Annotated in this window: 962 protein-coding genes, 15 tRNA genes, 2 rRNA genes, 1 other RNA gene, 1 pseudogene and 3 riboswitches (1 of these 984 only partly in view); of the genes and pseudogenes, 556 read left to right on the forward strand and 425 right to left on the reverse strand. The window is 29.0% G+C overall.

The features are described from left to right. Positions 1-25 precede the first annotated feature (25 nt). From ACTTAW_RS00005 to ACTTAW_RS00020, 4 genes are read left to right on the forward strand one after another with little or no spacing between them, the layout of a single operon-like run. A complete protein-coding gene (locus ACTTAW_RS00005) occupies positions 26-802 on the forward strand; it encodes a glycosyltransferase family 2 protein (protein WP_440650497.1) in 777 nt (258 codons plus the stop codon). A 27-nt stretch (positions 803-829) separates the two neighbouring features. Then, the gene (gene rfbG, locus ACTTAW_RS00010; protein WP_440650498.1) at positions 830-1,897 is read left to right on the forward strand and encodes a CDP-glucose 4,6-dehydratase; all 1,068 of its coding nucleotides are present in this window, start codon (positions 830-832) and stop codon (positions 1,895-1,897) included. A 1-nt stretch (position 1,898) separates the two neighbouring features. Next, on the forward strand, positions 1,899-2,591 hold the full coding sequence (locus ACTTAW_RS00015) for a sugar phosphate nucleotidyltransferase (RefSeq protein WP_440650499.1): 693 nt from the start codon (positions 1,899-1,901) through the stop codon (positions 2,589-2,591). After that, positions 2,588-3,493, forward strand: a complete 906-nt coding sequence (locus ACTTAW_RS00020) for an NAD-dependent epimerase/dehydratase family protein (protein WP_440650500.1) — start codon at positions 2,588-2,590, stop codon at positions 3,491-3,493. The genes ACTTAW_RS00015 and ACTTAW_RS00020 overlap by 4 nt, the downstream gene beginning before the upstream one ends. A gap of 46 nt (positions 3,494-3,539) precedes the next feature. On the opposite strand, the gene ACTTAW_RS00025 is transcribed toward ACTTAW_RS00020, so the two are convergent. From ACTTAW_RS00025 to ACTTAW_RS00155, 27 genes are all read right to left on the reverse strand, one after another. After that, positions 3,540-4,412: a Wzz/FepE/Etk N-terminal domain-containing protein gene (locus ACTTAW_RS00025; protein WP_440650501.1), complete on the reverse strand. Its 873-nt coding sequence runs from the start codon at positions 4,410-4,412 to the stop codon at positions 3,540-3,542. A gap of 49 nt (positions 4,413-4,461) precedes the next feature. Further along, on the reverse strand, positions 4,462-5,823 hold the full coding sequence (locus ACTTAW_RS00030) for a surface carbohydrate biosynthesis protein (protein ID WP_440650502.1): 1,362 nt from the start codon (positions 5,821-5,823) through the stop codon (positions 4,462-4,464). 2 nt (positions 5,824-5,825) lie between these two features. After that, the gene (locus tag ACTTAW_RS00035; protein WP_440650503.1) at positions 5,826-7,148 is read right to left on the reverse strand and encodes a hypothetical protein; all 1,323 of its coding nucleotides are present in this window, start codon (positions 7,146-7,148) and stop codon (positions 5,826-5,828) included. Between the two features lie 36 nt (positions 7,149-7,184). Continuing rightward, on the reverse strand, positions 7,185-8,009 hold the full coding sequence (locus ACTTAW_RS00040; RefSeq protein WP_440650504.1) for an SDR family oxidoreductase: 825 nt from the start codon (positions 8,007-8,009) through the stop codon (positions 7,185-7,187). 185 nt (positions 8,010-8,194) lie between these two features. Next, positions 8,195-9,583 (reverse strand): aminotransferase class III-fold pyridoxal phosphate-dependent enzyme, encoded by a 1,389-nt coding sequence (locus ACTTAW_RS00045; RefSeq protein WP_440650505.1) that lies wholly within the window; start codon positions 9,581-9,583, stop codon positions 8,195-8,197. Positions 9,584-9,590: 7 nt separating this feature from the next. Then, entirely contained in the window at positions 9,591-10,271 is a 681-nt protein-coding gene (locus ACTTAW_RS00050; protein ID WP_440650506.1) for a hypothetical protein, read from the reverse strand. Next, entirely contained in the window at positions 10,264-10,827 is a 564-nt protein-coding gene (locus ACTTAW_RS00055) for a GNAT family N-acetyltransferase (RefSeq protein WP_440650507.1), read from the reverse strand. The genes ACTTAW_RS00050 and ACTTAW_RS00055 overlap by 8 nt, the downstream gene beginning before the upstream one ends. Continuing rightward, positions 10,824-11,648 carry a sugar phosphate isomerase/epimerase family protein gene (locus tag ACTTAW_RS00060; protein WP_440650508.1) on the reverse strand — a complete coding sequence of 275 codons (825 nt, stop codon included), beginning with the start codon at positions 11,646-11,648 and terminating at the stop codon, positions 10,824-10,826. Before ACTTAW_RS00060 ends, ACTTAW_RS00055 begins: the two co-directional genes overlap by 4 nt. A 99-nt stretch (positions 11,649-11,747) precedes the next feature. Then, complete coding sequence (locus tag ACTTAW_RS00065; RefSeq protein ID WP_440650510.1) at positions 11,748-12,611, reverse strand: class I SAM-dependent methyltransferase; 864 nt, start codon at positions 12,609-12,611, stop codon at positions 11,748-11,750. A 54-nt stretch (positions 12,612-12,665) separates the two neighbouring features. Then, positions 12,666-13,502, reverse strand: coding sequence for an N-acetylneuraminate synthase family protein (locus ACTTAW_RS00070; protein ID WP_440650512.1), 837 nt, complete (start codon positions 13,500-13,502; stop codon positions 12,666-12,668). 109 nt (positions 13,503-13,611) lie between these two features. Then, positions 13,612-14,217 carry a D-sedoheptulose-7-phosphate isomerase gene (locus ACTTAW_RS00075; RefSeq protein WP_440650513.1) on the reverse strand — a complete coding sequence of 202 codons (606 nt, stop codon included), beginning with the start codon at positions 14,215-14,217 and terminating at the stop codon, positions 13,612-13,614. A gap of 13 nt (positions 14,218-14,230) precedes the next feature. Then, positions 14,231-15,373, reverse strand: coding sequence for a DegT/DnrJ/EryC1/StrS family aminotransferase (locus ACTTAW_RS00080; protein WP_440650515.1), 1,143 nt, complete (start codon positions 15,371-15,373; stop codon positions 14,231-14,233). 48 nt (positions 15,374-15,421) lie between these two features. Beyond that, positions 15,422-16,102 (reverse strand): acylneuraminate cytidylyltransferase family protein, encoded by a 681-nt coding sequence (locus ACTTAW_RS00085; protein ID WP_440650517.1) that lies wholly within the window; start codon positions 16,100-16,102, stop codon positions 15,422-15,424. Beyond that, positions 16,093-16,794, reverse strand: coding sequence for a WbqC family protein (locus ACTTAW_RS00090; RefSeq protein ID WP_440650519.1), 702 nt, complete (start codon positions 16,792-16,794; stop codon positions 16,093-16,095). The genes ACTTAW_RS00085 and ACTTAW_RS00090 overlap by 10 nt, the downstream gene beginning before the upstream one ends. Positions 16,795-16,817: 23 nt before the next feature. Then, positions 16,818-17,723, reverse strand: coding sequence for a hypothetical protein (locus ACTTAW_RS00095; RefSeq protein WP_440650521.1), 906 nt, complete (start codon positions 17,721-17,723; stop codon positions 16,818-16,820). Then, positions 17,720-19,555, reverse strand: a complete 1,836-nt coding sequence (locus ACTTAW_RS00100) for a carbamoyltransferase C-terminal domain-containing protein (protein WP_440650523.1) — start codon at positions 19,553-19,555, stop codon at positions 17,720-17,722. The genes ACTTAW_RS00095 and ACTTAW_RS00100 overlap by 4 nt, the downstream gene beginning before the upstream one ends. A gap of 4 nt (positions 19,556-19,559) precedes the next feature. Further along, positions 19,560-20,150, reverse strand: a complete 591-nt coding sequence (locus ACTTAW_RS00105) for a class I SAM-dependent methyltransferase (protein ID WP_440650525.1) — start codon at positions 20,148-20,150, stop codon at positions 19,560-19,562. Next, a complete protein-coding gene (locus ACTTAW_RS00110) occupies positions 20,147-20,821 on the reverse strand; it encodes an acetyltransferase (protein ID WP_440650526.1) in 675 nt (224 codons plus the stop codon). The genes ACTTAW_RS00105 and ACTTAW_RS00110 overlap by 4 nt, the downstream gene beginning before the upstream one ends. Beyond that, the gene (locus ACTTAW_RS00115) at positions 20,818-21,552 is read right to left on the reverse strand and encodes an SDR family NAD(P)-dependent oxidoreductase (protein ID WP_440650528.1); all 735 of its coding nucleotides are present in this window, start codon (positions 21,550-21,552) and stop codon (positions 20,818-20,820) included. The genes ACTTAW_RS00110 and ACTTAW_RS00115 overlap by 4 nt, the downstream gene beginning before the upstream one ends. Further along, positions 21,549-21,767, reverse strand: a complete 219-nt coding sequence (locus ACTTAW_RS00120; RefSeq protein WP_440650530.1) for a phosphopantetheine-binding protein — start codon at positions 21,765-21,767, stop codon at positions 21,549-21,551. Before ACTTAW_RS00120 ends, ACTTAW_RS00115 begins: the two co-directional genes overlap by 4 nt. Continuing rightward, positions 21,751-23,268, reverse strand: a complete 1,518-nt coding sequence (locus ACTTAW_RS00125) for an AMP-binding protein (protein ID WP_440650531.1) — start codon at positions 23,266-23,268, stop codon at positions 21,751-21,753. Before ACTTAW_RS00125 ends, ACTTAW_RS00120 begins: the two co-directional genes overlap by 17 nt. A gap of 5 nt (positions 23,269-23,273) precedes the next feature. Beyond that, complete coding sequence (locus tag ACTTAW_RS00130) at positions 23,274-24,248, reverse strand: N-acetylneuraminate synthase family protein (protein WP_440650532.1); 975 nt, start codon at positions 24,246-24,248, stop codon at positions 23,274-23,276. A gap of 40 nt (positions 24,249-24,288) precedes the next feature. After that, positions 24,289-25,278: a hypothetical protein gene (locus tag ACTTAW_RS00135; protein ID WP_440650534.1), complete on the reverse strand. Its 990-nt coding sequence runs from the start codon at positions 25,276-25,278 to the stop codon at positions 24,289-24,291. Then, positions 25,248-26,564, reverse strand: a complete 1,317-nt coding sequence (locus tag ACTTAW_RS00140) for an aminotransferase class III-fold pyridoxal phosphate-dependent enzyme (RefSeq protein WP_440650536.1) — start codon at positions 26,562-26,564, stop codon at positions 25,248-25,250. The genes ACTTAW_RS00135 and ACTTAW_RS00140 overlap by 31 nt, the downstream gene beginning before the upstream one ends. After that, complete coding sequence (locus tag ACTTAW_RS00145; protein ID WP_440650538.1) at positions 26,558-27,412, reverse strand: aldo/keto reductase; 855 nt, start codon at positions 27,410-27,412, stop codon at positions 26,558-26,560. Before ACTTAW_RS00145 ends, ACTTAW_RS00140 begins: the two co-directional genes overlap by 7 nt. Positions 27,413-27,526: 114 nt before the next feature. After that, complete coding sequence (gene pseB, locus ACTTAW_RS00150; RefSeq protein ID WP_440650540.1) at positions 27,527-28,528, reverse strand: UDP-N-acetylglucosamine 4,6-dehydratase (inverting); 1,002 nt, start codon at positions 28,526-28,528, stop codon at positions 27,527-27,529. 3 nt (positions 28,529-28,531) lie between these two features. Then, positions 28,532-30,247: an ABC transporter ATP-binding protein gene (locus tag ACTTAW_RS00155; RefSeq protein WP_440650542.1), complete on the reverse strand. Its 1,716-nt coding sequence runs from the start codon at positions 30,245-30,247 to the stop codon at positions 28,532-28,534. Between the two features lie 236 nt (positions 30,248-30,483). On the opposite strand from ACTTAW_RS00155, the gene ACTTAW_RS00160 reads away from it, so the two are divergent. Genes ACTTAW_RS00160 through ACTTAW_RS00170 form a run of 3 tightly spaced genes read left to right on the forward strand, consistent with a single transcriptional unit; the run spans position 30,484 to position 33,517 of the window. Further along, positions 30,484-31,797: a hypothetical protein gene (locus ACTTAW_RS00160; RefSeq protein ID WP_440650544.1), complete on the forward strand. Its 1,314-nt coding sequence runs from the start codon at positions 30,484-30,486 to the stop codon at positions 31,795-31,797. Then, positions 31,784-32,788 carry a formyltransferase family protein gene (locus tag ACTTAW_RS00165; RefSeq protein ID WP_440650546.1) on the forward strand — a complete coding sequence of 335 codons (1,005 nt, stop codon included), beginning with the start codon at positions 31,784-31,786 and terminating at the stop codon, positions 32,786-32,788. Before ACTTAW_RS00160 ends, ACTTAW_RS00165 begins: the two co-directional genes overlap by 14 nt. Positions 32,789-32,824: 36 nt before the next feature. Beyond that, complete coding sequence (locus ACTTAW_RS00170) at positions 32,825-33,517, forward strand: hypothetical protein (RefSeq protein WP_440650548.1); 693 nt, start codon at positions 32,825-32,827, stop codon at positions 33,515-33,517. A 4-nt stretch (positions 33,518-33,521) separates the two neighbouring features. Here ACTTAW_RS00170 and ACTTAW_RS00175 read toward each other — a convergent pair whose 3' ends face one another. From ACTTAW_RS00175 to ACTTAW_RS00195, 5 genes are all read right to left on the reverse strand, one after another. Further along, on the reverse strand, positions 33,522-34,214 hold the full coding sequence (locus ACTTAW_RS00175; protein WP_440650549.1) for a class I SAM-dependent methyltransferase: 693 nt from the start codon (positions 34,212-34,214) through the stop codon (positions 33,522-33,524). A gap of 199 nt (positions 34,215-34,413) precedes the next feature. Next, positions 34,414-37,166: ribosomal RNA gene (locus tag ACTTAW_RS00180) — 23S ribosomal RNA — on the reverse strand. A 130-nt stretch (positions 37,167-37,296) separates the two neighbouring features. Then, a tRNA-Ala gene (locus tag ACTTAW_RS00185) sits at positions 37,297-37,372 on the reverse strand. Between the two features lie 12 nt (positions 37,373-37,384). Continuing rightward, positions 37,385-37,461: transfer RNA gene (locus tag ACTTAW_RS00190), tRNA-Ile, on the reverse strand. A 98-nt stretch (positions 37,462-37,559) separates the two neighbouring features. After that, positions 37,560-39,034 (reverse strand): 16S ribosomal RNA (locus ACTTAW_RS00195). Together the 16S and 23S rRNA genes with 2 tRNA genes alongside form the textbook arrangement of a ribosomal RNA operon. A 337-nt stretch (positions 39,035-39,371) precedes the next feature. Between ACTTAW_RS00195 and ACTTAW_RS00200 the strand changes: the two genes are divergently transcribed. Then, on the forward strand, positions 39,372-40,664 hold the full coding sequence (locus ACTTAW_RS00200) for a peptidoglycan DD-metalloendopeptidase family protein (protein ID WP_440650550.1): 1,293 nt from the start codon (positions 39,372-39,374) through the stop codon (positions 40,662-40,664). Here ACTTAW_RS00200 and ACTTAW_RS00205 read toward each other — a convergent pair. Genes ACTTAW_RS00205 through ACTTAW_RS00225 form a run of 5 tightly spaced genes read right to left on the reverse strand, consistent with a single transcriptional unit; the run spans position 40,661 to position 45,341 of the window. After that, a complete protein-coding gene (locus ACTTAW_RS00205) occupies positions 40,661-41,101 on the reverse strand; it encodes a DUF4167 domain-containing protein (RefSeq protein WP_440650552.1) in 441 nt (146 codons plus the stop codon). The genes ACTTAW_RS00200 and ACTTAW_RS00205 overlap by 4 nt on opposite strands. A gap of 10 nt (positions 41,102-41,111) precedes the next feature. After that, positions 41,112-41,954, reverse strand: coding sequence for a peptide chain release factor N(5)-glutamine methyltransferase (prmC, locus tag ACTTAW_RS00210; RefSeq protein ID WP_440650554.1), 843 nt, complete (start codon positions 41,952-41,954; stop codon positions 41,112-41,114). Then, on the reverse strand, positions 41,955-43,028 hold the full coding sequence (gene prfA, locus ACTTAW_RS00215) for a peptide chain release factor 1 (protein ID WP_440647153.1): 1,074 nt from the start codon (positions 43,026-43,028) through the stop codon (positions 41,955-41,957). 2 nt (positions 43,029-43,030) lie between these two features. Next, positions 43,031-44,125: a flavodoxin-dependent (E)-4-hydroxy-3-methylbut-2-enyl-diphosphate synthase gene (gene ispG / locus ACTTAW_RS00220; RefSeq protein ID WP_440650555.1), complete on the reverse strand. Its 1,095-nt coding sequence runs from the start codon at positions 44,123-44,125 to the stop codon at positions 43,031-43,033. Positions 44,126-44,129: 4 nt separating this feature from the next. After that, positions 44,130-45,341 carry an aspartate kinase gene (locus ACTTAW_RS00225; RefSeq protein ID WP_440650557.1) on the reverse strand — a complete coding sequence of 404 codons (1,212 nt, stop codon included), beginning with the start codon at positions 45,339-45,341 and terminating at the stop codon, positions 44,130-44,132. A gap of 76 nt (positions 45,342-45,417) precedes the next feature. On the opposite strand from ACTTAW_RS00225, the gene ubiG reads away from it, so the two are divergent. After that, positions 45,418-46,140 carry a bifunctional 2-polyprenyl-6-hydroxyphenol methylase/3-demethylubiquinol 3-O-methyltransferase UbiG gene (gene ubiG, locus ACTTAW_RS00230; RefSeq protein WP_440650558.1) on the forward strand — a complete coding sequence of 241 codons (723 nt, stop codon included), beginning with the start codon at positions 45,418-45,420 and terminating at the stop codon, positions 46,138-46,140. On the opposite strand, the gene ACTTAW_RS00235 is transcribed toward ubiG, so the two are convergent. Both ACTTAW_RS00235 and argJ read right to left on the reverse strand, forming a co-directional pair. Beyond that, positions 46,137-46,565 carry a DUF1178 family protein gene (locus ACTTAW_RS00235; protein WP_440650559.1) on the reverse strand — a complete coding sequence of 143 codons (429 nt, stop codon included), beginning with the start codon at positions 46,563-46,565 and terminating at the stop codon, positions 46,137-46,139. The two genes, ubiG and ACTTAW_RS00235, sit on opposite strands and share 4 nt — an antisense overlap. Positions 46,566-46,604: 39 nt before the next feature. After that, on the reverse strand, positions 46,605-47,906 hold the full coding sequence (gene argJ, locus ACTTAW_RS00240) for a bifunctional glutamate N-acetyltransferase/amino-acid acetyltransferase ArgJ (RefSeq protein WP_440650561.1): 1,302 nt from the start codon (positions 47,904-47,906) through the stop codon (positions 46,605-46,607). A 65-nt stretch (positions 47,907-47,971) separates the two neighbouring features. Here argJ and secA point away from each other — a divergent pair, with 65 nt between their 5' ends. Next, on the forward strand, positions 47,972-50,506 hold the full coding sequence (gene secA, locus ACTTAW_RS00245) for a preprotein translocase subunit SecA (RefSeq protein WP_440650563.1): 2,535 nt from the start codon (positions 47,972-47,974) through the stop codon (positions 50,504-50,506). Between the two features lie 3 nt (positions 50,507-50,509). Here the strand turns inward: secA and ACTTAW_RS00250 are convergent, their stop codons facing one another. Then, the gene (locus ACTTAW_RS00250; RefSeq protein WP_440650565.1) at positions 50,510-51,604 is read right to left on the reverse strand and encodes an acetyl-CoA carboxylase carboxyltransferase subunit alpha; all 1,095 of its coding nucleotides are present in this window, start codon (positions 51,602-51,604) and stop codon (positions 50,510-50,512) included. A gap of 104 nt (positions 51,605-51,708) precedes the next feature. Continuing rightward, a riboswitch (glycine riboswitch) is annotated at positions 51,709-51,796 on the forward strand. Positions 51,797-51,875: 79 nt separating this feature from the next. Between ACTTAW_RS00250 and ACTTAW_RS00255 the strand changes: the two genes are divergently transcribed. Next, on the forward strand, positions 51,876-54,038 hold the full coding sequence (locus ACTTAW_RS00255; protein ID WP_440650566.1) for a malate synthase G: 2,163 nt from the start codon (positions 51,876-51,878) through the stop codon (positions 54,036-54,038). Here ACTTAW_RS00255 and recR read toward each other — a convergent pair. The 5 genes from recR to kdsB all read right to left on the reverse strand — a co-directional run bounded on the left by recR (position 54,025) and on the right by kdsB (position 58,305). Further along, positions 54,025-54,636, reverse strand: coding sequence for a recombination mediator RecR (gene recR, locus ACTTAW_RS00260; RefSeq protein WP_440650567.1), 612 nt, complete (start codon positions 54,634-54,636; stop codon positions 54,025-54,027). The two genes, ACTTAW_RS00255 and recR, sit on opposite strands and share 14 nt — an antisense overlap. A 3-nt stretch (positions 54,637-54,639) precedes the next feature. Continuing rightward, the gene (locus ACTTAW_RS00265) at positions 54,640-54,957 is read right to left on the reverse strand and encodes a YbaB/EbfC family nucleoid-associated protein (RefSeq protein WP_262590178.1); all 318 of its coding nucleotides are present in this window, start codon (positions 54,955-54,957) and stop codon (positions 54,640-54,642) included. Next, positions 54,950-56,599, reverse strand: a complete 1,650-nt coding sequence (gene dnaX, locus ACTTAW_RS00270; RefSeq protein ID WP_440650568.1) for a DNA polymerase III subunit gamma/tau — start codon at positions 56,597-56,599, stop codon at positions 54,950-54,952. Before dnaX ends, ACTTAW_RS00265 begins: the two co-directional genes overlap by 8 nt. 138 nt (positions 56,600-56,737) lie before the next feature. Then, entirely contained in the window at positions 56,738-57,574 is an 837-nt protein-coding gene (locus tag ACTTAW_RS00275) for a prephenate dehydratase domain-containing protein (RefSeq protein WP_440650570.1), read from the reverse strand. After that, complete coding sequence (gene kdsB / locus ACTTAW_RS00280; RefSeq protein WP_440650571.1) at positions 57,574-58,305, reverse strand: 3-deoxy-manno-octulosonate cytidylyltransferase; 732 nt, start codon at positions 58,303-58,305, stop codon at positions 57,574-57,576. Before kdsB ends, ACTTAW_RS00275 begins: the two co-directional genes overlap by 1 nt. A 93-nt stretch (positions 58,306-58,398) precedes the next feature. On the opposite strand from kdsB, the gene ACTTAW_RS00285 reads away from it, so the two are divergent. Beyond that, positions 58,399-58,938, forward strand: a complete 540-nt coding sequence (locus ACTTAW_RS00285) for a c-type cytochrome (protein WP_440650572.1) — start codon at positions 58,399-58,401, stop codon at positions 58,936-58,938. On the opposite strand, the gene argF is transcribed toward ACTTAW_RS00285, so the two are convergent. Both argF and ACTTAW_RS00295 read right to left on the reverse strand, forming a co-directional pair. Then, positions 58,930-59,859 carry an ornithine carbamoyltransferase gene (gene argF, locus ACTTAW_RS00290; protein WP_440650573.1) on the reverse strand — a complete coding sequence of 310 codons (930 nt, stop codon included), beginning with the start codon at positions 59,857-59,859 and terminating at the stop codon, positions 58,930-58,932. The two genes, ACTTAW_RS00285 and argF, sit on opposite strands and share 9 nt — an antisense overlap. 2 nt (positions 59,860-59,861) lie before the next feature. After that, entirely contained in the window at positions 59,862-61,028 is a 1,167-nt protein-coding gene (locus ACTTAW_RS00295) for an aspartate aminotransferase family protein (RefSeq protein WP_440650575.1), read from the reverse strand. 170 nt (positions 61,029-61,198) lie between these two features. Here ACTTAW_RS00295 and ACTTAW_RS00300 point away from each other — a divergent pair, with 170 nt between their 5' ends. Next, positions 61,199-61,693: a GcrA family cell cycle regulator gene (locus ACTTAW_RS00300; RefSeq protein WP_440613467.1), complete on the forward strand. Its 495-nt coding sequence runs from the start codon at positions 61,199-61,201 to the stop codon at positions 61,691-61,693. A 4-nt stretch (positions 61,694-61,697) separates the two neighbouring features. Here the strand turns inward: ACTTAW_RS00300 and ACTTAW_RS00305 are convergent, their stop codons facing one another. Continuing rightward, entirely contained in the window at positions 61,698-62,681 is a 984-nt protein-coding gene (locus ACTTAW_RS00305; RefSeq protein WP_440650577.1) for a complex I NDUFA9 subunit family protein, read from the reverse strand. A 16-nt stretch (positions 62,682-62,697) separates the two neighbouring features. Between ACTTAW_RS00305 and ACTTAW_RS00310 the strand changes: the two genes are divergently transcribed. Genes ACTTAW_RS00310 through ACTTAW_RS00375 form a run of 14 tightly spaced genes read left to right on the forward strand, consistent with a single transcriptional unit; the run spans position 62,698 to position 75,118 of the window. After that, entirely contained in the window at positions 62,698-63,309 is a 612-nt protein-coding gene (locus ACTTAW_RS00310; protein WP_440650578.1) for a ribonuclease D, read from the forward strand. Beyond that, positions 63,309-64,277, forward strand: a complete 969-nt coding sequence (locus ACTTAW_RS00315; RefSeq protein WP_440650580.1) for a KpsF/GutQ family sugar-phosphate isomerase — start codon at positions 63,309-63,311, stop codon at positions 64,275-64,277. Before ACTTAW_RS00310 ends, ACTTAW_RS00315 begins: the two co-directional genes overlap by 1 nt. After that, positions 64,278-64,850 (forward strand): LPS export ABC transporter periplasmic protein LptC, encoded by a 573-nt coding sequence (gene lptC / locus ACTTAW_RS00320; protein ID WP_440650582.1) that lies wholly within the window; start codon positions 64,278-64,280, stop codon positions 64,848-64,850. It abuts the gene before it with no gap. Next, a complete protein-coding gene (locus ACTTAW_RS00325) occupies positions 64,851-65,627 on the forward strand; it encodes an ATP-binding cassette domain-containing protein (protein WP_440650584.1) in 777 nt (258 codons plus the stop codon). It begins immediately after the preceding gene. 6 nt (positions 65,628-65,633) lie between these two features. Then, positions 65,634-66,959 carry a 3-phosphoshikimate 1-carboxyvinyltransferase gene (aroA, locus tag ACTTAW_RS00330; protein WP_440650585.1) on the forward strand — a complete coding sequence of 442 codons (1,326 nt, stop codon included), beginning with the start codon at positions 65,634-65,636 and terminating at the stop codon, positions 66,957-66,959. Next, on the forward strand, positions 66,956-67,612 hold the full coding sequence (gene cmk / locus ACTTAW_RS00335; protein WP_440650587.1) for a (d)CMP kinase: 657 nt from the start codon (positions 66,956-66,958) through the stop codon (positions 67,610-67,612). Before aroA ends, cmk begins: the two co-directional genes overlap by 4 nt. After that, positions 67,612-69,339: a S1 RNA-binding domain-containing protein gene (locus tag ACTTAW_RS00340; protein ID WP_440650589.1), complete on the forward strand. Its 1,728-nt coding sequence runs from the start codon at positions 67,612-67,614 to the stop codon at positions 69,337-69,339. Before cmk ends, ACTTAW_RS00340 begins: the two co-directional genes overlap by 1 nt. 16 nt (positions 69,340-69,355) lie before the next feature. Beyond that, positions 69,356-69,646, forward strand: coding sequence for an HU family DNA-binding protein (locus ACTTAW_RS00345; protein ID WP_440650590.1), 291 nt, complete (start codon positions 69,356-69,358; stop codon positions 69,644-69,646). Beyond that, positions 69,636-70,325, forward strand: coding sequence for an orotidine-5'-phosphate decarboxylase (pyrF, locus tag ACTTAW_RS00350; RefSeq protein ID WP_440650592.1), 690 nt, complete (start codon positions 69,636-69,638; stop codon positions 70,323-70,325). The genes ACTTAW_RS00345 and pyrF overlap by 11 nt, the downstream gene beginning before the upstream one ends. Further along, positions 70,325-70,954 carry a phosphoribosylanthranilate isomerase gene (locus ACTTAW_RS00355; RefSeq protein WP_440650594.1) on the forward strand — a complete coding sequence of 210 codons (630 nt, stop codon included), beginning with the start codon at positions 70,325-70,327 and terminating at the stop codon, positions 70,952-70,954. Before pyrF ends, ACTTAW_RS00355 begins: the two co-directional genes overlap by 1 nt. Continuing rightward, on the forward strand, positions 70,944-72,173 hold the full coding sequence (trpB, locus tag ACTTAW_RS00360; RefSeq protein WP_440651904.1) for a tryptophan synthase subunit beta: 1,230 nt from the start codon (positions 70,944-70,946) through the stop codon (positions 72,171-72,173). The genes ACTTAW_RS00355 and trpB overlap by 11 nt, the downstream gene beginning before the upstream one ends. Then, entirely contained in the window at positions 72,173-72,973 is an 801-nt protein-coding gene (trpA, locus tag ACTTAW_RS00365; protein WP_440650595.1) for a tryptophan synthase subunit alpha, read from the forward strand. The genes trpB and trpA overlap by 1 nt, the downstream gene beginning before the upstream one ends. Then, entirely contained in the window at positions 72,970-73,899 is a 930-nt protein-coding gene (locus tag ACTTAW_RS00370) for an acetyl-CoA carboxylase carboxyltransferase subunit beta (RefSeq protein ID WP_440650596.1), read from the forward strand. Before trpA ends, ACTTAW_RS00370 begins: the two co-directional genes overlap by 4 nt. Then, positions 73,853-75,118 (forward strand): bifunctional folylpolyglutamate synthase/dihydrofolate synthase, encoded by a 1,266-nt coding sequence (locus ACTTAW_RS00375; RefSeq protein WP_440650598.1) that lies wholly within the window; start codon positions 73,853-73,855, stop codon positions 75,116-75,118. The genes ACTTAW_RS00370 and ACTTAW_RS00375 overlap by 47 nt, the downstream gene beginning before the upstream one ends. Here ACTTAW_RS00375 and ACTTAW_RS00380 read toward each other — a convergent pair. Genes ACTTAW_RS00380 through ACTTAW_RS00395 form a run of 4 tightly spaced genes read right to left on the reverse strand, consistent with a single transcriptional unit; the run spans position 75,115 to position 78,739 of the window. Next, positions 75,115-75,432 (reverse strand): thioredoxin family protein, encoded by a 318-nt coding sequence (locus ACTTAW_RS00380; RefSeq protein WP_075505964.1) that lies wholly within the window; start codon positions 75,430-75,432, stop codon positions 75,115-75,117. The two genes, ACTTAW_RS00375 and ACTTAW_RS00380, sit on opposite strands and share 4 nt — an antisense overlap. 34 nt (positions 75,433-75,466) lie before the next feature. Beyond that, positions 75,467-76,903, reverse strand: a complete 1,437-nt coding sequence (locus ACTTAW_RS00385) for an exonuclease domain-containing protein (protein ID WP_440650600.1) — start codon at positions 76,901-76,903, stop codon at positions 75,467-75,469. A 14-nt stretch (positions 76,904-76,917) separates the two neighbouring features. Further along, a complete protein-coding gene (locus tag ACTTAW_RS00390) occupies positions 76,918-77,604 on the reverse strand; it encodes a hypothetical protein (RefSeq protein WP_440650602.1) in 687 nt (228 codons plus the stop codon). A 37-nt stretch (positions 77,605-77,641) separates the two neighbouring features. Beyond that, the gene (locus ACTTAW_RS00395; RefSeq protein ID WP_440650603.1) at positions 77,642-78,739 is read right to left on the reverse strand and encodes a DNA recombination protein RmuC; all 1,098 of its coding nucleotides are present in this window, start codon (positions 78,737-78,739) and stop codon (positions 77,642-77,644) included. Between the two features lie 31 nt (positions 78,740-78,770). Between ACTTAW_RS00395 and ACTTAW_RS00400 the strand changes: the two genes are divergently transcribed. Further along, positions 78,771-78,902, forward strand: coding sequence for a hypothetical protein (locus ACTTAW_RS00400; RefSeq protein ID WP_440650605.1), 132 nt, complete (start codon positions 78,771-78,773; stop codon positions 78,900-78,902). On the opposite strand, the gene hisG is transcribed toward ACTTAW_RS00400, so the two are convergent. The 12 genes from hisG to ACTTAW_RS00460 form a co-directional block, all read right to left on the reverse strand. Then, positions 78,885-79,577: an ATP phosphoribosyltransferase gene (hisG, locus tag ACTTAW_RS00405; RefSeq protein WP_440650607.1), complete on the reverse strand. Its 693-nt coding sequence runs from the start codon at positions 79,575-79,577 to the stop codon at positions 78,885-78,887. The genes ACTTAW_RS00400 and hisG overlap by 18 nt on opposite strands. Then, positions 79,577-80,629: an ATP phosphoribosyltransferase regulatory subunit gene (locus ACTTAW_RS00410; protein WP_440650608.1), complete on the reverse strand. Its 1,053-nt coding sequence runs from the start codon at positions 80,627-80,629 to the stop codon at positions 79,577-79,579. The genes hisG and ACTTAW_RS00410 overlap by 1 nt, the downstream gene beginning before the upstream one ends. Further along, positions 80,607-82,001: a histidine--tRNA ligase gene (hisS, locus tag ACTTAW_RS00415; RefSeq protein WP_440650610.1), complete on the reverse strand. Its 1,395-nt coding sequence runs from the start codon at positions 81,999-82,001 to the stop codon at positions 80,607-80,609. The genes ACTTAW_RS00410 and hisS overlap by 23 nt, the downstream gene beginning before the upstream one ends. Positions 82,002-82,314: 313 nt before the next feature. Beyond that, positions 82,315-82,527, reverse strand: coding sequence for a cold-shock protein (locus ACTTAW_RS00420; protein ID WP_075505957.1), 213 nt, complete (start codon positions 82,525-82,527; stop codon positions 82,315-82,317). An 81-nt stretch (positions 82,528-82,608) separates the two neighbouring features. Further along, positions 82,609-82,683, reverse strand: a tRNA-Phe gene (locus tag ACTTAW_RS00425). A gap of 4 nt (positions 82,684-82,687) precedes the next feature. Next, positions 82,688-82,903 carry a translation initiation factor IF-1 gene (infA, locus tag ACTTAW_RS00430; protein WP_023854397.1) on the reverse strand — a complete coding sequence of 72 codons (216 nt, stop codon included), beginning with the start codon at positions 82,901-82,903 and terminating at the stop codon, positions 82,688-82,690. Between the two features lie 2 nt (positions 82,904-82,905). Next, a complete protein-coding gene (gene hisD / locus ACTTAW_RS00435; RefSeq protein WP_440650612.1) occupies positions 82,906-84,189 on the reverse strand; it encodes a histidinol dehydrogenase in 1,284 nt (427 codons plus the stop codon). A 2-nt stretch (positions 84,190-84,191) separates the two neighbouring features. After that, entirely contained in the window at positions 84,192-84,584 is a 393-nt protein-coding gene (locus tag ACTTAW_RS00440; RefSeq protein ID WP_440613489.1) for a DUF2948 family protein, read from the reverse strand. Then, positions 84,581-85,843 (reverse strand): UDP-N-acetylglucosamine 1-carboxyvinyltransferase, encoded by a 1,263-nt coding sequence (gene murA, locus ACTTAW_RS00445; protein ID WP_440650613.1) that lies wholly within the window; start codon positions 85,841-85,843, stop codon positions 84,581-84,583. Before murA ends, ACTTAW_RS00440 begins: the two co-directional genes overlap by 4 nt. A gap of 3 nt (positions 85,844-85,846) precedes the next feature. Continuing rightward, complete coding sequence (gene dcd, locus ACTTAW_RS00450) at positions 85,847-86,407, reverse strand: dCTP deaminase (RefSeq protein WP_075505953.1); 561 nt, start codon at positions 86,405-86,407, stop codon at positions 85,847-85,849. A 97-nt stretch (positions 86,408-86,504) separates the two neighbouring features. Next, entirely contained in the window at positions 86,505-86,705 is a 201-nt protein-coding gene (locus ACTTAW_RS00455; RefSeq protein WP_075505952.1) for a hypothetical protein, read from the reverse strand. A 173-nt stretch (positions 86,706-86,878) separates the two neighbouring features. Next, the gene (locus tag ACTTAW_RS00460) at positions 86,879-87,601 is read right to left on the reverse strand and encodes a TVP38/TMEM64 family protein (protein WP_440650614.1); all 723 of its coding nucleotides are present in this window, start codon (positions 87,599-87,601) and stop codon (positions 86,879-86,881) included. 94 nt (positions 87,602-87,695) lie between these two features. Between ACTTAW_RS00460 and rpmH the strand changes: the two genes are divergently transcribed. From rpmH to ACTTAW_RS00510, 10 genes are read left to right on the forward strand one after another with little or no spacing between them, the layout of a single operon-like run. After that, positions 87,696-87,836: a 50S ribosomal protein L34 gene (rpmH, locus tag ACTTAW_RS00465; RefSeq protein ID WP_023854404.1), complete on the forward strand. Its 141-nt coding sequence runs from the start codon at positions 87,696-87,698 to the stop codon at positions 87,834-87,836. 4 nt (positions 87,837-87,840) lie between these two features. Next, positions 87,841-88,182, forward strand: a complete 342-nt coding sequence (gene rnpA, locus ACTTAW_RS00470) for a ribonuclease P protein component (protein ID WP_075505950.1) — start codon at positions 87,841-87,843, stop codon at positions 88,180-88,182. Further along, a complete protein-coding gene (gene yidD, locus ACTTAW_RS00475) occupies positions 88,182-88,430 on the forward strand; it encodes a membrane protein insertion efficiency factor YidD (RefSeq protein WP_075505949.1) in 249 nt (82 codons plus the stop codon). Before rnpA ends, yidD begins: the two co-directional genes overlap by 1 nt. Position 88,431: 1 nt before the next feature. Then, positions 88,432-90,108 (forward strand): membrane protein insertase YidC, encoded by a 1,677-nt coding sequence (gene yidC / locus ACTTAW_RS00480; RefSeq protein ID WP_440650615.1) that lies wholly within the window; start codon positions 88,432-88,434, stop codon positions 90,106-90,108. After that, positions 90,108-90,974 carry an acetylglutamate kinase gene (gene argB / locus ACTTAW_RS00485; RefSeq protein WP_440650617.1) on the forward strand — a complete coding sequence of 289 codons (867 nt, stop codon included), beginning with the start codon at positions 90,108-90,110 and terminating at the stop codon, positions 90,972-90,974. Before yidC ends, argB begins: the two co-directional genes overlap by 1 nt. Further along, the gene (locus ACTTAW_RS00490) at positions 90,971-91,642 is read left to right on the forward strand and encodes a pyrimidine 5'-nucleotidase (RefSeq protein ID WP_440650619.1); all 672 of its coding nucleotides are present in this window, start codon (positions 90,971-90,973) and stop codon (positions 91,640-91,642) included. The genes argB and ACTTAW_RS00490 overlap by 4 nt, the downstream gene beginning before the upstream one ends. 4 nt (positions 91,643-91,646) lie before the next feature. Further along, complete coding sequence (dapD, locus tag ACTTAW_RS00495) at positions 91,647-92,474, forward strand: 2,3,4,5-tetrahydropyridine-2,6-dicarboxylate N-succinyltransferase (RefSeq protein WP_440619350.1); 828 nt, start codon at positions 91,647-91,649, stop codon at positions 92,472-92,474. 1 nt (position 92,475) lies between these two features. Then, complete coding sequence (dapE, locus tag ACTTAW_RS00500; RefSeq protein ID WP_440650621.1) at positions 92,476-93,633, forward strand: succinyl-diaminopimelate desuccinylase; 1,158 nt, start codon at positions 92,476-92,478, stop codon at positions 93,631-93,633. Then, a complete protein-coding gene (locus tag ACTTAW_RS00505) occupies positions 93,630-94,559 on the forward strand; it encodes a histone deacetylase family protein (RefSeq protein ID WP_440650623.1) in 930 nt (309 codons plus the stop codon). Before dapE ends, ACTTAW_RS00505 begins: the two co-directional genes overlap by 4 nt. Before the next feature lie 31 nt (positions 94,560-94,590). Further along, complete coding sequence (locus ACTTAW_RS00510) at positions 94,591-95,082, forward strand: SET domain-containing protein (protein WP_440633281.1); 492 nt, start codon at positions 94,591-94,593, stop codon at positions 95,080-95,082. Here the strand turns inward: ACTTAW_RS00510 and truA are convergent. The 5 genes from truA to ACTTAW_RS00535 are packed head-to-tail and all read right to left on the reverse strand — an operon-like array spanning position 95,062 to position 99,184. Next, positions 95,062-95,802, reverse strand: a complete 741-nt coding sequence (gene truA, locus ACTTAW_RS00515) for a tRNA pseudouridine(38-40) synthase TruA (protein ID WP_440650625.1) — start codon at positions 95,800-95,802, stop codon at positions 95,062-95,064. The genes ACTTAW_RS00510 and truA overlap by 21 nt on opposite strands. After that, positions 95,803-96,723: a methionyl-tRNA formyltransferase gene (fmt, locus tag ACTTAW_RS00520; RefSeq protein WP_440650627.1), complete on the reverse strand. Its 921-nt coding sequence runs from the start codon at positions 96,721-96,723 to the stop codon at positions 95,803-95,805. It abuts the gene before it with no gap. Positions 96,724-96,726: 3 nt separating this feature from the next. Further along, positions 96,727-97,245: a peptide deformylase gene (def, locus tag ACTTAW_RS00525; protein WP_440650628.1), complete on the reverse strand. Its 519-nt coding sequence runs from the start codon at positions 97,243-97,245 to the stop codon at positions 96,727-96,729. A 24-nt stretch (positions 97,246-97,269) separates the two neighbouring features. Further along, positions 97,270-99,027, reverse strand: a complete 1,758-nt coding sequence (locus tag ACTTAW_RS00530; RefSeq protein WP_440650630.1) for a hypothetical protein — start codon at positions 99,025-99,027, stop codon at positions 97,270-97,272. Beyond that, on the reverse strand, positions 99,002-99,184 hold the full coding sequence (locus ACTTAW_RS00535) for a hypothetical protein (protein WP_075505937.1): 183 nt from the start codon (positions 99,182-99,184) through the stop codon (positions 99,002-99,004). Before ACTTAW_RS00535 ends, ACTTAW_RS00530 begins: the two co-directional genes overlap by 26 nt. 57 nt (positions 99,185-99,241) lie before the next feature. Between ACTTAW_RS00535 and ACTTAW_RS00540 the strand changes: the two genes are divergently transcribed. Then, a complete protein-coding gene (locus tag ACTTAW_RS00540) occupies positions 99,242-99,754 on the forward strand; it encodes a shikimate kinase (protein WP_440613500.1) in 513 nt (170 codons plus the stop codon). Further along, positions 99,741-100,844, forward strand: a complete 1,104-nt coding sequence (gene aroB, locus ACTTAW_RS00545; RefSeq protein ID WP_440650632.1) for a 3-dehydroquinate synthase — start codon at positions 99,741-99,743, stop codon at positions 100,842-100,844. Before ACTTAW_RS00540 ends, aroB begins: the two co-directional genes overlap by 14 nt. On the opposite strand, the gene ACTTAW_RS00550 is transcribed toward aroB, so the two are convergent. Next, complete coding sequence (locus ACTTAW_RS00550; protein ID WP_440650634.1) at positions 100,836-101,096, reverse strand: BolA family protein; 261 nt, start codon at positions 101,094-101,096, stop codon at positions 100,836-100,838. The genes aroB and ACTTAW_RS00550 overlap by 9 nt on opposite strands. A gap of 17 nt (positions 101,097-101,113) precedes the next feature. Between ACTTAW_RS00550 and ACTTAW_RS00555 the strand changes: the two genes are divergently transcribed. Genes ACTTAW_RS00555 through ACTTAW_RS00565 form a run of 3 tightly spaced genes read left to right on the forward strand, consistent with a single transcriptional unit; the run spans position 101,114 to position 104,405 of the window. Further along, a complete protein-coding gene (locus ACTTAW_RS00555) occupies positions 101,114-101,647 on the forward strand; it encodes a J domain-containing protein (protein WP_428079254.1) in 534 nt (177 codons plus the stop codon). Continuing rightward, positions 101,631-102,605 carry a cobaltochelatase subunit CobS gene (cobS, locus tag ACTTAW_RS00560; protein ID WP_440650635.1) on the forward strand — a complete coding sequence of 325 codons (975 nt, stop codon included), beginning with the start codon at positions 101,631-101,633 and terminating at the stop codon, positions 102,603-102,605. Before ACTTAW_RS00555 ends, cobS begins: the two co-directional genes overlap by 17 nt. After that, positions 102,606-104,405, forward strand: coding sequence for a cobaltochelatase CobT-related protein (locus tag ACTTAW_RS00565; protein WP_440650637.1), 1,800 nt, complete (start codon positions 102,606-102,608; stop codon positions 104,403-104,405). It abuts the gene before it with no gap. Here the strand turns inward: ACTTAW_RS00565 and ACTTAW_RS00570 are convergent. The 12 genes from ACTTAW_RS00570 to ACTTAW_RS00625 form a co-directional block, all read right to left on the reverse strand. Then, the gene (locus ACTTAW_RS00570) at positions 104,399-105,682 is read right to left on the reverse strand and encodes an ActS/PrrB/RegB family redox-sensitive histidine kinase (protein WP_440650639.1); all 1,284 of its coding nucleotides are present in this window, start codon (positions 105,680-105,682) and stop codon (positions 104,399-104,401) included. The two genes, ACTTAW_RS00565 and ACTTAW_RS00570, sit on opposite strands and share 7 nt — an antisense overlap. Positions 105,683-105,684: 2 nt before the next feature. After that, entirely contained in the window at positions 105,685-107,748 is a 2,064-nt protein-coding gene (locus tag ACTTAW_RS00575; protein ID WP_440650641.1) for a DNA gyrase subunit B, read from the reverse strand. A 114-nt stretch (positions 107,749-107,862) separates the two neighbouring features. Beyond that, positions 107,863-107,952: transfer RNA gene (locus ACTTAW_RS00580), tRNA-Ser, on the reverse strand. 1 nt (position 107,953) lies between these two features. Then, the gene (locus tag ACTTAW_RS00585) at positions 107,954-108,739 is read right to left on the reverse strand and encodes a class I SAM-dependent methyltransferase (RefSeq protein WP_440650643.1); all 786 of its coding nucleotides are present in this window, start codon (positions 108,737-108,739) and stop codon (positions 107,954-107,956) included. Then, on the reverse strand, positions 108,736-110,544 hold the full coding sequence (lepA, locus tag ACTTAW_RS00590; protein ID WP_440650644.1) for a translation elongation factor 4: 1,809 nt from the start codon (positions 110,542-110,544) through the stop codon (positions 108,736-108,738). The genes ACTTAW_RS00585 and lepA overlap by 4 nt, the downstream gene beginning before the upstream one ends. Before the next feature lie 5 nt (positions 110,545-110,549). Continuing rightward, positions 110,550-112,958 carry a phenylalanine--tRNA ligase subunit beta gene (gene pheT, locus ACTTAW_RS00595; RefSeq protein ID WP_440650645.1) on the reverse strand — a complete coding sequence of 803 codons (2,409 nt, stop codon included), beginning with the start codon at positions 112,956-112,958 and terminating at the stop codon, positions 110,550-110,552. Beyond that, a complete protein-coding gene (pheS, locus tag ACTTAW_RS00600; protein WP_440650647.1) occupies positions 112,955-114,022 on the reverse strand; it encodes a phenylalanine--tRNA ligase subunit alpha in 1,068 nt (355 codons plus the stop codon). The genes pheT and pheS overlap by 4 nt, the downstream gene beginning before the upstream one ends. Before the next feature lie 40 nt (positions 114,023-114,062). Beyond that, positions 114,063-114,419 (reverse strand): 50S ribosomal protein L20, encoded by a 357-nt coding sequence (rplT, locus tag ACTTAW_RS00605; protein ID WP_440633264.1) that lies wholly within the window; start codon positions 114,417-114,419, stop codon positions 114,063-114,065. Positions 114,420-114,421: 2 nt separating this feature from the next. Then, on the reverse strand, positions 114,422-114,628 hold the full coding sequence (gene rpmI, locus ACTTAW_RS00610) for a 50S ribosomal protein L35 (protein WP_023854436.1): 207 nt from the start codon (positions 114,626-114,628) through the stop codon (positions 114,422-114,424). Between the two features lie 53 nt (positions 114,629-114,681). Beyond that, positions 114,682-115,227, reverse strand: a complete 546-nt coding sequence (gene infC, locus ACTTAW_RS00615; protein WP_075505925.1) for a translation initiation factor IF-3 — start codon at positions 115,225-115,227, stop codon at positions 114,682-114,684. Then, positions 115,228-117,144, reverse strand: coding sequence for a threonine--tRNA ligase (gene thrS, locus ACTTAW_RS00620; protein ID WP_440650649.1), 1,917 nt, complete (start codon positions 117,142-117,144; stop codon positions 115,228-115,230). Then, complete coding sequence (locus ACTTAW_RS00625; protein WP_262590113.1) at positions 117,145-118,299, reverse strand: glycosyltransferase family 4 protein; 1,155 nt, start codon at positions 118,297-118,299, stop codon at positions 117,145-117,147. A 42-nt stretch (positions 118,300-118,341) separates the two neighbouring features. On the opposite strand from ACTTAW_RS00625, the gene ACTTAW_RS00630 reads away from it, so the two are divergent. Continuing rightward, complete coding sequence (locus ACTTAW_RS00630; RefSeq protein ID WP_440650651.1) at positions 118,342-119,088, forward strand: alpha/beta hydrolase; 747 nt, start codon at positions 118,342-118,344, stop codon at positions 119,086-119,088. Here ACTTAW_RS00630 and gltB read toward each other — a convergent pair. Next, on the reverse strand, positions 119,081-123,586 hold the full coding sequence (gltB, locus tag ACTTAW_RS00635; RefSeq protein ID WP_440650652.1) for a glutamate synthase large subunit: 4,506 nt from the start codon (positions 123,584-123,586) through the stop codon (positions 119,081-119,083). The two genes, ACTTAW_RS00630 and gltB, sit on opposite strands and share 8 nt — an antisense overlap. Then, on the reverse strand, positions 123,586-125,025 hold the full coding sequence (locus ACTTAW_RS00640; RefSeq protein WP_075506061.1) for an NAD(P)-dependent oxidoreductase: 1,440 nt from the start codon (positions 125,023-125,025) through the stop codon (positions 123,586-123,588). Before ACTTAW_RS00640 ends, gltB begins: the two co-directional genes overlap by 1 nt. A 182-nt stretch (positions 125,026-125,207) precedes the next feature. On the opposite strand from ACTTAW_RS00640, the gene ACTTAW_RS00645 reads away from it, so the two are divergent. Next, positions 125,208-125,972 carry an undecaprenyl-diphosphate phosphatase gene (locus ACTTAW_RS00645; protein ID WP_440633258.1) on the forward strand — a complete coding sequence of 255 codons (765 nt, stop codon included), beginning with the start codon at positions 125,208-125,210 and terminating at the stop codon, positions 125,970-125,972. On the opposite strand, the gene ACTTAW_RS00650 is transcribed toward ACTTAW_RS00645, so the two are convergent. Genes ACTTAW_RS00650 through aceE form a run of 3 tightly spaced genes read right to left on the reverse strand, consistent with a single transcriptional unit; the run spans position 125,969 to position 131,175 of the window. Further along, positions 125,969-126,862, reverse strand: a complete 894-nt coding sequence (locus ACTTAW_RS00650) for a DMT family transporter (protein WP_440650654.1) — start codon at positions 126,860-126,862, stop codon at positions 125,969-125,971. The two genes, ACTTAW_RS00645 and ACTTAW_RS00650, sit on opposite strands and share 4 nt — an antisense overlap. 6 nt (positions 126,863-126,868) lie before the next feature. Then, on the reverse strand, positions 126,869-128,131 hold the full coding sequence (locus tag ACTTAW_RS00655) for a 2-oxo acid dehydrogenase subunit E2 (protein ID WP_440650656.1): 1,263 nt from the start codon (positions 128,129-128,131) through the stop codon (positions 126,869-126,871). Continuing rightward, complete coding sequence (aceE, locus tag ACTTAW_RS00660; RefSeq protein ID WP_440650658.1) at positions 128,131-131,175, reverse strand: pyruvate dehydrogenase (acetyl-transferring), homodimeric type; 3,045 nt, start codon at positions 131,173-131,175, stop codon at positions 128,131-128,133. Before aceE ends, ACTTAW_RS00655 begins: the two co-directional genes overlap by 1 nt. A 147-nt stretch (positions 131,176-131,322) precedes the next feature. Between aceE and ACTTAW_RS00665 the strand changes: the two genes are divergently transcribed. Further along, positions 131,323-131,399, forward strand: a tRNA-Arg gene (locus ACTTAW_RS00665). Between the two features lie 116 nt (positions 131,400-131,515). After that, positions 131,516-131,941, forward strand: a complete 426-nt coding sequence (locus ACTTAW_RS00670; protein ID WP_440619311.1) for a PaaI family thioesterase — start codon at positions 131,516-131,518, stop codon at positions 131,939-131,941. Here the strand turns inward: ACTTAW_RS00670 and ACTTAW_RS00675 are convergent. From ACTTAW_RS00675 to ACTTAW_RS00685, 3 genes are all read right to left on the reverse strand, one after another. Next, positions 131,938-133,938 (reverse strand): TRAP transporter permease, encoded by a 2,001-nt coding sequence (locus ACTTAW_RS00675; protein WP_440650659.1) that lies wholly within the window; start codon positions 133,936-133,938, stop codon positions 131,938-131,940. The two genes, ACTTAW_RS00670 and ACTTAW_RS00675, sit on opposite strands and share 4 nt — an antisense overlap. 51 nt (positions 133,939-133,989) lie before the next feature. Further along, complete coding sequence (locus tag ACTTAW_RS00680) at positions 133,990-134,997, reverse strand: TAXI family TRAP transporter solute-binding subunit (protein ID WP_440650661.1); 1,008 nt, start codon at positions 134,995-134,997, stop codon at positions 133,990-133,992. Positions 134,998-135,079: 82 nt separating this feature from the next. After that, positions 135,080-137,041, reverse strand: coding sequence for an acetoacetate--CoA ligase (locus tag ACTTAW_RS00685; protein ID WP_440650663.1), 1,962 nt, complete (start codon positions 137,039-137,041; stop codon positions 135,080-135,082). Positions 137,042-137,215: 174 nt separating this feature from the next. Between ACTTAW_RS00685 and ACTTAW_RS00690 the strand changes: the two genes are divergently transcribed. From ACTTAW_RS00690 to ACTTAW_RS00705, 4 genes are read left to right on the forward strand one after another with little or no spacing between them, the layout of a single operon-like run. Continuing rightward, entirely contained in the window at positions 137,216-139,693 is a 2,478-nt protein-coding gene (locus ACTTAW_RS00690; protein WP_440650665.1) for a helicase-related protein, read from the forward strand. A 4-nt stretch (positions 139,694-139,697) separates the two neighbouring features. Beyond that, on the forward strand, positions 139,698-140,114 hold the full coding sequence (locus ACTTAW_RS00695; protein ID WP_440650667.1) for a TerB family tellurite resistance protein: 417 nt from the start codon (positions 139,698-139,700) through the stop codon (positions 140,112-140,114). Further along, positions 140,111-140,437, forward strand: coding sequence for a ferredoxin FdxA (gene fdxA / locus ACTTAW_RS00700; protein ID WP_440650668.1), 327 nt, complete (start codon positions 140,111-140,113; stop codon positions 140,435-140,437). The genes ACTTAW_RS00695 and fdxA overlap by 4 nt, the downstream gene beginning before the upstream one ends. Beyond that, a complete protein-coding gene (locus ACTTAW_RS00705; protein WP_440650670.1) occupies positions 140,394-141,299 on the forward strand; it encodes a CarD family transcriptional regulator in 906 nt (301 codons plus the stop codon). The genes fdxA and ACTTAW_RS00705 overlap by 44 nt, the downstream gene beginning before the upstream one ends. A 359-nt stretch (positions 141,300-141,658) precedes the next feature. Here the strand turns inward: ACTTAW_RS00705 and ACTTAW_RS00710 are convergent, their stop codons facing one another. The 3 genes and pseudogenes from ACTTAW_RS00710 to ACTTAW_RS00720 form a co-directional block, all read right to left on the reverse strand. Next, entirely contained in the window at positions 141,659-142,123 is a 465-nt protein-coding gene (locus tag ACTTAW_RS00710) for a hypothetical protein (RefSeq protein WP_440651906.1), read from the reverse strand. A 45-nt stretch (positions 142,124-142,168) separates the two neighbouring features. Next, a pseudogene (locus ACTTAW_RS00715) lies at positions 142,169-143,355 on the reverse strand (AMP-binding protein); the annotation flags it as partial. A gap of 6 nt (positions 143,356-143,361) precedes the next feature. Further along, positions 143,362-143,446, reverse strand: a tRNA-Leu gene (locus tag ACTTAW_RS00720). Between the two features lie 57 nt (positions 143,447-143,503). Between ACTTAW_RS00720 and ACTTAW_RS00725 the strand changes: the two genes are divergently transcribed. From ACTTAW_RS00725 to ACTTAW_RS00735, 3 genes are read left to right on the forward strand one after another with little or no spacing between them, the layout of a single operon-like run. Continuing rightward, positions 143,504-144,109, forward strand: coding sequence for a YqaA family protein (locus ACTTAW_RS00725; protein WP_428079200.1), 606 nt, complete (start codon positions 143,504-143,506; stop codon positions 144,107-144,109). Then, the gene (locus ACTTAW_RS00730; RefSeq protein ID WP_440650672.1) at positions 144,102-144,584 is read left to right on the forward strand and encodes a disulfide bond formation protein B; all 483 of its coding nucleotides are present in this window, start codon (positions 144,102-144,104) and stop codon (positions 144,582-144,584) included. The genes ACTTAW_RS00725 and ACTTAW_RS00730 overlap by 8 nt, the downstream gene beginning before the upstream one ends. Further along, positions 144,568-145,101: a demethoxyubiquinone hydroxylase family protein gene (locus tag ACTTAW_RS00735; protein WP_262590095.1), complete on the forward strand. Its 534-nt coding sequence runs from the start codon at positions 144,568-144,570 to the stop codon at positions 145,099-145,101. Before ACTTAW_RS00730 ends, ACTTAW_RS00735 begins: the two co-directional genes overlap by 17 nt. Here ACTTAW_RS00735 and ACTTAW_RS00740 read toward each other — a convergent pair. Continuing rightward, positions 145,098-145,667, reverse strand: a complete 570-nt coding sequence (locus ACTTAW_RS00740; RefSeq protein ID WP_262590094.1) for an HNH endonuclease — start codon at positions 145,665-145,667, stop codon at positions 145,098-145,100. The two genes, ACTTAW_RS00735 and ACTTAW_RS00740, sit on opposite strands and share 4 nt — an antisense overlap. A gap of 47 nt (positions 145,668-145,714) precedes the next feature. Then, positions 145,715-146,365, reverse strand: coding sequence for an alpha/beta hydrolase (locus ACTTAW_RS00745; RefSeq protein WP_440650674.1), 651 nt, complete (start codon positions 146,363-146,365; stop codon positions 145,715-145,717). A gap of 49 nt (positions 146,366-146,414) precedes the next feature. Between ACTTAW_RS00745 and ACTTAW_RS00750 the strand changes: the two genes are divergently transcribed. Then, positions 146,415-146,618, forward strand: a complete 204-nt coding sequence (locus ACTTAW_RS00750; RefSeq protein WP_262590092.1) for a twin transmembrane helix small protein — start codon at positions 146,415-146,417, stop codon at positions 146,616-146,618. Here the strand turns inward: ACTTAW_RS00750 and ACTTAW_RS00755 are convergent. Next, positions 146,615-147,124 (reverse strand): TlpA family protein disulfide reductase, encoded by a 510-nt coding sequence (locus tag ACTTAW_RS00755; RefSeq protein WP_440650676.1) that lies wholly within the window; start codon positions 147,122-147,124, stop codon positions 146,615-146,617. The two genes, ACTTAW_RS00750 and ACTTAW_RS00755, sit on opposite strands and share 4 nt — an antisense overlap. 24 nt (positions 147,125-147,148) lie before the next feature. On the opposite strand from ACTTAW_RS00755, the gene argH reads away from it, so the two are divergent. The 4 genes from argH to ACTTAW_RS00775 are packed head-to-tail and all read left to right on the forward strand — an operon-like array spanning position 147,149 to position 150,586. Continuing rightward, positions 147,149-148,540, forward strand: a complete 1,392-nt coding sequence (gene argH, locus ACTTAW_RS00760; RefSeq protein ID WP_440650678.1) for an argininosuccinate lyase — start codon at positions 147,149-147,151, stop codon at positions 148,538-148,540. After that, positions 148,537-148,662: a hypothetical protein gene (locus ACTTAW_RS00765; RefSeq protein WP_440650679.1), complete on the forward strand. Its 126-nt coding sequence runs from the start codon at positions 148,537-148,539 to the stop codon at positions 148,660-148,662. The genes argH and ACTTAW_RS00765 overlap by 4 nt, the downstream gene beginning before the upstream one ends. Beyond that, positions 148,659-149,873 carry a diaminopimelate decarboxylase gene (gene lysA, locus ACTTAW_RS00770; protein WP_440650680.1) on the forward strand — a complete coding sequence of 405 codons (1,215 nt, stop codon included), beginning with the start codon at positions 148,659-148,661 and terminating at the stop codon, positions 149,871-149,873. The genes ACTTAW_RS00765 and lysA overlap by 4 nt, the downstream gene beginning before the upstream one ends. Before the next feature lie 11 nt (positions 149,874-149,884). Next, positions 149,885-150,586: a lysophospholipid acyltransferase family protein gene (locus ACTTAW_RS00775; protein ID WP_440650682.1), complete on the forward strand. Its 702-nt coding sequence runs from the start codon at positions 149,885-149,887 to the stop codon at positions 150,584-150,586. Here the strand turns inward: ACTTAW_RS00775 and dnaN are convergent. The 4 genes from dnaN to mutM form a co-directional block, all read right to left on the reverse strand. After that, a complete protein-coding gene (gene dnaN / locus ACTTAW_RS00780; protein WP_440650684.1) occupies positions 150,583-151,695 on the reverse strand; it encodes a DNA polymerase III subunit beta in 1,113 nt (370 codons plus the stop codon). The genes ACTTAW_RS00775 and dnaN overlap by 4 nt on opposite strands. Beyond that, a complete protein-coding gene (dnaA, locus tag ACTTAW_RS00785; protein ID WP_440650685.1) occupies positions 151,685-153,103 on the reverse strand; it encodes a chromosomal replication initiator protein DnaA in 1,419 nt (472 codons plus the stop codon). Before dnaA ends, dnaN begins: the two co-directional genes overlap by 11 nt. 316 nt (positions 153,104-153,419) lie before the next feature. After that, entirely contained in the window at positions 153,420-153,680 is a 261-nt protein-coding gene (gene rpsT, locus ACTTAW_RS00790) for a 30S ribosomal protein S20 (RefSeq protein WP_440650687.1), read from the reverse strand. A gap of 48 nt (positions 153,681-153,728) precedes the next feature. Further along, positions 153,729-154,592: a bifunctional DNA-formamidopyrimidine glycosylase/DNA-(apurinic or apyrimidinic site) lyase gene (gene mutM / locus ACTTAW_RS00795; protein ID WP_440650689.1), complete on the reverse strand. Its 864-nt coding sequence runs from the start codon at positions 154,590-154,592 to the stop codon at positions 153,729-153,731. 29 nt (positions 154,593-154,621) lie between these two features. Between mutM and ubiE the strand changes: the two genes are divergently transcribed. Genes ubiE through ACTTAW_RS00825 form a run of 6 tightly spaced genes read left to right on the forward strand, consistent with a single transcriptional unit; the run spans position 154,622 to position 159,728 of the window. Further along, complete coding sequence (ubiE, locus tag ACTTAW_RS00800; RefSeq protein WP_440650690.1) at positions 154,622-155,326, forward strand: bifunctional demethylmenaquinone methyltransferase/2-methoxy-6-polyprenyl-1,4-benzoquinol methylase UbiE; 705 nt, start codon at positions 154,622-154,624, stop codon at positions 155,324-155,326. After that, positions 155,326-156,894 carry a 2-polyprenylphenol 6-hydroxylase gene (ubiB, locus tag ACTTAW_RS00805; protein ID WP_440650691.1) on the forward strand — a complete coding sequence of 523 codons (1,569 nt, stop codon included), beginning with the start codon at positions 155,326-155,328 and terminating at the stop codon, positions 156,892-156,894. Before ubiE ends, ubiB begins: the two co-directional genes overlap by 1 nt. Positions 156,895-156,902: 8 nt before the next feature. Next, the gene (coaBC, locus tag ACTTAW_RS00810) at positions 156,903-158,108 is read left to right on the forward strand and encodes a bifunctional phosphopantothenoylcysteine decarboxylase/phosphopantothenate--cysteine ligase CoaBC (RefSeq protein WP_440650693.1); all 1,206 of its coding nucleotides are present in this window, start codon (positions 156,903-156,905) and stop codon (positions 158,106-158,108) included. Then, on the forward strand, positions 158,108-158,545 hold the full coding sequence (dut, locus tag ACTTAW_RS00815) for a dUTP diphosphatase (protein ID WP_440650695.1): 438 nt from the start codon (positions 158,108-158,110) through the stop codon (positions 158,543-158,545). Before coaBC ends, dut begins: the two co-directional genes overlap by 1 nt. Beyond that, on the forward strand, positions 158,542-159,297 hold the full coding sequence (locus ACTTAW_RS00820; protein WP_440650697.1) for a HesA/MoeB/ThiF family protein: 756 nt from the start codon (positions 158,542-158,544) through the stop codon (positions 159,295-159,297). Before dut ends, ACTTAW_RS00820 begins: the two co-directional genes overlap by 4 nt. Then, positions 159,288-159,728 carry an SH3 domain-containing protein gene (locus ACTTAW_RS00825; protein WP_440650699.1) on the forward strand — a complete coding sequence of 147 codons (441 nt, stop codon included), beginning with the start codon at positions 159,288-159,290 and terminating at the stop codon, positions 159,726-159,728. Before ACTTAW_RS00820 ends, ACTTAW_RS00825 begins: the two co-directional genes overlap by 10 nt. Here the strand turns inward: ACTTAW_RS00825 and ACTTAW_RS00830 are convergent. The 4 genes from ACTTAW_RS00830 to ACTTAW_RS00845 form a co-directional block, all read right to left on the reverse strand. Next, positions 159,725-160,318 carry a DUF3501 family protein gene (locus ACTTAW_RS00830; protein WP_440650700.1) on the reverse strand — a complete coding sequence of 198 codons (594 nt, stop codon included), beginning with the start codon at positions 160,316-160,318 and terminating at the stop codon, positions 159,725-159,727. The two genes, ACTTAW_RS00825 and ACTTAW_RS00830, sit on opposite strands and share 4 nt — an antisense overlap. Before the next feature lie 2 nt (positions 160,319-160,320). Then, entirely contained in the window at positions 160,321-161,652 is a 1,332-nt protein-coding gene (locus ACTTAW_RS00835) for a (Fe-S)-binding protein (RefSeq protein ID WP_440650701.1), read from the reverse strand. Between the two features lie 159 nt (positions 161,653-161,811). Further along, positions 161,812-162,228, reverse strand: coding sequence for a rubrerythrin family protein (locus ACTTAW_RS00840; protein WP_262590070.1), 417 nt, complete (start codon positions 162,226-162,228; stop codon positions 161,812-161,814). A 106-nt stretch (positions 162,229-162,334) separates the two neighbouring features. Further along, positions 162,335-162,763, reverse strand: coding sequence for a Fur family transcriptional regulator (locus ACTTAW_RS00845; RefSeq protein WP_440650703.1), 429 nt, complete (start codon positions 162,761-162,763; stop codon positions 162,335-162,337). Between the two features lie 94 nt (positions 162,764-162,857). Here ACTTAW_RS00845 and fabA point away from each other — a divergent pair, with 94 nt between their 5' ends. Genes fabA through ACTTAW_RS00860 form a run of 3 tightly spaced genes read left to right on the forward strand, consistent with a single transcriptional unit; the run spans position 162,858 to position 165,358 of the window. Next, positions 162,858-163,358: a bifunctional 3-hydroxydecanoyl-ACP dehydratase/trans-2-decenoyl-ACP isomerase gene (gene fabA, locus ACTTAW_RS00850; protein WP_428079165.1), complete on the forward strand. Its 501-nt coding sequence runs from the start codon at positions 162,858-162,860 to the stop codon at positions 163,356-163,358. Next, complete coding sequence (gene fabB, locus ACTTAW_RS00855) at positions 163,358-164,569, forward strand: beta-ketoacyl-ACP synthase I (protein ID WP_440650704.1); 1,212 nt, start codon at positions 163,358-163,360, stop codon at positions 164,567-164,569. Before fabA ends, fabB begins: the two co-directional genes overlap by 1 nt. A gap of 3 nt (positions 164,570-164,572) precedes the next feature. Then, on the forward strand, positions 164,573-165,358 hold the full coding sequence (locus ACTTAW_RS00860) for an enoyl-ACP reductase FabI (RefSeq protein WP_440650706.1): 786 nt from the start codon (positions 164,573-164,575) through the stop codon (positions 165,356-165,358). A 77-nt stretch (positions 165,359-165,435) separates the two neighbouring features. Here the strand turns inward: ACTTAW_RS00860 and pnp are convergent, their stop codons facing one another. From pnp to ACTTAW_RS00920, 12 genes are all read right to left on the reverse strand, one after another. Further along, positions 165,436-167,508, reverse strand: a complete 2,073-nt coding sequence (pnp, locus tag ACTTAW_RS00865) for a polyribonucleotide nucleotidyltransferase (protein ID WP_440650708.1) — start codon at positions 167,506-167,508, stop codon at positions 165,436-165,438. Positions 167,509-167,568: 60 nt separating this feature from the next. Then, positions 167,569-167,817 carry a 30S ribosomal protein S15 gene (gene rpsO, locus ACTTAW_RS00870; protein WP_075485648.1) on the reverse strand — a complete coding sequence of 83 codons (249 nt, stop codon included), beginning with the start codon at positions 167,815-167,817 and terminating at the stop codon, positions 167,569-167,571. Positions 167,818-167,829: 12 nt separating this feature from the next. After that, positions 167,830-168,198 (reverse strand): 30S ribosome-binding factor RbfA, encoded by a 369-nt coding sequence (gene rbfA / locus ACTTAW_RS00875; RefSeq protein WP_075485631.1) that lies wholly within the window; start codon positions 168,196-168,198, stop codon positions 167,830-167,832. Beyond that, on the reverse strand, positions 168,198-170,414 hold the full coding sequence (gene infB / locus ACTTAW_RS00880) for a translation initiation factor IF-2 (RefSeq protein ID WP_440650710.1): 2,217 nt from the start codon (positions 170,412-170,414) through the stop codon (positions 168,198-168,200). Before infB ends, rbfA begins: the two co-directional genes overlap by 1 nt. Before the next feature lie 10 nt (positions 170,415-170,424). Then, positions 170,425-171,978 (reverse strand): transcription termination factor NusA, encoded by a 1,554-nt coding sequence (nusA, locus tag ACTTAW_RS00885; RefSeq protein ID WP_440650712.1) that lies wholly within the window; start codon positions 171,976-171,978, stop codon positions 170,425-170,427. A 97-nt stretch (positions 171,979-172,075) separates the two neighbouring features. Then, entirely contained in the window at positions 172,076-173,245 is a 1,170-nt protein-coding gene (gene metK / locus ACTTAW_RS00890) for a methionine adenosyltransferase (RefSeq protein ID WP_440650714.1), read from the reverse strand. Next, on the reverse strand, positions 173,238-174,776 hold the full coding sequence (gene lnt, locus ACTTAW_RS00895) for an apolipoprotein N-acyltransferase (protein ID WP_440650715.1): 1,539 nt from the start codon (positions 174,774-174,776) through the stop codon (positions 173,238-173,240). Before lnt ends, metK begins: the two co-directional genes overlap by 8 nt. Position 174,777: 1 nt before the next feature. Then, positions 174,778-175,239, reverse strand: coding sequence for an rRNA maturation RNase YbeY (gene ybeY / locus ACTTAW_RS00900; protein ID WP_440650717.1), 462 nt, complete (start codon positions 175,237-175,239; stop codon positions 174,778-174,780). Beyond that, positions 175,232-176,227: a PhoH family protein gene (locus ACTTAW_RS00905; RefSeq protein ID WP_440650719.1), complete on the reverse strand. Its 996-nt coding sequence runs from the start codon at positions 176,225-176,227 to the stop codon at positions 175,232-175,234. The genes ybeY and ACTTAW_RS00905 overlap by 8 nt, the downstream gene beginning before the upstream one ends. Before the next feature lie 3 nt (positions 176,228-176,230). After that, positions 176,231-177,556 carry a tRNA (N6-isopentenyl adenosine(37)-C2)-methylthiotransferase MiaB gene (miaB, locus tag ACTTAW_RS00910; protein ID WP_440650720.1) on the reverse strand — a complete coding sequence of 442 codons (1,326 nt, stop codon included), beginning with the start codon at positions 177,554-177,556 and terminating at the stop codon, positions 176,231-176,233. A gap of 6 nt (positions 177,557-177,562) precedes the next feature. Beyond that, the gene (locus tag ACTTAW_RS00915) at positions 177,563-177,973 is read right to left on the reverse strand and encodes a Fur family transcriptional regulator (protein ID WP_262590055.1); all 411 of its coding nucleotides are present in this window, start codon (positions 177,971-177,973) and stop codon (positions 177,563-177,565) included. A 9-nt stretch (positions 177,974-177,982) separates the two neighbouring features. Further along, positions 177,983-178,324 (reverse strand): peptidase M22, encoded by a 342-nt coding sequence (locus ACTTAW_RS00920; RefSeq protein WP_440650722.1) that lies wholly within the window; start codon positions 178,322-178,324, stop codon positions 177,983-177,985. Between ACTTAW_RS00920 and ACTTAW_RS00925 the strand changes: the two genes are divergently transcribed. Next, complete coding sequence (locus tag ACTTAW_RS00925) at positions 178,317-179,378, forward strand: polysaccharide deacetylase family protein (protein ID WP_440650724.1); 1,062 nt, start codon at positions 178,317-178,319, stop codon at positions 179,376-179,378. The two genes, ACTTAW_RS00920 and ACTTAW_RS00925, sit on opposite strands and share 8 nt — an antisense overlap. Here ACTTAW_RS00925 and ACTTAW_RS00930 read toward each other — a convergent pair. Genes ACTTAW_RS00930 through murJ form a run of 4 tightly spaced genes read right to left on the reverse strand, consistent with a single transcriptional unit; the run spans position 179,375 to position 183,580 of the window. Then, entirely contained in the window at positions 179,375-180,442 is a 1,068-nt protein-coding gene (locus ACTTAW_RS00930; protein WP_440650725.1) for a glucosaminidase domain-containing protein, read from the reverse strand. The genes ACTTAW_RS00925 and ACTTAW_RS00930 overlap by 4 nt on opposite strands. Before the next feature lie 6 nt (positions 180,443-180,448). Beyond that, positions 180,449-180,988, reverse strand: coding sequence for a NifU family protein (locus tag ACTTAW_RS00935; RefSeq protein WP_440650726.1), 540 nt, complete (start codon positions 180,986-180,988; stop codon positions 180,449-180,451). Positions 180,989-181,044: 56 nt separating this feature from the next. Beyond that, complete coding sequence (gene trpS, locus ACTTAW_RS00940) at positions 181,045-182,046, reverse strand: tryptophan--tRNA ligase (RefSeq protein ID WP_440650728.1); 1,002 nt, start codon at positions 182,044-182,046, stop codon at positions 181,045-181,047. Between the two features lie 4 nt (positions 182,047-182,050). Next, positions 182,051-183,580, reverse strand: coding sequence for a murein biosynthesis integral membrane protein MurJ (gene murJ, locus ACTTAW_RS00945; RefSeq protein WP_440650729.1), 1,530 nt, complete (start codon positions 183,578-183,580; stop codon positions 182,051-182,053). A gap of 127 nt (positions 183,581-183,707) precedes the next feature. On the opposite strand from murJ, the gene ACTTAW_RS00950 reads away from it, so the two are divergent. Beyond that, complete coding sequence (locus tag ACTTAW_RS00950; protein WP_440650731.1) at positions 183,708-185,996, forward strand: NADP-dependent malic enzyme; 2,289 nt, start codon at positions 183,708-183,710, stop codon at positions 185,994-185,996. On the opposite strand, the gene ACTTAW_RS00955 is transcribed toward ACTTAW_RS00950, so the two are convergent. Together ACTTAW_RS00955 and rsmI are read right to left on the reverse strand one after the other, a co-directional pair. Further along, entirely contained in the window at positions 185,993-186,589 is a 597-nt protein-coding gene (locus ACTTAW_RS00955; RefSeq protein WP_440650732.1) for a BON domain-containing protein, read from the reverse strand. The two genes, ACTTAW_RS00950 and ACTTAW_RS00955, sit on opposite strands and share 4 nt — an antisense overlap. Beyond that, positions 186,579-187,439: a 16S rRNA (cytidine(1402)-2'-O)-methyltransferase gene (rsmI, locus tag ACTTAW_RS00960; RefSeq protein WP_440650733.1), complete on the reverse strand. Its 861-nt coding sequence runs from the start codon at positions 187,437-187,439 to the stop codon at positions 186,579-186,581. Before rsmI ends, ACTTAW_RS00955 begins: the two co-directional genes overlap by 11 nt. Positions 187,440-187,472: 33 nt before the next feature. Here rsmI and ACTTAW_RS00965 point away from each other — a divergent pair, with 33 nt between their 5' ends. After that, positions 187,473-188,627: an ABC transporter substrate-binding protein gene (locus ACTTAW_RS00965; RefSeq protein WP_440650735.1), complete on the forward strand. Its 1,155-nt coding sequence runs from the start codon at positions 187,473-187,475 to the stop codon at positions 188,625-188,627. Here ACTTAW_RS00965 and rdgB read toward each other — a convergent pair. After that, the gene (rdgB, locus tag ACTTAW_RS00970; protein WP_440650737.1) at positions 188,611-189,213 is read right to left on the reverse strand and encodes an RdgB/HAM1 family non-canonical purine NTP pyrophosphatase; all 603 of its coding nucleotides are present in this window, start codon (positions 189,211-189,213) and stop codon (positions 188,611-188,613) included. The two genes, ACTTAW_RS00965 and rdgB, sit on opposite strands and share 17 nt — an antisense overlap. A 36-nt stretch (positions 189,214-189,249) precedes the next feature. Here rdgB and ACTTAW_RS00975 point away from each other — a divergent pair, with 36 nt between their 5' ends. The 6 genes from ACTTAW_RS00975 (at position 189,250) to ACTTAW_RS01000 (ending at position 195,580) form a co-directional block, all read left to right on the forward strand. Continuing rightward, the gene (locus ACTTAW_RS00975) at positions 189,250-189,903 is read left to right on the forward strand and encodes a nucleotide exchange factor GrpE (protein ID WP_440650739.1); all 654 of its coding nucleotides are present in this window, start codon (positions 189,250-189,252) and stop codon (positions 189,901-189,903) included. 63 nt (positions 189,904-189,966) lie between these two features. Then, complete coding sequence (gene dnaK / locus ACTTAW_RS00980) at positions 189,967-191,892, forward strand: molecular chaperone DnaK (RefSeq protein ID WP_440650740.1); 1,926 nt, start codon at positions 189,967-189,969, stop codon at positions 191,890-191,892. A 29-nt stretch (positions 191,893-191,921) separates the two neighbouring features. Further along, complete coding sequence (dnaJ, locus tag ACTTAW_RS00985) at positions 191,922-193,049, forward strand: molecular chaperone DnaJ (protein ID WP_440650742.1); 1,128 nt, start codon at positions 191,922-191,924, stop codon at positions 193,047-193,049. Positions 193,050-193,219: 170 nt separating this feature from the next. Next, a complete protein-coding gene (dapB, locus tag ACTTAW_RS00990; protein ID WP_440650744.1) occupies positions 193,220-193,996 on the forward strand; it encodes a 4-hydroxy-tetrahydrodipicolinate reductase in 777 nt (258 codons plus the stop codon). Then, on the forward strand, positions 193,996-194,649 hold the full coding sequence (nth, locus tag ACTTAW_RS00995; protein ID WP_440650746.1) for an endonuclease III: 654 nt from the start codon (positions 193,996-193,998) through the stop codon (positions 194,647-194,649). The genes dapB and nth overlap by 1 nt, the downstream gene beginning before the upstream one ends. Position 194,650: 1 nt before the next feature. Next, a complete protein-coding gene (locus tag ACTTAW_RS01000; RefSeq protein WP_440650747.1) occupies positions 194,651-195,580 on the forward strand; it encodes an adenosine kinase in 930 nt (309 codons plus the stop codon). Positions 195,581-195,682: 102 nt separating this feature from the next. Here ACTTAW_RS01000 and ACTTAW_RS01005 read toward each other — a convergent pair whose 3' ends face one another. Further along, positions 195,683-196,207, reverse strand: a complete 525-nt coding sequence (locus ACTTAW_RS01005; RefSeq protein WP_440650749.1) for a winged helix-turn-helix domain-containing protein — start codon at positions 196,205-196,207, stop codon at positions 195,683-195,685. Positions 196,208-196,257: 50 nt separating this feature from the next. Between ACTTAW_RS01005 and ACTTAW_RS01010 the strand changes: the two genes are divergently transcribed. Beyond that, positions 196,258-196,752 carry a L,D-transpeptidase family protein gene (locus tag ACTTAW_RS01010; protein WP_440650751.1) on the forward strand — a complete coding sequence of 165 codons (495 nt, stop codon included), beginning with the start codon at positions 196,258-196,260 and terminating at the stop codon, positions 196,750-196,752. On the opposite strand, the gene ACTTAW_RS01015 is transcribed toward ACTTAW_RS01010, so the two are convergent. Next, positions 196,749-197,408: a YggS family pyridoxal phosphate-dependent enzyme gene (locus ACTTAW_RS01015; RefSeq protein WP_440650753.1), complete on the reverse strand. Its 660-nt coding sequence runs from the start codon at positions 197,406-197,408 to the stop codon at positions 196,749-196,751. The genes ACTTAW_RS01010 and ACTTAW_RS01015 overlap by 4 nt on opposite strands. A 6-nt stretch (positions 197,409-197,414) precedes the next feature. Here ACTTAW_RS01015 and ACTTAW_RS01020 point away from each other — a divergent pair, with 6 nt between their 5' ends. Beyond that, a complete protein-coding gene (locus ACTTAW_RS01020) occupies positions 197,415-197,927 on the forward strand; it encodes a thiamine phosphate synthase (protein ID WP_440650754.1) in 513 nt (170 codons plus the stop codon). Positions 197,928-197,976: 49 nt separating this feature from the next. Here ACTTAW_RS01020 and ACTTAW_RS01025 read toward each other — a convergent pair whose 3' ends face one another. Next, positions 197,977-198,933 carry a porin gene (locus ACTTAW_RS01025; protein ID WP_440650756.1) on the reverse strand — a complete coding sequence of 319 codons (957 nt, stop codon included), beginning with the start codon at positions 198,931-198,933 and terminating at the stop codon, positions 197,977-197,979. A gap of 209 nt (positions 198,934-199,142) precedes the next feature. Here ACTTAW_RS01025 and ACTTAW_RS01030 point away from each other — a divergent pair, with 209 nt between their 5' ends. Genes ACTTAW_RS01030 through holA form a run of 4 tightly spaced genes read left to right on the forward strand, consistent with a single transcriptional unit; the run spans position 199,143 to position 203,693 of the window. Next, the gene (locus ACTTAW_RS01030) at positions 199,143-199,709 is read left to right on the forward strand and encodes a DUF3576 domain-containing protein (protein WP_440650758.1); all 567 of its coding nucleotides are present in this window, start codon (positions 199,143-199,145) and stop codon (positions 199,707-199,709) included. Positions 199,710-199,720: 11 nt separating this feature from the next. Then, positions 199,721-202,255, forward strand: coding sequence for a leucine--tRNA ligase (gene leuS / locus ACTTAW_RS01035; RefSeq protein ID WP_440650760.1), 2,535 nt, complete (start codon positions 199,721-199,723; stop codon positions 202,253-202,255). Between the two features lie 3 nt (positions 202,256-202,258). Further along, on the forward strand, positions 202,259-202,714 hold the full coding sequence (locus tag ACTTAW_RS01040; protein ID WP_440650761.1) for a hypothetical protein: 456 nt from the start codon (positions 202,259-202,261) through the stop codon (positions 202,712-202,714). Next, on the forward strand, positions 202,704-203,693 hold the full coding sequence (gene holA, locus ACTTAW_RS01045; protein ID WP_440650763.1) for a DNA polymerase III subunit delta: 990 nt from the start codon (positions 202,704-202,706) through the stop codon (positions 203,691-203,693). The genes ACTTAW_RS01040 and holA overlap by 11 nt, the downstream gene beginning before the upstream one ends. Here holA and ACTTAW_RS01050 read toward each other — a convergent pair. From ACTTAW_RS01050 to hemE, 9 genes are all read right to left on the reverse strand, one after another. Continuing rightward, on the reverse strand, positions 203,683-204,525 hold the full coding sequence (locus tag ACTTAW_RS01050; protein WP_440650765.1) for a ParB/RepB/Spo0J family partition protein: 843 nt from the start codon (positions 204,523-204,525) through the stop codon (positions 203,683-203,685). The two genes, holA and ACTTAW_RS01050, sit on opposite strands and share 11 nt — an antisense overlap. Continuing rightward, a complete protein-coding gene (locus ACTTAW_RS01055; protein ID WP_440650767.1) occupies positions 204,525-205,319 on the reverse strand; it encodes a ParA family protein in 795 nt (264 codons plus the stop codon). Before ACTTAW_RS01055 ends, ACTTAW_RS01050 begins: the two co-directional genes overlap by 1 nt. A gap of 20 nt (positions 205,320-205,339) precedes the next feature. After that, a complete protein-coding gene (locus ACTTAW_RS01060; RefSeq protein WP_440650768.1) occupies positions 205,340-205,984 on the reverse strand; it encodes a 16S rRNA (guanine(527)-N(7))-methyltransferase RsmG in 645 nt (214 codons plus the stop codon). Further along, positions 205,984-207,855, reverse strand: a complete 1,872-nt coding sequence (gene mnmG / locus ACTTAW_RS01065) for a tRNA uridine-5-carboxymethylaminomethyl(34) synthesis enzyme MnmG (RefSeq protein WP_440650770.1) — start codon at positions 207,853-207,855, stop codon at positions 205,984-205,986. Before mnmG ends, ACTTAW_RS01060 begins: the two co-directional genes overlap by 1 nt. Before the next feature lie 116 nt (positions 207,856-207,971). Continuing rightward, positions 207,972-209,303, reverse strand: coding sequence for a tRNA uridine-5-carboxymethylaminomethyl(34) synthesis GTPase MnmE (mnmE, locus tag ACTTAW_RS01070; protein WP_440650771.1), 1,332 nt, complete (start codon positions 209,301-209,303; stop codon positions 207,972-207,974). Between the two features lie 59 nt (positions 209,304-209,362). Continuing rightward, positions 209,363-210,631 carry a transcription termination factor Rho gene (gene rho, locus ACTTAW_RS01075; protein WP_440650772.1) on the reverse strand — a complete coding sequence of 423 codons (1,269 nt, stop codon included), beginning with the start codon at positions 210,629-210,631 and terminating at the stop codon, positions 209,363-209,365. Positions 210,632-210,696: 65 nt separating this feature from the next. Beyond that, on the reverse strand, positions 210,697-211,131 hold the full coding sequence (gene hemJ / locus ACTTAW_RS01080) for a protoporphyrinogen oxidase HemJ (RefSeq protein ID WP_440650773.1): 435 nt from the start codon (positions 211,129-211,131) through the stop codon (positions 210,697-210,699). A gap of 3 nt (positions 211,132-211,134) precedes the next feature. Next, positions 211,135-212,127 carry a ferrochelatase gene (hemH, locus tag ACTTAW_RS01085; RefSeq protein ID WP_440650775.1) on the reverse strand — a complete coding sequence of 331 codons (993 nt, stop codon included), beginning with the start codon at positions 212,125-212,127 and terminating at the stop codon, positions 211,135-211,137. 3 nt (positions 212,128-212,130) lie between these two features. After that, positions 212,131-213,132: a uroporphyrinogen decarboxylase gene (hemE, locus tag ACTTAW_RS01090; RefSeq protein WP_440650776.1), complete on the reverse strand. Its 1,002-nt coding sequence runs from the start codon at positions 213,130-213,132 to the stop codon at positions 212,131-212,133. 267 nt (positions 213,133-213,399) lie between these two features. Here hemE and ACTTAW_RS01095 point away from each other — a divergent pair, with 267 nt between their 5' ends. Genes ACTTAW_RS01095 through dnaQ form a run of 5 tightly spaced genes read left to right on the forward strand, consistent with a single transcriptional unit; the run spans position 213,400 to position 216,817 of the window. Continuing rightward, positions 213,400-214,227 (forward strand): pyruvate, water dikinase regulatory protein, encoded by an 828-nt coding sequence (locus tag ACTTAW_RS01095; protein ID WP_440650778.1) that lies wholly within the window; start codon positions 213,400-213,402, stop codon positions 214,225-214,227. Then, complete coding sequence (locus ACTTAW_RS01100) at positions 214,217-214,804, forward strand: Maf family protein (RefSeq protein WP_440651908.1); 588 nt, start codon at positions 214,217-214,219, stop codon at positions 214,802-214,804. The genes ACTTAW_RS01095 and ACTTAW_RS01100 overlap by 11 nt, the downstream gene beginning before the upstream one ends. Continuing rightward, on the forward strand, positions 214,801-215,595 hold the full coding sequence (gene aroE / locus ACTTAW_RS01105) for a shikimate dehydrogenase (protein ID WP_440650780.1): 795 nt from the start codon (positions 214,801-214,803) through the stop codon (positions 215,593-215,595). The genes ACTTAW_RS01100 and aroE overlap by 4 nt, the downstream gene beginning before the upstream one ends. Beyond that, the gene (locus ACTTAW_RS01110) at positions 215,588-216,157 is read left to right on the forward strand and encodes a dephospho-CoA kinase (protein WP_440650782.1); all 570 of its coding nucleotides are present in this window, start codon (positions 215,588-215,590) and stop codon (positions 216,155-216,157) included. The genes aroE and ACTTAW_RS01110 overlap by 8 nt, the downstream gene beginning before the upstream one ends. Further along, the gene (dnaQ, locus tag ACTTAW_RS01115; protein WP_440650784.1) at positions 216,158-216,817 is read left to right on the forward strand and encodes a DNA polymerase III subunit epsilon; all 660 of its coding nucleotides are present in this window, start codon (positions 216,158-216,160) and stop codon (positions 216,815-216,817) included. Here the strand turns inward: dnaQ and ACTTAW_RS01120 are convergent. Together ACTTAW_RS01120 and ACTTAW_RS01125 are read right to left on the reverse strand one after the other, a co-directional pair. Next, positions 216,814-217,236: a protein-export chaperone SecB gene (locus tag ACTTAW_RS01120; protein ID WP_440650786.1), complete on the reverse strand. Its 423-nt coding sequence runs from the start codon at positions 217,234-217,236 to the stop codon at positions 216,814-216,816. The two genes, dnaQ and ACTTAW_RS01120, sit on opposite strands and share 4 nt — an antisense overlap. Next, the gene (locus ACTTAW_RS01125; protein WP_440650787.1) at positions 217,226-217,645 is read right to left on the reverse strand and encodes an FxsA family protein; all 420 of its coding nucleotides are present in this window, start codon (positions 217,643-217,645) and stop codon (positions 217,226-217,228) included. Before ACTTAW_RS01125 ends, ACTTAW_RS01120 begins: the two co-directional genes overlap by 11 nt. A gap of 58 nt (positions 217,646-217,703) precedes the next feature. Here ACTTAW_RS01125 and ACTTAW_RS01130 point away from each other — a divergent pair, with 58 nt between their 5' ends. Genes ACTTAW_RS01130 through ACTTAW_RS01140 form a run of 3 tightly spaced genes read left to right on the forward strand, consistent with a single transcriptional unit; the run spans position 217,704 to position 219,556 of the window. After that, positions 217,704-218,300, forward strand: a complete 597-nt coding sequence (locus ACTTAW_RS01130; protein WP_440650789.1) for a Tim44/TimA family putative adaptor protein — start codon at positions 217,704-217,706, stop codon at positions 218,298-218,300. Then, complete coding sequence (locus ACTTAW_RS01135) at positions 218,301-218,720, forward strand: Smr/MutS family protein (protein ID WP_440650790.1); 420 nt, start codon at positions 218,301-218,303, stop codon at positions 218,718-218,720. Further along, positions 218,717-219,556 (forward strand): sulfotransferase domain-containing protein, encoded by an 840-nt coding sequence (locus ACTTAW_RS01140; RefSeq protein WP_440650791.1) that lies wholly within the window; start codon positions 218,717-218,719, stop codon positions 219,554-219,556. The genes ACTTAW_RS01135 and ACTTAW_RS01140 overlap by 4 nt, the downstream gene beginning before the upstream one ends. A gap of 8 nt (positions 219,557-219,564) precedes the next feature. Here the strand turns inward: ACTTAW_RS01140 and hslU are convergent, their stop codons facing one another. After that, positions 219,565-220,938, reverse strand: coding sequence for an ATP-dependent protease ATPase subunit HslU (gene hslU, locus ACTTAW_RS01145; protein WP_440650792.1), 1,374 nt, complete (start codon positions 220,936-220,938; stop codon positions 219,565-219,567). Further along, positions 220,938-221,453, reverse strand: coding sequence for an ATP-dependent protease subunit HslV (hslV, locus tag ACTTAW_RS01150; protein WP_440650793.1), 516 nt, complete (start codon positions 221,451-221,453; stop codon positions 220,938-220,940). The genes hslU and hslV overlap by 1 nt, the downstream gene beginning before the upstream one ends. A gap of 89 nt (positions 221,454-221,542) precedes the next feature. On the opposite strand from hslV, the gene hisB reads away from it, so the two are divergent. The 7 genes from hisB to ACTTAW_RS01185 are packed head-to-tail and all read left to right on the forward strand — an operon-like array spanning position 221,543 to position 225,374. Then, entirely contained in the window at positions 221,543-222,133 is a 591-nt protein-coding gene (gene hisB, locus ACTTAW_RS01155) for an imidazoleglycerol-phosphate dehydratase HisB (RefSeq protein WP_440619165.1), read from the forward strand. Between the two features lie 5 nt (positions 222,134-222,138). Next, complete coding sequence (gene hisH / locus ACTTAW_RS01160) at positions 222,139-222,765, forward strand: imidazole glycerol phosphate synthase subunit HisH (protein WP_440650794.1); 627 nt, start codon at positions 222,139-222,141, stop codon at positions 222,763-222,765. Continuing rightward, the gene (gene hisA, locus ACTTAW_RS01165) at positions 222,765-223,490 is read left to right on the forward strand and encodes a 1-(5-phosphoribosyl)-5-[(5-phosphoribosylamino)methylideneamino]imidazole-4-carboxamide isomerase (RefSeq protein ID WP_440650795.1); all 726 of its coding nucleotides are present in this window, start codon (positions 222,765-222,767) and stop codon (positions 223,488-223,490) included. The genes hisH and hisA overlap by 1 nt, the downstream gene beginning before the upstream one ends. Further along, positions 223,483-224,238: an imidazole glycerol phosphate synthase subunit HisF gene (gene hisF, locus ACTTAW_RS01170; protein ID WP_440650796.1), complete on the forward strand. Its 756-nt coding sequence runs from the start codon at positions 223,483-223,485 to the stop codon at positions 224,236-224,238. The genes hisA and hisF overlap by 8 nt, the downstream gene beginning before the upstream one ends. Position 224,239: 1 nt before the next feature. Continuing rightward, positions 224,240-224,512, forward strand: coding sequence for a phosphoribosyl-ATP diphosphatase (hisE, locus tag ACTTAW_RS01175; RefSeq protein WP_440650797.1), 273 nt, complete (start codon positions 224,240-224,242; stop codon positions 224,510-224,512). After that, positions 224,509-224,874, forward strand: coding sequence for a histidine triad nucleotide-binding protein (locus ACTTAW_RS01180; protein WP_440650798.1), 366 nt, complete (start codon positions 224,509-224,511; stop codon positions 224,872-224,874). The genes hisE and ACTTAW_RS01180 overlap by 4 nt, the downstream gene beginning before the upstream one ends. Further along, positions 224,871-225,374 (forward strand): GNAT family N-acetyltransferase, encoded by a 504-nt coding sequence (locus tag ACTTAW_RS01185; RefSeq protein ID WP_440650799.1) that lies wholly within the window; start codon positions 224,871-224,873, stop codon positions 225,372-225,374. The genes ACTTAW_RS01180 and ACTTAW_RS01185 overlap by 4 nt, the downstream gene beginning before the upstream one ends. On the opposite strand, the gene ACTTAW_RS01190 is transcribed toward ACTTAW_RS01185, so the two are convergent. Both ACTTAW_RS01190 and ACTTAW_RS01195 read right to left on the reverse strand, forming a co-directional pair. Continuing rightward, positions 225,371-225,916, reverse strand: coding sequence for a LolA family protein (locus ACTTAW_RS01190; RefSeq protein ID WP_440650800.1), 546 nt, complete (start codon positions 225,914-225,916; stop codon positions 225,371-225,373). The two genes, ACTTAW_RS01185 and ACTTAW_RS01190, sit on opposite strands and share 4 nt — an antisense overlap. After that, the gene (locus tag ACTTAW_RS01195; RefSeq protein ID WP_440650801.1) at positions 225,916-228,000 is read right to left on the reverse strand and encodes a DNA translocase FtsK; all 2,085 of its coding nucleotides are present in this window, start codon (positions 227,998-228,000) and stop codon (positions 225,916-225,918) included. The genes ACTTAW_RS01190 and ACTTAW_RS01195 overlap by 1 nt, the downstream gene beginning before the upstream one ends. A 62-nt stretch (positions 228,001-228,062) precedes the next feature. Between ACTTAW_RS01195 and ACTTAW_RS01200 the strand changes: the two genes are divergently transcribed. After that, positions 228,063-229,139, forward strand: a complete 1,077-nt coding sequence (locus tag ACTTAW_RS01200; RefSeq protein ID WP_440650802.1) for a ubiquinone biosynthesis protein UbiB — start codon at positions 228,063-228,065, stop codon at positions 229,137-229,139. Here ACTTAW_RS01200 and ACTTAW_RS01205 read toward each other — a convergent pair whose 3' ends face one another. After that, entirely contained in the window at positions 229,140-229,778 is a 639-nt protein-coding gene (locus ACTTAW_RS01205) for an LON peptidase substrate-binding domain-containing protein (protein ID WP_440650803.1), read from the reverse strand. Between the two features lie 48 nt (positions 229,779-229,826). On the opposite strand from ACTTAW_RS01205, the gene ACTTAW_RS01210 reads away from it, so the two are divergent. The 4 genes from ACTTAW_RS01210 (at position 229,827) to ACTTAW_RS01225 (ending at position 232,079) form a co-directional block, all read left to right on the forward strand. Further along, the gene (locus ACTTAW_RS01210) at positions 229,827-230,681 is read left to right on the forward strand and encodes a sulfotransferase domain-containing protein (RefSeq protein WP_440650804.1); all 855 of its coding nucleotides are present in this window, start codon (positions 229,827-229,829) and stop codon (positions 230,679-230,681) included. Positions 230,682-230,747: 66 nt separating this feature from the next. Beyond that, a tRNA-Gly gene (locus ACTTAW_RS01215) sits at positions 230,748-230,822 on the forward strand. 107 nt (positions 230,823-230,929) lie between these two features. Continuing rightward, the gene (locus ACTTAW_RS01220; RefSeq protein ID WP_440650805.1) at positions 230,930-231,742 is read left to right on the forward strand and encodes an FkbM family methyltransferase; all 813 of its coding nucleotides are present in this window, start codon (positions 230,930-230,932) and stop codon (positions 231,740-231,742) included. Continuing rightward, positions 231,735-232,079 carry a 4a-hydroxytetrahydrobiopterin dehydratase gene (locus tag ACTTAW_RS01225; protein ID WP_440650806.1) on the forward strand — a complete coding sequence of 115 codons (345 nt, stop codon included), beginning with the start codon at positions 231,735-231,737 and terminating at the stop codon, positions 232,077-232,079. Before ACTTAW_RS01220 ends, ACTTAW_RS01225 begins: the two co-directional genes overlap by 8 nt. On the opposite strand, the gene purH is transcribed toward ACTTAW_RS01225, so the two are convergent. The 6 genes from purH to ACTTAW_RS01255 form a co-directional block, all read right to left on the reverse strand. Then, positions 232,069-233,604 (reverse strand): bifunctional phosphoribosylaminoimidazolecarboxamide formyltransferase/IMP cyclohydrolase, encoded by a 1,536-nt coding sequence (purH, locus tag ACTTAW_RS01230; protein WP_440650807.1) that lies wholly within the window; start codon positions 233,602-233,604, stop codon positions 232,069-232,071. The two genes, ACTTAW_RS01225 and purH, sit on opposite strands and share 11 nt — an antisense overlap. After that, positions 233,604-235,229 (reverse strand): heparinase II/III domain-containing protein, encoded by a 1,626-nt coding sequence (locus ACTTAW_RS01235; protein ID WP_440650808.1) that lies wholly within the window; start codon positions 235,227-235,229, stop codon positions 233,604-233,606. Before ACTTAW_RS01235 ends, purH begins: the two co-directional genes overlap by 1 nt. A 4-nt stretch (positions 235,230-235,233) precedes the next feature. Next, positions 235,234-235,893, reverse strand: a complete 660-nt coding sequence (rpe, locus tag ACTTAW_RS01240; protein WP_440650809.1) for a ribulose-phosphate 3-epimerase — start codon at positions 235,891-235,893, stop codon at positions 235,234-235,236. Between the two features lie 28 nt (positions 235,894-235,921). Continuing rightward, positions 235,922-236,278, reverse strand: a complete 357-nt coding sequence (locus ACTTAW_RS01245) for a hypothetical protein (protein ID WP_440619143.1) — start codon at positions 236,276-236,278, stop codon at positions 235,922-235,924. 69 nt (positions 236,279-236,347) lie between these two features. After that, on the reverse strand, positions 236,348-238,162 hold the full coding sequence (locus ACTTAW_RS01250) for a sodium:solute symporter family protein (protein WP_440619142.1): 1,815 nt from the start codon (positions 238,160-238,162) through the stop codon (positions 236,348-236,350). Next, positions 238,162-238,422, reverse strand: coding sequence for a DUF4212 domain-containing protein (locus tag ACTTAW_RS01255; RefSeq protein WP_440613626.1), 261 nt, complete (start codon positions 238,420-238,422; stop codon positions 238,162-238,164). Before ACTTAW_RS01255 ends, ACTTAW_RS01250 begins: the two co-directional genes overlap by 1 nt. A 121-nt stretch (positions 238,423-238,543) precedes the next feature. Between ACTTAW_RS01255 and ACTTAW_RS01260 the strand changes: the two genes are divergently transcribed. Then, the gene (locus tag ACTTAW_RS01260; protein WP_440650810.1) at positions 238,544-239,167 is read left to right on the forward strand and encodes an esterase; all 624 of its coding nucleotides are present in this window, start codon (positions 238,544-238,546) and stop codon (positions 239,165-239,167) included. Here the strand turns inward: ACTTAW_RS01260 and acs are convergent. Both acs and ACTTAW_RS01270 read right to left on the reverse strand, forming a co-directional pair. Then, entirely contained in the window at positions 239,164-241,230 is a 2,067-nt protein-coding gene (gene acs / locus ACTTAW_RS01265; RefSeq protein WP_440650811.1) for an acetate--CoA ligase, read from the reverse strand. The genes ACTTAW_RS01260 and acs overlap by 4 nt on opposite strands. A gap of 13 nt (positions 241,231-241,243) precedes the next feature. Next, complete coding sequence (locus ACTTAW_RS01270; protein ID WP_440650812.1) at positions 241,244-241,657, reverse strand: EVE domain-containing protein; 414 nt, start codon at positions 241,655-241,657, stop codon at positions 241,244-241,246. Between the two features lie 72 nt (positions 241,658-241,729). Between ACTTAW_RS01270 and ACTTAW_RS01275 the strand changes: the two genes are divergently transcribed. After that, positions 241,730-242,272, forward strand: coding sequence for a 2OG-Fe(II) oxygenase (locus ACTTAW_RS01275; RefSeq protein ID WP_440650813.1), 543 nt, complete (start codon positions 241,730-241,732; stop codon positions 242,270-242,272). A gap of 5 nt (positions 242,273-242,277) precedes the next feature. Here the strand turns inward: ACTTAW_RS01275 and tsaD are convergent, their stop codons facing one another. Next, positions 242,278-243,351, reverse strand: a complete 1,074-nt coding sequence (gene tsaD, locus ACTTAW_RS01280; protein WP_440650814.1) for a tRNA (adenosine(37)-N6)-threonylcarbamoyltransferase complex transferase subunit TsaD — start codon at positions 243,349-243,351, stop codon at positions 242,278-242,280. Positions 243,352-243,406: 55 nt separating this feature from the next. Between tsaD and hemC the strand changes: the two genes are divergently transcribed. The 8 genes from hemC to ACTTAW_RS01320 all read left to right on the forward strand — a co-directional run bounded on the left by hemC (position 243,407) and on the right by ACTTAW_RS01320 (position 248,611). Continuing rightward, entirely contained in the window at positions 243,407-244,324 is a 918-nt protein-coding gene (hemC, locus tag ACTTAW_RS01285) for a hydroxymethylbilane synthase (protein ID WP_440650815.1), read from the forward strand. A gap of 1 nt (position 244,325) precedes the next feature. Beyond that, on the forward strand, positions 244,326-245,024 hold the full coding sequence (locus tag ACTTAW_RS01290) for a uroporphyrinogen-III synthase (RefSeq protein WP_440650816.1): 699 nt from the start codon (positions 244,326-244,328) through the stop codon (positions 245,022-245,024). 2 nt (positions 245,025-245,026) lie between these two features. Beyond that, positions 245,027-246,112 (forward strand): mechanosensitive ion channel family protein, encoded by a 1,086-nt coding sequence (locus ACTTAW_RS01295; RefSeq protein ID WP_440650817.1) that lies wholly within the window; start codon positions 245,027-245,029, stop codon positions 246,110-246,112. Next, entirely contained in the window at positions 246,109-246,399 is a 291-nt protein-coding gene (locus ACTTAW_RS01300) for a YggT family protein (RefSeq protein WP_262589968.1), read from the forward strand. The genes ACTTAW_RS01295 and ACTTAW_RS01300 overlap by 4 nt, the downstream gene beginning before the upstream one ends. 8 nt (positions 246,400-246,407) lie before the next feature. Then, positions 246,408-247,253 carry a bifunctional 5,10-methylenetetrahydrofolate dehydrogenase/5,10-methenyltetrahydrofolate cyclohydrolase gene (locus ACTTAW_RS01305; RefSeq protein WP_440650818.1) on the forward strand — a complete coding sequence of 282 codons (846 nt, stop codon included), beginning with the start codon at positions 246,408-246,410 and terminating at the stop codon, positions 247,251-247,253. Positions 247,254-247,331: 78 nt separating this feature from the next. Then, the gene (locus tag ACTTAW_RS01310) at positions 247,332-247,535 is read left to right on the forward strand and encodes a hypothetical protein (RefSeq protein WP_262589965.1); all 204 of its coding nucleotides are present in this window, start codon (positions 247,332-247,334) and stop codon (positions 247,533-247,535) included. Positions 247,536-247,538: 3 nt separating this feature from the next. After that, positions 247,539-247,811 carry an SHOCT domain-containing protein gene (locus ACTTAW_RS01315; RefSeq protein WP_440650819.1) on the forward strand — a complete coding sequence of 91 codons (273 nt, stop codon included), beginning with the start codon at positions 247,539-247,541 and terminating at the stop codon, positions 247,809-247,811. A gap of 8 nt (positions 247,812-247,819) precedes the next feature. Further along, positions 247,820-248,611, forward strand: coding sequence for a TauD/TfdA dioxygenase family protein (locus tag ACTTAW_RS01320; RefSeq protein ID WP_440650820.1), 792 nt, complete (start codon positions 247,820-247,822; stop codon positions 248,609-248,611). Here the strand turns inward: ACTTAW_RS01320 and ACTTAW_RS01325 are convergent, their stop codons facing one another. The 3 genes from ACTTAW_RS01325 to ACTTAW_RS01335 are packed head-to-tail and all read right to left on the reverse strand — an operon-like array spanning position 248,612 to position 251,376. After that, positions 248,612-249,595 (reverse strand): MBL fold metallo-hydrolase, encoded by a 984-nt coding sequence (locus ACTTAW_RS01325; RefSeq protein ID WP_440650821.1) that lies wholly within the window; start codon positions 249,593-249,595, stop codon positions 248,612-248,614. Between the two features lie 4 nt (positions 249,596-249,599). Then, entirely contained in the window at positions 249,600-250,691 is a 1,092-nt protein-coding gene (locus ACTTAW_RS01330; RefSeq protein ID WP_440650822.1) for a PQQ-dependent sugar dehydrogenase, read from the reverse strand. Beyond that, positions 250,666-251,376, reverse strand: coding sequence for an SDR family NAD(P)-dependent oxidoreductase (locus ACTTAW_RS01335; RefSeq protein ID WP_440650823.1), 711 nt, complete (start codon positions 251,374-251,376; stop codon positions 250,666-250,668). Before ACTTAW_RS01335 ends, ACTTAW_RS01330 begins: the two co-directional genes overlap by 26 nt. Positions 251,377-251,403: 27 nt before the next feature. Between ACTTAW_RS01335 and ACTTAW_RS01340 the strand changes: the two genes are divergently transcribed. The 6 genes from ACTTAW_RS01340 to ACTTAW_RS01365 are packed head-to-tail and all read left to right on the forward strand — an operon-like array spanning position 251,404 to position 254,486. Further along, positions 251,404-252,894, forward strand: a complete 1,491-nt coding sequence (locus ACTTAW_RS01340; protein WP_440650824.1) for a cryptochrome/photolyase family protein — start codon at positions 251,404-251,406, stop codon at positions 252,892-252,894. Between the two features lie 5 nt (positions 252,895-252,899). Beyond that, complete coding sequence (locus ACTTAW_RS01345; RefSeq protein WP_440650825.1) at positions 252,900-253,229, forward strand: hypothetical protein; 330 nt, start codon at positions 252,900-252,902, stop codon at positions 253,227-253,229. A gap of 1 nt (position 253,230) precedes the next feature. After that, a complete protein-coding gene (locus ACTTAW_RS01350; protein WP_262589955.1) occupies positions 253,231-253,359 on the forward strand; it encodes a DUF2256 domain-containing protein in 129 nt (42 codons plus the stop codon). 5 nt (positions 253,360-253,364) lie between these two features. Further along, entirely contained in the window at positions 253,365-254,084 is a 720-nt protein-coding gene (locus ACTTAW_RS01355; RefSeq protein WP_440650826.1) for a type 1 glutamine amidotransferase, read from the forward strand. After that, a complete protein-coding gene (locus ACTTAW_RS01360; protein ID WP_262589953.1) occupies positions 254,081-254,272 on the forward strand; it encodes a hypothetical protein in 192 nt (63 codons plus the stop codon). Before ACTTAW_RS01355 ends, ACTTAW_RS01360 begins: the two co-directional genes overlap by 4 nt. Further along, positions 254,265-254,486 (forward strand): hypothetical protein, encoded by a 222-nt coding sequence (locus ACTTAW_RS01365; protein WP_428078984.1) that lies wholly within the window; start codon positions 254,265-254,267, stop codon positions 254,484-254,486. The genes ACTTAW_RS01360 and ACTTAW_RS01365 overlap by 8 nt, the downstream gene beginning before the upstream one ends. On the opposite strand, the gene ACTTAW_RS01370 is transcribed toward ACTTAW_RS01365, so the two are convergent. The 6 genes from ACTTAW_RS01370 to ACTTAW_RS01395 are packed head-to-tail and all read right to left on the reverse strand — an operon-like array spanning position 254,483 to position 259,251. Continuing rightward, complete coding sequence (locus ACTTAW_RS01370; protein ID WP_440650827.1) at positions 254,483-255,622, reverse strand: FAD-binding domain-containing protein; 1,140 nt, start codon at positions 255,620-255,622, stop codon at positions 254,483-254,485. The two genes, ACTTAW_RS01365 and ACTTAW_RS01370, sit on opposite strands and share 4 nt — an antisense overlap. Before the next feature lie 6 nt (positions 255,623-255,628). Next, the gene (locus ACTTAW_RS01375; RefSeq protein ID WP_075504930.1) at positions 255,629-256,009 is read right to left on the reverse strand and encodes a phosphate-starvation-inducible PsiE family protein; all 381 of its coding nucleotides are present in this window, start codon (positions 256,007-256,009) and stop codon (positions 255,629-255,631) included. Then, positions 256,009-256,467, reverse strand: coding sequence for a hypothetical protein (locus ACTTAW_RS01380; RefSeq protein WP_262589950.1), 459 nt, complete (start codon positions 256,465-256,467; stop codon positions 256,009-256,011). The genes ACTTAW_RS01375 and ACTTAW_RS01380 overlap by 1 nt, the downstream gene beginning before the upstream one ends. Positions 256,468-256,524: 57 nt before the next feature. Continuing rightward, positions 256,525-257,712 (reverse strand): argininosuccinate synthase, encoded by a 1,188-nt coding sequence (locus ACTTAW_RS01385; RefSeq protein WP_440650828.1) that lies wholly within the window; start codon positions 257,710-257,712, stop codon positions 256,525-256,527. A 4-nt stretch (positions 257,713-257,716) separates the two neighbouring features. After that, a complete protein-coding gene (locus ACTTAW_RS01390; protein ID WP_440650829.1) occupies positions 257,717-258,226 on the reverse strand; it encodes an invasion associated locus B family protein in 510 nt (169 codons plus the stop codon). After that, positions 258,217-259,251: an aldo/keto reductase gene (locus tag ACTTAW_RS01395; protein ID WP_440650830.1), complete on the reverse strand. Its 1,035-nt coding sequence runs from the start codon at positions 259,249-259,251 to the stop codon at positions 258,217-258,219. The genes ACTTAW_RS01390 and ACTTAW_RS01395 overlap by 10 nt, the downstream gene beginning before the upstream one ends. A gap of 79 nt (positions 259,252-259,330) precedes the next feature. Between ACTTAW_RS01395 and ACTTAW_RS01400 the strand changes: the two genes are divergently transcribed. After that, positions 259,331-260,092 carry a Bax inhibitor-1/YccA family protein gene (locus ACTTAW_RS01400; protein WP_440650831.1) on the forward strand — a complete coding sequence of 254 codons (762 nt, stop codon included), beginning with the start codon at positions 259,331-259,333 and terminating at the stop codon, positions 260,090-260,092. A 1-nt stretch (position 260,093) separates the two neighbouring features. Here ACTTAW_RS01400 and ACTTAW_RS01405 read toward each other — a convergent pair whose 3' ends face one another. Together ACTTAW_RS01405 and ACTTAW_RS01410 are read right to left on the reverse strand one after the other, a co-directional pair. After that, complete coding sequence (locus ACTTAW_RS01405; protein ID WP_440613652.1) at positions 260,094-260,438, reverse strand: DUF2794 domain-containing protein; 345 nt, start codon at positions 260,436-260,438, stop codon at positions 260,094-260,096. Further along, the gene (locus ACTTAW_RS01410; RefSeq protein WP_440619109.1) at positions 260,431-260,982 is read right to left on the reverse strand and encodes a septation protein A; all 552 of its coding nucleotides are present in this window, start codon (positions 260,980-260,982) and stop codon (positions 260,431-260,433) included. Before ACTTAW_RS01410 ends, ACTTAW_RS01405 begins: the two co-directional genes overlap by 8 nt. Before the next feature lie 87 nt (positions 260,983-261,069). On the opposite strand from ACTTAW_RS01410, the gene hspQ reads away from it, so the two are divergent. The 15 genes from hspQ (at position 261,070) to ACTTAW_RS01485 (ending at position 274,787) form a co-directional block, all read left to right on the forward strand. After that, on the forward strand, positions 261,070-261,390 hold the full coding sequence (hspQ, locus tag ACTTAW_RS01415; RefSeq protein ID WP_262589942.1) for a heat shock protein HspQ: 321 nt from the start codon (positions 261,070-261,072) through the stop codon (positions 261,388-261,390). A 177-nt stretch (positions 261,391-261,567) separates the two neighbouring features. Next, entirely contained in the window at positions 261,568-262,275 is a 708-nt protein-coding gene (ccmC, locus tag ACTTAW_RS01420; RefSeq protein WP_440650832.1) for a heme ABC transporter permease CcmC, read from the forward strand. Further along, on the forward strand, positions 262,272-262,499 hold the full coding sequence (locus tag ACTTAW_RS01425; RefSeq protein ID WP_440650833.1) for a heme exporter protein CcmD: 228 nt from the start codon (positions 262,272-262,274) through the stop codon (positions 262,497-262,499). Before ccmC ends, ACTTAW_RS01425 begins: the two co-directional genes overlap by 4 nt. Before the next feature lie 10 nt (positions 262,500-262,509). After that, on the forward strand, positions 262,510-262,929 hold the full coding sequence (gene ccmE / locus ACTTAW_RS01430; protein WP_440650834.1) for a cytochrome c maturation protein CcmE: 420 nt from the start codon (positions 262,510-262,512) through the stop codon (positions 262,927-262,929). Then, the gene (locus ACTTAW_RS01435) at positions 262,930-264,804 is read left to right on the forward strand and encodes a heme lyase CcmF/NrfE family subunit (RefSeq protein ID WP_440650835.1); all 1,875 of its coding nucleotides are present in this window, start codon (positions 262,930-262,932) and stop codon (positions 264,802-264,804) included. Next, on the forward strand, positions 264,801-265,319 hold the full coding sequence (locus ACTTAW_RS01440; RefSeq protein WP_440650836.1) for a DsbE family thiol:disulfide interchange protein: 519 nt from the start codon (positions 264,801-264,803) through the stop codon (positions 265,317-265,319). The genes ACTTAW_RS01435 and ACTTAW_RS01440 overlap by 4 nt, the downstream gene beginning before the upstream one ends. After that, a complete protein-coding gene (locus tag ACTTAW_RS01445) occupies positions 265,316-265,681 on the forward strand; it encodes a cytochrome c-type biogenesis protein (RefSeq protein WP_440650837.1) in 366 nt (121 codons plus the stop codon). The genes ACTTAW_RS01440 and ACTTAW_RS01445 overlap by 4 nt, the downstream gene beginning before the upstream one ends. Continuing rightward, positions 265,681-266,193: an acyloxyacyl hydrolase gene (locus ACTTAW_RS01450; RefSeq protein ID WP_440650838.1), complete on the forward strand. Its 513-nt coding sequence runs from the start codon at positions 265,681-265,683 to the stop codon at positions 266,191-266,193. The genes ACTTAW_RS01445 and ACTTAW_RS01450 overlap by 1 nt, the downstream gene beginning before the upstream one ends. A gap of 9 nt (positions 266,194-266,202) precedes the next feature. Continuing rightward, positions 266,203-267,354: an alpha-hydroxy acid oxidase gene (locus ACTTAW_RS01455; protein WP_440650839.1), complete on the forward strand. Its 1,152-nt coding sequence runs from the start codon at positions 266,203-266,205 to the stop codon at positions 267,352-267,354. Positions 267,355-267,427: 73 nt separating this feature from the next. Then, a complete protein-coding gene (locus tag ACTTAW_RS01460) occupies positions 267,428-268,591 on the forward strand; it encodes a pyridoxal phosphate-dependent aminotransferase (RefSeq protein ID WP_440650840.1) in 1,164 nt (387 codons plus the stop codon). Between the two features lie 3 nt (positions 268,592-268,594). After that, entirely contained in the window at positions 268,595-270,091 is a 1,497-nt protein-coding gene (locus tag ACTTAW_RS01465; protein WP_440650841.1) for an FAD-linked oxidase C-terminal domain-containing protein, read from the forward strand. Continuing rightward, positions 270,045-271,325, forward strand: a complete 1,281-nt coding sequence (locus ACTTAW_RS01470) for an FAD-binding protein (RefSeq protein ID WP_440650842.1) — start codon at positions 270,045-270,047, stop codon at positions 271,323-271,325. Before ACTTAW_RS01465 ends, ACTTAW_RS01470 begins: the two co-directional genes overlap by 47 nt. Next, positions 271,325-272,614 (forward strand): glycolate oxidase subunit GlcF, encoded by a 1,290-nt coding sequence (glcF, locus tag ACTTAW_RS01475; RefSeq protein ID WP_440650843.1) that lies wholly within the window; start codon positions 271,325-271,327, stop codon positions 272,612-272,614. The genes ACTTAW_RS01470 and glcF overlap by 1 nt, the downstream gene beginning before the upstream one ends. 7 nt (positions 272,615-272,621) lie before the next feature. Then, positions 272,622-273,575 (forward strand): 2-hydroxyacid dehydrogenase, encoded by a 954-nt coding sequence (locus tag ACTTAW_RS01480; RefSeq protein WP_075505843.1) that lies wholly within the window; start codon positions 272,622-272,624, stop codon positions 273,573-273,575. A 6-nt stretch (positions 273,576-273,581) separates the two neighbouring features. After that, a complete protein-coding gene (locus ACTTAW_RS01485; protein ID WP_440650844.1) occupies positions 273,582-274,787 on the forward strand; it encodes an MFS transporter in 1,206 nt (401 codons plus the stop codon). On the opposite strand, the gene ACTTAW_RS01490 is transcribed toward ACTTAW_RS01485, so the two are convergent. Further along, a complete protein-coding gene (locus tag ACTTAW_RS01490; RefSeq protein ID WP_440650845.1) occupies positions 274,784-275,872 on the reverse strand; it encodes a GAF domain-containing protein in 1,089 nt (362 codons plus the stop codon). The genes ACTTAW_RS01485 and ACTTAW_RS01490 overlap by 4 nt on opposite strands. A 143-nt stretch (positions 275,873-276,015) precedes the next feature. On the opposite strand from ACTTAW_RS01490, the gene ACTTAW_RS01495 reads away from it, so the two are divergent. The 14 genes from ACTTAW_RS01495 to ACTTAW_RS01560 all read left to right on the forward strand — a co-directional run bounded on the left by ACTTAW_RS01495 (position 276,016) and on the right by ACTTAW_RS01560 (position 289,716). Further along, on the forward strand, positions 276,016-277,077 hold the full coding sequence (locus tag ACTTAW_RS01495) for an NAD(P)-dependent alcohol dehydrogenase (protein ID WP_262589926.1): 1,062 nt from the start codon (positions 276,016-276,018) through the stop codon (positions 277,075-277,077). A gap of 19 nt (positions 277,078-277,096) precedes the next feature. Continuing rightward, positions 277,097-278,635: an extracellular solute-binding protein gene (locus ACTTAW_RS01500; RefSeq protein WP_440635396.1), complete on the forward strand. Its 1,539-nt coding sequence runs from the start codon at positions 277,097-277,099 to the stop codon at positions 278,633-278,635. 72 nt (positions 278,636-278,707) lie between these two features. Then, entirely contained in the window at positions 278,708-279,571 is an 864-nt protein-coding gene (locus ACTTAW_RS01505; protein ID WP_075505839.1) for a carbohydrate ABC transporter permease, read from the forward strand. Between the two features lie 3 nt (positions 279,572-279,574). Further along, positions 279,575-280,423: a carbohydrate ABC transporter permease gene (locus ACTTAW_RS01510; RefSeq protein ID WP_440633108.1), complete on the forward strand. Its 849-nt coding sequence runs from the start codon at positions 279,575-279,577 to the stop codon at positions 280,421-280,423. Beyond that, positions 280,423-281,502, forward strand: coding sequence for an ABC transporter ATP-binding protein (locus ACTTAW_RS01515; protein ID WP_440650846.1), 1,080 nt, complete (start codon positions 280,423-280,425; stop codon positions 281,500-281,502). Before ACTTAW_RS01510 ends, ACTTAW_RS01515 begins: the two co-directional genes overlap by 1 nt. Further along, on the forward strand, positions 281,495-282,568 hold the full coding sequence (locus ACTTAW_RS01520; protein WP_440650847.1) for an ABC transporter ATP-binding protein: 1,074 nt from the start codon (positions 281,495-281,497) through the stop codon (positions 282,566-282,568). The genes ACTTAW_RS01515 and ACTTAW_RS01520 overlap by 8 nt, the downstream gene beginning before the upstream one ends. A gap of 125 nt (positions 282,569-282,693) precedes the next feature. Beyond that, entirely contained in the window at positions 282,694-283,854 is a 1,161-nt protein-coding gene (locus tag ACTTAW_RS01525; protein WP_075505835.1) for a TRAP transporter substrate-binding protein, read from the forward strand. Between the two features lie 76 nt (positions 283,855-283,930). After that, positions 283,931-284,515, forward strand: coding sequence for a TRAP transporter small permease subunit (locus ACTTAW_RS01530; protein ID WP_440650848.1), 585 nt, complete (start codon positions 283,931-283,933; stop codon positions 284,513-284,515). Further along, a complete protein-coding gene (locus ACTTAW_RS01535) occupies positions 284,505-285,866 on the forward strand; it encodes a TRAP transporter large permease (protein ID WP_440650849.1) in 1,362 nt (453 codons plus the stop codon). The genes ACTTAW_RS01530 and ACTTAW_RS01535 overlap by 11 nt, the downstream gene beginning before the upstream one ends. A 6-nt stretch (positions 285,867-285,872) precedes the next feature. After that, positions 285,873-287,201, forward strand: coding sequence for an amidase (locus tag ACTTAW_RS01540; protein WP_440650850.1), 1,329 nt, complete (start codon positions 285,873-285,875; stop codon positions 287,199-287,201). Next, a complete protein-coding gene (locus ACTTAW_RS01545; protein WP_179850415.1) occupies positions 287,202-287,378 on the forward strand; it encodes a hypothetical protein in 177 nt (58 codons plus the stop codon). A gap of 17 nt (positions 287,379-287,395) precedes the next feature. Further along, positions 287,396-288,301 (forward strand): DMT family transporter, encoded by a 906-nt coding sequence (locus ACTTAW_RS01550; protein ID WP_440650851.1) that lies wholly within the window; start codon positions 287,396-287,398, stop codon positions 288,299-288,301. 85 nt (positions 288,302-288,386) lie between these two features. After that, positions 288,387-289,103: an alpha/beta hydrolase gene (locus ACTTAW_RS01555; protein ID WP_440650852.1), complete on the forward strand. Its 717-nt coding sequence runs from the start codon at positions 288,387-288,389 to the stop codon at positions 289,101-289,103. A 49-nt stretch (positions 289,104-289,152) separates the two neighbouring features. Next, positions 289,153-289,716 carry a hypothetical protein gene (locus ACTTAW_RS01560; RefSeq protein WP_440613676.1) on the forward strand — a complete coding sequence of 188 codons (564 nt, stop codon included), beginning with the start codon at positions 289,153-289,155 and terminating at the stop codon, positions 289,714-289,716. On the opposite strand, the gene ftsY is transcribed toward ACTTAW_RS01560, so the two are convergent. Further along, positions 289,709-290,626 (reverse strand): signal recognition particle-docking protein FtsY, encoded by a 918-nt coding sequence (gene ftsY / locus ACTTAW_RS01565; RefSeq protein WP_428078914.1) that lies wholly within the window; start codon positions 290,624-290,626, stop codon positions 289,709-289,711. The two genes, ACTTAW_RS01560 and ftsY, sit on opposite strands and share 8 nt — an antisense overlap. Next, positions 290,626-291,450, reverse strand: coding sequence for a diaminopimelate epimerase (gene dapF, locus ACTTAW_RS01570; protein WP_440650853.1), 825 nt, complete (start codon positions 291,448-291,450; stop codon positions 290,626-290,628). Before dapF ends, ftsY begins: the two co-directional genes overlap by 1 nt. A 166-nt stretch (positions 291,451-291,616) precedes the next feature. Between dapF and ffh the strand changes: the two genes are divergently transcribed. From ffh to lpdA, 23 genes are read left to right on the forward strand one after another with little or no spacing between them, the layout of a single operon-like run. Next, positions 291,617-292,975: a signal recognition particle protein gene (gene ffh / locus ACTTAW_RS01575; protein WP_440650854.1), complete on the forward strand. Its 1,359-nt coding sequence runs from the start codon at positions 291,617-291,619 to the stop codon at positions 292,973-292,975. 17 nt (positions 292,976-292,992) lie between these two features. Continuing rightward, on the forward strand, positions 292,993-293,517 hold the full coding sequence (gene rpsP, locus ACTTAW_RS01580) for a 30S ribosomal protein S16 (RefSeq protein ID WP_440650855.1): 525 nt from the start codon (positions 292,993-292,995) through the stop codon (positions 293,515-293,517). Positions 293,518-293,531: 14 nt separating this feature from the next. Continuing rightward, a complete protein-coding gene (trmD, locus tag ACTTAW_RS01585) occupies positions 293,532-294,218 on the forward strand; it encodes a tRNA (guanosine(37)-N1)-methyltransferase TrmD (protein WP_440650856.1) in 687 nt (228 codons plus the stop codon). Between the two features lie 16 nt (positions 294,219-294,234). Then, entirely contained in the window at positions 294,235-294,852 is a 618-nt protein-coding gene (rplS, locus tag ACTTAW_RS01590) for a 50S ribosomal protein L19 (protein ID WP_440650857.1), read from the forward strand. An 11-nt stretch (positions 294,853-294,863) separates the two neighbouring features. Then, positions 294,864-296,267 carry a 3-isopropylmalate dehydratase large subunit gene (gene leuC, locus ACTTAW_RS01595; RefSeq protein WP_440650858.1) on the forward strand — a complete coding sequence of 468 codons (1,404 nt, stop codon included), beginning with the start codon at positions 294,864-294,866 and terminating at the stop codon, positions 296,265-296,267. Next, a complete protein-coding gene (gene leuD / locus ACTTAW_RS01600) occupies positions 296,268-296,873 on the forward strand; it encodes a 3-isopropylmalate dehydratase small subunit (protein WP_440613682.1) in 606 nt (201 codons plus the stop codon). Further along, positions 296,866-297,972, forward strand: a complete 1,107-nt coding sequence (gene leuB / locus ACTTAW_RS01605) for a 3-isopropylmalate dehydrogenase (RefSeq protein ID WP_440613683.1) — start codon at positions 296,866-296,868, stop codon at positions 297,970-297,972. Before leuD ends, leuB begins: the two co-directional genes overlap by 8 nt. A gap of 26 nt (positions 297,973-297,998) precedes the next feature. Further along, on the forward strand, positions 297,999-299,762 hold the full coding sequence (locus ACTTAW_RS01610; protein ID WP_440650859.1) for an acyl-CoA dehydrogenase family protein: 1,764 nt from the start codon (positions 297,999-298,001) through the stop codon (positions 299,760-299,762). A 2-nt stretch (positions 299,763-299,764) separates the two neighbouring features. Next, positions 299,765-301,381: an acyl-CoA synthetase gene (locus ACTTAW_RS01615; RefSeq protein WP_440650860.1), complete on the forward strand. Its 1,617-nt coding sequence runs from the start codon at positions 299,765-299,767 to the stop codon at positions 301,379-301,381. 8 nt (positions 301,382-301,389) lie between these two features. Beyond that, entirely contained in the window at positions 301,390-302,166 is a 777-nt protein-coding gene (locus ACTTAW_RS01620; protein ID WP_440650861.1) for an alpha/beta fold hydrolase, read from the forward strand. After that, entirely contained in the window at positions 302,163-303,272 is a 1,110-nt protein-coding gene (locus ACTTAW_RS01625) for a dimethylsulfoniopropionate demethylase (RefSeq protein ID WP_440650862.1), read from the forward strand. The genes ACTTAW_RS01620 and ACTTAW_RS01625 overlap by 4 nt, the downstream gene beginning before the upstream one ends. A 15-nt stretch (positions 303,273-303,287) precedes the next feature. Continuing rightward, positions 303,288-304,295, forward strand: coding sequence for an aspartate-semialdehyde dehydrogenase (locus ACTTAW_RS01630; RefSeq protein WP_440650863.1), 1,008 nt, complete (start codon positions 303,288-303,290; stop codon positions 304,293-304,295). Then, positions 304,285-304,668, forward strand: a complete 384-nt coding sequence (gene sdhC / locus ACTTAW_RS01635; protein ID WP_440650864.1) for a succinate dehydrogenase, cytochrome b556 subunit — start codon at positions 304,285-304,287, stop codon at positions 304,666-304,668. The genes ACTTAW_RS01630 and sdhC overlap by 11 nt, the downstream gene beginning before the upstream one ends. A 1-nt stretch (position 304,669) precedes the next feature. Then, complete coding sequence (sdhD, locus tag ACTTAW_RS01640) at positions 304,670-304,996, forward strand: succinate dehydrogenase, hydrophobic membrane anchor protein (RefSeq protein ID WP_440650865.1); 327 nt, start codon at positions 304,670-304,672, stop codon at positions 304,994-304,996. Further along, positions 304,996-306,771, forward strand: a complete 1,776-nt coding sequence (gene sdhA / locus ACTTAW_RS01645) for a succinate dehydrogenase flavoprotein subunit (protein ID WP_440613691.1) — start codon at positions 304,996-304,998, stop codon at positions 306,769-306,771. Before sdhD ends, sdhA begins: the two co-directional genes overlap by 1 nt. Beyond that, positions 306,771-307,550, forward strand: a complete 780-nt coding sequence (locus tag ACTTAW_RS01650) for a succinate dehydrogenase iron-sulfur subunit (RefSeq protein WP_262589896.1) — start codon at positions 306,771-306,773, stop codon at positions 307,548-307,550. Before sdhA ends, ACTTAW_RS01650 begins: the two co-directional genes overlap by 1 nt. A 39-nt stretch (positions 307,551-307,589) precedes the next feature. Beyond that, positions 307,590-309,083 carry a CoA-acylating methylmalonate-semialdehyde dehydrogenase gene (locus ACTTAW_RS01655; protein ID WP_075506082.1) on the forward strand — a complete coding sequence of 498 codons (1,494 nt, stop codon included), beginning with the start codon at positions 307,590-307,592 and terminating at the stop codon, positions 309,081-309,083. Between the two features lie 10 nt (positions 309,084-309,093). Next, on the forward strand, positions 309,094-310,056 hold the full coding sequence (gene mdh / locus ACTTAW_RS01660) for a malate dehydrogenase (protein ID WP_440650866.1): 963 nt from the start codon (positions 309,094-309,096) through the stop codon (positions 310,054-310,056). Between the two features lie 2 nt (positions 310,057-310,058). Beyond that, on the forward strand, positions 310,059-311,219 hold the full coding sequence (gene sucC / locus ACTTAW_RS01665; protein ID WP_440650867.1) for an ADP-forming succinate--CoA ligase subunit beta: 1,161 nt from the start codon (positions 310,059-310,061) through the stop codon (positions 311,217-311,219). Next, a complete protein-coding gene (gene sucD / locus ACTTAW_RS01670) occupies positions 311,220-312,095 on the forward strand; it encodes a succinate--CoA ligase subunit alpha (RefSeq protein ID WP_440613695.1) in 876 nt (291 codons plus the stop codon). It begins immediately after the preceding gene. A 34-nt stretch (positions 312,096-312,129) separates the two neighbouring features. Next, complete coding sequence (locus ACTTAW_RS01675) at positions 312,130-315,048, forward strand: 2-oxoglutarate dehydrogenase E1 component (protein WP_440650868.1); 2,919 nt, start codon at positions 312,130-312,132, stop codon at positions 315,046-315,048. 6 nt (positions 315,049-315,054) lie between these two features. Then, on the forward strand, positions 315,055-316,356 hold the full coding sequence (gene odhB, locus ACTTAW_RS01680) for a 2-oxoglutarate dehydrogenase complex dihydrolipoyllysine-residue succinyltransferase (RefSeq protein WP_440650869.1): 1,302 nt from the start codon (positions 315,055-315,057) through the stop codon (positions 316,354-316,356). After that, on the forward strand, positions 316,357-317,757 hold the full coding sequence (gene lpdA, locus ACTTAW_RS01685) for a dihydrolipoyl dehydrogenase (protein ID WP_440650870.1): 1,401 nt from the start codon (positions 316,357-316,359) through the stop codon (positions 317,755-317,757). On the opposite strand, the gene ACTTAW_RS01690 is transcribed toward lpdA, so the two are convergent. Beyond that, positions 317,754-318,689 carry an FkbM family methyltransferase gene (locus ACTTAW_RS01690; RefSeq protein ID WP_440650871.1) on the reverse strand — a complete coding sequence of 312 codons (936 nt, stop codon included), beginning with the start codon at positions 318,687-318,689 and terminating at the stop codon, positions 317,754-317,756. The genes lpdA and ACTTAW_RS01690 overlap by 4 nt on opposite strands. A gap of 40 nt (positions 318,690-318,729) precedes the next feature. Between ACTTAW_RS01690 and priA the strand changes: the two genes are divergently transcribed. From priA to atpC, 6 genes are all read left to right on the forward strand, one after another. Continuing rightward, positions 318,730-320,685 (forward strand): replication restart helicase PriA, encoded by a 1,956-nt coding sequence (priA, locus tag ACTTAW_RS01695; RefSeq protein WP_440650872.1) that lies wholly within the window; start codon positions 318,730-318,732, stop codon positions 320,683-320,685. Between the two features lie 108 nt (positions 320,686-320,793). Further along, positions 320,794-321,351, forward strand: a complete 558-nt coding sequence (gene atpH, locus ACTTAW_RS01700) for an ATP synthase F1 subunit delta (RefSeq protein WP_440650873.1) — start codon at positions 320,794-320,796, stop codon at positions 321,349-321,351. After that, positions 321,352-322,887 carry a F0F1 ATP synthase subunit alpha gene (gene atpA, locus ACTTAW_RS01705; protein ID WP_262589886.1) on the forward strand — a complete coding sequence of 512 codons (1,536 nt, stop codon included), beginning with the start codon at positions 321,352-321,354 and terminating at the stop codon, positions 322,885-322,887. A 6-nt stretch (positions 322,888-322,893) separates the two neighbouring features. Then, positions 322,894-323,766 carry a F0F1 ATP synthase subunit gamma gene (locus ACTTAW_RS01710; protein WP_440650874.1) on the forward strand — a complete coding sequence of 291 codons (873 nt, stop codon included), beginning with the start codon at positions 322,894-322,896 and terminating at the stop codon, positions 323,764-323,766. Between the two features lie 2 nt (positions 323,767-323,768). Beyond that, the gene (gene atpD, locus ACTTAW_RS01715; RefSeq protein ID WP_440650875.1) at positions 323,769-325,187 is read left to right on the forward strand and encodes a F0F1 ATP synthase subunit beta; all 1,419 of its coding nucleotides are present in this window, start codon (positions 323,769-323,771) and stop codon (positions 325,185-325,187) included. Beyond that, positions 325,187-325,579: an ATP synthase F1 subunit epsilon gene (atpC, locus tag ACTTAW_RS01720; protein WP_440650876.1), complete on the forward strand. Its 393-nt coding sequence runs from the start codon at positions 325,187-325,189 to the stop codon at positions 325,577-325,579. Before atpD ends, atpC begins: the two co-directional genes overlap by 1 nt. Here the strand turns inward: atpC and ACTTAW_RS01725 are convergent. From ACTTAW_RS01725 to metX, 12 genes are all read right to left on the reverse strand, one after another. Then, positions 325,572-326,048, reverse strand: a complete 477-nt coding sequence (locus ACTTAW_RS01725; protein ID WP_440650877.1) for an RNA pyrophosphohydrolase — start codon at positions 326,046-326,048, stop codon at positions 325,572-325,574. The genes atpC and ACTTAW_RS01725 overlap by 8 nt on opposite strands. A 1-nt stretch (position 326,049) precedes the next feature. After that, a complete protein-coding gene (locus ACTTAW_RS01730; RefSeq protein WP_440650878.1) occupies positions 326,050-327,186 on the reverse strand; it encodes a S41 family peptidase in 1,137 nt (378 codons plus the stop codon). Continuing rightward, a complete protein-coding gene (rsfS, locus tag ACTTAW_RS01735; protein ID WP_075506496.1) occupies positions 327,183-327,533 on the reverse strand; it encodes a ribosome silencing factor in 351 nt (116 codons plus the stop codon). The genes ACTTAW_RS01730 and rsfS overlap by 4 nt, the downstream gene beginning before the upstream one ends. A 17-nt stretch (positions 327,534-327,550) precedes the next feature. Beyond that, on the reverse strand, positions 327,551-328,078 hold the full coding sequence (nadD, locus tag ACTTAW_RS01740; protein ID WP_440651910.1) for a nicotinate (nicotinamide) nucleotide adenylyltransferase: 528 nt from the start codon (positions 328,076-328,078) through the stop codon (positions 327,551-327,553). Beyond that, the gene (locus ACTTAW_RS01745; RefSeq protein ID WP_440650879.1) at positions 328,074-329,324 is read right to left on the reverse strand and encodes a glutamate-5-semialdehyde dehydrogenase; all 1,251 of its coding nucleotides are present in this window, start codon (positions 329,322-329,324) and stop codon (positions 328,074-328,076) included. Before ACTTAW_RS01745 ends, nadD begins: the two co-directional genes overlap by 5 nt. After that, positions 329,325-330,431, reverse strand: coding sequence for a glutamate 5-kinase (gene proB / locus ACTTAW_RS01750; RefSeq protein WP_440650880.1), 1,107 nt, complete (start codon positions 330,429-330,431; stop codon positions 329,325-329,327). It lies immediately after the preceding gene. Further along, the gene (cgtA, locus tag ACTTAW_RS01755; protein WP_440650881.1) at positions 330,421-331,404 is read right to left on the reverse strand and encodes an Obg family GTPase CgtA; all 984 of its coding nucleotides are present in this window, start codon (positions 331,402-331,404) and stop codon (positions 330,421-330,423) included. The genes proB and cgtA overlap by 11 nt, the downstream gene beginning before the upstream one ends. Positions 331,405-331,430: 26 nt before the next feature. Continuing rightward, on the reverse strand, positions 331,431-331,685 hold the full coding sequence (rpmA, locus tag ACTTAW_RS01760; RefSeq protein ID WP_075506491.1) for a 50S ribosomal protein L27: 255 nt from the start codon (positions 331,683-331,685) through the stop codon (positions 331,431-331,433). A 14-nt stretch (positions 331,686-331,699) separates the two neighbouring features. Then, positions 331,700-332,098 carry a 50S ribosomal protein L21 gene (gene rplU / locus ACTTAW_RS01765; RefSeq protein WP_075506490.1) on the reverse strand — a complete coding sequence of 133 codons (399 nt, stop codon included), beginning with the start codon at positions 332,096-332,098 and terminating at the stop codon, positions 331,700-331,702. Positions 332,099-332,164: 66 nt separating this feature from the next. Continuing rightward, positions 332,165-332,884, reverse strand: a complete 720-nt coding sequence (gene gloB / locus ACTTAW_RS01770) for a hydroxyacylglutathione hydrolase (protein ID WP_440650882.1) — start codon at positions 332,882-332,884, stop codon at positions 332,165-332,167. Further along, the gene (gene metW / locus ACTTAW_RS01775; protein ID WP_440650883.1) at positions 332,885-333,481 is read right to left on the reverse strand and encodes a methionine biosynthesis protein MetW; all 597 of its coding nucleotides are present in this window, start codon (positions 333,479-333,481) and stop codon (positions 332,885-332,887) included. Continuing rightward, positions 333,471-334,601 carry a homoserine O-acetyltransferase MetX gene (gene metX, locus ACTTAW_RS01780; RefSeq protein ID WP_440650884.1) on the reverse strand — a complete coding sequence of 377 codons (1,131 nt, stop codon included), beginning with the start codon at positions 334,599-334,601 and terminating at the stop codon, positions 333,471-333,473. The genes metW and metX overlap by 11 nt, the downstream gene beginning before the upstream one ends. A gap of 192 nt (positions 334,602-334,793) precedes the next feature. Here metX and hisC point away from each other — a divergent pair, with 192 nt between their 5' ends. Both hisC and ACTTAW_RS01790 read left to right on the forward strand, forming a co-directional pair. Next, a complete protein-coding gene (hisC, locus tag ACTTAW_RS01785; RefSeq protein WP_440650885.1) occupies positions 334,794-335,876 on the forward strand; it encodes a histidinol-phosphate transaminase in 1,083 nt (360 codons plus the stop codon). Next, a complete protein-coding gene (locus tag ACTTAW_RS01790) occupies positions 335,877-336,773 on the forward strand; it encodes a prephenate dehydrogenase (RefSeq protein WP_440650886.1) in 897 nt (298 codons plus the stop codon). It abuts the gene before it with no gap. On the opposite strand, the gene ACTTAW_RS01795 is transcribed toward ACTTAW_RS01790, so the two are convergent. Genes ACTTAW_RS01795 through ACTTAW_RS01805 form a run of 3 tightly spaced genes read right to left on the reverse strand, consistent with a single transcriptional unit; the run spans position 336,770 to position 340,321 of the window. After that, positions 336,770-337,513, reverse strand: coding sequence for a C40 family peptidase (locus ACTTAW_RS01795; protein ID WP_440650887.1), 744 nt, complete (start codon positions 337,511-337,513; stop codon positions 336,770-336,772). The genes ACTTAW_RS01790 and ACTTAW_RS01795 overlap by 4 nt on opposite strands. After that, entirely contained in the window at positions 337,503-338,879 is a 1,377-nt protein-coding gene (locus ACTTAW_RS01800; protein WP_440650888.1) for an AmpG family muropeptide MFS transporter, read from the reverse strand. Before ACTTAW_RS01800 ends, ACTTAW_RS01795 begins: the two co-directional genes overlap by 11 nt. A gap of 2 nt (positions 338,880-338,881) precedes the next feature. Next, positions 338,882-340,321 carry a TrkH family potassium uptake protein gene (locus ACTTAW_RS01805; RefSeq protein ID WP_440650889.1) on the reverse strand — a complete coding sequence of 480 codons (1,440 nt, stop codon included), beginning with the start codon at positions 340,319-340,321 and terminating at the stop codon, positions 338,882-338,884. An 87-nt stretch (positions 340,322-340,408) separates the two neighbouring features. On the opposite strand from ACTTAW_RS01805, the gene ACTTAW_RS01810 reads away from it, so the two are divergent. From ACTTAW_RS01810 to ACTTAW_RS01825, 4 genes are read left to right on the forward strand one after another with little or no spacing between them, the layout of a single operon-like run. Continuing rightward, positions 340,409-341,971, forward strand: coding sequence for a lysine--tRNA ligase (locus ACTTAW_RS01810; RefSeq protein WP_440650890.1), 1,563 nt, complete (start codon positions 340,409-340,411; stop codon positions 341,969-341,971). After that, positions 341,971-343,023, forward strand: coding sequence for a quinone-dependent dihydroorotate dehydrogenase (locus tag ACTTAW_RS01815; protein ID WP_440650891.1), 1,053 nt, complete (start codon positions 341,971-341,973; stop codon positions 343,021-343,023). Before ACTTAW_RS01810 ends, ACTTAW_RS01815 begins: the two co-directional genes overlap by 1 nt. A 52-nt stretch (positions 343,024-343,075) precedes the next feature. Next, positions 343,076-343,387, forward strand: coding sequence for a 50S ribosomal protein L28 (rpmB, locus tag ACTTAW_RS01820; protein WP_075506505.1), 312 nt, complete (start codon positions 343,076-343,078; stop codon positions 343,385-343,387). Then, a complete protein-coding gene (locus tag ACTTAW_RS01825) occupies positions 343,387-343,941 on the forward strand; it encodes a queuosine precursor transporter (protein ID WP_440650892.1) in 555 nt (184 codons plus the stop codon). Before rpmB ends, ACTTAW_RS01825 begins: the two co-directional genes overlap by 1 nt. On the opposite strand, the gene speB is transcribed toward ACTTAW_RS01825, so the two are convergent. The 3 genes from speB to ACTTAW_RS01840 are packed head-to-tail and all read right to left on the reverse strand — an operon-like array spanning position 343,938 to position 347,043. Continuing rightward, positions 343,938-344,813: an agmatinase gene (gene speB / locus ACTTAW_RS01830; RefSeq protein WP_440650893.1), complete on the reverse strand. Its 876-nt coding sequence runs from the start codon at positions 344,811-344,813 to the stop codon at positions 343,938-343,940. The genes ACTTAW_RS01825 and speB overlap by 4 nt on opposite strands. Before the next feature lie 2 nt (positions 344,814-344,815). Beyond that, on the reverse strand, positions 344,816-345,859 hold the full coding sequence (locus ACTTAW_RS01835; RefSeq protein ID WP_440648278.1) for a 1,9-bis(guanidino)-5-aza-nonane synthase: 1,044 nt from the start codon (positions 345,857-345,859) through the stop codon (positions 344,816-344,818). Then, positions 345,859-347,043, reverse strand: coding sequence for a type III PLP-dependent enzyme (locus ACTTAW_RS01840; RefSeq protein ID WP_440650894.1), 1,185 nt, complete (start codon positions 347,041-347,043; stop codon positions 345,859-345,861). The genes ACTTAW_RS01835 and ACTTAW_RS01840 overlap by 1 nt, the downstream gene beginning before the upstream one ends. 164 nt (positions 347,044-347,207) lie before the next feature. Here ACTTAW_RS01840 and ACTTAW_RS01845 point away from each other — a divergent pair, with 164 nt between their 5' ends. Next, positions 347,208-347,771 carry an ActR/PrrA/RegA family redox response regulator transcription factor gene (locus tag ACTTAW_RS01845; RefSeq protein WP_440613721.1) on the forward strand — a complete coding sequence of 188 codons (564 nt, stop codon included), beginning with the start codon at positions 347,208-347,210 and terminating at the stop codon, positions 347,769-347,771. On the opposite strand, the gene ACTTAW_RS01850 is transcribed toward ACTTAW_RS01845, so the two are convergent. Further along, positions 347,764-348,315 carry a biotin transporter BioY gene (locus tag ACTTAW_RS01850; protein WP_440613722.1) on the reverse strand — a complete coding sequence of 184 codons (552 nt, stop codon included), beginning with the start codon at positions 348,313-348,315 and terminating at the stop codon, positions 347,764-347,766. The two genes, ACTTAW_RS01845 and ACTTAW_RS01850, sit on opposite strands and share 8 nt — an antisense overlap. 111 nt (positions 348,316-348,426) lie before the next feature. On the opposite strand from ACTTAW_RS01850, the gene polA reads away from it, so the two are divergent. Genes polA through ACTTAW_RS01885 form a run of 7 tightly spaced genes read left to right on the forward strand, consistent with a single transcriptional unit; the run spans position 348,427 to position 356,918 of the window. Beyond that, a complete protein-coding gene (gene polA / locus ACTTAW_RS01855; protein ID WP_440650895.1) occupies positions 348,427-351,201 on the forward strand; it encodes a DNA polymerase I in 2,775 nt (924 codons plus the stop codon). Between the two features lie 56 nt (positions 351,202-351,257). Further along, positions 351,258-351,965 carry a response regulator transcription factor gene (locus ACTTAW_RS01860; RefSeq protein ID WP_440613724.1) on the forward strand — a complete coding sequence of 236 codons (708 nt, stop codon included), beginning with the start codon at positions 351,258-351,260 and terminating at the stop codon, positions 351,963-351,965. Then, complete coding sequence (locus ACTTAW_RS01865; RefSeq protein ID WP_440613725.1) at positions 351,965-353,506, forward strand: sensor histidine kinase; 1,542 nt, start codon at positions 351,965-351,967, stop codon at positions 353,504-353,506. The genes ACTTAW_RS01860 and ACTTAW_RS01865 overlap by 1 nt, the downstream gene beginning before the upstream one ends. A gap of 42 nt (positions 353,507-353,548) precedes the next feature. Next, positions 353,549-354,835, forward strand: coding sequence for an adenosylhomocysteinase (ahcY, locus tag ACTTAW_RS01870; RefSeq protein WP_440650896.1), 1,287 nt, complete (start codon positions 353,549-353,551; stop codon positions 354,833-354,835). Continuing rightward, on the forward strand, positions 354,819-355,271 hold the full coding sequence (gene tsaE, locus ACTTAW_RS01875) for a tRNA (adenosine(37)-N6)-threonylcarbamoyltransferase complex ATPase subunit type 1 TsaE (RefSeq protein WP_440650897.1): 453 nt from the start codon (positions 354,819-354,821) through the stop codon (positions 355,269-355,271). The genes ahcY and tsaE overlap by 17 nt, the downstream gene beginning before the upstream one ends. Before the next feature lie 12 nt (positions 355,272-355,283). After that, positions 355,284-356,225, forward strand: a complete 942-nt coding sequence (locus ACTTAW_RS01880; protein WP_440650898.1) for a phosphotransferase — start codon at positions 355,284-355,286, stop codon at positions 356,223-356,225. Positions 356,226-356,228: 3 nt separating this feature from the next. Further along, positions 356,229-356,918, forward strand: coding sequence for a sugar phosphate nucleotidyltransferase (locus tag ACTTAW_RS01885; RefSeq protein ID WP_440650899.1), 690 nt, complete (start codon positions 356,229-356,231; stop codon positions 356,916-356,918). Here ACTTAW_RS01885 and ACTTAW_RS01890 read toward each other — a convergent pair. Further along, positions 356,896-357,606, reverse strand: a complete 711-nt coding sequence (locus ACTTAW_RS01890; RefSeq protein WP_440650900.1) for a 2,3-bisphosphoglycerate-dependent phosphoglycerate mutase — start codon at positions 357,604-357,606, stop codon at positions 356,896-356,898. The genes ACTTAW_RS01885 and ACTTAW_RS01890 overlap by 23 nt on opposite strands. 44 nt (positions 357,607-357,650) lie before the next feature. On the opposite strand from ACTTAW_RS01890, the gene ACTTAW_RS01895 reads away from it, so the two are divergent. After that, positions 357,651-358,262: a transglycosylase SLT domain-containing protein gene (locus ACTTAW_RS01895; protein WP_440650901.1), complete on the forward strand. Its 612-nt coding sequence runs from the start codon at positions 357,651-357,653 to the stop codon at positions 358,260-358,262. Here the strand turns inward: ACTTAW_RS01895 and ACTTAW_RS01900 are convergent. From ACTTAW_RS01900 to msrA, 4 genes are read right to left on the reverse strand one after another with little or no spacing between them, the layout of a single operon-like run. Then, positions 358,259-361,381 (reverse strand): efflux RND transporter permease subunit, encoded by a 3,123-nt coding sequence (locus ACTTAW_RS01900; protein WP_440650902.1) that lies wholly within the window; start codon positions 361,379-361,381, stop codon positions 358,259-358,261. The genes ACTTAW_RS01895 and ACTTAW_RS01900 overlap by 4 nt on opposite strands. 4 nt (positions 361,382-361,385) lie before the next feature. Continuing rightward, positions 361,386-362,381: an efflux RND transporter periplasmic adaptor subunit gene (locus ACTTAW_RS01905; protein ID WP_440613734.1), complete on the reverse strand. Its 996-nt coding sequence runs from the start codon at positions 362,379-362,381 to the stop codon at positions 361,386-361,388. Between the two features lie 3 nt (positions 362,382-362,384). Next, the gene (locus ACTTAW_RS01910) at positions 362,385-363,197 is read right to left on the reverse strand and encodes a rhodanese-like domain-containing protein (protein WP_440650903.1); all 813 of its coding nucleotides are present in this window, start codon (positions 363,195-363,197) and stop codon (positions 362,385-362,387) included. A gap of 1 nt (position 363,198) precedes the next feature. Beyond that, positions 363,199-363,642 carry a peptide-methionine (S)-S-oxide reductase MsrA gene (gene msrA, locus ACTTAW_RS01915; protein ID WP_440650904.1) on the reverse strand — a complete coding sequence of 148 codons (444 nt, stop codon included), beginning with the start codon at positions 363,640-363,642 and terminating at the stop codon, positions 363,199-363,201. Positions 363,643-363,675: 33 nt separating this feature from the next. Here msrA and ACTTAW_RS01920 point away from each other — a divergent pair, with 33 nt between their 5' ends. Together ACTTAW_RS01920 and ACTTAW_RS01925 are read left to right on the forward strand one after the other, a co-directional pair. Beyond that, positions 363,676-364,557 carry a DMT family transporter gene (locus ACTTAW_RS01920; protein WP_440633048.1) on the forward strand — a complete coding sequence of 294 codons (882 nt, stop codon included), beginning with the start codon at positions 363,676-363,678 and terminating at the stop codon, positions 364,555-364,557. Beyond that, a complete protein-coding gene (locus ACTTAW_RS01925; protein WP_440613738.1) occupies positions 364,550-365,185 on the forward strand; it encodes a DNA-3-methyladenine glycosylase family protein in 636 nt (211 codons plus the stop codon). The genes ACTTAW_RS01920 and ACTTAW_RS01925 overlap by 8 nt, the downstream gene beginning before the upstream one ends. Here ACTTAW_RS01925 and ACTTAW_RS01930 read toward each other — a convergent pair. Next, positions 365,172-365,468 carry a DUF1330 domain-containing protein gene (locus ACTTAW_RS01930; RefSeq protein ID WP_440633386.1) on the reverse strand — a complete coding sequence of 99 codons (297 nt, stop codon included), beginning with the start codon at positions 365,466-365,468 and terminating at the stop codon, positions 365,172-365,174. The genes ACTTAW_RS01925 and ACTTAW_RS01930 overlap by 14 nt on opposite strands. Positions 365,469-365,496: 28 nt before the next feature. Between ACTTAW_RS01930 and ACTTAW_RS01935 the strand changes: the two genes are divergently transcribed. Continuing rightward, positions 365,497-366,030, forward strand: a complete 534-nt coding sequence (locus tag ACTTAW_RS01935) for a phosphoribosyltransferase (RefSeq protein ID WP_440634774.1) — start codon at positions 365,497-365,499, stop codon at positions 366,028-366,030. A 38-nt stretch (positions 366,031-366,068) separates the two neighbouring features. Here ACTTAW_RS01935 and ACTTAW_RS01940 read toward each other — a convergent pair whose 3' ends face one another. After that, a complete protein-coding gene (locus tag ACTTAW_RS01940) occupies positions 366,069-367,379 on the reverse strand; it encodes an NCS2 family permease (RefSeq protein WP_075506462.1) in 1,311 nt (436 codons plus the stop codon). 127 nt (positions 367,380-367,506) lie between these two features. Here ACTTAW_RS01940 and ACTTAW_RS01945 point away from each other — a divergent pair, with 127 nt between their 5' ends. Next, positions 367,507-367,812 carry a hypothetical protein gene (locus ACTTAW_RS01945; protein WP_440633046.1) on the forward strand — a complete coding sequence of 102 codons (306 nt, stop codon included), beginning with the start codon at positions 367,507-367,509 and terminating at the stop codon, positions 367,810-367,812. 41 nt (positions 367,813-367,853) lie between these two features. Here ACTTAW_RS01945 and ACTTAW_RS01950 read toward each other — a convergent pair whose 3' ends face one another. Together ACTTAW_RS01950 and ACTTAW_RS01955 are read right to left on the reverse strand one after the other, a co-directional pair. Then, complete coding sequence (locus tag ACTTAW_RS01950) at positions 367,854-368,300, reverse strand: Hsp20 family protein (protein WP_440633045.1); 447 nt, start codon at positions 368,298-368,300, stop codon at positions 367,854-367,856. Positions 368,301-368,400: 100 nt separating this feature from the next. Next, on the reverse strand, positions 368,401-370,476 hold the full coding sequence (locus ACTTAW_RS01955; protein WP_440650905.1) for a S9 family peptidase: 2,076 nt from the start codon (positions 370,474-370,476) through the stop codon (positions 368,401-368,403). 16 nt (positions 370,477-370,492) lie between these two features. On the opposite strand from ACTTAW_RS01955, the gene ACTTAW_RS01960 reads away from it, so the two are divergent. Further along, positions 370,493-370,993, forward strand: a complete 501-nt coding sequence (locus ACTTAW_RS01960) for a J domain-containing protein (protein ID WP_440650906.1) — start codon at positions 370,493-370,495, stop codon at positions 370,991-370,993. Here the strand turns inward: ACTTAW_RS01960 and ACTTAW_RS01965 are convergent. Then, positions 370,990-371,955: a glycosyltransferase family 9 protein gene (locus ACTTAW_RS01965; RefSeq protein WP_440650907.1), complete on the reverse strand. Its 966-nt coding sequence runs from the start codon at positions 371,953-371,955 to the stop codon at positions 370,990-370,992. The two genes, ACTTAW_RS01960 and ACTTAW_RS01965, sit on opposite strands and share 4 nt — an antisense overlap. 50 nt (positions 371,956-372,005) lie before the next feature. Between ACTTAW_RS01965 and ACTTAW_RS01970 the strand changes: the two genes are divergently transcribed. The 4 genes from ACTTAW_RS01970 to ACTTAW_RS01985 are packed head-to-tail and all read left to right on the forward strand — an operon-like array spanning position 372,006 to position 375,631. Beyond that, entirely contained in the window at positions 372,006-372,890 is an 885-nt protein-coding gene (locus ACTTAW_RS01970; protein ID WP_440650908.1) for a dihydrodipicolinate synthase family protein, read from the forward strand. A gap of 1 nt (position 372,891) precedes the next feature. Then, on the forward strand, positions 372,892-374,082 hold the full coding sequence (locus ACTTAW_RS01975; RefSeq protein WP_440650909.1) for a class I SAM-dependent methyltransferase: 1,191 nt from the start codon (positions 372,892-372,894) through the stop codon (positions 374,080-374,082). A 28-nt stretch (positions 374,083-374,110) separates the two neighbouring features. Next, the gene (locus ACTTAW_RS01980) at positions 374,111-375,307 is read left to right on the forward strand and encodes a hypothetical protein (protein ID WP_440650910.1); all 1,197 of its coding nucleotides are present in this window, start codon (positions 374,111-374,113) and stop codon (positions 375,305-375,307) included. A 30-nt stretch (positions 375,308-375,337) separates the two neighbouring features. Beyond that, positions 375,338-375,631 carry a hypothetical protein gene (locus tag ACTTAW_RS01985; protein ID WP_440618995.1) on the forward strand — a complete coding sequence of 98 codons (294 nt, stop codon included), beginning with the start codon at positions 375,338-375,340 and terminating at the stop codon, positions 375,629-375,631. Here the strand turns inward: ACTTAW_RS01985 and ACTTAW_RS01990 are convergent. Then, entirely contained in the window at positions 375,628-375,975 is a 348-nt protein-coding gene (locus ACTTAW_RS01990) for a DCC1-like thiol-disulfide oxidoreductase family protein (protein WP_440650911.1), read from the reverse strand. The two genes, ACTTAW_RS01985 and ACTTAW_RS01990, sit on opposite strands and share 4 nt — an antisense overlap. 86 nt (positions 375,976-376,061) lie before the next feature. On the opposite strand from ACTTAW_RS01990, the gene tldD reads away from it, so the two are divergent. The 3 genes from tldD to ACTTAW_RS02005 are packed head-to-tail and all read left to right on the forward strand — an operon-like array spanning position 376,062 to position 379,762. Next, entirely contained in the window at positions 376,062-377,474 is a 1,413-nt protein-coding gene (tldD, locus tag ACTTAW_RS01995) for a metalloprotease TldD (protein ID WP_440650912.1), read from the forward strand. Between the two features lie 3 nt (positions 377,475-377,477). Continuing rightward, a complete protein-coding gene (locus ACTTAW_RS02000) occupies positions 377,478-378,794 on the forward strand; it encodes a TldD/PmbA family protein (RefSeq protein WP_440650913.1) in 1,317 nt (438 codons plus the stop codon). Continuing rightward, on the forward strand, positions 378,791-379,762 hold the full coding sequence (locus ACTTAW_RS02005) for an NAD(P)-binding protein (RefSeq protein WP_440650914.1): 972 nt from the start codon (positions 378,791-378,793) through the stop codon (positions 379,760-379,762). The genes ACTTAW_RS02000 and ACTTAW_RS02005 overlap by 4 nt, the downstream gene beginning before the upstream one ends. Before the next feature lie 2 nt (positions 379,763-379,764). Here ACTTAW_RS02005 and ACTTAW_RS02010 read toward each other — a convergent pair whose 3' ends face one another. After that, positions 379,765-380,445: a DUF6134 family protein gene (locus ACTTAW_RS02010; protein ID WP_440650915.1), complete on the reverse strand. Its 681-nt coding sequence runs from the start codon at positions 380,443-380,445 to the stop codon at positions 379,765-379,767. A 44-nt stretch (positions 380,446-380,489) separates the two neighbouring features. Between ACTTAW_RS02010 and yczE the strand changes: the two genes are divergently transcribed. Further along, positions 380,490-381,137, forward strand: a complete 648-nt coding sequence (gene yczE, locus ACTTAW_RS02015) for a membrane protein YczE (RefSeq protein ID WP_440650916.1) — start codon at positions 380,490-380,492, stop codon at positions 381,135-381,137. Here the strand turns inward: yczE and typA are convergent. The 3 genes from typA to groES all read right to left on the reverse strand — a co-directional run bounded on the left by typA (position 381,134) and on the right by groES (position 385,211). Beyond that, positions 381,134-382,960 (reverse strand): translational GTPase TypA, encoded by a 1,827-nt coding sequence (typA, locus tag ACTTAW_RS02020; protein ID WP_440650917.1) that lies wholly within the window; start codon positions 382,958-382,960, stop codon positions 381,134-381,136. The two genes, yczE and typA, sit on opposite strands and share 4 nt — an antisense overlap. A 272-nt stretch (positions 382,961-383,232) precedes the next feature. After that, a complete protein-coding gene (gene groL / locus ACTTAW_RS02025; RefSeq protein ID WP_075506444.1) occupies positions 383,233-384,897 on the reverse strand; it encodes a chaperonin GroEL in 1,665 nt (554 codons plus the stop codon). 23 nt (positions 384,898-384,920) lie between these two features. Continuing rightward, a complete protein-coding gene (groES, locus tag ACTTAW_RS02030) occupies positions 384,921-385,211 on the reverse strand; it encodes a co-chaperone GroES (RefSeq protein WP_440650918.1) in 291 nt (96 codons plus the stop codon). Between the two features lie 130 nt (positions 385,212-385,341). On the opposite strand from groES, the gene ACTTAW_RS02035 reads away from it, so the two are divergent. The 6 genes from ACTTAW_RS02035 to ACTTAW_RS02060 are packed head-to-tail and all read left to right on the forward strand — an operon-like array spanning position 385,342 to position 391,758. Further along, positions 385,342-386,160 (forward strand): TIGR01459 family HAD-type hydrolase, encoded by an 819-nt coding sequence (locus tag ACTTAW_RS02035; protein ID WP_440650919.1) that lies wholly within the window; start codon positions 385,342-385,344, stop codon positions 386,158-386,160. Continuing rightward, positions 386,154-387,077 carry a bifunctional riboflavin kinase/FAD synthetase gene (locus tag ACTTAW_RS02040; RefSeq protein ID WP_440650920.1) on the forward strand — a complete coding sequence of 308 codons (924 nt, stop codon included), beginning with the start codon at positions 386,154-386,156 and terminating at the stop codon, positions 387,075-387,077. The genes ACTTAW_RS02035 and ACTTAW_RS02040 overlap by 7 nt, the downstream gene beginning before the upstream one ends. After that, the gene (gene ileS, locus ACTTAW_RS02045; protein WP_440650921.1) at positions 387,074-389,803 is read left to right on the forward strand and encodes an isoleucine--tRNA ligase; all 2,730 of its coding nucleotides are present in this window, start codon (positions 387,074-387,076) and stop codon (positions 389,801-389,803) included. Before ACTTAW_RS02040 ends, ileS begins: the two co-directional genes overlap by 4 nt. Next, positions 389,803-390,303 (forward strand): signal peptidase II, encoded by a 501-nt coding sequence (lspA, locus tag ACTTAW_RS02050; RefSeq protein WP_440650922.1) that lies wholly within the window; start codon positions 389,803-389,805, stop codon positions 390,301-390,303. The genes ileS and lspA overlap by 1 nt, the downstream gene beginning before the upstream one ends. Further along, positions 390,290-390,607: a DUF3035 domain-containing protein gene (locus ACTTAW_RS02055; protein WP_440650923.1), complete on the forward strand. Its 318-nt coding sequence runs from the start codon at positions 390,290-390,292 to the stop codon at positions 390,605-390,607. The genes lspA and ACTTAW_RS02055 overlap by 14 nt, the downstream gene beginning before the upstream one ends. After that, complete coding sequence (locus ACTTAW_RS02060; RefSeq protein ID WP_440650924.1) at positions 390,607-391,758, forward strand: glucose-6-phosphate isomerase; 1,152 nt, start codon at positions 390,607-390,609, stop codon at positions 391,756-391,758. The genes ACTTAW_RS02055 and ACTTAW_RS02060 overlap by 1 nt, the downstream gene beginning before the upstream one ends. Here ACTTAW_RS02060 and rsmD read toward each other — a convergent pair. Then, positions 391,755-392,315: a 16S rRNA (guanine(966)-N(2))-methyltransferase RsmD gene (gene rsmD, locus ACTTAW_RS02065; RefSeq protein ID WP_440650925.1), complete on the reverse strand. Its 561-nt coding sequence runs from the start codon at positions 392,313-392,315 to the stop codon at positions 391,755-391,757. The two genes, ACTTAW_RS02060 and rsmD, sit on opposite strands and share 4 nt — an antisense overlap. Then, positions 392,312-393,577 carry a phosphoribosylamine--glycine ligase gene (gene purD / locus ACTTAW_RS02070; RefSeq protein WP_440650926.1) on the reverse strand — a complete coding sequence of 422 codons (1,266 nt, stop codon included), beginning with the start codon at positions 393,575-393,577 and terminating at the stop codon, positions 392,312-392,314. Before purD ends, rsmD begins: the two co-directional genes overlap by 4 nt. A gap of 23 nt (positions 393,578-393,600) precedes the next feature. On the opposite strand from purD, the gene ACTTAW_RS02075 reads away from it, so the two are divergent. Then, positions 393,601-393,795 carry a DUF2093 domain-containing protein gene (locus ACTTAW_RS02075; protein ID WP_440650927.1) on the forward strand — a complete coding sequence of 65 codons (195 nt, stop codon included), beginning with the start codon at positions 393,601-393,603 and terminating at the stop codon, positions 393,793-393,795. A gap of 3 nt (positions 393,796-393,798) precedes the next feature. On the opposite strand, the gene ACTTAW_RS02080 is transcribed toward ACTTAW_RS02075, so the two are convergent. Genes ACTTAW_RS02080 through ubiA form a run of 5 tightly spaced genes read right to left on the reverse strand, consistent with a single transcriptional unit; the run spans position 393,799 to position 399,409 of the window. Continuing rightward, on the reverse strand, positions 393,799-394,653 hold the full coding sequence (locus ACTTAW_RS02080; RefSeq protein ID WP_440650928.1) for a lysophospholipid acyltransferase family protein: 855 nt from the start codon (positions 394,651-394,653) through the stop codon (positions 393,799-393,801). After that, positions 394,650-395,576: a tetraacyldisaccharide 4'-kinase gene (gene lpxK, locus ACTTAW_RS02085; protein ID WP_440650929.1), complete on the reverse strand. Its 927-nt coding sequence runs from the start codon at positions 395,574-395,576 to the stop codon at positions 394,650-394,652. The genes ACTTAW_RS02080 and lpxK overlap by 4 nt, the downstream gene beginning before the upstream one ends. After that, positions 395,557-396,804 (reverse strand): 3-deoxy-D-manno-octulosonic acid transferase, encoded by a 1,248-nt coding sequence (locus tag ACTTAW_RS02090; RefSeq protein ID WP_440650930.1) that lies wholly within the window; start codon positions 396,802-396,804, stop codon positions 395,557-395,559. The genes lpxK and ACTTAW_RS02090 overlap by 20 nt, the downstream gene beginning before the upstream one ends. 2 nt (positions 396,805-396,806) lie before the next feature. Continuing rightward, positions 396,807-398,543, reverse strand: a complete 1,737-nt coding sequence (locus ACTTAW_RS02095; protein ID WP_440650931.1) for an ABC transporter ATP-binding protein — start codon at positions 398,541-398,543, stop codon at positions 396,807-396,809. Next, complete coding sequence (gene ubiA / locus ACTTAW_RS02100; RefSeq protein WP_440650932.1) at positions 398,543-399,409, reverse strand: 4-hydroxybenzoate octaprenyltransferase; 867 nt, start codon at positions 399,407-399,409, stop codon at positions 398,543-398,545. Before ubiA ends, ACTTAW_RS02095 begins: the two co-directional genes overlap by 1 nt. A gap of 52 nt (positions 399,410-399,461) precedes the next feature. Between ubiA and ACTTAW_RS02105 the strand changes: the two genes are divergently transcribed. After that, positions 399,462-399,866 carry a DUF2721 domain-containing protein gene (locus ACTTAW_RS02105; protein WP_075506429.1) on the forward strand — a complete coding sequence of 135 codons (405 nt, stop codon included), beginning with the start codon at positions 399,462-399,464 and terminating at the stop codon, positions 399,864-399,866. Here the strand turns inward: ACTTAW_RS02105 and ACTTAW_RS02110 are convergent. The 4 genes from ACTTAW_RS02110 to ACTTAW_RS02125 are packed head-to-tail and all read right to left on the reverse strand — an operon-like array spanning position 399,863 to position 402,292. Then, the gene (locus tag ACTTAW_RS02110; protein ID WP_440650933.1) at positions 399,863-400,834 is read right to left on the reverse strand and encodes a quinone oxidoreductase family protein; all 972 of its coding nucleotides are present in this window, start codon (positions 400,832-400,834) and stop codon (positions 399,863-399,865) included. The genes ACTTAW_RS02105 and ACTTAW_RS02110 overlap by 4 nt on opposite strands. A gap of 3 nt (positions 400,835-400,837) precedes the next feature. After that, entirely contained in the window at positions 400,838-401,674 is an 837-nt protein-coding gene (locus ACTTAW_RS02115) for a pirin family protein (RefSeq protein ID WP_440650934.1), read from the reverse strand. After that, positions 401,675-402,052, reverse strand: coding sequence for a DoxX family protein (locus ACTTAW_RS02120; RefSeq protein WP_440633013.1), 378 nt, complete (start codon positions 402,050-402,052; stop codon positions 401,675-401,677). A 3-nt stretch (positions 402,053-402,055) separates the two neighbouring features. Next, positions 402,056-402,292 (reverse strand): CDGSH iron-sulfur domain-containing protein, encoded by a 237-nt coding sequence (locus ACTTAW_RS02125; protein WP_440650935.1) that lies wholly within the window; start codon positions 402,290-402,292, stop codon positions 402,056-402,058. 126 nt (positions 402,293-402,418) lie between these two features. On the opposite strand from ACTTAW_RS02125, the gene ACTTAW_RS02130 reads away from it, so the two are divergent. Then, positions 402,419-402,778, forward strand: a complete 360-nt coding sequence (locus ACTTAW_RS02130; protein ID WP_440650936.1) for a winged helix-turn-helix transcriptional regulator — start codon at positions 402,419-402,421, stop codon at positions 402,776-402,778. Here the strand turns inward: ACTTAW_RS02130 and ACTTAW_RS02135 are convergent. Then, entirely contained in the window at positions 402,771-403,433 is a 663-nt protein-coding gene (locus ACTTAW_RS02135) for a haloacid dehalogenase type II (protein WP_440650937.1), read from the reverse strand. The genes ACTTAW_RS02130 and ACTTAW_RS02135 overlap by 8 nt on opposite strands. 16 nt (positions 403,434-403,449) lie before the next feature. Here ACTTAW_RS02135 and ACTTAW_RS02140 point away from each other — a divergent pair, with 16 nt between their 5' ends. From ACTTAW_RS02140 to ACTTAW_RS02180, 9 genes are all read left to right on the forward strand, one after another. Next, on the forward strand, positions 403,450-404,151 hold the full coding sequence (locus tag ACTTAW_RS02140) for an RsmE family RNA methyltransferase (RefSeq protein ID WP_440650938.1): 702 nt from the start codon (positions 403,450-403,452) through the stop codon (positions 404,149-404,151). A 60-nt stretch (positions 404,152-404,211) separates the two neighbouring features. After that, positions 404,212-405,027 carry a cytochrome c oxidase subunit II gene (gene coxB / locus ACTTAW_RS02145; protein ID WP_440650939.1) on the forward strand — a complete coding sequence of 272 codons (816 nt, stop codon included), beginning with the start codon at positions 404,212-404,214 and terminating at the stop codon, positions 405,025-405,027. 1 nt (position 405,028) lies between these two features. Beyond that, positions 405,029-406,663, forward strand: coding sequence for a cytochrome c oxidase subunit I (gene ctaD, locus ACTTAW_RS02150; RefSeq protein ID WP_075506423.1), 1,635 nt, complete (start codon positions 405,029-405,031; stop codon positions 406,661-406,663). 31 nt (positions 406,664-406,694) lie between these two features. Next, positions 406,695-407,606, forward strand: coding sequence for a heme o synthase (gene cyoE / locus ACTTAW_RS02155; RefSeq protein ID WP_262589797.1), 912 nt, complete (start codon positions 406,695-406,697; stop codon positions 407,604-407,606). A gap of 118 nt (positions 407,607-407,724) precedes the next feature. Next, a complete protein-coding gene (locus ACTTAW_RS02160; RefSeq protein ID WP_256998103.1) occupies positions 407,725-408,258 on the forward strand; it encodes a cytochrome c oxidase assembly protein in 534 nt (177 codons plus the stop codon). An 8-nt stretch (positions 408,259-408,266) separates the two neighbouring features. Next, complete coding sequence (locus ACTTAW_RS02165) at positions 408,267-409,055, forward strand: cytochrome c oxidase subunit 3 (protein WP_075506420.1); 789 nt, start codon at positions 408,267-408,269, stop codon at positions 409,053-409,055. Between the two features lie 10 nt (positions 409,056-409,065). Then, positions 409,066-409,719 (forward strand): SURF1 family protein, encoded by a 654-nt coding sequence (locus ACTTAW_RS02170; protein WP_440650940.1) that lies wholly within the window; start codon positions 409,066-409,068, stop codon positions 409,717-409,719. Beyond that, positions 409,719-411,101 carry a threonine synthase gene (thrC, locus tag ACTTAW_RS02175; protein WP_440650941.1) on the forward strand — a complete coding sequence of 461 codons (1,383 nt, stop codon included), beginning with the start codon at positions 409,719-409,721 and terminating at the stop codon, positions 411,099-411,101. The genes ACTTAW_RS02170 and thrC overlap by 1 nt, the downstream gene beginning before the upstream one ends. Further along, a complete protein-coding gene (locus tag ACTTAW_RS02180) occupies positions 411,098-411,583 on the forward strand; it encodes a peroxiredoxin (RefSeq protein ID WP_440650942.1) in 486 nt (161 codons plus the stop codon). The genes thrC and ACTTAW_RS02180 overlap by 4 nt, the downstream gene beginning before the upstream one ends. On the opposite strand, the gene rnhA is transcribed toward ACTTAW_RS02180, so the two are convergent. Genes rnhA through ACTTAW_RS02255 form a run of 15 tightly spaced genes read right to left on the reverse strand, consistent with a single transcriptional unit; the run spans position 411,575 to position 424,244 of the window. After that, positions 411,575-412,000 carry a ribonuclease HI gene (gene rnhA / locus ACTTAW_RS02185; RefSeq protein ID WP_440650943.1) on the reverse strand — a complete coding sequence of 142 codons (426 nt, stop codon included), beginning with the start codon at positions 411,998-412,000 and terminating at the stop codon, positions 411,575-411,577. The two genes, ACTTAW_RS02180 and rnhA, sit on opposite strands and share 9 nt — an antisense overlap. Next, positions 412,000-412,965, reverse strand: coding sequence for a homoserine kinase (locus tag ACTTAW_RS02190; RefSeq protein ID WP_440633003.1), 966 nt, complete (start codon positions 412,963-412,965; stop codon positions 412,000-412,002). The genes rnhA and ACTTAW_RS02190 overlap by 1 nt, the downstream gene beginning before the upstream one ends. Then, positions 412,966-413,910 (reverse strand): 4-hydroxy-3-methylbut-2-enyl diphosphate reductase, encoded by a 945-nt coding sequence (gene ispH / locus ACTTAW_RS02195; protein WP_440650944.1) that lies wholly within the window; start codon positions 413,908-413,910, stop codon positions 412,966-412,968. It abuts the gene before it with no gap. After that, positions 413,891-414,838: a Brp/Blh family beta-carotene 15,15'-dioxygenase gene (locus ACTTAW_RS02200; RefSeq protein WP_440650945.1), complete on the reverse strand. Its 948-nt coding sequence runs from the start codon at positions 414,836-414,838 to the stop codon at positions 413,891-413,893. The genes ispH and ACTTAW_RS02200 overlap by 20 nt, the downstream gene beginning before the upstream one ends. Continuing rightward, a complete protein-coding gene (locus ACTTAW_RS02205; RefSeq protein WP_440650946.1) occupies positions 414,839-415,903 on the reverse strand; it encodes a lycopene cyclase family protein in 1,065 nt (354 codons plus the stop codon). After that, positions 415,890-416,741, reverse strand: a complete 852-nt coding sequence (locus tag ACTTAW_RS02210; protein WP_440650947.1) for a phytoene/squalene synthase family protein — start codon at positions 416,739-416,741, stop codon at positions 415,890-415,892. The genes ACTTAW_RS02205 and ACTTAW_RS02210 overlap by 14 nt, the downstream gene beginning before the upstream one ends. 1 nt (position 416,742) lies before the next feature. Next, positions 416,743-418,203 (reverse strand): phytoene desaturase family protein, encoded by a 1,461-nt coding sequence (crtI, locus tag ACTTAW_RS02215; protein WP_440650948.1) that lies wholly within the window; start codon positions 418,201-418,203, stop codon positions 416,743-416,745. Between the two features lie 39 nt (positions 418,204-418,242). Then, the gene (locus ACTTAW_RS02220) at positions 418,243-418,755 is read right to left on the reverse strand and encodes a F0F1 ATP synthase subunit B family protein (protein WP_428080956.1); all 513 of its coding nucleotides are present in this window, start codon (positions 418,753-418,755) and stop codon (positions 418,243-418,245) included. Beyond that, complete coding sequence (locus tag ACTTAW_RS02225; RefSeq protein WP_440650949.1) at positions 418,730-419,320, reverse strand: F0F1 ATP synthase subunit B family protein; 591 nt, start codon at positions 419,318-419,320, stop codon at positions 418,730-418,732. Before ACTTAW_RS02225 ends, ACTTAW_RS02220 begins: the two co-directional genes overlap by 26 nt. 4 nt (positions 419,321-419,324) lie before the next feature. Continuing rightward, the gene (locus ACTTAW_RS02230) at positions 419,325-419,552 is read right to left on the reverse strand and encodes a F0F1 ATP synthase subunit C (RefSeq protein WP_006997791.1); all 228 of its coding nucleotides are present in this window, start codon (positions 419,550-419,552) and stop codon (positions 419,325-419,327) included. Positions 419,553-419,569: 17 nt separating this feature from the next. After that, complete coding sequence (locus ACTTAW_RS02235; RefSeq protein ID WP_075506408.1) at positions 419,570-420,304, reverse strand: F0F1 ATP synthase subunit A; 735 nt, start codon at positions 420,302-420,304, stop codon at positions 419,570-419,572. A 9-nt stretch (positions 420,305-420,313) separates the two neighbouring features. Then, complete coding sequence (locus tag ACTTAW_RS02240; RefSeq protein WP_075506407.1) at positions 420,314-420,589, reverse strand: AtpZ/AtpI family protein; 276 nt, start codon at positions 420,587-420,589, stop codon at positions 420,314-420,316. Between the two features lie 9 nt (positions 420,590-420,598). Next, a complete protein-coding gene (locus tag ACTTAW_RS02245; protein ID WP_440650950.1) occupies positions 420,599-423,172 on the reverse strand; it encodes a chromosome segregation SMC family protein in 2,574 nt (857 codons plus the stop codon). An 8-nt stretch (positions 423,173-423,180) separates the two neighbouring features. Beyond that, positions 423,181-423,759 (reverse strand): thioredoxin domain-containing protein, encoded by a 579-nt coding sequence (locus tag ACTTAW_RS02250; RefSeq protein ID WP_440650951.1) that lies wholly within the window; start codon positions 423,757-423,759, stop codon positions 423,181-423,183. Beyond that, positions 423,756-424,244 carry a DUF721 domain-containing protein gene (locus ACTTAW_RS02255; protein WP_075506404.1) on the reverse strand — a complete coding sequence of 163 codons (489 nt, stop codon included), beginning with the start codon at positions 424,242-424,244 and terminating at the stop codon, positions 423,756-423,758. The genes ACTTAW_RS02250 and ACTTAW_RS02255 overlap by 4 nt, the downstream gene beginning before the upstream one ends. Here ACTTAW_RS02255 and ACTTAW_RS02260 point away from each other — a divergent pair, their 5' ends adjacent. Together ACTTAW_RS02260 and ACTTAW_RS02265 are read left to right on the forward strand one after the other, a co-directional pair. Further along, a complete protein-coding gene (locus ACTTAW_RS02260) occupies positions 424,245-425,231 on the forward strand; it encodes an A/G-specific adenine glycosylase (protein WP_440650952.1) in 987 nt (328 codons plus the stop codon). It abuts the gene before it with no gap. Then, a complete protein-coding gene (locus ACTTAW_RS02265; protein ID WP_440650953.1) occupies positions 425,228-426,373 on the forward strand; it encodes a salicylate 1-monooxygenase in 1,146 nt (381 codons plus the stop codon). Before ACTTAW_RS02260 ends, ACTTAW_RS02265 begins: the two co-directional genes overlap by 4 nt. On the opposite strand, the gene ACTTAW_RS02270 is transcribed toward ACTTAW_RS02265, so the two are convergent. The 3 genes from ACTTAW_RS02270 to ACTTAW_RS02280 form a co-directional block, all read right to left on the reverse strand. After that, the gene (locus ACTTAW_RS02270) at positions 426,370-427,440 is read right to left on the reverse strand and encodes a site-specific DNA-methyltransferase (RefSeq protein WP_075506402.1); all 1,071 of its coding nucleotides are present in this window, start codon (positions 427,438-427,440) and stop codon (positions 426,370-426,372) included. The two genes, ACTTAW_RS02265 and ACTTAW_RS02270, sit on opposite strands and share 4 nt — an antisense overlap. Positions 427,441-427,544: 104 nt before the next feature. Next, positions 427,545-428,105 carry a ribonuclease HII gene (locus tag ACTTAW_RS02275; protein WP_440650954.1) on the reverse strand — a complete coding sequence of 187 codons (561 nt, stop codon included), beginning with the start codon at positions 428,103-428,105 and terminating at the stop codon, positions 427,545-427,547. Continuing rightward, on the reverse strand, positions 428,105-428,821 hold the full coding sequence (locus ACTTAW_RS02280) for a uracil-DNA glycosylase (protein ID WP_440650955.1): 717 nt from the start codon (positions 428,819-428,821) through the stop codon (positions 428,105-428,107). The genes ACTTAW_RS02275 and ACTTAW_RS02280 overlap by 1 nt, the downstream gene beginning before the upstream one ends. Before the next feature lie 50 nt (positions 428,822-428,871). Here ACTTAW_RS02280 and ACTTAW_RS02285 point away from each other — a divergent pair, with 50 nt between their 5' ends. From ACTTAW_RS02285 to ACTTAW_RS02300, 4 genes are all read left to right on the forward strand, one after another. Further along, entirely contained in the window at positions 428,872-430,524 is a 1,653-nt protein-coding gene (locus ACTTAW_RS02285; RefSeq protein ID WP_440650956.1) for a tetratricopeptide repeat protein, read from the forward strand. Next, positions 430,521-431,363 carry a 4-(cytidine 5'-diphospho)-2-C-methyl-D-erythritol kinase gene (locus ACTTAW_RS02290; RefSeq protein WP_440650957.1) on the forward strand — a complete coding sequence of 281 codons (843 nt, stop codon included), beginning with the start codon at positions 430,521-430,523 and terminating at the stop codon, positions 431,361-431,363. Before ACTTAW_RS02285 ends, ACTTAW_RS02290 begins: the two co-directional genes overlap by 4 nt. A gap of 34 nt (positions 431,364-431,397) precedes the next feature. After that, a tRNA-Gln gene (locus ACTTAW_RS02295) sits at positions 431,398-431,471 on the forward strand. Positions 431,472-431,476: 5 nt separating this feature from the next. Continuing rightward, a complete protein-coding gene (locus ACTTAW_RS02300; RefSeq protein WP_440650958.1) occupies positions 431,477-432,751 on the forward strand; it encodes a CCA tRNA nucleotidyltransferase in 1,275 nt (424 codons plus the stop codon). On the opposite strand, the gene greA is transcribed toward ACTTAW_RS02300, so the two are convergent. The 3 genes from greA to ACTTAW_RS02315 are packed head-to-tail and all read right to left on the reverse strand — an operon-like array spanning position 432,748 to position 434,515. Then, the gene (greA, locus tag ACTTAW_RS02305) at positions 432,748-433,224 is read right to left on the reverse strand and encodes a transcription elongation factor GreA (protein ID WP_440633748.1); all 477 of its coding nucleotides are present in this window, start codon (positions 433,222-433,224) and stop codon (positions 432,748-432,750) included. The genes ACTTAW_RS02300 and greA overlap by 4 nt on opposite strands. Positions 433,225-433,227: 3 nt before the next feature. Then, positions 433,228-434,055 (reverse strand): oxygen-dependent coproporphyrinogen oxidase, encoded by an 828-nt coding sequence (hemF, locus tag ACTTAW_RS02310; RefSeq protein ID WP_440650959.1) that lies wholly within the window; start codon positions 434,053-434,055, stop codon positions 433,228-433,230. Position 434,056: 1 nt separating this feature from the next. Beyond that, positions 434,057-434,515 (reverse strand): tRNA (cytidine(34)-2'-O)-methyltransferase, encoded by a 459-nt coding sequence (locus ACTTAW_RS02315; RefSeq protein ID WP_440650960.1) that lies wholly within the window; start codon positions 434,513-434,515, stop codon positions 434,057-434,059. Positions 434,516-434,606: 91 nt separating this feature from the next. On the opposite strand from ACTTAW_RS02315, the gene petA reads away from it, so the two are divergent. From petA to ACTTAW_RS02330, 3 genes are read left to right on the forward strand one after another with little or no spacing between them, the layout of a single operon-like run. Next, the gene (gene petA, locus ACTTAW_RS02320) at positions 434,607-435,119 is read left to right on the forward strand and encodes a ubiquinol-cytochrome c reductase iron-sulfur subunit (protein ID WP_075506393.1); all 513 of its coding nucleotides are present in this window, start codon (positions 434,607-434,609) and stop codon (positions 435,117-435,119) included. Between the two features lie 10 nt (positions 435,120-435,129). Then, positions 435,130-436,392 (forward strand): cytochrome b, encoded by a 1,263-nt coding sequence (locus tag ACTTAW_RS02325; RefSeq protein WP_440613798.1) that lies wholly within the window; start codon positions 435,130-435,132, stop codon positions 436,390-436,392. Between the two features lie 22 nt (positions 436,393-436,414). After that, a complete protein-coding gene (locus ACTTAW_RS02330) occupies positions 436,415-437,173 on the forward strand; it encodes a cytochrome c1 (RefSeq protein ID WP_440647128.1) in 759 nt (252 codons plus the stop codon). Here the strand turns inward: ACTTAW_RS02330 and ychF are convergent. The 7 genes from ychF to lgt are packed head-to-tail and all read right to left on the reverse strand — an operon-like array spanning position 437,150 to position 443,064. Next, on the reverse strand, positions 437,150-438,223 hold the full coding sequence (gene ychF, locus ACTTAW_RS02335) for a redox-regulated ATPase YchF (RefSeq protein ID WP_440650961.1): 1,074 nt from the start codon (positions 438,221-438,223) through the stop codon (positions 437,150-437,152). The two genes, ACTTAW_RS02330 and ychF, sit on opposite strands and share 24 nt — an antisense overlap. Beyond that, positions 438,223-438,783: an aminoacyl-tRNA hydrolase gene (gene pth / locus ACTTAW_RS02340; RefSeq protein WP_440650962.1), complete on the reverse strand. Its 561-nt coding sequence runs from the start codon at positions 438,781-438,783 to the stop codon at positions 438,223-438,225. The genes ychF and pth overlap by 1 nt, the downstream gene beginning before the upstream one ends. Before the next feature lie 40 nt (positions 438,784-438,823). Continuing rightward, positions 438,824-439,513 (reverse strand): 50S ribosomal protein L25/general stress protein Ctc, encoded by a 690-nt coding sequence (locus ACTTAW_RS02345; RefSeq protein WP_440650963.1) that lies wholly within the window; start codon positions 439,511-439,513, stop codon positions 438,824-438,826. Between the two features lie 45 nt (positions 439,514-439,558). Then, on the reverse strand, positions 439,559-440,491 hold the full coding sequence (locus ACTTAW_RS02350) for a ribose-phosphate pyrophosphokinase (RefSeq protein ID WP_440618924.1): 933 nt from the start codon (positions 440,489-440,491) through the stop codon (positions 439,559-439,561). Positions 440,492-440,500: 9 nt separating this feature from the next. Beyond that, positions 440,501-441,259, reverse strand: a complete 759-nt coding sequence (pgeF, locus tag ACTTAW_RS02355) for a peptidoglycan editing factor PgeF (RefSeq protein WP_440650964.1) — start codon at positions 441,257-441,259, stop codon at positions 440,501-440,503. After that, positions 441,252-442,301: an SAM-dependent methyltransferase gene (locus tag ACTTAW_RS02360; RefSeq protein WP_440650965.1), complete on the reverse strand. Its 1,050-nt coding sequence runs from the start codon at positions 442,299-442,301 to the stop codon at positions 441,252-441,254. Before ACTTAW_RS02360 ends, pgeF begins: the two co-directional genes overlap by 8 nt. Next, a complete protein-coding gene (gene lgt, locus ACTTAW_RS02365) occupies positions 442,285-443,064 on the reverse strand; it encodes a prolipoprotein diacylglyceryl transferase (protein WP_440650966.1) in 780 nt (259 codons plus the stop codon). The genes ACTTAW_RS02360 and lgt overlap by 17 nt, the downstream gene beginning before the upstream one ends. Before the next feature lie 32 nt (positions 443,065-443,096). On the opposite strand from lgt, the gene ACTTAW_RS02370 reads away from it, so the two are divergent. Then, positions 443,097-443,348 (forward strand): hypothetical protein, encoded by a 252-nt coding sequence (locus ACTTAW_RS02370; protein WP_440650967.1) that lies wholly within the window; start codon positions 443,097-443,099, stop codon positions 443,346-443,348. On the opposite strand, the gene ACTTAW_RS02375 is transcribed toward ACTTAW_RS02370, so the two are convergent. The 3 genes from ACTTAW_RS02375 to ACTTAW_RS02385 are packed head-to-tail and all read right to left on the reverse strand — an operon-like array spanning position 443,326 to position 445,733. Beyond that, on the reverse strand, positions 443,326-444,645 hold the full coding sequence (locus ACTTAW_RS02375; RefSeq protein ID WP_440650968.1) for an ATP-binding protein: 1,320 nt from the start codon (positions 444,643-444,645) through the stop codon (positions 443,326-443,328). The two genes, ACTTAW_RS02370 and ACTTAW_RS02375, sit on opposite strands and share 23 nt — an antisense overlap. After that, positions 444,626-445,303, reverse strand: coding sequence for a response regulator (locus ACTTAW_RS02380; RefSeq protein WP_440650969.1), 678 nt, complete (start codon positions 445,301-445,303; stop codon positions 444,626-444,628). The genes ACTTAW_RS02375 and ACTTAW_RS02380 overlap by 20 nt, the downstream gene beginning before the upstream one ends. Further along, entirely contained in the window at positions 445,296-445,733 is a 438-nt protein-coding gene (locus tag ACTTAW_RS02385; protein WP_428080895.1) for a MarR family winged helix-turn-helix transcriptional regulator, read from the reverse strand. Before ACTTAW_RS02385 ends, ACTTAW_RS02380 begins: the two co-directional genes overlap by 8 nt. Positions 445,734-445,805: 72 nt before the next feature. Here ACTTAW_RS02385 and ACTTAW_RS02390 point away from each other — a divergent pair, with 72 nt between their 5' ends. Then, on the forward strand, positions 445,806-446,687 hold the full coding sequence (locus tag ACTTAW_RS02390) for a branched-chain amino acid aminotransferase (RefSeq protein ID WP_075506379.1): 882 nt from the start codon (positions 445,806-445,808) through the stop codon (positions 446,685-446,687). Here ACTTAW_RS02390 and pgsA read toward each other — a convergent pair. Genes pgsA through uvrB form a run of 5 tightly spaced genes read right to left on the reverse strand, consistent with a single transcriptional unit; the run spans position 446,684 to position 452,423 of the window. Next, positions 446,684-447,268 (reverse strand): CDP-diacylglycerol--glycerol-3-phosphate 3-phosphatidyltransferase, encoded by a 585-nt coding sequence (gene pgsA / locus ACTTAW_RS02395; protein WP_440613807.1) that lies wholly within the window; start codon positions 447,266-447,268, stop codon positions 446,684-446,686. The genes ACTTAW_RS02390 and pgsA overlap by 4 nt on opposite strands. 2 nt (positions 447,269-447,270) lie before the next feature. Continuing rightward, positions 447,271-449,106 (reverse strand): excinuclease ABC subunit UvrC, encoded by a 1,836-nt coding sequence (gene uvrC, locus ACTTAW_RS02400; RefSeq protein WP_440650970.1) that lies wholly within the window; start codon positions 449,104-449,106, stop codon positions 447,271-447,273. Then, positions 449,093-449,518, reverse strand: coding sequence for a dihydroneopterin aldolase (locus tag ACTTAW_RS02405; protein ID WP_440613809.1), 426 nt, complete (start codon positions 449,516-449,518; stop codon positions 449,093-449,095). The genes uvrC and ACTTAW_RS02405 overlap by 14 nt, the downstream gene beginning before the upstream one ends. Continuing rightward, positions 449,515-450,267, reverse strand: a complete 753-nt coding sequence (locus ACTTAW_RS02410; protein WP_440650971.1) for an SDR family oxidoreductase — start codon at positions 450,265-450,267, stop codon at positions 449,515-449,517. The genes ACTTAW_RS02405 and ACTTAW_RS02410 overlap by 4 nt, the downstream gene beginning before the upstream one ends. Beyond that, on the reverse strand, positions 450,249-452,423 hold the full coding sequence (uvrB, locus tag ACTTAW_RS02415) for an excinuclease ABC subunit UvrB (protein WP_440650972.1): 2,175 nt from the start codon (positions 452,421-452,423) through the stop codon (positions 450,249-450,251). Before uvrB ends, ACTTAW_RS02410 begins: the two co-directional genes overlap by 19 nt. A 36-nt stretch (positions 452,424-452,459) precedes the next feature. On the opposite strand from uvrB, the gene ACTTAW_RS02420 reads away from it, so the two are divergent. Together ACTTAW_RS02420 and ACTTAW_RS02425 are read left to right on the forward strand one after the other, a co-directional pair. Next, the gene (locus tag ACTTAW_RS02420) at positions 452,460-453,647 is read left to right on the forward strand and encodes a pyridoxal phosphate-dependent aminotransferase (RefSeq protein ID WP_440650973.1); all 1,188 of its coding nucleotides are present in this window, start codon (positions 452,460-452,462) and stop codon (positions 453,645-453,647) included. 3 nt (positions 453,648-453,650) lie between these two features. Continuing rightward, a complete protein-coding gene (locus ACTTAW_RS02425) occupies positions 453,651-454,304 on the forward strand; it encodes an NAD(P)H-binding protein (RefSeq protein WP_440650974.1) in 654 nt (217 codons plus the stop codon). A gap of 2 nt (positions 454,305-454,306) precedes the next feature. Here ACTTAW_RS02425 and ACTTAW_RS02430 read toward each other — a convergent pair whose 3' ends face one another. Genes ACTTAW_RS02430 through trxB form a run of 3 tightly spaced genes read right to left on the reverse strand, consistent with a single transcriptional unit; the run spans position 454,307 to position 456,997 of the window. Further along, the gene (locus ACTTAW_RS02430; protein ID WP_440650975.1) at positions 454,307-454,939 is read right to left on the reverse strand and encodes a hypothetical protein; all 633 of its coding nucleotides are present in this window, start codon (positions 454,937-454,939) and stop codon (positions 454,307-454,309) included. Between the two features lie 49 nt (positions 454,940-454,988). Further along, positions 454,989-456,011: an NAD-dependent epimerase/dehydratase family protein gene (locus ACTTAW_RS02435; protein ID WP_440650976.1), complete on the reverse strand. Its 1,023-nt coding sequence runs from the start codon at positions 456,009-456,011 to the stop codon at positions 454,989-454,991. Positions 456,012-456,052: 41 nt separating this feature from the next. Then, a complete protein-coding gene (gene trxB, locus ACTTAW_RS02440) occupies positions 456,053-456,997 on the reverse strand; it encodes a thioredoxin-disulfide reductase (RefSeq protein WP_440650977.1) in 945 nt (314 codons plus the stop codon). Positions 456,998-457,018: 21 nt separating this feature from the next. Here trxB and ACTTAW_RS02445 point away from each other — a divergent pair, with 21 nt between their 5' ends. Then, on the forward strand, positions 457,019-457,963 hold the full coding sequence (locus tag ACTTAW_RS02445) for a mitochondrial fission ELM1 family protein (protein WP_440650978.1): 945 nt from the start codon (positions 457,019-457,021) through the stop codon (positions 457,961-457,963). Continuing rightward, a complete protein-coding gene (locus tag ACTTAW_RS02450) occupies positions 457,963-458,628 on the forward strand; it encodes a hypothetical protein (protein WP_440650979.1) in 666 nt (221 codons plus the stop codon). The genes ACTTAW_RS02445 and ACTTAW_RS02450 overlap by 1 nt, the downstream gene beginning before the upstream one ends. On the opposite strand, the gene ACTTAW_RS02455 is transcribed toward ACTTAW_RS02450, so the two are convergent. Then, positions 458,625-458,963 (reverse strand): heavy-metal-associated domain-containing protein, encoded by a 339-nt coding sequence (locus ACTTAW_RS02455; protein ID WP_440650980.1) that lies wholly within the window; start codon positions 458,961-458,963, stop codon positions 458,625-458,627. The two genes, ACTTAW_RS02450 and ACTTAW_RS02455, sit on opposite strands and share 4 nt — an antisense overlap. Before the next feature lie 68 nt (positions 458,964-459,031). On the opposite strand from ACTTAW_RS02455, the gene ACTTAW_RS02460 reads away from it, so the two are divergent. Further along, the gene (locus ACTTAW_RS02460; protein ID WP_440650981.1) at positions 459,032-459,421 is read left to right on the forward strand and encodes an ATP-binding protein; all 390 of its coding nucleotides are present in this window, start codon (positions 459,032-459,034) and stop codon (positions 459,419-459,421) included. Here the strand turns inward: ACTTAW_RS02460 and ACTTAW_RS02465 are convergent, their stop codons facing one another. Further along, positions 459,422-459,592, reverse strand: a complete 171-nt coding sequence (locus ACTTAW_RS02465) for a hypothetical protein (RefSeq protein WP_440650982.1) — start codon at positions 459,590-459,592, stop codon at positions 459,422-459,424. Positions 459,593-459,752: 160 nt separating this feature from the next. Between ACTTAW_RS02465 and ACTTAW_RS02470 the strand changes: the two genes are divergently transcribed. Further along, on the forward strand, positions 459,753-460,064 hold the full coding sequence (locus ACTTAW_RS02470; protein WP_440650983.1) for a hypothetical protein: 312 nt from the start codon (positions 459,753-459,755) through the stop codon (positions 460,062-460,064). 1 nt (position 460,065) lies between these two features. Here ACTTAW_RS02470 and ACTTAW_RS02475 read toward each other — a convergent pair whose 3' ends face one another. After that, positions 460,066-461,058, reverse strand: a complete 993-nt coding sequence (locus ACTTAW_RS02475) for a type IV pilus twitching motility protein PilT (protein WP_440633777.1) — start codon at positions 461,056-461,058, stop codon at positions 460,066-460,068. A gap of 135 nt (positions 461,059-461,193) precedes the next feature. Here ACTTAW_RS02475 and ACTTAW_RS02480 point away from each other — a divergent pair, with 135 nt between their 5' ends. From ACTTAW_RS02480 to ACTTAW_RS02520, 9 genes are read left to right on the forward strand one after another with little or no spacing between them, the layout of a single operon-like run. Beyond that, positions 461,194-462,960 (forward strand): PilN domain-containing protein, encoded by a 1,767-nt coding sequence (locus ACTTAW_RS02480; protein WP_440650984.1) that lies wholly within the window; start codon positions 461,194-461,196, stop codon positions 462,958-462,960. After that, on the forward strand, positions 462,960-464,180 hold the full coding sequence (locus tag ACTTAW_RS02485) for a LysM peptidoglycan-binding domain-containing protein (RefSeq protein WP_440650985.1): 1,221 nt from the start codon (positions 462,960-462,962) through the stop codon (positions 464,178-464,180). Before ACTTAW_RS02480 ends, ACTTAW_RS02485 begins: the two co-directional genes overlap by 1 nt. After that, a complete protein-coding gene (locus ACTTAW_RS02490) occupies positions 464,180-465,796 on the forward strand; it encodes a secretin N-terminal domain-containing protein (protein ID WP_440650986.1) in 1,617 nt (538 codons plus the stop codon). The genes ACTTAW_RS02485 and ACTTAW_RS02490 overlap by 1 nt, the downstream gene beginning before the upstream one ends. 28 nt (positions 465,797-465,824) lie before the next feature. Next, positions 465,825-467,576, forward strand: a complete 1,752-nt coding sequence (locus ACTTAW_RS02495) for a GspE/PulE family protein (protein WP_440650987.1) — start codon at positions 465,825-465,827, stop codon at positions 467,574-467,576. Between the two features lie 3 nt (positions 467,577-467,579). Beyond that, positions 467,580-468,869: a type II secretion system F family protein gene (locus ACTTAW_RS02500; RefSeq protein WP_440650988.1), complete on the forward strand. Its 1,290-nt coding sequence runs from the start codon at positions 467,580-467,582 to the stop codon at positions 468,867-468,869. Positions 468,870-468,875: 6 nt separating this feature from the next. After that, complete coding sequence (locus ACTTAW_RS02505; RefSeq protein ID WP_440650989.1) at positions 468,876-469,451, forward strand: pilus assembly FimT family protein; 576 nt, start codon at positions 468,876-468,878, stop codon at positions 469,449-469,451. Further along, positions 469,451-470,266, forward strand: a complete 816-nt coding sequence (locus tag ACTTAW_RS02510) for a type IV pilus modification PilV family protein (RefSeq protein WP_440650990.1) — start codon at positions 469,451-469,453, stop codon at positions 470,264-470,266. The genes ACTTAW_RS02505 and ACTTAW_RS02510 overlap by 1 nt, the downstream gene beginning before the upstream one ends. Before the next feature lies 1 nt (position 470,267). Further along, positions 470,268-473,936 (forward strand): PilW family protein, encoded by a 3,669-nt coding sequence (locus tag ACTTAW_RS02515; RefSeq protein WP_440650991.1) that lies wholly within the window; start codon positions 470,268-470,270, stop codon positions 473,934-473,936. Next, positions 473,936-479,632 carry a LamG-like jellyroll fold domain-containing protein gene (locus ACTTAW_RS02520; RefSeq protein ID WP_440650992.1) on the forward strand — a complete coding sequence of 1,899 codons (5,697 nt, stop codon included), beginning with the start codon at positions 473,936-473,938 and terminating at the stop codon, positions 479,630-479,632. The genes ACTTAW_RS02515 and ACTTAW_RS02520 overlap by 1 nt, the downstream gene beginning before the upstream one ends. Before the next feature lie 5 nt (positions 479,633-479,637). On the opposite strand, the gene ACTTAW_RS02525 is transcribed toward ACTTAW_RS02520, so the two are convergent. The 7 genes from ACTTAW_RS02525 to ACTTAW_RS02555 form a co-directional block, all read right to left on the reverse strand. Beyond that, positions 479,638-482,289 (reverse strand): FecR domain-containing protein, encoded by a 2,652-nt coding sequence (locus ACTTAW_RS02525; RefSeq protein WP_440650993.1) that lies wholly within the window; start codon positions 482,287-482,289, stop codon positions 479,638-479,640. Further along, a complete protein-coding gene (locus ACTTAW_RS02530; protein WP_440650994.1) occupies positions 482,289-483,710 on the reverse strand; it encodes a tetratricopeptide repeat protein in 1,422 nt (473 codons plus the stop codon). Before ACTTAW_RS02530 ends, ACTTAW_RS02525 begins: the two co-directional genes overlap by 1 nt. Before the next feature lie 53 nt (positions 483,711-483,763). Next, the gene (locus ACTTAW_RS02535; protein ID WP_440650995.1) at positions 483,764-485,245 is read right to left on the reverse strand and encodes a FecR domain-containing protein; all 1,482 of its coding nucleotides are present in this window, start codon (positions 485,243-485,245) and stop codon (positions 483,764-483,766) included. Beyond that, positions 485,242-486,864, reverse strand: coding sequence for a hypothetical protein (locus tag ACTTAW_RS02540; protein WP_440650996.1), 1,623 nt, complete (start codon positions 486,862-486,864; stop codon positions 485,242-485,244). The genes ACTTAW_RS02535 and ACTTAW_RS02540 overlap by 4 nt, the downstream gene beginning before the upstream one ends. Continuing rightward, positions 486,857-488,890, reverse strand: a complete 2,034-nt coding sequence (locus ACTTAW_RS02545; protein WP_440650997.1) for a CHASE2 domain-containing protein — start codon at positions 488,888-488,890, stop codon at positions 486,857-486,859. Before ACTTAW_RS02545 ends, ACTTAW_RS02540 begins: the two co-directional genes overlap by 8 nt. Next, positions 488,881-489,828, reverse strand: coding sequence for a LysR family transcriptional regulator (locus ACTTAW_RS02550; protein WP_440650998.1), 948 nt, complete (start codon positions 489,826-489,828; stop codon positions 488,881-488,883). Before ACTTAW_RS02550 ends, ACTTAW_RS02545 begins: the two co-directional genes overlap by 10 nt. A gap of 99 nt (positions 489,829-489,927) precedes the next feature. Continuing rightward, positions 489,928-490,764 carry an AAA family ATPase gene (locus ACTTAW_RS02555; protein ID WP_440650999.1) on the reverse strand — a complete coding sequence of 279 codons (837 nt, stop codon included), beginning with the start codon at positions 490,762-490,764 and terminating at the stop codon, positions 489,928-489,930. A gap of 45 nt (positions 490,765-490,809) precedes the next feature. Between ACTTAW_RS02555 and ACTTAW_RS02560 the strand changes: the two genes are divergently transcribed. Next, positions 490,810-491,442: a hypothetical protein gene (locus tag ACTTAW_RS02560; protein WP_440651000.1), complete on the forward strand. Its 633-nt coding sequence runs from the start codon at positions 490,810-490,812 to the stop codon at positions 491,440-491,442. Continuing rightward, positions 491,442-492,500 carry a putative zinc-binding metallopeptidase gene (locus ACTTAW_RS02565; RefSeq protein WP_440651001.1) on the forward strand — a complete coding sequence of 353 codons (1,059 nt, stop codon included), beginning with the start codon at positions 491,442-491,444 and terminating at the stop codon, positions 492,498-492,500. The genes ACTTAW_RS02560 and ACTTAW_RS02565 overlap by 1 nt, the downstream gene beginning before the upstream one ends. Here ACTTAW_RS02565 and ACTTAW_RS02570 read toward each other — a convergent pair. Genes ACTTAW_RS02570 through ACTTAW_RS02580 form a run of 3 tightly spaced genes read right to left on the reverse strand, consistent with a single transcriptional unit; the run spans position 492,497 to position 495,497 of the window. After that, positions 492,497-494,194: a tetratricopeptide repeat protein gene (locus tag ACTTAW_RS02570; RefSeq protein WP_440651002.1), complete on the reverse strand. Its 1,698-nt coding sequence runs from the start codon at positions 494,192-494,194 to the stop codon at positions 492,497-492,499. The genes ACTTAW_RS02565 and ACTTAW_RS02570 overlap by 4 nt on opposite strands. Before the next feature lie 34 nt (positions 494,195-494,228). Next, complete coding sequence (locus ACTTAW_RS02575) at positions 494,229-494,984, reverse strand: prepilin peptidase (protein WP_440651003.1); 756 nt, start codon at positions 494,982-494,984, stop codon at positions 494,229-494,231. Then, positions 494,985-495,497, reverse strand: coding sequence for an STAS domain-containing protein (locus ACTTAW_RS02580; RefSeq protein ID WP_440651004.1), 513 nt, complete (start codon positions 495,495-495,497; stop codon positions 494,985-494,987). 38 nt (positions 495,498-495,535) lie between these two features. On the opposite strand from ACTTAW_RS02580, the gene ACTTAW_RS02585 reads away from it, so the two are divergent. Next, positions 495,536-496,303: a hypothetical protein gene (locus ACTTAW_RS02585; RefSeq protein WP_440651005.1), complete on the forward strand. Its 768-nt coding sequence runs from the start codon at positions 495,536-495,538 to the stop codon at positions 496,301-496,303. 10 nt (positions 496,304-496,313) lie between these two features. On the opposite strand, the gene ACTTAW_RS02590 is transcribed toward ACTTAW_RS02585, so the two are convergent. Further along, positions 496,314-496,991 (reverse strand): hypothetical protein, encoded by a 678-nt coding sequence (locus tag ACTTAW_RS02590; protein WP_440651006.1) that lies wholly within the window; start codon positions 496,989-496,991, stop codon positions 496,314-496,316. A gap of 67 nt (positions 496,992-497,058) precedes the next feature. On the opposite strand from ACTTAW_RS02590, the gene ACTTAW_RS02595 reads away from it, so the two are divergent. The 7 genes from ACTTAW_RS02595 (at position 497,059) to ACTTAW_RS02625 (ending at position 504,649) form a co-directional block, all read left to right on the forward strand. Next, positions 497,059-498,684, forward strand: a complete 1,626-nt coding sequence (locus ACTTAW_RS02595) for a coiled-coil domain-containing protein (RefSeq protein ID WP_440651007.1) — start codon at positions 497,059-497,061, stop codon at positions 498,682-498,684. Between the two features lie 169 nt (positions 498,685-498,853). Next, complete coding sequence (locus ACTTAW_RS02600; protein ID WP_440651008.1) at positions 498,854-499,456, forward strand: type IV pilin protein; 603 nt, start codon at positions 498,854-498,856, stop codon at positions 499,454-499,456. A gap of 87 nt (positions 499,457-499,543) precedes the next feature. Further along, on the forward strand, positions 499,544-500,392 hold the full coding sequence (locus tag ACTTAW_RS02605; protein WP_440651009.1) for a hypothetical protein: 849 nt from the start codon (positions 499,544-499,546) through the stop codon (positions 500,390-500,392). Then, complete coding sequence (locus tag ACTTAW_RS02610; protein WP_440651010.1) at positions 500,389-500,895, forward strand: rRNA adenine N-6-methyltransferase family protein; 507 nt, start codon at positions 500,389-500,391, stop codon at positions 500,893-500,895. Before ACTTAW_RS02605 ends, ACTTAW_RS02610 begins: the two co-directional genes overlap by 4 nt. Before the next feature lie 32 nt (positions 500,896-500,927). Beyond that, the gene (locus tag ACTTAW_RS02615) at positions 500,928-501,812 is read left to right on the forward strand and encodes an AAA family ATPase (RefSeq protein ID WP_440651011.1); all 885 of its coding nucleotides are present in this window, start codon (positions 500,928-500,930) and stop codon (positions 501,810-501,812) included. After that, positions 501,802-502,728, forward strand: coding sequence for a hypothetical protein (locus ACTTAW_RS02620; protein ID WP_440651012.1), 927 nt, complete (start codon positions 501,802-501,804; stop codon positions 502,726-502,728). Before ACTTAW_RS02615 ends, ACTTAW_RS02620 begins: the two co-directional genes overlap by 11 nt. Next, entirely contained in the window at positions 502,721-504,649 is a 1,929-nt protein-coding gene (locus ACTTAW_RS02625) for a transglutaminase family protein (protein ID WP_440651013.1), read from the forward strand. The genes ACTTAW_RS02620 and ACTTAW_RS02625 overlap by 8 nt, the downstream gene beginning before the upstream one ends. A gap of 19 nt (positions 504,650-504,668) precedes the next feature. Here ACTTAW_RS02625 and ACTTAW_RS02630 read toward each other — a convergent pair whose 3' ends face one another. Then, complete coding sequence (locus tag ACTTAW_RS02630) at positions 504,669-506,228, reverse strand: sulfatase-like hydrolase/transferase (RefSeq protein WP_440651014.1); 1,560 nt, start codon at positions 506,226-506,228, stop codon at positions 504,669-504,671. 134 nt (positions 506,229-506,362) lie between these two features. On the opposite strand from ACTTAW_RS02630, the gene ACTTAW_RS02635 reads away from it, so the two are divergent. Beyond that, on the forward strand, positions 506,363-507,145 hold the full coding sequence (locus ACTTAW_RS02635) for a hypothetical protein (protein WP_440651015.1): 783 nt from the start codon (positions 506,363-506,365) through the stop codon (positions 507,143-507,145). Further along, positions 507,139-507,357, forward strand: coding sequence for a diacylglycerol kinase (locus tag ACTTAW_RS02640; RefSeq protein WP_440651016.1), 219 nt, complete (start codon positions 507,139-507,141; stop codon positions 507,355-507,357). The genes ACTTAW_RS02635 and ACTTAW_RS02640 overlap by 7 nt, the downstream gene beginning before the upstream one ends. A gap of 40 nt (positions 507,358-507,397) precedes the next feature. Here the strand turns inward: ACTTAW_RS02640 and ACTTAW_RS02645 are convergent, their stop codons facing one another. The 5 genes from ACTTAW_RS02645 to carA form a co-directional block, all read right to left on the reverse strand. After that, a complete protein-coding gene (locus tag ACTTAW_RS02645; RefSeq protein ID WP_440651017.1) occupies positions 507,398-507,700 on the reverse strand; it encodes an STAS domain-containing protein in 303 nt (100 codons plus the stop codon). Positions 507,701-507,799: 99 nt separating this feature from the next. Next, positions 507,800-508,012 carry a hypothetical protein gene (locus ACTTAW_RS02650; protein ID WP_440651018.1) on the reverse strand — a complete coding sequence of 71 codons (213 nt, stop codon included), beginning with the start codon at positions 508,010-508,012 and terminating at the stop codon, positions 507,800-507,802. 3 nt (positions 508,013-508,015) lie between these two features. Next, positions 508,016-508,402, reverse strand: a complete 387-nt coding sequence (locus tag ACTTAW_RS02655; RefSeq protein ID WP_440651019.1) for a hypothetical protein — start codon at positions 508,400-508,402, stop codon at positions 508,016-508,018. 87 nt (positions 508,403-508,489) lie between these two features. Then, complete coding sequence (gene carB, locus ACTTAW_RS02660; protein WP_440651020.1) at positions 508,490-511,708, reverse strand: carbamoyl-phosphate synthase large subunit; 3,219 nt, start codon at positions 511,706-511,708, stop codon at positions 508,490-508,492. Then, positions 511,686-512,882: a glutamine-hydrolyzing carbamoyl-phosphate synthase small subunit gene (gene carA, locus ACTTAW_RS02665; protein WP_440651021.1), complete on the reverse strand. Its 1,197-nt coding sequence runs from the start codon at positions 512,880-512,882 to the stop codon at positions 511,686-511,688. The genes carB and carA overlap by 23 nt, the downstream gene beginning before the upstream one ends. Before the next feature lie 126 nt (positions 512,883-513,008). Between carA and ACTTAW_RS02670 the strand changes: the two genes are divergently transcribed. The 5 genes from ACTTAW_RS02670 (at position 513,009) to ACTTAW_RS02690 (ending at position 517,347) form a co-directional block, all read left to right on the forward strand. Then, on the forward strand, positions 513,009-513,470 hold the full coding sequence (locus tag ACTTAW_RS02670) for a GatB/YqeY domain-containing protein (RefSeq protein WP_440651022.1): 462 nt from the start codon (positions 513,009-513,011) through the stop codon (positions 513,468-513,470). Beyond that, positions 513,470-515,245: a DNA primase gene (dnaG, locus tag ACTTAW_RS02675; RefSeq protein WP_440651023.1), complete on the forward strand. Its 1,776-nt coding sequence runs from the start codon at positions 513,470-513,472 to the stop codon at positions 515,243-515,245. Before ACTTAW_RS02670 ends, dnaG begins: the two co-directional genes overlap by 1 nt. 65 nt (positions 515,246-515,310) lie before the next feature. After that, positions 515,311-517,134: an RNA polymerase sigma factor RpoD gene (gene rpoD, locus ACTTAW_RS02680; RefSeq protein WP_440651024.1), complete on the forward strand. Its 1,824-nt coding sequence runs from the start codon at positions 515,311-515,313 to the stop codon at positions 517,132-517,134. 3 nt (positions 517,135-517,137) lie between these two features. Continuing rightward, positions 517,138-517,212: transfer RNA gene (locus ACTTAW_RS02685), tRNA-Val, on the forward strand. Positions 517,213-517,270: 58 nt separating this feature from the next. After that, positions 517,271-517,347 (forward strand) — tRNA-Ile (locus ACTTAW_RS02690). 3 nt (positions 517,348-517,350) lie between these two features. On the opposite strand, the gene ACTTAW_RS02695 is transcribed toward ACTTAW_RS02690, so the two are convergent. Genes ACTTAW_RS02695 through ACTTAW_RS02705 form a run of 3 tightly spaced genes read right to left on the reverse strand, consistent with a single transcriptional unit; the run spans position 517,351 to position 519,231 of the window. After that, positions 517,351-517,821 (reverse strand): hypothetical protein, encoded by a 471-nt coding sequence (locus ACTTAW_RS02695; protein ID WP_440651025.1) that lies wholly within the window; start codon positions 517,819-517,821, stop codon positions 517,351-517,353. Positions 517,822-517,826: 5 nt separating this feature from the next. Next, positions 517,827-518,411 (reverse strand): MlaC/ttg2D family ABC transporter substrate-binding protein, encoded by a 585-nt coding sequence (locus tag ACTTAW_RS02700; protein WP_440651026.1) that lies wholly within the window; start codon positions 518,409-518,411, stop codon positions 517,827-517,829. Between the two features lie 13 nt (positions 518,412-518,424). Then, positions 518,425-519,231, reverse strand: coding sequence for an MlaA family lipoprotein (locus ACTTAW_RS02705; RefSeq protein ID WP_440651027.1), 807 nt, complete (start codon positions 519,229-519,231; stop codon positions 518,425-518,427). A gap of 101 nt (positions 519,232-519,332) precedes the next feature. Here ACTTAW_RS02705 and ACTTAW_RS02710 point away from each other — a divergent pair, with 101 nt between their 5' ends. From ACTTAW_RS02710 to ligA, 20 genes are all read left to right on the forward strand, one after another. Then, positions 519,333-520,064 (forward strand): N-acetylmuramoyl-L-alanine amidase, encoded by a 732-nt coding sequence (locus ACTTAW_RS02710; protein ID WP_440651028.1) that lies wholly within the window; start codon positions 519,333-519,335, stop codon positions 520,062-520,064. Between the two features lie 41 nt (positions 520,065-520,105). Further along, an RNA gene (gene rnpB, locus ACTTAW_RS02715) (RNase P RNA component class A) lies at positions 520,106-520,461 on the forward strand. Between the two features lie 263 nt (positions 520,462-520,724). After that, positions 520,725-521,192 (forward strand): division/cell wall cluster transcriptional repressor MraZ, encoded by a 468-nt coding sequence (mraZ, locus tag ACTTAW_RS02720; RefSeq protein ID WP_440633823.1) that lies wholly within the window; start codon positions 520,725-520,727, stop codon positions 521,190-521,192. Between the two features lies 1 nt (position 521,193). After that, positions 521,194-522,669 (forward strand): cell division protein FtsZ, encoded by a 1,476-nt coding sequence (ftsZ, locus tag ACTTAW_RS02725; protein ID WP_440651029.1) that lies wholly within the window; start codon positions 521,194-521,196, stop codon positions 522,667-522,669. An 18-nt stretch (positions 522,670-522,687) separates the two neighbouring features. Beyond that, a complete protein-coding gene (gene rsmH, locus ACTTAW_RS02730; RefSeq protein WP_440651030.1) occupies positions 522,688-523,698 on the forward strand; it encodes a 16S rRNA (cytosine(1402)-N(4))-methyltransferase RsmH in 1,011 nt (336 codons plus the stop codon). After that, a complete protein-coding gene (locus tag ACTTAW_RS02735) occupies positions 523,695-524,003 on the forward strand; it encodes a cell division protein FtsL (RefSeq protein WP_440651031.1) in 309 nt (102 codons plus the stop codon). Before rsmH ends, ACTTAW_RS02735 begins: the two co-directional genes overlap by 4 nt. Next, on the forward strand, positions 524,000-525,691 hold the full coding sequence (locus ACTTAW_RS02740) for a peptidoglycan D,D-transpeptidase FtsI family protein (RefSeq protein ID WP_440651032.1): 1,692 nt from the start codon (positions 524,000-524,002) through the stop codon (positions 525,689-525,691). The genes ACTTAW_RS02735 and ACTTAW_RS02740 overlap by 4 nt, the downstream gene beginning before the upstream one ends. Positions 525,692-525,693: 2 nt before the next feature. Further along, positions 525,694-528,537 (forward strand): UDP-N-acetylmuramoyl-L-alanyl-D-glutamate--2,6-diaminopimelate ligase, encoded by a 2,844-nt coding sequence (locus ACTTAW_RS02745; protein WP_440651033.1) that lies wholly within the window; start codon positions 525,694-525,696, stop codon positions 528,535-528,537. Further along, positions 528,538-529,623, forward strand: coding sequence for a phospho-N-acetylmuramoyl-pentapeptide-transferase (gene mraY, locus ACTTAW_RS02750; RefSeq protein ID WP_440651034.1), 1,086 nt, complete (start codon positions 528,538-528,540; stop codon positions 529,621-529,623). Then, positions 529,623-530,906, forward strand: coding sequence for a UDP-N-acetylmuramoyl-L-alanine--D-glutamate ligase (gene murD, locus ACTTAW_RS02755; RefSeq protein WP_440651035.1), 1,284 nt, complete (start codon positions 529,623-529,625; stop codon positions 530,904-530,906). Before mraY ends, murD begins: the two co-directional genes overlap by 1 nt. Further along, positions 530,896-532,014: an FtsW/RodA/SpoVE family cell cycle protein gene (locus ACTTAW_RS02760; protein WP_440651036.1), complete on the forward strand. Its 1,119-nt coding sequence runs from the start codon at positions 530,896-530,898 to the stop codon at positions 532,012-532,014. Before murD ends, ACTTAW_RS02760 begins: the two co-directional genes overlap by 11 nt. Before the next feature lie 3 nt (positions 532,015-532,017). After that, complete coding sequence (locus ACTTAW_RS02765) at positions 532,018-533,085, forward strand: UDP-N-acetylglucosamine--N-acetylmuramyl-(pentapeptide) pyrophosphoryl-undecaprenol N-acetylglucosamine transferase (RefSeq protein ID WP_440651037.1); 1,068 nt, start codon at positions 532,018-532,020, stop codon at positions 533,083-533,085. After that, positions 533,075-534,469 carry a UDP-N-acetylmuramate--L-alanine ligase gene (gene murC / locus ACTTAW_RS02770; RefSeq protein WP_440651038.1) on the forward strand — a complete coding sequence of 465 codons (1,395 nt, stop codon included), beginning with the start codon at positions 533,075-533,077 and terminating at the stop codon, positions 534,467-534,469. The genes ACTTAW_RS02765 and murC overlap by 11 nt, the downstream gene beginning before the upstream one ends. After that, complete coding sequence (gene murB, locus ACTTAW_RS02775; protein WP_440651039.1) at positions 534,469-535,374, forward strand: UDP-N-acetylmuramate dehydrogenase; 906 nt, start codon at positions 534,469-534,471, stop codon at positions 535,372-535,374. The genes murC and murB overlap by 1 nt, the downstream gene beginning before the upstream one ends. A gap of 1 nt (position 535,375) precedes the next feature. Further along, positions 535,376-536,290 (forward strand): D-alanine--D-alanine ligase, encoded by a 915-nt coding sequence (locus ACTTAW_RS02780; protein ID WP_440651040.1) that lies wholly within the window; start codon positions 535,376-535,378, stop codon positions 536,288-536,290. Beyond that, positions 536,271-536,945: a cell division protein FtsQ/DivIB gene (locus ACTTAW_RS02785; protein ID WP_440651041.1), complete on the forward strand. Its 675-nt coding sequence runs from the start codon at positions 536,271-536,273 to the stop codon at positions 536,943-536,945. The genes ACTTAW_RS02780 and ACTTAW_RS02785 overlap by 20 nt, the downstream gene beginning before the upstream one ends. Next, on the forward strand, positions 536,938-537,642 hold the full coding sequence (locus ACTTAW_RS02790; RefSeq protein ID WP_440651042.1) for a hypothetical protein: 705 nt from the start codon (positions 536,938-536,940) through the stop codon (positions 537,640-537,642). Before ACTTAW_RS02785 ends, ACTTAW_RS02790 begins: the two co-directional genes overlap by 8 nt. Positions 537,643-537,706: 64 nt before the next feature. Next, positions 537,707-538,627: a UDP-3-O-acyl-N-acetylglucosamine deacetylase gene (lpxC, locus tag ACTTAW_RS02795; protein ID WP_440651043.1), complete on the forward strand. Its 921-nt coding sequence runs from the start codon at positions 537,707-537,709 to the stop codon at positions 538,625-538,627. A gap of 49 nt (positions 538,628-538,676) precedes the next feature. After that, a complete protein-coding gene (locus ACTTAW_RS02800; RefSeq protein ID WP_440651044.1) occupies positions 538,677-539,516 on the forward strand; it encodes an outer membrane protein assembly factor BamD in 840 nt (279 codons plus the stop codon). Further along, positions 539,509-541,539, forward strand: coding sequence for an NAD-dependent DNA ligase LigA (gene ligA, locus ACTTAW_RS02805; RefSeq protein ID WP_440651045.1), 2,031 nt, complete (start codon positions 539,509-539,511; stop codon positions 541,537-541,539). The genes ACTTAW_RS02800 and ligA overlap by 8 nt, the downstream gene beginning before the upstream one ends. Here ligA and ACTTAW_RS02810 read toward each other — a convergent pair. Together ACTTAW_RS02810 and ACTTAW_RS02815 are read right to left on the reverse strand one after the other, a co-directional pair. Next, on the reverse strand, positions 541,522-543,216 hold the full coding sequence (locus tag ACTTAW_RS02810) for a M24 family metallopeptidase (protein WP_440651046.1): 1,695 nt from the start codon (positions 543,214-543,216) through the stop codon (positions 541,522-541,524). The two genes, ligA and ACTTAW_RS02810, sit on opposite strands and share 18 nt — an antisense overlap. Next, positions 543,213-545,249 carry an ATP-dependent helicase gene (locus tag ACTTAW_RS02815; protein ID WP_440651047.1) on the reverse strand — a complete coding sequence of 679 codons (2,037 nt, stop codon included), beginning with the start codon at positions 545,247-545,249 and terminating at the stop codon, positions 543,213-543,215. Before ACTTAW_RS02815 ends, ACTTAW_RS02810 begins: the two co-directional genes overlap by 4 nt. Before the next feature lie 33 nt (positions 545,250-545,282). Between ACTTAW_RS02815 and ACTTAW_RS02820 the strand changes: the two genes are divergently transcribed. After that, positions 545,283-546,773 carry a hypothetical protein gene (locus ACTTAW_RS02820; RefSeq protein WP_440651048.1) on the forward strand — a complete coding sequence of 497 codons (1,491 nt, stop codon included), beginning with the start codon at positions 545,283-545,285 and terminating at the stop codon, positions 546,771-546,773. On the opposite strand, the gene fumC is transcribed toward ACTTAW_RS02820, so the two are convergent. Then, positions 546,761-548,149: a class II fumarate hydratase gene (fumC, locus tag ACTTAW_RS02825; RefSeq protein WP_440651049.1), complete on the reverse strand. Its 1,389-nt coding sequence runs from the start codon at positions 548,147-548,149 to the stop codon at positions 546,761-546,763. The genes ACTTAW_RS02820 and fumC overlap by 13 nt on opposite strands. Positions 548,150-548,215: 66 nt before the next feature. Between fumC and ACTTAW_RS02830 the strand changes: the two genes are divergently transcribed. After that, a complete protein-coding gene (locus ACTTAW_RS02830) occupies positions 548,216-548,587 on the forward strand; it encodes a phosphoribosyl-ATP diphosphatase (RefSeq protein ID WP_440635338.1) in 372 nt (123 codons plus the stop codon). Here ACTTAW_RS02830 and nadC read toward each other — a convergent pair. Together nadC and nadA are read right to left on the reverse strand one after the other, a co-directional pair. After that, positions 548,584-549,417 (reverse strand): carboxylating nicotinate-nucleotide diphosphorylase, encoded by an 834-nt coding sequence (nadC, locus tag ACTTAW_RS02835; protein WP_440651050.1) that lies wholly within the window; start codon positions 549,415-549,417, stop codon positions 548,584-548,586. The two genes, ACTTAW_RS02830 and nadC, sit on opposite strands and share 4 nt — an antisense overlap. A gap of 4 nt (positions 549,418-549,421) precedes the next feature. After that, positions 549,422-550,411, reverse strand: a complete 990-nt coding sequence (gene nadA, locus ACTTAW_RS02840) for a quinolinate synthase NadA (RefSeq protein ID WP_440651051.1) — start codon at positions 550,409-550,411, stop codon at positions 549,422-549,424. A 55-nt stretch (positions 550,412-550,466) separates the two neighbouring features. Between nadA and ACTTAW_RS02845 the strand changes: the two genes are divergently transcribed. Then, a tRNA-Leu gene (locus tag ACTTAW_RS02845) sits at positions 550,467-550,552 on the forward strand. Positions 550,553-550,562: 10 nt separating this feature from the next. Here the strand turns inward: ACTTAW_RS02845 and ygfZ are convergent. After that, positions 550,563-551,450, reverse strand: coding sequence for a CAF17-like 4Fe-4S cluster assembly/insertion protein YgfZ (gene ygfZ / locus ACTTAW_RS02850; protein WP_440651052.1), 888 nt, complete (start codon positions 551,448-551,450; stop codon positions 550,563-550,565). A gap of 43 nt (positions 551,451-551,493) precedes the next feature. Here ygfZ and ACTTAW_RS02855 point away from each other — a divergent pair, with 43 nt between their 5' ends. Further along, a complete protein-coding gene (locus ACTTAW_RS02855) occupies positions 551,494-552,801 on the forward strand; it encodes a dihydroorotase (protein WP_440651053.1) in 1,308 nt (435 codons plus the stop codon). Here the strand turns inward: ACTTAW_RS02855 and ACTTAW_RS02860 are convergent. Next, on the reverse strand, positions 552,794-553,126 hold the full coding sequence (locus ACTTAW_RS02860; protein WP_440651054.1) for a DMT family transporter: 333 nt from the start codon (positions 553,124-553,126) through the stop codon (positions 552,794-552,796). The two genes, ACTTAW_RS02855 and ACTTAW_RS02860, sit on opposite strands and share 8 nt — an antisense overlap. Beyond that, entirely contained in the window at positions 553,119-555,020 is a 1,902-nt protein-coding gene (locus tag ACTTAW_RS02865) for a propionyl-CoA synthetase (protein ID WP_440651055.1), read from the reverse strand. Before ACTTAW_RS02865 ends, ACTTAW_RS02860 begins: the two co-directional genes overlap by 8 nt. A 213-nt stretch (positions 555,021-555,233) precedes the next feature. Here ACTTAW_RS02865 and ACTTAW_RS02870 point away from each other — a divergent pair, with 213 nt between their 5' ends. From ACTTAW_RS02870 to ACTTAW_RS02890, 5 genes are all read left to right on the forward strand, one after another. Further along, complete coding sequence (locus ACTTAW_RS02870; protein WP_440651056.1) at positions 555,234-556,001, forward strand: bacteriorhodopsin-like; 768 nt, start codon at positions 555,234-555,236, stop codon at positions 555,999-556,001. Between the two features lie 102 nt (positions 556,002-556,103). After that, positions 556,104-557,105 carry a fatty acid desaturase gene (locus tag ACTTAW_RS02875; RefSeq protein ID WP_440651057.1) on the forward strand — a complete coding sequence of 334 codons (1,002 nt, stop codon included), beginning with the start codon at positions 556,104-556,106 and terminating at the stop codon, positions 557,103-557,105. 60 nt (positions 557,106-557,165) lie between these two features. Continuing rightward, on the forward strand, positions 557,166-557,486 hold the full coding sequence (locus ACTTAW_RS02880; RefSeq protein WP_440618771.1) for a 2Fe-2S iron-sulfur cluster-binding protein: 321 nt from the start codon (positions 557,166-557,168) through the stop codon (positions 557,484-557,486). Next, positions 557,487-558,503 carry an NAD(P)/FAD-dependent oxidoreductase gene (locus tag ACTTAW_RS02885; protein WP_440651058.1) on the forward strand — a complete coding sequence of 339 codons (1,017 nt, stop codon included), beginning with the start codon at positions 557,487-557,489 and terminating at the stop codon, positions 558,501-558,503. After that, positions 558,500-559,126 (forward strand): glutathione S-transferase family protein, encoded by a 627-nt coding sequence (locus ACTTAW_RS02890; RefSeq protein ID WP_440651059.1) that lies wholly within the window; start codon positions 558,500-558,502, stop codon positions 559,124-559,126. Before ACTTAW_RS02885 ends, ACTTAW_RS02890 begins: the two co-directional genes overlap by 4 nt. Here the strand turns inward: ACTTAW_RS02890 and ACTTAW_RS02895 are convergent, their stop codons facing one another. Continuing rightward, positions 559,127-559,642, reverse strand: coding sequence for a TraR/DksA family transcriptional regulator (locus ACTTAW_RS02895; protein ID WP_440651060.1), 516 nt, complete (start codon positions 559,640-559,642; stop codon positions 559,127-559,129). 79 nt (positions 559,643-559,721) lie between these two features. On the opposite strand from ACTTAW_RS02895, the gene ACTTAW_RS02900 reads away from it, so the two are divergent. The 7 genes from ACTTAW_RS02900 to ACTTAW_RS02930 all read left to right on the forward strand — a co-directional run bounded on the left by ACTTAW_RS02900 (position 559,722) and on the right by ACTTAW_RS02930 (position 567,589). After that, positions 559,722-561,041, forward strand: coding sequence for a glycosyltransferase family 39 protein (locus tag ACTTAW_RS02900; protein ID WP_440651061.1), 1,320 nt, complete (start codon positions 559,722-559,724; stop codon positions 561,039-561,041). 3 nt (positions 561,042-561,044) lie between these two features. After that, entirely contained in the window at positions 561,045-561,914 is an 870-nt protein-coding gene (locus ACTTAW_RS02905; RefSeq protein ID WP_440651062.1) for a glycosyltransferase, read from the forward strand. Between the two features lie 19 nt (positions 561,915-561,933). Further along, positions 561,934-563,379 carry a DUF1800 family protein gene (locus tag ACTTAW_RS02910; RefSeq protein ID WP_440651063.1) on the forward strand — a complete coding sequence of 482 codons (1,446 nt, stop codon included), beginning with the start codon at positions 561,934-561,936 and terminating at the stop codon, positions 563,377-563,379. After that, a complete protein-coding gene (locus ACTTAW_RS02915; RefSeq protein WP_440651064.1) occupies positions 563,376-564,542 on the forward strand; it encodes a DUF1501 domain-containing protein in 1,167 nt (388 codons plus the stop codon). The genes ACTTAW_RS02910 and ACTTAW_RS02915 overlap by 4 nt, the downstream gene beginning before the upstream one ends. 47 nt (positions 564,543-564,589) lie before the next feature. Beyond that, positions 564,590-565,480: a DMT family transporter gene (locus ACTTAW_RS02920; RefSeq protein ID WP_440651065.1), complete on the forward strand. Its 891-nt coding sequence runs from the start codon at positions 564,590-564,592 to the stop codon at positions 565,478-565,480. Positions 565,481-565,567: 87 nt separating this feature from the next. Further along, positions 565,568-566,602 carry a GMP reductase gene (locus ACTTAW_RS02925; RefSeq protein ID WP_440651066.1) on the forward strand — a complete coding sequence of 345 codons (1,035 nt, stop codon included), beginning with the start codon at positions 565,568-565,570 and terminating at the stop codon, positions 566,600-566,602. A gap of 15 nt (positions 566,603-566,617) precedes the next feature. Beyond that, positions 566,618-567,589, forward strand: a complete 972-nt coding sequence (locus ACTTAW_RS02930; protein WP_440651067.1) for a heparin lyase I family protein — start codon at positions 566,618-566,620, stop codon at positions 567,587-567,589. A gap of 12 nt (positions 567,590-567,601) precedes the next feature. Here the strand turns inward: ACTTAW_RS02930 and ACTTAW_RS02935 are convergent, their stop codons facing one another. Continuing rightward, on the reverse strand, positions 567,602-568,879 hold the full coding sequence (locus ACTTAW_RS02935; protein WP_440618756.1) for a Y-family DNA polymerase: 1,278 nt from the start codon (positions 568,877-568,879) through the stop codon (positions 567,602-567,604). Then, entirely contained in the window at positions 568,857-569,252 is a 396-nt protein-coding gene (locus ACTTAW_RS02940; protein ID WP_075506508.1) for a LexA family protein, read from the reverse strand. Before ACTTAW_RS02940 ends, ACTTAW_RS02935 begins: the two co-directional genes overlap by 23 nt. Positions 569,253-569,440: 188 nt before the next feature. Here ACTTAW_RS02940 and ACTTAW_RS02945 point away from each other — a divergent pair, with 188 nt between their 5' ends. The 6 genes from ACTTAW_RS02945 (at position 569,441) to alaS (ending at position 576,455) form a co-directional block, all read left to right on the forward strand. Then, complete coding sequence (locus ACTTAW_RS02945; RefSeq protein WP_440651068.1) at positions 569,441-569,824, forward strand: VOC family protein; 384 nt, start codon at positions 569,441-569,443, stop codon at positions 569,822-569,824. A 13-nt stretch (positions 569,825-569,837) separates the two neighbouring features. After that, positions 569,838-570,203, forward strand: a complete 366-nt coding sequence (locus ACTTAW_RS02950; protein WP_440651069.1) for a GFA family protein — start codon at positions 569,838-569,840, stop codon at positions 570,201-570,203. Continuing rightward, positions 570,169-571,137, forward strand: a complete 969-nt coding sequence (locus tag ACTTAW_RS02955; protein WP_440651070.1) for a uridine kinase — start codon at positions 570,169-570,171, stop codon at positions 571,135-571,137. Before ACTTAW_RS02950 ends, ACTTAW_RS02955 begins: the two co-directional genes overlap by 35 nt. Then, positions 571,134-572,432, forward strand: coding sequence for a TolC family protein (locus ACTTAW_RS02960; RefSeq protein ID WP_440651071.1), 1,299 nt, complete (start codon positions 571,134-571,136; stop codon positions 572,430-572,432). Before ACTTAW_RS02955 ends, ACTTAW_RS02960 begins: the two co-directional genes overlap by 4 nt. Positions 572,433-572,539: 107 nt before the next feature. Continuing rightward, entirely contained in the window at positions 572,540-573,694 is a 1,155-nt protein-coding gene (recA, locus tag ACTTAW_RS02965; protein WP_440651072.1) for a recombinase RecA, read from the forward strand. A 94-nt stretch (positions 573,695-573,788) separates the two neighbouring features. Beyond that, a complete protein-coding gene (gene alaS / locus ACTTAW_RS02970) occupies positions 573,789-576,455 on the forward strand; it encodes an alanine--tRNA ligase (RefSeq protein WP_440651073.1) in 2,667 nt (888 codons plus the stop codon). On the opposite strand, the gene ACTTAW_RS02975 is transcribed toward alaS, so the two are convergent. Continuing rightward, a complete protein-coding gene (locus ACTTAW_RS02975) occupies positions 576,447-577,661 on the reverse strand; it encodes an NADP-dependent isocitrate dehydrogenase (RefSeq protein ID WP_440651074.1) in 1,215 nt (404 codons plus the stop codon). The two genes, alaS and ACTTAW_RS02975, sit on opposite strands and share 9 nt — an antisense overlap. Positions 577,662-577,737: 76 nt before the next feature. On the opposite strand from ACTTAW_RS02975, the gene ACTTAW_RS02980 reads away from it, so the two are divergent. The 11 genes from ACTTAW_RS02980 to panB are packed head-to-tail and all read left to right on the forward strand — an operon-like array spanning position 577,738 to position 585,813. After that, on the forward strand, positions 577,738-578,385 hold the full coding sequence (locus ACTTAW_RS02980) for a phosphatidylserine decarboxylase (protein WP_440651075.1): 648 nt from the start codon (positions 577,738-577,740) through the stop codon (positions 578,383-578,385). 2 nt (positions 578,386-578,387) lie between these two features. Further along, a complete protein-coding gene (gene pssA, locus ACTTAW_RS02985; RefSeq protein WP_440651076.1) occupies positions 578,388-579,194 on the forward strand; it encodes a CDP-diacylglycerol--serine O-phosphatidyltransferase in 807 nt (268 codons plus the stop codon). Beyond that, positions 579,194-580,105 (forward strand): glycosyltransferase, encoded by a 912-nt coding sequence (locus ACTTAW_RS02990; RefSeq protein ID WP_440651077.1) that lies wholly within the window; start codon positions 579,194-579,196, stop codon positions 580,103-580,105. The genes pssA and ACTTAW_RS02990 overlap by 1 nt, the downstream gene beginning before the upstream one ends. Beyond that, positions 580,106-580,717, forward strand: a complete 612-nt coding sequence (locus ACTTAW_RS02995; protein WP_262589627.1) for an RlmE family RNA methyltransferase — start codon at positions 580,106-580,108, stop codon at positions 580,715-580,717. A gap of 37 nt (positions 580,718-580,754) precedes the next feature. Continuing rightward, on the forward strand, positions 580,755-581,831 hold the full coding sequence (gene guaB / locus ACTTAW_RS03000) for an IMP dehydrogenase (protein ID WP_440651078.1): 1,077 nt from the start codon (positions 580,755-580,757) through the stop codon (positions 581,829-581,831). After that, positions 581,831-582,268, forward strand: coding sequence for a tetratricopeptide repeat protein (locus ACTTAW_RS03005; protein WP_440651079.1), 438 nt, complete (start codon positions 581,831-581,833; stop codon positions 582,266-582,268). The genes guaB and ACTTAW_RS03005 overlap by 1 nt, the downstream gene beginning before the upstream one ends. Beyond that, positions 582,258-583,820 (forward strand): glutamine-hydrolyzing GMP synthase, encoded by a 1,563-nt coding sequence (guaA, locus tag ACTTAW_RS03010; RefSeq protein WP_440651080.1) that lies wholly within the window; start codon positions 582,258-582,260, stop codon positions 583,818-583,820. Before ACTTAW_RS03005 ends, guaA begins: the two co-directional genes overlap by 11 nt. Further along, complete coding sequence (locus tag ACTTAW_RS03015; protein WP_440651081.1) at positions 583,821-584,189, forward strand: VanZ family protein; 369 nt, start codon at positions 583,821-583,823, stop codon at positions 584,187-584,189. 27 nt (positions 584,190-584,216) lie between these two features. Continuing rightward, the gene (locus ACTTAW_RS03020) at positions 584,217-584,636 is read left to right on the forward strand and encodes a VOC family protein (protein ID WP_440635307.1); all 420 of its coding nucleotides are present in this window, start codon (positions 584,217-584,219) and stop codon (positions 584,634-584,636) included. A gap of 9 nt (positions 584,637-584,645) precedes the next feature. Then, positions 584,646-585,047 (forward strand): hypothetical protein, encoded by a 402-nt coding sequence (locus ACTTAW_RS03025; protein ID WP_440651082.1) that lies wholly within the window; start codon positions 584,646-584,648, stop codon positions 585,045-585,047. Then, positions 585,040-585,813, forward strand: coding sequence for a 3-methyl-2-oxobutanoate hydroxymethyltransferase (panB, locus tag ACTTAW_RS03030; RefSeq protein ID WP_440651083.1), 774 nt, complete (start codon positions 585,040-585,042; stop codon positions 585,811-585,813). The genes ACTTAW_RS03025 and panB overlap by 8 nt, the downstream gene beginning before the upstream one ends. On the opposite strand, the gene ACTTAW_RS03035 is transcribed toward panB, so the two are convergent. Both ACTTAW_RS03035 and ACTTAW_RS03040 read right to left on the reverse strand, forming a co-directional pair. Next, positions 585,810-586,421 (reverse strand): YjbE family putative metal transport protein, encoded by a 612-nt coding sequence (locus ACTTAW_RS03035; protein ID WP_262589620.1) that lies wholly within the window; start codon positions 586,419-586,421, stop codon positions 585,810-585,812. The two genes, panB and ACTTAW_RS03035, sit on opposite strands and share 4 nt — an antisense overlap. Before the next feature lie 100 nt (positions 586,422-586,521). Beyond that, on the reverse strand, positions 586,522-587,778 hold the full coding sequence (locus ACTTAW_RS03040; RefSeq protein ID WP_440651084.1) for an ABC transporter substrate-binding protein: 1,257 nt from the start codon (positions 587,776-587,778) through the stop codon (positions 586,522-586,524). A gap of 147 nt (positions 587,779-587,925) precedes the next feature. Here ACTTAW_RS03040 and ACTTAW_RS03045 point away from each other — a divergent pair, with 147 nt between their 5' ends. From ACTTAW_RS03045 to ACTTAW_RS03060, 4 genes are read left to right on the forward strand one after another with little or no spacing between them, the layout of a single operon-like run. Further along, positions 587,926-588,792 (forward strand): branched-chain amino acid ABC transporter permease, encoded by an 867-nt coding sequence (locus ACTTAW_RS03045; RefSeq protein ID WP_440618730.1) that lies wholly within the window; start codon positions 587,926-587,928, stop codon positions 588,790-588,792. Then, a complete protein-coding gene (locus tag ACTTAW_RS03050; RefSeq protein ID WP_440651085.1) occupies positions 588,792-589,805 on the forward strand; it encodes a branched-chain amino acid ABC transporter permease in 1,014 nt (337 codons plus the stop codon). The genes ACTTAW_RS03045 and ACTTAW_RS03050 overlap by 1 nt, the downstream gene beginning before the upstream one ends. Continuing rightward, positions 589,802-590,524: an ABC transporter ATP-binding protein gene (locus ACTTAW_RS03055; protein WP_440651086.1), complete on the forward strand. Its 723-nt coding sequence runs from the start codon at positions 589,802-589,804 to the stop codon at positions 590,522-590,524. The genes ACTTAW_RS03050 and ACTTAW_RS03055 overlap by 4 nt, the downstream gene beginning before the upstream one ends. After that, positions 590,514-591,221, forward strand: a complete 708-nt coding sequence (locus tag ACTTAW_RS03060; RefSeq protein ID WP_440651087.1) for an ABC transporter ATP-binding protein — start codon at positions 590,514-590,516, stop codon at positions 591,219-591,221. Before ACTTAW_RS03055 ends, ACTTAW_RS03060 begins: the two co-directional genes overlap by 11 nt. Here the strand turns inward: ACTTAW_RS03060 and ACTTAW_RS03065 are convergent, their stop codons facing one another. The 3 genes from ACTTAW_RS03065 to ACTTAW_RS03075 are packed head-to-tail and all read right to left on the reverse strand — an operon-like array spanning position 591,222 to position 593,270. After that, positions 591,222-592,007: a putative hydro-lyase gene (locus ACTTAW_RS03065; protein WP_440651088.1), complete on the reverse strand. Its 786-nt coding sequence runs from the start codon at positions 592,005-592,007 to the stop codon at positions 591,222-591,224. 4 nt (positions 592,008-592,011) lie between these two features. Continuing rightward, positions 592,012-592,497 (reverse strand): tetratricopeptide repeat protein, encoded by a 486-nt coding sequence (locus ACTTAW_RS03070; protein ID WP_440651089.1) that lies wholly within the window; start codon positions 592,495-592,497, stop codon positions 592,012-592,014. Beyond that, positions 592,497-593,270 (reverse strand): 5-oxoprolinase subunit PxpA, encoded by a 774-nt coding sequence (locus ACTTAW_RS03075; protein WP_440651090.1) that lies wholly within the window; start codon positions 593,268-593,270, stop codon positions 592,497-592,499. Before ACTTAW_RS03075 ends, ACTTAW_RS03070 begins: the two co-directional genes overlap by 1 nt. A 28-nt stretch (positions 593,271-593,298) precedes the next feature. On the opposite strand from ACTTAW_RS03075, the gene ACTTAW_RS03080 reads away from it, so the two are divergent. The 10 genes from ACTTAW_RS03080 (at position 593,299) to ACTTAW_RS03125 (ending at position 604,058) form a co-directional block, all read left to right on the forward strand. Then, positions 593,299-593,976, forward strand: a complete 678-nt coding sequence (locus ACTTAW_RS03080) for an allophanate hydrolase subunit 1 (RefSeq protein ID WP_440651091.1) — start codon at positions 593,299-593,301, stop codon at positions 593,974-593,976. Beyond that, the gene (locus tag ACTTAW_RS03085) at positions 593,966-594,907 is read left to right on the forward strand and encodes a biotin-dependent carboxyltransferase family protein (protein ID WP_440651092.1); all 942 of its coding nucleotides are present in this window, start codon (positions 593,966-593,968) and stop codon (positions 594,905-594,907) included. The genes ACTTAW_RS03080 and ACTTAW_RS03085 overlap by 11 nt, the downstream gene beginning before the upstream one ends. Further along, complete coding sequence (locus tag ACTTAW_RS03090) at positions 594,907-595,779, forward strand: DMT family transporter (protein ID WP_440651093.1); 873 nt, start codon at positions 594,907-594,909, stop codon at positions 595,777-595,779. Before ACTTAW_RS03085 ends, ACTTAW_RS03090 begins: the two co-directional genes overlap by 1 nt. Positions 595,780-595,810: 31 nt before the next feature. After that, positions 595,811-595,900, forward strand: a riboswitch (glycine riboswitch). A gap of 78 nt (positions 595,901-595,978) precedes the next feature. Next, positions 595,979-597,079, forward strand: a complete 1,101-nt coding sequence (gene gcvT / locus ACTTAW_RS03095; RefSeq protein ID WP_440651094.1) for a glycine cleavage system aminomethyltransferase GcvT — start codon at positions 595,979-595,981, stop codon at positions 597,077-597,079. After that, positions 597,079-597,459, forward strand: coding sequence for a glycine cleavage system protein GcvH (gcvH, locus tag ACTTAW_RS03100; RefSeq protein ID WP_262589607.1), 381 nt, complete (start codon positions 597,079-597,081; stop codon positions 597,457-597,459). Before gcvT ends, gcvH begins: the two co-directional genes overlap by 1 nt. Beyond that, the gene (gcvP, locus tag ACTTAW_RS03105; protein ID WP_440651095.1) at positions 597,459-600,329 is read left to right on the forward strand and encodes an aminomethyl-transferring glycine dehydrogenase; all 2,871 of its coding nucleotides are present in this window, start codon (positions 597,459-597,461) and stop codon (positions 600,327-600,329) included. The genes gcvH and gcvP overlap by 1 nt, the downstream gene beginning before the upstream one ends. A gap of 6 nt (positions 600,330-600,335) precedes the next feature. Further along, complete coding sequence (locus tag ACTTAW_RS03110; RefSeq protein ID WP_440651096.1) at positions 600,336-601,574, forward strand: NAD(P)/FAD-dependent oxidoreductase; 1,239 nt, start codon at positions 600,336-600,338, stop codon at positions 601,572-601,574. Continuing rightward, the gene (locus ACTTAW_RS03115) at positions 601,567-602,298 is read left to right on the forward strand and encodes a DUF1365 domain-containing protein (RefSeq protein WP_440651097.1); all 732 of its coding nucleotides are present in this window, start codon (positions 601,567-601,569) and stop codon (positions 602,296-602,298) included. Before ACTTAW_RS03110 ends, ACTTAW_RS03115 begins: the two co-directional genes overlap by 8 nt. A 31-nt stretch (positions 602,299-602,329) precedes the next feature. Beyond that, positions 602,330-603,508 (forward strand): class I SAM-dependent methyltransferase, encoded by a 1,179-nt coding sequence (locus ACTTAW_RS03120; RefSeq protein WP_440633892.1) that lies wholly within the window; start codon positions 602,330-602,332, stop codon positions 603,506-603,508. 10 nt (positions 603,509-603,518) lie between these two features. Next, a complete protein-coding gene (locus tag ACTTAW_RS03125) occupies positions 603,519-604,058 on the forward strand; it encodes a DUF3833 domain-containing protein (RefSeq protein ID WP_440613940.1) in 540 nt (179 codons plus the stop codon). On the opposite strand, the gene ACTTAW_RS03130 is transcribed toward ACTTAW_RS03125, so the two are convergent. Then, the gene (locus ACTTAW_RS03130; RefSeq protein ID WP_440651098.1) at positions 604,059-604,817 is read right to left on the reverse strand and encodes an SDR family NAD(P)-dependent oxidoreductase; all 759 of its coding nucleotides are present in this window, start codon (positions 604,815-604,817) and stop codon (positions 604,059-604,061) included. A 21-nt stretch (positions 604,818-604,838) separates the two neighbouring features. On the opposite strand from ACTTAW_RS03130, the gene ACTTAW_RS03135 reads away from it, so the two are divergent. Both ACTTAW_RS03135 and ACTTAW_RS03140 read left to right on the forward strand, forming a co-directional pair. Then, entirely contained in the window at positions 604,839-605,306 is a 468-nt protein-coding gene (locus tag ACTTAW_RS03135) for a TspO/MBR family protein (RefSeq protein ID WP_440651099.1), read from the forward strand. Between the two features lie 2 nt (positions 605,307-605,308). Further along, the gene (locus ACTTAW_RS03140) at positions 605,309-606,412 is read left to right on the forward strand and encodes an NAD(P)/FAD-dependent oxidoreductase (protein ID WP_440651100.1); all 1,104 of its coding nucleotides are present in this window, start codon (positions 605,309-605,311) and stop codon (positions 606,410-606,412) included. Here ACTTAW_RS03140 and ACTTAW_RS03145 read toward each other — a convergent pair whose 3' ends face one another. The 6 genes from ACTTAW_RS03145 to ACTTAW_RS03170 are packed head-to-tail and all read right to left on the reverse strand — an operon-like array spanning position 606,413 to position 614,021. Next, a complete protein-coding gene (locus tag ACTTAW_RS03145) occupies positions 606,413-607,858 on the reverse strand; it encodes a protein adenylyltransferase SelO (RefSeq protein ID WP_440651101.1) in 1,446 nt (481 codons plus the stop codon). A gap of 5 nt (positions 607,859-607,863) precedes the next feature. Next, positions 607,864-610,632 carry a formate dehydrogenase subunit alpha gene (gene fdhF, locus ACTTAW_RS03150; RefSeq protein WP_440651102.1) on the reverse strand — a complete coding sequence of 923 codons (2,769 nt, stop codon included), beginning with the start codon at positions 610,630-610,632 and terminating at the stop codon, positions 607,864-607,866. Beyond that, positions 610,632-612,287 carry an NADH-ubiquinone oxidoreductase-F iron-sulfur binding region domain-containing protein gene (locus ACTTAW_RS03155; protein ID WP_440651103.1) on the reverse strand — a complete coding sequence of 552 codons (1,656 nt, stop codon included), beginning with the start codon at positions 612,285-612,287 and terminating at the stop codon, positions 610,632-610,634. Before ACTTAW_RS03155 ends, fdhF begins: the two co-directional genes overlap by 1 nt. A 16-nt stretch (positions 612,288-612,303) precedes the next feature. Then, positions 612,304-613,143: a formate dehydrogenase accessory sulfurtransferase FdhD gene (gene fdhD / locus ACTTAW_RS03160; protein WP_440651104.1), complete on the reverse strand. Its 840-nt coding sequence runs from the start codon at positions 613,141-613,143 to the stop codon at positions 612,304-612,306. A gap of 2 nt (positions 613,144-613,145) precedes the next feature. Further along, positions 613,146-613,622 (reverse strand): HPP family protein, encoded by a 477-nt coding sequence (locus ACTTAW_RS03165; RefSeq protein WP_262589592.1) that lies wholly within the window; start codon positions 613,620-613,622, stop codon positions 613,146-613,148. Then, a complete protein-coding gene (locus ACTTAW_RS03170) occupies positions 613,623-614,021 on the reverse strand; it encodes an iron-sulfur cluster assembly scaffold protein (protein ID WP_440613951.1) in 399 nt (132 codons plus the stop codon). A 42-nt stretch (positions 614,022-614,063) separates the two neighbouring features. On the opposite strand from ACTTAW_RS03170, the gene mobA reads away from it, so the two are divergent. Genes mobA through ACTTAW_RS03200 form a run of 6 tightly spaced genes read left to right on the forward strand, consistent with a single transcriptional unit; the run spans position 614,064 to position 620,271 of the window. After that, positions 614,064-614,669 carry a molybdenum cofactor guanylyltransferase gene (mobA, locus tag ACTTAW_RS03175; RefSeq protein ID WP_440651105.1) on the forward strand — a complete coding sequence of 202 codons (606 nt, stop codon included), beginning with the start codon at positions 614,064-614,066 and terminating at the stop codon, positions 614,667-614,669. Then, positions 614,666-615,919, forward strand: a complete 1,254-nt coding sequence (locus ACTTAW_RS03180; protein ID WP_440651106.1) for a molybdopterin molybdotransferase MoeA — start codon at positions 614,666-614,668, stop codon at positions 615,917-615,919. Before mobA ends, ACTTAW_RS03180 begins: the two co-directional genes overlap by 4 nt. A 49-nt stretch (positions 615,920-615,968) precedes the next feature. Further along, positions 615,969-616,874, forward strand: a complete 906-nt coding sequence (locus ACTTAW_RS03185; protein WP_262589588.1) for a DMT family transporter — start codon at positions 615,969-615,971, stop codon at positions 616,872-616,874. Positions 616,875-616,880: 6 nt separating this feature from the next. Next, positions 616,881-618,098: an aminopeptidase P family protein gene (locus ACTTAW_RS03190; protein WP_440651107.1), complete on the forward strand. Its 1,218-nt coding sequence runs from the start codon at positions 616,881-616,883 to the stop codon at positions 618,096-618,098. A gap of 5 nt (positions 618,099-618,103) precedes the next feature. Next, complete coding sequence (locus ACTTAW_RS03195) at positions 618,104-619,219, forward strand: serine/threonine protein kinase (protein ID WP_440635276.1); 1,116 nt, start codon at positions 618,104-618,106, stop codon at positions 619,217-619,219. A 2-nt stretch (positions 619,220-619,221) separates the two neighbouring features. Further along, complete coding sequence (locus ACTTAW_RS03200) at positions 619,222-620,271, forward strand: threonine aldolase family protein (RefSeq protein WP_440651108.1); 1,050 nt, start codon at positions 619,222-619,224, stop codon at positions 620,269-620,271. Here the strand turns inward: ACTTAW_RS03200 and ACTTAW_RS03205 are convergent. Next, the gene (locus tag ACTTAW_RS03205; protein WP_440618690.1) at positions 620,264-620,491 is read right to left on the reverse strand and encodes a hypothetical protein; all 228 of its coding nucleotides are present in this window, start codon (positions 620,489-620,491) and stop codon (positions 620,264-620,266) included. The genes ACTTAW_RS03200 and ACTTAW_RS03205 overlap by 8 nt on opposite strands. An 88-nt stretch (positions 620,492-620,579) precedes the next feature. On the opposite strand from ACTTAW_RS03205, the gene ACTTAW_RS03210 reads away from it, so the two are divergent. The 6 genes from ACTTAW_RS03210 to ACTTAW_RS03235 are packed head-to-tail and all read left to right on the forward strand — an operon-like array spanning position 620,580 to position 625,440. Continuing rightward, positions 620,580-620,978 carry an SxtJ family membrane protein gene (locus ACTTAW_RS03210; protein WP_440651109.1) on the forward strand — a complete coding sequence of 133 codons (399 nt, stop codon included), beginning with the start codon at positions 620,580-620,582 and terminating at the stop codon, positions 620,976-620,978. 12 nt (positions 620,979-620,990) lie between these two features. Then, on the forward strand, positions 620,991-621,140 hold the full coding sequence (locus tag ACTTAW_RS03215; protein ID WP_440651110.1) for a DUF5989 family protein: 150 nt from the start codon (positions 620,991-620,993) through the stop codon (positions 621,138-621,140). Between the two features lie 10 nt (positions 621,141-621,150). Continuing rightward, positions 621,151-622,989, forward strand: coding sequence for a carbamoyltransferase family protein (locus ACTTAW_RS03220; RefSeq protein ID WP_440651111.1), 1,839 nt, complete (start codon positions 621,151-621,153; stop codon positions 622,987-622,989). A gap of 34 nt (positions 622,990-623,023) precedes the next feature. Further along, positions 623,024-624,067 (forward strand): hypothetical protein, encoded by a 1,044-nt coding sequence (locus tag ACTTAW_RS03225; RefSeq protein WP_440651112.1) that lies wholly within the window; start codon positions 623,024-623,026, stop codon positions 624,065-624,067. A 43-nt stretch (positions 624,068-624,110) separates the two neighbouring features. Further along, on the forward strand, positions 624,111-624,329 hold the full coding sequence (locus tag ACTTAW_RS03230) for a hypothetical protein (protein ID WP_440651113.1): 219 nt from the start codon (positions 624,111-624,113) through the stop codon (positions 624,327-624,329). Further along, the gene (locus ACTTAW_RS03235; protein ID WP_440651114.1) at positions 624,319-625,440 is read left to right on the forward strand and encodes a hypothetical protein; all 1,122 of its coding nucleotides are present in this window, start codon (positions 624,319-624,321) and stop codon (positions 625,438-625,440) included. The genes ACTTAW_RS03230 and ACTTAW_RS03235 overlap by 11 nt, the downstream gene beginning before the upstream one ends. 16 nt (positions 625,441-625,456) lie before the next feature. On the opposite strand, the gene ACTTAW_RS03240 is transcribed toward ACTTAW_RS03235, so the two are convergent. Beyond that, entirely contained in the window at positions 625,457-627,199 is a 1,743-nt protein-coding gene (locus ACTTAW_RS03240; protein ID WP_440651115.1) for a sulfatase-like hydrolase/transferase, read from the reverse strand. 173 nt (positions 627,200-627,372) lie between these two features. Between ACTTAW_RS03240 and ACTTAW_RS03245 the strand changes: the two genes are divergently transcribed. After that, entirely contained in the window at positions 627,373-627,843 is a 471-nt protein-coding gene (locus tag ACTTAW_RS03245; RefSeq protein WP_440651116.1) for a GFA family protein, read from the forward strand. On the opposite strand, the gene ACTTAW_RS03250 is transcribed toward ACTTAW_RS03245, so the two are convergent. From ACTTAW_RS03250 to ACTTAW_RS03280, 7 genes are read right to left on the reverse strand one after another with little or no spacing between them, the layout of a single operon-like run. Next, a complete protein-coding gene (locus ACTTAW_RS03250; RefSeq protein ID WP_440651117.1) occupies positions 627,836-628,663 on the reverse strand; it encodes a phytanoyl-CoA dioxygenase family protein in 828 nt (275 codons plus the stop codon). The genes ACTTAW_RS03245 and ACTTAW_RS03250 overlap by 8 nt on opposite strands. A gap of 14 nt (positions 628,664-628,677) precedes the next feature. Then, on the reverse strand, positions 628,678-629,607 hold the full coding sequence (locus ACTTAW_RS03255) for a hypothetical protein (RefSeq protein ID WP_440651118.1): 930 nt from the start codon (positions 629,605-629,607) through the stop codon (positions 628,678-628,680). Between the two features lie 23 nt (positions 629,608-629,630). Further along, positions 629,631-630,704, reverse strand: a complete 1,074-nt coding sequence (locus tag ACTTAW_RS03260) for a Gfo/Idh/MocA family protein (protein ID WP_440651119.1) — start codon at positions 630,702-630,704, stop codon at positions 629,631-629,633. Beyond that, positions 630,701-631,711: a Gfo/Idh/MocA family protein gene (locus ACTTAW_RS03265; protein ID WP_440651120.1), complete on the reverse strand. Its 1,011-nt coding sequence runs from the start codon at positions 631,709-631,711 to the stop codon at positions 630,701-630,703. Before ACTTAW_RS03265 ends, ACTTAW_RS03260 begins: the two co-directional genes overlap by 4 nt. Positions 631,712-631,713: 2 nt before the next feature. After that, positions 631,714-633,054: a pectin acetylesterase-family hydrolase gene (locus ACTTAW_RS03270; protein ID WP_440651121.1), complete on the reverse strand. Its 1,341-nt coding sequence runs from the start codon at positions 633,052-633,054 to the stop codon at positions 631,714-631,716. A gap of 26 nt (positions 633,055-633,080) precedes the next feature. Beyond that, entirely contained in the window at positions 633,081-633,761 is a 681-nt protein-coding gene (locus tag ACTTAW_RS03275) for a formylglycine-generating enzyme family protein (RefSeq protein ID WP_440651122.1), read from the reverse strand. A 4-nt stretch (positions 633,762-633,765) separates the two neighbouring features. Then, positions 633,766-634,590: a phytanoyl-CoA dioxygenase family protein gene (locus ACTTAW_RS03280; RefSeq protein ID WP_440651123.1), complete on the reverse strand. Its 825-nt coding sequence runs from the start codon at positions 634,588-634,590 to the stop codon at positions 633,766-633,768. Positions 634,591-634,601: 11 nt separating this feature from the next. Here ACTTAW_RS03280 and ACTTAW_RS03285 point away from each other — a divergent pair, with 11 nt between their 5' ends. Continuing rightward, a complete protein-coding gene (locus tag ACTTAW_RS03285; RefSeq protein WP_440651124.1) occupies positions 634,602-635,375 on the forward strand; it encodes an MOSC domain-containing protein in 774 nt (257 codons plus the stop codon). Here the strand turns inward: ACTTAW_RS03285 and ACTTAW_RS03290 are convergent. The 12 genes from ACTTAW_RS03290 to rpsF form a co-directional block, all read right to left on the reverse strand. Further along, positions 635,372-636,700, reverse strand: a complete 1,329-nt coding sequence (locus tag ACTTAW_RS03290; RefSeq protein ID WP_440651125.1) for an MFS transporter — start codon at positions 636,698-636,700, stop codon at positions 635,372-635,374. The genes ACTTAW_RS03285 and ACTTAW_RS03290 overlap by 4 nt on opposite strands. Positions 636,701-636,731: 31 nt before the next feature. Further along, entirely contained in the window at positions 636,732-637,607 is an 876-nt protein-coding gene (locus ACTTAW_RS03295; protein ID WP_440651126.1) for a DMT family transporter, read from the reverse strand. After that, positions 637,604-638,527, reverse strand: a complete 924-nt coding sequence (gene gshB / locus ACTTAW_RS03300) for a glutathione synthase (RefSeq protein ID WP_440651127.1) — start codon at positions 638,525-638,527, stop codon at positions 637,604-637,606. The genes ACTTAW_RS03295 and gshB overlap by 4 nt, the downstream gene beginning before the upstream one ends. Beyond that, positions 638,517-639,812 (reverse strand): glutamate--cysteine ligase, encoded by a 1,296-nt coding sequence (locus ACTTAW_RS03305; RefSeq protein WP_440651128.1) that lies wholly within the window; start codon positions 639,810-639,812, stop codon positions 638,517-638,519. Before ACTTAW_RS03305 ends, gshB begins: the two co-directional genes overlap by 11 nt. 29 nt (positions 639,813-639,841) lie before the next feature. Beyond that, positions 639,842-640,399: an HD domain-containing protein gene (locus ACTTAW_RS03310; protein WP_440651129.1), complete on the reverse strand. Its 558-nt coding sequence runs from the start codon at positions 640,397-640,399 to the stop codon at positions 639,842-639,844. 3 nt (positions 640,400-640,402) lie between these two features. Beyond that, complete coding sequence (purF, locus tag ACTTAW_RS03315) at positions 640,403-641,884, reverse strand: amidophosphoribosyltransferase (protein WP_440651130.1); 1,482 nt, start codon at positions 641,882-641,884, stop codon at positions 640,403-640,405. Next, on the reverse strand, positions 641,838-642,383 hold the full coding sequence (locus ACTTAW_RS03320; protein WP_440651131.1) for a CvpA family protein: 546 nt from the start codon (positions 642,381-642,383) through the stop codon (positions 641,838-641,840). Before ACTTAW_RS03320 ends, purF begins: the two co-directional genes overlap by 47 nt. Then, positions 642,383-644,776 (reverse strand): efflux RND transporter permease subunit, encoded by a 2,394-nt coding sequence (locus ACTTAW_RS03325; protein ID WP_440651132.1) that lies wholly within the window; start codon positions 644,774-644,776, stop codon positions 642,383-642,385. Before ACTTAW_RS03325 ends, ACTTAW_RS03320 begins: the two co-directional genes overlap by 1 nt. A gap of 20 nt (positions 644,777-644,796) precedes the next feature. Beyond that, positions 644,797-646,215, reverse strand: a complete 1,419-nt coding sequence (locus ACTTAW_RS03330) for a replicative DNA helicase (RefSeq protein ID WP_440651133.1) — start codon at positions 646,213-646,215, stop codon at positions 644,797-644,799. A 69-nt stretch (positions 646,216-646,284) separates the two neighbouring features. Further along, the gene (rplI, locus tag ACTTAW_RS03335) at positions 646,285-646,743 is read right to left on the reverse strand and encodes a 50S ribosomal protein L9 (RefSeq protein ID WP_440651134.1); all 459 of its coding nucleotides are present in this window, start codon (positions 646,741-646,743) and stop codon (positions 646,285-646,287) included. Further along, the gene (gene rpsR, locus ACTTAW_RS03340; protein WP_262589558.1) at positions 646,743-647,015 is read right to left on the reverse strand and encodes a 30S ribosomal protein S18; all 273 of its coding nucleotides are present in this window, start codon (positions 647,013-647,015) and stop codon (positions 646,743-646,745) included. The genes rplI and rpsR overlap by 1 nt, the downstream gene beginning before the upstream one ends. Further along, complete coding sequence (gene rpsF, locus ACTTAW_RS03345) at positions 647,015-647,368, reverse strand: 30S ribosomal protein S6 (RefSeq protein ID WP_262589557.1); 354 nt, start codon at positions 647,366-647,368, stop codon at positions 647,015-647,017. The genes rpsR and rpsF overlap by 1 nt, the downstream gene beginning before the upstream one ends. A gap of 86 nt (positions 647,369-647,454) precedes the next feature. Between rpsF and fabD the strand changes: the two genes are divergently transcribed. The 4 genes from fabD to gmk are packed head-to-tail and all read left to right on the forward strand — an operon-like array spanning position 647,455 to position 650,044. Continuing rightward, on the forward strand, positions 647,455-648,381 hold the full coding sequence (gene fabD / locus ACTTAW_RS03350; RefSeq protein WP_440651135.1) for an ACP S-malonyltransferase: 927 nt from the start codon (positions 647,455-647,457) through the stop codon (positions 648,379-648,381). Beyond that, positions 648,378-649,115 (forward strand): 3-oxoacyl-[acyl-carrier-protein] reductase, encoded by a 738-nt coding sequence (gene fabG / locus ACTTAW_RS03355; RefSeq protein ID WP_440651136.1) that lies wholly within the window; start codon positions 648,378-648,380, stop codon positions 649,113-649,115. Before fabD ends, fabG begins: the two co-directional genes overlap by 4 nt. Positions 649,116-649,163: 48 nt before the next feature. Beyond that, a complete protein-coding gene (locus ACTTAW_RS03360; protein WP_008544320.1) occupies positions 649,164-649,403 on the forward strand; it encodes an acyl carrier protein in 240 nt (79 codons plus the stop codon). 8 nt (positions 649,404-649,411) lie between these two features. Next, the gene (gene gmk / locus ACTTAW_RS03365) at positions 649,412-650,044 is read left to right on the forward strand and encodes a guanylate kinase (protein WP_440651137.1); all 633 of its coding nucleotides are present in this window, start codon (positions 649,412-649,414) and stop codon (positions 650,042-650,044) included. On the opposite strand, the gene rsmA is transcribed toward gmk, so the two are convergent. Genes rsmA through ACTTAW_RS03395 form a run of 6 tightly spaced genes read right to left on the reverse strand, consistent with a single transcriptional unit; the run spans position 650,037 to position 657,566 of the window. Continuing rightward, complete coding sequence (gene rsmA / locus ACTTAW_RS03370; protein ID WP_440651138.1) at positions 650,037-650,819, reverse strand: 16S rRNA (adenine(1518)-N(6)/adenine(1519)-N(6))-dimethyltransferase RsmA; 783 nt, start codon at positions 650,817-650,819, stop codon at positions 650,037-650,039. The genes gmk and rsmA overlap by 8 nt on opposite strands. Continuing rightward, the gene (locus tag ACTTAW_RS03375) at positions 650,816-651,781 is read right to left on the reverse strand and encodes a 4-hydroxythreonine-4-phosphate dehydrogenase PdxA (RefSeq protein ID WP_440651139.1); all 966 of its coding nucleotides are present in this window, start codon (positions 651,779-651,781) and stop codon (positions 650,816-650,818) included. The genes rsmA and ACTTAW_RS03375 overlap by 4 nt, the downstream gene beginning before the upstream one ends. Next, positions 651,771-652,700: a peptidylprolyl isomerase gene (locus ACTTAW_RS03380; protein WP_440651140.1), complete on the reverse strand. Its 930-nt coding sequence runs from the start codon at positions 652,698-652,700 to the stop codon at positions 651,771-651,773. The genes ACTTAW_RS03375 and ACTTAW_RS03380 overlap by 11 nt, the downstream gene beginning before the upstream one ends. Further along, positions 652,701-655,370 (reverse strand): LPS-assembly protein LptD, encoded by a 2,670-nt coding sequence (locus ACTTAW_RS03385; RefSeq protein WP_440651141.1) that lies wholly within the window; start codon positions 655,368-655,370, stop codon positions 652,701-652,703. It abuts the gene before it with no gap. After that, positions 655,360-656,433: an LptF/LptG family permease gene (locus tag ACTTAW_RS03390; RefSeq protein WP_440651142.1), complete on the reverse strand. Its 1,074-nt coding sequence runs from the start codon at positions 656,431-656,433 to the stop codon at positions 655,360-655,362. The genes ACTTAW_RS03385 and ACTTAW_RS03390 overlap by 11 nt, the downstream gene beginning before the upstream one ends. Then, positions 656,430-657,566, reverse strand: coding sequence for an LptF/LptG family permease (locus ACTTAW_RS03395; protein ID WP_440651143.1), 1,137 nt, complete (start codon positions 657,564-657,566; stop codon positions 656,430-656,432). The genes ACTTAW_RS03390 and ACTTAW_RS03395 overlap by 4 nt, the downstream gene beginning before the upstream one ends. 59 nt (positions 657,567-657,625) lie before the next feature. On the opposite strand from ACTTAW_RS03395, the gene ACTTAW_RS03400 reads away from it, so the two are divergent. Together ACTTAW_RS03400 and ndk are read left to right on the forward strand one after the other, a co-directional pair. After that, positions 657,626-659,080 carry a leucyl aminopeptidase gene (locus tag ACTTAW_RS03400; RefSeq protein ID WP_440651144.1) on the forward strand — a complete coding sequence of 485 codons (1,455 nt, stop codon included), beginning with the start codon at positions 657,626-657,628 and terminating at the stop codon, positions 659,078-659,080. Between the two features lies 1 nt (position 659,081). Next, entirely contained in the window at positions 659,082-659,483 is a 402-nt protein-coding gene (gene ndk / locus ACTTAW_RS03405; RefSeq protein WP_440651912.1) for a nucleoside-diphosphate kinase, read from the forward strand. On the opposite strand, the gene purN is transcribed toward ndk, so the two are convergent. Both purN and purM read right to left on the reverse strand, forming a co-directional pair. Further along, positions 659,473-660,054, reverse strand: coding sequence for a phosphoribosylglycinamide formyltransferase (gene purN, locus ACTTAW_RS03410; protein ID WP_440651145.1), 582 nt, complete (start codon positions 660,052-660,054; stop codon positions 659,473-659,475). The genes ndk and purN overlap by 11 nt on opposite strands. Continuing rightward, complete coding sequence (purM, locus tag ACTTAW_RS03415) at positions 660,029-661,060, reverse strand: phosphoribosylformylglycinamidine cyclo-ligase (protein WP_440651146.1); 1,032 nt, start codon at positions 661,058-661,060, stop codon at positions 660,029-660,031. Before purM ends, purN begins: the two co-directional genes overlap by 26 nt. Positions 661,061-661,071: 11 nt before the next feature. On the opposite strand from purM, the gene ACTTAW_RS03420 reads away from it, so the two are divergent. From ACTTAW_RS03420 to aspS, 3 genes are read left to right on the forward strand one after another with little or no spacing between them, the layout of a single operon-like run. Continuing rightward, entirely contained in the window at positions 661,072-662,151 is a 1,080-nt protein-coding gene (locus tag ACTTAW_RS03420; RefSeq protein WP_440651147.1) for a DUF2066 domain-containing protein, read from the forward strand. Continuing rightward, positions 662,148-662,810, forward strand: coding sequence for a DNA replication protein (locus ACTTAW_RS03425; RefSeq protein WP_440651148.1), 663 nt, complete (start codon positions 662,148-662,150; stop codon positions 662,808-662,810). The genes ACTTAW_RS03420 and ACTTAW_RS03425 overlap by 4 nt, the downstream gene beginning before the upstream one ends. Beyond that, positions 662,811-664,595 (forward strand): aspartate--tRNA ligase, encoded by a 1,785-nt coding sequence (gene aspS / locus ACTTAW_RS03430; RefSeq protein ID WP_440651149.1) that lies wholly within the window; start codon positions 662,811-662,813, stop codon positions 664,593-664,595. A 2-nt stretch (positions 664,596-664,597) separates the two neighbouring features. Here aspS and ACTTAW_RS03435 read toward each other — a convergent pair whose 3' ends face one another. Next, positions 664,598-665,413, reverse strand: coding sequence for a TSCPD domain-containing protein (locus ACTTAW_RS03435; RefSeq protein WP_440618658.1), 816 nt, complete (start codon positions 665,411-665,413; stop codon positions 664,598-664,600). Positions 665,414-665,527: 114 nt separating this feature from the next. Between ACTTAW_RS03435 and ACTTAW_RS03440 the strand changes: the two genes are divergently transcribed. Beyond that, positions 665,528-665,887, forward strand: coding sequence for an NADH-ubiquinone oxidoreductase subunit NDUFA12 family protein (locus tag ACTTAW_RS03440; RefSeq protein ID WP_440651150.1), 360 nt, complete (start codon positions 665,528-665,530; stop codon positions 665,885-665,887). Further along, the gene (locus ACTTAW_RS03445; RefSeq protein ID WP_440651151.1) at positions 665,850-666,251 is read left to right on the forward strand and encodes a DUF2155 domain-containing protein; all 402 of its coding nucleotides are present in this window, start codon (positions 665,850-665,852) and stop codon (positions 666,249-666,251) included. Before ACTTAW_RS03440 ends, ACTTAW_RS03445 begins: the two co-directional genes overlap by 38 nt. On the opposite strand, the gene accC is transcribed toward ACTTAW_RS03445, so the two are convergent. The 3 genes from accC to aroQ are packed head-to-tail and all read right to left on the reverse strand — an operon-like array spanning position 666,248 to position 668,459. Beyond that, the gene (gene accC, locus ACTTAW_RS03450) at positions 666,248-667,585 is read right to left on the reverse strand and encodes an acetyl-CoA carboxylase biotin carboxylase subunit (RefSeq protein ID WP_440648985.1); all 1,338 of its coding nucleotides are present in this window, start codon (positions 667,583-667,585) and stop codon (positions 666,248-666,250) included. The genes ACTTAW_RS03445 and accC overlap by 4 nt on opposite strands. Before the next feature lie 3 nt (positions 667,586-667,588). Next, positions 667,589-668,023, reverse strand: a complete 435-nt coding sequence (locus ACTTAW_RS03455; RefSeq protein ID WP_440651152.1) for an acetyl-CoA carboxylase biotin carboxyl carrier protein — start codon at positions 668,021-668,023, stop codon at positions 667,589-667,591. Further along, positions 668,010-668,459, reverse strand: a complete 450-nt coding sequence (gene aroQ, locus ACTTAW_RS03460; protein WP_440651153.1) for a type II 3-dehydroquinate dehydratase — start codon at positions 668,457-668,459, stop codon at positions 668,010-668,012. The genes ACTTAW_RS03455 and aroQ overlap by 14 nt, the downstream gene beginning before the upstream one ends. A 16-nt stretch (positions 668,460-668,475) precedes the next feature. On the opposite strand from aroQ, the gene thiS reads away from it, so the two are divergent. Both thiS and ACTTAW_RS03470 read left to right on the forward strand, forming a co-directional pair. Continuing rightward, complete coding sequence (gene thiS, locus ACTTAW_RS03465; RefSeq protein WP_440651154.1) at positions 668,476-668,685, forward strand: sulfur carrier protein ThiS; 210 nt, start codon at positions 668,476-668,478, stop codon at positions 668,683-668,685. Position 668,686: 1 nt separating this feature from the next. Next, a complete protein-coding gene (locus tag ACTTAW_RS03470) occupies positions 668,687-669,460 on the forward strand; it encodes a thiazole synthase (protein WP_440651155.1) in 774 nt (257 codons plus the stop codon). Here the strand turns inward: ACTTAW_RS03470 and ACTTAW_RS03475 are convergent. Next, positions 669,453-671,261, reverse strand: coding sequence for an Rne/Rng family ribonuclease (locus ACTTAW_RS03475; protein ID WP_440651156.1), 1,809 nt, complete (start codon positions 671,259-671,261; stop codon positions 669,453-669,455). The genes ACTTAW_RS03470 and ACTTAW_RS03475 overlap by 8 nt on opposite strands. 100 nt (positions 671,262-671,361) lie before the next feature. On the opposite strand from ACTTAW_RS03475, the gene ACTTAW_RS03480 reads away from it, so the two are divergent. From ACTTAW_RS03480 to ACTTAW_RS03490, 3 genes are read left to right on the forward strand one after another with little or no spacing between them, the layout of a single operon-like run. Further along, positions 671,362-673,698 (forward strand): penicillin-binding protein 1A, encoded by a 2,337-nt coding sequence (locus ACTTAW_RS03480; protein ID WP_440651157.1) that lies wholly within the window; start codon positions 671,362-671,364, stop codon positions 673,696-673,698. A 3-nt stretch (positions 673,699-673,701) separates the two neighbouring features. Beyond that, on the forward strand, positions 673,702-674,793 hold the full coding sequence (gene prfB / locus ACTTAW_RS03485) for a peptide chain release factor 2 (RefSeq protein WP_440651914.1): 1,092 nt from the start codon (positions 673,702-673,704) through the stop codon (positions 674,791-674,793). Continuing rightward, complete coding sequence (locus ACTTAW_RS03490) at positions 674,790-677,426, forward strand: hypothetical protein (protein WP_440651158.1); 2,637 nt, start codon at positions 674,790-674,792, stop codon at positions 677,424-677,426. The genes prfB and ACTTAW_RS03490 overlap by 4 nt, the downstream gene beginning before the upstream one ends. Here the strand turns inward: ACTTAW_RS03490 and tyrS are convergent. Continuing rightward, the gene (gene tyrS, locus ACTTAW_RS03495) at positions 677,423-678,652 is read right to left on the reverse strand and encodes a tyrosine--tRNA ligase (RefSeq protein WP_440651159.1); all 1,230 of its coding nucleotides are present in this window, start codon (positions 678,650-678,652) and stop codon (positions 677,423-677,425) included. The genes ACTTAW_RS03490 and tyrS overlap by 4 nt on opposite strands. A gap of 45 nt (positions 678,653-678,697) precedes the next feature. Between tyrS and ACTTAW_RS03500 the strand changes: the two genes are divergently transcribed. Continuing rightward, the gene (locus tag ACTTAW_RS03500; RefSeq protein WP_440651160.1) at positions 678,698-679,843 is read left to right on the forward strand and encodes an anhydro-N-acetylmuramic acid kinase; all 1,146 of its coding nucleotides are present in this window, start codon (positions 678,698-678,700) and stop codon (positions 679,841-679,843) included. On the opposite strand, the gene ACTTAW_RS03505 is transcribed toward ACTTAW_RS03500, so the two are convergent. Then, positions 679,840-680,484, reverse strand: coding sequence for an alpha/beta hydrolase (locus tag ACTTAW_RS03505; protein ID WP_440651916.1), 645 nt, complete (start codon positions 680,482-680,484; stop codon positions 679,840-679,842). The genes ACTTAW_RS03500 and ACTTAW_RS03505 overlap by 4 nt on opposite strands. Before the next feature lie 148 nt (positions 680,485-680,632). Here ACTTAW_RS03505 and ACTTAW_RS03510 point away from each other — a divergent pair, with 148 nt between their 5' ends. From ACTTAW_RS03510 to ACTTAW_RS03550, 9 genes are all read left to right on the forward strand, one after another. After that, the gene (locus tag ACTTAW_RS03510) at positions 680,633-681,058 is read left to right on the forward strand and encodes an Rrf2 family transcriptional regulator (RefSeq protein WP_440614619.1); all 426 of its coding nucleotides are present in this window, start codon (positions 680,633-680,635) and stop codon (positions 681,056-681,058) included. Between the two features lies 1 nt (position 681,059). Then, positions 681,060-682,502 carry a Fe-S cluster assembly protein SufB gene (gene sufB / locus ACTTAW_RS03515; RefSeq protein WP_262589522.1) on the forward strand — a complete coding sequence of 481 codons (1,443 nt, stop codon included), beginning with the start codon at positions 681,060-681,062 and terminating at the stop codon, positions 682,500-682,502. Continuing rightward, positions 682,503-683,237: a Fe-S cluster assembly ATPase SufC gene (sufC, locus tag ACTTAW_RS03520; protein WP_440618646.1), complete on the forward strand. Its 735-nt coding sequence runs from the start codon at positions 682,503-682,505 to the stop codon at positions 683,235-683,237. Beyond that, on the forward strand, positions 683,237-684,475 hold the full coding sequence (gene sufD, locus ACTTAW_RS03525; RefSeq protein ID WP_440651161.1) for a Fe-S cluster assembly protein SufD: 1,239 nt from the start codon (positions 683,237-683,239) through the stop codon (positions 684,473-684,475). The genes sufC and sufD overlap by 1 nt, the downstream gene beginning before the upstream one ends. Then, complete coding sequence (locus ACTTAW_RS03530) at positions 684,472-685,692, forward strand: aminotransferase class V-fold PLP-dependent enzyme (RefSeq protein WP_440651162.1); 1,221 nt, start codon at positions 684,472-684,474, stop codon at positions 685,690-685,692. Before sufD ends, ACTTAW_RS03530 begins: the two co-directional genes overlap by 4 nt. Further along, positions 685,689-686,153, forward strand: a complete 465-nt coding sequence (gene sufU, locus ACTTAW_RS03535) for a Fe-S cluster assembly sulfur transfer protein SufU (protein WP_262589517.1) — start codon at positions 685,689-685,691, stop codon at positions 686,151-686,153. Before ACTTAW_RS03530 ends, sufU begins: the two co-directional genes overlap by 4 nt. A gap of 2 nt (positions 686,154-686,155) precedes the next feature. Then, entirely contained in the window at positions 686,156-686,455 is a 300-nt protein-coding gene (locus tag ACTTAW_RS03540) for an SUF system Fe-S cluster assembly protein (protein ID WP_075506523.1), read from the forward strand. Beyond that, positions 686,455-686,787, forward strand: a complete 333-nt coding sequence (locus ACTTAW_RS03545) for a HesB/IscA family protein (protein ID WP_075506524.1) — start codon at positions 686,455-686,457, stop codon at positions 686,785-686,787. The genes ACTTAW_RS03540 and ACTTAW_RS03545 overlap by 1 nt, the downstream gene beginning before the upstream one ends. Positions 686,788-686,859: 72 nt before the next feature. Further along, positions 686,860-687,030, forward strand: coding sequence for a hypothetical protein (locus tag ACTTAW_RS03550; RefSeq protein ID WP_179850436.1), 171 nt, complete (start codon positions 686,860-686,862; stop codon positions 687,028-687,030). Between the two features lie 7 nt (positions 687,031-687,037). On the opposite strand, the gene glnA is transcribed toward ACTTAW_RS03550, so the two are convergent. Further along, the gene (gene glnA, locus ACTTAW_RS03555; protein ID WP_440635040.1) at positions 687,038-688,444 is read right to left on the reverse strand and encodes a type I glutamate--ammonia ligase; all 1,407 of its coding nucleotides are present in this window, start codon (positions 688,442-688,444) and stop codon (positions 687,038-687,040) included. A 140-nt stretch (positions 688,445-688,584) separates the two neighbouring features. On the opposite strand from glnA, the gene ACTTAW_RS03560 reads away from it, so the two are divergent. Then, complete coding sequence (locus tag ACTTAW_RS03560; RefSeq protein WP_440651163.1) at positions 688,585-689,067, forward strand: YbaK/EbsC family protein; 483 nt, start codon at positions 688,585-688,587, stop codon at positions 689,065-689,067. Further along, entirely contained in the window at positions 689,064-689,945 is an 882-nt protein-coding gene (locus ACTTAW_RS03565; RefSeq protein ID WP_440651164.1) for a DMT family transporter, read from the forward strand. The genes ACTTAW_RS03560 and ACTTAW_RS03565 overlap by 4 nt, the downstream gene beginning before the upstream one ends. Here the strand turns inward: ACTTAW_RS03565 and ACTTAW_RS03570 are convergent. The 3 genes from ACTTAW_RS03570 to ACTTAW_RS03580 form a co-directional block, all read right to left on the reverse strand. Then, entirely contained in the window at positions 689,938-690,843 is a 906-nt protein-coding gene (locus ACTTAW_RS03570; protein WP_440651165.1) for a homocysteine S-methyltransferase family protein, read from the reverse strand. The two genes, ACTTAW_RS03565 and ACTTAW_RS03570, sit on opposite strands and share 8 nt — an antisense overlap. Positions 690,844-690,850: 7 nt before the next feature. Next, positions 690,851-690,913: riboswitch (SAM riboswitch) on the reverse strand. A 91-nt stretch (positions 690,914-691,004) separates the two neighbouring features. Further along, on the reverse strand, positions 691,005-691,595 hold the full coding sequence (locus tag ACTTAW_RS03575; RefSeq protein WP_440651166.1) for a putative 2OG-Fe(II) oxygenase: 591 nt from the start codon (positions 691,593-691,595) through the stop codon (positions 691,005-691,007). A 36-nt stretch (positions 691,596-691,631) separates the two neighbouring features. Next, positions 691,632-692,378 carry a sulfite exporter TauE/SafE family protein gene (locus ACTTAW_RS03580; RefSeq protein WP_440651167.1) on the reverse strand — a complete coding sequence of 249 codons (747 nt, stop codon included), beginning with the start codon at positions 692,376-692,378 and terminating at the stop codon, positions 691,632-691,634. A gap of 14 nt (positions 692,379-692,392) precedes the next feature. Between ACTTAW_RS03580 and ACTTAW_RS03585 the strand changes: the two genes are divergently transcribed. Beyond that, complete coding sequence (locus ACTTAW_RS03585; protein ID WP_075506531.1) at positions 692,393-692,893, forward strand: molybdenum cofactor synthesis domain-containing protein; 501 nt, start codon at positions 692,393-692,395, stop codon at positions 692,891-692,893. Here the strand turns inward: ACTTAW_RS03585 and ACTTAW_RS03590 are convergent. The 8 genes from ACTTAW_RS03590 to moaA are packed head-to-tail and all read right to left on the reverse strand — an operon-like array spanning position 692,874 to position 697,292. Next, positions 692,874-693,290 carry a YqaA family protein gene (locus ACTTAW_RS03590; RefSeq protein WP_440651168.1) on the reverse strand — a complete coding sequence of 139 codons (417 nt, stop codon included), beginning with the start codon at positions 693,288-693,290 and terminating at the stop codon, positions 692,874-692,876. The genes ACTTAW_RS03585 and ACTTAW_RS03590 overlap by 20 nt on opposite strands. A gap of 21 nt (positions 693,291-693,311) precedes the next feature. After that, the gene (locus ACTTAW_RS03595; RefSeq protein ID WP_440651169.1) at positions 693,312-693,557 is read right to left on the reverse strand and encodes a DUF1244 domain-containing protein; all 246 of its coding nucleotides are present in this window, start codon (positions 693,555-693,557) and stop codon (positions 693,312-693,314) included. Continuing rightward, positions 693,550-694,134, reverse strand: coding sequence for a sulfite oxidase heme-binding subunit YedZ (locus ACTTAW_RS03600; RefSeq protein ID WP_440651170.1), 585 nt, complete (start codon positions 694,132-694,134; stop codon positions 693,550-693,552). Before ACTTAW_RS03600 ends, ACTTAW_RS03595 begins: the two co-directional genes overlap by 8 nt. Then, the gene (gene msrP, locus ACTTAW_RS03605) at positions 694,134-695,039 is read right to left on the reverse strand and encodes a protein-methionine-sulfoxide reductase catalytic subunit MsrP (protein ID WP_440651171.1); all 906 of its coding nucleotides are present in this window, start codon (positions 695,037-695,039) and stop codon (positions 694,134-694,136) included. Before msrP ends, ACTTAW_RS03600 begins: the two co-directional genes overlap by 1 nt. Further along, entirely contained in the window at positions 695,026-695,478 is a 453-nt protein-coding gene (locus ACTTAW_RS03610; protein ID WP_440651172.1) for a molybdopterin synthase catalytic subunit, read from the reverse strand. The genes msrP and ACTTAW_RS03610 overlap by 14 nt, the downstream gene beginning before the upstream one ends. Then, positions 695,478-695,747, reverse strand: coding sequence for a molybdopterin biosynthesis protein MoeD (locus ACTTAW_RS03615; protein WP_262589501.1), 270 nt, complete (start codon positions 695,745-695,747; stop codon positions 695,478-695,480). The genes ACTTAW_RS03610 and ACTTAW_RS03615 overlap by 1 nt, the downstream gene beginning before the upstream one ends. Before the next feature lie 5 nt (positions 695,748-695,752). Continuing rightward, the gene (gene moaC / locus ACTTAW_RS03620) at positions 695,753-696,298 is read right to left on the reverse strand and encodes a cyclic pyranopterin monophosphate synthase MoaC (RefSeq protein ID WP_440633963.1); all 546 of its coding nucleotides are present in this window, start codon (positions 696,296-696,298) and stop codon (positions 695,753-695,755) included. A gap of 1 nt (position 696,299) precedes the next feature. Further along, complete coding sequence (moaA, locus tag ACTTAW_RS03625; RefSeq protein WP_440651173.1) at positions 696,300-697,292, reverse strand: GTP 3',8-cyclase MoaA; 993 nt, start codon at positions 697,290-697,292, stop codon at positions 696,300-696,302. A gap of 33 nt (positions 697,293-697,325) precedes the next feature. Here moaA and ACTTAW_RS03630 point away from each other — a divergent pair, with 33 nt between their 5' ends. Beyond that, complete coding sequence (locus ACTTAW_RS03630) at positions 697,326-698,165, forward strand: phytanoyl-CoA dioxygenase family protein (RefSeq protein ID WP_440651174.1); 840 nt, start codon at positions 697,326-697,328, stop codon at positions 698,163-698,165. 35 nt (positions 698,166-698,200) lie between these two features. On the opposite strand, the gene ACTTAW_RS03635 is transcribed toward ACTTAW_RS03630, so the two are convergent. From ACTTAW_RS03635 to ACTTAW_RS03650, 4 genes are all read right to left on the reverse strand, one after another. Next, entirely contained in the window at positions 698,201-699,163 is a 963-nt protein-coding gene (locus ACTTAW_RS03635) for an aldo/keto reductase (RefSeq protein WP_440651175.1), read from the reverse strand. A gap of 3 nt (positions 699,164-699,166) precedes the next feature. Further along, positions 699,167-700,009 (reverse strand): amidohydrolase family protein, encoded by an 843-nt coding sequence (locus ACTTAW_RS03640; protein ID WP_440651176.1) that lies wholly within the window; start codon positions 700,007-700,009, stop codon positions 699,167-699,169. Between the two features lie 19 nt (positions 700,010-700,028). Next, entirely contained in the window at positions 700,029-700,883 is an 855-nt protein-coding gene (locus ACTTAW_RS03645) for an SDR family oxidoreductase (RefSeq protein ID WP_440651177.1), read from the reverse strand. 75 nt (positions 700,884-700,958) lie between these two features. Continuing rightward, positions 700,959-701,963: a substrate-binding domain-containing protein gene (locus ACTTAW_RS03650; RefSeq protein ID WP_440651178.1), complete on the reverse strand. Its 1,005-nt coding sequence runs from the start codon at positions 701,961-701,963 to the stop codon at positions 700,959-700,961. A gap of 144 nt (positions 701,964-702,107) precedes the next feature. On the opposite strand from ACTTAW_RS03650, the gene ACTTAW_RS03655 reads away from it, so the two are divergent. Further along, the gene (locus ACTTAW_RS03655) at positions 702,108-703,127 is read left to right on the forward strand and encodes a LacI family DNA-binding transcriptional regulator (protein ID WP_440651179.1); all 1,020 of its coding nucleotides are present in this window, start codon (positions 702,108-702,110) and stop codon (positions 703,125-703,127) included. Here the strand turns inward: ACTTAW_RS03655 and ACTTAW_RS03660 are convergent, their stop codons facing one another. Genes ACTTAW_RS03660 through iolG form a run of 3 tightly spaced genes read right to left on the reverse strand, consistent with a single transcriptional unit; the run spans position 703,128 to position 705,905 of the window. Beyond that, positions 703,128-704,165 (reverse strand): ABC transporter permease, encoded by a 1,038-nt coding sequence (locus ACTTAW_RS03660; protein ID WP_262589493.1) that lies wholly within the window; start codon positions 704,163-704,165, stop codon positions 703,128-703,130. Next, positions 704,162-704,902: an ATP-binding cassette domain-containing protein gene (locus tag ACTTAW_RS03665; RefSeq protein WP_440651180.1), complete on the reverse strand. Its 741-nt coding sequence runs from the start codon at positions 704,900-704,902 to the stop codon at positions 704,162-704,164. Before ACTTAW_RS03665 ends, ACTTAW_RS03660 begins: the two co-directional genes overlap by 4 nt. Before the next feature lies 1 nt (position 704,903). Further along, complete coding sequence (gene iolG, locus ACTTAW_RS03670) at positions 704,904-705,905, reverse strand: inositol 2-dehydrogenase (protein WP_440651181.1); 1,002 nt, start codon at positions 705,903-705,905, stop codon at positions 704,904-704,906. A 138-nt stretch (positions 705,906-706,043) separates the two neighbouring features. Here iolG and iolE point away from each other — a divergent pair, with 138 nt between their 5' ends. Further along, entirely contained in the window at positions 706,044-706,946 is a 903-nt protein-coding gene (gene iolE / locus ACTTAW_RS03675) for a myo-inosose-2 dehydratase (RefSeq protein WP_440651182.1), read from the forward strand. Positions 706,947-706,988: 42 nt separating this feature from the next. Here iolE and ACTTAW_RS03680 read toward each other — a convergent pair whose 3' ends face one another. Next, positions 706,989-707,954 carry a hydroxyacid dehydrogenase gene (locus tag ACTTAW_RS03680; protein WP_440651183.1) on the reverse strand — a complete coding sequence of 322 codons (966 nt, stop codon included), beginning with the start codon at positions 707,952-707,954 and terminating at the stop codon, positions 706,989-706,991. A gap of 112 nt (positions 707,955-708,066) precedes the next feature. Between ACTTAW_RS03680 and ACTTAW_RS03685 the strand changes: the two genes are divergently transcribed. From ACTTAW_RS03685 to ACTTAW_RS03695, 3 genes are all read left to right on the forward strand, one after another. Continuing rightward, a complete protein-coding gene (locus tag ACTTAW_RS03685; RefSeq protein ID WP_440651184.1) occupies positions 708,067-708,663 on the forward strand; it encodes a TRAP transporter small permease in 597 nt (198 codons plus the stop codon). After that, on the forward strand, positions 708,663-709,952 hold the full coding sequence (locus ACTTAW_RS03690) for a TRAP transporter large permease (protein ID WP_440614589.1): 1,290 nt from the start codon (positions 708,663-708,665) through the stop codon (positions 709,950-709,952). The genes ACTTAW_RS03685 and ACTTAW_RS03690 overlap by 1 nt, the downstream gene beginning before the upstream one ends. An 86-nt stretch (positions 709,953-710,038) precedes the next feature. Further along, complete coding sequence (locus ACTTAW_RS03695) at positions 710,039-711,091, forward strand: TRAP transporter substrate-binding protein (RefSeq protein WP_440635021.1); 1,053 nt, start codon at positions 710,039-710,041, stop codon at positions 711,089-711,091. 40 nt (positions 711,092-711,131) lie between these two features. On the opposite strand, the gene ACTTAW_RS03700 is transcribed toward ACTTAW_RS03695, so the two are convergent. Beyond that, entirely contained in the window at positions 711,132-711,602 is a 471-nt protein-coding gene (locus tag ACTTAW_RS03700; RefSeq protein WP_262589483.1) for a tetratricopeptide repeat protein, read from the reverse strand. Positions 711,603-711,707: 105 nt separating this feature from the next. Between ACTTAW_RS03700 and ACTTAW_RS03705 the strand changes: the two genes are divergently transcribed. Continuing rightward, positions 711,708-712,940 carry a cytochrome-c peroxidase gene (locus tag ACTTAW_RS03705; protein WP_440651185.1) on the forward strand — a complete coding sequence of 411 codons (1,233 nt, stop codon included), beginning with the start codon at positions 711,708-711,710 and terminating at the stop codon, positions 712,938-712,940. Positions 712,941-712,971: 31 nt separating this feature from the next. Continuing rightward, positions 712,972-714,054: a Gfo/Idh/MocA family protein gene (locus ACTTAW_RS03710; protein ID WP_440651186.1), complete on the forward strand. Its 1,083-nt coding sequence runs from the start codon at positions 712,972-712,974 to the stop codon at positions 714,052-714,054. Here ACTTAW_RS03710 and ACTTAW_RS03715 read toward each other — a convergent pair. The 5 genes from ACTTAW_RS03715 to ACTTAW_RS03735 are packed head-to-tail and all read right to left on the reverse strand — an operon-like array spanning position 714,047 to position 718,767. Continuing rightward, on the reverse strand, positions 714,047-714,970 hold the full coding sequence (locus ACTTAW_RS03715) for an NAD(P)-dependent oxidoreductase (RefSeq protein WP_440651187.1): 924 nt from the start codon (positions 714,968-714,970) through the stop codon (positions 714,047-714,049). The genes ACTTAW_RS03710 and ACTTAW_RS03715 overlap by 8 nt on opposite strands. A 37-nt stretch (positions 714,971-715,007) precedes the next feature. Next, a complete protein-coding gene (locus tag ACTTAW_RS03720; RefSeq protein ID WP_440618618.1) occupies positions 715,008-715,928 on the reverse strand; it encodes a DMT family transporter in 921 nt (306 codons plus the stop codon). A gap of 10 nt (positions 715,929-715,938) precedes the next feature. After that, positions 715,939-716,922 (reverse strand): phytanoyl-CoA dioxygenase family protein, encoded by a 984-nt coding sequence (locus ACTTAW_RS03725; protein WP_440651188.1) that lies wholly within the window; start codon positions 716,920-716,922, stop codon positions 715,939-715,941. A 31-nt stretch (positions 716,923-716,953) separates the two neighbouring features. Further along, positions 716,954-717,823, reverse strand: coding sequence for a 2OG-Fe(II) oxygenase (locus ACTTAW_RS03730; RefSeq protein ID WP_440651189.1), 870 nt, complete (start codon positions 717,821-717,823; stop codon positions 716,954-716,956). Next, complete coding sequence (locus tag ACTTAW_RS03735) at positions 717,823-718,767, reverse strand: ketopantoate reductase family protein (protein WP_440651190.1); 945 nt, start codon at positions 718,765-718,767, stop codon at positions 717,823-717,825. Before ACTTAW_RS03735 ends, ACTTAW_RS03730 begins: the two co-directional genes overlap by 1 nt. 87 nt (positions 718,768-718,854) lie before the next feature. Here ACTTAW_RS03735 and ACTTAW_RS03740 point away from each other — a divergent pair, with 87 nt between their 5' ends. Genes ACTTAW_RS03740 through ACTTAW_RS03750 form a run of 3 tightly spaced genes read left to right on the forward strand, consistent with a single transcriptional unit; the run spans position 718,855 to position 721,089 of the window. Further along, complete coding sequence (locus ACTTAW_RS03740) at positions 718,855-719,832, forward strand: DUF1907 domain-containing protein (protein ID WP_440651191.1); 978 nt, start codon at positions 718,855-718,857, stop codon at positions 719,830-719,832. 28 nt (positions 719,833-719,860) lie between these two features. Then, positions 719,861-720,274, forward strand: coding sequence for a MarR family transcriptional regulator (locus tag ACTTAW_RS03745; RefSeq protein WP_262589473.1), 414 nt, complete (start codon positions 719,861-719,863; stop codon positions 720,272-720,274). Further along, the gene (locus ACTTAW_RS03750) at positions 720,274-721,089 is read left to right on the forward strand and encodes a 3-methyl-2-oxobutanoate hydroxymethyltransferase (RefSeq protein ID WP_440651192.1); all 816 of its coding nucleotides are present in this window, start codon (positions 720,274-720,276) and stop codon (positions 721,087-721,089) included. Before ACTTAW_RS03745 ends, ACTTAW_RS03750 begins: the two co-directional genes overlap by 1 nt. Here ACTTAW_RS03750 and ACTTAW_RS03755 read toward each other — a convergent pair. Both ACTTAW_RS03755 and ACTTAW_RS03760 read right to left on the reverse strand, forming a co-directional pair. Beyond that, positions 721,086-721,880, reverse strand: coding sequence for an HpcH/HpaI aldolase family protein (locus tag ACTTAW_RS03755; protein WP_440614577.1), 795 nt, complete (start codon positions 721,878-721,880; stop codon positions 721,086-721,088). The genes ACTTAW_RS03750 and ACTTAW_RS03755 overlap by 4 nt on opposite strands. A 2-nt stretch (positions 721,881-721,882) precedes the next feature. Continuing rightward, positions 721,883-723,325 carry an NAD-dependent succinate-semialdehyde dehydrogenase gene (locus tag ACTTAW_RS03760; RefSeq protein ID WP_440651193.1) on the reverse strand — a complete coding sequence of 481 codons (1,443 nt, stop codon included), beginning with the start codon at positions 723,323-723,325 and terminating at the stop codon, positions 721,883-721,885. Positions 723,326-723,420: 95 nt separating this feature from the next. Here ACTTAW_RS03760 and iolD point away from each other — a divergent pair, with 95 nt between their 5' ends. The 3 genes from iolD to ACTTAW_RS03775 are packed head-to-tail and all read left to right on the forward strand — an operon-like array spanning position 723,421 to position 727,207. After that, positions 723,421-725,265 carry a 3D-(3,5/4)-trihydroxycyclohexane-1,2-dione acylhydrolase (decyclizing) gene (gene iolD, locus ACTTAW_RS03765; protein WP_440651194.1) on the forward strand — a complete coding sequence of 615 codons (1,845 nt, stop codon included), beginning with the start codon at positions 723,421-723,423 and terminating at the stop codon, positions 725,263-725,265. Between the two features lie 6 nt (positions 725,266-725,271). Next, positions 725,272-726,429: a Gfo/Idh/MocA family protein gene (locus tag ACTTAW_RS03770; RefSeq protein WP_440651195.1), complete on the forward strand. Its 1,158-nt coding sequence runs from the start codon at positions 725,272-725,274 to the stop codon at positions 726,427-726,429. Between the two features lie 16 nt (positions 726,430-726,445). Next, positions 726,446-727,207 carry an SDR family NAD(P)-dependent oxidoreductase gene (locus ACTTAW_RS03775; protein ID WP_440651196.1) on the forward strand — a complete coding sequence of 254 codons (762 nt, stop codon included), beginning with the start codon at positions 726,446-726,448 and terminating at the stop codon, positions 727,205-727,207. A gap of 3 nt (positions 727,208-727,210) precedes the next feature. Here ACTTAW_RS03775 and ACTTAW_RS03780 read toward each other — a convergent pair whose 3' ends face one another. Further along, complete coding sequence (locus ACTTAW_RS03780; protein ID WP_440651197.1) at positions 727,211-728,212, reverse strand: 4-hydroxythreonine-4-phosphate dehydrogenase PdxA; 1,002 nt, start codon at positions 728,210-728,212, stop codon at positions 727,211-727,213. Positions 728,213-728,301: 89 nt separating this feature from the next. On the opposite strand from ACTTAW_RS03780, the gene ACTTAW_RS03785 reads away from it, so the two are divergent. From ACTTAW_RS03785 to ACTTAW_RS03840, 12 genes are all read left to right on the forward strand, one after another. Further along, a complete protein-coding gene (locus ACTTAW_RS03785; protein ID WP_440647715.1) occupies positions 728,302-729,276 on the forward strand; it encodes a Bug family tripartite tricarboxylate transporter substrate binding protein in 975 nt (324 codons plus the stop codon). Positions 729,277-729,299: 23 nt separating this feature from the next. Beyond that, positions 729,300-729,806, forward strand: a complete 507-nt coding sequence (locus ACTTAW_RS03790; protein ID WP_440651198.1) for a tripartite tricarboxylate transporter TctB family protein — start codon at positions 729,300-729,302, stop codon at positions 729,804-729,806. Then, positions 729,807-731,279 (forward strand): tripartite tricarboxylate transporter permease, encoded by a 1,473-nt coding sequence (locus ACTTAW_RS03795; protein WP_440651199.1) that lies wholly within the window; start codon positions 729,807-729,809, stop codon positions 731,277-731,279. A 3-nt stretch (positions 731,280-731,282) separates the two neighbouring features. Then, entirely contained in the window at positions 731,283-732,032 is a 750-nt protein-coding gene (locus tag ACTTAW_RS03800; RefSeq protein WP_440651200.1) for an SDR family NAD(P)-dependent oxidoreductase, read from the forward strand. A 5-nt stretch (positions 732,033-732,037) separates the two neighbouring features. Further along, entirely contained in the window at positions 732,038-732,940 is a 903-nt protein-coding gene (locus tag ACTTAW_RS03805; protein ID WP_440651201.1) for an ROK family protein, read from the forward strand. A 178-nt stretch (positions 732,941-733,118) separates the two neighbouring features. Beyond that, positions 733,119-734,024, forward strand: coding sequence for a sugar ABC transporter substrate-binding protein (locus ACTTAW_RS03810; protein WP_262589451.1), 906 nt, complete (start codon positions 733,119-733,121; stop codon positions 734,022-734,024). Positions 734,025-734,096: 72 nt separating this feature from the next. Next, a complete protein-coding gene (locus ACTTAW_RS03815) occupies positions 734,097-735,692 on the forward strand; it encodes an ABC transporter permease (protein WP_440651202.1) in 1,596 nt (531 codons plus the stop codon). Further along, positions 735,692-736,471 (forward strand): ATP-binding cassette domain-containing protein, encoded by a 780-nt coding sequence (locus ACTTAW_RS03820; protein ID WP_440651203.1) that lies wholly within the window; start codon positions 735,692-735,694, stop codon positions 736,469-736,471. Before ACTTAW_RS03815 ends, ACTTAW_RS03820 begins: the two co-directional genes overlap by 1 nt. Before the next feature lie 44 nt (positions 736,472-736,515). After that, positions 736,516-737,364, forward strand: coding sequence for a phytanoyl-CoA dioxygenase family protein (locus ACTTAW_RS03825; protein WP_440651204.1), 849 nt, complete (start codon positions 736,516-736,518; stop codon positions 737,362-737,364). A 129-nt stretch (positions 737,365-737,493) separates the two neighbouring features. Next, positions 737,494-738,255 carry an SDR family NAD(P)-dependent oxidoreductase gene (locus tag ACTTAW_RS03830; protein WP_440651205.1) on the forward strand — a complete coding sequence of 254 codons (762 nt, stop codon included), beginning with the start codon at positions 737,494-737,496 and terminating at the stop codon, positions 738,253-738,255. An 8-nt stretch (positions 738,256-738,263) separates the two neighbouring features. Continuing rightward, a complete protein-coding gene (locus ACTTAW_RS03835; RefSeq protein ID WP_440651206.1) occupies positions 738,264-739,247 on the forward strand; it encodes an aldose epimerase family protein in 984 nt (327 codons plus the stop codon). A gap of 1 nt (position 739,248) precedes the next feature. Next, positions 739,249-740,286, forward strand: coding sequence for a Gfo/Idh/MocA family protein (locus ACTTAW_RS03840; protein ID WP_440651207.1), 1,038 nt, complete (start codon positions 739,249-739,251; stop codon positions 740,284-740,286). Here ACTTAW_RS03840 and ACTTAW_RS03845 read toward each other — a convergent pair. Beyond that, complete coding sequence (locus tag ACTTAW_RS03845; protein WP_440651208.1) at positions 740,283-741,347, reverse strand: tartrate dehydrogenase; 1,065 nt, start codon at positions 741,345-741,347, stop codon at positions 740,283-740,285. The two genes, ACTTAW_RS03840 and ACTTAW_RS03845, sit on opposite strands and share 4 nt — an antisense overlap. Before the next feature lie 105 nt (positions 741,348-741,452). Here ACTTAW_RS03845 and ACTTAW_RS03850 point away from each other — a divergent pair, with 105 nt between their 5' ends. Further along, positions 741,453-741,965, forward strand: a complete 513-nt coding sequence (locus tag ACTTAW_RS03850; RefSeq protein WP_262589441.1) for a pentapeptide repeat-containing protein — start codon at positions 741,453-741,455, stop codon at positions 741,963-741,965. A gap of 3 nt (positions 741,966-741,968) precedes the next feature. Further along, positions 741,969-742,262: a hypothetical protein gene (locus ACTTAW_RS03855; RefSeq protein ID WP_262589440.1), complete on the forward strand. Its 294-nt coding sequence runs from the start codon at positions 741,969-741,971 to the stop codon at positions 742,260-742,262. 85 nt (positions 742,263-742,347) lie between these two features. On the opposite strand, the gene mgrA is transcribed toward ACTTAW_RS03855, so the two are convergent. After that, positions 742,348-743,376, reverse strand: coding sequence for an L-glyceraldehyde 3-phosphate reductase (gene mgrA / locus ACTTAW_RS03860; protein ID WP_440651209.1), 1,029 nt, complete (start codon positions 743,374-743,376; stop codon positions 742,348-742,350). A 128-nt stretch (positions 743,377-743,504) separates the two neighbouring features. Here mgrA and ACTTAW_RS03865 point away from each other — a divergent pair, with 128 nt between their 5' ends. Continuing rightward, entirely contained in the window at positions 743,505-744,944 is a 1,440-nt protein-coding gene (locus ACTTAW_RS03865; protein WP_440651210.1) for a sodium:solute symporter family transporter, read from the forward strand. A gap of 1 nt (position 744,945) precedes the next feature. On the opposite strand, the gene ACTTAW_RS03870 is transcribed toward ACTTAW_RS03865, so the two are convergent. Next, positions 744,946-745,314, reverse strand: coding sequence for a thioredoxin family protein (locus tag ACTTAW_RS03870; RefSeq protein ID WP_440651211.1), 369 nt, complete (start codon positions 745,312-745,314; stop codon positions 744,946-744,948). A 69-nt stretch (positions 745,315-745,383) separates the two neighbouring features. Between ACTTAW_RS03870 and ACTTAW_RS03875 the strand changes: the two genes are divergently transcribed. Then, a complete protein-coding gene (locus tag ACTTAW_RS03875) occupies positions 745,384-746,316 on the forward strand; it encodes an ABC transporter ATP-binding protein (RefSeq protein WP_440651212.1) in 933 nt (310 codons plus the stop codon). After that, positions 746,306-747,073: an ABC transporter permease gene (locus tag ACTTAW_RS03880; RefSeq protein ID WP_262589435.1), complete on the forward strand. Its 768-nt coding sequence runs from the start codon at positions 746,306-746,308 to the stop codon at positions 747,071-747,073. Before ACTTAW_RS03875 ends, ACTTAW_RS03880 begins: the two co-directional genes overlap by 11 nt. Here ACTTAW_RS03880 and ACTTAW_RS03885 read toward each other — a convergent pair. The 3 genes from ACTTAW_RS03885 to ACTTAW_RS03895 form a co-directional block, all read right to left on the reverse strand. Beyond that, the gene (locus ACTTAW_RS03885) at positions 747,070-748,209 is read right to left on the reverse strand and encodes a glycine cleavage T C-terminal barrel domain-containing protein (protein WP_440651213.1); all 1,140 of its coding nucleotides are present in this window, start codon (positions 748,207-748,209) and stop codon (positions 747,070-747,072) included. The genes ACTTAW_RS03880 and ACTTAW_RS03885 overlap by 4 nt on opposite strands. Positions 748,210-748,309: 100 nt before the next feature. After that, entirely contained in the window at positions 748,310-749,584 is a 1,275-nt protein-coding gene (aceA, locus tag ACTTAW_RS03890) for an isocitrate lyase (protein ID WP_440651214.1), read from the reverse strand. A gap of 40 nt (positions 749,585-749,624) precedes the next feature. Further along, positions 749,625-749,786: a hypothetical protein gene (locus tag ACTTAW_RS03895; protein ID WP_262589431.1), complete on the reverse strand. Its 162-nt coding sequence runs from the start codon at positions 749,784-749,786 to the stop codon at positions 749,625-749,627. Positions 749,787-749,897: 111 nt separating this feature from the next. Between ACTTAW_RS03895 and ACTTAW_RS03900 the strand changes: the two genes are divergently transcribed. The 6 genes from ACTTAW_RS03900 to ACTTAW_RS03925 all read left to right on the forward strand — a co-directional run bounded on the left by ACTTAW_RS03900 (position 749,898) and on the right by ACTTAW_RS03925 (position 754,044). After that, positions 749,898-751,331 carry a helix-turn-helix domain-containing protein gene (locus tag ACTTAW_RS03900; RefSeq protein ID WP_440651215.1) on the forward strand — a complete coding sequence of 478 codons (1,434 nt, stop codon included), beginning with the start codon at positions 749,898-749,900 and terminating at the stop codon, positions 751,329-751,331. Between the two features lie 173 nt (positions 751,332-751,504). Further along, positions 751,505-751,774, forward strand: a complete 270-nt coding sequence (locus ACTTAW_RS03905; RefSeq protein WP_440614542.1) for a GNAT family N-acetyltransferase — start codon at positions 751,505-751,507, stop codon at positions 751,772-751,774. Then, positions 751,765-752,511, forward strand: a complete 747-nt coding sequence (locus ACTTAW_RS03910; RefSeq protein ID WP_440614541.1) for a sulfite exporter TauE/SafE family protein — start codon at positions 751,765-751,767, stop codon at positions 752,509-752,511. The genes ACTTAW_RS03905 and ACTTAW_RS03910 overlap by 10 nt, the downstream gene beginning before the upstream one ends. Beyond that, positions 752,508-753,062 (forward strand): hypothetical protein, encoded by a 555-nt coding sequence (locus ACTTAW_RS03915; protein WP_440651216.1) that lies wholly within the window; start codon positions 752,508-752,510, stop codon positions 753,060-753,062. The genes ACTTAW_RS03910 and ACTTAW_RS03915 overlap by 4 nt, the downstream gene beginning before the upstream one ends. Positions 753,063-753,064: 2 nt before the next feature. After that, on the forward strand, positions 753,065-753,634 hold the full coding sequence (locus ACTTAW_RS03920; protein ID WP_440651217.1) for an SOUL family heme-binding protein: 570 nt from the start codon (positions 753,065-753,067) through the stop codon (positions 753,632-753,634). Beyond that, positions 753,631-754,044 (forward strand): carbonic anhydrase, encoded by a 414-nt coding sequence (locus tag ACTTAW_RS03925; RefSeq protein WP_440614538.1) that lies wholly within the window; start codon positions 753,631-753,633, stop codon positions 754,042-754,044. The genes ACTTAW_RS03920 and ACTTAW_RS03925 overlap by 4 nt, the downstream gene beginning before the upstream one ends. On the opposite strand, the gene ACTTAW_RS03930 is transcribed toward ACTTAW_RS03925, so the two are convergent. After that, on the reverse strand, positions 754,045-756,579 hold the full coding sequence (locus tag ACTTAW_RS03930) for an ABC transporter permease (protein ID WP_440651218.1): 2,535 nt from the start codon (positions 756,577-756,579) through the stop codon (positions 754,045-754,047). It abuts the gene before it with no gap. After that, on the reverse strand, positions 756,563-757,228 hold the full coding sequence (locus tag ACTTAW_RS03935) for an ABC transporter ATP-binding protein (RefSeq protein WP_440618580.1): 666 nt from the start codon (positions 757,226-757,228) through the stop codon (positions 756,563-756,565). Before ACTTAW_RS03935 ends, ACTTAW_RS03930 begins: the two co-directional genes overlap by 17 nt. Between ACTTAW_RS03935 and ACTTAW_RS03940 the strand changes: the two genes are divergently transcribed. The 3 genes from ACTTAW_RS03940 to ACTTAW_RS03950 are packed head-to-tail and all read left to right on the forward strand — an operon-like array spanning position 757,227 to position 758,996. Next, complete coding sequence (locus ACTTAW_RS03940; protein ID WP_440614535.1) at positions 757,227-757,838, forward strand: arylesterase; 612 nt, start codon at positions 757,227-757,229, stop codon at positions 757,836-757,838. The genes ACTTAW_RS03935 and ACTTAW_RS03940 overlap by 2 nt on opposite strands. Next, positions 757,839-758,528 (forward strand): ion transporter, encoded by a 690-nt coding sequence (locus ACTTAW_RS03945; RefSeq protein WP_440651219.1) that lies wholly within the window; start codon positions 757,839-757,841, stop codon positions 758,526-758,528. 9 nt (positions 758,529-758,537) lie between these two features. Further along, the gene (locus ACTTAW_RS03950) at positions 758,538-758,996 is read left to right on the forward strand and encodes a hypothetical protein (RefSeq protein WP_440651220.1); all 459 of its coding nucleotides are present in this window, start codon (positions 758,538-758,540) and stop codon (positions 758,994-758,996) included. Positions 758,997-759,001: 5 nt separating this feature from the next. On the opposite strand, the gene ACTTAW_RS03955 is transcribed toward ACTTAW_RS03950, so the two are convergent. After that, complete coding sequence (locus ACTTAW_RS03955; RefSeq protein WP_440618578.1) at positions 759,002-759,397, reverse strand: hypothetical protein; 396 nt, start codon at positions 759,395-759,397, stop codon at positions 759,002-759,004. Positions 759,398-759,527: 130 nt separating this feature from the next. On the opposite strand from ACTTAW_RS03955, the gene ACTTAW_RS03960 reads away from it, so the two are divergent. From ACTTAW_RS03960 to ACTTAW_RS03970, 3 genes are all read left to right on the forward strand, one after another. After that, positions 759,528-759,785 (forward strand): hypothetical protein, encoded by a 258-nt coding sequence (locus ACTTAW_RS03960; RefSeq protein WP_262589412.1) that lies wholly within the window; start codon positions 759,528-759,530, stop codon positions 759,783-759,785. Positions 759,786-759,892: 107 nt separating this feature from the next. Continuing rightward, positions 759,893-760,441 carry a tetratricopeptide repeat protein gene (locus ACTTAW_RS03965; RefSeq protein ID WP_440647658.1) on the forward strand — a complete coding sequence of 183 codons (549 nt, stop codon included), beginning with the start codon at positions 759,893-759,895 and terminating at the stop codon, positions 760,439-760,441. Between the two features lies 1 nt (position 760,442). Then, positions 760,443-761,063, forward strand: coding sequence for an SOS response-associated peptidase (locus tag ACTTAW_RS03970; protein ID WP_440618575.1), 621 nt, complete (start codon positions 760,443-760,445; stop codon positions 761,061-761,063). A 12-nt stretch (positions 761,064-761,075) separates the two neighbouring features. Here ACTTAW_RS03970 and ACTTAW_RS03975 read toward each other — a convergent pair whose 3' ends face one another. Together ACTTAW_RS03975 and ACTTAW_RS03980 are read right to left on the reverse strand one after the other, a co-directional pair. Continuing rightward, the gene (locus ACTTAW_RS03975; protein WP_440651221.1) at positions 761,076-762,362 is read right to left on the reverse strand and encodes a DEAD/DEAH box helicase; all 1,287 of its coding nucleotides are present in this window, start codon (positions 762,360-762,362) and stop codon (positions 761,076-761,078) included. 84 nt (positions 762,363-762,446) lie between these two features. Then, entirely contained in the window at positions 762,447-762,932 is a 486-nt protein-coding gene (locus tag ACTTAW_RS03980; protein WP_262589405.1) for a YajQ family cyclic di-GMP-binding protein, read from the reverse strand. Between the two features lie 63 nt (positions 762,933-762,995). Here ACTTAW_RS03980 and ACTTAW_RS03985 point away from each other — a divergent pair, with 63 nt between their 5' ends. Genes ACTTAW_RS03985 through ACTTAW_RS04000 form a run of 4 tightly spaced genes read left to right on the forward strand, consistent with a single transcriptional unit; the run spans position 762,996 to position 765,382 of the window. Beyond that, on the forward strand, positions 762,996-764,015 hold the full coding sequence (locus ACTTAW_RS03985) for a D-2-hydroxyacid dehydrogenase (protein ID WP_440651222.1): 1,020 nt from the start codon (positions 762,996-762,998) through the stop codon (positions 764,013-764,015). A 20-nt stretch (positions 764,016-764,035) separates the two neighbouring features. After that, a complete protein-coding gene (locus ACTTAW_RS03990; RefSeq protein ID WP_440651223.1) occupies positions 764,036-764,485 on the forward strand; it encodes a YtoQ family protein in 450 nt (149 codons plus the stop codon). Between the two features lie 4 nt (positions 764,486-764,489). After that, positions 764,490-765,101: a hypothetical protein gene (locus ACTTAW_RS03995; RefSeq protein ID WP_440651224.1), complete on the forward strand. Its 612-nt coding sequence runs from the start codon at positions 764,490-764,492 to the stop codon at positions 765,099-765,101. A gap of 47 nt (positions 765,102-765,148) precedes the next feature. Further along, a complete protein-coding gene (locus tag ACTTAW_RS04000) occupies positions 765,149-765,382 on the forward strand; it encodes a hypothetical protein (protein ID WP_440651225.1) in 234 nt (77 codons plus the stop codon). A 26-nt stretch (positions 765,383-765,408) separates the two neighbouring features. On the opposite strand, the gene ACTTAW_RS04005 is transcribed toward ACTTAW_RS04000, so the two are convergent. After that, positions 765,409-765,636 (reverse strand): DUF6552 family protein, encoded by a 228-nt coding sequence (locus ACTTAW_RS04005; RefSeq protein ID WP_440618568.1) that lies wholly within the window; start codon positions 765,634-765,636, stop codon positions 765,409-765,411. A 4-nt stretch (positions 765,637-765,640) separates the two neighbouring features. Next, positions 765,641-766,087 (reverse strand): DUF2141 domain-containing protein, encoded by a 447-nt coding sequence (locus ACTTAW_RS04010; protein WP_440651226.1) that lies wholly within the window; start codon positions 766,085-766,087, stop codon positions 765,641-765,643. On the opposite strand from ACTTAW_RS04010, the gene ACTTAW_RS04015 reads away from it, so the two are divergent. Then, entirely contained in the window at positions 766,086-766,475 is a 390-nt protein-coding gene (locus ACTTAW_RS04015; RefSeq protein WP_440651227.1) for a DUF2306 domain-containing protein, read from the forward strand. The genes ACTTAW_RS04010 and ACTTAW_RS04015 overlap by 2 nt on opposite strands. A gap of 23 nt (positions 766,476-766,498) precedes the next feature. Here the strand turns inward: ACTTAW_RS04015 and ACTTAW_RS04020 are convergent, their stop codons facing one another. Next, on the reverse strand, positions 766,499-767,473 hold the full coding sequence (locus ACTTAW_RS04020; protein ID WP_440651228.1) for a dihydrodipicolinate synthase family protein: 975 nt from the start codon (positions 767,471-767,473) through the stop codon (positions 766,499-766,501). A gap of 117 nt (positions 767,474-767,590) precedes the next feature. On the opposite strand from ACTTAW_RS04020, the gene ACTTAW_RS04025 reads away from it, so the two are divergent. Further along, complete coding sequence (locus tag ACTTAW_RS04025; RefSeq protein WP_428080313.1) at positions 767,591-768,043, forward strand: Lrp/AsnC family transcriptional regulator; 453 nt, start codon at positions 767,591-767,593, stop codon at positions 768,041-768,043. Positions 768,044-768,048: 5 nt separating this feature from the next. Here the strand turns inward: ACTTAW_RS04025 and ACTTAW_RS04030 are convergent, their stop codons facing one another. Continuing rightward, positions 768,049-768,252: a hypothetical protein gene (locus ACTTAW_RS04030; protein WP_440651229.1), complete on the reverse strand. Its 204-nt coding sequence runs from the start codon at positions 768,250-768,252 to the stop codon at positions 768,049-768,051. A 32-nt stretch (positions 768,253-768,284) separates the two neighbouring features. Here ACTTAW_RS04030 and ACTTAW_RS04035 point away from each other — a divergent pair, with 32 nt between their 5' ends. From ACTTAW_RS04035 to ACTTAW_RS04050, 4 genes are read left to right on the forward strand one after another with little or no spacing between them, the layout of a single operon-like run. After that, positions 768,285-768,830, forward strand: coding sequence for a DUF4174 domain-containing protein (locus ACTTAW_RS04035; RefSeq protein ID WP_440651230.1), 546 nt, complete (start codon positions 768,285-768,287; stop codon positions 768,828-768,830). A gap of 37 nt (positions 768,831-768,867) precedes the next feature. Then, entirely contained in the window at positions 768,868-769,467 is a 600-nt protein-coding gene (locus ACTTAW_RS04040; protein WP_440651231.1) for a LysE family translocator, read from the forward strand. An 11-nt stretch (positions 769,468-769,478) separates the two neighbouring features. Further along, complete coding sequence (locus tag ACTTAW_RS04045) at positions 769,479-769,898, forward strand: hypothetical protein (protein ID WP_440651232.1); 420 nt, start codon at positions 769,479-769,481, stop codon at positions 769,896-769,898. Between the two features lie 46 nt (positions 769,899-769,944). After that, the gene (locus ACTTAW_RS04050; protein WP_440651233.1) at positions 769,945-771,291 is read left to right on the forward strand and encodes an NAD(P)/FAD-dependent oxidoreductase; all 1,347 of its coding nucleotides are present in this window, start codon (positions 769,945-769,947) and stop codon (positions 771,289-771,291) included. A gap of 83 nt (positions 771,292-771,374) precedes the next feature. Here ACTTAW_RS04050 and ACTTAW_RS04055 read toward each other — a convergent pair whose 3' ends face one another. The 4 genes from ACTTAW_RS04055 to ACTTAW_RS04070 are packed head-to-tail and all read right to left on the reverse strand — an operon-like array spanning position 771,375 to position 774,021. Beyond that, positions 771,375-772,808: a M48 family metalloprotease gene (locus ACTTAW_RS04055; RefSeq protein WP_440651234.1), complete on the reverse strand. Its 1,434-nt coding sequence runs from the start codon at positions 772,806-772,808 to the stop codon at positions 771,375-771,377. Positions 772,809-772,825: 17 nt separating this feature from the next. Next, positions 772,826-773,578, reverse strand: a complete 753-nt coding sequence (locus tag ACTTAW_RS04060; RefSeq protein ID WP_440651235.1) for a PD-(D/E)XK nuclease family protein — start codon at positions 773,576-773,578, stop codon at positions 772,826-772,828. 24 nt (positions 773,579-773,602) lie between these two features. Then, positions 773,603-773,764 (reverse strand): hypothetical protein, encoded by a 162-nt coding sequence (locus tag ACTTAW_RS04065; RefSeq protein ID WP_440651236.1) that lies wholly within the window; start codon positions 773,762-773,764, stop codon positions 773,603-773,605. Then, positions 773,764-774,021 (reverse strand): hypothetical protein, encoded by a 258-nt coding sequence (locus tag ACTTAW_RS04070; RefSeq protein ID WP_440651237.1) that lies wholly within the window; start codon positions 774,019-774,021, stop codon positions 773,764-773,766. The genes ACTTAW_RS04065 and ACTTAW_RS04070 overlap by 1 nt, the downstream gene beginning before the upstream one ends. 328 nt (positions 774,022-774,349) lie before the next feature. Here ACTTAW_RS04070 and ACTTAW_RS04075 point away from each other — a divergent pair, with 328 nt between their 5' ends. The 11 genes from ACTTAW_RS04075 to ACTTAW_RS04125 all read left to right on the forward strand — a co-directional run bounded on the left by ACTTAW_RS04075 (position 774,350) and on the right by ACTTAW_RS04125 (position 778,627). After that, positions 774,350-774,517, forward strand: a complete 168-nt coding sequence (locus ACTTAW_RS04075; RefSeq protein WP_440651238.1) for a hypothetical protein — start codon at positions 774,350-774,352, stop codon at positions 774,515-774,517. A gap of 42 nt (positions 774,518-774,559) precedes the next feature. Then, positions 774,560-774,952 carry an antibiotic biosynthesis monooxygenase gene (locus tag ACTTAW_RS04080; protein WP_440634311.1) on the forward strand — a complete coding sequence of 131 codons (393 nt, stop codon included), beginning with the start codon at positions 774,560-774,562 and terminating at the stop codon, positions 774,950-774,952. After that, positions 774,949-775,308: a hypothetical protein gene (locus ACTTAW_RS04085; RefSeq protein ID WP_440651239.1), complete on the forward strand. Its 360-nt coding sequence runs from the start codon at positions 774,949-774,951 to the stop codon at positions 775,306-775,308. Before ACTTAW_RS04080 ends, ACTTAW_RS04085 begins: the two co-directional genes overlap by 4 nt. A gap of 125 nt (positions 775,309-775,433) precedes the next feature. Continuing rightward, positions 775,434-775,886 (forward strand): hypothetical protein, encoded by a 453-nt coding sequence (locus ACTTAW_RS04090; protein ID WP_440651240.1) that lies wholly within the window; start codon positions 775,434-775,436, stop codon positions 775,884-775,886. Between the two features lie 67 nt (positions 775,887-775,953). Next, entirely contained in the window at positions 775,954-776,190 is a 237-nt protein-coding gene (locus tag ACTTAW_RS04095; RefSeq protein ID WP_440651241.1) for a hypothetical protein, read from the forward strand. Continuing rightward, the gene (locus ACTTAW_RS04100; protein ID WP_440647277.1) at positions 776,174-776,314 is read left to right on the forward strand and encodes a hypothetical protein; all 141 of its coding nucleotides are present in this window, start codon (positions 776,174-776,176) and stop codon (positions 776,312-776,314) included. Before ACTTAW_RS04095 ends, ACTTAW_RS04100 begins: the two co-directional genes overlap by 17 nt. A gap of 50 nt (positions 776,315-776,364) precedes the next feature. Beyond that, the gene (locus tag ACTTAW_RS04105) at positions 776,365-776,565 is read left to right on the forward strand and encodes a hypothetical protein (RefSeq protein ID WP_440651242.1); all 201 of its coding nucleotides are present in this window, start codon (positions 776,365-776,367) and stop codon (positions 776,563-776,565) included. Between the two features lie 407 nt (positions 776,566-776,972). Next, entirely contained in the window at positions 776,973-777,545 is a 573-nt protein-coding gene (locus tag ACTTAW_RS04110) for a hypothetical protein (RefSeq protein ID WP_440651243.1), read from the forward strand. A gap of 1 nt (position 777,546) precedes the next feature. Then, a complete protein-coding gene (locus ACTTAW_RS04115) occupies positions 777,547-777,921 on the forward strand; it encodes a hypothetical protein (protein WP_440651244.1) in 375 nt (124 codons plus the stop codon). A 5-nt stretch (positions 777,922-777,926) separates the two neighbouring features. Next, complete coding sequence (locus tag ACTTAW_RS04120) at positions 777,927-778,301, forward strand: hypothetical protein (RefSeq protein WP_440651245.1); 375 nt, start codon at positions 777,927-777,929, stop codon at positions 778,299-778,301. Then, on the forward strand, positions 778,298-778,627 hold the full coding sequence (locus ACTTAW_RS04125; RefSeq protein WP_440651246.1) for a hypothetical protein: 330 nt from the start codon (positions 778,298-778,300) through the stop codon (positions 778,625-778,627). The genes ACTTAW_RS04120 and ACTTAW_RS04125 overlap by 4 nt, the downstream gene beginning before the upstream one ends. Here the strand turns inward: ACTTAW_RS04125 and ACTTAW_RS04130 are convergent. The 4 genes from ACTTAW_RS04130 to ACTTAW_RS04145 are packed head-to-tail and all read right to left on the reverse strand — an operon-like array spanning position 778,624 to position 782,138. Beyond that, a complete protein-coding gene (locus tag ACTTAW_RS04130; RefSeq protein WP_440651247.1) occupies positions 778,624-779,220 on the reverse strand; it encodes a hypothetical protein in 597 nt (198 codons plus the stop codon). The two genes, ACTTAW_RS04125 and ACTTAW_RS04130, sit on opposite strands and share 4 nt — an antisense overlap. Further along, entirely contained in the window at positions 779,217-780,113 is an 897-nt protein-coding gene (locus tag ACTTAW_RS04135) for a DNA-processing protein DprA (RefSeq protein ID WP_440651248.1), read from the reverse strand. Before ACTTAW_RS04135 ends, ACTTAW_RS04130 begins: the two co-directional genes overlap by 4 nt. Further along, positions 780,094-781,011 carry a phosphoribosyltransferase gene (locus ACTTAW_RS04140; RefSeq protein WP_440651249.1) on the reverse strand — a complete coding sequence of 306 codons (918 nt, stop codon included), beginning with the start codon at positions 781,009-781,011 and terminating at the stop codon, positions 780,094-780,096. The genes ACTTAW_RS04135 and ACTTAW_RS04140 overlap by 20 nt, the downstream gene beginning before the upstream one ends. Then, positions 781,011-782,138: a cysteine desulfurase family protein gene (locus ACTTAW_RS04145; RefSeq protein WP_440651250.1), complete on the reverse strand. Its 1,128-nt coding sequence runs from the start codon at positions 782,136-782,138 to the stop codon at positions 781,011-781,013. Before ACTTAW_RS04145 ends, ACTTAW_RS04140 begins: the two co-directional genes overlap by 1 nt. 147 nt (positions 782,139-782,285) lie before the next feature. Between ACTTAW_RS04145 and ACTTAW_RS04150 the strand changes: the two genes are divergently transcribed. Genes ACTTAW_RS04150 through ACTTAW_RS04165 form a run of 4 tightly spaced genes read left to right on the forward strand, consistent with a single transcriptional unit; the run spans position 782,286 to position 788,396 of the window. Next, complete coding sequence (locus tag ACTTAW_RS04150; protein ID WP_440651251.1) at positions 782,286-783,203, forward strand: DUF4007 family protein; 918 nt, start codon at positions 782,286-782,288, stop codon at positions 783,201-783,203. Beyond that, complete coding sequence (locus tag ACTTAW_RS04155; RefSeq protein ID WP_440651252.1) at positions 783,200-786,568, forward strand: hypothetical protein; 3,369 nt, start codon at positions 783,200-783,202, stop codon at positions 786,566-786,568. The genes ACTTAW_RS04150 and ACTTAW_RS04155 overlap by 4 nt, the downstream gene beginning before the upstream one ends. Next, positions 786,565-787,416, forward strand: coding sequence for a phosphoadenosine phosphosulfate reductase family protein (locus ACTTAW_RS04160; protein WP_440651253.1), 852 nt, complete (start codon positions 786,565-786,567; stop codon positions 787,414-787,416). The genes ACTTAW_RS04155 and ACTTAW_RS04160 overlap by 4 nt, the downstream gene beginning before the upstream one ends. Continuing rightward, on the forward strand, positions 787,416-788,396 hold the full coding sequence (locus ACTTAW_RS04165) for a phospholipase D-like domain-containing protein (protein WP_440651254.1): 981 nt from the start codon (positions 787,416-787,418) through the stop codon (positions 788,394-788,396). Before ACTTAW_RS04160 ends, ACTTAW_RS04165 begins: the two co-directional genes overlap by 1 nt. On the opposite strand, the gene ACTTAW_RS04170 is transcribed toward ACTTAW_RS04165, so the two are convergent. The 7 genes from ACTTAW_RS04170 to ACTTAW_RS04200 all read right to left on the reverse strand — a co-directional run bounded on the left by ACTTAW_RS04170 (position 788,393) and on the right by ACTTAW_RS04200 (position 798,021). Continuing rightward, positions 788,393-790,159 (reverse strand): ATP-binding protein, encoded by a 1,767-nt coding sequence (locus ACTTAW_RS04170; protein ID WP_440651255.1) that lies wholly within the window; start codon positions 790,157-790,159, stop codon positions 788,393-788,395. The two genes, ACTTAW_RS04165 and ACTTAW_RS04170, sit on opposite strands and share 4 nt — an antisense overlap. After that, positions 790,150-791,772, reverse strand: coding sequence for a DEAD/DEAH box helicase (locus ACTTAW_RS04175; protein WP_440651256.1), 1,623 nt, complete (start codon positions 791,770-791,772; stop codon positions 790,150-790,152). The genes ACTTAW_RS04170 and ACTTAW_RS04175 overlap by 10 nt, the downstream gene beginning before the upstream one ends. Positions 791,773-791,804: 32 nt before the next feature. Beyond that, positions 791,805-793,592 (reverse strand): NERD domain-containing protein, encoded by a 1,788-nt coding sequence (locus ACTTAW_RS04180; protein ID WP_440651257.1) that lies wholly within the window; start codon positions 793,590-793,592, stop codon positions 791,805-791,807. Continuing rightward, positions 793,585-795,849: a DNA-directed RNA polymerase subunit alpha C-terminal domain-containing protein gene (locus ACTTAW_RS04185; protein WP_440651258.1), complete on the reverse strand. Its 2,265-nt coding sequence runs from the start codon at positions 795,847-795,849 to the stop codon at positions 793,585-793,587. The genes ACTTAW_RS04180 and ACTTAW_RS04185 overlap by 8 nt, the downstream gene beginning before the upstream one ends. A gap of 15 nt (positions 795,850-795,864) precedes the next feature. Next, positions 795,865-796,206, reverse strand: coding sequence for a hypothetical protein (locus ACTTAW_RS04190; RefSeq protein ID WP_440651259.1), 342 nt, complete (start codon positions 796,204-796,206; stop codon positions 795,865-795,867). After that, positions 796,193-796,528: a hypothetical protein gene (locus tag ACTTAW_RS04195; protein WP_440651260.1), complete on the reverse strand. Its 336-nt coding sequence runs from the start codon at positions 796,526-796,528 to the stop codon at positions 796,193-796,195. The genes ACTTAW_RS04190 and ACTTAW_RS04195 overlap by 14 nt, the downstream gene beginning before the upstream one ends. A gap of 125 nt (positions 796,529-796,653) precedes the next feature. Beyond that, positions 796,654-798,021: a DUF2130 domain-containing protein gene (locus tag ACTTAW_RS04200; RefSeq protein ID WP_440651261.1), complete on the reverse strand. Its 1,368-nt coding sequence runs from the start codon at positions 798,019-798,021 to the stop codon at positions 796,654-796,656. A 242-nt stretch (positions 798,022-798,263) separates the two neighbouring features. Here ACTTAW_RS04200 and ACTTAW_RS04205 point away from each other — a divergent pair, with 242 nt between their 5' ends. The 6 genes from ACTTAW_RS04205 to ACTTAW_RS04230 all read left to right on the forward strand — a co-directional run bounded on the left by ACTTAW_RS04205 (position 798,264) and on the right by ACTTAW_RS04230 (position 803,868). Next, positions 798,264-798,806 carry a hypothetical protein gene (locus ACTTAW_RS04205; RefSeq protein WP_440651262.1) on the forward strand — a complete coding sequence of 181 codons (543 nt, stop codon included), beginning with the start codon at positions 798,264-798,266 and terminating at the stop codon, positions 798,804-798,806. After that, on the forward strand, positions 798,790-799,308 hold the full coding sequence (locus ACTTAW_RS04210) for a hypothetical protein (RefSeq protein ID WP_440651263.1): 519 nt from the start codon (positions 798,790-798,792) through the stop codon (positions 799,306-799,308). Before ACTTAW_RS04205 ends, ACTTAW_RS04210 begins: the two co-directional genes overlap by 17 nt. 45 nt (positions 799,309-799,353) lie before the next feature. After that, the gene (locus tag ACTTAW_RS04215; RefSeq protein WP_440651264.1) at positions 799,354-800,487 is read left to right on the forward strand and encodes a M50 family metallopeptidase; all 1,134 of its coding nucleotides are present in this window, start codon (positions 799,354-799,356) and stop codon (positions 800,485-800,487) included. Positions 800,488-800,623: 136 nt separating this feature from the next. After that, a complete protein-coding gene (locus ACTTAW_RS04220; RefSeq protein WP_075506581.1) occupies positions 800,624-800,899 on the forward strand; it encodes an HU family DNA-binding protein in 276 nt (91 codons plus the stop codon). Between the two features lie 146 nt (positions 800,900-801,045). Beyond that, the gene (locus ACTTAW_RS04225) at positions 801,046-802,347 is read left to right on the forward strand and encodes an ammonium transporter (RefSeq protein WP_440651265.1); all 1,302 of its coding nucleotides are present in this window, start codon (positions 801,046-801,048) and stop codon (positions 802,345-802,347) included. A 228-nt stretch (positions 802,348-802,575) separates the two neighbouring features. Then, the gene (locus ACTTAW_RS04230) at positions 802,576-803,868 is read left to right on the forward strand and encodes an ammonium transporter (RefSeq protein ID WP_440614682.1); all 1,293 of its coding nucleotides are present in this window, start codon (positions 802,576-802,578) and stop codon (positions 803,866-803,868) included. Between the two features lie 54 nt (positions 803,869-803,922). Here ACTTAW_RS04230 and bcp read toward each other — a convergent pair whose 3' ends face one another. Together bcp and ACTTAW_RS04240 are read right to left on the reverse strand one after the other, a co-directional pair. Continuing rightward, on the reverse strand, positions 803,923-804,393 hold the full coding sequence (gene bcp, locus ACTTAW_RS04235; RefSeq protein WP_440651266.1) for a thioredoxin-dependent thiol peroxidase: 471 nt from the start codon (positions 804,391-804,393) through the stop codon (positions 803,923-803,925). Then, positions 804,390-805,418 (reverse strand): glycosyltransferase family 2 protein, encoded by a 1,029-nt coding sequence (locus ACTTAW_RS04240; protein ID WP_440651267.1) that lies wholly within the window; start codon positions 805,416-805,418, stop codon positions 804,390-804,392. Before ACTTAW_RS04240 ends, bcp begins: the two co-directional genes overlap by 4 nt. Positions 805,419-805,476: 58 nt before the next feature. Here ACTTAW_RS04240 and ACTTAW_RS04245 point away from each other — a divergent pair, with 58 nt between their 5' ends. Then, positions 805,477-805,821, forward strand: a complete 345-nt coding sequence (locus ACTTAW_RS04245; protein ID WP_440651268.1) for a rhodanese-like domain-containing protein — start codon at positions 805,477-805,479, stop codon at positions 805,819-805,821. Here ACTTAW_RS04245 and ACTTAW_RS04250 read toward each other — a convergent pair. Next, a complete protein-coding gene (locus ACTTAW_RS04250; protein WP_440651269.1) occupies positions 805,818-806,396 on the reverse strand; it encodes a 2-hydroxychromene-2-carboxylate isomerase in 579 nt (192 codons plus the stop codon). The two genes, ACTTAW_RS04245 and ACTTAW_RS04250, sit on opposite strands and share 4 nt — an antisense overlap. Beyond that, positions 806,389-806,862, reverse strand: a complete 474-nt coding sequence (locus tag ACTTAW_RS04255) for an ABA4-like family protein (RefSeq protein ID WP_440651270.1) — start codon at positions 806,860-806,862, stop codon at positions 806,389-806,391. Before ACTTAW_RS04255 ends, ACTTAW_RS04250 begins: the two co-directional genes overlap by 8 nt. A gap of 41 nt (positions 806,863-806,903) precedes the next feature. On the opposite strand from ACTTAW_RS04255, the gene ACTTAW_RS04260 reads away from it, so the two are divergent. Further along, positions 806,904-807,467: a regulatory protein RecX gene (locus ACTTAW_RS04260; RefSeq protein WP_440618551.1), complete on the forward strand. Its 564-nt coding sequence runs from the start codon at positions 806,904-806,906 to the stop codon at positions 807,465-807,467. 134 nt (positions 807,468-807,601) lie between these two features. Here ACTTAW_RS04260 and ACTTAW_RS04265 read toward each other — a convergent pair whose 3' ends face one another. Both ACTTAW_RS04265 and ACTTAW_RS04270 read right to left on the reverse strand, forming a co-directional pair. After that, positions 807,602-808,366, reverse strand: coding sequence for a 3'(2'),5'-bisphosphate nucleotidase CysQ family protein (locus ACTTAW_RS04265; protein ID WP_440651271.1), 765 nt, complete (start codon positions 808,364-808,366; stop codon positions 807,602-807,604). A gap of 3 nt (positions 808,367-808,369) precedes the next feature. Beyond that, entirely contained in the window at positions 808,370-808,540 is a 171-nt protein-coding gene (locus ACTTAW_RS04270) for a DUF3553 domain-containing protein (RefSeq protein ID WP_075506600.1), read from the reverse strand. Positions 808,541-808,581: 41 nt separating this feature from the next. Here ACTTAW_RS04270 and mnmA point away from each other — a divergent pair, with 41 nt between their 5' ends. From mnmA to ACTTAW_RS04330, 12 genes are all read left to right on the forward strand, one after another. Continuing rightward, the gene (gene mnmA, locus ACTTAW_RS04275) at positions 808,582-809,700 is read left to right on the forward strand and encodes a tRNA 2-thiouridine(34) synthase MnmA (protein WP_440651272.1); all 1,119 of its coding nucleotides are present in this window, start codon (positions 808,582-808,584) and stop codon (positions 809,698-809,700) included. 163 nt (positions 809,701-809,863) lie between these two features. Then, positions 809,864-811,039 (forward strand): trans-sulfuration enzyme family protein, encoded by a 1,176-nt coding sequence (locus tag ACTTAW_RS04280; protein ID WP_440651273.1) that lies wholly within the window; start codon positions 809,864-809,866, stop codon positions 811,037-811,039. A gap of 3 nt (positions 811,040-811,042) precedes the next feature. After that, positions 811,043-812,257 (forward strand): MFS transporter, encoded by a 1,215-nt coding sequence (locus tag ACTTAW_RS04285; RefSeq protein ID WP_440651274.1) that lies wholly within the window; start codon positions 811,043-811,045, stop codon positions 812,255-812,257. After that, a complete protein-coding gene (locus ACTTAW_RS04290; RefSeq protein WP_440651275.1) occupies positions 812,223-813,443 on the forward strand; it encodes a chorismate-binding protein in 1,221 nt (406 codons plus the stop codon). The genes ACTTAW_RS04285 and ACTTAW_RS04290 overlap by 35 nt, the downstream gene beginning before the upstream one ends. Next, entirely contained in the window at positions 813,440-814,000 is a 561-nt protein-coding gene (locus tag ACTTAW_RS04295; RefSeq protein WP_440651276.1) for an aminodeoxychorismate/anthranilate synthase component II, read from the forward strand. The genes ACTTAW_RS04290 and ACTTAW_RS04295 overlap by 4 nt, the downstream gene beginning before the upstream one ends. Next, positions 813,960-814,703, forward strand: a complete 744-nt coding sequence (locus tag ACTTAW_RS04300) for an aminotransferase class IV (RefSeq protein ID WP_440651277.1) — start codon at positions 813,960-813,962, stop codon at positions 814,701-814,703. Before ACTTAW_RS04295 ends, ACTTAW_RS04300 begins: the two co-directional genes overlap by 41 nt. Before the next feature lie 2 nt (positions 814,704-814,705). Beyond that, positions 814,706-815,104 (forward strand): HIT family protein, encoded by a 399-nt coding sequence (locus ACTTAW_RS04305; protein ID WP_440651278.1) that lies wholly within the window; start codon positions 814,706-814,708, stop codon positions 815,102-815,104. Positions 815,105-815,202: 98 nt separating this feature from the next. Next, positions 815,203-815,997, forward strand: coding sequence for an adenylyl-sulfate reductase (locus ACTTAW_RS04310; RefSeq protein WP_440651279.1), 795 nt, complete (start codon positions 815,203-815,205; stop codon positions 815,995-815,997). A 33-nt stretch (positions 815,998-816,030) separates the two neighbouring features. Then, positions 816,031-816,501 carry an adenylyl-sulfate reductase subunit beta gene (gene aprB / locus ACTTAW_RS04315; RefSeq protein ID WP_075506608.1) on the forward strand — a complete coding sequence of 157 codons (471 nt, stop codon included), beginning with the start codon at positions 816,031-816,033 and terminating at the stop codon, positions 816,499-816,501. Continuing rightward, a complete protein-coding gene (gene aprA / locus ACTTAW_RS04320) occupies positions 816,501-818,360 on the forward strand; it encodes an adenylyl-sulfate reductase subunit alpha (RefSeq protein WP_262589350.1) in 1,860 nt (619 codons plus the stop codon). Before aprB ends, aprA begins: the two co-directional genes overlap by 1 nt. A gap of 28 nt (positions 818,361-818,388) precedes the next feature. Further along, on the forward strand, positions 818,389-818,739 hold the full coding sequence (locus ACTTAW_RS04325) for a hypothetical protein (RefSeq protein ID WP_075506610.1): 351 nt from the start codon (positions 818,389-818,391) through the stop codon (positions 818,737-818,739). Between the two features lie 229 nt (positions 818,740-818,968). Continuing rightward, positions 818,969-820,048: a TSUP family transporter gene (locus tag ACTTAW_RS04330; RefSeq protein ID WP_440651280.1), complete on the forward strand. Its 1,080-nt coding sequence runs from the start codon at positions 818,969-818,971 to the stop codon at positions 820,046-820,048. On the opposite strand, the gene ACTTAW_RS04335 is transcribed toward ACTTAW_RS04330, so the two are convergent. Genes ACTTAW_RS04335 through ACTTAW_RS04345 form a run of 3 tightly spaced genes read right to left on the reverse strand, consistent with a single transcriptional unit; the run spans position 820,045 to position 822,590 of the window. Continuing rightward, complete coding sequence (locus tag ACTTAW_RS04335) at positions 820,045-821,118, reverse strand: YeiH family protein (protein ID WP_440651281.1); 1,074 nt, start codon at positions 821,116-821,118, stop codon at positions 820,045-820,047. The genes ACTTAW_RS04330 and ACTTAW_RS04335 overlap by 4 nt on opposite strands. Positions 821,119-821,134: 16 nt before the next feature. Next, entirely contained in the window at positions 821,135-822,301 is a 1,167-nt protein-coding gene (locus ACTTAW_RS04340) for a UxaA family hydrolase (protein ID WP_075506613.1), read from the reverse strand. A gap of 4 nt (positions 822,302-822,305) precedes the next feature. Then, entirely contained in the window at positions 822,306-822,590 is a 285-nt protein-coding gene (locus ACTTAW_RS04345) for a UxaA family hydrolase (RefSeq protein WP_075506614.1), read from the reverse strand. Between the two features lie 116 nt (positions 822,591-822,706). Here ACTTAW_RS04345 and xsc point away from each other — a divergent pair, with 116 nt between their 5' ends. Then, the gene (gene xsc / locus ACTTAW_RS04350) at positions 822,707-824,491 is read left to right on the forward strand and encodes a sulfoacetaldehyde acetyltransferase (protein ID WP_440651282.1); all 1,785 of its coding nucleotides are present in this window, start codon (positions 822,707-822,709) and stop codon (positions 824,489-824,491) included. Positions 824,492-824,530: 39 nt separating this feature from the next. Next, positions 824,531-825,835: an NAD(P)/FAD-dependent oxidoreductase gene (locus ACTTAW_RS04355; RefSeq protein ID WP_440651283.1), complete on the forward strand. Its 1,305-nt coding sequence runs from the start codon at positions 824,531-824,533 to the stop codon at positions 825,833-825,835. Here the strand turns inward: ACTTAW_RS04355 and ACTTAW_RS04360 are convergent. From ACTTAW_RS04360 to ACTTAW_RS04370, 3 genes are read right to left on the reverse strand one after another with little or no spacing between them, the layout of a single operon-like run. After that, positions 825,832-826,713 (reverse strand): DMT family transporter, encoded by an 882-nt coding sequence (locus ACTTAW_RS04360; RefSeq protein ID WP_440651284.1) that lies wholly within the window; start codon positions 826,711-826,713, stop codon positions 825,832-825,834. The two genes, ACTTAW_RS04355 and ACTTAW_RS04360, sit on opposite strands and share 4 nt — an antisense overlap. 58 nt (positions 826,714-826,771) lie before the next feature. Continuing rightward, the gene (locus tag ACTTAW_RS04365; RefSeq protein WP_440651285.1) at positions 826,772-827,548 is read right to left on the reverse strand and encodes a fumarylacetoacetate hydrolase; all 777 of its coding nucleotides are present in this window, start codon (positions 827,546-827,548) and stop codon (positions 826,772-826,774) included. Between the two features lie 13 nt (positions 827,549-827,561). Next, a complete protein-coding gene (locus ACTTAW_RS04370; protein WP_440651286.1) occupies positions 827,562-828,422 on the reverse strand; it encodes a DMT family transporter in 861 nt (286 codons plus the stop codon). A 50-nt stretch (positions 828,423-828,472) separates the two neighbouring features. Here ACTTAW_RS04370 and ACTTAW_RS04375 point away from each other — a divergent pair, with 50 nt between their 5' ends. Then, positions 828,473-829,072, forward strand: coding sequence for a LysE family translocator (locus ACTTAW_RS04375; protein ID WP_440651287.1), 600 nt, complete (start codon positions 828,473-828,475; stop codon positions 829,070-829,072). Here ACTTAW_RS04375 and ACTTAW_RS04380 read toward each other — a convergent pair. Genes ACTTAW_RS04380 through ACTTAW_RS04395 form a run of 4 tightly spaced genes read right to left on the reverse strand, consistent with a single transcriptional unit; the run spans position 829,069 to position 832,803 of the window. Then, a complete protein-coding gene (locus ACTTAW_RS04380; RefSeq protein WP_440651288.1) occupies positions 829,069-829,872 on the reverse strand; it encodes a M23 family metallopeptidase in 804 nt (267 codons plus the stop codon). The genes ACTTAW_RS04375 and ACTTAW_RS04380 overlap by 4 nt on opposite strands. After that, positions 829,857-830,615, reverse strand: a complete 759-nt coding sequence (locus ACTTAW_RS04385; protein ID WP_440614478.1) for an SDR family NAD(P)-dependent oxidoreductase — start codon at positions 830,613-830,615, stop codon at positions 829,857-829,859. Before ACTTAW_RS04385 ends, ACTTAW_RS04380 begins: the two co-directional genes overlap by 16 nt. Further along, positions 830,615-831,208, reverse strand: a complete 594-nt coding sequence (locus tag ACTTAW_RS04390) for a TerC family protein (RefSeq protein WP_075506621.1) — start codon at positions 831,206-831,208, stop codon at positions 830,615-830,617. The genes ACTTAW_RS04385 and ACTTAW_RS04390 overlap by 1 nt, the downstream gene beginning before the upstream one ends. Further along, positions 831,208-832,803, reverse strand: coding sequence for a GMC family oxidoreductase (locus ACTTAW_RS04395; protein WP_440651289.1), 1,596 nt, complete (start codon positions 832,801-832,803; stop codon positions 831,208-831,210). Before ACTTAW_RS04395 ends, ACTTAW_RS04390 begins: the two co-directional genes overlap by 1 nt. A 140-nt stretch (positions 832,804-832,943) precedes the next feature. Here ACTTAW_RS04395 and ACTTAW_RS04400 point away from each other — a divergent pair, with 140 nt between their 5' ends. The 6 genes from ACTTAW_RS04400 to ACTTAW_RS04425 all read left to right on the forward strand — a co-directional run bounded on the left by ACTTAW_RS04400 (position 832,944) and on the right by ACTTAW_RS04425 (position 839,392). Then, positions 832,944-834,038 (forward strand): TRAP transporter substrate-binding protein, encoded by a 1,095-nt coding sequence (locus ACTTAW_RS04400; RefSeq protein ID WP_262589327.1) that lies wholly within the window; start codon positions 832,944-832,946, stop codon positions 834,036-834,038. A gap of 71 nt (positions 834,039-834,109) precedes the next feature. Then, on the forward strand, positions 834,110-834,724 hold the full coding sequence (locus ACTTAW_RS04405) for a TRAP transporter small permease subunit (RefSeq protein ID WP_440651290.1): 615 nt from the start codon (positions 834,110-834,112) through the stop codon (positions 834,722-834,724). Beyond that, positions 834,724-836,058, forward strand: a complete 1,335-nt coding sequence (locus ACTTAW_RS04410) for a TRAP transporter large permease (RefSeq protein WP_440634050.1) — start codon at positions 834,724-834,726, stop codon at positions 836,056-836,058. Before ACTTAW_RS04405 ends, ACTTAW_RS04410 begins: the two co-directional genes overlap by 1 nt. Positions 836,059-836,084: 26 nt before the next feature. Further along, a complete protein-coding gene (locus ACTTAW_RS04415) occupies positions 836,085-837,542 on the forward strand; it encodes a cytosine permease (RefSeq protein ID WP_440651291.1) in 1,458 nt (485 codons plus the stop codon). A gap of 1 nt (position 837,543) precedes the next feature. Beyond that, on the forward strand, positions 837,544-838,548 hold the full coding sequence (locus ACTTAW_RS04420; protein WP_440651292.1) for an alcohol dehydrogenase catalytic domain-containing protein: 1,005 nt from the start codon (positions 837,544-837,546) through the stop codon (positions 838,546-838,548). A gap of 193 nt (positions 838,549-838,741) precedes the next feature. Next, positions 838,742-839,392 (forward strand): DUF3047 domain-containing protein, encoded by a 651-nt coding sequence (locus ACTTAW_RS04425; RefSeq protein WP_440651293.1) that lies wholly within the window; start codon positions 838,742-838,744, stop codon positions 839,390-839,392. Here ACTTAW_RS04425 and ACTTAW_RS04430 read toward each other — a convergent pair whose 3' ends face one another. Further along, positions 839,393-839,533 (reverse strand): hypothetical protein, encoded by a 141-nt coding sequence (locus tag ACTTAW_RS04430; RefSeq protein WP_440618523.1) that lies wholly within the window; start codon positions 839,531-839,533, stop codon positions 839,393-839,395. It lies immediately after the preceding gene. Between the two features lie 58 nt (positions 839,534-839,591). Between ACTTAW_RS04430 and ACTTAW_RS04435 the strand changes: the two genes are divergently transcribed. Then, positions 839,592-840,008, forward strand: a complete 417-nt coding sequence (locus ACTTAW_RS04435) for a YbgC/FadM family acyl-CoA thioesterase (protein ID WP_440651294.1) — start codon at positions 839,592-839,594, stop codon at positions 840,006-840,008. Here the strand turns inward: ACTTAW_RS04435 and ACTTAW_RS04440 are convergent. Further along, positions 840,001-840,681 carry a uracil-DNA glycosylase gene (locus tag ACTTAW_RS04440; RefSeq protein WP_440651295.1) on the reverse strand — a complete coding sequence of 227 codons (681 nt, stop codon included), beginning with the start codon at positions 840,679-840,681 and terminating at the stop codon, positions 840,001-840,003. The two genes, ACTTAW_RS04435 and ACTTAW_RS04440, sit on opposite strands and share 8 nt — an antisense overlap. 2 nt (positions 840,682-840,683) lie before the next feature. Here ACTTAW_RS04440 and ACTTAW_RS04445 point away from each other — a divergent pair, with 2 nt between their 5' ends. After that, positions 840,684-841,241 (forward strand): histidine phosphatase family protein, encoded by a 558-nt coding sequence (locus ACTTAW_RS04445; RefSeq protein ID WP_440651296.1) that lies wholly within the window; start codon positions 840,684-840,686, stop codon positions 841,239-841,241. A gap of 10 nt (positions 841,242-841,251) precedes the next feature. Beyond that, on the forward strand, positions 841,252-841,389 hold the full coding sequence (locus tag ACTTAW_RS04450) for a hypothetical protein (RefSeq protein ID WP_179850441.1): 138 nt from the start codon (positions 841,252-841,254) through the stop codon (positions 841,387-841,389). On the opposite strand, the gene ACTTAW_RS04455 is transcribed toward ACTTAW_RS04450, so the two are convergent. The 3 genes from ACTTAW_RS04455 to ACTTAW_RS04465 are packed head-to-tail and all read right to left on the reverse strand — an operon-like array spanning position 841,386 to position 842,215. Beyond that, on the reverse strand, positions 841,386-841,814 hold the full coding sequence (locus tag ACTTAW_RS04455; protein ID WP_440651297.1) for a hypothetical protein: 429 nt from the start codon (positions 841,812-841,814) through the stop codon (positions 841,386-841,388). The two genes, ACTTAW_RS04450 and ACTTAW_RS04455, sit on opposite strands and share 4 nt — an antisense overlap. Then, positions 841,801-841,971, reverse strand: a complete 171-nt coding sequence (locus tag ACTTAW_RS04460) for a hypothetical protein (RefSeq protein ID WP_179850442.1) — start codon at positions 841,969-841,971, stop codon at positions 841,801-841,803. The genes ACTTAW_RS04455 and ACTTAW_RS04460 overlap by 14 nt, the downstream gene beginning before the upstream one ends. Then, positions 841,964-842,215 carry a DUF1289 domain-containing protein gene (locus tag ACTTAW_RS04465; protein WP_440651298.1) on the reverse strand — a complete coding sequence of 84 codons (252 nt, stop codon included), beginning with the start codon at positions 842,213-842,215 and terminating at the stop codon, positions 841,964-841,966. The genes ACTTAW_RS04460 and ACTTAW_RS04465 overlap by 8 nt, the downstream gene beginning before the upstream one ends. Positions 842,216-842,299: 84 nt before the next feature. Here ACTTAW_RS04465 and ACTTAW_RS04470 point away from each other — a divergent pair. The 42 genes from ACTTAW_RS04470 (at position 842,300) to lpxB (ending at position 884,057) form a co-directional block, all read left to right on the forward strand. Continuing rightward, positions 842,300-842,384: transfer RNA gene (locus ACTTAW_RS04470), tRNA-Leu, on the forward strand. Positions 842,385-842,394: 10 nt separating this feature from the next. Further along, positions 842,395-843,846, forward strand: coding sequence for a trigger factor (tig, locus tag ACTTAW_RS04475; RefSeq protein WP_440651299.1), 1,452 nt, complete (start codon positions 842,395-842,397; stop codon positions 843,844-843,846). A gap of 32 nt (positions 843,847-843,878) precedes the next feature. Further along, positions 843,879-844,490: an ATP-dependent Clp endopeptidase proteolytic subunit ClpP gene (clpP, locus tag ACTTAW_RS04480; protein WP_262589313.1), complete on the forward strand. Its 612-nt coding sequence runs from the start codon at positions 843,879-843,881 to the stop codon at positions 844,488-844,490. A gap of 89 nt (positions 844,491-844,579) precedes the next feature. Next, positions 844,580-845,848: an ATP-dependent Clp protease ATP-binding subunit ClpX gene (gene clpX / locus ACTTAW_RS04485; protein WP_075506632.1), complete on the forward strand. Its 1,269-nt coding sequence runs from the start codon at positions 844,580-844,582 to the stop codon at positions 845,846-845,848. 60 nt (positions 845,849-845,908) lie between these two features. After that, on the forward strand, positions 845,909-848,287 hold the full coding sequence (lon, locus tag ACTTAW_RS04490) for an endopeptidase La (protein ID WP_440634916.1): 2,379 nt from the start codon (positions 845,909-845,911) through the stop codon (positions 848,285-848,287). A 50-nt stretch (positions 848,288-848,337) separates the two neighbouring features. Then, positions 848,338-848,413: transfer RNA gene (locus ACTTAW_RS04495), tRNA-Val, on the forward strand. Positions 848,414-848,425: 12 nt separating this feature from the next. Next, positions 848,426-848,502, forward strand: a tRNA-Asp gene (locus tag ACTTAW_RS04500). Between the two features lie 88 nt (positions 848,503-848,590). After that, on the forward strand, positions 848,591-848,959 hold the full coding sequence (locus ACTTAW_RS04505; RefSeq protein WP_075506634.1) for an NADH-quinone oxidoreductase subunit A: 369 nt from the start codon (positions 848,591-848,593) through the stop codon (positions 848,957-848,959). A 10-nt stretch (positions 848,960-848,969) separates the two neighbouring features. Beyond that, complete coding sequence (locus ACTTAW_RS04510; protein ID WP_425321967.1) at positions 848,970-849,485, forward strand: NuoB/complex I 20 kDa subunit family protein; 516 nt, start codon at positions 848,970-848,972, stop codon at positions 849,483-849,485. Positions 849,486-849,487: 2 nt separating this feature from the next. Beyond that, a complete protein-coding gene (locus ACTTAW_RS04515; protein WP_440651300.1) occupies positions 849,488-850,093 on the forward strand; it encodes an NADH-quinone oxidoreductase subunit C in 606 nt (201 codons plus the stop codon). Then, positions 850,077-851,252, forward strand: coding sequence for an NADH-quinone oxidoreductase subunit D (locus tag ACTTAW_RS04520; RefSeq protein ID WP_218836792.1), 1,176 nt, complete (start codon positions 850,077-850,079; stop codon positions 851,250-851,252). The genes ACTTAW_RS04515 and ACTTAW_RS04520 overlap by 17 nt, the downstream gene beginning before the upstream one ends. Continuing rightward, positions 851,249-851,857, forward strand: coding sequence for an NADH-quinone oxidoreductase subunit NuoE (gene nuoE / locus ACTTAW_RS04525; RefSeq protein ID WP_075506638.1), 609 nt, complete (start codon positions 851,249-851,251; stop codon positions 851,855-851,857). Before ACTTAW_RS04520 ends, nuoE begins: the two co-directional genes overlap by 4 nt. Further along, complete coding sequence (gene nuoF, locus ACTTAW_RS04530) at positions 851,850-853,181, forward strand: NADH-quinone oxidoreductase subunit NuoF (protein WP_440651301.1); 1,332 nt, start codon at positions 851,850-851,852, stop codon at positions 853,179-853,181. Before nuoE ends, nuoF begins: the two co-directional genes overlap by 8 nt. Beyond that, positions 853,174-855,204: an NADH-quinone oxidoreductase subunit NuoG gene (gene nuoG / locus ACTTAW_RS04535; protein WP_440651302.1), complete on the forward strand. Its 2,031-nt coding sequence runs from the start codon at positions 853,174-853,176 to the stop codon at positions 855,202-855,204. Before nuoF ends, nuoG begins: the two co-directional genes overlap by 8 nt. 1 nt (position 855,205) lies before the next feature. Then, positions 855,206-856,204: an NADH-quinone oxidoreductase subunit NuoH gene (nuoH, locus tag ACTTAW_RS04540; protein ID WP_440651303.1), complete on the forward strand. Its 999-nt coding sequence runs from the start codon at positions 855,206-855,208 to the stop codon at positions 856,202-856,204. A gap of 2 nt (positions 856,205-856,206) precedes the next feature. Further along, positions 856,207-856,692 carry an NADH-quinone oxidoreductase subunit NuoI gene (gene nuoI / locus ACTTAW_RS04545; protein ID WP_440651304.1) on the forward strand — a complete coding sequence of 162 codons (486 nt, stop codon included), beginning with the start codon at positions 856,207-856,209 and terminating at the stop codon, positions 856,690-856,692. Continuing rightward, on the forward strand, positions 856,693-857,325 hold the full coding sequence (locus ACTTAW_RS04550) for an NADH-quinone oxidoreductase subunit J (protein WP_440618509.1): 633 nt from the start codon (positions 856,693-856,695) through the stop codon (positions 857,323-857,325). Further along, positions 857,318-857,629 (forward strand): NADH-quinone oxidoreductase subunit NuoK, encoded by a 312-nt coding sequence (nuoK, locus tag ACTTAW_RS04555; RefSeq protein ID WP_075506644.1) that lies wholly within the window; start codon positions 857,318-857,320, stop codon positions 857,627-857,629. The genes ACTTAW_RS04550 and nuoK overlap by 8 nt, the downstream gene beginning before the upstream one ends. A gap of 2 nt (positions 857,630-857,631) precedes the next feature. Continuing rightward, positions 857,632-859,545 carry an NADH-quinone oxidoreductase subunit L gene (gene nuoL, locus ACTTAW_RS04560; protein WP_440651305.1) on the forward strand — a complete coding sequence of 638 codons (1,914 nt, stop codon included), beginning with the start codon at positions 857,632-857,634 and terminating at the stop codon, positions 859,543-859,545. After that, a complete protein-coding gene (locus ACTTAW_RS04565) occupies positions 859,545-861,026 on the forward strand; it encodes an NADH-quinone oxidoreductase subunit M (RefSeq protein WP_440651306.1) in 1,482 nt (493 codons plus the stop codon). Before nuoL ends, ACTTAW_RS04565 begins: the two co-directional genes overlap by 1 nt. Position 861,027: 1 nt before the next feature. Further along, positions 861,028-862,446, forward strand: coding sequence for an NADH-quinone oxidoreductase subunit NuoN (gene nuoN / locus ACTTAW_RS04570; protein ID WP_440651307.1), 1,419 nt, complete (start codon positions 861,028-861,030; stop codon positions 862,444-862,446). Then, positions 862,446-862,982: a biotin--[acetyl-CoA-carboxylase] ligase gene (locus ACTTAW_RS04575; protein WP_440651308.1), complete on the forward strand. Its 537-nt coding sequence runs from the start codon at positions 862,446-862,448 to the stop codon at positions 862,980-862,982. Before nuoN ends, ACTTAW_RS04575 begins: the two co-directional genes overlap by 1 nt. A gap of 5 nt (positions 862,983-862,987) precedes the next feature. Then, a complete protein-coding gene (locus tag ACTTAW_RS04580; protein WP_440651309.1) occupies positions 862,988-863,734 on the forward strand; it encodes a type III pantothenate kinase in 747 nt (248 codons plus the stop codon). A 1-nt stretch (position 863,735) separates the two neighbouring features. Continuing rightward, the gene (locus ACTTAW_RS04585; RefSeq protein WP_440651310.1) at positions 863,736-865,394 is read left to right on the forward strand and encodes a ribonuclease J; all 1,659 of its coding nucleotides are present in this window, start codon (positions 863,736-863,738) and stop codon (positions 865,392-865,394) included. Beyond that, complete coding sequence (locus ACTTAW_RS04590) at positions 865,394-865,639, forward strand: DUF1467 family protein (RefSeq protein WP_440651311.1); 246 nt, start codon at positions 865,394-865,396, stop codon at positions 865,637-865,639. The genes ACTTAW_RS04585 and ACTTAW_RS04590 overlap by 1 nt, the downstream gene beginning before the upstream one ends. Position 865,640: 1 nt before the next feature. Then, positions 865,641-866,975 carry a proline--tRNA ligase gene (gene proS, locus ACTTAW_RS04595; RefSeq protein WP_440651312.1) on the forward strand — a complete coding sequence of 445 codons (1,335 nt, stop codon included), beginning with the start codon at positions 865,641-865,643 and terminating at the stop codon, positions 866,973-866,975. Next, on the forward strand, positions 866,972-868,201 hold the full coding sequence (locus ACTTAW_RS04600) for a lipoprotein-releasing ABC transporter permease subunit (RefSeq protein ID WP_440651313.1): 1,230 nt from the start codon (positions 866,972-866,974) through the stop codon (positions 868,199-868,201). Before proS ends, ACTTAW_RS04600 begins: the two co-directional genes overlap by 4 nt. Further along, a complete protein-coding gene (locus ACTTAW_RS04605; RefSeq protein ID WP_440651314.1) occupies positions 868,194-868,871 on the forward strand; it encodes an ABC transporter ATP-binding protein in 678 nt (225 codons plus the stop codon). The genes ACTTAW_RS04600 and ACTTAW_RS04605 overlap by 8 nt, the downstream gene beginning before the upstream one ends. Continuing rightward, positions 868,864-872,280, forward strand: a complete 3,417-nt coding sequence (gene dnaE / locus ACTTAW_RS04610; protein ID WP_440651315.1) for a DNA polymerase III subunit alpha — start codon at positions 868,864-868,866, stop codon at positions 872,278-872,280. Before ACTTAW_RS04605 ends, dnaE begins: the two co-directional genes overlap by 8 nt. Positions 872,281-872,409: 129 nt before the next feature. Then, positions 872,410-873,228 carry a 30S ribosomal protein S2 gene (rpsB, locus tag ACTTAW_RS04615; RefSeq protein ID WP_440651316.1) on the forward strand — a complete coding sequence of 273 codons (819 nt, stop codon included), beginning with the start codon at positions 872,410-872,412 and terminating at the stop codon, positions 873,226-873,228. Between the two features lies 1 nt (position 873,229). Further along, entirely contained in the window at positions 873,230-874,081 is an 852-nt protein-coding gene (tsf, locus tag ACTTAW_RS04620; RefSeq protein ID WP_440651317.1) for a translation elongation factor Ts, read from the forward strand. Beyond that, complete coding sequence (frr, locus tag ACTTAW_RS04625; protein ID WP_440651318.1) at positions 874,082-874,633, forward strand: ribosome recycling factor; 552 nt, start codon at positions 874,082-874,084, stop codon at positions 874,631-874,633. Continuing rightward, the gene (uppS, locus tag ACTTAW_RS04630) at positions 874,630-875,304 is read left to right on the forward strand and encodes a polyprenyl diphosphate synthase (protein ID WP_440651319.1); all 675 of its coding nucleotides are present in this window, start codon (positions 874,630-874,632) and stop codon (positions 875,302-875,304) included. The genes frr and uppS overlap by 4 nt, the downstream gene beginning before the upstream one ends. A 140-nt stretch (positions 875,305-875,444) precedes the next feature. Continuing rightward, entirely contained in the window at positions 875,445-875,954 is a 510-nt protein-coding gene (locus ACTTAW_RS04635) for a phosphatidate cytidylyltransferase (RefSeq protein WP_440651320.1), read from the forward strand. Then, complete coding sequence (locus ACTTAW_RS04640) at positions 875,951-877,117, forward strand: 1-deoxy-D-xylulose-5-phosphate reductoisomerase (RefSeq protein ID WP_440651321.1); 1,167 nt, start codon at positions 875,951-875,953, stop codon at positions 877,115-877,117. Before ACTTAW_RS04635 ends, ACTTAW_RS04640 begins: the two co-directional genes overlap by 4 nt. Before the next feature lies 1 nt (position 877,118). Further along, the gene (gene bamA / locus ACTTAW_RS04645; protein ID WP_440651322.1) at positions 877,119-879,371 is read left to right on the forward strand and encodes an outer membrane protein assembly factor BamA; all 2,253 of its coding nucleotides are present in this window, start codon (positions 877,119-877,121) and stop codon (positions 879,369-879,371) included. Further along, positions 879,371-879,880 carry an OmpH family outer membrane protein gene (locus ACTTAW_RS04650; RefSeq protein ID WP_440651323.1) on the forward strand — a complete coding sequence of 170 codons (510 nt, stop codon included), beginning with the start codon at positions 879,371-879,373 and terminating at the stop codon, positions 879,878-879,880. The genes bamA and ACTTAW_RS04650 overlap by 1 nt, the downstream gene beginning before the upstream one ends. A gap of 2 nt (positions 879,881-879,882) precedes the next feature. Next, the gene (gene fabZ / locus ACTTAW_RS04655) at positions 879,883-880,329 is read left to right on the forward strand and encodes a 3-hydroxyacyl-ACP dehydratase FabZ (RefSeq protein WP_440651324.1); all 447 of its coding nucleotides are present in this window, start codon (positions 879,883-879,885) and stop codon (positions 880,327-880,329) included. A gap of 51 nt (positions 880,330-880,380) precedes the next feature. Continuing rightward, positions 880,381-881,361: a UDP-3-O-(3-hydroxymyristoyl)glucosamine N-acyltransferase gene (gene lpxD / locus ACTTAW_RS04660; RefSeq protein ID WP_440651325.1), complete on the forward strand. Its 981-nt coding sequence runs from the start codon at positions 880,381-880,383 to the stop codon at positions 881,359-881,361. After that, a complete protein-coding gene (lpxA, locus tag ACTTAW_RS04665; RefSeq protein WP_440651326.1) occupies positions 881,358-882,140 on the forward strand; it encodes an acyl-ACP--UDP-N-acetylglucosamine O-acyltransferase in 783 nt (260 codons plus the stop codon). Before lpxD ends, lpxA begins: the two co-directional genes overlap by 4 nt. Position 882,141: 1 nt before the next feature. After that, positions 882,142-882,927, forward strand: a complete 786-nt coding sequence (locus ACTTAW_RS04670; protein WP_440651327.1) for an LpxI family protein — start codon at positions 882,142-882,144, stop codon at positions 882,925-882,927. Continuing rightward, complete coding sequence (gene lpxB, locus ACTTAW_RS04675; protein WP_440651328.1) at positions 882,924-884,057, forward strand: lipid-A-disaccharide synthase; 1,134 nt, start codon at positions 882,924-882,926, stop codon at positions 884,055-884,057. Before ACTTAW_RS04670 ends, lpxB begins: the two co-directional genes overlap by 4 nt. On the opposite strand, the gene gltX is transcribed toward lpxB, so the two are convergent. The 7 genes from gltX to ACTTAW_RS04710 form a co-directional block, all read right to left on the reverse strand. Next, the gene (gene gltX / locus ACTTAW_RS04680) at positions 884,037-885,434 is read right to left on the reverse strand and encodes a glutamate--tRNA ligase (protein ID WP_440651329.1); all 1,398 of its coding nucleotides are present in this window, start codon (positions 885,432-885,434) and stop codon (positions 884,037-884,039) included. The genes lpxB and gltX overlap by 21 nt on opposite strands. A 22-nt stretch (positions 885,435-885,456) precedes the next feature. Next, entirely contained in the window at positions 885,457-886,134 is a 678-nt protein-coding gene (gene lexA, locus ACTTAW_RS04685) for a transcriptional repressor LexA (protein WP_262589277.1), read from the reverse strand. 89 nt (positions 886,135-886,223) lie between these two features. Further along, positions 886,224-887,015, reverse strand: a complete 792-nt coding sequence (locus tag ACTTAW_RS04690; protein ID WP_440651330.1) for an indole-3-glycerol phosphate synthase TrpC — start codon at positions 887,013-887,015, stop codon at positions 886,224-886,226. Continuing rightward, on the reverse strand, positions 887,008-888,000 hold the full coding sequence (gene trpD, locus ACTTAW_RS04695; protein ID WP_440651331.1) for an anthranilate phosphoribosyltransferase: 993 nt from the start codon (positions 887,998-888,000) through the stop codon (positions 887,008-887,010). Before trpD ends, ACTTAW_RS04690 begins: the two co-directional genes overlap by 8 nt. A gap of 4 nt (positions 888,001-888,004) precedes the next feature. Further along, on the reverse strand, positions 888,005-888,571 hold the full coding sequence (locus ACTTAW_RS04700; protein WP_440651332.1) for an anthranilate synthase component II: 567 nt from the start codon (positions 888,569-888,571) through the stop codon (positions 888,005-888,007). Continuing rightward, positions 888,571-890,028 carry an anthranilate synthase component I gene (gene trpE / locus ACTTAW_RS04705; RefSeq protein ID WP_440651918.1) on the reverse strand — a complete coding sequence of 486 codons (1,458 nt, stop codon included), beginning with the start codon at positions 890,026-890,028 and terminating at the stop codon, positions 888,571-888,573. The genes ACTTAW_RS04700 and trpE overlap by 1 nt, the downstream gene beginning before the upstream one ends. Beyond that, positions 890,028-891,449 carry a SurA N-terminal domain-containing protein gene (locus ACTTAW_RS04710; protein ID WP_440651333.1) on the reverse strand — a complete coding sequence of 474 codons (1,422 nt, stop codon included), beginning with the start codon at positions 891,447-891,449 and terminating at the stop codon, positions 890,028-890,030. The genes trpE and ACTTAW_RS04710 overlap by 1 nt, the downstream gene beginning before the upstream one ends. A gap of 56 nt (positions 891,450-891,505) precedes the next feature. Here ACTTAW_RS04710 and tpiA point away from each other — a divergent pair, with 56 nt between their 5' ends. From tpiA to ACTTAW_RS04750, 8 genes are read left to right on the forward strand one after another with little or no spacing between them, the layout of a single operon-like run. After that, complete coding sequence (gene tpiA / locus ACTTAW_RS04715; RefSeq protein ID WP_440651334.1) at positions 891,506-892,246, forward strand: triose-phosphate isomerase; 741 nt, start codon at positions 891,506-891,508, stop codon at positions 892,244-892,246. Positions 892,247-892,252: 6 nt separating this feature from the next. Next, positions 892,253-892,552: a preprotein translocase subunit SecG gene (gene secG / locus ACTTAW_RS04720; protein WP_075506676.1), complete on the forward strand. Its 300-nt coding sequence runs from the start codon at positions 892,253-892,255 to the stop codon at positions 892,550-892,552. A gap of 44 nt (positions 892,553-892,596) precedes the next feature. After that, complete coding sequence (locus ACTTAW_RS04725; RefSeq protein ID WP_440651335.1) at positions 892,597-894,213, forward strand: CTP synthase; 1,617 nt, start codon at positions 892,597-892,599, stop codon at positions 894,211-894,213. Then, on the forward strand, positions 894,210-895,031 hold the full coding sequence (gene kdsA / locus ACTTAW_RS04730) for a 3-deoxy-8-phosphooctulonate synthase (protein ID WP_440651336.1): 822 nt from the start codon (positions 894,210-894,212) through the stop codon (positions 895,029-895,031). Before ACTTAW_RS04725 ends, kdsA begins: the two co-directional genes overlap by 4 nt. Further along, positions 895,028-896,284 carry a phosphopyruvate hydratase gene (gene eno, locus ACTTAW_RS04735; protein WP_440651337.1) on the forward strand — a complete coding sequence of 419 codons (1,257 nt, stop codon included), beginning with the start codon at positions 895,028-895,030 and terminating at the stop codon, positions 896,282-896,284. The genes kdsA and eno overlap by 4 nt, the downstream gene beginning before the upstream one ends. Continuing rightward, positions 896,284-896,586: an FtsB family cell division protein gene (locus tag ACTTAW_RS04740; protein ID WP_440651338.1), complete on the forward strand. Its 303-nt coding sequence runs from the start codon at positions 896,284-896,286 to the stop codon at positions 896,584-896,586. Before eno ends, ACTTAW_RS04740 begins: the two co-directional genes overlap by 1 nt. After that, on the forward strand, positions 896,576-897,496 hold the full coding sequence (lipA, locus tag ACTTAW_RS04745; protein WP_440651339.1) for a lipoyl synthase: 921 nt from the start codon (positions 896,576-896,578) through the stop codon (positions 897,494-897,496). The genes ACTTAW_RS04740 and lipA overlap by 11 nt, the downstream gene beginning before the upstream one ends. After that, the gene (locus ACTTAW_RS04750) at positions 897,496-897,933 is read left to right on the forward strand and encodes a type II toxin-antitoxin system RatA family toxin (protein ID WP_440651340.1); all 438 of its coding nucleotides are present in this window, start codon (positions 897,496-897,498) and stop codon (positions 897,931-897,933) included. The genes lipA and ACTTAW_RS04750 overlap by 1 nt, the downstream gene beginning before the upstream one ends. Here the strand turns inward: ACTTAW_RS04750 and ACTTAW_RS04755 are convergent. The 3 genes from ACTTAW_RS04755 to ispF are packed head-to-tail and all read right to left on the reverse strand — an operon-like array spanning position 897,930 to position 899,985. Continuing rightward, a complete protein-coding gene (locus ACTTAW_RS04755; protein WP_440651341.1) occupies positions 897,930-898,397 on the reverse strand; it encodes a CinA family protein in 468 nt (155 codons plus the stop codon). The two genes, ACTTAW_RS04750 and ACTTAW_RS04755, sit on opposite strands and share 4 nt — an antisense overlap. Beyond that, entirely contained in the window at positions 898,397-898,888 is a 492-nt protein-coding gene (locus tag ACTTAW_RS04760) for a phosphatidylglycerophosphatase A family protein (RefSeq protein ID WP_440651342.1), read from the reverse strand. Before ACTTAW_RS04760 ends, ACTTAW_RS04755 begins: the two co-directional genes overlap by 1 nt. After that, positions 898,885-899,985, reverse strand: a complete 1,101-nt coding sequence (gene ispF / locus ACTTAW_RS04765) for a 2-C-methyl-D-erythritol 2,4-cyclodiphosphate synthase (protein WP_440651343.1) — start codon at positions 899,983-899,985, stop codon at positions 898,885-898,887. The genes ACTTAW_RS04760 and ispF overlap by 4 nt, the downstream gene beginning before the upstream one ends. 23 nt (positions 899,986-900,008) lie before the next feature. Here ispF and ACTTAW_RS04770 point away from each other — a divergent pair, with 23 nt between their 5' ends. From ACTTAW_RS04770 to ACTTAW_RS04885, 24 genes are all read left to right on the forward strand, one after another. Continuing rightward, positions 900,009-901,790, forward strand: a complete 1,782-nt coding sequence (locus ACTTAW_RS04770; protein ID WP_440651344.1) for an ATP-binding protein — start codon at positions 900,009-900,011, stop codon at positions 901,788-901,790. A gap of 1 nt (position 901,791) precedes the next feature. After that, on the forward strand, positions 901,792-903,147 hold the full coding sequence (locus tag ACTTAW_RS04775; protein WP_440651345.1) for a sigma-54-dependent transcriptional regulator: 1,356 nt from the start codon (positions 901,792-901,794) through the stop codon (positions 903,145-903,147). Beyond that, complete coding sequence (gene trkA / locus ACTTAW_RS04780) at positions 903,148-904,539, forward strand: Trk system potassium transporter TrkA (RefSeq protein ID WP_440651346.1); 1,392 nt, start codon at positions 903,148-903,150, stop codon at positions 904,537-904,539. Between the two features lie 4 nt (positions 904,540-904,543). Beyond that, positions 904,544-905,947 (forward strand): TrkH family potassium uptake protein, encoded by a 1,404-nt coding sequence (locus tag ACTTAW_RS04785; protein WP_440651347.1) that lies wholly within the window; start codon positions 904,544-904,546, stop codon positions 905,945-905,947. Between the two features lie 29 nt (positions 905,948-905,976). Then, positions 905,977-906,053, forward strand: a tRNA-Arg gene (locus tag ACTTAW_RS04790). A 90-nt stretch (positions 906,054-906,143) separates the two neighbouring features. Next, positions 906,144-907,145: an integrase gene (locus tag ACTTAW_RS04795; protein WP_440651348.1), complete on the forward strand. Its 1,002-nt coding sequence runs from the start codon at positions 906,144-906,146 to the stop codon at positions 907,143-907,145. 43 nt (positions 907,146-907,188) lie between these two features. Further along, the gene (locus tag ACTTAW_RS04800; protein WP_440651349.1) at positions 907,189-908,136 is read left to right on the forward strand and encodes a hypothetical protein; all 948 of its coding nucleotides are present in this window, start codon (positions 907,189-907,191) and stop codon (positions 908,134-908,136) included. A 3-nt stretch (positions 908,137-908,139) separates the two neighbouring features. Next, the gene (locus tag ACTTAW_RS04805; protein ID WP_440651350.1) at positions 908,140-908,925 is read left to right on the forward strand and encodes a hypothetical protein; all 786 of its coding nucleotides are present in this window, start codon (positions 908,140-908,142) and stop codon (positions 908,923-908,925) included. Positions 908,926-909,340: 415 nt separating this feature from the next. Next, positions 909,341-909,919 (forward strand): hypothetical protein, encoded by a 579-nt coding sequence (locus ACTTAW_RS04810; protein WP_440651351.1) that lies wholly within the window; start codon positions 909,341-909,343, stop codon positions 909,917-909,919. Next, on the forward strand, positions 909,912-910,175 hold the full coding sequence (locus ACTTAW_RS04815; RefSeq protein WP_440651352.1) for a hypothetical protein: 264 nt from the start codon (positions 909,912-909,914) through the stop codon (positions 910,173-910,175). Before ACTTAW_RS04810 ends, ACTTAW_RS04815 begins: the two co-directional genes overlap by 8 nt. Then, entirely contained in the window at positions 910,172-911,989 is a 1,818-nt protein-coding gene (locus ACTTAW_RS04820; protein ID WP_440651353.1) for an AAA family ATPase, read from the forward strand. The genes ACTTAW_RS04815 and ACTTAW_RS04820 overlap by 4 nt, the downstream gene beginning before the upstream one ends. Before the next feature lie 134 nt (positions 911,990-912,123). Then, entirely contained in the window at positions 912,124-912,675 is a 552-nt protein-coding gene (locus tag ACTTAW_RS04825; RefSeq protein ID WP_440651354.1) for a hypothetical protein, read from the forward strand. After that, positions 912,676-913,158, forward strand: a complete 483-nt coding sequence (locus ACTTAW_RS04830; protein WP_440651355.1) for a hypothetical protein — start codon at positions 912,676-912,678, stop codon at positions 913,156-913,158. Continuing rightward, a complete protein-coding gene (locus ACTTAW_RS04835) occupies positions 913,158-913,478 on the forward strand; it encodes a hypothetical protein (RefSeq protein WP_440651356.1) in 321 nt (106 codons plus the stop codon). The genes ACTTAW_RS04830 and ACTTAW_RS04835 overlap by 1 nt, the downstream gene beginning before the upstream one ends. After that, positions 913,478-913,873 carry a hypothetical protein gene (locus tag ACTTAW_RS04840; RefSeq protein ID WP_440651357.1) on the forward strand — a complete coding sequence of 132 codons (396 nt, stop codon included), beginning with the start codon at positions 913,478-913,480 and terminating at the stop codon, positions 913,871-913,873. The genes ACTTAW_RS04835 and ACTTAW_RS04840 overlap by 1 nt, the downstream gene beginning before the upstream one ends. Positions 913,874-914,227: 354 nt before the next feature. Beyond that, the gene (locus ACTTAW_RS04845; protein ID WP_440651358.1) at positions 914,228-914,608 is read left to right on the forward strand and encodes a hypothetical protein; all 381 of its coding nucleotides are present in this window, start codon (positions 914,228-914,230) and stop codon (positions 914,606-914,608) included. Further along, a complete protein-coding gene (locus tag ACTTAW_RS04850) occupies positions 914,609-915,598 on the forward strand; it encodes a hypothetical protein (RefSeq protein ID WP_440651359.1) in 990 nt (329 codons plus the stop codon). Then, a complete protein-coding gene (locus ACTTAW_RS04855; protein WP_440651360.1) occupies positions 915,598-916,563 on the forward strand; it encodes a hypothetical protein in 966 nt (321 codons plus the stop codon). The genes ACTTAW_RS04850 and ACTTAW_RS04855 overlap by 1 nt, the downstream gene beginning before the upstream one ends. Before the next feature lie 12 nt (positions 916,564-916,575). After that, positions 916,576-917,013 (forward strand): hypothetical protein, encoded by a 438-nt coding sequence (locus ACTTAW_RS04860; protein ID WP_440651361.1) that lies wholly within the window; start codon positions 916,576-916,578, stop codon positions 917,011-917,013. Positions 917,014-917,095: 82 nt separating this feature from the next. Continuing rightward, positions 917,096-917,257, forward strand: a complete 162-nt coding sequence (locus ACTTAW_RS04865; RefSeq protein ID WP_440651362.1) for a hypothetical protein — start codon at positions 917,096-917,098, stop codon at positions 917,255-917,257. A 59-nt stretch (positions 917,258-917,316) separates the two neighbouring features. Next, complete coding sequence (locus tag ACTTAW_RS04870; RefSeq protein ID WP_440651363.1) at positions 917,317-917,505, forward strand: hypothetical protein; 189 nt, start codon at positions 917,317-917,319, stop codon at positions 917,503-917,505. Beyond that, the gene (locus ACTTAW_RS04875; protein WP_440651364.1) at positions 917,505-917,750 is read left to right on the forward strand and encodes a hypothetical protein; all 246 of its coding nucleotides are present in this window, start codon (positions 917,505-917,507) and stop codon (positions 917,748-917,750) included. Before ACTTAW_RS04870 ends, ACTTAW_RS04875 begins: the two co-directional genes overlap by 1 nt. Further along, complete coding sequence (locus ACTTAW_RS04880; protein ID WP_440651365.1) at positions 917,747-918,061, forward strand: hypothetical protein; 315 nt, start codon at positions 917,747-917,749, stop codon at positions 918,059-918,061. Before ACTTAW_RS04875 ends, ACTTAW_RS04880 begins: the two co-directional genes overlap by 4 nt. After that, positions 918,062-918,424, forward strand: a complete 363-nt coding sequence (locus tag ACTTAW_RS04885; protein WP_440651366.1) for a hypothetical protein — start codon at positions 918,062-918,064, stop codon at positions 918,422-918,424. It begins immediately after the preceding gene. Positions 918,425-918,431: 7 nt separating this feature from the next. On the opposite strand, the gene ACTTAW_RS04890 is transcribed toward ACTTAW_RS04885, so the two are convergent. Beyond that, positions 918,432-918,662 (reverse strand): hypothetical protein, encoded by a 231-nt coding sequence (locus ACTTAW_RS04890; protein ID WP_440651367.1) that lies wholly within the window; start codon positions 918,660-918,662, stop codon positions 918,432-918,434. Between the two features lie 596 nt (positions 918,663-919,258). On the opposite strand from ACTTAW_RS04890, the gene ACTTAW_RS04895 reads away from it, so the two are divergent. From ACTTAW_RS04895 to ACTTAW_RS04905, 3 genes are all read left to right on the forward strand, one after another. Then, positions 919,259-920,299 (forward strand): amino acid ABC transporter substrate-binding protein, encoded by a 1,041-nt coding sequence (locus ACTTAW_RS04895; RefSeq protein WP_440618463.1) that lies wholly within the window; start codon positions 919,259-919,261, stop codon positions 920,297-920,299. 63 nt (positions 920,300-920,362) lie between these two features. Further along, a complete protein-coding gene (locus ACTTAW_RS04900; protein ID WP_440651368.1) occupies positions 920,363-921,514 on the forward strand; it encodes an amino acid ABC transporter permease in 1,152 nt (383 codons plus the stop codon). Next, positions 921,515-922,746 carry the 5' portion of an amino acid ABC transporter permease gene (locus tag ACTTAW_RS04905; RefSeq protein WP_440651369.1) on the forward strand. Its footprint extends 211 nt past the window's final position, so only the first 1,232 of its 1,443 coding nucleotides appear in the window; its start codon is at positions 921,515-921,517; its stop codon lies beyond the right edge, outside the window.

A 922,746-nucleotide genomic window follows, 5' to 3' on the forward strand; every position in this document is an offset into this window, starting at 1 on the left:
GGTATAAGTCTTGTTATTTATATATATGAGAAAAAAAAATATTTCATGTGTAATCACTACTCATAATAGAGATGAATATTTAAAAGATGCTATTTATTCTATAATTAAACAAACCTATTCTCCATTAGAAATATTAATTTCAAATAATATACCAAACAAAAAAACACAAAAAATTATTAAGACAATATCAAAAAAAACACAAGTACCAATTAATTACCTGGAGCATAATATGAGGGGCAGAGGTGCTGCTTCTGCTAATTTAGCGGCCTCTAAGGCTAAAGGAGATTATATAGCTTTTTTAGATGACGATGATATGTGGGATAAAAATTATTTAAAAGAAATAGCATTTTTTATATCGCAAAAAAAAAGTAAAATTGTTTACTCATGGTTTTACAAGATTCAAAATAATAAAAAAACATCATATAAAAAATTAGATGAAAAACTTAAAATTAATGACTTTATTTTATCAAACCCTGGATCTGGTGTTTCAAACCTAGTGGTAGATAAAAATATTTTTATAAGCTTAGGGGGCTTTGATGACTATATTAATCCATCATATGACAAAGATTTTATAATAAGAGCAATTCATTATGGTTATAAATATTATGTACTAAAAAAAAAATTAGTCATTCAACGCAAACATACCCAACAATTGTCTGATATTAATAAATCTTCTTTACTTGGAATGAAAAAATTTTTCAATAAACATAAGTGGTCTTTAGGTACTGTCTTAAAAATAAAATTCTGGATTAAATATTGGAAAAAGTATATCAGAATGTTAAAATTCTATTATTTAAAATAATTCTTAAAATAAAATTTTTAAAAACTTATGAACTTGTTCCAAAAATATTTTAAAGGAAAAAAGGTTATTGTTACTGGTCATACAGGCTTTAAAGGTAGTTGGCTTAGCCTGTGGCTCAAGACTCTTGGGGCTGAAGTACTTGGTATTTCATCTAATGTTCCAACAAATCCGTCTCATTTCAACTTGATTAAAATGAGTAATTTAATCATTTCAAAAAAAATTAATATCAATAACTTAAATGCTCTTAAACATACAATTGATGAATTTAAACCAGATTTTGTATTTCATTTAGCTGCACAAGCTATTGTTAAGAAATCTTATATTGACCCTGAAGAGACATGGAAAACAAATTTATTAGGAAGTATGAATTTACTAGAAGCAATTAGATGCACAAAATTTAAAAAGAAAATAACAGTTATAATGATTACTAGTGATAAAGCTTATAAAAATTTTGAAACTAGTAGAGGATATAAAGAAAATTCAGTTTTAGGTGGCATCGACCCATATGGAGCTTCAAAATCAGCCGCAGAAATTTGTATTAAATCGTATATAAAATCTTTTTTTACAAATAAAAATAAGAATGTTTTAATTGGTATTGCACGTGCTGGTAATGTAATTGGGGGTGGTGATTGGTCAGACTACAGACTTCTTCCAGATTGCATCAAAGCTTGGACCCAAAATAAAAAGGTTACCATTAGAAATCCTGACGCTACAAGACCATGGCAACATGTACTAGATGTTTTAAATGGCTATCTAACTCTAGCAGTAAAACTAAAAGTAAACCAAAAATTACATGGTCAAGCATTTAATTTTGGACCAACCAACGATAAAAATTTAAAAGTAATTGATATTTTAAAAATAAGTAAAACAATTTGGCCTCAGATAAAATGGAAAATTTATAAAAATGAAAATTTTTTTGAAAATACCTTGCTTCAACTTAATAGCAACAAAGCAAAGAAAATATTGAAATGGAAATGTAATCTAAGTAGCAAAGAATCAATTAAATTAACAATAGATTGGTACAAACAATTCTTTTTAAAAAGAAACATTTTAGAGTTATCAAAACAACAAATAAAATATTTTTCAGAAAAATAAAATGAAAGTAGTAATCTTAGCTGGTGGTTATGGTACTAGAATTTCTGAGTATACCAAAACCATTCCTAAGCCTATGATAAAGATAAATAGAGTTCCTATAATTTGTAGAATTATGGATCACTACTCAAAATTTGGATTTAAAGAATTTTATATTGCAGCGGGCTATAAAGGTAAAGTAATAAGAGATTATTTTAAAAGTAAAAAAGATCAAAATAAAATTATCAATATTATTGATACAGGAAAAAATACTATGACTGGAGGTAGACTTAAAAGATTAAAAAAATATTTGAAAAATCAAACTTTTTTATTAACCTATGGAGATGGACTTTCAGATATAAATATTAAATCTTTAATAAAACATCATAAAAAACAAGGTAAACTAGTAACTTTGACGGCAGTAAGACCACCTGCAAGATTTGGAGCTCTTAAGATAAAAAAAGGTAACGTACTATATTTTAAAGAAAAATCAAAATTAGATGAAAGCTGGATAAACGGTGGGTTTTTTGTTGTGGAACCAGAATTTTTTAAGTATCTAAAAAATGATAATACTTTTTTAGAAAGAGAGCCTCTAGAAAAAATTTGTAGACTTAAACAATTAAATGCTTTTAAACATAGAGGCTTTTGGCAGTGTATGGATACCATAAGAGATAAAGAATTTTTAGAAAATATATTAAAAGAAAAAAAAATATTTTGAAAAAAAAAATATTAGTTGTTGGAGGGACAGGGTTTATAGGTTTTCACTTAATCAAATATTGTGTTGAAAAGAAATTTGATGTCACATGTATATCAACTAAGCCACCTGACCAATCAAGGAAAGTTAAAAAAGTAAAATATATTTATTCAGATATATCAAATAAAAAAAACTTACAAAAAAAAATTAAATCTAAATATGATTATGTGATTAATCTTGGTGGCTATGTTGATCATTCAAATATAAAAAAAACTTACAATTCACATTTTATAGGATGTAAAAATCTCTATTCAGTTGTTAAACACCCAAAATTAAAATTATTTGTTCAAATGGGTAGTGGTTTAGAGTATGGTAAAAATATTTCTCCATTAAAAGAAAGCGATAAGTGCAAACCATCAGCAAATTATGGTCGCTCTAAATATCTTGCCACAGAATTTTTATTAAAAAAATATAAAGAGGAAAATTTTCCAGTTGTTATTTTTCGATTATTTCAAGCTTATGGTCCAAATCAATCAATAAATAGAATAATACCAATTACGATAAATAATTGTTTAAAAGGAAAAAAATTTCCATGTACACCTGGAAATCAACTTAGAGATTTTATTTTTATAGATGATGTGGTAAATGCAATTTGCCTATCTTTCTATAATAAAAATGTTATTGGTGAAATTTTCAATATTGGTACAAACAAGCCTAAAAAAGTTAAAGAAGTAGTTTTGTCTATAAAAAAAATAATAAGTAAGGGTTCGCCTCAATTTGGAAAAATTAAAATGAGAAAAGATGAAATAAAAATTTTATTTCCAGAAATTAAAAAAATAAAAAAAATTTTAAATTGGAAACCAAAAATTAGTTTAATTAATGGGCTAAATAAAACTATAGAATATTACTCTAAAAGTCTCAATTGATAACAAAATTCCTTTAAAAATTTTTATTTTTAAATAAAATAACCTATTATTTACTAATACTTTTTCTAAAAATTATAATAACAATTGACAAAAGAATTCCAGTTATGAAACCAATAAACACATACTTATTATAATTTTTTGCATGTGTAGCTTTTACAAATGCTCTACTTGATATTGGGTTGTAGTTGAATTCCTCATTGTCTATTTTTTGTAATAATGATGAAAATCTTTTTATTTCTTCTTCTAATATTACTTTACCTTTGTAATATTTTTCGGTTGGAGGATACATAAAAAAAATACTGCTTGAGTTACCGCTCATTTCTTGAATCAATGATTTTTCTAAATCAATTTTACCTGCAATTTTTAAATTTCTCTCATGATCTTTGAGTTCATTATTAATTTTTCCAATAACTCTATTTTTAATTATACTTAGTGAATAATTTTTAACATAATTGACATAATCATTTAAAAAATTATTACCATCTAAACTTTCATGATAACGAAACCGGTATCTATTTTTATAAAGATCTGGATCATATTGATCAAATTTATTTATGAAATATTTATCCAATTTGATATTATTTTTTTCTAAATATAATTTAAAATTATCAATTTGATTATTTTGTTCTGCAAATTTAACCAATATTTCGGTAGATTCTAAATTTGAAATAAATTCTTCAATATACTGTTCAGTAGTTATATATCTGTTAGGAAATTCAAAAAACATTTCACTACCAGGAAGTCTTATTGTGATGTGAGATGTAAACTCCTTAGATTTATCAAAAGTTTGACTATAATAATACCCTATAGAGGTGAATAAAATCGTTATAACCATAACTAGAATTTTATTTTCCCAAATCATTCGTACTAAAGCTGAAATGTCAACTTCATCTTTATTTATGATTTTATATTTATTCATCTAATTCCTCTTATAATTAATTTTTTCTAAATTCAAATTAAAAATAAATTTATTCTATTTCAATACAATCTTTTAAAACTTTTCTTATTTTAAGATTATGATTTAACGAAATATTACTTAAAATTCGCTCAATTTCTTTTTTTGTAATACCTCCATAAATTTTAGAAGGTAATAAAACATTATCTTTATATTTATTTAATAAAATTAAAAATAAACTTTTCAGATTAATAAAACTCACACTTAAACTGTCTAAGACATATTTCAATCTATTATACCTGCATGGGAGCTCAGAAGTTATATCAAGATTAATAATATCCTCAGCTATTATTTCAGAGGCATACTTCTTCTCCACATTAACAAATTTGTTAAATAACTCACTATAATGAGTTGGGGGAATTGGCTTTTTTTTAATATTTTTTTTACAAAATTCAAGAATTTGATTTGAATTATATAAATGCTCAGATAAATTGTATGAGAGGGATTTTCTTACTCTATCTTTATTTGTTATGATATGACCTGTTTTAATTCCTGCCATATAAGCCTCGATTGCTGATGTGCATCCCCTGTGCAAAACTCCACTTGATGCATAAATCCAATGAGACATTTCACCTTGAAAAATTATTTTAATTTTTTTGAAAGATTTAGATAACTTTCTCCATTCTAATAAATCATCTGATGGATGAGGTCTAATAATAATTAGAGGCACATTTATATTTTTATCGAGTTCATGCATTAATTTAATAGTATCTTGATAGTCTAAAAATACCTTTTTAGCATTATCTTCTATTCCAGATAAATTTGTACTCATAACTTTCCATTCTGAGTTCCTCCATTTATCTTTTTCTTTATTAATCCTGTTAATTGAATTAAATGTAAAATCAGAGGAAAACAGAATAAAGTTTCCATATTTTTTTCTCAATTTCTTTACTGAATGATCAAAAATATAGTTTAATTCTGGTCTCCATGTATCAACACGTGGCCAGCCCGACATTATAATACGACTATCCAATTTTGGATAAACTTTTTTTCCAACTTCAAAAGCATATTTTCCAATTACATATAATCTATCAATATATTTTTCTGTGCCTTCCCAAAATCTTTTGGACATACTTCTTTCTAAATTATCAACCGCAGGTCCAAGCTCCTCATCTAAAATTAGAAACTTTTCTATTTTTTTTTTTATTTCTAGCAACTGGTTCAAAGATAGACCACCTTTATAAATAAATACTCCACCGCAACTTTTTTTAAACGATATGAGTTTTTTTATTTGAGTTTTTGATCCAATATAACAACGTACTTTTTTTTTATTATTTTTTATTAAAAAATTAGATAACAAAACTTTTGATAATAATTCTCTATTTTTTATTTCAATAGGTATATAAATATTTATTTTTTTTTGATCAGTTAACATATTTAACTTTTATAAATTTTAAAATTATTAATGATAGATGAAATTGACGAATTAATATTTTGGGGCACAGAAGCTGTATTTGCATTTACAAAATCATTAATAAATTTCTTATTTGCAATTTCACAATTTTCTTTATATTTTTTCCTTAAATTATTTATTGAGAAAATTGCACTATTACAAAAGAATCGTAAATCGTCTCTATTTTTTAAATTAAATCCTGCTTTGTACTTTTCACTTATTAATGAATTACAAGTTAGGTACCTTGGAAACACAGTTATTTTGTCTTTTAAAAATGATTCAAAAATTATGCCTGTACCCGCATGAAATACAATTTCTGACCAATCAATTAATTTTGAAGTGGAATATTCCTCTGAAATTAAATAACTTCTAATATTGGGTCTGCTTGAGATATATTTGGATAATTTTGGATAATATAAATTATTATTTAATAATATGATATCAAATTCATTATAACTTGATAAAAAATCTATTGTCCTAACTAACTCTTCAGTAAATATATTGATTTGTTTTTTTGGTATTAAAAATAATATTTTTATTTTATTTTCAATATTTGAACTGACTTCTTTTCCATCTAGCTTAAGTTTGTATTTTAATTCTAACCACTCTTTGCAATACCTTGGGGAACCGATAACAAATCCTTTATTTTTATTTAATCCTCTAGAAATTGCATTATCTAGGTCTTTATGACTAGTTCTCAAAAGAAAATCAATCTTATCGTATCCAGGGTCATTCTTAATTGTATCATTTTTTTCTAAATCATTTTCTAACACCATTGTATTTTCACAAAGAAGAGTACCGTGGGGTAATACTATACATTTTGCGCTCATGTTTTCCTTTTTAATGTCTGACACAATTCCAAGAGTAATATGATCTTGATGTAACGTAAAAATAATTGGTGTTTCTGAATTTACAAATTCAAATCCTAGTTCTTTTTTCCATTCAATGCTTGTTTTTTTAAGTTTAGATAATTTGTAAACTATTTTAGATATGACTCTATTAAAAATATTTGATGAATTTAAGTTTCTTTTAGGTATAAAAAATTTTAATATTTTATCTAAAAAATTTTCTTTATATAAAAATCTTAGTTCAACATTTTTTAAATTTGATAATAATTTTACTCTTGGATCATTATTTTTGTAAAAATTTGATTTTTTATCAAAAATAAATCCCTTTGCGTTAAATTCATAATCTTGATTTCTGCTTAAAAAATACAAAAATGGCAATAAATGATCAACATCTTTAAAGCCTAATTTTTTTTCACGTCTGATTAAGAAGACAACATTATATTTTTTTTTTTCAAACATTTGTTTTAAAGAAATTTCAGCTATTAGTTTAAAAAACTACCAGGCAGTTCTTCCCCCATCTATAGGTATTATTGCACCGTTTAAATAACTTGATGCGTCACTTAACATCCATAATAGTGTTCCCTGATATTCATCTTTTTTGGCAAGACGTCCCATGGGTATTCGGCTTGTGACTAAATTCAAAAATTCCTTTGCTTGACCGTTTTCTACGCCACCTGGACACATTGCATTACAACGAACACCTTTATCTGCCCAGTAAGTAGCGACATATCTAGTTAATCCAATTAGACCAGATTTAACAACAGAATAAGTTACTGGTTTGACAGGAATTTTATCTTTGGGCACTCCTTTTTTAAAATAAATTCTTTGGTCAGGTCCTATCAAACCGAGGTCTGATGATATATTGACAATGGATCCACCATTTTTATTTTTTGATATTTCTGTTCCAAAATGTTTTGAGCAAAGCCAAGCCCCCATCAGGCCAACCGCAATATCTTGTTCCCATATTTTAAGAGGAAAGTTTTCCAATCTGGAAAAATTTTTATTTTTTATTTTCTCTATTTTTGGATTGTTAGCAGCATTATTTACTAATCCATCAATTGTTTTAAATTTTTTAATTATTTCTCTGCATGCATTAATTATCTCTTTTTCTTTTGTAATATCTACTTTTAAGCCTAAAGAGGGTACATTAAATTTTCGATTAATATTTTTCGCTAACAAAGAAACATTTTTTTTATTAATATCAATTATTATTGGAATACCTCCATTTTCAGCAACTATCTCAACATGCCTCTTACCTAGCAAACCAAGTGCACCAGTAATAATAATAACTTTGTTAGTTAGATTAAATTTTTTATTCAATTAACTAATTTCTCCATTTTTATTTATTTATATTTTTTAAAAAAAAATTGACTAATTTAAAAAATTTAAATTTCTACTTTTTTTATTGAAAATATAATCATACCTTTACAGGTAAAACTTATATAATCATTATTATAATTTTACTATTTTAATTTTAAAATAAATTCATTTAAGAAAACATTATACTATTTATTATTTTTACGCGTATAATAATTAAAGTCAGCTACTTTACGAAATACAGGTCTGACTGGAATACCCTCTATCTTTTCTCTAAGATTTAAATTATTAGAATGAATTTTTTTAAATAATCCCATGACCTCATCAAAGGCAGTAAGCGTTTTTTTTATTTGTATAGATTTATGTGACCAGGATAATGCGTGATATGCGGCCCATAAAATTCCCCTTCTTAATAATTCTTGCTGAAAATAGGATTTAATCTCTAGATCGTTATATTTTCCATTTCCATTAAAAGAAATTACTGTTCTGCAGGGATATCCAATACATTCTATAAAATCTCTCAACTTATGATTTGACGCTAATTCATTAAATCCATTTTTTAATTCTTTACCTACTTTATCTAAATGGTCTGCTACATTCTCTCGTTTAAGTTTAGGTATGCACGCTTTAGCCGCAGCAAGTCCAATACAATCTCCTCCATAAGTAAAAGAAAAAAAAGTTTTTTTTAGTTCAGACATATAATCTTTTTTGCCTACTACCGCAGACAAAGGAACTGCATTTGATATGGCCTTGGCGAAAGTCGCTAGATCTGGAGTAACACCTGTAAGTTGTTGAGCACCACCAAGTGAAAACCTAAATCCCGTAATTATTTCATCAAAAATTAAAAGCGCACCATAATGATGAGCCATTTTTTTTACCTCTGAAAGAAAATTTTTTTGACAAAATTTATTACATTTTTTATATTTACAATTTTTTGGACCATAACAAGCAGGCTCAAGAATAGTTAAAGGTTCCATTATTACACATGAAATCTTATCAGGGTTTTTTTTAAAAATTTTTTCTAAGCTATCAAGATCATTGTAATTAAAACTGTGTGCTAATTTCTTATTAAAGTCTGGTATACCACTATTTAAATCAGTATTTGCAATGTACCAATCATGCCAACCATGATAACCACAATACGCAATATGATTACGACCAGTTACTGCTCTTGCAATTCTAACTGCAATAGTGGTAACGTCAGCTCCATTTTTACCAAATCGCGCTGACTCAGCGCAAGGTATATTATCAATAAGTAATTCAGTCACATCTACTTCCAATTTATTCATTAGAGAAAAAGTGGAGCCCAGTTTTAATTGTTTTATTACTGCTTGATTTACATCAGGATCTGCATATCCTAAGATAAGAGGTTGACAACCCATTACATAATCAAGATACCTATTACCATCTACATCCCAAATGTTAGCCCCTTTTCCACGATGCAAATATTTTGGAGCGAAACCTTCAACAAACTGAGTAACACCTTTGCTAAATGTTTGACTTCCAGAAGGGATTATTTTTTTTGCTTTAGAATAAATTTTATTTGAAATTTTGATACTCGGTTTTTTTTTTTTCATAAATTATTTATAATTTGTTATTTATTTTATGCCATTTTTCAAGATCTTCCTTGGAATCGATTTCAATTAAATTTTTTGAATACTCTCTAGTTAAAAAAATTGGGTGAGTTTCAGAATTAAGTAATTCATTATTAAGTTTATCTAGCTCACTTACTTTAAAACAGCAAAGATAATGATAGTGCATCCATGCTGAAGGCAGATCTTGACGTCTAAAAACGTCGTTTTTTATAAATTGACTTATTTTTTTATTTTTATCATCATACCTCCATGTGTAAAATGGGTGTGTTTTTGAAGGCACAAAAGAGCATAAACTTTTTACACTATTTTTTTCTATTATTTTTTTTGCATTTTGAAAATCGATTAAATTTTTATATACAATAGGTAAGTAAAAAAGCCATAAAATATAATTTTCTTTAAAATTTAATTTATCAATTAAATCCTTGAATACTAATTTGATTGAAATGTCTGATCCAGACAAATAATTAGACCTTTTGTAATCTTTAAAATTATTTGATATTGCTTTATCTAAAATTATTTGATCATCACTAGTTACAATCACTTCACTAATCCAATTTAATTTTTCTAAAAATTTTGCTGTACTGTCAAATAACAATTGATTTTTTTTTGGCAAACCAACACTACCTTCTCTGGCTGGAATTACTGCAATATGTTTTAAATGCTTATTCATTTTTATTTTTTTCGTAATTTAAATTCGACATAGACCACTCAACAAGCTTCCACGATACTCCATTTTTATCAAATGTTTTTTTTGTTTCTCCTAAATATTTAAATTTTGTTTTGGCATAAAGACGCATGGCCGCAGAATGTTCTTTAACAACTGCAAATCTAATTGTTTTCAGATTTAAGTAATTAAAGCCAAAATCTTTGATTAATTCTAAAACTTCTGTTGCTAAGCCTAAACCATGAAAATTTTTATCACCAATTAAAATTCCAAAATTACTACTCATTAAATTAAAATCAACAGGTCCAAGCCTAACATTGCCAATATGACAATTTTCGTCCTTAAATATTATTGCAAAGAAATAATCAAAATTACTATTAATCATATTTTTACTAAATAATTCTAAATCTTCTAGAGAAGTTTTATCTTTAGCTTTATTGATAAATTTTGTTATATCTTTATCGTTCATCCATTCTAAATACTCTTTAGATACATAGTTTATAGAAAAAGGTCTTAACTCAATTCTATTACTCTCCATTTTTTTTATTGGAATTTTTTTCATATCTTTATATGATTTTTAAACCATTCAAATTGACTTTTGAAAATCTCAACACCTTCGTTATCTCGAAAAGCTTGAAAAATAATAATACCTTGATAATTAATTTTCAAAAGTATTTCGAAGACTTTAGGAATATCAGCATCCCCTTTTCCCAAAAAAACTGGTCCTTTTCCAAATAGTCTATCTTTTACATGAACGTCTGTTATTTTTTTTCCATATGCATTAAATTCTTCTAAAGGGTCAAATCCTTTCGCTGCACTATTGCCTATGTCGTAATTTACAGTAACATTATTAGAACCAATCTTATCAAGTAAATTTGCAAATTTTGATGGAGATAAATCAGTTTCAAGAGATAAGTTTATATTTTTGCTCTCTGCAAGTGGTATTACTGATTTAATATTTTTGACAAAATTATTTAGATAATTTTTATTACCTAAACTTGATTTATCTACACAAGGGATAACTATATCGGATACACTCAATAATGATGCATTCCTAATAAGTTTTTCAAGTATTTTGATACTTTTATCAACAATAATTTTTTCATTAGTATGAATTGGAGCTTCCATAAAATAATCAGCGCATATTGAACGAACTTTAACTCCACTTTTTTTTTCTATTTTCTTAATTTTTTCTATTCCACCGGGTGCTAATAATGGATTTTTACTTGCATCATTATAATCCAAGATAAACTCTATCGAATCTAATCCTAATTTAGATGCAATTGGAAATTCATCTTCCCAAAAACCTATAGGATGTGCTTGATATCTTCCTTTATACTTTGGTAACAATCTTCCTTGCATAATTCCATATTTTTTTTTCATACTATAAAACCTTAATTAAAAATAATTCAAAATACTAATTTGATTAAGTTTTAATATTTCCATATTTTTTTTTTTGATTAAAAATATAAGATTAATCTATTATTTTTTTAAACAAATCATAATGGTATCTGTTATGCCTTTTGATGCTAATTGTTTTTCATAATTTCTATTTAAATAAACATTGTTTAAAAATTTCCACACTTTGTGTCCGCCTGGTTTTCCTTTAGATAACCAAAATAAATGATTACTTAACGCATAACGTTGAATATGTTTTATCCATTCAACTTTTAATTTTGCTTGCTTGGCTAATTCTTTTAAATTGTCATCATTAAATAAATATAAATGTTGACTCCAATATGTAAAATTTTGAAAAGCTTTATTTTCATATAAAGTTAAGAGAGCATCCTCTGAGTTTGGAACCTCTATAATAATCTTACCATTATCTTTTAACAGTTTAGAAAGTTTTAATAAGATTTCTTTGGGATCTACCAAATGCTCAACAACGTGAAAGGCAGTCAAAATATCCCATTTTTTTTTACTTTGAGCAGCGTTTTCATAACTAGTATAAACATTTAATTTTCTCTCCATAAACGATTGTTGCATTGCCTTTTCAAGCTCAATCCCATCAGCTTTTTTAACAAATTTAGAAATATATTTTAAAAATCCCCCAGCACCGCAACCAAAATCAATTACTTTTTTATTAATTATATAATTTTTAAGGAATCTATATCTTCTCAAATCATCAGATTTTGCTTGTTTTAACCACTCTGTTACATTTGGTTTTTTACCGTTATGCATACCAGAATTTTCATAATGTAATTTTTTGATATGTTTATTTGAAGATAAAAAAACTAGACCACAATCTATGCATTCCAAAATTTTTAATCTTTTGTTGTCTCTTACTGAACCAGAGCGTTGAAAGATATGAGCAGATTTACACAAGTAACATTTTTTGATTTTCATTGTTTAAATTTTACTAAAGAACAAAAAGATATTAGATATCTATCAGATATAATTTTATTTGGTAATCTTTATATGTTCACGAAGCTTCTTAGCAATTGGTTTTTCTGCTTCTATTATTGTTTTCTTACCGTCCCCTAAAGCTTTTTCAATTTTTCTAACACCACCTACTAATTGTCTTAATCCATTTGGTTCGACAGACGCTGATTGATCAGAACCATACATCGCTCTACTTAAAGTAATGTGTCGCTCTAAAGAGCTGATTCCAAGAGCTGCTGCAGCATATGAAATAGCAAGACCAGCTTCATGACCGCTATATCCTACGTCACAATTAAATTTTTTTCTTAAGGTCTCTATAACTTTAAGGTTTGCATCTTCATCTTTCATTGGATACGTAGAAACTGTGTGCATCAATTCAAAAGTACATTTTTTAGAATTAAATATATCAACCGCTTTTTGTATATCTTCAAAATTAGACATTCCAGTAGATATAAATGTATGTTTTTTTTCTTCTGCAATTTTTTTTAACAATTCTTCATAAACAATCATAGCAGAGGCAACTTTGTTATATTTGCAATTAAATTGCCTTAAAAATTCTTGACTTTTCAAATCCCAAGCAGAAGCAAACCACTCTATTTTTTTTTCTTTGCAATAATTATCAATTTCATTGTATTGGTTGAAATCAAATTCAAGTCCCTCTTTTTGTTCTCTTTGGGTAGTACCCCATGGACTTTCTCTTGAGGAAGCTAAAAATTCTTGTGTATAAACTTCATCAATATCTCTTTTTTGAAATTTAACTGCATCACAACCTGCCTCAACCGCAACATCAATAAGTTTCTTACAAATTGACATATCTCCATTGTGATTTATTCCGATTTCAGCAGTAATGAACATTTATTCTAAAATTTATTTTTAAATTTATAAAAACAATAACTTAATTATTTTTGTATTGGCAGCAACAATTTTTTTAAAAATCTTAATAAACATAGTAAACTTATGATTATTAATTATACCCTAATTTATGTTCTACTAACTCGCATAGTAAATGTTCAATTAGTATGTGTGCTTCTTGAATTCGCGCAGTTACTTTAGATGGAACAATTATTGATATATCACAATTATTTTTACAATTACCACCATCCTTACCAAGCAAACCAATAGTTTTAAGTTTCATTTTTTTTGCTTGACTTAATGCTTTTAAAATATTTTTACTTTTGCCAGATGTAGTAATTGCAACTAAAACATCGCCTTTTTTTCCGAATGCCTTTATTTGTCTAGAAAATATTTCTTCATAACTATAATCATTTGCAACACAAGTTAATACAGAAGTATCAGTTGTTAATGCTAAAGATTTTAATGGTTTACGATCTTTTTTAAAACGCCCAACAAATTCAGCTGCAATATGCTGACTATCAGCCGCACTACCACCATTTCCACACCAATAAATTGTACCTCCAGTTGTAAGAGATTTTTTGATTAAGTTTGAAGCTTCTTCAATTTTTTTAGAAATTTGAACATGGGTTTCTTTGACTGTATTTAAATGTTCGTTGAAAACGTCTTCAATAATTTTATTGTAAATTTTTTTTTTGTAATTTTTTTTTTTAGTCATCATGTTAATTTTTTTAAATATTAATAAATTTTTTTAAAAGTTTTATAATTAAATTTTGATCTTTTTTTTTCAAACTGTAATATATTGGCAAACTAACAGCATTTTTATAATAAATTTCTGCGTTTGTATTTATAAACTTATCCTTAAAAATAGAAAATTTATATATTGGGATATAATGATATTGTAGCATTATTTTATTTTTCAACATAAACTTTATCATTTTCTCTTTATAATTTTTGTTTCTATTATTTATATGAATAATAAACAAATGGTAAGAAGATTTATAATTACTGATTACTTCTGGAATATAAATTTCTTTTATTTTTTTTATTTCCTTAGTGTATCTTGAGGCAATTTTTTTTCTTTGATTTATAAATTTATTAATTTTTTTTAATTGACTCATTCCAAGTGCTGATTGAAAATCTGTTAATCTAAAATTCAATCCTTTTTGCACAACATCGTATTGCCAATGTTTTCCTTTTAATCTTTTAATTCCAAGAGATCTAACCATTCTCATCTTCTCTAATAAAAATTTGTTGTTCGTTGTAACAATTCCACCTTCACCAGTTGTAATAGTTTTTAATGGATGAAGTGAAAATGTACAAATATCAGAATGTTTACAACTTCCTATTTTATAATTTTTATTTTTATGATTATAAGATGCTCCTAATGCATGACAGGCATCCTCGATAATACGGCATTTATATTTTTTTTTTAAATACTTAAATTTTTCAGCGTTTTGTGGATAGCCTCCGTTATACATAACAATCAACGCTTTGAAGTTATCAATACCAAATTTTTTACAACAAAACTCAACATCTTCAGGTCGCATCTGTCCTGTATATTTGTCAACATCACATAGATAAACTTTTGCTCCTAAAAATTTTGCAATAGAATATGAAGCTATAAAATTAATTGATGGCATTATAATTATATCACCTCTATTTGTATCTATGGCACTTAATGCAATAAATAAAGCTGAAGTTCCACTGTTACAAGTTAATGAATATTTGCAGTTTAAGAATGTTTTAATTTTATTTTCAAATTCTAAAGTGAGAAATCCTGTTGTTAATTTATCTTTCTTTAAAGCAGCTACAACATTTTCTATATCAGATTTTTCTATATGCTGTCGCCCATAAGGGATGATTTTTTTCACAATAAAGTTTTTGTATCAATAATTATTTATTTAACAATATCAAAGTTCTTATTTATAAATTTTTTCAGCTAATTTCCAATCATCAAAATCATCAATATCAATAGATCGATATTTTGGTATTTCCAATCCTACATAATGTTTATCAAAGTCTATAATTTTTTTTTTGAAATGATTAATGGGTATTGCTACAAAATTGCCAGTATCAAAATAAGATTTTGATAAATCTTGTGATCTAATTTTATAAAAACTTTTTTTGACAGGAATTAATTTTTTATTTTTTACCAATTTAAATGCCCACTCTAGTGGAGCAGGATATTCTGTGACAGGAAGTATGATTTTTTTTCTATTTTTTTTAAGTAATTTCGAGGCATTTAATAAATCTTTAGATTTAATTAAAGGTGAACATGGAGTAAGACACCAAACTTCATTAAAAATTTTAAAAAATTTATCATATTCATTTAAAACATTTCTCAAAACAGACTCAATTGTAGCATTATCATCTGAAAGTTTTTTCGATCTAAAAAAAACCTCAACATCAAATTTTTTCAAATATTTAAAATATTTTTTACTATCAGTTGAAATCACTATTTTACTAAAAATTTTAGAATTTATAGCTGTTTTTATTGAATAACTTATTATGGGTTCGCCTTTAAATTTTTTAAAATTTTTATTTTTTATTCTTTTGGAACCTGATCTTGCTGGTATTATCAAAATTCTTTTTATTGACATATATAAAAATTTTTTCTGAGATATTTTAATGCATCTGGACCTAGATTAAATACTAAATCTATAATTGATAATCTTGAAATAAATTTTTCACTTTTTTGAAAATATTCTTCGTCTCTAAAATCAAAATAATCAATTTTAATTTTAGTGTTTGGTATATATTTTATATCGCCAAAATAGTTTTTGGCTCCTAAAGTTGAGATATAGTTGCTACAATTTTTTATTAAACAAATATCTTTCAAATAATCACTTTTTTTTGATGATAATTTAAAGTTACTATCATTAGAAATATTTGTTTTTATATCTAAATTTTTACAAATTTGTAAAATTAATTCTTTATTTAATTCTGCTAATTTTGTGTGATTTTTGTTTAAAATTTTTTCAAGGCCACCAAAATATTGTTCAAAATATCTACATTTTGAATATGAATTTTTTATAGACAATATTTGTTTTTGTTTAAATTTGTCAAAATTATCTAATTCAACATCTATTATATTTTGATGATACTTACCCTTAGATTTAACTGGAATTGTTAAAAATATTTCTTTACCATTATTGATAATTTTATTGCGCTGTTGCCAACTTCTTTTGTTAAATTGAATATTTTCTAAAAAAATAAATTCATCAACATAATCAATCAGTGCAAAATAGCCCTGCCAGGGTAGATAGGTAGGCTGACTTATTGCAATCTTCATAAGTTGTATTAAAAATTAACTAATTACTCTTCTATGGCTAAGCAAACACCTTCTTTTCCATAATCATTACCATTATAGAACATATATTTTATCTTTTTATGTTTAACTACATGAGGGTAAGCTATCATTTTGTTATCTATTTCTTTTCTTCCCGGTGAAATAAATGATTTTTTATCATTTCTTTTCCAATTTATTGCATCCTTGGATTCAGCATAACCAATTTTATATTTTCCAACTTTTTTTTCGTAACAAAACCACATTTTGTATAATCCATTTTCAAATAATACCGATGGTCTTGCTATTGCTCTTTCTTCATTCTTCAATTTTATAGAAGAATTACCATCTTGAAGCCAATTTTTTCCATCTTTTGATACAGCTAACTTAATATCGTATTTTGGGTAATTTTCATTAACCCATTCATTACAAGAAACATACCACATTAACCATTTATCTTTTTTAATTCTCATAACATAAGGGGCAGTTAATATTGAAAAAGGTTCTTTGTTTGTTAATTTCAAAATTGGAGATCTAGAATATCTTTTAAAGCTTACACCATTATTTTTAGAAATTGCTAAACCTGTCATCAAAGAGTATCTTGTAGTAGATTTAGGTTTCCAACCTATATAATATAAAAAAGTCTCCTTTTTATTTTTAATCAAACAAGATGCGGTAACACCATTGTCATCAAATGTGCCTAGTTCTCCTGGGGTTAATATTGGTTTTTTTGAAATATTTTTTATTGCAAGCTCCTTTAAATCATAATCAAAATACCCTATCATAGATATATTTTTTTTATTTCTTCCACAAAAAAATACCCTATACAAATCTCCCTTTAACTTAAGTGTACAAGGATCCATCGCATAAGAATTCCACCACTTTAAATTAAATTGTTCTGGTTTAACAATTAAACCTAATTTTTTCCATTTCATATTTTTTTAGTCACTCTATAATTATTAATATAAAGTGCATCTAAATTGCAATCTAAAAAGTCTACAATTGCATCCTCTGGCCTCAGGACATTTGTTCTCCCATGAAGATTGAAAGATGTATTTAAAACTACCCCATATTTGTACTCATCTTTTATCTTTTTTAATAAATTCCAGAAAAAAAAGTTAGTTTCTTTAGTAACAAACTGAGGTCTAGCAGTAAGATCGACATGAAGTGCTGATGGTATTATTTCTTTAAATCTAGATTTAGCCTTAAAAGCTGTTGACATATATTTATGATGAAAAGATTGCTCAAATATTTCTTCTCTATCTTCCTCCAAAATTGTTGGGCAGAGTGGTTGATACCAGGGTCTTTTTTTTATCTGTAAATTTATTTTATCTCTTGTGTCTTTATAGAAAGGATTGGCCAATATACTTCTTTGACCTAATGCTCTCGGTCCAAACTCCATTTTTCCATAAAAAGTGGCAATAATTTTATTTTGTTTTAATGAGTTAGCCGCATCATTAACCCAATTATCTTTTAAATTCTCAAAATTTATAGAATTCTTGTATAAATTTAATATGCTTAATGTTTCTTGATCATTGTAACTATCACCTAAATAAGGCATTGAAACTTTTTTGATTTTCAATGGGTCTTCTTTATTATTAATTAATGATAAGACTGCTGCACCCACAGATGAACCTTCATCTCCCATATAGGGTACAACGTTTACTGATTTTAAACTGAGTGCTGAGTAAACCTTATAAGATAAAATCACATTTGCAAAAACTCCCCCAGTTAAATAAATTTTATCAAAATTATAAATTGATTTAAAAACACTCAACATTTCTACAACTATTTTTTCAAGAAAATACTGTATTGTAGCTGCAAAGTTTTTATCTCCAATTATTTTTCTATATTTTTTTAAGTTACTTATAATTAAAAATTTTTTATACAATTTGGTATCAATTAAAAAATTTAGGTTGGCATTATTTATTTTAATAATTCTTCTTAAAATTTTTAACAAATTCTTATTCGGGACTCCATATGCAGCTAAAGCTTCTACCTTGCCCTCATCTACACTTCTCCTCAAATCAAGAGCCTCTGTAAAATTAGAATATAAAGAGCCAATAGAAGTAATATAATCCCTGTTATCTTTATTAAACTTAGTAATTTTACTTGAAGATATTAACTCAAATTTTTCACTACTCCATTTAAAAAAAGATGAGTGTTTTAAATCTCCGTGTTCATCTAATACAAATATATAATTAGTCTTATTTAGGTCAAAGTCGTCAATAGTTAAACAAGAAGCTGCATGACTTAAATGATGGTCATAAAATTCTATCTTAGGAACAGTAATATTGTTAGTTTTAAAAATATTACTTATTGTTTTTTTTACAAAAAATTTATTCAAATTTTCTACTTTTCTAAAATTTGAAAAAAACTTATGCATTAATGAATAGTATTGCCATCTAATATCCTTCTTAGAAATAGCAATGGTTTTAATATCTACATTTATTAAATCAGAAAAATATTTTGGTTTAATATATTTTCTAGCAACTTTCTCTTTTTTTAAAAAAAAAAAAGTAGGTGACTGCATTTCAAGTATACCATCTTTACCTGAAAAATTAGAAAACGGTATGGCAACCACATCTACTTCATTAGGTATTAACTCTCTACTATTTAAATATTTTAAAGTTTGATCAATGTCTATATTGTCTTTCTTTATTCTTGAAACTCTATCAGATTGCAGTGCAAAAAATATGTCGCTTTTTGTATCTAAAAAACTTACTGCACTTTCTAAACCAGAATATTTTGTTCCTATTATCTTCATGAGGTCATTTTTGTCCAGTAATGATATTAAATTTAATAAAATCTTTTGAATTGTTTTCTGTATAATAATAATAATTGTAATCTATGTTTTTTAAATTGCATAATTTAAAAAAATAAAGCAATTTTTTTTTTTTTAATTTTGTGACATTAAAACTTTCATCATTTAATCCTTTAGAAGAGTTTAAGTTTATACTAAAGAAATAACCTTGTTTTTTTAAATTTTTATTTATTAAACTATATGAAATCTTTAAATCATCTTCAGTTTGATGTTGAAGTGAGGCTCCATCAATTATTAAATCATATTTTTTTTTAGAATTTTTTAAAAAATCATTAAACCCTAAGTTAAAAGTTTTTACATTTTTATTTAAATGTTTTTGTTTTAATTTTTTTAATGCCTCTTTTGAAATATCAACACAATCTATAAAAAAATTTTTCTTTCTAAGTAAAATTAAAGTAGAGCCAGTACCACATCCTAAATCTAGAATATTTATTTTTTTTTTTAAATTAGAAAAATTTCTATTAAAAAAAATTATTAAAGATTGATGTGGAAAATTATTTCCATCATTTTTTAAAAAAAAATTATTCCACTTATTCATTTAAACTTATTAATTTCTAAAAATTTTTCAGGATCAAAAGAAATTTGTCTTGAATCATTTTGGATTACTACGCTTTGGGATGATAAATTTTTTGTAACATGTGAAGATGAACCAACAAAAGAGTTATTTCCTATGGTTACAAAGTGTCCAATAGTAGAGTTTAACCCCAAAAAGCTATAGTCCTTTATTTTGCAATTACCTCCTATAGTGCATCCAGAGGATATCCAACAATTATTACCCACTGAACTGTGATGACCTAAAATCGCACCGCTCCAAATAAAAGTATTATTTCCAACTTTAGAATAAGGTTGAATATAGCTGTCTAATAAAACTACATTTTCACCAACATTAACTTTATCATCAATTAAACTTGAATTAAATATAACATTTTCAAATGAGTATCCTTTCTTTTTAAAATAATTGTATTTTTCATACCTGAGTTTATTCAATTTCTTATAAGAAATTGCTATGTGCATTTTTGTATTTTTAGGTTTATAATTTTTAATAAGATCTTGAGTTGTGATAACTTTCGTTTTCCTAAAAGTATCTTTTTTATAAAATTTTTCATCAACACAATATGCATAAATTTTTTTAGATAATTTATTCAAATAAAAAGAAATGATATCTGACTGTTGACCAATACCAAAAATGATTAAAAATTTTTCACTCATATCTCTAATCCACCATCAAGAGATAAAACTTTTCCATTAAAAAATTTATTATTAATTATAAATTTTATAGCAAGAATAAGTTCTTTTGTATTGCCCAACCGTTTAATTGGAGTAATATTTTTTAAATGATCAATTTGAAATTTACTTAAGGATTTATATGTACTTCTAGTGTTTAAAAAACCTGGAGCTATGCATGCAACTCTAATATTTAAATTGCTGAGTTCTTGTGCCCATATTTTGGTTAGTATCTCAATGCCTGATTTAGCAACTGAATATGCAGATTGTCCAATATTCCCCTTTGCACTTATTGAACTAATATTTATTATCAGTCCCCCGGTTCTATTGTTGCAAAAATTCTCAATGATCTTTGAAGAAAACAAAAATACAGAATTTAAATTTAAATCTAATATATTCTTCCAGATTTTATAATTATGAGATTTAAAGCCACTAGTTGTTAACTTTACTATAGGTTGGTTATAAATCTTTCCAGCATTATTTATTAAAATATCGAAGTACTTAAATTTCAAATTCAATTTTTTAAAAAGTTCATCTACTTTTTTTTGGTTTGTTATATCGCATTCATAAATTTTTATTTTCTTGAATTTATTTTTTAAAATTTTTAATTCTTTTTTATTTATATCTATACAAATTAATTCATTACTTTTATAAAAATATTTTACTATTTCGTTACCAATAGATCCAGTGGCACCTGTTATTATTATTCTTTTCACTTAATTTTATTTTTTAAATCTTTAATATTTTTTATTTCAAGAATTTCTTTTACAGATAGTTTTTTTTTTATTTTTTTTTCTAACAGTGAAGCCAACTCCAATTGTTTTAAAGAATCCCAATTAGATAAATTTTTAAGTGAAGTTTTTTCAGATAATGAATTTAAATCCTCAACAAAAATTTTATCTATTCCTTTAAAGTTAAATTTTTTTTTCATATTTTTTTTTAATTAATGCTCTATCTATTTTTCCATTACTATTTTTCGGTAAATCATCAACAAAAAATAATTCTTGGGGCAAAAAGTACTTTGGTAAATACTTTTGTATAAATGTGTATATTTCCTTTTTTGATATTTGTCTGTTTGTTGAGATAACAGAAACTATTTTTCCATATGTTCTGGCTTTATTCTTAATGTAAAAAACACAAGTTTCTTTAATAGAGGATAGCTTGTTTAAAACAATTTCTAATTCATTAAGTTCTATTCTATAGCCCATGTGTTTAATTTGTGTATCGTTTCTACCAATAAAAAATAATTGATTATTAGATATATTTTCTTTTACTAAATCTCCAGTTTTGTAACCCCTTTGGTTATCAAAATTTTTAATATCTAAAATAAAACTTTTATCAGTATTTAATTTATCTCCAATATAACCATATGCTACATTTGGGCCATATAAAATTAACTCACCTATATCTCCTTTTTTTACTTCTTTAAATTTTTGATCCACAATTTTATAATTAAAATTTTCAGCAATTGAACCTATGGGTGCATAATTACTTTTTATAGATTTGTTATTTTTTATAAAATCTTTTTTAGAAATTAAATATCTTGAACAAATACATGTACATTCGGTTGGCCCATAAACATTATAAAAAACTTTGTCATTAAATTTATTAAATAAAATTTCTAATTTTGCTTTTGGAAATCCTTCACCACCAAAAATTATTTTTTTTATTTTTTTAAATTTTTTCTTATCTAACAAGTTAAAATTAATAAAATAAATTAATAAAGATGGAGTAGAAAACCAAACTGTGCAATTATGTTTATATAATATATTAATTAATTTTAATGGATCGTTAATATCTAATTGGGGTATAAGAACCAAGGTATTTCCAAGCAACATACTATTAAAAAGATCAAAAACAGAATTATCAAAATATAAAGGGTTTAATTGTGAAAAAACGTCTTTACTATCAAGTAAAAAATTTTTCTTACACCACAAAACAAAATTGATTACACTTTGATGAGAGATTAATGCACCTTTGGGAGAACCAGTTGATCCGGAAGTGAACATTATATATGCAATATCATCACTATTACATGATGTGTAAGATATTTTTTTTATATTTTTACTTTTTTTAATATCCAATTTTTTTGCAAAAGATATTCTGTTTTTACTAATAACAAATTTACATCTAGTCTTTTTTAATATTTCCTTAATTCTATTCTTTGGTAAATGAATATCTAAAAAAAAATATGGTAGTCCTATTTTAAGACAAGCCAACAAAGCGATTATTGTACCTAAGCTTTTCTCACTATCAATTGCAATTACATTATTATCCTTCTTATATTTTTCTAAATACGTTGCAAACTTATCACTATGAAAATCAAGATATTGAAAATTATATTTTTTATGATCAATATCAATCAAAGCAATTTTATACTTATTTTTTTTTACTGTGTTTTTAAAAAATCTGAGGAAATTAAATTTATACATAAAAACTAATCAAATAATTTCTGAAAAATAGGATTATTTTTTTTTACACTTTTTATTAGTCTCTTGTTTAAAATATTCTTTAAATAAATTGTTGTTAATCCAATTGGAGGAGATTTTTCAACATAATCTTTATTTGTAAAAATTTTTCCTTTTTTTAAATCTTTATTAAAATATAAACCTTTTCTTCTTGAGTTTAATCTTTCTTGTTTTAATAAGTTTTTTTTACTTGTTCCAAGACACTTATAAGCTTCTTTAATCTTAAATATATAATCTTTAAATTCTTCTGGCTCCATTGCAAAAAAATGGTCTGGACCCTCTGATTTCTTACTTAAAGTAATATGCTTTTCAAAGACTGTGCTACCAAAACTAACGCTAGCAATACCCGCTACATCAGACAGTGTGTGATCTGAAAATCCTAGAAAATATTGAAAATGTGATCTAAAAGTCTTTAAAGTATTTAAATTCACGTCTTTATGTTTTAAAGGATAATCAGAACCACACTGCATAATTACAATATTTAGGTTTTTATTATTTTCACATATTTTTACGGCATTTTTTATATCTTCAATGTCAGACATGCCTGTTGATAATAAAATTGGTAAATTTGACTTGGATAGATACTCAATTAATTTGTAGTTTGTAAGTTCAGATGATGCAATTTTATGAAAATCAATTTTAAATTTACTTAGATATTTTGCAGATCTCAAATCAAATGTTGAGGCTGATACATCTAAATCTAATTTTTTTGCATAATTGTAAAATTTATGAAAATAGTTCTCACTTAATTCAATTGATTTAAATAATCTAAACATCTTTCTATTATTTGGATAAAGTTTTTTTGCTTTAAATAATTGAAATTTTACAGCATCAGCTCCACACATTTTTGCTTTTTTTATCAATTCATAACCTGTATTTAAGTCTTGGTTAAAGTTAGATCCTATTTCAGCAATAAAGTAAGGTTTGATAAATTTTTTAAACATTTAAATTATTTTTTTATATATATTAAAAGACATTAAGTTACTATTTATTAAAAAAAGATCTAATTTTATTGATATATGATTTATCTAAATTTTTATCAAATAAATTAAATTTTTTTTTATCAATTAAAATATTTTTCAACTTTAAGATGTCATTTTTTTCTTTTTTTAAATATGAAAAATGAAATTGCCTTGTTTTATTTATAAACACTTTATCTATTTTTTGGCTTTCTTTACTATCAGAAAAAATTATTACAGGTATACCATGAATGACACCCTCGTATTTTGTCAAACCAGAATTAGTAATTAAAAGATTGCTTTTATTTAGTATATTATGAAATTTTTGAGTAAATCTAATTATCTTATAATTATTTTTTTTACATTTTAAAAATAATTTTTTCTTATAAGAATTTTTATTATATTTTCCGATCACTACTGCGATTTTTTTTTTAATTTTTAATTTTTCTAATAGTTTTAAAACATATAACGTACCCTCATAATTATCACTACCTCCAAAACTCAAAGTAATGTCATAAATTTTATTAGTTTTCATTATTTTATTTAAAGGATAAATGAAATATTCAAATCCAATTTTAATTCTTTTAATTTTTATTAGTTTTTTTTTTAATTTTTTCTCTACCTCAAAAGGAATAAGAGTTTTTATATTTTGTAAATTTATTATTGCAGACAAATTTTTATTTGTAGGCTCATCAATAATATAAACATTTTTTATTTTTTTTTTTTCCAATATTCCTTTTATTCTTAATATTGTATTTCGATCTAAAAATAATTTATTTGTTACATCTAATATTACTTTATTTTTTAGACTGATCTCATAATCTAATTTATATAAAAAAGAATCTAAGTTTTTAATTTTATCTCCATATGAATAATGACGTATGTTATTTTTTTTTATTTTAAGAATTGAAATTAAATTGTTAATTCTATTATAATGACCAAAACCAAATTTTTTTGAGGAGATAGAAAAAAACGAAAATTGACTTAATTTAGTCTTTGAAATGTTGAGTGACATACCGGACTATGTAAAAGCTTCTCTATTTTATAACCTTTTTCACATTCTGCTATTTTTTGAAATATAATATCCAAACATTCAAAGTAACTATTAAATTTCTTTAAATCATGTTTAATACAAATGTAAATAACATTCGAAGCCAAAATATTTGATTTCAACATCTCTTGGGTTATAAATGTTTTGTATTTTAAATTGTTTTTGCTATTGAAGCTGAAAGCAGGAATACCATCACTTCCAAAAACCTTAAGTGGTAATTCATATTTTTGACCCAACTTACTCAACTTATCTTTAAAATACTTGCCCTTTTTAGAAATTATTTCCCAAGATTTTATTTTCCTCATTATTTCTAAAGTTTTAAGAGCCGCTGTCGGACCTACTCTCTCCGTCCAAAAAGTACTACTAATAAATGTCTTTTGAGCATGATCCATAAATTTTTTTTTTCCTATTATCGATGTTATTCCATAACCATTACCTAATGCTTTTCCATAAACACAAATATCAGGAAAAATGTTATATTTTTCATGGATACCTCCATATGTTTCTCTAAATCCAGATGTACATTCATCAAATATTAAAACAAACTTATGTTTTTTTTTTAAATATTTAATAGCTTTCAAAAAACTTTCCGAAGGAGGGTTGCTTCTATAAACTTCCATTTTTACAATACCAATATTTTGTTTTTCAACAATTTTAGTTAATTCGTCAATATTATTGAAGTTGAAAGGATGAACTGTTCCTTTTAAATTATTTGGCACACCCTTTGTACTTAAACCTGTTAGTAAATGTTGGTCCAAATTTTTTTTATTTTTTATATTTGCAGATAAATACCAATCATGCCAACCATGATATCCACATATAGCTATATTTTGTTTTTTTGGACTACAAGAAGCTCTTGCAATTCTCACAGCTATAGCATTTGCTTCACCTCCGCTTCTAGCAAATTTCACCATATCTGCCCATTTATTTATTTTTAACAATTTTTCACTTAGCAAAAATTCCTCTTCACAATTCAAAGTGGACATATTACCTTTTTTTATATTTTTAATAACAGCTTCATCTACTTCATTATTAGAATAACCCAAAACACAAGTGCCAACTCCCATCAGACTCATATCTAGATACATTTTATTATCTAAATCAGTAACAAAACAATCTTTAGCTTTCTTAAAATATGCTGGCCATTTATTTGGTAAAAAAATTTCAGGTCTTTTTGATAAAAGCATATTTCCACCTGGGATAATTTTTTTAGCTTTTCTCCAAGTTAATTGTGTCTTATTTTTTACCATTTAAAAGGTTTTTTTAAAATTAATGATTGATTAAATTTTATATATTTTATTTTTAAATCTTTATTATATGCTTTTACAATTTTTTTCAATTGATCAAAGTTATCAACTCCAACTAAAATTTTGTCTATATGCTTTATTTTTTTTACAAATGCCGTACTAACTTCTAAAGAATTATAATTATTTTTTTTTAACCATTTATGCCATTCTAAAAAAAACTTATTTTTTTTAAATTTTTTAGGCAAATTGTCATATTTTGATAATAATAAACCCTGTAAATATATTGATCTAACTTGTATTTCTATTTTTTTTTCCTTAAGTTTTTTTAAATAGCTATTATCAAAAAATTCTTGATTAGCCACGGATAGTGGCAAGTTAACAATATCAATATTATATCTACTTATAATCAAATCTAATTCTTTTTTGGTATAAACAGATACTCCAAATTTTGAAAATTTTTTTTCTTTCTTTAACTTTTGCAAAATATTAAAAAAATTTAGTCCAAACTCTCCCTTTAACGCTGACGTATTATGTATTAGCAATGCATATAGCCGATCTATATTCAAATCATTCAAGATCTTATCAATCTTAGAAATAACTATATTTTCAAAACTTTTATTATTTTTTTTTTCTATACTTGAAATTTTTGAAGTGATTTGAAAATTTTTTAAATTTAATGAACCAAGGATATTATGAGATTTACCATATCCTTCAGCAGTATCAATTGAATTAATTCTTTCCTTGTTACAATATTTTATAATTTTTCTTATCTCGTTAAAATCTACAATACCTTTAGAATTACAAATTCCATAATTCATTCCGAACTGAGCTGTACCAATTGATAATTTCATTTTTTTTTGGAATTATTAATCAAAAATTTTAAAAGAGATATAAATTTATTTTTTTATTAATTAATACTTAACGAAAAGCAAAAATCAAAACACAAAAATTTATATATTATTAAATTAAAATTTGTTTATAAAATCCTTATTTTTTATAATCCATTTTTTTAATTGAGATTTTGTCATCCATTGATTATTTAGATCACTACTATAAACAAATCCTTTTTGTACTTTTAATCCTTTTCCAATACGTTTTTTGTCTAATGCCCAATTATTAATTTGTGGTAAAATTTTATAATAATCAGAGTATTCATAAGTTGAATAACTATCTTCAAAACTAATCATTTGCTCGTGTAACTTTTCTCCTGGTCGGATTCCAATAATTTTTTGTTTAGTCTTGGGCGCAATAACGTTTGCTATATCTATAACCTTCATTGAAGGAATTTTCTTAACATATATTTCACCTCCAATCATAGTATCAAATGCTTTCCAAACTAACTCGACTCCTTGCTTTAAAGTAATCATAAAACGTGTCATACGATTATCTGTTATTGGTATAATGCCTTTGTTTTTTTGTGATAAAAAAAATGGAATTACTGAGCCTCTTGAACCAATTACATTTCCATAACGAACTACAGAAAAACGTGTTTGATTACTAGATGCATATGATGAATTGCTAGCGACAAAAAGTTTGTCAGAAGCTAATTTACTTGCTCCATAAAGATTAATTGGACTACTTGCCTTATCAGTTGATAGTGCCACAACTCTTTTCACTCCCTGATCTATAGAAGCATCAATTAAATTCATTGCTCCATTAATATTTGTTTTAACACATTCAAAAGGATTATATTCTGCAGTAGGTACTATCTTTGTTGCGGCAGCATGTACAACAAAGTCAACATTATTTAACGCACGATGTAATCTTTCTTTATCTCTTACATCTCCAATAAAAAATCTTACTCTAGAGTCACTAGAAAACAATTTTGCCATTTCCCATTGTTTCATTTCATCACGCGAAAAAATAACTAAACGTTTTGGGTTATACTTTTTTAAAGTTAGTGGAACAAAACTATTACCAAAAGATCCTGTACCACCAGTCACTAATATTGAAGAATTTTTTAACATTTCTTAAATTTTTTCTACAGATGCTCTAAAGTTTCTGTTATTTTTAATTAACTCTTGAAAAGTTCCTTCGTTTATTAATTTACCTTTTTCTAATAAGAAAATTTTATCACATTTCTTAACAGTACTCAAACGGTGAGAAATTATTATTATAGTTATATCTTTATCTATATTGTCTATAGCTTCCATAACTGTTTTTTCAGTGACACTATCTAAAGCGCTCGTTGCTTCATCTAGAATTAAAACCTTAGGCTTATGATATAATGCTCTTGCAATTCCAATTCTTTGACGTTGACCTCCTGATAATCTTATGCCTCTTTCACCAGTTGAAGTTTGATATTGGTGAGGTAAATCATTCATAATAAAGTCATGCAAATTTGCAATTTTTGCTGCTTGTTTAACCGCTTCATGATTAATATTTTTGGGATCTATCCCTAATGCTATGTTTGCACTGATACTGTCATCAACTAAATAAATGTTTTGAGGAACATATCCGATAGTTTTTTGCCAAGCTTTAAGATTTTGTTTATTAACAACTACTCCATCTACTTCTAGTGTACCTTTCTGACATTCCAATAATCCTAGAATTATATCGACTGTCGTTGTCTTGCCACTACCTGTTTCACCAACGAATCCAACCGTTGCTTTAACAGGAATGGTTAAATTAATATCCTTTAAAGCTGTTCTTGATGATTGAGGATAATTATAATTAATATTATTTAAAGTAATTTTGTTATTAAAGGATAGAGGTGAAATATTTTGATCTATGTTCTCATTTATTGGTTTAAGACTTCTAGTATCTTCAAATATTGTTTCTATTGCAACTCGACCGTATCGTAATAAAGAAAATGAGTTATATATCCTTTGTAATGCTGGCATTAATCGATAACCCGCAAGAGCATAAAGAGTAATAATTGGAATAGTATCCAAAAATGTTCCAGTTTTAGACATTACATAAAGTAAAATTACCATCATTCCACCAAAAGCTAAAATTTCAATAAAGTAACGAGGAATTTGACTTATCAAAACAAATGAAGAATGATAATTTGCCATTTTTAAAGCTGGATCTGAAAATCTTTTAATATAAGTTTTTTCTAGTCTACTCAACTTTACCTCTTTGACTGCACCAAAAGCTTCTGATAAAGAAATAAAGCGTAACTGATTTGAATTAAAACGATTTTCTCCAATTTTTTTAACAAAACCCCTAGAAAGTTTATAAAATATCCAATAAGCACATCCAAATGTAAAAAAAACAGTAAACGCAATTTTAGTGTCTACTAAAATTAGTAAAGTTAATAATGCTATTACAATTACACTGTTCGCAACTAATTCTAGCATAGGTCTTATTCCATGACTTACTATAGTTCCAACTTCTCCAAGAATAGATTTTCCAAGATCTGCTGAATTACGATTTAAAAACCAACTGTAAGGCTGGTGCATGTAACTTTCTACCAAAAGTTTACTTATTGTATATTCAGTCATGTAAGTAAATCTTGACAACAAGTACATGGTTAATGCTTTAAATGATATTGAAAAAACGAGCAAAATAAATACCATTAATCCAAAAACAAAAAGAAATTCCTGGTTAGATTGAAAACCAAATTTTTCAAAAAATTTAAATAAAATATTTAGAATTGAATTAGTCTCTATAAGTGTTGGATTAGTTAGCACTGTCATAAAGGGCATGATTGATGCAACTCCAATCATATCCAGTAGTGACATAATTAAAATCATTAACAACAGTAGTGGTAAATTTTTTTGTTGTCTGGAAGATAAAAAAAACAAAAGTTTTCTTAAAATATTTAGCATATTTTTTAAAGATAATTAATTTTAAATACCCTAGATTAATGCTTTATAAAATAAATCATCATAACAACAGACATATTGATTTATGGTAATACATAAATTATACATAAACTAATTTGTTACACAACTAACATCATTTATTATTTTCTTATATGAAAAGAAAAATCTTCCTAATTGGTCTTAATCTTTATAGTGTTTTTTTAGCATTGCAAATTAAATCTAAAGCTAAAAATTCTAGCATCTGTATTATAGAAGGTTCACCAAATTTTATTTCTGCTTATAAAAAAATTAAGATAAAAAATTATATATTAAACCCAGGGTTTCATGCATTAGAGGACGTAAGATCAAGAAAACTTGTAAATGTTTTAAAAAAAGAGATTAAATTTATTAAAATAAGAAAAACAAGAGGCATGATAATTGGAAAGGAGTTAATCTCACATCTAGATGGGTATAAAGAGTGGCCAAAAAATATTTTGCAAAAATTTAAAATAAGAAAAAAAAATGTAACACTAAACCCAATTAAAGATCTGAACTACCTAAACAAGAATTATTTGCGATATTTAACTGATAATTATTTTGGTAAAGAGAATGACATAAAATACACTATAAGTTCCTCTTACCCATGGTTTTTTCCTAGTAATTATAAAATTAAATCAAATGATGAAGCCGCAGTATTTACCAAAAAAGTAAGACAAAAAAAAATTAAACACAGTTTTATTTTTCCAGAAAGAGGTCATTTTAGTGAAATTTCAAATGCATTAAGAATAATTTTAAGAAATAATAATATAGATGTTAAACTAAATATTCCAATTACATTCAAACAAAAACAAAAACAAATTTTTTTTGATGGGTATGATGATCTTAATAATACAGAAAATAAAAAAATAATTTGTATTCCAGTAAAACCATTAAATGACTCAATAAAAAAACAAAAGTTAAATGAATTAATTAAAAAAAAACGTCTACCAAAATTAAAGCCAATAAAATATTACACTGCTTTAATTGAAATTAAAAATTACATCAAAAGTGAACTAGATAAATTTTGTGAAATTATAGTTTCTTCAGAATATGCTTATGGATTAATAAGAATTTCACAATATTCAGATGTATTCAATATTAAAAATAAAAAAATTTATCAAATTGAATTTATTGAGCACTCTGAAAAAAGTAATATAAACGAGCAACTAAATGATATATTGCAATTATTTAAAAATTTTATTTCATTTAAAAATTCTAGTAGTAAAAATATAAAACTAATTGGCTATTCATTGGTAAGAAATATATTTAGACCTAATAAAAAAGATATTCAAAAAATTACATCAAGTACTATAAGTTTCTTTAAAAATAAAAAAAATATAATTTTCCCTCGGCAAATTACTTGGCCTATTAATTCAAATAAACATTTGCTATATGCTGAAGAAGATTATAAGAAAAAAATATTAAAATTTTTAAATGATAGAAAATAATAAATTTTTTTTAAAAAATTTCTCCAATGTTGTTATTTTTGGCCACCCACAGCCTGAGATTATTCAGATAAATAGAAAGTTAAAGCTTTCTACAACAGTTATAACTTCTGTAGATCAATCAAAATTAATGGATAAAAAATTAATTAATTACAAAGTCTTCAATTCAATTGACAATAAGTGTTTGAATTATCTTAAAAATAAATTTGATTTTAAAAAAACATTATTTATTGGAATAGGTCCTAGATATATCTTTAAAAAAGAAACTATTAAATTATTCGAAAAAAATTTTATCAATATACATAATTCTAGACTGCCACTTGATGCTGGAGGGGGTGCAGGATCTTGGACTATAATGCGAGAAGATAGAATATCTAATATGTGTATTCATATGATGACAGAGGATATTGATGGTGGGCAGATAATCGCGAATGAGCTATCACTATATCCCAAGAATTGTATTATACCCTCTGATTTAAAAAAACACAGTGCAAAATTAATGATAAAATTTTATGAAAAATTTATGAAACAACTCCTTAAAAAAGGAGAGTTTGAGTTAAAACCTCAAATTCATTACTTATCTAGATACAATCCAAGGTTAAATACTGAAGTAAGCGGTTTTATAGACTGGAGTCTAAATTCTTATGATTTAATAAATTTTATAAATGCTTTTGAAGATCCATACAAAGGTGCCTCTACTTATTTAAACAATGGAAATTTTGGAAAACTTTATTTAAAAAAAGTTCAATTACATGGTGGTGATACTCCAAACCACCCTTACATGTCTGGGATAGTTTCTAGGCATGATAAAAATTGGATAGTTGTTTGCACATCATCAAAGCACATGTTGTTAGTTGAGGAAGTAATTAATAGTGATGGAGAGAACATAATTAGTAAAATTAAGATTGGAGATAGATTCTTTACTCCTTACGAAAAATTGAATAATGCTAAATCTAAAAGAATTTACTACAACTCTTATGGTTTGAAAAAATAAACTTTTTATATATTTTAAAAATCAATTTACATTTCTATGCAAAAATTTTTAATTGTTGGATGTGAAAGATCGGGCACACATAAAGTTAAAGAATTTATATATAATAATCTGAAAATAAAAATTAAGATCCAAAGTTTTGAGAAAAAAATTTATGAGGGTTTATTAAGGAGGGATATTTTTTTAAAAAAAAAAAATTTTTATATTTTTAATCCAGCCTTAGATAAAAAATATGAGACTATAAAAAAAAAGATATTGCTAAAAAAAAAAATACTAAGCACACATAAATTCTACAATGAGATATTTTATGATTTTAAAGGATATAATTTCATTCTTACAACAAGAGATCCTATAGATCTTATTGTTTCAACTATTTTATATGTTACTAAGAAAACTACGCTAAATTTTAACAAACAATATAAGATTAAAGATGCAATGGAATTAGCAAAAAACAAAAAAACAATTAATAATTACATTAAAAATTATAACAATTTTTATAAAAAATTTTTAACAAATAAAAACTTAAAAAATTTAAATAAATTTATTATTATAGACTTAAAAGAAAAAATTAAAAAAAAATTTCTAGTGTTTGGATATAAAAATTATAAAATTAAAAAATCATATCTTCATTCCACAAAACCAAATAAGAAATTACATGAGTTCATAAAAAAAAATTATAATTTTGATAAATCTTATGAGATTTACAAATTAATTAAAAAAAATACTAAATAACTTATTATTTTTGACACAAAGCCATAAAAACATCGGTGCAATTACCATTTATTATATTTGTATCTCTACCTAAAATTACTTTTTTAAAATGTTTTAATAAAACTCTCTTGAAAAAACTCTCATTATTAAAGAAAAAAAATTTTTTACCAAATCTAATTTTGTCTTTTTTATCATTTATCAAAAAAATATTATTAGATATTTTTTTTGTCTTCTTAAAAAAATCACTTTTATTTCCTGTTGTTGTAATATATAGAAATTTGTTTTTCTTTATCACTCGACAATATTCTTTTAAGGCTAGGTCTATATCTTCAAAATTATTCTCATAATGTAAGGTGTTAGTCATTAACAAATCAAATAGATCATTTTTGAATGGGATGAGTCTATTGTGGCCAACTTTGATGTTTAATCTTTTATTAGGAAATTTTTTATTTAATATTTTTTTTGTAATATCACAAATACCTTCATTTATTTCTACTCCATGAACTTTACAACCAATATCAGCAAATGGAATAAGATTATTTCCAAACCCACAACCGACATCAACTATTTTTGAATTTTTATTTATGTCTATTTTTAATCCGCTATATCTTCCAAATATCGTCTTAAGCATTAACTCTTGTGGATATTTTGGATATTTGTCAAATTTGATTGATTTTCGATGAAAGGTTTTCCAGTCTTTTGATTTACTTTTAATCATATTTTTTTTTAAGAAATATGATTTATAAGATAAAATTTCATTTTCAAATTATTATTCTTTAATTATTTTAGCGTAAGCTAAATTAGAATAAAATCTTTCTACTTTATTGTTGATGTTCATATAAAATTTATCTGGAATAATTGTTAGTTGTTAATAACTGTATAATATCTTTTTTATTTAAAAAATTTTTTTCAGTGCATAAATCAAGCCAATTGAGCTATTAGTACTGGTCAGCTGCACGCATTACTGCGCTTCCACATCCAGCCTATCAACGTGGTGGTCTACCACGGCTCTATAGGAAGAACTAGTTTTGAGGTGAGTTTCCCGCTTAGATGCTTTCAGCAGTTATCTCGTCCATACTTAGCTACCCGGCACTGCAGCTGGCGCTACAACCGGTCCACCAGTGGTATGTTCAACCCGGTCCTCTCGTACTAGGGTCAACTCCTCTCAATTCTTCTACACGCATAGCAGATAGGGACCGAACTGTCTCACGACGTTCTGAACCCAGCTCACGTACCACTTTAATTGGCGAACAGCCAAACCCTTGGGACCTGCTCCAGCCCCAGGATGTGATGAGCCGACATCGAGGTGCCAAACACTGCCGTCGATATGAGCTCTTGGGCAGTATCAGCCTGTTATCCCCGGCGTACCTTTTATCCGTTGAGCGATGGCCCTTCCACTCAGAACCACCGGATCACTATGACCGACTTTCGTCTCTGCTCGACTTGTCAGTCTCACAGTCAGGCAGGCTTATGCCATTGCACTCTACGAACGATTTCTGACCGTTCTGAGCCTACCTTCGCACGCCTCCGTTACTATTTGGGAGGCGACCGCCCCAGTCAAACTACCCACCATACAATGTCTTGACGCCGGATAACGGCAGTCAGTTAGATACCAAGAAAAACAAAAGAGGTATTTCACTGGTGACTCCACAAAAACTGACGCCTTTGCTTCAATGTCTCCCTCCTATACTAAATATGTTTTTCCTAATACCAATGTAAAGTTGCAGTAAAGGTGCACGGGGTCTTTCCGTCTAACTACGCGAACTCCGCATCTTCACGGAGAATTCAATTTCACTGAGTTGATGTTGGAGACAGCGGAGAAATCGTTACGCCATTCATGCAGGTCGGAACTTACCCGACAAGGAATTTCGCTACCTTAGGACCGTTATAGTTACGGCCGCCGTTTACTGGGGCTTCAGAAGTTAGCTTGCACCAACCGCATTAACCTTCCAGCACCGGGCAGGCGTCAGACCCTATACATCCACTTACGTGTTAGCAGAGCCCTGTGTTTTTGATAAACAGTCGCTTCTCCCTGGCTTGTGCCACCCATCTCTAGTTGCCTAAAAACAGGTCTTCCTTATCCCGAAGTTACGGAAGCATTTTGCCGAGTTCCTTCAACATCATTCTCTCAAGCGCCTAAATATACTCTATTAATCCACCTGTGTCGGTTTAGGGTACGGTCTAATGATGGAGCTATTTCTTGGAACCTTTTCGCGGCAAGTTCAATCCATTAAGAACTCACAACTTACAAGATCCGTCACTACCATCTGGTTAAGGAATATTAACCTTATTTCCATCGACTACGGCTTTCGCCCTCGCCTTAGGTGCCGACTAACTCTGCGCGGATTAACCTTGCGCAGAAACCCTTGGATTTTCGGCGAAGAAGTTTTTCACTTCTTTTATCGTTACTTATGTCAGCATTCGCACTTCTGATACCTCCAGGATCCCTCGCGGGTACCCCTTCACAGGCTTACAGAACGTTCCGCTACCAGTTATAATTTCCGAAGAAATTATAAATCCACAGATTCGGTATATGATTTTAGCCCCGTTACATCTTCGGCGCAGAAACTCTATTAGACCGGTGAGCTGTTACGCTATCTTTAAAGGATGGCTGCTTCTAAGCCAACCTCCCGGCTGTTAAGGAATTTCCACATCCTTTCACACTTAATCATAATTTGGGGACCTTATCTGGTGGTCTGGGCTCTTTCCCTCTCGACCATGGACCTTAGCACCCACAGTCTGTCTGCTGAAGAACAACACTTAGCATTCGGAGTTTTATTAGGTTTGGTAAGAATCTCTTCCCCCTAGCCCATTTAGTGCTCTACCTCTAAATGTCTATTTATTCAACGCACTACCTAAATAGTTTTCGCGGAAAACCAGCTATCTACGAATTTGGTTGGCCTTTCACCCCTTACCACAAGTCATCCAAAGACTTTTCAACGTCAACTGGTTCGGTCCTCCGGTTGGTGTTACCCAACTTTCAACCTGCTCATGGTAAGCTCATTCGTTTTCGGGTCTAATTCATAAAACTAATCGCCCTATTAAGACTTGCTTTCGCTGCGCCTACACCTAGATGGCTTAAGCTTGCTTTATAAATTAAGTCACTGACCCATTATACAAAAGGTACGCCGTCACTCTAAAAAGAGCTTCGACTGATTGTAGGCATGCGGTTTCAGGTTCTATTTCACTCCCCTAATAGGGGTTCTTTTCACCTTTCCCTCACGGTACTAGTTCACTATCGGTCACTGAAGAGTATTTAGGCTTAGAGGGTGGTCCCCCTATATTCGAGCAGGATTTCACGTGTCCCGCTTTACTCAAGAATTTTGTTAAACATTACTCATACGGGACTATCACCCTCTATGGTTAGCATTTCCAAACTATTCAAATTTTTTTAACAAAACTACTGGCCTAGTCCGCGTTCGCTCGCCACTACTTACGGAATCTCAATTGATTTCTTTTCCTCTGGTTACTTAGATGTTTCAGTTCTCCAGGTTGTCTCTTTAAACCTATGTATTCAGTTTAAAGTACCACATAAAGTGGTGGGTTTCCCCATTCGGAAATTTTCGGATCAAAACTTACATACAGCTCCCCGAAACTTATCGCAGTATATCACGTCCTTCATCGGCTTTCAGTGCCAAGGCATCCACTACACGCCCTTAAACGCTTGATTTATGCACAGAAAAAAATTCTGTGTTGAATCAAATTTTTATTTTGAACATTAGCTAATAACATTACTAATATTCGGATATAGATATTGATATTAATTATTAATTTTTACGATTTTTTATAACTAAGTGTTTTGGTGGAGGATAGCGGGATCGAACCGCTGACCTCCTGAATGCAAATCAGGCGCTCTCCCAGCTGAGCTAATCCCCCATGATCTTAAATTGGTGGGCCGAGAAAGACTCGAACTTTCGACCCCACCCTTATCAAGGGTGTGCTCTAACCAACTGAGCTACCGGCCCCTATGCAAAGAGAAACACTACTTTAAGAAGAGAAATGAGGACGGTCAACATTACCTGTATATTATTTAGAATGAAATTTTACTTTCATTCATCCTTAGAAAGGAGGTAATCCAGCCGCAGGTTCCCCTACGGCTACCTTGTTACGACTTCACCCCAGTCGCTGACTATACCGTGGTCAAGGGTTTTAAACCTTGCCTTAAGGTAGAACCAACTCCCATGGTGTGACGGGCGGTGTGTACAAGACCCGGGAACGCATTCACCGTGGCACGCTGATCCACGATTACTAGTAATTCCAGCTTCATGCACTCGAGTTGCAGAGTGCAATCCGAACTGAGGTATCTTTTAAGGATTTGCTTGACCTCGCAGTCTTGCTTCCTGTTGTAGATACCATTGTAGCACGTGTGTAGCCCAACACGTAAGGGCCATGAGGACTTGACGTCATCCCCACCTTCCTCCAGCTTATCACTGGCAGTTCTTTCAGAGTGCCCAACTTAATGATGGCAACTAAAAGTGAGGGTTGCGCTCGTTGCGGGACTTAACCCAACATCTCACGACACGAGCTGACGACAGCCATGCAGCACCTGTGTTTCGTCCGGCCGAACCGAAAACTCTAATCTCTTAGAGTCGCGACGAACATGTCAAGTGTTGGTAAGGTTCTGCGCGTATCTTCGAATTAAACCACATGCTCCACTACTTGTGCGGGTCCCCGTCAATTCATTTGAGTTTTAACCTTGCGGTCGTACTCCCCAGGCGGTGTGTTTATCGCTTTCGCTGCGACACTGAAAATAAATTTCCAACGTCTAACACACATCGTTTACGGCATGGACTACGAGGGTATCTAATCCTCTTCGCTACCCATGCTTTCGTTCCTCAGTGTCAGTAATGATCCAGAAAGCTGCCTTCGCAATTGGTATTCTTTCTAATATCTACGAATTTCACCTCTACACTAGAAATTCTGCTTTCCTCTATCATACTCTAGCTGAAAAGTTTTAATGGCAGTTCCAGAGTTAAGCTCTGGGATTTCACCACTAACTTTTTCAACCACCTACGAACTCTTTAAGCCCAGTAATTCCGAACTACGCTAGGTCCCTTCGTATTACCGCGGCTGCTGGCACGAAGTTAGCCGGACCTTCTTATTCGGGTACAGTCATTTTCTTCCCCGACGAAAGAGCTTTACAACCCAAAGGCCTTCTTCACTCACGCGGCATCGCTGCATCAGAGTTTCCTCCATTGTGCAAGATTCCCCACTGCTGCCTCCCGTAGGAGTTTGGGCCGTGTCTCAGTCCCAATGTGGCTGATCATCCTCTCAAATCAGCTATTGATCACAGTCTTGGTAGGCCATTACCCCACCAACAAACTAATCAAGTGCAGGCTCATCCAATGGTGCATAAAGCTTTCTCCGTAAAGACTTATCTGGTATTAGCACAAGTTTCCTCGTGTTATTCCAGGCCAAAGGGTAGATACCTACATGTTACTCACCCGTCTGCCACTAAGTATTGCTACTTCGTTCGACTTGCATGTGTTAGGCGTGCCGCCAGCGTACGTTCTGAGCCATGATCAAACTCTCAAGTTTAAAAACGGCGCACACTAGCTTCCATATAAATTCTAAGAATAAAATTTATATGTGATTGAAGTGTGTACGACAAATTTTTGGTAACCTTAACCGTCCACACTTCTCTTCTTAAATCTTAACTTTTAAAATAGCTAATTGAGCAAAAAAGGCTCAATAATCCTCACTAATTTATTGTATTAACAATAATTTTACTGAGAAAGTTCAGTGCTTATAGGCTAAAAATAATGGAAATCAAGCATTTAAGAATAAATTTTTAAATAAAAACACCGCATTTTAAGGGCTTTTTTTTGATTTTTACCACTCTCTAAACTAATAATTGTGTTCACTTAAATATAAAATGTTTAAAAATCTATTAAGTAAGATTAAAAAAAATATTGAAATTTTTGGCTTAGTTTTATTGATTATTCTTACTGCTATCTCCACTAGTTATTTTAATTCAACAAAAAAAGAGGGTTTAAAAATTTATGATAATTTTGTTGATAACATTTACTTTAAGAAAACGCTTACACACATAGTTGAAAATCTTGAACCAAAATACAAAAAAATAAAACATAAAATAAAATCTGGAGAAACCTTTGATAAAATTTTAGAGAATTATCAAATACAAAAAAAAGAAATATTAGAAATAAAAAATGCTTTAAAAAAAAAAGTTAATCTTAATAAATTAAATACCAAACAAATTATAGAGTTCAGCTTAGATAAAACTACTAATCAAATTAATGAATTTACTTTTCAAATATCAAATAAACAAAAAATATTTTTAGTAAGAGATAATTCTAAAAATACTTTTAATGATGAAATTATATCAATTAAATTGGATAAAAAAATAGTCTACAAAGAAAATTTAATTTTACAAAGTCTATATAAAGCTGCAACAGATGAAAAAATACCAGCAAACATAATAATTGAATTTGCTAGGATATATGGTTTTCAAGTAGACTTTCAAAGAGATATAAGAAAACAAGATAAATTTCAAATAATGTATGAAATTTTCCTTAATGATAAAAATGAAATTATTGAAACAGGAGAAATACTTTTCGCTAATTTAAAATTAAGTGGTCAAGATAATGGACTTTACTATTTCGATAAAGAAGGAAGCGAGGGACATTATGATAAAAATGGTAAGAGTGTTAAAAAAGCTTTAATGAAAACTCCAATTAATGGAGCAAGACTTTCATCTCCTTTTGGTATGAGAAAACATCCTATAGATGGATACAATAAAATGCATAGAGGTACTGATTTTGCAGCACCAACAGGAACACCTATAATGGCATCTGGTGATGGTGTTGTAAAAAAAGCTGGATGGTGTGGTGGAGGTGGAAATTGTGTAAAGATAAGACATAACTCAACTTACCAAACAGTTTATGCCCACATGTCAAAATTTGCTCGAGGTATTAAAGCAGGAGTAAGAGTAAAACAGGGTCAAACAATTGGTTACGTCGGTTCTACAGGTAAATCTACTGGACCTCATTTGCATTACGAAGTAATTGTAAATGGAAAAAAAGTTAATTCTCAAAAACTTAAACTTCCATCAGGTAAAATATTAAAAGGTAAAGAAAGAAAGTTATTTGAAACAAAAAAAATTAAATTAAATGTTCTTAAATCTGAAAAGATAATAGGTTTAAATTAATTAGCTTCTGCTACTGTTTCACTTTTAAGATCTATGTTAGAATTATCTTCTAAATTTTTTTCAGAAACATCAACGTTTTGTGATGGTTTATTTGTTTCTTTTCCATTTTCATCAGATTTATCCTCTAAATTTCTTTCTCTTTTAAAGCTTTCTCTTTCATTTAGTATCCTTGTAAAATGATCAGCGTGCTGAAGGTAATTTTCAGAGAGAATTTTGTCACCATTTGATAAAGCTTCTCTAGCTAGATCATTGTACTTTTCAATTAATTTTGGTGCATTGTGATTGTTTCTTCCTGGAGATTTTCTTTTGAAATTATCGCCATTAGAAAAATTTGAACTAAATTTCTGCCTGTCACCATTAGATTTAAAATTTCTATCGTTTCTTCTAAAATTATTTCTTCTATTGTTGTTATTACTGTTATTCCTAAATGTTACCATGTTTAAAAAATTATATTTTTGTGCAGATTATGCATCGATCATTATTAGCAAGATCTTTTAGAACACTATTTATATAAAAACCCTCTTTATTTAATAATTTAATTACTTTATTTTTTTGATCAAAACCAATCTCTAAAATAAATTTACCATTTTTTTTAATCAGCTCAGATGATTTTTTAATAACTTTTCTGATTTCTGATAATCCATCTAATCCACCATCTAATGCTATTTTTGGTTCAAACCTAGCAACTCCTTTATCCAAATATTTTATAATATGTTTTTTAATATAAGGAGGATTAGAAACAATTAAATCATATTTGCCCAAACTAAATTTGTCAACATTAGATTTATATAATTTAAGTCTAGTATGAACCTTTAAACTAGTTGCATTCAAATTAGCTATTTTTAAACAAATTTTGCTTATATCTATTCCAGTTCCATAAAAATTTTTTCTCTCTTTTAATATAGACAAAAGTATACAACCAGATCCTATGCCAATATCTAAAATACTAAGTTTACTTTTATTTTTTGTTAAATTTAAAATATTTTCAACAATTAGCTCAGTATCAGGACGAGGTATTAAAGTATCTTCTGTTACAAAAAATTCTGAATTCCAAAATAACTTTTTATTAGTTAAATGAGATACTGGCTTACCTTTGGACCTTTCATTAATTAGTTTTTGAAACAAATTTAAATTTGCTTCTTCTATTTTTTCTTGAGAATTAAGTATTAAGTATTTTTTATCTTTATTAATTGCTTTTGACATTAAAATTTCTGAATCCAAATAAGGATTTAAACAAAACTTATCTTTTAAAATTTGAGCTCCCTGAGTTATTGCTGATTCAATATTCATTTATTTTAAATTACTTAAACTTTCTTCTTGTGCTTGTAATGTAAGGGACTCAATCATTTCATCAAAGGCTTCGCCTTCAAGAAATTCTTCTAATTTGTGCAAAGTTAAATTTATTCTGTGATCTGTAACTCTTCCTTGTGGAAAATTATAAGTTCTAATTCTTTCTGATCTATCTCCAGTACCAATTTTAGTTTTTCTATCTTGTGATCTTTCTTGATCAATTCTTGATCTTTCAAGTTCATATAATCTTGCTCTTAAAATTTTCATTCCTTTTGCTTTATTTTTGTGCTGAGATTTTTCATCCTGTTGAGAGACTGATAAACCGGTTGGTATATGAGTTATTCTAACAGCACTATCTGTTGTGTTAACTGATTGTCCTCCTGGACCACCTGCTCTAAAAACATCAATTCTTAAGTCAGAGTCGTTTATTTTTAAATCCACTTCTTCCGCTTCAGGTAATACAGCAACAGTGGCCGCAGATGTATGCACTCTTCCTTGTGTTTCGGTATCTGGAACTCTTTGAACTCTATGTACACCGCTCTCATATTTTAATGTTGAATATATATTTGTACCTTTAATCGATGCAATTACCTCTTTTAAACCTCCCGCATCACTTCTAGAAATAGAAATAAGTTCTAATGACCATTTTTTTTTGTGACTTACTTTTTCATACATTTTGAAAAGGTCTGAAGCAAATAAACTTGCCTCTAGTCCGCCTGTTCCAGCTCTTATTTCTATTATTGCATTTTTTTTATCTGCCTCATCTTTTGGTAGTAGAAATAATTTTAATTTTTTTTCATTGATCTCATGTTGAGATTTCAAATCAACAAGTTCTAACTCAGCCATATTTTTTAATTCTTTATCTGATGAGTTATCCTCTAATATTTTCTCTAATTCTTGTTTTTCATTTTCGAACGATAAATATTTTTTAGCATTTAAAATTATTTCATTAACATCAGAATATTCTTTCGACTTTTCAGCAAATACTTTATTATCCAAACTTCCTGATGACAGATCTTTTTCTAGTGTTGAATGTTTTGTAATTAATTCTTCAATAGTCTTTGTTGGTATCATTGTTAATTTTCTAATTCAGAGGCCTTTTTTTCAACTTCTGCTACAACTTTATTAACTATATCATTAGTTAATACTTTTTCACTTTGTGCCCCAGATAAATAAAGCATATTATTACCTTTTCCACCTCCAGTTATTCCAATATCAGTTAACGCAGCCTCACCAGGTCCGTTCACAACACAGCCAATTATAGATAGGGTAATTGGAGTTTTTATGTGAGATAATTTTTCCTCTAAAATTTTAACTGTATCAATTACTTGAAACGCTTGCCTTGCACAAGATGGACAAGAAATTATTTTAACTCCTCTATTTCGTAATCCTAAAGATTTAAGGATTTCATTTCCAATCTTAACCTCTTTTACAGGATCATCTGACAAAGAAACTCTTAAGGTGTCACCTATCCCGTCTAATAGCAATGAACCTAGTCCTATTGAAGATTTAACACTTCCTGATACAAAACTTCCAGCCTCAGTTATTCCAAGATGAAGAGGATAATCAGTAGCATCCGAAAGCTGTTTATAAGCTGCAATCGACAAAAATACATCAGAGGACTTAACGCTTATCTTGAAATTAAAAAAATCTTGATCCTCTAATATTTTAATATTTCTTTTAGCACTTTCTACTAATGCCTCAGGGCATGGCTCTTTATACTTTTCTAGAATATCTTTTTCTAAAGAACCCGCATTAACTCCTATCCGAATTGAACAATCATTATTTTTTGCTGCGCTTAAAACCTCATAGATTTTATTTTTATCGCCAATATTTCCAGGATTTATTCTTAAACACTTTGCTCCATTTTCTGCAGCTTCTATTGCTCTTTTATAATGAAAATGAATGTCTGCAATTACAGGTATTTGAACATTTTTTGTAATTTCTTTTAAGGCTTTTGAAGAGTCTTCATCTGGACAGGAAACTCTTACTAAGTCAGCACCTTCTTCATGAATTTTATTTATTTGTTCTATAGTAGCTGAAATATCTGTAGTCAAAGTATTAGTCATTGATTGAACTGATATTGGATTGTCACCACCAACTTTAACATTACCAACTTTAATTACTTTAGTTTTTTTTCGATTTATATTTCTAAATGGTCTTATGTTCATAAGTTTAATCTAGGTTAAATTCTTTATGAAGAGCGGCTATTGCTTTTTTTACATTTTTTGATGAAACTAATACTGAAATTTTAATTTCAGATGTTGATATAACTAAAATATTTATTTGTTTTGAAGCTAAAGCTTGAAACATCCTGTAAGTAATTCCAGGTGTAGTAATCATCCCAACTCCAATTATAGAAACTTTAGAAAGATTTTTATCAAAAGAAAGTTTTTTATAAGATATCGATTTATTTTGCTTGATTAATTTCTCAGTTTTTTTTAGATCATCAGATTTAATTGTAAAAGTTAAGTCAGTATCTTTTCCATTTTGAGAAATATTTTGTACAACCATATCAACGTTAATTAAATTTCTTGATAGTGGTCTAAAAACTGAAGCAGCAACACCAGGTCTATCTTTAACTCCTACAATTGTGATCTTAGCATCATTTTTAGTTGAAGATATCCCTGTAATTATTTGATCGCTAAACGCTTTTTTAGAGCCTGTTATTAATGTACCTGTTTTATTAACAAATGAAGACTTAACTTTAATATCTATATTATTTAGCTTTGCATCTTGAACCGATGTTGGTTGCATCACTTTTGATCCTAAAGATGCCATTTCCAACATTTCGTCATAAAATATTTTTTTAATTTTCTTTGCTTTTTTATGTTGTCTTGGATCAGTAGTATAAACACCATCGACATCTGTATAAATAATACATTCATCAGCTTTAATAAATTTTGCTAACATTATTGCAGTTGCATCCGAACCACTTCTTCCAATTGTGGTAATTCTATTTTCATTATTAATTCCTTGAAAACCAGTAACAATTGGGATTCCACCTTGTTTCACATAATTATTTAATTCTTTTGTAATTATCTTATTTATTCTTGCTCCAGAATAAGGTCCATCAGTAATTATTGGTAATTGCCAAGAAACCCATGACCTAGACTTAAAACCATCATGAGTAAGTCTTCCAGCAATTAAAGCACATGAAACTTGTTCTCCAGTGGATACAAGTGCATCATATTCAGATCTGCTAAAATTATTACTAATTTGCTTCGATTTTTTTACAAGCTCATTGGTTACTCCACTCATTGCAGATGAAATCACCAAAACTCTATTTTTTTTCTTTTTATAAGCAGCTATAATTTTGCATACTTTTTTTATCCTATCGATACTACCAACAGAAGTTCCGCCAAATTTTAGTACAACAGTTTTCATGATCAGTTGAATTAATATAATTTAATTATAAATTGATAAAGTACATCTTAATTGTTATGTCAACTAATTATATATTATGAACAGTATTAATAAAAAAGAAATAGAAAAATTTTCAAATATGGCGGCCGAATGGTGGGATCCAGAAGGAAAATTTAAACCTCTTCATAAATTTAATCCTATAAGAATAAGATATATTAAAGAAAATATAGTTAAGGAATTTCAACTTAAAAATAAAAAATATCCTCTTTCTGGAATAAATGTCCTTGATATTGGATGTGGAGGTGGATTGTTATCTGAGCCCATATGTAGATTAGGAGCTAATGTTACAGCAATCGATGCTTCAAAAAAAAATATTGCAATAGCAAACCTACATGCAAAAAAAAACAATCTTAAAATAAACTATATATGTTCATCGCCTGAAAAACTAAAAACTACAAAAAAATTTGATGTAATTTTGAACATGGAGATTGTTGAACATGTTGAGGATGTTGATTTTTTTTTAAAATCATGTGCTAACCTTTTAAAAAAAAATGGATTAATGTTTGTTGCAACTATAAATAAAACCTTAAAATCTTATATATTTGCAATTGTTGGTGCAGAATATGTTTTGAGATGGCTTCCTATCGGCACTCATGAATGGGAAAAGTTTGTTAAGCCTGAGGAATTAAAAAGTATTCTAATCAAGAACAATTTAAATCTGAAAAAAATTGATGGAATGAATTTTAACATTCTAAAGGATGAATGGAATGTTTCTAAAGATTTATCAGTAAATTATATTGCTGAATTTAAGAAAAACTAATTTTCTTTTTCATCAACCCAAGGAATTAATTGTGTATCTATGCCCTCTTCTTTGAGTTCTTTAACGTCTTTTTGAGAGGCTTTACCATATATCCCTTTTGTGGGTTTCTTACTATTGTAATGAATAGATCTAGCTTCATATGCAAAATTATCCCCAACATACTTAAAATTATCTTTTATAAACTTTTGGTAATTTTTAATTGTTTTCTTAATTTTTTTAAACTTCTGAGTATCAAATTTTTCTTCATTTTTAGCTTTTCTACTTATTAGCTGAGGAGCCATTAATGTTTTTTCAACTTTTTCAGAATTACAGTTGTGACAGATTAAAAGTTTTTTCTTTTTTAATTTTTCATATTCTGATGAAGTAGAGAACCAACTATCAAACTTTAATTCACAGTCGTTACACAAAAGTTTGTATTTTATCATAGTATAGAATTAGTCATCAAAATTTATATTTCAATATGTTCAACTTCTATAATCAGCATTAATCTCAATATAATTTTTTGTAAAATCCATAGTAAAAGCAGTAAAGCTTTTAGTACCAGTAAACAAATCTACAGTGACATCTATATTTTCACCTTTCATATATTCCGCTACTAATTTTTCATCATAATTCTTATGTAATTTTCCATCCTGAATTATTTGATAATTTCCAAATCTCAAACCTAATTTATTTAAATTTATTTTTGGTCCTGCTTTTCCTATTGCCATCACTATTCGTCCCCAGTTTGGATCTTCTCCCGCAATAGCTGTTTTTACTAAAGCTGAATTTGCTATTGAAAAAGCAATTGTCTTTGCATCTTGTTCACTTTTGCTTTTATTAATATTTATAGTGACAAATTTTGATGCTCCTTCTCCATCAGAAACTACTCTCTTAGCTAAATTTAACAAAACATTGTTTAATGCTTTGTCGAATTTTTTTAGTTTTGTATCATTAATACTTTTAATATTTGAATTGTTTGCTTTATTTGTTGCAAAAATACTAACCATATCATTTGTGCTTGTATCTCCGTCACATGAGATAGCGTTAAATGTATTTGTAATATTTTTTTTTAATAATTTACTTAAAATATCATTCGATAAGTTGGCATCAGTAAATATGTATGCCAAGGTGGTTCCCATATTTGGAAATATCATACCTGAACCTTTGGCAACACCATAAATTTTTACCTCTTTATCTCCAATTTTACATTGTTCCATCGCAAGTTTTGGTTTTGTATCAGTGGTCATTATTCCTAAGGCTGCTTTCATCCAAAGAAATTTATTTTGTGTATAGTTGATTTTTTTAATCAAGTTTGGAATTTGATCTATTATTTTTTCACATGGAAATGTTTCACCTATTGTACCTGTGCATCCAAAAATAATTTCCTTTGAAGTAATTTTCTTTGGATGATCTTCATCCTCAACTTGTTTTTTTGATAATTGCTCAGAAGTTAAATCAGCAATTTTTGCAAGACTTTCGTAACCTTGTTTGCCCGTGAAAGCGTTTGCATTTCTAGTATTTACAATAAGAGAATAAATTTTTTTTGATTTTTGATTTATATTCCATTTAATATTTTCTGAGATAATTTTTGATTGTGTATAGACAGAGGCATGATTTGCACCATCTCTAAAGTAAAACATTACTAAATCATCTCTTTTAGTTTTATATAAATCTGCGCTTAGAGCTGAAATAGATAAGCCATCTATATGATCAAGGTCCTGGAAATCCATCATTCTGGTATTTTTTGATTTCGAGGTTAAAAAATTTGTTAAATTAATACCCATGATATTTAAAATAATTGTTTAATACATATATTAAACAATATATTTAAAGAATAAATCAAATAGTCATGTTTAACCCACTTAACCTAATTACAAAATTTATCAAATCTAGTAATCAAAAAGAACTAGATAGAATTGGAAAAATTGTAGAAAAAATAAATTCATACGAGGAACAATTCATTAAATTAAGTGATACAGACTTTCCAAAAAAAACAGTTGAATTTAAAAATCAATTAAAAAATGGAAAAAGTTTAGACGAAATTCTACCTGAAGCATTTGCACTAGTAAGAGAAGCTGCAAAAAGAACAAGACAAGAAAAACACTTTGATGTTCAACTTATTGGGGGAGTAGTTCTTCACGAAGGTAAAATTGCTGAAATGAGAACAGGTGAAGGAAAAACACTCACTATTGCTTTAGCGGCATATTTAAATGCGCTTTCTGAAGATGGAGTTCATATAGTAACAGTTAATGATTACTTAGCAAAAAGAGATTCGATGGAAATGGGTCTCATATATAATTTTCTAGGTCTTACCTCTGGATTTATAAATAATGAGCAAGATGATCTGGAAAGAAAGAAAAACTATAATTGTGACATTACTTATGCAACCAACAGTGAATTAGGATTTGATTATCTAAGAGATAATATGAAGTTTTCTCAAAAAGAGATGGTTCAAAGATCTCATGTATTTTCAATTGTAGATGAAATAGATTCCTGTTTAATTGATGAAGCAAGAACTCCACTTGTAATTTCTGGAGCTGCAGAAGATAAAACTGCTCAATATCTAGCAATAGATAAACTTGTTAAAATTTTAAATAATAAAGATTTTGAAATAGATGAGAAAGAAAAAAGTATACTTTTAACAAACGAGGGTATTAATAATGTTGAAAAACTTTTTTCTAATGCAGGTATACTAAAAAATGATAATTTTTATGATCCAGAAAATCTTCATTTAGTTCACCACGTAAATCAAGCACTTCGTGCAAATCATTTATTTGAAAAAGGAAAAGATTACATCGTAAAAGATGGAGTTCTTAAAATCATAGACGAGTTGACTGGTAGAATTTTAGAAGGAAGAAGATTTGGAGATGGGCTTCATCAGGCTCTTGAGGCTAAAGAAAAAATTCAGATACAAGCTGAAAATCAAACTTTAGCATCTATTACCTATCAAAATTATTTTAAACTATATAAAAAAATATCAGGTTGCACTGGTACTGCAGTTACAGAGTCTGAGGAATTTTTTGAGATATACAATCTTTCAGTCGTTGTAATCCCAACAAATAAAGAAATGATCCGAAAGGACTATAATGATTTGATCTTTAGAACTGAAAAAGAAAAAAATGATGCAATAATAAATAAGATCATTGAAAAACATGAAATTGGTCAACCAATTTTGGTTTTCACATCTAGTATCAACAAATCTGAAGTTTATTCTAAATTATTAAATGAAAAAAATATTAAACACGTAGTTTTAAATGCAAAGAACCATGAAAATGAAGCTGAAATTATTGCAAATGCTGGAAAAGAAAAATCTTTGATAATTACAACCAGTATTTCTGGTAGAGGTGTTGACATCCAGCTTGGTGGAAAAAAAGGATCAATTCCTGATGATAAATTAAAAATAGATAAAGAAAAAATTAAATCTCTAGGTGGCTTATTCGTGATTGGTACAGAAAGAATGGAGTCTAGAAGAGTGGACAATCAGGCAAGAGGAAGAGCTGGACGACAAGGAGATGAGGGTAGTTCTGTATTTTATGTAAGTTTAGAAGATGATTTGATGAGAATTTTTGGCTCAGAATCTATGAATAATATGCTTGAAAAACTTGGTTTAAAAGATGGTGAAAGTATTGATCACCCTTGGATCAACAAAGCATTAGAAAGAGCTCAGCAAAAAGTTGAAGCCAGAAATTTTGATATCAGAAAAACACTAATCAAATTTGATAATGTTTTGAATGACCAAAGGCATGTTGTGTTTTCTCAAAGAAAAAACGCAATGAATAGTGAAAATATTTTTGATTATTCCGACGAATTTTTAAAAGAAATATCAGAAGACTTGATAAAATTAAAAATTCAAAACCTATCTAATCCAAAAAGTAATGAATTTAACAATAAAGTTAGGCAAATTGTTGGGAAAAGTTTTAATGATACTGAACTTGAAAGTTTGATTTCTGCAAAAGATAATGAACTGAAAGAACAAATATCCTCAAAATTTAATGAGACACGTAATGAAAGAATTAAAGTTCTAAACGAGCAGCATGCAAAAGAAATTGAAAAAAGAATATTTTTGCAAACAATAGATTTGAATTGGAAATCACATATACAATATTTAGAACAACTTAGACAAGTGATTGGATTAAGATCTTACGGTCAAAGAGATCCTTTGGTTGAATATAAAAAAGAAGCTTTTGATTTATTTTCAAATTTATTAGAAAAACTAAAATTAGACTACGTTACAATTTTAATGAATTTAAAAGTTATAACAGAAGAAAGATCTTCCAATGAGGAAAGAGTAAATCCAAAACCACAAGCCAAAAAAATGGGAAGAAATGAACCTTGCTTCTGTGGATCAGGCAAGAAGTTTAAACATTGCCATGGAGCTTTGTAATTCTTAAAAAAGAAAAAATAAAGAAGCTAAAAATAATAAACCTATACCAATACCAAATAATAATTTTTTTGATTTGAAAATGTTATCAAAATTATTTTTCTTAATGGTCAAATTACTTAAATCTTCTACATTGCTCATAAAACCATCATTTCTTCCAATTTTTAAAAATTTATTTTTTCTTTCATTCATTATATCTTCTGACGTCATTTCTTTGTATTGATCTAAATTTGTAGAAATAGATTTTCTAACGTTATCAAGCATCAGGTCTCTATCCCTGTGAGCACCACCTAAAGGTTCTGGGATTATTTCATCAATAACTTTTAATTTTAATAAATCTTTTGCGGAAAGCTTCATTGCTTTTGCTGCATCAAGCATTTTTTTTGGATCTCTCCATAATATAGTTGCACAGCCTTCAGGAGATATAACTGAATAAATAGCATTTTCTAGCATTATAACTTTGTTAGACGATGCTAATGCAATAGCACCACCTGATCCACCTTCACCTATAATTATTGCGATAGTTGGCACCTTAAGTTCCATGCAACATTCAATTGATTTTGCTATTGCCTCAGCTTGACCTCTTTCCTCTGCACCAACACCAGGATAAGCACCTGGCGTGTCTATAAAAGTGATAATTGGAATTTTAAATTTATTTGCTAAATTCATTAATCGAATAGTTTTTCTGTAACCCTCAGGTCGCATCATCCCAAAATTTCTTTGAATTCTACTATCCAAATCTTCACCCTTTTCTTGACCAATTACTAAAACTGACTGACCATTAAATTTTGCAAAACCTGTAAGTACAGATTTATCTTCACCATAATAACGGTCTCCAGATAGAGAAATAAAATCTTCGAATAAATTATCTATGAAAAATTTAGACTTTGGTCTGTCTTCATGTCTTGCAACCATGGTGGTTTGCCATGGATCTAGGTTTGAATATATATCATTTAATTTTTGATCTAACTCAACTTGTGTTTTTGAAATTTTTTGCGTATCTACTTCTGACAATCCCTCTTGATTGTAGGGATCTTTTAATTTTTCCAATTCTGTCTCTAAATCTTTAATCTCAGTTTCAAAATTAAGATAATTTTTCATAATATGGTTATAGCGGATGGTTAATTCATAAAAAAGGCAATAAAATGATATTTAATTTAAAGTGTAATTGTTATTAATTGACTCTTTTCTAGAAGAAGATACATATTTTGGTATCGGGAGAGACTAATAGATTTAGCACCGAAGGAGCAACCACCCCGGAAACTCTCAGGTAAAAAGGACCGATAGTTGCATAACACTCTGGAAAGAGAATTAATTCCGCCGAAGGAGCAAAACTCTCAGGCAAAAATACAGATGGGGTAATTTAGGTGATATGCAAGAAAAATATATAAATATAAATACTTTAAAAGTATCTGAAAAACTTTCTCAATTTATTAGCGATGAGCTATTAAAAGAAACAGATCTATCTGTTGATAATTTTTGGTCAGGGTTTGAGAAAACAGTCTATGAATTAGCACCTAAAAATAAAGAATTAATGAAATTTAGAGAAGACTTACAAAAACAAATAGGCAATTGGCATATAAAAAATAAGGGAAATGAATTTAATTTGTCAGATTATAAAAAATTTTTAAAAGAAATTGGTTATTTGAAAGAAGAAGGTGACGATTTTGAAATATCAACTCAAAATGTTGATGAGGAAATAACAAGTATCGCTGGACCTCAACTTGTTGTACCAGTCATGAATGCGAGATATGCATTAAATGCTGCTAATGCTAGATGGATGAGCTTATACGATAGTCTGTATGGAACAGATGTAATTGAACAATCAGAAGATAGTGTATCTGAAAGATACGACCCATTAAGAGGTGAAATGGTAATAAAATATGGAAGAGATTTTTTAGATAAATATTTTCCATTAGCAGGATTGAGTTGGCAAAAAATTACAAGTTTTGCTGTTAAGTATGGAAAATTTAAAGCTTTAAAAGGTGCTGATATTTATGATTTAGTAGATGAGAATAAGTTTATTGGCCATAGGGGTGAAGCTGACAACCCGTCTGCTATAATTTTAAAAAATAACAATTTACATATAGAAATTTTAAAAGACTCAAGAGCTTTTGCAGCTCAACAAGATCATGCTGGGATTAGTGACATAATTTTAGAATCTGCGGTGTCAACTATATGCGATAACGAAGATAGTGTAGCTGCTGTAGATGCAGAAGATAAAATTGTTTGTTACAGAAATTGGCTAGGTCTGATGAAAGGTGATCTAAAATCAAAATTTGAAAAAGAAGGAAAATTATTTGAAAGAAAACTTAATCCTAATAGAAGCTATATTTCAAAAGATGGAAAAGGTTTAAAGCTTCATGGAAGAAGTTTACTGCTAGTTAGAAACGTTGGTCACTTAATGACTAATCCATCAATAATTTTAAAAGATGGTAGTGAAGTTCCAGAAGGAATAATGGATGCATTCATTACTACAGCTGCAGCCCTTCATGATATTAAGAAAAAAACTAATTCAAGAACTGGTTCTATTTATATCGTGAAACCAAAAATGCATGGACCAGATGAAACTGCATTTACTGATTTGCTTTTCTCAAAAGTTGAAGAAGTTTTAGGTTTACCAAAATATACCTGCAAGATTGGAATAATGGATGAAGAAAGAAGAACTTCAGCTAATTTAAAAGAGTGCATTAGATCGTTGAAAAATAGAGTTTTCTTTATAAATACAGGTTTTCTAGACAGAACTGGTGATGAAATGCACACCTCCATGGAAGCTGGTCCAATGATTAAAAAAGGTGACATGAAAACTTCAAAATGGATTACAGCCTATGAAAACAACAATGTTGATATTGGTTTAAAATGTGGATTTTCTGGAAAAGCTCAAATTGGAAAAGGAATGTGGGCAATGCCTGATAAAATGAAAGATATGATGGAGCAAAAAACTGGACATTTAAAAGCAGGTGCAAATTGTGCATGGGTTCCATCTCCAACTGCTGCGGCTTTGCATTCGCTACATTATCATCAAATAAATATTTTTGATGAACAACAAAAAATTAAAAATAGAGAACAAGCAAAGCTTGATGATCTTTTAACAATACCTACTGCTGATAGACCAAATTGGTCTGTAGATGAAATTAATAAAGAAATTTCTAACTCAGCTCAAACTTTATTAGGTTATGTTGTAAGATGGATCGATCAAGGAGTTGGGTGCTCCAAAGTACCAGATATAAATAACGTAGGTTTGATGGAAGATAGAGCTACACTTAGAATTTCATCACAACATATTGCAAATTGGATACATCACGGAATTACAACAAAAATTCAAGTTGTAGAAATTCTTAAAGACATGGCTAAAATTGTAGATGATCAAAATAAAAATGACACTAATTACGTAAGAATGAGTGAAAACTTTGAAAATTCAATTGCATTTCAAACTGCTTGTGATTTGGTATTTAAAGGAAAAGAACAACCATCTGGTTATACTGAACCTTTACTGCATTTAAATAGACTTACTAAAAAGTCTAATCTGAATTAGAAACCAAGTTAGACCGATTTTTAAAAGCAGAAAATAAAGTCCCGTCGTCTAAACTTTCAATTTCACCACCTACAGGTAACCCCTGTGCAAGTTTTGTAATTTTTACATTAGAATTTTTTAGGCTATCTTGAATGTAGTAAGCAGTAGTTTGACCTTCAACAGTTGCACTTGTGGCTAATATAACTTCTTCAATTTTATCTCGATTAACTCTCTCAACCAGCGAATTTACAAGTAAATCTTCTTTTCTTTGACCTACTGATGAAATGGTGCCTCCAAGAATATGAAAATACCCTTGATAAATATTTGAATTTTCAATCGACCATTGATCAGCAATGTCTTCTACAACACAAATCTTTGAATATTTATTTTTTGTATTTTCACAATTTATACATCCAACTGAAATTGATTTAAGTGAGCCACAAGAATTACATCTGGTTACATTTTTATAAACTTGAGCCAATGTGTTTGCCATTGGTTTTACTAATTCATCACGGTTGTTAATGAGTTTTAAAACAATCCTTTTGGCAGATTTTGGTCCTAAACCTGGAAGCTTTGAAATTAATTTTATTAATTCCTCAATCTCGTTAATATTTTGCATCTACTATAGTGGCCACTTAAAACCAGGTATTCCAAATCCACCTGTAGCTTTTGATATCTCTTCTGATGTTTTCGACTTTAATTGTGATTTAGCGTTATTATGCGCAGCTACAATTAAATCTTCTATTATTGATTTGTCTTCTTTCATTATTTCATCTGATAGTTTAATTGATTGCATTTCACCTTCTCCATCCAAGACTATTTTTGCTGAATTTGAGCCAGAAACTCCCTCTACTCTAATCTCCTTAATTTTTTGCTGACTCTCTTTCATTTTTGCTTCAAGTTCTTTTGCTTTATCTAATATTTTATTAAAATCAGTCATTATCTTTATCCTCCTTAGTTATCGATTTAACATCTACCAGTTCTGCATCAGGAAAATTTTCCATAAAGCTTTTATAAATTTCAGTTTGTTTAGCTTTTTCAATTAATATTTTTTTTTCATTTTCTTTCTTTTCTCTAATTGAGAGATCTCCCTTTGATTTACTAAGTGTGATAATCCATCTTTCTTTTGTCCATTCAAAAAGCTTTGTGGAAAGATCCTTTACAAAATCTTTATCAAGGCTGTCATTAAATGAAATCTCAATCCTATTTTTTTCAAATTTAACCAAATTGACATTTTTCTCTAATTCAAATTTAAGTTTTAATTCTCTTTTACTTGTACAAGTGGCAATCAATTCATCAAAAGAATTAATTTGAGTTTTAATTTCTGCTTTAACTTCAGTTTGTATTTCAGGATTCTTTTTTTCTTCTTGAGAAATATTTTTTATTTGGTCAATAATTTTAGTCTCTGTTTTTATTTCAATTTTGCTAGTTGAATTTTCTTCTTTGGGTTTAGTATCTATTTGTTTAACTTGTTTTACAGAGCTTAAGTGCATTAATCTAATCAAAAACATCTCAATTGATAAATGTTGATTTGATACAATATCTAATTCTTCTAACGACTTGATAGAAAATTGCCAAAACAAAATTAATACATCTGGTTGGATTTGATTAGAAATATTTTTTATTTTGTTAAATTCTTCATCATTGAGAGAAAAATTTGTGCTTTCTAAAGTTAAAGAATTTATATTTTTAAAGTAATATAACAGTTCTAAAAAATCATTTAAAAATATTTTTGGTTCAACTCCCTGATCATATATTTTTCTATAAATATTTATTACTTTTTCTTCTTCTCCTCTTAATATCAATTCAAATAAATCAATTAATTGTGATTTATCAAAATAACCAAAAATCTTTTGAGCAGAATTTAAATCTAGTTCTTTATCATTATCTAAACTCAATAACGCTCTATCTAATAGAGATAATGCATCTCTTACTGAACCCTCTGATATTTTTACAATTAATTTTAGAGCGTCATCCGTAACTTTTCCATTTTCTTTATCTTTAATTTTTTTTACAAAATCTAACAATTCAGATGATTTAATCCTTGAAAGATCAAAACGCTGACACCTTGAAACGACTGTTATAGGAATCTTTTTTATTTCTGTTGTGGCAAATATAAATTTTAAATAAGAAGGTGGTTCTTCCAATGTTTTTAGTAAAGCATTAAAAGCTTGTTTACTTAACATATGAACTTCATCTATTATAAATATTTTGTACTTTGCTGAAGTAGGCCCGTATCTGGAGAACTCAATTAGATCTCTAACATCATCAACTCCTGTCTTGCTAGCTGCATCCATTTCAAGTACATCAATGTGATTTGAATTTGCAATCGACTGGCAATTTTCACACAAATTATCAATGCACATTTTTTCAATACCATTTGAGCAATTCAAGGCTTTTGCTACAATTCTTGCCGTTGTAGTTTTTCCAATCCCTCTAATTCCGGTAAACAAATATGCATTAGGTACTTTGTCAGCTTTTATTGAGTTTATAATTGTTTCAGCAACAACTTCTTGACCAATAAGATCATCAAATATTTGAGGTCTATATTTGAGAGCTAGTACTTTTGAGTTATTTTTCATAAATTTTTTAAGGAGACTAGAACCTGAATAACTGTCTCTACGACTGCTTCCGTTAAGATCTGGTCGGGTTCAAGCAGCATCCACCTCTAGCCTCCAGGTCTATTATAGCAGTTAAAATTTCTAATCTACAAGAAAAGATTATTGTTTTTTTTGTCTCAAACTATCGGCTTCAAAAACACCTAGGACGTGAAAATCCTCACAATGTAAGCCTAGCTCCTCAAGAGATTTTTGAACCTTTGGATCTTCAATATGTCCATCTAAATCACATAAGAAAAAATAAGAGTCGAAAGAATTTTTTTCAGGGTAACTTTGAAGCTTAGTAAGATTTACTCCATTGATAGCAAATCCTCCAAGCGATTGATAGAGAGCTGCAGGTTTACTTTTAAGTTTAAATAAAAATGAAGTTATACACTTTTTGTTTCCAAACTCAGGTTGAGATATATTTTTTCCCATAACAAGAAATCGTGTTAAATTTCCACTCTCGTTTTCTATATTTTTTTTAATTACATCAAGATTATAAATTTCAGCACTTAGAGATGATGCTATTGCTGCCTGTTTTTTGTCTTTTGTTTTAGAAATCATTTCGGCTGATCCAGCTGTATCTGCTCTTATATGTTCAGCAATATTATTTGCTTTTATGAAATTTGAACATTGCGATAAACCTTGTGCATGAGAATAAACTTCTTTTATATCAGACAGTTTAGCTCCTCGCTGACCTAATAAATTATGTTCAATTTTTTGAAAGTGCTCTTGGTAAATATTCAACCTATGTTTAAAGATTAAATATTCAATTCCTATATTTCCTGTAATTCTATTAGACTCTGGAATTATTATTCTACAATCAGGTTCTTCAGAAGCTTTATTAAAACAATCATCAAAAGTTTTACAAGGTAAAATTTCAGCATCAGGGTCGATTGATAATGCTGCTAAATGAGAATAAGCTCCAAATGTTCCTTGAAAATATATTTTACCCATCAGGACTTATATTCTATTATTTTTTTTAAGGCCAGATAATCTTCCTCTGTATCAACTCCTATAGGGGCTTTGTTTGCTAGAGCAACATTTATATTTATATTATTATCTAAAGCCCTAAGTTGTTCTAATTTATTTTCAATTTCATTTTTTGATTGTGGTAATTCAACAAAGTTTTTAAGAATTTCAGATGAATAACAGTAAATTCCAATATGGTGATAAATATTTGAGGTATCTTCAGATTTCCTTAAAAATATTTTTGCTTTAGAAAACGGGTCATCTTCTAAATTATTTTCTGTAATAACTTTAACTATATTCTCATTTGCTAAATCTGATTTATTCTCAATTTTAGCTGCAAGGGTTCCTATTTTTGCTTTATGATCTATCATCATTTGGTTTAGATTTGCAATATCCTGAATATTTATTGCTGGCTCGTCACCCTGTAGATTCATTATAAAATCAACATTATCTAAGTTAAGTTTTTGATAAGCCTCATATATTCGGTCTGTACCAGTTTTATGTTTATTGCTTGTTAAAATCGCATTTCCTCCATTATTTTTTACATCATCGACAATCTCTTGATCCTCTGCAGCAACAATTACCTCTCCAATATTTGCTTCTTTTGCCCTCTTGTATACATGTGAAATAATTGAAATATCATTGATTTTTAATAATGGTTTTCCTGGTAGCCTAGTTGCGGATAATCTAGAGGGTATTATTATAAGAGTTTTCATCAATCACTAATTAAAATAGAGGCAAATTTGTACATTAAATTTTAGTCAAATTTTAATTTATCATGTTATACGTTCAAAATTAAATTTATAAAAATGGATTCTTTTGAAATTAACAAAATTGTAGCTGCAATTCTGATGGTTGCACTTCTTGTTATTGGTATAGGAAAATTATCTGATGTAATTTTTCATGTAGAAAAACCAAAAACTCCAGGTTACACGGTGGAAGTTGAACAAGTATCTACTGCATCATCTTCTACAACAACTGCTGCAGAAGAAAAAGTCGACATTGCTGCATTAATGGCTATGGGAGATATAGCAAGTGGAGAAAAAATTTTTAAAAAGTGTGCAGCCTGTCACTCAATAATTAAGGGTGGGAAAAATGCTATAGGTCCAGCTTTATATAATGTCGTTGGAAGAAAAGTTGGAGCAGTTGAAGATTATAAATATTCAAAAGCATTAGCTGCTTATGAAAAAGAATGGACATTTGAAGAGCTAAATGGATTTCTAAAAAAACCTGCAAAATATATTAAAGGTACAAAAATGGCTTATGCAGGCTTAAGAAAAGAAGCAGATAGAGCTTCGGTAATCAAGTATCTAAATGAAAATTCAGATAGCCCAGTTCCACTACCTTAATTTTCCAAAACAATACAACAGTATACTTTTTTGAACGTGAACTCTATTTAGAGCCTGTAACCATACATGAGATTTTTTTCCTAAGAAAATATCTTCAGAAACTTCATTCCCTCTAGGCAGACAATGTAAAAATATACAATTCTTATTTGCAAAACTCATTAATTTTTTATTAATTTTAAATTTTTTAAATGCCTGAATTTTTTTCTTTTTGTTTACTTTGTCATTTAACGAAATAACTTTATCAGAAAAAATTACATCAGCTCCTTTAGCAGCTTTTTTTGGGTCATTATAAATATAAATTTTTCTCTTATTTTTTTTCACCCAACTTCTTACTTCTTTTCCTGGTTCAAAATTTTTTGGACAACCAATGCTTAATTTGAAAGAAAATTTAACTGAAGCAGCAATTAAACTATCCAAAACATTATTTGAATCACCAATCCAGCAAATATTTAATTTGGAAATAGGTTTTTTTGTAATCTCTTCAACTGTAAAAACATCTGAAAGCACTTGAGTTGGATGAGAGGACGGGCTCAAACCATTAATCACAGGAATAGACAAATATTTTTTAAAATCCTCAATTTTTTTGTCACTATCTGTTCTCAACATAAATCCATCACCATAAGTTGATAAAACCTTTGCTGTATCAGATATACTTTCACCACCTTGTCCTAAATGAAGTTCATTGGATCTAAGTGTTACAGTACCTCCTCCAAGCTGTTTAATTGCTAAATAAAAGCTCATTCTTGTTCTTAAGCTTGGTTTTTCAAACATTTGGATCAAAATTTTACCTTTTAGTGGAGCACCTTTATCTGTCTCTAATGTGTTAAGTTTTTTTCTAGAACTTTTTCTTTTTTTTGCATCAGAAATTATTTTTCTTAAATCTTTACTAGGAATATCTTTTAAATTTATAAAATGTTTCATAGCTATTTAAATTGGCTGCAAACTTTATTTATAATTTTTAAAGCTTCATCAAGTTCACTTTTTTTGACATTAAGAGGTGGTAAAACTCTGACGACATTTTCTGCAGCACGAATAGTTAGTAATTTATTTTCCATTAATTTTTTAATAAAATTTGTTTGATCTTGATGCAGCTGTATTCCGATTAAAAAACCTCTTCCTCTTATTTGTTTAATAATAGTAGGATATTTTTCTTTAATTTTATTAAGTTTTAATAAAAAATATTTCGATAATTTTTTTACATTATTTAAAAACTTTTTATTTGAAACTATATCTATTACTTTATTACCAACTGACATAGCTAATGGATTACCTCCAAATGTAGATCCATGAGTTCCGGGTACCATGCCTGCAGCTACTTTTTTATTCATAAGGACTGCTCCTATTGGAAACCCTCCTCCAATCCCTTTAGCTATTGGGACTATATCTGGTTTTACTTTAGATTTTTCAAATGCAAAAAAATCTCCAGATCTACCTATCCCACATTGAACTTCATCCAGAATTAAAAGAATTTTTTTCTTATCACACAATTTTCTAAGCTCTTTTAAACAGAAATCTGGAATAACTTTAATTCCTCCCTCTCCCATTATCGTTTCAACCATTATAGCTGCAGTATCTTTTGTGATTTTCTTTTCTAATGCTTTGTGGTCTCCAAAAGTAAAGTGATCAAATCCTTTTACTTTAGGGCCAAATCCCTCTGTCATTTTCTTGGATCCACTCGCATAAATTGCAGCTAAGGTTCTCCCGTGGAAAGAATTTTTTATACATAAAATTCTATTTTTATTTTGTTTGCCTATCGAAAAAAAATATCTTCTTGCAACTTTAATAGCTGCCTCTGTAGCTTCTGCCCCGCTATTTTGAAACATCACATAATCCGCGAATGTTTTTTTACATAGTTTTTTTGCTAGATTTTCTCCCTCGGGAATTTGAAATGCATTTGATACATGCCAAAGCTTTTTTGATTGGTTGTTTATAGTTTTGACTAAACTTGGATGAGCATGACCTAAAGAATTAACGGCAATACCCATAACAAAATCAAGATATTTTTTTCCATCAGTGGAGTAAAGATAGCTTCCCTTACCATACTTAAATGAAATTTTTTTTCTGTTATAATTTTTTGCTAAGTTGCTCATAAATTAAATTTGTTTTTATAAATTTTATTTCATAGATACAAGTTATGATTGAAAAACTAATTTTATTTGAGCTAAGCTTTTATTGTTGATAACTTTAATTTTTTCATTGTTTCAATTAAATTAATAACAGTATATTGTCATTTTAAAAACAATTAACACAACATATAGATATGAGTTGGACTGAAGAAAAAGTTTCAAAATTAAAGGAATTATGGGGCAAAGGCAACACAGCTAGTCAAATAGCTGAGATCATTGGTGGTATTAGTAGAAACGCAGTAATTGGAAAAGCTCATAGATTAAATCTTTCAGCAAAAATAAAAACAAGAACCGCAACTTCAAATAAAAATTTCGAAAACTCAATTGAGCAGAATAACGTTCAATCAAAAAGAGGACGTAAAAGTAAGTTTAAATCACTAATTATCGAAAAAGATTTTGAACCAGAAAATCCTAAACAGTTAGAAGAACTAGATGAGAATTCATGTAAGTGGCCAATAGGTCACCCAGATGAAAAAGAATTTTATTTTTGTGGCAGATCCTCTTTAAAAGATTTCTCTTATTGTAAACTTCATTTACTTTATGCTTACCAACCGAAAGGTAAAAAAGAAGAAGTTACAGAAAAAGAGGAAGTTCCAGAGTTTATTGAAAAGAAAATTCAATCTGCTTAAAATCTTAACTAGTCTTAATATCTATATTATCTGAATTATATTTTTCTGTGGAAAATTGACCACCTTCCCTCCACATATAACAATATTTTTTAACTTCTTCATCGAAGTATCTCAAACTTGGTACACCTATGTCTGAATTTGATTTATATTTTCCAGATAAAACATTATCATATTTTAGAAGTTTTAATTGGTCTCTAGTTAAAAGTGGCTTTGGCATTATTTCAAAAAATCTCGCTGACATTTGTGCTATTGGTAAAGGCATTGGTATCAATAATCTTTTCTTTCCAATTAAATTTAATAATTTTTCTAATATTTCTTTAAAAGAAATTATTTCGGGACCAACACATTCAATTATTTTGGAGTTAACATTATTAGAGATTACATTAAAAATAACATCTGTTAGGTCAGAACAATGAATTGGTGCAAACTTAGTTTTACCTTCATAATAAAGCGGAAATATTGGTAATCTATTCAAAAGAGTCATAAAATTTGTCGTAAAATTATCATCTACTGAATAAACAATTGATGGTCTTATAATTGTTGCTAGAGGAAAATTTTTTAAAATTCTTTCCTCACCTTCTAATTTACTCTTGGCATAATCAGAGTCTGTAGCCTCATTTATTCCAAGTGCTGATAAATGAATGAAATGTTTAAGTTTGTACTCTTTTGAAAGTTTAGACAACAAAGAAGGGAAAATAGTATGAATATTTTTAAATGTATTTCCTTTTTTAGACTCAAATAAAATACCAACCAAATTAATACACACATCTGCTTTTTCAAAGAGCTTTCTAAGTTTTTGCTCTTCAAAAATATTTGATTCAACAATATCTATATAACCTGCATTCGCTTGGGTTTTAATAATATAGCTTTTTTGATGAATGTTTCTTGTGACAACAGTTACTTGATAATTATTCTTTGTTAGCTTCCTAAGTAAATTTTTTCCAATCTGACCGCTACCACCAAAAATTAGACAATTTTTTGCTTTCATATATATATGTTTAAAAATGAATAATAATATCCAACTTCACAAAAACGATCTACCAGATGATTTAAATTTAGGCAATATAATTGCCGTAGATGGTGAGTTTATGGGTCTAAATGTCAGACGTGATCCATTGTGCTTAATACAAGTATCTTCAGGGAATTCAGATGCTCATATAGTTCAATTTGATAGAAAAAATTATCAATCACCTAATTTGGTAAAACTGTTAAATGATGAAAAAATCACTAAAATTTTTCACTATGGACGTGCAGATATGGCACACATAAAATATTATTTAAAAACTGATGTAAATAATATTCTTGATACAAAAATTTGCAGTAAATTGGCTAGAAGTTATTCTGATAATCATTCACTTAAAACATTAATTAAAGAATTTATAAATATTGATATTAGCAAACAATTTCAAAGTTCTGATTTTGGTGGTGAATTATCTTCAGCACAATTAAAATATTGTGCTAATGATGTTATTTATCTTCATAAAATACATGATGAGTTAATGAAAATATTAGATAGAGAAAATAGAACTCAACTTTATAAAAATTGTTTAAAATTTTTAAAAACAAGAGTTGAGCTTGATTTAGCATTTTTTAAGGACGATATTTGGTCTCACTGATGAGAAAAAAAAATTTTTCAAATGTTGCAAAAAATGTAATTGATCTAGAAATTAAAGCTCTACAAATTTTAAAAAAAAATATAAATAAATCTTTTAACGAGGCAGTTTTTCAAATTGCTAATTGTCAATCAAAAGTAATACTTTGTGGAGTTGGCAAAAGTGGATTAATTGCCTCTAAAATTGCAGCAACTCTTGCGTCAGTTGGAACTCCATCATTTAGTCTTGCCGCCAGTGAAGCATCTCATGGAGACCTTGGAATGATTTCCAAAAAAGACATTTTAATATTAATTAGCAATTCAGGAGAAACAACTGAGCTTAAAAATATAATTCAATTTGCAAAGAGAAATAAAATTTTATTAATTGGTATTGTTTCAAAAAAGGACTCTATTTTATATAAATCATCTGATATCAAATTGTTTATACCAAAAGCTAACGAGGCTGAAGGAATAGTTCCAACTTCAAGTACTACTGCACAGCTAGCTTTAGGAGACTCTCTAGCAATCGCTTCAATGAAATACAAAAAATTTGACAAAATGGATTTTAAAAAACTCCATCCTGCAGGAAGTTTAGGTGCTCAACTTAGAACTGTTGAAGATATAATGATTAAAGGGAACAAAATACCTTTAGTAAATGAGAATTTAAAAATGAATAAAGCTTTAAAGATATTAACTCAAAAAAAGTTAGGAATATTGATAGTTTTAAATAATAAAAATAAAACTGTTGGAATAGTAACTGATGGACAAATAAGGAGATTTACTGAAAAAAAATTTGATTTTCGTTTACTTCAGGTTAAGAAAATAATGACAAGAAAACCAATTTTTATTGAGAAAGATGAATTGGCAGCAAAAGCACTCTCAATAATGAATTCTAGAAAAATTACATCTCTTATTGTTAATAAAAAAGGACAACCATATAAAACGATTGGAGTTGTCCATATTCATACAATTTTACAATCAAATATTTCCTAAATGCAATATAAAAAATTTGCAAAAATTTTTTTATTTATTGTATTATTTTTAACAATAATTTTTTTATTATATTTAAAATTCTTCAAAAATAAAAAATTTGAAGAAGTACAAAATCAAAATAGTGGAAAAATTTATAATTCAAATATTATAAAAGATGTTGAATATTCAACTAAAGATAAAGACGGGAATGAGTATTTAATTAAAGCTAAAGAGGGTGAAATAGATTTTTCTAATACAAATGTTATCTTTCTAAAGAAAGTAAATTCACTTATTACATTAACTGACTCTGAAGAGGTTACTATATATTCAGATTTTGGAAAATATAATTCAGAGAATTATGATACTATTTTTTCAAAAAATGTTGTAATTAGATATTTAGATAATAAAATAACAGGAGAGTATCTTGATTTTTCTTTAGAGAGAAATTCAATGATAATTTCAAAAAATGTTGTCTATAATAACTTAGAAAATACATTAAATGCCGATGTTATTGAGATAAATATTAAAACTAAAGATACAAAAATATTTATGCACGAACAGGAATCAAAGGTTAACGTGAAAAGCAAAGATTGAATGGCGATTATAAAAAAATTTAGAATTAAATCATTCAAAAATGTTAATTCAATTATTGAATTTAATAATATTTCTCTTTCATATGGGAACAGACTAATTTTAGACAACTTAAATTTCAAAATTAATGAAGGGCAAATTTTTGGAATGTTAGGGCCTAATGGTGTTGGTAAATCAACAATATTCAATTTAATCACAGGTCTAATAAAACCAAATGATGGTAAAATAATAATTTCAAATCAAGATGTAACAAATTATCCTATCTACTTAAGGACCAAAAAATTCAAAGTGGGTTATGTGCCACAATATGGAGGTTTTTTTAATGATCTTACACTTCATGATAATTTAAAGGCAATAAGTGAAATTGTAATTGAAAATAAAAATTTAAGATCTGAAAGAATTAATTATTTAATTTCAAAATTTGAATTAGATAATCTAAAAAATATTAAAGCAAAGTTCTTGTCGGGTGGACAAAAGAAAAAATTGGTTATTGCGCTATCTTTATTAAGCGAACCCAAAGTACTTCTATTGGATGAGTGTTTTGCTGCTCTAGATGTATTAACAATAAAAATGCTACAAGAAATAATAGTAAATTTACAGCATGAAAACAAAATTACTATTTGTATATGTGATCATCAAGCCAGGGATCTTTTGGCCTGTGTAGATATTGCAATGATTTTGAGCAATGGGAAAATTGTTGCGGAAGACACACCCTCTAACTTAGTTAATAACATAAATGCAAAAAATGCATACTTTGGTGACAACTTTAAGTTCAATTAATACCTGATGTCAAAAATCGTTAAGATAAATAAGAAAATTGAAAATTTTAAAAAAATTATAGTTGTACCTGGCGATAAAAGTCTAAGTATTAGATGGGTATTATTTGCTTCATTAGCAAATGGTAAGTCAAAAGCAAAAAATCTTTTATTATCAGAAGATGTTTTTGCTGCCATCGAAGCAGTAAAAAAATTAGGTATTAAAGTAATAATTAGGAAAAAAGAATGTGTGATATATGGAAAAGGGATAGATGGCTATCAGTACAAAAAAAACTTAAAAATTGATGCAAAAAATTCAGGAACACTAGGGAGACTTATTCTTGGATTGTTAGTAAATTCCCCAAATCCAATTAGTTTAGTTGGAGATAAAAGTTTGTCAAAAAGAGACTTTAGAAGAGTTTCTGATCCTTTAAGTAAATTTGGAGCTAAATTTAAATTAACAAATAATAATTATTTACCACTGAAAATTTATGGTTCCTCAAATTTAAAGCCTATCAAATATTATGAAGATAAAGGTTCAGCTCAGTGCAAGAGTTCAATTATTTTTGCAGCAATGAGAGTAGATGGAGCTACAAAAATTAAAGCAAAAAAATCAAGGAATCATACTGAGTTATTATGTAAATATTTAAAACTACCCATAAGTATTAAAAAAAATAAAAATTTCGATGAAATACAAATTAATAAAGTAAAAAAAATTAATACTTTAAATTATAAAATTCCTTCTGATATTAGTTCTAGTGCATTTTTTATTGTTCTAACGGCACTATCTAACAACTCAGAAATATTAATTAAAAATGTAAATATTAATCCATCTAGAATAGGGATCATAACTATTTTGAGAAAAATGGGGGTAAGAATAAATTTTAAAAATGAAAAAACTTATAAGGGTGAAAAAAAAGCTGATATAAAAGTAATAAGTGCAAAAAATATAAAAGCAATAAATTGTCCTCCTAAATTAAATAGTGGAGCAATTGACGAATTTTTAGTGATATTTTTAGTTGCTGCTAAAGCAAAGGGAGTTTCATATTTTAGAAATTTAAGTGAACTAAATCAAAAAGAAAGTCCAAGATTAAAATGGGCTGAGAAAATTTTAAAAAATTTGGGAATTAAAACAATCACAACAAACGATTCTATTAGAATTTACGGCAATCCTAATCTAAATATAAAATTTAATAAAAAAATCACGATAAAAAATTATTTAAAAGATCATAGAGTTTTTATGGCAAGTTTGATTGCAGCCTTAAGTTTTGGTGGAAAATGGACTATTCACGATAAAGATTCAATTAATACTTCGTTTCCAAATTTTTTAAAAATTATTGAAGATTTAAAGAAATGATTAAAAGAAAAAATATCTTAAAAATTGCTATTGATTCACCTGCTGCAGCAGGTGCTGGGACTTTGGCAAAAGCTTTGGCTGAACACTATAAATTGCTTAAAGTTGATACAGGTAAGGCATATCGTTTAATTGCTTTTTATAAATTACAGAACCCAAAGAAATTTAATTACAAATTTATAAAAAATAAAATTAAAAATTTAAAAATAAAAGATCTTAACAACAAAGCTTTATTATCTGACAAAGTAGGAACGGAAGCCTCAATAATCGCAAAAAATAAAGGTATAAGAAAACTTGTTCATTCATTTCAGGTAAATTGCGCTTACAATCCGCCCAAAAAATACAGAGGATCTATCCTTGATGGTCGCGATATTACTTACAACATTGTCCCAGATGCAGACTTTAAGTTTTTTATAACTGCTAACGTTAAAACAAGAGCTTTAAGAAGATATAAAGAACTAAAAAGATTAAATAATAAGCTTAATTACAAAGAAGTATTAAAAAGTATAAAAAATAGGGATAAAAATGACTATAATCGCAAAATTTCTCCCCTTAAAAAAACAAAAGATTCTTTGTTGATAAACACGACAAAGTTATCTAAAAGAGCGTGTTTTTTAAAAATAAAAAAAATTATAGACAGGAAAATTAATAGTTAATGGAAATTTATAAAGATTTATCAAATCCAGCATCTCAAGAATTCGAAAAATTACTAAACAGCCAGCTTTCAAAAGTTCAAATAGAAGAAGGTAAAATAATTGAAGGTAGAATTAATAAAATTACTGAAAAATTCGTATTTTTATTTGTTGAAGGTTTAAAATCAGAACCAGTTCTCGATATTAACGAATTAAAGAGCATGGGTCTTTCAGAGAAAATCAAAGTTGGTGAAACTATTCCTGTTTTACTTGAAAAAATTGAAGATAAACATGGAGAAGTTTTGGTTTCAGCTAGTAAAGCTCAAAAAATTAAAGGTTGGGACAAACTAGTAGAAGCATATGAAAAAAATGAACCCATCATGGGTAAAATTACATCTAAGTGCAAAGGTGGATGCATAGTCGAACATATTGATACTGGCTCACTTATGTTTTTACCTGGTTCACAGATAAGTGATAAACCTTTAAAAGACATAAGTCATTTAATGAATGAGCCACAAAAATTTGCGCTTATCAAACTAGACAAAGTTAGAGGGAATGCCTGCGTATCTAGAAGAGAAATAATTTCATCTTTTAAAAAAGAAGATAAAGCAAAAATAGTTGAAAAATACAAAGTTGGCGACATTATAAAAGGTGCCGAAGTAAAGGGATACAGTTCATTTGGCTGCTTCTTTAATGTAAACGGTGAACTAGATGTATTGGTTCACTTACAAGAGATTTCCTATTCAAGAGTTAACCATCCTGATGAAGTATTTAATATAGGTGAAAAACACGATCTAAAAGTTATCAGTGTTGATAAAGAAAAATTACAAGTCGGATGTTCGGTAAAACAATTATCTCCAGATCCTTTTGAACATATTGAAAATTACGAATTAAATAAAATCTACAAAGTTAAAGTGGTAAAATTAATGGACTTTGGAGCTTTTTGTGAGCTAGAACCAGGTTTAACAACCTTGCTTCATTCAAGCGAACTAAGCTGGACTAAAAAAAATATTTCAGCAAAAAAAATGTTTAAAGTTGGTGATGAGATAGATTGTGTAATTACTGAAATTGACAAAGACAAAAGACGTGTTGCAATATCACATAGATTAACTCAAGATAATCCTTTCGAATTATTTGAGAAAAAATATCCTATTGGTACAATTGTTGAGGGAGAAGTTGTAAATAAAAATGAATATTCTTTATTTGTTAAAATTGAAGATTTAGATATTGATGCTTTTTTACATTGTAATGATTTAACTTATTTAAATAATGGTGAAGAGGAACTGTCTAAGTATAAAAAAGGTGATAAGCTTAAAGTTAAAGTATTGGAAATAAAGTCTTCAGAACAAAAAATTAGAGTTGGTTTAAGACAAACTAAAGCAGATCCATTTGACTGGTTTAAAGATAAGACAAAAAATCAAACAATAACTGTTAAAGTTGTTTCAACTGATAACAAAGGACTTATAGTAAGACCAGAGGGTTGTGAAATGGACTTCCAGATTAAAAAATCTGCAATAGCAATTAATGCTGCTGATGCTAGACCAAGTAGATGGACAGGTGGTGAGAAATTAGACTGTGCGATAGCAGATTTGGACATGAATAAGAGAAAAGTAATATTAAGCATTAGATTACTTGAAGAAATTGAGAAAAAAGAAGCTCTTGAAAAATATGGATCTGAAGGTTCTGGTAAAAACCTACCTTTTTCATCATTATCTGAGGATTTAAAGAAAAAAGAAGAAGAGAAAGAATAATTGAAGAAGTTATAAATTGGCTATTGTAAAATCAAAGCTTCTAAAACAACTCTCTCAAAACTACCCAAATTTCTTAAAAAAAGATTTAGAGAAATTTACTAATATAATTTTAAGTGAAATAAAAAGATCACTTCGTAGAGGAGATGGAGTTGAATTAAGAAATTTTGGAACATTTAGAGTAAAGACTCAAAAAGCCTCCATTAGAAGAAATCCAAAAACTGGCGAAAAAGTTGCAGTTCCTGAAAAGAAAGTAATATCATGGAAAATGAGTAAGGAAATGTTTAAAAAGATGAATAATGAAGAATAAAATTATATTCGTTGCATGTGATACTTCGAATTTAGATCAAATAAAAAAAATTCTTAAAAATATTAATACAAAAAAGTTAAAAATTATTCCAAAATTCGGATTACAGTTTTTTTACTCAAAAAATGGAAGAAAATTTTTAGAAAAATACAAATCAGATTTTTGGCTAGATTTAAAAATAAATGATATTCCACAAACAGCTCTTTCTGCAGTTGATAGTTTGAAAGATTTAAAAAAATGTAAATACATTACTGTGCATGCAAATGGTGGACTTAATATGCTTAAAGCTATCAAGAAAAAAACTAAACAAATTAATAAAAATTTAAAAGTACTCGGAGTTACTGTGTTGACTAGTCTTGACAATAAATCATTAAAAGAAATTGGTCATACTAAAACAGTTGACCAGCTAGTTTTAAAGCAAGCTGGTATTGTTAAAAAAGCAGGATGTGATGGGATAGTTTGTTCTGCAAAAGAAGCGAAAATGATTAGAAAAAAATACAAAAATTTTTTAATCGTCACACCTGGGATAAGATTACCAGGTGATAATTTGAATGATCAAGCTAGAGTAATGACACCAAAAGATGCTTTCAAAAATAAAGTTTCGGGAGTGGTAATTGGAAGATCTCTTACAAAGGGTAATATTAAGAATAATATTAAAAAATTAATCAATCATTTATACTGATGATTAAGGGTTGTAAAATTTGTGGGATTTCTGATCCTGATACTTTAAATTTTTTAACTAATCACCCTCACCCACCAACATTTATAGGATTTATTTGCAACTATCCAAAAAGTTCTAGATATGTTGAATATGAAAATTTAAAAAAACTTTTAATCAATAATCCAAAAAAAAGTTACTATGTTGCTGTTCTGGTAAAACCAAATATAAATATTTTAGAGAAAATTAAAAACTTACCTTTTGATTACTATCAATTATACGATTGTACACCAGAGGAAATAAAAGAGATAAAAGAAAAATATCAAAAGAAAATTATTACAGCTTTCACAATAAAATCAAAGTCTGATTTGAGTAATTATAAATTATATTCTGATCATACTGATATTTATTTATTTGATAGTAAGGGTTACGAGAAAAGTCAGTCTTTTGATCATGACTTGATTAAAAATATCAAATTAAATAAGGAATTAATGATTGCTGGAAATATTCAATACAATGAAGAGCTTAAAAATTTCAAAAATTTGGCAAATTTTATAGATTTATCTGGTGGTGTAGAAACATCTGGATTAAAAGACCTATCCAAAATAGAATTTTTTTTAAATAAAGTTAATGAAATTAAAAATGAAGCTTAAAAAAGGTGTTCCATTAATTGATCAACACGATCAGCAAGGGTTTTGGGGAGGAAAATTTGGAGGTAGTTTTATACCTGAAACTTTAAAAAAACCAGTAGAGGATTTAACAAAAGAATTTAAGAAACTTAGAAATAATAAAGCCTTTTTAAAAAAAAGAGATTATTATTTTAAAAATTATATTGGATCTCCAACCTCTTTTGTGAAGTTAGAGAATTTGTCCAATCATTTAGGTGGAGCTCAAATTTGGGCAAAAGTAGTTTCTGAAGCAAATGGAGGTGCACATAAAATCTATAATGCCACTGTTCATGCACTAATTTGTAAAGCTATGGGTAAAAAATATATCGTTGGCGATACTGGCGCTGGATATGCAGGAAAAATGTTAAGTATGGCTGCTAAAAAATTTGGTCTTAAATGTAAAATTTTTATGGGCGCTAAAGACATTAAAAGACAAAAACCAAATTGTGACGCTATGAGAAAAAATGGTGCAGAAATTGTACCAGTTTATTCTGGAAGTCAGACTTTAGTTGATGCAGTAAGTGAATGTATGAGATATTGGGTATCTAATTGTGATAATACACACATGTGCGTTGGTAGTACTGTTGGACCGAATATCTTTGTAAAAATATGTGGTTGGTCAACTGCACAAATTTCTAGAGAATTAAGAAAACAGCTTAAGGAAGAATTTAAAAGAATTCCAAATAAAATTAAGTTAATTAATTGTGTTGGAGGTGGTAGTTCTGCATATGGATTTTGGAGCGAGTTTATTGATTTTGACAAAAAACAAATAGAATTAATTGGTGTAGAAGCTGGAGGTCCTAAAAAATCTAAACTTCATGCAGCACCACTAAGTAGAAATGCAAAAGTTGGTATTTTACACGGAGCAGCTTCGTATGTTTGTCAAAATAATGAAGGACAAATTAATGATACAGAATCTATAAGTGCTGGTTTAGATTATCCTGGTGTTAGTCCTATTCATTGCTTTTTAAAAGATACTAAAAGAGCACGATATACTTATGCAACAGATGAGGATGCGCTTAATGCACATGTAATGGTAACTAAATTTGAAAAACTTAATCCAAGTTTAGAACCAAGTCATGCTTTTGCTGAGGCAATAAAAATTGCTCCAAAATTAAGCAAAGATACAATTATAATTGTTAACTCTTGTGGTGATGCAAAAAAAGATAGAGATATTTTAAGAGAAAGATTAGGAAAACATTAATGAGCTCTTTACTTAATAAAGCTTTTTTAAATGCAAAAAAAGAAAATAGACCTGCCTTACTGACCTATACAGTTGCAGGTGATAATACTAAAAAAAAATCTTTAGAAATTCTTAAGTCTATTTCTGACTATGCTGATATTTGTGAATTGGGTTTTCCTCACAACACTCCCATAGCTGATGGAGGTCAAATCCAAACTAGCGCCTATAGGGCAATTAAAAATGGTATTAAAATTAACGATGTATTTTTAATTGCAAAAAATTTTAAAAAATCAAAAAAAAATACACCCATTATACTAATGGGTTATTACAATATGATATTTCAGTACAATGAAAATAAATTTTTAGATAGATGTAAAAAATCAAAAGTAGATGGACTGATTGTTGTAGATTTACCTTATCCAGAAAACAAAAGTTTTGCATCAAAATGTAAAAAAAAAGGAGTAAATTTTATTCAGCTGGTCTCACCTACTACATCTCAAATCAGATTAAAAAAAATAATAAAAGACTCACATGATATGGTTTACTATATAAGCATGTTATCAACTACAGGAGGAAAACTGAAAGTATCTCCTAAGAAAATCTTGGAAAGATACAGCAAAATTAAAAATCAAAATAAATCGAAAAATGTTGTGATTGGCTTTGGTATTACAGAAAAGACGATTAAATCTCTTAAAAAAGCTGATGGTCTAGTAGTTGGTAGTGCGATATGTAAGGAAATATCTAAATCAATTGAAAGAAGACAAAATACTGTCACAAATGTTACTAATATCGTTAAAAGATTAAGAAATAAAATTCAATGAACTGGATAACCAAAATTATTAAAGCAGGTGAAAAGATAAAAACTGCTATTCGTGAAAGGGCTACTAAAGAAGATATCGCAAAAAGTGAATGGACAAGTTGTTGTCGTGGACCAATTCTAAAAAAAGATTTAGAAGCAAACCTTTGGGTATGTCCAGATTGTAATAAACATCATAGAATCAAACCAAAACAAAGATTTGATATTTTGTTTGGAAAAAATAATTATGAAATTTTTAAAACACCCATTCCAAAAGATGATCCATTGAATTGGACAGATTCTAAATCTTATAAAGATAGGTTAAAAAGTGCTCGTAAGAAAACTGGATTAGATTGTGGAATGATGGTTGCGTCTGGAACAATCAACAATATTAAAATTACTGCTGTTGCATCTGACTTTGATTTTTTAGGAGCTTCAATGGCTGCTGCAGAAGGTGAAGCATTTTTATATGGAATTCAACATGCAATAGAAAATCAAACACCATTTATATGTATAAGCGCTGGTGGAGGAATGAGAATGATGGAAAGTTTAATTTCATTATCTCAAATGACAAGAACTACACTTGCAATTAATGAATTAAAGAAAAATGGTTTGCCCTACCTAGTTTGTATTACAGATCCAACTGCAGGAGGAATAACTGCTTCCTATGCAATGTTAGGAGACATTCATATTGCTGAACCTGGTGCTTTAATTGCGTTTGCAGGTGCAAGAGTTATTCAAGGAACAGTAAAAGAAGAATTACCTGAAGGTTTTCAAAAAAGTGAGTATGTTGAGAAAACTGGGTTTGTTGATTTAATCGTAGAAAGAAGAGATCTAGCATCTAAAATAGGAACTTTATTATCAATATTGTTAAAACAAAATTCTGCTATAAGTTCTGAGCAAAATGAAACTTCAGAAGATATTCAGCAATTTTCAAAAGTTGCATCCTAAAGAAATAGATTTATCTTTAGATAGAATTCAAAATCTTTGTAAAAAATTAGGAAATCCCCAAGATAAAATTAAGGCCATATCAGTTGTTGGAACTAATGGAAAAAATTCTACCATCCAGGCTATTTATGCAATTCTTAAGGAAGCAAATTTAAAATGCAATGTTTATACGAGCCCACATATACAAAAAATTAATGAAAGATTTGTATTTAATAATCAGGAATTAAATGACGAGGAATTAGCTGATTTATTAGAAGAGGTTGAAAAAATTAATAATAACAATCCAATAACTGTTTTTGAAATGTTATCAGCTTGTTTTTTTTATAAAGCTGCCCAATATCCTGACAATATCAACTTAATAGAAAGTGGTTTATTCCACCGTTTTGATGCTACTAATATTTTAAAGAGTAATCTTGCAAGTATAGTAACCTCTATAAGTAAAGACCATCTCGACTGGCTTCCGAAAGAAAATCAAACAATTGAGCAAATTGTTTTTGAAAAAACATCAGCCTTACTTAATTCAAATATTATAATCGCAAAGCAAAATAAAAAAGAGACAATGGAATGTATTAAAAAAACTATTAAAAATAACTCTTCAAATAAGTTATTTTTTAATGAAGACTATAGTTATTCAATTCAAGAGAATGGTTTTTTTTACTATGAGGATAAATTAGGAGGTTTGAAACTTCCTCTACCGAACGTTCTTGGTCAGTTTCAACTAGAAAATATATCAACTGCTATTGCAACTATAAGAACTTTAAATCTTGGAATTCAAAGCAATGAAATAGAAAATGGTATTCAAAATATTAATAATCTTGCAAGATTACAGGAAATTAAATCTGGAAAACTAAAAGAACTTGTAAAAAATAATACATTATTAGTTTCTGGGGATCATAACCCTGATGGAGCTAGAGTGGTAAATGAATACCTCCAAACTTTAGATTGTAATAAACACATAATCTTAGGTATGATGTCCAACAAGGATCATAATGAGTATATTAGTTATTTTAAAAATATCTCAACCTTGACCACTATTGATATTCCAAACCAACCTAATTCAATTGGTGGAAAAGACTTAAAAAACAAACTAAATTCATTCAAAAATGTTCAGTACAAAGAAGATATATTTGATGCAATCAAGTCCATTTCGGTCAAGAAAAACGATATAATCTTAATTACAGGTTCTCTTTATCTAGCTGGAGAAATACTTAATTTGAATTAGATATTTTTTTCTAAAAATTCTTTCATGTGGCTTTCAGGTACCCCACCAACTTTTCTATCTACTTCAACACCTTTTTTGTAAATAATAACAGTTGGTACGCCTCTTATGCCAGCAGCACTTCCAGTGTTTATTCCACCATCTTCTACATCAGCATAATAAAAACCAGCTTTACCTTTGTATTCATCAGCTAATTTATCCATCACTGGTTTTAAAGCTTTGCATGGTCCACACCAAGCAGCTGAAAACTGAATTACTGAAACATCTTCATTTTTGATTTTACTATCAAAATCTTCATCTTTAAAATCTATAAGCATAAATCCTTTCTATAAATTAAAGTTTTAAAGTCAACTATGCAATTTCATATTTTTTTTCAATAGACATAATAAATTCATTTATTTCATCTAATTTTTTTAGTTCTTCCTCATCATCTCTATTAGATGCTTGGTCTCTCAAGGTGTCTATTTCAGTGTAAGCCATTGCTATAGTTTGCCACTTTTCTCTATTTTTACTCAAAATTCTTCTAGCTATCTCACTTTTAATATTTTTATATAAATCAGGTGGCAATACATGAGGTGCTTCTTGGTAAATAATTTTTTGCCCAAACCATGCACATCTTTTATCTTGAAATTTATCTAGTAATCTTAATTTGTCTTCCCATGATGAACTGTGCCAAGTTTTGAATAAAGCAGTATCTTTATTTGGAACAAATTTCTCATACAAAGTTTCCTCAGGAAGTAAATCTTCTTGGTTTTGGGTTTGTGCCTTTTCTTCTGCAGCTTCTCTATTAATGATTTGAATATTTTTGCATAAGTTTTCACTAGATCTAACTAATTTAGCTCTTTTTTGAATTGTTTCTAAATCTAGATCTGCATAGGCTTTTTCTTTTAAAGCAAATTTTTTATCTAATACAACAGGCGCTTTATTTGTTTTTATAACTCTTAGAGCTTTTGGACTTATTTTTTTAAGATTAGCTTTAAGCTCATTAACAGACATGTTTAAAAAAGGTTCTGGATCTCTTCTTAAGTCCCAAAGATATCCCCAGGAAGCATAAGATGGATGAAAACAATGCTCTGGATGTAATGTTGATACTAAATACATCATATTTCTTCCTTTAACATTTTCAAAAATTGAATAAATACCCTCTCCTTTTAAAATAGACTCCACACTACTCTTTGTGGAAGTGGTTAAAAATTTTTCCCAATTGTCATTATGCTTTTCTTTTATAATTCTTAAAATTTTCAAACTAGTAAATGCATCGTGATACGCAGTATGTTGTTGAGAAGTATCAAATCCTTGTTGTCTTGCTAAACCTTCAAGAGCAAGACTTTCATTTCCAGCATCTGTTAATTCAGTTTTTAAAGTTTCAGAATTAATTGTTTGTGCAGCTCTTGCAACATGAAGACCATCGTGCTCTTTATTTGGAGACGAATGAGTAATGTAAGGATATCTGTTACCTTTAAAGAAATTGAAATGGAACATTCGTCTATCAAAATTTAAGTTACTCCATCCCATAAATAATGCCGGGGCAGCTTTTGAGAAGAAATTTTCAACTGCTCCTAAGAATTCATAATGAGAATAATTTCCTTTAGTGAGTAAATCTATACTCGTAGAGTTTACCAATAGAGCTTTGGCACTTGGCACTTCTCCTTCTGGCATTCTGCCTCTGATATTTAACTTACCAATTTCATTTAAATTTTTATCAACAACAACTGCTCCAACTTCAATAATAGATCCCCAAATAGTGCTATTGGTGGTTTCGGTGTCGTAGATTACGAATTTGTCCATATTTTCTTTATATTTTAAGTTAAATTAGATAGTTCATGAAATTTTTTTAATCTTCCTAAAAACAAATTTTGATAGATGACTAAATCATGTCCTTGAATTTTAAATTCTTGGAATAATTTATCTACAGTGCAGACCAAAATAACACAAGAAGTGATATTGGAGTTATACACAACATTATGAGCCAAAGAATACGCGCTAGTTTGTAATAACCATGAATCGATATACTCAACTTTCTTTGGTTTATTGCTTTGTTTAAAATCTATAATTGTTTCTCTTCCTTCATAAACTCCAACACAGTCCGCAGTGCCAGCATACTTATCTGGATAGTACAGTGTACACTCAACACCCCATATTTCTTCCAATCTATTTTTTAAACCATGATCTATTATTTCTTTTGCCATCAATTTATATTGTTCATTATCATCAAAAAAACTTAAATTTTCTCTCCCAAGCAAATAAGATTCTAAGTAGTTATGCATCTGTGAGCCTCTGCTACTTGCTGCTTTTGTGATAGCTTCAGCTTCTTTATATCCTGTTCTCTCTCTCCAATTTGCTAATGCTGCTTTATCTTCATCAGATTTAGTAACATCTAAAATTGAAGTAACACTTGGTAATTTTTCTTCTCCCAAGAGATATCTTCTAATACCATCAACGGTTGCTCTTGAAGATTTTGGATAATCATATTTGCGATTCCATTGCATGAGATTTCTTATAAATGGTATTATCAAAAAAAAGAAATTAATTTTTAATTTGTCTTTGTTTATCAACAAATTTTTCAACGTTGTCTGTTTGTACAGCTTTCTCAACCTGCTCTGGATCTTTTATACTTTCCAAAGTTCTATTTATTGATCTTGCATCTGTTCCAAATCTATCAACCACACCCATAGCATCTTCTAATTTTTTTCTAAGAACTACTATGTTGTCAAAGTGTTTTGAAAATCTTGTACTTATTGTTTTTAAATGATTGTAAATTTCAGTTGCACCCTTTTGAACTTTCAAGGATTGAAAGCCCATGTGTAAAGATTGCAAATATGCTGACAAAGTATTAGGGCCACAAATTACAACTTTATATTTTTTCATTAATTCTTGAGTTAATAATTCTTTTGTACTTGGGTCTTGGTATTCAGTTAACTCTTTGTATAAACTTTCTGTAGGAGCATACACAATTGCAAAGTCAGTAGTTTTTGGTGGTACAATATATTTTTCATTTACACTTTTAGCTTTTGCTTTAAATGCAGTAGCTAATTTTGCTCTAGCATCAGCAACTAACCTTTTGTCTTCCGCGTCATGACCATCGGTAATTGCTTTAAATTTCTCCACTGGAAAATGACTATCAACTGGAACTAAAACATCACCTTGAAGCTTGATTGCAAATTCTACATTCTCACTTGTATTTTCTTTCATTTTCACATTTGTCATGAATTGAGAGGCAGGTAATAAATCTTTAATCAGTGCATCCAAACTAAACTCCGCAAGAGTTCCATATTTTTTAACTCCAGCCAAAATTTTTGTTATTCCTTCTTGGCTTTGGTTTAATAGTTGAACTTGTTGATTAAAATTTCCAACTTTTTCATCTACTTTAGTTAAAGCTTCTGTCATATCTTTTGTTACTCCGGTAGACAGATTGTTAAATGAAGTGGACATTGCTCCAAGTGAGCTATTGATTGTTGTATTTAAGGTATCCTTTAAACTTGAGATTTCGGATTTTAAATTAGCTATTTCTTCAGCTTCTTTATTTTCTTTTTGATCTTCAGGCTTAGATCTCAAATTTAAGTAAAGAATTGCCGAAACTACTCCAAGCAACAGAATTAAAATAACTAAAAATATAGCTTCCATGAATCACTTTATATCATATATAAAATATGTAATGGAATTATTATTAATATTTAAAATTATTGTTGGTTTAGGAATACTAGTTGGTGTTTATGCAATCCTTCGAAACCTAGATATTATTAAAATTATTCTTATTTATTGGAAAGATTTAATTCTTAGAAAGTAATCTAGCTAAACTTTGAAGAGATTTATTTTTAGATGATGATTTAGATATCATCATACAAGCTTCTGATTTTAATATTTCACCATCTTTTAAAATTCTTAGATTATTAGCTTTTAAAGTTTCTCCTGTTGAAGTGATGTCAGTAATTATTTCTGATGAACCAGTAAAAGGATATGCCTCGGTAGCACCTAAACTATCTACCAATTTAAACTGAGTAACCCCTTTAGAAAATAAAAATTCTCTTGTTAAATTTGGATATTTGGTTGCAACTCTTAATCGTTTCTTTTTCTTATCTCTAAACTCAAATGCTATTTCCTCTAAATCAGCAATAGTTTGAACGTCAATCCAAGGATCTGGAATTGCAACTACTAACGTGGCCCTTCCAAAATCATATTTTTTAATAACATTTATTTTCTTTTGAATATTTATTTCACTCTCTTTCAACAAATCAAATCCAGAAAATCCTAGATCTAATGAACCATCTCCGAGTCTTTCTATAATTTCTCTTGCATGAAGATATAAAATTTTGACATTTTTCTTTTGTTTAATTGAACCTAATAAATCTCTTTCTCCTCTTTCTGAAATTAGATTTAATTTATTTTTTTTAAAAATGTTTAAGACATCCTTTCTGAGTCTGCCTTTGCTAGGAATTCCAATATTTAAAATATTTTTCTTCATTAATAATTTAAATTTAATGCAGCCCCAACCGCTGCTATTTGTTTTTTTGACCCAAGATCAGAAATTAATCGATCATAACGACCACCATTAATAATATTTTTTAATTTATTTTTTGATTTAATATCAATTTTAAAAACCATTCCTGTGTAATATTCCAATTGTCTTCCAAAAGAAGTTGAAAATACTACTTTAAGTTTTGAAACTTTGTTGTTAGAGACAGGAAAATATCTTTGATCAACTACTAAATTAATTCTATTTTTCTTAAAAAATTTATTTAACTCAGATGCAGCCTCATTGATTGGGCATTTGATTTTTAAAAAGTCTTTAATAATTTTTGAAACACCTTTACCTTTACTAGCTCTTCTTGGATCTTTAATTTTGTTATCAAATCGATTTAATATCTCATTAATAGTTCTACCTGCTATTACTTTTGATAGATCTTCTTTTAACATTTTTAAATAACGCTTTTTATCTATTTCAACGATTGTTGGATCTACATCAGAGTTTGTCTCTAATCTTTTTAAAAGATCGTTAAAGTAATCTTCTCTCCAAAAATGTCTTGATAATCTTAACTTCCATCTTTTCGGGATATCTAGTTTTGAAATTAACAAATTAAATATCTCAACATTTCCTATTGTTAATTTACCTGAAGAATATTTAATATTTTGAAGAGATTTTAATGAGGTATTGATAATTTCTTTATCATCATTTTTTTCATCTTTAGAACCCAAAATTTCAAATCCAATTTGATCTCGGATAATAGAATCACTTTTATTTTCAGATTTTCTGTAAGCTTGACCACTATAGAAAATTTTTTCTTTTCCTTTTAAATTATTCTCTAAGTATCTTAAGCAAGATGCAATTGTTAAATCTGGTCTAAGACACAGCTCACTTCCATTTTGATCAGTAAATGAAAAAATAAATTTTCTAAAGTTTTCACCTGACCTTTGAACGATATGATTAGCCTCAATTACCGATGGTAAATCTATATATTTATAACCCTTAGATTTTACTGATCTAAGAATGCTTTCAGATAAGTTTTTTGATTTCATCTATTAAATTTGATTTTGGAAATGTTTTGTTATTTTCACCTTTAACACCTTTAAGATTTTTTATCGTTACTGTTCCTTCATTAAATTCATTGTCACCACAAATAACTGCTACATTTAATTCACGCTTATTTGCTAAGGTTAATTGTTTGCCTAAATTTTTCTTTGTATCTAAAAATATTTCTGCATTAATGTTATTTTCCCTTAATTGATCTACAATTTCGTAATAATTTTTTAGATATTTTTCATCCATCACACAGACTAAAACGGGCTTTTGATCATCCACCTTAATCTGATCCAATTGCAAAAGTGCAAATAACAATCTATCCACACCAAAACTAATTCCTGTACCTGGAATATCTACCCCTTTAAATCTTGAGATAAGCTTAGCATAAGAGCCTCCCGAACATATGCTGCCAATATCAACTTCTTTTCCTTTATTATTTGTAACTTTAAAATTTAAGTTAGTTTCAACAATAAAATCAGAATAATAAGCTAAACCTCTAACAATAGTAAAATTGGTTTGTACTTGATCTAAATTAGAACCAAATCCTAAAATTTCAAAAACTTCCTCAAGCTCTTTAATTCCTTCTTGAGACAATGGATTTTTTAAATTTTCTTTTAATTGTTTTAAGTCTTTTATTTTTAAAAAATTTAATATTTGCGATGCTTGTTCATCTGTTAGATCAGCGCCTTTTGTAACTGCGCCGCTTGCATCTTTTCTCTCTTTTTTAAGAAGATCTTCAACACCTTTTAAACCAAATCCAGGTTTATCTAATTTGTCAATAGCTCTAATTACTTTTAATTGCTTATCTTCAGATATTTTTAAATCATCAATTAAACCTTGTACTATTTTTCTGTTACTAATATTGATTGTGAATTGATCTTTATTCAAACCACAATCTAAGAGTATACTCGAGATTAAATTGCAAAGTTCTGCATTAGCTTGAGCTGAATTAACATTTCCAACAATATCAAAATCAGCTTGCATGAACTCTCTGTATCTTCCATTTCCTGCTTTTTCATTTCTAAAAACATTCTGAATTGCATATCTTTTGTATATTGATGGAAGCTCTTGGTTATTTTGAGCAACAAATCTAGCTAATGGACTAGATAGATCATATCTAAGTGTAATATTTTTATCACCATCTTTGAATGAGAATACGTCAGACATAGGGTTATCCTCGTCCTCAGCTAAAAACGAACCAATATTTTCGCTGATCTCAAAAGAAGGTGTCTCTAATGGTTCAGCTCCAAATTTTAAAAAATTTTTTTCAATCACTTTTAAAAGTTGTTTTTTTAGAACTAACTTTTTATTCCAACGATCTTCAAATCCAGATGGTAAGGAAGGATTGAGTTTTTTATCTTTTTCCATTTTAGTGGTACTTTGGGTAGGTTACGCTCCTACGACTTCGGATCCACAAACCGACGTGATACTATTTCACCACCAAAGCTTATCCTTTAGTTATTATCTTATTTTATGTGGAATGAAAATTATAATATAAATAAATAGCCTAATGGCTATGGAAACAGTTTCTGTGAGTACTTCTATAAGTAATTCTGTATGTAATATTTATATTCATGAGCAGCGTTTTAGACAAAAATTATTAATATTCAAGGCTTAAATAAAAAAAGGACGTTAATCTACTAAATGTAGAAATTAACGTCCTTTAGAAATTTTACGAAAATTAGTCTATTTTTTTTAAATTTACTGCAGAAGGACCTTTAGGACCATCTTCTAATGTGAATTCAAGTTTATCACCTTCGTTAAGAAATCTCATTCCAGCAGCTTTTACAGCTGAAGCATGTACAAAGGCATCTTTCTCTTTGTCGTCTCTCTCTATAAAGCCATATCCCTTTTTACCATTATACCATTTTATTTTACCTTGTAGTGTACTCATCTTATTTCTTCGTCCTTTTGTTGTTTATTATATTAATTAAGTTAATTTCTTTTACAGGTATTTCAAGATCAAACTTTGTGGTGGTGGCTGAGGAAGGATTCGCACCTCCGACACAAGCCTTTTCAGGGCTCTGCTCTACTCCTGAGCTACTCAGCCTTATTTATCCTCTAAAGATAATTCTTCCTTTAGTAAGATCGTAAGGTGTCATCTCCACAGTTACATTGTCACCTTGAAGAACTCTAATTCTGTTTTTTCTCAACTTACCTGCTGTGTGAGCTGTAACCGTATGACCATTCTCTAGCTTAACTCTAAACATTGCATTCGGAAGTAGGTCTATCACAGTCCCCTTGAATTCAAGTAAGTCTTGTTTTGACAAATTTATTTTCTCCTTATTCTTTTTAACACTGATTGAGCATGCCCAACCAGACCTTCATAATTTGCAAGTGTTATAACTGATGGTCCAAGACTTTCAATACCCTTTTTTGATAGGTTTATGTATGAAATCCTTTTGTAGAATTCGTTTACACTTATACCACTTGAATATTTTGCTGATCCATTTGTTGGTAAAACATGGTTTGAACCTACATTATAATCCGTCATAGCCATAACAGCAAATTTTCCTAAACAAATTGATCCTGAATTTTTTATTTTTGAAACAATAGATTTATAGTTTTTAACATTTAACTCTAAATGCTCTGGAGCTATTTTGTTAACAATGTCGATAATTTTTTTATCTGAATTTACATGCATTAAAATTCCATTATTTTGCAAACTTCTCTTTGCAATAGACTCTCTTGGAATTTCTTTTAATTGTTTAATTATTTCAGTTTTAACTTTATTTAATAAGTTTTTGTCTTTTGAAATTAATATGCACTGTGCAAGATCATCATGTTCTGCTTGTCCTATTAAATCACTTGCAATCCATTCTGGATTAGAATGCTTATCACAAACTATTGTAACTTCAGAAGGACCAGCAGTCATGCCCTCAATTCCAACATCTCCAAAAACTTCTTTTTTTGCAGCTGCAACGTAAGCATTTCCAGGCCCTACAATTTTATTAACCTTTTTAATTTTTTTGGTTCCATAAGAAACTGCAGCAATAGCAGATGGTCCACCAATTGAATAAATTTCCTTAATTTTACATTTTTTGGCAGCATATAATACTGCAGGATTTTGTTTTCCTTTATAGCCTGGGTTGATCATAACTATTCTTTTTACACCAGCAACAATAGCTGGAATTGCATTCATCAATACACTAGATGGATAGGATGCAGTTGAACCAGGTACATAAATTGCAACCGACTCTAAAGGTAAATATTTATACTCAAGTTTATTTTTAAATTTATCAGTGTAAGAAATATTTTTAAACTTTTGTAATGAATGAAATTTATAAATCCTGTTGTAAGCAGTATCGATAGATTGTTTTACAATAGAATTTAATGATTGAATTGATTTTTGAATTTGAATTGAGCTAGGTTTGATTACTGAATTTTTATTAAATTTTTTCTCATATTTTAATAAAGCTTTATCACCATTTTTTTTAACATCTTTAATAATGTTAGTGACTGAAACAGAGCTTGATTGAACTTTTCTCTTTCTTTGCAATAACAAATTATCTAATAATTTACCAAAATTTTTCTTACTGCTATCTAAAACCTTCATCTCTAATTTATTTCGCTTTGATCCTCTAATATTGCTTCAATCGTTTCGGCGGTCAAAGCGATATGAGCATTATTACTAAAGAAGAGATTTATTTCATAAACATCGTTATTTTTCAAATAATCTATTCCTACTAATTCTAAAACCAATTCTTGATTTGATTGATCAATATTTTTTGACTTTACCTTATCAACAAAATCAAATCTGCAGATACTATTGACTTTTTTGTCCTCATTTTCATTTTCTACTTTAATACGTTCAATTGATAATAAAAATACTTTATTAGATTCTAGATACTTAATGTCTGAAACTTTTACTTTAGCTCCTGAGCTACAAGCTGAAATCATTTGCAATCCCTCTTTGTCTGTAGCAATAATTTTGGCTAAATATTTGTTCATCTTTTTAATCTTTTTATTTTAACACCAATATTTTTTAATTTATTTTCAATTTTTTCATAACCACGATCTAAATGATAAATCCTGTTAATTACAGATTTCCCTTGTGCAACCGAAGCTGCTAAGACAAGTGCCACTGATGCTCTTAGATCACTAGACATAACTTCTGCACCAATAAATTTCGTATTACCCTCAATATAAGCTTTATTATTTTTAGTCGTAATATTTGCACCTAATCTCTGTAATTCGGCAACATGCATAAATCTGTTTTCGAAAATATTCTCTGTGATTGAGCTTTTTCCTTTTGCTTTACACATTAAGACCATTAATTGCGCCTGTAGATCTGTTGGAATTCCAGGAAACTCTTTTGTTTTGATATTTTTAATAGACTTAATTTTTTCTGGTCCATTAATATGAATTTTATTTTTGCTTACTTTTATTTTGGCTCCTGTTTTTTTTAATAAATCAAGTTCTGTATTTATTATTTTTGGATCTAAATTATTAATTTCTAGAGTTCCTTTAGCTAAAGTTGCTGCTACGCAAAAAGTACCAGCTTCAATTCTATCAGCCATGACTGAATAATTTGTTGAATTTAATGAACTTACTCCGTTAATAGTACAAGTTCTCCCTTTCCAATTAATTTTTGCACCAGCTGAATTAAGAAAATTAGTAAGGTCTTTTATTTCTGGCTCAACAGCACAATTTCTTAATACTGTTTTTCCTTTTGCCAAGCATGCAGCAATTATAGAATTTTCAGTTGCGCCAACAGTAATTTTTGGAAATCTAATTAACCCTCCTTTAAGTTTGCCAAAAGATTTTGCTAATATGTAACCGTCCTTAATTTCATAATTCATCCCAAGTTTTTCTAAAGCTGACAAATGATAATTAACTGGTCTTGCACCAATTAAGCAACCACCTGGTAGTGATGTTTTTGACTTATGATATTTTGCAACTAATGGTCCTAATACTAGAATTGAACCTCTCATTGTTTTAACTAATGAATAACTGGCAAAAGTTTTCATATTTTTATTGTTTGAAATTTTTGCAGTTTTTTTATCTTTAGAAAGTTCAATTTTTGATCCAAGAGATTTAAGTAAATTAAGCATAGTACTAATATCTTTTACTCTTGGAAGATTATGAAGAGTTACTGGTAAATCGAAAAGTAATGTTGCCGCTAATATTGGCAGTGAAGCATTTTTAGAACCTGATATTGAAACTTTACCCTTGATTTTGCTAGGACCATCAATCAGAAATTTGTCCATAACTTACTTTTTAATTTTAGCAACCTGAATAGTAGTTTGTCCCTGATATTTACCGTTCTTAGATTTATAAGTTGTCTCTGGTTGAGTTTCTGATTTAAAAAATAAAAATTGGGCTATACCTTCATTAGAATAAATTTTTGCTGGATTAGGTGTAGTGTTGCTTAACTCTATAACTATATTTCCTTCAAATTCGTTTTCAATAGGAGTTACGTTACAAATTATACCTGTTCTTGCATAAGTACTTTTACCAACACATATACAAAGTACATCCTTTGGAATTCTGAAATATTCTACTGTTTTAGCCAAAACAAATGAGTTTGGAGGAATAATGCAATGTGGTCCCTTTTTCTCAATAAAATTGTCATCTGAAAAATTTTTTGGATCGACTAAGGAATTATTTACATTAGTGAATATTCTATATTCATCAGAGATTCTAACATCATAACCCATACTACTTAATCCATATGATATTTTTCCCTCCGCAACTTGATGATCTAAAAATGGTTCGATCATATTGTGCTCTTTGCACATCTTCTTAATCCACGAGTCAGGCTGAATAGACATTACTTAGATTTTTTTTTATTTTTTTTTTGAAATAGTTTTCTTTTTTTTAAATTTTTTCTTAAAGCTAAGCTCAAACGCTCATTTTTATCTTTTGAACTCATTCTTTGTTGGGATTAGTCAAAAAATCTAACGAAATTGGTTTATTAGGATCTAATGGTTTTGATGTGGGTTCTTCTTTTTTTGGACCTTCTTTAGCTAAACGTTTAGCTTTTTTTTCTGCAAGCTTTCTTTCTCTTTTAGCTTGCTTCTCCATAAGCTTGTTGCCTTTTGTAGATTTATAATCGTAGTGAATTCCCATAACATTTTTTTTAGTAGATATAGATCATTATAATCAAAAAATTAAGGCAATAATTTGAAAAAAATGCTTTATTATCAATAAATTACTAAATGTATTTTAGCTCCTGTAGTTAAATGGCATAACAAGTCATTGGTAATGACTAGTTCCCTGGTCAGTACAGGGTGGGAGCACCATTAATTTCTGTAAAATTTTTTTCTAAAAATAATTGAAAACACAATTAGTACAAAAAACGCTAAAAGAGGAACATAAATATCTGGGGAAAAGATAATATCCATTATTCCTGGAACTTCTGAATTTTGGTCGATTACTTTTTCAATCCCACTTCCAATTGAAACTGCCAAAAAAATCTGAGGTATTATTCCTAAAAAAGTTGCAAATAGAAAATTTTTTACTCTTACATTAAATAATGTTGGCAATAGACAACTTATTTGCCAAGGAACTCCTCCGATAAATCTGTAAACGAGTAAATAAAAAAATTCAGATTTTTTAAATTTAATTTCAAGATTTTGAAATTTATTAAGAAATTTTTCTCTAATTAAATCTCTTAAAAAATAATTTCCAAATATATATAAAAAAGTTGCACCTACACTTAAACCAGTTACAACAACTAGTGTTCCAATCCATTTGCCAAAGATAAAGCCGCCCATTAAAGCTACAGGAGATCCAAAGCCTAGAAAAGGAAATACCCAAAGCACTGTTAGAAACAAGAAAGAAATTGAAACTAAAAATAAATTAGAATTCTTCAACTCAATTAAATAAGATCTGTTATTTCTTAAAAAATCATAAGATGTAATCTCTTGAAGACTGAATTTTGAAAAGAAAAAATATAAAAATAAACTAACAATTAATAAGTAAGATAAACCTATAAATAGTTTAATTTTTTTTGTTTTTTCCATGAATATTGTTATTTTATTCCTAAATCTTCTATTTGCTATTTTTATTATTGCTAATATAAAGGGGCAAAATTTATAAAATTTAATCAATTTATTTATGAAAAGAACATACCAACCTTCAAATAAAAAAAGAGCACGAAAACACGGCTTTAGATCAAAAATGAAGACTAAAGGTGGAAAGAAACTTTTAGCTAGAAGAAGAGCCAGAGGAAGAAAATCTTTAACTGTATCAGTGTAAATTAATGAAAAGCAAAATTGTTGCTCTTTCAAAAAACGAAGAATTTAAAAATTTACTTAAACAAAAAAAGTTCTCGAATAAGTATGTAACTATTTTCTTTGGTAAATTAATGAATAAAAATAATAATAAACTCAATATTAGTTTTGTAACAAAAAAGAAATTAGGGAATGCAGTTAAGAGAAATAAGATTAAAAGAAGATTAAGGAATATTTTAAACGAGGCAGTTAAAAAAATATCAATAAATTTTAACTATTCATTCCTTGTTATCGCTAAGTCATCTATGCTAAATAATGAATACAAATTAATAAAAGAAACTCTATTTCAGGATTTTGAAAAAATAAAATAATGAATATTTTTACAAATATATTAATTAAAATTATCAAAGGTTATAAATATTTGATTAGCCCTTTATTTGGACATTCTTGTAGATATTTACCTACTTGCTCGGAATACAGTATTGATGCACTTAAAGAATTTGGTCTGTTAAAAGGATCATTTTTAAGTATTAAAAGAATCTTATCTTGTCACCCAATCAAATTTTTAGGTGGTGGTGAAGGTTTTGATCCTGTTAAAAAAAACACAAAATTAAAATAATATGGATACTAAAAATATAGTAGCAGCAATTTCATTATCAGCAGCAGTTATAGTTTTGTATTCACTATTTTTTGCTCCTCCACCAATTACTAAAGAAAATATGGCTGAAGGAAATAAAGTTGAACAAAACAGCGATACACCTTCACTAGATCAAAAAGAAAATGTTGCTGAAATTTCTAGAGAAGAAGCTTTAAATCAAAGTGAAAGAATTAATTTTGAGAATGAGAGTATTGTTGGTTCTATTTCACTTAAAGGTGGTGTTATTGATGATCTAACTTTTAAGCAATATAATGTCAGTTTAGACTCTCAAGAAAAAGTTACACTTCTTTCACCAAGAAATTCAAAAGATGGTTATTTAATTGAAAGTGGTTTTATTACATCTGATAAAAATGTTGAAATTCCAAATTCAAATTCTATTTGGAAAGTTTCAGGAAATAATAAGTTAACAGATCAATCGCCTATAAAAATATCTTGGACAAATGATCAAGGTATAACATTTGAGAAAGAGATCGCCTTAGATGACAAATATTTATTTTCAATTAAACAAAGTGTAATCAATCCTACAGATAAAAAATATGATTTTTATACTTATGGGCAAATCATTAGAAATGAAATGCCTGATATATCTAACTTCTATATCCTTCATGAAGGATTGGTGGCAACACTTGATGATGAACTTATTGAGGAAGACTACGATGACATACAAGAGAAGAAATTTTCAAGAACTGCTCAAAAAGGATGGCTAGGTATTGGAGATAAATACTGGGTAACTTCACTAATTCCACCAAGAGAAAAAGAATTTAAAACAACATTTGATTATAAAGATAAGTTCAGAGCAAATTTTGTATCAACAGAACCATTGGAACTTAATGAAAATTCATTGATTGAAGAAACCTTACAAATCATTGTTGCTGCAAAAAGAGTTGATGTAATTGACGGATATGCTGAGTCTTTAAACATTGATAAATTTGACTTAACAATTGATTGGGGATTTTTATACTTTATTACCAAACCATTATTTTTTGGAATAGATTATTTCTTTAAATTGCTCGGAAATTATGGCCTAGCGATTATAGCAATTACAATTTGTATAAGATTAGCATTTTTTCCACTTGCAAACTTCTCGTTTAGAAGCATGGCAAAAATGAAAGCCTTGCAGCCTGAAATGGCAAGACTGAAAGAGCTACACAAGGACGATAAAATGAAATTGCAACAAGCGATGATGGCTCTATATAAAAAAGAAAAAGTAAACCCAATGTCTGGTTGTTTACCAATACTTGTGCAAATTCCGGTTTTCTTTGCTTTATATAAAGTTTTATTTGTAACAATTGAAATGAGACAAATGCCTTTTTATGGCTGGATACAAGATTTATCAGAAAGAGACCCTACTTCTTTGTTTAATCTATTTGGATTATTGCCTTATGATGTACCATCATTTTTAGTCATTGGAGCATGGCCTGTAGCAATGGGTATTTCTATGTGGGTTCAACAAAAATTAAATCCTGCACCAACAGATCCGATGCAAGCAAAAATATTTATGTTCTTTCCATTATTCCTAACAATAATTTTAGCACCTTTCCCGGCAGGGTTGGTAATATATTGGACAGTAAATAATATTTTAACTATGGCACAACAAGTTTTTATAATGAAACGAACCACTGTTAAAACAACAACTTAATGTTGGATATTAAAGAAGAAGAATTAAAAACAATTCTACCACTCGATGGTCCTTCAACAGAAGAAGTACAAAAATATTTAGAAAAATATAACGATGAATATATTGTTATTAAATGTGGTGGTAGTGTTTTAATTGATCAAAATCTTTTTGATATTTTTATTAAAGATATTTCAACACTAAATAAACTAGGATTTACTCCTATTATTGTTCATGGTGGTGGAAAAAGAATAAGTAATAAACTTAATGAGATAGGTTTAGAAAGTAAATTTATAAAAGGATTAAGGGTAACTGATAAAGATACTATTAAAGTTGTAGAAGAAGTATTAATTGATTTTAATAAAGAAATTATCAATGCTCTAGATAAGCAAAATTGCGAAAGTCAGAGCATTAATTCCAAAGAAAATAATATTTTAACAGTTGTCCAAGATAATGAAGAGCTTGGTTTTGTGGGCTCTCCTACAAATGTAGATCAATCAATAATAGATAAAATTATCGCAGATAAAAAAGTGCCTATTATTGCGCCCTTAGGTTTAGATAAAAATGATCAAACTTATAACGTCAATGCAGATACTGCAGCTGCCTATATTGCTAAAAAAATTAATGCCAGAAGGTTGATTATATTAAGTGACGTAGAAGGTGTTTTGGATAAAAATAAAAATCTAATTCCAGAAATTAACTCAGAATCTATAAAAGACTTAATAGATAATGAAACAATTACGGGTGGCATGATCCCAAAAATAAATAATTGCTTAGATGTTGCTAGTAACGGAGTAAAAGGAGTTGTTATAATAGATGGAAGAAAAAATCATTCTGTTCTATTTGAACTTTTATCAGATGGGGGATCTGGAACTTTAATTAGACAATGAAAAATTTAAACCATATTAAAAATATTTTATTTGATTGTGATGGTGTTCTTTATAGCGACCTAGAGGCAGTATTTGGTCAAGTAAGCCGAAAAATGACAGAATATATCTCAAGTAAACTTAATGTAGATTTAAAAAAAGCCAAAGAACTTCAGACAAATTACTTTCATAAATATAACACAAGTTTAAATGGTCTAATGATACATCATGAAATTGATCCTAAAGAATTTTTAGATTTTGTTCATGATATTGATTTATCTTTTTTAGAAAAAGATACAGCATTAAGATATGAGTTAGAGAATATAAATTTAAGAAAATTTGTCTTCACTAATGGTAGTTACAACCATGTAAAGCACATCACTACAACCCTAGGAATTGACGACCAATTTGAGGGCATATTTGATATCGTAGATGCAGAATATCACCCAAAACCAGAGGCTAAAGCTTTCGATTTAATGGTAGAAAAATTCAAAATTGATCCACAAGAAACTTTGTACATTGAAGATATAGCAAAAAACTTATCGATAGGTAAAGAGCGAGGAACAATTACTGCTTGGTTAATTAATGATGAGGAATGGGGCAAAAAAGAATCTGATAAAGAATATATTGATTATAAAATTGAAAATCTTACTTTATTTTTAAAAGAAATAAGGTTATTAAAAAACCAATAAAACTATGAGTATAGAAAACATTATAAATGAAGCTTGGGAAAACAAAGATCAAGTTAATCAAAATTCAGATCAAAAATTAAAAGATACTATTAATCAAGTAATAGAAGATCTAGATAGTGGCAAATCTAGAGTTGCTGAAAAAATTGATGGTGAATGGGTAACTCATCAACACCTAAAAAAAGCAATTATGCTAAGTTTTAGAATTCATGGAATGGAAACTTTAGATGGTCCCTACTCAGCTTGGAGAGATAAAGCTCATTTGTTAAAAGGAAAAACAGCCGGATGGTCAAACGCTGATTTTGAAAAAGCAGGTTTTAGAATGGTACCAAATACTGCGATGAGAAAAGGATCATATGTTGCTAAAAATGTTGTTCTAATGCCAAGTTATGTAAATATTGGTGCTTACATAGATGAAGGAACAATGATGGATACATTTAGTCGTGCAGGTAGTTGCTGTCAGATTGGAAAAAATTGTCATATTTCAGCAGGAACTGGTATTGGTGGAGTTTTAGAACCAGCACAAGCACTTCCGACTATTATTGAAGATAATGTTTTTGTAGGTGCTATGTCAGAAGTTGTGGAAGGGGTAATAGTTGGTGAAGGTTCAGTATTAAGTATGGGTATGTATATTGGCCAATCAACTAAAATCGTTAATAGAAAAACTGGTGAAGTAACTCACGGTAAAATACCTCCATACTCAGTCGTTGTTCCTGGATCATTACCAGACAAAAACAATCCTGCTGCACCCTCATTGTATTGTGCAGTAATCATCAAACAAGTAGATGAAAAAACAAGATCCAAAACATCAGTAAACGATCTTTTAAGAGATTAAAATGCAAACCATTAATGAATTACAATTAGCCAAAGAGCTAATTCGTTACCCGTCTATAACACCAATAGATGCTGGGGTTATGAAATTCTTAGAAAAAAAATTAAGAAAACTTGGTTTCAAAACTAAAATATTAGAGTTTCAGGAAAAAAACACTAAACCAGTAAAAAATCTTTATGCAAGACTTGGGACCAAAGGTCCAAATTTTTGCTACGCTGGTCACTTAGATGTTGTACCTGCTGGAAACTTAAAAGATTGGACAGTAAATCCTTTTAGACCCTCAATTAAAAAAGGACATTTAATTGGTAGAGGAGCAAATGACATGAAAAGCTCTATTGCAGCCTTTGTTTCTGCTGTCAGTATTTTTGTTAAAAATAATAAAAAATTTGATGGATCTATAAGCTTACTAATTACAGGTGATGAAGAAGGAATTGCTATTAACGGTACAAAAAAAGTTGTTGAATACTTAAAAAAAAGAAAAGAGAAAATTAATTTTTGTTTAGTTGGAGAACCAACTAATCCAAATAAATTGGGAGAAATGATTAAAATTGGTCGAAGGGGAAGTATGACCGGCAGACTTTCAGTCATAGGTGTTCAAGGTCATGTTGCTTATCCTCATAGGGCTAATAATCCATCAACTACTCTTGTTCAAATATTGAAAGAATTGAAGGAAATTAAATTTGATAAAGGAACAAAAGACTTTCAGCCAACAAACCTAGAAGTTACAAAAATAAATATTGATAATACTGCTGATAACGTCATTCCAGGTTTGGCTAATGCAACTTTTAATATTAGGTTTAATAACAAACATTCATCAAATTCAATTAAGAAAAAAATAAATAAAATATTGAAGAAAGTTTGTCATAAAAATAAGTCAAATTACAAAATTGAATATAGTGTATCTGGTGAAGCTTTTTTGACTAAACCAAATCAAACTACATATATGATACAAGATATAATTAAAAAAATTACAAAAATTAAGCCTGTACTCTCAACGACAGGAGGCACATCTGATGCAAGATTTATTAGAAAAATTGCTCCCTGTTTAGAATTTGGTTTGGTTGGAAAAACAATGCATAAAGTAGATGAGGCAGTTTCTTTAGGTGATTTAAAAAAATTAACTTTAATTTATTCAAATATTTTAAAGAATTATTTTAAGTGAAAACAGCTTTAATTACTTCTGATACATACAAAAATCACAATACAGGAGATGGACATCCTGAAAAAATAGATAGAGTTAGAGCTGTTATTGATAACTTTAAAAGATTAGATAACAAAAATTTAATTTGGAAAAAACCTTCAAAATTTGAAAAATCAATATTAATAAAAACTCACTCTTCTAAGTATATTGATCTTGTCGATCAATCGTACCCTCAAAATGGATTTAATTTCTTAGATGGAGATACAGTTATCTCTCCTGGTAGTAAAGAAGCAACAAAAGATGCTGTTGGATCAATTATAGCAGCGATTGATGGTGTTGAAAAAAAAGAATTCAAAAATGCATTTTGTGCAGTAAGACCCCCAGGTCATCACGCAGAAAAAGAGAAAGCAATGGGTTTTTGTATTTATAACAATGTTGCAGTTGGAGCTAATTATTTAATTGAAAAATACGGTTATAAAAAAATAGCTATAATTGATTTTGATGTCCATCATGGAAATGGGACACAAGATATTTTTTTCAACAATGAAAAAGTTTTATATATTTCCACTCATCAATTTCCATATTATCCAGGTTCAGGTTCGGAAAAAGAGATTGGAAAATTTAATAATATTTTAAATATTCCACTTGAAGCTGGAACAAGTGCTAGAGAATATTTAAATGCATATGAACTAGTATTAAAAAAATTAAAAGAATTTAAACCAGAATTTGTATTGTTTTCTGCAGGTTTTGATGCTCATATTGATGATCCTTTGGCACAATTAAAACTTAATGCTGAAGATTATTATACAATTACAAAAAGAACTTTAGAAATTTCAAAATCATTTTGTGGAGGTAATGTAGTATCTATACTAGAAGGTGGATATGACTTAAAAGCACTACAAGATAGTACTCAAAGACATGTTGATGCTTTAATAGAATTTAATTGATAATTCCCAATAAAAAACTAAATAAAACTCAATGAAATTATATAAAATTAAAAAATCTGATATCGATAAAAAAGGTAGAGGACTTTATGCTACTAAAGATATCAAAGAAGGTACAAAGATAATCGATTACGTTGGTAAACTAATTACAAAAAAACAAACTGAAGAATCTGATAAATATGACAATAGTAAACCAATCTATTTATTTACTATCAACAAAAGATATGACCTTGATGGAGATTTTTCATGGAATACTGCAGGCTTAATTAATCATTCTTGTGACAATAATTGTGATTATGATGGTAAGGGTCTAAAAATTTGGGTTAAAGCAATTAGAGATATCAAAAAAGGTGAAGAATTTACCTGCGATTATGGTTTTGGTTATGATGAAAATTACAAACAATTTCCCTGTAAGTGTAAGTCAAAAAATTGTTGTGGATACATTGTAAGAGCTGAATCTAGATGGCGAATAAATAAAAAATTTGCCATGAGTAATAAAAAAAATCTAATAAAAAACTCTAGATAAAAACAATCCTGTAGGCGGTGCTGGAGGAGCGCACAGTGACCTTTTTTTAGACTTTAGAGCTTTGTCAAATTTTTTTAAATCCCATTTCTTTTCACCTAAATATTTTAAACAACCAACCATAGATCGTACTTGCTGTTGAAGAAAAGATTGAGATTTAAACTGAATTTCTATTTTATCATTTAAAGATTTTAATTTTACAAAATCCATGGTTCTAATTGGACTCTTAGCATTACAACTTGAGGCCCTAAATGTTGAGAAATCTTTCATGCCAACTAATTTTTTTGCCCCTAATTTCATCAAATCTAAATCTAATTTTTTTCTTACATGCCAGACTTGGTTTTTTTCAATCACAGGTGAACTTGTTCTATTTAAAATGACATATTTATAAACTCTCTTTTTTGCAGAAAATCTTGAGTGAAAGTTACTGGTTCTTTTTCTTATTTTAAGGATTGCAATATTTTCATTTTTTAAAAAGTGATTAATTGAGTTAATAAATTTATCTAAGTTCAATAATTTATTTTTTAAATCAAAATGCGCAGACTGCTCAATAGCATGAACTCCAGCATCTGTTCTACCCGATCCAACTATAGAAATGTTTTCATTTAATAACTTTCTAATTTTGTCTTGAAGTACTCCTTGAATGGTTTTATTTTTTTTTTGAATTTGCCAACCTTTGTAATTTGTGCCTAAATATTCTATCAAAAGCTGATATCTAAACATTTATATCTTTGAACCTTTTTTTATCTGCGAACCTTGAATAAATTCACCAATATTTTGAGGTCTTTTCCCTTGCCTCTGAATTTCCTTAATAATTATCGATTGATTATTGCCACAAGCAATTTCAAGATTATCACTCAATACTGACCCTGGACTTCCTTGAGCTCTTCCAACTTGAGCTTTTAGAATTTTATATCTTTCTCCATTAAACATAAAAAATGCTCCTGGTGATGGATATAAACCGTTTATCTTACCAATAATTTTTTCAGCATTTTCATCCCAGTTAATTTGACCTTCAGTTTTTTGAATTTTATTTGCATAGGTTGCATTCGAATGATCTTGCTCAATAAAATTTGCTTTATACTCTAAAATATCATCTACATTATCTAAAATTTTTTCTGCTGCTAAGTTAGAAAGCTTTTCACTAATTTCTAATGCATTCAAATTTTCATTAAGTTGAATTTTATAATTATTGCAAACTGGTCCTGTATCTAATTTTTCAGCAATTCTCATTATACTTATTCCAGTTTCTTGATCTAAATTCATAATTGATCTTTGAATTGGTGCGGCACCTCTCCATTTGGGCAGTAAAGATGCATGTATATTTATAAAACCTGTTTTAATTAAGCTTAGAAATTTTTTTGGTATGATTTGTCCGTAAGCAACAACTATTGCTAAGTCAGCATTTAAAGAGTTTAAAAAATTATACTCCTCTTCATTATTTAAAATTGGCGGTGTTCTATATTCTAAATTTAAAGTTTCAGAAATACCTTGTATTGGAGACTTATTAATTTTTTGTCCTCTTTTTGATTTTTGAGGTGGCTGTGTATACACACAAGAAATATTATATCCATTTTGATATAAAGATTTTAAAATTGGTACAGCAAACATGGGCGTACCCATAAAAACTAACTTTTTTGACATTTTTTAAACTTCAGCTGTATTTGATTTTAATTTTGAAAGTTTCTTTATGATCATTGATTTTTTTAGTTTTGAGAGATAATCGATGAATAATATCCCTTCCAAATGATCCATTTCATGCTGTATGCATGTTGCAAGTAATCCATCTGCCTTTAGAAACTGTTTCTTTCCATTGTAATCTAAATATTCTACTTCACATTTGCTTGGTCGATCAATTTCAGCAAATTGATTTGGCACAGATAAACACCCTTCTTCATAAGTTGCCTTTAGTGGATCTTTGTTCTTTATTACTGGATTTACAAAGTATCTAGGCTCTTTTTTGTTTTCATCCTTGCTTATATCCATCACTATAATTCTTTTTGGTATACCAATCTGAATTGCTGCAAGACCAATACCATTAGCATCATACATTGTATCGAGCATATCCTTCATTAATTTTTGCTCTTCACTTCCAACGGCTTCTACAGGTTTTGATACTTGTCGAAGTAATTTGTTTGGTTCTGTAATAATCGTTCTTATCGCCATAAAATTTGTATGTTATTATAATTTTTATACTTTTAAAGGAAGAACTTTTAGCAATAGCTTATTTCTAATTAAATCAGCATTTATTTGATTTAAGGTATTCGAAATAAAATAAAGTCTTTTTTCATCAATATTTTCTATTTTGTCATTACCTATTATCTCAATTAAAGATAATAAAACTGTTCCAACTTCATTTGCTTCTATCAACTCAGCTAAATTTTCGTCTAATTCAAAAGGTTTTTGTGAATACAAACTTTCATACTCTATTGGTATTTCTACTCCGTCTGATTTCAGACTTTCTATAAAAATTATATCTTTAATGGACAAAGTTTCATTACTAAAAATTATTCTATCAAGAAATTTTTTTAAATCTTCTTGTATTTCAGATTTTGAATAATCTCCTCTAAAATAATTTACCCACTTAGATTGATGTAAAATATTATTGTTGTATTGAATTTTTTTGAACTCTGAATTCTGATTTTTTGAATAGTTATTATAAAAACTTAAATAATCTGAAGGAACATTATTTACTTCAATTTCCTTCAAAAAGTTATTGAGCTCTTTATCAAAAGCTAAACCAATTTTGTTATCCTCAAATAACTGCTTCAGCAACTGTAAAAATTTCAATTTCAATTCTGGTTCACTCGTTAAAAGTGCTCTTTGATAAATTAATGCTCTAGCTTCTAACGGAGACAGCAACTTGTAAGTATCAGTTGCATCTAACAATTGATCAATATTAAATTGAAATTTTTTATAATATTCAAATAAGTCTTTTTCCGAGAAAATTTTATAATTTGCAGCTTTCTCAATAATTAAGATTTTATCTTGATCATTTATGTCAACATTACTTAGATCTGGTAGTAAATTTGAATTTGATAGATATTTCCAAATTAATTTAGGCGTATTTTCATTGGGTTCAAATGAAAATTCTGGATTTGTTCTATGAGCTAAATGAAACTCAAATACTGAACTTTCAGAGACTTCTTTGGATGCTTCTTCAATATAACCAAACAGGTAATTCATTTTATTTTCAAAATACTCATCTTGAAAACCTAACTCTTTTTTAAGATCTAGAATTAATTGGGCTTCTTCGTTTTTTCCATAATTTACTAAACAATATAAATTTAATTTAGATAAATATTCATCTTCAACTGGTTCTTTAATTTTTGTAAAAAATTCACAAGTCTTCTTTATATTTTTATCTGATAAATAGTTATCTAATAAATGTCTGGTTAGTTTGGGATGAGAATTTACAATTTGATTATTAACCAAAAATTCTTCAATGAGTTCTAAATTAGAATTTTTAATTAACCAATCAGATTTAAATTTTAAAAATTCATTTTCAGTAATATTTTGATTAGGATAATGAGCGTTGGTTAATAATGAGACTTCCATAATTTCTAATGCATCATTAGAAAGATTAATTTTCTCTAAACTGTTAAATAAATTTTTTAACTTTTGACCATCAGAATTCGTCCACATATCAATAGTCAAACCGTGTTCTGCAGGATCGTATAATCCTACTATTTTGACTTCTTTTGATATTAAATTTTCATCTAATTCTATCGAGCCAGTATTTTTATCTGACTGCATATCAAAAACACTTATTTGATCATTATTATTTTCACCTTCGGTAATAACTGCTTCCTCAACAGTTTCATTTTCTTTTTTTTCAAGATTCCATATATCAATTGGATTATCTTCTGCGTGAATAGGATTTAAAATAATTAGATAGCTTAAAAAAATAAAAAAGAATTTTTTATTTAACAATTTTAAAATTTTCATTTGGAATAATTTTTTCAATTTCCTTTTTAGGAGCAGGAAAATCAATTGAATTGAGAATTAAAACAACGCCAAGAACAATTACTAGTCCAAAAATAGATTTAACAACTAGTCCGATTATACTTTTTTTACCTGAACTTGTATTTTTGTTGAATTGCATATAACTTTAGATAATTTCAAATTAAGACATATTTGTGTTTTTTCAATATTTAAACTTATGAAATCAAAAAAAAATCTGGTTTTTCTAGGTATGATGGGATCTGGTAAGAGTTCTATTGGCTCTTTAGTAGCAAAAAAATTTAAATTAAATTTTGTAGATGTAGATAAAGAAATAGAGAAAAATTTAAATACGACAATTCGAAAAATATTCGAAACAAAAGGAGAAGAATATTTTAGAAAAATTGAGGAAAAAACTACACTTAAAAAATTAAAACTTAGTTCTACAGTTGTCTCTCTTGGGGGAGGTGCTTTTGCAAATAAAAATATTAGAAATGAAGTTTTAAAAAATCATTATTCATTTTGGTTAAATTGGAATGAAAAAATTTTAGTTGAAAGAATTAAAAATAGCAAAAAAAGACCTCTAACAATTAATGCTACAGATAATGATTTAATTGATTTAATTAAAAAACGAACTAACATTTATTCTAAAGCCTTATATGAAATCAAATGTGATAATCTTACAAAAAATGAAATAGTAAGCAAAATTAAAGAAATTTATGAAACCAATTAAATTAAAAATTGAAACAAAAACACAAAAATATCCAATAATAATTGGATCAAATTTAATTACTAACCTGTCAAAAATAATTAAGAATAATTCCTTAACATTCAATCAATGCCTTCTTGTAGTTGATAAAAATGTACCAAAAAAATTTATCACTAAAATAAAAAATTCATTCAATAAAAAGAAAATACATATATGTTTTTTTAATGCCAGTGAGGCCAATAAAAACTTTAATATTATTAATAAGATCCTAGAAATTTTATTAAATAAAAACTTTTCTAGAGATGACTGTTTAATATCAATAGGTGGGGGTATTACAGGTGATGTAAGTGGTTTTGCATCTAGTATCTTTAAAAGAGGTATGAAATTTATAAATGTACCAACAACACTTTTATCCCAAGTTGACTCTTCGATTGGTGGCAAAACTGGCATAAATTCACATTACGGAAAAAACCTAATTGGTAGTTTTTATCAACCAAACTTGGTTATATCAGATGTTGATTTTCTTAAATCGTTGCCAAAAAGAGAGATTATTTGTGGATATGGTGAAATTTTAAAACATTCTCTGATAAGAGATAAAAATTTCTTTAAATTTTTAAATAAGAATGTGAATAAAATTACTAAACTGAGTTCTCCATTTATTGAAAAAGCAATTTATGAAAGCTGTAAAATTAAAAAGAATGTGGTTGAAAAAGATGAGAAAGAAAAAAATTTAAGAAAAGTTTTAAATTTTGGACATACATTTGGCCACGCTTATGAAGCAAGCTTAAATTACAATAAGAAATTAAATCACGGTGAAGCAGTAATCCTAGGGATAAGGACGGCACTAAGTTTTAGTTTAAATTTAAAAATACTTAAAAAAAGTGATTACAACCTAATATTAAATCATATCAATAATCTAAATCTATCAATATCTGTTAATAAATTTTTTAAAAAAAAAGATATAAATAAAATATTATTTTTCATGACAAAGGATAAAAAAAATAAATCTCAAAAAATTAATTTAGTACTTTTAAAAAAAATTGGATCTCCACAAATTAATATTGAATATCCAAAACAAAGACTGAAAAAATTTTTTAATGATTACTTAAGATAATTGAATTTGAATTGAGTGAATAGTTTCTTTCAACTCTTTATCTAATACTTTATAAATTTTTTTATTGCTTTCAATTCTGTTCATATTTTTTAACTCATCAGAAACTATACTTAATTTTAAATGATATTTGCCTTCCTGATTACCTTTGTGATTTTTATGAAGAAAAGATTTATCTTCTATATCTATACTTTGAATATTTATTTGATCTGATAATTTTTTTTTTATAATTGCAATTAATTCATTTATATCCATATAGTAAATATTATATCATGAAAAATATTTGTGACTGGAATAATTGTAATGAAATTGGTGAATACAGAGCACCAATTGAGAAGGATAATAGCAGGAAATATAGAATGCTTTGTCTAGAACATGTTAAAGAATTTAACAAAAACTGGAATTATTTTTCTGGGATGAGTGATAATCAAGTAATCAATTTTTTAAAGTCAGATATGACTTGGCACAAACCTACTCAAAATTTTAGTTCTTCAGATAATTTTTTTAAAGTCCTATGGAACACAACATTAAAAGATGAATTTGATAAAGATAAATTCAATGGAGACTATAATCATATGCGTCAATTTAAATTCGATCATAAAGATATTAAAGCATTTGGAATATTGGGAATATCTGTGGGTTTAAAATGGCAAAAAATACAAGAAAAATTCAAAGTGCTTGTTAAAAAATTTCACCCTGATATGAATGCTGGAAATAAAAAATACGAAGAAAAATTAAAACTGATAACTTTAGCTTACACACAGCTAAAAAACACTTATAGGGAAAAAATTGACTCCAAATCTTAACATCCAACCTGACATAAAAGTTTCTTTAAAACAATCTTTCGGAATAGATTCCGAAATGGAAGTGGATGCCTTTTCAAAAAGAAGTGAATATGTGCCTGAAATAGATAAAAATTATAAATTTGATAGAGATACTACTCTTGCAATCATTTCAGGGTTTGCATTCAATAAAAGAGTATTGGTACAAGGATATCATGGTACTGGAAAATCAACACACATAGAGCAAATAGCTGCTAGATTAAACTGGCCTTGTATTCGTGTAAATTTAGACAGTCACGTAAGTAGAATAGATTTAATAGGTAAGGATGCAATTGTCCTTAAAGATGGAAAACAAGTAACACAGTTTAATGAGGGTATTCTTCCATGGTCAATTCAAAATCCAGTTGCTTTAGTATTTGATGAGTATGACGCTGGAAGACCCGATGTTATGTTCGTTATTCAAAGAGTGTTGGAGGCTGAAGGAAATTTCACACTACTAGATAAAAACAAAGTAATTAGTCAAAATAAGTATTTCAGGTTATTTGCTACATCTAATACCGTTGGGCTTGGTGATACTACTGGACTTTATCACGGGACACAGCAGATTAATCAAGGTCAAATGGATAGGTGGAATATTGTAACAACATTAAACTATCTAAGCCTAGATAGAGAAATGGATATAGTTTTAGCAAAGAATAAAAATTTAAATAATGCTAAGGGAAAAGAAAAAGTAGCTAATATGATTAAAGTAGCATCTTTAACCAGAAAAGGTTTTATTGCTGGAGATATATCTACTGTAATGAGCCCAAGAACAGTTCTTCATTGGGCTGAAAATTCTGAGATTTTTAAGGATACTGGATATGCATTTAGAGTAACCTTTTTAAATAAGTGCGATGATATTGAGAAAAATACAATCGCAGAATATTATCAAAGATGTTTTGGTGAAGAATTGCCTGAATCTTTGATCAATATTCAAATTTAAATGAGCAATAAAGAAACAAATTTAAAAGAAAAATTTAGAATTGCTTTATCTTCAACAGCAAAAGTTATTGCAGACGATATTGATATAAATAATAAATCCTCTGAAGATAAAAAGACTAAAGATATTTCGTCTTTTGAAATAAATGATCTAACTAGTCCAAGTGATTTTATAAAATTAAGAGCTGAAACAGACTCTTCTGCACTTAAAAAAAGATTTTCTAATGAAAAAATTTATAGAAAAAATTTGCCTTCAAACACGTCCTCTAGATCTTTATATAATATAGCTGAAAAGATTAGATATGAAGCCCTGGGGGGTAAAATGTTAAAAGGAATTCAAAAAAATTTTTCTGAAAACTATTCCCAAATAATTAATCGTAAAAAAAAAGATCAGCTTAAAACGAAAGAAGACGTTCCTGTTGCTGAAGCATTTGAGCTTTATATGCTTAAAAATTTTCATAATATAGATCTAAATCCTCTAACATCTAGAATGCTTAATTTCTGGGAAAAAGATTTTGAACAATCAATTAAGAAACATAAAGAGTTTTTGTTAAATAATTTAGAAAATCAAAATACATACAGTTCCAAATTTTCAGAAATACTAGAAGAAATGGATATTTTTCAAAGCGATGAGGAAGACCAAGAAGAGGAAGAAAATCAAGATCAAGGTAAAGACAATCCCTCAAATGATGATCAAAATAAAGATAATGAAGATAACAAAGATGAAAATGATGAACAGCAAACAGAAGCATCGGTTGATGCTGATTATAGTATAGACGAATTTAATTTGGATGAGCAGTTATCTGATGTTGAGACTGATGAACAAAACTCTGAGCAGGTAATTCAAAAAAAAATTGATAATGTAAATCTTGATTACAAAATATTTACTACACAATATGATGAAGTTGTTAAAGCTGAAAATCTAGAAAATGCAGATGAGGCTACTAAACTTAGAAAAAATTTAGATCAACAGTTAATTGGTTTCCAAGATGTAATTACTAAGTTAGCTAATAAACTTCAAAGACAATTACTAGCAAAACAAAATAGAGCTTGGGAATTTGATTTAGAAGAAGGTTTACTTGATAGTTCAAAATTGCCAAGAATAATTATGGATCCATATAATTCTTTGTCATTTAAAAAAGAAAAGGATCTAGATTTTAAAGATACAGTTGTAACTTTGCTTATTGATAATTCTGGGTCTATGAGAGGAAGGCCAATAACTATTGCTGCTATTTGTGCAGATATCTTATCAAGGACACTCGAAAGATGTTCGGTCAAAGTAGAGATTTTAGGATTTACTACAAAAAACTGGAAAGGTGGACAGAGCAGAGAATTTTGGACTAAAAATTCAAAACCAAAAACACCTGGTAGACTTAATGATCTAAGACATATAATTTATAAAGGCGCGGATACACATTGGAGACAAGCAAAAAATAATTTAGGCCTTATGTTAAAAGAGGGTTTGTTAAAAGAAAATATTGATGGAGAAGCTATATCTTGGGCATATAACCGTATTAAAAAAAGAAAAGAAGAAAGAAAAATTTTAATGGTAATTTCTGATGGAGCTCCAGTTGATGACTCAACGCTTTCAGTAAATTCAGGAGATTTTTTGGAAAAACATTTGAAAAAGATGGTCAAATTTATTGAGAATAAATCTGATATTGAAATTTTAGCGATTGGTATCGGACATGATGTTTCAAGATATTACGACAGAGCTATAAAAATTACTGATGTAAATGAGTTAGGAGATGTAATGATATCTCAACTTAGCTCTTTGTTCGAAACAAAGAAAAAATTTCATTGAATATTAAATAAATCTTTATTTCTCCATTTAATTATGACTTCAGCGCCAGATCTTGTCTTGGAATTTCTGCATATTACAGAAGCAAAATTTTTTTCTAACAATGTTTTTCCTATAAACAAACCTAAACCAAGTCCTGTTTTTGATTTATCTTGAGGATTATTTGATTTTAAATACGGTTCTCCTATTTTTGATAAAATATCTTTTGGATAGCCTGGACCATCATCCTCAATACTTATTTCTGTAAATGCACTATCGCTCTTTAAATTTATAAAGATATTTTCATCAGAAAATTTGTTAGCATTACCTATAAAATTTCTTAGTCCATATACAATTTCTATGGATTTAACTATTTTTTTTGAGTTAGAGTCCTGATCAAAATTAAAGACAAATTTCTTTGTGCTTATCTCTTTAAATGAATTTAAAATTTCATTTAAATAATCTCTAATTGAAATATCCTTATCAATAAATTCATCCTCTTCGTCTGGATTTAAAGTTAATTTTTTTAGTATTTCATTACATCTTTCAACCTGACTAGATAATAAATTGATATCTTTTTCTACATCTTTATTACCCTCAAATTGTTTTAGTAATTCCTGACTAATTATTTTTATGGTTGAAAGCGGTGTTCCTAATGAATGAGCAGCAGCTGCTGCTTGACCGCCTAAAGACAATAGCTCATGTTCTTTGGCCATTACTTCTTCCATTTTCGTAAGAGCTTCTTTTCTTAACCTAGATTGAGTTCCAAATGTCATTGCAAAATAATTTAAAAAAACTAAAGCAATAATCAAAGCAATTGGGATAGAGTAATAATAATAAGGGCTTACATGAAAATGATCCCCAAGTGGAGAAGGTAATTCTGTTGAATAAAAAGTTAAAAATATAATTGATAAAGCTGTTAACAACACAAGCATAGTATTTGTTCTAAAACTTAAATTAGATGATGAAAATACACTTGGAATAATTATAAAAATAACAAATGGATTAAGAATTCCACCTGACAAATAAAGTAAAATAGCTAATTGCAAAATATCAATAACTAAAAAAATGAAAGCTGATCTGTCGGATAATTGAGTTTTTTTATAAATAAAAATTAAGAAAAAATTACTTATGATGCCAAGAAATATAATTAGATTAGAAATTATAAAGTCAAATTTAAAATCTAATACAAAGTATACAAAATTAACTGCAATTAATTGTCCAATTATTCCAATCCATCTTAAAGTAATATAAATAGATTTTTTGAATGAATGGTGTTTTGAAGTTTCAAAAAACTTCATTTTTAAATATCAAGATTTTTTACATTAATAGCATTTGAGACTATAAAATCTTTTCTTAGCGCAACATCACTTCCCATTAGTGTATGAATAAGACTTTGATCTTTTTTAAGATCTTTAGAGTACTGAACTTGAAGTAAATTTCTAGTTTCAGGGTCTAAAGTTGTATTCCACAACTCTTCTGGATTCATTTCACCAAGACCCTTGAACCTTTGTATGTTCATTTTTGATTTTTCTAAATCTAAGGCATTTAAATATTCTTTTGAGCCTCTTTTTATTTTTTTTAATTCCTTGTTATTGTTTACGATATAATCCTCTAATTCTTTTTCATCTTTAATATAAATCCCTTTTGAACCTTTATTGATTTTAAATAATGGTGGTTGAGCTAAATAAACATGACCATTTTCAATTAATTTGTTAAATGGTTTGTTATTAAAAAAAGTTAACAACAATGCTCTTATGTGAGAACCATCAACATCAGCATCGGTCATTATAATTATTTTACCGTATCTTAAATCTTTTAAATCTATTTCCTGAGATTTAGGATCAAGTCCGAGTGCATTAATTAATGTTACTATCTCATTTGAGGATATCATTTTTGCAAGAGCCTTAGTTCTTAGATCTGAACCGTTACCATTTCCGTTACCGTTTTTTTTTAAATTTATATCCTCAACATAAGTGTTTAAAATCTTACCTCTTAGAGGCAAAACAGCTTGATTTGCTCTATTTCTTCCTTGTTTAGCTGAACCTCCCGCTGAGTCTCCCTCAACTATAAACAATTCTGTACCCTCTTGTTTTCCTATCTGACAATCGGCTAATTTTCCTGGTAATCCACTTAACTCGAGGGCTCCTTTTCTTCTTACATTTTCCCTAGCTTTTCTTGCAACATCTCTTGCCATAGCTGCTTGAATTACTTTAGCTAAAACTATTTTAGCAATTGATGGATTTTGATCAAACCAAATTGATAATTTTTCATTTACCAAAGTTTCAACAATCATTCTTACCTCAGACGAAACTAGCTTATCTTTGGTTTGTGAAGAAAACTTAGGATCTGGGATTTTAGTTGAAAGAACACACGTTAAGCCTTCTTTAATATCATCTCCTGAAATAGCTAATTTATTTTTTTTTAATAAATTATTTTCATTTGCATATTTATTTACGACTCTTGTAAGAGCACTTCTAAAACCTAATAAATGTGTTCCACCATCTTTTTGATAAATATTATTTGTGTATGGAAATATATCTTCTGTATAACCAGCATTCCATTTTAATGAACACTCTATTTCAATATTATTCTTTTTGCCTTCAATATAAATTGGTTTTCGAAATAAATCATTACCATTTTTATTTTGTAGTTTTTCTCTTTTCTCATCTAAAAAGTCTACAAACTCTAAAACACCACCATCGAATTTAAATTCAGATGTCTTTTCTTTTTTTTGACTAGCGTCAGTAAAAATTATTTTTATACCCTTATTTAAGAACGCTAACTCTCTCATCCTTTTAATCAAAATATTTGCACTAAATTTAATTGATGAGAATATATCTTTCGAAGGTAAGAATGTTATTTGAGTTCCTGTATTTTTAGATTTTCCAACTACTTTAAGAGGGGATTTTGCTTCACCATTTTTAAATTCTATAAAGTGTTTTTTTCCATCTCTATTTATTTCTAATTCTAGTTTTTCCGACAATGCATTAACAACTGAAACACCAACACCATGTAATCCACCAGAAACTTTATATGAGTCATGATCAAACTTACCACCAGCATGAAGTTGAGTCATAATTACCTCGGCTGCAGATTTTTTTTCCCCTTTATGCATATCAACAGGGATACCTCTTCCATCATCATTTACGGTAATTGTTCCGTCAGAATTAATTTTTACATTAATATTTTTACAATGACCCGCTAATGCCTCATCTATAGAATTGTCAACAACCTCATACACCATATGATGTAAACCGGTACCGTCATCCGTATCTCCTATATACATCCCTGGTCTTTTTCTAACTGCTTCAAGACCTTTTAAAACCTTTATGGAGTCCGCTTGATATGTATTTTTATTTGTCATTTTTTAAATTTTGGAAAAAAATGAATATAACATTTTTTAAGAAAATTGCTGAAATATCTCAATAATATGAAGACTAAAACCTTAAATTATTGTTGAAATACTTAGCTAATTTAATGGCGGAGAGAATGGGATTCGAACCCATGAAAGAATTGCTCCTTTACACGCTTTCCAAGCGTGCGCCTTCAACCACTCGGCCACCTCTCCATCAATCATTCTTAAAAAAGCAAAATGATGTATTTTTGATTTTATAAATTTTTTTATTTTTTGAGATTTCATTTAGATATTTTACTATATCCTTAGATGATGTTTTTCCAGGGACGTAATCGTGCCAAAGAATTATTCCATTTTTTTTTAACATTTCAAAAGATTTTTGAGTATCATTCTTGACTATCGAATATGTATGACCTCCGTCGATAAAAATTAAGTCCATTTTACCTTTATATTGTGTGTGGTCAAATTTTAAAGAATTTTGAAATATTACGTTAATTTTATTTTCTACATCAGTTCCTGAAAATAAAAAACTTTCATATATACTTTCATTTATTACATTCCTGTGTGAAACTCTATTATCATTTTTGTTTTTCTCTAATTCCTCTAATTCATTTGGTCCAATTGTAATTGAATTAATCTTAGCATCAGATGAAGAATTTAATGCCATTAAATAAGTTGTTTTTCCACTACATGTTCCAAATTCAAAAATATTTTTACTTGATTTACTTAATGTCGAAATAATCCAGGCTTCATAGTCAGATGTCATTCCTACAATATTGTTACCTGTACTAATACTAAAACTTTTTATAATAGCATTTTTATTTGGCCCAAATAAATTTTCTGATATTTTTTCTAACTTAAATGAAGAATGTATATCTGTAAGTTCAATATTTTTTATTATATCGTCGTGAAATAATTTTTTAATTTTTTTTTTATTTAAAAAAAAAATTAAAATTAAATTTATAAAAATTGAAATAACAAGTAATAGTTTTACACTCATTTTTCTTTACTTATTTTTAAAACCCCAATAAAAGCCTCTTGAGGTATTTCCACTCTTCCAAATTGTTTTGATCTAGCCTTACCCTTTTTTTGTTTTTCTAATAATTTTCTTTTTCTATCTGTAGCTCCACCACCATGAATTTTTGTTAAAACATCTTTTTTAAAACCTTTGATAGTTTCTCTAGCAATAATTTTTCCACCAATTGCAGCTTGAACAGGAATCATAAAATTATGTCTTGGGATTAAGTCTTTTAGTTTTTCACAAACTTCTCTCCCTGTTTTTTGTGCAAAATCTTTGTGTATCATCATAGCTAAAGCATCAACGGGTTCACCATTCACTAAAATACCAAGTTTTACTAGATCGCCTTCTCTATGTTCAATTATTTCATAATCAAAACTGGCATATCCACTTGTCATTGACTTAAGTCTATCGTTGAAATCAAACACAACTTCGTTTAAGGGAAGTTCATAATTTACTACTGCTCTACTTCCAGAATAACTTAGATTGGTTTGTACTCCTCTTTTGTCCTGACACATTTTAATTATTGAACCTAAGTACTGATCTGGAGTAATAATCGTTGCCTTAATCCAAGGTTCTTCGATATATTTTATTAATGTAGGATCTGGTAAACTTGATGGATTTTGTAAATCCATATTATCCCCGTTGTTTAAGTGAACTTTATAAACTACTCCAGGAGTTGTTGTTAATAAATTGACATCGAATTCTCTTTCAAGTCGTTCTGTTACTATTTCTAGATGAAGTAAACCTAAAAACCCACACCTAAATCCTAAACCTAAAGCTGAAGATGACTCTGGTTCAAAAGAAAAGCTTGCATCATTTAATTGTAACTTTGCCAAGCCATCTTTTAATTTTTGAAACTCTGAACTATCTACAGGAAATAATCCACAAAATACCACTGGCTTACTTGGTTTAAAACCTGGCAAAGCTTCTTTTAATGGTTTTGTTGCATCACAAATTGTATCTCCAACTTTTGTCTCTGATAATACTTTTATACCAGTTGTGATAAATCCTATTTCTCCTGTTTTTAATTCAGTGATATCAACTGGTTTTGGTGTAAAAACACCAACTTTTTCTACAATATATTCTTGATTTGTAGACATCATTTTGATCTTCATATGTTTTGAAAGTTTCCCATCTATAACTCTAACTAATATTACAACACCTAAATAAGTATCGTACCAACTATCAACTAGTAAACATTTTAAGTCAGATGAACTTTCTCCTTTTGGTGCTGGTAAAGTTGTTATAATTTGTTCTAAAATATCTCCTATTCCTTCTCCAGTTTTTCCAGAACATGGAATAGCATTTTCAGTGTCTATTCCAATAACTTCCTCGATTTGCTTTTTTGTTCTTTCTAAATCAGAAGCGGGTAAATCTACTTTATTTAATACTGGGACAATTTCGTGATTTGTATCTAAAGCTTGATAAACGTTTGCCAAAGTTTGAGCCTCAACTCCTTGTGTGCTATCAACAATCAAAATTGAACCTTCACACGCATATAATGATCTACTTACCTCATAGCTAAAGTCTACATGGCCTGGTGTGTCTATAATATTTAAAATATATTCTTTTCCGTCTTTAGCTTTATAATTTAGCTTTACTGTTTGAGCTTTAATTGTAATGCCTCTCTCTCGTTCAATATCCATTGAGTCTAAAACTTGAGCTTTCATCTCTCTTTCGGTCAGGCCACCACAACTATGAATTATTCTATCTGCAATAGTAGATTTTCCATGATCAATGTGTGCAATGATTGCAAAATTTCTTATATTATCAATTGAACTCATTGGCTTTAGGATCGAATTTTAGCGCCAATTTTATTTTCGACTGTTTCTATAATTGACTTATTAATTTGATCTAAATCCACTTCTTTAAGAGTTTTTTCTTGGGATTGAATTGTAACACTGATCGCAATTGATTTTTGGTTTTCAGGAATATTATCGCCCTCATAAACATCAAAGACTTTAATGTTAGAAATCAAATTTTTATCAACATTTGATACAACATTTACCAAATCTTGAACTTTAATTTTCTTATCAAGTATAAAAGCAAAATCCCTTTCTGACTTTTGATAATCTGAAACAGAATATTTTGTTTTTTGATCTTTTAATGATTTTTTTGGTAATTTTAAATTATCAAGAAATATTTCAAAACCTACTAAAGACTCAGTTTTCAAATCTATTTGCTTAATGATATTTGGATGAATTTCACCAAAGTATGCAGCTACACTTTCTTTACCTCTATTCAAAAATAACCTTCCTGATTTACCTGGATGATAATAATCAGGTGTTTCATCATCTATAAAAAATTTTTCTGCATCGTAACCTGCTTCAACTAAAGTTTGAACTACATCTTTTTTAATATCAAAAACATCGATATTTCTCTCTTTTTCTAACCAAGAAAGACGAGATTTTTTTCCAGCAGATAAACCACAGACTACTATATTTTGTTCACCAGGTTGTTTTCCAAAAAATGTTGGTCCTATTTCAAAAATAGATAAATCTTTAAATCCTCTATCTATATTTTTGCTCATATACATAATTAAATTTGAAAATATTGAATTTCTTAAAACTCCTAATTCTGAACTTATAGGGTTCACAATTTTTAATTCATCATTTTGTCCTTTGAAATGATCATTATATTTTGCATCTGTGAAAGACCAAGTAATTGCCTCCAAATAACCTTTTGAAGCAACAGATCTTTGAAGGAAATGAAACAATTTTTGAGTTTGTGTTAATGTAGATTTTTTTCTCTCTTTGATAGGTTTTTCTATATTTATTTTATCATAACCAACTATTCTTACCAATTCCTCAACAACATCTATTTCCTGAGTAATATCTGGTCTCCACGATGGAATAATTAGTTTGAAAACTTTTTTATCTTTTTTACATGTAAAACCTAAGTTATCTAAAATTTTTAACATATCTTTTGTTAAAATTTTAAAACCTGTAACTTTTTCAAATGAATTTGGATCAAATTTAATTATTTGATTTTTAAATGTACTGATTTTTTGAATATCTAGCCTACTAATTTCACCTCCACAAATTTCTTTAATTAAAAAAGCTGCCTTATTTAAACCTTCTTCAATTGATAATTGATCTATTCCTCTTTCAAATCTAAATTTTGCATCTGTATCAATATTTAATCTTTTTGCTGTTCTTCTAATCGATCTTGGATCAAAATAAGCTGACTCGATTAAAACATTTTGTGTATCCATTTCTGTTCCAGATCTTGTGCCTCCGATGATACCACCAAGTCCTAACACACCTTTATCATCACTAATTACACACATATCATCTTCAAGTTTATAGGTTTTGTTATCTAAAGCTGTGAACTCTTCACCAGATTTTGAGTTTCTAACAATTATACCTTTTTCAATTTTATCAGCATCATATGCGTGTAATGGACGATTAATATCAATCATTACATAATTTGTAATATCAACAATTGCTGAGATAGGTTTTTGACCTATAGAAATTAATTTATCCTTTAACCACTTTGGACTTTCAGTATTTTTTACATTTGTTACCAAACAGCTTCCAAAAGAAAAACATCCTTGGTTTTTTTCGTTTTTAATTTTTACTTTAATTGTTTGAGGTTTTTTCGATTTTATTTTTTGTTCTTTAATCTGTTTTAATTTACCAAAGCCTGAAGCTGCTAAATCTCTAGCTATCCCTCTAACACCAAGACAGTCCGGTCTGTTGGGTGTGATTGATAAATCAATCAAATTAGAACTAGATTGAGTAAAAAAACTTTTTCCAATACTATTGTTGTATTTTGAAGACGAAAGCTCAGTAATTCCATCACTTTCTTCAGACAAATTGAGTTCTGATTCAGAACAAAGCATACCATAAGATGTAACATCTCTAATTTTTGCTATAACTAATTTAGTTTTATTTTTTGGAATAACCGCACCAGGAGGAGCATAAACAGTAATTAAACCTTCTCTAGCATTTGGTGCACCACATACGACCTTTTTAATCTCTTTTTCACCTACATCAACATCGCAAACTTTTAAACGGTCTGCATTAGGATGTTTTTCAGTTTTTAAAATTTTTGCTACTTTGAATAAATCTAAACCTTCAGATAAATTTTCAACACTTTCAACTTCAAGTCCAATATCAGTTAATTTCTCAAGTAACTTCTCTTCCTTGGCATTTACAGATAAATGATCTTTTAACCAATCAAATGTTATCTTCATCGACTTAGACCTCTATAATTTGTAGGAACGTCAAGAGGATCAAATCCAAAATGATTTAACCATCTATAATCACAGTCAAAAAAAGCTCTTAAATCATTAATACCATATTTTAGCATAGCCAACCTGTCTATACCTATGCCAAATGCATATCCTTGGTATTTAGCAGGATCAACTTTAACATTTTTTAATACATTTGGATGAACCATTCCACATCCTAAAATTTCAAGCCACTGATCCCCTTCTCCTATAACAATTTTACCATCTTTAATTTCGTAACCAATATCTACTTCTGCAGATGGTTCTGTAAAAGGGAAATGACTTGGTCTAAATCTCATTTTGATTTTTTCCACTTCAAAGAACTCTTTAATAAAATAATTTAAACATCCCTTTAAATGACCCATGTTAATATCTTTATCTATATGAAGGCCCTCGACCTGATGGAACATTGGCGCATGTGTTTGATCACTATCTGATCTATATGTTCTACCTGGAGCAATAATTTTAAACGGTGGTTTGTCTTTTAACATAGTTCTAATTTGAACTGGTGAAGTATGCGTTCTTAACAAAACTTCCTTATTTTCGTCTAAATAAAAAGTATCATGCATATCACGAGCTGGATGATTATCTGGAGTATTTAGTGCGGTAAAATTATTATATTCATTTTCTACATCTGGTCCTTCTTCAACACTAAAACCTATTTCTGAGAATATAGATGAAATTTCATCTATCGTTTGAGATACAGGATGAATTTTTCCTCTAACAAAAGGTCTCCCAGGTAAAGTTATATCAACTTTTTCTTTTTCAAGTTTTTGATTAACTTCTTTTGTTTCTATTTCTTTAATCTTTTCTGAAATTAAAGATTGCAGTTCATCTTTTATTTTATTCAAGTCTGCTGCAAAAGTTTTTCTATCAGACTCTGGTATTGATCCTACAGTTTTGAATAAAGATGAAATTTGACCATTTTTTCCAAATAACTCTGTTTTGATTGAATTGATTTCATCTAAGCTTAGTTCATTTTTAAGCTTTGATAAAAATTGATCTCTAATATTTTTTATGTCTGACATATTAGTAGATTATTTCCTTAAGAAATAAAAACAATAGAGATTAATTTAAAGCGGATTGAGCTTTTTGTACAATTGTTTTAAATGCTTCTGGACTATCGTAAGCAATTTCAGCTAAAATTTTTCTATCTATTGCAACACCACATTTACTTAAACCATTAATGAATTTCGAATAAGTCATACCCTCAGCTCTTACACCAGCATTAATTCTTTGTATCCATAATGATTTGAAATCTCTTTTTTTATTTCTTCTATCTCTGTAAGCATACTGCATGGATTTCTCCATAGCTTGTTTAGCAACTCTGATAGTATTTTTTCTTCTGCCCCATTGACCTTTTACGGCTTTCAAAACTTTTTTATGTTTTGCTTTACTTGTTACGCCTCTTTTAACTCTTGCCATTATTACCCTCTTAAACTGTAAGGCATGTATGACTTAACAATTTTGCCATCTTGTTTAGACAAAGTCGTAGTGCCTCTTAATTTTCTAATTTGTGAATTCGTTCGTTTAATCATACCGTGTCTTTTACCTGCTTGAGCAGATATAACTTTGCCCTTAGCTGATATTTTAAATCTTTTTTTTGCTGAGCTTTTTGTTTTTAATTTTGGCATAATTCTGCGGACTTATACAAAGAATGTTTAAATTTTACAACCTCTATTAAGGCTTATAAAGGTTGAATTACCATGATCATTTGCTTCCCATCAAATTTGGGTTGCAACTCTACTCTACCAATATCCTTCATATCCTCTTTAATTTTACCCATCAGTTCATTGCCTAAATGGGAGTGTTGGAGCTCTCGCCCTTTAAATCTGATAGTAAATTTAACTTTATCTCCTTTGGAGATAAATTTTTTTGCATTTTTGACCTTAAATTCGTAATCATGAGTTTCTGTTACAGGTCTCATTTTAATTTCTTTTAATGAAATTATTTTTTGTTTCTTTTTTGCAAGATTTGCTTTTTTTTGAGCATCATATTTATACTTACCCATATCCATGATTTTACATACAGGTGGGTTAGCATTAGGTGCAATTTCAATTAAATCTAATCCTTGGTTTTTAGCCATTGATATAGCTTCGTTAGTACTGATCACTCCAAGATTTTCACCATCACTTGCAATTACTTGAACATCTGGTGAAGATATTCGGTTATTAGATCTTGGACCTCTATCCTTTGTTCTTCTTTGGAAGTAATTTTGTTTGAAATCTGCCACTTAGTTTGATGATGCTTTATTTAAAGCAGAGAAAGTTTTTAAAAATGAATCTATATCCATATTTTCTTGTTTATTAGAGTCTAACCTTCTAATCGTTACTGAATTGGAGTCAACTTCTTTTTTACCACAAATTAATAAAAGAGGTATTTTTGCTAAAGAATGATCTCTAATTTTATAGTTTAAATTATTATTTTTAATATCAACTGCAGAACTTATGCCCGCATCTTTAATTTTTTTAGATACTTCTATTGCGTAATCATTAAATTCTTCTGAAATTGGAATTACCATTGTTTGTAAAGGTGAAATCCAAAAAGGAAATTTACCAGCATAATTTTCAATCAATATTCCTATAAATCTTTCTAGAGAACCAAATAGAGCTCTATGAAGCATAACAGGAACTTTTTTTGTTCCGTCCTTATCAACATATGATGCATCTAATCTTCCAGGTAAATTTAAATCAACTTGTAAAGTTCCACATTGCCAATCTCTTCCGATAGCATCTCTTAAAACAAATTCAATTTTTGGCCCATAGAAGGCACCTTCACCTTTATTAATACTATATTCTAACTTAGAAGCTTTAACTGCTTCAAGAAGTGAAGCTTCTGCCTTATCCCAAACCTCATCATCTCCAACTCTAACCTCCGGTCGATCAGCATATTTTAAAATCACGTTTTCAAAACCAAGATCTTTATAAATATCTAATATTAAATTTGTTACATTTAAACACTCACTCGTAATTTGATCTTCTGCACAAAAAATATGCGCATCATCTTGTGTAAAAGCTCTTACTCTAAGCAAACCATGTAAAGCACCTGATGGTTCGTAACGATGAACCTTACCAAATTCTGTGATACGTAATGGAAGATCTCTATAACTTTTCAATCCTTGATTAAATACTTGTATATGACCTGGACAATTCATTGGTTTTATCGCAAAGACTTTTTCATCAGGAGTTTCTGATGTGTACATATTTTCTCCATACTTTTCCCAGTGACCAGATTTTTCCCACAATTGTCGGTCTAAAATTTCAGGTGTATTTACCTCTTTGTATCCAGCAGCATCCTGTCTGCTTCTCATATAATTAATTAATTTTTGAAATAATGCCCACCCTCTCTCATGCCAAAAAACTGAGCCTGGACTTTCTTCTCTAAAATGAAACAAGTCCATTTCTTTTCCTAATTTTCTATGATCTCTTTTTTCTGCTTCTTCTATTTTTTTTAGATGCTCATCTAAATCCTTTTGAGAAGCCCAGCTTGTACCATAAATTCTTTGAAGCATTTCATTGTTTGAATCACCCCTCCAATAAGCTCCTGAAACTTTCATTAATTTAAAGTATTTACCTATTTTACCTGTTGAAGAAAGATGAGGTCCTCTACAAAGATCATGCCAATCTCCATGAAAATAAATTGAAACATCCTCATTCTCTGGTATTGCCTCAATTAACTCGGCTTTATAGATTTCACCTTTTTTTTTAAAATGATCTATGGCTTTATTTCTATCCCAAACTTCTCTTTTGGTAATCTCGTCTCGATCAACAATTTCTTTCATTTTATTTTCAATCTTTGCTAAATCATCTTCTGTAAACGGATCTTTTCTAGCAAAATCATAATAAAATCCGTTTTCAATTACAGGGCCAATCGTAACTTGTGTTCCTGGAAACAATTCTTGTACTGCCATTGCTAATATGTGAGCAGTATCATGTCTAATGGTTTCTAGACCCTCAGGATTTTTAGATGTAAAAATTTTTACCGAACAGTCTTTCTCAATTAGATGTTCTAAGTCTTTTAACTCACCATCTACACTTATCACCATTGCTTGTTTAGCTAATGATTTGCTAATTTTTTCTGCTACTTCTAATCCAGTAACTTTATTTGGGAAATCAATATTATTTCCATCAGGTAATGTAATTATAGGCATTTAATTTATTAATCTTTTATACTCTGAATAAGTAGAAAAGCACATTTTTTCAACATTAAATTTTTGAACTATATTTTTTCTTCCTTCAACACCAATTAATTTTAATTGAGTTTCGTCAATTGTAAGTGTTTTTAAAATTTTCTGACTTAAAGACTTTGCATCACCCGCTTTAAATAAATAGCCTGTTTTTTCATCAATGACAGTCTCATTAGAGCCACCAATATTACTCGCAATAATTGGTTTCTCCATAGATTGGGCCTCTACAGAAACTCTACCAAAAGCTTCTGGTTCAATAGAAGCTGAAACAATTATATCAGACACTTTGTAAGCTAACGCCATATCTTTGCAGTGATCGATAAATCTTAGCTGTTTAGTTAACCTATATTGTTCTGAAAGTCTTATTAGTTTTTTTTTATACAAGTCTCTTCCCTGATCACTTCCAAGGATAACAGCATAAAATGCTTCATAACCTAATTCAATATTTGCCAGATTAATTGCTTCAATAAATACCTCTTGCCCCTTCCAGGTAGTTAATCTACCAGGCAAAAGTATAATCTTTTTATCTTTTTCTATTTCCCATTGTTTTAATAATTTTTTTTCTTCAGTTTCAAGTTTTGTAGTAGGATCAAAATAATCAACATTAATTCCCCTAAATACTACTAATAATTTTTTTTTTTGATTTAAATAATTTGAATAATTTTCTTTGATGTGTGAAAAAATAAAATTTGATCCTGCAATAATTAAATCAGATCGAACCATTACTGAATTATATAATTTTTTCAAATTACTTTTAAAATTATAAGTTCCATGAAATGTAGTTACAAACTTTCTGCTTGTTATCTTGGAGGCTATTAAACAAGACCATGCAGGCGCTCTACTTCTGGCGTGTATGATCGAAATATTATTAATTAAAATAATAAAAGTTAAAATTATTGCATTAATTAAAATTAATATTGGATTTTTACTCTGAACTGGAAGTCTAAAAACTTTTACTTTATTTTTATCTACAAATTTAAGTAACTCACCACCACTAGTAACTATAAATGACTTACAACCGTTTTCTGGCAAATAGTGAGCAATATCATAACAGCCGGTCTCTGCACCACCATATCCAAGTTTTGGTATTACTTGCAAAACTTTTAAATTAGATGACATTTGATATGATTATATATTAATTAGCAATTCTTATAAACGATTATGGCAAATTTCAGATTCCACAAAATTTCAAAGACTAAGAAAATTAGACATATTTGTAAAATTTATAAAAATTCTCCATTCATAGTTTTCTTACATGGATTTATGTCAGATCTTGAGGGAAAAAAGCCAGAAGCTTTTTTAAAATTTGCAAGAAAAAATAAAATAAGTTTTCTTGCTTTAGAATATTCAGGTCATGGAAAATCTACAGGTAAATTCACAAATGGAAATATTTCAAAATGGACTAAAGAAACTTCTATATTGATAAATAAATATATAAAAAATAATAATTTTTATATCATTGGTTCAAGTATGGGCGCTTGGATTGCTTTAAGACAATTCAAAATATTTAAAAAACAAATTATGGGATTTTTGGGAATTGGCTCGGCACCTGAGTTTTTAGAAAATTTGATGTGGAAAAAATTCTCCAAAAAAATAAAGCAAGAAACAATCCAAAAAGGTATATATCACCTAAAACATGGGAATTATGAGTATCCAATCACTTATCAGCTTATAAAAGATGGAAGAAAAAATAGAGTTTTAAATAAAAAAATAAATTCAAAAATTAATGTTACTATGGTGCATGGTGAGTATGATGAAGCTGTACCGGTAAGTTATTCTAGAAAAGTTTTAAAACTATTTCCAAAAGCAAAAAAGAAATTGATCATTGTAAAAAAAGGTGACCACAGCTTATCAAATAAGAAATGGCTTAATATAATCTTAAAAGAATTAAAATTATTAATTAACTAACTTCTTTTATAACTTTTTTTAAGCTGATAGGGTTTTTCAGTTTATCTAACATTTCTTTAGGACAAACCTGAATGAAATTATTAATTTCATTATCATAATTTTCAATTATTTCTTTAGATAACAAAGATCCTGTCTCTTCATGGTGTTCTTTGATTAAATTTTTTAAACTTTCTTTCCAATAATCTGTTTCAACATTCTGCCAAACTACTGACTCTGGGTTTACTTTTTTTTCAAATTCTTTTGATTTGTCATAGATAAATGCCATACCACCTGTCATACCAGCAGCAAAGTTATCTCCAACATCTCCTAGAATTACTACAGTTCCACCAGTCATATACTCACATCCATTCGAGTCACATCCCTCAATAACTGTAACTGCACCTGAATTTCTTACAGAGAATCTTTCACCAGCTTGACCGGCTGCAAAAAGTTTTCCAGATGTTGCTCCGTATAGAACTGTATTTCCTAAGATAGTATTTTCATTTGAAACTAAGTTACTTTCCTCTGGTAGTCTTATAGAAATTGTAGCTCCTGAAAGACCTTTGCCGACATAATCATTTGCATCACCTTTTAATACTAACTTCAAACCTTTGGATGAAAAGGCTCCAAAAGATTGACCAGCTGATCCTTTAAAGTTTAATACTAAAAAATTATCATCAAGTTTTTCATAACCATATTTTTTATATAAATGATGAGAAATTCTTGTCCCAACTGCTCTATGTGTATTTTTAATTAAATATTCTTTTTCAATTTTTTCAGAATTATCTAAAGCCTTTTCAATCTCTGGCCATATTTCTTGGTCTAGAGTATCTGGCACTGAATTAATTTCTTGGTTTTCACAATATCTAGTATTGTTCCCAGTATCTGCTTGAACAAATAAAGGATTTAAATCTAAATCATCTAAATTATCTGAACCCTTGCTAACTTGTCTAAGTAAGTCAGTTCTACCAATAATATCATTTAATGATTTAAAACCTAATTTAGCTAAAATTTCTCTAACCTCAGTTGCTATAAACGTAAATAGATTAACAACCTTATCTGGTGTTCCAGTAAATTTTTCTCTTAATTTTTCATCTTGAGTACAGACACCAACGGGGCATGTATTCGAATGACATTGTCTTACCATTATGCATCCCATTGCAACTAGAGCAGTTGTTGCAACTCCATACTCTTCTGCTCCCATCATGGCTGCTATAACAACATCTCTACCTGTTTTAATCCCTCCATCAGTTCTAAGTGTAACTGTGTGTCTAAGATTATTTAATGTTAAAACCTGATTAGCCTCTGTTAATCCCATCTCCCATGGAATACCTACGTATTTTACACTTGTTTGCGGAGTAGCTCCAGTTCCACCGTTATGTCCTGAAATTAATATTATGTCTGCTTTTGCTTTGGCAACTCCTGCAGCAATAGTCCCAACTCCTGAGGAAGCAACTAGTTTTACTCCAATTCTTGCTTTTGGATTAATCTGTTTTAAATCATAAATAAGCTGCGCAAGATCTTCAATTGAATAAATATCGTGGTGTGGTGGAGGAGAAATTAGTGTTACTCCAGGCGTTGAGTGTCTTAACTTTGCTATTTCATCGGTAACTTTGAAACCTGGGAGTTGTCCACCTTCTCCTGGCTTTGCACCTTGTGCAATTTTTATTTCAATCTCATTGCAATTGTTTAAATAATTAACTGTTACACCAAATCTTGCTGAAGCTATTTGTTTTACTCTTGAGTTTGCACTATCTCCATTATCTAACACTTTAAATCTTTTTTCATCTTCACCACCTTCACCACTACAAGAAGCACCTTTAATTCTATTCATGCCTGTAGCCAAAGTTTCATGTGCCTCTTTAGATAAAGCACCATGAGACATGCTTCCACTTCCAAATCTTTTTAAAATATTTTCTATTGGTTCTACTTCTGAAATATCTATAGCTCCCTTTAATTTTTTTTCTCTAAAATCAATTAAGTCCCTCAAATTTATTGGTGGTAAATTATAAATACCCTCTGCATATCTTTTATAAGCGTCATAAGAATTAGAACCAACTGCACTTTGAAGTAAATGTATGAGTTTCCCTTGATATTGGTGTGTTTCTCCATTTTTTCTATATCTATAAATCCCTCCAATAGGAAGAATTGTATCAGTGCTTTCAAATGCTTCTTTGTGAATTGCTCTTATTTTTTTTTCGATTCCAGTAAGTCCAATACCAGAAATTTTAGATACAACTCCTGGAAAATAATCTGAAACAATAGTTCTACTTAATCCAACAGTCTCAAAATTGCATCCACCTCTGTAAGAACTTAAAACAGAGATACCCATCTTAGACATGATTTTTAATAAACCTGCATTGACAGATTTAATGTATCTTTCAACACATTCTTCAAAGCTAAACTTTCCAAATAATTTTTTTTCAAATCTTTGATATAAACTGTCGAACGCCAAATAAGGATTTACTGTTGTTGCTCCAACACCAATTAAAGTTGCAAAAGAGTGTGTATCTAATGCTTCTCCAGATTGGACATTGATTGACACATACCCTCTTAATTTTTTCTCAATTAAAAAAGAGTTAATTGCACCAACTGCAAGCAGCATTGGAATTGGAAGTTTTGAAATTGATAAATCTTTATCGCTAAGAATTAATTGTGTAACACCTTGTCTAACAGCAATTTCTGCATCTTTTTGAATTTTTTTAATAGCTTCGTACAAACTGTTACTTTCTTCAAAAGTACAATCAATTATTGTTGAATTATTTCCAAAAAAATTGATGAATTTTTCAAACTGAGAATTAGATAAAATTGGGCTATTAAGAACATAAATATTCTGTTTTGTTAAATTATCAAAATCTAGAATATTGCCTAGATTTCCAAATCTTGTTTTTAAACTCATCACTTTGTTTTCTCTTAAAGAATCTATTGGTGGATTTGTAACTTGGCTAAAATTTTGTCTAAAAAAATGATACAGAGGTCTATATTTATCTGATAGCACAGCTAAAGGGGTGTCATCGCCCATTGATCCTGTAGCCTCTTTTGCATCCTCAGCCATAGGGTGTAAAATTAATTCAAGATCCTCTAAACTAATTCCAAAAGTATATTGTCTTCTTCTTAAATCATCCCCTGAAAAAGAATTTTTTTCATCTTCAATCGTTAGTTTGTCATCTAAATCAATAATTTGTGAATTAAAATGTTTATACTCTTTTGCTAAGTAATCCTTAATTTGTTTATTAGTAAATACTTTACCTTTTTCTATTCTTACTCCTATAATTTCTCCAGGACCTAATCTTCCTTTTGATAAAATTCTTTTTTCATTTAGCTCGATCATCCCAGTTTCTGAGCCTGCAAACAATAACTTATCCTTAGTGATTGCATATCTTAGAGGTCTTAATCCATTTCTATCGTTTGCTGCAATAACCCACTCATTGTCAGTTCCAGCTATAGCGGCAGGTCCATCCCAAGGTTCCATTGTGCTATTTAAAAAATTGAATAATTGCTGATGATCTTTTGGTAAAGTCTTATTCTTCTTAGACCATGCATCAGGAACTAACATTAATTTAGCTAATGGTGCAGGTTGACCTGAAATGTTTAATAATTCGAAAACATTATCTAAAGCCGCAGAATCTGAGGCTCCTTGTTGAATAACTGGCTTAAGATTTTCTATATCATCAAATAATGGACTATTCATTTCTTGTTCATGAACTTTCATCCAATTTTTGTTTCCTCTATAAGTATTAATTTCTCCATTATGTGCAATTGCTCTGAATGGTTGAGCAAGATTCCAACTTGGAGCTGTGTTGGTTGAAAACCGCTGATGAAATATTGCGTATCTTGATACAAACCTTTCATCATTTAAATCTAGATAAAATTCTGAAATTGCTTCGGCTAAGAACATTCCTTTGTAAATAATTGACTTTGAACTTAAGGAACAAATATAAAAATTATTTAATGATTTTTTGAAAGCTTCGTTTTCGATTTTTCTTCTTGTCTCATAAATTTTTCTCTCCAAATCTTTATTTGTAAGTTCTTTATTATGAGGTTTGAAAAGTACCTGAATAATTTCAGGCATAGTTTGAAAAGCTTTTTCACCTAAAACCTTTGGATTAACGGGAACTTGTCTCCATCCATAAATATTAAAATCATTTTTCGTTAGTTCGCTTTCAACAATTGTTTTACAGCTCTCTTGTGCTGCATAGTCATTACGTGGAAGAAAAATCATTCCTACGCAGATTTCAGAATTATCGTGCGTGTGTCCTGTAACTTCAATTTTTTCAATAAAAAAATCTTTTGGAATTTCTACGTGAATTCCAGCTCCATCTCCTGTTTTCCCATCAGCATCTACCGCACCTCTATGCCAAACAGCTTTTAAAGCTTCAATTCCATATTCAACTACATTCCTGGATTTTTTTCCCTCAGTGGAAGCTATTAAACCTACTCCACACGCATCATGCTCCATATCCTCAGAATAGACATTATTTTTCTTAAGTAGATCAAAATTTTTTTTATAAGTTTTCATTAAGCAACTTTTTTCTCATTTTTGGATTTTGTTTCTAAATAATTTTTTATGGAATCTGCTGCGTCTCTACCATCTTTAATTGCCCAAACAACTAATGAAGCTCCTCTAACTATATCCCCAGCAGCAAAAACGCCACTTAGATTAGTTTCCATAGTGTCAAAATCAGTTTTTATTGTTCCCCATTTTGTAACTTGAAGTTCATTGCTATCGAATAAATTAGGTAAATCCTCTGGATCAAATCCAAGAGCTTTAATAACCATATCTGCTTTTATTTCATAACTTGATCCTTCTTGTACTTCGGGTTTTCTTCTACCAGTTTCATCTGGTTCACCTAACTTTATTTGATCTACAAGTAAATTTTCTACCTTATTAGTTCCTTTAAATTCTTTAGGACTAGATAGCCATACAAATTCAACACCTTCCTCTTCAGCATTTGCAACTTCTCTTGCTGAACCAGGCATATTTTCTTTATCTCTTCTGTATAAGCATTTTACTGATTTTGCTTTTTGTCTTACTGAAGTTCTCACACAATCCATTGCGGTATCACCTCCACCAATTACAACAACATCTTTTCCCTCTGCATTTAGAATTCCCTTATCAAATAATTCAACCTCATCACCCAATCCTTTTTTATTTGATGCTGTAAGAAAATCCATTGCTGGAAAAATATTGTCTAAATCATTACCTGGTAAATTAACTTCTCTAGCTTTGTAAACTCCTGTTGCAATTAATACTGCATCATGTTTTTTTCTTAATTGCTCTAAGCTTGCATCCTTGCCAACTTCGAAATTTTGTATGAATTCTATTCCACCATCTCTTAAAAGCTTTGTTCGTCTTTCAACTATTTCTTTTTCTAATTTAAAATTTGGAATTCCATATATTAATAATCCTCCAGCTCTATCATAACGATCGTAAACTGTAATTTTATACCCATTTTTTCTTAACTGTTCTGCCGCTGCTAATCCCGCAGGACCAGCTCCTATAATTCCGACACTTTGATTTTTTTCATTTGTAACTTCGATTGGTTTAACCCAACCTTGTTCCCAAGCATTATCTGTTATATATTTTTCAACGGAACCAATTGTAACTGTTCCGTGACCAGATTGTTCAATTACACAATTTCCCTCACACAATCTATCTTGCGGACAGATTCTTCCACAAACCTCGGGCATATTATTAGTGCTTTGTGAAAGCTCGTATGCTTCTTTTAATCTTCCCTCGGCAGTTAACTTTAGCCAGTCAGGAATATTGTTACTTAAAGGACAATGAACCTGACAGAATGGAACTCCGCACTGAGAACATCTACTTGATTGTTCTTTAGCTTTTTCGTTGATATATTCGTCATATATCTCGTTAAAATCCTTTTTTCTTTGATCAACTTCCCTTTTAGGTGGAGTTTGCTGACCTATTTTTACAAATTTTAACATTTTGTCAGTCATAAAAAATATAATTTTCGGCAAATTATATAATGATTTTATAAAATAAAGCATTTAATAGGTCATATTTATTGACCTTTAATCTTTCATTTTTGTTATAAACAAACGGGTTTCTAATAAATGCATAGCTACTATGATCAAATCGTATTGTTTGAAATATAAGCTTTATAAGCTACGAAGAAATTATGTTTCAGAATATTATAGAAGTTTTAATCCTTTCAGCAATTCAAGGGATTTCAGAATTTCTTCCAATAAGTTCTTCTGCACATTTAATTTTAGTTTCAAGTTTGTATGAATTTAAATCTAGCTCATTACTAATTGATATTAGCCTTCATCTAGGATCTCTTTTTGCAATAGTTTATTATTTCAAAGAAGAGTTATTAAACATTAATAAAAATAAAAGACTAATAAGTTTAATTATTATTGGATCTATTCCATTAATAATCTTTGGATATATTTTATACACTACAGGGCTAATTTATAGTTTACGAAACATTGAAACTATTGCATGGACAACTTTAATATTTGCAATTGTTTTATACATTTCTGACAAAAGTCGTTTTGATAAAAAAATTTCTACAAATTTAAATATTCAATCAATTTTATTTATAGGAGTAATGCAAATTTTATCATTGATACCTGGAGTAAGCAGAGCAGGCGTTACAATAACAGCTGCGAGGATTTTAAAGTTTAATAGAGTGGATTCGAGTAAAATATCTTTTTTACTATCTATCCCAGCATTAGCTGGTGCAAGTGTACTTAGTTTAAAAGATATTTTTAATCAACCAACAGAATTTAATTATTTGGTAATAATTGCAATTATATCTTCTTTTATTCTTTCTTTTTTAACAGTTAAATATTTTTTAATTTTTATAAATAAGTTTTCTATGAATGCATTTGTAATTTATAGAATAATAATTGCTTTAGTATTGTTTAGCTTAATTTATTAAATTTTTTTTCTTTTTATAAGTGGGAGTAATTGTGATAATAAAACTCCACACAAAATAAAAAAACATCCAAGTATATTATTTATATCTAATACTTGATTTAAAATAAACCATGCAGCTACAGTTGCAAATACACCCTCAAGGGAAAAAATAATTGCTGCTGGTGCAGGTGTAATATTTTTTTGTGCATAAATCTGTAATACAAATGCAAATCCTCCAGATAATATTCCAGCATATAATATAGAATACATTTCCATTAGAATGTTGTTCCAAACAAATTCTTCATAAAGAATTCCAATGAAAAAAGACAAAATAGCTACGATTAAAGTTTGAATTGCTCCAATTGTAAGTGGAAGATTGTATTTAGAAATAATAATTCCAGTAAATATAATATGTGTGCTCCAAAATAAAGCTCCTAGTACAACCAAGGTATCTCCCAACCTAACAGTTGCATCATAAAAATTTGTTAATAAATATCCTCCAATTAAACATAAAATTACTGAAGGCCATACACTCCAATGTATTGATTTTTTTCCAAACAAATAAATTATGATAGGCACCATAGGTACATAAAAGATCGTAAAAAAGGCCGCATTTGCAACATCTGTATAGAGTAAAGCAACCTGTTGTAATGCAGAACCTAAAAATAAGGACAATCCTATTAAAGACACATAAATTACAAATGTTTTTTTATCTGTTTTTAATTCTGGTTTAAAATTTTTTAATTCAAATAAAATTACAAGTGGGGTAATAGCTAAAAAACCAACAAAAAATCTAACAGCATTAAATGTAAAAGGACCAATATTGTCCATGCCAGTATCTTGAGCAATAAAAGTTGTGCCCCATATAAAAGTGCATAACAAAGCACTTAATAGGGAAATAGGCTTAGACATTTTTGATTATACAGCTAGCTTATAAGCAAAATTTTTGCCTAAGTTTTCTTTAAGATCATTGTTAAATCTTGCTGCCTCAGCTCCATCAATAATTCTATGATCATAAGACAAAGAAATCGGTAGCATTGTTCTAGTTTGAAACTTTCCATTTATATAAATTTGTTTTTTCTCTGATCTACCTACTCCTAAAATTGCTACTTCAGGATAATTTATTATTGGTGTAAAAAATGATCCACCTATTCCACCCAAACTAGTAATAGTCATTGAACCACCAAACAATTCTTTTTTATCTATTTTTAAATTTCTACAAAGCTCACTTACCTCTCTCAACTCTCTACTAATATGAGAAATTTTTTTATTATTAGCATTTCTAATTTTTGGAACCATTAGTCCATTTGGAGTGTCTACAGCTATACCTATATGGTAATATTTTTTCATTGTCATTTTACCTGTTTCAATTTCATCAATTGAAGAATTAAAACTTGGAAATTTTTTTAACGAAGCAACTAAAGCTTTTACAATAAATGCTAAAGGAGTAATTTTAATTTTTTCTCCCGTATAAATATCAGTCAAAGAATTTCTGAAGTTTTCCATTTCTGTAATATCAGCCTCATCATGATTTGTAACATGAGGTATAGTGGTCCATGAATTTGTTAAATACTTTGATGATAATTTTTTTACTCTTGGTATATCTTTGATCTCTATTTGACCAAAATCTGAATGCTCAAATTCATTTTTGATTTTGCTTGGTTTTTTTTCCTCAACAACCTCAGTGTTATTGTTTGATCTTAATGCTACAAATTTTTTGATATCTTCTTCAACAACTCTTCCATCTCTCTCACTTCCTAAAACTTTATTTATATCTACACCGAGTTCTCTAGCAAATTTTCTAGCTTTTGGGCTTGCTGATGAAATATTAGATACATTATTTAAAACTTTAGTTTCTTGTTGAACTTCAGGTTTTATTACTTCAATTTTTTTAAATTCTTTTTCTATTATTGGCTTCTGTTCAACTTTTTGATTTATCTGTGATGACTTTTCTAAAGTTAAAATTAAATCTCCTTCAGATACTTTATCTCCAACTTTTATATTTAAGTTAGAAATTTTACCTTCAAAACTAGATGGTATTTCTACGCTAGACTTATCACTTTCTATTGTAATTAAAGGGTCATTTTTTTTTATTGATTGGCCTTTTTTTACCAATACTTCAATAACCTCAACATCTTTAAAATCTCCTATATTTGGTACCTTAATTTCAATATCTGACATTATAATTTTGTTGGCATAGGTTTATCGCCATCAATTTTGTATTTTTTCATAGCATCTTTTGCATATTTTGAAGCTATCAATTGTTCTTTTGCTAAAATGCTTAATCCATAAGCTACTAAATGTTCTTTATCTACCTCAAAGAATTTTCTTAAATTTTTTCTAGTATCACTTCTTCCAAAACCATCTGCACCTAGAGAATAAAAGCTCTTATTGTTTGTATAAGGTCTTATTTGATCAGAGTTCATTCTCATATAATCAGATGCTGCCATAATTGGTCCTTCAGTACTTCCAAGACATTGCTCTACATATGATTTTTTAGGAGTTTTGTCGGGATTTAGAAGGTTGTATCTTTCAACTTCCATCCCATCTTTTCTTAACTCATTAAAACTTGTAACACTCCATATTTCACTATCAATTTGATAGTCGTTTTGTAAAATTTCAGCTGCTGACATCATCTCTCTTAAAATTGTTCCTGAGCCTAAAAGTTGAAGTTTTGTTTTTTTATATTTGTTAAATTCCTTTATCTTATACATTCCTTTAAGAATTCCCTCTTCACAATTTTTATCCTTAGGCATTTCAGGATGTGAATAATTTTCATTCATTGTTGTAATATAATAAAAAACATTTTCTTTCTTCTCATGCATTCTTCTTAGACCCTCTCTAAAAATAGTTGCTAATTCATAGTGAAATGTAGGATCATAAGTTACACAATTAGGAATTGTTGATGCAATCAAATGACTATGTCCATCTTGATGTTGTAATCCTTCACCTGCTAATGTTGTTCTTCCAGCTGTTGCACCAACTAAAAAACCTCTAGCTTGGCTATCACCAGCAGCCCAAGCTAAATCTCCAATTCTTTGAAATCCAAACATAGAATAAAAAATGTATATTGGAATCATTTCAATATCATGATTTGTATAAGCAGTTGCAGCTGCAATCCAAGAAGACATCGCTCCTGCCTCATTAATTCCTTCTTCAAGTACCTGTCCGCTTTTATCTTCTCTATAAGAACTTAGTTGTGCAGCATCTTCGGGCTCATATTTCTGTCCTTCATGAGCGTATATTCCAATTTTTTGAAAAAATCCTTCCATACCAAATGTTCTTGCTTCATCAGGGATAATTGGAACTAATCTAGGTGAAATATTTTTATCTCTTAACAAATTAGTTAACATTCTGACCAGCGCCATTGTGGTAGACATTTCTTTTTCACCAGTTGAAACTTTCATAAAATCAAAAATATCTTTTGATGGTGCTTTAATAGGTTTTGCAAAGGTTGATCTCTCTGGCAAATAACCTCCCAGTTTAAGCCTTCTTTCTTTTATGTATCTAATCTCTGGAGATTTTTCATCAGGCTTAAAGTATTCTATGTTTCTAACTTGTTCATCAGTTAGAGGAACGTCAAAACGATCTCTATAATACATAAGATCATCCACATCTAATTTTTTAGTTTGGTGAGTAGTGTTTACACTTTCACCTGTTTTTCCCATTCCATATCCCTTGATTGTTTTTGCAATAATAACTGTTGGACTTCCTTGGTTTTTAATTGCTTTATCATAAGCTGCGTATACCTTATGGGGGTCGTGTCCTCCTCGATTTAATCTCCAAATATCTTTATCTGACATAGATGAAACCATCTCCAAAGTATCTGGATTTTTTCCAAAAAACTTTTCTCGTACATAAGCACCATCTCTTGCTTTCATGGCTTGGTATTCACCATCTACAGTTTCATTCATAATTTTTACTAATTGACCAGATTTGTCATTAGCTAATAATGAGTCCCAATATGAACCCCAAATAACTTTTATTACATTCCATCCAGCACCTCTGAAGCTACCTTCAAGTTCTTGTATAATTTTTCCATTTCCTCTTACAGGTCCATCAAGTCTTTGGAGATTGCAATTAATTACAAAAATTAAATTATCTAGTTTTTCTCTAGCTGCTAATCCAATTGCACCCATAGATTCTGGTTCATCCATTTCACCATCTCCTAAAAAAGCCCAGACCTTTCGTCCCTCATCTTTAATCAATCCTCTATTGATTAAATATTTCATGTATCTTGCTTGATAAATTGCAAGCATTGGTCCTAACCCCATCGAAACAGTCGGAAATTGCCAAAAATTTGGCATTAGCCAAGGGTGAGGGTATGAAGATAATCCTCCAGGTTTTACTTCCTGTCTAAAACTATCTAGTTGTTTCTCAGTTAATCTACCCTCTAAAAATGCTCTAGCATACATTCCAGGTGCACTGTGTCCTTGGAAATATACTAGATCACCTCCAAATTTATTGTTTTTTGCTCTCCAAAAATGATTCATTCCAACATCATATAAAGTTGCTGCAGATGCAAAGGTTCCTATGTGTCCACCTAATTCTGGAAATTTTTTGTTAGCTCTTACTACCATTGCAGCTGCATTCCATCTGATCAGAGATCTTATTCTTCTCTCAATATTTTGGTCTCCATTTGATTTTATTTCAGCCTCAGGAGGAATGGTATTTATATACGGAGTATTTTGGGTGTAAGGAATATTTGCTCCTTCACGATAGGCTTTGTTAATTAATTCCTTAATTAAAAAATGAGCTCTTTGATTTCCATCTTTTGAAATTACTGCAGATAAAGATTCTAGCCAATCTTGAGTTTCTAAAGGATCTGTATCTAATACATTTGTAACTTGAATTATAGATTGTTTTTTTTCTTTAGCTGGCTCTGGAGCATTCACCAGCTCCTCTTTTTTATTTACAGCCATAGCTTCCTCAGCTTGTTTAATAATATTCTCTGTATCTTTAGGAAGATTGCTCTCTGGGAGACTTTTGGTTGAATTGCTTAAACTTAAAAGTAAATCACCTTTTGAAACTTTATCACCTACTTTGACATTAATAGTATCAATTTTTCCTGAAATAGTTGATGGAATTTCAACACTAGATTTATCACTTTCAATTGTAACTATTGGATCATTTTCCTTGATTGTGTCTCCTGGCTTTACAAGTAATTCTATTACCTCAACATTCTCAAAATCACCAATGTCAGGAACAAGTAGTTTTTCGCTCATTATTTAAAAGGCTTATACACTCAAATAAAATATATTTTTATGTTATTTTATCACATTAATTAATCTTTTTATGCAAAGCTGTGTTTTAATTGAACAAAATTTGTTAATAAAACCATAAAATACAGTATCTTTAATAAAATTAATTTTGGACCGCTGGCCAAATTGGATAAGGCGCTCGGCTACGAACCGGGAGATTCCAGATTCGAGTTCTGGGCGGTCCACCAAAAAGGAAAAAAATGATTGATTGGCTATTAAAAGCTTCTTTACAAAAATCAGTAATTTACTTTTTTATAATTATTACATTGTTATTATTGCTATTAACAATTGTATTGTAAATTTTATGAGTAATGAGTTTGAACAAATAAGTCTAACCCCAGGGTTCATGAAACATAATGGAGGTGTTTTGTTTAGAAACATCTCTGAAACTGAATATGAATTTAAATCTACTATAAATGAAAATCACTTAAATGCTGCAGGAATAACTCATGGAGGCTATCTATCAGCATTAATAGATGCTGGTGCTGGAACCGCAGCTCACAGATCTGCTGGTAACGCTCCATGTGTAACTATTTCGTTAGATATTAAATTTATTGGTGCCTCAAAAGTTGGTGATGAAATTATTGGGCACACAAAAATATTAAAAAAAACAAATACATTAATATTTTTATTTTGTGAGCTAAAATGTAATAATAAAATTATAACATCAGCAACTGGAGTTTGGAAAATTTTAAAAGTTAAACCTTCAAATTTAGGTCCGGGAGGTTAATTTTTTTTCAAATATTGATAAATTAGAATTGGGAAAGAAATTAACATTCCAACAATCATAGTTTTTAATCCAGGGGCAACAAAAAATAGAGATCCAAATCCAACTATCCATCTCTCATAAGTTTTTAAATTACTGACAAAATAACCAGTGAAAGCAATCCCCAATAAAGCAATCCCTATTAAAACCCCAATCAGAGTTATAACCAATTTGTTCAATTCAAAATCTCCAGTAATGAGTAATAATGAAGGCGAATAAACAAAAACAAAAGGTACTAATGCTTTAGCAATCCCAAGTCTAAAAGCTGTATTACCAGTTTTAAATGGATTGGATTTTGCAATTCCTGAAGCTGCATATGCTGCAAGAGCAACTGGAGGTGTAATATCTGCTAATACTCCATAATAAAATACAAAAAAATGTGCAACTAAGGGTTCGATATTTAACTGAGCTAAAGCGGGTGCAGCTACAGCTACAAGAATAATGTATGTAGCAGTTGTAGGAATTCCTGCTCCCATTATAATACAAGAAATAGCTATTAATATTAAAGAGAAAAACAATTTTAACTGATCAAAAGTAAAATATGAAATGGGCCATATATTTGAAAAGAAATTTCCTATATCACTTGCAGTCTGAAGTACTACAAAACCTAATCTAAAGCCTACACCTGTTAATGTTACTACTCCAACTATAATACCAACACATGTTGCTGCAGCGCCTACTGCTAAAGTATTCTTTGCTCCAGCAGCTAAACAATTAAATAAATCTTTTAAATTTAATTTATTATTTGGTTTAATAAATCCAACAACAACACATGAAATGATTCCGTATATTGCAGCAAAATCTGGAGTACGGCCTACCAAAATAAAATAAACGAGAATAATCAGAGGTATAATTGATAACCAATTATCTTTTATAACTTTAATAAAATTTGGTAATTCTTTATCTTCTAAACCTCTTAAGCCTAATTTTTTTGCCTCTAAGTGAACCATAATAAAAATCCCAAAATAATGAAGCAAAGCTGGTATTAAAGCAGCAGCCAATATGTCTCTAAGTGGTAACTCTAAATATTCAACCATGATGAATGCAGCTGCACCTAAAATTGGAGGTGTTATTTGACCTCCTGTTGAAGAGGCTGCTTCTACAGCACCTGAAAAATGTGATGGATAACCAACTTTTTTCATAGCTGGTATAGTTAAAGAACCAGTGGTTACAGTATTAGCAATAGATGAACCAGAAATTGTTCCCATGAATGCTGAAGAAAAAATTGCAACCTTTGCAGGTCCTCCAGAAAATTTTCCAGCTATTAACATGGCTAAATCAATAAACAATTTACCCAATCCTACTCTTGTAGCCAATACTCCAAATAGAATAAATAAAAAAACATATTGCGCCATAACTCCAACAGCGATCCCATAAACACCTTGATTTGTTATATAAATGTGATTTACAAAACCAAGCCAACTAGTTCCTCCGTGCTTTAATGCTCCTGGAGCAAGGGGTCCAAATAAAGCAAATAAAATAAAAATAATAGCAATTAAAGGTAAAGTGTAACCAACAGATCTTCTAGTAGCTTCTAACGTTAAAATTATAAGAACTGAGCCCATCAGAACATCAATTTTTTCTGGATTACCTACTCGTTGAGCTAAAACTTCTGAAGGCAATAAAGGCAAATATAAAGCAGAAACAACTGCAAGTATTGCAAAAATAATATCTATAATTGGTACATTTTGAAAATGTAAAAAACTAAATTTTGTAATATTTTTTTTCCAACTAAAAAGCAAAAAAACTAATCCGATGACATAAGATATATGAATACCTCTGTGTAAAACTTCTCTAACTAGTCCAAAACCTGATGCCCAAAAATGATAAATTGACATCGAGATTAATAGAATAAAAATTATAAAATTTAATTTTGATCCAATTTCTCTAAATGATAACTGAGGATCATATTTTTTTTCTATCTCCTCTAATTCTTTTAATGTTGAAATTTTATTTTCCATAAAGAAAACCCTAAGTCTTATTTAAACTTAGGGTTTAACTTTGATTTTGATTTATTTAATTAAACCAGCTTCTTTATAGAACTTTTCAGCACCTGGATGTAATGGAACTCCCACACCAGACAAAGCTGTAGCAGGTGTAATTGTTTTTCCTTTGGCATGACCAACATCCATTAACTTTCTGGACTCTTTATTCCACAAAGCTTTAGTAATGTTGTAAATTAAAGTTTCATCCTCTTTTGCAGAAGTAAACCATTGAGCACCTACAGCAACTGTGCTTGTAGTGCCTACATTTTCATAAGTTCCTGATGGAATATCACTTTGAGAAAAGAAACCATATTTATCTGTTAAAGTTTTTGCACCAGCACCATCTATTGGAACTAGTTTAATGTCTACAGAAGATGCCAATTCAACAATTGCACCTGTCGGATAGCCTGCAACAACAAAAATAGCATCTACTTTTTTGTTTCTTAAAGCATCTGTAGCAGCGTTACCTTTAAGTGCTTCAGCTTTAACATCTTTTTCAGACATACCATTTGCTTCCAAAATTAATAGAGCATCAACGTATGTACCTGAACCAGGTTCGTCTAAAGAAACTCTTTTTCCTTTAAGATCTTTGACAGAGTTAATCCCACTATCTTTTAATGCAACTAAGTGAATATGTTCTTCAAATAATGCTGCTATTGTTCTTAAATCTTTTGCTGGCGGCTTTCCTTCCATAGTTCCAGTTCCTGTATAAGCCCAATAAGCAACATCTGACTGAGCAAAACCTGAATTTCTTAAACCTGAAATGATTGCATTAACGTTATCAACTGAACCTCTAGATGAAACAGCTGAAGCGATTAAACCATCTACTCCACAACTACCACCTTTGCCACATTCTCTAGATCCTGGAGGTTTTGAAATTGCATTAGCAATCATTCCTCCAACTGGATAATAAGTATAAGCAGTTCCTCCAGTACCAATTGTAAAGAAAGTCAACTCATTAGAAATCGCTTTACCAACAAAAGAACCTGAAAGAAATAAAACAACTGCAAATGTTCTTAAAATTTTTTTAAACATAAATCTCCTTTATTTCTTATATTTTTGATTAATAATTAGAAAATCTTATCATCTAAAAAAAATTAATTCTAATAATTTATTTTTAATGATTTAGTTCTTTTAAATTCTTGTATTGAATTAAAACTTCTGGATTTGCCAAAGCTTCTTTATTTTTAACAACACTTCCTTCTATAGTGCTTTTAACTGCAAGCTCAACAATTTTACCACTTTTGGTTCTTGGAATATCTTTTACAACAATTACTTTGCTAGGGACATGTCTTGGTGATGCATTTATTCTTATTTGAGTTTTTATTCTATTAAGCAAAGAATCATTAAGTATGTATTCATTACTCATTACAACGAAAAGAATTATTCTGATATCATTATCCCAAGATTGACCAACTACTAGTGCTTCTTTAATTTCTTTAAACTTTTCAACCTCAGAATATATTTCAGCTGTCCCAAGTCTTACACCTCCTGGATTAAGGGTAGTGTCAGATCTTCCATGTATAATAAAACCATCGGTATTTCTTCTTTCAGCATAATCCCCATGATGCCAAGTATTTTTATATCTATTGAAGTAAGCTTTTTTAAATTTTACGTCATTTTTATCATTCCAAAATTTAAGAGGCATTGATGGAAATGGATTTTTACAAACTAGTTCACCTTTAGAATTTTTTAAAGATTTGCCACTATCATTAAAAACATCAATATCTAAACCTAAGCCGGAATTTTGTATTTCACCAATATTTACTGGCTGATATATATTTCCTAAAACAAAACATGATACAATATCTGTACCACCCGAAATAGATGAGAGATGAACTTTCTTTTTAATATTTTTGTAAACATATTTAAAACCTTCACTTGATAAAGGAGAACCTGTTGAACATATTGTTTTTAGTTTTTGAAGTTTATATTTAAATTTAAGATCAGGTTCTAATTTTCTTAGAGCATCAATATATTTAGCACTAATTCCAAACAGAGTAATTTTTTCTCTTTGTGCTATTTTTAAAAGTAAATCACTTGATTTATACATTGGAGAACCATCAAAAAGTACTATTGATGCCTTTGAAGCTAACGAGCTTACTAACCAATTCCACATCATCCAACCACAAGTGGTAAAATAAAACACGTTATCATTTTCTTTTATATCGCAATGTAATTGGTGTTCTTTCTTATGTTGAAGAAGAACTCCACCAGTTCTATGGCAGATACATTTTGGTTTTCCAGTTGTTCCACTTGAATATAAAATAGTCAACTCGCTTTCGAAATCATACTTTTTAAAATTTATTTTTTCAGATTTATTTTGAATAATCTCACGCCATTTAATTAAATTTATTTTCTTATATTTACTTTTATTAGTGACATATTTTTTTCCAGGATAATTAACAATCACAACATTTTTAATTGATGGAATAGATTTTAAAATTTCAGATAATCTCTCTAATACATTAATTTTTTTTCCATTGTAAAAATACTGGTCTGTAATGAACAAAACTTTTGGATTAATTTGAGAAAATCTTTCAACAACACCTTTAATACCAAAATCAGGACTGCATGATGACCAAATGCTTCCTATGGTACACGCTGATATAAACGCCTCAACTGTCTCGATAGTATTAGGCATATAAGCTGCAACTCTGTCTCCTTTTTTAATTTTAATTTCCTTTAAAAACTTTACAATTTTGCCTGTACTTAAATTTAATTCTCTCCAAGATTTTTCTTCTCTAAAGCCATTTTCGCTTATAAAAGTGATTGCCTTATCATCATTATTTTTTGACAATAAATTCTCACCAAAATTTAACTTACTACCTGGTAGGAATAAATTTTTATAAAATATTTTAGATTTTTTAATTTTTTTTTTACTTTTCAATCCTTTAATTTCTGAAAATTCCCAAAAATAATTCCAAAACTCAGGAGAATTTTTAACAGTCCAATTTAAAAAAGTTTTGTAATTTAAATTAAATTTTTTTTTGATTTTATTTGAAATAAATTTCTCAAAAGCATAAAGATTTGAATTTTTTTTCTCTTTTAAAGATGCTTCCCAAAGTTTATTGGTCATTTTTATTTTATTAAATTACTATTATAGAATTAATCTCAATTATGATATTCTCATTAATATTAATATAAAAATGAGAACTTTTTACCTTCCGATTCGGTCATGTTTTAGTCTATTTTTGTTCTTTAGCACTAACAATATCTGGTAGGTAAAAAAAATTATACACCAAAGATAGAAATGCCTAAAAATAAAATTACAGCTGTTCTTGGTCCAACAAACACAGGTAAAACTCATCTTGCAATTGACACAATGCTATCTTTTGACAGCGGAATGATTGGGTTCCCATTAAGATTATTAGCAAGAGAGGTTTACGACAAAGTAATAAAAAAAATTAGTATAGACAAAGTTGCTTTAATTACTGGTGAAGAAAAAATAATTCCTACAAACGCAAAATATTATTTATGCACAGTCGAATCAATGCCTATTGAAAAACAGTTAGAATTTGTGGGCATAGATGAAATCCAAATGTGTGCAGATCATGAAAGAGGTCACATATTCACAGATAGATTATTAAATTTAAGAGGTGAAAAACTTACGATGCTAATGGGTTCTAGTACTATTAAAAACATCATATCTAAATTAAACGAAGATTTAGAGTTTATTAATAGAGATAGATTGTCAAAACTCACTTATGCCGGACATAAAAAGATATCAAGGATAAATAGAAAAACTGCAATTATAGCTTTTTCAGCGGAGGAAGTTTATGCAATAGCAGAATTAATAAGAAGACAAAAGGGTGGGGCAGCTATAGTTATGGGTTCATTAAGTCCTAAAACGAGAAATGCTCAAGTAGAACTTTACCAATCTGGAGATGTTGATTTTTTAGTAGCCACTGACGCTATTGGAATGGGAATAAATATGGATCTAGATTATGTATATTTTTCAAATCTTAAAAAATTTGATGGAAAAAAATTAAGAAAATTAAATTTATCTGAAATAGGTCAAATAGCGGGAAGAGCTGGAAGATATTTAAATGATGGTGGTTTTGGAATAACTGGTGATTGTAAAGAAATTTCACCTGAAGAAGTCGAATTAATTGAAGGACATAAATTTGAAGAAATAAGAACTTTATTCTGGAGAAATTCTGATCTTAATTTCAATAACCCAAATTCACTGATTAAAAGTCTTGAAGAAAGACCCCAGATGGAATGGTTAAGAAAAGTTCACGAATGTGAGGATGAAAGGGCGCTAAAATATTTTATAAAAGATGAAAAAAATAATCTAGAATTTAACGAAAGAACTCTCAAATTATTATGGGAATGTTGTCAGATACCTGATTTTGTTAAAAAAACCTACGGCAATCATTATGAAGTGATCAGAAATGTTTTTAAATTTTTAAACAGTGAAAAAGGTCTAATTTCAGAAGATTACATGAGATTACAGCTCATGAAACTTGATAAATTAGAGGGAAATGTAGATTCTTTATCAAATAGAATTGCAAATGTAAGAACTTGGTCTTATGTTTCAAATAAAAATAATTGGGTAGAAAATCAAAACTATTGGATAGAAAAAACAAAACATTTAGAAGATAGACTTTCTGACAGACTTCATGAAGAACTTACCAAGACTTTTATCGACAAAAGAGCAAGTATACTTGCAAGAGGTTTAAAACAAGACATGGAATTCAAAACTGAAATATTACAGAACAATGACGTTAAAATAGATGATCAGTTTATTGGTAAAATCAAAGGTTTAAAATTAGAATTAGATTTAAAAAAAGGCTCTCTTGAAACTGATATCAAGTCATTAAAAAAAGCTGCTAGACAATCAATTGGACCTGAGTTTGATAAAAGAATTCAGTCAATTGTAGATACAGGATTAATAGATTTAAAAGAGGATTTTAAAATATATTGGAATGAATTTCCAATTGCTAGACTGTTACCAGGAAATGATTATTTAAGTCCTAATTTTACTTTAGTTGTTGATGACATTATTGAACAAAATCCAAAACAAAAACTAAATGATTTTATTCAAAAATGGTTAAACTCTAAAATAAGCGATGTCTTGAAAAGTTTAATAGATTTAAAAAACATTAAAGAAGATAAGTCTTCGATTAAAGCTTTAGCTTATCAGCTTTATGAAAATAATGGTGTTTTAAAAAGAGAACAAGTTTCTGATTATTTAAAAAATCTTGAACAAATAGATAGAAAAGTACTTAGAGAATTAGGTGTAAAATTTGGAAGATACCATGTATTCCTTTATCAGCTTATAAAACCAGATGCTGTATCTTTAAGAACCTTATTGTGGAAAAATTTTCATCAAAAATTCTATAATTTAAAACCACCAACTTTTGGATTAAATTTTTTAGAAGATAAAGATTCTAAAAATAAAAACTTTATGCTTCTCTGTGGATTTGAAAAATTTGATAATTTTTTTGTTAGAATAGATATTCTTGAAAGACTCTTTGTACAAATTATTAATGCTACTTCAAAAGAAAATAATGAAATAAAAATGATACCTGAAATGTTAAATCTTTTAGGGTGCAGCAAAGAAAACTTTAAAAAATTATTACAAAAAATGGGTTATAAAACTTATGAGAAAGAACAAGACATGTTTTTTAAATATAATCCTGTTAAAAAATTTAAAAAGATACAGAATAAAAAAGTTTCAAATGAAAATCCATTTAAAGTTCTTAAAAATCTCAAGTTAGGTTAATTTTATGTTTTTTAAAAAGACAGATAAAAAAGAAGATAATAATTTTATAGTAAAAGTTTGTGCTTTATTAATCCATGCTGCAAAAATAGATGAAAATTATACTGACAAAGAAGAGGAAATAATTAAAAAAACACTTCAAGAGTTGGGCCTTGAAAGTGAAAAAATTACAAAAACTATCCAAGATGCAAAAATTATTGAGGAAAATTCAAACCAAATTTTAGACTTCACAAGAGAAATTAAAAATTTACCTGAAAAAGATAAAATTAAAATAGTAGAAGCTCTTTGGTCAATTATTTATTCTAATGAAGACGCAGATATGTATGAAACAAATCTTATGAGAAGATTAGCTGGACTTTTATACATTGACAGTAAAACTATGGGGGATATTAAGCATAGAGTTAAAGAGGAAGGTAAAGAGTGACTTATATTGTAAACGATAATTGCATTAAATGTAAACTTACTGATTGTGTAGACGTTTGTCCGGTTGATTGTTTTTATGAAGGGAAAAATATGCTTGTAATTAAACCGGATGAGTGTATAGATTGTGGCGTTTGTGAGCCAGAGTGCCCCGTTGATGCTATAAAAGCAGATACTGAACCTGGAAGCGAAAAATGGTTAGAGATCAATAAAAAGTATTCAGAAATCTGGCCGAACATAAGTGAGAAAAAAGATCCCCCAGCGGATCACGAAAAATATAAAAATGAGCAAAATAAGTACGAAAAGTATTTTAAAGAAAATCTTTAAAGGCAAATCAGATAAAGAAATGACAAAAAAAGTTAAAAAGAAAAAAGTAACTAAAGTTAAAAAAGTTGTAAAACCTAAAACTAAAAAAGTTAAAAAAGTTGTAGTAAAAAAAGCTAAAAAAGTATTAAAAAAAATCCCAAATAAATCACCTAAAATAAAAAAAGTTTCAAAAACTACTGAAACTCCAGACGAACCGAAAGTAGATAATTTAAGAATATCAAAAACTAATGAGGTTAAACCTGAGATAAAAAAAGTTAAAAAACAAGAAACAGAAAAAAGAGAATTTAAAATAAAAGATTATGTTGTTTATCCAAAACATGGTGTTGGTCAAATTACAGAATTTAAAAAAATAAATATCGGTGGTATTGATGTTGAAACATACGTTATCAAGTTTGAAAAAGATAAAGCTAATGGTATGGTACCCGTTAACAAACAGTCTCACCTAAGGCCTTTAGCAACAATTAATCAAGTAAACAAATGTATTTCTATATTAAAAAGTAAGCCAAAAATCAAAAGATCAATGTGGAGTAGAAGAGCACAAGAATATGAGGCAAAAATTTCATCAGGTAAAATTTATGAATTAGCTGAAGTTGTAAGAGATCTAAACAAAGGTGATGATCTTATGGTTGATCAATCTTATAGTGAAAGACAACTTTTTGAAAAAGCTTATGAAAGAATGCAATCAGAATTTCAGATAATTTTAAATTTATCACCAGAAGACACTCAAAAAAAATTAGATAAAGCATTAAAGAGAAATGTTGGTGGACAAACACAAGCTATTAGCGCTACTGCTAAAACTCCAACTGCTGATTTACCTGTCGAAGAGCCTATTTCTGAAACTGACGAGCCTATAGACGAATAAAAAAAACGCCTCTCACACAAAAAGTTATGAGAAGCGTTTTTTGTAAAGAATACTAAGTTATTATTTTCTTCTTTTCTTAGCCTTTTTAGCTTTTTTCTTAGCTTTTTTCTTAGCTTTTTTCTTAGTTTTCTTTGCCGCTTTTTTTCTTTTCTTAGGCATCTTTAGCTCCCTTTTTAGTTTAACGAATCAATTTGATTCGTTGTTAACTTATTTTTATTTTTTTATACAACTTATGTCAAATCATTAATTAAAAGCGAATTTTAAAAAAATTATTTTTTATTTTTTATTTATTATATAAAAATTTTTTTATTAATTTAGTTAATGTTTATGCGGTAAATAAACTATTAATTTAAAGAAATTTAATAAAGTTTTTCTATTTCACTTTTATACTTTTCAATAATTTTATATCTTTTTAACTTTAAAGTTGGTGTCATTAATCCATTTTCAATTGTAAATTGATCTTTAATTACAAAAAACTTTTTAATTTTTTCTATCTTAGATAAGTTTTTATTTATTGTTTCTATTTCTTTTGAAATGTTTTCATCTAACACATTACTTTCATTATTATTTAAAACTAAAATAGCTATTAAATATGGTTTGTTATCTCCATAAACTAATGCTTGCTCTACAGATTCAATCTTAAGTAAATCATTTTCAATTTTCACAGGAGAAATATTGTCACCACCTGGTGTAATTAAAATATCTTTTTTTCTATCAGTGATTTTTAAATATCCATTTTCAAAATGTCCTATATCTCCAGTATATAACCAGCCATCCTTTAAAACTTTTTCTGTCTCTTGCTTTTTATTCCAATAGCCTAACATAACATTTTCGCCTTTAACCAGAATTTCACCATCGTCTGCAATTTTCACTTCATTACCACTAAAAGCAGGACCTACTGTATCTATCCTTATATCTTTTATTGGGTTGCAACTTACAACTGGAGAAGTTTCAGTTAACCCATACCCTTGCAAAGTCGGTAAACCTATCGAATTTAAAAAAACACCCACTTCTTTATCCAGCGCACCTCCTCCAGAAATGAATGCTTTTAGACAACCTCCAAATTGAGCTTTTATTTTTTTTCTAACTATTTTTTCGCAAATTGTGTTTTGCACTTTTTCAAAAAAAGTAAGTTTTTGATTTGTTAGTACTTTTTCTCCAAGATAAAGCATTTTATTTATTAGAGATTTTTTAAAACCAGTAGCTTTATTAAAAGTCGAATTAATTTTTTGATACAGATTCTGATAAAATCTTGGAACAGCTGTCATAATATCGGGACTACATTCTCCCATATTTTTAATTAACTTATCTATACTTTCTGCATAATAAACTTCGGCTCCTATTGCTATTTGGACAAACTGAACGGTGTGTTCATAAGAATGCGATAATGGTAACCAAGTTAGGAACTTAGGTTTGTAAGATATTATCTCTTTTAAAAGTGAAATAGAACCTTCACAATTATTTAAAATCCCCCCATGGCTGAGCATTACTCCCTTGGGTTACCTTGGGTTCCTGATGTATAAATAATACAAGCTACATCTTTTCTTGAAATTTCTAATTTTAAAAAATCGATCTCTTCACAATCGTTCTTTAGAAAAATATCTTTAATACATATAGTATCTGATTGACTGTCAATTTGATCAAAGGTGATAACCTTTTTTATAAATGGCTTTGTAGAAATTATATTTTTAATTTTATTATATTGAACTTGATCTGAGACAACTATTACTGATGGATTACAATCATCAATTAAATATTCATAATCTCTTTCGGTGTAAGTGGTATAGGCTGGCACGGTAATTCCACCTGCTAACATTATCGCTAAATCAGATATCATCCATTCGGGTCTATTTTCTGAAATTAATAAACATCTATCTTTTTTTTGAATTAAAGATTTAAGCTCATCGCTTAATTTTAAAATATTCAAATAAGTATCTCTCCAAGAAAATTTATCGTTTGGATTTTTTAAGGATTTTAGAAAAATTTGATCTGCTTTTTCTTTCGTATACTGATTATAAAATAGTTCTAAAAGATTATTATAATTTTTTATATTCATAAACTTTGGTGGGCGAAGAGAGAATCGAACTCTCACTTCTTGCGAAACACGATTTTGAGTCGTGCGCGTCTACCAGTTCCGCCATTCGCCCATTAAATTAAATTATAATTAAATAGTATAAGAACTAAAATTATATTAAAACCAAAAAATGTTCCAAAGTCTTTATAAAAAGTGTTTAAATTTAGCTGCTCACAAAAGTTCAAATTTGTACTTAGGAATTGTTTCCTTCACTGAAAGTTCGTTTTTTCCTATACCTCCAGATGTAATGATTATTCCTATGGTGATTGCTAAAAAAAAAGAATATTTTAAAATATTTTTAATCGCATCTTTATTTTCAGTTTTAGGTGGAATTTTTGGATATTTACTAGGTTATTTGTTTTATGATTTAGCTATTCATGTAATTGAATTTTATGGTTATGAAAATAAAGTAGAAAATTTAAAGACAAGTTTATCTCAAGGATCAGGTTTTTTTGCCTGGCTTAGTATTCTATTTCTAGCAGGATTTACTCCACTTCCCTATAAAGCATTCACTATTGCTAGCGGTGTTGTTGGTTTTAGTTTACCAGTATTTATTGTTGTAAGTTTAATCTCGAGAAGTCTTAGATTTTTTATTGTTGCTTATTTATCTTATAAATTTGGTGACTTATTTACTGAATTCATGGAGAAACATGGTTCAAAATGGTTCACTATAATTGGAATTTTAATAGTTATAGTATTAGGAATTATATTTTTAATTTTTAAATTTAATGCTTAATAACAAATCATTGTTTCTTAACCTAATTTTATTTGTCAGTTTCGTTGCTTTATTGTCAGCGTTCTTTATTGAATATGTTTTGGGCCATCAACCATGCAATCTTTGTGTCTTAGAGAGAATTCCATATGTAATTGCAATAATAATTATACTCTTGAATTATAAATTTTCTCAGTTTGAAAAAATATTTTTGGTTTTATTGGTAATTGTTTTTTTAACAGCTACTATCTTATCAATTTATCATTTTGGTATTGAACAAGGATTTATCAAGGAATCTTTAGTTTGTGACCTAAAAAATGGCTCTGAGGCAACTTCCAAAGAAGAAATTTTAAAACAATTGCAGGAACAAAAAGTTAGCTGCAAAGATGTAACATTTAAAATTTTTGGATTATCACTTACAACTTACAATATTGTAATTTCTATACTAATTACAATCAATGCATTAAAAATTTATTTTAACTATGCCAAAAGTAAGTAAAAAAAAAATTGAAGAATTTATAAGGGTAGATCATGCTGGTGAGCGTGGAGCAGTTAAAATATATGAAGGACAATTGTTAGCTTTGAATACATTTGTCAAAGATGAAAATTTGAAAAAAATCATAGAAGATATGAAAATTCATGAAAAGGAACATAGTGAGTTCTTTGAAAATGAAATTAAAAAAAGAAACATTGCTCCTACAAAACTTTTACCACTGTGGGATTTGCTGGGTGTTGGTTTAGGATTTGGTTCTACTTTGTTAGGGAAAAAGGCAGCCATGCTATGCACAGCATCTGTGGAGGAAGTAATTGATGAACACTACTTAAATCAAATTAATCAATTGGATGAAGATGAAAAATTTCTCAAAAACAAAATTACAAAATTTAGAGAAGATGAGCTTAATCATAAAGATATTGCTTATGAAAAGGGTGCAACTAAAAAAGGACCTTATAGTATTTTAGATAAAATAATTAAAACTGGTTCTAAAATTGCAATTAATATTTCTGAAAAAATTTAAGTTTCTAATTCAACATCCCAATACAAATAATCCATCCAACTTTTGTGTAAAAAGTTAGGAGGAAAGTTCTTACCATTTTTATGTAAATCTTCTGTTGAAGGTCTGAATGGATATTGATTTAATTTCATTCCTGAATGTTTTAATAATTTTCCACCTTTTTTTACATTACAAGCTGAACAAGCTGTAACAACATTGTCCCAATTTGTTTCTCCACCTTTAGACCTTGGAAGCAAATGATCAAAAGTAAGTTCCTCATTACTTCCACAATATTGACAAGAGAATTTATCTCTTAAAAAAACGTTAAATCTAGTAAAACTTGGTTTCGTTTGAGGAACAATATAGTCTTTTAAAGCTATAACACTTGGTAGCTTCATATTAAATGAAGGGCTTCTGATAGTTCTATCGTAATGACTTACAATTATAACTCTATCAAGAAAAACTGATTTCACAGTGTCTTGCCATGACCATAATGATAGAGGGTAATAGCTTAGAGGTCTGTAATCAGCATTAAGAACTAATGCAGGACATTTTTCTAATGATACATCTTGTTCAATAAAGTTGTTCACGTTAAAACATTAACTTAGTTTAGCATCATAATCAATATGATCAGATGTTAAATTTTTTTTAAAATATAATTTAATGCTGTGCTTGATGCCTCGATAGGAATGTGATGGTCACAATTTTTTATTAATAACGTTTCAACAGGAATATTATTTCGAATTAAAAAATCTTTAGCTTCAAGTAAATGTGTTGATGGAACAATTTGGTCGACATCACCATGTATTAGTAATGTATCTGTGCTATTTTTGATTCTATCTTTCAAATTAATTTGATCTATTATTTTTCCTGAAAATCCTACGACACATAAAAATTTTTCATTTGAGGTAAGACTAACATTCAAAGACATCATGCAGCCCTGGCTAAAGCCTGATAAACAAATTTGTTGATTTGATAAGTTGTATTCAGTTTTAACTTCCTCAATAAATTTTTTAATAACATTTTCAGCTTTAATTGACTCTTCAAGAATATAAGATGGATCTTCTTTGCTTAAATCAAACCATTGATATCCTGATGGATTAATTGCACACTTTTCATGTCCATTAGGACAAATAAAAATAGTGTTTGGCAGATGTCTTTTCCAATTTAAAGTTAACATACTTATGTCTTTTCCATCTCCACCATACCCATGAAGTAAAATTATCGCATTCTTAATTTCTGTACCTTCTTCTGGCTTGATGATGATTGAATTAAGGCAAAATGTCATAGATGATTTATTATGTTTTTTATTTTTAAAAACACATTACAATAATAATATGTTTTCTGGAATATTGGTTAAAATTTTATCTATCGCTCTTTTAATAGCTGTTGGAATAGTTTTGGTTTTGGGTATTGGAACCTTATTTAAAGGTGGAGAAACAAGTAAAAAATATTCAAATAAACTAATGCAGCTTAGAGTTCTACTGCAATTTGTGGCTATACTTGTTTTGGTAGCTTTCGCATATTTTTTTAAAAACTAATTATATTTCTCAATCCACTTTAAAAAATCTTTGTCATTAAAGTCTATGTCACCAAGAACCCTTGCAAATTCCTCACCTTCTTTATTTATAAATATTGATGTTGGAACTCCTCTTAGAGAAAAAGTTTTAGCTAAGGTTACTTCTGGATCAAAAAAAGGTTCCAAATTTTTTAAGTTTAATTTTACAAAAAATTCTTCAACTTTATTTAGTTTTTCTTTCCCAATATTAATAGGAAAAACCTTTAAATTATTAAGTGATGAATTTGCTTGCATATTGTCTAATGAAGGCATCTCTTCTTTGCACGGAGGACACCAAGTAGCCCAAAAATTTAAAACTAACAATTTTCCTTTGAAATCATTAATTTTAATTTTTTCATTTTTTTTATTTAAAAAAAATACGTTTTCATATGTTTTTGGAACTTTATGAATAACAATATTTTTAATGTTCGGTAAATCACTAGCTTCTGCAGTTGTAATTAAAAAAATAAATAATGCTAAAATTCTCATATTAATTAGGTATAACTAAATATCATGGCAAAAAATAAAAACAACCAAGCAATATGGAACACGCGAATACAAAAGGAAGCGTCAAACTTATTTCAAAAAGTTGGTAATTCTATTGACGTAGACAAGAGACTTTACAAAGAAGATATACAAGGATCCATTGCACACGTTGAAATGCTTTTTAGACAAAAGATAATTTCCTTTAAAATAAAAAATAAAATTATTTATGGTCTAAATAAAATTTATAAAGAAATAACTCACAAAAAATTTGAATTTAATAAAAAATATGAAGACATTCATATGAATATAGAGAAAAGATTATTTCAAATAATTGGTGATGAAGCTGGATACATTCATACAGCTAGATCGAGAAATGATCAGGTAATAACTGATTTTAAAATTTGGATTAAAACTGCAACTAAAGGTATTAATAACAATATAGATAAAGTAATCAAAAGTACAATTAAACTGGCTGAAAAAAATGTTGAGACTATTATGCCAGGATTCACTCATCTTAAAAATGCTCAAGCTATATCATTTGGCCATTATTTAATGGCTTATGTGGAAATGTTTAATAGAGATAAAAAAAGATTTTTAAACAATTTAGATAATTTAGATGAAAGCCCGTTGGGTGTAGCGGCTCTATCAGGCACTTCATTTAACATAGATAGAAATTTTACATCTAAAAAACTTGGGTTTAAAAGACCAACCAATAATTCAATAGATACAGTTTCAGATAGAGACTTTGTGCTAGATTTTCTTTATGCTGTTTCTGTATGTTCAATGCATATTTCTAGAATTGCAGAGGAATTAATTATATGGAATTCAGATGGATTTAACTTGATCAACTTATCAGATAAAGTTGTTACAGGCTCTTCAATTATGCCTCAAAAAAAGAACCCTGATCTTCTGGAATATCTAAGAGGAAAAACTGGTGCTTCTTATGGAAATTTTTTTTCTATGCTAACTATACTAAAGGGTTTGCCACTATCCTATTTTAAAGATTTACAGGATGATAAGGAATTAGTTTTTAATTCTAATGACACTCTCATAAATTGCTTAAAAATATTTGATGAAGTTTTAAAAAATTGCAGTGCGAATAAAAAGAAAATGCTTGAACTTGCTAATACAGGTCATATTGCGGCAACAGATTTAGCTGATTATTTAGTTAAAGAGCACAACTTGTCATTTAGAAAGGCATATCAAAAAACAGCTGCTATTGTGAACATGGCAGAAAAAAGAAAGAAAAATTTAAACGAGTTGACTTTACATGAATTAAAAAAAATTGAACCAAAACTCACAGAGGAAGTTTTAAATATTTTTGAATTAAAAAATTCTATTAATTCAAAAAAATCTTTTGGAGGAACATCTTTTGATAATATAAGAAAAATGATAATAAAATATAAGAAAACAAAATGATTAAAAAAATATCACTTTTAATTTTAATTTCATTTATGCTGGTATCTTGTGGTAAGAAAAATTGTCCAACTTATACAGGTTCAGAAGAGGATAAATGTGATCCTCTATTTAAAACAAAATGAAATATATAAATAAAAAACTTTCAATTGATAAACATTATTTCCAAGATATTGCTCAAAAGTACAATACTCCAACTTATTGTTACTCATATTCAATGTTAAGAGAAAATATATTAAATTTCAAAAAAAATTTTAAATCAATATCACCATTGATATGTTTTGCAGTTAAATCAAATACAAATGTAAATTTAATACACGAAATAGCAAAATTTGGTTTAGGAGCTGATGTTGTTTCTGTTGGTGAAATGATGATGGCTCTTAAAGCAGGTGTTAATCCAAAAAAAATTGTTTTTTCGGGAGTAGGTAAAACTACAGATGAAATAAAATATGCAATAGACAAAAAAATTTTATTAATAAATGCAGAATCTAAAAGTGAAATAGAAGAAATAAATAGAGTTGCTAAAATTAAAAATAAAATTGTAAAAATTGGTCTAAGATTAAATCCTAATACTGATGCCAAAACATTAAGCCAAATTTCAACTGGTAAGAAAGAAAATAAATTTGGTGTAAATGAAAAAACATTTTATGAAATTATTGATTATTGTAAAAATTCAAAAAATATTGATCTTAATTGTTTAAGTGTTCATATTGGAAGCCAAATTTTAGATCATAAACCATATGAAAAAATGCTTAAGGTGGTTGATAATATTCTGAAAAAAACATCCCATGAATTTGAATATATCGATTTAGGCGGTGGTATGGGAATTAAATACACAGACGATAGTAAAAAACTTAATTATAAAAGATATAATTTAGCCATTAAGAAATTTTTAAAAAATAAAAAATGTAAAATAATATTTGAACCTGGGCGGTCTATAATAGGAAATGCTGGAACATTAATTACAAAAGTTATTTATATAAAAGACAGTGAAAGTAAAAAATTCATTATATTAGATGCGGCAATGAATGATTTAATGAGACCAGCATTATATGGTGCAATTCACAAAACTTTACCTGTTATTAAATCTGGAAAAGTTTCCAAAAAAACTTATGAATTTGTAGGACCTATATGTGAAAGTACAGACAAGTTTGTAACTATTAAAAATTTTCAGGAACTTGAAGAAAAGGACTATGTTGCAATATGTGATGTTGGTGCTTACGGAATGTCACTAAGTTCAAATTATAACTTAAGAACAAAACCATTAGAAATATTAATTAAAAACAACAAAATAAAAATAATTAGAAAAAGACAAAAGCATAAAGATTTAATTTAGCTTTTGAGACAATGACAAGAAACATTTTATTTTCAATAATTTTTTTTACTGGAATTATTTTTATTTCTATAATTTTTTTACCTTCTTTTTTTCTACCAAGAAAAATTGTTTTAATTGGTGGTAAATTAATGGGCTATTGGACTGGTATTTGCTTAAGGTTTATCCTTTCAGTAAAAATCCTTATCAAAGGTGAAGAAAATATAATCAAAGAGGATAAATTTTTTATTGCTGCATCTCATCAATCAATGTTTGAAACTTTTTATTTGCAAACTATTTTTAATTCACCAGTTTTTATTTTAAAGAAAGAGCTTCTTCAAATTCCAATATTTGGTTGGTATTTAAAAAAAATAGGATCAATTTCAATAAACAGAAATAAAACAACTAAAGACAATTTGGGTTTTTTTAATGATATTTCGATAACAATATCACAATCAAATCGTCCACTAATTATTTTTCCTCAAGGTACCAGGGTATTACCTGATGATAGAACTCCATTTAAAAAGGGAGCCTCAAGGATATATGAAGAATTAAAAATAAATTGTTTACCAGTAGCCATAAACTCTGGTTACGTATGGCCAAAAAAAGGTAGAAAAAATAGTAATAGAACTATTACTATATCAATATTAAAACCTATTTCAGCTGGCCTAGAAAAAAATGAATTTTTAAAAACTCTAGAAAAAAATATCTATCAAGAATTAGATTTAATAAATTAACCCTTCATTGGCATCACAACATAAATACTATCAAAATCGCCTGGATCTTTTATTAAAGCTGGTGAACCCGTATCATTAAAGAAGATTTCAACTCTATCACCATCTAATTGTGAAGCTACATCAATCAAATATCTGGAGTTAAAACTTATTTCTAAGTCATGATCAAATTTAACATTTAAAGTTTCTTTTCCGTCTCCACTATTAGTATTATTTACCGAAAGATTTAGAGTATCATTTGATAAATTAAATTTTACACCATCTTTTTTATCCAGAGATACAGAAGCCACTCTATCAACTGAGTTTAAGAAAAGTTTTAAATCAATTTCTAATTTTTTTTGATTATTTTTAGGTATTACTTGAATATAATTCGGAAATTTTCCATCGATAAGTTTTGAAATTAAAATACTATTATTCAGTTCAAACTTAATTTTTGACTTTAGATTTGATACTTTTACATTACCATCATAACTATCTAACAGTGAACAAAGTTGAAAAATTGTTTTTTTAGGAAGTATAATAGGGTCAAATTCAATTTTTTCATCTAGCCTGATTTTTGAAATCGACATTCTATGACTGTCAGTAGCAACAGCTGTTAAATAATTTTTATCTTCAACTTCGGTTTGGTGAAAATAAATACCACTTAAATAATGTCGAGTTTCATCATTTGAAACAGAAAACTTACATTTATTTAGAAGCTTCAATAATTGTTTTGATTTTATAATAAATTCATTTTCATTAAAATTTTCATCAGTCAATGGGAACTCAGTAGCACTAATACAATTCAAATTAAAAATGGATTTTTCCGATTCTACTTGTAATTTACTTACATCGGTAAGAGTAAGGTTAATTTTTTTTCCTGATGTTAATTTTCTGATTATGTCATACATAATTGACGAGGTTGTTGTTGTTTTTCCTTCTTCTAGAATTTCAACATTATTTAGCTGGTGTATAAAAATTAAATCAAGATCTGTAGCAGTAATTGTTAATTTAGAATTACTAGCATCTAATAAAATATTAGATAAAATTGGTAACGTGCTTCTCTTTTCAATTACACCCTGACAATAATTTAGTGCTTGCTGAAGGTCTTGTTGGTTAACGTTAAATTTCATTTTCTTTGTTATTGTATAATATCTGATTTTTAAGTTTATTGATATTATCTACCATTTCTGGATCTTTTTCTTTGATTTTCTCAATTGTTTTAACAGAGTGGATAATTGTTGTGTGATCTCTATTCGAGAATTCTCTACCTATTTCTGGTAATGATTTTGAAGTTAAAATTTTAGTTAAGTAAATTGCTGTCTGTCGAGGTCTCACAAGATATCTTGATCTTCTTGAGGAAAGCATTTCATTTTTGCTTATCTTAAAAAACTTACACACAATAGTCTGTATTAAGTCAATTGTTACTTTATTTTCCGAGATATTTAAAAGATCTTTTAATACCACTTTAGTTTCAGGTAAATTTGGAACTTTGTTATAAATTCTTGAAAAGGATACTATTCGATTAACTGCTCCAACTAATTCTCTAACACTTCCTGAGATCTCATTACTGATAAAATCTTGTATATCTTTTGATACTTGAAGCTGATCTGAATATAAATTGTTTAATTCTTCTGTTTTTTTTTGAACTATTTTTTTTCGTAATTCTAAATCAGGTTTTTGAATGTCAACAACCAATCCACCTGAAAATCTGGATTTAATTCTCTCTTGAATACGCATTAATTTATTAGGTGCTCTATCAGCAGATACTATAATTTGTGATCCTTTATCTAACAAAGCATTGAATGTATGAAAAAATTCTTCCTGCATTGCTTCTTTGCCGCTAATAAACTGGATGTCATCTATTAATAAAATATCAGTATTTCTAAAATATTCTTTAAACTTAACCATATCATTTGATTTAATTGATTTTACAAACTGATACATGAAACGTTCAGCTGAAATGAACATCACTTTATTTTTTTTCTTCATCTCAAAACCAATAGAATTTAATAAGTGAGTTTTCCCCATTCCTACACCACCATAAATATAGAGTGGATTATAATGAGAGATAGTTTCTGTAACCTTTAAAGAAGCCTCATATGCAAGTTTATTGCTTGATCCAGTTATAAAGTTATCAAATCGTTTGTTTGGATCTATTCGGTTATATTGAAGGTACGAGTCTTTTATAAATGAAACATTTTCATTTTGGGTATTTTCAATATTTGCCGTGTCTTTTAAATCCTTATCAACTTTTTGATCAATAATTTTAAATTCAATTCTAATTATATCTTTTTTATACAATTTAATTATTTTCAGAATTTGGTCTAAATACCTCGAAGTAATCCAGTCTCTGATAAATCTAGTTGGAACAGATAAAAGTAAATAATTATTATGCTCCTCAAGAAATGATATTTTTTTTAACCAACTTTCATAAATTTCCAAACCTAATTTATTCTTCATTTCAGATTGAATTTGTTGCCAATCGATCTCTTCTGAAGCAAAATTATTAATATTTTTATTTGTAAAAGATTTATTCATAACTTAAGGGAAGATCTCAGTTAGAACGATTTAAAAAATTTTGCAACAAGTATTAAATTTAAAATTAAAAAAAAATTAAATCTGCAATTGTAGAATTTATTGTCACAATCATTTTTTTTTATGGACATAAATTTTTAAATTAGTTTTAAATTTTCTTAAAAATAAAATTTTTGATTGAATCAAATACAGATTGAATCAAACATTGATTGTATTGTGTGAGATCAAAGATTTACTAAATCTAAATATAGTAATTTGAAAATATTTAGATCTTATATAATGTATGTGTGAAATTTATCTTCGAAACAACTTAAGGTTTTTAAATTGCTGCAATCTTTTTAGTTATTCTTGAAACGTTTCTTGATGCATTATGTTTTTTAATTACACCAGTCTTTGCAATTTTCATCAACTCAGAGTTTAATTTAGGTAAGAATTTTAACGCTTCATCTTTCTTTTTAGTATCAATTAAAGCGTTCATTTTCTTTAATGCATTTCTAAATCTACTTTTTCTAGCTTTATTAACTGCTGTTTGCTTAGAAATACGTCTTATACGTTTAATAGCTGATTTTGTATTTGCCATGCGGAGGGGTATAGCTTGAGAACTGAAAACGGTCAACTAAATATTTGGCTAATTTTGGCAGGAATTACAAAAAAAAGTAGATCTATTTGATACAATTTTTTTCTGTATAGTATCGGTACATCCTATAGTTTTACATCTTAATCCTTCTTGCTGATATACTTTAAATTCTTTTTGATAGTTTCCAGAAGATCCCAACGTATCCTTAAAATCTCTAATACTTGAACCACCTTTTTTAATTGCTCTTAATAAAATTTTTTTTGAATAGTAAATAATTTTTTTACATTCTTCTCTAGTTAATAAACTTGCTTTTTTAAATGGATAAATCTTACTTAGAAATAAAATTTCACTTGCATAAATATTCCCAATTCCAGAAACAAATTTTTGATCTAATAAAAATGTTTTAATATTTTTATTCTTTCCTTTGAAGTAGTTAAAAACATAATTCAAATTAAAATTTAAATTGAATGGTTCTGGTCCCAAATTTTTAAATCTATTTTCTAATTTTTCACTATTTTCTACTAACTCAAAAAAACCAAATCTTCTTGGGTCATTATAAATTACTTTCAAAGAATTAAATATTAATTCAATATGATTATGTTTTTTTGGTAATATAGGAGAATGATAAAAACTAGCATTAGTAAATTTTAATTTTTTTTTACTATCAATGATGTGTATGGTTCCAGACATACCCAAATGTATCAAACAAAACTCTCCACTTTTAAAATTTAATATTAAATACTTGGAAAATCTATCTACTTTAATAATTTTTTTATTCATTAAAAAAGAACTAAAATTTTTTGGAAGTGGAAACCTAAGATTTTTATTTCTAATAATTACTTTTTTAATACTTTTTTGTTTAATTTTTTTGTCTAAAGATTGTCTAACAATTTCTACTTCTGGTAATTCTGGCATTTCTCACTATATTCAATATATATTTTTTTATGCAACAATATCTTCAAAATAAAAAAGGCCTTGTGGAAGGTGTTTTCGATCAAGTTTATAGTAAATACGACTTAATGAATGATTTCATGTCACTGGGTATTCATAGATTTTGGAAAAAAAGTCTAATCAATATGATGAAACCATCTCCAAATAGAAAGTTAATAGATGTTGCTTGTGGAACTGGAGATATTGGTAAATTATTTTTGAATAGTACAAAGCAAATTTCAGAAGTCACTTGTATAGATCCAAATAAAGGTATGATTAATCAAGGCAAACAAAAATTATCTAATTATAAAAATATAAAATGGATCAATGCAGCTGCTGAGAAGCTTCCACTTCAAGACAACGAATTTGATTATTACACAATAAGTTTTGGTCTTAGAAATACAAAGAATTTAGATAAAGCTCTATCTGAAGCTTATAGGGTATTAAAACCAGGCGGAAGATTTCTATGTTTAGAATTTTCAAAAATTCAAAACTCTAACCTAGATTTTGTTTATAAAAACTATTCAAAAATAATTCCTCATATTGGTCAATTTATTGTTGGCGATAAAAAACCATATGAATATTTAGTAAAAAGTATTGAAGAATTTATTAATCAAGAAGAATTAATTGACTTAATGAAAAAGCATAATTTTACGAAATGTAATTATAGGAACTTTTCAGGTGGTATAGTTTCTATCCATAGTGGTTGGAAAATATAATGCTAAGAAAATTAATTACTTTATTTAAATTAGGAAGAAAGATTGCAAAATCTGATATTTTAGATATTGCCTTTAAATTTAAAAGACCGCCAGTCGGGATCACAATTTTATTTCAGCTATTAGCAATATCTTTTGAAAAAAAAGAATTGGGTCATCATGCGCTAGATGATGGTGAAAGACTTTCGAAATCATTAGAGTCGATGGGTACAACTTTTATAAAATTAGGTCAATTTTTAGCTACTAGACCTGATATTATAGGAGAAGAACTTTCTACAAAGCTGGAAAAATTACAAGATCGTGTACCACCATTCTCTATTGATCGGGCAAAAGAAATAATTAAAAATGATTTAGGCAATGATGCTTACAATTCTATTATTGATTTAAGTGAGCCAGTTGCTGCTGCATCAATAGCACAAGTTCATAAAGCTAAAATAAATGACAATGGTACAATTAAAGATGTAGCAATAAAAATTATAAGACCAGACATAAAAAAAATATTTAATGAAGAAATTGATGCGATGATGCTATTTGCATTTATCATTGAGTCATTTTTAAAAAAAACTAAAAGATTAAAACTTGTGGAAGTTGTTTTTTTGTTGAAAGAAATAACTAACCTAGAAATGGATTTAAGGTTTGAGGCAGCAGCCGCAAATGAATATGCAGAAAATACAAAAAATGATGCTGGATTCAAAGTTCCTGAAATATATTGGAACTTTACTAGTGAGAATGTAATGACATTAGATTGGATAGATGGAGTATCTATTCGTGAAACAGAAGAGCTGAAAAAAAGAAATTTAAATACTAATAAAATTGCTGAAGATATTATCCAACATTTTTTAAGACATGCAGTAAGGGATGGTTTTTTTCATGCTGATATGCACCAAGGAAATATATTTATTGATGAGAATGGTCAAATAGCTCCAATAGATTTTGGCATAATGGGTAGATTAGACAAAATGAGTAAACGTTTTTTAGCTGAAATTTTATTTGGATTTATACAAAGAGATTATAAAAAAGTTGCTGAGGTTCACTTGGTAGCAGGATTAGTCCCTAAAAATGTGCCAATAGATGATCTTGCACAAGCATTAAGGTCAATAGGAGAGCCAATATTTGGTCAAGAGGTTAAAGATATTTCAGGTGGAAAATTATTAAAACAGCTTTTTGATGTTACAGAAAAATTCAATATGCAAACTCAACCTCAATTGTTGATGTTACAAAAAACAATGGTTGTAGTTGAGGGTGTTGCAAGAAAATTAAATCCTAACACTAATATTTGGACAACCTCTAAACCAGTTCTTGAAAATTGGCTAAGGGAAACAAAAGATCCTATAAATAATTTTAACGAAACACTTAAAAATAGTACAGAAGTAATTAAAAGATTACCTGAGTTACCTGAAATCATGGACAAAGCAAATCAAGCTCTAACATTTTTAGCTAGCGGACAAATTCCTCAAAACTCCAATTCTTATACAGCTTTAAACGATAAAAAATCTGAAATGATAGCATTTAGAAACCAATCTATTATTGGTTTATTACTTCTTGTAATTTTTGGTCTTATAGTATTTTAATTCTGCAAATGAAAAATCTTAATAACAAAAAAATTCTTTTTATTATTTGTGGTGGTATTTCAGCTTATAAAAGTCTTGAAACGATTAGATTATTAAAAAAAAATGGTGCAGAAATAAAAACTATACTTACTTCTAGTGCTAAAGAATTTGTAACTCCATTATCGGTAGCATCATTATCTCAAGGTAAAGTTTATAGTGATTTGTTTAACTTAGAAAACGAAACTGAAATGGATCACATTTCACTTTCTAGATGGGCAGACGTAGTTATCGTTGCACCAACTACAGCAAATACAATTTCAAAATTAGCACAAGGTACTACGGATGATTTGGCTTCTACCGTAATACTTGCTTCAAATAAACAAATTTATTTAGCACCAGCTATGAATGTTAGAATGTGGGAACATAAATCTACAAAAACTAATTTAAAAAAATTAAAAGATTTTGGTTATAAGTTTATTGGTCCAGAAATAGGAGATATGGCATGCGGGGAATACGGAGAAGGTAAGATGTCAGAGCCATTAAAAATTGCGGATGAGTTAAATCAATTTTTTTTAAACCAAAGTCAAAATAAAAAATTTAAAGCTTTAGTTACTGCGGGTCCAACAAATGAGTATATCGACCCTGTGCGTTTTATAACAAATAAATCAAGTGGCAAACAAGGATATGAACTAGCTAAATGTCTATCGAAAAAAGGTTTTGATACAACACTGATTTCAGGACCAACTAATCTAGAAGTAGAAAAAGATATTAAACTCATTGAAGTTGAAACAGCAGATGAAATGTTTGCTGCTACACAAGAGAATTTACCTGTAGATGTAGCAATTTTTTCAGCAGCAGTATCAGACTTTAAAGTAAAAAATAAATCTCAAACAAAAATAAAAAAAGAAGAAGCATTAAATTTAAATTTAGAAAAAAATATTGATATTTTAAATTACATATCAAATCATAATTCTATGAGGCCTGAAATTGTGATTGGTTTTGCAGCAGAAACAAACGAAGTTTTAAAAAATGCAGAAGAAAAATTAAATAAAAAGAATTGTGATTGGATAATTGCTAATGATGTTTCTAAAAAAAATATTGGATTTAACTCAGATTATAATGAAGTTGTAATCCACTACAAAAATAAATCTTTAAAAAGTGAAGTCCTACCATACAAAAGAAAATCTGAAATTTCTGAAGAAATAGTTGATAGAATAATTGATCAATTAAATTAATGGCAAAAATCCTTGTTAAAAAATTAGATCCTTCAATAGAGCTACCTGCCTACAAAACAGAAGGGGCTTCGGGAATGGATCTTATGGCATTTATAAAAGAACCTATTATACTTAAATCCCAAAATTCTTGTTTAGTTCCAACTGGAATTGCCGTTGCTTTTTCAAATGAATTTGAAATTCAAATACGACCTAGATCAGGTTTAGCAGCAAAAAATAATATTAGTGTTTTAAATACGCCAGGAACAATAGATAGTGATTACAGGGGTGAGATAAAAGTAATACTTTACAATCACGGAGAAGAAGATTTTTTAATAAACAATAAAGACAGAATAGCTCAAATGGTTCTCGTACCAGTGATAAAAATGAATTTTGAAGAAACAGATGAGCTTCCAGAAACTATTAGAGGCGAAGGCGGATTTGGCTCAACAGGAAAATGAGCAAAAAATTAATCAAAAAACAAATCGAACGTTTTTCAAGACAGATCATATTAAAAAATATTGGTATTTTAGGTCAAAATAAAATTACAAATGCAAAAGTATTAATAATAGGCATGGGTGGTCTTGGGTGCCCAGTAGCAGAATTCTTGACTAGGTCAGGGGTTGGCTCATTAGGAATTGTGGATTATGATCGAATAAGCCTTTCAAATATTCATAGGCAGAGTTTATTCAATGAGAAAGATTTAAATCAACTAAAAGTCAAAATAGCAAAAAAAAAATTAAACAACATTAATTCTTTAACAAAAATAAAAATTTTTAATTACAAATTAAATAAGTCTAATTTTCAAAAAATTATTAAAGATTACGATTATATTGTTGATGGAACTGATAATTTTGAAAGTAAATTTCTAATTAATGATTTAAGTTTAAAGTATAAAAAGTTTTTGGTAACTGGTGCTATAAGTAAATTTGATGGTCATATCTTTACATTTAATTTCAAAAATAAAAAAGAACCATGCCTTCGATGTTTTTATCAAGAGGAAAAAATATCAGATGAAATACTCAATTGTGAATATGAAGGGATCCTGGGAACTGTAGCAGGAATAGTTGGCACAATGCAAGCAAATGAAATTTTAAAAAATGTTTTAAATATAGGCCAAAGTTTAAATAATTATATTTTAATTATTGATTTATTAAATTTAAATTTTAGAAAAGCAAAAATTAAAAAAAGAAAAAACTGTTTATGCAATTAATTATAAGAATAATTTTAATTTTTATTTTATCAATATCAATAAGTTCAGCTGATGAAATATTTGTTTCTTTAAAAAAGAATAAAGTAAACGTTAGGTACGGTCCAAGTTTTGATTCAGATGTAAAATATGTTTACAAAAAAATTAACCTTCCTTTAAAACAAATAGATAAAAAAGAAAACTTTAGAAGAATTATAGACTTTAAAAATAATGGCGGGTGGATACATATATCTCAATTAAAAAAAAATAATTCTGTAATAGCAATCAAGGATAAAATTTTATTTAAAAACCCTACATCTTTTGCAAAACCAATTGCTCTTATTAAGGAAGGTAGGTTGTTAATATTAGAAAAGTGTGAGCAAGAATGGTGCCAAATAACATCTGGAGAATATAAAGGTTGGGTTAAAACAGATAATATCTGGGGATTTAATTAACTAAAATCAGCAGAAAGAGACTTTTTGTTCTCTGCAGACAGCTTGGTAGTATGGGAATATTCTTTATGATCTATTCCTATTTCAACTTCAATTTCTTCAGACTTAAATTTAGCTATTTGGTCATCTGAAAAATTAAAATGAATAAATTGAACTGAAGAAGCTTTTCCATCAGCTGATGTTCTATCAACATCTTCCTCTGGTATAGCTTTTATTTTTTCTCCATTAATTTTCATAAACACTGTTTCTTCTATTCCACCCACTTTTCCTAGGAAAGCTGCACGTGATATAGGATTATCTATTTCAAACATCAAAGTAGCTGTTAATTCCTTACCATTTGGTATTAGAGGATTATATGCTGACAACTCATCCTTAAGTTGTTCATCTCCACCTTTTTCAATATATAACATTTCTTGAACTTGAGCTAACATTGTCTCGTAACTTTCAAAATAAAAGGTTGCATAAGGTCCTAATGCAATTCTTCTATCTTTTTTAAATTCAACAATATTTTTTCTTAATTCTCCTCTGTTTTTTGTGTAGACATCCAATGGCATTATGTCTTCTTTTTGTATCTCTCTTTTTTCTCTTGGCATAATCATAATTTATAACTTTTAGCCATCAATTCGATAGGATGTAGTGCCTCATCATTGGAAATGTTAGTATCCACTTCAAGCTGCTTTAAGTGCTTACCTGCTAAAGGACAATCAGAAGCCATGTACTTGTTATTTTTTGTTTTAATTTGTCTTGCAGTTGGTCTTCCTACTTTATTGGCCAGATCATGTGTTTCTTTCATCACACCAAAAGTTCCACCATGCCCAGCACATTTCTCCACAACATCAATTTTAACATTCGGGATAAGTTTAAGCATATCTCTCGCTTTGATACCCATGTTTTGCGCTCTTGCGTGACACGCATGGTGCACTGTCACTCCACCATCTATTTCTTGTAAACCATCTGCTAATCCCTCATTGTTTGCAATATCAACAACATACTCATCAATATCCATAACATTTGCAGATAATTTTTTTATTTTATCATCATTAGGTAAAAGCAATGGCCATTCAAATTTTAACATTAAACCACAACTAGCGGTTAATGTAACAACTTTGTAACCTTTGTTAATCCATTCAACTAAATCTTTAGAAACTTTTTTAGCCTGTTCCACAACTTTAGGAAGATCAGCTTGCTCTAAGAATGGCATTCCACAACATCCAGGATAGGCTTCTTGAACTTCTACACCATTTTTCTTTAGAACTTTTAAAGCTGCAACACCCGTATTTTTTTTATTAAAATTAACAAAACAGGTAGAATAAATTACAACTTTTCTATCATTAGTTTTTGTCTCGTAGTTTATTTTGTCATTATTTTTCTTAAAAAAGTTAGAAAAAGTTTCTGAATTGTATTTTGGAAGTTGAACCCTTTTATCGATACCCGCAACTACCTCTAATATTTTTCTGAACAAATTATTTTTTATATCTGATGCCCAATTAATTATTTTAGAAAATAAAACCCCAATTTTTGCGTTTCTATCTATTTGGGCTAATTGCATTGGAACACTTGGTAATTTACCTAATTTTTTCTGTGCAGTTCTGTACCTCAACATTAAATGAGGGAAATCAAGATCAAAATCATGAGGAGGTACATAAGGACATTTAGTCATAAAACACATGTCGCAAAGAGTACAGGCATCAACAACTGGAGCAAATTGCTCACTTTTTAAACTTTCTACATCTTCATTTTCAGACTCATCAATCATATCGAACAATTTAGGAAAGGAATCACAAAGATTAAAACATCTTCGACATCCATGACAAATATCAAACACTCTTCGCATTTCTGCATCTAATTTATCAGGATTTAAAAAATCCGGATGCTCAAAATCAATAGGGTGACGTATTGGGGCGTCTAGACTTCCTTCTTTGCTCATACGATTATATTAGAAATTATAATTAATGATAAAGAAACTAATACCACTGGTTCATTAAACCAATCTTTTATTAATTGTAAAAGTTGCTCTTTCATTTTTTTTGATTTTAGAAATTTTGTTAAATTTAGTGGGCGGTAAACGCCCACTAATTAATATTATTTAGGCAATAGACTCTAAAGTTTTTTGAAATTTACCAGCATGAGATTTTTCAGCTTTTGCTAAAGTCTCAAACCAATCTGCAATTTCCTCAAAACCTTCTTCTCTTGCAGTTTTAGCCATACCTGGGTACATGTCAGTATATTCATGTGTTTCTCCCTCAATTGCTGAAGCTAAATTTGCTTTAGTTTCACCAATTGGTTTCCCAGTAGCTGGATCTCCAACTTGTTCAAGGTATTCTAAATGACCATGTGCGTGACCAGTTTCACCTTCTGCTGTTGATCTAAATACTGTAGCTACATCATTATAACCTTCGATGTCAGCTTTTTGTGCAAAATAAAGATATCTTCTATTTGCTTGACTCTCACCAGCGAATGCTGCTTTTAAGTTCTCTTCTGTTTTACTTCCTTTTAAAGACATTTTTTTCTCCTTAATTTAACTTTATAGACCATATAGTGTCTAAAACTTTAATGTCAATAGTTTAGAATTATTATAATCTAGATTTTATATAATTGATTTAATTGAATTATTTTTGATTTTGATTATCACTCGCAACTTTAACCAAAACTTCAACTGAATTTATTTTTTTTCCTGTAATATTTTTTTTAATATTTACTGGGTCTATATCGTTTTCATCACAATCTATTAGCTGATGAGTATCTTCATCATAAAAATGATGATGAACAGATGTGTTTGTATCAAAATAACTTTTATCGCTGTTGATCGAAATTTCTTTTAAATAACCTTTTTTCTGAAAGGCATGAACAGTGTTGTAAACTGTTGCTAAAGAAATTTTTTCATTCATCTCCTCAGAAATCATTTTTACGAGATCATTGATTGTAAAATGAAAAGTTTTTTCTCTATTAAATAGAACTTCACACATTTTAACCCTTTGTTTAGTGGGTCTAAGTCCTAAATCTCTTAATTTTTCAACAAAATTACAGTTTTTTACCATTGTATTTTATAATTATTCTAATGTATGAATAAAAATATACAGTTTTATTATATTATATTGGCATTAAATCAAGTAATAAGGTTTCTCAAAAAATATGAAAAAAAATTCCTACTCATATGACGATCTAATAAGTTGCGGAAATGGTGATCTTTTTGGACCAGGTAATGCAAAATTACCACTTCCTCCAATGTTGATGTTTGATAGAATAACTGAAATCAACGAGAATAATGGAGCTTTCAATAAAGGCTCTTTAAAGGCTGAATTAGATATAAAAAACGATCTATGGTTTTTTGACTGTCATTTTAAAGAGGATCCAGTCATGCCTGGGTGTCTAGGTTTAGATGCTATGTGGCAACTAGTTGGATTTTTTCTGGGCTGGCTAGGAAATCCTGGCAAAGGTAGAGCTCTAGGAGTTGGTACTGTAAAATTTACTGGTGAAGTTTTACAAAATGTTAAAAATGTAAGGTACGAAATAGATATGAAAAAAATTATGTCGCCAGGTGGAACAACTGTTGGTCTTGCCAATGGCATTGTACTTGCTGATGATAAAAAAATATATTCAGCAGAAAGTTTAAAAGTGGGGTTATTTAAATAATGAGAAGAGTAGTAATTACAGGATTAGGAATTGTCTCTTGTTTGGGAAACAACCAAAAGGAAGTTCATCAATCATTAATTAATTCAAAATCAGGAATTTCTTATGCTGAGGAATATAAAGAACATAATCTTAAAAGTCATGTTCATGGTAAACCAAATATAAAATTAGAAGATCATATCGATCGAAAAACAATTAGATTTATGGGTTCAGGTTCAGCTTATAATTATATTGCAATGAAAGAAGCTATTGAGGATTCTGGATTAGAAGAAACTGAAGTTAGCAATTTTAAAACTGGAATCGTTATGGGTTCTGGTGGTCCATCAATTGAAAATGTTATTTTGGCTGCGGATAAAACGAGGGCTAAAACTCCAAAATTAATGGGACCGTTCATTGTTCCAAGAACAATGGCAAGTACAGCTTCTGCAACACTTGCTGTTCCATTTAAAATTAAAGGTACCAACTACACAATGAGTTCTGCTTGCGCAACAAGTGGCCACTGTATTGGTAATTCAATGGAATTAATTCAAATGGGAAAACAAGATGTTGTTTTTGCTGGTGGAAGTGAAGAAGTTCATTGGGCTATGACGGCAATGTTTGATGCGATGACTGCTTTATCATCAAAATATAATGATGCTCCCGAAACAGCATCAAGAGCATATGACAAAACAAGAGATGGTTTTGTAATTGCAGGTGGTGCAGGTGTGTTAGTGCTAGAGGAATATGAACACGCTAAAGCAAGAGGTGCTAAAATATACGCAGAATTAACTGGTTATGGAGCAACTTCAGATGGATACGATATGGTAGCTCCATCAGGAGAAGGTGCTGTCAGATGTATGCAAATGGCAATGTCTACTGCTAAAAATAAAATTGATTATATCAATACTCATGGAACTTCGACTCCAGTTGGAGATATCACAGAGCTAAATGCAGTTAAAAATACTTTTGGAGACAATATCCCAAAGATTAGTTCGACAAAATCTTTATCGGGACATCCACTTGGTGCGGCTTCAGTTCATGAAGCAATTTACTGTTTGATAATGATGAAGAATAATTTCATAGCTGGCTCTGCAAACATAAGTGAGATGGATGAAGAAGCTAAGAAATTTCCTATAGTTTCAAAAACTGAAACGGGAGCAACTTTAAATACCGTAATGTCAAATAGCTTTGGTTTTGGTGGAACTAATGCAGCTTTAATTTTTGAAAAGGTTTAATTTATGAGTTTAATGAAAGGCAAAAAGGGATTAATCATGGGCGTTGCAAATGAAAGATCTATTGCCTGGGGTATATCTCAAAAACTTGCTGAAGCAGGGGCAGGACTAGCATTTACATATTTAGGCGATGCTTTGAAAAAAAGAGTAGTTCCTTTAGCAGAAAAATTAAATTCAAACGTTACATTTAGTTGTGATGTAGAAAAAAAAGAAGAGGTTGTAAAATTATTTGAAGATATCAAATCCCAATGGGGTGAAATTGACTTTGTAGTTCATGCAGTTGCTTTCTCTGATAAATCAGAGTTATCAGGTGAATATTTAAATACCACTAGAGAAAACTTTTTAAGAAGTATGTTAATCTCATGCTTTTCATTTACTGAAGTAGCAAAAGAAGCCTCAAAGGTAATGAAACAAGGCGGAAGTTTATTAACTTTAACTTACGAGTCTACTAAAGCAATTCCAAATTATAACGTAATGGGTGTTTGTAAATCAGCTTTAGAAGCTAGTGTTAAGTATCTAGCTCGAGATTTGGGTGCCAAGGGCATGAGAGTAAATGCAATAAGTGCAGGCCCTATTAAAACATTAGCAGCTTCTGCGATTGGAGATGCAAAATTCCTATATAAATGGAATGAAGACCATTCTTTTCTCAAAAGAAACGTAGATATCCATGATGTTGGAAATTCAGCATTATATCTATTAAGTGATCTTGCAAACGGAGTTACTGGTGAAATTCACTATGTAGATGCAGGATATAACAAAGTTGGAATGCCTGACCCAAAGAATATTAGCTAAATTTAGTTAATTTTAGTTAAAAAAAAACCCCCAGAACTCTCATTCAGGGGGTTTAAAATTTAAATTTAAGCTATTTATTATTCAGTAGCTTGTTTCATAGAAAGTTTAACTTTACCTCTATCGAAACCAATCACTTTAACTTTTACTTCATCGCCTTCTTTAACAACATCAGCAACTTTAGCAACTCTTTTGTCTGCAAGTTCTGAGATATGAACAAGTCCATCTTGTTTTCCTAAGAAATTAACAAATGCACCAAATTCCATAATCTTCATTACTTTGCCTGAATAAATTTTATTCAGTTCAGCTTTTGCAGTTATGTCTTTAATCATTTGCATGGCGATGTTTCTAGACTCTTCATCTGGAGCAGCAACTGTAACTACACCTTCGTCATTTACATCTACTTTCGCACCTGACTTTTCAACTATCTCTCTGATTGTTGCACCACCTTTTCCAATGACAGCAGCAATGTCTTTTTTATCAACATTAACTTGTTCCATTTTTGGAGTATGTTTTCCAACATCAGATCTTGAAGCTGATAATGCTTTGTTCATTTCTCCTAAGATATGAACTCTTCCATCTTTAGCTTGGCTTAATGCTTGCTCCATGATTTCAAATGTAATACCTGTAATTTTGATATCCATTTGAAGAGAAGTAATTCCATCTTTAGTTCCAGCAACTTTAAAGTCCATATCTCCTAGGTGATCTTCATCACCTAAGATGTCTGATAAGACACTAAAATCATCACCCTCCTTAATTAAACCCATTGCAATACCTGCAACTGGCTCTTTAATTGGCACTCCAGCGTCCATTAACGCTAAAGACGTTCCACAAACAGTAGCCATAGAAGAAGAACCATTAGACTCAGTTATTTCTGAAACTACTCTAAAAGTATATGGAAATGCCTCTTTCGTTGGTAATGAAGAGTTAATCGCTCTCCAAGCTAATTTACCATGTCCGATTTCTCTTCTACCAGTTCCAATTCTTCCAGTTTCTCCAACAGAAAAAGGAGGAAAATTATAGTGAAGCATAAATCGTTCTCTCTGAAGCCCATCTAAACTTTCAATTCTTTGTTCGTCATCAGAAGTTCCTAGAGTTGCTACAACAATTGCTTGGGTTTCTCCTCTAGTAAATAATGAAGAACCATGAGCTCTAGGTAAAATACCCACTTCACACTCGATAGGTCTTACATCAGATAAACCTCTTCCATCAATTCTATTTTTATTTTTTAGAATATCAGTTCTAACAATTGATTTTTCTAGGCTTTTTAGCTGACTGTTAACATCAAGATCTGTGTAGTTTTCATCTTCCTCATAAAGTTTTTTAGCTTTATCAGTAATTTCTGAAATTTGATTTGATCTATCTTGTTTATCTCTTGTAGCAAAAGCTTTTTTAAGATCTTCTGTAAAAGTTTCCTCAAGTTTTTTCTTAACTTCAGATAAATCTTTTTTCTCAACTGTCCACTCAGGTTTTCTACATTCTTTTGCGAGTTCCTCTATCATTTCAATTACTGGAACAAAGCCTTCGTGACCAAATTTAACTGCATTTAACATTTCTTCTTCTGTTAAACCACTTGCTTCTGATTCAACCATAAGCACAGCATCTTTCGTACCTGCTACAACTAAATCTAATTTCGATTTTTCTAACTCTGCTTTAGAAGGGTTTAAAACATATTTTCCATCTATAAGTCCAACCCTTGAGGCCCCTACAGGACCCATAAATGGCATTCCTGATATAGCCAATGCTGCTGATGATGCAGTGATTGATAAAATATCTGGTTCGTTTTCTTTGTCATATGAAATTACAGTTGGTAATAACTGTACTTCATTTTTAAATTCATCAGGAAACAAAGGTCTGATTGGTCTATCAATTAATCTGGAGATTAATGTTTCACTCTCAGTTGGTCTTGCTTCTCTTTTAAAATAACCACCTGGAATTTTTCCAGCTGCATAATATTTCTCTTGGTAATTTACAGATAATGGAAAGTAATCCATATCAGGATTTACTTTTTTTGCCCCCACTACGGTTGCTAGTACGACTGTCTCTCCACATGTTGCGATTATTGCGCCGTCTGCCTGTCTTGCTACTTTACCTGTTTCTAAACTTATCTTCTTTCCCGCTACTTCAATTTCCTTCTTATATACTTTAAACATTTCATTTCCATTTCGTTTCGTTCGTTTCGTTCCATTCCGTTCTATCTATCTTGACTTCTATTATTTTCTTAAATTCAATTTTGACAGTACATTTTTGTAAGAATCCATTTTATTTTTCTTTAGGTATTCTAACAATTTCTTTCTTCTATTTACCGCTCTCAACAATCCTACAGATGAATGTTTATCCTTCTTGAATTGCTTAATATGCTTAGAGAGAGTTTCAATTTTCTCTGTTAGCAAAGCGATCTGGATTTCTGAAGATCCAGTATCTTTATCATGCATTGCTAATTCTTGTGCCTTTTTATTCATGCCTCTTTCTTCCTATTTATTTGTTTGTTTTATTAAGTTTTCTATTTTTTCCGCATACTCAAAAGACTCATCTTTTCTAAAAAGTAATTTTGGTAAAAATTTCATAACCACTTTTTGTGATAAAATTTTTCTTATTAAAAATGAGTATTCCTTCAAAACATTAATTGTTTCCTCAGCATCTTTTCCTCCTAATGGAAGAACATATGCTTTAGCAATTTTTAAATCAGGACTCATTCTAACCTCAGTAACTGTTATAGTGTTTGTTTCTAAATTAGGCACCTTAGCCTCATTTCTTATAAAAATCATGCTTAAAGACTGCTTAATCATCTCTCCAACTCTAAGCTGTCTTTGTGATACTGGTTTTCCTATTCTATCAGCCATTAAATCGATCTCTCTGTAGATGTAACACTAAATGCCTCTATTGTGTCATTTTTTTGGAAATCCATATAATCTTTAACAGTAATTCCACATTCTTGACCATCACTAACCTGTTTTACTTGGTTTTTTTCTCTGAAAATTGTTGAAACTTTTCCTGTATAAATTATTGCGCCGTCTCTAATAATTCTTACATCAGAATTACTATTTATTTCACCTTCTGTAATTTTTGAGCCTGCAACTTTTCCGGCACCTGAAACTTTGAATATCTCAAGAATTTGTGCTGTTCCAGTAATTGTTTCTTGAACATCAGGAGATAATAATCCAGACATTTTTTGCTTAACATAATCCAACACCTCATAAATGATATTATAAGAAGAGATTTTTATTTTTTCATTTTCAGCAAGTTTTTTAGCCTCTTTACTCGGTTTTACATTGAAGGCTATGAGAACAGCATTGGATGCTTTGGCTAATGTAACATCAGTTTCGGTTACCATTCCTATATCTGCTAATATTATTTTTGGTTTTACTTCTTCATGTTTAATTTGAGCAATTGCATTTTTGATAGCCTCAGATGATCCTTGTACATCAGATTTAATAATTAAATTTAATTCCTCTGAAGATTTATCTGAGAAAGCAGAATCTTGTGTCGCAAACGTTAATGGGTTTTTTCCATCTTTGCTCTCTTGAGCTCTATTTTCACTCAGAGTTTTAGCTTCTTTTTCAGTATCTAAAACAATAAAATCATCTCCAGCTTTAGCAGCACCATTTATACCCAAAACTTCTATGGGAGTTGAAGGTGGAGCCTCGCTAATATTTTGACCTTTATCATTAATAATTGCTCTAACCTTTCCCCATTTTAAACCGCTTACAAAAAAATCACCTTTTTTAAGAGTACCTGTCGTTACAATAATATTTGCAACCGGTCCTCTTCCAACATCTATTTTTGACTCTAATACTATACCTGTAGCTTTAGATTCATAATCTGTTTTAAGATCTAATATTTCAGCTTGTAAAATTATAGACTCAACTAACTTATCTAAGTTTTGTTTTGTTTTTGTAGAAACCTCAACCATTAAAGTGTCACCAGATAAATCTTCTGCTATTAACTCATGTTCAAGTAGTTGGTTTTTAATTTTCTGCGGATCAGCTTCTGGAAGGTCACACTTATTTATTGCAACTACTATTGGAACATTCGCAGCTTTTGCATGTTTTATAGACTCGACTGTTTGTGGCTTCACTCCATCATCAGCTGCAACAACCAAAACAACTACATCTGTTAATTTAGAGCCTCTAGCTCTCATTTCTGTAAAAGCTGCGTGACCTGGGGTATCTATAAAAGTTAATTTATTATTTTGACTTTCAATTTGGTATGCTCCGATATGTTGAGTAATTCCACCAAACTCTCCTGAAACAACATTAGCGCTTCTTAAAACATCTAAAACAGAAGTCTTACCATGATCAACATGGCCCATAACAGTAACAATAGGTGGTCTATTTTTTAAATTTTCTACTCTAGTAGCTTTTATTTTTTGAATAATTTCCTCTGCTTTTTCCTCTCTTATTGGATTATGTCCAAATTCCTTAACTAAAAATTCAGCTGTATCAGCAGCTAAAGTTTGATTAATTGTTACAGTCACACCCATTCCAAATAAATATTTAATTACATTGCTAGACTGTTCCGCCATTCTGTTTGCTAACTCTCTAACAGTTATTGCTTCTGGAATATTGATGTCTCTTTTTACTGGTTTTGAATTTTCTTGTGCCTCTTCTTTGGAAGAGTTTTTCATCTCTTTTTGTCGAGCTCTTTTTACTGATGCTAAACTTCTTTCTCTTGCTTCTATTTCGTCACTTAATGCTCTTGAAACAGTTAATTTTAATTCTCTTTTTTTTGTTCCAGCTTTTAATGTTTTTTTATCTTTTTCACTATCTCCCTTAAGTCTTTTGGTGGCTCTTTGCTCTGCCAGTTTTCTTCTTTCAAAATCGCTTGTAATTGGAGGAGATTTCGGTGCAAAAGACGGTTTTGATGGTGCACCTCTATTAAATGAAGTGGTAGATTTTGGTTTTCCTACACCAGGTCTAAACGATCCACCTCTATTAGTGAATTTTCCACCTTGTTTTTCAATTACTCTAGAATTTTTTCCTTGAGTTTTAGCTATCTCAATATTTCTTATAGATTTCTTTACAGAGCCGGATATTGTTAATTTTGTTTTTTTCTCCATTGCTCATCTCTCAATCTTTGTAAATTATATTTCTAGCAGACATAATTAATTCATCTGCCTCTTCTTTAGATAAAGCAAAATCCTCTAGATAACCCTGAATTTTAACTCTCTCTCCTTTAACTATATCGTAGCCACCAGTAAGTTCATCAGATGCCAGATCTGCAAAATCTTCTAATGTTAATATTTTTTGTTCACCCAGTGTAACTAACATTCCTGGAGTTAGACCTTTAAGGTTGATAAGAGCATCTTGTAGACCAAGCTCTTTAATTCTTTCCGATATATCTTCTTGATCTTTTTGGTGAAACTCTTTTGCTCTATCAATTAACGCAATAGCTGTTTCTTCCTCAATTCCTTCTATATTAGTTAAGTTTTCTGGTAAGCTATCTTTAATATCGTCTATTGTTGAAAAACCTTCGGCAACTAATAACTGACCTAAAGTTTCATCTAATTCTAAGTTTTTAACAAAGTTATCTGTCTTTTCTTTAAATTCTAATTGTCTTCTCTCGGAGTCTTCTGCATCAGTCATAATATTAATTTCATAATTTAACAATTTAGTCGCCAACCTTACATTTTGACCCCTTCGACCAATCGCTTTACTCAAATTTTCTTCAGTTAAAATTACATCAAGTTTTTTTCTTTCTGCATCAACATTAACTCTTTGAACTTCTGCAGGCGACAAAGCATTTGATACTAATATTGCAGCATCCTCTGACCAATTCACAATATCAATTTTTTCTCCTTGAAGTTCATTTACAACTGCCTGAACTCTAGAACCTCTCATACCAACACAAGCTCCAACTGGATCTAATGATGTATCAACTGCTTTAACACAAATCTTTGCTCTACTTCCAGGATCTCTTGAAGAAGATTTAATTTCGATTAATCCATCATATATTTCTGGTACTTCTTGAACAAAAAGTTTCTCCATAAATTTTGGATGAGCTCTAGACAAGAAGATTTGTTGACCTCTTGGCTCTCTTCTTACGTCATAACAATAAGCTTTTACTCTATCACCAGCTTTAATATTTTCTCTAGGAATTAACTCATTTTTTTGAATGATTGCTTCTGTTCTACCTAGATCAACAATAACGCTTCCAAATTCTAATCTCTTAACAATACCACTTAAAATTGTATCTTTTTTATCAATAAAGTCATTAAATTGTCTTTCTCTCTCTGCTTCTCTAACATTAAAGCTTATTACCTGTTTTGCAGTTTGAGCAGCTATTCTACCAAAATCAAAAGATGGTAATGGCTGAAGAACCTCATCACCGATTGATTTATCTTTATTATTTTCATTAAGACTTATCGCATCTTCTAATTTTATTTCTGTATTTGCATTTTCAGGATTTTCAGAAATAACAAGTTTTCTGAACAATTCTATGTCTCCATTATCTCTATTGATTGAAACTTTAATTTCATTTTCTTGACCAAACTTAGATTTAGCTGCTTTAGCTATTCCTGTTTCCATAGAACTAATTATAAGTTCTTTATCTATCGATTTTTCCAAAGCTACTGCTTCAGCAATTCTTAATAATTCTAATTTATCTGCTCTTTTATTTAACATTTTTTATCTGCTCCAAAAAAAAATGGGCTAAAGCCCATTTTGATAATTCAACAATGTAAGGGCAATATAGTAAAGTTTTTTTTTAATTCAACTGAAACTATTTAGAAAAAACGTTGATTTTATCAGTTTTTTCCCACGAAAATGATCCTTCATCTCCTGGGGTTCTACCAAAGTGACCATAGGCTGCTGTTTTTTCATATATAGGTCTATTAAGGTTTAACATCTCTCTAATTCCTCTAGGACTGAGATCAAAATTTTCATTAATCTTTTCAACAACAAATTTGTTTTTATCTAAATCATTATCAAACAAATCAACATAAATTGATAAAGGTTTTGAAACTCCTATTGCATAAGCTAACTGTATCAAACATTTATCTGCTATTTTTGAAGCAACAACATTTTTAGCAATGTATCTTGCCGCATAAGCAGCAGATCTATCTACTTTTGTAGGATCCTTACCTGAAAATGCTCCTCCTCCATGAGGTGCTGCTCCACCATAAGTATCCACAATAATTTTTCTTCCTGTTAAACCACAGTCCCCATCTGGACCACCTATTACAAAATTACCAGTTGGGTTTACATAAAACTCTTCCTCATTAAAGTCTTTAAGAAATTTTTCTGGAATTGATTTTAACATATACGGTCTTAATAATTCTCTTACCTGGGCTTGATTAACATCAGAAGAATGTTGAGATGATATAACAACAGATTTTACTTTGGTCGGTTTACCATCTACATATTCGAATGTAACTTGGCTTTTTGAATCTGGTTCGATATCTTTTAATTTACCAGATTTTCTATCCTCGGCCATAAGTCTTAAAATTTTGTGCGAAAAATGAATTGGTGCAGGCATAAATACATCTGTTTCATTGCATGCGTAACCAAACATTATACCTTGGTCTCCTGCACCCTCATCTTTATCTCCAGATGAGTCCACACCCATTGCAATATCAGCAGATTGAGAATGCAAATGACTTTCTATTTTTGTTGCTTCTTTCCAGGTAAATCCTTCCTGATCATATCCAATATCTTTTATGCAATTCCTTACTTTTTCGATTAAATCATCTTTTTTAATCTCAGGTCCTCTTACTTCACCTGCGAGCACAACCTTGTTTGTTGTCGTTAAAGTTTCACAAGCAACTCTTGAATAAGGATCTCCAGAAATGTAACTATCAACAACCATATCAGAAATTCTATCTGATACTTTATCTGGATGTCCCTCTGAAACTGACTCGCTTGTAAATAGGAAGTTTTTTAAATTACTCATTTCTAATTCTATTAAATGAAAATATTAAAAAAATATACAATAAAATTATTAAACCAAAAATTTTATTCCCATATTTAGAAAAGAATGTTGGTTGAATTTTTCTCATTTTGGTAAAATCAATATATCCAACTTCATTAAAGTTGATTTTTTCCTCAACGATACCGAGAGGATTTACTATCGCAGCTATTCCGTTATTAGATGATCTAATTACATATTTTCCACTTTCGATAGCTCGAAATATACTGTGAACAAAGTGTTGTTCTGGTCCTATTGATTGACCAAACCATCCATCCTCAGAAATATTTACTATTATATCAAAGTCATTATTTTTATATAATTTTCCAGAATAAATTATCTCATAACAAATTAATGGTAAAAATTTTATTGAAAAATTATTTTGATTTAACTCTATAATTTCCCTTTTTTGACCTTTTGAGTAGGATTGATAATTGTTAGTTAAGGATTTGAGACCTACTTTTTTTAATAAATTTTCCATGGGTAAAAATTCTCCAAATGGTACAAGATTTATTTTATTATAATAATTTAATAAATTAAGATTATGATCATAAACAGATAAAGAATTGTAGTACTTAACTTGATCATTAACTTTTAATTTATTGTTGATGCCTAAAATGAGTAAATGATTTTCGTTAAAACTTTCATTAAATAAATAATCATAACTTTGAATTTGATCCTGAGAAATTCCAGGCAATATACCCTCTGGCCAAATAAAAATTGTTTTCTCTTTCTTATTTGGTGAACTAATATTTATAAGATCTTCTATAGTTGATAAAGGCCCCTCTCCTGAATAAAACCTATCTAAAGAAATATCAGTACCAACTAATCTTATTTTATAATCAAGTTTTTCAACATCACTATTGTAAAAATCCTGCTTATTTGAATATCCAAAGAAATAAAATAATAAAAATATTAAAGGTAAAATTAAGCAAAAAATTAAATCTTTTTTATCATTCCGTAAAATGAAGAGTGCGGGACTTAGAAACAAAGTTATACAAATTAAATTAAAAGAATATGTGCCAATTAAAGATGTTACGCTTAGAATTTGTATATGATTTGAAAAACTATATGCAATTAAGTTCCAAGGAAAACCTGATAAAACTGAACCTCTGATGAATTCTAGAAAACCAAAGATTAGAGAAAATAGTAAAATTGAACTCAAAGTTTTATTTGGTTTAAAGAAAATAAACAAATAACAAACAAAACCATAAAATAACGCAATAAAAGAAGGAACTAAAATTAGAGCAAATGGAATTAAAAATTTAAAATTTTCATCAAATGTTAATGAAATAGAAATCCAATATATATTAGTTAGAAAATATCCAAATCCGAATAACCAGCCATAGAAAAAAAATAACTTATGTTTGCTCTCTTTTTTTTTAATCAAAAAAATAAAGAATAAGCTAAAGGATAGAAAATTAATTATTAACAAATTGAAAGGTGGCAAACTTAATGAAGTTATTGCTCCAAGAAACAATAAATAAACTATATCAATATATAAATTTTTTTTCAATTTACTTAGTTTTTGAAATAACTGATTTAAATATTTTTTCTTCTTCTTTTAACATTTTTAAATAATCTTTATTTTTTGCATGATCAAATCCTAACAAGTGCAAGAAACCATGAATAAACGTTTTAATTATTTTTTCTTTAAATTGTTTATCTGTTTGTGATTTTGGTTTATTCATAAAATTAAAACTAATAATTATATCTCCTAAGTAAGTTTGCTTTGATATTTTTAATATTTTGCTAGATGGGAAGGATAAAATATCGGTAGATTTATTTTTATTTCTAAATTTTTTATTTAAAATTTTAATTTTTTTATTGTTTGAAAGAAGTAAAGATAAAATTATTTTTTTATTTAAAAATTTATATTTTTTTGGAAAAGCATCACAAATACTTTTAAAAAAAATATCTTTTTTTTTAAGTTTTTTAGACCAAGCCTTCTCTTCTGAGAAGACGTTTAAATTAATCATTTTTAGAGTAGGCTTTTACAATTTTAGAAACCAGTGGATGTCTAACTACATCTGAATGATCAAAGTCTACAACTGAAATTTCATTTAGATGCCCCAATAATTCTTTTGATCTAACTAATCCTGACATACTTTTGTTAGGTAGATCTATCTGAGTAGGATCTCCATTGACTACAATTTTTGAATTTTCACCGATCCTTGTTAAAAACATTTTTATTTGTGTATCTGTTGCATTTTGTGCTTCATCTAATATAGCAAAAGAATTTTTTAATGTTCTACCTCTAATAAATGCCAAAGGAGCGATTTCGATATCACCAATTTCGATCATTCTTTGTATTTTTTCAAAATCGAATAGGTCGTACAAAGAGTCATATAAAGGTCTTAAATACGGATCTACTTTTTCTTTCATATCTCCGGGTAAAAAGCCAAGTCTCTCTCCTGCTTCAACAGCAGGCCTAGATAGAATAATTCTTTCTATTTTTTTTTCTAACAACATTGTCAAACCAACTGCTACAGCTAAAAAAGTTTTTCCTGTTCCAGCTGGACCTGCTGAGATTACAATATCACTTTGTCTTAGAGCTCTGACATAGCTTTTTTGTTTTTCGGATCTAGGAATAATTGATTTTTTTGGTGTTTTTATAATGTCAGTTACATTATTATTTTTAACCTTCTCTTTAATCATAAATTGATCAACTGATGATATAAGATCTTTATTTTCAATTGAACCATTATTTATAAATTGATTAGTTAAAAATTGAATTGCATTTTTTATTAATTCATTTTTTTGTGGATCTGATTTTATCATTATTGAATTTCCCCTAGAATATAAACTAGAGTTAGTCATTTTTTCTAATTCTTTTAAATTTTTATTAAATTCTCCAGCAACACCCATGAGTAATTCATTGTTGTGAAATATTACACTTAATGAGTTGTTGTCTGAGTAAACAAATTTTAAAGTGGTATCGATTTTTTTTTTAATTGTATTATTCAAAGATTATGCCACCTTTTGATCTGGGTTGCTTAACAATTCTCCAAACAATGTAGTTCTATTACTATTTGTAATTTTTACTTTCACAATTTTTCCAATATGTTCTCTTTTACCATTAAAAATTACTGATGTCATATATTCAGTTCTGCCAAAAGCTTTTGATTTATCTTCTGTTAAATTTTCAACCATAACATCCATTGTTCTATTTTCTAATTTTTTGTTCATTTGGGTTTGATTTTCAGATAATAAATTTTGAATAAATTCTAATCTTTTCATTGAAATTTTTTTATCAATTAAATCTAAACCTTCTGCCTTTGTCCCAGGCCTTGGACTAAAAATAAATGAGTAAGAATTTATAAAATTAACTTTTTTAACTAAATCGACTGTACTTTGGAAATCTTCTTCAGTTTCACCAGGATAACCAATAATAAAATCACTAGAAAATTCAATTGATTGATTAATTTTTTTTAATTCGTCATAAACTTTTAAATAATGATCTATTTTATGTTTTCTATTCATCAACTTTAAAATCCTATCGGATCCACTCTGAACTGGAAGATGGACTAAAGGCATTAACTTTTTAGAGACTTTATATACTTCAATTAAATCATCAGTCATATCTTTTGGATGCGAAGTTGTGTATCTAATTCTTTTTACATCTTTAATCTTTTCAATTTCTAAAATCAAATCAGATAGTCTTTTACTATTATCATTGTAAGCATTTACATTTTGTCCCAAAAGTATGATTTCTTTTGCTCCATTATCTGACAAATAATTTGCCTCCTCAATTATTTGATTGAAAGGTCTAGAATATTCAGGTCCACGAGTATATGGAACCACACAAAAATGACAAAACTTATCACATCCTTCTTGAATAGTTAAAAAAGACGAAACTTTACCTGCTTCATTCTTTATTTTACTAAAATATTTAAATTTTGAAACAGCATCGAAATCTGTTTGTTCAATTTTTTTTCTTTTTTCAATATGACTCAGAATTGTTTCGTTAATCTTATGATAGGCTTGAGGGCCAATTACTAAATCTATATAAGGCTCACGTTTAAGCATCTCTTGGTTTTCTGCTTGAGCAACACACCCTGTTATTATTACTAATGGTTTTTTTTTGGCTCTAAAGCTTTTTTTAACTCTACCTATTTCAGAATAAACTTTTTCTTTTGCTTTATCTCTAATGTGACAAGTGTTTAATAAGTAACAGTCAGCCTCTTCTAGATTGTTACTTTTTTGATAACCGATTTTCTTTACTGAATCAAAAATTCTATTTGAATCATATTCGTTCATTTGACAACCGAAGGTTTTAATGAAAATTTTTTGCATTCTAATTTAGGATTTTTTTTTTATCCCATAAAGTTCAAGCTTATGATCAACTAAAGTATAACCATATTTATCTGCTACTTTTTTTTGAAGTTTTTCGATTTCTTCATCAACGAATTCTATTATTTCACCTGACTTCACATCTATTAGATGATCATGATGTCCTTCATTAAGCTCTTCATATCTAGCTTTTCCACCTTTAAACTCATGCTTAGTAAGTATTCCAGATTCTTCAAATAATTTTACTGTTCTGTAGACAGTAGCAATACTTATTTTATTATCTATCTTTGAAACTCTATTGTAAAGTTCATCAACATCAGGATGATCGGTAGATTCGGACATGACCTGAGCAATTATTTTTCTCTGATCTGTCAATTTCACACCTTTTGCTAAACATTTTTGTTCAATTGTTTCAGACATAATTTAATTTTAACTTATATAAATAGGGTTAATCAAATTTTTTTTAATTTTAAATTTATCACACAAAAAAGGGACATTTTCATACTTTACATCTTTTTCACCTTTAAAATCTTGTAAACTATAGCAATAATAATCAATATTTTTTGCCAATTTGAGGGCCTTTACAACTGAAATAGAATTTCTAATCCCCGCAAAACTTCCTGGGCCTCTGTTAATGTATATTTTGTTAATATCTTTCAATTCAAATTTTTTTGATTCTAAAAATTCTTTTATTAACAAGGTTAATTTTTCATAATTTATTTTAGTATTCTCATGAGTAATATTGTAAATATGATCATTAGCTATGATCATTAAAAAAATTTTATCTCCAGCTACATCAATTATAAGTTTGTTCATTTTATCTTTATTTTTTGGTTTTAGTTCTAAATCAGATGAAAATAATATCAAATTTTATTCAGAAGATAATGGGATTTTATCAATAATGTATCATCGATTTAATGAACATAAATACCCATCAACTAATATTAATATGGAGGTATTTAAGAAGCACTTAGAAATTGTTAAAAATTCTAAATACAATTTTCTTAATCCTAATGAATTTGATTCAAAATTTAAAACTTCAAAATCAGAAAAAGAAGTTTTGATAACAATTGATGATGCATTTGAATCATTTTACAATGAAGCTTGGCCACATTTAAGAGATAACAAAATTCCATTTATACTTTTTGTTTCAACAGAACCAGTTGGAAACAAAGGTTATATGACATGGGATCAAATTAGAGAAATAGATGCAGTAGATTTTTCTTTAATTGGACATCATTCACATAGCCACGAATACCTAATAGAAGAAACTGAAGAAAATTTCATTTTAGATATTGAAACTGCAAACAAAATTTTTAAACACGAACTTAATTATATTCCTGCTCTATTCTCTTATCCATTTGGTGAATATTCTAAATTTATGAAAGATTATATTTCTCAAAACTTTAAATACGCATTTGGGCAACATTCGGGGGTTATTGATCTTAATAAAAATAAATTTGAATTGCCAAGATTTCCGATTAATGAAAAATATGGAGAGCTTAAAAGATTTAAATCTATAATTAATTATTATCCTTTAGAATATAAAAGTTTATCTCCAAGTGAAAAACAGCTTACAATAAATAATAATCCACCAAATTTTAAAGTTGAGTTTTTTAAAGAACAAAAAAATTTAAATAATATCACTTGTTATTCCAACGAAGGAGACAAGTGGGATAAATCTAAAACTAATTTATCTAATCAAATCTTAACTATTGAATTTAGAGAACCTTTTAAACCTAGAAGAGGCAGGATAAACTGTTCTTTAAACGATAATGGAAAATGGAGATGGTTTGGAGTTCAATTTCCAATCAAGAAAAATTAAATCAAGCTTTCTAAATCTTTACTAGATGGCAATAATCTTGCTTCATCAAAATCTTTCAATTTATTTTGATTTATTATTTTTTGGAGAACTTCAATGTACTGACTTCCTGTTTCAGCATATTTATCTAAATGTTTAGATAAAATTATACTATCAAGTGGTGTATTATTACTTCTTAACTCACTTCTAGCTTTTCTTAAATTTATGTAAGATTTGTGAGTGTTTAAATTTCTTAAATACGCTCTTACGGATAATTGTAAACTATTAAATTTCATTACTTTATGAGTTTCGCCTTTCTCAGCTTCTTTGGGCTTTAAACCTTCACCTGACCATGTCCATTGACCAAATAAAGCATTTCCTTTTCTTGCAAATCTTGAAGTTCCCCAACCTGTTTCTTTTGCTGCTTGTGCAATTGCTAACGAAGCTGGAATTTCATCCATTCTTACCTTTAATGATGAAAAATCATTTTGCCTAACACCATATTGCTTAAATTTTTTCTCAAGCCATTTTTTTTCGATATCTGTATTGCTACTTTTATTTAAAATCGTAAAGAGTCTTTTTCTATCTATTCTAATTTTAGTATTTTCTTTAACAATCAATGGAAGGATTATTTTAATAAACATCTCCTTTTTTTTCTTTGAACTAGAGATGCCATTTATTTCGTTTGGAAGAAGTCCTATATCGATAGGTTTTACAAGTTTATTTTCCCTCACATCTTTTAAGCTGTAGTTTACTTCTTTAAATAAGGAATTAATTTCTGAGATTGTATACCTGACTAAATTAATTTCTGAATTATTTTCCTCTAAAATATCATAAAGTAAATCCATCTCATCTACTTCACCTGTAATATCTTCTTCTATTAAATTGTTTGTATTAAGTTTTTTCAATAAGAGATTTTTAGAATCATTGGTAAATTCTTTATGATTAAAATTTTTTTCAGCAAAATTAATAAACATAGGAGTTACATAAAAAAATGAAATTAAAAAAATTCCACTTAACATAAATCTAGAAATAGAATTAATGCTTTTATTTTTACTAAATTGAAATTTGATTAAATTTTTTTTCATAAAGTTTTAAATCGCAACAACTTCTTTTACCTCTGCAAGATAATGACATAGAAGATTTTGTACCCCTTGCTTTAAAGTCATTGTTGAACTTGGACAGCCTGAACAACTTCCTTGCAGTTGCACTTTTACTATTCCATCTTTAAATTCTTTAAATTTTATATCACCACCATCTCTTGCAACTGCGGGTCTGATTTTTTGATCTAAAATTTTTACAATTTTTTCCTCAATTTCACTTAGATTGTTATTGTTTTCTTCTTCATTTTCATCAATGACGTATTCTTTACCATCTAAATAAAAATCATTTATTAATGAAATAACAATATGTTTAATTTCGTCCCATTTGATTTGGTCATTTTTATTAACTGAGATAAAATCCTGTCCTAAAAAAACACCCTCAACCCCATTGACCGATAAGATATTTCTAACCAATTCATTATTTATTTGATCCTTATTTGTAATCTCATAAGGACCACTATTTGATACTTTCTTCCCGGGAAGAAATTTCAAAGAATTAGGATTTGGCGTTATTTCTGTTTGTACGAACATGTTGTAAATATATATAGAGCTTATTTCTAAAATTTAAACTTGATATTTAAATTATATTAAAATCCTAGTATTTCTTTAATTCTATCTATCTTTTTTGATGCAATTAAGTTTGCTTTTTCAACTCCTTCTAGAAGGATTTTATCTAAATAAAGTTGATCATTTAAAAGTTTTTTTATTTCTAAAGATATAGGTTCAATCTTTTTAACCAATAAATCAGAAAGTTGATTTTTAAATTCAGAAAAATTTTTACCTGCAAAATTTTCGACTGTATTTTGTAAAGTTGAATTATTTAAACTAGAATATATGCCAAGAAGGTTTCTTGCCTCTAACCTCTCATTTAATTCTTCAACACTACTTGGCATTGGTAACGGATCGGTTTTTGCTTTTTTTATTTTATTTACAATTGCATCTTTGTCATCTGTTAGATTAATTCTGCTTAAATCTGATAATTCAGATTTACTCATCTTTTTTGATCCATCTTTTAAACTCATAATTCTAGAAAATTCTTTTTGAATTAAAGGTTCAGGTACTTTCAAAAAGTTATCTTGATCAAAATCGTTATTAAACTTTTGAGCAATATCTCTACATAGCTCAAGATGTTGTTTTTGATCATCACCAACCGGGACATGAGTCGCATCGTACAAAAGAATATCTGCTGCCATTAAAACAGGATATGAGTACAGTCCAACGCTTGCTTTTTCTTTATCTTTACCTGCTTTTTCCTTGAATTGTGTCATTCTATTTAACCAACCCATTCGAGCAACACAGCTCAAAATCCAAGCTCCCTCTGAATGAGCTGCTACACCAGATTGATTAAAAATAATACTTTTTTTTGGATCAATTCCACTTGCTATAAAAGTAGCTACGGTCTCTCGAATATTTTTTTTTAGCTCTTTTGGGTCTTGTTTAACTGTAATTGCGTGCAGATCAACCACACAGAATATACAATCATTATCAACGTCATTATTAAGATCTACAAAGTTTTTGATTGCACCTAAATAATTACCAAGGTGAAGATTACCTGTTGGCTGAACACCAGAAAATATTTTTTTACCCATATTTTTAATAGTTTATTTTAATATCACTAATTTTAAAAGCTTTGATGAAATAACAAATAAATATGTAAAAGAACAGTGCAAATAATACGCTTAAGATTAAATAAATTGATTTAAAACTATTATAAAATGAAAGTTGATTTTCAAAAAAGTTTAATAGAAAATTAAAGAATAATCCCATTAAAATTGATGCAAAAATTATTTTAAAAAAATTTAAAAAAAAGTTATTTTGAAAATAGAATAAATTATTATTTTTTAAGTATATAAATAATAGTGCTGCATTAAACCACGAAGAAATTGAAGTCGCGATTGGAATTATAATAAAACCTATTTTGTTAAAATAATAAATACTAATCAAAATATTTAAAAGGACTGAAATTAACGAAATATAAAATGGTATTTTTGTATTATGATTAGCAAATAAAAAACTTGAAAAAACTTTTATCAAAGCAAAAGCAGGTAAGCCTAAAGCAAAATAAAATAAAGCAAGACTTGAGTTAACAACAGATTCTTTATTAAAGTTACCATAACCAAACAACGCTGAAATTATTTCCTCTGAAGCAATCACTAAAGCTATCATTGCTGGAATACTTAAAAATAAACTCAACTCTAAAGATTTGTTTTGAATAAAAGAAATTTTTTCTTCATTTTTAGAATCTATAAACCTTGAAAGTTGTGGCAAAATTACAACTCCAATGGCAATACCAGCTATTGCTAGATTGATCTGATAAATTCTGTCTGCGTAATAAAGATAAGAGACTGCGCTAGCTTGAAAGGAAGCAATAATTGTTCCAACTAAAATATTAATTTGCGTTACACCAGATGAAAAAATGCTCGGTAGTAGTTTTCTAAAAAAAAATTTTACCTTTTCATCACTTGCTAACTTTAAATTAAATTTTAATGAAAAAAAATTTTTTACAAAATAATATAAAAAAATTAACTGTAATAAACCTGCTAAAGATACACCATAAGATAAGTAGTAAACAAGCTCATCTCCTAAAGCCTTAGAAAATAATAAAACAATTATTAAAATAACATTTAATAGTATTGGTGCTGCTGAAGCTGCAGCAAATTTATTGTGAGAATTTAATATTGCAGAAAAAAAAGATGCTAAACTAATAAATAGTAAAAAAGGAAAAGTAATTCTTGTTAAACTAATAGCTAAATCCATTTTTTCTAAATCATCTATAAAACCTGGAGCAATAATTGAAACAAATCCAGGCATAAAAATCTGAACAACTATTATTAAAACTAAGAGACCTAAAAATAAAAGATTAAAAATATTATTTGCAAACTCGTTTGCAGATTTTTTTCCTTTATTCATTTCAGACGTATAGCTAGGTACAAAGGCTGCGTTGAAAGTTCCTTCTGAGAATAATCTTCTAAATGTATTTGGAATTCGAAATGCTACAAAAAAAGCATCTGCCAACAAACCTGTTCCAAGAAATATTGCAATTAATATATCTCTAATATATCCAAGCAATCTGCTAATGATGGTATAAAAGCCAAATGTACCTGTTGACTTAAGCAAGTTCATAAATCATATTAGTCTAAATTTTACCCTAATTGTAAGCTTATTGTAAGAATATATAGATAAAATATTAAGATTAATAAAAATTTTTAAAATAATACAAATAGAATTAAGTTTAGATAAGTAACCAAAAATGAAAAAAACAAAAATTGACCATTACACGGATAAGGAAGCTTTAGATTTTCATAAGGATAAAAAACCCGGCAAAATCGAAATAATCTCTTCCAAAAATATGACTACCAAAAGAGATCTTGCTCTTGCTTATTCCCCAGGGGTTGCTGCCCCAGTTAAAAAAATAAGTGAGGATCCAGAAGCAGCTTATGATTATACGAGTAAAGGAAATTTAGTAGCAGTAATTAGTAATGGTTCAGCAATTTTAGGATTGGGCAACTTAGGTGCATTGGCCTCTAAACCAGTTATGGAAGGCAAGGCAGTACTATTTAAAAGGTTTGCAGATATAGATTCAATTGATTTAGAAATAGACTGTAAAGACGCTAATGAAATTATCAATTCAATTAAAAACTTTGCTCCGAGTTTTGGAGGAATAAATTTAGAAGATATAGCTGCACCTGATTGTTTTATTATTGAACAAAAGCTTAAAGAAATATTAGATATTCCAGTATTTCATGATGATCAGCATGGAACAGCAATTATCACAACTGCTGCTTTGCTTAATGCACTCGATATAAGTGGAAAATCGATTAAAGATATAAAAGTCGTTGTTAATGGTGCTGGTGCATCTGCTCAGGCATGTACAGAATTATTTATTAACTCAGGTGTTAAATCTGAAAATGTAATAATGCTAGATCGAAAAGGTGTGATTTATAAAGGAAGAGCGGAAGGTATAGATCAATGGAAATCAAGATTTGCAATTAATACAGATTTAAGAACTTTAAGTGATGCTATTAAAGGAGCTGATGTATTTTTAGGATTGTCCTCAAAAGGTGTTTTAAAAAAAGAAATGGTTAAGAGTATGTCCAAAAATCCAATTATATTTGCATGTGCAAATCCTGATCCAGAAATTACACCAGAAGAAATAAATGAAGTAAGAAATGATGCAATTATTGCAACTGGAAGATCAGATTATCCCAATCAAGTAAATAATTTAATTGGTTTTCCATACATATTCAGAGGTGCGCTAGATGTAAGATCAAAAACAATTAATGAAGAAATGAAAGTTGCTGCTGCTGAAGCTATAGCAAAACTTGCTAGAGAAGATGTTCCAGATGAAGTTGTAGCAGCCATGGGAGGAGAAAGACCTCATTACGGTAAAGATTATATTATCCCATCAACTTTTGATCCAAGATTAATTAGTGTTATCCCGGCTGCTGTAGCTAGGGCAGCAATAGAAAGCGGAGTTGCTAGAAAAAAAATTGATAACTTTGATAACTACAAAGAGCAACTAAAACAAAGATTAGACCCAACAGTTACAATTATGCAAGGTATAAACTCTTTCATTAAAAAAAATCCAAAAAGAATTGTTTTTGCAGACGGGGAAGATGAAAATACTTTAAAAGCCGCAATAGCATTTAAAAATTCAAAACTTGGTATTCCAATTTTAGTTGGTAAAGAAAGTAAAATTAAAGAGCAGATTAAAAACATAGGTTATAGCGATAATTTTGATATTGAAATTACTAATTCAAAAGAAGAAGAAAAAAGAAAAAAATATGTAAATCATCTATTCAAAAAACTTCAAAGAGAACAAGGTTTATTAGAACGAGATTGTGATAGAATGGTCAGGAACGATAGAGTTGTCTGGGCTACTAGCATGGTCGCTTGTGGAGATGCGGATGGTGCAGTTACAGGAAATACTAGACGTTTTGGAGCATCTCTTGAAAAAATTAAACAAGTTGTTGATGTTAGAAAAGGTGAAATAATGTTTGGACTAAACATGGTGGTTAATAAAGGAAAAACAATTTTCATTGCAGATACAAGTGTTCATGAATACCCTACATCAGAAGAAATGGCTGAGATTGCAATTTCAGCTGCAAGAGTAGTAAGACTTTTTGGAATTGATCCAAAAATAGCATTTGTTTCACACTCCACATTTGGACAGCCTTTGACGAGTAGAACAAAACATATTCGTACGGCAGTAGATATTTTAAAAGATAAACAGGTTAATTTTGAATTTGACGGTGATATGCAGCCTGATGTTGCTCTAAATCCTGATTACCAGGAACTGTACCCTTTTGCAAAAATAGTAGGTAAAGCAAACATCTTGATTATGCCTGGACAACATAGTGCAGCAATATCTTATAAACTAATGAAAACTTTAGGTGATACTAAAGTTATAGGACCATTATTGATTGGACTTGGTTTACCAATTGAAATTGCTCCTCTTAGATCTTCAACATCTGAAATTATTAATTTAGCTTCGATTGCCGCTTATTCATCTGAGGTAATTGAATATAAAATTGATTAATTTTTTTGAATTCTCAAGTCCTCAAGTAATAAAATACTTGCCACAACATCTTCAACATCTAGAATTTCTTTTGCTTCACTGATAACCATTTCTTTTTCTTCATCAGTTAAGGCTATTCCATAAACATAAATTTTCTTTTTATAAGTATCTATTTGATAGTTGGTTGCTTTGATATTTTTATTAACTATTAAAGCTGTTCTTAATTGAGAAGTGATAAGCAAATCTTTTGCTGATTGTTTAAAATTAAATTTCTCTTTTATTTTAATGTCATTTCTAACAGATCTAGCTCCTTTAGTTTCCCAAGCAATCTTTGTAATTTTTAATTTATCTTCAGGTTCATCTACTTTCCCAGTTATAAAAATTCTCCCATCTAAAACTTTTGTTTTAACTTTTAAGAAATTTTTTTTGTCCAAAGCAAGTATTTTGGTTGAAACAGTTTTTTGCATAATAGAATCATCTATTTGAGTTCCAACTGTTCTTGGATCCATCGCAACTGATACACCAGTTCCAAATAAACCAGATGAACCGACACCGGCAGCACAACCAGTCAAAACAATTGATAAAAGGATAATTATTAAATTTTTAATTCTCATTTTTTAATTTTAAGCAAAAATTATAAACTACTTTTTTTGAAATAGTTTTATTAATGGTAATTAAATCTGTAATTTCTTTCGTACTTAATTTATTGATCATTTTTTTAATCAAATTAATATCTGATTCACTTAGCTTTTGTGAAGTATTTTCTTCTTTTTTTTCAGAAATTACTATTGTTAATTCGCCTCTTAATTCATTATTAAATAATTCTAATTCATCAATATTCTTTCTAATATACTCCTCATATAGTTTGGATATCTCCCTACAAAACACTACTTTTCTTCCAGCAAAAAATTTTTTGAATCCTGGGATAATTTTATTTACTTTTTTTGATGATGAAAAGAAAACTAAACTGTGATTAAAGTTTGATAGTTTTTTTAATTCATCCTCTATTTGATTTTTTTTTTCTGGTAAGAAACCGTAAAAAAAATATTTGTCAGAAAATCCACTTGCTGAAATAGCAGTTGTAACTGCTGATGGTCCAGGTATTGAAAATATATTAAGATTATTTTTTATACATTCATTTACTAGAATTAAACCTGGATCAGAGATACCTGGTGTTCCTGCATCAGATATAAGTGAAATTAATTTACCTGATTTTAAATATTCAATTATCTGTAATGTATTTTTTTTTTCATTAAATTTATGATTTGAAATTAATTTTGATTTGATTTTATACTTATCTAATAAATTCTTAGAAACGCGAGTATCTTCACAAAGTATATAATCTGATTTTTCCAGAACCTCTAATGATCTAAATGATATATCTTTTAAATTGCCTATTGGTGTTGCTACTAAATAAAGCCCATTTTTGTAATCATTTGATTTAAATTGTGGTTTTGTGATCATAATTCAGCTTAAAAATTATATAATAACATCAAAATGAAAAAGATTATCAAAATTATTTCTATTTCTTTACTTCTCTTATTCTTAAACTTCTTAAGTTTAGTTTATGCAAATGAAAAAATAAAAATTGGACTCTTGGTTCCGATGACTGGAGAAAATAAAGATCTAGGGTCATCTATTATTAAGGCCGTAAGTTTAGCTGTCAAAGATATTAATAATGATTTAATTGAAATTTATCCAAAAGATACCACAACAAGAGCTAACCAAACTCTTAAGTCTGCTTTTGAATTAAAACAAATGGGAATAAAAATTGTTATTGGACCAATATTTCATGAAAGTTTAACTTATTTAGATGAGATGAAAGATTTAACTTTTTTATCACTCACAAATAAAACTTTAGATTTACCTGAAAATGTAATTTCTGCTGGAATAAATTCCACATCTCAGTTTAATACTATAAAAAAATTTTTAGATAATAATAATTTACAAAAAACTCTTTTTTTAACACCAATTCAGAATTTTGAGTTTGAAGTCAAAAATGGTGTTAAAAATTCCAAAATAAAAGTTTTTAAAAATTTTGAATATAATACTGAACCGACAAAACTTACAAAACAAATTGAGGAAATAACTAAATACAAAATTAGAAAACAAAATCTAGCAGATGAAATAAGAAGAATAAAAGAGTCAAATGAACCAAATAAAGAAAGAAAAATTAAAAGCTTGGAAAAAAGATACACGATTGGAAATGTAAATTTTGATGCAGTTGTTATATCTGATTTTGACGAAAGCCTTAAAAGTGTTGCAACCTCTTTACTTTACACTGATGTGTCTCCAAAAAATAAATACTTTATAACCCTTAACCAATGGTTTGATGAAAGTTTAATGGAAGAGACAAATATTCAACCAATTTATTATCCATCAATTAATAAAGAAAATTTTGATGATTATAAAATTAAATATTTTAATGCTTTTAATCAAAACCCATCACATCTCTCGCTGTTAAGTTATGATTTGGTTGGTTTAGTATATTATCTTTCATTGAAATCAGATCTATCGAAAATGGATAAATTATTTAAGAAAAAAAATTCATTTAAAGGTAAGATAGGAATTTTTGATATTAAAGATAACAAAATTAATCACAGATTAAATTTTTATAAAATAGAAGATAAAAAAATTACAGAAATCTTTTAAGCTTTTTGAAAGCTTGATAGCGATGGTCCATTTTATATTTTTGAGATGATTTCATTTCACCAAATGTTTTAGATTTTTTTAGTGGAATAAAAATTGGATCATAACCAAATCCATTTTTCCCCTTTGGCTCATTTGATATTCGACCCTCAACTTTGCCTACTACACAAGTAATTTTTTTATTTAAATACGAGATCGATAAAGCACAAACAAATCTTGCTTTAATTTTTTTATTTTTCCAATTCTTATCTTTTTTATCTAGCTCTCTAAAAACTCTTTTAATAGCTTTATTAAAATCACCTGATTTTCCTCCCCATCGTGCAGAATAAATTCCAGGTCTTTTATCTAAATGATCTATCTCCAAACCAGAGTCATCAGCCAAACATATTAAACCAGTCTTTTTAGAAAAATATTTTGATTTAATTAAGGAATTTTCCTCAAAAGTTTTTCCATTTTCAGCAGGACTTTTAAGTTTAAAATTAGAAGTAGAGTAAATTTTAATGTAATTTGGTAATAAACTCCTAATTTCTCTTAATTTACCCTTGTTGTTAGTGCCAATGAGTAATTGTTTAATTTTTTGCTTAGACATCTAGAAATAATTAAATTCCTTACCATATAAGAGCTTATGGAAAAAGAAGAAAACCAAAACAATACTCCAGAAGACGAAAATAAGAATTTAGAAAAAGAAACAGAAAAACCTGAGGAAAGCTCAGCAGGTGAAAATAAACAAGAAACACCTCAGGAAATCAAAGAAGAGATTAAAGAATCAACTCCAGAGGAAAAAATTTCTGAACTTGAAGATAAACTGGCACGAACTTTTGCTGAAATGGAAAATCAAAGAAGAAGGTTTGAAAAAGAAAAAGAGGATGCCTTTGAGTATGGAGGTTCTAGCTTTGCTAAAGAGGCATTAAATTTAATTGATAACTTAGATCGTTCAAAACATGTTTTAGAAAGCGATGACAAGTTAAAAGAAACAGACGCTTTAAAGAAGATACTCGAGCATTTAGAAATAATAAAGAAAGATTTAATTTCTATTTTTGAAAAAAACAATATTAAACCAATTGATTGTATTAACAAAAAACTAGATCCTAACTTTCATCAAGCAATGATGGAGATTGAAGATGACACTAAAGAAGCTGGAACAATTGTTCAAGAAATTCAAAAAGGCTTCACTATTAAAGATAGACTTTTAAGACCTTCATTAGTTGGTGTCTCAAAAAAAATTACCAAAAAAGATGAAAAAAATGAACAAAATCATGAAAATTCAGGAGATAAATAATTATGAGATCAACTTGTAGTTTTAAATTTAAACCCTATATGACGAAAGAGAGACAATAATATTATGAGCAAAATAATTGGAATAGATTTAGGAACAACCAACTCTTGTGTTGCAGTAATGGAAGGAACACAAGCTAAAGTTTTAGAAAATGCAGAAGGTGCAAGAACGACACCTTCAGTAGTTGCATTTACTGATGAAAATGAAAAATTAATAGGTCAACCTGCTAAAAGACAGGCAGTAACAAATCCTGAAAACACAATTTTTGCAGTTAAAAGATTAATCGGAAGAAATTTTGATGATCCAACAGTAAAAAAAGATGTTGAAGCTGCACCATTTAAGATAGTTAACTCTGAAAAAGGAGATGCTTGGATTGAAGCTAAAGGAGAAAAGTATTCTCCCTCACAAATCTCTGCATTCATATTACAAAAAATGAAGGAGACAGCTGAAAAATATTTAGGATCAGAAGTAACAAAAGCTGTAATTACCGTACCAGCATATTTTAACGATGCACAAAGACAGGCAACAAAAGATGCAGGTAAAATTGCAGGACTAGAAGTTTTGAGGATTATCAATGAACCAACTGCTGCATCGCTAGCTTATGGTTTAGATAAAAAACAAAATAAAAAAATTGCTGTATACGATCTAGGTGGAGGAACATTTGATGTTTCTATACTTGAGTTGGGTGATGGAGTATTTGAAGTAAAATCAACTAATGGTGATACCTTTTTAGGCGGTGAAGATTTTGATAATGCTATTGTTGATTATTTAATTTCTGAGTTTAAGAAAGATAATGGTATTGATCTTAAATCAGATAAACTTGCTTTACAAAGATTAAAAGAGGCCGCTGAAAAAGCAAAAATAGAATTATCATCTGCAGAACAAACAGACATAAACCTACCATTTATAACTGCAGATAAAACTGGTCCAAAACACATTAATTTAAAGATGACTAGAGCAAAACTTGAGGCTTTAGTTGAAGACTTAATTGCTAGAACAATGCCTCCATGTCAGACTGCTTTAAAAGATGCAGGAATTACCGCAAGTGAGATAGATGAAGTGGTTATGGTTGGTGGTATGACTAGAATGCCAAAAGTTATAGCAGAAGTTAAAAACTTTTTTGGAAAAGACCCTAATAAGAGTGTAAACCCTGATGAAGTAGTTGCAATGGGTGCTGCTATTCAAGCAGGTGTGTTACAAGGCGATGTTAAAGATGTTCTTTTATTAGATGTAACACCATTATCATTAGGTATTGAGACGCTTGGTGGAGTTTCAACAAAACTAATTGATAAAAACACAACAATTCCAACTAAAAAAAGTCAAGTCTTCTCAACTGCTGAAGATAATCAGCCAGCTGTTTCTATTAGAGTTTTACAAGGTGAAAGAGAGATGGCTACTGATAACAAGTTATTAGGTAATTTTGAGTTAGTGGGTATTGCGCCAGCTCCAAGAGGTGTTCCTCAAATTGAAGTTACATTTGATATTGACGCTAACGGTATCGTAAATGTTTCAGCAAAAGACAAAGGGACTGGTAAAGAGCAGAAGATACAAATTCAAGCTTCTGGTGGATTAAGTGACGAAGAAATTGAAAAGATGGTTAAAGACGCTGAAGCTAATAAAGAAGCTGACAAAAAGAAAAGGGAGTCTGTTGATGTTAGAAACCAAGCGGACACTTTAATTCACTCAACAGAAAAGAACTTAAAAGAGCATGGATCAAAAATTTCAGATGCAGAGAAAAAAGCGATTGAAGATGCATCATCTGCTGTAAAAGAAGCTCTAAAAAGTGAAGATATTGAAGATATCAAGAAAAAAACAGAAGGTTTAGTTCAAGCTTCAATGAAACTTGGGGAAGCAATCTATAAATCACAACAAGGTGCTAAGCCAGAATCAGGTAAAGATGATGGTGGAGATGATAAAGGTAAAAAAGACGAGAATGTTGTTGATGCTGATTTCGAAGAAGTAAAAGACGAGAATAAAGAAAAAAGCGCATAAACTGACATTTAATTGTCTGGGGTAATTTGATGGCTAAACGAGACTATTATGATGTCCTAGGCGTTAACAAAAGCGCAAGTCCTGATGAACTAAAATCTGCCTATAGAAAACTAGCAGTTAAATATCATCCGGACAAAAATCCTGGTGATTCAAAGGCTGAAGAAAAATTTAAAGAGGCTAGTGAAGCTTACGGAATACTTTCAGACAAAGAAAAAAAACAAAACTACGACAACTTTGGACATGCTGCTTTTGAAAATGGAGGTGGTAGACCAGGTGGAGGTTTTGGTGGTTTCAGTGGAGCTGATTTTTCAGATATTTTTGAGGATTTCTTTGGGGATTTTGGAGGTGGAGGAAGATCAAGAAATAGAAAATCAAATAATAGAGGTTCAGATTTAAGATATGATTTATCAATTTCATTAGAAGAAGCTTATCATGGGAAAAAACAAGATATAAAATTTGCAACTACTGAACAATGTGGAACTTGCAAAGGTAATGGTTCAGAACCAGGCTATTCTCCAGACAGGTGTTCTTATTGTGGAGGAAATGGAAGAATAAGATCTAACCAAGGTTTCTTTACTGTTCAACAAACATGTCCTCAATGTAATGGTAATGGTGAAGAAATCACTAATCCATGCAATGATTGTAATGGTCAGGGCAAAAAACAAGCATCTAAAAAAATATCTGTGACTATTCCTAAAGGAGTAGATGATGGAACAAGAATAAGACTAGCGGGGAAAGGTGAGGCTGGAAGCAGAGGTGGTGCTACAGGTGATTTATATTTATTTATCAATGTTCATTCTCATGAACTATTTAAAAGATCGGATGAAAATTTATTTTTTGAATTTCCTATATCCCTTGCTGATGCAGCTCTTGGAACTACCATTGAAATACCAACAATTGATGGTGGTAGAGCAAAAATAAAAATTCCAGATGGAACTCAAAATGGCAAACAATTTAGGTTAAAAGGCAAAGGAATGCCATTTATGAGAAGAGGTGATTTTGGTGATCTATATGTTCAGGTAAAAACAGAAGTGCCTGTATATTTGAATAAAAAACAAAAAGAATTACTGGAACAATTTAGAGAAATCGAAAACGACAAATCAAATCCAAGCATTAAAAAATTTTTTCAAAAAGCAAAAGATTTTTGGAAGAATTAATTTATGGGATTAGAAGAAATAATTCCATCAATAGCTTTAATATTAATACTGGTTCTAATTTTACCCAATTTCATAAATTCAAATTTAAAGAAAAAAGTATTTTTTAAAAATTTAATTATTTGGGCTGTTATTGTAATTATTCTTGTGATACTTCTATATTTTATCACTTAATGAAAAAAATTAATTTAGCTATTTCAGGATGTATGGGACGGATGGGTCAACAGCTCATAAAATCCTCAAAAAAAAATAAAAATTTTAAATTAGTTACGCTAACAGAAAATAGATTAATAAATAAAAAATTTAATGGAATTAAACCTGAATTAAATTCTGATTTAGCATTTAAAAAAACTGATGTAATTATTGATTTCACGGTACCTAAGTGTACGCTTGAAATACTTAAAATAGCCTCAAAACTAAGAAAAAAAGTAGTAATTGGTACCACTGGATTTACTAGAGCCCAAGAAAATCAAATTAAAAAATATTCAAAAAAAATACCAATTTTAAAAGCTGGTAATATGAGCTTAGGTGTAAATTTATTGATGTATTTAACTGAGATTGCCTCAAAATCACTTAATGATGAATACTTAAGTAAAATATTTGAAGTACACCACAAACATAAAAAGGACTATCCATCGGGTACTGCTTTAATGCTAGGTAAAGGAATAGCAGATGGAAAAAATAAAAATTTATATAATTTAATTGGTAATAAGTTCTTGAATAAAAAAACCTTCCCTTATGGAAAAAAAATCAATTTTAACTCAATTAGAAAAGGTGAAATTATTGGTGAACATGAAGTAAAATTCTCAAGTGGGAAAGAAATAATTACTTTAAACCATGAGGCTTTTGATAGAGCGCTTTACTCAGATGGAGCTTTAACTGCATCTAAATGGTTAATAAAGAAAAAACCAGGATTATATTCGATGAGAGATTTGCTTAACTTTTCATAATGGATGAAAAACAAAAAGCAAAAATAATTATTAAGACTTTAAATAAAATTTATCCTAAGGCACCTGTTCCCCTAAAAAGCAAAAATACGTTTACGTTATTAATTTCAGTACTTCTGTCTGCCCAATGTACTGATGTAAATGTTAATAATGTAACAAAAGATATTTATCCAAAATACTATAGGCCAGAACATTTTGTAAAATTAGGGAGAAAAAAAATTGAAAAATTAATTAAAAAAATTGGAATTTTTAGAGTTAAAGCCAAAAGTATTTACTTAATGTCAAAACAAGTATTAGAAAAACACAGAGGTAAAGTACCCAAAACTTTTGAAGAACTTGAAAAACTGCCTGGTGTAGGACATAAAACAGCAAGTGTTGTGATGTCCCAAGGTTTTGGATACCCAGCTTTTGCTGTTGATACTCATATTCACAGACTTGCGCAGCGCTGGGGTTTAACAAATGGAAAAAATGTAATTCAAACTGAAAAGGATTTAAAAAGAATATTTCCTAAAAAAACGTGGTCTAAGCTTCATCTCCAAATAATTTTTTATGGGAGAGAACACTGTAAAGCCAGAGATTGTTATGGGTTAAGTTGTAAAATATGCACTACTTGCTACCCAAAAAGAAAAAAACCTGTTATTACAAAAAAGGCTTAATATGAAAATTTTAGGAATAGGAAACGCTATCGTGGATGTCATTTGTAAAGTTGATGACAATTTTATTGATCAAAACAACCTTACAAAAAGCACCATGAAATTGTTCTTTGATGAAAATGAATTCAAAAGTTTACTAAAAAATCTTAAAATTGAAAAAACAGTATCTGGAGGATCAGTTGCAAATTCAATAGTTGGTATTTCTCAACTTGGAGATGAGACTGGTTTTATAGGAAAAATTTCAGATGATGAGTTTGGTAGTAATTATGAACATGGATTAAAAAGAGAAAATGTAGAATATTTTTATTCAAAAAAGAGAGAAGAATTACCAACAGGAACATGCTTAATCCTTGTAACTCCAGATTCAGAAAGAACAATGTGTACTTTCCTGGGTATAGCGGGAAAAATTAATGAAAATGATGTGAGCTCTGATGCTATTAAAAAAAGTGAAATAATATTTTTGGAAGGTTATTTGTGGGATGAAGGAGAACCCAAAAAGGCATTTGATAAAGCTATAAATAATGCAAATAAAGTCGCTATGTCTCTTTCAGATCTATTTTGTGTGAATAGACACAAACCTCATTTTTTAAACTTAGTTAAAAACAAACTCGATATAACTTTTGCTAACGAACAAGAAATTACCTCATTAATTGACGCAAAAAATTTTGGAGAAGTTATAAATTTTTCAAAAAAACTTAATAGATTGGTTGTTATAACCAGAGGTGAAAATGGTGCAGTTGCAATTAAAGGAGATGAAGTTGTTGAAAATGGTATAGAAAAAAATTTAAAAATAGCTGATCTTACAGGCGCAGGCGATCTTTTTGCAGCAGGGTTTTTACATGGATATATAAACAAGCTATCAACAAAAGAATGCCTCGAAAAAGGTACAGAAATGTCATCAAAAGTAATACAACAAATTGGGGCAAGGCTTTAGATTTAACTTTTCTTTCTTTTAAAACTCCCTTTACCTTTTTTAGGCTTTATTGTTTTTGGTTTGTACTTTTTAGAAAACAAGTTTTTAGCAATAAGGTTTTTTTTAGTTAATTTGATAACCATTTTTTTTACTGATTATAAATTCTTTATCATCAAAGGTGTTTAAAATTTTTTTTCTTAATCTATATATGTGAGTCTCAACAGTATGAGTTTCTATATCAGATTGATAACTCCATACTTTTTCTTGTAACTCATCAATGCTAACTGGTTTACTTGATTTAGATAAAAATATAATCGTGTTAATTTCTTTTTCAGTTAATTTGAGCTTGATATTTTTTGCTGACATTTCTCTTGAATTTAAATCTATCATATAATTGTTTAATTTAACTTTGGATTGATTTTTGAATTGTACTTTTAAAAATTCAATATTTATTTTTTCTACAAATTTTAAAATATTGACAGGTGTACCATTTAAAACAAATTGATGTCCAATATTTGAATATTCTCTATCTGTTATAATCAAATAATTATTAAGATTTTTAATTGTATCCTTTAAAATATTTACATTATCTACTGGTAAAATGTTAAAATTTAAATCTAACTCAATTTCTTCAAGGATATGATACAATTGTGAAAATTTATATATTATTAAATTCTGAGCTATCACAAATATAGAATATGACAATTTTAGTTAAAAATAAACATACTCTTCAAATAGATAAATTTATATTTAACTGTTGTATAGGAAAAAAAGGATCAACAAAAAATAAGAAAGAGGGAGATAAAAAAACTCCAAAAGGTACCTTTAAAGTTGAAAACCTTTATTTCAGAAAGGACCGTTTAACAAAACCATTAACTTCATTAAAATGTATTGAGATTAAAAAAAATATGGGTTGGTGTAATGATATTCGTTACCCCAATAAATATAATAAACTTATTAAAATTGAAAAAAAAATTAGACATGAAAAATTACTAAGAAGAGATAGTAAATATGATTTACTAATACCAATTAAATACAACTATAAAAAACCTATTATTGGGCTAGGAAGTTGTATTTTTATTCACTTAACAAAAGATTTCAATCCTACAGCTGGATGTGTTGCTTTAAAAAAAAAGGATTTTTTAATAATACTTAAAATAATTAAAAAAAATTCTAATATTAAAATTTTTTAATTTCTATGGCCAAAGATACTAGATCCAACTCTAACAAATGTCGCAAAATGTTTAGCCGCAACAAGATAATCTGAAGACATACCCATACTCAAATCTTCAAAGCCAAATGATCTATTAAGTCTATTCATCTCTTCAAAATAATTATTAGGATCAACATTTGCTGGAGGAATACACATTAAACCAATTAAATCTAATCCAATTTCTTTAGAGTAGGAAACCAGTTGATTTGCCTCTGCTTTGTTAACACCCGATTTTTGATCTTCATCACCTATGTTTATCTGTAAAAAAACTTTGACTTTTTTGTTTATTTTATTTTGTTCATCAGCAATTCTTTTAGCAAGTTTTGGGCTGTCAACAGAATGGATATAATCAAATATCCTTATTGCATGTTTCACTTTATTAGTCTGTAATTTTCCAATCATGTGCAATTTAATATGTCTATTATTTTTTTTGATAGCAGTCCATTTTTCACTTGCTTCCTGAACTTTATTTTCCCCAAAATCAATATGTCCATATTCTATAAGTGGTAAAATTTTATCAATTTTAAAAGTTTTCGATACTGCTATAATTTTAGGATTATTGTTAATATTAAATCTATTGAGATAAACTTTAATATTATTATCAATATCTAATAAATTTTTTAATGTGTTATGCATAAAGATATGAAATATTACTTCATAAATAAATTTGAAACAAACAATATTGATAAACTAGAAAAACAAACAACTATTATCTATAGAAATTATTCATCAGAAACAGCAGATGAAAAACTTATTTTAAAAATTAAAAAATACTGTAAAAAAAAAGGTTTAAAATTTTATTTATCTAACGATATTCGACTTGCAATAAAACTTAATTTAGATGGTGCATACATTCCATCATTTAATATAAACACGAAACATTTATCCTATTCACTTAAAAAAAATTTTAAAGTTATTGGTTCTGCTCACAATTTAAAAGAAATTAGAAATAAAGAAAAACAAAAAGTTGATAAAATTTTCTTATCATCTTTATTTAAAAAAAATAAAAATTATCTAGGAATAAATAAATTTAAACTTCTTTCACAACTTACGAGAAAAGAGGTTGTTGTACTTGGTGGTATATCTAAAAAAAATCTAAAAAAACTTAAAATTTTAAATCAATCTAGTTTTGCTGGTATATCTTTTTTTGAATAAAAAAAGGCCCCTATGAAGAGGCCTTTTCTTAAATTAATTTGACTAATTATTAGAATGCAAATGCTGCACCTAAGAACCAGTAATCAACATCTGCGTTACTGTTTGTTGAATGGTCAACATTCTCAGCCTCTTCAACACTCGCTGAAAGTGTCATACCACCAGCTGTGTATGAAGCAGAAACTGCTGTGTACTCAGCATCAGTGTTTGATCCACCTTTTTCAATTGTCTCAGTTCCATAACTTACTGAAAGCTCATCAGACACTGTGTAAGAAATCTTATAAGATGAAACTTCTTGATCACTTGTAGATGTTCCTACATCATAATCACTGTTTGATGCAGCAGCAGTAACTGGACCGTATGCGTAAGATAATTTCCATACTGTTTGATCACCAGAAGTTCCAGTAGTACCAGTATCCTTATCTGTCATTGCATACTGAGCTGTTAAACCTTCAATACCAGTATATGAAATTCCATATCCTAGTTCTGAAGCAGCACCAGTACCTTGTGGTTTATATGAAGCTGTTAACTCAACACCATCCATAACTGATGGTAGAGTATAAAACGCTGAGTTATCACCAGTACCCGTGTCACTTACAGCTACACCAGTAACTTGGCTGTTAACTGCACCATCGAATGCATCCCAAATATCACCAGCTGCTGTTCCGTCTATAGCAGTTGATGCTGAGCTTCCGCCCTCACCTGAGAATTTTAAAGTTCCCATTCCTTCGCTTGAGATAGTGATTGAGTGACCATCAAATGGTAAAGTGTCATCTCCTTGGTCAATTGTGAATGATAAAGAAACATTCATACCATTATCTAATTCACCACCACCTGAAAAAGTGATTTGGTTACCCATTGAGAAAGTTGCACCTCTGTTATGATCTTCAGAGCTGTAACCACCAATTCCGATTGAAGCTGCACCAGACACTGTTAACTCACCAGCGTTAGCTGATACAGAAACAAGTGAAGCTGCTAGAGCTGTCAAACCTATTTTTTTAATGTTCATATTAATTACTCCTTTTAATTATTGTTATTATTAATAATAAACAGCTTATTTATAATGCTTAGAGAGATTATTTGCTTAATTATCTAATTTTTATAAATAAAATTTACAAAGTGTTGTATTTTTGCATCATATATGTTGTTATTTTATGTAATTATTAGCTATTTTAGTGATTTGTAGTAGATATAGCCTAAAAAAATTATGATATGTAAATGATAAAAAAATTACTAATATTTTCTTTTATAATCCCACTTTTTCTTATTTCATGTAAAGGACCAGATGGAAAATTTAAACTACCAGGTGGTGATGCTCGAAAATTCCCTGATGATCCAAAGAAAAGAGTGGAACAAAACATAAGAGAAGGAAGAGGATTTAGAATAAACGATGCATTAAAAAGTAAAGGTGGTGTTTTTGATTTTGCTAGCTCCAATGAATTATGGAAAGCATCATTAGACGTAATTGATTTTATGCCTCTTTCATCTGTAAATTATAGTGGCGGTATAATTATAACAGATTGGTATTCTGAAAAAAATACACCTAACAAAAGTATTAAAATTTCAATAAGATTTTTAACAAATGAAATAAGATCTGATGCTCTTCAAATTAAGATATTTAGTAAAGAATGTATTGATTCACAAACTAACTGTAATTTTTCAAATTTAGATGGAAATTTGAATAATGAAATTAAAAAAGAAATACTAAAAAAAGCAGCAATTTACAAAAAACAAAAACAAGAAAAAAGTCCAGATAGCGATTATGTTTATCCATCAATAGATTAGAGATTTTAAAAGTGGAAAGATACAATTTTAAGTCTGTAGAGGACAAATGGCAAAAGATTTGGGGGAAAGAAAAAACTTTCTCTGTAAAAATTGATAAAAATAAAAAAAAATTTTATTGCCTTGAAATGTTCCCGTATCCATCAGGAAAAATACACATGGGTCATGTAAGAAATTACACTATAGGAGATGTTTTAGCTCGCTACAAAACTCTTCAAGGATTTAATGTATTACATCCAATGGGGTGGGACTCTTTTGGAATGCCGGCCGAAAATGCTGCAAAACAAAATAAACTAGATCCAAAAGATTGGACTGAAAAAAATATTGAAAAGATGAAATCACAGTTAAAAAAACTTGGTTTATCTATAGACTGGGATAGAGAAATTTCTACCTGCTCTGAAGCATACTATAAACACCAGCAAAAATTTTTTTTAGAATTACTTGATAAAAAATTAGTTTATAGAAAAGAAAATTACGTCAATTGGGATCCGGTTGACAAAACCGTATTGGCTAATGAACAAGTAATTGATGGGAAAGGTTGGAGATCAGGCGCAGTTGTACAAAGAAAAAAACTCAATCAATGGTTCTTCAATATATCAAAATTTTCACAAGATTTATTAGATGGAATCAAGATGCTTGATCATTGGCCCAATAAAGTAAAAATAATGCAAAAAAATTGGATAGGAAAATCTTTTGGATGTGAAGTAAATTTTACAATAGAGGGAAATCTTCCAGTTAACAAAATTAAATGTTTTACGACAAGGCCTGATACCCTTTTTGGGTTATCTTTTTTAGCTTTGTCTGCTGATCATGAAGTTTCAAAATTTTATGAAAATGATATTAATTTTAAAAAATTTAAAGATGAATGCTCTAAAACTGGAACAACTGAAGAGGCAATAGCTGTAGGCGAAAAAATTGGATTTAAAACAAATTTAATAGCAACAAACCCTTTAAATCCAACTCAAAAAGTACCAGTATACTTTGCAAATTTTGTCTTAATGGATTATGGATTTGGAGCAATTTTTGGTTGTCCAGCACATGATCAAAGAGATTTTGATTTTGCAAAAAAATATAATCTTGAAATTAATACCGTTGTGAGACCGCATGATCAAAATGATAATTTTAAAGTAGTTAATGAGGCATATACTAAAGAAGGTGTTATAGTTAATTCAAAATTTTTAGATGGATTAAAGGCGCCTGATGAGTCAATTTTAAAAGCAATTGACATTCTTGAGAAAAAAAATTTAGGAACAAAAAAAATTAATTTCAGATTAAAAGATTGGGGTGTATCAAGACAAAGATACTGGGGTTGTCCAATCCCTGTTGCTTATGATGAAAATGGAAATGTACACAAAATTCCAAACTCCATGTTGCCCGTAAAACTTCCGGAAAATATTAATTTAAATGTAAAAGGAAATCCTTTAGATCATGTTGATGAATGGAAAAAAATAGAGATTGATGGAAAAAAACTTACAAGAGAAACCGACACATTAGACACATTCGTTTGCTCATCTTGGTATTTTTTGAGATTTTGCTCTCCGAATGAATATGACTATGGATTTAATGAAGAAGATATAAAATACTGGATGCCAGTAGACCAATATATTGGAGGTGTAGAACATGCTATATTGCATCTGCTTTATTCAAGATTTTTTATGAGAGCAATATCTACAAATAATGATAAAATTGAAATCTCAGAACCCTTCAAAGGACTATTCACTCAAGGGATGGTATGTCACGAAACCTACAAAGATCCTGAAGGTAATTGGGTAAGTCCAGAAGAAATTGAGACTGTTAATGGTATAAAACTTTTAAAATCTGATAAATCAAAAGAAATAGAAGTTGGTCCTATTGAATCCATGTCAAAATCAAAAAAAAATACAATTGATCCAGAAGGAATTATTTCAAATTATGGAGCAGACGCTGCTAGATTATTTATTTTATCTGATAGTCCTCCAGAAAAAGATGTGCAATGGTCTGAGGAAGGAATCGTTTCTTCATTTAAATTTATACAAAAGTTGTGGAATTTAAATTTAGAAATAATAAAAAAAATTAATAATAATAATATTAAAGATGATGATAATGAAATTACAAAATATACAAACAAATTTTTAAATAATGTAACAGACAATTTAGAAAATTTCAGTTACAATAAAATTATTGCAAATTTACATGAAATGTATGCTTTCATGACAAAAGAGATTCAAAAAAATCATAGAAAGGAAACATTGATTGAAAATTATTATAAGATTTTAATAGCAATGCAGCCAATTATACCTCATTTTTCGAGTGAATGCTTAGAAGCAATAAAAATAAAAAATTTAGAATGGCCTAAAATTGATAAAGAAATAATCAAAGATAAATTAGCCAAAATAGTAATACAAGTGAACGGGAAAAAAAGAGGTTTAATCAATATAGAACACAACAAAAAAGAAAATGAAATAATTAAAGTTATCGAAACAAATGAGAAAATTTCAAAATATATTTTAAATAAAGAAATAAAAAGAATAATTCATATTAAGAATAAATTACTAAATATAATAATTTAAGTTGTGAAAAAAATTTTTTTATTAATTTTAATTATAATTACTTATAGCTGTGGATTTACATCCGTATATAAAAATTATGATGGTGAAAATATTTTTATCAAAATAAAAAATATTGATGGAGACAGAGAAATTAATAATTACATTAAAAATCAAATAAAAATTGCCTCTTCATTAGAAAGTGAAAATATTTATGATTTATCCATAAATACAATTTATAAAAAAAATATTGTCACAAAAGATGTGACTGGTAAAGCAACTGATTATAAACTTACGTTAGATGTAATAGTCACTGTTCATTCAAAAAATAATCAAATTCTTAAATTTACAGAAGAGTTCAATACTAAAAAAAGAGAAGATTATTTTGAAGAAAAAAATTATGAAAGAGAAATTAAGAGAAATTTTTCAGAATCTATAAAGGATAAAATAATTTTAAATTTGTTGAAAAATAATGATAATTAAATCTTTCGAAACAAAAAAAATCAATATTAATAAAAATAATATAATTTTAATGTACGGAAAAAATGAGGGCTTCAAAAAAGAGATAATAAAAAATTTAATTCTAAATGTAGAAGATATTTCGTCATATGAAGAAAAGGAAATTATTGAAAGTCCCAATATTTTTTTTGATAGTATTTTAAATAAATCTTTATTTACTAACCAAAAATTAATTATAATTAAAAGAGCAACAGATAAAATTCTTAAAATTTTAGAAAAAATTTTTGACTCAGAAATTCAGGATATAATAATAATCAATGCAGATAATCTTGATAAGAAATCTAAGCTAAGATCTATATTTGAAAAAGATAAAAAATTAGTATGCATACCTTTTTATCCTGATAACCACCAAACTCTTTCAAAAATAGCTTCAGATTTTTTTAAAAAAAGAAACATTTCAATATCACAATCAAATATTAATCAAATTATTGATAAAAGTGCAGAACAAAGAGAAAATTTATTAAACGAACTAGAGAAAATTGAAACTTTTTCATTTGGTGGAAAGGTAATTTCAAATAATGTAATAGAAAATTTAATTAATTTAAGAGAAAATCATAGTATCTTGGAACTTGTAGATTTATGTTTAATTAAAAATAAATCTAAATTGATAAGAGTTTTAAATGAAAATATTTATTCAAACGAAGATTGTATAATTATTCTAAGAACCTTATTAAACAGATCCAAACAAATCCTTAGACTTTCCAAAGAATTTGAAAGAAATAACAATATAGATCTTACAATTTCCACTGCAAAACCTCCAATTTTTTGGAAAGAAAAAGAAAAAACAAAACAAATAATTCAAATATGGAAATCACAAAGTTTAAAAAAACTAATATATAAAATTAATAACGTAGAATTAATAGTTAAAAAAAGTTTATATAATTCATTAAATTTAGTTGTTAATTTTTTATTAGAACAATCTTCAGGAAAAACTAGTAGTTAGATTTAATTATATCTATAATTTTATTTAGTTGGTCTAGATCTTTATATTCAAAACTTATTTTACCTTTATTTCTTTTATTATTTTGTATATCAACATTTAAACCTATTTTATTTGAGATAGATAATTCAAGTGCGATAATATTTGTATCTTTAGATCTGTTAGATTTTTGTTTTATATTTTTAATAATTTTAACAAAGTTCTCTGCTTGCCTAACAGATAATCCTTTTTCAAGAATTTTTGATGCAACAAAACTGGCATTTTTAAGACCAACTAATATCTTTCCATGACCAGCAGTTAATTTTTGTGTTTCGATTAATTTAATTACATCATCCGGCAAAGTTAAGAGTCTTAAACAATTAGTAATATAACTTCTACTTTTCCCAATGAATTTTGAAACTTTTTCTTGATCATAAGAAAACTCATCTATTAATCTTTTGTAACCTTGAGCTTCTTCTAGAGGATTCAGATCATGTCTTTGGACATTTTCGACAATTGCAAATTCCAAAGATTTTAAATTATCGGCTTCTGTAATTACTACAGGGACATTATGTAAACCAGCTCTTTGTGCTGCGAGCCACCTTCTTTCCCCTGCTATTATTTCAAATTTTCCCCCATTATCAGTTGACCTCCTAACAATGATTGGTTGTATCATTCCCCTTTCTTTAATTGAATTTGTTAAATCAATTAAATTATTTTCATCAAATATTTTTCTTGGCTGATACTTGTTTGGAACAAGATCACTTATTTGCAATTGGTTTTTCTCTGGCTCTACTTTTGTTTCTCCGATCAATGATGATAAACCTCTTCCTAGACCCTTTTTAATTTTATCCATTAAGCAGCACTTCCTATTGTTGACTCTTGATTTATAAATTCATCTGTAAAACTAAAATATGACTTACTACCTGGGCATGATTTATCATAAATTAAAACTGGCATTCCATGCGAAGGTGCTTCTGATAATCTAACATTCCTAGGTATTACTGTTGAGTAAACTTTTTCACTAAAATAATCTCTTGCTTCTTTTTCAACTTGTGAAGATAACTTATTTCTCTTGTCATACATTGTTAAAAGTATACCTCTGATTTTTAATTCTGGGTTTAAACTTACTTTTATTCTTTCAATTGTCTTCATAAGCTGCGTTAGACCTTCAAGAGCAAAAAATTCTGTCTGTAAAGGAACCAGAAGCGACCCTGAGCAAACAAGGGCCATAACAGTTAACAGGCTAAGTGAGGGTGGGCAGTCTATCAGTATATAATCATAGGATCCTCTAGAATCATTTAAATAAGCGGCTAATTTACGCTTTAAAATAAAAGCTCTATTTGTATCATCAGCTGTTTCAACCTCTAGACCTGATAAGTCAACATTAGAAGTTACTAAATCCAAATTTTCAAACTGGGTTTTCTTGATTACTTGATTAATTTCTTTAGTTCCATTCAAAACACCATAGATTGTATCGCTTGAGTTTTCCATATTAGATAATCCAAGACCTGTAGTTGCATTTCCCTGAGGATCTAGGTCTATAACTAAAATTTTTTTATTATGTTGTGATAGTCCAGCTGCAAGATTTATTACTGTTGTAGTTTTTCCTACCCCACCCTTTTGATTTATGACTGAAATAATTTGCATTTAATTTTTTTAATTTCTTTTTAATTTTTTTTTTTAATTTTTTTTATATTTATCAAAAATGAATCCTTACTTGTTAAACTTTTCTTTTCTATATATTCCAAATTCCATTTTTTTTTAGAATTTTCAAAAACTTTTTTTCCATTTTTGCCCATAAAGAAAATTAAATTTTTATATTTCGAAAAATTTTCATATACTAAATCTAAAACAACAGGCATAGGTTTAAATGCTCTCGACATAATTGTTCCTGTCTCTAAATTTTTTATCTCAAAAATATTTTTTTGAAAAACTTTTGTATTTAAATTTAATTTTTCTGAAACTTCTTTTAAAAAATGGCTTTTATGGTAGCTTTTTTCATATAGATGCACACTCATTTTATTTTTCATATTTTTTAGTATAATTGCTACTATGATTCCTGGTAAACCAGCTCCAGATCCTAAATCTGTGGTTGTATTGTAATTTAAATCAACAAAATCAATTATTTGTGCTGAATCAATAATATGACGCTCAATTATTGCATTTTTTGATGCTGTATTTTGACCAATTATGTTAATTTTTTTATTTTTTTCCATAATCAGAGATATATAGTTTTCAAAGTCTAAAAATGTTTCACGTGAAACATTTAGATGATTAAGTCTAGAGTAAGAATTTAAAATTTCTTGATCCATTAAGCTATATGCTTAATAGACTTTCTTTTTACGTGTGACAACAAAATATACACAGCTGCTGGGGTTATTCCATCAATTCTTAAAGCTTGACCCATAGTTTTAGGCTTTATTTCTTTAAATTTAGCTTTAACCTCATTAGACAAACCTGAAAGTCCATCATAATTAATTTTATCAGGAATAATTAAGTTCTCATCTCTCTTAAATGCTAAAATATCTGCTTTTTGCTTCTTTAAATACCCCCTGTAATGAGCATTAATTTCTACTTGTTCATCAATTTCTTTACTAAAATACGGTATTTCAGGCCATATTTCTCTAATTTTACTCATATTTACGTCTTTTTGAGTTAGAACCTCATTTGAAGACCTCAATATTCCATCTTTTGCTATTTTAATCCCAAATTTTTCTGCTTTAGATGGAGAAATACTAGATTTATTCATTTTTAAATTGATTTTTTCAATTTTATCAAATTTATCCAAATATAAAGCTTTTCTTTCCTCTCCAATTAACCCAATTTCTATTCCCTTAGCTGTTAATCTTTGATCTGCATTATCTGCTCTCAAGCTTAATCGGTATTCTGCTCTTGATGTAAACATCCGGTATGGCTCCGCAACTCCCTTGGTAACCAAATCATCGATCATCACTCCTATGTAGGCATCGGATCTATCAAGGATAAAAGGTTCAGAATTTTTAACAGATAAAGCTGCATTTATACCGGCTATGAGGCCTTGCGCAGCTGCTTCTTCATATCCTGTTGTTCCGTTAATCTGCCCAGCAAGATAAAGATTGCTGATCTTCTTAGTTTCAAGGGTCAAGAATAGTTCACGTGGATCTATATAGTCATATTCTATAGCATATCCTGGTCTTATAATTCTAACATTTTTTAAACCATTGATATTGTTACATATTTCTTCTTGTACATTAGCTGGAAGCGATGTGGAGATCCCATTAGGGTAAATTGTGTGATCATTAAGCCCTTCTGGCTCTAAAAAAATCTGATGACGAACTTTATCTGCAAATTTTACTATCTTATCTTCTATAGATGGACAATATCTTGGACCTACTCCTTTTATATTACCTGAGTACATTGCACTTTTAGATAAATTTTTTTCTATAATTTTATGAACCTTCTCATTGGTATAAGTCATTCGACATGACACTTGTTTGTTTAAATTTTTTTTAGTTAGGAAAGAAAAAAAATAAGGATCATCATCTGCAAATTGTTCTTCAAGGTTTTCAAAATTAATCGTTCTTGCATCTAATCTTGGAGGTGTTCCAGTTTTTAATCTTCCAATTTTAAAATCATATTTTGCTAATTGTTCACTTAAACCTGTTGAAGGTTTTTCATCATACCTACCTGCTGGTGTTCTTTCATCACCTATATGTATCAAACCATTTAAAAAAGTTCCTGTCGTTAGTATTAACTTGTTGCATAATACCTTTTTACCTTCTTTAGTTTCAAAACCACTTATAGTGTTATTATTAAAAACAAACTTTATTACAGGATCTGAAAAAATACTTAAATTACAGTAGTTTATAAGTTTTTCTTGCATAAATTTACGGTAAAGCGCTCTATCTGATTGAGTTCTTGGTCCACGTACTGCTGGACCTCTGCTTCTATTTAATAATCTAAATTGTATGCCTGATTTATCTGCAACATCTCCCATAACACCATCAAGTGCATCTATTTCTCGAACTAAATGACCTTTACCCAAACCACCAATTGCAGGATTACATGACATCTCACCAATAGTTTCTATTTTATGGGTAAATAGGGCAGTGTTAACACCTAGTCGAGCAGAAGCAGCAGCTGCCTCACATCCTGCATGACCTCCACCAATTACAACTACATCAAATGACAAATCATTTTTCATGGGTTGAATTTATATGTGAATACATAATTTACAAGACAGGCTTAATTTTTTGTAAATAAACGTTAATTATCAACAGTTTTTAATAGAAAATATATAAAAATAAGGAAAATAGGGGATTACTTACCGATGCAAAAATCGTTGAAAATACTACCTAATATCTCCTCTACATCAACTTTTCCAACGATCATACCTAAATGTCTAGTGGCTAATCTTAAATCTTCTGCTGCTTTATCAAAATCTTCTATTTCTTTTTTTTTATTAAAGTTATTCAGATGGTCTAAACACTGTCCCAGATGTTGTCTGTGTCTCTCTCTAGTAATTAAAATATCATCACTAGTTGTAAATTTATTTTTTAAATTATTTTTTATTTTTAAAATTAGTTCATCAATATTTTTATTATCTTTAATTGAGATTAAAACATGATTTATATTTTTAATTTCTGAATCAATTTCTTTTTCTAAAAGATCAGACTTGTTTATAACTAAAATTGCATTTTCATCTAACAAACCCTTCAAAACATCAGTAAAATCAAGGCTTTTTGCATCTACCACTACGAGCTTTAAATCTGCTTCATCGGCTCTGTTTAAAGATAATTTAATACCTTTTTTTTCTATCTCATCTTTAGATTCTCTTATTCCGGCGGTGTCTGATATTATTACGGGATAACCATCTATATTGAGATGAGTTTCTATAACATCTCTTGTAGTACCAGCTATTTCAGAAACAATTGCAACATCTCTATTTGATAAATGATTTATTAAACTAGATTTCCCTGCATTAGTAGGTCCAAGAATTGCAATTTTAAAACCTTCTCTAATTCTTTCTCCAACTTTTTGATCATTTAAAATCTTTTCAATTTTTTGAATAACATCATTTGTATCATTTTTGATTTCATCCAAAATATTGTTGGGCAAGTCTTCATCTGGAAAATCAATTTTAGCTTCAACATGAGATAAAATTTTTAAAAGTTTTTCTCTTAAAAAATTAAATTGATCTGCAGACTTGCCGTTCATAATTTTAATCGCTTGTTGTCTTTGAATTTCTGTTTCAGATGAAATTAAATCAGCTATACTTTCTGCTTCTAATAAATTTATTTTTCCATTTTGAAATGCAAGTTTAGTAAATTCGCCTGGCTCTGCTAATCTACAATTTTCAATTTGAGAAATAGAAGAGTGAAGGGCGTCTACCACGGCTTTACTACCGTGGACTTGAATTTCAGCCATATCTTCACCTGTGTAGCTCTCAGGTCCAGGAAACCATAGTATTATACCCTCATCAATCAGCTCAGAAGTGTTGATTTTGCTGATTTTTCTTAATGTTGCCACTCTTGGCCGAGGAACTTTTTTACCTGTAAGGATCTTGATTACTTTTGAAGATTGTTCTCCTGAAATTCTAACAATTGCAACACCTGAAACACCAGGCCCAGTAGATAAAGCATAAATTGTCATTAGAAGATTATATCTTCAAATTTATATCACTGTAAAACTTAAAATGTTATGCAAATTTCTTATGCCGGTTTGTTCATTGAGTTAAAAAACTCAGCATTGTTTTTGGTATCTTTTAATTTTGAATTTATAAACTCTATTGCATCCATAGTTCCCATTGGAGCAATTATTCTTCTCAACACATTCATTTTTTGTAAATCATTTTTATCAAACAAAAGTTCTTCTCTTCTTGTTCCGGACTTTGTTATATCAATTGCAGGATAAATTCTCTTGTCTGCAATTTTTCTATCTAAGACAGTTTCACTATTACCTGTTCCTTTAAATTCCTCAAAAATGACTTCATCCATTCTAGATCCGGTATCAATCAAAGCTGTAGAAATAATAGTTAACGATCCACCTTCCTCAATATTTCTGGCTGCACCAAAAAATCTTTTAGGTCTTTGAAGTGCATTTGCATCTACACCTCCTGTTAAGACTTTTCCTGAACTTGGTATTACAGCATTATATGCTCTTCCCAATCTTGTTATTGAGTCTAATAAGATAACAACATCTTTTTTATGTTCGGTTAATCTTTTTGCTTTTTCTATCACCATTTCGGCAACAGCTACATGCCTTTGTGCTGGTTCATCAAAGGTAGAACTAATTACTTCACCTTTCACAGTCCTTTGCATATCTGTTACCTCCTCTGGACGTTCATCTATCAATAAAACAATAAGATAACACTCTGGATAATTTTTAGCTATTGAGTTTGCTATACTTTGTAAGATCATTGTTTTACCCGCTTTTGGTGGTGAGATAATTATTGATCTTTGACCTTTTCCTATTGGACTAACTAGATCAATTAATCTTGGTGTAAGGTCTGGTTTTTTTTCTACCTTGGTTTTTTCAATTTCCATCACCAATTGTTTGTCTGGATATAACGGCGTTAAGTTATCGAATGCAATTTTGTGTCTTGCTTTTTCTGGCTCTTCAAAGTTTATTTTACTAACTTGTAGTAATGCAAAATATCTTTCACCTTCCTTAGGAGCTCTAACTGGTCCTTCAACAGTATCTCCTGTTCTTAAACCAAATTTTCTAATCTGACTTGGGCTAACATATATATCATCCGGTCCGGGAAGATAATTAGACTCCATTGCTCTAAGGAAACCAAACCCGTCTTGCAGTAACTGCAAGACACCAACACCTGTTATTTCCTCTTTTTCTGCAACTTTTTTTAGAATAGCAAAAAGAATTTCCTGTTTTCTTAGTGTGCTAGCATTTTCAATACCAAGCTCTTCTGCTTTTGTAATTAGCTGTTCAGATGATTTAAGTTTTAGTTCTTGGATATTCATGATTAGTTTGCTGATAAGGACTTATCAATATACATAATATATACGCTGTTTTTGTTATTTCAACCCTAGATTGGCTTAAAAATAGCTAAAAATACAACAATAATTAAAATTACAGTTGGTACTTCATTAATAATTCTAAAAAATTTAGAAGATCTTATGTTTGTTTCATTTTTCAATGCTTGAAGACATTTTCCTAAATATTCATGATAAATTGATAGAAATAATACCAACACCAATTTGATTTGCATCCACAAATTTGAAAAAACTTCAAACCCAATTAAGTAAATTAATATTAATCCAAAAGCCCATGTTAGCAACATAGCAGGACGCATAATGTAATTGTATAGTCTCTTCTCCATCAAAATAAAAATATCAGTGGTTTCTTTTTTTTCTTTGTTTTCAACATGATAAACAAAAATTCTTGGAAGATATAAAAGACCAGCCATCCAGGAAACAACAGCAATTAAATGCAAGGACTTAAAAAGCAAATAGGTATTCATTCATCAAATATTTTTTTCAATTAAAGATTTTAATAAAATAATATGGTCATCATTGTCATTTAAACATGGAACCATATCAAAGTTTATTCCTCCAGCATTTATGAAACTTTCTTTTCCTTGAATTAATATTTCTTCCAACGTTTCCACACAATCAGATGAAAAGCCTGGACAAATTGTGAGGATATTTTTAATTCCTTCTTTAGGTAAATTTTCTAATGTTTTATCAGTGTACGGTTGAAGCCATTCTTGTGGACCAAATCTTGACTGGAAGGTAGTTTTGATTTTTATAGAATTAAACTTTTCTGAAATAAGTCTCGTTGTTTTATGACAATAGCAATGATATGGGTCTCCTTTATCAAAATATTTTTTTGGTATACCGTGGTATGAAGCTATGATTAGGTCTGGCTTCCAATCAATTTCATTAATTTTTTTATTAATTGAATTAACTAGTGCTTCAATATAGAGTGGATTAGATTCATAATGTGGTATTATTTTCAGGGAAGGTTGCCATCTCATTTTCATTAGTGTTCTATAAACTTCATCACAAACTGTTGCGGTTGTTGCAGCTGCATATTGAGGATAAAGGGGAAGGATTACTAAATTTTCACAGCCCATCTCATGTAATTTGTTTATTTTACTTTTAATACTTGGGTTTCCATATCTCATTGCAAAATCTAAAACGATGTTTTCTTTTTGTAATAACTTAGAAGTTTTCTCGCTTTGTTTTTCTGTATAATAAAGAAGTGGTGACATATTTTCATTTTTCATCCAAATTTCTTTATAAGCCTTAGCGGTCTTAGAAGGTCTGAAGGTTAGGATAAATAAGTTTAAAATTATTTGCCAAATTATGGGATTTACTTCAATTACTCTTTTGTCTGACAGAAATTCTTTTAAATACTTCCTAATATCAAACCAATTCGTTGAGTCTGGTGTACCTAGGTTAATTATCAGTACTCCTGTTTTCCCATATTTTATTGGTAGATGATTTTTATCCATGATTTAACTATTTTTTACTATTTTAATTAAGTTTTCGACCATCTCCGGATTTGTTTCCGGAAGAATGCCATGTCCTAGATTAAATATATATGGATGATCCTTGAAAATTTCTAAATATTTAGAAGTTTCTTTTCTCAAATTTTTATAATCTGTTAAAAGTACTTTTGGATCTAAGCCTCCTTGAATAGGAATTTTTATATCTTGAAGTATTTTTTTAGGGTCCACATTGTAATCAATACTTATTACATCAGGTTTAACGACCTCACAAAATTCTTTATAATTTTTAATCTCTCTTGGAAAACATATTACCGGTACATTCAAAGATCTAACATATTCCACTAAACTTAAAGTAGGTGTATAGATATAATTTGGTAAATCTTTTTCTTCTAATAAACCAGCCCAGCTATCAAAAATTTGAATAACATTTGCTCCATTGTCTATTTGGTTTTTAATATGAACTTTTAAAAATTTTTCTATAATTAATAAAATTCTGTTTATTAAAAAATTATCTTTGAAAAAATTTTTATTTAAATCTTTCTTTGGAGATTTCAAATTAATCATATAAACTAAAAGAGTCCATGGAGCGCCTACAAATCCAATGGTATTTTTGTTTTCTACGATCGGATCTGAACTTACCTTTTTAATAGCTTTATAAACGGGATATATTTTTTCAACAAAATCTATTTCATCTAATTTTGCTATCTCATTTAAATCTAGACTATCTAATCTAGGACCAAAATTTTTCTCAAATCTTACTTTTTGACCTAAACCATAAGGCAACATTAAAATATCAGAGAAAATTATTGCAGCATCTAAATCAAATCTTTTTAATGGTTGTAATGTTATCTCAGCTGACAAATTATCATTTAAACATAAATTAATAAAATCAGGATTATTTTTTCTAATTTCTCTAAACTCAGGTAAATATCGACCGGCTTGTCTCATTATCCAAAGAGGATTAAATGAAGTATCTTTGTTGATAATTACTTTGTTTAAAGGTTTCATATAAAAGTCTTATAAATTATTGTAGTATTATTATATCTTGTGAATAAAGAAGATTATTTTTTATAAACATTATATTCACAATTTACTAACAAGTTTGATGATTAAAATTGTTTAAAATGAAGCTTTTTTGATTATTTGTATTTTTGTGGATTGTTTTAGCTTATTTATTATTATTGTTAATAAAAGCTAGGTTTTACAGATGATATTGGAGGAATTTAAAATTGTATAATTAATACAAAATAATACACGTTTATTAACAATTTATTTATGAATAATACATACCAAATATATTTAATCTCTGACTCAACTGGAGAAACCTTAGATAGAATATTTTTGGCTCTTAAAGCACAATTTTTAAATATAAAATATAAAGTTCATTCTTTTTCATTTACAAGGACCGAAAATCAGATTTTAAAAATTTTAGAAGATGCAAAGGAAAATGAAAATTCAATAATTTTATATACCATTGTTGATAACAACCTTGCTAAATATTTGGTTAATGAAAGTGAAAGAAAAAAGATACCTTGTTTTGGAGTATTGGGTAATTTAATTTTAAATTTTTCTAAAATTTTAAATCAAAAAGCTTCTCATGAACCAAGTGGACAACACGTTTTAAATGATGAATATTACGATAGAATTGAAGCAATCCAATTTACCATGAATCATGATGATGGTAATTTAATAGGTGAAGTTGAAAAATCTGATATAATTCTAGTTGGGGTTAGTAGAACCAGTAAAACTCCAACATCTATTTATCTTGCTAATAAGGGCTTTAAAACCTCAAATATTCCTTTGGTAAATGAAAATTCCTTACCAGAAAAATTGAAACAAAATCCTCATATAACTTGCGTTGTTGGATTAAGCACAGAGCCTGAGAGACTCGCAGACCTAAGAAAAAATAGAATGAATTCATTAAAGGAAACAGAAAGTATAGATTATACTAACCTAGAGAGTATAAAAAAAGAAGTTCTTGAAGCCAAGAAAACATTTCGGAAATATAAATGGCCACTGATAGACGTAACAAGAAAATCTGTTGAAGAAACTGCTGCTTCTATAATAAAAATACATGAAATATATTCAAGCAATGTTAAATAAAATTATTCTAGCCTCTAAAAGTAAAGTTAGGAAAGATATTTTAGATAAAAATAATATACAAAGTATTGTAGAACCTTCTAATGTAGATGAAGATATTGTAAAATTATCTTTGCTTAAAGAAAATGCAAGTCCAGAAATAATTTCAAAAAATTTAGCAGAGTTAAAGGCAAATAAAGTTAGTGCCAAAAAGCAGAACAAATTAGTACTTGGTGCAGATAGTGTTATCGATTTAAACGGAGAGTTAATTTCAAAACCTGAAAGCAGAGAAGAAGCAATGAAAATTTTAAGAAAACTTAACGGGAAACCTCACTTTTTAATAAGTTCTGTTTGTATTTCAAAAAATGGCTCAATGATTTGGAACTACACTGATAAAGCAACTCTAATAATGAAAAATTTTTCAGAAACAGAATTAGCAGAATATTTATCAAAAATATCAGACGAAAATCTTTACGCTTACAACGTCTATCAAATAGAAGGGGAAGGTAGAAATTTATTTAGCAGTATAGAAGGAGATGAAAATACAATAATGGGTTTACCTATAAAAAAAATCAAAGAATATTTAAATTTACAAAAATGAAAAAATATTTTGTAATTGGAAACCCAATTAATCATTCACTGTCTCCAAAACTGCACAACTATTGGTTAGAACAAAATAACATTAATGCAGTTTATGAAAAAATTAAACTAGAAGAAAATGAAATTGAAAATTTTATTTATAGAATTAAAAATCAAGAAATAAATGGTTGCAATGTTACTGTTCCGTATAAAAAAACTGTAATTCCTTTTTTAGACAAGTTAAGTTTGGAAGCAGAACTGGCACAGTCAGTAAATACAATTTGTTTTCATAATGGTGATCTCGTTGGTCACAATACAGATATATATGGTTTTCAGAAAGCTATAAATAGTGTTAACTACAAAATTGAAAATAAAAAAATTTTGATCTTAGGTGCTGGTGGAGTGGTTCCATCATTAATTGTTGCTTTAAATAAAATGAAGGCCTTAGAAATAACTATAACCAATAGAACCAGTAAAAAAGCCGAAGATCTAAAAATTCAATTTAATAAAATTAATACTGTAAGTTGGGGTGAGGTGCCTGATTTTGATATAATTATAAATGCAACTAGTTTGGGTTTAAATAATGAGACCATCGATTTAAATACTTCGAACATTGGTGAAGGTAAGCTTTTTTATGACGTTATTTATAATCCTAATGAAACCAATTTTTTAAAATTAGGAAAAAAATTAGGAAATCGAATAGAAAATGGTAAATTAATGTTTATTTATCAAGCATTTGAAGCATTTAGATTGTGGCATGATATTGAGCCAAATGTAAATCAAAAAATATTTAAATTATTAGATCATGGTTAGAATAGGTATAATTGGTGATATTGGTTCTGGAAAAACTTTTGTAGCAAATAATTTTGGATATCCAGTATTTAGTGCAGATCTTGAAGTAGCAAAAATTTATAGAAAGGATAAAAAAGTTTTTTTAAAATTAAAAAATAAATTACCAAAATACATAACTAGATTTCCTATAGATAAGAACGAAATTACAAATGCAATTTTAAATAATCAAAATAATTTAAATAAAATAATAAAAATTGTACATAAAGAAATAAGAAAAAAACTTAATGTATTTTTAAAGAAAAATAAAAATAAAAAAATTGTAATTTTAGATATTCCATTACTTATTGAAAATAAACTTTTTAATAAAAAAGATTTATTAGTTTTTGTTGAATCTAGAAAAAGAGATATTGATAAAATAATTAAAAAAAGGCCAAACTTTAATTTAAAACTTTTAAAAATTTTTAAAAAAATTCAGTTTACTCCAAGTTACAAAAAGAAAAAATCTCATTATATAATTAAAAATACATTTACAAAAAAACCTGTTAAGAATGAAATTATAAAAATTATAAATGAAATTTTATAAATGAAAGAAATCGTTTTAGATACAGAAACAACTGGAATATCAATTAAAGACGGCCATAGAATAGTTGAAATAGGATGTATTGAATTAGATGATTTGGTACCTGTAAATAAGTTTCATACCTATTTAAACCCTGAAAGAAAAGTTTCTGACAAAGCATTTGAAGTACATGGTTATTCCGATGAGTTTTTATCAAAACAAAAAAAGTTTTCTGAAATAGTAAATGATTTTTTAAATTTTATCGAAGGTAAAAGCTTAATCATTCATAATGCGGAATTTGATATTGCCCATTTAAATAATGAGCTTTCGTTAATTGGAGAAAGTAAAATTAGCAATAAAATAATAGATACACTTGAATTAGCTAGATCTAAATTTCCAGGATCTTCTTCAAGTCTAGACGCACTGTGTAAAAGATATAGAATTGATAATTCTAGAAGAGTGCAACATACGGCTTTAATTGATTGTGATCTTTTAGCAAAAGTTTATATAAATTTAATTGACCAAAAAGAGCCCACTCTTAACTTTAAAAATGAGCAAAATTCTGAATTAAATAAATTAAATTCAGAAGTTTTATATTTCAAAAAAATTATTGTTCCATCAAAAGACGAGATGTCTAAGCATAAAGAGTATTTAAGAAATTATTTAAAAAAAAATTATTATTAATTAAATCTTTGCATATAAAGATTTTCAAAATCTATTTTTTTTTCAAATTTAATATCTGGATAACCAGAATTATGTAACATGTTTAAAAAAGATTTTTCAAGTTCAGGGTATATTTTCATCTGTGCATCACACAAAATTATTCTCTCTAATTCTTTTTTTTCACTGACAGCGTCATCTATTTTTAAAATTGTTGCATAGTTCATTTCGAAATGAGATTTATGCTTTGTTTCATTTTTGTCTTCAAATTTTAGAATAGTGTTTACTTCAACCATTTTATTTTTTAAAGGTTTTGATTTAATATCAATATTAAGCTGATATTTTAAAATATTATCCCTTACATATATGTACGTCTCAGCGTCTTTTGTTTCGCTCGACATATCTTTAATGTATTTCCCTAAAATTTTAAATTTATCTGTCATTTTTTTCGTCTAAATCTTCATACTCACCATCAATGAAATTATTTTTTTTGGTATTTACAGTATTAAATTTTTTAAACAAACCATTAAATATTAATTTTCTGGTTAAAGGAAAAATTAACAAAAAGCCTATTAGGTCAGTAGCAAATCCGGGTATAATTAATAAGACTGCCGCAAAAGCAATAGCTGCACCAGATAACATTTCATAAGTAGGAGTTTCGTTACGTTTTAATTGGTTGAAACCTGATCTGAGGGTATTTAAGCCTTCATATTTTGCATAATATATCCCTAATATAGCTGTGATAAAAATTAGCAATATTGTTGTTATTGCTCCTATTTCAGATCCTATCTTTATTAAAAGATATATTTCAATTACCGGAACAAAGATAATTGTTAAAAATATTGGGTTCATTTGTCTTTAATCTAAATTGCCAGTTGAAATTAATCAACAGAGTAATTACTATCTACTCATGAATTACAGTTTTGAGTATATCGATATAATTTTACTTGCAATGATTGCTGGGTTTATTTTTTTAAGACTTAGAGGAATATTGGGCAAAAGAAGTGGATTTGAGGGCAAAGCGCCAGAGCAATTCAAAGAAGTATTAAAAAATATAAAAATTGAACCACAAAAGAAATCGAGCAATATTTTCGATGAACAGGCTCAGAAAGAATTTATTAAAGGTGCCAAAATAGCTTATGAAACTATAATTACTGATTTTAGTGATAATGATAATAAAATTACAAATAGTAAGCCTTTACTTGATAATGAAGTATATAAGCAGTTTAGCGAGGCACTCAAAGAAAGAGACAGTAGAGGTCACTATGCTGAAATCACTTTTATTGGTGTAAATAAAGCTGAGATAAAAGAGCATAAAAAATCAGGCAATATTTTGAATGTTACAGTAAACTTTATTGGAGAGGTAATTACTTGTATCAGGGATAAAGATAAAAAAATTATTTCTGGTGATCCAGAAAAAATTAAAAAAATTTATGATACTTGGGTTTTTTCACGTGACACAACCTCACAAAATCCAAATTGGCAATTAGTTAGTATCTTAACATAATTGAACGACAAAATTTCAAATAAAGATAAAATTGATTGGGAAAATTTTCTTAAAAGCAAAGAAAAATTAATTGATAAAGATTATATAGAAAAAAAAAATAAAGTTTTTTCAACCCGATCAATTGACCTACATGGATATACTTTAGAAGAAGCTAACAGAACTATAGAAAAATTTATTAACAAATGTTTTGCTGAACAAGTTAACAAGATAATTGTTGTTACAGGAAAAGGTATTCATTCTAATAATGAAAAAAATCCTTATGTATCTAAAGATTTGAGTATTTTAAAATATTCTGTTCCAGAATTTATTTCAAATAACAAAAAATTGAACGAAATGATTAATGATATTCAGGATGCCAAATTAGAGGATGGAGGTGGTGGAGCGTTTTACATATATTTAAAAAAAAATAAAAAAAAATGATTATTTGGCTTGCTTCTTACCCTAAGAGTGGGAACACATTATTGAGATCTATATTATCAACATATTTTTATTCACAAGATGGCGTTTTACAATTTGAAAATTTAAATAAAATATCACAATTTCCACAAACACATCATTTTTTACCTCTAGGAATTGATATCGAAAATGAAAAAGAGGTTTTTAACAATTTTATCAATGCTCAAAATTTAATAAATGAGGAAAAAGGAAAATTAAAATTTTTTAAAACTCATAGTTCATTAAGTAAAATGTATGACTGTAATTTTACTGATTTAAAAAATACACTTGGTGTAATTTATATAGTTCGAGATCCAAGAAATATTGTTACTTCTCTTGCAAATCATTATAGTTTAAATATCGATGAAGCTACGGAAACAATTTTGGATGACAGTAGATTTATGGAAAAAACATTTAAAAATTGTAAGGTTTTTTTAGGATCTTGGAGCTCTAATTATAATTCTTGGAAAAATCTTCAAAAACCAAATAAATATTTATTAATTAAGTATGAAGATTTAATAAATAAAAAGAAAAGTGTTATGCTTAAAATTTTCAAATTTCTTAATTCGTTAGGTTTTAAATCAGAAATTGATATGATTAAGCTTAATAAAGCATTAAAAACAACAGATTTTGAGAGTATGAAAGCTAAAGAACAAAAAGAGACATTTCATGAAGCTCTAATTGATGACAAAACTGGTAAGAGAAAAATTTTTTTTAATTTAGGACCTAAGAACGATTGGAGAAGATATTTAGACGAGAAAAATAAAGATAAAATTGAAACTAATTTTTATAATGAAATGAAAGAGTTAGAATACTTATAATTTGAGTATTAAAGAATAAATTTTGAAAGATCAGTATCTTTAACTAAGTTATCAAGATTTTTATTAATATATTCCTTATCAATTATAATTTTTTCTCCAGCTCGATCAGTTGCTGTAAAACTTATATCATCTAATATTTTTTCAATTATTGTATGTAACCTTCTTGCACCAATATTTTCTACTGTTGTATTTACTTCAGAGGCTATGTTTGCGATTGCATCTATCCCATCATCTGAAAATTCAAGATCAACATTTTCAGTTTTTAACAAAGCTATATATTGTTTGATTAAACTAAAGTCTGGCTCCCTGAGTATTCTTTTAAAATCATCACTAGTTAAAGCTTCTAGCTCTACTCTTATTGGTAATCTTCCCTGCAATTCAGGAAGTAAATCAGATGGCTTTGCAAGTTGAAATGCACCAGAAGCAATAAACAAAATATGATCAGTTTTGATTGGACCATGTTTTGTATTAACTGTTGTTCCTTCTATTAAAGGTAGCAAATCTCTTTGTACACCTTCTCTAGAAACGTCACCACCAACACGATCAGTTCTTGCAGAAATTTTGTCTATTTCATCTAAAAATACTATACCATTATTTTCTGTTGATAATTTAGCGGCTCTAACAATTTTATCCTGTTCAATTAGTTTGTCTGACTCATCATTAATTAAAATTTCATGAGACTCTTTAACTGTCATTTTTTTCTTTTTTTCTTTGTTACCCATGGATTTACCAATCATTTCTCCAATGTTTATCATACCAACATTAGCACCTGGCATTCCTGGGATTTCAAAAGATGTCCCATTTGATCCTGTATCGTTTACAGCTATCTCTATTTCATTGTCATCTAAGTCACCATTTCTTAGTCTTTTTCTAAAACTTTCCCTTGTCGCAAGACTTGCCTTTTTCCCCACTAAAGCATCTAGCACTTTTTCCTCAGCTGCTTTTTGTGCTTGCGAATAAACTTCTTTTCTTTTTTTTACTTTTTCCATTGCAATCGCAATTTCAATTAAGTCTCTAACAATCTGTTCTACATCTCTTCCAACATATCCGACTTCTGTAAATCTAGTTGCTTCAACTTTTACAAAAGGAGCTTCCGCTAGTTTTGAAAGTCTTCTAGAAATTTCTGTTTTTCCAACTCCTGTTGGTCCAATCATCAAAATATTTTTTGGTAAAACTTCATTTTTCATTTCACCTTTTAAAGCCTGTCTTCTCCATCTATTTCTTAATGCAACAGCAACAGCTTTTTTTGCTTTATTTTGTCCAACAACAAAACGATCTAATTCCGAAACTATTTCTCTTGGTGAAAGAGCACTTACTAAAGAAGCTTCTTCTTTTTGAGTTTTTTCTTTAGGATGCAAAGGTGTTACGTTTGAATTATCCATTATATTTTTTCAATTTTAACTTTTTCATTTGTAAAAACACAAATATCAGCTGCAACTTTAATGGCCTTTTTTGCAACTTCTTCTGCAGATAAATCACCTTCCATTAAAACCTTTCCAGCTGCTAAAGCATAATTTCCACCAGAACCTATTCCTATTATATCACCTTCAGGTTCTAGAACGTCTCCAGTTCCAGAAATTATATAACTATTATTTTTGTCACCCACAGCCATCAATGCTTCTAATCTTCTTAAATATTTATCAGTTCGCCAATCTTTAGCCAACTCAACTGCAGCTCTAGATAAATTACCTGCGTGTTTTTCTAACTTTCCTTCTAATCTTTCAAACAAAGTTAATGCATCAGCAGTTGACCCTGCAAATCCTGCAACCACATCCCTTTTTTCAATTTTTCTAACTTTTGATGCTGTACTTTTGACAACTGTATTACCCATACTTACTTGACCGTCACCAGCAACTACAACTTCATTATTTTTTCTAACTAGTACAATTGTTGTCATACCTAATAAATGGTAACTATTTTTGATACTTCAAGTATCCAGACTGATATTGATATAGTTGGATTAAGTATGTATACCATTTAAAATATATGGCTAGAAAAGGAAAAGTTTCTCGAAAAACAAAAGAAACCAGTATCAATGTTGAATTAAATATCGATGGTAAAGGCAAATACCAGATTGATACAGGAATAGGTTTTTTAGACCACATGCTTGAGCAACTATCAAAGCATTCTCTAATCGACCTAAAAGTAAAAGCAAAAGGAGACACTCATATTGATCTTCACCACACGACAGAAGATACAGGAATTGCAATTGGTGAAGCTTTAAAAAAAGCTGCAAAAAAATTTGTAGGTATCAAAAGATATGCACACAGAGTTATTCCTATGGATGAAACATTAACTAGAGTTGCAATAGATGTATCAAACAGACCTTATTTAATTTGGAAAGTAAAATTAAAAGTTGAGAAACTTGGTGAGATGGATACAGAGCTATTTAAAGAATGGTTCCAGGCCTTTTCCCAATCTGCTGGCATTACAATGCATGTTGAAAATATTTATGGTGATAACAGTCACCACATCATTGAGTCTTGTTATAAAGCATTAGCAAGATCATTAAGAGAGGCACTAGAGATGGACCCTAGAAGCAAAAAAAGTATTCCATCCACTAAAGGCTCATTATAAGTTTAATGAACGTCACAATTGTTGATTATAATTCGGGCAATATAAGCTCGGTAATTAACTCCTTTAAGGAGGTTGCGAAAGATAAAGTAAATATCGAAGTAACATCGGATATAAATAAGATTAAATCTTCCGATAAAGCAGTTTTACCTGGGCAGGGTTCGTTTAAGAGTTGTGTTGATGCACTTAATAATATTAATGGTTTAGTAGATACATTAAACGAATTTGCAGTAATTAACAAAAAACCACTTTTAGGAATTTGTGTTGGGCTTCAAATGTTTGCTGATGTTGGCTATGAAGAAACCGAAACCAAAGGTCTTGGTTGGATAACAGGCAAAGTATCAAAAATAGATAATCAAAACGGAAAGTACAAACTTCCCCATATTGGCTGGAACGAAATTAATATAACGAAAGATAGTAAGATTTTTAAAGGTATTGAAAATAAATCTCACATGTATTTTGTTCACAGTTATGAATTTGTTCCAGAAGATAAAAATGTAATTTCCGCAACAACAGATTATTCTTCAAATATCGTTTGTTCAGTTGAAAAGGAAAATATTTTTGGAACTCAGTTTCACCCTGAGAAAAGTGATAAAATTGGGCTTAAAATAATTGATAATTTTATAAATTTATAATGAAAATTTTCCCAGCGATAGATATCAAGGATAAAAAATGTGTGAGGTTAGTTAAAGGAAACTTTGACAACAAAACTGAATATGAAATGTCTCCAATTGAACAGGCTGGAAAATATAAGGATCATGGTTTTAAAAATTTACATATAGTTGATTTAGACGGAGCTTTAACCGGAGAAACAATTAATTTAGATATTATTCAAGAAATAGTTACTAAATTTGATCTTAAAATTGAAATAGGTGGAGGAGTAAGAAATTTTGAAAATATTCAGAAATATACTGATGCTGGTGTTGAAAAAGTTATTTTAGGAAGTGCTGCGATAAGAGATAAAAATTTTTTAAAAGAAGCTTGTGAAAAATTCCCAAATAAAATTGCATTAGGTTTAGATGCTAAGGATGGTTATTTGTCAGTCTCAGGTTGGAAAGAAAATTCAAATCAATTAACTTTAGATTATTTAAAAGAAGTGAAAGATTATGGGGCAAGTAGATTGATTTATACTGATATTAATAGAGATGGTATGAAGCAAAGCCCAAATTTTGAAGAAACTGTAAAAGTTGCTGACATGTCAAATTGTCCAGTAATTATATCAGGTGGAGTTTCATCCATAGATGACATTAAAAAGGCTAAGGAATTAAATAATAAAAATATTGAAGGCATTATAGTTGGAAAAGCTATATACGATGGTGATATTAAATTGGATGAATTAGCTAAGGAAGTAAATGCTTAAAAATAGAATAATACCTTGTTTAGACGTTAAAAATGGCCGTGTTGTAAAAGGAATTAACTTTGTTGATCTGCAGGATGCAGGCGATCCAGTCGAACAGGCCGAAATTTACTCTGACGGAGGAGCAGATGAAATTTGTTTCTTAGATATCACTGCATCAAATGAAAATAGAGATACAATTTATGATGTCGTAGAAAAAACTTCAAAAAAATGTTTTGTTCCATTAACAGTCGGAGGAGGCGTTAGAAGTGTTGATGATATAAATAAATTACTGAATTGTGGAGCAGATAAAGTTTCTATTAATACTGCAGCAGTTCAAAATCCAGAAGTAGTAGTTGAAAGCTCAAAAAAATTTGGTTCACAATGTATTGTTGTAGCTATTGATGCAAAAAAAAATGGAAATAAATGGGAAATTTTTACACATGGTGGAAGAAACAATACTGGAATTGATGCAATAGAATTTGCATCAAAAATGGAAAGTAGTGGAGCAGGAGAGCTATTAATAACATCAATGGATAGAGATGGTACACAAGTAGGTTATGATATTGAGCTTATGTCTAAAATTTCATCTAAGGTAAATATTCCTGTCATTGCATCAGGTGGAGTAGGGAACTTAGATCATTTAGTTGATGGAATTAAATTAGGAAATGCTAGCGCAGTCTTAGCAGCATCAATATTTCATTATGGCAAACACTCTGTGAAAGAAGCAAAAGAATATCTGGATTCAAAAGGAATACCTGTTAGAATTTAATATGCTTAATACATTAGAAAATTTAATTAAACTTGCAAGAGAGAGAAAAAGTAATCCAGTTGAGGGTTCTTATACAAATAAATTACTTACAGATAAATCTCTCAGCAAAGCAAAGGTCTTAGAAGAAATTGTTGAATTAACTGAAGCTATAGAAGAAAATACAAACAAAATTCATGAAGCTGCTGATGTATTTTATCATTTATTAATGTATTTAGAAGCTAATGATGTGAAAATTGAAGAGGTAATGGAAGAATTAGAAAAAAGAAAAAAATGAACTACGATGACAATAATATTTTTGCTAAAATTTTACGTGGAGAGATACCTTGTAATAAAATTTATGAAGATGATTTTGTTTTGTCATTTCATGATATCAACCCACAAAAGAAAGTTCATGCTCTAGTTATTCCTAAGGGAAAATATATAGATCTTGATGATTTTAGTGTGAATGCATCATCAGAAGAGATGGCGGGCCTTTTAAAAGGTATTAACATAGTTGCAAAAAAGCTTGGTATTTCAACAGAAGTAGGCCAAGGTTATAGGGCACTAGCTAATATTAGCGAACATGGTGGTCAAGAAGTACCTCATTTGCATTTTCATTTGTTTGGTGGTGAGCGTGTTGGAAAAATGGTCGAGTGACAGAAGAAGTTAAAAGAAATTATCTAGAAATAAACTCGCTTCATGATTTAAAAGATGGCGAACTACCTTCAGAAGATTACTTAGTTGATCTGGTTAAACCAACTGATTTTCAGTTAAATAAATTTTTTTATAAAAATATAGGTAAAAAACATAAATGGATTGATAGATTAATATGGACAGAAGAGCAGTGGATCAAATACGTATCAAACAAAAATGTTAAAACATTTGTATTAAAAAATAAAAAAGATTTAGTTGGTTTTTTTGAATTAATTATTCATTCCGAAAAGAAAGAAGTGGAAATAGCGTATTTTGGAATATTAGAGGAATACCAAAATAAAAAATTAGGCTCATTTTTACTATCAGATGCTATTAAAAAATCATTTCAACAAAACGTAGAGCGAGTTTGGCTTCACACATGTTCTTTAGATCATAAAAATGCACTTAATAATTATTTAGCAAGAGGAATGAAAATTTTTAAATCAGAGATTGTTAGAATCTAATTTTGAAGTGGGGCTTTAAATATTTTTTGGTCAACAATTTTATTTGATTTAACTGAATAAAGAAGTGTAACAGCAATATTTTGATAAATATCTTTAGTTTGCCAGCCAATTAAATTATGATTATTAATATCAAAAAAAATCTCTATTGATTGGTTATTTTCTTTTATTGTAAATTTGACCAGAGAATTATTAATAATTTCCTCATTTAATTTGGATATTTTTTTTAATAAGAAATTTTTATCTAAAATAAAATTCAATGGTGTTTTATCCAATGGATACCTGTAATAGCTAGAAGTAGATTTTATAACTAAAGATTTTCCATTTGAAACTATAACTTTGTTTTTTTGATCATACGCACAAAACATTTTTTTTGGATATTTAATTGTACAGTTTCCAAACTCAATTTTTCCATTTATATTTTGTTCAAAATCAAAATTTAAATTTAAAGTATCTTTTAATTTATTAATTATTTGATCTTTGTTATTTGCACTTACTTCGGTAGATAAACTAATTAGACAAAATAAAAGCAGGACTCTCAACATTAAAGAACGTCTCTTTTACCCACATGATTTGCTTTGCTAACAATTCCATCAGCTTCCATCATATCAATTATTCTTGCAGCTCTGTTGTAACCAATTTGAAGTTTTCTCTGTAAAAATGAGGTAGAAGCTTTTCCTTCAGATCTAATTATTTCAACGGCTTGTTGATATAATTCATCTTTATCTCCTTGATCTGTATTTGATCCTAACTCTTTCTCATCTGCAAAATTCAAGATTTCATCAACATAGTCTGGTTCAGCTTGAGATCTTAAAAAATTGTTTATTTTCTCTATTTCATTATCTGAGACAAATGGAGCATGAATTCTTACTATTCGGTTGGCAGATGACATATAAAGCATGTCACCTTTTCCTAATAACTGTTCTGCTCCTTGTTCACCAAGAATTGTTCTACTATCTATTTTTGAAGTTACTTGAAAAGATATTCTTGTTGGAAAATTAGCTTTAATTGTGCCTGTTATTACATCAACACTAGGTCTTTGTGTGGCCATAATAATATGAATCCCAGCAGCTCTAGCCATTTGAGATAATTTTTGAATATAATTTTCTATCTCTTTTCCTGCCACTAACATTAAATCTGACATTTCATCTACCACCACTACTATGTAGGGCATAGGAAGTTTATGTTTAGCATTGTAACCATCAATATTTCTAACTCCTTCTTTTGTCATTAACCTGTATCTACTCTCCATTTCTTTTACTACCCAACCAAGAACTGATGCAGCTTTTTTAGCTTCAGTTATTACAGGGCAAAGTAAGTGTGGTATGCCTTCATATGTTGAAAGCTCAAGCATTTTAGGATCAATTAATATAAACTTACATCTTTCAGGGGTGTGACGGTAAAGAAGTGATAAAATAATTGTATTAATGCAAACTGATTTTCCTGAACCTGTAGTACCAGCAATCAGCAAATGCGGCATAGAAGAAAGATCTCCTACAATAGGTTTTCCAGATATATTTTTACCAAGAGCTATTGGTAATTTTGTTTCCTTTTTTTTAAAATCAGCATTATTTAGAATTTCACTTAGATAAACGTTTTCTCTTGAATTGTTGGGTAATTCAATTCCTACAGTATTGCTGCCTGGTATAGTTGAAATTCTCGCAGATTCAGAGCTAGTATTTCTAGCAATATCATCTGATAAATTTATTATTTTAGAAACTTTTACTCCAGCGGCTGGCTCAAATTCATTGAGTGTTACAACTGGACCATGACTTACTTTCTGAATTTCTCCTTTAACCCCAAAATCCATTAGAATTTTTTCTAAAAATTTAGGGTCATTTGTTTCATTTTTATTTGAATTTTCTCTTTCTTTCTTAGTTGGAATTTTTAATAATTCAATTTTTGGTAATTGAAATTTATTTTTAGAACTTGATTTGTTCTCTGCTTTAATAAATGGCAAATCTTCTTGTATTAAGTTTTTAATTTCATCTTGAGGTATATATTCACTAATAAGCTCACTTTTATTTGTGTAAGATTTATTTTCTTTTTTATTAAAAAATTTTATAAGTTTTATTAACAAATTATAAAATTTAATAGGGTGAAAATTTAAACTCAACAAAAATAAAGTAATTATCAGTATAATTAGAACATAATAAATTAATGTTTCATTTATAAGAATTATCGAGTCTAAAAAAGTTTTTCCAAAATAATCTCCAACAAAACCTCCATTTCCATTTATATAAAGCGTAAAAGCATCAGAATAAAAATGATTTAAAAATAACGTTCCAATTATAGTATAAAATATTACTATAAAAGTATTTTCAATTATTAAAAAAAACTCCTTTAATCGGAATATATTGACACCAGTAAATATGTATGTGAAAGAAATTAAATAGGCAATGTATCCAAAAGATTGAAAAAACAGATCAGAAATAAAGCTTCCTCGAAAACCTAATAAATTTTTAATTTTAGTGTCTTTGGGAAAAATAAAGTTAGGGTCTTCAGGTGAATATGAAAAAAGTGCAATAAATAAAAGAATACCAGCAGAGAAAATTATTATACCAGAAATTTCTGCTAATCGCTTTAATGTAAAATTAAGTAATAAATTAGCTGTTTTTTTAATGTCCATTTATACAAATCAATTATACCACTTTGTATCATCTAATTTTTGTTGTTAAAATTAAAAATAATATGAGGATTTGTATAATTGGAAGTGGACTAACTAGTTTAGCTTTAGCTAAAGCTTTAGTTAATCAGAATATATATGTAGATATTTTAAGAGATAAAAAAAAACAAATAATTGATCAATCAAGGACTATAGGTATTACAAAAAGTAATATTGAATATTTTAACAATAACATAGTTAATGTTGATAAAATAATCTGGAAAATAAATAAAATTGAAATTCTCTCAGATAAACTAAATAAAGAAAAATTATTGGAATTCCAAAATAAAAATCAAGAACTTTTTTCAATGGTTAGAAGTTTTGATCTCTATAATATTTTAGAAAAAAGTCTCAAAAAAAATAAATTTTTTAAATTACAAAATCAGATAAATTTAGAAAATATTCAAAACAAATATAATCTTTTGATTAATTTAAATATTTCAAACTTAATTGCAAAAAAATTTTTTAGTAAAAAAATTATAAAAAGATACAAAAGCTTAGCTTATACTTTAATACTAGAGCATGAAAAAATTGATAATAAAATTGCAAGACAAGTTTTTACAAAGATTGGCCCTTTAGCATTTTTACCTATTTCTGATAAAGAAACTTCTATTGTTTATTCAATAAAAAATACTACTAAAATTAAAAAAGAAAATTTAATAAAATTAATTAACATACATAATCAAAACTATAAAATTAAAAAAATTAAAAAAATTTCTTCATTTGAATTGATGTCTGTAAACTTAAGAAATTATTATCATAAAAATATTTTAGCCTTTGGTGAATTAATTCACAAGATACACCCTTTGGCCGGTCAAGGTTTCAACATGACTGTCAGAGATATTAAAATTTTACTAGAAATAATTCAAAATAGGATAGATCTTGGATTACCATTAAATAATTCTGTTAACGAAGAATTTCAAAAAAATACAAAACATAAAAACTTTATTTTTTCAAACGGAATTGATTTTATTTATGAATTTTTTAATCATGAGGGAAATTTAAAAAGCGATTTTTTTATTAATTCTATAAAATATTTTGGTAAAAAAAATTTTTTAAATAATATGCTAAAAAAATTTGCAGATACTGGTTTGAATTATTGATCATTGTATAGTGTTATTTTCATAAATATCGTGAGTGTATGTTTTTAATATCTCTGCAATTTTATTTTTTCTAATATCTAGATTTTGTGCTTCCAACAAAACTTGTTTTTCTTCTAGGGAAAAAGGTGATGCCATGGCTAAGGCATTTATTGTTTCGTCCAAACTTTGTTTCTCCAATGCTTTCCAATTAATGATAAAACCTTTTTTTTCAAACAATGATTTTAAGTCTTTAAAAATTAGCTCTAAATCTGAAAACTTAAGATCTTCTTTTTTGTTTTCTAAATCTTCAATATAATCATCATAGCTTACTTGCAAAATTCTATATTTAGTTAAAGTATCTATTTCTTTAATGGATTTAAATCTTGATACACCCTTTAATTCTATTAAATATCTGCCATCATCTGTTTCTCTAAAACTAGTAATTTTTCCAACGCACCCAACTTGATGTAATTTGAGAATCTCATTTTTATTATTTGAGTTTTTGGGCTGGATCATTCCAATTAACTTGTTTGATTTCATACTATCATCAACCATATCAATATATCTTGGCTCAAAAATATTTAGTGGAACTGTAGTTTTTGGAAATATTATAAAATTACTTAATGGGAATATAGGTAATTTAGAAGGAAGATTTTTCATATATTATTATTAACAAAAATTAAATTATTGTTCTATATTTATAATTATATGATTATTTGGATTGCATCTTATCCTAAAAGTGGAAATACATGGCTTAGAGCTTTAATTAGTACATATTATTATTCTCACGATGGAAATTTTCAAGAGAATTTATTAAAGTTGATCGATCAATTTCCTACAAGCAAATATTTTAAAGATTTTAAATTTAATAAAAATTTGCCTGGTGATACATGTAAATATTGGTTGCAAGCTCAAGAAAAAGTAAATTTTTCTAATAAAATTAAATTTTTTAAAACACATAATGTTTTTGGTAAGGTAAATAATTATGATTTTACTAATGTAAAGAATTCAATTGGATGTTTATATGTTGTGAGAGATCCTAGAAATGTAATTACATCTCTTAAGAACCATTATCAGCTTGATGATGACCAAGCATTTCAATGGATGAAAAACGAAAAAAATTTTATTTACAATGTTCAAGAGTTTGATGAGTTAGGATATAGTGACTTTCAATTCATTAGTTCATGGAATTTAAATTATAAATCTTGGACTGTTCAAAAAAAAATACCTATTAAACTAATTAAGTACGAAGATTTAATGAAACAAACCTATTATATATTTATAGATATAATTAAATTTATTAATAAAATTACAAACAATCCTGAAAAAATTGATAAAGATAAAATTAGAAAAACATTAAGGAGTACTTCTTTTGAAAATTTAAAAAAAAATGAAATTAATCATGGTTTTTCCGAAGCAGTTCCCACAAAAGAAGATTTGAAAAAAAAAATCTCATTTTTTAATCTTGGCCCTAAAAATGACTGGAAAAAAATTTTAGATATAAATTTAAAAAATAAGATTGACGAAATTTTTGAGAAAGAAATTAAAGAACTATCATATTAATAAATTAATTATATTTACACTTGCTATATTCATAAAAAACTTTAAATTTTATATAATAATTTATATGCGGGCATAGCTCAGTGGTAGAGCGTCTCGTTGCCAACGAGAAGGTCGAGGGTTCGACCCCCTTTGCCCGCTCCAATTTTGTGATTAAACAAAACGTTATAACATATTTTTTTCAATGGTTTATAAAAGATAAAGACATAAGATCTTTTAAAAATAGTTATTTCTATTATATTTTTTTTAGATTGATCCGAAATTTTCTAAACACAGATATAATTTTAAACATATTTGGCTTTAAAGTTTTAGGGAGTGTTAATAAAAATAATACTTCATATTTTCTCTTAAAAAAATGTGACTTCGGTGATAACAAAGAATTAAATTTAATAAGAAAAATATCTAATTTACAAAAAATTTTATTTATAGATTGTGGTTGTAATTATGGTTTTTATTCTCTTTATGTTGCTTCCTTGTCTAATAATAATAAAGTTATCTCTATAGAAGCTTCAAAAAAAACATTAACTTATTTCAAAAAAAATTTAAAACTAAATTTATTTTTAAACATAGTATTTTTTAATAAAGCCATTTCAAATAGAGATAATAAGGATATTATCTTTTATGAGAGTGAAAAGGATTGGGAAAGTTCAGTAGTACGTAAAAATTTTTTTAATAAGAAAAAAAAAAAAATTAAAACAATTAAAATTGACACTATTGTAAATCAACATGGTGTAAGTGAATTTTATCCAATTATTAAGCTAGATGTAGAGGGAAATGAAATCGACGCTTTAAGAGGTTCACTGAATTTTATCAAAAAAAAATCGCCTCTAATAATAATTGAATTTTCAAAATTTACTTTAAATTCTAATGATAAGATTGAGTTTTTAAATTTTTTCTTAAAAAAATTTAAATATTCGATATTTGATACAAATTATCAAAAACATAGTACAAAAGATATATTGTTTAGAATAGACAATTTAAAAAAAAGATTTATGACAATAGGTAATTTTTATATAGTGCATAATTCAAATAAGATATTTAAAAATTTTAATTTATATGAATGACTTAACAAAAAAAAAATGTTTGCCTTGTGAGGGTGGAGCTATTCCTTTTGATATATCTGAAATTCATAAATATCAAAAAAAAGTTGATGGTTGGGATATTACAGAGGATGAAAATAAAATATTTTTTTTACATAAAAAATTTAAATTTGAAAATTTTATAAAAAGTCAAAATTTCATTAATGAGGTTGGAAAAATTTCTGAAGAGGAAGGACATCATCCAGATATAAGTTTTGGTTGGGGTTATGCGGAGATTAAAATTACTACTCATGCAATTAAAGGTCTTTCAGAAAATGATTTTATTTTAGCTGCTAAGATAGATAGAGTTACTAATGTCTGAAATGTCTTGTCTTAGAAAAGACTAAAATAGTATCTGTTTCATTAGCAAATTTAATTATTTCTTTGTCTCTAATAGATCCCGAAGGTTGAATTACAGCCTCAACTCCTGACTGAACTAATTTTTCAATTCCGTCTACAAAAGGGAAGAAAGCATCTGATGCTGCAACTAAATTATTTCCAAACAGGTTAAATTTTCTCATTTTATTAATTGCTATCTCACAGCTATCTAATCTGCTTGGTTGGCCTGATCCAATACCAACAATTGATTCATCTTTTGCAAGAACAATTGCATTTGATTTGACATATCTACAGACATTGAATGCAAAAATTAGATTTCTAAGCATCTTAGGGTTTGGTTTTCTTTTAGATACAACTTTAAAATCTTTATTTTTGAAGATTTTTAAGTCTTCAGATTGAACCAATATTGCTTCATTTGATGAATTGAATTTTGTAATTTCACTAAGTGAATAATTTGTTGCATCAATTACACGTAAATTTTTTTTATTTTTAAGTATTTTTAGAGCATCATTATCAAAACCATTAGCAATAATTACTTCTAAAAAAAGTTTATTGAGCTCAACTGCAAGATTTTTTTTTATTTTAAAATTACAAGAAACAATTCCCCCAAAAGCACTTATGGGATCACATGCTAATGCAGATTTATAGCTATCTATAGGATTTGAATTTATTGATACACCACAAGGGTTTGCATGTTTTACAATTACAGTACCTTTGTTTTTTGGTAAAGATTTTGAAATAGTTAATGCAGCAAAAATATCGTTGTAATTATTATAGCTTAGTTGTTTTCCTTGAAGTTGTTTTAAATTAGTTTTCAAATTTTTTGAATAGTAACCACTGAATTGATGTGGATTTTCTCCATACCTAAGTTTTTCAATTAAATTTGCAGAAAAAACTTTTCTATCTGGCAAGTGTATATTTGCCTTTTTATTGAAATAACTTGAAATTACAGCATCATAGTAAGCAGTTTCTGTAAAAGCTATTCTTGATAGTTTTTCTCTGAAATTTAATGATGTAGCTCCATTATTTCTATTCATCTCATCTATTAATTCTTGATATTGATCTTCAGAAGTAATCACCGTTACATCATTATAATTTTTAGCAGCAGACCTAACCATAGTGGGACCTCCTACATCTATATTTTCAATTATTTTTTTATGATTATTCGTAGTTTCTAAAGTTTTTTCAAAGGGATAAAAATTTACAATTACTAGATCAATATTTTCAAAATTATTTTTCTTTAAGTCATTGAAATGTTTTTTATTGTTTCTTTTATTTAAGATTCCTGCGTGTACTTTTGGATGTAGGGTTTTAACTCTTCCCTCTAAAATTTCAGGAGAATCTGTAAAATCAGATACTTCTAAACAATTAAATTTTAATTTTTTTATTTCTTTATAAGTTCCACCAGAACTAATAATTTTGATTTGATATTTTTTTAAAATTTCTAAAACTGGTTTTAAATTATTTTTATCTGATACAGAAATAAGAGCTGTCTTTATTTTTTTCATTATATTTTACTTATTTCCCATTTAATTATTTGTTCATTTTCATTACTCATGCCAGAGATAAATATATTTTGGTTTTCTTGATACGAATTTTTATTACCGAAATATAAACCATTATCAATATTTATATCATAGTTATCACAACTAAATTGCCAACCTTCATCTTCTAATTGTATTAATATAAACTTATTATTTTGTGTTTTCATAACTTTAGAGTCGGGATGAAGATGAAATCTAATATCAAATTTAATTTGCTTATCAGGATCTTTTCTTACTATTTTATCATGACCAATAAATTTAAATTGTTCAGGATAGAATTCTATTTCTCTATGATGATCTATTTTAAACTTTTTGAAGTAACCATTATGACTAGCTGAAATTTTCCAATAATTCTTCTCAAAAACTATATTTTTATTTTCAATTTTTAAATCTTTTTGTATCAAAAAATTATCACCAGCTTTAATAAAATCGCATGAAGAATAATCTTCAATTGAAAGTGTACTTTGTAAAGCGGTGCTTTTGGAAAATTTATTCAGCCTGTTTTTTGGATCTGGATAATATCCAGAATTTGAAATTAATTTTTTATCGTTAGAAAAAATTTCAAAAGATAAAGCGCCTGCCTGATAATTTTTGGTATATATTTTTTCAGGATTTGATCCAATGTCAGCTGCTAGGATAAATTTTTTATTTTGCAATATTGTATATCCAGCTAACTCATTTATTTGATTTTTAAAAGTATATCCAAATCGTTTTAAATATTGGTCAAATTCATTATGATTAGATGAATAATTTCCATTAAAAAAGATATCTTGCTTTATATTTTGCCATATAAAAGCATAACTGGATCCTAAATAATATATAGTTTCATCAATATATTCTGGAATTGGATTTTGTGATTCTTTAAACCACTCTCTAATAATGATGAGATATTTGAGATAAAAAACTAAATTTTGAATATTTCTTGATTTGGGAAAACCTTGTTTATCAAGAGAGTGTTTGATTAAATTTTTTAATATATTTAAACCACTGTCTAAATAATTTTTCTCATCTTTATATGCTAAACCTGTTAAAATTATTGCAGCACAGCCAATCAGTTTTTCTTCTGTTTCATCTAAATTTTTGATCTCATTTAATAAATGGTTAGTTTGTTTTTGAAGCATATGATTAAAATACAACCTATATTCTTCATTACTATCTTCATAAGTTAACTGATGATTGGAAAGCCAAGCAATAATTCTTTTTGCGGTAATATTGAATTCCCAAATATTTTCATCAAATTTTTCATTTTTATTAATCCAATTGAGAATAATTGATTGCGTGGTTTCTTTAGATGATTTTAAATCCAAACTAAAAAACCAAAAAAAATTGTTTAGTTTTTTAAAGTCTTTAGAAGAAATATTGTTTGTCCAGATAGTTTCAGTTACAAAATCTTCAATTTTATATTTTTTTTTCTGATACTTTATAATTGAAGATAAAAGATGAGGGCTTGGTTTATATTCAAAATTGTTGTCAAAAGTTTTTGAAATTCGTTTTTCATAAAAATTTGAACTTTTATATAATTTTTTAAATGAAGATTTTAACTTAAAAAATATTCCATTGATAAGATTTAAGGAATTTTGAGATTGCATTAACTTATTTTGTTTTTAATAAATTAATATTCTTTTTAATATCTCCATCATTGCTTTTAAAAACCGTTGTACCAGATACAAGAATATTAGCACCAGCTTCAATTGCTATTTTACAATTATCAAAATTTATCCCACCGTCTATTTCAATATCAAAGTTAAGTTTTTCTATTTCTCTAATATTTTTTAATTGTTTAATTTTTTCTAAAACTTCTGGCATGAATTTTTGTCCACCAAACCCAGGATTTACACTCATTATTAAAACTAAATCAATTTTATCTAAAAGATTTTTTATTAAATCTATACTTGTTTCAGGATTGAGAGAAACTCCTACCTTTTTCTTTAGATCTTTTATTTTATTTATTGTCTCTTCTAAATTATCAGTTGCTTCTGGATGCACAGTAATTATATCTGCGCCCGCATCCGCATAAGCTTCTATGTATTTATGCACTGGAGAAATCATTAAATGAACATCGAATTTTAATGAACAATGTTTTCTGAGTGCTTTAATTACTGGAGGACCGATTGTTAAGTTTGGAACAAAGTGTCCATCCATAACATCTACATGAATCATGTCAGCCCCACCTTCTTCAAGTCTTTTTATTTCAGTACCTAATTGGCTAAAATCAGCTGATAAAATTGAAGGTGATATTTGTATATTTTTCATTGATATCTAGATTTACTAGTATCAATTTTTAAAATTTAATTGAATTAAAAAATTGATAAATCTGCCTAGAAATTTCACTCTCAAGAGGAAAAGACAACATCCCCATAACTGAATATCCCAAGATCCAAGGCATCAAATAAAATCTAATCATGAAAAAGAACCAAGCCACATAAAGAGGTACCAATGGTTGAATTATAAAAGAGGGAGTAACAGGTTTAAAAATTCTTAATAAAGGATTAGTAAATTTTACAAAAGCTTTCATAAAGAAAAAATTTGAGTCTTCTCTTTGAAAGATATTCATTGCTACTCTTCCAACTAAAGTCCACATTATAATTCCAAGAATATAGTCAATTATGTAAACTAAAGGGTGAAAGTTGGCAGACATTAAGAAATTTATATTTGATCTTAAAAAGAAATAAAAGGGGCGAAATTAATCGCCCCTTAAAAAAGTTATTTATTTTTGGCCGCCGATTACAGATGCACCCGCAGGTACCCTAGAATCATCAACCATTTTTTGTGTTGCAGCGCTTGGTGCTGAAGTCATTAAACTTACAACAACCATAGCCACTAAGCTAACAGTAGATCCGAAGATACCAAATGTTAACTGAGTAATTCCTAAGAATCCGCTTCCACCACTTCGTACCCAAACTAGATACGCGAAACCAGAAACTAATCCTAAGACCATACCAGCTATAGCACCTTCTTTATTAGCTCTCTTCCACCATACACCAAGTACAAGTGGCCAGAACAATCCAGACATCGCAAAGTCAAAAGCCCAGATTACTGAACCTAAGATACCTTGGATCTCCATTGCTGCAATAGTTGCTCCTGCAAAACCAATTACTACAAGTAATACCCTTGCAACAACAAGTCTTTTAGCAGTCTCAGCTTTAGGGTCTACCATTTTGTAGTAAACGTCATGCGAGATTGCATTTGCGATTGCAAGAATCAAACCATCTGCAGTTGACATCGCAGCTGCCAAACCTCCAGCAGCAACTAGACCTGAGATTACATAAGGTAATCCAGCAATTTCTGGTGTTGCTAATACAACGGCTTTACCACCCATGAAGAACTCGTTTAATTCAACAGTTCCATTTCCGTTAAAGTCGCTTACAAACATCAGATTTGCTTGGTTCCAGTTTTGATACCAATCGATTGCTTGAACTTCTGCAATAGATTTACCAATAATACCTGTCGGTAAGTTTGGATCAATCAAAGCAAGTTTAGATAGTGTCGCTAACATCGGCGCAGAAGAATATAGTAGGAAGATAAAGAATACTGACCAACCTACTGATTTTCTAGCTGCTTTTACACTTGGAGTAGTAAAGAACCTCATCATTACGTGTGGTAATGAAGCTGTTCCCATCATCATTGCTAATGCTAATGAGATGAAAGCCCAAGGTGTTGCGTTTACTTCAGAGTGAGCCTTAGTAATACCAGCTAACCCTTTAGGTACAGTAGCTAAATCAGCAGCAGAGTTTTTAACAAACCCATACTGTTGCTCTAACTCACCAATTCTAGCAACTTCATCAGCTAGCATAAAGTGTGGGAAGAAACCCGCACCAATGTTGTTACTGATCCAGAATACTGGAAGTAGGTAAGCTATAATTAGTACAATATATTGCGCAACCTGTGTCCAAGTTACCCCTCTCATACCACCAAGCATTGAACATAGTAAAATACTAACTAGTCCAACATATACTGCGTATTGGAATGGGATATCTAAAGCAACAGCTGCAATAGTACCTGTAGCGTTAATTTGTGCAGTCACATATGTGAATGATGCAACAGTTAAAACGATAACCGCCATCAATCTTGCAGTATTACCACCGTATCTAGTACCTACGAAATCTGGAACTGTGTAACAACCAAATTTTCTTAAGTATGGTGCTAATAAAGTTGCAACTAACACATAACCACCTGTCCAACCTACAAGCAAAGCCATATATCCATAACCTTTGAAGTAAATACCACCTGCCATCGCAACGAATGAAGCTCCAGACATCCAGTCGGCTGCTGTTGCCATTCCGTTGAACACAGTTGGAACCGTTCTTCCAGCTACGTAATAGTTACTTGCTTGGGCTGTTCGAGATAGCCAACCAATTGCTGCGTAGATGAAAATGGTAAAACCTACAAAGCAAATACCTATTGCTTTTGCAGACATACCCATCTGCTCACCAATCGCCATCAAGATTATGAAACCTATAAATCCACCTGTGTAAATTCCATAAACTTTAGGCAAGTTATCTATAAAATTACCCTTAATCATTAGTCGTCTCCTTTTTCACTAAAGCCGAACTCTTCATCAATTTTTTCTTGTCTACCTGCAAACCAGAAAATAAGGATTACAAATATGGCAAGAGAACCTTGACATGTGAACCAATAAGTTAATGGATACCCAAAAGGTCCAGTAACTTCGTTCATTTCAGCTCCGAAAAGGAATATACCCATTGAGAATACAGCCCAGATTGCAAGTGTTACAAACAACAAGCCTCTGGTCTTTTCCCAGTGTTGAGCGTTTTTCGCCATGTATACCTCTCTTTTTTAGTTATAACTGATAAAACCTTAACCATTATGAAAGATAATAAAAGTGTAAAATTAGCCGTATTAGGTTAATTTTTTCAAATATTTTCAATAAAATTAACTTTTTATGGATAAAAAAAAATTAAGTTGGAAAGATTTATCGTTAAGTGATTTCAAAGTTTATTTTTTTTCTTTGTTTAAAGCTTTTATTCCTAAAACAAAAATTAAAACTTCAGATGAGTTAGAAGAGTTTATTCAAACAAAATCTGCTTGGGTATCTCAAGTTACACTTTACAGTTATTTAAAAACTAGAATGGGGACAAGATATGTTCTTCACTTTGATAATGATGAATTTATGAAGTCTGTCAATGAAGCTAAATGGAATATTTATTCTGTTGCTCTTCAAGATTTAACATTTTTCACTTTTTCTTATTTAAAAGTTAATTTTAGTTACAATGAATTAGATAAAGCCAAGGAAATTTTTTTAAAAATTTTAGATGATGAAACAACAAATAGTATGCCTTTGCATATCATCGAAGAAGCAAAAAAAGAATTTGATGAAAGACTAATTAAAATTGATTGGGATAAGTATCACAATGATCGTCCTTTCAATCCAAGTGCTCTGGCAATGTATAAATGGGCACCAATAGCAGATGAATTAAAAACTCTTGATCGAAAAATAGTTTTAAATTCTGTTATTTTAAAATGGGATGTTATTAAAAAAGAATTTAAAGATAGAATACAGTTTTAAATATTTTTTCTGTTCTCAACCAAACTATCTACAACACTTGGATCGGCCAATGTAGTTGTGTCTCCTAATTGACCATGTTCATTTGCAGCTATTTTTCTTAAAATTCTTCTCATAATTTTTCCAGATCTTGTTTTTGGAAGTCCTGGTGTGAAATGAATTAAGTCAGGTGTGGCAAGTGGACCAATTTGTTTTCTAACCCATAGCTTTAGATCTCTTTCGAGTTCACCAGTTTCTCTTTCACCAGCATTTAATGTTACATAACAATACAATCCATTACCTTTAATATCGTGTGGGTAACCTACAACTGCTGCCTCTGCTACCTTTGGATGAGCCACAAATGCACTTTCAATTTCAGCAGTACCCAAGTTGTGTCCTGATACAATAATTACATCATCTACCCGACCTGTAATCCAATAATACCCATCTTTGTCTCTTCGACATCCGTCACCAGTAAAATATTTACCTTCAAACTGAGAAAAATAAGTATCTATAAATCTTTGATGATCCCCATATACTGTTCTCATTTGTCCAGGCCATGATTGTGCTATACAAAGCCTTCCCTCTCCAGGTCCTTTTATCTCTTTGCCGGATTTATCAACTAACATAGGCTTTATTCCATAAAATGGTTTTGTTGCAGAACCAGGCTTTAATGGTATTGCACCTGTTTGCGGAGCAATTAATATCCCTCCTGTTTCTGTCTGCCACCATGTATCTACAATTGGGCACTTAGAGTTTCCTACTGTTTTGTAATACCACATCCAAGCTTCAGGGTTTATTGGCTCACCAACAGTTCCAAGTAACTTTAAAGATTTTCTAGATGTTTTTTTGACAGGCTTATCACCTTCTCTCATTAGAGCTCTGATTGCGGTCGGTGCAGTATAGAAAGTATTTACTTTGTATTTATCTACTATTTGCCACCATCTAGAACTATCAGGATAGTTTGGTATTCCTTCAAACATTATAGTTGTTGCGCCGTTTGAAAGAGGACCATAGATAATATAACTGTGACCTGTTACCCAACCAATATCAGCAGTACACCAATAAATATCTTTTGGTTTGTAATTAAAAATATATTGATGAGTCATTGATGCATACACCATGTACCCACCTGTTGTATGAAGAACTCCTTTTGGTTTTCCAGTTGAACCTGATGTGTATAAAATAAATAAAGGATCTTCTGCGTTCATTTCTTCAGGCTCGCAATGAGAAGGAACATCTTTAATTAAATCATGATACCAAACGTCTCTATCATAATTCCAACTAACTGAATTACCTGTACGTTTAACAACAATACATTTTTTTACATTAGGACAACTCTCTAATGCTTCATCAGTTGTTTCTTTTAAAGGAATAGTTTTTCCACCTCTAACACCTTCATCGGCCGTAATTATATATTCAGACTCACAGTCATTCACTCTTCCAGAAATAGAGTCTGCTGAAAAACCTCCAAAAATAATTGAATGGACTGCACCAATTCTAACACATGCTAACATTAAAATAGCTAGCTCTGGTATCATCGTAAGATAAATTGTAACTCTATCCCCTTTTTTAATACCTAATTTTTTTAAACCGTTTGCTGCTTTAGAAACTTTTTGATGAAGCTGTTTGTAAGTAATTTTTTGACTATCTTTTGGATCATCACCAACCCAAATTATTGCTGTTTTATCTTTTTTATCTTTTAGATGTCTATCGATACAGTTTGCAGATGCATTTAGAGTTCCATCTTCAAACCATTTAATTTTTACTTTTTTAGAACTGTATTTAACATCTTTAATTTTTTTATAAGGTTTAATCCAAGTAATTCTTTTTCCTTCTTTTTTCCAAAATTCGTCGTTATTTTTTATAGATTGAGAATATTTTTGCTCGTATTTATTTTTGTTAGCCAAACTACTTTTGATCCACTCAGGTTTAGTTTTTATAATTAATTCAGGAGCAGGTTTTTCACTTTGTTTTAAAATTTTTTTTGATTTTTTTCTTTTAACTTTAGTTTTTTTCTTAACTGCAGTTTTCTTTCTTACTTTAGTTTTTTTTTTAGATTTAGCTTTTTTCTTTTTATTTGGCATGGATTATTTTTTTTTAAATTTTACTCATGTTATTTATAATTTTCCAGCTTTTATCATCAATTGGCATTACTGAAAGTCTACTTTGTTTAATAAGCGCTAAATCGCTTAAATCCTTATTTTTTTTGATATTTTCAAGGGTTACTGGTTTAGAGAACTTACTTTTAAATTGGACTGTTACTGCAACAAATCTTCCGGTCTTATCAGTTTTATCTAAATAGTGTTCTTTAATTACCATTACTATCCCAACTATTTCTTTGCCAATATTAGAGTGATAAAAAAAACATAGATCACCCTTCTTCATACTTTTTAAATTGTTTGCTGCTTGATAATTTCTAACACCATCCCAAGGTGCACCTTTTTTACCAGCCTTAATTTGTTGCTCAATTGACCAAACATCTGGCTCAGATTTTAATAACCAATAATTCATTATTTAATTTATAATATAATAAGATATAATTTAACTTTTTAAACAATTGTTGAGCAGCAAATATTTTAGTTTATGAGAGCAGCAAATTATTCATCGATGAATATATATAATCAAGATCAGATTAAAGAAATAAATAGCATTATTAGGTCGAATTTTGTACCAGGAAAAGATAATTTTGCATCAAAATCAAACAAAACTTCCGAGGTTAAATTTGTACTTTACGGAAAGCTTCAAAAATATTTAGGTCAATTTGTTGATTTTTGTTTTACAGCAAATAATAATTTTTTTGGTTTTGATCTACATCCACTAACTGATCTTAAAAAACTCAATTACAACATTTATGATACCGGGCAAGAATATACTTGGCATATAGATGCGGTTCCTGGTGATCCAGTAAAAGATATTAAATTAACAGCTTTACTAAATTTATCTGATGAGAATTATGAGGGTGGAGAATTATCTTTGTTCAGAGCTAATGAAATAATTTGCAATGAATTTAATCAACCTGGGAGCGCGATTATATTTCCTTCATTTATAAATCATAAAGTTAATAAGATAATTTCAGGTAGAAGACATACTTTGGCAATTTGGTTATCTGGACCAAAATTTAGGTAAAAATTTTAAATTTTTACACCTGCACCTTTTAAAAACGCAGCATTCTCGTCTAAAGGCCATCTTGGTTTTGCTGGATAATCTAAATTATTAAATTTATTTAATTTAAATTTTTCCAGACCTACCATTGCAATCATTGCAGCATTATCCCCACAAAGTTCTATTGGTGGAAATATACTTTTGTAATTATTAGCTTCACATAAATTAATTAACATAGATCTAATTTTTTTGTTAGCAGCAACTCCTCCAGCTACTACAAAAACTTTTTCTTTTAATTTATTTTCTTTTTCAAATTCTTCAAATGCTATCTTTGTTTTTTTATTAAGAATTTCTTCAACAGTTTTTTGAAAAGAAGCTGCTAAATCAAATTTTTCTTGTTCTGTTTTTATAGATTTTGCAATTTTTAAAATTGCAGTTTTTAATCCTGCAAAAGATAAATTACATCCACCTTTATTAAAAATTGGTTTAGGCAAATCATATTTTTCAGAATCTCCTTTTTTTGCCAAAACTTCGATTTGTGGTCCACCAGGAAATTCAATTCCTAAAAGTTTAGCTGTTTTATCAAATGCCTCACCTAAAGCGTCATCAATAGTTGTTCCTAATCTTTTATATTTTCCAAGACCTTGAACATTTAAATATTGTGAGTGACCTCCTGAAATTAATAATAATAGATAGGGATAATTTAAATGGGAATTTAACTTAGGACTTAATGCATGACCCTCAAGATGGTTAACTGCTATAAAAGGTTTATTAATTGCGCTTGCAAAAGCTTTTCCAAAACTTAAACCAACTGACAAACAAACAATTAAACCTGGTCCAGCAGTTGAAGCAACAGCATCAATTTCTTCAATTTTTTTTCCACTATCTGAAATTGCTTTTTCAACAATCCAATCTATTTTTTCTATATGTGATCTTGCGGCTAGTTCGGGAACTACTCCCCCAAATTCTTTGTGAACATCAACCTGACTAGAAACAATATTGGATAAAACTGTTGGAATTCCTTTGTCATTTTCAGTTATAATAGACGCTGCAGTTTCATCACAGCTAGTCTCTATTCCAAGAATTAAGGGTTTTTTACTCATTCAAATAGTTTTTAATAATTGTACAATCTCAATACAAGTAAGAAATAAATTTTTAATGAATAGAAAAATTATAATAGGCTCAAGAGGAAGTAAATTGGCTTTGCTTTATGCGCAAAAAGCTAAAGATAAAATTATTGAAGCTTTAGACTTGCCAGATGATCAGATTGTCATTCAAACAATAACTACAAAAGGTGATCAAATTCAGGATCGAAGATTATCAGAGGTCGGTGGTAAGGGTTTATTTTCTAGTACGATTGAAAAAGAACTGAAAGAAAAAAAAATTGATATAGCCGTGCATGCATTGAAAGACATGCCTGCAATTGAAACTAAAGCACTTAGAACAGATTCATTTTTAGAAAGGACAGATCCAAGAGAAATTTTAATAACTAATAACAAGAAAAATATCAAAGAATTAAAATTAAATGCAATAGTAGGAACCTCATCTTATAGAAGGGAATTTCAAATTAAAAAAATAAGACCAGATGTTAACTGTAAATTAATAAGAGGAAATGTAGATACCAGAATCAAAAAGCTAAAGGAAGGTATTTATGATGCAATAGTTTTGTCTTATGCGGGTATAAAATATTTAAATTTAGATAATGAAATTTCAGAAATTTTTTCGACTGATCAAATTATTCCAAGTGCAGGCCAAGGTATTATTGCTTTACAGTGTAGAGATGATGATGATGAAATTATAAAAGTTTTGGAAAAAACAAATCACAAAGATACTTATATGAGAGCTCACATAGAGAGAAACATTTTAAAGGTACTGGAAGGTGACTGCGAAACTGCAATAGGTGCTCATTCAATTATAGAGGGGGATAAAATTACCGTTGAAGCTGAACTATTCTCACTAGATGGTTCTAAAATATTTTATGAAAAAAAATCTGGTAATATTGATATGTTTAAAGAAATTGGAACAGAAGTTGGTAACACTTTAAAAATTAAATCTAATAATTCATATAAAAAGTAAAATGCATATTTTGTTAACTAGACCTATAGAAGATTGTTCAGAAATGATAGTTAAGTTTCAATCTTTAGATCATAAAGTATCTCATCTACCATTAATAAATATTCAAAAAGTTCAACATGAAGAAATTAACTCTCATGATTATGGTGGTTTAATTTTTACAAGTTCTAATGCTGTAAAAAATTTAAATGTAGAAAATTTAAATAAAAAATTAATTTGTTTTTGCGTTGGTAGTGCTACAGAAAAAAAAGCTAGAAGTTTAGGCTTTCAAAATACAATTGCTGCAGAAGGGAATGTTTCAAATCTTAAAGAACTAATTCTACAAAATTATGAATTAAAAGAAACTCCACTTCTTTATATAAGTGGTGAGATCATAACAACTGATTTAGACCACCAATTATTAAAAGAAGGGTATGCTGTTAAACGTATTATTAACTATAAAGTAAATCATACTGAAAATTTTGATGAAAATTTTGTTAACGAATTAAAGCAGAATATGCCTGATATTGTTTATGTTTATTCTCAAAATAGTGCCTCTAGTTTCTTAAATTTTATAAAAATCTATCAAACAGAAAACCTTTGGATGAATACAAACTTAATGTGTATAGGTGAAAAAACCTCGTCAATATTGAATGAAATTAAATGGAAAAAGATATTTCTTTTTAATCCTGGAGAAGAAGAGTTTTTGTTATATAAAATTTAGGTATGGAATTAATAAATAATTTTTCTGAAATATTTTTATCTGTTTGGAATAAAGGAATACTTGGTGTTGATATTTTTCAAATTTTAATTGGAATAGGGATATTCTTACTTTTTTTAGTCTTTAGAGGATTAATAAGTAAATTAATTATAAAAAAATTAGAAATTATCTCAAAAAGAACAACAAACAAATTAGACGATACTTTTGTTCAGTCATTAATTGGTCCAGCTAGATTTTTACCAATTGTATTAGGTTTCTTTATTGCAAGTTACTACATGACCTTTTCAACAGAGGGTAGAGAAGTAGTTGATACAATTAATAGAACTTTAATTACGATATTGATTTTTTGGGTTATTCATCAAATTATAGAACCCATTTCATATATCTTAAGTGGACTAGATAAACTTTTAACTAGAGAACTTATTGGTTGGATAATTAAATCACTTAAGATTTTAATATTTATTTTAGGATTAGCTGCAGTACTAGAATTGTGGGGTATTAAGATAGGACCAATTATTGCTGGTCTTGGTTTGTTTGGAGTTGCCGTTGCACTTGGAGCACAAGATTTATTTAAAAATTTAATTTCTGGAATTTTAGTATTAGTTGAAAAAAGATTTAAAATTGGAGATTGGATTGCAGTAGATGGGATTATTGAAGGCACAGTTGAAAAAATTGGTTTTAGATCAACAACAATAAGAAAGTTTGATAAATCTCTAGCGATTATTCCTAATTTTCAATTTGCAGAAAATGCTGTAGTTAATGTTAGCGAAACATCTAATTGGAGAATTAGATGGATAATTACATTGCAATATGACTCTACCATTGATCAATTAAAAAAAATCAGAGAGGAAATAGAAAGTTATATAAACAACAGTGATGACTTTAATCAATCAACTGGGGTTGCTGTTAGAATTGAGAAGTTTTCTGATAGTTCAATAGATTTATTGATAAGATGTTTTACGAATTCAAATAGTTGGAGTAATTCACTAGAAGTTAAAGAGAGATTGGCAATTGAAATTAAGCAGATTGTAGAAAAAAATAAGGCCTCTTTTGCTTTCCCAAGTCAGTCAATTTATGTTGAGAAAAAATGATAGCAATTTTTTATTTAGTTTTACAGATTTTAAAACTGTATTCTTATGTTGTAATAGCAAATGTAGTTATAAGCTGGTTGATAGCATTTAATGTTTTAAATACTCAAAATAGATTTGTTTACTCAATTTTAGAGCTTACATACAAATTGACTGAGCCAATACTTAATAAAATTAGACGTTTTTTACCCAATTTAGGATCACTAGATATTTCACCAATCATTCTTCTTCTATTGATTTGGTTTATTGAAATGTGTATGAAGCTCTACATTGCACCAATTATATTTTAGAAAGTAAAATGATTTTAATTGACGGAAAAAAAGCTGCAGCTGAATTAAGAGAAGAATTAAAGCAAGAAGTATCAGGACTTAAATCCAAATATAATAAAGTTCCTGGTTTAACTGTAATATTAATTGGAGATCTTACTCCAAGCCAAATTTATGTTCGTAATAAAGAAAAATCAGCAAATGAAGTAGGGTTAAAATCGGAAGTAATTAAATATCCAGATAGTGTTGAAGAAAAAACTGTTTTAGAAAAAATTGAAGAATTAAATAAAGATGAAACAGTTTCAGGAATTTTAGTTCAATTGCCGTTACCAAAACATATAGATAAACAAAAAGTTATTGAGGCCATTGATCCTTCCAAAGATGTAGATGGTTTTCACCCAATGAATGTAGGAAATCTTTCATCGGGTTATGAAAGCTCAGTTCCTTGTACACCTCTTGGCTGTTACTTGTTAATTAAAAAAATTGAACCAAATTTAACTGGAAAAAAAGCAGTAGTAGTAGGTAGATCAAATTTAAATGGAAAACCAATGACGCAACTACTTTTGAAAGAAAATTGTACTGTAACAATTACTCATTCAAAAACTAAAGATCTAAAAGCTGAATGTTTAGAAGCTGATATAATTGTTGCAGCAGTTGGAATACCTGAGCTTGTAAAAGGAGATTGGGTAAAGAAAGATGCAATAGTAATTGATGTTGGTATCAATAAAACTGATAAAGGTATTGTTGGAGATGTTGATTTTGAAGATGTTTCAAAAAATGCAAAAGCTTTAACCCCAGTTCCAGGTGGTGTAGGGCCAATGACTATCGCTTGTTTATTAAAAAACACAATTGAGTGTTTTAAAAGATCACAAAAATAAACACTTTTTATATAAGTTTAATTGTCTCAAGGATATTTAAACTGATTAAATTACCGTTGTATTTGATAAGCTAGTCTTATGAAAAAACCTAAATACGAATACAGAATTGCAATAATAATGATTTTATTAACTGCAGTTCCAATTGGAGCTACCCAATTAGGTTGGTATTTATATAACAAACAAGTTGGATTTGATTTTGGAATGATCGCTGGAGTTTTTTCTGTTATCTTAGCTGGATATTTGATGTATGAAAAAGGTTGGAGAGATGAGGATGAGGATTAATTAATGGAAAAAATTATTTTTTTTGCTTTAGCAGTGCCAATTTTAGGATTTGTTTTTTACCTAGGTGGTTCTGCAATAATGAAAGGTTTTAAGGCTAAAGTTGATAATCGACCCAATAAACCTGAGGACACAGAATCAGATTCAGAAACAGTAATTAGACCTTCAAATAGTAACGATTTAAGTTCTGAAATTTCAAAATTAAATGATTTGTATAAAAATGGAGCTCTTACTCAAGAAGAGTTTGAAAAAGCTAAAAGTAAATTACTGAATAATTAAATTTAGATATGTTTAAGATTATTCCCAATAAAAAAAATATTGGGGCTGAGATTATTGGTAACGTTAAAAAAATTTCTAAAAAAGATTTTAAAATTTTTTTAAAAGCACTTGAGCTTTATGGTATGATTTTTTTTAGAAGACAAAAATTAAGTTCATCAGATTATATAGAGTTTGCTAAACATTTTGGTAAATTAGCTAAATATCCAAGACTAAAAGGATTAAGTAAGAAATACAAACAAATTACTGTCGTTCAAAGGAAAGCAACAGATAAGGGACCTAGCTTTGGAGAACAGTTTCACACAGACTCAATTTACACAAAAAAACCACCTAGATTTACAATGCTTTATTCTAAATTAGTTCCTAAAAAGGGTAGAGCAAATACTGAATTTTCCTCTCAATACTTGGCTTATGATTATTTGCCCAAATCAATAAAAAATAAATTACTCAAAGTGAAGGGAAGGTACTCTTCTGAAGGACCAATTTCAGTTACTACAAGAGAAAGAGTAAAAGAGAAGGGTAGAAAGATTGAAGAATTAAAATCTATTCATAAAATTATAAAAAACATAAAATCTAAAAATATGATTTATTGCAGTCCTGGACATCTTGTAGGATTTTCTCCAAATTTAAAAAATTCTGAAAAAGTTAAAAAACAATTATTTAAGCACCAAGTTAAAAAAAAGTTTCAATACTCATTAGAATGGGAAAAAGATCAGTTAGCTATTTGGGACAATAGATCCATGCTCCACCAAGCTACCCCTTTTAAAGGCAATAGAATTATGCATAGAATAACTATATTGTAGTTATAATAATTCGTTTAAGGATTTTACCTCACCAATATTAAATGTAATTGCATCTTCTCTTTTAAATCCATAATTTTCTGCATTATCTTTAAATCGAATTGGTGGTTCCATAATTGGCTCTAAAGATAAAACAAAAGTCCCCCAATGCATTCCTAATACTTTTTTGCTTTTAAGATCTTTTGCTACATTTAAAGCTTCTTCTGGGGTTGTATGGTAAATAGTTTTATCGAACATTGGTTTAAAATTATATGCTCCAATGTTGATCATAGTAAGATCAATCGGACCATATTTTTCTCCTAGTTCTTTATAGATATTTCCATAACCAGTATCACAAGCAAATAAAATTTTTCTATTTTTATATTCAATTAAAAAATTCCCCCACAAAGTTTTATTTGTGTCTGTTAGACTTCTTTTTGACCAATGAACTGCTGGTAGTAAGGTTATTTTTAAATCACTATTTATATTTTTGTGATCATACCAATCCATTTCATTTACATCTTCATAATTCTTAAAATATTTTCCAAGGTTAAGTGGAACTAATACTTTTGCATCCTTGTATGGAAAATTTCTGATGGTTGACATGTCTTGATGATCGTAATGATTATGAGTTAATAAAAATAAATCTATTTTTGGAATTTCGTTAAGATCTAATGCTGGTTTAGTAAATCTCTTTGGTCCAAATATTAACGGACCTGCATTTTTTGAAAAAACAGGATCAGTAATTATTGTTGTATTACCTAATTTAATTAAATAAGTAGCGTGCCCAATCCAGGCAACGTAATCATCATTTTTGTATTTTTCTAAATCAGATTTAACTTTTTCTTTTTCGACAACATGCTCATTTGGAAAATTAAGACTAATTTTTTTTCTTAGTTTACTGAAAGTTCTATAAGAAAATTTCCCTGATCTAGATATTACAACAGGTGAACCCTTAGGATTTCGAAAAGTTCCATCTGATAAATGATGATAAGGTTTTTCTTTCATTACATTAATTATTTTTTTCCATTAGCCACAAATCATCCCCAGCTAAAAAATAAATTTTCCCATTAATTGGGTGAACTTGTATGTCTCTGATTCTCCCAATTTTATCCTTAAAAATAATTTTCTCTTGGATTTCAGATGTGTTTGAAAATATTAATTTTCTTAAAGATTTATCTTTAAGAGAAGTAATTAATGCATGACCATTCCATTCTTCAAATTCTTTACCTTTATAAATTGTAATAGCACTTGCAGCAATTGATGGAATCCAATATTGAATGGCTTTTGTAAATCCTGGTTTCCATTTTGGACCAATTTTAGTTCCTGAGTAATTTGTCCCTCCCCAGCCTAAAATTTTCCAACCATAATTTTCTCCCTTTTTGGCCTCTCCAAACCAATCACCACCCTTTGCTCCATGATTGCTCATATAAATTTTTCCATCAAATTCTGAAAAAGTTAAACCCTGAGGATTTCTAACTCCAATCTGGTATATCTCTGGAAGCCATTCTGGCTTACCTTCAAACTTAGGGTTATCTTTTGGAATACTTCCATCTAAATTTATTCTAATGATACTGCCAGGATGTTGTGTTGGATCTTGAGCAATCATATTCATGCCTCTTTCTCCTGCAGAAGCAAACAAGTAATTTTCCTTGATAGCAAGTCTTGATCCAAAATGATAGCCAGATTCAATAGGTGGATTTGCTTGAAATATATTTTTAAAATTTAAAGAATTCTTATTTAAATCTGCTTTTGCAATTGAGGTGCTGGTTTTCCAGTCTCCTCTATTTTCTGAATATGAAATCCATAATTTTTTATCTTTATGAATAATATCTAAAAGACCACCTTGACCATGAACAAAATAGTTTAAATTATGTTTAACTTCAGAGATATTTTTTGAAACAATGTTTATTATTTTAATTTTGCCACCTTTTTCTGTAACAATTAATTCTTCACTGTTAATGAAACTTGAACCCCATGGTTCACTAAAAGACCCTAATTTTTCAAAATTATAATTTTTAGAATTTGCTGTTGCGGAAATTAAAATAAAAAAAAATATAAAAATAAATTTTTTCACTTTATGAAAGTTTAGATCTACCACCATCTACAGCTATAACTTGACCAGTGATCCAAGAACTATCTTCTGTAAGTAAAAATTTAGCAAGCGATGCTGAATCTTTTCCTTCCCCCAATCTTTTTAATGGATGAGCTTTTGCAATACCTTCTGCTAAAGCAGCATTTTTTAACATAGGTTCAGCAATTTTAGATTTTGTTAAGCTTGGTGCCACACAATTTACTCTTATGTTTGGAGCAAATTCTGCAGCTAAAGAAACAGTCAGACCTTCAACAGCTGCCTTTGCTGACGCAATAATTGCATGATTGGTGAAACCTCTTTGTGCGGCAACAGTTGAAAACATTACAATTGAACCTTTATTTTTTTTTAAAGTTTCTTGATATCCTTTGATAGCCTCGACAGCAGAATAAAGATTAAGTTTCATACATTTTTGAAAATCTTGTTCATTAATCATTCTAAGTGGCTTTAAGTCTATGGATCCTACACAGTAGGCCAATCCTTTGATTTCAGAAATATCTGATTTAACTTTTTCTATAAAACCTTCTTCAATAACATCTGCGATAGTATGTGAACATCCAAGCTTTTCTACAATTGGAGCAAGTTCACTTTCATTTCTTGCAACTAAATGAATATCATTTCCTGAATTTTTTAATTGTTCTGCTAAACTAGATCCAATTGAGCCAGTTGCACCAAAAATAAGATATTTTTCTGACATAAAAATTTTTATTAGTTATATTTAAATATGAAGTTATTTTTTATACTTGGCAATCAATTATTTCCAACAAAATACATTGACCGCTTCAAAAAAGACCATCTATTTTTTATGGCCGAAGACAAGGGTTTATGCACCTATGAAAAGCATCATAAACAGAAAATTTTATTATTTTTATCATCAATGCGATCTTATGCTGATGAGTTGAAGAAAAATAAATTTAAATTAGACCATATCAAAATTGAAGACAAAGAGTTTAATGATGATTATTTAAAAAAGTTAAAAAAAATTATTACTCAAAAAAAAATAAAAGAAATTTCTAGTTTCGAAGTAGAGGATAAATTTTTTGAAAAAAAAATTTCTCAATTTTTAAAAAAAGAAAAAATTAATTGGAATGTAATTCAAACACCAATGTTTTTAAATTCTAGAGAAGATTTTAAAAATTATCTATCAAAATCAAAAAAACCTTTTATGGCAACTTTCTACAAGGATGTTAGAAAAAAATCTGGAATATTGATGGGGTCAGATGGTAATCCAATCGGAGGTAAATGGAGTTTTGATGAAGATAACAGAAATAAATTACCAAAAGATATATTAATTCCTAAATTTCCAAAAATTAATGAAACTAGTCACACAAAAAAATTGAAGCCTATTATTGAGAAGGAATTTAAAAACCATCCAGGGAGCACAGAGAATTTTTGGTTTGCTACTGAATACGACGATGTAGTTAAACTTTTAAACTTTTTTATAAAAGAAAAATCTAATCTATTTGGTGATTATGAGGATGCTGTTGATCAAAAAGATAATATTCTTTTTCATAGCACTTTAAGTCCTTATATAAATTTAGGCCTAATAACACCTGAACTTGTAATCCAAAAAATTTTAGATTTTCATAAAAAAAATAAAATTAGAATAAATTCCCTAGAGGGTTATGTGCGTCAGGTAATTGGATGGAGAGAATTTATGCGTGGAATTTATCAGTCCTACTCGCATGAAATGGAAACAGGAAATTTTTTTAAACAGAATAGAAAAATGAAAAGTTCATGGTATGAGGGTACCACTGGTCTTCCACCGTTAGATTATGCGATTAAAAATGCAGTCAATAATGGCTGGTCACATCACATTGAAAGATTAATGATCTTATCCAATATTATGAATCTCTGTGAGATAAAGCCTACAATTGTTTATAAGTGGTTTATGGAGATGTTTGTAGACTCATCAGATTGGGTAATGGTTCCGAATGTTTACGGAATGGGATTGTTTAGTGATGGAGGGATTTTTGCGACTAAACCATATATTTGCGGATCTGCATATTTTATGAAAATGATGGACTTCAAGAAAGGTGATTGGTGTAACACCATGGATGGTCTTTATTGGAGATTCATAGATCGGAACAGAAAATTCTTTTTAAAAAATCCAAGACTATCAATGATGGTTAGAATTTTTGATAAAATGAAAGATGAGAGAAAAAAAATGATTTTATCAGAGGCTGATAAATTTATTAAACAAAATACAAACTAAACTTTATGTATATTGCTATTACTGGCTTAAAGCCAAAAAATTTTTTTTCAAAATTAAGATTTTGGTTGTTAGCAATCCCATCTTTTAGGGCAGCACAAAAAGCTGAAGGAAACATATTTTGTGAAACGAAGGCATTTAACGGATACCAGCATACTTTAACAGCTTGGAAAGATAGAAAGCTGATGGTTAAATATTTAAATGGAACTGAGCACTCAAAAGCAATGAGAAATTTTAGAGCAATTGCAACAGGTTCTACATATGGTTATGAAAGCGATCATATTCCAAATTGGGATGAAGCTTTAGATCTTTGGAATAAAAATTTTAAAGAATATTAAATTGAAAAAACAAAACTTACCCTCAAAAATATGTCCTGTATGTAAAAGACCATTTACGTGGCGAAAAAAATGGAAACTTAATTGGGATAGAGTAAAATATTGTTCCAAGAAGTGTTCTAAGCTAAGTTAATCATAGTGAATATAATTGTACTACAACATATTAAAATAGAAGATCCAGGCTACATTAAAGATTTAATGCTATCTGATGGATTTAATTTAACCACAATAGAGTTAGACGAAGGTGAAAAAATACCAGAGGATCTTAGTAATTTTGATGGAATGTTTTGTATGGGGGGACCGATGGATACCTACATGGAAAAAGAATATCCATGGTTAATTGAAGAAAAGAAAAAAATTAAAGAATTTGTTGTAGATTTGAAAAAACCTTATTTAGGTTTTTGTTTGGGTTGCCAACTATTAGGCGAGGTAGTGGGTGGTAAAGTTGTGAAATCAAATCCTCCAGAAATTGGTATTATGGATATTGATTTTTCGAAAGAAAAAGAAAACGATAATTTGTTTTCACAATTTCCTAATAAAATAAAAAGTTTACAATGGCATTCTTATGAGGTCCAAGGAATTGAAAAAAACAATGATATAACTTTATTGGCTTCTTCACCGATTACTAAATATCAAATATTTAAATATCAAAACCACGCTTACGGAATTCAATTTCATATAGAAATAAAAGATACAACAGTCAATGAATGGGGATGCGTTCCTGAATACAAGAAAGCTTTAGAGGATCAGCTTGGGAGTGATGCTTTAAAAAAGTTTGATCAATCAGCAAAAGATAATATGAATGACATGAACAATTATTCTACAATTCTTTATAATAATTTCAAAAAACTTCTATGATTTGCATAAAGACTGAAATACCTAATGAGCTAAACGATATAGATGATGAACTTAAAGCAATCTACCACAGCAAAGATACAGTTTGTTTTTACATTTTTAAAACAAGAGAGTTAAGAAATGAATTTTTAGAAAAAACAAAGGGCATGAACAAAAGTGAGCGTGAAGAGATATATAAAAATTATGAATAATAAAATTTTTGAATGGGCAGGGGTTATTACAGCAATATTATATTCTTTATTTGTGGCCTTAAATATAGGAATAGAATTTTTTGGATTTTGTTTGTTGCTTTTGTCAGCTATTTTAATTGGAATTTGGGCTTACAGGGGCGGCCACAAAGGAATTCTTTTACTTCAATTCTTCTATGCGACTGCTGGAATTATAGGTATGATTCGATGGTTTTAGCTTAAGGTTGAAACAATTTTAGGAATATAATTTTTAAAATTAAAAAAACCTTTATTACAATATTGCCAAGCTAACTGATCAAGGCTCCTGTATAAAAAACTCACATTTATATCATTCGAGTTTAAGTAGTCTAAATTTTCACCGACTGTTGGATACAAACCATAACAATTTTCAATGTTTGTCACTTCACTTATATCAATTAACTGAAAATCAATAGATTGATTTTTTAATCTTTGTCCTTGGTCTTCTATTAACTGAGATTTAAATTTCACTAATTTTTCACTGAGTTTAATAGATCTATTTTCATTTTTGTTAGAAACTAAGTAAATTTTCTTAAAGTTTTTTTCTTTAAAGTCAGTGATTTCAAATGAGAGATTATTATCAAAAATTAAAAGATTTTTTTCTTCTATATTTTGTGGGTTAGTAAAATCTTGTTTTATTATTTGATAAGATTTTTCTGAAATTTTCGGGGGAGCATTTTCGTTCAATTTTATGTTTTGGTATCTATTGTTAGTGAATTTTTTAATATTCCATTCACTAGCAAGATAGTGTTTGCCTTGAGTTTGAACACCTGCAACCCATCGCCATCCTAGAGTATTTGATGCAGCGTCTCCATCATAAAGATGTTTCATGAAAAATTCTGCACCTAATTGCCAAGGTAATTCTAAAGTAAAAATCCAAATACTAGCAAACCACATTCTTGTGTGATTATGCAAATAATTTTTTTCTTTTAGCTCGTTAACCCACTCATTGAAGCATTCAATATCTGTTTTTCCCTCAATTGCTGAGAGATAATTTTTATTATTTTGAAGTTCATTTTTTATTTGATTTAATTCAATAAGATAATCTGCCCAAACATTTGGTCTTAGCTCTAGCCAACCTTTCCAATAAGTTCTCCATAAAACTTCTTGAATAAATTTTTCATTTTTTGAAAAAGAAAATTTGCTTAGAGTTTTCTGGATGATTTCTTTTTCGTTTATAATTCCGTGTGTTATGTATGGAGATAAGCATGATATATTAGATCTTTTTTCAGGACCAAAATCAAAATTTCTTAATTTAGAATAATCTGCAAGACCGTTATCGATAAAATTATTTAATTGATTTAAGGCCTTAGCCCTTGAAGCTTCAAACATCATTTTAAATTATTTTGATTTTTTTTTCTTGAGACCCAATTTATCACTATGTCTCAATCTTAAGACAACAATTGCTCCAGCAATTAATAAAATCGCGACCGCTTCATAAACAAGTGCAGTAGGATCCATTTCTTTTCCTTGTAAAATAATAAATCGTGCAAGAGCAGTAATCGCAATAAGCAGTGGAAGGGTAATACTAATTGATTGTTGGTTCCAAAAAACTCTAACCATCGCCAGGACCTCTAGATAAAGAAACATTAATAGTAGATCAGCTAATGTTACAGATTGATTTAAGAACATATTTTTCATCTCAATTCCAACTGCAATAACTGTGCTGATTAAGATAATAACCATCAAAGCTAGTTGTAAGTTTTTTGCTATCTTGTCCATTATTTATCTTTACTAAATGGAAGCCATTTTTCAAAAACTGATTTTGACGGCCCATCATAAGGAATTGAATAAGAACTTGGATTAGGACTAGTTAATACTTCAATACCTTTTGAAAAAACAAATATAAATACTATCACAAAAACAATTACCATAATCTTAAATGGGTCAAAATTTTTAGTTTCAAATACACTGCTAGATCTTTCCTCTGCTTTATGAAATTGTTTAAAAGTCATATACACAGCAAAAATTAATCCTACATGCGCCACATAAAGACCTGCCCAACCAAATGCAAATGTTGTGTATGAGAATACATATAAACTGAAAACCGTAGTCCAAATAAAACTTAGAACTAAAAGAATTTGTAATCTTACAGTTTTTGGAAGAGCTCGAAGGTCGTTTTTACTGTCGTCAAATAAAATATTTGCAGCATCTTTCATCCAATTTTTTAATGAATCCATAATTTCACGATACAGTTTTAAGAAGTTTTAACAAATGTTAAATTGACCTAAATTTAATTAAGAACGTAGTTTTTTCTTATGAAAATTAATAAATCTTTCAACATTAGATTTATTAAATGTTTTGTTTTCTTCAAAGGAAACTTTTTTCATAGAGTAGGCAGAACTTTTTGTTATTCGAGACTCGATTATTACATTTCCTTTATAAAGTTTAAGTTTTACTGAGCCATTAACTTTGTTTCTTTTAAGGTCTACAATTTTTTGAAGTTTAAATCTTTCTTTTGAATACCAATAACCATTATAGATAAGTTCGGCATATCTTGGCATAATCTGATCTTTTTTATGCATTGTTTCTTTATCTAAAGTTACGGATTCGATTGCTCTATGTGCATGAATTAATAAAGTTCCACCTGGTGTTTCGTACACCCCTCGAGATTTTATTCCAATAAATCTATTTTCAACTAAATCAATTCTTCCTATTCCATTTTTTCCAGCAACATTGTTCAGCTTTTCTAATAGTTTAGAAGGAGACATTTTTTTTCCATTAATTGCAAAGGGATCTCCATTTTTAAAATTGATGGTAATAAATGAAGGCTTGTTTGGAGCTCTTTCAGGAGAAACTGTTCTTTGGTAAATAAATTCTGGCGCAGAATTTTTTGGATTTTCTAACACTTTCCCTTCAGTTGATGTATGAAATAAATTATCATCTACTGAAAAAGGTGGAGCGCCTTTTTTATCTTTTGGTATTGGTATCCCATGTTTTTTCGCATAGTTAATTAAATCAGTTCTTGATTTTAATTTCCAAATTCTCCATGGAGCAATAATTTTTATTTTTGGTCCAAAGTAATGATAGCCTAATTCAAATCTTACTTGGTCATTTCCTTTTCCTGTAGCACCATGTGAAACTGCATTAGCTTTAAATTTTTTAGCAACTCTTATTTGGTCTTTGGCAATCAATGGTCTAGCAATAGAAGTCCCCAAAAGATATACACCTTCATAAATTGCATGTCCTCTAATCATTGGATAAACGTAATCTTTTACAAAAATATCTTTCAAATTCTGGATAATAATATTTTTGACACCAAATTTTTTTGCATTCTTAAAAATTTTTTTTCTATCGATTTTTTGACCAACATCAGCAGTGTAACATATTACTTCAGCGTTATAATTTTCTTGAAGCCATTTTAAAATTATGGACGTATCTAAACCGCCTGAGTAGGCAAGTACAATTTTATTTTTTGATTTCATTTAATTATGTACAAGCTTTTTTTGATGCATTGTAAGCTTTGGTAAATCCAAGCAAAGAATAATGATCAATTGTTTGGGATCCATTTTGATTGTATCCAGTAATCATTATTCTTGATCCCTTCTTCATTCTACTAATCATTTTTACTTCAATTTTGTTATCAGCAATCCATGCAAATCCTTGTTGCATTATATCAAACTTAAATTTGTTCTTTCCAGATGCTGCAATAACAGAATTCTTGTTATTAAATTCATATCCAGGAGTAACACTTACTTCATTTGAAATATTTTCTTCTGGTCTAAAAGTTACAAATAATTTTGCATCTCTTTTGTTTGATTTTGGTGCTTGAAGCACAGGTGTTGATTGTGCAAAACATACTTTGCCATCAGGTTCATAAACTACCATTGCCTCCCAATCTTTATATTTACCAATTTTTTTTACTTCCTGAGCAAATAGATGATTTGAACTTAAGATAAATACAGTTGATAAAATTATTATCTTTTTAATTAAGGACATGGATTTGGATAAATTGTTTGAACTTGATTAATCTCTTCAATGATATCATTGGATAAATCTACATTTACACTTTCTATGTTTGTTTTCAACTGCTCCATTGTAGTAGCACCTATAATTACACTTGTCATGAAATCTTGAATTTCACAAAATTTAATAGACATCTGTGCCATATCTAATGAGTATTTTTTTGAAATTTTATAATATTCTTCAATTGCATTGTTTCTATTAGGTTTATTATATCTAGTCCAAAAATCTCCATCTCTTTCAATCCTAGAATTTTTTGGTAATGAATTATTCCTATATTTTCCTGTTAGAAAACCGCTAGCCAGAGGCGAGTAAGCTAATAAACCAATTTTGTCCCTTATGGATATTTCAGACAATCCAACTTCATATGTTCTATTTAAAAGACTATAGGGGTTCTGAATAGACATCATTCGTGGAAGTTTTTTTTGTTTTGATATATCTAAATATTTAGATACTCCCCATGGAGTTTCATTTGATAATCCTATTTCTCTTATTTTCCCTTGATCTATAAATTTTTTGAGGTTTTCTAAAACATCCTCAAACTCATTCCAATTATTTTCTTTATGTATGTAGCCAAGTCTGCCAAAATTATTTACATTTCTTTCTGGCCAGTGAAGTTGATATAAATCAATATAATCTGTTTGAAGCCTTTTTAAACTTCCATCCAAGGCTTTTGTCATATTTTGAATATTATAATTATTTTCTCCATTTCTTATGTATGGTCTTGCAGGCCCAGCAACCTTTGTTGCTAAAATAATTTTTTCTCTTGCATTTCTATCTTTGAACCAGTTACCAATTATTCTTTCAGTATGACCAAAAGTTTCTTCTTTTGGTGGAACCGAATAAAGTTCTGCAGTATCCCAAAAATTAACTCCTTGATCTAAAGCAAAGTCCATTTGTTCAAATGCTTCATCTTGAGTATTTTGTTCTCCCCAAGTCATTGTACCGAGACAAATTGTACTTACATCAAGATCAGTATTTCCTAATTTTTTGTAATTCATTAATGTTTTATGTTAACTTTTTATTAATCTTTTAAGGTATCTTGAATAATTATCAAAAGACCATTATATGTAACATATTATGGAATTTGATAAAAACGGAATTTTAAATAGGGCAAAAGCAGCTCAACAAACAGCTGCTGTAATGGATGAAGGCTTAAGAGCCTACATGTTAAAAGTTTACAATTACATGGCAACAGGTGTGTTGTTAACAGGGATCATCGCACTCTTAACATTTAAGATGTCAGTAGTAACTGATCAATCAGGTGCAATTGTTGGATTAACACAAATGGGGAATGCAATTTATTTATCAGGGCTTAAATGGTTGGTAATGTTAGCTCCTTTGGGTATCGTTTTTTATATGAGTTTTGGTATTAATAAGATGAGCGCTTCAAAAGCTCAAACAACATTCTGGGTGTTTGCAGCTTTAATGGGTCTTTCATTGTCCTCAATCTTATTAGTTTATACTGGCTTGAGTGTTACTAGAGTGTTTTTCATAACTTCAGCAACTTTTGGAGCTATGAGTATTTATGGTTATACAACTAAAAGAGATTTAACAAAGTTTGGATCATTTTTAATGATGGGATTAATTGGTATAATTATTGCATCAATCGTTAATATTTTCCTAAAATCTTCAATGATGTATTTTGTAATTTCAATTTTAGGTGTTTTAATTTTCGTAGGTTTAACAGCCTATGATACTCAAAAAATTAAAAACATGTATGTTGCAAGTGACTCTGGTGAAATCATTGGAAAAAAAGCAGTAATGGGTGCTTTAACATTATACCTAGACTTTATTAATCTATTTATAATGTTGTTAAGACTTTTTGGTCAAAGACGATAGTTTATTTTTGAAGTTTCTTCCAATTAGTATTTTTAAGTAAAGACTTAAGCTCATAAGAATTTTTTAAAATCTTACCGCTTGTGTCTGTGATTAAGTATTTTAAATTTTTATTTTTTGGCTTAAAATTTTTACAAATTTTATAGAGCGCATTCTCTGCTGCATTCCTAAATACACTAAAGCTAACTTGTTTGCTTGATATGTTGAGACCATAATCTTTCCAAGAGCCTTCGGAAACCATCTTTGCATAAAGATCTAAAATAATTTTAAGCTCATCTTTTTCAAAAAATTGTTTTTCCTCTATTTTATTATGTGGATTGTTTACTACTAATCTTAAGTTATTACGCATCTATTTTATGTTTATTTATCAAAGGCACCTGAAATCCAGTAAACACTATTGTTATTGGAAGCATTCCCCATACTTTAAAATTAACCCAAAATTCTTCAGTTTGTGTTCTCCAAACAAATTCATTTAATAATGCAAGACCGAAGAAAAAAAACATCCATCTTCGATTTAAAATTTCCCATCCGATATCAGATAAAGGTATTGATTTACCCATAACTTTTTTAAGGACTGGTTCTTTTGTAAAGTATTTTCCAAAATATAAAGCCAAAGCAAACATAATATTTATTATTGTTGGTTTTACATAAATAAATATTGGATCATTAAAGTAGATAGTGAGACCTCCAAAAAAAGTTATTAAAATTCCACTTAACAAAGGCATCGGCGGTATTTTTTTTTCAAAAAACCAAACAACAGCTAATGCAATGATAGTTGCAACTATTAAGGGAGGAATTGCTACTGATAAATTTTTTCCACTGTTATAATAATAGAAAAAAAATATTGCTAAAGGTCCAAAATCAGTAACAAATTTTAAAAAAGATTTATTCACTTAAAAGATACTAACATATTTGCCACATCACAAAACATTAATATTTTTTACATTGATTTTTAATTTTAAATACCCATACTAACTATCATGGCAATCCAAAAAGCTAAATTTTCAATAGGAGATATTGTAAAACATAAGCACTTCGAATTTAGAGGTGTAATTTATGATGTAGATTTCGAGTTTAACAATTCTGAGGAATGGTATCAGTCTATTCCAAAAAATGTTAGGCCTAGAAAAGATCAGCCTTTTTATCATTTACTTGCTGAAAATGATGAAATTACCTATGAAGCCTATGTTTCTGAGCAAAATCTTTTGATGGATGATTCAGATGAGCCTATAAAACATCCGTTAATTGAAGAAATTTTTTCAGGCAAAAAAGGCTCAAGCTATTTCAAGCTTTCTAATTAGCTATCATTATTCAAACACATTTATTTCCAATCTAGGCCACACTATTTTTTTATAAAATAGTTATATTCTGATCAAGAGTGTTAAAAGTTAATCTTTCTTTATTATCTCCCCCTCTTCATTCTTGATCAGATAATTTTTCACAATAGTATTTTCAAAATAAATCCCTAAATTATAGTTATGTTTAAACTTTTAGAGCCAAATAAAATTTTTCAAATTACTTCGAAGGCGCCAAAATATGTTTTATTTTTATTTGTTGTTGTTCTATCTGTTGGATTAGTTGAAGCACTCATATTGTCTCCAGAAGATTACAAGCAGAGTGATGCTGTTAGAATTATGTATGTTCATGTTCCTGCTGCATGGATTTCTCTTGGAATTTTTTCTTCGATAACTGTTTTGTCAATTTCAGGATTTATTTTTAAAAACAAAAATTTTTTTTTAATATCCAAAAGTTTAGCACCTTCAGGTTTTGTTTTTAACATAATTGCTTTGGTAACAGGTTCTATTTGGGGGAAACCTACTTGGGGTACATGGTGGGCCTGGGATGCGAGAATTACTTCGATGTTAATTTTAGCTCTATTTTATGCTCTATATTTAATCTCGTGGAGAATTTATGAAAATGATGAAAAAGTTTTTAAAATTTCAACTTTTATCACTATTCTTGGAATTATTAATGTGCCAATAATTAAGTACTCGGTTGATTGGTGGAATACACTTCACCAACCTGCCTCAATAAATATCTTGTCTAAAAGCTCAATTCATTCATCAATGCTTTATCCATTATTGATAATGACTGCGGCATTTGCTCTATTTTCGTTGTTAATTTTCTTAATGAAATATAATACAGAACTGATAAAAATTAAAAACAAAGGTTTAGATAGACTATGATTAACGACTTATTATTTATGAATGGATATGCAGTATACGTGTTATCTGCATTTGGTTTTACTTTATTAAGTTTCCTAAGTTTATATTTAGTAACAAAAGTTCAATTTATTAGAGAACAAAATAAATTTGTTGCTAAATTTGGATCACTTAACACTGAACAAGCTAATTCTGCAAAATCACAAAGAATAAATAAAGAAATTTTAGCTGACGCAACAAACAACTAATTTTTGATCGATGTATGGTCGAAAAGTTAAGTTAAGATTTCTATTTGTTTCGACTATTTTATTAATTTTAATATTAACTGTTTTTTTAGTTCTAAAATCTTTAGAAGAAAACGTAGTTTATTTTCAATCTCCTTCAGAGATTAAGTCATTAACTGAGCTGACAAATAATAAAATCAGAGTAGGTGGAATGGTTAAAAAAAATTCTATTAGTATGAATTCTAATGAAGTGAATTTTATTATTACAGATTTTAAAAATGAGATTAATGTTACTTATTCAGGTGCTGTCCCAAATTTATTTCAAGAAGGAAAGGGAGTTGTAGCCGAAGGTGTTTTGAAAGACAGAAATTTCTTTTCAGCAACAAAAATTTTAGCAAAGCATGATGAAAATTATATGCCCCCAGAGGTTAAAGCTGCATTGGAGGAAAATTAATTGATTTATAGCGTTGTTGGATACTATGCACTAATTTTAGGATTAATTAGTGGTTTAATTTTGATTTATTTTTCAGTTCAAAATTTTAGAAATTCAGAAATTTTAGATACTAAAATATTATCGTTATCATTTTTACAATTATTTTTTGTTGTTATTAGTTTTTTTGGTTTAGTTTTATCTTTTGTAGTTTCAGATTTTAGTAATGAAACTGTATTTAATAATTCTCATACTACTAAACCTTTATTTTACAAGATTACGGGAACTTGGGGAAATCATGAAGGTAGTTTGTTATTGTGGTTGTTGGTTTTAACATTGTTCATTTTTATTTTTTTACTAAGAACAAATAATCAATCTATAAAATACAAAACTCTGACAACAATATTTCAGCAGATAATAATTATTGGTTTTTTTATATTTTTATTAAAAACTTCTAATCCATTTAATTACTTATTCCCAATTCCTAAGCAAGGTTTAGGTTTAAATCCAATATTGCAAGATCCTGCATTAGCAATTCATCCACCTATTTTATATTTAGGCTATGTTGGTTCATCAATAATATTTTCTTCTGCGCTAGCAGCCACAACTTTAAAAATGGTTTCAGGAAGCTGGGCAACTCATATAAAAAAATGGACTTTAGTTTCTTGGATATTTTTGACCTTAGGAATTTTACTAGGTTCTATTTGGGCTTATTATGAACTTGGATGGGGAGGATTTTGGTTTTGGGATCCAGTTGAAAATGTATCTCTTATGCCTTGGTTAGCATTAACCACATTACTACATTGTATATTAGTTTTAGAGAAAAAATCGATTTTAACATCTTGGGTTATAATTTTATCTATAGCTACATTTACACTTAGTATGTGTGGAACTTTCTTAGTTAGATCAGGTATCCTTAATTCAGTTCATACTTTCGCTAACGACCCTGAAAGAGGTCTATTCATATTAATATTTTTATTTGTTCTAATTTTTATTTCTTTATTTATTTTTTTCTTTTTTCATAAAGAGGATCAAAAGAATTCAATAAATCTTTTTTGGTTAAGTAAAGAAAGTGCAATTATATTGAATAATTGGTTCATGATGTATTTTTTATCTGTAGTTTTAATCGGTACTGTGTATCCAATTTTTTTAGACGTAATTTCTTCAGAAAAAATATCTGTCGGTCCACCGTTTTACCATAAACTAATTATCCCTTTCTTAATTCCATTTTTAATTGCTATGGCAATCGGACCTCAATTGAAATGGATTAAATCTAACCTAGAGAGTAAAAAAATTCTTATACTTTTGTTATTGGTATCGATTTTAATCTCTTATTTGGTTGTTAAGAATTTTGATAAAAATTTACTTGTAAACACTATTTTAATCTCAAGTGCATTTTATTTGTTTTTTATTACTGTGAGGGATTTTTTTATAAAAAAATTTAAAAACATTTCTCAAAATATTGCTCACTTTGGATTTAGCTTATTAATCTTAAGTATTTTATTTAATAATTTACTTTCTAGCGAAGTAATAACCAATCTTAAAATTGGTGAAAGTTATGAAAATTCAAAATTTAAAATTTTACTTGAAGATGTAAAGCAGAGAGATGAAAAAAATTACAACTCAGTGATAGCAAATTTTAAAATAATTTCTTCAGATGGAAAAATTAATAAAATGTCTCCAGAGTTAAGAATTTATAATCAGCCAAATATAGTAACTAGTGAAGCTGATATTAAAACTTCTTTAATGAAAGATAAATTTATTGTCATAAACTTGGTGCAAAATCAGGAATATTTTAATGTTAGATATCAAGACAAACCTTTTATGCTTTGGATATGGGTGTCAGTGTTATTATTAAGTATGGGTGGAATATTAAGTTTGTTTAGAAAGAGAATATGAAAGATAAATTAATTCCTTCAATAATAATAATAAGTTTTATAATTATTTTTTTTATATTTTATAAAGGTTTACAGGAATCAAATATCTATACTCCTAAGTCAGAAATAAAAAAAGATATTCCAGTTTTTTCTGGCGTTAAGTTTGATAGCAAAGAAAATGTTAACTCATCAGAAATATTTAATTCAAATAAATTTTATTTATTAAATATATGGGCCTCATGGTGTGTGCCCTGTAGACAAGAACATTCTTATTTAATGAGATTAAGTGTAAACAATAAGGTAACTTTAGTTGGATTAAATTATAAAGATAACTTTGACAATGCCCAAAATTTTCTAACAAAACTGGGAAATCCATACGAAACGATATTATTAGATGAAGATGGTACAATTTCAATAGAGTGGGGGGCATATGGTGTGCCAGAAACTTTTTTGATCCATAAAAATAAAATAGTTGCAAAATATATTGGACCATTAAATGAACAATTAATTAATGAAATTAACTCGATTATAAAATGAGATTTTTAAAAATAATTATAATTATTTTATTATTAATTCCAAAAATATCATTTGCTGATTATCAACTTGAAAGAAATAAGATTACCAAAAATTTAAGATGTTTAATTTGTCAGGGCCAATCTGTTTATGACTCAGATTCTGATTTTGCTAATAGTATGAAAATTTTAGTTGATAAAAAACTTGAGGAAGGATTGTCTGAAAACCAAATTTATGATTTTTTTAAAGAAAAATATGGAGAATGGATTTTGTATGACCCTACTTTAAATAAAAATACTTATATTCTTTGGTTATTGCCAATATTGATATTTTTACTTGGAGGTGCAATAATCCTTAAAAAACTAAAATTTAAAATTAATCCATAATGTATTTAAAAAAAATTCTAATTTTATTCTCATTTCTATTTTTTACGATTTCTACTAATGCAGAAGAAATTAAACAGAGAGATTTAAATACTGAGTTTAATGTTTACACAGGAATGTTTGATTTTAGTGATGATGGAAAAAAATCAGAATTACTAGGTTTTCAGCATCAAAATGAAAACTTAAATAGAGATACTTTTTTAGGAAATTTGTCACCTGTAACTGGTGCTCTTATTACTGCTGATAGTGCGGCTTATGTTTATACAGGAGTAGAGGCACAATATAAAATAGGATCTTTAAATTTTAATCCAAGTTTTGCTCCTGGATTATATCATGAGGGAGATGGAAAAGATCTTGGTCATGTTATAGAATTTAAAACTGAACTTCAAATATCTCTAGATATGTCTGAGAGTAGTCAATTTGGATTTTCATATAACCACTTATCTAATGCTAGTCTAGGAAGTAAAAATCCTGGGGCAAATAGTTATATGTTTAATTTCTTTAAAAGCTTCTAATACACATTTATGAATTTAAATGATTGCTATAATTTTGATGACTTTAGAAAATTAGCCAAGAAAAAATTACCAGCACCAATATTTCATTATATTGACGGAGGTGCTGATGATGAAATAACTTTAAACAGAAATACAGATTCTTTTAACGACTGTGATTTAGTTCCTAATATTTTAAACAGTGTTGGAGAGCCAGATTTATCCACAACAGTTTTTGGAAGAAAAATTGATATGCCTTTATTTTTATCTCCTACAGCGATGCAAAGTTTATATGATCCAGAAGGTGATAAAGCTTCTGCTAGAGCAGCAGAAAAATTTAATACAATTTATAGTATGTCTACAATGGCATCATTTTCTATAGAAGAAGTTGCGAATGTTTCTAGTGGTCCAAAACTATTTCAACTTTATATCCATAAGGATAAATCAATTACTGATGATTTAATTGAAAGATGTAGCAGAGCAAATTTTGATGGTATGTGCATTACTGTTGATACTTTAGTTGCTGGTAACAGAGAAAGAGATCATAGAACTGGTTTTACTACCCCACCCAAATTTACCTTAGATAGTTTATTAAGTTTTGCTATGAGACCTGGTTGGGTTTTTAAATATTTTACTAATAAAAAATTTGAGTTAGCAAACATTAAAAACAAAACTGATAAAGGAACAAACATAGCTAAATCAGTAATGGATTATATTAATGAGCAATATGATCCAGCAATGAATTGGAAAGATGCAGAATACTGTATTAAAAAATGGAATAAACCAATGGCACTAAAAGGTGTAATGTCCGTTGAAGATGCAAAGAGAGCAATTGATATAGGTTGTACTGCGATAATGATATCTAATCATGGCGGAAGACAATTGGATGGATCGAGATCACCTTTTGATCAAGTAAAAGCAATTTCAGATGCTGTAGGTGATAAGTTAGAAATTATTCTTGATGGCGGAGTGAGAAGAGGAACGCATGTTTTAAAAGCTCTTGCAGCTGGTGCAACAGCTTGTAGTTTTGGAAAAGCTTTTCTTTTTAGTTTAGGTGCTGGAGGACAAAAAGGCGTTGAAAGATTACTAGAGAACATGCAAAAAGAAATTAGAAGAAATATGATTTTGATGGGCTGTAAATCCGTAAAAGATCTTGATGCATCAAAAATAATCTACAGAAATTAAGATAAAATAAGGAAATTCAAATTTTATCTTAATAGACAATCAACTTAATTTATGTATATTTTCCAACTTTATTATGAAACTAGCAGCATCACTTAATAGACTTGGAACAGAGAGTGCTTTTTCAGTTTTAGCAGAAGCTAAAAAATTAGAGGCACAAGGAAACCCAATGATACATCTTGGGTTGGGTCAGCCAGATTTTAAAACACCCAAACATGTAGTTGAAGCTGCAAAGAAAGCTTTAGACGATGGTCATCATGGATACGTTCTTTCGAACGGAATTTTAGAGTGCAGACAAGCGGTTACTAGATGGATCAAAAAAAGATATAATACTGAAGTAGATCCAGAAAGAATTATTATAATGCCAGGTGGTAAACCTACAATGCATTATGCAATACAGTGTTTTGGTGAGCCAGGAGCTGAAATTATTCATCCAACACCAGCTTTTCCTATTTATGAGTCTATGATTAATTATACAGGCTCTACTGCTGTACCTTACGATTTAACAGAAGATAAAGATTTAAAATTTAGTGCAGATAAAATTTTATCTTTAATCACTGAAAAGACTAGATTGTTAATTTTAATTAACCCTAACAACCCAACTGGAAGTTTTGTTGAGAAGTCTGAAATTGATAAATTAGCAGAGGGTTTAAAAAAACATCCGCATGTTACAATCCTAAGTGATGAAATTTACAGTAGACAAATATTTGACAATAAAGAAATGCCAACATTCTTTAATTATCCAGAGTTAAGAGGCAGACTAATTGTTTTAGAAGGTTGGAGTAAAGCTTACTCAATGACAGGATGGAGACTTGGTTGGAGTTTTTGGCCAGAGAAATTAATTGAACATATAAATAAACTATTAATCAATAGTGTATCTTGTGTTAATGCTGCAGCTCAATTTGCAGGAATAGCAGCACTTGATGGACCAGACGATTCAATTGATTTGATGATGGAAAAATTCACACAAAGAAGAAAACTAATTCATGAAGGATTAAATAGTTTACCAGGAGTAGAATGCAGTTTGCCAGGGGGAGCATTTTACGCATTTCCAAAAGTTATAGGAACTGGAATGGATGGTTCAGAGTTTTGTAAAAGAGCTATGCATGAAGCTGGCGTTGCTATTGTCCCAGGCACAGCATTTGGAAAAACATGCAAAGATTACGTAAGATTTAGCTTTGCTGCATCTCAGGATAACATTTCTAACGCATTGGAAAATATCAAAAAAATGCTAGGTTAAGCTATGTCTGAAATAGCTTTGCCAAAAATTGATAGGTCTATTGTATCTAATAAATCTCAAATAGTAAAAAAACTATCAAGTTTAACTAACCCAGAAAATGTTTTAAGCGAAGTTGATGAATTGAGACCTTATGAAACTGATGCTCTTTCAGTTTATACCCAAACGCCTTTAGCTGTGGTCTTGCCTGAAAACACTAAAGAAGTTAGCGAAATTCTTAAATATTGTAATGAAGAAAATATCAAAGTAGTTCCAAGAGGTGCTGGTACAGGTTTATCTGGTGGAGCATTACCTTTGCAAGATGCCATCCTTTTAGGATTAGGAAAATTTAATAAAATTTTAGAAATTGATTATGAGAATAAATGTGTGATCACTCAACCTGGTGTTACTAATTTAGGAATTACTCATGCTGTAGAACATAAGGGTTTTTATTATGCTCCAGATCCATCTAGTCAATTAGCATGCTCAATAGGTGGTAATGTGGCTGAAAATTCAGGAGGTGTTCATTCTTTAAAATATGGAACCACTACAAACAATATTTTAGGTGTAGAAATGGTAATGATGGATGGAACCATTTGTAAAATTGGAGGAAAATCTTTTGATCAAGAAGGGTATGACCTTATGGGATTAATTTGTGGTTCAGAGGGATTATTAGGCGTTGTTACTGAAGTAACTGTTAAGATTCTGAAAAAACCAGAAGTTGTTAAAGCAGCTTTAATTGGTTTTCCATCTATTAAAGAAGGAGGAGATGCAGCGTCTGAAATAATTTCAAGCGGAATAGTTCCAGCTGGAATGGAAATTATGGACAAAGCTCTTATTGAAGCAACAGATAATTTTAGCAAAGCTGGTTATCCAAGAGATGCCGAATTATTATTAATTGTTGAACTTGATGGAACAGAGTCAGAAGTAAATGAGTTGATTAAAAAAGTTGAGATAATTTGTAAAAAAAATAATTGTTCAAGTTTAAAATTAAGCAAAAATGAAAAAGAAAGACTATCTTTTTGGGCTGGAAGAAAAGCTGCTTTTCCAGCATGTGGTGCGATGGCCCCAGATTATTACTGTATGGATGGCTCAATACCTAGAGGTAAACTCGCAGAAGCTTTACTTGAAATAAAAAAACTTTCAGAAAAATATAATTTACCAGTGGCAAATTGCTTTCATGCAGGTGATGGAAATTTACATCCATTAATTATGTTTGATGGAAATGATAAAGAGCAGTTAAGAAAAACTGAAGAGTTTGGATCAGAAATATTAAAAACTTGCGTAAGACTTGGAGGAGTAATCACAGGAGAGCATGGAGTTGGTATTGAAAAAAGAGAACTTATGTGTGAGATGTTTAATGATAATGATATCCAACAACAGTTAGATATTAAAAAATCACTAGACGAAAAAAACTTGTTAAATCCTGGAAAAGTATATCCTATTCTTAGAAAGTGCGCGGAGGAAGGAAGGGTTCATGTCCATAAAAGCAAAGATAAATTCCCAGATCTTCCAAGATTCTAATAATATCTATTATCCAAAAAATGAAAGTGAAGTATCAGAATTAATTAGAGAACTTTACAAAAAAGATTCTCCTACAGAAATAATAGGAAATAATTCTAAAAGCTTCATAGGAAATAAAGCTCAATCAGCAAATACAATGTCACTTTCGAAGTTAACAGGCATAATAGATTACAGACCTGAAGAATTGTATATTAAAGTAAAGGCTTGCACACCAATTGAAGAAGTTGAAAAAATACTTGATGAAAATAATCAGGAATTAGCCTTCGAGCCTATTGATTTTGGTTATATAAAAAATGGTGTATCTAACAAAGGAACTGTTGCAGGTTATTTATCTTGTAATTATGCAGGCTCAAGAAGGTTTAAAGTTGGAAGTGTTAGAGATCATGTTTTGGGTTTTAAAGGAGTAAACGGCAAAGGGGATCTTATCAAATCAGGTGGAACAGTAGTTAAAAATGTTACAGGTTATGATTTGTCAAAACTTATAGCTGGATCTTTTGGCACATTAGTAGCTTTAACAGAAATCACTTTAAAGGTTTTACCAAAAAAAGATTCATCAAATACAATAGCAATTTATATTGATAAATCTGAAGAGATTTTTGATTTATTTATTAAGTTATCAAGTTCAAGCAGTGAAATATCAGGAGCAGTGTATGTTCCTAACAAATCAAAGGATGATGATTTCTTAAAGAAAAAAAATTCTGTATTTAAATTTAATGATTTAAAATCAAATACTTCTTTTCTAGCTTTTAGAGTAGAAGGAGATAAAATTTCAATTAAGGAAAAAATTAAAAATTTAAGTAAAGAGCTTGAACTTGGTAAATTTGAAACTTCTACTTTAGATGTTTATCAATCAGAACCATTTTGGAAAAAAATTAATAATTTAGAAATTTTTGAGAACACAAAAAATAATTTAATCAGAATGGTTATTCCTCCAGCAAAAGGATCAAATTTATTAAAATTTTTAGATAATAAATATAAATATTTTGTGGATTGGTGTGGATCATTGTTTTGGATAGAAGTTGATGAACAAAAAGAAGAAAAAATAAAAGAGCTAAAAAAAATAGCTTTGGAAGCTGGTGGTTATTTAACTGTAATAAAAACCTCAGCAGATTATGATTATGGAGAATCAATTTTTACAGTTGATGATATACGTTTAATGATTTCAGAAAAAATTAAGAAAAGTTTTGATCCAAAAAGAATTTTAAACCCTGGAAAAATGTATAGAGGAATTTAATGCAGACAAAATTTACTGAACAGCAACTTAAAGACTCTGATAATTTTGCTACAGAAAAAGTATTTAAAAAGTGTGTTCATTGTGGAATGTGTAATGCTACTTGTCCTACACATCAGCTATTAGGTGATGAATTAGATGGTCCAAGAGGTAGAATTTATCTTATTAAAGACATGTTGGAAAATAACAGAAAACCAACTGAAAAAGTTGTTAAGCATATCGATCGTTGTCTTTCATGTTATAGCTGCATGACTACTTGTCCTGCTGGTGTGAATTACATGCACATCATAGATCATGGAAAAAAATATATTGAAAAAAATTATGAAAGATCTTTTTTTGATAAATTAATTAGATATTTTTTATCAATCACTTTACCAAATGTTAAAGTATTTAGACTTTCAAGTTTTTTTGTTAAATTGGCAATGCCATTCAAATTCTTGATGCCTACAAAGATTAAAGACATGATTGAATTAATGCCAACAACTTTTCCAAAAAAAACTTTACCTATTAAAGAGATTTATAAAGTTTCAGACAAGAAAAGAATAGCAAGAGTTGCATTATTAACTGGATGTGTACAAAAAGAAATTTCACCTCAAATAAATGAAGCAACAATCAGATTGTTAAATAGACATGGGGTTGAAGTCGTAGTCCCAAAAAAAATTCGTTGCTGTGGATCTTTAAATCACCATCTAGGAAAAGAAGAGGATGCTCACCAAGATTTTAAAAATAATATAAATACTTGGTATGATGAGCATCAAAAGGGAAATTTAGATGCAATTTTATCTAATACATCTGGTTGTGGTACTACCATGAAGGATTATGGTTTTATTTTTAGAGATGACAAAGAGTTAAGTAAAAAAGCCAAAGTCATATCAGATCTTACAAGAGATATTTCTGAATACATTTTTGAAAGTTTAAAGTTAAATATAAAATCTAAAGGAAAGAAATATAAAGTTGCTTATCACTCTGCATGTTCAATGCAGCACGGTCAAAAAGTTCATTCACAACCAATTTCATTACTTGAAAAAACTGATAATGAAATAATGGAAATTCCTCAAGGACACATTTGTTGTGGATCAGCAGGAACTTATAATATTTTACAATCAAAAATTGCAAAACAACTATTAAAAAATAAGGTAAATAACATAGAAAGTTTAAATCCTGACTTTATTTCAACAGGAAATATTGGTTGTATTACCCAAATTTCTCATGGTACTAAAGTCCCAATTTTACATACAATTGAAGTTTTGGATTGGTACACAGGCGGTCCCAAACCTGAAATTTTAAAATAGGGGTTTTATGAAAAAAATTTTAATTACAAGAAGACTGATCCGAGAGAGTGAAGATAAAGCATCAAAATTATTTGAAGCTAAATTTAATTCAAATGATGAACTTTATTCACAATCAAAAATTATTGAAATGAGTGAAGGATGTGATGGAATTTTATCATCTTTAACTGAAAAATTAGATGCTGATACAATAAATAAACTTCCAGATAGTATTAAAATAATTTCAAATTTTGCAGTTGGTTTTGGAAATATTGATTTAGATGCTGCTAAAAAAAGAGGTATTGCCGTAACTAATACCCCAGAAGTTTTGTCAGATGCTACAGCTGAGATAGGAATATTGCTTATATTAGGAGCTTGTCGAAGAGCGTCAGAAGGAATTGAATCTGCGCGTGAGGGTGGATGGAAATGGTCCGCAGATTATTTAATTGGAAAACAGTTAACAGGAACAAGACTAGGAATTTTAGGTATGGGTCGTATCGGTCAAAAAATTGCAAATATTGCTAAATCTTTAGGCATGGTTATTCATTATCATAATCGTTCAAAATTAAGTGAAGATAAAGAGCAGGGCGCAATTTATCATGACAGTATAAAAAGTCTTTTTTCAGTTTCAGATGTTTTATCTATCTGTTGCCCAGCTACAAAGGAAACAGAAAACCTTATAAATAAAGAGACAGTTGAGTATTTCCCTAAAGGTGCTGTGATAACAAATGTTGCTCGAGGTGATATAGTTGATGATGAAGCTTTGATTGATGCATTGAATAGAAGAAAAATTTATGCTGCAGGATTAGATGTTTATAAAAATGAACCAAACTTAAATCCTGGTTATTTAAAAATCCCGAGTGTTTTTGTTTTGCCTCATTTAGGAAGCGCTACAAAAGATACTAGAATTGCAATGGGAAATTTAGCAATAGACAATATAGAAGAATTTTTTAGAACTGGTAATTGCGTTAATAAAGTTAACTAAATTTTAATGAATAAACCTGTTCTAGCTAAATCAAAAGCTATTATAATTTTTTTAGTTTTTGCTTTAGGATATTTTATTTCTACTCTCTTAAGAGCAATAACTGCAACAATTTCACCTGAATTAGTAAATGAATTTAATCTTTCTGCGGGAGAGCTTGGATTATTGGGAGGTGGATATTTTCTAGGATTTGCAAGTGTACAAATCCCTTTAGGCTATATGCTAGACATGAGAGGTCCAAGAAAAATTGTTTCATACTTTTTATCATTAACCATTGTTGGTTTATTAATATTTACTCTCGCTCAGAATTTTTTAACTCTTTTAGTATCTAGAATTATTATAGGAGTTGGTGTTGGAGCTTGTTTAATGGGGCCTTTGACAGCTTATCGGATTTGGTATCAAGATGAAACCCAACAACGTGCAAACTCATGGATGTTAATGGTCGGTGCAATTGGTATGTTGTCATCAAGTTTACCAGTTCAATTTTTTTTACCTATAATTGGTTGGAGAAATATATTTTTGCTTTTAGCTTTCATAACTTTGGTTTGTATAATTTTGATAATTATTTTTATTCCTCAGTGGACTTCAAAAGGTAGTCAGAAAAACGATGATGCAAAATTGAGTATTGTTTGGCAAAATCAATTCTTCAGAAGTGTTATTCCAATGGGCTTTTTTAGCACTGGAGGATTATTTGCTATCCAAACACTATGGGCTGGTCCTTGGATGATAAAAGTATCTGGGTATACACCAGAAGAAAGTGCAAAAGGGTTATTTTTAGTTTATTTTTTTATGTTGCTATCATTTTTGATATGGGGCTATTTTGTTCCGAAATTTTCAAAGAACGTTAATGATGCAATCAGATTATTGAAATATGGTTCACCATTAAGTTTATTGGTATTGGGTGTAATTATTTATCTGGGTCCAAATACAGATTCAATTCATTGGGCATTATTCATAGTTTCAGCTGTATTTTTATCCTTAATTCAGCCAGCAGTTGGGATGGCTTTCTCTGTATCTAATGCAGGCAAAGCTCTAACTTCTTATAATCTATTGATATTTATAGGTGCCTTCTTTCTGCAATGGATAATCGGCCTTATTATAGATTTAGGATTAAGTTTAAATTATTCTGAAATTGCTTCATTTCAATTAGCAATGTCTTTTGTACTAGTTACGTCTTTAACTTCTTATTTATATTTTTTAGTAAAAAATAATTAATTTAGATGCTTATAAATTGTAGTTCTAGATACACCTAATTTTCTTGATGCTGCAGAAATATTATTAGTTTCACTAAAAGTAGATCTAATTAGAATACACTTTTCTCTTTTAATTTTTGTATCCTCGCAATTTTTACAAGCGTAAGTTTTGTTTTGTTTGCCAGTTTCTATAAATTTACCTTCTTTAAAATTTTGACTTTTGACCACAAAAACAGATGAACCTAAATGATCTGTTATCTTTAGAGTTTTATTATTTAAGATATCTGATGCAATTGATGAAAATGAAGTTGTAAAAATTTTATTAAAATTTTCATTTTTCAAGTCAACTAGTCCATTAAGCATAATTTTTGCATTGTTATTTGCACCCACAATTAATCCATCCCCATTTATTGCCAGCATTCCAACACTAGTTGTAGTTAGATATTCTTGTCTTGGGTGAAATGAAATAATTAATTCGTTTTCAAACTTTTTAATAAACAATTTGGTTTCGATACTTCTGGTTGCAAGTCTTACTAAAGCTAGCGTATGTTGTTCTCTGGACATTGAGTCTGTTGAAGCATCAATAATACCAATAATTTTACCATCATAATTTATGATTGGACTTGCAAAGCACGAAATATTTTCATGAGCAGTAAAAAAGTGTTCTTTACCTGAAACGATAGTTGGTTTTTTTAGTTCAACAGATAATCCAAGACCGTTTGTTCCACAAATTTTTTCTGCCCAAATTGAACCTGGTATTACTGTTTTACCAACGTCAGTTTGTAAACAAGATTTGTCATAAATTGTATCCAAGACTAATCCTTTCTCATCTGAATAAGCCACCATAAAATTTGTTCCTGCTATTTGGGAATATAAAAGTTCTAGTTCAGGAATAATTATTCTTCTGATAGATTCGTTTCGCTCTTTTATCTCTTTTAATTCGATTGATGAAATTACACTTTGTTTAGGATCATTAAACGGATCAAGACCTTCACTGATACATCTCAACCAACTTTCATTAATATCTTTTCCCATCTCATAAGAGCCCATATCCCTTTTATGTAAGATATTTCTAAGTTCGCTGTTTGAGTGACTTAAGTTTGACATTTTAAAAGTTTATTTGTTTTTTTAGATACAACAACCAACCACAGGTTGTAATTGTTAACTTTTTGTACATATAAAGATGCCGTTGACTCCATTCTATATCAGAACTTTAATAGTGTTACTGAAATATTAAAGGAGAGATAATAATGAAAGCACAGGTTTTGCATAAATATGACCCTGAAATGAAAGAAAAGGTCTGGGTCACAGGTGAGGAGATGCCAGATCCTAAAATTGAAAAGGCGTCAGACGTTATAGTTAAAATTGGTGCTGCAGGAGTTTGCAGAACTGATTTACATATTATTGAAGGAGTATGGAAACACATTCAAGATCCAGATGGAAAATTATTACCATGCGTAATGGGACATGAAAATGCTGGTTGGGTAGAAGATGTAGGTTCAGACGTTACTGAATTTAAAAAGGGTGATCCTGTAATATTACACCCACTTATTTCTGGAACAGGAGGAACTTGTTTAGATTGTAGAAGAGGTAATGATATGCATGCTGAAGCAGGTGCATTTCCTGGATTAAGTATTAAAGAAGGTGGCTACGCTGAACTATTAAAAACTAGCGTTAGAAATCTAATTAAACTTCCAAAAGTATTAGCGCCTAAAGATGTTGCACCTTTTTCAGATGCAGGTCTTACAGCTTATAGAGTGGTAAAAAAAGCAACAAGACATTTGCTACCTGGTCAGAGCTGTACAATTATTGGCGCAGGAGGTTTGGGTCACATCGCTATTCAATGTTTAAAAGCTATGTGTGCAGCAGATATTATTATTGTTGAAAAATCTGAAGCAGCATTGAAACATGCAATGGAACTTGGTGGTGACCACGGAGTTTTAATTGATGGAAACGAAATTGAAAAAGTTCAAGAACTAACAAAAGGAAAAGGTTCTGAAGCTGTAATTGATTTCGTAGGTGAAAAAGGATCTACTGCCATGGGAATTCAAATGACTTCTAATGGTGGTTTTTACTACATAGTTGGATATGGAGAAGAAATTAAATCACTTGCAGTTGATTTAATTATTTCTGAGAAAACAATTGTAGGTAATTTAGTGGGAACGTGGTCTGAATTATATGAATTAATGGAGTTAGCTGACAGAGGTAAAGTTAAGCTCTCTATGCAGGAGTATAGTTTAGACGATGCTAATAAAGCGCTTCATGATCTTAACGATGGTAAGGTTAAGGGACGAGCTGTTTTAGTTCCATAAAAAAAAAAGAGAGGTGATAATGAAAATAATAAAAACCTGCTTAACGGCTGTAATATCAAGTATGATGATATTTAGCCCTATGGCATATGCTGATAAGTGGAGTGATCAATTCCCACATATCAAAGCAACAGGAGATATTCCAGGTGATTGTTCTTATGAGGAAATGTCTAAGAAAAATTACAAAGGAAAAACTCTTAAAATAAATACTCACGCAATTCCAGTAATGGGAGAGCCAACAGCTCTTCATGCTGAACAGTTTGAAAAATTAACTGGAGCTAAAGTTGAAGTTACTCATACACCAGCGGGTGATTTGTATTCTAAAGCAATGGTTCCTTTTCAAGCTGGACAAGCACCTTACGATATTGTGTTTGGATTTTCTAACTTTATCAATGACTGGAAAAGATATTTAGCACCAGTTCCTAAGAAGTATATGAACTCAACAGAGATGAAAGACGTAACTAAATCTCATATGGGCGTATCATCTTGGGATGGAACTATGTACCAGTATCCAGTTGATGGTGACAGACACTATCTAAAATATAGAAAAGACGTCATTGATAATCCTGAAATGCAAAAAAAATATAAAGCAGAAACAGGAAAAGATCTAAAAGTTCCAACAACTTGGAAAGAATATGCTGAGATGGCAAAATTCTTTAATGGTTGGGACTGGGATGGAGATGGTGAGTTAGAATATGGTTCAGCTGAAGTTATGAAAAAAGACGACTTAATGTTCGCAGCTTTTTTCAGCAGATCAGTTGCATATGCTAAAAATCCAAGAACTCCAGGTGGTTTCTTTTTTGATTTAGAAACTATGAAACCAAACATTAATAATCCAGGTTTTGTTGAAGCTTTAACTGATTGGGTTGAAGCTACTAAATATGTTCCTCCAGGGGGAACTAACTTTGGTCTAGGTGACGAAATTGGATCATTTGGTGGTGGACAAACTTTATTTAGTTTTTCATGGGATGATGCGTTTATTGCAGCGATGCAGGATGATAGCCCTATTAAAAACAAAGTAGGTGCAGCTCCTCTTCCAGGTGCTAACAAAGTTTGGAACAGAGTTTCAAATAGCTGGGAAAACCAATACAACCAAGCTCCTTACATTGTTTGGGGTTGGGCAGTTGGTGTTGCTAAGAAAAGTAAAGTAAAAGATATGGCGTTTGATTATCTTTGCTTCTTCTCAAATGGAGCAAACCACCAAGCTGACTTAGCAATTGGTAGATTTGGTGTTAACCCTTTCAAAAACTCTGACTTCGACCCTAATATTTACATTAATAGTATGGGTTGGGATCCAGAGATCGCTAACAGCTACACTCAAACACTTTTAGATATGGAGAAAAGTCAAAATAGAGTTTTCCCTCTAAGAGTTCCAGGTGTATTTGAGTTTACAAGTGCTGTTGCTACAGGAACTTCTAAAGCTTTAGCAGGACAATTGTCTCCTCAAGAAGCATTAGACGAAGTTGCTAAAGAGTGGGAAGCAATTGTAAGCAGAGTAGGTAAAAAAGCAGTAAGAGATGCCTACGCTGTTGGTGTTAAAATGGAAGATAACCAACTATAATAATACTTAATTTATGTGGCCGTTTATTAAAATGGCCACATATAAAAAACATAATATAATCCAATTTTACAAATGAACTTTAAGCATAAATATTTCTTTCTGTTTCCAGGTCTATTTGTGCTGATTGGAATTTTAATCTTTCCAATTATTTTTGTTGTTAGATTAAGTTTATCTGGATGGAATAGTTATAATCCAGGTTTAGATTTTATAGGTATAGAAAACTATATCCGTCTATTTACAGACGACCCAAGATTTTGGGAATCTTTTTTTAGATTAAGTTTTTTATCTGTTACAACAGTAATTCTCCAGTATGTAATTGGATTTGCTCTTGCACATATGGTTTGGAAAGACATCAAATTTAAAAGATTTTTTAGAGTATTATTTTTAGTTCCAATGATGACAACTCCAGTAATTATGACTGTTATTTGGAGAACTTTTTTTCATGAGTCTTTAGGACCTGTTAATGATATTTTATCTAATTTTGGTTTATCTCCGAAATGGTTAACAGACCCAGCTTTAGCTAAATTTACAGTAATTATAGTTGAGGTTTGGCAGTGGACACCGTTTATGTTTCTACTTTTATTAGCAGGTTTATTGTCATTACCTAAAGAACCATTTTTAGCTGCTGCAATTGATGGAGCTAGTCCAGTTAGAAAGTTTATTTATGTAACTTTTCCGCTAATGGCACCTATATCAATTGGGGCAATAATTATAAGATTAATTGAGGCATCTAAAATTATGGATACGGTATATGTCCTAACATCAGGAGGTCCAGGTACCTCAACAGAAACATCAAGTTTTTATATTTTTATTAAGGGATTGAGAGAGTTTCAAATGGGATACGCAGCTTCGATGTCTTTTACTTACTTAATTATTATGATCATAAGTTTAACAATTATTGCAAAGGTTTTAACTAAATTACTTTTAAAAGAATAAATTATGAGCAAGCTTTATACATTTTTAAAATATTTTTTTATTGTCTTTTGGGCAGTTTTTGTTGTTGCTCCTTTTCTTTGGGCCTTAACTACATCGTTTAAAGATTTTCAATCTGTAAATGGGGGAGTTACGTATATACCATGGGTAGATTTTGAACCTAATTTAGAGGGTTGGAAAGTTTTGATAAAATCTCCAGCTAAAGGTGGAGTTGATATAGTAGAACCTTATTTCAATAGTTTATTTGTAACCTGTACTGCAAGTTTAATTAGTATAATTCTTGGCACATTGTCAGCTTATGCTTTATCCAGATACACCTTTAAAGCAGGTTTTGTAAAAAATAATGACATTACATTTTTCTTTATTTCTCAAAGAATTATGCCACCAATTGTTTTATCAATTCCATTTTTTTTATTTTTAAGTTCAATTAATTTATTAGATAGCCTCATAGGATTGATTGTAGTTTATATTGTTTTACTGATGCCCATTGCAGTTTGGATTATGGTTGATTTCTTTAATAAAGTTCCAAGAGAAATCGATGAAACAGCTTTGATTGATGGATGTAATCCTTATCAAGCTTTCTTAAAAGTGGTACTACCTAACTCAATACCAGGATTAATTGTTGCAGGTATGTTTTGTATTATTTTTGGATGGATAGATTTTTTCTTTGCGTTCATTTTAACTTTCACTGAAGTACAGTTATTACCAGTTAAAATTGTTGCCCTGAACTCATCTGTCACTCCGTGGTGGAGTTTGTCAGCATCTGCTCTGGTTTCAGTTGCACCATTAATTATAGTAGCGTTTATAGTTGAGAGATATCTATCTAAAGGAAACCTATCAGGAGCAATTAAATAATGAATTTAATTGCTAACAACCTAACCTATAAACCAAGTGAAGAATATCACTTAAATGAAGTGTCCTTTAATTTTAAAGAGGGGAATTTATACACAATTCTTGGAAGAACTTTGTCAGGTAAAACAACTTTGTTAAAGACTATAGCTGGTCTTTTAACTCCAGATAGCGGTGCTATTGAATTTGATGGTAAAGATTTTTTAAAGGTTCCAGTTTGGCAAAGAAATGTAGCTATGGTGTATCAACAATTTATTAATTACCCTCATTTAAATGTATTTGAAAATATTGCTTTTCCTTTGAGACAAAGAAAAATCGATAATGAAGAAATCAAAAATAAAGTAATGGAGTCTTTAAAATCAGTTGGGTTAGTTGGCTATGAAAACAGAAAAATACAGGAGTTGTCTGGTGGTCAGCAACAACGTGTCTCTCTAGCAAGATCATTAGTTAAAAATGCTAAAATATTATTGCTAGACGAACCTTTAGTTAATTTAGATTACAAATTGAGAGAACAGCTTAGAGAGGAATTTAAGAGTTTGTTTTCAAAGGGTTTAGCTGATGAAACTATTTTAATTTATTCTACTACAGACCCAAGAGAAACCATGGAATTAAATGGAGAAGTAATTGTTCTAGATGAAGGCAAAGTGCTACAAGTAGGTCCAGCAAAAGAAATATTTGAGAACCCAAGTTCTTTAAAAGTTGCTGAAATTTCTAACGACCCACCTATGAATATTATTGAAGCAGAAATATCTAATGAGCAAATAAGATTTGAAGGTATTGAAATTAAAGCACCTAATCATTTATCAAAGTTAACAGATAGCGGATTAAAGATTGGTTTAAGATCTTCAGACATTGAACTTAATGAAAATGGTCATGAATTTGAAGTTGAGCTTGCTGAAATTAGTGGTTCTGAAACTTTACTCCATTTGAAAAGAGGAACCATAAAAATTATTATTTCTATTGAAGAGGTTTTGAATTTTAAAATTCATGACAAGATTAAAATAGATTTTAAAATAGATAGAGCTTATGCCTTTGCTGCTGATGGTAAATTAGCATCCTCACCATTTGGAGGAAACAATGGCTAAAATTGATTTAAGTAATATCTCACATTCTTATAATCCAAATGATCCAAATCCAGTTTATGCATTAAATCCATTTTCGATGACTTGGGAGAATGGAAATAGATATGCAATTTTAGGTCCTTCAGGATGTGGAAAAACGACGATGTTAAATATTGTTTCTGGATTAGTAAGACCATCAGCTGGAAAAATATTATTTGATGATAAGGATGTTACAGATTTAAAAACCGAGGAAAGAAATATTGCTCAAGTTTTTCAGTTCCCAGTAATTTATAACACCATGACAGTTTTTGAAAATCTTGCTTTTCCATTAAAATGTAGAGATTTTTCAAAAGCTAAAATAGATGAAAGAGTTAATTCTGTTGCAGAAACTTTAAATTTAAAATCTTTTTTAAACTCTCCTGCACGAAAATTAACAGCAGATCAAAAACAATTAATATCTTTAGGAAGAGGTTTGGTTCGAGAAGATGTTGCTGCAGTTTTAATGGACGAGCCTTTGACTGTTATTGATCCTGATTTAAAATTTAGATTGAGAAGAAACCTAAAAGAAATAAACGAACAATACAAAACAACTTTAGTTTATGTAACACATGATCAAAATGAAGCCATGACATTTGCAGACAATATAATTGTGATGAGCGAAGGAGAGGTTGTGCAAACAGGTTCACCTAAAGAATTATTTGAAAGACCTAATACAACTTTTGTTGGTTACTTTATTGGTTCACCTGCTATGAATTTATTTGATAGTGAAGCAACTTCAGAAAATACTGTTAAAATAAATAATACAATAATTAAGACGAATACAAATTTGTCTAATTTAAAAAGTAAAAATATAAAATTAGGAATTAGATCTGAGTTTATTAAAATTGCAAAAAATCAAAATGAAAATCTTGTTGATGTGAATGTTCAAAAAGTTGAAGATTTTGGTAATTACAAATTGATAACTGCAAGAATGGATAATTTTGAAATTAAATCTAAAGTTAATAGAGAAACTGAAATTTCAGGTGAAAAAATTAAACTTCATATACCAGCTGAAAAGTGCTGTATTTACGAAAATAACAAATTGATTTAAGTTTTAAATACTACCTGTAATTGTAAAAAAACTCCATCTAACCCATTCTAGGTCACTTTTTAGAAAGACTCTAATTTAAAAATATGTTTTAGTGCTCGCCAAGTTAATTAACTAGAGGAGAATAAATGATTAAGAATAAGAAATCTTTGAAGAGTTCTAAAACTCCTTCAAGAAGAAAGTTCTTCAAAGCAGCGGCAGCAACTGGTGCAGCAACAGCAGCAGCAGTAGCTATGCCAAACATTGCTTTAGGTGACGGTCACGTTACTTTAAAAATGCAAGCTGCTTGGCCATCAGGTGCTAACATCTTTTTCGAAATGGCGTCAGACTATGCGAAAATGGTTAGCGATATGTCAGATGGTAAATTAAAAATTGACGTTCAACCAGTTGGAGCAGTTGTAAAAACTTCTGAAATTGGACAAGCGGTTAGTTCTGGAGTAGTAGATATGGGTCACTGGGTGACAGCATACTGGTACGGAAAAAACCCTGCTGCATCTCTTTTCGGAACAGGTCCTTCATACGGAATGTCATCTCAAGAAGTTATGGGATGGATGGAGTATGGTGGAGGAAGAGCTTTATACGATGAAGCTGTAAAAAGCGTAGGATTTAATTACTACGGTTTCTTCCATATGCCAATGCCTGCACAGCCTTTTGGTTGGTTCAAAAAGAACGTAACTAAAGTATCTGATGTTAAAGGTATGAAGTATAGAACTGTTGGTCTAGCGACTAACGTTTTAACTGCTATGGGAATGGTTGTAAGACAGTTACCAGGTGGTGAAATCCAACCAGCAATGAAAACTGGTTTGATTGATGCTGCTGAGTTTAACAACCCAACATCAGACTCACAGTTTGGAATGCAAGACGTATCTAAACATTATCACTTAGGAAGTTTCCACCAATCTCAGGAAATGTTTGAAGTGCCGATTAACAAGAAAAGATACGATAGCCTTTCACCAGCTCATCAAGCTATCTTGAGAAATGCTGCTTACGCTGCAAACTCAGATAACTACTTCAAAGCATTGGTTAGATATTCAACTGACCTTGCTAAGTTGATGAATGAGCACAAGGTAAACGTTTACCAAACATCTGATGCAATTTTAGCTGAGCAATTAAAAGGCTGGGATAAAGTTGTAGGAGAGTTTGCTGCTAAAGACGCTTTCTTCAAGAAAGTAGTAGACTCACAAAAAGCATACGCTAAGAGAACTATGAAGTATCTGTTGATGAATCAACCGAACTACAAATTAGCTTATGAAAATGAGTTTGGTCCAATCGAAAAAGTTAAAATCTAATTAACTTTAAAATAAATTTAAAAGGGGGTTGAAAAACCCCCTTTTTTTTACACGTATTTTAATATATTTCTTTGATATGAAGTCATTTATTCAATTTGCAGATACTCTCAGCACATCGATGGGAAAAGCTTTCTCTTGGTGCATCGTAGTTTTAATGGGAGGAACTGTTTATGAAGTAGTGATGGCTTACGTTTTTAATTCTCCAACGCTATGGAATTTTGACTTTAGTATGCAAATGTATGGTGCAATTTTAATGATGTCAGGTGCTTATTGTTTAGCTACGGAATCTCACGTAAGAGGAGATGTTATATATAGATTGTTTAGTCAAAGAACCCAGGCTTGGATTGATTTAGTATTATATTTTATTTTCTTTTTCCCAGGAGTAATTGCATTAGCTTTTTACGGATATGAGTATGCAGCGCTTGCTTGGAAAATAAAAGAGACTAGTTGGAGTAGTCCAGCTCAAATTCAAATTTATATGGTTAAAACTATGATACCAGCTGCTGGTGTTTTATTAATAATTCAAGGGATTAGCGAAGTATTCAGATCAATTATTTGTATTCAAACAGGACAATGGCCAGCAAGAATGGTTGTGGCAGAAGAAACAGAACAAGTTTTAATGAGAACAGCTCAAGAAGAGGACGAAAAAAATGTTATTTAGTCTAACAAATCCAGAAATTGCAATTTTGATGATGGGTATGTTCTTGTTTGCAGTTCTTTTAGGTTTTCCTATTGCTTTTACTTTAATGGCTATGGGAATAGGGTTTGGATATTTTGCTTATTACGATGCAACAATGATGGAGCACATTTTTGATAATCGTATATTCCAACTGTTTGTTCAAAACACTTACACAGTAATGGACAACAACGTTCTTACAGCTGTACCTTTATTTTTATTTATGGGCTATCTTGTTGAAAGAGCAGGAATTGTAGCTAAATTATTTTTTGCAATTAGATTAGCAGCACACAGGCTCCCAGCTTCAATGGCGGTAGCTGCATTAATTACGTGTACATTATTTTCGACTGCAACAGGAATTATTGGTGCCGTTGTAACTTTGATGGGACTGTTAGCTTGGCCTGCAATGGTTAAAGCAGGATATGATAAAAAATTTGCGTCAGGAATAATTTGTGCTGGTGGATGTTTAGGAATTTTAATTCCTCCAAGCATTATGCTTATTGTTTATTCCGTAATAGCCCAACTATCACCCTTAAGACTTTTTGCAGCAGCAATATTTCCAGGTTTACTTTTAGCAGGTCTTTATATTGCTTATGCAGTATTTAGAGCATGGTTAAATCCATCGATAGCTCCTAGACCTCCAAAAGAAGATATCCCACCAACTGGTGAAATTCTAAAAGAAGTTTTGATTTCTTTCGTTCCGTTGTTTGGTTTAATTATGCTTGTTTTAGGAACTATTTTAGCAGGTATTGCAACTCCAGCAGAAGCAGCTGCAGCAGGAGCTTTTGGAGCAATTCTTTTATCTTGGTTTTATAAAACACTTAAATGGCAAAACTTTAAAGAGTCTGTTTTTTTAACTGCTAAGACAACTGCAATGATCATGTGGTTGTTTATTGGTTCCTGGACTTTCTCATCAGTATTTTCTTATTTAGGAGGACACGAAGTATTTGAGCACTTCTTTACCTCTATAAATATTACTACGTGGCAGTTTTTAATCATCACTCAAATAATCATTTTCCTTTTAGGATGGCCTTTAGAATGGACTGAAATTTTGATTATTTTTGTTCCAATATTCTTGCCATTGTTAGAGGTATTTGGTGTTAATCCGTATTTCTTTGCAATGTTAATTGCTTTAAATTTGCAAACTTCTTTCTTAACTCCACCAATGGCAATGTCAGCCTATTATTTAAAAGGAGTTCAAAAATCTAATGTAGAACTTTTGGATATATTTAGAGGAATAATGCCTTTCTTAGCGATTGTAATTTTTGCAATGTTTTTAATGTATATGTTCCCAGGAATAGCACTTTGGTTGCCAGAAACTTTATTTGCACAATAAAAAAAAATGACAGATGTTTTTTCGTTAAAAGTTGAAGAACTTGCTGGAAAAATTAAAGATTCTCAAATTACTTCAGTAGAGTTGTGCAAAATTTATATCGACAGAATAAACAAATTTGAAAAAGACGTAAAAGCATGGGCGCACTTTGACAAAAAACTTTTATTAGAAAAAGCAGCAGAGGCGGATGAACATAGAAATTTAGGAAAACCTCTTGGTCCACTTCATGGAATTCCTGTTGCAGTAAAAGATATTGTTGGAACTCTTGATATGCCTACAGAATGTGGAACATCAATAAGAAAAGGTAAATCATATTCTCAGAATGCTGAAATAGTTGATTTATTAATTTCAGCTGGTGCGATTGTGATGGGAAAAACAGCAACATCTGAATTAGCTTTTTTAGGCCCCCCAAAAACTACAAATCCTCATGATTATTCTAGAACTCCAGGTGGATCATCTAGTGGATCTGCTGCAGCAGTAGCTTCTTTTATGGCTCCGCTTGCAATTGGTTCTCAAACAGGAGGTTCGGTTATAAGACCTGCATCTTATTGTGGAGTTGTTGGTTATAAGCCCAGTTATGGATTAATAAGTAGAAATGGAGTTCTTAAAACATCTGAAAAATTAGATCACATTGGTGTTTTTGGAAGATCAGTAGAAGATGTTGCTCTTCTTGCTAAAATTTTAATCAAAAAAGATAATTATGACACAGCAACTGTTCATTATTCTAGTGATGAAATGTTGACTGAAACAAAAAAAGGACCTTTGTTTGATCCTAAATTCATTTTTTACAAAACTGATCACTGGAAGCTTCTTGGAAAAAAATCAAGAGAAGCATTTGAATACTTCATAAAATCATTCAAAAATAATATTGAAATTTTTGATACACCTTCGTACTTTAAAGATATTCATAAATACCATCAAATAATTCATGAGACAGATTTGGCTAATAATTTTTCACTCTATTATAAAAAGTATAAGAAAAAATTATCTAAATATATGCAAGATGCAATTTCAAAAGGTAACAAACATTCTGCAAAAGAATATGCAGAAGCTATAGATTTTATGAAAAGAAGTTATGAATCTTATAAGGAAGTTTTTGAGGATTATCATGGAGTTTTATCCCCATCTAGTCCTGGAGTAGCACTGAAAGGTTTAAAAAGCACAGGAACGGCAGAATTTAATAAAGTATGGTCTTATTTAGGTACACCTTGTATATCATTACCTATACTTCAAGGTGAAAACAATTTACCTTTAGGTGTACAATTAATTGGCGCAAAATATGATGATCAAAGATTTTTAGGTGTTGCTAATTGGTTAGAAAAGGAATGTAATAATTAAATGCAAAAATTTACAACATTTTTAGGTTCTCTTCTCGCAATTGCTTTTTTAGTAGGACTTGCAACAACGTTGACTAGATCATCGATGATTGGATTTTTTGATGTTCTTCCTGTTTATATTTTAATGGGTGGAGCAATTTTTATGATGGTTTACGAAGCGTTTTTCGATAAAAAATAATTTTTCTTAATATACAATTGTCTAGTCAAAATAAAAATTTATTAGCTTTATCTCTTTTATTTATTCAACCAATATTTATGGCATCTAATTTAATTGTTGCTAGAGGTGGTGTTGAGTTTGTGCCCCCAATTTCATTAGCTTTTTGGAGGTGGACGTTTGTATTTTTACTTCTTTTACCTTTCACATATTTATCATTAAAAAAAAATTTCAAAGTTATTAAAAATGAATACTCAAAATTATTTTTTCTAGGAGCAATGGGATGTGGAGTTTGTGGAGCTTTTCCTTTTTTAGCAGGTAAAACGACAACTGTTACAAATATGGGAATTATTTATACCTCATCTCCCATTTTTATAATTATAATTTCTGCAATATTTTTTAAAGAGAAAATTAATTTATTAAAAATTATTGGTTTGATTTCGTGTTTAGTTGGAGTTTTGGCAATTATTATTAAAGGAGATTTAAATTTACTTTTAAATTTAAATTTCACCATTGGAGATTTATGGATGTTGGCAGCTGCGATTGGCTGGGCCTTATATTCGATTTATTTATTTTACTGGAAATCTCAATTATCGATTTTTACTAGATTTTCTATGATATCTTTTTTTGGTGCAGTAAGTTTATTTCCATTTTATTTGGCAGAAGAAATTTATTTTGAACCAACTATATTTAATTCTGATTTTTTATTGTGGACTATATTTGCAGCCGTTTCACCAGGAATTATAGCATTTACTTTATATACTAAAGCTCAAGAAAGCTTAGGAGCTTCACTTACTGGCTTTACCTTATATGTATTTACTATCTATGCAGCAATTTACGGATTTATATTGTTTGATGAAAATTTAGAAACATTTCATTATATTGGTACTGTACTTGTTTTTGTTGGAGTTTACTTAGCAAAGAAAAATTATGATACCAAAACCTAGGAAATTAATTTTGCAAATTATATTTTGGATCTTAGTTATATATTTTATTTTACTAGCTTATCTTTTTATATTTCAAAGAAATCTAATGTATCATCCCCAGGAAAATAATTATTCAGGAGATAAAATAGAAGTAGAGATAGAAAAAGTTCAAATTCAAACAACAGATAACATTAGCCTTTTAGGATGGTTTCATGAAAAAGATTTGAAAAAATTTAAGACTGTTGTTTATTTTCATGGAAATGCAGGAAGCCTAGAAAATAGAATTCATAAATTAAATCATTTTAAAAATATGGATGTAAATTTTTTAATAATCGCTTGGCGTGGATTTAGTGGAAATTTAGGAAAACCATCTGAAAATGCTTTATATGAGGATGGAAAAAGTGCAATTAACTGGCTTAAAAATAAAGGTTTGAGTGACAGTGATTTAATCATTTATGGAGAGTCACTTGGCACAGGAATTGCAACTGAGGTTTCTCAAAATAAAAGATATGCTGGTTTAATTTTAGAAACACCTTTCACTTCAATGATTGCTGCAGCTAAGAATTTTTATCCATACATTCCTGTCTCTCTAATATTAAAAGATAAATATAAAAATGATGAAAAAATAAAAAATATTAATATTCCGGTTTTAGTTATGCATGGCGAAAAAGATCAAATTGTTCCTTTTTCAATGGGAAAGAAGATGTTTGATTTAGCAAATGATCCAAAGTCCTCTTATTTTACCAAACATGACGATCATATGATGGAATTTGATAATAATATGGTTTTCCAACTAGGTTCATTTATAAAAAGTTTAAATTAAGCCACAATCAAAACAATTTTATTCCAAAAATTCTAATTAATTTCTAATCATGAAGAAATTATTCATTTATATTTTTTTGACTTTTCTTATTTCAGGAACTTCTTTTTCTAAAGAAAATTTGTCTTCAATTGAAAATTTATTTTTTATTGATCAAATGAACTCGCATGATGAAAATTTTGCTTTGTATTTTAAACCAAGAGAAAAGGCTATATTAGCAAAAGGGGAAGTAAGTAATTACATCAATGATTACCCTAAAGATCTTTATATATATGATTATAAAACAGAAGTATCATCACCATTGATTTCTTATGAATGGTTTCCAAGAAAAGCAAAAAATTTTTTAAAGGAATATAATTTTCCAGTTTTTCCAGATGATTTTGCTTATTATCTATTAAAGGATAACAAAACATTGGTAATGATTAGTGCTGTTAAAAGTTTAAAAGTAAATTTCAAATACGATATTGTTGAAAAGAAATTAGATTTATATCCAACTAATGGAAAGTTTGATTTCATTATTTCCTCTATTGCAAAGGACTGCGGACACTACAAATTTAAGGATAATTACAGATGTAGTTTCTATAAACCTTTAATATCTAGTAATCTAATTAAGTAATTTGTGTAAAAGCATCAGCAAATTTTTCAGCTTCAAAAATTTGCAGATCATCTTCCTTTTCACCTAAACCAAGTGCAATAATTGGTATTTTATACTTTTTGGCTACAGCCAGAAGTATTCCTCCCTTAGCTGTTCCATCTAATTTTGTCATCACTAAGCCTGTAATTGGGATAATTTTATTAAATTCTTCAACTTGATTTAAAACGTTTTGACCTGAAGTTGCATCTAAAACTAAAATCACATCATGAGGTGCACTTTCATCTATTTTTTTTGTAACGTTTGCTATTTTTTTATATTCTTCCATTAGGTTTTTTTTATTTTGCAGTCTTCCAGCAGTATCAATTAAAACTTGATTAAAATTGTTTGATATAGAAGTTTCTATTGCCTTATAGGCTACAGATGCAGGATCAGATCCTTGTGAAGATTTTGTAATTTCAACATTAATTTTTTTTGCCCAATTTTCTAATTGCTCTATAGCAGCAGCTCTAAATGTATCTGATGCTGCCAACATAACTTTATTGCCATTTTCTTTTAATATTTTACTAATTTTCCCAATAGTTGTTGTTTTACCAACGCCGTTAACTCCAGAAACTAAAATGGCATTAAGTTTTTCTTTATTTTTAAAAAATTCATTATTTTCTAGAGGTTTCATAACTGAGATAATGTAGTCTTTAAGAATATTATTTATCTCAGCAGTTAAATCTTTGTTTGGATCTATTTTTGTTTTTGAGATTATTTCTCTAATTTCTGAGGCAGAAGCTACCCCAACATCTGATTGAATTAAATAATCTTCAATTCTGTCTAAAGTTTTGTCATCAATTTCTTTTTTGACAACTATATCTCTTAGGCCCGATGTAAAAGCTGAAGCACTTTTTTTAAACCCTGATTTAAATTTTTCGAAAATTCCCATTAAATTTCTATATCGATTTCTCTTATATCAGAAACAGGACCTTTCATGTGGATACTATCGTTTTCATCTATAGATATCGTCAATTTTCCAGTAGAAAATTCGATGTTAACTTTATCGCTAGCAAGTCCTGCCTGCTTAGCAGCAAAGGCAGTAGCACAAGCTGCAGTTCCACATGCTTTTGTCAAACCAGCTCCTCTTTCCCAAACTTTTACTTTTATTAACTCTTTGTTTACTATTGTGGCTATTGTGACATTACATTTTTCTGGAAACAGTTTGTGGTTTTCTATTTCTGGGCCAACTTTTTCTATTTTGAATTGTTCGTTGTCTTCCACAAAAAAAATTATATGAGGATTTCCCACATTGACGGCCGTTCCTCCAAAAAATTCATTATTATTTGAATCAACAATTTTAATATTTAAGTTTTTTGTTTCTAATTCTTGAGATAAAGGAATTTCATTCCATTTAGTTCTGCCCAAACCAATTTCAGTAGATACTAATTTTTCTCCTAAAATATGAGATTTTAAATGGCCAGATAAAGTTGTTAATATAATCGTGTCTTTATTTTTTTCTTTTCCTAATAGCTCAGCCACACACCTTGTACCATTTCCACATGCACCAGAAATCCCACCGTCAGAGTTAAAAAATTCTATTGAAGCATCGTAATCTTGGTCTTTATTAATTAATATAAGTTGGTCGCATCCTATAAAGTTTCTGTCACAAATTTTAATTATTTGGTCTTTGGTAAGATTTGTAACTTTTTCTCTGTTATCAATAATTACAAAATCATTGCCTAAACCGTCCATTTTAAATGCTTTAATATTCATAATTAGATATTTAACTTATTTATTGACTTTTTGAACCTCTATTATAGGTTGTTGCCGTTTCCGCAAAAACATTAACTTTGCGGTGTCTTTGGAAACAAAGAGATCGACACTAGTCAGCGAGAGTTCGCCCACTAGTGCGTTACTGCTATGCGTAACAAAAAAATATATGTTTGAAAATTTAACAAATAAATTTGAAGAAATTTTTTCTTCTTTAAAAAAAGCACCCTCTCTGAATGAAGCTCAGGTAGATGAGGGCTTGAGAAGTATTAGGCAAGCATTGCTTGAGGCAGATGTTTCTTTAGATGTTGCAAAAGAATTTGTTGAAAACGTAAAACCTAAAGCTTTAGGACAAGAAATCATAAGATCAACTTCTCCTGGAGATATGGTTGTAAAAATTGTCTACGATGAGCTAGTAAACTTACTAGGTCCTAGCAATGCAGACATAAATTTAAATGCTGTACCACCAGTTCCTATGATGATGGTTGGTTTGCAGGGTTCGGGTAAAACAACTTCTACTGCAAAATTAGCTAAATATTTAGAAGATAATAAAAAGAAAAAAGTGATGATGGTCAGTTTGGACATTTATAGGCCAGCAGCACAAGAACAGCTTAGATCTTTAGGTGAACAGAATAATATTTTGACACTTCCAATTATTGAAGGTCAACAACCAACTGATATTTGCCAAAGAGCCATGAGTGCAGCAAATCTAAATGGAGCAGATATAATTTTGTTTGATACAGCTGGGAGAACTCAAATTGATTTACAAATGATGAGCGAGATCAAACAAATTGAGAGCATTATTAATCCAGCAGAAACTTTTCTTGTAGCGGACTCTCTTACAGGTCAAGTTGCTGCTTCAGTTGCAAAAGAGTTCAAAAACACAGTTAACTTATCTGGAATAATATTAACTAGAGCTGACGGTGATGCCAGAGGTGGAGCTGCCGTGAGTATGAAATATGTATCAAATGTTCCAATAAAATTTTTGGGTATAGGTGAAAAAATAGAAAATTTTGAGGTATTTCATCCAGATAGAATAGCAAATAGAATTTTAGGAATGGGAGACATTGTTTCTCTTGTAGAAAAAGCTGCTCAAGATTTAGGCGAAGAGAACATTAAAAAAGCTGAAGAAAATTTAAAAAAGGGTCAATTTTCTATGGAAGATTACCTTTCTCAATTAAGACAAATGAAAAAAATGGGAGGCATTGAGGGGATCATGTCTTTTATGCCAGGAGTATCTAAAATTAAATCTCAAATGGATTCAGCAGGGATTGACGAAAGTATTATAACAAAAAACGAAGCTATCATTTTATCAATGACAAAAAAAGAGAGAGAGAATCCAAAAGTAATTGATGGTTCAAGAAAAAAAAGAATTGCTAATGGCTCTGGCACAGATCCAGCCACTATCAATAAATTGCTTAAGCAATTTAAAATGATGTCTGAAATGATGAAAAAGATGTCAAAAGGAAATCTGAAAGGTATGTCTGATCAAGGGATACCACCAGAGCTATTTAATAAACTAAAATAATAAAATAAGGAGAACAAATGTTAAAACTTAGATTATCAAGGGGAGGCTCTAAAAAGAGACCAGTTTACAAAGTTGTTGTAGCTGACAGTCGTTTCCCAAGAGATGGAAGATTTATAGAAAAAGTTGGTTTTTTTAACCCACTACTTCCTAAAGATAAAAAAGAAAGAGTAGGTCTTGAAGCTGAAAGAATTAAATATTGGCTAGGTCAAGGTGCTAAACCAACAACAAGAGTTGCAAGAATTTTAGGTGAAAATGATTTAATCCCTATGCCAGCAGCTGGAAATAATCCAAATAAAGCTGTTCCTAAAAAAGAAAGAAATAAAAAAGAGGAAGATGGTGCAGAAGCTCCTAAAGCTCCAGCAGCAGAAGCAGCTCCAGCAGCAGAGGCTCCTAAAGCAGAAGCAGCTCCAGCAGCAGAGGCTCCTAAAGCAGAAGCAGCTCCAGCAGCAGAGGCTCCTAAAGCAGAAGCAGCTCCAGCAGCAGAGGCTCCAAAGGAAGAAGTCCCTAAAGCAGAAGCAGCCCCAGCTGAGGAAAAAAAATAAACTAAAGATAATCTATGTGGCAAGCTCAAGTGTTTACACTTTATCCAGATATTTTTCCTGGTCCTTTGTCTAAAGGTCTGTATGGAAAAGCAATGTCTAAAAATATTTGGAATTTAAAAGTGGTAAACATTAGAGATGCTGCTGAGGATAAACATAAAACTGTAGATGATACTCCATATGGAGGTGGTTCTGGTATGTTGATGAAGGCAGATGTATTAGCTAAATCATTAGATCAAAATAAAAATGAAGGAGAAAAAATATTATATTTATCTCCTAGAGGAAAAAAATTTGATCAAAATTATGCCAAAGAATTATCGAAGGAAAAATCGATTTCGATAATTTGTGGACACTTCGAAGGAGTTGATGAAAGGGTGTTAAGTACAAGAAATATAGAAGAAGTTAGTATTGGAGACTTTATTTTATCAGGAGGAGAGTCAGCAGCATTTGTGGTGATTGATAGTATTTTGAGACTTTTACCCGGTGTTCTGGGGAATGAGAATTCTACGGTAAACGAAAGTTTTGAAAATGGATTATTAGAGTATCCTCAGTTCACAAAACCTCAAATTTGGGAGGAAAAAGCGGTTCCAGAAGTACTTTTGTCAGGAGATCACAGTAAAATTAAACACTGGCGTTTATCTCAATCTGAGGCTATAACACGCGTCCGAAGACCAGATTTATGGGAAAAATATAAGAAGAATTAATTTGATAAATATAACTATGAAAACAATTGAAGAGATAAATCAACATAACGTTAAAAAAATACTTTCAGAAAAAAAGATACCTGAATTCTACCCTGGAGATGTAGTTAAAGTAGGTGTTAGAATTACAGAGGGAAAAAAAGAGAGAATTCAATATTTTGAAGGCGTTTGTATTGCAAAAAAAAGCAGAGATTTAAACTCGTCTTTCACAGTTAGAAAAATTTCTTTTGGTGAAGGTGTTGAAAGAACATTTCCACTTTATGGAACTCTAATTGACTCAATCAAAGTTATTAGATCAGGAAAAGTAAGAAGAGCAAAATTATATTATCTAAGAGATAGAACAGGTAAATCAGCAAGGATTGCAGAAAAAATTAGAAAAAAAATTGGTATTGATGTTGATGCAAAACCTGAAACAGTTACTGAAGAAAATGTAGCACCACCAACAGAAGCTCCAAAGGAAGAAGCTCCAAAGGAAGAAGCTCCTAAAGCAGAAGCAGCCCCAGCAGCAGAAGCTCCAAAGGAAGAAGCTCCTAAAGCAGAAGCAGCCCCAGCAGCAGAAGCTCCAAAGGAAGAAGCGCCCAAAACAGAGGAAGCTACAACTGAACAATCAACAGAAAGTACTTCAGAAAAAAAATAATTTTTTTTTCAATGTCTACTACCCTTTACGATAAAATTTGGAACGATCATCTTGTTGATCAACAAGAAGATGGAACAGCTTTATTGTTTGTCGATAGACACTTAATTCATGAAGTTACTAGTCCACAAGCTTTTGAAGGTTTAAGAAATTCAAATAGAAAAGTTCGTCATCCTAATTTAACTTTAGCTGTTGCTGACCATAATGTTCCAACGACAGATAGAACTAAAGGGATATCAGACCAGGAATCGAAAATACAAGTTGATACATTAGAATCAAATTGTAAGGAATTTGGTGTGCAGCTCTTTGGTATGGATGATAAACGACAAGGAATTGTTCATATTATTGGACCAGAACAAGGTTTTACTCAACCAGGAACAGTTATTGTATGTGGAGATAGTCATACTGCAACTCATGGAGCTTTTGGATCATTAGCTTTTGGTATTGGAACATCTGAAGTTGAACATGTTTTAGCAACGCAAACACTCGTTCAAAAGAAAGCAAAAAATTTTAGAATTAATGTTAATGGAACACTTCCATTAGGAGTAACATCTAAAGATGTAATACTTCAAATCATTGGAAAGATTGGTACTGCAGGTGGAACAGGTTGTGTAGTTGAATATGCAGGAGATTTAATAAGATCTTTGAGTGTTGAACAGAGAATGACTATTTGCAATATGACCATTGAGGGTGGCGCAAGAGCTGGATTAATTGCTCCAGATGAAAAAATATTTGAATATTTAAAAGGTAAACCCATGTCTCCAAAAGGAGAAAATTGGGAAAAGGCACTGGAATACTGGAAGAGTTTAAAAACTGATGCTGATGCAAGTTTTGATAAAGAAATAAATCTTAATGCAAATGATATATTACCGATGATTACTTGGGGAACTTCACCTCAAGATGTAATTACAATTGATGGAAAAGTACCTAATCCTCAAAATGAAAAAGATGAGGATAAAAAGAACTCAATTGAAAGAGCACTAAAATATATGGGATTAGCACCCGATATGGCAGCAACTGATATCAAGATAGATAAAGTATTTATCGGAAGCTGTACAAATGGAAGAATTGAAGATTTAAGGGAAGCTGCCAAAATCTTAAAGGACAAAAAAATATCATCTCATGTAAATGCTATTGTAGTTCCCGGGTCAGGATTAGTTAAAGAACAAGCTGAGCAAGAAGGTTTAGATAAAATATTTGTAAATTCAGGATTTGAATGGAGAGAGCCAGGCTGTTCTATGTGTTTAGCAATGAATGCAGATAAATTAAAACCAGAGGAAAGATGCGCATCTACTTCAAACAGAAACTTTGAAGGAAGACAGGGAAGAGGCGGTAGAACGCATCTAGTAAGCCCTGGGATGGCAGCTGCAGCTGCAATCTCTGGTAATTTAGATGATGTAAGAAAGTATCAAAGTTAAATGCAAAAATTTAATACATTAAAAAGTATTCCAGCTTATTTACCAATCGTAAATATCGATACAGATATGATTATTCCTAAGCAATTTTTAAAAACAATAAAAAGAACTGGACTTGGAAAAAATTTGTTTTTTGAAATGAGATATGACGATAATGGAAAAGAAATTAATGATTTTGTATTAAATCAAGAACCATTTAATAACTCAAAAATTTTAATTGCAGGAAACAATTTTGGGTGTGGTTCATCAAGAGAGCATGCTCCATGGGCATTGTTAGATTTTGGAATTACTTGTGTGATTAGTTCAAGTTATGCAGATATTTTTTATAGTAATTGTTTTAAAAATGGAATTTTACCAATAATTCTCGAAGAAGAAAAAATAAAAGAACTTTCTGAATACGCAAATAGAAAAGAGGAAATTTCTGTAGACTTAAATGATCAAAAAATTATTTATGGAAACAACGAAATTAAATTTGAAATAGATCCATTTAAGAAAAAATGTTTGCTAGAAGGTTTAGACGACATTGCTCTTTCTTTAAAAAAATCTGACAAAATTGAAAATTTTGAAAATCAATTAAAAGATAAAAAACCTTGGATTTTTAATGATTAAAGTTAAAAAAAGAAAAATTCTATTATTACCAGGAGATGGTATTGGACCTGAAGTAATTGGAGAGGTTAAAAAAATAATTAACTGGTTCAATGATAAAAAATCCTTAGACTTTGAAATAGATGAAGATCTTGCTGGTGGATGTTCTTACGATAAACACGGTACACCAATAACAGATGAAGTTTTTTATAAAGCTTTAGAGAGTGAAGTTGTCATGCTTGGTGCAGTAGGAGGACCTAAGTGGGATAATATTGAGTTTTCAAAAAAACCTGAGAGAGCTTTATTAAAATTAAGAAAAGAATTAAAATTATTTGCAAATTTGAGACCTGCAATATGTTTTGAACAATTAGTTGGCGCATCAACACTTAAACCAGAAGTGGTTTCTGGTTTAGATATAATGATTGTAAGAGAATTAACTGGTGGAATTTATTTTGGTGAACCGAGAGGTATTAAACCAATAGAAAATGGTGAAAGAAAAGGAATAAACACTCATACTTATACTACTAGTGAAATTACTAGAGTTGCAAGAGTTGCTTTTGATCTTGCTAGAAAAAGATCAAACAAAGTTACCTCTTGTGAGAAATCTAATGTGATGGAAGCTGGACAACTATGGAAAGAAGAAGTTCAGGAACTTCATGAAAAAGAATACAAAGATGTTGAGCTAAGTCACATGCTTGCAGATAACTGTGCAATGCAATTACTTAGAAATCCAAAACAATTTGATGTAATTGTTACTGATAATTTATTTGGTGATATGCTTTCAGATCAAGCTTCAATGTTAACAGGATCTTTAGGGTTATTACCTTCTGCATCTTTAGGTGCAAAAAATAAAGATGGTGAAATGAGAGCAATGTATGAACCTATACATGGTTCAGCTCCTGATATTGCAGGAAAAGGGCTAGCAAATCCAATCGCAACAGTATTAAGTTTTGCAATGGCTTTAAGATATTCTTTAGATCTTGATAATGAAGCTGATGCTTTAGAAAATGCTGTACAAGCTGTATTAAATGACGGTCTAAGAACGAAAGATATCCTTTCTGAGGGCATGAAAGAAGTATCTACCTCGCAAATGGGCGATGCGATAATTTCAAAATTGCAATAAATCTCTAAGTATTCTAAGCTTTTTAAATGCCAAGTTATTCTGCACCTGTCAAAGATATGATGTTTCTCTATGAAAAATTAAGAGATAACAAAAATTATAATGATCTTGAAAGATATAACGAAGTTAGCTCAGATTTGGTTAAAGATATTTTAGAAGAAGCAGCTAAAATTAATCAAAATTTAATTTTACCACTTGCTAAAGCAGGCGATGAAAATCCAGCAATTTTAGAAAATGGTGTAGTTAGAACACCACCAGGATACAAAGAAGCTTATCAGAAATATATTGAGGATGGATGGACTTCATTGTCATGCGATCCAAAATATGGTGGTCAAGGAATGCCAAAAACAGTTAGTGCTTTTTTTGACGAAATGCTGTCTTCAGCTAGTTTATCTTTTAAACTTTATAGTGAATTAAGTATTGGAGCATACAATTGTATTAATCATCACGCTACTGATGAAATAAAAGATAAATATTTACCTAAAATTGTAGAAGGTAAATGGAGTGGCACGATGTGCTTAACAGAACCTGTTTGTGGTACCGATTTAGGTTTACTTAAAACAAAAGCAGTTAGTCAATCCGATGGAACTTATAAAATAACTGGCCAAAAAATTTTTATCACATCAGGTGATCATGACTTAACAGAAAACATTGTTCATTTAGTCTTAGCAAGATCTACCGACTCTCCTCCTGGAACAAAAGGAATAAGTTTATTTTTAGTACCCAAGTTTTTAGTAAATCAAGATGGATCGGTTGGACAAAGAAATGGTATTTCAACAGGATCTATTGAAACAAAAATGGGAATTAAAGGTTCGGCAACTTGTGTCTTAAACTTTGATGATGCAACAGGATACATGATTGGTCCTAAGGACAAAGGTTTAAATGCAATGTTTACCATGATGAATCTTGAGAGAATTGTAGTCGGTATTCAGGGATTGGGTATTTCAGAAATTGCTTACCAAAATTCACTTGCTTATGCAAAAGAGAGAAAACAAGGAAAAACTAATAATTCTAAATCTACAAATGGTGCAGATTTTATTATTGACCATGCAGACATAAGAAGAACTTTATTAAACATGAAATCAATAATTGAGGGAGAAAGAGCTTTATGCTTTTGGCTGTCTCAACAAACTGAAGTTAGTCTTCATCATCCAGATGAAAAAATTAAACAGGAAGCTTCTGATTATGTTTCTTTGATGACACCTGTAGTTAAATCTTTATTTACTGATTTAGCTATGGAGATTACGAGTGATGCTATGCAGATTCATGGAGGGTACGGTTATACTAAAGACCAAGGTATTGAACAGTTATACAGAGATAACAGAATTACACCGATATACGAAGGAACTAATTCAGTTCAAGCTGCTGATTTAGTATTTAGAAAATTAATAAATAGAAATGGTGATGTAATTTCTAAATTTTTAGAAATGATAAAATCTGAATGTGAAAACAAACATGAAAAGGTAAAATCTTTTACAAAAGATCTTACATATTATCTTGATATTTTATCAAAGTTCACTGGTTGGATTGTAGATAAAAGTAAAATCGAAAAAGATGATGTTTCTGCAGCTGCAAATGACTATTTAAAAACACTTGGTTATATTTCGATTGCTTTTTCATGGATAAAAATCTTAGAAATCAGTTTTAAAGATTATGAAGAAAATAAAGAGTTTTATTCAGACAAAATTAATACAGCTACATTCTACTTTGAAAAAGTGTTACCAAGAGCAGAATATCATTATAAATCTGCAGTTTCAGGTAGCTCAAATATAATGAAATTTAAATTTAATTAATAATGAATCATTACGACATTAATCTGGATAGAAATAATGCAAATTATGTTCCATTAACACCACTAACATTTTTACAAAGAGCCAAAGATGTTTATCCTGATTATGAGGCTATAGTTTATGAGGATAGAAGCTATACTTGGAATGAAGTTTATAAAAGAGCAGTAAAATTTGCCAGTGCACTTACTAAAATTGGTATTCAAAAAGGAGACACAGTATCTTTTTTAGCTTTTAATACTCCTGAAATTTTTGAGGCACACTACTCAGTTCCAATGACAGGAGCAGTTTTAAACACAATAAATATAAGATTAGATGCCAATACAATTAATTATATTTTAAATCATAGTGATGCGAAGGTATTAGTTGTAGATAGACAATTACATGTAGAAGTAAAAAAAGCTTTAAAAAATTTAAATAAAAATATCACTGTTATAGACATTAACGACAAACATGCTGATCAATCGAAATTGGAAAAAATTGGAGATTTAGAATACGAAAGTTTTTTAAATACTGGAGATGAAAATTTTGATTGGAAAATGCCTGATGATGAATGGCAGGCAATATCTTTAAGTTATACTTCAGGTACAACTGGCAATCCTAAAGGTGTTGTTTACCATCATAGAGGTGCGTACTTAATGTCTACGGGAAGTACTGTTGCCTGGAACATGCCTAATCGTTTAAACTTTTTAACAGTTGTACCTATGTTTCATTGTAATGGCTGGTGCTATCCATGGACAGTTCCAATGTTAAATGGAAGAACAATTTGCTTAAGAAATATTGATGTTAAGAAAATTTTTGAGCTTATTGATAAATATGACATTACTCATTTTGGAGGAGCACCAATAGTTTTAAATATGATAACTGGAGCTCCAGAAAGTGATAGAAAAAAATTAAAGCATAAAGTTTATGTCTTAACTGCTGGAGCACCTCCGCCAAGTATTATTTTTAAAAAAATGAAATCTCTTGGATTTGAAGTTATGCATGTTTACGGTCTTACAGAAACATATGGTCATGTTACACAATGTGCGTGGAATGATGGATGGAATGATTTAGATGAAGATAAACAAAATGAGATTAAAGCAAGACAAGGAGTAAGGTATCCTAATACAGAAGGAGTAACAGTTTTAGATCCAGAAACGATGAAAGAAGTTCCTAAAGATGGAAAAACTATCGGTGAGATCATGATTAGAGGAAACGTAGTAATGAAAGGTTACTTTAAAGACAAAGAAGCTACCGATAAAGCAATGAAAGATGGATGGTTTCATAGTGGTGACTTGGCAGTTATGTTTCCTGATGGATATGTAAAAATCCAAGATAGATCGAAGGATATTATTATCTCAGGGGGAGAAAATATTTCATCAATAGAAATTGAAAATACATTGTCTAAACATCCTTCAGTTTCAATAGCAGCGGTAGTTGCTAAACCAGACGAAAAATGGGGAGAAGTACCTTGTGCTTTCATCGAGATGGTTCAAGATAAGCCTGTCACTGAAAAAGAATTAATTGATTTTTGCAAAGAAACTTTGGCTGGATTTAAAGTTCCCAAAAAGGTCGTTTTCTGCGAACTACCTAAGACATCAACTGGAAAAATACAGAAGTTTGAACTGAGAAAAAAAGTTTAGGAATTTAATTGATATTTGAAATCGAAAATAAAAGTATTTTTGCTTCAGACAATGGCAAAGGTATAGATAAAAACAAAGATACCATTGTTTTTCTTCATGGAAGTGGCTTATCTCATATTGTTTGGTCATTAAGTGAGCAATTTTTTTCAAATAATAATTTCAATGTATTATCTATTGATTTACCAGGACATGGAAATTCCGAGGGGCCATGTTTAAAAACTATTGAGGAGATAGCAGAATGGTTGGAACTTATATTTGATGCCTTAGATCTTCAAAATTTAATTTTAGTTGGTCATTCACAAGGATGTTTAGAAATACTTGAGTATTCCCATAGATACAAAGATAGACTAAAAAAAATAGTCTTTGTAGGTGGATCTAACAAAATGCCTGTTCATCCTGATTTGATTGAACTTGCGGAAAATGGAGATTCTGATGCAGTAAAGTTAATGATGAAGTGGGGATATGAAGGCTCAAAAAAATTTATAGGTGGAAATCCAGTGGAAAGAATTATTCAATCTCCAAAAGATATTAGTGAAATACTTGCTGTAGATCTTATAGCTTGTAATAATTACAAAAATGGCTCAACCGCAGCTGAGTCTATCGAGGTTCCATCAATGTTTGTTTTTGGTTCTCTAGATAAAATGGTTAATTTAGAATCTGGAAAAAAATTCTCTCAATTGATTAAAAATTCAACTATTCATGTAATCGAAGGATGTGGACATATGATTATGATTGAAAAAGCATTTGAAATGCGGGACAAGGTTTTAGAATTTTTAAATAAATGAAAAATTATTCGATAGCAAAATCTAGAAGACTTAGAAGTACACCATATACTTCAAGAATAGAAAAACAAGGTGTAACAGCTTATACAATCTATAATCATATGTTGCTTCCAGCAGCGTTTGGATCTGTAGAAGATTCTTATCATCACTTAAAAGAGCATGTTCAAATTTGGGATGTCGCAGCAGAGAGGCAAGTTGAAATTTCAGGAAAAGACTCAGCTAAATTAGTTCAATTAATGACTTGTAGAGACTTATCTAAATCTAAAGATGGTAGATGTTATTATTGTCCTATTATAGATGACCAGGGTGGATTAATTAATGATCCTGTTGTGCTGAGATTAAGTCAGGAGAAATGGTGGATATCTATTGCAGACTCTGATGTAAGTTTATTTGCAAAAGGATTAGCAATTGGAAATAAATTTGATGTTAAAATCTTTGAACCAAATGTAGACATTATGGCTGTTCAAGGTCCAAAATCATTTAAGTTAATGGAAAAAGTATTTGGAGAAAAAATAACTAAATTGAAATTTTTTGGATTTGATTATTTTAATTTTGAAGGAGTTGACCATTTAATTGCACAATCAGGTTGGTCTAAGCAAGGTGGTTATGAAATTTATGTTCAAAACACTGAGTCTGGTCAAAAGTTATATGATCATTTATTTGAAGCTGGTAAAGAATTTAATGTTAGGCCTGGATGCCCTAATTTAATAGAGAGAATTGAAAGTGCTCTATTATCATTTGGAAACGATATGGATAACAATGATAACCCGTTTGAGTGTGGTTTTGATAAGTATGTTAACTTAGATAGTGATGCAAAGTTTTTGGGTAAGGAAAAATTAATAAAAATAAAAGAAGAAGGAATTACTAAAAAATTGATGGGTATAAAAATTGATATTAATGAAATCAGTGTAACAGGCTCTCTACATTTGACAGATGAAAACAACAACCTAATTGGAGAATTAAGATCTGCTTGCTATTCACCTCACTTCAAAAAAGTAATTGGTATAGCTATGATGCAAAAAGGATACTGGAATCCTGAGCAAAATGTAAAAGTTGTTGTAAATGGACATAATTGCGCTGGAAAAGTTTGCGATTTACCTTTCATTTAGTATAACAACTCCATCATGAATATAGCTATAGTCGGAGCCACGGGCAATGTTGGAAGAAAAGTACTAGAAGTACTTGAGAGGAAAAATTTGCCTATTTCAGAAATTTTTTTAGTTGCATCTGCAAGAAGTGCGGGTTCAAAAATTAATTTTAAAGGAAAAGACATAGAAGTTGAAAATTTAGAGACTTTTGATTTTTCAAAAGCAAAAATTACTTTTTTTGCAGCAGGTGGAAAAATTTCAGAAGCTTATGCCTCAAAAGCAGCAAGCGAGAGCATTGTAATAGATAATTCTAGTTTTTATAGAATGGACCCTGATGTTCCTTTAATTGTACCTCAAGTAAATGCAGATGACTTAAAAAATATAAAAAAAAATATTATTGCTAATCCTAATTGCTCAACTGCACAATTAGTCTTACCATTAAAACCAATCCATGATTTATTTAAAATAAAAAGAGTAGTTGTAGCTACATATCAGTCAGTATCTGGTGGTGGTAAAGCACCAATGGATGAATTAGTAGAACAGACTAAGCTAGCACTAGAAAACAAAGCAATTGAATCAAAAAATTTTACAAAACAAATTTCATTTAATTTAATTCCACATATCGATGTATTTGCTGATGACGGATACACAAAAGAGGAATTAAAAATGACCAATGAGACTAAAAAAATTCTAGATCAAAATATTGAATTATCAGCAACTTGTGTAAGAGTACCAGTTTTAGTTTCTCATTCTGAAGCAGTAAATTTAGAATTGGAAAAAGAATTTACAATTGATCAAATTAAAGAATGTCTTGAGAAAATGGAAGGCTGTAAAGTTATTGATGAGAGACAAGATGGTGGATATTCAACACCACTTGAAGCGGCTGGAAAAGATGAGACATTCATTTCAAGAATTAGAGAAGATAAGACTAAAAAGAATTGCTTAAATATGTGGATTGTCTCAGACAATTTACTTAGAGGTGCAGCTTTAAATGCAGTTGAAATTGCTGAAACATTAATAAAAAATAATTTTTATGGAAAGTAAAAGACCTCTTTCTCCTCATATACAAATTTATAGATGGCACATATCCTCACTAGTATCTATTTCTCATAGAATAACTGGAATAATAAATATCTTAGCAATAACTTTAGTTTGCGTCTGGGTTTCTTGGCTAATTTTAGGAGAACCAAAATATAATTTAATAAACTTTTTTTTTAATTCATTTCTTGGAAAATTTGTTGCAATAGGGTTAGCGTGGTCTTTTAGTTTTCAGATACTTAGTGAAATCCGACATATAATAATGGATATGGGTTATGGCTATGAACTTAAGACTACTCGTCTAACAGGTTTGATGGTGATCTTTGGTTCATTGATTTTAACTATTTTATTTTACTTAATTGGAAAAAACTTTTTTTAATATGAATTTAGCTACAAAAAAATGGATGTTTTTAAAATTATCATCAATAATTTTAGTCCCTTTAATGTTTTGGTTTATAATTAATTTCATATCTATTTATGATGGAGACTATTCTGAAGTAGTTAGTTTTTTTTTAAACAAAACAAATAAGTTTTTATTTAGTATATTTTTAATTTTTGCTTATTTTTTTTCTGCCCTAAGTATTAGTGAGGTTTTTGAGGACTATATTTCTAATGAAAAAACCAAATATGTCGCAAACAGACTTCTCTATATTTCTGCTATAATTATTCCATTATTAACAATAATAATTTTACTTAATCTAAAATAATGAGCGCTTATAATATTATAGATCATGAATATGATGTAGTTGTCTTAGGAGCTGGTGGATCTGGCTTGAGAGCTGCTGTTGGATTAAGCGAAGCTGGATTGAAAACAGCCTGTATTTCAAAAGTATTTCCAACTAGAAGCCACACTTCTGCTGCACAAGGAGGTATCTCAGCTGCACTTGGTAACATGGGAGAAGATGATTGGAGATGGCACATGTATGATACGGTTAAAGGTGCAGATTGGTTAGGTGATCAAGATAGTATTGAGTATTTATGTAAAGAAGCTCCAAAAGCTGTTTTAGAATTAGAAAAATATGGAGTTCCATTTAGTAGAACTGAAGAGGGAAAAATATATCAAAGACCTTTTGGTGGAATGACAAAAAATTATGGAAATGGAATTGTACAAAGAACATGTGCTGCTGCGGATAGAACTGGTCATGCAATTCTTCATACGCTTTATGGACAAGCCTTAAAACATAATACTGAGTTTTTTATAGAATATTTTGCATTAGATCTTTTAATGAAAGATGGAGCGTGCAAGGGATTAATTGCATGGAATTTAAATGATGGAACAATCCATAGATTTAGAGCACATACTGTAATTATAGCTACAGGTGGATATGGGAAAGTCTATTATTCAGCTACATCTGCGCATACTTGCACTGGAGATGGAAATGCAATGGTATTAAGAGCTGGATTGCCTCTTCAAGATATGGAGTTTGTTCAATTTCATCCAACAGGAATTTATGGTCATGGCACGTTAATAACAGAAGGTGCTAGAGGTGAGGGTGGTTATCTAACTAACTCTAAGGGGGAAAGATTTATGGAAAGATATGCTCCAAATGCAAAAGATTTAGCATCAAGAGATGTTGTTAGTAGATCAATGTCTATTGAAATAAATGAAGGAAGAGGAGTTGGAAAAGATCAAGATCATGTTCATTTAAACTTAAGTCATTTAGATAAAGATATTATTGAAAGTAGACTTCCAGGAATTACTGATGCTGCAAGATTATTTGCAAATGTAGATGTAACTAAAGAACCTATACCTGTTGTCCCAACAGTTCATTATAATATGGGTGGTATTCCAACAAATTACAAAGCAGAAGTTTTAACTGTTAATGGTTCAGAAAAAACTGTTCCAGGTTTGATGGCTATAGGAGAAGCAGCATGTGTATCTGTTCATGGTGCGAATAGACTTGGCTCTAATTCATTAATTGATTTAGTAGTGTTCGGAAGAGCAGCAGCAAAAAGAGCAGCAGAATTAGTTAAACCCGGAACTCCTCATGAAGAGTTACCTGAGTCTGAGACACAAAAATGTTTAGATAGATTTGATAAGTTAAGAAATGCAGATGGAAATAATAGTACCGCAGAACTTAGACTTTCAATGCAAAAAACAATGCAATCTAAATGTGCAGTATTTAGAACAGAAAAAAATTTAAAAGAAGGCGTTGATGATATTAGAAAAACTTATGATGGAATGGACTCTATTTCTGTTAAAGATAGATCTTTAGTATTTAATACTGATTTAGTTGAAACTTTAGAATTTGATAATTTAATTAGACAAGCAGTAACAACAGTAGAATCTGCATATCACAGAAAAGAAAGCAGAGGAGCTCATGCAAGAGATGATTATCCAAAAAGAGATGATGATAAATTTATGCAACATACTCTTGCTTGGTGTGATGGAAAAAATACAAAAATTAGTTATAGACCAGTCCACAAGTCAACTTTGACTAATGAAGTTCAATATTTTCCACCACAAGAGCGGGTATACTAATGGTACAATTGAATTTACCAAAAAATTCTGAAGTCAAAAAAGGTAAATATTTTAAAGATAAAACAGGCTCTAAAAATCTTAGAAGAGTAAATGTTTATAGATGGGACCCTTCTACTGAAGAAAATCCAAGAATTGATACTTATGAAGTTGATATGGATAATTGTCCTTCTAAAGTTTTAGATATTTTAAATAAAATTAAAAACGAAATTGACCCAACATTAGCTTATAGAAGATCTTGTGCTCATGGAGTTTGTGGTTCTTGTGCTATGAACATGGGTGGCAAAAATGGTTTAGCGTGCACAACTCCGCATTCGGAAATTGATGGAGATATAGACATATATCCACTGCCGCACTTGAAAGTTAAAAGAGATTTAATTGGAGATTTGGATGGTTTGTATAAACAGTATCAATCTATTGAACCCTGGTTAAAAAATAATTCAAAAAAAGAAACAACAGAAATTTATCAATCTCAAGAAGATAGAGCAAAACTTGATGGCGCTTATGAATGTATTATGTGTGCATGTTGTTCAACATCTTGCCCAAGTTATTGGTGGAATGGAGATAAATACTTAGGTCCAGCAGTCCTTCTACAAGCTTACAGATGGATCGTTGATAGTAGAGATGAAGAAAGAAAAGCAAGATTAAAAAAAGTTGCTGATGAATTAAAACTTTACAGATGTCATACTATTTTAAATTGTACAAATGCTTGTCCCAAAGGCCTAAATCCAGCAAAAGCAATTGCAGAAATTAAAAAAATGTTAGCTACGGCCAATGTTTAAATAGACTATTAAGTTTTTTTGATTTAAAAGACCGTATTCATGAAATTAATAGAGCACTTCGTTAATGGAAAAATAATTCCAGGTTCATCTGATAGAAAAGGAAAAGTATTTAATCCTGCAACAGGAGAACAAGAATCTGAGGTTAGACTTGCAAGTAAATCTGATTTAGATCAAGCTGTAGAAGCAGCCAAAAAAGCATTTGAAACTTGGTCTGCAAAACCTCCTTTACAAAGAGCAAGGATAATATTTAAATTTAAAGAATTAATAGAAAAAAACTCTGATGAGTTAACAAAGCTAATAGTATCAGAACATGGAAAAGTTTTTGAGGATGCTAGAGGATCTTTAACAAGAGGGCTTGAGGTAGTTGAGTTTGCTTGTGGAATTCCTCATTTGTTAAAAGGTGAATATTCTGAAAATGTTGGAACAAATGTTGACAGTTGGTCAATGAGGCAACCTTTAGGGGTAGTAGCTGGAATTACTCCATTTAATTTTCCGGCAATGGTACCAATGTGGATGTTTCCAATAGCAATTGCTTGTGGAAATACATTTATATTAAAACCTTCAGAAAAAGATCCTTCATGTCCACTTAGATTAGCAGAGTTACTTAGTGAAGCTGGATTGCCTGAGGGAGTATTTAACGTAGTTAATGGCGACAAAGAAGCTGTTGATGCAATTTTAGAAAATAAAGATATTAAAGCTGTAAGCTTTGTTGGATCCACTCCAATTGCAAAATATATCTACGAAAATTCAGCTAAAAATGAAAAAAGAGTACAAGCACTTGGAGGTGCAAAAAATCACTTAGTAGTCATGCCAGATTGTGATTTGGATGGTGCAGTAAATGGATTGATGGGTGCAGCTTACGGATCTGCAGGTGAGAGATGTATGGCTCAATCTGTTGCTGTTGCTGTTGGAGATATTGGTGATGAACTAGTTTCAAGACTTTCAAAAAAAGCAGAGGCCTTAAAAGTAGGACCTGGTATGGATAAAACTTCAGAGATGGGACCTCTGGTTACAAAAGAGCATTTAGAAAAAGTAAAAAGTTATGTTGATTTAGGAGTTGAAGAAGGTGCTAAATTAGTTGTCGATGGAAGAAATTTAAAACTTCAAGGTTATGAAAACGGATTTTATATAGGTGGTTGTTTATTTGATCACGTTAATAAAGACATGAGAATTTATAAAGAAGAAATTTTTGGTCCAGTTCTATCTGTAGTTAGAGTTAAAACTTTTGAAGAGGCTGCAAAACTAATCAATGATCATGAATACGGAAACGGAGTAAGTATTTATACTAGAGATGGTGATGCAGGCAGAACATTTGCTAGTAAAATTCAAGTAGGAATGGTTGGTATCAATGTTCCAATTCCAGTTCCTATGGCCTTTCATAGTTTTGGTGGTTGGAAAAGATCATTATTTGGAGATAGTGGCATGCATGGCATGGAAGGAATAAAATTCTATACTAAACTTAAAACTGTAACATCACGATGGCCTTCAGGTGTGCGTACAAACGCAGAATTTGTAATGCCAACAATGAAATAAGAGGAAATAAATGAAAAAAATATCTTTAATTGGCGCGGGCCAAATAGGTGGAACACTAGCACATTTAATTGGAATAAAGGAGCTTGTTGATGAAGTTGTTTTATTTGACGTTGCAAGTGGAATAGCTAAAGGAAAGGCTTTAGACATAGCTCAATCTTCATCTGTTGATGGATTTAATGTAAAATTATCAGGTACAGACGATTATAAAGATATTAAAGATTCTGATGTTATCATAATTACAGCAGGAGTTCCTAGAAAGCCAGGAATGAGTAGAGACGACCTTCTTGGTATAAATTTAAAAATTATTAAACAGGTAGCTCAAGGAGTAAAAGAAAACGCTCCGAACGCCTTCGTAATTTGTATCACCAACCCTTTAGACGTAATGGTTATGGCGTTTCAAAAGTTTTCAGGTTTGCCTGCAAATAAAGTTGTTGGCATGGCAGGAATTTTAGATAGCTCAAGATTTAAATTATTTTTATCATTAGAGTTTGGTGTGCCTGTGAAAGAGATTGAAGCAATGGTTATGGGTGGTCATGGAGATACTATGGTTCCTATGCCAAGATTTACAAAAGTATCTGGTAAACCTTTATTAGATCTTGTTAAAGAAGGAAAGATTTCTCAAGAGAGAGTTGAAGAAATTAATCAAAGAACTAGAGACGGTGGAGCAGAAATCGTTAAGTATTTAGAAAAAGGTTCTGCTTTTTATGCACCTGCAGCATCGGGAGTTCAAATGGCTGAGTCATACTTAAAAGATGAAAAAAAATTATTACCTTGTGCAGTCCAGTTAAATGGTGAGTACGGAGTAGAAAATGTTTATGCGGGAGTACCGGTTGTAATTGGTAAAGACGGAGTTGAGAAAATTGAAGTAGTGGATTTAGATGAAAAAGAAAATAAAGAGTTTATGCACTCTATTGATGCTGTAAAAGCTCTTTGGGAAGCTGCTTCTAAAATAGATCCAGATCTTTCAAAATAATAATGAACATTCACGAGCACCAAGCAAAAGAAATTTTAAAGAAATATGGAGCAATAGTTCCAGAAGGGGTTTTTTCAACAAGTGTTGATGAATTGATTGAAAAAGCAAAAAATTTAAAAACTGAAAAGTATGTTTTAAAAGCTCAAATTCACGCTGGTGGTAGAGGTAAAGCTGGAGGAGTTAAAATTCTTAATACACTTGAGGAATTAAAAAATTCAGCAAATGAATTAATTGGAAAAACACTTGTAACTCATCAAACTGGACCAGAAGGAAGAGAGGTTAAGCGATTATATGTTGAAGAATCCTCCAATATAGAAAAAGAATTCTATTTATCATGTTTAGTTGATAGAGCGAGCTCAAAGATTGCATTTATTTCAAGTGATCAAGGTGGAATGGATATTGAAGAAGTAGCAAGCTCAAATCCAGAAAAAATTATTACAACTAAAGTTGATATAGCTGAAGAAATATCAGATGCAGATTGTGAGTCAGTAATTAAAATTTTTGATTTAAACAGTGATGCAAAAGATCAAGCAATTTTACTAATCAAATCGATTTATAAAATGTTTATTAGTACAGATGCAAATATGGTTGAGGTAAATCCTTTAATTTTAACAAAAGAGGGAAAGATTGTTTGTTTAGATGCGAAAGTTAATTTCGATTCTAATGCATTATTTAGACACCCTGAAATACTAGAATTAAGAGATCTAAATGAAGAAGATCCAACTGAGATTGAAGCTAGCAAACATGATTTAGCTTATATCAAGTTAGATGGAAGTATTGGATGTATGGTTAATGGTGCAGGTCTAGCAATGGCAACTATGGATATCATCAAATTATATGGTAAAGAGCCAGCTAATTTCTTAGATGTAGGAGGTGGAGCCTCAAAAGAAAAAGTTTCTGCAGCATTTAAAATTATTCTTTCAGATAAAAATGTGAAGGGAATTTTGATAAATATTTTTGGGGGAATAATGAGATGTGATGTGCTTGCACAAGGAGTAGTGAACGCTGCAAAAGAAATTAATATTAGTGTACCTTTGGTAGTTCGACTTGCAGGGACAAATTTTAAAGAGGGAAAAGAAATTTTAGATAATTCAGGTTTAAAATTAATTTCAGCAGAGAACTTAGATGATGCTGCTAAGAAAATTGTTGAGGCTATTAAATAAATGTCAGTTTTAGTTAATAAAGAAACTAAAGTAATTTGTCAGGGTTTTACAGGTGCACATGGAACTTTTCATTCAGAGCAAGCAATAAAATATGGAACAAATTTAGTAGGAGGTGTTACTCCTAAAAAGGGAGGTCAAAAGCATTTAGACAGACCTGTATTTAATTCTGTAGCTGAAGCTAAAGATGCAGTTGGGGCAGATGCCACTATGATTTATGTGCCTGCAAAATTTGCTGCAGCAGCAATTATAGAAGCTATCGATGCATCTGTTGAATTAATTGTTTGCATTACTGAAGGTATCCCAATTCAAGATATGCTTAAGGTTAGAAAAAAATTAGATGGGTCTAATAGCAGACTTATAGGTCCAAATTGTCCAGGAATTATAACTCCAGATGAATGTAAAATTGGAATTATGCCTGGTAATATTCATAAAAGAGGTTCAGTTGGAATTGTATCTAGATCTGGAACTTTAACCTACGAAGCGGTTGCTCAAACAACTGAAAATGGATTAGGGCAATCAACATGTATCGGAATTGGAGGAGATCCAATAAATGGTACAAATTTCATAGATTGCTTAGATCTTTTTTTAAATGATGAAGAGACTCAATCAATTTTAATGATTGGCGAGATAGGAGGCTCCGCAGAGGAAGAAGCGGCAGATTTTTTGAAAAACCATAAGATTAAAAAACCAACAGTTGGATTTATAGCTGGAATTACTGCGCCACCAGGGAGAAGAATGGGGCATGCAGGTGCAATTATTTCTGGAGGTAAAGGTGGTGCAGAAGATAAAATAAAAAAAATGGAAGAATGTGGAATTACAGTCGCAAAATCACCATCAATAATTGGTAAAACTTTATTTGATAAACTGTCTAATTGAAAATATTTTTTAGAGGGATATATTAAATAAAAAGATGTCATCATCAAAAAATCTCGATTTCGAAAAAAATTCATTTTTACATAAATCAAATAGTGCATTTATTGAGCAAATGTACTTAAAATTTATCAATAAAGATAAAGATCTCCCTGAAAGTTGGTTAAATTACTTTGAAGGAATTGGTGATGAAATAAAAGTTATTGCTAATGAAATAAATGGACCTTCATGGGGACCAGAAAAAACAAAAATAAATATTGATGAGCTTCAAAAGAAAATTGATGAAAATGAAATCACTAATTTAAATAATGAAAAAATTGATACTTCAGAAAAATTTAATTTTCAATTACTTGCAGATTCTAACAAAGATTCAATAAGTGCTGTTGCGTTAATCAGAGCCTACAGATTAAGGGGGCATTTGTTAGCTGATCTTGATCCTTTGGGAATGAGAGAATCTGAATATTTAGATGAACTTCATCCAGAGTTTTATGGTTTTAAGAAAGAAAACTATGAAAGAAAAATTTTCTTAAACGGGGTGATAAATAAAAAGTATGCCAATATTAAAGAAATTTTAAAATTTATGAAAAAAACCTATTGTGGAAAAATAGGTTATGAGTTTATGCACATTTCTAATCCTGATGAAAGAAAATGGTTTAGAGATAGAATTGAGCAAGATGATAAAGCTCTTCAGTTTACTAAAAATGGTAAGGAAGCAATTCTAAATAAATTAGTTCAAGCAGAAGGTTTTGAAAAATTTTTAGCAACTAAGTATGTTGGTACAAAAAGATTTGGATTAGATGGAGGAGAAAGTTTAATTCCTGCACTTGAGCAAATAATTAAAATTGGCGGTCAACAACAAATTAAAGAGGTTAAAATTGGAATGTCTCATAGAGGCAGATTAAATGTTTTGGCTAACGTTTTACAAAAATCTTATAAAAGAATATTTAATGAATTTGCTGGTGAATATAGTGATGACTCTGAGGATAGTGCTGGAGATGTAAAATATCATCTTGGTGCATCTTCTGACAGACAATTTGATGGAAATTCTGTTCATGTTAGTTTGACAGATAATCCATCTCACCTTGAAGCAGTAAATCCTGTCGTTTTAGGACAAACTAGAGCAAAACAATTTTTTCATAAAGATAAAGACAGAAACAAAGTTATCCCAATACTAATTCATGGTGATGCAGCATTTGCTGGACAAGGTGTGGTAGCAGAATGTTTTGCCATGTCAGGACTACCTGGACATAACACTGGTGGAACTATTCATATAATTGTAAATAATCAAATTGGTTTTACAACGAGTCCTCGATTCGCAAGATCGTCACCTTATCCTTCTGATGTTGCAAAAATGGTTGAGGCTCCAATTTTACATGTTAATGGAGACGATCCAGAGGCAGTTGTTTATGCTACCAGAATAGCTACAGAATTTAGATTAAAATTTAACAGAGACGTTGTAGTAGATTTAATTTGTTACAGAAGGTTTGGTCATAATGAGGGAGATGAGCCATCGTTTACTCAGCCATTGATGTATCAAAAAATTAAATCTCACCCAAGTGTATATAAAATTTATGGGAATAAACTGGTTAATGAAAAATCAATTACTCAAGAATTATTAAATCAAAATGTTAAATCATTTAAAGATTTATTAGATGATCAATATAAAAGTGCAAAAGACTACAAGCCTAAAATAGAATGGTTTGAGGGTACATGGTCAAGATATAAACCTGAGAAAGGAAAAGATAAAAGGGGAATATCAGGTTTTGATGAGGAGAAATTAAAAATAATTTCAAAAAAAATAAATATAGTACCATCAGAAAAAAATATTCATAAAACTATTAGTAAAATATTAAATGCGAGAAGAGACTCGATTGAAAAAGGAGTGGGAATTGATTGGTCTTCAGCAGAAGCTCTTGCGTTTGGATCTTTGTTAGTTGAAGGATATCCAGTTCGTTTAGTTGGACAAGACTCTGGTAGAGGAACTTTTAGTCAAAGACATTCTGTACTAAGAAATCAAATTGATAATTCGAGATATATCCCACTAAATAATATTGTCAAAGGTCAAAAACAATTTGAAGTGGTAGATAGTTTTTTATCTGAACTTGCTGTTTTAGGTTTTGAATATGGTTACAGTCTAGTTGAACCAAATACTCTTACAATTTGGGAGGCACAATTTGGAGATTTTGCAAATGGAGCTCAAGTAGTTATTGACCAGTTTATAGCTTCAGGTGAAAGAAAGTGGAACAGAGCTTCAGGAATTGTAATGCTGTTACCTCATGGATATGAAGGTCAAGGTCCCGAACATTCATCTGCAAGATTAGAAAGATTTTTACAGTTATGTTCAAACGATAATATGCAAGTCATGAACTGCACAACCCCAGCCAATTATTATCATGCATTAAGACGTCAAATGCATAGAGATTTTAGAAAACCATTGGTTGTAATGACACCAAAATCATTGCTTAGAAATAAATACTGCGTTTCTAACTTAGAAGATTTTAATAAACAAAATACTTTCCATAGAATTTTGTGGGATCATGCGATCGATCCAAAATCAAATGGATTTATTAAACTTAAAGAAAGTTCTGATATTAAAAAAGTTATCTTGTGTTCGGGTAAAGTTTATTTTGACCTACTTGATGCTAGAGAAAAATTAAAAAGAGATGATGTAATTATGTTTAGGATAGAACAACTTTATCCTTTCCCAGCAAAAGCTTTAGTAAATGAACTTAAACCGTATGCCAAAAATGCTGAATTTTTTTGGTGCCAAGAAGAGCCAAAGAATATGGGAGCATGGTTTTCAGTAAGAGATTATATTCAATGGACATTAGATACTTTAAAGGCTAAATATAATAAAATTTCTTATATAGGAAGAAGCCCTGATGCAACTCCAGCAACTGGATATGCAAAGAGGCATAATTCTCAGCAACAAGAAATAATTAGTAAGGTGTTTGGTTAAATTATAATGAGTGAAAAAATAGTAGTTCCAGTACTTGGTGAGAGTATTACAGAAGCAACGGTTGCAAAATGGTTAAAAAAAATTGGAGATACAGTTGAAGCTGACGAGCCAATTGTGGAGCTTGAAACTGATAAAGTTAATTTAGAAGTTCCATCACCAATAACAGGTGTTTTAACAGAAATTAATTCACAAGATGGCTCTACAGTGGAAGTTGGAGCTTTATTAGGTTCTGTTTCAGAAAGCGGTTCAGCAAAAGTTACACCAACTGAAAAAAAAGAGGAACCCAAACAAGTCGAAGAAACTCCTTCTGAAAACAATGTCATTCAATTAGATACAAATAAAAAAGAACCACAAATTTTTGAGGAACAAAAAAAAGAAAATAAAAAACCTAAGCCTTTAGTTTTAACTGAGGAAGTAGTACCAAGCCCAGCACCAGTAAGAGAGAATAGGAATGATACTTTGTCTCCTGCTGTCAGAAAAATTGTTACTGAAAATAATATTGATATTGGTTCAGTTCAAGGTTCAGGAAAAAATGGTCAGGTTTTAAAAGGAGATCTTATAAGTTTAATGGGAGCAAATCCAAAACCGTCAGAGAGAAAAATTCAATATGGTCAAGAAGAACGAATTAAAATGACCAGACTAAGACAGACAATTGCTAAGAGATTAAAACAAGCTCAAGAAAATGCTGCATTACTTACAACTTTTAATGAAGTTGACATGATAAATATCATGGAAATGAGAAAAGAAAATCAACAAGACTTTCAAAGCAGATATGGAATTAAATTAGGCTTCATGTCATTCTTTGTTAAAGCATGTGTGGTAGCCTTAAAGCATTTCCCTGCTGTAAATGCTGAAATTGATGGTGATGAAATTATATACAAAAACTATTACAATATAAGTTTTGCTGTAGGTACAGACAAAGGTTTAGTCGTTCCAGTTTTAAGAAATGCAGACGAACTTTCGTTTGCTGATATTGAGAAAAATATTAAAGATATTTCTGAAAAGGCTAGAGATGGAAAATTAACAATTGAAGATCTACAAGGAGGAACATTTACTATCAGTAATGGTGGTGTATATGGTTCAATGTTATCAACTCCAATTCTAAACTTACCTCAATCTGGTGTTCTAGGTATGCACAACATTGTAGAGCGACCAGTGGTAGTAGAAGGTGAAATAAAAATAAGACCTATCATGTATTTAGCTCTTTCATATGATCACAGAATTATTGATGGCAAAGAATCTGTTTCATTTTTAAAAATGATTAAAGAAAATCTAGAAGACCCTAGAAGACTATTTTTGGATATTTAAATGTCAGAAAAATTTCAAGCTGTAGTTATTGGAGGAGGGCCTGGTGGTTATGTTTGTGCAATTAGGCTTGCACAATTAGGTTTAAAAACAGCGTGTATAGAGTCTAGAGGTTCACTAGGAGGAACTTGCTTAAATGTTGGCTGTATACCATCAAAAAGTTTATTAAATCTCTCTGAAGAATTTCATAAAGTAAAAAATTTATCCAATAAGGGTATCGAAATACGTGAGGTAAAACTTAATCTTGAAAAGATGATGAAAAGTAAAGATAAAGCTGTAACAATATTGACCAAAGGTGTTGAATTTCTTTTAAAAAAAAACAAAGTTACTTATTTTAAAGGTCACGGAAGTTTTAAATCAAAAAATCAAATCTCAATTAAAGATGACAAGAATAATGAAACAATTATCGAGTCAGAAAAAACAGTAATAGCAACCGGATCTGTGCCAGTTTCATTACCTGGAATTGATATTGATGAAAAAGTAATTGTTTCCTCTACGGGGGCTTTAAAATTAGAAAAAGTACCAAATAAAATGGTTGTAATAGGAGGTGGCTACATTGGTTTAGAGATGGGCTCCGTTTGGTCTAGATTAGGTTCGGAAGTTCAGGTCGTAGAATTCTTAGATCATATTACACCTGGAATGGATAAAGAAATTTCATCTGAGTTTATGAAAATTTTAAAAAAACAAGGCATTAAATTTAATATGCAAAACAAAGTTGAAACAATTCAGAAAAACAACAACGGAGCAGTTGTTTCAACACTAGATAAAGATGGCAATAAAAACAATTTTGAATGTGATGTGGTGTTAATTTCTGTTGGTAGAAAGCCAAATACGGATGGACTAAATTTAGATGCAGTAGGAATTGATTTAGATGAAAGAAAAAGAATAAAAACTGACAAAACTTTTAAAACAAATGTCGAAAATATTTTTGCTATTGGCGATGTAATAATAGGACCAATGCTTGCTCATAAAGCTGAAGATGAAGGAATTGCAGTTGCTGAAAATATTGCAGGACAATCTGGACATGTTAACTATGATACAATTCCTGGTGTTGTGTATACCACTCCAGAAGTTGCATCTATAGGAAAAACAGAAGAACAATTAAAAGAACTTAATCAAAAATATAAAGTTGGTAAGTTTTCATTTATGGCAAATTCAAGAGCTAAAGCAATTGATGATGCTGAGGGATTTGTAAAAATATTAGCAGATGAGAAAACAGACAAAGTACTAGGAGCTCATATTATTGGCCCTCATGCAGGAGAATTAATAGCAGAGATTGGTTTAGCTATGGAATTTGGTGCAAGCTCAGAAGATATAGCAAGAACATGTCATGCACACCCAACATTTTCAGAGGCAGTTAAAGAAGCTGCATTGTCAGTAGACAAAAGAGCAATACACTCTTAATTCAAATTTTTAAAATTAATATCTTTTCTAATTAACCATATATCAGTTACAGAAATATTATAAATACTGACTTTTTTATTAAATAAATTTGAAATAAAATATCTTATATTATCAATTGTCTGTAAATTGTTATCATAAATTTTATAATTGTCTTTTAATTTGTTTAGCATTTCTTGATAACTGGCTTCTGTATTCTTATCTGAAATTTCTGTAAAAATTATCTTAGGTTTTAATTTATTGATATCCTCTGTTAATAAGGGCTCAGATCCCTCTATATCAATTTTAATAAAATCTATCTCATTAATTTTATTTTCTTCACATAGTTTTAAAAGTGTATTTGCATCAACCTCCTCCACCTCTTCAATTTTTCCAGTATTATTTTTCAATTTATTATTGATTTGTCTATTTTTTTTTGGGTCTAATATGATTGTATTTTCTGCACCAAATAATTTTGTAATTTTAATTTTTCCATTGTAATTACAAACAACTTTTTCAATTATTTTAATATTATTACAATTAAAAAATTGTTTCTGAATATTTTCTTTGAATAAAAGAAGATTTCTCTTAGATGGCTCAATAGAAAATATTTTACTATTAGGAATCATCTTTGAAAGAAATATTGATACTTCTCCAACATTTGCTCCTATATCAATAACAATATTAACTTGATTTAATATTTTTTTTATTTTTTCATATAAATAAAAACCTTGATTTATTCTAGAGAGTGATTGAGATTTCAGATATCTATTTGTTGCTTTGATATTTAAAAAAACACCTTCATCACCAACAAAACATTCATTTTTTCTTATTAGAATATCTCCTTTGTAATTAAAATAGTTAATTAACCATTTTAATATATTTATATTTAATTTTAAGGCAAATAGCTGTCGGTGTTGAGAACTAATAAGTAACCTTTTAATTAATTTTATCATAATTTTCTCTATTTATATATTATATATATTTTAATTAATTATGAAATATCCAATTCTTTTACCTAATATATTTGATCATCCATTTACTTATGAAAGTAGTATTGATCTTAAATTAGGAGACTATGTGGAAGTTCCTTTTGGTAAATCAAAAATTACAGGTGTAGTCTGGGATGAATTTGAAAAAAATAGCAACAAAACATTCAAAATAAAAAAAGTTTTGAGGAAGTTAGATGTGTTTCCTCTAAAAAAAAATACTATTAAATTTTTAAACTGGTTTTCAGAGTATAATATTATCCCAAAAGGAATGGCTCTAAAGCTTATTTTATTAAGTAGTCATGCAATAGAAAATAAAGAGCTAATTTCTTATAATAATTTTAAAAGTGAAATTAAAAATACATCCTTAAAATTAACCAAAGATCAAATTAAAGCATATAAAGAAATGGTAACTACTAACCAAAATTTTAGAGTGCACGTATTACAAGGGACAACAGGATCAGGTAAAACTCTTGTATATTTTGAGGCTTTAAAAAACCATATAAAACAAGGATATCAGGGGTTAATTTTGTTACCTGAAATAGGTTTAACAGGTCAATTTGAAAAAAAATTTAATGAATATTTTGGTTTTAACGCAGCAGTTTGGCATTCAGGAGTTTCAAAAAAAAAGAAAGAATTAATTTGGAGCGGAATATCAAATGGAGAAGTTAAAGCAATTATAGGAGCAAGATCGTCATTATTTTTACCTTTTAAAAATCTAGGTATGATAATTGTAGATGAAGAGCATGATCAATCGTTCAAACAAGATGAAGGTGTAACTTATAATGCACGAGATATGGCAATTTCTAGAGCTTCATTTGAAAATATACCAATTAATTTAGTTACAGCTGTTCCATCAATTGAAACTTTTGAAAATATTCAAAAAGGAAAATATTTCTTATCAAGACTTACAGAGAGATATAAAAATGCTTCATTACCAAATTATGAAATTATAGATCTTAATAAAACCAAACTTGAAAAACAATCGTGGTTATCAGATAAAATAATTGAAAAAGTAAATTTTCACCTTGAGAGAAAAGATCAGGTTTTATTTTTTTTAAATAGAAGAGGTTTTTCACCTCATGCGTTGTGCAAAAATTGTTTAACTAGCTATTCTTGTCCAAATTGTACTATCAACCTTGTTTATCATAAAAATAAAAATAATTTATTATGTCACTATTGTGGTTTTAAAACTGATTTAAAAAGAGATTGCTCAAAAGAGGGTGAATGTAATTTTGTCTTTAGTGGACCTGGTGTAGAGAGGATATCTGAGGAAGTTAAAAAAAAATTCCCCAATAAGGAAGTTGAAATTTTCTCGAGCGACACAATGAATAAAAAAGACTCATCAAATAAATTAGAAAGAATTATAAATAATCAAACTGAGATATTAGTTGGTACGCAATTAATTTCTAAAGGATTTCACTTTCCAAGTTTAAATTGTATTGTTGTTGTTGATATTGATCTGTCAGCTAACGGGAATGATTTGAGAGGTGCAGAAAAAAATTTGCAGTTATATCATCAGTTATCAGGAAGAGCTGGAAGAACAGGAAAACCTGCAACAGTATATTTTCAAACCTATAACAATAATAAGAATATGATTTTAGAAATTACAAATAAAAATCCTGATATATTTTTAAAAAGAGAACTAGAAATTAGAAAAAAAAATAAACTTCCACCTTATCAAAGATTTATTTCCCTGATCATGACTGGTGAAAATCAAAAAAAATTAGAAAAAGAAGCTTATGACTTTAAAAATTATTTAGAAAATAAAATTGAGGGAAATATATTGGGTCCAGTTGAAGCCCCTATATTTAGAATAAAAAGAAATTTTAGGGTCCGATTTTTAATTAGAGGTTCAAAATCTATGAAACTACAAAATGCTATCGCAAAATCAGTTCCAAAATACAAATTTTCTAAAGGAATAAAACTTTCAGTTGATGTTGATCCAATTAACTTCAATTAGGCCCAAAAAAGAGGACTTTTTCGTCAATCAGTCACTTGAAGACATAAAGGTCATATGTTAATTAAAGCGTGATTTTTAAATAATCTTCAACATTTTAGAGGTATCAAGTTGAGCAAAGACACAGGATTTTCAATTACTTCAGCAGAAAGGTATTCACTTGCGCTTTATGAACTATCTACTGAAAGCAATGTTACATCTCAAATAGAAGAACAGTCACTCTCAGTTCTAAAATTGCTAGAGCAAAGCCACGATTTTTCAAATTTAATAAAAGATCCAACTACAAGCCAAGATGATTTATTAAAAGTAGTTAATACAATCTCAGAAAATTATAAATTTGATCAATTGTTAAAAAATTTTTTAAGTTTTTTAATTCAAAAGAGAAGGTTCTTTTTTGTAGAAAGAATTCTTAAAAGTTTAATCGAGATCTGTTCAGAAAAAAGAGGAGAGCTAAAAGCCGAATTAAGATCTGCTAAAGAATTATCTAATGAAGAAATTAAACAAATTACGGAAGAATTAACTAAAAACTTTAGTTCAAAAATAAAATTAAACTACAAACATGATGAAAGTTTAATAGGAGGTTTAGTAGTACAGGTAGGGAGTACTATGGTTGACACCTCAATTAAAAGTAAATTACAACAAATCGAAAATAGAATGATAGAGGCATAAATGGAAATAAATCCTTCAGAAGTTACAAAAATATTAAAAGAACAAATTAAAAATTTTGGAGATAAAGCAGAGGTTACTGAGGTAGGTCAAGTTTTATCAGTTGGTGATGGTATTGCCAGAATTTACGGTCTTGACAATGTTCAGGCTGGAGAGATGGTTGAATTTTCTGATGGCTCTAAAGGTATGGCCCTAAACTTAGAGAGCGAAAATGTTGGTGTTGTAATTTTTGGTGATGACAGAAATGTTAAAGAAGGTGATGTTGTAAAAAGAACAGGAAAAATTGTTGATACTCCAGTTGGAAAAGAGTTACTTGGTAGAGTAGTAGATGGGTTAGGAAATCCAATTGATGGAAAGGGTGCATTAGATAAAAGTGTACAAAAGAGCAGAGTAGAGGTTAAAGCTCCTGGAATTATCCCTAGACAATCAGTTAATGAACCAATGCAAACTGGTTTAAAATCAATTGATAGTTTGGTTCCAATAGGAAGAGGACAAAGGGAATTAATTATTGGTGATAGACAAACAGGAAAAACTGCTGTTGCAGTCGACGCAATCATAAATCAAAAAAAAATCAATGAATCAGGTGACGAAAAACAAAAATTATATTGTATTTATGTTGCTGTAGGTCAGAAAAGATCAACTGTTAGACAAATTCAAAAAACTTTAGAGGAAGCTGGTGCAATGGAATATACAACAATTGTTGCAGCAACAGCATCAGATTCAGCACCGCTTCAGTTTTTAGCTCCGTATACTGGTTGTGCGATGGGTGAGTATTTCAGAGATAATGGAATGCACGCGTTGATTATCTACGATGATTTATCAAAACAAGCAGTTGCTTACAGACAAATGTCACTTTTACTTAGAAGACCTCCAGGACGTGAGGCTTATCCAGGTGATGTATTCTATTTACATAGTAGATTATTAGAAAGAGCTGCGAAATTGAGTGATGAACATGGTGGAGGATCTTTAACAGCACTTCCAATTATTGAAACTCAAGGTGGAGATGTATCTGCGTTTATACCAACAAACGTAATTTCAATTACGGATGGTCAGATTTTCTTAGAAACTGAATTATTCAACCAAGGAATAAGACCTGCAATTAACGTTGGTTTATCAGTTTCAAGGGTAGGTTCATCTGCACAAACTAAAGCGATGAAAAAAGTTTCAGGATCTATGAAACTTGAGCTTGCTCAATATAGAGAAATGGCAGCATTTGCTCAATTTGGTTCAGATTTAGATGCTTCTACTCAACAGTTATTGAATAGAGGATCAAAATTAACTGAGCTTCTAAAACAAAAGCAATATTCTCCAATGACAGTTGCTGAACAAGTAATTTCGGTTTTCTGTGGTGTTAAAGGATATCTTGATGATATCGATTTAAAAGATGTTGCAGGTTTTGAAAGTAAAATCATTGAGAAATGTAAATCAGAAAAACCTGAGATTATTGAGTCGATACAAAGTTCAGGAAAACTTGAAGAGGATAAAGAAAAGTTATTAGTTGAACTGATTACTCAATTAAAGGAAACTCTTAAATCTTAATTTGATATGGCAAGTTTAGACGACCTAAAAAAAAGAATAGCTAGTGTAAAATCTACACAAAAGATTACTAAGGCTATGAAAATGGTTGCAGCTGCAAAATTAAGAAAAGCACAAGAAAGTGCTGAAAAAGGACGACCTTATTCAGAAAAAATGAACAATGTAATTTTAAACCTTTCTAGTGGAATTTCAGATAAAGAAAATGCACCAAAGTTATTAGCTGGTACAGGACAAGAAAAAGTTCATCTTTGTGTTGTTATGACATCAGATAGAGGTCTATGTGGTGGGTTTAATTCCAACATAATTAAGAAAGCAAAAAGTTACTTTTCTAAAATTTTAGATGAGAATAAAGAGCTTAAAATTATCACTGTAGGTTCAAAAGGCAATGACCAGCTTAAGAGAATTTATGGTGATAAAATAATTGAAAATATTTCATTTAAAGAGTCGAAAAATGCAAATTATTTTGATGCAGATAAGGTAGGAAAAATTATTATTGAAAAATTTGAAGCAGGTGAATTTGATGTTTGTACAATTTTTTACAATAAATTTAAAAATGTAATTACACAAATCCCACAGGCTCAACAAATAATTCCTTTAAATGATGAGGGAAGTGAAAATAGTTCAGATGAAAGTTACGAATTTGAACCAGATGAAGATGAAATTTTAAGCAATTTGTTGCCAAAAAATATTTCAACACAAATATTTAAGGCAATGTTAGAGAATTCAGCTAGCGAACAAGGATCCAGAATGAGTGCAATGGATAATGCAACCCGAAACGCAGGTGAAATGGTTGACAAACTTACTATCGAATATAATAGAAGTCGTCAGGCAGCAATTACTAAAGAACTAATAGAAATCATATCAGGAGCAGAAAGTTTATAATTATGAGCAAAGGAATAATCACACAAGTTATTGGAGCGGTAGTAGACGTAAAATTTGAAGGAGAATTACCGGAAATTTTAACAGCATTAGAGTGTAAAAATGGTGACAATAGATTGGTTTTAGAAGTTGCTCAGCACTTAGGTGAAACTACTGTAAGAACTATTGCAATGGATGCTACTGAAGGACTAAAAAGAGGAGATGAAGTTATAAATACGAATGCTCCTATCCAGGTACCTGTTGGACCAGAAACACTAGGTAGAATTATTAATGTAATCGGTGAGCCAATTGACGAAAGAGGTGTGGTTAAAACTAAAGAAAGCTGGCCTATTCACAGAGCTGCACCTGAATTTAATGATCAATCGACTGAAACTGAAATATTAGTTACTGGTATTAAAGTTATCGACTTATTAGCACCATATGCCAAAGGAGGAAAAATTGGACTATTTGGAGGTGCTGGTGTTGGTAAGACAGTTTTAATTATGGAATTAATTAACAACGTTGCAAAAGCTCATGGTGGATTTTCAGTTTTTGCTGGAGTTGGAGAAAGAACTAGAGAAGGAAATGATCTTTACCATGAGATGATGGAATCTGGAGTAATTAAGCAAGATGGACCTGGTTCTAAAGCTGCACTGGTTTATGGACAAATGAATGAACCCCCAGGAGCAAGAGCAAGAGTTGCTTTAACTGGATTAACAGTTGCAGAATATTTTAGAGATCAAGAAGGACAAGACGTTTTATTCTTTGTTGATAATATTTTTAGATTTACTCAAGCTGGTTCAGAGGTATCTGCTTTATTAGGTAGAATTCCTTCAGCTGTAGGATATCAGCCTACATTAGCTACTGATATGGGTAATCTTCAAGAAAGAATTACAACTACAAACAAAGGATCAATTACTTCTGTACAAGCGATTTACGTTCCAGCTGATGACTTGACTGATCCAGCGCCTGCAACATCATTTGCTCACTTGGATGCTACTACTGTACTTTCAAGACAAATAGCTGAAATTGGTATTTATCCTGCAGTAGACCCATTAGATTCTACATCAAGAATTTTAGATCCAAGAATAGTTGGTGATGAGCACTATAGAGTTGCGAGAGATGTACAAAGAATTTTACAATCTTATAAATCACTTCAGGATATAATTGCTATCCTTGGTATGGATGAATTATCTGAGGAAGATAAATTAGTTGTAGCAAGAGCAAGAAAGATTCAAAGATTTTTATCTCAACCATTCTTTGTTGCGGAAGTATTTACAGGTTCACCAGGAAAATTAGTTGATCTTGAATCTACAATCAAAGGATTTGATGCAATCTGCAAGGGTGAATATGATCACTTGCCAGAAGCAGCCTTTTACATGGTTGGTACAATTGAAGAGGCTATTGAAAAAGCTCAAAAAATGGAAAAAGAAGCTGCAGCTTAATGAGTGAAGAATTTAAAATTGAGATAGTAAATCCTGAAAAATCTTTTTTGGTCAAAGAAGATGTATCGGAAGTAGTAGTACCTGCTTTTGAGGGAGAAATGGGTATATTAAAAGATCACATTTCAATTATCTCATTTTTAAAACCAGGTATTATCAAAGTAAGTTCAAAATCTGGTGATGAAAATTATTATGTTGAGGATGGTATAGTAGAGTTTAAAAATAATAATTTATCTATTCTAACAAGCTCAATTTATAATTTGTCTGATATGGATAAATCTGTTCAACAGGATTTACTGAAAAAAGCTGACGAAGAGGCAGGAAAGTCAGATATTAATGATCAAGCTAAATATTTAGTAGATCAAAAAATTGAAGTTTTAAAAACTCTTAATTAAGAATTTTTTTTACTTTATCTTTAACTTCTTTGTACACGTGTAGTTTAAAATCAACCACTAAGTCTGTGATTTTGTCTAGCTCTACCCATTTCCACTCTAAAAACTCAGGGTATTTAGTTTTGATATTTATTTCACTATCTGACCCGACAAATCTCATTAAAAACCATTTTTGTTTTTGACCTCTGTACTTTCCTTTCCAAATTAAACCAAGCAATCTATCTGGAAGTTCATAAGTTATGGTTCCATCTAATTCTTTTATTAATTCAACATTTTTAATACTGGTCTCTTCTTCAAGTTCTCTGTAAGCAGCTTTTAAAAAATCCTCACCCTCATCTACGCCACCCTGAGGCATTTGCCAAAAATTTTTAGGATTATCTATTCTTTTGGCAACAAATACTTTGTTCTCTTTATTTAACACAATAATTCCTACTCCACTTCTTAGTGGAAGATTATGTAAATCTTTTTTCATTTTATCCGTTGAGTAATTTAATTGCGTAATTTAGTTGATTATCAGTGTCAGTTCTTATTTTAAAATCATCACCTTCTTCATTCACTTCAATGTCTGGACGTACACCAACTTCAGATATAGATTTTCCAGATGGAAGATAATATTTTGCAACAGTTAAACGTATTGCGCCTCTATTTTTAAGAGGAATAATAGATTGAACTGAACCTTTACCATAACTGTTTTCACCTACAACAATTGCTCTTTTGTGGTCTTTTAAAGCTCCTGCAACAATTTCTGATGCTGAAGCTGATCCATAATTTATTAGTACTAATAATGTTTTTCCGTCAGTTATGTCTCCTTTTTTTGCAAACCATTTTCTATTATCAGATTTTTTTCTACTTTTAGTGGAGACAATTTCACCATTTTCTAAAAAGAAATCAGATATTCTTATTGCTTGGTTTAGTAATCCACCTGGATTATTTCTTAAATCTAAAATAAATGAATTAAGATTTTTATTTTTTTTTAATTTCTTTATTTGTTTTTCTATTTGATCACTACTGTTTTCATTAAATGAAGTTAATCTAATATAGCCAATATTTTCTTCTAATAACTCTGACTTAACTGATTGAATTTCAATTATTTCTCTAGTGATATTGAATGTTAATGCTTTTTTTTCTCCTCTTCGTCTAACTGTTAATTCTATACTTGAACCTACTGGGCCTCGCATTAAATCAACAGCTTCACTTAGAGATTTCCCTTGAACTTGGGTATCATTAATTTTCACAATGTAATCACCAGCTTTTAATCCAGCTTTTGACGCTGGTGTATCATCAATAGGTGAAATAACTTTAACAACTCCCGCTTCCATACTTACCTCAATTCCAAGGCCACCAAATTCACCGCTAGTTTCGGTTTGCATCTCTTCCAGAATTTCAGGAGACATATAGGAGGAATAAGGGTCTAAAGATTGAAGTAAGCCATTGATAGCAGAGTCCATGCTCTCAGATTGATTTATCTCATCAATATATTCTCTATTTATTTTTTCTAAAACCTCACCAAATAAATCTATCTTTTTGTAAATATCTACTTCAGAAGAGTTTGCTGAACTTAAATAAAAAAATGAAAAAAAAATAATTGAGTAATATTTAATTATTTTCATATCATTACTTTTTCTTTAGGAATAAATTCTGACCAGATTTTTTCTAATTCATAAAATTTTCTTTTCTCTGGATGAAAAATATGAACGATTAGATCTATACCGTCTACCAATTTCCATTCACCACTTTCTTTACCCTCAATTTTAGAGTCTTTAATTCCATTATCTTTAAGCTTTTCTAACACTTGTTCAGATAAAGACTGTATATGTCTAGATGATGTACCGCTTGCTATTATCATATAATCTGCCATTGAACTTTTATCTTTTAGATCAATAGTTACTATGTCTTCAGCTTTGTTGAGATCTAATGTGGTGATTACAATTTCTTTGAGATCTGAAATTTTATCCATTGATTAAATTTAGATTATCAAATTTTTCTTAATTGAGAAGATGAAATGTTGACTTTATTAAACTCTATAAATTTGAGGGTGGTATTACCGAGAGCCCTAAATGTCTTTGATTTTAATGAGTTTTTTTTATAGCCATGTCTATCGAAAACCAAAATATTACACTTTTGTGAAATAGATTTTGATTTATACCATTTATGAAAATTTATTAAGTTATCTGCTCCCATTAAAAAATAGATTTCAATATTTTTATTTTTTTTTAAATGATTAATTAAATCGATTGTTTTATTTGAATTAATTTTATTTTCGTAAAATCTCACTTTTATAAATGAATTGTTACCAATAATTTTTTTACAGTATTTTATTCTTTCAGTAACTGAAGTTTTGCTCTGGTTTTTAAAGGGATTTTTTTTTGTGATTGCCCAAATAATATTTTTAAGCTCAAATCTTTTTTTTGCTTCTTTTGAAATAGCTAGATGACCTTTATGAGCAGGATCAAATGATCCTCCTAAAATTCCTATTTTTGTCTTATTTAATTTCAAATTAATTTCTTATTTTACCGTTACTTGTAATTTGATATTTGTATGAAACAAGTTGATTAAGTCCTACCGGTCCTCTTGGTGGTAGTACATTGGTAGAAATTCCAACTTCTCCTCCGAACCCAAATTCACCTCCATCTGCAAATTGGGTTGAAGTGTTATGCATAGCAATAGAGCTTTTGACTTCTTTTAGAAATTGATTAGCTGTTTTATTGTTTTTTGTGATTATTGAGTCTGTATGCATTGTTCCATACTTATTAATATGACTTATAGCTTCATTGAGGTTGTTTACTATTTTAACAGAAACTGCTGAGCTTAAATATTCTGTAGACCAATCTTTTTCAGTAGCTTTAAAAATTTTACCCTTATAAAATTTAGCCAAAGTCTTTTCTCCATAAATTTTACAACCATTTTTTTCTAAATTGCCCAGGATTGTATTGCTAAATTTTTTAACAATATTTTTATGCAGAATAATGGTTTCGGTCGCACCACATATACTGGTGTTTCTTAATTTTGCGTTGGTAACAACTCTATTTGCCATCTTTAATTCAGCGTCTTTGTCGACATATGTATGACAAATACCCTCAAGATGACCAATTATAGGAACTTTGGAAAGTTCTTGAACTTTTCTTACAAGATTTTTTCCACCACGTGGAATTATAACATCAATATATTCTTTCATTTTGGAAAGCATTACATCAACCATCTTTCTGTTTTTAGAGTCTACAAATTGTATAAAGTTTTCATCTACTTTATTTTTTTTGAGCGCTTTTCTAAAAAGTTTTGATAAAATTCTATTTGAATTGATTGCCTCAGAACCTCCTCTTAAGATTACTGCATTACCTGATTTGAAACATAAACCTGCAACATCTGATGTAACATTTGGCCTACTTTCATAAATTACACCAATAACTCCTATTGGAATTGATACTCTACTAATATTTAATCCATTAGGTCTTTTCCACTTTTCTAGAACATGATTAATGGGATCTTTAAATTTCCTAATACTAATAATAGAATCTCTGATGTCGTTTATTTTTTTCTCATTTAAATGAAGTCTATTAATTAAATTTTCTTTTAATCCTATTTTTTTTGCATAATTAATATCTTTAGTATTTTCTTTAATTATTAAACTTTTGTTTTCGTCAAGCATTTTAGCATAGTAGGCCAAAACACTATTTTTAACTTTTGTGTCTATTTTATATTGACTTGCTTTTCTTGCTCTTTTACCAATTAAATTCATATAATTATTCATTTATACTTCTACCATATCATCTTTATGAATAACTTCTGATTTTGCAACATACCCAAGTAATTTTTGAATTTCATTCGAATGGTGTCCCATAATTTTTTTTACTTCATCAGAAGAAAAAGAACTTAAACCCCTAGCACATTCGTTATTTTTTTTATCTAAAACTTTTATATGATCACCTTTGTTAAATCTTCCTGATACATTTTTAATACCTGCAGCTAGTAAACTTTTTCCAAGCTTTAACGCTTTTTTGGCTCCATCATCAATTACAATATTTCCTTTAGGTGCAATTGAGCTAATTATCCATTTTTTTCTAGCATGAAGTTTAGAGACTTTTGGGCTGAACCATGTACAATTATTTTTTTCAATAATTTTTGAAATAGGATTTGAATACAGTCCGTTTGCAATAATCATGCTGCTGCCAGCTAATTGACAAATTTTAGCAGCTTCAATTTTTGTTTGCATTCCTCCGCTTCCATATTCATTAATTCCTTTGATATTAATTTCTTTTAAGTCTTTGTTTATATCATTTACTATTTTTATAAGTTTAGCGTCTTTATTTACTTTTGGATTTTTTGTAAAAAGGCCATCTACATCTGAAAGTAAAATCAATGTATCGGCGTTTGTAATTTGAGCTACTCTAGATGCCAATCTATCATTATCTCCATATTTTATTTCAGTTGTTGCAATTGTATCATTCTCATTAACAACTGGGATAAATCCAAGTTCAAATAAATTTTCAAATGTTCTTTTGGCATTTAAGGATCTTCTTCGCTCCTCCGTATCTTCTAGAGTTAACAAAATTTGTGAAATATTTAATTTGAATTTTGAAAAGGTCTGAGAGAATAGATTCATTAGTTCAATTTGGCCAATAGATGCAATTGCTTGACTTTTATCTAATTTGATATTTTTTTTGTTAAAATTCATTTTTTTACATCCAAGAGCAATAGCACCTGAACTAACAATGGCTATTTTTTGATTTTTATCTCTTAGTTTTTTGATGTCCTTCGCAAAGCTTGAAAGCCATTTTTTTCTAATTTTTTTATTTTCATCAACTAATAAAGATGAACCAATTTTAATAACAATAATTTTCGAGTTTTTAAGATACATAAGCTAATAATTTTGCCTTAATTTTTGAAACCGACTCTTTATTTAAAGTTGTCATTGTCATTATCTCACAATTTTTATCCTTAGAGAAATCATCAATTACATCTTTAGCTGTGTCTTCATCAATTAAATCTATTTTGTTAAATACAATTAATTCTCTCTTTTCAAGCATTTTAGAACTGTAATTTTTAAGTTCATTTTTAACCTGATCATAAGATTCCTTAAGATCAAGATTAGTAATATCAATTAAATGTAATAAAGATTTGCATCTTTCTATATGTTTTAAAAACTGTATCCCAAGTCCAACACCTTCATGGGCACCTTCTACTAATCCTGGTATATCAGCTATTGTGATTTCTTTATCATCATAGCTAGCAACACCCAAGTTAGGATTAATTGTTGTAAATTTATAATTAGCAATTTTAGGATTTGCGTTTGTAAGTGCTGCTAACAAACTTGATTTTCCTGCGTTAGGTAATCCGATAATTCCGATATCAGCTATTGTTTTCAGTTGTAACCAAATTGTAAACTCTTCTCCCAAAGTTCCTTTCGTAAATTTTCTTGGAGCTCTGTTTGTAGAGCTTTTAAATCTAGTATTTCCCAAACCACCTTTGCCACCATTAGCTGCAATGTACTCTTCTCCTTTTTTGTTAAAATCAAATAATAGAGTTTTGTTATCTTCTTCAAATACCTGGGTTCCAAGAGGAACTTTTAAAACCAAATCATCACCACTTTTACCTGTTCGATTTTGACCAGAACCATTCTCTCCACGCTGAGCTTTATGATGTTGTTGATATCTGTAATCAATTAAAGTGTTTAAGTTTTCTTCTGATTTTAAAATGATAGAGCCACCCCTGCCTCCATCGCCTCCATCAGGTCCTCCAAACTCAACATACTTTTCTCTTCTAAAACTTGGTGAACCATCACCACCGTTTCCAGCCTTAATATAAATTTTAACTTGATCGAGAAATTTCATAATACAACATTTTCTTGGTTGTACTATTAATTGGGTTTTACTGAAACGTAAGTTCTATCTAATTTAGATTTTTTGAATACAACTTTACCTTTGATAACAGAAAAAATTGAATGATCTTTTCCCATTCCAACATTTTCGCCAGGAAAAATTTTTGTTCCTCTTTGTCTAACAATTATATTTCCAGGTATTACAGTTTCTCCACCGTATTTTTTAACACCAAGTCTTCGACCAGCACTATCTCGTCCGTTTCTCGATGATCCACCTGCTTTTTTTGTTGCCATAATTTACCTAATAACTATTTACTTGCAGCTTCCTTAACTTCTTCTTTTTTGGGAGCTGGTTTAATTTTTTCAGCTTCAGATAATACTTTACCATCTTTAGAAAAAATTTTGTTAATTCTTATTAAAGAAAACTGTTGTCTGTGTCCATTTTTTCTTCTTGAATTTTGTCTTCTTCTTTTTTTGAAAATTAGAATTGTTCTATTTTTACTATTTTTAATTAAGTCTGCCTCTACCTTAGCACCTTCAATATTAGGAGTTCCAACCTCAATATTTTTATCATCTCCATATGCTAGGATTTCATTAAATTCTATCTTAGTTTCAGGCTTTGAATCTGGTAATTTTTCAATTTTTAATATTTCACCAGATTTAACTTTGTACTGTTTTCCACCTGTTTTTATTACTGCGTATGACATAGTATGAATATTAATTTTAAGTAACCGCAATATAGTTACCGGAAGCCTATAGTCAAGCTGAATTAGTTAGAAATTATCCTTTAAATCCCTTAATTTTGAAAAGGATTTTAGGTCATTAGCTCTTAAAAAAATATTACAATCAATTTCATCTTGTAAGGTTGATGGAATAGTAGGCAAATTATTATTTTTTTGTTGTTTTATAAATTCTATTTTCTTTAACAAAGAAGAGTTTTCAGAATCATGTTCCAAGCAGAATTTTGAATTATTTAAAGTATATTCATGGCCACAATAGATTTTTGTTTCTTTAGGTAAAGATTTTAATTTATTTAAAGAGTTATACATTTGTTCATATGTACCCTCAAAAATTCTACCACATCCAAGTGAGAAGAGAGTATCTCCAGTGAATAGTAAGTTTTCTTCAAAAAAATAAAAACAAATATGTCCTGTTGTGTGTCCAGGAATATGAATAATTTTAGCTTTAAAATTTCCGCTATTCCAAATTTCGTTATCTTTTAACAAGATATCAATCTCTGGTATCCTTTTTGCATCTCCATTAAATCCTAAAACAATAGATCCAAATTTTTTTTTTAATTCAGTATTACCCCCAACATGATCATAATGATGATGAGTATTTAAGATATATTTTAATTTAATATTTTTATCGTTTAAGTAATTGATTATTGGTTTAGCTTCACTTGGATCAACAACACATGCTTCCTGTTTTTCATTATCAATAATTAAATAACTATAATTATCTTGTAGGCACGGTATAATTTCAACTTTCATTTATTTTTCTATTAAAAATATTCCAAGATCAGCAAATAAATTTTTAGTTCCTAAATTAGTATTTGTTATATTTGAAGTGTTGTTACTATTTAAAGCTAAAGTTTTTATCATTTTAATTTCTTTAAATTTTATAAAATTTACAAAATCTTTAATTGTGCACATATGTAAATTAGGTGTACTGTGCCATTGTTCTGGTAAAGATTTTGTTATTGGCATTGTGCCCTTAAATAATAGATGCAATCTAACTTGCCAATTACCAAAATTTGGTATCGTTACAATTGCTTTTTTTCCAACTCTTAAAAGTTCATCTAAAACAATTTCAGGGCTTAAAAATGCTTGGAGTGTTTGACTTAATACTACATAGTCAAACGATTTATCAGGAAATTGTTTTAAGTCTTTCTCTGCGTTACCTTCTATTACAGTTAATCCTTTTGCAATACATTCTTGTACTTTTTCCTTAGAAATTTCTAGCCCTCTTACATTTATATTTTTATGTTCTTTTAAAAATTGCATCAAAGTTCCATCTGCACAACCTACATCTAAAACTTTTTTATTATCCTCAATTAAATCTGATATTACTTTAAATTCATTTTTCATTTTTTAATTCTATATAAGATTTGTCTAAGAAATTCTTCAGAGCATTTAAAAAATCGGGTACATCTAATAAAAAAGAGTCGTGACCTTTATCAGATACAATTTCTACAAAACCAACATCTGCTCCAATAGAATTTAAAGCTATAACAATATCTTTATTTTCTTGGGTTGGATAAAGCCAATCAGAAGTAAAAGAAATAATAAAAAATTTAGCTTTTGTATTTTTAAATGCATCAGACAAATTTCCATTAAATTGTTTAACTAAATCAAAATAATCCATAGCCCTAGTTATGTAGAGGTAACTGTTTGCATCAAATCTATCTACAAACACAGATCCTTGGTATCTCAAATAACTCTCAATTTGAAAATCTGCATCAAAACCAAATTTCAAATCTTCTCTTTCTTGCAATTTTCTCCCAAACTTTTCCTGCAAACCTTTTTTTGAGAGATATGTTATATGAGCCGCCATTCTTGCAACAGCAAGCCCTTTACCTGGGATGGTGTTATTAGCTTCATAATTTCCATCTTTCCAATCGCTATCAGCAGTGATTGCTTGTCTTCCCAGTTCATTAAAAGCAATATTTTGTGCCGAATGACTTGAGGTTGTAGCAATGGGTATAACAGTTTTAGCTTTATCAGGAAAGTTGGTGATAAATTGAAGAACTTGCATACCTCCCATGGAACCTCCGGTAATTGCAAATAGTTTATCAATTCCAAAGTGTTCAAGTAAATTATATTGTGCATTCACCATGTCATTAATTGTAATAACTGGAAAATCAGTTCCAAAAGTTTTCTGTGTTTCAGGATCTTTATGGCTTGGTCCATAAGATCCCATACATCCACCAATTACATTTGAACAAATAACAAAATATTTATTGGTATCTATTGCTTTGTCTGGACCTACAGCAAAACTCCACCAACCGTCTTTTTTAGTAACAGGATTTAAACCGGTTACAAATTGATCTCCAGTTAGTGCATGAAATACTAATATAGCATTGTCTTTATTCTCATTTAAAGACCCATAAGTTTCGAATGCAATTGGAAAATTGTTTATAGTTTTACCACAATCCAATTTAAGAGGTTTCTTTATAATTAATGTATTAATATTTTTTTCTGTATTCATTTTAAGGCCTTTAGATGAATTGTGAGAAAAAAAACTATTTTAGCGGTTTTTTTTAAGCGCTCGCAATTCAGTTAAATCAGCGCATAAATTTTGTACAAGAACTTGTAATTTATGTCAATTTTTTAAAATAAGATCATATTCTCTATAAATATTTGTTTTTTTATCTATAAAGAGCTCATAAAAATAAAAAAAATGAGCACACCTAAATTTAAAAAATTTAACATAGAAGCTTATAAGCCTGGCAAATCTAAAATTAACAAAATTAATAAGGTCATTAAATTGTCAGCTAATGAGTCTGCTTTAGGGATGAGCCCGTTAGCAAAAAAAGTAATATCTCAAAAAAATTTAGTATTAGATAAATATCCAGATGGAAAATCTACTAATCTTAAAATGGCAATATCTAAAGCATATAAATGCAATTTCGATAAAATAATATGTGGAGCAGGTTCTGACGAGGTAATTCAAATGTTATGTCAATTATATCTACATTCAAAGGATGAAGTGATTGTTCCTCAATATAGTTTTTTAATGTACAGGATTTATGCAAAAATTGTTGGTGCAAAAGTTGTATTTGCAAAAGAAAATAATTTTAAAGTTTCAATTGAAGAAATATTGAAAAAAGTATCTAAGAAAACCAAAATAGTTTTTATTGCAAATCCAAACAATCCAACAGGAACATATTTAACTAAAAAAGAGACATTAGAACTTAGAAGAAAGTTGAATAGAAATATTTTATTAGTAATTGATGACGCGTACTCAGAATATATGAAAAATGATGATTACAGCTCTGGTTTAGAATTATTTAAAAATAAAGACAACGTATTTATATTACGAACATTTTCTAAAATGTTTGGCTTGGCCTCATTAAGAATTGGCTGGGGATATGGATCGAAACAAATAATTAGAGCGTTAAATGTAATTAAACCACCTTTTAATGTAAATGGTTTGGCTCAAGTTGCGGCCGCAGAGTCATTGAAGGATAAGCAATTTATTCAGAAGTCTATTAGACATAATTTAAATTATGCCAACAGACTAAAAAAATTTCTCGAAAAATATAATATTTTTTCAAACGCTGTATCGGCAAATTTTTTACTATTAAATTTTGATGATTGTAAATATTCAGCAAATTTTCTTTACCAAAAATTAAAAAATAAAGGAATTATATTAAGATCTACTGAAGATGGTTATCATATTAAAAACAAATTGAGATTAACTATTGGCTCATCTAGAGAAAATTTAATATTCATGAATGCAGTGAGAAAAATTTTTAATTAAATGAAAAATATTTTAATTATAGGTTGTGGTTTACTTGGATCTTCAGTTTTAAGATCTATACACAAAAATAAATTAGCAGATAAGGTATATATTTATGAAAAGTCAAAAAAGAATATATCAAGAATTAAAAATCTTAAATTACCTGGAAAAGTAGTTAGTTCATTAAAAGAAGCTGTAACAAAATCTAATTTTATTATTTTTTGTACACCTATGAGTGAATACAAAAATATTATTATGAAAATAAATAATTATATTTCTCCTAACACATTAATTACTGATGTTGGTTCTTCAAAAATTGAAACATCAAAAATAATAAAAAAATTTTTAAAAAAAGGAATTGCATGGACTTCCAGTCACCCAATTGCTGGTTCTGAAGTAAGTGGACCACAGCATGGAAAGAGCAACATGTTCGAGGGTAGATGGTGTATTTTAATTAAAGAAAAAAATACAATCAAAAAAAATTTAAATTTTCTAAAAAAATTTTGGGAGAAAATTGGATCAAAAGTAACAATCATGTCACCTGAAAAACATGATAAAATTTTTTCAATAACTAGTCATTTGCCTCACTTAATTGCATATAATTTAGTTAAGTCAGCTCAAGATTTTGAGAAAAAACAAAGCTATGATTTAATCAAATATAGTGCAGGAGGACTAAGAGATTTTTCAAGAATAGCAGCTTCTAATGAGATTATGTGGCGAGATATTTTTTTCAACAACAATAAAAATATTTCAAATGCTATTGATTTATTTATTAAAAATTTGAAATCATTTAAATCTGATATTAATTCAAAAAATAATAAATCTATTATTAACAAGCTTATTGAAACTAAAAAAGTAAGATCAAAAATAATCAAACTTAAACAAGATATTAATAAGCCAGATTTTGGAAGAAGCTAAATCTTAATTTTAGCTATTTTTTTAACTTTAAGTTTTGCTGTATTTTCAATTCTTCTAATTGTCTTAATTATAGGCATGATTAATACTTTTTTTTTAGGCCCATATGCATGTATTAATTGCTTGGAATTTAAACACATTGCGACATGCCCTTTCCAAAAAATGATATCTCCCTTTTGATAATTTCTTTTTATGTTTCCTTTTAAATATTTAATTTGATCTTTGGTATCTCGAGGAAAAAACTTATTATTATAATAGTAAAATATTTGTAATAGGGCTGAGCAATCTATTCCCCCGTAACTTTTTCCACCCCAGATGTATTTTATGTTCAAAAATTGTTTAAAGATTTTAATAAAGTTGTTTTCTTTATAATTTATTTTTTTTATATCTTTTTTTTTAATCCATTTATTTTTATCAATTCTGGCAAAATTTTTATTAGTTTCTATAACTGACAACTTTGATCCAAAAGACAGAAAAGTATTAGTTTTTAAATTTGGTTTTTTATAGATATTTGCTTTTAAACTACTTACCTTATAATTAGCTTTAAATTCTTTTGAATAATTTTTATTTTGAATGTACCCAGTATAATTATCAAAACTAGATTTTATTTTTATCCAATTTTTAGTTTTAGATAAAATTTTAAATTTTTCTCCATACAATATTTGCGAGGTTACTTCTGAAAATTTAGAGGATTTCTTATAAATATTAGAAAAACTACCTGTAAAATAAAATTTATTTTGCACCAATTTTAATTTTATTTTTTATCGTCCATAGGCATATTAGTGAAGGAATAACCATAATAGTTGTTAAGACAAAAAATGTTCCCCAATCTCCGTTTAACCAATCTACTAAAGCTCCTGATGATGATGCTAAAGTTGTCCTCCCAGCAGTCCCTATAGACGCAAGTAATGCGTATTGTGTTGCTGTATATGTTCGATCAACCAGTAAAGATATAAATGCTACAAATGCAACAGTTGCAAAAGCTGCAGTAATATCGTCAGCAATAACTGCTATTGCAAATAATATTTCAGATTTACCAGTCCATGCTAAGACAGCAAATAACAGATTTGTAACCGCCATTAAACCTCCTGCAAAGAACATAGTTTTTATAGTTCCAGCCCTCATGGCCATTACGCCACCAATTAAAGTAAATACGACAGTTGTGATCCAACCCAATCCTTTTGAATAGATTGCTATTTGTCCTTTTGAAAAGCCTATTTCTTTATAAAATACAATCGACATTCTACCCATGAATGCTTCTCCAATTTTAAACAAAAAGACAAACCCTAAAATTCCTGCAGCTATGGCAAAACCATTTTTCTTAAAAAAGCTAATAATGGGCCCACCAATTGTTCCAGTTATATAGGCAACAAAAGTTGTAATAAAATTGCTAGATCCTAGTTTACCTTTAATTAGATTATCAGTTTCTTTTTGTTTAAATTGTCTATCAGTTTCTACAGGTTCATGAACAAACATTAGGGCAATATTCATTAAAATAATTAGAACACCCAATATTAAAAAAGTTGCTTGCCAGTAATCTTGGATACCAATGTTTTCAAAGAACTCTGCAGTAAATAAAGCAACTACACCACCCAATTTGTAACCTGTCCACCAACCAACTACAGCCATAGCAGCACCTGCTGCCATTGATTTTCCCTCATTTTCATTAATTTGTTCAATTCTTAATGCATCTACCGTAATGTCTTGAGTTGCTGATGCTATAGCGATGATTAATCCAACTGTAATTATCAACGCCAAATTTTCTGTAGGATTTATAATACTCCAAACTAGTAAACTTAATAGAATTACTAATTGCATTAAAACAATCCAACCTCTTCGGTGACCTAATTTTTTAGTTAGGAAAGGAATTTGAATTCTATCTATAATTGGAGCCCAAAGATAATTAAAAGCATAAACTCCAAAAATAAGTCCTGCCCATCCAATAGTAGATCTACTTAATCCTTCTTCTTTTAACCAAAGACTTAAACTGCTAGCAATCAAGACCCATGGAAATCCACTGATTGCACCTAGTAATAAAATTCTTAGCATCCGGATATCCTTGTAAACTGAAATCGATTCTAACCAGGATGTTTTTTTTATTTCAGACATAATTAATTTTTCCAAAATGATGGTAAAAATAATACTAATATTGCAAATAGCTCAAGTCTACCCAAAATCATACCAACTGTTAAAATCCATTTAGAAAGATCTGGTAATGAAGAAAAATCTCCATTGGGGCCAATTATTGGACCAAGACCAGGTCCAACATTTGAAATAGATGTAGCGGCACCCGAGATAGCTGTAATAAAATCTAAACCAGTTAATGATAACAATGCAGTAAGAATGAAAAATATTACGATATAAAAATAAATAAATGAAATAATTGAAGCTATAAACTTTTCATCAACTGCATTTTGATCATACTTAATTACAAATACTCCTTTAGGATAAATTATTTTTTTTAATTGGTTTAGAATAAATAGATAAAGAATTTGAATTCTAAATATTTTTACACCACAAGCTGTAGATCCTGCACATCCACCTATAAACATCAGTGCAAGAAACAGGGTTATAGGAAAACTACCCCATCTATCAAATTCTGCATTTACATAACCAGTACCACTCAGGATTGATATAGTATTAAAAAATATTGATCTTAAACTAAAGTTTTCTTGGTTAGAAAATAATAAGTAAATAGATAAAATAATAACAGTGAATATTATAATTTTTAAAAAAGTTTTGATTTGAATATCATTTAAAAAAATTTTTCTGTTTCCACTTATAAATTTAATATAAACAATAAAAGGAATGCTTCCCAATATAATAAAAAACATTGATGAAACTTCAATTGGTAAACTATTAAAGTATCCAATTGACTCGTTGTAGTTAGAAAAGCCTCCCGTAGCGATTGTAGTCATTGAATGGGTTATGCTGTCAAATTTACTCATACCAAATATCCAATAAGTGATTGCACAAAGGCTTGTTAATCCTGAGTAAATATAAATTAATCTAAGTGCTATTTCTTTTGACTTAGGGAGTATTTTTTCTGAAGAGTCATTACTTGAAATTTTAAATAATTGCATACCTCCAACATTCATTATAGGCATTAAAGTAATCGCCATTACAATTATTCCAATTCCACCTAGCCATTGTAAAATGGCTCTCCATAAAAGAAGACCCTTTGGTGCGTTCTCTAAATCTGAGATTATTGTAGATCCAGTTGTAGTAATTCCCGACATACTTTCAAAAAAAGAGTCTGTAATTGAAAGTTCAATACTAGAGAATACAAACGGTAAAGATCCAAATACTGCAATACTAATCCAAGATAGGGCAGTTAATAAGAAAGCTTGTTGTAGATTAAGTTTTTTATCGTGATCTAAATTTGATAAAAAAAATAAAGTTCCAAAGATTATGGTTACAATAGATGAGCCAAAGAAAGATGAGTCTATCTCTGAGTAAATGAATTGTACTATAATTGGGATGAACATTGATACACCCAATATTATTTGCAGAATTCCAAGCGTAAAAAAAACAGTTTTGTAATTAGACATTTTGAAAGAACAATATTTTATGGTAAATAAATTTCAACTCTATAAGAATTAATATAATCACTAGTTTAAGGTTAAAAAGAGCAATTCATGATTAAAAAAGATGTCCTAGAAAAGACAAGTGCTTGGCCTTTTGTTGAAGCTAAAAAAATGCTTCGTGAAAGAAAAGCTTTTATTGAAAAAAAAGGTAAGATTACTCTCCAAACAGGATATGGTCCAAGTGGATTACCTCATATAGGAACTTTCGGAGAAGTTGCACGAACTTCAATGATGGTTAATGCACTTAATCAACTCACAGATTTACCAACAGAAATTATTACATTTTCAGATGACATGGATGGCTTAAGAAAAGTTCCAGATAATGTTCCTAACCAAGAATTGTTGCAACAAAACCTTCACAAACCTTTAACGCAAGTACCTGATCCTTTCCAAAAATTTAATAGTTTTGGAGAACATAATAATGAAATGCTAAAGGATTTTTTAAACAGTTTTAATTTTAAATATAATTTTAAAAGTTCCACATCTTTGTACAAGGCAGGTTTTTTTAATCCTACTTTGAAAATCATTTTAGAAAATTATGAAGGAATAATGAATATTATTTTACCAACACTTGGGAAAGAAAGACAAAAAACATACAGTCCTTTTTTACCAGTATGTCCTGACAAAGGTCATGTTTTGGAGATACCTGTTATAGAAATTGATCAGTCTAATTCTAAAATAATATTCGATAATAAAGGTAAAAAATTAGAGAGCAGTATTTTAGACGGGAATTGTAAATTACAATGGAAAGTAGATTGGGCAATGAGATGGTTTGCTTTAGATGTTGATTTTGAAATGTATGGTAAGGATTTGATTGAAAGTGCAATTTTATCTACAAAAATCATTAATTTGTTAGGTAAAAAGAATCCATCAGGATTTGCATATGAACTTTTTTTAGATGAAAAAGGTGAGAAAATTTCAAAATCTAAAGGTAATGGTATAACTATTGATCAATGGTTGAAGTATGCTTCACCAGAAAGTTTATCTCTATATATGTATCAAAATCCAAAAAGAGCTAAAAAACTTTATAAAGAAATAGTTCCAAAAGCAGTAGATGAATATTTGGATAACATTGAAAAATCTAAAAAACAGACTGAGCAGCAATTAGTAATGAATCCAGTGTGGCATGTCCACAATGGGAGCATTCCAAAAGAAGACATGATTATGAGTTTTTCAATGTTATTAAATTTAGTCGAAACAAGTAATGCAGATAATAAAGATTTATTATGGAAATTTGTAAAAAAATACAAACCCAATATTCAAGAAACTAATTTTCCTATTTTTGATGGATTAGTAGGTTACGCAATTAAATATTTTAATGATGTAATTAAGTCTCAAAAAAAATACAAAACACCTTCTGAAGATGAAAAAAAAGCTCTTGAAGCTTTAATTTCAACTTTAGCAAAATGCAATGATCAGATGTCACCAGAGGAAATTCAAACTTTGATTTATTCTACTGGAAAAGAAAATGGTTATGCTGAAAATTTAAGAGATTGGTTTAAACTTATTTATGAGGTGGTTTTTGGTGATGAAAATGGACCAAGAATGGGATTTTTTATAAGTTTTTTTGGTGTTAATGAAACAAAAGACCTTATAATGAGTAAACTCAAATAATGTATTCAAATTTAAGATCTTTAATTTTTAAATTAGATCCAGAAAAAGCGCATACTCTAGCAATTCAATCTTTAAAATTTAATTTAGTATCAAATGTATTTGATGAAAATAAAAATGATCCTATTTTTAGAACACAAATATTTGGCAAAGATTTAAGCAATCCAATAGGAATAGCTGCTGGTTTTGACAAAAATGCAGAAGTTTACAATCCTTTGTTTAAATTAGGATTTGGTTTTGTTGAAGTTGGAACCATTACTCCTTTAAAACAATATGGTAACGAAAAGCCAAGAGTATTTAGATTAGTTGAAGATCAAGCGTTAATTAATAGATTGGGATTCAACAATCAAGGATCTGAAACTATTTTAAATAGAATAAAATCAAATAAAAAAAATGGAATACTAGGAGTAAATGTTGGACCAAATAAAGACTCTGATAATCGATTGAATGATTATTTAATTGGATTAGAAAAATTTCATGAAGTTGCTGATTATATTACAATTAATATTTCTTCTCCGAATACTGAAAATTTAAGAAATTTTCATGATGAAAATAAATTAAATGAATTATTAAAATCAATCAAAGATAAAAAAAATGAACTGAAAATAAATACTCCAATCGTAGTTAAAATTTCTCCAGATATTGATTTAAAGCAAATAGAATTAATATCAGAGATTCTTTTAGAAAATGATATATCTGCAATAATTATTTCAAATACATCAGAAAGTACTAGAGATGATTTAAAAAATATTCAACGACACCAAAAAGGAGGCTTGTCAGGAAAGCCAATTGAACAAAAATCAAATTTACTTATTAATCAATTCTTTAAATTGTTAAATGGTAGAATTAAAATAATTGGGGTGGGTGGTATTGACTCTGGGAAGTCTGCACATGATAAATTTTTGTCAGGGGCAGACTATATTCAGCTATATACCGGTATGGTATTTCAGGGACCCAACATTGCTGCAAACATTAAAAAAGAGCTAAAAGAATTACTTCTTAGAGATGGAGTGAAAAATATTTCAGAAATCGTTGGAAATAAAACTCTTTCTTAATTTTAATAAACTTGACGCCCTTAATATCTCCCCTTATATAGGCACTGAAATTATGTCAAAAAAATGCGAACTAACTGGTAAAATTCCTATGAAGGGTCATAATGTTAGTCATGCTAACAATAAGACTAAAAGAAGATTTTTACCCAATTTAAAAAAAGTAAAATTTACAAGTGAGCTTGCTGGAAGAAGTTTAAAACTAACAGTTAGTAATTCAGGAGTAAGATCAGTTGATAAAAAAGGAAGTTTTGACGAATTCTTAAAAACTGTCAAAAATAAAAATATATCACCAAGATTAAAAAAACTTAAAAAAGTTATTTTATTAAAATCACCATATAAAAAAAAGCCAGTAGCTAAATCAGCTTAATGAATAAATTTTTTATCAGCCTATCTTTAATGATGGGTGTGGTTGTTTTATCCTCAAACTATCTTGTTCAATTTCCAATAAATTATTATGGATTAAATGAAATTCTTACTTATGGAGCTTTTAGTTATCCAGTAGCTTTTTTGATAACTGATTTAGCAAATAGATCTTATGGAAAGATAATTGCGAGAAAAATAGTTTATTTTGGTTTTTTTTTAGGAATTATTTTTACTTTATTTTTTTCAACAAACTTCGATGATTTAATATCCATTAGAATTGCAGTTGGATCTGGAGTTGCTTTCCTTGCAGCCCAATTGCTAGATATTCAAATATTTGATCGTTTAAGAAAAAAACAGTGGTTTGTTGCACCTCTAACTTCATCATTAATTGGTTCAACTATTGATACTTTTTTATTTTTCTCAATATCATTTTATGGAACAGTAGTTCCTTGGGTAACTTTGTCCTTAGGTGATTTAGCTGTTAAGTTGCTAGTAGCACTAATAATGTTAATACCATTTAGAATGTTATTAAAAATATTTAAGCCAATTAAAGTCTAATATAAAAATTTATAAGATAAAATTTTATAAGCTAATTTAGCAACAAGAAAATTATAGGAGTTGAATCCTTTAATTGGAGAAAGTTCATTAATGTCAGCTCCAACTATATTTGAATTTTTTGCTGCAATTCTAATTATCTCTAATGTCTCGTCCCACAACAATCCACCTGGTTCAGGTGTTCCGGTAGCAGGCATAATACTTGAATCTAATCCGTCGACATCAAACGTTAAGTAAACAGTCTTATTTTTTATTAATTTTTTAAATTTATTTAAATTCCATTTTTTTTTATCTTTTGCCCAGAAGATATCTATTCTATTTGAATTTTTTTTCAAAAATGGAATTTCACTTTCTGATATATTTCTAATTCCAAAAGAGATCAAAGACACATTTTTATAATCTAAACATCTCCTTATTGCAGATGCATGTGAAAATTTTTCACCATTATAACTTTCACGTAAATCTGCATGTGCATCGAAATGTAAAAGACAAATATTTTTATATTTCTTTGTAAAAGGAACAATGCACCCTGGTGTAATTGAATGTTCACCACCAAAAGTCATTGGAAATAGTTTTTTATCTAAAATTTCCCCATTGATATTAGAAATTTTATTTAATGCTACTTTGATATTTTTATCAATTTTGAATGGTTTTAATGTCTTGATACCTATTTTTTTGTAAGGTTCACAATTTAGTTCCTCATCATAAAGTTCAACTTGGTGAGAAGCTTTGATAATTTCTTTTGGTCCATTTTTTGTTCCACCGCCATAACTAACTGTTTTTTCAAGTCCAAATGGAACGACTACTACTTTTTCTTTGAAGTTGAATGTATTATCAATTCCTAAGAAACCATGTTTGTTTGATAAGTATTTCAATTTTATATAAATATTTTTGAGAAGTTTTTTCGTTCTCTATTTTTCCACTCACCTTTATGGTAAGCATCGCTAGCTATTAATGGCAATACACTTGTTGCTTCAGCAAATACCATTTGTTCTTTAGTGATATCCACTTTACCCCAAGAACTTGCTTCTTTTAAAGTAGAACTACTACACGCACCATCTCTACTATCAGCAACTGTAATTTGTACAGCATATTTATGCATATCTACATTTTTACCAAGAAGCTCAGCACAAATAACAGTGTCTTGAATAAAATTTTTAGGAACTCCTCCACCAATCATAAATAAACCAGAACCTTTTGATTTGATTTTAATTTCCGTTAGTTCTCTAAATTCTCTAACTGAGTCTATAGTCATATGTTTTTTAGGATTTTTTTCTTGATGCATTACAAGACCAAAACCTGCACTTGAATCTGTGAAAGCTGGACAAAAAATTGGAACATTATTATCGTAAGCTGTTTCAATTAAAGAGTCTTTCTTTTTTGAATTTTTTTTTAAATATTTTCCCATTTCTAAAATAAACTCTCTCGAAGTATAACTTCTTGGTTCTAAAGTATCTGCAATTTCACAAATAATTTTATCACACATTTGAAGCTCTTCTTCATCGATATACGTGTCGTAAATTCTATCAATATAGTTGTCTCTTAATTCTGTATCATCTTGAAATTGAGATCCCTGATAATGTTTAAATCCAAGAGCTTCAAAAAAATCCATATCTACAATTGATGCCCCTGTTGCTACAATGGCATCAACCATATTGTATTTAACAAGATCTTTATAAATATTCATACATCCTGCTGCAGATGTTGATCCTGCTAAAGTAAGAAAAATTGTACATTCCTTATCTTTAAGCATTTCGTTGTAAATGTTCGCTGCATTTGCAGTTTCTCTAGATACAAATGACATTTTCTCCATTGAAGAAATAATTGTTCTAGAGTCAAATGAAGTAATATCTATATGTTCGACAGGATTTTTTAAAAAATCTCTTTTACTGTTATGTCCTGGATTTTTTTGGTCTGACATTAAGCAACCATATGAGCGCTGTTAACGTCTTTTTCATACATTGACATTATTGGTTTATCTTCAACTTCATAAATTTCATCTGAATAGTAACCATTGAATTGTGTTCTAAAAGTTAATCCATATGCTCCAAGTTGACCAAGCTCTATGTAATCATTTTCCTTAATATTATTTGGTAATAGAAAAGGTCCTTTCATATAATCCATGCTATCACAAGTAGGACCAAAGAAATCAAAAGCAGTCAATTTTTTTGAAATTATTTTATTTGAATTTTCTTTAATCATTTTAGATGGATAAACTATGTTAGGTGTTCCTGCATCAAATAGGGTTCCATATGTTCCATCGTTTATATAAAGTTTTTGTTTTTTTCTTAAATTAACTTTAACTATTGTTGAACCACTTTCCGCAACTAATGCTCTTCCTGGTTCACAAATTATCTCCGGCAACTTCTCTAACATTAAATTAGACAAACTTTTTTTAATTTCATTGAAGTATTCATCTAATGATTGCGGAATTAAATCTGGATAAATTGTTGGAAATCCTCCACCAACATTTATTGTATCAGGGATTATTTTTGTTTTTTTAATTATATTTCCAATCTCATTTATACCTTTAGCATATGAAATTGGATGCATACACTGCGATCCAACATGGAAACTTAATCCAATTTTTTTTGCATATTGTTTTACTAATCTTAGTAATCCTATAGCTTCAGATGTTAGTGCTCCAAATTTTTTAGATAAATCAATTTCAGCATGCTCATTTGAAACAGCAACTCTTACAAATAATTCTAAATCTTTTGCATTATTTGTACTTTCAATAATTTTGATTAACTCTTCTTTTGTGTCTAATGAGAAAGTTTTTACACCATAATTAAAATAGGCCTCTTTGATACTTTCTCTACTTTTTACAGTATGCATATAAGAACATTTTGCATTTTGAGTAAGTTTTCTTATAGCTTTAATTTCTTCAATTGAGGCAACATCAAATTGGTTTACACCTGTGTTTAAAATTGTTTGAATAACTTCGGGATGTGGGTTTGTTTTAACTGCATATAAAATTTTTCCAGGGAACTTATCTAAGAAAAATTTAACCGAAGACTCTATGGATTTCTTCCTAATACAATAAACAGGCTTTTCAGGTTTCAGTTGATTTATAAGTTCTTCAACTGACTTAAATTTTTGCATTTCATATGCCTCCAAAAAAAATTTAATAAAAAAAAGTTTTTAATAAAACTTTAATAATTTGAGCCATATAATGTAAACACAGGCAATGTAAAGCAAATAATTCAAGGCTGATTTGCGCAATTTTCATATATTGTAATATCAGATTTTGACCCCATATAAGGCTGATGAAAAACGAAGCCAAATTACAAAATCTAAGCGATTTCGAAAATAAGTCGCTTTTAATAGTAGATGATGACAATCCTTTTAGAGAAAGATTGGCAAGAGCTATGGAAAAAAAAGGTTTTGAAGTTTTTCAAGCTGAGAGTGTACAAAAGGGAGTTGAATCCGTTAAAAGTAAAAAACCAGGTTTTGCAGTTGTGGACTTAAGACTTGGAGACGGTAATGGCCTTGAGGTCGTTAAGGAGATTCAATCTTCTAATAATGATAGTAGAATTATAATGCTCACGGGTTATGGAAATATTCCCACTGCAGTTGCAGCTATTAAAGAAGGTGCAATTGATTACTTAGCAAAACCAGCAGATGCAGAAGATGTAGAAAAAGCATTGTTGGCAGATCCAGCTAAAAAGGCTGCACCACCAGAAAATCCAATGTCAGCAGATAGAGTTAAATGGGAACATATTCATAGAGTATTTGAATTATGTAATAGGAATGTTTCTGAAACAGCTCGAAGATTGAAGATGCACAGAAGAACTCTTCAAAGAATTCTATCTAAAAGATCCCCTAGATAATATTTCTTATTTTAATTATTTGTTTAGCGGCTAAAGCTAAAATAATAATTTTAAATAGTTCTGCTAATAAAAATGGTTTTGCACCAAGTGAAAATATTGGTTTATCCCAACCAATCAGAGTACCCAGCCATATTAAACCCAAGATATAGATTGTAGATGTTGCAATAACTAATTTAGTTAGAATAATTATAAAACTATCTTTTGTATTAATTTTTGAGGCTAAATAACAAGCAGTTAAAAAACCAATTAAATAGCCCATCGTTGGGCCAGTAAAATAGACTATACCAATTCCTTTTTCTGGAGAGTTTGAAAATACAGGTAATCCCGCAATCCCCTCTAATAAATATAAACCTACAGAAGCTAATCCAATTTTATAACCTAGGCTTACACCTAAGAATAAAACAACAAATGTCTGCATTGTCATTGGAACTGGATAAAATGGAATTTTAATTTTTGCAGATATAGTTAAAGCAATTGAACCCAGAATCACAGCTAACAAAGATTTTATGATTTTTGTTTGTGTTAAGTTTTTTGTAAGTTCCATAGTAAAATAATACTCAAAATATAAAAAATAATCTAGCTATATTAGCTTAAAGGTTTAAATTTATTTTTTTATATACAGAAATTGTTAGCAATGTAATATTTGTTAATCTTCATGGATAAAATACAAAAAACAGATCATTTTTATTTAATTGATGGCTCTGGTTATATTTTTAGAGCTTATTATGCTTTACCACCATTGACTAGAAAAAGTGATGGACTACCCACAGGTGCTGTAAGTGGATTTTGTAGCATGTTGTTTAAATTGTTAGAGGATTCAAAATCTGATCAAAATTTACAAAAACCAACACATTTTGCTGTAATTTTTGATTCTGCCAGAAAGACTTTCAGAAATGAAATTTATAGTGATTATAAAGCTAATCGATCAGAAGCCCCAGATGATCTAGCACCTCAGTTTGAGTATATTAGAAAATCAGTTTTAGCGTTTAATTTACCTTCTGTAGATTTGCCAAACTATGAAGCTGACGATCTCATAGCCACATATGTTGATCAAATACTCAAAAAAGGGGCTAAAGTTACAATCGTTTCATCAGATAAAGATTTAATGCAACTTTATAAAAAAGGTGTTCGAATTTTTGACCCTATGAAAAATAAATTTATCACAGAGGACGATGTGATTAAAAAGTTTGGTGTTGATGCTTCAAAAGTTATAGATGTTCAATCTTTAGCAGGCGATAGTAGTGACAACGTACCTGGTGTTCCAGGAATAGGAGTTAAAACAGCCGCAGAATTAATTAATAAATATGGTACTCTAGAAAAATTATTAGACTCTGCCCATGAAATTAAACAGAACAAAAGAAGAGAAACTTTAATAGAGAATAAAGATAAAGCTTTAATTAGTAAAAAACTTGTAACTCTAGATAATAAGTCTCCAGTAAATAAAAACTTAACAGAATTTAAACTCAAAGAGGTTGATAAAGATAAACTTTATAAATTTTTAAGAGAAATGGAATTTAATAGATTGTTAAGTTCTGCAATTTCAGCTTATGGGGAACCAAAGTTATCTGGATCTGAAAATAATTTAAAATCTACTGAAAAACAAAAACCAATAAGCAATAAAGATTATCATCTAATTACAGATATTAATGAAATTGATGAGTGGATAGAAGAAGCTGAGGAAGCAGGGGAAGTTGCTGTCGATACAGAGACAAGTTCGTTGGACCCCCATCAGGCTGATTTAGTTGGAATTTCACTTTGTTCAAAAATTGGAAAAGCTTGTTACATCCCAGTTGGTCATAAATCTAAGGATTGTTTAAATAAAGATAGCGTTATCAATAAATTAAAAAATTTATTAGAGGACCCAAGTGTTAAAAAAATTGGTCAAAATATTAAATTTGATTTTATAGTTTTCTACAAACTTGGCATTTCACTTTCGTCAATGGAAGATACTATGCTTATGTCTTATGTATTAGATGCTGGAAAGAACAGACATAACATGGACACCCTTTCGGATATCCATCTTGGACATAAAACAATTTCATTTAAAGAAATTGTTGGTACTGGCAAAAAAGAAATAAATTTTAGTGAGGTAGAATTAGAAACAGCAAAAAATTACGCAGCAGAAGATGCAGACGTTACTTTCAGGTTATATAAAAAATTTATCAAAAGTTTAAAATCTGAAAAATTATTTAATATCTATGAGATTTTTGAAAAACCACTAATTAAAATACTTGCATTTATGGAAATCGAAGGTGTTGAAGTAGATAGTAAATTTTTAAATTCTCTTTCCTCTAAATTTGATAAAAAAATTAAAAAAATTGAAAAAGAAGTTTTCAAGATTTCTAAGAAAGAATTTAACATTGCTTCACCAAAACAATTAGGAGAAATTATTTATAATGATCTTAAGATTGCAGGGACAAAAAAAACAAAAAAGGGAAGTTTTGCAACAAGTGCAAGTGTTTTAGAAGATTTAGCCTTCAAAGGTCATGAATTTCCAAAATTAGTATTAGATTGGAGACAGGTTTCAAAATTAAAAAATACTTACTCTGACGCTTTGCCAGAGCATATTAATCCAAATACAAAGAGGGTTCACACATCTTTTTTATTGGCAGCAACAACAACAGGCAGATTAGCTTCAAGTGATCCAAATTTGCAAAATATTCCAATTAAATCTGAAGATGGAAAAGATATAAGAAAAGCGTTTAAGGCTAAAAAAGATCATCTATTAATATCCGCGGATTATAATCAAATTGAGATGAGAATTTTAGCAGATCTTGCAGATGTTAAAGAACTTAAAAAAGCTTTTAACAATAACGAGGATATTCACTCATTAACAGCTAGCCAAATATTTAATATTGATATCAAAAAGGTAAATCAAGACCACAGAAGGAAGGCTAAAGCAATAAACTTTGGAATAATTTACGGAATTTCTCAATATGGTTTAGCCAAACAAATAAATGTTTCTAATTATGAAGCAGAAGAATTTCTTAATGCTTATTTTGCTAAATTTCCTGAAATTAAAGTTTATATGGATAGCACAATTAAGTTTTGTAGAAAAAGTGGCTATGTAAATAATATATTCGGAAGAAGATCTCATTTTAATGGAATAAATGATAAAAATTTTAATGTAAGAAATTTTCAAGAGAGAGCAGCAATTAATGCTCCAATACAAGGGTCAGCATCTGAAGTTATGAGGTTAGCAATGATCAGATTATACAAAAAATTGAATGAAGAAAAAAATTTGAAATCAAAAATACTTCTTCAAATACACGACGAGCTTATTTTTGAAGTCCCAAAAAAAGAGGAAAAGGCAATGGTCAAGTTAATACAGAATGAGATGACCAGTGTTACTCAAAGTGATTATCATTCCTTTTCTACTCCTTTAACAGTTGATGTAAATGTTGGTGATAATTGGGGAATGCTTCACTAATTATATTCAATTGCCTAATTTAGAACAATTTAATATTTTTAAATGTAAAAATAAAAATGCAAACACAAACTATAGCTCTAATTGATGATGACAGAAACATACTAACTAGTCTTAGTATTGCCTTAGAAAAAGAGGGTTTCAAAGTTCAAACATATATTGATGGAGAGAGTGCATTAATCGGTCTTACTAGAATGCCACCTGACTTAGCAGTTATTGATATTAAAATGCCTAAAATGGATGGCGAAGAATTGCTTAAAAAATTAAGAAAAAAAACTTCTCTGCCGGTAATATTTTTAACATCCAAAGATGATGAAATTGATGAGTTGCTAGGATTAAAATTAGGTGCAGATGATTTTGTAAAAAAATCTGGAGGATTTTCAATTAAAGTTTTGATTGAAAGAATAAGAGTTCAATTAAGAAAAAAAGACTCAAATAATACATTAGAGGAAAATAAAAGCTTAATATCACATGGTAGATTAAAACTTGATCCATCTCAGCTTGAGTGTGAGTGGAATGGCAAACAATTGCCAGATAAATTAACAACTACTGAATTTTTGATTGTTAAAGAATTGGCAAAAAGACCTGGGATTATTAAAGAAAGAGCTCAACTAATGGACATTGCTTACAGAGAAGATACAGATATTGAAGATAGAACTATTGATAGTCACGTCAAAAGAATAAGAAAAAAATTCAAAAAAGTAGATCCTGATTTTTCAGCTATTGAAACTAGATATGGTAGTGGATATAGATGGAATGTTAGCTGATGTTTAGTAAATACTTAAAGACTCTCTCTATTCTTAAAAAATTTCTATTTATAAACTTTGTAATATTTACAATTATTGGTTTATTTACACTTATTTATCTTACTAATATTGAACCAAGTTTATTAAAAAAAAAATCTGAAGATCATATTAATATTATTAATAATACGACTGATAATATTAAAAGATTGAATATAAAATTTCAGGAAAATGACATTAGAAAATTTTTATTTTCTACAAGATTTATTTTTCAAAATTTAGACAGAGTCATTTTCTTTGATAATAAATTAGAATTAATTGGTGATACTGATACTTTAGATCTTGATCCACGATCTTTTTCAACACGATTAGATAAAATTGAATTTGAAAGTTTGAGTGAAGAAGTCAATGAAGATGAAAACAAAGAAAATAATTCTTCTCAAAATAATGAAACAAAGGCTTCATTTAAAGATTTATTAGAGAGGTATAATAATTCAGATAACTATGGAAATTTTTATACTTTTACAGAAGATAATTTAAATCAATTTAAAGTTACAACAGTTAAAAATGTAAAAAGTGATGAAAATAATTTAGGTTTTATAGTTATCTCGGAGAACGCCAATGAGATTAAGACAGCTATAGATGAGAGAAGAGCATTTGTAATTAGAACAGCTATATCAGTTGGTTTTGTAATTTTAATTTTTTCTTTTGTACTTAGCAGATATTTTATTAAACCAATTCAAAACCTAGTTGGATACACGATCAAAGTAAAAGAAAAAAACGCTGGCAAAACAGGAATTGAAAATTTGAAGAATAGAAATGATGAATTAGGATTATTATCAAATTCAATGGAGGATATGACAAATGAATTACAAAAACGAATTTCTCATGCAGAAAATTTCTCAACAGATTTAGTTCATGAAATAAGAAATCCACTAGCATCTTTAAAAAGTGCATCGGAAATTTTAAAAGATACAAAAGATATAAATCAAAGAACTAAGCTTTTAGATATTCTTACTCATGACGTTCAAAGAATTGAAAGATTAATTACAGATTATTCACAAATGTTGAAAGATGAAGTTGCTCTTAGTAAAGAGCAAATGAAAAAATTAGATATACAACCAATTATCCAATCTGTTGTTGATGATTATAACAACATTTATAAATTCAAGAAAAATATAAGTATAAACTATCAAAATGATGGAAAGTCAGAGTATCTAATTAATGGAATAGAAAATAGGATTGAACAAATCGTTGCTAATTTATTGGATAATTCTATTTCATTTAGTGAAGATGGTAGTGAGGTAATTGTGAATGTTTCAAATGGATTAGAAAAAAAAGTTATAGTTAAAATTTTAGATGAAGGACAAGGATTTAAAGAAAAAGATACTTCAAAAATTTTTAACCGTTTTTACAGTAACAGACCAGAAAATTTTGGTGAGCATTCAGGATTAGGTTTAAATATTGTAAAAAATTTAGTTGATCTTCATGATGGAAAAATTGAAGCATCCAATAGGCTAGATAAGCAAGGAGCATTGATAGAAATACAATTCCCTAGTTTATAATCTTTAGTTGATAAAATAGAACTTAACTGTATAAAGCTCGCTATGGATGATTTTAAAGTAAAAGATATTTCCCAAGCTGAATTTGGAAGAAAAGAAATTTCTATCGCAGAAAGCGAAATGCCAGGTTTAATGGCATTAAGAGAAGAGTATTCAAAAGAAAAACCCTTAAAAGGTGCTAGAATCATTGGATGTCTTCATATGACTATTCAAACAGCAGTCCTAATTGAGACATTAGTAGACCTTGGAGCGGAAGTAAGATGGTCATCTTGTAATATATTTTCTACACAAGACCACGCAGCAGCAGCAATAGCAAAAGCTGGGATTCCTGTTTATGCTTGGAAAGGTGAAACAGAAGAAGAGTACTTATGGTGTATTAAACAAACAATAGTTGGAAAACCTGACTGGAAACCCAATATGTTATTAGATGATGGGGGAGATTTAACTGCCATCATGCACAATGAATACAAAGATTTAATGAAAGATATAAAAGGTGTTTCAGAGGAGACTACAACTGGAATTAAAGCATTAAATAAAATGGAGAAAGATAATTCTCTATTAGTTCCTGCAATAAACGTTAATGACTCTGTAACGAAATCTAAATTTGATAACTTATATGGATGTAGAGAAAGTTTAGTTGACGGTATCAGAAGAGCTACTGATGTTATGATGTCGGGTAAAATTGCAATAGTTGCTGGTTTTGGTGACGTTGGAAAAGGAAGTGCCGCATCTTTAAGACAAAGTGGTGCTAGAGTTCTTGTTACTGAAGCAGATCCTATTTGTGCACTTCAGGCAGCTATGGAAGGTTATGAAGTAGTTTTAATGGAAGAAGCTATTAGTAGAGCAGACATAGTTGTTACAGCAACTGGAAATAAAGATATAGTTACAGCTGATCATATGAGAGATATGAAAGATAGAGCTATATTATGTAATATTGGACACTTTGATAATGAAATACAAGTTGAGGCATTGAAAAATTACAAATGGACAGAAGTTAAGCCCCAAGTACACGAAATTGAATTACCAAGTGGAAAAAGAATTATCCTTTTAGCTGAGGGAAGATTAGTTAATTTAGGTTGTGCAACTGGACACCCAAGTTTTGTAATGAGCGCATCTTTCACCAATCAAGTAATTGCTCAAATAGAACTTTGGCATAATCATAAAAATTATGAAAATAAAGTTTATGTTTTACCCAAGCACTTAGATGAAAAAGTAGCAACATTACATTTGAAAAAAGTTGGGGCTAAATTAACAAAATTATCAAAAGACCAAGCTGATTACATAAGTGTTGGAACAGAAGGCCCATTCAAACCAGATGCCTATCGCTATTAAAAATAGCAAGATCGATATAAGTTCAGAAGAAACAACAAAAGTTTTAGCAGAAAGTTTTAAAAATTTTTTGCAAGGTGGAGAAATTATATTTTTGTATGGTGAAATGGGTGTAGGCAAAACTACATTTATAAAATATTTGATTAATGAATTTCAAAAAAGTTCAGATTTTCCAATTACAGAAGTCTCAAGTCCAACATTTAATTTATTAAATGAATATGATGTAGGTTCTAAGAAGATAAAACATTACGATTTATTTAGGATTAAAAATAAAAGAGATACTAATGATCTAAACATATTTGAAAAAGATAATAATTTAATTACTTTTGTTGAGTGGCCAGAGTTAGTTAAAGATATTCAGGAAAAAATTATTGTATTAAGATTTAACTATGAAAATGAGCTAAATAATAGAAGTGTTGAAATCACAGGCATTGATTAAGAATAGACTATAATGAAAATTTCAAAAGATTTGCAAAAAATTAAAGGAGATGCATCATTTAGAACTTTTTATAGAAGTAAAAAAAATAACTCTATAGTTGTTTATGCAAAAAAAGAAAAAAAGAAAAATTTATTAATTTATGATGCGGTCAACAAAATTTTAATGAAAAATAAAATTTCTGCACCAAATCTGATTAGCCATAATTATAAAAAAAACTTCATTGAAATTCAGGATTTTGGAAATGTTTCATTATTTAAAATTTTAAAAAATAAAAAGAAAAATAAGTATTCATTTTTTAAAAATATTATTCATATATTGAATAAACTACAAAGTATAAAAACTAAAAGGATAAAAAATTTCTTAAATCAAAATTATAAACTTCAATTATATAAAAATAAAATTTTATATAATGAAGCAAAACTTTTTAGCGACTGGTATGTCGAAAAAAAATTAAATAAAAATAAATCTTTATTCAAAAAAAAATTTAAAAACGAGATAAATAAATTATTATCTAAACTTAATAATAAAAACGTTACTTTTGTACATAGGGATTTTCATGTTTCAAATTTAATGTATTTTAAAAATCAAATTAGTTTAATTGACAATCAAGACGCTCTTATTGGAAATAAAGCTTATGATTTAGCATCATTGATAGATGATGTTAGATTTAAAACTAATAACAGATTAAAAAAAAAGATTTTTGATTATTATATAAAAACCAATAAAAAAATTAACTTAATAAAATTTAAACAAGACTTTGAAATACTGTCAGTTCTAAGAAATTTAAAAATCATTGGAATTTTTACAAGGCTCGCTTATAGAGATAATAAAAAAAAATATATTCAATTAATCCCCTATACATGGGAAATGATAGATTACAGATTGAAACAGAATAAGATTTTTAAGGATTTAAAATTATTATTAAAAAATAATTTTTCAGAATTTATCAATTAAATTATGAAAATAAATACAGCGTTAATATTATGTGCGGGATATGGAAAAAGATTAAACCCAATAACATTAGATACACCCAAACCATTGTTAGAGTTACATAATGAAACAATGTTAGAAAAATGCATCCAATTGATTAAAAGTTTGGGAATCAAGAAAATTTTAATAAATTCATTTTATTTAAAAGATCATTTTCTAAAATTTTTTAAAGATAAAAATTTTGATATTGATATTGAAATTATAGAAGATGGAAAAGAAATTCTAGATACCGGGGGTGGTATTTTAAATTTAATTAAGCATTCTAATGAAGATGATTTTATAGTTTTTAATCCTGATACTGTTTGGACAAAAGAGTATTTTGATGAAATTAATAAAATGGAAGAATTCTATTTTAGTGAAAAATTAAAAAATATTCTTTTATTAGTAAACAAAAATTTAAGTTTTGATAAAAATTTAAAGGGTGATTTCAATTTAGAAAATAATCTTATTACTAAGGAATTAAATAAGAATTATATCTACATCGGCTGTCAGATATTAAGTAAAGAATTGTTTATAAATGAAACTAATGAAAAGTTTTCAATTTCTAAAATTTGGAACAAATTGATTGATACCAAAGATTTACATGGATATGAAAGCAAACAAAATTTTTATCATTTAACTAATTTGGAAATCTTCAAAAAACTAAAAGATCTTTAGCTCTCTCAGAATCTAAATATTTAGCACTTAAAACTTTTTTATCTCCATTTACTTCAATAAGCAAAGGATTACCTGTCGGTATTTCTAATTTTGAAATTTCATCATTATCCAAATTAAATAGGTACTTACAAAGAGCTCTAATTGAATTTCCATGTGCAGACATTAAAATATTTTTATCATTTATGATTTCAATTTTCTTTTTGTAAAAATCTATTACTCTCTCATAAGTGTCTTTTAGAGACTCTGTACTAGGTATTTTATCCTCAGGAATATTTTTATAAATTTCTATATTAGATGGATGATATGGATTTTGTTTGTCTAGAGGATCAGGTCTTAAATCCCAAGATCTTCTAAACTGATGTACCTTATCTTCCCCTAATTTTACCTTCATTTCGTCTTTGTTAAGACCAGTAAGTGCACCATAATGTCTTTCGTTTAATTCCCATGCCTCACTAGTAACTTTATTGTCCTTTAATTCTCCTTGAATTATTTTTAATGTATTTTTGGCTCTTAATTGAACAGATGAGAAATAAAGATCTATTGTTAGGTTGTTTTTATTAATTAATTCACCCGCTTTTTTTGCTTCAGATTTACCATTTTCTGTCAAATCAACATCTACCCATCCTGTAAATTTTTTTTCTAAATTCCAAACACTTTGACCGTGTCTAACTAAAACTAAATAACTCATCTTCCACCTTTTAAATTAATTTGATAAATAAAACTACAAGATTAATGAAATATTTTTTTCAAAAATATAAATATTTTTTTTTATTATTTAATTTTATTTTACTTTCTGCTTGCTCATCAATTCCATCTAATACTGCAGATGGTTGCTCAATATTTAATGAAAGATATCTGTGGTATAAGCATGCTAAAAAAGCAGAAGCAAAGTGGGGTACACCTGTGTATTTACAATTAGCTATTATAAAGATGGAATCTAGTTTTGATAGGTTAGCAAAACCTCCAAGACAAAAAATATTTAAAGTTATCCCTTACAAAAGACCTTCTAGTTCTTTTGGATATTCTCAAGCGGTGAAAGGTACTTGGAAACAATACAAAGAAGAAACAGGTAATAAATTTGCAACAAGAACAAGATTTAAAGATAGTGTAGATTTTATTGGTTGGTATACAAACAAAACTGAGAAAATTTTAAAAATTTCAAAGAAAGATGCTTTTAGACAATATGTTGCATACCACGAAGGGTGGGGGAATTATAAAAATTATAAAAAAAATAATAAGGTTATTAACTTAGCTAAAAGAGTTGAGAAACAGTCAAATATTTATAAAAAACAATTATCAGATTGTAAAAATAAATTAACTACAAGTAAGTATATTATTTTTTAATTTAATTGTTTTTTCAGCTCTATATCTACGGCATCAATCCGCTTAGTATTTTTTGCTAATGCTAAATACATTGTAGGGGTTACATATAGAGTAAAGAATGTTGATATAATCATTCCACCTAAAATAGTTGCACCAACTGCTAATCTTGATCCTTCTCCAGCACCAGGACCTATATTTCCGATAACCAAAGGTATCATAGCAATCATAGTACTTAGTGATGTCATTATAATAGGTCTAATTCTTAGCTTACAGGCTTTCAATACTGCCTCTTGAATTTTCACACCTGTCGTTCTTATTTGATTGGCATAATCGACTATTAAAATACTATTCTTCGTAGAAATACCAATAAGAATGATTAAGGCAATTTGTGAGAATATATTTAATGAACTATTTAAAAATAAAATAAATACTAAACCACCAAATACAGCTAAAGGAACTGTCAAAATAATTATGAAAGGGTGCACAAAAGAGTTAAATGTTGCTGCCATTACCAAATAAGCAGTCAACAAAGCTAAAGCAAAAATTAAATAAATTTCGTTTGTAGTTTCTTTCAATTCTTCTGATTTTCCTTTCCAAGTAATTTGGTTTTGAGGCGCAACTTTTATCATTACATCTTCTAAATATTTAACAGCTTCAGTTAGTGTGTAATTTTCTGATAGTGCAGCTGAAATTGTAACAGCTCTTTGTCGATTATATCTTGGTAGTGCCTCTGCAGTTCCTTTTTCCTCAAATTCAACAAGACTAGCTATTGAAACTAATTTTCCAGTTGTTTCAGATCTTACAAATATTTTTGATAATCCGTCTTGATCACGTCTATCAGCTAAATATTGTTGTAAGATTATTGGGTATTCTCTTCCTTCTTTACTAAATGAAGTAACTCTTTTTCCTCCATAAAGTGTTTCAAGAGTTCTACCTATATTTTCTGTAGATACACCTAGGTCATTAGCTCTATTTTTGTTTGTGATTAATTTAACTTCAGGTTTGTTTTTTGTGTAATCACTTTCAATTCTGAACATATTTCTATTTTTTCTTAATTCTCTTAGAACACTATTTTGAATATCTTCTAATTCTTCATAGCTTGTCCCATAAATAACCATCTGTACTGGTTTGTTGTAGTTTGAAACTCTTATTCCTTGCGGAGATATTGGAAATGCAAAAGTTTCTGGAACCGAAACCACTTGTCCAATAGCTTCTCTTAATACAGTTTGACTATTTTTTTCTCTATTTTTCCATTCATCAAGTAAAGCAATTATTATAAAAGTGTTATAAGATGTTGCGGATCTTCCAAATCCAGGAACTCTCATGATTAGTCTTTCATATGGGCTATCTTCTGCTTGCAATAATCTTAATATTCTTCCTTCAATTATCTGAGCTTTTTCTTGAGTATATTCAAATGAACTACCTTCATCTGTCGAACCTATTATTAAATAAGAACCTCTATCCTCCATAGGCAGTAATTCTTTTTTTGAAAAATTAAAAAGATAAGCAGATGCTGCAACGATAAAAATTATAAATATCGAAATAGTTTTTTGTCTATTTATCCAGTACTTGAGTGAATCAATATAAAATCCAGTAAAAGATTTAAATTTATTATTAAATTTTTTAACTAAGAAATTAACTTTTTCTTTTTTATTTAAAAACTTACTTCCAAGCATTGGAGATAGAGTTAATGCAACAAAGGATGATACTACAATTGAAAATGATAGCGCTATGGCTGTCTCTTTAAATAAAGTTCCAGATATTCCCTTAATAAATATAAGGGGCAAGAACACTGCAATTAAAATTAAAGTAGTTGCAATAATAGCAAAAGTAATTTGCTTAGAACCTTTATAAGCAGCAACTAGTGGTGTTTCACCATTTTCTATTCTAGTATAAATAGCATCTGTCATAATTACAGAGTCATCAGTAATTATTCCTATTGCTAAAATAAAACTTAATAATACAAAAATGTTTATTGAGAGATCAAAAATGTATAATCCAAGAAATGAACCAATTAAACTAACAGGAAGAGCTACAGCTGGCACAATTACAGCTTTAAGATTTCCAAGAAAAAGATAAATAATTAAAACTACTAAAACAAAAGCAATAATTAAACTTTTATAAACTTCTTCGATTGCAGCACCAATATATGTTGCTCTGTTAAATGCTATCTCCAAACTTAGTCCATCCGGAAGTGATTTATTCAGTTCTTTTATTTTGGCTTTAATTTGGTTTGATAACTCTACTGTAGAAGCACCACTTTTAGCGTATATGCCAATTCCTACAGTTTTTAGGTTGAGTGCATTTTTACTTTGTGCTTTGAATAAAGTTTTCTCTGAAACAGGTCCAAATTCTATATTTGCAACATCAGAAAGTATTACTACTTTATCTTTATTTTTTCTTAGAGGAAGTTGCTTTATAGTATCTATTTTTGAATAAGACTTATCTATATTTAAAGTTAAATCTTTATTATTTGCCTCTAATGTACCAGCAGGAATATTAAGATTTTCATTTCTCAAAGCTCTTTCAACCTCTTGAATTGTAAGGTTATTGGCTGCTAATTTGATAGGATCTATCCAAACTCTTACACTAAGCTCTCTTAGTCCACCAACTAAGATCCTTCCAACATTTGGAACACTTGAAAAAGCATCTATCAGATATCTTTCGGCATAATCTCCAAGATCAAGATCGTCCCATGTAGGAGATGTCAGTGCTACCCACATTGTAGTTGTGAAACCTGCTGCTTGTTTTAGAATTTGGGGTGGATTAGACTCGCTAGGCAAATTATCAACAACACGAGCAACTCTCTCTCTAATATCATTCGCTGCATCGTCTAAATCAATATCTGTATTAAATTGTATATTAATTCTGCTTCGTCCATTCAAAGAACTAGAGTCGATGTTTTTAATACCTTCTGCACCACCTATAACATCTTCAAGTTTTTGAGTTATTTCTTCATCAACAATTTCTGCTGATGCTGATTTATAATCTGTTTGAACTTGAACTACTGGAGGCTGTATTCCATCTGGAAGTTCTCGAACTGGTAGTTCCGCAAAAACAAATATTCCAAAAATAATTAGAATTAAAGACATTACCCAAGCAACAACAGGTCGTTTAATACTAACTTCGGTTATATACATTTAGTTATTTTTTTTCTTTTTCAGATTTTTTAAAAATATTTTTTAACCAATCAAATTTACCTTTTTTTTCTTCAGCTTTTTTGGATCCCTTTTTTTTACCCCAACCAGAATTTCCTTGTTTTTTCTTTGCACCTTTTTCTATAGGTCTAATCGTTAAATTTGGTCTAACTTTTTTTGTACCCTCAGCAACAATTTTATCTCCTTTATTTAGTCCATCTAAAATCTCTACAAATCCTAAATATCTATCACCTACAGTAACATTTGTTTTCATTACTTTATTTTTCTCATCCACTTTATAAATAAATATATTTTCACCTTCGACTATTGTGCTTGTGTCAGGTGCACTTAAACCATCTCTAACATTGTATTTAATTGAAATTTCTAAAAATGAACCTGGTAAAATTTCTCCAGACTTATTATCCATTTTTATTCTTGTAGCTAATGATCTGGTGTCTTGACTTATTCTGCTTGCGAAGGAGTCAACTTCACCTTTATAAATTTTATTTTTATATCCAGAAAACTTTATATCAACAGGTAAACCAACTTTTATAAATGGAACAAAAATTTCTGGTATATCAACATCGCAATACAGTGAGCTAGTATCCTCTAAATTAATCAATAAAGAAGATTTTGATACTTCTAAATCTTCAGAAAATTCTCTTTTTCCAATAACCCCATCAAATTGAGCAATAATTTTCCTATTCTTAAGATTAGCAACAACATCGCCTTTTTTAACTTTTTTATTAAAATCTATCGGCTTTAATATCTCGTATTTTTCAACCTTAAATGACTGAGTTTTAACTGGTGCTGCTGTTCCGTATGTACTTATAACATTTTCAAAAGTTCTCTCTTGTGTTGTGGTCACTATTATTCCAGGAGGAGGTCTTTTACTAAATTTTTTCTTAAAATGATTTCCAATCATTGTTCTGCCAATAATCACTATGGCAATAATTAAAAAGAAGATGACGATTATACTCGTAATTTTAGTTGATGTTTTCATAATTTAAATTTTTCCATATTCTGACCAAGATCCGTCATAAATGGTTGGGTGATATTTAGTATTAACTAAAGAATATGCAAGCGCTAAAACACAAGCAGTAACACCAGATCCACAAGAAAAGACTAAATTTTCCTCAAAATTTTTTGATATTTTTTGAAATAATTTATTTAATTCCTCTTTATTTTTAAAAGTCTTATTTTCATTTATTACCTCTGTAAAAGGCAAACATATCGAATTTGGAATAGAACCACTTCTTACATTTTTTCTTGGATCTGGAGCTTTACCTTCAAATCTTTCTTTACTTCGCGCATCTACTACTTTGAATTCTTTTTTAGAAATATTTTGATCAATTAAGACTTTATTTTTTACGAGTTTAGATAATTCTTTACCCTCATATTTAGATTTATTTAAATTTGCTGAAATATTTGAGGTCTTTTTATTTTCACTTTTCCATTTTTTAAAACCACCATCAAGAACATTAACCAATTTTGGATCATGACCAAAATAAATAAAATTATACCAACCTCTGCATGAACTTATGACATTTGAATTATCATAAATTACAATTTGATCATCTTTTGAAATTCCTAAGTCTGAAATTATTTCATTCCAAACCACTAAGCTTGGAAGCATATGAGGAAGGTCAGTGTCTTGTTTTGAATTTTTATCTAAATCAAAAAAAATAGCATTTGGGATATGTTCTTTATCAAATTCATCTTGAGCATTTCTATTTTCAGCAGGCATATGCCAAGAACAATCAATTATCTTCACTTTGTCGAGATTTTTCTCTAGCCAATCTGTATCAACCAATGACATACTATCTTTTTTCTAGATACTTTTGGTGATACTCTTCTGCTGTACAATAGTTTTTAGTTAATGAAATTTTTGTTACTACTTTGCCAGATAGTTTAATATTTTCTTTTTCTACCATCTTTTGTGCAATAGTTTTTTGATCATCGTTTGTATAAAAAATTTCACTTCTATACTGAGTTCCAAAGTCAGGCCCTTGAGAATTTAACGTAGTGGGGTCATGAAATTTAAAAAAATGTTCAAGAATATTTTCGTAAGAAATTATATTTGGATCAAATTCTAACTTAACTACTTCAGCATGATTGGTTGTACCAGAACAAACTTCTTTATAGTTTGTTTTGTCAGAGTTACCTCCACAATATCCTACTTCTGTCTTTGTAACACCATCAAGCTTGCTGAACTTTATTTCTGGTCCCCAAAAACATCCTAAACCTAAAATTGCTATTTCCATTGATAAATACCTTAATTGATCTAAGTTAATCACATGTTATCAAAAAATCAATTGGGCTTTTTTTATATGTTTATATCTGTATGCGCTTTCTCGCTAATGGATTTAATTGTTAAATGGTCTGATGATTATCCAGTTGGGCAAGTTTTGTTTTTTAGAGGCTTTTGTGGAATAATCCCAATTTTATTCCTTATCCCTAAAGATCGGTATTTTGATTTCTATAAAACAACGCGACCTGTGCTTCATTTTAAAAGATGCTTAGCGGGACTTATAGCTTTGGTCTCTATATTTGTTGCACTTAGAAATTTACCTTTGGCAACTGTTGTAAGTATTTCCTTTGCTGCACCAATTTTTATTACAATTTTTTCAATTTTTTTATTAAATGAAAAAGTTGGTTTATATAGATGGATGGCAGTGTTAGTTGGATTTTTAGGAATAATATTTATTACTGAGCCAGGGTTTAGTGCTTTAAATGTGTATTATATTTACCCAATTATTTTTTGTTTAGGTCTTTCCTATGTAGCAATTGCTATAAGAAAATTATCATCAACCGAACCTGCTTGGTTGATCAGTTTTTTCTTTTCATTCTCGATAATGCTTCTAAGTTTTTTATCGTTTTATCAGGGATGGATCTTGCCAAGTTTACTTGATTTATTTTTGCTATCAATGGTTGGTATATTAGGTGGTCTTGCAAATTTATGGCTATCACAATCTTATAAATATTCAGAAGTTAGTTTGGTTTCTCCTTTAAAATATCTTGGATTAGTTTTCGCAATAATATTTGGATATTTTATTTGGAATGAAATACCAACTTCTAAAACTTTGTTAGGTGCTTTATTAGTTATTGTTTCATCTATAATTATATTTAGAAGAGAAATGTATTTGAAAAAAAAACTATCTGTTTCACGTCATGAGTAAAACCCCGTCATATTGGAATAAAGCAAAAAAGTATTTATCAAAAAAAGATAAAACAATGTCCTTTTTGATTAAAAAATATAAGTCACCATCAGAAACTGTTCTTACATCAAGGCGAGATGTTTTCTTTTCTCTTTGTAAAAGTATAATTGGTCAACAAATTAGTGTAGCTGCTGCTAACTCAGTTTTTTTAAAGTTTAAAAAAAAATGTAAAAACAAAATTAATGCAAAAACAGTGAATAAATTATCAAGCTCTCAATTAAAGAGCTGTGGATTAAGTAGACAAAAAGTTAAGGGTATAAAAAGTTTAGCAGAACAAGTATTAAATAAAACATTTAATCCTAAAGTTATTCCAGGTATGTCTGATGAAGAAGCAATTATTTATTTATCTAAACTAAGACAAATTGGAAGATGGTCAGCTGAAATGATTTTATTATTTACTTATAATCGTCCCGATATATGGCCTGTACAAGATATAGGACTTCTAAGAGCTATTTCAAAAAATTATAATAAAAAATATCTTCCACCAGAAAGCTATGTAAACTTATTGCAAAAAAGATTTTCCCCATATTGTTCTGTAGCCACATGGTATCTTTGGAGAAGTATAGATCCTGAGCCTATTCAATATTAAAAGCCTCGACTATCTGTAAGTTTCTTTCGGTTGTATCTTTTGCGAGCGCCCAACCTTCTTGATATTCTTTAGAGTCATGACACTCCATAGCTTTTTCATAACTAGGAAATTCCCAAATTACTGTTCTTGGGTAAGTTTCTCCCTCTAAAGTATTAAACTTTCCTCCTCTTACTAGTGGTACACCCCCATAACTTTTAATTATATCTGTAACTTTAGCTCCATATTTTTTAATATTTTCTTGGTTATCTATCTTTTTATACAAAGCAATCCAGTAAACCTTCATCATTTCTCCTTTTTAAATTTTTTTACTTATGATACTAAACTTCATGGCTGATAAACTCATAATCTCTTTTGATGAATATATAAAAATTGTTGAGAAACTGGCAATACAAATTCACAAGGAATACAAACCTACAGTTTTAATTGGTATTATGAGAGGTGCTGCACCGATCCTTGATATCTTATCGAGGATTTTAAAATTACCAATAGCCTACATTGTTATTCAAAGTTATTCAGGTGAAGGAATGGAAGATAAGCAAGGTGAACTTATGTTTGCTAGAGAAATAAGCTCATTAGCTAATAACGAGGATTTTAGTAAAGTTTTATTGATAGATGATCTTTCTGATACTGGTTTAACTTTAAATAAAAGCATTGAGTGGTTAAAAAATTATCCTCAAACAAAAGATTTTATAAAAGAAGTTAAAACTGCTTGTCTTTGGAAAAAAAAATCATCAACTTTCGAACCAGATTTCTGTCCTGTAAGACTAGATTCTGACCCATGGATTGTTCAGCCAACTGAACATTACGAAGAATTATCTATTGAAGAATTAATTAAAAGAAATTAGTTAACAGGGCTAGTAAACTAGCCCTGTTAAGATCTTATTTAACTTACAGCAAAACTTACAACACTAAGTATTGCAACTACCCATATTGCTGGAGAAGTGCTTGAAAACTTTCCAGTAAATATTTTAATTAATGCGTAAGAAACAAATGCTAGGGCAATTCCATTACTAATACTGTATGTTAACGGCATTGCTATCATCGCAAGTATTGCAGGAGCAGACTCAGAAATATCGTTCCACTCAATATCTGTAATATTTCTTACAAAAAGAACAGACACAAAAAGTAGAGCTGCACCATCAATTTGTTTAGGTAAACTAGTTGCCAAAGGGGCAAAAAAGATACATGCTAAAAACAAAATACCTATTACAAGAGAGGTCATTCCTGTTTTACCACCTGCTTTTACACCAGCACCAGACTCAACATAACTTGTTACAGTAGTAGTTCCCATCATTGCACCCGCAACTGTTCCAACACTGTCAGATAGCATTGCTTTATTGATATCTTGGACTTTTCCATCTTTACCTACTTTACCTGCAACGTTTGCTACAGAAGTTAAAGTTCCAGCTGTATCAAAGAAGTCGATAAACAATAAAGTGAATATTACTGTAGACATACTAGCAGTCATTGCAGCAGACAAATCAAAATCAAAAAGATATGTCATAGGAGGAGGTGAGCTAGCTAAACCATTAAATTTAGCAAGGCCAGCAGCCCAAGCAATGATACTAAATACCAAAATTCCTATGATGATGTTACCTTTTACATTCATTTTTTCTAAAACAATGATTGCTATAAAAGTTGCACATCCTAAAAGAACTAATGGATCTCCAAGATTGCCTAATTTAACTAAAGTCACAGGATCATCTACAACCACTTCCATAATTTGTAATCCGATAATCGCTAAAAATAATCCTATACCTGCACCAATTCCTAATTTTAAACTTTTTGGAATTGAGTTAATTAGCCATGCTCTTATTGGCGTTAAAGATATTATTAAGAATAATACACCTGCTACCAATACAGCACCAAGTGCCTCTTGAGGTGTGTATCCCATTCCAGCACATACACCAAATGCAACGAATGCGTTAATACCCATTCCGGGTGCAAGTCCTATTGGCCAAGTCTTTCCATAAAAAGCCATAATGAAACATGCTAAAGCTGTAGCTAAAATCGTAGCTGTATATACCGCGCCGAAATCAAAGAAACCTTTTTCGGGACCGGCGAATTCTCCCGATAAGATAAATGGATTTAAAAACATTATATAAGCCATCGTCAAGAAAGTTGTAGTTCCAGCTATGACTTCTGTTTTAAAATCTGTTTTGTGTTTTTTATAATTAAAATAATTATCAAGCATTTGTCCTCCTAAAGTCTGATAATTATTTGATTCTGTTGAATAATACTTTGAATAAGTCCATTTTATTCACAGAATTCAACCCATAAGTTTATATTTATGCCATAATTGTAATGATAGTGTGATTAATATGAAAAATTTGAAGATTTTATTTACTATATTTTTTATCTTTTTATTTGTTTCTGGTTGTCAAACAGTTAAGCAAAAAACAGACGCAGCTATTCAAAAAGAAAATAAAAAGTTGAGTGAATTTATTGGTCAATCAGCAAGTAAATTACAAATGGAGCTTGGAAAACCTGATGAAGATTTTGAAAATGAAAAAGGTAATTTTATTTTTATTTATAATACCAAGAAGTATGGTTTTCCATGTGAGAGAAGATTTGAGATTAATCCAGATAAATTAGTAATTGGATTTGCTTCCAACGGATGTTTTTAAATTTTACCTGCGAGGATAAATCCTCGCAAGTAAGGGTAAACTTATTTAATTTCTATAAGTTTTTTCTTTTTGTGCTCTGGTATAATTCTTTCACAAGATATTGTTAAAAGACCATCTTTAAGTTCAGCACCGTTAACTTTTACATCATCAGCTATAGTGAATGATCTTGCAAATTGTCTTTGAGAAATACCTTTGTGAATTATTTCTCCATTAACTTCATTGTTTTCAGATTTATCAACTTGTTTTGTTCTTACCGTTAATAAATTATCTTCAAACTCAACCTCAACATCATTTTTATTAAAACCAGCTAATGCAACTTCAATTGCATAATTATCCTTACCAGTTTTTCTGATGTTGTATGGAGGGTAGTTTGATTGCATTGTCAAACTTCCGTTACCCAGCATGTTTTCAAATTGATCAAACATATCGTCAAAACCAATCGAAAAAGGTCTTAGTGAGTTAAATATAGATAGATCCTTACTTGTCATAATATCCTCCTTTTTAAGCAAGTTTATTTTATGCAAGCCCCATAAGGCGACTTACCTTGTTTATTTAGGTATGATTAAAAAAATTTCAATATCTTAAAAACTAAATTTTTTCTGAAATTTTTAATGCAAATGCGTAGTCGAGTGCAATTTCTTCTATTGCTCCATCTCTACCAGATTTACCTCCATGACCTGCATTCATTTCTGTTTTTAGAAGTAATAAATTATTATCAGTTTTATAGTCTCTAAGTTTAGCTGTAAATTTTGCAGGTTCATCAAATAAAACTCTATTATCACTTAAACTAGTTGTTATTAGCATATGAGGATAATCCATTTTTTTTATATTATTATATGGAGCATATGAAAATATATAATCAAAGTGCTCTTTGTTTTCTTTAGCATTACCAAATTCATCAAATTCACCTACTGTAAGTGGTAAAGAGTGATCGAGATTTGTTGTTAATGAGTCCACAAAAGGAACAGCCATAATTATACCTAAAAATAATTCAGGAGCTTGATTAACAACAGCTCCCATTAATAAACCACCTGCAGATCCACCCATTCCAATTATTTTTCCCTTTGAGGTGTAATTGTTTTCAATCAAATATTTTGCAGCAAAAATATAATCTTCAAATGTATTTTTTTTATTTGTTAGCTTCCCTTCTTTCCACCATTTCATTCCTTTTTCCATTCCACCTCTAATGTGTGCAGTAGCCCAAATAATGTCTCTATTTATCAAGCTCAGTCTTGTTGAAGAAAAACCTGGACTCATCGAACTACCATAAGATCCATATCCGTATAATAACAAATTTGCTGTACCGTCTATTTTTGTATCTTTGTGTCTCGTAATCGTAAGTGGAACCATTCTTCCGTCATGGGATCTAAACTCTATTCTTTCAACTATATAATCATCTGTATTATGGCCTGATGGTATTTCTTGTTCTTTTACAAGTATTTTAGATTTATTTTTTAAATTATATTTGTAAACTCTTGAAGGTGTTTTAGGTGAAGAGTATGAAACATAAACCTCATCTGTGTCTCTATTTTTTTGAGTTAATGAAACACCTGGAACAAATACTTTTTCGTCAGAAAAAATTAGTTCTTCTTCATTATTTGTTGAATTATCAATAATAAACAATTTGTCCAAAGCATCTGATGTTTCGGATCTAATTATCCAGTTATTTAAAAATGAAAGTCCACCAATTAAGACTTCTTTTTTTGCAGGAATAAATTTCTTCCAATTCTGATTTTCTAAAGTTTCTGAAATATCTATTTTAAAATCCTCTGCATCTTTATTTGTATGATTATAAAATTTTCCATCCCATGAATTTATAGAGTAAAGAATTCCCTTTTCTCGTTTGATTATTAATTTTGGATTTGGTTTTATTTCATTAACATGAAAGTAATATTGCTCCGAAGTATTGTGATCCGAAGTATTTATGAAATAATATTTCTCATCAGAACTTAATCCAATACTAACAGTGAAAGCTTCACTTTTTTCCTCAAAGATTAATTCATCTTCATTTTCAAAATCTCCAATTTTATGTCTATAAATTTTTCTAGCTCTATGATTTTCATCTAACTTTGAATAAAAAAGATACTTATCATCTAAGCTGAAAATTATACTTCCTGATGTTTCTTTTATTTCTTTTGAAATTATTTTATTATTTTTAATATTTCTTACATAAATTGTATAATACTCAGAACCTTTGGTATCTAGTGAGTACCCAAGATATTGATCATTGTTACTTACCTCTAAATCTCCAACACCAAAATATTCAACATTTAATTTTTCTTTTTCTTTATCTCCATTCCAAATTTCTTCAATTTCTGATGAACCAATTTTTTTTCTTAATTTTATAGAGTAATTTCCTTTGGCAGTAGTCTTTGTCCAATACTCATATGAATGATCTTTAAAAGGTAAGCTTTCATCATCCAATTTTATTCTACCTTTAATTTCATCAAATAATATTTTTTGAACATTTTTCGTATTTTTTAGATGATAATCAGTATATTCATTTTCATCTTCTAAATATTTTTTTACTTCTGGAAGAAGTTTAGTTTTGTCTTGCAAGACTTCTAAAATATTTTCTTGATGTATCCAGCTATAGTTATCTTCCCACTCCACATTGTGACAAGATTTTAGCTCTGGTTTTTTTTTTAGATATGGTACTTTCATATTTAACTGGAAATATATGAATTTTATAATTTATACATTGTTAATTTTAGTTGGTTTATATTTTTTATTAAGACTTTTTTCTCAAGTTGCGTCAAAAAAAATATCAAAAGGTTTAAGAGCATTTTTATTCATAGTTTTAATCATCTTTGCAGTTTTGTTTGCAATAGGAGGTAAATTTTTACTTACTTTACCATTTACTCTCGCGAGTCTTGCTCTTTTAAAATTGAAAGGTATGTCAATTTTTCAGTTAATTTCGTTGTACAGATTAATACAAACTTTAAGAAATTCAGGGAGATTCTCATTTAATAACACTGCATCAAATTTAAATACAATGTCTACTGAAGAAGCGTATCGTATACTTAATTTAAATCCTTCAAAAAGTTTAACTAAAGAGGATGTAAATAAAGCCTACATTAAAATACAAAAAAAAATTCATCCAGATATTTCACCTGAGACTTCTAGGTTATCTACTTTAGTAAATGAAGCTAAAGAGATAGTGCTAAATGATATCGGTTAAGATAATATTGAATTTAATTTATAAAGTATTTTTTTTGGGTTAATTTTATCTTTTCCTAAAGTTCCATGAGTTACCTCGTTAACATCATCGGGTAATACAGGGTGCATTTTGGAACTATAATTTCCATAAATTAGGGGAGTATCTGCCATTAAAGTTATCGTTTCTACTCCAAGCGCTGAAGAAAGATGACTGAAGCTTGAGTCATTACATATTGATACGTTACAATTTTTAATAATCGGCAAACATTCATTTATAGATAAATTATCTAAAGATTGGCAGTAATTTTTAAGATCTGAGTTTTTAATTTCATTTAAAATTTTTTGTTCTTCGTCGTTTTTACCAGTTGCTAAAAAAAATTTACATTTTTTTTGCTTAGAAATTTCTTTCATTACTTTTAAAAAAGTTTTGGGTGGTATTCTTTTTGTTGGTCCAGATCCACCTATGCCCAGAAGTATATTAAGATCATTTTTTGAAATATTATATTTTTCTGCAGCTCTTAAAACACTTTTTTCATTAATATGAATTTTTGGATCATTTTTTACTTCTAAACCAATTGTGTTAAAAATTAATTTTTCAGAAGCTTCTACCATATTTTGTCCTTTTTTCTGAAACAAAGGAAATTGATAAATTTTTTTAATACCAGATAATTTTGCAATTAATTTGTATCTAAGAGAAGAGTTAAAAATGAAAACTTTATTAAATTTATATTTCCTTAATTCATTAGCTAATCTCAAACTTCCAAAAAGTCCGTTATGTTCTAAGTTTTTAATTTTATTATTTCTCTTAAGAATAATTATTTCATCAATGTAGTTTGTTTGATTTAAATACTCTTTGCATTTTGAGTTTTCTTGAACAAGTAAACTCACAGGAGTATTAAATTTTTTAGATATTGCCTCTATAAAAGCTAAAAATATAATACTATCACCAATTCCCATTCTGTTTTGAACTGCTAAAATTTTCATATTTTTATTTATAAACTTTACTAATTATAATTTTTATATAAATTTTTAATATGAGTAAAATAAACGGAGTTTATGCTGCCACATTATCATTGTTAAATGATGATCTTACTCTTAATGTTGAGAAAACGATAGCACATGTAGAATTGACTATTGATAATGGCTGTCATGGAGCTGCAATATTTGGAAGTACTGGCCAAGCCCAATTAATTTCTGTTGCTGAAAAAATTAATCTTCTAAATAAATTATCAACAAATAAATATAAAGATAAATGTATTATTGGAACTGGATTGAACTCTTTGGGTGAAATAATAAATTTGATGAGAGTTGCCATATCATTAAATTTTGAGAAATTTCTTATTATGCCACCAGCATTTTATAAATATAGCGACGAAGATGTATTTAAATTTTATTCTAAAATAGTAGAGTCCATACCAAAAGCTCAAATTATTTTATATAATTTTGAAAAACTTTCTGGTTATAAATTCAGTGTTGAGTGTGTAAAAAAGCTTGTTAAAAATTTTCCAGACCAAATAATTGGAGTTAAAGATAGTTCATATAATCTTTTTGAAAATTTAAAATTAGATAATTTTTCAGTAATGCCAGGTTCTGAAACTAAATTATTGAAGGGACTTGAGTTAGGTTGCTCGGGAATAATCACAGCTACATGCAACGCAACATCCCGAATGGCAAGGAAAGTATATGATGATTTTAAAAATGGAAAAGATCAAGAAATAAATACTAAACTTTGTGATGTGAGAGGTACGTTTGAAGAGTATAATTTAATTTCTGGTTTACATACTTTTTTCAAGAATAAAGACAGAATTTATGAAAATTTACTTCCTCCTTTAAGAATTCTTAATAAAGAAGAAGAAATTGATCTTTTTAATAATTTAGAGAAATTAGATTTCTCGTTTAAATCATCAATGGCAGCTTAATATGCAATTAGCAAGGTTCTTAAATAGTGTTTTTAAGAAAGATGGTTTTATACTGGTCGACGTAAATTCTAAAAGTTATATTATTGGAAATCCAGAGAAGGAAAATCCCATTAAAGTTAAAATATTAAATAAAGAACTTCATTATAAACTTTTATTTCATCCTGATCTATATTTTGGAGAAGCTTACACCGATGGAGAAATAGTTATTGAGAACGGTAGTCTTACAGACTTTTTAGATTTGTCTTTAATGAATTTTGGTAGAGGAGATTTAAATTTTTTTAGTTACTTAATTAATAGATTGAGAGGATCGTATAGATATTTAACAAATTTTAATTTTATCAAAAAATCTAAAATGAACGTTTCACATCATTATGATATCAAAGATGATCTTTATGATTTATTTTTAGATCCAAAAAGACAGTATTCATGTGCTTATTTCAAAAATGAAAATGATACTCTGGAGACCGCTCAAAATAATAAAATTCAGCATATAATTAAAAAATTAAATATAAAGCCAAATCAAAAAGTTCTTGATATCGGATGTGGGTGGGGATCTCTAGCAGTCGATATTGCAAAGTCAGCTAATTGTGAAGTAACTGGAATCACATTATCTGAGAATCAATTTAAGTATTGTAAACAAAAAGCTAAAGAACTGAATTTAGAAAATCAATTAACATTTAAATTAATTGACTATAGAGAGCTGGATGAAAAATTCGATAGAATTGTAAGTGTTGGAATGTTTGAACATGTAGGAAGAAAATTTTACAGAAAGTTTTTTGCACAAGTTGAGAAACTTCTTAAAGATGATGGAGTTTCGTTAATTCATACCATTGGATCGGTAAATCCTCCAAGAGATCCTCACCCATGGATAACAAAATATATATTTCCAGGTGGTTATACACCAAGTTTAAGTGAAGTAACTACTCCAATTGAAAAAGCTGGCTTAATCGTTGCAGATATTGAGGTATTAAGAATGCATTATTCTCATACATTAAGACATTGGAAAGAAAATTGCCTAAAAAATAAAGATAAAATTATTAACATGTTTGATGAGCGTTTTTTTAGAATGTGGGAATTTTATTTAGCAGGTTGTGAAATGGCATTTAAATGGGGAGACCAAGTTGTATATCAGTTTCAGCTTACTAAAAATTACACTTCCACACCAGTTACAAGAGACTATATTTATCAATAATTTATTGGTAAATAATAATTTCCTTTAAATGAAAAAAATAAAAAAAAAACAAAATAAATCTGTTAAAAAAAGTAAAAAAAAATCTCAGTTAAAATCTAAAAAATCTAAAAAAATTTCCAGAGTTAAAAAAATAAAAACTAAGATTAATAAAATCAATAAAATTAAAACTAAAAAAAAAAATAATTTAAGAGTTAAAACAAAAAAAATAGTTATTAGAAAAACTAAAAAAAAAAGTTTTTTATTAAAAATAATTAATTTTCAAAATTCACTTAAACCTGAATTCAAATTTAAAATAAATATTAATATAGAAAAATATATCCAAGCATTTTTTGATAAAATATCTGAAACAATCAGTAATTATAAAACTCTTAAAAAAGATGAGCAGAGAAGAATAAAACTTGAAAAACAAGAGCAAGAGAGACAGGAAAAACTAGCCTTACAGCAAGAGAAGCAGAAGGAACAAGAACTAAAATTAAAGCTTAATGAACAGGTATTAAAAGAAGAGATTAGATTAGAAAAACAAAGAACAAAAGAGATTAAATTATTTTTACGAAAAGAACAGGCTTTATTAAGAATTGAACAAGCTGAAAAGCAAAAGAAATTTTTACAACAATTAAAATTAGAAAAGCAGATTGAAAAATTTAGAGTAAGAGAAGTTAAAGAATTAGAAAAACTAGAAAAAATATCATTAAAAGAAAAGAGAGAAGATTATGCAGGACTTCAGCAGAGAATTGAGAAATTAAAAGAAAAATATCGAATAATAAGAGATCAAAAAATTAGAGAGAGAGTAGAGGCATTAGGTGTTAAAATTCAAGGTAATGAGGATAGGGAAACATTATTAAGGAAAGAGAAAGAATATACATTAGCAAGACAAAAAATTGAATTTGCTCTTGAAAGCTTTTATAGGAGTGCCAGTAGTTTAGTTTTCCAATTAAATAAAAGACACATCACAAGACACATGTCTATTTTTCGATGTATTGATAAAAGATTTGAAACAGGTGAGATATTTGTTAAATGGGATGAGGCTCCTGACGAGGAATGGTTATTATTAATTTATATCAAAAATAATTCTCCTGATGAAGGTATAGTTATTGAGGACAAAACTAATCCTGAGAAAAACATCTCTCACGAATTTAAAAATAATGAAATATTCAAAGCTTCGGACACGATGGTAGACTCTTTAACCCAATTAATTGCAAGAAAAAGATCAAAAAATAACAATTAATAATTTCATTTAATTTAAGTATTATTAGTTATGTTTTTTGGAATAATTGCAATGGTGATTTTGTATGTGCTGTTAAGCTATATACTTGCTTGGATCAGATATTTTAATAGTCAAGACGAAAGGTTAGGACAATCAACTTGGAGATGGAGTTATGATTATGAAGTAGATGGAGAAAGAGATATATCAGATTTGGATGACAAAAATTTTGTAAGATTAAGAAGAAAAAGAAATAAAATTATTACTCTTATGTATTCAGTAGTTTTAATTATGTTTATCCTCTCAATGTCTTTATTGAGTCAAATTTTGATATTTTTTCTTAATTAATTTTTTAATTGTTTTTTATTTTTCAAATACAAAAAATACGCAACTATTTCATATCCATATTTAAAAATTGTAAAGATGATGGGAAGTTTGAAAAAACTATATAAAAATTTATATTTTGGTATTCTCTTCCAAACATAAAGGAAAGCTTCTGCACCTTCAATTACTTGATCGTTTTCTTTAATGTGCAATCTTCTTAAAAGTTCTTTGTCATTTTTGGAAGTTTCTTTTTCTGCTTCTTTGTTATCTGTAATATCTATCCAATCAATATCTTCAATATTTTCTTTTTTATACATATTGATTTCTGATCTGCAAATTTTGCAAGAGTTATTAAAATAAACTTTCATAGAAAATTATATTAACTTTAAAATTAAGCATGTAAATGCGCCAAATGATTAGTTGAAAATTAATAATAAAGCACTATCTAAAACGAGTGAGTAATTTTTTTGACAAATCTGATTTAACAAGAAAAGATGCTGATGCAATAGTATCTGATACATTGCAAAATTGTGATGATGGTGAGCTATATTTGGAGGACACTAAATCTGAATCTATTTTATTAGATGATAATAAAATTAAAAGTTCAAGCTATAGTTCAGATTTAGGTTTTGGATTTAGAGCAATTACAGGAGAGGTTGTTGCATATTCTCACTCTAATGAAATATCAAAAGATTCATTAAAAAAATCTTCTGAAAATTTAAAAGCTACACTGAAGTCTATGAAAGGTACTTATAATCAAGATATTTCAAGATCTAATAAAAAATTTTATCAGGATACTAATCCCATAGAGCAAAAAACATTAAATTCGAAATTAGAGGTATTAAATAAAGTAAATGAGTATCTAAGAAAAAAAGACCAATCTGTAAAACAAGTTACTACGAGTTTTGCAGGTGAACAAAAATCTATTGAGATTATAAGATCAGGTGGTGAGGTATTAACTGATGTCCGACCACTAATTAGATTTAATGTATCTGTGATGTTAGAAAAAAATGGAAGAAAAGAAACTGGCGTTTATGGAATAGGTGGAAGACAATCTTATGATGAATATCTAAAAAATGACAATTGGAAAACTGTATGTGAAGAAGCATTTAGAATTGCGTCAGTAAATTTAGAAAGTAAACCTGCTCCAGCAGGAGAAATGAAAGTTGTTTTAGGACCTGGATGGCCAGCAATTTTAATACATGAAGCTATTGGACATGGTTTAGAGGGAGACTTTAATAGAAAAAAAACTTCTGCATTTCATGATCTTATGGGCCAAAAGGTTGCCAGTGAGGGAGTTACGATTGTTGATGATGGAACAATTGATAATAGAAGAGGTAGCTTAACTATAGATGACGAAGGCACACCAACAGAAAAAACAGTATTGATTGAAAATGGGATATTAAAGAATTTTATGCAAGATAGATTAAATGCTAGATTGATGAATACCAAATCGACTGGCTCTGGAAGAAGAGAAAATTATAGACATGTTGTTTTGCCAAGAATGAGAAATACAATGATGTTGAGTGGAAACCAAACTCAAGAAGAAATGATCAAATCAGTAGACAAAGGAATTTTTGCAGTAAGTTTTGGAGGAGGACAAGTTGACATTACATCTGGAAAATTTGTATTTAATTGTACTGAGGCATATGAAATTAATAACGGAAAGATTGGTTCACCGATAAAGGGAGCGACATTAATAGGAGATGGTCCTTCAATTTTAAAAGAAGTTTCTATGGTTGGAAACGATATGATGTTAGATCCTGGTATAGGAACTTGTGGTAAAGCTGGGCAAGGTGTACCTGTTGGGGTTGCCCAACCTTCAATTCTAATCGATAAAATGACAGTTGGTGGAACAAAACTTTAAATTATGGTTAAGGATCAAGAATATTTAAGATCAAAAGCATCATTTTGCTTAGATTTAGCTAAAAAATTAGGTGCAACTGGATCAAGTGTAACAGTAGGTCATTCAATTTCTGAAACTGTAAATTTTAGAAATAATACTTTAGATGAGTCTAATAGATCAGATGGATTAGCAATAAGTATAGAGACTTATTTGGGAAAAAAAAGATCATCAATTTCTTCATCAAATTTATTAGATGATAATATTAAAACATTAATAGAAAAATGTTTTGAAACAACCAAAAACACTCCTGAAGATGAATTTAATTCTTTACCAGATAAAGATCTTTTAGCTAAAGAAATTAAAAATTTAAATTTGTATGATGAAACACACTTTGATAATGAAAAAAAAATTGAATATTTAAAAGAACTTGAGAGCGTTGCATCTTCAGAAGAAAAAATCATAAATACAGAGTCTAGTTTTACTGAAAATAAATCTAACTTTATTTTAGCAAATAGTGATGGATTTTGTGATGGATACAAATCATCTTCATTCAGTGCATCTTGTGTTACTGTTGCTAAAGATGAAAATAGCATGGAAAGAGACTATGAATTTACAAGCAAACGCCATCTATCAGACATTAAGGGTGCAAAAGAACTTGGTCAAAAAGCTTCTGAGCAAACTATTAGAAAATTAAGCCCAAACAAAATTGGAAGTGAAAAAATAAGCATTATATTTGATAAAAGAATAGCAAAAGGAATTTTGGGAGCTTTTGCTGGAGCCATATCGTCATCCGCCATTTCTAGAGGAACATCTTTTCTTAAGGACAAAATCGATGAACAAATATTTACAGAAACAATAAATGTTATTGATAAACCAGATATAAACAAAGGTGTTGGATCTCAAATTTTTGATTCAGAGGGAGTAAAGTCAGAGACTTTAAATCTTGTACAAAATGGTATTTTAAAAAATTATTTAGTTGATACTTACAACGGAAAAAAACTTAACTTAAAATCAAATGGAAGATCTGGTGGTACAACAAATTTATATTTCGATAATGGAAATATTAGTTTCGAAGATTTATTAAAAAGTAATTCAAAACATATTTATGTAACCGAAACAATAGGCCATGGAAGTAATATGGTTACGGGAGATTATTCAGTAGGTGCAACAGGTTTCCTAATTGAAAATGGCGAATTTAAATTTCCAGTAAATGAAATAACAATTGCGGGAAATTTCAAAGATATGTTTAAAAATATAACTTTAGCTAGCGATTTAGATTTTGAATATTCCATTAACTCACCAACTATGATGATAGAAGGAATGACAGTTGCAGGTAAATGAGCACTTACTGTGTAATTGGATCTGGAATATCTGGTGCTACAATTTCAAATTTATTAAATAAAAAACATTCTGTAGATCTCTATGATAAAGCAAGAGGTCCTGGTGGGAGATCATCATTTAAAAGGTTAAATAAAAAAATAGGCTTTGATCATGGCGTTCAATATATTTCCCCTAAGACTGGTGAGTTTAAAAAATTCATATCAAAACTCATAGCAAAAAAGATATTAAAAAATTGGAAGGGCCAGCATATTTTTCAAAATAAAAAGATAAAAGAAAATAAAAACCATCAAAAAATAATTGGCAGAAAAGGTAATAACGATATTAGTAAGTATTTATTAAAAAAAATTAATTGTAATTTTCAAAAAGAATTAAAAAAAATTGATTACAATAAAAATAAATGGAAACTTACCTTTTCAGATGGTGGCAATAAATTTTATGATAATCTTATTTTAACGTGCCCACATCCTCAATTACTTAAATTAGCAAAAAAATTTATTAATCATTCATTTATTAAAAAAAAATTAAAAATGGATGCAAATATTACAATCATGTTAAAAATGAAAAAAACAAAAAAAAATATAAGTAGTTTTTTGTTTGATGATCAAATTTTAGGTTGGGCTGCTAGAGAAAACAGCAAGTTAAGATTTAAAAGTATTTATGAATTTTGGACACTTCAAAGTACAGCAATGTGGGCAAATAAAAAAATTTTGAAAAATAGAGAAAATAAAGATTTGAATTCAAAAATATTAATTAATAAATTTTTTGATCTTACTGGTATTAAAAAAAGTAACATCCTTTTTTCTTTAAATCATGGATGGATGTATTCATCAAATTCAAAACCTTTAAAAATTAAAAGTTATTGGAACTCAAAAATTAATTTAGGAGTTTGTGCCGATTGGTTTGTTGGACCCAGATTAGAAGCAGGATGGATAAGTGCTAATGATCTTTTCAAGAAAATAAGAAAATAAATTTACTCAATATTTTTAATCCTATACTCCCAACTTCCCATTCTCTCATAGGTAACTTTAACTATTACCGAAGTTTTTTTATCAAGCCATATATCAAAATTTAATCTTTTATCTTCTGGTAGTGTCATGTCTTTTGAAGTGAGTTTAAAATGATCAGTATCAAATTCTTTTCCATTGATGGTGATTTTTTCCTTACCGATAAATGTAACTAGTTGTTTCTTTATACTTCCAGAAATAGGACTAATTTGGCTTTCTGCCTGTAACAATTTATGGCTCCACCAATTTCCAATTGTATTTTTCAAAGAAGCTTCACCAGAAAAAGAAGATCCTTGAATATCAAATTTATTAGTTTGATTATTTAATATTAAATTTACAAATTTTTCTTTTTTATTCTGACGTGTTTTAGATTTAAAGGAAATTAAATTATCTCCTAAATATTTTTCTTCTCCAAAACCTTCTACTTCAAAAATAGTTGCTCCAAGTAGTTTTACTGTAAATTTATATTTATTATTTACAGTTGTTTCATTGTCTTTCCTAGAAAAAGAATAATTATTATATCCTATAACCTCATTATTTCTTAAGATTTCAAGTTCAATTTTTTTGAAGTTATTATAATGACCAACATGTGCGTTTGAGTTAAAAGTAAATAAAAAAAATATAATAATAGTGTAAAATTTTTTCATGATAATAATATAAATAAAAATTAATCTAAAAGTATCAATATTTAATGTTCCTATCTATAAAAAATATTCCAAAAGTAAATTGGAGCTCAAACGAAAGTTTGAACTTCAAGCCAAAATTTTCAACATCATTTTTTTTAATTTTTGGTTTAACAATTTTTGGTTTGGGAGAAGGCTTGTTAATTTTATCAACAACTGGAAACTCACCCTGGTCAGTATTAGCTGAAGGAATTTCACTCAACTCCAGTTTATCCATTGGAGCAGCAACTTTTTTTGTAAGTGTAGGAGTACTTTTTTTATGGGTTTTTTTAAAACAAAAACCAGGTCTTGGAACAATATTTAACATCATCGTAATTGCTGCTATGATTGATTTCACTCTAAATTATTTTCAACCACCTTCATCTCTTTTTACAAAATACTTATTAGCAGTTCTTTCAGTAATTTTAGTAGGACTTGGTAGTGGTATTTATTTAGTAGCTAATCTTGGTCCAGGTCCACGAGATGGTTTAATGACAGGATTAACAAAAACAACAAATTTACCTATAGCCTTAGTAAGAGCTTTTTTAGAAATTACTGTTGTAATTATTGGTTGGTATTTAGGTGGGACCGTTGGAGTGGGCACACTTATATTTGCTTTTGGAATTGGCCCTTGTGTAGCTTTGGGATTATTTTTAGTTGGAAAAATATTTAACTAAGCAGCTGCGCTAGTTTTCTCACTTCTTTTTCTTTCATGAGGATCAAGAATTGCTTTTCTCAATCTACAAGACTCAGGTGTAATCTCTAATGCTTCATCACTGTTAAGCATACTTAGTTGTTCAGCTATTGACATTTTTCTAACAGGAGTAAGAACGACGTTTTCGTCTGTTCCTTGTGTTCTCATATTTGTTAATTTTTTTCCTTTCATGACATTTATAATCATGTCACCTGGTTTTGGTGATAATCCAACAATCATACCTGGATAAACAGGATCATTGTGAGTAACAAACATTTCTCCTCTCGCTTGAAGGTTAAAGATTGCAAAAGCTACTGCTTTTCCTTGTTCCATTGCAATTAATGCACCATTTCTTCTACCTTCCATTTCACCTTCAAAAGGACCGTAGTCATGGAAAATTCTATTAATTACACCTTCCCCTTTAGTAAGCGTTAGAAATCTACTTGTGTATCCCATCAAACCTCTCGTAGGTGCATGAAATATCAACCTTTTCTTATTTGTACCTGTATCTTTTAGTTCAATTAATTTACCTTTTTTTCTATTCATCGAGTCGATTACTTTTGAGGAGTGTTCTTCATCTAAATCCATAGTAATTTCTTCAATTGGTTCAAGTTTGTTTCCTTGATTATCAGTTTTATATAAAACTTTTGGTGGACTTACTGTCATTTCAAAACCTTCTCTTCTCATTTGAGTAAGAAGTATTTCCAACATTAATTCACCTCGTCCACTTACAACGAATGAATCTTTTCCATCATTTTCTGAAAAAGTAATTCCTACATTGTTTTGTGCTTCTTGAACTAATCTTTCTCTAATTTGAGTACTTGTAAGTTTTTTACCTTCTGTACCTGCTAATGGAGAAGTATTAACAGTTATTGTAATCGACATTGTTGGAGGATCAATTGGAGTCGCTGGTATAGGATCATTAACTTCCAAATTACAAATTGTATCAGCAACATTTGCTTTTTCTAATCCTGCTACAACGACAATATCTCCTGCTTCTCCAACATCAATTGGAACTTTTTTAGTTCCTTCATATCTAAAAATCTTTGTTAATTTTCCTTCATCAACTTTTTCACCATTTAAATTAATAGCTTTGATTGGTTGATTTGCTTTTGCTGTCCCTTGTGTAATTCTACCTACTAGACTTCTACCTAAAAAACTATCTGAATAAAGCAATGTTGATAACATCGCAAAAGGTTTGGTTTTATCTAATTCGGCCGGTTTAACGTGCTCCACAATTAAGTCTAATAAAGGATTTAAATTTTCTCTTGGCCCATCTACCTCATGATCAGCCCATCCAGATCTTCCACTTGCATATAAAACAGGAAAATCTAATTGTTCTTCATTTGCATCTAAACTTACAAATAAATCAAAAGTTTCATCTAAGACCTCATTAGCTCTTTGATCTGCTTTATCCAATTTATTAATAACTACAATTGGTTTTAATCCTTGTTTTAATGCTTTCGATAAAACAAATTTTGTTTGAGGCATAACTCCTTCTGCAGAGTCAATTAATAAAAGAGCTCCATCAGCCATGCTCAAAACTCTTTCAACTTCTGCTGCAAAATCTCTGTGGCCTGGTGTATCAATAATATTTATTCTTGAGTCATTCCAGTTAATAGATGCAGGTTTTGCAAGAATTGTAATTCCTCTTTCTTTTTCTAGTTCCCCAGAGTCCATTAATCTTTCATCAACAACTTCATTTTCTCTAAATGATCCACTTTGTTTCATTAAATTATCAATCAAAGTAGTTTTGCCATGGTCGACATGGGCTATGATTGTGATGTTTCTTATATTGTTGCTCATAAATTGTGGCTCTTATACATATTTAATTTGATATTAAAACTTAAAAAAACTCATGACTGGCTTGATTAATTTAAATAACTTGTGATTAATTAGGCTTTTTTTGTTTATCTTTTTTAAGTTTCCTTTTTTCTTTAAAACTTAATTTGGGTTTTTTTTTAACACTCGAATCTTTAAACGACTTTCCGCTGTATCTTTTTGACATAATTTAATTTTGTATAAAAAAAAGGCCATCATGTGATGGCCTTTTAAATTTTAGTTTTAGAGTAGTGGGATTACATTCCCATTCCACCCATTCCACCCATGCCGCCCATACCACCAGGCATACCACCAGGCATTCCACCACCAGCAGCATCTTTTTCCTCAGGTTTGTCAGCAATCATCGCTTCTGTAGTTACTAATAATCCAGATATTGAAGCAGCATCTTGTAGAGCAGTTCTTACAACTTTAACAGGATCTATAATTCCTTTAGCGAACATATCGCAATATTCCTCGCTTTGTGCATCATATCCATGTGTTTTTTTATTTTGCTCTAACAATTTACCAACAACTACTGAACCATCTACACCAGCATTTTTAGTAATTTGTCTGATTGGAGCTTCAAGTGCTTTTCTAACAAGCTCTACCCCAGCTTTTTGATCATCACCTTTTGCTTTAACCTTATTAAGGTCTTGAGCAGCGTAAAGTAATGCACAACCACCGCCAGTTACAATACCTTCTTCAACTGCGGCTCTTGTTGCGTTCAAAGCATCTTCAACTCTATCTTTTCTTTCTTTAACTTCAACTTCAGTTGCACCACCAACTTTGATTACAGCAACTCCGCCAGCTAGTTTTGCAAGTCTTTCTTGAAGTTTCTCTCTGTCATAGTCAGAAGTCGTTTCATCAATTTGTTGTTTAATTGAAGCACATCTTCCTTCGATATCAGATTTTTTACCACTTCCATTAACTATTGTGCTGTTATCTTTATCTACCTTAACTTTCTTACATGAACCTAGATCATCAAGTTTAACATTCTCAAGTTTAATTCCTAAATCTTCAGAAATAACCTGACCTCCAGTTAAGATAGCAATATCTTCAAGCATTGCTTTTCTTCTATCTCCAAAACCTGGTGCTTTTACCGCAACAACTTTTAATCCACCTCTAAGTTTGTTTACCACTAAAGTTGCTAAAGCTTCACCTTCAACATCCTCAGAAATAATCATTAACGGTCTTCCTGCTTGAACAACGGCTTCTAAAAGAGGAACCATTGGTTGTAGGTTTGTTAATTTTTTTTCATGTAAAAGAATGAAAGGATTATCTAATTCAGTAGTCATTTTATCACTATTAGTAATAAAGTATGGTGATAAATAACCTCTGTCGAATTGCATACCTTCAACAACGTCTAGTTCAGTTTCAATTCCTTTATTTTCTTCAACTGTGATAACACCTTCGTTTCCAACTTTTTGCATTGCTTTTGCAATCATAGTTCCAATTTCTTTATCACCATTTGCAGAAATAGTTCCAACTTGTGCAATTTCATCACTGTCTTTTACTTTTTTAGCTGATGCTACTAAGTTTTCTTTTACAACTTCAACCGCTGCATCAATTCCTCTCTTAACATCCATAGGATTCATGCCAGCAGTTACGTATTTTACACCTTCTCTAACAATTGCTTGTGCAAGAATAGTTGCAGTTGTTGTACCATCACCAGCTTCATCATTTGTTTTGCTAGCAACTTCTTTAACCATTTGCGCGCCCATGTTTTCAAACTTATCTTCAAGATCAATTTCTTTAGCAACAGAAACACCATCTTTAGTAATTCTAGGTGCACCATAAGATTTATCCATTACAACGTTTCTTCCTTTAGGACCCAAAGTTACTTTAACAGTATCAGCTAAGATATTTACTCCTCTAATCATAGCTGCTCTTGCTTCAGCATCAAATTTAACAACTTTTGCCATTTTGTTTTCTCCTTTAAATTAAATTACTTACTTGAAATACCCATAATGTCAGATTCTTTCATTATGCTATATTCTTTGCCATCTATTTTGACTTCAGTTCCTGACCATTTGCCAAATAAAACTTTATCTCCAACTTTAACATCCATTGGAATTGTTTTTCCATCTTCTGTTTTAGCTCCACTACCAACAGCAACAACTTTTCCCTCTTGAGGCTTTTCTTGAGCTGTATCTGGGATAATTATTCCACCAGCAGTTTTTTCACTGCTGTCTAAAACTTCGATTAATACTCTATCATGTAACGGTTTAAACTTCATAAATCTCCTTTATAATTCTATATAAATATGAGCCTCATATAGATATTTCATAGACTATTTCAAGATAAGAGAATCTTTTCAGAGTAATTATGCTAGGAAAATCTAAATATTATGGTTTATAGGTAAAATAATGACTAAAAATTTAGACTTAGATGGCCTTCAGTCAATTGCTGATAATTATGACCTTTTTTACATAGATTTGTGGGGGGTCATTCATAATGGTGTCAAATTACATAACTCAGCAATAGCAACTTTAAATGAACTTAAGAAAAAAAATAAAAGTTTTGTTTTATTAACCAATGCTCCAAGACCAAATGTAACAGTAAATAAATTTTTAGAAAAAATGGGCATGAGCGAAGATTTGACAAAACATGTTTATACCTCGGGCGAAGCAGCTTTAAATTTTTTAAAAACATCTTTCAAATCTAAGAATTTTTTTCATATAGGTCCCCCTAGAGATTTTGATTTATTCAATGAATTTAAAAATAATAAATCAACCGAACTAAATGAAAGTGAATATTTACTTTGCACAGGTTTGTTCGATGACCATGAGGATGATTTAAGTTATTACAAAAACCTACTTGAAAATCACACAACAAAAAAAATGATTTGTACCAACCCTGATTTAATTGTTGATCGAGGAGATATTAGAGAATTGTGCGCAGGTTCAGTTGCTATGGTTTTTGAAAAAATGGGTGGAGAAGTAATTTATTTTGGCAAGCCTCATGCTGAGGTTTATAACCAGTCTATAGATAATATTGGTAAGAAAGTTTTGGCAATTGGTGATAATTTAAATACAGATATAAAGGGTGCTAACTTATTAAATTACCATTCCTTGTTGGTTTGTAATGGAATTCATAAAGAAGAAATACAGAACAAAGGAGTTACTGAAGTATCAAAAGAGTATGAAGCTATCGTTAATTTTACTCAAACAGATTTAAAATGGTAAAATTATATAAAAATTTCAATATTAATAATCACCATAAAAATTCAATTATATTAATTGGAAATTTTGACGGTCTTCATTTAGGACATCAAAAATTATTTAAATTAGCTCTATCATATAAAAAAGAATATAACTCAAAAATTGGTGTGATTAATTTTGATCCAATGCCCAAGATGTATTTTAACAATTCATTGAAGAATTTTAAAATTTCGTCTGTAAATCAAAAATTAGAATTACTTAAAGAATTAAATGTAGATTTTATAATTACAAAAAAATTTGATAAAAATTTTTCCAAAATAAAATCAATTAAATTTATAAAAGAAATTTTATATAAAAAACTCAATTGTAAGTTTATATTTGTAAGTAATAATTTCAGATTTGGAAATAAAAGAGAAGGTGATGTTAAATTACTTATACAAAATGAAAAAAATTATAATTATAAAGTTATTAAACCAAAGCCACTTTTAAAAAGTAAAAAAATAGTATCTTCAACGATAATAAGAAACTTGTTAGAAAAAGGTGATTTAAATAGAGCTAATAAATTTTTAGGAAGAGAGTGGACTATTGATGGAATAGTTCAAAAGGGGAGACAGGTTGGAAAAAAAATTGGTTTTCCAACATGCAACATAGATATTAAGGATTATGTCTTAGCACAGCCAGGAGTTTATGCGGTAAGAGTATTAAGAAAAAAAAATCAGAAAAAATTGAGTGGTATAGCAAATCTTGGCTATAGACCTACATTTAATCAAAAAAAAATCTTACTTGAGGTTCATTTGTTTAATTTTTCTGGAAATCTTTATAATAAGCTTTTATCAGTGCAGTTTTTAAAGTTTATTAGAAAAGAAAAAAAATTTAAGAATGTTGATCAACTTAGAAAACAAATTAAATCTGATTTAAATATTGCAAAAAAAACTAAATGAGTAAATCTGATATAAATCTACCTAAAACGGCTTTCTCAATGAAGGCGAACCTGCCAACTAAAGAACCAGAAATTCTAAATTATTGGCAAAAAATAAACCTTTATAATGAATTAAGAAAGTCAAGCAAAGGTAAAGAAAAATTTGTCTTACATGATGGCCCTCCATATGCAAACGGCAATATTCATATGGGGACAGCATTAAATAAAATTTTAAAAGACATAATTGTAAAATTTCATCAAATGGATGGTAAAGACTCAATTTATGTGCCTGGATGGGATTGTCATGGTTTACCGATCGAATGGAAAATAGAGGAGGAATATAAAAAAAATAAAAAAAATAAAAATGATGTCCCTATAGTTGAGTTTAGAAAAGAGTGTAGATCTTTTGCAGAAAAATGGATTGAAATTCACAAAGGTCAATTCAAGAGATTGGGTGTAGTTGGTGATTGGGAAAATTATTATTCTACAATGAGTTTTGATGCAGAGGCTCAAATAGTAAGAGAGCTTGGAAAATTTCTTAAAGAAGGAAGTTTATACAGAGGATATAAACCAGTTTTATGGTCAACTGTTGAAAAAACTGCTCTCGCTGATGCAGAAGTAGAATACCAAGACCATAAGTCAGATACTATATATACATCGTTTTCAGTTAGGTCGTCTAAAATTAAAGATTTAGAAAAAAGTGAAATTATAATTTGGACAACTACACCATGGACAATTCCTGCTAATAAAGCATTAGCTTATAATGAAGCATTAGATTATGTTTTATTCCAAGTTAATGATGAAGGAGATTTTCAAAATAGAAAAATAGTTGTTGCACATCCTTTACTTGAGTCAGTCATAAAAGAATGTGGAATCAAAAATTATAATGAGATTAAAAAGTTTAAGGGAAAAGAGTTTAAAGATACTATTTGCAACCATCCCTTTTTAAACTTAGGTTATGAAACTGAAATCCCAATGTTAGAAGCAAGATTTGTGACGACAGAGCAGGGTACTGGAATAGTTCATTGTGCGCCAAGTCATGGCCCTGATGATTTTAATTTATGTTTGAATAATGGAATAAAAGCAATAGAGACAGTTGATGGTGATGGGAAATATACAAATAATGTAAAATTATTTGAAGGTATTCATATTTTTAAAGCTAATCCAATAGTAATTGAAAAACTTAAAGAGCAAAAAAATTTATTATCAAATGGTGAACTAGTTCATTCATACCCTCATTCTTGGAGATCAAAAGCACCATTGGTTCATAGAGCAACACCTCAGTGGTTTATTTCTATGGAAAGTCATAAATTAAGAGACAAAGCTTTAAAAGCCATTGATGATACAACATTTTATCCAAGCAAGGGAAAAGAAAGATTAAAATCTATGATCGAAACAAGACCTGATTGGTGTGTTTCTAGACAAAGGGTATGGGGAGTCCCTCTACCTATTTTTGTTAATAAAAAAACAAAAGAAATTTTAGTTGATGATGAGGTTAATAAAAATATTGCAACAATTTATGAAAAAGAGGGATCTGACTGCTGGTTTTCAGATGATCCGCAAAGATTTTTAGGTGATAAGTACAATGCCCAAGATTATGATAAATTAAGCGACATTGTTGAGGTTTGGTTTGATAGTGGTTCAACTCATTCATTTGTATTAGAGAAAAGAAGCGATCTTAAATGGCCAGCATCAATGTATTTAGAAGGTTCAGATCAGCATAGAGGTTGGTTTCATTCCTCATTATTAGAATCGTGCGGAACTAGAGGTAGAGCTCCTTTTGACTCCATTTTATCCCATGGTTTTGTTGTAGATGGAAAAGGTTTAAAAATGTCTAAATCATTAGGAAATGTGATTGCTCCAGAAGATATTTTAAAAAAATATGGAGCAGATATTTTAAGAATTTGGGTAGCCTCATCTAATTATTCAGAGGATTTAAGAATAGATTATTCAATATTAGATCAACACGCAGACTCTTATAGGAAGATTAGAAATACATTTAGATATTTATTAGGAAATCTTAATGATAATTTTGAGATAATTGATCTTGAAAAAATAGAATTAAATCAATTACCTGATTTAGAGCAGTACATGCTACACAAGTTGTATTCTTTAAACAACAATTTCAAAAAATATTTTAAGAATTATGATTTTCATAATTTGTATAAAGAATTATTAAATTTTTGTACTGTAGATTTGTCAGCTTTTTATTTTGATATTAGAAAAGACACTTTATACTGTGACTCTTTAGATGACCCTAAGCGAAAATCAACTATTTTATTGTTGAATATAATTTTAAACTCCCTGCTTAGATGGTTTGCTCCAATTTTGTCTTTTACAACTGAGGAAATTTATCAATTATTATTTAAAAACCAGAAAAGTATTCATTTAGAAAACTTTTTAAATTTTCCAAAAAACTTTCAAAATGAAAAATTAAATCAAAAATGGATTGAGTTAATTAAAATTAGAAATTTATGCAATGTAAGTATAGAAGAAAAAAGAGCAGCCAAAGTCATAGGATCGAGTTTAGAAGCTGAAATTAAAATTCATTTAGATAAAAATTTAGAAAATATCACTAAGGATATAGATTTTTCGGAGCTTTGTATTACTTCTAAAGCTGAAGTTATCTATGAAAATAACATTGACACAAATGTTCTTACTGAAAAAGCAAAAGGAAAAAAATGCTCAATGTGTTGGAAAATAAACGAAAAAGGGTGTGCTAGATCTAATTGTCCTCAAAACTCCTAATGTCTTTAAATAAAATTTTTAAAAATTATTATTTAGAAACAATTTTAATTTTAATTATTTTTTTTTTAGACAGAATATCAAAACTATTTGTAATTCATCAGGATAAACTTAATTTTAATTCTGAAATATACTCATCAAAATTTTTGAACATTCATCTAATTTGGAACGAAGGAATAGCTTTTGGACTATTTTCATTTAATGAAGATTATTTGTATAATTTTCTCACTTTTTTAATATTTATAGTAATTATTTTTATTTTTTTTATGATAAGGAAAAGTGATCCTTTAAGAAAATATTCTCTATTATTAGTGCTAGGTGGCGCTTTAGGAAACTTTTTTGATAGGCTAATTTATAAAGCAGTTCCTGACTTTATTGATTTTCATGTGGGTAATTTTCATTGGTTTATTTTTAATGTTGCAGATATTTTTATAACCTTTGGTATATTTTTTATGATAGTAATTGAATTAACATCAAAAAATAAAATTAATGAAACATCTTAAATTTTTTATTCTTTCAAACTTGTTTTTATTTTTGCTATCTTGTGGGATAGTTAAAGAGGGTTTTTCTAATCAAAAAAAAAATAACTCAGATGAATTTTTAGTTGAAAAAAAAACTCCTTTAGTAATGCCACCAAACTATAATGAGTTACCAGAACCAAAAGTAAATCAACAAGAGATTAAAGAGGAAAAAAATTCAATTAAATCTTTATTACTTCAAGAAGATGACACTTTAAATGATAATGAAATAGATGATAAAGATAAAAAACTTGAGGAATCATTATTGGAAAAAATTAAAAAAAATTAATGTTAACCTCAGGTGTAAATTTTATTAATTATAAAAAAAAATTAAAAAATAAAAATATTAAAAAACACTTAGTAGATTTAATAAATAAAAATAGTCCAATAATTCAATCTTTATCTAAAAATTATAAAGATAAATTTAACAAAAGTTTTTTAAGTAAAATAAAGAAAAAAAAAAATTATAGATTGTTAGGTATGGGTGGATCTACTCTTGGTTCACAAGCTATTTATCAATTTTTTGGAAATACAGTTAAAAATAATTTTGAATTCATAGATAATTTGCAGTCAAAAAAAATTTTTAATAAAAAAAAATATACTAATTTAATAATTTCAAAATCAGGCAACACTATTGAGACCATAGTGAATGCCAATATTTTAATTAAAAAAAAAGATGCAAATTATTTTATTACCGAAAATAAAAAAAATTACCTACATCTGTTGGCGAAACAGTTAAAAGCAGATGTTATTGAGCACAATAATTTTATAGGAGGAAGATATTCTGTTTTATCTGAAGTTGGAATGCTACCAGCTGAATTGATGGGACTTAAATCTAAAAATTTCAGACAATTCAACTCACTTATAAATAACAAGAAGTTTACTAATAGTTTAATTAATAATGTTGCTAGCACAGTCTATTTTATAAAAAAAAGAAAATTCAATTCTGTGATTATTAATTATGATGAACAATCTGAGAATTTATTTAAATGGTACCAGCAATTGATTTCAGAAAGTTTGGGAAAAAAAAACAAAGGTTTGTTGCCGATAGTTTCTAATATGCCAAAAGACAATCACAGTGTAATGCAATTATATTTAGATGGATTTAAAAATAACTTTTATACTTTTTTTATAGTCAAGGAAAAAAGTTCAGAAAAAATAAATAATAAAAATATTCTTAAATCACATAATTTTTTAAAAAATAAAAAAATTTCAGATATTATGTATGCACAAAAAAAAGCTACAGAGACAGTTTTTAAGAAAAAAAATCTACCATTTAGATCCTTTGAAATAATGGAAAGAAATGAAAAAACGTTGGGTGAACTTTTCTGTTTTTTTATTTTAGAAACTATTTTATTAGGTAGATCTTTGAAGGTTGATCCATTTGACCAACCTGCAGTAGAGTTAATTAAAACAGAGACAAAAAAAAATTTAATTTAAAAATTAAAAAAAATTATTTTTGATATTCCGTATATTTTCTCTTCAATAATTTTAATTTTATCTGAAAAATTTTCTTTTTCTTTTTTATGTCTATGTAATATTAAAACTCCATTATTTTTTAAAATATTTGAGGCTTTAATTTTTAACAATGTTTTTTCTATGTTTTTATCTTTGTATGGTGGATCAAGGAAAATTATATCAAAAATTTTATTAAAATTTTCAAATATCTCTTCACTGTAAATATTTTTTTCAATTATTTCAAAATTATTTATTGATTTTAAACTAGATAAGTTTTTTTTTAGTATAGGTAAAACATTTTTATAATTTTCAACAAAATATACTTTTTCAACGTTTCTTGATAAACATTCTATTCCGAAAGAACCAACACCTGAAAACAAATCTAATATTACAGATCCTTCAATTTTAATTTTAAATTTGTTTGAATGATTAATTATATTGAATATGGATTCTTTTGTTAAATCTTTTAGAGGCCTGGTGTAAATATCTTTAGGTTCTAAAATTTTTTTACCTTTGAAATTACCAGAGATTATTCTCATTTATTAATAACTTTATAAGCTATATCTTTTCTATAAAAACCAGCTTTCCAATTTAGCTTCTCAAGATTTTTATGAATTTTTTCTCTGGCATCATTAAAACTGCTTGATATTGAGACAAAGTTTAAAACTCTTCCTCCAATTGCTAAAATTTTTTTATCTTTTTTTCTAGTTCCTGCATGAAATAAAAAATTTTTTTCATCTAAAACTACGGAGTCGAAATTTTGAATTTCAACATTCTTTTCGTATTTATCTGGATAACCATTGGAGCATAGTACAACACATAAACTTTTTGAATCGTGCCATTCGAGGTTAAAATCATTTAGATTTTCGTTTATAACCGCTTCAATAACTTCAATTAGATCTGTTCTTAAAATTGGGAGAATTGTTTGGCATTCTGGATCTCCCATTCTTACGTTATATTCTATTAAATAAGGTTCATTATCAACTATCATCAAGCCTGCATAAAGAAAACCTTTATATTTAATGTTGTAAGCAAAAAGACCTTTTAAGGTTGGTTTAATTATTTTGTCTATTATTTTTTTTTCTAGTTCACTGCTAATTAATCTTGATGGAGAATAAGCACCCATGCCACCTGTATTTTTACCTTTGTCACCTTCATTTACTCTTTTATGATCTTGTGCTGTTCCAAAATTTTTTATTGTGTTACCATCACTGATTACAAAATAACTCATTTCTTCTCCTCTAAGAAATTCTTCTATCAATAAATTTTTTGCATCTCCAAATTTTCCATTAAAAATTTCTTCTACTGCTTTAAAAGATTGTTGAATGTTTTCACAAATATATACACCTTTCCCAGCAGCTAAATTATCCGCTTTAATTACAATAGGATGTTTAGCATTTTTTATAAAATCAATTGATTCTTTTGCATTAGTAAAAACACCAAATTTTGCTGTTGGTATTTTATATTTTTTACAAAGGTTTTTAGTAAATATTTTTGACCCTTCTAGTTGTGAAGCTTTTTTGTTTGGTCCAAAAACTTTAATATTAAAATTTTCCAAGTAATCAACTATTCCGTTTACCAATGGTTCTTCAGGTCCAACCACCACAAGTTCAATTTTATTTTCAATTAAAAAATCTCGAATATTTTCAAAATTATTGATATCAAGATTTATATTTTCAGCAATTTCCTCTGTCCCTGCATTTCCTGGAATACAATATATTTTTTTTATTTTTTTTGATTTTGAAATTGAATAAGCAATAGCATGCTCTCTACCTCCACTGCCTATAATTGCAATTTTCATATAAATATTTATATATCTTATTAATGAAAAATAAATTAGCTAAATTAAAATATTCTCCCAATAATTTTAGTATAATTGAACATGGAGACTATGTTATTTGCGCAATTTCTGGAAAAAAAATTTTATTAGAAAATTTAAATTATTGGAATGTTGATGAACAGGAACCATACTTTTCTTATGTTGAGGCGTCTATTAAAAGAGAACAAAATAAATCTTAATCTCTAATTTTTCCATCTATCATGTGTCCAAATCCACTGATCAATATTTTTTAAAATCATTTTTTCCAAAATCTGATTTATAAATTTAGTTATCTCAAAAGAAGATTTATTTTTACCGATTGTTATTGGTTTCGATACATACATTTTAAAATGAAATTTATTTTTTCTCTCTATATAGATAGGTACTAAATCACATTCATATTTTTTTATGAATTGAGCTGGTATCGTTGTTGATGTAGCCAAATGGTTGAAAAATGTGACTTTTTCTCCCTCTCTTACTCTTTGATCGACCATGAGAGCAATTGAGGTACCCTCTTTTATTAGCCTAACTAATTCTCTTGTTCCTGTAAGACCTTTTTTAATTTGTTTTTTACAAATGTCTCTCTTTCTAATTTTTTCCATCACTTTATTTAGATATGGATTGTTTAAAGGTCTATAAATTGCTGCACAATTAATACCTGCCTTTTCAATCTGCAATGCCATTAATTCGAAGTTATTAAAATGTCCTGAAACAAAAATTACTTTTTTTTTATTTTTTTTGATTTGATCTAAATATTCTTTTCCCTCTATCGATATATATTTTGATAATTTATCGTTTTTGAAATTTCTTAAATGTACATATTCACTAAAAATTCTACCATAATTACCCAAAACATTTGAAGCAATTTTTTCAAAATCGCCTTTAATGTTCGCTTTCTTTAAATTTTTAATTATTAATGACTTTGATCTAAATATTGGGCCTAATGTTTTACCTAAAAAAAAACCAATATTAGATGAATATTTAAATCCAATTAATTTAAACATAACAAACAAAAAGGTAATAAACACAAATTGTGTAAGATGATAAAAACTTTTCATTTAATATTAAGTAATTTTTTTTTAAATTTATTTATTTTATTCACCTTTAAATTTATTTTCAAAAATTTTACATCTTTTTTTTGCTTTAAATTAAGTCTTAAATAGTCTTTTTCGGTTGTTATAAGTTCAAGCTTATTTTTTTTTGCTATTTTTTTTAGAAAATCTATTTCATCATCACTAAAATTATGATGATCAGCATAAATAAATTTTTTTTTTAATTTAAATTTATGTTTTAACAATGTATTTTCAAATTCTTTTGGATTACCAATTCCACAAAACATTAGATAATTTTTCTTTTTATTCAAAGTATGTATATTTTGTGGAATATATTCTCCCTCTAGTACTTCTATATTTTTATTTAAGGTCTTTATTTTTGCAAAGATTTTCTTTGTAGATTTAATTGATCCATTAAGAAAAATCATATCATAATTTTTTATTTCTTTTATACTTTCTCTTAAAGGTCCAGCTGGCAAAACAAAACCATTTCCAATAAACTCAGAGGAGTTAAAGCATGCAATTTTTAAATCATATGCAATATTTTTTTGCTGTAATCCATCATCAAGTATTGCAAAATCATATTTCTTTTTTTCCGCGTGTATTAATGAACTAATTCTATTTTTTTTAGTGATAACATTACCTTTTTTTTTTAATAAATTTATTTCATCTTTCTGGCTAATATAATTTTTCTTAATAAACGCAGTTTTATAATTTTTCTTTAAAATTTCATTTATTAAAATCGCTAATGATGTTTTTCCAGTTCCACCAATAAAAATATTACCCACACAAATTGTTTTAATTGTAAATTTTTCTTTGTGTGAAAATTTTTTAAAAAAATTAATTGTATGTGTGATTAAAGTTAAAGGTAAAAAAATGTATGCTAATAGATTTTTATTATTCCAAAAATCAGGTTTTTTTAAATTCATTAAAAATATGTTTATCTAATTCTTTTATAGTTTTTTTTAAAATTTTTTCCCCAATATTTTTAATTTTAAATCCTGATTGAATATTTTTATTAAAAGTTATTTCCTTAGAAAGTTGTTTAGTAGTGTTAATTTTTTTTGAAATTTTGTTAGATTTTAGTAAGTTGTAAATATCAGTAAAATTGCTTACAAACGGTCCGTGTAATATTTTTGCTCCATATCTCGCAGCTTCCAGAGGATTTTGCCCACCCCTATTAATTATTGAACCTCCCAAAAATACAGAGGCACCTAATTTATGAAACTTTTTTGTCTCCCCAAATGTATCAACAATATAAATATCAGTATTTTTTAAGTTTTTTGTTTTTAAACTATGCAAACTCACATTGAGTTTCAGTCTTCCCAACTCAGATGCTATTTCTTTTACCCTATGTATATGCCTTGGAATAATAATTGTAATTAAATCATTATATTTACGTTTTAATATTATATGTGTTTTTGCGCAAAATATTTCTTCAGAATTGTGTGTGCTTGAAGCAATCCACAATTTTTTATTTTTAAGCTCAACATTTAATTTTTTATCAAGATTTTGCTTAGCATCATCATATTCAGCAAATTTAATATTTCCTATTTCAGAATAATTCTTAAGGCCTAGTTTTTTTAGGTATGATTTTGTCTCTTTATTTTGAGGGTAAGCTATTTTGATATTTTCCAAAATTGATTTTATAAAATTCTTAAATTTTAACCATCTATTAAATGTTTTTTTTGTTATTCGCGCATTTAGTAATATCAAAGGTATATTTTTGTACTTAAGGTTTTGAAACATGCATGGCCAAATTTCAGACTCCACAAATACAGCAATGTTTGGCTTCCAATAATTTAAAAAAGAATTTACAAGAATCAAATGATCTATTGGATAAAATTGATGAATGGTTTTTTTAAATTTAAACTTTTTTAAAACTTTTGATGAGCTGAGTGTACTAGATGTAACCAATATTTGACTAACAGCATTATTTTTTTCATAGTTTTTTATTAACGGAACTATACTTAGTATTTCCCCTACACTACACGCATGAAACCAAACCAGCAAACCATTTCGTCTCTTCTCAGATGGGATTGAGAACTTTTCAACAAACCTTATCTTATCTTCTTTATTTTTATATATCCTTAAAATGATAACTATTGGAGATATCAATATAATTATTGACAAAATTACTTGATATAAAATAAACATATTTACTTTTGAATTTGTTTCTCATAAAAGTTTTTATATAATTTGGATTTAGTCATTAAATCTTCATGCTTTCCACTATCTATAACTTTACCAGAGTCTATTACATAAATTTTATTTGAATTTAAAATAGTCGATAGTCTATGAGCAATAACTATCGTAGTTTTATTTTTTGTAAGTATTTTAAGAGCTTCTTGAATTTTAGTCTCCGTCTCACTGTCTAGAGATGATGTAGCTTCATCTAGTAAAATTATTGAGCTTTTTTTCATCATTGCTCTTGCAATAGCAATTCTTTGCTTTTCTCCACCAGAAAGTCTAATGCCATTTTCTCCAATTATTGTTTCATATTTATTTGGTAGTTTATCAATAAACTCAGCGCAATTTGATAGTTCGGCTACTTTATGAATTTCATCATCTGTAGCAACTTCATTGGAATATTTTATATTATTTAAAATTGTGTCATCAAAAAGGGTGGTTTCTTGGCTTACTAAAGAGATATTTTCTCTTAGAGATTTTAATGTTGTATTGTAGATAGATTGACCATCTATTTTTATGTCACCTTCATCAGAATCATAAAATCTAGGAATAAGATTTAAGATAGTTGATTTTCCTGATCCACTGTGACCAACTAAGGAAGTCATTTTACCCCCTTCAAAAAATAAATTTACAGATTCTAATACTTTTTTTTCTTCTTTCTCATAAGCAAAATTTAAATTTTCAAATATTATTTCAGAATTTTTTTGAACTAAAGGTTTGGCATTTTCATGATCAATTATTTTGTTTTTGTTATCAATAATAGGAATAATTCTAGTTGCAGCAGAAACACCTTGCTTAATTGTCATATTTAAAGTTGAGAGAGCTCTAACTGGCTGATAAGCTAACATCATTGCTGCTAAAAAAGAAAAAAAATTATTTATATCAAGACTTCTGTTTGATATCAGAATCCCAGAATAAAATATAAGTACCGCAATCATTACCCCAGTTAAAGTCTCCATTATTGGAGAAATTCTTACAAAAACTGTCTGAATTTTTTTATTTTTTTCTTTTAAATCGTCTAGATATTTTTCTGCTTTTAAATTTTCATAATCTTCTTTTTGGAAGATTTTAATCAGTTTATGGTTTTTAAATAATTCAACTAAAAATGTTGTTAAATGACCTGATTTTTCCTGAGCTTCAGTAACAACTTTGCTTATTCTTTTACCAAGGGTTTTTGCTGATAAGCTTGCTAGAGGAATCATAATTATTGAAATTAGTGCTAGTTTCCAGTTTTGTGTAAACATTACTATTAGAAGTCCAATTAGTGTTAATGAATCTTTAAATAAAGTTAATATAGCGTTACTAAGTAGATTAGTTATATGAGTGACATCATATGTTAGGTTAGAAATAAATTTTCCAGAATGTTTTTTATCTATAATTTGTGTATCAGTTAAAATTAAAGATCTAACCATATCAAATTGCAAATTCTTTTTAATATTTTCACCAACACTAATCATTGTTGCTTTTGCAAAATAAAGTGAGAGACCTTTAGTGGTAAATGCAATTACTATTGCAATTGGTATCAAGAAAATTAATGATTGATCTTTCTCAATAAAAATTTTTTTAATTGCTGGATCCAAAAGCCAGGCAATTGCAGATGTACTTCCAGCAACTAGGACTGAAAAAAATACTGATATAAATATTTTATCTAAAAATTTTTTAGAATAGTCTTTATATAACCTTTTATATATTTCATAATTTTTCATTAAAATGATTTTGCAATTAAAATATTTAAAAAAACTATCAATCCAAATATGTTGTTGCTTTTAAATACTTTTAGGCAACTAGAGGGATCTGTATAATTAAAATTTTTCATTTGATAGAAAAATAGATGAATCAAAGGGATTATACCTAAAATGTAATAACTTAAGTTCAAATTCATATAATATCCACTACCAGTAAACAGAATTATAAAAAAAGAATAACATGCGAATAAAAATTTTTTTGCATTCCCTTTAAATTTAATTGAGGTTGATTTTAGTCCTATAATTTCATCATCTTTAATATCTTGAAATCCATATATTGTGTCATAGCCTAATGTCCAAAATATGGCTCCTAGATAAAATAGAATAGGAATTATATCAATTTGACCTTCAATTGCCGTCCATCCAAGTATTAAACCGTAATTAAAAGTAATACCTAAAAATAATTGAGGCCAATAAGTAATCCTCTTCATTAAAGGATATGTAAATGCAAGTGGCATTGAACCTAAAGCAAGAATTATAGTGAACAAGTTAAAATTAATTAAAACTAAAAAAGCTAACAAGCAGAGTGTTATTGAATAAATTATTGCAAGATTTACAGAAATTTTTCCAGAAGCAATTGGCCTATCTTTAGTTCTAAATACTTTAGAATCAAATTTTCTATCCAAGATATCATTAACTATACAACCAGCTGAACGCATTAAAACCGAACCAAGAAAAAATAAAATTATATAAAAAAAATAGTTATTCCAACTTGATGAAAAATCATATGCTAGTGTTAAACCCCAAGCACAAGGCCAAAATAATAGCATGTAACCAATTGGTTTTTTTAGTCTTGTAAGTTCTATGAAAAGTTTAATTTGGTTCATAATATTTTACTTGTAAATAACAAACGGTAGTTTCATAATCAAATTGATTCGTATGAACATAGATTACACAGTTACTGCTCTAATGTTTCCAGCTATTCCTTTGCTTATGAGCGTTTATAGCAACAGGTTTCATTCTCTTAGTATTTTAATCCGCCAGCTTCATGATGAACACGTTTATGAAAAACATATTCCTCCTGAATGGAAGAAGCAGTTTATAAACTTGAGTGGCAGGATAACACTGCTTAGATGGACAATTTTATTTGCTTCATTCGGTTTCCTATTTAATATGCTTACTGTTTTTGCGCTATACTTAGATGAGGTTTTTGCAGCGAGAGTAATTTTTGGTTCATGCTGTTTATCTATGATTATATCAATTATTTTTTTTATAAGAGAAATTCAAATTTCAACAAATGCTCTTAAACTCCATATGTCCGATATGGATGTAGATGTAAACTAGGGAAGTATAATTGCTGGGCCTGTAAGAACTCTAGACTCTAAATCTTTATGTGCTTGTGCAATATCTTTTAGAGGATATTTTTTTGAAATTTTTACTTTTACTTTTCCACTTGAAGCCATTTCGAAAACTTTATTTGCAGCCTCATCTAGCTCCTCTCTTGTTGTTGTATACTGCATAATGCTTGGTCTTGTTAAATAAAGTCCTTTTGGTTGAATTGATTTTGCAACATTAACAGGATCTAAAGGTCCAGATGCATTTCCAAAAGAAACCAACATTCCTCTTAATTTTAAACATTCAATAGAGCCATCAAAAGTATTTTTTCCAACTCCATCATAAACAACAGACAATCCTTTTCCTTCTGTAATCTCTTTTACTTTTTCGGCAAAATTATCTTTGTTATAATTAATCACATGGTCGTAGCCATTTTGTTTTGCATTTTCTATTTTTTCATCTGAACCGACAGTACCAATAACATTGCATCCTAGACTTTTGGCCCATTGTCCAAATATTTGACCAACACCACCAGCTGCTGCATGGAACAAAATATCTTCTCCAGACTTTACAGGATAAGTTTTGTGTAAAAGATAAAATGTAGTTATTCCTTTAGTCATTAAAGTTGCTGCAGTTTCTAAATCAACACTATCAGGAACTTTTACCAAGTTTTTAGTAGGATAATTTCTATGAGTTGAGTAAGCGCCAAGAGGAGCTGCACAGTATGCAACTTTATCTCCAATTTTAAAATCTTTTACATCTGAACCAACTTTAGTTATTTCTCCTGCTCCCTCTAAACCAATAGGAGAGGGAAGAGTTAATGGATAAAGTCCTGAACGGTGATAAGTATCAATATAATTTAAACCAATAGCATGGTTTTTAATTGTTACTTCATCACCTTTTGGATCTTCAAGTTTAAGTTCTTTATACTCTAAAACTTCTGGTCCACCTGCTTTTGATATTATTACTGAATTCATAATTTATTTTACAAATGTACCATTATGATAATCTTGAACTGCTTGCAAGATTTCTGCTTTAGTATTCATCACAAAAGGACCACCTCTTGCAATTTCTTCATTTATCGGTTTTCCAGATATTACAAGAAATTTAGCATCTGTTTTTGCTTTAACTTTAAGTTCTTCACCTTTTGTTAATAATATTAAAGTACTATCTTTAACATCATCATGTTTTTCACTGCCAATTTCTATTTCACCATTTATTAGATAAATAAATGTATTGTGAGTTGATGGAATATTAAAATTAAACTCTTTATCTATCTTTAATTCTACATCAAAGTAAACTGGCTCTACATTATGACCTTTTACAGGTCCTTCAGCGTTTTCAAATTTACCAGCTATAACTTTAACTTGTTTTTCATCATCTTTATGAACACTCATTTTATCAGCATCAATATAAATATATTCAGGTTTACTCATTTTTAATTTAGCAGGCATGTTAATCCATAATTGAAAGCCATGAAGTCTTCCTTCTTTCATAGCTGGCATCTCTGAATGAATAATTCCACTTCCTGTTTTCATCCACTGAACATCACCTGCAGTCATTCTTCCTTCACCTCCAGTGCTATCTTTGTGTTCAAAATCTCCTGCCAACATATAAGTAACAGTTTCAATTCCTCGATGTGGGTGAGGGGGAAAACCAGCAATATAATCTTCACTATTTTCTGACCCAAACTCATCTAACATTAAGAAAGGATCAAAGTAATTTGGTTCAACACCAATACTTCTTTTCAATTTTACTCCTGCACCATCCGAAGCTGGCATAGGATCTATAATTTTACTTACTTCAATTTTTGACATTTATTTTGCTAATTTCCTTTCTAAACTAAACTCTTTTGTCTCATTTATCACCAAAAATAAAAATCCACCAGCTAATGCTATATTTTTCATAAATGATACAAATTGCATTTGATTACTAAAATCTGTGTGAAAAATAATTGCAGTTGCTATACAAAATAAACTTAAGAGAGCAGCAGAAATTTTAACTTTATATCCAATCATTATTAATATTGGAGCACCTATCTCAAGAATTATTGCTGGAATTAAAAAAATACCCGGCATTCCCAAAGATTCCATCCAACCAATGGTTCCTTCATAATTTCCAATTTTATTAATTCCACTTAACAAAAACACTAAAGAGATAAATATTCTCCCAACCAAATCTAAAATATTTGTCATGATCTATTTGTTGTGTGAACCATCACAAAATGGCTGATTGTTAGTTTGTTTACAATGGCAGAAATAAATAGTTTTATTTTCTTCAGCTACAAATTTAAGTGGTTTAAATTCTGTTCCCCTATGTGACATATCACAAAATGGTTGGCTCTTACTTTGTCCACAAGAACACCATAAATAATTTTTTCCTTTTTCAACATCAATAGAAATAGGTTGATCTCCTGCTTTTATTCCTTTGCTCATAAATCTCCTTTGTTAATTTTTTAATCTAAATAATGATCTGGTTAAATTCTGCAAGAACGCAATATTTTCATACTAGTATGTATAATCATACCTTGAAAAATATAATTAGGTGTTTAGATGAGTATAATGAAAAACAATATTGAATGCCCAGCGGAAAGAGCAATTTATTTTCTTGGTGGAAAATGGAAAATCAGAATTTTATTTTACTTATTTAACAATAAAATAGTGAGATTTAATAAACTTAAAAAAGAGTTGAAAACAATCACACAACAAATGTTATCAAAACAACTCAAAGAATTAGAGATTGATGGAATTATAAATAGAGAAGTCCACCAATTGGTGCCTCCAAAAGTTGAGTATTCTCTGACAGAATTTGGGCTTTCAGTTATTCCAATTTTAAAATCTTTTTCTGATTGGAATAAAAAAAATACCAGAACTATTTCTCAGAAGTTAAATAAAAATTTTGAAGAGAATAGAATTAGATAATACTAATTAGTTCGTTAAGGTTAGTAATCTTATTTTTAGGAATATAATCTAGATTATCAAAGATATTATTATTTCTATTTACCCATATAGAATTGTATCCATAGTTTCCTCCTCCAGATACATCCCAAGTATTTGCACTTAAAAAAGCAACTTCATTTTTTTCAATTTTATATTTTTTTATTGGCATATCATAAACTTTAGAGTCAGGCTTAAAAACACCAACTTCTTCGATTGAAAAAATATCATCAAATAAATTATTTAAATTATTACTTTGTACTAATTCATTTAACAAAGAAGGTGTACCGTTAGAAAGTATTGCTAGTGTGAAATTTTTTTCTTTTAAAGATTTTAATACTTCTGGAACTTCTTCAAAAGGAGAGAGTATTTTATATAGATTTAATAATTCATCCCTCATTGAATTATCTATTTTAAATACACTCATTGATTTATCCAAACTGTCTTCAGTGATTTGCCAAAAATCTTTATGTCTTTTCATTAAACTTCTAAGCCATGTGTATTCTAATTGTGTGGTTCTCCAATAATTTGCAAAAGCTTCCCACTTATCACCAATTTTGTCTTTACATTTTTCTGCTGCTGAATTTACATCGAATAAAGTGCCGTAAGCATCAAAAATTATTGCTTTAATATTTTTCATAAACTAATTTAATATTATGAGTAACATTAGATTATATTTTTCTAAAAGTTTATCTAATAATTTAACTGATACACTTGATAAATCTCAATCGCATTACGTAAGCAAAGTAATGAGAGTTAAAGAAAACGAAATTTTTTCTTTATTTAACAGTAGTGGTGAATGGGAGGCAAAAATTTTAAACATCTCAAAAGGTATTGTTGAATTTAATGTTACAAAACAATTAAGACAAAAAGAAAATTCTAAAGAATTGTGGTTGGCATTTTCTCCAATTAAATCAAATTACTTTAACTTTATGATTCAAAAAGCAACTGAGTTAGGAGTTACAAAATTTATTCCAATTATATTTGATAGAACGATTGTTCGTAAGATTAATAAAGAACGATTAGAGAAAGTAATTATTGAGGCATCAGAACAATCAAATAGAATTAATGTTCCAGAAATTGAGGACCCAAAATCATTAGAAAGTTTTTTAAATAGTAATGAAATTGATTTAATTTTTACTGATCTAAATTCTGAAAATACCAAAATAGATTTAAAGAAGGTTACAGATAAACCTACATGTGTAATTATAGGTCCAGAGGGTGATTTTTCTGAAGATGAAAGGGCAAAGATTCTAAAATTTAGAGGAGTTCAACCATTAAAAATTAATGAGAATATATTGAGATCTGAAACAGCTGTAATTTCAGCTATATCGATCATAAAATACGCCATAAATTGATATTTTGTCGCGAAAACTAAAGTGTAATTTTTTTGAAGACGTTCTATATAGATAAAAAAAATGAAAAAAATTTTATTAACAATTCTTTCAATTTTAACTCCTGCTGTTGCATTTGCTAACCAGCCAAAAGATTGGCAATTAGGTTTTCAAAAAGCAGCATCAGAGTCTATGAGAGACATCGTTAATTTTCATGACAAATTGTTGCTACCAATCATAATTGCGATAAGTGTTTTCGTTTTATTTTTGATGGTCTATGCATGTATCAGATTTAGAGCATCAGCAAATCCAGTTCCTTCAAAAAGAACTCACAATGTTGCTGTAGAAGTTTTATGGACATTAATCCCATGTTTAATTTTAATCGTGATGGCAGTTCCATCCTTTAAAATTTTATATAAACAAGACTCAATACCAAAAGCAGATGTAACAGTTAAGGCAATCGGTTATCAATGGTACTGGGGATATGAGTATCCAGATGAAAATATTATTTTCGACTCTTATATGATTGAAGATAAAGATTTAAAAGAAAATCAGCCTAGGTTATTAGCTGTAGATAATGAATTAGTTGTTCCAGTAAATAAAGTAGTTAAAGTTTTAATTACAGCAAATGATGTTTTGCATGCTTGGGCTTTACCATCTTTTGGAGTTAAAAGAGATGCAGTTCCTGGAAGAATAAATGAAACATGGTTTAAAGCAGAAGAAGTTGGAACTTATTATGGACAGTGTTCTGAGCTTTGTGGAATTAAACATGCTTTTATGCCAATTACAGTAAGAGTAGTTTCCGAAGAAGAATATCAAGAATGGCTTACTGGGGCTAAAATAAAATTTGCAAAAGAAATTAATGAAGAAGATCAATTTAAAAAACTAGCGAGTAAATAATATGTATACACAAACTGCATCACACGACGATCATCATACACCAACTGGTTGGAAACGTTGGGCGTATTCAACTAATCACAAAGATATCGGTACAATGTACCTTATATTTGCAATTGTTGCGGGTGTGATCGGAACTGCATTCTCAGTTTTAATGAGAATGGAATTGATGCATCCAGGTGATGGAATTTTGGGTGGAAACTATCATTTATACAATGTCTTAGTAACAGGTCATGGTTTAATCATGATCTTCTTTATGGTTATGCCAGCAATGATTGGTGGTTTTGGAAATTGGTTTGTACCAATCATGATTGGTGCACCTGATATGGCATTCCCAAGAATGAATAATATTTCATTTTGGTTACTACCAACTTCATTCATTTTATTAATCATGTCTATATTTATGGATGGCCCTCCAGGTCAAACAGGAGTTGGTGGTGGATGGACAATCTATCCTCCTTTATCATCTACAGCAGGGCAGCCTGGTCCAGCAATGGACTTTGCAATTTTAAGTTTACACTTAGCAGGAGCATCTTCAATTCTAGGAGCAGTAAACTTTATTACTACAATTTTAAATATGAGAACTCCAGGTATGACATTGCATAAAATGCCTTTATTCGCTTGGTCAATTTTAGTTACAGCGTTCTTATTACTTTTATCACTTCCAGTACTAGCAGGTGCAATCACAATGCTTTTAACGGATAGAAATTTTGGAACTGCATTCTTTGATGCTCAAACAGGTGGAGACCCAGTGTTATTCCAACACTTATTCTGGTTCTTTGGTCATCCTGAAGTATATATTTTAATTTTACCAGGTTTTGGAATGATCAGTCATATTGTTTCAACATTCTCTAGAAAACCAGTATTTGGATATTTAGGAATGGCATATGCAATGGTAGCAATTGGAATAGTTGGTTTTGTTGTATGGGCTCACCATATGTATACAGTTGGTTTAAGCACGGATACTAAAGCTTATTTCTTAGCAGCGACGATGATCATTGCTGTTCCGACAGGAATTAAAATATTTTCTTGGATAGCAACTATGTGGGGTGGTTCAATATCATTTAAGACACCTATGGTTTGGGCTTTAGGATTTATATTTTTATTTACAGTCGGTGGAGTTACAGGTGTAGTTCTTGCAAATGCAGGTGTAGATACAGCAATGCATGATACTTACTATGTAGTAGCTCACTTCCACTATGTATTATCTTTAGGTGCGGTGTTCGCAATCTTTGCAGGCTTTTATTACTGGTTTGGAAAAATGAGTGGTTATGAGTATTCAGAATGGTTAGGTCAATTACACTTCTGGTTAACATTCATTGGTGTAAACTTAATTTTCTTCCCTCAACACTTCTTAGGTTTAGCGGGGATGCCTAGAAGATATGCAGATTATCCAGATGCATTTGCTGGTTGGAATTATATATCTTCAATTGGATCATATATTTCTGTAATTGGTTTAGGAGTATTTTTCGCAAATCTAATTTATGCATTTTATAAGAAAAAAGCTGCTGCTCAAAACCCTTGGGGTGAAGGAGCAACAACTTTAGAGTGGACAGTACCGTCTCCTCCAAATTTTCATACTTTTGATGAATTACCGAAGTTTGAAGATGAAGAGAGTGCAGAAAAATCTACTACTTAAAAAGTATTTAGATTTTTTTGTCTAAAATTAAATGATTAAGTCTAAGTTAAAAAATAGAAATTTAAGTCAAGAAGACGTATTCAATTTTTCTGAGTTATTTAAACTTATGAAGCCAAGAGTAATGTCTCTTGTAATTTTTACTTGCGCTGTTGGATTATTAATGGCTCCAAATATAATCCCAACAAAAGATGCAATCATTGGAATTATTTTAGTTTCTATTGGAGCGGGTGCCGCTGGAGCTTTAAACATGTGGTACGAGTCTGACCTAGATGCATTAATGACAAGAACTTGTTTAAGACCTATACCAACTGGTAAGGTAAATAAAAACCAAGCTTTGATTTTTGGTATCGCTTTATCAATATTTTCCGTTGTTGCTTTAGATTATTTTGCTAATACAGTTTCAGCAGCTTTATTGTTATTTACAATTTTGTTTTATGTGCTGGTTTATACCGTTTGGCTAAAAAGAAAAACGCCTCAAAATATAGTTATTGGAGGCGCTGCAGGAGCATTACCTCCTGTAATTGGTTGGACTATAGCTACTAACTCACTTTCACTTGAGCCATTAACTTTCTTTCTAATTATCTTTTTTTGGACACCATCACATTTCTGGGCATTAAGTTTGTATAAATCTGATGATTATAAAAAAGCAAATATTCCAATGCTTCCATTGACTAATGGTGTTGAAAGCACAAAATTAAATATATTTGTTTATTCGTTAATAATGTTGCCAGTTATTGTATTTCCATATGCAATTAATTTTGTTGGTCTAGTATTTTTAATTCCATCATTAATTTTGACAATTTATTATAATTACTTATGTTTTGAACTTTACAAATTTAAGAAGAACAAGTTTGATGCAAAAAAAGCAAAAACAATTTTTGGATACTCGATATTATATTTGTTTTTAGTTTTTGTATTTTTCTTAATAGATAAAATTTTATGATAACACCCGATAAAAAAACAAAGAAAAAAAATATTATTACTGCTTTAGCAATTTTAGCTTTTATGGTTTTTTTGTTTGTTTTTACATTATATAACGTTGGCGTATTTGATAGGCAGATATGATTAAGAGCAAAACATTAACACCATTACTTCTAGCAGGTATTTTTTGTTTAATGTTAGGTTTATCTTTTGCGGCAGTGCCCTTATATGATCTTTTTTGTCGTGTAACTGGCTTTGGAGGAACAACCCAAGTATCTAAAGAAGCCCCGAAGATAGTTTTAGATAAAGTTGTAAGTGTGAGGTTTGATACGAATGTAAACAATCTTACTTGGGACTTTAAGGCTAAATCAAATGTCATTGATGTTAAGGTTGGTCAGGTAAATAGAATTGAGTTTGAGGTTGAGAACTATGGAGACGAAACAACTTATGGAGTTGCTAGTTTCAATGTTTCGCCTGCAAGTTTTGGTAAATATTATAGTAAATTAGGCTGTTTTTGCTTCGAAAAACAGGAACTTAAGGCAGGTGAGAAGGCAACTTATATTATGACTTTTTATTTGGACCCAGAACTGGTAAATGATCCAACAGTTAAAAACTTACAGGATGTAACTATGTCTTATACTTTTTTCTCGACAGATTATTATAAACAATCATAATTAAAAATATGTCAGCTGAAAAAAAACATGATTATCACTTAGTAGACCCAAGTCCTTGGCCTATATTTACATCTTTTGCATGCTTGGTATTAGCTATTGGTGCAATTTTTTATATGCACAATGATGTATCTTGGGGAATGTATTTGGGATTAGCTCTTGTAATTTATGCAGCTTATATGTGGTTCAGAGATGTTGTGATTGAAGCTGAACATCAAGGTCACCATACTCCAGTTGTTCAAATCCATCATAGATATGGAATGACGTTATTTATTGCTTCTGAAGTTATGTTTTTCGTTGCATGGTTTTGGGCTTATTTTGATATAAGTTTGTTCCCAAATGAGTTTGTTGGAAATGTTTGGCCTCCACAAGACATAGAAACTTTTGATCCATGGGACATTCCATTAATCAATACACTAGTTTTATTATTATCCGGTACTACAGTAACTTGGGCTCACCACTCTTTATTAGAAGATGATAGAAAGGGATTTATTCAAGGATTAACAGCAACTGTTGCACTAGGCTTCTTTTTTACTTTGTTACAGGCTTACGAATATCATCATGCTACATTTGATTATTCAGGACATATTTATGGTGCAGTATTTTATATGGCAACAGGTTTTCACGGTTTCCACGTAATTGTTGGAACAATTTTTCTTGCTGTTTGTTTATGGAGAGGAAGATTGGGTCACTTTACTAAAGAACACCATTTTGGTTTTGAGGCAGCTGCTTGGTACTGGCACTTTGTTGATGTTGTTTGGTTATTCTTGTTTGCAGCTATCTACGTTTGGGGAAGTTAATATTTAATCCTTGAAGAATAAGCTTCTATTTTCAGTTTTTGTTTATTTTATAATTTTAGTTTTGTTGTCATTAGGCTTTTGGCAATTGTATAGATTGAGTTGGAAATTAGATCTAATCAATCAAATTGAAAATTCTTTAAAGATTGATCCAGTTGAACTTCAAAATGTAGAAAAAAAAAATTATTTAAGAATAAAAACATCAGGACAAATTGATTTTGAAAAACAAATTTATCTCTATAATCTTAACAAAACTGGTAAGCCTGGATTTGAGGTTATTAACCCAATTAAAATAGGAAATGAAGATTATTTAATTAACAGAGGCTGGATAACTTTTGACCAAAAAAACAAACCTGAGATTAATGTTGTTGATCAAAAAAATATTATTGGTACTTTAATGCTTCAATCAAAATCAAGCTCATTCAAACCCAAGAATGAAATAGATAAAAATTATTGGTTTACACTAGATCGAGAAGATATTTTGAAATTTACAGGAAAAAACTTTTCAAAATATATTATTTATTTAAACGGCAACTACGAAAACCCAAGACCAAGAGTGATCACTGCTAAAATTTCAAATAACCACAAAAAGTATGCAATTACTTGGTTTTCGATGGCGATTTCAATTCTTTTAATATATTTATACTTTAGAAAAAAAAATTATTAATGAGATACGTCAGCACTAGAAATACTTCAAAAACATATGAATTTAAGGATGTTTTTATCAAAGGTCTTGCTGATGATGGGGGATTGTTTATTCCTAGCTCACTTCCAAACTATAGTGAAAAAGAAATTCAAGAATTGAGGTCACTAAATTATTCAGACTTAGCAAAAAAAATTATTTTTCCTTTTATAGGAAATTTTATGGATAAAGATGAATTGTCTAAAATAATTGATAAATCTTATTCTGTTTTTAGGAGAGAAAATGTAATTGATTTCATAAAAATAGGAGATCGATCAGTCTTAGAGTTATTTCACGGCCCAACACTTGCCTTTAAGGATGTTGCTATGCAACTTCTTGGAAATTTTTATGAATTTTATTTAAGCAAGCAAAAAGAAAAAATTAATATTGTAGTTGCCACATCTGGAGATACAGGGGCAGCAGCTATAGATGCAATAAAAGGAAAAGAAAATTTAAATATTTTTGTACTACATCCTGATAATCGAGTTTCTTCTGTTCAGCGAAAAATCATGACTACTGGAAAACATGAAAATGTATTTAATATCGCTATTAAAGGAAATTTTGATGACTGCCAAAACTTAGTTAAATCAATGTTTTCTGACACAAAATTTTCTCAAGATATTAATATGTCAGGTGTAAATTCAATCAACTGGGCAAGAATTATTGCTCAATGTGTTTATTACTTTTACAGCTATTATCTCATTGAAGATCACACTAAACCCACTAATTTTTCTGTTCCCACAGGGAATTTTGGAGATGTATACGCAGGTTATTTAGCCAAAAAAATGGGTTTGCCCATTAATAAATTGATTGTTGCAACAAATCAAAATGACATTCTCCATAGAGCTATTTCAAACGGTAATTACGAGGCTGAAACTGTTTCCGAAACTATTTCTCCTAGTATGGATATACAGATTGCAAGTAACTTTGAGAGACTTATTTTTGATTTGAATGATAAGAATTCAGAACAAACATCAAAAGACATGATGAAAATTAAAGAAGAAGGAAAATATTCAATTGATAAAGAAAAGTTAAATTTAATTAATCAAGATTTCTTATCAGTAAGAATGAGTGAGACAGAAACACTTGATATTATTAAGTCTGTTTATCAAGAATTTAATATTGTTTTAGACCCTCATACTGCAATTGGTTATGGAGCTTTTGATAAACACAATCTCAATGGTAATAATATTGTGCTATCAACAGCACATCCATGTAAGTTTCCTGATGCAATTCAAAGTGCTATAAATATTAAAGCTGAGTTACCAAATGAACTTCAATTTATATTAAATGAGAAAGAAAATTATGATATTCTTGAAAATGATATTGAAAAAGTAAAAGAACATATTAAAGATAGATCCAAATGAAAATAAAAGAAAACGATAGCCTACCAAATTCAGAAATTTTTGTTCTTCAAGATGGAGAGCCTGTAAAAAAAAATATAGAAGATTTTTTTAAAGACAAAAAAGTTGTAATATTTGGACTACCTGGGGCATATACTTCTGTATGTTCTGCTAAACATTTGCCAGGATATATTAAGATGCATGATCAATATAAAGAAAAAGGTATTGATCATATAATTTGTGTTTCAGTAAATGATCCCTTTGTGATGAATGCTTGGGGTAAACAAAATGATGTAGGTGAAAAAATTGTTATGATGGGTGACCCATTTCTTAATTTCACAAAAGAAATTGGTGCAGATGTTGATAAAAGTGGCAGAGGTTTAGGAATTAGATCTAATAGATACACGATGTTTGTTGATAACATGAAAGTTATTAAACTTCAGGAAGAAGCAGATACAGGATCTTGTGAAATCTCAGCAGCAGAAAATTTCTTTAAATTAATATAGACTTGCAGCTTTTTTAGCTAATAAATCAACTTCTTCATTTAGTGGATTTCCAGCATGAGCTTTAACCCAGTTCCACTTAATTTTAGAATTATTATTCAAATCATGCAATTGAACCCATAAATCTTTATTTTTAACATCCTCTTTATTAGATGTTTTCCAATTATTTTTAATCCAATTGTGGATCCAATCAGTAATTCCATTTTTAACATATTTAGAATCTGTGTAGATTTCTATCAAATCTTCAGAATTTACTTCTTTTAATGCATTGATTGTCGCCATTAATTCCATTCTATTATTTGTTGTATCTTTTTCACTTCCACTTATTTTTTTCACTTCATTATCATTACATATTATTGCTGCCCATCCACCATTTCCTGGATTTTTTAAACATGAGCCATCAGTATAAATTTTAATCATTAAATCAAATAATCTTTAAAACTATTCAAATTGTTGTGGGTAATAAGTTTTTGATAATATTCGTTTGGATCCTTAATTTTGATTAATGCTGTTTTTGGAGTATTTGTATAATCATATAGTCTAGTTAGCAGATATCTAAGAGCAGCACCTCTACACAAAATATTTAAATTGTTTTTTTCATTTGATTTAATTTTCTTAACACTGTTGTAGCCCTTGATTAATTTATCAACTTTCTTCTTATTAATTACAAATTTTTTATTTTTTTCATCAAAACACAGTGCATTAATACAGATTGCTATTTCATACATATAGTAATCGTTAGCAGCAAAGTAAAAGTCTATAATTCCTGACAGCTTATTTTTATTAAAAAAAATATTATCTACGAATAAATCACCATGTATAATCCCAGAAGGAAGTTTTTTTGGCCAATTTTTTTTAATATCATTAAAATTATTAAATAAAAATTTTTTCAAATTTGATCCTTTATTTGATTTAAATTTAATACTCTGGAGTAAAGGTTTTAAATATTTTACACCCATTGAATTTTTTCTAGTAAATTTTATCTTCTTAGTAACCATATGCATTTTAGCTATTGCTTTTCCAATAGCATAGCAGTCACTTTCGTTAACTTTCTTTTTATCTTTTCCACTTAAGAAAGTGACAATACAGGCTGTTTTATTTTTTAGTTTAATTAAATAATTTTTGTCTTTAGTTTTAAGTGGTCTTGGGCAATTAATTTTTGAATCATTTAATTGATCCATTAATTTCATAAAAAAAGGTATCTCTTTTGGAAGAACTCTCTTCTCAAAAATTGTGAGAATAAACTTTTTATTTTTGGATTTTAAAATGTAATTTGTATTTTCAATTCCTTTAGTAATTCCCTGGAAACTTAAAATTTTTTCAATATTAAACTTGTTGTTTATTATATTGATATCACTCTGATTTATTTTTGTATATACAGCCATTTAATTTAATTTGTTAGGAACTTTAAAGACTACATTTTCTTTTATAATTTCTACTTCTTCAACATTTATAGAAAATTTTTTTTTTAATTCATTAATAAAATCTTTTACAAGAATTTCGGGTGCTGATGCTCCTGATGATATACCAATAGTATTTGAATTCTGTATTTGATCAAAAGGAATTTCACTTTCAGAATGAAAAAGTTGTGAATTTTGACAACCTGATTTTTTGGCTACTTCAACAAGTCTAACTGAATTTGAAGAGTTTCTACTACCTATTACAAAAAACATATCACACTTTTTTGCAATATTTTTTACTGCCATTTGTCTATTAGTTGTTGCATAACAAATATCCTCTTTTGCTGGCTCTTTAATGTTTGTATATTTATCTTTCAAAATTTTTATTATTTCTTTAGTGTCATCAACAGATAGTGTTGTTTGAGTTATATAAGCCAATTTTTCTCTAGGATTGGTTTTATACTCCATTGCTTCAGCTTCATTTTGAACCAAATCAATAGATCCTTTGGGTAATTGGCCCATAGTGCCTATTACTTCTGGATGGTTCTCATGACCTATCAAAATAATATGATAACCAGCTTTATTTAAGTTTTCCGCTTCTCTATGAACTTTAGAAACTAGTGGACAAGTAGCATCTACATAAGTCATTTTATAATTTTCAGCATCTTCTGGTATTTTTTTTGGAACACCGTGCGCAGAAAAAATAACAGGTCTAGATTTGTCATTAATTTCCTCTAATTCTTCAACAAAGATAGCACCTTTATTTTTTAAATTATCAACAACATGCTTGTTATGAACGATCTCGTGTCTAACATAAACTGGCGATCCATATTTTTGAATAGATTTTTCTACAATCTCTATAGCTCTCTCAACACCAGCACAAAAACCTCTTGGAGCAGAAAGTAAAATTTTAATTTGTTTGTTTTTCATTTTTCTCTAAAAAATATTCCAGCAATATATGTGGAAAGGTTAAAGACGCCAAACCAATAAAAATTAGTTTTAAGATTGCATCATCTATATAATTAACGTCATTTAATAAAAATAATACAATTATTGAAATAAAAATTGTTAAAAGAGTAAGTGGTAAAGCCTTCAAAATAAATAATTTTAGTCCATTTTGAAGATTGTTTTCATCAAGGTCTATCGCAAGTGAAATAGAGTGCCTCACAGAATGTAAAAAACAAAAATAGATTGTAAAAGCTGTTAAAGGAGTAAAGTAGTAATTTAAAATTATAATTGAGAAATAATCAAAAAAAATAGTGAATTTTTTTAATTCAAACTTATCAATAAATAAAAATATACTTGATAATGAACTCAAAATAATTGATACCTCGATTATCTTTTTTTCTTCTAAAAATTCTAAGAATAAATAAAAATTTTCATTAACAACAAGTAATGATTTGAATATTTTCACAGTCTCATCAAAATGAAAAAAAAGCGGGGCAAGAATTATGAGCGATCCTTTTAAAAGGTATAATAATTGAATTAAGTACGATTTTTTATTTATTAAAAATTGTGTATCTTCTTTACCAAAATGAAATGCTGCCACTATAAGAAAAACTAACAGTGTGGTTGCAGGAAAGAGTGACCAAATAATAATGACGCAAACTGCTATAAAAATATAAAAGATATAGAAAATATATATTCTTTCAAAATTAAATAATTTAAGAAGTTTTTTACCTTTAATATTATCTAATGCACCGTGTGAAACTCCAATAGTTAAAATTAAAAATAAGCAAATTGATGATGAAATATCTAAATAATTTAATCTAAACATCACGATAGAAAATAGATTAATTAGCAAAAAAAATATAAATGAATGATTAAGGTTAATTTTTTTAATTAATTGATTAGTCATTTAAAATAATTCTTTTAAAAATTTCCATTTAGGCATTTTTAAAATTATTTCTAAATCTTCAAAAAAATTACTTTTATTAGATAAGAAATTAATAGCAGTCTTAGGTGAACTATTGAACATTTTAAAGAAAATTTCCCCCATATCTGAAGAGTTATTTCTTAAAACTTTCAAAAAAATATTGTCCAAAAAATCATATTTTTTTTTAATTTTAAACAATTTAGCTTTAGAAATATTATCAATGTTTTCTGCTATATATTTGCTGTGTTCCTGAATATTTAAAAAAGTATAACCCGTGCTTAATCTTGTCATATCACCAGCTGATCCAATATATATTTCATTTAATTTTTTTAGATTTTTATTTCTAAATAAAGGTATAGAGCCTTCTTCTTTAAAATTGATTTTATAATTTCTGATATTTAAATGGTTTTTTAAGTATTGATCTATTTGATTTTCATAATCTTTTATATTTTCATTACTTAAATTTGATATCCAGGTAGTTTCCACAAGTGCACTTTTTTTTGAAAAAGGTAAAGTGTAAAAAAAATGAACCTCATTTTTTTGATCACATGCAAAATCCATTAAGTTAAATATTTGGTCATCAAAAAAATCTTTTTCAGTTTCAATTTCTACACCACAAAAATGTTGCCACAAATTATTTGGCTTATTTTCAAAATTTGGAACACTGTTAAAAATTATTGAATTTGATAATTCAATATCATTAATATTCTTAAAAAATTTTATATTTTCATTTAATTTAAGTTTTGAAAGAATTTTGTCATAAAATTTTCCAGTATCTATAGATTGGTAAGGTGTTAGTTTACAATCAATAAACTTTGTATCATTAGGAATGTTTATAGAAAAATTATCCCAACTTTTTTTTACACAATCATCAAAATTATGTGGAAATACTTTCCAAAATGACCAAGTTTTGTCTCTTTTATATTCGTCCCTAGGCTCAATTATAGCCAAAGATTTATTTTTTAATTTATCAGAAATTTCAAGCTCATAAGACAAAGACAAACCTGCACAACCACCACCGATAATTATGTAATCAAAATCTTTCATTTAAATTTATCTCTTCATTAATTAATGAATGATCATGTTCAATGTTATTATCATTTTTATTTGTAAATGTTAAAATTATTAAATCAAAAATTGATAAAAAAGTTTCAATAATTTTTTCAATTTTTGTTACATAAATTTTTCCAGAATTTTTATAATTTTCTAAATTATTTTTATCAATTATTTTGTGCCCAATTTTTCTGTAGACTCGTCTTGCAACTAAAATAGAGAATCTGAAACTTAAAGGTATTGTTTTAATTGAGTAAAAAGAATTTTCATAAAATTTTTCAGATAAAGAAATGGTAGATTTGATATCGTTGAAATTTTCATTGATATAAATTCTTTTATTATTTTTATCTTCAATTACGTCTCTTGAAATATTGGTAAGCTGCATTGCTATTCCAAGATCGATAGCTGATTTCAAGGAATTTATCTTATTAACTTTTAAAATTTTTGCCATCATTAAACCAACTGTACCTGCTACTCTATAAGAGTAAATTAATAATTCTTTTTTTGATTTTAATTCCACTCTTTCTTTAATATCTGAATTAATCCCATCAAATAAATCATTAATTACTTTTGTTGAAATATTAAATTCATCTATAAGTTCCCAAATATTTTTAATAACAATGTTTTGAAAGTTTTTATTTGAAAAATCTTTCTTAAAGTTTTCAAATTTAATTATTTTGTCTTCTAATTTTCCTGGATCATCTGCAATATTATCTGCCTCTCTACAAAAATCATAAAGCGCAGAACATTTATCATAAGTTTTTTTTGGTAAAAAAAAACCAGCCCAATTAAATGATTTTGCATATGTTGCTAAATAATTTTTAGTTAACATTCTAGATCAATTTATCTAATACTTTTGCTGATGAAAGTACTCCTGGTACTCCTGCCCCTGGGTGAGTTCCGGCACCAACAAAATATAGACCATCATAAATCTCTGATTTATTATGAAATCTAAAATAAGCTGATTGAGTGAATTTAGGCTGAATTGAAAAACCTGATCCATATTTTGTATTTAGTTCTTTCTCAAAATAATCAGGTGTAAGATAAAAGTCTGATACAATATTATCTCTAAGATTTGGCATTAAATCATTTTCCATTTTATCAACCACAAGATTTTTCATTTTTTCACCTTCTATTTGCCAATCTATATTTGATTGATTATTTGGAACTGGCACCAATACATAAAAACAATCACTACCCTCAGGAGCCATGCTTTTATCTGTTGCAGAAGGTCTATGGAGATAATAGCTAATATCGTTATTTAATTTTTTATAATTAAAAATATCATCAAGATGTTCTTTATATTTGTTCCCAAATTTAATTGTATGATGCTCAACGTTTCCATAGACTCTTTTGGTTCCAAAATAATAAACAAATAAACCCATTGAGTAATCCATCCTCTTTTGTTTCCAATCAAACAGCATTGAATTTTTTAAGTTTTTACTAGTCATCTTTTCGTAAAAAGCAGGAGGGTCGGCATTACAAATAACATTATCAGCTTCGATAATCTCTTCATTGTCAACTACAACACCAGTAATTTTATTATTCTTAGTAATAATTTCTTTTACCTCAGTATTTTTTATTATTTCGATTTCTATTTCCTCCATTAACTTTTCAAATCCATTAATTATGTTTCCTGTACCACCTATTGAATAATGAATTCCCCATTTTTTTTCTAAATAAAGAATTAGCCCATAAATTGAGGTAGTTGTGAACGGATTACCACCAACCAAAAGTGGATGCATACTAAGCATCCTTCTTAATTTTTCATTTTTTACATAAGACGATACTAATGAGTAAACTGATTTATAACTCTTAAGTTTTAATAATGCTGGCAGCTGTTTCATCATAAAAAAGGGTCTATCAAATGGAACATCTGCAAGTTCTAAAAATCCTTTCTCAAAAATTTTTTTGGTAAAATTTACTAAATCTTCATACCCCTTAACATCTTCTTGATTTAAATTTTCAATTTGTTTTTTCATTTCTATTTCATCACCTGAGTAATTAAATTTAGTTTGGTCCTCAAACACAAATTGATACCAAATTTTAAGTGGGGTTAGTTTTATGTAGTCCTCAGGATTTTTATCAAACAAACTGAATAGTTCGTTAATTAAATATGGAGCTGTTATTACTGTTGGCCCAGCATCATAGGTAAAACCATCTTTTTTGAAAACTCTAGCTCTTCCACCTAGATCTGAATGTTTTTCTATTAATTTTACTTTATGTCCTTTGGCTCTTAGTCTTATTGCTGCAGCAATACCACCAAATCCAGATCCAATAACTATAGAATTCATTGCTGTAATTTATAGTTTTTTCAGGAAATTGTAACCGTATTATGAGTTTATTTTTTTTAGCTGTTCTTTAGTTTCTTCTAAATTTTTTTGAAATACAGCATCCAGTTTAGATTTATCAACTGATGTGGTTATGATTTTTTTTACTGAGTCCACCGCTATTTTGATTGAAGCATCTTTTATTTCTTTCAATGCAGCCTCTTTCATTTGGCTAATTTTGTTTTCAGCCAAACTTTTTTTAATTTCTGATGATTTATGAAATTTATCATTTAAATCTATTATTAATTTATCCGACTCTTTTTTTGCATTTTCCAAAATTTCATTACTTACTGAAGTAGCGGTATCTAATTTTTTTTGAGCATTATCGAGTAAAGTTTTTGCTTCTGTTCTCAATTTTTCACTTTCATCTATCTCATTTTTGATATCAGAAATCATACCGTCAAGCATTTGAGAAACTTTTTGTGGAATTTTAAAGTAAACTAAAACCCCGATGAAGATTACAAATGATATTGCTACCCAGAAAGTTGCATCAATTGCCATAGTATTTATCTCCATTTCTTCTAGATAGATCGTCAACAATTGCTGATATGCTGCTATTATTTACTTCAGCACCAATAAGTTTCTGAAGTAACTCAGATGACGTTTCTATAGCAATTTTATTTATTTTATCAGGCGCATTATCTCTTAAATCTTTGATTTCTTTTTCTGCTTTAGCTATTTCGTCATCTATTTGTTTATCGAGGACGTCTCTTTTAGCATTTATATCTTTAACTGCTTTTTCTCTTGCTTGATTAAACATAGCATTAGCATCAGTTTTGCTTTTTAAAATTATTTGATCATATTCTTTAAGTTTGGTCTCACTATCTTCTCTTTGTTTTTCAGCTGCCTCAATGTTTTCTAGAATTTGAGATTTTCTAGTCTCTAAGTTGTTACTAATTTTTGGAAGAATTAATTTAGATAAAACCAAATACATTATCCCAAAAGTAAGTACCAACCAGAAAATCTGAGAAACCCAAAACTCTGGATTTAATTGAGGCATACCTCCACTTTCAGCGGCAAAAGCTTCTTTAATAAAAAAGAAGCTTAAAAATATTAGATGAAGATATATTTTTTTGACCATTAACTTAAAATGCAAATAAAATAATCAATGCAACAACCAATCCAAATAATCCTGTTGCTTCTGCAAGTGCAAAACCTAAAAGTAGGTTAGGAAATTGTTTCTGAGCTGCTGATGGGTTTCTCATAGCACCTGATAAATAATTTCCAAAAATTATTCCAATACCAACACCGGCACCAGCTAAAGCTATTGCTGCTAAACCTGCTCCGATCATTTTTGCTGCTTCTAATTCCATTATATCCTCCTCTGTTATTAATGGTGTAAATTTAATGCATCATTTAAATAGATGCAGGTTAAAATTGCAAAAACATATGCTTGAAGAAAAGCAACTAATATCTCCAAACCAGTTAATGCAACCGAAAAACTTAGTGGAAGCCATCCACCAACTATTCCAAGACTAATTACAAAGCCTCCGAAAACTTTCATCATTGTATGACCAGCCATCATATTTGCAAATAATCTAACTGATAGACTTATTGGTCTACTTAAGTAAGAAATAATTTCAATAACTACTATTAAAGGAAGTAATACCGCTGGTACTCCACTTGGTACAAACAATTTTAAATATCCAAAACCATGTTTAATAAATCCAATTACTGTTACGCCAATAAAGATAAATGCAGCAAGAACAAATGTAACGATAATATGACTAGTTACAGTGAATGTGTACGGTATCATTCCAAACATGTTGCAAAATAAAACAAACATGAACAATGAAAAAATAAATGCAAAATATGGTTTTGCTTTAGAACCAGCTGTATCACTAATCATTTTAGCAACAAAGGTGTAGCTAAGTTCCGCTAATAATTGAATTTTATTTGGTAAGATTGAATTTTTCTTAGATCCTAAATTAAAAATTAATAAAATAGAAACTGTACTTATAATCATAAACAAACTTGCGTTTGTAAAAGATATATCAAATGCTCCAACTTTTATTTCAGGTCCAATTCTATAAACATCGAATTGGGACATCGGGTTTGCTGCCATAGTACTAACTTATTTTTGCATCTTTTTTGCTGATCTGATCACGTTTGTTATTCCAGCGATCACCCCAACAAAAAAAAATATTAATATAAACCAGGGTTTAGTACCAAAGGTCTTGTCAAAAATAAACCCAATAATTGTCCCGACGGCCACTGCAGAAACAAGTTCTGTGCTCAATTTGAATGCAGTTCCAATAGGCGAGGGATTATCCTTCTTGTTATAAAGATTTTTCTTAGAAATCTTGCTTTTTGCAATCTCTAAGCGAGTTTTAAAAGGGTCTTTTGCCATTTATTTTGGTTAAGCAACCATACTTTCTGCTTTTTGAAGGTCTACAGCTACCAGTTGGCTTATCCCTTTTTGTGGCATAGTTACTCCATATAGCCTGTTCATTTTAGACATTGTTAAGGCGTGATGAGTAACAATTATAAATTTAGTGTTAGTAATTTTAATTAACTCCTCTAGCAAGCTACAAAATCTTGTAACGTTAGCATCATCAAGAGGAGCATCCACTTCATCTAAAACACAAATTGGAGAAGGGTTAGTTAAAAATACTGCAAATATTAAAGATAGGGCAGTTAGTGCTTGTTCACCACCTGATAATAAAGTTATAGATTGAAGCCTTTTTCCTGGTGGACTGACCAACATTTCTAAACCAGCTTCTAATGGATCATCAGAGTCTACTAATTCAAGCTTGGCATTTCCTCCATTAAAAAGTTTTGTATAAACCTCATTAAATTTTCTGTTAACTTTTTCAAATGCCTCAACAAGTCTTTCCCTTCCTTTTTGATTTAGCTCATCAATACTATCTTTAAGTTTAACAATTGCGGTAACTAGGTCACTACGATCTTGTTCCATTTTTTTTATTTCTTCTTCATACTTACTAGTTTCCTCATCTGCTTTTAAATTTACAGAACCTAATTGATCTCTTTGTTGTTTTTTTTTATCTAATGCATCTTCTTGATCAACATGATTTGGAAGTTCTTCAACTCCAAATAAATTTGAATTTTCTAAAATATTTTCTTCTGTTAAGTTTAATTCTGTATTAACCCTGTCAAGCAAATCATTTTTTCTTTTTTGTAAACCTTCTATGGTTGCACCTGAGCTAGCTTTTCGCTCTCTAATTTGAATTGATTGCTCTTGTATTTCATTTAGTTGAGCTCTTAAAGTTTCAATTTTTTTATCAGTTTCTTCTATAATTTTTTCGTTCTCTATTTTTTCTTCATCAGAAATTCTTAAATTTTCTGAAATTTGACCTTTTCTTTCTGCTTGTACTCTTGGCTGATTTTCTAAATCATTTAATTGTTTAGATAATTTATTTTTTCTTTCAGTTAATTCATTTACCATTTTTTCTGAATTGGATAAAAGATTTTTCCAGCTTTCTATTTCAGTCTCTATTGTTTTTATTCTTTCATTTCTTTTTACTGATTCATTCTTTATTGACTGATTTTTACTATATGCATCAGCATATTTTTCTTGAAGTATTTTTATATTTTGAGATTTCTCATTTACACTTAATAGCTCTGTTCTTGATTTTTCATTTTTTAAATCATTAATAAAATTATCTAATTCCATATTACATCTATCGAGTAATGTAACTGCTTGATTTATCTCATTACTATCAATTAATTCTTTTGCTCTAGTAATTGAATTTTTTACATTCTTTATAGGACCAATGCTTATTTTAATTGTATCGTCAGCTAAATTATTAACAACTTCGTCAACTTCTTTTTGCTCTCTTTCAAGTTCATTTTTTGCATTTTCTAGATCTTCGTTTGATAACTTTTCAGTTTCAAAATATTTTGAATCTACTTCAATTAAGTCTGACTTTTCTTCTTTTAATCTTTTTTCATTAGAGTTAGCATCAATAATAATTCCATTTTCTCTAGTTATGTCTTCGTCTAAAGTCTTTATTGATTTCTTAATTGTTTCAATTTCATCTTGAATTCTAGTATTTTCCTCATCTAGGTTATGTAGTTCCAAATTAAGTCTCTGTATTCTTGATAAATTCTCAATATTTTTTTCTCTAAGAGGAGCAACTTTATCAGTAGAAGTTTTTATTAAGTTTTCAAGTTCAGATATTTGATTGTTGAAATTCTCAACTTCACCTCCTGCCTCTGTATTAATTTCATTTTCTATTCTTATTTCCTTATCGATATCCAGTAATCTTAGATAATATAGACCAGCCTCTATTTTTTTTATTTCTTCTGAAATTAATTTGTATTTTGTAGCTTCCTCAGCTTGTTTTTGAAGATTTGCCAGTTGTTTTTCTTGTTGCCTTCGTAATTCATCAGCTCTTTTTAAATTATTTTCAGCCGCGCCGAGTCTAAGTTCAGCTTCATGTCTTCTTACATGTAAACCAGAAATTCCAGCTGCCTCCTCAAGTATTGCTCTTCTGTCAGTAGGTTTTGCTGTCACTAAAGCTCCAATTCTTCCTTGGCTAATCATAGAAGGGGAATGTGCGCCCGTTGAAAGATCTGCAAAAAACATTTGAGCATCTCTTGCTCTTACCTCTTTGTCATTAATATAAAATTTAGAACCCTTATCTTTTTCAATTTTTCGTCTAACTTGAATGTTTTCTAATTCACGATACTGAATAGGACCTTCTTTTTCTTTGTTCTCTACTTCTATCGAAACTTCAGCAATATTTTTTGATGCTTTATTGGATGTGCCTGAAAAAATTACATCTTCCATTCCTGAACCTCTCATACTTTTTGCAGAGGTCTCTCCCATTACCCATCTCAAAGATTCAACTATGTTAGACTTTCCACAGCCGTTAGGACCAACTATTCCAGTAAGGCCTTCCTCTATTAAGAAATTTGTTTTTTCAGCAAATGATTTAAATCCATTTAATTGGATTTTTTTAAACTCCATGCACTAACTTATATCATTTTTTCTAGTGCTTTTTTCAAATTTTTATAATTAAGTTTTTTTTCGAATTTTTCGTTGTTTATTATTATCGTAGGGGTTGCGTTTACTTTGAAATTTTTTGCACCCTCTATTCGGTCATTTAACACAAAATCCTCAATATTTTTGTTATTCACACAAGATTCAAAATCGATGGAGAAACCTTCATTTTTTAAAAATATTTGAAGATTTTTATTTGCTTCTTCGATAGAGCTTCCTTTAACCCATTTTTGTTGGTTAGCATATAAACTTTCCAAAATATCAGCATTACCATCATTTTTACATTGAGCAATTTTTGAAGCGTTGAAAGCGGCAATATCTAAAGGAAAATGTCTAAATTCTATTTTAGCAATCCCTGTGTCCAGATATTCTTTTTTAAGTTCTGGATAAACGTTTTTATGAAAATTTGCACAATGGCTACAAGTTAGTGACTCAAACGCAATTATAGTTATTTTTGCGTCTTTATTTCCAACGATAATTCTTTTTACTTCTTCCGCATTTAAATTTGAAAAGCTTCCCAAAACAATTATGGCAATTAAAATAATTTTTCTCATTTTTCTTTATAAACTTTTGTTAATTCTGTTAATGATTTTTTAATCTTTTCGTTTTTAACATCTTTGATTTTATCTCGATATTTACTAATTGCCACATTATTAGATTTAATTTCATTCAAACTGCTAGTTTTTTGTTCGTCATCAAAGCTAATAAATTTGAGCTTTTCAACAACATCGTAGCCAAAAAAATTATTCATTTTATCTAAAATGTTTTTTTTTGAATATTCTACATCTACTTCATGGCCCCTTTTAACCATTACAACTAAAGTACTCACGCCAAATCGATTTGAGTTTTTGAATGTTTTTGGGAAACAGACTTTAAACAATTCATTCCCGACTAAATATTTCCAATTACTGAGTGTTTCTGAATATATATGACCTTTTTTATTAATAATTTTTTTTAGATTTTTTGGCAAAGTGTCTTTGAAAGATCTTAATCCTTGAATGCTAGTATTTCTCTGCTTAGTATTATTTTTAAATTGCATATGAAAGATCTAATAATAACAAATAAAATTCTCAATTGGTACGATATAAATAAGAGATCTTTACCTTGGAGAAATAAGGTTTCACAAGAAAAGAAACAATACTTTACATTGGTTAGCGAGTTTATGTTGCAACAAACTCAGGTTGCTACTGTGATACCTTATTTTAATAGATTTATTAAAAATATTCCTAATATTGAAAAGTTATCAAAATATAATGATAGAAAATTAACCAAACTTTGGGAAGGTCTTGGATATTATTCAAGAGTAAGAAATTTAAAAAAAACTGCTCAAATAATTGTTAAAAAATTCAATAAAAAAATACCTAGAGATTTTTATGAATTAAAATCATTACCAGGTATTGGCGATTATACAGCGAGTGCAATTTCAGCAATCGCATTTAACAAACCAATAATTCCTTTGGATGGAAACATTGAAAGAGTATTAAAAAGATATCTGTATTTAAAGAAACAAAGTCAAATTAAAAAAGAATTCTTACAAGATCAAAAAAAAATTTTTGGGACATCGACAAAAAGATCAAGCGATTATGCGCAAGCTTTGATGGAACTGGGTGCATTAATTTGTAAACCTACAAACCCTAATTGTAATAAATGTCCACTATCTAATAATTGCAAAGCATTTAAAAATAAAAATTTTGATTTAGTGAAATTAAAGAAAATTAACAAGGAAACATATTATAAATTGAATGTTTATAAAAAAAATAATCAATATTTATTAATCAAAAATAATAAATTTAATTTTTTAAAAAATTTAAATATTTTTCCAATGGATCAATTAAATAATCCTAAAAATTTTGATAAAGATTTAAATTTTAAAATATCTAATATGAATATGAATATTAAAATTGAATATAAAAAGAAGCATAACTTTGACAAAAATATTAATTGGATAAATCCTGCAAAGCTTGAAAATTATGTACTTCCAACATTTACCAAAAAGATAATAAAATTTTTAGAAAATCAAAAATGAAAAAAATAGCAATTATTGGCGCAGGTATTTCCGGTCTGTTTACAGCTAACTTATTTAAAGGAAATAAAGATTATCAAGTCACAATTTATGAAAAAAAAACCTCATTAGAAATAGGGGAAGGTTATGGCATTCAATTATCTGTTAATAGCGTAAATTTATTAAACAAATTAGGCTTCTCTTCCTTGTCAGACAAAGAGAAATTTAATCCAAAAAAAATTGACTTTTATCAAATTAAAAATTCAAAGAAAATTTGTGATTTAAATATTTCAGAATTTAATTCTGATGATTGTAAGTATACAACATTGAAAAGATCAAAATTACTTGAGTTCCTGATAAATCGACTGGATAAAAATACAATCCAGTTTAACTGCAGTTTAGACAACATAGAATACAGTAATGATTTAATAAATTTAACTTTTGATAAAGAAAAAATAACTTGTGATCATTTAGTTATTTCAGATGGTGTATTTTCAAAAGGAAAGTCATTAATTTCAAATAATAATTCAGAACCAATTTACAATAACACTATCGCTGTTAGAGCCAGTGTATCCAAAGAAAGTCTTGATAATATAAACGAGGAGAATGTTTCTTTATTTTTAGGATCAGATTTTCATTATGTATTATATCCACTTAATAATGATAAAAATTTTAATTTTATTGGGATATTGAAGAATAAGTTAAATTCTGATCAGCAAAAAAACCACAATCTTTGTAATGAAAGTACATTTATTGAGAGCATTAAAGAAAAATTATCCGAAAAAATTTCATCAAAAGTATTTCAGAGCCTTGAAGATATAAAATTGTTTCCAGTGTTTGTAAGTAAAAATCCATTTATTCCTCCAAAAAATATTTATTTAGTTGGAGATGCTTTTTTTGCATTCTCTCCTTCTTTTGCTCAGGGAGCATCACAATCAATAGAAGGAGCTAATCAATTACATGAAGTTATAATTAACCAAAAAAATGATTTTTATAAATCTAGATTAGAGAGAGTAAAAATGATTAATAGAAGATCTGATTTTAATCAATTTGCTTTTCATTTATCAAATCCGATTATGATCTTTTTTAGAAATATTTTTTTAAAGCTTTTGACAAAAAATAAAAAATTTCTGCAAAGTTATTTAGGTAAAATTTATAAAGATTAATTTTTAGAAATTAATCTTTGTCTTAAGTAATCAATTGGGTAGGTTCGTCCATTAATATCACAATGCCAAAATGTCCAACCATTACAACTTTCAGCTCCCAAAATAGTAGCTGCAACTTTATGAATAGAGCCTTCCGCTTGGTTGTGCTTGATACTACCATCAGCCATTATTCTTGCTGTTATTTTTTTCTTATTATCAAAAATATTCGTTCCAGGCTTAATTATTCCAAGCTCTACCAACGATCCAAATGGAATCCTTGGTTTTGATCTATTATTTTTAAGTGTATCTAATAAATCATCTTCAATTGGTTTGGTAGCCTTTAAACGTTCCTCAGCAGCTTTAAAATAATTCTTTTCTTTTTCTATACCAAAATAATTTCTCCCTAGTTTTTTTGCAACTGCAGCAGAAGTTCCAGAACCTAAAAAAGGATCAAGAACTAGATCATTTTTATTTGATGTAGCTAGTAAAATTCTATGTAAAAGTGATTCTGGTTTTTGAGTAGAGTGAATTTTTTTTCCATTTTTTTTAAGTCGTTCAGAACCACTACAAATAGGAAGACTCCAATTAGATCTCATCTGAAGATCATCATTTAAACATTTCAAAGACTGATAATTGAATGTATATTTTGATTTTTCACTCTTCGAAGCCCAAATTAAAGTCTCATGAGCATTTGTAAATCTTGTGCCTCTAAAGTTAGGCATTGGATTATTTTTATTCCAGATGACATCATTTAGTATCCAGAAACCTAAATTTTGTATTGCAGTTCCTACTCTAAAAATATTATGATAACTACCTATAACCCAAATAGCCCCATCTTTTTTCAAAATCCTTTTGCATTCATTAAGCCATTCATACGTGAATTCATCGTATTTTTTAAAATTTTCAAATTGATCCCACTTGTCGTTTACGGCGCTGACTTTAGATCTATCTGGTCTAGTCAATTCACCTTTCAATTGTAAATTATATGGAGGGTCAGCAAAAATTAAATCAAAAGTTTCACGTGGAATTTTTTTTAATTCTTCGAGACTGTCTCCGTTAATTATTTTATTTTTAAAATCAGATTTCATTTGTAAAAATTAATTAGACTCCAAATGGATTCTTCGGTCAACCTGTGATTGAAAAAATTGGATTCGATTTGTGTATCGAATTTTAATGATAACTAGATGTAGTATTAAGTTAATCTAGATATAGGAGAGAAAGTTTTTCTATGATGTTTGGTTATGCCTAGTTTCTTTAATGCTTGTAAATGTTGTTTGGTTCCATATCCAAAATTTTTATCCCAATGATAACCTTTGTTTTTTTTTGATAGAGTAGCAACTAATCGATCTCTTGATACCTTTGCTATTATAGAGGCTGCAGAAATTGAGGGAATTTTTTTATCACCTTTTATAATCGATTTTAATTTATAATTTTTTAATTGTGGAATTTTGTTTCCATCTATTAATACAAGAGTTGGTTTTTTTGTTAATTTTAATATAGCTCTCTTCATAGCCAGTAAACTTGCATTTAGTATATTGAGTTTTTCAATCTCACTAACAGAAGCTTTGCCTAACGACCAAATTGAATTTTTTTTAATATAATTAAAAAGGTATTCTCTCTTTTTTTTACTCAACACTTTTGAGTCTTTTAAAATTTTTGGATCCACAGATTTTTTTAGAATGACAGCAGCAGCATAAACAGGACCTATTAAACTACCTCTGCCGACCTCATCAACACCAGCTATTAATTTCATTAAATTGTTAATTTTAACTCTTTAACTTTTTCTCTTATTTTTTTTAAATCTTCCCATGAATATTTTTTATTATCTGGATATCTAATTAAATAAGAAGGGTTAAAAGTTATCATTAAAGGATAAGTATTATTATTTAAAATTATTTCCTTCCATTTACCTCTTTCTGAAGATATTTTTTCATTAATTCCAGTAACAGCTTCCATAGCTGTACTACCCATTAAAATTATAATTTTGGGATCAATAATAGATATATGTTCTTTTAAAAAGTTTGAGTAACGTTTAATTTCTTGTGAAGTTGGTTTTCTATCCTCTGGTGGTCTAAAATTTATTGCATAACTTGTATAAATATTTTCTCTTTTAATATTTATTGCTATTAACATTTTGTCTAAAAGCTCTCCACTTTCTCCTTTAAAAGGGTTTCCAACTTTGTCTTCAATTTCACCTGGAGCTTCTCCGATTAACATTATAGGACTATCAATATTTCCTTCTCCTAGAACAATATTTTTGGAATTATTTCTTAGTTTGCAATTTTCAATTGAATTTAATTGTTTCTTTAGATTTTCTAATAAATCTTGTTTATTTCTTTGATTGATATCACTTTCTTTTTTGACCTCAGAAAACCTATTAATAGGTTTTTTATCGAATACAAAATTGGCTTCTATTGTATTTATTAATTCTTCGTTTAATTTGTCGTTTTGATTTATCAATTTTTTCACCTTACAAGGATTAAATGATATCTAAAATATTTAAAATCATATTATTATTAGTGTTATCCTATCAGACACCCGTTTATTCTAAAAGTACAAGTTTTAATGATTTCAACTCAAGAGATTTATCTAATTATTTTTCTGGTATTGTAGCTTATGAAAATAGAGATAATTCAGAAGCTTTAAAATATTTCAATTTAAGTAAAGTTTTACTAAATAGCCATGACAATTATTTAAAAAGATACGTTAATTCTCTTGTATTGGAAAACAAAGTAGCTCAAGCAATTAATGTTATAAAAAATAACTCAAAAAAAAGTAATTCTGATTTTTTTGATGCATATGTTTTATTAATAATTGATCGTTTGAAAAAAAATGATTTTGATAAAGCTGATATTTACTTAGATCAAAGTTTGAGATTTCAGGAAGAAAATAGAATTAATCTAGTAATTTTTGAGACTTTAAAGCAGTACATTTACACTTTTAAAAATAAAAAACTTTTACCTAATAAGAAAAATTTTGGAAACTTATCATTAATAGCTGAGGCGTTTCAAAGATGTCATTATAATGATCAAAGAACCAGCTCTTTCTTTTTAAATTTAATTAATAATCAACAAGGTGATTATTCAAGATATATATTTTTTTATATAAATTATCTAATTCAGAATAAGGAGTTTGATCAGGCAAAGTCAGTAATTGATCAAATTGATTATATTGGCTCAACACTTTTGTTAACTCAAACCAAAAGCTGGATAGATAATAATAAGTTTAAAAGTTTTGAAAAAATTTTCTCATGTGGAAACCATAATGATATAATTAGTGAATTTTTATTCTTGATATCAAATCTTTATTCATCACAAGATAATTTTGAAAAATCAAATTTTTATTTAAATTTATCAATATACTTAAATCCTAAATTTGAATTTAATTTATCACTCGTTGCAGAAAATTTCTTTGCAGATGGTGAATACAACAAGGTAAAAAAAATAGTAAGAAAATTTAAAGAGACTGATGAGTTTTATTATTGGTTTAGAGTTAAAAAAGAAGCGCAAATAATAGTGAAAGAACAAAATTATGAAAAAGGCACAAGCCATATCGAGTCTAAATTTAAAAATATTGAAAAACCTAATCCAAAGATGATTTTTGATTTAGCGAATTTTTATAAAAACTCTAAAAATTATGAACTTGCAATCGATTATTATTCAAGATTAATCTCCTCACTAGAGGATACTTCTGTAATTAAATCGGATATTTTATATAGAAGAGGTGGGAGTTACGAAAGATTAGGTAATTATGAGAAGTCAGATGAAGATTTACTTCATGCATTAAGAATAAGACCTAATGATGCATACGTCCTAAATTATCTTGCTTATTCTTGGTTAGAACGTGATTACAAAATAGATGAAGCGATGGAAATGTTAAAAATAGCATATGATTTAAAAAGTAATGATCCCTATATTATTGACTCAATTGGTTGGGCATATTTCTTGATAGATGAATATGAAGAGGCAGAAAAATATTTAAAAAGAGCTGTAGAATTAATGCCTGATGACCCAATAGTAAATGATCATTATGGAGATATATTGTGGAAGCTAGATCAAAAAATTCAGGCAAGATATTTTTGGAATAGTGTGTTGAGCTTTGATGATACTGAAGATGATATGAGAGAAAATATAAACAAAAAATTGATTACTGGCTTAAAATCTATTCAATGAAATTAAATTTAAAGTCTCATGCTAAAATCAATTTAGCTCTCAATGTAACAGGAAAAAATAAATCATTACACAAAATTGAAAGTATCATTAGTTTCATTGATTTGTATGATGTTATTTCAATAAAAAAAATAAGAGATGAAAAACATAATATTTCTTTTCAAGGGAAATTTGCGAAAGGTATTGGAAAAAAAAATACTGTTCAAAAACTCTTTAAAATATTAGGTCGAGAAAAGTTATTACTAAATCAAAAATTTAGAGTTTCTATAACAAAGAATATTCCTCAAAAAGCAGGACTTGGTGGCGGTTCTATAAATGCTGCAAGTATTTTAAATTTTTTAAATAAAAAAAAGGTAATTAAAATTAGTGAAAAGAAAATTTTGGAGGTTTGCTCTGAAATAGGGTCTGATGTTATTTTAGGTATAAACCCGTCTAGCTCAGTTTTACTTTCAAACAATAAAATTAAAAAATTTTTTAATTGTCCGACTCTAAATATGCTTTTAATAAAGCCTAATTTTGGTTGTGCGACAAAAAAAATTTATTCTAACGTTAAAAATTTTACAAAACCAAAATTTAATAATCCAAAAAAAATTATGTTTGGTTATAAATTTTTAAAAAATCAAACTAATACTTTAGAAGATGTTGCAATTTCAAAATACCCACAAATAAAAAAGATTAAGTTATTTTTAGAAAAGACTAATAATCCTGAGTTTGTAAGAATGACTGGGTCTGGATCTACAGTTATTGCATACTATAAATCAGTCAAAGACTGTAATTCAGCAAAAGTTCAATTTAAGAGGAAATTTAAAAATTGTTGGTTGTATGTATCAAAAACTATATAAATTTATTTTTTTTGTGTTATAGGATCTATAATATTGGGGCGTAGCCAAGCGGTAAGGCACGGGTTTTTGGTACCTGCATCCTAGGTTCGAATCCTAGCGCCCCAGCCATATATATGGATAAATTTTTAGATAAAATTTTTTTTAGGTCCAAAAATCTTAATTATATAAGTAAAAATATAAAAAACTTATCCCAGAACACTCCTGCAAAAAAAATTTTTGAAGCAATTAACAATTATTCTGAAAATAGTGAATTAAGATTTGTTGGAGGATGTATTAGAAAAATTATAAATCGAGAAGAAGTAGATGACATTGATTTAGCAACTAACATTACACCAGATGAAGTTTGTGATGCACTAAATAAACATCAAATTAAATTTTTTGAGACAGGTAAAGAACACGGCACGATAACTGCAGTAATAAATGAAAAAAACTATGAAATTACTTCACTTAGAAAAGACGTTGCTACAGACGGAAGACATGCAAAAGTTGAATTTACTTCTGATTGGAAAGAAGATTCAAAAAGAAGAGATTTTACAATTAATGCTATTTACTCTGATAGTTCAGGAAATTTATTTGATCCACAAAATGGTAAGCTAGATTTAAATAAAGGTATTTTAAAATTTATTGGAGATCCAGAAAAAAGAATTCAAGAGGATTATTTAAGAATATTAAGATATTTCCGTTTTCATATCAATTACTCAACTGAAAATCATAAAACAGAGATAATTAAAATATTTAAAAAAAATATCAAAGGTATTTCGAACTTATCTGCTGAAAGATTATTAGATGAACTTAAAAAGACAGTTAAATCAAAAAATTTTCTCAAATTATTTGAAGATCAACAAAGTTTAGAAATATTAGAAATAGTATTTCCACAATTTAAAAATATTAATCATTTTAAGAAGCTAAATTCATTCAGTTCTAAAGCTATCAGTAGCTTTGACTTTATTTTTATAATTGCATTACTGATTATTGATGAAACAGACAATACTGATTATTTTATTTACAAATTTAAAATCTCAAAAAAAGATCAAAAGAGGCTCAAATTAATTCATTATTTTTTCAAAGAAAATGTGAATATTAAAAGTTTTACAGAAAAAAACTTTAATAAAATATTTTACTATAATGGCAGACAAACCGTGATTGATATAATTAATTTTAAATTGTTCTTTTCAAGTAAGGTGGAGAATAAATTATTAAAATTACTTAAAATTTATGAAAATAAAACATTGCCTGAATTAAAAATTGGAGCAAATATTTTAATGTCTAAGTATAAAATTCCTGAGGGTAAAATTTTAGGTAATAAATTAAAACTTATTGAAGAGACCTGGGTTCAAAATGGATTTCAAATTTCAGATAAACAAGTTGAAAAAATTGTAAAAAGTTAAATATATTTAACGTCTTTAATTTCAAAATTCTTTGTGCCAGAAGGGGTGTTTATTTCCACAAGATCACTTTTATTTTTACCTATTAATCCTTTTCCAATTGGTGACTGAAAGAAAATTAATTTTTGTTTTAAGTCAGCCTCATCTTTTCCAACAATTTTATAATTTATTTTTTCTCCACTATCTAAGTCTTCTAAATATACAGTTGATCCAAAAATTACTTTGCCCTCATTATTTAATTTAGTTACATCAATTACATTAGCTCTAGCTATTATGTCGTTTATTTCAGTAATTCTACCTTCATTGTGAGATTGTTCTTCCTTTGCAGCATGATATTCGGCATTTTCTTTGAGATCTCCATGCGATCTTGCTTCAGCAATTGCAGCAACTATTTCAGGTCTTTTCTTTTCTTTTAAAAAAATGAGTTCTTCCTCTAATTTTTTTAGACCATTTGAAGTTATAGGTTCTTTTTCCATTTTTTATTTCCACTTTGCTAAGGGAGGTAATGACATTAAAATTCCTTCAACATTACCACCAGTTTGTAATCCAAATTTAGTTCCTCTGTCATACAGTAAATTAAATTCTGCGTAACGACCTCTCTTAATATACTGCTTCTCTTTTTCTTTTAAAGACCATTTTTTGTTAATTTTTTTTCTAATAATTTCATTAAAAATCATTTGAAAAGTAATACCAACATCTCTTACAAATTTAAAATCTTTTTCGAAATTATCATTTTTATAATCAAAAAAAATTCCCCCAATTCCTCTAGCTTCTTTTCTGTGGGGTAAATAAAAATATTCATCGCACCATTTTTTATATTTTTTATAATAATTTTTATTATGTTGATCACACATTAACTTTAAAGTTTTATGAAATTTATTTTTTTCATTATCATCTTTGATGGCTGGGGTTACATCCATTCCCCCTCCAAACCAATTTTTTTGAGTGCTGATATATCTTGTATTAAAATGCATAGCTGGAATGTGTGGATTTTGCATATGCATAACTATTGAAATTCCTGAAGCCCAAAATCTAGGATCTTTCTCAGCTCCTGGTATATTTTTTTGAAATTTTTTAGGAAATTTTCCATATACCTTTGAGAAATTTACTCCTACTTTTTCAAAAATTTTTCCATTTTTTAAAATTCTATATTCACCACCTCCTTCATCTTTTTCAGAGTTTCTTTTCCAAGAAGTTGATACAAATTTTATTTTGTTGTTTTCTAATTCAAGTATGTCATTACAAATTGCATTTTGTAATAATTTGAACCAATTGCTAGCTAGGTCTTTTTTAATTGAATTGTCCATATTACATTAAATTATTTTGCCTTAAACTTTCAGCCAAAACTATTGCAACTGAGGATGCTATATTTAGAGATCTCGCATTTTCATTCATTGGAATTTTTAGACGATCACCAATCAGCTTATGAACCTTCTCTGGAACACCAGCACTCTCTCTTCCAAATAATATCGTATCATCAGCTTTAAAATTAAATTTAGTATAATTTATAGAACCCTTTGTTGTCATTAAAACAATTCTTTGATTCTTTTTTTCTTCAAAAAAATGTTCTGCACTTTGGTAGAATTTAATTTTACCATAGTCCATGTAGTCCATGACAACTCTTTTAAACCTTTTGTCAGATAATAAAAATCCACAAGGCTCAATAATTTCTAATTCCGCCCCTAAACAGGCACACGTTCGTATAATTGCAGCTGTATTCTGTGGAATATCTGGCTCGTATAGTGAAATTTTAGGTCTAGGTTTCATCCGTAATGTGTCATTCTTTCAGTAGAAAAATTACTGTTATCTTATAAGAAATCGTATATTAAATTAATTTTTTAACAAAAAACTATTTAAAATGTCAGATAAAAAGCCAAAAAAAAGAAGAGATTTTTTATTTACAGCGACCACAGCTGTAGGTGCAGTTGGAGCTGCAGCAGTAGTGTGGCCCATGGTAGATCAAATGAACCCAGATGCTTCAGTTAAAGCATTAGCAAGTACCGAGGTAGATGTAAGTTCAGTCAAACCTGGAAACACAATTACAGTTCTATGGAGAGGAAAACCAGTTTTTATTAGAAGAAGAACACAAGAAGAGATCGACGAAGCAAGATCTGTTAAAATGGAAGAATTAATTCATCCAGAAAAAGATGAGGATAGAGCAAAAAATCCTGAATGGTTAGTCATGCTTGGAGTTTGTACTCATTTAGGATGTGTGCCTTTGAATGACAAAGGTGATTATAATGGATGGTTTTGTCCTTGTCACGGATCTCACTACGATACCTCTGGGAGAATTAGAAAAGGACCAGCTCCTTGGAATATGGAAGTTCCAAAATATGAATTCGTAAACGCAAACACAATTAAAATAGGATAGTACAGCTGTTATGAGTGATCACGATTATCAACCTAAATCAAAAGTTGGTCAATGGTTTAATGATAGATTACCGTTACTAACTCTTGCAAACCATTTAACGGATTATCCTACTCCAAAAAATTTAAATTACTGGTGGACATTTGGAGGAATTTTAACTTTTTGCTTAATCACACAAATTATAACAGGATTAACTTTGGCAATGCATTACATTGCTCATGCTGACATGGCATTCGAAAGTGTTGAGCATATAATGAGAGATGTTAACTACGGATGGTTAATTAGATACATACATGCAAATGGTGCATCGATGTTTTTTCTTGCTGTGTATATTCATATCTTTAGATCGTTATTTTATGGTTCTTACAAAGCACCAAGAGAAATAATTTGGATTATAGGTATAGTAATTTACTTGTTAATGATGGCAGCTGCATTCATGGGCTACGTCTTACCTTGGGGACAAATGAGTTTCTGGGGAGCAACTGTTATTACGAATTTATTTAGTGCAATCCCGTTAGTAGGTGAGGGAATTGTAACATGGTTATGGGGTGGATACTCAGTTGATAATCCAACTTTAACAAGATTTTTTACTCTACATTATTTAATCCCATTCTTAATAGCAGGACTTGTAATTTTACATATATGGGCTCTGCATGTACCTGGAAATAATAATCCAGTTGGTATTGATATCAAAAAACCATCTAAGGATACTGTCCCATTCCATCCATACATTGTTATTAAAGATGGTTTTGCATTATTAATGTTTATGATTGTTTTTGCATTTTTTGTTTTTTATACGCCTAATATTTTGGGTCACGCAGATAATTACATAGAGGCAAATCCTATGGTAACTCCAGCTCATATAGTTCCAGAATGGTATTTGTTACCTTTTTACGCAATACTAAGATCGGTACCGGATAAACTACTTGGAGTAATTGCAATGCTATCTGCTATTTTAATACTTGCAGCTTTACCTTGGCTAGATACTTCAAAAATTAGATCAGCAGTATTTAGACCTTTGTATAAACAGTTTTACTGGATTTTAGTAGCAGACGTTTTAATTCTTGGTTACATGGGAGCAATGCCTGCAGAAGGTCTTTATTTATTAATTGCAAGAGTAGCCACTGCCTATTATTTCTTACATTTCTTGGTTATTCTCCCTGTGCTTGGATTTAAAGAGAGAACATTACCTGTTCCACTAAGTATAACAGAGCCTATTTTAGGTGGATCACCAAACTTAGCAGCCGCAAAACACAGAGAAAGTAAAATAAAATAAAGTGAAAAAGTTATTTAAACTAATTTTAATACTTTCATTTTTTTCTCTAAATAGTGTCCAAACATTTGCTGCGGAAAAAGTAGATTATCTTAAAACAGATTGGAGTTTTAAAGGTCTTTTTGGAAAATTTGATAGAGCAGCTCTTCAAAGAGGATATCAAGTTTATACGGAAGTTTGTGCTTCTTGCCATTCAATGAAATATTTGAGCTATAGAAATTTATCAGAAGAAGGTGGACCAGAGTTTTCAGAGGCAGCTGCAAAAGCAATCGCTGCTTCTTTTGAAGTTACAGATGGACCAAACGCTGATGGTGAAATGTTTACTAGACCTGCAAAACTTTCGGATAAATTTGTAATGCCATACGAAAATGTAAAAGCCGCACAAGCAGCTAACGGAGGAGCTTATCCACCAGATATGTCTGTTTTAGTTAAAGCTAGAGGTGGTGGAGTTGATTATATTTATTCTTTACTTCAAGGCTATGAAGATCCACCAAGTGGAGTAACTTTGGATGATGGAGTTTATTACAACAAATATATGTATGGTAATAAGATCAGAATGGCAGCACCATTATCAGATGGAATTGTAGAGTACGGGGATGGTACTAATGCATCAGTTGAACAGATGTCAAAAGATGTAACAACATTTTTAATGTGGGCTGCGGAGCCTCACTTAGAAGCAAGACACCAAATGGGATTTAAAGCTATAGTATATTTGATTATTTTAACTATTTTAGTTTACTTTAGTATGAAGAAAATTTGGTCACGTGTTGAATCTGAAGTTTAATACATCTCCATCTTTAACAATATATTCTTTTCCTTCTAATCTCATTTTCCCGTTTGCTTTAGAATTTACCCATCCATCATTTGCTATAAAATCTTCATAAGAAATAGTTTCAGCTCGAATAAACCCTTTTTCAAAATCAGTATGTATTTCACCTGCTGCCTTAGGAGCTGTACAATTTTTTTTAATTGTCCATGCTCTTGTTTCTTCAGGACCTGATGTAAAATAAGTATCTAGCTCTAGAATATTGTAACCTTTTTGAATTAACATATTTAATCCAGTTTCTTTTAAACCTATCATTTCCATATAATTTTTTTTCTCTTCAGCAGGTAGCTCATTAATTTGATTTTCAATATCAGCGGATACAATTAGTGTATTTTCATTCCCAAATTTTTCTATGAAATCATTTGTATATTTATTACCATTTTGAACGCTTTGTTCATCGACATTACAAACATATATTTTTGGCTTAATTGATAATAAACCGCTTTGATTTAATTGCTTCGTATCAAATTGTGTTTTTAGAACTGAAATATCTTTATCATTATTTATGCAATCTAGAGCAATTTCTAAAATTTTAAGTTGTTCCTCATCTACATTTTTTTTGTTATTTTTTTCCAATCTTTTTTGAATACTTTCAAGATCTGCAAGCATCATTTCAGTTTCAATAATTTCCAAATCTCTCACTGGGTTTACATCAGGATTAACATTTTGGATATCATCTGAATCAAAACATCTAATCATATGAATTACAGCATCAACTTCTCTGATATGAGAAAGAAATTTATTTCCTAATCCTTCTCCTTTTGAAGCTCCTTTTACAAGACCAGCAATATCAACGAATGAAATTGTAGTATTAATTACCTTTTTAGAGTTAGAGACTTTTGATAATTTAGACAATCTTTCATCTGGTACGGGAACTACACCAACATTTGGATCAATTGTACAAAATGGAAAGTTAGCTGCTTGTGCTTTACTAGAATTTGTTAGTGCATTAAAAAGCGTAGACTTACCAACATTTGGCAAACCAACAATTCCACATTTAAAACTCATTATTTATTATTAACTGTACTTGAAAATAGATCTAATTTTTTTTCAATTAATATTGAAATTGACTCAGTAATATTATTTGTAATTTTTTCTAATCTAACCATTTCATCTTCATCAAAGTTTTGAAGTACAAAATCACTTACTTCCATATTATCTTTTGGTTTCCCAATACCAATTCTCACTCTAGAATAATCTTTACCAATAAATTTATCTATTGAAGCTATACCATTATGACCTGCACTAGATCCACCAAACTTAGCTTTTATTTTTCCAAATTCCACATCCAAATCATCATGAAAAACTATGACATCCTCGGCATCAATTTTAAAATATTCTATTAATTCTCTTATACAAATTCCTGAATTATTCATGAAAGTTAAAGGTTTAATTGCATATATTTTTTTGTCTCCAACATTTCCTGTTGTAAGCAAACCTTTAAATTTTGGTTTCTGTTTTGATAGGCCAAATTTTTTATTTATTGAGTCTATAATTTTAAAACCTAGATTATGTCTATTATTTTCACTATCGGGCGTTGGGTTACCTAGTCCTACAAATAAAAGCATAAAAATTTTTTAATGGAAAACAAACTTCAGTCTAAATAATTTATTTTTTTTCTTCAGCAGGCTTCTCTTCGCCTTCAGCAGCTGGTTTATCGCCTTCAGCTGGTGCAGCAGCCTCGGCACCCGCTTCACCCTCTGCAGCTTCAGCTTCAGCTGGTTTTTCTGGCTCTTTCATTACAGTTGGAGCCGCAAGTGTTGCAATAACGAAATCCCTACCTTGAATAGTTGGTACAACTTCAGGATCTAGATTAATTGACGATATTTTAAAACTTACTCCAATATCAATACCATCTAAATCAATTAAAAGATTGTCAGGTATTTTTTCACTTGGACATTTTAATTCAACTTTTCTTCTTACAATATTTAATACTCCACCTTTTTTTAATCCAGGTGATTTTTCATGATTAATAAATTTAACTGGAACCTCAATTCTAATTTTTAGACCAGGCACAACTCTTAAAAAATCAACATGTATAGGTTCGTCTGACAAGATGTGATATTTTACTTCTCTTGGAAGTACATTTTGTGGTTTACCGTTTACATTTAATGTAAGAATTGTAGATAAAAAATTTGAGTCTTCTAACATCGACTTTAGCAGTTTCTTAGATATAGAAACTTTTTCGTTTTGAGCTTCACCGCCGTAAATTATAGCCGGAACTTCTCCATTATCTCTTAGTGAGTTAAGCTCGCCTTTTGTTTTAGTATCTCTGATGTTAGCTTCTAAAGTATTCATAAAAACAAGGGTTTTTAGCTCAAGATCCTTAATAACACAAGGTAATTATTTAAATAAATCAGATACAGAAGTAGAATTTGATATTCTTTTAATTGCTTCACCCATTAGCCCTGAAATAGATAAAACTTCAATGTTTTTTGCACCTTTTATTTTGTCACTATTATCAATTGTGTCTGTAATTACTAAATTTTTGATAACAGAATTTTTAATTTTTTTGACCGCTTCACCACTAAGTACACCGTGAGTAATATAAACGTAAACTTCTTTTGCACCTCTATCTTTTAGAGCTTTAGCTGCATTTACAATTGTTCCACCCGAGTCGATGATATCGTCTACAATTATACATGTCTTACCTTTTACATCCCCAATCACATTCATAACCTGAGATTGTCCTGGCTTAGGTCTTCTTTTATCTACTATAGCTAGACCAACATTTAAAAGTTTTCCAAGAGATCTTGCTCGCTCAGTACCACCCACATCTGGAGCAACACAAATCATATTTTTACTTTTAATTTTTTTCTTAACGTGTCTTGCAAAAATAGGAGTAGCAAACAAGTTATCTACTGGAATATCAAAAAATCCTTGAATTTGTCCTGCGTGCAAATCCACTGTTACAACACGATCTGCTCCTGCTTTTGTAATCAGGTTAGATACTAGTTTTGCTGAAATGGAAGTTCTTGGGACAACTTTTCTATCTTGTCTTGCATAACCAAAATATGGAATTACAGCAGTTATATTTTTGGCAGATGATCTTTTTAAAGCATCTATGCATAATAAAAGTTCCATTAAGTTATCGTTAGCTGGTGAAGAAACAGATTGAATAATAAAAATACTATTTCCTCTTATGTTTTCATTAATCTCAACATAAATTTCACCATCAGAAAAATTTCTAATACTTGAATTGACTAATTTAGATTTTAAATATTTAGCAATATTCTTACTAAGAGGTTTATTGCTATTTCCTGATAATAATTTCATGAAAAAAACCTAATTAAGCACAATTATTGAAATATTTCTACCATAATCAGCATGATTTAAACTTTTTGATCTTCTAGCACTAAAAAATTTATTTTTAGCATCGAATGTATCAACGTCAATTTTTTCTATTTTTTTCACACTAGACTGAAGAATTAATGATTTAACATAACTAGATAAGTTAAAATATAACTTTTCTTTACCCATTTTAAAAAATTTATGATTAGTTTTGTCTTTTCTTATAAATTTTTTATAAAAATCTTTTTGAACTTCATAATTTTTGACTGATATTGATGGACCTATAACTGCTGTAATATTTTTTGTTTTAGACCCTCTCTTAACCATAAATTTAATAACTTTTGATATAATTCCCTTAAAGGCACCTTTCCATCCTGAATGAATTGCAGCTATTATTTTTCTCTGACTGTCAAAAATAAGTATTGGTACACAATCTGCAGTCAAAACCGCAATAGGTAAATTTACTTGGTCAGTAATAATTGCATCAGCCTTAGGTTTTTTTTTTGATTTATACTTTTTGTCAATAAACACGAATTTATTACTATGAATTTGATTAAGTAAAAAAATATTTTTTGAGTTCTTAGAAATTTTTTTCCTTACAATATTTAAATTTTTTTTTACACTTGCACTATTGTCATTTGAACCTGGACCACAATTTAAACTTTTATAAATATTTTTTGATACACCACCGATGCTATTAAAAAAACCATGTTTAATAGTTTTATTTTTTGAAAGCTTTTTAGATTTAATCAATTTGAAAACCTGTTTTAAATTTATTGTTTTTAATTTTAATCAACATTACCTTAAATAACTCTCCCATTTGTTTCTCATCAATTAAACGTCTAATTCTATAAAATAGATCTGTTTTTTGTGAGAAGGCTATATTATTACTTACAATCTCTGCTCTCTGCAAAATTCCCATACTTGTTAAGAATTTTTTTTGATTAGTAATTAGATGATCTAGTTTTTCAAATTGATTAATATAATTAGCATATAAATTAAAATTTAAATTGTATGTGATATCAGAGTCGCCAATATCTTCTAATATGTTTGAAAATTTATGATCCTTTATTGCTTGAATAGTATTTTTAATTTTCAGATCTAAATATCCATAATCAATTATTAAAAGTCCACCATCTCTGTTCTCAATAATTTTACAAATTTTCTCTAGATATTTAAACGCTTCCGGAGAGTATTCAATAACATCTTGGTCTTTAGATATTTCAAATTTAAGTTCTTGCTCTATTGTTTTAATATCAACTTCTTTATCATTGAACTCAGCCTTTTTGTAAGTTTTTAAATTAACATACCTTTCAAACCAATTATTCTCCTTTTTAAAAAATTGCTTTATTGGAAGTGCATCAAAAAATTCGTTTGCAAGATAAATGCAAGGAAATGCGTTATCGATTTCAACTTCATTTACCCAGATTATTTTTTCAGAATTTAAATTTTTTTTTTGTTCATTGATTAAATATGAGCTTTTTTCATGAATCATTAAATTACAGGAGTTAAAACAATCTGGAAAATTCTTTAATGTTTCAGACACAACTTTCATCATTTCTCCATTACCAGCGCCAAGTTCAATTAAGTTAAATTTTTTAGGTGAACCGATGCTTTTCCAAAAAGTTATTACCCAAATCGCAATTATTTCTGAAAATAGCCTTGTGATGTTGGGAGACGTAATAAAATCACCTTCCTTTCCAAAGGGATTTTTTTTCATATAATAACCATTTTCTTTATCGTAAAGAGCGTGATTGATAAATTGATCTAGAGGTAAATTAGTAGACTTGTTCATTTTTTTTCAAAAAGAAAATAATTAATGCAATTATCAAAAAGATAAAACTTATTAACTGACCCATAGTTAAATTGAATATTAGGTATCCCAATTGATCATCTGGAACTCTAAAAAATTCAACAAAAAATCTAAAGATTGAATAGAAAATTAAAAATAATCCAGAAATTAATCCAGCTTTTTCAAAATTTGCTCTACTTCTAAAATAAACTAAAATTAAAAATAAAATTAAACCTTCTAATAATGCCTCATAAATTTGTGAGGGATGTCGTGGTTGATTATCTATTTGTATAAATGTAACAGCCCAAGGTAAATTAGTTATAGTTCCATAAAGTTCAGAATTTATAAAATTTGCAATTCTTCCAAAAAATATTCCAATAGGTGCAACAAGAGCGACGACATCTAAATATAAAAACGCATTTTGATTATTTTTTTTTGCAAACAATATAGTTACGATAACAATACCAATTACTCCTCCATGAAAAGACATTCCACCTTCCCATACTTTTAAAATATCTAATAGATTATTGATATAGAATTCAAAATTATAAAATAATACATATCCAATTCTTCCACCTAAAATAATTCCAATGATTAAGTACGTTATATAATCATCAAAGTTTTTATTTATTTCAGAATTCTTTAAGAATAGTTTTTTTGCTATTAACCATCCAAATAAAATACCTGCAATATAAGCTAGCGAATACCATCTAATTTCCAAAGAAAATATTTCTATTGCAACTGGGTCAAAATTATTGATGAACATTTTAAATAATATCTATATTGTATATCTCAAATATGAAAAATTCTAAATTTATAATTGATAAATTTGCAAAACTACTAGAGCAGGGATTAATAACTTCAAAAGATTTATCATCTGAAATCTTAAATATATTTAAATCAAAGAGAGATGAATTTGTTTTTAAAATGAAACTTACTAGTAAGGATGAATTTGAGATTCTTTCAAAGAGAGTAGAAAATTTAGAAAATAAAATTTCAAAATTAGAAACAAAAAAAAAGAGGAAAACTAGACTGGCAAAAAGATCTTAACTCTTAGCCCATTAAATTTTGATTTTTCCAGCATAATGTTTCCACCATGGGATTTGATAATATCAGAAGCAATTGATAATCCTAATCCAACACTAGATTTTGAATCATTTCTTCCTTTGTCCATCTTGTAAAAAGGTTTAAATACGTTTTCATGTTCTTTTTTAGGTATCCCAGGGCCATCATCATCAATAATTATAAATAGATTTGTATTTTTTTTATTTAGGCTTATTTCAACTTTGTTTGCATATTTTAATCCGTTATCAATCAGGTTATTTAAAGATCTATTGATAAGGTTCTTTCTACCATTAATGTAAATTCTAGGAATTAAATTATGAGAAATGTTTTTATTATTATATTTTTTTATAATTTCCTCTATTAGTTCTGAAAGGTTAAACATTTCGTCCTTCTCAACATACGATGAACTTGTAAATTGCAGATATTCATTAAGCATTTTTTCCATTTCGTTAATATCATCTGTTAACTTATCAACTGCATCTTTATCTTTAAGAAAAGCTAATTGTAGCTTCATTCTTGTTAAAGGAGTTCTTAAATCATGACTAATACCCGATAACATTTCAGTTCTCTGATTAAGATGTCTTTCAATTCTCTTTCTCATTTTGTCAAATTCATGACCTGCTTGACGTATCTCAAGTGCTCCTGAGGGTTTAAATTCTTCTATGTCTTCTCCTTTTCCAAATCTTTCAGCAGCTCGAGCTAAATTTGTAATTGGCCTCGTTTGGTTCTTTAAAAATATTAGTGAAATAATAACCATTATAATTGCAGGAACTGTAATCCATAGTGCAAATATTCTTGCAGAGGTACTAGTGACTCGATCTTTTGGAACTAAAAATTTAAAATATCCATCTTCATACTTTATTCTTAAATCAACTAGTTCTTTATAGTTTGTAGTATTAAACCAGAAGATCTCAGGAGAAAATTTAGACTTCAATTCTCTTCTTAAAGTTCGATCAATTGGACTAAACCATCTTTCTTTATTTTGATCACTTAATTTTTCATCAACAACTAATTCAATATTTAAATCTAGAAATAATGAAAAAAGGTTTGTTACTTCTTGTTTATCATTTTCTTCATTTTGATAAGCTTCTACAAAAGCACTAATTTCATTAACCAGAGTTCTGGTCATACCTTTATTAGTTTTAATCCACAAACTATCAAAGAAAACAATGGTGATTATCAATTGGATAGTAATTACAGGGACCGCAACAATTAAGAGTGCTCTATAAAATAATCTTTTTGGTAAAACTTTTTTAAAAAAATTACTCAATCCAGAGAACATATCCTGCACCTCTAATTGTTTGCAAAAACTTAGGACTTTTTTGGTCTATTTCAATTTTTTTTCTCAATCTAGTAATAATAACATCAATGGATCTTTCTTTATCAAGATTAATCAATTTTCCTATGTCTTCTCTCGAAAATGTTTTTCCAGGACTATTAATCATTTTTTCTAAAATTGTCTTTTCAGTATTATTAATTTTAAATTCTTTTTGATCTCTAATAATTAAAAGTTTATTTAAGTCGATTTTGACATTTTCAAATTCAATAATTCTTTTTTGCTCAGTTTTTTTTGTTTTATCTAAAATGTTTTTAATTCTTAGAATTAATTCTTTAGGTTCAAATGGTTTAGGTAAATAATCGTCTGCACCCACCTCAAGACCTTCTATTCTTTCCTTAGCTTCTCCTTTAGCAGTAAGAAGTATTATCGGAGTATCTAGATTTTTTTTATTTTCTTCTATAAATTCTAATCCATTCTTTCCAGGCATCATTATATCAAGCACAATTAAATCAAACTTTATTATTTTTATTTTCTCTGAAGCATCTTCAGCACTGTCAGCTGTAGTAACTAAATAATTATTTTCGTTTAAAAATTTCTTTACTAATGATCTAATACCATCGTCGTCATCAACTACTAAAATATGAGCTAAAAAATTATCCATTAATTATTTTATTTAATACATTGTCAAAATTAACAACTTCTTCTGAAGTTGAATTTAAAAGAGCAGAATAAATTCTTTTTTTTTGTAAATTAAAAATTTCTTCAAATATTTTCTTTCCTTTTTCGTTTAAAAACACATGTTTAACCCTTGTATCCTGATCATTTTTCTTAAATATGACGATATCTAACTTTATTAAATCTTTTAAAACTCTGTTGAGGCTCTGCTTAGTTACTTTTAATTTTTTTAGAAGATCTGAAATAGAGATACCTTCATAAGATGAAATTAGGTGAATAACCTTATGGTGGGCTACACCAATTGAATATTTATCTAAAATTTTTTTAGAGTCAGAAAATGTCTCTCTGTAACTAACAAATAATTTTTCAATTAAACCCTTAAGTTGATCGTCTTTAAGATATAAAAGTTCTTTCATAATGGGTAAGTTATATTGACATATCAAAGATACAAAGATATTTTTCACTGATATTTTAAAATATTTTCACTAATGATACCGTACGATAAAAGATCTGGAAAAATTTGGTACAACGATGAACTTGTTGATTGGGGAGATGTAAAACTCCATGTGTTAAGTCATGGTTTGCATTATGCGAGTTGTGTATTTGAAGGTGAAAGAGTTTATGATGGCTCTATTTTTAAATTAGAGGAACATACATCTAGATTTTTTCATTCTGCTAGAAGAATGGGTTTTGAAATTCCTTATACTGAAGAGCAAATAAATACTGCTTCAAATAAAATAATTGCAACTCAGAATGTAGAAAATGGATATGTAAGACCAGTAGCTTGGAGAGGCACTGAAATGATGGCCATATCAGCACAACAAACAAAAATTCATGTTGCGATTGCAACTTGGGAGTGGGGATCTTACTTTGATCCAAAACTAAAAGTTGAAGGCATCAAATTAAATATTTCAAACTGGAGAAGACCAGCTCCCAATACTATACCTTGGGATACTAAAGCATCAGGTTTGTATATGATTTGCACATTATCAAAACATGAAGCTGAAAAACAAGGTTACACAGATTCTTTAATGTTGGATCACGAAGGAAATATTGCTGAAGCAACAGGGGCTAATGTATTTTTTAAAGATAAAAATGGAGAAATTCACACACCAATTCCAGATTCATTCTTAGATGGAATTACGAGAAGAACTGTAATTGGAATTGCAAAATCAAAAAATATAAAAGTACATGAAAGAAAAATTAGTCCAACAGAACTTCCTAACTTTGTAGGATGCTTTTTAACAGGAACTGCTGCTGAAGTTACACCTGTATCTTGTATTGCAGAAAATCAATTCAAAGTTTGTGATACCATCATCGATCTTAATGAAAGCTATCAAGCGCTGGTGAGAAAGAAAAAAGCAGCTTAATCTTTGTTATCTTCAGATATTGCGTGATCAATACCCTTTCGTAAATAATCATAACCTGTAAATAAAGTAAGCGCAGCTGATAACCATAAAAGAATAATTCCAATAGTTTGAGCATTATAATTTTCAAAGTTGATTATTTTGTTTCCAGTATCTCCTGAAAGCAGAAGACCAATAGCAACCATTTGTAACACTGTTTTGAGTTTAGCAAGATTTGAAACTGGAAGTTTAATCTGACCTTTTGCTAAAAATTCTCGTAATCCAGAAATTAAAATTTCTCTAGTTAAAATTATTATAGCTGCAATAACCTCATAATTTCTGATTGTTCCATCCATCACCAGTAAAATTAGAGCTGTAGCGACTATAATTTTATCTGCAATTGGATCTAATAGTTCTCCCAATTTAGACTCTTGTCCTAACATTCTAGCTAACATGCCATCTAAGAAATCTGTAAATGAAGCAATTATAAATAAAATTAAAGCAGTTAAATCACCATAAAAACCTGGGAGATAAAATGCTAAAACAAAGAAGGGTACAATTATTATTCTCCCTATTGTCAGAATATTTGGAATTTTTTTTAACATAATTATTCGTGAAAGAAGTTATATATCTTTTTTGCTACTTTTTCTTCAACACCTTCAACAGATTTAATTTCATCTAAACTAGCAGACTCAACAGATCTTGCTGACCCAAAATGGTTTAACAGTGCTCTTTTTCTAATTGCTCCAATACCCTCAATTTGGTCCAGTAAAGATTTACTAATTCCTTTTTTTCTCTTTGCTCTATGGGCACTGATTGCAAATCTGTGTGATTCATCTCTTATCCTTTGAAGGAAGAATAGAGTGGGGTCATTTTTTGAGAATTTATATTCTTTGCCATTGTGAAAGAATGTTTCATTTCCACTATTACGAAATTTACCTTTTGCTATTGCAATAATTGGAATGTCGTGAAGCCCCAACTCATTCAAACTTTCTCTAGCTACTGAATATTGTCCTTTTCCTCCATCAACTAATACTAAATCAGGAAAAGAGAGATAATTATCTTTTTCCTGAACAGCACGTTTAAACCTTCTGTTTAATACTTCTCTCATCATACCGTAATCATCTTGCTCATTTTTTTTGTGCTTGATGTTGAACTTTCGATATCTTTTTTTAATAAATCCCTCATCACCATATGCAATTAAAGCCCCAACACTATTTGTTCCTTGGATATGACTGTTATCATAAACCTCAATTAAATTTATATTTGTCTCAAGATTGAATTTCTTTGCAACTTCATCAAAAAGTTCTCGATTATTCTGACTTTCATAAAGTTTTCTATTCAAACTATCTTTTGCATTTTTTATTGCTTGATTAACTACTTTTAATTTTGAGCCTTTTTTAGCAACACTGATATTAATTTGTTTTCCCTCTTTTTGAGTTAAAGTTTTTTCAATTAAAACTTTTTCTTTTATTTCTTCAGATAATATTATTGCAGAAGGCACACTTTTATTTTCATAAAATTGTGAAACAAATGAGTTTAAAATATCTCCTAATTTTTCATCTGGGTCATGTTTTGGAAAAAAAGCTTGGTTACCCCAATTTTGCTTTGAACGATAAAAAAATACTTGAATACAAGTTTTGCCAGACTCTTTGTATCCAGCAATAACATCTGCCTCTACTAAATTTGCCTCATTAATTCTTTGAGAAGATTGAATAATATTTAAAGCTTTAATTCTATCTCTTAAAATTACTGCTTTTTCAAATTCCAATTCCTCACTTGCCCTTTCCATTTGACTTGAAAGATTTTTTTGAATTTTCCTTGATTTACCTGATACAAATTCAATGGCATCATCAACTGTTTGTTGATAATCATTTTTTTCAACATAACCAACACATGGACCAGAACATCTTTTAATTTGATAAAGGATACAAGGTCTTTCTCTATTTTTAAAAACAGTATCATCACAAACTCTTAGATGAAAAATTTTTTGGATCATCTTAATTGTCCAGTTAGCCGAACCTGCTGATGCGAAAGGTCCGAAATAAAATCCTTCTTTTGTCTTTTTTCCTCTATGTCTTTTGATTTGTGGCCATTTATCCTTGTTACCAATAAAGATGAATGGAAATGACTTATCATCCCTTAATAAAATATTGAATTTTGGTTTAAATTTTTTAATTAGGTTTGCTTCTAATAGTAACGCTTCACTTTCATTTGAAGTAGTCGTTATCTCTAATTTTCTTGTTTGAGACAACATTCTCTCTGTTCTAATTATGTGATTTTTTTCAGATACATAACTTTTAAGTCTATTAGGAAGATTTTTTGCTTTTCCTACATAAAGAATTTCATTTTTTTCATTTAACATCCTGTAGACACCAGGAAGTTTAGGTACTAGCGAAAGTTCTTTTTTAATTACCTCTTTTCCTATTTCAGAGCTTATCATGACTTCTTTTTTTGGTAATTTGAATACCAACAGATGAACATTGCTTAAGAATTTCTAATTTCTCAATTTTCAGCATTATTTTAGCAATTCTTTGATCTTTGAATAATTCATCAAATACAGCCTCAGCTAATGTTTCAAGAAAGTTGTAATGTTTTTTTTTAACAAGTTTTGTGATCAATTTTACAATTGTTCCATAATTTACAATCGACTTTATATCTTTATCACTTGATGGCTTTTTATCCTCGTAATCAATCTCTAGGCTAAATTTAACTTTTTGTGGTTTTTTCTTTTCAAAGTCATAATAGCCAAGTTTTAAATTTAAGATTAGTTCATTAATTAGAATTTTCTTTTCGTAATTAAAAAGACTTTTGTTTTTATCAATTTTTACAATTTTAAAATTACTTCTTTTCATTCTTTGCCCATTATATCTGGTGTTTGCCAGTTTAAATTTTGCCCACTATCTATTGCTAAAACTTGACCTGTAATAGATATATTTTTTATAAAAAAGTCAACAGCATTACATATTTGTTCAACATCAACTTGTCTTTTTAGTGGGGTTGCTAAATACTGTTTTCTAAAATGTTTTTCAGATTGTCTTTGATTTTTAATAGTTGGGCCAGGCGCTATACCGTTTACTCTAATCTTTGGAGCTAAACTCATAGCACTAGTTTTAGTCAATGTATAAAGTCCAGTTTTACTTATGGTATAGGAAAAAAAATATGGAGTTAGTTTAAATACTCTTTGATCAATAATATTAATTATATTGTTATTTTTTCCTTTAACATTTTTTGCAAACTCTTTTGATAATAATGCAGGTGTTCTTAAATTTGTTCTTAAATGTTGCCCCCAACTATCTGTTGTAAAGTTTTCTAATTTATCATTTTCAAACAAAGAGGCATTATTGATTAGACAATCAAAGTATTTAAGTTTTGATTTTGCGTATTTTACAATTTTATTTACATCATTTTCTTTACTCAAATCACCTCTAACCAAGTAAACTTTAGTACCATTATTTGATAGTTCTTTTTTTAATTTCTCAGCTTTTAATTTTGATTTATTGAAATGAATTAAAATTTCTTTATTAGGACCAGATAATTTTTTTGCAATTGCAGCACCAATTCTTGTTGCTCCACCTGTTATAATTATTTTCCGTGCTTCCATTTTTTATCTCTTTTTTTTGTAACTTTTGTTCCAGGCATTCCCATTGTTGATCGACCTTTAGGATAAAGTTTATTTTTTACATCATACTGCCTTATTTTGGGATTTAATGTAATTTCTAATTCACTGCTTTCTAATTTTCTTATTTCATCTCTAATTTTAGCAGCTTCTTCAAATTCAAGATTAGATGCAGCTTCTTTCATCTTTTTATCTAGTGCTTTGAGGTGTTTTTTTAAGTTTCCTCCAACATTAGAGCCCTCACTTATTTTTACATAATCCTTTTCATAAACACTTTCTAAAATGTCACTTATTTCTTTTTTAACTGATGTAGCACTAATTTTATGTTTTTTATTGTAAGCTATTTGAATATTTCTTCTTCTATCAGTTTCAGCAACTGCCTTTTTTATACTTTTAGTCTCTTTATCAGCATACAAAATAACTTTTCCATCTACATTTCTTGCTGCTCTTCCTATTGTTTGAATGAGAGAAGTTTCTGATCTTAGAAAACCTTCTTTGTCTGCATCTAAAATTCCAACTAATGCACATTCAGGAATATCAAGACCTTCTCTTAATAAGTTGATACCAACTAAAACATCGAATACACCCATCCTCAAATCTCTCATTATTTCAATTCTCTCTAAAGTATCGATATCTGAGTGAAGGTACCTGACTTTAATTCCATTTTCATGAAGATATTCAGTTAAATCTTCTGCCATTTTCTTGGTAAGAGTTGTGACTAAAACTCGATGATTGTTTTCAATCACTCTTTTGCATTCGTGCATCAAATCATCTACCTGATTTTTTGCAGGTCTAATTTCAACTACAGGATCAATTAGTCCAGTTGGTCTGATAACTTGATCAATAAATTTCCCTTTTGTTTGCTCTAGTTCCCATGGTCCTGGTGTTGCAGATACAAATACAGTTTGAGTTCTCATTAAATCCCACTCTTCAAACTTTAATGGCCTATTATCCATGCATGATGGCAGTCTAAAACCATATTCTGCAAGAGTACTTTTTCTTGATCTATCTCCTTTATACATTCCATTAAGTTGTGGAACAGTCACGTGACATTCATCAACAAATATTAATGTGTTATCTGGAAAATATTCAAATAGAGTAGGAGGGGGTTCTCCCGGTTTTCTTCCAGATAAAAATCTTGAATAGTTTTCAATTCCAGCACAAGAACCAGTTGCTTCAATCATTTCTAAATCAAACTTAGTTCTTTCTTCTAACCTTTGAGCCTCTAATAATTTATTTTCTGCTCTATGTTTTTTTAAAGTTATTTCTAATTCTTTTTTAATATTAATAACTGCCTGTTCGATTGTGGGCTTAGGAGTTATGTAATGACTATTCGCATAGACTTTTACTAAACTTAGTTCTCTAACTTTATCACCAGTTAAAGGATCAAACTCTTCAATTTGTTCTAATTTATCTCCAAATAGACAAAGCCTCCAAGCTCTATCTTCTAGATGGGAGGGAAATATTTCTAAATATTCTCCTCTTGCTCTAAATGTTCCTCTATAAAAATTTTGATCATTTCTTTTGTATTGTAAAGCTACTAAAGATTTAATTATTTCTTCTCTGTTGTAATCATTATTTTTTTGAAGAGTTAGCGTCATTTTACTGTACGCCTCAACAGAACCTAATCCATAAATACATGAAACACTTGCTACAATTAAAACATCATCTCTTTCCAAAAGAGATCTGGTTGCAGAGTGTCTCATTCGATCAATTTGTTCATTAATCGATGCCTCTTTTTCTATATAAGTGTCAGATCTTGGAACATAAGCCTCCGGTGTATAATAGTCATAATAAGAGACAAAGTACTCAACTGCATTATCTGGAAAAAATGTTTTCATTTCTCCATAGAGTTGTGCTGCAAGTGTTTTGTTTGGAGCAAGTATCAATGCTGGTCTATTAGTAGCCTCGATTACTTTTGCCATTGTAAAAGTTTTTCCAGATCCTGTAACTCCAAGTAATACTTGATTAAATTGATCTTTATTTGCACCATTTACTAATTTCTTAATAGCTTCTGGTTGATCACCTGCAGGTTTAAAATCAGATTTAATTTTGAATTTTTTTCCACCTTCGAGTTTTCCACCAATTTTAGGATTTTTACTCTGAATATCTGTAATTAAATCTTGATAAGTATTTTCCATATATTAAACAGCGTATTAGAATTTATTTATATTTCAATGAGCATAATATCAGACAGTTTAAAACGAATTAAACCATCACCAACTATTGCAGTTACTCAAAAAGCAAGAGAACTTAGAGCTGCAGGAAAAGATGTAATTGGACTTGGGGCTGGAGAACCAGATTTCGATACACCAGATAATATTAAAAATGCTGCAATTAAAGCTATCAAAAGTGGAGACACCAAATACACAGCTGTAGACGGAACACCTGCTTTAAAAAAAGCAATCGTAGATAAGTTTAAAAGAGAAAACAAAATTAATTACACTACTAATCAAATCACTGTTGGAACAGGTGGAAAACAAGTTCTTTATAATGCTTTCATGGCAACTTTGAATAAAGGTGATGAAGTAATTATTCCTGCACCTTTCTGGGTTTCTTATCCTGATATGGTTTTATTAGCGGGCGGTAAACCAAAGATAGTAAAGTGTACAGAAGAAGAAGGATTTAAACTAACTCCAAGTAAATTAAAAAAAGCTATTACTAAAAAAACAAAATGGGTGATTTTAAATTCACCTTCAAATCCAACTGGAGCAGGCTACTCAAAAAAAGAAATTGAAGATTTAGCTAAAGTTTTAATTAAAAATAAAAAAGTTCATATTTTAAGTGACGATATCTATGAACATATAGCATATGATAATTTTAATTTTTATACTATTGCTCAAAATTCAAAATTGAAAGATAGAACTTTGACAATGAATGGCGTTAGTAAATCTTATGCAATGACAGGTTGGAGAATAGGGTATGCCGCTGGGCCAAAAGATATAATTAAAGCAATTGGTAAAATTCAATCTCAATCTACATCAAACCCATCATCAATCAGCCAAGCAGCTGCTGTTGAAGCTTTAAATGGAAATCAAGGTTTCATAAAAAAAAGATCAAAAGCTTTCAAAGAAAGAAGAGATTTTGTAGTAAAAAGTTTAAACAGCATTAATGGTATAAATTGTTTAACCCCTAACGGAGCTTTTTATGTATTCCCAAGTTGTAAGGGATTGTTAAATAAAAAAACTAAATTGAAAACTGATACCGAGTTTGTTCAAAAACTACTTGAGCAATCTAATGTAGCAGTAGTACAAGGCTCTGCATTTGGTTTAGATGGATACTTTAGAATTTCTTATGCTACTTCAATGCAAAATTTGAAGAAAGCAATGGATAGAATAAAATCCTTTTGCGAAAGCCTTTCTTAAGAAGTGAAAACAGCATTACTATTTGGCTCAACTGGATTAGTTGGAGGTCATGTTTTAAACCAACTTATTCAGAATGATAATTATTCTAAAATTAAAATATTTGTTCGTTCTTCAACTGAAATAAACAACTCAAAAATTGAAGTAATTCAAACTGATTTTAATAATTTAGAAAAATACAAAGAAGAAATTAATGGAGACGAATGTTATTTTTGTATTGGGACAACAAAAAAAAATTCTCCTGATAAAAATGAATATCAAAGAATTGAATTAGATATTCCAAAACAAGTGGCCCAAATTGCAAAATCTAATAATATTAATTCTTATTTTTTTGTGTCTTCAGGATACGCAAATTCTAAAAGTTCAGGAGATTATTTAAAATATAAGGGCCTAGTAGAAGAAGAGATCTTAAATTTAGGTTTTTCTAAAATAGGAATTATGAGACCGTCATTTATATTGGGTAATAGAAAAGAATTTAGACTGGGAGAGAAAATAGGAATAATTATTTTTAAACTCTTAAATCCTTTATTTGTTGGACCATTAAAGAAAATGAAATCAATTCATTCAGAAACAATTGCAAAAGCAATGATTAAACTTGCAAATGATAATATTGATCAAAAAATTTTTGAATCAGACCAAATTTCAGATTTAGTAAAATAAAATTATTTTAAGGTACAATGGCTGTTTTCTACGATGCACCCAACTTTTTCCATTTCTTCATCAAATATTTTTGGGTGTCTTAAAGCATAAATATTTTTTAAATAATTAATTCCATACCTTTTAAATTTTCCATCCTCTGTAAGTGCACCAGATTCGTGTCCATATGAAACTACAGTTTCTAATAAATTCCCTTTTTTGTCATACAGAACTGTTTCTCCGTAACAATTACAAAAATAACTTCTGTTCTGTTTAGGCTCAATATCAATGAAAATAGAAGTTCCTCTTATTCCAATTGTACCGTGAGGAATTTCAACATTTAACTCCTCTTGTCTTTTTCCAAAGACTGCATGAACAGAACCTTTAATAACTTTTAATAAGTTTTTTGAGACAAATTGAAGTTTAGTTTCAGGTCTTATCAAATAAAAATCATCTTTTACTTTAATTATTGATTTTTCATCTTTTGTTTCAATTGTAGTACTATTTAAATCCTGAAAATTTAATTCTGCTTCCTTACCATTTATGAAAAATTTTCCTGATAATATTTTATTAGTTTCTGAGGCAAACGCGAGCTTTGGGCTTAATCCCCAAGCAATCAAAATTTGACTTACAGTTTTTATAAATTTCCTTCTGTTCATTTGGATTAATTTTATACCTGAAATTTAAAGATGAGGTTATACAAAATTTTTATACTAAGCCTAATCTTACTACCGATTTTCCAGCATCAATTAAAGCCCCACTTGCTGGTTTAAATTCAAAACCAATTAAATCTTCAGCATATTTTGTCTCTGGCTTCATCTCTAATTCAAGATCAGGGATCATTGTTTTTGCACTTGAGTCTAACATGCTAATAAATTTCACCATAAAATTTGGTAAAGTTTTTTTAGGTAGTTTTTTTGCATACTCTGGTAATGCTTCTGCTAATATTTTTGATGTTTCAAGTAATGTTTTAACTTCTTTTCCAATTATTAATCTTCTGCTACCAACTTTTGAATTTCCTAGGCTAGCAACATGAGATTTTGCTACATCTTTAACATCAGATATTAATATTCCCCATTTAGGTGTTGCTGGAAATTTACCTTTTAAAAATTGTCTTACATATTCAATCGATGTCCCACTTTTGGTATCCAAAGCATCTCCAAATACTCCACCAGGATTTATACAAGTAAGTTTATTTTTAATACCTTTGCTTTCCATTAATTCCCAGGCCGCTTTTTCAGCAACTGTTTTCGATAGAAAATAATCATTAACTCCTTCAACCCAATTTTCATCAGTCCAATCATTTTCACTAAATGAATAAGGATTTGATCTATTTCGTTTTCTAAACATTGCTGCAATTGAAGATGTAACTACAAATTGCTCTGCATTTGCTTTGATGCCAGCATTTAAAACTCTTAAAGTTCCATCTTTTGCAACTGGTATTAAATTTTCTCTATTTTTTGAAACCTTCATTGGAAAAGGGGAAGCCATATGAATTATATATTTGCATCCTTTTGCAGCTTCTTCCCAACCTTCATCACTTAAAAGATCAAGTTTTATAAAAGATAACTTATCTATCGATGCATATTTACTAATTGTCTCTTTTGTTTGAGAAATTACATCGTCACTTCTAACTGTTCCTAAAACTTCGTAGCCTGAATTTAATAATTCTATTGCAGTATGTTTAGCAATCCATCCACTTATTCCAGTTAATAATACCTTATCAGTCATAATACCTCTCTTTTTAGTCAGTTAGTAATTGTAATCTCAAATTAATGAGATAAGAATTTTTCTGCTTCTAATGCAGCCATACAACCCATACCAGCTGCTGTCACTGCTTGTCGAAAAGTTTTATCTTTAACATCCCCCGCAGCGTAAACTCCTGGAATATTTGTTTCTGTAGAGTCTGGTTTTGTAATTAAGTATCCTTCTTTATCCATTTCTAACTGATCCTTGAAAAGTTGTGTTGCAGGATCATGACCAATTGCAATAAATAACCCATCTAATTTTACTTCTTCTGTTTTATCAGTTTTTAAATTTTTAATTTTTATCCCTTTAACATTTTTAGGCTCACTATCCCCTAAAACATCCTCAACAACAGAGTCCCAAACAATTTCAATTTTTTTATTTTCCATCAATTTCTTTTGAAGCATCTTTTCAGCTCTCAAACTATCTCTTCTATGAATTAATTTTACTTTTGATGCAAATTTTGTAAGAAACATTGCTTCTTCTACTGCAGCATTACCACCTCCAACTACAGCAACTTCTTTATCTTTAAAAAAGAAACCATCACATGTAGCACATGCTGAAACTCCAAATCCTCTAAATTCTTGTTCAGATTTAATGTTTAACCATCTTGCTTGTGCACCAGTTGAAATAATTATGCTATCTGCAGTATATTTTTGTCCGCTGTCACCAATAGCCTCAAATGGTGTAGAATTTAAATTCACTGATCCAATATGGTCTTCTATCATTTCTGTTCCAACAGCTTTTGCTTGGTCTCTCATTTGATCCATTAGCCACGGTCCTTGAATTACTTCTGCAAAGCCTGGAAAATTTTCCACATCAGTTGTAGTTGTTAATTGTCCGCCTGGTTGAGCACCATGAACAAGGATAGGATTTAACATTGCTCGTGCAGCATAAACAGCTGCTGTGTATCCGGCAGGACCGGATCCAATTATTAACACTTTTGTGTGTTTAGTTGGATTTTGACTCATATGAAAGCTATATAGTGATTAATGTCTAAATTAAAAGGTTTATTATTAACTCAAGGAATGCATGGAATGATTAGTCAAGTCGAGGGACTTGCTAAAGCACTTGATATTGATTTTACTCACCACAAGGTTGAACTAAAAAGTATTTGGAAACTTGTTCCACCTAAATTTACTCCAATTTCTCAAAATATTTATAAAAAGATCGAAGATAATGATTTTGATTTAATAATCTCATGTGGAAGAAAGAGCGTAATTCCATCTATTCACTTAAAAAGTATTTCTAAAAAAAAAATATTTAATATTCATATCCAAGATCCAAAAATAGATTTTAATCATTTCGATTTTATTGTTGCTCCAGAACATGATGGAATTAATGGCGATAATGTTATTAGCACAAAGGGAGCTATTCATTATCTTTCAGAGAAAGAAATTAAAGAAAATAAAGATTATTTAAAATCTTTTATCAAACAGGACGAAAGAAAAATTTGGTGTTTAATTATGGGAGGACCAACAAAATATTATGATTATTCAACTAAAAATATGAAACATATTTTCTCAATGTTTTATAAATTAATGAAGAAACATGATTTCCAATTAGTTGTAATCCCATCAATGAGAACCCCAATAAATACTATTCATTATGCAAAAGAGTTTTTTGGAGAAAATCACACTGTGATTATGAATGTAGATAAAAAGGCATATTTATCTGCATTAGCTTTATCTGAAAATATAGTTGTTACATGTGACTCTAGCTCAATGATCTCAGAAGCTGCTTTGACAGGTAAACCAATTTATGTTGCTAATATTTTGCCAAAAAAGAATGACAAAAGATTCCAAAGATTTAGAAACTTATTTAGAGAACTAAATATCACTAGAAACTTAGGTGAGGAAATTGAAAATTGGAACTATGAAAAACTAGATGAAACGAATAGAGTAGCAAAAATTATTAAAGAAAAAATTCAATCTTAATGTCATTTTTAAATTCCATAAAAAATAATTCAAAAAAATATGAAACACCATTTGACCATTGGGAATATAGCAATGCTCTATCTGACGGAGCAATTGAAGAGATTATTAAAGCAGATATTCCAAATTTAAGTGAGCATAATTTGAATTATGACGGGACAAGAGCAATTGATGGAGGAGCAGCAGAATTTAGAGAGGGTATTTCTTCTGGTGGTAAAGCAATAAAATTTAGATGTTTTGTAACAAAAGAGAATAGTTCGCAATTTCCAAATCTTGTTAAATTTATAAATGAACTTCAGTCAAAAGAAACTTTTGAGACAATATCCAAAATGATAAATAAAGATCTATCTAACTCATATGTAAGAGTAGAAGTAATTTGTGATAGAGAAGGATTTTGGTTAAAACCACACTGTGATATTAAAGAAAAATTAATGTCAGGATTGATCTTTGTAAATAAAACTAATGAGTCTGAAGATTTGGGGACAGATTTTTACAATGAAAAATTAGAGAAAGTTAAAACATTACCCTACAGAAATAACTACGGTTATCTTTTTACTAGTGGACCAAATACTTGGCATGGCATGGAAAAAAAGAGTATTCTTAAAGAAAGAAGATGTTTACAAGTAAACTATGTGACTTTTGAAACTGATTGGAAAGTAAAAAATTAAAATTTATTTAATGAAATTAATCCAGATTTTGGATCAATAATTTTTTCATTTAAGGTAGCAACTTTACCAACTGCAAAACCAGCATTCTCAATTACCTTTTTAAAGTCCTCTTCAGAAAAATTTGGAGTATTTTCAAAGTTTATAAACGCAACTCCCTCAGGCCACGAAACTTCAACATTACCTTCACCTGTTGCAGCTTTAAGTTCTTTTTCAACTTTTGCTTGGCATGCCATACATACCATTCCATCTACAACTCCAATCATAGCAACTTCTGCTTTGACTATGTTTTGAAAAAATATTAATGATGCAAATAAAATTAGTAAAATTTTTTTCATAATTCTTTTATAAACTATTTTTTTTAATTTAATATACCCATATTGGGTAATAGTATTGAAATTTATTTATGAATATAGAAATGCTTTCAAATCCATCTGAGTTAAAAGACACAAGATCTAAAATAGAGGATTTTTGTAAATCAAATTTACCAAATATCGAAATACCAAGCGTAACTTTAGCAATTGATGAAGCTTTGCAAAATGTAATTAGGTATTCATATAAAATGAAAAAAGATCAAAAAATTGATTTAAATTTAGAAATTATAAATGATAGTGAGCTTAAAGTAATAATTACTGACTACGGTGAACAAGTACCATTAGATACGATTAAACCAAGAGATTTAGATAAAGTCAGACCTGGAGGTCTGGGGGTATACTTTATAAAGAAAACTTCTAAATTTTGTGAGTACAAACACAATGAAGCTGGCCCAGGTACAACTTTAACTTTAATTTTTTAACTATTCTTCTTTAATGAGTTTTGGTTTTGAGCACTTATAAAATTGGTTGGAACCTCTTAAAGATTTTTGCAACATTGCTAATTCGTTAGAATTTTGACTGTAAGTTACATTAGTCTGCAATCCCCCAATTGAACCGTTTGATTTAAAAGATGATGGGGTTTGTCTATCCATCTTGAAATTTACTTTTGTTTTTGAACTATTAATTTTTGTTAAAATGATTTGTTTTCTTTTATTTGAATAAACCCATATGGTTCTATTTTTTTTATTTTTACAATTTAATTCATATATATTTGCATTAGAATTTTTGGGAATAAAAGCTATAACAATAAGAATGAAGGTAAATTTTAAAAAAAATTTAAATAACATTAAAATATTCTTTTTAGCTTTTTTTGCATTTTTAGCAGCTAACTATCTTTATAATAATATCATAACAAAATCCACAGCTAACAATGTAAAGTTTTTAGAAGTTGAAGTTGAGTTAAAAGGTAATGTAGATTTTAACTTAAAATGTGAAGGAACAAACAATCCAAATCCTTCAAGTGTAAACAGAGGCTTAGGTGAACAAACTGAAAGTAATTGCACTGGAACTGGAACTTTTTCCGCAATAGTTCCGCAACAAAGATTTACTGAAAGTTCAAATTAATCTACTCAACTAATTTTTTGAGCTTTAAACCTTCAAGACATTTTTCCATTGTAAACATTCCATCTTTAGCAGATGTTTGAAGAGTAGATTGAATTTGCTCTGTTTTACCTTCTCTAATTAAATTTCTTATCGCTGGTGTCCCTGTCATTACTTCATGACAGCCAATTCTTCCTCCACCTTTCTTTTTTAATAATTGTTGAGACATGACTAATCTTATTGATCCTGCTAACATTGTTTGCGCTTGTTCTTTTTGAGCTGGGGGAAAGACATCTAAAATTCTAGTAATCGTTGATGAGGCACTACTAGCATGTAAAGTTCCAAAAACTAAGTGACCTGTTTCTGCAGCAGTTAATGCTAATGATATGGTTTCAAGATCTCGCATCTCACCAACTAAAATTACATCAGGATCTTGTCTTAATGCAGATTTTAATGCTTTTGCAAAACTACCGGTATCTTTTCCAACTTCCCTTTGAGAAATAATACTTTTTTTAGCAGGATGAACAAACTCAATAGGATCTTCAATTGTAATTATATTTTCTGCTCTATGGGAATTAATTTGATCTATCATTGCAGCAAGTGATGTAGATTTACCAGAACCAGTTTGTCCTGTAACAAGAACTAATCCTGTTTTATGAGTGATTGCTTCATGTGCTGCTGGGGGCAAACCTAGTTTTTCTATATTAGGAATTTCACTTATAATTTTTCTAAGAACCATACTTGGTCCATATGAAGAATAATAACCGTTTGCTCTAAATCTCTGTCCATCAACAACAACAGCAAAATCTAAGTCACCGTTGCTGATTAAATAATCATATTGAGCTTTATCTAAAGATTGCTTCCAGAAAGTTTCTATATCTTGTCTTGATATAATATCTTCACTAAAAACTTTAATCTCTCCATTCTCTCTGATTGCAAATGGTTGATTCGATCTGATATGAATATCTGATAAATCATATTCTTTTGGGTATGATTTTAATTTATCTTGAAGACTCATAAATGTTTTGATGCTCTAAAAGTTGTTGCTTTTCAAGTTTTTTTTAATGTTGATATATATATAAAGTAACACAACTAATGCTTGTGTACCGATTCGGTATTTATTATTGTGATTTTATTCAGTTTTTTAAAAATTATGATTGATAAAATTGGTCCTCCTATTGCAAAAGTATTTGCTCCTATCATAAAATTAATAGGAAAAAGTCACTCAAAAAAAGAGAGAGTAATAGGTGTAGTTTTTAGAGATAAATTTATTCAAGCAGCAGAAATTTCATTTAAAAAAGGTATCTGTAAAGTTGATAATTTTTCTAACCAGCAAATAGCAGGAATTGGAGATGATCAAGACTTTTTATCAGCAACAACATATTTAAGTGATCAAGTAAAAAATGCTTTAGATTCAATTAAAACTAAAACAAAAGATGTTGCAATTTCTTTAGACACGTCCAAAGCGCAAATTTATAATTTACAAATTCCAATAATGGATGAAGAAAGTTTAAAAGAAGCAACTTCTTTAGGCGGATTTTGGGACCAGTTTGACGAAACTCCAGAAAGTTTAGATGAATTCGAAACAAGTTATTCTGTAGTTAATGTAAATGAAGAGCTTGGTGTAATGGATGTAGTTTTAGTTGCTATGGAGATTAAATTCGTAGAAACTTATTCGAATATATTTAGACTTGCAGGCTATAACCCAGTAGTTATTGATCTTGCGCCATTCGCGCATATTAATACTCAAGGAATTCTCCTTGGAAAAGAAGGTTTCGAAACTCCAAATGTGGTTTTAAATTATACTAAAGAAGAGAAAAGCATTACTATTTGTTCCAATAAAGGTTTTCAATATTCAGAATTAAATATTATTGAAGCAGACCAAGTGTTACTTGATACAGTTGAAGAAGTTGAGAGTATAGAAACAGAATTTTGGGATGAAATTTTTGAGAGACTAGGTTCTCAAATAAAACAGTATTTAGTTGAGTATGAAACAAAGTATGAATTTGATCCTATTAATATTGTTACAGTAATTTCAGATAAATCAAAAATTAAAAACGTTTCAAAAGGAATTGAGAGACAATTAGGAGATGTTGTTGTAAAAATTTACAATCCCGAAGACTCTGCTGAAATTTCTGATGGTGCAAAAAAATATATCGACTCATTGAGTAATAAATCACTCACCTCAGAAGCAATTGGCATTGCATCAAGAAAATTAAATTCTTTTAATCTTGAAACTAACGAAATAATGTCAGTAAATTTATTGTCTAATTTTAATCAATTAAAAATTAACAGGAGATCAAAATCTTTGGGTAATTTTTGTTTAATGATCTCAATGATTTTTGTTTTAGGTTTTATAGGGCATGTAGTGCCGTTTAAGATTTTTAAATTAATTGATAATTCTTCTAAATTAAATGCAGTGAAAATTTTAGGAGAAGATCTAGAAAGTAAAAAAAGTCTTTTAAATGGATACAATGCTAAAATTAAGAAAATAAAAGCAGATACGAAAACAGCTGCCTCATTTGGATCAAATTTAAAAACAACTGCAAATCTTTATGCCAGTTTAAATCAAATAGTCCCAAAAGATGTAAGACTAACAAGTTTTGGTATAGAGGAAAAAAACAACATTTTATTTTCTGGGGTTGCAATGAATGACCAAGCTATTGTTGGAATGATGAATAATTTTTCACAAAATGAAGTGGTAAATGACTCAAAGATCGAGGCATTGGTAGAATTTTCTAAACAAGACCGATTGGCATTATATACCATCGAAGGACAGCCAGTACCTAAAGTAGAAGATTTACCTAAAGAAAAAATAACTAAAAAATTTAATTCAAGATTATCTCTAAAGCCTGTCACGAATGAGGTTTTTGATGATGAAACTGTAGTTTCAAAACTATTAAAGGCTGGTAAAAAATAATGTTATTAAAATTTATACTATCATTTTTTTTAATACTATTTCATAGCAATTCTTACAGCGATCCATTCACGAATGAAATTGGAATTGTTAAAGAGCCAGAAGTTATAAAAGTAGAAATTGAAGAAATAACTGAACCAGAAACAGATTTGGCATTAGAAAATGAAGAAATTAGTGAAAAAGAATTGGCTGAGGAATTGTTTGATAATTCTGAAGAAGTAATCGAAGTTGTAGAGGCTGAACCCGAAAGCACAGAAACTCTAAGAGTTTTAAATATTGATCCCATTGTTGCTTATTCTTTGAAAGAGTATTTATTAAAAGGTGTTGCGTTAAGCAAAGATTCTAATCATAAATTTCAAAGAGCAAAAATAAAAAAAATAGATATAGCTAGTACTCCTACAACTCATACCATAACTGAAAATGATACTATCGAAAAAATTGCGTTTAGATATGGTTTTTCACTAAAAGAAATAGAAGTTGCCAATGCAATTTATCCAGGAACCAGAAAACTAGTTGTTGGTGACAAAGTAGTAATACCAAATAGATTTCACATTGTGAAAGAAGGAGAAAATTTAAATTCTATTTCTGAGAGATATAATCTAAGTGCAACACAACTTGCATCATTTAATAATTTAGAGGATGAAGATATTATTTTAATTGGAAAAAAATTATTATTGCCTTTCTTTATTCATGTAACAAATGAGAGTGAAACTATAGCTGAAATAGCCAAAAGATATGAAAGAGAAATAAATGAATTAATCGAATTTAATGTTTTTGAAAAAAACACAGTAATTTTAAATGAAAATCAATTAGTTAAAATTCCAATTTATATAAATACAAATATTCTTTACGAAAATTTAGATAAAAAAAGTATTACCGACTATAAGATTGATAGAAAAAATCTAGCAATTATAGAAATAAGTGGAAGTGAATTTCTGGTTAGGGAAGGAGATCGAATTGGTAATAAAGATGGTTTAATTGTTTCCATCGAAAAGACTAAAATGATTGTGCTGGAAGACAACATAGAATATGAGTTTTTAATCAATACTCCAATAGTGGGTATGGCAATTGCATCATTACCTCAATCTGTATCTGATGATTTGGTTGATAGCGATATAAATGATCAAGAAAATAATGAAATTATTGACGAATTACAAACAGATAACAATGATAATAATGACGATGGCGATACAGTAACAAATGTTGAGGATTTATTTAATTAATGAAAATTTTTTATAAATTAATTTTATCAATCTTAATTGTTCTTTTTTTATCTAATTGCAGCAATTCAGATAGGCCCAAAATGGCTTATGATCAGGACGATAAAGGAGCTATCCAAGATATTGAATCATTTAATGTTAAAGCAAGTGCTGAAAATTTTAGAGAAACGTCAGAACAATTTACTGAAGATACTAGAGATATATTAAATAAAAATAAAAAAGAAAAAAAACTGGTAAGAAGAATTTCCTTAACTGAAAATAAAGAGCCTGAAAAAAAATCTCTTAAATTAATTGACAGAAATTTAATAATTAAAAAATTAGAAGATAAAGAAGTAAGTCTAAAATTGAATAATATGAATGTTCGATCAGCTTTAAAATTATTTGCTAGCTTAGTAGACAGAAATATAATTATTGGTGAAGAGGTTAATGGAGAAATAACAATTGATTTTGAAAATATAAACTGGGGATCTGCTGTATACGCTATACTTGATATAAATGGTCTTATAATGACAGTTGATAAAGAATCTGGCTTATTGAGAGTACATACTAAAGAGTTCTACGCAGACTTGGAAAAATCTAAAATAGATAACACAATTGAGACTAATAATAATTTGGCATCTTTGGAAATTGGTAGTTCAATAAGTGATGATGGAGAAGAAAATCCAATATTAATAACAGAGATATTTAAAGTTTTTTATCAAGATTCATCAGATTTAATCGAGCCTTTAGGAGAAATTATGGGTGAGGCTGAAGGTTTGACAATGATTGATGACGAAAAAAATAATCAAATTGTGATCACAGGAACTTACGCACAATTAAACAAAGCAGAAAATATATTAAACAAAATCGATTTAGAAAAAAAACAAGTAATGATAGAGGCTTATATTGTTAATGCTACAGATGGATTTAATAAAAATTTTAATGCTAATTTAATTGCGCAAAATGTTACAAATGTACAAGAGGGCAGAAATAGAATTACTTACACAGCTATAGACTCTAATCCTGGTGCAGCAACTGAATTCACTCCAACTAACACTTCAACAGCTGCATTATCTAATACAGGTTTAAATTCAGATGCGGTAAATGTTGCAGGTGGTGCTCTATTATTTGGGAATATAGGAATGACGAAAATGAAAGCTGTCATCAATAGTTCAGTAAACGACGCTAACACAGAAACAGTTTCAAATCCAAAATTATTTGCAATGGATGGGGAACAAGCAAAACTTACACAAGGTACAACTTTAGTTAAGGTAATACCCGCATCAGGAGATGCAGCAGGTAGTACCGAAGAAATCCCACAAAATTTATCAATCACAGTAACTCCTGAAATAATTGGTGATAAAATAAAACTTAACTTAAAACTTTCAAACGATAATCCTGGTGATGAAAAAGACGATGGAAGTGTAACTACAAACGAAGAATCAATTACATCAATTGTTCAAATAACAGCTGGTGATGTTGCTGTTCTTGGTGGTGTTTATAAAAATACTAGAATTGATACAAAAAATTATGTTCCTTTTTTCTCAAAAATCCCAATTTTGGGTATGTTTTTTAAACAAAAAACTGAACAAGACAACAAGACACAGCTCTTGATATTTTTAAGTGCAAATATTGTATAAATTATAATTTTACTTATAATTTTTACATATGCCTTCAATAAATCCTGAAATAAGTTTAAAAATTTCAAATCTATTAAAAACCAGTGGAAAATTGTCTGAGGCCAACTTTAATGATGCTAAAAAAAAATACGAGAGTAATGGGAAGGCACCCTTAGGTCTTTTGGAGTATCTAATTAATGATAATTTAGTTAGCGAAGATGATATAGTTTCAGCTGTTTCTAGAAATTATGCTTTACGTAAAATTATTTTAACCGAACAAAGCATTAAAAAAGATGCAGTAAAAAAACTTCCAAAGGATTTTATAATTGAAAATGAAATGCTCCCATTTGAATTAAATGGTAGAATTTTGAAAATTGCTTTATTTGATCCAACTAAATCTACATTGGCAGGCAAGATTAAAAGCATGACCGGATGTAATGTTGAATTGTATGTTGCTAAACCATCCAATTTAGATCAAGCTTTAAAATTTAAATCCGTAATTGAAGCAACTCAAGAGGAAAAAAGTTCTACAACAGTCCAACAAAAAACTTCTTCAATTTCTAGACCAAATTTAAATGTTAAGGTTCCTAATTCCAAAAGTTCTGGAGGTGAAAATGCAGTCGTGGAGTTTGTTGATAAAGTTTTAAACGAGTCTTTTTTTAGTGGAACAAGTGATATTCATATTGAAATTTTTAGAAGAGGTGAGGCAAGAATAAGATTTAGAAAAGATGGGGTTCTCCAAGAACAATTACAATTCAAACAATTTTTGATGGAGAATTACAACGCAGTAATTACTAGATTAAAAATTATGTCAGGTTGTGACATTTCAGAAAAAAGACTACCCCAAGATGGTAAGCTTCAATTTAAAAATCCACAACCAAAAAATGAAGATGATGTAGACATAGATGTTAGATTTTCTGTTATACCTGCAAAAGAAGGTGAAAGAGTTGTGATGCGTTTGCTAGCTGCTGGACCTGATCTTGGTTTAGAGCAAATAGGTCTTGATAAAGAAGATTATGATAATTTAGTTGCAGCAATTACAGCTCCTCAAGGAATGGTTTTAGTTACTGGACCAACAGGAAGTGGTAAAAGTACTACTCTTTATGGATGTATAAAAAAAATAAATAGTCCTGGAACAAATATAATGACGGCTGAAGATCCAGTAGAATTTTATTTAAAAGGTGTTGGACAAATTCAAGCCAATAATGAAATTGGTTTAACTTTTGAGGCAATATTAAAATCCTTTTTAAGACAAGACCCTGAAGTAATTTTGGTTGGAGAGATAAGAGACAAATCGACTGTAGATATTGCAATTAAAGCAGCATTAACTGGACACTTGTTATTAAGTACCCTTCACACAAACGATGCAGTTTCTACAGTAGTAAGGTTAGTCAACATGGGCGTTCCAAGTTTTATGGTTGCATCAGCATTAAGTTTGATTGTTGCGCAAAGGCTTGCTAGAAAAAATTGTCCCTCATGCACGGTTGATGACGAAAAATCTACAAAAGAAAATTTATTACAAATCGGTTTTAAAGATGAGGAATTAAATACATTTAAACCCAAAATGGGTGCTGGATGTGCAGAATGTAATAATACTGGATACAAGGGCAGACAAGGTATTTATGAAGTTTTAAAAAAAACTCCCAACTTAGAGGCTGCAATTTTAAGAGATGCCAGAGGAGATGAGATGCTTGAAGTAGCAATTAAGGATGGCTTTAAAACTATGCAAGTTATTGGAAGAAATTTTATAAAAAAAGGTATATTATCTTTAGAAGAGTATTCAAGAATTCTAGTAGTTTAATATATGGCATCATTTCAGTACTCGGGAGTACAAGCGGGAAAAAAAATTTCAGGTGTAATTTCTGCTTCAAATCCACAATCAGCTGCGGCAGAACTTAGAAAAAAGAAAATTATCGTTACCTCAATTAAAAAAGGAAATGGTAAGTCAGAAACTAAAGGACCTCCATCTCTCGATGATATTCCCTTAAGTAACGCACCTATTATTTTTGCAAAAGGAAATATTTATTTAAATTTTGGACCTTGGTCTAAAGTTCCACCAAAAGAATTATTACAGTTCACAAAAAAAGTATCAACAATGATCAAAGCAGGCTTACCCATCTTAGAGTCTATAATGATGATTAGAGATCAAACGGTTCATATGAAAATGAAAATGACAGCTCATTCGATAGTCAAAGATCTAAATGGTGGTATGAATTTAACAGACGCTTTTGCTAAACATCCAAAAATATTTGATAATATTTATTTAAATATGATTTCTGCAGGTGAAGCTAGCGGTAAGTTAGATGAGTTTTTAATTAAATTAGTAGAGTTGTTAGAGAAAAATGCAAAAATTAGATCAGGTATAAAAAGTGCATTATTTTATCCTGTAATGCTTTTAACCGTTGCAACAGTGATTACAATTTTTATGTTGTGGAAAGTTGTTCCTGTTTTTGAAAAAATGTATGCATCTATGGGTGTTCAGCTTCCGGGAGCAACCTTAGTGATTGTCAATGCAAGTAGATTTATTGCTGATCCAACTAATTTAATGAAAATAGTTGGAATAATTATCATGATAAGAGTTTCATACAATTTTATGTATAAAAATATAGAAGGTTTTAGACATGTTATGCACAAAAGATTTTTAAAGTTTCCATTATTTGGAGATTTAATTGTCAAGGCAACCGTTTCAAGGATGTGTATGATTATGGCCAATCTAACAAGAGCAGGTGTTAGCATCATTGATACAATCAAAATTTCAAAATCTGTTACAACTAATCTTGTTTTTATTTATGCTCTTGAAAGAATTGGTAAACAAATAGTAACTGGTCAAACTCTATCTGCATTACTTCAAAAAGAAGAACATATATTTCCACCCGCACTTTCACAATTAACAGCTGTTGGTGAACGAACTGGAAATATGGAAGAAATGTTTCAATCAATTGCAACATATTATGAGGAAGAATTTGATGGAGTAGTTGCGGCTTTGTCCTCGATCATTGAACCTTTAATGATTGTTTTAATAGGTGCGATTATTGGAGTTCTTATGGTTGCTTTATACTTACCAATCTTCAGTATTGGAAACGCAGTAGGTTAAAAATATATGCGAATTAAAGAAAAGGGTTTTAGCCTTTTAGAGCTTATGACTACCATTGGTATTCTGGCTATTATAGGTGCTGTGGGATTTCCAGCTATTGATAATTTTGGTGATCAAGAAAATTATGAGACTGATCTTGCAACAATTCGTGGTCAAATAAATTATGTAAGACAGCTTTCACTAGAAGATGGAAATGCTTATACAATTAGAATTTCAAATAATACTACCGACAATACTGCAGATCTAGAAGTTTGGCAGGCTCAAGGATTAAACAGATATAATGTTGAATATCATAAATCTACTGCAACTAAGTGTTCTGATTTTGATGGCACAGATGATAAAGGGACTAAGCTTGAAAATTTAACAAAAAAACTTGAGCATATGACAATTAGCAGGTGTTCATCCACTACAGGAAACTGCACAAAAGTTTCTTCGTCTAATAATTTTTTTTGTTTTCTACCTGATGGTTCTGCTCCTGAAAATGCAAGGGGAGAGATTCAAGCTTCTGAAAATGCCGGGGGGAAAAAAGATTATTTACATACTTACAAAACAGGTTTTTTTAATAACGGTAAACGAATGTGATGAATTTAAAGTATAAATTTCAGAGAGGAGTTTCTTTAGTTGAGGGGATGACAGCAGCTGGTGTTTTAGGTATAGCCATAACTGTTTTTATGACACTACAGTCTTATCAGGAAAGAGATTTTGCAAACTTAAGAAAATTTGACAAAGCTGCATATGCAGTAGAATTAATGTTTGAAGAACTGGCAGCTGTTTATAATCCAGTAGCTGCCCAATATGGAAATCCTCAAGTATTTGAAGATACCACCGCAGGTGCTTCTTTAAAAGTAAAGGGATTAGCCCAATTACCAGGTGATGGTGATCAAATTATAATTGAAGGGGTTGGAGGAAAGTATGAGATTACAGACTCTACTGAGTTTGATGATGATAATAATACTACTTTATCATTAGAAAGATCAGATGTTCCTGATGATACGCCAAATAAAAATATGGCATCAGATGCAACAGCAAATTCACCGATTACATTTATTTCTAATGCTGAAGGCAGTTTAGATCCATATAATGATTTGGATATGACAAAATTTGAGGATCCAGTTTATGTTGCCTCAAGAACCAACTTAAAGGTAAGAGCAGATTTAGATAATTGGGGAGCACTTTTAAAAAAACATCTGGGTCCCGCAAGAACTGGAGATAAAAGATTAATAGAAGTTGAAGATATCGAGAGAGATGTTCCGGTTGACAAAGATAATGATGGAGTCACAGATCAAGTAGATGGTGTTGACGTTTATGAAACTGTTAAAAAAAAACAAGTAACCATAATTATTAAACAAGACAAGATTCAGGAAAAATTTAGAAGATTATTTTTAGCTGGAACTTAAAATGAATTTAAAAAAATTTATAACCCAAAAAGGATTATCGCTTACAGAGGCACTCGTTGCCGTTGTTGTTTCCACAATCGTAATGGGTGCTACTTATACAATTTATAGTAATTTTCAGGGAACTTTTGTAAGACAAATAAATCATAATAACATGAAACAAGAGGCAAGATTTGCATTGCATGTTTTACAACACGATAGCAAAATGGCAGGCTATAAACATCCTGATAGTACAGATGGTGAGGTTCAGGTACCTGTAAGGGTTTTAAATACAGATGGCACAGAAGTTTCAGATGATACTGAATATGGAGAAATAGTATCCTTTTGTTTTGATACCGAAGACAATAGCGGTACCATCCAAAGAAAATTAATTAAATATGAGTTAAAAGCTCCTTATTCTCCAATTACTGACAAAACAGTATTAAAGAAAAAAGTTTGGAATACTACTAATTGTGATGAGGACGATGCTGCCAATACCACAGTTGACGTTGACTGGATGCCTGTGGCTCAATTTTTTGATGAAATTGGAATTAGAATTAGAAGCAAACACATTGATTTTGAAATCACTCTAGTTTCCAAAGATGAAAAGGTGACAGAAAAATATACAGCTTCTTCTTACATGAGAAATCTAAACTTTGGTGGCAAAACCTATTATGTTTATGATGAAGAAGATCTACATGAAAGCAGAACTCCAGTTATTCCTTTTACTGGCAGTCTTAAAGTTCAATGTGCTAATAATTTAACAAGAGACATTCAGCTTGCTAACTTTGTAACCTCAGATGACATAATTATACTTCATCAAGGAGAAACAGTCGGAGGTACTAGTCTAACAAAAACACATGATGCAATAGTGTTTAATAGCGAAAAACCTCCTGCAATCACTGGAATTCCAAGTGTAAGTCATGATGAAATGAGATTAAAATTAGTGACAACTACCTCTGCTGCTAATTTACCTCCAGGTCTCACTGTTACTTCTGGATATGATGATATCAATAATAATAGTTCCGGAGATGATGGTGAATGGGACGGTTCTTTAAAACTTGAAGGCACCTTGGATAATTTAGATGACAATTATACCTTTAATTCTGATGGTTACCAAGACTTTACGATTAGATTGAAAGCAGATTTAGATACAAGTTGTGATAGTCAGCCATGGGTAAATCAAAACGAAGCATATAAAGACTATACAGTTAGAGTAATGAAGTATGATGCGCCTCAATTTTCAGATGTAAATTTGCACACCTGGGAAGCAAAAGGATTTACATATGGAAATGCAAATTATGAAAGAAGAGGTACCTCAAGTTACAATGGTGGACCAAATTATGATTTAACTGATGATGGAAGGTCATTCTATATACAACAAAATTTAGCATCACCATCTTTTTTAGCATCTACAGAAGAATATGATTCTTTTGTTTTAAAAGGAATGATTTGTTCTGGTGGTTATCCAGATTGTAATCACAATATGAACGCATGGATGGATGATGATATGTTAGGATTTGCTGCAGGATATCAAAGACCAAGTGTTGTTCAAAAAACTTGGCCCGATGGAAGAATTAGAGCATGTGCTGGAATAGATTATGAAAGTTTGAACGGTACATCTGGATTTAGTGCATCTAGACTAAGAAATTCATTAAGAAGCAGTGATAAAACAGAGTGGGATGGTTTGTCTGCATCTGAAAAAAATGATTGGTGGGGAGAACCAGCGGATATGGTTTATGATATGTATTTGTGGTCTTGGTGGGGTGCTCAGGGTAACAGATCAGCTATACATCTTCATCATTTTAAAGGTTATGAGTTTGATCACACCAGAAATTGTGGTTACAACGAGGGATCTTATTTATCACATGCTGATATGAGTAGGCTTACAGGATGGTCAACTCCAAATTCATCTAAGATGTCCGATTTTAACGAGAATGGGTATAACAGACTTTTTGCAAGGTTTGATAATACTAGACCAACAAATACTGGTTTCAGAAACTGTGGAGGTAGAGGAAGATCATTCTCTCAAATAAGTTATAATCCTGGTGCATCTCATAAATGGAATTGTGGCCATGGTCGTAATACTGGCGTTAAAAATACTGTAACTTTAACATACCATCCAAATAAATTTAGAGCTAACATAGATAATAAGCCTCATGTTTCAAGCGCCAATAGTCAAAGATTTACAGCTTTTGATTATAGATTTGATAGTGATGGAGATTTATTTGATCATACATTACCAACTTGGCCATTTAATGAAGATACAACACCTACAGAAGTAAATTTACCTGATGGTGATGATGATACAGAAGATTTAACAGGCGATGGGTTTCAAAGGTTTCAAAAAGGTTCGGTTGCTATAGTTTCTTTTTCACAACCAGACAATAGGTATTCAAATATTCAAATCGCAAGACTTCCAAGGTTTATACCAAATAAAACAGATTCAAATAAACCAATGCCCAAAGCTCAAAACTTATATTATTATATGGATAACGATTATTTTACCATCAATAGAATATATGGATTGTTGAGTAAATCTTATGATCCCTTCGGAGAGCATGTTGAGGTATTAGTTCAATCTACTACTACAGACGTTTGTGTTCAAGTTGGCAGTAGAGGAACAGCCGAAACTGGTAGTTTTAAAGCTCAAAATGTAGATGGTTCTAGTAGGTCAATGAATTGTAGGTTAAGTGGGGATTGGAGAGCGACAACTGCTGTTTGGGCAAATAACACTGAACTTCCCAACATTGGTGAAATGTATGATACTCAAGACAAAAATTCATATAGCGGCGCCAGAGCATCTGTAACAACAACAGCTGGTAATACTGTTTATGTCTTTGCCGATGGTTCTTTTAGATACCAAGCTTATGCGGATGGATTTAATGATGGAACCCCAAAATTTGACTCTTTTTATTATGCTGTTCAGTCAGAAGATACTTCCAATAATAGAATTTCAGATATTAAGAAGGTTTATATTGGTTTCAATATAGAAAATACAACACCAACAGGTGTTTCTTTCAAAGAATCTAACGGCACAGCGATCACAGATAATAATAATTTTGATATTGCAGAAGATGATAGTAAAGATTTTATAGTAGGTGAAATTTACACAACAAGTACACAAGAACCTGATACAAATGATTTTGTGAGATTTAATCTTGGTGAAGTTCCTAACGATGATGCGGACAAAGATGTAGATCATGGTACACGGTTCAGAATTGATCAAAAGGATGATAAGTATTATTTAGTTTTAAATGATAGCTCTGATATTAGGTGGTCTAATTTACCTTCAAATAAAAAATATTTTTCTGTAAGAATTGTTGCTACAGATTTAAGAGGGAATCAATTAGCTACCACAGAAAAAGTATATGTGGATAGAGTTGATTGCTCTGAAACAGCAATGGAAAATATAACTGTATACAAAACAAAAGCTGCAATGACTATTGAAGGTTATATTCAAGGACGAGAAGGGGAAAAAGTATTTAGACGACAAACTGTTCCTTTGACTAGTGAATTGGATGAGGCTGTAATTACATTTGATTTTCCAGAAAGATCAGTTCAACCATCTGTAAAAATTTCTGAAAAAACAGTGACTGTTGGCGGAGAAGATGTAGTTATTGGAATGTTATCAAACAGATGTAAGCAAACCCATAATTTCATTGATAGACAACAACTCTGGAGCAACTCATAATGAATAATAAAAAAAATCAAAGAGGTTTTGTTCTTGTATTTGTAATTGCTGTGGTTTCTGCACTGTCAATTATGACTGGAGCAATGTTTTTTTATTATGACAATGACTTAAAAAGTGTCTCAAGAAATTCTGTGATGCAACAAGTAAATCTTGCTGCTGAAACAGGTTTGCAAGAAGGTCAAAAATGGATCACTGATCAACTTAACTCAAATAGTTTTACTTTAGTCGATATTCAAAACACTCTGCATGTAGATGACTCAGATAATAAATGTTTGAATAGACATGGTTTTACTAATTCAAGTGAAGATGTTTATTATGCAAAAAAAATTAGTGCTAATCTTGGAGTAGATGATCCTAAATTTGAGGACATGTCTTACGAGGTCTTTGTTCAAAGACATGCGGATGTAGTTAGATCTATATATTTTTCAGAACAGGGTGATACAAATAATAACGGAAGAGATGCAGTTTATACTGACAGATCATTTGCTTTAGTAGAAAGATTTAAGGATTTTCCTTCTGATCAATTTACTATTGAGATGTGGATTAAGAACATGCAGGAAGATAGCGATAACACTTACAATATGCATGCTTTTGAATATGGAAGGCTTTGGGATCTTGTATTTAAAATTAAAAATAATGATTGGTCTCCAAGACTGGGAGAGGTAGTGCTAGCTGGAGATGGGTCTGTAGGAACACCAGTTAAAGGTGAGTGGGTTCATATTGCTTGGGTATGGGATGGAGGAACTCCAGGTAGTACAGATACAGATAATGTTAGAATCTATCAGAATGGGGAATTAGTTGGCACTTATGATGCTGATATTGGTGCAAGATCAGCGTATGGCTATACCAACACTCCAGAGACACTACCGGGAGATGACCATTGGCCATTAGCAATAGGTGAAGGTCTTCAAGGTTTTAATACTAACAGTTATTTAACTGGAAAACCAATTATTCAAAGTGTTCCTTGGCTTGGTAATATTGCGGAGATGAGAATATGGAATGTTTCTAGATCTGAAACTGATATAGCAAACAATAATCGAAGAAGATTAACCGGATCTGAACCAGGTCTTGTTTCATATTATAAATTTAATGAAGGATCTGGTAATACTGCTAAAGACTTTAATACATCAAGAGCAGCTGATAGAAAAAATGATGCAACGATCTATGGGATTGGAAACAAAGGAACGTTGTGGAAAACAGAAATATTAAAATATCCAGTAACTTCCACAACTGATGACGAACCATCAATTAATGTACCGCCTGGAGAAGATGTTGTTTATTACAAAATTTTATCTTGTGGTAATGGACCTCAAGGCCAAATAGTTCCTCTTGAATTAATAGTTTCTGCACCAGTTCAAAAAGGAGATGTAGGAACTGGAAAGATAGCTTTAACCGAAGAAGATTTGAATGATCTTACAGGTCAGGAGGGAACACCATTAAAAATTTCTTTAAACACTTACATAGGACAAGAGGGAGTTACAGGTGAAATAAATATCGATAATTCAGGTATAGATAATACTAATATTCCTGTTTTTAAAAGAGCTATGGAGCAATGCAATAACTTGGATGATTTTACTACCTTCAGTGAAGCATCATCTTACAATGAAGGAGATTGTGCTGAATTTGAGGATGTATTGTATTACTTAGAAAACGACCTTGGCAAATCATCTGGTATAGCTTTTATAGAAGACGATTGGGTAGAGGTTTTGGGAAGTGGCTGTGATGGCGTTCAATTTAAACCCTCTGCAGATGACGATCCTAGTTATGGACATTATTATAAATATTTTTCAACTGCACCAAATGTGACTGGAAGCGAGATAGGTTACAGAGGAAATTCTATAGATTGGTGGGAAGCTAAAAGAAGAGCTGAAGCATCTACATGTGGGGGTATGAGAGGTTACCTTGTTTCAATAGAAAGTGCTGATGAAAATGAATTTATTAAAGATGCTGTTATGTGTGATAATAGTACCGATTCAGGTTGCACAGGTGTTACTCCTTTCCATGTAGCTGCTGGTGAAACAAGAGAAAATTACTATGGCACTAGATTAGATTCATCTACAGACCAACATTTTATTTGGTTATCTAATTCTTATTGGAGAAGTGACCCACCTGATAAAACAAGTATGCAATCAGAGTCGGGTCCATCAATGGGTAAAGCAGTATCATATACGAACTGGCAGAGTGGTGAACCTAATGGTACAGTAGACAATCCAGAGCCATATGCAGATATGGAAATAAATCGATCGGGTCGTGTAAATGGCAAGTGGAATGATCTTAAAAGGTTTCCTGGCTGTACCTCTGGAGGATTAGATTGTATAACTGGTTATGTTGTTGAGTATGGAGGATACGATTATTTTAGATTAGATCATGATCCAGCTGGTGAAGATGATGATGTTGATGAAGATACTAAATTTTGTGTAGCAAGAGCTACAATTGTTAAGGATAAATATGTTGGTCCAACTGATTTGAACTCTGATGGAGATTTTGATGACGAAAACGAAACTGAAGATTTTTTAAAATATATAACAACAGAAGAAGATGCACCATCATCAATATCAGCTGATACATCTTCTGCATCTGACAGCAATACATCTGATGATTATCCTGGTTGGAATTTAAATACAGGTGTACTAACTTTAGTTCATTCAAGCAAACCTTCAAATTGGGATCCTGAAAGTGATTATGATGAAGATGATTTTGTTTGGTATAACAATAGAGTCTGGAAGGCACAACAAGATGTAACTGGAGGCTCAACTCTGGATATAAATGAAACTCCAATTTTATACAATCCACAAGTTTGGAAACAATACACTGGGAATGAGGATGATGCACCTTGTGCAGACGTAGATGTATGGTCGGAGGCCTTTGAGTCTATAAGATATTTTAATGAAAAAGTAACAGTAGTCGAAGATGGAGCAAATCCATATGCTAATGAGGGTACAGATGGCACTGATGGTACAGAATCAGAAGATGAAGATCAGTCTATTCCCTCTTTAGGAGAAAGAACAATTTTATTTTCATTAGGTCCATTACATGTTGAAGAGCACCGTGATGGTTATAATCATTTTTATGAATTTTACGAATATCCAAGAAGAGCAAGCGGAAATTCAAATAATGATATTTTTAATGATAAAAATCGAAGAATGGGAGAAGGGTTTTCATTAGCAAATCAATTACGTTACTTTGGAAAAAGTAGTTATTTAGCAACTATAACAAGTGAGTCAGAAAATGACATTGTAACTGAAAAAGCAGTGGGAAATGGTTGGATGGGAGGTTTAACTCAACATACAGACCAAGATGAGCTTGATGATATAGATAAGTGTGGTGGAATATTTAAACGAGATAGAGATGATGCTATTGCAGATGCAGAGTTCTTAAGAAATATTGGTAAAAGTGATGATTTATTTCAATGGCATAGAGAAGATAATGATTACTCAGATGGAGATTATGTTAGAAACATTGTTGAAAAGTATTGGACTGATACTTCTAATAAAACAATTTCTTCAATTACTGCAAATAGTCCTTCAATTTCTCCTGTTAATCCACCAGTAGTTACTACATCAAGTGCGCATGGTCTAATTCATGATGATATCATTAGAATTAGCGATATAAGCGCTGGTGATCAAAAAGAACTTGATGGGACTAGTGGAGTAACAAATTCTGGTTATTACAGAGTAAGAGTTTTAAGTAGCACAACTTTTCATTTGGTTGATGTTGATACTAGAAAATATATTCCTGCATCAGATTTTAGTTCCTATACTGGTAGTAGTGCTCAAATGAGAGAATTAGAAGGAATTCAAAATGAATATTACAGAGCCACTGGGAGTGTCACTGATAGTGATGAAGATCCCCAAGAAGAGTCTAATTTAGTATTATTTTTTAAAGATCCAAAAATTGCTAGGTTTAACAACAACGCGATAACTGGATCAAATACCAGATTATTCTTTGATGGTAATTTAATTTCACACACAGACTCTTCTGGGAGAGCAGATGATACTGTAGAACACACAGAGTGTTCAGCATGGAGGTGGATAACTGGACCAGAACAATTTTTATATGGTAGTAGAGGATTAACATTTTCTCCTACAAGAAGAGCTACAGATTCACCCTCAGCAAATAATGGTACATGGGAAAGAGGAGTTAGTCCTTCATCATCAGAACCAGTTGGACAGCAAATAGGGGAAGTTTTTGTGGATGGTATGCCTTTTAGAAATTGGAATGGCACAGGAGAACCAAATAATGTTGCAAAAACTGAACATGGAATTCATTTATTAGGAACCCATTTTCCTGATAGTGCTGAATTAACCTGGAATGATCTCCATAATTGGAATAACGGACCAGATGATTCATATTCACAATATTCTATAAGGGGCTTGGTCTTAGAGTATGGGGGAATGGAAAATGTTGGAGATCCAATAGTAAGAATAGCTGCAAAGAGAATTATTAATTTATATGATAGAAGAGTAACTAAAGCAGTAATAAAAATTAAATCAGGATCTCAACCAGGTGATAAATTAGTTGTAGGTGCAGACGAATTGTCTGAGTTTAGTTTAACTGCAACTAATAACGAAACATCAACTGTAACTATTACAGGTGATGGTTTATGTCAAAATTATTTGGATTTAGTCAAATCTATGCATTTTGAACACAATGCAACCACAGCAGGCACAAGAGAAATTGAAGTTTTGTTGGGAGATGTTCAAAAACCAACAGGTGCTGAACATTACTATCAATTAAATGATACTCAGCTAAGTTATAATCAAGCAAATTTTCAATCTAGTTATAAAAACCTATGTGGTATTCAAGGTTATCTTGCGAATGTTACAACATCTGCTGATTTGGATGCGATAAAAGCTCTTGGAGTTTCTAATGATAAACAAGCTTGGGTAAATGGAACAGATGAGTGCCAAGGTGGAATTTATAGGCCAGGTTTTTGGAGATATACATCTGGTCCATGGAAAAATAAAGAATTTTGGAGACTACGTATAAATTTTACTGATGACCAATTAAATAACATAGATGATGAAGCTAGTTGTGATGTTAATAGTTTAAGATCATCACAAAATAGTGTTCGTGTTGGACCGTTTAATTCGAGTAATTGGATTAGTAATCACCCAGCTGCAAATACAAATGATTATCTTGCCTTCCAGCAAACTACGAACTCAGCTACAACTGGTATATTAACAAGAGACGGAGCAGCTAACTCAGATGTTGAAGGATACATAGTCAGATTTGGTGGAAGTGTAGGTGATTTTGTAGGGGCAACTATAGAAGAAGATGACAATAATATTAATGTATTATTAGGTCCTGTTAGAGCTGAAGTTTCTTTTTATGATGATGGAACAGATAATAGTATTTTTATCGATAATGAAGATACAGTCAAAATTGATACATCAGGCGACATATCACTTTCAACTGGATGGAGCAGGACTGCAGAGTTTGATGGGTCAGGCAATACTCCATTAAAAATAACACCACCTTCAGGTGAGGCTCCAACGATAGCAGAATGGAGAGACGAATTGGAGAAAGTGTACTATCAAAATACTGATACAAGCGATTTCACACCTGGAAACAGAAAAATTAAAATCAAATTAGTTTATAACGATACAACTCTTAATCAGGAAATTGGAGTTGTGAAAGCAATTGGAAGTAGAAACGCTGTAACTGTTACACCAATATCTTGGAACAATAGATAACTAATCTAATCTCTTCCAGTTGTTGAAGATCCAGATATTTGATTTGTAGTTCCATCAGCATCTTTTGTTTGAACAGTTACAGTAGTTGAAACCGAGTCTGCAAAAGATTTTCCTGATAAATTTTCAAAATTAGATTCAACAGTTACAAAATAATTTACACTACCACCATCATCATAACCACTTGCAGGTAAGGTTTTGCTTATATCACCCGTCAAGGAAGAATTTATATCAGAAACATTACCGCTCATATCTACTTCAAAAGATGACGCTGGTGTAGCATTTCCTGAAGAGGTAGAGTTATAAGTGATATCTTTATCAATAGTAAAATCTCTAGCTGCCGCACTTCCTATTTGGACATCACTAGCAACAATACCTTGATTTATAGTCCTTGAGCTATAATTAATTGTGTGAGTAGGAACAAATGATCCAGCAGTATCACCAGGACTATCTACAGCGCTTGCCGCATCTCCTCCTGCAGTATCTACATAAAGTGTAGTACTTGTTCCAGTAAATGTTTCTGTACCACTAGATTTAGTGTTTAAGTCAGAATAAGTTGTTGTGCCTATACTATAACTATCAGTTTCAATTATAGATCTATCGATGAGTTCAATTTCGTCTCCATAAGCAAGATCTAGATAACCTCTTAAAGATAAATCAAAGATGGTTTCGGTTTCTTCTGTTTTCTCCTCTGCCAACAGATCTTCTTCAACTCTACTTTCAGCTATAATTTCATTTGCACCAATTTCAATAACTTCAGTTTTTATTTCAGCTAGTGCAACTTCTTGAAAAGCAGCATCTACTTCTGAATATATCTCATTTAACTGACTATCAATCTCTGAATAAAGTTGATTTATTTCTTCTTCTGAAGCCCCATCTTCAATAGCCTGATCTACTCTTGAATATAATAAATTTGCTTCTTGATCTGCTTTTTGCGCTAATTCCTCTGCTTTTTTTTCTGCTTCATAAATTTCAGGAAATTGTTCAGCAAACTGTTGTTCATATTGTTGATCCACTTCTTTCCAAGCAAGATCTGCTTGATCTTCTTCAACAAAAGTTACACTTCCATCTAATTGAAAAATTGGAACCAATCCTTCATCAGCTGCGTTTGTCCAATTTTGTGCATAATCGTCTGTATTAAATATAAAACTTTCTTTTGTCTGATTAAATTCTTCATTAGTAAAAACATCTAATCTAATTTCATTTGATAATTGGCTTTCAATTGATGCTAAACTAAATACTTCTGCAGATTGATTAACTTCAGATATTACATTATCCATTTCAAAAATAATTTGATCTAATTCCTCTGGAGAGGCACCAGATATTAGTGCTGTCTCAAACCTTTGATTTAATTCCTCCATTTGAGGATCAATTTGCTGTTCAAAAATTTGACCTCTTTCAAGATCAATTGCTATTTCGTTTTGACCTCTTAAGATTATTTGCTCAGGTATAAAATTTTCAACAATACCTCCATTATTAGCAATGTTTGCAAACTGAGGTTTCAAGTCAATATCTCCCATTTCTAAAAATACAACATCACCAGTCTGGTCATTAACGACGGGTACTTTAATGTCATTTAGTCCTGCGCTAAATTGATTTAATTCAGTTGGAACAAAATCTACATTTTCTATCCTTGCTGAAATTAGCATGACTTTCTCAAGTTCATTTTGTAATTCGTTTGCAAAAAAATCATCTGCCTCTGGAGAATTAATATTCAGACCCTCTGGTAACTGATTTTTTACATCTTCTGGAATCAGGGATCTTGGTATATTTTTTCCACTATTCAAAAAAGATTTTCCAAGTAATTGAGCGGTGATACCTCCATCATCTTTAGACAATGCTGTAACTAAAGTGTCTACAACAAGATCACTTAACTCTTCATCTTCTCCAAAAATTTCATCTTGAATAATTTGTTTAACTTCTTCATTTTGTTCATCTTCGTTTTGTGCAACTAAAACTTCCTCTGTATTTTCATTTTCTGTTACTTCTATTTCTGGCTCTATTTCAAGCTCTTGGAATTTTTTTAATTCATTTTGTGAAACTATTACTGGTTGTCTTGGAGGAGTATTTTGATTTACTTCCGTAAATAAATAAGGTTTATCTAAAAGAACTGTTCCAGCAGCATTAGAAACTTCAACAGCCCCAGGTCTTAATCCAAGTGAATTTTTAGGTCCTGGTCCAATTAGTAATATTTTACTTTTTGAGGTATTTGCATCTACTGAAGCTTTGAATTCAGTTCCTCTAGATCCTATTGTCCCTGCTGGGGTTTCAACTATTAAATTTTCAGGGTTTTTTTCAGTAATTTTTCCAGTTAATATTTTTACACTACCTGATTTTATTGTTGAAAGTAGTTTACCGTCGGTAGTTTCTGGATCGAAAATAAATTCATCAATAGTCAACTCAGTTCCAGACCCAATAGTCATCACAGTTTGATCTATGAATAAAATTTGAGATTTTCCTCCATTTTTAGTGACTAAAGTGTCTCCAAAATAAACAGAGTCTCCAACATTTAATTTTTTTCCATCTTGATTAAATGCATCACCAACTACAAAACCAATAATTCCAATTTCTTTAGCGAAGGATGACGAAATACTAAATAAAATTAATAAGGTTAGAGATAAAATTAACTTCATTGAAAAGATTTTATATGTTTTTTTCATTAAAAATATATTCTTTTTGTTAGACCGAAATTAAAAGTTTTCTTTTCATAATCGTTTTGAAGCCAGTTACTATTGTTGTTAGTTTCAGACAAAGACAAGCTATAACTGAATGAATTTAAATTTTCTTTTATTTTTTGAGAAGTTTTAATAAATTTAGTTGAATTAAAAAGTTGACCCAAACTCCCATTCAAAGAAATAGAATAGTTTTCTACATTGTCATTTCTAATAATTGATGGATGAATGAAACTATCTATTTGATTGTATTCTTTGTCAGTTTTTGAATAATTTATTCCAAAACTTCCAATTGGCAAGTTATGTGAGTAAGAAATTGTTAAAGAGTCATCTGTTAGTCCGTTGTAATCGGCAATTGCTTCAGTTTCATTAAACGCATATTTTAAAGTTAAAGATTGTTTATCGCTAAAAAGATATTGATATCCAACGTTCAAACCTGCTTTAAATGTATTCGACTGTCTTTTAGATGCATTTGAAGAATTTTGATTTCCTCTTGTCTCAGTCAAAACTAAACCAGAAAGAATTTTATGGTTACCATAAATATTATAATTGTTATTCAAATTAAAATTTCTTGAAATACTGTCAGCAGCTCTTCTTGTATTAGTATCTGTAAGAGAAAGAGATCCATTGAATACATTTTTTTCAGAAAAATTACTGTAACTAGCTGAAAATGAATTTGTATCATTTTCGTCTGAAGTACCTCTATTTTGTTCCGAGCTTGAAGTTCCAATAGATAGGTTTAAATTTGAGTTATTATTTATTTGATAAGTTGCACCTAACAAATAATTAATTATTTCAATATTATCACCTTTGACTCCAGTCATATCTACAATTGCTCCAGAAGAATATTTTGTTTGGGAATTAGAAATACTTCCTACATTTGTATGTAGTGCGGTTTTCCATCCAAAATCTTGATAAAAAATCCAATTTGATTCTGAAATTTGAGCTTGATCTTTTCTTTTTTGCTCAGCCTTGTTTACAACATCTCTAGCTTGTTGCATTGCTTCTTTTTTTGTTTCATTAATTTTCTTTTTATTAATATCATCAAAAACTTGAGCTACTCTTCTTTTTGTATTTTCATCTATTTCATCTGATTGTCTTATTTCATTTACAAGTCTCAAAACTTTTTCTGTACTGTCTGTCTTAACCGCAATCGATAAGAGATATAATTTAAGATCAATATTTTCTGGATATAAAGCAGTTAATCTTTCTAAAGTTGCAATTACATTTTTAAAATTACCAAGTTTTTCCTGTTCTCTTGCATATTTTAAATTTAATTTTAAATCAGTTGGATTGTTTAAAATTTCTTTATACTTAACTTCTGCTTTAACATTATGAGCAAATAAAGATACAAAAAGTATAATTATAATTTTTAAAAAATTTTTTTTTATGAAAAACTCAAAGTTCAAAATACAGACCTTAATTTTTATTAATTAAATTTAAATATAATTTTTATTATATATTAATTCCTAGATGGCATAATTCCAGTTCTTTGACCATCTATTGTATTTTCTGTATCACTTGCATCATCATTGTAGTCTGTAACATTAAGAGCAATTGTAGCGACAGAACCTGTTGAAGGGTTTGGTGATCCATTCATTTGAACATTAAAAAAGTCTGTCGCAGCATCAGCATAATAATTTCCTGCTGCAGAAGTAAAATTTGATGGATCAAAACCTCTTTCACCTGATTTAGTTGTAGAGGCTGTGGTGCCATTAGAATTATCAATACTAAATATTCCGTTATTTGTTCCCCACATAGATGTTGTAGCTGTCCCATTTGAATAATCAGTTGTAAAAGAATAACTAAAATCTACATTTGCATTTCCATCTAAACTTAAAGTTCCTGAATATGTGTTATTGATTGTTTGTGATGCAAAATTAACAGTTGTTACACCACTAAAAGTTCCTGAACCCGTTCCTTTTGTTGCTGCCATATTGATATTGTTTCCAGTGTAAGTATAAGTTCCTGAAGTGATACCTTGAAAGTCTCCATAATTTGTATCACCTAAATTTGTACCACCATAACGTAAAATATAAGCAAGGCCGTCACCTCCTTCTGCATTTGCCATTGCAATTTGATTTTCTTTAGTTTCATTTTCAAATTCTGCTTGCAAATCTTCACCGACAAGTTGAGTAATGTCCACACCCAATACATCAGCTATTTGATCAAATGTTAATCCTCCATCACTTAAGTTTAGAGCATCTGTTATCAGCTCTCCTATTATTTCATTTCCTGTTATTTGTTGGTCGTCAAACAATCCTTCTTTAATAGCATTTTCAAAACTTTGAGCGTCTAGATTTGCTTGTATATCAATAGCGTCTTGAAATTGCTGAAGTTGCTGTTGTGTAATTTCTACAGGTGGCGTTGGAATTTGATTAAAAGTTAATTCTGTGAAAGAAAAAGGAGTATCAAGTATTACACTTCCAAGCTCATTAAAGACTTCAACTGCACCTGGCCTTAATCCCAAAGTATTACCCTCACCTGGTCCAATAAGTAAAACTTGAGCATTTTCCTCCTCATCAACTATAGTTTGAAATTCAGTTCCTCTAGAACCAATAGTTCCTGCAGCCGTTTTTACTTCTAAGTTTTCTGGATTTTTTTGGTTAATTAAACCACTTAAAACTTTAACACTTCCTTTATTTAAAGTAGTTAAAAAATTTCCATCTAAAGTATTGGGGTCAAATACAAATTCATCAATTGTAATTGAGGTACTTTCACCTAAAGTTAAAACTGTTTCATCTAAAAAAATTATTTGTGATTTTGATTTACCATTAGATATAATTTCATCACCAAAATATACTTTGTCTCCTGCTTGAAGAATTTGTCCTTTTTGATTTGTTATTTTTCCAATTGAAAGTGAAATTGCTCCTATAACTTTTTCCTCAGCAAATAAATTATTTGCTAAAAATAGAGTAACAAAAATAATAAAGATTTTTTTCAAAACATTTGCCTTTTAGTCAATCCAAATTTGATTATTTCCTTGTCATAATCATAATTTAAAATATTTGATTGGGAACTTATATCAGAATAAGAAATATTATAATAAACATTATTCAAATAATCATAATTTAAAAATTTTTGTAAATTTCCATTAAGAACCAAACTGTTTGTTGTTATATTATCATCTCTAATTTTGTCACTTTTCACAAAAGTGTCTGCTTTATCATATTTATTTGAGTTTTTAGAATGTGATAATGTATAATTTAAAAATCCAATTTCACCGGAGGTAGAGATTTTATAATAGTTATTTTCATATCCATAAGAATCTAGCCTAGCATTATATTCATTAAAACCTAACTTAAATTTAATATTACTTTTATCTTCAAAAAAATATTCGTAACCTGTTGATATTCCATAATATGAATTATTTTTATTATCAGCGGAAGCGAATGTTGAGTCAGTCCTATAATCTGTGACACCCAGGTTAGAGGATATTAAAAAATTTTGATTTGGTTTAGTTAAGTATCTATTTTCTAATGTCATATTGTAAATGACATTCTCAGCATCATTAACAAATTTATTGTTATTTATTGAGAAATATCCTGAAGTATAGTTTCTTTCAAATTGTTTATTATAATTGACAAACAAGCTATCAAGATCATTTTCCTTATTTTTATCTTTATTTTGTTCAGTTATATTTTTACTTAAGCTTAAACTTAAATTTGAAGTATCAGAAAGTTTTTTAAATGCTCCGCTTCTTACAAAAAACTCATTATATGTGTCATCATATATTGTGTTTGCGGCATAATTACTAATAGTGTCACTAATGAATAAAGTTTTTGAGTTTGAAACAGTATTCACGTTGTCTTCTTCAAAATGATTGAAACCAAAATCAACATATTTAACCCATTCATTTTCATTTTTTGGTTTTTTTTGATTTTCTAAGGATTTAATTAATGAATTTAATTTTTCTCTAATATCAGCAGTTAATTTTTCACTTTTTTGAATATCTTCAATTATTGCTTTTGTCCTTTCTTTAGAGTCTATTTTTAATGATATTGATAACAAATATAACTTTAGATCAATATTTTCAGAGTAAAGATCGGATAATCTCTCTAAAGTAGCTATAACAGTCTTGTAGTTTCCTAAATTCTCTTGTTGCTTTGCAAATTTTAAATTTAATTTTAAATCTGTTGGGTTGTTAAGTATTTCAGAATACTTTATGCCACCTGATTTTTCATTAGCCATAACTATTTGATCTATTGTTTCAGATTTACTCTCTACAGTATAAATTTTGTTTATTTTATCTTGAATATCTTGAGGTATATTTTTAAATTCTTTGAGCTCATTGAGTATTTTTTTTGCAGACAATTCGTCATTATTTTTTTCATAAAGGTAATATAGTCTAATCTTGATTTCTAATTCTTTAGTATAATTTTCATTTAATATTTCTAAAACATAAATAGCCTCATTAATTTTTCTATCCTGCTCTTGATCAACAAATTTTAATGCTTGTTTTAAGTCACTTGGTTTATTTAAAATTTCACTTAAAAATAATTCAGCATATACGTTTGTTGCTGAAAAAATTAAAATTAGGATAGAAAATATTTTTTTAGTCATGTTTAGAGAATCCAGAAATTATTAAACACGTAATATCATCTCTTAAAGGCTCACTTCTTTTAGTTAATATACTGCTTAAATGGTTAATAATTTTTGATGGCGATCTAAATTTATTGTTAACAATTTCATTTTCAACTCCTTTTGCCTCTAGCTCTTTGTTATTCTCCAAGTATCCTTCAGTAACACCATCTGTATAGATCAATAAGTTTTTATTATTCAACTCTATTTCACTAGTTTGAAAAAAATCATCATTGTCCATTTTCATAATTCCAAGGGGAGGGAGGGTAGATTTGTAATACTCAAACTTAAAATTATTATCATAGACCATTATTGGTTCATGACCTAGATTTATATATTCAATTTTTTTTTCATTTATTTTATATCTTCCTATCACTGCAGTAATAAACATTCCTTGATATGAAGACTCAGCAACTTGGTTATTTACATATCTTGCTATTGTTGAAACAGATTTTTCAAGTTTTGCCATGGATCTAAATACTGCTGCTGCACTTGCCATTAATATTCCTGCTTTAACACCTTTTCCAGAGACATCTGCTAAAGTAAAGTAAAACTCATTATCTGAAATTTTGATGTAATCATAATAATCTCCAGAGACGTCTCTTGCAGGGACATTTTTTGCACAAAGAATATTTTGATTTTCAAATGTATTGGGAAATAATTTTTTCTGAACTTCTCCTGCTATTTCTCTCTCTTTCTTTAAAATTATTTGTTTTTTTTCGTTAGCAATTGCAATTTCATTTTCTTGAAGATATCTAAAATATAGGGTTAAAAGAAACAACAAACTAGAACCCATTATTGTATAAAGGACGTCTACAAAATAATTAAATTGATATAATATTAAGCTCGTTGACATAAGAGTTAAAACAACTCCTATAAAAAATAGTATACTAAATTTTGGATTAACTTTTCTCGGAATTATTAAAACTAAAATCAAAGAAGTTAGTAAAACAATATTTTCAATTATATCAGTTAATAAATTTTTTATTATAAAATCATCGTTTACTATATTTTCTATTGCATGTGCATGGGTTTCTACTCCAGGTATTACTTCACCGTTTGGTATTTTAACAAAATCAAATAAACCTTGAGCTGAACTTCCAATTAAAATTATTTTATTTTTTATTTTATCATTTGAAATTTTATCATTTAGTACATCAACTGCAGAAACATAATTATTTTTTTTAAATTTTTTGTAATTTATAAAAACTATCGAGTTTGGATCTGTATTTATTGAGTATTTTCTGGTTTTTATTTGTTCTATACCGTTATTGCTTGATTTCACTAAAATGCTCTTATGATTATGAAAAAGTCTTAAAGATTCTAAGCTTAAAGATGGCCATACATCATTATTGATTTTTAATAACATTGGCAAAGATCTCAAAACTCCATCATCATTGTCTAAGTATGAAATGTTTCCAATACCCTTAGCTTCATTGTTCATTTGTTCTAATGAGGTAATTTTGTTTTTAAACTTGTAAAGATATTGTTCAGGATCCATTCCTCTAGTTATCAAGTTCATTTTTGGTTTAGAGTTGTTTAATTTATTAATCTTGGAAATATCCCCTAAAACTGGAAGAATTATATTTGAGCTTTTGATTGCTTCTATAAATAATTTATCAGAGTCTAAAATATTATCTTTCTCAATATTGAACTCCTCAAAAACTCGAATTGGATTTTGTTTGTCCGCTTCACTAAAAAAAAAGTCAAACGAAATAACTGATGCATTAAGATCACTTAGTTTATAAATTAAATTTGCAAAAACATCTCTTCTCCAAGGAAACTGACCTATATCGTTTATACTTTTTTCATCAACATCAACTATTATCACATCATTAAATTCTGTTTCTTCTTGAAATATAGATTGGTAAATATCATAAGAAATATTTTCAACTCTTTTGACAAAGCTACTGTCTTGAATTTTAAAGAAAATTAAAAGAATTAATATAATCAATCCTAAATATTTTTTTAAATTTGAAATCGAACTGAAAATTTTATTTATAACCATAAAGCATTTTTAAGAGATTCATCAGAAGTATTGATTGTTTTTTTGTTTTGTTTATTTTGTATGAAAAAAATCTCCCTATTAATTGAGGGTTTGCTTAATTTTTTAAAAAGTAATTTGTGATCTACTGCAACACTTTCAGGAATTATAGCTACCCCCAATCCGCTTTTTACACATGCTGAAGCTGTAGTATCACTATTAGTAAATATGATATCTCTATCATTACTATTTTCTTTCCTAATCTTAATATTTTTTTGAACCTCGGAATAACCTGGAACCACACCCTTTTTTTCTAAATAGTCATAAAAAAAGAATTCACATGTATTTCGAAATATATAATTTTTCTCTTTTCTTATCATTTCAATATTTATTTCTTTTAGGTTTTGAAACTTATGACCTTTATAAAATGCTACACAGAATGGATCAGAATAAAGATTTGATTTTAAAATCTTTTTATCTTGTGTATCTATACAAGTAATAGCAAAGTCAATTTTATTTTGTTTTATTAAGTTAATCATTTCAAAACTATCATCCTCAACAACTTTAATTCTAATATTTGAATTATTTTTTTTTAATAACCAAAGAATATTTTCTTTATGTGAGTATGATAAGGTAGCAGGGATTCCAAAAGTAATTTGATTTACTATTTTAGTTTTTTCCTCAATTTCTAATGATTTTATATTTTCTATGACTTTATCATTAAAAGATAGTATTGACTTTGCATTTAGATAAAAAATTTCTCCTTCTTTAGTTAATAAGACGCCTTTTTTTGTTCTAGTAAATAATTTTTTTTTTAATCTATTTTCTATAATTTTTATCGCTCTTGTTATAGATGGTTGAGCAACATTTAACTCTGTGCTAGCAGATAGAATGCTACCTTTGTCAGATACTGTTATAAAGTACCTTAAAAATTTAGGGTTTAAAAAATCTTGATTGGACATAATATTATATAATTTTTATATATAAAAATTATTTTAATATATAATTTTTTTAATTTTAACAGTGATTTTTTTTATAAATATTTAAAATAGTCAATTTTCCTATTTAAAGTCTCCAATTGTATTTTCTATGTCTTCTTTTTTAATCATCATTAAATCTAATTTTGTTTTATTATTTTTTTCAGCTAGTCTAACTGATTGATTTTGAATACAGTCTTCAAAAAATCTTCTTAAATCTCTCGCATTTGAATATCTCTCACCAGTAACCTCAATTATTTTTTTACAAGCGTTTTTAATTGAATTGCTTGCATCGTTTGCTACTACATAGCTGTTCTCTCTACACATTTTGTAAAAAATTTGATAAAGCTCTAACTCATTATAGTCATCAAAAATTATTTCTCTTTTAAATCTCGATACTAAACCAGCATTACTATTTATAAAATTTTGCATATTTTTTTTATAACCGGCAACAATTACTATCAGTCTATCCCTATAATCTTCCATGTATTTTAGCAATTCATCTATAGCTTCTTGACCATAATCATTTGGATCTTTCTTGTTGATCAAGGTATAAGCTTCATCAATAAACAACACATTATCTATTGCTTGGTTGAATTTATCTGCAGCTCTTTCGGCTGTTTTTCCTTTTTCTGCAACAACTAAATCGCTTCTTGTAACTTCAATTAGTTTACCACCATGTATTAATCCTAGTTCTCTGTAAATTTCTGCAAGAAATCTAGCAACTGTTGTTTTACCAGTCCCAGGGTTTCCAGAAAAAATTAAATGAAGAGTTAAAGATGGACCTCCTTCAAGTCCTTTTTCTTTTCTTTCTTTAGAACTTTGAAGGTAAGCAACAAGTTTTTTGACCTCATCTTTTACTTTTTTTAAACCTGGAAGTTTATTAATTTCTTGAATAGTTGATAGATTTACTTCACTCATTGATTTATGTTTAATAATAGTTAATTATTATACACTCTTAAATAAATGAAACTATTTATTCAAATATTTTTATTGCTATTTTTAACTAATTTTAATGCAATTTCAGGTGAGTCAGGTGATTTACCTGGACAAGAAGAAAATAAACCAGAAGATATGTTTGATAAAAAAACTGAAGAGCAAGAAGGTTTGGATATCTCAAGTCTTACAGAATTATTAAAACCAAAAAATACTGACGTTTTACTTCCAAAAAACCGTCTAGATCAAATATTTAATCAATTTTTTTTAGCGGAACTCAATAAAGATCAACTAAAAATAATTGGAGAGTGTGAAAAAAGTTTAGTAGATGGTAATTGTTTTGTAGTAGAGCCAAAAAAATTATCAAATCATTTTAACAATTATTTTTTTTATACGAATTCTCAAAATCAAGTTTATTCAATAATTGTTTTTAATAATGAAAAACAAGGAGACTTAAATAGTTGCAAAGATAAAATTTCTTTATGGAAAGATTATTTTAATAGTTTTGATTTAACAGAAAAGGAACCTAATGATAATTCGTTAAACTTTGTTTTAACAGATGCCCCTCAAAAAAATAGTTTAGAAATATTTGCATCTTGTTATTCTGAACAATTTAGAGATATTAAATCAAGTTTTAGTATAAAGTTTTTCAAAAATGTTTAATGAGATTTTTGGTTATATTTTTTTTATTATTTCCAAATAATCTATATGCCGGAAGCATAACCACGGATGTAAAAAAAGCTTATAAGGAAAGAGTAGAATTTGTAAAAAAATACATTTCTAAAATAGAAGAAAATAGAAAAACCAATAAAAAATTTAGAGGCAGTGTAGTTGAGTCCGTTTCAGGTAGATTATATACGATGTGGGGATCTTTACCTCAAAATCAATTAGACAAACAAGCATTAGAAAGTTGCAAAAAAGACGGTGGAATTGATTGCCTAGTTCGATTTAGAACACTAGAGAGAAATTTAAAATATAACAGATATGCAAAATATATTAACTCAAAATTGAGCTTAAAGGTTTTAGGTGAGTATATTAAATCAAAAAAAGTTTATTCTTCAAAAGGAATAGATTTTTTGATTAGTACAGAAAATTTTAAAAACAAAAAAGATTTTTTTTGTGGACAAGTAAAGTCTAATTATGAGGATATTACCAATAATCTAATAAAAGAAATAAGTATCTATCCAGAATCTTTTTTACAAAACTCAGGTTTAAAATATGTAATGATTTGTGAAAAAATAACTGACAAATCATTAGGATTTGAACCAGGTGGTTTGGCGCCAGGACATGTTGATCAATCGCCAGGAGTTTTTTATTTAAATTTGTCAGTCGTTAATGAAATTAAAGACTTAAAAGAAAAAAAAAATTATATTAGACTTTTGTTCCATCACGAATTCTATCACATTATAGATTCAAAATTATCATTAATGCAATTAGATGAAACTTGGGAAAAAATAAACAAAGTGGATTATTCTAATGATTTAATAACAGGAGGTATTGGAATAGATACCTCGGTAGAAGGATTTATCTCAGGTTATGCTAGAAATAATTCTGCAGAAGATAAAGCAGAATTATATGCATTCATGATTGCTCAACATAAAGAATTTAAAAGAGCTATAGCTAAAGACGAAATATTGTTAAAGAAATCAAAATTAATGATCTCTAGGCTAAAAAGCATTTCAAAAGAAATAAATAAAAATTTTTGGAAAAATTTAAATTAAGTTTTTCTTAATTCGCTAATATTTTTAATTAATTCTTGGCAATCTTTTTCAACTTTTGAAAAGACATCTGACCAGTCTCCTTGGACTTTTTGTCTGTAAATTCTAAAATTATCGTACCAAATAGTTTCATCTTTAGAATTTAACCATCTCCAATCAGAAATTTTGGGAAGCAATAACCAAGTTTGAGTACCAAGTGTTCCTGCTAAATGAGCAATTGAAGTATCAGTTGTTATAACGAGATCTAAATATTTTATTATCGCAGCAGTATCGATGAATTTTTTTGAACCACCATCCATCAGCAAATCATAATTAACAATATTTTCCTCCAAATTAAATTTTTCAATTTCAGATACAGCCGAACCTTTTTGAAGATTTATGAATGTAGCTGATGGATTTTTTACAATGTTTTTAAAATTGTTAAGAGAAACTGAATTATTAGCAACTCTAGGATTTAAACTACTACCTTGCCAGTTTAAACCAATTTTTACATTATTATTAACTTCTATCAGCGTTTCCCATTCTAGAAGTTTGTTGTCATTAATTTTGATGGATGATGGAAAAGGACAATTGCTATTAAGATCCGGTGTAAGTAAATAAATTAAATTTTGCAATGGTATCCAATAATCATAATCATCATATTCACTTTCACTACTAATAATTTCTTCTATAAAAACCATATCCTCAAAGAAATGATGCAGTTCTTCCTGACACTGAAATATAATTTTACAATTAAGCTGACTTAATGTTTCAAGGTATCTTGAAAATTGCAAAGTATTACCCAACCCACTTTCAGCAATAATTAGAATTTTTTTATTCTCAATATTTTGACCATTCCAAATTAAATTTTTTTTATGAAGTACTGATTTAAAATTTTTATCTTCATATATTCTATGATTATATTCTTTGAAACCTTCTTCAAAATTTGACATTGATAAAAGAGTAGTACCTAAATTAATTTTTGATTTATTAAAGTTTGGATTGAGCTCAATTGTTTTTCTATACATTTCAATTGCTTCAGAATATTTTCCAGCATTTAGTAAGGTATTTGCAAAATTAAAATGTACTACGTGTGAATCTGGTTTAGCTTTAATTGCTCTTTGGTGACAGATTATAGCATCTTCATATTTATGCTGTAGATAGAATAAGTTTCCAAGGTTACTTAGAATAAAATGATTACTTGGATTGTTTATCAGACCTTGTTGATAAACTTTTATGGCTTCATCGTATTTTTGTTCTTGTTTGTATAAAGTTGAAAGACTTAAGTATGCCTTTATTTCTTGGGGATCTATTTTAATGGCAGCTTTGTAACACTCAATCGCTTTTTCTAACTTTTTACTTTGTTCATAGACTAGCCCTAAACTTAAATAACCATCTATATAAGTAGGGTCATGAGCCAAAAGATTTGTTAAAACTTTTTCTGCAGCAGAGTTATTATTTAATAAAAAAATATTTGTACCCAATCTATTTAGTGCTTTACGATCAAAATTTCTATCTAGTGAAGAAAAATAATACCAAATTGATTTATCAAAGTTATTTTGTTTATAATGAATATCTCCAATTAAATTATAAATTTCATGATTGTTAGGATCGTGTTTTAAAAGATTGCATGCATTTTGCTCAGCAAGACCGTATTGTCTATTATCTAATAATTGATAATTTTTTTTAATATTTTGAGCAACTAGAGATTTATTCATTTTTAAAACGAATCAGTTACCTAACAATATATCTTTAAATCAAATTATAAAAGACCGATCCTAGATATGGATACAATGCAGAAGCTATGACAATAAAGCATCCATAAGGAATTTGAAAATTTTTATCTTTTTTGTAAAAATAAATGATCAATGAACCAATTATTGCCCCAGTGATTGCTGAGCTTGCTAAGATTAAGTAAATTGATTTTACTCCAAGCCAAATACCAACCATTAGAAATAATTTGGCATCTCCTAAACCCATGCCTTCAACCTTTCTGACTTTAAAGAATAAAAATCTAATAATATAAATAATTAAATAACCAATTACCCCACCAATAATAGAACTAAATATATTAACATCAAAAGGATTATGCTTAAAAAAAGTAAAAATCAGACCAAGAACTGATAATGGAATGGTAATTTTATCAAGTATTAAATAATATTTTAAGTCAGTAAAAAAAATTATTAATAATCCTGAATAAAAAATAATGAATGCTAAAGTTTTAACATTCAGTCCGTACAAACTGTAAGCATAGACAAATAAAATTGCTGTTAAAATTTCGACTACAAGATAGCTGATATTAATTTTGCTTTTGCAATTTTTACATTTACCAAGATTTATGATGTAAGAAATGACTGGAACATTTAGATAAAAAGGTATTTTATATTTACAAGAAGTACAAAATGATCGTTTTGAAATGATATCTAAATCATTAGGAAGTCTATATATACATACATTATAAAAACTACCAAAAATAGATCCAATAATAAACAGTGATAAGGAAAGCACTTATCTTTTAAATTTTATTTTATCTCCATCGTCATCATCTCTTTTGATGCTAGGATTTGTTTCCTCAGTTTCCTTGTTTTCTGTTTCTTCATTATCATATTGTTGCTGAGGTTCTTCACTAGGAGCAAGGTCAACATTTTCACTTGCTTGTGGCTCAGGTTCTTGAATGGTTTCTGGCTCTGTACTTATTTCAGCTGCATTTGTACCTGTTACATTTTTAATTTGAAAAATTTTATCTAAGTGAGCTAATTTGATAACTTTAATCACTTCATTACTAACGTCTGTTAGAAAAAATTCTTTAGATTTACTTTTTGAAAGTTGCATACCTTCTACTAATGCAGCTATACCAGAAGAATCAATATAGCTCACTTTTGAGAGTTGCACCTCAATCGTCTTCACATTATCAATTAAGTCTTTAATGTTATCTCTTAGTTCTGGAGAGCTATCTAAATCAACTTCACCATCAACGAACAATTTTCCTATATTTCCATTAATTTTTTGTTCAATAGACATATGTATTTTTTTATATTATTAGTTTTAAATTACAACATATGATTATCGATTGTATTTGCGGGAAAAAAAAATTTAAATTAGCTGATGGAGTAATGCCAGAACAAGGCTCAAAAGTTAGATGTGGCTCATGTTCTGAAGTATGGTTCTATCACCCGGATCAAGGAAATAATCCAATCAATCAAGATGAAACTCTTAAAGAAGATCAAAATTCTTTGACAGAAAACGAAAATAATATTGAGGAAGATGCGGAAATTGAGGATTTCGCCGAAACAACACAAGCTCAACCTCAAGAAGATGAAACTATAGATCAAACAACAAGCTTAGATGATTCAGAAGAGTTACTATCCACTCTCGAAGAGAATTTGACAGAGAAAGAAATCAGTAATGAAAATTTAGATGACATTAAAAAAGAAAATCCAGAAGGAATATCAAATTTTAAAATATTTACAGATGAAGATACAAATGATCCTCCATCAAAAGAAGAGATGGATAAAAATATGGATGAATATAAAATTGAGAGAGACAAAAATCTAAATTTCTTTCAAAAATTATTTAAAAAAGATAGAATCTTAGAGGCGAAAAAATCTATAGAAAAAGAACAGCAACAGCAGGATCAGCAAAAACCAAATGATGGAAGGAGAGCCAGATTGCTCTTTTATTTGCTTATACTATTATTAATTGTTTTTTCTATTTTAATAGTTCCATTTAGAGATCAAGTAGGAATGGCATTTCCATTCATGGAAGACTATTTAGAATTTTTAAAACCAATGTATGATTACATCAGGGAGCCTTTGGGGTTAAAATAAAAATCTATTATTAATTTTCAGTCTCAGCGTTGCTTTTTGCAGCTAATTTTTCTTCTTCTGCTTTGAATTTTTCTATAATTTTTGATTTATCTTTCAGTAATTTTTCTTTACCAGGAAAAACATAGACTCCAATTTTTCCTTGAGATATTACTTTTTCAGAGTTAGCATTTTCTCTAGAAATATTTTCATCAATAATATTTATTTTAAAATCACTCTCTGCAATTTTATTTTTAAAATATGTTAAGTTTTGATAGGTACTTAAGAATTGGTACTCAATGTAATTAATTGAATAATTTTTTCCCAGTTTATCACTCTCACTTTCATTTAAACTATTAATTTGCACATTAAATTCACTCGCCATTCCCGAAATTGAATTTTTGAAATTTTGAAATTCAGTTGGAGACATAAATTTCATTATCTCCTTAATATACTCATATTCACTTTCATTTACCTCTTTTCCAATTTTGGCCATTTTAATAATAATATTGTCAGACTCTTGTTGGATATTTCCGGTATTAGCTAAAAGTTTATTTTGTTTTGAAAGTTGAATTGAAGTGTAAATTTCGGCAATTAAAAATGCCAATAAGGCAAAAAGCATTACAGCAAAACCTACTACAACAAATTTTGATTTATCTTTAATTGTTTCGTCTTCAACAACTTTTGATTTATTTTTTCCCAAGCCAAACATTATAAATTTTTTACTATCATTTATAGATTTGATAAACTGCAAATGATTCGTTCTTAAAATTTATTATATGAAAAAAACCCCAATTTACATCAAAAAAACTCTTGATGAAATTAGGCTCGAATTATTAAAAGATAAAAAACTTAAACTATCTAGACAACTTTATGTTCAAAAGCTTAAGGAAATTTTCAATGAGCAGGTAATTGATCTCAAAGATGACATAGAAACAAAAATGTCGTCCACAGGTACTGATAAAACCGTTGTTATTTCATCTTCTAAGGATACATCTTTGCAATCAAAATCAAGACAAGCAAATAGTAATAATAAAATAATCTTCCTAAACAACGAAGTTGTTGAACAAAATTTAAGTGACATTGATGAAGCTAATAATGATTTGTCTAACTTTGGCAATCTTGATGACAGTATCATTGAACTTAAAGATGAAGTTTCTAACACTAATGATCAAAAAATAATTGATTTGATTGAGGAAGTAGACGACATAGTTAATCTAACAAAAGAAGTGGCTGAAAGTGTTACTAGTAATCAAGATAATGATTATGAAAAAACATTAAATGATGAAGTGGTCAAAGAAGAAATTACAACTCCTCAGACATTTTCTAACGAGCAATTAGAAATGTTAAACGCTAAAATAAATGATTTAGATTTAAATAGTTCTGAACTTACAGAGAAATTAGATGAGTTATTAAATCAAAAAAATATTTTTTCTGAAAAATTTAATGATGAGCTTGACTTAAAATTAACTGAAGCGCTTACTAGATCTGAGGAAAATTTAGAAAATAAACTTAACAATATTAATGAAAATTATCATCAGGAGTTTGAAAAATACGAAGATGAAGCAAACAAAAATTTTGCGAATTTAGAGGATCAAATTGGTCAATTAAATACTCAGTTTGATGACATTCAAAATAATATCAGCTCAATTTCAAATAAAATAGATGATAATATTAATCAATTAAACAACCCACAAAAAATTACTGAAAACTTAAATATTGAAAAACAACTTGATGAAAAAATAAAAGATTTAAAAGATTATAATTTAAAGATTGAAAATACATTAAATAATCTTCATAATAAAATTGAAGAGACTTTAGATAATTTATCGACTTATAGAAACGAAGCAGCTGAAAAAATTGATCAAATAAATCAAAAAATTCAAAATCTTGAACCTGAAATAATAAATCAAATAGAAGAAAAACAAAAAAATAAAAGTGAGTCTGAAAAACTTCAGGAAAAGTTTGATCAAATCTCCAAGGTTATAGATTTGCAAAATATGAGAATGCTTCAAATGTATCATTCATCAGAATTACAAAATAGTCATTCTATATTGCAAAATAATATGAAACAAAGAAATCAAGATCATGAAACAAAGGATGAAACATTAAAATTAATTCAAGATCAGATGAAGGAAGAACTTTATCCAAATATCCAAAATGAAATAGAAAAACAGTTTAACCTTTTAAAAGATCAACTTTCAAATTATGAAATTAAAAGTATTTTAGATAAAATTCAATCTACCAACATAAGCAAGGAAGCAAAAAAACCTCTAAAAAAATTTAGCAATCTTTTTGACGCTAAAAAATATGTAAAAGGAATAGTGTCAAAAAAATCCAGAGATTGGATTAAGGAAAATGAAAGTTCTATAGAAAATGTAGCAAAAAAATTGCTTAATGAGTAATTTGCGAAATTCTAAAAAATTATAGGTTTTTTATGTAATAATAGCAATATATATAAAAATATTATATATCAAAAGTATGTAGATAATTCTTTCTTTGACTTAAAAATAAAAAATTAATATACCTAATCAAATATTATTTAATTAATTAAAGATAAAAAAAGGTATACAAATGAAAAAAACATTACAAAAAGGTTTTTCACTGGTTGAATTACTTGTTGTTGTAGCAATTATTGGTGTATTAGCCGGAGTTGGTGTTGTAGGCTATCAAAGTTACACAGACTCAGCGAAAGAGAGAGTTGCGATTGCCAATTTCAATTCAGTTAAAAGATTTATGGAAACAGAACTAACACTATTAAATAATAGCATTCAAACTGTTTCAGGTGCAATTAATAGTTATTCTACTAACTGTGCGGGATCAACTACTAAGTACGATAGTGAAGCTTCTGATAAAAATATTGGTAAATTCCTAAATGGAGCTGTATGCTATTTTGACACTTCAGGATATGGAAATGTATTCAAAAATCCTTACGATCCTGCAGGAGGAAGCCAAGTAGTATATAATCAAAATACATCTGCACTTGAAAAAGGACAAATTAACGTCGCTTTTTTTACAGCTGGATCTAGAGCAGGACTTACAGCTACAGAGCTTACTTCTGCAAAAGCAACAACGGCGTCAGAAACAAAAGGGCATTTTATTATAACTTATGCAACTGCTGATGATACAGAGGGATCATCTGGAGATGAAAAAGGAAAATTATTTGAATTAAAGTAATTTAACTTTTAAAGTTTTAAAAACCCCTTTATTAAAATTAAATAGAGGGGTTTTTTTTTATAAAGTACCATATCACTCAAATTATAAATGGTTCATAAATTAAATAAAACACATATTATTCTAACATTTTTTGTTTTATTGGTAAGTACTTCCTTAACTTATGTTGTTCTTCAAGAATTTAGAAATAATTACACTATAGTAAAAATTAGTGTTAACAAAACTAAAGGTAGTGATACTTCATATAAAATTTCGGATGAAATTCTTAACTTTCTTAAATCAAAAAATATAAGTACTGATTTAGACAAGGATACTTTAGAGAAACTTTATTGGGCAGAAAGAGTTAAAGAAGGAGGTTTAATTCTTTTATTTAGACATTCAGAAAGAGAAAAATGGAATAATTCAGTTGAAGGTTTTGATGCTTATGAACTGTTTAATAAGTACAATGCTAGAGATTTTTCTTGGTATAAGGCAACCTGTTTAACACCAAAGGGAATTGAGGAGTCTAAATTAATTAATGAAGCTTTTTCACATGCCAATATCGAGATAAGTGAAGTTGTTAGCAGTCCCTCATGTCGAGCTGTTGAAACAGCATTGTTTGCATTTAATAAAATAGATAAAATATTCTCTGGTCTTTTGCATTATACTGCATTTCACCCTCTAGATAGGAACAAAATTGGAGAAAAATTAAAAGAAGCAGTTTTAGATTTAGAAATAAAAAAGGGTAAAAATATAATTCTATCTGCTCATAATAAGGTAATTTCTCATTATAGTTTTATAGACGAGATGAACGTAGGCGAAGGATTGGAGGAGTCTGGATTTTATATAATTGAAAAAAAAGATGATACTCTAACAGTACCATTTAAGTTTAGTTCAATTAAAAATTTTATAATTCTTTTGTACAGACATGAATTTGAGAAAAGTACATATATTAAATGAATTTAATATTTAAGAAATTTTTAAAAGATCCAAGAAATATTGGGGCTATAGTGGAATCTTCTGAAAATTCTGCAAAGAAGATTTCTAATATTATAAATAAAACTAAGATAAAAAATGTTGTAGAGATAGGAGGTGGTACTGGAAGTTTATCAAGATTTATACAAAATAAAGATTTAACAATAGTTGAGAGGGACATGGATTTTGTTAAATTATTAAAAAATACATACCCTAGTTCCAATATTGTAAATAGCTGTGGAATAGAATTTCTTCGAAATTATAAAAATAAATATGGATTATTTACTTCAATCCCACTTATAAAAAATCAAACAAGAATTGACTTAACTAGTTTAATTAATGAACATATTAAAAATGGTCAACTAGATTGGTTTATTATATTGGGCTATAAATTTTTCGATCAATTTAAAAAAGTCAATTTTAAGAATCATGACAGACATTTTGTACTTAACAATTTGCCACCCGCCTTTATTTGGCATTACTATTAATTTAGGATGAAATTTTTTTATAAATAAATTTTATGTTTAAAGAAATTATTAAAACTATTAAAAAAGATATTGTTGGAAATGATCAAAATATTAAAATTTCATTAGCAGCAATACTATCTGGTGGACATATATTAATTGAAGATCTTCCTGGAACTGGAAAAACTACTTTTGCAAAATCAATTACTGCTGCACTTAATTTAGATTTTAAAAGAATACAATTTACATCAGACCTCTTACCAAGTGATATTTTAGGTTTTAATTTTTTAAAAAATGATAAATTTGAAGTTAAGAAGGGACCAATTTTTACAAACATAGTTTTAGCTGATGAATTAAATAGGGCTAGCCCAAAAACACAAAGTGCTTTTCTAGAGGCCATGGAAGAAAAGTCAGTAACAATAGATAGAGAAACATTTACTTTACCCGATCCGTTTATTGTAATTGCAACACAAAATCCATCTGATTTATCAGGTACATCTTTATTACCTGAGTCTCAATTAGACAGATTTATGATCTCTTTTTCCTTAGATGAATTATCTGATCAGCAACAACTTACTCTTTTAAAAAATAGAAACAATTTAGATATAAAAAGAAATAATCAATTTGATTTTAAGGATTTAACCTCTCTTCAAGAAATAAACATTAATGATAAAGTTTATAAATATATTCAAGAAGTTAAACAATTTCTTAATTCAAATTTTTCAGAAGTTCATATATCATCAAGATGCTTGAAACAAATAGTTGCGATTTCAAAATCATTAGCGATATTGAATGAAAAAGATTATGTAACCATACAAGATGTTAAAGATATTATCCCATATGTATTGAAACATAGAATTAATATTATAGAGAAAAAGTATGTTATTAATTTTATAGATCAGGAGATATTAAAAAAAATAAATATTTCTGATGATTTTTGAAAAGTGGAAAAGGTTCATAAAAAAAAAATTAGAAAAAAATTCTGAATTTCATAAAAATTTATTAACTAAAAAAAACTTATATATTTTTCCAAATATTAATGGATTTAAACTGGCAGTATTTATATTTTTTGCCTTTGCTTCTTCTATATTTTATCAAAATAATGTTGGACTTTTAATTTCAATTATTCTTTTCATAATTTATTTTATTTCTATTATCATTTCCTATCAAAATTTAGTTTCAATCAGGATTGATCCAATAAATTACTTAGTCCCAAATAACAGAAATGTGTATTTAAGTTTCTTTATTCAAACACTAGACAAAAAAGACAGATTAAATCTTAATTTTCTTTTAGATAAAGAAAAATTACAAAATTTTGATTTAAGTAGTGGCAAGGAGATTAATATAAAATATTTTTTTAAAAAAAGAGGTGTTCAAGACATGCCTCGAATTAAATTAGAGTCAGTATTTCCATTTGGGATCATTAAGGCATTTGGTATTGTAAAACTTAAACAAAAACTATTTATTTATCCAGAGCCTATTAAACCACCTAGTTTTCTAATTAGCAGCTTAGAAAAACAAAATTTAAAAAATGATATCGATTATGAATTTGAAACTATAGAGGAGCAAAAAGAAAGTGAAAATTTATCTAGGATTTCCTGGAGGCATTATTCAACTATGAAAAAACTATTTATAAAAAAATTTTTAAGAATTGATAATAATGACCAAATTTTGATTGATATAGAAAAGCTAGACAATTCAAATTTTGAATTATCATTGTCGTACGCCTCATACTTAATTGAATATTTCTATAATCAAAAAAAAAAATTTGCTTTAAAATATAAAAATTTTACATCTAGTTATTCTAAATCTTTAAGACATAAAAATGAGTTGCTAAAATTTATTACCAATGTCTAGATTAAATCTTCTAAATCCTCAAATTAACTCATATTTGCTTTTAGTATTTTCTATGACCACACTTTTGTTTGATGTGAATTTTTATAATCAAATTTTATTTTTATTTGTTTTAGGTTTTTCAATATTTCAAAATTTTTATCAATATAAGTTTAAGAATTTTTTTTCTTACGTAGTTGGATTATTAGCTATTTATATCCAATTTAAATTAAATGATCAGACATTGTCGAAAGAATTTTTTTTAAATACAGTTTTATTGTTAATATTTATTAAATTTTCTGAAGCTAAAAATAAAAACGATTATTATTTCTTTAATTTTACAATAATTTTTTTATCAGTAACCTCACTAATTTATGGTCAAGATTTCTTAAGTTCAGCTAATTCAATTTTATTAATGCTGCTATCAATTCTTCATCTTTATTCAATAAATCAACAAAAAGTAATTCAACTTAATTTAAAATACATAGGAAAGTATTTATTAATTGGTATTATTGCATTATCAATAATTGGCGTAACTTATTTTATATTTCCTCGTTACGAAGTAAAAATTAAATTATTTGAAACTTCAAAAAATAATTTAGGAATTCCAGAACAAATCGAATTAGGTTCTTTTAGCCAAATATCGAACAATAATGATAAGGTTTTTATCTACGATGCTATAGAAGATAAAGTTGATGAACTTATATATTTTAGAGTAAAAGTATTTGATTTATTGAACTTGGAAAGATCTTGGGTCTCAGCTCCAAATGAAGTTTTTAACAACAAATATAAAGATAGCTTTTCAATTATAAAAAAAATTAGTTCAGAAAGTATAAAGTCAAAATTAATTGTTTATCCCAATGACAAAACTTGGCTACCTATTTTAAATAATTTTTATTTTGATAACAAATTAGTAAAAAACAATTTCTTAAATGGAACAGCTAACACATCTGAAAAAATTGATAAAAAAACTCCTTATTTTATAAAACCTACTAATTTTCAAATTAATTTAAATGATGACCTTCAAGATTTTTATAAAAAATTGCCCAATACATTTTCTGAAAAACTATTTAATTGGTCTTTAAAAATTAAAAACACCTCTTCTTCTGATGAAGAGTATTTAAATAAACTAATGGAACACTTTTCTAATGGTGAATACTTTTATTCATTAAGTCCAAATATAGATAATTCAAATAATTATGAGAAATTTTTCTTTGATACTAAAACAGGTTACTGTGAATATTATGCAGGCATGTTTGCTATTCTTGCAAGATTGCAGAATATACCCACAAGATTGGTAAGTGGTTACATGGGGGGAACTTATAACGAATTAGGAAATTTTTATACTTTTAAACAATCTGATGCTCATACATGGGTTGAAAGTTACATCGAAGAGAGAGGTTGGATTAGATATGATCCTACACAAGTTATTCCTAAAATTAATATTATTAGCTTTAACAACGTATCCTCAAATAGTTCACAATCTCAAAATTTAGTTAAAGAAAATGATTTTTTTAAATCAAATATGATTAAGTTATATTACGACTACTTTGATTATATTTGGACAAATAAATTTCAAGAATATAATCAACAATCTAGAAATGAATTGATAAAAAATACTTTTGAGAATTTGAAGTTTAACTCATTTTATCTATTTATTTTCATTTGTATTTTGTTGTTGATAAAACCTATTCAAGTTCTGTTAAATAAAAAATTATTTTATTCAACTTTGTTTAAAAAAATAAGAAATAAAAAAAAAAATTACAATAAAACTCTTACCCATCAAGAACTTTTTAAGTTACTTTCTAATGAAGACAAAATAAAATTAAATGAAGTTTTTAATGTTTACGAAAAAATATACTTTGCGAAAAATTATAAGATTAGTTACAAAACTTTCTTTAAAGAAAATTATAAGATAATAAAGTTTTACTTAAATATTGTTTAATTTTTAATTAAATTTATTATCAATCAATTGTTAATATCATTGTGGCGTTTGGACCAGGATCTTGACCATCTGTCCTTGCAGGCGGTACAAATTTTAATAGACGTCTCATATAAAAATTACTTAGAATATCTGGTCTCATTACTAAATTGTAGTGTTGATCATAATCAAAATTTTTTTTATCCTCAAATAATGACACACCAAAACCAAACTGCTTGTTATTTTCTGGTAAAATCCCTAGGCCGTCTAAAATAGTTGGTGCTATATCAAAATGATTTATTTTATCTCTGTTAATTTTCTTGTTTGAATTAGTCTTAAAGTAAATATTTCTCTCATCCTCTTTACTTAAAGATCCAATAAGGTCCCTAAAAGCTAAATGATCACCTAAAATAACAACTAAAGTTTCATCCAATATACCCAGACTATCCAGGTCATTAAAAAATTTTTTAATTAAAGTTCCGGAACATTTATAAGCTTCGTATGCTTGTAAGCTTTCTGAACTTATATCTCCTATTGTACATTCAGGAGAATAACCAAATGGATGATGAGTATCCGTATTGATTATTGTAAAATTAAAATTTTTTCCTGATTTGTAAGTTTTAATTATTTCTTTTTTGGCATGATTTAATAAGGTGCTATCATAAACACCTCCTCCCCAAGCCATTTTATTTGAGGGTTTTTCAATTGTTCTAAAATCCTTTTTGATTATATTTGCATCATTAACTTTAAAACCGTGCCTTTCTTTGAAAGGTCCAAAACTCTGAAATTGTTGATCAACGGAGATATAAAACACTTGTTCATAATTTTGTTTAGCCAATACATCACTCAAACAATATAATTTTTCTTTAGGAAGTTTTTCCATGTTTGTATTTACCACTACAACAAAAGGGACTGAGCATTGGCTAGCCACAACACCTGCAATACTAAAATTTGTTGAGGGTGCGTGCTTAAAATTATAAACATTCTTTCCCTTAATTTCGTTGAAGGGCGTAAGAGGATCAGATTTATTATCATTAGATAATTTGCTAATATTATACTCGAGTGACTCAACATAAAATAATATCAAGTTTTTTTTCTTCTGTGGTTTATTGTATTTGATTGTATAAGGGTTTTTGTAAAGATTTGGATAATCTTCATAACGAGCACTTTTTTCAAAATATTCAAAGAATCCAAATTGAAGTATAAAAAATAACGAACAGTAAAACAAAAGTATATAAGAATTGAATAATGTTATTTTTAAAAACTTATTAAAAAAAATTTTTTTAATAAAATTTTTATATTTATTAATCCATAAATTTTTTTGTTCTTGATTAATCTTCAATAAAATATTTAATTTTTTACCAAATAGTAAACCTAAAAAAGCTAAAACAATAGCTGGTAAAAATGTGTATAAAGCAAACTCTATTTTATATGTATTCGGTGAGTTTTTAAAACCTTCATAACCGATATGAATATTGTACAGAATTTCTACATAATAAACGTTTTTACCAAAGGTTTTAGTAATCCAAAATGTGAGCGTAATTATAAAAAAACTTAAAAACAATATCAGCAAACTGACAATATCTTTTTTAGTTAAATTCATTATAGCTTGTTTGTTTATATTTAAATTTTGAATCTGCAATCTATTTTGTACAAAAATATATAATTTTTATTGAAAGTAAAAGATAGATTATTTAGTAGACTTAATATGTTTGTTTTTTAATATAGTATATTCTGATGAAAAAAATTTTTGTTTTTTCAATTTTAGGTGTTCTTATCTTATTTTCATTATTTATTATTTTCATACAAGAAAAACCTAAAGCTAAAAAAGCTGCAGACGATGAGGCAATAGCAATTTTTGCAGGATATAAACCATTATCAAATTTAAATATGTATATTGGTTCAAAAGTAACAGACACCTTCGAGTATTTATTAACGAATTTAAAAAATGAATGTTCGGTACTATACGGTGAAAAAATGGAGATAAAGGGTAAAATTAAGGTTGATACTGTGAGCGATGATATCTCCAGGTATAAAAATGAAAAAAATATTCAAGTTTTATGTAAAGGTGTCAAATATGAATTTCTAGATATTAATGGAGATCCTTTAACAGATGAAATTGAGTTAATGTTTAATAGCTGCAATAATTCTGTTTTAGATTACTACATATCATCAGATCTTAAAGCTAATCTTTTTGGTAAAAATCCAAAAATTTTTGATGAATGGGTTTCGTATTTTAAAAATTATTCACCAAAAAATTCTGTTATTGAAAGAAAAATTATTGAAGATGAATTTTTAGGTATAAAAACTTTATACAATGTTAATAGGAAATATTGGTACCATGAATTAAATCCTTTGGATAAGAACGGTAAAGAAATTAAAAAATCCTGGCCTCTTTATGGAACTATCTTTTTGGAAATTATTAACAAAAAAAAAAGTGAAAACACTAATGATTTAGGTACTAATAATATAAAATTTAGAAGTTATTTAAGTCATATTGCTCGCGCAAAAAATTGCTAAACTTTAAAAAAAATTTATTTAAATTAATAATTTTTGTTACTTATGTAACTTTATTGGCATTAGAAATTATTAATTCTGCTATAGAGATATTATGCAACAAAATAACAAAAGAATATGATGCTGAAATAAAAAAAATTAAAGACTTAGGAAGTGGAGCAGTATTTGTCATTTTAATTACTCTAATCATTTTAATTGTTACAGCTTTATTCTAAATTTTATATTATGAAAAAAATTTTAGATATCAGTTTAAATCTAATTTTCGATATCAAAAAAACTTGTTAGTTTTGCAAGTTTTAAAACTGAAACTACAGCTTCGCTAGGTTTAATTATTTTAAATTCTTTACTTCCTTCTCCAGCTCTTTGTTTACTTTCAATCAGTACAGCAATTCCTGAACTATCTATATAATTTACAGCACTCATATCAACTGATACAGCTTTATTGTCATCTAAAGCTCCGTGTACTTGTTGTCTTAAGTTTCCTGAATTTTCTAGATCTATTTCTCCACCAACTGTAATTATTAGCACATCATTTTCAGTTTTTTCTGGATAACTCATGATTTGAATATAATCAGAGTAAACACATAGTCAACAAAATCATTAAACTTAAATGTTATTACTGATGGTAAATATTAAATTTAATTTAAAAAATTAAGTTTAGGAGTAGCTTGCAGCAATTAATGCGATTGCAGAAATAGTGGATACAAAATAGATTAGTTTTTTCTTTTTCTTCTCTTTCCCATTAATCTTATTTATCATTTCTTCATAACTTAACTTAGCGTTATATTCATTATTCTCTAAATAAGCTTTAGGTACTACGACATTATTTATTTTTTTATTTTTTAAAATAATATGTTGAATGTTATTCATAATTTAAATTTTTGTAGCAAGCTCAATTAATTCTTTGAGAAGAATCTCATTGTTTTCTAAATTTTTTTTTCTCCATTCTTGAGAAACATAAATTTTTGAATTGTCTCTAATTAACCAATTTAATTTGATTAATTCTGAAACTTTTCTTCTAACAGTCTCTCTTGGAAGACCAAGACTTCTTGAAATTAAATTAATACTTGCTCCATTTGAAGTAGAGCAAAAAACCTCATTTTCACAAATTAAGTTTTCATTTGTGAAATTTTTTAAATTAATTCTGCTTACTAATTTTAATATTTGAGGGTAATAAGATCTGTCACCAAAGTCTGATATGTCTTTTGTATATATTGAAGCGACTAAATCTTCGATAATTTTGTAATTTTGTAAATGCATGAATTGACCTTTTACCCAAATTGGGTTTTATTTAAAATAAAATTTATATAGTTATCTAACCTTAATATATAATTTTTTTATAGATATTTATTGAATAGCTTGAACTTCTAGCTTTTTAGTTTTTAAAGATTTAATTGCTTCTAAACATGCTAGAGCAGTAGACATGTTTGTACAATATGGAACTTTATTTTTAAGAGTTGCTCTTCTTAGTGCAATAGCATCATTTAATCTGTGCTCACTGTTTCCACCACCAGTATTAATTACAAGTGCAATTTTATTGGAATCTAAAACATCTACAATGTGAGGACTACCACTACTTACTTTGTTTATAATTTTACATTTCATGCCATGTTTTTTTATGTATTCAGCAGTACCTTTTGTTGCACATAATTTAAAGTTAAGCTCTATTAGCTGTCTTGCTAAATCAATACCTTCGTCTTTATGAGAATCTTTCAAAGATATAAATGCAAGACCTTCTTTTGGAAGTGAGTTGGCTGCAGCAATCTGACTTTTAGCAAAAGCCATTCCAAAATCTTTATCAAAGCCCATTACTTCACCTGTAGATTTCATCTCAGGTCCTAACAGCAAATCGCTATTAGGAAATTTATTAAAAGGAAATACAGCTTCTTTTACTGCATACATTCCTTTTGATTTATCTTTAAGATTAAATTTAGAAAGTTTTTCACCAGCCATTATTCTTGATGCAATCTTTGCAAGTGGAATTCCTTTTGCTTTTGATACAAAAGGTACAGTTCGACTAGCACGTGGGTTTACTTCAATAATATAAATTTCATCTTTCTTGATTGCATATTGAATATTCATAAAACCTTTTACTTTTAAAGCTAGAGCTAGTTTCTTTGTTTGGTTTTCAATTTCTTTAATTAAATATGGTTTAATAGATACCGGTGGCAAACTACATGCTGAGTCCCCAGAATGAATTCCTGCCTCTTCAATATGTTGCATGATACCTGCTACATAAACATCTTTACCATCACTAATAGCATCTACATCAACTTCCATTGCATGATCTAGAAATTTATCTATTAGAATTGGATTTTCTTCAGCAGCTTTAAATGCTTCTTCAACAAAGTTTTTCAATTGACTTTTTTCATGAACAATTTCCATTGCTCTTCCACCCAAAACATATGAAGGTCTAACCACTAGTGGTAAACCAATTTTTTCAGATATTTTAATTGCCTCTTTGAATGTTTTTGCAATTCCACTATCTGCTTGTTTTAAATTTAATTTAATTAATAAATTTCTAAATTGATCTCGATCTTCTGCTAAATCTATTGAGTTATATTGTGTTCCTAAAATTGGAAGTTTGTTATCATTTAAAAATTTAGCAAGCTTAATTGGAGTTTGTCCTCCAAACTGAGCAATAACTCCTATTAAATTTCCTTTTTCTTGTTCTTTTTTAATAATGTTAAATACATACTCTTCTTTCAAAGGTTCAAAATATAACCGGTCACTCGTATCATAATCAGTAGATACAGTTTCAGGGTTACAATTAACCATGATGGTTTCAAAACCTGCGTCTTTTAATGAAAAACTTGCCTGACAACAGCAATAATCAAATTCAATCCCTTGGCCTATTCTGTTAGGGCCACCACCTAGAATTATTATTTTCTTTCTACTTGATGGATCTGCTTCACACTCAGAACTTATTGAAAAATTTCTTTGATAAGTTGAGTACATGTAAGGCGTAAATGATTTAAATTCAGCAGCACAGGTATCAACTTTTTTGTATACAGGTAGCACTTTTAGAGCTGTTCGCTTTCTTCTTACCATATCTTCTGAGGAATTAGTAAGCTCAGCTAACTTTTTGTCAGAAAAACCAATAGATTTAATTCTATTAAATTCATTATAATCTTTTGGAAGACCTCTTTTTTTAATAACTAACTCGTTATCAACAATTTCTTTAATTTGTCCTAAGAACCAAGGATCAATTTTAGATAAACTGTAAATTCTTTTTAAATTGATTTTTTTTCTAATTGCCTCAGCAACAAGAAGCATTTTATTTGGAATATGTTCTTTAAGTTTTTTTTCTAGTTGCTTTTTGTTTAAATTGAATATTTGGTCTAAACCAGAAAAACCAGTTTCTAAGGAGACTAATGCTTTTTGAACAGACTCTTTGAAATTTCTTCCAATAGCCATTGCTTCTCCAACAGATTTCATTGAAGTACCCAATGTTGCTGGTGAGGTAGAAAATTTTTCAAAAGTAAATCTTGGTATTTTAGTGACAACATAATCAATACTTGGTTCAAAAGAAGCGGGTGTTACTTTTGTAATCTCATTTTTAAGTTCGTCTAATGTATAACCAACCGCGAGCTTTGCTGCTACTTTTGCAATTGGAAATCCAGTTGCTTTAGATGCAAGTGCTGATGATCTAGACACTCTAGGATTCATCTCGATAACAACCATTCGTCCATTTTTTGGATTTATTGCAAATTGAACATTAGACCCACCTGTCTCAACCCCAATCTTTCTTAAACATGCAATAGAAGCATTTCTCATAACCTGGTATTCTTTGTCAGTAAGAGTTAAAGCTGGAGCTACAGTTACAGAGTCTCCAGTATGAATTCCCATTGGATCAATATTTTCTATTGAACATATAATTATACAGTTGTCTTTTTTGTCTCTTACAACCTCCATCTCAAATTCTTTCCAGCCTTCTAGACATTCTTCTACGAGAACCTGGCTAACTGGTGACTCGTGTAATCCATTTTTTATAATTTTAAGATATTCTTTTTTATTCTTTGCTATTCCACCACCTAGACCACCTAGGGTAAATGCAGGTCTAATGATTGCGGGCAAACCAATTTTATTTAGAACTTTAGAAGCTTGATTGATATTATTTACAATTTCTGATTTTGGTAAATCTAAACCAATATCAATCATATTTTTTCTAAATTTCTTTCGATCTTCAGCATTAGAAATTGCTTTAGAATTTGCGCCAATAAGTTCTATTTTGTATTTTTTTAATATTCCTTTTTTCTCTGCTTCCATTGCAAGGTTAAGAGCAGTTTGGCCTCCCATTGTTGGTAGAATTGCATCTGGTTTTTCTTTTATAAGAATTTTCTCTAGAACCTCTAAGGTGATTGGCTCTATATAAGTTTTATCTGCTACATCTGGATCTGTCATGATGGTTGCAGGGTTAGAATTAATTAAAACAACTTTATAACCTTCATCTTTTAAAGCTTTACAAGCTTGTGTTCCTGAATAATCAAACTCACATGCTTGGCCAATAATAATTGGACCAGCACCTACTACTAATATTTTTTTAAGATCTTTTCTTTTTGGCATTTTTTTTCATATTGTTAATAAATTCTTTAAATAAATAGACACTATCTTGTGGTCCAGGATTAGATTCAGGGTGATATTGAACTGAAAATACAGGTTTATTTTTTAACTTAATCCCCTCAATACTATTATCAAATAATGATTTATGAGTGACTTCAATATTTTTTGGTAACATTTCTTCAACAACTTCAAAGCCATGGTTTTGACTAGTGATCTCTACATTTTCATGAATTAAATTTTTTACAGGATGATTTGCACCTCTATGACCTAACTTCATTTTTTTTGTTTTACCACCAAGTGCTAAAGCAAGAATCTGGTGACCCAAACAAATGCCAAATATTGGAATATTTTTTTTAATAAGGTTTTTAATTATATTTATCGCATACTTTCCTGTAGCAGCTGGATCTCCAGGACCGTTTGATAAAAATATTCCATTTGGTTTAAGACTTAAAATTTTTTCAGCAGATGTTTTGCAATGTACTATTGTCACTTTACAATTAAAATCAGAAAAATATCTTAAAATATTTTTTTTAATTCCATAATCTATTGCAACAACATGAAATTGACTTTTTTTATTTTTTACAAATCCATCTTTCTTTTTCCAAGTTTTAAAACCCTTCCAAATATAATTTTTTGGAGTTGATACTTCTTTAGCGAGATCTAGATTTTTTAACCCACTCCATTTCAAAGTAGTATTTGTTAGTTTACTTATATTGAATTTTTGTTTTTTCGAGAAAGCAATGGTTCCTTTTGGTGCTCCTTTATCTCGAATAAAATTAGTTAAACTTCTAGTATCGAGACCAGTTAAACCAACAATTTTGTTTTTCTTAAGCCATGCATCTAAATGTAAAAAAGCTCTATAGTTTGATGGATCTGTTATTTCTGAATTAAAAATTACTCCTTTGGTCCATATTTTATCAGACTCTAAATCTTCTTTGTTGGTGCCTACATTTCCAATGTGAGGAAATGTAAAATTAATAATTTGCCCTGCATAAGATGGATCAGAGATTATTTCTTGGTAACCTGTTAAAGAAGTGTTGAAACATACTTCTCCAGTTGCCTCTCCTTCATAACCAATACCAATTCCTTTAAATACCTTCTTATTTTCAAGAACTAAAACGCCAGTATTAATTTGATTAATATTTTTTGAGTTAATTTTTTTTGAATTTTTGATCAATTACAACTCATGAGTTAAAGGTTAATACAATAATTGCTTTATTATCGCAACAGAGATGTATTATAAAATTGTAAAAAAACAATTTTTCTTTTGAAGAATTTTTTCTTTGAAGTAGATTAAAAAATTATGTCATTAAAGAACACTATCGAAAACGAATATAAAAATGCTCTAAAATCGAAAGATAAAAACAAAATATCAACCTACAGGTTAATTTTATCTTCTATTAAAGATTTAGATATTGCGAACCGTTCTGGCCCCAACAAAAAAGACACAGATGATAAGGACATAAAAAAACTTCTTAAAAAAATGGTCAAACAACGAGCCGAATCTATTGAGATTTATAAAAAAAACAACAGAACAGATTTATTAGAAGTTGAACAGAATGAATATGATATTTTAACAAGTTTTTTACCCAAACAGATTAGCGAAGAAGATACCAAAAAATTATGTGCCGAATTAATAACCAAGTTGGGTGCTAGTTCTATTAAAGATATGGGCAAAATAATGGGTGAGTTAAAGAAATCTCATTCTGATGAAATTGATTTTTCTAAAGCTGGATTAATAATTAAGGGATTATTGAACAGTTGATGAAATACCCCAAAGAGTATTTAGATGAAATTAAGACACGTTTGAAAGTATCAACGGTCGTTTCAAAAACAGTTTCATTAAAAAAAAGAGGTAAAGAATTTGTAGGATTATCTCCATTTAAAAACGAAAAAACACCTTCATTTACAATTAATGATGAAAAAGAATTTTATCATTGTTTTGCTACATCAGAACATGGAAATATTTTTGATTTTATAATGAAAACTCAAAATTTAAAGTTTGGAGAAGCAGTTAAACATTTGGCGCAACTAGCAGGAATGCAACCTTATTTGTTTTCAAAAAAAGATGAAGAAAGAGAAAAAAAGTGGAATGAATATAAATTAATCTTTAATGAATATGTTGATTTTTACCATAATGAATTAATTAAAAATGAAAAATATTCAAATGCTAGAGAATATTTAAAAAATCGATCTTTAAGTAAAGAAGACGTAAAAAAATTTAAAATGGGATACGTGGAAAAAAATCCAAAAATATTCGATCAATTAAAAAATAAATATAGTGAACAAACTTTAATTGAAACCGGGTTATTTTATTTAGATGAAAAAAAGAAAATTCATGTAGAAAGATTTAAAGGAAGATTAATTTTTCCAATTAATAACATAACTGGTCAACCAATTGCTTTAGGTGGAAGAATAATAGAAAACCTAGATTACCTTGCAAAATATATTAACTCACCTGAAACTTTATTTTTTAAAAAAGGATCAAATTTATATAATCTAGATTTAGCTAGAAAATTATCAAATAAAGTTGATCATATTTATTTAGTCGAAGGCTATATGGATGTTGTAGGCTTAAGTAAAAATGGAATTGATAATGCTGTTGCAAATCTTGGTACCTCACTAACTGATAAACAAATTCAAATTCTTAACCAATTTTTTGATGATATAATTATATGCTTTGATGGTGATGAAAGTGGTTATAAAGCAGCATTAAGAGCTGCAGAAAATTCAATTAAAGAATTAAAACCGGAAAAACAAATTTCATTCCTATTTTTACCAAATAAAGAAGACCCTGACAGTTATGTAAATAAAAAAGGTAAAGCTAATTTCATAGAATTTACAAAACAATCTAAGTTATCAATTCATCAATTTATTTTTAGTCACTATAAAAAACAAACCGAAAATAACCCTTCTTCCATGGCAATTTTTGAAAAAAGATTAAGAGAGGTAGCTAACACTATTAAGGATGATTATATTAAAAAATATACATTAGAATATTTTTTAGAGAAAATTTCAGAATTAACGCCTTATTCAAATCAAAAAAATAAAAAATCTTATAAAAAACCAACCAAATCTTTAGATGCTACCAAGAAGTATTACAATGAAAGTCAATCCTTATCTGGTGTTGAGCTTAAAGAATTTTCTTTAATTTATTTGATAATTAATAATTTAAATTTAATGCAATCAAATTTTCATTTAATTGAAAATATTAAATTATTTACTGAATTTAATAAAAAAATCTTTAATCAAATAATTCAAATTTTAAAATCTGAAAATCAAATAGCTGTTCAGGACTTAAATTTGGATAGTCAGATAATTGAAAAAATAAATAAATTTGCCCCAATAAAATATATTTTAAAAAATAATACTGAAGATGAGCAGAAAATCATTGAATTGCTTGAAGATATTTCAAGAGATTTAAGGAATTATGATCTTGAGTTTAGAATTCAAGAATTAGAATCGAAGTTCTCGGTCGATATGAGCGAGAGCACATTTAATGAGCTAAAAGAGCTCAAAAAAAAGCAGAATCTTAATTAATCTGGACAAATTTGTGATGGATTTTTACAGATTTGACATTATATAAGTCTTTCAACTTTATCGCTGTGGAAAGAATTATTACAAAATCATTTGCTAGATTAATGGGTCGTGGAACCCATAGAGGTTTTATAACGTATGAGGAACTTAGCAAATCATTAGGTAAAAGAAATTTATCAGATGAAAATCTTGCTCAAGCTTTTATCCATATCTTAGATGAAAATATTTCATTAGTTGAAAAAAAATCAGATTTTAAAGTACTGAGAAAAAAAGAAAATTCAAATAAGGAAGAAGGCAAAACAATTGAGAAAAGTGACGACCCTATCAGAATGTATTTGCGTGAAATGGGAGGTGTTGAGTTACTTTCAAGAGAAGGTGAAATTGCAATTGCAAAAAGAATAGAGGCTGGAAAAGATGTAATGTTAATTGCATTATCACAAAGTCCAATAACAGCACAACAATTTTTTGAGTGGAATGAAAAACTTCAAAAAGATGAAATATTAGTTCGAGAAATTATAGATATCGATACAAATTATATGGAAGATGAGTCAACAGGACCAAGCGCTAAACAAAAAAATGCTGGTGAAACAGATAAAGAAGATGGGTCTTCAGATGAAGATGACGATTTTAATCCTACTCTTGCTGCAATGGAGACAGAAATTAAACCTAAAGTATTAAAAACAGTAAACACATTAACTAAAGAATATACAAAACTAATTAAGTATCAGAAAGAAAAGTTAGATTGTGTTTTAAATTCTCAAAACTTTACACCTGCAAAGGAAAAAGGTTACGAAAAAATTGTAAATGATATTTTAGAAAATATTAAATCACTTCAGCTTTCTCCGTCTGTTTTGGAAGAACTTGTTCAAAAACATTATGTTGAGAATAAAAAAATTATTTCTTTAGAAGGAAATCTTTTAAGACTTGCAATGGATCAAAAAATACCAAGAAATGAATTTATAAAATTTTATGTTGGCAATGAAATAAATCCAAATCTTAAAAAATTCTTAGATACAAATTCAGTCTGGAAGCAATTTTTTGCGAAAAATAAAGAAGAATTTAAAAATATTAGAGAAAGACTTATTGAAATAAGTCACAAACTTGGAATTTCAGTTACTGATTTTAAAAAATTAGTGAGTAGAATTCAAAAAGGTGAAAAAGAATCCAGAATAGCAAAAAAAGAGATGGTCGAAGCTAATCTTAGATTGGTAATTTCAATAGCTAAAAAATACACAAATAGAGGACTGCAATTTTTAGATTTAATTCAAGAAGGTAATATTGGTTTGATGAAAGCAGTTGATAAGTTTGAATACAGAAGAGGATATAAATTTTCTACTTATGCGACATGGTGGATCAGACAAGCAATTACTAGATCAATTGCAGACCAAGCAAGAACAATTCGTATACCTGTTCATATGATTGAAACTATAAACAAAATTGTCAGAACTCAAAGGTTAATACTTAGTGAGTTTGGAAGAGAAGCAACTCCAGAAGAGTTGGCACAAAAATTAAGAATGCCGTTAGACAAAGTTAGAAAAGTATTAAAAATTTCTAAAGAACCAGTTTCTCTTGAAAAACCAGTTGGCGATGAAGAAGATAGTAGTTTAGGAGACTTTATAGAAGATACAAAAGCTTTAGCTCCATTAGAGCAAGCTATTAAATCTAACCTTGGAGAGGCAACTACAAAAATTTTATCTACATTAACCCCAAGAGAGGAAAGAGTATTAAGAATGAGATTTGGTGTAGGTATGAATACCGATCACACTTTAGAGGAAGTAGGTTTACAGTTTTCTGTAACAAGAGAAAGAATTAGGCAGATCGAGGCCAAGGCACTTAGAAAATTAAAGCACCCAAGTAGATCTAAACAACTAAAAAGTTTCTTGGAAAGTTAGATTGGGCCGTTAGCTCAATAGTAGAGTACTGCATTGACATTGCAGGGGTAGTTGGAGCGTAACCAACACGGCCCACCATTATTGATTTATCTTTAATTGATAACTTGATAAAAATGATATAACTAACAAATGTTTTGGGCCTGTAGCTCAGTTGGTTAGAGCAGTACACTCATAATGTATTGGTCCCAGGTTCGAGTCCTGGCGGGCCCACCAAATTCATTTTTTTGAAATTCCAGCAAGTTTTTGCAAAAGATATATTTCTTTTTCAGTTAACCCTTTTTTATTTAATTCAGCAATAATTTCTTTTTTAAGATTTTTCGACGCTAAAAATGAAATAATTCCAATTGATGATGTAAGTAACGTAATCCACAAATTTGAAAAAGATATGAATATTGAAAAAAAAGAGACTGTAAACCAAAAGAATATTAAACCTATAACAATAATTTTTTGACTTTTTAAATCTTTTATTTTTAAAAAAAAAAGAAACATGGAAGTTATAAGCATTAAAATCCCAGAAATTATAAACCACAAAATTATTGAAATATTAGAAGTGTTACCACCTACAAAAGTATCTTCTAATGCTTCATTTACAAAGTGTAAAATTATACCTTTATACAAAGCATAAATTAAAAAAGCCGAAGAGGTTAACGCTGAAATTAAGAGTACTGATTTGGTTTTAATTTTCAAACTAATTAACTATTTGAAAACTCTTTTAGTTTTAAAATTAATGCATTGATATCACCATCTGCACTAAGAATAATTGAATTAAATTCTTCTTTTTGAGTTCTCGCTAAACTTAAACCTTCAATTATAAGATCTCTAATTAAAGGTTGATCTTTATTCTTTGTATATACTCTCCAATCTATTTTAACAGCAGGTCTCTTATCTGTGGCTGCTAGTGTACTAGAAACTATTGTGTAATTTTCGTTTATTTTTTTCTTTGAATCTACGTTTATGATTGGATTAGAATACTCTGCCAATCTGCTTGAAAAACTTTGAAGAAAATATTCTGCAAATGCTTTTTCATATTCTTTCTTTTGTTTATCTGATGCACTTTTTCTATGAACTCCAAGCGAATAAAAACCAATACCTTTTATATCGACAGTATCTAAAGCTATTTTTTTTAATTTATCCATTCTTTCTTCTTTTGTTAATCCTCCACCTAAAGTTTCAGCAGCTCTATTTACCGTGGACTGTACAAAGACATCTGCCTCCATAGAGAAAGAGTTTGTAAAATTAAAGTTTAATAACAATAATAAGATAATTATTTTTTTCATATTTTTAGATTAGTTATTTGTTTGTTTCAATTTCTTCCCAGCCGTCATCATCTTCATATATGACTTCCACGTTTCCTTGTTGTACATTTTTAATTTTATTTTCCCTATCCTGTAAGTATAAACTTCTGACTGATGCATAAAAATCTATAGAGTTTTTTTCAAGGTTTTCAAAAGATTCAATATTATTTGCTCTAAATTCAATTCCAGTGATTGCTTTTGAGGCAATATAAGCACCTTCACTTAAAAACTCATTATTTCCATGCACTGAAGCATTGTACCAAGGATCTCCACCCATAATATTTGCAAAAGATCCTGTCGTGTCTCTAATAGTAGAAGGACCTAGAACTGGAAGCACTAAATAACAACCTGGACCAAAGCCCCATTTGCCAAGAGTTTGCCCGTAATCCTCTTTTTCATATTTAGGAAAACCCATTTTGTTAGCTACATCAATGGTTCCTAATAATCCAACAGTTGTATTAACTGCTAATCGAGCTGTATTTATAATCGCAGTTTTAATATCACCCTGCAAAACATTATTTGGTATAGTAACTAAGTTAGATAAATTTTTTACAGCGTTGCTAGTTCCTTTTTGAACTTTATCTGGCAACTTTCTGTATCCTTTTGCTATTGGTTTAATTACTGCTTTATCAACGCCTTGATTAAAAGAAAATGTTGCTCTGTTAAGCTTTTCAAAACAATCTTTTATATTTTCAGTTTCAGATTTATTGTTTTCTAGAGCTAGCTCGCCATCAGAAGCTGCATTAGCATTAAATGCAATTAGGAATAGAGAAAATATTAAAATGGTTAGTTTTTTTAACATGCGAATTTATATTATATAAAATTTAATATTAAAGTAGAATTAAATTTCAAAAGTGACGACAAATTGTTAATAAATAGCCTAAATTTGTACCCAAATTGAGTATGAAAATAACACTAAATTATTCTCCAAATTTTGATCCTAAAAAAAGAAAAAAAAGTGAAATAAAATTTATAGTTTTTCACTACACTGGAATGAAATCTGAAAAAAAAGCAATAGACAAATTATTAGATCAAAACTCCAAGGTTAGCTGTCATTATTTAATTAAAAATAATGGTGACATAATAAAAATGGTACCTGAAAATTATCAAGCTTGGCATGCAGGAATTTCTAGTTGGAAAAAATTTAAATCCTTAAACAAAAATTCTATTGGAATTGAAATAACCAATCCTGGTCATGAATTTAAATACAAAAAATTTTCAAATAAACAAATTTACTCATTGATAAAAATAACAAAGTATTTAGTTAAAAAATTTAAAATTAATTCTAAATCAATATTAGGTCATTCTGACATAGCACCAGATAGGAAGTTGGATCCTGGCGAGAAATTTCCATGGGAATTGTTATCAAAAAATAAAATAGGGATATGGCATAATTTAAATTTAAAAGAAATTGAGATATTTAGAAAATTTAAATTAAATAATTTATTAAAATTAAAATTTATCAATAACCTTTATAAAATTGGTTATCCCAGAAACTCAAAAATAAATAAAAATAAATATAACAAAATCATCACATTTGCATTTCAAAGGAGATTTAGACAGGAACTAGTAAATGGCAAAATTGATAAAGAATGTTTATTAATAAGCGAAAAATTAATAAAAAAGCTTAATTAATTTATCTTGTAATTTTAAAGTTTAATAATAAGTTTATTATGCCAGATAAATGACTTATCGCTTTAAATTTTTTAAAGAGGAAAGTCCGGGCTCTACAAGGACACAGTGCCAGGTAATACCTGGCGGGGGAAACCCTAGGGATAGTGCCACAGAAAATAAACCGCCATAACATGGCAAGGGTGAAAAGGTGTGGTAAGAGCACACCGGTTCTATTGGTAACAATGAACGCTGGAAAACCCCACTGGGAGCAAGACTAAGTAGAGATGACATTGTTGCAAAACTAAAAGCCGTCCTTGGCTAGTCATCAGGGTTAGTTGCTTGAGCTTAAGAGTGATCTTAAGCCTAGACAAATGATAGGTTTAAATGACAGAACCCGGCTTATAGTTTATCTGGCACTTCACAGTTTAAAAAACGAAAAAATAAAATATCAATAAAATTATCTTTATAGCTAGAAGCATAAATGTAAATAGAGCTTGAATAAGCATCCTTATTATCTCAGCAAACAAATAAGTGAAAAGGCTCGTTAATTTCAAACAATTACTTTAAATTTTCCTGAAAAAATGACTTTAATTGAGCAAAGAATCAATATTTGACTATCATTTTAAATACCCATATATTCCCAAATATTCCCATTTATGGAATTTATAAAATTAAAAATTTATGTTTTTATCTACTTACGAGAACAAATTAGACAAAAAGGGGAGAGTATCTGTGCCTGCTAGCTTCAGATCTCACTTGTCCAATTTAGGTTATAATGGGGTAATTTGTTATCCATCTTTCAATAATTCCTCGATAGAAGCATGTTCTCAAGACAGAATTGAAAAAATTTCCTCAGCGATAGACTCTTTAAATCCTTTTGAGGAAAAAAGAGATTATTTTGCAACATCAATATTAGCTGAAAGCACTAATTTACAGTTTGATAGTGAAGGTAGAATTTCTCTTTCATCAAAATTATTAAAACATGCAAAAATAAAAAATAGCATGTTGTTTGTTGGTCAAGGTCAAACTTTTCAAATTTGGGAACCAACAGCTTTTGAAAAATTTAAGACATCAGCAAGAAAAAAAGCAAATTTAAATCGAGCAAGTCTTAAATGGGAAAAACATTTAAACAACAACGAGGGGAAATAAGATGACAATTAACTTTAAAGCACCAGAGATAAAAGAACTTCAGCCACGACTTTTAGTTTTAGGAGTAGGTGGAGCTGGAGGAAACGCAATAAATGAAATGATTGATAATAAACTTCAGGGAGTAGAGTTTATTGCTGTAAATACAGATGCTCAAGATTTAAAGTTAAGCAAAGCAAAAACTAGAATTCAAATTGGTTTAAATTTAACTAAGGGTTTAGGTGCAGGTGCAAAATTAGATATAGGACAAGCGGCTGCCGATGAATCTTTAAATGAAATTGTAAATACACTTCAAGGTGCAAATATGGTTTTCATTGCAGCTGGTATGGGTGGTGGAACGGGCACTGGTGCTGCTCATGTCATCGCTAGAGCTGCTAAAGAATTAAATATATTAACTGTAGGTGTTGTGACTCTTCCATTTTTATATGAAGGCCCCTCTAGAATGAGGAGAGCACAACAAGGATTGGAAGAATTAAGAAAACATGTGGATACTATAATTGTAATTCCAAACCAAAACTTATTTAAAATTGCAAATGAACAAACAACTTTTGAAGAGTCTTTTAATCTTTCAAATAATGTTTTGATGCATGGAGTACAGAGTATTACAGATTTAATGGTAAGACCTGGGTTAATTAATCTTGATTTTGCTGATGTTGAAACTGTAATGGCTTCAATGGGTAAAGCAATGATGGGAACTGGAGAAGCTGAAGGTGAAGGTAGAGCACTTAAAGCTGCAGAGATGGCAATCAGCAATCCATTAATTGACGATTATACTTTAAAGGGTGCTAAAGGGTTACTAGTAAATATCACTGGTGGTAAAGACTTAAAACTTTTTGAAGTTGATGAAGCAGTTAACAAAGTAAGAGCAGAGGTTGATCCAGAAGCTGAGTTAATTATAGGAGCAATAACTGATGCTGACTTAGACGGAAAAATGAGAGTTTCAATTGTTGCAACTTCATTAGATGGACAACAACCTGAATCTAAATCAGTAGTAAATATGGTGCATAGAATACAAAATCGTAATCCTGGTTACTCTGATTTTTCAAATATGGGGTCTCCTGCATTTAATTTTTCAAATTCATCAAGCCCAATTACTCATGGTGCTAACGCTCTTAAGGTTGAGAATGAAATGGTTCAAGAACAAGAGCAAGTAAGCGTTGAAAACAATATGATGAACGAAAATTTCACTTCAGAAAACAGTGTAATAACAGAAAACATTGTCGAAGACAGCACTGTAAATGAAATGGAAAAATCTTTTACTCAAGAAGCAGTAGAAACATTTGAAGAAAAAAATAATGATGAAAATGTTCAAGAAGAACCATCAAACGATCTAAAGGAGTTTGGCGTAGATTCTGACTCTCCAGATTTATTTAGCTCAGAAAGTGAAAACTCTTCACCTTCAGATTTGTTGAATTCTGAGGATCAAGAAGATGAAGATGATCTTGAAATTCCTGCTTTCCTAAGAAGACAAAAAAATTAATGGTCTTCAAAGAAATAAATGGAAGCCACCATAGTACCGGATGTGCAAAAACATTATCCTGTACTGCTAAAAGAAATTATTAGCGTTATCACCCCTCAACATGGTGGCACATTTATAGACTGTACATTTGGTCAAGGTGGATATTCAAAAAAAATACTAGAGTTTGAAAATACAAAGGTAATAGGACTTGATAGGGATATTGAAAGTCAAAAAATTGCAAATTCAATTTTAAATGATTTTGAAGATAGATTTGTTTTCAAAAATTTAAAATTCAGTCAATTAACTAATTTAAAAATTAAGAACGAAAATATCAAAGGTGTTATTTTTGATCTTGGATATTCATTAACACAAATGAAAGATCCAAAAAAAGGATTATCTTTTAACTCAATGACAGATTTAAATATGCAATTGGGTTTAAATAACTATTCAGCTGCTGATGCTATAAATAAACTTAATGCAAAAGAGTTGGAGAAAATTTTTAAATACTTTGGAGATGAAAAAGATGCGAAATATATTTCTAAAAATATTATAAAAGAAAGATTAAATAAGAAAATTGATACACAGGGTTTAATTAAAATTGTTGATAAATCAAAAATAAGAAAGAATTTTAAAGTTCATAATTCAACTAAAGTTTTTCAAGCTCTTAGAATTTTTGTAAACAAAGAAATAAGCGAATTAATTTATGGACTGATAAATGCTACAAAAGTACTAAAAAAAGGAGGTGTTTTAGCTGTCGTTACGTTTCACTCTTTAGAAGATAAAATTGTAAAATATTTTTTAAAAAGTCTTTCTCAAAATAAAAGTATTTCAAGATACACACCTCAAACAGAACAAAAAGAAACTCTTTTTAATTTAAGTCAAAAAAAACCAATTGTTCCATCTGATCTTGAGATAAAAGAAAATCCTCCTTCGAGATCTGCAAAACTAAGATATGCAATTAAGAAAAGTGATTTCTTTAATTTTGACACGGATGTAGAGGAAAAATTTAAAAATTTTTTAGAAATAGAAAAGTTTGGAGATAAACTTTGAAAAAATTATTACTAGCATTAACAATTATAATTTTAGTTTTGACCACAGCAATTATCAAAAATACCACAAAAAAAATCGAAGATAAAATATTTGCTTATAAAGAAAGTGTAAGACTTTTAAAATCAGATTTAGAAAATATTCAGTTGGAATATGATTATCTAAGTTCTGCTGAAAAATTATTAGAATATCAATCTTTATATTTTGAAGATCAATTAGTTCAAAAAAAAATAGAAGATATTAAAATTTATAATATTTCAGAAAATGTAAATAAATTAGATGATTATAAAATAACTAAGGAAAAATGAGCAATTTCAAAGAAAGATTAACAATTGAAGATCACAAAAATGATTTTGATTATAAAAAAAGCAATACTGGATTAAATATTCAATTTAATCGAGTTGCTTTTATTTTTTTTGTCTTTTTTGTTATTTTTTCAATATACACAATACATTTAATTCATTTAGGATCTCGAGAGGCAAAAATTGAAAATACAAGCATCACAGTTCCTTTCAGTAGTGATCTTTATAGAGCAGATATTTTAGATATTAATGGAAATTATTTAGCAAAAACGGTTAAGTCCGTTGATGTTGGTCTTAAAACTTCAGACATAATTAGTAAAGAAAAATTACTGTTAAGTCTAAAAATTATTTTCCCAAACAAAGATTTTAATGAAATTGAAAAAAAAATAGAAAACAAAAAGTTTTTTTATTTAGAGAAAAAAATTTCAGAGGAAAAATATGAGCAAATTATGAAGTTAGGAGATAAATCTCTTATCCCTGAAGAAAAAGTGCTTAGAATGTATCCACAGAAAAATCTTTTTAGTCATATTTTAGGACAAATAGATAATGATAATAATGGTATTTCTGGATTAGAAAAATCTTTAAATGAAAATCTCAGATTATCTAGAGACCCAATTAAATTAACTGTTGATAAAGACATTCAATTTTTAATTAGAAAAGAATTATTAAAATATCAGGAAATTTTTAAAAGCAAAGGAAGTGCAGCAATTTTAATGGATGTTAATAATGGCAATATACTCTCTTTAGTTTCGTTACCTGATTTTAATCCAAATGAGAGAAAAAATATCTCAGATGTAAATTATATTAATAGAGTAACAAAAGGAACATATGAACTTGGTTCAGTTTTTAAGGTTTTTACTTTTGCAAGTGCTTTAAATGAAAAATTAATTGAACCAGATACAGAATTTTTAGATTTACCAAAATCAATTAAGTGTGACAGATATAGAATTGGAGAATATGATAATGAAATACCTTCAGATTTAACTGCTGAGCAAATTTTAGTTAGATCTGGAAACATAGGATCTGTACGAATTGCACAAAAAGTTGGTCCAGAAAAATTTAAATCTTTTTTAGAGGATATTGGAGTATTGAAACAGATCAATTTTGACATTGAAGAAGTGGCACCTCAAATTGACTATGATTTTGGAAAATGTAGATTGGCAACAGCCTCTTTCGGTCATGGAGTAGCAACAACCATTCTTCAGCTAGCGAAAGGATATGCTATTTTGGCTAATGGTGGCTATGAAGTAAAACCAACATTGGTTTTTAAGGAAAATAATAAAAAAAATAACAACAGAAGAATAATTAATAAAGGAATTTCAGAACAAGTTGTTAATGCTTTAAGAAAAATTGTTAATACAAAGGAGGGTACCGCTAGATTTGCAGATGTTCAAAATTATGAAATTGGAGGCAAAACAGGCACAGCCGACCAACCAGAAGGAGGAAAATATTCAGAGGCAAAAATAAATACTTTTAGTTCGGTATTTCCAACATCAAATCCACAATTTGTATTTGTTGTGATGTTAGATACACCAAAAAAATCAAAAGATTACTATTATAAGTATAGGCATAGAAAAGGTGGATGGAAGGGAACACTTTATAATACAGCTGGGTGGACATCAGTAGAAGTAGCAGGCAAAGTAATTGACAAAATTGGGCCTATTTTAGCCACAAAATATATACAGGTTGACTAATAATGTTACTTGGAAATTATTTTGATGGTATCCACAAAAATTATAAAAAATTATTTTTTTCAGGTATCTCTTTTAATACTAGATCGTTAAAAAAAAATAATATTTTCTTTGCAATTAAGGGAAACAGTATAGATGGAAATAAATTTATTTCTAAAGCTATAAAAAAAGGTTCTAAAATAATTGTAACAGAACAAAAAATAAAAAATTTTTGTAATGGAATTTTGTTTATAAGAACAAAAAATATAAGAAAATTATTAGCAGAAGTCGCATTTAAAATTTACAACGAAATCCCAAAAAATTTAGTAGCCGTTACAGGAACTAATGGAAAATCTTCAGTTTCTGAATTTTATCTTCAAATAATGAAATTAAATAAAAAAAAAGTTGCTTCAATTGGCACACTAGGAGTTAAATCAAAGAATATTAATTTAAATTTATTTAATACAACAACTGATCCAATTAAATTAGGCCAAATCTTACAAAAATTAAAAAAAGAAAAAGTTGATAATGTTATCATGGAAGCTTCTAGTCATGGATTAAAACAAAATAGATTAGATGGGTTAAATTTTAAATCTGGAATTTTTACAAATTTGTCTCAAGATCATCTTGATTATCATAAAAATTTAAAAAATTATTTAAAAGCAAAACTTTATTTATTTGAGAATTTAATAGAAAAAAAAGGAAACATAATTACAGATAAAAATATACCTCAATATAAAACAATCAAGAAAATCTCTTTAAAGAAAAAATTAAAATTATCAGCAATAAATGAAAAACAAAATAATTTTCAAATATTATCTCATAGATACGACAATGAAAATCAATTGATTAAAATAAAAAATAAAAATTCAATTAAGGAAATTAACCTAAATTTAATAGGTAAAATTCAAATCAAGAATATTTTAATGGCTGCAATTGCAGCACAAAAAAGTAATTTAAATTTTGAAAATATTTTAAAAGTCTTACCAAAATTAAAACCAGTTGAAGGTAGATTAGAAAAAATTGGAACAATTAAAAATAATTCGATTGTTATTCTTGATTATGCACACACTCCTGATGCTTTAAAAGTTTGTCTTTTAAATATTAAGGAGCAATTTCCTGATAAAAAGTTAAACCTTTTATTTGGTTGTGGGGGGAATAGAGACCAAAACAAAAGAATGAAAATGGGTAAAATAGCAAGTATTTATGCAGATAATGTCTATCTAACTGATGATAACCCTCGTTACGAAAACCCGGTAAATATAAGAAAAGATATTAAAAAAGGTATTAATGCTAAGAAAATTACAGAAATTTCTAATAGAGAAATGGCAATATCTGAGGCCATTAAAAATTTAAAAAGTGGAGATGTTTTATTGGTTGCAGGAAAAGGGCACGAAAACACACAGGAAATTGGTAAAAAGAAAATCAAATTTTCTGATAGAATAAAAATTCTTAAAGAAATCAATAAAAAAAATAAAAATTTATCCAATCAATTAAAAATAAATATAATTAAAGAACTTTCTAACACTGAAAAATTACCAAAGTCTATTTCTATAAATAATGTGAGTATTAATTCTAATGAAGTACGAAAAAACGATGTTTTTTTTGCTATAAAAGGAAAAGTAAATGATGGAAATAAATTTGTTTCACAGTCTTTTAAGAAAAAAGCATCATTAGCAATTGTAAATAAAATTCAAAATAATCTAGATGATAAACGGCAGATAAAAGTTAAAAACACCTTAAAATTTTTAACAAATGTTTCAAAAGTGTACAGAAAAAATATAAGCACCAACATTATAGCTATCACAGGTAGTTGTGGGAAGACTACGCTAAAAGAATTATTGGGAAGTGTGTTGGGAAAAATTGCAATTACAAGTATATCGCCAAAGTCTTATAACAATAAATTTGGAGTTCCTTTAAGTCTTCTTAATATTAAAGAAAATGATCAATATGGAGTCTTGGAAGTAGGAATGGATAAAAAGGGTGAGATTGATTATCTAACAAAAATAATTGAGCCAAATGTTGGAGTTATTACAAATATAAATTATGCACATGCAAAAAATTTTAAAAATATAAAACAGATTGCCTTAGCAAAATCAGAAATTATAAATAATATTAAATTAAATGGTTCTATTATCTTAAACGCAGATGACAAATTTTTTAAACTTCATAGGCAAATTTCTAAAAAGAGAAATCTTAAATTAATTTCATTTGGTATCAAAAATAAAAGTGCAGATATTAAGTTAATAGATATTAAATCCTTTGGAAAAAATTTTAAAATTAAAATTAGATTTATGAATAAAACTAAACATTTTATAATCTCTGATGATTATCAAAACAATATTTATAATATTCTATCTGCATTAGCTGTTATTAGTTTGAATTCAAATATATTTAATTTAAATAAAAATATTTTTTTAAAATTTAAAATTCCTGATGGAAGAGGGGACCATTCAACAATAAAAATAAATAATAAAAAAATAAATTTAATTGATCAAAGTTATAATTCAAACCCGCTATCATTAAGTTCTGCTATTAAAAATTTTGACAAAATAAAGTCAAACAAGTCTAAAAAATATTTGCTGCTTGGAGATATGTTGGAGCTTGGCAGTTATTCTAAAAAACTTCATGAATCTATTGCTCCGTTAATAAATCAAACTAAAATTGATAAGGTTTTTGTAAAAGGAAAACTAGCTTCTTTGATATATAAAAAAATATCGAATAGTAAAAAAGGCAAAATATTAAGTAACAATTCTCAGATCGATGATTTGATTAGAAATGATCTTAAAAATGATGATTATTTAATGGTTAAAGCCTCACTTGCGACAGGTTTCAATAAGATAGTTAATGAAATAAAAGGTTTAAATTAAATGCTTTACCAGTTTCTATTAAATTTTGTTGATACTTTCGGCTTTTTAAACGTCTTCAAATATTTAACTTTCAGAACTGGTTTATCCTTTTTTACTTCATTAGTAATAGTTTTGTTTATTGGAGGTCCTTTTATAAAATTTTTTTCAAATCAAAAAATTTTTAATCCAATTAGAGATGATGGACCTGAAGATCATATAGTTAAAAAAATTGGAACTCCAACAATGGGTGGAATAATTATTTTACTTGGCCTAATAATTTCAGTTATTTTATGGGCAGATTTATCAAATAATAATATTTTATTTTGTTTATACATTGCCATTTCATTTGGATTACTCGGTGCATTTGACGATTATAAAAAAATTAAGCAAAGTAATTCCTCTGGTATTTCATCAAAGTTTAAAATAATCGCACAGATTATATTAGCGTTATTAGGAGTGAGTTTGTTTGTCTATTTGAATGATTATCAAGATTTAAATAATTTATATTTTCCTTTTTTTAAAAATTTAATAATTAATCTTGGATGGTTTTTTATACCTTTTGCTGTATTTGTAATTATAGGTTCTTCTAATGCTGTAAATCTTACAGATGGTCTAGACGGTTTAGCAACGGTACCAGTAATATTGGTAGCAGCTTGTTTTGCATTTATAAGCTATGTAACTGGAAATATTGTTTTTTCAAATTATTTACAAATTCCTTACATTGAAGGAACAGGTGAAGTTGCAATTTTTTGTGGAGCAATTATTGGAGCTTGCTTAGGATTTTTATGGTTTAATGCTCCTCCAGCTAAAATTTTTATGGGAGACACAGGCTCTTTATCTTTAGGTGGTTCTTTAGGAGCAGTAGGTATTATAACAAAACATGAGATTGTTTTAGCGATAACGGGAGGTCTTTTCGTTTTAGAAGCAGTCTCCGTAATGGTTCAAGTAATTTCATTTAAACTTACAGGAAAAAGAATTTTTAGAATGGCACCCATACACCATCATTTTGAGAAAAAAGGTTGGCCTGAATCTACCGTAGTTATTAGATTTTGGATTATCTCAATAATTTTAGCAATGATAGGACTTGCTACGTTAAAATTAAGATAATGAAAAATAAAAAAAATATTTTTTTAAGAAAAAAAATATTAATATATGGATTAGGTAAAAGTGGAATATCTTCATATAAATTTTTAAAACAAAAAGCTGATGTTTATCTTTTCGATGACAACTCAAAAATAAATAAAAAATTAGTTAGTTTAAGTAAAATTTCAAAAATAAGTTTTGATGTAATTATTATTAGTCCAGGAATAGATATTTCAAAATGTAAATTATCAACATTCTTGAAAAAAAATTTACAAAAAATTTATACAGATCTTGATGTTTTTTACTCTTTTTATGATAATTTAAGCATAACAATCACAGGTACTAACGGAAAATCAACCACAGCAAAAATACTACATGATGCTTTGGTTGATCAAAAAAAAGATGCTCGATTAATTGGGAACATAGGAAATCCAGCACTCGCAGAGAAAAAAATAACTAAAAAAACTATTTTTGTGATTGAAGCCTCGTCGTATCAGCTAGATTATTCAAAGATTTTTAGATCAAAATATAGCTTAATTCTAAATATTTCAGCAGATCACATTGAAAGACATAAGAACCTAAAAAATTACGTTAATGCAAAATTTAAATTAATCGAATCTCAAGTTAAGGGAAATTTTGCGTATGTTAAAAAAAATGATTCATTAATTTCAAAAAAAATTAAAAAAAATAAATTTAAGTCAAAAATTTATATTGTTGATATTTCAAATTTGAAAAACATAATTGATAAGATTAGCAATAAATACTTTGCTTCCGACGGTAATAGAGAAAATCTCTCATTTATTTTTGAAATTGCACCTAAATTGAAACTATCTAAAAAAAGATTAATACAAACAATTAATAATTTTAAGGGACTTGATTATAGGCAACAAATTGTTTTTGATAAAAAAAATTTAACAATAATAAACGATTCAAAATCAACAAGCTTCGCTTCTTCAGAAAATATATTAAATAATTTGAATGATGTTTATTGGATTTTAGGAGGAATACCAAAAAAAAATGATAAGTTCAAATTATCTAAAATAAAATGTAAAAATATAAAAGCATTCATTTTTGGTTCATATAGAAATAAGTTTCATAAAGTTTTAAGAAATAAATTAAAGGTTAAAAAATATAAAACTTTACATGAAACCTTACATGCAATTTTCTTAGAGATAAAAGATCAAGAAATTAAAAAAAATATAATTTTTTTTAGTCCTGCCGGTGCATCATTTGATAGTTTTAAAAATTTTGAAGATAGAGGTAATTACTTCAATAAAATAGTTAAAAAATTAATATATGCAAAGTAACAACATAATTTATAAATTTTATTATCAGTGGTGGAAAAATATTGACAAACCTTTATTGTTTTTAGTTAGCATTCTATTCACTATTGGACTTTTTTTCTCATTAGTATCAACATCACTAATAGCTTCAGACAAATTAGATACCAACAATTATTTCTTTTTTTTTAAACATTTAATTTATGTAATTATTGGAGTAATTCTTATTTTTATTTTTTCATCTTTAAATCAAGATAAATTGTATAAATTTTCAATAATTCTCTTTTTAATTTCATTACTCTCTTTGTTTTTAGTACCTATAATTGGCATAGAAGTTAAGGGATCAAGGAGATGGATCGATTTATTTTTTTTACCAAGATTTCAACCCATAGAAATAGTGAAACCTTTCTTGATTGTAATTCTTGCAATTATTTTATGTAAAAATGAAACCAATATTTTATTCAAATATTTAGCATCAACAATTTTAATGACTTTAGTTTCTTTGCTTCTGATAATTCAGCCAGACATTGGCCAAACATTATTAGTAGTTTTTTTATGGGCCGTTTTGATATTTTGCTCAGGTATTAATTTATATTTTTTACTCACAATCTCTTCTATTGGATTAATTTTGTTGTCTTATATGATTATTTACATACCAAAATTTAATTATATTAAAGCTAGAATTTTTTCATTTTTTGATAAAGAAACAGGCACTCATAATTTTCAATCAGATAAAGCAATAGAGTCAATAACAAGTGGAGGTTTTTTTGGAAAAGGGATAGGAGAAGGAACACTAAAAAATAGAGTACCAGAAGCGCATACTGATTATATTATTTCAGTAATTTCTGAAGAGTTTGGTGTGATTGCCATAATTTTAATCTTAATTTTGTTTTTAGTCTTAATTTATATGGTTTTTAAAAAAATAAGTTTCGAAACTGAGGAGCAAAATAAACTTATTTTAATTGGATCAGTAAGTTTAATTCTTATGCAGGCCACAATTCATATTGGAGTTAATATAAGATTATTTCCAACAACTGGAATGACATTACCTTTTTTGAGTTATGGAGGTTCTTCAATTGTAAGTACCTCAATATTGACAGGTATAATTTTAAACTTAACAAAAAGAAAAATATAATAAGTGAGAGAAAAAGTATTAATTTCCACTGGAGGTTCTGGAGGACATGTCATTCCCGCAATTACAATTCATGACCATTTAAAAGAAAAATATGACACAATAATCTCAACAGATTCTAGAGGGTTAAAATATTTAAAAAAAAATGATTATAGATTTATCTTAATAGATACACCAAAGTTTAATAGCTTAATACTTTTTCCTTATAAACTATTTAAAGTCTTAATATTAACAATTAATTCTCTAAAAATATTAAAAAAAGAAAAAATTTCTTACTTAATTTCAACGGGTGGGTACATGTCCTTACCTTTATGTTTAGCAGCAAAAATTCTAAATATTAAAATTTTTTTAATTGAACCAAATATGGTTTTAGGAAGAGCGAATAAATTTTTTTTAAATTTTTCTAAAAAATTAATTTGTTATTCAAAAAACTTAAAAAATTATCCAAAAAAATTTGAAAATCAGAAAAAAATTTCAAAACCTTTTATAAGAAAAAAATATTATGAAGCAAATTTATATAAAAAAGATGTAAATTTATTTACCATTATGATTATTGGGGGTAGTCAAGGAGCTAAAATTTTTGATACACTTATTAATGAATCAATTTTGAGTGTCTCAAAATCTTGCTTAATTAATGTAATTCATCAAACTAGTGAAAAAAACATCAACTATTTAAAAAATTTTTATAAAATTAATAATATAGAGAGCAATGTTTTTAGTTTTGATCAAAATTTAAATGAACTTATGAAACAGTCCGATTTATGTATATCGAGGTCAGGCGCTTCAAGCTTAGCTGAAATGTCATTAATGAATGTTCCTTTTATCGCCATACCACTTCCTAGTTCTAAGGATAATCATCAATATGAAAATGCTAAATATTATTATGATAAAGATTGTTGCTGGATAATTGATCAAAAAGAATTTGATAAAAAGAAATTTGAAGAATTATTGTTAAAAATATTAAAGAAAGACGAAGATTATGTCGCAAAAAAAGAAAATCTAAAAAAATTAAATTATCAAAATACTTGGAATAATGTTAATCAAAATTTATTGGGAATCTTAAATGAAAATTGAATTAGCTAAATCAGAAGTTATTCATTTTGTTGGTATAGGTGGGATAGGGATGAGTGGCCTTTCAATGATTATGAAAAGAAAAGGTTTTAAAGTTCAAGGAAGTGATATCTCAAATAATAAAAATATTAATAGGATTAGAAAAGAAAAAATCAAAGTTTACGTTGGACATAAAAAACAGAATATAAGTAAGGCTACAATTTTGGTTGTTTCTTCAGCAATTAAACAAAATAACCCAGAATTAATTGAAGCAAAATCAAAAGGTCTACCAATATACAAAAGAGGCGAAATGCTAGCAAACATTGTGTCTCTTTCTAAAAATATTGTAGTTGTCGGATCTCACGGCAAAACAACAACTACTTCTTTAATTGCATCAATTTTTCAAAATACAAAAATAGACCCGACGATTATTAATGGAGGAGTTATAAATTCAATCAATAATACAGCAAAATTAGGTAAAAGTGATTGGTCTATTTTGGAGGCAGATGAGTCTGATGGTAGCTTTATATTTATTCCGCCAACTTACTCTATCATAACTAACATTGATAGAGAGCACATGGATTTTTATAATTCAATGAAAAAATTAAATAAATATTTTATTAATTTTGTTGAGAAGGTTCCATCTTTTGGAAAATCATTTATCTGTTTAGATGATAAGAATAATAAAAATTTAATTAAAAATATTAAAAAGAAAAATTTTTATACATATGGTGAAGATTCTAAATCAAACTTTTCTATAAAAAATATAAATCAATATAAAGAATTTTCAAAATTTGATTTATTAATAAAATTACCAAATAAAAAAAATCGTTTCTTAAAAAATATAATAGTTCCTCTTTTAGGAAATCATAATATTAAAAATGCAGTTGCGGCTCTTGCAGTATCGTTGACTGTTGGAATATCAATATTTGATATAAAAAAAGGACTTAAAAATTTTAAAGGTGTTCAAAGAAGATTTAATAAGATTTTTTCTTTTAATAATGTTGATTTTTTTGATGACTATGCACATCATCCAACTGAGATAAGAGAAGTACTTAATGGGGTAACGAAAGTATATAAAGGTTATGAGAAGATATGTATTTTTCAACCCCATAGAATATCAAGAGTAAAAGATTTAAAAAAAGAGTTTAGTTACGCTTTTAGAGATGCTGATAAAGTAATTTTATTTCCAATTTATAATGCCGGTGAAAAAATGAAACTCGGATTTAGTTATCTTAGTTTTGCAAAACAAATTATTAAAAATTCGAGGGTTGAATTATTGATGATCGAGGATCAATTGCAATTAGCAAAATATGTAAAAAGTAATATTTATGGAAAAAAAATTGTCATTGGTATGGGCGCTGGTTCAATTTCAAGCTGGATGAGAGAACTACCCAAATATTTATAATGAAAACTAACATGAAAGAACTGTCAGAAGAGTTTGGTCAAAACCTAAAGCTAGACTGTGATTTAAAAAAAAAAAATTGGTTTAATATTGGTGGTAAAGCTAAAATTTATTTTAAAGCAGATAATTTAAAAGATTTAATCAAATTTTTAAAAATTATAGAAAATAAAGAAAATATCTTTGTCTTAGGTGGAGGATCCAACACATTAATAACTGACGACAAATATAACGGTGTAGTAATCAAGCTTGCAAATAATTTTAATAACTTATCAGTTCTGTCAGATGATATAATTATTGCAGGAAGTATTGTTAGTGACAAAGCATTATCAGAATTCGCATTAGAAAATAGTTTAGGTGGTTTTGAATTTTTGTCTTGTATACCAGGTACAGTTGGCGGTGGTATTAAAATGAATGCTGGTTGTTTTAATAGAGAATTTAAAGATATCCTAATTTCGATTCAAGCAGTTACTAAATCTGGCCAGGTAGTAACTATACCTGCAAAAGATATAAATTTTAAATACAGAGATAGTGGTTTATCTGATGACCTTATTTTTTTAAGCGCCTCTTTTAAAGGGTTTAAGAAAGAAAAAGAATTAATCCAAAATGAAATGAATTTTTTAAAAGAAAAAAAAGAAAAAGCACAACCAACAAGAATTAAAACCAGTGGAAGCACTTTTAAAAACCCTTTAGATCAATCTAAAAAAAAGGTTTGGGAACTAATAAAAGAGTCTGTTCCATTAGATATTTCTTTTGGTGATGCATATATTTCAGAAAAACACTGTAATTTTTTTGTAAATAAAGGTAATGCTAAATTTAAAGATATGAAGAGTTTGATTGAATATGTGTCAAAAAATGTTTTTGAGAAAACAGGTGTAAAGTTAGAAACTGAAATTAAAATTTTAGAATAAATTGAAAAAAAAAATACTAATACTTTCAGGTGGAATATCAAAGGAGAGATTAATAAGTCTTGATACAGGTAAACAGGTTGCCAAAGAGCTGAAAAAAAATGGTTATAAAATTCATATTTCTGAACCAGATAGATCTTTATCTTTAAATATCAAAAAATTTAAACCTGATATAATTTTTAATGCATTGCATGGTCAATTTGGAGAGGATGGATATATCCAAAGTATTTTAGAGAAATTTCAAATTCCTTATACTCATTCTGGTGTTGTTGCTTCATCTTTAGCTATGGATAAAGAAATTTCAAAAAAAATTTTTATAAAAAATAAAATTAATACACCAAAATTTTTTGTTTATAATTATGGTTATAAATCATCTACCTTAATAAAAAAAATTCAGTCAAAATTAAAATTTCCTGTTGTCATAAAACCTTTAAATGAGGGTTCAAGTGTTAATGTTTTTATATGTAACAAATCTAATCTAACACAAAAAGTTAAATCACTAAAAGATTACAAAAAAATTATGATCGAGCAATTTATTGGAGGAAGAGAAATTCAAGTAGCAATTATGGGCAATAAAAAACTTGGAGCAATTGAATTAAAACCCAAAAGAGCTTTCTATGATTATCAAGCAAAGTACAACACAAATGCAAAAACTAAACATATAATCCCTGTTGATTTACCAAATAAAAAATTAAATCAAATATTGAATATTGCGTTTAAAGCACACAACATCATCGGTTGTTCTGGTGTAACTCGATCAGATTTTAAATATTATAATGGAAGATTTTATCTATTAGAAATTAACACACAACCTGGTATGACAAAATTATCTCTCGTACCTGAAATAGCTTCTTATGAAGGAATTAGTTTTTTGAAATTAATTGAATGGATTTTAAAAGATGCATCAAAGAAAAAGTAAAAAAATATTAATTTACTTTTTTTTATTAATTTTAGTAGGTTCAATAAATAATAACTCAATAAATAATTTAAAATTAGAAAAAGTAAAAAATGTAAATATTTTTGGTTTAGAAAAAAAAGATCAAAAAGTTATACTTTATAATTTAAATAATTTAGAATTAAAAAATATATTTTTTATTAATAAAAAAAAAATTCAAAATATAATTGACTCTAATTCATTAGTTGAAGAGTACAATGTAATTAAAAGATACCCTCATTCAATTAATATTAATATTAAGAAGACAAGTTTTGTTGCCAAGATTAACCAAAATGGAAAATTCTATTTAATTGGAGCTAATGGCAAATTATCAGATAATAATAATTCAGGAATACAACTGCCGTATATATTTGGAAATCCAGAGATAAAAGAGGTATTGAAATTAAAAAAAGTTATTGATCAATCAAATATTGATTATTCACAAATAAAATCTCTATATTATTTTAAATCAAAAAGATGGGATTTAAAATTTACTAACAGCTTAGTAATTAAACTACCTGAGAAAATTGAAAAAGAAATTTTAGATAAAATATCAATTTTTTTAAAAAATATTAAATTAGAAAATAAAGAAATTGTGGATGCTAGAATAAAAAATCAAATTATAATTTTAGATGAATAAAGAAATTGATTTTGAAACTTATTTAATAATTTCTTATGGAAAGTTTGAAATATTTTTATCAGATATTAAAAATCATAAAGATATATATAAGGAAGAACTTAAATTTAGAGATGTTTCAAAAAAACTAGATTTTAATCTTTTAAATGATTTTTTAGAAAACAATATTTTTAAAATTGAGAAATTAGCAGGAAATTTTGTAAACAATATAAATATAGTAATTGAAAATAAATCAGTTCTTACTTCTAACATAGGTATAAAGAAAAAAAATTATACTGGAGAAATTACCGAAATAATTTTGGAAAGTATGCTTACAGATGTTAAAGATTTATTTAAAGAAAATTATAATAAATATAAACTCTTACATATGATTATTGATAAATATACAATTGATGGTGTAAGTTATACTTCTTTGCAAGATCAAATTATTAATGATGAAATTTGTCTAGAAATTAAACTTATTTCAATACCAAATTTAATAATATTTGAAGTTGAAAACATTTTAAAAAAATATCAAATTCAAGTTAATAATTATATAGAGAAAGGTTACATGAAAGATTTTTTTCTAGACGAACAATTAGATATCTCTCAAATGGCACATGAGTTGAGAAATGGTATAAATAAGAATGAAGTTCAAATAATTTCAAAATTTCCAAAAAAAATAGGTTTTTTTGAGAAGTTTTTTCAATTATTTAGTTAATTTTGTTTTTTCTCGTAACAATAGTTGTTTTTTATTAATCCAATATTCAAATTAAAAGTTAGACATGTCGTATCTAACTCAAAAAACAATTAAGAACAATATTTCATTTAGCGGTATCTCTCTTCACAGTGGTTTAGATGTTAATGTTTGTATTAAACCTGCATCTCCTAACAATGGTATAGTTTTTAAAAGAGTGGATTTAAAAAATAATAATCTTGTTTATCCAAATTTTATGAATGTCACCAATACATCATTAAATACAACTATTGAAAATGAATTTGGAGTCAAAGTCTCAACCATTGAACACCTAATGTGTGCATTATTTGGATTGGGTATAGACAACGTATTAATTGAAATTAATAATGAAGAAGTTCCAATATTAGACGGCTCTGCCAAGATATTTATAGATAAAATTATTTCAGCTGGAATAGAAACCAGTGAACATCCAATTAAAATAATAAAGATAAATAAAGAAATAAATTACTCTGAAGGTGATCGTTACATAAATATCAAACCATCAACCTTAAGTTTAGATATTGACTTCGAAATTAAATACAAAAACTCTGTAATTGGTAATCAAAGAAATAAATTTAAAATATATGAAGATGATTTGACCGATGTTTATAATTCAAGGACATTCTGTCTTTATGAAGATATTGAAATGATTAAAAAAAAAGGTTTAGCCAAAGGTGGAAGTTTAGAAAATGCTGTAGTGGTAAAAGATACTAAAATTTTAAATCCAGAAGGACTTAGAAATAAAAAAGAATTTGTAAATCATAAAATTCTAGATTGCATCGGCGATCTTTACACTGCGGGATATAGAATTGTTGCAAGTCTAAATTGTTCCCAGGGAGGACACTACTTGACAAATCAACTTTTAAGAAAAGTATTCTTGAATAAAGAAAATTTCTCAATTGTAGAAATAAAAGAAAAAAACCTTCCTCATTCTTTGATCAATCGGAGTTTTTTGAGGTCAATAGCATAATTAAAAAGATCACTTTTAAAATTCATTTTAAAAAAGTATAACAAATAGTATGAACAAAGGCTTTTTACTATTTTTTGCACTAATATTATTTGTATCATGCTCTAAAGATGTTGAAAAAAATTCAGTAATAAAACAAAAAAGTTTAGATCTACAAATAAAAGAAGCGTATTCAGAAGGTTTAGAAGCACTTGAGCAAGGTGATGTTTTGTTTGCAGCTAGAAAGTTTAATGAAGTAGAGATCTTATATCCTCAATCTGATTTAGCCCCAAAAGCTTCTCTTATGGCTGCTTACTCTTACTATAGCCAAGATTACTATGAAGATTGCATAATGGAATTAGATAGATTTATAAAAATATATCCAAAAAATAAAAATTTAAATTATGCTTATTATATGTTGGGTATTGCTTATTATGAGCAAATAATAGATGAAAGAAAAGATACGTTCTCAATTTTAAAATCTAAAAATTATTTTCAATATGTAGTTAAAAATTACCCAAATACAGAGTATGCATTTGATGCAGCTTTTAAGATTGAATTAATTAATGATATTTTAGCTGCAAAAGAGCTTTATGTGGGCAGATATTATGTAGATAGAAAAAAATGGATTCCTGCTATTAACAGATTTAAAAACGTCATAAACGATTATGATACTACTATATATGTGGAAGAAGCATTATTTAGATTAGTTGAAATATATTATTTATTGGGACTTACAGAAGAATCAAAAAAATACGCAACATTGTTGGGTTATAATTATCAATCTTCAGAATGGTATGAAAATTCATACGCATTGTTTGATGAAAATTATGAAAAAATTAATAGAAATGAAGATAAAACAAAGAATAATTTAAGAAAAAAAATTAAAACATTATTTAATATAGATGAATAAAAAAAAAATTTATTCAGATTATTTAAAAAAAATTAATTTACTTAAACAATACAACAAAGCTTATTACGAGGAAAGCAATCCAAAAGTTACAGACGAAGAATATGATAATTTAAAGCATGAAATTTTGAAGTTAGAGGAAAAATATGAATTCTTAAAGTCTGAAGAATCTCCACAAAAAATAGTTGGCCACAAACCATCAAAAAATTTTAAAAAAGCTCTGCATAAAGTTCCAATGCTATCACTAGGTAATGCATTTTCTGAAGAGGATTTAATTAATTTTGAAAAAAAAATAAAAAATTATTTATCAATAAAAAATGATTTTGAAATCAATTATAGTGCTGAGCCAAAAATAGATGGAATATCTGCCTCTTTAACTTACAAAAAAGGTGAGTTTTATAAGGGTCTTTCAAGAGGAGATGGAAAAGAAGGTGAGGAAATAACAGAAAACCTCAAAACAATAAAGGATATTCCCAAAAAAATTTCTTACAAAGATTTTCCAGAGGAAATAGATATTAGAGGTGAAGTCTTTATTCAAAATAGTGATTTTAAGAATTTAAAAGAAAAATTTGCAAATCCTAGAAATGCAGCATCAGGTTCGTTGAGACAAAAAAATCCTGAAGAGACAAAAAAAATACCTCTGAAATTTATTGCTTACACATTTGGATATGAAAAGGGTTTAAAAATTAATAATCAATTTGATTATCTAAAAAAATTAAATGAATGGGGTTTCAAAACAAATCCATTAAATATTTTAAGCTCAGGTATTAAAAACTTAATGAAGAACTACCAAGAAATTGAAAAAAAAAGAGCCGATTTAAATTTTGATATAGACGGGATAGTCTACAAGGTTAATGATTTCACAATTCAAAAAAGATTAGGAAACGTAGCTAACGCACCTAGGTGGGCAATTGCTCACAAATTTTCATCTAATAAAGCTGTATCTCAAATTTTAGACATAGAGATTCAAGTTGGTAGAACTGGTGCCTTAACACCAGTTGCAAAGATCAAGCCAATTAATATTGGAGGCGTTATAGTTTCAAATGCAACCTTACATAATGAAGATGAAATCAATCGAAAAGATATTAGAGTAGGTGATACAGCTGTTATAGAGAGAGCAGGAGATGTTATACCTCATATACTTTCTGTAGATATAAAAAAAAGGCTAAAAAACTCAAAAAAATTTATTTTTCCAGAAAATTGTCCTTCATGTGGATCAAAGACAATTAAAGAATTCAACAAGATAACAAAAAAAGTTGATGCTGTTAGGAGGTGTTCTAGCGAAGGTTATTATTGTGATAAAATATCAATTGAAAAATTAAAACACTTTGTCTCAAAAGAAGCATTTAATATAGATGGTTTTGGAAAGAAAATAGTTGAAAGCTTTTGGAAATTAAAATTAATTAAATTTCCTCAAGATATTTTTAAATTAGATTATTTTAAAATTGAAAAGTTAGACGGTTGGGGAAAACTATCTGTTCAAAATTTAAAATATTCAATAGATCAAAAAAAAAATATTTCTTTAGAAAAGTTAATCTATTCATTAGGGATAAGACATATTGGATTAGAAAATGCAAAATTGTTATCTAAACATTTTGTATCATTTTTAAAATTTAAAAATTTATCTAAACAAAGTGATTATGAAGATTTGTTGAATATTGATGGGATTGGTGAAACTCAGGTAAATTCAATTAAAAGTTTTTTTTCAAATGAAGCAAACCTAAAAGTTTTGGATGAATTAGAAAAAGTTTTAGTGGTAAAAAATGCTACTCAAAATTCTGAGGACGGTTTGTTAAAAAACAAGACTTTTTTAGTCACAGGGAAATTAAATGGAATTAGTAGAGCAGAAGTTAAATCTTTGATTGAAGAAAATTCTGGCAAAACAGTTAGTGGTGTCTCTAAGAAATTAAATTATTTAATAATTGGAGACAAGCCGACAAAGAAGAAAATAGATAGTGCCAAGCAGCTTAAAATAAATCTAATAGATCAAACTGAATTTTTGAAAATGCTAAATAAAACTAGCTAACCACTTTCTCTCATTTGGATTTAAATATTTTGAAATCTTTGAATAAACTTCTAAGTGATATTTAAATAGATAATTTTTTTCATTAACTGTTAATAAATCAGAATTAATAAGATCTTTCTCTATAGGTGCCAGAGTTAAGTTATGAAATAACAAATTTTTATTTGTTTTTTTAACATAAACTAAATTTTCAATTCTGATGCCATATTCATTAGTTTTATAATACCCAGGTTCATTACTTAAAATCATACCTTCTCTTATTTTTACTGTATTTATTTTTGTAATAGATTGAGGCCCTTCATGAACATTAAGAAAAAAGCCAACACCGTGTCCTGTGCCATGTGCATAATCTAGATTACTCTTTTTTAAATGTTTTCTCGCTCTCTCGTCAATTTTTTTACCTGTATCATAATTATTAATATTAGTCGTAGCTACAGCAATATGGCCTTTCAATACTTTTGTAAAAATATTTTTGATATTTTGTTTTTGTTTTGAAAAACAAATTGTTCTTGTTACATCAGTTGTCCCATATTTATATTGTCCTCCAGAATCGCAAAGAAATATATCCCTCTTATTTATAATTCTACATTTTTCTTTCTTTGCACGATAATGAACAATTGCTCCATTTTTACCAGAGCCTGCTATCGTATCAAAACTAGGATAAAGAAAGTTTTTATTTAATTTTCTAAAGTTTTCTAATTTCTTAGCTGCTTCTACTTCTGTAATTTTTTTCTTATTAATTTTTTTAATCCAAAACAAAAATTTAGTTAATGCTACTCCATCTAAGATGTGTGCATCAATCATATTCTTAATCTCAGTTTTATTTTTGATTGCTTTTAAAAAATAAATTGGATCTTCTCTTTTTATGATCTTAAATTTAGACTTAATTAAATTTTCATAAAATATTGAACAAGATTTATCATCAACAATAAAATTTTTTCCTTTTAGATGTAGTATTTTATTTGGTAAAGTATTTATTTCTAAAAATTCATCTTTCTTAATAATTTTATTTTTTAATAATTGTTTACATTTTTTTTGATTTGATATTAGTAGTATTTTTTTTGACTTACTTACTATCAATCTTGAATTAGGAATTGGACTGTTGGGGCCATCTCCACCTCGTATATTTAAAGTCCATGCAACATTTTCTGGTGCACTAATAAAAATATAATCTGATTTGTTTTTTTTTAAGTATTTTGATATTTTATTTAATTTTGAATTAATACTTTCACCAACAATATTTTTATCTAAAGAAAAAAATGGAATAGAGGTATATTTTTTTTGATTTTTAATTTCATCAATTAGATTTTTTTCAACATGTTTAATTTTGTTATATTTTAAAAAATAATTTTTTATTTGAGTATTTGTAAATAACTTTGGATCTATACCAAGCGTGAGATTTTTAAACAAACTACAATTTATTAATTTTTCAAACCCGTAAATTTTAAAATTTTTTCCACTCTCAATTTTACTTTGAATTGTGTATCTTCCGTCAGTAAACAAATAATTTTTATTTTTAAGAATTATAGCTAGACCAGCAGATCCACTAAAATTTGAAATAACTTCTAATCTATTTAATTTTGAATATTCTGTAAAAAAATCATCATTTTTTGGAATTATGTAGCCATCAATTCCGTATTTTTTAAATTTACTTCTTAATAATTTTATACGTTTCTTCATTTAATTCTCTTTTGATATCTTATCCACCCGGGACTTCTTGTTCCTTCTTCAACTTCAAAATCCTGATTAAACTCAAAATCATCATCATTGTTAATGTTTTCATCAAAGAAAGAATTTTTTTCTAAATGTTTTTCTGGTAATTCATCAATGAATCGTGAAGCCATACTGTCTATCCAATCCCCTTGGTAAAATCTATTCATTGAGAAAGAAATTATAGCTTTTTTCTTTGCTCTTGTAATTCCCACATACGCTAGCCGTCTTTCTTCTTCTAGACCATTTTGACCTTTTTCTTCAATAGATTTTTGATGTGGAAATAATCCTTCTTCCCATCCAGGTAAAAATACAACATCAAATTCCAAACCTTTTGCTGCATGCATTGTCATCATATTAATTTTTTCACCATCCCATTCTTGATCAACTGACGTTGCTAACGATACGTGTTCTAAAAAACTCTCTAAATTATCAAATTCTTTCATAGCACTTAACAACTCTTTGATATTTTCTAGTCTATTTTCATTATCTAAATCTTTTTTATTTTTAAGCATTGCTGAATAACCGGATTCATCTAAAACAATCTGTAATAGCTTTATGTGATTTGATTTCTTTATGGTTAAATCATTTCTCCATTTGTTTAGAGAATTAATAAACAAGCTAAGTCCAATTTTAGCTTTTGGCTTAATTAAATTTTGCTCAAGCATTTTTATTGATGCTCTTTCTAAATTTAAATTATTTTCCTTAGCAAACTCGTGAATGTTTTTTAAGGTGCTATCACCTATTGATCTTTTTGGATTGTTAACAATTCTTTCAAAAGCTAAGTCATCTTTCTCTTGATGAATTAATCTTAAATATGCAACACAATCTTTAATCTCAGCTCTTTCATAAAATTTTGTACCACCTAATATCCTATATGGCATACCAATTTTGAGAAATCTTTCCTCAAATTCACGTGTCTGAAAAATGGCTCTAACCAAAATTGCAATATTATTATATGAAAATTTTTTTTTTATTTTTTTTTCTATTTCATCAGAAACACCAATTGCTTCATCTTTACCATTTTTAAAGCAGTTTAATTTAACTAAATCTCCTTCCTCCATGGTAGTAATCAAGGTTTTTCCAACTCTATTTTGATTATTGGAAATTAGATTTGATGCAACTGATAAAATATTTTGTGAAGATCTGTAATTTTGCTCTAATCTTATTACTTTTGTATTTTTATAGACTTGATCAAATTCCAAAAAGTTTTTGATCTCAGCACCTCTCCAGCTATAAATTGATTGATCATCATCACCAACGCAGCAAATATTTTTATTTTTTTCAGAGAGAAGATTAAGCCATTTACTTTGAATAAAATTTGTATCTTGATACTCGTCAACTAAGATGTATTTAAAATTTTTAGAATATATTTCTCTAATATCAGGGTTAAATTCTAAAATTTTTACTGTATGTAAAATTAAATCACCAAAATCACAGGAATTTAAATCAGTTAATTTTTGTTGATATATTTTGTATAATGGAAGAACTGTTTTCTCATATATATCTTTTTTATTTGTAATTACTTCGCTAGGATAAAATCCTTTATTCTTCCACCTATCAATTATTGCAAGTATAAATCTTGGAGATAATTGTTTGATATCGATATTTTCTGCTTTGCATATATTTTTTATTAATCTAATCTGATCGTCTGTATCTATAATAGTGAAATTCGAGTTTAATTGTGCAGCTGAAGCATGTTTTCTTAATAATTTTGCACAAATTGAGTGAAATGTTCCCAGCCAAGAAAGACCAACAGCAGCAGATCCTAAAATTTTACTAACTCTATTTTGCATTTCTTTAGCAGCTTTATTTGTAAATGTGACTGCAAGAATTTGATTAGGAAAAGCTTTTTTTTCTTTAATTATATTTGCTATTCTTGATGTTAGAACTTTAGTTTTTCCTGAACCAGCGCCAGCTACTATTAAAAGAGGACCATCTAGATGCATTACAGCCTCCTTTTGTGCTTCATTTAAACCATTTAAATATTCTCTATTTATCATTCGAAATAATGTTTTATAAGATTACTACTTAAAATGAATAATCTTAAATTTATTGCTAATTTTAATAAAAAATTCAGTAAATTTATTAATAATCTATTAGAGAAAAATTTAAACAAGTTAAATGCTGATAACTTTAAAAATTTATTAATTAACAATAAAATATTTTTATCTATTGTCGCACTAATTATTTTATTTTTATCATATCTTTCATTCCCAAATATTCACAATAAAGAAGAAGTAGCTTCAGAAATTAAAAAAAATTTAAAAAACAAATTAAACCTAGAGTTTAATTTTCAAGAAGATTTAGATTATAAATTTTTACCAAGACCTCATTTTACTTCAAATAATTCCTCAATTAATTTTAAAGAGAATAAAATTACAGACATAAAAAAAGTTAAAGTTTATGTCTCTTTGGAAAATTTATTTTCTTTAAAAAACATCAAATTAAATCATGTCATCTTGCAAGAAGCAAATTTTAATTTAAACAAAGAAAATTATAATTTTTTTTATAATCTATTAGATGGTAATTTTAATGATTTCAAATTTGAAATATTAAATAGTAATCTTTTTTATAGAAGTTTAGAAAATGAAGTTTTATTTATTAACAATATCAGGAACGCAAAATATTATTTCGATCCTAAAGAAATTAAAAATATGTTTGATGCAAATAATGAGATTTTTAATTTACCTTATTCAATTAAAATTTTTAATGATAAAATTGAAAAAACAATACATTCTAAAATAAGTATAGAAAGTTTAAGACTTAAAATAGATAATAAAACATCATATGATGACACAAATTATTTAGGTTTTTCTGAAATAAATTTAATAAACTCAAAAAGTTTATTTGAGTATCAATTAAATGATAATTCGTTTGAGTTTAAATTGTTTGATAAAATACAAAATCCTGAGTTTTCTTATTTAGGTAAATTTAATTTTAAGCCATTTTACTCAAATATAACAGGTAATACAAATAAACTAAATCTTTCCCCTTTGTTCTCGTCAAATGCAATTATTAAAGAGCTTTTAAAAACTGAAATTTTAAATAATAAAAATGTTGATTTTAATTTAATCGTTGCTGGAAATAATATTAGAGAATTTGATGATTTTAAAAATGTTTTGCTAAAATCTAAAATTCAAGAAGGTTTAGTTGATATTGATCAATCTAAAATAACTTGGAAAAATAATATTGATTTTGAGTTTTTAGATAGCTTAATTTTTGTAAAAGAAGGAAAATTAATTTTAGATTCTAATGTTGAAATTAGTATAAATAATTCAAATGAACTTTATAAGTTCTTACTTACTCCAAAAAATTTAAGAAAAAAAATTAGCAAAGTTGATGTCAACTTCACTTATTTGTTTGATGAAAAAAATATCAAAATTAAGAGTATCAGGATAGATGGAAAAACGCTTGAAAAATCTAAATATTCTTTTGAGGATATTTTGCTTAAAGAAAATAACTTACAAAATAAAATTTATTTCAAAAATTTATTAAATGAAGTAATTAAAAATTACGCTGGATAAATCATTTTCTTAGGATCAACAATTCTTTCATAGTCTTTTTCACTAATTAATCCTGTTTTTAACGTTTCATGTTTCAGTGTTGTATTATTCTTTAAAGCTCTCTTGGCTATTTTTGCAGAGTTATCATAGCCAATATGCGGAGCCAAAGCTGTTACTAACATTAAAGAATTATCTAAATGCTCTTTTATTCTCTTTTTATTAGCTTTAATTCCTTTAACACAATAAAGAGCAAAATTTTTTGTACTGTCTGCCAATAAGTCAATAGATTGCAAAATGTTATGGGCAATTAATGGCTTAAATACATTTAATTCAAAATGACCATGTGATCCTGCCATAGTAATACCATTGTGATTGCCAATTACGTTTGCACATACCATTGTAACTGCTTCACACTGAGTTGGATTTACTTTTCCAGGCATTATAGATGAGCCAGGTTCGTTTTCAGGTAGTATTAATTCTCCATATCCAGCTCGAGGACCAGATCCTAAAAATCTGATATCGTTTGAAATTTTCATCAATGCAACAGCACATGTATTCAATGTTCCTGAGAAATTTACTATTGCATCGTGTGCTGCAAGTTCAGCAAATTTATTTGCTGCAGGTTTAAATTTTATTTTAGTAAATTTTGAGATTTCTTTAACAATTTTTTTATCAAAATTTTTTTTTGAGTTTATTCCTGTTCCAACAGCTGTTCCACCTTGAGCTAAAAATAGAATTTCTTTCAATGCATATTCTATTCTTTCAATACATTTTTTTAATTGAGAATGATATCCAGAAAATTCCTGACCAAGAGATAATGGAGTTGCATCTTGAAGATGAGTTCTTCCAATTTTAACAATTTTTTTAAATTCTATAGATTTTTTCTTTAATTCTTTTTCTAAAATTTTTAAACTTGGCAACATTTTAGCTAAAGTTTGTATTGCTACTGAAATATGCATAGCAGTTGGGAAAACATCATTTGTAGATTGAGATTTGTTTACATGATCATTTGGATGTACAGGTTTTTTTGTGCCTTTTTTTCCACCAAGCATTTCAATAGCTCTATTAGCAATTACTTCATTAACATTCATGTTTGTCTGAGTTCCAGAACCTGTTTGCCAAACTTTTAAAGGAAAATTTTCATCTAATTTTCCTTTAATAACCTCATCAGAAGCTTTGATAATTGCCTTTGAAATCTTACCACTAATTAATTTATCTTTAGCATGAACTATTGCAGCTGATCTTTTAATAATAGCAATAGATTTTATTATAGAAATATTAACTAAAATTTTTCCAATGTTAAAAAATTTATTTGATCTCTGAGTTGATGCACCCCAATATTTGTCGCTGGGGACATTAATACTTCCAATACTGTCAAATTCTTTTCTTAATTTCATTGATTAATTTTTAAGTACAAATAATTATATTAATACAACAAATTTTAAAAAACTTACAGGAGCAATATGTCGAATTTTAGTAAAGTTGGAACTTTTATGAAAACCTTTGGTCAAGATGTTAAAACTAAGCCATCTTTTAGCACTGATAAGATAAATAAATTAAGAATAGATTTAATCAAAGAAGAATTAGATGAGCTCACAGAAGCTATGAATAATAAAGATTTATTAGAAGTTGCTGATGCTTTGACTGATATTCTATATGTAACTTATGGAGCAGGACATGCTTTTGGAATTGATTTAGATAAATGTTTTGATGAAGTTCAAAATTCAAATATGAGCAAATTGGATGAAAATGGAAAGCCGATTTATAATGAAGCAGGAAAAGTTATGAAAGGTCCTAATTATTTTAAACCAGATCTGTCTAAGTTTGTAAGTTAAATTTCTAACTTAAAATCAACTGCAGTAGCACTATGAGTAATACTTCCAATCGAAATTCTATTTACTCCAGTTGAAGCAACAGCTTTAACAGTTTTTAAATTAATATTACCTGAAGCCTCAGTTTCGTAATACTTTTTAGCAATTTTAACTGCTTTTCTTAAATTTTTGATATTCATATTATCTAGTAGAACAGTATTAAACTTTAATCCTAAAATTGATTTAAGTTGATCAATTGTATCAACTTCCACTGTAACTTTTTTTCTTTTTTTATTTTTAATTGCTTTAATAACTAAAGTTTTTAAATCTGAACTTGCGATATGATTATCTTTAATTAAGTATTCATCGCTTAAATTAAATCTATGGTTTGTACCACCACCTAATTTCACAGCATACTTCTGTATCACTCTAAGGTTTGGAATCGTTTTTCTTGTACAACAAATTTTTGTTTTTTTTCCAGCTAATCTAACAAATTCATTTGTCTTGGTTGCTATACCAGAAATATGTGACAAAAAATTCAAAGCTACTCTTTCTGCAATTAAAATATTTTTTGCTTTACCTTTAATTAAAGCAACTAAGGAACCTTTTTTAGTTCTTGAACCATCTTTTTTTTTGATAATAAATTTTATTTTATTATCAATTAAGGAAAAAGTTTGTTTAGCAAATAATAATCCTGCAACAACTGCATTTTGATTTGATATTAATTTCACGGTTACGATTTTATCGTTGTTAATTAAGGCTGAAGTGATATCTCCTGAAGGATACAGATCTTCATTTAGAGCTAACTTAACAGTATTTTTGATGAATTCTTTACTTAATTTAATTTTTGACACTTAATTATCTGCCGATAGCTGCCATTCTTTCTACAGATATTCTAGCTTTATCAATTGTTTCTTTATCCATTATGATTTCACCAGTCTCATTTTCTAAACAATCTAAAATTTTAGGTAAGGTAATTTTTTTCATATGTGGACACATATTGCATGGTTTAACAAAATCTACATTTGGATTTTCTATTTGAATGTTGTCACTCATTGAACATTCAGTAACCATCATTATTTTTTTTGGTTGATTATCTTTTACATATTTAATCATTCCAGAAGTGGATCCTGCAAAATCACTAGCTTCGATTACATCTGGTGGACATTCTGGATGAGCAATAATTTTTATTCCAGGATTGTTTTTTCTAATATCTTCAATTTCTTTTTTATTAAATTGGTCGTGTACTATACAAATTCCTTTCCAGGATATAATTTCTACATCAGTTTGAGATGCAACGTACTTTGCTAGGTAATCATCAGGTAAAAATATAACTTTTTTTACTCCAAGAGATTTAACAATTTTTACTGCATTTGCTGATGTACAACAAACATCTGTTTCAGCTTTTACTTCAGCTGAGGTATTTACATACGATACAACAGGAACACCTGGGTACTTCTCTTTTAGTAATCTCACATCTTTACCAGTAATTGAGGATGATAAAGAACAACCTGCTTCCATATCAGGTAAAATTACTTTTTTGTTAGGGCTCATTAATTTTGCAGTTTCAGCCATAAAGTGAACTCCTGCCATAAGAATTATGTCTGCTGAAGTTTTTGAAGCTTCTATTGCTAATGCAAGTGAGTCTGCAGAGAAATCAGCAACACCATGATAAATTTCTGGTGTTTGATAGTTGTGAGCTAAAATTACTGCATTCTTCTCTTTTTTTAATTTATTGATTTTATGTATGTATGGTGCGTGCACTGACCATTCTATCTCAGGCATAACCTTTGAAATTTTTTGGTAAATAGGATCTGTCGCTTTACGTACTTCTTGTGTAAATTCCATAAAGTTTTTTACCAATTTGAAACATACTTGTCATTCATTTATTATGAGACATATTGCGGTCGTGCTGAAATTGGTAGACAGGCACGGTTGAGGGCCGTGTGGACTAAGTCCATGAGAGTTCGAGTCTCTCCGACCGCACCAAATTTCAATTTTAACTAAACCATTCAGGTTTTTTTATAATTATTGAAGCTTCTTTAGTTTTAAATTCAAGATTTTCATCAAAGTTTTCATCTAAAAATTTGATTAAAGCGAAAGGGTAATCATTATCTATTAACACTTTACCTATTTCATTTTCATTATTAAAAATACTTTCTCCTTCATTTAGTTTTCCATTAATTATATTTATAGGCATCAATCTTTTTGAAAGCTTATTTTTTAATTTAATTCTAGCTGTATTTTCTTGGCCAACATAACAGCCTTTTTTAAAATCTATTCCATTCAGTTCTTCAAAATTACATTCAATACCAAATAATTTTTCTTGTAATTTGTTTAAATCTTTTGGAACTATTCCTAGTTTATGACTTAAAGAATAGTATTCGTTTACATCTGTATCGTGGAGATCTAATTTTTTTAAGGACAAGTAAAGTTTTTCTAAATTAATAATTAATCTTGCTCCTAATTGTTTATTTCTTGGATCTAAAAATATTGGATCTTCTCTATATTTAATTGTGCATCCAGGTTGATCTTTTGCTCCATCAAAAGTTAAGAATTTTTCATGAGAAAATGCTGCTACAACAAATTCATTACTTAAATTAAGAATTTCAACTTTAGATCTTAGCTTATAAAGAGATAACTGTTTAAATAGTCCATCTGCTTGATATTTTTCACAATCTAAAAGATAACCTGATTTATGTTTTACGATTATAAATTCATATAAAAATTTCCCTTGGGGTGTAAGTAAAGAACTAAAACAACTATTTACATCACTTACTTTGTTTATATCGTTACTAATAAGATTTTGAAGAAACTCTTTTGCATCTTCTCCGTTAATATAAAGAATTGCTCTATCTTCTAAAATGTAAACGTTTTTTATATTCATAATTGATTAATTATAGATTGTAATATAATAACAATTTCTCAAAATGTTAGATCTTATAATTAAAAACGGACAATGTTACATCGATGGTGAATTAAAAGACGTGAATGTTGCTATAAAAGATGGAAAAATTCAAAAGATTGGTCAAATTTCAGAAGAAGCAAAAGAGACAATCAATGCAGAAGGTCATACAGTATTGCCTGGTTGCATAGATACCCAAACACATTTTAGAGAACCAGGATCAACAGATACTGAGGATCTTCATTCAGGGAGTAGGGCAGCAATAGCAGGTGGGATAACCAGTGTATTTGAGATGCCAAACACTAACCCTCCAACTTCAAACATGAGAGAGTTTCAAAGAAAACTAGATCTTGCTAAAAATAGAATGTATTGCAATTATGCTTTTTACTTTGGCGCTACTGCTGACAATGCAGATGACTTAGCTAGTTTAAAAGATTTAGAAGGTTGTTGTGGAATCAAGCTTTTTGCTGGCTCTTCGACTGGTAATTTATTAGTGGCTGAAGAAGATGATATAGATAAAGTTTTTCAAAACGCTTCCAAAGTCGTTGCAGTGCATTCCGAAGATGAAGCAATATTAAAAATTAATAAAAAATTAATTAAAGAAGGAGATGTCCACACACATCCCGTATGGAGGAGCGCAGAGTGTGCCATAGCATCCACAAGAAGAATTGTTAGAATTGCAGAAAAACATAAGAAAAAAGCTCATGTTCTTCATATTACAACGAAAGAAGAAATTGATTTTCTTTCTCAGCATAAGGGCAACATTACATTTGAGATAACTCCTCAGCATTTAACTCTTTATGCTCCAGATTGTTATGACAAACTTGGAACGTATGCTCAAATGAATCCACCATTAAGGGATAAAACTCATTATGATAGATTATGGTATGGGGTCAGAAACAACTTCAATGATACTATTGGATCAGATCATGCGCCTCATTTAAAAGAAAACAAAGATAAGGTTTATCCAAATACTCCTTCAGGTATGCCGGGTGTTCAAACTTTAATGCCAGTAATGCTAAGTCATATCAATGATGGAAAGCTAAGTTTAAACCAGTTGATCAATTTTGTTTGTGAAAATCCAGTTAAGATTTTTGGAATTAAAAACAAAGGATTTATTAAAGAAGGGTATGATGCTGACTTTACAATTGTAGATATGAACAAAACAATTGAAATTAAAAATGAGAATATTGAGAGTAAATGTAAATGGTCTCCATTCAATGGATTTAAATTCAAAGGAACACCCACTCATACTATCATTGCAGGAAAAATTAAAATGCAAGATGGGAAAATTTTAGGAGACCCAGAAGGAAATCCTTTACAATTTAGTTAAGCTTAACTGTAAAACTATTTACCAGAATTACACCTAATACGATTAAAAATAATCCTAAGATTGCTTGCCAAGCTAAGGTTTGTTTAAAAAATATATATCCTAGTATAGCAATTGTAAAAATTCCTAATCCACTCCATGTAGCGTATACAATTGCAATTGGAAGTTTATTTACAACAAAAGTTAATAAATAAAATGCACAAAGATAAAAAATTGATAAAGCAACTGTAGGTACAACTTTGGTAAAGTTTTGAGAAACTGGTAGTAACATTGTTCCAGCAACTTCACAAAAAATTGCAGCAATTAAAAATATATAAGTTTTAATCATTATTTAAAATTTTATGATTTACCAAATCTTCTTTTATTTCATTTAGTATTGCCGGATCATCTATCGTTGGTGGAATTTTATAATCAACACCATCTGCAATTTTTCTAATTGTTCCTCTTAAAATTTTTCCTGATCGTGTTTTTGGTAATCTTTTAATAACAATAACAGTCTTAAATGCAGCAACAGGGCCAATTTTATCTCTTACCATTTGCACACATTCTTTCGATATAGTTTCATTATCTTTTTCAACGCCAGATTTTAAAACTACTAAACCGATTGGTAATTGACCTTTAAGTTTATCTGCAATTCCAAGAACAGCACATTCTGCAACTGACTGATGTTCAGACAATACTTCTTCTATTGCACCAGTTGATAATCTGTGACCAGCAACATTAATAATATCATCTGTTCTAGACATGATCCAAATATAACCATCATCATCGATGTGACCTGCATCATATGTTTGATAATAGCCTTCATAATTAGTCATATAGTTTTCTTTATATCTTTGATTTGCATTCCAAAGAGTTGGGAATGTCCCAGGAGGCAAAGGTAGTTTTACAACAATATCTCCCATTTCATTTGGTTTAGCTAAAGATTGGTCTGGTTTAATTATTTTGACATCATATCCAGGTACTGCTTTACAAGCTGAGCCATATTTAGTCTCCATCATTTCAATACCGGTGCAATTTGAGCTGATTGCCCAACTAGTCTCAGTTTGCCACCAGTGGTCAATCACTGGGACTTTTAATAAATTTTCAGCCCACTTGATAGTATCTGGATCTGCTCTTTCTCCTGCAAGAAACAAGCTCTCAAAACTGGATAAATCATATTTTGAGAAAAATTTACCCTCTGGATCTTCTTTCTTAATAGCTCTAAATGCAGTTGGTGCAGTGAATAATGATTTTACTTTATAATCTGAAATTATTTTCCAGAAAGCCCCAGCATCAGGAGTTCCAACAGGCTTTCCTTCAAATAAAACTGTAGTGCATCCTTTGAACAATGGAGCATAAACAATATAAGAGTGCCCAACAATCCATCCAATATCACTTGCCGACCACCAAATATCATCAGTATCAATATTGTAGATATTCTTCATGGTCCATTTAAGAGCAACGATATGACCTCCAGTATCTCTTACAATTCCTTTAGGTGTTCCAGTTGTTCCAGATGTATAGAGGATGTAAGCAAACTCATTTGAATTCATCTCAACACAATCAGCATCTTTTGCATTTGAGATTGCTTCTTCCCAACTAATCTCTGTTGGAGCATTTAGTTTGACTTCATTTCCTGGTCTTTGAAACAAAATCATCTTTTCAATTTTATGATTGGCTATTTTTATAGCCTCATCTACTAGAGGCTTATATTCAACTGTCCTTCCAGGCTCAAAACCGCATGAAGCCGTTACTAATAACTTTGCTTTACTGTCATCTATTCTGCTTGCTAGTTCATTTGAGGCAAATCCACCAAAGACAACTGAGTGTATTGCTCCAATTCTTGCACACCCAAGCATAGCAATTACCGCCTCAGGGATCATTGGCATGTAAATAATTACTCTGTCTCCTTTGTTTATTCCTTGTTGCTTTAAGGCTCCTGCAAATCTTGATACTTTTGCTCTAAGCTCCTCATAAGTGAACTTAGATTTGTTGCCTGTAATAGGACTATCGTAGATTAAAGCTGTTTTTTGACCTCTTTCTTGATCAATGTGAATGTCTAGTGCATTATAACAAGTGTTAGTAACACCATCTTCGAACCATTTATAGAAAGGAGGATTAGATTTATTTAAAATTTTTGTTGGTTTTTTAAACCAAAAGATATCTTCACTTGCTTCTTGCCAAAATTTTTCAGGGTTTTTTATAGAATTTTCATAAATACTTTGAAATTTTTTTGACATTCTAATTTGATTCGATTTTCGTTATTTTTTTGGTTTTTAACTTATAAATTGTATTTAATTTTAAAAATTCAGTAAAATCAATGCAAATTAATGACAATTAAGTCTTCATAAAACTAATTTAATTTGCTATTTAACCCCAACTTTGGCTTAGGGTTACTTAAGTCTAGTTTATATAAACTAAATAAATAAAAACTAACGAAGAGGGAGTTTTTTATGAAAAAACTTAAATTGTTTGCTCTTACAGTTGTTGCTCTTATGGGTGTAACTGGTGTTGCAAACGCTGAAACAGCTATGCTGGCTCAAGACGATTTCGTAGGTATTTCGTTTTGGTTAGTATCTATGGCTTGTTTAGCTGCTACTGTATTCTTTTTCTTAGAAAGAAGTTCAGTTCCAGCTGGATGGAGAGTTTCAATGACAGTTGCTGGTCTAGTAACTGGTATTGCATTCGTACACTACATGTACATGAGAGATGTATGGATCGCTACTGGTGACTCACCAACTGTATACAGATACATTGACTGGTTAATTACAGTGCCATTATTGATGTTAGAATTCTATTTTGTTCTATCAGCAGTAAACAAATCAGACTCTGGAATTTTCTGGAGACTAATGATTGGTACATTAGTAATGCTAGTAGGTGGATACTTAGGAGAAGCTGGATACATCAACGCTACACTTGGTTTCATAATCGGTATGGCTGGTTGGGTATACATCTTATATGAAGTATTCTCTGGTGAAGCAGGTAAGAGAGCAGCGAAAAGTGGTAACAAATCACTTGTAACTGCTTTTGGTGCAATGAGAATGATCGTTACAGTAGGTTGGGCGATCTACCCATTAGGTTACATTTTTGGTTACCTAACAGGTGGTGTAGATGCTAACTCACTAAACGTGATTTACAACGCAGCTGACTTCTTGAACAAGATCGCTTTCGGTCTGATCATTTGGGCAGCAGCTATGCAACAACCTGGTAGAGCTAAGTAGTAGTTTTACTTAAAATTTAAAAAAGGGCAGGTACAATTTTGTACTTGCCCTTTTTTTTGCCTTAGGTAAAATTATGTATAGTTATTATACATATTTTTAATTATGGATGTAAAATTAGAAAAATGGCACAAATGCCAAGTTGATATAGAGGTTCTAAAAGAACTTTCGAAAAAATCAGACATTAAAGGGCTTCAGCATGTTTCCGTTTTTTTTGGATTGTTATTAATAACAGGAACCCTAGCATACATAACTTGGGGCACATGGTGGTCTGCTTTTTGGTTTTTAGTTTACGGAAACATTTATGGTTTTTCAAATCCATTGTGGCATGAGACAGGTCATAAAACTGCGTTTAAATCAAAATCTTTAAATGAATTTTTTTACTACATCTCTTCTTATCTTTCTAATTTTGAACCATTAAGATGGAGACACACACACTTTGTTCATCATGGAAATACATATTCAACAGAAAATCCGTTCGATCATGAAATTGAATATGGAAATAATTTAAAAGACACACCAAAAAATTTATTAATGAATTTAATTCCTTTTATGGAACTTATTTATTTTAAAAAAAGTATTGCTTATGAGATTATTCAACATGCATTTGGTGTAAAAACAAAAGTAATGCAAGATTGCATTCCTGAAAACGCTCAATCAAAAGTTATTTTTAATTCTAGAGTTTTTGTTGCAATTTGGATTGCAATTATATTGTGGTCTTTAATTGCATCATCTTGGTTACCAGTTTTGTTTTTTTTATTACCAAAATTTTATGGAAGAACTTTACACAAATTGGTTTCTTTTACTCAACATGCTGGATTAGCAAGAAATATTAAAGATCATAGATACACAACAAGAGAAATGTATTTAAATCCTATTTTAAGTTTTTTATATTGGAAAATGGAATATCATGTAACTCATCACATGTTTCCAACAGTTCCATCATATAATTTAGATAAACTTCATCATCATATCAAAGATCAATTACCAAGAACAAATGATGGTTTAATTGATGCGTATAAAGAAATTTTACCAGCTATAATGAAACAAACTGAAGACACTAGCTACTTTTTTAAAAAGGAAGTACCAGAACCTCAGAGTGCTTAAAAATTGCTAAGTATGTTTTTACTTACTTGCTCATTTTAGATAAAAACCTATATATAACGCATGGCAAAAATTACTTACCACACACACGATAGCAAAACTCATACTATTGATATCCAAAATGGATTAACAGTAATGGAAGGTGCAGTTCAAAACGATATTCCAGGAATTGATGCAGATTGTGGAGGTGGCATGGCGTGTGCTACTTGTCATGTTTATGTAAAAGAAGATTGGTTAGATAAACTTCCAACTAAGGAAGATGGTGAAGAGGATATGTTAGATATGGCATATGAACCAAAACAAAATAGTAGATTAAGTTGCCAATTAATAGTTTCAGATGAATTAGATGGTTTGGAAGTAACAATTCCAGAAAAGCAAGCTTAGATGAACAAAACAGATGTGTTAATTATTGGAGCAGGACCAACTGGTTTATTCTGTGCTCATCAACTTGGAATTATAGGACTTCAATGTGAAATCGTAGACAATCTAGATAAAGCAGGAGGACAGTGTATCGAACTTTATCCTGATAAACCTATTTATGATATTCCTGCTGTCCCAGAATGTACGGGAGAAGAATTAACTAATAATCTCCTTCAACAGATAAAACCGTTTAACATTAAATTTCATTTAAATGAAAGAGTTGAGGAACTAAACAAAGTTGAAAATCGTTGGCATGTTAAAACAAGTGGAAACCAAGAGTTTGATGTAGCAGCAATTATTATTGCTGGAGGTGTCGGCTCTTTTGAGCCTAGAAAATTTCCAGTTAAAGAATGTGAAAAATTTGAAGGATCCTCATTATTTTATTCAATTAAAGATAAAACAATTTTTAAAGACAAAACCATCTCAATTTTTGGTGGAGGAGACTCAGCTCTAGATTGGGCAATTGAACTTTCAAACACATCAAAAGTAAATTTAATCCACAGACGTGATGGATTTAGTGGAGCTGAATCTAGTGTTCAAAAAGTAAAAGATTTAAATGACCAGGGAAAATTAAATTTATACACTAAATATCAAATGGACTCTGTTAGTGGAGATAATCAAATTAGTACTGTGAAAATAAAACATGATGAAGGAGAAATTAAAGAATTACAATCTGATTATGTTCTTGGTTTTTTTGGATTAATTATGCAACTTGGTCCTATTTTAAATTGGGGATTAAACATCAATAAAAAAACAGTTGAAGTAAATACAGAAAACTTTGAAACAAATGTTGATGGTATATTTGCAATCGGTGACATTTGTTCTTACCCAGGTAAATTAAAATTAATTCTTTCAGGTTTTCATGAAGGAGCTCTTGCTGCAAGAGGTTGTTTTAAATATGCAAGACCAGATGAAAAATTAAGATTTGAATTCTCCACTACATCAAAAGCTGCTCAAGAGAGACTTGGTGTAAAAAAATGATAGAATTATTTTCTGCTAATACTCCAAATGGCTGGAAGATAGGTATTATGCTAGAAGAAATCGGTTATGAGTATAAAGTAACTAAGATTGATATAGGAAACGACGAACAATTTAATCCAGATTTTTTAAAGATAAGTCCATTTGGTAAAATTCCAGTAATTACTGATCACAAAAATAATAAAAGTATTTTCGAATCTGGTGCAATATTGATGTACCTGGGTGAGAAAAGTGGAAAGTTTTATAACGAAAAAGATCGATTAGTGATTAATCAATGGTTAATGGCTCAAATGGGCACTATAGGTCCAATGATTGGTCAGCACCATCAGTTTCATCATTATAATCCAGGAAAAAGTGAATTTGGTGAACAAAGATATTTTAAAATTGCTAAAAGAATTTATGGAGAATTAGATACAAGATTAAAAGTTTCTAAGTTTTTAGCAGGAGATAATTATACTATAGCTGATATTGCAACATGGCCATGGCTAGCAAGACATGAGTGGCATGATATTGGATTAAAAAATTATCAAAACTTATCTAGATGGTATCAAGAAATTTCTGAGCGAGAAGCTGTTATAAAAGGATATGCCTTTATGGATAAAGATGCAAAAATTCCAAAAATTTAATTAATCATCCACATGAACTTTTTCTTCTTTTTCATGCTTTTCTTGTGCAGCAATTGTGTATTTAGCAACAGGTCTTGCCATTAATCTTTTTAAACCAATTGGTTCAGCTGTATCTAGACAATACCCATAAGTATCATCCATAATTCTTCTTAAAGCTTTGTCGATTTCAGAAATTAATTTTATTTGTCTATTAATTGCTTTCATCTCTACATTTTTATCGATGTATGAACTTGCCTGATCTACTAGATCTGCTGAAATATTATTGTCATCCATACTTCCATTGTAAAGAGCTTCATTGTTTGATTTAATTAATTCTTTCTTCCATTCATTTAATCTCATTCTAAAAAATACTTTATGTTTTTCGCACATATATTTTTCAGTTTCTTTTGGAACGTAAGTTTTCGAAATTTTTATTGGTACTTTTTTAGTTGGAGAAGCTGCAGTTTTCTTTGGCTTACTTGCAACTTTAGTTTTTGGTTTAGATACTTTTTTCTTTACTTTAGTAGTTTTAGGCATCGCTTAATTTTGAATTGCCGGAGTATATTCAGCAAAATAGGGGTGTCAAGCAAGCTGAATTGTTATAAATATTTACTTAATGACCATTAATAACAAAAATATAGATAATCTTTTTTATATTTTTGTTACATCTCATCTAATTTTCTGGACCTTGATTCCAACTCTTACAAATCACAATTTACCCTTAGATACAATTGAAGCTTTAGCTTGGGGTAGCAACTTAGATTGGGGTTTTAATAAACATCCTCCTATGAGTGCTTTTTTTCCAGAAGTTTTTTTTCAAATTTTTGGTTCACAGGATTGGGCTTATTACTTACTAAGCCAAGTTTTTGTAATTATTTCTTTTTATTATGTGTTTAAACTTTCTAACGAAATACTTAAGAACAAATTTCTTGGTTTAATTTCAGTTTTACTAATTGAAACGATTTATTTTTACAATTTTACTACACCGGAGTTCAACGTAAATGTATGCCAATTACCTTTTTGGTCTTTAACAGCATATTATTCTTGGAAAATTTATAGTGGAAAAAATATTCAGTTTTGGGATTGTTTTTTAATAGGTTTGTTTGGTGCAATTGGATTTTTATCAAAATATTTGTTTATTTACTTATTAGTATCTATCGCACTTTTATTTATTTATTTAATTTTTAAGAAAGAAAGAAAGTTTGAATTTAAATATTTAATTACAATAGAAGTATTTATAGTTGCTTTAGTTCCTCACTTAATTTGGCTTAATAACAATGAATTCATCACAATTACTTATGGACTTGCAAGAACTGGTTTGGAACAATCAAGTTTTATTGATCATATCAAATTTCCATTAATATTTTTAGGAAAACAAATTGGTATATTAATCCCATTTATAATTTTGACTTTGTTATTGATCAAAAAACTTAAATATAAAATTAATTTCAAAGATAAAAATTTATTATTTTTGTTAGCAATAAATATATTACCAATTGCTCTGATGTTTTTAACTTCTTCGATTACAGGATCAAAAATTAGAACAATGTGGATGACGCCATTTTATTTGTTTATTGGTACATTAGTTGTTTATTTATTCCAATCTCAAATAAATTTAAAAAAACTAAAACCCTTTATGGTTGGATTTTTGTTCTTTTTCTTTTTGTCACCTGTTCTATACGCTTATGTTTCGGTTTCAAAAGACGATAAGAGAACAGATTATCCAGGTAAAGAAATTGCCATGAAAACTCAATATGCTTGGGACCAACAATTTAGCTCTAAAATCAATGTTGTGCTTGGAGATGAGTGGAATGCTGGCAATTTATCTTATCACTTAAAATCTAGACCAGTTTGGGAAGGTATAGTTGAAAGAGAGAAGCTTGATCAATTGAAAGATTATATGTGTCTTGATAGTATCTGTGTTGGATCAAGATAATCTATGAAATATGTAATTTTAGTACCTATTTATAATGACCGCGAGTCTTTGAAGTTATTGATAGAAAATATTAATTACGAGATAAAAGATTTAAATTCTGAAATATCACTAGTGGTAATCAATGATGCCTCCTCACAACAAATCATTGATGAATATCCTAATATTGAAAATATTCAATCTATTGAAATCATCAATATGAAAGAAAACAGAGGTCATGCAAGATGCATTGCTTCAGGTTTGAAATATATCTATGACAAAAAGGAATTTGATTATGTCATTCCTATGGATGGAGATGGTGAGGATAGGCCTGAAGAAATTAAAAACTTTGTCGAATTATCAAAGGAAGCTGGAGACAGATCTATAGTTGGTGAAAGGGTTAAAAGATCAGAAAATATGATATTTAAGTTATGTTACCAATTTCACAAATTTTTAACTTTAGCATTTACTGGGCAATCAATTAAATTTGGTAATTTTACATGTCTTTCAAAAGCAACTGTAAAAAAAATGTTAGAGGAGAAATCTACCTGGAATAGTTTTTCAGGATCACTAAAGAAATTAGAAAAAGATTTAATCTCTTCTCCATCAATTAGGGGTAAAAGATATTTTGGCCCATCTCAAATGAGTTTTTTTAAATTATTAAAACATTCTCTTTCAATAATAAGTGTATTTAGAAAAACAGTTTTAATTCGTTCAGCTTTATTTATTATTTTTTATATTTTGTTAATCAAAAGTAATGCGTCAATTGTTACTTCATTACCCTTAGTTTTTTTATTAATAATGATTTATTCAATTTCTAGTTTAGCTTTAAGAGAAAATATTGAGGAATTTAATAATTCCTTAACAAACATCCTCGATATTGATAAGATAAAGTAATTTATTTATTATATTGATAATGAAAAACTTTTTTAGAAAAGTTGCATTTGGTTTAAAGCCTGATGAAAAAGAGCCATCAGATCCACTAGTTTGGGCTCAAAAACAAGTTGAAAAAATTCCTGAATTCAACTGGACTGGAAAACATATTTATTCCGAAAAGGAAATGAGAAAGTATTGGATCACCCAAAGAGTTGAGGAAAATACAACTTTAAGAAAAAAATATAAAAATGATCCAGAAGGACTTAGGCTAGCAGAACGTCAACTAAGATATGATACTGGAAAAGAATTTTGGCGAGCTAATGAAATTTGTATAAGACATTCTGAAGGGGTAAGAAGCAATAACCCTGTACTTGCTAAACTTTGGTATTTTTGGGGCAATCATTTTACGATTAGTGATACTCAAACATTAGCTTCTTTTTCCACTGGAGCTTATCAAAGAGAATTTTTAAGAGCCAACATGGACAAAACATTTGAAACTATGGCTATCCAAGCAACACTTGCTTGGCCAATGATCATGCACTTAGACAATAAAGATAACATAGGACCTAAGTCAGAAAGTGGTAAACAGGAATGGAGAAGAAAAGAAAAGAAACCAGCAACTATAAATGAAAACCACGCGAGAGAATTAATGGAGCTTCACACCATTTCTCCAGATGGGGGCTACACTCAAGAAGATGTTATAGAGTTAGCTAAAATAATGACTGGTTGGAGGCCAAAATGGACAAAGAAAAAAGATAATGGAAATGATGTTGGTTTCATATCTAAATATCACGAACCAGGAAAAAAAATTGTTCTAGGAAAAGAATATAAACGTGGGAGAAAAGGAATAGAGCTTGCAATTAAAGATTTAGTTAAACATCCCTCATGCAGAGAATTTATCGCTACAAAACTTTGTAGATATTTAATTACTGACAACCCGACACCTGAAATGATAGCACCTGTTGTTAAAGCATGGGAACAATCGGATGGATTTCTTCCTGAAGTACATAAAGCCGCAATTAAAGTTGCATTTGAATATAATGACAAATACAGAAAATTTCAAAATCCTGAAAACTGGTGGCTTACAACAATAAACATGTCAGGATCAACGTATTCTTATCCAACAAAAGAAAAAATGATTGACAGTCATAAATTAGGATTAAAACCATTTGGAGATATAAGGTGGCAAGGTTGGTTTTTAGAGGATTTAGGTTGTCATCCCTATAGACAAAAACAACCAAATGGATTCTCAGATTTTGAAAAGGACTGGATGTCAACTGAAATGATTATAAGAAGAATTATGTATGCTAAAAAAGCTTTCCATAAATATAATGTAAATGATCAGATAAGCGATGATATTCATGAAAAAATAGTTAGGAACAATTTTGATAACCCTGACAAAATATTAAAAATTTTATCTAAGGCAAAAACTAACGAAGAAAAACATATTTTATTATTTAACTTACCAGAGGTATTAAAAGCATGAAAATATCAAGAAGAAATTTTTTAAAAGGTACTGCAACTACATTATTTTTAGCTGGATTTAATTTTCCAGTGTTAGCTGCAGGATCAAGAAAAAAAAATCTGGTAGTTATTATGTTGAGAGGTGGTATGGATGGATTGACTGCCGTACCAGTAATAGGTGATAAAAATTTTGAGAAGAGAAGAAAAAAAATTTTAATTGAAAATCCTATTAAACTGGACTCTGATTTTGCTCTTCATCCTAAATTAAATGCTTTTTATAATTGTTGGAAAGACAATACTGGCTCCATTGTTCATGCAACCAGTATTCCGTATACAGCTCGATCTCATTTTGAGGGCCAAAACTTAATGGAGTCAGGTGGAAAAGTGCCTTATCAAGAAAAAACTGGCTGGCTTGGAAGAGCAATGAAAATAGCAAATTATAAAGGAGATGGTTTAGCATTATCTTTGCCTATGCCATTGTTATTGAGGGGAGTTCCTAAAAACAATAATTACTATCCTTCGGATGATCGCCTACCTAGAGAAGATACACTTGAATTGTTAAAATCAATTTATGCAGATAGTTCTGAAGAGGAACTATTGGATATGATGAATTTTATTAAAAAGAGAAAAAATGAAGAGATGATGGGAATGGGTTTTGGTAGTGGTAAAAGAAAGAATGGCAACCTATCAAAGCAGGCCGCTGAGTATTTAAAAAAACCAGATGGTCCTAGAGTAGCTGTATTCGAAGTAAATGGATTTGATACTCATGCTGCACAAGGAGGAATTAATGGTACTCATACTAAATGCTTACTTGAAATGGATGAAATAATTGAAAATCTCAAAGTTAATTTAAAAGATTCTTATAAAGACACATTAATCCTAACAGTTACTGAGTTTGGAAGAACGATTGCTCAGAATGGAGGAAATGGAACAGAACATGGGTATGGTACAGCTTTGTTTATGGCTGGTGGATTATTAAAGAAAAGCCAAGTTTATTCTGATTGGCCTGGGTTAAAGAGAAAAGAGCTTTATCAAGGTAGAGATTTAAATGCCACTATTGATGCAAGATCAGTATATGCATCCGCAATGTCTACAGTGTTTGATGTTGAGTTTGAAAGAATTCAAAAAGATGTCTTTTGGGGTGATAAATTAGACAACTTATCAGATAAGCTTTTTAAAGCATAATAAATTACTCTTAGATTTTTTTAATTAAAATGTATATAGGCACGCTCATGCCTGAAAAAAAATTAAATAATGAATTACTCGGTATCTTTTACATGGTTATTGCACAATTTTCGTTTGCTACCAACGATGCATTAGTCAAACATATTTATCAAAACTTTGATGAACTAGCGGTGTTAAATCAGATAATTTTCTTAAGAGGAATTTGTTGTCTAATATTTATAGGAATATTTTTAAGTATTAAAAACCAATTTAATTTAAAAATAATATTTTCTTCAAACAAACTAACTTTAAGAGGAATTTTAGAAGCTTTAGCTGCTGTTGGTTTTTTTATAGGAGTTGCAAAATTACCTTTTGCAATGGTTTATATTTTATTGAGTTTAGCTCCAATCATAATGACAACTTTTGGTGCGTTATTTTTAAATGAAAAAGTTAGATGGAAAAGATGGAGCGCAGTTATAATAGGTTTTACAGGTGTTGTAATAGTCATTAATCCAGCTGAATTAAAATTTGGTTATTACTTTATATTTCCACTTCTTTCTGCAATCTTTTTATCAATAAGAGATTTGGTAACTAAAAATATAAAAACAGGTCACAATAGTCTTCAAATAGCGTTTATTACTTGTTTGGTAGTTACAATATTTTTTGGAGTTCTATCTGTTTATAAATTTTATTCATTTAACTTAGAACAAAGTATTATATTAATTATTTCAGCTTTCTTTTTATCTTTTGGTTATATTTTCTCAGTACTAACAATTAAAGCTGCATTAGTTTCTGTTACATCAACTTTCAGGTACACAGCAATACTTTGGGGAATTTTATATGGATATTTCTTTTTCAACGAGACACCAGAATATAATACTTATCTAGGTGCTGTAATGATTATTATAAGTGGTCTTATAATTATAATGAGACAGAAGCAATTAGGTAAAATTAAATAAAAATTATCTGAAACTAATCCTTAAAACTTATCCACAGGCTATAATTTGAATTGAAATAGTATTTTATAAATTATAGCCTTTTGATTAATGAGAATTGAAGAAGAGCTTAAGCTAGATTACTCTGATGTGTTGTTCAGACCTAAGAGAAGCACATTAAAAAGTCGAAAAGACGTTAATCTTCTTAGAACTTACAGATTTAAATATAGTAAAAATGAGTGGTCAGGAATTCCTATTATGGCAGCCAACATGGATGGTGTTGGTGAATTAAGTATAGCTGAAAAATTGAATGATCATCAAATGATCACATGTTTAACAAAACAACATGATGTAAAAAAAATAAAACAAAATAAAAATATTAAAAAAATCTATCCAAACATTGCACTTAGTGTTGGTATTAAAAAAGAGGACTTTCAAAACTTAGATAAAGTTTTAAAGGAATTTAGTTTTTTTAAATTTATTTGTATTGATGTTGCAAATGGTTACTCAGAGCATTTCACAAGCTTTATCAAATCAGTAAGAGAAAAATACCCAACCAAAACTATTATTGCAGGAAATGTTGTAACTGCAGATATGACACAAGAACTAGTTTTAAGTGGTGCTGACATAGTAAAAGTTGGAATAGGACCTGGAAGTGTTTGTACAACAAGAATTCAAACAGGAGTAGGGTATCCACAATTAAGTGCTGTTATTGAATGTGCAGATGCAGCCCATGGTCTTGGTGCACATGTCATCGCTGATGGTGGATGCACATGTCCTGGTGATGTTGCAAAAGGTTTTGGAGGTGGTGCAGATTTTGTGATGTTAGGTGGAATGTTGGCAGGTCATGATGAAGGAAAAGGAAAAATAGTAAAAGTAAATGGATCAAAGTATATAGAATTCTATGGATCAAGCTCGGAAGTTGCTAACAAAAAACATTATGGTGGATTAGCAGATTATAGAAGTAGTGAAGGAAGAAAAGTTAGAGTTAAATATAGGGGCAAAATAAACGATACTGTTTTAAATATTCTTGGTGGTGTTAGAAGTAGCTGCACTTATGTAGGAGCACCATCATTAAAACAATTAAGTAAATGTACTACTTTTGTAAGAGTATCTAATCAATTTAATGATACTTTTGTTAAATAGAGTACATTTAAAAAAATGAAAAAAATATTTTTAATAATTACTCTCTTATTATTTTCAAAGAATGTATATGCAGAAAAATTTTTTGGAAAACTAGAAACTCCTTTAAGTCCAAAAATAACAAAAAAAGGTCAAATAACTAGTGAGTTATCAAAAGATTTTGTTTTTGAAGGAGAATATTCTGAAAAATTTACTTTAGGTCATGGAGACTGTGGTAGCGATGGATCATATGATGATTGCACAAATGACAGATCACGTGTTGAAAGAAAAATACTTCATAAGAAAGGTAAAGAAATGTATTATTCCTTTTCTATCTATGTTCCAGAGAATTTTAGTGCAGCAGGAGGAAATTCTATAGCACAATCTAAAATTAAAAAATTAAGACCACCTGTTTGGATGCTTAGATTTAAAGATGATTTTACAGTGTTAAAATTTGATGCTGGTCAAAAAAGTCAAAAGGGTTGTATTTTAGATAAGATTGAAAATCTAAAAGGTAAATGGACAAGTTTTGTAGTTTATGCAAACTATGGAAAGAAAGCTAATAAAGAATTTTCATATAAGGACAGAGAGTTTTTGGGAGGTTTATGGGTTGATGGAAAAAGAATTCTTCTTCCATGTGCTAATAAAATTCAATTACCTGAAAATAGATTAGTTCCAAAACAGGGTTTAAGCAGTTATTCAAAAAACGGTACAAACTTTAAGTATGGAATATACAATTCCTATGTAAGTAGATGGCTTTATAGAGAAAGTATTGCAAATGGATTTAAACCTGATGTCACAGAATGGTTAGACGAAGGTGCAATAGGAAAAGGAACTGCTGTTAAATCATACTCAAAAGATCCATGGAGTGTTGACTGGGGAATAGAATATCCAACTAAAGTTTTATATTTTGATGCTATTTCTATATCTAAAAAAAGACCTGAAGGATTAGATGATGATTATACTTTTACAAATTGTAAGTTTTTTAGATATTTAATGCAAAAATGTTAATAATTGAAAAAATTAAGCTCTAATCGTTGGTAAACAATAAAAATCAGCAGTATCTATTTTAGAAGAATATTGCCTTCTCATGTTCCATTTTTTATGAACTCCAGCACTTGCAACACTTAAGGTAGATCTTCCATATCGATGATTAGTATTATCAATTGATCTCATTAAGCTATTTATCTTTTCATCTTTTTCAGAAGTAAATAAATTTGTTTTATCACTTGCATTAGATAAACCCGTTAGCATCACACCTGCTTTTTGATAACGATAACCATTTTTAAAAATACTCTCCAATATTGAAACTGCAGTTTTAACTGTTTCAATACTGTTGTTTGTTGCAATAGGAAAATCAACTGTCTTTGCATTTGAATAATAACCAAAGTTTCTATGAAAAGGACTTGTTCTTACAAATACAGTGATTGCTTTTGCAACTAAAGATTCTGATCTAATTTTTTCAGATGCATTTAAGCAATAGTTTGCAACTGCTTCTTTTAATTCTTGAAACGTTTCAATTCTCTTTCCAAATGATCTTGAAACCACACAACTCTTTCTTTTGGTAGTAGTTGTTTCTAAATCAATACAAGGAATCCCTCTAAGTTCCATTGCTGTTCTTGAACTTAAAACATTGGAACTTTTCTTAATCCATGTATTAGATTTATTTTTAAGTTGCTTCGCATTATAAATTCCATGCTTTTGATAAAACTTTGTAAGTTGTCTTCCAACACCCCAGACATCATTGATTTCAACTTTTTCTAAAATAGGATCTAAATTATCTATTCCAATTAAACTTGTAACCCCTGATTGTTTTTTCTTTGCAATATGATTTGCAACTTTACTTAATGTTTTTGTTTTTGCGATCCCAATACTTGTTGGAATACCAGTCCACTGTAAAACAGTTTCTCTTATTTCTTTTCCAACTTTTTCTACATCCTGATCTTTAAAGTTTGATAAATCTAAAAACGCTTCATCAATGGAGTAAACTTCTATTTCAGAATTAAATCTTTTAAGGGTACGCATTACTCTTCTTGATAAATCTCCATACAAAGAATAGTTTGATGAAAAAACATTTACATTATTTTTAACAATAATATCTTTTGCTTTAAAATAAGGTTCACCCATTTTAATTCCTAAAGCTTTTGCTTCATTCGATCTTGAAATAATACAGCCATCATTATTAGATAAAACAACAACAGGTTTTTTTCTTATTTTAGGATTGAATAATCTTTCACAAGAAACATAAAAAGAATTACAATCAACGAGTGCTATTTTTTTAGTATACTGAGTGGATGACATAAGTAACTACTCCCCAAATAAAAACATCTTGCTCTTCATTAATTAAAATTCTGTCAGAAAACTCTTTAGAACCAGAGGTTAAAAATTTTTTATCTCTTTCTTGAACTAAAGTTTTAACTACAAGTTCATCATGAACATTTGCAATCACAGTTGAAAAGTTTTTTGGTTTTAAACTTTTATCAACGACCAACAAGTCTCCATCATTAATGCCAACATCAACCATAGATTTACCTTGAACTCTGATGATGAAAGTAGCTGGAACATTTCTTATTAAATGCATGTTCAGATCAATATCTTCTTCGATATAATCTGTTGCAGGAGAAGGAAAACCAGCGCCTGCTTTATGTAGATAATATGGGATTGTTAGTTTCATGTTCTTGTTTTGTTCTAATTTATAGACTATTTATGGAATACACTCAATAGGTTGTATTTTGAGTCTGTAACTGAATCAAAAGTGAATCAAAACGTGAACATCCAATCCACATATTGTGGACTTGTGGATAACTTCAACCATAGATAGTTTAAGTTGGTTATTTAAATATATAAATTCTGAGTTTAGTTATGAACATTTTAGATTTTGTCATGGTTGGTTCTAATGATCATCAAAAATCAGGTGACTTTTATGATGCTGTTTTTGAACCTTTAAAATTAAAAAGAATTTTAAAAACAGAAAAGTATTTGGGTTATGCTCATTCAAGTGATCCAGACAAAGTTCAATTTTATGTAACGCATCCTGTAAATGGAGAGCCTGCAACTTTTGGAAATGGTTCGCAAACAACTTTACTAGCTGACACAAAAGAAGCAGTGGATAAATTTTATGAAGTTGCAATTTCAAAAGGAGCAACAGATGAAGGTGGACCAGGGGTTAGAAAAGATGGAAATTACTATGCATACGTTCGTGATTTAGATGGAAATAAGATTGCAGCAAAAAGTATTTTAACTTAAATTAAGGAGATATATGAAACTAAGTTGTCATTGTGGATCTGTAGAAGCTGAAATTAATTCAACAGTTAATGAATTGGCAAAAATTGTCAGATGTAATTGTTCAATTTGCAAAAGAAAAAATGCAACAATGGGTATGGTCAAAAATGAAGATTTTAAACTTACAAAAGGTGAGGATAAAATAAAACTTTATCAATACCATTCAAAAATTGCTAAACATTATTTTTGTACTGAATGTGGAATTTACACTCATCACAATCCAAGAAGTAATCCTGCAATGACTGGATTTAATTTAGGTTGTGTTGATGAAGTTAAAGTTGAAGATATAAAAGAGATAGCTCAATTTGATGGTCTTAACCATCCAATGGATCAAGAAAAATAAAAGTTCAATGCAATCAACTGCTGAGTGTTTTAAAAAAGTTAAAAGTGATTGTCTAAAATTTATTAAATCACAAGAAACCTCAAAGGAAAAATTTAGCAACAAAGACAAGATGTTAAAATCTTTTTTAATTCCTGTATGTTTTTGGATTGCAAAAAAAGCGAATAATAAAAAACCTTATTTTGTTGGTTTAGCAGGAGGACAGGGCACTGGTAAAACAACTATAAGTTCAATTATAAAAATTATTTTAGAAAAATATTTTAAATTAAAAGTATTTAAAATTTCTATTGATGATTTCTATAAAACTAGAAAAGAAAGATCTATTTTATCTAATAAAGTCCATTCTATGTTAATGACAAGAGGAGTCCCAGGAACACATGATGTAAAAATTATGTTAGATTTCTTTAAAAAATCAAAAAGTAAAAACTTTAAATCAATAAAGTTACCAAGTTTTAATAAGGCAGTCGATGACCGGTCTCCTAAAAAAAATTGGTACAATATTAAAGAGCAGCCAGATGTAATTATATTTGAGGGTTGGTGTGTTGGTGCAAGAGCTGAAGTTAATAAAACACTTAAAAAGTCAATTAATTCTCTTGAAAGAACTAAAGATCAAAAACTTATTTGGAGAAAATATGTTAATGAGCAACTAAAGACAAAATACAAAAAACTATATTCTCAGTTAGATTGTCTGATTTATTTAAAAGCAAAAAATTTTAGTTTGCTTCAGAAATGGAGACTAAAACAAGAGCATAAGTTGTGGTTAAATACTAAAAATAAATCTAGTCACAAAATAATGAGCAAAGGAGATGTTATTAATTTTATGCAAACTTACCAAAGAATTACACAGAACATGTTTAAATTTGCACCAAAATATTCTACAATTATCTTAAATTTAAATAGCAACCATCAAATTAAGACAATAAAATATAATAAATGAAAAAATTTCTAATAATTATCTTTTGTGTAGTAGTTTTTCCATTAAGTGCATTTTCAGCAACTTTAAAGGAAGCGCTCAAACAAACTTTTGATAATAATCTTGAGCTTCAAGCAGAAAGAAAAAATTTAGAAATTCAACAAGAAGTAATTAACATGTCTAGAAGTGATTTATTACCTAGCTTAACTCTTTCTAGCACAAAAAATTTTGAGGATACCAATAAACTTACAAATCAAAGTGGAGGAGATGCTGCTATCACTGATACTGATATGATGACTTCTTCAATTAAACTTGAACAAACATTACTTGATGGTAGTGGAAGAAAAACAGAATATGAAAAAAGTAAGTTAGGATTAAATTTAACAGAAGCAAAATTAGTTAAAAAAGAACAAGAAGTATTCTTAAGAGCTATTGAGGCATACACAGGATTAATTTTAGCTTATGAAAAATTAAATATTAATGAAGAAAACGTAAACTTACTTCAAAGACAATTTGAATTAGATAATGCAAGATTAAGTCGAGGGCAAATAACAGCATCTGATTTAGCACAATCTCAGTCTTCTCTAGCTGGAGCACAAGCAAGATATATTGAAGCTCAAAATAATATAGTAACTAGTAGATTAAATTACGAAAATGTAATTGGAACTATTGCAGAAGAAGCAAAATTAAAAAAAATATATAATGCTCAAGAGACAATCCCTAAAAATCTAAGTGAAGCTAAAAAAATATCTTTGGAGAAAAGCCCAGAGTTAATTATTGCTGAAATAGAATACGGACAATCTGAGCTAGATGTAAAAATTGCAAGATCTGATCTTTCACCAACAGCAAAAATTTCTTTAGAAAGAACTTATACCGATGACTTAAGTGCAACTTATGATGAAAGAGAAAAAGACGTCTTACAAGCAACTGTTTCATGGCCTTTCCAATTTGGTGGAAAAAATAAATCTAATGTAAGCAAAAATCTTCAAGCTAAAGGTATGAAAAGATTGTTATTAGAGAATGCACAGAAAAATAATACGCAATCAGTGACCTCTTCTTGGTCAACTTTGCAATCTTCAAGAAGTTTTTTGCAAGCTGTACAATCACAAGTTAAAGCTTCAGAAGTAGCAACTGAAGGAATTAGCTTTGAATATGAAAGTGGATCTGGAAGATCTACTTTTGATGTTCTTCAATCTAGATCAAACTTAATTAATGCAAAAATTAATCTTGCTGAAGCTGAAAGAAGCTACTTGTTAGCTCAATATAGAGTTTTAAAATCAGTAGGACTTTTAAACAGCGACTATTTAAACCTTAAGTAATTCAGTCATTTTTACTCATAAAAAACAAAGATCTTGCCAATGAGAACAAAATGTGTACATTTAAATCATGATTCGACTGTTAAAAAACGTAAAAAAAGAGGCAAAAAATGACGAAAAGTAACCTAAAAGTAGTTAAATCTACTAAAGATCAAGAAATGGATATTAAAGAAAAGAACAAAGCACTAGATGCTGCAATAGCCCAAATTACAGATAATTTTGGAAAAGGATCTGTAATGAAGCTTGGCCAAAAAAGAGCTATGGATATTGAGTCTGTTTCAACAGGTTCTTTAAGTCTTGATTTAGCTTTAGGTATTGGCGGATTACCAAAAGGAAGAATTATCGAAGTTTATGGACCAGAATCATCTGGAAAAACAACATTAGCATTACAAGTTGTTGCTGAAGCTCAAAAAGCAGGTGGAATTTGTGCATTCGTTGATGCAGAGCATGCTTTAGATCCAGTTTATGCAAAAAAATTAGGTGTAAATACTGAAGAACTTTTAATTTCACAGCCAGATGCTGGTGAACAAGCATTAGAAATTGCTGATACGCTAGTAAAATCAGGCTCTATTTCAGTTATTGTAATCGACTCTGTTGCAGCTTTAACTCCAAAAGCTGAGATCGAGGGAGAGATGGGAGATCATCATGTTGGTCTTCAATCAAGATTAATGAGTCAGGCTTTAAGAAAATTAACAAGTTCAATTTCAAATACAAACACAATGATGATTTTCATTAACCAAATTAGAATGAAAATTGGAGTTATGTTTGGAAGTCCAGAAACTACATCAGGTGGTAATGCACTTAAGTTTTATTCATCTGTTAGAATGGATATTAGAAGAATAGGTGCCATCAAAGACAAAGATGAAATTATTGGTAACTCAACAAGAGTGAAGGTAGTTAAAAATAAAGTAGCTCCACCATTTAAAGTAGTTGAATTTGATTTGATGTACGGAAGAGGAATTAGCAAGATGGGTGAATTAGTCGATCTTGGTTCCAAAGCAGATATTATTGAAAAATCAGGAGCATGGTATGCTTATAAAGGAGAGAAGATTGGTCAAGGTAGAGAGAATGCTAAAACTTATCTAGCTCAAAATCCTAAAATTGCTGCAGAAATAGAAATGGCAATTAGGGAAAAAGCTGGTGTTATTTCTAAAAAAATAGAAGGAAACCCGATAGATCCTGAAAAATTGGAAAAAGAAAAGAAAGTAGCTGAAAAAGAAGAAGAAGCAAAAGCTGAAGCTACTCCTCCATCTAAAAAGAATTAATAGGTCATCTTTATTAATAAAAGGCGCTTAATATAAGCGCCTTTTTTCCCGTACTGCATCTAGACATAAAATAAAAAAGCTGTATTTTAAAAATATGGCAGACAAAAGTCTCAATGAAATTAGAAATACTTTCCTTAAGTATTTTGAAAAGAATGATCATCAGATTGTGGAGTCTAGTAATTTGGTTCCAAATAATGATCCAACATTGATGTTTGCTAACTCTGGAATGGTTCAATTTAAGAACGTGTTCACAGGTTTAGAAAAAAGAGATTATGTAAGAGCAACTACTTCACAAAAATGTGTAAGAGCAGGTGGAAAACATAATGATTTAGAAAATGTAGGTTACACACCTCGACACCACACTTTCTTTGAGATGCTAGGAAACTTCTCTTTTGGAGATTATTTTAAAGAGCAAGCAATTGATTATGCTTGGAATTTAATTACTAAAGATTTTGGAATAGATAAAAATAGACTTTATGTAACAGTGTTTCATGAGGACGATGAGGCCTTCAATTTTTGGAAGAAAATAGCAGGTTTTAGCGACGACAGAATAATTAGAATAGCAACTTCAGATAACTTTTGGTCAATGGGAGAAACAGGACCATGTGGACCTTGTTCAGAAATCTTTTTTGATCATGGTGATCATTTGCATGGTGGATTACCTGGTACCAAAGATGAAGATGGAGATAGATTTATTGAAATATGGAACTTAGTCTTCATGCAATTTGAACAAGTCACAAAAGATAAAAGAATAAATCTTCCAAAACCATCTGTTGATACAGGAATGGGTTTGGAGAGGATTGCTGCATTATTACAAGGCACTCATGATAATTATGAAACAGATCATTTTAAAAAAATAATTAATTCTGCATCAGATATAATTAAAATTAAATCAGATAAATCAAATCTATCAAGTTTTAGAGTTATTGCAGATCACTTAAGAGCAAGTTCATTTTTAATTGCTGAAGGAGTGTTGCCATCTAACGAAGGAAGAGGGTATGTGCTTCGAAGAATCATGAGAAGAGGTATGAGACACTCTCATTTGTTAGGAGCTAAGGATCCAGTATTTTCAAAATTGTTTGATACATTGTTAAATGAAATGTCAGGAAATTATCCTGAACTTAAAAGAGCAGAGTCCTTAATTAAAGAAACTTTAAAGATGGAAGAAGAAAAATTTTTAGTTCTTTTAGATAGAGGAATTAAAATTTTAAATGATGAAATTTCTAAAATAGATAAAGTTTTACCTGGTGACATTGCCTTTAAACTTTATGAAACTTATGGATTTCCAATTGACCTTACAGAAGATATTTTAAAATCAAAATCTTTAGAATTTGATAAAGAAAGATTCGGTGAGCTGATGAGAGAAAGTATTGAGCTTGCAAGAAAAAATTGGAAAGGATCTGGAGATAGTGCAGTTGAGCAAGTTTGGTATGGAGTTAAAGAAAAACATGGAGCAACAGAATTTTTAGGATATGAAAATGATCAAGCACAAGGAGTAATAAAATCACTTCTCAAAAATCATAAAGAGGTTGATACTTTAAATGCTGGTGATGAAGGTATTATTGTTGTTAACCAAACACCATTTTATGCTGAATCTGGAGGTCAAGTAGGAGATACAGGATTGATCTCTAAAGATGAATTTGAATTTGAAGTAACTGATGTTCAAAAAAAACTAGGAGATTTATTTGTTCATTATGGAAAAGTGAAAAAAGGATCAATAAAGCTTGAGCAAGATGTTGAAATGAAAATCAATATTGAGAAAAGAAATGATACAAGAGCTTATCATTCAGCAACTCATTTATTACACGAGTCTTTGAGAAGAGTTTTAGGTCCACATGTTACTCAAAAAGGATCTCTTGTTGAGCCAGAAAGATTAAGATTTGATTTTAGTCACATGAAACCTATTTCAGATGATGAAATGGTTAAAATCGAAAGTCACGTGAATGATATGATTTCTAAACAATCAGTTGTAACTACAAGAATTATGACACCAAAGGAAGCAGTTGATAACGGAGCTTTAGCACTATTTGGTGAGAAATATGGAGATGAAGTAAGAGTGTTATCGATGGGGGATGAAGGAGAAAAATATTTTTCAACTGAATTATGCGGTGGAACCCATGTAAAAAACACTGGTGATATTGGTAAATTTAAGATTATTAGCCAATCCTCAATAGCTGCAGGAGTTAGAAGAGTAGAGGCTTTAAGAGATAAACAACTAGAGGACTATCTAAAAAATAAAGAAAAAATGTTAAACTTATCATCTGAAAAAGATGATGAACAAATTAATGAGCTGAGCAGGCAAATTTCTGGTTTTGGTGGAAAACCTAATTTAGATGAAAGTGATAAAAAAGTATTAATCAAAAATTTAAATAAACAATTAGAAACTTTATCAGTTAATTCAATTTTACAAGACCAATCTAAAAATAAAGTTAATGATCTAGATGTTAACGGGGTAAAAGTAAGATTTCAAAACGTTGAAGATCTTCCGCCTAAAGAATTAAGAAAACTTGTAGACAAAGGTAAAAAAGAATTGGGCGAAGGTATTGTAATTGTTTTTGCAAGCAAAGATGACAAAGTTGGCATTGCCGTAGGTGTCACAGAAAAACTAACTGAAAAATTTGATGCAGTACAATTTGTAAAAGCAGGTTCAGAAGTAATCGGAGGCAAAGGTGGTGGTGGAAGAAAAGACTTTGCTCAAGCTGGTGGTCAAGACCAATCGAAAATCAATGATGCTTTTGAAAAAATTAAATCTTTAATTTAATTTCTTTTTAAGATTGCCATCAATTTCATCTAAAAATTGATTAGTAGTTAAAAACTTACTGTTAGGTCCAACAAGAATTGCTAAATCTTTTGTCATAGAACCATTTTCAACACACTCAATACATACCGCTTCCAATGTTTGAGCAAATTTAATTAATTCTTGGTTGTTATCTAATTTTCCTCTGTGAGCCAATCCTCTTGTCCATGCAAATATGGATGCAATAGGATTTGTCGAAGTTTCTTTTCCTTGTTGATGCATTCTATAGTGTCTAGTAACAGTTCCATGTGCAGCTTCAGCTTCCATCACTTTTCCATCAGGAGTTAACAGAGTACTTGTCATTAATCCTAGTGATCCATAACCTTGAGCCATAGTATCAGACTGGACATCACCATCATAATTTTTGCAAGCCCAAATATATTTTCCACTCCATTTCATAGCACATGCGACCATGTCATCAATTAATCTGTGTTCGTAAGTTAATTTATGTTTTTCAAATTCTTCTTTGTATTCGTTGTCAAAAACTTCTTGGAAAATATCTTTAAATCTTCCATCGTATTGTTTTAAAATTGTATTTTTTGTAGACATATAGACTGGCCACTTTTTAATTAATCCATAGCTAAAGCATGATCTTGCAAAGTCTTGAATAGATTTGTCTAAATTATACATTGATAGTGCTACACCAGGACCAGTGAAATTAAATACCTCATATTTTATTTCATCTTTTCCATCTTCTGACGTCCACTTAACTTCCATTTTACCTTTTCCAGGCACTTTAAAATCAGTTGCTCTATATTGATCACCAAAAGCATGTCTTCCAATAATTACAGGATCTGTCCACGAAGGAACTAACTTTGGAATATTTTTACAAATTATTGGTTCTCTGAAAACTGTGCCTCCAATAATGTTTCTTATTGTTCCATTTGGAGATCTCCACATTTTTTTTAAATCAAATTCTTCTACTCTTGCTTCGTCTGGTGTGATTGTTGCGCATTTAATTCCAACACCTATTTTTTTTATAGCATTTGCTGAATCTATTGTGATCTGGTCATCAGTATTATCTCTGCTTTTCATTCCTAGATCGAAATACTCGATGCCAAGATCTATATATGGAAGGATTAATTTGTTTTTAATAAACTCCCAAATAATTCGAGTCATTTCATCGCCATCTAACTCGACAACTGGGTTATTTACCTTGATTTTGCTCATTAAATTAAATTTATCTTATTAATTGAATTTGATTGGTTTATATACATATTAATCGAAAATTAGCAAATAGAAGAATATGTTTACCAAGATATTTCCAAAGATACACACAGAGGGTTATAAGTTTATTGTAATCGCAGGCTTCATCACAATCATCTTACTATTATTAAACGGATTTTTAGGATTAATTGGATTGCTATTAACTATATGGGTTTATTATTTCTTTAGAGATCCTGAAAGATCGATCATTGGAGATGATAATTATCTGGTAAGCCCAGCTGATGGAGAGATAATTAAAGTTGAAGAGGTAGATGGACCAAAAGAATTAAATTTAGAAAATAAGAAATTTAAGAAAATTAGTGTCTTCATGAATGTATTTGATTGTCATGTAAATAGAACCCCTTGTTCGGGTAAAGTTGAAGATATTTTATACAAGCCAGGTAAATTTTTAAATGCTTCACTCGATAAGGCGAGCGAAGATAACGAGAGGAATTACTATAAGTTAAAAGATAATCATGGAAATGATATTGTCATAGTTCAAATAGCAGGTTTGGTTGCAAGAAGAATTGTTTGCGAGACAAATAAGGATCAAACATTAAACCAAGGTGATCGAATTGGAATGATAAGATTTGGAAGTAGAGCAGATGTTTATTATGAAAATTATGAGCCATTGGTTAAAATTGGTCAAACTGCTATTTCAGGGGAAACTCTATTAGCCAAAAGATAGATATGCAACAACCTAAAAAAAATTTTAAAATAGTTCCTGAAAAAAGGAGTGCTAGAGTAATTTTACCTAATATGCTTACACTTATAGGTGTTTGTATTGGTCTTACTTCTATAAGATTTGCTTTAGATGAAAGATATGAGTTTGCAATCATTGCAATAATTATTGCAGCTGTAATTGATGGACTAGATGGAAGAATAGCAAGATTAATCAAAGGTACATCAAAAGTTGGAAAGGAATTAGATTCTTTGACTGACATGATTAGCTTTGGGGTTGCTCCTGCTTTTATAATGTACTTTTGGAAATTAAATGAACTTGGAAGGTTTGGATGGCTAGTTTGTTTAATATATGTAATTTGTGTTGCATTAAGATTGGCACGTTTCAATGTAAATACAGGAGGCGAACCATCTTGGAGAGATAATTTTTTTGAAGGTGTTCCTTCTCCAGCTGGTGGAATTTTAGTATTAACACCACTTATATTTAGTATGTCTAGTATTGAAGTGTTTAAAGTAGATTATACAATTATTGTGCCGATATTTTTTATTGTCACTTCTTTTTTATTGATTAGTAAATTTCCAAGCTATTCATTTAAAAAAATTGTAATTCAAAGAAAGGCAACAATTTTCTTATTATTTGGAATTGTTCTATTCTTTGGATTATTGTTAATTTATCCTTTTAATGTAATTTCATTAAGTGCTTTAATTTATTTAACTATGCTTCCAATAAGCTTTTTTCATTATCAAAAACTTAAAAAACAAAACGAAGGTCAGAATTATGACGATGAAGATGATGATCTTGAAGATGTATTGTAATGAAAAAAAATACCATTGTTTCTTTAGCAGACTCTAATTATTTCCCTTTATTGGATGAATTAATAGACTCTATCAAACAGTTCGAAGCTAGCAAAGATACTGCAATATGTGTTTTGGATGCTGGATTATCAGAAGAACAAAAAAATAAATTATTACCTAAAGTAGATGAGATTAAATCTGCAGAGTGGGATATAAAAGTTCCTGAAAGTAAAATTAAAGGAAGAGAATGGTTAAAAAGCCAAGTTTCAAGAGCATTTCTACCAAAATATTTTCCTAATTATGAAAAATATCTTTGGATTGATTGTGATGCTTGGGTCAATGATTGGCAAACAATAGAATTATATTTCAAAGCCTGTGATGATAACAAATTGGGAATAACCCAAACTATTGGACCAGGTTATAAAATTACCTCAAAAGTAAATTGGGTTTTTGGAAAACTCGCAATAATTAAATCTCAAAATTTTAAACATGCAGTAAAATCTAAAATTAATATGGACAAAGCTAGGAAATTAGCTTTTGCACCTCATATAAATATAGGTGTCTTTTCTCTAGAAAAATATTCTAAATCTTGGGAAATTTGGCAAAATAATCTCAGAGAAACTTTAAAAGGCGGAGATATTTTTGGCTCCGAACAACTTGCAATGAACATTTCGGTTTATCATGATAATATTGAAACTGAATTTTTACCTTTAAATTGTAACTGGATAACAAGCAATCTTTTACCAAAATTTGATCAGGTAAATAATACATTTGTTGAACCTTATTTACCTAATTACAAAATTGGAATAATGCATCTTGCTGCTGGCATATGGAAAAACAATCAAGATATGAGAGTAAATAAAGATGTCAAAATAGAAATCCAAACTCTTGATGGTAAGATATTAAATAAAAGCTTAAGATTTGAAAATTAATTGAAAAAAAATAAAATTTCAAAAAATTGGGTTAACAAACAGCGAAGAGATACATACGTTAGACAATCAAAAGTTGATGGTTATAGAGCAAGATCTGCCTACAAACTTATAGAAATTGACGAAAAATTTAAAATTTTTAAAGGTGGATTAACTGTTATTGATATTGGAGCTGCTCCTGGAAGCTGGTCCCAATATGCAAATAAAGTATCTAAGAATGGGAAATTAATTTCAATTGATTTGAAAAAGATGGAGCCAATTGGATCAAGTCTTCAAATACAAGGTGATTTCACAGAAGAAGGAGTTCAGCAAGAGATAAAAAAAAACACAACCTCTAAAGTAGATGTTGTGATGTCAGACATGGCTGTAAATACAACAGGAATCAAAAATATTGATTCAATTCAAACAGGAGAACTTTGTAAAGAAGCAATGGTATTTGCAAAAGATTTATTAAATGAAAATGGTTACTTTGTTTCTAAAATCTTTATGGGGGGAACTTTCAACGAAATAGTCGCAGAAGGTAAAAAATATTTTAAAGAAGTTAAGGTTTTTAAACCTAAATCGAGTAGAAAAGATTCAAAAGAAAGTTTTATAATTTGTAAAAAACTTAGATAGAGACTTTAAAATTAAAAGGAATCGTATATAAAAGATCATGGTTCCTATAAAAGAAGCACTCACCTTTGACGATGTTACGTTAGCCCCGAAGTACTCGGAGATATTGCCATCTGAAGTAAATACATCAATCAATTTAACGAAAAATTTAAAACTTAAAATCCCACTTTTGTCTTCTGCAATGGACACTGTTACAGAAAGCAATATGGCAATAGCAATTGGTAAAGCTGGAGGAATTGGAGTTATTCACAGAAATTTAGATATACAAAAACAAATCTTGGAAATTAAAAAAGTTAAAAAACAAAAATTATTAGTTGGTGCAGCTGTTGGAGCATCAATTGCTGAATTTGATAGAGCAAAAGCAATCCTTAAAGAACGTGTTGATTTAATAGTAGTGGATACTGCCCACGGCCATACCAAAAAAGTGGGAGAAATAGTTAAATTTATAAAAAAAATTAAAGATAAGAATATCGCTTTATGTGCTGGAAATATTGCAACACCGGAAGCAGCAAAATTTTTAATTAAATTAGGAGTAGATATTATTAAAGTTGGGATTGGACCAGGATCAATTTGCACAACAAGATTAGTAGCAGGGATAGGTGTTCCACAGTTAAGTGCAATTTTATCTGTAAGAAATGGACTTAAAAATAAAAATGTAAAAATAATTTCTGATGGTGGAATAAAATATTCTGGTGATTTGGCAAAAGCTTTTGCAGCAGGTGCGGATGCAGTCATGATAGGCTCTTTATTTGCAGGTACAGATGAAACACCTGGTAAATTAATAAAGAAAAATGGAAAATTATTTAAAAGCTTTAGAGGGATGGGTTCTGTAGGAGCTATGAATAAAGGTTCAGCAGATAGGTATTTTCAAACTAAGCAAAAAGATACATCCAAGTATGTTCCAGAGGGAGTAGAGGGTTTTGTAAAATACAAAGGTGATGTTGGTAGTATTATATTTAAATTAATTGGTGGCCTTAAATCATCTATGGGTTATCTTGGTTCAAAAGAGATTGTGAAATTGAGAAATAAACCACAATTTGTTAAAATTACTAAAGCTGGATTTTATGAAAGTATGGTTCATAATGTAGACGTAATCAAAAATGATAGTAAATATTAATGAATAGAATTTTTAAATTAATTTCACTTATATTTTTAATTGCATCATTTCAATCAAATTCATTTTCGAAAGAAAATTTTTTTAATGAAGCAATTAAATTATATGCAAAAGAAAAATATGAAGAAGCAAGATTTTTATTTGAGAGAAATATCGTGTTTAATCCAAAGGATGCAAATTCATATTTGTACATAGCAAAAATTTATAATCACGAAGAAGATCAAAGAAAAGAGGAATATAATTTAGAAACCACTTTATTAATTGATCCTCAAAATGAAGAAGCTATTTTAATGCTAATGAAAATTGCACTTGAAAAATCCAATTACGATAAAGTTAAAGAATTATCTGAAACATTTGTTCAAGTATGTAAGTCATTATGTGATGAAAATAATGAAATTTTAGAGTCTTTAAAAAATCTAGAACCAAGTAATGAGTCTTGATAATAGCCTTAACAAAATCTTAATTGTAGATTTTGGTTCACAATTTACACAATTAATAGCAAGGAGAATTAGAGAGCTTGGAGTTTTCTCTGATATTGTCAGTCATAAAAAAATTAGACTTAATCAAATTAATCAAAGTGTAAAAGGTATAATTTTATCAGGAGGTCCTCTAAATGTTTATCAAATTAATAAATATTCATTTGACAAAAAAATTTTGGAATTAAATATTCCTGTTCTTGGTATTTGTTTTGGTCATCAAATATTGTCTAAACTTAATGGCGGAAAAGTTAAGCAATCAAACCATCGTGAATTTGGTTTGGCAAATGTAATTAAAAAAAATAATAGTCTCTTAACTAATAATTTTTTTGGTACAAAAAAATCTAAAGTCGTCTGGATGAGTCATGCTGATCAAGTATCTAAATTACCTAAAAATTTTAAAGTAATTGCTTCAAGCTCAAATTCTAAATTTGCAATTGTAGAAAATAAAACCAAAAATTATTATGGTGTCCAGTTTCATCCAGAAGTAACTCATACAGAAAATGGAAAAAAACTGATTAGTAATTTTATTTTTCTTATTTGTAAAATTAAGAAAAATTGGTCCTCAAAAGATCAAAAAGTACAATTAATTAAAGATGTGAGAGCTCAAGTTGGAGACAACAAAGTAATTTGTGCTTTATCAGGTGGTGTAGATAGTAGTGTCGTTGCTCAGCTGTTGAACAAAGCAATAGGTAAAAAACTATACTGTATTTTTGTAAACACTGGATTGCTTAGAAAAAATGAAGAAGTTCAGGTTGTTAAAACTTTTAAAAAAAGATTAAAAATGAATTTAATATATGTCGATGCTGAAAAAGAATTTTTAAGTAAATTAAAAAATGTATCTGATCCAGAGAAAAAAAGAAAAATTATAGGAAATCTATTCATTAAAATATTTGAAAGGTACGCAAAAAAGATAAAAAATGTAAAATTTTTAGCACAAGGAACTTTGTATCCAGATTTAATTGAAAGTAAGTCTGTTACTGGGAGTCAAACTTCTAAAATAAAATCACATCACAATGTTGGTGGTTTACCTAAAAAAATGAATTTAAAATTAGTAGAGCCTTTAAAATTTTTATTTAAAGATGAAGTTAGAAAATTAGGTTTTGAGTTAAATTTAAGTCATGAAATAATTTCAAGACACCCATTTCCTGGTCCTGGTTTGGCAATTAGAATGCCAGGTATTATTACTAATAAAAAAATTAAAATTTTAAAAGAAGCAGATCATTATTTTATTCAGGCCTTAAGAGAACATGGGCTTTACCATAAAATTTGGCAAGCATATGCAGCATTACTTCCAGTAAAAACAGTTGGAGTTATGGGTGATAATCGAACATATGAATATTTATGTTTACTTAGAGCAATTACCTCTGAAGATGGAATGACTGCAGATTTTTATGAATTTAAAAAATCATTTATGCAAACTATTTCCAACAAAATTGTTAATAGTATAAGAGGTATCAACAGAGTTGTTTATGATGTTACCTCAAAACCACCTAGCACTATTGAGTTAGAGTAAATGTTTAAAATTTATAATTTTATTTATAAAAATTGGAAAATTTATACATTTTTTATTTTTATAATAATTACATTTATTTCTTTATATCCTTTAAAAAATCAATTCGGTATTCCAGGTAGTGATAAAATTCATCATTTAATCGCTTATTCAGCACTAGGATTTGGCGTTGGACTCCGGAGACCCTCCAATTTTTTATTAATAGTAATATTTTTTTCTTCTTACAGTGGCTTGATTGAAATAATTCAACCATATGTAAATAGATTTGGAGATCTTGAAGATTTTATTTTTAATAACTTAGGTATTATTATAGGTTTGGCTTTGGGCATTGTTATCAACAAAATATTTAATAAAAATAAACTTTTGAATTAAAATAGTTTTCATCTATAAACTTAATTAATGAAATATTTACACACAATGATCCGTATAAAAGACGTGGATGAGTCTTTAAGATTTTTTTGTGAAGGTCTTGGATTAAAAGAAACAAGAAGAATGGAGAATGAAAAGGGAAGGTTCACTCTAATTTTTCTTGCTGCTCCTAATGATGAAAAAGCAGAAATTGAGCTAACATATAATTGGGATGGAGATGAGCTAGGTGAAGGTTCTAGAAATTTTGGTCATCTTGCATATAGAGTAGATAATATTTATGAAACATGTCAAAGATTAATGGACATGGGTTACACTATAAATAGACCACCACGAGATGGTCATATGGCATTTGTTAGATCACCTGATAAAATTTCAATAGAAATATTACAAGAAGGTAATTTAGAACCAAAAGAACCTTGGTCCTCTATGGAGAATACAGGTACTTGGTAACATTTTTTAATGTGGATTGAGAAGTTTAACAAACCATATAAAGAAAAAATTAAAAAATTAACTTTTAACTTTGCAGACATTAAAAAAGGTGAAACAATGCTAGTGTCGTCACCATCATCGATAGCTAAATTCATAAAAAAAATTCCAAAAGGAAAAAAAAAGACAGTTGTTGAAATGAGAAATGCATTGGCAAAAAAAGCTAAAGCAAATAAAACATGTCCTGTTTCTACAGGAATATTTTTGAGAATTGCTATAGAAGCATCATTAGAGGAACAAAGTAAAAAAAAATTAAAAACACCAAAACTCCCTTTTTGGAGAATTATTGATGAAAAAACTGTAGTTGCAAAAAAACTATCTATATCTAAAAAGCTCTTAAATACTTATATAAATCAAGAATTAAGAAATGAATAAAATTAAAAATTTTATAAGAAAAAAAAATAAGTCAAAAATAGTTAGTCTAACTGCTTATTCAAAAAATATTGCTTCAGTTTTAGATAATTATTGTGATCTAATTTTAGTAGGGGATTCACTTGGATCAGTTTTATATAATTATAAGTCTACTAGAGAAGTAACTTTAAATACTATGATTGAACACTCTAAGAGTGTTCGTATGGGTATTAAAAAAAGTTTAATGATTGTTGATATGCCTCATAATACTTATCGTAATCCTAAAGAGGCATTGAAAAATGCAAAAATAATTATGAAAAAAACCAAATGTGATGGGGTCAAATTAGAAGGAGGAAAGAAAATTATAAATACTATTAAAACCTTAGTTAAAAATAATATACCTGTAATGGGTCACATAGGAGTTTTACCTCAATCAGATAAAACATTTAAATTTAAAGGTAAGAAACAAAGTGAAAAAGAAAACATTATGAGAGACGCAAAGTTACTTGAAACAGCTGGTTCATTTTGCATGGTTTTAGAGTGTGTTCAAACATCATTAGCAAAACAAGTAACTAAAAGTGTTAGTGTTCCAACGATTGGGATAGGCGCATCTAATAATTGTGATGGTCAAATTCTAGTTTTTGATGATTTGATAGGTTTAAATCCAATTAAATTTAGATTTGTTAAGAAATATACAAATATAAAGTCAGAAATATCAAAAGCAGTTTCTAAATACGCGAGTGAGGTTAAAACAAGAAAATTCCCCTCAAAAAAATATTCTTTTAATTAAAAGTATTTTTTAAATTCCTCGTTAATATTGAGTATCTCAAGATCTACCAAACCACCAATAATTAATTGTAGACCAACAACTAAAATAAATATTAAACCAATGTATGCTATCCAAATATGTTTTTGAATATAATTAGCCATATAAGTAGCTAATGCACCTGTAAGAACAACTGATAAAACTAGACCAAAAATCATATAGCCAAAATAACCTTGAGCTGCAGCAACAACTCCTATGACATTGTCAAAACTAATCATCAGATCAGCAAATAACACTTTACCTATACTATTTATGTATGATGGTTGTTTTGTTTTTTTAACTGAAGGTTTTATATTCTTAATATCAACAAGATCTTTTCTTAAATCATTAACTATCCATACCAACAACAATCCACCTAAAATTTTTATAAAATAGAATTCAAATAAAAAAGTAGCAAAGATTGCAAAAAAGATTTTGAAAACAAATGCTCCAATTACACCCCATAAGATAATTTGTTTTCTATTTTTAGGTACAAAATTTGATGCAATTGAACCAACTATCACAGCATTATCTGCAGTTAAGATAATAGTTATAAAAATAATTTGGGTTAGAATTATGAGCTCTTCAATCAAGATGTCTAATTATTATTTCAATTTAAGAAGATTGCAATCAAAAGAATAAAAAAAGGCGGTCAAAAAATTTGACCGCCTTAATAATTGTATTTTTATTAAATTATCTTTCAGACCAAGTAGGCATAGGATATTTTAACTCACAAGCTGCTAATTCAAATGGATATACTGTACAGTATTTTCCATTTTGAACTTGCATTAAAATACCTCTAGTCTTTTCATTTTGACCATCTGCACCAAATTTAATTCCTCTGTAAGGAACAATTAAAGACTCAGATGACATATCTAGATTTACTAGAGCTTGTCTGATTTTCTCAGGATCTGTTGATCCAGCATTATTAATTGCATTAGCTAAAGCCATAAAACCTGTAAATGCTCTTGCAGGTACATCTGATAAATCTCTTCCACCAGAGTGTGTTTTAAACAAGTCGTTTACAGTTCCAATCATAGGAATAGTTTTTGCTAAGTCAGTGTTAAAAGGTGATCTTGTAATTACACCTTCTGCTTTGCTTCCCATTGTGTCAATGAATTTAGGATCTGTATAACCAGCGTTTTGAGCAACTAAAAGTTTAGGATTATAATCAAGTTCTTTTGCAGTATTTAAAAACAAATACGCATCAGCTGTATAAGATGAAGGCAATAAAACATCTGGGTTTTTTGCTTTCAATCTTTGTACTTCAGAACTTAAAGTTGTTGTTTTAGCTTTGTAGCTAATTTTCTCTATAACATCATAACCTTGTTCTTTAGCCATTTTGTCTTGAGTTCCACCACTGTCAGCACCCCACAATGTATCTTCATGAATAATACCTAGTGTCTTTAACTTATTACTATTCTTTTTGTTAAAGTCGTTCATGAATTCAAACATAAGCTGAGTAAACTCACCATCGTGTGGAGTAACTCTGAAGAAGTATTTAAATCCTCTTGTTGTTAATTTTGGAGAAGTAGACTCACCGTTTACCCAAGGTATTCCTGCTCTCTCAGATACTTGACTAGCAGCACCAGTTACTGATGAGTAGTAAGCTCCAAACATTGCATGAACTTTATCAGAATTTAGCATTTTCTCAGTCTCACCAACACCGATATCTGGTTTTCCACCATGGTCTCCAACAACGATAGATATTTTACCGCCGCCCAATCCTTTTAATCCGGCATCTTTTGCAAGTGGCATACCTGGAATGTTGTGACTGTTATTGATAATATCCAAAGCTGTTTTAACTGCTGCAACAGCATCTTTACCTACCTGCGCAACAGGTCCTGTAAGTGGATAAAGTACTCCAATTTTTACATCTTCTGCGTAACTAATTGCTGGCGCAGATACTAATGAAAAAAAAGTAAATACTGTAAGAATTAATTTTCTCATTTTTTTCCCTCTTGTTTAATTTTTAAATATCTAACTTAATACTATTCAATTAATCAATTCAATGATTTAGTTTTTTTATTTTATCTATGCTTAAGAAGTATTTGTTTAATATATACATTCTTTATATATACTTTAATAATAAACCAAATGACTTCTGAAATTATAATTCAAGCTATAGTCACAGGCTTAATGATGGGATTAATCTATGCATTAATCGCAGCAGGCTTAAGTTTAATTTTTGGATTAATGGAAATTGTAAACTTTGCTCATGGAGAGCATTTGATGTTGTCTATGTTTTCATCATTTTGGCTTTGGTCTTTATTTGGTTTAGATCCACTGTTTTCAATTCCAATTACTATACTTTTGTTGGCATTTTGTGGAATTGTTACTCATTATTTTTTAATTCGATACATTTTAAAAGCAAAAATGCTTATCCAAATTTGTGCAACATTTGGATTGTCTATTTTTATTAGATCGATCGCTCAATTATTATGGACACCAGACTTTAGAAACGTTGATAAGCCTTTACTAGAGGGACGTATTGAAATTGGATCTGTGTTTATTGGTCAACCTCAATTATATGCAAGTCTTGTTTGTTTGTTTGCATTTTTTGGTTTGTATTGGTTTGTAACAAAAACAGAAACTGGATTAGCTCTTCAAGCAACAGCACAAGATAGACACGCTGCTGAAATTTTAGGAATCCCATCAAATAAAATGTTTGCAATTGGTTGGGCGATTGGCCTTGGTTGTGTAGGAGTAGCGGGTGGAATGATGGCAAATTATTTTTTTATTTTTACTGATGTTGGTATTAATTTTGCACTATTTGCTTTTGTTGCTGTAGCTCTGGGAGGTTTTGGAAGTATTATTGGGTGTTTATATGCTGGTATAATTATCGGATTAGTAGAATCTTTAGGTGGATTGCTGATCGATCCATCATTTAAACTTTTATATGTATTTGCAATTTATCTTTTAGTTGTAATTTATAAGCCTCAAGGTCTGTTTGGTAGGTATTAATGGATAGTAAGTTAGCAATTGCGAAATCAGAACCGATTTGGAATACAAACAATAGAGTAATATCAATTATTGCTGGCTTAATTATACTTTTGTTTGCTCTCCCACTTTTTGGGATGAATTCATTTTATCTGCATTTATTTATTATGATTTTTATGCATGCAGTTATGGCTCAGTCTTGGAATGTAATTGCAGGATTTTCTGGTCAAATCAGTTTAGGTCATGGAGCATTTTTTGGAATAGGTGCTTATGCAACTTCATTTTTTTATATGGAGTACGGAATAACACCATGGATCAGTATATTTTTTGGCATGTTCGTTTCAGCAATTTTTGCTGTCTTAATTGGTATACCTATGCTTAGATTAAGTGGTCACTACTTTGCAATTGCCACTTTATTAATTGGGATAAGTTTCCAAGTAGTTTTTCAAAGATGGGATTTAGTAGGAGCCGCATCAGGATTGTGGGTGACAATGACACCAGAAGACTCATGGTCTGCATTGCAGTTTCATAGCAGTAAAGCTCCCTATTATTACGTTTTTTTAATATTCTTTTTAATCACATTCTTTTTAGTCTGGTTGTTGAGTAGATCAAAACTTGGTTACAGATTAAGAGCAGTTAGAGACGATCCACAAGCAGCGTTAAGTTTATGTATAAATGTATCAAACTATAAAATTATAGCTTATGTGATTTCAGCAATGATTATGGCTCCGATGGGTAGTTTGTTTGCTCAATATATTTTAATTATTGATCCAGATAGAGTTTTTAATATTGAGATATCAATTATAGTTTTATTAATCACAGTGCTAGGTGGAATTGGAAATGTTTGGGGTCCAATTATAGGAGCTGCAATACTTGTGCCAATTTCAGAATATTCAAGAATTTATTTAGGAGGCACCGGTGGTGCTGTTGATTTAATTTTTTATGGTTTAATTTTAATGATTATTTGTATTTTTAGACCAAATGGTCTGATCTCATTTATTCCTAAAGATATTTTAGAAAGAAAAAAACAACGATGAAAATATTAACAGTTGAAAATCTAAGTAAATCTTTTGGTGGAATCCATGCAAATAGAGATATTTCTTTTGATGTTGAGGAAGGATCTATTTTAGGAGTGATAGGACCTAATGGTGCTGGCAAATCTACTTTATTTGATTTGATTACTGGTTTTACAAAACCAGATACTGGAAAAGTCAAATTTTTTGATAAAAATATTTTTGGAATTAGTCCTGATAAAATAAGCAACTTAGGTGTAGGTAGAACTTTTCAAAAACTAAAACCATTTGCAGATCAAACATTGCTTGAAAATGTTATGATAGGAGCATTTGTAAAAGAAAAAGATATAAAAAGAGCAAGAGATAGAGCGTTAGAGATTATTGACTTTGTAGATCTGATTGAAAAAAGACATCACTTTGCAAAAGAGTTATCAACTGGACAAAGGAAAAGATTAGAAATGGCTAGAGCTATGGCTATTGATCCTAAATTACTTTTGATGGATGAAGTAACAGGAGGTGTGGACCAAAAAACTATTCCTGGACTTGTTGAACTTGTTAAAAAATTAAAAAAGACTGGTGTAACAATTATTACAATCGAACATAATATAAATATAATTATGGAAATTTCTGACAATGTTCTTGCATTAGATCAAGGAAAACGAATTGCATTTGGTAAACCAAAAGAAATTCAAAATAATAAACAAGTAATTGATGCTTACTTAGGAACATTTGATGCTGCTTGATGTAAAAAATATTGACGTTTTATATGATGATTTCCAAGTTATCTGGGATGTTTCTATTAATGTAAATAAAGCTGAAATGGTTGCACTTTTAGGACCAAACGGTTCTGGTAAAAGTACTATTTTAAATACTATAAGTAATTTAGTTGAGCATAAAAAGGGGTCTATTACTTTTGACAATACCTTAATTTCAAATATTCCAACTTATAAAAGAACCGAATTAGGAATCTCGCATGTACTTGAAAGAAGAAGGGTATTTCCTCATCTTACTGTAAAACAAAATCTTTTATTGGGTGCTTGGCATCCTAAGGCTAAAGAAGAGTTAACAAATTCATTAAACAAAGTTTATAAGATATTTCCAAAGCTAGAAACTAGATCAGATCAGTTAGCAAAAACAATGTCTGGTGGCGAACAACAAATGTTAGCTATAGCAAGGGGAATGATGGGTTTGCCTAAACTTTTAATGGTTGATGAACCTTTTTTAGGTTTGTCGCCAATGGTTATGAAAGACTTAATTAAGATATTTAAAAATATTGTTGCAGAGGGAATATCAATTCTGTTCGTAGAACAAAACGTAAGACTTGCGTTAAGTATGGCAGATAGAGGGTATGTTTTAGAAAGTGGAAGATTAGTTATCGATGGCAAATCAGAAGATTTAATTGATAATGAAAAAGTTACTAAAGTTTTTTTAGGAAATTAATTAAAAAGCAGCGAGATCGTTATTTAGTTTGTCGGTAATAAGCATTTTACCTGGACTGTGAGTAATACAAAAATCAGGTTTTGAATTCTCTAAAACTGATTGAGGTGTAACTCCACATGCCCAAAATACAGGTATTTCATTGTTCTTTATTGCTCTAGGTGGATCACCATATTCAGGTTTCATTATATCTTTAATTCCGATTTCGTCAGGATTACCAACATGCATAGGTGCACCATGTACGGCAGGAAATCTTGAACTAATTTGAATTGATCTAATTGTATCTTTTGAACTTAATGGTCTCATAGACACAACTAGATTTCCTGAAAACTGTCCCGCAGGTTCACAATCTATTGAAGTTTTATACATTGGAACAATAGTATTGTTTTCTATATGTTGAATTGGAATACCGGCTTCAATTAAAGGTAGCTCAAAAGACATTGAACATCCTAGAACAAAAGTTGTTAGATCTTCATTCCAATATTTTTTAATATCATATGGTTCATCAATTAATTTTCCTTTTTCCCATACTCTATATTGAGGAACGTCAGTTCTAATATCAATATCACCAAGATCTTTTAATGAAGGATCTCCTTTTGTACCAAATCCAATTAATGGACAAGGTTTAGGATTTTTTTGACAGAAAGAAGCAAAGTCCATTGCGTATTTGCTTGGCAATATGCAAAGATTTCCTTGAACATACTTGTTAGCAGCACCAGCAGTTTGTTCTTTATAATTATTTTCTCTTATAACTCTTCTTGCCTCTAATGGATCTTGAATATCTAGCATTAAATTAGTATTTAGATTTCTTTGTTCCTTCGATTATTTCTTTTAACTCGTTATATTCTTCACAGTTACAAGTTTCTAACACTTTAAGTCTTTCTTTAGCTAAATTCATTCTATTTGTAGCAACATAAAGTTCTCCAAGATACTCGTTAATACCTTTATGATTTGGATCAATTTCTAAACCTAAGAGATAATATTTTTCGCCATTTTCATAATCGCCTAGTTTTCTAGTTGTGAAACCTAGATAATTAAGTGTGTCTGCTTGAAGTGGTTTTTTTTTATTTGATTTAAGAAGAAGTTTTTGAGCTTTTTGATATCTCTTTTTAGCTTTTTCTAGTTTACCCTTTTTTTCATACTTCTTAGCCCACTTAACTGCATCCACTGCTTTCTCATAATCTGATTTTACTTTTTTTGGTTTAGGGTCTGAACCAGCTGCGAATGAGCTTGTTGTAAATAAAATTAACATTAGTGTGATAAATGTTTTTCTAATCATTATAAAAATTTCTCCATTTGGCTTAAAGGTTTCAAGTTTAGTCCATTTTCAATTAAATTTTCTCTAATTGATCTTGCAGTAACAAGTGAACTTTCATTATCCCCATGTATGCATACAGAGTCGATTTCACAAGGTATTTGCTTTCCACTGTGACAATTCAGTGCCTGATTTTTTACCATGCTTAATACATGTTTTTTAGCTTCTTCAGGATTAGTAATTAATGCATGTGGTTTTTTTCTAGAAACTAAATTTCCATCATCTTCATAAGTTCTGTCTGCAAAAATTTCACAGGCAATTTTCATATCTAATTTTTTGGCTGCTTGTTCCATTTTAGTGCCAGTAGGAACCAAATAGATCAAATCTTTACTTATTTCATTGATCGCTTTTGCTAATGTAGTTGCTAGATCAATATCCTCACAAGCCATATTGTTTAATGCTCCATGTGGTTTTATATGAGTAACATTTTCTCCATGATCTTGAGCAATCTTTTGTAAAATTTCATATTGGTCAATAATTAATTTTCTAACTTCTTCAGGTGCAAGGTTCATTCTTTGTCTTCCAAAGTTTTCTGGGTCATTGAATGATGGATGAGCACCAATACTAACACCATTTTTTTTTGATATTTGAACTACTTGGTTCATAGATTCTTCATCACCTGCATGAAATCCACATGCAACGTTAGCAGAATTTACTATATCGAGTAAATCTGGATCATATTTATTAGAATGGTGTTTTGATTTTTCACCTAAATCACAATTTATATTAATTTCCATAGTTCTAATTGTTGAAGTATAACATGCCATGATAAAAAATATATCAAATCTTGGTGACGCAGCTGTTTACTGTGATTTTGGTGTAGAGGTAAATAAATCAGTTAACTTTGAAGTAATAAAATATTTTAAAGCTTTAAAAAAAGAAAATATTGAAAGTATTAATAATCTTACTCCTTCTTATAATAAATTGATAGTTTCTTACGACCTTAGAAAAACAAACTTTAAAGAAGTTAAAAAATTGATTGAAAATTTAAATGTTAATGAAACTCAAGACAACAATAACACTAAAATAGAAATTCCAGTTTGTTGTGATGATGAATTTTCTCTTGATATAAAAAGATTAGAAGAAAAATTAAATATCAGTAGAGATAAAATTTTAGAAAATTTTTTTAGTAAGGAATATTTTTGTTATATGACAGGATTTATTGCTGGTATGCCATTTTTAGGTGATTTAGATGAAAATATGAGAGTACCAAGATTAGAAACACCAAGAGTAAAAGTTCCAAAAGGATCAGTAGCTTTAACTGAACAATTTGCAAATATTTATACGTTTGAAAGCCCTGGTGGATGGAACATACTTGGCAATACACCTGTAGATGTTTTTGATAATTCAAAAGAGGAGGAGCCAAATTTAATAAATCCTGGCGACATAGTAGTTTTTAAACAAATAAATCTTGAAAAATATAATAGCTACAATGACAAATAATTTCGAAATTATAAGAGCTGGAGTTAATACTACTTTTCAAGACCAAGGAAGAAACAATTTATATCATATAGGAATTCCATTTAGTGGAGCGATGGATAATAGAAATTACAGTTTAGCTAATAGGCTGGCAGGTAATAAATTGAATTCACCAGTGATAGAATTTGCATATCAAGGACCACATTTAAAATATTCTGGAGATAAAATTAATATTGCAGTTACAGGTGATGTGGTTTTTAAAATTATTAAAAGCGGTATAGAAATTGATTGTAATTGTTATGAGACTTATCAAATTGAAAGTGGAGATGAAATAAATCTTATCTCAACAAATAAATCAGTTTATGGCTATTTAGCAGTTGGTGGAGAATTAGATTTAAAATTTCAATGGAATAGTTGTTCGATAAATACCAAGGCAAATATTGGATCAAATAATGGAAAAAAATTAAAGAATGGTCAAAAAATAAATATTTTAAACATTAATTCAGATCAAAGTAAAAAAAAGACTAACTATATAAATTCTAAAGTTGAAAATATTAGAGTAATAAAAGGACCAAATTTTGATTACTTTTCTGATGAAGGAAAAAAGATATTTTTTGAAAAAGAATTTTCTGTATCAAAACTTTCAGATAGAATGGGAATGAGATTAGAAGGTCCAAAAATTGAAAATATTGTAAATACCAATATTAAATCAGAAGGTTTGTTAAAAGGAGTCATCCAAGTACCAGCAGATGGAAATCCAATTATTATGCTTTCAGACCATGGCACTATTGGAGGATACCCAAAAATTGGTGTGGTAGCTAGTGTTGATTATGATCGGTTAGTACAAATATCACCTGGCTCAAAAATCAAATTTAAAGAGATAAATTTATCTGATGCAGAAACTTTATTTAAATTGTATGAGATGGATACTCACAACTTACTCAATCAAATATAATGAATATTGTTAGAAAACTTCCAGGACCTTTTTTAATTTTCTTAGGTGCGTGTAGTCTCAGTTTTGGAGGTTTGATCGTTAAGTCATTTGAAGGAGCAACTCTTTGGCAAATATTATTTTGGAGAACAGTATTTTTCCTAATTGTTATTAGCTTGTACTTAGCTTTAACTTATAAAAAACAGGTATTTAAATCCTTTTATAATTTAGGATTTCCTGGTTTCTTTGGTGGATTTATTTTATCACTCGGTTTTAGTGGTTATGTATTTGCGATGTATAACACAACAGTTGCTAATGCTAATTTTATTATTCAAACACAAACAATCTTCCTAGCAATATTTGGTTATTTTTTTTTAAAAGAAAAAATTTCAGCAATTACTCTGACTTCAATAATTCTTGCAATTTCAGGAATACTTCTAATGGTTGGAAGCTCTTTATCTCCAGGTCAAATGTCTGGAAATATTGCAGCTTTCATAATGCCAATATCATTTGCTACATTAATTTTGGTCGTAAGAAAATATCCAACCGTTGATATGGTTCCTGCTCAATTTGTTGCAGGTGTTTTTGCGTTGTTAATAGGTTTCCTAATGTCAGAAAAAATAATGATATCTCCTAATGATATTTTTTTAGGATTTTTAGCTGGGTTTTTACAATTAGGATTAGGTTTTATATTTATTACTATTGGTGCTCAACGAACACCATCAGCAATGGTTGGAATCATAATGCTAACAGAAGCAGTACTAGGTCCTTTATGGGCGTGGCTGTTTATAAATGAACAACCGCCTTTCATAGTGATAATTGGAGGATCAATAGTTATTTTTGCAGTTTTACTTCAATTTTACAATTTATATACATCAGAAAAAAAAGCGATCTAATAACATTTGACATTAAACAGTATTTATTAGAATATTTGTTAACGGGAGAGATCACAAACTTTGTGACACCGAAGGAGCAACCGCCCAGGAAACTCTCAGGTAAAAGGACCGTATTATATTAACTCTGGAAAGAGATTGAGTTCTCGCCGAAGGAGTAAAACTCTCAGGCAAAAATACAGATGGGTACGACAGAGTTAGTATGGGAAAAAAAACATCTTTAAACAAACTTCATCAAAATAACCAAGCTAAATTTGTAGAATTTGCTGGATATGAAATGCCCATACAATACAGCAAAGGTATTGTTGAAGAACATAAATTTACAAGATCAAATGCAGGTATTTTTGATGTGTCTCATATGGGTCAATTATTTATTCATGGTGGAGATGACTTAACTGCTGATCTTGAAAAAATTTTTCCACTTGATTTAAAAAATTTGAAACAAAACTGTTCTAAATATAGTTTTTTAATGAACGATAGTGCTGGAATTCATGATGATTTGATAATCACTAAAATTGAAAAAGGGTATTTAATTATTTTAAATGCAGCTTGCAAAGAGAATGATTTTAAAATTTTATCAAATTTACTGAAAAACAAATATGAGATGGTTCTTGATGATCAACGATCATTAATTGCAATTCAAGGCCCAAAGTCAGTTGAGATTTTAAACAATACAATAGAGGGTGTTGAAAAACTTAATTTTATGACAGGGAACTGGTTTGATTATAAAGATCAAAAAGCTTTTGTTACAAGGTCTGGTTATACTGGAGAGGATGGTTTTGAAGTATCTATTAATAACGATTTAGCTGAAGGATTTACTCAGAATTTGATGGAAAAAGGAGCACAACTTATAGGACTTGGGGCAAGAGATACCTTGAGATTAGAGGCTGGATTGTGCTTATATGGACATGAACTTGATACTGAAAAAACACCAATTGAAGCAAACTTAAAGTGGGCGCTTTCTAAAGAGAGAATTTCAATTGGTGGATTTGTTGGTTCTGATAAAATTATGAAAGAAATACAAGAAGGTACTTCTAAAATTAGAATTGGGATTAAGCCAGAAGGAAGATTGATTGCAAGAGAAAAAACTAAAATATTTGATGAGTCAGAAAAACTTATTGGTGAGGTTACAAGCGGAACTTATGGCCCAAGTGTAAATGGTCCAATAGCAATGGGCTACATAGATAAAGAGTTTTCCAAGGTTGATACAAAAATTTTACTAGAAGTAAGAGGAAAAAAACATCCTGCAAGTGTTTGCGGGTTACCATTTTTTAAAAAAAGTTACGTGAAAGGAGTAAACTAATGAGTGAAGTTAAATTTTCAAAAGAGCATGAGTGGATTACAGTAGAGGGCGATGTTGCCACCATTGGAATTACAAAACATGCAACAGAAATGTTGGGAGATATTGTTTTTGCTGAGTTACCTGAAAAAGGTTCAAGCGTTGAAAAAGATGGCACAGCAGGAGTAGTTGAGTCCACTAAAGCTGCAAGTGATGTTTATACTCCAGTAAGTGGTGAAGTAGTAGATACTAACCAAGCTATAGTAGATGATCCTGCAAAAATTAATGAAGACCCTGAGGGATCAGCTTGGTTTTTTAAACTTAAATTAAAAGATAGTTCAGAAATGGATAGCTTAATGAACAAAGAAGAATACGATAAATTTGCAAAGGAGAGTGCTAGCTAATGTTACATAACTCACAAAAAGACTTTTTAAAAAGACACATTGGGCCTTCAGAAGAAGATCAAAATAAAATGCTGAAGGAGCTTAATTATAATTCATTAGACGATTTAATAAAAAGTACAGTTCCAGAAAAGATACAATTGAAAGATGGATTAAATATAGGAGAGTCTAATTCCGAGTATGAAGCATTAAGAAAATTGAAAGCAATTTCAAAAAAAAATCAAATTTATTCAAATTTTATTGGTATGGGTTACTATGGAACTTACACTCCATATGTAATTTTAAGAAATATTCTAGAAAATCCAGGTTGGTATACATCTTATACTCCTTATCAGCCTGAAGTAGCACAAGGAAGATTGGAAATGCTTCTAAACTTCCAACAAATGATTGTTGATTTCACAGGTATGGATATTGCAAACGCATCTTTGCTTGATGAAGGAACGGCAGCTGCAGAAGCTATGGGATTAAGTCACAGGTTAAATAAAAAGGATAGTAATTTAGTTTTTGTATCAGAAAATTGTCATCCTCAAACAATTGATGTAATTCAAACAAGAGCAGAACCAATGGGATTAAAAGTACTTGTTGGTAATGAAGATAAAGTATTGGATCAACTTAAAGAGGATTTAGTTTGTGGAATTCTTCAATACCCTGGAACTTTAGGAGACATTAAAGATCCAAGTGAAGCCATTAGTAAAATCCATAAAAAAAATGGAAAAGCCGTATTAGTTTCTGATTTATTAGCTTTAGCGCTACTTAAAACACCAAGAGAATTAGGTGCTGATATTGCAGTTGGAAGTTCACAAAGGTTTGGAATACCAATGGGTTATGGCGGACCTCATGCAGCTTTCTTTGCAACTAAAGATGAGTTTAAAAGATCAATGCCAGGAAGAATTATTGGTGTGTCTGTTGATAGACATGGAAATAAAGCTTACAGATTATCACTTCAAACAAGAGAGCAACATATTAGAAGAGATAAAGCGACAAGTAATATTTGTACTGCTCAAGCGTTGTTAGCAATTGTTTCAGCTGCATACGCTATTTACCACGGACCAGATGGAATAAAAACTATTGCAGAAAGAGTTTCCCAATTAGCTAAAAATTTTGCAGATAAATTAAAACAATCTGGATATGAAATTTATTCAGATCATTTCTTTGATACAGTTACAATTGTAACAAAAGATAAAACTGATCAAATCTATAAAAATGCTTTAGATCAAAAAGTAAACATTAGAAGAGTAAATTCTGAAATGTTGGCTGTTTCTTTTGATGAAAAGAAAAATGTTTATAGAGTAAATCAATTGTTGAAAATTTTTAACGCAGCTGAATCGATTAAAAAAGAAGATCCAACAGTGAGTTTACCTAATTTACCAAAAAATTTATTAAGAACTTCCAAATATTTAGAACATCCTGTTTTCAATTCATATCATTCAGAAACAGAGATGCTTAGATATTTAAAAAAATTAGAAGATAAAGACATAGCTCTTAATAGAACTATGATTGCACTTGGCTCATGTACTATGAAATTAAATGCAACTGCAGAAATGATACCAATTTCATGGAGAGAGTTAGCTGAGCCTCATCCGTTTGTACCAGTAGAGCAGATGGAAGGGTATAGAGCTTTATTCACTGATCTTAAAAATTGGTTAAGATCAATTACAGGTTTTTCTGGTGTTTCACTTCAACCGAATGCAGGTGCTCAAGGAGAATATGCTGGCTTAATGGTAATTAGAAAATACCATTTAGATAGAGGCGAAGAAAATAGAAATATATGTTTAATTCCAAGTTCAGCACATGGAACAAATCCTGCCAGTGCCCAAATGGTTGGGATGAAAGTTGTCGTTGTTGATTGTGATAAAGAAGGAAATGTTGATTTTGAAGATTTAAAGAAAAAAGCAGAAATGCATTCTGAAAATCTTGGAGCATTAATGGTTACATACCCTTCTACTCACGGTGTGTTTGAAGAAAAAATCACAGATATTTGTGAACTGATACATAAACATGGTGGTCAAGTTTACATGGATGGTGCAAACCTAAATGCACTTGTTGGAATAGCAAGACCTGGAAATTTTGGTCCTGATGTTTGTCATATAAATTTACACAAAACATTCTGTATTCCACACGGTGGTGGCGGACCAGGAATGGGACCGATTGCATGTAAAAGACATTTGCAAGTTTATTTGCCTAATCATCCAGTTGTTAAAGATTGTGGACCCGCTACAGGAATAGGTGCAGTTTCAGCAGCCCCTTGGGGAAGCTCAAGTATTTTATCAATTTCTTGGATGTATATTAAAATGATGGGTTCTGAAGGTTTAAAGCTAGCTACTCAAGTTGCGATATTAAACGCAAATTATATAGCCCATAGACTTAAAGATCATTTCCCAATTTTGTACAAAGGTTCAAATGGCAATGTTGCTCATGAATGTATTATAGATATTCGATCAATTAAGAGTGAGACAGGTATCACTGAGGAAGATATCGCTAAAAGATTGATCGATTATGGTTTCCATGCACCAACAATGTCTTGGCCAGTTGCGGGAACTATGATGATAGAGCCAACAGAGAGTGAGAGTTTATCTGAGCTTGATAGATTTTGTGATACTTTAATTAATGTCAAATCTGAAATAGATAAGATCAATTCTGGTGAGTTTGATAAAGTAGACAATCCTATTAAGAACGCTCCTCATACAGATATAGAGCTTGCATCAGATGAATGGGATCATAAATATTCAAGAGAGCAAGCTGCTTATCCTGCTAAGTTCTTAAAAACAAATAAATTTTGGCCACCAGTTGCAAGAGTGGACAATGTTTATGGAGATAAGAATATCTTTTGTACTTGTCCAAGTATGGATGAGTTTAAAGAAGACGCGGCATAACTATTAATGAAAATTGCCGTAGTCGGTTCTGGTATATCAGGCTTAAGTGCTGCTTATTATTTATCAAAAAAACATCATGTAGATCTTTTTGAGAAAGAAGATCATTTTGGTGGTCATTCTCATACAATAGATTTAATTTTTGGTGAAAAGAAGGTATCTGTAGATATTGGTTTTATTGTATTTAATTTTCAAACCTATCCAAATTTAATTAATTTCTTTAAAGAAAATGATGTTCAGATTGAAAAAAGTGACATGTCATTTTCAGTATCAGTAGAAAATACAAAATTTGAATATTGTGGAAAAGGTTTAAATGGAATTTTTTCCAATAGATCTAATTTGTTTAATCCTAATTTTTTAAAAATGTTTTTTGATATCATTAAATTTTATAAAAATAGCGATCAAATAAATGTTACAGATCAAAAACTTACTTTAGGTGAGTATTTAGAAAAAAATAAACTATCAAAAACATTTATTGATTACCATATCATCCCAATGGTATCTGCAATCTGGTCTATGCCACCTTATGAAGCTAGCAAGATGCCAATAACATTCTTTTTAAAATTTTTTCAAAATCACGGGCTCTTCAAATTAAAAAATAGACCTCAGTGGTACACTGTAACCAATAGAAGCAGAACTTATGTGAATAAAGTAATTTCAAAGATTAGCGGTGAATACTTTAAAAATTATAAAATTAAAAAAATTATAAGAAAATCAAAAGGGTTAGATTTATATTATGGTGGTGAAAGTGAATTTTTTGATTACGATAAAGTTGTTATAGCAGCTCACGCTGATCAAGCTTTAAAGTTGATTGATAATCCTACCAATGAAGAGACAAAAATTTTATCTAATTTTAGTTATAAGGAAAATATTGCATATATTCATACAGACAAAAGAGCGATGCCAAAAAATAAAAAGGCATGGTCTTCATGGAATTCATCGATCAATGATAAAGATTTAGAAAAAAACTCTATTACTTATTGGTTAAATCTTTTACAAAACCTTAAATGCGATCAGGACATTTTTTTAACTCTTAATCCATATTTTGAAATAGATCAGAATAAAATACTTAAAATAGTTAAATTTACTCATCCTTACTATGATCAACAAGCATTAGATGCTCAGTCAGAGCTATCTAGTTTACAAAATAAAAAAGATTTACTTTTTTGTGGGAGTTATTTTGGTTACGGTTTTCATGAAGATGGAATAAAATCATCGATTGAAATGCTAAAATACCTAAATGACTAACTCATGTATATATAACGGAAAAGTAATCCATAAACGTTTTAAACCTAAAGAGCATTATTTTAAGTATAGTGTTTTCTCACTTTTAATTGATTTATCTGAATTAAGAAAAATAGATCAAGAGATAAGCTTCTTTTCTTTGAATAAATTCAATTTAATTAGTTTTCATGAAAAGGATCATGGTGAACGGGACGGATCTTCTCTTGAAGAGTGGGTAAAAAAAAATTTAGAACAAAACAAAATAGACACTACAGATATCAAAATTAAGCTTCTCTGTTATCCAAGAGTTTTTGGTTATGTGTTCAATCCTTTAAGTATCTTTTTTGTTTATAACCAAAATGATAAATTAATATCTATATTATATGAGGTGAAAAATACATTTGGTGAGCAACATACTTATGTTTTTAGAGTAGATAGTGAAAATAAACTAATTCAGAATAATTGTTCTAAAAAATTTCATGTTTCACCCTTTATAGAAATGGATTGTAAATATTTCTTTAGAATTCTTAATCCTGATGAAAAACTTTCTGTAATCATTGATCAATACGATCAAGAGGGAAAAATTTTATTTGCATCTCAAGATGGAAAAAGAACAAACTTAAATAGTATTCAATTATTAAAATCATATTTAAAGCACCCTCTGATGACTATAAAAATAATATCAGCAATCCATTTTGAGGCCTTTAAATTATGGATGAAAGGAATTAAGATTATTAAAAAAAAATAAAAATAAGAAACAATTTAACGGTTGAAAATTAATGTTATTAAATAGAGCTGCAGATAAATTGGTTTTTAAATTTTTAAGTAAAATTAAAAATGGATACCTTGAGATTACTACCTATGAAGGTGAGATATTAAAGTTTGGTAACCCTGATCAATCTTTAAAGGCAAATATTAAGATAAAAAATCCAAATTTTAATTATAATTTAATTAGAGGTGGAAGCATTGGTTTTGCTGAAAGTTATATGAGAGGTGAATTTGAAACTGATAATCTTTCAGATCTAATTGAGTTAACAGCTAGAAATATTCAAGTGATATATAAATTCTCAGGTTTGCTTGATCTGCCTGTAATCAATTTTATTAAAAATAAAATAATCAAAAATACAAAAAGTCGAAGTAAGGAAAATATTGCAAAACATTATGATCTTGGAAATGATTTCTTTTCATTGTGGCTAGATGATACTTTAACTTATTCAAGTGCAATCTTTGATGATAGTTCAAAAAATTTAAGTGTTGCGCAAAATAATAAATACCAAAAATTAATTGATCTAATCAAACCTAGTTCTGGTGACAAAGTTTTAGAAATTGGTTGTGGCTGGGGTGGCTTTGCAGAATATTTAGGTAAGAAATATGATGTAAAGTTAGACTGTATTACTATTTCTAAAAAACAATTCGAATACGCAAAAGAGAGAATTCATAAATGTGGTCTAAATGAAAAAGTAAATATTGAGATTAAAGATTACCGAGATCTTCAAGGAAAATATAATTCGATCGCTTCAATTGAAATGATTGAAGCAGTTGGGCAAAATTATTTAGAGAGTTATTTTAAAACAATTAAGGATAATTTATCAAATGGTGGAAAGGCTGCGATTCAAGCAATAACAATTGATGATAGTTTGTTTGATAGATACAAAAATAAACAGGATTTTATTCAAAAATACATTTTTCCAGGTGGATTTCTTCCTAACAAAAATAGCATTAATAGATACGTTTCAGATAATGGTTTAACAATAAACTCATACATATCGTATGCAGATCACTATGCAGAAACGTTAGCTATATGGAGAGAAGAGTTTTTGAGAAAGTGGGATCAAATTAAAAATCAAGGTTTTGATCTGACCTTCAAAAGAATGTGGGAATTTTACCTATCTTATTGTGAAGCTGGATTTAAATCTAAAAATATTGATTTGATTCAATTTTCAATGCAGAATAAATAACATCAATAATATGAAAATAATTAAATCAATTTCGTTGATAATTTTGGCATTCTTAATTACAAGTTGCTCAAATAATAGTGCCATGAAACCAGAAGATTTTAAAAATAAAGAACCTAGATTAATTATTGAAGAATACCTTACAGGAAACGTTAAAGCTTGGGGTGTTTTGCAAAATCGATCAGGAAAAGTTACAAGACAATTCTCAGCCGATTTAGACGGAACATGGGATGGCAAACAACTAATTTTAAAAGAAAAATTTAATTGGGACGATGGTGAGGTTCAAGACCGAGAGTGGACAATTACTAAAATAGATGAACATAATTATGAAGGTACAGCAGGGGACGTTGTTGGAAAAGCAATAGGATATTCTTACGGTCCTGCATTTAAATTTGAGTATGTTTTGTTAGTTCCAGTTAAAGGAAAAGAATTAAAAATTACTTTTGATGATTGGATCTTTAAACAAGATGAAAGAGTTGCAATCAACAGAGCTACAATGACTAAGTTTGGATTTAAAGTAGCAGAGCTAACGGTTGTATTCGTTAAAGATTAGTTATTTCTTTTGATGCTTAGTCATCTTTCCTACTAATTTAAAGTAAAGTTTACTTGGAAGAAAACTAAAGAACTTTAAAGTTAAAGTAAGCGCTTTTGGAAAATGTATCTCGAAAACGTTTTTATTAATTAAGCCATTGTAGATTTGATCAGCAGCAAATTCAGGTGTTTTTAGAAATGGCATTTTGAAATCGTTTTTATCAGTCATAGGTGTTTTAATAAAACCAGGAGAAACTAAACAAACTCGAACATTGTACCTTTTAAAATCAAAATATAAACTTTCTGCTAAATTATTTAGTGCAGATTTCGATGGTCCATAACCAGTTGAATTAGGTAATCCTCTATAGCCAGCAATAGATGAAACTATAGTAATTATACCATTTTTTCTTTCTCTATAATATTGTTCAACTGCTTTAATTGAGTTCACTGTTCCAAAAAAATTTACTTTAAAAACATCTTCCATTTGTTCAACATCGATTTCTTTTTCTTTTTTTGGATTCCATGTACCAGTTGAAAAAAAACATATATCAATATTTTCAAACTTAGTTTTAATCTGATTGAAAACTTCTATACATTTTGCTTTATCAGTAACATCTAAAGGGAATGATGAAATATTTTCATAATTGCTTGAAAGTTCATCTAAGAGCTCCACTCTTCTCGCAGATACAGCAACATTCCATCCTTTGTTTGCAAATTTAATTGCCAAGGCTTTACCAATTCCTGTACTGCCACCTGTTATCCAAATAGTTTTTTTGCTCATTTTTTGTTATGTATAAACATTATGTTAAAAAATAAAATTGTAACATTTATATTATTTCTTATCATTACATTTTCAGCTTCATTAATTGGAGGTTTAGCTACAGTTACTTTCAAGGAGCCTTGGTATTCTTTGTTAAATAAACCTGTTTTTAATCCACCAGACTGGGTGTTTGGTCCGGTATGGACAATTTTATATTTATTGATGACAATTTCTATTTGGATGTATTGGCATTCCAAAAATAAAGAGATGAATACAGTTTATATTTATTTTATTCATTTAGTTTTCAATGCAACTTGGAGTATAGTTTTCTTTGTATTTCACAACATGATTTTAGCTTTATTGGTATTAGTTGTGTTAATTGCATTTATTATCAATCTAATCATAAGATATAGACGCGTCAGAATGATGAGCTCGTATTTAATGATTCCATATTTACTTTGGTGTTGCTTTGCTCTAATTTTGAATAGTAGCTTGATAATTTTAAACTAACTATGGACGATGTTGTTATAATCGGTGGAGGAATAATAGGGGCTGCCACTGCATATTTTTTATCCAAAGAAGGTAGAAAAGTTAAAGTTATTGAAAGAGATCCAACTTATAAAACAGCTTCATTTCCGTTATCTTTAGGAGGTTTTAGAAGACAATTTTTTCAAAAAGAGAATATATTATTAGGAAAATTTGCTAGGGAATTTATTTTTCAAATACCAGAATTGTTAAAAACTGAAAAAAATCCTAATCCAACAGCAAGCATGGTCCCAAATGGATACTTATTAATGTTTGGAAAAGAACATGCAGAAGAGCAATATAGAGCCCTAGAAAATCATAAAGCATGTGATGCAGGTACTAAAAATATAAGTGGTGAAGAGCTTTCAAAAATTTTTCCATATATAAATTCTGAAGGTATTGAAACAGCTACTTACACAGATGATAAAAGTGAGGGATGGATAGATCCTTTTTTATTTCATAGTGCTTTAAAGAGTAAAGCAATTGAACTTGGTGCAGAATTTATTAAGGGTGAGGTTAAAGATATTTCTGAAGTTAATGCAAAAACAATTGTTTCTGCAGCTGGTTGTTGGACAAAAAAATTATTAGAAGATATCCCAGTAGTTCCTCAAAAACACACAGTCTTTAGAGTAAAATGCCCAACGCATATTAAAGAAATGCCTTTGTCTGCAGATTTAACAACAGGTGTGTATTGGAGACCCGAAGGAAAAGAATATTTAGCAGGTTCACCTAAATGGACTTTTGATGACTCAAATCTTGAACCAGCTTGGGATGATTTTGAAGAAATTGTTTGGCCCGCTTTAGCAAAAAGAATACCAGCATTTGAAGAATTAAAATTAACTGGGGCATGGGCAGGTTTTTATGATCATAATAAATTAGATAGCAATGCGATAGTTGGAAAGCATCCAAAATACGAAAATGTTTATATGGCATCAGGTTTTACTGGCAGAGGTTTACAACAAGCTCCAGGTATAGGAAGAGCTTTAACAGAATTAATTACTACAGGATCTTACCAAACAATTGACGTTAGTGTGTTTGCAGTTGAAAGAGTACTAGAACAAAAAGCTAGACCAGAGCCGTACGTTTTATAATTAGGTTCCACAAAAAGTTTGATATTTTTCATTACCTGTTGGTGTAGGTTTTTGAAATTCAATAATATTTTCTTGATCAGAATAAGGATTACTTAAAACTTTTAAAAGTTTATTCATTTTTTCTAGATTTCCTTTGTCTGCATCAGCTAGCGCATCCTCTACTTTTTGATTTCTTGGTATAACTATAGGATTAGTTTTTTTCATCAGTTCTAAGTATTTGTCAGATGAATTATTTAGTTTTAATCTTTTCTCCCATTCATTAGTCCAATTTTTAAAATCGTCATTTTTATAAACTTCATTATCAATCTCAACACCCATTAAATGACAGAAGGTGTTTGTGTAATCTGCATTATTATTTTTCATCCAGTCTAAAAGTTTATTAATTAATGTTAGATCATTTTTATCTTCACCAAATAAACCAAGTTTATCTCTCATCATATTTAACCATTTTTCTTCATAAATATTTTGAAAATTATCAATTAACTCTGTTGCAATTTTAATTGCTGAATCTTCATCTTTATCAATAAGTGGTATCAAGCATTCTGCAAATCTTGCTAAATTCCATTTTGTAATTGGTGGTTGATTTGAAAAAGCATATCTTCCAAATTTATCTATAGAACTAAATACAGTTTTTGGATCATATTGATCCATGAAAGCACACGGACCATAATCAATTGTTTCGCCAGAAATGGCCATATTATCAGTGTTCATCACTCCGTGAATAAATCCCACCCTCATCCAGTTGATTACTAACTGACATTGTCTTTCCATTACAAGACTTAATAAATCTAAAGCCTTGTTTTTAGAGGACTTAATTTCTGGATAGTGTCTATCAATTGTGTAATCAACCAATGTATTAAGATCCTCTAGATTTTGAGTAGCTGCAATATATTGAAAAGTACCAACTCGAATATGACTTGATGCAACTCTTGTTAAAATTGCTCCATTTAGCAAATTTTCTCTTACAACTTTTTCTCCTGTTTTAACGACTGCAAGACTTCTAGTTGTTGGAATATTTAAAGCGTTAATAGCTTCACTAATTATGTATTCTCTCAGCATTGGACCTAAAGCAGCTCTTCCATCGCCACCTCTAGAAAAAGAAGTTCTTCCTGAGCCTTTAAATTGTATATCAAAACGTTGATTTTTATTATCTATATGCTCTCCTAATAAAACTGCTCTACCATCCCCAAGCATCGTGAAATGACCAAATTGATGACCGGCATATGCTTGTGCAATTGAATTAGTTCCATCAGGTAAACTATTTCCTGAAAATATTTCAGCTAATTTTTTTTTATCTATTTCTGAAAAGTTTAAATTTAAATTTTTAGCAAGTTCTTCATTTAAAATAACAAGTTCAGGTTCATGAACTGGCGTAGGCTTGATGTCTTCTTTAAATGTTTTTGATAGTTTTGAATAAGAATTATCAAAATGCCAACCGATGGTCATTTTAATTAACTAACTTCAGCTTGATGTTCTTTTGGCTTAACTTCTGTTTTAAATTGATTAGAAATCTTTTGAACCTCAACTGATGAAACTTTGTATTCAGCACACATTGTTTCTTCATCTTTTCCATGACCAGTTACCATGTTAACCATGTGTTCTGGGAAGTGGAATGTTGTAAATACAATTCCTTCTTTAACTTTATCTGTTACTTCTACTTTTAAAGCAACTTCTCCTCTTCCAGAATATAATCTTCCAATATCACCCGTATTTAAATCTCTATGAGCTGCATCTTTTGGATGAATTAGTAATACATCCTCATCAACAATGTTTATATTTTTTGTTCTTCTTGTCATTGTCGCTGCATTGTAATGTTGCAGAACTCTACTTGTAGTTAAAATTAATGGATAATCTTTTTGATTAGCTTCTATCTCACTAGATTCTTTCCAATCAAAGTTTTTCAATCTTCCTTTTCCAAGTTTAAATGATTCTGTGTGTAGAATTTGTGTATCTGTTCCATCTTCTTTTACAGGCCATTGTAATCCTAATTTACCAAGTCTCTCTCTAGTAACACCTTTAAAGAATGGTACCACATCAGCAATCTCTGCTAATACTTGATCTGCATCATAAGATGGTTGATCAAAACCTAATTTTTGCATCATCTCAGTTACAATTAGTCCATCTGGTTTTGTACCTGGTAATGGAGGAACTGCTCTGTTAACTCTTTGAATTCTTCTTTCAGTATTTGTAAAAGTTCCATCTTTTTCTAGGAAAGTAGTTCCCGGTAAAACGACAGTTGCAAGTTTTGCAGTTTCACTCATAAATATTTCTTGAACCACTAATAGCTCTAATGAGTTCATTGCTTCAATAACATGTGCACTATTTGGATCTGTTTGAACTATATCTTCACCAATAATCCATAAACCTTTTAGTTCTTTACTGATTGCAGCCTCAAACATTTGAGGAATTTTTAAACCTGGTTTAGTAGGGTGAGTTACACCATATTTTTCAGTATAAAATTTTTGATTGTTTTCATCTGCTACTTCAAAATAACCTGCACCTTGGTGAGGCTGACATCCCATATCTGCAGCACCTTGCACATTATTTTGGCCTCTAAGTGGATTTACACCAACACCTTTTCTTCCAATATTTCCCGTAATCATTGCTAAATCAGCAATTAACATCACAGTTTTAGAACCTTGTTCGTGTTCAGTAACTCCTAATCCGTGGAACTCCATTGAATTTCTTGCTGTTGCATAAGCAATTGCAGCTTCTTTAACTAGTTGTTTATCAACACCAGCAACTTTTGCTAATTGATCAACATCCTGTCTTTCAATTTCTTTTAAGAAATTATCAAAACCTTCTGTTCTATCTCTTACAAAGTCAGTATTATAAAGTTTAGATTTAATAATAAAGTGTAACATCATATTTAGAACCGCAACGTTAGTTCCAGGTCTAAGTTTGATATGATAATCTGCAAGTTTAGCTAATTCAGTTGTTACTGGATCAAGGACAATTAATTTTTTTCCTTTCATCACTTGCTGTTTAATTTTTGCTCCTGTTACTGGGTGAGCATTGGTTGGGTTTGCACCAATAACTAAAAATAAATCTGCATGATAAATATCTTCTGTTGAATTAGTTGCTGCACCTGTTCCAAATGTTTGCTGCATACCCCAAGCTGTAGGTGAATGACAAATTCTTGCACAACAATCAACACTGTTAGTTCCAACAGCTGCTCTAATCATTTTTTGGAAAACATAGTTTTCTTCGTTTGTACATCTTGCAGAAGAAATTCCAGCAAAAGCATCTGGCCCGTTTTCTTTTGTAATTCTATTCATTTCTTTTTTGATAAAGTCATATGCTTCATCCCAACTAGCTTCTTCAAACTTTCCATTTCTTTTAATCAATGGAGTTTTTAATCTGTCAGGGTGTTCATAAAAACTAAATGCGTATCTCCCCTTAATACAAGTGTGACCAGCGTTTACTTCAGTTTGTTTGGGAGTATCTATTGCAACTACCTTATCATCTTTAATCGATGCTTCTAAGTTACATCCAACACCACAGTACGAACAAGTTGTTCTAACTTTCTTATCTACAGCTGCAGACTTAGATTGGAATACATCGGAAATTGCATCCGTTGGACATGTATGAGCACAAGCTCCACATGACACACAAGAACTATCTCCAAACATCATATCGTTGTCTGTTGTAATTCTAGATTCAAATCCTCTACCACTCATTGTTAAAACAAATGATCCTTGAATTTCATCACATGCTCTGACACATCTTCCGCAGTTAATACAGTTATCTAAATTCATTCTCATGTAATCATGAGAAGTATCTCTTGGAATTCCTTTATGTTGCTTAGGACTATTGTATCTATGATCAGCAACACCTAAATCATTTGCAACTGTTTGAAGTTCACAGTTATTGTTTACTTCACAAGTATCACATTCCATAGGGTGGTCAGTTAAAACCAACTCAACAATATTTTTTCTAAGACTTGTTAATGCTTCGTTTGAAGTAAATATGTGCTGGTTTTCTGCAACAGGTGTATGACAAGATGCAACAACTCTAGTTGGTCCGTCTTTTTCTAACGCAACCTCAACAGAACAAACTCTGCAAGCTCCATATGGTGCTAAGTTAGGGTCATCACATAAAGTTGGTACCTTTTTTTCACCAACATAGCTTTTAACAAACTTTAAAATAGATGTATGATTAGGACCTATTTCGTAAGGTTTTCCATCAATATAAGCAATTTTTCTTTTCTCTGAGCTCATTAGTTATCTTTCACCATATCATTTTTCATTTCATCGCCAAAGTATTTTAGGATGTTTTGAATAGGAGTTGGGATCGCTCCACATAGAGCACATAAGCAGCCTTTTTGCATAGTAACCAACAATTCCTGTAGTAATTTTAAAGGAATTTTAGCTGTTTTCTTCTTAGCTTGATCAAACATTTCTTTTCCTCTGTAAGATCCAAGTCTTCCTGGAAAACATTTTCCACAAGATTCTTCTGCAGAAAACTCAAACAAATGATGAATGTATTCAGCCATTGGAAAATCTTTAGGGATACTAACTACACTTGCGTGACCTAACATAAAACCTTTTGCAGTAAACTCTTGAAAATCTAAATTTAAATTTTCTATTTCACTTAAAGGAACAACGCCACCTAAAGGGCCACCTATTTGAAAAGCTTTTACAGGTTCTTTGTATCCACCACCAATTTCATTAAATATTTTTTTCATTGGTGTTCCCATATCAATTTCATAAACACCAGGATTATTAAAGAAACTATCTAAGCAAACTAATTTTGTTCCAGCTGACTTTTTGTTTCCAACTGAAGAAAATTTTTCTGATCCATTTAATAAAATTCCAGTTGCAGCTGCTAAAGTTTCAACATTGTTAACTACAGTTGGTTTTTTATATAATCCTTCTGTTACAGGGAAGGGAGGTCTTACATCTACTTCAGCTCTTCTTCCTTCAATAGAAGCTATCAAAGCTGTTTCTTCTCCACAAATATACGCACCTTGACCGATACAAATTCCAAGATCAAAAGAAAAATCTGTTCCTAAAATATTTTCACCTAATAAATTTAATTTTTTAAGTTCATTGATACATCCATTGATCGCTTCAATAGATTTTGGATACTCACCTCTGATGTATAAAACTCCTTCATCACTTCCAATTACAAATCCACAAAGCACCATTCCAAAAATAACTTTTAATGGTTGGTCCTCTAATAAATATCTATCTGAAAAAGCTCCTGAGTCACCTTCATCTGCATTACAGATAACATATTTCTTATCACCTTTTGCTTTACTACAGAAATCCCATTTCATTCCTGTTGGAAAACCTGCGCCACCTCTTCCTGTTAAGTTTGAGTCTAATAATGATTTTACTATTTCTTTTTTATCTGTTTTTAAAAATTTACTTAGTTGTTCTTTAAATTGATCTGTTGATGATAACTTATCATCCATTAAAAAACTTGTTGTTGCATAACTCTTAGAAAAAAACTTTTCTTGTTTAATTTCTTCACCTTTTAAAATTTGATCTATTTTTTCAATATCTTTTCCAGCATAATTTTCACCATCATAGTGAAATGCATGATTTTCATAACAATGACCCAAACAAAACATCTCTCCAACTTTGTCATCACCTAATTTTTCTTTTAGTTTATCTTTTAGTTTGTCTTGCGTACCTGCACACATGCATGCACTTCCGTTACATACGAAAGCTTTTTTTTCTCTATGCGAAGGTCTTAAAAATTCATAAAAAGACTCAGCACCGTGAAGTGTTGAAACTCCAAGGTTATGTTTTTTTGCAATTTCTTTAATATCTTGAGGGTTTTCACTTAATGTATTCTCTGAAATTTGCTTAAATAGGTTGTCTTTTAGGCCAATTCTTCCAGATAAATTACTTATATTTTTTGACACAATTTCCCTTTTTTTATTATTCCACCTTAACTTTTTTGTTATTTGTGTAAATATTAAAACTGTCCCTCTTTACGAAACCTATGAGGGTAATGTCAAACTTATTAGCTAAATCGATGGCTAGACTTGTTGGCGCACCAACCCCGATCATAATCCCAATATCTGTCATTAAAACCTTCTGAACTAGCTCAAAATTAAGTCTCCCAGAACACGTAATAAATTGGTCTTTTGGATCAAATTGGTTTTTCTCCAAAGCACAGCCGATAAGTTTGTCTAAAGCGTTGTGTCTTCCAACATCTTCTCTTAGAGCTATCAATTTTCCATCACTATTAAATAGACCACTTGCATGAATACCACCAGTTTTGCTGAATTCAGACTGACCTTCTCTTAAAATATCAGGTGATTGAATAATTACATCTTTTGAAATTTTAGGTTCGGAGGCATTTGTCTTTGTAGTTTTAATTATCTCTAGCGCATCCAATGAAGATTTCCCACAAACACCACAAGAGGAGTTTGTTAAAAAATCTCTTTTAATTTTTGATATATTAACATTTTCTGAATTATTAAGTGTTGCTAGTATTTTATTTTGAATTTTATATTGACCAACTTTGTCTCCATAACTTTCAATGCTATCGATATCATTTAAACTTTTTACAATTTGTTCATTAAATAAAAATCCTCTTACAAGATCTTCATCATTACCAGGAGTTCTCATCGTAATAGATAAAGTTTGCTCAACCCAATTATCTTTTTCTTTGTACTTTAAAGAAATCTCTAATGGTTCTTCAATTGAAACTAAATCATCAACATCTTTAAAATTATTAGATGAATACTTTAAAACTTTATATTTTGAATTCATAATTATTTTAAAGGATAATTTTTTTGCAATAAATATTTATTGATTATGATTGCGAGTAACAAAATTATGATACATCCAAATATAATTGGATTAATTAAATAATCATAAGAAGCACTTCCAATAATAACAATTATTGGATTTCCTCCTGCAGGAGGATGAACAACATTTAATAAAATCATTAAGAACACTCCAATACCTACTGCAAATGCAATACTCATATAAATTGGAAGTGGAATAAAATTAACAAATAATACCCCCACTAAAGCAGTTAACAAATGTCCAAAGAAAACATTTTTTGGTTGAGCAAAAGGACTTTCAGGAAATCCAAACAATAAAACCATGGATGAGCCAAATGATGCTGCAATAAAATATCCAAGAGTACTTTTGTAAGTTAATACTGTAAGTACCCCTATAGTGATTGTTGAAAAAAAACCTGCAATCAATGCTTTTTGTAATAATGGTTTTGTGATTTTGATCATTTAAATTTTTAATGCTTTAACAATTGTTCTTAAAGGTAAAAGCAAACATTCTTTCCTCGAAAGATTTTTTTTATCTAAAATTTCTTTAAAATCTTTCCAGTGTTTTTCTAGACTTACTTTAACATCTTCAAACAATTTTTCACCAGCTGTAACAAAATCTTTTATTTCCTTTAAGTTTTTATCCTTAATTTTTCTAGATAATAAGCTGACAGATGCTTGGCAATAAATACAAGATTTACACTGATAACCCATATCTTTTACAACGTCGTCTTTGACAATTAAGCTTATTTCCATTTCATCTCCACAAATAGGATTTTTGTTTTTTGATTTGTGAGTAAAGTTTTCTAAAACTTTATTATTTTCTGTGTGAGACGCGATTTCTAAAATTCTTAAATCCATTTAATTTCTTTAATTCAACTTTGAATGTTTTATATTTTATTAATGGAACATAACAATATTTTAGGATCAGTGCTAGCAGGCGGGAAGTCACAAAGGTTTGGTGAAGACAAATCTCAGATATTGCTAGCTGATAAAATATTAATTGATTACATTTTGTCAGAAATAATTGATGAATTTAAGGAAGTATTAATAGTATCTAATAATTCAATTAAATTTACTAATTCAGATAAAATTTCACTAATTGGAGATATTAAAAAAGATCTTGGTCCTCTAGGCGGAGTTCTTTCAGCAATGAAATGGGTAAAAGATAATAATAAAAATTATCAATGGATAGCAACTTTTCCAGTAGATACTCCCTTTTTTAAAAAAGAAATTTTAGATCAATTCGTTAATCAAATAGATGAAAATGAAAGTAGTTTATTTTTTATAAAATCAAAAAATACTAGGCATAACATCTTTGGTCTATGGTCGATGAATTTATTAGATCAATTAGAAGATGATCTAGAAAAAGGAGCTAGAAAAGTTGAATTGTGGGCTAATAGTATTGGAGTTAAAACAATTAATATGGAGTTTCCAAATCAAGATCCTTTCTTTAATATCAATACAAAAGAAGATTTAGAACAAGCTAAAGAATTATTAAAAAAATGATTAGTTACGATCAATCTAGAAAAATTTTAAAAAAAGCAAAAATTAAAATTAAAGATGAAACTATATTGAGTGAAAATTCTCTTAACAGAGTGATTTCATATAATATTTATTCAAAGATCAATTATCCAGCAGGAGATAATGCTGCATTTGATGGATTTGCAGTTAAATCAAAAGATACAAACGGAATTAAGAAAAATTCACCAAAACAATTTAGAATAATTGGATCCATTGCAGCAGGAACAAAATCATTAAATAAAAAAATTAAAAAATATGATGCTGTAGAAATAATGACAGGTGGAATAATTCCAAAGGGTTTTGATACAATTATTCCAATAGAACAAATTATTTTTTATCCAAACAAAAATAATAAAAAATATATTTTAGTTAATCAAAAGATTAAAAAGTATAACCATGTTAGATTTGCAGGTTCAGACTTTAAAAAAGGTGAGATAGTTGTTAAAAAAAATACAATTATTCAGCCAAATCATATTCTAGCATTTAAAACTTTGGGGATAAAAAATATTAAAGTTAAAAAGAAGATTAATATTTTATTTTTTTCAACTGGAAATGAAATTACAGATCAAGACAACATTCCAAATTGGAAAGTTAGGAACTCTAATAGTCATTATATAAAAAATCTAAAAGGAAACTTTTTATTTAATTTTAAAAATGGTGGAATACTTAGAGACAACCATCAAAATATTTATAAATCTCAAATTAAAAAACTTATAAATAGTGATACCGATATATTGATAACTTCAGGCGCTGTTTCTGCTGGAAAATATGACTATATTCCAAGTGTTGTTAAGACGTTTAAATTATCCAATTATTTTAAAAGTGTAGCAATTCGACCAGGAAAACCAATTTTATTTGCCAAAATTAAAGGAAAACATAAAGCAATCTTTGGACTTCCAGGAAATCCAATGTCATCATCTGCTTGTTTTAGATTTTTCGTTATTCCTTTTATGGAAAACATTTTAGGACTAATTGAAGAACAGCCTATTAGGGCAACTTTAAAAAATAGTTTTTCTAAAAAACAGAATTTTACAAGGTTTGCAAAAAGTAAATTAAGCACAACTAAAAATGGAAAAATAGAAGTTGAGATTTTACAAGGGCAAGAGTCTTTTAGAGTAAAATCTTTTGTTAAATCAAACATTTGGTCTTTGTTGCCGGCAGGGAAATCAAAATTTAAAAAAGGGGATATCTTAGATTGTTTTTTCCCCAACCATTCTAATCAATCTTTGATTTAGAAACGTATTTTTGTTGTAGAAAAATCTTTTTAGAATTAGATTTCTACAAATGTTAGAGTTAAGAAATCCAAAACTTGCTGTCCCAATTGTACTGTTTGCTGGCATATTATGGTCATTTGGACCTTTGGTTGTAAGATATATGGATAGTCCAAATCTTGTTCCTTGGCAGTATATATTTGGAAGAGGTTTAACTATTTTTATTCTACTTAATCTCTACTTATATTTTGAAGAAGGAAAAAACTTCTACAAAAATTACTATAAAATAGGATTATCAGGGATAGTTGGTGGCTCAGGTCTTGGAGTTGCAATGATCACGTTTATTTATTCGATAACAAATACTAGTGCCGCTGTTACTTTACTTTGTTTAGCTGCAATGCCTTTTTTTACAGCTCTTTTGGCATTTTTATTTCTTAGAGAACGAATTTCACTTAATGTTTGGATATCAATTATAATTGCTTCAGCTGGCATATTAATCATGGCAATTGGTAATACTGGTGAGAAATCTTTAATTGGTTTTGTATTTGGACTTACCTCATCGATAGGTTTTTCAGTATTTTCAGTTTCACTAAGATGGAGAAAAGAAACTCCTAAATTTACAACAGTTGCTTTTGCTGGTTTCTTTTGTTTTGTGTTTGCATCAATTATGATTTTGTCTACTGGACAAGCATTCTTTGCTACAAGCTATAATAGTTCATTATTTTCACTACATGGATTTTTAGTTTGTTCAGGATTAATTTTATACTCAATTGGCTCAAAAGCTATTCCAGCTGCTGAGTTAACATTGTTATCTTTAACAGAAGTTGTAGGTGGAATATTTTGGGTTTGGTTACCAATTTTAGGAATTAATGAAGTACCATCAACAAATACAATTATTGGAGGTTTCTTTTTATTTGTATCTTTATTCTACTACAGCTTAATTATGAGATGGAATAAACGCTACATAGCATTAAATTAAATTATTATGGAACGACCAGATTTTTTTGAACTTAAAAATGGTGAAAAAGTAAAATTACCATTTACAGATAAAGAGTATAACGATCGAGTAAGCAAACTTAGATCAGTGATGGATAAAAATAATTTAGATATGATTATTTTAACCTCCATGCATAACGTTGCATATTACACAGGTTTTATTTATTGTTCTTTTGGAAGACCATACGGATGTGTGATTACTCAAGATAAAATTTCAACAATTTCAGCTAATATTGATGCAAGCCAACCATGGCGTAGATCGCATTGTGATAATGTTATTTATACTGATTGGAAGAGAGATAATTTTTTAAGAGCAATCGTATCAATTATTGGAAGAGATGAGCCTCCTAAAAATATTGGAATTGAAAATGATCATGTCACTTTAGATATGAGAGAAAAAATAGGTTCTATATTTACTTTTTCTGTATTTAGTGACGTTTCAAAAGACCTAATGAAACTTAGAATGATTAAATCGGATGAAGAAATTGAGATCATTCGAAATGGTGCAAGGATTGCAGACATAGGTGGTGAAGAAATAGCTAAAAATATTAGAGAAGATAACACGGAGATCGAAGTAGCAATAGCAGCAAGAGATAGAATGGAAAGGGAGATTGTTAAAAGTTATCCAGGTGCAGAGTACATGGATACCTGGGTATGGTTTCAATCTGGTATCAACACAGATGGAGCTCACAATCCAAAGACAAATAGAAAATTAGTTAAAGGAGATATTTTATCTTTAAATACTTTCCCAATGATCTCAGGTTACTACACTGCATTGGAGCGAACTTTGTTTTTGGATCATGCAGATGATGCCTCACTTAAAGCTTGGGAAGCAAATGTTAAAGTGCATAAGCGAGGATTAGAATTGATTAAACCAGGTGTTAAATGTTCAGACATTTGTCATGAGCTAAATGAATTATTTGCTGAACTTGGTTACCTTCAGTACCGAACATTTGGCTATGGCCATTCATTTGGTATGCTTTCACACTTTTATGGAAGAGAAGCTGGTTTAGAATTAAGAGAAGATATTGATACTGTTCTTGAGGAAAATATGGTGGTGTCTATGGAGCCAATGATAATGATCCCAGAGGGCAATCCTGGTGCTGGTGGGTATAGAGAACACGATATATTAGTGATTGGTAAAGATGGAGCAGAGAATATTACAAAATTTCCTTTTGGTCCTGAGCATAATATTATAAAAAACTAATCTTAATGAGTGAGAATAAAACTATTGTTAATAGTTGGAACGAGTGGGATCCGTTAAAACATGTAATTGTTGGAAGAGCGGATGGTACTTGCATTCCAGCACCAGAGCCAGCATTAGATGCAAAAGTTCCTGAAGATAGTGATATGCGAGGACAGTTTGGTCCAAGAACCAAAGATACTGTCGATAAAGCAAATGAATTATTAGACAACTTTTCAAACATGCTTCAAAAAAGGGGTATTAAAGTTGATCGACCAACACCAATTGATTTTAATCAAAAGACATCAACACCAGATTGGGAAGCAGAAACTATGTTTGGTTGCATGCCTCCAAGAGATGTTTTGTTAACTGTAGGTAATGAAATTTTAGAAGCAACAATGAGTTATCGATGTCGTTGGTTTGAATATTTATGTTACCGACCATTACTTAAAGATTATTATAATCAAGATCCAAACATGAGACACGAGTCTGCTCCAAAACCAAGACTAACAGATGCAGATTATAGAAAAGATTATCTATCAGATAAAATTGGGGTTCAAAAAAGATTAGAGTGGACTGAGAAAAAATATTTTGTAACTACTGAAGAAGAGCCATTGTTTGATGCAGCAGATGTATTGAGATTTGGAAAAGACTTGGTTGTTCAACATGGATTTACAACTAATTTAAAAGGAATTGATTGGCTAAAGAGACATTATAAAGATCATAGAGTACACGCAGTAAATTTCCCAGGAGATCCATATCCTATTCACATTGATGCAACTTTTACCCCAATAAAAGAAGGTTTAATCATCAACAATCCCCAAAGAAGACTTCCTAAGGAACAAAGAAAACTTTTTGAAGATAATGGATGGGAAATTGTTGATAGTGCTCAACCAGCACATAACGAACCACCACCATTATGTTATTCTTCAACTTGGTTATCAATGAATGTTTTGGTTTTAGATCCTAAAACAGTTTGTGTTGAGAAAAGTGAAATCTATCAAGCTGAGCAATTAGATAAATTAGGAATGGAAGTGGTACCAGTAGAGCTTAGAGATGCTTATGCATTTGGTGGAGGACTTCATTGTTGTACAGCAGATGTATATAGAGAAGGCACTTTAAAAGATTATTTTCCAAAACAATAACAATGGCAAAAATAAAAACAAAAAGAGAGCGGGTTAAATTCGCTTCCGATAATGTTGCGGGTGCTTGCCCTGAAGTATTAGAAGCAATCATAAAAGCAAATGAAGGAGATAGTACTCCTTATGGAAATGATCCTTTATCAACAGAGTTACAAGATAAGTTTTCTGAAATATTTGAAAAAGAAGTAATTGTTTTTCCAACTGCATCAGGGACAGCTGCAAATGCATTAGCTTTATCTACAATGACACCATCATATGGAAATATTTATTGCCATAAGATGTCTCACATTAATACTGATGAATGTGGTGCGCCTGAATTTTATACAGGGGGTGGAAAATTAATACCTTTAACTGGAATTATGGGAAAAATAACTGCAGAAGAATTACACCAATCTATTGGTGGAAAAGGAATTGTACATCACACCCAACCTTCATCAGTTAGCATTACTCAAGTGTGTGAAACAGGTGAAGTTTATCAATTAGATGAAATCAAAAAAATTGCAGAAGTTACCCATAAACATAATCTAAATTTACATATGGATGGCGCTAGATTTGCTAATGCATTGGTATCTTTAGATGTAACACCAGCTGAAATGACTTGGAAGTCAGGGGTTGATGTATTGTCATTTGGAGCAACTAAAAATGGATGTTTAGCAGCTGAAGCAATCATATTTTTTAAGAAAGAATTAGAAGGGGATATTACTTTTTTAATGAAAAGAGCAGGGCACTTGTTATCTAAAATGCGTTTTGTATCTGCTCAACTTGATGCCTATATTTCAAATGATGTTTGGTTAAGAAACGCAAAACACGCTAATGCAATGGGTAAAAAGTTAAGTGATGGCTTGAGCAAACATAATGATATTGAAATTGTTTATCCAACCGAAGCAAATGAAGTCTTTGCAAAATTTCCAAGAGAAAAAATAGAACATCTTAATTCAGAAGGTTACAAAATGAATGAAGAAGAATTGGATGGTAAAGCTGTGAGATTAGTAGCTGCTTGGAATACTAAAGATAGTGATGTTGATGAATTGTTAAATACAATTAAAGTTAACTAGGATTTTCTTTTAAAAACTCAATATACTTTATAACTTCATCAAATTGTTCGTCAGGAATATCCTTGTAACTTGCATTGAATTTACTTTTCACACAAATAGCAACATGAGCATAGGGGTTTCTTCCTTTAGGGTGATTTGGGTGGTTAGGTAATTGCCCTACCAAATAATCGCCAGCTTCCTGAATAATTTTCCAGAGTTTACTTGCGTTTTCTTTATTCACACCAATTCAAATCTTGATTTAATTCTAAATAATTGTATCGAGATATAATTTTAATATATTAAATATATTATTTAATTAATTTTTTAAAATGAAATCTACTGATATAAAACTACCTTCAAATAAAAAGTTTGGGTATTTCTTTAGTGGAGTTTTTTTTATAGTTTTCGTTTATTTTTTTTACAATAAGAACTCATCGCTAAGCTATATATTTGGTGCTTTAACATTATTTTTTTTAATTACTAGTATTATAAATGCAAACTTACTTTTGCCATTAAACAAGCTTTGGATGCGCTTTGGACTTTTACTTAGTGTAATAATTAGTCCAATTATTTTAGGTATTATATTTTTTGGATTAGTTACTCCTTATGGCCTCATAATGAGTGTGTTTGGAAGAGATGAACTTCGTTTAAAAAAAAATAAAAGCAAAAGTTATTGGATAGACAGAAATAATGATCCACCTCAAACAAATTTTAAACAACAATTTTAATGGATAGCTAATATGGAATTTTTAAAAGAGCTTTGGGAGTTTCTTAAAGTTCGTAAAAAATTATGGCTTGCGCCAATTATAGTTGTAATGCTGATATTGGGTGGACTTTTAATTATTGCCCAAGGTTCTGTTGTTGCTCCATTTATTTACACGTTATTTTAAAAATTGTATAATGAATATACTTGGTATCTCAGCTTTTTATCATGATAGTGCCGCATGTTTAATTAGAGATGGGGAAATTATTGCTGCAGCACAAGAAGAACGTTTTACTAGAAAAAAACATGACGCTGGTTTTCCTCATAACTCAATAAAATATTGTTTAAAACAAGAAAATTTACATCCAGAAGATATAGATATTGTGGTTTTTTATGAAAAACCATTTATGAAGTTTGAAAGATTGCTAGAGACTTATTTGGCCTTTGCACCAAGAGGTTTTAAAAGTTTTATTAAAGCGATGCCTATTTGGATAAAAGATAAACTTTTTCAAAAATCATCATTAATTAAAGAACTAAATAAAACTTTAAGCAAAAAAGTAAATTGGAATGAAAAACTTCTATTTTCTGAACATCATTTATCCCATGCTGCAAGTGCATTCTATCCTTCACCGTTTAAAAGTGCAGCTGTACTTACATTGGATGGAGTTGGAGAGTGGACGACTACTTCATTTGCATTAGGAAAGGAAAAGGATCTAAAAGTAATTAAAGAAATTCATTTTCCACATTCTTTGGGACTACTTTATTCAGCTTTTACTTATTACACCGGTTTTAAGGTCAATTCTGGGGAATATAAGGTAATGGGTTTAGCCCCATATGGAAAGCCACTTTATGCCGATTTAATAAAAGAAAAAATTATTCATATTTTAGAGGATGGAAGTTTTAAATTAGATATGAGTTATTTTGATTTTGCAACTGGTCTCACTATGACAAACAATAAGTTTAACAATTTGTTTGGAGGATCTCCTCGAAAACCAGAGGCAGAATTGACTCAACGTGAAATGGATCTTGCTGCTTCAGTTCAAAAGGTCACAGAAGAAATTGTTGTTAAAATTGCAAAAAACTTAGCCTTCAAAACAGGAGAACGCAATCTTTGCTTAGCTGGTGGCGTTGCACTTAATTGTGTTGCAAATGGTATTCTATTACGTGAAAAAATATTTGATAATATATGGATTCAGCCAGCTGCTGGTGATGCAGGTGGAGCTCTTGGTGCAGCACTTTCTGTATGGTATTTACATTTTAATCAAAAAAGAAAAATCTCATTACTAAGAGATAGTATGAAGGGATCTTACCTTGGTCCAGAATTTAACGATAATGAGATAGAACAAGAACTTAAATCATGTGGCGCTAAGTATAAAAAATGTTCTGAAGAAGAATTAATAGAAAATGTAGCTAATGCCCTAAACAATAAAAAAGCTATTGGTTGGATGCAGGGAAGAATGGAATTTGGACCAAGAGCACTAGGAGGAAGAAGTATAATTGCAGATCCACGTTCTCCTACGATGCAGAAACAGCTTAATTTAAAAGTTAAATATCGTGAAAGTTTTCGTCCTTTTGCTCCTAGCGTTTTGCGTGAAGATGTGAATGAATGGTTTGAGCATAACTCTGATAGTCCTTACATGCTTTTTGTTGCTGATGTAAAAAAAGATAAGCGTAGAGTTATGACAGAAAAAGAAAAAGCTCTTTTTGGAATAGAAAAACTAAATATACCTCGTTCGTCTATTCCAGCTATAACACACGTTGATTACTCTGCAAGAATTCAAACTGTGCATATGGATACAAATTCTCGATATTATGAGTTGATATCTAAATTTAAAGAAAAAACCAATTGTCCAATTGTTGTGAATACCTCATTTAATGTAAGAGGTGAGCCAATAGTTTGTACTCCTAAAGATGCATTTAAGTGTTTTATGGGTACTGAATTAGATGTCCTTGCTATAGGAAACTATTTGTTAATTAAGGATCAACAAGATAATTTACTTAAACAAAGCTATGAAAAAAATTATGAGCTTGATTAAAGTTTTGTTTCGTTGGGGATTTTATTTTTTCTATATGTTTTTAATAGTAATAGCTTTACTAGAAATAATCTTTAGAATTTTACCTACCTCAGATAGTTTAATGATACAAGCTGTAAACGAAAATCAACCCATTATACACTTCAAAGAAAATCGCATAATTAATAAACAAATTGGTTTCAACTTTACACATGTTAATAAAAAAAATATTAATAACTTTGGTTACGCAACTGATAAAGAGTTTTTTACCAAGGATTTTCAAAAAAAAAAAAAGAGTAAAATAGTTGCAGCAATAGGTGATAGCTTTGTAGAAGCAGTGCAGGTCAGAAATAAAGATACTTTTCATGCTTTGCTAGATAAATCTTATGAGGATATTGACGTATATCCAATTGGAGTGAATGGATCACCTTTGTCTCAATACATAGCATTTTATAAATATGCCGAAAAGCTATTTGATCCAGAAATATATATATTCACAATTGTATACAATGATTTTGATCAGTCTTGGTATAAAATTAAAAAAGCTCCTGGATATCATTACTTCACAGATAAAGATGATCTTCAATTAATTAATTACAATCCTTCATATTTAAAAGAATTAGCTAGAAAAAGTGCATTTGTAAGATATTTATATTTAGATTTACAAATTTCAGTTCAAATTGATCGTTTTAAAAAAATTTTTAAAAAAGATAAAAAACCAACAAAGATTCCAATTAATGAAGATTATAATAAGATGCGAAAAAAACTTGGAATAAAAGCCGCAGATAAATTTATGGACCACTTAAAAACTTTATCGGAAACAAAAAAAGTAATAATTGTTCTAGATGGGGATAGAGGCGCCATTTATAACGGTAAAAAAAGTCGTGAAATGGATAGCTTTATTACACTATGGATGGAAAGAATAATTTATAAAGCTAAGCAAATGAATAGCGTACATTTAATAGATATGCATCCAATATTTTTGTCAAATTGGCAAAAAAATCAAAGAAAATTTAATTGGGACTATGATGGTCACTGGAATGAGCTTGGCCATAGAATTGTATCTGAAGCTCTTATTGAAAAATTAAAAATGATCAATTAATAAATTATGTTGGCAATAATTAAAAATTATATTATTTATAATTATGGTCTTTAAATTGTTATTAATTATAGCTTATTCAAATTTTTTTTTTATATCTAGCGCGCAGGCATACATTGATCCAGGAACGATTAGTATAATCTTTCAAGCTATTGTTGGAGCAATTGTTGCAGGAGGAGTAGCATTAAAAATGTATTGGCATAAATTTAAGACTTTATTTAGTAAGAAAAAAAAAGATAACTCAGACCAAGAGCTTGATAAATAAATTTAAGAATTTTATATTTTCTTTAAGCACTTTAATTGAACTAAAGAATATAAAACCTAAATTTGTTTTTTTTTCAGAAAATAGATCATATCAAAAATACTCAAAATTAATTATTGATGTCTTATGCGAAAAGTATCCAGGTGAAGTTTATTATTTTAGTATTGATAAACACGACACCATTAAAGATAAAAGAGTAAAAAATTATTACATAGACTATTATTTAATAAATTTTTTTTTTAATAATGTTAATGCGGACAATGTATTTTTAACTGTAACTGATTTAGGTAATCATTTTATTAAAAAAACGTCTAAAGTTAAAAAATACATATACTTTTTTCATTCTCCTATAAGTACAACGAAAAGTTATACACCTAAAGCTTTTGATAATTATGATATTATATTTTGTAATGGAAATTTTCAAATTAAAGAGATTAAAACAAGAGAAAATTTGAAAAAATTACGTAAAAAAGTTTTAATTCCAACAGGATATTTTTATTTAGATTTTTTACTTGAAAATATTGACTATAAAAAAAATATCAATGCAATTCTAATCGCACCATCCTGGAATTATGAATTAAAAAATTTTATAAATGAAAATTTTATAGAGCTAATTAATACTTTGTTAAAAAAAAATCAAAAAGTTATTTTTAGGCCACATCCAGAGCATTATAAGAGATCAAAAAAAATATTAGAAATCATTAAAAAAAAATTTATTAATATAAATTTTCAGTTTGATGAAAGTAGTGAAAATTTAGATTCTATGGAAAAGGCGAAATGTCTAATTACTGATAGCTCAGGTATAGCAATAGAATATATTATGACTTTAAAACGCCCCGTGTTGTATTTAGATGAATTTGATAAAATTCATAATACAGAATTTGATGATTATACTAATTTGAAAACAATTGATGCAAAAATAAAAGAAAATTTTGGCTATTTGTTCAAAAAAGAAGATTTTGATAAAATTGATATAGTCATAGATAAATCAATCGAGGATTTCAAAAAAAAAATCCCTAAACTTGATAATTTTATAGACGAAAATTTTGCTAATTTTGGGAGAACAAAATTATATCTTAAGAATAACTTAAAAGATATTTTTAGCTTAAATTAAATATTTTTTATTTTTCCTATTTTTTAATTTTATATGATCTTTTATCAAAAAGTGGTTCTCCATCATTTTTTCCACCTATCAATATTCCATTAGATACATTTACACCGCCAATTCTTGTAGTAAATCGATCAAAAAATTTCCTATCAATTTTTAATTCATCAAAGGCTTTTTGATTTTTAGTTACATTTGAGAGAATAGTAGGAAATATATCTTGTATTAATTCTATATCATTTTGTTTAATAGGAAGTTTTTCTGGCCAATGAATCGCCAAAAATGCCCCATATCTATCTTGAACATCGTGTTTATCAATTAAATCCATATTAAAGTTTCTTAAAACAGTGCAATTTTTTGTAAGATAAGGTCCGTGATCACCTAATAAAATAATTATTGAATTTGGATTGTTATTTTTAATTGCATTAATATCATTTTTCATTTCGATATTTGCTTTTTCTAAATTATTAAAATAATTTTGTTTTTCATTAGCCGAACATTTCCCAGAATTACTTGAGTGCCCAGGAAATCCATTATGAGAGTACAACAATATAGGTTTTTTTGGCTTTGAAACTAAATATTTTTTTTTTAACTTTAAATATTTTTCATAACTATAATTATCATCAAAAATATCAAAACGAAATTCACCTTCATAAATTGCCTTTGTGATGGTTTCTCCCCCTATATTTTTTATGTTTGCTTTTGGATAAAATTTATCCCAAGTAATTGGATATTCTCCAAAAAAATAAGGAGATTTGTATATAGTTACAGTATCATATCCATTTGCTTTAAATACATTTAAACCAAATGCATTTCCTGATGTATAATATCTTACATTCTTTGATAATTTGCCACTTATATCAAATACTCTTGATATTGAAGCTAATGAAGATGCAGCATTTGAGTATATTCCGCTGTATATTTTAAAATTATTATTTTCTAAAAAATTTATTTGTTTGCTGTTATCAAAACCATAATGTTCTAAAGTTTCTATGTTTGGATATGACTCGTATACTAATATATAGATATTTCTGATATCAATTATTTCATTTTTTTTTTCATTTATAAATTTTTCTAATCTATCTGTAGACTGTTTCTCAGCAAATTCTTGATTTAAATATTTTTCATAAAAACTTCCAGCAGTTCCTGTTAGCATAAATACTACTGTGATCGTATATGCTATTTTTCTATGAAATAAATAAAAAATATAAATAATTAAAAATGAAAAAGATAAATAAATTAGCTGTGTAATAAATTGACTATTAAAAAAATGGCTATCAGGATTTGAGGTTATTGAGGGCATAGTTAAAATTGTAAAAGATAATGCCAGACCTGAAATCATTAGCATTTTGTAGGATGATATATAGCTAAATATTAATGGCAAAATTAGACTCAAAATAATACTAAAAATTAGAGAAACCCCAATTACTTGAACAAAACCAAATAAGTTAAGATATTCACTATTTATAATAGCAAATCCAATTACAGGTGACATTGGAAATGAAATTAAGAGAAAGTCACCTAATTTAGGAAATTCAAAATTGCATTTAAATCTAAAGTTTTTAGTTTTTATATAAAATAATACAAATGTAATACCTAGTATTACGAATGCTAATCCAACTAGTTTATAACTTCTATCTAAAAATACTGCAGTAGGACCATGTATAAGTACATATCTTAGGATTAACATGTTTAAGAAAACAAATAGTGCACTAATATTTAGATCCAGAATTAATTGAGTAAGATTTTTAAGTTTTGATGATATCATTTAATTTATTAAAAAATTGTTGGTCACTTTATTTCTTTATTATTAGCTTCAAATTTTTTTTTGACAACTTATATAAATATAATACGAAAATATATTTATTGGTAAATTTTATTCAATCTTTCAAACATAGATCTTATTTGAATTAAGTTATTAAAACACTATAGTCTTTAATTATGTCAGATAAAGAAATTCATCAAGGTGGCTGTGCTTGTGGAGAAAGCAGATATGAAACAACTGGCAATCCAGAAAGAGCTAGAGTTTGTCATTGTAGATATTGCCAACTAAGATCAGGTAGTCCTTTTGGTGTTGGTGCTTGGTTTAAAGAAGAAAATGTAAAACATCTTTCACAAAATTATAATCAATATAAGTTTGTAACCGAGAGTGGAAATACTTTTGAAACAAATTTTTGTAAAAAATGTGGGACTAGTGTTTATTGGACAATATCAGCACCTGCTTTAAAAGGTTTAACAGCAATTGCTGCTGCAACATTTGATCCACCAAGTTTTTGGTTTGGAGTATCAGGTGAGATTTTTACAAGATCAAAAGCACCTTATATTGATATCAAATGTGAAGAACAATTTGAAACATCTCCTACGTACAATCCAACCAAAAAGGATGAAGATAGGTTTGATGGATCTAAATAGAATTATTTTCCCATAAAAGAGGAAAATATTCTTCATCTAATAAATCACTATTTTCTTTTTTATATTTTTTATATGTTTTAGCTGTTCCACCTTCATTTGTTGGATGAAATTTTGCATTACTTGGAACACAATGAGAAACAATTGCTCGGCGGTGATTACTTGAAGTATTTATGCCTGATCCATGCCAGGTAAAGCCATGGTGAAATGAAACACCACCAGCTGGTATCTCTACATAAGCAACTTCTATTTGTTTGTTATTTTTTTCAGCAAAAATGTTTAATTCTTTTTTATAATCTTCAGGAGAGTGAAATTCTCCTTTAGGTGGTTGAAGTCCCCATTTATGAGAGCCTTTAATATATTCTAAGGTTCCAGTTTCTTTTGAGGTATCATCTAATGACATCCAACAAGTCATCATTGTTTGTGGAATAAGCCAATCATCATAAGCAGCGTCTTGATGAAATCCTAAGGTTTTTCCTCCAGGTGGTTTCCATAAAACATTATCCTGAACTAATCTTGCACCTTGCCAGTTCATTAAACGAGAACAAACTTCGCCAATTATTTTATGACAAACTACTTTTTTTATTAAATTATCTGCTTTCCAAGCATTACAGATTTGACGAGTAACATCTTCAGGATCTTTACCAAATTTCCAATTCCATTCATCTGGCTCAATTCCTGTTTCAAAATTACCTTTAAATAAAGGCTCAAATTTATTTCTAAGATCTTCTATATAATTTAAATCTAAAAAGTTATCTAAAATCAAAAAACCACTATTATTAAATTCTTCAATTAAACTCTCAGAGAGCTCAAAATTAATCATGAGTTAACCACTTTTTAAAATAGGGTTTCAATATAATTTATAAAATAATTATTTTTTTCTACGTATTTAGTAAAGCACTTTGATTGTGGAATGCTATGACCCTTGTCGCTTTCCATTTTTCTATCTACATCTGCCCATGTACAGCTGGATGGTTTTAGATCACTATAATCAACAAAGTTCAAATCTTTAAAATTTTTTAGAAATGACAATGTTTCTTGATCTTCCCATTTATCTTTATTGTGAGCAAATACGATAGCATTTAATGTTTGTGAATTATTCATAATATCTATTTGCATTTTTCTTAACTCTCCCCACTCAGGATATTTTTTTCCCCATTCATACTTTTTTCCTGCAAATGCTGGGTTGATAGCAATTGTGCCTTTAATTTTTTCAGGAAATCTAGATTGAAGATTTAAAGAAGCCCAAGCTCCTGCTGAATATCCAGAAAGTATAATGTTTTCAAAACCTAAACTAATTAATTTTTCTACTTCATTTAAAATTATTTTTTGTCTTTTTAAATTTTTAAATTCGTCAACCAATTCAATTTTACCATTTTCTTTTAATTGTTTACGATATTTCTTCATTATCTTTAAAGAAATACCTTTTACACCCGAACAAACTCTATAGATTAAAATTTTGTTATCTTTAATAGTTTGATTGTGAAGTTTTAGAATTGCAGGGACAACTGCGCCTTGCCAAATAAATCCATGAGAAGGATTTTTTCTACAAGAGTCTTTTTTTAGATCATTTGTACTTCCATGGTTGTAAATAATAACAATTGAATTTTTTTTATTTTCAATATTTTCTATTGGATATGATTTACCTTTTTCATCAACAAAAGAATTAATTTTTGACAGTTTATCTAAATCTTTATAATTCAATGTTTCAGCAAAAGAATTATTTAAAAAAAATATTAAACAAAAGAATAAAATTATTTTTTTCATAACAATTAAAAATATATACTAATTTATTTTGGTAACCACGAATTATACAGAGGATTATCTTTATCTATTGGAAGTTTAATGTTTTTATTTTGCCTAGAAGAGTCGTAGACAGCAGTAACAAATTCTAAAGATTTTCTAGCATCTGATAAAGTTACCTCATCACTAGTAGATCCATCTAATTTATTAGCAATTTCATCAAACATACCTGCATACCAAGATTGAGAGTCATTTACTTTTGCCAACACTTTATCTATTTGAGCTTGAGTAACAGGTGATCTTGGTAAGAAATGCCACTTATCATCAGCTGGACTGTAGGGTTTTTCTGGTGATGCACCAGACTCAGCTGTTAATCCTTCAAAACAAAATCTAAGTCTACTAGTATTGTTTGCAGCTCCAAGTGTAATTGAACTTGTAACCAAAGTTCCGTTTTCCATTTCAATTGATAAAGCTGCACAATCTTCAACCTCAATATCATTTACTCTAGTTGTTAATTTAGCAAATACATTTGAAACAGGACCTAACATCATACTTGCTAAGTCATGAATGTGTATCGAATGACTTAATATAGCTCCACCTTGTTCACCTTCCCAAGTTCCTCTCCAAGGTTTTGAATAATAATCTTTACCTCTATTCCAATGCGTTTCTAAGGAAGCAATCAAAGGTTTTCCTGCTAAACCAGACTTAATTAATGCTTTTAATTTTGAAAATCCTAAACCATATCGATATTGGAAAACTGGAAAAATGATTTTACCAGTTTCTTTACTAATCTTCTCCAATTCATCGACTTCCTTAAGACTTGATACTAATGGTTTTTCACAAATTACATGTTTTCCAGCTTCCATTGCTTTTTTACAAGCTGAAAAATGTAAGTGGGGTGGAAGACATATATCAATGATATCAATTTCTTTTATTTTTAATACTTCATCAAAGTTGAGAGATACTTTTGTTTCAGTGTCTTTTGACAAAATATTGTCAATTGCTTCTCTTGTAAGTCCACATAAAGTGTGAACTTTAAATCTATCTTTAACCTTCTGAAAATCTTCATAGTGCTTGGCACCTATGTTTGTTCCAATAATTGCTACTTGATATTTTTTCATTTTGTTTCAGCTTTTAATTGTGCTTTTATTGCAAGTTCCATTGAAAGATAAGTTAATTCCTGAGCACAAGCAGTTTCAGTTCTGTTGATTACATCATTAATTAAATTTCTAAAGTAGGGAAGCTTAACATTAGAGCAATCGATGTATTTAACTTCCTCATTATTTGCTAAATATAAATGGTTACCTTTTTCTGATTTTGCTAAATCTGTATATTTTCTTATTTCAATATAGCCTTTATTCCCAAGGATTAATAATCTTCCATCTCCCCATGTTGGAAGCGCATCTGGAGTAAACCAATCCAGTCTAATATAGCCATGTCCACCATTACCAGTTAGATTAACCTCTCCAAAATCTTGAAAACCAGGTTTTTCCTTTTTGGTAGTATTTTCTACAAGTGCATGATTAATTTTTGCTTCATTTGAATTTGTAAATACTAAAAACTGATGAATTTGATGTGAGCCTATATCAGTAATTATTCCACCATAACTCTCTCTATCATAAAACCAATCAGGTCTTTCATAGTTGCCTTGTCTGTGTGGACCTGTTCCAATTGTTTGCTTTACTTCTCCAATTTTTCCTTCGTTAACTAATTCTTCAGCTTTAGCAACAGCTGCAACATGAAATCTTTCTGAAAAATTAACTGACCATATTTTTCCAGTTTCTTTTATTGTTTGTTTAAGTTCATTTAATTGATCTAAAGTAGTACAACCAGGTTTATCGACCATCACATCTTTTCCAGCTTTTAATGATTCTATTGAATTATGAGCTCTATCTTTAGGGATTGAAGATATTAAAATCATATCAATGGATGGATCATTTAATATTCCTTCCTTATTTTGTTTTCTTTTAATGTTTGGATATTTTGAATTAAATTCCACTAAGGTTAATGGATCACCCTCAGTCCAAAAGTATTCACAAGTACATCCTTCTTTTAACATCTCATCAAGCATGTCAAAGATGTGACCATGATCTATACCTATAACACCAAGATTTAATGCTTTTTTCATAATTATTTTTTTATTTGTAGATAAACTTTAAAAAAACTTTCATCTGGAGATGTGCCCCAAATTTTATCATCAAGCATTCCGTTAAAATAATAAATTTCCGATCTATCTTTACCACTTAATATATCAAGTTTAATAGATCCGTTTAACTCTCCATTCGGGTTTATATTAATTTCTGCTGTTTCGTAATGATCCTTTGAACCAGTTTTTAATTTACTTGGTTTTATAAAGAAGATTAGTTTTCCATTTTTAATTTCAAGTTTTCCATTACCAATTTTTTTATTTTTACCATCTTCTGACACTCGATGTAATTTGAATTTATATTCTCCATCGAATAATTTTGATTTTTTATTAATTTCAGCTTTTTTTTCATCACTAAGCAAATAATCAACAACTACTGCATTTCCTTTTCTATCTATCCAATTATTTACTGCTTCTTGAAGACTCATATCAAAGTAATTCTTAGTATAAGTTTTATTATCCCAAGCTAAGACGTGTCCCCAATCTTCAAATCCTGAAATTTTTCTTTTGTCAGCCTCAATACTAAATCCAGCACTGTAAAATTCTAAATCTTTCTTTATTGCTTTTTTTAATGCTAGTTTATCTTTTATTGGGTCCGCATATCTGTCTCCAATATTCCAAATAAAAAATACATCTTTTATATTATTTTTTTCAAAGTTCTTTCTTGATGGAAAACAACTAACCCAACTATCATTACAAGCTTCCATAGATCCCTTATAGATAAAGCTTCGATCATTATTTTTTTCAAAATTTTCATAAAATTTAGTTGTTTCTTCATCGAACCAAAAACTATCTACTAAAACCCTTACATTACTATACTGCCCAATTCTTTCTGCATGAAATCCAATGCCAATTGCTCCTGCAGAATAACCTAAAAAAATAATCTCATCGGCTTTCTTAAGCTGTTCATCAAGTTGATCTATAACATCATTAACTATTACTCTTCCTTTAAAAGGAATTTCTTTACCATCTACAATGTTGAAATGGTTACCTTGATAAAGATCGCTAGAACAATAAGGAATGAACACCATATTATAATTTTTTTCCTCAACATCTTTCTCTATGGCTTGTCCAAAATAATGAGGTTTTAATTCAGGAGATTTCATACCTTCAGATCGCGATTTGTATTCATCAGCATTTCGTGCAACACCACCACCTGGTAAAATTATTGCCCATTTTTTTGATTTTGCTCTTTTTATTGTAAATGTAGCTTGCTCACCATTGTTACAAATAGCATCGGGATTTTTAGTAAGTTTTAACTCGTTTGAAAAACTAGAGCTGATAGTAAAAATTAAAAAAAATAATGTAATAAAAAATTTTATCATTCAATAATTTTTGGATTTTTAAAATATTAGTCGAAGGCACATCTAAAACCAACATAAATTGCATAAAAATTAGATGGTTTGTATTGCGCTCCACTTTTAGAAGTCTTAGAACCTCCATACCACCACGATGCACCAGCTGTTAATGAATTATCATTTTTTTGATCGTCTATCCATTCCCAAACATTTCCTCCCATTGCAACTAAACCATTAATTCCGTCTGGTAGTTTAGTTACATCAATATGTTTGTCATAATTTAATAGCCCTTGAGAATTCATATTTTTTGCTTCATCCCCACTTGGGTATTTATAGACTTTGCCTTTTTCAAACTCTGAAGAATTAAATACCTGTTTGTATGCAGCGTAAGACCATTCATCAAAAGAGGGTAGTCTACCATCTATTGATTTACAGTAATCTTCAGCTTCATATCTACTAACATGTACTGCTGGTTCTAATTCACTATCAGGATTTTCGCCGTATGGAGTTTTATATGTCCAACCAGCTCTTTTTTCCCAACCAGCACCCCATTCATATCCACCACCAGTTTTCTCTGCTTCAGTTATCAAATTATTTTTTTTGGCATAATTTTTAAATTCTTGGATAGTAATTTCATATTTATTTAAAGAAAAGTTCCCAAAGTCAATTTTAGGATTTTCAAAAGCAAATGTTTTAGAAAACAAAAATAAACTCAAAATAATTAATTTCTTCATTTAATTAGTAGTTTCCTTTTTTATCTGAGCCTTTATAAAAAATATCTTGAAGATTTTGATTTTCTCTTTTTTTAATCAACAAATCCTCTTTATTCATCAGTGATTTTGGTCTTTGAATTATCTCATGGTGATGAAATTCATCAACTCCTCTTGCTAATTGAACACTATTTTTACCTAATACTTGCTTAACGTTTGTGCCAATATAACTTTGGATTACAAATCCAATTCTTCTGTCATTACTTTTGTTTGTTCCTGATCCATGAACTATTCTTGGGTGATGTAATGACATTTGACCTGCAACAAGTTCAACTGATTTGACTTCACCTTCTGGAACATCATCAACTGTCTGACCTCTTGTTAACAAATTTCCTTCATTAAATTTTTCATCATGATCTTTGATTTCTATATGTGATTTAGGCCACATTTTCATACAACCATTTTCTTCATTTGAATCTGTTAAAGCTACCCAAGCTGTAACCCAATTATGAGGTTCTAAACCAATATATTTTGCATCCTGATGATAACTTACAAAACCTTCTTGATTAGGATTTTTTATAAACAAAGTTGTTCCACATACTAAAATATTTTTTCCAATAATACTTTCTACAGCATCTAATAGTTTTGAATTATGAACTATGGCATCTAGTTTTGGTGATATTAAATGAGCATTGTATCTTTCTGATTTATCAATTTCATCAGGCATTTCTTTTTCGATTAATTCAATTTCATCTCTTGCTTCTTTTGCCTCTTCTTTTGACAAAATATCAATTGGGGCCAAGTAACCTTGATCTTGGTATTCTTTAAGTTGATTTGAATTTAAATTAGCCATATGTTTTTGGAATGAATATTAGCATATCCTCTATTTATTTTTCACCAGTAAAATCAATCTCGTTTCAAAAAATTAATAAATGTGAGATTAAAAAAAATATAGGAATTAATAATGATCGTTTGTTTGCATTCTCAAGATTATTAGATAGTGGAAAGGCTCAAAAGATGGAACAGGAGCCTGGTGATAGAAAATTAATAAATTTTCTTACTTTAAAAAATACACCTATACTTAACAAATATTTATTTGAATTTAATGAAGGAAATCTTGAATTATTTGATGATAAAAAAAAATTAATTTCTATCAATCCTAACAATCCAGAAGAAGTAAGTTTAATAGAACAAGAAGTATTAAATTTAGATGACCAAGTTAAAGGACCGGTATTTCTATTAAAGAATAACCAAAATCCTTTTTTTGATACAAATAGTGGGGGAGAGGTAATGAACTCAATATCTTTGATAAATCACAATAGTATTAAAGACTTTGAAAAAAACATGGGTAAGGAAGTTGAGCATCAAAGGTTCAGAGGAAACTTCTACATAAGTGGTTTAGATGCTTGGGAAGAGAGAAATTGGATAGGTAAAACCATCAATATTAATGGAGTACCTTTTAAAGTTGACGATCATATTCCAAGGTGCTCAGCAACAAATCTGAAACCTAAATCAGGTGAAATAACCTTTAACCTTCCTCAGAAACTTAAAGAATTTTATGATCACATGGATCTTGGAGTTTATTTAATTCCTCTAGAGGATGGTGAAATATCTATTGAGGACAAAATTATAATTTAATTTGTTGAACTAGGTTCTTCAAAAACGTTTTTTGTTTCGTTTGTAGAAATATTATCTAATGTTTCTGGAGTATCTGGGTCTAATTCTAATCCTGCAGGTGTGATGGTTGCAGGAACAGGTGTAAATGTAGAATCTGGATTGTCTACAGTTTCTCTTACTCTCATTCTATATAAGCCAAATGCTCCAATTAAAGCATGAGCTATAATTAAAAATCCAAAAAATCCATTTAATCCAAACCATTCCATAAACAAAGAACATAAAATTGGGCCACTAATTGCACCAACACCAAAAATTAATTGAAGTCCTCCTCCAGCAGCAACAAATTTAGATTTTGGAACAAAGTCATTAGTGTGTGCAAGATTTAATGAAAACAATGGAAGGCATAAACTTGAATAAAGACCAACTGCAATAAAAAAAACTATTTTTTTAAATGCAAGCTCATCCATATAATAAATATTTTGTATAGGATCATTAGAAGTTAAAATTGATAATAGCGCTAAAGCAGAACTTCCAAATGTTGTTACAATAATTACTCTTCTTCTATCGTATTGATCTGAAAAATATCCAATTGGTCCTTGGCCAAATACACCTGCAATCGTTGCAATAAATAAAAGAATTGAAGTTTCAAATAAACTGAGTTGAGCAAGAGTTGCATAAACTGAGATCAATGAAAAAAATGCAGCATGAATTACTCCAGTGAAAAAAGAGCTAAAAGTTCCAAGAGGAGAGATCTGATAAAGTTCTTTAATACTAATTGTTTCAATTTTTTTAAATTTTGGTGCTGGTCTTTTTGTTAATAAAATTGGAACAAGCGCTAAAGATAAAAGTACAGATACCAAAATAAAAGGTTCATATGCTTTTGGTTCACTTAAGTTAAGTAACAACATTCCAACTGCAAGACCAAAATAAATTACCATCATGTATGCAGATAATAATTGTCCTCTATTCTTATTAGTTGCTCTATCGTTTAACCAACTTTCAGTTACAACATAACAACTAACTAAACTGATACCTGTTATAAATCTACTTACTGTCCACATAAATGGATTTACATAAACTACGGCAAGTAATGCACTAAGTGATGCAAGTGATGCAAAAGCTGCAAACACTCTGATGTGACCAACCTTAGATACAAAATTTGGAGTTGTTCTAGACCCAACAAAGTAGCCGATATAATATCCTGACATGAAGATCCCTGTAGTAAAAACACTAAAGTCTTCAAGTACAGATCTAATACCCATTATCTGCATTTGTAATCCATGAGCTATCATCATGGTTCCAATACCTATAAATAGGGCCCAGGATTTTTTTACTTCTTTTTGCATTTCTAAATTTAAAGTATCAATAAATTGCGGGCTAAGTAGTTTTGGTTTGTGTTTTTTTTATGGCTAGGAATGAGTGAATAGCGATGGTTAAAATGATCACTACCCCTCCTTGAATTGTCTCCATTGAAGGTTGTTCTTTGACAACCATCCACACCCAAATAGGTCCCAAAACTGTTTCCATTAGAAAGAATAGATTTACTTCAGCTCCTGTTATGTATCTTGGAGCTAGTGTTACTAAAACAAAAGGAATGGCCACACAAAGGATACACATAGCTGGAATGATATAAATATCATTGTCTTTTAGCTCAAACGTATCAATAAAGAATAAAGCAACTAATGCTACGACCAGTTTACCAACCACAGCTGAAGGAACCAGGTTAAGGCTTTTACCAGCTCTGATTATTGTTGCTCCAGCAGCAAGACCACATGCAGTAATAAAACCTAAAATATCTCCAAAAATATTTCCTAATTTCACAGAGTCGTAAAATATATAAAGAACACTTAAAAACGTAATTGCTATAGCAACCAAAGTATTTCGATCTGGTCTTTCTTTCAAAAATATTGCACCAAATATAGCTGACAACATTGGTGCAAGTGCAATCATAACAAGAGTGTTTGCAACATTTGTATTTTGAATTGATAGTACAAAAGTAATGTTGGTTATGGAAAACGTAATAATATAAGCAACACCATAAATTGAATTTCCATAAAGTAATTTAAAAAAAGAAGATTTGTAAATAAACAACATTCCAGCAAATACAGTTACAAATGGAATGATGCCTCTATAAAAAACTAATCCCCAAGTATCTACATTTGAAAGCCTAATAAATAAACTATCAGGAGTGATAAACATCACTGCAACAAAAGCCATTAAAGAACCTTTTTGTTGATCTGTTAAATTGTTCATGCCTTTAATTCTTTCCAAAAAGTTTTTGCTAAATTTATTCCAGATAAATCAAAAAAGGTTTTAAGTCCTGTAGGAGAAGTAACATTGATGTCTCCATTTAATTTTTGATCTATAAAATCAATCCCAGCAAAATATATGTTTTCTTTTTTCAAGTCTTTTGCAATTAATTTTGAAATTTTATTTTCTTGCTTAGTTAAACTTATAGTTACTGCTTTGGCACCCTTGCTCATATTGCTTAAATAAGATCCTTTTTTAGGAACTCTAGAAATTGCACCACAAACTTTCCCATTAATTATAAAAACTCTTTTGTCTCCTTTATTAATTTCAGGTAAAAATTTTTGACACATTATATGATCATGCTTTTTAATAAATTTATTTATAAGTTTTAAATTAAATTTATTTAATAAATGAATATCATTACCACTATAACTATGAATAGGTTTGATAATTACTTTCTTATGTTTTTTAATAAAATTTTTGATTTCATTTATATCCTGAGAAAAAAGTGTATCAGGCATATATTTTAAATATTTGGTTGAATATAACTTTTCAGAAATATTTCTAATAGATGTTGGATTATTGATAATTTTAACTTTATTTTTAATAAAATCTAAAATGTAAGTCGTTGAAATATATTCTAAATTAAATGGCGGGTCTTGACGGATTAAAATAAACTTACACTTTGTAAGGTCTAAAGTTTGTTTTTTAATGATTTTGTAAAATTTTTTGTCTTGATAATTGAACTTAATGAAGAAACCTTTAGCTAAAACTTTTTTGTTAATTATTGATAGATCTTTTGGATCGTAATAAAAAATCTTATATTTATTTTGAATTTCGTTAGCTAAAAAAACACTAGTATCAGTTACAGGGTTTAAGGTAGAGGGATGATTGCCTTGAACAGCTACTATTTTATTTGTCATATAATTCTTCTAAATTTTCATTTTTTGAAAATTTACTAATCATATGATCTGCATTTGTAGTCTTATTATCAACTACATTTTGTAAATGATTTAAGAAGATAGTTTCGTTATTTCCTTTTTTACTAATGACATCTCTTTTATCTAATCCTTTTCTAGAAATGTTCAAAAGAGCAGAAGTCCAATACAATAAGTCTTTACCCATTAATTGAGTATTAAATCCTTTTTGTGGAGCTTCTAAATAAGCGTTGATTATTTTATCTGTTTCCCATGAAGAGACTAAGTCGTATGCTTCATCTAAATTTCCATACAACATACCAATATTAAAAGCCGGTCCAGCACATAGGCAATCCCAACCACAGGTATCCATTGATCTAAGCTCAATATATTTCTTCAGTCTATTTTCAGTGAAAATTGTGCTCAAATGAGTTGTAAGATCAGCTTCAGTTGGAAGTCTATTTCCTATTTCTTCAATTTTTCCATCCATGAAATCTTTAAATGTATATTTTCTTCCAGAAATATACTGATCATTATGTTGAATGAATAAAATTGGAAAGCTCATGACAAATTCTGCATATTTTTCAAAATCTAAACTTTCAAAAAATAATTTAGGCAAACCTCCTCTTGAAGTGCTTTGCCACACTTTAGATCTGTAAGATAAATAATTACTATTCTTTTTTTCAACGATTGATGAATTTGCAAATAGTGCAATTGAAATTGGAACAATAGAATTAGCTAATTTAAATTTTTTAATAAAATCTTCTTCTGAATTGTAATCAATATTTAATTGTGTTCCACACGTTCGATACATCATGTCTAAACTAAGCTCTCCACCTAGTGGCATGTCTTTTGTCATTAATTCATAACGTTGCTTAGGATTATTTGGAATATCTTCTAATTTTGAAATAGGATCAAAACCTGCGCTAACTATTTTGATATCTAATTTTTTTGTAACTTGTTTTAATTCAAATAAATAATCTTGAGACTCAGCACATGCTTCGTGCATATGGTTTAATTTATCACCTGATAATTCAATTTGGTTACCAGGTTCAAGTGTAATATTTTTCCCACCCTTATTAAGACCAATAATGTTTTCTTTTTCAAAAACAGGGTTCCAGCCAAATTCAATTAAGGCCGTAAACATTTCTTTTACTTTTAGGTAATCAATTCTTTTATTGTCTTTAGTATTGAACAAGAATTTTTCATGCTCAATACCAATTCTAAAATCTTTATCTTCTTTGATACCAGATTTAAAATATTCAATAATTTTCTCTTTATTGTTAATCATGCGCTTTAGATAGTGGATTTTAATTTAATTTAAAGTAAAGAATAGGGCTTTCTCGAGAATATTTTTCTCACCATTGGCGCAAATTCCTCTAATTTCATACTTTTATAGTCTGGATCAAAAGAAGCCTGGTCCCATTTCTCACAAAACTCTACAGCATCGTTAAAATATTTATGATCTTTATATTTATCTCTCTGATTTTGATTCTTTCCAAGATGATGCGCGTAATAATACATTTGAAACTCACCATGCTTTTGAATGATCCAATGTGTTTTTTCTGAAACATAAGGTTTTAAAACTGAAGCTGCATATTCTGAATGATTAACAGGAGCTAACTCATCCCCAATATCATGTAACAAAGCTGCAACTACCATTTCTTCATCCGCATTATCTTTAAATGCTCTTGTTGCGGTTTGAAGAGAGTGTTCAAGTCTAGTTATTTTGTATCCCTCTAAAGTAGAATTTAATCCACTCATAAATTTTAATATTCGATCAGCAGTACCACCAATATATTTTTGTTCATACTCATCAAGCAACAAGTATTCATCCTTGGTTCCATTTTTCATTTCAGTAAAATTTACTGTTTTCATATTTTAATTATTAGATGCTGTACTTAATAATGAAAGTTGAGTTATTTTATTATCGCCCAATTCATCAACAGGTTTAACAGGGTAATCACCAGTAAAATAATGGTCAGTTAATTGAGGATAAGCCTCATTTCTTTTGTCAAAACCAATTGCTCTATATAATCCATCTATAGATAAAAATTTAAGTGATTTTGCTCCTATGTATTCACAGATTTCATCATTTGTTTTATTTGCCGCTAATAACTCTTTTTTAGTTGGAGTATCTACACCATAAAAATCTGGATATTTGATCTCAGGACAAGCAATTCGAACATGAACTTCTTTTGCACCTGCATCATATAACATTTTAACAATCTTATAAGAGGTAGTTCCTCTAACTAACGAGTCATCAATTAAAATAATTTTTTTATCTTTAATTGTGCTTTGGTTTGCATTTAATTTTAATTTTACACCCAAACTTCTAATTTGCTGACTTGGTTCAATAAAGGTTCTTCCAACATAGTGATTTCTAATTAGACCATGTTCAAAATTCATTTTTAAGTGTTGTGCAAAACCAAGGGCTGCTGCATTACCAGAATCTGGTACAGGTACAACTATATCTGCTTCAACATCATTTTCTTTTGCAAGTTCTTTTCCTAAATTTTTTCTATGCTCATAAGCTGTTTTGTTATCAAGTAAGCTATCTGGTCTTGAAAAATAAATATACTCAAACACGCACGGTCTTACTTTTTTAGGAGGGAAGGGCTTTATACTAGTTAATTCATCATCTTCAATTAACACTATTTCACCGTTCTCAACTTCTCTTATAAATTTTGCCCCAATAATATCTAATGCACAAGTTTCAGAAGCTAGCACATAGCTATTTCCTAATTTTCCAATCATCAATGGTCTAATTCCATAAGGATCTCTTACACCTATTAAAGATTTTTGGGTCATCATTACTAATGCATATCCTCCTTGGATTTGGAATATTGCATCTATTACTTTATCTATTGTTTTTGATCTTTTAGATTTAGCAATTAACTGAACTATGGTTTCTGTATCAGAGGTAGTATAAAAAATTGCTCCTTCTTCTACGAGCTTGTTTCTTAAAGATATTGAATTGGTTAAGTTACCGTTATGCGATACCCCAATTCCACCTGCATTAGTATCTGCAAAAAAGGGCTGGATATTTCTTAAAATATTATTGCCAGTAGTGCTATATCGATTATGTCCAATAGCATAATTGCCTTTAAGGTTTTTTAGAACTTTCTCTTTATTAAAATTATCTCCAACTAAGCCAAATCTTTTTTCCGAATAATATTTTTCTCCATCAAAAGTAACAATTCCACAACCTTCCTGGCCTCTATGTTGTAATGCGTGTAAACCTAAAGCAGTTAACGCAGAGGCATCTTTTGCATTGCTTATGCCAAATACTCCACATTCTTCTTTTAGTTTTGGATCAAATATCTTCAATTTTTTCTTTAGATTCTTGATATGTTTTTTCATTAGGAAATTCTTCAACAAGATAACTACTACCTTTTTTCAAATATGGAAAGACGTATGATTTATCTAAATTAATTGGCCATTTATCGTAGTTATAAACAATATGTACTCCAGAAAAAATAGATACACATACAATATACGCTTTTACAAACCCAAAAAAGAATCCGAAGGTAGTATCTAAGCCACCAATGCCAGTATATTTTATTGCTTTACTAATACCTTTGTTAACTAATAAGACTAAAAAGATAACAACTATAAATATTGCAATTCCAAGTCCGACATCGAGAACATATTCGTTATCAATTATATCTTCTACATAAGGTTTTATACGTGGAAATAAAATTAGAGTAATAACATAGGCCAGGAGCCATTTTGCCATTGAAAGTATGCTTAAGACAAATCCTTTTCTATAACAACTAATTAAAGACCATATTGTTATTGCGATATAGATTAAATCAATAATAGAGGATGCTTCAAAAAAATCTTTAAGAGCATCTACCATTAAGCATCTTTACCAAATGGTTTAACCACCAATATCAATGCCGGTAGCAAAGTTAACACCGATATCATTGCAAGTAACATTGCAAGACCTGTAAACATCCCAAAATAGATTGTTGGTATAAATTTAGATAATACTAAAATTGAAAAACCAAAAACAATTGTGATCGAGGTATTTAAAATTGCAACTCCAACTGTTGAGTGACAAATTTTTAATGTCTGGTTGTAATCCTTAAGTTTATTAAATTCTTCTTTGAACCTGTAGATATAATGAATACTATTATCAACAGCTATTCCGATTGTAATTGCGGCAATTGTAATAGTCATCATATCCAATGGAATTCCTAATAATCCAATAATTCCTAAAATAAAGAATGCAGCTATAAAATTTGGAACAACACCTATTAATGAAAGTTTTATATTTCTAAATAAAATAATGAACATTGAGAAAATACCAATCATAACCAAACCAAGTGTCAAAATTTGTGACTTAAACAAACTTTGTAACAAATTATTAAATAATATTAGCACTCCTGCTAATTTGTAATCATCTTTTTCTAATCCTAATTCATTTTCTAGATCAAAATTAATTTTATTAATTAAGTCATTTCTTCTCAAATTTTTCTGTGAGTCTATAATTCTAAGACTTATTCGAGCTTCATTATTTTCTATTGATAGATATGGATCAATTATTTCAGTTTTAATACTTTCAGGTATTTTTGAATACAATACTCCCATCTCTAAAGTACCAAGTGGATTATTATTATTAAGTTGTGTTGCAACATCAATAATTGATGAAAAAGATAAAACTTTACCAACCTGCGGAAGACTATCTAAATAATTATGAACAGATGCAATTCTATCTATTTTATCTTTAGTAAACCAATATTTTTCATCATTTGTATCTTCTTCGTCTCCCCAATCTTCAAATTCATCATCTTCCTCTGATTTCTTTTCTTCTTTTTTAGGAAATTTTAAAATAACTTCTAAAGGAGTAGTTCCGCCAAGTTCTTCATCAATTAGCTTCATTCCTTTGTATATTTCGGTGTTTTTATCGAAATAATTTATAAAACTATTCTCGACTTCGAGTTTGCTTATTCCAACCAAACTTAAGACAATAATAATTGCAGTTGCAGAAAAAATTGTAAATTTGTTATTTAAAGAAATTGAACCAAGTATTGATGTAATTTTAGAATCTTGCTCTTTTTTTAGAGACACATTTCCAGTTGAAGTAAAACTTAAAAGAGTAGGGAGCAAAGTAAAAGTTATTATAAAAGATGTAATCAAACCAAAAGTCATCATCCAACCAAAATCTATAATTGGTTTAATTTCACTAAAGATTAAAGATAAGAAAGCCAAAATTGTTGTTAAAACTGTATACAATATAGGCCAAAACATTTTACTCGTTGTCAAGGAAATGATTTCAAAGTTATTTTTTGTTGGAAAATTTTTTTTAAGCTGAAGAAACCTGGTGCTCATATGAATATTCATTGCCATTGTAAGAATAAGCATTAAGGCAATAAAGTTTGATGAAATAACGGTCACTTTCCATCCAAGCAATCCAAGTAGACCCATCATAATAATGACTGAGAAAAAACAGCTACTGATAGGAATAATAATCCAAATTAGATTTCTAAATACAAACCAAAGAGTTGCTATAATAAATAATAAAACTCCAATACCAAATACAATAATATCACTTTTAATAAAAGTCATCATGTCATCTGCAATCATTGGAATTCCACCTAAGTAAATTTTTCCTACATCTCCATAACTTTGAATTACTTGTCTTATTTCTAAAATGTTTTGATGATTTTGTTTTTTGATTTGATCTTTATAATTTTCAATCTCTTCTCTAGATTTATTTTCAATATCTTCTAATTTTTTATGTTGTTTAATATTAACAATAATACCACTTGTCTTACCATCTTCACTAATTACAAAATTCCTAAAGACAGGACTATTTAAAATTTCACTAAATCCTCTTTCTCTGTCCACTTCCTCATCTTTTAAAGTTTTGAAACTTTCCAACCTTTCCTGAAGCGGTGCGTCTGAATTATTTAAAAGCGGTATATCTAAAAGTGTAATAACACTATGAACCCAATCTAAACTTTGAATTTTATATTTTATGCTCAGCAGATTATTTATAGAGGAGTCTGTCACCATTCCTTCATTAGGAGTATAGGTGAGAACTAAAAATTCCTTAGAACCATATCTTTCTGTAATTTCCTGCAGGTATGCAAGATCTGGATCTCCATCAATTAACAATGTTTCTGATGAAGCATCTAGTCTAAAATCTTTAGAATAGTATCCAAAACTTAAAATAGAAACAAGAAGCAATATAAATATTGCCTTTGGGTTCTTTAAAACTAAGTTTTGATACATTTGAGCTAACATAGGCTCTTTTATATTGGAAATTAATTAGTTTGAGTATCTTTAAATTTAGTAAATCTTTCTTCAAACTCAAGTGTAACATTACCAATTGGACCGTGTCGTTGTTTCCCAATTATAATTTGTGCTAAGTGCGCTACTTCATTCATTTTTGCTTGCCATTCAGCATGTTCTACAGTTGCTTCTCTTGGTTCTTTTCTAGATAGATAATATCCTTCTCTGTAAACAAACATCACAACGTCTGCATCTTGCTCGATTGAACCTGATTCTCTTAAATCTGCTAGTTGTGGTTTATGATCATCTCTCTGTTCAACTTGTCTTGACAATTGTGATAGTGCAACAACAGGAACTGCGAGCTCTTTTGCTATTGCTTTTAGACCTTGAGTAATTTGAGAGATTTCCTGAACTCTACCGTCTTTATTGTAAGTCGTTCCTCTCATTAACTGAATGTAATCAACAACAATCATATCTAATCCAAATAGTCTTTTAATTCGTCTTGCTCTGTTACTCAGTGCTGCAATGCTAATTGCTGGTGTTTCATCTATATAAAGTGGAAGTTCAGCAATATTTTTAGAAGTCTCAAGAAATTTATCAAATTGATCATCAGAAATTCTCCCTCTTCTTATATCGTTTGAGCTAATTCTTGCTTGTTCTGAGATAATACGAGTTGAAAGTTGCTCAGATGACATTTCTAAAGAGAAAAAAGCTATAGAAGATTTTTTGCCACTATCTTGTAATTTTTGAGCAGCATTGAATGCAATATTTGTAGCTAGTGAAGTTTTACCCATTGATGGACGACCTGCGATAATGATTAAATCAGACTGGTGTAAACCTCCAAGTTTATCATCTAAGTCTCTGAGCCCAGTTGGAACTCCGACAATTCCTTCTTCATTTTTATATGCAGCAGAAGCCATCTCTATAGTTTGCTTCATGGCATCATCAAACTTTATAAGAGAAGAATTAAAAGATCCTTTTTCTGCTAAATCAAATAATTGTCGTTCAGAATTTTCAATTATTGTTTGACCACTGGTATCAAGGTCATTTAATTTAGCACTATCAATTGTTTCTTCAGAAATTTTTATTAGCTCTCGTCTTACAAACATATCGTATATAATCTTTGAATACTCTACTGCTTGTCTTACAGATGTAGAAAATTTAGTTACTTTTACTAAATACTCTGGAACATTAATGTCGTCTTTTTCGTCTTCAAAATAATTTTTCAATGTTATAGGATTAGCAAGCATACCTTTGTAAATAAGACTCTCGATTGCTTCAAAAATCTTTTGATGCATAGGATCATAAAAGTTAATTGATGAAACAATTGTATTAACTTCATCAAAAATATCATTGCTAACTAATATTGAACCGATTACGGCTTGTTCTGCTTCAATGTTGTTTGGTAATTCTTTGAATTTATCTTTAACGATGCTTAAATTATTTTCCATAAATCAAAATTTACAGAAAAAAATATAGGATTTAAATTTTAATTTTCAGCTGTTGAAAAGAATGTATAATTATTGAATTGTATCTGCCGATGTAACGTTAACTACTATTTCCGCATCAACTTCAGAGTGTAAAGAAATTTTAACTTTGAATTTTCCTAAAGACTTAATCTCTTCAACTGGTTGTATCATTGAAGGTTTAATTTCAACTTTGTTTTCCTCTTGAATTAGTTTTGAAATTTCAGTTGGTTTCACTGAACCATAAAGTTCATTGTTTTCAGTACTTAATTTTTGAACTGAGTATTCTTTATTATTGATTTGTTCTGCAATATTAGTTGCTTCTTGTTTTCTTTCATTGTCTTTTTTAGATAAATCAGCTTTTATTTTTTCAACTTCCTTAATGTTTTCTTTAGATGCATAAAGAGCTTTTTTGTTAGCTATTAAAAAATTTCTAGCAAAGCCTCTCTTTACATCTATTACTTCACCAATAGATCCAATTCTTTTAACGTTTTCTAATAAAATAACTTTCATTATATTAAAGCTAAGTTTCTTGCTCTTTTAATTGATAGAGACAATTCTCTTTGTTTCTTTTGAGAAACATTTGTAATTCTTGATGGTAAAATTTTACCATTTTCAGAAACATATCTTTTTAAAAGTTTGATATTTTTGTAATCAACTTTAGGAGCACCTTTTACTGAAAGTGGGCAAGTTTTTTTAAATTTATATTTATTTGGTTGGAAAATACTTAGTTTTGCAAAATTACTTTGTTTTCCTTTTTTATTTCCACTTTGTCTTTTTGGCATTAGTTTTTAGCACTTTCTTTATTTTCACTATCTTCTTTTTTTCCAAAGTAGTTAGTATCTAAATCAAATTCTTTTACTCTAACAGTAAGATATCTTAGTAATTTTTTATCAATTGCTTCGTTTTTTTCTAACTCTTCCACAACTTTACCTTTACCTTTAATCTTAAAGTGAATGTAGCTTCCTTTTTTATTTTTCTTTATTAGGTAAGAAAGGTTCAGAAGGCCCCAGTTCTCAGTTTTTACAACTTCACCTTCATTTTTTTCAACAATTTTAGAATATTTTTCGGTTAATTGCTTTAACTCACTTGGAGAAGTATCTTGTCTAGCTATTATAGTATGTTCGTATAAGTTCATTTATGTTCTTTAATAAAAAGTGAGGATATACTATTATAAAAGTTCAATTACAATAGATAAAAACACAAAATTAGTAATATTTTTATATGTTTTCAGTAATATTTCCAGGTCAAGGATCTCAAATAGTTGGAATGGGAAAAGAGTTTTATGAAAAATTTGAGCTTGTGAAAAGCCTATTTAAAGAGGCGGACGAGACGTTAAATTATTCAATTTCAAAGTTAATATTAGAAGGTCCTAAAGAGGAGCTTGATTTAACAGCAAATACTCAACCAGCAATTTTTTTAATAAGCTATTCTATATTTAACGTTATTAAAAAAGAATTTAATATTGATTTAAATAAAGCGAGGTATTTTGCTGGTCATTCATTAGGCGAGTATTCTGCTTTATCTTGTGCTGGATATTTAAACTTTGCAGAAACATTAAAAATTTTAAGAATCAGAGGCGATGCTATGCAAAATTCCGTACCAAAGGGTGAGGGTGGTATGGTTGCGGTGCTTGGATCAACTGTTGAGATTATAGAAAAAATATTAAAAGATAATGAATCCAAATTTATAGCACAAATAGCAAATGATAATTCTGAAGGGCAAATAGTTTTGAGTGGAAAAACCCAAGATTTAGAAAAATTGATTGAAGTATTAAAAGGAAACTCTATTAAAAATATAAAACTTCCAGTTAGTGCTCCTTTTCATTGTAGCCTTATGAATAAAGCAACAGAGATTATGACGGACGAATTAAACAAGATTTCATTTTCTGATGGAAGCAATAAGTTGATTTCAAATGTTACAGCTGAAGAAATTTCAAACTCTGAAGATTTAAAATCACTTTTAATCAAACAAATTGAAAATAGAGTAAGATGGAGAGAAAGTGTTTTAAATATGCTAAATAATGAAATTGATCATTTTATAGAAATTGGACCTGGGAAAGTTTTATCAGGTTTGGTAAAAAGAATTAATAGAGGAGTTAAAATTAACACTATAAATAATATAGAGGATATTGAAAATTTAAAAATATGAATGATTTAAAAGATAAAAATATAATTGTGACCGGCGCATCTGGTGGGATAGGAAATTCAATTGTTAAAAAATTAAATGAGAGCGGTGCTAATATTTTAGCTTCAGGAACTAGAATTGAAAAACTTGAGGTATTAAAAAAAGAATTCGAAAAAATAAATATTTTAAAGTTTGATATATCTCAAAGTGAAAAAATCGAGGAATTTATTGAAAATGCAACAAAAGAACTAGGTGGTAGTTTAGATTGCATTGTTAATAATGCTGGAATTACTCAAGACAATTTAGCAATTAGAATGAGTTTAGAAGAATGGAAAAGGGTAATTGATATTAATTTAACGTCGACATTTTTGATGAGTAAATTTGCCATAAAAAAAATGTTAAAAAATAAATCTGGAAAAATTGTTAATATTACTTCTGTTGTAGGTCATACAGGAAATTTAGGTCAAGCCAACTATACTGCATCAAAAGCAGGAATAGTGGCAATGTCTAAAAGTTTAGCAATTGAATATGCTAAAAAAAATATAAATATTAATTGTATCTCGCCAGGATTCATTAAAACTGCGATGACAGATAAGATAGATGAAAAGTTTAAAGAAGCAATTATATCAAAAATACCCTCAGCACGTCTTGGAGAGCCTGATGACATTGCAAATGCTGTGGGTTTTTTATGCTCTGATCAATCAAGCTATATAAATGGTGAAACCTTACATGTTAATGGTGGCATGTATATGGCTTGACAAAATAGCTTTTTAAACTATTAACGAATTATAACAAAAAGGATCAATATGTCAGAAGACGTTTCAAGCAAAGTAAAAAAAATTGTAGCAGATCACCTAGGTATAGATGAAGCTAAAGTAACTGAAGAATCTAGTTTTATAGATGATTTAGGTGCAGATAGCTTAGATACTGTTGAGTTAGTGATGGCTTTTGAAGAAGAATTTGGATCTGAAATTTCAGATAGCGAAGCAGAGAAAATTTTAACTGTCGGAGATGCAGTTAAGTTTATCGAAGGAAAAGCAAACTAGAAATTTTAATGCCCTCAGACAAAGATGGGGTAATGATTATACTTTCCTCTCCTTCTGGTGCAGGAAAGACCACGCTAGTAAATCTATTATCAAAAAAAGAAAATTACGTAGTTTCTGTCTCTCATACGACTAGAAATCCTCGACCAGGCGAAATTAATAAAAAAGATTATTATTTTGTTAATGATAATGAATTTGAAAGATTGATTAGGAATGAAGAATTTTTAGAATATGCAAAAGTGTTTAATAATTTATACGGCACGACAAGAACACCTATAATAGACAATTTAAATAAAGGTAAAAATGTTTTATTTGATATTGATTGGCAAGGTGCAGATCAAATTAAAAATAAAAAATTAGATTACAAATTAATTTCATTTTTCATTCTACCTCCTAGCAAAGAAGTTTTATTTCAAAGACTTTCAAATAGAGACATGAAAGATAAATTAATTGCAGAAGAAAGAATGAAACAGTTTGAAAGAGATGTTTTGCATTGGATAAATTACGATTACGTAGTGATAAATGATAAAATAGAAAATTGTTTTGATAAAATTAATAATCTTATTCAAGCAGAACTGAATGATGGCTCCAAAGACTATGATTTAAATTACATAAGAAATCATATAAAAAAATTAACTAAATAAATTTTTCATATTCTTCAGTAATTTTGTAGTATGTTTCAAAATTTAAATTTTGCGGTCTTAAATTTAATTGTATATTGAGTTTTTCCAAAATATTTAAATTACCATTGAAAATTTGATTAAAAGGTTTTTTAATCATTTTTCTTCTATTGTTAAAAAAAATTCTTGTTATCTTTTCTAAATTTTTAGGATTTTTAATTTTATAAAAGTTTTTTTTAGGGCTAAATATAAGTAAGCTACTATCTATTTTGGGTATTGGGTTAAATGCAGCAGGCTTAATATCGCATACTTTTTTAACAGTTAATTTCCAATTGACTAAAATAGATAATCTTCCGTAATTTGAGTTATTGTAATCAGCAATTATTCTATCAGCCACTTCTTTCTGAAACATTAAAATAAGATGTTCAAACCAAAAGTTCTCTTTTAGGTTTATTATCCATTTACTCAATATTTCTGTAGATATGTTGTAGGGTAAATTTCCAAATACTAGTGTTTTTTCTTTAAATAAAGAAGTTTCGTCTACATTTAAAATATCATCATTTATAATATTCAATCTTTCTTTAAACTTTAACTTTAAATCTTTCACCAAGTCATTGTCTTTTTCAACAACAATAACTTTTTTTGGGTTTCTATCTAAAATAAATTTTGTAAGATTGCCCGTACCTGGACCTATTTCTAAAATATTTTTATTTTCAATTTTCACACAATCTACAATCTGCGTTAAAACCCCTCTATCAATTAAGAAATTTTGACCTAAACTTTTTTTTGCTTTAATCAATTATTGTCTAAAAATTTTATTGCTTTAATTAGGCTTAATGGGTTAGATAAATTTTTACCTATCATTTTTTCATTTGGCCCATGATCTGGTGATAATCTTAAAAATGGCAAACCTAAAGTAATATTTATAGCATCATATTCAAACAAGGTTTTAATTGGTGTTAATACTTGATCATGATACATTCCAATTATTACATCAAATTTTTTTCTATTATTTTTTAAAAAAGCTGTGTCAGCAGGATAAGGTCCTTCAATGTTAATATTTATTTTATTTAATTTTTTGACAAGAGGTTTAATAATTTTTTCATCTTCATTTACCTTTAAAATACTTTCACAGTGAGGATTAAGACCAAGGATACAGATTTTTGGATTTTTTTTAAAATATTTATTATAAAAATTTTTTATCAAATATACACTTTCTTCAATTTTTTTTTTATTAACTTTTTTGTGAACTTGTTTTAAAGGTAAATGAGTTGTTATAGGGCAAACTGATAAATTTTTATTATAAATTAACATACAGGTTTTTTTTTTTAAAAATTTTTTTGAAATATACTCCGTCATACCAATGTATCTTTTTCCTAAAAAGTTTTTCTTTGAAATTGGACCATTTATAAATTTAGTAATTTTTTCCTTTTTTAAAATTTTAAACGCAAGATTAAATGAATTTTTTATAAATGAATTAGATTTATTTGAAATTGAATCAAAAGCTATTTTTTGTTCACATTTTATATCTATAAGGTTTATTGAATTATTATCTAATTTATATTTATTTAAATTTTTATAATTTATAGTTTTAATTTTTTTTTTGAAATTTAGTTTTTTCATTTGAAGTTTAAATATTTTTTTGGAAGTTATTAATATTAAGGGTTTCTTTACTTTAATTTTATTTAAAGATTTAATATAAATTTCTGAAAAAATACTATTTGGCTCACCACCTACTACAATAATAAAATTAGAGTTCATTTATCTCAACATTTTTCCTTAATTTATTTAAATATATATTTGAGAAACGACCCAACTGATCATTTGTTTTATTTTCTACAATATTTTTAACTTCTTGGTCTAAGTTTATTTTAGTTTCTATCTCTTTAAAATCATTTATTTTCAAAATTAAAAAACCTCCAGGTATAACTATTGGCTTTGTATATTGACCAATTTTCAGATTTTGTATTTTTAATTTAATATTATTGCTTAATATATTTTCTTTAATCCAGCCTAATTCGCCAGCATTTTTTGAGCTATCAGAAATACTATGTTTTAAAGCAGCTTCAGAAAAATTTTTTTTGTTAATGGTATCTTCAATGATTTGAAATTTTTCAACTATATTTTCATTTTCATCCACATCAAAAACAATTTCTGACAGCAAAAATTCTTTTTGCTTCTTTCTTTTTTCTATTGTTTTTTTAATTTGGTTTTCATCTATTACTACATTTTTGATGTATTTTTGATATATTAATCTATTCCAAAGTGTTTCTATTGTGATTTTATTTCTAATAAATTCAAAATTTAAATTATTTTCTTTTAAAATAATTTCGAAATCTGATAAATTCTTAAATCTAAGATTTTTGTAATTATTTTTAATTAATTTTTCAAATAATTCATCATTTAGCAATATATTGTTTTTAAATTTTTTTATTTCGATTTTTTTAATCTTCTGTCTTATTATTGATTTTCTTGCTATTTGAATTTGCTGCTTATTTTCTAATTTTTCAAAATTTTTGTTAATTAAAGATAAATAATTAATCTCATCAAAGATATCTATAGAAGTAATTATCTCATTATTAACTTTTATTAGTATTCTATTTTCATTTGCCTTCAATTCATTTACCAAAACAATTAAATAGAAAAATATAGCTAGGATTATTTTATTATATAAATACATCTATTTGATATAATTATCGTTTCTTAAAGACTTTATAAAATCATCAGCGTCATATTCGTAAGTTGTAAGTGGAAACAATGTTATTGTAAAAAGTAAGTTTTCAGTGGGTTGAATTTCTCTGTCAGCATAATAAGATCTTTTATATTTGATTCCTGCTGTAATACAATCACTCTTATATTCATAAACTAGATCATAAAATTCTGTAAGATTAATTTTTCTGTTTCTACGAGTTTTAAATTTAAGAAAGTTGTTTTCGTCAAATTTATACGACAATGAATTTGTCAAGGCATTTGTATCCCCTAATTTTCCATTTTCCTCAATAAAATTAAACGAAATTTCAAAATTACTTAAAAATAAAGTAGTATCAATTTCATTGTACTCAAAAGTATTTAAGTCGTTGTCAATTGAAAACTTATAGCTTGTATTTATATTATCTATTAAATTATTTGTTATTGAACCAAATATATTTGAACTTTTTTGATTTATAGAGCTTCCTTTCGGAATAAAATCCTCATTTTTATCTCTTAAAACAGTTGCCAGTTTTAGTTCAAAAAATCTATTTATATCATCTAATTCTTTTAATTTTTTTTTCTCTCTTTTGTAATCAATTCCCAAAGTTAGAGATCTACCACTTTCATAAGAATCTCCTAAGCCAAGTCTTGTTAATGAAAATATATTATCAACATTTACCTTATTTGAAGAAGTAGAGTAGTTTTTCATATCACTAGGATTAAATCTAAATGAAAGTTTTGGTGTCAAAAAGTTATTATAGTTTTGCTCTTCTTTAATTAGAGGTAAACTTGTATTTGCAGAGAAAATACTAATTAGTTCTAACTGAGGGCTCGATTTATATCTTGGATTTTTCTTTCCTACTGCATTTAAATTTTTAAATGAAAATCTAAAATTGTTATTAAAGCCAAATTTATCAATGTAATTATCTGAATTATAATTCAAATTATTTATAATGTTTGATTTAAGATTGTTAGTATTTGTTAAATGATTATTGCCTGAGGATGAAAAACTTAAAGATCCATTAAAAAATTTTTCATTAAATACTTTGTTATATTGATAATATGGAAATACATATTCATATCTATCGCTTTCTTTATTAGTGCCTAATTTTTCATATGCACGAATACCACTTTCAAAATCAAATTTTTCACTATCAAGAGTTAGTATTAATTCATTATTCATGACATTTAAATCATTTGGTTTTGCAGTAGATTTCGTTAAGTATTGATCGAATAACTCTAGGTAGTTATCGTTCGAAACTTGCTCTAATGAGAAAAATAAATTACTAGTTGTAAAATTGTCTAATTTTAAGTCTAAGTCATAGTTGGCAATAAAATGTGAAAAATTATTTCTCTCTTTTGTAACACTTGATTGATAACCTTTTACAAAACCAAAATCCGCAATAAAATTCGAATTTTTATTTGATTGCCTATATTCGTTTTGAATTGTTATAAAATCGTTATCAGACCATGTTGGAGAAATAGTCATATCTTTATCTTTAGAAATTACTTTAAAGTATGGTTGAGTAATTGAACTTCCTAATACATTAGATTTATTTATTTCAGGTCGTAAAAATCCAGATTGTCTTCGTACGCTAGGATCTGGATGAAAAAATTTTGGAAAATACAATACCGGAAAATCATAAATATTTAAGAATGCATTTTTGTAAGAAATTTGTTTTTTTGATCTATCATGTATAATTTTCTCTGATTTAATTGACCATGGCGGGCAACCATCTCTTTTTCCACAACTTGTAAATACTCCTTTTTTAATTGAGGTTAAATTACCATCACCTTTTGAAGAAACACCATATATTCTTGGATCATTTTCAATATTATTAAATACATCTTTATGAACATTTATTTTAGTTTTTTTTGCACTGAAATTTTTATTTTTAAGATTAAATATTCCCTCTGAAAAATAAAATTTATCAGCATTTGGCTTTTTATAATTAGTTATAGTTAAAATCTCTTTACCTTTTAATAAATTCTGATCTACGTAATAAACAAACTCATCAAGATAATAAATTTGGTTATTACTGTCCTTTATTGTAGATTTATCATTTGAACTCAATTCATCTTTATCTATTAAAAATTCTGCATCTCCTGAAATTATATGATATTCAGATTTTATTTTTGCATCAGTGTAATTTTTAGTAATTATTTTACTTTCATTTTTGTCGTAAATCATTTTATTCGATAATATCTGATAATCTTTAATAACATCCTCAATTTTAACATCACCCTCTGCGTCCACTATGTTAGTTAGTTTGTTATAAATTATATTGTCAGCAGTTAGAGTTCTATTCTCATCGTCAATAGCTTTTGCGTTACCTTCTGCAAAAACAATTTCTTCATCTCTTTTATAAGAGGCTTTATCTGAAAATATTACATATTTATTAATAACATCCTCAATTTTAACATCACCCTCTGCGTCCACTATGTTAGTTAGTTTGTTATATGTAAAGTTATTAGCTTGAATTACTATTTCATCATCAGTGGTAATAATGCCTCGATTTAATCCTTTAATAAGATTACCATTATTTAATATTAAAATTTCTTTAACATCAAAGTTGAATTGTTCTGCAAAAGATTTACAATTTATTAAAAAAAATAAAAGAAGGATTAAATTAAATTTATAAAAACTTTTATTTATCATTTATTTTCATAAACATTATTATATTTATTAGAGCAAGAACAGATATTGGTATAAAAATAGAATAAAAAATATTTAATTTTTCAGTCCCTCCCAACACATAAAAAAAGTTATTTAGATAGTAGATTATTACAGAAAAAAAAAGCCCTAAAGCAATTTTAAAAGTTGAACTTGATAAGTGTTTGATTCTTAACATTATCAATGATGAAAAAATTGACATTAAAATTAAAAATAATGGCATCACAATAAGTTTTAACAGTTGAAGATCTACCTCAGTAATAGAATAATTAAGTTTTTTGTAATTTTGCCTTAATTCAATTAATTTAATTATGTTAAGAGAGCTTAAATTAGAATACAGAGTATTAATTCTTTGAAAATCAAAATTAGTTTTTAATTCTAAAAACTCAGTATTTTTATAAATGTTTTTTTTATAAATTTTAGCATTAAAAATTGTCCAAATTTTTTTTGAAACATCTATTTTATCGCTTTTGATATTTCTAATAACATTATAATCATCATCAAACTCTGTAATGAAGCTATCAATTAAATAGTTTTTGTCTATTTTTGAGGAATTAACAACTAAAGTCTTATTTTCAACTCTGTCTCTAATCCATAGACCATTTTTCGTAATAACAGCCAAATATTTTCCATCGGTAGTGTATGGAGATTTTAGTTCTAAGTAAATATTTTTTAAATTTGATGAAAAATAATAAAAGAAAGTTATGATTACTATACCAGTGATAAAAGAAAGTGTTGTTAATATGTATATTAATTTTGAATTCTTTAATCCTGAATATTTCAAAGTGATTAATTCATTGTTACTAAAAAGTTTAATAAAAAATATTTGGCAAGTTATTAAGAATATAAATGGGAACATATCAAATATCATAGAAGGTGAATTGAGTGCAGCTAATAATATTGTAAAATGAGTGTCTATTTCTATATTTTGAAAAAAATCTAGTTCCCCTAAAAAATTTAGAATAAATACTAAACTAGCCATTATTGCTAAAACATAAAATAGTGATTTGTAAAAAATACTAGAAAAAAATTTATAATATACTTTCATTTTTTATTATAAAATATTAACTTGTAAACAAATACAAAATATAAACTTATAAAAAGAATAAAAGGACTGGATAAAATAATTGTATTGTTACCTAGATCGCTAGAAATAAATCTTATTATACCTTCTGAAATGATGATAATTATAACTCCTAGTAAAAAAGTATAAATTTTTAATTTTGAGTAATTAATTTTTTCTTTAGATGAAAAAACTAAAATATATGGAACCAACATTAAAACTGGAATATACAATGGAACTATTAATCTTTTATAAAATTCCTTAAGCATATTAATTTTATTTCCCTCTCTGCAATTAACAATTTGATTATTCTTTTTTGAAAAAAAATTTATTTTTAACTCATACAAAAAAACAATACATGACAATATATCGTTGGTTCTCATTTCTTGAGTTTTTTGTTTTGTGATTGTATTAGTTTGAAGATTTTTCAATAAAAAATCTGACTTAGAAAATTTAAAATTTGTAATTTTATTATTTTTATTTTTTATTGTCTCTCCATTAAATAAAATTAACACTGGAGTGCCACTCGGAAAATCAAATAATCCTCTTTTTGCATATGTTATTTCAAAATCTTCTTTATTATCTTTTCTAATATAAATATTGTAAAGATGTCCATTAACATCTTTATTTTCAGCATAAATTGTAACTCCATCAATAGTATCGTTAAATCTTTTAGGCTTAATAAAATTGCCTAAAAAATTAACATTTGATTCTCTTAAAAAAGATCTTGCCATATCTTGACTGTAAGGAACAATAAAAGTTGTGAAAATAATCTGAAGAAAAAATAAAATTATAGACAAAAGTAAAATAAAATTTATAAATTTGAGTTTACTTTCTCCAAAATTCCAAAATATTATCAACTCATTATTTAATTCGTATTTAGATAACACATAAAAAATGCTAAAAAATAAAACAAACGGTAATAATCTACTTAAAATTTTTGGAAAGTTTAGCAGAGAATAATTTATGTAAACAGTGTACTCACGACCATCCTCAATCATAATATCTAGAAAGTTTACTGCTTGAAAGACCCATATAATTAATCCAGAACTAATTAAAGCTATTAAAAAAAAACTCATATAATCTTTAAGCAATTTTCTATATAATAATTTTTTCATTGAATTATTTTGTTTTTATTCATATATACCATTCATCTCATCAAGAATGTATAAAATTAATGAACATTAAAATAAATTACAAAAATAAAATTAAAAAAATCGATAAAAAAACAATTGTATTCTTTGTAAATGAAAATTTCGATTTAAAATATTTAAAAAATTATGTGTCTAAAAATGAGTATTTTTTTATTAATGATTTAATAAAAAACAGGGATGTAAAAAAAAAAATTATTTTTTTTGATATAAATTCTAAGAAAAAAATTGTTCTAATATCTATAGAAAAGAATTTAAAAACTTATGAAATAGAAAACCTAGGTGCTAAATTTTACGACTTAAACTTAAATTATAAATTTGATGAAATAATAATAAATTCAGATCCTTTTAATTTTAAAATTCCAAATTATATTGGATATTTTTTACATGGCTTTAAACTTAAATCCTATGTATTTGAGAAATATAAATCAAAAAAAAATAAAAAAAATATTTCAATAACTGTAACAGGAAATAATATTCCTTCTTTAAAAGATCAAATAAGATTTAGATCAATTGAAAATGGTACATTTTATACTAGAGATCTGGTGTCAGAACCCGGCAACGTATTGCATCCAGATGAATATGCAAAAAGATTAGGTTTATTAAAAAAATATGGTTTAAAAATTACTGTTTATGATCAAAAAAAATTAAAAAAATTAGGAATGAATACTTTGCTGGGAGTTGGTCAAGGAAGTATTAGAGGATCGTATTTGGTTACATTGGAATGGAAAGGATTAAAAAATAATTCAAAGCCTTTAGCATTCGTGGGTAAAGGAGTTTGTTTTGATACTGGTGGTATTTCACTTAAACCTGCGAAATTCATGGAAGACATGACTTATGATATGGCTGGTTCAGCGGTTGTTGTTGGGTTGATGAAAAGTTTAGCTCTAAGAAAAGCAAAAGTTAATGCTGTTGGTGTAGTAGGATTAGTGGAAAATATGCCAGGTGGAAATGCTCAAAGACCAGGAGATATAGTTAAATCATACAGTGGAAAAACTGTTGAAATCCTAAATACTGATGCAGAAGGTAGGTTAGTTCTTGCAGATGCACTTACTTATACTGAGGAAAAATTTAAGCCCAAATTTATAGTTGATCTAGCAACTTTGACTGGTGCAATTATTGTTTCATTAGGATCAGAGTATGCAGGTTTATTTTCAAATAATGATAAATTATCTAAGCAATTAATTGAAGCTGGTGAGAAAGTAGAGGAAAAAGTTTGGAGAATGCCTTTAAACAAAAACTTTGATATGTTAATTGAATCGAAGAATGCAGATATGCAAAATATAAATTATGAAGGTGGCGCAGGTTCAACAACAGCTGCACAATTTTTACAAAGATTTATTTTAAATAAAACACCATGGGCTCATTTAGATATTGCAGGTATGGCTTTTTCTAAATATGGAGGAGCATTAAACTCAAGTGGAGCGACTGGTTTTGGAGTGAGATTATTAAACAAACTAATAGAGGATGAATATGAGTAATATTGAACAAACTTTGTCAATTATAAAACCTGATGCAGTAGAGAGAAATCTGGAAAATGAGATAAAAGAAATATTTAAAAATAATGGTTTTTCGATTTTAAAAGAAAAGAAAATTAAAATTGAAAAATTTGAAGCTGAGAATTTTTATAAAGTTCATGAAACAAAGCCATTTTACAATGATTTATGTGAATATCTATCTTCAGGTCCGATAGTGGTAATGGTGCTTGAAAAAGAAAACGCCGTATTAGGAAATAGAGAATTGATGGGTGCAACAAATCCTAAAGATGCTAAAGATGGTACAATTAGAAAGAAATATGGTATTTCAATTGATAAAAACTCAGTTCATGGATCTGACAGTGTTGAAAATGCTAAAATTGAAATTGATTTCTTTTTTAAAGACTAAAAATTTTCAAAATAGCTTTGGGATACAATTTATGCTCTTGAACTAAAATTCTTTTACCAAGAGTATTTGGAGTGTCTTTTTTTAAAATATTAACCTTTTTTTGAAGAATTATTTTTCCAGAGTCTAATTTTGAATTTACGAAATGTACAGTACATCCTGAGTATATATCCTTATTTTCTATGGCTCTTTCATGGGTATTTAAACCTTTGTATTTTGGTAAGAGGGAAGGGTGAATATTTAAAATTTTACCTTTAAAATTTTTAATAAATTTTTTTGAAAGAATTTTCATAAATCCTGCCAAGCAAACTAATTCAATTTTATTTTTTTCAAGTTCATTAAGTATTTTTTTTTCAGCAATTTCTTTATTTTGGTAATTAATTATTTTTTTTTTAATTTTAAAAATTTCTCCATATTTCAAACCTTTAGCCAACTTATTGTTGGTAAAAATTAGGTTAATTGAAATAGGTGATTTCTTTAATTTAGAAAACTTAATAAGTGATTTTAAATTACTACCTGTTCCAGAGATAAATACTGCAGTTTTTATTTTATTTGTTCCAGTTGATAGAACCATTTAATTTTACTTTATTTTTACCAGTTATAATTTTTCCAATTACATATGGTTTATATTGTTTAGGAAAATAACTTTGAACTTTGTTCAAGTTTTTTTTATTAATAATTAAGCAAAAACCAACACCACAATTAAATGTTTTCAAAATTTCGTTTTCTGATATTCCATTTTTTTTAAGCCAATTAAATATTTTTAAAGTTTTAATTTTGTTTAAATTAATATCTGCTACCATGTTATCAGGAATAACTCTTTTGATATTATCCGCAAGTCCTCCACCTGTAATATTTGCACAACCATTAATAAGATTTTTTGAAATTATGTTGATTATTTCTTTCACATATATTTTTGTTGGTTTCAAAAGTTCTGATTTTAAAAATTTATTTTTATTTATATTAATTTTTTTTTTATTTATTAAATATCTTACAAGTGAGAACCCATTTGAATGTAATCCGCTAGATGGAATTGCTAATATTAAATTATTTTTTTTGATTTTATTTTTATTTAAGATTTTATTTTTACCAACAATACCAACAGCAAAACCAGCTATATCAAATTTACCTTTTGAATAAGTGCCAGGCATCTCTGCTGTTTCTCCACCTACAAGTTCACAATCTGATAGTTTACAGCCCTTAACTATTCCTTTAATGATCGATTTAAGTTTAATTAAATCAATCTTGTTTATTGAAATATAATCTAAAAATAGTAGAGGTTTTGCACCTTGAACAATTAAATCATTTACACTCATAGCCACGAGATCAATACCAATTGTATCAAATTTATTTAAAGTGTTAGCTATTTCAATTTTAGTTCCGACACCATCTGTACAAGCAACTATTTGAGGTTGCTTTATGTTGTTAGGGATATTCGAAATAGAACCAAAGCCCCCAATATTAGAAAACTTTTTTTTGCCCCTTTTTTTTGATGATACTGATGAAATGAAATTTACAAACTTGTCAGCAGCCTTAATGTTAACACCACTTTTTTTATAGGTAAAATTTTTATTATTCATTACAATATTATATGAGGTGTTTTTCAAAATTAATTAAACTGAAGTGTTTATATAATCTTTTTCTATTTCTTGCTTTATTAAATATTTTTTTTTCCACAGAAAATAGTGTTGCAAAAACATTTTCTATAAAAGAAATTAAAATATCATCTCCATTTAACGCTTCTTTTGATAAAAATAAGATAATAAATCGAGGTTTTGTTGAAGCATATGAAGAACTTATTTTAACTATTGTTCAAAGCAAAGATCAAAAAAAACTTCAAAATTCTTCAACCAAAGAAGTTAAAAGTTTAGTTGAAACATTTTCGATTGTTCAAGAAAGTTTTATTGATGAAATATATAATCTTACCTTGAATGTAGAATTTAATAAAAAAAGTTTTTTCGAATTATTAGAAAAAAAAAATGTTTTTCCTTCATCTATTATTCAAAAAGATTTAATTTTTTTCCCAATAGAAGTAGATGAAGAAAAAAATGAAATATTTCTTTTTTCAGAAAGTCAATTATTTAAAAATTGGAATTTTAAAAAAGAAAAATACCATCAACTAAATTACATTTTACCAAACGAAGATATCGATGATTATAACTTAATTAAAAAAAATATTAACAATTTAGAAGATTTTGATTTTAGAGAAATTTCAAAAAAATATAATTTTGAAGATTTTATTATAATGATTGTTTTTAAAAATAATCAAGAAATTCGAGTACTTAATCAAATAGTATTTAAAAAGAACCAAAATTTAAAAAATTTTAAATTTAAAAATATAAATTTAGAAAATTTACAAGATTTAAAAAAATTCATAGATAAACAGAAAACAGTTTTTGAAGATTATTGGAAATTAAAAAACATAATAAATACATCAATTAAATTGGATTTGACTATATCAGTTGATAATAGCAATATAATTAAAATTGATCAGTTTGAAGAAACACTTTCAAGTATAGAACTGGTTAATAAATTCAATATATATAAATTTGATAATAAAAAAAATATTTATAAAGTAATATTTAATGGTACCCGAGATCAGTTTTTAAATGTGATGAAAGATTATGATTATTTTTTTGAAATCAAAAATAAAATTTGGGTATTAGAATGAAATCTTTAAATCAAGAAATCTTAAAATTTGATTATGAACAAAACTTTCAAGATCAGGATTTTTATGTATCAAAATCTAATGAATTTTCATTTTTATTATTGAATAGTTGGCCTAAATGGGAAAAAAATTTTATAAATTTAATTGGTGAAAAATTTTCTGGAAAATCTCATTTAATTAATATTTTTTTACATAAATTTAAGGGTATTAAAATAAACGCAGCTGATATTAGCAATGAATATTTAAAAAAAATAAAAATTTATGAAAATATAATTATTGAAGATTTAAATAAAAATATTGATGAAAAGTTATTATTTACTTTTTTGAATAATATAGAGCAAGATAACAAATATTTAATTGTTACTTCAACCAAACCCATAGTTGATTACTCCTTTGAATTAAATGATTTAAATTCTAGAGCTAAGAATTTTATTTTATCAAAGATTGATAAACCAGAGGATGATTTATTATTTGCCCTAATATTAAAAAATCTTTCTGATCGTCAGATATCAATTGATAAGAAATTAATAGATTTCATTATAAAAAGAATAGATAGATCTTATGGCAAAATATCTGAATTCATATATAAGATCGACGAAATAAGTTTAAAAAGGAAAAAACCAATCGATTTTAAAATTATTAAAGAAGCATTAGGAGATTAATTGAGTAAATTTAGAACACATACGTGTAACGAATTAAGAAAAGAAGATGTTGATAAAAAAGTATTTCTTTCAGGCTGGATCAATAAAAAACGAGATCATGGCAACTTATTATTCATAGATTTAAGAGATAATTATGGTGTCACACAATGTATTATAGATAAGGATAACAAAAATTTCACAAACTTAGAAAAAACTCAATTAGAAACTGTAGTTAAAATCGAAGGTAAGGTTGTAGCTCGATCTGAAGATACAATTAACAAAGAAATAGGCACAGGAGAAATTGAGGTAAAAATTGATACTTACGAAGAACTAGGTTCTTGCAAAGAATTACCGATGCCAGTTTTCAGTGATCAAGAATATGCTGAGGAAATAAGGTTAAAATATAGATTTTTGGATTTAAGAAGAAAAAAAATACATGAAAATATAATCTTAAGATCAAAAGTTATTTCACACATTAGAAATGAAATGTCTAAATTAGGTTTTTTGGAATTTCAAACACCAATACTAACATCCTCAAGTCCTGAGGGTGCTAGAGATTTTTTAGTACCAAGTAGATTAAATCCAGGGAAGTTTTATGCATTACCTCAAGCCCCACAACAATTTAAACAACTAATTATGGTATCTGGGTTTGATAAGTATTTTCAAATAGCCCCTTGCTTTAGGGATGAGGATGCAAGAGCAGACAGAAGTCCAGGTGAATTTTACCAATTAGATTTAGAAATGTCTTTTGTAGAACAAGAAGATGTTTTTAACGTTGTTGAAAAATTAATGGTTAATACTTTTAAAACATTTTCGAATAAAAAATTATTAAACGATAAGTTTCCAAGAATTTCTTACAAAGAAGCAATGTTAAAATATGGAAGTGATAAACCTGATTTAAGAAATCCACTTATAATAAATGATATTACTGAAATATTTACAAGAGAAGATGTATCTTTTGAAATATTTAAAAAGTTAGTAAAATCTGGTTCAAGAGTAAGATGCATATTAACAAAAAATACTAAGGATAAACCAAGAAGCTTTTTTGATAATATAGATAAATGGGCCAAAGAACAAGGAGCATCAGGTTTGGCTTATTTTACATTTGAAAAAAATACTGAGTTATCTGGTAAAGGACCTATAGGAAAATTTTTCACTAAAGAAGCATTGCTAGAAATAATGAATTTAACTAATGCAGAAGTAGGGGACAGTATTTTTCTAGCTTGTGGCAAACAAAATGAATTAGAAAAAATAACTTCTCAGGCAAGAAATAAAATTGCAGAAGATTTAGATTTAATTGATGAAGATATTTTCGCGTTTTGCTGGGTAGTTGATTATCCAATGTTTGAAAGAGATGAAGTAACCAATAAAATTGAATTTAGTCACAATCCATTTTCTATGCCACAAGGTGATTTGACAGAAAAAGAACTTGAAAATCCTCTAGAATTATTGGCTTATCAATATGATATTGTTTGTAATGGTATTGAATTATCCTCTGGCGCCATAAGAAATCATAAACCTGAACTTATGTATAAGTTATTCTCAATTGCTGGTTATGATAAGCAGCAAGTAGATGAAAAATTTAGTGGTATGATAAATGCATTAAGTTATGGTGCTCCACCTCACGGGGGTATTGCTCCTGGTATCGATAGAATTGTTATGTTGTTAGCTAATGAAAAAAATATTAGAGAAGTAACAATGTTTCCAATGAACCAAAATGCACAGGATTTGATGATGAACGCTCCATCTGAAGTTAATCCTGAACAGTTAAAAGAATTGAACTTGTCTTTAAAAAATAAAAAATAAAATTATTTTTTACCTTTAAGACTTATTTTAACATCAGATAAATCAACTAGATTTTTTTTATAGTTATTTCTTACAAATCCTTTGCTAGTAATATCCTTAACAATTTTTAATAATTGATTTTGATCTTCATTTTCTTGATCATTCGTATCATTTCCACCAATTGCAGGAGTATGTGCAAGATCTTCTCTATTTTGGTAAGATATAGCTAACTCTCTAAAAATATAATCTAAAATAGAGGTAGCGCTCAATATTCTATCATTTCCATGTACTTTACCTGATGGTTCAAATTTTGTTCCCACAAATGCACTTATAAATTCATCTAATGGTACTCCGTATTGAAGGCCTAAAGATACTGCTATTGCAAAGTTATTCATTAATGCCTTAACTAATTCTCCTTCTTTACTTGTGTCAATAAATATTTCTCCAATTTTTCCATCTTCATATTCACCCGTATGAAGATAAACTTTATGATCTCCAATTGTAGCTTTTTGAATATAGCCTTTTCGTCTGTCAGGCATACTAAATCTTTTTCCACCTTTTTCTGAGGACTTGTTTAAGTTTTGAACTACGGTTTCTTTACTTATAGAATTTTCACTTGCACTTTTTGAAACTATTTCAATTTTTTTATTTTCAACTACTTTTTTGTTATTTGGATCTAAACTTTTAGTTTTTCTATTGTCTAATTTGACATCTAAAACTTCAAATTTACCATCGTCTCTTTTTTCTAGATTTTTAAGCTCTGTTTCATTTATGTCATCTAAGTAATGATTTACTTTAAATGTACAAGTGTAATAAGTTTCTACAAGATATTTTGCCATTTCACCTCAGTTTAAAATTAGTTTGAAAATAGATTCTTTTAATTTATATACTTATTCAAATTTTAGTCTAATTTAATTTTTACAATTTTTAATTGAAATAAAAAATAAAATAACATGTTGACACTTCTTAAAAAAATTTTCACTTGGTGGAATCAAGATACTTTTGAAACAAGATTAAAAACAATTTTTTTTGGAAAGCTTGCTGGTACAGATCAGTTTGGGAACAAATATTATGAAGATAAAAAAGGAAAAAGATGGGTAATATATTCTGATGTTATTGATGCATCAAAAATTCCAGTTGAGTGGTACTCATGGATGCATTTTACACCTAACAAAATAGAAAAAAAACATGAGCTAGAAAAATATGAATGGCAAAAACCTCATCAATCCAATTTAACTGGTACCGAAGAAGCATATTATCCAAATAAAAATAAAGATGGTGTTAAAAAAAAATATACTAGTTGGAAAGAATAGTTTTTTTCTTTACTTACTAATCTTCCTTTTTCTATTTACATCCATTTCACATTCCAATAGTCAACTTGAAGGTTCTTTTACTGAAATTAAAATTTTAGATAAAATTAGTTCTAAAAATACTTCATTAAAACTTAAAAATGGTCAATTACTAAAATTTAAAGACTTATCAATTCAGAGTTTAAAATGTAAAAATTCTGAATTTGATGATAGTCCAGAAATTACTGCTTATATACAAGTCAGAGATTTATCAAATCAAAACAATGATGAAGTTTTTGTTTTTAATGGATGGATGTTTTCTTCAAGCCCTTCAATAACTCCGTTTGATCATCCTATTTATGATGTGTGGCTAATAAAATGTTATTAAACTATAGTATCTTTATCTAGCCAGCTCACATTAAAATCTGAATTGATAAATTTTTTATGATTTAACAATTTTTTGTGAAGTGGAATAGTAGTCGTAATACCTTCAATAACAAATTCATCCAAAGATCTATTCATTCTTTGAATAGCTTCTGTTCTATTTCGTCCATGACAAATTAACTTACAAACCATACTGTCATAATATGGAGTAACTTTGTAACCTTGAAATATAGCTCCATCTACTCTTGTTCTAAATCCAGATGGCTGGTGACACATGCTTATAACTCCTGGAGAAGGTTGAAAATTTTTACTGGCATCTTCAGCGTTTATTCTGCATTCAATAGCATGACCTCTTGGATTAATATCGCTTTGCTGTAGTGCTGTTTCTTCAGAAAATGCTATCCATATTTGTTCTTTAATAATATCTACTCCTGTTACCATTTCTGTAACAGGGTGTTCTACTTGAACTCTTGTATTCATTTCTAGAAAATAAAACTTTCCATCTTCATAAATAAACTCAACTGTTCCTGCACCCATATACCCAATTTTAGAGACCATTTTTACAGTTTTTTCAAAAAGATCTTTTCTAATTTCATCATTCAAAACAGGACTTGGGGTTTCCTCAATAAGTTTTTGATGTCTTCTTTGAACAGAGCAATCTCTTTCATGCAAATGCACAACTCTGTTTTTTCCTGCGAGTATTTGAACTTCTATATGTCTTGGATTTTGAAAGAATTTCTCAATATACACTTCATCGTTACCAAAGTATTTTTGTGCCTCTGACTTAGCTGTAGAAAACAAAGTTTCAAATTCTTCCTCTTTATGTACTATTTTCATACCTTTTCCGCCACCTCCACCTGAGGCTTTAATCAGAACAGGAAAACCAATTTTTTTACAAAGGTCTTTTGCTTCATTAATATCCCTAACACCACCTTCAGATCCTTCAATAACAGGTAAACCGTTTTCTTTAGCTATTCTTTTTGCTTGAATTTTATCTCCCATCATTTCAATGTGTTTGGAAGATGCACCAATAAATTTAATTTTATTTTCCTCTAAAATTTTAGCAAAGTTAGCATTTTCAGATAAGAAGCCATATCCTGGATGAACAGCATCTGCATTAGTCAGTTCTATTGCAGACATTAATGCGGGAATATTTAAATAACTGTTTGCTGGTTGATGAGAGCCTATACAGACACTTTCATCTGCCATTCTTACATGCATGCTTTCTCTATCAACATCTGAATGGACAGCTACAGTTGCTATACCCCATTCTTTGCATGCTCTTATAATTCTAACTGCAATTTCCCCACGGTTTGCAATTAAAATTTTTTTAAACATTATTTATTCTAAAATAAGAATTGTTTGACCAAACTCAACTGGCTGACCATCTTCAACACAAATTTCTTTTACGACACCGTCATGGGTAGAAGGTACATGGTTCATTGTCTTCATTGCTTCAACAATCATTATTGTGTCACCTTTTTTAATTTTTTTACCAACTTCAACAAATTTTTTTGCTCCAGGTTCTGGTGCATGATAAGCAGTTCCAATTATTGGAGATGTAATTTCTGTTCCAGATTTAATACTTTCAGTAGATTGAGAAGTAGTAGTTAAATTTGCATTGCTTACAGATGCTGGAATAGTTTGATTGCTAATTGATACGTTATTTTTTGAAACTTTAATTTTAGTATCTTTTTCAGTAATCTCTATTTCAGTTAAATTAAACTCATCTAAATAATTACTAAGTTCTTTAATTACGTTTTTATCTATTTTCATTTTGTAAAAGCTTTTGTAATGAAATTATGGCCAAAATATATCCTTCAGTGCCTAATCCAAAAATTCCACCTGTTGCAACTCCACTAATAAGTGATTTGTGCCTAAATTCTTCTCTTTTATATATATTTGATATATGCATTTCGATTATTGGTTTCTTGAACAATTCAAGTGCATCTCTTATTGCAACTGAGGTATGTGTAAATGCAGCAGCATTTATAATCATTCCATCATATGTTTTACGTGCATCTTGAATTGTATTTACCAAATCTCCCTCCAAATTTGATTGGATAAATTCACAGTCTAGCCCAACTTCTTTTGATTTTTTTAAACAATTTTCTTTAAGTTGTTCATAGTTACCTGATCCATATTGTGATTGTTCTCTTTCACCTAATAGATTAAGATTTGGACCATTAATAATAATTATTTTATTATTCATTCAGCTTTTATATACGATGAAAAAAATAAAAATCAAAGTAAATGGTAAAAACAGATCAATTTCTGAAACATTTAAACTTTCAGATTTAATAAAACACCTTAAAATTCCTATGAAAAAAGTAGCAATTGAACTTAATGAAGAAATAATAGATAAAAAAAATGTTAATAAAATTAAATTAAAACAAAAAGACAAAATTGAGATTGTTCATTTTATAGGAGGAGGTTAGTATGAAAAAAGATAATCTCATCATTGCTAAAAAAAAATTTAAATCTAGATTAATTGTTGGTACTGGAAAGTATAAAACTATGTCTGAATGTGCCAAAGCTATCAAATTGTCAGGAGCAGAGATAGTAACTGTTGCAGTTAGAAGAGTAAATATTTCTGATAAAAACAAACCTTTGTTAATGGATTATATTGATCCAAAAAAGATTACCTATTTACCTAACACAGCGGGTTGTTTTAATTCTAAAGAAGCTCTGAGAACTTTGAGATTAGCAAGAGAAATTGGTGGGTGGAAATTAGTTAAATTAGAGGTTTTGGGAGATAGGGAAAATTTATTTCCAGATATGATTGAAACTTTAAAATCTACTGAAGTTCTTACCAAAGAAGGGTTTAAAGTTATGGTTTATTGTAACGATGATCCATTAATGGCAAAAAGATTAGAAAATGTTGGAGCTGCTGCGATAATGCCACTAGCAGCACCAATTGGTTCAGGTTTAGGAATACAAAATAAAATTAATATTCAAATAATCAGGAAACAAACAAAACTTCCATTGATAATTGATGCAGGTCTTGGACAAGCTTCAGATGCTACAATTGCAATGGAGCTGGGTTGTGATGGAGTATTGGTAAACACTGCAATCGCAAAAGCAAAAAAACCATTTGATATGGCTCTTGCATTTAAAAATGCTGTTATTGCTGGAAGACAATCATACAACTCTGGAAGAATAGATAAAACTTTAATGGGAAACCCTTCTTCTCCACTAAAAGGTATTATTTAGTTTTTTTATAATATTTCTTTTTTTTATAATTTTTTTTAATTTTTTTAACTTCTTTTTTTTGAGAAATTTTATCTTCTTTATTTTGGGCTTCTAAGTTTTTTAATTTTTCATAATGTTCAACAATCTCAATTGTTTTTTTTGATTTGTTTTGAATATTAATAAAATATTCTGGTATTATTAAAGAATTGTCGCTAATGATATCGATAGTCATTTTATTCTTTTTTTCAAAATAAGTTAAATCGTTAACAAAATTTTCTTTTAAAAAATCTGAAACTTTTTCACATACTTTTACTTCAACAAATTTTGCTTTATTAATTACAGCCTTTAGTTCAACAATTTTTAATAATTTTTGTGCAAAAGATTCATCTGTCAAAGTCACCTTCCATTTTACAGCACTCTCTCTTAATCTTTGCCTAGACATCTCTAAAAGGCCAAAATTACTTATTCTTCCAATTTGAATTCTTGCTCTGTCTGATCTACATTTTTCCTTAAGTTTTCTCTCTACTAAGCGTCGGTTTCCATAACTAAGCATATCAATAAAGTCTATAATTATTAATCCTGACAAATCTCTAATTTTTATTTGTCTTGCAATTTCTTCTGCTGCTTCAATATTAGTGTCTAACGCTGTGCTCTCAACATTTTTACCTTTAATAGAGCTACCTGAGTTAATATCAATTGATACTAGCGCTTCTGTAGGATTAATTACCAAGTATCCACCAGATTTGAGTTTAATTTCTGAATCAAAAATTTGATTTAATTTTTGCTCAATATTTTCCTCAATAAATAGTGGTATTTTTCCTCTATATTTTTTAACTTTTTTTACACTTGATGGCATCATTGTTTTCATAAATGACTGCGCTTTTTTATAGCCTTCATTTCCTTCAACAATAATTTGGTTAGTACTATCGTCGTACATATCTCTTAAAGTTCTCTTAATAATCTCGCTTTCCTGATGAATTAATGAGGGAGCTATAGAATTAATTGCATTATCTTTAATCTGTCCCCAAGTATTAACAAGAGTTGTTAAGTCACTATTGATTTCGTTTTTTGTTTTGTTGCTACCTGCTGTTCTTACAATTAAACCCATCTCTTTAGGAATTTCAATTTCATTTAAAATAGTTCTAATTTTTTTTCTATCTGCAGGATTAAATATTTTTCTAGAAATTCCACCACCTTTAGGTGTGTTTGGCATCAAGACTATATATTTTCCTGCGATTGAAATAAATGTGCTTAGTGCAGCTCCTTTTTGACCTCTCTCATCTTTTATTACTTGAACAAGAATTACTTGATTAGGTTTGATTACTTCTTGAATTTTGTATCTTTTAAATTTGAATCTTTTTTCAGGTTTTTTTTCAGTCTTTTCTTCTGTATCTGAATTTTCTTTTATCTCTACTTCCTCTTTATAATCCTCTACATCTTCAACTTTTTCCTCTATTGGATCATCTATTTCAAGTTTCCCTTCAGCAATATTTTCTTCTTCTTTTGCCTCAACTTGTTTTGAAAGTTCTTCTCTTGCTTTTTCTTCTTCTTCTTTTATTTTTTCTAGGTCCGCTTTTGGTATTTGATAGTAATCTGACTGAATATCATTAAATGATAAAAATCCATGTCTTTCTCTTCCAAAGTCAACAAAGGCTGCTTGAAGCGAAGGTTCAATCCTGCTTACCTTACCTAAATATATATTATTTTTTATTAAATTGTTTTTTAAACCTTCGTACTCGTAGTCTTCAATATTATCGCCTGATTTAAGTACAACTCTAGTTTCATTTGGATGCGATGCATCGATATATAAATTTTTTTCCATAATATGTTGATTGTTAAGTTCATTTAATTTTTATAGTAATAAATTTTGTTTAATTCTGATGCCTTATCTTTAACAAATTCCAAGATATAATGGAAACAAAATGAGTAAATTATTTAAAAATATTCTATTATTTTCCTCTACTATTTTAATATTATTAGGTATTCTAATATTTAGTATTTTATGGAAATACTCAAACGATATTCCAGATTATAAATTTCTCAAGAATTATAAGCCACCAGTCTCAAGCAAAGTTTACTCAAGAAATGGAGAATTGGTTGCAGATTTTTCAAAAGAAAAAAGAGTTTTTGTTCCATACAGCGCTATACCAAAAAATGTAATTAACTCATTTTTATCTGCAGAAGATAAAAATTTCTTTTCTCATCCTGGTGTTGATGCAAAAGGCGTTTTAAGAGCAATTATCAACAATATTTCAAATATAATGGCTTCTAAAAGATTAGAAGGTGCATCAACTATTACTCAACAAGTAGCAAAGAATTTTTTACTAACAAATGAAGTAAGTCTAAATAGAAAGATAAAAGAGGCAATATTAGCATTTAGAATTGAGAGAGCATTATCTAAAGAAAGGATATTAGAACTTTATTTAAATCAAATTTATCTTGGCAGTGGAGCCTATGGTGTAGCTGCTGCAAGTTTGGAATATTTTGATAAATCTATAAGGGAACTTAATTATTCAGAAGCTGCACTGTTGGCTGCTTTACCAAAAGCACCAAGTAAATACAATCCTTATAAAGATAAAGGTTTAGCAAAATTTAGAAGAAATTTAGTTTTAAAAAATTTATATGAAAATAACTATATTACATCTGAATGGTTAGAAAAATTAAGCAATCAAGAAATTAAATTAAAGAAAAAACAAAAAATATACTTAGAGGATGCACAATATTATATTGAAGAGGTTAGAAAGAATGTCATAGAAAGTTTGACTTATGACAAAGTTTATAAACAAGGTCTAAATATCAATACTCCAATAGATTTAGATTTACAAAAAATAGCTACTAATTCTTTAAGATCTGGATTAATTTCCTATGATCAAAGAAAAGGTTGGAGGGGGGCATTAACCAACAAACCTTACAATTCAAATTGGTACAAAGATTTAGATAAATACAAACTTGAAAAATCAATTAATTGGAAATTAGCAATTATAAAAAAATTAAACAAATTTTCAGCAATTATAGAAACTATTGATAAAGCTGATGGTGTTATTGAATATAAAGATATTTCTTGGACAAAAAAAGAGTTTAATCAATTATTAAAAATTGGCGACATAATTTACGTGAAACAAATAAAGGATAAAAAATATAGTTTACAGCAATTGCCAAAAATAAATGGAGGAATTGTTGTAATGGATCCTTATACGGGAAGAGTTTTGGCTCTTAATGGTGGTTTTAGTTTTAAAAAAAGTGAGTTTAATCGTGCAACACAAGCAAAAAGACAACCAGGTTCTGCATTTAAACCATTCGTTTATGCTCTTGCTTTAGAAAATAATTATACACCTACATCATTAGTTTTAGATGCACCTTTAGTTTTAGATCAAGGTGATGATTTAAAGTTGTGGAAACCAGAAAATTATGGAAAAAAGTTTTATGGTCCATCCACCATCAGAACTGGATTGGAGAAATCAAGAAATCTAATGACAGTTAGAATAGCTCAAGATTTAGGGTTAGGTAAAATTATCGACTATTCTAAAAAACTTTCAATTTATGAAGATCCTGAAGAACTTTTGTCAATTTCCTTAGGTTCTGCTGAAACTACCTTGTTGCAGCTTACATCTGCTTATTCTGTTTTTGTTAATGGGGGAAAACTTGTTGAACCTGTTTTGATTGACAGGATACAAGATAGTGAGGGAAACACTATTTATAATAATGATAAGAGATCTTGTGTAAATTGTGATGCAATATCCTATCTTAGTGACGATTATCCTGAGTTAAAAAATAAATATTTACAAATTTTTTCTGAAGAAACTGCATATCAAATGACATCAATTCTTGAAGGGGTAGTTCAAAGAGGAACTGCAAAAAAATTAAGAGATTTAAAATTAAATATTGCAGGAAAAACTGGAACCACAAATAATAATACAGATACTTGGTTCATTGGTTTTACATCAAACTTTTTAGTAGGTGTTTACGTAGGAATGGATAGTCCAACACCACTCGGTAAATTTGAAACAGGATCAAAAACAGCCCTTCCTATATTTAAAAATTTTATAAAAAATTCTGTTAAAAAGTCTGAGGCTAGACCATTTAAAGCTGCAAAAGATACAATTATGATGGTTGTGGATCCCTCAACAGGTCAAAAAGCTAAATTTACATCTAAAAATACAATAATTGAGGTTTTTAAAAAGAAAAATGTTGTAGATGGTAAAGTTCTTTATTCAAATTCTGATAGAATGGATATAAACAACATATTAAAGTTTTACTAATGGATAATAATTACCAAAATTTCAAAGAAGAAATTAATAAAATTAATCAAAGAATTAAGGAGTATCTTTGAAAACAATAAAATTTATACAAAACTTGAAAAATTAAATTCTCAAATGTTGGATGCCAATTTTTGGCAAGATAAAGATAATTCAAAAAAAGTTATAAAAGAGAAAAAACTCTACGAAGATTTAGTAAATTCTTTAAATCAATCTATCCAAAAATTAAATGATTTTGATGATTTGAATGAGCTTGCTTTAGAGGAAAATAATCTGGCGGTTCAGGAAGAAACATTACAAAATATTAAAGATTTAAAAAAAGAAGTAAAAAAAAATGAAATCAAATGTTTTTTATCAGATGAAGCAGATTCATTAGATTGCTATATAGAAATACATGCAGGTGCTGGAGGTACTGAGAGTCAAGATTGGGCAGATATGTTGAGAAGGATGTATTTGAAATGGTCTGATAAAAAAAGTTTTACATCAAATTTAATTAGTGAGCACAAAGGAGATGAAGCTGGTATTAAATCAGCAACAATAAAAATTGAAGGTGATTATGTATTTGGTTGGTTGAAAAAAGAATCAGGCATTCATCGTCTGGTTAGAATTTCTCCATTTGACTCAGGAGCAAGAAGGCACACAAGTTTTGCAAGTGTCTGGATTTACCCAGTAGTGGATGAAAATATAAATGTTGAGATTTTAGAGAAAGATTTGAGAATAGATACTTATAGATCAAGTGGTGCTGGTGGACAGCATGTAAATACAACTGACAGCGCTGTAAGAGTTACTCACATTCCATCGAAAATAGTAGTCCAATGTCAAAATGAAAGATCACAACATAAAAATAAAGAAACTTGCATGAATATGTTAAAAGCAAGATTGTACGATTTTGAAATTAAAAAAAGAGAAGAGGAGAACCAAAGTACAGAAAACAGTAAGTCAGAAATTGGTTGGGGGCATCAAATAAGATCATATGTTTTGCAACCTTATAGATTGGTAAAAGATAACAGAACAAATTTTGAAAGCACAAGTCCAGATAAAATTCTTGATGGAGAATTAGATGATTTTTTAGAACAATCTCTTTACAAAATTAAATGAAAACAAACATTTTTAAATACTTTTTATTATTTCTAGGATTTTTAATATCACTAATATTTTATTTAAGCATTGTTGGAATAGAAACCGACAAATTTAATCAGCAGATAAAAGACACAGTTGTACAAAGTAATAATAATTTGGATGTATCTTTAAAAAAAGTAAAATTAATTCTTGATCCACTTAAACTTAAAATAAATGCAAAAACTATTGGTGCAAACATATATTATGCAAATAGACCACTTGAGCTCGAATATATAAAAACTCAAGTATCACTTGATTCTATTCTTAAAAATAAATTAGTTTCCTCTAATTTTGAGGTGGCAACAAAGTCAATATTATTAAAGGATTTTGTAAAATTTATAAGAGCCACAAGTAACAAACCAGAATTATTAATTTTGGAAACTTTCATTAAAAAAGGACATGTAATTTTAGATTTAAATCTTAACTTAGATCAAAATGGAAAAATTAAAAATGATTACAAAATTAAAGGATTATTGAAAGATGGAACATTTAAATTTTTTAATGGACTAGATTTTAATAATATTAATTTTTTATTTAATATAGAAAAAGACAACTATTTATTTAAAGATATTAAATTTGCATCAGATCAAATTAATTTTTCATCTAAATTATTAAAAGTTAACAAAAAGAATAATAGTCATTACGTTGAAGGTAAAATTCAAAATTCTGAGGCATTTTTATCTGATAATTTAATTAATATATTAAATTTAAATTTAAATAACTTTAATTTAAAAAAAACTCAGTTTAGTTCTGAGAATATTTTTAATTTTGAAATAACTAATAAATTTAAATTTACTAATTTAAAAATAGACTCTGATATAAATTTTAAAAATGTTATTTATGATAATAATTTAATTCCAAATTATTTTTCAAATCAAAATAGTGAAATCTTATTAGATAATAATAAATTAAAATTAATTTATGAAAACAAAGCTCTTATAGCTAATGGTGTAGGTGAATTTAAGTTAGATAATAAAACAAATAAAATTGAATATACTTTTAAAAGAGAGCAAAATGATATTGAATTTGAAACTAATTTTAATATAAAAAAAGGAACATTAAAAAATCAAAAAATTATTCAAGAATATTTTCCACTTATTAAGGATCAAATACATATTGAAAATCATAAAATAAATTTAAAGTATAAAAACAAAGATTTTACTCTTAAAGGTGAAGGTAAAGTAAAACTTAATAAAGATTTTGATTATTTTAAATATTTTTACAACAAAAATGATAAGGATTTTGAATTCATATCTGACTTTAATTTAAAAAGTGTTGATTTAAAAAATCAAGAATTCTTAAAACAATTTTTCCCATCTACAAAAAAATTTCTCAACCTTCAAAATCATAAAATCAATATCAAATATAAAAATGGTTCATTAACTTTTTCAGGTAATGGAAATATAAAAATTGATAAAAACTATGATGAAATAAATTACTTTGTTCTTAATGATAAAGAAAAAACCAATTTTGATTTAAAATTAATTTTAAATCAAACAGATTTTGAAATTAAAAATTTAAATTATAAGAAAAATATAAATGAAAAAACAAATTTATCAGTTGCTGGAATATTAAAAAGTTCAAAAAATTTAAATTTTGAAAGTATAAGTATTTTAGATAAGAGAAATAAAATTAAGATCAATAATTTAATATTAGATAAAGATTATTTAATAGATAGATTTGATAAAATTGATTTTGATTATATTGATACTGAGAATAAAGATAATCAATTTATTATTCAAAGACAAAAACAAAACGATTATAAATTAAATGGATTGTTTTTGAATGCTAATTCTATAGTAACATATTTACTTGAAAGTAAAAAGGAAAAAGAAAATAAAATTTTTAAAAACAATTTTAATTTAAAAATAAATCTGAATGAAGTTTATATAGATGAAATTTACTTTATTAAAAATTTACAAGGGTTAATTTTTATTAAAGATAATGAAGTCGTAGATACAAATTTATCTGCAAATTTTGATAATAATAAAAATATAGTTTTTTCTATTGAAACAATGAATAACGGTGAAAAAATAACTAAACTTTATTCATCTAAAGCAAAACCATTGGTCAAAAGATATAAATTTATAAAAGGATTTGATGAAGGTAACTTAGATTTTATATCGACAAAAATAAATGGAAAATCAGTTTCAAATTTGAAAATATTTGATTTTAAATTAAAAGAAGTTCCAGCATTGACAAAACTTTTAACACTAGCTTCTCTACAAGGAATTGCCGATATTCTAACTGGAGAAGGAATAAGATTTGATGAGTTTGAAATGCAATTCAATAACCAGAAAAATCTAATGACAATAGATGAGCTCTATGCAATTGGCCCAGCTATTTCAATATTAATGAATGGTTATGTGGAAGAAGAAAAATTGGTAAGTCTAAGAGGGACTTTGGTGCCAGCAACAACTATAAATAAATCAATAAGTAAAATTCCATTATTAGGTAAAATTTTAGTTGGTGATAAAATAGGAGAGGGTGTTTTTGGAGTAAGTTTTAAAATAAAAGGACCACCAAAAGATCTTGAAACCTCAGTAAACCCAATAAAAACATTAACTCCAAGATTTATAACTAGAACTCTTGAAAAAATTAAAAGAAACTAACTTAATTCAATCTTAATGTGCCTTTTTTTACCTATAGAAAGCTTTAAATAATTCTCTGAGAATAGTTCCTGATTAATAATAAATTTTTCATCTGGAACTACAGCATCATTAATCTTAATAGCTTTACCTTTAATTAATCTTCTTATCTCACTTTTTGAATTTTCTGCTTTAGATAAAATTATTAAATCAATTATATTGATAGCATTTTCTAATTGTTTTGTTTCAATTTTAACGCTTGGCAAGTTGGAGCCCAAAGAATTTCCAGAAAATGCCTCTTTTGCTGCTTGTTCAGAATTTTGAGCAGCATCTTCTCCATGTAACATAGCTGTGGCTTTGTTTGCTAACAATATTTTTAATTCATTAATATTTTTTTCTTCTAAAGCATCGATTTCGCTTATATCAATATCAGTAAACATTTTTAAAAATTTAATTACATCTCGGTCATCAACATTTCTCCAAAATTGCCAATAGTCATAAGCTGATAAATATTTTTCGTCTAACCAAATAGCACCATTTTCAGTTTTTCCCATTTTTGCACCTGTGGCTAAAGTAATTAATGGTGTCGTTAATCCGTATGTTTGATTATTAGAATATCTCTTGATAAGTTCGACACCATTTACAATGTTTCCCCATTGATCGGAACCACCTATTTGCAGAATACAATTTTCTTTTTTATTTAATTCTAAAAAATCATAGGCTTGGAGTATCATGTAATTAAATTCCATATAACTAAGCGATTGTTCTCTTTCCAATCTTAGTTTTACACTATCAAATGTAAGCATTCTATTGATGGTAAAATGTTTTCCTATATCTCTTAAAAAAGAAATATAATTTAAATTTTTAAGCCAGGTATAATTATTGACATATATAGGTTTTGTTTTTGGATCGTCATTATCTAGAAATTTTTTTAGAATATTTTGAATATTTTTAATATTTTTTTCAATTTCACTTTCATCTAAAATTTTCCTTGTTTTGTCTTTTCCTGAGGGATCACCTATTCTTGTTGTTCCACCTCCTAACAATACAATTGGCTGATGCCCATTTTTTTGCAACAACCTTAAACACATAATTTGCAATAAACTACCAACATGTAAACTTTCAGCAGTGCAATCAAATCCTATGTAAGCTTTAATTTTTTCTTTATCTAATAAATTAGATAAGTCAGCTTCACTTGTACATTGATAGAAATATCCTCTATCTTTAAATTCTTTTAAAAATTTATTCATAAGACTATAGTTACTATATACAAATTTTTTTTAAAAATAATATCAATGAAAAAAAAATTATTTTCAGCTATGGGCTTAATGAGCGGCACATCTATGGATGGGGTAGATGTTTCAATAATTAAATCTGATGGATATGATGAAATAGAACTAATTTTGGATCAATACTTTAAGTATGATATTGATCTCTATCGGCAATTATCAACCTTAAGAGACAAAATTAAAAGTAGTGAAGATTTGAAAAAATATTCTAAGGAATTGAGTGATTTGGAGAGAGCTTTAACTATTTTTCATGCTGAAAAGATCAGCAAAATAGCATTAAAAAATCAAATTGAAATTGATCTTATAGGTTTTCATGGTCAAACTATTTTCCATAACCCTCAAATAAAAATTACTAAACAACTAGGTGATGGTAACTTGTTGTCTCAATTATTAAAAAAACCAGTAATTTACGATTTTAGACAAACAGATATTGATAACAATGGTCAAGGAGCACCTCTAACACCAATTTACCACAGATTATTAGTTAATAATTTTTTAAATAAAGAAAAATATAATTCAGCTCAACCTATTTGTATTGTTAACATTGGAGGAATATCTAATGCTACAATAATAAATGATATTTCCAATAATATAGAAAATGATTTAATTGCTTATGATATTGGCCCAGGTAATTGTTTAATAGATGAATGGATCAGGAATAATTCAAATTTAACCTTTGATGAAGATGGCAAGATTGCAAAATCTGGAAAAATTGATCAATTAATTCTAAATCAAGCAATAGATAATTTCAAAATTGAGAGTTATTCAAAATCACTTGATGTTAAAGAATTTGATATATCTTTTGCAAGAGGTTTATCTCTAGAGGATGGGTGTTCAACAATTACAGAATTTACAGCATATTTGATTGCAGAAGGAATCAATTTTTTAAATAAAAATAATTCTAACAAATATTTATTTTGTGGTGGAGGTCGAAAGAACAAATTTTTGATTGAGTCAATTATTAGAAATTCAAATTTAAATAAATATAATTTTGATATGATAGATAATTTTGAACTGAATGGAGATTATATCGAGTCCCAAGCGTTTGCTTATTTATCAATCAGATCTAAATTAAATTTACCAATTTCTTTTCCAAGTACAACAAGATGTGACGCTCCAGTCATTGGAGGCAAACTAGTAAATAATTATTAATATAAAGCTGTTTCTTTTTTTATATATTTATCCAAAGTTTTTGTTAAAGCTTCATCAGTTTTAGAAAAGAAATGATTTGCTTCAGTTATTGTTTGGAATTCAACTTTGATACCTTTTTGAGCGCTTAATCTTTTATCTAATTCAGTAATATATTCTACTGGCACCAATTCATCTTTTTTTCCACAAACAACCATCCCAGATGTTGGACATGGAGACAAAAAAGAAAAATCATAGACATTAGGTTGTGGAGATATGGCTATAAATCTATTTATTTCCGGTCTTCTCATAAGGAGCTGCATTGCAATCAAAGAACCAAAAGAAAATCCTGATACCCAACATTGAGAATTATCAAAATTTTCTCTTTCCAACCAATCTAGTGCTGCTGCAGCATCTGCCAGTTCACCTTGACCATTATCAAATTCTCCATCACTTTTTCCAACTCCTCTGAAGTTTACTCTGCAAACTGAAAAATCATTTTCCATGAATGTATGAAATGTATCTACAACTACTTTATTGTTCATGGTTCCCCCATACTGTGGATGAGGCTGTAGGACTAATGCAATAGGAGAAGTATTTTTTTTACTTTTATAATATTTAGCTTCTAATCTACCAGCAGGTCCAGGTATGAAAATTTCTAAAATTTTATTATCCATATATGCAATTGATTATTGTTCTCAAAAAAAAGTTACGTTTATCACAACTGAGCGACAAAATGGTAGTCTTTTTTTACTTTTTAAACTTGACCATTTTAGTCGGGTATGTATAAAAACCCACATTTTAAGGGTAAAAATGAAACTAACATCAAAAGGAAGATATGCCGTAATGGCATTAGTTGATCTAGCAAGGTTTGATAATATCAACCCTGTTTCATTAAGAGACATTTCTTTAAGACAAGGAATTTCATTAGATTTTTTAGAACAAATATTTTCAAAACTTAAAAAAAATCAAATTGTAAAAAGTATTAGAGGTAATCAAGGAGGTTACATTTTATCAAAAGACCCAAGTGAAATAAAACTTACAAATATTTTCAATGCAGTAGATGAGAAAGTTAAAACTGTTCAGTGTAAAAAAGAATCTAAAAAAGGTTGTAATGGTAAAGCAACGAAATGTATTACACACAATCTATGGGATGAGCTTGAGGTTCATATTAATACTTTCTTTGAAAATAAAAGCTTAAACGACTTATTAAAAAATAATAAAGAGAACAGAGTATAGTATGGATAGTAGGCAGAAAGAAATAGATAGTTTGAAAGATTATAAATATGGTTTTTCAACAGATATAGAAAACACAAAAGCCCCCAAGGGTTTAAATGAGGATGTAATAAAATTTATCTCCAATATTAAAAAAGAGCCTCAATGGATGTTAGATTTTAGATTAAAAGCTTTTGAAAGATTTAAACAATTAAAAGAGCCTGATTGGCAGAAACCGAAATATCCTAAAATAGATTATCAGGATCTTTACTACTACTCAGCTCCCAAAAGCATGAAAGATAAACCAAAAAGTTTAGATGATCTTGATCCTAAATTATTAGAGACATATAAAAAATTAGGAATTCCTCTTCAAGAACAAGCAAGATTAAATGGTATTGCTGTGGATGCAGTTTTCGACTCTGTTTCTGTTGCAACTACTTTTAAAGAAGAACTTACTAAGCAAGGAATTATATTTTGCTCGATGTCTGAAGCTATTCAAAAACATCCTGAATTAGTTAAAAAATATCTTGGATCAGTTATTCCTACAACTGATCATTTTTTTGCAACTCTTAATTCTGCAGTTTTTACTGATGGCTCATTTGTATACATCCCAGAGAATGTTAAATGTCCTATGGAATTGTCTACCTACTTTAGGATCAATGCATCAGAAACAGGACAATTTGAAAGAACATTAATCATAGCTGATAAAGGAAGTTATGTAAGCTACCTAGAAGGATGCACAGCTCCAATGAGAGATGAAAATCAATTGCATGCAGCTAATGTTGAATTAATTGCTCTTGATGATGCAGAAATAAAATATTCAACAGTTCAAAATTGGTATCCAGGGGATAAGGATGGAAAAGGTGGAATTTATAATTTTGTTACTAAAAGAGGATTATGCAAAGGTAAAAATTCTAAAATTTCTTGGACCCAAGTAGAAACTGGTTCAGCAATTACATGGAAATATCCAAGTTGTATTTTGAAAGGTGATAATTCAGTAGGTGAGTTTTATTCTATAGCGATTACAAACAATCATCAAAAAGCTGACACTGGTACTAAAATGATACACTTAGGAAAAAACACAAAAAGTAAAATAATTTCAAAAGGAATTTCAGCAGGTAAATCAGATATGATGTACAGAGGATTAGTAGATATATCTTCAAAAGCCGATAATTCTAGAAACTTTACTCAATGTGACTCTTTATTGATGGGTAACAAATGTGGAGCTCATACAATTCCTTATATCAAGAACAAAAATCTTAAATCAAATATAGAACATGAAGCAACAACATCAAAAATTAGTGATGAACAACTATATTACTGCAATCAAAGAGGACTAAATCAAGAAGAAGCAGTTAGTTTAATTGTAAACGGTTTTTGCAAAGAAGTTCTACAGCAGTTACCAATGGAATTTGCAGTAGAAGCACAAAAACTTGTAGGTATTAGTTTAGAGGGGAGTGTTGGATAGATGTTATCAATAGAAAATCTTAAAGCAAAGATTGATGAAAAAGAAATATTAAAAGGTTTAAATTTAGATATTAAACCAGGAGAAGTTCATGCAATTATGGGTCCAAATGGATCTGGAAAAAGCACATTATCAAATATTTTGTCAGGCAAAAAAGGTTACGAAATAAATGGTAAAGTTACATTTGATGGAGAAAACTTATTAGAATTAGAAACAGAAGAAAGAGCTCATAAAGGAATTTTTTTAGCGTTTCAATATCCAATGGAAATACCAGGTGTTAATACAAATACTTTTTTAAAAACATCAATAAATGCAATTAAAAAAGCTAGAGGCGAAAAGGAACTAGATGCAATTGAATTTTTAAAATTAATAAAAGAAAAATCTGCAGAACTAAAATTTGATGAAAAAATTTTAAACCGACAACTTAATGTTGGATTTTCAGGTGGAGAAAAGAAAAAAAATGAAATTTTACAAATGTCTATCTTAAATCCAAAATTATCAATTCTAGATGAAACAGATTCAGGATTAGATATAGATGCTTTAAGGATAGTTTCAGAAGGAGTTAATTCACTAAGAAATAAAAACAATTCTTTTTTAATAATAACTCACTATCAAAGATTATTAGATTATATCAAACCTGATTTTGTTCATGTTCTTAAAAATGGACAAATTATAAAATCAGGTGATTTTGAATTAGCAAAAGAATTAGAAAAAGTAGGTTATGAGGATTTTAATTAATGCAAAATGAACTTAAATTAAATTTTGATAAAATTATTAGTCTAAATAATTTTTCTGATAGTCAGAAAAAAATTAAACAAGAAAATTTTAATAATTATTTTGAAAAAGGTTTACCAAATAAAAGAAATGAGGATTGGAAATTTTCAGATATAAATCAAATTATTTCAAAAAATTTTGACAGTTTAAACTTTATTGTTGATCAAAAAAAAGTTTTTGAAGAAAAAGATTTTCCGCTAGATTTTGAACATAATAAAATAAGTTTTGTTGATGGAAAATTATATGATTTTGATTTTAAACACGAAGACAAAGAGAAAATCTTAGTTGATCAAAATTTAGACTTAGATGATACTATTTATCAAAATACTCTTTTAAATTTGAATTCAGCCTTTCTTACTAGTGTTTCGAAAATTACTATTAAAAAAGGTTACAATGTTAAAAAACCATTGATTTTATTTAATTATTTAAGTGATGGTTTAAAATCTTCTGCAATTAATTCTAGAGTAGATATTAATTTAGAAGATGACAGTTCACTGTGTGTAGTTAATTTTTTAAATGAAAATTCTGAAAAAAATTTCATTAATTTTAGACAAAAAATTAAGATTGGAGAGAATTCAATTTTAAAAAATTACAGTCTAGACTCAAATACTTCAGAAAATATAAAGTATTTCAACAAAGATATCAATTTATCTAAAAATAGTCATTTAGAATATTTTATTTTATCAGAAGGTTCTAAATTTATAAAACAAGATATCAATTGCAATCTAGATGATGAATATGGTTCTATTGCATTAAATGGAATTATCAATTTAGAAAATGAAAAACATCATGAAATAAAAACTGTAATTAATCATAAAAAAGAAAATTGTAAAAGTTATCAATTAATTAAAAGTGTATTGAATGATAAATCAAAAGGAATTTATCAAGGTAAAATTTTTGTAAGTCCTGAAGCACAAAAAACAGATGGATACCAATTAAGTAGAGCTTTATTGTTAAATGAAAGTGTTGAATTTAATGCTAAACCAGAATTAGAAATTTATGCAGACGATGTTAAATGTTCACATGGATCTACATCAGGAAATATTGATGAAAATTCAATTTTTTATTTAATGTCTAGAGGTCTCAGTTATTCAGAATCAAAAAAATTATTAACAAATGGTTTTCTTAACGAGGTAATTGAAAAAATTTCTAATGAAGATGTAAAAAAATTAGTTAAAAAATTATCAGGTATAAATGTATGAACATAGATCAAGTTAAAAAAGAATTTCCAATATTTGATGAGAAAATCCAAAATAATGATTTAGTTTATTTGGATAGTGCAAATTCATCACAAAAACCAAAAGTAGTGGTAGATAGAATTAATGAATTTTATACTAAACAATTTTCTAATGTTGGTAGAAGTGTTCATTATCTTGCGGTTGCTGCAACAAATTTATATGAAAATACAAGAACATCTGTTCAAAAATATATTAATGCTAAAGATAAAAATGAAATAGTATTTACCAAAGGTGCTACCGAAGCATTAAACCTTGTTGCAAATACATTAGGTCAAAATCATTTAAACGAAGGTGATGAAATATTAATTACCGAACTAGAACATCATTCGAATTATGTACCTTGGCATTTTTTAAGAAAATCTAAAAATATAAAAATTAATTTTGCAGAAATAAATGAAGAGGGAGAAATTACACTAGAAGAAATTGAAAAGAAAATTACTCCTAATACAAAAGTTATTTCAATTACTCATTTATCAAATGTGACTGGAGCAATATTACCAGTAAAAGAAATTACTGATTTAGCACATTCAAAAGGAATAATAGTTGTCGTAGATGGTTGCCAAGGAGCTCCTCATTTGAAGCTAGATATGCAAGACTTAGATTGCGATTTTTATGCAATTTCTTGTCATAAAATGTACGGTCCTACAGGATTAGGGGTTCTTTATGGTAAGAAAAAGTGGTTGGATGAACTTCCTCCTTACCAAGGAGGTGGCGGAATGATTAGAGAGGTTAAAAAAGATAGAATTACCTATGGTGATTTACCTAATAAATATGAAGCTGGAACTATGGCTACAGCGCAAGTTATTGCTTTTGATCAATCAATTAAATTTCTGGAGAGCGTAGGTATTGAAAACGTTATGAAACATGAAGCAGAATTAGTTGAGTATGGCCAAGAATTATTAAAAAAAAATAATTCAGTACAATTAATTGGAAATCCAAAAAATAAAGGTGGAGTTTTGTCTTTCACTTTAGAGGGTGTGCATCCTCATGACATCGCAACAATTTTAGATGAAGACGGAGTTGCAATAAGAGCTGGTCATCATTGCTGTCAAATTTTACATGACAAACTTAATATACCAGCGAGCGCAAGAGCTTCTGTTGGAATATATAATACTAAAGAAGATTTAGATAAACTTAATGATGCAATAAATAACTGTAAGAAGATATTTAACTTAAAATGAATTTAAAAGAATTATACCAAGAAATAATTTTAGAGCATGGAAAAAATCCAAGAAATCTTCGTAAGACAGAAGATTTTAATAAAGATGCCAAAGGCAACAATCCACTGTGTGGTGATAACGTTCATGTCTATTTAAAATTAAATGGTCAAAGAATTGTAGAAGATATTTCATTTGAAGGTAGTGGTTGTGCCATTTCTATGGCTTCTGCATCAATAATGACTGATTTAATTAAAGGCAAAAATGAAAATGAGGCAAAAGAGATTGTTGAAGATTTTTTGGGGATGATTAAAGAAAATCCTGAGCTTAAATCAGAAAATCTTAAAGAAGATGAAAAAACAAAACTAATGTGTTTATCTGGAGTAAAACAATATCCAATGAGAGTAAAGTGTGCCACACTATCTTGGCATACGCTAGTCTCAGCTTTTGATAATAAAACTGATGAGGTTAAAACAGAAAATTAATTATGTCGAAAAAAGATCAAATTATTGAAGAAATTAGAAAAATTTATGATCCTGAGTTACCAGTGAATATTTATGAACTAGGTTTGATTTATGATATAAAAGTTGAGGATGATAAATTTGCAAAAATTAAAATGACTTTGACCACTCCTAATTGTCCAGTTGCTGAAAGTTTACCTAAAGAAGTTAAAGATGGCGCAATGCAAGTTGAGGGTATTGAGGACGTTGATCTTGAATTAGTTTGGGACCCACCTTGGAATAAGGACATGATGTCAGAAGCTGCAAAACTGGAGTTAAATTTATAATGAATCCAATAATTAAATTAAGTGATAATGCTGCGGAAAGAATTAAAGAAATTATGTCTAATGCAGAAAAAGACTCTTTAGGTGTAAGAGTTTCAGTTAAATCAGGAGGTTGCGCTGGCATGTCTTACGTCATGGAGTATACCAAAGAGGTAAATCCAAATGATGAAGTCATTGAGGAAAAAGGTGTGAAAGTATTTGTCGATTCTGCTGCTATTATGTATTTGCTTGGAACAGAAATGGATTACAAAAAAGAAGAGCTATCTTCTTCTTTTGTATTCAATAATCCAAACGAAACAGAAAGATGTGGTTGCGGGGAATCCTTTAAAATCTAGCAAAAGTTGAATATTCCCATTTAACGCATATCAGTATTGCATCATATGCATACCTAGTATATATATCTAGGTATGAATAAATTTGAATTTAAAAATCTTGTTAAAAACCTAAGAGATACGATTAAAGAAAGAACTTTCTTTAAAGATTTACGTAAAGAAGTTGAGACCGGTGCAAACGGTACTCAAGATTACGTTGTTAAAAAAGGTATTAACAAAGATACAATTGCAACAACCAGACAGTAATTAAATATTAACTACTGTAATACATCTCAAACTCTACAGGATGAGGTGCATGTTCAAATTTATGAATTTCCTCAAACTTAAGAGCTATATAAGCATCGATTTGGTCGTCAGTAAATACACCACCTTGAGTTAAAAACTCTCTATCTTTATCTAAACTTTCCATTGCTTCTCTTAAAGATCCACAAACAGTTGGTATTGCTTTTACCTCTTCTGGTGGTAATTCATATAAATCTTTATCAAAAGACTCACCTGGATGTATTTTATTTTTAATTCCATCGATACCTGCCATTAACATTGCTGCAAACGTTAGGTAAGGATTACCTGCTGCATCTGGAAACCTAATTTCACATCTTGCACCTTTTTTACTTAGGGTAATTGGAATTCTACATGATGCCGATCTGTTTCTTGCAGAGTAAGCTAATAATACTGGAGCTTCAAAACCAGGGATTAATCTTTTGTAACTATTTGTTGTAGAGTTGGCAAAAGCATTAATCGCTTTAGCATGTTTTAAAATTCCACCAATATAGTGTAATGCAGTTTCTGAAAGTCCTGCATATGCTTCACCTGAAAATACAGGAGTATCACCTTTCCAAATAGATTGGTGAATATGCATACCTGAACCATTATCACCTGCAACTGGTTTTGGCATGAAGGTTGCAGTTTTTCCAAATGAATGTGTTACCATTTGAACTACATACTTATAAAGCTGAACATTATCTGCTTGGTCAACTAAAGTTCCAAAATACATACCAAGTTCGTGTTGACTTGGAGCAACTTCATGGTGATGTTTTTCAACTTTGATACCAACTTCTTTTAAATTTTTTAAATATTCACCACGCATATCTTGCTCACTATCAACAGGTGGCACAGGGAAATAACCCCCTTTAATTTGAGGTCTATGACCCATATTTCCATTTTCATATTCTTTACCTGAATTATATGGACCTTCTTTACTATCTATTTTAAATCCACTTTCATTCATATCATTTTTAATTCTTACATCATCAAAAACAAAAAATTCTGGCTCAGGTCCAAAAAATGCTTTATCACCAATACCTGATGCTTTTAAATATTCCTCTGCTTTTTTTGCAACTCCTCTTGGATCTCTTTCGTAAGGATCTTTTTTGATTGCATCTAAAATATCACAGAACAAAACTACAGTATTATGAGACGTGAAAGGATCCATGAACATTCTTGCAGTATCAGGTTTTAAAATCATGTCAGATTCGTTAATTGCTTTCCATCCAGCAATAGATGAACCATCAAAAAACACTCCTTCATTAAGCATGTCAGCATCTACTATTGATGCATCCATAGTTAAATGTTGAAGTTTTCCTCTTGGATCAGTAAATCTTAGATCTACAAATTCTGCTTCTTTTTCTTTAATAAATTTTAAAACGTTTTCTGCACTCATTTTGTCTCCTATGTAATTTTGATGGAGCCTAATTAGCAAAAAAAAGTTAAAAAATAATGCTTATTTAATAAATAACACCTATGCATTTTTTACATAAGTAGTGTATCTACTCAATCAAATTAGGGAATTTTATAAATTCAATGGAATCAATACTAAATAAAGAACCGGTAAAAAGGGCAGAAAAAGCTCTTAAAACATTCGATCAAAATTTAAATGTTATCGTCTTAGAAAAAACAGCAAGAACAGCCAATGATGCTGCTACAGCTTTGGGTTGCAATGTTGGTGCTATTGTTAAAAGTTTGCTTTTTAGGGCAGGTGACAACTATATATTAAGCTTGGTATCTGGAGACAAGCGTTGCTCATTAAATAAGTTAAAAAAAATTATTAATGAAAAAGACGTGTCCATGGCATCCCCAGAAGCTGTTAAAGAAAATACTGGATATACAATTGGAGGAGTGTCACCAGTAGGTCACTTAAAGCAATGTAAAATCTTTATTGATAAAAGTCTAGAGAGATTCCCAGATATATTTGGAGCAGCTGGACATCCAAATGCTGTTTTCAAAATAAATTATAATAAGTTAATTGAAATAACAAACGGATCACCAGAAGATATTATTGAATGAGAGAACCAAAACTAATTGATTATAGTTTATTAACGTTGTTAGCGTTGATTTGGGCATCTGCTTTTTTTAATATTAAAATTGCAACCTATTCATTTGGTCCTGTTACAATTGCATTTCTAAGAGTTTTTTTTGGTTCAATTCCAGTTTTACTACTTTGCTTTTACAAAGAAATTAAAATCGAGGCATTTTCAAAAGATTGGTATTGGTTTGCAATGATTGGATTTATAAATTTAGTAGCTCCATTTTTTTTAATAGCATATGGAGTTAAATCTGTTCAAAGTAACTTAGCAGCAATTTTAATGTCATCAACTTCACTTAGCTCAGTAGTACTGGGACATTTTTACACCAAAAATGAAAAATTTAATTTAATTAGAACAACAGGAGTTCTAATTGGATTTTCAGGAATAGTTTATTTATTTTCAGATAATTTATTAATTAATGAAAATAACTTTACTTCAGCATTATTAATTTTGTTAGGTGCTACTTGTTATGTAATTGGAGGTCTTTTAACATTAAAAATAAGTAAGAAAAAAAATGAAAATGTAACCAGTTCAATTTTGATTTGGGCTACTATTATATTATTACCTTTAGTATGTTTGATTGAACAACCTTGGGAAACTGTTCCAAGATTAGATTCTACTATTTCAGTTATTTATCTTGGGTTGGTATCTACTGGAATTGCTTGGTTATTGAGATTTAGAATTTTAATTAACAATGGTTTAATTTTTCAATCTCAAGTATCTTATTTAATTCCAATATTTGGTACCATTTTAAGTTATATCTTTTTAAAAGAATTGGTTACTACTAAAGTTATAATTTCATTGATAGCAGTTGCTACAGGTATCTATTTTGTAAGAAAAGGTACAAAATTTAAATAGTGTTTTTAATTGCCTCTATATGTGAAGGCCGAGTTTCACAACATCCTCCAAGAATAGTTGCTCCATTTTCTTTAAATTTTTTTGCAAAAATTGATATTTTTTCAGGATCTAAATCTTTTCTTTGACCTAAAAAACTATTGGGGTTCGATCCATCATTTTCTTTATACTGAGAAGTATAACCACCTTTTGGTTTAGTTGTGATAAATCCGTTTAATTTGAAACCAAATGGAACTTTAAGTTTTTGAATTTCATCTAAATTATTCTCATAATTTTCAGGCGAAACACATGCCAGAATTACTCCTAGGCAATTTTCGGTAATTATTGAATTAATTGCAGAAATTTTTTCTCCACTTGGTAAAGAGTTTCCTTCAGAAATATGAACCCCAACTAAGTATGGTTTATTAAATTTTTTAATAGCTTCTATTCCACATCTAATTTCTTTGATACTGCTCCATACATCAAAATAGAAAAAATCTACTGAAGGGTTTAGTATTTCTGCTAATTCCAAATGATCTTTTGTAATTTCTTTTTCACTTCTCTTGTCTTCTTCATATGTCAAATCTTGAGGCGGGAGTCCTCCTGCAATCTTAACATGTGGATTATTTAATTTAGCTTTTTGTGCAATTTCACAGGCTTTCTTATTTAAGAATTTAAATTGATCTTCTATTCCATTCTCTCTCAATCTTTTTCTTCTCGTTGTAAAAGTTGTAGTTACAATTACATCAGCCCCCGATTTAATAAAATCATTATGAATATTAAGTATTAAGTCGTGGTATTTTTCATCAATTAAAGCATTTGCACTCCACAAAGTTCCCTTGGGCTCCATACCTCTGGCCAATAATTCTTGACCCATTCCACCATCTAAAATTTTTGTTGTTTTAAAAAAATTTTTATCCATCTTATCCTCACTTTTTTAGTGCTTAAGCTACATGCAGGTGCACAATACAGTTCAACTACCTTGCTAATTAGATCTATTGGGAATTTCCATTTTAGCAGTTTATGCCCGCAATAGGATCAAATCGGCAACTAGACTTATATAATATTTTTAAAATTTGTAAATTATTTATTAAAAATTATTTTAGCATTGAAAGAAAACGATCTTCTTTCCTCCTCAATATTAAAGGGGTAGGCTGTATGCATTAAGTAGTTTGGAAATATTAAAAGATCGCCTGTTTTTGGTATCAAATTAAAAATACTTTTTGAAAGAAAAGCTCTTTGTCCATTTATAAAATCAATTGTTCCATTTGTTCTTATTTTTTTATTTTTAACATTTTTATTTTTTGTCATATGTTTTGGAATTTTTAAATAACCAACACCCGATAAGTCTCCTTCATGATAATGTATAGGATTATACTCATTTTTATATTGGCTAACGACCCATAGATTTAAAATTCTAATTTCTTTAATTTTTTTAATATGTTCTTTAGTTAGAAAAATTTTAATATTTTTTATTAATTCTTTTTCTAAATTTTTCTTTATAAAACTTTTAGAAATTTGAACTTCTTTTCTAATTTGACTTGCTAATTTTGGACTATAATCATTTGATTTTGAGAAGATTTTTGTGTCAACTTCCCTGTTAAGTTTTTCTAAAAATTTTTTAGAAATTTTAGATTTTCCTATTGAAGGCCCAAATGGTTTAAAATTTTTCATGAGAAATTAAATATATCAAAAAATAATTAATTCAACTCAAGCTATAAGTGTTATGCCCATTCTTATAGCGACAAAAATTACTAAGCATGCAGTCATTAAAGCTAATATTTTGTTAGATAGGAATTTTATATTTAAAAAACTTCCAATTTGACCACCAATTAAGACTGCAATAAATAGTGGCCAGTAATTGAAAAATTCGTTGAAGACCATATCCTTTGTTAATTGTCCACCTATACCAAATACTGAATTTACTAAAATAAATAAGGATGCAGTACTTGTTATATGCCTTGGTAATCCTGCTTTCATCAAAAATAAAATAGGACTTAAAAATATCCCGCCACCAATACCAACCAAACCAGATATAAAACCAATTATTGATCCTATTAATATTGAGAAAACCAAGGGTATTTTTTTAACAACAATTTCTTGTTTGTTAAAGGATTTGCTTTCAATAAGTAAAAAGACTCCAGCTAATATTAAAATAAAGAAAAGTAAAATTTCAAATAAATTTTTGTCAATTGAGATAGATGCTCCGATAAAAGCAAGAGGTATAGAACCAATTAAGTAAGGATATAGTAAATTAAAATTAATATTCTTTGATTTTAAAAAATTTATAGAATTTCCAGAAACTACAATAATATTACAAATCAAAGCTAAAATTGGAAAAATATAGTAAGGAACATCCCAAATTAAAAGCAAAGCAAGATAAGTTGAGCCACCACCAAATCCTATACTCGAATATAATATTGCGGTTATAAAAAAAAATATTGTAAGTATAATCATTAAAAAAATTATTTATGATTGTAAATATAGCTTTATTAACTGTAACAGATACAAGAACAATTGATAACGATAAATCGGGTGCGATCTTGGTTGAAAAAATTAAAGAAGCCAATCATCAATTAATTGATAGAAAAATTTGTAAAGACAATAAAGGAGATATAGTTAAAATTCTAAAAGACTGGACTAATCATAAAGATATTGATGTTATCATTACAACTGGTGGCACAGGTTTAACCGGAAGAGATATCACACCCGAGGCTGTTGATGAAATAGCAGATAAACATATTCCAGGATTTGGTGAAGTTTTTAGGACTATTAGCTTAAAAACAGTTGGTACGTCTTCAATTCAATCTAGAGCTTGTGCAGTTCTATCAAATGGTAAATACATATTTGCCTTACCAGGATCCTCAGGAGGAGTAACAGATGCTTGGGACGGTATTCTTAAACATCAATTAGATATTAACCACAAACCTTGTAATTTTGTTGAATTGTTTCCTAGACTAAAAGAGAAATAAAAAAATATCTTATTATTTTTCCAAAACTCACAAGCAATAAAAAAATTAAAAATTTAATTCTCATCGTTCCAGCAATAAAAGTAAGTGGATCACCAATAATTGGTACCCACGCAAATAACAAAGACCATTTACCATACTTTTTAAACCACCTGGATGATCTATCAATTTGTGTGTTGCTAAAAAGAAACCATTTTTTATCTTGAAATTTCAAGAAATAAATTCCTAGAAACCAATTGAAGATGGATCCTAAAATATTTCCAAAACTTGCAAAAAATATTAACAAAAATTTATTATAAATTTCTGATAATAAATAAGTTGCTAATATAGCTTCTGATGAAAAAGGAAGTATTGTTGCTGCTAAAAATGAAACAATAAATAGACTTAAATAAGCAAACATTAACTTGAATTGAATAGAAAGTTATTTTTGGTATTTTTCTTTCCATTCAGAGTAGGGCATTCCATAAATATGTTGCCTTGCATCAGGATCTGATATTTCTACTCCTTTTTTTTCAGCTTCTTCTCTGTACCATCTAGACAAACAATTTCTGCAAAATCCAGCTAAATTCATTAAATCAATGTTTTGAACATCTTTTCTTTCATCTAGATGTTTCATTAATCTTTCGAGTGTAGCTGATTGAATTTCTTTTTTTAGATTATCATCCATAATTTACATTCCTATTTTTAATTTTAATTCTTAAAGCAAGTAAAACAAGTATTATTACCAGATATACTAGTGGTCTAAAAAAAATTGTTTTAGATAACCATATGTAATGAAGAGCTCCAAATATCGCTATTACGTAAATTAATCTGTGTAATTTTTTCCAATTGTTTTTAAGCAACTTCATCATCATTTGAGAAGATGTAATTGCCAATGGAAGTAATAATACCCATGCTGAAAATCCAATAAAGATGTATTTTTTTTTCAGAACATCATCAAGTATTGGCTCTAAATTAAATCTATAATCTATACCTATGTAAGTAAGCAAATGAAGAGATGCATAAAAAAATACAAATAATCCCAACATTCTTCTAAAACTTATCCAAATATTTAAATTTGTTAGCCTTTTAAGTGGCGTCATACTTAAAGTTAGACAGATAAATATTAAAGTCCATTCTCCAGTAAAATGAGTAATTTCTTTTACAGGTTCTGGCCCCAGTTTATTAAAGTATATTTTGTAAAAAATTAATAAAAATGGAATTGTACTTAAAATAAACACACCTGGTTTAAAATATTTTCTCATTAAAAATATTTTTTTAGATTCATCCCTGTGTATAAATTTGCGACTTCATCTCCGTAACCATTAAACATTAATGTTTTTACTCTTGGTACCCAAATATCTTTACCAATTATTCTTTCTGTTGCTTGAGACCATCTAGGATGATCTACATTAGGATTAACATTAGAGTAAAATCCATATTCTCGTGGAGATGCCCACATCCATGATGAAGTCGGCATTTTTTCTACAAATTTTATCTTAACAATTGCTTTTGCACTTTTGAAACCATACTTCCAAGGGATAAATATTCTCAGAGGCGCTCCATTTTGATTTGGAAGCTTTTTACCATACAAACCAGTCACAACTGTAGTTAAAGGGTGCATTGCTTCATCTATTCTTAACCCTTCTTTGTAAGGCCAGTTCAAAACCGGATATCTTTGACCTTTCATTTGTTCAGGATCATAAACACTTTCAAATTCAATATACTTTGCTTTGCTAGTTGGGTTTACTTTTGACAATAATTTACTTAACGAAAAACCCATCCATGGAATTACCATTGACCATCCTTCTACACATCTTAATCTGTATATTCTTTCTTCAGAGGTAAATGTTTCGGTTATTTCTTCCATAGAAATTTTGATAGGTTTTTCAACTTCACCCTCTATACTTATTGTCCATGGTGATGTTTTAAAATTTTGTGAATTAACATAAGGATCACTCTTTGAAGTACCGAACTCATAATAATTATTATAAGTTGTTATATCTTTAAAACTTGTAAGTTCATTCCTATCATCAGCTTGAGATTGACTTGCAAAAGGAATTGTGGCTAAAGCTAAAGAACTTGCTCCATACCCAAGAGATTTAACAAAAGATCTTCTATTTTTATAAATTTTCTCTGGTGTTATTTCTGAATACTTAATTTTTTTCATGAATAATAGGATTTCCTTTTAACCAATCACTTTGATTATTTGTGTAATGTTCTTTTTTCCATATAGGAGACCTTTTTTTAATTTCTTCAATTATATATCTTGATAGTACATAAGCCTCATCTCTATGCTTGCACGCAACTGCTATAATAATACTAATTTCGCCTAAGTTTAAGTAACCTTTGGCATGTTCAATAAAAACACTCTTATTTTTTATGTTTAGTTTTTCTTCTGCCTCACTATAAATTTCTTCAAAACTTTTTATTACCAAAGCATCATGGCTATCATATGTAATACCTAAAACACTTTTATTATTATTTTGATTACGAACTGTGCCACTAAAAATTAGCGATGCTCCAAAATCATTGGATGCTATAAATTTTTCAGCATCAATTAATGATAATTTTTTAACTTTACTATCTAAAATGTCAGTATGAAGCATTAGCCTCCTCCAATTGGAGGAATAATACCAATTTTTTCATTGTTTGTGATTTTATAATTGTCGCTAACAATATTATTTTTTTCTGAACAAAAAGCTGAAGAGTTAATGATTTTTATATAATTTTCATTTCCATTAAATTTCTGATCTACATATTGAATTATTTTATTCCTTATATCCTTGATTGTTGTTTTTTGACCCAGATCTAGTTCTAATAAATTTTGGTCATTAAAATCTCTAGCAGCTCCAAACAACTCAATTTTAACTTTCATAAAGTTTAGAAAAAATCTTTTAAAAAATTCGGAATTCCATCTGGATTTTTCCATAATCCAGTTTTTCCACCTTCTTTAATTAATAATTTTACATTATCTATTTTTAGATGAGGATTTACAATTTTGCTTAAATCGTAAATTGTAATCAGAGCTGTATTTACACCCATTATTGCTTCCATCTCTACACCTGTTTTGGCATAGGTGGAAACCACACAGTATACTTCTAGTGAACTATCTTCTTCATTCATTATGATTTTAGTAGCAGTATGATCTATTGGAAGAGGATGACACAAAGGTATTAATTCACTTGTTTTTTTAACACCTAATACTGCCGAAACTTCTGCTAAAGTAATTGGATCACCTTTAGGCATCTTTTTACTTTTAATAAGTTCAAATACCTCTTTGCCAACATAAATTTTTCCTGATGCCAAAGCTCTACGGAAAGTTTCTTTTTTTTCAGAAACATCAATCATTTTAAATGAATTTTTTTTAAAAATTTCTTTTGCCCAGTTTTTTAAATCGTTGTTAGTTACAATCTTTAAATTTTTCATCTTATCCACCTGTTGTTGATAGATTTTTTGTTAATCCTGTTTCTCCTATTTCTAAATAGTGAGATTCTTTTTTATAATTTAATTGTTTCAAAATTAAATCTTTCAGTTCTTCAGTTTGGTCATCTCTTTGCATCAAGTGTCTAATATTTATTCCAGTATTTCCAAATAAACACAATCTTAAATCACCCTTGGCAGTTATTCTTAGTCTATTACAACTCTTACAAAAATCTTTTGAGTAGGGTGCAATAACACCAAATTTTCCTTTGTATTCAGGATTTATATAATTCTTTGAAGGACCAGCATCTTTACCAAATGTTTGAATCACCCAATTATTATTATTTAAATAATCTGTAAATTTATTTGCAGACACATGATACTGATTAAAATAATCTAAATTATCTCCAGTTTGCATTAATTCTATATATCTAAAATCAATTTGATTATTTTTTATAAAATTAGCCCAACTTTTAAAATCTTCTTCTTTATCATTAACTCCTTTAAGAAGAACTGCATTAACTTTAATATTTTTAAAATTTAGTTTTTGTAATTTTTTAATTCCTTCTAAAATCTCATTTAATCTATCATGTCCTGTAATTTTTTTAAAAGTTTTTGGATCAAGACTATCAATACTTATATTTATGCCATCAAGACCACTTTCATTTAAATCATATGCAATTCTATCTAAGTGATATCCATTAGTAGTAATTACAGTTTTTTTAATTCCTGAGTTTTTTTTAATTATTTTAATTATATCCAAAAAATCTTTTCTAACGGTAGGTTCTCCTCCAGTTAATCTTATTTTAGATACACCTAATTCTGATAGAGCTTTTGCAAGTCTTCCAATTTCTTCTTTAGTTATAAAGGTTCTGTTATCACTTTTATCAATTTTATAACCATTAGGTAAACAGTAGCCACATTTAAAATTACACACATCAGATATTGACAATCTTATGTATGGAAACCTCCGTCCAAAACTATCTTTGAGAATATTCATATGATATATTGAGTATTATTTCTTAAATAATCTATGAGTCAAATTTTAAATGATAATGAGATCGAACTATTTAAAAGAGATGGAGCGGTATTTTTAAGAAATAAATTTGATATCAAATGGATTGAGCTTTTAAGATCTGGAATAAATAAAGCAAAAAATAATCCAAGTCCAAGATTTACTAATCATACCACAGATCCAAATTTACCTTGTTATTTAGAGGATTTTTGGACATGGAACTTACATGAAGAATTTGAAAATTTTGTTTTTAATTCACCTACAGCTAAAATTGCCTCTGAATTGCTAGATGCTAAGCAGATTAATTTAGTAATGGATAATTGGTTTTTTAGAGAAGCTGGCTCTGCATCTAAACCACCATTTCATCATGATATTTCTTATTTTGATTTTGAAGGTTCCATGTGTGTTTTGTGGATACCTCTTGAACCAGTAAGAAAAGAAGATTCTATTGCTTGGATAAAAGGCTCTCATTTGTGGAATAAATTATTTCTAAGAACTCGTTTTAAAGACGGTCATAAAGTTGATGGAGCAGAAGGAGTTGTTAATGGTGTTAAGTATGAATTAACCCCAGATATAATTTCTAACAAAGAAAATTATGAATTTTTAGAATGGGATTTAGAAGTAGGAGATTGTGTATATTTTGATATTAGGACTTTGCATGGAGCTTTACACGAAACTACTCCAAAATCAGATGTAAATAGATTTACACTTAGAATGGCGAAAGAAAATTCAAAAATAATTTATAGAGGTGATTGGGCTAGAGAAGAAAGATCAATTATGGAAGCTAATGGATATAAAAACGGTGATGATTTAAGTGGTAAAATGTTTCCAATCCTTTATGAAATTAATTCAAATTAATTATAAAATCTATTTGTCTTAAATTTTTTTAAAATTTAACCTGGAGTATATGTCCTCTCAGACTCTGGATCTTTCGTTGAGTAAGGTAATTTTAAAACTTCATTCCAAAATTCTTCTGGTATATCTGTTTCAGCCCAAGAAATATTTTTTTCAATACTCTGAACACTAGTAACACCACAAATGGTAGATGTTATTCTTTTATCTTTCATTGAAAACTGTAAAGCTGCAGCACCCATTTCAACATTATATTTCTTACAAACTTTTTCTATTTCTCTAGCTGGTGCAAGTTTTTCTTCAGTAGCATCCTGGTAAGTTATTTTTTTAAAATTACTTGGACCTTTTGCCAAAACACCGCCCGCGTAAGGGGCAGCGTTGAAAATAGATATATTTTTACTATAAGCATAACTGTACATTTCATCCGCTTCTCTATTTAACAAAGTGTATCTGTTGTGATTTATTATGACATCAAAGTCCCACTTTCTTAAGATTGGGAACATAATATCTATTCTTCCCATAGCTAAACCAACTGCTTTTGCCAAACCTTCTTCTTTAATTTTAAACAGTTCATCCAATGCTCCATCTTTTTTAGTTACGTCATTTATATCTTTTACGTATTCTGGGTCATGAAGAAATAAAACGTCTACAGAATCAACGTTTAAAGCTTTTAAACTTTCTTCAACAGACTCCCTTGTTCTTTTTTTATCAAGAACTAATGTATCCATATTTCTATCGATTTTAGTTGATAAAACAAAGTTTTCTGGCCATCCACCATTTTCTTTTACTGCTATACCAATTCTTTTTTCACTTTCTCCCATTGCATAATTTCTTGAAGTATCAAGCAAATTTACTGGACCTTGAAAAAATCTTTTTAGCGTTTCCTGAGCTCTTTGTTCAGGTACTTCATAACCGTAAGTATCTGGCATACTACCTAAAGAGGAGGTTCCAAAACTCAATTCAGTGACTTCAACACCAGTATTTTTGATTTTATTTTTTTTCATAAATTATATTTTAAGTTTATAAAACTTTTTTGCATTATTATAAAAGATGTTTTGTTTTTCATCTATACTTAAATCTTTAAGTAAATTTGTTGCTGCATTATACCATCCTGAATAATTTGTTCTTAAGTTACAGACAGGCCAATCAGATCCCCACAAAATTTTTTTATCAGTAAATAGATTTAATATCTCATCTACATATGGTTTTAGATCTTGCTCAGTCCAATTTTCGCAGGCTTCTGTGACCATTCCAGAAAATTTACAATATACATTTTCTAGCTTAGATAATTTGTTCATACCTTTTTGCCAATGAATAAATTCTTCTTGTTTATTATTACAGATTTTTGGTTTCATTAAATGATCTATGATAAATCTTAGAGAAGGATATTTTGTAGCAATTTTGTAAAAATTTTCTAAGTGCACTGGAAATCCTAGTGCATCAAAGCTTAAATCTAAATTAATTATATTTTTAAAAAAAGTATCAAAATTTTTATTTAAAACCCAATTTTCATCTGGAATATCTTGTATCATAGGTCTTACTCCAAGAAATTTAGGATGTTTTGAGAAAATTTTTAATTGTTCTAATTGATTTTGGTCTTCAAAATTCACCCAACCAATAACTCCACAAACTAAATCAGAACCTTCAGCAATATTTAACATATATTCAGTTTCTGCATTAGTTGCTGCAGCTTGAACTAAAACAGTTTTGTGTAAATCTATTGAGTCAGAAACTTGAATTAAATCTTTAACTTCATATTTTTGATTTAATATTGGATTGTCTTTTGGCATCCAATGATAATCACCCCTTGAAGGATCCCAAAAATGTTGATGTGAATCAATAACTTTCATAAGTTATTATAAATTAGGTTCACTCTCCCAAAATGCTTTCATCTAAAATCTTAGTGTCATATGCTGAATAAGAATGCCATCCCGCAACTGTTTGATCAAAATCAACAATACTTCCAGTCATAATACCCGACTCATCTGAGCACAAAAAAGCTAAGATCTTAGCAACATCCAAAGGTTTGTTTAATCTTTTAAATGGAACTTTGGCTTCAGCTTTTTTTAACCAGTCATCATCTGCATTATGAAATTTTTTTTGAATTACGGTTTCTGCTGGCGTATCTGTCCAACCTAAATTTACACCATTCACTCTTATTTGGTGCCCAGATATTGAATTTGCAACATTTTTAATCATTATAGCTAATGCTGCTTTAGAAGAGCTGTAAGCAGTTAAGAAAGGCATACCACTATATCCAGCCATTGATAAAATATGAGCAATAGTTCCTTTTTTTTTATCTCTAATCATTATTTTTATAACATCTTGCATCATAAAAAGAGGAGCTTTTACATTTACATTAAAATTTTTGTCATAATTTTCCTCTGTAGTGCTTAAGATCGTTCCTCTTTCTGTAAAAGCAGCAACATTAATAAAACTATCTACAGTGTTGAATTTTTTATCAGTCTCAGAAACTATTTTTTTACAATCTTCAAGTTTTTCTAAATCAGCTTGAACGTATAAGCATTCCACGTCCATACTTTCTATTTCAGCTTTTACCTTGTTTCCTTTCTCTTTATTCCTTCCACAGATAGTTATTCCTTTAGCACCTCTGCTTGCAAGCAATTTTGCTGTCTCAGCTCCACTACCTTGAGTACTTCCTGTTACAATTATTATTTTATTTTTAAACTGGTTAGCTTGATCAGATATATATTTATTAGTCATAAAATTTAAAGTTATATAAATAACTAAGCCCAATATAAAAATTGGGCTTAGAAACTTTTAAGAAGAATAATGATTTTATCCCGCAATACAAGATCCAATGTTTGGCTTCATACAAACATCAAGACCTGTATAGATTGCTTTTAGTGATGGGTTGTCAAATTTTAATGCTTTACCATCTACTATATCTTTAAGAACATACATAGCTTTGTAGCCCATCATATAAGGTTGTTGACCTACTTGACCATGTGTTCTTCCAGCATCTAAATCTTCCATTTGCATTGGAAGAGTATCTGCAATTACAACAGCAGTTTTCATAGAACCAATTCTATCTGCGTGCTTTTCAGCAACTCTTCTGAAAGCTTTAGATACGAATTGAGGAAAACCTCCAGTTGGTACAAATGCTGTTAGGTTTGGATGTTTTGCAAAGATATCTTCCATTTGTTGTACAGAAAGAGGGAAATCATCGTTCGTGTACAGAGGACATCCGCTAGCTTCAGTCCATCCATTTTCACCTTTAAGAGCTGCACTAGGATAAGTTCCTGAATCTGCTCTTCCAGCAATAGTGTCTCTTATTCCTGACATTCTTTCATTGTGGTTTGCAGCTGCAGCACCACCAGATTGTATACAAATTTCACCACCGTTAGGTTTTAACATCATAACGATTTGCGCAAGATATACACCAATGTCATAGTTTTTTGTTCCAACATAAGCTGCTCTTAAACCAGCATCTTTAGTTAAAAGATCTGAGTCCCAAGTAATAATTGGAATATCTGTTCCTTTAACAGCTTTTGCCATTGCAGCCGCATTAGAAGATGCAACAGCAATTCCATCAACACCTTTAGCGATTAAATCTTGAACAATTTGAACTTGTTCTTGTTCAGTATGCTCTCCAGGTCCAATGTATAAACATTCTATCCCACCAATTTCTTTCTCAGCAACTTTACAACCATCTCTCGCTAAATCAAAAAACGGGTTGTTCATAGCTTTTGGAACTAATGCAAAAACTTTATCAGCTGCATATGAAATTCCAGAAATTGATACAAAAATAAATGCTAACATTGCAATTATTGTTTTTCTCATATTTCTCTCTCTCTATTAGTTAGTTAATTTATTAAACAAATACTATTTAGAATGAGTCTTAGTTTCAAGTAAAATGATGTAATACAACTAAAAAGTGATACATCAAATGATTGATTTTACATCATTAAATGATACCATGTTTGCATGAAAAATCATTGGAAAAATGTCTCTATAAAGAAAATTTCTGATGAGTCAGGGTATGGTACAGCGACTGTAGATAGAGTTTTAAATAACAGAAAAGGGGTGAGTAAAAAAACTAAAGATAAAATCTTAAAAATTTTAAATAACCTTCAAAACGGAAATAATACAAATCAAACTAAAAATATTTTAATTTGTAGTCAATCAGGACCTTCATATAACAAGACTCTTGAGGAGAGTTTAGATAAAATTAATAATGAAATTTATAAGTTTAATCTGATAAAATATTTTATTCCTGCAAAGGAATTTAAACCTAGTCAATTTGTAAAAATTTTAAAAGAAACTTCAAAGTTTGATGCAGTGATTATAGTTTCACAGGAGGATCAAAATATAAATAACGAGCTAAGTAAAATTGCAAGTGAAGGAAAACCTGTAATTACATTAACCACTGATTTTCCAAATTCGAGCAGATCAGCTTATATAGGTAATAATCAATCTAATGCCGGATCTACTGCTGCAAATATAATTGGAAAAAATGTTGGGAAAAGATCAGGTTCAATTTTGATGGTCATGAGTATGCCATACAGGTGTCAACAGGAAAGAGAGCTAGGTTTTAGAAAAGTATTAAGATCAGAATTTCCAAATCTTAAAATTAAAGAAAGTGTTTTTAATTTAGATACATCGGAACAAAGTTACAAATATGTTAAAAAATATATTAAAGAAAATGGACCACCGTTAGGAATTTATAATATTGCTGGAGGAAATTTAGGTGTCGCAAAAGCAATTAGTGAAATGGATGTAAAAGATCATATTGTATTTGTAGGTCATGAACTAAATAAAAATTCTAGAGATCTTTTAGAAAATAATAAAATGGATTTTGTTATAGGCCATGATGTTGAATTAGAAATTAAAGTTGCATTTGATAAAATTTTAGATTTTGAGAAAAATTCAGATAATCAAAATTCTTTTTTTTCAGATATATTAATTTTCAACAAATATAATTGTATGGATAAAAAAGTTTATTAATTAATTCTTCTTATTTTTAACTTTTTCCAACCAAACCGCACCTACGATAAATATTCCTAAAAATGTTCCTTGCCAGTAAGGGTCAATTCCAGCCATTAGAAGACTGTTTCTAATTGTTTCCATTAATGCAGCACCAATAAATGCCCCAAAAGTACCACCAACACCACCCATTAAGTTAGCACCACCAATAACTGTTGCTGCAATAACTCTTAATTCATAAGTATAACCTAAAGCATTAGTTACAGAGCCCATCCATCCAACTATCATAACAGCAGAAATTGCCGCAAATAGTCCACTGATCATGTAGACTGACATTTCAATCCATCTCGTGTTAATTCCAGATAATTCAGCAGCTTTTTTATTACTACCAACTGCAAAAACATGTTTGCCATATGAGGTATATTTCAATACTAAACCCATAACTATCGTAAGAAATATTAATAACCAAGTTGCGTTAGCAAGACCTAGCATTGAACCTCCTCCAATTTCATAAAACATTTCATCTTTAGGTCCAAATTCATAAAACATTTTATTGTTTGAGACTACTAAAGCTAAACTTCTTGCAGCAGCCATCATTCCTAAAGTGACTACAAAAGGAGAAAGTTTAACATAAGCAATTAGATATCCATTTACTGCACCAATTAATGTACCAGCAAGTAAAGCTAAAATTATTGATACCCAAACATAAACTCCTTCAAAATATGAGGCTTTGGAATACCATTCAGGTAAAAATTGAGCATCCAAAAATAAACCACATATAACTCCTGTAACACCCATTATTGACCCTACAGACAAATCTATACCAGCAGTAATAATCACAAATGTCATTCCAATTGCCATTATTCCGATGAAAGAAAAGTTTCGTGTAATATTAAAAAGATTATCTTTGCTAGAAAAAGCATCTTCTACAAAAAACATAATAAAACAAATCCCAAATAAAGCTATTGTTACCCAAAAAGATTGTTCAGAAACAAGTTTTTGTAATAAATTTTTTTCAGTCTTAGAGATTATTTCTTGATTAAATTTTACTGAACTCATACTCTATCTATTGCTCCTGTAATTAAGCCTGTAGCTTCTTCTGTAGAAGAATCTTTTATATTTTTTTCACAAACTTTTTCACCTCGTCTTAATACTACTAGCTTGTCGCATACTTCAAATATATCTGGCATTCTGTGACTAATTAACATCACAGCTATTCCTTGATCTTTTAATCTTTTTATAAGATCTAATACTTCAGCAACTTGTCTAACACTAATTGCTGCTGTTGGTTCATCCATTAAAACTAATTTAGGATTTGTAAGTCTTGTCCTTGCAATAGCCACAGCCTGTCTTTGTCCACCAGACATTTGCATAACTAAATCTTTTGGTCGAGTTTCGGATTTAAGTTCCTCAAATAATTCAGAGGATTTTTTAAACATTGCAGGATAATCCAAATACTTAAATGGCCAAATACCCTTTTGTATCTCTCTACCTAAAAAAACATTAGATGCTGCAGTCAAATGATTACAAAGAGCTAAGTCTTGATAAACTACCTCAATACCAGATTTTCTTGCATCTATTGGTTTTTCAAATGATACAGTATTATTTTCAAACTTTATTTCACCATCTGAAGGTTTAAAATTACCAGCTATAATTTTTAGTAGTGTAGATTTACCCGCTCCATTATCACCCATTAATCCTACAGTTTCAGCTTCTTTAATATCAAAACTAACCCCTGTTAAAGCCTGTATGGCTCCAAAATTTTTTTCTATATTATTTAAAGAAAGAATGCTCATTTTAGAATTTTACATCTACAACTTTGCCACTTTCAAATGATTCATATGCTGCATTAGCTATTATTAAAGCGTTTCTCCCATCTTCAAATCCTACTAATGGTTTTGTTTTATCTTCAACACATTTTACAAACTCATTAAATTGATCTCTGTAAGCTTGCTCATATCTTTCAATAAAAAAGAAATGTATGGGCTCTTTTTCATTTGTAGATGTACTTGTGTATCTTTCTAAAGAAGTTGGGGTTTGATTGTTTGAAATTACCATACCTTTGCTTCCAAACACTTCTACTCTTTGGTCATATCCATAAACTGCTCTTCGAGAGTTATTAATATGGATTAAAACTCCTTTTTTTGATTTTAGAATAAACATTGCTGTATCTAGATCTTTTTCTTTCTGTGAATTTTTATCAAACAAAGCACCTCCAAATGCAGATATCTGAACTACAGGATCATCCCCTAAAATAAATCTAGTCAAATCGAAATCATGTATAGTTGTATCTCTAAAAAATCCTCCTGCAGCTTTTAGATAGTCAATCCCTGGGGGCTCAGGATCTCTACTTGTAATAACAACCATTTCTAATTCTCCAATTTCTTTATTTACTCTTGCTTGTTGAGCTTTTGCATGACTTGCATCAAATCTTCTATTAAAGCCGATTTGAATAGGAACGTTTGTTCCCTTTATATTTTCCATGCATTTATTTACTTTATTGATATCTAAATCAATTGGCTTTTCACAGAAAATTGCTTTTCCTGCTTTTGCTGCCATTGTGATAAATTGAGTGTGTGTTGGTGTAGCTGAAGCGATAAGAACTGCATCTACATCATCTGAATTTATTGCTTCCTCAGGTGAAGATGCAATTGAACATCCTGTTGATTTTGATACTTCTTTAGCAAATTCTGAATTAACATCATATATATATTTTAATTTTGCATTCGGATGTGCTGCAATAAATTTAGCATGCATTTTTCCAATTCGTCCTGCTCCCATTAAAGAAAAGTTAAGCATAAGAATATAGAACAGAATTAAAAAATAAAATCAAGAAACATTTTTAAATGATGAATTAAACATCAAATTAAATTATAATTTTCTTGATGCACAAAACATCATAATTTAAAAATAAATTTAACTTTTTAAATAATTAATATGTCAGTAAAATTAGGAATAGCACCAATTGCATGGAGTAATGATGATATGCCTGAATTGGGTGGTGATACTCCTTTAGAACAATGTTTGTCTGAAGCTAGTCAGGCAGGATTTATTGGAATTGAATCTGGTGGTAAATTTCCAAAAAAATCAGAAGAATTAATTCCAAAACTTACCGAATTTAATCTTAATTTATGCTCAGGTTGGTATGGAGCTAATTTAAGAACAAATAGTGTTGATGAAGAAAAAAATCTAATTCAAGATCAGTTAAAGCTTTTTAAAGATTGTAATTCACCATGTATGGTTTTTGCTGAAGTTTCTGGCTCAATTCAAGGAGATCCAAATCGAAAATTATCTACAAGACCCCAAATGGATCTTGAAGAATCTAAAAAATATTATGAAAAAATTTCAGAAATGGGAAAATATCTTGAAGACGAAGGTATGCCGCTTGCTTATCATCATCATATGGGAACCGTAATAGAGACAGAAGAAGATACAGTAAGATTACTTGAAAACACTCATGATAGTGTAAAACTAACATTAGATACTGGTCATATGTTATTTGCTCAGGGGGACTCGTTAAAAATATTAAACGACTTTAGCGAAAGATTAATTCATATGCATTGTAAGGATATTAGAAAAAATGTTTTAGAAAAATCTTTAAAAGAAGACTTAAGTTTTAGAGGAGCATTTTTAGAAGGTGCATTTACAGTTCCAGGTGATGGATGTATTGATTACAAGCCTTTATTTGATGCGTTGAAAGAAAAAAATTATTCTGGATGGTTAGTAGTAGAGGCAGAACAAGATCCTGCAAAAGCAAATCCATTTGAATATGCAAAAATAGGTTACAAGTATTTAACCGAAACTTTAAATCTTAGCGGTATTGAGATTTACAAAAGTTAACTTTCAATAAAAATAAACCTAAACTTTAAGATTAATTTCTTACTACAGTCTTACAATTTTTGATTTTTCCAATGTATCATCGAAATAATCAATTATATTTTGAATTGTTTCTACGCCCATTCTTGTCATACATTCATCAGTAAATGCTGCTGTATGTGGACTTAAATAAACTTTTTCATTCTTTAAAAGAGGATTATCATTTTCTGGTGGCTCTTGTTTGAATACATCAATTCCTGCTCCAAATATTAAATCTTCATTTAAAGCCTTATCAAGATCTTCCTCATGAATAATTCCACCTCTTGCAGCATTGATGATGATGCAGTTTTTCTTCATCGTTTTAAGTAAATCATAATTAATAAGATTTTCTGTTTTTTCTGTTAAAGGCATATGTAAAGATATTACATCCATTGTTTTTACTGCTTCTTCAAGATTATCAACTTTTTTTCCACCAAGCTTCTCTATTGTATCTTTATCTACAAATGGATCATAAACGAATACATTCATTTCAAATCCTAAACATCTTTTGATAAGTGCTTTACCGATTCTACCAAATCCCATAATTAGGAAATTTTTTTTCCATACTTCAATAGTCTTGGGTAATTTATTTCTATCTTTAAAATTACCTTCTTTAACTGTTGTATGATAAAGCTCTCTTCTTTTTGCAATATTTAGCAAGACAAACATAACATGCTCTGCAACTGTAACTGCATTTGCATTAGCTGTAATAGCAATTTTGATATCTCTTTCTTTAGCTGTTTTTAAATCAATATTATCGTAGCCAACTCCATGTCTAGATATTATTTTAAGATTTTTAGCTTCGTTAATTACCTCACCTGGTAGTTTTGCTATTCTAATTGAAGCACCATCACAATCTTTTATTTTTACCTTTAAGTTTTCTACTGAAACATCGTCAGTTACCTCTACATCAAAATCTGGATGGTTATTAATTAATTCCATGCCTTTATCATGAACTTTTTGGATAACTAGAATTTTCTTTTTATTACTCATAATTTTATTTAAGCTTTTCTGTTGAAGGCTTTTCTAATACGAAAAATATCTAACAAAGTAAAATAGTTTTTTAAAAAGTTGTAATTATTTTCTTATTAAAATAAATTTAGTTGTGAATTTAACTATAAAAACTCTACTTTACATTTTTAACTTTCTTGAAAAGATAAATACTTTTTTTCTAAGAATTGGAAGACAATTTGCATGGATCGCAATTTTTTTAATGGTTGTCGTAATTATGATCCAGGTTTTTTTTAGATATATTCTCAACAACGCATTACCTTGGCCTGATGAAGTTGCGAGATTTTTAATGCTATGGATGACAGGGTTAATTGCTCCTTCAGCTTATAGGTGGGGTGGTTTTGTCTCAATTGATATGCTGGAAAGATTTTTACCTAAAATCATATCAACTTTTTTAACCTTATTTTTATTGATCATATCTTTATTTGTTTTGATCATTGGACTTGAATTAGGTTTGAAACACATTAATGCTGGATGGATATTTAATTCAGCTTCAATTAAAATTCCATTTAATTTAATTGGCGGCAAAGCAGAGCCAATAAAATTAGCCTGGATGTATATGTCGTTACCTGTTGGAATTGTTTTTTTAATTTCAGTAAACATAGAGTTAATTTTAAGAAACTTTTTAAGTAATTTTACAAAATTAGAGTTACCTGAAGATTTAGATAAACAAAAATTGGAGACACAATAATGTTAATTTGGTTTCTCCCTTTATTTTTATTATTTTTGTTAATTGGATTACCAGTATTTTTTGGATTGTTGGCTGCTCCTGGAATTTTACTTTGGTTGAATGATCAATCTAGAGATGGAGCAATGCTTTATAGAAATATTTACAATGGTATTGATAGCTTTCCTTTAATGGCAATTCCTTTTTTTATGTTAGCTGGTGAGCTAATGAATAGGGGAGGAATTACTCAAAGGTTAGTAGAATTTAGCCAGGCGATGATGGGGCATTTAAAGGGTGGCTTGGCTCATGTTAATGTTTTAACTTCAATGCTCTTTGCCGGCTTATCTGGATCTGCAGTTGCAGATACTTCTGCAATTGGTTCAATGTTAATTCCTGCAATGGAGAAGCAAGGTTATACTAAAAAATTTTCAGCAGCAATTACCGCAGCGAGTTCAGTAATTGGTCCAATTATTCCACCTTCAGGAATAATGATTATTTATGCATACGTTATGGGAGAGAGCGTAGCTGCTTTATTCCTAGCAGGTATTATTCCTGGAATTTTAGTTGGTGTTAGTTTGATGGTTACAATCAAGTTTATGGCTAAAAGATATAATTTTCCTGCCGTAACAAAAAAGACAACATGGAGACAAAGAGGAAAAGCTTCTTTGAAAGCTTTTTTCCCATTAATGACTCCTGTTATAATTCTAGGAGGTATACTTGGAGGAATTTTTACTCCAACTGAAGCCTCTGCAGTTGCAGCTGCTTACGCAATGTTTATTGGTTTGTTTGTTTTAAAATCTTTAGAGTGGAAAGACGTACCAAAGGTTATGACAAAGGCTGCAATGGTTTCATCTGTAGTATTACTTTTGGTTGGTGCTGCAATGGCTTTTAAAACAGTTGTTAGCTTATCTCATGCACCAGAATATCTTGCTGAATTTGTTTTGGGATTAACTGATAATCCTTACATTTTATTATTTCTTATAAATATTTTACTTTTTGTTGTTGGAATGTTTTTAGATGCAGGTCCTGCAATAATTATTTTAGGACCAATACTAGGACCAGTGTTTGTAGAATTAGGTGTACATCCAGTTCATTTTGCAATTATTATGTCGGTTAACTTAACTGTTGGTTTAGCAACACCACCAATGGGTTTAGTTTTATTTGTTGCATCCTCAGTTTCTGGTGAAAGAGTTGAAACTATATCAAAAGCAATATTGCCATTTTTAGCAGTAGAAGCAATTGTAATATTTTTAATTACTTACTTCCCATCAATCTCAATGACCATCCCTTTACTTACGGGTTTTGCAAAATAATTTTAATTTTTAGATAATAGACACAGAGGTGCAATTTATGTATAGTTTCTATACTTAAATATATATTTAAAGAGAGGGAAATAATTATGAGTAAATTAATTAAATCATTCTTTTCACTATTATTCTTAATTAGTTTTACAGCTTCTGTTTCAGCAGCTGATTACAATTTAAGAATGACAATGAACTCCAATGATCAAGATGAAGACTATGATGGTGCAGTAGTATTTAAAAACTACGTAGAAGCAGCATCAAATGGAAAAATATCTGTAGAACTTTTTGTAGGTACTCAGTTATGTTCTAAAGGAGCAGAATGTTTACAAGGTGTTTCTGATGGAAGCATCGACGTTTACATTTCTACTTCTGGAGGAGCAGCTGGTGTATTCCCGTATGTTCAAGTTTTAGATTTACCATATCTAATGGCAGACGACAGAATTGCTGAAGATGTTATGCAAGGTGATTTTGTGAGAACTATGAGACAAATGGCTCTTAAAGATTCAGGCGATACAATAAGATTAATGACTATCGGTAACACTGGTGGATGGAGAAATTTTGCTAACACTAAAAGAAGAGTTGCAGAACCATCAGACATGAAAGGTCTAAAAATCAGAACTGTTGTAGCTGACTTACCTCAAGAGCTTGTAAGAGCTTTAGGTGCATCTCCAACTCCTATTCCATGGCCAGAATTATTTACATCTTTTCAAACAGGTGTAGTTGAAGGTTCTAAAAATGGAATAACTGACATCATGAACATGAAGTTTCCAGATGCAGGTCTAAAATATGTTACTTTAGACGGTCATGCATACATGGGAGCACTTTGGTGGATGAACAATGCAAAATATCAATCTATGCCAAAAGAACTTAAAAAAGTTATTACGGATGGATTTTATGCATTGCAACAAGCAACATTTGCATCTCCAAAAAGAAAATCAATCAAAGCATATGAAGACTTTGTAGCAGGCGGTGGAGATTTATATGTTCCAACTCCAGCACAAAAAGCTAGCTTTAAAAAAGCTGCTAGTCCAGTTTATGATTGGTTTAAGTCAAACGTTAAAGGTGGAGGACAAATCTTTGACGCTTTAACAAGTGCAGTTGCTGATGCTGAGAAAAAAGCATCAAGTGCATACGACAAAGACTTATAATCTTAATTTAATGATGGGGCGGATTTTATTATTCGCCTCATTACCTAAACGGATAAATCCAAGCTTTGTAATCTTTAATAAGTATATGCGCTTTTTCAATTTGTTCAGGAGTCATTTTTTTAACTACTTCTTCTTGAGAAATCGCAGCATCAGGATCGCCTCCAATAGCAGACAAACCATACCACATGTAAGCTCTAACAAGATCAGGAGCAGGAAGTCCTCTACCGATTTCATAATACCATCCAACACCCGATTGAGCACCGGGATGACCTTTCATCGAAGATCTAAGATACCATTCAAAAGCTCTAACATCGTCTTGCTCAACTCCAAGACCCATTGCATACATTATTCCAATAAGCTCTTCAGCATCAGCGTTTCCAGATCGAGCGGCTGGCATCAGCTCTTCCATAGCTTCTTGAAATTTTCCAGCTTCCATCAAGTCTCTAGCATTTTCAATTTCTGCAAAAACTATAGATGGAATAAAAAAAATTATAAAAAAGTATCTCAACATATAAAAATATTAATATTTATAATTCCATTTTTAATTTCAGCAAACAAAACATATTCAATTGAATTACCAAAACCTTTAACAAGTAATGATTTTCATAAAGTTGATATGGAAAAAGTAAAAATAGGAAGACTTTTATTTCATGATAAAATTTTATCTGCTAATCGTAATATTGCTTGTGCAACTTGTCATAGCCATGACCTAGGAGGGTCTGATGGACTCTCATTAGGAATTGGTGAAGGAGGACATGGTATTGGATTAGAAAGAACAGCTGGATCAGGGGATGATAAAATTAAAAAACGTATTCCAAGAAACGCTCTAGCATTATGGAATTTAGGATTTAAAGATATTACCACATTACTTCACGATGGAAGAGTGACTAAATCTGATATATTTGGAAATGGTTTTAATACCCCAGCACAAGAACTGCTTCCAAAAGGTCTTGATAATATAGTAGCGGTACAAGCTTTATTTCCAATGACAAGACAATTCGAAATGGCTGGCAATCCAGGTGAAAATGAAATTATAGGATTGGTTTCAAAAGTTGGTAAAGACAGCATGAGAATTGATAGAGTCTGGCCAGTAATCGCTCATAGAATAAGAGGAGTTCCTGAATATGTTGAGATGTTTAAACATGCTTTTGATGATGTGGATAATGCTTTAGACATAAATATTACACATATAGTAAACTCAATTGCAGCTTTTGAAATTCATGAATGGACATCTTTTGACTCTCCATTTGATGAATATTTAAACGGAAATAAATCAGCTTTAAATTCAAATCAGATTGCAGGTATGAATTTATTTTATGGCAAAGCTAATTGTAGCTCATGTCATTCAGGGTCTTTATTGTCTGATCAAAAATTTCACTCAATAGGTATTCCACAATTTGGACCAGGCAGAACCAGACCATTTGATCCTTATGCACGTGATGTTGGAAGAATGGTTGAAACAGATGATGTGGATGACATGTATAAATTTAAAACACCCGCTCTAAGAAATGTTTCTTTAACGGCACCTTATGGTCATAATGGTGCTTATCCAACACTTAAGAGCATAATTAAACATCATTTAAATCCAGTAACTATGAATAAAAATTGGAAACCTCAATATGCAAATTTACCAAAGGCTCCATGGTTAGAACAAATAGATTTTGTGACTTTTTCTGACAAAAGAGAACAGGATAGAATTATTTCAAGTATAGATATCAAGCCAATAGATTTAAGTGAAAAAGAAATTGATCAATTAGTCTCTTTTTTACAATCTCTAACTGGAAAAAGTGGAAATCAAAGACCACTCGGTAAACCAGAAAAAGTACCAAGTGGATTAACAATTGATTAAATTTATTTAATTAAACTGATAGATAATAAATATGGAAAAAATTAAATATGGAATAATTGGAGCTGGCACGATGGCTCGAGAACATATTTTAAATTTATCTTTGATAGACGAAGCTGAAGTAGTTGCTCTTTCAGATCCTCACGAAGAGTCTTTGAAACAGTGCCAAGAATTACTTAAATCAGAAGTTGTTTGCTTTAAAAATCACCAAGATTTGATTAAAGAAAATTTAGTCGATGTATATATAATCTCATCTCCTAATTTTACTCATATTCAAATTTTAAAAGATGTAATTCAAACTAAGAAACACATATTGGTTGAAAAACCTTTGTGTACTACGACAAAAGATTGTTTAGAAATAGAAAAACTTACTAAAGATTATCCATCAGTATTTTGGACTGCAATGGAATATAGGTACATGCCTCCTGTTTCAAAATTTATTAAAGAAATTCACAACAAAACAATTGGTGATCTAAAAACATTAACAATAAGAGAGCACAGATTTCCTTTCCTAAAAAAAGTAAATGACTGGAACAGATTTGAAAAAAATACCGGAGGAACTTTAGTTGAAAAGTGTTGTCATTTTTTTGATTTGATGCGTTTTATTGTTAAGAGTGAGCCCGTAAGTGTTTATGCGAGTGGGGGACAAGATGTAAATCATTTAGATGAGGAATATGATGGGAAAAAACCAGATATTATTGATAATGCTTACGTAATTGTTAATTTTGAGAATGGTTCTAGAAGTATGCTTGAGCTTTGTATGTTTGCTGAAAATTCTGAAATGCAAGAAGAGTTAACCGCAACGGGAAACATCGGTAAAATTGAAACTTCAGTTCCTTCAAACGAGTCTGGAAAAACTACTTCTGATGTAAGAATTGGTATGAGAGATGGAAAAATTAAACAAGAAAGCGTTAGTGTGGATCCAAAAATACTTGAAGCAGGACATCATCATGGTTCAACTTATTATGAGCATTTAGCATTTATAAATGCAGTAAAAAATAAATTAAAGCCAGAGGTATCTTTGAATGATGGATTAATTGCAGTTGCTGTTGGAGAAGCTGCTGAGACATCAATTAAACTTGGAAGAGTAGTTAAGTTAAACGAAATAATTACTTAAAAAAATCAATTGCCTTTTTAACTATAAAATTGCTAACTCTAATATTTGACTCTGTAGTAACACCTGAAATATGAGGAGTTAAAATACAATTCATTTCAGATGTTATTTTTTCGTATAAATCTTTTTTAATAGGTTCATTTTCAAACACATCTAATGCAAATCCTGAAATTAGATTTTGATCATAAGCATCTATAAGATCATTCTCATTTACAACACTACCTCTAGAAGTATTGATTATAATTGGCTGTTTTTGCATTTTAGAGAATGAAGACTTGTTGATTAAATTTTTAGTCTCTTCTGTTAATGGTAAATGTAAAGAAATAATATCTGCATTTTTAAATACTTCTTCTAATGAAGATAATTTATAATTTTTTTCATTATCTTCTAATTTTTTAATATAAGGATCATAAGCTAAAACATTCAGTCCATTTTTCATACTATAGTCAGCAACTTTTCTGCCAATGGTACCAAAACCCACTATTCCAATACACTTTCCATTTATTTCAGCAGATTTAATAGCTGTTCTAGGCCAATCACCTTTGATCGTTCCATGATGAAACATAGGAATTTTTTTTATCAAAGACATCGAGGATGAAATCACATACTCAGCTACAGAGCCTGCATTCATGCCGGTTGCAGGTTGGACATGAATATTTTTGGTTTTACAAAATTCAGTATCAATGTTGTCTAAACCAACACCTAATCTTCCTATAAATTTTAAATTATTAGCGTTAGATAAAATATCTTTATTTGCTTGAGTTTTATTTCTGACAATTAAACCATCATAATCTTTAATAATTTCTTTAAGCTCATCTTTTTTTTTCCAAAGCTTTTCATCAAATTTGATTTCAAAACTCCTGTTTAGATCGTTCAAACTGTCTTGATTAATAAACTCTGTTATTAATATTTTAGCCATACTTACTTATATATATTTTTAACTTAAATTGAATAACTTACTTTTTAATTGAAATAGTTGTTGGCCTTATTGAATTTGAAACAATATTTCTAGAAAGTTTTATCTCTCTTAAAACGATATAAATTCCAGCACCAATTATAAAAACATTTCCTAAATAAATATTCCAAGTAGGGATTTCATTAAAAATATAAAAACCGATCAATGCACCGATTAATAATTGAACATATTGTGTGTTCGCAAATATTGAAGCAGGAAGATGTCGAGCAGAATTTATAATAAAAATCATTCCCATTCCTCTTAATAAACCTGCGTTAAAATTTAAGAAAAAATCTGTTTTAGTCATTGGTATATAAAGCTCAAATGTAATCACACCTGAAATAACAATTAAAATTAACTTTCCAATTATTAAAAATGAATACACACTCTCTGATTGACCATATTTTTTAACCAACAAATGACCCACAGACCCAAAAATTGGTATTAACAATGCTAATAACACATAATTGTTTATTTCTTTTCCAAAAGGATCGATTGCAATTATTGTTCCAATAAAACCTACTAATATTGCCGTATATCTTCTCCAACTTACTTTTTCTTTTAGAAAAATTACAGAACCAATTGTTAATACAAAGGGTGTAAAGAAGATTATGCTATACATAGTTGTAAGTGGAAGTTTATTTATACAAAGAAAAAATAATCCCATTGAAATTATTAAAGTTATTGCTCTAACTAAATGTACAAAAAAGTTTTTAGTTTTAATTTTTTTCCAGGAATTTCTAACTTGTGTGTAAAGTAAAATTGGCAGTAATGCAGATAAAGAATTAATAAATATGATTTGTGTTACATGATAATAATTTGTCAATTCTTTTGCTATAGAATCCATAATAACAAATAAAGAATAGCCAAGAATTGCTAAAAAAAAGTCTACCGAGTAGACACGGGTTGTTACTGAATTCATTTATTAATTTTTATAATAATTTTGAAAGATCTCTTTTACTATTCTTAAACGTTGGTAAAGGATATTTAAAGGCATATTTACGTGGAATGCATTTTTCTTTTGCTTTTTCCCAAAGAGCTAACCATTGTTTAAAATTCTGAATTTTGAGATTTTTTTTGTTTTTACTTCTTACGTAGAAATTTGGAAGTGGATCTCTTCCAGAAGGTTGGCCGGCTACGTTATATCTAAGGTCTGCACTTATTCTAAAATCATTTGATCTGTTAGGCAGAGAACAATGAATTGAATGTTTGTGTAAAAGAATTACATCCCCAACATCTGCCTCTAAGTGAATATGTTCCATTTTATCTAGTAATTTGCTGTCTTTAATTTCTACTTGGCCCCTATAACCAGCGATATGATTTAATAATCCCATTTTATTAATTTTCTTAACCGTAATCATGCACCCATTTTTTTTTGTGGTTTTTGTAAAAGGTATCCATACAGTAACCATGTCAGTTAGTTTTTGTCCTTTAGTATTAAGAACAGCAGCATCCTGATGCCAAGGTGTTCTTCCACTTAAACCATCAAATACAGAACCTTTTGGTAATTTTTTTTCTGGTTGTTTAATTCTAGTGTTTTGTACTGGATTAGACATGATTTCTTTGCCTAAAATTTTTTCGACAACATCTAAAATATTTTTATTAGTAATCAAATTCCATAAAGATTGAGTAGCAAAATAATCACTATCTTTCTTAACGTGATCTCTTGGCAATCTAGTATTAAAATATTGATCTAAATCATCAATTTTTAATTTTGATATATATGAATATTTTTTTTTAAAATCTAAATTAAGAATTTTTTTTACATCCTTTTTTTTTGCAAATTTTTGGATTAAGCAATCCATTACAAATTCCATGTCATTAAGGATTGGCTTTAAATCTCTTTGATAGTTAAGAACATTTTTTACTCTCAAATATCCTTGTTCAAATAATTTCTTTTGTAGATTATTTGTCATTAATAGAACCTAGTAGAATTTATTAACAATATCAATTCTTAGGAGCAGTTGTTAAATAATTTGCATCATGAAAAGAAGTTAACATTTTTTTCTTAGTACTGATGATATGTGGATAGTAAGCTGTTCCTTTAAAATTCCAAATAACAGGTTTATTGAGTGCATAACTTCCATAAATAAAAAATCTTTTTGGACAGTTTTTTTCTAAAAAACGCTTAACTCCGTGATAAGAATTTGGTGTAGATTGAAAAAATACCACAGTTCCTTTCTTTGGAGTAAATGCTTTTACTATTTCTAATTCACTCATTTTTGGAAATCGTCTGAAACTTTTTCTTAAATTTTTCTTTGATTTTTTTCTATAAATTGTAAGTGATCCTCCATTTTTTTTTGGAATATCCGTTAGATAAATTAAGAAATTATAAAGTCTCGTAATATCATCTCTATGAGGACGCAATCTGTATCCTCCTTTAGAAACCGAAAAATCAATATCTAAATTAACTTTTGGGTTAGTGTAATTGTTTCCTAACATTTTTTTTAACTCACTTGAATTTAATTTCTTTTTAATAGTAAATTTTTTTTGATTAAATATTTTTGGTTTATGTGTGTTTGTCCAAGATCCATCTTTAAAATTTTTAGAAAAAAGAGTTTCAATTTTTTTATAAAATGCTTTGCTATTAAAAAGTTTGAAGAGTTTTGCAGAATTATTTGAAGATTTAATATAGTTATTAAAATTTTTTGAGCCTTTATTAATTCTACTTCGACCACCCATAATCATGTCGTCAAAAGCTTTAGATTTACTAATTTCATCAATTAATAAATTGCAAGTATTTTTCTCAAGAACTTTGTCTCCAACTAGTACAGGAAAATTACTTTTAATTTTTTTTAATCGATTAATTTTAAGCATTAACTATACATACCTTCTTTCACCTTAATCATTTTATACATTAGGTCATTTAAAGGTGTTTTTACTCCATGTTTTTTTCCAATTTTAGAAACAGCACCACTTATAAAATCAATTTCTGTTTTTCTTTTGTATTGAACATCAAAAGCCATTGAAGATTTGTTAGTTTGCATCGAATCTACAATTTTATTGAACATAAATAGACACTCATCTTCAGAAACATTAACTCCATCAGCAAGCGCTACTTCTCTTGTCTCTAAAATGATTTCTTTACCAAGTCCTCTTGAAACATCATTAGCCTTATTATTTACGTATAGATCGGTGTGATGTAGATCAAATATAGCTGAAAGAGGACCAATTGCTGTTAGGGCAAAAAGTTTCATCCATTTTCTTTTTTTTACATCTTCAGCTGCAATCATTTCTAAATTGTGTGCCGTAAAAGTGTCAGCTATTTCTGTAATTCTTTCAGTTACTCCTCCTTCATATTCACCAATCCATGAAGGTAATGCACCATGGTTCATTATATGACCTGGTCCTAAAATATTTGAAGCTTGTGTTGTTGTTCCACCGATTACCTTTTCATTTCCAACGATACTTTGAATTATTGCTTCATGACCAATTCCATTTTGAAAAGACATGAAAACTGTTTTTTCACCAATAATATTTTTAATGCTATTTAGTGCTGGTTCTAATGCAGTTGCTTTACACATAACAATCACGGCATCCATTTTATCTAGCGATGACGGATCTGAAGTAGCATTAACTTTAATTATACGATCACCACCGTGACCATCCATTTTTAATCCATCTTTATTAATTGCATCTACGTGCTCTTTCCAAACGTCAATTAAAGTTACATTTAAACCTTTTTCAGCTAGCAATCCTCCAAACAGGCAGCCCATAGCACCTGCACCTAATACGGCTACTTTCAAATCTTTATTTATCATCGTTACCTTTTTTAAATTATTTATGTATAGAAATTATATATATTATCTATAGACAATATGCAAAATAAATTATAGCTTATTAACATCATGCAATTAAAAATAGAAAAAGGAACTTTCACAAATCATTCACTTGAAGATATAGCGAGTGCATTAAAAAAAGGACTTTCAGAAAATTTTAAAAATGTTGAAGTAGAAGTTGTAGATTGTCCTAATCTTCGTGAATGGGATTGTCCATCTGAAGGAATTAGCGGTAACCAAAAAATCATAGATGTTGGTGGTGAGCCATACATGCATGATCCTAATTTTATTGGTGCTGAATTTGATTACCAAGAAATTTCTAAAATGATTGGATCAGAAAAATCTTATGCTTTAGGTGCAGGATCTGGTGCAATGTCGTGTTTAGATGGTCACTGCGGAGAATTAGTAATTAATGAAAATTTAATTACTGACGAGTCTAGATCTATAATTGCAAGAGTAAGTCCTGATAAAAAATGTATTGTTGAAAAATATAGTGCACGAAAACACGGTGGACTTGGAAATATTTATTATACCGATGGTAAAAAAGGAAAAGTAATTAAAATAAAAATCAAAGGAAGATCAGGTAATCAAGGTTCACTTCCGCAAGCAATGAGGTCTTCATTATCAAATAATTTAAATCTTAAAGAAAATGAACAAGTTGCTATCGCAGGTGTGTTTAGAATTTTAGAAGGAAAAGTAAGATCGCATGTTCAACCAGATTATAAAGATATTAAACATGAATACTATGATCCAAAACAAATGAAGTGTGTAAAAGATTTTCTTCAATTTTATGAACCTGTTGGTCCAAAATTGCAGTGTTATTCAGTTCTATGGACTGGAGATCCTACAGGAGGAGAATTGAATTTAAGAGAGTCTGGTGAACATACGCATTTTCATTCTTATGAACATGATAAAGATGCTGGTCATTATCATTTTGATGTAACACCAGATGAAATCGAATATGAGGGATATTTTAATACAGCTTCAGAAGTGCATAGAGTAAATAACATTTATAAAGAGCTACTAAGCAAAAATAGTATTGAATAGAAAACTTAATAAGTTTAAGTTTATTTAAATGAAAAGACAGTTTAAGTATCCAAAAAATTTTGAAGAACAGAAAAAAATTTCAAAATCAACTCAAAAAAGAATTACATTAGCTGAAATTTCACTTGGAGATTTTGAGGGAAGGTTAGCAAATGATTTATTAAATTGGTTTTCTCTGACACCTCAACACTGGATTATGTTGCATATGGTGATGCTTGCTTATTATAAAAATAAATCTATTACAAAAAATGAACTATTAAGAGTTATAGAGAAATCTTATTTAACTTCTAACGTTTATATCGATACAGCAATCAAAAAAGGTTATTTTAGAATTATTAGAAACGAAAAGGACAAAAGATCAATTTTTATTTTACCATCAGTTGTTACCATTAAGACTTTTGAGGAATTTATTGATCGAAGAGACGTTCTTTATAAAGGTATTTAATGAAGAATGTATATACATGGGCTGCAAAACCAGCCAAAAGATCAACCACAGTAGGTGATTTAAAAGCAGCCAAAGGTAAAAGAAAATTTACTCAAGTTACCGCAAATACTGTTGATGAAGCATCAGCTGCAGAAAAAGCTGGTTTTGACATGATTATTGCTAATGCTAAGAATGTTATTCCAGTTAGGGAAGGGTCAAAAAATCTTTTTTTAACCGCAGCTTTAGTTTTGAATGAATATGTTACAGCAGATGACATTATACGTGGAGCGTTTAAAGCTTTAGAAAATGGTGCAGATGCCGTGATGACACCACGAAGTATGGATATAGTAGAAATGTTAGCAAAGGAAGATGTACCTGTTATGGGTCACTTAGGATTAGTTCCAAGAAAATCAACTTGGATAGGTGGACTTCGAGCTGTTGGTAAAACAGCAAAAGAAGCTTATGAGTTATTTCAAAAATTTAAAAGATTAGAAGATGCAGGAGCTTTTTCTGCTGAGTGCGAAGTAATTCCTGAAAATGTGATGGGAGAAATTTCTAAACGAACAGATATTGTTACTGTCTCATTAGGATCTGGAAGAAATGCTGATGTGATGTATTTATTTATGGAAGATATTTGTGGTGATACCGAAAATCCTCCAAGACATTCTAAAGCTTATGGAAATTTATTAAAACTTAGAAATGAAATTAAGGTTGAAAGAGTTAAAGCTCTTAAAGCATTTAAAAAAGATTCTATGGCTGGAAAGTTTCCAAGTAAGAAACAATCCTCTAATTTAGATAAAAATCAATTTGAAGAATTTTTAAATCAACTTGATTAATAAGTAGCGTCGTCGTCTTTTTTAGACAAAGAACCTTTCATCTTATCAACAGTTGCTTTAGCACCAGCACTTAAAGCTCTTAAATCAGATGCTATCGTTACAAAATCAAAACCTTTTTCAATCATCTTCATTGCGTAGTCTGTTGTACCATTGTGAATTCCTGCAAAAATATTATTTTTCTTTGCATGTTCTAGAATTCTCAAAATTTCAGAATAAGCTTTTGTAGTTTCAGCTCGATCAAAGCCAGGCTTTTCTCCAATTGCTAAACTTAAGTCTGCAGGCCCAATATAAATACCATCAACACCTGGTGTAGACATTATCTCATCTAAATTTTCCAAAGATTCTTTAGTTTCTATCATTGCTAATTTAAGAATTTCTTCATTAGCATGATCTGCATAATCTGCACCACCATAAATTAATCCTCTAACAGGACCAAAACTTCTATAACCATCAGGTGGGTACATACAAGCTTGAACAAAATTTTCAGCTTCTTTTCTATTACTTACCATTGGACAAACAATTCCATAACAACCAGCATCTAAAATTTTCATTATTTGGCCTGGTTCATTCCAATTAACTCTAGCAAGTGGAGTGACATCTGTTGTCGAAATGGTTTGAAGCATTGGAAGAGCATTACTGTAATCAACTAATCCATGCTGCATATCTATAGTTAATGAATCCCAACCTTGATGTGCCATTGCTTCTGCAGATGCAGTACTTGGAATTGCGCACCAACCATTAATGACGGGTTTACCGTCTTTCATCATTTGTTTAATTTTATTTTTTCTCATTTTTATACCTTTAATGCCATGTGCGTGTATTTAACGTTTAGATAATCTTTGATCGCCATTGATCCACCTTCACGTCCATAACCAGTTTGTTTGATACCACCAAAAGGAGCTTCTGCTACAGCAACTGCCCCAGTATTAACAGCAACACAACCAGACTCTAACATTTCAGAGCCTCTATTCGCTTGATCCATATTATTTGTGTACAAATAACTACATAAACCAAGGTCGTTATTGTTTGCTCTTTCAATGACTTCATCAAATGTTTTAAAAGTAAGAACAGGCACTAAAGGACCAAATGGTTCTTCTCTCATAATTGTAAAATCATCTTTTACGTTATCAAAAACAGTTGGTTCATAAAAATAACCTTTGTTAAAACCTGAAGGTCTTTTTCCTCCCATTAAAATATCAGCGCCTTCATTTTTTGTTGTCTCAACTAGTTTTTCAATTTCCTCTAATCTTTTTGCAGTTGTTAAAGGACCTAAAATAGTTCCTTCATCCATACCGTTTCCAATTTTTAACTTCTTTGCTCTATCCATAAACGCTCCAAGAAATTCATCCTTTTTATTTTCTTGGATATAAAATCTATTTGGAGAGATACAAACTTGTCCATTGTTTCTGAATTTTGCAGTAATCGCAATATCTGCAACTTTATTCATATCAACATCATCACATACAATAAAAGGTGAATGACCACTAAGTTCCATTGTTACTCTTTGAACTTTATCTGCTGCTTTCTTTAATATTAATTTACCAACTCTTGTTGAACCGGTAATTGATACTTTTTTAATAATATCAGACTCTAATAATTCATTAGAGATTTCTGCAGGATCACCAGATAATAAATTAACCACACCATCAGGTACACCAGCCTCTTTGCAAATATTAACTAATTCCATAACTGCACCTGGTGTAATTACATCTGGTTTACAAATTACAGAGCAACCTGCAGCTAGTGCTGTTGAAATTTTTCTAGCAGCTAAAATGATTGGAAAGTTCCATGGTATTAAAGCAGCCACAACTCCTACTGGCTGATAATAAACATGAACTCTTGTATCAGGAAATCTACTCTGAACTGTTTGACCGTAAATTCTTTTTGTTTCTTCAGCATTCCACTCAAATATATCAGCTCCTCCACCAACTTCTCCAACTCCTTCAGCAAGAGGTTTACCAACTTCAAGTGTTAACCATTTAGCAAGAACATCTTTTTTCTCTCTCATTAGATCTGCAATTTTTCTAATTACATATGACCTTTGCCATGGTGTAATGTTACTCCAAACTTTAAGACCTTTCTCAGCTGACTTTAATGCTTTTTGTACATCCACTGAAGATGCTTTTGATGCTTTTCCAATCACTTCCTCTGTTGCAGGATTGATTACATCATAGGTTTCTTTTTTTTCTGCTTCTTGCCATTTTCCATCAATGAATTGTCCAAATTTGCTATACATAATTTTTTATTTTTTTTAAGGTTTACTAAGTTAGGTTTTTTATTTTATAAATATAAATATATAAACACTATACATAAAAAAAAATAAACTTATTTATGAAAAAAATCACTCTTACTTGTGCACATGCAATCGTTAAATATTTAATAGCTCAAAAAATATTAATTAATGGCAAAAAAGAACCACTCTTTCCTGGTGTCTTTGGAATTTTTGGACATGGAAATGTAGCTTGTTTGGGGCAAGCACTTGAAGAAAATCAAAAAGAATTACCAACTTATAGAGGTCATCATGAACAGAATATGGCTTTAACTGGAATAGGTTATGCTAGAGCTAAGAGAAGACAACAAATTTTTGTTGCTACTTCATCTGTTGGTCCAGGAGCAACCAACATGGTTACTGCAGCAGCTGTTGCAATGAGTAACAGATTGCCAATTTTATTTTTACCAGGTGATACTTATGCAAATAGAATGCCAGATCCGGTATTGCAACAAGTTGAACATTTTAATAATCCAAGTGTAACTGCAAACGATGCTTTCAAACCAGTTACAAGATATTTTGATCGTATAACTAGACCTGAACAAATAATTCAATCATTTCCAATGGCAGTTCAAACAATGTTAGACCCTGCTGATTGTGGTCCTGCTTGTATTGCGTTAAGTCAAGATATCCAAGGTCAAACTTTTGATTATCCAGAAGAATTTTTCCAAGAAAAAATTCATACAATTAGAAGACCAAGACCAGATGAATTTCAAATTAAAGAGGCAGCTGAGAAAATTAAATCTTCAAAAAATCCAATCATAATATCTGGAGGTGGAGTTTTTTATTCAGATGCAATGGAAGAATTAAGTCAGTTTGCAATCAAGCACAATATTCCAGTTACACAAACTGTAATGGGTTACTCAACAATGAAAAGAGATCACTCTCATTTTGCAGGTCAAATTGGAGGACTTGGTGGAAAAAATACAAACTCATTAGCAAAACAAACTGATCTTGCGATTGCAATAGGTACAAAGCTTGCTGATTTTACAACAGGATCATGGGCAAACTTTGAAAACGAAAATTTCAAATTAGTTTCAATAAATGTATCAAGACATGATGCTAATAAACATTTAGCACAAGCTGTTGTTGGAGATGCAAAAGTTTCTTTAACTGAACTTTCTCAAGCTTTAGGTGGTTGGAAAGCAGGAGAAGATTGGAATAAAAAATCTCAAACTGAACTTAAGTCATGGAACGAACATATAGATAAAGAGAGTGCTCCAACTAATCAGGAAGTTCCAAGTTATGTTCAGGTAATTGGTGCTATTTACAGAAATTCTGATCCAACAGATATCGCAGTTACAGCTGCAGGAGGTTTGGTAGGTGAAGTAATTCAAGTATGGAGACCAAGAGAACTAAACACTCATGAAACAGAATGGGGTTTTAGTTGTATGAGTTATGAAATATCTGGAGCATTAGGAATTAAGATGGCTAATCCAGATAAAGAAGTGATCTCATTTGTTGGCGATGGTTCTTATTTATTAAATAATACTGATATTTATTCTTCAGTAATTACAAAAAATAAATTGATCATCGTTGTTTGTGATAATGGAGGTTTTGCAGTTATAAACCGACTTCAATTATTCAAAGGTGGAAAAGAGTATAATAACTTATTAAAGAGCTCAAACACACCTGGCTTAGTTGATGTAGATTTTGCAAAACATGCAGAAAGTATGGGGGCTAAATCTGAACACGTTACTTCAATTTCAGATCTTGAAGCTGCATTTAAAAGAGCTAAAGCATCCGATGTAACTTATGTTATTTCAATTAAAACTCATGCTTACAAATGGGTAGAAGGATCATCTTTTTGGGATAGTCCAACTTTAGAAATTCCAACTACTAAAGAAAATGAAGAAGCTTTAAAACTTTACAAAGAAGGAAGAAGCAAGCAAAGACAAGGTATTTAATCCTTTATGAACAAAGTATTTAAAGTAGGCCTTATAGGTTGTGGTCATATTTCAGAAACTTATTTTAGAGCTGAAAAATATTTTAATAATATAAAGATAGTTAAATGTGCTGATATTAATCATGCTAATGCACTTAAATGTGCAAAGACATACAAAATTAAAGCATTATCGGTAAAAGATTTATTAAAAGATCAAGAAGTAGAAATCATATTAAATCTAACTATTCCAAAAGCTCATTATCAAGTTGCTAAGCAATCATTGTTGAATGGTAAACATGTTTATTCTGAAAAACCTATGGCCATTAACTTTAAAGATGGTTTAGACCTTGTTAAAATTGCAAAGAGAAAAAAACTTTATATAGGAAATGCACCTGATACTTTTTTAGGTGGTGGAATTCAAAAATCAAAAGAGTTAGTAGAAAAAAATATATTAGGTAAAATTTCATTAGGAAATGCAATTTTTGCATTTCCAGGTGTTCAATCCTATCATCCAAATCCAGAACCTTGGTTTGCTAAAAAAGAAGGTGGTCCAGTTATAGATATGGGCCCTTACTATCTAACAGCTTTAGTGAATTTATTGGGACCAGCTAAAAAAGTCACTGGAAGTATAATGGAAGGAGTAAAGAGACGAACAATTGGAATTGGACCTAAAAAAAATAAAACCTTTAAAGTTGAATGCCCAACAACATATTTATCAACAATTCAGTTTGAGAATGGCACAATTATAAGATTAACTTTATCATTTGATGTTATTGCGCATCAAAGAAATCACATTGAATTATATGGAAGTAAAGGTTCCATGATTGTACCAGACCCAAATATGTTTGGTGGATCTGTTTATGTTTGTAATAAATTAGGGGATCCTTGGAAAGAATATAAAACAAACAAAATGCATCTTGGTAAAATCAACATAAGATCACAAAGTTCTAGAGCGAATGAATCTCCTACAAATGCAAATTACCGGGGAGCAGGATTAGCAGAAATGGCTTATTCAATTGAAAATAAAAAAATAAATAAATGTAATGGAGAACTATCTCTTCATGTTTTAGATATCATTCAATCAACAATGAAAGCATGTAAGACAAATAAGCCACAAGTAATTAAAACTACATGCAAAAAACCAAGTTTATTTCAAACAAAAGATATAAAGAAAATATTGAAATAATCTTTATAATCAAAATATGAAAGTCCAATATTTTGACTTAAAAGATAAACGTGCTTTAGTTTCAGGTGGAGCATCTGGTATTGGAGCATCAATAGTTGAACATCTTTGTGAACAAGGTGTTGAGGTTTATTTTTTTGATATAGATAAAAAAGAAGCTCAAAAATTAATTTCGAAAATTAAAAAGAAAAAACAAAGAATACCTACTTTTCAATTTTGTAATATTAAAAATATAAAAAAATACAAAACTCTAATCCAGAGCATTATTAAAAAAAAAGGTCCAATTGATATTTTGGTAAATAATGCATCCAATGATCAAAGGCATACACTTGAAGAAGTTACCGAAAAATACTGGGATGACAGAATGGCAATAAATTTGAAACACTATTTGTTTGCTATTCAAGCAGTTAAAAAAAGCATGATTAAAAACAAAGGTGGATCAATTATAAATTTAGGTTCTGTTAGTTGGATTAGAGGAGCCGTGATGTTTCCAGCATATAGCACAGCAAAAGCTGCAATTTTTGGTTTAACAAAATCTTTAGCTAGAGATTTAGGACAACATAATATTAGAATAAACTCTATTGCACCTGGTTCAGTTGCAACTAAAAGACAGTCAAAATTATGGTTAAATCCAAAATTTAAAAAAGAAATTCTGGATAAACAGTGTCTTAAAAAACAAGTATTACCTGAGGATGTTTCAAGGATGGTTTTATATTTGGCATCAGATGTTTCATCTGGATGCACTAAACAAAATTTTACGGTAGATGCTGGTTTAATATGAGGCTTAGCTTAACTTCTTTTTATTTTCAGCCATTGATAATGCAATTTTAAATGAATTTAAAATTGGAGCTAAATTAGCTTCATTTTTTCCAGCAATTGCAAAAGCTGATCCATGTGCAGTAGTTGTTACAGGAACTGTTAACCCACCTTGAACTGTAACCCCTCTATCAAAACCAAATGCTTTAAGTCCAGACTGAAGTGCATCATGATACATTCCAACCATACAATCATGGTTTTTATTTTTATAAGCAACCACAAAAGATGTATCACATGGTAACGGACCATCTGTATTAAATCCAAGTTTTTTTGCTTCTTCTATTGCTGGAATAATTTCATCTTTTTCTTCGGTACCAAATTCAGCATGTGGGTTAAGTGCCTGAACTGCTATTCTAGGATTTTTTACGCCATTCAATTCCATAACTTCATTAATTAATTTAATAGGCTTTAAGATATTTTCTTTTGTGATGTGCTGTGCAACTTCTTTAATTGGAATGTGAGAGGTTACTCTTGCAGTCCAAAAATTATCTATAACATTAAACTCACAACAAAAACTTTTTACATCTAATTTTTCAGCCATTAATTGTAATTCATCTGAATGGGTATTTCCTCCAAGTTTCAAACTTGTTTTATTCATTGGAGCAAAATTGATTGCATCAATTTTTTTTTCTTTAGCAAGATTTAGTGCTAAATCTAAAGCCTCTAAAACACTTTCACCCGATTCTTTTGAAGGTTCAGCTATTTTATATTTATGGTTTTTTCCTTTTGAAATGTCTAGTAAATATCTGTTCGATTTATTAAAATCAATTTGATCAAAGCTTTCTACGACTTCAAGTTGGTGAGAATTGCCAGTTACATTATTTCCACTCTCGAGAATTTGTTTTTCGCCAATAACAACAATATTTGCTTTATTAGTTATTTCTTCACTTAATAATTTTGAAATAAGTTCAGGTCCTATTCCTGCAGGATCACCAAGTAGTAGAGCTATGTTAGCTTTTGTTTGAGTCATTTTTTACTTTACGTTTTGTATCAGAATATGATTATATATTTATATATAAGTTATATATATAAAAACTAAATAAACTAAAGAGGGAAATAATGAAAAAAAGCTTTAAACTATTTTTAGCAGCTGCTTTTTTAGTAACTGAATTTTTTGTTGTAGCTCTTCCATTAATGATCACTTCAGCAAAAGCTGATGGACATCCAATACAAGCAATTACTCACGCTGGTTTTGGTGGTGGAACTGACGTTACTACTAGAATGATGTTATTAAGAGCGAGAAGAGTTCTTAAACAAGATATGCAGTTAGTTAACAAAAAAGGTGGTGGTGGAGCAGCATCTATGGATTACATGATGTCTTTACCTGCAGATGGTAACCACACTTTAACTTGGACTACTGGTCACGCAGTATCAATGGCTTTAGGAAAAACTAAAGTAAAATTAAGCGATATGCAGCCTTTAGCAAGAGGTACAGACGATCCTCAATTATTTGTTGTTAACTGTAACAATGAAATTAAAGATGCTAAAAAATTCATTAGCGCGCAAAAATCAAAATCACTAAAATATGGAACAACACACACTGGTGGTATTGATGATGTTAGTGCAATTGCATTTACTAAAAAAGGTGGATTAACAGATCCAACTATTGTTGCTTACAAAGGTGTAGCGCCAATTAAAACTAACCTAATCAAAGGTGATATCGATGTAGGTGTTTTAAACTTAGGTGAAGCATTAACTGAAATCAACGAAGGTAAACTTTGTGTATCAGTTGTTTTAGCAAATAATAGAATGGCTAAAATTGGTGACTCTCCAACAGCTAAAGAATTAGGAATTCCTGTTTCTTTATCCACTGTTAGAGGTTTCGTAACTAAAAAAGGTGCTCCAGCAGACAGAGTAAAACAGTTAGAAGCTGGAATGATGAAAGCTATGAGCCACAACTATTACAAAAATTTCTTAACAGAAATTGGTCTTGATGACACTAGTGTAGTTGGTGCAGATGAGTGGGGTAAGCAAATGGAAGAAATGCTTGCTGAAATGACTGCTCAGCTAAAAGCTTTAGGTTACATTAACTAATCTAATTAAAAGTACATTTGCATATGAAAAATGTACAAAAACAAAAAAGGGCAAACAAAAGTTTGCCCTTTTTTTTTAGAGACGAATTTAAAGTCTCTTTTGTAATTATTTTTATATCTGTAGCGTTATTAATTACAACTTTTACTTTTGATATTGTTCCTCCTATTTTGAATAGAGGAATACAGCCTGCAACATTTCCAAAAGCACTTTTGGTTTTAATAATAGTTATGACTTTATTAATCTATTATTTAGCAACTAAAAATCCTTGGAAGGTTCAAAAAAAATTACCAAAGTCATTCTTTTTAACACTTTCAAGTTTTGTGATTTTTTTAGTAATTTCAAAAACTTTAGATTTCTTTTTAGCAATTTCAGTTTTATCTATTTTTGTTTCTTATTGTTGGGGAGAGAAAAGAATATTTTATTTATTACTTGTTGGAATTATATTTCCTGTGATTGTCTTTATTTTCTTTGAAACAATTTTAGGTCTAAGATTTCCACCTGGGATTATAACTAACATTTATTATAGCTAGATGGATAATTTATTATTAATGATGGCTCCTTTGTTTAGCTCAAAGCTATTATTAGTTTTATTTTTTGGAACTTTGTTTGGATTAATTTTAGGAGTGTTACCTGGTTTAGGTCCAACAACCGGCGGTGCATTAATTTTACCTTTTACAATGACACTTGATCCATTGTCAGCAATTGTATTGTTAACTTCTATTTATTGTGCAGGTACTTATGGTGGTGCGATAACTGCAGTTCTAATTAATACACCAGGAACACCAGCTGCTGCAGCAACTTGTTTAGATGGTTATCCTTTGGCACAAAAAGGAGAGGCAGGAAGAGCTCTAGGAATGGCTACTGTTTCAAGTACAGTTGGTGGTATTTTTAGTGTTGTAATACTTGTCTTTTTTGCACCTATATTAGCTCAGCTTGCTTATGAATTTGGTCAGCCAGAATATTTTGCATTAGCGATCTTTGGTTTAACGATGCTTGCATCAATTGGAGAAGGTAGTCCAATTAAAAACCTGATTGCAGGTGCATTTGGAATTTTGATTTCAACAGTTGGTAAAGATTTTATGACATCAATTGATCGATTTACATTTGGAATTAATGAATTAACCGAAGGGATTGGTTTTATACCGGTTGTTGTTGGTTTGTTTGCAATGAGTGAGATGTTAACTCAATCAACTTTAATTAATCAGGTATTTAACAGAATAGCTTTAAAAGCAATTAAACTTCCAAGTAAAGATGATTACAAAAAAACTTGGAAAACAATTTTAAGATCTAGTGGTATTGGTTCATTTATTGGAGTGTTGCCTGCAGAGGGTGGAACAGTTGCTTCTTTAATTGGATATTCAGAAGCAAAAAGATTTTCAAAAAAACCAGAAGAATTTGGTAAAGGATCTATTGAAGGTATAGCTGGTGCAGAAGCTGCAAATAATGCAGCGACAGGTGGTGCGATGGTTCCAACACTTGCACTTGGAATTCCTGGAAGTGCAACAACAGCTGTTATCTTAACTGGATTAATTATACATGGTGTTAGACCTGGTCCAGATTTATTTAAAGAACAACCTGATTTTTTATATGGAATATTTGGAGCAATGCTTATTGCTAATGTTTTGTTCTTTATATTTGGTTTTTTTGGTGCAAAAATTTTTGCAAGAATAACATTGGTACCTAATAAAATATTATGGCCAATGATCTTTGCAGTTTCAGTTTGTGGAACCTATTCATTAAATCAATCTATAATTGATGTTTGGATAATGTTATTTTTTGGTGTGCTTGGTTTCTTTATGAGAAGATATGGTTTCTCAGTTGTACCTGTTATTATTGGATTAATTTTAGGTGAGTTAGTTGAAGGTACTTTGAGACAATCTCTGGTTATATTTGATGGAAATTGGTTAATGTTTTTTACAAGACCTATAGCTTTAACATTCTTTATTTTATCTTTAATTGCTCTAGCTTTTCCATTAATAAGATCTAGAAAAATTAAAAAATAAACTATGATTAAATTTGATTTAAATAACAGAGTGGCAATTGTAACTGGTGGAGCTCAAGGATTTGGATTAGCTATCACTGAAAGATTTATAGAGTCTGGTGCCAAAGTAGTAATTTGGGATATCGATGAAGGAGAAGCCAAAAAAGCATTAGAAAAAGTAAATTCAGAAAATTTAACTTATCAAATAGTTGATGTGAGCAACTATGAAACAATTAATTCAAAATTATCTGAAGTTGAAAAATCTCATGGTAAGATCGATATCTTTATTAATAATGCAGGTGTAGCAGGCATGAACACTACTGTTGCAGAATACCCAATAGAAGAGTGGAACAAAGTAATTAATTTAAATTTAAATGCAGTCTTTTATTGTTGTAAAGCAGTTGTTCCATTTATGGTTAAGAATGATTATGGAAGGATTGTAAATATTGCATCTATTGCAGGTAAGGAAGGAAATCCAAATGCAAGTGCTTACAGCACTTCAAAAGCAGGAGTTATAGGATTAACTAAATCTTTAGGTAAAGAACTTGCACAAAAAAATATTGCAGTAAATTGTGTTACTCCAGCTGCAGCAAAAACTAGAATTTTTGACCAAATGACTGAGGAGCATATAAATTATATGCTTTCAAAAATACCAAGAAATAAATTTGCTAAGGTAGAGGAATTAGCTTCTTTAGTTGCTTGGTTATCAAGTGAAGAAAACTCTTTCTCAACAGCTGCAGTGTTCGATCTAAGTGGTGGTAGAGCAACTTATTAATAATTATGCAAGTAGGTATAGACGTTGGTGCAACAAAGATAGAAAGTGTTGTACTTGAAGAAGATGGTCAAGAAAAACACAGATCAAGAATATCATGCCCAAAGAATTATACTCAAATTATCACTGCAATAAGAGATATTCATAAAAAATTAGAAGAAGAGTTTAGTCAAGAACTTCCAATCGGTGTTTGTCATCCGGGAGTTCACTCTCCACAAACAGGGTTAGTTAAAAACGTTCCTAACATCAGTTGGTTAGAGAAAAAACCTTTTCAAAATGATTTACGTAAAGCACTAGGTAAAGAAGTATTTTGTGAAAATGATGCAAATTGTTTTGCTTTGTCAGAGTCTATAGATGGAGCAGGAAAACATTACAAAATTGTTTATGGAATTATTTTAGGATCTGGTGTTGGAGGTGGTTTGGTAATTGATAAAAAAATTGTAAGTGGTCCTAATGGTGTTGCAGGAGAGTGGGGTCATAATCAAATTCCTTATTTTGCTGCTAAGAAAGAAAATTTCGACTCGAGTAATCCAAGAGAAGCAGAGATTGAGAGTTTTTTATCTGGCTTAGGTTTGGCTAAAAGATTTAAAAAACTTTATGGAAAAAATTTAAAAACAAATGAAATTTTTGAATTAAATAGACAACATGATTTAGATGCTGAAAAATTTATAGACGATTTTAAAGTCAATTTAGCAATGTCACTTTCAAGTATAATAAATATTTTAGATCCCGATGCTTTTATATTTGGAGGAGGAGTTTCAAATGAAATTGATTTCTTACATGAAATAGATTCACTGGTGCGAAAATTTGTAATTGGCAGAGAATACGAAGGAGTTTTTTTAAAACCAAGATATGGTGATGCTAGTGGCGTTAGAGGTGCTGCAAGATTAGGAAGAAGCGCGACATATTAGTTTTAAAAATTAAATTAGAAAAATTCTAAATTTTAAAGACAAGCAAAGAAGCGAAAAAAATTTAAAAAAAAAATTTCAATTGAAGGTTGTATCCATATTTTTTGTTATGAACTTTGCTCAAACTAGGTATATTTCGTTTTTTAAATTAATTTAAAAACATAAAAAAAAGGGAGAAATAATGAAAAAACTTATACTTTCGATTGCAGCTCTTGCATTATTTGCAACTTCTGCGTTCGCTGAAAGATATGTCATGATTACTCATGGTGAAGGAAAAGATCCTTTTTGGCCAGTAGTTCAAAAAGGTGGTGAAGATGCAGCTAGAGCAATCGGTGCTGACTTCGAATATATCTACAACCCTTCTGCTGATATGGCTGATATGGCAAGCTCAATTCAAGCTGCTGCAGCTACTCAACCAGATGGTATGGTAATTTCTTTACCAGATCCAGATGCATTAGGCCCAGCTATTAAAGCTGCTGTTGCTGCTGGTGTTCCAGTAATTACAATGAACTCTGGTTTAGAGTCTTCTGCTAGCCTAGGTGCTTTAATGCACGTTGGTCAGCCTGAATTACTTGCTGGACAAAAAGCTGGTGAAAGAGCAAAAGCTGAAGGTGCTTCTAAAGCACTTTGTATGATTCAAGAAGCATACAACACAGCTCTTGTAGACAGATGTGAAGGTTACGGTTCTGCTGTTCCTATGCAAATGACTGATACTACATCTGACCCTGCAACTATTCAAACTAGAGCAACTGCTGCTTTACAAGCTAACAGTGATATCGATGCGATCCTTTCAGTAGGACCACACGTGTGTGAAGCTGTTGATAAAGCTTTAGCTGATCTAGGTATGACAGTACACCACTCTTGTTTCGACTTAAGTCCTGCAGTTATGGATTTAATCGGATCTGGAAGAGTTGCTTTCACTATCGATCAACAACAAAGACTACAAGGTTATATGCCAATTATCGTATTACACTTGTACAACAACAGTGCTGGACTTTTACCAGGAGCTAACATCCCATCAGGACCTGGCTTCGTTGACAAGTCTAACGCTTCTTCAGTTGCTGCTTTAGCAGGTATTGATAGATAGTCTGTAATAATTTAAAGGGTCGATTATTCAATCGGCCCTTTTTTTTTAACAAAATTAATAAGTCTTTTATAAATGAACACATCAACATCAAAAAAGCCAAGACAAGAGTCTGACCGACAAGGTGAAAAAAAATGGTACTCTGCATTTATGTCTCGACCAGAAGTTGGACCTTTTGGAGTTATGGTTTTACTTTTTTGTATGTTGGGATACTTTTCTATTCCAGAAGGACAATTTTCTCTTAATCCTTTTTCTGGTGAAGGATTTAACGCTTTAGGAATTAGAAATAATTTTAGGGTAATTGCACAATTAGGGATCGTTGCACTTGCTGCTGGAATGTTAATCATTGCAGGTGAATTTGATCTTTCCGTTGGATCAATGATTGGTTTTGCTGGTGGTTGCATGGCAATGATACTAAAATGGGGTTTTGCTGTTGTTATTCCTTACATATCTTTTGAAGGTGGTTTTCATTTTGAAGGATTTACATTATTTAAAATTCAAGATGTATCTCCATTATTAGCAATATTAATTACATTATGTATGACATTATCTTTTGGATGGATACAAGGATGGATAATTGTTAAGAGTGGAATATCTTCATTCATCGTTACACTAGGTGGACTTTTCTTTTTAAGAGGTTTAACCGAAGTATCATACAGAGCATTTAACAAAGCTCCTGATCAAACTGCTGGATCAACAACTGTTACAGATTTACCAGATATCAAAAACATTATAAACGTACCAGGTCATGGAGAAATGGAAAGAGATGCTGCTAAATCTTTACCAAATGACCAATTATTAGAAATTCTTAACACTGTGCCAGCTAGCACGATTGCAAAATTAACTGAAAGATTAACATATATTAACGAAAAAGTTGCAGCTTACAAAACTGCTATGAATGCTGAAAAGATGATTGCAACTTTAGAAAAATCATTAGCTGGAGCAAAAAAATCTGGCAATGACTCAATGGTTGAAATTTTGACAAAGAAAATTGAAGCTGGTGTTAATGTTCCTGAAGTTGCAGCAAAAGCTGTTACTGATATCGATATAGCAAAAGCTTATATCGACACAATAGTTACTGCAAGACCTGTAGCTAATTTCTTTGGTGGCGATATTATGGAACCAGTATTTAACTGGCTATATTATACGGTAGATTGGAACGTAAATAACTTTGGAAACATTTTTGCTAAAGGGATGTATTCATGTTTGATGATTTGGGGATTGATTGCATTTATTTGTTATTTAATTTTAAGTAAAACTCAGGCAGGTAACTGGATTTATTCAACTGGTGGAAATCTTAATGCTGCAAAAGCTAATGGTGTGCCAACAAATAAAGTTAAGATTTCATTATTTATGTTTACTGCTTTTTGCGCAACTATGTTTGCGGCTTGTCAAGTATTTGAAGTTAACACTGCTGATACAGCGAAAGGTAATTTAAAAGAATTAGAAGCAATTGCTGCAGCGGTTATTGGTGGTGTTGTTTTAACTGGAGGTTTTGGAACTATAGGTGGAATAATTCTAGGTACAATTATTTTTGGAATTGCAAAAGAAGCTTTCTTTTATATTCCTGGAATTGATGGATCATTCTATAGAGTGTTCCTTGGAGCAGTGCTTGTTACTGCTGCCTTTACTAACGAGAATATAAGAAAACGAATTATGGGAAATATCTAATGGATAAAAAACCATTAATTGAAATAAAAAATTTAGTAAAAAAATTTGGAGCATTTACTGCTTTAAATGGCGTTTCCTTAGATGTTTATCCAGGTGAAGTTCACGCATTGTTAGGTGATAATGGTGCTGGAAAATCAACTTTGATCAAAGTGTTATCTGGTGTTCATCCTATGACAAGTGGACAAATAAAAGTAGATGGAGAAAATGTTAACTTTACTTCACCACGTCAAGCATCTGATGCAGGAATTGGAACAGTCTATCAAGATTTAGCACTCAACGCTTTAACATCAGTGACTAGAAATTTTTTTCTTGGACGTGAATTAATAAAAGGTCCCGCAGGATTTGGTTTAATGCAAATGGATGAGATGGATAGAATTACAATAGAGGAGATGTCTAAAATTGGAATTAACATTGCAAACCCTAATCAACCAGTTGGAACAATGTCAGGAGGACAAAGACAAACATTGGCTATTGCAAGAGCAATTTATTTTGGTGCAAAAATATTAATATTAGATGAACCTACTTCAGCGTTAGGTCAAAAGCAGCAAATGGAAGTTTTAAAGACAATTAAAAAAGTTCAAAATTTAGGAAACATTGCAATTATACTTATTACACACAATGAAATTCATGCGCGTCTTATAGCTGATCGATTTACTTTTTTAAGTTTAGGAGAAGTAATTGGTTCAGGATTGTCTTCAGAACTAGGTAATGAAGATGTGAAAAGATTGATGGCAGGTGGTGCTAAAATTGGCGATCTAGCTAAAGAATTAGAGTTATAATTTTTTTTATTTTTTTTTAATTTTTTTTCACTTAAAATTTATCTATGCGTAAATTCTCAAGAGATAATTTTAATATTACTGATGCAATAAACGAATTAATGCATGAATCTGGAGTTATTGTTATTGAAAACGTATATAATTTAAACGAAATCAAAGTAGCAAGAGAGATTGTTAACCATTTTGCTGACACTCAAGAGCAAAAAGAAACCCATTTTAATGCTGAAGCTGAAGCATCTGATAAAATTAAACTACAGCAAAGGATATGGAATTTATTTGGTAAAGGTGAGGTATTTAGTAAATTAATAACAAATGACATTATTTTTAGCTTAATGTCTAAACTTTTAGGTTCAGAGTTTTTTTGTGGATCATACTGCGCAAGTAGGTTGTTACCAGGATCTATAGGTCAGGAATTACATATCGATTATCCATATTGGGATTTTTATAATAGTGAGACTTTTCCGATGGGTCTTAATAGTTCGTTTGCACAAAACTGTCAGGCTACTATACCTCTAGATATTTGCTCAGAAAAATCAGGAGCAACTGCATACATACCAGGATCACAAAAGAAACTACACTATCCAAATGAAAATGATGACTTTTCAAATAAACAACAAATGATTGCTAATCCTGGAGATTTAGTTTTTTTTAATGGTAACTGTTGGCATGGAGCATCACCAAATAAATCAGATCACCAAAGAGCAGCATTACTGATAGAGTTTCTTCCAAAGTATATAAAACCAGTTGAAGATTTAGTTACTTATTTATCGGAAGACTTCAAAAATAATTCAAATCCAAAAGTGCGACAGCTTTTAGGATTAAATTATGAATATCCAAAAATAATGGATGCAAGTAAAAAAATAAATAATATTGGTTTAGGTTATAAAGCTAAATAAAATATATATTTTTAATTTAAATACTCTATAAATAGTAAAAATAATAAAAACAGCATTAAAAAAATTAATCAAATAAAAATTATAAATAATGCTGATAGAGATTTTTGTAACTAGTGGAGGATTAAGAAAATGAAAGTAAAATATTATGATTTAGAAAATAAAAGAGTATTTGTTACAGGGGGTGGATCAGGTATAGGAGCTTCAATTGTTGAACATTTTTGTGAACAAGGTTCAGAAGTTTACTTTATAGATATTAATGTATCAGAGTCTGAAAAATTAATTGAAGATATAAAAAATAAAAAATATTCAATACCAACTTTTATTGAATGTGATTTATTAAACATAAAACAACTTCAAAAAACTATTGCAGATATTATTGATCAGAAAGGCCCAATTGATATTTTAATCAATAACGCGGCCAATGACACAAGACACAAAATTGATGATGTTACAGAAGAGTACTGGAATGAGAGAATAAACGTAAATTTAAGACATTATTTTTTCACAGTTCAATCAGTTAAAAAATCAATGATTGAAAACAAAGGTGGTGTAATTGTTAATATGGGATCCGCTTCTTGGATGGTTGGACAAGGTGGAATGGCTGCTTATACAGCTGCAAAATCTGGAGTAGTTGGTTTGACAAGATCCTTTGCTAGAGATTTAGGGGAATTTAACATTAGGGTTAACTCAGTAGTACCTGGGTGGGTCTTAACACAAAGACAAATTGATATGTGGTTAAACGAAGAGTCTGAAAAAGATTTGATGAAAAACCAATGTTTAAAAGAGAAATTAATGCCACATGAACTTGCTCAAACTGTATTGTTTTTTTCATCAGAACAGTCTTCTGGTTGCACAAATCAATCTTACATCGTTGATAAAGGTTGGCTATAAGAGACTTTGTGAAAGTACAAAGTTCAACGATAGAAAACAAATATTTAAGAGTTAAATCAATTAATATTGGTGCTTGCTTATATGAGGTTTATGACAAGCAAAAGAAAATAAATCTAATCTTAAATCTTGGTTCTACAAAAAATTATGGCAGTAAGAATTTTTATGTAGGGGCTACTTGTGGACGGTACGCAGGTAGAATTTCAAATTCAAGATTTAAGATTAAAAATAAGATTTATAAACTTGAAGGCAACGAAGGAAGAAATACATTGCATGGAGGAAAAATAGGATTTGATAGATTAGAATGGAAAATAAAACATCATTCAAAAAATAAAATTATCTATCAATTGTTATCTAAAAATTTAGACCAAGGTTTTCCAGGAGATCTAAATTCAGAGTGTATTTTTGAAATCAAAAACAAAAGCTTATTTATAAAATATCAATATAAATCAAGCGAATTAACTCATGTGAGTTTAACCAATCATAGTTATTGGAACTTGAATAAGAGTAAAAAAGAGACAATTTTCAATCATGATTTAAAAATTAACTCTGAAAAATATCTTGAAGTAACTAATAAATTAATTCCAACTGGTAAAATTAAAAAAGTTAATAATACCATTAATGATTTTAATAAGTTTCAAAATATTGGAAAAAAAATAGACATTATTAAAAACAAAAAAATAAAGAGAGTATCTAATACAATCAATCAATTGGGATTTGATTTAACATATTGTATTAAAAAAAATTCTAAAAATTATTTAGCCTCTCTAACAAATAAAAAAACTAATATTCAATTAGACTTTTATTCAAATCTTCCTGGTGTACAGCTCTACACTAGCCAAGGTTTAAGATATAAAAATAAACTTGCTCCTTACCAGGGGGTTTGTTTAGAAACACAACACTACCCAGATGCACCAAACAATAAAAATTTCCCAAGTTCTTTAATTAAACCTAATAAACTTTATAAGTACTTTACAAAAATAAATATTTCATAAAATGAATAAAAAAATAAACATATCCATTGTTGGAACTGGCTTAATGGGATTGCAACATATAAAGGCAATTTCAAAATCAAAAAAAGCTAATCTTCATTCGATAGTTGATATTACTATGAATGCAAAAAATTTATCAAAAAAATATAAAATTCCATTATTTTCAAATGTAGACGAACTTTTAAATTCAAAGAATTTAGATGCAGTAATTGTAGCTACTCCAAATCAACTTCATGAAAAGCACACAGTTAGTTTTTTAAAGAAAAAAATTCCGGTATTATTAGAAAAACCTATTTCAGATAACATTAATTCAGCTAAAAAAATTATTAGTAGCGCTAATAAAAATAAAACACCATTACTGATAGGTTATCATAGAAGGCATAACTCTATTGTATCAAAGGTAAAAGATTTAATTGATAAAGGTAAATTAGGAAGCATCGTTTCAGCAAATGTCTTGTGTTGGCTTTATAAACACAAAGCTTATTACAAAGAAAAATGGAGAATTAGTAAAGGCGGAGGGCCTCTAGGAATTAATTTAGTCCATGATATCGATATGATTTGCTACTTACTTGGATCTATTAAATACGTTCAAGCATTTACAACCAACAAAACCAGAAAATTTGCGGTTGAAGATACAGCAACAATTAGCTTAATTTTTAATTCAGGTGCGCTATGTACATTAAATTTGTCAGATACTATTGTTGCTCCATGGAGTTATGAGTTAACCGCAGGAGAAAACCCAGCCTATCCTATAACTAATCAATCCGCATACATGATCGGTGGAACTAAGGGTTCATTGCAGTTTCCTAATTTAAAATATTGGTTCTATAAAAATGAGCGAAGTTGGTGGAATAAAATATTTGTTAATGAAGATAAAAACAAGAAAGATGATAGTACTTTAGTAAACCAAATTGATCATTTTGCTGATGTAGTATCTAAAAAAGTTAAGCCAAAAGTAAATGGTAATGATGGTTTGATCTCTCTTAAGATTTTTGCTGCAATAACAAAAAGTGCAAAAACTGGCAAGAAAATTAAGATTTAAAGATTAGATAAAATTGAATTAGAACATTTTAAGGTATCAGCATCTCCACCTAAGTCTTTAGTTCTATTTTCTTTTTCGCTTAAAGATTTTTCAATAGCTTCAACAATTGAATTAGAGGCTTCTTTTTCTCCTAAATAATCTAACATCATTGCTCCTGACCAAATTTGTCCTACAGGATTAGCAATACCTTTTCCTGCAATATCAGGCGCTGAACCATGAACTGGTTCAAATAAAGATGGAAATTTATTTTCAGGATTAATATTTCCAGATGGAGCAATTCCAATAGTTCCAGTGCAAGCTGGTCCTAAATCAGAAAGAATGTCTCCAAACAAGTTAGATGCAACGACAACATCAAACCATTCGGGATTTAGTACAAATCTAGCAACCAAAATATCAATATGATATTGATCTGTTTCAATATCAGGATAATTTTCTTTCATTGCATTAAAACGTTCATCCCAAAACGGCATAGTAATTGAAATGCCATTTGATTTTGTTGCATTGGTTAATTTTTTCCTTTTTCTTTGTTTTGCTAATTCAAAAGCAAATTTTTGAACCCTATCTACTCCATGCGCAGACATGATAGTTTCCTGAATAGCTATTTCTCTATCAGTATTTTTAAACATCCTTCCACCAACAGAAGAGTATTCACCTTCAGTATTTTCTCTAACAATCAGCATATCAATGTCACCTGGTTTTTTATTTGCTAAAGGAGGATTTATTCCAGGAAATAATTTTACTGGTCTAAGATTGATATATTGATCAAACTCTCTTCTGAACTGAAGTAAGGATCCCCATAAAGATATATGATCTGGAACTTGATCTGGCATTCCAACTGCGCCAAAGAATATTGCATCATGTTTTCCTAATTTTTCCTTCCAATCATCTGGAAGCATTTTTCCATGTTTTTCATAATAATCACATGAAGCAAAATCATATTCTGTAAAATTTATTTTGAATTGATGTTTTTCAGCAGCGTCTTTTAACACTTTTAAGCCTTCAGGAACTACTTCTTTTCCTATTCCATCTCCTGCTATTGATGCAATGTTATATTCTTTCATAGGTTGATTTTTATACTTCAAAAATACAATAATTTATAATGTTAAATTATTTTTAAAGACATAAACCTTCATTGTTTTGACATATTTTATTTGTTAGTTTTGATTATGAAAAAAATACTTCTTTTAATCTTCTTTAGTTTCTTTTTTGTTTCAAATTCAAATGCTGCATGTGATGATCCATTAACAGATGGTGTAGATTATTCTAAATGCAGATTTTCAGATGCACAGGATCTACAAGGTAGTTATCTACCAAACTCAAATTTATCTTTTGCAAGTTTTGTACAAGTAAATTTAGATAAAAGCATTATGATGAATTCAAATTTATCTTTTGGAACTTTTCCAGAATCAACATTTGTTAGAGCTAATCTTTATGAAACAATTAGTATTGGTGGAAATTTTGAAAAAACAAATTTTACTAATGCAAACTTAACTAGAGTTGATTTCATGGGAGCAACTCTAATTGAAGCTAATTTTCAAAATGCAAATTTGATGGAAGCAAATTTTACCTCTGCAAACATTACTAATGCAAATTTTGAAAATGCAAATCTGATTGGTGCTACTTGGACTAATGGTAAGACATGTGGTCCAGACTCAATCGGAACCTGTATTGAGCAATAAGATATGAACACTTCAGTTAATACTGATGATGTTATTTTTAATTTTTTCAAACAAATATGTGATGAAAAAGATGATCAAAAATGTGTTGAGCTTGGAAAAGAATGGATAAAAGCAATGGAAACCAACCTTTCTTCCATGGAAGCAAATCTAAATGGGGCTGATTATCTAAAACATAAAGACGATATTCAAAGTAACCGCGATCATTTAAATAGCCTAAAAAATAAGAATTCTACAGAGTGGAGAGAGTATGCTACTCAGTGTATGATCGAAATAATGAATCACAAAGGTCAACAATAATGAGTAATCAAGAAAGAGTATTTCTAATTATTTGTGCTTCTTTAATTATTTTTACTCTTCATTATTTAATTGAAAAACACTTCTTTTAATAAGAACTAGATCTTGCCCACTTATTAATATTTCCATCTTTAGCTTTTTTATTTATTTCTTTAAGTTCAGATTTAGAAAAATTTAAATTATTTAAGCTTTCAATATTTTCTTTTATTTGTTTTACACTACTTGCCCCAATTAAAGCTGTAGTGACTGCTTTATTATTTAAAACCCAAGCCAAAGCCATTTGCGATAATGTTTGACCTCTTTTTTTAGCAATTTGATTTAAATCTGAAATTATCTTTATGTTTCTTTTAGTTATGAAACTTTTATCTAATGCAGATTTTGGATCACTTGCTCTTGATGCTTTTGGAATTCCTTTTAAATATTTATCCGACAACATTCCTTGTGCTAATGGAGAAAAAGCAATAGTTCCAATTCCTAATTTAATTAAATTTTTATCTAAATCTTTTTCAAACCATCTATTTATTAAAGAGTAAGAGGGTTGATGGATAAATATTTTAATGTTTCTTTTTTTTAAAATATTAAACATCTCAATTGTTTTCTTTGAAGAATAAGAAGAAATACCAATATAAAGAGCTTTACCAGATCTATAAATAAGCTCCAAGGCATCTGCAGTTTCCTCTAATGGTGTATTTGGATCAAATCTATGCGAATAAAATATATCTACATAATCCAATCCCATTCTCTTTAAACTTTGATCACAGCTTGCAATGATATATTTTTTAGAACCCCATTCACCGTAAGGTCCTTCCCACATATCATAACCTGCTTTAGATGAGATGATTAATTCATCTCTATATCTTTTAAATTCTTTACTTAAAATTTTTCCAAAATTAGCCTCAGCACTTCCTGCAGGGGGACCGTAATTATTTGCTAAATCAAAATGAGTAATCCCTGAATCAAAAGAATAAAACAACATTTTCTTTGCTTCAGATGTAAGTTGTTTACCACCAAAATTATGCCAAAGACCAAGGCTTATTAAGGGTAGATCAACACCACTCTTTCCACATCTTCTATATTTCATATTGGAATATCTTTTTGGTGATGCTTTGTAGTTCATAACTCTTAATATAACTTAATATTTTAGTTTAAAAACATAAAATTAAATATATATTTAAAATAAAGGGGTGTCTTAACAGACTGAGATTAAACCCTACGAACCTGTCCGGTAATTCAGAAAGGGATAAAATGGATAACACATACTTTTTAAGTCAATCATCATCATTAACATTAGTAATTATTATTAGTTTGGTATTTGCTGCATTAGGAATTTATCATTCTAAAAAATTCCAAGGAATAAGTAACTATTTAACAGCAAATAGAAATATAGAATTATTTTCATTAACAACAAGTCTTGTTGCATCTGCTTTAGGAGCATGGATTTTATTTGGTCCTGTGGCTGCTGCTACATGGGGAGGAATAGGGGCTGTTATTGGTTATGCTCTTGGTACAGCTTTTCCTATGATTTTCTTAATTTATTTTGGAAGAAAAATTAGATCAGAATTTCCAAAAGGCTCATCTCTAATTGAGTTTATGAGAAAAAAATTTGGAAAAAGTTTGTTTAAACTGATTTTGTTAATGACAATCTTTTACATGTTTATTTTTCTTTGTGCAGAGGTGACTGCTGTTGCAGTTTTGATAAATTATTTATCAGGTACAGATCTTTGGATCACTGCATTAATAGTGCTTTTGGCTACTTTAACCTATACACTTTATGGGGGTCTAAGAGCTTCTATTTTTACTGATAATATTCAAATGATAGTAATTGGTTTTCTTTTATTAATCCTGATTTTAATTATTAGCTCATCAACAGGAGATAATTTCTCATTTGCATTGATTAAAGAAAAAAATCCACAATTATTAAGTTCATCTTATATTCCAAGTTATACAGCTGGGTTAACTTTTTTTATAGCTGTTGCTGCTACAAATTTATTTCACCAAGGAAATTGGCAAAGAGTTTATGCTGCTAAAGATTATAATACTTTAAAATCAGCATTGATCATTTCTTTTTTTGTTATTGTACCGATAGTTTTTTTAATGGGCTTTATTGGAATGGTTTCATTTTCTATTGACCCTTCAGCAAGAGCTGATTTAGGATTTTTCACTTTATTGTTAAAAGAACAAACCGAAACAATATCCTTAATTATTATTGTTCTTGGTTTGGCTTTAACAATTTCAACAGTTGATACATTGGTTAATGCCATATCAAGTTTGTTTGTTGTTGATGGTAAAGCAACTTTTAATTTAGATAAGAAAACAGATTACTTAAAAATTTCTAAATACTTTATCGTGTTTTTATCATTAATTGCATTTGGTGTTGCATCAAAAGGATTTGATATTTTGTATTTATTTTTACTTGCAGATTTATTTTGTTGTGCGTTTGTGTTCACAGTCTTTTACAGTTTTTACAACAAGGTAAATGAAAAAACTGCATATGTTTCAATTATAATTGGTTTAATTGGTGGGTTTTTAATATTTCCTTATCCAGATTTTTCTAAGAGTTTATTGGTCGGGGGATTGATGTCTAAAGATCTATTTTCACCTTTTGTTGCACAATCTTTATTATTCTTATCATTTGTTGTTGCAACTTTTTTGCCAGCAGTAATTTTGAAATTGAAAAGTAATTAATTTAGATCACTGAATTTAAAGCATCATAAATAAGTTCTTTGGTTGTTTCACCAATACTTCTGTAAACTTCTTTATTGTCTTTAAAAATTAAAAGTGTTGTTTGATATTGAACATTAAAAAATTTAGCTATTTCTTTATTTGTTACATCAAATTTAAAGTATTCAATATTATCAAAATCATTTTTTGCTTTATCAAGAACTTTCATTTGACTAGCACAAGATGTGCAATATTTAACCCAAGAACTAACCACTACAACTTTTCCATCCGCTAAAGCCTTGTCAAACAGCTCTTTAGTATAAGTTGTTTCTTTAGCCATCCCATTAGTAGTGAATGCAATGATAAAACAGATAAATACAAAAATTTTTCTCATTAATCGTGGGTTGTAAACAAATTTTAAAATATTGTAATACAATAAATTGTCTCTATATATGGCTTGTCCATGTCAGATCAAATAAGCATAAATAATCTATCAAAAGTCTACGATAATGGCTTTGAAGCCTTAAAGAAATTAAACCTAAACATTAAAAAAGGTGAAATTTTTGCAATGCTTGGACCAAATGGTGCAGGTAAAACTACCCTTATAAGTATTATTTGTGGAATCGTTAGACCATCTTCAGGAAAAGTTACTGTAGATGATTTTGATATCATTGATGATTACAGAGAAACAAGATCCAGAATTGGATTAGTTCCACAAGAATTAACCCTAGAACAATTTGAAACAGTTTTTAACAATGTTTCATACTCGAGAGGTTTGTATGGAAAAAAACCAGATCCAAAACATATTGAAAAAATTTTAAAAGACTTAAGCTTATGGGATAAAAAAGATTTAAGATTAAGACAGTTGTCTGGAGGAATGAAGAGGCGGGTATTAATTGCAAAAGCATTGTCTCACGAGCCAACTATATTATTTTTAGATGAGCCAACAGCTGGTGTTGATGTTGAATTACGTCAAGACATGTGGAAGGTAGTTGAAACTCTAAGAAAAACTGGTGTTACAATTATTCTTACTACTCATTATATTGAAGAAGCAGAAGCAATCGCTGATAGAGTAGGAGTAATCAATCAAGGAGAAATTATCGTTGTTGATGAAACAAAAGAATTATTGAAAAAAATGGGACATAAAAAGCTTACAGTAGATCTTCAAGAAGAAATTACTGAAATCCCAAGCAGTTTAGATAAGTATAATCTAGAAATTGGAGAAGATAAGAAATCAATCAATTATACATATAATGTTAGAGCTAAAAGCACTGGAATAACTAACTTGTTACAAGATTTAAAAGATGCAGATTTAAAATTACAAGATTTAAAAACTGAACAAACTACTTTAGAGAAAATATTTGTGACATTAGTAAAGGAGAACAATGAAGTTTAATTATTACGCATTTAGAGCAATGTACTTGCATGAAATGGATCGATTTAAGAGAACATTGATGCAATCATTGTTTTCACCTGTTCTATCAACCTCACTTTATTTTATTGTTTTTGGTTCTGTAATTGGTGGATATGTAGAAAAAATTGATGGAATTAGTTATGGATCTTTTATTGTTCCAGGTCTTTTAATGTTAACATTGTTAACCCAATCAATCAGTAACACTTCATTTGGGATATTTTTTCCAAAATTTAATGGAACTATTTATGAAATTTTAGCTGCACCAATTTCAACTTTTGAAATTGTTCTAGCTTTTGTGGGTGCTGGCGCTACTAAAACTCTTATAGTCGGATTAGTTATATTTTTAACATCAACGTTCTTTGTTGAAGTTCAAGTGATGTATCCATTGTTAATGATATTTTTATTAGTGTTGGTAGCATTTACATTTGCTCTATTTGGTTTTTTAATTGGTTTAATGAGCTCTAATTTTGAGCAAATGTCTATCATTCCAACTTTAGTTATTACACCAATGGTATTTTTAGGTGGTAGTTTATATTCTTTAGATATGTTGCCTGAGTTTTGGCAAACAGTTACTTATTTTAACCCAGTTGTTTATTTAATTAATGGTTTAAGATTTGCCTTTTATGGTGTTTCAGATTTCAATATTTGGGTGAGCGTTATTTCAATGGTAGTATTTTTGATGTCATGTGTAACTGTGGTTACAGTTCTATTGAAAAAAGGATACAATATTAAATCTTAACTATTAGCTATTTTCTTTTTTGGATCGTAAAAAGGTTTTTCTACTATTGTAGCAGAATATTTTCCTTCGTGAGTTTCTATATCTAATTTATTACCTAATTCTGAATGATTAACTTCAATCATTGCAAGTGCAATATTCTTTTTCAATCTAGGTGAATATACAGCTGAAGTTACCTTACCAATTTTCTTACCATCTTTTTCGATCGGCCAAAAAGTTGTGTTTGGTCCTGACAAAGGATCACAATCTATTAAAAGACCAACTTGTTTTCTTTTAATTCCTTCTTGCTTGATTTTTTTAAGTGCTTCTTTACCTATAAAATTTATATCAGTATCTAAATTAACTAATCGATCAAATCCTAATTCAAATGGATTTGTATTAATATCTGCATCTGCGTGATAAGAAAGCATACCACCTTCAATTCTTCTAATAGAAGATGTATGACCAGGCTGAAGACCATGTTCTTTACCAGCTTCCATTATTTTTTCATAAAGTTTATTACCTCTTGAACCATCTCTTAAATATATTTCATAACCAAGTTCACTTGACCAACCAGTTCTTGAAACAATTAATGGAATTCCATCAAGCTCGTATTCTCTAAGCCAATAATATTTAAGATCTCTGATATCTTCACCAAATAGTTTGACCATTATTTCTTGTGAGGTAGGGCCTTGTAACTGTAGAGGGGATACATCTGGTTCAGATATCTTAACATCTAAACCTGAATTAACCGCAACACCTTGCGCCCATAACAAAACATCACTATCAGCCAAAGATAACCAAAAATGGTTTTCAGCCAGTCTTAATAAAACTGGATCATTTAAAATTCCACCATCATTATTTACAATTAAAACATATTTACATTGTCCAACAGATAACTTTGAAAGATCTCTAGGAGTTAAAAGCTGAGTAAATTTATATGCATCAGGACCAGTGATCTCGACTTGTCTTTCAACTGCAACATCACATAAAATTGATTTTTCAATAAGGTTCCAAAAGTTTTGCTCAGGACTTCCAAAATCCCTTGGAATATACATGTGATTATATACAGAAAAACCTGTTGCCCCCCATTTTACAGTAGCATCGAAATAAGGAGATTTTCTAATCTGAGTTCCAAAACCAAAATTTTTATTAGACATTTGTGAGCATTAACAGTCTGAGTATTAATTACAAATAAAAAAACTAGCCCTAGTTATACTAAGGGCTATCAAAAAAAATGGAGAGGGAAGTTATTTTTTTTTAAAACTGTTCAGATTCAGTAGATCCAGCCATTGCTGTTGTCGAGCTTTGGCCACTACTAATAGTATTTGATACTGCATCAAAATAAGATGTACCAACTTCTCGTTGGTGTTTAACGCTAGTATAGCCATCTTTTTCTCTAGCAAATTCTTGTTGTTGAATTCTAGAATATGCAGCCATACCTTCTTTTCTATATTTCTCAGCAAGCTCAAAAATTGCAATGTTTTGAGTATGAAATCCAGCAAGAGTAATGAACTGGAATTTGTAACCCATTTTAGCAATTTCTTGTTGAAATGAAGCAATCTCATCATCACTTAAATGTTTTTTCCAATTGAATGATGGAGAACAATTGTAAGCTAATAGTTTTCCAGGAAATTTCTCATGAATTGCATCTGCAAATCTTTTGGCTTCAGCTAAATTAGGAGTAGCTGTTTCACACCAAATTAAATCAGCATACGGTGCATAAGCTAAACCTCTAGAGATAGCTTGTTCAATTCCATCTTTAACATAATGAAAACCTTCAGGAGATCTCTCACCAGTTAAAAATGGTTTATCATTTTCATCAAAATCATTTGTAATAAGTTTTGCAGCATTGGCATCTGTTCTTGCTAGTATAATCAAAGGAACTTCTGCAATATCAGCAGCTAATCTTGCAGCTTTTAAGTTCTTGACCATTGTGCCAGTTGGAACAAGAACTTTTCCACCCATATGACCACATTTCTTTTCACTAGCTAATTGGTCTTCAAAGTGAACACCTGCAGCACCAGCTCTTATAAATTTTTTAGTTAATTCAAATACATTTAATGGTCCACCAAAACCTGCTTCACCATCAGCTATAATTGGAAGCATATAATCAACTTTTTCCTCAGGTTTCATATCACCATCTTGCATTTCCATATGTTGAATTTGATCTGCTCTAATTAAAGAGTTGTTCATAGATTCAACTAACTTAGGAGCACTATCATAAGGATATAAAGATTGATCTGGATACATTTCTCCAGCAGTATTAGCATCTGCTGCTACTTGCCAACCACTTAGATATATTGCTTTTAAACCTGCTTTTGCATGTTGAACAGCTTGGTTACCCGACAAAGAACCAAGGGTATTAACATAAGCTTCAGTATTTAATAATTGCCAAAGTTTTTCAGATTGATTTTTGCAAAGTGAGTACTCAATTTTAATTGAACCTCTTAATCTCTCCACTTCTTCATCAGTGTAGTCTCGTTTGATGCCTGCGAATCTTTTTAACTCATAAGAGATTTTCTCTGCGCTCATTATTTATAATCCTTTGTTGAAGAAAATTGAAAAAGTTGAATTAGTTACTATCGTTTAAAGCGTCGATTAGTTCACTCATTCCACTTGAACCCCAATCACAATGATCATCTCTCATGTAAATTCCTTTATTATGATGGTGATCTAAATCCTCTTTTTTGATGATTTGAGCTTCATTTTCTGTGTTTTTTAAGTTTTTATCCATACGAGTCATATATTTTACAAAATTTACAAAATCTATAAAAAACGTTAAAAAGCTTTGTAAATAGGGAAAAAATATTGTAAAAATAAATTTACAAAATTTACAAATAGTAAAATGAGTCAAATAGATCTTAAAATAGGGCCAAAAATAAGAGCTTTTAGAAGACAACTTGGGCTGCAAGCTAACAAATTAGCTGACGATTTAAGCATTTCTCCTAGTTATTTAAACTTAATTGAAAGTGGTAAAAGAAAAATAGATGGCGATTTACTATTAAATGTTTGTGAAAAATTAAACATTCAATTATCGGATCTTACATCTAAAACAGATATTAATCTTCAAAATACAATTTCAGAAATTTTAGATGATAGTTTGTTTGAAGACTTAGATATTTTAGGTCCAGAAGTAAAAGATTTAGTAAGCACAAATCCAAAGATTGGAAAAGCAATCGTTAGATTGGGAGATATTCTTAAAAAAAAAGATCATGAATTAATAAGTAAGATTGAAAAAATATCAGGAAAAATTGTAGATAATAGAAAAAATTCTTTTCCTGGAGAAGTGGTAGTTGATTTTTTTCAAGAGAATAAAAATTATTTTCCAAAGTTAGAAGAGTTTGCAAATAAAGTTTTTAATAAAATTCAAAAAAATAATCGAACAAGATATTTATCTCTGTGTGATTATTTACTGTCAGAATATTCAATAACTGTAAAAGATGTTATTCCGGATGAGAGTAAACCATTTTCAAAAATCTATAACAAAAGTAAAAAAGAGTTATTACTAAGTGATTATAGTTCTTTAGAAACAAAAAAATTACATGCTGCCTCTCAAATTGCACAACTGGGTGCAATTAAAGATGTTGAATATTATTTAACTAAGTTTAGTTTTCCATCGGAAGAATCGAAAAAACTTACTAAAGTTGCTTTGTTAAATTATTGTGGTGCTGCAATTTTGATGCCATACAAACTATTTCATTCTGAATGTAAAAAATTAAAATATGATTTAGAATTATTGCAAAATACATTTGCAACTTCATTTGAACAAGTAGCCCATAGAGTTACATGTTTGCAAGATCCAAAACTACCAGGTATTCCATTTCATTTTTTAAGAGTTGATATGGCTGGAAATATTTCAAAAAGATTTTCATTATCTGGAATTGATATTCCAAGATATGGTGGAGCTTGTCCAAGATGGAATGTTTATACTGCATTCACTACTCCAGGAGTTTTACATACAGCAGTTAGTAAAATGAATAATGGTGAAAAATATGTTTGTATTGCAAAAACTGTAGAAAAAGGAATTGGAAGATTTGGTCAATCTAAAAATGTATTATCTATAGGTTTAGGTTGTGAGGCAAAATATGCAAAAGATTTTATTTATACTGAAAATATGAACATTAATGATAAATCAACGGAAATTCCTATTGGTGTTTCTTGTAGAACCTGTGACAGATTAGATTGTTCACAAAGAGCATTTCCACCACTACATAAAAAATTCGACGTTGACTTAAATAGTCGTGGGGTTTCTGTTTATGTTAGTGACGATAAATCTTAAACTATGATTAAATATATTTTACCAGCTATAATAATTTTTCTGATCGTATTATTTTGGGAAAAAATAACTGATTTTGTTGAGAAAAAGTTCAACATAAAGCTAAATTATATCGTTGTTAGTTCTATAGTTGCTGCAATAGCAATTATCCTTTTGCTCCTTAATTACTAGGATTTATGAACAGCATTGACTTATCAACTTATAAATTAGATGAAGCGGATGGTGTTTTTACTTATAAAAATGAAAATACAACACTTGGATTTGTTCGATTTAATGAAAAGGGAGAAGTCGAATACATTTTTGTTAATCCAATTTTTAGAAAAAAAGGAATAGCAACAAAATTATTACAGTTAGTTAAACAAAAAACAGGAAAAGAAATAATTCTTCAAGAACCAATTAGTCCTTTAGGATCAAAACTATTAAATTCATTAAACAAATGGAAATAAACTTATTATTTTTCTTCACAGTAGTTCCAGCAATAATTTTATACGGTATTGCAAAATCAGGTTTGGGTGGATCAATGACATTAATATCTATTCCATTAATGACCATTGTGATGCCTTTGAATCAAGCATTAGGAATAATTTTACCAATTTTAATATTTTCAGATTTTATTGCAGTTTATAAATATAGAAAAGAATATGACTTAGGAACTTTAAAGTTAATGGTTCCATTTGCTGCCGTTGGAATATTAATTGCTTCTTTCACGTTCACATATTTTTCTGAAGATTTGTTAAAATTTATGATTGGTTTAATGGGATTTATATTTGCAGGTCATTATTTCTTTTTTAAAAAAGATAAAGAAGCCAAATCTCAAAAAAATTCTATCAAAGGAAGTATTTGTTCTGTTATAGCTGGATTTACAAGTTTCTGTGTCCATGCAGGAGGAACACCTGTAAGTGTTTATATGCTTCCTTTAAGGATGCAGAAAGAAATTTATGTGGGAACAAGAATTATATTTTTTACCTTTGTTAATCTAATAAAGCTTCCTTTATATATTAACCTTTCAATGACAAATTTAGCAACTTTTAAACAATCTGTATATTTATTTCCTCTTGCTTTTATAGGAATACTAATTGGATATAAATTAATTAAAATTATAAATGAAAAATTATTTTATAATATTTTATATATTTTAATTTTTATAAGTAGTTCAAAACTTTTATATGATTATTTAATATGAAAAAAAAATTTAATCCTAGAATAAAAGCAAGAATAAGAAAAAATAAACAAGTTTTTAATAAAAAAATTGATAATTTTTTTGGTTGGGTAAAAGGTGCTAAACTTGTTGAACTTAAAGAATGTAATGTAGAGGAAGATCCAGTTCGACCAGAATTAGATAATGAATTTAGAACAGGATTTGGAAGAAAAATTTATGGTGTTGAGTATCAAGGCGAAATCCATGCTGTTATGTGTTTTGCTTATACAAATGAAATTCCCAAAAGTGTCGAAGAACTTGAAAAATTAAGTACTGATGCTTTTCTACAAAGTGCGATGAGAGATCAAAAAGGTGGACAAATCGCTATTGCTTATACTGTTTGGTCAAAGAAAAAAGGTGGAGGAAAGTTAATTGTAAAAGAAGTGTTTAAAAAGATAAAAAAATCCAATCATTTAAACAGATTAGTAACACTTTCACCTTTAACAGAGATGGCAACGAATTTTCATGAAAGAAATGGAGCAAAATTAGTTCAAATTAATGAAACAACACAAAATTTTGAATATAAAATCATTTAACCATGAGGATAAAAAAACAATTAATTCTTCTATTTTGTACTTTCTTTCTTTTACCATATTCTATTGTCATGGCTAATGAAGAAGCAAAGTATGAAGTAGTTGATAAAAATGAAATTTATGAGATCAGAAAATATTCTGATCGTTTAGCAGTTGAAACCTCTAGAGCTGGAATAGATAGTAATTTTAGAAAATTATTTAATTATATTTCTGGAAGAAATGATGCTCAAGAAAAGATAGCAATGACTACTCCGGTTACTCAAGTCGAAAAAAATGGAAATATGACTATGCAGTTTTATTTACCTTCAAAGTTTAATTCAGATAATGTACCTAACCCAAGTAGAGATGATGTAAGAATAGTAAATATTGAAGGAGGATATTATGCTGTACTTAGATATTCTGGCAGAGCTTCTGATGGAAATTTCATAAAACATAAAGAAATCCTAGAAAAAGAGTTAAACAAAAATAATATTTCAATTATAAGTCCACCTATTAGAGCTACATATGATAGTCCTTTTACCCTTCCAATGAATAGAAGGAATGAGGCAATGTATAAAGTGGAGTTTAATTCATGAAGTCAAAATTTAAAGCAATGGTGTTATCTTGTATGGACCCAAGATTTCAACATTTAGTTCACAATCATTTAAAGAAAAAAAAATTAACTGGTAAGTACAGTGCTTTTACAATTGCTGGTGCTGCAGTAGGGGTCACACACAATAAATTTAAAAAATGGCATAATACTTTTTATGATAATCTTGGAACTTCAATACAGCTTCATAAAATAGAAAAGCTTATTGTTATAAATCACAAAGATTGTGGTGCTGCAAAAATTGCTAATGGAAAAAAAGAATTTACACCAGCAAATGAAAAAAAAATACATCAAGACTCATTTAATAAACTTAAAAAAGAAATTAAAAAAAGATTTCCAAAACTAAAAGTGGAATTAAATGTAATTGCTTTAGATAGTAAAATTACAAAATTTTAATTATTGATTTCTAATCAAAGGATAAACTTTTGGATTTAGATATTTTAAATTTGTTAACATAATCAATATCAATGTTACAAATCCGATTGAAAAACCTAAGTAGATTAAAACTTTAAAATCAAACATCCATACAAGTTCAAAGATATTTTCCATAATAAATTTTGAACCAATTACTGCAAAAAATATTGCAATCAGTATGACTGATTTAAATATAATGATAAATTCTATTAATGATGAGAGGATTATTTCTTTTTTTGAAAAGCCTAGAATTTTAAATACTAAGTTTTGATACTCTTTGACCTTACCTTGAACCATAATTGCACTTGAAATAACAATTAAACCAATCACAATAGTTACAGCTGATATTAGAGTAACTGCAATGAATACTTTATTTAAAACAGCTGTTACTTTTGTCAGATAATCTGCAATTTTAATCATAGACAAGCTAGGCATAACTTCCAGCATTTCAGTTTCATCAAATTTATCAGAGTTAAATTTTGCTGTTGCTAAATATTCATGAGGAATATTTTGAGCGAACTGAGGATTAAATAGCATTGCAAAGTTAATACTTAAATCTCGATAATCAACTTCTCTAAAATTAATCACTTCGCCATCTATTTCTCTTCCATATATATTTAGAGTAAAAATATCTCCTAATTGAATGTTAAAATCTCTTGCAACTTTAGCATCTAAAGATATCTGAAGTTGATTTGGTTTATTCAAATCCCACCATTCTCCAGCAACTAATGGATTATCTTCAGGAACATCTTCAACCCATGAGGATCTTCTCTCACTTCCTATTACCCAATAACTATCATTATCAGGTTTAATATAAGTATTTGGATTAATGCCATTAATTTTTGTAATGCCAGATGAGACCATAGGAACCACTTCAATATCCGCATCCGGATCCATTTTTAATATCCCTTGTTCAAATTTTTCACGCTCTCCTTTTTGAATTCCTACAAAGAAATAATCAGGTGCAATATCAGGAATTGATTTAGCAATTTCTCTTTGAAAATTTGTTCCAACCAACGCCAATGTTAAAAGTAAAGTAACTCCTAAACCTAAAGACATTATAGTAATTGGAGTGATACTTTTAGTTTGAGTGATATTCTTAATTGATACCTTTAATGAAATATTGGAGCTTGATTTAAATTTTTTAAGAAAAAATATAATTATTCTTGAAAGAAAGAAAAACACAATCAAGCATACAAAAAATGCAGCAAAGTATCCAAGACTGTAAGTTGGTTGTTCGGAGCCAACTGTAAATAATAAAACTAAAATAGAGAGCAAAATAAAACTTAAAACAACAGACTTTTTTGAATAATAAAATTGTAAGTTTTGAAAAACATTTCTAAATAAATTTGAAGCTTTTACTTGGTCAATTGAACTTATTGTTGGGATAGAAAATATTATAAGTACCAACAAACCTACTAAAAATATTTTAATAAAATTTACAATAGAGAATACTGGATAAACATTTAATCCAAGTCCATCTGATAAGTATTTGTCGGCAATAGGGACTATTAAAAAACTAGAGCCATAAGAAATAACAGTAATTACAAACAACAATATTAATAATTGAAGATAATAAAGTGTCTTTATATTTCCTGAGTAAAATCCAACTGCTTTTCTAACTGCAATTGACATATTGTTTTGATTAATAAAAGAGAGAAGGGTGTTTGCAATTCCAATACCAGCAATCAACATCGCACTTATGGAAACAAGCGATAAAAATTGTGAAAAATTGTTAATTATTCTCTTTATTCCACTTGCTGAATTTTCAGGATAACGAAGCTTTACTTTTTGATCATCTTTAAAAATATTCTCAATTCGTTTTTCTAACTCTTCAGGGTTATCTCCTTCGTTAAATTTTACTTTGTATTCGTAGTTCAAAAAGCTTCCAATCCCGTTTAGTTTTAATATCTCTAAGGTTTGTGTTCCAGCAAGTGCCCAATCACCAAAAGCAACAAATCCACTTACATCTGGTACTGATTTTATAATTCCAATAACTGTAAAGTTTTGGTCTTGAACTTTAACTTGTTCATTAAGTTTTATATTTAGTGTTTTTGACAAACTTTCATTAATTAAAATAGTGTTTGGTTCTTTTTGCATTCGCTCATATGCACCTTCAGGTTCAAATACTACTTCGCCGTATAATGGATATTTTTCATCAACGGTTTTAATTCTAGTAAATAAAGATTTATTTTTTTCTCTTCCAGTTGTTGAAAGCATAGTACTGAACTCAATCATTTGAGATACAGTTGCAAATTCTTTTACCTGATTAACTAGATCGAGATTTCCTTGGTTACGATTGTAATCAATTTCTAAATCACCACCCAATAAAGCTTTAGCATTATCGTTTAGTTCTTTTTTAAGACTATCTTCAATAGTAAAAATAGCACTTAATATAAAAAGGCTTATAAATAGAGTAACAATAATACTTGAGATTTTGTGATAGTTTCTGCTTAAATCTTTTAAAGCATATTTAAAAATCAAACTAAATTCAGATCGATTATTTAATTTTTCCATCTTTTATTTTGATTTTTCTTTTTGCTTTGTTTGCAAGTTTTGGATCGTGCGTTACCATGATTAAGGAAGACCCTTCCTCTTTTACATATTTAAATAGAATATCTGAAATCATTAATGAGTTTTCAGTATCCAAGTTTCCAGTAGGTTCATCAGCCAGGATTAATTCAGGCTTCATTGCTATAGCTCTTGCAATTGCAACTCTTTGCTGTTCACCACCAGATAACTGACTAGGTAAATTATTAAATCGGTGCTTTAAACCAAATCTATCTAACAAATTTTTTGCCTCACTCTCAGGATTTTTAAAATTATTTAATTCTAATGTTAAAGCAACGTTTTCAACTGCTGTGTAGTTTGGAATTAAATAGAAAGATTGAAATATAATTCCAATATTCTTCTTTCTAATCTCTGAAACTTCATCTTCATTTAAACCTGTTATTTCTTGATCTTGAAAAACAATTTTACCTGAAGTTGGTTTTTCTAGTCCTCCAACCAACATTATTAAACTAGTTTTACCAGATCCACTTTCACCTACGACAGAAACTGTCTCTTTTTTCTTAATGGTTAGATCAATATTCTTTAAAACACTGATACTTTCTTTACCAGTTTGGTATTTGAGATTTATTTTTTTTAATTTAAGAAGATCATTCATGAATAAAAGTTTATTTATAAAAATTTTGATGATCTTTCTAGTGCACATAAACGCTTTCGCAATAGAAAAGGTTGTCTTATTTGGCGATAGTTTGATGGCTGGATATGGTTTACCTAAAGAACATCATTTATCTGTAGTATTAGAAGATAATTTTAAAAAAGATGGTTTAAATATAAAGATAATTAATGGCAGTGTTTCTGGAAGCACATCTTCAGGAGGATTAAATATTGCTGAATGGAGTTTATCTGAACCCGGTATTGACTTAATCATTTTAGGTTTAGGCGCCAATGATATGTTGAGAGGAATAAAACCAGAAGAAACTGAGAAAAATTTAGAAGAAATCATAAAGATAGCAAATAATAAAAAAATCAAAATTATTATTGCAGGTATGGTTGCTCCAACAACACATGGTGCTGAATACAAAAAAAGGTTTGATGCAATCTATCCAAAACTATCAAAAAAATATAACTTACCCTTGATCCCATTTTTACTTGAAGGAGTGGCACTCGATCCAAGTTTAAATCAACAAGATGGAATTCACCCAAACAAAGAAGGAACAATTAAAGTAAGTGAAACTATTAAAAAAAGTATTATTAATATTTTAAATTAAATGAATAAATTTTTATATAATCTTAAAGAAAGCAGAATTTTTCAGTTTGTTGTTATTTCAATTATCATATTAAATGCAATTACAATTGGGGTTAACACTTATGAATTAAGCGATCTCACCAGACAAGCAATTAATTATTTAGATTATTCAATTACTATATTTTTTGTAATTGAAATTATAATTAGATTTGTAGGAGAACCTAAAAAACTAAAGTTTTTTAAAAGTGGATGGAATGTATTTGATACTTTAATTGTTTTAATTTCATTAATTCCTATACCTAATAATTCTAGCTTCTTACTTTTAAGATTATTAAGAGTATTTAGAGTATTAAGAATTATTTCAGTTGTTCCAGAATTAAAAAAAATCATTGAAGCGCTGCTTACTTCCGTCAAAAGAGTGTTTTATGTTGGATTATTATTGTTTATCATTCTTTATATATACGCAACTATAGGCTCAATTTTATTTAGCACAGATATTCCTGAAAGATGGAGCGATGTTGGTGTTGCTATGATTACGTTGTTTCAGGTTTTAACTCTATCTAGTTGGGAACAAGTAATGTTGCCATTACAAGATGTTTACTGGTGGGCTTGGATTTATTTTTTCAGCTTTATAATTATATGCGGAATTACAATGCTTAATTTGTTGATTGCGATATTAGTGGACGTAGTAATCAATCAGAAAAAGTTATAAGACCTTTTAATGAAAAGATTTGTTGTAGTTTTAAGTTTTATTTGTTTTGGTTATGCCAATGCACAGAATACAAATATTACCATAGATAGAAATTTAAATCTTTCATGTTCATTTGAAAAAGTAATTTTAAAAAATCCAGATCATAACTTTGAAACATTCACAAAAGATCAAATTAAGAGGGATGATATTAATAAATTAGTAATAGAGTCTAAATCACCAAATCTATTAAACATTAAAAATTTATCTAATTTTATTGATAAAATTGAACTAGACGTAAAAATTTCTAATAAAGATGTCGTTTTAATTCAAGCTCTTGATGAAAATAAAAATTATTCAGAATCAGCTGTTTTAACTTTTAAAACAGGAGAACTTATTCACGAAATAACAAAAAATATTAATCAAAAAGAAAAAGAAAAGGAAAAAGAAATTTTATTTTACAACTGCAAGAATAAAAATCAAAATACTTGATGATTTTAACCAAATAATTCTAGGAATATTATCAATTTATATAAATAATAAACTACAGAAAGTGCTATAGAAACTTTCACAACTCTTGGCCAAAACCAATTTTTATTATTACTTGCACTTCTCCACATCGCAACAGTAATTATTAATGTATAAATCAACAGTATTGCTAACTCTATTACGAGTATTGTTGCGTAAAAATTATTAATATTAGAAAAGATTTGTTTAATAATTAACTCAGGATTTTGATTATAATTTATAAGAGATTTATCAATTGAATCTAAAGCAAAAAAAAATGTTATAAAAATTATTAAGCTAAATATTAACTGGTATAGGGTTCCATAAACCCAGAATGTTTTACCAAGTCCGTAGTCACCTTTAATCAAATTTTTTAAAAAATTCATTGATCTTCTATAGTCCTAAAAATCACTAAAAAATAAACAAAATATTTAAATCTATTAAGCAATAAACAGATTTTTTGATAAATAAATATTTTTTTTTCCATATAATAATTTAAAGTGAAATAATCATTTCATGAAAAAAGTACTAATTACATTATTTTGTTTAAATTTTATTTTTTCTTCAGCTATTGCTGACTCTCTTGGAAATCTTAGAACAGTAAATCATTATCTATCAAATGGATATAATTTAGAGAGTACAATTTTAATAAATGATCAAAAAATATTGTATAATCTTAAAAATAATGGTTCGTCAAAAATGCAATTTGAACCTAAGTTAATTACTTGTATTTATAATATAAAAAAAGAAACAACGAATTGTTACAAACCTTAAGAATTTTCATCTTAATAAATTTATAAATTCATTTTGAAGTTGTAAAAATATGATCAAATTGTTTTAAGAATAAAGACTCTATTATTCATATTTGTTAATATTTAATTATGAAAAAGTCATTTATAGTAATTTTAATTTTATTACTTTCACAATTGCAATCTTTTGCAAATGATCGAGACATAAGGCTAAATCAATTATTTAATGAGCTCAAAGTTAATAAAGCAAAAGTAGCATCTATTGTTGAACAGGAAATTTGGTCTTTATGGAGTACTCATCCAACTGATGAAAAGCTGACTGCTCGTTTAGAAGAAGGTTCAATGTTTGTTAGAAACCAACAGCCAAAAAGAGCAAGAGAAATATTTACTGAAGTAATAAATCTTGATGAAAATTGGGCTGAAGCTTGGAATAAGAGAGCAACTGTTCTTTATATGTTAGGAGAATATCAAAAATCACAAGATGATATTGATAAAGTCTTAGAATTAGAGCCAAGACATTTTGGTGCTTTAGCAGGACAAGGTTTAGTGAACATTCAATTAAAAAATTTTGAAAAAGCAATTAGAAGTTACAAACAAGCACAAGAGATTTATCCGTCCATGCGATCTCCAGAAATCATGATAAAACAAATCGAAGATTTGATGAAAGAACAAACAATTTAAAATGTGTGGAAGATACGTTGTTAAAAATCCAGTTACTAAAACTAGTTCTCTAGTTAAATCTGCAATTCAGGTTGAAGATAGTGAAAACTATAATGCTCATCCTTATCAAAAACTTCCAGTTATAAAAAAATATAAAAATGGAAATACCTTAGAATCTTTGAAATGGGGTTTGGTTCCAAGCTGGGCTAAAGATAAAGATTTTAAAGCTCTGATTAATGCACGACTTGAGACCATAGATGAAAAGGTTTCATTTAAAAAATTGATAAAAAATAATCGATGTGTTGCCGTTGCAGATGGATTTTATGAATGGAAGAGGGAAGAGAAAGAAAAAACTCCTCATTATTTTACCCGTAAAGACACCAATACCATCTATTTTGCTGGAATATTTGAAGATGATCAGTTTTGTTTAATTACAGAAGAAGCAAAAGAAAATATTAAGGAAATTCATCACCGACAACCAGTTATTCTTAATCAAGCGGATGTTAATAGATATTTAAATTTAGAATTACAAGGATCAGCGTTTCTAAATGAACGTAAATCACCAGATCTTATATTTCATGAAGTTTCAAAAGATGTAAATAAGCCTACTAATAACAGCGCTTCTTTAATACAAAAATTATAAATCTATTTTCTTTTATTTTTTTTTAAACTTAAAGTTTTTAGGTCTTTTTCTATTTTTAAATTTTCTTTTATTATCTTTGTTTTCAAATTTTTTGAATTTCTTCTTTTTACTTAATTTATTGTTAGAAAATTTATTCTTAAATTTCTTTTTAAATTTATTTTTTTTATTAAATTTCTTATTCTTTTGATTGTTTGGTCTTGCTTCTTCTTTAACTTTAAAATCAGGATCTATTAATTTTTGTATAGATCTCCACATACTTCTGTCGTTGTTTGTTAAAAAAGTTAAAGCAGAACCATCTTTTCCAGCACGACCAGTTCTACCTATTCTGTGAATATAATCTTCTGGAACTTGTGGAAGATCGTAATTGATTACGTGTTTTATAACTGGAATATCTAATCCTCTTGCTGCAACATCTGTTGCAATTAAAATCCTACTATTACCATTTCTAAATCCTCTAATAACTCTATCTCTTTTACTTTGTCTAAGATTTCCATGAATGGCATCAGCTTTATGGCCATCATATTTTAATCTTTTTACAATTTTATCAGCACCATGTTTAGTTTTAACAAAAACTAAAATAGATCCACTTCTTTCAACTAATTGATTAATCAACTCATGATATTTCTTGTCTGCTGTGATTTGAAAAGTTTCTTGTTTAATTTTTTCAATTGGAGTTGATAAAGATCCAACAGACACTCTTTCAGGATTGTTAAGATACTTTTGAGAAATTTTTAAAATGTTTTCAGGTAAAGTTGCAGAAAACAATAATGTTTGATGATTTTTTGGAATAAATTTTAAAATTACTTCTATTTGAGGAGTAAATCCCATATCTAACATTCGATCTGTCTCATCTAGAACTAAGTAATTTACTCTAGATAAGTTCAAACTTTTTCGTTCTATGTGATCGTTAATTCTTCCAGGGGTTCCAACTATAATTCTTGCTCCTTTTTTTAATTGTCTTAGTTGTTTTTGCATACTCTCACCACCAATTAAAAGAGCATTGCCAATTCCTATTTCTCTAATATTAAGTTTTAAAACAGTTTCCATTACCTGTGTTGCAAGTTCTCTTGTTGGACAAATTATTAATGCCATTGCTTGCTTATCTTTTAAAAGCTTATTTAGCATTGGAATTGTAAATGCTAGTGTTTTACCGGTACCTGTTTGAGCAGTTCCTAAAACATCTTTTCCTTCTAAGCTAATTGGTATTGATTGACTTTGAATAGGGGTTGGAGTTTTAAATTCAGCTAATTCAATTGATCTTTTTAATTTATTTTCAATATTTAGATCAGAGAAGTTCATTATGCTGGGATTGATATAAATTTTAAGAAATTGAGTGTCTGCTTATATCTTTTTGTACCAAATACAATAAATAGTTTGGGAGGATTAATCTCTGAAGTTTACAAAATCTATTGGAAGTCCAATATCAATAGCTTTAATTGCTGCTATAGCTTCTTGAAGATCATCTCTTTTTTTACCATCTACTCTTAATTCATCACCTTGAATTTTTACCTGAATTTTTAGCTTAAGTTTTTTAATGTCAGCAATTACTTTTTTTGCATTTTCCTGGCTAATACCTTCTTTAAGTTCACTTACTTGTCTAATTGCTCCACCTGAAGCACCTTCGGAACTTTTAACCTCTAAAACTCTTGGATCTACTTTTCTTCTTACTAAATGAGTTTGTAATAATTCATTAACTTGCTTTAATTTTAATTCATCAGGAGCATTAGTGGTAACTGATTTATCTTTTCGCTCTATAGTGATGTGAAGTCCTTTAAAGTCATATCGATTGCTAATTTCTCTTAAGCAATTTGCTAAAGCATTATCAAATTCTTGATAATTAATTTTACTGATTACATCAAAAGAAGGCATAATTTATTTATACAATAATCTATTTTTTATTAAACGAAATTAAAGATAATATTAATTTAAAATATGAAAAAAATTAAAATCCATATCAGAAATAATCATTGGAAAGAGGGATTTTTGCCTTGTGATGCTGAAGGTGAGAAAAATAATACAATCACTAAGGAAGAAATTGAAAAGGGTTTTGATCAATATCCTGAGTTAAGGGACAAAGTTGAATATGTAATTGATTGGGATGACGATAATTTTATCTCATCAATGCAATCAGCTAACATTTTACTCGGCTGGCAGTTTCCAACAAAAGATTTAAAACAAATTGCACCTAACCTTAAATGGATCCATGTGATTTCCGCTGGTGTTAATCATTTATCTCCATTTGATTGGATGAACGAAGATTTAGTTTTAACAAACAGTAGTGGTGTTCATGCTAAAAAAGCAGGGGAATTTGGTTTGATGAGTATATTAATGCTCCAAAATCACATGACTAGAATTGTAACCAACCAAAAAAATAAAGAATTTGTATCTTTACTTGGAAAACCAATCGAGGGAAGGAAAGTAGTTGTTGTTGGAACTGGTTCTTTAGGTGGTTCAATGATTAAACATATCAGTAAGCTTGGAGCTGAAGTTATTGGTGTAAATAGAAAAGGAAAAAATGTTGAGGGGTGCTCTAAAGTTATTACATTTGATAAAATTGATGAAGTGTTACCTGATGCTGATTTTTTATATTTAGCAGTTCCAGAAACGGAAGAGACTAAAGGATTAATTAATAAATCTAGATTAGATAAATTAAAATCTACGTGTGGGATTGTTAATATTGGAAGGCAATCTGTTTTAGATTATGAAGCTTTAAGGATTAAACTTCAAAAAAATGAAATTGCTGGAGCAATTTTAGATGTATTTTCACAGGAACCTATTCCAAAATCATCAAACCTTTGGGATACTCCAAATTTAATTATCACTCCTCATATTTCATCTGATAGTGAGGGGAATTATATTGAGATGGTTCTTAAAATTTTCTTTAAAAATTTAAAATTATTCACAGATAATAAAGAATTAATTAATCAAATAGATAGAAATTTAGGATACTAGTTACTATATATAAAGAACATATGTTGAAAGTATATTTAGCAGGAGAAATTCACACAAATTGGCGTGATGAAATTATTGATGAATGTAAAAAACAAAATTTAGACATTCAATTTTCGTCTCCTGTAACAGATCATGCATCTTCAGATGATTGTGGTGTTGAAATTTTAGGACCTGAAGAGAAAAATTTTTGGAAAGATAGAAAAGGGGCTAATATCAATTCAATTAGAACTAAAAAATCGATCAAAGATTGTGATGCGATCATTGTTAAATTTGGTGAAAAATACAAACAATGGAATGCAGCATTTGATGCTGGATATGCATCTGCATTAAACAAATCAATTATAGTTATTCATAGTGACGACCATCAGCATGCCCTTAAAGAGGTAGATGCTGCAGCTTCAGCTGTTGCTTCAGATCAAAAACAAGTAGTTAGAATTTTAAAATACGTTTTAGAAGGTTCATTAAAATAAAGTAATGAAATTATTAAAAATACTCTTTGTATTCGTCTTTTTAAACTCATCAAATTTATATGCAGAAATTTATAAATTAAATTGTAAGTACACAGATGTAATTAGAGGAGGCAACAAAAGTGTTAAGACTTCTGTTTGGTACATAAATAATGAAAAAAAGATGATTGCTCTAGCAAAAATAAATAATACCAATGTAAAATACACTTCAAATAAATGGGATGATAAAAGTTTTGGAGTCAAAAATGATGAGGTATTTATCAATAAATCCCAAATGAAAATTAAAAATAATATTTATGGAGTAGGAGCGGGTACTGATAAAAATAGTAAAGAAGTTCTTTTAATCGCTCTAAGCGAAGAAGGTTTAGATAAAGATCCAACTTGGATTAAAGTCCAAAAAGATACCAAAAAATTAGTTAAAAGTAGAAGTGAAAAAAAAATTAGTGATGCAGAATATGGAAAGCAAATGGATAAAATTTACAAATTAAATGATCAAGTAGTAGCTAAATGGACAATACAGCAATCATGCTCAAAACCAATTAAAGTAAAAACTGCTAAGAAAGATCCCCTTAATAAGGTTAAAGACAAGTTAAAAGAAACTTTAGATAAAATTAATTAATATTTAAGATCATAAATATTTGGTTTAATTGAATTTTCAAATTTAAGATGAAAAAAATACTTTGGTTTAGACACGATTTAAGAATTGAAGACATTAAAGATTTTCAACCTCATCAAATGAGCAAAAAACAAGCAGTGTTTGCAAGACATCTTGGAATGAAAAATAATAATGTTCCAACAATCACAACTAAAAATCTTAGAATAGAAGAATTGTATAACTTAAACGATGATGAGTTTAACAGACTACAAGAGCAAGGTGTTTCAAAGAGGTTAGGAAATTAAAAATTTTTTAATATCTAAATAAAATCTTACGCGTTTAGATAACCAACTAGTAACGAAATAAAAGCACCTACGTGTACGACCATTATTGCTTTATCTTTCCACATAACTCCAACTGCAAACCAAAGAAAAATTCCTAAAAAAAATAAATAAACATTATAGGGAGTCATGTTTAATCCAGTCATCCCATAGCCAATTAATTGAATGATGGTTGCTATCCATTTTACATAATCAACTAATTTTATGTCTTTAATCATAAATTTATAAATTAATCTCAAGTTTCATATCACTTGAAACAGTAAAGGAAGCATCTTCAAATGAGGGTGGTCCAAACTTACCTTTGGCATTATTACTAAAACCAAATTGCTCTTTTGGTACGCCAAATAAATTTCTGTCCATTTTATTATTGTAGTTTTTATCAACAAAAATACCGATAGCATAAGTACCATCTGGTAATTCAAATGTGTAAGTGACACTTCCAGTTTCTACATCTTCGATTACACCTTGAATAATGCCTTTTGCTGCACCACCTTTTTCACCATCATCATTTTCAAATACCTCTGCATCATCATAAATAGCTAAATGCATTTCACCTTTTTTCTCAATATTACTAACTTTCACAATTACAGTTGCAGCATAAGTATGAGATATAGTAATAAGAAACGGTAAGATAAAAATTACAAATAAATTTCGATAAAACTTGATCATGACTTTATTATTCAATGAAGCGCACCCTATACCACTTCATGCAATTATGGCAATGATTGCAATAATTTTAGGTGGTATTCAACTTTCTATGAAAAAAGGTGGAGCAATTCATAAATTGTTAGGTCGTATTTGGGTAGCCTTAATGCTGATTGTAGCGATAACCTCTTTTTTCATACACGAAACAAAAATGTGGGGAGATTATAGTCCTATACATTTATTGAGTTTGTGGACAATTTTCTCTCTTGGTCTTGGAATTTACTTTGTAAGAGTTGGTAATATTAAACGTCACAAACAAGTAATGATCGCAACTTATTTTTTTGCTTTAATTCTTACAGGCTTTTTTACGCTTTATCCAGGACGTATCATGCATCAAATTTTGATAGGCTGAAAATACTAAAATTAAGATCTAATTTATACGTTTAAAGATTTTGTTAAATTGTATTTAGCTAATAATAAAAACATATCATTTAGAAACTCACCAGGTATATTTCTATCAAAACAAGTTTTGCAGCTAAGATTATCTTTATTAATCAAGACATGAGCAAAAGCTTTATTTACATTAGAAAAAGGGTTTCCAAAATCTAGTTTTTGACCTTCTGAGAATGAAATTCTAATTATATCACTTAGCTCTTGAGACATCTTTTCTGCATCTCTAAAATTACCCTGTTCAACATTATTACAAATTTCTCTTAAAATTTTCCCAAAACAATTTGCTGAGCTTAATAAAAATCCATCATATTTTCCGTGTGGCTGTAAATGATCAAAATAATTTTCCTCTGCTCCTCTTAAAAATATTAAATCATTAAAATTAATTCCAGAATTAACAACATCATCCTCACCACTAGTGTCCTTAAATAATTGAATTCTATCTTGAAAATTGTCTTTTAAAATTTTTAATGTTTCAGGTTCAATATTGCATCTTACTACTTGAGGCAGTTGATAGATAGAAATTGGCAAATACGTATTTTCAATAATACGTTTAAAATGTAAAATAATTTCTTCTTGTTTGATGTTTTCATCAACAGGAGCACATAAAGTTAATCCAAAAAATCCTGCAGAAGTTCCATTTTTAATTATGTATCTTTCAATTATATCTGTTCGTCTTAGAACGTCTTCTGTTGTTTTTCCAAATGCTCCAAATAATATTTTGTTATCTTTTTTAATTAAAGAATTATCATTTAATATATCTAACCAATTGATTATTAATTCATCAGTTAAATTCCACCCATCCCCTGTAGTCCCGCATACCAAGAATTGTTTTACATATGGGTCTAACCAATTGATATGTTTTTGAATAAGCTTTTCATCTAGCTCTAAATTTTTTGTGTTTTGATAATGAGAAATAATTGGGACCCAAAGTGGATCAAATGATTTAGATTTATTCATGTAGTAATTAATTACATGAAATAAAAAATAAATTTTCTCTATTATTACTAATTTATAGTTGAATATTAGTAAATTATATAAGATATTTAGTAAATATTAATAAAATTTATTAAAAATATGGATGAAGTTGATAAAAAGATTGTAAAAATACTTAAAAATAACAGTAAAACCACTCTTCAAAATATAAGTGAGAAAATAAATTTAAGTATTGCCCCTACTGCAAGAAGAATAAATCAATTAGAAGAAAACAATATAATTAAAAATTATTCAGTAAATATTGATGAAACCTCACTTGGTTACAAATTTCCTGCCTTCATATTTATTAGCTTAGAAAAACAGCAATCAAAAAATTTTGATAAATTTGAGAAAAAAATTTTAAATTTTCCTGAAGTTGTTGAGTGTTGGTTAATGACTGGAGCTAAAGATTATTTAATACGAATTGCAGTTAAAGATGTTGAGGAATTTGAGGATTTTTTAACTAAAAAACTAACTGTAATAGAGGGCGTTTCTTCTGTTGAAACCTCTATACCTTTGAGAAGAGTAAAGTCGGAATACTCCCGTGTGGAATAAATTTTTCAGATATCAAATTTTTCTAATAAGAAATTGATTAATAAATTGTAAATGAATGCAAAACTGAAAATATAAAACAGAAAAATTGCAGCTTTAGAATTAAATATGTATCCAGTGGAAGTTAAAAGAACTAAGAAAAAGCTTATCGATAAAGCAAGTTTAGATAGTACTTTTTTCTTTAAATGAGATTTAATAACTTTTTCCTTCATATATCCTATTAACTAAAATACTTAATATACCAATGAATTTTAAAAAATATATATGGAAATGTAGATTGTTAGTTTTGAATACTCCAAATTACACTAATCAAGAGTATAAAAATTCAAAAGATATTTATCAAAAACACATAAAAGAATTTCATAAACGATTTATTAAATTAGTGACAAGATTAGATAAAGCTAAAAACTTTAGTGTGAGTTTAATTGGCTTTGATGGAACCGAAAAAGCTAAGTTAGATACAATAAATCTTAAAAAGATATTTAACTTGGTTGATAAAATGCCAATGAATAAAATGATAAAAGATAAAAGTTTTAAACCTTTAAATCTTTCATTATTTTCTGATTATAAACCTGAGACAACTTTACATGGTTTAGGTTTTAAGAATAAAGAAAAGGCTCTTTATACAGTTAAAGCTATCAAAAAAAGATCAATTAAGTATCAAGTAAATGTTATTGCAACAATGCTTGGAAGAGCAAAAAATCATCCCAATAAAACTAAAGATATGGATGATGCAATTGTAATCTTTGAAAAGTGGATGAGAATGTATAAAAAAAATAAAAAAACCTAAATTAAAGAATATTATAAATTTAATTACCTATTAAAATATGACTCTAATTGAAATAGTAGCTTTAATAATTTTTTTATTTCCTCTAGCTTTTAGCCCAGGACCTGGGAACATGTTCTTTGCAGCTAATGGAGCTAGATTTGGTTTTGTTAAAACTTTATCAGCAAATTTTGGTTATCATCTTGCAACGATTATAGTTACTTTTCTTATAGGTTTTGGTTTTAATATATTTTTTTCATTTATTAATGATCAATATCAATACATTCAGATAATTGGATCATTATATGTAATCTATCTTGCCTATAAATTTTTCAAAGCAAGCACATATGAAAATAACAATCAAAATTTAAAATGTACTTTTGTTGATGGAGTTATACTTTTAGTATTTAACCCAAAAGCTTATGTGATAATTTCTTTAATGTTCACAATCTTTTTAGACGGTTCTCAAAGTTTAATAAGAATAATTTTAATCAGTATAATTTTTACAGTAAATAACTGCGTATCATTTACTCTGTGGACATTATTTGGTGACTTACTTGGTGCAAAATTTAGAAATGAAAAATATTCTAAAATATTAAACAAAATCTTCTCATTGTCTTTATTTTTGGTTGGCATATGGATGCTTTCAATTAAAATTTAAAAATACAAAAAATGAAAAAACTTATATCTGCAATAATTATTAGCATCTTAAGCACAAGCGCTAATGCTGATGATCAGCAAACTTTTGTGTTTAATAACCTACAAGGAGATTTCACCACTTGTTATAGTTATTACTTGTTATCTGAAGAAGGTTTTAAAAAAAGTGGTAGTGCTAATGATGAAACTATCGCAGGACTTAATAAATCAGCAGATTTATCATTAGAATCTGTTTTTATGATTGGTCAGCAATTAGGCATGAACACAGATACAATGAGAAATAGAGTTAAAACATCCTTTGAAAGTATGAAAAATGAGATGGGTGAAGATTATAAAAACTTTTCAAAAGTTTTAGATAAATACGGAATATTTTGTAAGGACTTAATAGAAAAAACAGACGATAGAGTTGTATTCTGGGAAGATAAATTTAAGTAAATTATTATTTAGATAATTAAGGGTTATGTTAACCTAACGTTAACTAATGAGTAATATTTATCATTCAGATATTTATCAGTTCAATAAACCTGTTCCTAGTTATTGGGAAGCAACTTCAAGTGAGGATTTAAACTTAGACAAACTTCAAAAAGATATTAGTTCTGAAATAGTAGTCATAGGTGGGGGTTACACAGGTTTACTTTGTGCAATTAATTTAATTGAAAATTATAATTTAGATGTGGTTTTGGTTGAGGCTGGAAAAGTAGGTTGGGGTGCTTCTTCTCGTAATGCGGGGTTTTGCTGTCTTCCTCCAAGCAAGATGTCTTATAAAAAAATGCAATCTGTTTATGGAACAGAGGAGACTAGAAAATTTTTTAAAAATTCTGTTGAAGGAGCTAATTACACTAAAGAATTAATTGATAATTATAATATTGATTGTGATGTAACGGGTGAAAATAACTTTGTAGTAGCTCATCATAAAAACAAATTTGACCAAATTAAAGATCAAGCTGAAGTTTATAAATCTGAATTTGGTATAGAGACTAAAGTTTTTTCAAAAGAAGAATTTGATGAAGTAGGTCATGGTGGAACTGAGCAATTTGGAGCTTTTTCATATAAACCTGGTTTTGCAATCAATCCTTTAAAATTTGTAAACGGCCTTGCAAAACATGCTTTGTCTAAAAAGTTAAAAATCTATGAACACACAAAAGTTGAAAAAATAGAAAAAGAAAATGGTTCTTTTCTTTTAAAAACTAATGAAGGTTCAATAAAAACAAAAAAAATAGTTGTTGCAACTAATGGATTTTATCAAGAAGGATTAATTCCCGAAATGGATGGAAGAGTTTTACCTGTTATATCAAATATTATTGTAACAAGACCACTTACCAATGAAGAGCTTAGCTTACATAACTTTAATACTTATGCCCCAATAGCTAATTCTAAAAACCTTTTGTATTATTATCGAAAGTTACCAGATAATCGAATTTTGTTTGGCACTAGAGGAGATTTTGAAGGAAGCAATCAATCAAATCAAAATAGAGCAAATGATATGGAACAATTTTTAAAAAATATTTTTCCTAAATGGAGCAATGTTACAATTGATTATAATTGGAGAGGTTTAATTGCATTATCACAAAAACTAACTCCTTCAATTGGTAAAATAGATAATGAAGAAATTTATTATGGATTTGGTTATAGCGGAGTAGGAGTTAGTGCAGCTCCTTGGACTGGAAAACAATTATCTAAGCTAGTTTTTTCATCGAATAGTAAAGACTTAGATATATCGTTAATTTACAAAGGTTTGCCTAAGAAATTTATTTTACCACAATTAAGAGTATTTTATTTTAAATTAGCAGTGTGGTTTTATAGAATTAAGGATAAGTTTAATATTTAATGATTGAGTTTATAGATATATTTTTTAATCAATACTTAAGGATATTTGTAGGAGTTGTGCTTATAGGTCTTATTTTATTTTCTTTATATTATAAATTTAAATAATAACTCATCTAGTTGGTCATAATCTTTTATATAGCTTGATGCTGATGGATTTTTTTTAGTTAAATCGCTTTCCTTTATATCAGCAAAATTAATTTTTAGATTTTTCATTCTTTCAATAATTGGAGGATGTGTGTCACAAGGGTGATACATTTCATAAGCTATTATCATTGTTAAGATATCTTTAAATTTATAAGATACTAAATATTCTCTGTAATTTTTATTGAATTCAGAAGTCAGTGATTTCCCTTTATTTTTTAAAATATTATCAAATAAATTTCTATTAATTTGCGAGTAGATATGAAATTTACATAACCCAGAAATCATACTTTTTTTATCTTTACATATTTTAGACCCGATTGTGTCAGCCCTAAATTCTTGATCCATGCAAATCTTAAAGTTTTTAATTAACATATTAATTGTTATGTACATAATAGGATTGAACAGCATCATTAAAAAAAATTTTTCAAAAAATGCAAATATCGTTCCGGTGATACCCATTTCTTTTTGATTTTTTTCGTTTTCTTCAAATCCTTTTCTAAAGAATTTAAATTTTTCAGTGAGTGTAAAATAAAGAGATTTATACTTGTCACTATATTCTGTATCCTCACCAGAAAAGTGAGCTAATTCATGTCCAATAAGTCCACGCAATTCATCTTTAGTTAAAATATTTAACATTAAATAGGAAATAAAAAGAGTTCTGCCAGTTAACAATTCTTCACTGTCTCTATTTATTAAATTTACATCAGAAGAAATTACGAAAAAACCTTCATTAGTTCCCAAGATAACATTGTCAGGAATTTTAGTTTTTATTTTATTTGAACATTCTTTAATAAGTTTAAATAACTCAGGCTGATCATTTTTACTTATTTTACATCCAACAACATCAAGACTAGTTTTTTTTTCAAATTTATAAATTATTGATATGACAACAAAGAATGCACTTAAGGTGCCAAGTATTGTTGCACTTAATATTAAAAATGACCAATGTCTTAGTTTAAATTCTGGAAAAATATTATTTATGGATACAACAATAATAAATAAAAAAATTAAGATAACTAAAAGTGTCGTTATTTTAATTATTAACCATGTTAATCTGTAGTAAGCTATGTATATACTTGTTAATCTTTTATGATCTATTCCTACGTACCAATTGATAATTAATAGTACTGATAAATTAAATACAATAAGCGCAGTTAAAATTTTTGATAGGATTTGAAAATAATAAACATATTTAATATCTAGATTAAAATAATTTGGATTTGTAAAATCATTTATAAACCTAGCCTCATCAGTGCTCACTATTTCAATAAATGCTAAATAAATTAAAGGGACAAGTAAAAATAAAAATAATGATTGAATTACTAATCGATAGCTATTTTCATAATATTCATCAAAAAGTTTACCTATATTCATTTTAATTTTTTATAAAGTTAGCCTGATCTTAATTTATCTCCTAAGCTTCTTTTTTCATTGTACCATCTACAGTTATCACAATCTTGACCTGACTTAGGATATTTATCAGATTCTAAACATGCTTTTAAATCTACAAGTATGTCTTCAATATAATCTGTTTTAAGTTTGTAAGGTAACAGAGTAGTTTTGAAATTTACTTTTTTATCAAATGAAGTTTGACTTTGATCTGCAGCATTACAGATTAACCAATAGCCTGTATCATGGACCTTGAAATCATTAAGTTGTAATAAATAAGCATAAAAATCTAACTGTCTTAAATATCCTTTGTGATAATGTTTTGAGGATGTTGTGTAATCCTCTAGGTTTTTGTTAGATGTTGCTTTGTAATCTAATACAACGATTTCATCTGTATCTTTGTTAAGCCACAAATCATCTAAAGCACCATAAATTTCAATCCCAGTTTTTTTAGAAGTTGCTCTTACACCACTGAAGTTGTGTCTGTACTTACGTAATGTTTCCTCATCTAAGCCATTATAGGGAACAAAATTTAATTTATATTCCTCAAATATAGGATGAGGTTTACCTTTAGCTCTAAGTTCATCAAATTCTTCTTTTAATAAAGCATCAACCCTTGAATTAATCGGAAATCCAGGTGTACTTGGTGGCTTAATTTTATGTTTTTCCAAAAGATAGAAGCAAAGAGGGCACTTAATAAAACTATCCCATTTAGATCTACTAATTTTCATTGTTCCTCCATTTAAGATTATCATTAAACATAGTGATTAGGAAATTTATCATTTTTTATACCTCGCAATTTGTCTGTAACATTGTGGTTTAACTGAAGATTTACCAATGATTTTTACTTCATCGTTTTTAAAATAATAAATCCAATAGTAGTGCTCATTATTTTCTTCATCAAAAACTTCCTCAATTCTAATTTCAGTAATTTTATCCATCAGTGGTAAGTCCTTTCTTTCTTCAAATACTCAAAATACAATTTAAAGATACCAAGCCTTACTTTTCTCATGACACTGTCCCATTCTTCCTCAGAATTATTTGATAACCAGGGTAGATCTTTCTTTTTAAGTTTAAAAACCTCTAAAAATACTTGATCTACAGATTGAAGTAGATGATTTACATCTTTTTCACCCTGAACAGCGATTAAATTAATAAGCTTATCGTGATCGGATAACTTTGATATTTTCTTTTTCATATTTACCTATCTGAACGTAAAGCTCAAAAAAGATAAACCTGTCTATTTTACTGACCATATATATTTTACCATTTAAAAACTTTCGTTCTTAATTGTTAGTTTTTAGGTAAAACGATTTAAAGATTTGGTACATTTATTCCCGTTAAGCATCAGCTAAAACTAAAAAGTTTTAACTCTTAAAAGGTTGGCAATGTAGCTGAAGGCAGGAAATATACACTGATCAGTAAAGCTTAATGTATATATCTTGCCTTCATCAAATTATTAAACCTTACCTAAATCACACCTTATACTTAAAATAGACAAATTCAATGATTAAATTTTAATTTATATGATTCATAATTTTTTTAATTGGTGTGTTTATGTCTTAGAGGTTATAGGAAATGTAACAGGCATGGGCTACGAACTTGCAAACATCGTCATATTTGTAATTTTACAACCTGCTTTAATTTTATTATTTTTTATTCTTTGGAGAATGGAGAAGAAAAAGAATAAATAATAAGCAATTAGACTCTCTGTTCAGGATTTGTTATTATAAACAATGTCTAATCCTTTTATTTTAATAGCTAGAATACGTGTCAAAGAAGGTAAGGTTGAAGAATATCTTAAGATAGCAAAAGAAGCAGATGACGCCGTTAATGAGTCAGAACCAGATATGCTTATTCATACTTTTGATCAAGATCCAACAGATCCTTTAGAATTTACGTGGAGTGAAGTTTACCGAAACAGTGAAGCTATGGTGCATCACCTTAATAATCCTCCCGTTCAAGCCTATGTTGAAAAACATCAAGAGATTGCTGACAGATTTGAAATAGAAGTTTATGGGAATATTACAGAAGAGACTATAAAAGCAATTGAAGATACAAATGTACCTTTCAAGCATTTTAAAACTACTGAAGTAGGATATATTAGAAAAAAATTTTTTGATAAGTGAAAAAACTTCTATCGATCCTGGTTCTTAGTTTGTTGTTTGGGGGTAGTGCTCATAGTTTCATGACTTATGGTGAGTTTAAAGAATTAATATTATCAGATGAAACAAGTGCTAAATGGTATTTGAGAGGAATTATAAATGGAAACCTGTCTCACTCTAGATACATGAATATTGAAAAACCAGAAAATGAACATCTCTATTGTCCTCCAGATGATATTAAATTTAGTATGGAACATGCAGTTGAAATGATTCAAACTGAGGCTAATAGAATTAAAAGTGAGACTAGTGAAGATATTAATAAAGCGTTAGTACCATTATTATATATTTGGGGAATGCAAGACACATATCCGTGTGAATAAATTTTATGTTGGAAGTATTAATAGCAGTAGAATTAGCTTTTTTAGCTTATAAATTAATCATAGATTAAAAGAAGTCAAATTAACAAAATCATATTTCAAACAATTTTTTGAATTAAGATTTATCAGTGAAAAGAATTATCTTTTTTATATTTACCTTTTTCCTACTGACACAATCATCATATGCAATTTTAAAAGTAACCAAGTTACCTCATGAAGATGCAGATATAGAAAGAATATACAAATTAGATAATGGTAAATTTATTTTTATTGAGCAATTTGTAAGAGGCCATATTATTTGGGAATACGACCAAGAGTTAGATAAATTTAAGGAAATATCTGGTGTTTGGGGCTTCATTGATCTTGCATCAAAATGTGAGCAAATAAAAAGCAAAGATATTTATTTTGCAACTACTTTAGAATATTGGTTTGCTGGTGGGACTAATATTGATTATCCAGAGATAAGAATATTTGAATTATATGAACCCAATCCATGGAGAGATACTGATATAGGAATTACACCTAGCATGAAATATGCAAAGGAGTGGTGTACTTTTTATAAACCTTATTATATAAAATAAACACTGTCCGTGATTTAGAAATAACTCTACTTGCTTCGGACATTAAACATTAACGCTAAAGGAGCATATGAAATATAAAATCAAAAAAGCAAAAAAAGATGACCCAATTTATAAAAAAGGGTTTTCCATTAGTTCTATTAAGGACTACTTCCAATCAACGAAAGATAGAGGATTAAAGCCTTTATTTTTTGAAAAAATAGGAGACAAAAACTCTACCCGAGACGAAAAACTTCAAAATCTCATTAGAGTCTTAAAAGAAAATGGTTGGAAAATTAAAGGAGGGCATGATGGGAAAGATAATTAGTGCAAGGCTCGCAACTGATAAATATGATCCAATGGGTCTTTTAGGAACATATGAAATTTTTAAACCTAAAAAAAATTTTAAGAAAAATAGAAAAAAGCCCAAGGTAAGAAAAAATAAAAAATAACCATAAATTGAACTCTCTAGCTTTATTTGATAAAATTAGAGAGTAAACAAATGATAAATTGGGAAATAGCTTTAGCAGTGTTAATTGTTGGTTTGTCTATAGTGATGCCTATTTATTATTCTTATCAAAAAAAAGTTGAGAAACAGAAAGTAGAACAAGCTTTAAAGCATGGCAGAGAAGTGGCCGAAGGTGAAAAAATTAGAGTTTATTTAAATCAAATCAACGAAACATTTAGAAAAAAAAGAAAATAATTTTTTTTCTTATTTCATAAATAAAACAAGTTTGTAGCAAAATTCAAACAAACACTATTGATTTAGTGGGATCATGCATTGGATTTCAATCCTTTTCTATCGTATTCCGCTGTTTTTATTATCTCCCTTGTTGCGTAATTCGAACAAACAGAAAAGGATTGAGTCTATTACCAACTATAAACTTTTAACTTTAAAAAAATCAACAAACCCCAGGAGTTCTAATACATGGAAATAAACCGTGTCTGTAAGTATTGCCACGTGAATACATACATTGCATACGATAACTGTAGCCCCGTTTACAAACAATCATTTAAATTTGAAATAAAACCAGGAGAACATAACAGCTTAGTCTGGGATAAAATCATAAAAATATTTAGGAAGCATGGATACAAAGTGGAGCTCAAATCATGAAGAGAGTTCTGCTTATTATTTTATCGCACTTATTGCTATTTTTTATTGTCTTTGCCTATCAAGCCCAAGCACATGCTGAAGATGAGGAATGGACGATAGATAGTTTAGAAACCATGGCTTATGCAAGAGTTTCAGGAGAAGTTATTCATGGTGATAATTTAAATTTCTTCATCGACTCTAGAGATGATTGTCAAAAAGTATGGAATAACTTTACATTTGTTACTTACAATGATCCTGGAGACATCAAGCAGCTTATAGGAAAACATATTCCAATAACGATTAATGGTGAAGAAATAACAGCAAAAGTTGAATTTATTTCTCCTTTCTTAAAACTTGGTTGGAGAGTACTTTTTACCATCGGCACATATCCTGTGAAAGAATACATCAATGTATTAAATAATTTTTATATTGAAGAAAAAAAATATGAAATCAAAATTATTGATGGCATTGATTTTAAAGCAGATAAATACTTTGATATTTCTGTAAACAGTTGGAAATTAGATAACTTAGTACCATCTGTCTTAGCAGCTCATAAACTTTGTAAACAATTAAACGACATGGAGAGTTAAAATGCTTAGAATTTTTTTATTAATTATACTTTTGTTTCCTAATATTTCTCATGCTGACAAAGGTCTTAATCTTTCTTGTAAAAATTTATTATCAGCTCTTGGAAGACAATATGAACCTTTAAATTTTAAGCTTGAAGTAACCGGATTTCACTATTTTGATAAAGATCATAACGAATTTAGGGTTATTCCATCAGACGAATTGGTATTTGGAGACGACATGTTTGTTGCTAAATTTCCAGAATATGAATTAGGTTTTCAAAGAATAGTATATGCTGGTGAAACAGAGCAAATTATAACTATGTCTAAATATGATTTTATAAATGATAAATTTTTAGCTCACTATGAATGTGATGTAGAAACAACATATATTGATTAATTGTTATGACTGAACAAAACAAAAAAGAAATTATTTATTACTCAAGCTGTTCAATGGATCCTGGAGTCAGTGTTGAGTTGTTAGAGAATAATAAGGGTAAAATATTTGATGGTTTTGAAGAAGTGGTTGATTTAAAGGAACATAAAATTTTACATTTTTGGGATAAAATGAACGAATTGCAAGTTTGGAAATGGAAAAGCAAATATATAATGGAAGGAATTTTAGATGGTCATGAATGGGAATTAAAATTAAGAAATAGAGAAGGCAAGATTAGAAATTTCTACGGACACATGAAATATCCAGATAACTACAATGACTTCATTAAAGAATTGAACAATCTCTTTGGTTCAGAAATTCAAGACAAAAAATATGAAATATGAAGAAAGAAGTAATTGAACTTAATGTTATTTGGTATGGGGGTCAATTTGGTTTCTGTTTAGATGAAAATTCATCAAAAATTAATGATAGTAAATTAAATCATTTTTGGAAAAAAGTTGAAGAGATGGGTGTTTGGAAGTGGAATAAAAAATATCCTTATTGGACACCAAAATATCAACCTTTAACTTGTAGTAGAGATTGGAAGTTAAAGTTAAGAGATAAAAAGGGTAGGGCAATTTATTGTTCTGGGTATGAAAGTTTTCCTAGAAAGTTTAAAGATCTAATCAAAGAACTAAACACTTTGTTTGGGTCAAGTATTCAATTTTAAGCGTTCTTAAATTCAAATAATTTTAGTGATATAAAATCTCGTCTAGATATCTTCTTTTTCAATTTTGGTATTTTAACTTTAAGAGATCTAATAAATTTTAAATATTCAAAAAATCTTAGAGTAGAAACAGTCTTTCTCACAACAGCAGCAATACATAAACCTACTAAAAAACTAATCAATGAAACTCCCATTGCTTTAACTGTCAAAGCAAATGCACTTACACTAGCTCCTCCTTTAATAATACCCCATTTAAGATTTCGCATCTCTTGTTTATTAGTTGATTGATTATATCGATAAGCAAGAACTACAATAGAAGTTATCGTTCCAATTGGATCGCCATGAACAAAACTAGAAGCTAAAACACCAGATGCTATTTCAGAAAATTCTTCTTTGTGTCTTTTTTTCCAACTAAAAAATAATGCTAGTGGACCAATAGAACTTGCAAGTAATTCATTGAACTCAACGTGTTTTATATCTTCAACCCATTTTTGAGGCACTTTAATCGCCTCGTTAAATTGATCATAAATTACTGTGTATGATTTAGAATAAGTTGAATGAGCTATATTTGATATTAAGTTTACGTAATGTTTCATTGTTTTATTTCATTGTTATAACTACTTATAAATTCTTCAAGGTTTGAGAACTTTATTGCACCATTTTTAATAGTATCAATATTTCCTGAAGCATTTATGTCAAAACACCATACTCTTTTATTTAATTTTCTTGCCCATTTTATGGCATGCATACTACCACCGTCAATTTTACTCTCTATTAAAACTACATCACTTGCCATCATTGCTTGAATTCTATCTCTTTCGACCAATCTAAATCCCTCTGCTTTAACGCCAAAAGGATATTCAGATAATAAAATACCGTTAGTTAAAATTTTTTTTGCTAAATCTCTATTCTCTGCAGGATAAATTGAGTCTAAACCATTTCCTAAAATAGCAATTCCAATACCATTCAAATTAGCAACCTTTTGGTGTGCGATAGTATCTATTCCTTTCGCTAAACCACTAGCAATTATAATTTGTTTTTTAACAAGATAATTTACAATTTTTTCTGTTATTTCTTTTGACTCTTTAGAATTGTTTCTGGTTCCAATTACTGTGAATATTTTTTTATTATTTAGATTTAAATTAGTCTTATTTATTAGAAATAATTGATTTGGAAATTCTGACTGTTCAAAATTATTATTTAAAAACATTTTATTTTTAAAAAAATTAAATTTATCATTTTCAAAAATATTAATTACTTCAACTTTACCATTATTAATTTTTTTTAAATCTTCCTTGCTTATTTTGTAATTAGATAAGAATTCTTTTTCTGAAATTTTGGTATCTATTTCTAAAGCTTTGTAAGCTTCATTTAGAGGTAAAGTATTAAGGTTTTCAATTAATGAGATAGATTTAAATATTTTCTTTCTTCCAAAATTTTTAATTTTAGAAAGAGTTAAAATTAAAGTGTTAATGTTTAATGTTGTCATCAGTAGTTTTGCCGAATATTAATAAATTTAATGATTTTGGGTTTGTTTTTTCTTTAATTAATTCTGAGTAAGCTATAGCTGATTTACCTGTAGTAATAATATCATCAATTAGTAATACGTCTTTATTATTGAAGAGTTCTAAATCAGAAATCGAAGATGATTTTTTATGCAATTCCTCATCTCTGTAACCTCCTAGGTGTGCAGGAATAATATCCTGAGTTCTTTTAATTGATTGGCTTGCATTTTCAAATTCAGGGTTAATTTTACAAAGTTCTCCAATAAGATCCTCACAACCATTTGGTTTAGAAACCTTTGAAGAAGGTATTCTGCATATTGTTATTTTTTGTTTTTTTAAAATTGTGTTTAGCGCTTTTGATAAAAAGTTTATATATTTTTTATCTCTATTCTTTAAAGCTCTCATAATAATATAACTATTGTCGTGATCTTCATTATGGCCTGGTACGAACTTGAATTTATCTTCCCAATACCTTGATGATCTTAAATCCTTCTGACATTTGAATTTTAATAATAATTCTTTTTTATTCCATTTATTGCTAAAAATACTTTCAATATCTAGGACTGCCGAGTGAAACTCTTTTAAATAGTTAAAATTTAGTCTGTTCATTGGGATATAGTTATAGACTGAATAGACAATCAGATTTCCTCTCAAATTCGTTTTTTTATTTAATTGTTTAAAGGCTTTGTCATTAAAAATAGTGTTTTCGAGTAACTCTTGATCAGTTGGCTCTGTTATTTCAGAAACTTCTATAATATTTAGACAAGTACAGAGTTGTTTCGCTAAGTCTTCAAGTGATGTAATGTTATTTTCTTTAATGTAGTAATTTGAAACTTCGTGCTTACTATTACATGAAGGACAAATTAGCATTACATAACTCATTATAATTTTGATAAATTTTCAACTAAAGTTTTAATCTCGTCCATAGTTGTATTTCTTCCAGCACTAATTCTAAATGATCCATCAATTCTAGCATCATCTAATTTTATAGCAGATAAAACATGAGATCTTTCTATTGTACCAGATGTACAAGCTGAACCGCTTGATAACGCAATGTGAGGCATAAAGTTAAACAATTGTTCAGCAACCTTTCCTTTGATTGCTATATTTAAATTATTTGGAATTCTTCGATCAGTATTTCCATTAATTACATAATCAAGGTTAGAGTTATTTAATTCTGAAACTAATATAGATTTTATTTCTTCAAAGTGTTTCGTATATTTTTCTCTATTGTCTGTTAAATCTTTACAAGCCTCTCCTAAACCAACACACAAAGCAGGGGACAATGTCCCACTTCTTAAATTCATTTCTTGTCCTCCACCACTCATAAGAGGTCTTAAAGTATTTTTGATATTATTCGATATATACAGAGCACCAATACCTTTTGGACCATAAATTTTATGCGCTGAAATTGAACAAGCATCAATATTCATTTCAACAACATCAATTTTTTGCGTTCCTATTGATTGAGCAATATCACTGTGAAAAATAGAATTATATTTTTTACAAAGTTCACCTATCTCTTTAATTGGTTGTAAAACACCTATTTCATTATTTGCATGCATAATTGAAACTAATGCTTGCTTTTCTTTTAATAGGTTTTCTAAATCAGAAATTTTAATGATACCATCTTCATTGACATCAAGATAAGTAACTTTAAATCCATCTTGTTCTAGTTCATGACAACTTTCTAAAACACATTTATGTTCTGTCTTAACTGTTATTATCTGACAATCTTTTTCAAAATAGTTTTTAGCGATACTTTTAATAGCTAAATTATTACTTTCAGTTGCACCTGATGTAAAAATTACTTCACTTGTTTCAGCATTGATTAAATTTGCAATATTAGTTCTTGCTTCATCGACAGCAGTGTTAGCAGATCTACCGAACTCGTGATTGTTTGAATGAGGGTTACCGAAATTCTCTGAGAAATAAGGGATCATTTTATCTAAAATCCTTTCATCAACAGGTGTTGTTGCTTGATAATCTAGATAGATTTTGTTGCTCATTTAGCTTCTGATTCTGTTTTACCTTTGTTCTACTTGCTTACTATACGTTAAAAGCCCTGTTAATAAACACGTTTTTGACATTAAACTCTTACTTATTAAGTATATATTACAAATTGGTAGATCTATCAACGAATCCACCAATTTTATATGCTTAGAGGACCTTTAGGAAACAACAAATACAAACCGAAATTCTCAGGACATGATACGTTTCCTTTCAGATATGCGTGGCTTACTAAACTTGTGCATTATTTAGAAGATGGCAATGTCAAAAAAATAAAAGAGTTTGAACAAAATAAATTAAATACCATCGCTGACTTCGGTGTCGGTTTAAATATGGTTAAATCAATACGACATTGGAGTATTGCAACAAAGATTTGTAATAAAGATTTTAAGTTAACTGATTTTGGGAAAATGATATTTTCAAAAACAAAATCATTTGACCCTTATTTAGAAAAATCTGAAACTTTATGGCTTTTGCATTGGATGCTAGCAAGTGATCCTTTGCTTACTACTTGGTATTATATTTTTAATTATCATCCATCGATAATTATTAATAAAGAAAAATTAGCAAATGAATTAGTGTCCATTGGAAAGTTTTCTAAATGGAAAGGAATAAGCGCTAATACAATTAAAAGAGACGTAGATTGTTTTGCAAGAACTTACACTTTTTCAAATAAAAAAGGAGAGTTTACTGAAGATAGTATCGAATGTCCTTTAGCTGAATTGGGGTTAATTGTTCCAACTTATACAAAAGGAGAATATGAAATTCAAAGAGGCCCAAAACTTACATTAAGCGATAAAATTTTTGAATATGCTCTAAATGACTATTGGTCTAATCAAACAAATCAAATTATTACTTTTGAAAAACTTATGTATGATTATGGCTCACCAGGAAAAGTTTTCCAATTAGATGAAAAATCTATGGAAAAATATCTAGAAAAATTAGAAACAGACGGGAAAAACTTTGTATTTAGCAGAGGTGCAGGAGGACTAAGACAAATTACAAAAGTAAAAGAAATTTCAGAAAATCAATTGTTAAAGAATTGTTATAAGAAGGTTGCATGACAGATTTATTCTCATCAGTAAATATTAATACTAGTTTTCAAAGATCAGCTAGAATTGATAATAAAATTTCTAAAGAATTTTTAGATAATTTTGTTTTTCACGATACGAGTAAGAAAGTTTTAAATCAAATTTCAAGTTCTCTATTAAATTCAAATCAATCAGGTTTTACTTTAACTGGTCCTTATGGAACTGGAAAATCTTCATTAGCATTGTTTTTAAAAGCACTGATTTCAAAAGATGCATCTATTAAAAAACAAGCTGAACAAATTGCAAATTTTAATAACAAGCATTTGTTTGCAAGAGTTTTTTTAAATAAAAAGAAATGGTTTACACTAAATGTAATAGGATCAAAAAAAGACCCAATTGAAAGTATTGCAGAACAAATTGATGAAACAATTAAAGATCAATGGATAACAAAAGGTATTCCTACTTCATTAAAAACCAAAACCAAGAAGACTGTTGCTGGAGTTGTCAAAAGCCTAAATAATTTAATCAAAGAGCTAAATAAAAAAGATCATGGATTGATCTTGATTGTTGATGAGATGGGTAAATTTTTAGATTATGCATCAAGTGTTGGCTCTGATCTAAATCTGTTTCAGGAAATTGCTGAAAATTTCTCTAATTCAAGACTAAATAAAGAAGGCGAACCCATTTTTATTGGTATTTTACACCAACCTTTTGAGGAATATGCATTAAGTTTAGGTAGATCAGTACAAGAAGATTGGCAAAAAATACAAGGTAGATTTGAAGATATTCCATTTTCAATCAACACAGAAGAAACAGCTCATCTTATTGCAAAGGCAATCAAACAAAAAAAACAAGATAAAAATTTTATTAAGTTATCTAACAACATCATTAAGTCAATTAGTGGTAAGGCAAATAAATCATATGGCGAGGTGCTTGGTAAATGTAATCCAATTCATCCATTGGCAACATTATTGCTTAATCCAATTTCACGACAAAGGTTTGGACAAAACGAAAGAAGTATTTTTAGTTTTTTAAATTCTGGAGAACCAAATGGATTTTTGTATTTTTTACAGCACCAAGAAAATAAAAAAGAAATTTATACTTTAGATAAATTATTTGATTACTTACAAGTTAACTTAGAACCAAGTATTTTAGTTTCAAACATAGGTCAAGCGTGGTCAGAGGCAGCAGATTCAATTAGAAGAGCAGAGTCGTTAGATGACAAAGATGTAATTAAAGTTACGAAATGTATTTCTATGATTGATTTATTTGGAAAAAATATTTCGTTATTTCCTTCAAAAGAAATATTAAGCTATGCACTAGATCTTTCTCAAAATAAATTAAATAAAATTTTAAAAGATTTAGAAAATAAAAAAATAATTGTCTTTAGAAAATTCAAAGATGCTTATGCATTATTCTCAGGATCTGACATTGATCTTGACGAAGTTACTGAATTAAATAAATCAAAGATTAAAGATGATTATGAGATTATTTTATCTCAGCTTCCTCAGTTACAACCAATTGTAGCTAAAAAACATTTCCACGAAACAGGAACTCAAAGAATATTTCAAAGATTTTGTTTAGTTTTAACTAATGTCAAGAAAACAGTAGAAGAAATCGTAAGATTAGATTTATCAGCAGCAAGCGCTGGTGCATTTATATTTTTATGCAGAACAAAAGCTGATAGTGAAAAAGATTTTGAAGAAAAATTAGTTGAGTTATCACAAATTAAATTTCCAAAACCTGTTATCATTGGATCTTCAAAAAATTTCAGTGAATTTTTTAATTATGCCTTAGAAATTGCAGCTCTAAAAAGAGTTAGATCAACAGTTACAGCAATAGAAGGAGATTCAATTGCCAAGAAAGAACTGAAAGGTAGATTAAATGCTTATCAAAATTTATTATTCAATTCACTTTATCTAAACTTTGAAAGTGCATCTTGGACTTTTAACAAAGAGCAATTAAAAGAAAATAATTTATCTTCAATCGCATCTAGTGTTTGCGACAGAGTATTTCATTCAACACCTGTTATACATAATGAGCTTGTTGTAAGAGAGAAGTTAAGTAGCATGGCTATGAGTGGTGCTTCAAATCTAATTACTCTAATGTTCAATAAAGCTCATTTGAAAAACTTAGGCATGGAAGGTCATCCTGCAGAGTTTGGTATTTACTTATCAATCATTAAATCAAATAATCTTCATATTAAAAATGGTGATGAGCATGAGATCACTATGCAGAAAACAAAAAATACTAATTTAAAGAAAATGTATGAAGATTTCTTAAGTATGATTAAGAAATCAAAAGAAGCCATAAACGTTTCTGATATTTATACTCACTTTGTTAAACAGCCATATGGGATAAAAGCTGGTATTTTGCCAGTATTATTAGCCGTATTCTTTAAATCTAGTGAAGCATCATGTGCTTTTTATAATAAAGATGAGCAAGGAAGAGAAAGCTTAATAACAGAGTTTGACCAAAGAATATCTGAAAGGCTTTATCATTTACCTGAAACATTAAAACTAATGTTTGTTAAAATTGAAGGTGAAAAACAAGTTATTCTAAATGAGTTTAAATCTTATGTAGAGAAGAGCTTTTTAAATAATAAGCAAATTGAAAATCCATCTCCACTAAATGTTTTAAAACCGATTGTAGTTAAAGCATATAAACTTCCAAATTATGCAAGAAAGACCAGGAACTTTAAAGATAAGAGGGTATTAGTTTTAAGAGACGAATTACTATCAACTCAAAACCCTTATGAACTTCTTTACAAAAAAATTCCAGAAATTTGTGGGACTGAGGATCCTAAAAAATTAATTAAAGAATTTGACAAAGTTTATTCTCAACTAAATAAAGTTTATGAAAACTTAATAAAAGACTTTAAATCTAAAATCATAAAAGTATTTCAATCTGATCCTAATATTTCAGATATTGATTTTGAAACAATTAAATCATGGGCAAAGAAAATAAATAAGAAAGATCCTTTTTCTGCCAAGATAAATGAACTTGATGATGATAAGTGGTTAGAACAAGTTATTTCTTATGCAGCAAGCAAACCTGCAAATGAATGGACAGATACAGATTATAATGAAGCAGGACTTGCAATTGAAGAAATGGTTCGACATTTTATAATGTCATACAGATTGTATACTTTAAGAGAAGATCACAGTGATACAAAAATTATTGATATAGCAATCTTTGATGGAAAAAGTCCAGAGCGTTCTTCAAAATTTTATGAATTCAAAAATGATAAAAGTCAATCAGTTGAAAAAGTTTCACAAGATGTTTTAAAATTAATCGAGGATCAAAATTTATCAGAAACAGAAAAGGGTGAAGTGGTATTAAAAGTTCTTAGAAAAATAATGAAATTTTCTAACTCTAAAGATGAAAAATTAGCATGAGCAAAACAAAACATATCCTTGGATTAAGCGGAGGAAAAGATAGTGCTGCTTTAGCAGTTCACATGAATAATAAATATCCTGATCTTGATATAGAATATTTTTTTACTGATACGGGTTATGAGCTAGAAGAAACTTATGATTTTTTAAATAAATTAAAAACAAGATTAGATAAACCTATTCACTATATAAACCCTAGAAACACCTTTGATTACTATTTAAAAAAATATAACAATTTTCTTCCATCACAGACTGCACGTTGGTGCACGATTGAGATGAAATTAAAATCAATGGAGACTTGGTTAAAACCAGCCCTTGATGAAGGACAAGAAATTATAACCTACGTTGGAATAAGATATGATGAAAGGGGACGTGTTGGATACAAACCAACAAATGATTTAATTAAAGCTAAGTTTCCTTTTATTGAAGACTGTATAGATAAAGAAGGTGTAATAGAAATATTAGAATCATCTGGTTTAGGTTTGCCTGATTATTACAAATGGCGATCTAGATCTGGATGTACTTTTTGTTTTTTTCAAAAAAGATCGGAGTGGATTGGTCTTAAAGAGAACCATCCAAAAGCTTGGGAGCATGCTAAAAGTCTTGAAAAACAAGCAACAGATAGCGCTTCAGCATTTACTTGGATTAAAGATATGCCTTTAACTGAGCTTGAAAAACCTGAGGTTATAGCCAAAGTTAAAGAACAACATAAAAAACAATTAGAAAAATTAAAATTAAAAAAAGATAAACAAATGCAAAATAATCCTTTTTTGAAAGATGAAGACATTAATGTTGAAGAAAATCTAGCTCTTGATGATGTTTCATCTTCATGCTTAATTTGTCATAAATAATGAGTAACGACTTTCCGTTTAGCACAGAGAGAAGTAGTTTGTTAAATACTGAAACTTTTCGAAATTTACTTGGAAGTGCTTTAGAAAAATCTCAAAAATCAGTAATTATTTTGTCAGCATATGTTAAATCAGTAGGAGTACATTGGCTTAAAAAAAAAATAATAAATAAAAATGTAAAATGTACAATTGTCACAAGATGGAATAGTGGAGATTTGGCGCAAGGTTCATCAGACTTGGAATGTTATTCATTAGCTAAAGAAAATGGTTGGATGTTTAAAGTTCTTCAAGACCTTCATGCTAAAGTAATGCTGATAGATGATGATGTTTTATTTATAGGTAGTCCAAACTTAACTGGAAGAGGCATGAGTTTAGTTCCCCCAATTTCTAATGAGGAACTTGGAATCAAAGTTAAACCACTTAAGGATGATTTAAAAATTATAAATCAATTAATTGAGGATGCGGTTAACGTTAATGAAAGCATTATAAAAGAACTCGAAGAATGGCAAAAAAACCTTCCAAATATAGAAAAACCAAAAATTCCAAATTTTCCAAGCTCTATTGAGGAAACTTTTAAAGAAAAATTTGACAAACTGTGGGTTAATAATTTTCCATGGTGTGATGTTGAATATTTAATAAATAATACTGAAAAAAAAGAAAACAATGTTACGCATGATTTAGAATTGTTTGGTTTAGTAAATATTGAAAAATCAAAATTTGAAAAAAATTTAAAAGAAAGTTTTTTTCAATCTAAGTTATTTAATTGGCTAATTAAAAAACTCGAATCTGAGGATAACAAAGAGATTTATTTTGGAAGATTGTCATCTGTAATACATGACAACTTAGTTGATGATCCTAAACCTTATAGAAAAGATGTAAAACAATTGCAAAGCAACCTCTACAGTTACATTAAATATTTTAAACCTAAAAATATTCAATACAATAGACCTAATTATTCTGAAATAATTAAATTAAAAGATTAGTTTTTGAAAAATTTTCGAGCTAATAGTCCCCATTTAAATCTAATCTCTTGAAGTTGTTCTTTTAAATTATCTGAGGCCTCATCCTCAAGTCTAGCCCATGACTCTAATAATAGTTTAAGACCCTTAAGTGGAGAATCTTCCTCATTATCTTCTTCAGAGAGATCGTCTAAAAGTTTAAAAAAACTTAAAAAAGCAGGATGATCTTTATTTAATTTAATATTGTAAATTCCTGCCTTCAGTTCAATATCAAAAAGTATTTGTGGCATTAAGTTTACATCTGTAAAGTGAAATCTAAGTTTTTTTCCTACAATTTCGTTTGCACTTTCGTCAGCATTTTCATCACCTGCTTTTTCTAATTGTTCTTTAATAATTCTTAATTTTTCAGCATCAGATTTTGCTTTCCATTCTTTATCACCTTCAGTTTCTGTATCTGGGTTGTTTACAACATCTGTCCCTTGTGTTTCAGCAGATCCTGAACCGCCCGGCTTATTTTGAGTGCCTTTTCTATAAGTTCTTACTTGTTTTAAAAGGGCATTCATTCGTTTTGTAATTGATGTTGAAATTTGAATTAATAAATTCTCATCTGTACTCTCGTTTTCTATAGAATTTAAATATTCAATTTCATCTTTTTCAGCATCTTGAGCTAATTCTTCAATATCTCTTTTATAAAAATTAGTTGCTGATTGTTTTTTTCCATCAACACCCATAAGATCATCTAGCGTTCCGTCAAACCAAATTTCCACTCCAATGAATCTATCTCTTGGATCTTGATTTAAAAAACTACGATTCAATTCTAATTCTCTACCATTTCTTAAAACACTAACTCCAGAATTCTTACCACATAGAGAATTTAACACGTTTCTGGATCCTGCTGCAGCTTCTCTAAATTTTTTATTGGCTACAGAGTATATAATCTTTATTTCAGATCCATTATTTGCTGTAAAAATATCTTTATCTACATAATCAAATTGACTTTCATTTTTCCAGTGGTCTCTAACAACGCAATTTTTCATTAAAAACAGAGGGTCATTTTTTCTAACCTCTTTTGAACTCTTTTCTTTGTAGACTCCTTTAGAAATTTCGTCATAAGAAGAAATAATAATTTTTGCATTTCCTTCAGCAATTAAATGCCTATACATTCTCCCAAATTCAATTTCAGCATTTCTTAAGAGCCCGAAAGAAGTTTTCCATGTTAATTGTTTTATTAACATATCATTCCAAATTACACATGTGCCTGCATCAGATTTTTTGATTTTGGTTATTTTTAAAATTTCTTTAGGTACATCAATTGCTTCAGGTTTTGGAACAACTTCTAGTTTTCCAGTTCTCATTAATTCAGTATCAAGGTAGCTCATAAAAGTTTTATTAGATTGCCACGAATAAACTTCAAATCTTTTACATTGCGATAGAGAGGCTTGTTTTAGACCGAGTCCAAATTTTGATGTTTTACCTAGTCCCTTTCTATTTTTTTCATTTTCTTCAGTAGCATTACCTTTTCCAACTCCTAAAGATTGTCTTAAAATCTCAGGACTCATCCCACCTGCATCATCAATTATTATTACTTTTGATAATTTATCATCTTTATCAATGGCAATTATTTCAATATTACATTTGTTATTTTTCTTATCTTCTAAAGCAGATTGAATACTATTATCAATTAGCTCACCTATTGCGTAATGAGTACTCTTAAAACCAGTTTTTGTAAGTGAATTTGTTGAGTGTTCTGCAGAAAAAACTTTATAATTATCTTCATTTATTGCCATAATTCCTCCCAATATGTAAAACTTTCGCTCATGTCTCGAAATCCTTTAATTGGATCCTTTACTGTTACTACTTTACAGGTTTTTTTTCCACCAGCTTTTTTCCCTCTCATTACTCGACCAACCATTTGACTATATAAAGTAACTGATTGTGTTGGACGGCCAATTATCGCAACGTTTGCTTTAGGCGCATCAAAACCTGTAGTTAATACTCCATAATTAATTATTATATTCATTCCACTTTTTGTATCTTTAAATTTTTCAATACTATTTCTTCTTTCGTATAAATTAGTTTCACCAGTGACTAATGAACAATTTATATTTTCCATTTTTAAAACTAAATCAATATTTTTTGCTGTATCTATAGACCCTGCAAAAATTATAATCTTGTTATTGATTTCTTTACTTTCTATTATTGCTTTTTCTATAATCATGTTGGTTCTTGTTTCATTTGTAGAAAGTTTTTTTACAAATTCATTGCTAAAATCCATACCCGATTGAATTCTTTTTAATTCTTTTGAAATTTCTTTCTTTGAAAATATTTTTCTTATATTAGTTGATACTTCTAGCTGCTCTCTTTCAACTGTTGCCAAATAATTTTTATCTTGAAGAAAATCTATAGGTGTTTTGTAACCCTTTATATTTAATGTAACTTTCTGTTTATTATAAAATTTTGCTAACTTAATATTTTCATTACTTATAATTTCTGCTCTACCAGGTGTAGCTGTTAAACCTAACAAGCAAGTTTCTTTGTTCACTAAAATTTCAAGTACTTGTTGATATGAAGGCGCAACTGACATATGTGCTTCATCCATAACTACAAAGTTACACTTTCTTGCCAGTGAAAAAAAAAGACTTTGTTTTGTTTTAGTTAATGAATAAGCATAATCTAAACTCAATACGACAAAACCAGAATTGATATCATTCAAATCATATCTAAAATTTTTGAATAATTTGTATGACTTAATTTTTCTATTTCCTATGATTTCCCAAGCTTTAGAAAATTCATCATGAGCTTGTTGACATAGCTCTTCAGTATGAGCTAGCCAAATAATTAGATTTTTTGGTTTATTTTTTAATTCTTCAGACACCAAGTTAATTGCTGTTCTGGTTTTACCAGCCCCTGTAGGCATATGAAGCAATGTTTTCTTTATCGAAGTGTTAAAAAATTTTTTTACATTTTGAAGAACTTCAATTTGATGATCAAATAAAGGATAGTTAGGTTCAATTATAATTGGATTTTCTTTATCAGAGTTGTCTTTGACTTCAGAATTTTCATTATTTTTTATGTTAAATACATTGAATAATAAATCTAAATTCTTTTTCTTTTTAAAATCTATTTCTATTAATTTTTTCCATATATCATGTCCCTTTAAATTGAATAACTTTCCAATTATTATAGCTTCATTTTCTTTTAGAGAATTAAGAAGTATATTTCTATGTTCAGTGTTACTTAGTATTTTTTTTTCAGAATTTAATTTTAAAATTGTCTCTGTAAAATTCTTCTGTTTGATAATAGACTTATTTCTTACATGTAAAATTTTAAAGAGATCTCCATCAATAAATTTTATTAGATTTTCAGTGCCTAACCTTAGTAATAAATCTTTAATTTCCATTTATTTTTTTTCTTTAAAATATCATTTAAATTTTAATTCTTATAAAGATCTCTTAAATAACTAATTGATTGTTGGTTTGAAACAATAATTAAGTGCCCTCGAGCCCTAGATAAACCTGAATAAATATCTCTCATTTTATCTTCATTATCTAAATTATTATCTAAATTTACCAGAATAATGATAGGTTTTTCCAATCCTTTAAACCTTTTTATAGAGTCGAAAGTAATTTTATTTTCATATCCTTCTCTTATATAGGGCATTGCATATTCTCTTGCAGAAATCACTTCTAAGTCATTTTCTTCCAAGTTTGCTCTTAATGAATTTTTGGAATTATAATTTGCAGGTTTCATAGACAAATCACTCAAAATAGCAATATCACTACCATTAAATTTTTCTTCACTAATTAATCTTAAAACTTTATTTTTGGATTTATCGACAATTTCATCAAAGGTATCAGCAACAATAAACTCAGGTTTTTTTCCATCAAACTTACTAAATTTTGAGTAACTAGCATTCACATCACTGTAAAATTTATTAATAAGTTTAGATAAAAAATTAGTAATTGAGGAACTGTTTCTGTAATTAGCTGTTAAATTAAAATAAGGATAGTTGTCTTTGTTTTCATTTAAAGTTTCTGCCATACTATTTGATATTTGTTTTTGAAGAGGGTCATAAAAAAGAAACATATGTCCATCATCTTTGACCATTTGTTTTAAAACTTCATACCAATTTTTATGAAAATCCTGACCCTCATCAACTATTAATACATCAAACTTTTTATCTACATTTTCTTCAAAAATTTTTTTACAAAGATTTGGAAGATACTCATCGAAATGCTTTCTTTTCTCATCATCTTCAAGTTTTTGAGGATTACTAATATCCATTTTTAATCGTCTAGCTAAATTTGAAACAAATCCATCAATTGAACTAATTTCTAAAAAATTTCTTTTAAACTGTTTTGATCTTGTTAACAAAGAAAGAAATCTTCCAACTCCAACAGTTTTAGTTAAAACTAAAACTTTTTTTTCATTATTACTTTCCTCAGTTGCCTTCTTAGCTGCAAGAATAGTTTTACCTGTACCAGCCAAGCCTCTTATAATGAGTCTTTTGTTGCTGAACATAAAATTATAAAGCATTCTCTGATCTTCATCGAATTCAATTTCTTGCATATGTTCACCATGTTTTAAAATTTCTTTAAACGGATTGTCTAATCGATCACCATATAAAATCCTTTGAACTAATCTTTTTTCATCCTCAGTGATATCTTTTGTGGATTGATTGATATCTAAAAGATTAATTATACTTTTTTCGAATTCATCATAATCTTGAGCCCAAATTATCATTTCAGGCTTAATATCTGCTCCTAAATGTAAATTATCAGGTTTTGGTGTGTTTGGAAAAATAGCACCATGAATTGTTGGAATTGCATCTATATTAATTTCTTCTCTATATTTTGGAGATTTAAGAAAATTTATTAAATTAAGTTTGCCATCATTAGCTTGCTTAATTGGACTTTTTTTTAATTGTTTTTTATTTTGATACCACCTTACCTCATTAGGATTATATGAAATGTTACCACCTTTACATTCTAGAAATAAAATCCCTTTATTTTTATGAATAATAATAAAATCAGCATATTCACCATCTCTCATGTCACCATGAATATTCTTTTTTAAAAATTTAGGTCCACAAAAAATTTCAAATTCATCAGAGAATTTTTTAAGCTTATTATAAACTTCATACTCTGTTTGTATCCCAAGTTTAAGCATCTCAGGATCATCTAGATTATAAGGAAAAATTGAAGGAAAAATTTTAGCCATTGTTATTAATTTGAGAAAGTATTTTAATATAATTTGATTTTAAAATACCAACTTTTTGTGAAAATATCTTATAGTTTTCATCAATACTAAGTTGTTTTGAAAATTCTTCAAATACGAGTTTGTCTAAATTTATTTCATCTTTATTTTTTTTACTAAAATTATTTTTTGAAATAAACCAATCTTGTTCTTCAGCCAAAATTTTTATTAGAGAAGCATAATAAAAAGAAGATAAATTGTATTCTAAGGTATTATTTATTTTTTCCCTTACAAAACCAATAGTCAAAAATTCATATTGATTTAATAATTCATTTATTACATCAAAAACTTTATTTTTATCGCATAGATTGATTGCATCATTATAATTTAAGTAAGTCCCTGGGCTTATTCTAAATACATACAAATTGTTTATCAGATCGTTTAAATGGGTTTCTAAAGGCAGATCTTCATCTGTCTTAAGCAACTTTTTTTTAATTTCATCAAAATGAATTTCCGAGCCATTATTGTCTATAATTTCTTTAATCTTATCTTTTAAAGATATGGTTTTTAAATCTTTGTTAAAACCCAACGTGTTCGTCCCGGATACCCCTTTATGATATATACCATATTCTGCACCAAAATTTTTAATAATTGCTCTAGCATCATAAAAATTTAAATTTTTGAATTCGTCGTTTTGGATTATTTCATTGAAAGCAATTTCCATTGCTACTTGATCTTTTTGTATTTTTTTTAAATATTCAACAAACGCATTAATAATTTTGTTTTTTCTATAAAGTTCAGGACAATATTTTAAAAGTTTATAGCTGCCTCTATCAATCAAATATATATCATTGTTCGAGATCATGTTTAATGAATGGTCGCCAACAACTCTGTCTAAATCCCATTTATTATTTGTGTAAGATTGATTTCCAATTTCAGCAATTTTTTTCCAATGCAATCCCTCAGGATATGAGTTCAGAATATGAACAACCTCAACGTTTTTAGTCATCTTTAGTGCAAAAACTTTGTTTTCTTTAAGCAATATCAATTTATTTTTTTCCATAAAATCTATAGCTGATCTTGCTACAAAATCTTTATAACCGTAGTAATCTTTAATTATCTCGGTAAATTCTCCTAAGCTTATTCCAGACTCAATTAGTTTAAATATTTGTGTTAGTTTTAAACTATTAAAGTTCCAAAGTTCCCGCTCAGGTGTTCTAAAATAATTTTGATCTACACCGCAGTAATTTTCAATAAAATCTGTAAGTTTATTATTTTCAGTGTCTTTTACTCCTAATGCTGTTTTTGAAAATTTTTTATTTAAATTAGGAAATATCTTATGGAAGCTTATGTAATCAAATTTATTTAAGAATTTTACTAAAGAGGGAATTTCGATTGAGGATAATTTTGGCAAAGCAGTATTAAGTTTTGATTCAATTTGTCTAATTCTTTCTCTAGTAACATCAAGCTCAGATCCAATTTCTTCAAGGGTTTTGTATTTTTCGTTGTAACCATATCTACCCTTGAACAAGAAAACCATTTTATCTTTTAAGTTAGATAATATTTTTTCTAAATCATTAATAATTAAGTTTTCTGTTTCTGCATTGGTTGAGTCAAAATTAATTTTAATTTTTTTTTGAAAATATTCTTGTTGAAATTTATTATAATCTTTTAATAAAGATTTAACGCTAATATTTTCTATATTTAAATTTTCGTTCTTTTTTACTTTATTTACTGTTTCTTTGTGTTCAAGCCACTCATTTAAATTAAAATTTTCATATAGGTAGCTTTTGTCTATTTTATACTTTTGGAATAAGTCTGTTATTTCACTTAAAGATTTTTTTCCAAAGTTTCTTAGTTTTAGAAGATATTTTTCTTCTTGAGATATAAGATCGCCTAAAAGATAAATATTTTCACTTTTTAAAGCATTAAATGTTCTAGCTGATAAAGGCCAATCTTCTAAAATATTTATACTTAAAATATCTAAGTCTAATTTTTCTTTTTTAATATTTAAACTTTTAATTTCATCTACTTTTATAGGTTGTTTGTTTTCATTTTCTATTAATTGAAAATCAGAACCTAATTTTAAATTATAACGATCTAGATGATTTTTAATTTCTTCCAAACCTTTTTTACCAAAACCTGGAATTGTAAGAAATTTTTTTTCAGGCCATTCTAATAATTCGCTTAACTTTGAAATACCGTTATCCTTTAATGCATTATGTGTTCTTGTGGTGAGATCCCATTCTGTAAGGATATTTATGTCTTCTAAATTACTCATCGAAATAAACTTAATTTAGGTTTTTATCGTACCATCTTTTTCAAACCATTTGTGAAAGTAAATTCTATTTTTTCTCAATGTTTTTGAAAATTCTAGTTCATCAAACCCATGATTTTCAACTAGATTTGAAAAAATCAGATATTTAATAAAATTATAATTAATATTAGCTAAATTTTGTTTTTTAAATATTTCAAACGTAAGACAAGACTGCAATTGAGCATCTTTATAATATTTTTCGGCATAGACATAAGATTTCTCAGTAACAATTAACGTACTGATATAATTAGAATTCACATTTAAGATTTTTAAATCTGTGCTTTTTTCTAGATTGCAATCAACCATATTAAATTGCTTCATCCCAAAGTCCTTCATCATATTGTATATGTCTTTGATCTAAAAATTTAATTAAAAAATCTTTCTTAGTTTGACCTTCTTTTGGTACTACATTTTTTAAATATAATAATATTTGTTCAAATGTAATTCTGTTTAAGTCTTCCTTTTTGATATTTACGTAGTCATCGAATTCAGCAAAGATATTACTTGTTTTCGGATGAGTGATGTCAGAAAATTTAATCATATCTCCATAATCTGTTAGCGCTGAATAGTATTTTGCTATTGGGTTTTCATTTTTATCAAATACTTCGTATTTCCAACCTTCCGGTAGATTATTTTTTTCCATAAATGTAATTGAGTTTTTTATTTCTTAAAAAGATTAACAATTCTTAATATAATAATTAAATATGGTAAGATTATGTTTTGGAATGAATATAACTAAAGATATTAACTTCCAGGATATTTAAGTAATTATTTAAAATTTTTCATCCAAGGTTTACTGTTTTCCTCACCTACATTTTTTATTTCATTTTTTATTTTTTTTACTTTTTCTTGAGGAATTAAAATATTTTCTGGGAAAAGATTTTTATCTGTATTTATTAATGGCAACATCATATCAGTTAAACTATCTTTGATATTATCTATAGTTTTTTCTTTTTTTGATAATGAAAGTAAAAAGGAAGTTTTATCTTTTTCTAATTGCTCTTTCATATTTTTAATTTCAGATACCATAACTTTTACTGGCAATATAAAGCTTGGACTATTAAGAACTTCAAAAAGTTTTTTCATAACAAGTGGAATTTCATGTTCCTTATTTTCTCGACTTTTAAGGATTAGAATAGATCGTATTCTATTTACAACTGCATGAATGATAGGTTTAACAAAAGGAATTATTGTTATTACATTTCCATGTCTTTCAACATATGATTTTTGTCTATTAAAGTCAGTTGGCATACAACTTGGAGAACAAACGATAATACCATTTGATATACCTTTATCCTGCATATCTTTTAATAACTTATCAGGCCAACCCTCATTAAATGATTTTGTATCCTTACTTTCAAAATATATTTGAGCAATATTAGATTTATCTTTGTAATTTATAGTTTGTATACAATCACCTCCTTTTGCTCCTTTACTAACTTCATCAATATCGTCTTCAGGAAAAATTTTTTGAAGGTAATCTTGTAGACGTTCTTCTTGAATTTCACCTTGTAGCTCAACATTTCTCTGATTGACCATCTTGTTTAGGTCTTCAATTCTTTTTGTAAGTCTTTGTTCTGTAATTTCTTTAGCTTTTTTATTTTTTTCTATCTCTTCATTTTTGGCTGCTAATTCTATTGCAAATTTTTTTTCAACTTGTTCTTGGGCAAATTTTTCTGCAGATTTCTTAGCTTCTTTTAATTCTTTATCTTTTTCTTCCAATTTAGTTTTTAAAATTTTTTCAGCTTTCTGTTGTGCTTTTATTTCTGCATCTTTTTTAGTTTTTTCAATTTCTTTATCTTTTTCTTCAATCTTAGATTTTAATTTTTTTTCAGCTTCCAACTGAGCTTTCTTTTCAGCTTCTTTTTTTGTTTTAGCAATTTCTTGTTCTTTAGATTGCAATTGATCTTTGAACTTTTTCTCTGCTTCTTGTTGTGCTTTTTTTTCTGCTTCTTTTTTTGTTTTATCTATCTCTTTATTTTTAAGTTCTAACTGAGATTTAAATTTTTTTTCAGCTTCTTCTCTAATCTCTGTTTCTTGTTGTTTTTTTGCGTTTTCTATATGAGAATTAAATGCTGAACCTGCATCAAATTCTTCTCCACATTTTGGACACTCAATTTTAAATATTTTGCTCATTTTTATAAATTAATTTTAATTGATTATACTCGTAACAATCTTTCATATTTAATACCTAACTTATCATAAAAGAAATTGTCGCGTTCTATAAATGTTCAGTTTTTTTATTATATTTTTATGATAATTAGTATTTTCTTAGCAAATGCTATGCGGCCTTAAATAATGCCTTTTTAGGTGAGCCTTAAAAAATCAAAAAACAAACTTTTATAGGACAATCCTATAAATTATATAAAGGAGGCCTTATGGCAACTATCAAACAAATTAATGCTAATAGAAAAAATGCATTATTTTCTAAAGGACCTAAAACAGATTTAGGGAAAATAAACTCATCTAAAAATTCATTAAAACATGGTCTAACTGCTAAGCAATTAGTGATCGGTGAAGACCTAAATGAATTTGAGAAATACCGAGATCATATGATTGAAGCTTTAAAACCAGAAGGGATTTTAGAAGAACAAGTAGTGTTTAAAATCATTGATGTAGGTTTTAGACTTAGAAGAATAGGTGGAATTGAGGCTGGTATTTATAATCAGGAAATACTCCATCATGAACTTGATGAGTATAAGCAAAAAATGGCTGAGAAAATTGAATTTAAAGATCAAGAATTAGTTCAGTCTTCAGATAGATCTATCAATTTAAAGGGTTTAGCTTTTGCAAGAGATTGTAAATACGGAAGTGCCATTTTAAAGCTAAATACAATTGAAGATAAATTGATTAATAAATATTACAGACAATTAGATATTTTAAAAATGATGCAGGAGGGTAGACATGACCTGGAGAAATAAGAGAGATCATTTTAATAATTATACCTGCAAGTGGAGAAATTCTAATCTTGGAAAAACGAACCCAAATCATCATTACTTCATGCGGTTATTGAAAAAAGAAACAGAAAATTTCTTAAGAGCAAACAAACAATATTTATTAAATAATAAACCTGAAATTTATTATTCAATGATTAATAGGAAACTTCCGAAAAAATATATGAAGCAAAAAGTAGTTGTAGCTCCAGTTAATGCGTATGTACCTCCTCAATCTAAATTAAGTCCTGAGGAACTAGATAAACAATTAGAACAAGAGCTAAATGTAAGAAAACAAAAAGAACAAGCTTTAAAAGAACAGAAATTAAAAGAGCAAAAAGAAAAGGAGAGAATAGAACGGAATAGAACTGCTTATAATCGTGAACGAAAATACATTTATTGGTGTAATGCTTATGAACAAGGAAATTATGTCAGTATTCGCTCAGAAAAATTTAAAAGCAAAGACAAAAAGTATCAGTATTATTGGTGATTGTGAGGTTGTGATTAGTTTAATATTAACTTAAAATATAAAGGTATGCTTAGTTATATAATTCCATTTTTAATATTGCTTACCATAGTGGTGTTTGTTCACGAATATGGACATTACTATTTTGCAAGAAAATATGGTGTAGGTGTTACTGCATTTTCAGTTGGTTTTGGAAAAGAATTATTTGGATACACTGATAAAAATGGAACAAGGTGGAAATTTTCAGCAATACCATTTGGTGGCTATGTAAAATTTTTTGGAGATCATAATATTTTTAGTGACTTTAATAGAGAAGAGCTAAGGAAAAAATATAATGAAGAAGAACAAAAAAAACTATTAGCTTTTAAACCTTTATATCAAAGAAACTTAATTGCCTTTGGCGGACCTTTAGCAAACTTCATTTTAGCATTTTTTATATTTGTGAGTGTCTTTATGTTTTTTGGTAAAGATATGACACCAGCTTTAATTGCTGAAGTCAAAAGAGAAAGCCCTGCTGAAGTTTATGGTTTAAAGCAAAATGATATTTTACTTAATATTGATGGAAATAAAGTTGAGAGTTTAATGGATGTATCTAAGTTTATTACTCTTTCAACGGATGACTTTATTGATTTTGTTGTTCTAAGAAATGATCAAGAATACACAATAAAAGTAAAACCTAATTTAGTAGAGAGTGTTGATCAATTTGGAAACCCTTTTGAAAAAAGAATGGTAGGGATCATGATTGGTCCAAACAATAACGATATTAATCACGTTAAATTAGGACCAACTAAAGCTGCATATCATGCTATAAAAGAAATTGTTTTTGTAAGTCAAAAGACTTTAGAGATGGCTTGGGGTTATTTGCAAAAATTATGGGGTAAAGGTTATGGAGATTTACGACAATTAGGTGGCCCAATAAAAATAGCTCAAGTATCTGGCGATGTTGCAAAGATGGGAATACTCCCATTTATCATGATTATTTCTTATATTTCTATTAGCCTTGGTTTATTTAACTTATTTCCAATACCTTTATTAGATGGTGGACACATAGCACTAAACACTGTTGAAGCTATAAGAGGTAAAGAATTTAATCGAAAAACCCTTGATTATACTTTCCGAATCGGAATGTCAGTAATTGCTGCTTTAATGATCTTTACTGTTTTTAACGATTTAAGTAACTTTTTAGCCCGTTTTTTAAACTAACAAAAAACCCTATAAAATAAGGCTTATTTAACCATACAATATATTGTATGGTCTAAATATTGAGCTACTAAAAAAAAGCTTGATTTATCAACGTTTATGACAAGTATGAATATTAACCAACAAAACCGGAGCTAAAATGAACAAAAAACAACTAGTAGCAAAGCTTTCTGGCTCATTAAACTTGAGCAAAGCAGACGCTGAGCGAACTTTTGATACAATTACCAACACTATTTTAGATGCACTAAAAGGTGATGATTCAGTGAAAATCGCTGGATTTGGTACGTACAAAGTAGCTAAAAGAAAAGCTAGAGTTGGAAGAAACCCAAGAACTGGTGAGCAGATTCAAATCGCTGCTTCTCAGAAGGTAAAATTCTTACCAGCGAAAGCTTTAAAAGAAGTATTCAATAGATAATATTCTTCCTAACAGCCCTAAACGATTGAAAAAAAACGTTTAGGGCTGTTACTATATGCAAAAACTGCATACCCAATTTTCTTAATCAGCGTTAGTTTTTAATTTTTTTAAATTTATAAACCATCACTTTAACAAGTGGAGGTCTTATGACTAAAATAATAAAGAGAATATCTGCACCATTACTAAGTTTGGTATTTTTACTAAACATGAGTAGTGCAGGTATGGCAGAGACAACTGTTTCTGCTGAAGTGGGGTTTATATTTAACACTCTACTATTTTTAATTTGTGGTTTCCTTGTCATGTTCATGGCAGCAGGTTTTGCAATGTTAGAATCTGGAATGGTAACTTCAAGAAGTGTTTCAGTAATTTGTGCAAAGAACATTGGTTTGTATGCAATTGCTGGAATTATGTTTTGGCTAGTTGGTTACAACTTAGCTTATGGTATTCCAGAAGGCGGATACATTGGATCATTTACACCATGGTCAGATGCAAGTGCAATTGAAACTGGTTATTCAGATGGTTCAGACTGGTTTTTCCAAATGGTATTCTGTGCAACAACAGTTTCAATTTGTTCAGGTGCTATGGCTGAAAGAATCAAGTTATGGCCGTTCTTCTTATTTGCAGCTTTATTAGCTGGAGTTATTTATCCAATCGTAATGGGTTGGCAGTGGGGTGGAGGCTGGTTAGCAGAACTAGGCTTCTCTGATTTCGCTGGTTCAACACTAGTACACTCAACTGGTGGTGCAGCTGCATTAGCTGGTATCATATTGTTAGGTGCTAGATCAGGAAGATTTGACAGTAAAGGTCAACCAAAAGCGTTACAACCTTTTGCTGCATCTTCAATTCCATTAGTAACAATAGGTGTATTTATCCTATGGTTAGGTTGGTTTGGATTTAACGGTGGTTCACAATTAGCATTAGGTACTTTTGATGATGCAGTTGCGATCTCATCAATCTTTATCAATACAAATCTTGCAGCTTGTGGTGGAGTAATGGCCGCTGGTATCATTACAAGATTAATGTACGGTAAAACAGATGTTATTCAAATGTTAAACGGAGCAATTGGTGGTCTAGTAGCAATCACTGCAGAACCATTAGCACCATCTCCATTTGCAGCAATTTTAATTGGAGCTGTTGGTGGATTAATCGTAGTGTTTGGAACTAAATTATTATTTAGCTTTAAACTTGATGATGTTGTAGGTGCAATCCCAGCTCACTTGTTTGCTGGTATATGGGGAACACTTGCAGTGCCATTAACAAACGCTGATGCATCGTTCAGTGCACAATTAATTGGTGTACTTTCAATTAACATTTTTGTGTTTGCAGTGTCTTACATCGTATGGTCAATAATGAAAGGTACGTTTGGAATCAGATTAAGTAAAGAAGCTGAAACTAAAGGCACAGACGTTACTGAAACAGGTGTAATTGCTTACGCAATACGTGACTAATTGCATGCAATATAGAGGCTCTTCGATCTCCATGTCGTTATCTCATTGAAGAGCCTCTAAACAAAGAATTAACTTATATCTCTCTCTAGTTAGTTAATAACCAAAGGCCCCAGAAATGGGGCCTTTTTTTTACACTTATGCTTATTTCTCATAACTCTTTTGATCTATCAGCAGTACTTAAAATTTTAATGTTTATTAAAACGACAAAATCAAAAAAAAGGAGAGATAATGATTAATCATTTAAAAAAAATATCATTAAGCTTATTAATATTTTTAAGCTTCACTAATTTAGCTTCAGCAGAAACAACAATGTCAGCTGAAGGACAATATATTTTCAATTCCCTAGGATTTTATCTTGGTGGTGTTTTAGTTGCATTCATGGCAGCAGGTTTTTGTATGCTTGAGAGTGGACTAGTTACAACTAAAAGTGTTTCTACAATTGCAGCAAAGAATATTGGTAAATTTGCAATTTGTTCATTAATATTTTTTTTCTGTGGTTATAATTTAGCTTATGGAATACCTGAAGGTGGATTTATTGGATCATTTTCAATGTGGAGCGATGCTTCTGAACTTTCAACAGGTTATTCAGATTATTCTGATTGGTTTTTCCAAACAATGTTTGTTTGTGCAACTGCATCAATAGTATCTGGTGCTGTAGCAGAAAGAATTAAAATTTGGCCGTTTTTTATTTTCGCAGCGATCATGGCTGGTATCATTTATCCTATTTCAATGGGTTGGCAGTGGGGCGGAGGTTGGTTAGCAACTTCAGGCTTCTCTGATTTTGCTGGTTCGACTTTAGTCCATGCTTGTGGTGGAGCAGCTGCTCTAGCTGGTGTAATATTATTAGGAGCAAGAGAAGGAAGATTTAATAAAAAAGGTGAAACAAAATCTTTAGTACCTTTTGCAGCATCCTCAATACCACTTGTTACATTAGGAACTTTCTTATTATGGTTTGGTTGGTTTGGATTTAATGGTTTCAGTCAACTTGCAATGGGAACTTTTGATGATGTAAATGCAATTAGTAAAATTGCAGTTAACACTCACTTAGCAGGAGCTGCTGGTACTGTTACTGCTGCAGTCGTTACAAGATTATTAGGTGGTAAAACAGATATCGTAATGATGCTTAACGGAGCATTAGCAGGTTTAGTTGCAATTACTGCAGAACCTTTAACTCCAAGTCCAGTACTTGCAATCGCTATTGGAGCGGTTGGATCAATCATCATGTATTTTGGTACAAAGTTTTTAGAAAGTAAAAAAATTGATGATGTGGTTGGTGCAATTCCTGTTCATTTATTTGCTGGTATCTTTGGAACTTTAGTTGTGCCATTAAGTAATCCAGATACAAATTTTGGAACTCAGTTAACAGGTGTAATTGCTGTATGTGCATTTAGTTTCATACTTTCTTACATTACATTTAAAGTTCTAAAACAAACAATTGGTCTTAGAATTAGTTCTCAAGCTGAAAAACTTGGAACTGATGTTGCTGAAGTTGGTGTTAAAGCCTACGCAATAAGAGACTAAAATATCTCTCAATATATAACAATTAAAGGCTCCTTAGAAATAAGGGGCCTTTTTTTATTCTGAAATATCTTTTAATGTTTCCAAGACTTCTTTGGCGTGATCTTTTACTTTAACGTTTTCCCAGATTTTTAAGATTTTACCTTTTTTATCAATTAAAAAAGTTGTTCTATTTATCCCCATAAATTCACGTCCCATAAATTTTTTCTTACCCCAGACTTTGTATTTTTTTAATACTTTAATTTCTTCATCAGCAAGTAAATCAAATTTGATTTTATATTTATCTCTGAATTTATCATGACTTTTTAAGCTGTCTTTTGAAATCCCGTATACTTCACAGTCTAGCTTTTTAAATTTTGCTAACAATTTATTGAAGTCATTAGTTTCAATTGTACATCCAGGCGTGTCATCTTTTGGATAAAAATACAGAACCACATATTTACCAAGTGAGTCTTTTAAAGAATATTTATCTTTTGAAGTTGATGGTATTACAAATGTTGGAGCTTTTGAGTTTATTTTTAATGTCATAATTTATTTTTTTCCCATAATTTTTTATAATCTATTAACGGTGATAAACCGTAAATAGAATTTATATTAGTAAAATGTACAGCTATTGCTGGCATAGGACTAATGCAAAGTTCCTTTTTATATATATCATGAAAAGGTTTTTCAAAAGGATAATGTTCAAACTCACATGCACTTACAAATTTTTTAAAATGTTTGTTAATTATTTTTTTACTAGTAAGGAATGTACATAAAGTTTCGTTAATTTTACGCCAATGATATTTGTTTCCTAACAAAATATTTGAATTCTCCATCTTGTTATATAAATAAGGGTAATCTGCTGGGCACATTATAAGTTCAGTACCTAGTTGAGTAGATATTCTTTCGTAAGCATATATCATTTCTTCAATAGCATCGGGTTTGTGAATATAATCATCCTCTACAAAATATACTAAATCTTCACAATTTTTGCCCAAATTTAAAGATTGATTTATATTAGACATGTTTGAAATTTGATTATTGGTAACAATTTTTCCCTGTTGATTTATTTTTTTTATATTTCTTTTATACTTATTTATATCCAGTTGAATTATTTCACTTTCAAAAAATTGATTATTTAAAATTTTTTCAAATTTTTTAATGATAACTTTGTCACTATTGTGATCAATAATTGTCAATTTTAGTTTAATCTTTTTAAATATTTTTTTATTATTATTAATTGAGTTAATAATCGAAACTAATGTTTTTAAAGAATATTCAGATTTATTTTTTTTAAAAACTCTTTTTTTTGATTGTGACAACATATTTACTGAGGCACATGTTCTTAAAATTATATCTAAAGATTTAACAGACCGTGTAATCTTAATTCTACCCATCGGAATGATTAAAGACTCTTTGCCTATATTAGAGAGGTTTTTTATGTCTTTTTTGTTGCTAACAGGAAGTGTTAAATTACCTTGATCAATAATTTCAAAGTCAAAAATTCTACAAATTTTAATGAACAATTTTTTAAAAAAATTTGATTTAATTGTTTTATTTTGAACTTTCATAAGCTAGAAATAATTAATAATAACAGTTAAATCAATTCAAACTTTATTTATTGATACTATGAGTGAAATTAAAACTATAAATGCTGATGAAGCTTTTAAAATGGTTCAAGAAAATAAATGCAATTTAATTGATATTAGAGAATTAAATGAATTAGAACTTACTGGAAGAGTTGAAGGAGCCAACCATATACCTATGGGAAATTTAGAAGCTCTTCTTGATCCTAATAGTGAAATTTTTAAGGATGGCCAAATTGATAAAGACAAAGAGGTAGTCTTATTTTGTGCTGGAGGGATTAGATCTGAAATGTCAGTAAAGTCCTTAACTGAAAAAGGTTTTAAAAACATCTCTCACATTGAAGGCGGTTTTGGGTCTATTAGCAATAGTAGTTTTAAAATAGTTTAATTATTTTTAATTTCATCTAAAGCATATTCTAGACGATCTTGTCCCCAGAAAATTTTATTATTTACTATAAAAGTAGGAGCTCCAAATACTTCTTTTTCAAATGCTTTTTGTGTTAACTCTTTTAATTTATCCTTAATGTCTTGGCTATTAATAGAATTAAAAAAATCATTTTCATCGATTTTTAATTTTTTTAATAGTTGTTTAATCGTATCTTCATTAGATAAATCTTGATCTTCTTTCCAATAAGCCTCAAAAAAACTATTTAAGTACTCTTCTTTTTTATCATCCTTAACACAAAGATAACCTCTCATTATACTTAAAGAATTAATTGGAAATCTAGAATTCCATTTAAAACTTATGTTATTTTTTTTTGATACAAGCTCACAATCATTTTGCATATTTTTCATTTTATATTTGTTAAATGCAGGAGCAGTAATACCTGCTAAGTTGTGAAGACCACCTAACAATATTGGCTTTAATTTAAAATCAACATTGTTAATTTTTAAAATTTTTTTATATGCGATGTAAGCGTAAGGGCTAATAATATCGAAATAAAAATCTATATGATCATTCATATAGATTTAGTCTTTTGGCGTAAAAAATTCTAATTATCCAATAAATAAATAATCCTATAGGTCCAATTAGATATGTAATTATTAAAGGAACTGACATTAATACTTTATTTATATAGTATTTTTGAGAGTTTTTAACCATCCATCCACCAACAAATAAATTTATAGCTACAAAATGAGTCCAGAAAAGAGTTAGGTATAGATTATCTTCAAACAGTCGAGATAACTCAACTAAACCAAGATACAAACTAAAATTAGCATCGAAATCATAACCAACGATGAAAGATCTGTATAAAATGTAAATATAAACCGCACTTAATAATAGAAATGGAAATATAGTAGTTACTACATATCTGCTCAAGTGAGACTGGGGAAATACAATTAAGATGAACCAAAAAGGTATAACTCCTAAATTGATCCACATATAAAGCACATCAATTGTGAAGTAGTTATAAATTTGTTCGATCATATTTATATTATATAAAATTTTATATTATATAAAATCTAACGATGATTCCTATAAGAAATAAGAGAAAAACACTTCAAGTTACTGTTGATGAAATGAGGAATTTTGCGTTTGCCTATGTTGAAAAATATGCACCTTCAAAACAACAACTTAAAACATATTTATTAAAAAAATATATGAAACTCTCTGCAACAGACTCTAGAAAGAAAGATGTAAACAAATTAATTGATATTGTTCTATCTGATCTAGAAAAAAATAAATTTATCAATGATCAATTTTATTCAGAAAGCAAAGCGAAGAACATGATCCAAAGAGGAAACTCTATAAATAAAATTAGAAATTATTTAATGGGCAAAGGAATTGATGATAGTTTTATTAAGGATACAGTTGAGAAAATAAAAGAAGATAATTCTGATCAGGATTTCTTTTCAGCAATAAAATTATGTAAGAAAAAGAGAATAGGACCAGCAAGAGCAGAGGATAATAGAACTTTGTTTTATAAAAAAGATATTTCTTTACTTGCAAGAAATGGATTTGATTTCGAAACATCTAAGAAAGTGATGGATATTGATAAAAATGAATATGAAAAGATAATTAAATTACTTTAATTTTCTTTTTTTCTCTTCATCAACAAGATGATTTATTTTGTTTCTAATATAATTTTTAACAAAAACAAAAACTAGCAATCCAAAAATTGAGACGGATACTATTATAATTAAAATAATTCTTAATTGCTCATCCATTAAATTATATTTTTACTTTTCAAAATTAAACTTGGATTTTTTAAATCTTTCTTACCATATAAAATTTCATTACCATCAAAGTCTCTAACAGACCCTCCTGCATTTTCTAAAATCGCATGTCCTGCCGCAATATCCCACTCGTAAGCTCGAGGTTCAGCAACATAACCATCAAACTCACATGCAGCAACAACACAAAATTTTAAAGAACTTTTCATTCTAGTATGTTCCTTAACACCTAATTCATCATAAATTTTTTGTATCTCAGGTTTAATTTTATTGCTGTAAGAAATGAAATTAAGTGGCTCTGTTCTTTTAGATGGTAAGTCAGAAAGGTTTATTGTTTTTTCATTAGCAAACTCAAAAGATTTGCCCTTCCCATATGAATAAAACATTCTTTTTTTAGCAGGCGCATTTATTAACCCTGCAACAGGTTTATTATTGATAATTAAACCTGCATTAATAGTAAATTCCTCTAAATTGTTTATGTAATCATAAGTTCCATCGATAGGATCAACCAACCAAAAATCTTTTAATTTAGAATTATCTTTATTTTCAGAAGTTTCTTCTGAAATAATTGGAATGTCTGGTGTTAATTTTGATATTTGAGAAGAAATAAAATTATTTACTTCAATATCACCATTACTTACTGGAGTATTATCAGATTTAATTTCTTTACTTAATCCTTTTTCTCTAAGCTGAAGAGATAAATCTCCTGCTGATAAAAAAGCATCAACTAAATCTTCAATAATTTTTTGTAAGTCCATTTTTTATTTACCAATTTTTTTTAATTCTATATTTTTTGCGTTTATTACTTTTTTACCTGCATTTTCAAAATTGACAGTAACCTTATCTTTTATGATTGATTGTACTTGTCCAATACCCCAGTCTTTATTCTCAGGATTAGTGACTTTGTCACCTGGTTCATAATCTAAAATCATTTAATTTAACTTATATTGTAAATAAGTATAAATACCACCTAATGAATAAAGAATTAAACTCTATCGGAATTAACAAAAAACCTGAAGACACAACGGTTGTTGTTGCAATGTCTGGCGGGGTAGACTCGTCAACTGTAGCAGGAATTATGAAAAATGAGGGTTACAAAGTTATAGGCATTACACTTAAACTATATGATGATGGAAAAGAGGTAGCTCAATCTAAACAGTGTTGCTCAGGTCAAGATATTATGGATGCAAAACGTGTTGCTCATAAATTAGGTATTGAACATAAAATTTTATACTATCAAGATAAATTCAAGCAAGGAGTAATAGATAATTTTGTTGATAGTTATTTAAAAGGTGAAACTCCAATTCCATGTGTTCAATGTAATCAAACAGTAAAGTTTAAAGATTTATTTGAAGTATCAAAAGATCTTAAAGCAGATGCATTAGTTACAGGACATTATGTAAAAAATATTACATCAAACAACACCAATAATATGTATAGAGCAATTGATGAAAATAGAGATCAAAGTTATTTTTTATTTAACACAACAAGAGAGCAGCTAGATTATTTAAGATTTCCATTAGGTGGAATGTTAAAAGATAAAACAAGAGAAATTGCTAAAGAGTTAGATTTAAATGTAGCTGATAAACCAGATAGTCAGGATATTTGTTTTGTGCCTAATGGAGATTATGCATCAGTAATTAGAAAATTTAGACCGGACTCTTTTCAAAAAGGGAATATTAAAAATTTAGATGGAAAAGTAATTGGTGTTCATGATGGTATTATTAATTTTACAATTGGACAAAGAAAGGGAATTAAGGTTTCGGATAAAGAAGCTTTATATGTTTTAAAAATAAATTCAGATAAAAATGAAATTATAGTAGGACCCAAAGAAAACCTTGGAAAAAAAGAAATATCTTTAAAAGATTTAAATTTATTAACTGATAAAAAAGACCTTGATCAAAATATATTTGTAAAGGTTAGATCAACAGGTAGTCTTCTTGAGGCAAAAGTAGATTTAAAAAATAACAATACTGCAAATGTTCATCTATTAAATCCTGAGGATGGAATATCTCCAGGACAGGCATGCGTATTCTATAGTAAAGACCAATATGGTCATAGAGTTCTTGGCGGTGGTTGGATTAAAGAATAAAAGAATTACTTCTTCTTATTTTTTCTTTTTGCTCTTCTCTTTTTGGAGCCTTGTTTTCTTCGACCCCTATGTTTCTTCGGATAACTCATTTAGTCCTATTTATTAATTTATTGACGTTTTTTACGGGATATAGCATTGTCTTTTAAACATATCAAATTTTATTATGAGTAATTCTTTTAAAACATTTTTAAAACATACTGCTAAAGATTTTCACAATCAGTCTGTAAATCCTCCAATTGTGCGTGCATCAACGATTATTTTCAAATCGATGCAAGATATTAGAAAAACTCAAGAGAAGGCTAAAAAAAACCCAACAGGTGGACATTTTGATTACGGAAGACAAGGAACTTCTACGACTCATATTTTGCAGCAAATTTTATCTAAGCTTGAAGAAAGTTATTTTACTTTTTTAACACCTACCGGATTTGGAGCAGTATTCCTTGCAATCTTTAGTGTTACAAGACCTGGTGATGAAATTATTGCAGCTGACCCAGTTTACAGTCCAACAAGACTTTTGACACAAGATTTTTTAAAGGAATTTAATATCAAAACAACTTTTTATGATCCACACGATCTGAAAACATTAGAAAAAGCAATTACAAAAAAAACAAAATTAATTTTTGTAGAAAACCCAGGAAGTAATACTTTTGATTTTCAAGATTTAGGGAAAATTGTTTCTATAGCAAAAAAACATAAAATTTTAACAGCAATTGATAATACATGGGGAACTCCATATTTTTTAAAACCTATCAAACTTGGTTTTGATATGGCAATTGTTTCAGCAACAAAATATTACTCAGGTCACTCTGATGTAATGGGAGGAAGTTTAGCGGTTAATAAAAAAGTATTTCCAAAAGTAAAAGCAACTGAAAGAGTTACAGGTTTAAGATTAGGACCTGATGATGCTTATTTAATTACAAGAGGATTAAGAACTTTAGATGTAAGATTAGATAGACATAGAGAAAATGCAAAAAAAGTAGCAGAATTTTTATCTAAATTTAAAAATATAAAATTATTATATCCTTACAAAAAAGATTCTTACAATTTTAGAATGTGGAAGAAATATTATTCAGGTGCTTCGGGTTTAATGGGCTTAAGAATTAAAGCAAAAAGTGAAAAGGCAGTTGTAAAATTTGTAAATAATTTAAAATTATTTGGACACGGTTACAGTTGGGGAGGTTTTGAAAGTTTAGCTTTACATCAAAATGTTAGAGAGCAAGGTAATAGAAGTTATCTTAAATTAGCAAAAAATGAGTACATTGTTAGATTACACATCGGTTTAGAAGATCCAAATGACCTTATCGCTGATATTAAGCAGTCAATGAAACACTTAAAGTAAACTGTGAATAATTTTTTCCCAACCAAAACAGCAATGATCACGCTCATTGCATGTTGCTTAGTTGTGATTATATCTCTTGGAATTAGACAAACATTTGGTTTGTTTTATTTTGATTTTTCTACAGATCTCGACATCACTATTTCTCAATTTGGTTTTGCAATGGGTTTGCAATTATTTTTATGGGGTGCTTTTAATCCTCTGTTTGGAGTTATTACTGATAAGTATGGAGGCAATATTGCAATTTTCATTGGTTTCTTTTTTTATTTATTAGGAGTTTTTCTTTTTTATTTGGGTTTTAATACTGGAGTTAATTTTATTTATACAATAGGTATTTTAATAGGTGTAGGCTTAGGATCTACAGCAATCAGTATACCTGTTTCTGTTGTAGCTAAACATTATCCAGCATCTAGAAGGACAATGGCCACAGGAATAGTCACAAGCGCAGGTTCTTTTGGTTATTTTGTTTCACCTTTAATTGTAAGTTATTCTCTTGTTGAAAATGGTTGGGAGAGCACGATGCTTTACTTCTGTTTTTTATTGGGGCTAGGATTAATCATTTCTTTGTTTGTTAGTACTCCAAAAACTCCTGTTGGCGTTAAAGATAATAACAATCAAACTGCGAGAGAGGCTTTAAAAGAAGCACTTAATAATAAAAGTTTCATTTATTTAACTTTAGGATTTTTTGTATGTGGATGGCACATAGCACTAGTGGCAACACATATACCAACTTATATGGTAGACAAAGGTTTGCCTGACTGGTGTGCAACAACTGTTCTTTCATTAATAGGACTTTTTAATATGGTAGGAACTATTGTGAGTGGTTATCTGGCAACTAAATATAGTAAAAAATATTTATTAAGTGCAATTTATTTATTAAGAGGTGTCTCTATAATTGTTTTTATTTCTTTTCCTCCAAGTGTAATTAATTCAATAATATTTGGTATTACTTTTGGTTTCTTATGGCTTTCTACCGTTCCACCAACCAATGGGATAGTTGCTCATATATTTGGAACAAAGTATGTGGGAATGCTTTATGGTATTGTATTTGTGAGTCATCAATTTGGATCATTCTTAGGAGCATATTTAAGTGGAGTTTTTTATGAACTTACAGGAAATTTTGATTATGCATGGTACGGATCTATCGCATTATCAATTTTTGCAGGTTTGATACATTTGCCTATTAATGAAAAAGCAATTGAAAGAACTCAACCGGCATAAATTTAATCCTTATTTAGAGGATCTTTATCAATCAGATAAACCTATTATTATCTACAAGGTAAGTGGAGGATATAATATTTATACAGATTTTTCTAAAAAGATTATTTTAACCAATAAAAATATTAATAATTTTTTAAACAATTTTAATAAATCAAAAAAAAAATCAGAAACAGATATGTTTATAGGTTTTTTTGGCTATGAAATTTTATGCAATTTGCTTGGATTAAAAATTAAAAAACAAAAAAAGTTAAATTTTTATAAAGGTATATTTTATAAACCTGAAACAGTAATAAAAATAAGAAAAAAAATTTCAATATTTTCTAAAATTAAGAAACAAAAGTTTAACAGCAGCTTTAAACCTACAAAAATATTATCACCTTTTAAATTAAATATTGATTTCAAAAAATATGAAAAAATTTTTAATGTTTTTTCAAAAAAAATTAGACAAGGTGAAACCTACCAAATTAAAATTTGTACTAAATACAAAAATAAATCAGATATAGATCCTATCAACTTTTTCTGGAAATTAATGAAAGTTAATGCGTCCCCAGAAGCTTTTATGATAAGAGATAAGAATTACTCTATAGTAAGTTGCTCACCTGAAACATTAATTGATAAAAAAGGACTAAATATTTTAACAAAACCTATTGCTGGAACACTTAGAAAAAATAGAAATCTTAACAAAAAAAAAGCGTTAAGTTTTTTTAGAAAAAATATTAAAGAAACCAAAGAACATAATATGATTGTAGATATGGAGAGAAGTGATCTTTCAAAAATTTGTAATCCAGGAAGTGTAAAAATTATTAAAGAGAAAACTGTTGAAGAGTATAAGGATCTTTATCACTATGTTACTTTAATTAAAGGAATATTAAAAAAGAGTGTTAAAAATATTGATATAATTAAAGCAATGATGCCTGGAGGTTCAGTAATAGGTTGTCCTAAAATAAGCACTCTAAATCTTTTAAATAACCAAGAAAAAGAAAACAGAAACATTTACACAGGAAGTTTTGGTTATATGAAATTTAATGGAAATATGAGATTTAATATTATTATTAGATCAATTTTAAATTATAAAAATACATCAGAAATTTCCGTAGCCTCAGGAGTTGTTGTAGATAGTAATGCCAAACATGAATTCAATGAAAATTATATAAAGGCAAAAGCATTAATAGATTTATTTAAATGATTTATGTGATTGATCATAAAGATTCATTTACTCACAATGTAGTACATCAACTTTCTATATTTGATGAAGTTGAGTGCAGTGATTTTAATGAAATTAATTATTCTAAACTTCACAAAGCTTCAACAATAGTACTATCACCAGGGCCAGGTTCACCAAAAGATTATCCTTTAACAACTAAAATTTATAAAAAATTTAAAGGAAAAAAAAAAATACTAGGAATTTGTTTGGGATTTCAACAAATCTTATTTTCTGAAGGAGGAAAAATAGTCGAACAAAATAAAATTTATCATGGTTTTCAATCCAATGTCATAGTGAATAAACAGAGTAAGTTATTTAAAAAAGGTCAAATTTTTAAAGTAGGAAGATATCATTCATTAAAACTAAAAGAGCCTTTTAAGGCTAAAAATTTTGATATAACTATGAGATGTGCTATCTCAGGTTCTGCAATGTCTATAGAAAATAACGTTGATAAAGTTTATGGATTTCAATTTCACCCAGAATCATTTTTAACAATCAATGGTAACACTCTTATTAAAAAAATCTTATCAATTAAGTAATCTTAAAGAAGTTTCTTTTAAAGATCTTTGGGGGTCCAGAGGTGTATTTACAACAATGCGAATGGTTGGAAAACCTTCTAAGTTAATATTGTTAAAACCACATATCGAAAACTTAATTAAATCTACAAAAAAATATGGAATTAGAAAAAAAAACTTAAAGAATATTATTTTAGATCTAATTAAGAAAAATACACTCTATAAAGGTCCTGATAATTTATTTCGAATTGCTTTAAATAAAAAACTAATATCTGTATCTATAAGACAAAGACCAAAACTTAAAAAAAATTTTAGTCTTTTATTATTTAAATATAAAAGAATTGAACCAAATTATAAAAATCTTTATTATAAAAAAATTTTAGCAAAACTTAGTAAGATTGACTCATCTAAATTTGATATTGCTTTAGTTGCAAACAATAAAATTTTAGAAACTGGTACTTCAAATTTAGTTTTTGTTAAAAATGGAAAAATATTTTCTCCAAAAAAAAATTGTTATTTTGGAAACACACTTAAGTTCATAAGTAAAAAAGTTAAAATTAATTTTAAAGATGTATCAATTAAAGAAATTAATGATTATGAAGAAATAATTCTTATTGGATCAGGTAAGGGAGTTGCATCAGTATCAAAAATTGATGAATTAAAATGGCAAAGTCAAAATAATGTTTCCTTTAAAAAACTTAGAAAAATATATAATACTCTAATTTAAATATGAGAGATCCTAACAACCCTTGTTTATTCTGCGATTCAAAAAAAAGTGGTATTGCTCACGAAAATGATCTTGCTTATGCAAGTTACGACTCTTATCCTGTTTCTGATCATCACTGTTTAATAATTCCTAAGCGACATATTAAAGACTATTTTGACATGACTAATGATGAGTTAATTGCATGCAATGATTTATTGCAAATGATTAAAAATGAGATTTTAAAAAAAGATAATACTGTAAAAGGGTTTAACATTGGCACAAATGCTGGAAAAATTGCAGGTCAATCTATACTGCATTGTCATATACATTTGATACCAAGAAGAGAAGGTGACGTAGATAACCCCCAAGGTGGGGTTAGATCAGTAATACCCAACAAACAACATTACAAACGTAAACCGTAAGTTGTTATTAATGACAATATTGACCAATAGTTTTGGTTGAACTCTTTATTTAACTAGATTAGAAAATCTCAAACTAACTTTAAAAATAATTAAAAATTATGTTATCTACAAATCCTTTTTCAATATTAGCTGAAACTGTTTCACCTTTTGCAATGCAAAGCTTCATAATTGCTATGGTAATTTTGATTGCAGCTGGAACAATTATACAGATGATTGTTCATAAAAATGTTACTTATTTTTTTAACAATGCAAAAAAAGCAAAAGCAAATGCTGTTAAGGAATTGAGTTCAGGAGAAAGAGCTTCAATTATCGCAAAGACAACAGTTTATGATATCGGCACAACTGCAGAACTTGGATTTGGAAAAAGAAGACTTGCACATGTACTTGGTATGTACGGGACAATATTATTTTGGGTTGCATCAGCAGTCCTAGTATTCTGTTATACAGGAGCTGATAAACCAACCTCATCTACATGGTCAATGATTTGGCATGTAGGTGCAATACTTACATGTATCGGTGGATATTGGTTCTGGTTTTTCTTAAGAGTAGACGTATCTGCGGAAGCGCATCCTTGGTACAGAATAATTAAAGCTGATTTATTTGTTTTAGCTTTATTAGCTTGCTCAACTTTTGGTTTGTTGTGGTCTTACACACAATCTAATGGTCAAGCAGGTTTATCTTATTTATTTTTGACTTTATTTGTTCTTTCAAATTTAGTTTTATTTGGAGGAGTTTATTGGTCTAAATTTGCACACATGTTTTATAAACCTGGTGCAGCAATACAAAAAAATTTAGCAGAAGCAGATGGTTCACGAGACAACTTACCTCCTCCTGCTGACGCGCCTGAACAGTTTGGTTTAGGTATTAAAAGAGAGCAACCTAAACACTATTAATATGATGAAATTAAAAAAGGAGAATAAATAATTATGTCAACTTTCGTATACATGACAAGATGTGATGGCTGTGGTCACTGTGTGGATATTTGTCCATCAGATATTATGCACATAGATGAAAATATCAGACGTGCAAAAAATATTGAACCTAACTTTTGTTGGGAATGTTATTCATGTGTAAAAGCATGCCCAAATCATGCAATAGACGTAAGAGGTTATGCTGATTTTGCTCCTATGGGTCATAGCGTTAGAGTTAGAAGAGAAGAAGAAAAAGGAACAATTTCATGGAAGATCAAATTTAGAAATGGAACAGAGAAAAACTTTGTTTCTCCAATTACTACAAAACCATGGGGTAAATTTATCCCAAAACTTGCTGAAGGTGACAAACCAAACCAAGGTGAGATTAATTCACAAAGACTTTACACTGAGCCAGAAGGTTTAAATATTGATGGTGAATTACCATCAGTTCCAAAGGAGTCGTTTAAAAAAGGAGTTTATTACTAATGGCTAGACATAAGACACATTACGAGGATTGCGATATATTAGTTGTTGGTGGTGGTATGGCTGGAACGGGTGCTACGTTCGAAGCTAGACACTGGGGAAGAGATATGAAAATTGTTTGTGTGGAAAAAGCAAACATAGATAGAAGTGGAGCTGTTGCTCAAGGTCTTTATGCGATCAATTGTTACATGGGGATGCAATGGGGAGAAAATCAACCTGAAGACCATGTTAGATATGCAAGAAATGACTTAATGGGAATGGTCAGAGAAGATTTAGGTTATGACATGGCTAGACACGTAGACTCTACTGTTCACATGTTTGATGAATGGGGTCTTCCAATGATGAAAAATGAACAAACTGGAAGATATTTAAGAGAAGGTAAATGGCAGATCATGATCCATGGTGAAAGTTACAAACCTATTGTTGCTGAAGCGGCAAAAAAATCTGCTGACAAAATTTATAATAGAATAATGATCACTCATTTACTTATGGATGAGTCTCAAGATAATAGAATTGGTGGAGCCGTTGGCTTTAACATGAGAACAGGTGATTTTCATGTTTTTAGAGCAAAAGCCGTAATAGTTGCAGCTGGTGGTGCTTCTCATATCTTCAAACCAAGAGCAGTTGGAGAAGGAATGGGTAGAACTTGGTACGCTCCTTGGAGTAACGGTTCAGCATATGCTCTTCCTATTGCTGCTGGAGCTAAAATGACACAAATGGAAAATAGAATTGTGTTATGTAGATTTAAAGATGGTTATGGGCCTGTTGGAGCTTATTTCTTGCACTTAAAAACATATACTCAGAATGCTAATGGGGAAAATTATGAGAAGAAATGGTATGACCAAACTAAAGAGTTAGTTGGCGAATATATTGATCATCACCCAACACCTACTTGTTTAAGAAATCATGCTTTTATACAAGAAGTTGCTGCTGGTGGTGGACCAATTCACATGGTTACAACTGAAGCTTTCCAAGATCCACACTTAGAAACAGTTGGTTGGGAGAATTTCTTAGGAATGACTGTTGGTCAAGCTGTAGTATGGGCGTCTCAAAATATTGACCCTAAATATACTAATCCTGAATTAACAACTTCAGAACCATATGTTATGGGTTCACACGCTACTTGTTCAGGAGCTTGGGTAAGTGGTCCTGAAGATTTATCTCCACCAGAATATTTCTGGGGTTATAATAGAATGCTTACAATTGATGGGTTATTTGGTGCTGGAGACACTGTGGGTGGAAGTGCTCATAAGTTTTCATCTGGATCTTTCACAGAAGGTAGATTAGCTGCTAAAGCTGCTGTTAAGTATATCGAAGATAAAAAAGCTGAAGGAGTTAAGGTTTCAGACAAACAATGTGAGGATTTCAAAGCTATGGTCTACAAACCACTTGAAAACTTCACTGTTGCACAAAACGAAATCACAGGGGGAACTGTTTCTCCTAGCTATATATCACCAATCCAAGGTCTACAAAGACTACAGAAGATTATGGATGAATATGTAGGTGGAATTACATCTAATTATATGACTAATGGCAATATGTTAAAAAGAGGTCTTGAATTGCTTGAATGGCTTCAAGAGGATCTTGAGCATGTTGGAGCTGAGGATTATCACCAATTAATGAGAGCTTGGGAATTGAAACATAGAGCTTTAACTTCTCAGTGTGTAACTGAACATACTTTATTTAGAGAAGAAACTAGATGGCCAGGATACTATTATAGAGGAGATCATATGAAACTTGATGATGATAATTGGCATTGTCTGACAGTTTCTAGAAGAGATCCGAAAACTGGTAAATTTAGTATGGAGAAGGTTCCTGTCTACCACATCGTGGATGAGAACGAGAAGAAAAAAGCTTCTTAAGATACTTTAATTAGAAAATAGATAAGTTATGGATATTTTATCAAAAAAAGATGATGAAATATATGAGTTGGCTAAACCTATTTGGTTCAACCTGGTAAAATCATCAAACCTTAAAGATTATGGTGGATTTACTAGAGATTTTTCAACTCAGATGCTCTTTGGAGCCAATGAAGTAGAACTTGGAAAACAATGGGCTAACAATAAGCTTATCACTAATCTTCATGAAACGTTCGAGCCTTTTGGGTGTCTTAGAAGGGGAGAGCATATAACCGTTCTGATAAAACAGACCAACAAAGAAATACCAGGAGAATTTTTGGGAAGGTTAGTTTTAGGTGTTGAGGATGAAATGGTTAAAGTTTTTGGTGCAACGATCTATTAAAAAAAATTTATCTAATTTTTAAAATAATATTTGACAATTTGTTTTCTGGGTGTATTGACGCACTTAATGCAAATTTCTAACGTAAAAATTTTCAATAAACTAACTAGCTTAAAAGTTTCTTTAATGAAAACAAGTATATTTTTAAGTCTAGCTGCTTATTGGGGAGTTATTATAGTTGGAACTTTTATTACTTTTAACTAAGTTGTTTTTAAACAATTTATTTATTTAAATGGATGTATTTTTACCCATCGCGCAAGTTTTTGTTAATCCAATAGAAATTCTTATATTAAGCGCAATAGTTGGTGTCCTTTCTGGATTGTTTGGAGTGGGTGGTGGTTTTTTAATGACACCTTTTTTAATTTTTTTAGGAATTCCTCCTGCATACGCAGTTGCAAATGAAGCAAACAATATCTTAGCTACTTCAGTTTCTGGTTCAACAACACATTATTTAAAAAATACTTTAGATTACAAAATGGGTTTAATGATTGTCATTGGTGGTGCTATAGGTACCTCATTAGGAATTTTTACTTTTTCTTATTTCAAAGGTATTGGAAAAATTGATACCGTAATCTCTTTAGCTTACATGTATATTTTAGCAATCATTGGATCTTTAATGTTAGTCGAAAGTCTTGGTGAGATTGATAAAGCCAAAAGAAATATTTTAGTTAAAAAAAAATTACATGTTCATTATTGGATCCATGGTCTTCCTTTAAGAATGAGATTTCCAAAATCAAAATTATATGAAAGTATTTTTACTCCAATAGTTATTGGTTTAGTAGTTGGTTTTATTGCTGCAATAATGGGAATAGGTGGAGCATTTATATTAGTGCCAGCAATGATTTACATAATTAAAATGCCAACCAAACTTGTTCCTGGAACTTCATTATTTGTTACTATTTTTGTCAGTGTAATTGTTACTTTCCTGCATTCATTTAATTATGGTTCGATTGATTTACTTTTAGTTTTTCTACTTGTTATTGGATCAATAATTGGTGTTCAGATTGGACAAAAATTAGGAGAGAAAATTGATAGCTCAGGATTACGAGCATTGATGGCTATTTTGATTTTAGCAGTTGGTATTGCTATTGCTTATGATTCATTTTTTGCTGATCATGATACAAATTCAACAACCACTTCTGTAATTCCTGATTTAAATTTTTTCTCACAATTTATTTTAGATTTTTCTAATGAGATGCCATTCTTTTATGGATTATTTTCAATTATGTTTGCAATATTTTTAGGTGTAGCAGCAGCTTTTATAAGAAGATTTTTTTCAAATTTTAAAAAACAAATGTTGATGAAATCTTAATTAAATAAGTAAAGATATAATTCAATAGTCCCTAAACAAACAATTCCAACAGTAGCCATTCCCACAAATCCAACTACAAAAGGTTTGTATCCCATATTTTTTATATCTCTTAAATTAGTAGACATACCAATTGCTGCCATTGCCATTGTTAGGAATATTTTTGATAAAGATTTAATGCTATCTATAGTGCCAAGCCAAATTTCACTATTGTTTGTAATAAAAATTTGATCACCAACATTTCGAACAATAATCATTGCAACAAATCCAAGTACAAAATAGGGAAAAATATCAATTATTGAGTATTTTTTTTCTTTAGTTTGGCCTCTGTTATAAAGATACGCAAACAAGGGTATCATAATAATTAAAAAAGTATTTCTAATTAGTTTAGTAACTGTTGCTACATTTAAAGTCTCTGGACTATTGAATTGCTGATCATAGATCAATCCAGCAGCTGCTACTTGCGCTGTTTCATGTATAGAAGTTCCTAAAAATAAACCGATTAGAAGTGGTTCACCATTAAAATAAAAATTTGCAAAGTATGGATAGATCAACATTGAAAGAATTCCAAACAAAGTGATGTTAGCAATTGCATAAGATATTTCATTTTTTTTGGCACCAATTACAGGTGCTGTAGCCATTATTGCTGTTGTCCCACACACTGTACTGCCAATCGATATTAAGTAAGCCATTCTTGTTGGGATTTTTAATCTCTTAATTAAAAGTTTAATGACTACCAATACACTAACGATACAAATTACTATTAAAGGAATAGCAATTGCACCAAATTCTAGAAACTCAAAAGGTTTTAATTGAATACCTAGGCAAATTATTCCAAGTTTTAAAATATTTTTTTGAGTAAAATCCAAACCTCTTATGAAACTTTCTCTTATTTTAAAAACATTTCCAAAGAACATTCCTAAAAGGATGGCTATCATTGCAGTGGATATAGGACTTTTTTCATATCCTAGTAACTCTGTGCCTATAATATTATTAAAACCTTGCGATAGCGTGTAAAGAACAAACGCAAGTATAATACCAGGTAAAAGTACCAGGTACTTATTTTTAGCCATAAAGTAGGATTTTTAATTAAGCACTTCTGTAAAGCTTAGTCATTACAAATTCTCTATGACCTAAAGCTTCAGCACAAGTTAACCTTCCATTAGCTGTTCTAATAGTTGCTTTAATTAGTTCATCACCAGCTTGATCCAAATTCATTTCTCTAGAAAGTATTTTAGAAACATCGCAGTCAATATGCTCTTTCATACTTACAGCTGTTAATGGATTGGCTGTTAATTTTACAACTGGTTCAATTGGGTTTCCAATAATATTTCCCTGTCCTGTTGGGAATAAGTGAATATTAAAACCACCTGCAGCTTGTAACGTAACACATTCTGCAGCAGCTGAAGAAGTATCCATGAAATATAATCCTGGACCTTTTTGTGGCTCTTCAGCAGGTGTTAATACATCTACAAATTGTCTTGATCCTATTTTTTGGAAATTACCAAATGCTTTTTCTTCAATTGTAGTCAGTCCTCCAGCAATATTTCCTGCAGTAGGTTGACTTTCTGATAAATCATCTGTTGCTTCTTTTAAAATGAAATCATTGTATTCATTCCAAGTTTTTTTAAACTTCTCTTGTGCTTCTGGAGTTTTACCTCTTTTTTCACAAACAGTTTCAGCACCTGTAAGTTCTGAAGTTTCACCAAAACATAAATGAACTCCTAATGGCTCTAATTTGTCCATTAAATTTCCAACTGTTGGATTAGATGCAAGACCTGAAGTGGTATCAGACTCTCCACATTTTACAGAAATCCAAAGATCACTTATTGGACATTCCTCTCTTTGTTTTTCAGAAGCCCACATTGAAAATTCTTGAGCTTTTTTTGAAGCCTTCATGATTGTTTCAATGTCACCAGCACCCTCAATACTAAAACCTTCAACAGGTTTTCCAGTTTTTGCTACTTCATCAACAATTCTTTTAGTCCATTTAGGCTCAATACCAATAATTATAGCAGCAGCAACATTTGGGTTTTTTGCTGTACCTATCATTGTTCTAAAATGTAACTCTAAATCAGCACCAAACTGTAATCTTCCATATGAGTGAGGTAACGCAATTGTGCCTTTAATATTGTTTGCGACAGCTTCTGCACAAGCATTTGAAATATCATCAACAGGCAAAATGATTACATGATTTCTTGTTCCAGCTCTGCCATTTTCTCTTTTATAACCTAAAAAACTTTTTGGGATTTCCATATTACTACCACTTCTTTGTTTTAACGTTGTGAACATGTACGTGTTCACCTTTTTTGATTGATTTGACTACTTTACCAATATCATGACCATATTTAATAATAGTGTCACCTTCATTTAAATCGCTCATAGCAATTTTGTGTCCTAGAGGGATTTCATCTTCAGATTGAATGTTAACTGTCTTGTCATTTTCCATAATCCAGCAAGAGCAGTCTTGTTTTGGAGTGATTTTTTCAATAACAACTACTCCTACGTTGTCTTTTTCGTCGTGTATAATGATGTCTGTAGCCATAATGTTGTGTCGAATTGTTTGTTTGAAATTTAGAAAATCTTATATATTAATCGCGAAAATTGACAAACGAATTTTATAAATTCTTAATAATTATACTTTAGAGGGGTTCTAGTCTTATGACAAAAATGACAACAGAAGAAGCTTTTGTAAAAGTTTTACAAATGCATGGTATCGAGCACGCTTTTGGAATTATTGGTTCTGCTTTTATGCCAATATCAGATATTTTTCCTGATGCAGGAATTACTTTTTGGGATGTAGCTCATGAAACAAATGGTGGTTTAATTGCTGATGGTTACACAAGAGCTACAGGTAAAATGTCTATGGTCATTGCACAAAATGGACCAGGAATAACAGGATTAGTAACTCCAATTAAAACTGCATACTGGAATCATACTCCTCTATTATTGGTAACACCACAAGCTGCAAACAAAACTATGGGCCAAGGTGGTTTTCAAGAAGTAGAGCAAATGAACCTGTTTAAAGATATGGTTTGTTATCAAGAAGAAGTTAGAGACCCATCAAGAATGGCAGAAGTTCTAAACAGAGTAATCGAAAAAGCTATAAGAGGCTCAGCCCCTGCACAAATAAACGTACCAAGAGATTATTGGTGCCAGGTTATTGATATTGATTTACCACCAATTGTAAGATTAGAAAGACAAGGTGGAGGTAACGACGCTGTTTCTAAAGCTGCTGATTTATTATCTAATGCAAAATTTCCAGTAATACTTTCAGGTGCTGGTGTTGTTATTGGTGGAGCTATTGATGCTACTAAAAATCTTGCTGAAAAATTAGATGCACCAGTATGTTCTGGTTATCAACATAATGATAGTTTTCCAGGAAGTCACCCATTAGCAGTAGGACCTTTAGGTTATAATGGTTCTAAAGCTGCAATGGAATTAATTTCAAAAGCTGATGTTGTTTTAGCACTAGGTACAAGATTAAATCCATTTTCAACTTTACCAGGATATGGAATTGATTATTGGCCAAAAAATGCAAACATCATTCAGGTAGATATTAATCCTGATAGAATTGGTTTAACTAAAAAAGTAACAGTTGGAATTAGTGGTGATGCAAAATTAGTTGCAGAGCAAATTTTAGCTAAACTATCTTCAAACGCTGGAGATACTGATAGACAAGCTAGAAAAGATTTAATTCACCAAACAAAATCTGCATGGTTACAAAAACTTTCAAGTTTAGATCATGAAGATGATGATGAGGGAACAGTTTGGAATAAAGAGGCTAGAGAAAGAGATACAGACAGAATGTCACCAAGACAAGCTTGGAGAGCAATTCAATCTGGTATGCCTGATGATGTAATTATTTCAAGTGATATTGGAAATAACTGCGCCATTGGTAATGCTTACCCAACTTTTGAAAAACCAAGAAAATATTTAGCCCCAGGTTTATTCGGACCTTGTGGTTATGGATTTCCATCTATACTTGGAGCAAAAATTGGTTGCCCTGATACTCCAGTAATTGGTTTTGCGGGAGATGGTGCTTTTGGAATTAGCATGAACGAAATGAGCTCATGTGCAAGAGAAGAATGGCCTGCAATTACAATGGTAATTTTCAGAAATTATCAATGGGGTGCAGAAAAAAGAAATACTACTCTATGGTTTGATAACAATTTTGTTGGAACTGAATTAGATCCTGAATTAAGTTACGCTAAAGTTGCTGATGCATGTGGTTTAAAGGGTGTAACTGTTAGAACAATGGAAGAAACAACAAATGCAATCAAGCAATCTTGTGAAGATCAAAAGAAAGGAATTACAACATTTATAGAAGTAATTCTAAACCAAGAACTTGGAGAACCATTTAGAAGAGATGCGATGAAGAAACCGGTAAGAGTTGCTGGTATCAACAAAGCAGATATGAAGAAACAACCTTCATTAAACTCTTAAAATCTTTTAAAAATTTATCAACTATCGTAAAGTCACTTCATGGAAGTGACTAACGATAATAGCTGTAGTTGGATTAATGACCTTAATCCAAGAACAAACATCAAGTCTCTTCTATCAAACGATGAGTGTGATTGGTTAATAATAGGTGCTGGTTACACAGGTCTGTCTGCTGCAAGAAAATTAGCTCAAATAAATTCAAATTTAAAAATTATACTAGCAGATGCCCAACTAGCAGGTGAGGGTGCTAGTGGAAGAAATTCTGGTTATTTGGTTGATACAACTTTGAACGATGGTTTTACATCAAATAAAGAACTGCAAAATTACAAAAAGAAAGCTGATATTTATTCATTAGGAATAGATGTAGTAAAAAAATTTATTAAAGAACATCAAGTAGATTGTGATTGGAATGAATGTGGTAAATATTTCGCTTCATCAAAAATTGAAGATAAAAAAATTTTAGAAAATTTTTCAAATACATTATCTAAGTTAGGCTTTGAACACAGCTTATTAGGAAACAAAGAATTGTCTGAAAAATTAGGTACTAGTTTTTATAATATCGGACTTTACACAAAGGGTGGTATTCTAATACATCCAGGAAAATTAGTTAGAGCAATGGTTGATGCTCTTCCTGCTAATGTTTTTTTGTATGAAAATTCTTGTTTATTAAATTGGAATAAAAATAAAGATTTCATTTTTTGTAATTTCAAAAATGGAAAAATTAAATCAAAAAATATTATTTTTGCTACGAATGGTTTCTTAAAATCTCTAGGGATAAAAACAAATTATAATTTTCCTATTACGTTAACTGCGAGCATGACAAGAAGATTATCTGATGAAGAATTTAAATCTATTGGTGAACCAAAAGAATGGGGAGTACTACCTGTAAGGCCAATGGGTGCAACAATTAGAATGACAAAAGACAGAAGAATTTTGATAAGAAATACAGCAGAAGTCCACAATCCATTTGGTATGTCAAATTCCACTCTTAAAAAAAGATCTTTCAATCAGAAACTTGGAATACAAAAAAGATTTCCACAATTACCCAATGATATAATTAAATCATCTTGGTCTGGAATAGTATCAAGAACAAGGAACAGTTCTCAAATATTTGAAAAAATTGATAGTAATATTTTTGCCGCTGGTTGTTATAACGGTTCAGGTATCGGTGTAGGAACTTTATTCGGTGAACAAATTGCTCTTAAAGCAATTAATGAAAGTACAAATGAAATAAAAACAATTGAATCAAGAAACAAACCTACCTGGTTACCACCTCAACCATTTTTGAATATAGGAATAAAAACTAGATTGGTTTATGAACGTTTGAGAGCCAAATCAGAAATCTAATTGGCTCTAATTTTTTGATTTATCACAAGAACAGCACCAATAATTAAAATTGGAAGACCCATTATTAGATCATATTGCCATTCTAAATTTTCAAATATTGTTGAAATAATTAATGCTAATACTGGCATTACAACACCAACATAACCAGCTCTTCCAGGTCCAACTTTTTCAAGTAACTTTAAATAAGATACAAAAGCAAATATTGAACCAAAAATTGAGAGATAAAGCAGTGAAGAAATGTAGCTAAAACTAGTTTCAAATAATAATTCAGCTCCTCTAAATTTTGTAATTATCAGTGTAACAATTGAACCATAAAACATAGCATATGCTATTGTTTGTATTGGAGGAAAATTACTATTTAAGTTCCTTTGGTGAACCATATTGCCCGTTGATGCACTAAATGTTCCAATCAAAGCTAGAAACAATCCTATATGGGTTCCTTCGCTAAAACTAAAATTGAAAATTTCATCATTAAAAATGATTAAAATACCCACCATACCAATTGATGCTCCAATTAAAGTTTTTATAGAAGGCTTCTTTTTAAAATAGAAGGTTTCACCAACTATATTCATTATTACCACAGTTGAAAATACAATTGCTGGAAAAGCACTAACTAAATAAGTGTTAGACAAATAGAAGAAAACATAATTTACCGAATACAAGCAAATTCCAAAAAACAAAAACCAAAAATGCTGATTAATTGAAAATTTTAATTTTTCTTTTTTAATTATTAAAAAAATAAAAATTATAAATGAAGCTATTAAAAATCTATAAAATACAGATACCAGTGGATCAACATAGCCTAATTGAAATTTAATTAGATACCAAGTGGGTGACCAACAAAAAAGAGTGATTATAAAAAGAATAATATTATTCATGATTAGCTAATTTTTACACACGTATTCTATGAATAAAATTATCCTTATGATTATAATATTATGAAATAACTGCTCTTACAGATCCAAGCTTATCAATTTTTGCTGTATATGTTCCTTTTTTTATAATAGGCACAACCCCAACTGTGGATCCTGTAAAAACATAAAAATCTTTGTCTAAATTAATTTTATCTTTTTTAACTTTATTTAAAACAAATCTTAATGAATTTATTGGATTTACATAAACAGCATTTGTGTTTCCATCTACACTTTGCTTAGCTTTTTTATTTGAAATATTTGTTTTTAAATTACCTATGTTAATTTTTTTAAATTTTTTCTTTTGACCAATCAAAAATTTAATATTACCTCCAAAGTCACTACTTAAATCTCCAAAAGAAGTAATACCTTTTCTTTTTTGCCTATATCCAACTACTTCTATACATGGTGCCATGTGTGAAATATATTTAGTTACGTTACTATTTGTGATCTTACCTTTTGAAGTAAAAAAAGTTTTTTTGATTAAATAACAAACTTCAAGTTCAATCCCTAAAGCATATTTATTTATTTTTACCTTCTTTCCACTTTTTATTAAGTTTTTTTTGAAAACAGATGCAATAAAAGGCTCTTTTTCTTTTAATTTTTTCATTAACGGAATGCCAGTTCCACCAGCTTTAAAACCTATTGTTGGATCTTTTATTTTGCTTTCACATAATTTTCTAAATTTGTCTGCCTCAGTAAGTTTTTTTGTAAATCTACTAGGTATAGGAGAGATAATTTTATTATTAAGAAAAGCATTAACTAATTTATCTGAAATTTTATCTTTAAGTGTTTTTGTCATAAGAATTTTTAATTTATTTTTTTGATGTTTGATTAATAACAAATATTCCTGAAGTTGTAATTATTATTGCACCTATAATAGTAAATAAATCTGGAACATCATCATAGAAGAAAAATCCAAAAATTATTGCCCAAAAAATTAAAGTATAATGAAATGGTTGTATTATGCTAGCTCTTGCATTTTTAAGTGCTAATATTTGGAAGTATATACCTAATGAAAAAAATAAACCAATTGGCACAAAGAAATATAAAGAATTAAGATTTACAGGTTGCCAAAAATTAAATGCCATTATTGAGGTTATAATAATCCCAACTAAAGAAGAGTAGAACAAGGATACTTCAGGAGCATCATATTCAGTTATTTTTTTTGTTGCGATTTGATAAAGACCCAGAAAAAAAGCTGCTAGCAACGGAATAAAAGAATTTACACTAAATACATCAGATGCAGGTCTAATAATTATCAAAACTCCAATAAAACCTATAAAAATTGCTACCCAAGTTTTGATTGATACTCTCTCATTTAAAATAAATACAGATAAGGCAACTATAATAATAGGTGCTAATGCACCTATGCTATGAGCGTTCGCTAAAGATAGGTGTTTAAAAGATAAAACAAAAAAACCAGATTCTAAAATAGATAGTAGACTTCTTATAATTTGAAGTTTTAAATTATTAGATCTATAAAAATTATTATTGTTAGCTCTTCTTGCTTCTATCAAGCCTAACAAAAGTACAAAAGTATATTTGATAAATAATAATTGAAATATAGAGTAATGAATAACTGCAGTTTTCTGAATTGCATCAAGAATTGAAAAAGAAAAGTAAGCAATTATTGCAAAAATAATTCCCAGTGTTTCTCTTGATTTAAATTTCATTTTTTTGTTTTAATTTTATTTCAAGTTGTTATTGGTTAATTCAAACGGTCATGGATTTTGTATTACTATATTTTGTTATAGCAAGTTTTTTAATAGTGATAGTGCCTGGTCCCACTGTCAGTCTGATAATTGCTAATTCTTTGAGATCTGGTGTAAAAGCAGGATTATTAAACGTTTTTGGTACCCAAGTTGGCGTTTTAATTTTGTTATTTTTATTAGCACTTGGATTTGAGATAGTTTCTCCTTTTCTAGAAGTGATTATTAATTATGTAAGAATTCTAGGTTCAATTTATTTAATTTCACTTGGAGTAATTACAATTAAGTCAGATATTGATTTAAACAAAACTCAAGTAACTAAATTTGAAAAAAAATATTTTCTCCAAGGATTAATAGTGATTTTAACTAATCCAAAAATATTTTTGTTCCTTGGTGCATTTATTCCTCAATTTATTAATATAAATGAACCCGTTAGCTATCAAATAATTTATTTTGGAATAATCTTTATAATTGTAGCTACAATATTTGATAGCTCATATGCATTTGTATTTGGCAAGTTTAGAGAATTCATAGCATCAAAATATTTAAAAGTTTTAAATAAAATAGGTGGATTTATATTAATTCTTGTTGGTATTTGGATGTTTTTTTATTAATTTTCCAAAACAGACATTGGGTCCAATCTAGTTTGAAACCAATTAATTCTAAAATCAAGATGAGGTCCAGTTGATCTACCTGTCGATCCGACGGTTCCAATAATATCTCCTTGATTAATTAAGTCTCCTATAGAAACTAAAACATTTTCTAAATGTGAATATATAGTTGATATACCATGACCGTGATCCATAATTACTGTACCACCGGTGTAATATAAATCATCTTCAGCCATTGTAACTTTACCTGAACCTGATGATTTAATCATTGTCCCTTGTTTTGCTGCTATATCAATTCCGTAATGTGGCCATCTAGGTTTACCGTTTAAAATTCTTTGACTCCCATAAACACCACTAATTATTCCTTCAACGGGCATTATAAATTTTTGCTTAAAAAACTGTAATTCAGAATTAATTGCTCTTGCTTCACCAATTGCATTATTTTCTTTTTTAATTCTTTTATAGACTGACTCGGGTGGGGTTACTTTGCTTTCTTCTAAGCCATCTATTCTTTGAATGTTGTATTTTCTTTTTAAAACTTTTTTGGTTATTGTAGATTTTTTTCCATCAAAAATTTTTGTAAAAGTAAGATCATATTTTTGATCTCTATCAATACCAAAAACGAAAAAACCATCCTTTGATACTCTTACTTCTTTTTTTCCAACAATTATCTTTGCACCAGGATTTGTTTTTCCTAAGATAAAATGACCTTGTAAGAATTTACCTTGAAATTCTATTGCGTTTGCAGTTGAAAAAAATAAGAAAAATATTAAAAAAAATCTATTTATTACTGAGCTGTCCATCCACCATCTATTATAATTGATGTTCCAGTTATCATTGAGGAAGCAGGTGAGGCTAAGAAACAAACTGTTGTTGCCACATCACTTTCAGTTGCTGCTTTTCCCATTGGAATATTTCCAAGTGCTAGTTTTTTAAATTTTTTATTTTTAAAAAAATTTTTAACCATTGGAGTTTCTACAAACGTAGGAGCTACTGTATTAACTCTTATATTTCTTTTAGCTAACTCTACACCCATACCTTTTGTCAAACCTTCAATCCCAAATTTAGTCATATTGTAAACATTTCTCCCACCCATACCTACATGACCTAATTGAGAAGACATATTAATAATAGAGCCAGGTCTCTTTTTATTTTTAAGCATTTTCTTAACTACTAATTGCGCAACATTAAATGCAGCTTTTAGATTTAAATCTACCAAGTAGTTCATACTTTTTTGTTTAATTTTTTCAAAAGGTTCAGGAATATTAGTTCCAGCATTGTTTACTAAAACATCAATAATTTTGATTTTTTCTAATTTTGCTTTTAGATCTTCATAATTCATTACATCGCAAGGAACTTTAATTACTTTACCTTTAATTTTTTTAATATCTTTTTCTAATTTATTTAAATCAGATGGAGTTCTGCTTAATGCTATTACTGTTGCTCCAGCTTCAGCTAGTGCAATAGAACAAGCTCTCCCAAGTCCTTTACCAGCACCAGTAACTAGTGCGTACTTATTTTTAAGATTAATTTTTTGAAGATACATTAAAAGAATATTATTTTAATATCTGTATAAATCAACTCAACAGCTACTATTAATATTGCTAATAACCCAACCCATGCAATCCATTTGTATTTTTTTATCCATCCAGAAATTAATGTTGCAGCAGTTGCCATTAAAACAATTGATAGAACCAATCCAAATACAAGTAATCCATAATGATCACCTGCAGCACCAGCAACACCTAAAACATTATCTAAACTCATTGTAAAATCAGCAAGTAAAACAGTCCAAATTGCTTTTAAAAAACTTGAGTTGTCTACTTTTATATCTTCCTCTGAATCTGAACCTTTGATTACATCAACATAAAGTTTGTAAACAATATAAAGGAGTAAAATTCCCCCAATAAGCCTTAGTCCTGTAATTTGTAACAAATAAGCTGTTAGTAACGTTAATATTATCCGTAATATTACTGCACCACCAATTCCCCAAAATATAACTTTCTTCCTTTGTTCAACTGGAAATTTTGAGGCTACCATTCCAATTATAATGGCATTGTCACCAGCTAACACTAAATCAATAAAAATTATTTGTGTTAAAATAGCAATTTGTTCGGGAGTAAAAAATTCTGCAAACATTATTGTTGTAGTATCATGTCAGCACCTTTTTCTGCAATCATAATCGTAGGTGCATTAGTATTTCCTGAAGTAATGTTAGGCATTATTGATGCATCAATAACTCTAAGATTTTCTATTCCTCTTACTTTTAATTTTTCATCAACTACTGACATCTCATCTTGTCCCATCTTACATGTACCAACAGGATGAAAGATGGTTTGTGCAAAATTTGATGCTTCTTTCACCAATTCCTCGTCATCATCAATATGAATACCAGGTCTATATTCCTCAGGTGTATATTTCTTAAAAGTTTCAGATTCCATTATAATTTTTCTTGTCAATTTTAATCCTTTAGCAGCAATCATTCTATCGTGATCAGTTGATAGGTAGTTTTGTTTTATTTTTGCGTAAACACGCGAGTCTTTATCAACAATACTTACGTGACCTCTACTTGTAGGTCTTATATTTGAAACAGTTGGAGTAAACGCGTGGAAATCATGATTTTTTGTAGCTCCCAAAGTATCCATACTCATTGGCTGAACGTGCCATTGTAAATCTGGTAATTCTAAAGAAGGGTCACTTTTTGCAAACATACAAAGCTGACTTGCTCCCATAGTCATTGGACCACTTCTTTTAAAAACATACTCTAATCCGATAAGCAAATTTCCAAACAAGCTATTAATTTTTTTGTTAAGAGATTTTAAACCGTTAATTTTATAAATAGGTCTTAACATTAAGTGATCGTGTAGATTTTCACCGACACCATTTAAATTATGAACCATATCAATTCCTAAATTTTTTAGTTTTTCTGGATTTCCAATTCCTGACACTTGCAATATTTGAGGAGAGCCTATTGCACCAGAAGAAACTATAACTTCTCTATTTGCTTCAGCTGTTTTCAATTCATTATCTTGCCAATACTCAACTGATTTTGCCTTTTTATTTTCAAAGTTAATTTTTTTAACATGAGCGTGAGTAATAATTGTTAAATTTTTTCTATGCTTAACAGGGTTTAGATAACCAACAGCAGTACTGCATCTAAATCCATCTTTTTCTGTTACTTGAAAATAACCACAGCCATGATTGTCTCCTGTATTAAAATCTTTTGTTTTTGGTACACCAAATTCCTCAGCAGCGTTCTGAAACTCATCTAATAGAGGAAGATGTATTCTTTGATCTGAGACAGAGAGAGGTCCACCAACTCCATGATATTCACTTTTGCCTCTTTCTTGATTTTCTGCTTTTATAAAATAGGGCAGAACATCATCCCAACCCCAGCCAGTATTTCCAAGCTGTCTCCAAATATCATAATCTCTGTGTTGTCCTCGGATATATAAAAGTCCATTGATAGAAGAGCTTCCTCCTAAAGTTTTTCCACGGGGATAACGTATTGAAATATTATTCATGCTTTCATCTGGTTCTGTCTTGTAGCACCAGTCAGTATTAGGGTTGTGCATTGTTTTAAAATAACCAACTGGAATATGGATCCATGGATAATTATCTTTACCTCCAGCCTCAATTAGAAGAACTTTGTGTGAAGGATTTTCTGATAGCCTATTTGCTAAAACACAGCCTGCAGATCCAGCTCCTAGTATAATGAAATCAAAATTATTCATAAATTAGAACTCTTATAAATTAAAAAAATTATATTTCTAATAAATCTGTTAAAAATTTTAAAATATACCAATATTAACACTTGTTTTAGTTTTCATTCTTTGACAAAGTTTCGTCTTTAAAAATACAGAGAGGGAAACAAATGAAAAAAATCATTTCAATGTTATTTGCAGTTGCAATGGTGTTTGGATTTATTTCAAATGCTAATGCTGCAAAAACACTAAAATGTCAGACTGTTCTTAACACAAAAGCTGATGAAGTTAAGATGTTAAAGGATTTTACTGACACAGTAACAGCGTTAACTGGTGGATCTCTTAAGTTTGAAATTATGCCAGCTGGAGCTGTTGTTGGTGTAAAAGAAACTTTAGATGCAGTTGACAAAGGCTTAATCGATTGTGGTTTCGCATGGACTCACTATTGGTCAGGTGACCATCCTGCAGCTATGCTATTCGGTTCTCCAGTAGCTGGTGGTGGTGTTGGTATTGACAACATTGCATTCTTATCATGGTTTCAGTATGGCGGTGGAAAAGAGTTATACGACAGACTATGGAAAGAAATGGGAAGAGACATCAAAGGATTTATGATTCAACCAGTTGGACCAGAGGCTTTAGGTTGGTTTCCAAAACCAATTAAAGATATGGCTGACTTTAGAAAATATAAGTTCAGAACTCCTCCAGGAATTCCAGGACAAACATATAAAGACATCGGTATTGCATCTGTAGCTATGGGTGGTGGAGATATTCTACCAGCTTTAGAAGCAGGAACAATTGATGCTGCTGAATGGTGTTGTCCAAAACCAGACTTAACGTTTGGTTTCCAAAAAGTATTAAAGCACTACTACCTACAAGGTCTACACCAAGTAGTCGTAAATGCTGACTTTTATATTACTGGAAAAACTTATAACGCTATGAGCGATCATGAGAAGAAGTCTCTTGAAGTTGCAGCTAATGCATCATTAGCTAAATCTTTAAGTTACAGAATCTATGAAAATGGTAAAGCTTTAAGAGAGCTTACTGAAGTTCATGGAGTTAAATTAGAGGACACACCTTCTGATTACTTCACAGAATACATGGCTGCAGCTAAGAAAAGTTTGGAAACAAACGCTGCAAACAATGCATTCTTTGCAGAAGTATGGGACTCTATGAAAGAATTTGCTGATATAGCAGTTCCTTTCTGGAGTGGTGCTCAAATGTCTAATGCGAAGCTAGGAATGGCTCACGCAGCAACATTAAAGTAATCCAATAATTAATCTATAATTCAATTAGAGCGGACTTAATTGTCCGCTCTAATTTTTCTAACAAAATTTTTATGGCTGAAGAACCAACTAAACTAGATATATCAGATGAAATGATAGCCGAAAGGCGAGGTGGTTCGGGAAAGATGCCAAATGACATGCCATCATGGATGGCAAGTTCCATTGTAAATATTGATAAATTTAGCAAATGGATAGGTAACGTTGTTTGTTGGATACTGATGCCACTTATCTTTGCTATGACTTACGAAGTTTTGGCAAGAAAACTTTTTCATGCACCTACAATTTGGGCTTATGATATAAGTAGATTTTTGTATGGTGCACTATTCATGTTAGGTGCAGGTTATGCACTTTCAAAAGGTGTTCATATAAGAGCAGATTTTTTATACAGAAATTTCAAAACAAAAAACCAAGGGACGATTGATTTTTGGTTATATATTTTATTTTATTTCCCAGGACTAATTGTCTTTCTTTATATGACAATTGGTTATGTAGGTGAGTCTATTCAAAGAGGCGAAAGAGGAATGGATACTACATGGATGCCTTATATGTGGCCGATTAAGAGTTGCTTATTGGTTGGTATCGTATTTTTATTAATCCAAGGTATTTCAGAATTATTAAAAAGTTATTGGGCCGCTACTAGAGGAAAATGGCCAGGAGAAGATGAATAATGTTAGCTGAATTTATAGATCCAGCATATTTAGGTTTTATTCTGGTAGGAGTAATGCTTTTTGCAATTTTCGTAGGATTTCCTATCTCATTTACACTTATATTTTTAGGTTTTGTATTTGGATATTTAGGGTTTGGAAAATTGGTCTTTTATTTAATGACGCTCCAGTTTTCGATGGTCATGACCGAACAAACCCTCGCCGCCGTCCCGCTCTTTGTCTTTATGGGTATTATGATGGAGCAGGCAGGTTTGATGGAAAGATTATTCTCATCATTTCAAATGATGCTTGCGAGAGTTAGAGGAGCGTTATATTACGCTGTTCTTTTTGTTTCAGTTATTTTTGCAGCAGCAACAGGGATTGTTGGCGCTTCAGTAACTATACTCGGTATCATGGCAGCAAAATCAATGAATAGATCTGGCTATGATGTTAGACTTGCTGCAGGAACGATAACAGCTGGTGGTACTTTAGGAATTTTAATACCTCCAAGTATCATGCTTGTTGTTATGGGACCAATTATGGAAATTCCAGTTATTGATTTATTTGCGGCTGCTATAATTCCAGGAATTCTTCTAGCAAGTTTATACGCAGGATACACAACAATAAGATGTATGATTAATCCTAAATTGGGACCTGTAATTCCTGAAGAGATGAGAGCTGCTAGTATGAAAGAAGTTTGGATTGAATTCTTCTTAGGTTTAGTTCCACCAGCAGCGTTAGTTTTTGCAGCACTAGGAAGTATACTTTTTGGTTTTGCAACTCCAACAGAAGCAGCTGGTTGTGGTGCAATGGGAGCTTTACTACTTTCTTTAGCATACAAAAAATTAACTTTTTCAAAACTTCAAGAAGCACTTGTTAAAACTTTAGAGATCACAGCTTTAATTATGGTTTTAGTTGCTGCATCAAATTTTTTTGGTGCAGTTTTCGCAAGACTAGGTACTCCAACTTTATTAACTGAATTCTTGTTAGGTCTAGACATGAACAAATATTTAATATTAGCGATTGTAATGGTTGCAATATTTTTATTAGGTTGGCCTTTAGAGTGGGTACCAATCGTAATGATTATTGTGCCAATTATTTTACCATTGATCGAAGCTCTTGGCTTTAATCTTACTTGGTTTGCAATATTAGTTGCTGTCAATCTCCAGACCGCCTGGCTGTCCCCACCAGTGGCTTTGTCTGCGTATTTCTTAAAAGGGGTTGTGCCTGAATGGGATTTAAAAGATATTTATTATGGAATGATGCAATTTATGGTGCTTCAAATAATTGGTTTGGTTTTAATTATAATATTTCCTAAAATTGCACTTTGGTTACCAACTCTCCTATATGGACAGTAGAAATTATTAGTTTAAAATAATTTTTAGTGAATCAACCTAAAGTCAAATACTCCCTCTCAAATTGGGATTTAGTTTCGGTAAATCCAAATTACAAAACTTGGAATTGGAAAGACCTTTTTTGTTACTGGGGAGTTAATGTACAAAGTGTAATTGGTTTTTCTCTAATAGCCTCACTATATATAATGTACAATCTAAACACATTTGTGGTTTTAATAGGAACTTTATTAGGTTCGTTTTTTGTTTATTTGTTTGCTAATTTTATTGGAAAACCTTCACAAAAATTTGGACTACCTTTTGTAGTTTTACTGAGGTCTTCTTTAGGATTTAATGGAGCAAAATTTTTTGGATTAATTAGAAGTTTGGTTGGAATTTTCTTATTTGGAATTCAAACTTATTTTTTATCAAAAATTTTAACTTATCTTATTAGAATATTTCTTTTCACTATTGATGAGTCATTGTTAGTCCAAGATATATTTATTTTTTATTTTTTTGGTCTAAATATTATAGATTGGTCATCAATTTTAATTGCAATTATTTTTCAAACATTTTTATTTAGTATTGGTGCTCAATATAATAAAAAAATAATTAATTTTTCAGCAATTACCGTTTATGTGGGGATAGTTATTTTTTTCTTCCTTGTTTTTTTAAGTGATGTCAAATTAACATCAAAAGCCTTTGTAAATATTTTTAATACCAAAAACTTTTTTGATCTTAATAATTTATTACCACTTTTAACTGTAGCAGGAACTGTCTTTGCTTATTTTTCAATATTAATAATTAGTTTTGGGGACATTTCTAGGAATGTTAAAAATACTAAAGAGTTGGGTAAAGGGAATTTAAGTTTGCTTTTTAATTTAATTATTTTCTCTTTTTTCTCTATATTTATTGTTGCCGGATCAGATGCACTTTTAAATCAAAAATTTTCAGACATAGACAGAATTTTTACAAATCCCACTGATATAATTGGCAAATATGACAATATTCAAATAACTACATTGGTACTATTTTTTATCGTAATTGCTTCAGCATCCACGAATTTAGTAGCCAATTATATTCCATCTCAATATTCACTAATAAATTTTGTTCCAAATAAATTATCTTTAAGGAGTGCAAGTTATATAATTTCTTTCCTCGGTTTGTTGGTGGCTATTTTTTGGCTTACAATTTTGAGTCAAATTGGTATTTTATCTTTTATAGATACATTTGGTGCATTTTTTGGTCCGTTATTTGGAGTAATAGTTGCTGACTATTATCTGATCAATAAACAAAGCTTGAGTAACAAAGATTTGTATTCAGTAGAAAAAGAGAGTAGTTACTATTATTCAAGAGGGTGGCATATCAAAGGTGTTTACTCAGTATTTCTAGGTTTTATTTTTTCAGCATCAACAATTTGGAACACAAATTTTATGTTTTTACAGTCTTATGCGTGGTTAATTGGTGCATTTGTAGCCTGGATAACGTATTACTTGTTGGCAAAAAAATAATATGAAAGCTTTAGTATATACTGGAACACAAGAATTAGTTTACAGAGATGAACCTAATCCAATTGAAGTTTCGGGAGAAAGTATTTTAAAAATCCATGCTTCAGGAATATGTGGTTCTGATATGCACGCATATCATGGACATGATGAGAGAAGAATTCCTCCATTAATATTAGGTCATGAAGTTAGTGGTGAAGTACAAAATGGTAAATTTAAGGGTAAAAACGTTGTTTTAAATCCTCTGATAACTTGTGGTAAATGTGAATACTGCACAAGTGGAAGAGAGCATCTTTGTCCTCATAGAATTATTTTAGGGATGAATAAACCAATTGAAAGACAAGGGGTTTTTGCAGAGTTTGTATCGACACCTGATACAAATATTTATGAAATCCCAGATGGATTAGATAAAAATGAAGCACCAGTTGCAGAGCCAACTGCAGTTTCTTTGCACGCAGTATTAATTGGTGAACAATCTTTAAAAAAACCTTTATCTGAATGTAAAATTTTGATCCAAGGTGGTGGTGCAATAGGATTATTATGTGGTTTAATTTTATCTAAAATTAAAAATAGTAAAAATATAATTCTTTCCGATCCTAATAAATTGAGATTAAATGAGTGCTCAAAATATTTAGATGCAAAATATGTTGCACCAGACCATAACGAAATAGAAAGTAATAAATTTGATATTGTATTTGATACAGTAGGGCTGGAAATTTCAAGACAACAGGCTATTGAAGTAGTTAAACCGGGTGGTTCAATTATTCATATAGGCTTAACTCAGCCAGCTGGAACCTTTAATTTTAGAAAAATGACACTTCAAGAGGTGACTGTTATAGGAACTTATTGCTATACTAATAAGGATTTTGAGCAAACGTTAGCAATATTAGCTAACAAGGATATAGGATCTTTAGATTGGATTGAATTTAGAGATTTAAAAAATGGTGGTGATGCCTTTAAACAAATTCATGATGGCACCTGTGTTGCACCTAAAATTATATTGATACCTTAGAATTAGAATTTAATTTTATAGCTCTAGAACTACCCATTTTGAGGTCATTAGACATAATTGGTGCTGATATCATTATTGACCAATAAATTAAAAGTAAAAAAATTGAAATTGTTTTCATAGTAATTAATTAAAAATTAATTCTGATTTTTGCATGTTTAAATCTTGTCTAAATAATGTATTAAGAACTTAAATTATGAAAATATTTTTAAAACTCATTTCAATTTTTTTGATCTCAATCAGCTCAGTTGTTGCAAATGAAGTTGTAGTTTTTGAGTTTACAGAAGCAGAACTTTCAGAATTAACTGTCAGAAAAGTAAGGGGAGCAAAGAACGAGACAAAATATACTGTTGGGAAAAATGAAAATGGAAATTTCCTTAAGGCTGTTGCCGATAATGCAGCATCTGGTCTTGGCAAAGAAGTTAAAATTGATCTAAACAAGACACCTTTTATAAATATTACATGGAAAATTGAGCAAGATTTATCTGGAATTAAAGAAGATACAAAAAAAGGCCATGATTTTGCAGCGAGAGTTTTTGCTGTTAAAAAAACAGGTGCAACACCATTATCAAATAGAGCAATTAACTATGTTTTTTCAAGCAACAGGGATGTTGGTGTTAGTTCACCAAGTCCATACACAAAAAAATCTATAGACAATGTTATAGCCACAACCAAAACTAATTTAAATGAATGGGTAACAGTTAAATCAAATGTAAAAGAAGATTTTAAGAAATTCCACGATTTAGGTTTAGACGAATTAGATGGTTTAGCAGTTATGGCGGATACAGATAATTCTAAAATGAAATCTGTGGCTTATTTTCAAAACATTTATTTTTCAGCAAATTAATTAAAGTTTAGTATATTTTTTTAGCCCCATACTCAGGATTGACAGTATGATTGCTACAATTACGTCCTCTATTGGAGTAGCATTAGGAACACCAAAGTTCCATAAAATTACTCCAATCAACCAAATTATATAAACTTTCATTGTAGTTATTATATCTTAGTTTGTATAAAAATTTCTCATTATTTGATATTAATGAACAATGCATAAAACTTTTAGCCATAATGTTAAAATTTACTATGAAGATACCGACTCTGGAGGAGTAGTTTATTACGCAAATTATTTAAAATATTTTGAAAGAGCTAGAACAGAAGCATTATTAGCTATTGGTTTAAGTAATTTGAAAATTAAAGAAGAGTTTAATTCTTTAATAATCGTTAAGTCATGCAATATTGAATATAAAAAATCAGCATACTTAGAAGATAATTTAACAATAAAATCTTTCATATCGTCTTTGTCAAAAACCTCTTTTGTAATGGATCAGTCAATTTACAGAGATGATTTATTAATTGTGGATGCAAAAATACATTTAGTATTTGTAAATACAATCGGAAAACCTACAAAAATTCCTGAGATAGTTTTAAACAACTTTGAACCTTATATTTTAAAATCTAAATAGCTGTTACTCTTTTTATTTTTTTGAAAAAATTAACTATCATTTTTTCAGATATTAATTTTGTATTTACATTTCTAGGACTTGGATGATAACAAGCGTACAATCTGATTTTATTTGACAAATCATAATATTTCCCGTGCTTAAAAGTATACTTTCCATTTAATTTATTTTTACTTTTGTAATATTTAATACAATTATCAAAAGCAACTTTACCTAAAGCAACAATTGTTTGGATTTTGCTTAAAGTTTCAATCTCATTTTGAAAATGATTTGAGCAATTTGATAATTCTTCATTTGTTGGTTTGTCACCAGGAGGAACACATTTCAGTATATTGGTTATAAAAGTTGATTTTAATTCCAATCCATCATTTAAATTTTCTGAATAAGGTAGATTAGAAATATTTGCTTTTTTTAAACAAGAAAACAAGAAATCGCTTGATTTGTCTCCAGTGAAAGGTCTTCCTGTTCTGGTTCCCCCATGTGCAGCTGGCGCCAAACCTAAAATTAATAATTTCGAATTTATCTTACCAAATCCAGGAACTGGTTTACCCCAATAAGTTTCGTTAATGTTTTGTTTTCGTTTTACAGTAGATATTTTTTTAATGAAATTAATTAATCTAGGACATTTTCTACATTTAATAATTTTCTTATTAAGTTGTTTTAATTTATTATTCATCTATGAAAATTTTAAAATATTTTTTAATTATATTTATATTTTTAAGTTCTCCAATTAAAGCAGATTCAAGTGAAACTATGATTGGTGAGCTTCAAAAAGGTGGTAAATTAATATTTATTCGTCATGCTTATGCACCGGGAGGAGGGGATCCTTCTAATTTTGATGTCAATAATTGTGAAACCCAAAGAAACTTAAATGACGAGGGAAGAGTACAATCAAAAAAAATTGGAAATTTTTTTAAACAAAATGAAATTTTAATAAACAAAATTTACTCTAGTGAATGGTGCAGATGCAAAGAAACTGCAGAAATAGCCTTTAAAAATTATGAAACAAAAAATTTTTTGAATTCATTTTTTAGTACAAAATTTGCTAAAAATAGAAAACAACAAGTTATTGATTTTAATAAATTCTTAAACACGTGGGATCAAAAACAAAATATAATTTTTGTAACACATTACGTGGTAATATCTGAGCTTTTAAACTATGCACCATCATCAGGTGAGATTGTTATTTCAGATAAAAATTTAAAAGTAATTGATACTTTAGAAATAGAATATTAAATTAGAATTTATGTCTTCAAAAAGAGCTATGCGACAAGCACAAAAACAAGCATTCGCTAAACATAGATCTAATATTTCAAATAGTAGATTTGATTTTAAAAAAAAAAATTTAGATAAACTTAAAGAAAATAAAAAAAAGAAAACCTAACTTTGGTTTGCAAATTTTTCTATTTTTTTACATGTAGAAATTTTTGAAATCCCTTCGATATCGTTCATAACACTTTTAATAAATATCTCAGGCTTGTTCTTTTCAATTAATATTTGAGTATAAAATTGAGGATAACCATGTTTTAAAGTAAAAATTTTACCATCCTCTTCGTAAATATTTCTTACATAGGAGTTTGATTTTTTTACACTTAAATCAGTAATTCTATATTTTTGATAAGTTTTTTCTGCATAAACATAATTTCTAGTCATAATTAATTCATTAAGATTAAATATGTATTCATTTTTTAAATATTTATCTTCTTTGTGATCACATTTACTTAAAATTATAATTTCTGAAAATGAATGACTTATAAATGAGAAAGAAAATAAAATGAGAGAAAAAAAAAATAATTTATTTTTTTTCATTTTTTTCAGCAAAAAATAATCCAATTAAAAAAAGTGCTGTCCACCCAATACCCAGTAACGCTTTTGGGCTAGTTTCAGCGCTCCACATATCTAGAACTAAAGCACCAAAGATTAGTCCTATGATATAAATTATAACTACAATTGTTGATTTACTCATTTTTTAGATTTTTTTTGAATAGAGATATTCCGTTATTTATTTTATGCTTATAAGACTCGTTGAAACTATCTAACTGCCATCCAGTTAATCTTTTTCTGATACTTTCTAAATTGTTTTGTTTCCATTCATCTGTAGTTTCTTCTTGTTTCCACAGTTTTTTTTCATCATTATTTCTTCCACATCCATAACAATAACCAGTTGAAGGATCTGTTTTGCAAATACTGATACAAGGCGAAATAATCATATTATTTATATTTTTATATCCTTTTACACTATTATTCGGATTGGACAAATGAGTTCAATAATATATAAAGCACCTAATTTAACTGGGGCGATGGCGGAATTGGTAGACGCGCTGGTCTTAGGAACCAGTCGAGCAATCGGTGAAGGTTCGAGTCCTTTTCGCCCTACCATTAAATAATTATGAAAGTTACTGTAGAAAATAAAAAAGGTTTAAATAAAGATCTAAAAATTTTTATCGATAAAGAGACTATGAACTCTTATATGGATGAAAAATATGAAGAGATTAAAGGAACAGTAAATTTAAAAGGTTTTCGACCTGGAAAAGTACCAAAAGAAATTTTAAAAAGACAATTTGGAAAAGCTGTATTCGGTGAAGTATTAGACAAAGTTTTAAAAGATACATCAGCAAAAGCTTTAGAGGAAAATAAAATTAAACCAGCAGGTCAGCCAAAGTTAGATCTAAAAACATACGGCGAAGATAAAGAATTAGAATATGTTTTATCAGTTACAGAGTTACCTAAAGTAGAGATTAAATCATTAGAAAACATTAAATTTGATGAATACACTGTTAAAATTGATGATAGTGAGACAGATAAAAGAATAAAAGAAATTGCTAAGAACCAACCAAATTTCAAGGAAGGTGCTGCAGATACAAAAGCAAAAGAGGGTGATCTAGTAGCACTAGATTACAAAGCAACAATTGATGGAAAAGAATTTAAAGGAAGTGAAGGAAAAAATACACAGCTTACATTAGGTAAAGATTTATTTTTGAAAGGTTTCGATAAGCAACTAATTGGTGTTAAAAAAGATGATGAGAAAGTTGTTGAAGCAACACTTCCAGAGAATTACCCTGAAAAAGAATTAGTTAATAAAAAAGCTAAATTTAATTGTAAAATTTTATCAGTAAAACAACCACAAGAGGTGAAAATAGATGATGATTTTGCAAAAAATTTAGGAGCTAAAGATTTGAAAGATCTTAAAACTTTAATTTCAAAACAAATAAATGATGAGTATAAAAATTCTTTAGATCAACTCTCAAAAAATCAAATTTTAAAAGAAATTGAAAAAATTAAAGTTGAAGAAGTTCCAGGAAACTTAGTCGAGGAAGAAGTTAAAATTCTTTCACAAGGTATGTCTGAAGATGAGGCTAAAAAGAACAAGAAATCTTTTGAAGAAAAAGCAAAAACAAGAATTAAGACTGGATTAATCTTAAATGAATTTGGTGAAAAAAATCAAATCAAAGTTAGTGAACAAGAAATTCAAGCTGAAGTTCAAAAACAATTAAGAATGATGCCAGGACAAGAAAAAATGGTTATGGATTTTTATCAAAAAAATCCATCTGCTTTAGCCAGTCTAAGAGGGACAGTTTATGAGGAGAAAATTTTAAATCTTATAAAAGAAAAAGGTAAACCAAATAAAAAAGAAATTTCAAAAGAAGAAGCGGAAAAAATCTTAAAAGAAGCTCATAAACATGATCACGATCATGACCATGATCATTCGCATGATCACGAACCAAAAAAAGAAACAAAAAAGAAACCTGCAGCAAAAACCTCAGAGGAAAAAAAATCTTCTACAAAAACAGCTAAAGCAAAACCAGCTGCTAAAAAAACAAAAAAAGTTAGCAAAAAGTAATCACAAGTTGTATAAGTAGAAAGAATCAACTTATGACTACAAAATTATCAGAACATATGAGCAATCTAGTGCCGATGGTTGTAGAGCAATCAAGTAAAGGTGAGAGAGCTTATGATATTTATTCAAGACTTTTAAAGGAAAGAATTATTTTTTTAACAGGTCAGATAAATGACAATATTGCATCCTTAGTAACAGCTCAGTTATTATTTTTAGAAGCTGAAGATCCTAAAAAAGAAATTTATTTATATATCAATAGTCCTGGTGGATTAGTTACAGCTGGTCTTGGGATTTACGATACCATGCAATATGTAAAACCTGATATTTCAACTTTATGTATTGGGCAAGCTGCATCAATGGGATCATTTTTGTTGGCTGCAGGAACTAAAGGTAAGAGGTTTTCTTTACCCAACTCAAGAATAATGGTTCACCAACCTTCAGCAGGTTTTCAAGGTCAAGCTACGGATATAGAAATTCATGCTAATGAAGTCTTGTCATTAAAGAAAAGATTAAATGAAATTTATTCAAAACATACAGGCAAAACTGTTGATGAAATAAAATCTGCTTTAGAAAGAGATAATTTCATGACTGCTGATGTCGCAAAATCATTTGGTCTTATTGACGAAGTAGTAGAAAAAAGATCATAATACACAATATATTGATAACTTACTAATCCAAACTTGATTAGTATGAGTCATCTATAATAAAGTAATGAAATTGATTCGTTTAAAAAATTATGAGTACAAATAATAAAAATATTCTTTACTGTTCTTTTTGTGGAAAGAGCCAACATGAGGTTAGAAAATTAATTGCAGGTCCAACTGTATTTATTTGTGATGAATGTGTTGAGCTTTGTATGGATATTATAAAAGAGGAAAGCAAAGATACTTTTGTTAAACATCAAGACGGCCTTCCTTCACCAAAAGAAATTTGTACAGTGCTAGATGATTATGTAATTGGTCAAGCGCATGCCAAGAAAGTTCTGTCAGTAGCAGTACATAATCACTACAAAAGACTTAATTATGAAAACAAAACTAGTAAGAATGTAGAATTATCTAAATCCAATATTTTATTAGTTGGCCCAACTGGTTGCGGTAAAACTTTATTAGCACAAACTCTTGCTAGAATTTTAGATGTTCCATTTACAATGGCAGACGCAACAACTTTGACAGAAGCAGGATACGTTGGTGAGGATGTTGAAAATATAATTTTAAAATTACTTCAAGCTTCAGATTATAATGTTGAAAAAGCACAACGTGGAATAGTTTATATCGACGAGGTTGATAAGATTAGTAGAAAATCTGAGAATCCATCCATTACTAGAGATGTATCTGGAGAAGGAGTTCAGCAAGCTTTATTAAAAATAATGGAAGGAACTGTCGCAAGTGTTCCACCTCAAGGAGGTAGAAAACATCCTCAACAAGAGTTTTTACAAGTAGACACAACAAATATTCTTTTTATTTGTGGAGGTGCTTTTGCTGGATTAGACAAGATTATTTCTCAAAGAGACAAAGGTACTTCAATTGGTTTTGGAGCAGACGTAAAAAACACTCAAGACAAGAAAACAGGAGAGTGGATGAAGGGACTAGAACCTGAGGATTTATTAAAATTTGGATTGATACCAGAGTTTATTGGAAGACTACCAATGATAGCAACTCTTGAGGATTTAGATGAAAAATCATTGATCAAAATTTTACAAGAACCTAAAAATTCTTTAACTAAACAGTATCAAGAACTATTCAAGTTGGATGGAGCGAAATTAACATTTAAAGAAAATGCTCTTAAAGAAATAGCTCAAAAAGCAATTAGCAAAAAAACAGGTGCAAGAGGTTTGAGATCAATATTAGAAAATATATTATTAAAAACTATGTATGATCTCCCAAGTCAAGACAACATTGAAGAAGTAATTGTTGATGCTGGAGCCGCAAAAGGTCAATCACAACCAATTTTAGTTCATTCTAAAGGCGAAAATAAATCTAAGTCTGGCAAAACATCAGCGGCTTAATACCCTTAATAAGTAACAAAAACCTATTGCAATATAATATATAATATCCATATTAATCCTATGGACGTTAAAATATCATTGCCGTTATTACCTTTAAGAGACATTGTAGTCTTCCCAAGCATGGTAATACCTCTCTTTGTAGGAAGGGATAAATCTATTTCTGCACTTAATGAGGTGATGAAAAAAGATAAAAAGATCATTCTTGTAACTCAAAAAAACTCAGAGATTGATGATCCTAAGAAAACAGATGTATTTATGTATGGTTGTGAGGGAAGCATCCTACAATTATTAAAGTTACCAGATGGAACTGTAAAAGTTTTAGTAGAAGGAATTAAAAGAGTTAAAATTTTAGACTTTAAAGATAACGAGAAATTTATTACGTGTGACTATACATATTTCAATGATATTTTGCCAAAAGAGGAAGATTTATTTCCTTTAGCAGCTACTGCTTTAAGAAGATTAGAAAAGTTAACTTCAATAAATAAGAAAATTTCGAACGAAACAATAAACACAATTAAGCAGTTAAAAGATCCTTCACAAATAGCTGATAATATTGCTTCACATATCACAGCTACAATTTCAGAAAAACAACAAATTTTTGAAACTGTAGATGTTAAGAAGAGACTAAACGCCATAATTAAAATTATGGAGAATGAAACAAGTATAATCGGAGTAGAAAAAAGAATTCGAGGAAGAGTTAAAACTCAAATGGAGAAAACTCAGAGAGAATATTACTTAAACGAACAACTTAAAGCTATTCAAAAAGAACTTGGTGAGATTGAAGATGGTAAAGACGAAACTACAAGCTTAAATAAAGCTATCACAAAAGCAAAAATGCCAAAAGAAGTTGAAAAAAAATGTCTTCAGGAACTTAAAAAATTGAAGAACATGAGCCCAATGTCAGCTGAAGCTACTGTGGTTAGAAACTACCTTGATTGGATGACAGAACTACCTTGGCACAAGAAAAGTGAAGTTGATATCGATTTAACTAAGGCATTAAATATTCTCGATAAAGATCATTTTGGACTAGAAAAAGTTAAAGAAAGAATAATTGAATTTTTAGCTGTTCAAAAAAGAATGGAAAAAATTAAAGGCCCAATATTATGTTTGGTTGGTCCCCCAGGTGTTGGTAAGACATCTTTAGGTAAATCTATCGCAAAAGCAACTAACAGAGAATTTGTTAGAATGTCCGTAGGTGGGATGAGAGACGAGGCAGAAATAAGAGGGCATAGAAGAACTTATATCGGATCATTACCAGGTAAAATAATTCAAATGATGAAAAAAGCTGGAACAAAAAATCCTCTAATTTTATTAGATGAGATAGATAAAATTGGAAATGATTATAGAGGTGATCCATCTTCAGCGTTATTAGAAGCGCTAGACCCAGAACAAAATACAACTTTTAACGATCACTATTTAGAGGTTGATTATGATTTATCTGACGTCATGTTTGTAACAACAGCAAATACTTTAAATATATTGCCTCCATTATTAGACAGAATGGAAGTAATAAGATTAGCTGGTTACACTGAGGATGAAAAAATTAGTATAGCTAACAAATATCTACTTCCTAAACAAATTAAAGATAATGGTGTTAAAGAAAAAGAAATGAAATTGGAAGACGACATCATAAAAGAAGTAATTAGAGGATACACAAAAGAGTCAGGAGTTAGAAATTTAGAGAGAGAAATTTCTAAACTTGCTAGAAAAGTTGTTAAGAAAATTGTAGCTGGTGAAGAAAAAGAAGTCCAAATTAATAATAAAAATTTATCTGATTTTCTTGGTGTAGCTAAATTTAAATTTGGTGAATTAGAATCTGAAAATAGAGTAGGTATTGTAACTGGACTTGCTTGGACTGAGTATGGTGGTGAAATTTTAAAAATTGAAACAGTAACTATGCCTGGAAAAGGAAGAATGCAAATAACTGGTAAGCTAGGTGATGTGATGCAAGAGTCTGTAAAAGCTGCAAAATCTTTTGTTAGATCAAAATGTTTAGAGTACGGAATTATTCCACCTCTATTTGAGAAAAAAGATTTTCACATTCATGTACCAGAAGGAGCAACACCAAAAGATGGTCCATCTGCTGGAATCGGAATGGTTACTTCAATAGTTTCATCAATTACGAATATACCAGTGAGAAGAGATGTTGCTATGACTGGTGAGGTAACATTAACAGGTCAAGTATTGCCAATAGGTGGCCTTAAAGAAAAATTATTAGCTGCTCATAGAGCTGGAATTAAAGAAGTTTTGATTCCAAAAGAAAATGAAAAAGATTTAGTGGATATGCCTAAGAAAATTATAGATGATATTAAAATTACACCAGTTGAATATGCCGACCAAGTAATTAAAATTGCTTTAACTAAAGAACTTAAACCTACGGAATGGGTTGAGGTAGATTTGGCTAAAAAAGACGATAAATCTCAAGCTAGTATTCAATAATAATTAATTTACTTTATTTAAGTGTTGATGTAATAAGTAGCTCTGTTTTGGGGCGGTTAGCTCAGTTGGTAGAGCATCTCGTTTACACCGAGGGGGTCAAAGGTTCGAGTCCTTTACTGCCCACCAAACAAATTAAGTGGGGGTGTAGCTCAGTTGGTTAGAGCGATCGCCTGTCACGCGATAGGTCGAGGGTTCGAGTCCCTTCACTCCCGCCACTTTTTCCCAATAAACTGTCTGTTAATATTAATAAAATGTGACTTATCTTCCCTTCAACATCAGATAAAAACTGATATATAGATTTTCATGTTATCTGAATTTTTAAAAGATTACCTACCGATTATTCTATTTTTAGTTATTGCTCTTGGTTTGAGTGTTGCTTTTGTAGTATTAAATTTTTTACTTTCTCCTAAAAAACCTGATCCAGAAAAGTTATCTGCATATGAATGTGGTTTCGAACCATTTCAAGACTCTAGAATGGAGTTTGATGTAAGATTTTACTTAGTTGCAATTCTATTTATTATATTTGATCTTGAAATTGCCTTTTTATTTCCATGGGCAATATCATTAGGAAACATTGGTCTATTAGGTTTTTCATCAATGATGATTTTTCTATTCATACTAACAGTTGGTTTTATTTATGAATGGAAAAAAGGTGCTCTAGATTGGGAATAAAATTAATTTAATGAACGATAAAATAGAACAAGTTCCTGAAGAGTTTAAACAACTTGCTAAAGATTTTAGTAAAAATGGTTTTATAACGACATCGCTGGATAATTTAATTAATTGGTCCAGATCTGGCTCTTTGCATTGGATGACTTTTGGTCTTGCATGCTGTGCGGTCGAAATGATGCAAACAGCAATGCCTAGATATGACTTGGAAAGGTTTGGAGCTGCTCCACGTGGATCACCAAGACAATCAGATGTAATGATTGTTGCTGGAACATTGACAAATAAAATGGCACCAGCTTTAAGAAAAGTTTATGATCAAATGCCAGAACCTAGATATGTAATTTCTATGGGTAGCTGTGCTAATGGTGGAGGTTATTATCATTATTCTTACTCAGTTGTTAGAGGGTGTGATCGTATAGTTCCAGTTGATGTATATGTTCCGGGATGTCCTCCTTCAGCAGAGGCATTATTATATGGAATTTTGCAATTACAAAAAAAAATTAGAAAAAAAGGATCTTTTATAAGATAGCCATGAATAGTTTAGAGGATCTAGAAAAAAAAATTAATTCTGAGTTAACCACGAAAATTAACAATTCAGAAATAAAACATAATCAAATTTATCTAGAAACAGATAAAGATGATTTTTTAGATGTAATTTTATTCTTAAAAACTAATTTAGATACAAAATTTCGACAGTTAATAGATATTACAGTTGTAGATTATCCAGAAAATAATCAAAGATTTCATGTAGTTTACTTATTTTTAAGTCATGAATTTAATCAAAGACTAGTTCTAAAATACTCTATTTCTGAAAATGAAGTTATACCTTCTTTAACAAGTGTCTTTCCTGCAGCAAATTGGATGGAAAGAGAAGTTTTTGATATGTATGGTGTAAATTTCAAAGATCATCCCGACTTAAGAAGAATACTTACAGATTATGGTTTCGAAGGACATCCTTTAAGAAAAGATTTTCCTTTAACTGGTCACTCGGAAGTTAGATACAGTGAAGATCAAAAAAAAGTAATCAGCGAACCAGTTAAACTAGAGCAAAACTATAGAAATTTTGATTACGAGAGTCCTTGGGAAGGAACAAAATACATTAAAGAAGAAATTGAAAATAATGACAAAAAAAATTAAAAATTTAAATCTAAACTTTGGTCCTCAACATCCAGCAGCTCACGGTGTATTAAGATTAATATTAGAATTAGACGGTGAGGTTGTTGAAAAAGCAGACCCACATATAGGCTTGCTTCACAGAGGTACGGAAAAATTAATTGAAAACAAAACTTACATGCAAGCCGTTCCGTATTTTGATCGTTTGGATTATGTAGCTCCAATGAATCAAGAACATGCCTTTGCCCTTGCTGTAGAAAAAATTCTTAAAATAGATGTGCCGATTAGAGCTCAGTATATAAGAGTTATTTTTTGTGAAATTGGAAGAATATTAAGTCATATTCTTAACGTTACTACTCAAGCGCTTGATGTTGGCGCTTTAACTCCATCACTTTGGGGATTTGAAGAGCGAGAAACATTGATGACTTTTTATGAAAGAGCCTCTGGATCAAGATTACACGCTAACTACTTCAGAGCAGGTGGTGTTCATCAAGACTTACCCAAAGGTTTAGAGGAAGATATCTCAAACTTTTGCGACACATTTCCAAAAGTGATTAATGATTTAGAAAGTCTCTTAACAGACAATAGAATTTTTAAACAAAGAAACGTTGATATTGGAATTGTAAGTAAAGAGGATGCTTTAGATTATTCGTTTTCAGGAGTTATGATTAGAGGATCAGGAGTGCCTTGGGATTTAAGAAAGTCACAACCTTATGATTGTTATGAGGATTTAGATTTTAAAATACCAGTTGGAAAAAATGGTGATTGCTACGATAGATATTTATGCAGAATTGAAGAAATGAAAGAGAGTGTTTCTATTATTAAACAATGTTTATCTAAAATGGAAAAAGGTCCAATTAAATCATTAGATGGTAAAATTAGTCCACCATCAAAAAAAGATATTAAACAATCAATGGAAGCGTTAATTCATCATTTTAAATTATTTACAGAGGGTTATAGAGTACCTAAGGACGAAATTTATACAGCTGTTGAAGCACCAAAGGGAGAATTTGGAGTTTATTTAATTTCTGATGGTTCGAGCAAACCTTATAAATGCAAGATTAGAGCACCAGGATTTTCACATTTGCAATCAATGGATTATTTAATTAAAGGACACATGTTAGCAGATGTACCAGCTGTTCTAGGTTCATTAGATATTGTTTTTGGTGAGGTTGACAGATGAGCTTAAGAAAACCAGCAAAAGATCAACCAGAAAGTTTTGAATTTAATGCTTCCTCTTTAGAAGCTGCAAATAATATTGTTGCAAAATATCCAAAAGGAAAACAACAAAGCGCTGTGATGGCCTTACTTTATATTGCTCAAAGACAAAATAATAATTGGATACCATTAGCTGCAATGAAGTATATCGCTAAGTTTTTAGACATGCCTTATATAAAAGTTTATGAGGTGGCTACTTTCTACACAATGTACAATCTATCACCTGTTGGAAAATATTTTGTTCAAGTATGTACTACAACACCATGTATGATTAGAGGTGCAAATAAATTGGTTGAAGCTTGTAAGGAAAAAATTTCTGAAAATGAATGTGAATTATCAAGCGACAAGAGTTGTTCATGGATGGAGGTTGAGTGTCTTGGTGCATGCGTGACTGCTCCTATGATGCAAATAAATGATGATTATTACGAAGATCTTGATAAAGAAAAAACATCTGAGATTTTGGATAAAATTTTAAATGGAGAAACTCCAAAACCAGGTTCATACAGAGGAAGAATTAATAATGAGCCAGAGAACAATAGAAAAACACTAACGGATTTAAAAAATGCTTAAAGATCAAGATAGAATTTTTCAAAATTTATATAACGATAAAGGCTCTGATGTAGCAGCGTCACAATCAAGAGGTGATTGGGTAAACACTAAAGAAATTACTGAAAAAGGAAGAGATTGGATTATTAATGAAATTAAAGAGTCTCAGCTTAGAGGTCGAGGTGGCGCAGGATTTCCTACAGGTTTAAAGTGGTCATTTGCACCAAAAGAAGTTGGATCAAGACCACACTATTTAGTTATTAATGGTGATGAATCTGAACCAGGTACTTGTAAAGATAGAGATATTTTAAGATTTGAACCTCATAAATTAATAGAGGGTTGTCTAATAGCATCATACGCAGTTCAAGCACACGTCTGCTACATATATATTAGAGGAGAATATTTTATTGATGGTCAAAAACTCCAAGCTGCAATTGATGAGGCTTATGAGAAAAAACTATTAGGAAAAAATGCAGCTGGAACTGGGTGGGATTTAGATATTTATATCCATTATGGAGCAGGAGCGTATATTTGTGGTGAAGAAACAGCATTACTTGAAAGTTTAGAGGGTAAAAAAGGTCAACCAAGATTAAAACCACCTTTCCCAGCTTTGATTGGTTTATATGGATGCCCAACTATAATTAATAATGTTGAAACGATTGCTGTGGTGCCAACTATTCTAAGAAGAGGAGCGAAATGGTTTGCTTCTTTAGGAAGAGAAAAAAATACAGGTACTAAAATATTCTGTATTTCTGGAAATGTTAATAATCCGTGTAATGTAGAAGAGGAAATGAGCATTCCCCTAAAAGAATTAATAGAAGTTCACGCTGGTGGAGTGATTGGTGGATGGGATAATTTACAAGCTGTAATACCTGGTGGATCTTCTATGCCTCTAATTCCAAAAGATAGATGCGAAACATTAAAGATGGATTTTGATGCGTGTGTCGAAGAAAAAAGTGGATTAGGAACAGCAGGAATAGTGGTTATCAATAAAGATCAAGACATTATTAAATGTATGGCGAGAATTGCTAGATTTTACAAACATGAAAGTTGTGGACAATGTACACCTTGCAGAGAAGGTTCTGGATGGATGTGGCGAATGCTTGAGCGTATGGCAAAAGGCGATGCAACTAAAGATGAAGTTGACATGTTAGGAGATGTAACAACCCAAATCGCAGGTCATACAATTTGTGCGTTTGGAGAAGGTTCTTCATGGCCAGTTCAAGGTTTGTTAAGACATTTTAAAAAAGAAATTCAAGAAAGAAACAATTTGGACCCAATTGTTCAGAAAAAAAATAATATACCTTATTTGGTTGATCAACATTTATTAGATAAAAAAAATGCTTAAATTAAAAGTAAATGACATTGATGTAGAAGTTGAAGAAGGACTAACAGTTCTTCAAGCCTGTGAAAAAGCAGGAGTTGAGATACCTAGATTTTGTTATCATGAAAAATTATCTATAGCTGGAAATTGTAGAATGTGTTTGGTGGAAATGGAGAAATCACCGAAACCTATTGCATCATGCGCAATGCCTGCTGCCGAAGGAATGAACATTAAAACAAACACAAGTTTAGTTGAAAAGGCTAGAAAAGGTGTAATGGAATTTTTACTAGCAAATCACCCTTTAGATTGTCCTGTATGTGACCAAGGTGGTGAGTGTGATCTTCAAGATCAATCAATGTTTTATGGGGTAGATAAATCAAGATTTAAAGAAAATAAAAGAGCAGTTCCAGAAAAAAATATGGGCCCATTAATCAAAACTCAAATGACAAGATGCATACATTGTACAAGATGTGTGCGATTTGCTACTGAAGTTGCAGGCGTTCCAGAACTTGGTGCTATAGGTAGAGGTGAGGATATGCAAATTACAACATATCTTGAGCAATCAATGCAATCAGAATTATCTGCCAATGTAGTTGATTTATGTCCTGTAGGAGCCTTGACATCAAAACCTTATGTTTTTGAAGCGAGACCGTGGGAATTAAAAAAGACTGAAACAATTGATGTTATGGATGCAATCGGTTCAAATATTAGAGTTGATACATACGATTGGGAAGTAAAAAGAGTTCTCCCAATAATAAATGAAGATATTAATGAAGAATGGATTTCAGATAAAACTAGATATGCGTGTGATGGTTTACTTCATCAAAGATTAGATACTCCATATATTAAATACAACGGTAAATTTGAGAAAGCTTCATGGCAAGAAGTTTATAAAATAATAAAATCTAAATTAGAAAATACATCTAAAGAAAAAGTATCTGGTTTTGTTGGAGATTTAACAAACATGGAAACTGCTTACATTTTTAAAGAATTTTTTGAGCGAACAGTTGAAACTGATAATTATGAGTCAAGATCAGATAATAGATATATTAATATTTCAAAAAGAGAAAATTATTTGTTTAATTCCTCAATTAATGGAATTGAAGATGCTGATTTAATTTTATTATTGGGAGCCAATCCTAGATACGAAGCTACAATTTTAAATGCAAGAATTAGAAAATCTTATCTAAATAATAGTACAAGAATTGTATCATTAAATGATTGTGGAGATCTAACTTATCCTTATGAAAGCTTAGATGGACAAACTAAAACAATTAAAGAAATTATAGATGACACACATAAACTTTCAAAAGAAATAGAAAGTGCAAAAAAACCAATGATCATAATTGGTGAGTCCTTACTAAGATTAGAAAATGCACAATATCTGTTTAATAATTTAAAAGATTTTTTGAATAAAAAAAACAAGTTCTCAGAAGATTGGAATCCTTTGAATGTTTTATCATGTGATGCAGCAACTGTAGGAAATTTTGATTTAGGAGTTTTAAACAATAAAACAAATTTAATAGAAGATTTAAAATCAAATAAATTTGAAATAGTGTTTTTAATAGGTCAGGATAATTTAAATTTTGCTAAAAAAAATGAATTTGTTATTTATCAAGGAAGCCATGGTGACAAAGGGGCAGAGTGTGCAGATATAATTTTGCCTGGCTCAGCTTACACAGAACAAGACGGTTATTATACAAATTTAGAGGGAAAAATTCAAAAAGCATTTAAGGCCTCTTATCCTCCTGGAGATGCAAAAGAAGATTGGCAGATAATAAATGAACTAGCTGAATTCATGAATAATAGAAAATTGTTTAATGATAAAGAAGAGCTAGATAGCAGCATGTTAAATTATTTGAAATTACAAAGTGAAAAACAAACTGAACAAAATAATAACAACTCGAATTATGATTTTAATAATGAAAATTTAAAAATTGAAATTAAAGATTATTATTTTTCTAATGTTGTTGCTAAATCATCAAAAACAATGATTGAGTGCAATAATGCAAAAACGGATTTAAAATCAACAGGCACAGAAGGTTAAGATGGAATATTTGAATATAGTTTTTCAAGAGGTATACAAAATTCTATTTTTGCTGGTTCCAGTTTTGGTCTCTGTAGCTATGATTGTTTGGCTAGATAGAAGAGTTTGGGCTTTTGTTCAAAAAAGACAAGGACCAAATGTAGTGGGACCATTTGGATTACTTCAATCATTGGCTGATGCTTTGAAATATATTTTCAAAGAAATAATCATTCCATCAAGTTCAAACAAAGTAATCTTTATCTTAGCGCCTATCGTTACTATGACATTAGCTTTGATTGCGTGGGCTGTTATACCTTTTAGTGCAACCCAGGTTTTAGCAGATATTAATGTCGGTATACTTTATTTATTTGCTGTTTCATCTCTAGGTGTTTATGGAATAATTATGGGAGGATGGGCTTCAAACTCTAAATATCCTTTCTTAGGTGCAATTAGATCTGCAGCTCAAATGGTATCATATGAAGTTTCTATTGGAGTTATTATTATTAATGTATTGTTGTGTGTAGGCTCATTGAATTTAAATGACATTGTAATTGCTCAACAAAATTTGTGGTTTGTAATTCCGTTATTTCCAATGTTTGTAATATTTTTTATCTCTGCTTTAGCTGAAACTAATAGGCCACCTTTTGATTTACCTGAAGCTGAAGCAGAATTAGTTGCTGGATACCAAACAGAATATTCAGGAATGATGTATGCTATGTTTTGGTTAGGTGAATATGCAAACATCTTACTGATGTGTGCCATGGGAGCTATATTGTTCTTAGGCGGATGGTTATCTCCAATAGATATTTATCCATTTACTTTAGTTCCAGGTGCAATTTGGTTAATTTTAAAAATCTTACTTTTATTTTTCTTATTTGCTTTAGTAAAAGCTATTGTACCAAGATATAGATATGACCAATTAATGAGATTAGGTTGGAAAGTATTTCTTCCTTTGTCATTAACTTGGGTTGTTTTAACTGCAAGTTATTTATTTTACTTTAATCTTTTACCAATAAACTAATTATGAATTTATCCAGATTTTTTAAAACTGTTTTCATGTTTGATTTTGTAGGTGGTTTGTTCATTGCAATAAAAGAATTGTTTAAACCAAAAAAAACAATCAATTATCCTTTTGAAAAAGGAAAAATTAGCCCAAGATTTAGAGGTGAGCACGCTTTAAGAAGATATCCAAATGGAGAAGAAAGATGTATTGCATGCAAACTTTGTGAAGCTGTATGTCCAGCCCAAGCTATTACAATTGAATCAGCTCAAAGAGAAGATGGCAGTAGAAAAACTACTCGTTATGACATTGATATGATGAAATGTATTTATTGTGGTCTATGTGAAGAAGCTTGTCCTGTTGATGCTATAGTCCAAGGTCCAAATTTTGAATTTTCGACTGAGACAAGAGAAGAATTATATTACACAAAAGAGAAATTATTAGATAACGGTGACAGATGGGAGAATATTCTAGACGCTAATATTAAAGCGGATAGTTCACATAGATAAATGATTGCTCACGCTATTTTCTTCTACACTTTTTCTATAATTGCGGTTGTGTCTGCAATAATGGTTACAGTATCTAAAAATACTGTCCACTCAGTTTTCTTTTTAATATTAGATTTTATCAGTATTTCTTGTCTATTTATTATGATTGGTGCCGAGTTTTTGGGTATGATAATGTTAATTGTTTACGTTGGAGCCGTAGCAGTTTTATTTCTTTTTGTTGTAATGATGCTAAATGTTGCTCAACAAAAAAATCAGTGGTTTGCCTCTGCTGCTAGCTCAAAACATATTCCTGTTGGATTAATTATTAGCACAATCATTTTCTTTGAACTAATTATTGTAATTGGTGGATGGAAATACAAACCAGAGATTTTTGATATTAACAATTCATCAAAAGTTTCAGACTTAAGTAACACACACTCATTAGGTCAAATATTATACACTGATTACATACATGTATTTCAAATTAGCGGTATGATTTTGTTAGTTGCGATGGTTGGAGCAATCGTTCTGACTTTTAGACAAAGGTCAAACGTCAAAAGACAAAGTTATATAAAACAAATTTCTCGTGAAAGAGCTGAAGGAGTAAGTGTTGTAGAAGTTGCTTCTAACAAAGGAGTTAAAATAGATGACTGAGATAGGTTTAGGGCACTATTTAACTTTAGGTGCTGTGATTTTTTCAATTGGAGTTATTGGAATTTTTCTTAACAGAAAAAATATTATTGTTATATTGATGAGTATTGAGTTGATTTTATTAGCTGTAAATATCAACTTAGTTGCTTTTTCAATTTTTCTTGGAGATTTAGCTGGTCAAGTATTTACCTTATTTATTTTAACTGTAGCAGCTGCAGAAGCTGCGATTGGTTTAGCTATAATCGTTGTTTACTATAGAAACTCTGGAACTATCAGAGTTGAAGAAATTGATGAGTTGAAAGGATAATAATGGAACTTTCAATTTTATTTCTTCCATTAATAGCATCAATTATTTCAGGCTTTTTTGGACGTTACATTGGTGACAGAAATTCTGAAATAGTAACTAGTGCATTAGTTTCTATATCTGCAATTTTATCAATAATTGTTTTATATCAGGTAATCATTAATCAATATGAAGAAAATATTGTTATAGCAACTTGGATTAATTCAGGTTCACTTGATGTTAATTGGTCAATGTTAATTGATCCTCTATCAGCGGTAATGTTAGTAGTTGTAACTTCTGTATCTGCTTTAGTGCATATTTATTCAATTGGTTACATGTCCCACGATCCACATAAACCAAGATTTATGGCTTACCTATCATTATTTACATTTGCAATGTTAATGCTTGTAACGTCAGATAATTTTATTCAACTATTTTTTGGTTGGGAGGGAGTTGGACTTTGCTCATATTTTTTAATTGGTTTTTGGTTTAAAAAAGAGAGTGCTAATGCAGCTGCAATCAAAGCTTTTGTTGTTAATAGAGTAGGTGACTTTGGTTTTGCATTAGGTATTTTTCTAGTCTTTTATTTGTTTGGGACTGTCAATTATGATGAAGTTTTCCAGCAAATTCCAACTGTGGTAGATAAAAATTTATCCTTCTTAGGTTTTGAAGTTAAAGCGATAGATTTGGTTTGTTTATTGTTATTTATCGGAGCTATGGGTAAATCAGCTCAAATTTTACTTCATACTTGGTTGCCAGATGCAATGGAAGGACCAACACCAGTTTCTGCTCTAATTCATGCTGCAACAATGGTTACTGCAGGCGTATTTTTAGTTGTTAGATGCTCACCTATTTATGAATTTTCTCCAGTAATTTTAAATTTGATTACTGTAGTTGGAATGACAACAGCTTTTTTTGCTGCAACTGTAGCTTTAGTTCAAACAGATATTAAAAAAATAATTGCTTACTCAACATGTAGCCAACTTGGTTATATGTTTTTTGCAGCTGGTGTAGGCGCTTACAATGTAGCTATGTTTCATTTATTTACGCATGCATTTTTTAAAGCTTTATTATTTTTAGGATCAGGGTCAGTAATTCATGCTTTTAAAGATGAGCAAAATATTAATAACATGGGAGGTGTATGGAGAAAATTACCTTACACTTATGCTTTAATGATTATAGGAACTCTTGCTTTGACAGGTTTTCCTTTCTTATCAGGCTTTTACTCAAAAGATGCAATTATTGAATTTGCATATTTGAAAGGAAATACAACAGGTTATTATGCAGCTGGTATTGGTATAGTTACTGCATTTTTAACGTCAGTTTATTCTTGGAGACTAATATTTAAAACATTCCATGGCGAATATAATAATAAAGAAATTAAAATTGAAGAAACGCACGAGTCACCTTTGGTAATGCTTGTTCCGTTATTTGTGCTTTCTATTGGTGCAATTTTTGCAGGCATGTTATTTAAAGATTTGTTCATTGGAGATGGTGGTGAAAATTACTTTTGGTCAGAATCGATCAAATTTTTAGAACCTTTAAGCACAGATCATCCACCAACATGGTTTTTACTTTTAACACCTAGTTTAGTTATCCTATCAATACCTATTGCTTATTATTTATTTGTTAAGAACAAAGAATTGCCAAATGAAATAGCGTCAATGAATAAACCTTTATACAATTTCCTTGTTAACAAATGGTACTTCGATGAGTTGTATGAGGTTATCTTTATTAAATCATCGAAAAAACTTGGGACATTTTTATGGAAAGTCTGTGATGGAACTATAATAGATGGATTTGGTCCTGATGGAATTTCTTCTTTTATAAAAAAATGTTCGATTAAAGCAAATAAATTTCAAAGTGGTTTTATCTACCAATATGCTTTTGTAATGTTGTTAGGTTTTTCTGCTTTATTAACCTTTTTGATAGTTAAATAATGAGCTTTCCAATTTTATCATCTTTAATCTTGTTACCAACTATAGGAGCTCTTTTTTTATTTTTTACAAAAGATAAAGATAGAAATAATTCAACAGCTAAATATGTAGCTTTATTTACAAGTATAGTTAATTTTTTAATTTCTATTTATTTATGGGTATCTTTTGACCAAAGTGTATCTGATTTTCAATTTGTTGAAGATAGAACATGGATTGAAGGATTTATAAATTATAAAGTTGGTGTCGATGGAATTTCGATATTATTTATAATCTTAACAACTTTTATAACTCCACTTTGTATTATTTCAGTTAACAATTCAGTAAAAAATAGATTACGAGATTTTTTAATTGCAATTTTAATCATGGAAAGTTTCATGATTGGTGTGTTTTGTGCACTTGACTTAGTTGTTTTTTATTTATTTTTTGAGGCTGGATTAATTCCAATGTTTTTAATTATTGGTATTTGGGGTGGTCCAAAACGTGTTTATTCAGCATTTAAATTCTTTCTATATACTTTACTTGGATCGGTCTTAATGCTGGTTGCAATCATCTCAATATACTGGATATCAGGTACAACAGATGTAGTTAAACTTTATGAAATTGGAATTGACGCTAAATACCAAAATTTATTATGGTTAGCTTTCTTTAGTTCTTTTGCAGTAAAAACACCTATGTGGCCTGTTCACACTTGGTTACCAGATGCTCATGTTGAGGCTCCTACAGCTGGTTCAGTTTTATTAGCTGCTATACTATTAAAAATGGCAGGATATGGTTTTATTAGGTTTTCACTTGGATTATTTCCAGTAGCTTCGGAAGTATTCACACCTCTTATTTATGCTTTGAGTGTTATAGCAATAATTTTTACATCCTTTATCGCTTTAATGCAGGAAGATATGAAAAAGTTAATTGCATATTCGTCTGTTGCACATATGGGTTTTGTAACTTTAGGTATTTTTACTCTTCAACAACAAGGTATAGAGGGAAGTATAATCCAGATGATTAGTCATGGATTAGTGTCCGCAGCTCTATTTTTATGTGTTGGTGTTGTTTATGACCGTATGCATTCAAGGATGATAAATTCTTATGGTGGTATAGTTGCCATAATACCAAAGTATTCGATTTTATTTATGTTGTTTACATTAGCCGCTTTAGGATTACCTGGAACAAGTGGCTTTATCGGTGAATTTTTAATTTTAATGGGTGCCTTTAAGGATAATTTTTTAGTAGCTGTGTTAGCAAGCTTAGGAGTAATTTTAGGAGCTGCTTATATGCTTTGGTTGTATAAAAGAGTTGTTTTTGGAAAATTAGTCAATGAAGATTTAAAGCAAATGTTAGATTTAAATAAATCAGAGTATTTAATCTTAACATGTTTAGCTATTCCAACTTTATTTTTTGGTTTTTATCCAGATCCTTTGATTAACACAATTGAGGTTTCAGTTTCAGATTTAATAAATATGCATAATATTAATTTAGCGAGCAAATAATATGGAAAATTTAAATTTAATTTTACCTGAAATTTTTATCTCATTATCAATAATGTTTTTACTTGTATTGGGAGTATTTAAAAAAAATAGTTCAGGCATTACTTTTAACTTGTCTTTATTTGTATTTTTGATCGCCGCAATAATTGCTATTAACGAAACCTTCTCTGTGAATAGAGAAACTTTGTTTAATGGTAGTGTTGTAATAGATAAGATGTCTTCATTTATGAAGATCATTACATTATTAGGTGGTTTTCTAGTATTGGTTATTTCTTCTAGTTATTTAAAAATATTTAAAATTTTTAATATTGAATATCCAGTTTTAATTTTGAGTTCTGTACTAGGAATGATGGTTATGATTAGTTCTAATGATCTAATTGTGTTTTATATGGGTCTAGAATTACAATCATTAGCCTTATATGTTTTAGCAACTTATAACAGAGATCAACTAAAATCATCTGAAGCAGGTTTAAAATACTTTGTATTAAGTGCATTATCATCAGGATTATTACTTTATGGATGTTCACTAATTTATGGTTTTTCAGGATCTACAAACTTTGATGTGATTTCCACACAACTTAATTCAAATGAGTATGTACTGACTTTTGGGATAGTTTTTATTTTAGTAGGTTTAGCATTCAAAATTTCAGCAGTGCCATTCCATATGTGGGCACCAGACGTATACGAAGGATCTCCAACTACAGTAACTTTATTTTTTACAATGGTACCAAAAATTGCTGCGTTAACTGTATTTATTAGATTTTTATATGTTCCATTTTTAAATCTAATTGATCAATGGCAAATGATAATTGTATTTTTATCTATTGCCTCAATGCTATTTGGTGCAATAGCAGCTATTGGACAAACAAATATTAAAAGACTAGTTGCTTATAGCTCTATTGGACACATAGGCTATACATTGGCTGGTCTTGCCACTGCTTCTAATGAAGGAATTCAAAGTTCAATAATTTATATTTCAATTTATGTTGTAATGAATTTGGCCCTTTTTTCTTGTTTGTTAATGCTTAGAAGAAATAATCAATATTACGAAGATATTGATGATTTATCTGGTTTATCGAAAAATCATCCATTATTATCACTTTCTTTACTTGTAATATTGTTTTCATTGGCAGGGATTCCACCATTAGCAGGATTTTTTGCTAAGTTTTATGTTTTCAAAGCAGTTTTAGAACAATCAATGTATTTTTTAGCTATTGTTGGATTGTTATCTACTGTTGTTGCAGCTTTCTATTACTTAAGAATAATTAAGATTATGTACTTTGATAAAGAAAAAGATAAATATGATATGGATCATAGTTTGTGGTTAAAATTTTCATTAACTTTTTCTACAATATTAATTCTTTTGTACTTCATATTTCCAAGCCAGTTAATTGAAGTAGTATCAAGAATTAATATTATTTAATGAAATTTAAGAAATTTAATTTTAAAATAATAAAAAGTACTAACGATACAGCTGCAAGAATAATAAAAAAAACTAACTATAAATTTGGTATGGTTGTTGCTGAAAAACAATTTAGTGGTCGAGGTCAGTATGGAAGAAAATGGATTTCATATAAAGGTAATTTATTTGCCTCTTTTTTTCATCCACTTGATGAAAATAGATTCTCAATAGAAAGAGTTACAAAGTTAAATTGTAATTTAGTTAAACAAACACTCTCTAAATATATAAAAAATAAAATTAACTTTAAAAAACCAAACGATTTATTAATTAATAAAAAAAAGATTAGTGGGATTTTACAAGAAATTATAACGAAATCAGATAAAAAATTTTTAATTACAGGAATAGGGATCAATGTAATAAAAAATCCAAATATTAAAAATTATCCAGCTACAAATTTATATAGAATAACAGGAAAAAAAATTAATAAATCTGAATTAGAAAAAAATTTGAAACTAGTTTTTGAAAATAAAATATCAAAAATGTATAAAATAAATTAATTAATATGTATATTTTAGGTGACATAGGAAATACTGACACTAAAATTTTTTTAGTTTCCAAAAGAAATAAAATTTTAAAAAGAATTACTTTTATTTCAAAAAAAATAAGTAATAACCAATTAAAAATCTTATTTAAAAAAAATAAAATTCAAATAAATAAAATTGAAAAAATATTGTTTTGTAGTGTTGTCCCAAACACTTTTAAAATTATAAAACACTACTTTTCTAAAATCACTAAAGTTAAATGCAACGAGGTAAAAAACTTGAATTTAAAATCAATGATCAAAATTAAAGTTGATTACAAGCAGGTAGGTTCTGATAGAATTACAAATGCCATAAGCTTATTGGATAACAAAAATAATTATATAATTTTAGATTTTGGTACCGCTACAACATTTGATGTTTTAATAAAAAATACATATATGGGAGGAATAATAGCTCCTGGAATCAAGTTGTCTCTTAATACTTTGTCAGACAGAGCTACTTTAATCCCAAAAATTGAGCTTAAACGTATGAAAAAAGTAATAGGCAGCAACACACTTTCTGCTGTTAGATCAGGTTTTTTTTGGGGTTATTCTGGTTTAATTGACAATATGATTAATTTAATTAAGAAAGAGACAAGAAAATCCTTTAAAGTTGTATTGACAGGTGGATTTTCTGATTTATTTACAAGTTCAATAAAATCAAAAGTTAAACATAACCAAGATATTACAATTAAAGGTCTAATAAAAATTTCTGAGCAAATAAAATAATATGAAAGATGAATTGTTATTTTGTCCACTGGGTGGATCTGGTGAGATTGGTATGAACATGAATTTGTTTGGTTACGGTCAACCAAGCGATCATAAATGGATAATGGTAGACATTGGTGTAACTTTTGCTGATGACACTATACCAGGTGTTGATTTAATTTATCCTGATCCTGGATTTATTGTTGAGAGAAAAGATAATTTGTTGGGTATAGTTTTAACTCATGCACATGAGGATCACATTGGAGCAATCGCACATTTATGGCCAAAATTAAGATGTAAAATATTTGCTACTCCATTTACAGCAGTTTTGATTAGAGAGAAGTTTCGAGAAAAACAAATAGATGTTACTAATGATTTACAAATTGTTGAATTAAATGGAACTGTTTCATTAGATCCATTTGAAATTGAATATATAACCTTAACTCATTCAATTTTAGAACCTAATGGCTTAAGAATAAAAACTCCTGCTGGTGTAATTTTACACACAGGAGATTGGAAAGTAGATCCCAATCCACTTATTGGTGACAATATAAATGAGAAGAGATTAAAAGAAATTGGTGATGAAGGAGTATTAGCAATGATATGCGACTCTACTAATGTTTTTAGTGCCGGCAAGTCTGGATCTGAACTTGATGTTAGAAAAAATATGTTAAATGTAATGTCGAGATTGAAAAAGAGAATTATAATTACTTCATTTGCATCTAATGTAGCAAGAATGGAGACAGCATTTTATTGTGCTGAGCAAACAGGAAGACAAATTTCACTAGTTGGAAGATCGATGCATCGTATTTACAAAGCTGCACGTCAGTGTGGATATTTAAAAAATACAATTGAACCAATTGACCCTCGTGAAGCTAAAAATTTCTCAAGAGAAAAAATAGTTTATCTTTGTACAGGTAGCCAAGGAGAACCAATGGGAGCCATGATGAGAATTTCTAGTTATGTACACCCTGATGTTTTTATTGAAAAAGGTGATGCTGTAATATTTTCATCAAAAATTATACCTGGAAATGAAAAAAAACTTTATAAATTGCACAACCAACTTGTTAAAGATGGTATAGAAGTGATATCTGAAGAAACTGAATTTGTTCATGTTTCTGGTCATCCAAATAGAGAAGATTTAAAAGAAATGTATCAATGGGTTAAACCTAAATGCGTAATACCTGTACATGGTGAACATAGGCACATGATAGAACACATAAATTTTGCAAAAGAAATGCAAGTTCAATATCCTGTACAAGTAGAAAACGGTGATATAGTTAAGTTGTATCCTGGTAATCAGCCTGAAGTTTACGACAAAGCTCCAAGTGGGCGATTATATTTAGATGGCAATGTAAGTGTTGATCCAGATTCACAGTCAATAAAAGATAGAAAAAATTTGAGTGCTAATGGATATCTTGAAGTAACTTTAATGATAACGCCTAAAGGAAATATTCACAACAATCCTGTGCTTTCTTTTCGTGGGTTGCCAGTAGATGATAGAGAAGAATTTGTTTATGGGTTAGAAGAAGAAATAGAAAAAACTTCTAGAACTTTTAAAATTGGAAGCAAGCAACAAGAGCATAATTTAATTGATGCATTAAAAATTGCCTGTAGAAAATTTTCTAAAGAAAGAACAGGGAAAAAACCATTCACTAATATTAACCTAGTTAGAATTTAATGAGTGTAACTGGTTTAGTAATTATCTATGTAATTATATGGTGGATAGTCTTCTTTGCTATACTTCCTATTGATGTAAACAGAGCAAAAACAGTAAAAATTGATGGTGAAGATCCAGGATCACCTGAAAACCCAAAAATGTTGAAAAAATTCTTGTATTGCACTGGTATAACAACTGTAATTTTTATCATTATTTATTTACTAATAAAATTTGAATATTTAAATTTAAGAAATATGATTAGTTAAGATGCTTTTATCAAATTCATTTATTCCGATATTAAAAAATAATCCTTCTGAAGCAAAAATTAAATCACATCAATTAATGTTGAGAGTTGGTATGATAAAGCAAGCTTCTGCAGGGATATACTCATGGTTACCTTTAGGCTTCAAGGTAATGAAAAAAATAGAACAAATTGTTAGAGAAGAGCAAAATAAGATTGGCGCTCAAGAAATATTAATGCCAACAATTCAATCTAGTGAGATATGGAAAGAAAGTGGTCGATATGATGATTATGGTGAGGAGATGCTTAGAATAACTGATCGTCAAAATAGAGAAATGCTTTATGGACCTACCAATGAAGAGCAAGTTACAGAAATTTTTAGATCTTCAATTAAATCTTATAAATCATTACCTCAACTTATGTACCACATACAATGGAAATTTAGAGACGAAATAAGACCTAGATTTGGAATAATGAGGGGAAGAGAATTTTATATGAAAGATGCCTATTCATTTGATGTATCAGATGAAGAAGCCTTTTTTTCTTATAATAAATTTTTTCTTTCATATTTAAAAACTTTTAAAAGATTAGATTTAACCGCAATACCTATGGCTGCTGACACAGGTCCTATTGGAGGAAATTTATCTCATGAATTTATTATCTTAGCAGACACAGGAGAAAGTAAAATTTTTACTGATAAAAGAATTTTTGATTTAAACAGCGATGATACTCAATTAGAAAAATCTTCATTAGAAGAAATGAGAAAAAAATATGAGCAATTCTATGCTGTGACGGATGAAAAGTTTAATAAAGATGAATTTGAAAAAATAGTTTCTAAAGAAAATCAATTAATCACAAAAGGTATTGAGGTGGGCCATATATTTTATTTTGGAGACAAATATTCAAAACCTATGAATGCATCAGTAGATTTACCAGGTGGAAAAAAAGATTTTGTTAAAATGGGTTCTTATGGAATTGGTGTATCAAGGCTAGTTGGGGCAATAATAGAGGCAAAATATGATGAAAAAAATGAAATCATGAAATGGCCATTGTCTGTTGCTCCATATGATATTGCTTTGATACCAATGATAAATAAAAACGATAATTCAGCATTAGATAAGGCAAATAATATTAACAGTGAGTTATTAAAAAATAATATTGATGCTCTTATTGATGACACTGATGAAAATTTTTCATCCAAAATTAAAAAAATGAATTTGATTGGGGCTCCGTACCAAATTATCATTGGTAAGAAGAGTGAGGGTGATTTACTAGAGTTCAAAGAAACAGGTGGTGAAACTCAAAACTTACCTTTAAACAAAATTATAGAAATTATTAATAAACAAAAAAATTCAATTTGATTTCTACTTTAGAAAAAGAAATTACTTTTAGATTTTTAAAAGCTAGAAAAAAAGATGGCTTTTTAAATGTCATTTCAATATTTTCCTTCATTGGAATAAGTTTGGGTGTTGCTGTTTTAATTATTGTTATGTCAGTAATGAATGGTTTTAGAACTGAATTAATCAATAAAATTGTAGGATTTAATTCACACGTAACTGTTAAACCTTATTCAAATTCAATAGACGAAACTAAAATAAATAATAAGCTAAAGTTAATCTCTAAGAATATTATTTTTAGCAATTCAGGAGAGGCAATTATTCTTAAAAACAATAATACCAAAGGAATATTGTTACGAGGCTATAAACAAAATGATTTTTTAAATTTAGAAGTATTAACAAATAAAAAATTCAAAGGTGAATTAAATCAATTTGATGAAAATTTCATATCAATTGGAAGTGAACTAAGTTTTTCTCTAGATCTTGAAATAGGAGATGAATTGACCTTAATGTCACCATCTGGTGTTCAAACAATAATTGGTAGCATGCCAAAACAAAAAACTTTTACAGTTAATTCAATTTTTAATAGTGGTTTAGCAGAATTTGATAACAATATTGCATTTATAGAACTTAATGTTTTAGAAGAGTTTTTTGGATACGATCCTGACGAAAGAAATTTAGAAATTTATCTGAAAAATCCAAATAATATTGAGTCTCAAAAATTAATAGTGAAACAAGTTTTTGATGATGATTTTGTCTTTAGTTGGGCAGATATGAATAGTTCATTATTTTCAGCACTTAAAGTTGAACGTAATGTTATGTTTATTATTTTGTCATTAATAATAATTGTTGCTGCATTTAATATTATTTCAGGTTTAACTATTTTAGTGAAAAACAAAACAAGGGATATCGCCATCTTAAAATCAATTGGAGTATTAAATAAATCAATAATTAAAATATTTTTTTTAGTTGGAGTAATAATAGGTACTTCTGCAACAATTTTTGGTATTTTTTTAGGTGTAACTTTTTCTATTTATATTGAAAATTTTAGACAATTTTTAAGCTCAGTTTTCAATATAAGTTTATTTCCTGAAGAAATATATTTCTTAAGCAAGATGCCTTCTGAGATCAATTCGACATCAATTATTCTAATTTCAGTTTGCTCAATAATTATAACTATTTTAGTATCAATTTTTCCAGCATTTAAAGCGGCTAGATTGGATCCAATTAAATCTTTAAAATATGAGTAAGTATTTAGAATTAAAAAGTATATCCAAAAGCTTTGAGACTGAAAAAAAGATTAAAGTCTTAAAAGGTTTGTCACAAAATTTTGAAAAAGGTAAAATTTATTCAATCATGGGCCCTTCAGGTTCAGGTAAATCAACTTTGTTAAATTTAATTTCTTTAATAGACAGACCTTCATCAGGTCAAATTATGTTTAATCAAAATCAAATTAATTTTAATGACACAGAAGAAAATGATATTTTTAGATCAAAAAAAATTGGTATTGTTTATCAACAAAACAATCTTCTTTCTGATTTTACTGCCATCGAAAATATTTATTTAGCATCACTTGCTAACAATAATGACAAAGAATTAGCAATTATAAAGGCTAAAAAATTATTAAAAAAAATTGGTCTTTCAAATAGATCAAATCACTTTCCTTCACAACTTTCTGGTGGTGAGGCTCAAAGAGTAGCTATAGCAAGAGCTATCGTAAATGATCCTGAAATAATCTTGGCAGATGAGCCAACAGGTAGTTTGGATATGAATACTGCAAAAGAAGTTTTTAAACTTTTATACAATCAAAAAAAATCAGATAGATTAATAATATTTGCAACTCACAATAGATTTTTTGCTAATAAGGCAGATTGCCTATTGGAGATGAGAGATGGTATTATAAAATCATCTAATGTCTGAGTCATTAAATCAAAACTTTAATCATCTAAAAGTCCATACACAATATTCTATATGTGAAGGTGCAGCCAAGATTGATGATTTACAAGAATATTGCAAATCAAAGAAAATTAAATCTTTAGGAATCAGTGACACCTCTAATTTATGTGGAGCTTTAGAATTTGCAGAAAAAATTTCTAAATCAGGAACACAACCAATTATTGGTACTCAAATTAATTTTAAATTAAATGATACAACTGGATTGTTACCTTTATTTGCTTTGAATGAAACAGGTTATAAAAACATTATTGAATTATCCTCGAATTCATATTTAGAAAATGATGAATTAAGTGACCCTCATGTCAATTTTGATGAATTATTAAAAAGTTCTGATGGTGTTTCAGTTTTTTCAGGTACAGTTTTAGGTCTTTTTGGAAAATTATTTGATAAAGGAAAATTTACAGAAATAAACGAAATTTATTCAAAAATTAAAGAAGTTTTTGGAGATAGGTTTTATTTAGAAATTCAACGACACAACGACACTAATGAAAATGGGTTTGAAAAATTTAATCTAAAAAAGTCTATAGAACTAGAAATACCAATAATTGCTACTAATGAAGTTTTTTATTTATCAAAAGATATGCATGAAGCACATGATGCTTTGATTTGTATTGGTAACAAAACCTATATTAATGAAAAAAATAGATTAAAATTAAGCGATCAACATTATTTAAAAACTAACTCTGAAATGACAGAGTTATTTGCTGATATACCAGAAGCATTAGAAAACAATTATAACTTTCCTTTAAGATGTAATTTTAGACCATTATTCTCTAATCCTATATTGCCAAACATTAGTACTGATAAAGATGGTAATGCAGATGATCTTTTAACTAAATATTCTTTAGAAGGACTGCGAGATAAATTTTTAAAAGTATTTAATATTAAAAATGATGAAATTGAAAATGATAAAAATTTTGTTCTCTATAAAGAAAGATTAGACCATGAGCTTTCTATAATTATTAAAATGAAATATTCGAGTTATTTTTTAATTGTATCTGATTATATAAAATGGGCTAAAGAAAATGATATACCAGTTGGTCCTGGTAGAGGTTCAGGTGCTGGATCATTGGTTGCTTGGTGTATATCAATTACTGATGTTGACCCAATTAAGTTTAATCTAATTTTTGAGAGATTTTTAAATCCAGACAGAATTTCTATGCCTGATTTTGATATAGATTTTTGTGAGGATAAAAGAGACCTTGTTTTTGAATACTTAACAAAAAAATACAAAGATAGTGTAGCTCACATAATTACTTTTGGTAAACTTAAAGCAAGGATGGTGATCAGAGACGTTGGTAGAGTTATGGGATTACCTTATGGGTTTATTGACAGCATATCAAAAATGATACCTTTTGATCCTTCCAGACCACAAAATTTAACTCAATGTATAGCTGGAGAGCCAAGATTACAAAAACTCATTAATGAGGATACCAGAGTGAAAAAATTAACAGATTTATCATTGAAATTAGAAGGTCTGAACAGAAATGTTGCTACTCATGCAGCAGGAGTTGTGATTGCAGATAAAAAATTAACAGAAGTAGTTCCTTTATATAAGGATACTTCTGCAGATTTACTTTTACCTTCAACACAATTTGATATGTATTCAGCTGAAAATGCTGGTTTAATTAAATTTGATTTTTTAGGGTTAAAGACATTAACAGTAATAAATAACACTCAAAAATTAGTTAGAAAAAAAGATAAAAAATTTAATATTGAAGAAATAGATTTTGATGATCAGAAAGTTTTTGATCTATTATCATCTGGTAAAACAGTAGGCTTATTTCAAATTGAAAGTGCTGGAATGAGAGAAGCCTTGCTTCATATGAAACCAAATCATATTGAAGATATTATTGCACTAGTAGCATTATATAGACCAGGCCCAATGAGCAACATACCAACCTATAATGATTGTAAACATGGAAAGCAAAAACCTGATTACTTACACCCATTATTGGAAGATATTTTAAAACCCACATATGGGGTAATTATTTATCAAGAGCAAGTAATGCAAATTGCTCAAAAACTCTCAGGATTTACTGCGGGTCAAGCCGATCTTTTAAGAAGAGCAATGGGCAAAAAGAAGAGAGCAGAACTAGAGAAACAAAAACAAGGTTTTATTGCTGGAGCAGTTAAAAACGGTATTGCTAAAGATGTTGCAGCTGGAATATTTTTAAAAATCGAACCTTTTGCAGAATATGGTTTTAACAAAAGTCATGCTGCTGCTTATGCAATAATTTCTTATCAAACTGCATATTTAAAAACTTATTATCCTAAAGAATTTATTGCCGCATCAATGACTATGGATATTTCTAATCAAAATAAATTAAGTGAGTTTTATGAAGAATTAAAAAGACTTAATGTTGAAACAATTAGACCTGATATTAATGAATGTTTTGCTGATTTCAGAACTATTGATGGAAAATTTTATTATGCCTTAGGTGGAATTAAAGCTGTAGGTTATGAGGCAATTTCTAATATTGTTGAAGAAAGAGAGTTAAATGGAAAATTTAAATCTATTAATGACTTTATAAATAGAGTTAATCCCAAAGATATAAATAAATTACAATTAGAGGGATTAGTAAAAGCTGGAGCATTTGACAATTTAAACTCAAATAGACAAGCAATCTTTAACTCAATACCTAATTTAATTTTAAAAAATAAAAATATTTCTGAAAATAAGCTAGCCAATCAAATAGATTTATTTTCTGATAACATTGAAACAGAAGAAGACATTATCGTTAAAATAGAAGATTGGAAATTTGAAGAGCGATTATCAAAAGAATTTGAAGCATTAGGATTTTTTATATCTGATCACCCATTAAATCAATTTACAGAAATTTTTGAAGACTATAAAATTAATGATTATGCAAAATTTATATCAGATGATAATTCAGAAAATGTTAATGTAGCTGCAACATTACTTAAAGTTCAAGAGAGAAAAACTGCTAAAGGAAATGCGTATGCTGTTTTAAAGTTAACAGATTTAAATAGTGTATTTGAAATATTTATTTTTTCAGATTTGTTAGAATTAAATAGAGAAATTCTAAAAGAAGGCAACTCATTAATTTTGACCTTAGTTAAGAATATTTCTAATGATGAAAACCGTTTTAAAAGAATTAATGTTCAAAAAATAACTTCTTTAAAAGATTTGTTTAATAGTCCAATTAATGAAATATCCTTTAATGTTAAATCTATTGAACAAATCCAAGAGATTTCAAAATTCTTAAATCAAGATGGCAAAACCCAAGTAAAATTTAATCTCTCAACAGAGGATCAAATTTTAAATTTTCGATTAAAAAAACCAATGAATCTTGATAGAAAATCTTTAAATCTTTTAAGAAAACAGCAAATTCAAGCAGAAATTAGTTAAATAAAACTTGTCAATTTTAACAAATATTTGTAAATAACCATTAAATTAAATTAACACGCACACAGTTGTTGGTTTTATACCTCCGGTCCTTAATTGGAAATTACTGTGGTGGCTTAACCGGGAATAAATATGAAAATACCTAACGTTACAATTCAACAATTATTAGAAGCTGGTGTTCATCTTGGACACAAAACTTTGAGATGGAATCCAAAAATGAAGAAATACATTTTTGGAAAAAGAGACTCAATTCATATTATAGACTTAACTCAGACACTTGAATTAACTAAAGCAGCTTTAGAAAAAGTATATAATACAATAGCAAATAATGGAAAAATTTTATTTGTTTCAACTAAAAAACAAGCATCAGAAGCTATAGCTGAAGTTGCTAAAGATACAGATCAGTATTTTGTAAACTATAGATGGTTAGGTGGAATGCTAACTAATTGGGGAACAATATCTAATTCAATTAAAAAATTAAAAAAATTAGAAATTGATTTAGCTGCTGAAAATAGAGGTTTTACTAAAAAAGAACTTCTTAAGATGAGTGTTAAAAAAGACAAACTTCAAAGATCATTGGGCGGAATTGCAGAAATGAAAAAAGTTCCAGAATTAGTTTTTGTAATTGACACTAATTATGAGTCATTAGCTATTGCTGAGTCATCAAAATTAGGTATTCCTATAATTGCTATTCTAGATAGTAATTCTAACCCAGATCATATTGATTATCCAATTCCAGGTAATGATGATGCAAGAAGAGCTATAGATCTATACTGCAACCTAATTAAAGAAACGATCAATAATGCAAAAAGTTCAATTCAATCATCTGAACCAAAGCAAGTAACAGCAAAAGTAGATAATGGTGATGATAAAAATAAAACTATTCAAGAAATTGATAGAGAAAAGTTAGAAAAAAAATTCTCTAACGAAGATAAAGGAAACTTAAATTAAAATGAGCGATATAGAAAAAGTAAAAAAATTAAGAGAAGCAACAGGTGCTGGATTTAAAGATTGTAATTTAGCAATCAAAGAGTCTGGTGGTGATTTAGATAAAGCAATTGAAATTTTAAGAGTAAAAGGAATATCAAAAGCTTCAAAAAAAATGTCTAGAGACGCCAAAGAAGGTGTTGTTGTAGTATCAGGTGATGAAAACAAAACTTCTGTAATAGAAGTAAATTGTGAAACTGACTTTGTTGCAAAAAATGATGACTTTATAAGCTTTGTTAAAGAATTAAGTGAATTAAACAACCAACACAGCTCTAATCAAGATGAATTAAAAAAAGCTGTGATGAAAAATGGGCAAAGTGTAGATGATAATTTGGTAGCGCTAATTGCAAAAATTGGTGAAAAGATTACGATTGGTAAATCAAAAACTATTGAAAATAAAAGTGGAGTAAATAACCATTACCTACACACAGTTGTAAAAGATAATGTAGCAAAATTAGCTGTATTGGTATCTCTTGATACGAGTGATAAATCAGATACAGTTAAATCATTTGGTAAACAACTTTCTATGCATATTGCAGCTTCAAATCCATTGGCATTAGAATCAAATTTAATTGATCAATCTATAATTGATAAAGAACAGGAGTTAGTTGCTGAAGAATTGAAAAACTCAGGTAAACCTGAGGAAATAGCTAAAAAAATAAGCTTAGGTAAAATGAACAAGTTTAAAGAAGAAAATGCACTTTTGACTCAGGCTTGGGTAATGGAACCTAAGAAAAAAGTCCAAGATATCGTTAAAGAACTTTCTATAGCAGATTTAAAAATTAAGGAATTCTTTAGAATAAAAATAGGAGAATAAATGTTTGATGAAAAAGCATATGGTGTAAAAATGGATAAAGCCATAGATGTATTTTCTAAAGAATTATCATCCCTGAGAACAGGTAGAGCTAACGCCGCAATGCTAGATCTAGTCAAAGTTGATGTATACGGTCAACAAATGCCAATCAATCAGATTGGGAGTATAACAACTCCTGAACCAAGAATGATAAATATTCAAGTGTGGGATGCAAACAATGTACATCTTTTAGATGCTGCAATAAAAAAATCTGATTTAGGTCTTAATCCACAAATAGATGGTCAATTAATTAGACTTCCTATACCAGAATTGAATGAGGAAAGAAGAAATGAATTAAAAAAAATAATTAAATCAATTGGTGAAAAATGCAAAGTTTCTATAAGAAATATTAGACGAGAGGCAAACGAAGACCTAAAAAAATTATTAAAATCTAAAGAAATTGGTGAAGATGATGAAAAATCAAAAGAAAAAATTATTCAAACTATAACTGACGATCATATAAAATCTGTTGATGAGAAAGTTTCTTTAAAAGAAAAAGAAATAATGACAATATGAACCCATTAAATCATGTGGCCATTATCATGGATGGTAATGGGAGATGGGGTATCAAACATTTTAATTCAAGAAACAGAGGTCATAAAGAAGGTTTAAAAACTGTAGAAAAAGTAATCAAACATTCAATAAATACAAAAATTCCTTATTTAACTCTATTTGCTTTTTCAACTGAAAATTGGAAAAGACCAAAAACTGAAGTGAATTTTTTATTTAAATTATTAGAGAATTTTTTAAAAAAAAAAATTGATGAATTTAATAAACACCAAATTAAATTAAAAATAATTGGTGAAAAAAAATTTCCTAAAAAACTAAACAAACTTTTAAATGATTGTGAAACAAAAACAAAAAAAAACTCAAAATTACAAATAAATTTAGCGCTTAATTATGGTTCAAGAAATGAAATAATTAATGCTATAAGATTATTAAAAAAAAATAAAATTAAAATTAGTGAAAAAAATATTTCAAAATTACTTTACACTAGAGATATTCCTGATCCAGATTTATTAATTAGAACAGGTAATACAAAAAGATTAAGTAATTTTTTATTGTGGCAGATTTCATACTCTGAAATTTTTTTTTCCAAAAAATTATGGCCAGATTTTAATATTAAAGATTTTCAAAATATTTTGAATAAATATAATAAAATAAAAAGAAACTTTGGAAAGATATAGTGACCAATGAGATATTAAAAAGAGTTATAAGTTCAATTATACTTTTAATTTTAACTTTTTACTGCATAATTAAAGGTTCATATTTATTTAATATATTACTAATTTCAATTTTAATTATTTCCTTAATAGAGTGGCATAAAATGTCCAAATATAAATCATATTATGTATATGGTATTTTGTATTTAATTTTTTCATTATACATTGTTTTTCTTTTAAGATTTGCTTTTACTAATGGGTTATCTTTATTTATATTTGTTACAATAATTTGCATTTTAACTGATTTAGGTGGATTTATTTTTGGAAAAATTTTTCAAGGTCCTAAATTAATTAAATATAGTCCAAACAAAACATATTCTGGCTTATTGGGTAGTTTTGTTCTATCATTCTGTATTATTCCTATTAATTTTATTTTCGATTTTATAAATGGTGCTTCTATTTTAAGTTTAGCAATATTTACTTTTATAGTTTCTGGTACCAGTCAGTTAGGTGATATTTTTATTTCATACTTTAAAAGAGTCTCGAAAATAAAAGATACTGGTAATATTATTCCTGGTCATGGGGGCCTTTTAGATAGAATTGATGGCATGATTTTTGCATTTCCATTATCTTATTTTTTAATATTGATAAATTTTTTAGGGATTTTTAAATGAAATTAAAAATAGCAATTTTAGGATCAACTGGTTCAATTGGCAAATCTCTATTAAAAATTATCTCAAAAGATAAAGAATACTTTAAAATTTTTTTATTAACTGCAGATAGAAATTACAAGCTAGTCTTATCACAAGCTAAAAAATTTGATGTTAGAAATATAATAATCACAAACAAAAAATATTTTAAATTAGCAAAGGTTAAAAATAAAAATAAAAGGATAAATATTTATAATAATTTTAACAATTTAGAAAATATTTTTAAAAAAAAAATTGATTATGTAATGAGTGCTATTGTTGGATTGGATGGTTTAGATCCAACTTATAGGATCATTCCACATACCAATAAGATTGCAATAGCAAATAAGGAAACAATCATATGTGCATGGCATTTAATCAAAAAAAAATTAAAAAAATATAATACAGAATTTGTACCTGTTGACTCTGAGCATTTTTCAATCTGGTATTCTTTAAAAAATAATTCTAAAGAAAATATTGAAAAGTTATATCTAACAGCATCAGGTGGACCTTTATTAAAAATACCTTTGATAAAATTTGAAAAATTAAAAATCAGTAAAATTATTCATCATCCAAATTGGAAAATGGGTGAAAAAATTAGCGTCGATTCAGCAACAATGATGAATAAAGTTTTTGAAATAATTGAGGCCAAAAAAATATTTGATTTAAATTATAAACAAATTTCTATAATGGTACATCCAAGCTCATATGTTCATGCAATTATAAAATATAAGGATGGTATGATTAATTTAATTGCACATGAAACAACAATGGAAATTCCAATATTAAATTCTTTGCCTTACTCAAATAAAAATAAATTTAAAACAAAAAAAATAGAATTTAATAAATTAAACAACATGGAACTCTCTAATGTTGATAAAAATAAATTTCCTTTTACAAGACTATTAAGCATGATACCAAAAAAAGATTCTTTATTTGAAACTGTTCTTGTTTCAGTAAATGATTATTTTGTTGGACTGTTTCTCAACAAAAAAATTTCATATTTAGAATTAATTCAAAATATATTTAAATCTGTTAATAAAAGACAATTTGTTAAGTATAAATTTCTAGAAGCTGATAAAATTACTGATATATTTAACCTAAACAAAGAAGTAATAACAATATTAAAAAATAATAAATATTATTGATATGAAAACATTTTTTAAAAAATTTATTTTTTTGTTTCTATTCTTTTTTAATATCCAATTTTCCTTAGCAGACTCTAATAATCTGCTAAAAAAAATTAGCATCGAAGGAAATGATAGAATATCAAAAGAAACTATTATTTTGTTTGCAGATATAAAAATAAATGAAACAATTAATAATGAAAAATTAAATGTTTTTTTAAAAAATTTATATGAAACAAATTTTTTTAAAGATATAAAAGTTAAATTTATAAATAATGAGCTTCAGATAAAAGTAATAGAGTCACCTATAATAGATAAGGTTGAATTTGAAGGTATTAAAGCTAAAAGAATAATAGAAGATCTTAACCAAATTATTAAATTAAAATCCAGATCATCTTATAACGATTTTTTATTATCTAAAGATAGAGATTTAATAAAATCTTATCTTAAAAGTAATGGATATTATTTTTCAAAAGTTTTAACTTCAATTAAAAGACTTGATGACAATCTTATAAAAGTAACCCATGATATTGAAATGGGTAATAGAGCTAAAATAAAAAAAATTTCATTTTTAGGTGATAAAATATTTAAAGATAATAAATTAAGAGGCATAATTGTAAGTGAAGAATATAAATTTTGGAAATTTATTTCTGGTAGAAAATATTTAAATGAAGAAACTGTTAGATTAGATAACAGACTTTTGAAAAACTTTTACTTAAATAAAGGATATTTCAATGTAGAAATTAATAGCTCTTTTGCAAAGTTGTTAGATGATGAGAGCTTTGAGTTAATCTTTAATATTAATCCAAAGTCAAAAGTATTTTTCAATAATATAAATTTAAACATTCCTGATGATTTTAATTTAAATAATTTCTCTAATTTAAAAAAAATCTTTAAAGATTTAAAAGGAGAACATTATTCAATAAACACAGTTAACAAAATTATTAAAGAACTGGATAATATAACTTTGGAAGATGAATATAAGTCAATAAATGCGACAGTTGAGGAAAAAATTATTGAAAATAAGTTAGATTTAATTTTTAATATTGAGGAAGCTGAAAAACTATTTGTTGAAAAGATTAACATATTTGGAAATAATATTACTAGAGAAAACGTAATTAGAAATAATCTAGAAATTGATGAGGGAGATCCTTTTAATGAAATTTTGCAAAAAAAAAGTGAAAATAATTTAAAAAGTTTAAATTTTTTTAAATCTGTTTCATCGGAAATAATTGATGGTACCCAGCAAAATTCTAAAATTATCAATGTAAGTGTAGAAGAGAAACCTACAGGTGAAATTTCGGCTGGAGCTGGTGTGGGTACTTCTGGAGGAACTTTTTTATTTGGAGTTAAAGAAAATAATTATTTAGGCAAAGGTCTTGCATTAGATGCGAATGCAACGATCACATCTGAAACTTTTAAAGGATCAATTGGTATTGAAAATCCTAATTTTAATAATTCAGAAAAATCTATATTTGGAAATGTGCAAGCAATAGAAATTGATAGAATGAAGGCAAATGGTTATAAAACAAATAAAACTGGTTTTGAATTTGGTACAACTTTTGAGTATTATGAAGATTTTAAATTAGGACTTTCAACCAGGTCATTTTATGAAAAAATTGAAACTGATTCAACAGCCTCTACAAGACAACAGGCTCAAGAGGGAAATTATTGGGATACATTTTTTAATACACGTTTTGACTATGATAAAAGAAATCAAAAATATAAAACTGATGATGGCATCAGATCAATTTATACTTTAGACTTACCCATAATTAGCGATAATTATACTTTAACGAATAGTTACAGTTTTCAAAAATTTACATCCTTATACGATAATAATGTTTCAACTTTCGGATTTTTTATTGAAGCTGCAAATTCAATTAAAAATGATGATATCAAGTTGACAGAAAGGTTATTCCTGCCATCTAAAAAATTAAGAGGTTTTGAAAAAGGTAAGGTAGGACCAAAAGATGGAAATGATTTTGTTGGTGGAAATTTTGTTTCATCTCTAAATGTCTCCACTACTCTACCTATTATATTCGAAAATTCTGATTTGTTTGATGCATCTCTTCATTTTGATGTAGCAAATATATGGGGTGTAGATTACGATTCTTCAATAGATGATAGTAATAAAATAAGAAGCTCAATTGGTATTGGTGTTGATTGGTATACTGTTATTGGTCCAGTAAACTTTTCATTGTCAGAGGCTATATCAAAAGCTAACACAGATATAACAGAGTCTTTTAGATTCAATATTGGGACTACATTCTAATGAATTTTATTACAAAAATATTTATAATATTGTTTTTTTTAACACTTAATAATCAAAAATTGAATGCCAAAGAAAATTATAAATTTTTAAATATTGATACCATAGTCCAGGAAACTAAAATTGGCCAACTTATGTTGTCTAAAATTAAAGAATTAGACCAATCAAATATTCAAAAATTGAAAATACTTGATGATGAATTAAGAAAAAAAGAGAGTGAAGTAAAATCTAAAAAAAATATTTTATCAGAACAAGAATTTGAAAATGAGATTAATAAATATAGAAATAATATTAATGAATTTAAAAAAAAGAAAGAAATGATGGTAAAAAAATTAAAAGACACCAAGAATGAAGAATTAAAAATATTTTTTAATACAATAAATCCAATAATTGAAAATTATATGGAAAAGAATGCTATTGATATTATTTTTAATAGTAAAACTATTTACATGGGAATTGATGAATCAGATTTAACAGAAAAATTAATTAAAGAAATCAATAATAAAATTTAAAAATGGATGTCTTAAATAAAAATCAAATAATAAATTTGTTGCCTCATCGTGATCCAATGTTATTAATTGATGAATTGTATGACATTAAAAAACTTCATTCTGCAACAGCAGTAGTTAATGTTAAAAAAGATAGTTTTTTTGTTCAAGGACATTTTCCTAGTCAGCCTGTAATGCCAGGAGTACTAATAGTTGAGTCATTTGGACAAGCTGCAGCTGCTCTCACAGCGCATGGTTTAGATAAATCTACATATGAAAATAAATTAGTGTTTCTTATGGGAGTTGAAAAAGCACGTTTTAGAAATCCAGTAATACCTGATTGTAAATTAATATTAAAAATTGAAGCTATAAGATCTCATGGAAGAGTATGGAAATACAAAGGTGAAGCTTTTGTAGACGAAAAAAAAATGGCAGATGCAATTTGGTCTGCAACGATTGTAGATAAGAAATAAATAGCAATAATTATTGATAACTTAAGAATAATTGCTCTGTTAAAAGTAATTATGTCAAATCCGTTTTTTAAAAATAAAGGACCTTTTTTAGTTTCAGATATTTTAAAACTGATAAACATTGAAGCCAATCATCTAAATAAAGACGATAAAGTAAATGATGTAAAAGATCTTTATAGATCAAAAATATTAGATATTACTTTTTTACATTCAAAAAAATATATAGAATTTGCGAAAGTAACAAAAGCTTCTTTTTGTATAACCACTGAATCATTAAAAAAAGAACTTCCAACATCATGTGTTCCTTTAATTGTTGAAAATGTATTAGTATCTTTATCAAAAATAACCTCAATGTTTTATCCTGATGCGGTCAACGATGATTTTGACGATAGCGCTATTAATATTAATCAAACAAATTTTATGGATAAAGCAATTTATGGTAAAAATGTTCTAATTGGAAAAAATGTATCTATAGGTGAAAATTGCAAGATAGGCCATAACACAATAATTGAAAAAAATGTTTCTATTGGAGATAATTGTTCAATAGGTTCCAATACAATAATAAGAAATTCATTGATAGGTAATAACGTAAAAGTTTTAGACAATTGCGTGATTGGAAAGCATGGTTTTGGTTTTTTTCCAAATAAAAATAAGAATTTAAGATATCCACATATTGGTATTGTAATTATTGAGGAAAATTGTGAAATAGGTTGTGGTTCTACAATTGACCGAGGATCAATGTCAAATACAGTAATTGGTAAAAACACTTACCTAGACAATCAAATACACATAGCTCATAATGTTAAAATAGGAGAAAACTCTATAATAGCAGGCCAAGTAGGAATTGCTGGTAGCTCAATTCTTGGTTCAAATGTAAAAATAGGTGGCCAAGCAGGAATTTCAGGACATATTAAAGTTGGTAATAATGTAGAAATTGGAGGTGGATCTGGTGTAATAAGAAATATTCCAGATAATACAAAAGTAATGGGTTATCCAGCAAAAAACATTAGAGAGTTTTTAAGAGATAATAAATGATACATAAGACTGCTATTATAGATTCAAATGCTAAAATTTCTGAAAATGTAAAAATAGGACCTTATTCTGTAATTGGACCTAATGTAGTAATCGGTGATGGCACAGTTATACAATCTAATGTTAATATTACCGGTAATACAATTATAGGTAAAAATAACCAATTTTATCCATTTTCGTCTATAGGAAATGATCCACAAGATTTAAAATATAAAGGTGAAAAAACATTATTAGAGATAGGTGATAACAACAAAATAAGAGAGTACGTAACCATTAATCCAGGCACAGAAGGCGGTGGAGGAAAAACTAAAGTAGGCAATAATTGTTTGTTTATGGTGTCTTCTCACATTGCGCATGATTGCATAGTTGGTGATAACGTTATTTTAGCAAACAATGTTCCATTGGGAGGCCATGCTTGTGTGGATGATAATGCTATAATTGGTGGTAATTCAGCTGTACAACAATTTACTAGAGTTGGTAAATTTGCAATGATTGGTGGTATGTGTGGTGTAGTTAAAGATGTAATACCATATGGAATAGCACATGGGAACAGAAGTATATTGCAAGGATTAAATCTAATTGGTTTGAGAAGAAAAAATATTCCAAATAAAGAAATTTTATCTCTTAGTGAAGCTTATAAAATAATATTTATGAATGAGAATTTGACAGAGAATTTAAGTAATTTACCAAACGATTTAAGAAAAAATGAATTAGTTTCTGAAGTAGTTAATTTTATAAAAAAAGATAAGAAAAGACCAATTTGCACTCCCTTTTCAAAATAAAATGTTTGGTTTGTTTTTAGGTGATACAGATTTTCCTGAAATAGTTTTAAAGAAAGTTAAAAAAATAAAAAAAAAATATTTTATTATTGATTTTTCTAAAAATAATAAATTTAAAAGAGATAAAAATTCTTTCAGGATAAGCATTGGAAAATTTGGAAAAATAATAAATTTAATTAAAGAAAAAAATTGTAAAAAAGTTTTATTTGCAGGTAAAATAGCTAAGCCTAATTTTACTTCTCTTAGATTGGATTTTAAAGGCATATACTATATGCCAAGTGTAATTAGAGCCTCCAAAATTGGTGATGCTGCAATTATCAAATCAATAATTAATATCCTTGCAAATGAGGATATAAAAGTAATTAGTTCTATATATTTTAACCCAGAATTATCTCTTAAAAAAGGAAACTATACAAAAACTAAGCCTAATAAGAATGATAAAAACTCAATTGAAAAAGCTAAGAATTATTTTAATAAAATTAATAGTTTAGACCATATACAGGCTTTAGTTGTTAAAGATGAAAAAATAATTGCAAAAGAGGGTAGGCAAGGGACAAAAAAAATGCTTTCAAAAGTAAAGAAAAATTCACAAGGTATATTAATAAAATTACCTAAAAATAAACAAGATTTAAGAATGGATTTACCAACTGTCGGTTTACAAACTTTAAAAGATATTAAAAAATATGGATTAAAGGGTCTAGTTTTAAAATCTAAAAAGAATATTTTTCTTGATAAGAAAGAAGTATTAAATTTTGCAAATAAGAACAAAATTTTTGTTAAAGTTATATGAAAAAAATCTTTGTATTAACAGGCGAACCATCAGGAGACAAACTTGCATCGACTTTAATTTCAAGATTAAAATTAGAAAATTCTGAAATTGAATATTTATCCGTTGGAGGTTCTCACTTAAAGAATCTAGGAATTAAATCTATTTATGATTTGAAGGAAATTACATACTTAGGATTTACAAGTGTATTACTTAATATTTTTAGAATTAAATCAAAAATAAATAAAACTGTAGAAGAAATAGTAAAATTTAACCCTGATATATTGTTAAGTGTAGATAGTCCAGATTTTACTTTGCGAGTAGCAGAGAAGGTTAAAACAATAAACAACAAAATTAAAACAATTCATTATGTAGCACCTCAAGTATGGGTATGGCGAAAGAGTAGAGTTAAAAAAATTAAAAAATTTATTGATCACATTCTTTTATTGTTTGAATTTGAAAAAAAATACTTTGATGAAGAAAATATTAACAATACTTTTGTTGGCCATCCTTTAATAGAAAAAAATCAAAATAACAAAACTAATATTGATAATATTTTACCTAAAAATAAAAAAATATTGTCTATATTTCCTGGTAGCAGAAATTCTGAAACTAATGTTTTGCTACCTATATTATTAGATTTTATTAAATTAATGAACAAAAAGCATAATGAGTATTTTTTTTATATTCATGCAACTGAAGAAAATAAAAGTTTAATTTTAGAATATGTAAAAAAATATAACTTTGAAAATATAGATATAGTTTCTGAAGAAAATATTAAATCTGAAATTTTGTCTAAATCCATTTTTGCTGTTTCAAAATCTGGCACTATTTCATTACAAATTTGTAATTTAAATGTTCCATCAATTATTATTTATAAACTTAGTTTTATTAATTTTATGATTTTTAAAATGTTAGTTAATGTAAAATTTGCAAATATTATAAATATAATTAATAACCGTGAGGTAATTCCTGAATTACTTCAAAAAGAATGTAATGCAGATGAAATATATAGATCTGTCATTTATTTTCTTAAAAATCCAGAGTTAATGAAAAAACAAGTAAGTGATTGCTCTAAAACGTTAGAGGGCATCAGATCCAAAACTTCATCTGCTGGTGAGGCAAGTTCAATCTTAATTAAGTATCTTTCTTAACCTTTTTTCAACATCTGCTTTACCTAAAGATATAACAATATCATATAGGCCTGGTCCAAATTTAGATCCTGTTAGGGCTACTCTTAACGGTTGACCTACACCTTTGAAATTTGTTTCATGTTTTTTTATCAAGTTGTTGACTATTGGTTCTAAATTATCTCTAGTTAAACTTTCTAAGTTTTTAATTTCATCTTGAAATTCATTAATTATTTTTTTTGATTTATCATCAATTAGTTTTAAATCATTTTCATAAAAATTAACTTCATCATTAATAATATATTTTGCATTATTAAATATTTCTTCCAGTGTTTTTGCTTTGTTTTTTAAAAATACTAAAGATGATTTTATTTTTATTGCTTTTTCTGTATCAATTTTATCTTTATATTCTTCACAATATCTTAAAAGATGATCGAAAAGATCATTTTCATCAATATTTTTGATATAATGTTCATTCATTGATAAAATACGGCTCATGTCTAATTTAGATGGCGATTTTCCAATACCTTCTAAGTTAAAAAATTTGATACTTTCCTCTAAAGTAAATATTTCTTTGTCTTGATATGACCACCCTAGTCTTAGCAAATAATTTCTTAAAGCATCAGGCATAATTCCAATTTTTGAATAGTCATCTAATGTTGAAGCATTATCTCGCTTAGATAATTTTTTACCTTCTATTGTGTGAATTAAAGGTATGTGGGCAAACAGTGGTACATCCCATTTCATTGCTTCATAAATTTGAATTTGTTTGAAGGTATTTATTTTATGGTCATCTCCCCTAATTATATGTGTCATTCCCATTTTATGATCATCTACAGTCGCTGACAAATTATAAGTTGGAGTTCCATCATTTCTTAATATTACAAAATCTTCTATTGTGCTATTTTCTATTTCAACATCACCTTGAACCAAATCTTTTAGAATTGAACTTCCTTCAATTTTACTTTTAAATCTAATTACAGGTTTAATTTCTTTAGGAGCATCTTTTTCTTCTGAATCCCTCCATTTTCTATTGTAAATATAAGGTATTTTCTTTTGTCTAGCTCTTTTTTTTTGCTCTTCTATCTCTTCAGGTGAACAGTAACATTTATAGGCATACCCATTTTTTAATAATTCATTCGCAATTTTTACATGATAATCAATTTTATTTGACTGAATATATTCTTCACCATCATGTTTTATCCCTAACCAATTTAAGGATTTAATTATTTGTATTTTGTGTTCTTCTTTCGATCTTTCTTTGTCAGTATCTTCAATTCTTAAATGAAAAGTGCCTTCTTGATTTTTTGAATATAACCAATTAAACAAGGCAGTTCTAACACCACCAATATGAAGAGCCCCAGTAGGAGAGGGAGCAAAACGAGTTGCTACTTTTGACATCAGAGATGTTTAGACTATTTTTTTAAAAGTTTCTATATAAAGATACCAAAACACCCTGAACTTTTACTCTATCGGGGCCAAATATTTTGGTTTCATAGTTTCTATTTGCACTTTCCAATGCAACAACTTTACCTTTTTTACGAATTCTTTTTAACATTGCTTCGTGTTCGTCAATTAATGCTACTACAATTTTTCCATTATCTGCTGTATCTGTTCTTTTAATAATAACCGTATCTCCCTCGTGGATTCCAGCCTCAATCATTGAGTCTCCTTGAACTTTCAATCCAAAATAATCTCCATTTTTTTCTAAATTATTTGGTAATGGTATTCTTGAAACTTCATTTTGTATTGCTTCTACAGGAGTACCTGCTGCAATTTTTCCTAATACTGGCACTTCCATTTCATCTGAATTGTTAATTTCTTCGTCTAAACCACCTTTGATAACACTTGGTGAAAAACTATTGTAAATATCGTTTGCTGAAGCTGTTTCTGGCAATTTTACTACTTCTAAAGCTCTTGCTTTATGAGCTAATCTTTTAATAAATCCTCTTTCTTCTAAGGCGCTAATCAATCTATGAATACCTGATTTTGATTTTAAGTTTAGAGATTGTTTCATCTCTTCGTAAGAAGGAGATACACCAGAGCTTCTCAACTTCTTGTTGATAAATAAAAGCAGGTTTTTTTGTTTTTTTGTTAGCATAAGAACAAATATCGTACAAATGATGTTCTACAAAAGTTCTTTTGTTTTAACAATACTAAAAAAAGTGAGTAAAATAGGGCTTAAATTGACTACAAAACTGAAAAAATTGAATTTTCATCCAATTTTTTCAAAAGTGATTCACCAATTAAAAAAGTATTAATTGATGTCTTACTGTTTAATTCCAATAATTCTTCTTTAGATTTAATACCACTTTCAGAAATTAGAGGTCCTTTATGGTTTTTTACAACATTATAAATATCATAGGTTGTATTTATATCAGTTTTAAGTGTTTTTAAGTTTCTGTTGTTAATACCAATTAGTGCATCTTTAAAATTTAATGCCTTTTGAGCCTCTTCAACAGTATGTACTTCTACAATTACTGACATATCTAATTTCAATGCCTCTTGATATAAATTGTTTGCAAGATCATCTGAGACACCAGCTAAAATAATCAGAATTGCATCTGCACCATAACTTTTGGCAAGTGGCACTTGAAAAGTATCAATAAAAAAATCTTTACATAATATTGGTAAATTAACCTTATCTTTTATTTTACTTATATGGATTAAATTTCCTAAAAAATAATCTTCTTCAGTTAAAACTGATAAACAAGTAGCATTATTTTTTAAATAAATATTAGCAATTTCTACTGGATTGTAGTCCTCAATTATAACACCTGCAGAAGGACTTGCTTTTTTTATTTCAGCAATAATTGAAGTTTTATTTTCTTTTAAATTTTTTTCAATTTTATCTTTAAAATTTATGTATGATTTATTTTTTTGTATTAATTCATCTAATTTTTTAAGATCTATTGATTTTTTTAGACTATCAATTTTTTCGATTTTTTTTTTAATTATATTATCTAAAACGTTTTCAGACATTTTGTATTTGTTCCAAATGTAAAAAAGTTTTACCAGAAAGAATAAATTGTCTTGCATGATTATAGGCCTCTTCAAAATCAACAAACTTTTCTGCAACAATTAAACCAGCTGCAGCATTTAAACAAACTGCTTTTGAAAAATCATTATCTTTACCTTTAAATATTTCAATCATTTTATCTGCATTAAATTTTGCATCATTACCAATTAAATTCTCAAATTTTTCTGCATTCACATCAATTAAATTAGGATCAACTAAGATTTCAGATATTTCTCCATTCTTCAATTGTATTATATTTGTTTTTGCATAAGGAGATATTTCATCCAATCCATCTTCGCTATTTACTATCCATGCAAATTTTATATTTAAATTTTTTAATCCCTCTGCAAAAATCCTTAACAATTTTTTATCAAATACTCCAACAACCTGTCTTTCTACTAGAGCAGGATTGCTTAAAGGACCAATCATGTTGAAAATAGTTCTTTTACCAATTTTCTTTCTTACAGGACCTACAAATCTCATAGCACTATGATAATTTGGAGCGAACATAAAACCAAAATTGTTATTGCTTATTTCTTTTTCTATTTCTTTCGGCTCTAAATCAATTTTAATATTAAGTGCTTCCAAAACGTCTCCAGAGCCACATTTTGAGGATACCGCTTTATTTCCGTGCTTTGCAACTTTTATACCCATACCAGCTAAAAGTAAGGCTGATGCAGTTGATATATTAACAGTGTTCATACCGTCACCACCTGTACCACATGTATCTATACAATCTTGAACGTTTACTCTTTTAGATTTTTCTCTAAGTACATAAACACCTCCAGCAATTTCATCTGCAACTTCTCCTTTTTCAGACAGAAATGTTAAAAAATTATAGATTTGATCCTCATCAGCTTTACCAGTCATTAAAATGTCAAATGCTGACTTACTTTCTTCAAAGGTTAAATTTTCTTTATTTTTAAGTTTTTCTAAAATCTTTTCCATAAAATTAATAATTAATAAAATTTTTTAAAATTTTCATTCCCATCTTAGTTTTAATACTTTCTGGATGAAATTGTACACCATGAATATTAAATTGCTTATGTTGGATAGCCATAATTACCCCATTATCAGTTTCAGCTGTAATCTCTAAATCTTTCGATAGGGTTTTTTTATCAATAATTAAGCTATGATATCTTGTAGCTTCAAAGGTACTGGGTAGATTTTTTAAAATTCCAATTTTTTTCGATTTAATTTTGCTAATTTTTCCGTGCATTAATTTTTTTGCTTGAATAATTTTAGATCCAAAAACTTGACCTATAATTTGATGTCCAAGACAAACACCTAAAAAGGGCAATTTTTTATGTAATGATTTTAAAATGCTTATGCAATTTCCAGATTGATTTGGATTTCCAGGTCCAGGTGAAATAACAATTTTATCATATTTTTTTCTTAATATTTCTTTAGAGTTAATCTTATCATTTCTTTTAACATCAACTTTTACATTTAATGAAGAAATGTAATGATAAAGGTTAAATGTAAAACTATCATAATTATCTATTAATAATATTTTCATTATCTTAAAGCATTTATCAAAGCTTTCGCCTTGTTAACTGTTTCATCATATTCATTTATAGGTTTACTATCAGCCACGATACCTGCTCCAGCTTGTACATAGAATTTTTTATTTTTTGCCACAGCTGTTCTTAAAGCAATACAAGTATCAAATTCACCATTAGCAGAAAAGTATCCAATTCCACCAGCATAAACTTTCCTTTTCGATGTTTCTAATTCATCAATAATTTCCATTGCTCTTATTTTAGGAGCACCAGATACGGTACCAGCAGGAAATCCTGCCAATAGCGATTTAAATTTTGAAAACTTTTTATTATACTCTCCAACTACATTAGAAACTATATGCATTACATGAGAGTACCTCTCAATTATGAAGCTTTCAGTTACCTTTACAGTATTTATTTTTGATACTTTACCAGCATCATTTCTTCCTAGATCTAAAAGCATTAAATGTTCAGAAAGTTCTTTTTTGTCTTTAAGAAGGTCTTTTTCATAAAAAAGATCTTCTTTTATATTTTTTCCTCTTGGTCTAGTACCTGCTATTGGTCTAACTGTAATTTTGTTATCTCTTAGTCTTACTAAAATTTCTGGACTTGCACCAATAATTTGAAAGTCATTAAAGTTGAAGTAAAACATAAAAGGAGAGGGGTTAGTTACTCTAAGTTTTTTATAAATTTCCAAAGGTTTTTTTGTTAATTTTGCTTCAAATCTTTGACTTAAAACAACTTGAAAAATATCACCAAGTTTAATGTATTTCTTAGCTTTATTAACCATTGCAAGAAATTTATTTTTAGATGTGTTTGATTTAACTTTAATTTTTTTTTCTTTTAACAATCTTTTTGTATAAATATTTTTGATCGATGATTGAATTGATAGTTTAAATAGATCAGTTTTTATAGAGTCATACTTTTTTTGATAATTTTTAATTTTTTCATCATTAAAAACATTACTTATATAAAATATTTCTTTTTTTAAATTATCATGAATAACCAAGGTTCTTGGTCTCATTAATCTTACATCTGGTAAATTAAGATCATTTTTACATGTGTTAGGAATTTTTTCTATGTACCTAATAGAGTCGTATGAAAAATAACCTGAAATTAGCGAACAAATCTTTGGTAAATTCTTAGGTGTATCAAATTTAAAATTTTCAATAATTTTTTCTATTAACTCTCCTGGTTTATCTTTAAGAATGATTTTTTTATTTTCAGTGATTAAATATGACTTTTGGTTGTTAAACTCCCATATCTTGTCAGGATCTTTACCAAAAATTGTGTATCTACCTTTAATTTTTCCTTTTTCGACAGACTCAAATATAAAACTATTTTTTTCCTCTAAAAAATTATCAATTAAATTTATTACTTCATCATCAGAATTTACTTTTTTAGAGGTGTATATAATCTGATTTTTTTTGCTTCTATGTCGAAACTTAAAATCTTTGAAGCTTCGATTAATTATCATTTGAAATAGTTTTTAATTCTATCAATAGTTTTTTGATTCAATTGAACCTGATATTTATTATTCAACAAGGTATCGTAAGATTGTAAAATACTTTTTCTGTTGTTTGTATTTTGTAAATTTACAAATCCTTTATATTCCTCACCTTGTTTATTTATAGTATTTTTATTTATATCTTTTATTTTGACTAAAAATATTTGATTATTAGTATTATTTACTAAAGCAAAAGAATTTTGAGGTAATGAGTAGAGCATTTTAATTGAATTTACTTCAAATATTCCATCATCGTTAATCGAATTAATTGATCCAGTTTGGATTTTACCTGAACCTAACTCTATAAATTTACTTTCATTAAATCCATCATTCTGTATTTCTTCAATTATTTTTCTATTGTAATCAAATTTACCTTTTTGATAAATGAGCTCGACAATTTCACTTTTTACTATCTCATCATTTAGATCTGGTGAACGATCATATTCATTCTCTATATTATAAAGAATATAATTATCGCCACTTTCAAATATATCTAATTTGCTTGATTTCTTAGAGTAAATTAACTTTTCGTTTGTGATAGTGTTTTCATCTGGAGCAAATTCATTAATATTATTCACATCCACATTTATGTTTTCGATTATTGAACTAAAACTTTCATTTTGAGAAATTTTATTCTCTATTGCATCAATTTCATTAAAAAAATCTTGATTAAATTCATCAATTCCAATTAGATTTTTTGGATTTAAAACCACATATTTAAAGTCAATATATTGTCTTTTTAATTGATCTTTATTTTCTTCAATAAATGTGTTGATTTCATCTGATGTATAATCATCTTTAATCTTATATAAATTTTCCATATCAAAGTATTCAATAATTAATGATTTATTGTTTTCTTTAAATTTACCTTCTATTAGAAATTCAGGGGTAACAGTACCCGCACCGATAAAATCAAATAAATGTTTCTGTAAACCTTGATTTTTTAATTTCAACTCAAACAAAGGAGCAGACATATTATTTGAAAGTAAAAATTTTTCGTATTTAATTCTTTCAAAAGCACCATTCTCGTCTTTAAAATTTTTATTGTCTTTTAAATATTTTAAAATTGTCTTTTCGTTTATAGAAAGTTTAAAATCTTCAATCTCTAGATCAATTAAAGTTGTTGAAATAAGTCCTGATAGTAATTCTTCTATAATATTGTTGTCTAAATTATTTCTTATTGCTTCTTGTGAAATTCCACTTTGATTAACATAGTCCATGAAATCTTGAGTGGTAACGTTAGTTTTATTTATTTTAGCAATGTTATTTTGATTGTTAGTGCTAAAGCCACCGCCAAATCCACCAAAGCCAAAAGCTATTATGATGATTACTATTAGAACCAATCCACCAAATTGTTTCCAACCTAAATTTTTTAATTTTTCAACCATAACGTTATAAATTTATTGATCTGTAAAAAACAAATCTATAGATTAAAAAGTCAATTATGACAAATAAATATATGTATTTTATAGCTAATTGGAAAATGTTTGGAGATTTAAAAACTATAAATTCATTAGATAAAGTTATTAAATTCTCAAAAAGTCATAAAAAAAATAAGTTTAAACTAATTTATTGTCCTCCAAATACTCTAATACGTCCAATTTCAAAAAGACTTAGTAAAACAAATATTGAAGTTGGTGCACAAAATTCTCATCAAAATTTAGATTATGGAGCTTTTACAGGTCAGGTTAATGCAAGAATGCTTAAAAGTGTTGGAGCAAAATATGTGATCTTGGGTCATTCCGAAAACAGAATGGCTGGAGAAAATGACAATCTAATTAATCTTAAAATAAAAAATTCAATTAAATCTGGTTTAAAAATTATTTTTTGTATTGGTGAAACTCTAAGACAAAAAAGAGATAAAAAGACTAATCAAGTTTTAAATAGTCAATTAAAGAAAGGATTAAAATCTATCAAAAAAATTAATGATATAATTATTGCATACGAACCAGTATGGTCAATTGGAACTGGTTTAATTCCTTCATCAGAGGAACTGTCTAAATCAATTAAATTTATAAAAAGTAAATTTGGAAAAAAATCTCCAAAAGTTTTATATGGAGGCTCTGTTAACATCAAAAATATTGATCAATTAAAAATAATTCCTGACATAGATGGTTTTTTAATAGGCGGAGCATCACAATATCCAAAGAAATTTATTGATATAATTAAAAAAACCATTAATTAGACCACCATGGAAACATTATTACTTGTAATTAACATCATACTTGCATTTATTTTAGTTGTGCTTGTGCTACTTCAAAAATCAGAGGGTGGCGCTTTAGGTATTGGTGTTTCTCAAGAAAATTTCATGCTATCAAGATCTGCTGGTAGTTTTATTACCAAAGCAACTGCGATAGTTGCAACTTTATTTATCATTTGTAGCTTAGCGCTTACAATAATTTCTAGAGCAGAATTAACACCCACAGGATCAGTTTTAGACACGGTTGAAGAAAAAACTGAAGATACTCCATCAATTCCTGAAAATAATTAATTAATACTTTCTATTTCTTTTTTTATTAGCTATAAGATAATTCCATGGCGCGATATATATTTGTCACTGGCGGCGTGGTTTCATCCCTTGGAAAAGGTCTATCATCAGCATCATTAGCTTATCTATTACAGTCACGTGGGTATAAAGTTAGGCTTAGAAAATTAGATCCTTACTTAAATGTAGATCCTGGAACAATGAGTCCATTCCAGCATGGAGAGGTTTTTGTAACAGATGATGGCGCTGAAACAGATTTAGATTTAGGTCACTATGAAAGATTTTCAGGAGTTACTGCAAAGAAAACAGATAATATTACTACAGGAAAAATTTATAGCGATGTTTTGAGGAAAGAAAGAAAAGGAGAATATCTTGGAAAGACAGTTCAAGTTATTCCACATATAACCGATAGAATTAAAGAATTTATTAAATACGATACGTCAAAAGAAGATTTTGTAATTTGTGAAATAGGCGGAATTGTAGGAGATATTGAAAGCTTACCATTTGTTGAAGCTATAAGACAATTTTCAAATGATATTGGAAAAAAAAATGCTTTATTTATTCATTTAACTTTAGTTCCATATTTAAAAGCTTCAGATGAAATAAAAACTAAACCAACGCAACATTCTGTAAAAGAATTGAGAAGTATTGGTATTCAACCTGATATAATTATTTGTAGATCAGAAAGACCAATACCTTTAGAGCACAGAAAAAAAATATCTCTATTTTGTAATGTTGATATTAAAAATGTAATTGAAACAGTTGATGTTAAAACAATTTATGAAGCCCCGATTAGTTTTGCTAAAGAAAAGTTAGATGTTCAAGTTTTAGATTACTTTAAAATAAAATCTAAAAAATCAAATAACCTAAACCCTTGGAAGAAAATTACTAAAATTACACTTAATACAAAAAAACAAGTTAATATTGCGATAATAGGTAAATATGTAGAATTAAAAGATGCATATAAATCATTAGATGAAGCCTTAACGCATGGAGGAATTACAAACAACCTGAAGGTAAATTTAGTTAGAATTGATTCAGAAAAACTAAAAGTTTCAGAAATTAAAAGTAAACTTAAAAATGTTTCAGGTATTCTAATACCAGGAGGATTTGGAAAAAGAGGAACTGAGGGAAAAATCGAAGCAATTAAATATGCCAGAATTAACAAAATACCATTTCTAGGTATTTGTTACGGTATGCAAATGGCAATAATAGAATTTGCTAGAAATAAATTAAAAATTAAAAAAGCAACTTCTTCTGAGTTTGATAAAGGGGGTGTTCATATAATTGGTTTAATGAATGAGTGGGAAAAAAGTGGAAAAAAAGTTAAAGGTACAGATAAAAATTTAGGTGGAACAATGAGACTTGGTTCTTATGATGCAATTTTAAACGATAAGTCTAAAATTAGAGATATCTATAAATCTAGATTAATCAAAGAAAGACACAGACATAGATATGAAGTGGATATTTCATTTAAGGAAAAATTTGAGAAAAATGGACTAATATTTTCTGGTTTATCACCAGATAATAAACTTCCTGAGATAATTGAACTTAAAAATCATCCTTGGTTTATTGGAGTTCAGTTCCATCCTGAATTTAAATCTAGACCTTTATCTCCTCATCCTTTATTCTCTTCATTTATCAAAGCAGCAAAAAATCATAAATGAGTAGTATTACAGTCAATTGTGGGAACATAGAAATTTCAAACGATAAAAAAATTTGTATTATTGCTGGACCATGTCAGCTTGAAACAGAACAGCATGCAATGGATATGGCTGGAAAAATAAAAGAAATAACTTCCAAATATGGTTTAGGTTTTATTTATAAAACTTCTTTTGATAAAGCTAACCGAACAAGTTTAAAAGGTAAGAGGGGTGCTGGTTTGGAAGCTTCATTACCTGTGTTTGACAAAATTAAAAAAGAATTAAATATTCCAATTTTGACTGACATTCATAATTCAGAGCAATGTTCAGTAGTTGCTAATCATGTTGATGTTTTGCAAATTCCAGCTTTTCTTTGTAGACAAACTGATCTTTTAATTGCTGCTGCAAAAACAAATAAAATTATAAATGTTAAAAAGGGTCAATTTTTAGCTCCTTGGGACATGGTAAATGTTACAAAAAAAATATCAGACTCAGGAAACTCAAATATTCTTGTTACCGAAAGAGGCGCAAGTTTTGGATACAACACTTTGGTTTCTGACATGAGATCTTTACCTATTATGGCCAAGAATGGTTATCCAGTTATTTTTGATGCAACGCATTCAGTTCAGCAACCTGGAGGACAAGGAGAATCTTCTGGTGGTCAAAGAGAATTCGTTGAGTATCTTGCAAGAGCAGCTGTTGCTGTTGGGGTTGCTGGTGTATTTATAGAAACACATCAGGATCCTGATAACGCACCATCTGATGGGCCTAACATGGTTCCTCTAGATAAATTAGAAAATTTATTAAGACAGTTAACCGAAATTGATAAACTTATTAAGTGAGTAAAATAATAAAAGTTAAAGCACGACAAGTTTTTGATAGTCGAGGAAATCCGACAGTAGAAGCTGAGGTCTATACAAATAATTTAAGTGCATCTGCTATATGTCCATCAGGTGCCTCAACTGGCACATACGAAGCTTTTGAAAAAAGAGATAAAAATAATAAAAAATATTTAGGTAAAAGTGTTTTAAAAGCTGTTGAATTAGTAAATTCAAAAATTTCAAAAAAATTAAAAGGTCAAAGCGTTCATAATCAAGAGAGAATTGATGCCTTATTAATTAATTTAGATGGCACGAGACAAAAAACTAATTTAGGTGCAAATGCTATTCTTGCAGTATCAATGGCTGTAAAAAAACTTTCTGCAAAAGTAAAAAAACTTCCTTTGTATAAAACATTTTTTTTAAAAAATAATTTTCACTTACCTTATCCATTAATGAATATTATTAATGGTGGAGCTCATGCCAACAATGGTCTTAGAATTCAAGAATTTATGATAAGACCAGATAGAGCAAAAAGTTTCTCAGAAGCAATGAGGATTTGTTTTGTTGTAATTAAAAATCTAAGTAATTTAATAAAAAACAAAGGTTATTCTACTTCAGTTGGTGATGAAGGTGGTTTTGCACCAATGATTAGTAGCAATAACCAGGCTCTAGATTTGATTGTCTCTGCAATTAAGAAATCTGGATTTGTTAATGGTAAAGATGTTTCAATTTGTTTGGATGTAGCTGCAAATGAACTATTAAAAAAAAACAAATATTCAATCCATTCAAAAAATTTTGTTTCTGTTGAAAAATCAATAAAAGAATACCAAAAAATTATTAAGAAATATAAAATTAAATCTATAGAAGATCCTTTTGCAGAAAATGATTGGTTAGCTTGGAATAAATTAATGCGTTCTGTCAAAAAAGTTCAGATTGTGGGAGATGATCTTTATGTTACAAATCTTGAAAGATTAAAAAAAGGATTTTTAAATATTTCATCTAATTCGATATTAATTAAACTTAATCAGATAGGCACTGTTTCTGAAACTCTAGATGTAATTAAATTTGCTCAAACAATTGGTTATAAAACAATAATTTCTCATAGATCTGGAGATAGTGAGGACACATTCATTGCTGATTTAGCAGTTGGAACAAATTCTAATCAAATTAAAACAGGATCTTTAGCACGTTCAGAAAGAGTTGCTAAATACAATCAATTAATTCGTATTGAAGAAGAACTTGGAAATAAGGCAAGAATGAATAAAATCAATTAATGTTGACATTAATAAAAAGAAATTATTTTTTATTAACATCAATTTTTTTAATATTTTATTTTATATTTAATTTAGTTTCTGGAGAAAGAGGGCTTTTTTCATATTTTGAAAAAAAAGAACTTTTGTCTGACTTGAAAAAAGAAGAGACATTATTAATTAAGAAAATAGAGGATATGGATCATAAAAATTCTCTATTAAGTACAAATCTAGATTTAGATTATGTAGAAATATTGATTAGAGAAAGATTTTTATTTGGTAAAAAAGGTGAAACAATTTATTTAATTAAAAAAGATGAAAAGTAGACATCCTGAAAAAGAAAATAAGCCGATTAATCCAATTAAAAAAAAACCAGATTGGATTAGATCAAAGCTTACTAATAGCAAAGAATTTTTTTTAACAAAAACAATAGTTAATAACAATAACCTAGTAACTGTTTGTAAGGAAGCAAACTGTCCAAATATTACTGAGTGCTGGAGTAAGAGACACGCAACTTTTATGATAATGGGTGATACTTGTACAAGAGCATGTGCTTTCTGTGATGTTAAAACTGGCGTTCCAGGAAATTTAGATTTATTAGAACCAGTCAAAATTGCAGAAGCTGTTAAAAAGTTAAATTTAAAACATGTTGTAATAACTTCAGTTGATAGAGATGATTTAGACGATGGAGGTTCTGAACATTTTTATAATGTGATTAATCGAACAAGAAAATCAAATCCAAATACAACCATAGAAGTTTTAACACCAGATTTTTTAAGAAAAGGGGAAGCTTATAAAAAAGTAATTGAAGCTAAACCAGATGTTTTTAATCATAATATTGAGACTGTACCCAGTCTTTATCTAAAAGTAAGACCAGGATCTAGATATTTTGCATCCTTAGAACTTTTAAAAAATGCAAAGAAAATTGATAAAAATATTTTTACTAAATCTGGAATTATGGTTGGTTTAGGAGAAACAAGAGATGAAATATTGCAAGTTATGGATGATTTGAGAGCAGCTGATGTAGATTTTATAACTATCGGCCAGTACTTGCAGCCATCAACAAAACATTTTCCATTAGATAGGTATTATACCCCAAAAGAATTTGATGACTTAGGAACTATAGCAAAAGCTAAGGGATTTTTATTAGTTTCCTCATCACCTTTAACAAGGTCCTCTTATCATGCAGACGAGGATTTTGCTAAGCTTCAACAAAACAGATTAAAAAGTAATTAATGCCTAAAGCATCAGTTACACGTCACATTGCGCGTGATAAACAAACGTTAATTGATTTTGTTTTAGATATTGAAAAGTATCCAGAATTTATTCCATTTTGTATAGACTCAAAAGTTTATGAAACAAATGATGATGGAGATATAAAAAAAATAATTGCTGATCTGACCATTGGTAAAAGACCCTTTATAGATACTTATAAAAGTGATGTAAGATATGATAAAAAAAATGACTCTATTCATGTAACTAATATTGATGGTCCCCTAAAACATCTTGAAAATAATTGGAAATTTGTAGAAAAAAATAATTTAACAGAAGTTCAATTTGATGTTGATTTTGAAATTAAAAATAAGTTTTTGAATTTAATAATGGAAAAATCATTTCAATTTGGTTTAAACAAAATAGCTGATGCTTTTCAAAAAAGAGCTGAAAATCTTTAAGAAATAATTTTTATAATTTTATTTAATACTTCTCTTACTGTATTTTTTTGTATACTTGATCTTTTCCTAGATTTAAATTTATTTTCTAAAATTAATAAATATTTTCCTGTTTTAATCCCAATATAGACAAGACCAACTGGTTTTAATTTTGATCCTCCTCCGGGCCCAGCTATACCAGTAATTGATACATTAATTTTACTTTTAGAAATTTTAGATAAATTCTTTAACATTTCTTCACAGCATTCTTTGCTTACAGCACCATATTTTTTAATGATGTTTCTATCTACTTTTAAGATTTTAATTTTTGCCTCATTAGAGTAAGTAATTAAACCCATTTGAAAGTACTTAGATGAATTTGCTAGTTTAGTAAGATTGCTAGCCAACAAACCTCCTGTACAAGATTCAGCTACAGAAATTGTTAATTTTTTATCTATCAATTTTTTATGTAGTTTTTTTAAATTCATCAAAATATAAAACTAACTAAATAGACTACAATCATTGAGTAAAGACCAGCCATTATATCATCCATAATTATACCAAAATAATTTTTATGATTTTTATCGAAATAGCTTACCGGAAATGGCTTTAAAATATCAAAAAATCTAAAGGATAATAAAGAAATAATATAATAAAATTCAATAGCAATATTGATTTGATTGGTTTGATTTAAATATAGTAGAAGTATCAAAGGCATCGATTGACCCAAAACTTCATCAATTACAATTTGTCTAGGATCTTTATTTTCAAATTCACTCTCTGTATCTTTGACTGCATAAAAAGAGTAAAAAAACAAAATAATAAAAAAAACTATCGAGAATTTTAAACTTGTATAATCAAGAATTTCATAAGCTATATAAATAAAGATTGTGGTGACAATTGAAGCAACAGTACCAGGCATTTTTGTTAAGTATCCGTACCCAAAGAAAGTTGAGATTAAAACATTAATTTTTTTCATTTTGATATCGAGCAAATTACTTCACAGGCAATTGCTTTTTCTTTTCCTATTAATCCAAGTTTTTCTGTAGTTTTACCTTTTAAATTAATTAAATCTTTATTTAAATCTAACAGATTTGAAAGCGAATTTATTATTTTATCTCTATATTTTGATATTTTTGGTTTTTCACATATCAAATTTATATCTAAATTATTGATATGGTATTTATTTGAATTTAACAATTCTATTATTGGTTTTAGCATTTTTGGAGATCTAATATTTTTAAACTTGTTACTGTTGTCTGGAAAAAAAGTTCCAATATCTTTTTTTCTCATAGCTCCTAATATGGAGTCAATTATCGAATGAATAATTACATCACCATCGGAGTGTCCTTTTAATCCTGAGTGATAAGGTATTTTAATGCCTCCTAAATAAAGTTTTTTACCTTTGATTAATCTATGGATATCAAATCCAATACCAAAGTAAGTTATTTTTTCTTTAATATCTTCTTTGAAAGTAATTTTAGTATTTAAATTTTCACCTTTAATGAATTTTACTTTTAGATTGTTTTCAATAAATAATGTTGCTTCGTCTGTAACTAACCTGTTTTGCTTTATTGATAAATTATATAAATCTTTAAATTTAAAAGCCTGGGGGGTTTGTGTTAAAATTGAATTATCACGATTTAAATTAAATATCAGATTCTTAATCTTATATTTAATCGAGTCTTTTGATTTAATTACAGGTATTACAGCCTTATGTTTTTTTAGTGTACTGATTAATTTTTTTAAAAGAAGTAAAGTAAAATTTGGTCTTGCTGCATCATGTATAAGAACATTGGTAGGTTTGTGTTTCTTAATAAACTTTAAAGCAATTAACGAAGAATCAGATCTTTCTTTCCCACCAATTATAATGGAGACATTTTTTGGAAATTTTTCTTTAATTTCATTTTTTTTGTTAACTACAATTATTATTTTTTTAAAAAGTTTTGACTTTAAAGCCTTATCAACAGAGTGTTTGAATAAAGGTTTGCCTTCATAAATGTTGTATTGTTTGGGTTTTTTTGAATTAAACCTTTTGCTTTGTCCTGAAGCTAGTATTATAAAATAGTTACTCATAATTATAGAAATTTTATACCTAAATGTCAGATTTTATTAAGAAAAATATTTATTTGATAATATTATTTATTATCACATTATCGATAGGTTTTTTAACATTTTTAACTTTTATTGATAAAGGATTTATCAAACTAACTGATAAAAATTTACAATATCTTTTAATAGTAAATATCTTACTTTTAACCTCACTTTTTGTATTTATCTTTTTTGAAATTAGAAGAGCAATCAAAACAGATATCGATAAAGACGGATTAAAATCGAACAAAAAATATATTACTGTGTTTGCTTTATTTACTTTAATACCTTCAGTTTTAATATCTATTTTTTCATTGTTCCTTTTTTCATTTGCCTTGGAAAAATATTTTGACAAAAAAGTTACAACTGTTGTTAATAATTCTTACGAGCTTGCTAAAAATTATGTCGATGAAATACGTAATAATATTCAATCAGATATCGTTTTGATAGCCTTTGACATAAATAAAAGCAAAAAATTTTTAAATGATGACGTAAGAGAGTATAATCGTTTTCTAAAAACTCAAAAATTAATTCGGGATGTAGATGAAGTTCACGTTATTGATATAAATAAAAAATTATTATTTAGCACTTTAAGTGATGATCAACCATATGTACCACCATTGGATAGAGCATTGTCACTTGTTATTGATGATGATCGTCCATTAAAAATTTTAAATGCACCAGAAAATATGTCTGCTGCAATAATGAGGTTACAAAATTTTGATAATCGTTTTCTATATGTGGTTAAATTTTTAGATAAAGATATCTCAAAATATTTGACAGAGTCACAGGAGGCAATTAATTTTTATTATACAGTAGAAGAAAAAAGTACAGGTATCAAAATTTCTTTTGCTATTATCTATATTATTGTTGTTAGTGTTTTACTATTTGTATCCATCTCTATTGCAATAAGATTTTCGTCAAGATTTTTTAGATCTATTAATAATTTAATTAATGCATCTGTATCTATAGGAGAGGGTAAATTTGACACTAAAGTTCCTGAAGTAAAAACGGACAAAGATTTAGAAACTCTAAATAGAAATTTCAATTTAATGATTGATAGACTTAAAAATCAACAAGAAAAATTAATAATTAATGAAAGACATGAGGCTTGGAGTAATTTAGCAAGAAAACTAGCTCACGAGATTAAAAATCCATTAACTCCAATTCAATTAACAATTGATAGAATGAAAACAAAATATTCTAATCAAGTTAATGAAGATGATAAAAAAAATTTTGATGAAAATTTACAGATAATAAATAATCAAATTAAACAAATAGGAAATTTAGTTAATGAGTTTTCAGATTTTGCGCGTATGCCAAAGCCTATTTTAAAAGAAAATAATTTAATTCAAATAATTGAGGAAAATATAAAATTGTTAAATGAGCTAGATAATTCAATTAATATTTCTATTAACAGCAATCAAAAAGAAATTTTTTTAAATAGTGACAAAGAACAACTTGCAAGAGTTTTCTTTAACTTAATTAAAAACTCTATTGAAAGCATTCAGCAAAGAGCAGAAAATGATAGTAATTTAGATAAAAAAATCACTATTGAAGTTAATGAAGAAAATAACTACATCAAAATCAATATTATAGATAATGGTACTGGTTTTGGGATTTTTGCAGCAAATATTAGAGATATTTTAAACCCATACTTTACTACTAAAAAAAACGGAACAGGATTGGGTCTTTCAATAGTAAGTAAAATTATAAATGACCATAACGGAAAAATTGAATTTATACCCTTAGATAAAGGTGCAAAAATTAAAATAGATTTTATTAAATAGAATGAGCTCAGAAATTTTAATTGTAGATGACAATGCAGATATTAGGAACATAATTAATGAGCTAATTTTGGATGCTGGTTACAAAACAAGACTTGCTGCAAATTATAATCAAGCATTATCTGAAATAGATAAAAAACTTCCAGATGTTGCTATCCTTGATGTTAAGTTAGATAAAGGTGATAATGATGGAATAGAATTGTTATCTCATATCAAATCAAAAGATAAAGACGTGCCAGTTATTATAATTTCAGGTCATGCAAATATTGAAATGGCAGTAAAATCTCTCCATGAAGGAGCTTTTGAGTTTATTGAAAAACCTTTTGATCAAGAGAGGTTGCTTAATTTTGTTAAAAGAGCAGTTGAGAATTACAATCTCAAAAGACAAAATAAAGAGTATGAAACAAAATTATTTTCATCTTATGAATTAATCGGAAATAGTAAAAATATTTTAAATATCAACGATCAAATTGATAAAATTTCGATAACAGAAAGTAGGGTATTTATTAATGGTCCATCAGGATCTGGGAAAGAATTAATTGCAAGAAAAATTCATAAATTATCTAAAAGAAATAAATATCCCTTTGTAGTTTTAAATGGGGCATTATTAGATTCAAATAAATATGAACTTGAATTATTTGGAGAAGAAAAAGATAACGGATCTATTTCTTATGGTGCTCTTGAAAAAGCTAACAAAGGAACTTTATTAATAGATCAAGTTTCAGAAATACCCTTGGATATACAATCAAAAATTTTAAGAGTATTAACTGATCAAAAATTCAAAAGAGTTAATGGTTCAAATGACGTAACAGTAAACGTTAGATTAATTTGCTCATCAAGTAAGGATTTAAAAAAAGAAATTGAAATAGGAAATTTTAGAGAAGATCTATTTCATAGACTTAATGTTTTTGAAATAAATGTTGAACCGTTGAGTCAACGTATTTCAGATATTCCACTTCTGATTAAATATTTTTCAAAAAAAATATCTGAAAATTACAATATTAACGAATTAGAGATAGATGAAGACAATTCTTACATATTAAATCATGATTGGCATGGCAATGTTAGAGAATTAAGGAATTTGATAGAAAGAATTGCAATACTACAGCCTGACACAAAGGATAAAATATCAAATATAATCAAAGAATCTTTAAAAAATATAAATTTCAATGAACAATTGACTGAAAATAGCCTATCTGTGCCCTTAAAAGAAGCTAGAGAAAAGTTTGAAAAAGAGTATTTAACTATTCAATTAAAAAAATTTAATGGAAATATTTCAAAAACCGCAAATTTTGTTGGAATGGAAAGAACTGCCTTACATAGAAAATTAAAAGGCTTAGGAATTAAAGAATTTAATTAAATGAATATTATCATTTGTGGTGCGGGAAGAGTGGGATTCACTATTGCTAAACAGCTTAGCGATCAAGGTCATTCTATTACAGTTATAGACCCATCAAGTGAAGACATTCAAAAAATTGATGATGCTCTTGATGTTAAAGCTATAGTTGGAAAAGGAAGTTATCCATCAATACTAGAAAAAGCTAATGCTCAAGAGGCAGACATGATTATTGCTGTTACTAGAAATGATGAAATCAATATGGTTATATGCCAAATTGCATTTTCTATTTTTAAAATACCCAAAAAAATTGCGAGAATAAGATCACAAGATTATTTAAATCCAAAGTTTACAACAGTTTACAATAAAGAAAACTTACCAATAGATGTTATTATTTCACCAGAAATTGAAATTGCAAAATCAATTCAAAGAAAATTAGAAGCCCCTGGTGCTTTAGATAGTGTGCCTTTTGCAGAAAATAAAATTAGGTTACTTGAAATATTGATTAATGAAAATTGCAGTTTGATTAATATTAAATTAAGTGAATTAACAAAGAAATACCCAAATCTCAAAGCAAATGTAATTGGTGTCATAAGAGAGGATAAGTTTTTTATTCCAAAAAAAACTGATGAAATAAAAATCAATGATAAAATTTATGTGATTATAAATTCAACCCAAATGTCTGAAACATTGGAAGCATTTGGGCACATCGAAAAAGTTTCCAAAAAAATTCTTATAGTTGGTGGAGGTAATATTGGTTTTAATTTAGCCAAAAATATTGAAGAAAATTTAGATGCAGCTAGAGTTAAAATTATTGAAAAAAATAAAGAACGAGCAGAATTCCTTGCTAGTGAATTAAATAATACAATAGTTATCAATGGAGATGCCTTAGATGAAGAAGTTTTAGCTGAGGCAAATTTAGAAGAAGCAGAAACTGTTCTAGCTCTTACAAATGATGATGAGGATAACTTAATGGTAAGTGTTTTAGTCGAAAAATTTGCAAAAGATGAAAAAGAAATTGACGACAAAAGAACAATGGCATTAATTAATAAGCCAAATTATTCATTATTACAAAGTTCACTTAAAATTGATGATCTGATTGATCCTCGAATGAATACAGTATCTAGTATTTTAAAACATATCCACAAAGGTACAATTGAAACTGCTTATACAATTATGAACGGTGAATATGAGGTGATAGAAGCAGAGATAATTGAGACATCTGAATTAATTAATAAAGAATTAAAAAACTCAAATCTTCCAGAAGAAATTCGAATAGGTGCCGTACTTAGAGACGATAAAGTAATTATACCTAGATCAAACTTCGTATTTCAAAAAGATGATAAAGTTGTTTTTTTAGCCAAAAAAGACTCAATTTCAGTTGTTGAAAACATTTTTAGAATTAGCTCAATTTAATTAAATGCTAACACTTAGGGTAAAATATTTAAGTTTTTTCTTTCTATTAATTTCAATTTTTTCATTTTTAAATATTATTTACTCTTATTATTTTAATTTATACTTAAACTTAAATACTTATTACTTTAGTTTAGTAATTTCTGCTTTAATTGGTTTTTTGTTTTACAAAATTGATAAATCAGAAAAAAAACCATCAATATTTGAAAAAATTTTAACTGTGCTTTTGGGATATTTTATTATGCCATTAGTATTATCCATTCCATTTTATTTTAGTATTTATAATTTAACTTTTTTAAATTCTTTATTTGAAGCAGTTTCTGGTTTTACTTCAACTGGTTTTACAATTTTTGAAAACATAAAACATATTGATCAAGGATTAATAATATGGAGATCATCTATTCAATGGATAGGTGGTTTGTACTTTTTGTTTTCTATAATTTTTTTGATTGATATTTATGATGAAAACTTAAAAAGATCTCTCACAAATTTTTTATCATTTAATACGACTGAAATTTTAAAACAAACAATTAAAATATTTATTTTATATTCAATTTTAACATTAGTTATTTTTGTTTTTCTTAATTTATTTGGAATTAGGTCATTTAATTCATTAAATCTAGCAATGAGCATTATTTCATCAGGTGGTTTTTTACCTGTGAACGATCTTTCAACTATACTTGTACAAAATTCACAGATAATAATTTTTTCTTTATTAATGCTAGTTTCTTTTTTTAGTATTTTCTTTTTATATAATTTAATTTTTTTAAGAAAAAACATTAATTTTTTTCATGAGGATATTCATTTATTTTTATACTTTGTAATAGCTGTTGGAATTTTTTTTATATTTTTTAGTTACGATAATTCCTTTTCTCTTAGTTTTTTATCTTTAGTAAGTAGTATTTCTAATATTGGAATTTCATTGAATGTCGAACAAACCAATCTTGAATTTTTGTTTTTACTCTTGGTAATAATTGGAGGCTCATTTATTTCAACAAGTTCAGGATTAAGATTTTTGAAAATATATTCATTAACAAAATATTCTTTAAATCAAATACTTTCTTTCAGTAGACCAAAAAATGTTTTTATGAATAAGCTAGTATTTTCTAAAATTAATTTTGCAACTCAAGATATAAATAAATATTTTCTTACAATTGTTATTTTTATAATCTCACTTTTTTCATTAACAATTTTTTTATCTTTGAGTGAAATCAATTTTGAATATTCATTTAAACTGGCAGTTCTAACATTAATGAATACTGTTAATTCTTCAGCTTACGGAATGGGAGATTTTGATTTTCAAAATTTACATTTTATTACTAAAAATTTTCTTATTTTCTTTATGATTATTGGTAGAATTGAATTGTTATCTTTATTATTGATAGCTAAAAAATTTCTGTTTAAATATTAAATTTGTAATATATATGTATTTTAAGTATTGCGCCCTTAGCTCAGCTGGATAGAGCATCGGTTTTCTAAACCGAGGGTCGTAGGTTCGAATCCTTCAGGGCGCGCCATTAAAATCAAGGCTTATTTAACCATGATGCCTGTCCCATTCTTCTAAATACATGCTTTGACGACCTGATGACGAAACGAAAGGTCAAAAAATGTATATTAGAAAGCGTTTAGGCAAATACTTTGTAGAAATCAAAAGACAAGGTCATAAGAATATCTACAAAACATTTAAACAAAAAACCGATGCAATGAAGTGGGGTAGATCTGTTGAAATACAATTAGATCAATCACGTTACAGGGACACATCCAACGCATCTAAGACTACATTGAAGTCGGTTTTAGAACGTCATCTTAAAGAGCGATTAAAGGTCGTGAGAGAGCCGAAGAAAGAGCAATCAAGGTTCAATGTCATTGTTCAGAACGAAATTGTTAAAAGATATTTATCTAATTTAACGCCTCAAATATTTGCACGTTATAGGGACGAAAGATTAGATGAAGGGATTTCTGCATCTACAGTATGCAGGGAATTATCTTTTATGAGTATTGCTATTAAAAAGGCTATACGTTTTTATAATTGTTGGTTGCCTGAACATCCTATCCCCAACGATATTAAACCAAAAGAAAACGCACCTAGAAATAGACGATTAGAAGAAGGGGAGTTTGATAAGCTTATGGAACACTGCAAGACCAAACGGAATAGTTATTGGTGTTCCATGATCGAATTTGCGATTGAAACTGCTATGCGTTTGAATGAACAATTAACCCTGAAGTGGGATCAAGTTGATCTTAATAATATGCTGATAACGATATTAGCTGAACATTCAAAGACAGGTATTCAACGAAAAATACCTTTAACACCAAGAGCAATTCAAATACTGAATCAGATACCACGTCATATCAACGGCAGGGTTTTCCCTGTATCGTTAAATAATTTTCAACGTGCATGGCGTTCAATAACTAGGAATGCAAAAATAACCAACCTGCATTGGCACGATCTAAGAAGGGAAGCTTGTTCTAGATTAATGGAATCTGGTTTATCTATTAGTGAAGTTCAAATGTTCACAGGTCACAAAACGCTATCACTTATGCTTAAAACATACAGTCAGCATAACCCTTCAATTGTTGCAAAAAAGTTAAATAATATTTCTCAATAGCTAGCAATTAGACAGGGGAAATCAAGTTTGGTATAGATTCTTTATGAAAAGAATTTTTGTATATCTAACAATTTTAATTTTTTCTTTTAACAATATTTCTTATGCAAATAATTTAAACAATTATTTCGGAATAGATAAATTCATTTGTGATCAAAATAATAATTTCGATAACTTTATCGAATGTCTTGAAGATAAATTAACAATTCAAGCTAAATATAAAAATTCATTTGAGTATAGAAAAGATGCAATTAATTTTTTAAACATGAACTTCATTTATGCAGATCTTGTTAATGAAAAAATTATTAACAATAATAAAGCCTATGAATTATATGAACAACTTATCGAAGCTGATAATGATATTATATTAAAAGATTTAGAAAATCTTATCCTTTCATCTAAATGTTTAGATAAAGGTGATTTTCCTATTTTTATAAATTGTATAAACGAAGAATTTAGAACTTATCCTATTTATCAAAAGAATAACCTTGAAAACAAAGCTAGGTTTGAGGAGATGATGTTTAATTTATTAATGAACATAAATGGAAAAAAAATTGTTTTTGTTGATCTAAATAAAGAGAAAATAGAATTTAATGAAAATGAAGGGTTTAAATATTTTGAACTTATGCTCGATAAAATATCACAAAACTTATTTATTAATGATGGTGGAGTTATTATTCCAGATCAAGAAGTAGTTGTTTTAGTTGATAAATCAGAACAAATTAGAGACACATTAATTTTGATTGTAGCAATTATAGCAATTAGCTATGTTGCAAGCAAAGTTGTACCAAAAGTTATTGATAAACTAACTGCTTCTTCTGGATCTTCCTCAACATCTGCAGGAAGTACTAGCGTTTCTGCACCTGCTAATTCTTATTCTTATTCTCAACCAGGTCAATTTCTACCAAATCTTTTTAGAAACGTTCCAAACGGAAGTATTTTAAGACAAGCGCATTTCAAAAAACTTCTTGTTTCAGGAAGATTGGGTTTTTAATTTATGAAGATAATAATTATTTTTCTTTTAATTTTTTATCCTTTCAATTCATTTGCTAAATATCTAATCGTTAAAGAAAATATCAAACGCCAATATAAATCCCATATTGGATACAATAATAACAAATATACATGGGTAGATATAGAAACCACAACTGCAGCTCATTGGAATAGTAGTTATGATTGCCCATCAGTTGGATCAAGAACTGAAGCCCACAAAAATTCAAAAAATATTATTTCAAAAACAATAGGTTTTTTTAGGTGTGTTGAGAATAATACTACTAATGATCCAGATGCGGGATCCTTAATTATAGAGGATGGATTAATATATTCTTTTAAGAAAAGTCCAACATTTTCACGTGAAGTCAAAAGAGATTTTTTAAGAAAAGGAGTTATAAAAAAAGATCAAGATAATCCTATTTTGTTTGCTGAAATAATCATTAAAAAAGATGATAAAACTTCATACAGTTTTTATATTTTAAAAAGTGATGTTCATTATCAAAATTTCAATGGATACTTATATATAGATTTTTCAGTACAAGAGAAAAGGCGGAAAAATGAATGGGGTTTCTATAGAGAAACTAAACCAAGACAATTTGGTTTAAACCAAATTAAAAATGATAATGTTAAAAAGCTATACAACACATTATTTGAGGTCGAAAAACATTTTTTAAATTTTGATAAAAAGAAATTTAAACCAAAAAAATTAGATCCAAGAATAGTTGATTATTTATTGAGTATCAAACCTACCCAAGAATGGGTATATTCTACAAATATGAGTGGTCGCTAAATTAAAAAGCTAGCAATTAGAGTCTTTTTAAGAGCTTGAATTTTCAGTTTTGAAATATATATCAGTAGTGACGAAGTTAAATGAATGTATGGAGTTCGTGAACTCGAATAGACCCAAAAGGTTAAAAACTCCATGTGGTTTGAAAAGTTTCCAAAAATTTTTGCGCAAAAGATCAGCGCTGTACTCTCCAAAAGATCATAAAAACGCGGTGACCAAAATAACTGTTATTTATGAAAATAGAATTTTTGAAAGAGGAATATTTGGATCAGCAATATTTTATAGACGTTAGCTTAATAACGTTCATTTCTATCACTACAAGTTTCATAACAATAACATTATTCAGCGTATAGCTGTTCCGCGTTGTGATTAGGTAGAGGGGTTTGGTCGCCCCTCATACCGCAACAAAAGAAAACGTATGAATAATATCAAAAGAAATGCCAACCAGATGTATGGTTGGTTGCTTAGCTATTGGAAAAATGCAAACGACAGTAGTTATGCCGAAACAAAACATGGAATAGATCCCAACATTACAGGAATACATTTAATATGGGATTGGACTGCAGGTACAAGAGGAGAAGAACTGCCGTTCAAAAATATTCCAAAAACAATCAAAGATATTTGGAGTGTTAAGAAAAATTATCCTCTAATTTCTAAGATAAAAACCATGTACAGAATGTGCATTGAACCTCTTTGCAGAAGAGAAGTTCATTGGACCACTGAATTTGGATCAGCACAGGGTGAAAACTTTTTTACGTTTGATTGGTTAACATTAAAGATCAAATATAAAAATTCATCATGGACTGCTGATACGTTTCAGGAAGAAAAATTCTATGAACGTTATCTATGGCAAAAGAAATTTAGAAACTACAAAACTAGATTTTTTAAGCATGATCTTGGTGGCGCAATAGAAATGGATGCGATTGATTTCTATAAAGCATGTGATGATTATTCTGAACAAGCATACAAACATTGGGAGGAATACTATGATGAATAGAAAAGATCTAATTTGGCATTTGTTAATAGAAAAAGATTATGATCATCGATATGTTTTTGATTATCTTTTAGACCATCATCACTATTGGACTATTCAACATAGTTTGGATGTAGCGGGGAAACCTTCGACATTCGAAGGATATGATCTTTTAGCTGATTGGGAAAAAGAAGATTTTAAATCAATCAAAAATGAGATGTGGAAAAGAGGCGGCGGCTGTGCTGTTTCCAATGCACTTGTAGCGGAGGGAATAGAATGATTACTAGAGCTAAAGCTTACGCTAAAAAAATCATGGATCAGGGGTACAGTATTGTACCCTTGTTCCCTAACGCTAAAGAAACCCATGATCAAAATTGGATAAATAAAAAATATCTAATTGATGATGTTTTAGATGATAGCAACGTTGGTATTAATTTGGGTCAATCAAACTTAATTGATGTTGATTTAGATTGTGCCTTAGCTGTTCATTTTGGACGACTATGGTTGCCGTATAATACATTGAAGTTAGCTAGAATAACTAACGGTGTTGAAGAGATAACTCATTATTTCTATGTGAATAATAAATCTTTGAAAGACAATGATGTTAAAAAATTCAAAGGTCAAACTATTCTAGAACATAGATGTTCAGGTCAAACAGTTGTCTATGGTGCAACACCTTCAAAAGATAACTCCAACGTTATGGTTATGCGAAAATTTTATGTTGATGAACAAAAACCAATTTTTGTAGATAACCTGCAGTCGATAGTGAATAAGATCTATGTTGCTGTTGCAATGTGCATGTACAATGTAGGTGCTAATCAAGGTGTATTGAAGTTAGATTCTTGCATCATGCGTTACACTGATTGGTCAGATTCTGAACGTGAAGACTTCATTTGGCAAATTGTTCAAAAGACAGATCCAAATAGTAGGGACTGTTCACTGAAGAAAATGCAAAATCATGTTAGATCTAATAACAAAGAAAAGAAAAATTCTGGTTATATATCTTTTGCAAATCAAATAGGTGCAGATGAAAAAGAAGTTAAAAATCTTTTTTCATTAATTGGATCTATTCCTTCTAGTGACGGTTTTGAAAAGACAAAGTCTATCGTTGATTTCAATTCTGTATCTTTGGATATGCCAACGCTTATGAAAACAGAGCTACCACCTATGAAGTGGGCTGTATCTGGAATATTACCTGAAGGTTTTATTTGTATGGCTGGCCGTCCAAAAGCTATGAAGAGTTGGACTGCATTAAAACTTTGTTACTCTGTTCAGAACGGTACTGAGTTTTTAGGTCATTCTTCTAGTCAAGGAGATGCGATCTATTTTGGATTAGAAGATTCCAAACGTAGAATACAAGATCGTGTTAGGAAGTTAGGTTTTGAAAAACTGAAACAGCCACAAATTGTTTTAGGTGGGGACATTCCTTACTTAGGTTTTGGCTTTGAAGAATGCCTAGAAAATTGGGTTAAATCAAAGCAGAACCCTCGTTTAGTTGTTATTGATACACTAGCAAGGATCAAACCAAGACAATCTAAATCTGGCACAGCATATGACCAGGACAACCTTCTTATGAATGGAATTCAAAAATTAGCAGTTCAAAATAATTTAACTGTTTTGTTCATAACGCACTTATCAAAATCAGCTCAAGAATATAGCTTTGATAAAATTCAGGGATCTGTAGGTGTTCAAGGAATGACTGATGCAATGTGGATGTTAGATCGTGGAGACGGGCCTAATTCAAAAGCATCATTAAAAGGTAGGGGAAGAGATATCCTAGACTTTGAATATGCACTGAATTGGTCTAACGAATCTATGTCTTATTCTTTTGAAGGCAATCTAGATATTATCAATCAAAACGAAAATAGACTTGAGATAACTAAAGCCATGAAAGAGTTGCACAAGGAATTAGATTTTATCAGGCCGTCAGATGTTGCAAAATATTATGGCGTTACTGTTAATTCTAAAGACGGTCGTAGAATGTCTAGAACTATGCAAAGAATGGCTAATCAATTTGAGCTAGTGAAAGGTCCAAAATATGGAACGTATTTATTCCATGACGGCAAAGATAAGGAAGGGAACGATATTTGTTAATATAAATATCTGTCGTAGTTGTCGTTGTGTCTTTTTTTAGACGTTGCGACAGTGCGACTGCTTTCTATACGTTAGAATAAAAAAGTTCCGTCCATTTAATGCGTGAATATTCACGTTTGGTATATTTGCGCATTATGGATTTAAAATTTAAATTAAACGCTAAAGAGTATGCAACGTTAGAAGGAATAACAGCGTCAGCATTAAGAAAAAGAAGATTATCAGGAAAACTTGAAGGTCAATTTATAAAGAAAGGTTCAGAATATTTTTATTCAACACCTCTTCAAGACCGTCCAAACAAGGGTACATTCACGGCAGAAAATTCACGTTCAAAGATCAGAAGGCGCAATGTTCCTGATGCAAGTACCAACTACCATAAGGCTAGAAACGGTCATCAATTAAAACTGACCAATGACCTTAGACAATTAGCTAGAATAAATAGAAGATTAAATGAAGAACAAATAGCAGAAATAACAGATGATATTTTTGAAGTAGCTAAACAACGAAGAAGAGACAGAATTAAAAAACAAGAATTAGAACATTCAAAAAAATTAAATAAATCAAATTATGGAGGGTTCAACAGCGGTTCTATTATAGACGTTAGAACTAATTGGAGACCTTTGTTCCCTGAACCCAGAACAGAATACGATGAAGTAGAAACTGAACCTGCAACAACGAAATATTATTAAATGAAAATTGGAGAATACAAACAAATGATGAGTTATTTAAAAAGACCAAAACAACCAACTGAAGCTGATCTAAAAAAAGAAGATTTAAAACCAAGTGGGGATATTGTTAGAAATTTGCTGATTGAAGAGATGCAAACAAGAGATTTAGATGCAGATGAAATTAGATACTTAATGGACTCAAAGCCAAGAGATAACATTAAAACGCAAAAAATATCGAACACAGGTCAACGTATATTAGCAAAACCAATCAAACCTAATACTCAGGTCAAACCGTTTAAAGAGAATTTGAACAAATCAAATCATAGAACAAAAATATTCAAAAAAGATTTAAAGCTTGATCCAAGTCCCATTGTACTACCTCCGAAAGTTGATGTTAAGCGATCGGAGGAAGACAACAGATTTTTCAAGATGCTTGAAGATAATAAAAAAGAAAAGCAAAGAATTAGATCTTCTGGACTAGGTTATTTAATGGGAGAAACCTAATGAAAAAATACGAATTAGAAGATCAAATAGAAAAATTAGAATATCAGTTAAATAGAAAAGAACTTCAATTAGATGAAGTGATTTCAACCAATTCAAAATTAACAGATCAATTAAAGAATTTATGGGATGAGGTTGGTTGCAAAAATGACATGATTAGATCCCTTAATAGAGACGTCGAAGAAATAAAGATAGATAGAAATAAATATGCCTCAAGGTGGAGAAGATGCGTTGCTGACAAATATGAAAAGAGAAGAGAAGAGGACGAAAAAGATAAAGCACTAATTGATAAAATTTTAAACGAAGGAAGGACTGATAACTAATGCGTTCAAATATAGAAAATACAAAAAAAGAATTAAGAAGAGATGATCTAATTAAGTTAGCTAAAGATGAAGCTGACATAAGATTTGATGTAGAAAATGAGATAATCGAAATACTGCAAGATCAGTACAACAAAGAAAAAAATGAAGGTCAGTCGTTCTTAGAGTGGCTGGACACTAAAGACGAAGATTATATTCGTAGAATTCCACTTGGTCTAAAAGAAGGTGGAACTGTTATATCAATAACTGATTACTTAAAACAAAGGGAAAAACCAAAAATAAAAAAATTAAATTTAGATTCTGTTGCACCTGGAAAAGCTATTTCACAATTAACTGATGCTGAAAGAGACGTTGTGAAAAACCTGCTGCGGATGACTTTTGAAAATTTAAACAAATAACGTTGGGGACTGCTAATTTTTGTTCAGGACAGAATAAATTAGAAAGTTATAAATGAGCATGGGCGCTCACCCCAACGACCAAAATCAATTCCAATTAGACTCTCTGTTCAGGATTTGGTAATCTTGGATTATGAAAAAATCAAAATTAGATCTTGGTAAAGGGTTTAAGAGAATTTATTTTACGTTAGCAGGGTTATGGTTAATTCTACCGTTGTATTATGTCTTTTCTGGAAGCGTAAATAAAGACGATGTATTTGGGTTTACCTGGACAGATATATTTCAAATGATTGCACTACCGTTTGTAATATATTTTATTTTGTTATTCTTCATTAAAGGTTTTAAAAAAACTGATTAGTGAAAAAATTTCTATCAATCCTCGTTCTTAGTTTGTTGTTTAGTGGAAATGTTTACGCTGGTTTGTTTTCTAAGGAGCTATATATCAATTGTTATTTTACTGAGGAGAGTGGTAACGACTTTTTTATGATTGATATTGAAGATGGAAATTTTTGTGTAAATATGGGTGGTGACTCAAAATGCACCAAAGTAGATAAGTTTAATTCTAAAGAGGTAACAAGTATTGTTCTAGATCCTGCTAATTCTGTTACAGCTAGTTTGTTCGGTCAAAAAATTTACTGGAAAGTAAACAGAAAAAATGGAGTTGCTGGAATATACGCATCTTCTAATAACAAAATAGTTTCAGAAAAATTTAATTGTAAACAAAGACCTAGTTTATAAATGAAAAAACTTCTATCAATCATGGTTATTTGTTTCTTATTTATTGGAAGTTCTTTTGCCGAAACAGTTAAACAAAGATTAGATAATATAGAAAAAAGACTAGATGATATTGAAAAAGATGTTGATGGTACTAATTTTCTAAAGAATATCTTAGGAAATAATGAAAAACTTGAGGAAGAGGGAATACCTGCTGAAACTCAAATTGGATTTAAGCTAAACTTTTTGTCCTGTAAAAATGATAGTTTGTACGATGAAATATTTATCAGGTATGAAATAACTAATAACTATAAACAACAAGTTAAACTTGTTGATGCATATTTTGTTGCAAAAGATTTATTTGGTGATTTAGTTTTTAAAGGAACTATCAGACGTGATTTTTATTTAGATCCAGGACTTACAAAAACTAGGGAAGGCTCATATGACAGTATGTTTGGAAACAGCTGTACTAAGGTTAAGATGGCAAGATTATCTGATTTAACTGTTGAACTTTATGTTTCAAAAATAGCATTTGGTGATAACACCATAAAAGAGTTTAGTAAAAATGCTAATTCAAAAACGTTAGATCAGTCTTCCTTTGGTGAAAAAGAACATTTTAATCCAAATAATATTGCAAATCTTTTAGAGCTATCAAAAAAAGAAATAGGAGAAAAAAATAGTAACACTCACTCATCATCTCTAACACTTGCTGAAGAAGAGGATATTAAATCTCAAATTTTTGGATGCTGGAGTATTCCTATGGGTCTACCTTACAGTGAAGACTTGGTGGTAAATATTAAAGTTGATTTTAGGTTAGATGGAAGTGTTGAAAAAACTGAAATACTAAATAAAGAAAATATAAATCAAGAAAATAAAGCTTACTTCAAAGTTTTAGCTGATAGCGCTCTAAGAGCCATAAAATTATGTGAGCCTTTCAGGGTACCTAATAATGGTTACGAAAGATGGAAAGAGATTGTTTTAAACTTTGATCCAAGGGCTTTATTAGGAGGGTAATGAAAAAACTTCTATCGATCCTGTTTCTTAGTTTGTTGTTAAGCGGTTGTGAAACAACTGGAGGTAATAAAGCATTAAAACCAGACGTAAATTCTAATAGTAGCAAAGACACTTCAAAAGAAAAAAATAGTAGCAAAGACACTTCTGGAAAAAAAAATCACTGGGATGCATACGCTGTTGCTTATGACGTCTGGCAAATAAATAAAGATCAAGATCCTTATGGTTATAAGGTTGATAAATTCGCTGAAGATAGCCTCATATCAGAAGAGGATGCTATGAAAAAAGTTATAGCAAAATGTGAAAAAGAAAGTTTTGAGAGAATTTTGAAGATAAGGTCGTTAAAAAAAACTGATAAATGCTTTGTTTTTCGAACAACTTACACAACCTATCCAATTTGGACTTTAGGATTGGGCTATCAAGAAATTTCAAATTCATACGTAGATGAAATTTGGAATTATCAACTTAAGTTAACAAATGAAGAGTATAAAAAAAATAAAATTAAAGAAGAGAAAGAAAAACAAATAGCTAAAGAAATCTATGAAGCACAAATAATGGAAGAAAATAAAAAAAAATGTGAACAAATTGGATTTACTCCCAATACAGAAAATTTTGCAAAATGTATCTTAAAGTTGATAGAAATTAATGAAATTCGTCAGGCCGCTTTACTTGATAGTGAGTCAAGAGCATCATTAGAAGCCAAGATACAAGAACAAGCAACAGATATTCAAAATAAAATTGCTGAAGAAGCCAAAGCATCTAGAGATCAAGAAGCCTGGGCAGCTTTGTTGGGCATGACAACAGGAAATAGTGTACTGAGTCCCTCATCGACAAAGTCAAGTATATGCTTTAAAACGAGTGAAGCAAAATCAGGACTTGGTAAAATTTGTTATTATAATTGTGGTGGAACAACAAAAGCTATGAATATTAATGCAACGCAACTGTGTCCAATAAATGCCAATTTATAAAGTGAATACAAAATGAAAAAACTTCTATCGATCCTGTTTATTAGTTTGTTTTTTAGTGGGAACGCTTATGCTCTTAAAATTAGTTTGGAATGTGGATCAGATGTAGAACGTCTTTATATAAAAATTAATAAAAAAATGATTGAGATAGTTGAGCCTTCAAAAAAAAATAAAATTAAATTTAAAGTAGATTTTATTGATGACTATAAAATTGAAGGAATGGGTAGAGGATTAGATAAAGCTACCACAAGTTATGACACCCATCTTCGAGTCTCGGATGGGTGGGATGAAGATAAATATATTAAAACGCACATATACACTATTCAGCTTGAGAGAGTGAAAGGATATTTAGGTTTTTATAGATCTACTGAACCTTGGACTGGTAGTGGAAAACAATACAATTTTAATCGTTTATGGGAAATTCCCTGTACAAAATTAGAAAAAAAATTTTAAAATATTTTGCCATCTATAACTCTAACTAAGACAATCAATGTATTACGTAGAGCAGTAATCTAAACCTAATTTGAGAAAAAGGGTGGTACCTCTAAAATTAGACGTAAAGTTTCCTCAAATAGAAAAGGAAGTATTATATCTGCTTGATGAAGATAAGACGTTAGAAAGATTAGAGGAGGCAAGGAATAAACCTAGCCCAGAATTCTTTAGAGGATTAGGAACATTTCTACCTAAAAAAATCTAATATACGTTTATATTTAATAGCAATTAGACTCTCTGTTCAGGATTTGGTAATCTAGGATTATGAAAGATTATCAGTTTTCTATAGCAATAATACTTGCATCTTTAATTATTAGTATAGCGATCATTCTTAGTTCAAAAAATGATCAATTATCAAACTGTGTAGATAGATTATTAAAATTAGAGAAAAAAAAAATAACAAAAAGAGTAGTTCAAGATGTTACTTTGCTTTGTAACCGTAGAATAAATTGATGAAAAAACTCCTATCGATCCTGGTTCTTAGTTTGTTGTTTGGGGGGAGTGCTTATTCAGATTATGGAGGATGGATAGATATGATTGTTAATTCTAAAGAACACAAATACTGTGGTGATTTAGCTAGGAGCATGACATCAAACAAATTTAAACAGAGTGATATTTATTATGAATGTAGAGCAGACATAGATATTCAGCAATCTATTGATAAAGATATTAAGAAGTGGAAGAAAAAAAATAAATGAAAATAATCAAATCATTAAATGAATTGCAAAACGAATTAGCTAGTGAAGAATTATTTCCTCCTGATCAGTCATTAAGCACATTGATGAAAGATAAAACATATAACTGTGGATGTGGAAGTTGGCATGCAGTAGATAAAACACCAATAGGAGCAGCAACAAGAGGAAGAGGAATAGCACATTCTGGCGTTGGAAAAGGTTTCATATTACTTTGTGATACCCACGCAACTTTGGTAGTCACAGAAGGAATATTTAATTACACTTTTAAAAGTATTTGGACTGTTGAAAAAAATATAATGCAAGATTTTTTATAAATGAAAAAATTATTATTAACATTTCTAGCTATAATATCATTAACTACTAACGCTCACAGTTTCATGACTTATGGTGAGTTTAAAGAACTAATATTATCAGATGAAACAAGTGCCAAATGGTATTTGAGAGGAATTATAAACGGCAACCTATCTCATTCTAGATACATGTACATTGAGAAACCTGAAAATGAACAGCTCTATTGTCCTCCAGATGATATTAAATTTAGCATGGAACATGCAGTTGAGATGATTCAAACTGAAGCTAATAGAATTAAAAGTGAGACTAGTGAAGACGTTAATAAAGCGTTAGTACCATTATTATATATTTGGGGAATGCAAGACATGTATCCGTGTGAGAATTAAAAATGTATTAACGATCGAGATAATATTCTATTGCTTCTTTGCAATCTTCTCTTATCATTTTTCTACAAGCGCTTGATGAACATTCAGAATATTCTTCATCTATTAAACATCTATTGTAAGCTTTTCGTTCTTCACTTGGATTTGAAATATAAATTGCTGAAGCTATCACAATAGCTCCAAAAATAATTGCTAGTGGAGTTTTATTATTTTCAACCTTTTTAGTTCCTTTTTTTCTCATTTTAAAAAAAATTATAATATTTTTTTTTGGCACTAACAATTAAAACGAAGAACTTTTTAACAGCAATAACTTTGTGAACGTTTGTATAAACCTAAAGCAGTTGGGACTCCTTCCTGTACAAAGCCATATTAACCTTAGAAAAAGATTCAAAATTTGGTATCGTTTAGGATCCATTAGTCCTGCAACAGCAGGACGACTTTCGGATTCAATATCGTCAAAGATATAGACGGAATAATTCCTATACACACAAGATATATCAAAAGACTCGTTGTAGTTGATTGACGACTGTATGACGAAACAGTGGACGCAGAATCCATGATTTGATAGGATAACTTTATTATTAACTGTCATTAAGTTCGTCAGTTATTTAGAAAGAATAAAGCAAAATTAATAACGTGTTCTTTGGTTTAGGATCACTCATCAAATTTCTAAACCGAGGGTCGTAGGTTCGAATCCTTCAGGGCGCGCCATTACTTAGTCTTTTTTACCATAATTTCTTCTTGAAGTAGTTTTTCTAAAATGGTTTAATCCTGCGAATTCAAAACTATGTTTTGAATTATTTGTTAACAAATAATAATAACTAAAAAGGAAGAATAATGTTTAAATACTTAAAACAATTAACTTCTTTAGTAGCAATGGTTGCGGTGTTGTTTACTTTTACAACAGAAACTATGGCTGCTAAAAAATCTAAAACACTTAAAAACACTCAAAAGAAGGGTTTTGTAAGATGTGGAGTGTCTCAAGGTCTTCCAGGATTTTCTAATGCTGATGCTGCAGGAAATTGGACTGGTATCGACGTTGATGTATGTAGAGCGGTAGCTGCTGCAGTACTAGGTGATGCAAACAAAGTTAAGTTTACACCATTAAGTGCTAAAGAAAGATTTACAGCTTTAACTTCTGGTGAGATTGATATCTTATCAAGAAACACAACTTGGACTCTTTCTAGAGATGCTGATATCGGACTAACTTTCGTTGGAGTAAACTTTTACGATGGTCAAGGTTTCATGGTTAGGAAAAGTTCTGGTATTACTTCAACAAGCCAATTCAAAAATGGTATCTCAGCTTGTACAAACATTGGTACAACAACTGAGTTAAACATGAGAGACTTCTTTAACTCAAAAGGAATTTCTTATGAGCCAGTTGCTTTTGAAAAAGCTGACGAAGTCGTAGCTGCTTATGATGCTGGTAGATGTGATACTTACACTACTGATAAATCAGGTCTTGCTGCACAAAGAACTAAAATGACTAATCCAGATGATCACATTGTATTACCTGAAACTGTTTCTAAAGAGCCTTTAGGACCAGTTGTTAGACAAGGTGACTCAGTATGGGAAGATATCGTTAGATGGTCTTTAAATGCTATGATCGAAGCTGAGGAGTATGGAATTACTTCAGCTAATGCAGATATGATGAAATCTTCAGATAATCCAGCTGTAAAAAGATTAGTTGGTGCTGAGGGTGAATTAGGCGCTGCTTTTGGTCTAGACAATGAGTGGAGCTTAAGAATTATCAAGCAAGTTGGTAACTATGGTGAAAGCTACAAAAGAAATATAGCTGACACTGGAATTTTACCAGATAGAGGTCCAAATGAATTATGGACTAAAGGTGGAATTCTTTACGTACCACCTGCAAGATAATTGTATATTTAACTAATTAAAAAGGGCTAGATTTTTCTAGCCCTTTTTTTTATAAGCTCTTAAATGAACTTCAAATTACAAAAAATAGTTCCTCAATTAGTTACAGTTTTAGCAGTCATATTAGTTTTTGGTTTCTTTAGTTATAACGCCCAAGTCAATATGGAAAATAGAGGTATTGATTTTGGATATGGTTTTTTATCTCAAGAATCTTCATTTGATGTTCAATTTTCTTTAATTGAATACGATGGATCTCACTCTTATTTTAGAGCTTATTTAGTTGGATTATTAAACACGATCTTAGTCTCTGTTATTGGAATTATATTTGCAACCATACTTGGAGTAATAGTTGGTGTTGCAAGACTTTCACCAAATTATTTGATTAATAAATTTGCTGCATTCTATGTAGAATTTTTTAGAAATATTCCATTACTTTTACAGATATTTTTTTGGTATTTTGCTGCATTAAGAGCATTACCTTTACCACAAGACGCCGATGCAATGTTTGGTGTTTTCTTTTTAACCATTAAAGGCCTATATGTTCCAGCTTTTGTTTGGGAAAACTTTAATGTTTTCTTTTATTCAATAGTTGCAGCAATAATTGCGATAGTTGTAATCAGAATTCATGCAAGAAAAGTTCAAGAAACTCAAGGTAAACAGTTACCGGTTTTATGGATATCTTTAGGATTAATTTTAATATTACCTTTATTAAGTTTTGTTATGGGCGGAGTAAGTTTATCTTTTGAAATTCCAAAATTAAAACAGCTTGCAACCACATCATTCATTTATGAAGGTGGCGTAAGCTTACCTCCTGAATTAATTGCACTAACTTTATCTTTAGCGCTATATACAGCAACTTTTATTGCAGAATGTGTAAGAGCTGGAATTCAAGGTGTAGGAAAAGGTCAAAAAGAAGCCGCTGCATCGATTGGGCTAAATCCAAATCAAGTTTTAAAATTAGTAGTGATGCCTCAAGCTTTAAGAATTATTATACCACCAACTACTAACCAATATTTAAATTTAACTAAAAATTCATCATTAGCAGCTGCAATTGCTTACCCTGATTTAGTTTTAGTATTTGCAGGTACTGCATTAATGCAAACAGGGAAGGCTATTGAGATCGTTTCTATTACTATGCTTACTTATTTAAGTTTGAGCATATCAATTTCTATACTGATGAATTGGTATAACAAAAAAATTGCTATTAAGGAAAAATAAATGTCAAAAATTAATTTTTTAAGACCTGATAAAGAAAATTTGAATACATTTTTGTATCTAGGTTCTTTGTTATTTTTTATTAGTGTTTTAGATGTGTTTTTGAATTCATTTTTTAATGTTAACATCACTGGTTTCCTACCAAATTTGTTAAGTTTTGTGATCCCTTTAGTGATTGGATTTATAGGTCTTCACTTTATTAGAATTGAGCATAGTGGGTACAAATTTTTAGATAGTCTAAACAAAAATATTAATACTAATAGTTTTAATGCTGTTCTTTCATTATTAATTATTTTTGTAACAATTAAAGCAACACCACCAGTTCTAAGTTGGTTTTTTGTTGACGCTAGTTTTGCTGGAGATAGTAAAGATGTTTGTTCAGGAACAGGTGCATGCTGGACTTATATAAAAGTTTGGTTCAATAGATTTATGTATGGAATGTATCCAAACGCTGAGCAGTGGAGAATAAATTTATCTTTTATTTCTTTAGCATTACTTGGTTCTGTTGGTTATTTTGCGACAGAGAAATTTAAAAAGTATTTAACTTTGTACTATGTAGTTATTTATCCTTTTATTGCATTTTTGTTTATATTCTTTTTTATTTCAGGTGGACCAGTGTTTTTTGATTTCTCTTACGGTATAATCGCTGCAGTTATCTCAATTATTCTTGGATTTTTTATTCCAAGTAGATTTAAATTCTATTATTTTTTAATTGTTCCATTAACAATCTATATAGTTCTTAAGTACTTTGTTTTTTATGAAGAATTAATCGAACTTGGTAAACTTGATGGTTTAAATTGGGTTGAAACTGGAGCTTGGGGAGGATTGTCTCTAACATTCATTATTTCTTTCTTCTGTTTAATTTTTTGTTTTCCTATAGGGATGGCTTTTGCCTTAGGAAGAAGATCTGACCTACCTTTGATTAGATATATATCTGTAGGATTTATTGAGTTCTGGAGAGGGGTACCATTAATTACAGTTCTATTTATGTCAGCTGTAATGTTTCCAATGTTTTTACCAGAAGATTTTTTCATAGATAAATTAGTTAGAGCAATTATTGCAATTTCATTATTTGAAGCTGCGTATGTTGCAGAAGTAATAAGAGGAGGTTTGCAAGCTTTACCAAGAGGTCAATACGAGGCAGCAAAATCATTAGGTATGGGTTATTGGAAGATGCATATATTTGTAATTTTACCTCAAGCACTTAAATTAGTAATTCCTGGTATCGCTAATAC

This window comes from Candidatus Pelagibacter sp. HIMB1495 (assembly GCF_052047955.1).
GTDB lineage: Bacteria > Pseudomonadota > Alphaproteobacteria > Pelagibacterales > Pelagibacteraceae > Pelagibacter.

What these genes read in the sequence shown, in the direction of transcription:
- ACTTAW_RS02570 (WP_440651002.1), bottom strand. Translation starts at nt 494,194, where the DNA reads ATGAATAAATCTCTAGTTGCTCAAAATATTAAAAAAAATTATCAATTA.
- ACTTAW_RS03725 (WP_440651188.1), bottom strand. Translation starts at nt 716,922, where the DNA reads ATGACAAATAATCTACAAAAGAAATTATTTGAACAAGGATATTTGAGA.
- ACTTAW_RS03695 (WP_440635021.1), top strand. Translation starts at nt 710,039, where the DNA reads ATGAGTAAATTAATTAAATCATTCTTTTCACTATTATTCTTAATTAGT.
- ACTTAW_RS02915 (WP_440651064.1), top strand. Translation starts at nt 563,376, where the DNA reads ATGAAAATATCAAGAAGAAATTTTTTAAAAGGTACTGCAACTACATTA.
- ACTTAW_RS04455 (WP_440651297.1), bottom strand. Translation starts at nt 841,814, where the DNA reads ATGAAAAAAAATAAATTATTTTTTTTTTCTCTCATTTTATTTTCTTTC.
- ACTTAW_RS02350 (WP_440618924.1), bottom strand. Translation starts at nt 440,491, where the DNA reads ATGAAATTATTATCAGGAAATAGCAATAAACCTCTTAGTAAGAATATT.
- msrA (WP_440650904.1), bottom strand. Translation starts at nt 363,642, where the DNA reads ATGGAAATAGCAATTTTAGGTTTAGGATGTTTTTGGGGACCAGAAATA.
- nuoN (WP_440651307.1), top strand. Translation starts at nt 861,028, where the DNA reads ATGGAAAATTTAAATTTAATTTTACCTGAAATTTTTATCTCATTATCA.
- ACTTAW_RS03585 (WP_075506531.1), top strand. Translation starts at nt 692,393, where the DNA reads ATGATTGTAAATATAGCTTTATTAACTGTAACAGATACAAGAACAATT.
- glcF (WP_440650843.1), top strand. Translation starts at nt 271,325, where the DNA reads ATGCAGACAAAATTTACTGAACAGCAACTTAAAGACTCTGATAATTTT.
- greA (WP_440633748.1), bottom strand. Translation starts at nt 433,224, where the DNA reads ATGGAAAAAGAACCTATAACTTCAAATGGTCTAAAAAAATTAGAGGAA.
- rplS (WP_440650857.1), top strand. Translation starts at nt 294,235, where the DNA reads ATGAAAACAATTGAAGAGATAAATCAACATAACGTTAAAAAAATACTT.
- ACTTAW_RS00825 (WP_440650699.1), top strand. Translation starts at nt 159,288, where the DNA reads ATGCAATTAATTATAAGAATAATTTTAATTTTTATTTTATCAATATCA.
- ACTTAW_RS04835 (WP_440651356.1), top strand. Translation starts at nt 913,158, where the DNA reads ATGAAAAAATACGAATTAGAAGATCAAATAGAAAAATTAGAATATCAG.
- ACTTAW_RS00070 (WP_440650512.1), bottom strand. Translation starts at nt 13,502, where the DNA reads ATGTTCATTACTGCTGAAATCGGAATAAATCACAATGGAGATATGTCA.
- ACTTAW_RS01925 (WP_440613738.1), top strand. Translation starts at nt 364,550, where the DNA reads ATGAGTAAAACCCCGTCATATTGGAATAAAGCAAAAAAGTATTTATCA.
- crtI (WP_440650948.1), bottom strand. Translation starts at nt 418,203, where the DNA reads ATGAATTCTATAGTTATTGGATCTGGATTTGGTGGTATTGCTGCAGCA.
- ACTTAW_RS04025 (WP_428080313.1), top strand. Translation starts at nt 767,591, where the DNA reads ATGGATGAAGTTGATAAAAAGATTGTAAAAATACTTAAAAATAACAGT.
- ACTTAW_RS04195 (WP_440651260.1), bottom strand. Translation starts at nt 796,528, where the DNA reads ATGGAAAAAAATAATCTACCGGAAGGTTGGAAATACGAAGTATTTGAT.
- ACTTAW_RS00755 (WP_440650676.1), bottom strand. Translation starts at nt 147,124, where the DNA reads ATGAGAATTTTAGCATTATTTATTTTTTTAATTACAACTGCAGAAGCT.
- ACTTAW_RS04760 (WP_440651342.1), bottom strand. Translation starts at nt 898,888, where the DNA reads ATGAAAAAAATTAATGTTTTAATCTCAACTTTCTTTGGGTACGGATAC.
- accC (WP_440648985.1), bottom strand. Translation starts at nt 667,585, where the DNA reads ATGTTTAAAAAAATTTTAATTGCAAACCGTGGGGAAATTGCAGTTAGA.
- yidC (WP_440650615.1), top strand. Translation starts at nt 88,432, where the DNA reads ATGGATACTAAAAATATAGTAGCAGCAATTTCATTATCAGCAGCAGTT.
- fdhD (WP_440651104.1), bottom strand. Translation starts at nt 613,143, where the DNA reads ATGAATTCAAAATATAAAGTTTTAAAGTATTCATCTAATAATTTTAAA.
- rpmB (WP_075506505.1), top strand. Translation starts at nt 343,076, where the DNA reads ATGTCAAAAAAATGCGAACTAACTGGTAAAATTCCTATGAAGGGTCAT.
- ACTTAW_RS02270 (WP_075506402.1), bottom strand. Translation starts at nt 427,440, where the DNA reads ATGAAATCTGATTTTAAAAATAAAATAATTAACGGAGACAGTCTCGAA.
- ACTTAW_RS00085 (WP_440650517.1), bottom strand. Translation starts at nt 16,102, where the DNA reads ATGTCAATAAAAAGAATTTTGATAATACCAGCAAGATCAGGTTCCAAA.
- ACTTAW_RS01190 (WP_440650800.1), bottom strand. Translation starts at nt 225,916, where the DNA reads ATGTTGAGAGTCCTGCTTTTATTTTGTCTAATTAGTTTATCTACCGAA.
- ubiE (WP_440650690.1), top strand. Translation starts at nt 154,622, where the DNA reads ATGCAACAATATCTTCAAAATAAAAAAGGCCTTGTGGAAGGTGTTTTC.
- ACTTAW_RS03510 (WP_440614619.1), top strand. Translation starts at nt 680,633, where the DNA reads ATGAAACTAACATCAAAAGGAAGATATGCCGTAATGGCATTAGTTGAT.
- ACTTAW_RS03245 (WP_440651116.1), top strand. Translation starts at nt 627,373, where the DNA reads ATGTCAGATAAAGAAATTCATCAAGGTGGCTGTGCTTGTGGAGAAAGC.
- ACTTAW_RS03050 (WP_440651085.1), top strand. Translation starts at nt 588,792, where the DNA reads ATGGATAGTAAGTTAGCAATTGCGAAATCAGAACCGATTTGGAATACA.
- ACTTAW_RS04180 (WP_440651257.1), bottom strand. Translation starts at nt 793,592, where the DNA reads ATGGCTAAAATTTTTCCTTCAATTTTTCCTTATAATCTAGATGATCCT.
- ACTTAW_RS01465 (WP_440650841.1), top strand. Translation starts at nt 268,595, where the DNA reads ATGTCTGAAATAGCTTTGCCAAAAATTGATAGGTCTATTGTATCTAAT.
- ACTTAW_RS02745 (WP_440651033.1), top strand. Translation starts at nt 525,694, where the DNA reads ATGTTACTTGGAAATTATTTTGATGGTATCCACAAAAATTATAAAAAA.
- ACTTAW_RS03390 (WP_440651142.1), bottom strand. Translation starts at nt 656,433, where the DNA reads ATGAAAGTATATTATAAATTTTTTTCTAGTATTTTTTACAAATCACTA.
- ACTTAW_RS00130 (WP_440650532.1), bottom strand. Translation starts at nt 24,248, where the DNA reads ATGTTTAAAAAATTTATCAAACCTTACTTTATTGCTGAAATAGGATCT.
- ACTTAW_RS03080 (WP_440651091.1), top strand. Translation starts at nt 593,299, where the DNA reads ATGATAAAAAATATATCAAATCTTGGTGACGCAGCTGTTTACTGTGAT.
- ACTTAW_RS03285 (WP_440651124.1), top strand. Translation starts at nt 634,602, where the DNA reads ATGAATATTAGCATATCCTCTATTTATTTTTCACCAGTAAAATCAATC.
- ACTTAW_RS02870 (WP_440651056.1), top strand. Translation starts at nt 555,234, where the DNA reads ATGAAAAAACTTAAATTGTTTGCTCTTACAGTTGTTGCTCTTATGGGT.
- dnaK (WP_440650740.1), top strand. Translation starts at nt 189,967, where the DNA reads ATGAGCAAAATAATTGGAATAGATTTAGGAACAACCAACTCTTGTGTT.
- ACTTAW_RS04075 (WP_440651238.1), top strand. Translation starts at nt 774,350, where the DNA reads ATGATTCATAATTTTTTTAATTGGTGTGTTTATGTCTTAGAGGTTATA.
- ACTTAW_RS02945 (WP_440651068.1), top strand. Translation starts at nt 569,441, where the DNA reads ATGAACATTTTAGATTTTGTCATGGTTGGTTCTAATGATCATCAAAAA.
- ACTTAW_RS00750 (WP_262590092.1), top strand. Translation starts at nt 146,415, where the DNA reads ATGTTTTCTGGAATATTGGTTAAAATTTTATCTATCGCTCTTTTAATA.
- ACTTAW_RS02620 (WP_440651012.1), top strand. Translation starts at nt 501,802, where the DNA reads ATGATTTTTGAAAAGTGGAAAAGGTTCATAAAAAAAAAATTAGAAAAA.
- ACTTAW_RS03240 (WP_440651115.1), bottom strand. Translation starts at nt 627,199, where the DNA reads ATGATATCATCAAAACTTAAAAATCTTACTCAATTAATTCTGGATCTA.
- ACTTAW_RS01900 (WP_440650902.1), bottom strand. Translation starts at nt 361,381, where the DNA reads ATGTATATAACCGAAGTTAGTATTAAACGACCTGTTGTTGCTTGGGTA.
- ACTTAW_RS00570 (WP_440650639.1), bottom strand. Translation starts at nt 105,682, where the DNA reads ATGAAGTTTTTTGAAACTTCAAAACACCATTCATTCAAAAAATCTATT.
- ACTTAW_RS02905 (WP_440651062.1), top strand. Translation starts at nt 561,045, where the DNA reads ATGAAATATGTAATTTTAGTACCTATTTATAATGACCGCGAGTCTTTG.
- nuoF (WP_440651301.1), top strand. Translation starts at nt 851,850, where the DNA reads ATGCTTAAAGATCAAGATAGAATTTTTCAAAATTTATATAACGATAAA.
- ACTTAW_RS04815 (WP_440651352.1), top strand. Translation starts at nt 909,912, where the DNA reads ATGAATAGAAAAGATCTAATTTGGCATTTGTTAATAGAAAAAGATTAT.
- ACTTAW_RS03610 (WP_440651172.1), bottom strand. Translation starts at nt 695,478, where the DNA reads ATGCTTCATACTGACATTTTAGATAGTAAAGTTAAAAAATTATCATTA.
- mobA (WP_440651105.1), top strand. Translation starts at nt 614,064, where the DNA reads ATGGAACATAACAATATTTTAGGATCAGTGCTAGCAGGCGGGAAGTCA.
- recA (WP_440651072.1), top strand. Translation starts at nt 572,540, where the DNA reads ATGACGAAAAGTAACCTAAAAGTAGTTAAATCTACTAAAGATCAAGAA.
- rsmI (WP_440650733.1), bottom strand. Translation starts at nt 187,439, where the DNA reads ATGATCACAAAACCACAATTTAAATCAAATGATTACAAAAATGGGCTT.
- ACTTAW_RS03075 (WP_440651090.1), bottom strand. Translation starts at nt 593,270, where the DNA reads ATGGAAATTAATATAAATTGTGATTTAGGTGAAAAATCAAAACACCAT.
- ACTTAW_RS02190 (WP_440633003.1), bottom strand. Translation starts at nt 412,965, where the DNA reads ATGGCTGTATATACAAAAATAAATCAGAGTGATATCAATATAATAAAC.
- moaA (WP_440651173.1), bottom strand. Translation starts at nt 697,292, where the DNA reads ATGAATATTCTCAAAGATAGTTTTGGACGGAGGTTTCCATACATAAGA.
- ACTTAW_RS03020 (WP_440635307.1), top strand. Translation starts at nt 584,217, where the DNA reads ATGAAATATTTACACACAATGATCCGTATAAAAGACGTGGATGAGTCT.
- ACTTAW_RS03330 (WP_440651133.1), bottom strand. Translation starts at nt 646,215, where the DNA reads ATGGAAAATAATTTAAGCATCGTTAAAGATAAATTCAAAGAATTACCA.
- ACTTAW_RS01965 (WP_440650907.1), bottom strand. Translation starts at nt 371,955, where the DNA reads ATGAAAATTTTAGCAGTTCAAAACAGAATGGGAATTGGTGATAGTATT.
- ACTTAW_RS04165 (WP_440651254.1), top strand. Translation starts at nt 787,416, where the DNA reads ATGAGTAACGACTTTCCGTTTAGCACAGAGAGAAGTAGTTTGTTAAAT.
- coxB (WP_440650939.1), top strand. Translation starts at nt 404,212, where the DNA reads ATGAAAAAAATTTTATTAACAATTCTTTCAATTTTAACTCCTGCTGTT.
- ACTTAW_RS02250 (WP_440650951.1), bottom strand. Translation starts at nt 423,759, where the DNA reads ATGAGAAAAATTATTTTAATTGCCATAATTGTTTTGGGAAGCTTTTCA.
- ispF (WP_440651343.1), bottom strand. Translation starts at nt 899,985, where the DNA reads ATGAGTAACTATTTTATAATACTAGCTTCAGGACAAAGCAAAAGGTTT.
- ACTTAW_RS04795 (WP_440651348.1), top strand. Translation starts at nt 906,144, where the DNA reads ATGTATATTAGAAAGCGTTTAGGCAAATACTTTGTAGAAATCAAAAGA.
- rpmI (WP_023854436.1), bottom strand. Translation starts at nt 114,628, where the DNA reads ATGCCAAAATTAAAAACAAAAAGCTCAGCAAAAAAAAGATTTAAAATA.
- ACTTAW_RS01445 (WP_440650837.1), top strand. Translation starts at nt 265,316, where the DNA reads ATGAGATTTTTAAAAATAATTATAATTATTTTATTATTAATTCCAAAA.
- ACTTAW_RS02585 (WP_440651005.1), top strand. Translation starts at nt 495,536, where the DNA reads ATGATTATCGATTGTATTTGCGGGAAAAAAAAATTTAAATTAGCTGAT.
- ACTTAW_RS01960 (WP_440650906.1), top strand. Translation starts at nt 370,493, where the DNA reads ATGAATTTTATAATTTATACATTGTTAATTTTAGTTGGTTTATATTTT.
- ACTTAW_RS03920 (WP_440651217.1), top strand. Translation starts at nt 753,065, where the DNA reads ATGAGGATAAAAAAACAATTAATTCTTCTATTTTGTACTTTCTTTCTT.
- ACTTAW_RS04580 (WP_440651309.1), top strand. Translation starts at nt 862,988, where the DNA reads ATGTATATTTTAGGTGACATAGGAAATACTGACACTAAAATTTTTTTA.
- ACTTAW_RS02115 (WP_440650934.1), bottom strand. Translation starts at nt 401,674, where the DNA reads ATGTCAAAAATTGAAGTAAGTAAAATTATAGATCCTATGCCAGCTTCG.
- ACTTAW_RS04635 (WP_440651320.1), top strand. Translation starts at nt 875,445, where the DNA reads ATGTCCAAATATAAATCATATTATGTATATGGTATTTTGTATTTAATT.
- ACTTAW_RS00860 (WP_440650706.1), top strand. Translation starts at nt 164,573, where the DNA reads ATGAGTTTAATGAAAGGCAAAAAGGGATTAATCATGGGCGTTGCAAAT.
- ACTTAW_RS03195 (WP_440635276.1), top strand. Translation starts at nt 618,104, where the DNA reads ATGAGTGAGAATAAAACTATTGTTAATAGTTGGAACGAGTGGGATCCG.
- rpmA (WP_075506491.1), bottom strand. Translation starts at nt 331,685, where the DNA reads ATGGCAACAAAAAAAGCAGGTGGATCATCGAGAAACGGACGAGATAGT.
- ACTTAW_RS00950 (WP_440650731.1), top strand. Translation starts at nt 183,708, where the DNA reads ATGAAAAAAACAAAAATTGACCATTACACGGATAAGGAAGCTTTAGAT.
- ACTTAW_RS00490 (WP_440650619.1), top strand. Translation starts at nt 90,971, where the DNA reads ATGAAAAATTTAAACCATATTAAAAATATTTTATTTGATTGTGATGGT.
- ACTTAW_RS04115 (WP_440651244.1), top strand. Translation starts at nt 777,547, where the DNA reads ATGCTTAGAATTTTTTTATTAATTATACTTTTGTTTCCTAATATTTCT.
- ACTTAW_RS00440 (WP_440613489.1), bottom strand. Translation starts at nt 84,584, where the DNA reads ATGAACAAATATTTAGCCAAAATTATTGCTACAGACAAAGAGGGATTG.
- ACTTAW_RS04150 (WP_440651251.1), top strand. Translation starts at nt 782,286, where the DNA reads ATGCTTAGAGGACCTTTAGGAAACAACAAATACAAACCGAAATTCTCA.
- ACTTAW_RS03930 (WP_440651218.1), bottom strand. Translation starts at nt 756,579, where the DNA reads ATGGAAAAATTAAATAATCGATCTGAATTTAGTTTGATTTTTAAATAT.
- ACTTAW_RS00175 (WP_440650549.1), bottom strand. Translation starts at nt 34,214, where the DNA reads ATGATTAAAAGTAAATCAAAAGACTGGAAAACCTTTCATCGAAAATCA.
- ACTTAW_RS02615 (WP_440651011.1), top strand. Translation starts at nt 500,928, where the DNA reads ATGTTTAAAGAAATTATTAAAACTATTAAAAAAGATATTGTTGGAAAT.
- ACTTAW_RS01030 (WP_440650758.1), top strand. Translation starts at nt 199,143, where the DNA reads ATGATAAAAAAATTACTAATATTTTCTTTTATAATCCCACTTTTTCTT.
- ACTTAW_RS04565 (WP_440651306.1), top strand. Translation starts at nt 859,545, where the DNA reads ATGAGCTTTCCAATTTTATCATCTTTAATCTTGTTACCAACTATAGGA.
- ACTTAW_RS02630 (WP_440651014.1), bottom strand. Translation starts at nt 506,228, where the DNA reads ATGAATTTAACTAAAAAAGATATTGTCAGTTTGCTGATATTGTTTTTA.
- sucD (WP_440613695.1), top strand. Translation starts at nt 311,220, where the DNA reads ATGTCAGTTTTAGTTAATAAAGAAACTAAAGTAATTTGTCAGGGTTTT.
- ACTTAW_RS04575 (WP_440651308.1), top strand. Translation starts at nt 862,446, where the DNA reads ATGAAATTTAAGAAATTTAATTTTAAAATAATAAAAAGTACTAACGAT.
- ACTTAW_RS04030 (WP_440651229.1), bottom strand. Translation starts at nt 768,252, where the DNA reads ATGAAGGAAAAAGTTATTAAATCTCATTTAAAGAAAAAAGTACTATCT.
- ACTTAW_RS02895 (WP_440651060.1), bottom strand. Translation starts at nt 559,642, where the DNA reads ATGCCTAAAACTACTAAAGTAAAGAAAAAAGTATCTAAACCAAAAACT.
- ACTTAW_RS01340 (WP_440650824.1), top strand. Translation starts at nt 251,404, where the DNA reads ATGAAGTTATTTTTTATACTTGGCAATCAATTATTTCCAACAAAATAC.
- ACTTAW_RS01015 (WP_440650753.1), bottom strand. Translation starts at nt 197,408, where the DNA reads ATGCATAACACATTAAAAAATTTATTAGATATTGATAATAATATTAAA.
- ACTTAW_RS04750 (WP_440651340.1), top strand. Translation starts at nt 897,496, where the DNA reads ATGCCTAAAGCATCAGTTACACGTCACATTGCGCGTGATAAACAAACG.
- ACTTAW_RS01405 (WP_440613652.1), bottom strand. Translation starts at nt 260,438, where the DNA reads ATGCGTAATAACTTAAGATTAGTAGTAAACAATCCACATAATAAAATA.
- uppS (WP_440651319.1), top strand. Translation starts at nt 874,630, where the DNA reads ATGAACCCATTAAATCATGTGGCCATTATCATGGATGGTAATGGGAGA.
- ACTTAW_RS04550 (WP_440618509.1), top strand. Translation starts at nt 856,693, where the DNA reads ATGATTGCTCACGCTATTTTCTTCTACACTTTTTCTATAATTGCGGTT.
- ACTTAW_RS02510 (WP_440650990.1), top strand. Translation starts at nt 469,451, where the DNA reads ATGAATTTAAAGTATAAATTTCAGAGAGGAGTTTCTTTAGTTGAGGGG.
- ACTTAW_RS03420 (WP_440651147.1), top strand. Translation starts at nt 661,072, where the DNA reads ATGAGGTGTTTTTCAAAATTAATTAAACTGAAGTGTTTATATAATCTT.
- ACTTAW_RS01535 (WP_440650849.1), top strand. Translation starts at nt 284,505, where the DNA reads ATGTTATTTAGTCTAACAAATCCAGAAATTGCAATTTTGATGATGGGT.
- uvrC (WP_440650970.1), bottom strand. Translation starts at nt 449,106, where the DNA reads ATGATAAGCTCTGAAATAGGAAAAGAGGTAATTAAAAAAGAACTTTCG.
- ACTTAW_RS00840 (WP_262590070.1), bottom strand. Translation starts at nt 162,228, where the DNA reads ATGTCTTTAAAAGGAAGTAAAACAGAAGAGAACTTAAAAGCAGCATTC.
- ACTTAW_RS00265 (WP_262590178.1), bottom strand. Translation starts at nt 54,957, where the DNA reads ATGACTGATTTTAATAAAATATTAGATAAAGCAAAAGAACTTGAAGCA.
- ACTTAW_RS02290 (WP_440650957.1), top strand. Translation starts at nt 430,521, where the DNA reads ATGAAATTAAATTTAAAGTCTCATGCTAAAATCAATTTAGCTCTCAAT.
- ACTTAW_RS02820 (WP_440651048.1), top strand. Translation starts at nt 545,283, where the DNA reads ATGAATAATCTTAAATTTATTGCTAATTTTAATAAAAAATTCAGTAAA.
- ACTTAW_RS00675 (WP_440650659.1), bottom strand. Translation starts at nt 133,938, where the DNA reads ATGGAAAATAAAATTTCAACATTAAAAGAATTAGAGGAGATAGAAAAA.
- ACTTAW_RS00710 (WP_440651906.1), bottom strand. Translation starts at nt 142,123, where the DNA reads ATGTTAGGCTATTGGAATAAAAAGCAAGAGACAGAAAAAGTTTTAAAG.
- ACTTAW_RS04825 (WP_440651354.1), top strand. Translation starts at nt 912,124, where the DNA reads ATGGATTTAAAATTTAAATTAAACGCTAAAGAGTATGCAACGTTAGAA.
- ACTTAW_RS03360 (WP_008544320.1), top strand. Translation starts at nt 649,164, where the DNA reads ATGTCAGAAGACGTTTCAAGCAAAGTAAAAAAAATTGTAGCAGATCAC.
- ACTTAW_RS01945 (WP_440633046.1), top strand. Translation starts at nt 367,507, where the DNA reads ATGAAAAATTTGAAGATTTTATTTACTATATTTTTTATCTTTTTATTT.
- ACTTAW_RS04335 (WP_440651281.1), bottom strand. Translation starts at nt 821,118, where the DNA reads ATGGCTAAAAATAAGTACCTGGTACTTTTACCTGGTATTATACTTGCG.
- ybeY (WP_440650717.1), bottom strand. Translation starts at nt 175,239, where the DNA reads ATGATTAATTTAAACGTCTTCTCAGAAGAGAAGGCTTGGTCTAAAAAA.
- ACTTAW_RS01140 (WP_440650791.1), top strand. Translation starts at nt 218,717, where the DNA reads ATGATTATTTGGCTTGCTTCTTACCCTAAGAGTGGGAACACATTATTG.
- ACTTAW_RS04045 (WP_440651232.1), top strand. Translation starts at nt 769,479, where the DNA reads ATGAAAAAACTTATATCTGCAATAATTATTAGCATCTTAAGCACAAGC.
- ACTTAW_RS03905 (WP_440614542.1), top strand. Translation starts at nt 751,505, where the DNA reads ATGAACAGCATTGACTTATCAACTTATAAATTAGATGAAGCGGATGGT.
- ACTTAW_RS01530 (WP_440650848.1), top strand. Translation starts at nt 283,931, where the DNA reads ATGAAGTCATTTATTCAATTTGCAGATACTCTCAGCACATCGATGGGA.
- ACTTAW_RS00100 (WP_440650523.1), bottom strand. Translation starts at nt 19,555, where the DNA reads ATGAAGATAATAGGAACAAAATATTCTGGTTTAGAAAGTGCAGTAAGT.
- ACTTAW_RS03325 (WP_440651132.1), bottom strand. Translation starts at nt 644,776, where the DNA reads ATGTTAGCTCAAATGTATCAAAACTTAGTTTTAAAGAACCCAAAGGCA.
- groL (WP_075506444.1), bottom strand. Translation starts at nt 384,897, where the DNA reads ATGGCAAAAGTTGTTAAATTTGATGCTGAAGCAAGAGCAGCTATGATT.
- ACTTAW_RS03750 (WP_440651192.1), top strand. Translation starts at nt 720,274, where the DNA reads ATGAAGAATGTATATACATGGGCTGCAAAACCAGCCAAAAGATCAACC.
- murA (WP_440650613.1), bottom strand. Translation starts at nt 85,843, where the DNA reads ATGGACAAATTTCTGATTGATGGTCCTAGCAAAATCAAGGGTAAAGTT.
- ACTTAW_RS04820 (WP_440651353.1), top strand. Translation starts at nt 910,172, where the DNA reads ATGATTACTAGAGCTAAAGCTTACGCTAAAAAAATCATGGATCAGGGG.
- ACTTAW_RS01520 (WP_440650847.1), top strand. Translation starts at nt 281,495, where the DNA reads ATGGCTAAAATTGATTTAAGTAATATCTCACATTCTTATAATCCAAAT.
- ACTTAW_RS02490 (WP_440650986.1), top strand. Translation starts at nt 464,180, where the DNA reads ATGAAAATTTTTTATAAATTAATTTTATCAATCTTAATTGTTCTTTTT.
- ACTTAW_RS01425 (WP_440650833.1), top strand. Translation starts at nt 262,272, where the DNA reads ATGATTAACGACTTATTATTTATGAATGGATATGCAGTATACGTGTTA.
- ACTTAW_RS04670 (WP_440651327.1), top strand. Translation starts at nt 882,142, where the DNA reads ATGTTTGGTTTGTTTTTAGGTGATACAGATTTTCCTGAAATAGTTTTA.
- ACTTAW_RS03140 (WP_440651100.1), top strand. Translation starts at nt 605,309, where the DNA reads ATGGACGATGTTGTTATAATCGGTGGAGGAATAATAGGGGCTGCCACT.
- ACTTAW_RS01300 (WP_262589968.1), top strand. Translation starts at nt 246,109, where the DNA reads ATGATAGCAATTTTTTATTTAGTTTTACAGATTTTAAAACTGTATTCT.
- ACTTAW_RS01975 (WP_440650909.1), top strand. Translation starts at nt 372,892, where the DNA reads ATGCAATTAGCAAGGTTCTTAAATAGTGTTTTTAAGAAAGATGGTTTT.
- ACTTAW_RS02275 (WP_440650954.1), bottom strand. Translation starts at nt 428,105, where the DNA reads ATGAAATTAATAGCTGGTGTTGATGAGGTCGGCAGAGGTAGTTTAATA.
- thrC (WP_440650941.1), top strand. Translation starts at nt 409,719, where the DNA reads ATGAGATACGTCAGCACTAGAAATACTTCAAAAACATATGAATTTAAG.
- mutM (WP_440650689.1), bottom strand. Translation starts at nt 154,592, where the DNA reads ATGCCAGAATTACCAGAAGTAGAAATTGTTAGACAATCTTTAGACAAA.
- ACTTAW_RS02475 (WP_440633777.1), bottom strand. Translation starts at nt 461,058, where the DNA reads ATGAGTCTTCAAGATAAATTAAAATCATACCCAAAAGAATATGATTTA.
- typA (WP_440650917.1), bottom strand. Translation starts at nt 382,960, where the DNA reads ATGAGCAACAATATAAGAAACATCACAATCATAGCCCATGTCGACCAT.
- ACTTAW_RS03740 (WP_440651191.1), top strand. Translation starts at nt 718,855, where the DNA reads ATGCAATTAAAAATAGAAAAAGGAACTTTCACAAATCATTCACTTGAA.
- ACTTAW_RS03760 (WP_440651193.1), bottom strand. Translation starts at nt 723,325, where the DNA reads ATGTATAGCAAATTTGGACAATTCATTGATGGAAAATGGCAAGAAGCA.
- yidD (WP_075505949.1), top strand. Translation starts at nt 88,182, where the DNA reads ATGAATATTTTTACAAATATATTAATTAAAATTATCAAAGGTTATAAA.
- ACTTAW_RS02240 (WP_075506407.1), bottom strand. Translation starts at nt 420,589, where the DNA reads ATGGCAAAAGACCCTTTTAAAACTCGCTTAGAGATTGCAAAAAGCAAG.
- ACTTAW_RS02950 (WP_440651069.1), top strand. Translation starts at nt 569,838, where the DNA reads ATGAAACTAAGTTGTCATTGTGGATCTGTAGAAGCTGAAATTAATTCA.
- ACTTAW_RS03260 (WP_440651119.1), bottom strand. Translation starts at nt 630,704, where the DNA reads ATGAAAAAATATCAAGTAGCAATTATTGGAACAAACATAGGTGCCAAG.
- ACTTAW_RS01675 (WP_440650868.1), top strand. Translation starts at nt 312,130, where the DNA reads ATGTCATCATCAAAAAATCTCGATTTCGAAAAAAATTCATTTTTACAT.
- trpS (WP_440650728.1), bottom strand. Translation starts at nt 182,046, where the DNA reads ATGGGTAAAAAAATATTTTCTGGTGTTCAGCCAACAGGTAATCTTCAC.
- ACTTAW_RS00165 (WP_440650546.1), top strand. Translation starts at nt 31,784, where the DNA reads ATGATAGAAAATAATAAATTTTTTTTAAAAAATTTCTCCAATGTTGTT.
- ACTTAW_RS02760 (WP_440651036.1), top strand. Translation starts at nt 530,896, where the DNA reads ATGCAAAGTAACAACATAATTTATAAATTTTATTATCAGTGGTGGAAA.
- trmD (WP_440650856.1), top strand. Translation starts at nt 293,532, where the DNA reads ATGTGGCAAGCTCAAGTGTTTACACTTTATCCAGATATTTTTCCTGGT.
- polA (WP_440650895.1), top strand. Translation starts at nt 348,427, where the DNA reads ATGGATAAAATACAAAAAACAGATCATTTTTATTTAATTGATGGCTCT.
- ACTTAW_RS03125 (WP_440613940.1), top strand. Translation starts at nt 603,519, where the DNA reads ATGAAAATAATTAAATCAATTTCGTTGATAATTTTGGCATTCTTAATT.
- ACTTAW_RS03970 (WP_440618575.1), top strand. Translation starts at nt 760,443, where the DNA reads ATGTGTGGAAGATACGTTGTTAAAAATCCAGTTACTAAAACTAGTTCT.
- dnaE (WP_440651315.1), top strand. Translation starts at nt 868,864, where the DNA reads ATGTCTGAGTCATTAAATCAAAACTTTAATCATCTAAAAGTCCATACA.
- ACTTAW_RS02595 (WP_440651007.1), top strand. Translation starts at nt 497,059, where the DNA reads ATGAAAAAAACCCCAATTTACATCAAAAAAACTCTTGATGAAATTAGG.
- ACTTAW_RS03220 (WP_440651111.1), top strand. Translation starts at nt 621,151, where the DNA reads ATGAATATACTTGGTATCTCAGCTTTTTATCATGATAGTGCCGCATGT.
- sufD (WP_440651161.1), top strand. Translation starts at nt 683,237, where the DNA reads ATGCAAAATGAACTTAAATTAAATTTTGATAAAATTATTAGTCTAAAT.
- ACTTAW_RS04065 (WP_440651236.1), bottom strand. Translation starts at nt 773,764, where the DNA reads ATGGATAAAATTACTGAAATTAGAATTGAGGAAGTTTTTGATGAAGAA.
- rpe (WP_440650809.1), bottom strand. Translation starts at nt 235,893, where the DNA reads ATGAAAAATATACAAATATCACCTTCAATTTTATCAGCTGATTTTAGC.
- ACTTAW_RS02130 (WP_440650936.1), top strand. Translation starts at nt 402,419, where the DNA reads ATGAAAAACAATATTGAATGCCCAGCGGAAAGAGCAATTTATTTTCTT.
- ACTTAW_RS00385 (WP_440650600.1), bottom strand. Translation starts at nt 76,903, where the DNA reads ATGGACAAATTCGTAATCTACGACACCGAAACCACCAATAGCACTATT.
- ACTTAW_RS04290 (WP_440651275.1), top strand. Translation starts at nt 812,223, where the DNA reads ATGAAAAAGCAATTGAAAGAACTCAACCGGCATAAATTTAATCCTTAT.
- ACTTAW_RS00255 (WP_440650566.1), top strand. Translation starts at nt 51,876, where the DNA reads ATGCAAGAAAAATATATAAATATAAATACTTTAAAAGTATCTGAAAAA.
- ccmC (WP_440650832.1), top strand. Translation starts at nt 261,568, where the DNA reads ATGTTTAAACTTTTAGAGCCAAATAAAATTTTTCAAATTACTTCGAAG.
- ACTTAW_RS03475 (WP_440651156.1), bottom strand. Translation starts at nt 671,261, where the DNA reads ATGGAAAAAAATTTATATATCGATGCATCGCATCCAAATGAAACTAGA.
- petA (WP_075506393.1), top strand. Translation starts at nt 434,607, where the DNA reads ATGTCAGATAAAAAGCCAAAAAAAAGAAGAGATTTTTTATTTACAGCG.
- ACTTAW_RS04160 (WP_440651253.1), top strand. Translation starts at nt 786,565, where the DNA reads ATGAGCAAAACAAAACATATCCTTGGATTAAGCGGAGGAAAAGATAGT.
- ACTTAW_RS04830 (WP_440651355.1), top strand. Translation starts at nt 912,676, where the DNA reads ATGAAAATTGGAGAATACAAACAAATGATGAGTTATTTAAAAAGACCA.
- hisH (WP_440650794.1), top strand. Translation starts at nt 222,139, where the DNA reads ATGAACGTCACAATTGTTGATTATAATTCGGGCAATATAAGCTCGGTA.
- ACTTAW_RS02890 (WP_440651059.1), top strand. Translation starts at nt 558,500, where the DNA reads ATGATAGAATTATTTTCTGCTAATACTCCAAATGGCTGGAAGATAGGT.
- ACTTAW_RS02000 (WP_440650913.1), top strand. Translation starts at nt 377,478, where the DNA reads ATGGTTAAGGATCAAGAATATTTAAGATCAAAAGCATCATTTTGCTTA.
- ACTTAW_RS00355 (WP_440650594.1), top strand. Translation starts at nt 70,325, where the DNA reads ATGATTAAGGGTTGTAAAATTTGTGGGATTTCTGATCCTGATACTTTA.
- groES (WP_440650918.1), bottom strand. Translation starts at nt 385,211, where the DNA reads ATGAAGTTTAAACCGTTACATGATAGAGTATTAATCGAAGTTTTAGAC.
- ACTTAW_RS04345 (WP_075506614.1), bottom strand. Translation starts at nt 822,590, where the DNA reads ATGGCTACAGACATCATTATACACGACGAAAAAGACAACGTAGGAGTA.
- ACTTAW_RS02705 (WP_440651027.1), bottom strand. Translation starts at nt 519,231, where the DNA reads ATGTTAAAAAAACTAACCATTTTAATATTTTCTCTATTCCTAATTGCA.
- ACTTAW_RS01745 (WP_440650879.1), bottom strand. Translation starts at nt 329,324, where the DNA reads ATGAATAATTATATGAATTTAATTGGTAAAAGAGCAAGAAAAGCAAGT.
- ACTTAW_RS02325 (WP_440613798.1), top strand. Translation starts at nt 435,130, where the DNA reads ATGAGTGATCACGATTATCAACCTAAATCAAAAGTTGGTCAATGGTTT.
- ACTTAW_RS00015 (WP_440650499.1), top strand. Translation starts at nt 1,899, where the DNA reads ATGAAAGTAGTAATCTTAGCTGGTGGTTATGGTACTAGAATTTCTGAG.
- ACTTAW_RS03865 (WP_440651210.1), top strand. Translation starts at nt 743,505, where the DNA reads ATGGATAACACATACTTTTTAAGTCAATCATCATCATTAACATTAGTA.
- frr (WP_440651318.1), top strand. Translation starts at nt 874,082, where the DNA reads ATGTTTGATGAAAAAGCATATGGTGTAAAAATGGATAAAGCCATAGAT.
- ACTTAW_RS01810 (WP_440650890.1), top strand. Translation starts at nt 340,409, where the DNA reads ATGATTAAAAAAGATGTCCTAGAAAAGACAAGTGCTTGGCCTTTTGTT.
- ACTTAW_RS02080 (WP_440650928.1), bottom strand. Translation starts at nt 394,653, where the DNA reads ATGAAAAGTTTTTATCATCTTACACAATTTGTGTTTATTACCTTTTTG.
- ACTTAW_RS02220 (WP_428080956.1), bottom strand. Translation starts at nt 418,755, where the DNA reads ATGGAGATAAATACTATGGCAATTGATGCAACTTTCTGGGTAGCAATA.
- ACTTAW_RS03840 (WP_440651207.1), top strand. Translation starts at nt 739,249, where the DNA reads ATGAATAAAAAAATAAACATATCCATTGTTGGAACTGGCTTAATGGGA.
- ACTTAW_RS04725 (WP_440651335.1), top strand. Translation starts at nt 892,597, where the DNA reads ATGGCGCGATATATATTTGTCACTGGCGGCGTGGTTTCATCCCTTGGA.
- ACTTAW_RS02555 (WP_440650999.1), bottom strand. Translation starts at nt 490,764, where the DNA reads ATGAGTGAAGTAAATCTATCAACTATTCAAGAAATTAATAAACTTCCA.
- tyrS (WP_440651159.1), bottom strand. Translation starts at nt 678,652, where the DNA reads ATGAATAAATTTTTAAAAGAATTTAAAGATAGAGGATATTTCTATCAA.
- ACTTAW_RS00325 (WP_440650584.1), top strand. Translation starts at nt 64,851, where the DNA reads ATGGCGATTATAAAAAAATTTAGAATTAAATCATTCAAAAATGTTAAT.
- ACTTAW_RS04040 (WP_440651231.1), top strand. Translation starts at nt 768,868, where the DNA reads ATGACTCTAATTGAAATAGTAGCTTTAATAATTTTTTTATTTCCTCTA.
- sdhC (WP_440650864.1), top strand. Translation starts at nt 304,285, where the DNA reads ATGGAAAGTAAAAGACCTCTTTCTCCTCATATACAAATTTATAGATGG.
- ACTTAW_RS04005 (WP_440618568.1), bottom strand. Translation starts at nt 765,636, where the DNA reads ATGATTAAAGACATAAAATTAGTTGATTATGTAAAATGGATAGCAACC.
- ACTTAW_RS03280 (WP_440651123.1), bottom strand. Translation starts at nt 634,590, where the DNA reads ATGGCTAATTTAAATTCAAATCAACTTAAAGAATACCAAGATCAAGGT.
- ACTTAW_RS02610 (WP_440651010.1), top strand. Translation starts at nt 500,389, where the DNA reads ATGAATTTAATATTTAAGAAATTTTTAAAAGATCCAAGAAATATTGGG.
- ACTTAW_RS03785 (WP_440647715.1), top strand. Translation starts at nt 728,302, where the DNA reads ATGAAAAAAAGCTTTAAACTATTTTTAGCAGCTGCTTTTTTAGTAACT.
- ACTTAW_RS00145 (WP_440650538.1), bottom strand. Translation starts at nt 27,412, where the DNA reads ATGAAATTATCAATTGGTACAGCTCAGTTCGGAATGAATTATGGAATT.
- ACTTAW_RS02235 (WP_075506408.1), bottom strand. Translation starts at nt 420,304, where the DNA reads ATGGCAGCAAACCCGATGTCCCAATTCGATGTTTATAGAATTGGACCT.
- ACTTAW_RS03805 (WP_440651201.1), top strand. Translation starts at nt 732,038, where the DNA reads ATGCAAGTAGGTATAGACGTTGGTGCAACAAAGATAGAAAGTGTTGTA.
- ACTTAW_RS02810 (WP_440651046.1), bottom strand. Translation starts at nt 543,216, where the DNA reads ATGAAGAAACGTATAAAATTATTAAGAAGTAAATTTAAAAAATACGGA.
- ACTTAW_RS04840 (WP_440651357.1), top strand. Translation starts at nt 913,478, where the DNA reads ATGCGTTCAAATATAGAAAATACAAAAAAAGAATTAAGAAGAGATGAT.
- ACTTAW_RS04170 (WP_440651255.1), bottom strand. Translation starts at nt 790,159, where the DNA reads ATGGCAATAAATGAAGATAATTATAAAGTTTTTTCTGCAGAACACTCA.
- ACTTAW_RS03040 (WP_440651084.1), bottom strand. Translation starts at nt 587,778, where the DNA reads ATGAGAAAATTAATTCTTACAGTATTTACTTTTTTTTCATTAGTATCT.
- ACTTAW_RS04800 (WP_440651349.1), top strand. Translation starts at nt 907,189, where the DNA reads ATGAAAAGAATTTTTGTATATCTAACAATTTTAATTTTTTCTTTTAAC.
- ACTTAW_RS00170 (WP_440650548.1), top strand. Translation starts at nt 32,825, where the DNA reads ATGCAAAAATTTTTAATTGTTGGATGTGAAAGATCGGGCACACATAAA.
- ACTTAW_RS04700 (WP_440651332.1), bottom strand. Translation starts at nt 888,571, where the DNA reads ATGAAAATATTATTAATAGATAATTATGATAGTTTTACATTTAACCTT.
- lpxB (WP_440651328.1), top strand. Translation starts at nt 882,924, where the DNA reads ATGAAAAAAATCTTTGTATTAACAGGCGAACCATCAGGAGACAAACTT.
- ACTTAW_RS01545 (WP_179850415.1), top strand. Translation starts at nt 287,202, where the DNA reads ATGCAAAAATTTACAACATTTTTAGGTTCTCTTCTCGCAATTGCTTTT.
- ACTTAW_RS04295 (WP_440651276.1), top strand. Translation starts at nt 813,440, where the DNA reads ATGATTTATGTGATTGATCATAAAGATTCATTTACTCACAATGTAGTA.
- pgsA (WP_440613807.1), bottom strand. Translation starts at nt 447,268, where the DNA reads ATGTTAAAAAAAATTCCAAATATTCTGACAATAGGGAGAATAATAATT.
- ACTTAW_RS03400 (WP_440651144.1), top strand. Translation starts at nt 657,626, where the DNA reads ATGAACATTAAAATAAATTACAAAAATAAAATTAAAAAAATCGATAAA.
- mnmE (WP_440650771.1), bottom strand. Translation starts at nt 209,303, where the DNA reads ATGACAATTTATGCTTTATCTACTGGGCCTGGTGTTTCAGGTGTTGCA.
- secG (WP_075506676.1), top strand. Translation starts at nt 892,253, where the DNA reads ATGGAAACATTATTACTTGTAATTAACATCATACTTGCATTTATTTTA.
- ACTTAW_RS01385 (WP_440650828.1), bottom strand. Translation starts at nt 257,712, where the DNA reads ATGAAATCAAAAAATAAAATTGTACTTGCCTACTCAGGCGGTTTAGAT.
- ACTTAW_RS01400 (WP_440650831.1), top strand. Translation starts at nt 259,331, where the DNA reads ATGGAATTTGATAAAAACGGAATTTTAAATAGGGCAAAAGCAGCTCAA.
- ACTTAW_RS04425 (WP_440651293.1), top strand. Translation starts at nt 838,742, where the DNA reads ATGAAAATATTTTTAAAACTCATTTCAATTTTTTTGATCTCAATCAGC.
- murB (WP_440651039.1), top strand. Translation starts at nt 534,469, where the DNA reads ATGAAAACTAACATGAAAGAACTGTCAGAAGAGTTTGGTCAAAACCTA.
- ACTTAW_RS03980 (WP_262589405.1), bottom strand. Translation starts at nt 762,932, where the DNA reads ATGCCTTCTTTTGATGTAATCAGTAAAATTAATTATCAAGAATTTGAT.
- ACTTAW_RS04125 (WP_440651246.1), top strand. Translation starts at nt 778,298, where the DNA reads ATGAAGAAAGAAGTAATTGAACTTAATGTTATTTGGTATGGGGGTCAA.
- ACTTAW_RS03170 (WP_440613951.1), bottom strand. Translation starts at nt 614,021, where the DNA reads ATGGATTTAAGAATTTTAGAAATCGCGTCTCACACAGAAAATAATAAA.
- ACTTAW_RS03655 (WP_440651179.1), top strand. Translation starts at nt 702,108, where the DNA reads ATGAAAAATCATTGGAAAAATGTCTCTATAAAGAAAATTTCTGATGAG.
- rpsT (WP_440650687.1), bottom strand. Translation starts at nt 153,680, where the DNA reads ATGGCAAATACAAAATCAGCTATTAAACGTATAAGACGTATTTCTAAG.
- ACTTAW_RS00730 (WP_440650672.1), top strand. Translation starts at nt 144,102, where the DNA reads ATGCTTAATAACAAATCATTGTTTCTTAACCTAATTTTATTTGTCAGT.
- ACTTAW_RS03395 (WP_440651143.1), bottom strand. Translation starts at nt 657,566, where the DNA reads ATGAAAAAATTATTATATAGAAAATTGCTTAAAGATTATATGAGTTTT.
- ACTTAW_RS03225 (WP_440651112.1), top strand. Translation starts at nt 623,024, where the DNA reads ATGTTTTTAATAGTAATAGCTTTACTAGAAATAATCTTTAGAATTTTA.
- ACTTAW_RS02485 (WP_440650985.1), top strand. Translation starts at nt 462,960, where the DNA reads ATGTTATTAAAATTTATACTATCATTTTTTTTAATACTATTTCATAGC.
- ACTTAW_RS02565 (WP_440651001.1), top strand. Translation starts at nt 491,442, where the DNA reads ATGAGATTTTTGGTTATATTTTTTTTATTATTTCCAAATAATCTATAT.
- lspA (WP_440650922.1), top strand. Translation starts at nt 389,803, where the DNA reads ATGTCTTTAAATAAAATTTTTAAAAATTATTATTTAGAAACAATTTTA.
- ACTTAW_RS02635 (WP_440651015.1), top strand. Translation starts at nt 506,363, where the DNA reads ATGAAAAAAATTTTTGTTTTTTCAATTTTAGGTGTTCTTATCTTATTT.
- ACTTAW_RS03875 (WP_440651212.1), top strand. Translation starts at nt 745,384, where the DNA reads ATGTCAGATCAAATAAGCATAAATAATCTATCAAAAGTCTACGATAAT.
- msrP (WP_440651171.1), bottom strand. Translation starts at nt 695,039, where the DNA reads ATGAAAAAAATTAAGTATTCAGAAATAACACCAGAGAAAATTTATAAA.
- ACTTAW_RS03540 (WP_075506523.1), top strand. Translation starts at nt 686,156, where the DNA reads ATGTCGAAAAAAGATCAAATTATTGAAGAAATTAGAAAAATTTATGAT.
- ACTTAW_RS01610 (WP_440650859.1), top strand. Translation starts at nt 297,999, where the DNA reads ATGCCAAGTTATTCTGCACCTGTCAAAGATATGATGTTTCTCTATGAA.
- ACTTAW_RS02900 (WP_440651061.1), top strand. Translation starts at nt 559,722, where the DNA reads ATGACCATTAATAACAAAAATATAGATAATCTTTTTTATATTTTTGTT.
- rpmH (WP_023854404.1), top strand. Translation starts at nt 87,696, where the DNA reads ATGAAAAGAACATACCAACCTTCAAATAAAAAAAGAGCACGAAAACAC.
- ACTTAW_RS01025 (WP_440650756.1), bottom strand. Translation starts at nt 198,933, where the DNA reads ATGAACATTAAAAAAATAGGTTTGACAGCTCTAGCAGCTTCACTTGTT.
- purF (WP_440651130.1), bottom strand. Translation starts at nt 641,884, where the DNA reads ATGAAAAAACATATCAAGAATCTAAAGAAAAAATTGAAGATATTTGAT.
- ychF (WP_440650961.1), bottom strand. Translation starts at nt 438,223, where the DNA reads ATGAGTTTTAAATGTGGAATTGTTGGTTTGCCAAATGTTGGTAAGTCT.
- ACTTAW_RS04060 (WP_440651235.1), bottom strand. Translation starts at nt 773,578, where the DNA reads ATGATAATCTTAAATGGAGGAACAATGAAAATTAGTAGATCTAAATGG.
- pheS (WP_440650647.1), bottom strand. Translation starts at nt 114,022, where the DNA reads ATGTCAGACATAAAAAATATTAGAGATCAATTTTTATCAAAGCTTAAA.
- tig (WP_440651299.1), top strand. Translation starts at nt 842,395, where the DNA reads ATGAAAGTTACTGTAGAAAATAAAAAAGGTTTAAATAAAGATCTAAAA.
- ACTTAW_RS01110 (WP_440650782.1), top strand. Translation starts at nt 215,588, where the DNA reads ATGGTTAGAATAGGTATAATTGGTGATATTGGTTCTGGAAAAACTTTT.
- iolE (WP_440651182.1), top strand. Translation starts at nt 706,044, where the DNA reads ATGTCAGTAAAATTAGGAATAGCACCAATTGCATGGAGTAATGATGAT.
- ACTTAW_RS00650 (WP_440650654.1), bottom strand. Translation starts at nt 126,862, where the DNA reads ATGTCTAAGCCTATTTCCCTATTAAGTGCTTTGTTATGCACTTTTATA.
- rpsO (WP_075485648.1), bottom strand. Translation starts at nt 167,817, where the DNA reads ATGAATAAAAAGGCACAAGAATTAGCAATGCATGATAAAGATACTGGA.
- ACTTAW_RS03880 (WP_262589435.1), top strand. Translation starts at nt 746,306, where the DNA reads ATGAAGTTTAATTATTACGCATTTAGAGCAATGTACTTGCATGAAATG.
- ACTTAW_RS04035 (WP_440651230.1), top strand. Translation starts at nt 768,285, where the DNA reads ATGAATTTTAAAAAATATATATGGAAATGTAGATTGTTAGTTTTGAAT.
- ACTTAW_RS03590 (WP_440651168.1), bottom strand. Translation starts at nt 693,290, where the DNA reads ATGTTTGCTTATTTAAGTCTATTTATTGTTTCATTTTTAGCAGCAACA.
- ACTTAW_RS03650 (WP_440651178.1), bottom strand. Translation starts at nt 701,963, where the DNA reads ATGAGAAAAACAATAATTGCAATGTTAGCATTTATTTTTGTATCAATT.
- ACTTAW_RS01955 (WP_440650905.1), bottom strand. Translation starts at nt 370,476, where the DNA reads ATGAAAGTACCATATCTAAAAAAAAAACCAGAGCTAAAATCTTGTCAC.
- ACTTAW_RS03780 (WP_440651197.1), bottom strand. Translation starts at nt 728,212, where the DNA reads ATGACTCAAACAAAAGCTAACATAGCTCTACTACTTGGTGATCCTGCA.
- ACTTAW_RS04390 (WP_075506621.1), bottom strand. Translation starts at nt 831,208, where the DNA reads ATGTTTGCAGAATTTTTTACTCCCGAACAAATTGCTATTTTAACACAA.
- ACTTAW_RS04360 (WP_440651284.1), bottom strand. Translation starts at nt 826,713, where the DNA reads ATGAATAATATTATTCTTTTTATAATCACTCTTTTTTGTTGGTCACCC.
- ACTTAW_RS00225 (WP_440650557.1), bottom strand. Translation starts at nt 45,341, where the DNA reads ATGAAAACTGTTGTACTAAAATTTGGCGGAACTTCTGTTGGTAGTATC.
- ACTTAW_RS04245 (WP_440651268.1), top strand. Translation starts at nt 805,477, where the DNA reads ATGAGTGAAATTAAAACTATAAATGCTGATGAAGCTTTTAAAATGGTT.
- ACTTAW_RS03950 (WP_440651220.1), top strand. Translation starts at nt 758,538, where the DNA reads ATGAAAAGATTTGTTGTAGTTTTAAGTTTTATTTGTTTTGGTTATGCC.
- ACTTAW_RS01315 (WP_440650819.1), top strand. Translation starts at nt 247,539, where the DNA reads ATGGAAAAAATTATTTTTTTTGCTTTAGCAGTGCCAATTTTAGGATTT.
- ACTTAW_RS00370 (WP_440650596.1), top strand. Translation starts at nt 72,970, where the DNA reads ATGAACTGGATAACCAAAATTATTAAAGCAGGTGAAAAGATAAAAACT.
- guaA (WP_440651080.1), top strand. Translation starts at nt 582,258, where the DNA reads ATGAGTCTTGATAATAGCCTTAACAAAATCTTAATTGTAGATTTTGGT.
- ACTTAW_RS04805 (WP_440651350.1), top strand. Translation starts at nt 908,140, where the DNA reads ATGAAGATAATAATTATTTTTCTTTTAATTTTTTATCCTTTCAATTCA.
- ACTTAW_RS02470 (WP_440650983.1), top strand. Translation starts at nt 459,753, where the DNA reads ATGAAGGTAAATTTTAAAAAAAATTTAAATAACATTAAAATATTCTTT.
- rsfS (WP_075506496.1), bottom strand. Translation starts at nt 327,533, where the DNA reads ATGGATAAAATTTCAGATCTCAAAGAAATTGTAATCACCACATTAGAT.
- ACTTAW_RS04325 (WP_075506610.1), top strand. Translation starts at nt 818,389, where the DNA reads ATGGATATTTTATCAAAAAAAGATGATGAAATATATGAGTTGGCTAAA.
- ACTTAW_RS03730 (WP_440651189.1), bottom strand. Translation starts at nt 717,823, where the DNA reads ATGCTTAAAATTAATCGATTAAAAAAAATTAAAAGTAATTTTCCTGTA.
- ACTTAW_RS04875 (WP_440651364.1), top strand. Translation starts at nt 917,505, where the DNA reads ATGAAAAAACTCCTATCGATCCTGGTTCTTAGTTTGTTGTTTGGGGGG.
- aroQ (WP_440651153.1), bottom strand. Translation starts at nt 668,459, where the DNA reads ATGAATAATAAAATAATTATTATTAATGGTCCAAATCTTAATCTATTA.
- ACTTAW_RS04155 (WP_440651252.1), top strand. Translation starts at nt 783,200, where the DNA reads ATGACAGATTTATTCTCATCAGTAAATATTAATACTAGTTTTCAAAGA.
- ACTTAW_RS04070 (WP_440651237.1), bottom strand. Translation starts at nt 774,021, where the DNA reads ATGAAAAAGAAAATATCAAAGTTATCCGATCACGATAAGCTTATTAAT.
- dapD (WP_440619350.1), top strand. Translation starts at nt 91,647, where the DNA reads ATGAGTATAGAAAACATTATAAATGAAGCTTGGGAAAACAAAGATCAA.
- rdgB (WP_440650737.1), bottom strand. Translation starts at nt 189,213, where the DNA reads ATGTCTAAGCAAAAAATTAAACAATTACTCATTGGCACTAACAACAAG.
- dnaQ (WP_440650784.1), top strand. Translation starts at nt 216,158, where the DNA reads ATGAAAGAAATCGTTTTAGATACAGAAACAACTGGAATATCAATTAAA.
- thrS (WP_440650649.1), bottom strand. Translation starts at nt 117,144, where the DNA reads ATGCCTATAATTACATTACCTGATGGAAATAATATTGATTTCCCAAAT.
- pth (WP_440650962.1), bottom strand. Translation starts at nt 438,783, where the DNA reads ATGCTTTTATTTGTAGGACTAGGTAACCCAACGCCCGATAGTGAAAAT.
- ACTTAW_RS02480 (WP_440650984.1), top strand. Translation starts at nt 461,194, where the DNA reads ATGATTGATAAAATTGGTCCTCCTATTGCAAAAGTATTTGCTCCTATC.
- ACTTAW_RS03480 (WP_440651157.1), top strand. Translation starts at nt 671,362, where the DNA reads ATGAGTAAATTATTTAAAAATATTCTATTATTTTCCTCTACTATTTTA.
- ACTTAW_RS02645 (WP_440651017.1), bottom strand. Translation starts at nt 507,700, where the DNA reads ATGAGTTATCCAGAAAAAACTGAAAATGATGTGCTAATAATTACAGTT.
- ACTTAW_RS04100 (WP_440647277.1), top strand. Translation starts at nt 776,174, where the DNA reads ATGGGAAAGATAATTAGTGCAAGGCTCGCAACTGATAAATATGATCCA.
- ACTTAW_RS01250 (WP_440619142.1), bottom strand. Translation starts at nt 238,162, where the DNA reads ATGATTAAGGGTAATTTTATAGATAACTTGCCTAAAGTTTATGGAATT.
- ACTTAW_RS00820 (WP_440650697.1), top strand. Translation starts at nt 158,542, where the DNA reads ATGAGCAAAAAATTAATCAAAAAACAAATCGAACGTTTTTCAAGACAG.
- ACTTAW_RS04450 (WP_179850441.1), top strand. Translation starts at nt 841,252, where the DNA reads ATGTCTTCAAAAAGAGCTATGCGACAAGCACAAAAACAAGCATTCGCT.
- dnaX (WP_440650568.1), bottom strand. Translation starts at nt 56,599, where the DNA reads ATGAAAAATAACTCAAAAGTACTAGCTCTCAAATATAGACCTCAAATA.
- fumC (WP_440651049.1), bottom strand. Translation starts at nt 548,149, where the DNA reads ATGAAATTAAGAAAAGAATTTGACAGTATTGGAAGTATTAATGTCCCC.
- ACTTAW_RS01905 (WP_440613734.1), bottom strand. Translation starts at nt 362,381, where the DNA reads ATGAAAACATCAACTAAAATTACGAGTATAATCGTCATCTTCTTTTTA.
- ACTTAW_RS03810 (WP_262589451.1), top strand. Translation starts at nt 733,119, where the DNA reads ATGAAAAAACTTATACTTTCGATTGCAGCTCTTGCATTATTTGCAACT.
- ACTTAW_RS04135 (WP_440651248.1), bottom strand. Translation starts at nt 780,113, where the DNA reads ATGACAACATTAAACATTAACACTTTAATTTTAACTCTTTCTAAAATT.
- ACTTAW_RS03965 (WP_440647658.1), top strand. Translation starts at nt 759,893, where the DNA reads ATGAAAAAGTCATTTATAGTAATTTTAATTTTATTACTTTCACAATTG.
- ACTTAW_RS00835 (WP_440650701.1), bottom strand. Translation starts at nt 161,652, where the DNA reads ATGAGCAAAGAAGGAAGTCTAGACGCCCCAATACGTCACCCTATTGAT.
- purN (WP_440651145.1), bottom strand. Translation starts at nt 660,054, where the DNA reads ATGGTTCTATCAACTGGAACAAATAAAATAAAAACTGCAGTATTTATC.
- ACTTAW_RS02590 (WP_440651006.1), bottom strand. Translation starts at nt 496,991, where the DNA reads ATGTTTGGCTTGGGAAAAAATAAATCAAAAGTTGTTGAAGACGAAACA.
- ACTTAW_RS01920 (WP_440633048.1), top strand. Translation starts at nt 363,676, where the DNA reads ATGTTATCAAAAAATCAATTGGGCTTTTTTTATATGTTTATATCTGTA.
- ACTTAW_RS02205 (WP_440650946.1), bottom strand. Translation starts at nt 415,903, where the DNA reads ATGAAAGATTTTGATTACATAATTATCGGTGGTGGTTGTGCAGGTTTG.
- ACTTAW_RS02445 (WP_440650978.1), top strand. Translation starts at nt 457,019, where the DNA reads ATGTCTAAATTAAAAGGTTTATTATTAACTCAAGGAATGCATGGAATG.
- ACTTAW_RS01320 (WP_440650820.1), top strand. Translation starts at nt 247,820, where the DNA reads ATGTTTAAGATTATTCCCAATAAAAAAAATATTGGGGCTGAGATTATT.
- trxB (WP_440650977.1), bottom strand. Translation starts at nt 456,997, where the DNA reads ATGAGTCAAAATCCAACTAAACACACAAAAGTGTTAATAATTGGATCC.
- pssA (WP_440651076.1), top strand. Translation starts at nt 578,388, where the DNA reads ATGCAACAACCTAAAAAAAATTTTAAAATAGTTCCTGAAAAAAGGAGT.
- lpxA (WP_440651326.1), top strand. Translation starts at nt 881,358, where the DNA reads ATGATACATAAGACTGCTATTATAGATTCAAATGCTAAAATTTCTGAA.
- ACTTAW_RS04850 (WP_440651359.1), top strand. Translation starts at nt 914,609, where the DNA reads ATGAAAAAACTTCTATCAATCATGGTTATTTGTTTCTTATTTATTGGA.
- ACTTAW_RS03275 (WP_440651122.1), bottom strand. Translation starts at nt 633,761, where the DNA reads ATGAAGAAATTAATTATTTTGAGTTTATTTTTGTTTTCTAAAACATTT.
- ACTTAW_RS04130 (WP_440651247.1), bottom strand. Translation starts at nt 779,220, where the DNA reads ATGAAACATTACGTAAACTTAATATCAAATATAGCTCATTCAACTTAT.
- pyrF (WP_440650592.1), top strand. Translation starts at nt 69,636, where the DNA reads ATGAAGAATAAAATTATATTCGTTGCATGTGATACTTCGAATTTAGAT.
- ACTTAW_RS01625 (WP_440650862.1), top strand. Translation starts at nt 302,163, where the DNA reads ATGAAAAATTATTCGATAGCAAAATCTAGAAGACTTAGAAGTACACCA.
- ACTTAW_RS01630 (WP_440650863.1), top strand. Translation starts at nt 303,288, where the DNA reads ATGAATATAGCTATAGTCGGAGCCACGGGCAATGTTGGAAGAAAAGTA.
- rplT (WP_440633264.1), bottom strand. Translation starts at nt 114,419, where the DNA reads ATGGCAAGAGTTAAAAGAGGCGTAACAAGTAAAGCAAAACATAAAAAA.
- ACTTAW_RS03305 (WP_440651128.1), bottom strand. Translation starts at nt 639,812, where the DNA reads ATGATTAACAATAAAGAGAAAATTATTGAATATTTTAAATCTGGTATC.
- ileS (WP_440650921.1), top strand. Translation starts at nt 387,074, where the DNA reads ATGAGTAAATCTGATATAAATCTACCTAAAACGGCTTTCTCAATGAAG.
- ACTTAW_RS01650 (WP_262589896.1), top strand. Translation starts at nt 306,771, where the DNA reads ATGGTACAATTGAATTTACCAAAAAATTCTGAAGTCAAAAAAGGTAAA.
- ACTTAW_RS00275 (WP_440650570.1), bottom strand. Translation starts at nt 57,574, where the DNA reads ATGGGTAAAATATATTTTCAAGGAACATTTGGAGCTTATTCTCATTTA.
- ACTTAW_RS00565 (WP_440650637.1), top strand. Translation starts at nt 102,606, where the DNA reads ATGAGCAATAAAGAAACAAATTTAAAAGAAAAATTTAGAATTGCTTTA.
- ACTTAW_RS03130 (WP_440651098.1), bottom strand. Translation starts at nt 604,817, where the DNA reads ATGAGCAAAAAAACTATTTGGATAACAGGTGGCAGTACAGGAATTGGT.
- ACTTAW_RS03600 (WP_440651170.1), bottom strand. Translation starts at nt 694,134, where the DNA reads ATGAGAAAATATTTTAAACCAGGTGTGTTTATTTTAAGTACAATTCCA.
- ACTTAW_RS04120 (WP_440651245.1), top strand. Translation starts at nt 777,927, where the DNA reads ATGACTGAACAAAACAAAAAAGAAATTATTTATTACTCAAGCTGTTCA.
- ACTTAW_RS00455 (WP_075505952.1), bottom strand. Translation starts at nt 86,705, where the DNA reads ATGGGAATTCACTACGATTATAAATCTACAAAAGGCAACAAGCTTATG.
- ACTTAW_RS04205 (WP_440651262.1), top strand. Translation starts at nt 798,264, where the DNA reads ATGGCAACTATCAAACAAATTAATGCTAATAGAAAAAATGCATTATTT.
- ACTTAW_RS00285 (WP_440650572.1), top strand. Translation starts at nt 58,399, where the DNA reads ATGGATTCTTTTGAAATTAACAAAATTGTAGCTGCAATTCTGATGGTT.
- mnmG (WP_440650770.1), bottom strand. Translation starts at nt 207,855, where the DNA reads ATGAAAAATGATTTGTCATTTGATGTAGTTGTAATTGGTGGAGGTCAT.
- ACTTAW_RS02885 (WP_440651058.1), top strand. Translation starts at nt 557,487, where the DNA reads ATGAACAAAACAGATGTGTTAATTATTGGAGCAGGACCAACTGGTTTA.
- ACTTAW_RS01805 (WP_440650889.1), bottom strand. Translation starts at nt 340,321, where the DNA reads ATGTCTAATTACAAAACTGTTTTTTTTACGCTTGGAATTCTGCAAATA.
- ACTTAW_RS04810 (WP_440651351.1), top strand. Translation starts at nt 909,341, where the DNA reads ATGAATAATATCAAAAGAAATGCCAACCAGATGTATGGTTGGTTGCTT.
- ACTTAW_RS04880 (WP_440651365.1), top strand. Translation starts at nt 917,747, where the DNA reads ATGAAAATAATCAAATCATTAAATGAATTGCAAAACGAATTAGCTAGT.
- ACTTAW_RS02940 (WP_075506508.1), bottom strand. Translation starts at nt 569,252, where the DNA reads ATGAAACTAACAATCCCATATTATCTACATAAAGCAGGCGCTGGTTTT.
- ACTTAW_RS04280 (WP_440651273.1), top strand. Translation starts at nt 809,864, where the DNA reads ATGAGTAATTCTTTTAAAACATTTTTAAAACATACTGCTAAAGATTTT.
- ACTTAW_RS04400 (WP_262589327.1), top strand. Translation starts at nt 832,944, where the DNA reads ATGAAAAAAATCATTTCAATGTTATTTGCAGTTGCAATGGTGTTTGGA.
- ACTTAW_RS02225 (WP_440650949.1), bottom strand. Translation starts at nt 419,320, where the DNA reads ATGGTCAAAAAAATATATCTTCATCTAATATTTTTAAGCTTCTTTTTT.
- ACTTAW_RS00050 (WP_440650506.1), bottom strand. Translation starts at nt 10,271, where the DNA reads ATGAATAAGCATTTAAAACATATTGCAGTAATTCCAGCCAGAGAAGGT.
- def (WP_440650628.1), bottom strand. Translation starts at nt 97,245, where the DNA reads ATGGCGATAAGAACGATTATTACAGAACCAAACAAATTACTTCGACAA.
- ACTTAW_RS00845 (WP_440650703.1), bottom strand. Translation starts at nt 162,763, where the DNA reads ATGGTAAAAAACTGTAATTTTGTTGAAAAATTAAGAGATTTAGGACTT.
- ACTTAW_RS00055 (WP_440650507.1), bottom strand. Translation starts at nt 10,827, where the DNA reads ATGAAAAAAATTCCAATAAAAAAAATGGAGAGTAATAGAATTGAGTTA.
- lysA (WP_440650680.1), top strand. Translation starts at nt 148,659, where the DNA reads ATGAAATATATAAATAAAAAACTTTCAATTGATAAACATTATTTCCAA.
- ACTTAW_RS04430 (WP_440618523.1), bottom strand. Translation starts at nt 839,533, where the DNA reads ATGAAAGTTTATATAATTTGGTTGATTGGAGTAATTTTATGGAACTTT.
- ACTTAW_RS01940 (WP_075506462.1), bottom strand. Translation starts at nt 367,379, where the DNA reads ATGCTTGATAATTATTTTAATTATAAAAAACACAAAACAGATTTTAAA.
- ACTTAW_RS00585 (WP_440650643.1), bottom strand. Translation starts at nt 108,739, where the DNA reads ATGAGTGTAAAACTATTACTTGTTATTTCAATTTTTATAAATTTAATT.
- ACTTAW_RS01455 (WP_440650839.1), top strand. Translation starts at nt 266,203, where the DNA reads ATGAATTTAAATGATTGCTATAATTTTGATGACTTTAGAAAATTAGCC.
- fabZ (WP_440651324.1), top strand. Translation starts at nt 879,883, where the DNA reads ATGGATGTCTTAAATAAAAATCAAATAATAAATTTGTTGCCTCATCGT.
- ACTTAW_RS01200 (WP_440650802.1), top strand. Translation starts at nt 228,063, where the DNA reads ATGAGGATTTGTATAATTGGAAGTGGACTAACTAGTTTAGCTTTAGCT.
- ACTTAW_RS02255 (WP_075506404.1), bottom strand. Translation starts at nt 424,244, where the DNA reads ATGCAATTTAAAAATAATACTAAGCAGAGAAATACTAGCATTCAAGGA.
- nuoK (WP_075506644.1), top strand. Translation starts at nt 857,318, where the DNA reads ATGACTGAGATAGGTTTAGGGCACTATTTAACTTTAGGTGCTGTGATT.
- ACTTAW_RS00695 (WP_440650667.1), top strand. Translation starts at nt 139,698, where the DNA reads ATGTTTTTTAAAAAGACAGATAAAAAAGAAGATAATAATTTTATAGTA.
- ACTTAW_RS03565 (WP_440651164.1), top strand. Translation starts at nt 689,064, where the DNA reads ATGAGAGAACCAAAACTAATTGATTATAGTTTATTAACGTTGTTAGCG.
- ACTTAW_RS01100 (WP_440651908.1), top strand. Translation starts at nt 214,217, where the DNA reads ATGTTAAATAAAATTATTCTAGCCTCTAAAAGTAAAGTTAGGAAAGAT.
- trkA (WP_440651346.1), top strand. Translation starts at nt 903,148, where the DNA reads ATGAATATTATCATTTGTGGTGCGGGAAGAGTGGGATTCACTATTGCT.
- ftsZ (WP_440651029.1), top strand. Translation starts at nt 521,194, where the DNA reads ATGACAATTAACTTTAAAGCACCAGAGATAAAAGAACTTCAGCCACGA.
- ACTTAW_RS02920 (WP_440651065.1), top strand. Translation starts at nt 564,590, where the DNA reads ATGCCTGAAAAAAAATTAAATAATGAATTACTCGGTATCTTTTACATG.
- ACTTAW_RS00160 (WP_440650544.1), top strand. Translation starts at nt 30,484, where the DNA reads ATGAAAAGAAAAATCTTCCTAATTGGTCTTAATCTTTATAGTGTTTTT.
- ACTTAW_RS03445 (WP_440651151.1), top strand. Translation starts at nt 665,850, where the DNA reads ATGGTGTTAAAAAAAAATATACTAGTTGGAAAGAATAGTTTTTTTCTT.
- ACTTAW_RS04355 (WP_440651283.1), top strand. Translation starts at nt 824,531, where the DNA reads ATGGAAGTGACTAACGATAATAGCTGTAGTTGGATTAATGACCTTAAT.
- ACTTAW_RS01120 (WP_440650786.1), bottom strand. Translation starts at nt 217,236, where the DNA reads ATGACAGATAAATTTAAAATTTTAGGGAAATACATTAAAGATATGTCG.
- rpsR (WP_262589558.1), bottom strand. Translation starts at nt 647,015, where the DNA reads ATGCCAAAAAGACAAAGTGGAAATAAAAAAGGAAAACAAAGTAATTTT.
- ACTTAW_RS04895 (WP_440618463.1), top strand. Translation starts at nt 919,259, where the DNA reads ATGTTTAAATACTTAAAACAATTAACTTCTTTAGTAGCAATGGTTGCG.
- ACTTAW_RS03985 (WP_440651222.1), top strand. Translation starts at nt 762,996, where the DNA reads ATGAAAAAAATTAAAATCCATATCAGAAATAATCATTGGAAAGAGGGA.
- ACTTAW_RS04310 (WP_440651279.1), top strand. Translation starts at nt 815,203, where the DNA reads ATGTTATCTACAAATCCTTTTTCAATATTAGCTGAAACTGTTTCACCT.
- ACTTAW_RS02875 (WP_440651057.1), top strand. Translation starts at nt 556,104, where the DNA reads ATGGATGTAAAATTAGAAAAATGGCACAAATGCCAAGTTGATATAGAG.
- ACTTAW_RS04505 (WP_075506634.1), top strand. Translation starts at nt 848,591, where the DNA reads ATGTTATCTGAATTTTTAAAAGATTACCTACCGATTATTCTATTTTTA.
- gltB (WP_440650652.1), bottom strand. Translation starts at nt 123,586, where the DNA reads ATGAAAACTTATAAAAAAAATTTTGATCTACTTAAGAAAAATAATGTC.
- guaB (WP_440651078.1), top strand. Translation starts at nt 580,755, where the DNA reads ATGGTTCCTATAAAAGAAGCACTCACCTTTGACGATGTTACGTTAGCC.
- ACTTAW_RS04340 (WP_075506613.1), bottom strand. Translation starts at nt 822,301, where the DNA reads ATGGAAATCCCAAAAAGTTTTTTAGGTTATAAAAGAGAAAATGGCAGA.
- ACTTAW_RS03265 (WP_440651120.1), bottom strand. Translation starts at nt 631,711, where the DNA reads ATGAAAAAAGCATTAAATCTTGGTGTTATAGGTATAGATCATGGTCAC.
- ACTTAW_RS00060 (WP_440650508.1), bottom strand. Translation starts at nt 11,648, where the DNA reads ATGAAAAAAAAATATGGAATTATGCAAGGAAGATTGTTACCAAAGTAT.
- ahcY (WP_440650896.1), top strand. Translation starts at nt 353,549, where the DNA reads ATGGATGATTTTAAAGTAAAAGATATTTCCCAAGCTGAATTTGGAAGA.
- ACTTAW_RS04175 (WP_440651256.1), bottom strand. Translation starts at nt 791,772, where the DNA reads ATGGAAATTAAAGATTTATTACTAAGGTTAGGCACTGAAAATCTAATA.
- ACTTAW_RS01510 (WP_440633108.1), top strand. Translation starts at nt 279,575, where the DNA reads ATGAGCAAGCTTTATACATTTTTAAAATATTTTTTTATTGTCTTTTGG.
- ACTTAW_RS03025 (WP_440651082.1), top strand. Translation starts at nt 584,646, where the DNA reads ATGTGGATTGAGAAGTTTAACAAACCATATAAAGAAAAAATTAAAAAA.
- pheT (WP_440650645.1), bottom strand. Translation starts at nt 112,958, where the DNA reads ATGAAGATAACATTTGATTGGTTAAAAGATCATTTATCTGTAAATGCC.
- iolD (WP_440651194.1), top strand. Translation starts at nt 723,421, where the DNA reads ATGAAAAAAATCACTCTTACTTGTGCACATGCAATCGTTAAATATTTA.
- ccmE (WP_440650834.1), top strand. Translation starts at nt 262,510, where the DNA reads ATGTATGGTCGAAAAGTTAAGTTAAGATTTCTATTTGTTTCGACTATT.
- ACTTAW_RS04010 (WP_440651226.1), bottom strand. Translation starts at nt 766,087, where the DNA reads ATGATCAAGTTTTATCGAAATTTATTTGTAATTTTTATCTTACCGTTT.
- ACTTAW_RS02345 (WP_440650963.1), bottom strand. Translation starts at nt 439,513, where the DNA reads ATGAATACTTTAGAAGCTAACATCAGAGATACTAAAACAAAAGGCGAG.
- dnaG (WP_440651023.1), top strand. Translation starts at nt 513,470, where the DNA reads ATGAAATACCCCAAAGAGTATTTAGATGAAATTAAGACACGTTTGAAA.
- ACTTAW_RS02165 (WP_075506420.1), top strand. Translation starts at nt 408,267, where the DNA reads ATGTCAGCTGAAAAAAAACATGATTATCACTTAGTAGACCCAAGTCCT.
- ACTTAW_RS04305 (WP_440651278.1), top strand. Translation starts at nt 814,706, where the DNA reads ATGAGAGATCCTAACAACCCTTGTTTATTCTGCGATTCAAAAAAAAGT.
- alaS (WP_440651073.1), top strand. Translation starts at nt 573,789, where the DNA reads ATGGCAGACAAAAGTCTCAATGAAATTAGAAATACTTTCCTTAAGTAT.
- ACTTAW_RS00775 (WP_440650682.1), top strand. Translation starts at nt 149,885, where the DNA reads ATGACAAGAAACATTTTATTTTCAATAATTTTTTTTACTGGAATTATT.
- ubiG (WP_440650558.1), top strand. Translation starts at nt 45,418, where the DNA reads ATGAACAGTATTAATAAAAAAGAAATAGAAAAATTTTCAAATATGGCG.
- mgrA (WP_440651209.1), bottom strand. Translation starts at nt 743,376, where the DNA reads ATGAACTACAAAGCATCACCAAAAAGATATTCCAATATGAAATATAGA.
- mraY (WP_440651034.1), top strand. Translation starts at nt 528,538, where the DNA reads ATGCTTTACCAGTTTCTATTAAATTTTGTTGATACTTTCGGCTTTTTA.
- ACTTAW_RS03900 (WP_440651215.1), top strand. Translation starts at nt 749,898, where the DNA reads ATGAGTCAAATAGATCTTAAAATAGGGCCAAAAATAAGAGCTTTTAGA.
- ACTTAW_RS02935 (WP_440618756.1), bottom strand. Translation starts at nt 568,879, where the DNA reads ATGTCATCCACTCAGTATACTAAAAAAATAGCACTCGTTGATTGTAAT.
- clpX (WP_075506632.1), top strand. Translation starts at nt 844,580, where the DNA reads ATGAGTACAAATAATAAAAATATTCTTTACTGTTCTTTTTGTGGAAAG.
- dapE (WP_440650621.1), top strand. Translation starts at nt 92,476, where the DNA reads ATGCAAACCATTAATGAATTACAATTAGCCAAAGAGCTAATTCGTTAC.
- ACTTAW_RS00125 (WP_440650531.1), bottom strand. Translation starts at nt 23,268, where the DNA reads ATGTATAAATTTAATTTCCTCAGATTTTTTAAAAACACAGTAAAAAAA.
- lipA (WP_440651339.1), top strand. Translation starts at nt 896,576, where the DNA reads ATGAAAAGTAGACATCCTGAAAAAGAAAATAAGCCGATTAATCCAATT.
- ACTTAW_RS03375 (WP_440651139.1), bottom strand. Translation starts at nt 651,781, where the DNA reads ATGAACTCTAATTTTATTATTGTAGTAGGTGGTGAGCCAAATAGTATT.
- ACTTAW_RS01295 (WP_440650817.1), top strand. Translation starts at nt 245,027, where the DNA reads ATGGAATTAATAAATAATTTTTCTGAAATATTTTTATCTGTTTGGAAT.
- ACTTAW_RS03660 (WP_262589493.1), bottom strand. Translation starts at nt 704,165, where the DNA reads ATGAGTTCAGTAAAATTTAATCAAGAAATAATCTCTAAGACTGAAAAA.
- truA (WP_440650625.1), bottom strand. Translation starts at nt 95,802, where the DNA reads ATGTTTAGATATCAGCTTTTGATAGAATATTTAGGCACAAATTACAAA.
- ACTTAW_RS04230 (WP_440614682.1), top strand. Translation starts at nt 802,576, where the DNA reads ATGATTAATCATTTAAAAAAAATATCATTAAGCTTATTAATATTTTTA.
- ACTTAW_RS01055 (WP_440650767.1), bottom strand. Translation starts at nt 205,319, where the DNA reads ATGCAAATTATTTCAGTCATAAATCAAAAGGGTGGGGTAGGAAAAACT.
- hslV (WP_440650793.1), bottom strand. Translation starts at nt 221,453, where the DNA reads ATGACAACAATTGTACTAGTTAGAAAAAATAATGAAGTTGTAGTTGCT.
- ACTTAW_RS00575 (WP_440650641.1), bottom strand. Translation starts at nt 107,748, where the DNA reads ATGACAAATAAAAATACATATCAAGCGGACTCCATAAAGGTTTTAAAA.
- gcvP (WP_440651095.1), top strand. Translation starts at nt 597,459, where the DNA reads ATGTTACATAACTCACAAAAAGACTTTTTAAAAAGACACATTGGGCCT.
- ACTTAW_RS02160 (WP_256998103.1), top strand. Translation starts at nt 407,725, where the DNA reads ATGATTAAGAGCAAAACATTAACACCATTACTTCTAGCAGGTATTTTT.
- nth (WP_440650746.1), top strand. Translation starts at nt 193,996, where the DNA reads ATGGATGAAAAACAAAAAGCAAAAATAATTATTAAGACTTTAAATAAA.
- ACTTAW_RS01050 (WP_440650765.1), bottom strand. Translation starts at nt 204,525, where the DNA reads ATGGATAAAATTAAAAAGGGTCTAGGAAGAGGTTTATCATCATTGATC.
- ACTTAW_RS02180 (WP_440650942.1), top strand. Translation starts at nt 411,098, where the DNA reads ATGAAAATAAAAGAAAACGATAGCCTACCAAATTCAGAAATTTTTGTT.
- gloB (WP_440650882.1), bottom strand. Translation starts at nt 332,884, where the DNA reads ATGAAAGTTGAAATTATACCGTGCCTACAAGATAATTATAGTTATTTA.
- ACTTAW_RS01375 (WP_075504930.1), bottom strand. Translation starts at nt 256,009, where the DNA reads ATGGACAAGATAGCAAAAAACTTACAACTAGCTTTGATGGTTATTATC.
- ACTTAW_RS03145 (WP_440651101.1), bottom strand. Translation starts at nt 607,858, where the DNA reads ATGACCATCGGTTGGCATTTTGATAATTCTTATTCAAAACTATCAAAA.
- ACTTAW_RS03800 (WP_440651200.1), top strand. Translation starts at nt 731,283, where the DNA reads ATGATTAAATTTGATTTAAATAACAGAGTGGCAATTGTAACTGGTGGA.
- ACTTAW_RS03090 (WP_440651093.1), top strand. Translation starts at nt 594,907, where the DNA reads ATGAATATTGTTAGAAAACTTCCAGGACCTTTTTTAATTTTCTTAGGT.
- trpB (WP_440651904.1), top strand. Translation starts at nt 70,944, where the DNA reads ATGAAGCTTAAAAAAGGTGTTCCATTAATTGATCAACACGATCAGCAA.
- ACTTAW_RS03560 (WP_440651163.1), top strand. Translation starts at nt 688,585, where the DNA reads ATGGAATCAATACTAAATAAAGAACCGGTAAAAAGGGCAGAAAAAGCT.
- rsmH (WP_440651030.1), top strand. Translation starts at nt 522,688, where the DNA reads ATGGAAGCCACCATAGTACCGGATGTGCAAAAACATTATCCTGTACTG.
- ACTTAW_RS00420 (WP_075505957.1), bottom strand. Translation starts at nt 82,527, where the DNA reads ATGAGTACACTACAAGGTAAAATAAAATGGTATAATGGTAAAAAGGGA.
- fmt (WP_440650627.1), bottom strand. Translation starts at nt 96,723, where the DNA reads ATGTCAAAAAAGTTAGTTTTTATGGGTACGCCCATGTTTGCTGTACCA.
- ACTTAW_RS03850 (WP_262589441.1), top strand. Translation starts at nt 741,453, where the DNA reads ATGAAAAAAATACTTCTTTTAATCTTCTTTAGTTTCTTTTTTGTTTCA.
- ACTTAW_RS03380 (WP_440651140.1), bottom strand. Translation starts at nt 652,700, where the DNA reads ATGTATTTATATAATAAAATAATCCTAGCTATATTTTTCTATTTAATT.
- hisA (WP_440650795.1), top strand. Translation starts at nt 222,765, where the DNA reads ATGAAAATTTTCCCAGCGATAGATATCAAGGATAAAAAATGTGTGAGG.
- ACTTAW_RS00690 (WP_440650665.1), top strand. Translation starts at nt 137,216, where the DNA reads ATGCCTAAAAATAAAATTACAGCTGTTCTTGGTCCAACAAACACAGGT.
- ACTTAW_RS03295 (WP_440651126.1), bottom strand. Translation starts at nt 637,607, where the DNA reads ATGAACAATTTAACAGATCAACAAAAAGGTTCTTTAATGGCTTTTGTT.
- ACTTAW_RS02390 (WP_075506379.1), top strand. Translation starts at nt 445,806, where the DNA reads ATGATACCGTACGATAAAAGATCTGGAAAAATTTGGTACAACGATGAA.
- ACTTAW_RS00460 (WP_440650614.1), bottom strand. Translation starts at nt 87,601, where the DNA reads ATGGAAAAAACAAAAAAAATTAAACTATTTATAGGTTTATCTTACTTA.
- ACTTAW_RS02035 (WP_440650919.1), top strand. Translation starts at nt 385,342, where the DNA reads ATGACTAAAAATTTAGACTTAGATGGCCTTCAGTCAATTGCTGATAAT.
- ACTTAW_RS01480 (WP_075505843.1), top strand. Translation starts at nt 272,622, where the DNA reads ATGAAAAAAATTTTAATTACAAGAAGACTGATCCGAGAGAGTGAAGAT.
- ACTTAW_RS01910 (WP_440650903.1), bottom strand. Translation starts at nt 363,197, where the DNA reads ATGTCATTGGTTGATACAGATTGGCTAGAGAAAAATCTCGACAAAGTG.
- ACTTAW_RS03490 (WP_440651158.1), top strand. Translation starts at nt 674,790, where the DNA reads ATGAAAACAAACATTTTTAAATACTTTTTATTATTTCTAGGATTTTTA.
- ACTTAW_RS00640 (WP_075506061.1), bottom strand. Translation starts at nt 125,025, where the DNA reads ATGACTGACAAAATGTTAAAATTTGTAAAAATAGGTCAGCAAACTCCA.
- ACTTAW_RS02785 (WP_440651041.1), top strand. Translation starts at nt 536,271, where the DNA reads ATGCATCAAAGAAAAAGTAAAAAAATATTAATTTACTTTTTTTTATTA.
- lexA (WP_262589277.1), bottom strand. Translation starts at nt 886,134, where the DNA reads ATGCTAACAAAAAAACAAAAAAACCTGCTTTTATTTATCAACAAGAAG.
- ACTTAW_RS03115 (WP_440651097.1), top strand. Translation starts at nt 601,567, where the DNA reads ATGACTAACTCATGTATATATAACGGAAAAGTAATCCATAAACGTTTT.
- ACTTAW_RS04445 (WP_440651296.1), top strand. Translation starts at nt 840,684, where the DNA reads ATGAAAATTTTAAAATATTTTTTAATTATATTTATATTTTTAAGTTCT.
- hisS (WP_440650610.1), bottom strand. Translation starts at nt 82,001, where the DNA reads ATGGAAAAAGATAAAAAACTCAATCCTTCCTTACCATCTGGATTTGAA.
- ACTTAW_RS02430 (WP_440650975.1), bottom strand. Translation starts at nt 454,939, where the DNA reads ATGAACAGAAGGAAATTTATAAAAACTGTAAGTCAAATTTTGATTGCT.
- metK (WP_440650714.1), bottom strand. Translation starts at nt 173,245, where the DNA reads ATGAGTAATTTAAAAAACTTCCTATTTACAAGCGAGTCAGTTTCAGAG.
- ACTTAW_RS00680 (WP_440650661.1), bottom strand. Translation starts at nt 134,997, where the DNA reads ATGTTTAAAAAAATTTTAAGAACATTTGCAGTTGTTTTATTTCTTTCA.
- ACTTAW_RS02435 (WP_440650976.1), bottom strand. Translation starts at nt 456,011, where the DNA reads ATGACTGATAAGGTATTATTAACTGGAATAAGTGGATGGATTGCTAAA.
- thiS (WP_440651154.1), top strand. Translation starts at nt 668,476, where the DNA reads ATGAAAAAAATAAAAATCAAAGTAAATGGTAAAAACAGATCAATTTCT.
- ACTTAW_RS01560 (WP_440613676.1), top strand. Translation starts at nt 289,153, where the DNA reads ATGAAGAAATTATTCATTTATATTTTTTTGACTTTTCTTATTTCAGGA.
- ACTTAW_RS01800 (WP_440650888.1), bottom strand. Translation starts at nt 338,879, where the DNA reads ATGTCTGAAATAAAAAAAACATCCTGGTTAGAATCGATTTCAGTTTAC.
- ACTTAW_RS01305 (WP_440650818.1), top strand. Translation starts at nt 246,408, where the DNA reads ATGATTTTAATTGACGGAAAAAAAGCTGCAGCTGAATTAAGAGAAGAA.
- ACTTAW_RS01930 (WP_440633386.1), bottom strand. Translation starts at nt 365,468, where the DNA reads ATGAAGGTTTACTGGATTGCTTTGTATAAAAAGATAGATAACCAAGAA.
- ACTTAW_RS03575 (WP_440651166.1), bottom strand. Translation starts at nt 691,595, where the DNA reads ATGAAAAATTTTAAACCATTTGGGCCTTCAATAGGAAAATCTAAAATT.
- nuoG (WP_440651302.1), top strand. Translation starts at nt 853,174, where the DNA reads ATGCTTAAATTAAAAGTAAATGACATTGATGTAGAAGTTGAAGAAGGA.
- atpA (WP_262589886.1), top strand. Translation starts at nt 321,352, where the DNA reads ATGGAAATAAATCCTTCAGAAGTTACAAAAATATTAAAAGAACAAATT.
- holA (WP_440650763.1), top strand. Translation starts at nt 202,704, where the DNA reads ATGATAATTAAATCTTTCGAAACAAAAAAAATCAATATTAATAAAAAT.
- ACTTAW_RS00400 (WP_440650605.1), top strand. Translation starts at nt 78,771, where the DNA reads ATGGAATTATTATTAATATTTAAAATTATTGTTGGTTTAGGAATACTA.
- ACTTAW_RS02545 (WP_440650997.1), bottom strand. Translation starts at nt 488,890, where the DNA reads ATGGTTATAAATAAAATTTTCAGTTCGATTTCAAATTTAAAAAAATAT.
- priA (WP_440650872.1), top strand. Translation starts at nt 318,730, where the DNA reads ATGAAATATCCAATTCTTTTACCTAATATATTTGATCATCCATTTACT.
- ACTTAW_RS03550 (WP_179850436.1), top strand. Translation starts at nt 686,860, where the DNA reads ATGAATAAATTTGAATTTAAAAATCTTGTTAAAAACCTAAGAGATACG.
- bcp (WP_440651266.1), bottom strand. Translation starts at nt 804,393, where the DNA reads ATGACATTAAAAATAAACTCAAAAGCTCCAACATTTGTAATACCATCA.
- ACTTAW_RS04105 (WP_440651242.1), top strand. Translation starts at nt 776,365, where the DNA reads ATGATAAATTGGGAAATAGCTTTAGCAGTGTTAATTGTTGGTTTGTCT.
- ACTTAW_RS00765 (WP_440650679.1), top strand. Translation starts at nt 148,537, where the DNA reads ATGATTAAAAAAATATCACTTTTAATTTTAATTTCATTTATGCTGGTA.
- nuoI (WP_440651304.1), top strand. Translation starts at nt 856,207, where the DNA reads ATGAATTTATCCAGATTTTTTAAAACTGTTTTCATGTTTGATTTTGTA.
- ACTTAW_RS03975 (WP_440651221.1), bottom strand. Translation starts at nt 762,362, where the DNA reads ATGAACTTCTCTGATCTAAATATTGAAAATAAATTAAAAAGATCAATT.
- ACTTAW_RS04385 (WP_440614478.1), bottom strand. Translation starts at nt 830,615, where the DNA reads ATGTATCTTCAAAAAATTAATCTTAAAAATAAGTACGCACTAGTTACT.
- ACTTAW_RS00135 (WP_440650534.1), bottom strand. Translation starts at nt 25,278, where the DNA reads ATGTCACTCAACATTTCAAAGACTAAATTAAGTCAATTTTCGTTTTTT.
- ACTTAW_RS04240 (WP_440651267.1), bottom strand. Translation starts at nt 805,418, where the DNA reads ATGAAAGTTCAAAATAAAACAATTAAATCAAATTTTTTTAAAAAATTG.
- ACTTAW_RS00120 (WP_440650530.1), bottom strand. Translation starts at nt 21,767, where the DNA reads ATGAAAAAAAAATTTAACTTTAAAGGAATAGATAAAATTTTTGTTGAG.
- ACTTAW_RS01725 (WP_440650877.1), bottom strand. Translation starts at nt 326,048, where the DNA reads ATGAAAAAAGATTTACATAATCTTCCACTAAGAAGTGGAGTAGGAATT.
- ACTTAW_RS03665 (WP_440651180.1), bottom strand. Translation starts at nt 704,902, where the DNA reads ATGAGCATTCTTTCTTTAAATAATATAGAAAAAAATTTTGGAGCCATA.
- ACTTAW_RS02410 (WP_440650971.1), bottom strand. Translation starts at nt 450,267, where the DNA reads ATGGAAGCACGGAAAATAATTATAACAGGTGGAGCAACAAGAATTGGT.
- ACTTAW_RS01130 (WP_440650789.1), top strand. Translation starts at nt 217,704, where the DNA reads ATGAATTACAGTTTTGAGTATATCGATATAATTTTACTTGCAATGATT.
- atpD (WP_440650875.1), top strand. Translation starts at nt 323,769, where the DNA reads ATGAGCAAAGGAATAATCACACAAGTTATTGGAGCGGTAGTAGACGTA.
- ACTTAW_RS03645 (WP_440651177.1), bottom strand. Translation starts at nt 700,883, where the DNA reads ATGACTAATAAATATATATCTGATCAAGCTAACCAGTTTAAAAATAAA.
- ACTTAW_RS04785 (WP_440651347.1), top strand. Translation starts at nt 904,544, where the DNA reads ATGCTAACACTTAGGGTAAAATATTTAAGTTTTTTCTTTCTATTAATT.
- gmk (WP_440651137.1), top strand. Translation starts at nt 649,412, where the DNA reads ATGCCCTCAGACAAAGATGGGGTAATGATTATACTTTCCTCTCCTTCT.
- ACTTAW_RS02385 (WP_428080895.1), bottom strand. Translation starts at nt 445,733, where the DNA reads ATGAAAGAACTTTTATATCTTAAAGACGATCAACTTAAGGGTTTAATT.
- trpA (WP_440650595.1), top strand. Translation starts at nt 72,173, where the DNA reads ATGAGCTCTTTACTTAATAAAGCTTTTTTAAATGCAAAAAAAGAAAAT.
- tsf (WP_440651317.1), top strand. Translation starts at nt 873,230, where the DNA reads ATGAGCGATATAGAAAAAGTAAAAAAATTAAGAGAAGCAACAGGTGCT.
- ACTTAW_RS03455 (WP_440651152.1), bottom strand. Translation starts at nt 668,023, where the DNA reads ATGAAAATAGATAAAAACGTAATTAAAGAACTTAGTAATTATTTAGAT.
- ACTTAW_RS00975 (WP_440650739.1), top strand. Translation starts at nt 189,250, where the DNA reads ATGGAAAAAGAAGAAAACCAAAACAATACTCCAGAAGACGAAAATAAG.
- ACTTAW_RS02095 (WP_440650931.1), bottom strand. Translation starts at nt 398,543, where the DNA reads ATGAAAAATTATGAAATATATAAAAGGTTATATAAAGACTATTCTAAA.
- ACTTAW_RS02315 (WP_440650960.1), bottom strand. Translation starts at nt 434,515, where the DNA reads ATGAAACCTAGACCTAAAATTTCACTATACGAGCCAGATATTCCACAG.
- ACTTAW_RS03570 (WP_440651165.1), bottom strand. Translation starts at nt 690,843, where the DNA reads ATGGATAAAAATTTTTTTAAAACAACAAAAATTTTAGATGGTGGAATG.
- ACTTAW_RS02980 (WP_440651075.1), top strand. Translation starts at nt 577,738, where the DNA reads ATGTTTACCAAGATATTTCCAAAGATACACACAGAGGGTTATAAGTTT.
- ACTTAW_RS02525 (WP_440650993.1), bottom strand. Translation starts at nt 482,289, where the DNA reads ATGAAAAAAACATATAAAATCTTTTCAATGAAGTTAATTTTATCTCTA.
- ACTTAW_RS04250 (WP_440651269.1), bottom strand. Translation starts at nt 806,396, where the DNA reads ATGAATGATCATATAGATTTTTATTTCGATATTATTAGCCCTTACGCT.
- ACTTAW_RS02260 (WP_440650952.1), top strand. Translation starts at nt 424,245, where the DNA reads ATGAAAGATCTAATAATAACAAATAAAATTCTCAATTGGTACGATATA.
- ACTTAW_RS00090 (WP_440650519.1), bottom strand. Translation starts at nt 16,794, where the DNA reads ATGAAGATTGCAATAAGTCAGCCTACCTATCTACCCTGGCAGGGCTAT.
- prfA (WP_440647153.1), bottom strand. Translation starts at nt 43,028, where the DNA reads ATGATACCAACAAAGACTATTGAAGAATTAATTACAAAACATTCAACA.
- ACTTAW_RS01310 (WP_262589965.1), top strand. Translation starts at nt 247,332, where the DNA reads ATGAAAAAACCTAAATACGAATACAGAATTGCAATAATAATGATTTTA.
- ACTTAW_RS02790 (WP_440651042.1), top strand. Translation starts at nt 536,938, where the DNA reads ATGAATAAAGAAATTGATTTTGAAACTTATTTAATAATTTCTTATGGA.
- mnmA (WP_440651272.1), top strand. Translation starts at nt 808,582, where the DNA reads ATGAATAAAGAATTAAACTCTATCGGAATTAACAAAAAACCTGAAGAC.
- ACTTAW_RS00965 (WP_440650735.1), top strand. Translation starts at nt 187,473, where the DNA reads ATGAAAAAGATTATCAAAATTATTTCTATTTCTTTACTTCTCTTATTC.
- ACTTAW_RS02495 (WP_440650987.1), top strand. Translation starts at nt 465,825, where the DNA reads ATGCCTTCAATAAATCCTGAAATAAGTTTAAAAATTTCAAATCTATTA.
- rpsB (WP_440651316.1), top strand. Translation starts at nt 872,410, where the DNA reads ATGAAAATACCTAACGTTACAATTCAACAATTATTAGAAGCTGGTGTT.
- ACTTAW_RS01205 (WP_440650803.1), bottom strand. Translation starts at nt 229,778, where the DNA reads ATGAAAAATCTTCCTTCTAAATTACCTATATTCCCATTAAGTAATTTT.
- ACTTAW_RS04110 (WP_440651243.1), top strand. Translation starts at nt 776,973, where the DNA reads ATGAAGAGAGTTCTGCTTATTATTTTATCGCACTTATTGCTATTTTTT.
- ACTTAW_RS00685 (WP_440650663.1), bottom strand. Translation starts at nt 137,041, where the DNA reads ATGACCAATAAACTTTGGGAAGCATCTTTAAAAGAGAAAAAAAATTCA.
- nusA (WP_440650712.1), bottom strand. Translation starts at nt 171,978, where the DNA reads ATGTTAAATAAAAGAGCAGATAAATTAGAATTATTAAGAATTGCTGAA.
- ACTTAW_RS02105 (WP_075506429.1), top strand. Translation starts at nt 399,462, where the DNA reads ATGAACATAGATTACACAGTTACTGCTCTAATGTTTCCAGCTATTCCT.
- ACTTAW_RS03015 (WP_440651081.1), top strand. Translation starts at nt 583,821, where the DNA reads ATGTTTAAAATTTATAATTTTATTTATAAAAATTGGAAAATTTATACA.
- ACTTAW_RS03770 (WP_440651195.1), top strand. Translation starts at nt 725,272, where the DNA reads ATGAACAAAGTATTTAAAGTAGGCCTTATAGGTTGTGGTCATATTTCA.
- ispH (WP_440650944.1), bottom strand. Translation starts at nt 413,910, where the DNA reads ATGAAAAACAAACAAATTAAAATTTTACTTTCTGCTCCAAGAGGTTTT.
- gcvH (WP_262589607.1), top strand. Translation starts at nt 597,079, where the DNA reads ATGAGTGAAGTTAAATTTTCAAAAGAGCATGAGTGGATTACAGTAGAG.
- ACTTAW_RS01195 (WP_440650801.1), bottom strand. Translation starts at nt 228,000, where the DNA reads ATGGACATTAAAAAAACAGCTAATTTATTACTTAATTTTACATTAAAG.
- ACTTAW_RS00550 (WP_440650634.1), bottom strand. Translation starts at nt 101,096, where the DNA reads ATGGATATAAATGAATTAATTGCAATTATAAAAAAAAAATTATCAGAT.
- ACTTAW_RS01000 (WP_440650747.1), top strand. Translation starts at nt 194,651, where the DNA reads ATGAAAATTTTAGGAATAGGAAACGCTATCGTGGATGTCATTTGTAAA.
- ACTTAW_RS00735 (WP_262590095.1), top strand. Translation starts at nt 144,568, where the DNA reads ATGCCAAAAGTAAGTAAAAAAAAAATTGAAGAATTTATAAGGGTAGAT.
- ACTTAW_RS01850 (WP_440613722.1), bottom strand. Translation starts at nt 348,315, where the DNA reads ATGGAACTTACAAAAAACTTAACACAAACAAAAATCATAAAATCTTTG.
- ACTTAW_RS01790 (WP_440650886.1), top strand. Translation starts at nt 335,877, where the DNA reads ATGAAAAATATTTTAATTATAGGTTGTGGTTTACTTGGATCTTCAGTT.
- sdhA (WP_440613691.1), top strand. Translation starts at nt 304,996, where the DNA reads ATGAGCGCTTATAATATTATAGATCATGAATATGATGTAGTTGTCTTA.
- sufB (WP_262589522.1), top strand. Translation starts at nt 681,060, where the DNA reads ATGGATAGTAGGCAGAAAGAAATAGATAGTTTGAAAGATTATAAATAT.
- argH (WP_440650678.1), top strand. Translation starts at nt 147,149, where the DNA reads ATGGCAAAAAATAAAAACAACCAAGCAATATGGAACACGCGAATACAA.
- ACTTAW_RS02800 (WP_440651044.1), top strand. Translation starts at nt 538,677, where the DNA reads ATGAACAAAGGCTTTTTACTATTTTTTGCACTAATATTATTTGTATCA.
- fdhF (WP_440651102.1), bottom strand. Translation starts at nt 610,632, where the DNA reads ATGAGCTCAGAGAAAAGAAAAATTGCTTATATTGATGGAAAACCTTAC.
- ACTTAW_RS03945 (WP_440651219.1), top strand. Translation starts at nt 757,839, where the DNA reads ATGAATAAATTTTTATATAATCTTAAAGAAAGCAGAATTTTTCAGTTT.
- clpP (WP_262589313.1), top strand. Translation starts at nt 843,879, where the DNA reads ATGACTACAAAATTATCAGAACATATGAGCAATCTAGTGCCGATGGTT.
- ACTTAW_RS00530 (WP_440650630.1), bottom strand. Translation starts at nt 99,027, where the DNA reads ATGAAAATTTTAAAATTGTTAAATAAAAAATTCTTTTTTATTTTTTTA.
- ACTTAW_RS00540 (WP_440613500.1), top strand. Translation starts at nt 99,242, where the DNA reads ATGAAATCAAAAAAAAATCTGGTTTTTCTAGGTATGATGGGATCTGGT.
- lpdA (WP_440650870.1), top strand. Translation starts at nt 316,357, where the DNA reads ATGTCAGAAAAATTTCAAGCTGTAGTTATTGGAGGAGGGCCTGGTGGT.
- ACTTAW_RS01335 (WP_440650823.1), bottom strand. Translation starts at nt 251,376, where the DNA reads ATGTCAGAAAAATATCTTATTTTTGGTGCAACTGGCTCAATTGGATCT.
- ACTTAW_RS02865 (WP_440651055.1), bottom strand. Translation starts at nt 555,020, where the DNA reads ATGTCAAAAAAATTTCAAAGTATTTATGAAAATTCTATAAAAAACCCT.
- aprB (WP_075506608.1), top strand. Translation starts at nt 816,031, where the DNA reads ATGTCAACTTTCGTATACATGACAAGATGTGATGGCTGTGGTCACTGT.
- ACTTAW_RS00630 (WP_440650651.1), top strand. Translation starts at nt 118,342, where the DNA reads ATGGCAAATTTCAGATTCCACAAAATTTCAAAGACTAAGAAAATTAGA.
- cyoE (WP_262589797.1), top strand. Translation starts at nt 406,695, where the DNA reads ATGATTAAGTCTAAGTTAAAAAATAGAAATTTAAGTCAAGAAGACGTA.
- ACTTAW_RS00030 (WP_440650502.1), bottom strand. Translation starts at nt 5,823, where the DNA reads ATGTTAACTGATCAAAAAAAAATAAATATTTATATACCTATTGAAATA.
- ACTTAW_RS00235 (WP_440650559.1), bottom strand. Translation starts at nt 46,565, where the DNA reads ATGATAAAATACAAACTTTTGTGTAACGACTGTGAATTAAAGTTTGAT.
- ACTTAW_RS01325 (WP_440650821.1), bottom strand. Translation starts at nt 249,595, where the DNA reads ATGAAAGAAAAACCTTATCATCATTTATCAGATGGAACTTTTCGAAAT.
- ACTTAW_RS02930 (WP_440651067.1), top strand. Translation starts at nt 566,618, where the DNA reads ATGAAAAAAATATTTTTAATAATTACTCTCTTATTATTTTCAAAGAAT.
- ACTTAW_RS04395 (WP_440651289.1), bottom strand. Translation starts at nt 832,803, where the DNA reads ATGAATAATTTTGATTTCATTATACTAGGAGCTGGATCTGCAGGCTGT.
- ACTTAW_RS03845 (WP_440651208.1), bottom strand. Translation starts at nt 741,347, where the DNA reads ATGAAAGAATATAACATTGCATCAATAGCAGGAGATGGAATAGGAAAA.
- ACTTAW_RS00095 (WP_440650521.1), bottom strand. Translation starts at nt 17,723, where the DNA reads ATGAAATGGAAAAAATTAGGTTTAATTGTTAAACCAGAACAATTTAAT.
- ACTTAW_RS03635 (WP_440651175.1), bottom strand. Translation starts at nt 699,163, where the DNA reads ATGAAAAAAAATAAAATCAAAAATACTGGTGTTGAAGTCACTGAATTG.
- aprA (WP_262589350.1), top strand. Translation starts at nt 816,501, where the DNA reads ATGGCTAGACATAAGACACATTACGAGGATTGCGATATATTAGTTGTT.
- ACTTAW_RS03910 (WP_440614541.1), top strand. Translation starts at nt 751,765, where the DNA reads ATGGAAATAAACTTATTATTTTTCTTCACAGTAGTTCCAGCAATAATT.
- tsaD (WP_440650814.1), bottom strand. Translation starts at nt 243,351, where the DNA reads ATGAGTAAAAAACCCTTAATTCTTGGAATAGAGACTAGCTGTGATGAA.
- trpD (WP_440651331.1), bottom strand. Translation starts at nt 888,000, where the DNA reads ATGGAAAAGATTTTAGAAAAACTTAAAAATAAAGAAAATTTAACCTTT.
- sufC (WP_440618646.1), top strand. Translation starts at nt 682,503, where the DNA reads ATGTTATCAATAGAAAATCTTAAAGCAAAGATTGATGAAAAAGAAATA.
- ACTTAW_RS01540 (WP_440650850.1), top strand. Translation starts at nt 285,873, where the DNA reads ATGACAGATGTTTTTTCGTTAAAAGTTGAAGAACTTGCTGGAAAAATT.
- argF (WP_440650573.1), bottom strand. Translation starts at nt 59,859, where the DNA reads ATGAAACATTTTATAAATTTAAAAGATATTCCTAGTAAAGATTTAAGA.
- yczE (WP_440650916.1), top strand. Translation starts at nt 380,490, where the DNA reads ATGTTCCTATCTATAAAAAATATTCCAAAAGTAAATTGGAGCTCAAAC.
- ACTTAW_RS02625 (WP_440651013.1), top strand. Translation starts at nt 502,721, where the DNA reads ATGTCTAGATTAAATCTTCTAAATCCTCAAATTAACTCATATTTGCTT.
- ACTTAW_RS03720 (WP_440618618.1), bottom strand. Translation starts at nt 715,928, where the DNA reads ATGAATTCAGTAACAACCCGTGTCTACTCGGTAGACTTTTTTTTAGCA.
- ACTTAW_RS01865 (WP_440613725.1), top strand. Translation starts at nt 351,965, where the DNA reads ATGTTTAGTAAATACTTAAAGACTCTCTCTATTCTTAAAAAATTTCTA.
- ACTTAW_RS03385 (WP_440651141.1), bottom strand. Translation starts at nt 655,370, where the DNA reads ATGATAAATAAAAGTTTTTATAAATTTAATTTAATCCTTCTTTTATTT.
- ACTTAW_RS04000 (WP_440651225.1), top strand. Translation starts at nt 765,149, where the DNA reads ATGAAAAAAATACTTTGGTTTAGACACGATTTAAGAATTGAAGACATT.
- rpsP (WP_440650855.1), top strand. Translation starts at nt 292,993, where the DNA reads ATGTTAAAACTTAGATTATCAAGGGGAGGCTCTAAAAAGAGACCAGTT.
- ACTTAW_RS02265 (WP_440650953.1), top strand. Translation starts at nt 425,228, where the DNA reads ATGAAAAAAATAGCAATTATTGGCGCAGGTATTTCCGGTCTGTTTACA.
- ACTTAW_RS01825 (WP_440650892.1), top strand. Translation starts at nt 343,387, where the DNA reads ATGAATAAATTTTTTATCAGCCTATCTTTAATGATGGGTGTGGTTGTT.
- ACTTAW_RS02210 (WP_440650947.1), bottom strand. Translation starts at nt 416,741, where the DNA reads ATGTTAACTAAAAATTATTTAGCAACATATGCAAAATCATTTAATTGG.
- ACTTAW_RS01495 (WP_262589926.1), top strand. Translation starts at nt 276,016, where the DNA reads ATGAAAGCACAGGTTTTGCATAAATATGACCCTGAAATGAAAGAAAAG.
- ACTTAW_RS02560 (WP_440651000.1), top strand. Translation starts at nt 490,810, where the DNA reads ATGAAACTATTTATTCAAATATTTTTATTGCTATTTTTAACTAATTTT.
- ACTTAW_RS03230 (WP_440651113.1), top strand. Translation starts at nt 624,111, where the DNA reads ATGGTCTTTAAATTGTTATTAATTATAGCTTATTCAAATTTTTTTTTT.
- sufU (WP_262589517.1), top strand. Translation starts at nt 685,689, where the DNA reads ATGAATTTAAAAGAATTATACCAAGAAATAATTTTAGAGCATGGAAAA.
- ACTTAW_RS00510 (WP_440633281.1), top strand. Translation starts at nt 94,591, where the DNA reads ATGAAATTATATAAAATTAAAAAATCTGATATCGATAAAAAAGGTAGA.
- ACTTAW_RS02075 (WP_440650927.1), top strand. Translation starts at nt 393,601, where the DNA reads ATGAAAAATAAATTAGCTAAATTAAAATATTCTCCCAATAATTTTAGT.
- sucC (WP_440650867.1), top strand. Translation starts at nt 310,059, where the DNA reads ATGAACATTCACGAGCACCAAGCAAAAGAAATTTTAAAGAAATATGGA.
- ACTTAW_RS00955 (WP_440650732.1), bottom strand. Translation starts at nt 186,589, where the DNA reads ATGAGAATTAAAAATTTAATAATTATCCTTTTATCAATTGTTTTGACT.
- ACTTAW_RS03935 (WP_440618580.1), bottom strand. Translation starts at nt 757,228, where the DNA reads ATGAATGATCTTCTTAAATTAAAAAAAATAAATCTCAAATACCAAACT.
- ACTTAW_RS02010 (WP_440650915.1), bottom strand. Translation starts at nt 380,445, where the DNA reads ATGAAAAAATTTTACACTATTATTATATTTTTTTTATTTACTTTTAAC.
- ACTTAW_RS01010 (WP_440650751.1), top strand. Translation starts at nt 196,258, where the DNA reads ATGACAATTTTAGTTAAAAATAAACATACTCTTCAAATAGATAAATTT.
- sdhD (WP_440650865.1), top strand. Translation starts at nt 304,670, where the DNA reads ATGAATTTAGCTACAAAAAAATGGATGTTTTTAAAATTATCATCAATA.
- nuoE (WP_075506638.1), top strand. Translation starts at nt 851,249, where the DNA reads ATGAGCTTAAGAAAACCAGCAAAAGATCAACCAGAAAGTTTTGAATTT.
- ACTTAW_RS02860 (WP_440651054.1), bottom strand. Translation starts at nt 553,126, where the DNA reads ATGATTAAAACTTATATATTTTTAATTGCTGCAATTTTTTGTGAAGTT.
- ACTTAW_RS04185 (WP_440651258.1), bottom strand. Translation starts at nt 795,849, where the DNA reads ATGAGTAATTTAGAAGACATAAATATCCTTACAGAATGGGATCTCACC.
- gshB (WP_440651127.1), bottom strand. Translation starts at nt 638,527, where the DNA reads ATGACAAATAAAATAGTAGCTGTTCAAGGCAATCATCCCTCTACCTTA.
- odhB (WP_440650869.1), top strand. Translation starts at nt 315,055, where the DNA reads ATGAGTGAAAAAATAGTAGTTCCAGTACTTGGTGAGAGTATTACAGAA.
- ACTTAW_RS01515 (WP_440650846.1), top strand. Translation starts at nt 280,423, where the DNA reads ATGAATTTAATTGCTAACAACCTAACCTATAAACCAAGTGAAGAATAT.
- ACTTAW_RS02605 (WP_440651009.1), top strand. Translation starts at nt 499,544, where the DNA reads ATGGTTCATAAATTAAATAAAACACATATTATTCTAACATTTTTTGTT.
- ACTTAW_RS03120 (WP_440633892.1), top strand. Translation starts at nt 602,330, where the DNA reads ATGTTATTAAATAGAGCTGCAGATAAATTGGTTTTTAAATTTTTAAGT.
- dnaJ (WP_440650742.1), top strand. Translation starts at nt 191,922, where the DNA reads ATGGCTAAACGAGACTATTATGATGTCCTAGGCGTTAACAAAAGCGCA.
- ACTTAW_RS03825 (WP_440651204.1), top strand. Translation starts at nt 736,516, where the DNA reads ATGCGTAAATTCTCAAGAGATAATTTTAATATTACTGATGCAATAAAC.
- ACTTAW_RS00155 (WP_440650542.1), bottom strand. Translation starts at nt 30,247, where the DNA reads ATGTCACTACTGGATATGATTGGAGTTGCATCAATCATGCCCTTTATG.
- ACTTAW_RS04265 (WP_440651271.1), bottom strand. Translation starts at nt 808,366, where the DNA reads ATGGACTTACAAAAAATTATTGAAGATTTAGTTGATGCTTTTTTATCA.
- ACTTAW_RS04020 (WP_440651228.1), bottom strand. Translation starts at nt 767,473, where the DNA reads ATGAATAAATCTAAATCATTTGATCCACTTTGGGTCCCAATTATTTCT.
- ACTTAW_RS01985 (WP_440618995.1), top strand. Translation starts at nt 375,338, where the DNA reads ATGTTTTTTGGAATAATTGCAATGGTGATTTTGTATGTGCTGTTAAGC.
- miaB (WP_440650720.1), bottom strand. Translation starts at nt 177,556, where the DNA reads ATGCAAAAAATTTTCATTAAAACCTTCGGTTGTCAAATGAACGAATAT.
- purD (WP_440650926.1), bottom strand. Translation starts at nt 393,577, where the DNA reads ATGAAAATTGCAATTATAGGCAGTGGAGGTAGAGAGCATGCTATTGCT.
- ACTTAW_RS00925 (WP_440650724.1), top strand. Translation starts at nt 178,317, where the DNA reads ATGATCATTAAAAAAATTTTATCTCCAGCTACATCAATTATAAGTTTG.
- tsaE (WP_440650897.1), top strand. Translation starts at nt 354,819, where the DNA reads ATGCCTATCGCTATTAAAAATAGCAAGATCGATATAAGTTCAGAAGAA.
- ACTTAW_RS03705 (WP_440651185.1), top strand. Translation starts at nt 711,708, where the DNA reads ATGGAAAAAGTAAAAATAGGAAGACTTTTATTTCATGATAAAATTTTA.
- ACTTAW_RS02500 (WP_440650988.1), top strand. Translation starts at nt 467,580, where the DNA reads ATGGCATCATTTCAGTACTCGGGAGTACAAGCGGGAAAAAAAATTTCA.
- ACTTAW_RS02380 (WP_440650969.1), bottom strand. Translation starts at nt 445,303, where the DNA reads ATGGATAATTTTTTAGCTCATATTTTAGTAGTTGATGACGACGATGGT.
- ACTTAW_RS03745 (WP_262589473.1), top strand. Translation starts at nt 719,861, where the DNA reads ATGAAAAGACAGTTTAAGTATCCAAAAAATTTTGAAGAACAGAAAAAA.
- ACTTAW_RS04510 (WP_425321967.1), top strand. Translation starts at nt 848,970, where the DNA reads ATGAACGATAAAATAGAACAAGTTCCTGAAGAGTTTAAACAACTTGCT.
- hisF (WP_440650796.1), top strand. Translation starts at nt 223,483, where the DNA reads ATGCTTAAAAATAGAATAATACCTTGTTTAGACGTTAAAAATGGCCGT.
- ACTTAW_RS01880 (WP_440650898.1), top strand. Translation starts at nt 355,284, where the DNA reads ATGAAAATTTCAAAAGATTTGCAAAAAATTAAAGGAGATGCATCATTT.
- ACTTAW_RS02360 (WP_440650965.1), bottom strand. Translation starts at nt 442,301, where the DNA reads ATGAACAAGTCTACTAATTTACCTCTAGATCAATTTATCAATCACGCT.
- ACTTAW_RS04860 (WP_440651361.1), top strand. Translation starts at nt 916,576, where the DNA reads ATGAAAAAACTTCTATCGATCCTGTTTATTAGTTTGTTTTTTAGTGGG.
- ACTTAW_RS01710 (WP_440650874.1), top strand. Translation starts at nt 322,894, where the DNA reads ATGGCAAGTTTAGACGACCTAAAAAAAAGAATAGCTAGTGTAAAATCT.
- ACTTAW_RS01895 (WP_440650901.1), top strand. Translation starts at nt 357,651, where the DNA reads ATGAAATATTTTTTTCAAAAATATAAATATTTTTTTTTATTATTTAAT.
- uvrB (WP_440650972.1), bottom strand. Translation starts at nt 452,423, where the DNA reads ATGGAAAATACTTATCAAGATTTAATTACAGATATTCAGAGTAAAAAT.
- argB (WP_440650617.1), top strand. Translation starts at nt 90,108, where the DNA reads ATGTTGGATATTAAAGAAGAAGAATTAAAAACAATTCTACCACTCGAT.
- ACTTAW_RS03925 (WP_440614538.1), top strand. Translation starts at nt 753,631, where the DNA reads ATGAAGTCAAAATTTAAAGCAATGGTGTTATCTTGTATGGACCCAAGA.
- lpxD (WP_440651325.1), top strand. Translation starts at nt 880,381, where the DNA reads ATGTCAAATCCGTTTTTTAAAAATAAAGGACCTTTTTTAGTTTCAGAT.
- ACTTAW_RS03700 (WP_262589483.1), bottom strand. Translation starts at nt 711,602, where the DNA reads ATGTTGAGATACTTTTTTATAATTTTTTTTATTCCATCTATAGTTTTT.
- ACTTAW_RS02670 (WP_440651022.1), top strand. Translation starts at nt 513,009, where the DNA reads ATGTCATTAAAGAACACTATCGAAAACGAATATAAAAATGCTCTAAAA.
- ACTTAW_RS01500 (WP_440635396.1), top strand. Translation starts at nt 277,097, where the DNA reads ATGAAAATAATAAAAACCTGCTTAACGGCTGTAATATCAAGTATGATG.
- ACTTAW_RS04200 (WP_440651261.1), bottom strand. Translation starts at nt 798,021, where the DNA reads ATGAGCAAAATATTTAAAATTGAGTGTCCAAAATGTGGAGAAGAATTT.
- ACTTAW_RS04465 (WP_440651298.1), bottom strand. Translation starts at nt 842,215, where the DNA reads ATGATTATTTCGCCTTGTATCAGTATTTGCAAAACAGATCCTTCAACT.
- ACTTAW_RS02140 (WP_440650938.1), top strand. Translation starts at nt 403,450, where the DNA reads ATGAGTAACATTAGATTATATTTTTCTAAAAGTTTATCTAATAATTTA.
- ACTTAW_RS01505 (WP_075505839.1), top strand. Translation starts at nt 278,708, where the DNA reads ATGAACTTTAAGCATAAATATTTCTTTCTGTTTCCAGGTCTATTTGTG.
- ACTTAW_RS00295 (WP_440650575.1), bottom strand. Translation starts at nt 61,028, where the DNA reads ATGAGCAACTTAGCAAAAAATTATAACAGAAAAAAAATTTCATTTAAG.
- ACTTAW_RS03060 (WP_440651087.1), top strand. Translation starts at nt 590,514, where the DNA reads ATGCTGCTTGATGTAAAAAATATTGACGTTTTATATGATGATTTCCAA.
- ACTTAW_RS02830 (WP_440635338.1), top strand. Translation starts at nt 548,216, where the DNA reads ATGTCGAATTTTAGTAAAGTTGGAACTTTTATGAAAACCTTTGGTCAA.
- ACTTAW_RS04855 (WP_440651360.1), top strand. Translation starts at nt 915,598, where the DNA reads ATGAAAAAACTTCTATCGATCCTGTTTCTTAGTTTGTTGTTAAGCGGT.
- ACTTAW_RS03215 (WP_440651110.1), top strand. Translation starts at nt 620,991, where the DNA reads ATGGAATTTTTAAAAGAGCTTTGGGAGTTTCTTAAAGTTCGTAAAAAA.
- ACTTAW_RS02955 (WP_440651070.1), top strand. Translation starts at nt 570,169, where the DNA reads ATGGTCTTAACCATCCAATGGATCAAGAAAAATAAAAGTTCAATGCAA.
- ACTTAW_RS02245 (WP_440650950.1), bottom strand. Translation starts at nt 423,172, where the DNA reads ATGGAGTTTAAAAAAATCCAATTAAATGGATTTAAATCATTTGCTGAA.
- ACTTAW_RS01360 (WP_262589953.1), top strand. Translation starts at nt 254,081, where the DNA reads ATGATTTGCATAAAGACTGAAATACCTAATGAGCTAAACGATATAGAT.
- rpsF (WP_262589557.1), bottom strand. Translation starts at nt 647,368, where the DNA reads ATGAACTTATACGAACATACTATAATAGCTAGACAAGATACTTCTCCA.
- ACTTAW_RS04410 (WP_440634050.1), top strand. Translation starts at nt 834,724, where the DNA reads ATGTTAGCTGAATTTATAGATCCAGCATATTTAGGTTTTATTCTGGTA.
- ACTTAW_RS02450 (WP_440650979.1), top strand. Translation starts at nt 457,963, where the DNA reads ATGTCATTTTTAAATTCCATAAAAAATAATTCAAAAAAATATGAAACA.
- mraZ (WP_440633823.1), top strand. Translation starts at nt 520,725, where the DNA reads ATGTTTTTATCTACTTACGAGAACAAATTAGACAAAAAGGGGAGAGTA.
- rnpA (WP_075505950.1), top strand. Translation starts at nt 87,841, where the DNA reads ATGAAAAGCAAAATTGTTGCTCTTTCAAAAAACGAAGAATTTAAAAAT.
- ACTTAW_RS01330 (WP_440650822.1), bottom strand. Translation starts at nt 250,691, where the DNA reads ATGGTGGTAGATCTAAACTTTCATAAAGTGAAAAAATTTATTTTTATA.
- ACTTAW_RS01490 (WP_440650845.1), bottom strand. Translation starts at nt 275,872, where the DNA reads ATGTCAAACTTAAGTCACTCAAACAGCGAACTTAGAAATATCTTACAT.
- ACTTAW_RS03940 (WP_440614535.1), top strand. Translation starts at nt 757,227, where the DNA reads ATGAATAAAAGTTTATTTATAAAAATTTTGATGATCTTTCTAGTGCAC.
- ACTTAW_RS00140 (WP_440650536.1), bottom strand. Translation starts at nt 26,564, where the DNA reads ATGGTAAAAAATAAGACACAATTAACTTGGAGAAAAGCTAAAAAAATT.
- ACTTAW_RS00205 (WP_440650552.1), bottom strand. Translation starts at nt 41,101, where the DNA reads ATGGTAACATTTAGGAATAACAGTAATAACAACAATAGAAGAAATAAT.
- ACTTAW_RS03815 (WP_440651202.1), top strand. Translation starts at nt 734,097, where the DNA reads ATGAACACATCAACATCAAAAAAGCCAAGACAAGAGTCTGACCGACAA.
- ACTTAW_RS02880 (WP_440618771.1), top strand. Translation starts at nt 557,166, where the DNA reads ATGGCAAAAATTACTTACCACACACACGATAGCAAAACTCATACTATT.
- ACTTAW_RS03210 (WP_440651109.1), top strand. Translation starts at nt 620,580, where the DNA reads ATGAAATCTACTGATATAAAACTACCTTCAAATAAAAAGTTTGGGTAT.
- fabG (WP_440651136.1), top strand. Translation starts at nt 648,378, where the DNA reads ATGAATGATTTAAAAGATAAAAATATAATTGTGACCGGCGCATCTGGT.
- hisE (WP_440650797.1), top strand. Translation starts at nt 224,240, where the DNA reads ATGCTTAATACATTAGAAAATTTAATTAAACTTGCAAGAGAGAGAAAA.
- nuoH (WP_440651303.1), top strand. Translation starts at nt 855,206, where the DNA reads ATGGAATATTTGAATATAGTTTTTCAAGAGGTATACAAAATTCTATTT.
- ACTTAW_RS00930 (WP_440650725.1), bottom strand. Translation starts at nt 180,442, where the DNA reads ATGAAAAAAAATTTAATCAAATTTCAATTTAGTAAAAATAAAAGCATT.
- ACTTAW_RS01655 (WP_075506082.1), top strand. Translation starts at nt 307,590, where the DNA reads ATGAAATTAATAGAGCACTTCGTTAATGGAAAAATAATTCCAGGTTCA.
- ACTTAW_RS00075 (WP_440650513.1), bottom strand. Translation starts at nt 14,217, where the DNA reads ATGACTAAAAAAAAAAATTACAAAAAAAAAATTTACAATAAAATTATT.
- ACTTAW_RS01970 (WP_440650908.1), top strand. Translation starts at nt 372,006, where the DNA reads ATGAGTAAAATAAACGGAGTTTATGCTGCCACATTATCATTGTTAAAT.
- ACTTAW_RS04140 (WP_440651249.1), bottom strand. Translation starts at nt 781,011, where the DNA reads ATGAGTTATGTAATGCTAATTTGTCCTTCATGTAATAGTAAGCACGAA.
- lptC (WP_440650582.1), top strand. Translation starts at nt 64,278, where the DNA reads ATGCAATATAAAAAATTTGCAAAAATTTTTTTATTTATTGTATTATTT.
- ACTTAW_RS01885 (WP_440650899.1), top strand. Translation starts at nt 356,229, where the DNA reads ATGAAAATAAATACAGCGTTAATATTATGTGCGGGATATGGAAAAAGA.
- ACTTAW_RS01450 (WP_440650838.1), top strand. Translation starts at nt 265,681, where the DNA reads ATGTATTTAAAAAAAATTCTAATTTTATTCTCATTTCTATTTTTTACG.
- ACTTAW_RS02910 (WP_440651063.1), top strand. Translation starts at nt 561,934, where the DNA reads ATGAAAAACTTTTTTAGAAAAGTTGCATTTGGTTTAAAGCCTGATGAA.
- ACTTAW_RS02375 (WP_440650968.1), bottom strand. Translation starts at nt 444,645, where the DNA reads ATGTTCTCTGGATTGAGTAATTTTTTTAAAAAAGTTTTACCAAAAAGA.
- ACTTAW_RS04770 (WP_440651344.1), top strand. Translation starts at nt 900,009, where the DNA reads ATGTCAGATTTTATTAAGAAAAATATTTATTTGATAATATTATTTATT.
- fabB (WP_440650704.1), top strand. Translation starts at nt 163,358, where the DNA reads ATGAGAAGAGTAGTAATTACAGGATTAGGAATTGTCTCTTGTTTGGGA.
- ACTTAW_RS03630 (WP_440651174.1), top strand. Translation starts at nt 697,326, where the DNA reads ATGAGTCAAATTTTAAATGATAATGAGATCGAACTATTTAAAAGAGAT.
- ACTTAW_RS01730 (WP_440650878.1), bottom strand. Translation starts at nt 327,186, where the DNA reads ATGAAAATAATTAAATATTACTCAATTATTTTTTTTTCATTTTTTTAT.
- ACTTAW_RS02300 (WP_440650958.1), top strand. Translation starts at nt 431,477, where the DNA reads ATGGATAAATTTTTAGATAAAATTTTTTTTAGGTCCAAAAATCTTAAT.
- ACTTAW_RS02740 (WP_440651032.1), top strand. Translation starts at nt 524,000, where the DNA reads ATGAGCAATTTCAAAGAAAGATTAACAATTGAAGATCACAAAAATGAT.
- infB (WP_440650710.1), bottom strand. Translation starts at nt 170,414, where the DNA reads ATGGAGAAAAAAACAAAATTAACAATATCCGGCTCTGTAAAGAAATCT.
- ACTTAW_RS00035 (WP_440650503.1), bottom strand. Translation starts at nt 7,148, where the DNA reads ATGTTTGAAAAAAAAAAATATAATGTTGTCTTCTTAATCAGACGTGAA.
- ACTTAW_RS00625 (WP_262590113.1), bottom strand. Translation starts at nt 118,299, where the DNA reads ATGTCATCTAATTTAAAAGTTTTGCAAGTAATACCAAAACTTGGATAT.
- ACTTAW_RS04215 (WP_440651264.1), top strand. Translation starts at nt 799,354, where the DNA reads ATGCTTAGTTATATAATTCCATTTTTAATATTGCTTACCATAGTGGTG.
- dapB (WP_440650744.1), top strand. Translation starts at nt 193,220, where the DNA reads ATGAAAAAAATTAATTTAGCTATTTCAGGATGTATGGGACGGATGGGT.
- ACTTAW_RS04095 (WP_440651241.1), top strand. Translation starts at nt 775,954, where the DNA reads ATGAAATATAAAATCAAAAAAGCAAAAAAAGATGACCCAATTTATAAA.
- ACTTAW_RS00025 (WP_440650501.1), bottom strand. Translation starts at nt 4,412, where the DNA reads ATGAATAAATATAAAATCATAAATAAAGATGAAGTTGACATTTCAGCT.
- ACTTAW_RS03135 (WP_440651099.1), top strand. Translation starts at nt 604,839, where the DNA reads ATGTTAAAAAATAAAATTGTAACATTTATATTATTTCTTATCATTACA.
- fabA (WP_428079165.1), top strand. Translation starts at nt 162,858, where the DNA reads ATGAAAAAAAATTCCTACTCATATGACGATCTAATAAGTTGCGGAAAT.
- ACTTAW_RS01370 (WP_440650827.1), bottom strand. Translation starts at nt 255,622, where the DNA reads ATGATGTTTGAAGCTTCAAGGGCTAAGGCCTTAAATCAATTAAATAAT.
- ACTTAW_RS01460 (WP_440650840.1), top strand. Translation starts at nt 267,428, where the DNA reads ATGAAACTAGCAGCATCACTTAATAGACTTGGAACAGAGAGTGCTTTT.
- ACTTAW_RS03310 (WP_440651129.1), bottom strand. Translation starts at nt 640,399, where the DNA reads ATGAAAACAGTAAATTTTACTGAAATGAAAAATGGAACCAAGGATGAA.
- ACTTAW_RS02230 (WP_006997791.1), bottom strand. Translation starts at nt 419,552, where the DNA reads ATGGAATTAGAAGCAGCAAAAATGATCGGAGCAGGTTTAGCAGCAATA.
- hisD (WP_440650612.1), bottom strand. Translation starts at nt 84,189, where the DNA reads ATGAAGGTTTTAGATAGCAGTAAGAAAAATTTTGGTAAATTATTAGAT.
- ligA (WP_440651045.1), top strand. Translation starts at nt 539,509, where the DNA reads ATGAATAAAAAAAAAATTTATTCAGATTATTTAAAAAAAATTAATTTA.
- rplI (WP_440651134.1), bottom strand. Translation starts at nt 646,743, where the DNA reads ATGAAAGTTATTTTATTAGAAAACGTTAAAAGAATTGGATCTATTGGT.
- ACTTAW_RS03470 (WP_440651155.1), top strand. Translation starts at nt 668,687, where the DNA reads ATGAAAAAAGATAATCTCATCATTGCTAAAAAAAAATTTAAATCTAGA.
- ACTTAW_RS04775 (WP_440651345.1), top strand. Translation starts at nt 901,792, where the DNA reads ATGAGCTCAGAAATTTTAATTGTAGATGACAATGCAGATATTAGGAAC.
- ACTTAW_RS01225 (WP_440650806.1), top strand. Translation starts at nt 231,735, where the DNA reads ATGAATGACTTAACAAAAAAAAAATGTTTGCCTTGTGAGGGTGGAGCT.
- ACTTAW_RS02515 (WP_440650991.1), top strand. Translation starts at nt 470,268, where the DNA reads ATGAATTTAAAAAAATTTATAACCCAAAAAGGATTATCGCTTACAGAG.
- ACTTAW_RS02055 (WP_440650923.1), top strand. Translation starts at nt 390,290, where the DNA reads ATGAAACATCTTAAATTTTTTATTCTTTCAAACTTGTTTTTATTTTTG.
- aceA (WP_440651214.1), bottom strand. Translation starts at nt 749,584, where the DNA reads ATGAGCGCAGAGAAAATCTCTTATGAGTTAAAAAGATTCGCAGGCATC.
- ACTTAW_RS02465 (WP_440650982.1), bottom strand. Translation starts at nt 459,592, where the DNA reads ATGGATAGACAAACCCCATCATCTTTTAAATCAAACGGTTCAATTGGG.
- ACTTAW_RS00670 (WP_440619311.1), top strand. Translation starts at nt 131,516, where the DNA reads ATGAGTAATGAGTTTGAACAAATAAGTCTAACCCCAGGGTTCATGAAA.
- moaC (WP_440633963.1), bottom strand. Translation starts at nt 696,298, where the DNA reads ATGAAAAATTTAAAGATTGTAACTAACAACGATTTAAAAAACTGGGCA.
- ACTTAW_RS04015 (WP_440651227.1), top strand. Translation starts at nt 766,086, where the DNA reads ATGACTTTATTATTCAATGAAGCGCACCCTATACCACTTCATGCAATT.
- ACTTAW_RS01815 (WP_440650891.1), top strand. Translation starts at nt 341,971, where the DNA reads ATGTATTCAAATTTAAGATCTTTAATTTTTAAATTAGATCCAGAAAAA.
- rfbG (WP_440650498.1), top strand. Translation starts at nt 830, where the DNA reads ATGAACTTGTTCCAAAAATATTTTAAAGGAAAAAAGGTTATTGTTACT.
- lgt (WP_440650966.1), bottom strand. Translation starts at nt 443,064, where the DNA reads ATGTTCATCAATAATTTTGACCCAGTTGCAATAGAAATATTTTCTTTG.
- ispG (WP_440650555.1), bottom strand. Translation starts at nt 44,125, where the DNA reads ATGAACATAAGACCATTTAGAAATATAAATCGAAAAAAAACTAAAGTA.
- ACTTAW_RS04145 (WP_440651250.1), bottom strand. Translation starts at nt 782,138, where the DNA reads ATGAGCAACAAAATCTATCTAGATTATCAAGCAACAACACCTGTTGAT.
- metW (WP_440650883.1), bottom strand. Translation starts at nt 333,481, where the DNA reads ATGAAAAATGAATTTAAAGTAATATCAGATTTAATTGAGGATAATAAA.
- ygfZ (WP_440651052.1), bottom strand. Translation starts at nt 551,450, where the DNA reads ATGAATATAAAAAACGTTTACATTTTAGAAGATAGAGCAATTCTTTAT.
- lpxK (WP_440650929.1), bottom strand. Translation starts at nt 395,576, where the DNA reads ATGAATTTAAAAAAACCTGATTTTTGGAATAATAAAAATCTATTAGCA.
- ACTTAW_RS03085 (WP_440651092.1), top strand. Translation starts at nt 593,966, where the DNA reads ATGACAAATAATTTCGAAATTATAAGAGCTGGAGTTAATACTACTTTT.
- rho (WP_440650772.1), bottom strand. Translation starts at nt 210,631, where the DNA reads ATGAATATCCAAGAACTAAAACTTAAATCATCTGAACAGCTAATTACA.
- ACTTAW_RS03055 (WP_440651086.1), top strand. Translation starts at nt 589,802, where the DNA reads ATGAAAATATTAACAGTTGAAAATCTAAGTAAATCTTTTGGTGGAATC.
- ACTTAW_RS04255 (WP_440651270.1), bottom strand. Translation starts at nt 806,862, where the DNA reads ATGATCGAACAAATTTATAACTACTTCACAATTGATGTGCTTTATATG.
- ACTTAW_RS03640 (WP_440651176.1), bottom strand. Translation starts at nt 700,009, where the DNA reads ATGAAAGTTATTGATTCACATCAACATTTTTGGGATCCTTCAAGGGGT.
- ACTTAW_RS01020 (WP_440650754.1), top strand. Translation starts at nt 197,415, where the DNA reads ATGAAATATTACTTCATAAATAAATTTGAAACAAACAATATTGATAAA.
- iolG (WP_440651181.1), bottom strand. Translation starts at nt 705,905, where the DNA reads ATGCTTAACTTTTCTTTAATGGGAGCAGGACGAATTGGAAAAATGCAT.
- panB (WP_440651083.1), top strand. Translation starts at nt 585,040, where the DNA reads ATGAATAAAATTAAAAATTTTATAAGAAAAAAAAATAAGTCAAAAATA.
- ACTTAW_RS03690 (WP_440614589.1), top strand. Translation starts at nt 708,663, where the DNA reads ATGTTAATTTGGTTTCTCCCTTTATTTTTATTATTTTTGTTAATTGGA.
- glnA (WP_440635040.1), bottom strand. Translation starts at nt 688,444, where the DNA reads ATGAGTGCAGAAAACGTTTTAAAATTTATTAAAGAAAAAGAAGCAGAA.
- lon (WP_440634916.1), top strand. Translation starts at nt 845,909, where the DNA reads ATGGACGTTAAAATATCATTGCCGTTATTACCTTTAAGAGACATTGTA.
- ACTTAW_RS02815 (WP_440651047.1), bottom strand. Translation starts at nt 545,249, where the DNA reads ATGATAAATAGAGAATATTTAAATGGTTTAAATGAAGCACAAAAGGAG.
- hemJ (WP_440650773.1), bottom strand. Translation starts at nt 211,131, where the DNA reads ATGAATACCTATTTGCTTTTTAAGTCCTTGCATTTAATTGCTGTTGTT.
- rbfA (WP_075485631.1), bottom strand. Translation starts at nt 168,198, where the DNA reads ATGGCTGATAGAATAGGAAAACCAGTATCACAAAGACAGCTTAGAGTT.
- argJ (WP_440650561.1), bottom strand. Translation starts at nt 47,906, where the DNA reads ATGGGTATTAATTTAACAAATTTTTTAACCTCGAAATCAAAAAATACC.
- mdh (WP_440650866.1), top strand. Translation starts at nt 309,094, where the DNA reads ATGAAAAAAATATCTTTAATTGGCGCGGGCCAAATAGGTGGAACACTA.
- ACTTAW_RS01950 (WP_440633045.1), bottom strand. Translation starts at nt 368,300, where the DNA reads ATGACAAGTAAGGATCTATCTATATTTAACTCACTAAGACCTTTTTCG.
- ACTTAW_RS01935 (WP_440634774.1), top strand. Translation starts at nt 365,497, where the DNA reads ATGATACTAAACTTCATGGCTGATAAACTCATAATCTCTTTTGATGAA.
- ACTTAW_RS00380 (WP_075505964.1), bottom strand. Translation starts at nt 75,432, where the DNA reads ATGCTTATAGATTTTAAAGATGAAGATTTTGATAGTAAAATCAAAAAT.
- kdsB (WP_440650571.1), bottom strand. Translation starts at nt 58,305, where the DNA reads ATGAAAACTCTTATAATAATACCCTCTAGATTATCCGCAACTAGGCTA.
- ffh (WP_440650854.1), top strand. Translation starts at nt 291,617, where the DNA reads ATGTTTGAAAATTTAACAAATAAATTTGAAGAAATTTTTTCTTCTTTA.
- ACTTAW_RS04405 (WP_440651290.1), top strand. Translation starts at nt 834,110, where the DNA reads ATGGCTGAAGAACCAACTAAACTAGATATATCAGATGAAATGATAGCC.
- ACTTAW_RS00375 (WP_440650598.1), top strand. Translation starts at nt 73,853, where the DNA reads ATGAAACTTCAGAAGATATTCAGCAATTTTCAAAAGTTGCATCCTAAA.
- ACTTAW_RS03180 (WP_440651106.1), top strand. Translation starts at nt 614,666, where the DNA reads ATGATTAGTTACGATCAATCTAGAAAAATTTTAAAAAAAGCAAAAATT.
- ACTTAW_RS03870 (WP_440651211.1), bottom strand. Translation starts at nt 745,314, where the DNA reads ATGAGAAAAATTTTTGTATTTATCTGTTTTATCATTGCATTCACTACT.
- ACTTAW_RS04055 (WP_440651234.1), bottom strand. Translation starts at nt 772,808, where the DNA reads ATGAATATAGGTAAACTTTTTGATGAATATTATGAAAATAGCTATCGA.
- ACTTAW_RS03895 (WP_262589431.1), bottom strand. Translation starts at nt 749,786, where the DNA reads ATGGATAAAAACTTAAAAAACACAGAAAATGAAGCTCAAATCATCAAA.
- ACTTAW_RS03065 (WP_440651088.1), bottom strand. Translation starts at nt 592,007, where the DNA reads ATGCTAGATATTCAAGATCCATTAGAGGCAAGAAGAGTTATAAGAGAA.
- fabD (WP_440651135.1), top strand. Translation starts at nt 647,455, where the DNA reads ATGTTTTCAGTAATATTTCCAGGTCAAGGATCTCAAATAGTTGGAATG.
- ACTTAW_RS00920 (WP_440650722.1), bottom strand. Translation starts at nt 178,324, where the DNA reads ATGATCATAGCTAATGATCATATTTACAATATTACTCATGAGAATACT.
- ACTTAW_RS04370 (WP_440651286.1), bottom strand. Translation starts at nt 828,422, where the DNA reads ATGAAATTTAAATCAAGAGAAACACTGGGAATTATTTTTGCAATAATT.
- nuoL (WP_440651305.1), top strand. Translation starts at nt 857,632, where the DNA reads ATGGAACTTTCAATTTTATTTCTTCCATTAATAGCATCAATTATTTCA.
- ACTTAW_RS02200 (WP_440650945.1), bottom strand. Translation starts at nt 414,838, where the DNA reads ATGACTAATCAATTAATTAAAAAAATTAACCTTAATCATTCATTTATA.
- secA (WP_440650563.1), top strand. Translation starts at nt 47,972, where the DNA reads ATGTTTAACCCACTTAACCTAATTACAAAATTTATCAAATCTAGTAAT.
- ACTTAW_RS00110 (WP_440650526.1), bottom strand. Translation starts at nt 20,821, where the DNA reads ATGAGTGAAAAATTTTTAATCATTTTTGGTATTGGTCAACAGTCAGAT.
- ftsY (WP_428078914.1), bottom strand. Translation starts at nt 290,626, where the DNA reads ATGGGAATTTTCGAAAAATTTAAATCAGGGTTTAAAAAAAGTGCTTCA.
- ACTTAW_RS02855 (WP_440651053.1), top strand. Translation starts at nt 551,494, where the DNA reads ATGTTAGATCTTATAATTAAAAACGGACAATGTTACATCGATGGTGAA.
- rsmD (WP_440650925.1), bottom strand. Translation starts at nt 392,315, where the DNA reads ATGAGAATAATCTCTGGTAATTTCAAAGGTAAAAAAATTTTAGAACCT.
- ACTTAW_RS04365 (WP_440651285.1), bottom strand. Translation starts at nt 827,548, where the DNA reads ATGACAAAAACACTTAAAGATAAAATTTCAGATAAATTAGTTAATGCT.
- ACTTAW_RS04515 (WP_440651300.1), top strand. Translation starts at nt 849,488, where the DNA reads ATGAATAGTTTAGAGGATCTAGAAAAAAAAATTAATTCTGAGTTAACC.
- proS (WP_440651312.1), top strand. Translation starts at nt 865,641, where the DNA reads ATGCTTTTATCAAATTCATTTATTCCGATATTAAAAAATAATCCTTCT.
- ACTTAW_RS03425 (WP_440651148.1), top strand. Translation starts at nt 662,148, where the DNA reads ATGAAATCTTTAAATCAAGAAATCTTAAAATTTGATTATGAACAAAAC.
- ACTTAW_RS03710 (WP_440651186.1), top strand. Translation starts at nt 712,972, where the DNA reads ATGGAAAAAATTAAATATGGAATAATTGGAGCTGGCACGATGGCTCGA.
- ACTTAW_RS03615 (WP_262589501.1), bottom strand. Translation starts at nt 695,747, where the DNA reads ATGAAAGTTAAAATTGAGTTGTTTGGAGCTGCTAGAGATTTTAATGAC.
- ACTTAW_RS00535 (WP_075505937.1), bottom strand. Translation starts at nt 99,184, where the DNA reads ATGCAATTCAACAAAAATACAAGTTCAGGTAAAAAAAGTATAATCGGA.
- ACTTAW_RS04605 (WP_440651314.1), top strand. Translation starts at nt 868,194, where the DNA reads ATGAGTAAGTATTTAGAATTAAAAAGTATATCCAAAAGCTTTGAGACT.
- ACTTAW_RS01390 (WP_440650829.1), bottom strand. Translation starts at nt 258,226, where the DNA reads ATGTCCTTAATTAAAAAGATAATAATTTTATCAACTGTATTTATCTTA.
- ACTTAW_RS04080 (WP_440634311.1), top strand. Translation starts at nt 774,560, where the DNA reads ATGTCTAATCCTTTTATTTTAATAGCTAGAATACGTGTCAAAGAAGGT.
- cmk (WP_440650587.1), top strand. Translation starts at nt 66,956, where the DNA reads ATGATTAAAAGAAAAAATATCTTAAAAATTGCTATTGATTCACCTGCT.
- dnaA (WP_440650685.1), bottom strand. Translation starts at nt 153,103, where the DNA reads ATGAATAAATCTTTTACAAATAAAAATATTAATAATTTTGCTTCAGAA.
- pnp (WP_440650708.1), bottom strand. Translation starts at nt 167,508, where the DNA reads ATGTTTAAAGTATATAAGAAGGAAATTGAAGTAGCGGGAAAGAAGATA.
- ACTTAW_RS04590 (WP_440651311.1), top strand. Translation starts at nt 865,394, where the DNA reads ATGAGTGTAACTGGTTTAGTAATTATCTATGTAATTATATGGTGGATA.
- ACTTAW_RS03435 (WP_440618658.1), bottom strand. Translation starts at nt 665,413, where the DNA reads ATGGCAAAATATCTTGTAGAAACTTATTACACTTGTACATTTAAAGTA.
- ACTTAW_RS01690 (WP_440650871.1), bottom strand. Translation starts at nt 318,689, where the DNA reads ATGATAAAATTAATTAAAAGGTTACTTATTAGTTCTCAACACCGACAG.
- hemF (WP_440650959.1), bottom strand. Translation starts at nt 434,055, where the DNA reads ATGGACAATTCAATTAAAAAAGACCTAGCTAGCAATTGGTTCAAATTA.
- leuB (WP_440613683.1), top strand. Translation starts at nt 296,866, where the DNA reads ATGATTAAAGTTAAAAAAAGAAAAATTCTATTATTACCAGGAGATGGT.
- ACTTAW_RS03795 (WP_440651199.1), top strand. Translation starts at nt 729,807, where the DNA reads ATGGATAATTTATTATTAATGATGGCTCCTTTGTTTAGCTCAAAGCTA.
- ACTTAW_RS01245 (WP_440619143.1), bottom strand. Translation starts at nt 236,278, where the DNA reads ATGTCTGCCAACTTTCACCCTTTAGTTTACATAATTGACTATATTCTT.
- ACTTAW_RS03545 (WP_075506524.1), top strand. Translation starts at nt 686,455, where the DNA reads ATGAATCCAATAATTAAATTAAGTGATAATGCTGCGGAAAGAATTAAA.
- dapF (WP_440650853.1), bottom strand. Translation starts at nt 291,450, where the DNA reads ATGAATATTAAAGCATTTAAAATGGACGGTTTAGGCAATGATTTTGTA.
- ACTTAW_RS03530 (WP_440651162.1), top strand. Translation starts at nt 684,472, where the DNA reads ATGAACATAGATCAAGTTAAAAAAGAATTTCCAATATTTGATGAGAAA.
- hisC (WP_440650885.1), top strand. Translation starts at nt 334,794, where the DNA reads ATGAGCACACCTAAATTTAAAAAATTTAACATAGAAGCTTATAAGCCT.
- ACTTAW_RS03110 (WP_440651096.1), top strand. Translation starts at nt 600,336, where the DNA reads ATGAAAATTGCCGTAGTCGGTTCTGGTATATCAGGCTTAAGTGCTGCT.
- ACTTAW_RS04220 (WP_075506581.1), top strand. Translation starts at nt 800,624, where the DNA reads ATGAACAAAAAACAACTAGTAGCAAAGCTTTCTGGCTCATTAAACTTG.
- ACTTAW_RS02600 (WP_440651008.1), top strand. Translation starts at nt 498,854, where the DNA reads ATGAAAAAAACATTACAAAAAGGTTTTTCACTGGTTGAATTACTTGTT.
- ACTTAW_RS01990 (WP_440650911.1), bottom strand. Translation starts at nt 375,975, where the DNA reads ATGAAAGTTTATTTTAATAACTCTTGCAAAATTTGCAGATCAGAAATC.
- ACTTAW_RS02040 (WP_440650920.1), top strand. Translation starts at nt 386,154, where the DNA reads ATGGTAAAATTATATAAAAATTTCAATATTAATAATCACCATAAAAAT.
- ACTTAW_RS01440 (WP_440650836.1), top strand. Translation starts at nt 264,801, where the DNA reads ATGAAAGATAAATTAATTCCTTCAATAATAATAATAAGTTTTATAATT.
- murD (WP_440651035.1), top strand. Translation starts at nt 529,623, where the DNA reads ATGAAAAATAAAAAAAATATTTTTTTAAGAAAAAAAATATTAATATAT.
- metX (WP_440650884.1), bottom strand. Translation starts at nt 334,601, where the DNA reads ATGAATACAGAAAAAAATATTAATACATTAATTATAAAGAAACCTCTT.
- ACTTAW_RS03755 (WP_440614577.1), bottom strand. Translation starts at nt 721,880, where the DNA reads ATGAGAAAAAATAAAATTAAACAAATGATGAAAGACGGTAAACCCGTC.
- ACTTAW_RS00645 (WP_440633258.1), top strand. Translation starts at nt 125,208, where the DNA reads ATGTTTCAGAATATTATAGAAGTTTTAATCCTTTCAGCAATTCAAGGG.
- ACTTAW_RS04330 (WP_440651280.1), top strand. Translation starts at nt 818,969, where the DNA reads ATGGATGTATTTTTACCCATCGCGCAAGTTTTTGTTAATCCAATAGAA.
- ACTTAW_RS00045 (WP_440650505.1), bottom strand. Translation starts at nt 9,583, where the DNA reads ATGAAAAAAAAAAAACCGAGTATCAAAATTTCAAATAAAATTTATTCT.
- ACTTAW_RS03200 (WP_440651108.1), top strand. Translation starts at nt 619,222, where the DNA reads ATGGCAAAAATAAAAACAAAAAGAGAGCGGGTTAAATTCGCTTCCGAT.
- ACTTAW_RS04435 (WP_440651294.1), top strand. Translation starts at nt 839,592, where the DNA reads ATGCATAAAACTTTTAGCCATAATGTTAAAATTTACTATGAAGATACC.
- ACTTAW_RS00310 (WP_440650578.1), top strand. Translation starts at nt 62,698, where the DNA reads ATGAATAATAATATCCAACTTCACAAAAACGATCTACCAGATGATTTA.
- ACTTAW_RS03580 (WP_440651167.1), bottom strand. Translation starts at nt 692,378, where the DNA reads ATGATTATACTTACAATATTTTTTTTTATAACCGCAATATTATATTCG.
- ACTTAW_RS04640 (WP_440651321.1), top strand. Translation starts at nt 875,951, where the DNA reads ATGAAATTAAAAATAGCAATTTTAGGATCAACTGGTTCAATTGGCAAA.
- ACTTAW_RS02060 (WP_440650924.1), top strand. Translation starts at nt 390,607, where the DNA reads ATGTTAACCTCAGGTGTAAATTTTATTAATTATAAAAAAAAATTAAAA.
- ACTTAW_RS04710 (WP_440651333.1), bottom strand. Translation starts at nt 891,449, where the DNA reads ATGGTTGAAAAATTAAAAAATTTAGGTTGGAAACAATTTGGTGGATTG.
- ACTTAW_RS04270 (WP_075506600.1), bottom strand. Translation starts at nt 808,540, where the DNA reads ATGATTTTAGATTATGAACCAGGTGACAAAGTCACTAATCCTGAGAAT.
- ACTTAW_RS01275 (WP_440650813.1), top strand. Translation starts at nt 241,730, where the DNA reads ATGAGAGCAGCAAATTATTCATCGATGAATATATATAATCAAGATCAG.
- ACTTAW_RS01555 (WP_440650852.1), top strand. Translation starts at nt 288,387, where the DNA reads ATGTATCATCCCCAGGAAAATAATTATTCAGGAGATAAAATAGAAGTA.
- ACTTAW_RS00725 (WP_428079200.1), top strand. Translation starts at nt 143,504, where the DNA reads ATGTTCCAAAGTCTTTATAAAAAGTGTTTAAATTTAGCTGCTCACAAA.
- ACTTAW_RS04890 (WP_440651367.1), bottom strand. Translation starts at nt 918,662, where the DNA reads ATGAGAAAAAAAGGAACTAAAAAGGTTGAAAATAATAAAACTCCACTA.
- ACTTAW_RS03185 (WP_262589588.1), top strand. Translation starts at nt 615,969, where the DNA reads ATGTTAGAGTTAAGAAATCCAAAACTTGCTGTCCCAATTGTACTGTTT.
- ACTTAW_RS04190 (WP_440651259.1), bottom strand. Translation starts at nt 796,206, where the DNA reads ATGAAGCAATTTAATATGGTTGATTGCAATCTAGAAAAAAGCACAGAT.
- ACTTAW_RS02925 (WP_440651066.1), top strand. Translation starts at nt 565,568, where the DNA reads ATGAGAATTGAAGAAGAGCTTAAGCTAGATTACTCTGATGTGTTGTTC.
- aroE (WP_440650780.1), top strand. Translation starts at nt 214,801, where the DNA reads ATGAAAAAATATTTTGTAATTGGAAACCCAATTAATCATTCACTGTCT.
- ACTTAW_RS00915 (WP_262590055.1), bottom strand. Translation starts at nt 177,973, where the DNA reads ATGTCTGAAACAATTGAACAAAAATGTTTAGCAAAAGGTGTGAAATTG.
- ACTTAW_RS03045 (WP_440618730.1), top strand. Translation starts at nt 587,926, where the DNA reads ATGACTTCTGAAATTATAATTCAAGCTATAGTCACAGGCTTAATGATG.
- ACTTAW_RS04520 (WP_218836792.1), top strand. Translation starts at nt 850,077, where the DNA reads ATGACAAAAAAAATTAAAAATTTAAATCTAAACTTTGGTCCTCAACAT.
- hemC (WP_440650815.1), top strand. Translation starts at nt 243,407, where the DNA reads ATGAATAGAAAAATTATAATAGGCTCAAGAGGAAGTAAATTGGCTTTG.
- ACTTAW_RS04650 (WP_440651323.1), top strand. Translation starts at nt 879,371, where the DNA reads ATGAATTTTATTACAAAAATATTTATAATATTGTTTTTTTTAACACTT.
- ACTTAW_RS01380 (WP_262589950.1), bottom strand. Translation starts at nt 256,467, where the DNA reads ATGGATTCATTAAAAAATTGGATGAAAGATGCTGCAAATATTTTATTT.
- aceE (WP_440650658.1), bottom strand. Translation starts at nt 131,175, where the DNA reads ATGAGCGAAAAACTACTTGTTCCTGACATTGGTGATTTTGAGAATGTT.
- tpiA (WP_440651334.1), top strand. Translation starts at nt 891,506, where the DNA reads ATGACAAATAAATATATGTATTTTATAGCTAATTGGAAAATGTTTGGA.
- ACTTAW_RS01210 (WP_440650804.1), top strand. Translation starts at nt 229,827, where the DNA reads ATGATTATTTGGATTGCATCTTATCCTAAAAGTGGAAATACATGGCTT.
- dcd (WP_075505953.1), bottom strand. Translation starts at nt 86,407, where the DNA reads ATGTCTATTCAGCCTGACTCGTGGATTAAGAAGATGTGCAAAGAGCAC.
- ACTTAW_RS02540 (WP_440650996.1), bottom strand. Translation starts at nt 486,864, where the DNA reads ATGACTAAAAAAATATTTTCTATCCTAATTTTAATTTTTTCAGCAACA.
- nadA (WP_440651051.1), bottom strand. Translation starts at nt 550,411, where the DNA reads ATGGAATTTACACAAGAAGTACGTAAAGCGACAGATCCTATTTACCAA.
- ACTTAW_RS04460 (WP_179850442.1), bottom strand. Translation starts at nt 841,971, where the DNA reads ATGAGTAAATCAACAATTGTAGTTATAATTTATATCATAGGACTAATC.
- ACTTAW_RS02420 (WP_440650973.1), top strand. Translation starts at nt 452,460, where the DNA reads ATGAGCATAATATCAGACAGTTTAAAACGAATTAAACCATCACCAACT.
- ACTTAW_RS01845 (WP_440613721.1), top strand. Translation starts at nt 347,208, where the DNA reads ATGAAAAACGAAGCCAAATTACAAAATCTAAGCGATTTCGAAAATAAG.
- ACTTAW_RS03790 (WP_440651198.1), top strand. Translation starts at nt 729,300, where the DNA reads ATGAAAAATGTACAAAAACAAAAAAGGGCAAACAAAAGTTTGCCCTTT.
- ACTTAW_RS03885 (WP_440651213.1), bottom strand. Translation starts at nt 748,209, where the DNA reads ATGTCTAATAAAAATTTTGGTTTTGGAACTCAGATTAGAAAATCTCCT.
- hslU (WP_440650792.1), bottom strand. Translation starts at nt 220,938, where the DNA reads ATGGATAATTCAAACGTAACACCTTTGCATCCTAAAGAAAAAACTCAA.
- leuD (WP_440613682.1), top strand. Translation starts at nt 296,268, where the DNA reads ATGCAAAAATTTAATACATTAAAAAGTATTCCAGCTTATTTACCAATC.
- aroA (WP_440650585.1), top strand. Translation starts at nt 65,634, where the DNA reads ATGTCAAAAATCGTTAAGATAAATAAGAAAATTGAAAATTTTAAAAAA.
- ACTTAW_RS03735 (WP_440651190.1), bottom strand. Translation starts at nt 718,767, where the DNA reads ATGATAAATAAAGATTTGAAAGTAGCCGTATTAGGTGCAGGTGCTATG.
- ACTTAW_RS04210 (WP_440651263.1), top strand. Translation starts at nt 798,790, where the DNA reads ATGACCTGGAGAAATAAGAGAGATCATTTTAATAATTATACCTGCAAG.
- ACTTAW_RS00305 (WP_440650577.1), bottom strand. Translation starts at nt 62,681, where the DNA reads ATGAAAGCAAAAAATTGTCTAATTTTTGGTGGTAGCGGTCAGATTGGA.
- ACTTAW_RS02655 (WP_440651019.1), bottom strand. Translation starts at nt 508,402, where the DNA reads ATGCATTTACAAAATTACAAAATTATCGAAGATTTAGTCGCTTCAATA.
- ACTTAW_RS02455 (WP_440650980.1), bottom strand. Translation starts at nt 458,963, where the DNA reads ATGAAAAAAATTTTACTAATTTTATTTGCATCATTAATATTTTTTCAA.
- ACTTAW_RS03320 (WP_440651131.1), bottom strand. Translation starts at nt 642,383, where the DNA reads ATGGTAGATGCTCTTAAAGATTTTTTTGAAGCATCCTCTATTATTGAT.
- acs (WP_440650811.1), bottom strand. Translation starts at nt 241,230, where the DNA reads ATGCCAAATAAAAAGAAAAAAGCTAAATCTAAAAAAAAAACTAAAGTA.
- ACTTAW_RS02650 (WP_440651018.1), bottom strand. Translation starts at nt 508,012, where the DNA reads ATGAATAACATTCAACATATTATTTTAAAAAATAAAAAAATAAATAAT.
- ACTTAW_RS02960 (WP_440651071.1), top strand. Translation starts at nt 571,134, where the DNA reads ATGAAAAAATTTCTAATAATTATCTTTTGTGTAGTAGTTTTTCCATTA.
- ACTTAW_RS04420 (WP_440651292.1), top strand. Translation starts at nt 837,544, where the DNA reads ATGAAAGCTTTAGTATATACTGGAACACAAGAATTAGTTTACAGAGAT.
- dnaN (WP_440650684.1), bottom strand. Translation starts at nt 151,695, where the DNA reads ATGAAATTTAACGTTAACCAACAAGACCTTCAGCAAGCACTAAATTAT.
- prmC (WP_440650554.1), bottom strand. Translation starts at nt 41,954, where the DNA reads ATGAATATTGAATCAGCAATAACTCAGGGAGCTCAAATTTTAAAAGAT.
- ACTTAW_RS02975 (WP_440651074.1), bottom strand. Translation starts at nt 577,661, where the DNA reads ATGAGCAAAATCAAGGTAAATAACCCAGTTGTCGAGTTAGATGGCGAT.
- ACTTAW_RS04900 (WP_440651368.1), top strand. Translation starts at nt 920,363, where the DNA reads ATGAACTTCAAATTACAAAAAATAGTTCCTCAATTAGTTACAGTTTTA.
- ACTTAW_RS03190 (WP_440651107.1), top strand. Translation starts at nt 616,881, where the DNA reads ATGGAACGACCAGATTTTTTTGAACTTAAAAATGGTGAAAAAGTAAAA.
- ACTTAW_RS03070 (WP_440651089.1), bottom strand. Translation starts at nt 592,497, where the DNA reads ATGATTAGAAAAACATTTATCACACTAATGTTAATTTTATTTACAACA.
- ACTTAW_RS04870 (WP_440651363.1), top strand. Translation starts at nt 917,317, where the DNA reads ATGAAAGATTATCAGTTTTCTATAGCAATAATACTTGCATCTTTAATT.
- ACTTAW_RS04380 (WP_440651288.1), bottom strand. Translation starts at nt 829,872, where the DNA reads ATGGACAGCTCAGTAATAAATAGATTTTTTTTAATATTTTTCTTATTT.
- ACTTAW_RS00705 (WP_440650670.1), top strand. Translation starts at nt 140,394, where the DNA reads ATGAGCAAAATAAGTACGAAAAGTATTTTAAAGAAAATCTTTAAAGGC.
- ctaD (WP_075506423.1), top strand. Translation starts at nt 405,029, where the DNA reads ATGTATACACAAACTGCATCACACGACGATCATCATACACCAACTGGT.
- rnhA (WP_440650943.1), bottom strand. Translation starts at nt 412,000, where the DNA reads ATGATTAAAATTTATACTGATGGCTCATGTTTAAAAAATCCAGGAAAT.
- ACTTAW_RS03915 (WP_440651216.1), top strand. Translation starts at nt 752,508, where the DNA reads ATGAAAAAAAAATTTAATCCTAGAATAAAAGCAAGAATAAGAAAAAAT.
- ACTTAW_RS01485 (WP_440650844.1), top strand. Translation starts at nt 273,582, where the DNA reads ATGAATAAACCTGTTCTAGCTAAATCAAAAGCTATTATAATTTTTTTA.
- pseB (WP_440650540.1), bottom strand. Translation starts at nt 28,528, where the DNA reads ATGTTAAAAAATTCTTCAATATTAGTGACTGGTGGTACAGGATCTTTT.
- hisG (WP_440650607.1), bottom strand. Translation starts at nt 79,577, where the DNA reads ATGAAGAAAAATATTTTAAATATTGGAATTCCTAGCAAAGGCAGACTC.
- ACTTAW_RS02505 (WP_440650989.1), top strand. Translation starts at nt 468,876, where the DNA reads ATGCGAATTAAAGAAAAGGGTTTTAGCCTTTTAGAGCTTATGACTACC.
- ACTTAW_RS03440 (WP_440651150.1), top strand. Translation starts at nt 665,528, where the DNA reads ATGTTGACACTTCTTAAAAAAATTTTCACTTGGTGGAATCAAGATACT.
- ACTTAW_RS04050 (WP_440651233.1), top strand. Translation starts at nt 769,945, where the DNA reads ATGAGTAATATTTATCATTCAGATATTTATCAGTTCAATAAACCTGTT.
- proB (WP_440650880.1), bottom strand. Translation starts at nt 330,431, where the DNA reads ATGTATCTTAAAAACTCGAAAATTATTGTTATTAAAATTGGTTCATCT.
- ACTTAW_RS02460 (WP_440650981.1), top strand. Translation starts at nt 459,032, where the DNA reads ATGAATATAGAAATGCTTTCAAATCCATCTGAGTTAAAAGACACAAGA.
- ACTTAW_RS00340 (WP_440650589.1), top strand. Translation starts at nt 67,612, where the DNA reads ATGGAAATTTATAAAGATTTATCAAATCCAGCATCTCAAGAATTCGAA.
- rplU (WP_075506490.1), bottom strand. Translation starts at nt 332,098, where the DNA reads ATGTCATACGCAGTAATAAAAACAGGTGGAAAACAGTACAAAGTTAAA.
- ACTTAW_RS01095 (WP_440650778.1), top strand. Translation starts at nt 213,400, where the DNA reads ATGAATAATACATACCAAATATATTTAATCTCTGACTCAACTGGAGAA.
- ACTTAW_RS02550 (WP_440650998.1), bottom strand. Translation starts at nt 489,828, where the DNA reads ATGTCCAATCAAGATTTTTTAAACCCTAAATTTTTAAGGTACTTTATA.
- ACTTAW_RS03820 (WP_440651203.1), top strand. Translation starts at nt 735,692, where the DNA reads ATGGATAAAAAACCATTAATTGAAATAAAAAATTTAGTAAAAAAATTT.
- ACTTAW_RS03715 (WP_440651187.1), bottom strand. Translation starts at nt 714,970, where the DNA reads ATGGCTAAAATATTAATAACAGAGTTTATTAATCAAGACAGTTTGAAC.
- ACTTAW_RS03005 (WP_440651079.1), top strand. Translation starts at nt 581,831, where the DNA reads ATGAATAGAATTTTTAAATTAATTTCACTTATATTTTTAATTGCATCA.
- gcvT (WP_440651094.1), top strand. Translation starts at nt 595,979, where the DNA reads ATGGGAAAAAAAACATCTTTAAACAAACTTCATCAAAATAACCAAGCT.
- ACTTAW_RS03270 (WP_440651121.1), bottom strand. Translation starts at nt 633,054, where the DNA reads ATGATAAAATTTTTTATTACATTATTTTTTTTAATTTTTACTATCAGC.
- ACTTAW_RS01525 (WP_075505835.1), top strand. Translation starts at nt 282,694, where the DNA reads ATGATTAAGAATAAGAAATCTTTGAAGAGTTCTAAAACTCCTTCAAGA.
- ACTTAW_RS00200 (WP_440650550.1), top strand. Translation starts at nt 39,372, where the DNA reads ATGTTTAAAAATCTATTAAGTAAGATTAAAAAAAATATTGAAATTTTT.
- ACTTAW_RS03995 (WP_440651224.1), top strand. Translation starts at nt 764,490, where the DNA reads ATGAAATTATTAAAAATACTCTTTGTATTCGTCTTTTTAAACTCATCA.
- ACTTAW_RS02520 (WP_440650992.1), top strand. Translation starts at nt 473,936, where the DNA reads ATGAATAATAAAAAAAATCAAAGAGGTTTTGTTCTTGTATTTGTAATT.
- ACTTAW_RS03165 (WP_262589592.1), bottom strand. Translation starts at nt 613,622, where the DNA reads ATGATCAAAATCACAAAACCATTATTACAAAAAGCATTGATTGCAGGT.
- ACTTAW_RS03855 (WP_262589440.1), top strand. Translation starts at nt 741,969, where the DNA reads ATGAACACTTCAGTTAATACTGATGATGTTATTTTTAATTTTTTCAAA.
- ACTTAW_RS02005 (WP_440650914.1), top strand. Translation starts at nt 378,791, where the DNA reads ATGAGCACTTACTGTGTAATTGGATCTGGAATATCTGGTGCTACAATT.
- ACTTAW_RS00655 (WP_440650656.1), bottom strand. Translation starts at nt 128,131, where the DNA reads ATGTCAGATATTGAAATTAAGGTACCAAATATAGGAGATTTTAAAGAT.
- hisB (WP_440619165.1), top strand. Translation starts at nt 221,543, where the DNA reads ATGGCTAGAAAAGGAAAAGTTTCTCGAAAAACAAAAGAAACCAGTATC.
- murC (WP_440651038.1), top strand. Translation starts at nt 533,075, where the DNA reads ATGAAAATTGAATTAGCTAAATCAGAAGTTATTCATTTTGTTGGTATA.
- ACTTAW_RS01395 (WP_440650830.1), bottom strand. Translation starts at nt 259,251, where the DNA reads ATGAATTACAAAAAATTAGGAAATACTGATCTTGATGTAAGTACAATT.
- ACTTAW_RS01260 (WP_440650810.1), top strand. Translation starts at nt 238,544, where the DNA reads ATGGATAAAAAAAAATTAAGTTGGAAAGATTTATCGTTAAGTGATTTC.
- ACTTAW_RS01615 (WP_440650860.1), top strand. Translation starts at nt 299,765, where the DNA reads ATGAATCATTACGACATTAATCTGGATAGAAATAATGCAAATTATGTT.
- ACTTAW_RS03680 (WP_440651183.1), bottom strand. Translation starts at nt 707,954, where the DNA reads ATGAGTAATAAAAAGAAAATTCTAGTTATCCAAAAAGTTCATGATAAA.
- ACTTAW_RS04885 (WP_440651366.1), top strand. Translation starts at nt 918,062, where the DNA reads ATGAAAAAATTATTATTAACATTTCTAGCTATAATATCATTAACTACT.
- ACTTAW_RS02090 (WP_440650930.1), bottom strand. Translation starts at nt 396,804, where the DNA reads ATGTTTATTTTATATCAAGTAATTTTGTCAATAATTATATTGATATCT.
- dut (WP_440650695.1), top strand. Translation starts at nt 158,108, where the DNA reads ATGGCAAAAATCCTTGTTAAAAAATTAGATCCTTCAATAGAGCTACCT.
- ACTTAW_RS02370 (WP_440650967.1), top strand. Translation starts at nt 443,097, where the DNA reads ATGAAAAATTCTAAATTTATAATTGATAAATTTGCAAAACTACTAGAG.
- ACTTAW_RS02135 (WP_440650937.1), bottom strand. Translation starts at nt 403,433, where the DNA reads ATGAAAAATATTAAAGCAATAATTTTTGATGCTTACGGCACTTTATTC.
- hemH (WP_440650775.1), bottom strand. Translation starts at nt 212,127, where the DNA reads ATGGATAAAAATCATCTACCAATAAAATATGGGAAAACAGGAGTACTG.
- aroB (WP_440650632.1), top strand. Translation starts at nt 99,741, where the DNA reads ATGAAACCAATTAAATTAAAAATTGAAACAAAAACACAAAAATATCCA.
- carB (WP_440651020.1), bottom strand. Translation starts at nt 511,708, where the DNA reads ATGCCAAAAAGAAAAGATCTTAAAAAAATATTAGTAGTAGGTGCTGGT.
- lpxC (WP_440651043.1), top strand. Translation starts at nt 537,707, where the DNA reads ATGTCGTATCTAACTCAAAAAACAATTAAGAACAATATTTCATTTAGC.
- ACTTAW_RS03255 (WP_440651118.1), bottom strand. Translation starts at nt 629,607, where the DNA reads ATGAAAAAAATAATTTTATTCTTTTGTTTAATATTTTTTTTAAATAAT.
- ACTTAW_RS01255 (WP_440613626.1), bottom strand. Translation starts at nt 238,422, where the DNA reads ATGGCGAAAAACGCTCAACACTGGGAAAAGACCAGAGGCTTGTTGTTT.
- lepA (WP_440650644.1), bottom strand. Translation starts at nt 110,544, where the DNA reads ATGAGTTCAATTGATAATATAAGAAATTTTGCAATCATTGCACACATT.
- ACTTAW_RS03960 (WP_262589412.1), top strand. Translation starts at nt 759,528, where the DNA reads ATGAAAAAAGTACTAATTACATTATTTTGTTTAAATTTTATTTTTTCT.
- ACTTAW_RS00315 (WP_440650580.1), top strand. Translation starts at nt 63,309, where the DNA reads ATGAGAAAAAAAAATTTTTCAAATGTTGCAAAAAATGTAATTGATCTA.
- ACTTAW_RS00745 (WP_440650674.1), bottom strand. Translation starts at nt 146,365, where the DNA reads ATGACATTTTGCCTTAATTCAATCATCATCAAGCCAGAAGAAGGTACA.
- ACTTAW_RS00935 (WP_440650726.1), bottom strand. Translation starts at nt 180,988, where the DNA reads ATGTTCGTACAAACAGAAATAACGCCAAATCCTAATTCTTTGAAATTT.
- ACTTAW_RS01835 (WP_440648278.1), bottom strand. Translation starts at nt 345,859, where the DNA reads ATGTCAGACCAAAAAAATCCAGGACATAACAGTAAAAGAGATTTTTTA.
- ACTTAW_RS04585 (WP_440651310.1), top strand. Translation starts at nt 863,736, where the DNA reads ATGAAAGATGAATTGTTATTTTGTCCACTGGGTGGATCTGGTGAGATT.
- ACTTAW_RS00555 (WP_428079254.1), top strand. Translation starts at nt 101,114, where the DNA reads ATGAAAAATATTTGTGACTGGAATAATTGTAATGAAATTGGTGAATAC.
- ACTTAW_RS02405 (WP_440613809.1), bottom strand. Translation starts at nt 449,518, where the DNA reads ATGAAAAGAAGTAATTTTAAAATTGTAAAAATTGATAAAAACAAAAGT.
- ACTTAW_RS04440 (WP_440651295.1), bottom strand. Translation starts at nt 840,681, where the DNA reads ATGAATAATAAATTAAAACAACTTAATAAGAAAATTATTAAATGTAGA.
- ACTTAW_RS00395 (WP_440650603.1), bottom strand. Translation starts at nt 78,739, where the DNA reads ATGGAAGCTATATTTTTAGTTATTTTAATTCTGTTGCTTGGAGTAGTT.
- hemE (WP_440650776.1), bottom strand. Translation starts at nt 213,132, where the DNA reads ATGAAACCTTTAAACAAAGTAATTATCAACAAAGATACTTCATTTAAT.
- ACTTAW_RS03955 (WP_440618578.1), bottom strand. Translation starts at nt 759,397, where the DNA reads ATGAATTTTTTAAAAAATTTGATTAAAGGTGACTACGGACTTGGTAAA.
- atpC (WP_440650876.1), top strand. Translation starts at nt 325,187, where the DNA reads ATGAGTGAAGAATTTAAAATTGAGATAGTAAATCCTGAAAAATCTTTT.
- ACTTAW_RS00105 (WP_440650525.1), bottom strand. Translation starts at nt 20,150, where the DNA reads ATGAATAAGTGGAATAATTTTTTTTTAAAAAATGATGGAAATAATTTT.
- ACTTAW_RS00830 (WP_440650700.1), bottom strand. Translation starts at nt 160,318, where the DNA reads ATGCCAAGAGAAAAAAGAGAGATACAAAAAGAAGACATAATGCCATTG.
- ACTTAW_RS00065 (WP_440650510.1), bottom strand. Translation starts at nt 12,611, where the DNA reads ATGAAAATCAAAAAATGTTACTTGTGTAAATCTGCTCATATCTTTCAA.
- ACTTAW_RS04300 (WP_440651277.1), top strand. Translation starts at nt 813,960, where the DNA reads ATGGTAACACTCTTATTAAAAAAATCTTATCAATTAAGTAATCTTAAA.
- ACTTAW_RS01365 (WP_428078984.1), top strand. Translation starts at nt 254,265, where the DNA reads ATGAATAATAAAATTTTTGAATGGGCAGGGGTTATTACAGCAATATTA.
- murJ (WP_440650729.1), bottom strand. Translation starts at nt 183,580, where the DNA reads ATGAACTTGCTTAAGTCAACAGGTACATTTGGCTTTTATACCATCATT.
- ACTTAW_RS01840 (WP_440650894.1), bottom strand. Translation starts at nt 347,043, where the DNA reads ATGCAAAAATTTAAGTCAGTTGAAGAACTTATAAATCAACTGAAACCT.
- ACTTAW_RS00390 (WP_440650602.1), bottom strand. Translation starts at nt 77,604, where the DNA reads ATGCAATGGAATCGCAAATATGATTATCCAAAATCTTCAAGAGCAACC.
- ACTTAW_RS00250 (WP_440650565.1), bottom strand. Translation starts at nt 51,604, where the DNA reads ATGAAAAATTATCTTAATTTTGAAACTGAGATTAAAGATTTAGAGACA.
- ACTTAW_RS01125 (WP_440650787.1), bottom strand. Translation starts at nt 217,645, where the DNA reads ATGAACCCAATATTTTTAACAATTATCTTTGTTCCGGTAATTGAAATA.
- ACTTAW_RS04690 (WP_440651330.1), bottom strand. Translation starts at nt 887,015, where the DNA reads ATGTCTGAAAACGTTTTAGATAATATAATTAAAAAAAAAATCGAAAAA.
- ACTTAW_RS02120 (WP_440633013.1), bottom strand. Translation starts at nt 402,052, where the DNA reads ATGACAAATATTTTAGATTTGGTTGGGAGAATATTTATCTCTTTAGTG.
- ACTTAW_RS00410 (WP_440650608.1), bottom strand. Translation starts at nt 80,629, where the DNA reads ATGAAATCAAAAAACTTATCTGAAAGCATTCTTAGATCAGTAAAATCT.
- ACTTAW_RS01860 (WP_440613724.1), top strand. Translation starts at nt 351,258, where the DNA reads ATGCAAACACAAACTATAGCTCTAATTGATGATGACAGAAACATACTA.
- cgtA (WP_440650881.1), bottom strand. Translation starts at nt 331,404, where the DNA reads ATGAAATTTCTCGATCAAGTTAAAATTTATATTAAGGCTGGAAACGGT.
- ACTTAW_RS01290 (WP_440650816.1), top strand. Translation starts at nt 244,326, where the DNA reads ATGCATATTTTGTTAACTAGACCTATAGAAGATTGTTCAGAAATGATA.
- recR (WP_440650567.1), bottom strand. Translation starts at nt 54,636, where the DNA reads ATGCAAAATATTAACGAGATTGAGGAATTAATAAAATTAATTTCAAAG.
- ACTTAW_RS01235 (WP_440650808.1), bottom strand. Translation starts at nt 235,229, where the DNA reads ATGCAATCTCAAAATTCCTTAAATCTTATCAATGGAATATTTTTTAAG.
- ACTTAW_RS02990 (WP_440651077.1), top strand. Translation starts at nt 579,194, where the DNA reads ATGAAAAAAAATACCATTGTTTCTTTAGCAGACTCTAATTATTTCCCT.
- ACTTAW_RS02125 (WP_440650935.1), bottom strand. Translation starts at nt 402,292, where the DNA reads ATGAGCAAAGGAATAAAAGCAGGAGATCAACCTATTTCTATTGATGTT.
- ACTTAW_RS04225 (WP_440651265.1), top strand. Translation starts at nt 801,046, where the DNA reads ATGACTAAAATAATAAAGAGAATATCTGCACCATTACTAAGTTTGGTA.
- ACTTAW_RS01270 (WP_440650812.1), bottom strand. Translation starts at nt 241,657, where the DNA reads ATGAATTATTGGTTATTAAAATCTGAGCCAGATGTTTGGTCAATTGAG.
- ACTTAW_RS00005 (WP_440650497.1), top strand. Translation starts at nt 26, where the DNA reads ATGAGAAAAAAAAATATTTCATGTGTAATCACTACTCATAATAGAGAT.
- ACTTAW_RS04755 (WP_440651341.1), bottom strand. Translation starts at nt 898,397, where the DNA reads ATGAATTTAAAAAAACTACATAAAAAATTGATAGATAAAAAATTAACA.
- ACTTAW_RS01470 (WP_440650842.1), top strand. Translation starts at nt 270,045, where the DNA reads ATGTCCATAAAAGCAAAGATAAATTCCCAGATCTTCCAAGATTCTAAT.
- ACTTAW_RS03830 (WP_440651205.1), top strand. Translation starts at nt 737,494, where the DNA reads ATGAAAGTAAAATATTATGATTTAGAAAATAAAAGAGTATTTGTTACA.
- coaBC (WP_440650693.1), top strand. Translation starts at nt 156,903, where the DNA reads ATGAAAAATCTTAATAACAAAAAAATTCTTTTTATTATTTGTGGTGGT.
- ACTTAW_RS01345 (WP_440650825.1), top strand. Translation starts at nt 252,900, where the DNA reads ATGTATATTGCTATTACTGGCTTAAAGCCAAAAAATTTTTTTTCAAAA.
- ACTTAW_RS01180 (WP_440650798.1), top strand. Translation starts at nt 224,509, where the DNA reads ATGAACTACGATGACAATAATATTTTTGCTAAAATTTTACGTGGAGAG.
- hspQ (WP_262589942.1), top strand. Translation starts at nt 261,070, where the DNA reads ATGGCAATCCAAAAAGCTAAATTTTCAATAGGAGATATTGTAAAACAT.
- ACTTAW_RS04260 (WP_440618551.1), top strand. Translation starts at nt 806,904, where the DNA reads ATGATTCCTATAAGAAATAAGAGAAAAACACTTCAAGTTACTGTTGAT.
- ACTTAW_RS03290 (WP_440651125.1), bottom strand. Translation starts at nt 636,700, where the DNA reads ATGCAAAAAGAAGTAAAAAAATCCTGGGCCCTATTTATAGGTATTGGA.
- ACTTAW_RS03500 (WP_440651160.1), top strand. Translation starts at nt 678,698, where the DNA reads ATGAAAAAAAAATTATTTTCAGCTATGGGCTTAATGAGCGGCACATCT.
- ACTTAW_RS02700 (WP_440651026.1), bottom strand. Translation starts at nt 518,411, where the DNA reads ATGAAAAAAATAATTATCTTATTATTGTTATTAAACTTTAATTTTACA.
- purM (WP_440651146.1), bottom strand. Translation starts at nt 661,060, where the DNA reads ATGAATAATAAAAATTTTACCTATAAAAAAAGTGGTGTTAACATTAAG.
- ACTTAW_RS01890 (WP_440650900.1), bottom strand. Translation starts at nt 357,606, where the DNA reads ATGAGTTATTTAGTTTTAGTTAGACACGGTCAAAGTGTTTGGAATTTA.
- ACTTAW_RS01060 (WP_440650768.1), bottom strand. Translation starts at nt 205,984, where the DNA reads ATGGATCAAGAAATTTTAAATTCTTACTCTAGACTTAATCATCTAAAT.
- ACTTAW_RS01980 (WP_440650910.1), top strand. Translation starts at nt 374,111, where the DNA reads ATGAAAAAAATAAAAAAAAAACAAAATAAATCTGTTAAAAAAAGTAAA.
- ACTTAW_RS04375 (WP_440651287.1), top strand. Translation starts at nt 828,473, where the DNA reads ATGGATTTTGTATTACTATATTTTGTTATAGCAAGTTTTTTAATAGTG.
- purH (WP_440650807.1), bottom strand. Translation starts at nt 233,604, where the DNA reads ATGAAAAAAATAAAGACAGCTCTTATTTCTGTATCAGATAAAAATAAT.
- ACTTAW_RS03990 (WP_440651223.1), top strand. Translation starts at nt 764,036, where the DNA reads ATGTTGAAAGTATATTTAGCAGGAGAAATTCACACAAATTGGCGTGAT.
- ACTTAW_RS03595 (WP_440651169.1), bottom strand. Translation starts at nt 693,557, where the DNA reads ATGGATGATAATCTAAAAAAAGAAATTCAATCAGCTACACTCGAAAGA.
- ACTTAW_RS03775 (WP_440651196.1), top strand. Translation starts at nt 726,446, where the DNA reads ATGAAAGTCCAATATTTTGACTTAAAAGATAAACGTGCTTTAGTTTCA.
- leuC (WP_440650858.1), top strand. Translation starts at nt 294,864, where the DNA reads ATGTCTACTACCCTTTACGATAAAATTTGGAACGATCATCTTGTTGAT.
- ACTTAW_RS04740 (WP_440651338.1), top strand. Translation starts at nt 896,284, where the DNA reads ATGTTGACATTAATAAAAAGAAATTATTTTTTATTAACATCAATTTTT.
- ACTTAW_RS00300 (WP_440613467.1), top strand. Translation starts at nt 61,199, where the DNA reads ATGAGTTGGACTGAAGAAAAAGTTTCAAAATTAAAGGAATTATGGGGC.
- ACTTAW_RS02710 (WP_440651028.1), top strand. Translation starts at nt 519,333, where the DNA reads ATGAAAATAACACTAAATTATTCTCCAAATTTTGATCCTAAAAAAAGA.
- ACTTAW_RS03250 (WP_440651117.1), bottom strand. Translation starts at nt 628,663, where the DNA reads ATGATTAATTTTGAGCTCTCTGAGAGTTTAATTGAAGAATTTAATAAT.
- ubiA (WP_440650932.1), bottom strand. Translation starts at nt 399,409, where the DNA reads ATGAACCAAATTAAACTTTTCATAGAACTTACAAGACTAAAAAAACCA.
- bamA (WP_440651322.1), top strand. Translation starts at nt 877,119, where the DNA reads ATGAAAACATTTTTTAAAAAATTTATTTTTTTGTTTCTATTCTTTTTT.
- kdsA (WP_440651336.1), top strand. Translation starts at nt 894,210, where the DNA reads ATGAGTAGTATTACAGTCAATTGTGGGAACATAGAAATTTCAAACGAT.
- ubiB (WP_440650691.1), top strand. Translation starts at nt 155,326, where the DNA reads ATGCTAAGAAAATTAATTACTTTATTTAAATTAGGAAGAAAGATTGCA.
- xsc (WP_440651282.1), top strand. Translation starts at nt 822,707, where the DNA reads ATGACAAAAATGACAACAGAAGAAGCTTTTGTAAAAGTTTTACAAATG.
- ACTTAW_RS02110 (WP_440650933.1), bottom strand. Translation starts at nt 400,834, where the DNA reads ATGAATTCAGTAATAATATCAAAAGCAGGTGGACCAGAAGTTTTAGAG.
- ACTTAW_RS02580 (WP_440651004.1), bottom strand. Translation starts at nt 495,497, where the DNA reads ATGTCTATTGAACAAAAAATTAATGGAAATATAGGAAAATTGTTCGTT.
- gltX (WP_440651329.1), bottom strand. Translation starts at nt 885,434, where the DNA reads ATGTCAAAAGTAGCAACTCGTTTTGCTCCCTCTCCTACTGGGGCTCTT.